Raw genomic sequence first — 903168 nt, 5'->3', positions numbered from 1 at the left:
GAAGACCGCAGTGCCGATGCGGACCGGGCGGGCGATCGTCACCCTCATCGGAGGCGTCGCGGTGCTCGCGGTCGTCGCCCTCCCCGCGCTGGACATGCGACTCGGCCTGCCGGTCGGCTCGTCCGAGGCCACATCGTCGAGCCAGTACAAGGCGTACAAGGTGCTCGAGGACAAGTTCGGCGCCGGGCAGAACAGCCCGCTCGTCGTGGTCGCGGACCTGCCCGCGGCCGTCTCCGGCGATGATCTGCTCGCGCAGGAGGTCGCCATCGGACAGAAGATCAGCGCGCAGGACAACGTGTCGGCGGTCGTGCCCATCGGGGCCTCGGACGACGGCACCGTGATCGCGTTCCAGGTCCTTCCGACGGGGGGCCCCGCGGACGAGTCGACGGAGGCGCTTGTGCACGACCTGCGGGACCTGTCGCCGATCAGCTCGGCGGACGGTGACATCTCGCTCGGCGTCGCCGGCAACGCGAGCGCCAACATCGACGTGTCGGAGAAGCTCGCCAACGCCCTCCCGCTCTACCTCGTCGTGGTCGTCGGGCTCTCGCTGCTCATCCTCATCCTCGTGTTCCGCTCCATCCTGGTGCCCATCACCGCCACGGCCGGCTTCGTGCTGTCGCTGCTCGCCACCTTCGGCGGGCTGACGGCGATCTACCAGTACGGCTGGCTCGGCGCGATCTTCGGAGTGCACGATCCGGCGCCGATCCTGAGCTTCCTGCCGGTCATCGAGGTCGGCGTGCTGTTCGGGCTGGCGATGGACTACCAGCTGTTCCTGGTCTCCGGGATGCGGGAGGCGTATGTGCACGGCGCCTCCGCGAAGGTGGCCGTCCAGCGCGGGCTGCATGCCGGTCGGACCGTCGTCACCGCCGCTGCGATCATCATGATCTCGGTGTTCGCGGGCTTCATCTTCTCGGAGTCCTCGACGATCCGGCCCATCGGCTTCGGCCTCGCGTTCGGCGTCCTGCTCGACGCGTTCGTGGTGCGCATGCTGCTCATCCCCGCCGCGATGCATCTGCTCGGCCGATCGGCCTGGTGGTTCCCGAAGTGGCTGGACCGCATCGTGCCCAATGTCGACGTCGAGGGTGCGGCGCTGGAGCGCAGCCACCCGGTCGGAACCGAGTCGGCCGAGCAGCCGAAGACGGGGCAGCCGGCGGCCCAGTCGCGCTGAGCGCGGCATGCGCCCCTCGAGTTGACGCGAATGGCTGGCTTGATCTGCCTCAGCCAGCCATTCGGGTCACTTCGGCGGGCGGCTGGGGCCGCAGACCGGGTGTCGCCAGTATCTGGCCCTCACGATCTACCGCGAGCACGTCGATCGGCCATCGGTCGGCGATGTCGTCGAGGGCCTCGCGTCCTCCTGCGACGATGGCGGTGGCCAGGACGTCCGCGGTCACGATGTCGTCCGCGACCACGGTGACCTGCACGAAGCGGGCCGGCCCCGGATCGCCGCCGAGCCAGATGTGATCCCCGCGCTGAGCGCTGCCGGATGTCGCCACTGCCCGACGAGGCGGCCGAAGGCTCACCGAGGAGATCAGGCCCTGTGCATCCGTCGGGTCGGCGATCCCGATGACCCACGGGTCGTCCGCGCCTCGGACGAGGATGTCTCCCCCGACGTTGATGGTCCAGCGATCGCAGCCGACCGCATCGAGGTGCGCTCCCGCCTGCTCGATGGCGTCGGCCTTGACGATGCCGTTGAGATCGAGGATGCCGTCGGGGCGGTGCGGGCTGAACAGCCCGGCCGTGGCGGTGCGCCACTCGAGGGCTCGCAGATAGGTCTCGCGCATCGCATCGCTCGAGTCCGTGAGATCGAGAGCGCCGCGGGCGATGAGGCTGAGTTCGGAATCGACGTCGAAGAGGCTGTAGCGGGCCTGGGTCGCACGGAAGATCGCCCGCAGGTCGGCGAGCCGATGAGCGTGGTCATCCGGCAGCTCGATGGAGGCGACCGTACCCATGGTGGGGAAGACGTGCCTCATTAGAAGCCTGCCTGGTCGAGCGCGGCCTGCAGCGACTCGAGGTAGGCGTCGGTGGTGTAGGTCGCGCCGCTCACATTCGACACGTCCGCCGACTGCGCCGCGAGGACCTCCTCGCGGAGGAGAGGAGCCGCGCGGTTGCTGATCTGCACCGACCTCGACTCGTGGTCGGTGAGCTTGAGCGCAGTGACATCCGTAATGGCACCGCCCGCGATGGTCACCGAGACCTGCACGCTGCCGAAGCGGGTGTCCACGGTCGATCCGGTGAAGGTGCCGTCTGCGACGGAGGGAGCAGCGGCGGCGGAAGAATCGGCGGCGGAAGCATCGGAATCCGACGCAGCGGTGGGTGCCACCGTGGGCGCGGTCGCGCTCTCCGGCGCTGCGGTGGCCTGCGATGATTCGGCCGAGCTTCCCGTGCCATCGGCTGAGGTCGCGGACGCGGCCTCCGGCTGGGCAGCCGCTGTGGCGTCGGGCGCGAGGACCACCGCTCCCGCCTGCCATCCCACGACGAGCACCGCCGTCGAGGCGAAGATGCTGCCGAGTACCGCCCTGACCCTCATAGTCGTCTCCCCTCGTCGAGCGCCGTCACCAGTCGAACCTCTCGGCATGGATCTGATGGGCGGGAAGCCCGGCAGCCTGCGCGTCCGCCTCGATCGAGTCGAGCCAGGATGTGGGACCGCAGAGATACAGATCCGACGATCTCAGGTCCGGGAAGGCGCTCTGCAGGGTGACCCCGCGATCCGCGTCCGCCCGGGCCATCCAGCTGCGGGACCCCGTCGCCCGCGGCCCGATCATCATGTAGCAGTGCGCGCCGCGGGCAGCGGCAAGAGCGCGGATCTCATCCCAGTGGTAGGTCTCCTCCACGCCGCCGGCGCGGAGGAGCACCGTCGCGTCGCCCGGCGCGAACTCCGCGTTCTCGAGGAGCGCACGGATGGGAGTGACCCCGATCCCGGCGGCGACCACGACGAGCTTCTCGGAGGTGCGGGCGACGTCGCTGAAGAGTCCGTACGGACCCTCGATGCTCACCCGCGTCCCGACGGGCACCGCGCTGATCCGCGCGCTCCCCGCGCCCAGATCGCGCACCGTGATCCGAGCCGACGAGCCCGTCGGCAGAGCGGAGAGCGAGATCGGATGGGAATGCCACCACGTCCTGCCCGTCCAGAAGCGCCAGATGAAGAACTGGCCGCCTTCTGCGCCGAGCTCGCGCAGTCGGCGCCCCGCGAGCTCGATGGAGACGACACCGGGCGCGATGGTGCTGACCCCCGCGACGGTCATGCGGTGGCGGAGGGTCGAGACGATCGGCTCGACGAATCGGAAGGTCAGGATGCCCCCGAACGCCACCACGTAGAGCGCGATCCAATAGACCCGCTGCAGAGTCCCCTCCGCGAGCACTCCCCCGACGCTGAGCTGATGCGGGAGCGCGAAGGCGACCGAGACGTAGCTGAGCAGATGGATGAGGTGCCAGCCCTCGTAGCTGAACTTCCGCCGAACGGCGACGAGCGAGGTGATGACGACGCCGATCATCAGGCCCATGCCGAGGAAGGCGAGCGGCATATCGGGCAGGGCGAGCATGGAGCCGACCTCCCGGATCGGATCGATCCCTTCGCTCATCCCGTATCCGATGAGCAGCAGCGCCCCATGGCCGAGCAGGAGGTAGAGCGCGGGCTTTCCGAGTCTGCGATGGACGGCGATCGCCCGGTCGTGCCCGATGGTGCGGTCGACCACTGGGATGCGCGCCGCGAGGACGAGCATGACGAGGATGAAGTCGGTTCCGACGAGTCCGGCGAGGATGCCGAGGCTCGTGACGATCTCCGCAGGTGACCCGAACTGGGCGGCGCCCCCTGACGCGAGGAAGAGCGCCGCGGCCGCGGCCCCGGATGTCCACATGGCGATCAGCATGAGGTCCGCGCGGCGGGCCCGCCGTGCGTATCGGAGCCGCTGGTCGGTCCGCCGGTGTGCCGGGAAGCTCGGCGGCGTCACCGGTCGGGTCTGCGTCTCGGCGGTCATGAGTCCACTGTGAGGGCGGACCCTATGACCTTCCTATGCGCGAGCGGGCGGGCGGATGTGAGTGCGTCGGCTGAACCGACGTTGGGCCCGCGAGTTTGGCGGGCGCCGCCAGCAGTCAGAAGTGAGGCAACGTCAACGAGTTGACCGTTCCGAATATCGCTAGCTAGCCTAGCTAGTGATCGAGAGGACGTTCAGATGACCGCTCTGCCAGCACTTCGATTCCCCGCCCAGACCCGCCGCTCCCGCGTGAGCTCGAGCAGGCTGATCGAATGGCAGAAGCAGCCTGGACTCTGGCTCGGCACGCTGAACGGACAGATCGCCGGCACCGTCACCCGCGTCGGAGTCACCTACCGCGCCGTCGACTGGGCAGGCCAGCGAGTGGGCTCCTACCTCACGCTGCACGCGGCCCAGGGCGCGTTCGAATCCATCCGCATCGCGGATCTGACGGGGACGGTGTACGGCCGCAGCCTGCGCAGCGAGGTCATCCGGAGCAGTGCGGTCGGTCTCGCGATTGCGTTCACCGCAGCCACCGCCGGCACCGTCCTGGTCAACGCACCGTTCTGATCCCGCCGCTGGGTCGGCCCTCGCTCACGCGAGCCGGATGACCGAAGCGGATCACCCGAACCGGATCACCAGGCATCGGTCACGGGTAGGGGCGATTGATCGCTTCCGTCACTCGGCCGAGGAACCCGGTGACGAGCTCTGCCTCCTGAGGCGAGAGGTCCTGGGCGATCGCCCTGATCCTGGCCGCCACCGGATCGACCTCGGCAGAATCCGCGAGGGATCGGGACGGGACTATCAGCTTGCGCCGGCCGTCGTCCGGATGGTCGATGGCATGCGCGGAGCCCCCCTGCGCCAGGCGATGGAGAAGCGTGGAGACCGAGGCCGAGCTCATCTGCAGATGCTCGGCGAGCTCCTTCGGCGTGACCGGGTCGTGCACGGCAGCGCGCTCGATGATCAGGCGCATAGCTGCACGGTCCGTGTCATTCGGACCGCTCTGACTGCTGCGACGCCGGGCGAGCTGTGATTCCGCATTGAGGAGGTCCTCGACGGCGCGTGCCGCCTTGAGGACGTCGGTCCTCGGCGAGTCGACGCCGTACGAGGTCGTGCTGTACGAGGTCGTGCCGTTCGAGTTCGCGGTCTCCATGAATGCCCTCCCGCCAGCATCCGCAATCGGACCGAGCGCGTGCGGAAGCGATCGGCGATGAATGGAATCCTAGACAGTCTAAGAACAATGCGCCCCGATCGATCTAGAATTCCGGGATGAGCGAGTCAGGCGAGACGGAATCGGCGGGCTACTGGTACCCGGGAGCCGAGACCTCCACCGTCGACGTCCTCAACCTGCTGCGCAGGTATCGGACCGCAGAGCTGGCCATGCGCGCTCGCACGCGTTCGTCGATGAAGATGAACGAGACGGACCTGCTGGCCCTCCGATTCCTTCTCGGCGAGCAGCGCGCCGGGCGCGAGGTGAAGAACCGCGACCTCGCTGACCGACTCAAGATCTCGACCGCCTCCGTGACGGTGCTGCTCGACAGACTCGAACGCAGCGGCCACGTCGAGCGCCGAAAGCATCCGACCGACCGCCGGTCCATCGTGATCGTCGCCACCGTGGAGTCGGACCGGGAGGTCCGCGAGACGCTCGGCCCGATGCATCGACGGATGCTCGCGCTCGTCGACGAGATGACCGGAGAGGAGCGGACGACGGTGGCCCGCTTCCTGGCCGGGATGGCGGCCGCGGTGGAAGAGGTGGCGGACATCGATCAGGAGTTCCGCGAGGTGGTACGGGTTCAGCGCGAGAAGGACGGCCTCGGCGACGAGCACTAGGGCTCGCGCTCGCCCCAAGTGCTAGTTCGTCTGACTACTTGCCTGACTCGCGATCCATTCGCCCCGCACGCAGAAGCGACGCGCGACGCACGAGGGCCCGGACGCATCCGCATCCGGGCCCTCGTCGTTCTGAGGCTGAGGTCAGTTCTTGAAGACGTCCTTGACGTCCTCGCCGACCTTCTTGACGCCGGCCGAAGCCTGGTCGCCCTTGCCCTCTGCGACCTTCTCGTCGTCGTCGGTGGCCTTGCCGAAGGCCTCCTTGGCCTTGCCGCCCAGATCCTCGGCGGCGTTGCTGATCTTGTCTCCGATACCCATGTGCTTCTCCTTCTTGTGGTGGTGCTTCTTGTCGTGCAGGTCTGTGTACTGGTCTATCGGGTCAGGCACCTGCGGACCTGTACCCGTCCTGCGAGCTGAGTGAACGTCTACTGGAGCCGTGTCGAGGCGGATGTCCGAGCACGGAAGCCGCCGCTGACCTGGATCAGCGCGGGCAGGCGGGCGCCGAGCAGCACGTCGAGGGAGCGGATCGCCCCGTCGGCGATCGAGATCGCATCGCGAGGCGAGACGCCGCGTCGGCAGGTGACCGAGAGCTTGAGAGCCGACGCCTGTCCGATCCGGTAGGTGGATACGTGGTTCGACACGAACTCGGTCCGGGCGCTGAGCGCGTCGTGGAGCAGCTGCTCGGCGACCGCTGCCTCGACCACGGTTCTCCCATGCTCGGTGGACGGCTCGGTCAGGAGCCGACGGGTATGGCCACGACCCTGACGCAGGATGAAGGCCACCAGGAGCAGTATCGCGATCACGAGGAGCGCAGCAGCGGCGATCAGCAGCCAGCTCGCGCTGCCATCGCCGATCGGAGTCGCGCCGAGCCAGCCGGAGACCGTCGCCTGAACGACCCCCGTGATGCTCCGCCAGTCGCCGTGCACGGTCGGCACGAGCAGACCGAGCAGCGCGGCGGCACCGAGAGCGGTCAGGAGGACTCCCACCACGAGGATGACCAGTCGATTGAGAGCGCGGTTGGTGCTGTTCACGAGCCGACCTTCCCGGTAGAGGCGACCCGCACGCTGACCGCGAGACGCGGCCGGAGCGCGTAGCCATCCAGCTGCTCGCGTGCCGCCCGAGTGATCTCATCGACATCGAGACGATGGCCGGACACCGGAGTCAGCTCGATGACGGCGCGACGATGACCGACCGAGACGGAGGTGCTGTCGGGAGAGATGCCGGCCGCGCGAGCCGCATGCCGAGCGAGCGCAGAGGCGATCACCTCATTGTCGACGACGGCGGCGGCTCGATCCGTCTGCGCCATGTGGCGAGCGCGGCGACCGGCGGCCAGCGAGGCGACGATCAATGCGATCCCGATCAGGAGCACGAGAGCCGACGAGACGACGGCGATGGACTGTGCAGTGCCTTCCAGCAGCGGTACCGCCAGGGCGGACCGGAACATGTCGATCGGCGCCACAAGGAGCGCGGGGTAGCCGAGAAGGCCCACGATCAGCTCCGCGGCGATCCAGGCGAAGACCACCATGAGCAGTATCGCGAGCGAGATGGCGAGCAGCGATCGCGGCGAATGCGTCTCGCGGCGCAGGATCCGACGGTGGATGCCGGCGAGATCGTCCGAGACGCCGTGCGGCGTCGGAACGGTGCGCGACGCATCGCGAGGAGCGCTGATGGCACTCATCGGACCCTCTCTTCCTGGCGGATGTCGACGGAGCTGAGGCGGACCGTGACCCGCGCGACCTCGGAGCCCGTGAGGCTCGCGAAGTCGTCGCGGATCAGCTGCTGTGCGGCTTCGGCACGCTGGAGGAGCGAGCCTCCAGACCGCTGGACCGCCGCCGCATCGGTCTGGACGGCACGGAGCGAGATGGCGCGGATGGGCGTGCTGACGTGCAGCGCGATCGCCCCGCTCTCGTCCTCGATCCGCGCTCGCACGTGGCGAGCCGAAACGTCGAGCGCCTCTGCGGTGACCGCCGACGCGACCCGATCCAGGGCGCGAGCGGAGATGGTGTTCCGCCCGCGGGGGGCGCCGTTCATGACGACGTGCGCTTGCCGCGGACCGCTTCCACGACGTTGCTGACATCGAGCTTGCCGTCCACGACGCGTCCGATGAGGGCACCGACCGCCATCGCGACGCCGACGAAGAAGAACGACCAGAAGCCGAAGACGACCCAGGTGAGGGCGAGGACCGCCCCGACCAGGATCCCGGTGCGGGTGGCGGTGGTCACTGGACGCGGGTCTCGGTGTCGTCGGCGGTTCCGTCGGCGTCGTCCGAGGGGATGCTGACGTCGGCCACGGTCACGTTGACCTCGGTGACCTCCATGCCGACAAGGGTCTCGATGGCGTCGATGATCGCGGCGCGGACCCCGTCGGCGACCGTCTGAAGGGGGGTGGGGTAGGCGGCGACGATGGTGACGTCGACGGCGACCTGGGTCTCTCCGACCTCGACGCTGATGCCCTGGCTGTGGTCGGTGGCGTTGAGGGCGCCGCGGATCGCTCCGATGGCGCGAGCTGCTCCCCCACCCAACGCGACGACGCCAGGCACCTCCTGTGCGGCGATGCCGGCGATCTTGCCGATGACCGCGTTGTTGATGGTGGTCTTGCCCAAGGCCGTCTCGGTGGAGCCGAGTGCGCCCGGGGTGATGATGCCGGCGCTCGTGGGGGTGCTGGTGGTTGGGGTTGCCATGGTGGCTCCTTGTTCATGCCCCGTGGAGGGGGCTTATGGGATAGTCACTGACAAGACGTATCCCGGCCGGCGTTCGTCACACCGAATGAAGAGAAAAGTGACGAGAAGTTCTTCCGGGTCCTCGAGTGGAGCGTTCAGCGAGGCGCTCGCCGACGGGTCGAGCACACCGGACGGCGCTCGACGGATCGCCCTCGTGGATGCCGACGACAGGACGCTCGCCGGTCGCGCGTCCGACGGCGATGTGCGGGCGTTCGAAGTCCTGATCCGCCGCTACGGCCCGTACATGCGCGCCTACTCGACCCGTGTCCTGGGCTCTACCGACGAGGTGGACGATGTGGTGCAGGAGAGCTTCATCACGGCGTGGCAGCAGCTCCCCCAGCTGGCTGACCTCACCGCCGTCAAGTCCTGGCTGATGCGCATCGTCAGCCACAAGTGCATCGACCGGATCCGCGCCCGACGCCCTCATGCGGACATCGACGACCATGAGCCGCACGCCGACGATGGGGAGTCTCCGCCCCGCAGAGCCGAGGCGATGGATCGCGAGCGGGCGCTCGAAGCGGCACTCGCCGCTCTGCCCGAGCAGCAGCGGCAGAGCTGGCTGCTCCGAGAGATGTCGGGGCTCAGCTACGACGAGATCGCCGAAGAGCTCGGCGTCCCCGCATCGACCGTGCGAGGCTTCCTCGTGCGCGCCCGCAAGTCACTGATCCGGGACATGGAGGGATGGCGATGAGCGACACCCCGTACGACAGCCCGCACGTTCCCCGCATCGACTCGACCGGCGACGACCCGACCGACGACCACCCGATCCGCGAGGCCCCGATCCGCGAGGCCCCGATCCGCACTGCGAAGGCGCTCGGATTCGAGCCCGACGAGCTCGACGGGCACACCATCGAGGAGCTCAGCGACTACCTCGACCGCGACGGCCAGCCCGTGGACCCCGCGATCGAGAGCTCTCCCGATGCCCTGCTCGCCTTGGCGGCGCTGCGGCGACTGCGTGACCTCTCGGGCTCGCTCATCGAGGCCGATGCCCGGGCGGAGCCTCCGCGAGACGACAGCTGGATCTCCGGGATCCTCGCGAACATCAGCATCGAGGCTCGCGCGGGCCGGGACATCCCCATCTCGCACACATCCCCTACGGCACGGCTCAGCATCACCGAGGGCGCCGTCCGCGGCCTGATCCGCGCCGCCGGTGACTCCGTCGAGGGAGTCCTGGTCGGCCGGTGCCGGCTCGAAGGAGACGTCACGATTGCGGACACACCCATCGCGGTGACCCTCGAGGTCGCAGTGCTCTGGGGTGAGCAGATCCCCGAGACCACCGCCCGTCTGCGCTCCGCCGTCTACAGCCAGCTGCTGCGGCACACGGAGCTGCGGATCGCATCGATCGACATCACCGTCACCGACGTGCAGTTCAGCCGAGCGGCGGACGATGCGCTCGTGGTCGGGCCAGACGAGGAATCCGAATGAGCATCGACGTCGAGACCATGGGATACGAGCTGGACGACCTCATCCGCTCCACTCCCGGGGTGGCCGCACTTTTCCCCGCGGAGGCCTCGCCGCTCGCGCTGGCCACCACCCTGGTCGCGGGCGCCCTGAGCCGCCCCGTACCCGCGTCCGTGTCGGTATCGACCTCACCAGCCGCCGACCTCGCCGATGGCGTCGAGGTGACGGTGAAGGCGCGGGTCGCCGTGGACGCGTCGTGGTCCGCGGCGGAGGTATGCCGGGCCGTGCACGATGCGGTCGTCGAGCGGATCGCGGCGGACTTCCCGGCCGCCACATCGATCGTCTCCGTCGGGGTGGCTCAGGTCGCAGACTGATCGGCTTCGATGTCGCCGGCCGCGATCGCATCCGCGTAGCGGCGGATGTCGGGGCCCGGCTCGAAGTCGATGAAGCGGTCCTTCAGGCGAGCGATCAGCTCAGCGAAGATGGCATCCGATTCCGCACCGGCCATGCTCGTCGAGAGCTCGGCGACCGCTTCGCGCAGCACTCGATCGGCATCCTCCACGATCTTGTCGCGCGCCTCGTCGTTCCAGCGGACCTCGTCGATTCTCATGATCGCGACCCTACGACGGAGCATCGGGATGAGATGAGCAGTTCGCTGTGAAAACACCCCCTGGCGGGATCCTGGACTCCGATGCAGGATCGTCGCACGGCTCGAGTCTGGCAGCTCGCGGATCGTTGCGACCGGGCGAAGACGCGCGGCGCAGCTGACGAGTGCAGCGGCCAGACCCGAGCCCGTCGGCACGCCGCGACGCCGATTCGAAGGCCTTCTCTGCCGGAGGCACGACTTCCCGTTCAGCATCGTGGACGGTTCGCCGCCTTGCACTTCTGACCTCCTGACGCAAGGGGGTGAAACCCGATCTACGGCCGACCTAGCGTGGAGTAATCCTCGTTACAAGTGGTCGATGAACGGAGGTGCAGGTGAGGATGCCTCACCCCTAGGGGTGATATTTGTACCCTAGCTGGCAGTTGCCCGTGCGCACCCTTTCGGGGGCGCCCAACAGTCCTACGCTCGCGTTGCCGGGTTGTTCCAGCTCGATCCAGCCGCTGCTCGAAGCAGCTTCTCCCGCCTATCGGCGTGCCCTTTTCGTGTTCCCTATTCCCAGTGAGGTTGCGATGTCCGACTCGTCCAGAGACTCAGATCGGCCCGCCCCGAGCGATGTCCTCCGCCAGGACGAGGCGCTCGATGAGCGCGTGGCCGCCCGGCCGGCGCCAGCCGGCAACACCACCCGCGAAGACGTCCTCGAGCGGGAGAAGGCGCGATTCGGCGGCATCAAGTTCGGCTCGGCCTTCTTCGGCTGGCTGACGGCCACCGGCACGGCGGTTCTGTTCACCGCCGTCCTCTCCGCCGTCGGCGCCGCCATCGGACTGGGCAATGATCTGTCTGCGGATCAGGTCGCCGACTCCGCAGCGGAGAACGCCGACACGGTCAGCATCGTCGGAGCCATCGTGGTGGCCGTCGTCCTGTTCATCTCCTACTTCTGCGGCGGCTACGTCGCTGGACGGATGGCACGCTTCGACGGCCTCAAGCAGGGTGTGGCGGTCTGGCTGTGGGCCATCATCGTCATCGTCGTGCTCGCCGTGGTCGGTCTCATCGCGAACACACAGTCCGACTTCCTGGGCAGCGTCAGCGGGCTGCCGTCCATCCCGATCAACGGGGCGAGCCTCACGGCCGGCGGCATCATCAGCGGCGTGATCGCGCTGGTGGTGACACTCGTCGGCGCCATCCTCGGCGGTCTCGCCGGCATGCGCTACCACCGCCGCGTCGATCGCGCAGGTCTCGGCCGCTGACCGCGGCTCCATCCGACAACCCCAACAGTTTCCGGGCAGACGGCTCGGAAGGCAGGAGAAACCACCATGATCACCACCACGAATCCCAATGATCTGATCGGCGCCGACGTCTACGGCGACGACGAGAAGAAGGTCGGCACGGTCGGTCAGGTCTACGTCGATCAGGACCAGAGCCCCACCTGGATCACGATCCGTACCGGCCTCTTCGGCACGAAGGAGACCTTCGCCCCGCTCAGCAGCGCGAGCTTCGACGACGGCAGCGTGCGCGTCCCCTTCTCGAAGGACTTCATCAAGGACGCCCCCAACATCGACGCCGACGGCGCGCTGAGCGAGACCGAGGAGGACTCCCTCTACAGCTACTACGGCGCGGGGATGGGGACGGGCATCACCGACACCTCCGACAGCTCCCGCACCACCGACACCTCGCCCACAGGCGCCGGATACGACAGCTCCGCCGGATACGACGCTTCTGCGGGACACGACACCTCCGGACCGAACACCGACTCCGCGATGACCCGCTCCGAAGAGCGCCTCAACGTGGGCACCGAGCGGGTGGAGACGGGCCGCGCCCGGCTGCGCAAGCACGTCGTGACCGAACAGGTCAGCCAGACCGTGCCCGTCAGTCACGAGGAGGTCACCATCACCCGCGAGCCGATCACGGACGCGAACATCGGCGACGCCACCTCGGGCCCCGACCTCAGCGAGGAGGAGCACGAGGTCGTGCTCACCGGCGAGCGCGTGGTCACCGACAAGGAGACCGTCCCCGTCGAGCGGGTCGCGCTCGGAACGGAGACCGTCACCGAGCAGCAGCGCGTCGCCGACTCCGTCTCGCGGGAGGAGATCGAGGTGGTCGACGCCGATGTCGATCGCGACACAGGTCGCGACACGGGTCGCGACACAGACCTCGGCACCGACCGCGGCACCGACCGCCGCACGCTCTGATGACCGGCTGCACGCGACGAGTCGTCTGGGCCGTCGCGTGCAGCCACCCCTCACCTCGGTCATCGGCTTCTCCCGCGAAAGGCACCTCATGAGCACGAACGTCTCCAGTGGACGTCACGCTGCACCCGTCCCCGAGGCGGACGAGGCGGCGTCGGTCGTGCTCCACGAGGAGCGGCTGAGCACCTCGCTCATCCGTCGACCCGTCGAGCGGATCCGCGTCGAGCGCTATGTGGTGACCGAACAGCAGACGTTCACCGTCGAGGTCCGGCGCGAAGAGGTCCGCGTGACCCGTGAGCCGATCGACGTCGCGTCTGAGGGCGAACCGGCCGACGTCGCGCCGGCCCCCCGCGCCCGCGACTTCTTGATGACGCTCAACCGAGAGGAGATCCTCTTCTCCAAGCGGATCGTGCCGTCGGAACTCGTCCGCGTCCGAGTCGGCGACGTCGTGGAGAACCACACCGTCACCGAGACCCTCGGTCGCGAGCAGCTCGACCTGATCGCCTCCCCGTCTCCGGCTCCGCCGCGAGGCTGACCTGCCCGCCGCGCGCGACGCAGTCGTGCGCCCGACCCGACCCGAACCACTCCATCCAGAAGGGAAATCATGTCCAACACCTATCCCCCGACCCCCGATCTCACACCGGGATCGGCATCCTCTCCGAACGGCATCCTGCCGCCGCTCGGCGTCGACCCGACGAGCACCGCCTATCCCACCGGCGGGACCACCGGCGGCGCGACCGGCGGCTCCGGCGGCGCGTCGGGCAAGGCCGGCGCCGCCAAGGAGCAGGCCGCCGACCTGGGCGGCAGCGCCAAGGATGCGACGAAGGAGGTCGCCGGCACCGCCAAGGAGCAGGCCGGCAAGGTCGCTTCCGAGGCCAAGGGCCAGGCGAAGCAGCTGATCAGCCAGACCCGCAGCGAGCTCAGCGAGCAGGCGACGACCCAGCAGGCGCGGGTCGCCTCCGGCCTGAAGTCGCTCAGCGACGAGCTCAGCGGAATGGCCGGCGGTGCGGAGTCGAAGGGCGTCGCCTCCGACGTCGTCGGCATGGCGGCCGAGCGCGTGGGCGACATCGCCTCGTGGCTCGACGGTCGCGACCCGGGCTCGCTGCTCGGCGAGGTCCGTCAGTTCGCCGCCCAGCGGCCGGGCACCTTCATCCTCGGCGCGGCAGTCGCCGGCCTCCTGGTCGGCCGCCTCACGAGGTCGCTCGCCGGAGTCGCCTCGGATGAGAAGGAAGAGGCCGAAGCCTCGAGCACGGAGACGGGCTACGCGGCTCCGAACCCGTTCGCGCCGCCGACGACCGGTCCTGCGTTCGGCGCAGGCGGCAGCGAGAGCGTTCTATGACCGACATCCCGACGCCCTCGGAGCAGCGAGCGGCGACCGCGTCGTTCGGCGAGCTGTTCGGCCAGGTCACGAAGGACATGTCCGTCCTCGTCCGTCAGGAGATCGCCCTCGCCAAGGCCGAGGTGTCCGAGTCAGCCTCCCGCGCCGGGAAGGGCGCGGGGCTGCTCGGCGGCGCCGGCTACGCGGGCATCATGGCGATCTTCTTCCTCTCCATCGCTCTGTGGTGGGGACTCGGATACCTCGTCGGCAACGCCTGGTCGGCGGTGATCGTCGCGGTCATCTGGGCCGTGATCGGACTCATCCTGTTCGTCGTGGGCCGCAAGCAGCTCAAGGAGGTCCGGGGGGCTCCCCGCACCGCCGACACCCTCAAGAAGATCCCGGAAGCACTCAAGAGAAACGAAGAGAACCGATGAGCAACCCCACCCCCGACCAGATCCGTGCCGAGATCGACGCCACCCGCGCCGACCTCAGCTACGACGTCGACGCGCTCACCGACAAGGTGACGCCTTCCAAGATCGCCCACCGCCAGACCGAGAAGGTGAAGAGCAAGCTCACCTCCGCCAAGGAGGCGGTCATGGGCGTCGCATCCGACGCCAAGGACAGCGTCACCTCCGGGGTCTCTTCGGGAGCGGGCAGTCTGTCCGATGCTCCGCACAAGGCAGCAGAGAAGGCGAAGGGCAATGCCGTCGCGGTGGGCCTCATCGCCTTCGGCGTCGGCGCTCTCATCGCCTCGCTCATCCCGGCGAGCGAGAAGGAGAAGGCGGCCGCCTCGCAGATCAAGGAGAAGGCGCAGCCTCTCGTCGAGCAGGCCACCGACGCGGCCAAGGAGGTCGCATCGAACCTCAAGGAGCCCGCACAGGATGCGGCCGCAGCCGTCAAGGACACCGCGACCGAAGCGGCCGGCTCCGTGAAGTCGGCGGCTGGATCGGCAGCGGACGATGTGAAGGGCAAGGCGAAGGACGCGAAGGACACCGTCGCTTCCTCCTGACGTCGAGAGCTCGGTGGGGCCCTGCGCCCCACCGAGCTCCCTCAGCAGGAGCTGATGCGCCGAAGGCCCACGAGGAGCGGGTCGTGCAACCGGATGAACGGGAGTGGTGGGGATGACTGACATCGGCGCGAGCGAGCGGCTGACCGGGGCACCTGACCCCGACGATCCGCGCAAGCCGGACTCCATCGGGGGCCTGGAGAAGCGGTCGTGGGTATACGTCGCCAAGAAATCCTTCCGCGAGTTCACGTCGGACCAGTGCACCGATATCGCCGCGTCCCTCACCTACTACGCGGTGCTGGCGATCTTTCCGGCCCTGATAGCGCTGGTGTCGCTCCTGGGCGTGCTCGGCGGCGGCCGGGAGTCGACCCAGACCCTGCTCGATGTGCTCGGCAGCGTCGCGCCGTCCTCCGCGCTGGAGGTGATCAAGGGCCCGCTGGAAGGGTTCGCCTCCTCCCCCGCCGCCGGCTTCGCACTCGTCTCTGGAATCGTCCTGGCCATCTGGTCGGCATCCGGCTATGTCGGGGCGTTCACGCGGGCGATCAACCGCATCTATGAGATCGACGAGGGGCGACCGTTCTGGAAGCTCAAGCCGGTGCAGCTCCTGGTCACGGTGATCGGGATCGTGCTCCTGCTGGTCATGATCGGCATCGTCGCAGTCTCGGGCCCCGTCACCGACGCACTCGGCTCAGCCCTGGGGATCGACGGCGTCTTCCAGACGGTCTGGGAGATCGCCAAGTGGCCGGTGCTCGCCGTCCTGCTGGTGGTGATGGTGGCGATCCTCTACTACGCGACCCCCAACGCCAAGCAGCCGAAGTTCCGATGGATCAGCGTCGGCGCGCTGATCGCTCTCGTGGTCCTCGTGGTCGCGTCGCTGCTGTTCGGGCTCTATGTCGCCAACTTCGCGGACTACGCCAAGAACTACGGCTCCCTGGCCGGCGTCATCGTCTTCCTGCTGTGGCTCTGGATCGCCAATCTGGCGCTCCTCTTCGGAGCGGAGGTAGACGCCGAGCTCGAGCGCGGGCGTCAGCTGCAGGCCGGCATCGCCGCGGAGGAGGACATCCAGCTGCCTCCGCGTGACGCGCGGAAGAGCAAGAAGGCCGCCGACCGCGAGGAGAAGGACGTCGAAGACGGACGGCGCATCCGCGAGTCCGCCGCCCGACGCAAGGACTGAGGGTCGCGGCGCCGCGTCGACGCCGGGACCACCTGACTCGTCAGTGGAACGGGCAGCGCGCGCCCGAGCCCGCAGCCCGCACACGACCTCCGGACGCGGGCTTCGTCGGCAGCCGCCGACGGTTCACTCCGAGGCCGGCGCTCGCGATGTCCAGCCGCGGATCGCTCAGCGCGGCGACAGCCGCGGCGAGACCGGCGATGGCCAGCTTCTCCCCCGGACAGCGATGGCCCGAGGCCACGCCCGCTCCGCCGTGCGGGATGAAGGCGGTCAGAGCCTCGTAATCCTCGGCCCCCACGAAGCGCTCAGGATCGAACCGCTCCGGATGCTCCCATGACCGCTCGTCGGTGTTCGTGCCGAGGATGTCGAGCACGACCCGTCCCCCCGCAGCCACTCGATGGCCATCGAGCTCCACGTCGGCGATCGCGTTGCCGGGCAGCATGGGCACGAAGGGTGCTGTCCGACGGATCTCCTGCGCGAACGCGGTAGCGAGCGGCCCCTCGACGAGCGAGCCGCGTTCGGTGGTCTCGCCGGCGATGTGCTGACGCCACTCCGGCCTATCGTGCAGCTCCTTCGCTGCGAAGGCGACGAAGCGCGCGACCGCGATCATGGGCCGCATGCTGTTCTGCAGCTCGATCCCTGCGAGTCTCGATGGGAGCAGTCGCCCCTCGGGATCGCGGTGGTGGGCCCACTCGTGCAGGGCGGTGCCCGCCGCGGGGGTGAGGCGTCCGGATCGCGTCGCCTCGACCAGCTGCTCAGCGTGTCGATCGGACCAGAGACGGTTGGCGGCGGCGAGCAGGTACTCCGGCGAGTAGGGCACGCCGAAGCCGTCGACGATCTGCGCGAGCCGCGTCGCCCACCGCGTCTTCGCGTCGGGGGTGCCGGGCATTCCCGCCCACGTCATGCTGGCCCGTCCGAACGCGCCGACGGCCGCGTCATAGGCGGTGCGCCGCCCACCCGCCAGCCAGGCGTCGAGCTCGGCCTGCCATTCGCGTTCGAACAGCGGGAGGATCCGCGCAGCGTTCACGTCGTCGTAGGCGACATCGACGAACGTCGCCTTGCGGTGGCGGTGCTCGGCGCCGTCCAGGCTGTGCACCGACCCGCGTCCGAAGAGCGTCAATTGAACGATGGCGGGCATCGCCTCGTGCCGCCTGATGCGCTGCTCGTCGTAGAAGAGCTCGACGCCCTCGGCCCCACGGACGAAGATCGCCTCATCGCCGAGCAGGCGCATCGGCGCACTCCTCGCGCCCGCAGGCGACCGCTTCCAGATGTGGGGGCCCAGCCCGTAGCCACGGATCATCAGCGAGACGGAGTCGTCGCCGATGGGGCGGCCGGAAGGTGTGGTGGGAGCCATCCCGCCATCGTCGCAAAGGGAGCGCACCGCTTCCAGGGAGTTCGGCGGGAGCCTCGTTGTGCTAGGTGGAACGCACTGGGGGGCGATGCGCAACCCCTGGTCGAGTCGACGGCCCTTGCCTAGCGTGAAAGGACGAAGAGAGGAACGACGATGGCGCAGAACGACGAGGACCGCTACGTGGTGCACAACTCCGAGCGGGGCGGCTGGGACGTCGAGAAGGAGGACGCGAGGCGCGTCTCGTCCCACGAGAGCACGCAGGCGGATGCGATCGCGCGGGCGAAGCAGATCGTCGGCAACACCGGTGAGGGCGAAGGTGACATCCGGATCCAGGGCAGGGACGGAGCGTTCCGAGACGGTATCTCGGGGGCCGACAACGAGACCTCCGCTCCGGACAAGGTGCACTGACGGCCGGCGGCTGACGGGGAGGCGGCCTGCGCGGCTGCCCGGCACTGTCAACCCCCAAGCGGCCGTCGACGCTCGCAATACGATGGCGGCTGACTCGATAGAGACCGCATCCGCAATGCATCGCCCCTGCCGCTTCGGCAGATGGCGAGGTCGATCTTCACAGCAGGGAGCAGCCGTGGCCGTTGTCATCCGCACGATCGCCGCCGAGCCGGAAGCAGTCTTCCGCGTTCTGGCGAATGGCTGGCTCTACCCGGCGTGGGTGGTGGGTGCTGCGCGGATGCGCGGCGTCGACGACGCCTGGCCGGAGGAGCAGTCGGCGCTGCATCACTCCTTCGGATCCTGGCCCTTCCTGCTGAACGACAAGACGGTGAGCCTCGAATGGGATCCGCCCCGTCGGGCTCGGATGCGGGCTCGCGGGTGGCCGATCGGCGAGGCCGAGGTGATCGTCGAGGTGAAGCGGCGCCCGGATGGCTGTGTGGTGCGCCTCACCGAGGATGCCGTCGAGGGCCCCGGGCGCCTCGTGCCGGGCGTGATCCGGACCATCGGCATCACGATCCGCAATCGGGAGACGCTTCGACGCCTGGCCTTCCTGGCCGAGGGAGGCGGTCGCTGAGCGATCGGTCGGCGCTCCCCCTCCGACGCCGGGCGTCGCTCACAGGAACGGCTTGCCGCCCGTCACCGGGATGACGGCACCGGAGATGTAGCTCGCCTCGTCGGAGGCGAGCATCACATAGACCGGTGCCAGCTCCGCCGGCTGCCCGGCTCGACCGAGCGGCACCTGCGTTCCGAAGTCCTCCACCTTCTCAGGGGGCATCGTGGACGGGATCAGCGGCGTCCAGACCGGGCCCGGCGCGACAGCGTTGGCGCGGATGCCCTTATCTGCGAGCATCTGGGCGAGCGATGCCGTCATGTTGGCGATGCCGGCCTTCGTCACGGCGTAGGGCAGCAGCTCCGGGGTGGGAGTGTCCGCCTGCACGGACGAGGTGGCGATGATCGACGCGCCCGAGGGCATCTGCGGCACGGCAGCCTTCACGAGGTGGAAATAGGCGCTGAGGTTCACGGCCAGCGTGTGATCCCATTCGTCATCGGGGATCTCGTCGAGCGTCTCTCGGGTCATCTGGTACGCGGCGTTGTGCACCAGGACGTCGATCCGTCCGAACTGCTCCACCGTCTGGCGCACCGCCTCGCGGCAGTTGTCGGGGTCGGCGAGGTCGGTGGGGATGAGCAGGCTGGTGCGACCCGCCTCCTCGATGAACCGGGCGGTCTCCTGCGCGTCGGTGTGCTCGCTGAGGTAGACGACGGCCACGTCTGCGCCCTCTCGGGCGAAGGCCAGGGCGACGGCCTTGCCGATGCCACTGTCGGCACCCGTGAGGAGGGCCACCTTGCCCGTCAGCCTTCCGCTGCCCCGGTAGCTCCCCTCGCCGTAGTCGGGCTTGGGATCCATCGCCTGGTCCGTGCCCGGTACCTGCTGCTGCTGTTCGGGAATCGACATGATCGCCTCCGGCTCGTCGCGAATGTTCGACGGGCGCAGCCGTCGAGCGGCCTCACCCCGACTTCAGGCAAGCACTCCGCACAGGTCGGGCCAAGGGGTTGTCTCCCCTAGCCAAGGTGGGTAGAAGACCCTGGACGCGGCCTTCCTTCGCACCTTTCCCTCATCGACGCAAGGGGGCGGCCTTCTCGGGCTACCCGTCCTAGCGTGAAAACAGCCCCGGCGCCCGCCGGGGAGCCAACGAGGAGGATGATCGTGTTTTTCCACCGTCAAGAGCTGCAGTTCAAGGCCGTCCCCGATGCGCCGGATGCCGTGTTCGCCCGAAAGCTCCAGGAGATCCTCGGTGGTCAGTACGGGGAGATCACCGTCGCCATGCAGTACGGATTCCAGGCGTGGAACGCGCACATCCCGGGCAAGTACCGAGACCTGCTCTACGGCATCGGAGCGGAGGAGATGGGGCACGTCGAGATGCTCGCCATCATGATCGCCCAGCTGCTCGAGAAGGCCCCCGTCGGCATCACGTCGGACGCGGTTCAGGACGATCCAGTGGTCGCCGCCGTGGTCGGCGGCATGGATGTGCAGCACGCGATCGTCGCGGGCGCCGGAGCGCGCCCCGTGGACAGCAACGGCAACCCGTGGTCAGGCGGATACGTGACGGCGAGCGGCAACATGCTCGCCGATTTCACCTCCAACGCCAACATCGAGATGCAGGGCAGGCTGGCGGCCGCGCGCCTGTTCCACATGACCAACGACAAGGGCGTGCGCGACCTGCTCGCCTTCCTCATCGCGCGAGACACCATGCATCAGAACCAGTGGATGGCCGCGGCCGCCGAGCTGCGCGCCGAGGGCCTGGAGGGATTCCCCGTGCCGAGCAACTTCCCGAAGAACAAGGAGCACGAAGAGGTGGCGTACCAGTACCTCAACTTCTCCGATGGCGCCGCCGCCAAGGAAGGCAGCTGGGCGAGCGGACCGACCCCCGACGGGATGGGCGAGTTCAGCTACCACGACGGACCGACGTCCACCGTGCCGATGCCCCCGCCGACCCACCCGGACTCGCGCTTCTACGGCACCACCGAGGTCCCCAACGTGATCGAGAAGACCGCGGGACTGGTGCAGGACAAGCTCAACAAGGAGTAGGCCGCGGCGCCTCGGGTCGATGCCCCGTCGGAGTTCCGGCGGGGCTCGATCGCGTTCACCCGCGGTCAGCTCGTGCGCAGTCCGCCCATCGGTCGGCCGGTAGCGCAATCCCCTAACGATCAGGAAGAGTTGTCAGATGCGCACCATCGCCTATCTCTCGCAGGTCATCGTGACCGACGACACGGTGGCCGAGCTCGTCATCGACTATGCACGGTCACTCGCACTGAACGACACGTCGGACACCGTCTCGATCCCCACCGTCGGGTCGGACGGGACTCAGGCGGAGGTGGAGCTCCTCCTCGGGCCGGCGAGCCAGATGATGTCGGGCACCACCGACAGCCCGCAGGTCGATCTGGATGCCGCGGCGGCCATTGCCGAGCTTCGGCGCAAGATCGGACATCTCACGCCCCATAACATCGAGATGGAGAGCCCCGAAGCGGAATTCCCGGCGTTCGACTCCTGATTTCGGCGATGCTGGAGAAGCACAGCTCGCCGTGACCTCCACTCTCGTGAAAAGGACCTATGGGAACACTCGTCTACGACGGACGTTCAGCCGTCGTCACCATCGAGGATCGGGTGCTGGCGCACCTCCGATTGGTGATCCTCGCCAAGTTCCGCCGGCAGGAGAGCTTCTCGTTCAACTGGGTGGTCGGCCTGGCGAACGGATCGGGTCGCGGCACGGTCTGGTTGGCGCCCGGCATCCCGGTCTACTTCCAGTTCGACGGAAGCAAGGAGCCGTCGATCAACAAGGAGTGGATCGACGTCCTGATGCTGGCGGCGAACAGCCCCAACGGCCTCAGCCCCATCCCGGAGCCGGCGCCGGGGTCAGGCGAGGCAGTTTCGACGCGAGTCGGCGGCTAGTCGCCGACAGGCTCTGCGCGTGCGACGCGGTCAGAGCTGAGGCAGCTTGGTGACAGCGTCCGCGGCCATCTGCTCGGTGACCCCGAGACTCACCAGCAGCGACCGTGCGGGTGCGGTGTCGCCGGCGCGATATGAGTTGTAGGCGCTCTCCGCTTCGCGAGCCCGGTCGGGCGTCAGCGTGCCGGTGATTCCGAGCTGGTCGGCGAGCTGCTGCGCGGTCTCCACTCCGAAAGCCGTCCGCACCGCGTGCGGGAGGGGGTAGCCGGCGTACTGTCCAAGATCCATCATCTGCTCCTCTCGAGGACTTCCCTCCTTCTTACCCGCGCCCGCTCCATGATCGCTCGGAGTACGGGAGTCCCTGAGCAACCCTCATACGCTGTTCATCGGGGATACGCAACCCCCATCGCTCCTCTCCGGAACCGGCGAATATCGAGGGATGGCAATCGATCTGTCGACCAGCGGCCAACTCGCGCCTCCCCTGCTTCCGGGCGACGGGGTCCGTTCGCAGTGGCGGCTCACCGGACGTCTCGCCCAGGCCCTCGCTACGGCTCGAGACCGGTCGGCGAGGACCCTGGAGCGGCGCGAAGAGCTGCTCTGCGGGGTCGAGGATCTGCTCATCCGAGCGGGAGTCGATGGAATGCTCCATGCGGATCTGGGTCGGGAGCTGAGGACCTCCTCTGGCGAAGTCGAGCGCATGTTCGGCGATCTCGACAGCCTGTTCGTCGTGCTCGTGCAGCGGCGGCTGGAATTCGCGTCGCTCGATATCGACAGACTGCATCACGCGGCCGGCAGCGGGACGGTGGAGGGCAATGTCGCCCAGTACCTGACTCGCGCGTTGAACCCGCTCGCTCTGCACTGCGCGACGCTCGCGGCGACGCGACAGGCGGTTCGGACCGCGCTGGCGTCACCGCGGGCATCCGGTGTGCCGGTGCTCGCCCAGCTGCGTTCCGGCCTCGAGCAGTACCTCGGCCGAGAGGTCGAACTCGGCCGTCTGGATGCCGAGCTCGACCTACGGAATGCTGCGATCGATCTCATCGGTGCCGGCTACCGGGAGTACGGGCGGCCCATCCGCCAGCAGCCCGACGAACTCGACATGGAGGAGATCGTCGAGGCGCTGCTCACGCGGCGCTGAACGACACCTCGGGACGCCGCCCGGGCGGTTCTTGTGGGTATCGGCAATGGATCTCGGAAATGTCTGTCCTGGCGGGGTCGGTGAGTTGCCCAGTTCTGCCGCATTGACCATCTGATCAGCGCTTCCGATGTCGGAGGGTGGGTGTTCGATGTAGTCATGAGCGCGGGATCGAACGAGTCCGAGGCGTCCGACTCCGACGCGTCGATCGGACCTACGTCCTCCCCGTTGGCGTCCGCTCGGGTCGACATCCCTGCGCCGCTTTCATGGCTCTCCCGCCGTCAGTACGTGAAGGGAATTGTCCAAGCGTGACAAAGGGCGTTGTGAAGAACGAAGCTTCCCTTCAGGTACACGGCCGAGTCGTCCCGGCGGTGATAGAACTGCAAGTAGCTTCCACCGCGAACGGAAACCGTGTTCCCCACCGCCCCTGCATAGAAGAGCAGCCGGAGTAGGCGATCAACGACTTCGGGTCGACTCTCTCCCAACTCGGCGAGGCCGGCCGCAAAGAGGTTCCGGTCAAAATTTTGACGTTTCAGATTTTGAAGCGCGGCCAGTGCGAGCTGAGCTTCTTGCGGGCCCTGCTCATATCCGGCAAATTCGTTACGTATGGCACCTGTGAAGTATTTGGTGGCGTATTGCAGTACACCTTCCCGAATAACGTCTCTTCGCAAGGTGGGCGTTGCTGACGGGAACACGCCAGATTCTTCCACCTTCCGGATCTCTTCGAACAATCGGAGAAGGTCGCGCGGCGTATGTCTCGTGAGATTGAGAAAATACTGGAGCCGCTCGATAAAGCGAGGTTCGCTTCCCTGACTGCCGCCAAGTTCGATGGACGCGGGAAAGTACGAGAGTACATCTATTGCCGCGACACTAAGCGCGCGGGCGGCCTTGCCGTTGACGAGTCTAATGAGGGGAGCTTGAGCACCGACCGCTCCCGAAAGTACGCGCCAGTCGAGTTCGACCGCGTAGTCGTCGCGCATTTTTTGTGAATCAGGAAGCACAAGGGAAACGCGATTGAAAACGTCATTTCGCAGCAGTAGCACGACGCTTCCAGTTGCGCCGACGCTGGCCAGCTTCTGATTGATCGTGTATGCAGCCTGCACGAGCGAAGCGAGGCTTTCGTCATACTTTGCATCGTTCAAGAAGATGGAGTCAAGACCATCCAACATCAGCATGTGGCGGTTAGCCGACCTAGCATTAGCCGCCCAGTCCTCTAGATAGGGCAGCAAGGAATAAATGTTAAGAGTCGAACTGCTCTCCCGTCGATAGATTGTGCCGATTTTCGGGATGGGTATCTCGATGGTGGTATTCGATATGTCTAGGATTGCGCGCCCCGAAGTGTCACCCATAAATCCATATTTTCGAAGAAGCTTAGTAACCCGATCGACCTCGACGCGGTTTGGAATTTCGCAGGATTGATCGGTCAGGAGCAACGCCAGATAGTTGCAGAGGAGTATGAATTTCCATGCGGCAACCGTGCGCTCTGTTCCCGCCGGCTGACCGGTTTGAAGACGGGGAATGTCTGCTAAGGGTAAGTCGGAAGCATCTCGGACGGTGCAAAGATAATTTTGCCCGTGTTGCGAAGCATCCAGAAACCATGCGAGCGCTGACTTGCCCGTGCCTTTCGGACCCAGAACTAACGTCTTTTCGCCTGCGATGACCTGGTCCGTAATGCGATTGAGGTCGATAAAACTTCTAACGAAATCGTCTCGATCACCTGAGAGCTCATTTTTGGAGTCACTCTTGCCGAAATATAGATCCCGGAAGGCTGGCCTCTTTTGCTTATTCGTCAACCCGAGCACCCCTTCGGTGGCAGTAGTCCCGCATGATACTCGGCCGCCCGAAACGGCGCAGGTCCCCGCTGAATCGCGTCTACTACACCGACCCGGAATACAGCCTTCCGGTCGAGGATCCCGAGACGACTCTGACCTGCATGGACCTCGGCTGGGTCGTCGACGAACTCCTGGGCCACACCGTCAGCGACCGCGAAGCCTGGCTCTCCGACGACGACCCCGAGTCGGGCCTCACCGTGGACTGAGCTCTGAGGATCCGGTTCTCAGCTCGAGGTCGATCGGGTCTCCACACGGGCGCCCTGGCGGTACACGAGATGTCCGCCCAGGTAGCCCGATCCGCCGAGCACGCCGAGGGCGGCGAGAGCGAGCAGCTTGCCGCGACCGTCATTTCCCTTGCGACGCTGAAGCCAGGACGCGGCGTACAGGAACCAGGCGAGAACGTTGGCTGACGCGTGCACGATGCCCACCCGCTGCTGAGGCGTGTTGAGGCTGGACCAGTCGGCGAGCCCTGACGCCGAGGTGGGTGCGGCGCTCAGCAGGCCCACCGCGACGAGGCGGCGGGCCGCTCGCTCGCTCCCCGGGAGGAAGTCGAGGACGGAGGCCGAGATCCATGCTCCAGCTGGCACGAGCACCGCGACGGGATGCACCGCGTGCCCGAGTGGAGCACCGTGCAACAGGTCGAGCACCGCCTGCGGCGCACGGCGCACCTTCGGCGCGAGAGCTCTGATCGCCCCGTCCAGCCCTCGAGCCCGCTCGAGGTGTGCCACGGCTCGCACGAGCAGCGACTCCGACTTATCAGCCATGGCGAGTGACTCCGAGGTTCTTCAAGGTGGTCTGGAACAGGCCCTTGATGGGCCGCTGCTGCTCGCCCTGCTGCGCTCCCAGCACGATGACGATCAGAGTGAGGACAGGAGGAATCCACTGGACGATCTTCTGCTGACGCTGCGCCGTGGCCAGCTTCGCCGACGACTCGGAGGAGGGTTCGGTGACGCCTTCGGCCCCCTCCGATGCGTGCTTCGCGATCGTGCCGCCGAGCAGTCCGGAGTAGAGGGTCGCGCCCGCGGCCAGGCCCGTGACGCCCAGCTTGACGATGGTGTTGGTGCGGCTCTCCTGCTGGCCCACGAGACGCGTCTTGTTGCCGAGGATGAGCCCCACTCCCCCGATGCCGTGGGCCAGGATCGCGGCCAACTGCACGGGCGCCCAGCGCGCCCACCCCACGGAGGACAGCGCCAGCCGTTCGCTGGGATCCTTCGCCTTGGCGCTGGCACCGTTGAGGCCGACCACTCCCATGAGGGAGCCGCCGAACCAGGCTGCGATGCCCGCGTCGTGCAGGCTGCGGACGAGGGTGTTGCGTTGGGGCATGACTACTCCGATTCGGATCGAGGACGGGTTGACGGCATTCGATTCACTTCTTGGCGGCCGCAGTGGACGGCTTCGCCGCGGAACTCGGCGACGCGGCCGTCGGTCCGAAGAGGTTCTCCACCTCGGCGAGCTCCAGCTCGGCCGTGGCCTGGATGAGCTTCAGCAGCTCGGCGTCCACTCCGGGGGCGAACTCCTCGAAGCGCTCGGGGGCGATGACGGAGGGCACGCCTTCCGGGGCCTGCTCGCTGGCGTCGAGCGTCGTGCCGTCGTTCGAGGGCGATGCGCCCTGGAAGATGCGGCCGGCCTCGGACTGCCCGGCGAGGTCGAAGCTGTACTGCTTGCTCTGCAGCCCCATGTCGACGAGCTTCTTCACCTCGGGGAAGCGCTCGGCGTTGGTCTTCGGAATGGGCAGCGTGGCGCTCCAGTTCACCCCGAGCGTCTCCAGCGCCTTGGCGTAGGCGTTCTCGTGCGCCTGATCGCGGACGATGAGGTACGCGAGCGTGGAGCGAGCGGTCTTGTTGTCCGTCATCTCGTAGACGCGGCACTTCTGCAGACGGCCCGTCGACTCGAGCATGAGGTTGTACAGCAGGTCGAGCACGAGGTTGCCGGAGTTGTAGACGTAGCTGCCGCTCCACGGGTTCCCGGCGGAGTCGACGGGCAACGCGCCCTGGGCGCCCACGAGGTAGTGGTGGATGTTGCTCTCCGAGAGCGCGATGTTGAGCGGGATCGCGCCGCCGGCGCCGGGCTTGTCGATCGGGTCGCTCTTCTTGCCCTGGTACTGCGGAGAACCATCCAGCAGGCGCGAGATCGTGGTGCCGATCAGCTCGACGTGGCTGATCTCCTCGGTGCCGATGCCCTGGATGAGATCGCGGTAGGGCTTTGCGGCGGGGCCGCGGAAGTTCATGGCCTGGAACAGGTACTGCATCATGGTGCGCATCTCGCCGAACTGTCCGCCGAGGCCCTCCTGGAGCGCGTTCGCCGCCGCGGGATTCGGCTCGTCCTCAGCGATGTCGTTGATGAACTTCTGCACGTGGAAATACATGGGACCTCCCAGGGTCGTCATCACCGCGCTGCGATGCGGGCGATGTCCCCAGCGTTGCGCCGGCAGCTGAAAGAGGCATGCTCACCTTCGCGGTTCCGTCTCATCGGCTCAGGAGCCGACCCCGTTCCTCCACGTCGTCAGGATGCGCACGTAGGCGGCGCTGACCGCGCTGCCTCCCAGCAGCAGGTGCAGCGCGCCGGCGTGCAGTCCAAGACGGTCCGCGCCGCGCCCTCGTCGCAGGAGGACGAGGTGGGCGGCGGAGGCGACGAGATTGAACACGCCTCCGGCCCGCACGATCCGAAGCGCAGAGGTCAGCCGTGCGCGGTCGGTCGCGCGGCCCGCATCATCCGCGATCCGCACCGCGCGTGCCGCGGCGAGCAGTCCGATGAGCCCGATCGCCGCGTCGACCCATCGCGTGGTGACCGTCGATTCCGACCACTCCCGCGCATTCCTCGACGCGGCGAGCGCTGCCGAGGCGAGGATGAGCACATTGCCGGCGTCCACGGCGAAGGTCGATCGAAGCAGCGTGCGCCCGAGACGATCGCCGTCGCCCCGTGCGGCGAGGTCCGAACGCACCTCTCGCAGGGCGAAGCCGATCCTGCGTCCCAGCCGCTGATGCGGCAGCGAGTGCGGCCAATGGATCCATACGGAGCGGAATCCGCGACGGATGCGCAGCAGCCCCTTGGCGTCCGAGAACGGCCTGCTGGATATGCCGACGCGCATGGGCGGCAGGTACCGGATGCGATGGCGCGGACCGAGGTGGAAGCTGAGGTCGAAGTCGTCGTGGATCAGCTCGTCGCCGCGGTGCACGTCGGACTGCACGACCTGCCAGGCGGACGCCCGCATCGCGAGGTTGGAGCCGAACAGGGGTCGGTGGGATAGGGCCGCACCCGCGGCCACGTGGTACGCCCCGAGATACAGCCCGGCTCCGATCCTCCTGAGGGGCGCGGGTCCGTCGGTGAAGGTGGAGGATCCGGTGAAGGCGTCGACGTCGGGGCGGTTGGCGAAGGCCGTCGCGATCGTGTGCACCCAGTCGTCGGCGGGCACGGAATCGGCGTCGAGACGCGCGATGATCCCACCCTGGGCGCAGTCGTAGCCGGCGCCGGCAGCTGCCCCGATGCCGGGCCGGGCCTCGTGGATCAGCGTCGCACCGTAGGCGTCGGCGACCTCTCCGACATCATCCGAGGATCCGTTGTCGACCACGATGATCTCGTGGGGCGATCGAGTCTGCCGGCCCAGCGCCGCCAGGCAGCACCGGAGGACCTCGGCATCGTCCTTGACCGGGATGACGACCGAGACGGTCAGCGACTCCGAAGGCGGGGATGCGGATGGGGGCAAGCGGCGGCCTCGCACTCGCGGAAGCCTATCCGACGCTCCCCTCCGGGGGCTCCTGGGCCGGAGCTGCCACCCGGCCGACGCTCGTCGCCGATCTGCTTACCGGCTGTTCACCCGGCACCCCTAGCTTCTGCTGCATGACCACCGAGTTCGATGCAGCCGACACCATCCGTCAGGTATCCGAGAAGCTCATCACGAAGTACCCCAACCTCAGCTCGACGGGGATCACCGCCATGGTCCGCGATGCGGTGCTCGCCCTGCAGCAGGCGCCGATCCAGGACTACATCAGCGTGCTCGCTGAGCGGGAGGTCAAGCGCAAGCTGAAGCTGAAGTAGACCGTCCGACGCATGCCTGGCGCGGGTCTCACGACCTCGCGTTCAGACGGGGAAGTCCGTCGGCCAGCCGTGCTCGTTGAGGTAGACCCGGACTCGCTCGACGTCCACATCGGCGGGCAGCTCGCTGGTCACGCGCGCGATGGCGTCCACGAGCTCGATCCGATCCGGTGCGACTCCGCCCTCGACGAGGCTTCGCGCGACGACGCGGACCTCATCGTCGGTCAGCCGACGACGGAGCAGGGCGACCAGCGGCACGTAGTCGTTCTCGGGCAGGCCCGCCGGGTAGCCGGCGCGGAGCCAGCCCACCACCCGGGCGACAAGTCCGGCGCGGGAGGGAGGCGTGCGGTCGGCGGGCGCGCCGAGCGGCCACCCCGCGGTGGCGAGGCGGCTGGACACGCGGGCCACATCCTCTTCGGTGGGCGCGCCGACGAGCACCTCATCGAGCATCGAGCGGACCGCCTGCTCGTCGGACGCATCGCCGGTCGCGTCGGCTGCGACGAGCTGGCGCACGACGCGATCGATCTCCACCGGGGTGAGCGACCGCTGCAGGACGGCGAGGACCGCGGGATAGTCGGGCCGCGGGACGCCCTGCGGATATCCGGCGCGGAGCCACGCGACCACTCGGCCGAGCAGGCCGTTGGATGCGGCGCCCTGATCGATGTCCGTCATCGGGTGGACCTCACTTGTCCACGATCATCGGGAAGACGTTCTCGAAGCTGACCGCCTTGCCGAAGCCGCCGGCGATGATCACCGTGAGCCCCACCGCGACGGCCGCCAGCACGAGGACGACGCACACGACGCCGAGGATGCGCAGTCCTGTGGACCCGCCCGACGTCGGTGCGGACACGGCGATGGCCCGGCCGTCGTCATCAGTGAGCGGTCCTGAACCGGCGCCCGCGAGCGCGAAGCTGCGCACCCCGACGGCGAACAGGGCCGGAAGTCCTGCCCCGAGGACGACTGCCGCGAGCAGCACCTTCCAGGCGGCATCGAGGAAGAGAGGGAACATGTCGTCGACTCCTAGACGTTCGCGGGCTTAGACGTTCGCGGGCTGCGGGCGGGCGGGCGTGTCGTCCCACTTGTCATTGACATTGTGCGCGCCGACCGCGCTGCGGCGGGAGCGCCAGAACATGAAGACGGCGAAGGCCAGGAGGACGAGCACCACCGCAATGCCACCGGCCATCCCGCCGATCAGGTGACCGATCCCCCACATCAGCGCTCCCACGAGCGCGGCGGCCGGAAGCGTGATGCACCAGGCGATCAGCATGCGGGCGGCGACCCGCCAGCGAACGGTCGCACCGGGCCGACCGACCCCTGAGCCGAGGATCGACCCCGTCGCGACGTGCGTGGTGGAGAGCGCGAAGCCGAGGTGGCTCGATGCGAGGATCACCGCGGCGGAGGAGGCTTCGGCCGCCATGCCCTGCGGCGTGCTGATCTCGACGAGTCCCTTGCCCACCGTGCGGATGATCCTCCAGCCGCCGAGGTAGGTGCCGAGCGAGATGGCGAGTGCGCAGGCGAGCTTCACCCAGAGCGGCACCGATTCCGTGTCGTTCCAAAAGCCCGCCGCGATCAGAGCCAGCGTGATGACGCCCATCGTCTTCTGGGCGTCGTTCGTGCCGTGTGCGAGGGAGACGAGCGACGCGCTGCCGATCTGGCCGATCCGGAAGCCGCGCTCGGTGGCCGGGCCGAGGAGACGTCCGATGATCCGGAAGACCAGCCAGGTGCCGATCGCCGCGACGACGCCGGCGACGACCGGAGACATCAGTCCCGGGAGGATGACCTTGCCGAGCACGCCGTCGAGCTTGCTGCCGTCGCCCGCCCAGTTGACGCCTGCGAAGCCGAGGCCGGCGATCGTCGCGCCGATGAGGCCGCCGAACAGCGCGTGCGACGAGCTCGAGGGCAGACCGAGCAGCCAGGTGAGGAGATTCCAGACGATGCCGCCCGCCAGACCGGCCAGCACAATCAGCAGCAGCCCGGAGCCGCCGTCCGTCAGCAGTGCGGGGTCGGGTGCTCCGGACGAGTCCTGGATCTTCACGACCGCGTTGGTCACCGTCAGCGCGACCTCGACGCTGAGGAACGCTCCGACGAGGTTGAGGATCGCGGAAAGCGTGACGGCGACCTTCGGCTTGAGCGCGCCGGTGGCGATGGAGGTGGCCATCGCGTTGGCGGTGTCGTGAAAGCCGTTGGTGAAGTCGAACCCGAGGGCGACGACCACGACGAGGATGAACAGCACGAGGGGTTCCACGAGGGAGACCCTTCTCCTCCTGCCGGGCATCGGCAATGGGGCCGACCCTGTTCTCGGCGCGTGTTCACCGAGAGTTCACCGGTGGACGAGCTCGAGTCAGGCCTGGCCTGACGAGCGCCGGGAGTCATCCGGCTGCCGATGCAGGTCTCCGCCGACGGCACCGACGAGCGGCCGTCTGCTCCAGAGAAGCAGCGCGAGCCCCGTGATCGCGCTCCCCGCGGCTGCAGCGGCCAGCGCGACCGGCAATCCCGCGGCCGCGATGATCGCACCGGTGGCGAGTGGACCGCCTGCATCGCCGATCTCGCGACCGAGCTCCGCGTTGCCCATGGTGCGACCGAGGCGGTGCGGCGGTGTCGAGGAGGCGAGCACGGTGAACGCGGCGGGCGTCGTCGCGCCGATGCCGACGCCGATCAGCAGTGCGCCGAGGTAGATGCCGATCACAGAGGGAGCGGCCGCGATGATCACGAATCCGCCGGCGGTGAGCACGAGGCCGCTGCTGGTGATCTCCCACCGGCGATCCTGCACACGATCGACCAGCCGGCCGACGAGAGGCTGAGTGGCCGACGATGCGATGGCCACGACGGTGACCGCGGCGACGCTGACGAATACGGGCAGGTCCATCGACGAGCCGAGGAAGGGCAGGAAGCCGACGGCGATGCCGAGCGCAGCGGTCGAGGTGGCCAGTGCGACGACCGGGATCAGGAAGTCGCGTGCCCGCAGCTCGCGGACCATGTCGACGACGGTGACCCGCACCTTGGGCACGACGGGGATCGCCTCGATGCGGACGAACACGCAGATCGCGACGACGACCGCGAGGCCGGCGAGAGTCCAGTTGAGTGCGGCGAATCCTCCGATCGCGATGAGTCCGGCGCCGAGGAGCGGTCCGAGGGCGTAGCCGAGCCCCTTCCATGATCCGTACCGGCCGAAGTAGCGGCCCGCCGGCGCCGGTCCGGCCAGCCGGGCCACGCCGGCGGACGCGGCGGGCGAGAAGGCGGCCGCTGAAGCGCCCTGTCCGAGGCGGGCTACCGCCAGCCAGATCACCTCGTCGGAGAGTGCGCCGGCGACCGAGGTGAGCGCGAAGCCGCCGAGTCCCAGGAGGATCACCGGGCGGATGCCGATCCGGTCGCTCAGCGCACCGAAGACCGGCTTGAGCACGACCTCGGCCACGTCGTAGAGCGCGAGCAGGATGCCGAGGGTCAGGACGCTGATGGCGAGGGACTCCGTGTCGACTCCCAGTCCGGCGGCGACTCCATGGGAGCCGAACGCGGTCAGGAAGCCGGCGGCGTAGAGCGGCCAGGCCGTGAGGGGGCGGTCGGTCACCCGTCGACCGTATCGGCCCGGAGGTGCCGGCGTTCCGCGCGGGACGGTTCAGGCGGCGATGCGCGCGGGACGGTTCAGGCGGCGATGCGCGTCGACAGCTCCTTCGCGAGCCGGCGATTCAGCTGACGTCCGATGAACCTGAGCGCGCTCTGCAGCCAGAAGGGCGGACCGACGAAGACCGCATCCGCCGCGGCGAGGATGCGGATGGTGGCGATGGGTCCGGGTCGGCCGTTGGCGCCGTGGCGTCGCACGACCTCGGAGTCCAGATGGAACAGCACCTCGTGCTGAAGGGCGGGCTCGTTCGTCTGCCGCCAGCGCACCGGACCGGGCGCGTGGAAGCTGTGATGGACCCCGGGCAGGACCGTCATGCTCTCGCCCGTCTCCAGAGTTCGCGTCTCACCTGCCACCGTTGCGACGAGCGACCCGTCGATCACCGTCCATGATTCGGTCATGGCGGGATGGAAGTGCTCCGGCGGCCCGACGTAGGACGGCACCGACCATTCGGCGATCAGCCGCTGTCCGCCGTTGTCGGCTCCGCGCTCCACGAAGCGGACTTCGTACCCCGCTGCGGGCACGGAGAGAACGGACCGAGCACGCGACGCCATCGCCATGGGGACTCCTCCTGCGCACACCGTAGCGCCGAGACGTCGCAGTGAGAAGCCGGAGAGTGCTGTCATCCGCTCCGCATTCCCGCACTTTTCGGCTTCTCGACGACGGCCGCCGGAAGAAGCTGCCCTTTCTGACGCTGCGCGTGGATTCGATACTGGACAGATGAGCGCGAAGGACTCGACCTTGGAGCAGATCCTCGAGACCATCCGTGGCTTCGACGGGGTGCTCGAGCTCGCTCCGGGGCCGGGCAGCGAGCATCCCGAGATCTCGTGGGGCGACCACTTCTTCTACTACGCGCCGGACGGCCGGGTTCCGACGAACCGACAGCCGTACGCCACGATCGTCACGAAGGACTATCCCGACGACGTCGGCTCGCGACTGAGTGCGGCCGACCGCTGGCGGCTCAACATCCACGTGGGGATGCCGCTGTTCACCGAACTGCTCGGGTATCCGCCCGACGCGATCCAGCAGGCGGCCATCGACTTCAGCGAGACGGACGTCTTCCTCCCCCACCCGCTCTACGGCGCCTTTGGCTGGGTCTGCATCGTCGACCCCGCAGCGAGGACGACGGACCGCGCGATCGACGCGTTCGCGCAGGCGCACCGCGCGGACCGACGCAGGGTCGTGCGCCGAGACGGCGGAGGGCCGGCATCGGCGCAGCATGACTGACCGCGACCTCCACCGGGTCGACACGGACGGGCGTCAGCTCGGATGCAACTCCTGGGCGAGCATGACGATGATGCCGCTCGGACCGCGCAGGTAGGCGAGCCGGTAGATGTCCCGGTAGTTCGCGACCCCGCGGAGCGGATGGCAGCCGTGCTCCGCGGCGATCGCGAGGGCGGCGTCGATGTCGTCCACCGAGAACGCGACGCGGTGCATGCCGATCTCGTTCGGCTGGGTCGGCTCGGTCTTGATGGCGGCGGGGTGGATGTACTCGAACAGCTCGAGGCGCCCGTGACCGTCGGGCGTCTGGAGCATCGCGATCCTGGCGTGATTGCCGTCGAGCCCGACAGCGGTGTCGGTCCATTCGCCGCTGACCTCGTCCCGGCCGACGACCGTGAGGCCGAGGTCGGTGAAGAAGGAGATCGTCGCCTCCAGGTCGCGGACGGCGATCCCGACGTTCTCGAGCCTGATCGACATGCCGGAATGCTACTCAGCATGCGCCGGATCGGCGCCTATCGGACCGCCTTCACCGGCACGATGGCGACCGCCGCCATGGCGACCAGCACGGCCGCCACGATCCAGATCCCCGCGTAGCCGGCGGTGAGCACCACGACCTGGGCGGCGATCAGCGGCGCGAGCGACTGGCCGAGGTTGCTCGCGATCGCCGCGACGCCGAGGTCGCGCCCCGCCGCCCTCTTGTCGGGCAGCACATCGATGAACAGCGCCTGGTCGACTGCCAGGTAGGCACCGAACGCGACCCCGCTGACGACCCCGCTGATCAGCAGCGCTGGAACGGTCGGCGAGATCAGCGGGATGAGGAATCCGGCCGCCATCAGCACCGACGAGAAGATGACGAAGGGCTTGCGACGGCCGAGCCTGTCGGAGAGGCGGCCGGCCACGATGAGGCCGACCAGCGTGCCGGGGAATCCCACCACCGCGAGCAGCGGGGAGAGCGAGGTCGCCTCCGCCGCGCTCAGCGCGGGGCGGACATAGCTCTGCAGCATGTAGAGGGTGAGCGCCGTGGAGGTGCCGTAGCCGAAGGTGAGCAGCACCCGGGCGATCCAGACCCATCGGAAGTCGGCTGAGCGGAGCGGGACGAGGAAGCCCGCGAAGAAGGTCGACCACCTGTGGGCCGGCACCTCGAGGGTGAGTGACGAGCGGTCGCGCACCAGCACGACGAAGAGGACGAGACCGATCAGCGCGAGGCCGCCGACGACGTAGTAGGACTGCAGCCCGATCGCGCCGAACGCGACTCCCGAGATGACGGCGCCCAGGATGCCGCCCGCGAAGCTGCCGAGCCCGCCGATGGCCGACGCCGTGCCCCGCTTGCCCTCGACCACTCGGTCGGCGACCGTCGCGTTGAGCGGCGCCTGGGCCGAGTTGAGGGCGACCGATGCGACCGTCCAGAGGACGACGAGGATGCCGACGGACGGTGCGAACTGCACGCTCATGAGCAGGAAGGAGCCGATGATCCCGCCGAACAGGATCCAGGGAGCCCGACGCCCCATCCGCGAACGGGTGCGGTCGGAGAGCACGCCGATGATGGGCTGCGCCAGCATCGTGAAGACCGTGCCGATGGTCGCGACGAGGGCGAGATTCGAGGCCCGTGCCGCGTCGAAGTCGCGGAGGATGCCGAGCAGACGGCTCTGCTCGGCTGTCGCGGTGGCCGTTCCCGCGTCGATCGAGGACTTGAGCTGATTGAGCTCCTGCAGGTCGACACCCGAGTCCGCGCCGGTGAAGAACTGGCCGAACGCGAGCAGCTGCACGTGGTTGGGCAGGATGATGCCGCTGACGCCGCCCCAGATCGTGGTGATCGCCGCGGTCGCGATGCCGAACCACAGGAGATAGCGGCGCAGCGGCTTGCCGGCGATCAGATGCACCGACGTCCCGGGCACTTCGGGCTCGGCTGACCCTTGAGCGGACGCCGAGCTCGAAGCGGGGTCCGACGTGGTGAGGATGTCGGCCGAGGGCTCGGGTGGGGGTACTGACGACATTGTCGGTCCTCTTCGTTGGGGGCGGTGCGCGACGCATGAACGAGATCGATCCCCACCGATGGGAGGAATCGATCCGCTGAACGCAGAGTAGACCACCAATTTCAACCACACGCAAGCGGCCGAAGCGACTCGACCGCAACCATCGACGATGAATATTCTTGCTTACCCCGTTTTCGTGTACGGTCGGCGAGGTGAGCACTGATGCCGCAGTCAAGCGCGGGCCGTACGCCGGAACCCGCAAGAGGCGCGAGAAGATCGCGCGAGCCACTCTCGAACTCGTCCAAGAGCGAGGACATGAGAGCGTGACGATCGCCCAGGTCGCCGAGCGCTCCGGCAGCAGCGAAGCCACCGTGCTCTACCACTTCCCCTCGCGCGACCATCTGCTCGTCGCCGCCCTCGAGCTCGACGACTCCCTGGTGATGACGGCTCACCATCTCGATGAGGGCGAGCCCGTCTTCGATCTCGACGAGCTGCACGACACCGCATCCAGCGCGTCACGAGACGATCCGATGCTGCGACTGCTGCTGGCGATCAAGGGCCTCGCGATCAGCCCTGAGCACCCTGGACGCAGCTACCTCGAGCGTCGCACCGCGGCGCAGATCGACATCTTCACCCGCATGGTCGCCAACCGTCAGCGCGATGCGCTCGCCCACCCGGGGCTCGACGCGCGACAGATCGCCATCGAGATGATCGCGATGTGGGACGGCCTCACCGGGCTCTGGTTCGCGGGCGTCGAGATCGACCTCGGCGAGATGCTCGTCGGCACGTTCCGCCGTCTCGCCGGCGAGAACGTCATGCAGGCGCAGGCGATCATCCGCGACTCGGAATTCGGGCTCTGAACCGCAGGCTCGCGGCGCAACAGACAGCACAGACCCTAGAGGAGAAGCGATGACGCTGACGAACGACCCGCCCGCCATCGACGCAGGCTTCGAGCATCCGTTCGTCGACGTCGACGAGCAGCGCGAGCTCCCGCTTCCCCACCGCTACCTGCGCGGCGGCTTCTCGGGCACCGACACCCGCTTCTCGCTGCATCTCCCGCAGGCCGATGCCTACGAGGGTCGCTTCTTCCAGTACATCGCCCCGATCCCCGACAGCGAGCACTTCTCCGAGGGCCTCACCGGTGAGGAGGACCGGATCGGCTTCTCGATCTCGAGCGGCGCCGCCTTCCTGGAGACGAACGGCGGAGGACCACGAGCCGCAGATCCGTTCTCCGGCCTCGATCCGACCATCGGCGCCTACCGCGCCAACGCCGCAGCAGCGCAGTACGCCCGGGTCCTGGCTCAGCAGATCTACGGACCGCACCGCACCTACGGCTACGCGTTCGGCGGATCAGGAGGGGGCTTCCGCACCATCGGCGGCGCCGAGAACACCACCGGTGTCTGGGACGGCTTCGTCCCGTACGTGATCGGCTCACCCATGGCCATCCCGAACAGCTTCACCGCACGGATGGCGGCCCTGCGGATCCTGCGTGGCCACTTCGAGGAGATCGTCGACGCACTCGAGCCGGGCGGGAGCGGCGATCCCGCCGAACACCTCGACGAGGAGCAGGCCGCGGCGCTCCTCGAGGTCACACGGATGGGATTCCCTCCCCGCACCTGGTTCGGGCACGCGTCGATGGGACCGCACGGGCTCGCGGCTCTCTACCCCGGCCTGCGCGCCATCGATCCCGGCTACTTCGAGGATTTCTGGACCCTGCCCGGATACCTGGGCGCCGACCCCACGCCATCTCTGCTGCGCGACCGCGTGCAGCACCGCACGACGATCTCCTCGCTCCTCACCCCCGCCGACCTCGCTGCCACGGGTCACGCCTCGGTCGCGCACGGCGGCCAGTCGACCGGAGCCGCGGATGATGCATGGCTGGGCTCGACCTCCCCCGACCTGCCGGTGGCAGTCCGGCTGACCGAGCGCCCCGCAGTCGACCCTCAGACCACGGAGCTGATCATCGAGACCGGTGCTTCGGCCGGCGCTCGGATCGTGGTCCTCCGCGTGCTCGATGACATCGCGATCTTCGGACCCGCCGACGCGGAGGTCCTCCGCGCGCTCCGCCCCGGCGACGAGCTGACCGTCGACAACAGCGGATTCCTGGCGATCCAGACCTACCACCGTCACCAGGTGCCGGGCCCGGAGTACGCAGCGTGGGATCAGTTCCGCGGACCGGGTGGCACGCCCCTGTTCCCGCAGCGACCAATGCTGGTCGGCCCGATCTTCGCGGCCGGCGCGGCAGGGTCCGTGCAGAGCGGCCGCTTCACCGGGCGGATGATCGTGGTCGCCTGCCTCTGGGATCGGGAGGCCTACGCCTGGCAGGCCGACTGGTATCGCTCGGCCGTCCGCCGACACCTCGGAGACGCGACCGATGAGCACTTCCGCCTCTGGTTCATCGACCGCGCGACCCACGGCGACGTCGAACCGCAGGAGGACCCCACGCGCACGGTGAGCTACCTCGGTGCGCTGCACCAGGCCCTGCGCGACCTGGCGGCCTGGGTGGAGAACGACACTCCCCCACCTGCGACGTCGGTCTATTCCGTCGTCGACAGCCAGGTCACGGCGGCGAACTCGGCTCCTGCGCGTCACGGTATCCAGCCGGTCGTCACCCTTGCAGCCAACGGCGCGGAGCGCGCCGAGGTTCGAGTGGGCGAGCCGGTCGAGCTCGTCGCGCACGCGGAGACCCCGGGGGTGGGAGTCATCGTCGCCGTGGAATGGAACACGGGCGCCGGCTTCGAGGCCGCTGACGCGGTCGCGCTGTCAGCTCAGGTCACCGTGTCGACGACGGTCACCTTCGACGCGCCGGGCACCTACTTCCCGAGCGTCCGAGTGGCAGCACATCGCGACGGTGCGGCGTCGGACGGATTCGCGCGCATCCAGAACGTGACCGGCGCACGCGTCGTGGTGTCCTGAGCCCAGACGGCTCATGGTTTGCAGCGCGGCACCAGCCCCTTGCCCGATGCGGGCGCTCATCGGAAGATGGCGGGGTGAAGAGTGTCCGCTACGACGGTGAAGAGCTGATCATGCTCGACGAGGTGGCCGATGCGCTGCTGGAGTTCGCCTCGGCGGTCGTGCGTTCCGGAGGAGCCGAAGCGATCAGCGTTCCCACCCTCACCTCATCGGGAGCCACCCAGACGGTCACTCTCTTCCTCTCCGCCGGCGTACCGCTCTCCACTCGGCTGATCGACGAGCCTCAGGACGAGCGGCATCCGTCCGCAAGCTTCATCGAGGAGCTCGCCGTGCGCCGCGCCTACCTTCCGGAGTTCTAGGCGCGCAACGGTGAGAGCCGAAAAGGTTCAGGGCATGCCGATCCTCCCGACCCAGCGGGACCCCCGCCTCATCACCATCCGACGCGGCGGCTCTCTCACGGACGAGGACCATCATCTGCTGGCGGAGTGGTCGGCTCGATGTTCGGAGCACGTGATGCCGCTGTTCGAACGGGAATCACCGGAGGACCCGCGTCCGCGTGAGGCGTTGGAGGTGCTGCGCGGCTGGATTCGCGGCGAGCTCGCGATGAAGCAGGCGCACGACGCCGCCTTCCACGCCAACTCCGCAGGGCGGGGCCTTCCCGACCCGGCGCGCTTCAGTGCGCTCGCCGCCGGTCAGGCCGTAGCCGTGGCCCATGTCGCAGCGCACGATCTCGGCGCGGCCGCCTACGCGATCCGGGCGGTGCGTGCGGACCGAGGTGACGCCGCCGGTCTGCACGAGCGGGATTGGCAGCGGGATCGACTTCCCGACCAGGTGAGAGCGCTCGTCCTCGACGACCAGAGTGCTCGGAGCTCGATCTGCTGGAACGCCTTCGACGACTGAGCCGGTCCGATGTCGGCGGGCTCTACTGCGGGCAGCGGATGTAGGTCGGGACCGTGGAGGCGCCCCGCTCGATGCCGTGATCAGCCATCGACCTGCCGCAGAGCGGACATACGGGATCGGCAGGCGGCGAATAGGGGGGCTCGACCTTGCCGGGCCCCACTCCGACCTGCGCGGCACCGGAGAACATGTAGGTGAAGGCGTTCCAGCGGTTCCAGAAGCCCGGACGCCCGCGATAGGGATTGGTCTCGTCGAATTTCCGCATGCCCACGAATAGTTAGTGTACCAGCTATTATCGGAGCATGACCGACGACCCTCTCGCTCTCGATCGCCAGATCTGCTTCGCGCTGGCAGCGACGAGCCGATCCGTCGTCGCGCTCTATCGCCCGGTGCTCGAGCCGCTCGGGCTGACCCATCCCCAGTACCTCGTCATGCTGGCCCTGTGGGAGACGAGCCCGCGCAAGGTCCGGGAGATCGCGGACGCCCTGCACCTCGACTCCGCCACCCTGAGCCCGCTGCTCAAACGACTCGAGTCCGGCGGGCTCATCGAGCGGATCCGGAACCCGGATGACGATCGCGCCCTGCAGATCACCCTGACCACACGTGGGCAGGCGCTTCGCGCCCAGGCCGAACTCGTGCCCGGCACCATCCTCGAACGCCTCGACATGCCGCTGCGCGACCTCGAGGAGCTCCGTGATCGACTCGTGGCTCTGCTCGACCGCACCGACCGCGTGGCGAGAGCCACCGACTAGAGCCGCCGGTCGCCGGCCTCCCCGACCCGCGGACGCCATCAGGGTTGGCACCGGTCGCGCCGCAGGAGATACCATTCGGGAGCTGTAACCGTTGTTACATCCCCCGGAGGTGGGACCATGCTCGAAGCATCGCCCGAGCCCTCCGCTCCCCGGAACTCGGCCCCGTCCCGGCTCTCCGACTGGCATCAGCGCTTCGTGGTCGAGGAGCGGGTGGTCAGTCCGTCCGTGCGGCGCCGAACCTACGCGTTCGCCGCCGTCCTGGTCTCGGTCGGCTTCGTCGGATTCCTCATCCTCCTGGTCGCGGTGACGACCCGCACCGGCTTCGAACGGCTCGACGAGCCGGTCGAGCTCTGGTTCAACGCTCAGCGATCCACCGACGCCACCGGCTTCATGATCGGGTTGGCGATCGTCTTCGGGCCGATCGCCCTCCCCATCGTGGTCGTCATCACCCTCGTCGCCTGGATCATCGCCGCCCGCCACCTCTGGCGTCCCATCCTGCTCTTCGCAGGAATGGTGACGGGAGTCGTCGTCGCGCAGACGCTGGCGCCGATCGTGCAGCATCCCCGGCCGCCCATCGGTCTGATGCTCTTCGGGCCGGACAGGAGCTTCTCCTTCCCCTCCGGACACGTCCTCGGCACATCCAACTTCCTGCTGATCCTGGCCTACCTGCTCGCGAGCCGGATCGGCCGACGCTGGTTCACCGTCGCGGCGATCGCTGTCGCCATCGTCGGCATCGTCCTTCAGGTGATCAGCCGCCTCTATCTCGGGTACCACTGGATCAGCGATACCACCGCATCCATCTGCATCTCCCTGGTCATCGTCGGGGTGCTCATCGCCGTCGACACGCGCCGGACGGTCCTCATACCTGGCGAGCCCGTTCGCGGGCCCCTGTCGCAGCTTCAGAAGGATGGAACATGAGCACACGACGAGCAGTAGGCAGCGTGGGCGACAGCAGACCGGTGAGGATCCTCGCGAGGGTCGGCTATGTCGGCAGCGCTCTGATCCATCTGCTCCTCGGGGTCCTGGCCATCCAGGTCGCGGCGACCGGCGGCGGCGAGGCCGACCAGGCGGGCGCCCTCGCGCAGCTCGGCGATCTCCCCGGAGGTCCACTCCTGCTGTGGGTCACCACCGTGGGCCTGTTCGCGCTCGCCCTGTGGCTGGCGATCCAGGCGGTCCTCGGCATCGGCTCCTCATCCAAGAAGCGGTGGATCCGCAGCCTCGTCGCCGGCGCCAAGGCGGCGGCCTACCTGGTGCTCGGTGCCACAGCTCTCACCTTCGCGCTCGGCAGCTCGTCGAACGGGTCGAGCTCTGCTCAGCAGGCGAGCGCGAGCATCCTGGCCATGCCCGCAGGACAGTTGCTGCTCGGCCTCATCGGGGTTGGGGCTGCCGCCGTGGGGGTCTACCTGGTGACGAAGGGAGTGCGCCAGAAGTTCCTCGAGGACATCGATGCGCCGACGGGCGCCACCAGACGTCCGGTCGTCATCCTCGGTGTCGTCGGCTACATCGCCAAGGGCATCGCGGTCGCCGTGGTCGGGATCCTGCTCGTCGTCGCGGCAATCACCCTCGATCCGAGCAAGTCGACGGGCCTCGACGGGGCACTCAAGGCCCTGGTCTCGCTGCCGCTCGGTCCGGTCATCCTGGTCGCCGTGGGCATCGGGCTCATCGCGTTCGGCGTCTACACGCTGGCGAGAGCGCGCCTCGCACGCCTCTGAGCTCTAGCGGATCACTCGTCGATGACGATGTGCGGGCCGGTGCCGAGCTCTGCTGCGCGGTAGACGAGATCGGCATAGCCGTCCAGGGCGCGCTGGCACGCGTCGAGCTCCGCGCCCGCAGCCCCCTGCTCCTGGAGGGCGAACACGCTTCGAGCAGACAGCTCGTCGTACCAGCGCCGGAGGCGTTCGAGCGACTGCTCCTCCTCCTCGAGCTCGGCGAAGCTGAACTTCTCGATCGCGATCTCCTTGATGATCTCGACCTTGTACCTCGCGCACTCGGCGAGCAGCTCCGTCCACTCGTCGCGACGAGCGGCGACGAACGAGTCGCGGAGGTAGTCGACGTCGCTGCCCGACTCCTCCGTCACCACGAAGACGGCGACGCTGCCGCCGCCGCGCTCGGCGAGCAGCCGTGCACCATCGATGCCCGCTTCGAAGGCGGGGAGCTTCGGCGCCGCCCACATGCCCGAGCTGATCGGAACGGCACCAACCTTGCGGAGCGCACGCCACACCGCAACGCGGTGCCGAGTCGGCTCCTTGGGCACGCGGGCGTTCACCAGCACCCAGGCGAAGGCATCATCCATTGCGGAAACCCTAACCTGATCAGCTGGATACGATGTCGAATCGGACACCCCGCAGGAGTGGAGCCCCTGATCGGGGGCTCGGATGTAGCATTCGTTACAGCCACAATGATGTGGCACTCCCGCAGTCAGCGGGACCTACAAAGGAGCACAACATGAGTCTCGGAGCAGGAATCTTCCTCTTCGCCGTCGGCGCCATCCTGGCGTTCGCGGTCAACATCTCCGTCGACTGGGTCAACCTCCAGGTCGTCGGCTACATCCTGATGGTCGCCGGAATCGTCGGCATCATCCTGGGCATCGTGCTCATCGCGCGCAAGCGCACCGCCGTCTCGACCACGGCCTCCGGCGTGGACCCCGTCTCGGGCGATCGCGTGCGTCGGACCGTCCGCACCGAGGATCAGATCTGACGGAATGACGGATCGCCTGGCGACCGGTGAGCTCCTCGGATCGATCCTGGATGACAGGTACACGGTCCAGGAGCTCATCGGGCGCGGCGGCATGGCTGCTGTCTACCGCGCCTGGGATGCGGAGCTGCACCGCACCGTCGCCATCAAAGTGCTGCACGGCGGCGCCGAACCAGGTGCCGACGAGCTTCGCCGCGTCCGCGAGGCGAGAGCTCTCGCCTCGATCAATCACCCGGCCCTCGTCACGCTCTTCGACGCGGTCATCCGCGACGACCGCTCCTATCTCGTCATGGAGCTCGTCGACGGCGTGACGCTTCGCGGGCAGATCGCTCTGGGACCGCTGGACTCCCGCGATGTCGCGGTGATCGCCCACGATCTCGCCGACGGCCTGAACGCGGTCCACGCGCGCGGCATCGTGCATCGAGACGTCAAGCCGGCCAACATCCTGCTGGCCGAGACGACGGTGCCGACGCAGCGATACCGCGCGAAGCTGTCCGACTTCGGGATCGCCCTGTTCACCGATGCGACCCGCGTCACCTCGCCCGGGCTGTTCCTCGGGACCGCCAGCTACATCAGTCCCGAGCAGGCCCAGGGATTGGAGCCGTCTCCCCCGGCCGACATCTACGCTCTGGGGCTGACCCTGCTCGAAGCACTCACCGGCCAATCGGCCTTCGTCGGCGGCCCGCTCGAGGTCGTATCCGCACGGCTCTCGCGTGATCCGCAGATCCCGGCCTGGCTCGGCGCCGAATGGTCGCGGCTTCTGACCTGGATGACCGAGCGCGAGCCATCGGCTCGGCCGACAGCGATCGAGGTCGCGGCCGCAGCGCGCAGCATTCCCCCGATCCGTCGCGAGCCCACGGACATCCCCCTCAGCACAGGTGCCCTGCAGACGTCGGCGAGCACCGCTTCGGTTGCAGCAGCGACGACGCTTGCCGACGATCAGGCGGAGAAGACCACGTCGGACCTGACTGCGATCCTTCGACCGCTGACCGATCAGACCGGGGACGGCGCCGCTCACGTTGCCGAGGGAAGCGCCGAGGCGGGCGCCGAGGCGCGCGTCGACTCCGTTCCGGAGACCGAGAGATCCGGGCGCTGGCACCGTCCGGCCATCCTCATGCTCGTGGTGGGCCTCGTCGTGATCGCACTGCTCGCGATCGGGGCCGCGCTCCTGCGTACTTCCGAACTCGATGTCGCGCCGAACCCCACACCGACACTGCCGTCGCTGCCTGCGCCACTGGGCGACGACATGAAGGATCTGCTCGACGGGGTCACCTCATGAGCAGGCTCCGCATCGGCGCGGCCACCGCCGCGATGGCCCTGGTCGTCGCACTCGCCGGATGCTCTGCTCCTTCCCCGTCCATCGAACCGTCGCTTTCGGCGGAGCTCTCATCCAACGTCGTCGACATGGCCCAGAAGGCGGCCGACGGCGACCTCGCAGCGGCACTCGCCGGGCTTGCCGAACTCGAGACCCGCATCCACTCTGCAGCGGAAGCGGATGAGATCTCGGCCGCCCGACTGATGACCCTCCAGGACTCCATCGACCGTGTGCGCGCCGATCTCGAAGCCCTGGCAGCCGCAGCCGCGGCCCCCGCACCGGCGGCGACCACGCCCGCCCCGTCCACGCCGACCACGCCGGTCGACCCCGCCGTCCCCCCGGCCACCGATGACTCCTCCACCACGACCGACACCGGCGACGACGGAGGAGCTGCGGACCAGCCGACCGATACCGGCAGCAACGGGAACGGGAACGGGAACGGGAACGGGAACGGCAATTCGAACGGCAACAACGGCAACGGGAACGGGAACGGGAACGGGAACGGGAACGGCAGCGGGAAGAAGGACTGACAGATCCGGTAATGCAATCCGGGTCAGGCGGTTGTAGCATCGGTTACATCGAAGGCGCTGGGGCCTTCGGCCGAGAGAAGGATCCCGACATGAACATCCTCGTCATCATCATCGCCGTCATCGCGATCGTCCTGCTGCTGACCGGCGGCCTGGTCCAGTCGCTCAACTTCCTGCTCTGGGTGGGACTCGTCCTGCTCATCGTGGCGGCGATCGTCTTCCTGCTGCGCTTCCTCTCCGGTCGCCGGGTCTGACGCTCGCTTCACCAGGCACGATTCCGACGAGCGCCGAGAAGCACCGAAAAGCACCGAGAAGCACCGAAAAGCACCGAGAAGCACCGAGAAGCCGAAAAGTGCGGGAAAGCGGCACTAATAGCCGCACTTTTCGGCTTCTCAGCAGCTCGGTGACGGCTCAGGCGGCCGGCACCTTCACCGGTACCTTGGCGACGGCGAGTGCGCTGTCCATGACGACGCGCACGATGACACCCAGGTCGAGTCCGGAGCTCTTCGCCAGCTCGAGCATCTGCTGGATGGCGATGCCGTAGGAGATCGGCCACAGCTGCGGGTCGGGCGCATAGCGTCGGAGCGAGTTGCTGAACGTGGCCCACAGAGCGTCCGCGTACTCGAGCGGGGTCGAGCCGGCACCCGTGCCGGGTGCGAACCGTGGGACTCCGAACGTCGGGCCGCCCAGCGACTGCACGCTGTGCGCGAAGAACTCGCCCGCGTCAGGGATCGGCTCCCCCGCGCTCCGCAGGTACCCTCCGATCAGCGCATAGACCGAGTGCGGTCCTTCGGCCAGCTGCCAGTTGAGCGCGTCGCCGATGAGGAGCGTGCTGCCGTCCTTCATACCGAGCGAGTTGATGGTCTTCGCGTTCAGCGCCGGGTCGTCGCCCGCCTGTCCGGCGAGGGCGGCGAGCAGGCAGGCCCGTCCGGCGAGACCGCCGAAGATCGTCGCGGCGACCTCGATCTGCACCCCGCGCTCATTGCTCAGCATGGTCATGACGTTGTGGAGAAGCTCCTGGCCCGCGATCTTCGCGCCGAGCAGAGGCTCCTCGGCCAGCCGCGCCTGAACCTGACGCATGACCGCCTGCGTGCCGACGCTGTCGACCGGATCGGAGGGGTCCAATGGCTTTCCGGCCGGACCCGGCTGCGGTGCATCAGCTGCGGGAAGGGGCGGCTTGCGTCGTCCGAACATGCTTCCCACGTTAATTCGAGGATCGCGTCGGGTCAGGTCCCACTACGAGGGATGCACCGGCCGCCCGGCGACAAGGCCCGTCAAACGGATCAGGCCGGCGCCGTCACCCGCGCCGGTTCCAGCCGCACGATGACGGCCTTCGAGGCGGGGGTGTTGCTGCGGTCGGAGACGCTGTGCAGCGGCACGAGCACATTCGCCTCCGGATAGTAGGCAGCGGCGCAGCCGCGTGCGGTCGGGTAGGACACGACGCGGTAATCACGCAGCACGCGATCCTGCTCGTCCTTCCACTCGCTGAAGATGTCGACGCGCTGACCGTCTTCGAGGCCCAGCTCGGCGATGTCGTCCGGATTGACGAAGATCACGTCACGGCCGTTCTTCACGCCGCGATAGCGGTCGTTCAGGCTGTAGATCGTCGTGTTGAACTGGTCGTGCGAGCGCATGGTCTGCAGGATCAGTCGCCCCTCGGGACGCTCGAGGGCCCAGAGGGCGTTGACGGTGAACATCGCCTTGCCCGTCGAGGTGTCGAAGGTGCGCGCGTCACGGGGTCCGTTGGGCAGGATGAAGCCGCCCTTGCGGCGGACGTCCTCGTTGAAGTGCTCGAAGCCCGGGACGACCCGACTGATGTGATCGCGGATCCGGTCGTAGTCCGCCTCGAAGCCGGCCCAGTCGATGCCGTGGCGATCGCCGAGGGTCGCAGCCGCGAGCCGGGAGACGATGGACACCTCCGACAGGATGTTCGGCGCGACCGGCGGGATCTTGCCGTGACTGGCGTGCACCGCGCACACGCTGTCCTCGACCGAGACGAACTGCGGGCCGGAGGCCTGGATGTCGACCTCGGTTCGGCCCAGCGTCGGAAGGATGAGCGCCTCTTCGCCGGTGACCACGTGCGATCGGTTGAGCTTCGTCGAGACTTGCACGGTCAGCCGAGCGCCGCGCATGGCGGACTCCGCCACCGCGGTGTCGGAGATCGCCGCCACGAAGTTGCCGCCCACCGCGAAGAACACCTTGATCTCGCCGCGGGTGAGCCCATCGACGGTCTGCAGAGCGTCGTAGCCGTGCGGACGCGGTGAGGCGAACCCGAACTCTGCGTCGAGCGCATCGAGGAAGCGGTCGCTCATCTGCTCCCAGATGCCCATGGTGCGATCGCCCTGCACGTTGCTGTGCCCGCGGATCGGCGACGCTCCCGCGCCCGGCTTGCCGATGTTGCCGCGCAGGAGCAGGAGCGAGATGAGCTCCTTGAGGGTGGCGACGGCGTTCTTCTGCTGCGTGAGGCCCATCGCCCAGGTGATGATCACCCGCTCTGACTTCAGGTAGAGGTTCGCGAAGGCATCGATCTCCTCGTCGGTGAGCCCCGTCGCCGCGCGAGCGGCATCCTCGTCGAGGGCCTCGATGTTGGCGACGAACTCCTCGAAACCGTGGGTGTGCTTGTCGATGAAGTCGTGGTCCAGGACCGTCCCCGGCGCGGCCGCCTCGGCGGCGAGGACCCGCTTGGAGACCGCCTGGAGCAGCGCCATGTCGCCACCCGAGCGGATCTGCAGGAAGTGGTCGGAGAGCTGGGTGCCGCGCCCGATGATGCCGCGCACGGTCTGGGGGTTCTTGTAGCGGATGAGCCCCGCCTCGGGCAGCGGGTTGACCGTGACGATCTTCGCGCCGTTGCGCTTGGCGTCCTCGAGGGCTCCCAGCATCCGCGGGTGGTTGGTTCCCGGGTTCTGCCCCATGACCACGATGAGGTCGGCCTGCTCGAAGTCGTCGTAGGCGATCGTCGACTTGCCGATGCCGATGGTCTCGGTCAGCGCGGTTCCGGTGGACTCATGACACATGTTCGAGCAGTCGGGCAGGTTGTTGGTGCCGAACGCGCGGGCGAAGAGCTGGTAGATGAACGCGGTCTCGTTCGCCGTCCGGCCGCTCGTGTAGAAGGCGGCCTCGTCGGGCGAGGAGAGGGCGTTCAGGCGCTCCGCGATGAGCTCGAAGGCGCGGTCCCACGAGATGGGCTCGTAGTTGTCCGATCCGCTCGGCTTGTGGACGGGCTCGATGAGCCTGCCCTGCTGGCCGAGCCAGTACTCCGACCGATCGAGCAGGCTGTTCAGCGAGTTCTCGGCCCAGAAGCTGGTGGGCACAGTGACTGGCGTCGCCTCCCAGGTGACCGCCTTCGCGCCGTTCTCGCAGAACTCCAGCTTGTGCCGCTTGCCGGGGTCCGGCCAGGCGCAGCTCATGCAGTCGAAGCCGTCCTTCTGATTGATCGTCGTCATCAGGCGGGCGGTCCGCGCGGGACCCATCGCGGCGAGGGCGGGCTCCATCGAGTTCAGGATGGCGGGGACCCCGACCGCCCACTCCTTCTTGTGGCCGATCTCGAGGTCGGGGTAGTCGGCATCGCGGAGCTCGGCTCCGTTGAGGTCTCCCCCGGGCTTGACGTCCTTGCCGAGCATCAGACCATCTCCTTCACAAGGTTCACACGAGCGGGTCCGGCGTCGATGTCCATGTGGCCGGTATCGGGATCAGAGGGCGCGGCGACCGGCTCTGAGACGATCCGCTCCGCACCGGAGTAGACGACCATCGACGAGCCGCGCAGGAAGCCGACGACCGTGAGGCCGACCTCCCGGGCCAGGTCCACCGCCAGAGACGAGGGCGCGGAGACCGCCGCGAGCACGGGGATGCCGGCCATGGATGCCTTCTGCACCAGCTCGAAGCTCGCCCGGCCCGAGACCATCAGCACGGTGCCCCGCAGCGGGAGGCGATCCTCCTTGAGCGCCCAGCCGATGACCTTGTCGACGGCGTTGTGGCGCCCGACGTCCTCTCGGAGGGCGAGCAGCCGCCCCGATGCCGCATCGAAGAGTGCGGCGGCGTGCAGCCCGCCGGTCTTCTCGAACACGTCCTGCTTCTCACGAAGCCTGTCGGGGAAGGTGACGAGCAGCTCGTCGGAGATCGTCATGTCGTCGCCGGCGACCGGGTGTGCGGACAGGGTGCGCACGGCGTCGATGCTCGCCTTGCCGCAGAGCCCGCACGAGCTGGTCATGTAGAAGTTGCGCTCCATGCTCGGATCGGGAAGCGGCACACCGCGGGTGAGGGAGACGTCGAGCACGTTGTAGGTGTTCTCGCCGTCCACCGGGCCGCCCGCGCAGTACCGGATGGCCGCGATCTGATCGGCCCGCCACACGATGCCCTCCGAGACCAGGAAGCCGGCGGCGAGATCGAAGTCGCTGCCGGGGGTGCGCATCGTGATCGACAGCGGCTTTCCGGCGACCCGGATCTCGAGAGGCTCCTCGACGGCCATGACGTCTTCGCGCCGCCTGCGCGATTCGCCGACGACGATGCGGACGATGGGCTTCCGCGCGACTACCCGGTTCATGCTGAATGCTTATCACAGCAGGATCCGGGGAGCTCCGCATGAGAGCCTCGCCCCCGTCGGACCGGGGATGGGGGCTCCCGTTCAATGCGAGCCTCGGGCGGCGGCGCCGATCCGCTCGCCTAGGCTCGGCAGGTGATCTTCGACGCCGTCGTCCTGGCGGGCGGCCGCGCGAGCAGGCTCGGCGGCCTCGCCAAGCCGCTGCTGCTCGGCTACGGCGGCGAGCGGCTGCTCGACATCGCCACCTCGGCCGCATCGGCCGCGGCGCGGATCGTCGTCGTGGGAGACGTCCCACCCGAGGCGGGGATACTCGTCACCCGAGAGGATCCGCCGCTGTCCGGGCCGGTCAGCGCTCTCGCCGCGGGATGGGCTGCGCTCGCGGATGGGCCGAGCCCGTTCACCCTCGTGCTCGCCTCCGATCTCCCTCTCATCGGACCGGCTGTGGACGCGCTGCTCGCCGCCGTCGACCCGGCCTGCATTGCGGCCGACGGCGATGCCAAAGATGGTCTGATCGCGATCGACGACGGCGGACGAGACCAGTACCTCCTCGGCCTCTATTCGACGCAGGCGCTGGCCGCTCGGCTTCGGCAGGCGCCCCGCATGGGCGGATCGATGCACGCGCTCGTCGACGGGCTGCGACTCCAGCGCGTCTCGGTGCCTGTCGGGTCGACGGCGGATGTGGACACCTGGGCGGACGCCGAGCTGCTGGGGGTCGAGCGGATGGACAGAGGACAGCTGGACAGAGGACGACGGGACGACAGCCCCGGATTCACGAGACGAGAGGACCGAGCATGACCGAGAAGGACGAGCTGCCGGACGGCATCGCGGAGTGGAATCGGCGCCTGAGCGACGCGCTCGGCGTTCCTCCCGCCGACGCGAGCGCCGTGCTGGGCATGGCGGGCGTCGTCGCGCGGGCCGTGGTCCGGCCGGCGGCTCCGCTCAGCGCGTACCTCGTGGGGTACGCCACCGCGCTGGCGGCGGACAGCGGTCTGGCGCCGGATGAGGCGTTCGCGCAGGCGGTGGCCGTTGCTCGATCGCTCGCTCGCGAGGTCGAGACCGAGACGGCCGCGGAGGGCGGCACGTCGCAGTGAGCCCTCGGGTGTCCTGGCCGGAGGCGCGCCGCCGCGCACATGCTGCTGCGACGGCGCTGCCGCAGGAGCTGGTCCCGCTCGCGGAGGCAGGCGGTCGACGACTGGTGGCCGACCTCACCGCCCCCTACGACCTGCCCCATTTCGCCTCGTCGGCCATGGATGGCTGGCTGGTCGTCGGCGAGGGTCCGTGGACGCTCACCGACGCGCTCCCCCACCCTGGACAGGCGCGTCCGGTCGTCACCGGCCAGGCCATCCCGATCGCCGAACTCGATGCGGGAACGGCCGCCGTGCTGCGCAGTGAGCATGGCGAGACCTCTTCGGGAATGGTCCGGTCTGTCGCCGGCGCGGCCCCGAAGGCCGGGCAGCACATCCGTCCCATCGGCAGCGAGGCGATCCGGGGCGAGACGCTGATCAGCGTCGGTGCCCGGCTCAACCCCGCCTCCCTCGCGCTCGCCGCCTCGGCCGGCGTCGATGCGCTGACGGTGCACGCGGTTCCCGAGATCGCACTGGTGCTGACCGGGGACGAGGTCATCGGCCATGGCGTCCCCGACACCGGATTCGTGCGCGACAGCTTCAGCGTGCCGCTGGATGATGTGCTCCACGGCCTGGGCGCTCGGGTGACCGGAGTGACTCGCGTCGGCGACGATCTGGCCGCGATCACGGCGGCCATCCAGAGCGCGAGCGCTCCTCTCATCTTGACGACGGGAGGAACCGGCAGCTCGAGTGCGGACCACCTCCGAAATGCGCTGAGCCACCTGGGCGGACGGCTTCTCGTCGACGGTGTCGCCATGCGTCCGGGAGGACCCACCATGGTCGCGGAGCTGCCCGACGGCCGTCTGATCCTCTGCCTTCCGGGTAACCCACTGGCCGCGATGGTGGCCGCCATCACCCTCGGCGAACCGCTTCTCGCCGCACTGTCGGGGCGGCCGATGCGGGCTCCACGGTCGATCCCCGCCCCGGATCTCGCCGGGCGTGCGGCCACGACGCTGCTCGTCCCCTACTCCATCACCGCAGACGGTGCCGTGCCGACCCCCTGGAGCGGATCGGCGATGATGCGCGGCCTGGCGGGCGCGGACGGCCTGCTCGTCGTGCCGGAGGCGGGTCTCCGAGCCGACGGCGTGGCGGAGAGCATCGACCTGCCCTGGGTCCGCCCCGCCCGCTGACGGCAGGCTCGACTCCGGTGCCGCTCCGCGCAGGAGCGGCACCGGGCTGACCGCTCTCAGAACGGGTAGCGCTCGATCTCGCTCTGGATCGTGACCCACTGCGTCTCGGTGAACGCCTCGATGTTGGCCTCGTGGCCGCCGAAGCGCGCGCCCGTGCCCGAGAAGCCGACGCCGCCGAACGGCGCGGCGGACTCGTCGTCGACGGTCTGATCGTTGATGTGCACGATGCCGCTCGGGATCCGATCCGAGAGCTCGAACGCCGCGTACGGATCGCGGGACAGGATGCCCAGCGAGAGTCCGTAGTCGCTGGCGTTGACGAGCTCGACGAGCTCGTCGATGGAAGAGAACCGGGTGACGGGGGCTACCGGACCGAAGATCTCATCCTGGAAGGCCGCGTGCTCCGCGGTCACCCCGGACAGCACGGTCGGCCGGTAGTAGCGCTCCTCGTAGGTGCCGCCCGCCTCGAGCTTGGCCCCGCCCTCGATCGAGCGGGTGACGATGGAGTGCACCTTGTCCCGCTGGCGGTCGTCGATGATCGGCCCGAGCGGGGCGCCCGTCGCCGGGTCGCCGACCGGCAGGTGATCGGCCTTCTCGGCGAGAGCGCCGACGTAGTCGTCGTAGATGCTGGCATGCACCAGGTGGCGTCCCGTCGTCATGCAGATCTGGCCCTGGTGCAGGAACGATCCCCACGCCCCTGCGGACGCGGCTGCGGGCACGTCGGCGTCGCCGAGGACGACGAGCGCGTTGTTGCCGCCGAGCTCGAGGTGGGCGCGCTTGAGCAGCTGACCGGCCCGCTCCCCCACCTTGCGGCCAGCCTCCGTGGAGCCGGTGAAGGAGATCACGCGGATGCTCGGCTCCTCGACGAGGGCCGATCCGACGTCGGCGCCTCCGGGCAGCACGTGGAAGAGGCCCTCGGGCAGGCCGGCCTCTTCGAGGATGGCGGCGAAGAAGAGCCCGCCGGACACCGCTGTGCGCGGGTCGGGCTTGAGGATCACGGCGTTGCCGAGCGCGAGGGCCGGGGCGATCGAGCGCGCCGACAGGATGCCTGGGAAGTTGAACGGCGAGATGACCCCGACCGTTCCGACGGGCCGGCGTCGGGCGAGGCTGAGTCGCGGCTTGCCGCTGCGCAGCAGCTGCCCGTACGGCATCTGCGCTGTCGCCGACGCGAGGAAGAACTCCGCGGCGACGAGGCCTGCTTCGAAGCCCGCCTTGCCCTGGCCGGACCCTGCCTCGCGGACCAGCCAGTCGCTGAGCACGCCCATGTTGTCGTCGATCAGCTGACCCGCGCGACGGAGGATCTTCGCCTTCTCGTCGGGTGACCCGGCGGCCCACGAGACCTGTGCGGCTGTCGCGATCCGCGCCGCCGCCGTCACGTCGACCGGTGCGGCGAGCCCGAAGGTGCCGAGCCGATCGCCGGTCGCCGGCGAGGTGATCGCCGAGGTCAGTGCGCCGGCCTTCCAGCCTCCGCTGTAGAGCTTGCCGTCCCAGTTGGACGGGTCGAAGAACGTCATCGTCTCTCCTTCATCAGTGCTGGCCTTCATCATCGAAGTGGGGATGAGGTGGAACTTGGGGGAACTCGGGGGACGCCGGGATCAGACGCCCTCGGTCTCCTCGAGGGCGGGGTCGATGGTGTCGCCCATCTGGAGATCGCGGGCACGGGACAGCAGGCTGCGCAGCAGCTCGTTGAGGCGGTCGATGTCGGACTGCGAGAGGCCGTCGAGGATGACCTCCTGACCGCGCATGGAGATCGGCAGCATCTGGTCGTGCATGTCGGCGCCCGCCTCCGTGAGGTAGAGCGGTCTCGCACGTCCGGGAACCTCGGCCTGCACGATGAGCCCGCCGTCGGTGAGGATGTTCACGCTCTTCGAGACGATCGCCTTGTTCATGCCGATGTACTCGGAGATCTCGCTCGCACTCATTCCGGGGCCCACGGCGAGCGCCGCGATCACCCGCCAGTCGTTGGTGCCGAGCCCGAAGCGCGCGCGCAGTGCGCGGGATTCCCGCCAGACGAGGCTGTTCGAGAGCAGGGCGAGCAGCCTCGGCGTGAAGTTCTCGCTGTCGATGACGACGGGGAGAGCCTCGACGACGGCACCTTCTGGGATCTCGTTGTCGAGCCCGCGTTCGTTCGGCAGGGACACAGGCACCAGTTCTCTCGGGGTCGACACGGCTTCGCGCGAGTTTACCGGCACCCGTCCGCCGCGCCCGGCGAGCGGCGCAGCGGGGGCGTCATCGTGGTCGGCCGGCGCTCCGGCCGACCACGATGCGGCGATCAGCTCGCGGCGGGCGGAACCGGGAGCGCGATCGAGCGGGTGTCCTGGAAGGCGCGGACGCCCTCGATGCCCTGCTCGCGGCCCATGCCCGACTGCTTCATGCCGCCGAAGGGCGCACGGAGGTCGAGGCGGTTGGCTCCGTGATCGTTGATCCAGACGTAGCCGGCTTCGAGCTGCGCGCCGAGGCGGGCCGCCTCATCGGTGTCCGCCGTCCACACGGAGGCGCAGAGGCCGCCCCACGAGTCGTTGGCGAGCCGGACTGCCTCGTCGTCGTCGTCATACGGGATGACCGGGATGACGGGACCGAACTGCTCCTGCACGACCACGCGCAGCGACGAGTCGGGGTCGACCACGATCGCGGGCCGCAGGAAGTTGCCCGAGGCGAGCTCGCCCTCGGGCAGCTCGCCGAACTCCAGCACCTTCGCGCCGGAGTCCTTGGCCTCCTGGATGATCTCCTCGACGAACGCCTTCTGCACGGGAGAGTGCAGCGGGCCCATCGTGACGCCTTCGGTGAGACCGCTTCCGAGGACCGTCTTGTCGAGGCGAGCGGACAGCCCGTCGACGAGCTCGTCCATGCGGGACCTGTGCACGTAGAGGCGCTTGGCGTTCATGCAGATCTGGCCGGTGGTGTCGAACACCGCGCCGAACAGGCGGTCGAGGTGATCGTCGTCGAGGATCGCGTCCTCGCGGAAGATCGCCGCGTCGTTGCCGCCCAGCTCGAGGGTGACACGGGTGAGCGACTTCGAGGCCATCTCCATGATGCGCTTGCCGCCGCCGACGCTTCCGGTGAAGCAGACCTTGGCGATGCCGTCGCCCTCGATGAGCTCGGCCATCTCGCTGTCCTTACCGGTGACGACGTTGAGCACGCCCGCCGGCAGCTTCTCGGCGATCCGCTGGACCACGCGGGTGGTCGCGAGGGGTGCGGAGACGGGAGGCTTGACGATGACCGTGTTGCCCGCGAGCAGCGCGTGCGGAAGCGATGCGCCGAGGATGGCGATCGGCCAGTTGAACGGCACGATCACGGTCACCACGCCCAGCGGCTGGTAGGCCACGGTGGTCTGGACGGCGATGCCGGGGACCGGCGGGAGCACCTTGGTCGCCGAGAGCTCGTCGGCCAGGGAGAGCGCGAGGTTCCAGCGGATCTCGAGCACCAGCGAGTCGACCCACGACTCGTGCACGATCTTGCCGTTCTCCGCGGTGAGGACTGCCGCGTCCGCGTCGCGCTCCTCGGCGATGCCCTGGATGGCTGCGGCCATCTGCGATGCGCGCTCCTGAGCGGACAGCTTGGACCAGGCGGGGAACGCCCGGTTGGCCGCGGCGACCGCGTCGCTGACGTCCTGCTTGGTGGCTGCCGCCGCGTAGCCCGCGACGCCGCCCTTCGTGGACGGGTCCGCGATCTCCAGCGTCTCCGCCGTCGAGCGCTCCTTGCCGTCGATGTACAGCCCCGTCGTCACCGGGGCAGCCGTGCTGAGTGTGTCTGTCATAGGACCCGTCACCTCTTTGTGCTCGTGTGTTGATCGGGACGCCGGGTGACGTCCCGCGTTCGCGCCGTCGGCGCGAAGGCTCTGTGGATCAGATGCTGTGACGCATCGACGCGGTGTGGATCAGCAGTGCTGCGCAGCGGCTTCGCGCCCGCTGATCGGCCGCTCAGCGATCCTAAGCACGCCGACCGTGGCGGTGGGCGGAATTTCAGGTACCCTGAGGTCTTGTACCTGCATGGCGGCGTCTCCTTCGACTCGCTGACCACGAGGAGGACGTCCGGATCCAGTCCGGATCCGACGTCCTCGTCGCATCTGCGGTGAGCCTACGCTTCGTATGTTTACCTGTAAAGAACCCTGTGCTACTGTCGCCGAATCGCCCTCTGAGGAATGCTCGGAGGGAACGGATTTCACGTGTCAAGGATGACGCGGAACCCGGCTCGCGCCGGGCTCTCACTGTCATCAACGAGGAGGCATGAGATGGACAACGACCTGATGGAGACCGAGCAGCGCCACTCCGTGGCGGAGCTCGAGGATCTCGCCTTCGAGCTCCGATCGAAGCTGCTGCAGCTCTGCGGCACCTACGAGGGCGCCGTGCACATCGGCGGCGACCTGTCGTCGGCCGACATCTTCACCGCGCTGTTCCACTACGGCCTGCACGTCGATCCCGACGACATCAGCAACCCCACCCGCGATCGGTTCCTGCTGAGCAAGGGGCACGCGGCGGTGTGCATGTACATCGCGATGTCGATGCGCGGCTTCTTCTCCTACGAGGGAATCGTCGACACCTACGGACTGCTCGACTCCGCCTACGGCATGCACCCGTGCAAGGTGCAGCTGCCGGGCGTGGAGGCATCCACCGGATCGCTCGGCCACGGCCTGCCGATCGCGGTCGGCATGGCCCTCAGCGCCCGCCACCGCGGCGAGACCCACCGCGTCGTCTGCCTGCTCGGCGACGGCGAGACGGGCGAGGGCTCGGTCTGGGAGGCGGCGATGGCCGCCCGCAGCAACGAGCTCGGCAACCTCGTCGCCTTCGTCGACCGCAACCGCCAGCTGATGACCAGCTTCGACGGCGAGCGCGTCGTCCTCGAGCCCTACCCCGACAAGTGGGCGGCGTTCGGCTGGAACGTGATCCAGGTGAACGGCCACGACATGGGCGAGCTGGTCAGCGCGATCGACCGGTTCCCGGCGACGGACAGCAACCGTCCGACCGTCATCATCTGCGACACCGTCAAGGGCAAGGGCGTCGACTTCATGGAGGCCAACCTCGCCTGGCATGCCGGATCGCTCAATCCGACCGACCTCGCCCGGGCCCTCGCCGCCCTCGAGTCGGGACGCACGCACAGCAGCGCAGCTGAGAAGGAGACGGTCTGATGCCGGTCACATTCACCTTCGGAGAGATGCTCTCCGCCCGATCCGTGATCGGGACCACCCTCGCCGAGCTCGGCGAGACCCACGAGAACCTGTGGGTCCTCACCCCCGACATCGGAGCGACCCTGGTCGAGTTCCGCGACAAGTACCCGGATCGCTTCGTGGACGTCGGCCTGGCGGAGCAGGTCTGCGTCGGCATCGCCGCCGGCCTCGCCTACGACGGCAACATCCCCGTCGTGTCCGGCATGCTGCCCTTCCTCTCCATGCGAGCGCTCGAGCAGATCCGCACCGACGTCTGCTACCCCAACCTCCCCGTCAAGATCATCGGCACCCACGGCGGGCTCGTCGGCAACGGCGGCTCGACGCACTACGCGGTCGAGGACCTCGCCCTGATGTGCGCGCTCACCAACATGACCGTCACCTCGATCGGCGACCCCGCGATGGTCGGGGAGATCCTGCGCCAGTCCATGTCGATGACGGGCCCGCTCTACATCCGACTGGCCGTCGGCAAGTCGGACAAGGTGCTCTACGAGCCCGGCCAGCACGACATCCGGATCGGCAAGGGCATCGTCGCCCGCGAAGGCAGCGATGTCACGATCTTCACGCACGGCACCGTCGTCGCCCAGGCGCTCGAGGCCGCTGAGTCGCTCGCCGAAGACGGCCGATCGGTTCGCGTCGTCGACATGTTCACGCTCAAGCCCATCGACGCCGACCTCGTCGTGCAGTGCGCCGAGGAGACCGGCGGACGATTCGTCGTGGTCGAAGACCACCTCGCCTACGGCGGACTCGCCAGCCGCATCGCCGACGTCGTCGTCGACCGCGGCATCCACCTCACCGCCTTCGAGCGGCTCGGCATCCCCCAGGTCTACGCCGGCTTCGGCGGCGACGAGGAGCTCAGGGACAAGCACGGCTACGGCCTGACGGCCACCATCGCCGCCACCCGCCGCGCCATCGCCGCCAAGCCCTGACGCTCGGCCGGCGTGACCGGCCAGGATCCAGGCACACAGCACGACGCCCCGCACGACACCCCCAGGCACGTCAGATCTCGACGGAGAGACAGATGAGAACAGTCGCAGTCACACGGATCGGCAGCCTGCGCGATCCCGACGAGTCCGCACGGGGGCAGGTCGGCGTCGTCGACTTCCCCGACCAGCCGCTCGGCGACGAGGACGTGCGCATCCGCGTCGCCTACGCCGCCATCTGCGGATCCGACCCCCACCTCGCCGAAGGCTTCTTCGGCACCGACGTGCCGATCGGGCTCGGCCACGAGATCTCCGGCGTCATCGAGGCGCTCGGCGAGAAGGCGCACCGCACCGGACTGCAGGTCGGGGACCGGGTGGCGGGCAACTTCCTGCGCTTCTGCGGAACCTGCCTGCCGTGCCGCGAGGGCAAGCAGCAGTTCTGCGAGCACATCCAGGACTACAACCGTCCCGGAATGGCCGAGACGATCACCTGGCACGAGTCGCAGGTCTACAAGCTGCCCGACACGGTCTCGCTGCTCGAAGGCTGCCTGCTCGAGCCGACCTCCGTCGCCGTGCGCATCGTCGACAAGACGAACATCAAGGTCGGCGACCGGGTCGCCATCTGCGGCGGCGGACCGATCGGCCAGCTCGCCCTCCAGGTCATCAAGATGCACGGCGCCACCTCTCTGACCCTCATCGAGCCGATCGCCGAGCGCCGCGAGATGGCGCTGCGGCACGGCGCCGAGCACGTCATCGATCCGGTCGGTGAGGACCAGTACACCCGCGCCGACGAGATCACCGACGGCCGCGGCTACGACATCGTCATCGACGCCTCCGGATCGCCGCGGGCCGTCCGCGGGCTGCTCGACATCGCCGCGAAGGGCGCGACCGTGATCTACGGCGCCATGTACCCGGCGGAGTTCGAGATGCCGCTCAACCTGTCGGACTACCTCTATCTCAAGGAGCTGACGCTCACCGGCGTCTTCGTCTCGCCCTACGCGTTCCCCCGCGCCCTGCAGGTCCTCCCGCACCTGGAGCTGGCCGAGCTCACCCAGTCGGTCTTCGATCTCGCGGACGCCACCGAGGCGTTCGCCATGCACATGAGCGGCCGCTTCGCCAAGGTCGTCATCCGCTGCAACGACATCGCCGACAGCGCTGCCTCGACCAGTGCCGTCGCAGGAGGCGCCGAATGAGCACGACCTCCCCCGCCCCCACGACCACTGCGGTGCCGGCCTTCGAGGCCCACGACATCGTCAAGCACTTCGACGGAGTGCACGCGCTGAGCGGCGCCCACCTGTCCGTCCGCGAAGGCGAGATCCATGCGCTGCTCGGCGAGAACGGCGCCGGAAAGTCGACGATGGTCAAGGTGCTCACCGGCATCTACGCACCCGACGGCGGACGCATCCTGCGCAACGGCGAGGAAGTGACCTTCGCCAACGTCCGGGTCGCCAACCGCGCCGGGATCGTGGCGCTCTACCAGGAGCTGTCGATCATCCCGTCGATCAGCGTCGCCGAGAACATCATGCTCGGCGAGCGCACCCCCAGCCGCGGAGGCCTCGTCCAGTGGGCGGCGCTGCGCAGCCGGGCGAAGGAGCAGCTCGACCGGCTCAACCAGAAGATCCCGTTGAAGATGCTCGCCGGCGACCTCTCCCCCGTCCAGCAGACCATGGTCGCCTTCGCCCGCGCCCTCGCGAACGACGCACGAGTCCTCATCCTCGACGAGCCGACCGCATCGCTGACCGACACGGAGATCAAGGACCTCTTCACCGTGCTCCGGTCACTGCGTGCGCAGGGCGTCGCGATCGTCTACGTCTCGCACCGACTCGAGGAGGTCTTCGAGCTCTGCGACCGCCTCACCATCATGCGCAACGGCGAGACCATGCTCACGAAGGACGTCGCCGACTCGAACATCGACGAGGTCATCTCGACCATGGTCGGCCGAGCAGCCGGCGACCTCTATCCCGACCGCGGCACCGCGACCTCGACGGTGGCGCTGTCCGTCACCGGGCTCGACGGGCGCAAGGTCAAGGACGTCACCTTCACCGCGCACAAGGGCGAGGTGCTCGGAATCGGCGGCCTGGCCGGCTCCGGACGGAGCGAGCTTCTGCGCATCCTCGCGGGCGCGCAGAAGCACACCGCCGGGACCATCGCCGTCGGAGACGTCGCCCTGCCGAGCTCCCCGGGTGTCGCCCGTGCCCTCGACGCCGGAATCGCGCTCGTGCCCGAAGAGCGCCGAAGCCAGGGCGTGATCCTCAGCGCGTCCATCCGCGACAACATCGCGCTGGCCAACATCGGCGCGGTGAGCTCGGCAGGGCTGGTGTCGGGTGGCCGCATCTCCGACATCACCAAGCGCGGGATGAGCGACCTGCAGGTCAAGGCGCGCAGCTCGCGCCAGCCGGTCGGCGAGCTCTCCGGCGGGAACCAGCAGAAGGTCGTGCTTGCCAAGATGCTGGCGCGCAACCCGAAGGTCCTGCTCATGGACGAGCCGACGCGCGGCATCGACGTGGGGACGAAGGCCGAGATCTACCGACTCATCCGCGCCCTCGCCGCCACCGGGACCACGGTGATCGCCGTGAGCTCGGAACTCCCGGAGCTCATCGGCATGAGCGACCGGATCCTCATCATGCACGAGGGCCAGATCTCGGGCGAGGCCATGTCGGCGGAGGCCGACGAAGAGATGCTGCTCGCTTACTGCTACGGAAAGACCGCCTGACATGACAACGACCAACGTCCCCGTCCAGCCCCGCACCTCGATCGGCAAGTTCCTGGTGCAGGGTGGCACCACGATCGCCCTCCTCGCGCTGATCGTGTTCTTCTTCGCGATGCGCCCGGATGTCTTCCTGACCTTCACGAACGTGCGCAACATCCTGTTCCAGGTCTCGATCCTCGCCATCGTCGCCGGCGCCCAGACGCTGGTCATGGTGGTCGGCGACTTCGACCTCTCCCTCGCCGCCACCTCGAGCCTCTCGGGCTCCGCTGTCGCGTCGCTCATGCTCGGCGGCATGCCGATGGCCCCCGCCATCCTGATCGGGCTCGTCGTCGGGCTGCTGATCGGAATCGGCAACGGACTGCTGGTGGCCTACCTCAACCTGTCGGCGTTCGTCGCGACGCTGGCCACGATGACCTCGGTCATCGGGCTCGCCTACCTCGTCACGCAGGGCACGACGCTGTTCAACCTGCCGGATGGCTTCAACGCGCTCGGCCAGGGGCGCCTGCTCAACGTGCCGCTGCCGGTCTACATCGCCATCGCCATCGCGGTCGTGCTGTGGGCAGTGCTGCGCTTCACCACCACCGGCCGCAAGTGGTACGCCATCGGCGGCAACGTCGAGGTGTCCCGGCTCTCCGGCATCAACGTCCGCCGCGGCCGACTGATGGCATTCGCCGCCGCGGGTCTCATCTCCGCCGTGGCCGGCATCCTGCTCGCCGCCCGCCTCGGCAGCGGCAGCGCGGTGCAGGGCAGCGACAACCTGCTGTTCTCCGTCGCCGCGGTCTTCCTCGGCATGACCGTGATCAAATCGGGCCAGGCCAACCTCGTCGGCACCATGGTCGGCGTCGCGATCATCGGCGTGATGAGCAACGGGCTCAACATCCTCGGCGTCAACTCGTACGTCCAGCAGGTCGTGACCGGCCTCATCATCATCGCGGCGGTCACGCTCTCCGGCCTCAAGACCAGGGAGAGGTAGCGCAAGCGCCCTCCCCTTCAGCTGAGCAGAGCTCCCACTCTCTCGGGCACCAACAGTAAGAACGCAGTTTCGACAAAGGAGTAGATCATGCGCAGGAGAACAACGGGAATCGCGGCACTCGTCGCGGTCGCCGCACTGGCATTGGCCGGATGCTCGTCATCCGGTGGTGGCGGCGGAACCGGTGATGGCGGCGACGACGCACCCTTCAAGGTCATCGCATTCACGTCCGGCAACCAGACGCCCATCGGCGCCTGGTGGGTCAAGGCCGTTCAGGCGAAGGCAGACGAGAACGGCTGGGATCTCACGATGATCCAGGGCGACTTCGACTTCCAGAAGATGAACCCCCAGGTGGAGAGCGCCATCGGCCAGGGCGCCGACGCGATCTTCGACGGCTTCACGGACTACGCGTCCATCGGGTCGATCATCACCGCGGCGAAGGATGCAGACATCCCGATCTTCGCGATGGACAGCGGCACCGAGGCGACCGACGCCTTCGTCGTCAACATCACCACCAACCAGCAGGGCCTCGTCGACAGCACGCTGGGGGCGCTCGACGAGTCGCTCGGCGGGCTTGAAGGCAAGAACATCATGGTCATCGGCCACGACCCGCATCCCGGCATCCGCCTCCGTGCGAGCCTGGCCGAGAAGGACCTGAAGGCCGCAGGCGCGATCATCGCCGGCGGAGAGATCCAGAAGGTCAAGTCGCCGGCCACCGGTCGCACCGAGGCGCTGGCGATCGTCGCCGACTACCTCACCGCGCACCCGGACGGACTGGACGCGGTCTGGGTCGGCTGGGATGACGCCGCACTCGGCGCCTCCAAGGCGATCGACGAGGCGGGCTCCGATGCCAAGGTGACCGGCAGCGATGCCACCAGCGAGGCCATCGCCGCGATCGAGGCCGGGGGAAGCTTCCTCGCCACGATCAACCAGCCGTGGCCCGAGGTGCTCGACACCGTGACCGACGACATCATCGCCTTCCAGAAGGACGGCACCATGCCCGCGGAGAACTTCGTCGCGGTCGACACGACGCTGGTCGACAAGGCCAACGCCGCCGACATCACCCCGTCGGACAAGCTGTAGCAGCTGCACCCTCGGCGATCCGGCGGCGACCCCGCCGCCGGATCGCCCTGCACCACCTGATCGGCCCGGCCGGGCTCTCCCCGTCCGGGCCGCCTCACTCTTCGGGCCCCCTCGCGGCCACCCTCCCCTCACGGAAAGCACACACTCATGCGTTTGAACGGCAAAGTAGCGATCATCACCGGCGGCGCGAGCGGCATCGGCCTCGCGACGGTGAAGAAGTTCCTCGACGAGGGCGCGAAGGTCGTCGTGGCCGACATCAACCGCGCGAATGCGGAGAAGGTCGTCGCAGACCTCGATGCGGCCGGCTTCAAGGGATCATCCAGCGCGTTCGCCGTCGACGTCTCGGTCTTCACCGAGGTGGAGGCGCTCGTCGCCCATGCGGTCGAGGTGTTCGGCAAGCTCGACGTCATCTTCAACAACGCGGGCATCGCCGGCGGCAAGCCCCTGCTCGACCACGATCCCGCAGTCGATTACGAGCCGATGATCCGCATCGACCAGGACGGCGTCTACTACGGCATCCTCGCCGCGGGCCGTCAGTTCCGCGATCAGGGCACCGGCGGCGTCATCATCAGCACGTCCTCCATCTACGGCGAGCAGGCGGCCGAGCTCGCGTTCACCTACAGCGCGGCCAAGGCCGCCGTCATCTCCTTCACCCGCTCCGCCGCCTACGAGCTCGCGGAGTACGGGATCCGCGCTGTGGCCATCACGCCCGGCCGCGTCGGCACGGCGATCATCAACCAGTTCAGCGACGAGCTCAAAGAGACCTTCGCGTCCGAGCAGCTGCGCGGCGTGATGACCCAGCCCGAGGAGATCGCGAACGTGGTCGCCTTCCTCGCGTCAGACGAGTCGAACGTCATCAACGGCACCGTCGTGCACGTCGACGACGGCTACTCGGTGTTCAAGAAGCGTCTCGACCTCCCGACCTTCTGAGGCGCCAGATGCCCCTCTCCGTCGCCTGCCACCTCAACGTCCTCGTCCCCGACCTCGCACAGCCCGCGCTCGACGGTGCTCTCGAGGCGCTGGCAGAGCTCGGCTACAGCCACGTCGTGCTGCCGCCGATCGATCCGGAGGCGACACCATTCGACGAGCTGAACGCCACCTTCCGCCGATGGGGACTGTCACCGATCCCGATCGCCGGTCAGGCGCCCGACGCGGATGTGTCGTCGGAGGACCCAGGGGTCCGGCAGCGCGGAGAGGACGCACTCCGCCGCATGGTGGATGCGACCGTGTCGCTCGGCGGGACGCAGCTCAACGGCGTCCCGTACGGGCTGTTCGGCGGGCCGGAATCCGCGGTCTCGGCCGAGATGTTCGAACGCTCCGCACGGCACGTCGGCGCCGTCGCCGACTACGCGGATGAGCGCGGCGTCGCGATGACCTTCGAGGTGCTCAACCGGTACGAGACGTCGATGATCAACACCGCGCAGCAGGCACGCGACTACGTCGCCGCCAGCGGATCCGCGAACCTGCGTATCCACCTCGACAGCTTCCACATGGCGATCGAGGAGGGCGACATGCTCGCCGCCGTCGGCGACACAGTTCCGCAACTGGGATATCTCGAGCTCGGTCAGTCGGGTCGAGGGGGCCTTGGCGCGGGCGTCGTGGATGCGGGCGCGGTCGTGCGCGCGGCGATCGCCGCGGGGTATCAGGGCCCGGTGGGCGTGGAGGCGTTCTCGCGGTCGATCCTGTCGGAGTTCGCGAGCGATCTGCTGCGCATCTGGCGGGCGCCGTACGCCGACGGCCGCGCACTGGCCGCCGAGGCGATCGCACTGGTCCGGGACGCGGAGGCCTCGGCCGCGAACGCCTGATCCCCTGGTGCGATGACGGGCCGGCGGGCAGGCTGGACGAACAGAGCACCACTCGCGCCGATGGAGGCACCCGCGTGACCGAACCCGCAGCCGAGCACCTCTCGAGTGAGGACCGGGCCCTGGGCGAGTGGCTCGCCGGGCTAGCGCGGTCAACCGGGTCGCCGGGCGGAGGCGCCGCCGCCGCCATCATGCTGGCGATCGCCGCCGGCCTGACCTCCATGGTGGCCGGATACAGCCGTGTCGAGGACGGCGTGCTCGCAGCTCGACTGGCGGATCTGACCTCTCGCGCATCGGCACGCCGAGAGGACGCCGTTCGCCTGGCCGATGAGGACGCTGCCGGCTCGAAGGCCTTCGGCGCCGCCTTCTCCCTGCCGGATGGCGCCGAGCGCATCGACGCCATCCGGTCCGCGTCCGTCGTCGCCGCCCAGTCGTCACGCGCGCTCGGCGAGGCAGCGCTGGAGGCGATCGAGGATCTCGAGTGGCTGGCCGAGCACGGCAATCGCGCCCTCGTGGCCGATGTCGCCGTCGCGTGCGGCGCGATCCGCGCTGCGATCACCGGGGCGCGCACCAACGTCAGCTTCGACCTGGCGTCCGCGAGATCGGCGGGCAGGACGCTCGACGACGTGCGAGCGGATCAGCCGGAGCTATGGGCCGCCGTCACGCGATTCGACGAGGGCATCCGCCGCATCGACGCACTGGCCGCCCGCATCGACGGTCGCGCCGCTCCCACCGATCATCACGGGGGCTGACCGGACGGTGCGGAGGTGCGGTGCAGACGTGCGGTGCGCACCGGCGTCAGGAGCCGAAGTCGTGAAGTCCACTCGGAGTCGCCGCGGCATCCACCGGCAGGTCGTGCGGCTCACGGGGCACAGCGTCGTACAGGTCCTCGTCAAACACCACAGCGATCACCCGCGGCTGCCCGGTCAGCGCGCCCAGGGTGCGATCGAAGTAGCCGCGGCCCCACCCCATCCGCATGCCCGCGCGATCCACGGCGGCCGCGGGGATCACGAAGAGGTCGATCTCGGCCAGCGCCTCCGGCCCGAGGATGTCTCCCGATCGCTCGGCGATGCCGAACAGCCCCGGTATCTCCCCCTCGCCGCGGCCGTCGACCCAGTCGAGCCGGCCGTCCTCTCGGCTGATCGGCAGCAGGACCCGCACGTCGTGCTCGATCGCCCACGCGATGTACGGCCGGGTGTTCGGCTCGTCCGCCGTCGACAGGTAGCAGGCGACGGTCAGCGGACGCGCCTCGGGCGTCGCGACGATCAGAGTTCGCGTGAGGCCATCAGTCGCAGCCGAGCGCTGCGCATCGGTGAGGGAGGCGCGACGTCGACGGATCTCGCCACGGAGCGCCCGCTTGGCGGTCGCGGTGTCCTCCGGGTTCACGCGCCGATGACCGGAAGTACAAGCCGCGATGCGTGGGCGCCCCCGACGTGGATGAGATGGCGACCGCGGTTGGCCGTCTCGTGGTGGCGGGCATAGACGGCAGGCGGGTAGTCCATGATGTCGCGACCCTGGATCACGAACACGAGCGACTCCCCCGCCTCGAACACCGTCCCCGACGGAAGGATCTCGATGGTCACCGACGTCGGTCCATCCTTCTCCATCGGCAGCGCGCGCTGATGGGCGAGCACCGGGAGGAAGGGGTGCGACCTCTCGGGGTCGAGCTCGCGATGCGACACCCGCAGCCAGCCGACGGCGACCGGGCCGTCCTCGAACTGGGCGTAGTACGGGAAGCCGACGACCTCGCCGTCCGCGGTCTTCTTGAAGAGGCCGACGAAGAGGTCCATGTCTTCGGCGTCCGGTGCGCTCACCTGCAGCTCGGCCCATGCGTGGCCGACGATCTCGGTGCGCTCCGTGAAGCGCACCTCGAATTCCGCGCGATGGCTGCGCAGGCCGCTGCCGCGTCCGTCGTACTCCACGGCATCCTCATCGCGCGGAGCCTCGGTCGACATCGTCCCGTCGGCGCCCAGGAAATACGGTGTGTAGGCGGTGTCGGGCAGCGGCCAGGACTCCGCACCGAAGGTCTCGCCGACGTAGTAGCGCTCGCGGACCTCGTAGAGGACCGGGGGCCGGTCCTCCCAGCCGTTCTCCTCGCCCTTGAGGAATCGGTCGAAGAACTGCCTCTGCCGCTCGACGTTGGCCGGGAGGTAGTACTCGCCCCATTTCTTGCGGCCGTGGATGTCGAGCCACTTCTGCGACGAGGAGAGTCGACGGAAGCCCTCGAGGGTCCCCCGCGAGTGCAGACCCTGATCGGACCAGCTGCCCACGACCCATGCCGGCACGGTGATCCGCTCCATGACGGACGCCTTGGACTGCCAGAAGTCGTCGAACCACGGGTGCTCGGCCGTCTCGAGCTCGAGGTCCTCGATCGGGCCGCGGCTGGCGCCCCAGCGCTCCCAGATGTAGGGCCAGAACGAGGTCTCGGGAATGCCGCCGTGGCGCGCTACCTCTCTATACGTGTCGGACCAGCCCTCCCATGGGTTGATCGCCGCGAGGTGCGGCGGGTTCAGCTCGGCGACGCGCCACTGGGAGACAGTCAGATAGGAGACTCCGGAGAGTCCGACCTTGCCGTTGCTCCACGGCTGGGTGCCTGCCCATTCGATGAGGTCGTAGTAGTCCTCGGCCTCTTCGGGCGAGATGAAGGACGCCGGCCCGGTGGCGTTCCAGGTTCCGGGGATGTCGGCGATGACGATGCTGTAGCCGAACGGCACCCAGTAGTCGGGATCGGGCGCCTCGAACGTGGTGAGCTCGCCGATGTCGTCGGGGCGCACGCCGCTCTCGGGGTAGATCACACCGATCGGGGCAGGATTGTGCTTGCCGTAGGGCGACCAGGCGATGACCGCGGGCGCCGGAGCCTCGTTCTCGGGCCGATAGACGTCGAGCACGACGGTCCGACCCGCGCGCGTCGTGACCACGACATCGCGGTCGATGATCATGCCCCGCAGGCGCTCCTGCCGCGGGTTCAGGGGAACGGCTCCGCGGGATTCGGGCGTGCTGCGCGGCGGACGAAGCGGATACTCCACGATGTGCCTTTTCCGGATCAGGAGATCCACTGTCGGGATCTCGGCGCGACGTCTGACGCGGATCAGGCTCACCGCGCTTTCGCACGCGGATCAGGTCGCGCCGACCTGATCCGTGCAGACGAGCCTGATCCGTGATCGATCGCCTGATCCGCGGAGGAGACTCCCCCGCGGATCAGGCGATCGGATGCTGCTTAGTGCTGGTTCGGCTCTCAGTACGCCTTGGCCGGGGCGTAGCCGGGGCCGCTGGCCTGCACGAGGGTCAGACCGCTGATCGCGGGCTGGTCGTCACGCGTGGTGTCGACCGTGATGCCGTCGAGCAGCAGGGGCGCCTGGAAGTCCTTGATGGACTTCAGGGCGGTCATGAACGAGTCGCGCGTCGGCTCCTCCATGCCCTTGAACGCCTCACCGAGGATCGCGCCCTCGGCGTAGCTCCATGCGCAGTGCGGCGTGTAGACGGCCGCGATCTTCGAGCCGTACTCCGCGAACGCCGCGTTGTAGGCCTTCACGTCCTCGTCCTCGGCGAACGTCGGCGACGCCGGCACCTTGGTCAGCGAGGTGGAGTACACGGCGGGGTAGGCCGTTGCTCCTCCGGGCTCGAGGATCGTGCCGGGGGTCGAGGTGTTCGACGGGAGGAAGATGCGCGGCAGCCATCCGATGGACTGCGCCTTGGTGAGCACGCCCACCTGCAGCGGGGTCACCGAGACGGCGCTCATCAGGACGTCGGCCTTGCTGGCGGCCAGCTGGGTGACCTGGCTGTCGAGCGTGGTGTCGGTCGGCTCATAGGTCGCGGAGTCGACGATGGTGACGTCGGATCCCTCGATCGCGTCGGTCAGGCCGGCGACGTAGTCCTTGCCGAAGTCGTCGTTCTGCGAGAGCACGGCGACGGTGATCGGCTTGCCCGCGTCGGCGAGCAGCTTCCCGAAGGTGTTGGCCTCGTCGTAGTAGGTCGGCAGCAGGCCGAACGTCCACGGGTTGGCCTTCTGGTCCTCGGAGAAGGCGGTGGCGCCGGTCACGAGCAGCACCTGCGGCACCTCCTCGCTGTTGGCGATCGGCATGATGGCGGCGTTGGTCGGCGTGCCGAGCGCGCCGACGTAGGCGAAGATGCCGTCACCGACGAGCTGCTTGAAGTTCGACACGGTCTTCGCCGGGTCGTAGGTGTCGTCGAGGTAGGTGAGGGTGACCTCGCGGGTCTTGCCGTCTCCGAACTCGAAGCCGCCCGCGGCGTTCTGCGCCTCGAGGTAGGAGTCGAGGCCGGCGACCGAGCAGGAGCCGGGACCGGCAGTGGGGCCGCTCAGCGGCGAGCTGATGCCGAGGCTGAGAGTGGTGTCGGTGATTCCGGGACTCGGTGCTGCGGTCTCGTCGGCTCCGGTGCCGGCACCGGCTCCTCCGTCGGTCGCCGTGCGGGTGCAGCCGGTGACCGTCAGGGCGAGCACGCCGAGCACTGCGATCGTGCCGACCACCCGCTTGTTGGGCTTCAGGGAGTTCTTCATTGACACTGCCTCTATCTCTCTACCGTGGTTGTTTCTCTGCTTCCGGCGCGGCGGTGGTGCGTGGTGCGGTGTCGCCGGTCGGAGGTCTGTCTGCTGCTGCTCTGCTGCGAGGGGAACCGCCGCGGCCGCCCCGGACAAGCTGGGCGATGCGCCGGGGAAGCGAGACGAGCCCGCCGGGGAGGAGGAACAGCACCAGCAGCAGTGCCGCTCCCGAGATCAGGGCGGTGCGGGACGAGTCGATCTGCCCGGCCACCACGGGGAGCATGACGAAGTAGATGGCGCCGAGCACGGTGCCGAGGATGCTCGCCGAGCCGCCGATCACCATGGCGGCCACCAGGTTGATGGAGGTCGCGAAGCTGAGCGTCTCGGGCGAGGTGTACTGCACGACCGCGATGTAGAGGAAGCCGGACGCGCCGCCGAAGAGGGAGGCGATGGTGAAGGCGAGCACCTTGTATCGGTAGGGCGAGATGCCCATCGACAGGGCGACGGCCTCGTTCGACTTGACGATGGCAAATGCCCGCCCGATGCGGCCGCGCACCAGGTTGCGGCCGAGGATGAACAGCACCACCGCGATCGCCACGACCAGGTAGTACCGGAACTGATCGTCCGCGAGCCCCGATCCCTCTGGCGCCTCGAGCCAGCTGACGGTCGATCCGACCGATCCGCCGGTGAAGTCGGGGAAGCGCTTGGCGAGCGGCACTCCGATGATCGGCAGCGCGATGGTGACCATCGCGAGGGCGAGACCCCGCAGGCGCGCGGCCGCCAGGGCGACGAGCAGGCCGACGGCCGCCGGGATGATGCAGCAGAGCAGGAAGATGACCACGACGGGCCACTCCTGGCGCACACCGTACGCCGCGATGTACGCGCCGAGGCCGAGGAAGGCGCTCTGTCCGAGCGAGACCTGGCCGGTGTACCCCATGACGATGTTCAGTCCGAGGAGGGCGACGGCGAAGACCGCGATCAGCGAGAGCTGGTAGTTGATGAACGAGCTCGAGGAGATCGGCGCGACGATGATCACGACGGCGATGACCACCGCGAGAAGCAGCCGCACGATCGGGCGGGCGAGGAGGTTCTTCATCAGATCCGCACCGTGACCTTCCGGCCGAAGAGGCCCTGCGGCCTGGCGATCAGGATGACGAGCATGAAGATGAACGGCACCGCGATCTTCAGGTCGTCGCCGATGAAGTCGATGTAGGCGCCCGCGAGGTTCTCGACGATGCCGATGAACCAGGCCGCGACCACGGCTCCGAGCGGACTGTCGAGTCCGCCGAGGATCGCGGCGGCCAGCGCGTAGACGAGCGCGAAGTCGAGCATCGTCGGACTGATGAACAGCTGCGGTGCGACGAGGATTCCGGCAAGTGCGCCGAGGACCGCCGCCAGACCCCAGCCGACCATCAGCAGGCGGCTGACGGGAAGGCCGGACAGCGACGCCGACTGCGGGTTGTCCGCCACCGCGCGCATGGCGAGGCCGAGCTTGGTGAAGCGGAACAGCACCTGGAGCAGCGCCATCACGGCGACGAGCACGACGATCGTGCCGACGGATCTCAGGCTGATGAACACTCCGAGGATCTCGATGGACTGCGGCGGGAACAGCGAGGGGAACTGTCGGGGCTCGTAGCCCCAGATCAGCGCGGCGATGCCGGCGATGAGCACGAACAGGCCGATCGTCACGACGACCGCGGTGTCGGGATCACCGCCCTCGAAGCGCCGGACGACGAATCGCTCGACGCCGGCGCCGAACACGAAGGCGAAGACGAACGCGACGAGCATCGCGAGCAGCAGCGGCGCCCCGAGCTGGACCAGTCCGAAGGCGACGAAGGTGGCGAGCACCCCCATCGAGCCCTGCGCGAAGTTGATCAGCCCCGTGGAACGGTTGACGAGGACGATCGCGAGCGCGAGCGCGCCGTAGATGGACCCCGTCGCGAAGCCCTCGACGATCAACTGGATGGTGTACGCCATCGTCAGCCTCCCAGGTACGCGCGGCGCACCTCGTCCATGCCCATGAGGCTCTCCTTCGGTCCCTCGATCGAGACCCTTCCCGTCTCGAGCACGAGCGCGTGATCGACGACGGAGAACGCGAGCGACGCATTCTGCTCGACGACCACCATCGCCACGCCGGTCTCCGTCTGCAGGCGCCGGATAGCGTCGTAGACGCGCTGCGCGGTGCTGGGCGCCAGGCCGAGAGACGCCTCGTCGAGCAGGATCACCCGAGGCTGCGCCATGAACGCGCGCGCCACCGCGAGCATCTGCTGCTCGCCGCCGGACAGTGCGGAGGCGTTGGACGAGATGCGCTCGCGCAGGTTCGGGAACAGGTCGAGGCAGAACTCGATGTGCTCGTCGATCTGCTTGCGATCCTTGCGCTGGTAGGCGCCGATGCGCAGATTGTCCCGCACGCTGAGACCGCCGAGCGTCCCGCGACCCTCGGGGACGTGGGCGATGCCCATCCGCGCGATCCGGTCCGGGCTCTTGCCGAGGATGTCGACGCCGTCGAAGCGGATGCGGCCGGTGGCAGGGACCATCCCGCTGATCGCGCGCAGGGTGGTCGTCTTGCCCGCTCCGTTGGCGCCGAGGATGCCCTCGGCGCGGTTGGCCTCGAGACCGAAGCTGATCCCGTGCAGCACGGGGGCATAGCCGTATGAGGCGGAGACGTCCTCAAGCTCCAGCAGGCTCACCGCTCACCTCCGCCGTGCTCGCCTGGCCGAGGTAGGCCTCGATGACCCGCGGGTCGGACTGCGCCTCACGCGCGGTTCCCTCCATGAGGGTCGCGCCGTGGTCGAGCACCATGACGCGGTCGGTGACCGCGGAGATGAGTCCCATGTGGTGCTCGACGATCACGATGGTGAGGTCGAAGTCGTCGCGCACGCCGCGGATGGACGCGATGAACGCCTCGACCTCGGTGTGCGACAGTCCGGCGGCCGGCTCGTCGAGCAGCAGGAGCCGCGGCTTGGACAGGAGCGCGCGGACCAACTCGATGGTCTTGTGCAGGCCGGGCGAGAGCTCGCCGGCGGGCGTGTCCGCGACATCGCCGAGGCCGAGACGCTCGAGCAGCTCTGCGGCTTCCGTGCGCGCCGCCTTCTCGGATCGGGTCGTCCACGGCATCCGAAGCGCCCACGAGACGGGGCCGCCGGCGAGGGTGGAGTGCGCGCCGAGCAGCACGTTCTCGAGCACCGTCTCGTGCAGCTGCAGGGCGGGGTGCTGGAAGGTGCGGGCGAGCCCGAACTTCGTCATCTGCGAGGCGGACTTGCCACTCGTCTCGACGCCATCGATGGTGATCGATCCCGACGAGGCGCGGTAGTGACCGCTGATGCAGTTGAACAGCGAGGTCTTGCCGGCGCCGTTCGGACCCACGAGGCCGAAGATGCGGCCCGACTCGACGGCCATGCTCACGTCCTGCAGCACCTTGATGCCGCCGAAGCGCAGGTTGATGTCCCGCAGGACCAGCTCAGCCGCCACTGCGGACATCCTCGGCACCGCATCGCGCGAGGATGCGCGCGTCGAGGCTGTGCTGCCTCAGGCTGCGCCCTCTAAGAACCTGCGTCATCGCATCTCGCTCCGCCATTGGACTCGAACCTGCCAAAAGTAACACGCGCCTTCCCGATTGGCGACAATCTCGTCGACAAAACAGGCGGCCTGATGATCGGCCGTTCCGCGCGGCTGTCGCGGAACGGCCGAACGGCTCAGTCCTGGCGATAGACCGAGCGCGCGTAGTCGTGGTACGGCGCCGGTGCGACCGTGGCACGGATGCGCACCTGACGGTGAGCGGCATCCACCTGCGGCTTGCGCGAGACCGGGTCCTCGCCCCAGACCACCTCGACCTCGGCGCCTTCGGGCACCGAGTTGTCGACGGAGGCGAGCGACATGTAGAGCTGATCGAAGGCGACGTAGCCGGCGTCGGTGGAGATGCCGACCTCGGCTCCCCCGTGGAGCACGCGGTCCATCTGATAGAAGCCGTAGCGGGCCTTCGGGAAGTCCAGGAACTTCGCCGGAGTGCCGGGCTCGACCTGTGACTGGACGACGGACGCCACGTCCTCCGCGTTCCAGAGGAGGGTGACCTTGCGTCGCTTCCGGTCGGCAGCGATCGCCTCGAGCGCCTCGCGGCCGTGGAAGTCGTGGTCGAACTTGACCGAGCGGCCGAGGCCGAGGTCGAAGGGCGTGAAGTAGAAGTCGTGCACGTCGCTCGAGTAGAGCGATCCGCCGATCGACCCGGCGCGGGCGGCCGGAAGCCACTCGCGGTACTCGGCGAAGTCGTCGTCGAAGATCGCGGGGAACGGCGTCGGCACCCAGCCCGACTCCAGGGGCGAGCTCGAGTAGGCCTTGGCGCCGACCCGGCGGATCTCGAACTCGGCGCCGGCCTCCATGAGCGCGGCGTGCACGGTCTCGCCGTCGGCGTACGCGCCGTAGAACTCGAAGCCGGGCTGACCTGCCATGCCGTGGCGAAGCGCCTTGACGGGCTTGCCCGCGATGGTCACGTCGGCGATGTGGAAGAACTTGACCTCCGGCGCAGGGCCGCCGAAGACCTTCTCCATGACCGCGTTCGCCTGGGGGCCCTGCAGCTGGTATCGGAAGAAGGTCGGGTCGCCCTCGCGCATGTTCGAGTTGCCCTCGAGCCGGTAGCGCGCGTCCTTGCCGGCGGCCGCCGCCTTCTCGACGTTGAAGCGCACCCAGTCGAGAAGGATGTGGTGGCCGATCAGGACCAGGCCCTCGGGTCCCTCCGCGTTGTAGAAGAGGATGGCGTCGCCGATGAGGAAGCCGTCCTTGTTGACGCTGATCAGCTGCTTGGCGATGCCGGGGCGGAAGCCCGTGAAGGTGTTCGGGGAGATCGTGGACAGGGTGTCGAGGAGATCCGCACCGTCGAGGAAGAGCTGCGTCATGTGGTGCGACTGGTCCATCACCGCGACAGTGCTGCTCCAGGCGCGCTGCTCGTCGCGCCAGTTGGTGAATTCCGGGGCGATCGGGAAGGTGATCGCCGGCCAGGACTGGTTGCGCAGCAGCTCGACGGGGCTGCCGACTCGGGCGATCGCCTGGGCGAGGCTCTCTGGGGCGTTGGCGTCTGCGGTCATCATCGATCCTCACTGATCCGAGGGCCTCGTCGTCGACGCCCTGCGGGTGGAGCCTAGGATCGGTCCGCGGCCGCCCGGGTTGAACCTTCCGTTGAACGGGAGGAAGATTCCGGTGTCGGAGATGCGGTGCCGAGCGCTCCCCCGCACCAGCGACCTGTCGAGGAGGACAGCATGGCGAACCAGTCGAACGGCGCATCGGCGATCAGCCGCGCCGTGCGCATCCTCGAGGCCTTCAGCTACGAGGCGCCCTTCCTGACGCTCACCGAGATCGCCCAGCGCAGCGGCATCCCACTGTCCTCCACCCAGCGCATCGTCACGGAGCTCGTCGGCCACCAGCTGCTCGAGCGGATGCCCGATCGCAGCTACCGCATGGGCAACAGGCTCTGGGAGCTCGGCACCCGCACCCCCGGCGCGATCGGACTGCGCGAGATCGCGCTGCCCTACATGCACGCCGTGCAGGCCCGCGTCCGCCAGCACGTGCAGCTCAGCGTGCGCTCGAACCTCGACGTGCTCGTGATCGAGCGGATATCGGCGCGCGACGCCGTCGTGAACGCGTCGATCGTCGGCGGCCGAATCCCTCTGCAGCACTCCGCGGGCGGGATCCTGCTGCTCGCCGCCGCCGGCGACGAGGTGCTGCGCGGAGTGCTCCGTCGCGGGCTGCAGCCGCTCACGCCCGACGGGATCCAGAACGAGGCCGAGCTGCGGCACGCCATCGCCACGGCGGAACGCGAGGGCTACGCGATCGCGTCGGGGCGGATCTTCTCCGGTTCGCGGGGACTGGCCGTTCCAGTTCGCGGCGTGCAGGGAGTGGTCGTCGGCACGCTGACGATCGTCGAGCCGAACGACGAGAGCTCGCCCATGCCGCGGATCGAGCTGCTCCGTCGCGCCGCGGCGGGCGTCTCGGAGGCGCTCGTGCGCAGCTATCTCCCGCCTGGGCACCCCGATGCGCCGCCCGGCGGGGCGTATCGCAGCCTGGTCCGGTCCTCCGAGTCGTCGATGGAGTACCTCGAGCATCTGCTGCCGCCGCTCGCCGTCCGCTGAACCGCGGCGCGGTCCCGATCCACCTGTGTGAACTGCCCAGTTCTGCCGCTCGGAGGGGCTTTCAGCCGGCGGAACTGGGCAGTTCGACGACCGGGGGCGGAAGCGGACCGAGCCCGGAGCAGGAAGACGATGTGCCATCATCGGGGTTCCCGAGGGCCGAAGGAGGAGCGGGATGCTGACCAGGCACGAGGCGCTGCCTCGCACCGCCGCCGCGATGCTCGCGGAGATCCAGGGCATCGCCGCCTCGTCCCGCACGAGCGTCGAGCTCGGCGGATGGCTGGAGCCCGAAGTCGTCTTCCTCGCGCTGATGCGGGATCAGCCCCACGCGGCCTGGTTGGACGCAGGAGTGCAGGCGACGAGCGGCTGGAGCCATCTCTGTCAGCTGGGCCCGGCCGGCTACGCACTGATCGGCTCCCCCACGTCCGTCTCGGTGCAGCACCCCTCGTCGGCGCGCGCCGCGGTCTTCGCCGGGTCGATCCTCGACGCCCTTGACGAGGTCGAGATGGGGGTCGGGTCCGGCACGTCCTCCCCCGGCGCGCAAGCGACAGCATCGGAGCGGTTCGAGCTCGGCTGGGTGGGCTGGCTCGGCTACGAATCGGGCGCCGCCGCCGTCGACGTGCAGCGCGCGCTCTCCGCATCCGAGGACGCCGCGCCGGATTCCGCGATGCTCTTCGTCGATCGGCTCATCGCATTCGACCACGTCGAGCGACGAGTCATCCTGACGACGTTCGCCGAGACGGACGGCGCACTCGAGTGGCTCGATCGGACCGAGCGCGACCTGCTCGAGCTGCGCGACCGCGCGACCGACGTCGAATCGGCGCAGCCCCCGAGAGCGGCCGTCGACGATCTCCCCCGCGTCGATCTCCCCCGCGTCGATCCGGTCGCGGTCGGCACCCTCAGGCACGCGCCGGACGCCTACCGTTCGATGATCCTCGCCTGCCAGGAGTCGATCGTCGCCGGCGACGCGTACCAGCTCTGCCTCACGAACCAGATCACCGTGCCGGTCCATGCGGACCCGGTGGCCGTGTACCGCCGGCTGCGGTGGATCAATCCGACGCCGCGCGGAGGCCTGATCGTCGCGGGCGATCTGGCGCTGGCCAGCTCCAGCCCCGAGCTGTTCCTGCGGATCGCTCCCGACGGCTCGCTCGAGACCCGGCCGATCAAGGGCACTCGACCCCGCGGCGCCGATCCCGCTGCCGACGGGCTGCTGCGCCGTGAGCTGTTCGAAAGCGAGAAGGAGCGTGCCGAGAACCTCATGATCGTCGATCTGATGCGCAACGACTTCACCCGGGTCGCGGAGCTCGGATCGGTCCGGGTGCCGTCGCTGTTCGCGGTCGAGCAGTACGCGAACGTCTTCCAGCTCGTCAGCACCGTCACCGCCCAGCTGGCGCCGGGCAGCACCCCACTCGCCGCGATCCGATCCGCCTTCCCCGCCGGCTCGATGACCGGGGCACCCAAGGTGCGTGCGATGTCGATCCTCGCCGAGCTGGAAGGCGGACCTCGTGGTCCGTACGCCGGAGCGTTCGGCTTCCTCGGCATCGATGGCAGGGTGGAGCTGTCGATGACCATCCGCACGGTCGTGCTGGACCGCCTCGGTGGAACTGCGACGATCGGGACGGGCGGCGGCATCACGGCGCTGTCGCAGCCCGACGAGGAGATCGCCGAGATGATCCTCAAGGCGCAGCCGGTGCTCGCCGCCCTCGGAGCACGACTCGAGACGGAGCTCCCCGCACCGGACCACCCGCAGGATGGAACGGCCATCCCCCGAGAGGAACGACCATGACCACCTCAGCATCCGACCACATCGATCTGGTGGGCATCGTCGCCTACGGACACCACGGAGTTCTCGGGTGGGAGCGCGAGCTCGGGCAGCCCTTCATCATCGATGTCCGCCTCTGGCTCTCCCTCGCTGCCGCGGGCGCCTCGAACGACCTGTCCCTGACCGTCAACTACGGCACCCTGGCCGGGGAGATCCTGGCCGCCGTCGAATCGGAGCCGGTCGACCTGATCGAAGCAGTCGCCGAGCGGGTGGCCGAGGTGGGTCTGGCCTACCCGATCGTCGAGTCCGTCCGGGTCACCATCCACAAGCCGCGAGCGCCTGTGCCCGTCGCCCTGTCCGACGTGAGCGTGACGATCATCCGGAGCCGCTCGTGACGCAGGACGCACAGGCTGACGGGGATGCAGGCGCCGCTGCCGTCCACTGCGCCGTCGTCGCATTCGGCAGCAACCTCGGCGTGCGGGAGGCGATCCTCAGCACGGCGGCCGACGAGCTGCGTGCGCTTCCCGACACCGAGTCGGTCGTGCTGTCCTCGATCCTCGAGTCCGTCGCGATCAAGCCATCGGGTCCGGACCCGAGTGCGCCGCCCTACCTCAACGCCGTGGCCCTGGTGCGGACCACCGCAGGCCGCGACGACTTCTTCCGCTCGCTCGGCCGGATCGAGCAGTCGCTCGGCCGGGTGCGGGTGGAGCGCTGGGGCGATCGGACGCTCGACCTCGACCTGATCGACTTCGACGGCGAGCCCCTCGAGACGGCGGATCTCACCCTCCCTCACCCGCGCGCCTACGAGCGGCTGTTCGTGCTCGAGCCGTGGCTCGAGCTCGATCCGCAGGCCGAGCTGCTCGGCCACGGCCCGGTCGACGAGCTGGTCTCCCGACTGCGCGCCGCGAGCTGAGGTCTGCGCGGCGCGCCCGTCCGAGCCTGAGCCGGGCTCAGCCGGCCGCGTTCTCGATGATCCGGACCACCGCGTCGGGCTGTGAGAGGAACGGGGAATGACTCGTATCGAGCCGGAACACCGACGACCCTGAGCGGGCGGCCAGCCCCTCCTGCGCCGGAACCGGGAAGATCGCGTCCTGCTCCGTGATGATGTAGGTCGAATCCGTGTCGTGCCAGGCGGCCGTCGTCAGCTCATCCGTGAAGGCGAGCACGCTCTGCGTCAGCAGCCGCGCCGCGCTCCGGTCGGCAAGGTCGTCGCTCACATCGCCGAAGAACAGCTGCTGAGGAGGCTGCTGCGCGTCGCCTGCCGTCACGAGCGGACCGTCGACGTGCCACCAGTCGGGCGCGACTCCGCCCACGGCTCCGAGGAGGGATTCGCCGACATCGAGCACGAAGGCGGCGATGAACACGATGTGCCGCACTTTGGGCGAGGATGCACCCTGGGAGACCGGTACGCCGCCGTAGGAATGCGCGACCACGACGACATCGCCGTCGATCGCGGCGATCGCTTCGGCGACGGCGTCCGCATCCTTCTGCATGCGCATGCCGATCTTGTCCGGGTGGTGCACCGTCGGGAGGTCGATGGTCTGCACCGTCCATCCGGATTCGGTCAGAAGCCGCTCCACGGGCGCCCAGCACCAGCTTCCGTGCCAGGCTCCGTGGACGAGCAGAAGAGTGGGACGAGGGGTATCCATTCGAGGTCCTTTCGAGAAGCGACGATGCTCTGCCAAGCACGCTAGATTCTGTTCGCGCTGCGGTCTGCGGCGCACAGCGAAAGTCGATGGCGATGAACGCAGATCCTGCGCCCACGGTGCACGGCAGCACGAGAGCGCTGCCGGAAGGACGCGACTACGACTACTTCTGCGACGCAGTGTCCGACGTGTACGTCGGCGTGCGGCCGGAACGGCCGAGCGGAGCCTTTCCCGCAGACTTCACCCTCATCGACTTCGGGGCCACGCAGCTGGGGTTCCTCTCGACGCCCGGCACACCGGCGTTCCGCGATAGATCGGCGATGCGGCGGCTGCCCGACGACGCCCTCTTCCTCAACTTCAGTCGCGCCCCGTGGACCCTCGAGCATCTCGGGCGGAGCTGGGACGTTCCGGGCGGGATGCCCCTCCTGCTCGACAACGACGCCCCGTTCCGTCTCGCCTTCGATCCTCGGCGGCGCATGCACCTCTACTCGCTCCGAATCCCCCGGGCGGCACTGGGCGCCGTCGACACGCGCTCACTGGACGAGCGGGCGCTCGCCAGCAGCGCCGGCGCCCATCTGGCCGCCCAGTTCGCTCTGCTCGCAGACATGATGGAGGCGGGTCGGACCGCTGCGGCGAGCGCCATGAGCGTCGCGGTGGTGGAGCTCGTCGGTGCCCTCTCCGAGTCTGCCGACACCCCGTCGGCGTCCAAGATTGCGACCTTCAAGGCGTCGGCACACGAGCGGATCGCTGATCGTCTGCTCACCGCGTCGGTGCTCGCTCGGACCTTCCACTGCTCCGTCCGCACCGTGCAGCTGGCATTCGCCGCCCACGGGGAGACGTTCGGAGGCTGGCTGACGTCGGCGCGGCTCGAACTCGCCCATGACCGACTGCGCAGCCCGGAGTGGGCGGGACGGAGCGTGGCTCAGATATCCACCGCCTGCGGATTCACCGACGTCTCGACCTTCTATCGCGCCTACCGTCGCCGATTCGGTGCGTCACCCGGAGCAGCCCGCTGACACGATGGGTGGACCCGTCCTCGAGGACGACGCAGGAGCAGGGTCCTTCCCGGATCCGCTCAGCCCGTCGGGAAGGCGGGGTCTTCGGCGAGCGCGTGCAGCCACTGGATCGTCGCGCCCGTGACCCAGGCCGGCGCCGCCAGCGTGCCGAGATAAGCCTCGGCGTCGCGCATCTCGTGCTCTCGGCGCGCGGCGTGCTGGCGGGTCCCGTCGACGAGGCGTTCGACGAGTGCGGGCCCGTCGGGTCCGAGTTCGGACGCCATCTCGGCCAGCATCCAGTCGCGGGAGCCGGCGATCTCGGCCGCGCTGGCGGCCTCCATGACGACGGCGGCGAGGCCCTTCATGAACACGCTGCGCAGCATCTTGAGACCGGCAGCCGTCCCGGCATCGGGACCTACGGCGGAGACGGGGACCCCGAGCTGCGACCAGGCGGAGACGAGCCGCTCCGCTCCGTCCCCGCTCGCGAGCAGGGGGGTCATCGCGCCCGCTCGCGGCACAGGCGCCATGACGGCGACATCGACGAATCGACGCTGGGCGGCTGCGGCGGCGGCCGCCAGCTCGGCCTTCTGCGCCGGCGCCCCGGTGTTGAGGTCAGCGAACACGGCGTCGGCAGGCATGGAGGCGAGCGACTCGTCGAGCACCGCGCTCGAGAAGGAGGCACCGACGAGGCTGACCACGAAGTCGGCGTCTCCGACGGCGGCGGCGATGGACGCGTCGCGTCGGACGCCCTCCGGGTCCTGCGCGGCAACGGGGTCGAAACCCGAGACCTGAGCCCCGAGACCGGCGAATCCCTCGGCGTAAAGGCGGCCCGCCTCGCCCAGCCCGACGACAGCGATCCGCATGATATCTCCCTCGACAGCCTGGTTCATGAGATTGTAGACATTAATGGCGCCCAGGCCGGCGCCGGGCGCATGCATCGAGAGAGGGCGGTCGGATGACCGACATCGCTACGGATTCCGCTCCTTCGACGGGCGCATCCGCCCTGCCCGATCTCACGCGGGCCATCCGCGACGCCATCGTCGGCGGGGAGTTCGCACCCAACCAGCGCCTCATCGAGGCCGACCTCAGTGCGTCGTTCGGAGCGAGCCGGGCCTCCGTCCGCACCGCGCTGTTCGAGCTGGCGAACGACGGACTCATCGACCGCCTGCCCAACCGCGGCTCGCGCGTGCGAGCGATCTCCGTCGATGAGGCCATCGAGATCCTCGAGGTGCGCATCGGCGTCGAGGGGCTCTGCGCCGCGAAGGCCGCCGAGCTGATCACCGATCCCGAGATCGCCGAGTTCAGCGAACTGCGCGCGGCACTGATCGCCTCCGTCGAGGACGGCGACCTCGTCGAGTACTCGCGGCTCAATCAGCTGCTCGACCGCCGGGTCCGAGAGATCAGCGCTCACAGCACGGCCGTCGGCATCATCGAGCGGCTGCGCAACCAGAGCGTCCGTCACCAGTTCCGGCTGTCGTTCCAGTCGGGCCGCGCGAGCGTCTCCGGACCGGAGCACGTCGCCATCATCGACGCCATCGTGCGCCGCGATCCCGAAGCCGCTCAGGCCGCGACCCGCGCCCACCTGCAGAGCGTCATCGCCGCCCTGCGCCTGAGCTGAGGGCGTAGGCGCAAGCGCCCGCTTCGGCCGAGGGCGGCCTCACGTGCGCGCGCCAGACCCGCGCGGCTGCGCCGCGGTCGCCTCACGGCGACGATCGCGATGCTGAACTGCCCACTTCTGCCGCCTGCAAGCGCATTCAGGCGGCAGAACTGGGCAACTCGCGGGTCGTCCTTCTGCCCGCTCGACGCAGGGCCTTCCCGGCTCAGCGGCCCGGCCGGCCACCTCACCCTGGCGGCCACCCTTGGGCAGCGCTCGGCCACCTTTCGCCGCGACGGCCACCTTTGCAAAGGTGGCCGTCAGCGGAAAAGGTGGCCGAGCAGCATCCTGCGCCCGCGTACCCCCGTGCCCGCGTGCGTACGCGCGCGCCGGCTATTCGCCGACGGGCGGGGTGCCGTGGGTGTGGAAGGTGGAGATCGTCTTCATGCCCCACGCCTGGCCCTTGGCGCGCTCGGCCTCGGTCCACTCGATCGTCTTCCAGTCGGGCGCGAGCATGAGGCGCGCGCCGGCGTTCGCGAACTCGATGCGGTTTCCGCCCGGCTCGTAGACGTAGAGGAAGAAGGTCTGCTGGATGGCGTGCTTGTGCGGTCCCGACTCGATGTGGATGCCGTTCTCGAGGAACACGTCGGCGCCCTTGAGGATGTCCTCACGGGTGTCCGTGGCGAAGGCGATGTGGTGCAGACGCCCCGTGCTGCCGGTGTTGTCCGCCGAGTAGACGACGTCGTACGACTTGCTGTTGAAGTGGAACCACTGGGCCGAGATCTGACCCGTGTTCAACCGGATCTGCTCCGTGGCCTCGCCGCCGAGCGCGTCGGCGATGAACGTGCCGTTCTCCTCGACGTCCTTGCCGAGGTAGTTGACGTGGTCGAGGCGCCGGGCGTTGATGCCGCGCCCCGGATACTTGTCCGCCTGGTTCTTGAGGGCAGGCTTCGCATCGTCGGGCGCCTGGAACCATTCGGTGTCGTAGTAGATCTCCATCGGGTGCCCGTCGGGATCGGTGAAGGCGTAGCTGCGGCCGACGCCCTGCTCGCCGTCCTTCCAGCCGATGCCGCGACCGGTCGCCTCGATCGCGGCCGCTCGGCGCTCGAGCGCCTCCTGGCTGCCGGTGCGCAGAGCGACCCGGCCCACTCCGGAGGCGGGGCTGGCGGTGAGCTTGAGCGTGTAGCGCTCGTAGTCGTCCCACGCGTGCAGGAAGACGGAGTCGCCCTCCGCCGCGACCTCGCGCATCGCGAGCAGCTCCGTGAAGAACCACCGGCTCTTGTCGAACTCGGAGGTGAGCAGCTCGACGTGGCCGAGATGGGCGATGTCGCCGAATGAACTGTTGCGCATGACTACTCCTTGATGACGTCGGCGTCAGGTTGAGGGATCAGGAAGGGACGGACGAGCTCAGAGCTGGATCACTAGCGCGGGAAGACGGTGCCGTCGAACAGCTTCCGAGCGGTGCGGATGTTGCCGGACGAGCGCACGTCCCGCCCGTCCATCTCGATCACGACGTCGAAGTGTCCGGTGGGATGCTCGATCCGGAACTGCTCGCCAGGAGCGGGCAGCGCGGCGAGGTCGTTGCCGACGGCGCCGTCGATCGATACTCCCGCCGCGACCGTGAGCGCTCCGAGCACGCCGATGGAGCTGTGCACCTTGACCGGCAGGAAGCTCCGGGTCGAGATGACGCCGCCGTCGGTGGGAGCTGCGAGCAGCACCATCTTCGGCACGGTGGTGCTCGAGACATCGCCCATGCCCATCAGCTCGGCGGCCTGCAGTCGGATTGCCGCAAGCCGGCGGTTGAGCTCGACGTCATCCTGCAGCGCCTCGGGCGACTCCGCTCCGGTCACACCGAGGTCGGTGGCGGCGATGAGGACGGACGGCATGCCGTTGTCGACGCAGGTCACGGTGACCCCGTCCACGACGTCGGTCGCGTTGCCGGTCGGCAGCAGCGCTCCCGTGGAGGAACCTGCCGTGTCGGTGAACTCGATCCGGATCTCGGCGGCCGTTCCGGGCACTCCGTCGATCGCGGTGTCGCCGCTGTAGTCCGGCATCCCGCCCGGGGTCGGGAAGGTGGCACGGGCGGTCGAGTCGGTGTTGATCATCTTGATGCGCACGCTGGTCTCGGCGCCCGTCGCGGGCACGAGACCGCGCTCCACGGCGAATGGGCCCACTCCGGCGAGCAGATTGCCGCAGTTCTGCCGATCGGTGACCACGGCCCGGTCGACCATCACCTGCAGGAAGAGGTAGTCGACATCCGTCGCATCATCGGCGGAGCGCCAGATCACGGCGACCTTGCTGGTGAGCGGGTCGGCACCGCCGATCCCGTCGATCTGACGCGGATCCGGGCTGCCCATGATGCGCAGGATGAGGTCGTCGCGCTCGGCGGAATCGCTGGGCAGATCCTCGGCGAGGAAGTAGGCGCCCTTGGACGTGCCGCCCCGCATCATCATGCAGCGGACGCCGTCAGTCGACATCGCGCTCACGCCTCGCCGGTCGAGGTGGGATCGGCTGGAGCGGAGTCGGGCTCGGCGTCCTCGCCTGTCGCGGCCACGTAGCTGACGCCCAGGTCGGAGAGCACACCGCGCAGCTTGTTGCGATCGAGGCTGAGCTCGCCGTTCTGATAGGCGGAACGGGAGTCCGCCTCCTTGGCGACGCGGGATGCGGATGCGGCGAGCGCCGTCGTGACGTCCTCGCGGGCGACGCAGAGCACGCCGTCATCGTCGGCCACCACCGCGTCTCCCGGACGGATCACGACACCGCCGACCACGATCGGCACGTTGACCGAGCCGGGTGTGGCCTTCACCGTGCCCTGCGCGTTCTGCGCCCCAGCCCATGCCGGGAAGCCCATGGCGCGGAGGTCGACCACGTCGCGGACTCCGCCTGTCGTGACAAGACCGCGGACGCCGCGCTGCTGCAGCGCGGTGGCGAAGAGCTCGCCGAACGAGCCGTCGAGTGACGGGGACACCGTGGTGACCACGAGCAGGTCGCCGGGGCGGCACTGCTCGACCGCCGCGTGGATCATCAGATTGTCGCCGGGCCAGCAGAGCACCGTGACGGCGGATCCCGCGACGCGAGCGCCGTCCTGGATCGGATGCACCGAGGTGCCCACCAGCCCGGTGCGTCCCATCGCCTCGTGCACGGTGGCGACACCGTACTCAGCCAGCTGGTCGAGGTCGGCGAGCGGCGTGCGCCTCACGCCGGTGACGATCACGTTCGGCATCCGAGCCCCTATTCCAGAACCGTGGTGACCTGCGGGTAGTAGCGCATGTACGCCTCGCCCTTGGTGTCGACCGGCAGCCCGAGGTTGGGCCCCGCGTTGCGCTTGACCTGCACGCCGCGACGGACCCCGAGGTCCGAGTAGTAGTCCCACATGTGCTTCTGGGCGGGCAGGCACTTCATCGCCTCGAGCTTCGCCGGCCACGCGGCGGTGATGTCGAGGAGCACGTTCGGCTTGAAGTCGGACTGCTCGGGCTGATGCGGCTCGAAGAAGAAGACGGGAGGCGCACCCAGCGGCTCGCCCTCCCCGGGGTAGCCGATCGCCTGGGCGAGGATGCGAGCCTGCAGCGTCATCCGCGCGGCTGCGGGGTGGTCGCCGTTGTACGGATCGGTCAGCGGATGGGTGAGCACGACGGTCGGCACCACGCGGCGGAAGACCTGCACCAGCTTGTCCGTGAGCTCAGGACTCTCGAGGAGCGGGTAGTCCCCCGCGTCGAGGAACTCGATCTCGGCGCCCAGGGCCGCGGCGGCACCCTCGGCCTCGGCGCGACGCATCGCCTTGATCTCCTCGAGGGACTTGCCGGCCAGCCACTGGCTCGCGGACTCGCCGCGCTCGCCGAATGAGAGGCAGACGATCACCGCGCGGTCGCCTCGCTGGACGGCCGATGCGATGGCGCCGGACGCCCGCCAGACGAAGTCGCCTGCGTGTGCGCTCACGACCAGTACGGTCCCGGCCTGGGTGCTCTGCGGTTGGTCGCTCATCGGCCCGGCTCCATCACTCGGTCATGTCTCTCGTGGCGGTGCCGTGGTCGCATGGCGATACGGCTCGCTTCGAGCCTCAGACAAGCACGCGTCATTTGGATTGTCAACAATTGTGTTTCCAAAATCGAACGGTCCCGTTGATGCGTTGCACTGAGCATCTCGCACAGGTATGTCGACCATCGTGGACACCGCGTCGGCCCTGTGGTCGGCGCCCGGATCGCGGCACCGCCGCCGCCCGCTCACCTCGTGGATCGCGTCCTCGAACGAAGGAGTTCACCATGGCCACCTCATCCCCGAGCCTCGCCGATGCCATCGCGGCGGCCGGCTCCTCCGTCGACTTCCTGCGCAACGCCCAGGCCCGACCGACCGTCTTCCCCGTCGCTCCCGAGTTCAGCAACTGGCGGTCCGAGCAGCACTCCTGGCGGGAGACCGTCGCCCTGCTCGACCAGTCGCACCACATGACCGACCTGTTCCTCACCGGACCGGACGCCCTCAAGCTGCTGAGCGACACCGGCGTCAACAGCTTCGCGAAGTTCCAGGTCGACAACGCCAAGCAGTTCATCGCCGTCAACCACGAGGGCTATCTGATCGGCGACGCGATCCTCTTCTACCTGGCGGAGGAGAGCTTCGACCTCGTCGGCCATCCGATGGTGATCGACTGGGTGCAGTACCACCTCGAGACCGGCGACTACGACGCGCAGGTCGAACGCGATGGCAACTCGATCGTCCGACAGGGCCCGCCCAAGCTCTACCGCTACGAGCTGCAGGGCCCGAACGCGCTCGCCCTCGTCGAGAAGCTGATCGGCGGCCCCGTGCCGGCGACGAAGTTCTTCCACATGACCAGCTTCCAGATCGCCGGCAGCACCGTCCGCGCACTCCGCCATGGCATGGCGGGCCAGCCCGGCTTCGAGCTGTTCGGGCCGTGGGCGGAAGGCGACTCCATCCGTGCGGCCCTCATCGAGGCGGGCGCCGACCTGGGTCTCGTCCAGGTCGGCTCGATGGGCTACTCGAGCGCCAACCTCGAATCGGGCTGGGTGCCCTCTCCCCTGCCCGCGATCTTCAGTGGCGAAGGCACCGACGCCTACCGCGCCTGGCTCGGCGCCGCGGGAGCTGGATCGCTCGCCGGCAGCCTGCTGTCCAGCGATATCGAGGACTACTACGTCACCCCGTACGACCTGGGCTACGGGCGCAGCGTCGCCTTCGACCACGACTTCATCGGCCGCGCCGCCCTCGAGCGGCATGCCGAGAACCAGACCCGCACCAAGGTGACGCTCGTCTGGAACGGCGACGACGTGGCCGCCGCGATCGGATCACTGTTCCAGCCCGGCACCCCCGCCAAGTACATGGCGCTGCCCAAGTCCCGCTACGGCCTCTACCAGGCGGATGAGGTGCTGCTCGACGGCAAGCCGGTCGGCATCTCGATGGACTGCGGCTACATGGCCAATGAGCAGGTCTTCGCATCCCTGGCCACCATCGACAGCTCAGCGGCCGAGACCGGCACAGAGGTCACCGTCACCTGGGGCGAGGATCCGAACACCCGCAAGCCGCAGGTCGAGCCGCATCGCCAGGTGACGATCCGCGCCACCGTCGCGCCGGCCCCCTACCTCGACTACGCCCGGAGCAACTACCGCGACCGCTGACCAGCGCTGCGGCGCGTCAGGCGCTCCGGTCGGCGGGGACGGAGGGCCGGCCGGTGATGATCGCGGCATCGGGGCGGTGGGCGTGCAGCCGTTCGCTCAGCTCCAGGCCGCGCTTGGCCCACTCGATCTGCTGCTCCGCCTGCGCGACAAGGCCCTGGTAGGAGAAGACCTTGAACTCGGTGATCGCCTCCCACGAATCCTCGGGGAAGTGCTCGAGCCGTCGGACCAGCGTCGGCTGGGAGTGATCCTGCAGCTCGCCGATCATGCCCAGCCACTGCTCGCGCCGCGCCTCGTAGTACTCGACATGGGCGACCAGCTGATCTCTCGTCGCCTCCGGCGTGGCCCATTCGAAGTACGCGGCCTTCAGATGCACGGGATCGCGCTCACGCGAGTAGTCGAGCGTGGTGTTCATCCACTCGCGGAACGCCCCGACCCCGGCATCGGTGATCGTGTACTCGCGCTTGGTCGTGGTCGGTCCCCACGGCACCGGGGCGCTCGTGACGAGTCCGACCTCCTCCATCTTGCGCAGCTCGGGATAGATCTGGGAATCAGGTGCATGCCAGACGAATCCGACCGAAGAGCGGAAAGACTTGCAGAGGTCGTAGCCGGTCATCGACTGCGTCGTCAGCAATGCGAGAAGCGCCTGTCGCAGACTCATGATCATCCTCGATTCCTGCCGGTGGCCACCAGGCTAACCGGCTGGAGAGCGGTTATGCCGTTCATCGGAATTGGTTCCACCCGAGTCTGGCGCACCGACGTGCATCTCCCTATGATCATAGTGACTCACCACTATGCAGATAGTGGTTGACCCGTTCCAAGGAGGCAATGTGGCCAGCATCTTGATCGCGCACGGATTCGTCGGAGCTGCGCAGTGAGCGCCGACGGCGTGACCACGAGCGGACAGGGCGTCGCGAAGCGACGGACCCTCAACGGCGTGCTGTCGAACATGGGCTACGAGGTGCTGCCGTTCAAGGCCACCGAGGACAACGTCGTGAAGTTCGTCCCCAAGTCGGTGCGCCTGACGGTCACCGCCTCTCCCCCCAAGGGCATCGAGGCGACCATCGCGCTCGCCGAGAAGTTCGCGGGACACGGCTACTCGGTCGCCCCGCACCTCTCGGCGAAGATGATCCGCGACAAGGTGCAGCTCGGAGAGTTCGTCCAGCGACTGAAGGCCGTCGGCATCGACAGCGTCTTCGTCGTGGGTGGCGACGCCGAGGAGCCGGCCGGCGAGTACACGGACGCCCTCTCGCTGCTCAAGTCGCTCGACTCCATCGGGCACGAGTTCACCTCGATCGGGATCGGCGGCTACCCGGAAGGGCACCACTTCATCCCGCAGGACGGACTCGACGCCGCCCTCAAGGAGAAGGCCCAGCTCGCGACCTACATCGCGACGCAGATCTGCTACGACGCTCCCGCGATCATCTCCTGGGCGCGTCGCATCAAGTCCGAGGGTGTCGATCTGCCCATCCGCGTCGGCATGCCGGGCGCAGTGAGCCGCGAGAAGCTCCTGCGCATCTCCCTCGCCTCGGGCGTCGGCGACTCGCTCAAGTTCCTGCAGAAGCAGAAGGGCATGTTCTGGCGCTTCTTCGTGCCGGGCGGCTACAGCCCGAACAAGCTGATCCGCGGCCTCAAGCCCGCCATCGGAGCGGCGGACAACAACTTGCAGGACTTCCACATCTTCACCTTCAACGAGCTGGAAGGCACCGAAGCCTGGCGCAAGCAGATGCTCCAGCGCTACCCGTCCTGACCCCCGCTCCGACCCACGCTTCAGACCGCATCACTCAGCTCCACCTCCCGCACCACCTCCACCCGCACGTCCCGAGCACAGACGCTCATCGATAGGAAAGAGAACCAGCGCATGGCCCCGAAGAATCTCCAGGAAGTCCTGGACGCAGCCGGCAACCCCGTCGAACTGCTCCGCAACTCGCCCATCGGCACCTACATCTACCCGGTCGTCCCGTCCGAGTTCAGCAACTGGCAGCGCGAGCAGCGCGCCTGGCGCGACTCGGCAGTCCTGTTCGACCAGTCGCACCACATGGACAACCTGATCATCCGCGGCAAGGACGCCCTCAAGCTGCTGCAGGACACGGCGATCAACTCCGTCGCCAACTTCCCGGTGGGCATGGCCAAGCAGCTCGTCCCGACCGCCTCGAACGGTGGCGTCGTCGGTGACGGCATCCTCTTCCACGAGATCGAGGGCGAGTACGTCTACGTCGGCCGCGCACCCGTGGCCAACTGGCTGCTCTTCCACGGCGAGACCGGCGGATACGACGTCGACATCGAGGTGGACCGCCGCTCCCCCGGCCGGCCGTACGGCAAGGCCGTGAGCCGCAAGTACTGGCGCTACCAGATCCAGGGTCCGAACGCCTGGCCGATCATCGAGAAGCTGCAGGGCGGCTCCGTCGACCAGGTCAAGTTCTTCCGCCTGGGCAAGCTCGACATCGACGGCACCGAGGTCAGCACCCTGCGCCACGGCATGGCCGGCGCACCGGGCCTCGAGCTCTGGGGCCCGTACGCGGACGCCGAGCGCATCCGCAACGCGATCCTCGAGGCGGGCCAGGAGTTCGGCCTCGAGCCCGTCGGCTCCCGCGCCTACTCGTCGAACACCCTCGAGTCGGGCTGGATCCCCTCCCCGCTGCCCGCCATCTACTCGGGCGAGGCCGAGCGCGCCTACCGCGAGTGGCTGCCCGTCGACAGCTACGAGGCCACCAACGCTCTCGCCGGCTCGTTCGTCTCGGACAACATCGAGGACTACTACCTCAACCCGTGGGAGCTCGGCTACGGCTCGTTCGTGAAGTTCGACCACGACTTCATCGGACGCGACGCGCTCGAGGCCATCGACCCGACCACGCAGCGCCGCAAGGTGACGCTGGCCTGGAATTCCGAGGACCTCGGCGAGATCATGAGCTCGCTCCTCGAGCAGGACGAGACCTCCGCCCAGTTCTTCAACCTGCCGAACGCCAACTACGGATCGTCGAACTTCGACTCCGTCGTCGACGCCAGCGGCAAGATCGTCGGCGCCTCGCTGTTCACCGGCTACAGCGCCAACGAGCGCCGCGGACTCTCGCTCGCGACGGTGGACCCCGACGTCGAGATCGGCACCGAGGTCAAGGTGCTGTGGGGCGAGGACCCGAACTCCAAGAAGACCTCGGTCCAGCCGCACAAGCAGCGCGAGGTGCGCGTCGTGGTCAGCCCGGTCCCCTACGCCGAGACGGCGCGGACCGAGTACCAGGGCGGCTGGCGCTCCGCCAGCTCCAACTGAGCCAGCGCCGACTGACACCGACGCGGGACTGACGTACTCGAGATGACGGACAACCCGGGCGGCGTGCCGACGAACGGCACGCCGCCCGGGCCCGATCTCGAGCGCGTCGCCGCGGCGGTCCGCGAGTTGCTCGCGGCACTGGGCGAGGACGTCGATCGCCCCGAGCTCGGTGCGACACCGGTGCGCTCGGCGCAGTCCTGGGCCGAGCTGCTGAGCGGACGGGACGCCGATCCTGTCGCTCCCCTGATCCCCCTGCCCGGCGAAGAGAGCTTCTCCGGGCAGGCGGTCGCCCTGCGGAACATCGCCTTCCGATCGGTCTGCGAGCACCACCTACTGCCGTTCGACGGCGTGATCCACCTGATGTACCGCCCCTCCGGCGCAGTGGCCGGCCTCGGCTCGTTCATCAGGACGATCGAGGCGCTCTCGTCACGGCTCCAGCTGCAGGAGCGTCTCACCGAGCAGATCGCGGATGCCATCGAGGCCGCGCTGGCGCCGGAGGGCATCCTCGTCGTGGCGCACGCCCGGCACGGCTGCGTCTCGGACCGCGGAGTGCGTGACGTGGGCGCCCGCACCATGACGATCGCCTCGCGCGGCTCCTACTCTGGAAGCGCGGAGGCGAGCGCAGCCGCTCTGCTCCTGCTTCCCACCCCGAGCGATCCCCCCACCTCCCCCGCCGACCCTTCGACGCCGCCAGGCATCTAAAAGGAGCACATCGTGTCACTCGCCGCACCGGCCAGCACTCCGGCCGCATCTCCGGCCAGCAATCCGAAGGCCGCCACCTCGCAGCCATCGGACAACACCGGCCGCCTCATCATCACCGGAGCGGACCGCCCGGGCATCGTCGCCACCGTGTCCTCGACGATGCAGGAGTTCGGGGCCAACATCATCTCGCTCGACCAGTTCTCCACCGACGCGGAGGGCGGCAACTTCTTCCAGCGCACGGTCTTCGACCTCCCCGACTTCCGCGCCCGACGCCCCGAGCTGGAGAAGGCGCTCGACGAGCGCCTGGGCGATGCCCTCGGCCTCACTTGGACCCTCACCTCCGCCAAGCAGCGCAAGCGGGTGTCGATCTTCGCGTCAAAGTCGGATCACTGCCTGCTCGAGCTGCTCTGGCGCCACCGCCGAGGAGAGCTCGACATGGACGTCGCCATGGTCGTCTCCAACCACTCCGACCTCGCCGAAGACGTCCGCCAATTCGGCATCCCCTTCTTCCACGTCCCCGTCACCGGCGACAAGAAGGAAGCCGAAGCCGAGCACCTCCGGCTGCTGCAGGGCAACGTCGACCTCGTCGTCCTCGCCCGCTATATGCAGATCATCTCCGACGACTTCCTGCAGAACGTCGGCGCACCCGTCATCAACATCCACCACTCCTTCCTCCCCGCCTTCATCGGCGCCGGCCCCTACCTCAAGGCCAAGGAACGCGGCGTCAAGCTCATCGGCGCCACCGCCCACTACGTCACCAAGGACCTCGACGAGGGCCCGATCATCGAGCAGGACGTCGCCCGGGTCACCCACGCCCAGTCCGCCGCGGACATGGCCCGCTACGGCGCCGACGTGGAGCGTCAGGTGCTGGCGCGTGCGGTGCAGTGGCACTGCGAGGACCGCGTCATCCGAGACGGCAACACCACCGTCGTCTTCCGATGAGCCGTCACCTGCTGGGGATGGTCGCATGACCGCCCAACTCATCGACGGCACCCGGATCGCCCGCGAGGTACGCGCCCGGGTCGCCGCCGAGGTCACCGAGTTCCGCGAGCGCACGGGCATCGTCCCGGGGCTCGCCACCATCCTGGTCGGGGAGGATCCCGCCAGCGAGGTCTACGTGCGCAACAAGCGCCGCCTCGCCGTCGAGACCGGCATGGCCGACCTGCACCGCCACCTCGACGCCGACGTCGCGCAGCCCACGGTCGCGGCGATCATCGAGGAGCTCGCCCACGACGACGCGGTCTCTGGCATCCTGCTTCAGCTTCCTCTTCCTCGGCATCTGGAGAGCGGTCCACTGATCGACCTCATCCCCGCGCTCAAGGACGTCGACGGCCTGACGACCCTGAGCGCCGGCCTGCTCGCCCGCGGCCGGCCGGGTCTTCGTCCCTGCACACCGAGCGGGGTGATCACCCTCATCGACTCCACCGGCATCTCACTGGAGGGGCTGAACGCCGTGGTCGTGGGCCGCTCCGAGCTGGTCGGCGGGCCGATGAGCCGCCTGCTCCTGGAGCGCAATGCGACCGTCACGACCGCCCACTCCCGTACCCGTGACCTCGTGGCCGTCGCCTCCGAGGCCGACGTGCTCATCGCCGCCGCCGGCGTGCCTCACCTCATCGGCGCGGAGCATGTGAAGCCCGGTGCGGTCGTGATCGATGTCGGCATCCACCGTACGGAGTCGGGCCTTACTGGCGATGTCCGGTTCGACGAGGTCAGCGCGGTCGCGGGCTGGATCACCCCGGTCCCCGGCGGGGTCGGCCCGATGACCATCGCCACCCTCCTCGCCAACACCGTGACCGCCGCGCGCATGCAGTGGGAACAGAGGCAGCTGGCGTCACGCGCCTGAGTCGCAGGTCCCAGTCGCAGGTCTGAGTCAGCTCGCCTGACTCAGCTCGCCTGACTCAGCGCACCGGTGAGGTCAGGTTGCCGGCGGCCGCCACGGCTCTTCCGCGTGGGCGAGCCAGACCGCGACGGGCTCGAGCGCTCGCACGATGCGCTGACCCTCAGTGCGCGGATCGTCCAGCTCGCCGTGGAAGACCGCCGTGTCGCCAGCGATCACGACGAGGCCCTCTGCTGTCTCGACCGTGACGACCTGCGATCCACGGGTGTGTCCGGGAGTCGGGACGAGCCGGATCCCCGGCAGCAGCTCGAATTCGCCGTCCACCGGAACGAAGCGCAGCTGGGGCGCCGCGATCCACTCCGTGATCGTGTAGTCCTCCAGGTTCAGCGCGTCGTCGAGCTCCTGGCGTTGCACATGGATCGGCCGGTCGGCGAAGAGGCGGTCTCCGCCGCAGTGATCGAAGTGCAGGTGCGTGTTGACGACCATGTCGATGCTGGACAGGTCGAGGTCCTGCTCGCTGAGCGGGGTGAGCAGCGGATCCATGTCGGCGACCGCCGGATGCAGCTCGGTCATGCCGGTGTCGACGATGATGCGCCCGTCGGGGTGCTCGATCAGGTGCACGTACACGGGCATCCGGCCGTCCTCGACCAGCAGCTGAGCCACCAGTATCGGCGTGATGGTGCTGTGGGTCGCCTCGGTCACGGCTCTGCCTCCACTGCTGCTCGTCGGCGGATCGACGGGATGTCGCCACGGTAGACGCTCGACGGCCGCTCGGCTACCCGCACCCACGCGGCGTCTCGGACACAACGCGGCGCTTCGGACAAAACGCGCTGGCACCCGACCGCGTTTCGTCCGCAGCGCCGCGTCGAGCTGAATTCCACCGCGCTTCCGCGCCCCGGTTGCGGACACAGCACTTTCCTACGGACAGAACACTGTGGTCTACGGGAGTGTTCTGTCCGCACGGCAGTGCTCGCGCGGATCGAGCGGTGCCCTCATCCCAGCGCCCCCGCGGACGGCACTCCTAGGGTGAGGCACATGAACGACCTGAGCGGCTACTTCCGCGATCTCTACGCGGCCGACGCGGATCCGTGGGGCTTCGAGAGCCGCTGGTACGAGGAGCGCAAGCGGGCCATCACCCTCGCCGCCCTTCCCGCCCAGCGCTACGGGAGCGCGCTCGAGCTCGGCTGCTCGATCGGAGTGCTGACCGCGCAGCTCGCACCCCGCTGCGATGCCCTGGTAGCCACGGACTTCGATTCGACGGCGCTCGACCAGGCGAGAGCGCGACTGGAGGGAGCATCGAATGTCGAGTTCGTGCGCTCGGCCCTGCCCGACGAGTGGCCCGACGGTCGGTTCGACCTGATCCTGATGTCCGAGGTCGGCTACTTCCTGACCGAGGAGGCCCTGCGTCGCGTCGCCGCACGGATCGTCGGATCACTCGCTCCGAGCGGTGTCCTGCTGCTGTGCCACTGGCGGCCGGCATTCGACCCCGCCCCTCTCGATGGCGACCGGGTGCACCGGATCATCCGCGAAGCGACGGGCTATCCGGCCGTCGTGCACCACGAGGAGGACGACTTCCTGCTCGACGTGCTGAGCCCCGACGCCGTCTCCGTCGCCCGCCGCACCGGCCTGCGCGACTGACCCACGGCCCGGGCGGCGGGATACTTGAGCCGCGAGGCGGCCGTTCCGTCACAGCGAGGAGACGGAGCTGGACCTCAAGCGACAGCGCTGGATCGCGTACCTCGTGGCCGGCTGCTTCTTCATGGAGAACCTCGACGGCACCATCGTCACCACCGCGGCACCCGCGATCGGCGAGGACCTTGGCGTCGACTCCGCCTCGGTGGGCGTCACCGTCACGGCGTTCCTGCTCACGGTCGCCGTGATCATCCCGGCGTCCGGCTGGCTGAGCGAGCGCTTCGGTGTGCGTCGGATCTTCACCCTCGCCATCGCGATATTCACCATCGCGTCGCTGCTCTGCGCACTCAGCACCAGCCTGCCGATGCTGGTCGGCATGCGCGTGCTGCAGGGGGTCGGAGGAGCGCTCATGGTCCCGGTCGGGCGGGCCGCCGTGCTGCGCGTCACGCCGACGACGGGGATCATCAAAGCGATCGCCATCCTCGTCTGGCCGGGTCTCGTCGCGCCCATCATCGCGCCGTTCGTCGGCGGCGTGCTGACCACCTATGCGTCATGGCACTGGATCTTCCTCATCAACCTGCCGCTGGGCATCGCGGCGTTCGTGATCGCGCTGCGGATCATCCCCGAGGTCGAGGGGCCGCCGGCTCCCGCCCTCGACGTGCCGGGGTTCGCGCTCGTCGTCGTGGGACTGGGATCGCTGGTCTACGGCACGAGCCTGGTGAGCGAATCCGGAGTGGACCTCGTCGCGCTCGGCATCGCCGGCGCGATCGGTCTGCTCGTGATCGCCTTCGCCATCCGCCACCTGCTGCGATCGGACCATCCGCTCCTTCAGCTGCGGAACTTCCGGCACGAGTCGTTCCGGGTCGCGAATTCCAGCGGATCCGTCTATCGCGCCGCGATCAATGCGGTGCCGTTCCTGCTCCCGCTGATGTTCCAGGACGCGTTCGGCTGGTCCGCCGTCGAGGCGGGGGCGATCGTGCTCTGGCTGTTCGTCGGCAATCTGGCGATCAAGCCGGCGACAACCTGGCTGCTGAAGACCTTCGGATTCCGCTGGGTGCTCATCGCGGCCAACGCGACCGGAATCGCCTGCATGGTCGGAATGGCCTTCCTGACGCCGCAGTCGAGCCTGCTCCTGGTCGTACCGCTGCTCGTGCTGAGCGGGATCGCCCGTTCGTCGGGCTTCACGGCCTACGCGACGATCACCTACGCCGAGATCCCGCCGGACGAGCTGTCGTCGGCGAACACGCTGGTCTCCACCATCCAGCAGGTCGCGGTGGGCTTCGGCGTCGCGATCGGCGCGATGGCCCTTGCGACGGGTTTCGCACTCGGCACAGGGCTGATCCCCTACCGGTTCGCGTTCCTCCTGATCGCGGCGATCACCGTGCTGCCGCTCGTCGCGGCCGTGCGATTGTCTCGGACCGCGGGCAGCTCGCTCACTGGGTGACCATTCCCCTTGACGCGGCACTTGTTTTTTGCAAGTGTGGGTCTCACACACCCCTCACGTCAGAAGGAAGCCCCATGGCATCGATGTTCGTCAACCTGCCCGTCACCGATCTGGACCGCGCCAAGGCGTTCTACACCGCCATCGGATTCCGCATCAATCCGCAGTTCTCCGACCACAACGCCGCCTGCGTCGTCGTCGAAGAGGATCACAGCTACTTCATGATCCACACCCGCGAGTACTTCCAGACCTTCACCAAGCTCCCGATCGGCGACCCGTCGGTCAACCCCGCCTCGTCCACCGCGATCTTCCTGGAGACGCGTGACGCGGTCGACAAGGCCGTCGTGGACGGCCTCGCGGCAGGCGGCGCCGAGCCGGGAGAGCCCGCGGACTACGGCTTCATGTACCAGCGCGGGCTGACCGACCCCGACGGCAATGTGATCGACTTCGGCTGGATGGATCCGGTCGCCGCCGCGCAGGGCCCCGAGGCCTTCGCGAACCAGCAGTCCTAACCGACAGCCGATGGCTGCGCGCGACTACGGCCAGTACTCCGGTGTGACCCAGGCACTGGAGCTCGTCGGAGAGCGCTGGGCGCTGCTCATCATCCGCGACCTCCTGGTGGGGCCGCGTCGCTACGGCGAGCTCGCTGCGGGACTCCCCCGCATCCCGAGCAACATCCTGGCGGCGCGGCTCAAGGAGCTGCAGGCGGCCGGCGTGATCCGCCGGGCGCCCCGCTCGCGGATCATCCTGTACGAGCTGACCCCCTACGGCCGCGAGCTCGAGCCCGTCGTGCTCGCGCTCGGAGCGTGGGGATTCAAGGCGCTCGGTGATCCGCGCGACGAGCAGATCATCACGCCCGACTCGATGACCATCGACTTGCGCACGGCGTTCCAGCCGATCGTCGCCGCGAGCCTGCCCGCGACCTCGTACGGGGCACGGCTCGGCGGTGCGGAGCTGCTGATCCGGGTCGACGGATCGCGCCTCGACGTCAGCCGGGGGGAAGGACCGGTCGACTTCGCGTTCGCGACCGGTCCCGACATCCGACGCCTCATCTCGGGCGAGCTCGCTCCCGGGCGAGCGATCGCCACAGGGGCTGTCGAGGTGCTGCAGGGCCGAAGCGATCTGCTGGATCGCTTCGTGAGCACCTTCCACCTCGCCGCCTGAACCGGCCGAGTCGCCTGCTGCGACCGGCCGGTCACGGGTTCCAGACGGCCACGATCTCCTGCCAGCTGGGGCCCGGCGCACTGAGCGGCGCGGCATCTCCGGCGCGCAAGGCGGGCGCGAGCAGCTCGAGATACCGACGTCGCAGCCCCGACGTGCGTTCGCCATCGGTCACATGGACCGCGCGCAGCATCTCGAAGAACTGGAGCAGGTCGAAGCCGGAGATGTCCCGCCGGACCACTCCGAGATCCTGGCATCGAGTGAGCAGCTCCTGCATCCGATCACCCAGCCGGCGTCCGGCGGCGTTCAGCTCCTCGCCTGCCGGGAAGGTGCCGGCGAGTGCTCGCATCGAGCCGGCACCCCCATCCATCGCCCCGGCCAGGAATCCGAGGAATGCGCCCCACGGGTCGCCGTCCACTTCGCCGAGCGCACGCGTGGCCTGGTCCTCCACCGACTGCATCGAGAACAGGGCGAGCTGTCGAGCGAGATCGTCTCTGCTGGAGAACCGACGGTAGAGGGACGCGACCCCGACTCCCGCCTCAGCAGCCACCTCCGCCATCGACGCGCGCGGGCGGCTGGTCATGACCTCCATGGCGGCGCGCAGGATGCGGCTGTCATTGGCGGCGGCCTCGGCTTGACGTCCGAGGACGCGCCCATCGCGTGGATCTTCGAGCACCGACTCAGGGTAGCAAGCAAGACGGAATGCTTTCGTCCGTCTGTGTTACGGTGACGCTCTCCACGAATCGTGGACAAGAGCGAAGGAGTCCTCCATGGGTCGAGCCGTTGTCGACTTCGAGATCGAGGGCCTCGACGGAAAGGCCCTCCGCGGCTTCTACAAGGATCTGTTCGACTGGGACGCGCACGTCGATGCGAGCAATCCCGCCGAGTACGGGATGCTGCTCCGAGACGACAACCTCGATGCGTCCGGCAACGGTCTCGGCGGCGCGATCGCCCAGGTGCCGGAGATCCCCTCCACGACCTGGCAGGGCAAGACGCGCGCAGAGGGCCACTCCGGTCAGGTGACCGTGTTCGTCGAGGTTCCGAGCGTCGAGGAAGCGCTGGCGCGGGCGGAAGAGCTGGGTGGCAGGCGCATGCTCGGACCCGACCCGCTCTTCCCCGGTGTGGAGATCGGCAGGTTCGAAGATCCGGAAGGTCACCTCATCGGACTGATCACCGAGCGCCGCTTCGGTTGAGCCGGCTTCGGGGGCGCCTCGCAGTTTGAGTCGGGGGCGCGTGCGTAGGTTGGGCCCATGACTTCCTCAACACCGAGCCAGCACTCGACCTCCAGTTCGGCCATCGCCGTCGTCACCGGAGGCACGGCTGGACTGGGCAGGGCGATCGTGCGCGAACTCGCTTCGCGCGGCTACGACGTCGCGATCCTCGCCCGCGGGCAGGAGGGCCTGGACGGCGCCGTCCACGACGTGACGTCGATGGGTCGGCGGGCTCTCGGGATCTCCACCGACGTCGCGGACGTCGACGCCGTGGAGGCGGCAGCCTCCCGCGTGGAATCCGAGCTGGGGCCCATCGACGTGTGGGTCAACGACGCGATGGTGGGCGTCTTCGGCGAATTCATCAGCACCGACCCCAAGGACTTCGAGCGGGCGTTCGACGTCAACTTCTTCGGCTTCGTCAACGGCACGCGGGCCGCTCTTCGACGCATGCAGCCCCGGAACTCGGGCACGATCGTGCAGATCGGATCGGCACTCGCCCACCGCGGGATCCCGCTCCAGGCCTCGTACTGCGCCGCGAAGCACGCGATCACCGGCTTCAACGAATCGGTCCTCACCGAGCTGCTGCACCAGAAGTCGAAGGTGACGCTGTCGCAGGTGGACATGCCGGCCATGAACACGATCCAGTTCAACTGGGTGAAGTCGCAGCTGCCGGCCCACCCGCAGCCCGTCGCCCCCATCTATCAGCCGGAGATCTGCGCCAAGGTCGTCGTCGACGTCGCGCAGAAGCCGCGGCGTCGCACCTGGGTCGGAGAGCCCACCGTCGCCACAACCCTCGGCAACCGGTTCGGCAGCCGGATCGCCGACTGGTATCTCGCCAAGTCGGGTTACTCGGGCCAGCAGGCGCCCGACGTCACGGAGCCGATGCTCGGCACCAACCTGTACGAGCCGATCGCCGGGGACCATGGCGCCCGGGGAGCGTTCAGCAGCCGCTCCCTGTCAGGCAGCCCGCAGATCTGGGCGATCCGGAATCGGACGGCCGCCTACACCGCTGCGGCCGGGGTCGCGCTCGCCATCCCCGTCATCGGCGCGGTGCGCCGGGCGATGAGTCGATGAGGGCCACTCCGCTGGAGTTGGCGCGCGCTGCGCTCGGCCTCGCCGACGCTCTGGCGACGGCTCGAGTGGGCGAAGTCGAATTCGGCAGACGGCCCACCGCGGACGAGCTGGCGGTGCTCCGCTTCCTCGGCTGGCGTCAGGTCACCCAAGCGTCGATCACCGCACTCGTCGGCGGGCGGCGGCTCGGCGTCGTCGTGGACGCTCTGCATGCGGCATCCATGATCGCGTTGGCGATCTGGGGACCCGCCACGATTCGGCGCGCGGCCGTCAGCGAGTCCGTCATCGCCGGTGCGCTCGCGATCTGGGGCGGTTCGATCCTCCGCCGTCGCTGACTCGAGTCGGCCTCGGCAGAGCTGCTATCAGGAGTCCGCGTCGGCATGCGCTCCCGCTAGGACGAACGGTGCTGTCCGACGGCGACCGAGCTGCCCGCCGCATCCAGCGCTCGGAGCTCGGCCGTGCCCAGCGTGAGATCGCCGGCGTTCAGAATCTCCCGCAGCTGAGCCGCCGAGCGCGCCGAGACGAGCAGGCTGGACACCTCGGGCGTCGACAGCACCCAGGCGATGCTGACGGCCGCTGGCGTGGAGCCGGTCGCCGCGGCGATGCCCTGCACGATATCCAGGACAGCGAAGCCCTGCGGGGTGCAGTAGCCCGCGACGTCGATCATCCGGTCCACCTCGACGCCCACGGGAGCGTCGCGGGTGTACTTGCCTGACAGGAACCCCTTCGCCAGCGCCGAGTGCGCGACGAAGCCGGTCGCTTCGCGGGCCACCATGCGCCGCAGCCGGTCATCGAGACCCGACCGCTCCACGAGGCTGTAGGCACTCTGGGCAACCGCGGGCGCCGCCCATCGACCGGCGAGCGCGGCCACGAGCGACTGCGCGAGCTGGTCGGCGGTGAAGTTGGACACCCCGACGGCGCGGACCTTGCCGGCGCGGACGAGCTCGTCGACGGCCTCGAGGGTCTCGTCGATCGGCACCCGCGAATCCCACAGGTGCAGCGAGAACACATCCACCCGATCGGTCCGCAGGCGGCGCAGCGAGGCGTCGATGCCGAGCCGGATCGCGGTGGCGGACAGGCCGCGCGCCTCGCGGCCCTTGCCGACCTTGGTCGCGAGGACCACCTCGTCGCGGCGGCCGTTGCGCACGAGCCAGTCGCCGATGATCGACTCCGCCTCGCCTCCGGAGTGCCCCTGCACCCACTGCGGGTAGGTGGGCGATGTGTCGATGTGGTTGCCGCCTGCGTCGACGTAGAAGTCGAGGATCCGCCCCGCTTCGCCGGGCGACGCCGTCCAGCCGAAGGTGCTGGTGCCGAGACCGATGGCCGACACCTCGATGCCGGACGATCCCAGAGAACGCAGCTCGTTCATGTCTTCCTCTGCCTTCTCTGCTGTCGGCGACCATCGGCGACCCATAGAATCCTAGACCCTGGAGCCCCCGCGCGGGGGCGCGCCGAACTCGGAGGCGGCCCCAGTCAGGGCCACACGACGATGCTCGCGCTGCCCGGATGGGCGCTCGGCTGCCATTCAGTCCATGTCCGCGCGCGGCCTTAGGCTAGGTCCGCCCCCAGCTGGGGGCGCCGATCCCCAGGAGCGCAGTGCACGAAGGTCGGGGCATCCCCGCGTGATCGGGTACTACGTGCACCACCATGGAGCCGGGCACCTCCATCGCGCCGCCGCACTCGCCGCCGCCGTCGATGATGAGGTCGCCGGCTTCTCCTCCCTCGACGCCCCGGCGGGATGGACCGGACCGTGGACGGTCCTTCCGCTGGACACCGACGCATCGCCTCCGGAGGACGCCTCCGCGAACGGACGACTGCATTGGGTTCCGCTCGGTTCGGTGGGCCTGGCGGATCGGATGGCGACGATCGCGCAGTGGATCGCCCGCGAGAGGCCGTCCTGCTTCGTGATCGACGTCTCGGTCGAGGTGGCGCTGCTCTGCCGCCTGCTCGGAGTGCCCGTGGTCGTGGTCGCCCAGCCGGGAGCGCGCACGGATCCCGCCCACACCCTGGTGTACGACATCGCCGCGGCCGTCATCGCCCCATGGCCCCCCTCCGTCTCGCCCCTCCGCACTGCCGCCGAGCTAGGCGAGCGGCTGCACACGGTGGGCGCGATCAGCCGGACCCCGGTCCGTCCGCCGGGCATCCCCCGGCGCGATGGTTCGATCGTGATCCTGCAGGGCCGTGGAGGCCGCGGCCCGAGCTCGGTCGATCGGGTGTCCGCGAAGCTGCGCGAGGCGGGGATCGGCGATCCGGTCCCGGCAACCGGCTCGGAGCGCGAGATAGCCGATCTGCTGCGGTCGGCGCAGGTGGTGATCGCGCACTGCGGCCAGAACGCCATCGCCGAGATCGCCGCAGCCCGGACGCCTGCCGTCCTGATCGCCGAGGACCGACCGCACGGCGAGCAGAGCGCGATGGCCCGCGCCATCGACGCATCCGACATGCCCGCGACGGTCTTCCCTGTCGACGCGGGTCTCGACCATGACGTCGACCTCGGGCTCGACCTCGACGACCTCGCTCGGACGATCGAGCGCGCCAGGGGCCTCGACGGCGACCTCTGGTCCGGCTGGGTGGACGGAGAGGCGGCCGCCCGCGCCGCTGCCGTCATCCAGCGTGTCGCGGCGTCATCCGCCTCGGGTCGGCACGGCCGATGAAGACGAGCGTCATCACCATCGTGTCGGGACGACGGCGCCATCTCGAGCGTCAGCACGACGCCCTGCTCGCCGGACCCGTGACTCCCGATGAGCATGTCGTGGTCGCGATGGACGAACCCGGGCTCGAGGGCTGGCGCTCCGAGTCCGCTCTCCCCCCGCTGATCCTGCCGATGGAGCGCGTCGACGGCCGGCTCCCGCTGGCCTCTGCACGCAACGCGGGCGCGGCCCGGGCGATCGCGCACGGCGCCGAGCTGCTCGTGTTCCTCGATGTGGACTGCATCCCGGGCCCCGGCCTGCTCTCCCGCTACCAGGCAGCAGCGACGGTCCTTCCGCGCAGCCTGCTCTCCGGAGCAGTCGGCTATCTGGGCCCCGACGAGCACGACCCGGAGACCTTCGCGTCCGCGCGCTTCCCCTCCTTCCGCCCGATGCCTGCTCCCGGCGAGCTGCTCGATGCCGATCCCCTGCTGTTCTGGTCGCTGTCGTTCGCGGTCACCGTCGACACCTGGCGCGAGATCGACGGGTTCGATCCGGGCTACACGGGCTACGGCGCCGAGGACACCGACTTCGCGCAGAGCGCCGTGGTCGCAGGAGTCCCGCACACCTGGGTCGGAGGCGCCGAGGCCTTCCATCAGCACCACGAGTCGCAGCACCCGCCGGTCGATCACCTCGACGACATCCTGCGCAACGGCGCACGGTTCGCCGATAGATGGGGGTTCTGGCCGATGCGGGGCTGGCTGGACGAGTTCGAGAATCAGGGTCTCATCGAGCGCATCTCCACCGGAGAGCACACACCGCCCCGCTACCTGAGGAGGGATCAGCCATGAGGATCGCTGTCCTCTGCCACATGCACCACCCGATCGCTCAGCCGTTCGAAGGCGGAACCGAGGCCCACACGGCCACGATGACGGACATCCTCGTCGCCCGAGGCCACGACGTGACCCTCTTCGCCAAGGAGGGCAGTGGAACGGACGCGCGCCTGCATGCCCTCGTGCCGGCGGAATTCGAGTTCATCCGCACGGCTTCGCCGCTCGTGCGCGAACAGCAGCGGGGCTTCCTCGCCGAGGCGGCTCACCACAGCATCCAGCTCATCGAAGGCGGCGGCTACGACGTGGTCATCAACAACTCGCTCAGCTCGCTGCCCTATCGGGGCCTTCGCGACACCGCCATGCTGACGATCCTGCACACCCCGCCGACCCTCGCCGATGTCACCGCGGTCGTGAGCAGTGCCGGCTGGACCCCGGGAGAGAGGCACGCATACGCCACCGTCTCGCGCGCTAACGCAGCGAGCTGGCGACACCTGCTCCCCTCCGTCGAGGTGGTGTCCAACGGAGTCGATCTGCATCGCTGGCGACCGCGAACCCACCTTCGGCGCCGCCACGCCTTGTGGGCCGCGCGGATCACGCCCGAGAAGGGGCTGCACCTGGCGATCGATGCGGCGCGAGCGGCGGGGATCGCGCTGGAGATCAGCGGTCCGATCGCCCATCGCGCCTACTTCGACGAGCAGATCGTGCCACGGCTCGGTGCCGACGTCCGCTATCGCGGCCACCTGGATCACGATCAGCTGCCCCGTTTCCTGGCCCGCGGAGCGGTCTTCATCGCTTCGCCCCTGTGGGCGGAGCCGTTCGGTCTCAGCGTGGTCGAGGCGATGGCCTGCGGCACCCCCGTCGCCGCTCTGCCGGCCGGCGCCATGCCGGAGCTGATCGCCCCCGCGGCGGGCGCCCTTGCGGCCGACGACAGCGTCGACGCGCTGGCGCAGGCGATCCGCGAGGCGCTGGGGCGCAGCCGGGCGGCGGTCCGCTCGGCCGCAGCCGCATATTCCGATCAGGGCATGGTGGACGGCTACGAGCGCATCCTCCGCCGTCTCACCGGCACCGACGATCCGGACCGACTCGCTGATCCGGCTGCCGCAGCGCACGGGTCTGGCGATCTCGACCTGCAGGCCAGCTGACGCGATGAGCACCCGAGCCCGCCCGCGGGAGCGCAGTCGACTCGTCCAACTCTGGCGGCTTGCGCGCACCTCGAGGCCGCGCACCTTCACCGAGAAGGTCCGCTACAAGATGCTGCGGGATCACCGTCCGCTGCTGGTCACCTTCGCCGACAAGGCGGCGGTGCGCGACTACGTGGTCGCGCGGATCGGCGACGGCTACCTGCCGCGCGCCATCGCCGTGCTCGACGATCCCGACGAGCTGCGCAGCATCGCACTGCCCGATCGCTATGTGCTGAAGCCCACCCACGGCAGCGGTGCGGTCCTCGTCGTCTCACCCGATGCCTCGGAGTCGGCACGACTTCCGGAGGCGGATTCAAGCTGGGTCTATCGGCACGTCCGCCCTGAACACGCCTCGTCGGATCGCCTCGCCGCCATCGGCCGACATTGGATGACCCAACTCTATGGACAGGGACCGAACCGGGAATGGGCCTACGGACACGTGCCGCGGCGGATCATCGTCGAGGAGCTGCTCGAAGACGGCGTCGGCTCGATCCCGGAGGACTTCAAGATCTTCACCTTCCACGGGGAGCCGCGGTTCATCCAGGTCGACGCCGGCCGGTTCGGCGGACGGACCCAGGACTTCTATCGGCCCGACTGGCAGCACCTGGAGATGAGCGGCGGCCCCGCCTGGGCTGATCCGCCTCGTCCCCGGCCGCAGCGACTCGACGAGATGCTCGAGATCGCCCGAAGGCTCGGCGCGGAGACCGACTTCGTGCGGGTCGACCTCTACCACCTGCAGGATCGTGTCGTGCTCGGCGAGCTGACGAGCTACCCCGCAGGCGGCGACAGCCCGTTCTCGCCCGAGAGCTTCAACGCGGAGTTCGGGCGGGCGTGGACCGTGCCCCGGCGGTACCGCTGACGTGCGCGCCTTCTCCTCGAGCGCCGGTCACGGCCCGATAGAGGCGTCCGTGGGCCTCGGTGATCCTCGGCTGCTGGAGGTCGCGCTGGGCGGAACGGCGGCGGATCGACCCCGCGCGCTCCGGCGCAGCGGTGACGGCCTGGTCGATCGCCCGCGCCATCGAGCGCGCGGTGGACGACTGCGAGCCGGTGTCGAACGCGAACACCCCATCCGCGTGCTGATCGATCAGATGTCCGATCGCGGGGGCGAGCACCGGCACCCCGAGATCCCAGCAGAGCTCGAGCCATCCCGAGTGCGTGCCGTGTCGGTACGGAAGGATCGCCGCACTCAGTCGCGCGATCGAGGCCGCCAGCGCGTCGTCGTCGAGGCGGGAGTGCACCTGCAGCTCGATCGCCGGATCGGCATCCGCCAACGCCCGCACCTGACGCTCGGCCTCGTGGTCACGAACTCGCTCGTGCAGGTGCACTTCGAGGACAGCACCGTCTCCCGCTCCGTCTGCGCGGAGGCGCAGCGCTTCCGCCGCCGCCGCGACGGTGCCGGGACCGTCGACGCCGGGTCGGAGATCCTTCAGATGGATGCCGATCCTCGGGCGGCCCGTCGGAGCGAGGGCGGCGAATCGATCGGCCCGCTCCAGCATCCGCGGATGCGGGATGACGACCGCGTTCCTTCCCCATCGGGCGGCGATCTCGGCCGCGGCCCCCGCGGTCAGCGTCACCACGGCGTCCGCCGCACCAATGAGCAGGTCGAGCTGCGCGAGATGGACTGTTTGATCGACGAGCTGCGGGTTCTGGAGGTCGTGCACGGTGAGGACGAACGGCCGTCCCACCTCCGCCAGGGCATCGAGCACGCCTCGCATATGGGCCGGCGCGAATGACTCCATGCCGAAGTGGACGTGCATCACGTCGAAGGCGTGCGCATTGGCGCGCACCCAGTCCGCATCCCACATCACCGGGGGCCACCACTGACCGGGGCCGGCACCCGGTGGGGTCGGATCCGGCAGCACATCGAGACCTCGGAGGCTCCCCTGGACGTACGGATGCCCGGCCGGGATGGAGGCGATGCGCACCTGCCGACACTACGACAGGTCTGACGCGTGCGCGCGCCAGCCGGTCGATGCCACGATGGGAGGTCAGGGGGTCCGCAGTCCGATCGACTGAACGGTCGAGAAGCGGGAAGGGCGGCGGATGTCCACGATGACGACGGCCGACCCGCATCCGGAGCCTGACGCGGACGCGGTGGAGCTGTCGGGACGCACGCTGCACTACGGGGCGTTCTACGGCGTCACGGAGATCGCCTCGGATCGGCCGATCCTGCTCGTGCACGGCAACTGCCAGGCCGAATCGATCCGGATCATGCTCAGCGGCACCGACGTGGAGACCGTCCGGATCCCTCCCGTCCACGAGCTGACCGAGGCGGACGTCCCGCATCTCGACCGTCTGCTCGGCCGCGCCTCCTACCTCGTCAGTCAACCGGTCCGAGCCGACTACCACTCGCTGTCGCTCGGAACTCAGCAGCTCGTCGACCGGCTGAGCCGCGGAGCGCGCACCGCGCTCATCCCGGTCGTGCGCTTCGCCGGGCTCTACCCGTTCCACGCCATCGTGCGACCCCCGACCGATCCGTCGCTCAGCCCACCGCTCGTCGCGTACCACGACCTGCGCACCCTCGCCGAGGCCGGGCGGCTGCTCCGTGGCGAGGCTGCCGGCGGACGAACGGAGGAGACAGACCCCACCTCGGAGCAGGTCCACGACATCGCGCGGGCATCGCTCCGCGAGCTCCAGACGCGGGAGCAGCACCACGGCACCGTCCGCGCCTCCGACCTCTTCGACTCCCCCGACTTCGAGGCGATGCGCACCCTCAACCACCCCGGTAACCGCATCTTCGCGGCGCTCGCGGATCGCCTCCGCACCGCTCTCGGCCTCGGGGCGGGGGCGGCCGTTCCGAGGCGCCCGCTGCTGAACAGCGTCCACGCTCCGCGATCGGCCGCCGTGATCGAGGCCTATGGGTTGAACGCTGAGCCGCGAGCGCACTGGCTCGTCGACGGGCGGGAGCTCTCCGAGGACGAGGTCCGAGTGGCCCACCTCGACTGGTATCGGGCGCATCCCGATGCGGTGACAGCAGGACTCACGAGGCACGCCTTCGCCCTGACGACGCTGGGGCTCCGATGAGCGATCCGAGCAGGCGGCCGCCCGCGCAGCTCATCGTCGGTCCCCCCGAGCACGGCGTCGTCGGCTATGCGCGATCGCTGGCCTCCGCTCTCCACGCGGCGCAGCATCCTGAAGCACCGGCCGACGGCGAACGAGTCGATCGGGCCCATCTGCACTTCACCGACCGACTGTTCGGCCCGGATCCGGAGCGCGCGGCTGCTCGGATCGGAGAGCTCGCGCAGCAGCGCAGTCTCTCCGTCACGCTGCACGACATCCCGCAGCCGTCGGATGGAGAGACGAGCCTGATCCGCCGCGCCGCGGCGTATCGCTCCGTGATCCGCGCGGCCCGCGGTGTCGTCTGCAACAGCGAGCACGAGGCCGAGCTCATCCGTCGGCACGTGGACGCCGACGCGGTCCTCGAGGTCATCCCTCTGCCCGTCGAGTCTCCGTTCGAGGGATCGACCGGCGGAGCGACTGCTGCCCCGACCGCTTCATCCGAGCCGACCGTCGCCATCGTCGGCTTCATCTACCCGGGCAAGGGGCATCGCGAGGCCATCGACGCGCTCGCGGACGCCCGTGAGCGCCACGGATCGGACGGGCTCCCCCGCACGGTCACCGCGTTCGGGCGGGCATCCGCCGGTCACGAGCGGGATGTCGACGCCCTGCGCGCGCACGCCGAGCGACGAGGCGTCGGCTTCGAGACCACCGGCTACCTGACCGACGACGAGCTGATGGCGCGCTGCGTCGCAGCGGCCGTGCCGCTCAGCGCCCATCAGCACATCTCCGCGTCCGGATCGATCAACACCTGGCTGCGCGCAGGGCGACGGCCACTCGTGCTCAGCGGCCGCTACGCCCGGGAGATGGAGGCGCTCCGACCGGGCTCTCTCCGGCTCGTCGATTCCCACGACCTTCCCGATGCGATCGCCGATTCGGCTCGTCGCCCTCCGCTCACCCGTTTGGCGAGCACGGTCTCGCTGCGCCCTCTGCTCGCCGACACGGTCGAGGCCTACGTCGCCTGGTGGCGGAGCGTCTCCTGGTGATCGGCTCCACCGTGCCCGGCAATCGCTGGGATCTCGCTCCTGAGCCGGCCGAGGGCGGCTCGACCGCTGCCCGGATCTCCGTGGTGATCGTGCACTTCGAGCAGCGCACCGAGCTGGCCCGCACCCTGGCTGCCCTCGCCCGGCAGACATCCCCAGCGGCCGAGATCATCGTCGTCGACGACGGCTCGACTCGACCGCCCGACGTGGGCCCAGGGGTCCGCCTCCTCCTGCAGGAGGACCTCGGCTTCCGCGTGGCTGCCGCCCGCAACGCGGGTGCCGCCGTGGCCACCGGAGACGTGCTCTGCTTCCTGGACGCGGACACAGCTCCCGAGGCCGGATACCTCGAAGCGATCGGCCGACTCCCCCGCACGCTCCCCGACGCTCTCGTCGTCGGCCGCCGACGGCACGCCGATCTGTCGGCGGGCGATGTTTCCGCGGCGGTCGAGATTTCGGGTGTCGCCAATCTGCTCCCCGAGCCCCAGTGGCTGATCGACGCCTACCGGCGCACGCGGGACCTGCTCGAGGTGGACGACACCTCCTACCGGTACGTCATCGGCGCGGTCATGGCCTGCAGCCGATGGCTCTTCGACGAGATCGGCGGCTTCGATGAGTCGTTCTCCGCCTACGGAGGCGAGGACTGGGACTTCGCCTACCGCGCGTGGCTGCACGGCGCGATCCTCGCGCATGAGCCGCATGCGGTGGCCTGGCACGACGGCCCGGAGTTCGCGGGCCGCAGCGACGACGCGGCGAGGAGGGATCAGAAGGCGCTCGAGACCCTCGCCGTCGCCCGATCGATTCCTGCTCCCGGCGCCCGCGGGTCAGGGCTGTTCTGGTCGGCCGCCGACGTGGTGGCGGTGATCGCCCCTGCGATGACAGCCGCGGCCGCGGTGATCACGATCGACGGCCTGCTCGCCGCCGTCCCCTCGCTCGCCGTCGTCGTCGCCCGGTCCGAGTGGAGCGACCGCATTCAGGACCCTCGGGTGCTCGTCGACGACGACCTGCATGCACGCCTCTCGTCCGGGCCGATCGGCGCCCTGCCCGCTCCGATCGATCGCGTGCGACGCGTGATCCGGTGCCGGGCTCCGCTCACCATCCCCGCGGGCGGCGGAGAGCTGCCGACACTGCTCAACGCCGCGGAGACGCAGCGCTGGGCCCTGACCCGGGTGCTGGTGGACGGCCGTCTTGCGCTCGACATCGTCGATGTCGGTGCGGATCGGCGGAGACGCCGATGGGCGGACGACTCCCTCCATCCGGATCGGGAGGTCCAGGCCACCGGCCTGCGGCTGCTGGATGACGGGGTGAGCATCGCTGCCCGCTTCGGCGGCTGGTCGTAGCCGGCGAGCTACCTGCTCGCGTTGGCTCGAACCGACGCCGCCAGCGCAGGGTCGAGATTCGACGACGCCCACGAGCCCAGCTGGCGCAGCAGCGGCATCAGCTCGATGCCCGCCTTGGCGAGGCTGTACCGGACGATCGTGGGCGGGCCGGCGTCCACCTCGCGCGTGACGAGTCCGGCGTCGGCGAGATCGGTCAGCCTCGAGGAGAGCACCGCATCGCTGATCCCCGGCACGGCCCGACGGACGGCGGAGTAGGTGATCGCGCCGTTTCCGAGCACCTCGAGGATCATGCCGTTCCAGGGCTTGCCGAGGATGGCGAAGGCGAGCGACACCGTGGCGTCGCACATCCGTCCCTCATGCTCGTCGAGTTGCATCCCACGATCCTATCGCTATGCTGGCCATAGTTGCTCTGTTTTACAGAGTTGCTTCACAAGCCATAGCGATTGGATTCGAATGACCCTGTTCCGTCTGGATGCAAGCATCTCGCCCGCGACGTCCGCCAGCCGCGAGCTGGGAGACCTCGTCGAGGCGGAATGGCTCGCCGCGCACCCGGGCGACACGGTCGTCCGCCGCGACCTCGCCGCCGATCCCGTGCCGGCGCACATCTGGCCGCTCGCCGTCTCGACGCAGTTCCTGCGGCTCGAAGACCTCGACCCCGCGCAGCGCGAGGCCGCAGACCTCGCCCGCACCCTGGCGGACGAGCTGCTGAACGCGGACGCCCTCCTGCTCGATGTGCCGCTCTACAACTTCGGCGTCTCGCAGCACGTGAAGACCTGGTTCGACGTCGTCTACACGACGCCGGAGCTCGGCCCTCAAGGCTCGGGGCTGGCCGGCAAGCCCGCCGTCCTCAACACTGTCCTCGGCGGCAACTACGGTCCCGGAACCCCTCGTGAGGGCTGGGATCACTCCACCGGCTGGCTCCGCCGGGTGATGGAGGACGTCTGGAAGCTCGACCTCACCGTTATCCAGCGCTCCTTCACGCTGGTCGGAGTCAACCCGGCTCTCGACTCGTTCGCCGACATGGCCGCCGATTTGAAGGTCGAGGCGGAGGCCGCCGCAATCGAGGCCGGCCAGCGTCTGGCGGAGCGCATCTCGGAGCCGTCCGCGGTCTGACCCACCGCGAGTGAGAAGCCGAAAAGTGCGGCTATCCGATGATCATTCCCGCACTTTTCGGCTTCTCATCGCTCTCGAGAACGCGACTCTAGAAGGTCCTCCGAGCGGCGCGCTCGAAGGCGGACCGAAGCTCCGCGGCGACCGTCGGCGAGGCGATGGCCGCGTAGGCGTCGACGGTCTCGATCACGGTGAACTGGTTGGTGAGGGGCGCGATGAACTCCGCCCATGCACGCCGTGGCACCTCACCGCACAGCAGCACCGTTTCGAGCTTGGGCAGCTTGAAGAGCAGTTCCATCAGGTAGGCGCTGCCGTCACGGATGTCGGCGCGTGAGACGTCTTCGGGCTCCTGCGGCGGCGTCTCGAGGTACCAGGGAACAACCCGCCAGTGCATCGCGGTGCCCTGTTGGAGACCTGTCTCCTCGCGCATCCGCCACATGAACTCGGCCGTGTCGCTGTCGTTGTCGACGGAGAGCAGATCCGGCCCGGTGGGCGCCTCGCTGAGCGGTGTCGAGATCCAGCCATGCAGGATCAGCGAGTGCGAGTCGAGGCCGCCATCGGCGGGATCGAACTCGGGCAGCAGCTTGCCCGTCGTCACCGTGATGCCCGCCGACCACTCACGCAGCGGCGCGATGCGAGACAACCCGAGCATCTTCAGGCGCTGGCTGCGGACAGCTGGGTCGCGCATGCCGCGTGGAGCATCGAGGAACACGCCTCGATCATATGGACCGCATCACCGAGTGCTGAGCGCGCCGCGCGTTGCCGTGTGCGTCTCCCATTGCTCGTGCAAGTGGAATCAGGACTGCACAGCAGCACGCGGGCCGAACATGATGACCGCGACACCGACGATGCAGATGACCGCGCCGATGATGTCCCACCGGTCGGGCTTGAAGCCGTCCACGATCAGACCCCAGACCAGCGAGCCCGCGACGAAGACCCCGCCGTACGCGGCGAGGATCCGTCCGAAGCTCGCGTCGGGCTGCAGGGTCGCGACGAAGCCGTACGCACCGAGCGCGAGCACTCCCAGCCCGGCGAGCCACCACGGCTTGCCCTCGCGCACCGACTGCCAGATCAGCCACGCTCCCCCGATCTCCGCGACGGCGGCGAGCACGAAGAGGATGACGATGCGGGCGACGGTCATGAGGACATCCTGACGTGCATCACCCCCGGCACGCGGCCGGCGACGCGTCGCGGCCCGGCAGCGCTAGAGCAGGGTCTCGATCATCCACAGGACCGGACCGAACAGCGCCACGATGCCGACGGCCATGAACAGGGCAAGCAGGTAGGGGTGGCGCTCGCGCCAGAACAGATAGCGCGAGAAGTCTCCCCGCAGGTCGGTCAGCGTCCGCGTCTCGGCGATCCGGGTCACCGGCAGCTCGTAGAGGGACACGACGGTGCGCAGCGCCTCCTCGCCCCAGAATCGTCCACGCATCCTCAGACGCACTCTGTCGTCGGCATCGAGCAGGAACAGATGGTCGAAGCTGCTCGACGAATTGCCGTCGGTCACCGGGATGAGCAGGATCGAACGCATCTCCTCGCGCCGGGTCACCATGGGCGGCCCGAACAGGTCGGTCTCGGTGAATCCGTGCGGGGAGAAGACGACCTTCGCCCGGGCGAGGATGCGGCGCAGGAAGATCGAGATCGCGAGCATCACGACCTGGAGCAGCACGATGTACCCCCACGTGCCGTTGGACACCGTGAGCGCATACAGCGCGGTGAGCGGGGGCACGATGAGGCAGGTCGCGCTGACGGCGTAGCGCCGGGTCAGCGTACTGACGAGGGGGCGGATGACCGTGCCTTCGCCGGCGAGGAGATCGGCGTGCGGAGTCTGAGAGGCGATGGTCACGAAGCGGCGCCCTCCTTATCCGTCGAGGCTATGGCCCGGCTATCGGGGTACAGACCCGCCGCGCCGAACTGCTCCGCATCCGGGATTCCGGCGAAGACACGGCGATCGTCCGCGACTCCCGCTCTACGAATGCACAGGAGGCCGCGTGCCATAGTACGAGCAGCTGTACCCCGTCGGCGCGCGCTCGCCGACCCACCGACGCTGCCTCAAGGAGCCGAATGTCCGCCCGATCCCGCCCATCCGCAGCCGACGAACCCTCGGTCGTCGCGATCGTCATCAACCCGAGCAAGTTCGACGATCCCGAGGCGACCAAGGCTGAGGTTCGGGACCTCGTCCTGTCGTACGGCTGGGGCGAACCCCTGTGGTTCGAGACGACCAAGGAGGACTCGGGAACGGCGGCCGCAGAGGAGGCGCTGACCCACTCCCCCGACCTCGTCTGCGCGATGGGCGGCGACGGAACCGTGCGGGCCGTGGCGAGCGTGCTCCGAGGCGGCTCGGTGCCATACGGCATCCTGCCCAGCGGCACGGGCAACCTCCTCGCCCGCAACCTGGGCATCCCGTTCAACTCCCTGCCTGACGCGGTCGAGATCGCGCTCAAGGGCCAGGATCACGGCATCGACGTGGGTCTCGCCACCTTCGACGACGGCGTCGAGCGGGTCTTCATGGTGATGAGCGGAGTCGGCCTCGACGCCACGATCATGGACAAAACCGACGACGAGCTCAAGAAGAAGATGGGCTGGGGCGCCTACGTCGTTGCCGGCGGAGCGAACCTCTTCGGCGGCGGCTTCGAGGCCACCGTGACGGTGGGCGATGAGAGCGAGTCGAGCCAGAAGAGCCTGATGGTCCTGGCCTGCAACTGCAGCTCGGTGGTCGCCAACATCGAACTGGCCCCTGGAGCCCGCGTCGACGACGGCCAGCTCGACCTCGTCCTGCTGCGTCCGAACGTCATCGCCGGCTGGCTGGGCGTCGCCATCGACGTCGCCGTCGGCAACCGCAACGGTCTGGCCTCGTTGCGGCAGTGGGCCGGGCCTGACGCGACGTTCGAGCTGGATCGTCCTGTGCTCGCGGAGCTGGACGGCGATCCCGTCGGCGAGACCCAGAGCGGGCGATTCGGCGTGGACCCGGGTGCACTCATCTGCCGTCTGCCCGTGCCGGCCAAGCACCACCCTGGTCTGAGGGCGACCAAGCCGACGAACGATGTCGTCGAAGACGCGCCGAAGGCGGACAACGGCGAGCGGGTCGGCGCAGACCAGGGCTGACCGGTCGACCGACCTCGGGCCGGTCCGGAACCGGTCGACAACCGGCCGGAAGATGAGAATTGCTAAGTCGGAGCATTCGCTGAGAGTTCGCGGCGGCGGCCGATGTCAGCGGCATCATCTCTCTATGGACGCCGTCGAGGGTTTTCAGAGGGTCGTGGATCGCCTGCACGAGTGGTTCTGCGAGCTCGATCGACATCTGGTCGAGACCGTCCTTCGGGATGAGACCCTCGAGTACCAGTCGCGACTGCGGATGGGCATCTACGGTCCGGCGGCCGAGCATGGCGCCTTCGCCCGCCTGCAGGAGCTGCGGGATCACGCCGATGCCGCCCTGCTCCTCGATGTGGAAGCGGCCTGAGGACATGATGAACGAGCGAGACAAGGCGACGAACGGCACGGGCGAGGGCAACTCGACCGATACGACCGAGGGACAGGACTCGTACACCGAGCAGCTCCCCGACGGTTCGCCCAGCGGCAACGCGACCGAAGACCCGGAGCAGGAGTCGGACACCACGTCCGGCGGCGACCCCGAGGACGACTAGCTCCTCAGGGGCTGACTTCCCACCGGTTCGAGAGGATCGGAGGGGCGCTGCACGCGCGTCCTACGCGGTCGCCTCCCAGAGCTCGATCCGGTTGCCCTCCGGATCGGTGACCCAGCCGAACCGGCCGATCCCCTCCATCTCCTGAGTCTCCGCCGAAACGGCCGCCCCGCGATCACGCAGCTGGGCGAGCATGGCGTCGAGATCGCGCACCCGGAAGTTCAGCATCACCTGCTGCTCCATTCGGCCGAAGTAGTCGGTATCGGAGGCGAACGGCGCGAAGATTGTCGCCCCCGCCTCCTGCTGCCACGGCTCGGCGCCCTCCGCATCGAGGCCGAGACACTCGCGGTACCAGGTGGTCAGAGCCGCCGGATCCGCTGCGCGCACGAAGTAGCCGCCGATCCCGAGTAAGCGTTCCATCCGTTCAGAGTGGCACCGCGTGCGGCGCCGGAACAGGCGCACCGAAAACCCATCTGAAGAATTTCGAGGAACCCTGTCGATCGGTCGGCGCCGCTGCGTCATCCCAGTGACAGGGCACCCGCCCTCAGCGACAGGACGAGATGGCGGACCGATCGATCCGCCGCTTCGTCGTTCGCATCGGCCATGATCTGGTGGTGACGGTTCTCGCAGCCGTGATCATCGGCGACATCGGCCTCCAGCCCGCCCATCCAGCAAGGAGATCACCATGCAGTACATGTTCCTCATCCACACGGACGAGTCCGTCGCCCCATCCCCCGGCACCCCCGAATTCGACGCCTGGCTCGGCGGATGGGTCGCCTACAACCAGTCGCTCGTCGCGGGCGGCAACTGGATCGACGGCGGCAGCCTGACCCCGGCCGCCACGGCCACGACCGTCAGGATCGGATCGCAGCCTGCCATCGTCGACGGCCCGTTCTCCGAGGCGAAGGAGCAGTTCGGCGGCTTCTACCTGATCGAGGCCGCCGATCTCGACGAGGCGCTCGCCCTTGCCGCACGCATCCCGCTGGCCGAGGCCAGCGTCGAGGTCCGGCCGGTCGCCGCGCGCGCCCTCGGCGTCTGAGCGACCTGTGACGGAGCACGCGCGCGAGCAGGCAGCCCTGCTGCTCGCGCGCGTCTCCCGCGAGCACTACGGACGGATCGTCGCGCTGCTCGCGCGCCGCTTCAGCGACGTGCACCTCGCCGACGATGCCATGCAGGATGCGCTCGTCCAGGCCGCGGAGGCATGGCCGCGCGACGGCGCACCCGACAACCCGGCGGCGTGGCTGTACACGGTCGCCCGCAACCACGCGATCGACCTGCTGCGTCGCGATGAGGTGCGACGGCGCCGGCTGGCATCGGTCGCGCCCGAGCTGCTGCTGGCGAGCGAACCGGAGGAGGTGCCCGCGATGATCGACGACGAAGCCTACGGGCCTGCCGGTTCGGACGACGACGAGCGGCTCCGCCTGCTCCTGCTCTGCTGCCATCCCGCTCTCGATCGCGACGCCCAGGTGGCCCTGACCCTGCGGCTCGTCGGCGGCCTGACCACGCCGGAGATCGCCGCCGCCTTCCTGGTCCCCGAGGCGACCATGGCGCAGCGGATCGTGCGGGCCAAGCGCAAGATCCGGGATGCCGGCATCCCGCTCTCGATCCCCGCCGACCTCTCGTCGCGTGTGTCCGCGCTGCTGACCGTGTTGTACCTCGTCTTCAACGAGGGATACCTCGCGCGGTCCGACTTTGGCGCGCTCGACCGGGTCGATCTCGCAGAGGAGGCGATCCGACTGACCCGGGTCGCAGTCGACCTGCTGCCCGATGAACCCGAGGCGGCGGCACTGCTCGCCATCGAGCTGTACGCCCACTCTCGGCGCGAGACGCGCGCAGACGGCGCGGGCGATCTGGTCCTGCTCGCCGATCAGGATCGCTCCCGATGGGACGGCCGGCTGATCAGCGCGGGCGATCAGGCATTGGGAGCCGCGTTGCGGCAGGGTCGGCCCGGGGTCTACCAGGTCGAGGCCTTGATCGCCTCACAGCACGCGCACGCCCGGGTGGCGGCGGACACCGATTGGCCGAGGATCGTCACGCTCTACGATCAGCTGCTCGCGATGACCGGATCGCCGGTCGTGGCGCTCAACCGTGCGCTGGCCATCGCGATGGCGGACGGGCCGGGAGCCGGGTTGGCCGCCCTCGATCGGATCACCGGCCTCGATGGCTATCACCTCTTCCATGCCGGCCGGGCCGAGCTGCTGCTCCGAGCCGGACGCATCTCAGAGGCGCGCGCCGCATTCGCACGCTCCCTCGAGCTGGTCGCGAATCCGGCGGAGCGCCGTCATCTCGAGCGTCGCCTCCGCACGGTCGCTCCGACCGCGGAGTAGGCCGACCTGGCTCGCGCTGTGCGAGCGGGTCGGAGGTGGGCATGGCGTCGGTCCGGTCGCAGATTGACATGCCTCGATGGGTTGGCGAAGCTGTCCATCGACACTCATCGATCGGTTGGAGCCGAATGTCCGTCCCTACCGTGCTCTTCGTCTGCGTGCACAACGCGGGCCGCTCGCAGATGGCCGCCGGCTATCTGCAGGCCTTCGCCGGCGACTCCGTCCGCGTCCTGTCCGCGGGCTCGGAGCCGAAGGATCAGATCAATCCGGTCGCGGTCCAGGCCATGACCGAGGAGGGCATCGACATCAGGGCGAACTCCCCCAAGCTCCTCAGCACCGAGGCGGTGCAGGAGTCCGATGTGGTGATCACGATGGGCTGCGGCGACGCCTGCCCGTACTTCCCCGGCAAGCGCTACGAGGACTGGGAGCTCGAGGACCCGGCCGGCAAGGACATCGAGACCGTCCGCCGCGTCCGCGACGACATCAAGGCCCGGGTGCAGCAGCTGCTCGCCGAGCTCAGCCCCGTGCACGCGGAAATTCGTCCGTAACGCCGGGAAGGCAGACGACCGGCCGACCTGACCGTCGTCGAGAAGCCGAAAAGTGCGGCTATGCGCGCGTCACTCCCGCACTTTTCGGCTTCTCGGCCGCTGCGCCCCGAGCCACACGACCGAGGACGCGATGCGGGGGTCAGGGCAGCGCGGTGACCGCCGACTGCTCGATCGCCAGGCCCGCGCGGTACTGCTCGAGGTAGGCGGCGAAGCCGGCCACGTCCGTCGCATCGGGCTGCACGGTGGCGAACTGCGCCCCGGCGAACACCCGGGAGCGCAGCCAGGCATCGAGATCCAGTTCGGTGTCGTCGGCCGCGTAGGCGGCGAGCACCGCGATCCCCCAGGCGCCGCCCTCCGATGCCGTGTCGGCGAGCGAGACCGGCGCACCGATGGCCGCCGCCAAGAAGCGCTGCGCGACTCCGGCTGTGCGGAACAGCCCGCCGTGCGCGAACATCTGGTCGAGGCTGACCCCCTCATCCGTCAGCACCTTCATGCCCAGGGCGAGCGTCGCGAAGACGCCGTAGAGCTGAGCGCGCATGAAGTTGCCGAGGGTGAACGCACTGTCCGGGGTGCGGACCACGAGCGGCCGCCCCTCGTCGAGTCCCGCGATGGGCTCACCCGACAGCTGGTTGTAGGCCAGCAGGCCACCGGCATCGGGCGCACCGGCCAGCGCCTCGCTGAACAGCGTGGTGAAGACGGCATCCGAGCTGGCGGGCAGTCCCGCCGCCGCCGCGAACTGCGAGAACAGGGACACCCACGCGCCGAGCTCGCTGGCGCCGTTGTTGCAGTGCACCATCGCGACCGGATCGCCGGCGGGCGTGGTGACCATGTCGATCTCGTGGTGCAGGCCGGCCAGCGGCCCCTCGAGCACGAGCATGGCGAAGATGCTGGTGCCGGCGCTCACATTGCCGGTGCGGGGAGCCACCGAGAGGGTCGCGACCATGCCTGTACCCGCGTCGCCCTCTGGCGGGGCGAGGATCGCCCCCGGCTTCAGCGCCCCAGTCGGATCGAGCAGGGCGGCGCCTTCGGTGGTGAGCTGACCCGCCGCCTGACCGGCCACGAGCACCTCGGGCAGCAGGTCGCTGAGCCGCAAGCCGGGTGCTCGCTCGGCGACGAGGGCGTCGTACCGGAAGACGAGAGCGGTGTCGTAGTCCTTCGTGGTCGAGTCGATCGGGAACATCCCCGATGCGTCGCCCACTCCGAGGACCTTGCGGCCCGTCAGCCTCCAGTGCACGTAGCCGGCCAAGGTGGTGAGGAAGGCGATCTGCGGAACATGCGGCTCAGCATCGAGAACCGCCTGGTGCAGGTGCGCGATCGACCAGCGCAACGGGATGTTCACCCCGAACAGCTCGGTGAGCTCCGCGGCCGCTGGCCCGGTGTTGGTGTTCCGCCAGGTGCGGAACGGCACGAGCAGCTCGTCGGCGGCGTCGAAGGCGAGGTAGCCGTGCATCATCGCGGAGACCCCGATGGCGGAGAAGGAGACGGGGCGCAGTCCGTGCTGCTCCCGGGCGTCCTCGGCGAGCGCGGAGTACGCGCTGCGGATGCCGGACCAGACGTCGTCCAGCGAGTAGGTCCACAGCCGATCGACGAGCTGGTTCTCCCATTCGTGACTGCCGACCGCGATCACGGTCCCGAGGTCGTCTCCGATCAGGCAGATTTTGATCCGGGTCGAGCCCAGCTCGATGCCGAGCGAGGTGCGCCCGGCGCGGATGGCCTCTGCGGCAGCTGTCGGGTCGGCCATGTTCGTTCTCCTGTAGCTCGGCTTCGGTGCTGGTGCGCGTGCTGGTGCTGGTGCTGATGCGCTGGTCCGGCGCTGATCGCGCCCCGATCATCGTGCCAGGTCCATCGAGCACGCGCAGACTTCGACCGCCCGCGTGCGGCCCGACGTCCGATCGCACCGCCGAGTTGACCCGAACCGCCGCTATAGGCATGCGAGACGGGCGGTTCGCGTCAACTCGAGGGACTGCTACTCCAGATGCGCTCGGAGGTGCTCGGAGGTGCTCGGAGGTGCTCGGAGGTGCTCGACTGTCCGTAGGATCTGCACGGGTGAGGAGAGGGACTTCCATGGCATTCGTCTGCAACGCGGTCTGGACCGTCAAGCCCGGCAGCGAGGCGATCGTCCTCGATGCTCTCGCCCGTCTCACCGCCGGCTCGCGCCAGGAGCCGGGCAACCTGATCTACCAGCCCTACATCGACCCCGAGGACCCCCGGGTGATCCGGATCTTCGAGGTCTACGTCGATGCCGATGCCTTCGCGGCGCACGGGGCGTCCGCGCACTTCGCCGAGCACGCTCTCGGTCGGGCGATCCCCCAGCTCGAAGATCGCCGACGCGAGCTCTACGAGACGCTGGAGCTTCCGGCGATCTGACCGGACCCGGCGGACCGGGGCGGGGCCGATCGGGGCAGGTACTCCGAGGCGACCACCAGCACGAGGATGCCCGCGGTCGCCGCGATGGCTGCCGCGAGGCCGATGGACCCTGCGAGAAGCGCTGCCGCCACGATCGCCGCGGCACCTCCGAGAGCCACGGGCGCGCGGACGAGCGACCGGATGCCGAGGGGTCCGTGCAGCGCCCACATCATGACGAGCGCGATCGCGACAGGGACCGCGATGCCCAGGGCGGCCGCGACCGAGCCGACGACCGCCTCCCCCTCCTCCGCCGCCATCGCTGCGCCGGCCGCCAGCGCATGGTCGACCTCGGCCGCCGCATGGCCGATGGTGACGACCGCCACCTCGAGGCCCGCGCCGATGGATGCGAGCGCGGCGAACAGGAAGTAGTGCCCGTAGCCCCACCAGAAGCTGCGATCGGGCCGGGCCGCGAGGCCGTCGCCGACCGGCTGGAGGAAGTAGATCCACCACAGGGCGAACAGGATCACAAGCCCGGAGAGGCCGACGGCCGCGAGGGACGGCGTCAGCTCCGCCTGTGCGAAGGCGACCGTCGCCGCCAGCACGCTCTCGCCGAGCAGGATGATCACGAACAGCCCGTAGCGCTCCGCGATGTGATGCGGATGCCAGCTCGTGCGGCCCGAGCGTTCGGCCCAGGCCGGCACCGCCATGTCGAGGATCGCCACGAGGAAGAAGGCCGGGAACTGGACCTCGTACGGAAGCAGCAGCCGGGCGAACCACAGGACCTGGACAGCCGTGATCCCTCCGGCGTAGCGGAACGCCGTCGTCCGTCCCTCGGGATGCTGGATGCCCGCGCGGATCCACTGGGACACGAGGCCGACCCGCATGACGAGGTAGCCGATGGTGGCGCCGGCGTACTCGCCCTCGAACGCTCGCGCTGCGCTGGCGGCGATGATCAGCGCACCGGCCATCTGCACCAGGGTGAGCAGCCGATAGGGGACGTCGTCGGTGTCATAGGCGGAGGCGAACCAGGTGAAGTTCATCCAGGCCCACCAGATGGCGAAGAACACCATGACGAACGGCAGGATTCCCTCGAGCAGGTGCCCTTCCTCGACTGAGTGCGCGAGCGCAGCGGCGAGCTGGGCGACCGCCACCACGAACACGAGGTCGACCAGCAGCTCCAGCGGGGACGAGACGCGGTGAGCCTCGCGGGTCTCACGGGCGGTCATCCGCTTCAGCAGGGTGGGCACGCACCCATTCTCGTGGCGTCCGACGGCCGCCCGGCACGCGTCGAGCGAGCCGGATCTCGGCTGACGCCCTCCGCATCGAGGAATCTTCGCTCCGAGTTCACCCCGACGCCGCCGGTGAGGTCTAGCGTGACGCCATGGAGCCCGAGACCATCCTGCAGCGCCCCGCAGAGCCGATCCGCGACGCCCTGGGGCTGCGACTCAGGCCGGCGCTTCTCGCCGCCGGGCTGCTGATCGGCTCCTCGGTGCTCCAGATACTCGCCTCGCTCGAACGGTGGGGTCCCGCGGCGAACGGATGGACGCGTTCGGACTTCCTCATCGAGGACCACCGCTTCGACTACTTCTTCCCCGCGTACCCGTGGGAGCCGATCGGCTCAGCCGCTCAGCTGCTCGGCGTGGGTCTGTTGCTGCTCGCCGCTGGAATCGCCTCCTTCGCCATCGCGGTGCGCCCTTCGGGGAAGTCCACCTCGTTCGTCATGCCGGCGCTTCTGTCGGTGATCGCCGCGGCCCCCTTCGGACTGCTCGGCCTGCACGCACTCGTATCCGGGATCACCGGCAGGCCCGCGTTCGCGGACGCCGCCTGGTACGTCTTCTCGCTGCTATCGATCGTCGGCCTCATCGCGCTCGCAGTCCTGAGCGCACGACATTCGATCGCCTGGTCGGTCGCGAGCATCGCACTCATCGGGTCCACGCTGATCGGCTACATCGTCTCGACGTTCGCCGTCGCGCCGGCCGTCGCCGGCTAACAGTCGTATGACACGACCCCGTGGACGGAGACGATCGTGGCCGGATGGCCGGCATTCGCCGCGTTGCTCATCCTGAGCGGCGCGGTCTGGCGGGCGAGGAGTGCCGCCGAAGCCGTCACCGCCTGAACGACCGAGCTCCTCGACGCCTGTCTCTTCTCGCCCGCGCAGACCTCAGTCGCCCAGGTATTCCAGCAGCGCCGGAAGCGGCACCGCGGGCTGGACGTCCTGCCAGGTCCGCGCCGCGCTCAGCAGGCCGCGCTCGTCATGGTTGCGGCCGATGAGCTGGACGCCGATCGGCAGACCCGCCGCACCGAGGCCGGCGGGCAGCGCTATGGCCGGCGCATTGATGAGGGTCGCCAGGATCGAGACCTCCATCCATCGGTGATAGGTGTCCATGGTCCGTCCGGCCACCTCGCGCGGCCAGGTGAGCTCGGCGTCGAACGGGAACAGCTGCGCCGTCGGCAGGGCGATCACATCGACGTCGGCCAGCAGCCCTCGGATGGATTCGTACAGATCCGATCGACGCGCGGATGCCGCGATGAACTGGGCGGCGGAAATCGGCGCGCGACCTTCCACGCCGAGGCCGCCTTCGATCTCCCAGATCGCTTCGGGCTTGAGTCGCGTCCGCAGCTAGGGGTCCGCGTACAGCGACGCGGCGGAAGCGGACGTCGATGCATGGCGGTAGGTCAGCCAGGTCGGCCACAGGTCCTGCACACCGGCGAAGCTTCCGTGCTGCGGGAGCGAGTCGATCTCGACGACGGTCGCGCCAGAATCCTCGAGCCGTCCGAGAGCGAAGCGGATCACCTCCAGCACCTCGGGCTCGACGGCGAGGTATCCGCCGAGGTCCCCGAGCCAGCCGATCCGAAGCCGTCCAGGCTCCACCGAGGTTGTCGCGGCCAGCGAACCGCCGTCGTCGTGGATCGACAGCGGCGCGCGCGGGTCATACCCCGACATCGTCGCGAGCAGCAGGGCGAGATCCTGCGCCGATCGGGCGATCGGACCCTCGACCCCGCCGTGCAGGGTGAACTGGTCCCCGCCGAAGGAGGGCACCCGACCGAACGACGGTCGCATGCCGAGCACGCCGTTCCAACCGGGCGGATTGCGCAGCGATCCCATGAAGTCGCTGCCGTCGGCGACGGGAAGCATGCGGAGCGCGACCGCGACGGCCGCTCCCCCGCTGCTGCCGCCGGCGGTGCGCGTCTGGTCGTAGGCGTTGCGGGTCGTGCCGTAGACGGTGTTGTAGGTGTGCGAGCCGAGCCCGAACTCCGGGGTGTTGGTGCGACCGATGAAGATCGCGCCCGCCGCACGGATGCGCTCGACGAAGAGGTCGTCCCCCTCCGCGGGTGGCTGGTGGTCGCTCTCGCGGAAGAACCCGGCCGAGGTGGTCCAGCCGGCGACGTCCGCGAGATCCTTCACGGCGTGCGGGAAGCCGTGCATCCAGCCGTCGACGACATCGTGTGCGAGGAGCCGGTCCTTCTCCGCGGCCTCCTCGAGCAGTTCGGATCGAGGGCGCAGCGCGACGAGTGCCGTGACCGACGGATTGACGATGTCGATGTGGTCGAGATAGGCGGTCATCACCTCGACGCAGCTGACCACCCGGCCGCGGATGGCGGACGAGAGCTCCGCCGCGCTCCACAGCACGATGCGCCGAAGGTCGGCCGGGCGCGGGACTGTCGGCCAATCGATGGCCGGGATGGCACTCACGGGAGCCGCTCCTGCCGTCAGCTGGTCACCGCGAGCGCCTCGCGGAGTCCGGCATCCGACAGCGCGATCAGAGATTCAGCCGCCCGGCGCGCCTGCCCAGCCGCCTCGGGGGTCCCGCTGATCGCCGCGGTCGTCTGCGCGCCCTCCGCCAGGATCGCGAGCTGCGCCGCCAGTTCGGAGGATCCGCCGATGTCGTGGACGAGGCGCGTGAGGCTGGCCTGGAACGATCGCTTGTGGGAGCGCACCGCGTCGGCGACGGAGGGTGACACGGCGCCGAGCTCGCCGAACGCGTTGATGAACCCGCAGCCCCGGAACGAGTCGATGCAGAACCAGTCGGCCAGGTAGTCATAGACGGCGAGGAGCCGGTCGCGCGGCGACGATGCCGCCTCGATCGCGGTCTCGAGCCCCTGCGACCAGAGGGCGTGCCGACGCTCGAGCACGGCGAGCACGATCGCCTCCTTGGACGGGAACAGCGTGTAGAGCCGCTTGAGCGAGACACCGGACTCGGCCTTGAGCACGTCCATGCCGACCGCCTGGATGCCGCGACCGTAGAACAGCGCATCGGCCGTCCCGATCACGTGCTCACGCACGTCGTGTGTCGTCATGCGACAAGTGTAACTTGCAGGAGAACGATCGTTCACCTAGGCTCGGACAGCCTTGAGAACGGACGTTCTCAGCAGCCCGCGCCGCAGTGCGCTCCCCCGGATGACAGGAAGACCCCATGACAGATTCCACGACGGCCGATCGCGCCCTCACCCTCCAGTCGCTCCACCAAGCCCCCGAGATCCTGCGGGTCGTCAACGTGTGGGACGCGATCAGCGCCGCGACCGTCGCCGCTCTCCCCGAGACGAAGGCCATCGCCACCGCAGGCCACTCGATCGCCGCGACCTTCGGATACAAGGACGGCGGCATGCCACTGGATGTCGCCCTCGCAGGCGCCAGGGCCGTGGTGGACGCGGTGAACCTGCCCGTCTCCGCGGACCTCGACGACGGATACGACAACCCGGGCGAGACCATCCGCCGCGCCATCGCACTGGGCATCGTGGGCGCGAACGTCGAGGACCGCCTCCGTCCGTTCGACGACTCCGTCGCCCGCGTGGCCGCGATCATCGCTGCAGCAGAGGCAGAGGGTGTCGCCTTCCAGCTGAACGCCCGCACCGACGCGATCGTCCGCGGCGGCGACCGCCCGATCGAGCAGAGCATCGAGGACGCCATCGCACGCGGCAAGGCCTTCCTCGACGCAGGCGCCGCCCTGGTCTTCGTTCCCGGCGCGGTCACCCGCGAGGTCGTCGAGCCCCTCGTCGCCGGACTCGGCGCGGGCAAGCTCTCGGTCATCGGACTGCCCGGCGCCCTGACGGCCGCCGAGTACCAGGAGCTCGGCGTCGCCCGCATCTCCTACGGCCCACTGACTCAGCGCGTCGCGCTGCGTGCGCTGCGCGACCTGGCCACCGACCTGTACGGCAACGGCGTCATCCCCGAGGACACCCCGGCCCTCAACTGATCAGGCGCTCGAACCTCGAGTCGAGAAGCCGAAGAGTGCGGGAATGCGAGTCGGATTCCCGCACTTTTCGGCTTCTCAGCCGCGGCGTCGGCTCACACGCCCCGCGGCTGCGCCGAGGCCCGCCGTGCTTCTGGGAACCTTGAAGCAACTGTGTCTACTTCACCTGCCTCCGCGTCCGTGCTCACCTCGGGGTCCGAGCCCGCATTCCCCGTCTTCCGCCTGCTGGTCCTCGCGGGCGCGATCTTCGTCTCCGTCTCGAGCGAGTTCCTGCCGACCGCTCTGCTGCCGAACATCGCGGCCGACCTCGGCGTCAGCGAGTCGAAGGTCGGCATCCTCGTGACCGTCTTCGCGGGAACCGTGGCGCTGACCTCGATCCCGATGACCATCCTGACTCGGCGGCATTCGCGCAAGGCGCTGCTGATCATCACCCTGTCGGTGTTCGCGATCTCCAATGTGCTCTCCGCGATCGCGCCGACCTACGAGACCCTGTTGGCGACCCGCGTCCTCGGCGGATTGGCGCACGGGCTGTTCTGGGCGGTCGCCGGTCCATACGCCGCGCTTCTCGTCACCCCGCGTCAGCTCGCCCGTGCCATCGCGCTCACCACCGGCGGCGGTTCGCTCGCCTTCATCCTCGGCGTCCCGTTCGCCGCTGCGCTCGGGTTCGCCCTCGGCTGGCGGCTCGCCTTCGTGGCCATGGCGGTGCTGGTGACGGCCTTCCTCGTGCTCACCATCGTCGCCCTGCCCTCCGTCGACCATCGACCGAGGCTGACCACCGGCGCGATCGCCGTCCCGCTCCGTCAGGATCGCTCCCTTCGAGCCGTCCTTCTGGTCGCGGTGTCCGTGCTGCTCCTCGCGACCGGACACAACGCCTTCTACACCTACATCGCGCCCTGGACGATCCAGATCGGAGGCGTCTCCCCCGACCTGGTCAGCGTGGTGCTGCTCGCGTTCGGCCTCGCGGGACTGCTCGGCGCGGTCCTCGCCGGGGTCTTCGGCGATCGGTGGCCGCGGCTCTTCGTCAACGTCGCCGGTCCGGCGGTGGCGGTGATGTGCGTACTGCTCGCACTCTTCGGACACGGCTTCATCGCCGTCGTGGTGCTGATGATGATGTGGAGCACCTCGTTCGGCGGGCTGCCGCCGATGCTGCACACCCGCAATCTGCACGGTTCATCGGTGCCGATGCGGGCGATCTCGGGATCGATCATCACCACCGCGTTCAACATCGCCATCGGCCTCGGAGCACTGGTCGGCGGCGTCGTGCTCGATCACCTCGGCCTCGCCTGGGTGCCGTGGGTCTCGGCCGGCATCGTGATCGTCGGCGCCGCGTTCACCCTGGCGACGGATCGCGCTCGGATCGCCGCGCACCCCGCCGACGCGCACCGGGGCTGACGATCCCGCGCGGCTGACCGGCGCGAGGACGATCTGGCGTCACGGCCGTCTGCGGAGTAGCGTTCGAGCTCGGTCGACATCGATCGCCCCGCTCGACTCAGGAGGTGACACCCATGAACGCACGATCCACTCTGGGTGCTCCCTTCATCCCGCGACTGAGATAGCCGCCACCGGGAGCGCCTGACAGCCATTCGCGAAAGGCGACTCCCGTGAACATCACCACCTCTCCTGCAGTGACCTCCGATCCGATCCCGGACGGCACCTCCATTTACACCGACGCGTTGCCGATCGACGCGGCCTCTCGGACCCCTCGGCGCCGGGAACGCGCCCTCGTCCTCGGCGGAGGCGGATCGGCGGGCAATGCCTGGCTGATCGGCGTTCTCGCCGGACTCTCCGATGCCGGACTCGATGTGACGGACGCGGATCTGATCATCGGCACCTCCGCCGGCGCGACCGCCGCCGCCCAGATCAGCGGCGCCTCACTCGCCAACCTGCTCGCGGACATCGTCTCGGCGTCGCCACCTCACGCCGCACCGGCTCGGCCAGCGGGCGGATCCCGCGCTGCCGACCGGGTGGCCGAGCAGATGCGCAGGACCGGCGACATCATCGCCGCGTCCGCCGACGCGGCTGACATGCGCAGGCGGATGGGCGCCGCCGCGATCGGGCTGGCCACGGCCGCGGAGGGCTCTGGCCCGCGCTGGCGCTCGATGGTCGCTCCACGGCTCCCGCGCCACGACTGGTCGGAGCGCCCCATGCTGATCACCGCGGTGGACGCGGAGACCGGTGAGCCGACCGTCTTCGATCGCAGCAGCGGGGTGGAGCTGGTCGACGCGGTCGCGGCGAGCACCTCCAGCGGCACCGCCTATCCGATCGGCGGTCACTGGTACATCGACGGCGGCTATCGCGCGAGCGCGAAGAATGCCGATCTCGCCGCAGGATCCGCCCGGGTGCTCGTGCTGTCGCCCTTCGGCGGCGCTGCCCGGACGCCTGCGGAGTGGGGACTGCACCTCGCCCACCAGGTCGATGCCCTCCGGGCGGGCGGCAGCCGAGTGGAGACGATAGTGCCGGACGACGCCGGGCGAGCCGCCTTCGGCGACAACGCAATGGATCCGTCGTCGCGTCCGCCTGCGGCGCGAGCCGGCTTCGCGCAGGGCAAGGGGCTCGCGGAACGGCTCACGGCCTTCTGGAGCTGAGCCGTTCGAACGGCTGCACTGTCGCGGCTCGCGAGTTGACGCTCGTGGTGGGTCCGCGCACCGCGAACCCACCACAGCTGTCAACTCGCGACGGCCACGTCCACCCGATCGTCGTAGAAGCACAGGTATCCGCGCACAGGCTCCCCGTCGTGCAGCGGATTCTCGTAGCTCCACGCCGCGTCCACGACGGTCCGCTCCCCGACGGAGACGGTCCAGTAGTTCGCCACGCCCTTGTACGCGCACGAGCTGACGGTCTGGCTCGGTGTCAGCAGGTCCATCCGCACATCGTCCCGGGGTATGTACCAGCGCTGCGGCAGATGGGTCTCGAGCAGCAGGACGGCCCGGCGAGTGTCGGCGAGGACGACCCCTTCCAGGCTCACGTTCAGCTGTCGGTCGGAGAGAAGGCAGTCGATGCGCTGGAACGGGTCGTGCGGATGGGTGATGACGATCTGATCCTCTTCGCGCCACTCGTCGAAGACCGTCCAGTCGAGCACGACGTAGCCCGCGAGCTCGGGGTCATCCGGGCTGAATGCAGCACCTGGGGCGGATCCGGTCGGCAGCTCGAGGGTCCACGCGGTTCCGGGCGAGGTGTGCAGCTCGAACGCGTCGTCGGGGGTGAGGATTGGCGCAGCGACTGCCGAGGACGCGACCGCCCCTCCCTTCGACGGCGCCGGATGGATGTCGCCGAGCGGGACGGCGTAGGAGCCGACCACCCGCTTGGGCTCCCAGACGATGCGTGCGTCCAGCGAGTCGACGACGGCCTCGCCGCCGGAGAACGCCCGCACCCGTCGCCGCGCCGCCGCCCATCGGAGCTGTCCGAGCTGGGACATCGTGAAGTCGTCCATCGAGATCGCCATGCGCCCATGATGCGCCTGACTCCGCACTCACGTCACGCGGTCGTCCAAGCCGAGCGCGATCGGTCCACCACCCGCGCTGGGTTCGCCGGACAGCGCTCGACGTCGGAGGCGCCCAGTACGGTCGGCGCATGGTCCAGCTCGCAGCCACCCGCATCATCACCGACGACGTCGAAGCCCTGCTCTCGTTCTACGAGCGGGTGACCGGCGTATCCGGCAACCGCATCCATCCCCTGTTCGCGGAGCTCACGACTCCGCGCGGCACGCTCGCGATCTCGAGCAGCGCCACCATCCCTGCCATGGGACCGGGCTCCCTCGAGCCGCGCGCCAACCGGAGCGTCATCATCGACTTCCTCGTCGACGACGTCGATGCTCTCTATCCGACCCTCACGGATGTGGTGACCGAGTTCGTCAACGAGCCGACCGACATGCCGTGGGGCAACCGCTCGCTGCTCTTCCGCGACCCCGACGGCAACCTGGTCAACTTCTTCACCCCGCTCGCGGCGGACGCCCGCGAGCGCCAGGGCCTGCGCTAGCCAGCCGGCCGACGCAGCGCGCCTCCACGGACTCAGCGCGCCTCTACGGACGCAACGCGCTGGTACCCGGCCGCGTTTTGTCCGCAGCGACGCGTTATGCGCCAGGTCATGGCTGCGCCAGCTACTCGTTTCGGCGCCGCAGCACGGTGATGATCACGCCGGACTTCAGCACACGCGACTCCACCACATCGAACGTGGACGTCCGGAACCCTTCGGCGAACAGCTTCTTCCCGGTGCCCAGGACGATCGGATAGACGGCGAGCCGGTATTGGTCCACGAGATCGTGCGCACCCAGCGTCCGGATGAGGTTCAGGCTCCCCCACACCCGTATCTCGCCGCCCGGTTCCTCCCGCAGCTTCTGTACTGCGGTCGGAACGTCGTCGCCGAGCAGGTGAGAGTTCTTCCAGCCGAGCTCGGTGAGTGTCCGCGACGCGACGTGCTTGGGCACCCGGTTGTAGGTGCGGGTGAGCTCGCCCATGCTGCCCGGCTCGTGCTCGTCCCACACTCCCCAGGCCCCTGCCCAGATCTCGTAGGTCTTCCGTCCGAGCAGCAGAGCCTCGGTGCGGCTCTCCCAGTCCATGATGATCGGACCGCCTTCGTCGTCCCTGTCATGGACGGCGTCGTAGTCCATCTGCCAGCCGCCGTGCTCGAACCCGTCGGCGAGATCCTCCTCGGATCCGCCGGGCGCCTGAGCCACCCCGTCGAGCGTGACGAATTCTTGGACGACGATTCGGCTCATGTCTGCTCGGCTCCCTCTGCGTTGTGGGTGCTCCCGACTCTAGGCACGAAGGCCAGTGCGAGGCCAGAGACGCAAGGACACCGAGCCGCCTGCTCAGGCGACGAGATTCTGCCGGATCCAGCTGCCCGCGTCCCGCACAGAGACTTCTCCGGAGCGGAGCGCGTGAGCGAACCGCAGCGCGGCCTCACTCAGCCGACCATCCGCGGAATCGGGCGAGTCCCGCAGGAACCACCGCAGCGCAAACCCTGTGAACCGATCGCCGAGGAGCACCGGGGCGACGGCCACGCCTGCGAAGTGGCGCACCTGACCGTCAGTCCCGTCGTCGAAACGTCTGCGGAATCCGCGTCCGGAGATCGGATTGCGGCCGCCCACCGCCAGATCGAGGTACCCGCGAAGGTCGGGACGGATGCCGGCGCAGTTCCAGGCGAGACCGCGGAGGAACCGGCGCGGTGTGAGGTCTCGCCGACCGAGCTGGTCCGCGACGTGGGCAAGCCTCTGCGCCGCGGTGCGGTGTGCCGTCGAGGTCGTCAGCTGGGAATGCGTCACGTCTTACCTGCCTTCGTCCGGGCCGTTCAGCCCGACATCGTCACCCTCGCATCCTCGGCTGAGTTCTACCGCCCGAAGAGATCATCCAGTCCGGGCAGCCTGAAGTCGCCCAGTCCTCCGGCCACATCGCCGAAGCCCGACACCGCATCGCCGGTCCACTCGCCGCCCGCCTCAGCGAAGCTCCCACCGACTCCCTCGAAGTCCACGCCATCGGCCAGCGACCCGAGGTCGACGCCGTTCGCGAGCGAATCGAAGTCGACGCCGAAGTCCATCGCCTGCGCGAGGAGGGGGGCCGCGACCGTGCTGAGGATCGCTCCCCCGGCCACCGCCGTGAGGATGCCGCCGGCCGCGAAGCCGAGGCCCGCTGCGGCAGCGGCCCCGCCGAGCATCGCGCCACGCCCGCCACCCGATCCTCCGACACGGGCCAGCAGCCCGCGCAACGCGCCAGGGTGACTCGCCTCTGATCGGGCGGCCGACCGCGCGAGGTCGGCCGGCTCCGCAGATCGCGGGCGCTCGTGCGCGGGAAGCTCCTCGTTCATCCGCTCCTGCACGAGCAGGCGCTGAGTCGGCGTGAGCCGGGCGAAGGCTTCCTGGTGCACCCGTTCGATCTGCTCGGGGTCCGCCGTGCGCATGAGGTAGTCATAGCGTGCGATCGCCTGACGATCCTCGACCGATCCCGCACCGCTCCGGGGCGACGAACGGTAGTCCTCCGACCGGTTGCGAGCGCCATAGGCGACCGCCTCCTGGCGCTCATAGCCCTGCCGTCCGTGGCCCTGCTGGCCGCGTCCATCGCCGGTGATCGCGTCGGCGGCACTGCGCACGATCGAGCGCCAGTCCCCCGAGCCCGAACCCGAACCCGAACCGGACGACTGCTGCTGGGCGGTGGCGATCGCCTTCCTGGCGATGCGGGCGAGTCGGTCGAAGGTGCTCATTCGGAGCCGTCCTTTCGGGTCGAGTGGGTGGGGGAAGACGACGAGCGGCCCTCCAGCGACGAGTGCGCCGCGCGGTCGGACGTCCCATCCGTCGCGACCGCAACCTGCTCCCCGTCCACCGAGTGGCGGTCGACCAGCTGCTTGTCGCCTCGGGTCTTCGTGAGGCTGGCGACCGTGGCCACCGCGATGGTCCCGCCGATGAACAGCAGCGAGAACCAGATCGGGATCTCCGGGATCCAGAGGATCGGATCCCCGCCGTTGATGAACGGCAGCTCGTTCACATGGAGGGCGTGGAAGAGGAGCTTGACGCCGATGAAGGCGAGGATGACGGCGAGCCCCTGAGACAGGTAGACCAGGCGCTCGAGCAGCCCGCCGATGAGGAAGTACAGCTGGCGCAGGCCCATGAGCGCGAAGGCGTTCGCGGTGAACACGATGTACGGCTCGCTCGTGAGGCCGTAGATGGCGGGGATCGAGTCGAGCGCGAACACCAGGTCGATGAACCCGATCGCCACGATGGTCAGCAGCATCGGGGTGACGAACCGCCTGCCATTCAGCTTGACCGTGAGCTTGTCCTCGTTGAACGAGTCGTCGACGGGCAGGATGCGGCGCACGAGCCTCATGAACCTGTTGTTCGCAGGGTCGCCGCCGTGGCTGCCGCGGATCTGCTGGAAGGCCAGCACGAACAGCAGCGCGCCGAAGATGTAGAACACCCACGAGAAGTTCTCGATCAGGGTGGCGCCGACCGCGATGAACGCGCCGCGCATGATGAGCGCGATGATGATGCCGATCATCAGCACCTTCTGCTGATACGCCTTCGGCACGGCGAACCCCGTCATCACGATGAGGAAGACGAAGAGGTTGTCGATCGACAGCGCCTTCTCCGTGAGATACCCCGCGAAGTACTCGCCGCCGAAGTTCCAACCCGAGACGACGCCGATCCCGACACCGAACAGCGTGGCGAGACCGATGTAGAAGGCGGACCAGCGGGCGGATTCGCCGATGGTCGGCTCGTGCGGCTTGCGCACGTGGGCGAAGAACTCGTAGACGAAGAATGCGATCGTCACGGCGATCGTGATGATCCAGATGAGCGGAGTGATCTGCACGCGGGTGCTCCAAAGGGCTTGGTGTCGGATACGGCACCAAGGTCTCCTCCGCCCTGCCCGAGGTGAACCTCTGGGTGACAGGACCGGCTGCCCGGGATCCGACATCGGATCCGTATTGACGGACGAACCGCAGACGGGAGTACTCCCCTTGCTTCAGACCACGCTAGCGGAACCCATGCGGACGCATCTCAGATAGCACGATGTTCAAGGGATCTGTTCAGGATCGGGCTACCGGGCGAACCGCTCCGCAGGCGGCGCTCTTCAGCAGGCGGCGTTTCTCAGCAATACTCTGCCACCACGTCGACGATCTGCGAGGCCTGCTCTGCGTCGATGATGCCGCCCTCGACGTAGCTCGCATACCCACCGGCGGCGGTCAGCTCGATGGTCTGGCGGTCCGTGCCGAGCTGGAGCATCCCGCAGATGTCCTGCGCAGGCCGCGAATCCGCATCGCCGAGGCCCGGGATGAGCGCATCCAGCGCGGCGGCGAGCTCATCCGTCGAATCGGCCGATCCCGCGTCATCGGCGGAGTCCGGGCCGGACGTCTCTTCCGCCGGAGCGACGCCGGAGCTGACGATAGATGTCGAGGGACCGGTTGCGGGGGCGGATGAGCTGCATCCGGTCACGGCGAGCGCGAAGGCGATGAGGACCACCGATGCTGCAGAGAGGCGACGGTTCATGCCTCGGAGGCTAGGCCGCCTCAGGCCGGCCAGCCAGGAGCTGTGCCCAAGATACGTGCCAGCACGGAGGGCGACTCATCGAGCCATTGCGAATTCCGGGGGCGGCATTCTGCGCCCCAATTCTTTTTCGACGCGTGTCAGGTATAGCCCCTATACCGAGGGCATGATGAGGTGGCCTCATGACCGATACCAGCAGGCGGCACCGTGGCCCCAGCCAGCAGCTCACCACTGCCGTCAACGCGCTCGCGCGCGATATGCGAGGCGCGTCCTGCGACATCGTCGAGCGCGAGCTGCGATCGGAATGCCGCAGACTCGGCGTCGCAAGTCCCGACCAGCGCTGGATCGAGACCACCGCGCGCACCATCTCGCGCGGCTACTGACACGGGTGCCGATGCGTCGCTAGCGTGTCCGGGTGGACAGGATGCGGGCGGTCGCGTTCGGGCTGATCGTCCACCTCCTCCGCTTCGGCCTCATCTGGGCCGGCTCGTCGGTCGCGCCGATCGTCGGCATCACCGGATGGTGGATCGGGCTCTTCGTGAACGCGCTCTGCGTGCTGTTCGCCGTCATCCTCGTCACGCGGCTGCACCTGTGGCGGGCCAGCGGATTCCTCACCGCATGGCGCGGATGGATGGCCCTCGCGGCTCTCTCCCTCCCCGTCGCCGAAGCCGCGATCCGGTCGACCTTCGGACTGGAGGATCGCGCGCCCGGCGTCGGGTGGTGGGCGCTGACGCTCCTGCTCGTCGGCATCAACGAGGAGCTGATCAGCCGCGTGGTGGTCCTCCACCGGATGGCGCTCAGCTTTCCGCCGGTTGCCGCCGTCGCGCTCACGGCGGCGCTGTTCGGCGCACAGCATCTGTCCGCCTTCGCCACCACGGATCGAACGGCCTCCGACATCCTGCTGAACGTCGTCGCGTCGGCCTGCTACGGCTTCGCATTGGCGGCGTTCCAGTGCCGCTTCAGCTGGATCTGGCCGCTGATGCTGGTCCACGCGGCCGCTGACTTCACCACGATCCTCAGCAGATTCCACGACCCCGGAGACGTGCTCGCGATCGTCACATCAGTCGGCTTCGCCGTCTACGGCCTGATCCTGCTGCGCCGCGCACGAGGCACTGCAAGAGCGATCCCGCCGCGCGTGCCGCGGACAGCCGACTCCTCGTAGAACCTCGCTTAGGCGCTGGTCCACGCAACACCGTGCTGCCACGCAGGCGAATGGGCGGGCGCCCACGATCCGCAGCCGATGCGAAGGGGCGACTCTCGAAGGCGGCGCCGACGTGCGGCGCAGCCGACGAAGGGCAGTCCATGTCAGCACAACTCGCACCCCCGACGGGGATCGTTCGAACGCATCCCCGATCCCGATCGCCGTGGCCCCGCGCCATCGCCCTGGTCTTCGGCGCGATGGTGCTCTCGCTGGTCGGACGGATCATCTTCTCGACGTGGGAGCCACCCTTCCAGGGCGGCATCCTCTTCGACGACATCGCACCGCTCGGCGCGAGCTACTGGGCGATGAACGTCTTCCTCTGCGGCCCGACCTTCCTGCTGACGTTCGTGACCGGGGCCATCTCCCTCGTCTCGCTGGGTCGCGGTTCGGCGACCTCCCTCGCCGGCGGCACCCTGGTTTTCGTCGGTGGTTCGATCTTCACGCCGGCGATCGTCGCCGAAGTGATGCCGTTCGCGCTCGCCGCCGACCCGGCCGTCATGCCCGAAGCACAGGGGCGCTCGCTCTTCGACCTGCTCAACGGGCATCTCGACGTGGTGCTCCTGCCGATCGTCGTCGGCTCGATCCTGGTGGCACTCGGCGTGCTGATCGCCGTCGTCGGGCTGCTCGTCACGCGGGCCATCCCGCTCTGGCTGTCGATCGGCGTGCTCGCCTACATCGTGCTCTTCCAGGCGCTGCCGCTCGGCGAGCTGCACCCCGCGCTGTTCGTCGCCTCCAACGTGCTCGAACTGGGGCTGTGGTTCCTCATCGCGCTGTTCGCTCTTCTGAAGATCCGCCGCGGAACCCACGCGGCCGTCGGAGCGGCCGAGTCTGCGGACGCTTAGTGCGGCCGTCCCCGGATCTTCCACGGCGCCGGCGCAGCCGTCAGGACCCGGACGGTTCGGTATCGGGCAGCCCGCCGGCGGCGCTCCAGTCGGGCTTGCCACCCGCCGCATTCGAGGTCACGGAGGTGCCCATGATGAGGAAGCGCGTCTCCTCGTCTGCCTTGGGGCAGTGCTCGACGCCCTGCGGAACGATCAAGAGGTCACCAGGCCCGAGCTCGACGTCCCGGTCGCGCAGCTGCACCGTGAGGTGGCCTTCGAAGACGAGGAAGGTCTCGTCCTGATCGTCATGGGTGTGCCAGCGAGTGGAGCCGATCCCCTTGGCGACCTTGAGCAGCGTGCCGTTCGCCTCGCCGACGATCTGCTGCGACCAGAACTCCGTGAGTGCCCCGAGCTGCTCGGGAATCGAGACCCTGTCCTGCTTCGCATCGAGGTCGGTCATCTTCCGGTCTCCTTCTGCAGGCAGCCATTCGCGCCGAGCGAGCGCGTCCCCCCAACCACGGTATCCGGATCGGTCACCCGCTCGGTGGCCAGCTCACGATCACCAGCTCAGGGCCACCCGCTCGAGGTCACCGCATCACGCAAGCCGCAGGGCGTGAGCCAGAGTCTCACCGAGCCACTGCGTGTATCGCTCCTCAGACCATCCCCGCTCCCCCACGAGCATGCGATGCAGCTCTGGACTGGTCAGCGCCCACACACCGTCGACGGCGGAGCTGACCGGAACCGACAGCTCCGTCTTGCCCGCGACATCGCGCACGAACGACCGCGCACCGGCACGCCGTGAGACGGCAGCGCGCTTCGAGAGCTCCTCGACCGCTGGATTCGTCGGAGCCGCGGCGGCGAGCGCGACGAGGAACGCGCCCGCTCGAGCGTTGATTCCTCCAGCCATGTCGGCGTAGAGCATCGTGACCTGGAAGGGATCCCGCTCCTCGATCATCCGCTGGATGATCGGTCGATCGCGCATCTCCAGGTGGTCGTCGTCTCCGACCAGGGCGAATTCGAGGACCTGACGCGCCAGGGCCGCCTTGTCGCCCATCTGCTTGTAGATGAACTCGACGGAGACCCCCGCCCCTTCTGCGACCTGGGGGACGGTCGTCGCCACGTAGCCGCTCGAGCTCATCAGTCGGAGAGCCTCGCGCAGCACCCTCTGGCGACTGAGCCGGGTGCGCTCCTGGCGACCCGACACGTCGTAGGTGCGACCTCTCTTGACAGGGTCTTCCAACGGGTCCATCCTCAATTGAATACAAGGTCATTGTATCGAAAGAACGAGATGCCACATGGTGCTGTTCGTGCTCTCCCTCGGCTCACTCTTCCTGGTCTCGCTCCTCCTCGGAGTGCACCTCTTCGGCCAGGTCTCGCTCAACCCCGCGCTGCGGGCTCAATCGGCGGGCACCTACATCCCCGTGAAGCACGCGCTCGACATCTCGGCGCCGAGACTGGCGAAACCGCTGATGCAGGTGGGCCTGCTGGCGGTGTCGGCCACCGTGGTCGCGGCAGCGATCTCCGGTCAGGCGCTTGCGACGATCGCCTCGGTCGTGTCGCTGGCGGCGCTCATCGCGACTCTCGTGGCCATCCTGCGAGGAGACCTGCCGATCAACCGGCGCATGTCGGCGTGGACGGTCGCCGACGTGCCGTCCGACTGGGAGAAGGTGCGCGCCCAGTGGGAGCGGTACTTCGCCTTCCGGGTGGGAACGAATGCGGCAGCACTCGCCGGCACGGTGGTCACAGCCGTGGCCAGCGTCTACCTGAGGTCCTGACTTTCGGCCCGGCGGTCATGATCGATCGAAGATGCGGGTTTCCCGCGATGCGGCCGACGAAGTGCGGTTCCTAGGATGAGCCCATGTTCGGACCGCGAGCGCACTCGACGACTCCGTCGCGGGTCGGCGCGTGGACGGCGCTCGCAGGAGCGCTGCTGGCGTTCGCCGTGCTGGTGTATCGGATCACGGTCGACGTCGCCGCGGGTGGCAGCTGGGTCGAGATGCCGGTCTGGTTGGTGCCCTTGGACTACCTCGGATCGCTCGCCGCACCAGCCGTCGCACTGCTCATCTGCTGGCAGCAGCCCCGCAACCGGGTGGGTGCCTTCATGGCCTGGATCGGGCTGCTCGTCACCGCATCCGTCGCCCTGTTCAGCACGGCGCACCTCGTGCTCACCGTCGTCGGACCTGCGGACCTCTCTACGGGGGCGGCCCTTGCGGTCCTTGCGAACGCCCTCTTCCCGGTGCTCTACGGCTGGCCCGTCACGGTCGCGCTGATCTTCCCTTCCGGACGACTCACGACCCGCGCTGCACGCATGCTGTTCTGGAGCCTGCTGGTGTCAGCTGGGGCGATAGTCGCGACCTCGATCACGACGTTCACGAACACTCCCCCGCCTTTCGAGAGTTTGGCGAATCCGATGCTCTGGGCGGCGGGAGAGCCGGCGCTGAGCGTGCTCTTCCTGCTCGGCTGGCTGGGATTCTTCGGCGCGATGATCGGCAGCGTCATCCTCGTGCTCCGCCGCACCCGCACCACTGGAGGCGAAGCCCGATTGCAGCAGCTCTGGCTGGCCAGCGTGATCGTTCTGGCGCCGATCGCGCTCGTGACCTGCGTGCTCGCCGTGGTCGCGTATGCGATCCCGCTGATGTGGAGCATCCTGCCGGTCGATCTCGCTCAGCTCGCCGTCGCGACGGCGATCGTGGTGGCCATCACGCGGCACGGCCTCTACGGCATCGAGCACCTGCTCAACCGGGCAGCGGTCTACGCGGTGCTGGCCGCGCTCGTCACCGTCACCTTCGCCGCCGCCGCCCTCCTGGTCGGACTCCTGGCGGGCGGCGGATCGGTGCCCACCACAGCGATCGCCACGGCTCTCGCGGCCACCCTGTTCTTCTCCGCGCGCGCCCGCGTGCAGAAGCTGGTCGACCGGGCCATCGCGCCCCATACGGTCAAAGCCCGCGCGCGCATCCGGGAGTTCAGCGATCGACTGCACCGCGGACGGGTGGACCCGTACGAGGTCGAGGACTGCCTGCGGCTGGCGCTCGGCGATCCGACCGCACGGGTGTGGCTGCTCGATGGAGACGAGGGCATCTGGCGCCTGGTCGACGGATCGGCCGGTGTGCCGGACCGCGAGTCGCCGCGACACGTGACGGCCGTCGCCTATGCCGGAGTCGAGATCGCGGCCATCGAGCATCGGAGTGAGACCAGCTACTCCCCGCAGCTCCTCGACGCCGTGGTCGCCGAGAGCGCCGTGCCCCTCGCCATCCTGCATCTCTACTCGGAGACGCGACGCCATCTGGCCGAGATCGAGAGTTCGCGTGCCCGCATCGTCGAGGCGGGCGCCGAGGAGCGCCGCAGGCTGGAGCGCGACCTGCACGACGGGGCGCAGCAGCGGCTGATCGTGCTCGGCGTCGCACTTCGGCGCATCCAGCGATCTCTGCCAGGCGACGCGCGCGTGCTCTCCCCTGCCCTGGACAACGCCGTCGGACAGGTGCAGGCGACGGTTACCGAACTGCGCAGCATCGCCAGCGGCCTGCGCCCTGCCCGCCTCGACGACGGCCTGACCGCGGCGCTGCAGGACATCGCGACGGACAGTCCCATCCCCATCGAATTGAGAGTGCCGCCCACCGCATCGCTCGCGAGCAGCGTCACCGATACCGCGTACTTCATCGCCTGCGAGATCATCACCAACGCCATCAAGCATGCGGACGCCTCGCGGCTCGCGGTGACCGGCGATCTGACCGACGACGAGCTGCTGCTCACGGTGCGGGATGACGGGCGCGGCGGCGCGCTCGCCCGCCCGGGGTCCGGCGGACTGACGGGGATCGCGGACCGGGCCGCGGCCCTCGGCGGGACCGTGCGCATCTCGAGCGAGCCCGGGGAGGGCACGTCCGTCACGCTGACGCTGCCACTGGCAGGGACCGCATCCGATCCTTCTCGTCTCGTCGGACAGGACTGAGCCATGCGGATCGTCATAGCGGAGGACACCGTGCTGCTGCGGGAGGGCATCGCGGGCCTGCTGGAGGACGACGGCCATGAGATCGTCGGCCGATGCGGCGACGCCACCATGCTGCTCGCGCTGACCGCGGAGCACGAGCCGGATCTCGTCATCACGGACATCCGGATGCCGCCCGACTTCCGGGATGAGGGGGCTCGCGCGGCGGTCGAGGTGCGCAGACGCCATCCGGAGATCGGGATCCTCGTGCTGTCGCAGCATCTGGAGGCCGAGTTCGCGGTCGACCTGGTGACGAGCGGCGGAGGCTTCGGCTACCTGCTCAAGGATCGGATCCTCGACGTGGATGCATTCCTCGATGCGGTGAAGCGGGTCGCGAAGGGCGGTTCGGCGCTGGATCCGTCCGTCATCGCGGCCCTGCTGCATCCGACGGCGGCACCTCGACCGCTCGACGCCCTGACCGCGCGCGAGCGGACGGTTCTCGAGCTGATGGCGGAGGGCCTGTCCAACGCCGCGATCGCGGCACGGCTGTGGCTCGCGGAGCGCACGGTGGAGACCCACGTCAGCTCGGTCTTCGCCAAGCTCGGGCTGCGAGAGGACTCGAAGGAGAACCGCCGCGTGCGCGCGGTGGTCACCTACCTGCGGGAGCGCCGCGACCTCGTGGGCTGATGGCTCGCTGACGCGCGTCGAAGTGACGCAGATGGCTGACTCCCGCCGTTCCGTGTGACGCAGATGGCTGGCTAGACGCAATCAAGCCGGCCATCCGCGTCACATCGGCGAGATCCCGAGTCGCGCCTCCCGCACCTAGTGGGCGGTGCTCTCCCGCACAACCAGAGCATGAGGAGCGACGACCTCCCGCGGCGGCAGCTCCGGCTCGTCGATCCGTGCCGTCACTCGGGCGATCGCCTGCTCGGCGATGAACGCGGTGTCCAGCGAGACGGTGCTGAGAGAGGGCCTCGAATAGCGGCCCTCCTCGATGTCGTCGACGCCGATGATGGCCACATCTTCCGGAATGCTCAGCCCGGCGTCGAAGATGGCGCGCATGGCACCCATGGCGAGCAGGTCCGAGAAGCAGAAGATCGCATCGGGCCGCCGCGACTGCGCGAGCAGCTCCGCCGCAGCCCGATACCCGTCCGCCCGACTGTAGTGCGCAGCCGGCTTGGCCAGTCGCGGATCGATGTCGATGCCCGCCTCGCTCAGCGCAGACTCGTAGCCGGCGGTGCGCTGCTGCGGCGTCGCGTACTCCTCGAGCGGCTGCGCTCCGATAGCCGCGATCCGCGTTCGCCCGCTCGCGATCAGATGGGCCACCGCATCGTGAGCGGCACGCACATTGTCGATGGCGACGTGGTCGTACCGGCCGTCGAACTCGTGCTCACCGAGCAGCACGATCGGCATCCGCGTCGGCGAGCTCATCTCGAGCAACTCAGCCTTGGTGACGAGCGGGCTGAACAGTATGCCGTCGAAGAGCATCGTGCGGTCGGCACCGGTCAGAAGCTCGCGCTCCTGATCATGGTCATGCCCGGTCTGATCCACCATCACCCGATAGCCGAAGGCGGCGGCTGCGTTGATCACATCTCGGGCCAACGCACTGAAGTAGGGCACGTCGATCTCCGGGACCACGAGGGCGAGGAGACCGGTCCGACCGGTGCGCAGCGATCGCGCGACCGGATTCGGCCGATAGTCGAGCTCGTCGATGACCTCGAGCACGCGCTTGCGCATCTTCTCGCTGACGTGCGTGTACCCGCTGACCACATTCGAGACCGTGCGCATCGACACCTGGGCGCGCTCGGCGACATCGCGCAGCGTTGCGGGCATGGGGCACCTCCTCGAAATGAAGCTCCAGCATAGCGTTTGCAACGTTAGCAAAGAAGGTCTATGGTTTTGCTCACGTTGGCAAACGCATCGGCCCTGTCGAGGTGCGACTCTGGTCGCGAACGGGGCCACGTCACGAAGGAGTGTCACTTGCACCACCATGCACCGAGGCGAATCGCCTCCCCGAGGCGCATCGCCGCTCTCGGCCTTTCCGCCGCCGTCGTCCTCGGGCTGACCGCCTGCGGACCCGACATCACCGCCCCCGCCGAGTCATCGAGCAGCTCCAAGCTGCAGGCGCCCAGCGAGGACTCCCCCTCGGGCGAGATCACCATCTGGGATCGCTCCGGCGACCTCTACGAGGTATTCGACGCCGCGATCGCAGACTTCAACCAGGTCTACCCCGACATCACCGTCAACCACGAGGCAGTCGACATCGACGCCAAGCTGCAGAACACCCTCATCACTGGAACCGACGTTCCAGACGGCGTCTTCCTCGACGACGCGAAGATCGCGGGCCTTTCCGACTACATGTGGGACCTCAGCGATGTGCTCGCGCCCTACGTCGACGACATCGCGCCCCAGAAGGTCGACGTCAACTCCGTGGACGGCGGCATCTACGGCGTCCCGTTCGACTCGAACCCCGGCCTGCTCTACTACAACGCCACCGCGCTCGAAGCCCAAGGCATCGACGCGACCAGCATCGAGACCTATGACGACCTGCTCGCCGCGGCCACCGAGTACCAGGCGAAGGTCCCCGGCTCACAGCCGATCCACCTGGAGCAGTCGCCGTTCCTCGGGCAGCTGCAGCTCGAGATGTACGCGAGCCAGCTCGGCACCAGCCTCGCCGACGAGAACGGCGACCTGCGCCTCGACTCCGACGAATACCGCCAGATCCTCGGCTTCCTCGACACCGTGCAGAAGGACGGACTCGGCACCCGCGCCGAGTACCTCGGCCCGACTGACATCGCTTCGCTCGAGAACGGCAACGAGGTCTTCTACCCCTGGGCCATCTGGTTCAGCTTCGCCCCGCAGCAGCTGCTGCCCGAGACCTCCGGTGACTGGCGCGCGATGCCACTGCCGGCGTTCGAGCCGGGCGGAGCACGCAGCGGCGCAATGGGCGGGTCTTCGTTCGCTCTGCCCAAGGACGGCGAGAACTCCGAGCTGGCCTGGCTGTTCTACAAGTTCCTGATGTTCGACGAAGCCGGTTACACCGCGGTCTGGGGCCCGAACGACGTCTACCCGGACGGCCTCAACACATCGATTCCGAGCTATCAGCCCGCCGCCGACTCGTCGAAGCCGCTTTTCGCCCCCGTCGAAGCGCTGGGTGGGCAGGACCTCTGGGCCGTCGCCACCGAAGCCGGAGCCGAGATCCCCCGCAGCGCACCGATCCCCACCTGGTGGGCCGGCGCCGTGGACTACCTCGGCAACGACATCCAGCGGATGCTGGACGGCGAGCTGACACCTGACGACGTCATCGAGAAGTCGACCGCGGATATCCAGTCGAACCTCGTCGATCGGCAGTAGCCCGTATGTCGAATCGTCCAGCTGGGCAGCCGGTCAGGCAGCTGAACTGCTGAACCCCGCGGGCGACGCTCCGGCGTCGCCTGCGGTCCCACCCGGTCAGGGCTCCCGACCACTGTCCCCTCTCCCAGACCCCGAAAGCGAGGTGAACATGAGCACCCTCATCGCTCCGCGAGCGAAGCGTCCGATCATCACGCCGGCACGCAAGCGCCCGATGACCGCGGCACGAGCGAAGCGCGGCCTCGCGCCGTACCTCTTCGTCGCGCCGTTCGTCGCGATCTTCCTCGCCTTCAGCATCTATCCGCTCGTCTTCACGGCACGCCTGAGCTTCACCAACTGGCGCGGCTCGGGCGCCGCCGAATGGGTCGGCTGGGACAACTACACCTACCTGCTCGGCAACTCCGGGTTCTGGGGCTCGCTCGCGAACTCCGGGGTGCTCTGGCTGCTGATCATCCCCGCGCAGCTGGTGATCGCCCTGCTCGCTGCCGTGCTGCTCGACAACGCGAAGCTCAGACTGCGCAGCATCTACCGGATCGCGTTCATCGTGCCGTTCGTCACTCCCCTGGTCGCGATCGCCCAGATCTGGGTCGTCGCGTTCGATCAGAACTACGGCGCCGTCAACAGTGTGCTCAACCTCGTCGGAATCCCCGACATCGGCTGGCTCACCACGAGCGAATGGTCGAAGCCGACCCTCGCGCTGCTCTTCATCTGGAAGACGACCGGATTCATCGTCATCATCCTGTTGTCGGGACTGCAGTCCATCGACTCGTCGGTCTACGAGGCTGCCGAACTCGACGGCTCCTCCCGGCTGCGCACCCTGTGGAGCATCACCGTGCCGCTGCTGCGCCGCACCATCATGTTCGCCGTCGTGCTGCAGACCCTCGCGGTCTTCCAGATGTTCGCGGAGCCGTTCGTCGTCACCCAGGGCGGGCCGTACAACTCGACGACCACGGCCGGCTACTACCTCTACAACCACATCACGCGGGGCGACCTCGGCACCGGCGCGGCCAACTCGTTCCTGCTCGTGATCATCGTGATGGCGCTGTCGCTCGTGTTCGTGCGACTGCTGCGGGCGAAGGACTGACGCGATGACGATCCATAGGACACCGACGCCGATCACGGCCACCGCCCGCGCCCTGCACGAGACCGCCACCGGCCACGGCCGAGCGGACGCCGCCGAGCTCGTCAGCAAACCGCGCCGCGGTCGACATGGCGGGATGATCGTGGCCCAGGTATTCCTGATCCTGCTCACCATCGGCTTCCTCGCGCCAGTCGTTTGGGCCCTGCTGTCGGCCTTCAAACCGGCCAACGACATCATCCGCGCACCGCTGAGCTTCGATCCGACCACGTTCACGCTCGACAACTACACGGCGATGTTCGAGGACGTGCCGATCGGATCGGGCTTCGTCAACACCGGAATCGTGCTGCTCGTCAAGGGCACCATCACCCTTTTCTGCGCTCCACTCGCCGCCTACGCCTTCGCGAAGTACGACTTCCGGGGCAAGAACCTGATCTTCGGCGCCGTGCTGGTCACGCTCATGCTGCCGACGATCGTGCTGATCATCCCCCTGCTGCTCGAGATGAAGCAGCTGGGCTGGGTCAACACGTACCAGGCGCTGATCCTGCCGGGCGCGGTGGACGCGTTCGCCATCTTCTGGATGCGTCAGGTCATCGCCGCCGTGCCCGACGAGCTGCTCGACGCCGCCCGTGTGGACGGCTGCGGCGAGTTCGGCATCTTCTGGCGGGTGGTGCTGCCGGTCATCCGACCTGGCATCGCCGGGCTCGCGGTCCTCACACTGATGAACATCTACAACGACTTCGTCTGGCCCGTGGTGATCGCGAGCTCCGACGCCAGGGCGACCCTGCAGGTCGTCCTCTCGACGCTGGCGCAGAACATCACGGGCAACCGGATCGGCGCCGACTACGCGACTGTGACGGGCGAGCTGCTCGCCGCCAGCTCGGTCGCACTCATCCCGCTGCTCGTTCTCTTCATCGCGCTGCAGCGGCATTTCATCAACGGAATCCTCGCTGGAAGCGTGAAGGGCTGAACCGCATGACTCTGACTGCCGACTCGACCGCATCGTCGATCGATTCAACCGATGACACCGAACTGCAGCCTTCCGGGCCTTCTGGGATTCCGCGCTCCGAGTACCCGCGGCCCGATATGGACCGCTCGGATCGCTGGCTGTGCCTGAACGGGACATGGGACTTCGAGAGCATCGACGGCACCGCCTCCATCGTCGTCCCCTTCGCTTGGGAGACAGAGGCGTCGGGAATCTCACGGACGTGGCTCGAACGAGCGACCTACAGACGCTCGATCTCCACGCCTTCGTCATGGGCGGGATCGCGGATCGTGCTGTCCTTCGGGGCCGTCTGGCATCGAGCCATCGTCTCGATCGATGGGCGCCTCGTCGGCGAGCATGTGGGCGGCTACACATCCTTTGAGATCGACATCACGGACCATGTGACGCCGGGTCGTGACGCGGAGCTGGTCGTCGAGGTCGAGGCACCCGCCGACAAGCGCTCGCTGATTCATGGCAAGCAGCGGTCAGTGCCTCGAGACGATTACGACGGCGTCTCCTTCACCCCGACGTCCGGAATCTGGCAGAGCGTCTGGATCGAGGCTCGCGGCCGCACCTACGCCGAGCTCGTCGAGCTGCGAGGCGACTCGCGGACCGGCATCGACGTGTCAGTCCGTCTGGCCGGCGATGCGGTGGCCGGTGCTGCAGTCACCGCGCGCATCGAGGACGTCGCCGTCACACTGACCACGGACGCGGGCGGGCTGGCGTCCGGACGCCTCGAGCTGAGGACTCCGCGCGTCTGGTCACCGACCGACCCGTACCTGTACCGGGTGGAGATCATCACAGAGGTCGGCGGATCGACTGACCGCGTCATTGCCAGCACCGGACTGCGCACGATCGAGGTGCGCGGCGAAGAGCTCTACCTCAACGGCGAGCGCTTCTACATGCGCGGTGTGCTCGATCAGGGCTACTGGCCTGACACAGGCCTGACCGCCCCCGATGACGACGCACTCGTCGGCGACCTTCAGCTGGCACGCGAGTTCGGCTTCAATCTCGTCCGCAAGCACCTCAAGTTCGAGGAGCCGCGCTGGCTGCACCATGCGGACCGGCTGGGCATGCTCGTCTGGGCGGAGCCCGCCTGCCCCAGCCGCTTCAGCGAAGAGGCCGCAGCGGCGTTCGAAGCCCAGATCGTTCCGATGGTCGAGCGCGACGGCAACCACCCGTCGATCATCGTCTGGGGTCTCTACAACGAAGAGTGGGGCCTCGACTGGGACATCCCGGGCAGCCGCGACCGCGCAGCGGCGGCAGCGCACGCCTATGACGTGCTCGCGGAGATCGACCGCACGCGCCCCATCGTGGAGAATTCAGGCTGGGCGCACGTGCGGTCCGACTTGGTCGACTGGCATTACTACGAGCCGGACCCCGCTATCTGGGCGCGGCATGTCGCCGACCTCGCCGCGGGCCGGGAGCACGAGTGGCCGGTGAAGCTCGGGCCGGACTTCGTCGTGGACAAGAGCCTCTACGGGTCCGAGGAGTTCCCGCGTACCGGCAAGCCGATCCTCAACAGCGAGTTCGGCGAGGGCTTCACCAGCCTGGAGCGGGCATGGCATGTGCGCTGGCAGACACAGGAGCTTCGCAGACATGACCGGTTCGCCGGATACGTCTATACGGAGCTCGCCGACGTCGAACACGAGGCCGCTGGACTGGTCGCTTCGGACCGGCGGCGCAAGGACTGGGGCGGGCTGGCCCCGGCCGACAGCAACGCCTCGACAGTGCTCATCGTGGACCTCGTTCCGGCACGGGCAGGGGCGGACATCGACGTGCCGGAATCCCCGTCGACGATCGGCGTGCGGGTCTCGCATCATGGTCGCGATGCGGTCACCGGCGAGATCCACGTGGCATGGGTGGAGTCGGGGAGACCCTTCGCGACGATGGCAATGCTGAAAGCCGATGCTTCGTCAGAGCAGGTGACGGCTCATCCGTTCGCAGTGTCGGATGCTGTCGAGGTCGCGATCCAGCCACCGGGTGGTCCCGCCCGGCTGCTCATCTGGCTGACATCACCCGACGGCGAGATGCTGGCGCGGACCTTTGTGGATGCAGCGCCGATAGAGCCGCCCAACCGCCGCGGCGCCCGTTCGGCCGCTCTCTGAGCCGTGGCGCGCGTCCCATGCCAACGCGGCGCGCGCCACTTCACCCCATCTACCGTGAACCGACTTTCCGATCAGTGGGCGGCCACGAAGGGAAGCACCCGCGACCACATGAGCTCGGTCGCCTCGGCGTCGTACTCGTCCGGCAGGGTCGGATCGGTGAACAGGTGTCCGGTGCCCGGATACTCGAACACCTCGAGGCGCCCGCCGCCCTTCGCGACGTCGGCGATCGCCTGCTCCTCGAACTGAGGCTCGCGGAAGGAGTCGTCGGTCATGAAGTGCGCCTGCCCGTCGAGGCCTGCCGGCAGGGCCGCATCGGCACCGAACCACTCGAGCAGGTTGACGCCGGCGAACTGGAGAAGCGCTCCGACCCGGCGCTGAGTCGCCACTCCGTAGGCCACGGACGAGCCCTGGGAGAAGCCGCCGACGATGAAGCCGTCGGGCAGATCGGCGACGGCGGCCAGCGCCCGGCCGCCCAGCTTCTCGTCTCCCAGCACGCTCGCGAAGCCCATCGCCCGCTTGTAGCTGTCGAAGACCGGTCCGTCGTACAGATCCGGCACGAGCACGGTGTGTCCCTCGGCGCTCAGCCGGGCCGAGGCGTCCCGCTCCCCCTGTCGCACGCCGAGCACGGAATGGAACAGCACGATGGTGGCCACCCGCTCAACCCTGTCACCCGAAGGCCAGGAGGGCCACTCTTCGATGCCGCCGATCCGCCGCGCCCCGCAGCGGTCGGGATGGACCTCGGTTTCGGCCATCATGGGGAACCGTGCTCATCGCGTACTGGATCGTCGCCGGCCTGACCTCCGCGCTCTACCTCTTCTCCGGCGGGATCAAGATCGTGCGCTCTCGCGAGCAGCTGCAGCAGATGATGACGTGGGTGGCGACCGCGCGGATGCCGATCGTGCGCGCCATCGGAATCGTCGAGGTGCTCGGCGCGATCGGCCTGATTCTGCCCCCGCTGACCGGCATCGCGCCGGCCCTCGCGTTCGTCGCGGCACTCGGCCTCGTGGTCGTCCAGATCGGCGCGATCGTCTTCCATCTGGCTCGCGGCGAGGCCAGGCTGCTCGGCTTCAACGCGCTGGCGTTCGCTCTACCGGTCGCCACCCTCATCCTGTCCACGATCTGGCTCTAGACCTCGAGGGGCCGATCCGCCGGTCGATCCGCCGGTCGATCCGCCGATCGGGCGGTCGCTTCCACGCCGTCGAAGAACTCCTGCAGCATCAGGCCGATGAGCGCGGGACGCTCGCGGACGAGCATGTGAGTGGATGCGGGGACGATGGCCAGCCGCGACTGCGGGATGCTGCGATGGATGAGAGTCGTGTGCTCGAGGGCGATGACATCGCTGTCGCCCGCCATCACGAGCACCGGCATAGAGAGCTCCGCCAGCGCCGCGGGATCGATGTTCGGCTCGGTCTCCCACATCTGCGTGATCCGCTGGGAGATGTCGGCGGCGTTCTCGGCGGCGTGCGGGGAGAGTCGCGCGTTCTCGGCGGCGATCCGGTCCCACTGCTCCTCCGGCAGCGTGACCGTGGGATCGTCCGCGGCCCGATAGACGTCGGCACCGGTGCTGATGTTGCCGCTGATGTGCACGAGCGACCGCACGCGACCGGGATGCTCCAGCGCAAGCAGCAGGCCGACGGCCGCGCCGTCGCTGAAGCCCAGCACGTGGACCGAATCCCATCCGAGCGCATCCAGCACGACGACCGTGTCGGCCACTCCGTCGGCATAGTGGAACGGTCCGGGCCGGTCGGGCGTGCGCCCATGCGCCGGCCGTTCGGGAGCCAGCACGGCATACCCGCGCAGCTGCTCGGACAGCGTCCGCATGACCTCCGCGGAGCAGAACCCGCCGTGCAGGAAGACGACCGGCTCACCTTCGCCGGTCACGTCGTAGTAGGCGGACACGCCGCGGGTGTCGACGTAGGGCATGAGATCAGCTTGCCGCGTCGGCACACGCCTGGCGAACGCCGAGAAGCCGAAGAATGCGGTCACGCGGCCGCCATTCCCGCACTCTTCGGCTTCTCACCCGGTGGGAAGCCTTCAGAGCTCGGGCTCTGGATCGAGCATGCGGCGGAGGAGATAGAGCAGATCCGCGCGCTCGGCGCCGCCCAGGAGTCCGGTCAGCGCCGAGACCGCGTCGGACATCTCGAAGGAGAGCCGGTCCGCCAGGTCCCGACCAACGTCGGTCAGGGCCAGATAGACGATCCGGCCATCGTCAGGATCCCCCATCCGCTCGATTAGGCCGCGAGTGACCGCTCGGTCGACGAGACCGGTGAGGGTCGAGCGATCCAGGCCGAGCTCCTGCGCGATTCCCGCCATTCGCGGTCGACGGCCGCGCAGGATCGCGAGCACCCGCAGCTGGGTGAGCGAGAGATCGTTCGCGGCCGCTAGGCGGGTCAGCATGCCGGTGATCCGGAAGGACGCCTCGACGAGCTTGTCCATGACGAGTCGGTCATCGGTGGGTTCGTATTGCGCCATGATCTCCCCCAATTGGTTGGTATCACGAACTATATTACTTGGTAGTGCGAACCACCATGGCAGACCCAATGTATCCCTGGGCATGGTCGGACTCCGACCGATGTCGCGGGACGCCGAAGGGCCCCGAAGTCATGAAGCTTCGGGGCCCTCCGGGCCGTTCACGAGAGAGCGTCGGTCAGGAGACCTTCACCGAGCTGCGGAGGATCTCAGCGAGCTCCTCCATGTGCGCCGCCTGCGACGCGTAATCGAGCGCCGCGCTCTGCCAGGTGTGCACCTGTCCGGCCTTGAGCGCTGGCGAGTCGGCGAAGGTCGGCTGCGCCGCGAGGTCCTCCTGCTGGAAGCCCTCGATGTTGGTCAGCAGGACGTCGCCGGTCATCATCTGGCCGACGTTCTCCCAGCTGTAGATGTCCCAGTAGTAGTCCCCATCGGGGTTGAGGTTCGTGAAGTCGACGCCGAACTGGCCGTAGAGCTGGGTCTCCGGCTCATCCTCCGGCTTGACGACGTAGATGCCGTCGGCATCCGCGTAGAGCTGCGTCACTTCGAGGCCGGTCTCCTCGGACGCCGCCTGAAGGTCCGCTGATGCGGCATCGAACGCCTCCTTGGCCGTTGCCACCGCCTCATCGCTGGCACCCAGGGCTTCGGCGAGTGAGTTCATGCTCTCCACCACTTCGAGGCCGTCGCCGCCGATCTCGATCGCGACGATCGGGGCGATCTTCTCGAGCTGGGCCTGCTGCTCTGCGTCCGCCAAGCCATAGAGCGGACCCTCGAGGTCGAGCGTCCCCTCGCGGTCGGTCGGATAGATTCCCGTCACGATGAGGTCGGGCGCCGCTTCCGCGAGCGCCTCCAGGTCGACCTCGCCGTACGAGTTGCCGACGATGGCGGCATCCGAGATGTCGTAGTCGTCGAAGCGGAAGTCGCTCGCGACGTCGACCCGGCCGAAGATGGCGACCGGGCTGATGTCATAGCTGAGCAGGCCGATCGCGTAATCGGCGTAGCTCGCGATCCGCTCCGGCGCGGCATCGAGGGTGACGGTCTTCCCGGTGTCGTCCGTGTAGCTCCATCCCCCTTCCGCGGCGGCGTCGCTGGTGTCAGCGGGTGAGCCGGTGGACGAGCAGGCCGTGAGCGCGAGCGTCGCGGCGAGCAGGGGGACGAGGATGCGGGCGGGGCGGCGCAGCGCCTGAGCTGGGTTCACAAGGTTAGGTTAGCCGAACCTAATAACGAGCGCATCACGGAGCCCTCCTCCGTCTCGAATTCCACCGGAACGACCAACGGCGTGCCGGTTGCGGGATCGGCGATCACAAGCGCCTCGAGATCGAAGGCATCGTGCAGCACCTCCGGGGTGAGCACATCCCATGGCGCCCCGTCGGCCAGCACCCGGCCCCGGCCGATGACGACGAGGCGATCCGAGAACCGCGCGGCGAGGCTGAGATCGTGCAGCACCATCACCACGGTGGAGCCGCGCTCTCGGTTGATCCTGCGGACGAGACGCAGCACGTCGAGCTGATGGCTGAGGTCGAGGAAGGTGGTCGGCTCATCGAGAAGGATGGTCGGAGCCTCCTGCGCCAGCACCAGAGCGATCCAGGCCCGCTGCAGCTGGCCTCCGGAGAGCGATCCGGCGTCGCGGTCGGCGAGCTCGAGCAGTCCGGTGGCGGCGAGCGCCGCGTCGATGATCGCCGCGTCCCCGGCGGTCCACGGACGCCAGAGGCTCTGATGAGGGTGCCGTCCGCGCGAGACGAGGTCGCGCACCGAGGTCGCTGTCGGGGTGAGCGGCTTCTGCGGGAGGATCGCCAGCTGACGCGCCACGGCGCGGGCCGACTGCGACCGCATCGGCGTCCCATGCAGCTCGATGGTGCCGGCAGTCGGGCTGAGCAGCCTGCCGAAGGCCTTGAGGATGGTGGACTTGCCGCTCCCGTTCGCTCCGATCAGCGTGGTGATCTCGCCCTGCCCGACGCTGAGGTCCAGGCCCTCGAAGATCACGGCCTTGTCGTAGGCCAGGGTGATGGCCCGCGCCTGGAGCGCTACCCCGTCCGGGCGCGCGCCCTGCGGGCCATCGGTCCCGTCGTCGGCCGTCGTGCTGGCGGGCGTGCTGGCGGGCGTCGGGTTCTGCGACGTTGCGGTCATCGGAGTGTCTCCCTCTCCTTGCGTCGGGTGAGCAGCCAGATCAGATAGGGCGCTCCGACGATGGCGGTGATGATGCCGACCGGCACCGGGGACGGAAGCAGCGCACGGGCGATCAGGTCGGCGCCCACCACGACGAGCGCGCCCATGAATCCGGACAGCAGCAAGGGCGGCCGCCCGGTGCCGGCGATGCGGCGGGCGATCTGCGGCGCCACGAAGGCGATGAACTCGATCGGCCCCGCCGCCGAGACCGCGGCGGCGGCGAGCACGACCGCGCAGGCGATCACGATGATCCGATGCCGCTGCAGAGCGACTCCGAGGCCCGTCGACATGTCGTCGCCGAGTCGGCCGATCTCGAGCGCAAAGGTCTGGGTCATCGCGATCGGCGTGACGATCAGCAGCACGACCACGACCGGGACCACGCTGGTCCAGGAGATCCCCGACAGGCTTCCGGCCAGCCACTGGGACGCGGTCGCCGCCTCCACCAGCTGCGCGCGGGCGATGAACCAGCGGATCAGGCCCATCAGAGTCGCGGTGGCACCGATGCCGATGAGGATGAGGCGGAAGCTGTCGACCCCGCCCTTCCAGGACAGCCCGTAGACGATGGCGGCCGTGATCAGCGCCCCCAGAGTGGCGGCGAGCGGCACTCCGAGCGAGAGCGTTCCCGCTCCCACGGCGTAAACGCCGCCGGAGAAGACGATGACCGCGACGGCTCCGAAGGCGGCACCGGAGGTCACGCCGATGATGTCGGGGGTGGCGAGCGGATTGCGGGCGAACGTCTGCGTGAGGGCACCGGCGATTCCGAGCGCGCAGCCGACGACGAGTGCGCCTGCCACGCGAGGCAGCCGCAGCTCGAAGACGATGAGCTGCTCCGCGCCGGTGCCTGCGCCCAGCAGGGTGCGCAGCGCGTCCGGGATGGTCAGCGAGGAGGACCCGGCGACGATGCCGAGGAGCGCGACGAAGACGACGACGACCAGCACGACGACGGTCACGACCAGGACCTGCAGGTCGATGCGGCGCCCCAGGATCCGCAGCTCCCGCCGCCGTGCTCCCCTACCCGGCGAAGCAGCGGTGGGTGCCGCCGTATCCGCTCGAACGTCCGTGCCGGTCACAGTGCCGCCATCCGTCCGCGGCGCACGATGACGATGAAGACGATGCCGCCGAGCACGGTCAGCACTACTCCAGACGGGACCTCCGAGGTGCCGCCGATCATCCGTCCGACGACGTCGCAGAGCAGCAGCACGACCGCGCCGACGAGGCCGGAGGCGGGCAGCAGCCGGTAGTGGTCACCGCCGACGAGCGCCCGCGCGATGTGCGGCGCCGTCAGACCCACGAAGCCGATCGGCCCCGTCACGGCCACGGCGCTCGCGGTGAGCAGGGTGATCGCGGCGAGGCCCACCAGCCGGGCGCGCAGCAGGCTCTCCCCCAGTCCTTGAGCGAGCTCGGTGCCGAGCGAGAGGCTGTTGAGCGACCGGACGTTGGCCGCTGCGAAGATCAGGCCGACCACCGCGAAGGCGACGACGGGCTCGGTGCCCGCGAGCTGCCTGCTCGACAGGGCGCCGACGACCCAGATCCGATAGGCGGCGAGCGTCGTCTCATTCGCCAGCACGAAATAGCTGGTGACGGCGATCAGCAGCGACGAGACCGCGTAGCCCGCGATGGCGAGCGGGACCGGGCTGGCGATGCCGCGGCCGATCGCCGCGATGGCGAAGACGAGGATGCTGGCGACCACCGCTCCGGCCAGTGCCAGCCACAGCGTCGCCAGGACGGAGGTGGTGCCCAGGACGTAGATCCCGCCGACGACGGCCAGGCTCGCTCCCGCGGAGACGCCGAAGATCCCCGGGTCGGCGAGCGGGTTGCGGGTCTGACCCTGCATCACGGCTCCGGCGATGCCGAGGCAGAACCCGACGAGCAGGCCGAGCACCGTCCGCGGCACCCGCGAACCCCAGACGATGGCACCGGCATCGCTCGCGGGGTCGACCAGCCGGCCGACGACGGACACAGGGTCGATGAGGTTGCTGCCGAGCATGAGGCTGACCACTGCGGCGATCAGGACGCCGGCACCGAGGATCGCGAAGGCCAGGACCGGCCCCGATCGGCGGTAGCGCCCCTTCCCCGGAGCGCCCACGGGTCGGGCAGCCGCTATTCCAGTCGCCGATACGCCGAGCATCGACTAAGCTTAGCCTTACCTAATACGGTCCTCCACTGCCCCCGTCCGAACCCGCTGGATCAGTTGAGCAGGGACTCCCAGTCGGCAGGAACGCGCTCGGCGGGCGCGGGAACGGGCTGGTCCTCCGGGTGGCACTGCGGGTCGGGCACCGCGGGTCCGAGGACGAACGCGTCAGTGGGGTAGCTCCAGTACCAGCCCTCCCCCGGCTCGAACGAGCGGATCACGGGGTGCCCCGTCTCCCCCGCATGCTTGGTGGCGTGCTGATTCGGAGAGGTGTCGCAGCAGCCGATGTGTCCGCAGTCGACGCAGCGGCGCAGGTGCAGCCACCAGCTGTCCGTCGCGAGGCACTCGACGCACCCGGTGCCGGAGGGGACGGGGAACTTCTCGTCGGCTGACATGGGTCGAGCGTAGTTCTCACGCGTCCTGGTCCGCGTTCCGGATCCGGTTCTCCCGACGAATCGAGCACGGACGCAGAGCCCCTGAACCCTCAAATTGCGCGGCTTCGACGCCCGGACCAGACTGAGCACCGGAGGTCGCGATGACGGGGAACCTTGCAGGACGACGCGCGCTGGTCACCGGCGGCGCGAGCGGGATCGGAGCTGCCTGCGCCACGGCGCTGGCCACCGCCGGCGCTCACGTCACCGTGGCCGATCTCGACGGATCCGCCGCGGAGAGCGTCGCCGAGCGGATCGGCGGAAGCGCCTGGCAGGTCGATCTCAGCAGGCCGTCGGAGCTGGACGACCTGACTCTCGACATCGACATCCTCGTCAACAACGCCGGCGTGCAGACGGTCAGCCCCATCGAGGAGTTCGACCCCGCGCGTTGGCGGTTCATCGTGGATCTCATGCTGGTGGCGCCGTTCCAGCTGATCCGCGCCGCCCTGCCGGGGATGTACGAGCGCGGCTTCGGACGCATCGTCAACCTCAGCTCGGTGCACGGGATCCGAGCGAGTCCGTACAAGTCCGCCTACGTCTCCGCGAAGCACGGACTGGAGGGGCTCTCCAAGACGACCGCCTTGGAGGGCGGCCCGCACGGAGTGACCAGCAACTGCGTCAATCCCGCCTACGTCCGCACTCCCCTGGTCGAGAAGCAGATCGCCGACCAGGCCCGCATCCATGGGATCCCGGAGTCGGAGGTCGTCGAGAAGGTGATGCTCACCGAGAGCGCCATCAAGCGGCTCGTCGAACCGGAGGAGGTCGCCGACCTCGTGCTCTGGCTGGTCGGCGACACCGCGGGGATGGTCACCGGATCGTCGTATTCGATGGATGGCGGATGGTCGGCCCGATGAGCGACGCGACGACCGAGCCCCGCCTCGTCACTGTGGACGTGGAGGGCGGAGCGCTCACCCTGGCCGAGTGGGGCCCGCAGGAGGCGACGACCGCCGTGCTCGCCATCCACGGCATCACGGCCTCGAGCCGATCCTGGCCGCTGCTCGCCGAGGCGCTGCCCGACGTGCGCATCCTCGCTCCCGATCTCCGCGGTCGGGCGAGGAGCAACGCACTTCCCGGACCGTACGGCCTGCGTCAGCACGCCGCCGATCTCCAGCGCGTGCTCGACGCTCTCGGCATCGATCGGGTCGTCGCGATCGGGCATTCGATGGGCTGCTTCGTCGCTGTCGAGCTCACCGCGCACGAGCACCGGGTGGCGGAGCTCATCCTGGTCGACGGCGGCTTCCCGCTGCAGCTGCCCGTCGGACTGCGCCTCGAAGACGCACCGTCCGCGCTGCTCGGCCCGGCGTTCGAGCGACTGCGGATGACCTTCCTCACTCGCGCCGCCTACGCCGACTACTGGCGCCAGCACCCCGCGTTCGCCGCGGACTGGAGCAGCACCGTCGAGGGATACCTGGACTACGACCTCCAAGAGTCGGACGGCGGATTCGCGCCATCCTCCAATCCCGAAGCGGTTCTCGCCGACTTCGGCGACCAGTTCGGCCCCGATTGGTACGTCCACGACCTCGGCTCGATCGAGGCGCCGATCACGGCGATCCGGGCACCGCGCGGTCTCATGAACGAGGAGCCGGGCCTCTACCCGCCGGGCCGCATCGAGAGCTTCCGCGCCACCCTGCCCGATCTGCGCATCGTCGAGGTCGCCGACGTCAACCACTACACGGTGCTGATGTCGCCGCACGGAGCCGCCGTCATCGCCGAGCAGCTGCGCGATGCGCTCGATCGCGTGATGACCCGCGCCGACTGACGCTGGCGACTGACCACGTGACCGCCCCTGGCGGGCTGACCCCGCACGCCTGACCTGGACCTGCCCCATCCGCTCCCCCGAAACCATCCGCATCACCCGAACGAAGGAGTTCCCATGCAGACGATCCTCGGCGGCATCACCGCCTCGCAGATCAGCACCCCGCGGCTCACCGCCCAGGTCCTCGAGCGCTCGGCGATTGTTGGCTCATCCGACAGCTCCTCGGCCCCCGGTGATGCGAGGACCGTGGTGCTCGTGCACGGCAACGTCTCGTCGTCGCTGTTCTTCCAGCCGCTGATGCTCGCCCTGCCGAGCAGCATCCGCGCGGTGGCAGTGGACCTCCGGGGATTCGGCGGCAGCCAGACCCTGCCCATCGACGCCACCCGGGGAGTGCGCGACTTCTCCGACGACGTCGCCTCCGTGCTCGACGCGCTGGGCATCGGCGGCGCGCACGTCGTCGGCTGGAGCCTCGGCGGCGGAGTCGTGATGCAGCTGCTGCTCGATCGGCCCGACCTCGTCGCCAGCCTCACCCTCGAATCCCCTGTGTCGCCCTACGGGTTCGGGTCCACCGGCGCGGACGGCGCGATCCTCAACGGCGGTGCCGGCGCAGGCGGGGGCGGCGCCAACCCCGACTTCGTCGCGCGGCTCGACTCCGACGATCGCTCCGATGACTCCCCGACCTCGCCGCGCTCCGTCTACCGCAGCGCATATGTGAAGCGTCCCGAGGCCATCGATCACGAGGACCTCTGGGTCGAGTCCATGCTGACCACCGCGACGGGCATCGACAACTACCCCGGCAACTCCGCGGCGACGGACGCGTGGCCCGGCTTCGCACCGGGGACCACCGGAGTGCTCAACACTCTCGCACCCGGCAACTTCGACACCACCGCGATCGTCGGCATCCCGGCCAAGCCGCCCATCCTCTGGATCCGCGGCGCGGACGATGCGATCGTCTCGGACACCTCGTTCTTCGATCTGAACTATCTCGGCCAGCTCGGCGCGATCCCCGGCTGGCCGGGCGCCGACGTCGCTCCGGCCCAGCCGATGGTGTCCCAGACCCGCGCGGTGCTCGACGCCTACAGCGCGGATGGCGGCGCGTACCGTGAGGTCGTCTTCGAGGACTGCGGGCACTCGCCCCACCTCGAGCAGCCGGAGGGATTCGTCGCCGCGCTGGTCGAGCACATCGGCTGACCGCGGACCGACCGGTGCAGCTGCGAGCATTCGGGGTACAGACCCGCCCCCGGTCGCGAGCCCCCGAATGTAACCCGAGAGGGTCTCATCCCTTCGGGGGCTATGACTAAGCACCTCGTCACCAGGAGAATTGCCTCGGAGATCAAGCTTTTCGGCTTCCGCGCGGATGGGGGTCCGCCGCCGAAGGGAGATCTCCTTGGGGGTATCGATGTCGCTGCGAACAGCTTCCCCCCGCCCTGCCCGCACCATCGTCAAGGACGTGTCCGAGAGCTCGGCACGGCATTCCAGGTCGGCCATCGCGCCGCGGACGGTGGGGAGACCCGGCCGCATTCGCTCGTCGCAATCGCGCCCGATCGCAGCCCACGGGCACCTCGACACCGTCGAGGCGACCCAGCAGAAGGAGAGCACCGCGTCGGTCGTCTTCGGCCTCGGCGGCGCCTTCTGGCTCGTGCTCTCCCTCGTCAAGCCGATGGAGGCCGGTCCCGCGCTCTTCTGGACCTGGCTTCTGCTCGGCGCCTTCCTGCCTGGGGCCGCGATGCTGACTGCCCTCGTGACCCGTCTGCGCACCTTCCGCGACATGCGGATCCACCACTTCCTCGCCATGTCGATCATCGGCGGCATGCTGGCGCGCAGCCTGACTCTGGGCGCGCAGGAGATCCTCACCACGGCATGGCCGCAGCTCGGGCGAGGATGGGGCTGGCTGTTCACCGACGTCTTCGTGAACCAGACGGCTCTCGTCTTCACCACCCTGGCGTTCCTGGGGCTGCTCACCGGCGGCCAGATCACCGTTCGTCGTGCCATGTTCGTCGGCGGCGGCATCGGCACGGTCTTCTCGAGCTTCGAGCTCTTCCGCGAGCTGATGACGGCCACGATGGCCGGCGAGGACACGGCCACGATGTCCGTGCACATCCTCGAGCATGCGCTGCTGCTGCCGATCGATCATCCGCTCTGGACGTCACTGCTCGCCGGGGTGATCATCTACTCGCGACGGGTCAACACGCCTCAGGCATCGCTCAAGCGCCTGCGCATCCTCCTCGCCGTCCCCGTCGGCCAGGGCCTGACGACGCTCGTCACGGAGATCGTGCCGGGCATGGCTCCCGGCCTGCGGGTCGCCTGCCTTGCTGTGGCGATCGCCATCGGCCTCACGCTGTTCACCGCGTGGCGCAGCGTCATCCGCTACAGCGCGGACGAGGAGAAGGCGCCCCGCGAATACCTGACGCTCTACCGGCGTCCCGGAGCGCACGCAGTCCGCTGATCGACCGCGTGCCGCTCCGATCAGAGCGGCGGGGCGTAGAGGTACAACGCGACGTCGTCGACGCCGATCGTGCGGATGCCGTAACGGTGAGACGAGCCGTGGTTGTACTCCTCGATCGTCACAGTGCCGTCGCCGTTGACCGACTTGACGTAGGCCACGTGGTTGCCGTTGAACCAGGCCACCGAGCCGGCCACAGGGTCGGATCCGGTCTCCCAGCCGTGTGCGCGCCAGTTGGACGCCCACTGCGAGGCGTTGCCGCCGTTCGGGGTCAGATACGACCAGGCGTACTTCCACGGGGCGCCGGTCGACCCGGCATCGCGATTGAGGCGCCACGCCACGAAGTCGACGCACTCGCGGTAGTAGTAGCCGAGCGGCGACAGTCCGCCGCCCTCGACATCCGCCGCCTCATACGGCCACGGGTAGTCGTCGCCGGCGGCCGTCGCCCCTGAAGCGTTGTAGGCGGCGGCTCGGGCGGCGCGCGCGTTGTCGAGGCGGCGTTCGGCCATCTCCTCGTCGGTGGTCGCCTCGAAGCCACTCCTGCTGACCAGCTCCCCCGCGACGTCGAGCGGCACGGCGAGTGACTGCTCCCCGTTCACCGACGTCGTGAAGGTGGGGTCAGCGGAGAACGTCGATGAATAGGCCGGAAGGGCGGCCGTCGCGAACAGGCCGGGCACGGTTACCACGGCGGCCAGTGCGCAGATGAGGCGGCGGACGCTCGCCTTCGAGGTGCGGGGCTGTGCGCTGTAGCGAGGCACGACAGGCGCCGGCGCCGCCACACGGCCATATGCGGGAACGGACGCCGGCCGCGCGACGGCGGGCGGTGCCGATCGAGTCAGAGGACCGTCGATGATGCGTACGGGGCCTGTGCGGATATCGGCCGCACTGATCCTTCCGTTGCGCAGCTCGCGGCGCGTGAGGGGCTGCGGACCCGTGGCTGAGGGCCGCTGCTCAGCCTGATAGGGGGCGGGAGGCTGCGGGAGCCGCTGGGGAGTCTGCTGCTGGAACGGCTGCTGCGGGAACGACTGCTGCTGGCCTGCTGCTCCGCGCAGCGGCACGGGCGGCCGCATCGACGAATCGGGCTGGGTCAACGGATACTCCGGGTGGTCTCGGATCGCACAGGAGCGGCGATCCTCCATGTGTTCGGCCGGTGACGTGTCGGGCGGCGCGCGAACCGAACTCTTGCGAGGCTTTCACGATTGTCACGAATCGATCACGGACACGCCACGGAAGCGCCATCTCGGCGACGAAGCAGATCGCCTCGGAAGCTCAGGCGGCAGGTGCGAGGTACGCGTCCCAGTCGGGCTGCGGACGTTCGACGCCTCGGACCAGCCAGGCGGTGCCGCTGGGCATCCGCGGGTTGACGCGGAGCCGCCAGCCCATCTCGGCGGGGGTGCGGTCGCCCTTGACGTTGTTGCACCGCAGGCAGCAGGCCACCAGGTTCTCCCAGCTGTCCGCGCCCCCGCGGGATCGAGGGAGCACGTGGTCGATGGTCGAGGCGGAGTGACCGCAGTATCCGCACCGCCACGCATCGCGACGCAGGACTCCGCGTCGCGAGACCGGCACGCGTCGAGCGCCGGGGATGCGCACGTACCGGGTCAGCAGGATGACGCTCGGGCGCTGCCACTCCCCCGACGAGCCATAGATGGGGTGCTCCTCGTCCGACTCGACGACGACGGCCTTGCCGCCGAGCACGAGCACGACGGCTCGCTTGAACGAGATGACCGCAAGCGGCTCGTATCCCGCGTTCAACACCAGGGTGCGCATCGGTTGTCCTCTCGAAGCGGCCTGCACGGCTTGCAGGCATCCGATTCGTTGCGTTCCGGGAGGAGGAGATGAAGGGCTTCGGGCACAAAAAAGGGCACCGTCTAGTGACGGCGCCCAGTCCTGCATGCCCGAATCCGGCCGAAGCCGTCAGATATCAGGTCGAAACTGGATATCCGGCAGCTGTTCCCAGAACTCGCGAGCGCGCAGCTATCCACGGTTTGGATGCTGCGACTCGTTCGCACGGGATTCTCGCCCTCTCGGTGACGTGAGGACAGGGTAACCCAGGCCGACGACACCCCCGCACCGAGGGCGCGTCGATCCGCCAGCTGTAACACGATCTTCACCGGGCGTTCCCGCTCGGCGATCTCGTCGGCCAAGCCGACCTGCAGCGTGCGCGCCTAGATGCCGAGTCGCACGTAGTGGACCGCAGAGGTCCAGAGCGGCTGCACTCGCACCGACGCACCGGAGTACGGCGCATGCAGGATGTTGCCGTTGCCGGCGTAGAAGCCGTCATGGCTGCCGTCGTCGAAGACCACGAGGTCGCCGGGCTGAGCGTCTGCCGCGGAGATCTCCGTGCCGATCGCGTCCTGGCTCACGACGGAGTGCGGCAGGGAGATGCCGAACTGGGCGTAGACGTACATGACGAAACCGGAGCAGTCGAAGCCTGCAGGGGTCGCCCCGCCGTAGACGTAGGGCACACCCTGGTACTGGGAGGCGACGCCGTAGACGGAGTCGAGGCTGAAGCTCGGGTAGGGCGGGTTCGCCAGCAGCTCGGAGACGCTCGGGCCGGTGTACGAGGCCTTCGTCGCGGCAGCGGCGGCTCGGAGTGCCTCTGCGGCCGCTGCGGCGTCTGCTGCGGCCTGAGCCGCCGCCTTGCGCGCGTTGAGCTCGTCGACGGTGGTGGCCTGCATCACGTCGCGGTTCGCGACGCTCGCCACAGCGGAGGCATCGACATCGACCGACTGGGACTGAGTGGCTTTGAGCATCTCCGCCGGGTTGTAGTCGACCTGCGGGTCGGCGTTGGCCGCCGGGTCGAAGGCGTACGACGGCAGGGCGAGGGTGGCGATGAGACCGAACGCGAAGGTCATGACGACGACGTTGACGATGCCGCGGACGCGGGCCGCGCGAGCACTGCGGGGCTTGCGCGCCGGGGATGCGGTGCCGCTGGTGTCGGGGCGACGGGCGCGACCGCCCGCAGAGCGCTCGTCGCGCAGCGAACGGCGGCTCACACCGGCCAGAGCGGACGCGGCCTGGGCGCTGGCGACGTGTGGGTGCACGGCGTTCGAGCGCACCGATGGTGCCTCATGGGTCGATCCGCGTCGCGCGGACGCAGGGTCGTAGGTAGAGCGTGGGGCCAAGGTGGGATCTCCTCCGCTCCATGACGTCCTTCGGGGGAAGTCATCCTGTCCGCACGTGTTCCGTCGGGGTGAAACCGCGAGACAGGAAGGTGGAGCGCCGCGGTTTCCGGCCCGGCCGCCGGCCTTTCTGGCGATCGAGCAGCCCCCAGGCTATGTCAGCGGCTCGGCGCTGTCACACCTCGGCGCGCGCAAAGCAACGAACCGGTAACGAATTCCCGAAGAGTCGGTGCGTCGATTTGGAGGACCGCGCCCCCATACCAATCGGGGGCGCGATGCCCGTCGATCCCCGTCAATCCGGGGATCGACGTGGGACCACTCCGGCGGTCCGGAGAACTGCTGTCCCACGTACTGGGGGCGTCCGATCGCGCGCGAAAAAATTGTAAAGAATTTGAGGCAACGCCCTCAACCGAGGCTGGATCCGAGACCGATCCGGAACCGATGCGAGGAATCCGGCGCGGCTCAGGCGGCGACGAAGATGTGGCTCGCGACTTCATTGGGCAACTCGATGCCGTCTCCGAAGCCCTCGACACGGATGGACACGTAGCTGCCGACAGCCTCGACGGTCGCCTGAGCGCCCGGCTGCACGCCCGACTGCTTGAGCTGCAGGAGCAGCTCCGGGTCGAACTGCACCGGCTCGCCGAGACGGCGGATCGTGGCCGGACTCGGCCCGGACTGGGAACGGACGCGCTCGACGAGGCCGACGACGCCCTTCAGGAAGGCCACCGACGGGGCCATGCCGATGTCCGCCAGGTTGGGGATGGGATTGCCGTACGGGGACTCGGTGGGATTGCCGAGCATGTCGACCAGCCGCTGCTCGACCTGCTCGCTCATCACGTGCTCCCAGCGGCATGCCTCTTCGTGCACGAACTCCCACTCGAGCCCGATGACGTCACTGAGCAGGCGCTCGGCGAGGCGGTGCTTCCGCATCACATGCATGGCCTTCAGCCGGCCCCCCTCGGTCAGCTCGAGGTGGCGATCGCCCGAGACGATGACGAGGCCGTCGCGCTCCATCCGGGCGACGGTCTGCGAGACGGTGGGTCCGGAGTGCCCCAGACGTTCGGAGATGCGAGCCCGCAGCGGCACGATGTTCTCTTCTTCGAGATCCAGGATCGTCCGCAGGTACATCTCGGTGGTGTCGACAAGGTCTGTCACGAGGCCTCCACTCCACTCAGGTCGGGGCCCTAGCCTACCGGCCGGAAAGAGGGCATCCGCCTCGGCGGACGGCCTCCACGAACGGCACCGAAGAACGGCGCTGTCGAGCCGCCTCAGGTGCGAGCCCAATAAACTGACCGGACCATGCCCGATGTCGTCATCCCCGCCAAGCTCCGCCCCGCCGATGGACGATTCGGCTGCGGCCCGTCCAAGGTCCGCCCCGAGCAGCTGGAGCGTCTGCGCCGCGACTCGGGCCTGCTCGGCACCTCGCACCGGCAGAAGCCCGTCAAGGCCCTGGTCGGTCAGGTCCGCGCCGGACTCGGTGACCTGTTCTCCCTGCCCGACGGCTACGAGGTCATCCTCGGCGACGGCGGGTCGACCGCCTTCTGGGACGCCGCCGCGTTCTCACTGATCGAGAAGCGTGCCGAGAACCTCGTCTTCGGCGAGTTCGGCGGCAAGTTCGCCAAGGCGGCTGCTGCGCCATTCCTCGAAGCGCCCGTCGTCCGTTCGGCGGACCCCGGCACGCGCAGCTCCGTCGAGGTCGTCGACGGCGTCGACGTGTACGCCTGGCCGCACAACGAGACCTCCACCGGGGTGATGGCCCCCGTCAGCCGCGTCCACGGCGACCCTGGAGCGCTGACGGTCATCGACGCGACCAGCGCGGCGGGCGGCGCGGCTGTCGATCCGACCGAGTTCGACGTCTACTACTTCGCACCTCAGAAGAACTTCGCCTCCGACGGCGGGCTGTGGCTCGCGCTCTTCTCCCCCGCGGCGATCGAACGGGTGGAGCGGATCGCGGCCAGCGGGCGGTACATCCCCGACTTCCTCAGCCTCGGCAGCGCGATCGAGAACTCACGACTCGATCAGACGCTGAACACCCCCGCGCTCGCCACCCTGCTCATGCTCGAAGAGCAGATCTCCTGGATCAACAGCAACGGCGGACTCGGCTGGGCCGATGCGCGCACCCGCGAGTCCTCCGACCTGCTCTACGACTGGGCGACGCGCACCTCGGTCGCGACGCCGTTCGTCGCCGATCCAGCCGACCGCTCCCAGGTGGTGGTGACCATCGACTTCGACGAGTCCGTCGATGCGTCGGTGGTCGCCAAGATCCTCCGAGCGAACGGGATCGTCGACACCGAGCCGTATCGCAAGCTCGGCCGCAACCAGCTGCGGATCGCGACCTTCGTCGCCATCGACCCCGACGATGTCCGCGCGCTGATCGGCTGCATCGACTACGTGCTCGAGCAGCTCTGAGTCGGCCGCCATGCGCCTCTATCTGAAGGACAGCGAGCGACGGCCCGATCCCCGGCCCGTGCAGGTGGACGAGCGCCGAGCCGTCTTCGTCGGGCTGGTCGTGTGGATCATCGCGACGGTGATCTATCTCCTGGTCTTCGCCACCAACGGCGAGGCCGATGCAGGAGTGGTCTGGACCTGCACCGCGGGCATCGCCCTCGGGCTTGCGGGCCTCGTCTACACGGAGCGCCGCCGCCGCAAGCTCGGCCACTGACCCTCTCCGCGCGGCACGCCGCCGGGAGGATCTAGCGGACCCGATCTAGTAGGTGCGCTCCGCGAAGGGGTCGTCGTCCTCGGTGCCGGGCAGTGGCGCGAACGGGTCGATGTCGTCGTAGGCGTCCTCCGCGGAGGAGCCGATCACGGCATCGTCGGTCGGGTCCGGTTCCTCGAAGTCGACGGACTCGGCCTGATGCTTCGACACGGTGGCAGCCGGGGTCGGCCGCGCATCCTTGCCCGTGGGCACGAAGTCGAGGCCGTCGATGTCGTCGAGCTCTGCGTCATCGACGTCATCCTCGAGATCGTCTTCCAGATCGTCGTCGTCGTCGTCATCGTCATCGTCGTCGTCATCGGACTCGTCGTCATCGGACTCGTCGTCATCGTCGTCATCATCATCGTCCGAGTCGTCACCGTCGGACTCGTCGTCGGACTCGTCGTCTACCTCGGCCGTGTCCGCTTCGGTGACCCGATCGGACCACGGCACCCAGTCGGGCGCCAGGATGGAGCCGTCTCCGGGCAGCAGCTCGAGCTCGAGGACCGACGGCTGGTCGACACCGTCGATGACCGACACGGACACGGTCCAGCGCCAGTCGGGGTATCCCGGCATCGCCGAGGCGTAGAGCACGTCGACGACGCCGTCCTGGCTCTCCTCGACGCCGAGCAGGGCGCCGACGGTGGGCGCCTCGGTGATCTCCAGCAGCGCCGAGTGGGCGGCCGCGATCACCGCTGCGTCGGCCTCCGCCGAGTCACGCATCCAGTTCGTCCGCGACGCGGCGCAGCATGGCCGCGATCTTGTGCGTGTGCTGGCCCTCGGGGTAGCGGCCCCGCTTGAGGCCGGCGCCCACGCCGTCGAGCAGCTTGACGAGGTCCTCGATGATGACCGCCATGTCGTCGGCGGGCTTGCGCTGGGCCTTGCTGAGGCTCGGCGGAGCCTGGATGATCCGGGCGGACAGGGCCTGCAGGCCGCGCTTGCCGTCGGCGACGCCGAACTCGAGCTTCGTGCCCGCCTTGACCGCGGTGGTGCCGGCCGGCAGCGCCGACGCGTGGAGGAAGACTTCGCCGCCGTCATCGGAGCTGATGAAGCCGAACCCCTTCTCCTCGTCGAAGAATTTCACTTTGCCGGTGGGCATCTCGCCGCCTACTTCCTGAACCTCGGTGCCAATGCGGCCCCAATTGTACGTGGGACACGGCACCGCGGGGCACGGCTGCCGCCATCACGCGGGGATCGGGCGGAACCGGCCGTATCCTTGGTGCATGTCAGGTCGCAAGTCCGCCGAGCCCTCGCCCCACACGGGCACCTCCAGCGCGGAGCGCACCATCACGTTCATGATCGGCGCAGTGGGCGGGCTGTCCCTGCTCGCGTTCCTGATCATCCTGATCGCCAACTTCGCCGGCGTCATCTCGAGCGGCGCCGGTCTCTGGCCCGCCCTCGTCATGGTCCCCTACATCGGCTTCCCGATCACCATCCTGCTCATCGTGATCCTGGCCGTCCTGAACGCCCGGCGCCGGGCCCTCGACGAGCGCGCCCGCGCCAGCCGCTAGCCGCCTGTCCATTTCCAGCCGGCGTAGAGCCGAGCTCCTTCGCGCACACTAGAGACTCCCAGGTTGTGCTCAGCAGGCACGCAGAGAATAAGCGCATGGCTGATGGTCCCCGCATTCTCATCGTCGACGACGAACCCAATATCCGCGATCTGCTGACGACGAGCCTGCGGTTCGCCGGATTCGCCGTCCGCGCGGTCGGCAATGGCGCGGCTGCTATCTCGGCCGTCCTCGAGGAGGAGCCGGATCTGATCATCCTCGACGTCATGCTCCCCGACATGAACGGGTTCGGCGTCACCAAGAGGCTGCGGTCCTCCGGCTATACCTCCCCCATCCTCTTCCTCACCGCCAAGGACGACACCGAGGACAAGATCACCGGCCTCACCGTCGGCGGCGACGACTACGTCACCAAGCCGTTCTCCCTCGACGAGATCGTCGCGCGGATCAAGGCCATCCTGCGCCGCACCATGCATGCCGAAGAGGACGCGATCATCCGCGCCGGCGAGCTGACCATGGATCAGGACACCCACGAGGTGACGATCGGCTCCGAGTCGATCGAGCTCTCCCCCACCGAGTTCAAGCTGCTGCGCTACCTGATGCTCAACCCGAATCGGGTGCTGTCGAAGGCGCAGATCCTCGACCACGTGTGGGAATACGACTTCAACGGCGACGCGGGCATCGTGGAGTCGTACATCTCCTACCTGCGGCGCAAGCTCGATCAGTTCTCGGCCGAGCCGGTCATCCAGACCAAGCGCGGCTTCGGCTACATGCTCAAGGCCGCCAAGGCCTGAGCGGAGCCGGCCGGGCGCGCTCCCAGCCCGGCCCAGATCCGCCACTTACACTGATCGATCGTGCATGAGTCGTTGGTGGAGTGGTGGGGCAGCATCTCGCTGCGCACCAAGATCACCGGCGTCACCGTCCTCCTCCTGACCTTCGGCCTGCTCATCACCGGGGTGGGCACCCTCAGTGTCATGCGCAACTTCCTCTTCGACGAGGTGGACAGTCAGGTCACCGAAGCCGCACGGCAGCTGCCGAGCAGCTTCGTTGTGGAGACCATCGGCGAGGACGGCTCGGGACTGCCCAACACGTACCTCGTGGCGGCGGTCAACGGCGAGGGCCGGGTCGTCGAGGCGAACTCCACCTGGCAGGACGCCGACGTCGTGCCCGATGTCACCCACGTGACGCTGGAATGGGCCGTCAGCCACTCCGACTCGATCTTCACGATCCGCAACGACGACCGCACCTCGGAGTGGCGCGGTGTCGCGCTGCCCATCCAGCGCCGTGACAGCGCCGACAACTACGTCCTGGTCCTCCTGCTGCCGCTCGACACGACCAACAAGGCCATCGCGCGGATGTTCACGCTGTTCCTGCTGTTCGGCGTTGTCGTGGTGGTACTCGGCGCGGTGCTCACCCGGCTGCTGGTGACATCGACCTTCGGTCCGCTTCGCGAGGTCGAGAAGACGGCGGCCGCGATCGCGGACGGAGACTTCAGCCAGCGGCTCGGTGGGGCGACCCCCAACACCGAGGTCGGTCGGCTTAACCGATCCCTCAACACCATGCTCAACCGGATCGATCGGGCCTTCAGCGACCGCGCGCGCACCATCGAGCAGATGCGCCGCTTCGTCGGCGACGCCAGCCATGAGCTGCGCACTCCGCTCGTCTCGGTGCGCGGCTACGCCGAGCTCTATCGGATGGGCGCCCTGCAGAACTCCGAAGACGTCACGCAGGCGATGGATCGGATCGAGAAGGAGGCCATCCGGATGGGCGGTCTCGTGCAGGACCTGCTCGAACTCGCGCGCCTCGACGAGACCAAGCCGCTGCAGCTCGCGCCGGTCGATCTGCTCCCCCTCGCGAAGGATGCGGCGCTCGACGCGATGGCCTCAAATCCGGGCCGCGTGGTCAGCGTCGTGACCGGTCACGTCGCCGATCCGCCGACCGCGCCCATCTCGATCCTGAAGACCACCCTGCCGATCGGCAATCTCGACGCGTCGCTCGTCGACCTCGCCGAGGAGCCCACCCGCTCGGGTCGATCGGCGCAGGCGACCGGCGCGATCGCCCTCGCCGTCTCCCGTCTGCGTCGGCGATCGCGCACCGCCACCGGACTGCCCGTCGTGGTGGTGTCGGAGGAGGACGAGGCCGCGCGGTCGATGGACACCAGCGTGCCGGTGATCAGCGGCGAGGAGAACAAGATCCGCCAGGTGCTCACCAACCTGCTGGGCAATGCCGTGCGCTTCACGCCCGTCGACACCCCGATCGAGATCGTGGTCAAGTCGGATGCCGCTTCGGGGACGGCGACCATCAAGGTCGTGGACCACGGCGAGGGCATCCCCCCGCAGGTGCGGGAGAAGATCTTCCAGCGGTTCTGGCGCGCGGACAGCTCGCGCACCCGTGACACGGGCGGAAGCGGGCTCGGCCTGGCGATCGTCTCGGCCATCGTGGCCGCGCACAAGGGCACGGTCACCGTCGAGGAGACCCCGGGCGGCGGTGCCACCTTCCGGGTGATCCTGCCGCTCCTCAACAGCACGCTGGCCGCGGAAGTTATCCCCAACCCGAGCTGATCCGCTCTCCGGCCCTTCTACCGCTCCTAGTGTCGGGTCCCTCCGAGGATGGACCCCGGAGGGAGAGGACGTCATGCCGAGGTTCAGTGTCGACAGCGAGGCGGTGTTCGCCGCTCAGTCCGCAGTGGGGACGACGATCGGGCGCGTGCAGGCCGATGTCGCATCCCTGCTGGCGCAGCTGACGAACCTGCAGGGAAGCTGGAACGGCGGGGCCGCGACGGCGTTCCAGGGAGTCGTGGCGGACTGGCGCGCCACGCAGGCCCGTGTGGAGGAGAGCATCGCGGCCATCAACCGCGCGCTGGGAGCTGCCGGATCGCAGTACCTGGAGGTCGAGCAGGCCAACGCCCGCATGTTCCTCTCGCGCTGAGCGCCAGCCCTCCGGCACGCTGCTCGCGCGGTCGTTGCAACCGAGCGCGGTCGTTGCAACCGAGCGCGGTCGTTGCAACCGAGCGCGGTAGGTATACCGACCGCGCTCGGTGTTTCGGACCGCGCTCGAACGGGCGAGTGGTTAAACGCTGGAAGGGCGGCCCAGAGGGCCGCCCTTCCAGTTGGTTCAGTGCGTTGGACTAATGGTTCGGTACGCCGCGCACGCGTGCGCGGGTGGTCACCATTGACCGCTGTGGCGCTGGCGCGCCGCTGCGGGTCTAGAAGTCCATGCCGCCCGAGGGGTCGCCCTGCGGGGCGGGGTTGCGCTCGGGCTTGTCGGCGACGACTGCCTCAGTGGTGAGGAAGAGGCCGGCGATCGACGCGGCGTTGACCAGCGCGGAGCGCGTGACCTTGGCCGGGTCGATGATGCCCTGTGCGAACATGTCGCCGTACTCGCCGGTCGCGGCGTTGAGGCCGTGTCCGGTGGGGAGCGAGCGGACCTTCTCGACGACGACGCCGGGCTCCATGCCCGCGTTGAAGGCGATCTGCTTCAGCGGTGCATCGATGGCGACGCGGACGATGTTGGCGCCTGTGGCCTCGTCACCCGTGAGGCTGGTGATCTCGTCACTCGCGAACGCGACCTTGCCGGCCTGGATGAGGGCGACGCCACCACCGGCGACGATGCCCTCTTCGACGGCTGCCTTCGCGTTGCGGACGGCGTCCTCGATGCGGTGCTTGCGCTCCTTGAGCTCGACCTCGGTCGCGGCACCCGCCTTGATGACGGCGACGCCACCGGCGAGCTTCGCGAGGCGCTCCTGGAGCTTCTCGCGGTCGTAGTCGGAGTCGGTGTTCTCGATCTCGGCACGGATCTGGGCCACGCGACCGGCGATGAGGTCGGCGTCGCCGGCTCCGTCGACGATGGTGGTCTCATCCTTGGTGATGACGACCTTGCGTGCTTGACCGAGCAGGTCGAGGGTGACGTTCTCGAGCTTGAGTCCGACCTCCTCGGCGATGACCTGGCCACCGGTGAGGATGGCGATGTCCTGCAGCTGCGCCTTGCGACGGTCTCCGAAGCCGGGGGCCTTGACGGCGACCGACTTGAAGATGCCGCGGATCTTGTTGACGACCAGGGTCGCGAGCGCCTCGCCGTCGACGTCCTCGGCGATGATGAGCAGCTGCTTGCCGCTCTGGATCACCTTGTCGACGATGGGCAGCAGGTCCTTGATCGCGGAGATCTTGGAGTTGACGATCAGGATGTACGGGTCCTCGAACACGGCCTCCTGGCGGTCGGGGTCCGTGACGAAGTACTGCGACAGGTAGCCCTTGTCGAAGCGCATTCCCTCGGTCAGCTCGAGCTCGGTGCCGAAGGTGTTCGACTCCTCGACGGTGACGACGCCCTCCTTGCCGACCTTGTCGATGGCCTCGGCGATGATGGCGCCGATCTCGGTGTCAGCGGCGGAGATGGAGGCGGTCTGAGCGATCTCCTCCTTGGTCTCGATCTCCTTGGCCTGATCCTTCAGGGCGGTGGAGACGGCCGCGACGGCCTTCTCGATGCCCTTCTTCAGGGAGATGGGGTCGGCGCCGGCCGCGACGTTGCGCAGGCCCTCGCGGACGAGCGCCTGAGCGAGGACGGTGGCGGTGGTGGTGCCGTCGCCAGCGACGTCGTCGGTCTTCTTGGCGACCTCCTTGACGAGCTCCGCACCGATCTTCTCGTACGGGTCGTCGAGCTCGATCTCCTTGGCGATCGAGACGCCGTCGTTCGTGATCGTGGGGGCGCCCCACTTCTTCTCGAGGACCACGTTGCGGCCGCGCGGGCCGAGCGTCACCTTGACGGCGTCGGCGAGCTGGTTGAGACCACGCTCGAGGCCGCGACGGGCCTCCTCGTTGAAGGCAATGATTTTAGCCATGTGTCTTTGTCGTCCCTTCCGGACGTACGGAAACCGAATGTTTGGCACTCAGGTGTATCGAGTGCCAATCAATCTTGGCAGTCGACACCTGAGAGTGCAAGGCGACCGGTTACGCCGAGAGAGTGATCGTTCCGGACTGCGGGAGCAGCTGCACCCAGGTGCTGCCGGCGGCCAGGCGGATGGTCATCCCGCGATCGTCGACGAGCCGGATCGCGCCCAGCTGATCCGCCTTGGACCAGGTTCCGTGGATGGTGCTGCCGCCGGTGGAGACCCAGACCTGGCCGCTGCCCACCATGACCGTCTTGGGCACCGGCCCGTAGGTGCCGTCGATGGCGACGCTCATCACGATCACGTTCGTGGCGGCGAGCTGCGCCCCGCTGAGGTCGAGATCGGGCGCCCCCTCTTGGGAACGGAGATACCGCTTCGCCGCGTCGTCCCACTGCCAGCTCGGATAGCGCTCCGACGAGTAGACGACGTCGATGCGGGCGCTGGGCGTCCCCTCCCTGACGGCGCTCGAGCCGAGGGCGTCGGCGGAATACGCCCACTGCTGCGCGGGCGGCGCGAGATCGACATGCTGGCCGACGACCGCCGGAGCCATCACCAGCACGTTGTGCGGGGCATCGCGCAGATCAGTGCGGAAGAACGTCTCGTCGGTGTCGCTGCTGCCGTGGATGGCGTTGTAGACGTTCGTCGCCTCCATCATGTCGACGAAGATCTCCTGCCCGCCCGAGTAGCAGATGATGCCGCCGTAGGGCGATGCGATGTCCGGATCCATCGGCCTGATGGAACGGACGGGGCCGAGCTGGTCGGGCAGATCGGAGTGCCAGACCGCCAGATAGCGGGTCAGCCCGCCCTCGACGAGCTCTTCGAAGACGATGTCCGCGCGCTCCAGTCCGAACTGCGGGCGCGCCTCCTCGTGATTGTCGATCTTGGCCGCGATCGACGGTCGAGCCAGGCTGCCCACGAGGACGGAGGTGCCGCGCAGTGGCGCGAGCTCGGTCGCGGCGGGCGCGACGTAGCTGGAGACGAACTCGGGTGTCGGCGCCGGGGTCGGCGTGGTCGCAGGAGCTGCGCTGACCTCGGGGACGGAGCACGAGGCGAGCAGGATCGATGCCCCAGCCGAGAGGGCACCGGCGAGGAAGGCGCGCCGCACCAGCTGCGCTCCCCGCTCGCTGCGGAACCCCTCGTCACCGCCGCAGACTAACCGCGCACGAGCCGCGCGGCCGCGCGGATGCCCGGCGTTGCATGGATCAGGCCAGGCGGACACCCTCTGCTTGCGGGCCCTTCGCGCCGGTGCCGACCTCGAAGGTCACCTGCTGACCCTCCTCGAGTGCCTTGTATCCCGACATGTCGATGGCGGAGTAGTGGACGAACACGTCCTGTCCCCCTCCGTCCACGGTGATGAAGCCGTAGCCCTTCTCCGCGTTGAACCACTTGACGGTGCCATTCGCCATCTTCGTACTCCCATTGCCATGTCACTGCGTGCTGTGTGGGAATCGTAATAGAGCACTGGGCCCGGAAAACAGCGCTTTTCGACGTTCTGGGCGCTACGCGCGGTATTGCCCCGAGAATTAAACGCGGCGGAAACATCCCCGTTTCACAGGGGCCTTCTCGAGCTCCGAAACCACCGCCGCCGTCGCCCTCCGATCGGAGTCGGGTGGGCGTCGCAATGGGTGCAGGGTGAGGCTCGGGCAGATCAGCCTGCGGGGACGTAGTCGGCGCCGATGAGGATGCCGATCCGGTTGAGTCCCTCGACATAGAAGGCCTGCGAGAGCTCGATCGGCGCTCCTCCGAGCGCCTCGGACAACCCCTTCGCGGCGCCCTCCTGGGCAGGATTGTCGTAGTAGATCGTGGTGGTGGTCACGTCAGGGGTCGCATTGGTGCCCGTGGATCCCACCGTCCACCCCGCAGCGGACAGGGTGTTGCCGACCTGTCCGGCCAGACCGTCCGTCTCTGTGCCGTTCAGGATGATGATGCTCGCGCTCGGATCGATGGTGGGTGCCACAGTGGGCGCCGCGGTCGTGCTCTCGGCCACCGTCCCGGTTCCGGTGCCGCCGAATGGACTGTCGAAGGACACCCGGTCGTTGATCACGAGGATCCACACGACGCCGAGGCCGACCAGGATCCCCGTGGCGAGGGCAGCCCAGGCGAACGTCACGAAGCCGCGGTTCTTCGGCTGCGCTCCGCGATGCGCGCCCACCCGGCCCACCGAGGCGGGGTGGATATCGAATCGGTCCGAGGGGAAGGCTGGCATGGCTCCGGGGCTGGTCGGCGATGCGGGCTCCGTGCTCGGTGAGCGCGTGTCAGCCTGCGGGTCGGTTGAGCTGGGGGTCAGGTCGCGCGGCGGATGTCCATGCGGGCGGCACGGCGCGCGATGCGCGCATCGCGCAGACGCAGCAGGCGCTTCACCAGCATCGGATCGTGGATGAGCGCAGCCGGCTGATCGATGAGGGCGCCGAGGAGCTGGTAGTAGCGAGCGGCGGAGATGCTGAACTCCTCACGGATCGCCTCCTCCTTCGCACCCGCATGACGCCACCAGGTCCGCTCGAAGGCGAGGATCGCCTTGTCCCGCTCGGACAGCTCCGGGCGCGAGGAAGCAGAGCGCTCGACGGGCTGGTGCTCTCCGCTCATCGCCTGCTCCCTCCGCAGTAGGGTCCCGGAATAGGGTCATCCTAGGCACCGTTGTTGCAAGAGGACGCACGACCGTCGGCGCGTCGATCAAGGCGATCTCCGACACGCTGCGCACCGAAGCGGACCGCCGTTCAGCGTGCCGCTGGAAGCGTGTCGCAATGACGCGGGTCGCCCGCGGCGGGAGCCGAGCGAGTCGCACGAGAGGACAGAACCGCATGGGACGAGTCTCCGACTCCATCCGCCGCCTGATCGACGGGGCGACGGGTTCCGATCAGCACGGCCCCGACGCCGACGCGTATCCCGTCAGCAGGACCGATGCGGAATGGCGCGAGTCGCTGACGGGCGAGGAGTACCGAGTGCTGCGCAAGGCCGCGACCGAGCGCGCATGGACCGGGGCGCTGCTCGATGAGAAGCGCGCCGGGGTGTACACCTGCAAGGCCTGCGGCAGTGACCTGTTCCGCAGCACCGCCAAGTTCGAGTCGGGCTCCGGATGGCCCAGCTTCTTCGAGCCGCTCCCCGATGCTGTCAAGCTGAAGCGCGATGCGACGTTCGGCATGGTCCGTACCGAGGTGCTCTGCGCCACCTGCGGCTCCCACCTCGGGCACCTGTTCGACGACGCACCGCAGACCCCCACCGGCGACCGGTACTGCATGAACTCGGTCTCCCTCGACTTCGAGGAGAAGTAGCAATCGTTCCCAGATCGGACGCACCCACGTCCCCGGCGCTCCCCGCCGTCCGCTACCCCGCCCGTGCCGCAGCCGCCGAGCGCCGCTCCCACTCGTCGGTGACAACCGAGACGCCGACCCACGCGGAGCTCGTCGACATCCTCCGCGCGGCGTCCCGCGTGGCCGACCACGGAGCGCTGCGCCCGTGGCGGGTCATCGAGATCCGCGGCGACGCACGCAGGAAGCTCGGTCGCTCGTTCGCGAAGGCAGAGCACAAGGGCGGGATCAGCGACAAGCCGATGCGCGCCGAGCTGCTGATCGCTCTCGTCACCAGTCGCAAGCGCAGCAGCAAGCCCGACTGGGAGCAGGACGCCACCGCGGCCGGCGTCGCCCACATGCTCAGCCTGCTTCTCGATGAGGCGGGCTGGGGCGTCTTCTGGCGCACGGGCGACTACACGCGATCCAAGGCGGTCCGCAAGGCGCACGACCTCAAGAAGGGCGAGGAGCTGCTGGGATGGCTCTACGTCGGCGGCAAGAAGACGACGAGTTCCCACCCGAAGCGTCCCGTCGACGTCGAGGCCTTCATCACCTCGATGTAGCCGGCCCTTTCCGCCGCATCGCTGAGCGAACCGGCGCGTGTTGCGTTCTGTGTCGGCGGTGTTCTCGCGACCATCGACGCTCGATTAGCGTGCCGGGATGACCGATGACGCTCGCGCCGACTCCCCCGGACTGGACTTCGCGACCCGTCAGATCCATGCTGGCGAGACGCTCGACGCGGACTTCGGCGCACGGGTGGGTCCGGTGTACCAGACGGCGGGATACGTCTTCCCGACCTTCGACGAGGCGGCGGCCCGCTTCGCCGGCGAGAGCACCGGCCGCGCGTACTCCCGGACCGAGAACCCGACGAACGCCCTTGCGGGCCGGCGGCTCGCCGACCTCGAGGGCGGGCGTGGCGGGATCGTCGTTGGCAGCGGTCAGGCGGCCATCTCGGTCGCGATCTTCGCGCTCGTCGAGCAGGGCGACCGCATCCTCGCCACCTCGAGCCTCTACGAGGGCACGAAGCAGCTGTTCACAGGCAGCATGACCCGTCAGGGCGTCGTATTCGACTTCCTTCCGGAACAGGCATCGGACGAGCAGTGGATCGCGGCGATCACGCCCCGAACCCGGGCGATCTACACCGAGACGATCCCGAACCCCAAGAACGACGTCGTCGACCTCGAGCGCCTCGCTCGGATCGCGCACGACGCGGGCATCCCGCTGATCGTGGACAGCACTGTCGCCACGCCGTATCTCTGCCGCCCGATCGAATGGGGTGCCGACATCGTGATCCACTCCACCTCCAAATGGCTCGCCGGGCACGGCGCTGTCATCGGCGGGGCGATCATCGACGCCGGACGGTTCGACTGGGCCGCGAACGTCGAGCGGTTCCCGCGACTGTCGGAACCGCTCATCGCCGGCGGCCCCACGTTCGTCGAGCGGTTCGGGAAGGGCGCATATCTCGCCTATCTGAAGTCCGTCTCGGTGCTGGACTACGGCCCGACCGTGCCGCCGACGAGCACGCTCCTGCTCCTGCACGGCATCGAGACCCTGTCGCTCCGGATGGAGCGGCACGTGGCGAACGCCCAGCGGATAGCCGAATGGCTCGAGCGGCAGCCGGAGGTCGCGAGCGTCGACTACGCGGGGCTGCCCTCCAGTCCGTTCTTCGATCGGGCCACGAAGTATCTGCCTCTCGGCGCGGGCTCCATCGTCTCGATCGACCTGGTCGGCGGGCTGTCCGCCGCACGCAGCTTCCTGGAGGGGCTGACGCTGATCAGCCACATGACCCACATCGGCGATGTGCGCACGCTCGCCATCCATATGGGGACGACCATCAGCGGACGCCTCACCGAGGAGCAGCGCCTAGCAGCCGGAATCACGCCGGGCCTGGTGCGCCTGTCCATCGGGATCGAGGGACCCGACGACATCATCGCCGACCTGCAGCGCGGCTTGGCCGCCTCTGACCCGATCGAAATGCCACTTTCCGTCCCTATCCGAGCGGTTTAGGGACGGAAAGTGGCATCTCGATTCAGGAGCTGACGGGCTGGGCCGCGCGGGCGACGAGGGCGGCGATGCGGCGGACCGCCTCGCGGAGGGTGTCGGGCGCGCAGGCGAAGTTGATCCGAGCGAATCCCGCGCCCTGACGGCCGAAGGCGGCGCCGTCGTTGAAGGCGACACGGGCCTCTTCGAGGATCCGGAGGAAGGGCTGATCTCCGAGCCCGAGGTCGCGGAGGTCGAGCCAGCCGAGGTAGCCGGCGTCGGGGCGGTGGTAGGTGACGGCCGGCAGGCGCTGAGCGAGCAGATCGGCCAGCAGCGCGTCGTTCTCCTCGATGAGCTCGACGACCTCGTCGAGCCAGTCGGTGCAGGCGAACGCGGTGACGCCTGCCTGGATGCCGAGGATGCTCGTCCGACAGGCCACCTCCTCGGGGAAGCGCGCGAGGTCGGCCGCGGAGCGCTCGTCGGCCGCGATGACGACCGCGCACTTCACGCCGGCGAGGTTCCAGCCCTTGCTCGCCGAGGTGACTGTCACCGCGCGGGCGCCCGCAGCGGCGGCGGGGATCGCGAACGGCGTGAACACGGCGCGGCTGTGGGCGAGCGGCGCGTGCACCTCGTCGCTGACGACCAGGACGTCGTAGAGCGCAGCCAGCCGGGCGACCGCGTCGAGCGTGGCGCGATCGTGGGCGATGCCGATCGGGTTGTGCGGATTGCAGAGCAGGAACGCATCGGCGCCCGCGGCGAAGGCGGCTTCGAGCGCAGCGAGATCGAGCGACCAGCGGCCGTCGAGCTGCGCGAGGGGCGCCTCGACGATGGATCCGCCCGCCTCCTCGGTCAGCTCGAAGAACGGCGGGTAGACGGGCGGCGCGACCACCACGCGCGGACGCGGAGGCAGGGCGATCCGGAGGGTCTCGACGATGCCGACGCTGACGTCGGTCGCGACGTGGATGCGCCGCTCGTCCACGGTCCAGCCCCAGCGCTCGGCCGCGAAGTCGGCGAACGCCGTGGCGATCGGTCCTGCTCCGTCGATGTAGCCCGTGTCGGAGGCCTGGACGCTGCGCACGAGCGCGTCGACGATCGGCCGGGCGAGCGGGTAGTCCATCTCCGCGACGAAGAGCGGCAGCACGTCATCCGGATAGCGGGTCCATTTGATGCTGCTGCGCTGGCTGCGCAGCAGCTCGAGCGGCTCCGTGCGCACCTGTCGCGTTGCGGCGTCCGACTTGCGTTCCGCCGCCGGCACCGCGTGGAGGTGGCGCTCGCGTGCAGGGAGCTCAGCGAGCGACATCGGTGCGCATTTCCGACAGAGACGACGAGGCCTCTGTGGAAGAGGCGACCGAGATGACCATGGGTCGACGCTAGGAGTCCCTGGTCTCCCCCGCGACTCGCGTCGCAACAGGGCGTCACATAGGCGCCCTGCGCCGGCTGCATCGCGCCTCTGGGCCGATCCACGACGTCGATCCGGAAAGCTAGGTTGTCGTGGTGAGCATCGAGTACGTCTGGACGACGCCGACCGACGAGCGCGCGCGGCCGCTCATCGACGATCTGGCCCGTGACTACGACGAGAGGTACGGGGACAACGACGGCATTCCGTCCTCCTACGAGCTCTATCGCTATCCCGCGGAGCTCTTCAGTCCGGCGCAGGGCGGCGCGTTCCTCCTGCTGCTGGAGGACGGGCGCACGGTCGCGGGAGGCGCGTACAAGCGCGTCGACGAGGTCACCGCGGAGGTGAAGCGGGTCTGGACGGCACGGACCGACCGCCGCCGCGGCCTCTCCCGCACGGTCATGGCCGCACTGGAGGCCGAAGCGCTGAGGGTCGGGTACTCGCGGATCGAGCTCACCACAGGAGCGCGGCAGCCCGAGGCGCACGCCCTCTACCTGGCGCTGGGATACGTCCCGCAGTTCGATCTCGGGGCCGACTTCGAGGAGATCGGATACCTCGAGTTCACGAAGGAGCTTCAGGCCTCGAGCGCGACCTGACTCGCGGCCAGCAGGGCAGCGAGACTGTCGCGGACGAGTGCGTCGGCCTCGGGAGCGCCCGTGCGCAGTCGATCCAGCTGACCGAGGATCGAGTCGAGCGCGTCCGCGGGCTGCGGGTCCGAGAGGGCGATCAGCTCCGCGGCGAGCACGCCCTCGATGGCGAGCGCCGATTCGGCGAGCGAGATGGAGCGCTCGAGCAGCTGCAGCGCGAGGGCCGCGGAGCTGGAGACGTCCTCGACGCCCTCGCTCAGGCTGCCGCCCGTAAGGCTGACGGGATCGGCGAGATGCCGCAGCTCGGCGACGAGCGACGAGGCCGTGTAGAGCAGCAGGCCGGGCACCCGCGAGGCCCCGGATCGTCGATGCGGACGCTGCAGGGCCGAGAGCACGACGGATCGCCGCTCGCTGGCCACCGCGACGTGCGCGATCGCGACCCGCAGAGCATCGAACTCGACGGCGAGCGCGGTGATCTGGAAGTTGCCGTTCGGCGCCATCGCATCGCCGGCGACCAGGGGATTCTCCGTCGAGGCGTTGAGCAGCAGCTCGATCTCGGCGCGGAGTGCTGCGACGCGGTCGGCGAGGGCGGCGTTGATCTGAGGCGCGGACCGGATCGAGACCGCGTCCTGAACGCTGGCCGAGACCCTCGACGCCGCACGCCCCGCGGTCAGCCAGGTCCTGATCCGAGCCGCCGACGCCGCCTGCGCCGGACGGAGGCCGTTCACCGCCGGATCGAAGGGCCGCAGGCTGCCGCCGTCGCTCTGCCCCGCGACCGCCTCGATGGTGAGCGCCGTGACCAGGTCGGCGAGTGCGGGCAGCCGCTCGGCACGGGCCGCGGCGAGGGCGCCGACGCCCACGCTGTAGGCGTTCGAGCTGAGCGAGGCGAGGGCTTCGGATGCGGCGGGCAGGACCGGCAGCACGCCCGCATCCGCGAGAGCGTCGGCGGCGGGGACGAGATCACCGTCCGCCAGCACGCTGCCCTCCCCCGCGACGACGCGGGCGATGGCGGCGAGCGTCGTGAGATCCGCGGCTCCCACCGATCCCACCCGACGCACCGCGGGGACGATCCCGGCGTTCAGCAGCGCGATCCAGGCCGTCGCCCATTCGGGCCGCACCCCCGCTCCTCCCCATGAGAAGCCGGCCACGCGCGTGAACACCGACGCCCGCACCTGCTCCCCCGTCAGCAGCTCGCCGATTCCCGCATCGTGATTGCGCAGCACCCGCAGCTGGAACGAGACCACGTCGTCGACGACGACGTTCCGCCCGGCGCCGAGCTCGCGATTGAGGCCGTAGACCGGGGTCTCGGCCGCGAGATGCGCCTCGACGACTGCTCGCGCGGCGGAGATCCGGGTGCGCGCAGAGTCGCTGAGCGCGACCTCTGCGCCCAGAGCGGCGACAGCGACGACGTGCTCGAGGGTCAGCCGGGCGTCGCCGACCACGACGGCGTCGGTCACCGTCGCTCCATCAGAAGTCCTGCAGATTGGCGCGCAGGCCGCCGTCGCCGAGCTCCGTGCGCAGGATGCCCTGTCGCCGCAGCTCTGGGACGAGCGGGTCGAGCGTGCGGTGCACGAGCGCGGGATGCACCTGGCCGGTGAACAGGAAGCCGTCGCCGCCGACCGCCTCGCCCAGCTCGCCGAGGTGCGCCGCGACCTCACCGGCCGTGCCGATGATGGCGAGGCCGTCCTTCTCCGCTCTGGCCTGCAGGATCTCCCGCACGGTGGATCCGGCGGGCGCCGACTTCACGAAGTTGTCGAGCGTGCCCTGATTGCTGTTGGTCGTGATCTCGGGCAACGGGGCGTCGAGGTCGAACTTCTTGAAGTCGACGCCGCTCAGATAGCTGACGGACTGCAGCGCCTCGTCGATGGACGCCTGGGTCAGGGTGCGCCGCTTCTCGCGGACGGAGGCTGCCTCCTCCGCATTCGCGGTGACGATCGGCTGGACGACGAAGAGCACCTTGAGATCGTCCGCATCGCGGCCCTGCTCGACGGCGACCTGTCGGATGCCGTCACGGTAGGTGCGCATCCGCTCGGGCGTGCTCGCCAGGGCGAGCACGACGTCGGAGTTGCGGCCCGCGAAGGTCTGGCCACGGCCCGAGGCGCCGGCCTGCACCATCACCGGCTCGGATGGCAGCGGCACGGTGTTCAGGGGTCCGCGGACCTGGAAGAACTCGCCCTTGTGGTCGATGGTGCGGACCTTCGTGTGGTCGGCGAATACTCCGCCGGCGATGTCTTCGAGCACGGCGTCCTGATCCCAGCTGCGCCAGAGCGCGCGCACGACCTGCACCCACTCCTCGGCCCGGTCGTAGCGGCGGTCGTGCTCGATCTGCTTGTCGAGGCCGTAGTTCTGCGCCGCGATGTCGCTGCCGCTGGTCACGACATTGAAGCCGAGGCGGCCGTCGGCGAAGTGCTGCAGTGTCGCGAGCAGCCGGGCTGCAGTGAACGGCTCGTAGAAGGATGCGGACAGGGTCGGCACGATGCCCAGCCGCTCGGTCGCCTGCAGGAGGTACGGAACGAGCGGGAGCGGGTCGTGCTTGGGCACGAACCGCGCGGTCGACAGGTTCACCTCGGCCGTTCCGCCGTAGGTGTCGGGAACGGTGACGCCGTCCTCGATGATGAAGAGGTCGAAGCCGGCGCGCTCGAACTCGCGCGATGCCTCCTGGTAGACCGTCGGCTTCTTCCAGTCGTAGCCGATCCCGTAGGTCGGGTCGCCCCAGCCCTGGACGCCGAACCCGGCGCCCAGGAACCAGCCGAAGTGCTGCAGGCTCACGCGCGATGCCCCTTCTTCAGATCCGACGACGACGATGGCCCGGTGTGCGCCCCGTCCGATCCCGATTGCGCGGCCGGGTCGCCTGACGCCAACCGGTCCTGCTCGAACGACTTGGACAGGTAATTCAGTCCCCCGTCCGGCGAGACCACCACCACCGTGGAGCCGCGCGGCGCCTCCCGCGCGACGTCGAGGGCGACCGCCACCGCCAATCCCGACGACGGGCCGAGGAACAGGCCCTCCTGCTCGGCGAGCGCCCGAACCGTGGCGTAGACGCGCTGGTCGGGGACGACGCGCACCTCGTCGACCACACCGGGATGGAAGCTGGTCGGCCACGAGCTCGACGGCCACTGCGTTCCCACGCCGTCCACCGCGATGGGACCCGGCTGATGACCGCTGTAGGTCGAGCCGACGGGATCCGCGCCGATGATCCGCACCCGGCCGTCCGATGCCTCGCGGAGGTACCTGCCGGTGCCCGAGATGGTGCCACCCGTGCCGATGGACGCCACGAAGTGGGTGACCGCTCCCGCGGTCTGCCGCCAGACCTCCGGCCCGGTGCCACGATAGTGCGCTCCGGGATTGGCGGGGTTGAGGAACTGCGACGACCACCAGCCGTCTCGATCCTGCGCGATCCTCTGCGCGACGGCGCGCGGATTGCCGGGATCGAGCGGACCCGCCTGCGGGTCGGCCTCGACGAGCTCTGCCCCGTAGGAGCGGAGGACGGCGAGCTTCTCGAGCGAGACGAGACCGCTGTGCACGATGACGACGGGATGTCCCGTCACCCGGCCCACCAGGGCGAGACCGATGCCGGTGTTGCCCGACGTCGACTCCACGATCGTCTGTCCAGGACGCAGCGCGCCGCTCGCTTCGGCTTCGCGCACCATGTTCAGCGCGATCCGATCCTTGGAGGATCCGCCGGGGTTGCGGCCTTCGAGCTTGACGAGCACCCGCGCCTCGATGTCGCGAGCCAGGGAGTGCAGCCGAACGACCGGGGTGTTGCCGATGAGGTCGAGCACGGTGCCGGTCGTCGCGTTCGCGTGCGGAAGGACGACGCCGCGAGGCGCGTGCGCGTGGCCGTCACGGGTCCGTCCGAGATTGTCGATGACCGTCATGCCCTTCCCTTTCTTCGGGGGCAGTCCGCGTGGACGGCCATAGCTGAGGCCAGCCTGCGTCGACTGCAGCCGACTTTCGAGAGTACGAGACACTCGACGGTCGGCGCGGTCGCCGCTCAACGCGACGTAATGTACAGCCGCACCGCTCTGGGGTTCGGCCCGCATCCGGGGCATGGCGCCGTTCTCAGCCGGTCCATAGACTCCCCCGTATGAGCGTGCTGCTGTGGGGAGCGTCGATAGTCCTCCTCATCTTCGCCCTGATCGACATCATCATCCGGGTCGACGGCGAGGTGCGGGGGCTGCCCAAGATCGCGTGGATCCTGATCTGCATCTTCCTGCCGCTGGTGGGGAGCATCGTCTGGTTCGCCGTCGGACACGATTGGAGCGCTGCGGCCCGCAACCATGGCCGCTACACGGAGCCGATCCATCGGACGGACCGGTACTCCACGCCCGCCGACGCCAGGCAGGCTCAGGGCGATCGCCGCGTGAGCGGGACCGAGCAGGAGCTCGCAGCGCTCGAGCGCGAGATCGAGTACTGGGAGGCGCAGGCCCGACTCAAGCGCGCGAAGGACGCCGCGTCCGACGGCGAGCCGATCGGCTGACGTCCGCGCTCAGGCGTCCCTCGCCGAGCGCTGGGCCAGTTCGTCATCCGGTCGCACGACTGCCGGTCCGATCACCAGCAGGAGGATGACGCTCGCGATCGCTCCCGCGGCGATCGCGCCGCACAGCACCAGTAGCTGGAAGGCGCCGGCGACGAGCGGCGACAGTCCGCCGAAGATCGCGCCGACGAATGCCCCGGGCAGCACCACCAGACCGGTCGTCCTGGTCTGATCGACGAGCGGCACCAGAGCCGAGTACGAGGCGCGGCGCGCGAGGTCGACGGTCGCCTGACGGGGGCTGGCGCCGAGCGCCAGCCAGCCCTCCACCTCGTCCCAGTGATCGCGGACGGTGGTGCGGGCCGTCCGGCCGGTCAGGGTGGTGATCGTCATCGCATTGCCGATGAGGATGCCGGCGAAGGCCAGAAGGTAGCGGGAGGTCGGCTCGAGCGCGCCGCTGCCGAACACCACCGCCATGGCGGTGCCGCAGCCGGCCGCGATCGCGGCTGCCGATCCCAGGTAGGCGCGACGGCCTCCGCCGAGACGACGGGCGGACACCACGACGGCCGCGGACGCCATCACGGCGAGCGCGAGGAGGACGAGCACCCTGTTCTGGATGATGCCGCCGAGGATGAGGCTGAGCACCGCCAGCTGCGCCGTCCCGCGCAGCACGGCCAGCAGCGGCTGGAACCGTCGTGGCGTGCCGAACAGGGTCAGCACCGCGAACGCGATCAGCACCAGGAGCGCGATGGCGATCGCGATCCTCAGCCAGTCCACCCGACCGAGCGTATTGCGGCGGGTGCTCCGTCGCGAGCTGCCGAGTTCTGCCGCCTGCGCGAGCTCTCAGCCGGCAGAATTCGGCAGTTCGTGCGTCAGGTCGATGCGGTTCAGTGGAAGAAAGTCGACTTCGGAGACTCTTCGCCGAACTGGTAGTGCTGCTCGATGGCGCCGACCGCGTCGTCGATCGCACGGTTGTACATCACGTCGAGCGCGAGATCGCTCTCGCCGAGGTGCTCCCCCAGCACGAGATCTCGGCAGGCGACGGCGGTGCGCAGCTCGACTGCTTCGTCATGGATGGCGGACTGCTGGAGCGATCGCCGAAGCGCGTGGGCGGCATCGGCGAGCTCTCGGGAGTGCTCTCCGCCCTCAGATGCGGAGGATTCGAGACGGGAGATGAGCTCGGAGATGTCGACGCTGACAGGTTGAGTGTTCATGACATCCATTGACGCCGATTCAGCGCCGAGGTGCCAGCCCCATGACGGGAATTGACGGCCGCTTCTGGGCTGAGCCCGGCCGCGAGTCGCCCTGTTCTGCCGCCTGGGATGCGTTGCAGGCGGCAGAACTGGGCAGGTCATCGAGTGCTACAGAGCGCGGAGGATGACCGCTGAGCCCTGTCCGCCTCCGCCGCAGAGCGCTGCCGCTCCGATCGATCCTGCGCCGAGCTCCTGCAGCTGCCGGGCGAGGGTGCCGATCACCCGCGCGCCGGATGCGCCGATGGGGTGACCGAGCGCGATCGCGCCGCCGTGCACATTGACGATGTCGCCCGAGATGCCGAGCTGGCTGGCCGAATGCAGGGCCACGGAGGCGAATGCCTCGTTGATCTCGACGGCCAGGAGGTCGGCGGGCGTGAGATCGGTCTTCGCGAGCGCCTTGAGGATCGCGTTCGACGGCTGCGAGTGCAGCGTCGTGTCCGGGCCGGCGACGAGGCCGTGCGCCACGATCTCGGCGAGCGGCGCGATCCCCCGGGTTGCGGCCGTCTCGGCCGACATCAGGACGACCGCGGCGGCGCCATCGGTGATCTGAGACGCGTTGCCCGCGGTGATCGTGCCGTTCTCCTTGGCGAATGCGGGGCGGAGTCCTGCGAGCGACTCGGCAGTGGTGTCCGCTCGGATGCCGTCGTCGTCGGAGATGAGCACGGTGCCCTTCCGGGTGGTCACCGGGAAGGGCTCGATCTCGTCGGCCAGCCACGCCGCCGACGCGGCGGCACGCTGGTGGGACAGCGCCGCCCAGGCATCCTGCTCGGCACGGCCGATGCCGAGCCTGCCGTTGCCCGTCTCGGTATTGGCGCCCATCGGCAGATGGTCGAACGAATCGAGCAGGCCGTCGTGATCGAGAAGGTCGACCATCTCGACGGCGCCGTATTTCTTGCCGACCCGCGAGCCGATCCAGGCGTGCGGCGCGTTGGTCATCGACTCCTGTCCGAAGGCGACCGCGATGTCGATCTCTCCTGCGTCGATGAGGCGAGCGGCCGCGACGACCGCCTCCATGCCCGACAGGCAGACGATGTTGATCGTCGTCGCCGGCACGCTGAGCGGGATCCCGCTCGCCACCGCGGTCTGACGCGTGGGGTTCTGGCCGGCGCCGCCGAGCAGCACCTGGCCGCCGAAGACGCGTTCCACGTCGGCTCCGTCCACTCCCGCGCGGGTGAGGGCGGCCGTGACCGCGTGGGTGCCGAGCTGGACGGAGCTGACTCCGGCGAACCGGCCGACGAACTTCGAGAACGGGGTGCGGGCGTATCCCGCGAGGACGACGGTCACTGCGACTCCTGAACTGCGACGCGTCGTTGCGAGCGGTCGCAACTCGACGGTACTTTCCGTCGTTGCCCGGGTCAAAGCGGGTTCCGACCGATGGAACCGCGGTGAGCTGCCCAGTTCTGCCGCCCGTTCGGCCCTGCAGGCGGCAGAACTGGGCAGCTCACCTGGATGGGTCGAGGGGGGACCAGCGGAATGGATTCCGCCGGCACACGGTTCTTGATGTCATGACTGCTGCGAGCGATCCGTCCATCACCGTCTACGGAACGGGCTGGTGCTCCGACTGCCGGCGTTCGCGCGCCGTCCTCGACGGCGAGGACGTGGCGTACCGGTACGTCGACATCGAGGCCGAGCCGGAGGCCGCCGACTACGTCCGCCGGACCAACGGGCGCACGAACGTGCCGTACATCGTCTTCGGCGACGGCTCGACGCAGACCGAGCCGAGCGACCTCGAGCTCCGCGAGCGCCTGGTCGCGCTGGAGCTCATCCCCTCCTAGCTCCCCCGCCCTCCGAGCCACGATCGGAGGAATGCGGCTCGGCTCAGCTGGCGATGGCCTCGCGCAGCCCCTCGAGAAGGCGCCCGTGCACGTCATCGACCGCGCCGTCGGCAGCGAGCTCGACGATGCGCCCGCCGTAGTAGGCGATGAGCTCGTTCGCGCTCTCCCAGTAGATGGCGAGGCGCTGCCGGATGACCTCCGGCTGGTCGTCCTCGCGTCCTCTGCTCGCGAGGCGGCTGATCAGCGCGTCTTCGGCGACGCGGAAGACGACGACGAGGTCGAGATCGGCCGCCCGGGTGGCCAGGAAGTCGTCGAGCCTGACGGCCTGCGCCACAGTCCGGGGATAGCCGTCGAGCACGAAGCCGTCCGTGCTCGACGTGAGCGCGATTTCGACGATCTCCGATGCGAGATCGTCGGGCGCGAGCCGTCCTGCGTCCATGTGCGCCTGGAGCTCCCGGCCGCGCGGCGTGCCGGCCTGCGCCTCGGCGCGCATGAGGTCGCCGAGCCCGATGCACGGGAGCCCGAGGAACTCGGCCAGCAGGGCACCCTGCGTGCCCTTGCCCGAGCCGGGCGCCCCGATCATGCCGATCCTCACGGACCTCCTCCCTTCAGCCGCAGACGGACACCGCAGCTGAGCCCAGGCAAGCACGCCGGAACGGTGGGCAGCCGGCGATCGGCCGAAAAGATCGACCACTCTTCACGGATGCAGAAGTTGCGGGTCTCCGGAGCCTGCGGCCCCGCTTCCGGACGCCGTCATGCCGCGGGCAGCCCCTCGAGCAGGTCCTGCAGCAGATCGATCTCGGAGGTCTGGCTGCGCACGATCGAGGTCGCGAGATCGACCACCGCGTGCTGGTCGGAGCGTTCGAGCACATCCCTCGCCATCTCGATCGCTCCCCGATGATGGGCGATCATCAGCTGCAGGAACACCCGGTCGGCCTCGGCGCCGGTCGCCGCCTCGAGCTCGTCGATCTGAGCGGCGGTCGCGAGTCCGGGCATCGGGACGGCGGTGCCGTCGTGCCCGTGCGAACCGTCGTCCGACATCCAGCTCATCGGCGGATCCGTCGAATACTGCGGAACTCCCCAGGTCGTCAGCCAGCCGTACATCTGACCAGACTGCTGCGCCTGGGCGGTGGCGATGTCGTAGGCGACGGAGCGGATGCCGGCATCGTCGGAGTCCGGGTAGATGATCATCGCCAGCTCGACGCCCTGGTTGTGGTGCACCTGCATGTCTCGAGCGAACCCCGCCTCGACGCTGTCCGTTCCCGGGGTGCCCGCGAAGAGTGTGCTCAGGCGGCCGACGGAGTAGCCGACTCCGCCCACGACGATCGCGACCGCGAGCAGCGCCACCACCATCAGGACGCGGCTGCGGGCATCCGAGCGCGTCGCCTGCACGGTCGAGTGCGCGGTCGGCTCTTCAGCCGATTCCGCGGCCGCGCGGGCTGCCCTCGGATCAGGCAATGCGTCCGGGGCCGTCCACCCCGCCCGTGCACGCCGCGCCCGGTTCCGGTGCGTCCCCGCTCTGCCAGTAGGTCTCGATGAAGGCGTCGATCCGATCCGCGTCCACGGTGTCGAGCTTGAGCTGTGCGTTCCACGCGCTGATCGCGACGGGCGTGCTCATCCCCGGGTACGGCGAGATGATCGCGTAGGTGGCGGGCACGAGCTGGAGCAGGCTGCTGAGCTCGTCGTCCGACAGGGCGTCCGGATCGTAGGTCAGCCAGACCGCGCCGTGCTCCATCGAGTGCACCGCGTTCTCGTCGGGCACCTGCTGGCTGTAGGCGCCGCAGTTGAGCCAGATCGGATTGTGCGGGCCGCCCGCTGGCGGGGACTGCGCGTAGTCGACCGCGTCCGTGACGTGCGTCGACGCATTGGTGAAGGTCTGCACGCCCTCGAGAGCGGCGTCCGCCGGGTCGGCGGCCGGCGGGGTGAGGACGACGGCGATCACGACGATGGTCGCGAGCGCCACCGCTCCCGCTATCGCGCCGATGATGCCGAACCTCCGTCGTCGCGCCTTCGCCGCCTGCTCGCGCTTGAAGCGCTCGACCTTCTCGGTGCGCCGCGCCTCTCTGCCGCCGTTGCCCATCAGCGGCCCTGTCATGCCCGCTCCCCCGTCGCGGCGAGCGCCTCTGAGCGATCGAGAGCGGCGCGCACGAAGGCGGCGACGTCCGCGAGCTCATCGCGATTGATCCCGTGTCCGAGCCCCGGGTAGATCCGCTCGGTCAGAGTCGAATGCTCCGGAAGCCAGGCGGTCGTGCGCTGGATGGCCGCCTCGGCGATCACACCGTCGTTCGCGCCCCTTCCCCAGAAGACGAGCGGGCGGTCCGCGGTCAGCAGCTCGTCGGACGGCTGCTCCGCACCCTGCACGAAGCCGCCGAGGATGACGGTGCCGAGGACTCGCTCGGGCCGGGTGCGCAGCAGCTGGCTGGCCATCAGGCCGCCCTGCGAGAACCCGATCGGGATGACAGGGGCGCCGCCGGGGAGCTCGGAGTCGATCCACGCCCAGATGGCGTCCGTCGCGTCGGAGACCGACTCGGGATCCGGGTTGCCGGGCGTGACGATGCGGAGCCAGGCCGCGCCTCCGTTGCCCAGTTCGACGGGCGCTCGGAGCGACGCCCACGGCAGGTCGAGATCGAGCGCCGGGCCCAGGCCGGCGAGGTCGTGCTCGCTCGAACCGTAGCCGTGCAGCAGCAGGAGCACGGGCGGCGCATCGGCCGCAGTGAACGGGAAGTGGTCGGATCGCAGGTCTGCGAGTGCCATGACGGCGGCTCCTTTCAGAGCGTCGTTGGTTGCATCTACAACATCACACTACGTTGCGCGTCTCGAGGCCGACGGAGAGACCGAGCTGCCCGGCTCGGGAACGGAGCAGAGGATTGGGGCCGACTGCGGGACTTGAACCCGCAACCCCCGTATTACAAGTACGGTGCGCTACCAATTGCGCCAAGCCGGCATGCGGCCGGAGCCGCCCCTCCATAGTAGGGAACGGCCCCGGTCCGGAGGATCAGTCGATCAGCCCGCCGGCGTCGCGGAAGGCGTCGGCGTCGGGGTGGGCGTCGAGGTGACCGCCGACTGCTGAAGGACGAACGCGGCGAACTCGTCGGCGTCGGTGAGGGTTCCGGTGTACTGGACTCCGTTGACGAGGACGGTCGGGGTGCCGGTCACCTTCTCCACGTCGGTGTTGAGCAGGGGCCCGTCGAGAGCGCGCGCGGTGGACGCAGTCACCCACGAGTTGAAGGTGCCGTCGTTCACGCACTTCTCGATGGACGAGTCCGTCGCCCCCGCCTCGGTGACGAGGCCGAGGATCTCGTCGTTCGTCAGGCCCTCGGTCTGCTCCTCGGGCTGGTTCTTGAAGAGCAGGTTGTTGAAGGCCAGGAAGTCGTCCGGCGAGTAGTTCGCCACGCAGGCCGCGGCGTTCGCGGCGCGATTGGAGTACCGCGTGCCGAGCGACTGGCTGGTGAGGATCGCGATCGGATGCACCTCGTAGGTGGCGGACCCGTCGGCGACCCACTGGGAGATCTGGTCGTTGTTGGTCGTCTCGAACTGGTTGCAGAACGGGCAGAGGTAGTCGATGTAGATGCGGATGTCGACCGCGCCGTCGAGATTGGCATCTGAGGCGACCGGATCGGCGTCGTTCGCCAGGGCCGTGGTCGGGATGTAGGTGATGGCGCCCGCGGTGTCACTGGTCAGCTTGATGCCGTCGCTCGCCATGTTGGCCGGGCCGGGACCTGCGGGGCGGATGGAGGTGAAGATCACGAAGGCGATGATGGCGATGACAGCGAGGACGCCGACGCCGATCCCACCGCCGAGGAGGACCTTGTTGCGACGCTCGCGCTTGCGCTGCTCCTCGCGGAGCAGACGGGCCTTCTCGCGGGCCGCCTCGCGGCGGTCGTTCTTCGAAGGTCGTCCCTCACTGAATGGGGCGTTCGACAAGAGGTCTCCAATTCGTGCGCGGCGACCGCTCCAGAAGTCGAATCGCCGTCAAAAGAGTAGGGGCTTCATGCTGGGAAAGGCCCAAGGAGGGGCCTGGATCCGCACTGTGTCGCGGCGGCATCCGGAAATCGACCGCCCATCTGGGCTTCTTGCGGTGCCATACTTGGCGTGACCGTGTGATGACGCGCGGTCGTACTTTCACTACGGATCGTCCGGCACGTACCTGCCGGTGAAGGAGATGCTCAACCATGGCAACTGTCACTTTCGACAACGCCACCCGCTTGTACCCCGGCGGAACCCGCCCCGCGGTCGACAAGCTCAACCTCGATGTCGCGGACGGCGAGTTCCTCGTCCTCGTCGGCCCCTCGGGCTGCGGCAAGTCGACCTCCCTCCGGATGCTCGCCGGCCTCGAAGAGGTCAACTCCGGCGCCATCCTGATCGGTGACCGCAACGTCACCGACGTGCCGCCGAAGGACCGGGACATCGCGATGGTGTTCCAGAACTACGCGCTGTACCCGCACATGACCGTGGCCGAGAACATGGGCTTCGCGCTCAAGATCGCCGGCATCGGCAAGGACGAGCGCGCCACCCGCGTGCTCGAGGCGGCCAAGCTGCTCGACCTCGAGCCCTACCTCAACCGCAAGCCGAAGGCCCTCTCGGGTGGTCAGCGTCAGCGCGTCGCGATGGGCCGCGCGATCGTCCGCCAGCCGCAGGTGTTCCTCATGGACGAGCCGCTGTCGAACCTCGACGCCAAGCTGCGCGTGCAGACCCGCACCCAGATCGCGTCGCTCCAGCGCCGCCTCGGGGTCACCACCGTCTACGTCACGCACGACCAGACCGAGGCGCTCACCATGGGCGACCGGATCGCCGTGCTCAAGGACGGACTGCTCCAGCAGGTCGGCACCCCGCGCGACCTCTACGAGAAGCCGAACAACGTGTTCGTCGCCGGCTTCATCGGCAGCCCCGCGATGAACCTGTTCACCGCCGATGTCGCCGAGGGCGGCGGAGTGCGCTTCGGCACGGCCGTCATCGGAATCGACCGTGCGCTCGCGTCGGCCACCAAGGCCAAGCAGATCACGGTCGGCGTGCGTCCCGAGGACATCGTGGTGTCCGAGGTCCAGGGCGAGGGGCTGCCGGTCACGGTCGACCTCGTCGAGGAGCTCGGCGCCGACGGCTACCTCTACGGCCACTCCGAGGTCGAAGGTCGCCGCACCGACATCGTCGCGCGCGTCGACGGCCGCTCGCACCCGAACATGGGCGACACCGTCTACCTCATGCCGGCGCCGAACCACATCCACGCGTTCGACGTGGAGTCGGGCGAGCGCCTGCTCGACACGGCCATCGCGCACTAGTCAGCACGAGTCCATTCGGGTCGACTGACCTGCATTGGGGGCCTGTCGCGTTTCCGCGGCAGGCCCCTTTCCGTTCCCCGACATTTAGGCTGAGGCCCGATGGCTATCTCCGGTTCTCTCAACATCCAGGCCGCCATGGTCGACCCCGCGCTGCTCGATCTGCCGTGGGACCTTCCTCTGCAGGACTGGCCCGACGAGAACATCGCGACACTGCCGAAGGGCATCTCGCGCCACCTCGTCCGCTTCGTCAACCTCTCCGGCTACGTCATCGCCGTCAAGGAGACCTCCGACGATCTCGCCCGCCGCGAGTACGAGATGCTCCGCACGCTGCAGCGGCTCGAGATCCCGTGCGTCGAGCCGGTCGCGGTGATCGCCGGGCGGACGGATGAGAACGGCGCCCCGCTCGACTCCGTCCTCGTGACGCGCCACCTCAAGTTCTCGCTGCCCTACCGCGCCCTGTTCTCGCAGTCGCTGCGGCCGGACACCGCCACGCGTCTGGTCGACGCGCTCGCCCTGCTGCTCGTCCGGCTGCACATCATCGGCTTCTTCTGGGGCGATGTGTCGCTCTCGAACACCCTCTTCCGCCGCGACGCCGGCTCGTTCGCGGCGCACCTCGTCGACGCGGAGACGGGCAAGCTCTACACCGGCGGGCTGTCCAACGGACAGCGCGAGAACGACCTCGAGGTAGCCCGGGTGAACATCGCCGGCGAGCTCATGGACCTCGAGGCCGGCGGCCGGGTGGCCGACGAGTTCGATGCGCTCGAGATCAGCGAGCGGATCGTGGCCCAGTACCGCACGCTCTGGAAGGAGCTGACCGGCTGGGAGACCTTCCCGAACCAGGAGCGCTGGCGGATCAACGAGCGGGTCGACCGGCTCAACGAGCTGGGCTTCGACATCGAGGAGCTGGTCATCAAGACGGATGAGAGCGGCACCCAGGTGCGCATCCAGCCCAAGGTCGTCGACGCGGGCCACCACCAGCGCCGCCTGATCCGACTCACCGGCATCGATGCCCAGGAGAATCAGGCCCGTCGGCTGCTCAACGACCTGGACTCCTACTCTGCGGCGTTCGGCAAGCCGCACCTCGACGAGGAGGCCATGGCGCACGAGTGGGTGTCGACGGTGTTCGAGCCGGTCGTCCGCGCGATCCCGAAGGATCTCAAGGGCAAGCTCGAGCCGGCGGAGATCTTCCACCAGCTCCTGGAGCACCGCTGGTTCATGTCGCAGAACCAGAGCAGGGACGTGCCGCTCGCCGAGGCGGTCTCCGCCTACATCGACGACATCCTCCGGCACCGCCGTGACGAGGCGATGATGATCAACCCGGCGACGGGCATGTTCACCGCGCCGATCGACCTGCGGCCGGGCGACCTCGAGGCTGCGGTGGACCCCGCCGACGGAGACGACTGGCGCTCGAAGGTATAGAGCCGGCGAGTGGAACGCCCGGTGGTCGAGTAGCGCCGTTCACGGCCGTATCGAGGCCGCAGAGTCGGGTCACCTTCCCGAGAACTCCCCGACCATAGACGTTGGTCGAGTAGCGCCGTCTACGGCGCGTATCGAGGCCGGTCGCGCCGATCTGTGATCCGCCGGCCCCGGCACCAGCGGCCTCTTACTCCGTTGCGGCCCTGAGCTTGCTGATCTCATACAGGGTGACGCTGGCGGCGATGCCCGCGTTGAGCGACTCCGTAGCGGCGTGGATCGGGATCGAGACCACGGCGTCGCAGGTCTCGGTGACGAGGCGGGACAGCCCCTTGCCCTCGGAGCCCACGACCAGCACGACCGGCTGATCGGCGAGCTCGAGTCCGGGCAGCGGGGTGTCCCCGTCGCCATCGAGGCCGATCACGAATACGCCGCGCTCCTTGAGCGCCTTGAGCGTCTGGGTCAGGTTCGCGGCCATGGCGACCGGCACCCGAGCGGCGGCACCCGCCGACGTGCGCCAGGCGGCCGCAGTCACGCCGACCGAACGGCGCTGGGGAACGATGACGCCCTGACCGCCGAACGCGGCGACCGAGCGGATGATGGCGCCGAGATTGCGTGGATCGGTGATCCCGTCGAGGGCGACGAGCAGCGGCAGCTGGCCCTTGGCCTCGAGGTTGTCGAGGAGCTGCAGCGGGTGCGCGTACTCGTACGCCGGCACCTTGAGCGCGAGGCCCTGGTGGACGGCGTTCTCGCCGGCGATCCGATCGAGCTCGGGGCGGGTGATCTCCATGATGGGGATCGCGCGGTTGTTCGCGACGGAGAGCACCTCGCGGACCCGCTCGTCGACCTCGATGCGCTGGGCGACGTAGAGAGCCGTCGCGGGGATGCGCGCGCGCAGAGCCTCGACGACAGAATTGCGGCCGGTGACGATCTCGGCCTCGTCGCTCGTGGACTTGCGCTTGGGTGCGCGGGAGCGGGTGTCGCCGCCTCCGGACGATGTGCCGGAGCGCGCCTCGGCCCGCTCGCGGAGCTGCTTGCGCTTCGCGGCGGAGTGGTAGGTGCGGTCCTCGGCCTTCGGAGTGGGTCCGCGGCCCTCGAGGGCCTTGCGTCCGTGGCCGCCGGTGCCCACCTTGGCGCCGCTCGTGGACTTGCGTACGGCGCCGGCGCGCCCTGGCTTATTCGCCATTGATGCTCCAGTGGGTTCCGTTGGCAGAGTCCTCGAGCGTAATGCCTGCGGCGACCAGTTCGTCGCGGATGTGATCGGCTCGAGCGAAGTCCTTCGAGGCGCGCGCCTCCTGGCGGTCGATGAGGAGGCGGTCGACGAGCGCTCCGAGCGCCTGGCGGCCGGCGGTATCGACGCCCCCCTGCCACGTGCTGGATGCCGGATCGACGCCGAGGATCTGCACCATCGCGGTCACCTCGCCGCGCAGTGCGGCAGCGACCTGCAGGTCGCCCGCGTCGAGAGCCGCGTTCCCGGCTCGGACCGTCTCGTGCAGCACCGCCAGCGCTTCCGGAACCGCGAGATCGTTGTCGAGCGCCGCTGCGAAGGCATCCGGCACCCGCTCGATGCCGGATGGCACGGCGGTGTCGTCGAGCTGTCGGGCGGCGCGCTCGAGGAAGGTCTCGATCCGGTCGAGCGCGGCCTCCGCTTCGGCGAGGGCACCGTCGTGGTAGTCGAGCACGGAGCGGTAGTGGGCGGCGCCGAGGTAGTAGCGCACGACGATCGGACGGGCGGCCGCGAGCAGGTCGGCCGCGTAGACCGAGTTGCCGAGCGACTTGGACATCTTCTGGCCGCCGACGTTGACCAGCCCGTTGTGCACCCAGTGGTTGGCGAAGGCGTCGCCGGCAGCCCGGGACTGGGCGAGCTCATTCTCGTGATGCGGGAAGCGCAGATCCAGCCCGCCGCCATGGATGTCGAACTGCGGGCCGAGGTAGCGGGCGGCCATCGCGGAGCACTCGATGTGCCAGCCGGGGCGACCCGCTCCCCATGGCGAGCCCCAGGACGCGGATTCCGGCTCGGCCGGCTTGCGCCCCTTCCAGAGCGCGAAGTCGCGGGGATCGCGCTTGGCTCGCGGATCCGAGTCCGTCGCTGCCACCATGTCGTCGGCCTTCTGGCGGGTGAGCGCGCCGTACTCCGCCCAGCTCCCGGTGTCGAAGTAGACGTCACCGGAGTCGTCGGGTGCGGGGTAGGCGTGCCCGCGCTGGATGAGTCGCTGGATGAGCTCGATCATCTGCTGAACGCTGGCGGTCGCCCGAGGCTCGTAGGTCGGCGGGAGGACTCCGAGGGCGGTGTAGCCCGCGGTGAACTCGAGCTCGTAGCGGTAGGCCAGCGCCCACCACTCCTCGCTGGTCCCTTCGGCCCCGCTCTTGGCGGCGTTGGCGAGGATCTTGTCGTCGATGTCGGTCACGTTGCGCACCAGGGTGACGCGGTGCCCGCGATAGGTCAGCCAGCGACGCCACAGGTCGTAGACGAGCGCGGACCGCAGATGGCCGATGTGCGGCGACGACTGCACCGTCGGGCCGCAGACGTAGATGCCGACCTGGCCCTCGACGAGCGGCTCGAGGTCACGCAGACCGCCCGAGAGGGAGTCGAAGAGGCGAACGGTCACCGCTCAATGGTACTGACCCGCGGAACTGCGGCTTCGAAGCGCTGCACGGTGGGCTGAGATGCCCAATTCTGCCGGTCGGGGGCGCCCCCAGGTGGCAGAACTGGGCAGTTCGGCCTATCGAGTGGGCTGTGCGCTCAGATCGTGCGGATGAGTGCGGTCGCGATCGCCGCCACGCCCTCGCTGCGGCCGGTGAATCCGAGGCCGTCGGAGGTAGTGGCCGCGATGCTGACCGGCGCGCCGACCAGCGCGGAGAGGGCCGCTTCAGCCTCAATGCGACGAGCTGAGAAGCGCGGGCGCTGGGCGACGAGCTGAACCGAGACGTTGCTCGGCGCGAAGCCCGCCTCTGCGAGCAGGGCCACGGTGCCGGTCAGGAACACCTCACCAGCGGCGCCTGCATAGCGGGGATCGTCGGTGCCGAAGCGCGATCCGATGTCCCCCAGGCCGGCTGCGGAGAGCAGCGCGTCGCAGATCGCGTGCGCCACGGCGTCACCGTCGCTGTGCCCGGCGAGCCCCTGCTCCCCCGGCCAGCTCAGCCCTGCCAGCCGCAGCTCGGCGTCGCCGCCGAATGCGTGGACGTCGATCCCGATGCCCGTGCGGACAGCGGGGACGTGGGGCTCGGACCGGGCCAGCTGCTGCTCGGCCCTCGCCAGGTCGTCCGGAGTGGTCACCTTGAACGCCAGAGGATCGCCGGGGATCACGATCACCGTCCTTCCGGATGCCGCGAAGACCGCTGCATCGTCGGTGTGGTCCGCCTCGACGGCGGAGTAGGCCAGGTCGAGCTGGTCGCGTGGGAAGCCCTGCGGCGTCTGGACGGCCGCGAGCTCCGAGCGGTCGACGGTGCCGAGGACGGTGCCATCGGCGTCGATGCGCTTGATGGTGTCCGCGACCGCCAGGGCGGGGATGACGCCGGCGTTCGACACCGCGACTGCATCGGCGACGGCATCGAAGAGCGCCGTCGGCGTCAATGCGCGCGCCGCGTCGTGGACGAGCACGCGCTGCACATCGGGCCCGAGCGCACGGAGCCCCGCTGCCACCGACTGCTGGCGGGTCGCACCGCCTGGAACGACGCGAGCGCCGGATGCCAGCCGCTGAGCCTCTCCAAGATGGCTCGCGGGCGCGACGACGACCACCTCGACGTCACCCCGAACGCGATTCACGCGCTCGAGGGTCAGCTCGAGAAGGCTCCGCCCCGCGACGGTCACGAACGCCTTCGGGCCGAGGCCCAGGCGAGTGCCGTTCCCGGCGGCGACGACGATCACCGCCGTCGTCACGGAGCCAGCCGTTCCCGATCGCTTGCCGAGCAACTCGATCGCCGACGAACGGCTCAGGACGCGAGGACCTCGTCGAGGACCGTCGAGGCCTTCTCTTCGTCGGTCTTCTCCGCGAGCGCCAGCTCGGATATGAGGATCTGCCGCGCCTTCGCGAGCATCCGCTTCTCCCCCGCGGACAGCCCGCGGTCCTGGTCACGACGCCAGAGGTCGCGGACGACCTCGGAGACCTTGATCACATCGCCGGAGGCGAGCTTCTCGAGGTTGGCCTTGTACCGACGCGACCAGTTGGTCGGCTCCTCGGTGAAGGGGGCACGCAGGACCTCGAACACGCGGTCGAGGCCCTCCTTGCCGATCACGTCGCGGACGCCGACGAGGTCGACGTTCTCCGCGGGGACCTCGATGGTCAGATCGCCCTGCGTCACGTTCAGCTTGAGGTAGACCTTCTCTTCACCTCTCACCATCCGCTTCTTGACTTCTGTGATGGTTGCTGCCCCGTGGTGGGGGTATACGACAGTCTCGCCGACCTCGAAAAGCATGGGTGATGAGTCCTTTCGACCGGCCTAGATTCTAGCACAGAGGGGCCGACAAGCCTCCGGTCAGCCCGAGCCGGGCACCCCCCATGCGATAGGCTTCGGATGGCTGGAGGGGGCGCGCAGTGCTTCCGAACACCCAGCTGTTCCCTGTTCCACACCCGGTGAATCGGAGGCCCATCGTGAGATCGCGCGGAGTCGGAGTACGCGCTGTCGTCTCGATCGCCCTGGCCGGAGCAGTCCTCAGCGGATTGACCGCCTGCAACTTCATCAGCCCCCAGACGACGCTCGAGCGCTACGACCCGAGCGACGGCGTGAGCGGCAATCTGGGCAATCTCGAGGTGCGCAACGCGCTCCTGGTCACCACCGATGGCACGCGGGCGTCCCTCGTGGTCTCGGTCGTCAACTCGACCGACACCATCCGGACGCTGGAGATCCAGTACGACTCGGGCTCGACTCGGGCCACCACCACGGTCTTCGCAGCCGCCAACAGCATCACCCAGATCGGCGGCGGCACCGGCTCGCAGGTCGTGCTCGAAGACATCGAGGCGCCGGCGGGCGCACTGCTGCCGCTCTACTTCCAGAGCGGCAATGCAGAGGGCCAGGAGCTCCAGGTGCCTGTGCTGGACGGCACGCTGGGCACCTACACCAGCCTCACCCCCAGCCCTTCGCCGACGCCGACCCCCACACCCACTCCGACGCCCACGATCATCGAGACCCCCGCCCCCACGGAGACGCCGGTCCCCGACGACACGTCCGGCACAGAGGGCGTGACCACCGACCCTGACACCGACGACACGAGCGTCGGCTGAGTCGAAGAGAGTTACTGATCCGACTCCGATGAGCCCGTCGGATGCGAAGAGGGTGCCGATCCATGGGATCGGCACCCTCTTCCGCGTTCAGACGTCATGGGCTCAGGCCGGCGGCAGGTCCTCCACCCGGTAGCCGAGCCCGCGCACGGTGACCAGCAGGGTCGGCTCCGACGGCGAGTCCTCGACCTTTCCGCGGATGCGCTTGATGTGCACGTCGAGGGTCTTGGTGTCCCCGAAGTAGTCGGAGCCCCACACCCGGTCGATCAGCTGGCCGCGGGTGAGCACGCGTCCGGCGTTGCGGAGCAGCACCTCGAGAAGGTCGAATTCCTTGAGCGGCATGGGCGTCTCCCGGCCGTTGACCGTGACGATGTGCCGGTCGACGTCCATCCGGACGGGACCGACCTCGATCATCCCGTCGGGGCCTGCGGGCTCGACCTGTCGGCGGAGCACGGCGCGGATGCGGGCGAGCAGCTCCCGCGTGGAATAGGGCTTCGTCACGTAGTCGTCGGCGCCCAGCTCGAGGCCCACGACGATGTCGACCTCCGAGTCCTTGGCCGTCAGCATGATGATCGGAACCGCGGAGGTGGCACGGATCTCACGACAGACCTCGGTGCCGGGGAGTCCGGGCAGCATGAGATCGAGCAGCACCAGATCCGCGCCCGAGCGGCCGAACTCCGAGAGCGCCGACGGGCCGTCCGCGGCGACGGCCACCTCGTAGCCCTCCCGGCCGAGCAGGAAGGCGAGCGGCTCGCTGAGAGCCGGCTCGTCTTCGACGAGCAGGATCCTGGTCATGGGTTCTCCGTTCCGGCGGCGTGGCCGCGGGTGAGCTGGGCGGTCGATGCGTCGGCGGCGGTGGGAACCGCGGTGGAACCGGGGTGAACGGCGGATGAGGCGCTGGGCGCCGTCGCCGAGACGCTGATCCGGTCGAGCGAGGCGGTGTCGAACACCACTGGATCGAGGAGGGCGGGCTCGGCGGAACTCGGCCGCAGCCCACGCGGCAGTCGCACGGTGAAGGTGGATCCTCGTCCGCGCTGGGACCAGACGGCCACCTCGCCCCCGTGGTTCTGGACGACGTGCTTGACGATGCTCAGGCCCAGGCCGGTGCCGCCGGTGTTGCGCGACCGCGCCTGATCCACGCGGTAGAAGCGCTCGAACACCCGCTCGAGGTCCTCGGCGGCGATGCCGATCCCCTGATCGGTGACGGCGATCTCGACGAGCTCGTCGCCCGCGCGCACGCCGATGCCGATCCGCGCGCCGCGGGACGAGTACTGGATGGCATTGGCGATCAGGTTGTGCAGGGCCACGATGAGCAGCGCCTCGTCGCCGATGACCGTGCTGCGCTTGTCGCCGCCTCGGACGAGCCGCACCCCGCCCGCCTCCGCGGCCACGGCGTTCTGGTCGATGGCGCTGGCCACGATGTGGTCGACGTCCACCAGCTCCGCGTCGGTGAGCGGGTCCGCCGATTGGAGTCGCGAGAGCTCGATGATCTCCCGCGTGATGCGGGTGAGCCGGTCGGCCTCGGTGGTCAGCCGATCCGCGAAACGGCGGACGAGCTCCGGCTCGTCCGCAGCGGAGCTGAGCGCCTCGGCGAGGAGCCCGACCGCGCCGATAGGCGTCTTCAGCTCGTGGCTGATGTTGGCGACGAAGTCGCGACGCATCTCGTCGAGCCGGACGCCCTCGGTGCGGTCGTCCACCTGCAGCAGCACGTAGCGGGAGCCGAGGAGGGAGGCGCGGGCGATCACACTGAGATTGGAGTTGCCGAACGGCCCACGGGCGAGCAGCACCTCTTCCTGCACCGACTCTCCGACCGAACGGGCACGATCGACGACAGCGGTGAGCGGCGCGTGCACGAGGCGGCGGTCCTCGATGAGGCCCAGCGAGAGCGCGCCTGCGGACGCGCCGATGACCATGTTCGAGGGTCCGAGGACCACGCCCGTCGCCTCGAGGGCGTCGAGCATGCTCTGCATCCCGTCCGGGAGCTCTTCTCCGGCCGCGTCGATCGCCTGCGCACCGCGGCGCAGCGCCGCCACGAAGAGGAGCGTGAATCCGATGCCCACGGCGAGACCGAACAGCAGGGCCAGGATCACCAGCCACGCTGATTCCATGGGCCTTACACTAGCTATCGGCGCCCGACAAGAGCGCCCCCCAGGCCTGGGGGGACGCGAGTTCGGCTTCCGTTCAGCGTCCCGGCACCGGCCGTTAACCTGGGCCGGAAAGACTCGCCAGTCGTATAACGCACCGCCGGATCTTCCGCGCGGCCTTCTGGGGAGGACCCACACATGCGCGAAGTGTTCCAGCAAGAGCTCGCCGAAGTGCGTGAGGGCCTGGTCACCATCGCCGAGCTCGTCGCCGCCTCCATCGCGAACGCCACGCGGGCGTTCAACGAGTCCGATGTCACCCTGGCCGAGAGCGTCATCGCCGACGACGACCGGATCGACGAGCTCGCACTCACGCTCGACGAGCTGGCGATCAACATCCTCGCCCGTCAGCAGCCGGTCGCCCGCGACCTGCGCATCGTCGTCAGCGCGCTGCGGATCAGCGCCTCGCTCGAGCGGATGGGCGACATGAGCTCGCACATCGCGCAGCTCGCCCGCTACCGGTTCCCCGAGAAGGTCGTGCCGAAGGGCCTGCGCGGCACGTTCAAGGAGATGGGCCGTCTCGACTCCGAGATCGCCCTCAAGCTCACCGAGCTGCTCCGCACCGAGGACATGGCCCTCGCCGAGCAGATCCGCAGCGACGACGACCTGATCGACGACCTGCACCTCAGCGTCTTCGACAAGGTGCTCGGCGAGACCTGGAAGGGCGCGGCGGTCGACACCGTCGACGCGACCCTCGCCTCCCGGTACCACGAGCGCTTCGCGGACCACGCGGTCTCCATCGCCAAGAAGGTCCAGTACCTGGCGACGGGCGACTGGGCGGTCCCGCCGGTCTCCTCCACGGTCTCCACCACAGCCACCGTCTGAGACGCTCAGCGCGACAGAAGCTCAGCGCGACAGACGCTCAGCGCGACACAAGCTCAGCGCGACACAAGCTCAGCGCGACACAAGCTCAGCGCGACACAAGCGGCTCCCCGCTGCGGACACTTCCGCAGCAGGGAGCCGCTTCGCATAGCGCGGAGCGTCAGCGAGTGTGCTCGGCGGGGCTGGACGGAGCCTCGTCGCTGCCGTCGATGGGAGCCTTCTTGCCCTGGGCCGCCACGGCCGCGGCGCCGGCTGCCGCCGCGTCGGGGTCGAGGTACTCCCCGAGGCGGACCTCGGGCTTGTAGTTCTCGTCGAGCTTGTAGACCAGTGGGATGCCGGTCGGCAGGTTGAGCTCGGCGATGTCGGCGTCGGTGATGCCGTCGAGATGCTTGACGAGCGCACGCAGCGAGTTGCCGTGCGCGACGACGAGCACCGTGCGGCCGGCGCGCAGCTGCGGCTTGATCTCGATCTCCCAGTACGGGAGCATCCGGTCGATGACGTTGGACAGCGCCTCGGTCTTGGGCAGATCGGGGCCGAGGCCCGCATAGCGCGGGTCGTGCGCCTGGGAGAACTCGTCGTCGTCGTCGATGGGGGGCGGCGGCACGTCGAAGGAGCGGCGCCAGGTCTGGAACTGCTCGGGACCGTACTCGGCGAGCGTGGCCGCCTTGTCCTTGCCCTGCAGGGCTCCGTAGTGGCGCTCGTTGAGCCGCCAGGTGCGCTTGGTCTCGATCCACAGCCGGTCCGCCTCGGTGAGGGCGAAGTTGGCGGTCTGGATCGCGCGGGTCAGCAGCGACGTGTAGAGGATGTCGGGCTTGATCTCGGCGTCGCGGATCAGCTCGCCGGCGCGCTTGCCCTCCGCGATGCCCTTCTCAGTGAGATTCGCGTCGACCCAGCCGGTGAAGAGGCCCTTCTCGTTCCACTCGCTGTGGCCGTGTCGGAGGAGGACGAGCGTGTACGGAGCTGGCATGTCCCCTACCTTATTGGTCATGCCCGAAGGGCGGATCACCCGCGGAACGACCGGAACCAACCGGCTGCGACGCGTCGACCGATGGATCGCCGCGTCGTCCGCATTCGCCGCCGCCGAGCGTCCGCTGGTCGTCGATCTCGGCTACGGAGCCGCCCATTGGACGGCATCCGAGCTGCTCGACCGGCTCCGACGGGCCAACCCGCTCACCCGCGTCGTCGGCCTCGAGATCGATCCCAACCGGGTCGCCGCCGCCATGCCGTTCGAGCGGGACGGCCTCAGCTTCGCCCGCGGCGGCTTCGAGGTTCCGCTCCCCCGCGGCGAGCGTGCGACGGTCATCCGAGCGCTCAATGTGCTGCGCCAGTACGACGAATCCGAGGTCGCCGCTGCCTGGGCGCTGATGGCGTCGCGGCTGGCGCCCGGCGGGCTCGTCGTCGACGGGACGAGCAACGAGATCGGACGGATCGCGAGCTGGGTCGCGCTCGACTCCTCCGGCCCCCAGACCTTCACGATCTCGCTTCGACTGGCCGAGTTGGAGCGTCCTGGCATCGTGGAGGAGCGGCTGCCGAAGGCGCTCATCCACCGCAATGTCCCGGGCGAGCGCATCCACGCGCTGATCGCCGACCTCGATCGGCTGTGGGCGCACACGGCGGGATACGCGGAGTTCGGCGCGCAGCAGCGCTGGCTCGAGACCGTCCGTCGCCTCTCCGATCACGGCTGGACCGTGCTGACTCCCCCGCGTCGCCGCCGCCTCGGCGAGCTCACCCTCCCCTGGCCCGAGGTCGCCCCCCGCTGAATTCCTACGTTCCGGCCGAATGTGCACGGAATTACCAGCACGCTCGCCGGTTTCGAGCACATGATCACGGCTCGCAGGCCGGGACCGCCGCTTCGCATATTCCGGCCGGGCGTCTCGGATCAGGTCCTCCATGCGAAGGCGGCGGATGTGCGCGAAATTCCGTAGGTACCGGGGCCGGAACGTAGGAAGGATCAGGCGGGGAGGGGCGGGAGGAGAGCGCGGGCGTCGTCCTCGTCCATGCCCGTCGCCGTCAGCAGGTCGACGATCAGCGGGCGGATCAGGACGAGCACCATCGTCTCGCTGATCGACGGCTCGTCCAGCAGCGCGGGATGCAGGTGCTTGGCGAGCACGGTGAGATCGCGCCGGGCGACCTCGAACAGGCTGGGGGTGCGCAGCGCCCGACCGAGCAGCGTGATGCACTCCGAGATCGTGCCGAGCAGCTCCGCGAGCTCGGGCCGCTCCCGGCCGTCCGGCACGAGGAACTCGACTCGGCGCGCGATGATCCGGAGGTTGCGGGTGGCGAGGTCCATCCCCCGCTGCACCCGACGCTGACGGTCGAAGTCCGCGAGATGCCGGCGAAGGAACGGCGAGATCCGCGCCACCGCGGCCCCGGACTCGAGCGAGGTCGACCACGCATCGACCAGCGGCTGCGTCCCCCGCAGTCGGGACAGCGCCCGCACGGCCGTGTCGGCGTCCGCGATCCTCAGGGCTGCAGTGATCGCCGCGAGCGACTCGGTGCACTCATCGAACAGCAGCCGGGCGTCCCGCAGCGCCGCACGCCTCGGATCGCGCGGGATCAGCGCCGTCGCCACCAGCGCGACGGCGCCGCCGATAAGTCCGTCGAGGACTCGGGTGAACTCCTGGCCGCTCACCACGGGGAAGAGGGTCACGAGGGCGGACTGCACGCCGGCCGCCGCCGCGAAGCCCACACTCGGCGACAGCAGACGAGCGGCCAGGAAGGTGACGGCGAGAACCACGAACAGCTGCCACCAGCCCCGTCCGATGCCGAGCAGCAGCAGGTCGGCGAGGACGATCCCGAGGATGATGCCCAGCGCGGTCTCGGCGACGCGGATCGGACGGGCGTCGCGCGAGAAGCCGAGCGCGGTGATCGCGACGGTCGAGGAGAAGATCGGGGTGGGATGCCCGAGCGCGAAGTGGGCGATGGCGTAGCCAGCGGTGGCGGCTCCCGCGATCTGCAGCACGGCCGGCAGAGACGCGACGGTCCGCGACAGCGACCTCTCGATCGCAGGCCGAACCCCGGCGAGCGCCGTCCGAGTTGCCACCTTCGGCTCCTAAGCGGCGGTCGTGGGAGCCGGAAGTGGCAATTCGGCGCTCACGCGGGGCGGCCGAGGCGGGGCAGACGAGGGATGTCGGTGACGGCGGGACCCGCGTCCGCCGGCACGATGATCTCCTGGCGGGCGGCGATCGAGGCGCCGTCGGCGACGACGGTGAGGATCTCGTCGGGATCGACGGCGCGGCGGATGACGGCGAGCGCGATGGGACCGAGCTCGTAGTGGATCGCGCTGGAGGTGATGGCGCCCGCTTCGACCTGCTCGCCCTGGCGAAGCGCGAGCACCGGGGCTCCCGCCGGAACGACGATGCCCTCGGAGCCGTCGAGGTCGAGCATGACGATCCGTCGCGGGGGCCTGCCGAGGTTGTGCACCTTCGCGACGGTCTCCTGTCCGCGGTAGCAGCCCTTGCTGAGGTGGACAGCGCTGCGGAGCCAGTCGAGCTCGTGCGGGATGGTGCGCTCGTCGGTGTCCACGCCGAGCCGGGGACGCCAGGCGGCGATGCGCAGCGCGTCGACCGCGAGGGATCCTGCGACCCGCACCTCGGCTCCGATGACCGCGGCGGCGAGGCGGTCGAGTGCACCGACGGGGACGACGGTCTCGGACCACGTCCAATCGGCCCCCGGGTGCTCGGCGGCGGCACGTGCGTAGGAGACGCCGCCGATCGAGCCGGTGCGCCACGGGTCCTGCCAGCTGACGATCACATCGTCGCCGAGGATCCGGCGGGCGAGATCGGCATCGAGCGACCCGATCACCGCGTGCTGGTCGCTGACGTCCGCGATCTCGACACGCAGCATGAAGCGCATCCGGCTGAGGAACGCGGCGAGCGCGGCGGTCTGCGGGCGCTCGAGGATCAGCCAGGCGGTGACGCCGTCGTCGACGATGCGGATGTCGTGCTCGACCCTGCCCTGCGGGTCGAGCAGCAGGGACTCAGCGGATTCCCCGGGGGCGAGGCGGGCGATGCTCTGGCTGGTGAGCGAGTCGAGCCAGCTGAGTCGATCGGGCCCGCTGACGGTCACGACACCGCGGGCGACCTGCGCGAGCGCCGTTCCGGAGGCGAGCAGCCTCTGCTCGCCGAGCGGGTTGCCGTAGTGCGCGACGACGCCGGAGTCGATACCCTCTGCCGCAACGGCTGCGGGCAGCCCGAGCAGCGGGCTGGCGCCGGCTCCCACGGAGGGGTCGGTGGCGTCCGCCGGAGTATCGGCCGGCGCGTCAGTCGACACGGGAGAGCCGTCCCGACGAGTGGGTGCGCAGGTCCTGGCCGAGAGCCGCGATGTCCCATGCCCAGAGCAGATCACCCTCGACGAGGCCGTACAGGCGGGTGGCCGCCGAATAGTCCTTGGCGCCCTGCGTGCGCATCACGGCATCGGTGGCGAGGTCGATCCGGGCACCCTTGACCTGCCCGAGGTAAAGCTCGCTGACGCCGGTGGGATGCACGAGGCTCACCTGGATGTCGAAGCCGCCATGCGAGTTGCGCAGGGTCTCGACCGATTGCGCGGTGCCGAAGGGGCGCGATCCGACGCCCGGGAGCATTCCCGGCCCGGGATCGCCTTCGACGAGCATGCGGGACAGTCGCCAGTAGCCCGCCTCGGACGCAAGGGGCACACCGACGACGATGCCTGTCCCCAGTGGATCGGCGGCCTCTGCCTGCTCATCCGCCAGCCAGGTGCTGGACGTGTAGTTGAGGTAGGGCTGTCCGTCGTGGCTGAAGCTGACGCGCTGGTTGAACGAGTGGCGGACCACGTCGTCGCCGATCGTGTACTCGACGAGCCCCGGGCCCTCCCAGACGCCGAGCAGCCAGGAGAGCGGCACGAGCTCCGACGGCAGGTCGGTGGGGATGTTGATCATGAGGACACCGCCGGGCGCTCCCGGTGCGGGAGTCGCGGATCAGTCGGGGACGGCTGCACGGTTCGACGGGGAACGCGCGGGATCGGCGAGCGCAGAATCAGCGCTGACCCCGGAAAAGGCTGTAGAGGACGACGAGCGACACCCAGCCGATCGCCAGTGCCGCGAGCACCAGAAGACAGAGGTAGGTGATCTCGAGCGCCACGATCATGCTCAGAGTCTAGCGATCGCGGGCGATGCCATGGTCGCGTGTGGTCACCCGCGGGCCGGGGACGCGCAGGCCGGGAGGTCATCGGCTCAGGAGAGGCGGCTCAGGGCAGGAAGGCGCCGACGAGGCTGGCCAGGAGCACGACGCCGAACGCGCCGAGAGCCGATGCGGTCAGTCGGGTGACGAAGCCGACCTTCTCGGCGACCAGCAGCTGGACGCAGAAGGTCAGCACGACCGCCCCGGCGAGTATCAGCGACAGCCCCTTGAGCCGCTCGTCCGGGGCCAGCACGACCACCCCGACCACAGCCCCGACCGCAGTCGCGATCCAGATGACGACGACGCCCGCCCAATGGCCCTTCATCGTGGATCTCTCATCAGGTCGATTGTCCCCTATTGCGGCGCGGCGGACCGCCGCCGATCCCTGGGATAGCATGGGGCCAAGCAATTTGGAGGGTCTTTGGCGCAGCTGTTGATCCTCACGCCTGCCATGGACCAGGAAGTGCTGCCCGCATTGGGCCTCCTGAGTCACCGTGTCCGGCAGATTCCGGCCGAACCGGCGCAGCTCATCAGCGCTCCGCCCTCCGATGTCATCCTCGTCGATGCACGCCAGGATCTGCAGTCGGCCAAGTCGCTGTGCAAGATCCTGCACACCACCGGAATCTCGGTCCCCCTCGTCCTCATCCTCACCGAGGGCGGCCTCACCGCCGTATCCGCGGACTGGGGAGCCAACGACGTGATCCTCGAGACCGCCGGCCCAGCCGAGGTCGACGCCCGCATCCGGCTGGTCATCGGGCGGATGGCCCAGGAGCAGTCCGCGTCCAAGATCCAGGCCTCCGGCGTCGTGATCGACGAGGCCAGCTACTCCGCCCGCGTGCACGGCCGCCCACTCGATCTCACCTTCAAGGAGTTCGAGCTCCTCCGCTTCTTCGCCACCCATCCCAGCCGGGTGTTCACGCGCGAGCAGCTGCTCAGCGAGGTGTGGGGCTACGACTACTTCGGCGGCACCCGCACGGTCGACGTCCATGTGCGGCGCCTGCGCGCCAAGCTCGGCGACCTCGAGTCGCTGATCGGCACGGTCCGCAACGTGGGCTACCGCTTCAACGTCTACGAGGACGACACGGAGCAGCAGCGCACCGTCGCCGGCTGACGCTCCCCTCGTCGCTCGCTACCTACGGAACCGGACACATGTGCACGGAATTTCGAGCACACGGGGCCGGAACGTACACATAGGGGCGGAGGCTGGGCATGTGTCCTGTTTGCCGGCTGTTCACCCGGCCAGTGCCACAATTGCCGAATGGATAGCGACACGCTGCTCGGCGATGCCGGACTGGCCGCCGATGTGGCCGACGAGTTCGACGAGACATCAGCCGACGAGGACGAGAGCCTCCCGCCCGATCGCTACCTCGACCGCGAGGTCAGCTGGCTGGCCTTCAACCAGCGGGTGCTCGAGCTCGCGGAGGATCCGAAGGTGCCGCTGCTCGAGCGGGCCAACTTCCTCGCCATCTTCGCGAGCAACCTCGACGAGTTCTTCATGGTGCGCGTCGCCGGCCTGAAGCGCCGCATCGCGACCGGCATCGCCGTCCCCACCAACATCGGACGCGCTCCCGTGGACGTCCTCGCCGACATGAGCGAGAAGGCCCACGAGCTCCAGGCCCGTCACGCGGCCGTCTTCCGCAACGAGGTCAAGCCGGCGCTGGATGCGGCCGACATCCACGTCGAGGCGTGGAGCGATCTCGGGGAGGAGGACCGCGCCCGCGTCGCCGAGCTGTTCACCGCGCAGATCTACCCGGTCCTGATGCCGCTCGCGGTCGACCCCGCCCACCCGTTCCCGTACATCTCTGGCCTCTCGCTGAACCTCTCGGTGCGGGTGCGCAACCCCAAGACCGAGAAGACCGAGTTCGCACGCATCAAGGTTCCGCCGCTGCTGCCCCGATTCGTCCAGCTGCCGGACGACGGAACAGGCACGACGCGGTTCATCCCGCTCGAGGATCTGATCTCCAACCACCTCGAATACCTGTTCCCGGGCATGGAGATCCTCGAGCACCACGAGTTCCGGCTCACCCGCAACGAGGACGTCAACGTCGACGAGGACGAGTCCGAGAACCTGATCAAGGCGCTCGAGAAGGAGCTCCTGCAGCGCCGCTTCGGGCCGCCGATCCGCCTCGAGATCACCGACGACATGGATCCTGTGACCCTCGAGCTGCTCATGCGCGAGCTGGAGATCACCGAGCAGGACGTCTACCGTCTGCCGGCACCGCTCGACCTGTCGCGGCTGTTCGAGTTCGGCAAGCTCGACCGCCCCGCGCTGCGCTACCCGGCTCAGCTGCCGACCACCGCGTCCCAGCTGTTGCAGAGCGAGCCCAACGAGGAGCCGAACGTCTTCGACGCGATCTCGCGCGGGGACATCCTGCTGCACCACCCCTACGAGTCGTTCGCGACCAGCGTGCAGGCGTTCCTCGAGCAGGCGGCCGCCGACCCGCAGGTGCTCGCGATCAAGCAGACGCTGTACCGCACGTCGGGCGACAGCCCGATCGTCGAGGCCCTGATCGACGCCGCGCAGGCCGGAAAGGCCGTGCTCGCCCTGGTCGAGATCAAGGCCCGCTTCGACGAGCAGGCGAACATCTCCTGGGCGCGCAAGCTCGAGAAGGCGGGCGTGCACGTCGTGTACGGGCTCGTCGGCCTGAAGACCCACTGCAAGCTCGCCTCCGTCATCCGTCAGGAGAAGAACGGCGAGCTCAAGCTCTACACGCACATCGGCACGGGCAACTACAACCCGAAGACCAGCCGGATCTACGAGGACCTCGGACTGCTGACCGCCGACCCGCAGGTCGGCAAGGAGGTCACCCGCCTCTTCAACGAGCTCTCGGGCTATGCCATCGAGAAGAAGTTCAGCCGGCTGCTGGTCGCGCCCCGCTACCTCCGCAAGGGTCTGCTCAAGCGGATCGACAACGAGACAGCGAACGCCCTGGCCGGCAAGCCCGCCGGCATCCGGCTCAAGATGAACTCCATCGTCGACGAGGCGATCATCGACGCCCTCTACCGCGCGAGCAACGCCGGGGTGCCGATCGACATCTGGATCCGGGGCATCTGCGCGATCAAGCCCGGACAGCCGGACTACAGCGAGAACATCAGGGTCCGGTCGATCCTCGGCCGCTACCTCGAGCATTCGCGCATCTTCTGGTTCGCGAACGACGGCAGCCCCGAGGTCTTCATCGGCAGCGCCGACATGATGCATCGCAACCTGGACCGCCGGGTGGAGGTGCTCGTGCAGCTGAAGGAGCGCGGCCACCTGCGCGAGATCAGCCGACTGTTCGACCTGGCGATGGCCGACACCACGGCCTCCTGGCATCTCGATCCCGATGGCGAGTGGACGCGGCACTCGCGCAACGCCACCGGAGGTCTGCTCGTCGACCTGCAGACCAAGACCATGCGCGACATCACCGCACGTCGCCGGAGTCGCTGAGCCGACCCCGGCGGAGGGCCGCACCGACCTCAACCGGTCGGGGACAGCGACAGCGGTCATGAGCGCCGCTCCGATTAGCGAACACCGATGACCTGGACCAGACTGACCCGATGAGCATGGACGATGTCGGACCGGTCCTTGCGGCGGGCGCCGTGTGCTGGAGGGACGGCCGCACCGGACTCGAGGTGCTGCTCATCCACCGCAGCCGGCATGACGACATCAGCCTGCCGAAGGGCAAGGTCGACGCGGGCGAGAGCACGCCCGTCGCCGCCGTGCGCGAGATCAGCGAGGAGACCGGGTTCCAGGTCACCCTCGGCCCATCCCTCGGCACGACCGAGTACCTCCTGCCGAACGGTCGGGACAAGGTCGTCTACTACTGGGCCGCCGAGGTCACCAGCGATCAGCTCCGCAAGGGCCGGTTCAAGGCCAACGACGAGGTGCAGTCCATCGAATGGCTGCCTGTCGCGCGTGCTCGCAAGCGGCTCAGCTACGAGCGCGACATCGAGCTGCTCGACCGCTTCGACCAGCTCAGCTCGCGGGGCGACCACCGCACCTTCGCGCTGATCGCGCTCCGGCACGCCAAGGCGAACCTCGACTCCCCGGACGGCAGCGATGCCGCCCGAGCCCTGGCCTCGCGAGGCCGCGCACAGTCCGCCGCCCTCGTCCCGTCGCTGCAGGCCTGGGGACCGATCGCGGTGTTCAGCAGCCCGGCCGTCCGCTGTCTCGAGACGGTCACCCCGATCGCCGATGCCATCGGCGCCGAGATCAAGCGCGTGCCCGTGATCGGCCAGGACGCCTGGGAGGACGGAGAGTCCTCAGCCGAGGACATCGCCGCGTTCGTCGGCAAGCGCCTCAAGAAGAAGCGGACTTCGGTCATCTGCAGTCACTCCCCCGTGCTGCCGGCCATCCTCGACGCGGTGGCCCGCGCCTCGCACGGCGAGCGCGATGGTCGGCTCACCCGCGCAGCGATCCTCTCGACGGCGGAGTTCACCGTGGTGCACCTCTCGACGGAGCATCCGGAGCACGGGATCGTCGCGATCGAGTCCCACTCCTCGACCATCTGATCGGGGCGATACCACAGCGAGTGCGGAATCCTCGGCGCCACGCCGTGCCGCCTCCCCCCGAATGGGGGCTCAGGTCGTTCACCTTCCGTTCACCCTGCGGCACGAGTCTGTCCACTTGCGGCCTTTAGCGTGCATCGCGGCGCCGCAATCCTGCGCGGAATGCCGACCCGCAATCACCATGAAGGGCAATCACTTGATTTCGAAGCGTTCAGCGGGGCTCATCGGCCTCACCCTCGCCGGCGTCCTCGCGCTCAGCGCGTGCGCCGCCAACGAGACCCCCGCAGCGAGCGACGGCGACTCCGACAGCACGGCGTCCGCCTCCACTCTCTCCGGCACCATCTCCGGCTCCGGCTCATCCGCTCAGGGCAGCGCCCAGGAGGCCTGGCAGGCCGCGTTCCAGACGGCCAACCCCGAGGTCACCATCAACTACGACCCCGCCGGCTCCGGCGCGGGCCGCACAGCCTTCATCGCGGGTGGCGTCGCATGGGCGGGCAGCGACTCGGCTCTGAGCGACGACGAGCTGGCCGGCGAGTTCGCCGCCTGCGCGCCCGACTCCAAGGCCATCGACCTGCCGACCTACATCTCCCCGATCGCGGTCATCTTCAACGTGGAGGGCGTCGACGAGCTCAACCTCGACCCGACCACCCTCGCGAGCATCTTCAACGGCACGATCACCACCTGGAACGACCCGGCCATCGCCGCGCTCAACGAGGGCGTCACGCTCCCGTCCGCGACGATCACCGCCGTGCACCGTTCCGATGACTCGGGCACCACGAAGAACTTCACCGACTACCTGGGCAAGACCGCTTCGGACATCTGGACCGAGAAGGCCGCCGACGCATTCCCCGCAGCCTTCGGCGGCGAGGGCGCGCAGGGCACCTCCGGCGTGGTCGATGCAGTGACCAACGGCTCGAACGCCATCGGCTACGCCGACGCGTCCAAGGCCGGCTCGCTGGGCACCGCCAAGATCAAGGTCGGCGACGAGTTCGTCGGCTACACCGCTGAGGCAGCAGCCGCCGTCGTCAACGACTCGCCGCTCGTCGAGGGCCGCGACGCCAACGACCTCGCGATCGCTCTGGACCGCAAGACGACCGACCCGACCCACTACCCGCTGGTGCTGGTGTCGTACTCGATCGTCTGCCAGACGTACGCCGACGCTGACGCCGCAGCACTGGTGAAGGCCTACATCGGCTACATCACGAGCGCAGACGGCCAGTCCGCAGCGGCCGACGCCGCCGGCTCCGCGCCCCTCTCGGACGACCTGTCCGCGAAGGTCGCCGCCGCACTGGAGACCGTGTCCTGACAGGCAGTTCCGGACGGCGGGCCGGGCATGCTGAGATGATCTCAGCGCCCGGCCCGCCATTCCTGCTTCACGCGCACCGCCCGCATCACCTGTATCGCCCGCAGTACCGCCCACCGGCAGCCCGCTCCCCCAGCAGCCCGCACCCGCACTGCCCTCGCGTCACCGCTCCAGAATGAGGATGGCCACAGCCCGCATGACCGCATCCGCAGCCCCCACCCCGACGGGCGAGATCAAGGCGAAGAAGCGCCTCGGCGACATCCTCTTCTCCGGCTCGACAGTCACCGCCGGCTGGATCATCGTCGTCGTCCTCGCCGCCGTCGCGATCTTCCTCATCGCGCAGAGCATCCCCGCCCTCATCGCCGATCCGGCCGACATCAAGGGCGCACCCGCCAGCTTCTGGGCCTACGTCGGCCCGCTCGTCTTCGGCACCCTCTGGGCCGCCGTCATCGCCCTCGCCATCGCGCTGCCCATCGCCATCGGCATCGCCCTGTTCATCTCGCACTACGCGCCGCGGCGACTCGCGCAGGGCCTCGGCTACCTGATCGACCTGCTCGCCGCCGTGCCCTCGGTCGTCTTCGGACTCTGGGGCATCAAGGTGCTCGCACCGTTCGTCCGCCCCGGCTACGAGTGGCTCGCCACCAACCTCGGCTGGATCCCGCTCTTCTCCGGGCCCGTGTCGGGCACCGGCCGCACGATCCTCACGGTGGCCATCGTGCTCGCGGTCATGATCCTTCCGATCATCACCGCTCTGTGCCGGGAGGTCTTCCTGCAGACCCCGCGCCTGCACGAGGAGGCAGCGCTCGCCCTCGGCGCCACCCGCTGGGAGATGATCCGGACCGCCGTGCTGCCGTTCGGTCGCCCCGGCATCATCTCGGCGTCGATGCTCGGCCTCGGCCGCGCGCTGGGCGAGACGATGGCCGTCGCCATGGTGCTCTCCCCCGCCGCGGTGATCTCGTTCGTGCTCCTGCAGTCGCAGAACCCCACGACGATCGCGGCGAACATCGCCCTGAACTTCCCGGAGGCCGCGGGCGTGAACGTCAACGTCCTCATCGCCACCGGCCTCGTCCTCTTCGTGATCACCTTCGCGGTCAACGCCCTCGCGCGCTACGCGATCAACCGCCGCAAGGCCTTCTCCGGAGCGAACTGATGGCCTCCACCACTTCCGTCTCCCTCGGCCAGCGCGCGTCGCTGACCGCGGGCCAGCTTCCTCGCTTCTCGCCGATCTGGCTCCTCGTGATCAGCTGGATCGTCGTCGGCGGCCTCTTCACGATCCTCGTGCTCGCGGGCATCACCGAGGACTTCAACCTCGTGGGCACCGTCTTCTTCGGCACCCTGCTCTACGCCGCGATCATCTACGTCGCGTCGAGGATCGTCGAAGGCGCCCGCAAGGCCACCGACCGCCTGATGGCGGCGCTGGTCACCACGGCGTTCATCGTGGCCCTGCTGCCGCTCGTCTCGCTGGTCTCCACCGCCGTGATCTCGGGCGCTGCGCGCTTCGACGTCACCTTCTTCAACAACTCGATGCGCAACGTGGTGGGCGACGCTCCCGGCGGCGCCATCCACGCCATCATCGGAACCCTCGAGATCACCGGCATGGCCACCCTGATGTCCGTCCCGATCGGACTGCTCACCGCCATCTACCTGGTCGAGTACGGCCGCGGCCGCCTCGCCCAGGCGATCACCTTCCTGGTCGACGTGATGACGGGCATCCCCTCCATCGTCGCCGGCCTGTTCGCCTTCGCCTTCTTCTCGCTCATCCTCGACCAGCCGGGGATCCGCTTCGGCTTCGGCGGCGCGGTCGCACTCTCGGTGCTGATGATCCCCGTCGTCGTCCGCTCCTGCGAGGAGATGCTCAAGCTCGTGCCGAACGAGCTGCGCGAGGCCTCGTTCGCTCTGGGAGTGCCGCGTTGGCTGACCGTGGTCAAGGTCGTCCTTCCGACCTCGGTCGCCGGCATCATCACCGGCGTCATGCTGTCGATCTCCCGCGTCATCGGCGAGACCGCGCCTCTTCTGCTCATCGCCGGGTTCACCCAGAGCGTCAACTACAACCTGTTCGACGAGCGGATGATGACGCTCCCGGTGTTCGTCTACACCCAGTACGCCAACCCGGGCAGCGACGTGCAGGCATTCCTCGACCGTGCGTGGGCCGGCGCCCTGACGCTCATCGTGATCGTCATGCTGCTGAACCTCATCGCCCGCCTCATCGCGCGCTTCTTCGCGCCCAAGATCGCCCGCTGACCGCGGCCCGCCCGCAGTCCGCGTCCCGCCGCCCAGAGAGAGCACCCGTGTCCAAGCGCATCGAAGTCAACAACCTCAACGTCTACTACGACAAGTTCCGCGCGGTCGAGGACGTCAACCTCACCATCGAGCCTCGCACCGTCACCGCCTTCATCGGCCCGTCGGGATGCGGGAAGTCGACCTTCCTCCGCACGCTGAACCGCATGCACGAGGTCATCCCGAAGGCCCGCGTCGAGGGCGAGGTGCTGATCGACGGCAACAACCTCTACGGCCCCGGCGTCGACCCGGTGCTCGTCCGCCGCCAGGTGGGCATGGTCTTCCAGCGCCCGAACCCGTTCCCGACCATGTCGATCCGCGACAACGTCCTCGCCGGCGTCAAGCTCAACAACAAGCGGATCAGCAAGACCGACGCCGACGACCTCGTCGAGAAGTCGCTGCGTGGCGCCAACCTCTGGAACGAGGTCAAGGACCGCCTCAACCTGCCCGGATCGGGACTGTCCGGTGGACAGCAGCAGCGCCTCTGCATCGCACGCGCGATCGCCGTCTCCCCCGACGTCGTCCTGATGGACGAGCCGTGCTCCGCGCTCGACCCGATCTCGACCCTCGCGATCGAGGACCTGATCGAGGAGCTCAAGCAGGAGTACACGATCGTGATCGTGACCCACAACATGCAGCAGGCCAGCCGCGTCTCCGACAAGACGGCGTTCTTCAACATCGCGGGAACCGGCAAGCCCGGCAAGCTCATCGAGTACAACGACACCGCCACCATCTTCTCCAAGCCGACCATCCAGGCCACCGAGGACTACGTCAGCGGCCGCTTCGGCTGATCCGCACGCCGACGGCCCCGCAACGACGGCCGCCGACGGACATGCAGAAGGCCCCTCCGTATTCGGAGGGGCCTTCTGCGGTTCGGGTGGGACCTGCTGTGCGGTGCCGCTGTGGCTGTTGCAGGAAGGTGATCGAGCCGAAAGGTCAGGCGCCGCTGAGCAGCACGGGGATGCCGGTCGGCTGTTCCGATCCGCCTGCGGGCTCCACCGTCATCGCCACGGCGTAATCGGGGTCGAATGCGCCGTCGAGCACCGCGTAGGTCTGCGGCCCGTCGGGATCGACGATGCCGGCACTGGTGACCTTCTGGTCGTGCAGGTACCAGAGCTGGTAGACCTCGTCATCAGTGAGGTCGCCTGCATCGTTCAGCACGATGGCGGACGCTCCGAGCTCGTCGGAGGAGACCAGCGTGGCCGTGCCGCCACTCTGCAGCGGTGTCACCTCACGGGTGACGTCCGATGCGGCGTTGAGCGCGGCGAACTGGTCGGACTGACGCTCGCTGCCGATGGTGCCGAGGAGTCCCCCGGCGAACGCGCCGCCGACGAAAAGGGCGACGGCAGCTGCGGACGCGAGCAGGGCGGTCAGCGGACGAATGCGACTGCGTCGAGCTCCTCGGCCGCTGCGCCTGGTGGGCTGGTGGTCGGCGAACGACGAGATCGTGGCGTCGGCAGCGGTCGGCGCGCTCGACGAGAAACGCGCGGCGTCGATCGACTGCAGGACGTCTTCGGCCGGCTGAGCCGGAAGCTGTGGAGTGGAGTCGAGCATCGCCATGATGTTCGACTTCAGTGCGGGTGGCGGGTCGATCGGCGGGGTCGCCATGGCCAGGACGGCGGCGGTGTCGACGAGACCGGCGACTTCTGCACGGAGCTCCTCCGATCCCGCGAGCTCGTCTTCGAACAGCAGCCGGTCCTCAGCGCTCAGTGCACCGAGGGCATACGCCCCCGTCGAGTTGGCGGCATCGAATTCATCGCGCGTCACGAGGTCACCCCCATCGCGTCGCGCAGCCGGATCATTCCGTCACGCAGTCGTGTCTTCACCGTGCCGATCGGCACGTGCAGGATGGTCGAGACCTCGCTGTGGGTGTACCCCTCGTAGAACGCGAGGGTGATGGCTTGACGCTGCAATTCGGTCAGCTGCTGCATGGCCTTCTTCACCCTTTCGTTCTCGATGCGGATCTCGACGCTTTCGGCGACATCGTCGACTCCCGGGTCGTAATCCCGAACGCCGATCTTCATATCGCGGTCCCGTGAGGACTGCGATGCGCGGATCCTGTCGATGGCCCGCCTATGGGCCATGGTCAGAATCCAGGTTGTCGCTCCCCCTTTATTCGGTTCATAACGCGAAGCGGATTGCCATATCTCCAGGAAAACTTCCTGAGTGACCTCTTCGGACTGGGCGTGATCGATGAGCACGCGTCGGATGAGGCCGAGTACGCGGGGCGCCGTCTGGTCGTAGAGATCGCTGAAGGCGGCCTTGTCGCCCTGGGCGACACGGGCGAGCAGGGACTCGCGAGTTTCTACCTCGACAGACGGTGAGTCGCCGGGATTGGATTCAGCCACGAGCACCAGCATCCCAGACGATGCATGGAACAGCCGCAGAGACATGGGCATGGGGGCGCGGATAGGCGCCGTGGATGTCCGACGGCGCCGGGCGAGATTGAGAGGGAGCCTCACCGAATCCATTCCACCGGCGTACTTCTGGGATGGCGCGAGAACCAGCACGTCGACGGTGCGAAGCCGGCGAGGCTCCTTGAATGGCGTTCGGAGTCCTGCACGGACCGGATTGGACGGATGTCCCCATTCTTGGGGACAGCACAGGCGGGGACAACACAGGCGGGGACAGCGCAGTTGCTCACCACTCAGAGGATGAGCGCCGGACCGCGAATGAACGCCTCTCGGCAAAAGGCCGCTCAAGGCGGCGAAATTTGGAGCCCGGGGTTATCGCGGCCCGGCGGAGCTAGTCTAAACCACCTTCGCGCTCGAGCTTGGAGGAGGCTGTCAGGTCCGCTGCGGTCTGACTCAGACGCAGCGCGCGTCGTGTCAGCTCCGTGGACCGGTCGGGTTCGGTGCCCTCGAGATCGTCGGCGAGGCTGGTGCATCCGGACGCAGCGACGCGGCAGAACGCCGCCGCTCGATCGAGGGCGGTCGCGAGGTCGCCGACGAAGACGCCGCGCAGGATCTGATCGGCTAGCTCGAGGATTTCGGCCGGCCCTGCCGGATCAGGGGCGCCGGCGACGACGGGGTCGATGGTGCCGACGACGCTGCCGCGCTGGTAGAAGAGGGCGACCGATTCGGCATCGGCCCGGATCATAGATCGCACCAGGTAGATCCGCCAGAGCGTGCCGGGGAGGCTGTGCGGGGTTGCTCGCGACCAGAGCTCCGCGATGGCGTCGATGCCGTTCTCGTCGGTGAACCGCACGAGGCGCTCGACGATCGCGGGGTCGGGATCCTTCCGCACGCGGGCCACCAGGGCTGCGGCCGTCTCGTGGGCGAGGCGGCTGATGGCGGCGGGGTCCTCTCCGCCCTGGATCGACTCGAACTGGTAGCCCGCGAACTTGACCGGCTTGGAGAATCGCTCTGGCATCCGAAGAGTTTACGTCGCCTGTCCCCGTCGCCGGCCGGAGCGAGCAGCCGTCTGAGAGATCTCTGGAATGACTCCGGACAGCAGCTGAGCCTCGCTAGCGTGGAGGCATGAAGGTCATCATTGCGCTGCTCGTCATCTGGGTCGTGCTCGCAATCCTCGGCGCCGTCATCAAGGGCCTGTTCTGGCTGCTGATCATCGGCGTCGTGCTGTTCCTCGTGACCGCGGTGTTCGGCGGAATCCGTCAGAGCCGCGGTCGTTCCTCGTCGTCCTGAGAGACGGCGGCCCGACAGCGTGCGAGAGCGCTGAACAGAAAGGACAGATCATGAATCTGCTGCTCGTGATCATCGCCGTCGTCGCGATCGTGCTGCTCGTCGTCGGAGGAGTCCAGCAGTCGCTGTCCTTCCTGCTGTGGGTGGGACTCGTCCTGCTCATCCTCGCCGCGATCGCATTCCTGTTGAGAGTGATCACAGGCCGCAGAGCCTGACGACCCTCGCGCACCCGAGCGCGCGTCTGCCAGACTCGGGCATGGCGATCGCTCGACTCCCGCAGAGAACCAGCCGGCTCGAAGCGTTCAGCGATGCGGTGCTCGCCATCGTGCTCACGCTGCTGGTGCTCGACCTGCTCCCCAAGGAAGCGCAGTCGCCCGAGGAGCTGCTGGCCGACTGGCCGACCTATCTCGCGTATCTCACCGCATTCCTCACCATCGGCACGGTGTGGCTGAACCACAGCGAGGCCGTGTCGCGGATCAGGTACGCCGATCCGATCGTGATGCTGCTGAATCTGGCGGTCCTCCTCGGCGCGTCGCTCGTCCCCTGGCCGACCGCCCTCCTCTCCGAGGCGCTGAAGGACGGCGGGAGAGACGATCAGATCGCGGCTCTCGTCGTGTTCGCGCTCGTCACCGTGGTCATCAGCGTCCCGTGGCTCGGCATGGACCTATACCTCGCTCGTCATCCGCGCCTGCTGAAGTCCGTCGACGACGTGGCGTGGATGCGGCGGCATGCTCGTATCTCCGCGGCGACGCTGCTGATCGCGGCGATCAGCGTGGGAATCGCCTTCCTTAGCTCGCTTCTCTCGCTCCTGCTCTACCTGCCCGTATTCGTGACGTTCATCGTGGCGCGGGTCCTCGAGACCGGCGCGGATGACGATCGAGCCGTCGAGGCGGAGGAGGCATGAGCGGCCGATCGGCAGCGCTATAAGGGATGGCGGCGCCGCGATCCGCGCAGGCGATCCGACGAGTGGGCCCCGTGGGGCTCGAACCCACGACCCGCGGATTAAAAGTCCGCTGCTCTACCGACTGAGCTAGAGGCCCGCCGGACCAGGGTAGCGCGAACCGTCTCGCGCTCAGCGTGCGTCGGACTCCCCCGACACCATCCACGCTGAGCCGCGGATGCGCAGACCGAGGGTGGTCATCCGGGCGAGTAGGTAGCCGCCGAAGAACGCCGCGGCGAGCCAGGCCAGGCCTTCGGCACCGACCGGTCCGATGAGGTCCACCGCTATCAGCAGGGGAAGGAACACGGCCAGGTTGATGGCTCCCGTGATCGCCAGATAGCGCGCGTCACCCGCACCGATCAGCACTCCATCGAGGACGAAGACCACTCCCGCGACCGGCTGGGCGACGGCGAGCACGATCAGGGCCGGCTGCATGAGCCGCGCGAGCTCGGAGTCGCCCGTGAAGCCGAGCCCGATGACGCCCGACAGGGCACCGATGACGGCTCCGACCGCGACTCCGAAGACCGCGCCCCATGCGAGCACGCGCCAAAGGACGTGCCTGACCTCCTCCGCGTCACCCGCTCCGAGCCCTCTGCCGACCAGAGCCTGGGCCGCGATCGCCAAGGCGTCCAAGGCGAAGGCCGCTGCCGAGAAGATGGTGAAGACCACCTGATATCCGGCCAGCTCATGGGGCCCGAGGGCGGTCGCCACGGCGACCGTCGCCAGCAGGGCGATCCGCAGGCTGAGCGTCCTCACGAGCAGCCAGCCGCCGGCGCGCGCGGAGCCCCGCAGCCCATCGCGGCGAGGTCGGATGGATGCGGAGTGCCTGGCCGCGATGCGGCCGACGACGATCCCGTAGGCGAGCACCATCCCCCACTGCGCGACGACCGTGCCGAGCGCCGACCCGGCGATCCCCCAGCCGAACGGGTAGACGAACAGCCAGTTGAGGCCGGCGTTGACAGCGAAGCCGACGCCGGCGATCCAGAGCGGCGTCACCGTGTCCTGAATTCCCCGCAGCAGGCCCGTCGCGGCGAACACCACCAGCATCGCCGGCAGGCCGGCCATCGCGATCGCCAGATACGTTCCTGCTGCGTCCGCCACTGCCGGAGCCGCCCCGAAGGCGCCGACGAGCGCAGGGGTTCCCAGCCATCCGGCTATTCCCAGCACCGCCCCGATGGCGAGCGCCAGCCACACGCCGTCGATGCCCACCGAGACCGCACCCATCGCGTCACCCGCACCGAGGCGGCGCGCGACGGCGGGTGTCGTGGAGTAGGCGAGGAAGACCATCAGCCCGACGATCGTCTGCAGGATCGCCGATGCGATGCCCAGCCCTGCGAGCGGCGTGACGCCGAGATGCCCGACGAGCGCTGAGTCGACGATGAGGAAGAGCGGCTCGGCGATGAGCGCTCCGAGCGCGGGCACGGCGAGCGCGAGGATGCGCCGGTCGAGGCTGCGCCCCTCGGCACGCGCGGGGCGGCGACCCGACTCGGCCAGTTCGCGCTCGGTCACTCGATGAGCCTAGGGAATGTGAGAAGCCCCAACGAGCTGCCCAGTTCTGCTGCTCGGAACGCGTTTCAGGCAGCAGAAGTGGGCAGCTCGCGGATGCCCTACCGCGTTGGAGCTCGCGCCCGTCAGTGCTGGTGGTACTCGTGCACCACCGCGTGACCGCGTCCGCGGGACATGAGGAAGCGGTTCACCGGAGTCGTGACCAGGAAGGCGAGCGCGAGCGATCCGGCGAGCGAGATCCAGAACAGCGGCTGGGCGATGCCGGCATCCATCGCACCGGGGATGAGCACCATCGCCGTGTTGTCGATGATCTCCATGACCGCGATCGAGACGGTGTCGGCGGCGAGCGCGACCGAGAAGGCGGCGCCGAGCGCCAGGCCGGCCTTGAGCACGGAGCGCATCGTGAGGGCGTAGCCGAAGACGAAGGCCAGCACGATCGACAGGATCACCGTCCCGGCGTTGTGCAGGCCGAGGGAGGTGCCGAGAACCATGCCGAGCACCTCGCCGATGGCGCACCCGGTGAGGCAGTGCAGGGTCGCCTGTGCCGCGGCAGCCCAGGTGACGTCAGCCGAAGCGTGACCGGCCTGATCGTGACCGGCGTGATCGTGACCGGCGTGATCGTGACCGGCGTGGTCCTGGCCGGCGTGATCGTGCGCTGCGTCGGTGCGGTGGTGATCGTGTGTCATCGGGTCCCCTTTCGTCCCGACCACCATACCCCCAGGGGGTATCCCGTGGGCGAGATCAGGCGGGCAGGATCACGCCGTCTAGTGACCCGAACCGAGTTCGATGAGCAGGACGCCGCCGATGATCAAGGCGATGCCCAGCGACATCACCCAGGTGAAGCGCTGCTTGAAGATGATCCGGGCGAGCACGGCAGTCAGCGCGACGCCGGTCGCCGCCCAGATGCCGTAGCTCACTCCGAGCGGCATGCCATGCCCGAGCGCGAGCGAGAGCAGCGAGAAGGCCGCGACGTAGCCGAGGACGGTGACCGCATAGAGCGGCTTGCGGCCGTTCACCGCAGCCTGCAGCGCGAGCGAGGCCCCGACTTCGATGAGGATCGCCGAGATGAGGAACACCCAGCCCATCAGGCCGCTCCCTCAGAGGCGGAGATCGGCTCGTCGCGCACCGGCCCGATATGCGACCCGAGCTCGACGCACAGGACTCCCGCGATCACGAGCAGGATGCCGAAGATCATCAGGACGGTGAGCGGCTCGCCGAAGATGAGGGTGGAGAAGACAGCGGTCACCGCCACCCCGAGCGCACCCCAGATCCCGTAGGCGACTCCGATCGGCATGCCCGCGCGCAGCACCGCGATGAGCATGAGGAACGCACCCGCGTAGCCGACGACGACGAGCACGTACCAGCCGGGATGCAGCAGCGCCGCCTTGAGCGACAGCGACGCCGAGACCTCCAGGAGGATCGCGCCACCGAGCAGCAGCCACTTGATCATCGGATCCCTCGGTGCGGTTGTGCGCGCATGCAGGAGCACGCGCACGCGGCGCCGTTGCGACGCCTTCCGATCAGCTTGTCAGACCCGGCAGAGCCCCGAGGACGAGGGCGGGAGGCGCGCTACGCGCGGATGCCGAGCGCCGGAAGCACGACCCCGTCGATGACGGAGATGAGGAATTCGCGGTCGACGGGCTTGCGCAGCAGCAGCACACGATGCGCCGCCATGGAGGGTCCGACGAGCACGATGGTGTCGATGTCGCAGTCCGGCGAGATCTCGCCGCGGTCGATGGCCCGCTGGATGAGGAAGCGATTCACCGAGGCGCGAGGCTCGACGATCGCCAGGCGTGCCGCCTCGGCCAGCTCGGGCGACCGGGCGAGCATCGACACGAGTCCGCCCATCACCTGGAGCTTGCGCTCGGCGTCCTCGATCGTCGGCGGCTTGATCATCGCGATGAGGTCGCCGCGCAGGGTCCCCGTGTCGGGGAGATTCGAGAAGTCGACGTCGCTCTGCTTCATGCAGGCGATCGCGTCGATCACCATCTCGCCCTTGGACGCCCACCGGCGATACACGGTGGCCTTGCCCGCCTTGGCGCGCGCGGCGACCATGTCGATGGTCATTCCGTCGTAGCCGGTCTCAGCCAGCACATCGATCGTGGCCTCGAGGATCTCGGCGTCACGGGTGTGGTCGCGTTTGCGCCCCATCTTGGGCGCCTCGGCGACGTGCTCTTCGAGGTCGAGCGTCATCGCGTCGATCTCCTTTCCTCTGCTGCACTCCTGCTTGCGGTCATCATCGGATGACCAGACGGGCTCACCGCCCGACACGAGTCTAATTCAGAACTCATGCGATTCGGAACTAGCGAGTATCGGATATGGTGAGTCTCATGTCACAGTCCTCCCCCGTGCTGCAGGCCGCAGCACCCCATCCATCCCGCCGCTGGTGGACCCTCGGAGTCGTCGCCCTCGCGCAGCTCATGGTCGTCCTCGATTCGACCGTCGTGAACATCGCGCTGCCGTCAGCGCAGAATGATCTCGGATTCTCCGATGGCGACCGCCAGTGGATCGTCACCGCATACTCCCTCGCCTTCGGCAGCCTCCTGCTCCTGGGCGGACGCCTGTCCGACCTGATCGGACGCAAGCGCACCTTCATCATCGGCATGGTCGGCTTCGCCGCCGCATCCGCACTCGGCGGCGCAGCCGGCAGCTTCGAGCTCCTCGTTGCCGCGCGCGCACTCCAGGGAGCGTTCGGCGCCCTGCTCGCCCCCACCGCACTCGCGGTACTGACGACGACCTTCACCGTGCCGAAGGAGCGCGCTCGCGCCTTCGGCGTCTTCGGCGCCATCGCCGGAGCGGGCGGAGCGATCGGACTGCTGCTCGGAGGCTTCCTCACCGAGTACTTCGACTGGCGCTGGAACCTCTACATCAACGTGCCGATCGCGATCGTCGCCATCATCGGCGCCGCGATCTTCGTGGCCCACATCGACCGCACGGGCCCGAGGCCCAAGCTCGACGTCCCTGGGACGATCCTCGTGTCGGGCGCGCTGTTCAGCCTGGTCTACGGATTCTCGAACGCCGAGACGGAAGGCTGGGACTCCCCGCTCACCTGGGGCTTCCTCGCCGGTGCGGTGGTCCTCCTCGTCGCCTTCGTTCTCTGGCAGCGCCGTGCGGCGCATCCCCTGCTCCCGCTGTCGATCGTCCTCGATCGCAACCGCGGTGCGGCATACAGCTCCGTGCTGATCGCCGGCGCCGGCATGTTCGGCATCTTCCTGTTCGTCACCTACTACCTCCAGGCGTCGCTCGGATACGAGGCGTTCCAGACGGGCCTCGCCTTCCTGCCGATGATCGCGATGCTCGTGCTGGCCGCCCAGCTGGGCACGAACATCTTCGTTCCCCGCTTCGGCCCGAAGATCATGGTGCCGTTCGGCATGACGCTCGGTGTCATCGGCATGGTGTACCTGACCCACCTCGATGTCGACAGCACCTATGCAGCCGACATCCTTCCGCCGCTGATGATCATCGGCTTCGCGATGGGCTCGATCATGCCCGCGTCCATCCAGACCGCGACCCTCGGCATCGACCGCCGCTTCGCAGGCGTGGCCTCGGCCATGGTCAACACCAGCCAGCAGGTCGGCGGGTCGATCGGCACCGCACTGCTCAACACGCTGGCCGCGACGGCCGCCACCGACTACCTGGCCTCGCATCTGCCGGTCACGGCGGGGGTCGCCGCCGATGCCGCGGTGCACAGCTACGCCACCGCCTACTGGTGGGGGGCCGGCTTCTTCGCGGTCGGCGCGATCATGTCGGCCCTGCTCTTCCGCACTCGGACGGACACCCGCGCACGAGCGGCTGCTGCAGCCGCGGCGCAGGACAGTCCCGCGCATGCACCGGAGCCCGTGGTCGCTCACTGAGCCAGGACGTGGCGCCGAGCCTGTATCACGTCGAATAGCGCGAGGCGCATTCCGGATTGCGGAATGCGCCTCGTTCATTTCACCCACTCTCGATGAGGCGATTCCGGCCCCGCTCGTCGGTGGAACGGGCTCCATCCACTCTCTGACATGCGCGGATGAGCTGTCGCATTGGGGTACAACGCGTCCCCCATAGTACGGACGAAAAGCATCTTGATTGTCGAGATTTATCCACGGACAAAGGGCCCTTTTGGGGAATATGGGGCCCTCGAGGGACGATAAATCGCGGATTCGGTCGATTCAGCCTCTCCGCTGAAGCTCGATCTACCCTCACGGAGCGAATTATTCAGCCATCAACCCACCCCCGTCTTATGGGCACACAAGCGTTTGCATAGGGGACAAAACCGCCTGTTCGGGGGTGATCTGCACGGCGTTTCGCGCATGCGTGTGCATAGATCGGAAAAAGCGGGAAATCCCGTCCTTTACATCGCCTTCATTTCCGGCATTCAATTGCTCCATCAACGTCTCGGGGGGAGACAGAACATGTACGCAAGAACTGCACGGGTGCTGACGACAGTCGTCATCACGGGAGTGCTCACTGTCGGTGGCGCGACTGCCGCCAACGCTCTCGACACCAACTCGCTGCTCGGCGGACTCACCAACGGCGGGGTTCAGCTGCCTGTGAACGTGAACGTCCCCGTCGATGTCAGCGGCAACTCGGTCTCCGTACTCGGGGGAACCATCTCCGGTGGCGGCGTCACCTCGACGACTGCTCCGACGAGCACCGTTCCGACCATCACCGTTCCCGTCAACGTCACCGGCAACAGCGTCTCGGTGCTCTCGGGCAGCGCTCCGGCGGGCACCGCGACCGGCACCAACGGGGTCTCCGCGGGTGTGAGCGTCGGCGGCACCGGCGTCTCGGTGCCGGTGAACGTCAGCAACCTCAACGTGAAGGTGCTGTCGGGGAACAAGGTCGCCTCCGTGACCACCGGTGGCACATCGACCGACGTCCCCGGCACCCCGAGCACGCCCGGCACCCCGGGCACGCCCGGTACGCCGGCCACTCCCGGCAGCCCGACCGACCCGACCGACACCTCGGGCGACCCCACGGGCACCCCGACCGGCTCCGATCCTGAGATCTCCGTCTCGACGCTGACCGGGACGACGCTCAGCGCGGACAAGGAGTCGACGACCGTCGACGGCACCGTCACGGCGGGCGCCACGACGAGCGGCCCGGCAGCGACCATCGCCGATGCGATCAGCGGACTGGCCACGAAGGGCGCGGCGGCGTTCAACAGCATCAACACGTCGGCCCCGCTCGGCGGCGATCTGCTGGTGGCGCTCGTGCTCCTCGTCATCGCCGGCGCGGCGATCTCGAAGTACCTCCGGATGCGCAAGGCGCACCCGGTGGACTGCTACGGAAGCCACTGCGAGGCCCACTGACCCAGGTCAGGGCTCGCAGTCGATGGAGCGCTGCGCTCAGCGCGCACTCGTTCGGTGAGGAATGTGTTCGGGGGAACACAGGCTCACTGAGCGCAGCGGCTCCGTCATCCAGACTCGGCGGCGGATCGGGTACATCCCTCGCGTCTGGTCCGTCGTCGACATCCGTGTCGACATCCTCAGCCGGCGTCTCCTCCCTCACGGGGAGGAGGCGCCGGCTTCTTCCCTGTCCCGGCCCGCCTCACACCCGCTCGGACTATCGAAGGCGTCTGACGCCCCACGCCGCGATCCACTCTTCGCCTGGCTGGAGCCAGCGCAGGCCCTCCCCCGAGTTGAACGCATTGGCCGGTGCGGTCATCGGCTCGATCGCCACCCCGAACTCCGGGCCGTCGAGACCGGCGTAATGCGGCAGCGTGAACACCTGCACGTAGCCGAAGTCCTCATCGGCCCACAGCTCCACCGCAGTCCCGTCTGGCGATTCGAGGCGGTGGCGGAAGGCGCCGTCCTCCAGGTGCAGCCCGCTGAACCCGGTGTCGAGAGCGACCTCTCCCAGCACCCGACCGGTGCGGAGATCGAAGTCGCTGCCCGCGACGTCCTTCGAGGCGATGGGGATCTGCTTCTCGTCCACCTCGAAGTAGCTGTCGGCGGCCACGGTCACGGTCAGGCTCTCGACCGGTGCCGCGCCCGCACGTATATAGGGATGGGCTCCTATCGCCACGGGAGCGGGGACGGCGGAGTCGTTCACCACTCCATGGATCACCCGCAGCCCGTCCGGCTCGAGCTGGTAGCGCACAGATGTGTGCAGGAGGAACGGATAGCCGTGCTGCGGGAAGATCGGCGCCGCGAGCGTCACCGCGCTCTCGGTGCGGTCGGTGACCCGGTATCCGGTGTTCCGAAGCAGTCCGTGGCTCGCATTGCCCGTGGTCAGCTCGGTGATGTCGAGCTTCTGCACCTCGCCGTCGAGGATCCATTGCGCGTCGGCGATCCGGTTCGGCCACGGGACGAGGATCATGCCCGAGCCGTAGGGCGGCGTGCGGTCGTCCGGGTAGCGCGAGACGAGCTCGGCCCCGTCGACGGTGAGGCCCCGCAGACCCGCGGCGAGCTCCGCGATCGTGGCGGTCACCTCGCCGTCCGGCGTCTTCAGAACGAGGTCGAACTGCTCTCCGGTGGCGGCCATCCGGTCACTCTAGTGACGCGACCCCGGCGTGCGCTCGGCGGATAGGGTTGGCCTGCTATGGAACTCACTTCTGGTGTGACCGCGACGGCGACCACGCTCGCCGACGGTCGGGACCTGATCTACTTCGACGACGCGGACACCGCTCTCACCGGAGAACGCGCCGTCGATCCTCGGATCCTGGACCCTCGTCCCGCCACGGCCACGATGCGGCAGGACGTGCTGACGGGCGAGTGGATCTCCATCGCCGCGTCACGTCAGAACCGGGCGTTCCTTCCGCCCGCGGAGCTCGATCCGCTGGCCCCGCAGACGCCGACCAACCCGTCGGAGATCCCCTCCAACTACGACGTGGCCGTCTTCGAGAACCGCTCCCCCTCCTTCGGCCCGCTGCTGACCGATGAGAACGCGCCGGCGAGCCTGGCGGATCTGACGGAGATCGGCTTCGGCCGCACCCGCACCTCCGTCGGGCGCTGCGAGGTCGTCTGCTTCTCCCCCGCCCATGAGGGCTCCTTCAGCGGCCTCTCCGTCAGCCGCGCCCGCACGGTGATCGAGGCCTGGGCAGAACGGACCGCTGCGCTATCCGCCATGGCGGGGATCCAGCAGGTGTTCCCGTTCGAGAACCGGGGCCAGGAGATCGGCGTCACCCTCCACCATCCGCACGGCCAGATCTACTCCTACCCCTACATCACCCCGCGCACGACCAAGCTGATCCAGTCGGTGGAGCAGGTGCCCGACCTGTTCGCGCAGATCCTCGAGACGGAGCGCGCATCCGAGCGGGTGCTCATCTCCGGCGAGCACTGGACGGCGTTCGTGCCGTTCGCCGCGCGCTGGCCCATCGAGGTCCACCTCCTGCCGAACCGGCACGTCCCCGACCTCGCCGCGACCTCGACGGACGAGCGCGACGAGCTGTCGCGCATCTATCTGCAGCTGCTGCAGGGCATCGACGCGCTCTATCCCACGCCGACGCCGTACATCTCGGCATGGCACCAGGCGCCGGTGAACACTCACCGCGACGACATCCGGCTCATGCTGCAGATCACCTCGCCCCGTCGCGCAGAGACGAAGCTCAAGTTCCTCGCCGGGTCCGAGTCCGCCATGGGCGCATGGATCGGCGATGTGCCTCCGGAGCAGTCGGCGGCATTCATCCGAGCGGCATTGGCCAGACTGTAGTGGCGAGGACCGCGACCAGCCGGACCGCGACCACCCACTCGATCACACGGATTTGAGGACCCTGCCATGAGCGACCTGCGCGACGAGACTCTGATCGGCTTCGAGGATCGGTACGGCGGGCGGGCCGACTCCCTGTGGTCGGCACCCGGCCGGGTGAACCTGATCGGCGAGCACACCGACTACAACGAGGGCTTCGTCTTCCCGTTCGCGATCGACCGGCGCACCTACGCCGCGCTCCGCCCCCGCACCGACGGCGTGATGCGGGTGATGACCTCGTTCGCCGACGACTCCGTCGAGGTCTCCCTCGAAGATCTGGGACCGGACGTGCTCTCGGGCTGGTCCGCCTATCCTCTCGGCGTCGCCTGGGCGCTCCGCGAGTTCACGAACGGCCGCACCCATGAGGTCGGATTCGACCTCTACATCGACTCCGACGTGCCAGTCGGCGCGGGGCTCTCCTCGTCGGCCGCCATCGAGTCCGCTGTGGCCATCGCGCTCGACGACCTCTGGGATGCCGGCCTCGACCGCCGCTCCCTCGCCCGGGTCGGGCAGCTCGCCGAGAACAGGGCCGTCGGCGCGCCCACCGGCATCATGGATCAGTCCGCCTCCCTGCTCGGGCAGAAGGACCAGGGCGTATTCCTCGACTGCCGGTCGCTCGACGCGGAGATCATCCCGCTCGGCTTCGAGGCAGCGGGCCTGGCCCTCATGATCATGGACACCGGCGTCTCGCATTCGCACGCGACGGGCGGATACCGGGCGCGACGGGAGTCCTGCGAGGCAGGCGCCAAGGCCCTGGAGGTCGTCTCCCTGCGCGATGTGTCGGTCGCCGACCTGCCGCGCGCCCGCGACCTGATGGACGACGAGACCTTCCGCCGCGTCCGCCACGTCGTCACCGAGAACCAGCGCGTGCTCGACACCGTCCGCACTCTGCACGAGCAGGGTCCGACGGCGATCGGCGACCTGCTCGACGCGTCCCACCGCTCCATGCGGGATGACTTCGAGATCTCCGTTCCCGAGCTGGACCTCGCCGTCGAGGCCGCGCTCAACGCCGGCGCCATCGGCGCGCGGATGACCGGCGGCGGATTCGGCGGGGCGGCCATCGCGCTCACCCCCATCGACCTGGTCTCACGGGTGGAGTTCGCCGTCGACGGCGCGTTCGCCGAGCACGGCTACGCCGCACCCGGCACCTTCACGGTCGCCGCATCGCAGGGCGCTCAGCGCGAGCACTGACTCCGCGACACTGGTTCCCCGAGTGGACTACCCGGGCCAGCTCTGAAAGGACGTCCGCGAGCGGACGTCCACGGCACGTCGTGGAGATGAGAGAATCTTCCGTGCCATCTGAGGAATCGTCGACGCCGAGCGGGATCGACCCCGCGGACCTCGAGATCACCCTTCGAGTGCTCGACGCGATGGCATCGATCGATGACGAGCACCCGGACTTCGTCACCGTCCGCCGTGCGACAGCCGCCATGTTCAAGGCGGTCAAGCGGGAGCGCAGGCTCGAGACGCGATCGCGCATCCAGCAGAGCGACCGCGCTGTCGTCGCCGCCACGGCGACAGGTGCACCCGACCGCATCGACGACGAGACCCGCGGCATCCCGATCTCCGGCGTCGCCACCGAGCGCATCGCGGGGGTGCTGCTCAAGGCCCGTCCCTGCTACATCTGCAAGTCGACGTACACGGTCGTCGACGCCTTCTACCACCAGCTCTGCCCCGACTGCGCGGCGATGAGCCACGCCAAGCGGGACGCCCGCACCGATCTCTCCGGCAAGCGGGCCCTGCTGACCGGCGGGCGGGCGAAGATCGGCATGTACATCGCCCTGCGGCTCCTCCGCGACGGAGCGCACACCACGATCACCACACGGTTCCCGCGCGACGCGGTGCGGCGCTTCACCAGCCTGCCCGATTCCGCCGACTGGCTGCACCGTCTGCGCGTCGTCGGCATCGACCTGCGCGATCCTGCACAGGTCATCGCGCTGGCGGAGTCGGTGGCCGCGCAGGGGCCGCTCGACATCCTCATCAACAATGCGGCGCAGACCGTGCGTCGATCGCGCGGCGCCTACCAGCAGCTGGTCGAGGCCGAGCTCGCGCCCCTGCCCGACGGTCCGCTGCCCGAGCTCGAGACGTTCGGCCACACCAACGACGCCCATCCTCAGGCGCTCGAGCGCTCGGTGGCCGCCCATCCGATCCTCGCGGCCGCTGCCGCGCAGGCCGACGCCCTCACCGCGCAGGCGATGGCGCCCGGTTCGACATCGCTCGAGCGCCTGGCCGACGGGACCGCGATCGACGCCGGCGGACTGGTGCCCGATCTCGCCCCGGTCAACTCCTGGACGCAGAGCGTGGACGCCGTCGACCCGCTCGAGATGCTCGAGGTCCAGCTGGCCAACGAGACGGCGCCGTTCATCCTGATCTCCAAGCTGCGCAGATCGTTGGCCTCCTCAGCGGCGAAGCGCACCTACATCGTCAACGTCAGTGCGATGGAAGGCGTCTTCGGCCGCGGCTACAAGGGCCCCGGCCATCCGCACACCAACATGGCGAAGGCCGCCGTGAACATGCTCACCCGCACGAGCGCCCGCGAGCTGTTCGAGACGGACGGCATCCTGATGACGAGCGTCGACACCGGCTGGATCACCGACGAGCGGCCGCATCCCACCAAGGTGCGTCTGGCCGAGGAGGGCTTCCACGCCCCGCTCGACCTGGTCGACGGGGCCGCCCGGGTGTACGACCCGATCGTCCGTGGCGAGGCGGGCGAGGATCTGTTCGGCGTCTTCCTCAAGGACTACTCCCCCGGCTCGTGGTGAGGCGGCGTCGCTAGGCTCGTTGCGTGCGAATGGTCGATCTCAACTGCGACCTCGGAGAAGGATTCCCGGACGATGCGCGCATCTTCCCGCTGATCTCGAGCGCCAACATCGCCTGCGGCTTCCACGCGGGGAACGTCGATTCCATGCGCCGCGCCGTCGCGCTGGCGATGAGCCACGGCGTGACGGTCGGCGCGCACCCCTCCTACCGGGATCGGGCGGGCTTCGGCCGGCGTCCGGTCGAGATCCTGCCGGACGAGCTGGCCGAGCAGGTCCTCGAGCAGATCGAGGCGCTGCGATCGGCAGCGCGCCTCGAGGGAGGCGAGGTCCGCTATCTCAAGCCGCACGGCGCCCTCTACAACCGGATCGCGCACGACCCGGAGCAGGCCGACGCCGTCGCCCGAGCTGCAGCGACCGCCGACCTCCCGCTGCTCGGGCTCGCCGGCTCTGCGATCGATGCGGCAGCACGACGTCATGGAGTCCCCTTCATCGCAGAGGCGTTCGCCGATCGCGGCTTCCTCGCCGACGGCACGCTGGTGCCGAGAACGTCCCCCGGCGCGGTTCTGAGTGACCCCGAGGAGGTCGCAGAGCGAGTCGTCCTGATGATCGAGACGGGCACCGTCCAGGCATCCACCGGCGAGATCGTCCCCGTGGACGCCAGATCGCTCTGCGTGCACGGGGACTCCCCTGACGCGGTCGCCCTGCTGACCGCGATCCGCCGACGCGTGCCCACCGTCGAGGCATTCGCGTGAGGATCCTGCCATTCGGCGACCGCGCGGTCCTCGCCGAGTACGACTCGCTGTCGGCGACGATCGGCGCCTACCGCGCTCTGTCGGCGAGCACCCCGCGCGGACTCGTGGAGCTGGTGCCCGCCGCTCGCACGGTGCTGGTGCGGGTGGATCCCCAGGTGCTCCCGCTGGACGCCGCGCGACGCTGGCTGCTGTCGGTCCGTCCCGGGGATGAGCTCGATGGTCCGCTTCCGACCACTGTCACGATCGCCGTGACCTACGACGGCGAGGACCTCGACGATGCGGCCCGCCTTCTCGGCATCACCGTGGACGAGCTGATAGCTCGGCATACCGGCACGGAGTGGACCTGCGCGTTCGTCGGCTTCGCGCCAGGATTCGCCTATCTGACGAGTGCATCCGATCCGCTCGTCGTGCCTCGCCGTTCGACATCGCGGCCCGCCGTTCCGGCGGGCTCCGTCGGGCTGGCGGGCGAGTTCACCGGCGTTTACCCCCGAGAGTCGCCGGGCGGCTGGCAGCTGATCGGCCGCACCGACGCGGTGCTCTGGGATGCGACCAAGGACTTCCCGGCCCGCATCTCTCCGGGCGACCTCGTCCGTTTCACTGCGGTCGATCGATGAACGCGTTCGAGGTCGTCGCCGCAGGACCGATGACCCTGGTGCAGGACGGCGGGCGACCCGGACTCGCGCACCTCGGGGTCGGAGCATCCGGAGCCTTCGATCGCGGCGCCGCCCGGCTGGCCAACCGTCTCGTCGGAAATCGCTCCGGCGCCGCCGTGCTGGAGGTCCTCGTGGGCGGCCTCGAGATCCGGTTCGATTCCGATGCGTGGGTCGCGGTGACCGGCGCGTGGGGGCCGATCACGGCGATGGGCGCCGTCGAGCCGCACACCCCGACGCTCGTTCCCGCCGGACGGACCCTTCGGATCGGAACCGCCGAGCACGGGATCCGCTGGTATCTGGCCGTCCGGGGCGGCATCGCCGCGAATCCTGTGCTCGACTCCCGATCCCGGGACACCCTCGCCGCGCTCGGCCCCGCTCCGCTCGCAGAAGGCGACAGGGTGCTCGTCGGCGGTGACATCGAGGGGCCCGTACCTGGAATCGATCTGGTGCCGGTCGACCCTCCCGCGGACGGCCCGGTGAGGATCTCGGTGCGGCCCGGGCCCCGTGCCGACTGGTTCAGCTCGGACGCGTGGAGTCTCATGCTGGAATCGGCATGGACCACGTCGCCCCGATCCGACCGTACGGGCATCCGGCTCGAGGGGCCGACGCTCGAGCGGGCGCGCACAGGCGAGCTTCCGAGCGAGGGGATGATCCCTGGAGCGATCCAGGTCTCGCCCGATGGCGTCCCCACCATCCTGGGCGTCGACGCACCGGTGACGGGCGGCTATCCCGTCCTCGCGGTGGTGACCGACGGCTCCCTCGATGCCCTGGCTCAGCTCCGTCCCGGCCAGCCCGTGCGCTTCACCCTGGCCACCGGCCGCTCCTGACGCGCCCTCTCCCCCAGCTCTTCATACCAAATCAAGGAGTTTTTCGATCGGCCGCGCTCGGATCGGCATGAATAGGCTCCCGACCTGCGAGAACTCCTTGATTCGGTCGGTCATCACCAGGCGACATAGACGTCGACTTGTCCACCGATGCCCTCCAATCGACTTCAGCTTCTGGAGAAGTCGGCACTGTGCCGTGCATGACCCCATTGCAACGCCACATCGAAGCTCACGGTTCCCTGATTGCAACCCATGAACTGCACGCACTCGGCTTCGCGCGCTCGTCGATTGCCCGAGCGATAGCCGACCACGAGGTGATCCGAATCCGTCAAGGCTGGTACGCGAACCCATGGTTGGGTATCGCGGCTCAGCAGGCAGCACGCGTCGGCGGCCAGCTGGCGTGCAGCAGCGCTGCCGTTGAGCTCGGCCTTTGGGTTCCCGGAACGCAGCGCAACATCCATGTCTGCGTCGAGCCGAACGCAGCGCAGCTTCGCACGGGCACGAGCTACCGCACGCGTCTGTCCTCGCTGCCGGACGAGCCCGTGGTCGTGCACTGGTCCGGTCGCGATCTCAAGGGCTCACGGGTAGTCGTGAGTGCAGAAGCATGCATCCGCCAGGTCATGTCGTGCCATTCGGCCGAGTTCGCTCTTGTGGTTGCGGAGTCCGCACTGAATCGCCGTCGCATCTCCCTCGACGACTGGACGCACATCGCCGCCTCGGCCCCGGCACGGCTGAGGGCGATCATGGCCACCGCCTCTCACCGCTCAGACAGCGGCACGGAATCGCTCTTCGTCTACCGGATGTCGCAACTGGGGATCCCTGTGCGGCAGCAGGTCAGAGTCGATGGAGTCGGCTACATCGACTGCCTCATCGGCGAGCGGCTTGTCATCGAGCTCGACAGCATCGCGCATCACTCCGATCCGACGAACGATCGTCGACGGGATGCGCGGCTCAGCGCGCTCGGATACCGCGTGCTCCGGTTCATGTATCACCAGGTGATGGATAACTGGCCGGAGGTGGAGAACGCAGTACTCGCCGCTATCTCGCGCGGCGACCACTTGCAGGCTTGACCCCATACCGAATCAAGGAGTTTCGTCAATCCAGCGACCTAGGAATGCAGATCCGGAGGCCCCGGAGCGAGAAAGTCCTTGATTTGGTCAGGAAGGGCGGGCGGCGAGCTGACGTTCGGCGGCCTGGACGACGTTGGCGACCAGCAGGGCGCGGGTCATCGGGCCCACCCCGCCCGGATTCGGCGAGAGCCAACCGGCCACCTCGGCCACCGCGGGATCGATGTCGCCGGTGAGCTTCGCCTTGCCGGTCTCATGATCGATGACGCGGGTGACCCCTACGTCGAGCACGGCGGCGCCGGGCTTGATCCAGTCCGCCTGGACGAGATGCGGAACGCCGACGGCGGCCACGACGACGTCTCCGCGGCGAACCTCCGTGGCGAGGTCGGGCGTGCGGGAATGGGCCAGGGTGACGGTCGCGTCGATCCCCTTGCGGGTGAGCAGCAGACCGAGCGGCCTTCCGACCGTCAGACCTCGGCCGAGAACGACGACATGCTTGCCGGGCAGCTCCACGCCGTGCCGATGCAGCAGCTCGACGATGCCGGCCGGGGTGCACGGCAGTGGCGACGTGAGCTCGCCGTCGACGCCGAGGACCAGGCGTCCGAGGTTGGTGGGGTGCAGTCCGTCCGCATCCTTGGATGGATCGATGCGCTCGAGCGCGGCGTTCGCGTCCATGCCCTGCGGCAGCGGGAGCTGGACGATGTAGCCGGTGACTGCGGGATCGGCATTGAGCCGATCGATGGCCGCCATGACGTCCGCCTCGCTGGCGTCGCCGGGCAGGTCGACGCGGATGGACTCCACTCCGACCTCGGAGCAGTCGCGGTGCTTGCCGGCGACGTAGGCGTGCGATGCGGGGTCGTCGCCGACGAGAAGCGTGCCCAGTCCGGGCACGATGCCGCGGATCCGCAGCGCATCGACCCGCTCGCGGAGCTCGGCCTTGATCGCGGCGGCGGTCGCCGTGCCGTCGAGTCGCGCAGCGCTCACGCTCAGACGACCGACGGGGCGAGCTCGTGCTGCTGCAGCGGCATGCCGCTGGCATCCAGGCCCGCGTACAGCGGGAAGCGGGCGGCGAGCGCCGTCACTCGCGTGCGCAGCGCAGCGAGATCGGGCTCCGGAAGCAGGGCGGCGGCGATGATGTCAGCGACCTCGGTGAACTCGGCATCGCCGAAGCCGCGGGTGGCGAGCGCAGGCGTGCCGATCCGGACGCCGGAGGTGACCATGGGAGGGCGGGGGTCGAACGGGACCGAGTTGCGGTTGACCGTGATGCCGACCTGGTGCAGCACATCCTCGGCGGTCTTGCCGTCGATCTCGGACTCGCGCAGGTCGACGAGCACGAGGTGCACGTCGGTGCCGCCGGTCAGCACGTCGATGCCCGCCGCCTTGGCATCGGGCTGGGTGAGCCGGTCGGCCAGGATCTGCGCACCGCGCAGGGTGCGCTCCTGGCGGTCGCGGAACTCGGGCTCTGCCGCCAGCTTGAAGGCGGTGGCCTTGGCCGCGATCACATGCATCAGCGGGCCGCCCTGCTGACCCGGGAAGACGGCGGAGTTGAGCTTCTTGAAGAGCTCCTCGTCGTTGCTCAGGATGAAGCCGGAGCGCGGGCCGCCGATGGTCTTGTGCACCGTGCTGGAGACCACGTGGGCGTGCGGAACCGGCGAGGGGTGCAGCCCTGCGGCGACGAGACCGGCGAAGTGCGCCATGTCGACCCACAGCTTGGCGCCGATCTCATCGGCGACCGCGCGGAAGGCGGCGAAGTCGAGCTGACGCGAGTAGGCGGACCAGCCGGCGATGATCACCGTCGGGCGGTGCTCGAGCGCGCGCGAGCGGACCACGTCCATGTCGACGAGAAATGTCTCGGGGTCGACGCCGTAGGAGACGGCGTTGTACAGGCGGCCGGAGAAGTTGAGCTTCATGCCGTGCGTGAGGTGCCCGCCGTGCGCGAGCTCAAGGCCGAGGATGGTGTCGCCGGGGCTGGCGATGGCGTGCAGCACGGCCGCGTTCGCGCTGGCGCCGGAGTGCGGCTGGACGTTCGCGAACTTCGCACCGAACAGCGACTTGGCACGGCTGATCGCCAGCTCCTCCGCCACGTCGACGAATTCGCAGCCGCCGTAGTAGCGCCGTCCGGGATAGCCCTCTGCGTACTTGTTGGTCAGCACGGAGCCCTGCGCCTCGAGCACGGCCCGCGGCACGAAGTTCTCGCTGGCGATCATCTCGAGCGTGGACTGCTGACGGTCGAGCTCGTTCGCGAGCACGGCGGCGATCTCCGGATCGACGACCGAGAGCGGCTCGAGGAAGGTGGACGGAAGTGAGGCGGGGGTGGTCACGGGTCCTACTCCAAACGACGGGAAGCGCACTGACAGGTCGGATGCGGTGGCCCAGGCGTACGGCCACATCCGTGTCAGTCGTTCCCCGGTGGTAGGCCCACCCTGGAGCTCCTCGGAAGGATGCTCCCGCGCCAGTCGCGACGGCGCCAGCTTAGCAAACGTGCACGAGCCCGCCGGTGGCCGTGTCTCGACTACCGCCGTGCGGCGGCGACGATGCCTCGGATCCGGAAGAGCGAGCGCGGGGTGAGGAACGCGCGGACCCGCTCCAGACGGGTCGCCCGGGTGCGGAGTCGGTGGATCAGCACCTCCACCTCGCGGGCCGAAGGCGGTCCATCGATCGCATCGTCGAGCTCACCGCTCGACGCATCGACGGGCGCTCCAGCCGACGTCCCGGCAGGTCCGTGGCCCTCGGACGTGACGGGTTGGCCTGCACGCTGAGTCGGTGCCGGCCGGGGGCGCGCGTAGCGCTCGCGTTCCACCGCACTCACCAGTCGATCGAGCGCGGGCGCGTCGCCGAGAACGTCGCCGATGGTCGCTCCGACGGCGCGAGGAGTGAGCTGCTGGGGAGGGATCACGCCGAGATCCACCGCCGTGTCGGCCAGTTCGTCGAGCGCGGGTCCGGCACGTCCGCCCGCGAGGCGGCCGAGTCGCAGTCGGCGCCGTGCGATCCGGGTCCCCGCCGGCACGAGCACCAACAGCAGCACGGCCACGCTCAGAAGCCACACCGACAGGGTGTTGGCAGCGCTGGTGGCGGCGGCGCTGGAGGTGGGTCCGGCCGCCTCCTCGCGCTCGACCGTGTCCGGTGCGGCGGCGGTCGCGGTGCTCGCGCCGGGATCCGTCGCGGCGGCCTGGACACCGAAGGAGTACTCGGGCGCCTCGCCCCGGCTGGGTGTCGGCTCGAACCGCGTCCAGCCGACGCCGGGGAAGTACAGCTCGGGCCAGGCGTGCAGATCGTGCGAGGTCACCTCGAAGGTGTCACCGGCGTTGATCTGACGCTCCCCCGGCTGGTAGCCGACCGCCAGCCGTGCCGGGATGCCGAGCGAGCGTGCCATCGCTGTCATGGCGGAGGCGAAGTGGATGCAGTAGCCGCGCTTGGCAGCGAGGAACGCCTCGACGACGGCCATGCCGTCGCCGTCGTAGCCCGCTTGGACCGGAGCCTCCTCGTCGTAGACGAAGGTGGTGTTGCGGAAGTACGCCTGCAGCGCGACGGCCTTCTCGTAGTCGGTGGTGGCATCCGCGGTGACCTGGGCCGCCGTGTCGGCGATGATCTGCGGAGAGCCTTCCGGCAGGTCGAGGTAGCGCGCGAAGCCGGGCGGGAGCTCACCGCTCGCGTTCTGCAGCTGCTCCGGAGTGGGCGAGATGGCGAGGCTGTTCACGGTGTACTCGCCGGCCGGCTGCGTGGATCGGGCGGACTCGACGCTGAGCGAGTCCGCGCTCCACACCCAGTCGCCGTCGAGGCCGTCGATGGAGGTCGCCGGATAGGGCACCGGGAGCCACTGACGGCGATCGAACCGGTCGGACACCTTCGTCGTGACCTCGGTCCGACTCACCGCATCATCGAGGCCGGTGGGAGCGGCGAACTCGGAGAGCTCGACGCCGCCGTCGGAGGAGTCGAGGTCGCTCGGCGTCCAATCCTGGCCGCTGAGGTCGTCGATCGTCACGACCCGCAGATAGACCGGATCGTCGGAGGTCGTCTCGTAGGTGAGGGTGACGACATCTGCGCCCTGACGCAGGTGCGCGCCGAGCCGGACGAGCGGGTCGCCGCCCTGGCCGAAGACGGGCAGCAGCGACGAGGCCGACGCCGGTCGCTCGGCGAAGGGAGGCAGCGCCGCCTGCAGGAAGAGCGCGCCGATCACAGCGATGGCCGCGGAGCCCGCCGCGAAGCCGGCCGGGAACTGGCCCGTGTCCCGGCGGCGGTCCAGCAGGATCAGCGCCAGGAAGACGACCGCAGTCAGCGCGACGCCGCGAAGCCCGTCGTCGTCCGCGACGACCCGATAGGGAACGATCGTGAGCAGAAGGAGCGGGATGCCGGACAGCAGCGGAAGCCTGGCTCCGACCACGAGCGCCTCGATCAGCAGGGCGAGGACACCCACGCCCGCCGCCATCATCAGCTGGAGACCGGGGGTCAGCGTGGCGGGGATCGTGTCGGCGTAGATCTGCACGAACGCCTGCTGGATGGTCGCAGCGATCTGATCCACGGTGTCGAGGGTGGGAACGAAGCCGAGCCACAGCGAGCCCTGCCCGTAGAAGAGGACCGTCAGCAGCGCGATGACGATCAATCCGCTCAGCAGGGACAGGAGCCAGCTGCGGCCGAGCCGACGGACGAGGCCGGCCGCTCCGACCGCCGCGGCGGCGTAGACCGCCGCCGTCAACCACCATCCGGACCCGATCACGAGGGTTCCCAGTGACCCGGAGGCCACGAGGACCGCGACGACCGAGAGCACGCTGATCGCCCAGGTCGGCTGACGCTGGCGCGATGACGAGGTCGAAGGAGCGCCGGAGCGGGAGCCCGCCGGGTCGGGAGCTTCGACGGCGGGTCGGGGCAGGACGGCGCGGTCAGTCACGGGCTGCTCCTGCCGGGTTGAGCTGACGCCAGGCTTCCGCCGGGTCGGTGTCGGGGGTCGCGGTGCCGATCCGCCAGCCCGAATGCCAGAGCGCGTCGGGGATCTCGGGCAGCGCGTCGTCGATGAGCATGACGGCGGCGCGGCCGAGACTCCCCCGTCGGGCCGCGAGATCGGAGATGTCCGACGGCATCCCCGCCCCGAGCACGACGAACGCGCTAGCCGGTCGGGAGGCGAGCTGCTCGGTCAGTCGGGCGAGGTAGGCGTCCCCGCGATTGGAGCGCCGCTCGACACTGGCCAGAGACACGAGCGCCTCGAGAACCGTCCGATCGTCCATGTCCGGCGACGCGGGATCGGGAGCGGTCTCGACGAGCGTCACTGTCGTGTCGCCATCGGACAGATGATCGACGAGCGACGCGGCGAAGGCCACAGCCCATTCGAAGCTGGCTCGGGATCGGTAGGCATCGCGGCGTGTGTCGAGCACGACCACGGCACGACTGTTCTCCTGACGCTGCTCCTGGCGGACCATCAGCTCGCCGCGGTGGGCGGTGGCCCGCCAGTGCACGTGACGCAGGGCATCTCCGGCCCGATACTCGCGGGCGATCACGTCATCGCTGCCCCGACCGGCCTTCCATGACCGCACGGCCGAGTCGGTCACGTTGACCTGGCCGGTCACCCCGCCGTCGAGCGGTGTGATCCGCGGGAGCACGACGAGCTCTTCGGCCTCCCCCACGATCTGCTCGTGCAGGCACAGTCCGAACGGATCGGTGCGTCGCACGACCATCGGGCCGACGGCGAAGACTCCACGCGAGCTGGTCTCGAGCGGATAGCGCAGTCGAGCCGTGGAGCGAGAGCTGCCGAAGCCGGCGAGCGCGGGAAGGGAACGATGCGGAGGCGCTGCGAGACCGGATGGGGTGAGGTCCCGCCAGGTCTCCGATCCGGTGCGGATCCACGATCGATTGGCCACGTCGATGGTCACCATCGCCGTCTGTCCTGCGCTGATCGGCTGAGGATCGATGCGCCGAGAGGCGGCGAGCGACGTGGCCCGCGTACGCACCGCGACGACCGTCGCGACCAGCAGCAGCGCGAGGATGCAGGCGACGTAGAGCAGATCGCGCCAGGCGGACGAGTAGGCCACGATGAAGGCGACCGCGGCCGCACTCGCCAGCACCCACCCGCGACGGGTCAGACGCGGGATGCTCACCCCGCGGCGGATGCGCGCAGGCTGATCGCGGTCGATCGGGCTGCGGTCCGTCATCGTGGTGGGGTCATCGTGGTCTGGTCATCGGGACGGGGTCATCCGGTTGGGTTCGGTTGGGTTCGGCTGTCTGGTTCGCTCGGCCGGGGAAAAAACGCGATCAGCCGCGCGGCACCGGAGTCGCGGCGACGACCGAGCGCACGACCTCGGCGGAGGTCAGCGCCTCCGTCGTGCCGCTGCGCGCGATCGCCTGACGGGAGGGCAGCAGACGGTGGGCGAGCACGGGAATGGCGAGATCCGACAGGTCGTCGGGGATCACGTACTCGCGCCCGTCCAGCAGGGCACGGGCCTTCGCCGCGCGCGCGAACTGGAGGGTCGCGCGCGGACTGGCACCGAGCCGCAGATCGGGGTGGGCACGGGTGGCGGTGATGATGCCGAGGAGGTACTGCTCGACGGTGGGCGAGAGGTAGACGGCGCGAGCCGCGGCGATCAGGCCCGCGAGCTCCTCGGTGTCGATCACGGGACGGACCGCGGCGATCGGGCTCTGGCTCTCACGCGATCGCAGCATCGCGAGCTCCGCACGAGGATCGGGATACCCCATCGACATCGAGGCCATGAAGCGGTCGCGCTGCGCCTCGGGCAGTGCGTAGGTCCCATCCATCTCGATGGGGTTCTGGGTCGCGACCACCATGAAGGGATTGGGCAGCTGCCAGGTGCGGCCGTCGACGGTGACCTGCCCCTCCTCCATGCACTCGAGCAGCGCGGACTGGGTCTTCGGTGAGGCGCGATTGATCTCGTCGCCGATCACGAGGTTGGCGAAGACGGCGCCGGGCTTGAACTCGAACTGGCCCGCGGCCTGATCGAAGACGGACACTCCGGTCACGTCGGACGGCAGGAGGTCGGGGGTGAACTGGATCCGGCTGATGGAGCCGCCGATCGAGCGGGCGAGCGCCTTGGCGAGCATGGTCTTGCCCACTCCCGGCACGTCCTCGATGAGCAGATGCCCCTCGGCGACCAGCACGGTCAAGGCGATCGAGGCTGCCTCGGGCTTGCCGTCGATGACGGTCTGCACAGAGGTGAGCACCCTGTCCGCAGCGCTGCGGAGTGCCTTGTCGATCGCGGTCATTCCGCTCTCCCACACTGATTCATGGTTCCTCATCGTCACTCGGTGCGGTAACCATAACCGACCCGTCTGAACAGAGTGTCGGGGGCGGAAGTATGCCCAGGCAGACCACGGCTACGCACTGTTTCCGGGACTTCTCCGATGTGGCCTTGCCCGCGGCTGCCCTCGTTCTCGCGCCCCCGCGTCGGCCGCCACGGGTCATCCTGTTTCCTGCCGCGGCGCTCGGCATTCAGCGGTTCGTACTTGACCCTCTGGTGACGAGCAGGACCACGAGCCCGACGGCGATGACCGCTGCGCTGACCAGCGGCAGACCTTCGAGTCCGATCGGCGAGATGAGCACCGCACCGATCAGCGCGCCGATTCCGATGCCGAAGTTGAAGCTGGTCGTCTGGACGGCAGCGGCCAGATCGCGGATGCGGGGCGATGCGACGTGCATCATCCGGGTCTGCAGCAGTGCGGGCAGGGCCCCGATGGCGACCCCCCACAGCACGACGACGGCGACGTACACCGGGACGACGGTCGGCAGCAGCCAGATGAGCAGCACCGAGGCGGCGGAGACGGTCATGAAGGAGGTCGCCGCGATGAACGGATACCGTCCGCCGAAGACGCCCGCCAGCACCAGTCCGACGGCGCCCGCGACTCCGTACAACAGCAGCAGCCCCGGCACCGCGTCGGCGGGGAGGCCGGCCGTCTCGATAGAGAACGGTGCGATGTAGGTGTAGAAGATGTTCTGCCCCGTCAGCAGGATCACGATGAGCAGCGCCGTCAGCAGCACGCCGCGGAGTGACGGATCACGCCGGGCCCGGATCTCCTCCCCCGGCTCTCCGGAGGGCACGTACCGCTCGATGGGCGGCAGCCAGCGGATCACGAGGAGCGTGAGCAGTGCCACGACGATGGCGATGACCACGAAGGCGAGCCGCCATCCGACGGCGTGCCCGATCGCCGTGCCGGCCGGGACGCCGAGCACGAAGGCCGCCGTGCCGCCGGCTCCGGAGACCGCGACCGCCCGCGCGAGCTGCTGCCTCGGCACCAGGTGGGCGGCGTAGGCGCCGACGACCGCCCAGAACAGTCCATGGCAGAGCCCGGCGAAGACTCGGGCTCCGACGAGCAGCTCGTACGTCGGCGCCAGTGCGGCACAGACGTTGGCGACGGCGTTCGCCGACATGACGATGACGACCAGCCGCTTGCGCGGCACTCGCCGGGTCAGCGCTGCCAGCGGAGTGGTCGCCACCACCACCGTCACGGCGAAGACGGTCACCAGGATGCCCGTCTGCGAGAGCGAGACGCCGAGGTCGGCAGCCATGTCCGGCAGCAGGCCGGTGGGGAGGAACTCCCCGGTCACGAGGGTGAAGATCGCGCCAGCGAGCACGATCAAGGCGAAATACGGGAACGACGGCAGGGTCTCGCGACCGCGGGCCGCGGTCACCGGCCCAGCTCCCGGCGGTGACTGAGCACGAAGAAGGCGAGGCCTGCGGCCATGAGACCGCCCGCGATGAACGGCAGCCCCTCGAGGCCGATCGGTCCGATCGCCAGCGCGCCGAGCAGGGAGCCTCCCGCGATGCCGAAGTTGAAGAAGGTGCTGATCCCTGCGGATGCCAGATCCCGTACCCGCAGCGACGCCACCCGCATGTTCCGCGTGCCCAGCAGCGTGGGGATGGCGGCGAGTGCGATCGACCAGACGATGAGTGCGATCACGAAGAACAGCATGGAGGAGGCGAAGAGGCCGATCGCGAGAACGATCAGCACCGCCGTCGCGATGGAGGCGATGATCGCGGCCATCGGATAGCGGTCGCCCACGATGCCCGAGATGACGAGGCCGATGGCACCCGCGCAGCCGTAGAGCAGGAGGAGCCCGGGCACGACCTCGGCGGGAGCGCCCACGACATCGATGGAGAACGGAGTGATGTAGGTGTAGAAGGCGAACTGGCCGGTCATCACGACGGCGATCGTGATGCACACCTTCATCACCGACCAGAAGCTCGGATCGCGCACGACCGCGCCGAGCTGGGCTCCCTGCGCCCCCTCGACGGAGGGCGCGATCGGCGGGAGCACGCGCAGCACCAGGAGGGCGAACGCGAGCATGATGACCGCGATGACGCCGAAGGCGAGCCGCCAGTCGAGGGCGTGACCCAGGGCGGTTCCGAGCGGCACGCCCAGCACCGAGGCGGCTGTTCCGCCCGTGCTCGTCAGCGCGATCGCGCGCCCGAGCTGCTCCTTCGGCACGAGGTGCGCGGCGTAGGAGCCGATCACGGCCCAGAACAGGCCATGGCACAGACCGGCGAGGATGCGAGCGCCGAGCAGCAGCTCATAGCTGGGGGCGAGCGCCGCCAGCAGAGTGGCCGTCGCGTTCACAAGCAGCACGACGACGACGAGGCCCTTGCGCGAGAAGCCTCGGGTAAGTGAGGCGAGCGGAATGGTGGTCAGCAGGACCGTGACGGCGAAGACGGTGACGAGGATGCCCGCCTGGGAGACGCTCACGTCGAGATCCGCGGCCATGTCCGGCAGCAGGCCGGTGGGCAGGAACTCCCCCGTCATCGAGACGAAGATCGCGCCGGCCAGGACGAGCAGCGCCGCGAGCGGGAAGCGGGTGGCGGGCGGCGCTGTCATGTCCTCCCGAGCCTAGGGCTCCACTCCACCGCCCCGCCGCCCCACCGCTCCCCGAGGTGTACGTTCCGGCCGAGTGTGCACGGAATTACGGGCACATTCGTCGCTCTTCGTGCACATGATCGAGCCGCATGGATTGGGAACCATCGGCCTCGAATTGGTCATGTGCACGAAACCGGCCCCATGTGCGCGAAATTTCGCGCACATGGGGCCGGAACGTACACACAGAGGTGGGTCAGCCGAGGCGGGCCTTGAGGTTCTCCGCCAGCGAGTCCAGGAACTCGTCGGTGGTCTGGTAGGCCTGGTCGGGCCCGACGAGCAGCGCCAGGTCCTTGGTCATCTTGCCGCTCTCGACGGTCGTGATGACGACGTCCTCGAGGGTCTCGGTGAAGGTGAGCAGCTCGGCGTTGTCGTCGAGCTTCGCGCGATGCGCGAGCCCGCGCGTCCAGGCGTAGATCGACGCGATCGGGTTCGTGGAGGTGGGCTTGCCCTGCTGCCACTGGCGGTAGTGCCGCGTGACGGTGCCGTGCGCCGCCTCAGCCTCGACGATCTTGCCGTCGGGCGTGAAGAGCACGCTCGTCATCAGGCCGAGGGAGCCGAAGCCCTGCGCGACGGTGTCGGACTGCACATCGCCGTCGTAGTTCTTGGCTGCCCAGACGTAGCCGCCCTCCCACTTGAGCGCCGCGGCGACCATGTCGTCGATGAGGCGGTGCTCGTAGGTGATGCCGGCCGCGGCGAACTTGTCGGCGAAGTCCGCCTCGAACACCTCCTGGAACAGGTCCTTGAACCGGCCGTCGTAGGCCTTGAGGATCGTGTTCTTCGTGGAGAGGTAGACCGGGTAGTTGCGGGCGAGCCCGTAGTTGAGGCTGGCGCGGGCGAAGTCGCGGATCGAGTCGTCGAGGTTGTACATCGCCATGGCGACACCGCTGGAGGGCGCCTGGAAGACCTCGAACGACTGCGCCTCGCTGCCGTCGGCGGGAGCGAAGCTGACGGTCAGCGTGCCCGGGCCGTCGAAGCGGAAGTCCGTGGCCTTGTACTGATCGCCGAACGCGTGACGGCCGACGATGATCGGCTTGTTCCAGCCGGGGACCAGACGCGGGATGTTCGAGATGATGATCGGCTCGCGGAAGATCACGCCGCCGAGGATGTTGCGGATGGTCCCGTTCGGGCTCTTCCACATCTTCTTGAGGCCGAACTCCTTGACCCTCGCCTCGTCGGGCGTGATGGTCGCGCACTTGACGCCGACGCCGTGCTTGAGGATGGCGTGGGCGGAGTCGATCGTGACCTGGTCGTCGGTCGCGTCGCGGTTCTCCATGCCGAGGTCGTAGTACTCGAGATCGACATCGAGGTAGGGGTGGATCAGGGTGTCCTTGATCCTCTGCCAGATGATCCTGGTCATCTCATCGCCGTCGAGCTCGACGACGGTTCCCTCGACCTTGATCTTCGCCACGTGCATACTCCTCGACATCATCGGCGGCGCCGAACGAGCGCCCGGACCAGCTTATCCGCACGTCAGATAGCTCGACGTCGAGCTACCTCATCGCTCGCGGCGGGGCTCCCTTGGGGGATGCGCGGCATCGCACCGGACAGTAATCTGACCCCATGGGCACCCTGCGCCTCGAGGAGCTGAACGCCGGCAACATCGTCGCCGCGAACACCCTCACGCTCAAGCCGGGCCAGGAGCAGTTCGTGGCGCCCGTCTCGCACTCCATCGCCGAGGCCTACGTCAACCCGACCACCGCCTGGCCACGCGTGGTCCTCGAGGACGACGAGGTCGCCGGATTCATCATGGCCAACTTCGATCCGGACGCCGACCAGGAGGAGTTCCGCAGCTGCATCTGGCGGATCAACGTCGCCGCCCACGCGCAGGGCCACGGCGTCGGCACATTCGCCGTCCGGGCTCTCGCCGACGAAGCGCGCGACCGCGGATTCCGACGACTCACCGTCATCTACGAGACGGGCGATGAGGGCCCCGAGGCCTTCTTCAGCCACGTCGGATTCAGACAGTTCCGCGAGACCCGGTACGGCGAGGCCATCGCCGCGCTCGATCTCTGAGCCCGCGCGCACGTGGCGGTGTTCGAGCGGTCCGGGGAGTACTCCGAGCAGGTGCTCGAGATCGTCGCGCAGATCCCGGCAGGCCGAGTGATGACCTATGGAGACGTGGCCTGGGTGTTCGGCCGACCCGGCGCACGGGCCGTCGGGATGGTGATGCGATACCGCGGGTCGGAGGTCGCGTGGTGGCGGGTGATCCGCGCCGGCGGCCATCCGCCGACCGGTCACGCCGACGTGGCGCGGACGCACTACGAGGCGGAGGGCACGCCGCTGCTGCCCGCGGATACGCCCGAGGGCTACCGCATCGATCTCAGGCAGGCGGCCTGGTCGCCGGAATGACCTCGTGAGTCGCCCAGTTCTGCCGCTCGAGAGGCGTCTCAGGCGGCAGAACTGGGCAGCTCACATCCTTCAGACGAGGGAGTCGCGCCAGGCGGCGTGCAGACTGGCGAAGCGTCCTGTGCCCCCGATGAGATCGGCGGGCGTGCCGTCCTCCACGATCCGGCCGTGCTCCATCACCAGCACGCGGTCCGCGATCGCCACCGTCGAGAGGCGGTGGGCGATGATGATCGCCGTCCGATCGGAGAGCAGCGTCTGCAGCGCCTCCTGCACCGCGCGCTCGCTCGGGATGTCGAGCGACGCGGTCGCCTCGTCGAGGATCAGCACCGCCGGATCGGCGAGGAAGGCCCGTGCGAACGAGATCAGCTGGCGCTGCCCGGCCGACACCCTCCCCCCGCGCTTGTTCACGTCGGTGTCGTAGCCGTTCGGCAGCAGCTCGATGAACTCGTGCGCCCCGACCGCGCGCGCAGCGCTCACGATCTGCTCGCGAGTGGCGTCGGGCTTGCCCAGCGCGATGTTCTCGGCGACGGAGCCCGAGAACAGGTACGACTCCTGGGTAACCATGACGATCGCGCGCCGCAGGTCCTTCGGATGCAGCGAGCGCAGATCGATGCCGTCGAGGGTGACCGTGCCGATCGTGGGGTCGTAGAACCGGGAGATCAGCTTGGCGAGGGTCGTCTTGCCCGCCCCCGTCGATCCGACCAGCGCGATGACCTGGCCCGCGGGGATGTCCAGATCGAAGCTCGGCAGGATGACCCGGCCCGCCGAGTAGCCGAAGGTCACCTCGTCGAAGCGGAGGGCGCCGCGCGCGGCGCGCAGCTCGACGGGGTGAGCGGGATCGGGGACCGTCGGCTCCTCCTCCAGCACACCCGAGATCTTCTCCAGCGCCGCGGCCGCGGACTGGTAGCTGTTGTAGAACATCGCCATCTCCTCCATCGGGTCGAAGAATCGACGCGAGTAGAGCAGCGCGGCCAGCAGGACGCCGATCTGGATGCCGCCGTCGACGACGCGGTAGCCGCCGACCAGCAGCACGATCGCCACGGTGACGTTGCCGATGAGGACGAGGCCGGGGTCGTAGATGCCGAAGAGCCGGATCACCCGCGCGTTGGAGTCGCGATGCTCCTCCACATCCTTGGCGAAGACGCGGTCGTTGGCGGGCTCCGTGCGGAACGCCTTCACCGCGCGGATTCCGGTCATGGTCTCGACGAACTTGACGATCACCCGTGCGGATGCCACCCGGGTGCGCCGGAATCGGATCTGCGATCGGGTCTGGAACCAGCGGGTCAGGAACCAGAGCGGGACGAGCGCGCCGGCGAGGATCGCGCCGCTCATCGGATCGATCACGACGAGGGCGATCGCGGTGCCGAGCATGTAGAGCACCCCGGAGACGAGGTTGCTCACCCCGGAGTCGAGCAGCTCGCGAATGGAGTCGAGGTCGCTCGTCTGGCGGGAGATGATCCGACCCGACGTGTACGACTCGTGGAACTCGAGGCTGAGACGCTGCGTCTGCCGGAAGACCCGACGGCGGAGGTCGAAGAGCACCGCCTGGCTGATCTTGGCCTGCAGGAGCGTGTACCAGCCGATCAGCAGGGCGCCGCCGATGCCGAGGACGATGTACGCGATCGTCGTGAGCGCGACCGGCATGGCGTCGCCGGCGATCAGGGCGGGAACGCCGCGGTCGATGCCGAGCGCGATCAGGGCGGGTCCGGCGACCTGAGCCGCCGTGCTGACGACCACGACGGCGAAGGTCAGGACGATGCGGCGCTTCAGCGGGGACAGCAGCGAGCCGAGGAGCACCTGCGAGCGGCGCCTGACCTGCGTGCTCTCCGCACGGTTCAGGTCGTCGCGCTCCTCTCCGGTGACTCCCGTGACGACGCTCATGCGCGCACCTCCTCTGCATCGATCACCGCAGCGTCATCGGCGGCGGCATCGGAATCCGAACCCGATGCGGCTGCCGTCTTCCGCTCCTCATCGAGGCTCGAGATGACGAACCTGTAGTGGTCGTTGGTGGCGAGCAGCTCGGAGTGCCGGCCAACCGCGGTGATCCGCCCGTCCTCGAGCACGGCGACCCGGTCGGCGAGCATCACGGTGGACGGTCGGTGGGCGACGATCAACGCGGTGGTCGAGGCGAGCACATGGCGCAGCGCGGATTCGACGAGCTCTTCGGTCTCCACGTCCAACGCGGAGAGCGGGTCGTCGAGCACGAGCACCGAAGGACGAGCTGCGACGGCGCGGGCGAGCGCGAGCCGCTGCCGCTGCCCACCCGACAGGCTGAGCCCCTCCTCGCCGATCACCGTGTCGAGGCCGTCGGGCAGGTCGTGGACGAACTGCGCCTGAGCGATCCGCAGCGCTTCGGCGAGCGCCTCCTCCCCCGCGTCGGGTCGTCCGAGCAGCACGTTCTCGCGGACGGTCGCCGAGAACAGGGTCGCGTCCTCGAAGGCCATGGCGACGCGCGAGCGCAGCTCGTCGAGACGCAGGTCGCGGATGTCCACTCCGTCGAGGGTGATCGCGCCCGAGTCGATGTCGTACAGCCGGGTGACGAGGGCCGTGATGGTCGACTTCCCGGAGCCGGTCAGCCCGACCAGGGCCATGGTCTCCCCCGGCTCGATCCTCAGGTCGACGCCGTTCACCAGATCGGCGAACCGATCGGGGGCGTCGGGGTACCGGAAGTGCACATCGCGGAACTCGAGGAGACCCTGCGGCTGGTCGAGCGTGCGCGGCGACTGCGGGTCGGTGATCGTGTTCGGCTCGTCCATGACCTCGAAGTACCGGTCGGTGGCCGTGCGGGTGTCGAGGGTGAAGGAGAGCAGGAATCCGATCGACTCGACCGGGAAGCGCAGCACCGTCGCGGTGGCGAAGAAGGCGACCAGTGCACCGGCGGTCAGCGACCCCTGGGCGGCCAGCACCACGCCGAGGGCGAGGCATACGGCGAACGTCACATCCGGGATCAGGATCAGCCAGCGCCAGACGAATGCCACGGCCGACGCCTTCTCGAGCTCCGTTCCGCGCAGCTCCTCGGCCTGGCGCTCGAACTTCTTGAGGGCGTGCCCGCCGCGGCCGAATGCCTTGAGCACGCGGATCCCGTGCACCGACTCCTCGACCGCCGTCGCCAGGTCGCCGGTCTGGTCCTGGCTCCGCCGCGCCACGAGCGTGTACGTGCGCTCGAACTTCGCGCCGACGAACCAGATGGGCACCGACATCACCAGGTAGACGACGCCCAGGAGCGGGCTCGTGGTGATCAGCAGGATCGCCCCCACGACGATCGTCACGGTGTTGACGACGAGCAGCATCAGCCCGAAGGCCAGCCAGCGGCGGATGGCGCTCAGGTCGCTGATCGCGCGCGACAGGAGCTGGCCGCTCGGCCACCTGTCGTGGAAGGCCACGGGCAGCCGCTGCAGGTGCTCGAACAGCGCGTTGCGCATCCGCGCTTCGATGTGCGTGTTGGGCGTCAGCACGAGCGTGCGGCGCACGAGGATCGCGGCGGCCTCGAAGACGCCGAGCCCGAGGATCAGGAGCGCCGCCGGCAGGATGCCCGCCGCGTTCCGGTCGGCGAGGACGGTGTCCACCAGGTACTCGAGCACCTGCGGGATCGCCAGCGCGACGAGACCGGCCGCGATGCCGACCACCATGCCGAGGATCAGTCGGGGCAGCGCGGGACGTGCGTAGGGAAGGAGTCTCCAGAGGGCGGAGACGGTGTTGGGCCGACGATCGGCTGGCATGGGTGTCCTCGAACGGGGACGCGCGAGGGCGGCCCCGTAGTCGTCGCCCTGGTTCGGGCGATCATCTGGTGCGGAAGGGAGGGTGGCGGGATGGACCCGCGGAGGGATGGGCTAGGAGCGCGTCGCCGTCAGGGTCAACGCCTGCGGAGCGGTGATGATTCCGTGCATGTCGTCCTCCTGACGTCGCGACCAGATGTCTCCGGCGCCGGCCGGGGTCTCGGCGCAGCCTTTCAAGCTACGCCCGCGCTGCCGCGGCACGCAAGGAATCCGAACGGGTTCGCTGGTCGAGCAGGCGCGCCAGCCGGCCGCCTCGTTGGTCGAGTAGGCGCGCCAGCGCCGTATCGAGGCCTTTGCACCGGGAAGTGCGAGATGGCTCGGTCCGTGGGCGCTAAACGCGGCCTCGATACGGGCGCGGGGCGCCCTACTCGACCAACGACCGCGTCGCGTGCTTGTCGGTCAGGGTGCTAGCGCACCCTGACGGAAAGGCACGTGACGCATCCCTCGAGCTTCTCGAACTCGGACAGCTCGACGACGACGACGCGGTATCCGAGCGACTCGATCAGCGCGATCGACCGCGGAGCGCTCGCCGACATCAGCACGACGTCGTCGTCGAGGATCACCACGTGCGCGCCTTCCGGCTCGGGCACCTCGAGGTAGGGCGAGAACATCCGCGGGTCGTCGACGGCATCCGGGTGGCCGAGGATCGTGCCATCGGGCAGCGCCGTCACGGCCGACTTGAGGTGCAGCACCTTGGAGGTCGGCACAGCGACGACGCGCCACGGGGTCGAACCCGACTTCGGCGATGCGAGGATCGCGCGGAGCTGACGGACGCCCTCCGCATTGGTGCGGCCGCCGCGGCCGACGTAGACCCTCTCGCCGACCTTGAGCACATCGCCGCCGTCGAGCGTGCCCGGCTCTTCGATCCTCGCCATGGGCAGGCCCAGCTGGGTGACCGTCTGGATGACGCCATCGACCTCGTCGAGGCGGTGGTCGGATCCGGGCCGGGTGACGACAGCGAGATCGCCGAACATGACGACCGCGTCCTCGACGAAGACGGAGTCGGCGAGGTCAGGAGCCGCCGGCACCTCCACGACGTCCCAGTTCTCGGCGCGCAGGGCGTCGACGTAGTCCGACCACTGCGAGTCGGCGAGCGCCGGGTCGATGAGCACCCGCTCCTGGTGGGTGACGGCTCCCTGCGAGAGGTTGTCCGCGGGCAGCCGCACCAGCGCGATCCGGCGACCCGCGGCCGGGCGTCGGCCGGCGAGGACCGACAGGTAGATCCGACGAGCGAGCAGAGCGTAGGTCACGACGAGCGCGACGAAGAAGATCAGGTTGACCCCGGCGAAGGTGGCGATGACCCCGCCGAAGACCGTCGCGGTGAAGGGATTGCCCGCGAGGACGAAGACGAGCGTGGTGCCGATCGTCGCACCCACGAAAGCCGCCACCACGCCGACGATCAGCGTCAGCCACCATCGGGCGAATCCGCCGAACGCACCCCCCAGAGTCAGCAGCAGGAACGAGATGAGGGTGCCGAAGCCGAAGAAGCCGTTGGCTGCGGCCAGCACGCCAGCGTCGAAGCCGTTGCCGACGAACAGGACCAGCAGCGTCACCACATGCGCGATGACCGCCGTGAGTGCGGCCGAGACGGCGGAGGCGAGCAGGCGTCGGGAGAGCGGCGTCGAGATCACCGGACAACCTTACGGGCGCTCATCGGCCGCATCGCGAGACTGACCGATGAATCGGGCAAGAGTCCGCCTCACCGCGTGGTCGGGCGGACCCCTCGCGAGCGTCGGGCTCAGTGGTAGAAGTGCCGCTCTCCGGTGAAGTACATCGACACTCCGGCCTTCTGCGCCGCCTCGATGACCTCGGCGTCGCGAACCGAGCCGCCGGGCTGCACGACCGCGCGGACGCCCGCGTCCAGCAGCACCTGCAGTCCGTCGGCGAACGGGAAGAACGCGTCGGATGCGGCCACCGATCCCGCCGCGCGAGCACCCGCCCGCGAGACGGCCAGATGGCACGAGTCCACCCGGTTCACCTGTCCCATGCCCACTCCGACGGAGGCTCCGCCGTCGGCGAGCAGGATGGCGTTGGACTTGACCGCGCGGCAGGCGCGCCAGGCGAACTCGAGGTCGGCACGGGTGGCGGCGTCCACCTCCGCTCCGGACGCCAGCGTCCAGGTGCTCGAGTCGGGCAGTGCCGATCCGCCGGGACCGAAGGTGTCGGCCGTCTGCAGGAGGTATCCCCCGCTGATCTGCCGGACCTCGCGGGCCTCACGGTGGTAGTCGGCGGGAAGCTTGATCAGGCGCAGATTCTTCCGCGACTGCAGCAGGCGCAGCGCCTCGGGCTCGAAGTCGGGAGCGGCGAGAACCTCCGTGAAGACGTCGGCGACCTGCTCTGCCATGCCCAGCGTGACAGTGCGGTTGGCGGCGATGACTCCTCCGAACGCCGAGACCGGGTCGGTCTCGTGCGCGCGGCGGTGCGCCGATGCGATGGGATCGACGGCCTTGGATGAGGCGACCGCGATGCCGCACGGATTGGCGTGCTTGATGATGGCGACCGCTGGCTCGTCGAAGTCGTACGCGGCGCGAACCGCAGCGTCTGCGTCGACGTAGTTGTTGTAGCTCATCTCCTTGCCGCCCAGCAGCTGCGCCTGAGCGATGCCCCGACCGCCTTCGATCGTGTAGAGGGATGCGCTCTGGTGGGCGTTCTCGCCATAGCGGAGGCTGCCCGCCAGGTGCACCTCGGTGCGCAGCAGCGACTCGGCGGCTCCCGTCTGGGTCGCGAACCAGTCCGCCACCTGACGGTCGTAGGACGCGGTGTGGGCGAACGCGGCCGCGGCGAAGCGACGTCGCTGCTCCAGCGAGGTGCCGCCGGCCTCGAGCGCCGCGACGATCTCGGCGTATCCGGAGGGCGAGACGACGATGGCGACGTTCGCGTGGTTCTTCGCCGAAGCGCGGACGACGGCGGGGCCGCCGATGTCGATCTGCTCGATGACCTCGGCAGGCTCGGCTCCGGCGGCGACCGTGGCGGCGAACGGGTAGAGGTTGACCACGGCGAGCTGGAACGGCGCGATGCCGAGCTCGTCGAGCTGCTTCTCGTGGTCCTCGAGGCGCAGATCGGCCAGGAGTCCGCCGTGCACGGCAGGGTGCAGAGTCTTGACCCGCCCATCCAGGGATTCCGGGAAGCCGGTCACGGATGCGACCTCGGTGACCGGATGACCGGCGGCCGCGATCATCGCTGCGGTCGACCCGGTGGAGACGATCTCGACGCCCGAGGCGATGAGAGCCTCGGCCAGCTCAAGCAGACCTGTCTTGTCGCTGACGGAGATGAGGGCGCGGCGGATCTCGACGACGTCGCGATCACGGTAGAGCTCGGGGGCGATGCGGTGTCCGCTCATGCGGGTCCGGTCTCCTTGGGGTTCGAGGTAGGGGTCGAGGTGGGGGTCGTAATGGCCGTGGGGCCGGAGTCTGCGGGTCGGACCTGGCTCGATTCGGAGCGGAAGTCCGGGCGGAGGTCCGGGCTGGAGACCAGGCTGATATCGGAGTCGGGTCCCGGGATCAGCCCGGCAGGCCAGTGAGCGAGGTCGTCCTCCGCTTCATCCGATGGGCCCGGGTCCGAGACGGGCTGCGTGGAGCCGGTCAGGCTGACCGTGCCGTCGGCGATGCCCCTGACCACTTCGGCGAGCAGACGGCGCTCGACGATCTTGATGCGGTCGTGCACGATGTCGGCGTCGTCGCCCGGCAGGATCGGCACCCGCTCGCGGGCGAGGATGGGTCCGCTGTCGACCCCGTCGTCGACGACGATCACGCTCGCCCCGGTCTGGCTGACACCGGCGGCGATGGCGTCGCGCACAGCATGCGCTCCGGGGAACTCGGGCAGATAGGCGGGGTGGGTGTTGATCAGCCGCGGCGCGTAGGCGGCGACGACCGATTCGGGCAGCAGCCGCATGAGTCCGCTGAGCACCACCAGGTCGGGCTTCCACTGGTCGAGCTGAGCGAGCAGCTCCACGCCCCACGACTCGCGGTCGGCGAATGAGGTGAAGGGGACGCTGAAGGACGGGACGCCGAATTCCTCGGCGTGGACGAGTCCGTCGGCGTCGCGATCGGCGCCCACCGCTATCACCCGAGCAGGGAAGTCGCCGTGCCGTGTCGCCTCGAGCAGGGCGCGGAGGTTGGAGCCGCCCCCCGAGATCAGGACGACGAGGTTCAGCACCCCGAAAGCATAGTGGCGGCCCTGCGACCACGGAGGGCCAGTGCGCCGACGGCTAGTCCGGGCGACGGAATCCGGTGAGCAGCCCCAGGATGGAGGCGATCCCGATCTCGATGGCCGAGAAGACGGCGACCAGGAATGGGTCCGCGCCGACCTCGACGAGGCGGCCCGGCCCGGCGGAGCCCGAGGCGATCCAGGCGATCAGTCCGAGCAGGACCCCACCGGCCAGGCCGGACCCCACCCCGACGGCGAGCACGCCCATGAGGGGCCGATCCGCGCCGAGATCGCGGGAGACACCGCGGCGCAGCAGGGCACCGATCAGGAACGCCGCGGCGACGGGCACCAGGACGCCGAGGTATCCGAAGGCGGAGGCGCCGGTGGGCAGGGCGCCGAAGATCGGCAGCGAGGGAAGGGGCCCGAGAACGGTGCCGAGGGGCGAGACCGACGAGCCGACGCCGATGGCGAAACCGGGACCGATGAGCCACGAGGTCGCCCAGACCACCAGGTTGGGCAGCAGGAGCAGCTGGGCGACGGTGAGCACGCCGCCGCCGAGCGCGCCGCCCTGCACCGATTCGTAGAGGGTCACGATGGTGGCGTAGTTCACCGCCAGCAGCACCGCGACGATCACCGCGGACACGGCGAGGACCGCCGATGCGGACGCCGCTCCGAGGCGCACCGACCAGCTCACGAGCAGTGCCGCACGACCACGAGGGTCGAATGGGAGCGCATCGCGGGCGCTGCTCTGCACTCTGCTCAGCTGCTCGGAGGAGATCTCCTGGCCGGACAGCACGGCACCGAGGGCGAGCCCCAGCACGAACACCCCCGTGGGCAGCAGGATCCCCTGCAGCACCGACGGGCTCACCACCGTGGCCCCCGCCGTGAGCGCGAGCACCGTCGAGAGGGCGGCGAAGACGACGACCGCCGTGCCCGCCGCGATGGCGGGATGCTCGAGCACCCGCAGTCGGCGCCCGACCCGCGTCGCGAGGAGCAGTGTGATCAAGCCGATGCCGAGGGCGGCGATGGTGACCTCATAGGGTGCCGACGCCCCCGTCACCCCGGTGATCGCTGCACCGGCGGCATCCGGGGCGACCGTCAGGTCGACGCCGTGACCGAGCAGCCAGCCGTCGGCGGCCGCCCGATAGAACACCGTCCAGTCCACGCGCAGCCCGTAGGTCACCGCCCACGCCGCGGTCAGCGGAGCGAGCAGCGCACCGAAGCCGATCCCGACGACGATGACCGCCTCGAACGCCGCGAAGACGGCGGTGAGTGGACGATTCATGGCCCGGCCGAGCCTAATTGCGCGCTCCCCGCGCCGTCCGACGCCACAGCCCGTTTCGCGGATTCCCGGCGACCGCCGTGGCGATGGCGAACAGAAGGGGCCCGCACGCGATGACGCGGCGGGCCCCTTCCTGGATCTCTGCTAGACGGTGGCGAAGACCTCGCGCATGAGCGCGGCGGTCTCGCTCGGCGTCTTGCCGACCTTGACTCCGGCGGCCTCGAGGGCCTCCTTCTTCGCCTGCGCCGTGCCCGACGAGCCGGACACGATGGCGCCGGCGTGGCCCATGGTCTTGCCCTCGGGAGCCGTGAAGCCCGCGACGTAGGCGACGACCGGCTTGGTCACATTGGCCTTGATGAAGTCGGCCGCGCGCTCCTCGGCGTCGCCGCCGATCTCGCCGATCATCACGATCGCCTTCGTCTCGGGGTCGGCCTCGAAGGCGGCGAGCGCATCGATGTGCGTCGTGCCGATGATCGGGTCGCCGCCGATGCCGATGGCCGTCGAGAAGCCGATGTCCCGCAGCTCGAACATCATCTGGTAGGTCAGGGTGCCCGACTTCGAGACGAGGCCGATGGGGCCGCTGTCGGAGATCGTGGCGGGGATGATGCCGGCGTTCGACTTCCCGGGGCTGATGATCCCAGGGCAGTTCGGGCCGAGGATCCGCGTGGCGCCGCCCTTGCTCTTGGCCAGTGCCCAGAACTCGGCCGAGTCCTTGATCGGGATGCCCTCGGTGATGACGACGGCGAGCGGGATCTCAGCCTCGACGGCCTCGACCACGGCGGCCTTGGCGAAGGCGGGTGGCACGAAGATGACTGACACGTTGGCGCCGGTCGCGGCGATGGCCTCGGCCACCGAGCCGAAGATCGGAAGGGTGTGACCCTCGATCTCGACCTCGGTGCCCGCCTTGCGCGGGTTGACGCCGCCGACGATCTGAGAGCCGGACTTGAGCATGCGCCCGGCGTGCTTGGTGCCCTCGGAGCCGGTGAGGCCCTGGACGATGATCTTGGAGTTCTCGTCGAGAAGGATCGACATCTGCTGTTCCCTGTTCTGCGGGTTTCGAAAGGCTCGGAAGGAGGAGTCGCGGCTCAGGCCGCGGCGAGCTCGGCGGCCTTGTCGGCCGCCTCGTCCATGGTGTCGACGACGGTCACGAGGGGGTGCGCGGCGTCGGCGAGGATCTGCCGGCCTTCGACCACGTTGTTGCCGTCGAGTCGGACGACGAGCGGCTTGGTCGCTGCGTCGCCGAGCTTGGCGAGCGCGCCGACGATCCCGTTGGCGACCGCATCGCAGGCGGTGATGCCGCCGAAGACGTTGACGAAGACGCTCTTCACCTGGGGGTCGCCGAGGATGACGTCGAGTCCGGCCGCCATGACCTCGGCCGATGCTCCGCCGCCGATGTCCAGGAAGTTGGCGGGCTTGACGCCGCCGTGCTTCTCCCCGGCGTAGGAGACGACGTCGAGCGTCGACATCACTAGGCCCGCGCCGTTGCCGATGATCCCGACCTCGCCGTCGAGCTTCACGTAGTTGAGGTTGCTGGCCTTGGCCTTCGCCTCGAGCGGGTCGATGTCGCCCGCCTCGGCAAGGGCCGCGTGGCCCTCGTGACGAAACTCGGCGTTCTCGTCGAGCGTGACCTTGCCGTCGAGGGCGATGATCTCGCCCGACTCGGTGAGCACGAGCGGGTTGACCTCGACGAGAGTGGCGTCCTCGTCGCGGTAGACCCACCAGAGACGCTCGATGACGGGGACGATCTTCTCGATCAGCTCCTCGGGGAATCGTGCTGCCTTGGCGATCTCGGTCGCCTTCGCGGTGTCGATGCCGGCGATCGGGTCGATCTCGATCCGGGCGAGCGCCTCGGGGCGCTCCACGGCGAGCTCTTCGATCTCCATGCCGCCCTCGACGCTCGAGAGCGAGAGGTAGGAGCGGTTGCCGCGGTCGAGCAGCACCGAGAAGTAGAACTCCTGGGCGATGCGGGCTCCGGCGGCGACCATCACGCGCTTGACGATGTGGCCCTTGATGTCGAGGCCGAAGATCTTCTCGGCAGCGGCTTCTGCATCGGCGGGATTGTGGGCGACCTTCACGCCGCCTGCCTTGCCGCGGCCTCCCGCCTTCACCTGCGCCTTGACGACGACGGTACCGCCGAGCTTCTCGGCCGCCGCCCTCACCTCCTGCGGGGTGTCGGCAACGATGCCGGCGAGCACGGGGACCCCGTAGCTCTCGAATAGGTCACGGGCTTGGTACTCGTAAAGATCCACAGTCCTCTTCCGGGCCGTCATTGGTGGACGCGCCGATCGGCATACCCCGGGGCCGCAGAGCGACGCGCGCAGGGAAGATCGGGCGATCCAAAGCCTACTCCCGCGACTTCGGTGCTCTCGCCTGACGCCCGCTCTCCGAGCCCATGCACTGCCCACCATCAGCCGCATCTCGGCAATGGGCCGGTATTCGCGGCCGCGTCACGGGAAGGCCAGAAATGAGCGCCAATCAATTGCACAAATCGCCGAGCCGATTGGACTAATGGAATGCGCGAAATGTCAATAGATGACTTATGATGTATCCGCCGCGGATATCTTCAGCGTCGTCGCATTGTCTGCGCGACTATCTCCGGCAATCCACCAACTTGGCGACAAACAATAAGGAGTCCCGCGTGGCACAAAAGGTCATCGTCGAAACCGTCGACGATCTCGACGGAACCGTCATCACCGACGGAACCGGCGGAACCGTCCAGTTCTCGCTGCAGGGCAAGTCCTACGAGATCGATCTCTCCGATGAGAACACCTCGCAGCTCCAGTCCCTGCTCGAGCCCTACATCGAGAAGGCACGGCAGACCGGCGCGATCCGTCGTCCGTCGACGCCGACGGCCAAGAGCGCGTCGAAGCTGCAGGACATCCGCGAATGGGCGCGCGCCAACGGACACAATGTGTCCGAGCGCGGCCGGATCGCGAAGACCGTCCAGGATGCATACGCCAGCGCCAACGGCTGACATCCGAACACTGTGAGACGGCCCGTCCGACATCGTCGGACGGGCCGTTCTCATGGGGACGCGAGGAGCTGCGCTCCGATCAGCTGACGGGCCGAGGGAATGCTGCGGCGATGCTCGTCACTGCTCCATCGATGCTGGCGCCCGCTGCGTCGTACACCGATTGCGAGCGTCGATACGGGTCGGCGATGTCATCGGCCTCTGGCGAAGACGCCTGCACATAGCCGCGCCGAGCGGCGGCAGCGGCCACCAGCTCCTGCGGACTGGTGATCTTCGCGAGCGCGTCGGGCTCGATGGAGTCGATCATCCGGGCGAACTGGGTGAGGGTGAAGGCGAAGCGCGACGCACGGGGATGCAGGCGTGCCACGTCCGCACGATGCGAGCGCTCCGCCGTCAGCACCAGATCGGCGCCTTCGATGAGCGCCGCCGTCAACGGCCGCGACATGTGCCCGTCGGGCTGGCCGCCATACCGCTGCGAGAGCTCGATGGCCTGATCGGTCATCGGCACCCCCGGCCGGGCGATGGTTCCTGCGCTGTGCACCTGAACGCCTGCGATGCCGGACAGTCGGTCGCGCAGCAGCTGCTCCGCGACCGGGCTGCGGCAGATGTTGCCCGAGCAGACCACCAGGATCGTGAAGATCCCTTCGGTCACGACGCCACCGTCATCGCGAGCCGTCGCGAGCGGTGGACCGGGGCGGGCGCGGGGCGGTGCGACGGCTCCGCAGCGAGACGAGCGTGGCTCGGGTCTCCTCGGATGGCGCGACCCCGTCCTCGTCGATCGCACCCAGCGGGCCCTGAGCGTTCACCGACGACGCGGCAGGCTTCGGGTCCGTGACGCGGATGCGGGTCGACCGCGAGATCGCCGGCTCGTCATCCGAGGCCGCGGCGGCTCGCGACGCGCTCGACTTGGTCGACGCCGTCGATTTCGCCGGTGCCTTGCGGGCTGTCGGAGCCTTGGTGGCGCTCGCCTTGGCGGGAGCAGTGGTCTTCGCGGCGGACTTGCGCCGAGCCGGCGCCGTACCCGCAGGCGCGGCGTCGGCCGGGTCGAGCTCGTCCTCGTCGAGGGCACCGTCCTCCGGGGCCTCGTCGGGCAGAACGGCCGCCTCGTCGGTGTCTGTGCCGACACCGGCTTCGGCGATCGGCTCATCCTCGAGGAGATCGTCGTCCGTCTCTGTCTCAACCGGCGCGGTCGTCGCCCCACGGCGAGGTCCTGGCGCGGTCGAGATGATCGGGATGCTCGAGGTGATCAGTGCGGCCGGACGCGGGATGACGGTGCTGTCCATCGTGGGGCTCTCGGACTCCGAGTCCGCCACATAGCCGTATCCGTATCCGTAGCTGTAGGCGTCGGGGCCCTTGGTCGGCAGCATCGTGATCACGAAGCCGACCGGCTTGGTCTCGACATTGAGCAGCGCCATGAGCGTGCCGCGCAGCTGCGCCTTGCGGGTGCGCCCGGCCGCCACGACGATGATCGTGCCCGACGCGTAGGTCGAGAGCACCGCGGCGTCGGTGACCGGCAGCAGCGGGGCGGCGTCGAAGAGCACGTACTCGTAGCGCTCCTCGAGCTTGCGGATGACGTCGACCATCGTCGAGGATCCGAGCAGCTCGCTCGGGTTCGGGGGGATGCGCCCGGCCGGCAGCACGTCGAGCGAACCGGCACCCCAGGGCTGGATGACGTCGTTGAGACGCGCCCTGCCGATGAGCAGGTCGGACAGTCCGACTGCGCCTTCGAGACCGAGGATGTCGGCGAGACGGGGGCGGCGGAGGTCGGCGTCGACGACGACGACGCTCCGACCCGCATCGGATAGCGCGATGGCGAGGTTGGCGACGGTCGTCGTCTTGCCTTCGGCCTGAACCGACGAGGTGAAGACGAACGTGCTGCGCCGCTCTCCTCCGGTGCCCGCACCGAGGAACTGGAAGTTGGTCCGAAGCGCGCGGAAGGACTCTGCGCGGATGCTGCGCGGATCGGCCTGCACGATCAGCGGGCGCTCCGCGGCCTTGGCATCGAAGGCGATGCCGCCGACGATCGGCGTCTCGGAGATGGCGTTGACGTCGTGCTCATTGCGTATCCGAGTGTCGAGGGTCTCGCGGAGCACTGCGATGCCGATGCCGAGCGCGAGGCCGATGAGCGCACCGAGCGCGATGTTCAGCGGGATGTTCGGGCTCACCGGCGCGAGCGGGACGAGCGCGTCGGTGACCTGCGTGATCTTGACGGGTGACGCGCCTGTCGTCGTGTCGGGCGCTTCGATCTCGTCCACGACGTCGGCCAGGCTGGCGGAGGTCGCGTTGGCGATGTCGGCGGCCTGCACGGGATCGATCGACGCCGCGTCGATCTGGATGAGGCTCGTGTCGAGCGGAGCCGTCGCCGTGAGTGCGGCCGCGAGCTCGGTGACGGTCATGTCGAGGTTGAGGTCGTCGAGCACCGAGTTGAGCACGATGGGCGTCGTCACGAGCTCGGCATACGACTTGACGCGGTTCTGGGTGAAGGTGTTCCCCTGAACCAGATCGCTCGTCGAGTCCCCGCCCTGAACGGAGACGAAGACCTTGGAGGTCGCCGAATACTCGGGCGTCTTGATGAACGAATAGGCCGCGGCGGCACCGATGGCGACGACGGTGATTGCAAGAATGAGAAGCCATCCCTTACGGAGGATCCTCAGATAATCACGTAACTCCACTCGGCGAACTCTCCAACACGGTAACGGGAATTGCGGATGCGCGGGTTCGCATCTGACGCCGCACGTGTTTGCACACGCAAGAATCTAACGCAAGGGCCGGGTCGCCCGCAGATTCGTAACGCAAGAGTAACCGGTATGAAACGACCAACACGCCGAGGTTTACGCACTCGTCGGCGCTCCCAGCCCGAATAGCGAACATTCCGCGCGACGGTTCAGCCGTCGGGGATGAGGCGCTTTCCGAGGCCGGTCGCATGGTCGGGGCTGTAGCCGAGAGCCGTCCAGACAGCCTGCACCGACTCATTGCCGTTGCGGATCTGGATGTTCACCTTGGGGCAGCCGAGCCGCTCGAGCAGGTCTTCAGCGTGTGCCACGATGCGACGGGCCACTCCCCTCCCCTGCCATTCGGGATGGACCGCGACGTAGTAGAGCCAGCCGCGATGGCCGTCGAAGCCAGCCATCACGGTGGCGACGACCGCTGTGCCGTCGACGCCGTCAGCGAGACCGTCGTCGACGAGGAACAGCTCGGGCTGCACCGTCAGCTTGCGCGCGATGTCCTTCCGCGGGTCGTTCCATGGGCGAACCAGTCCGCAGAGCCCCCAGAGGGCGACGACTGCTTCCGTATCCCGCTCGGCGAAGGCACGGATGGTCACGCGCTGGTGTTCATCGGGGGCAAGCGTGAGCCGCCGCTCAGGATGGCTCGAACTCGTCGACCCGCGGGTCGGTCTGATCGCCCTCGGCCGCGTCGTGCGCGGTGGAGGCGGCGGAGACCGGATTCCCGTCGGCGTCCAGCTTCTCCAGCGGAGCGACCTTGATGAGCAGGCGCTTGCGTCCGGCCGACTCGAACTGGACTTCCGCGATCCGCTTCGCGCCCTCGCCCGTCACGCCGAGCACCTTGCCGTCGCCGAAGTCCGTGTGCCGGATCCGGTCGCCGGCCGCGAGCACGAGGTCGCCGTTGTCGCGCATCTGGCCGGTGACCCGATTGGACCATTCGGTCTTGGGCTTCTGCGCCCCATTCTGCGCGCCGCCCTGAGATCCGTAGGACGAGCCGCCGCGGTTGCCGGGCACGCTGTAGGCACCGCCGTAGCCGTCGCGACGAGCGTTGAGGGCGCGCGGCTGCGTTCCGCCGCGACTGGTGGCCATTCCGGGCGACTGCTTCCAGTCGATCAGCTCACCGGGGATCTCCTGCAGGTATCGACTCGGCATGGCCACGGAGACATCGCCGTACTGCGCTCGCGTCATCGCCAGCGAGAGGAAGAGGCGCTTGCGTGCACGCGTGATGCCGACGTAGAAGAGCCGGCGCTCCTCGGCGGGTCCGCCGGGCTCGCCGGCCGACATCCGATGCGGCAGGAGGTCCTCCTCGATGCCGGTGAGGAACACCGCGTCGTACTCGAGGCCCTTGGCCGTGTGCAGGGTCATCAGCGAGACGGTGCCGCTGCTGTCGTCGAGCTCATCCGCCGCTGCGACCAGGGACACCTCGGTCAGGAAGTCGATGAGCGTTCCGGTGGGATTGTTGCGCTGGTACTCCTTGGTGACGGAGAGCAGCTCCTCCACGTTCTCGGCGCGGGCCTCGTCCTGCGGATCCTGCGACCTTCGCAGCGCGTCGAGGTAGCCGCTGCGCGAGATGAGGAGTCCGAGGACTTCCGGCACACCATCGGAGGCGGCATCGCCCTCGGCGGGCGGCTCGGCGAGCACGGACGCCTCATCGAGCAGGTTGGACAGCTCCGAGATGGCGCGGGTGACCTTGGGGCCGAGACCGAGCTCCCCCGCGAAGCGCAGGCTGTCGCGGAAGCTCATCTGGTTCTTCTCGGCGAAGTTCGCCAGCTGGGTCTCGGTGGCCGGCCCGATGCCGCGCTTGGGAGTGTTGAGGATGCGGCGGACCGCGAGGGTGTCCGCGGGGTTGGCGACGGCGATCAGGTACGCCATGACGTCCTTGATCTCGGCGCGCTCGTAGAACTTGGTGCCGCCGACGATCCGGTAGGGCAGCGCGGAGCGGATGAAGATCTCCTCCAGCGCGCGGGTCTGCGAGTTGGTGCGGTAGAAGACGGCGATGTCCTTATAGGCCATGCCCTTCTCGTGCAGGGTCTGGATCTCGTCGGCCACGAACTGGGCCTCGTCGTGGCCGGAGTACCCGGTGTAGCCGACGATCTTGTCGCCGTCCCCCACGGAGGTCCAGAGCTTCTTGTCCTTGCGGTCGAAGTTGTTGGCGATGACCGAGTTGGCGGCGGTGAGGATGTTCTGGGTCGAGCGGTAGTTCTGCTCGAGCAGGATGACCTTGGCGCCCGTGAAGTCGCGTTCGAACTCGACGATGTTGCGGATGTCGGCTCCGCGGAAGGCGTAGATCGACTGGTCGGAGTCGCCGACGACCGTCAGCGATGCGCCGTCGACGGCGGAGATCAGGCCGGGATCCCGCTCGGCCGGCTCCTTGGTGAGCTCGCGGATGAGCGCGTACTGCGCGTGGTTGGTGTCCTGGTACTCGTCGACCAGGATGTGCCGGAAGCGCTTCTGGTACATCGCGGCGATGTGCGGGAAGGCGCGGAACAGGTAGACCGTCTGGGCGATGAGGTCGTCGAAGTCGAAGGCGTTGGCGCTCGACAGAGCCCGGGAGTAGTCGCGGAAGATCTCGAGGAACATCGAGTCGCTCGGATCACCGTGGTTGACCGTGCGCGCGTAGCTCTCGACGTCGGCGAGCTCGTTCTTGAGCTTGGAGATCTTGTTGGCTGTGGACGAGACGGTGAAGCCGAGCACATCGGCCTCGCGGTCCTTGATGATCCGCTTGAGCAGAGCGCGGGAGTCGCCGCTGTCGTAGATCGTGAAGTTGCGGCTGTAGCCGAACTGCTCGGCCTCGCGGCGGAGGATGCGGACGCAGGCGGAGTGGAAGGTGGAGATCCACATGCCCTCGGCCACGTTGCCGACGAGCGCGCGCACCCGCTCGCGCATCTCGGCGGCGGCCTTGTTGGTGAAGGTGATGGCCAGGATCTGGCTCGGATACGCCTCGCGGGTCTCGAGCAGTCCAGCGATCCGACGGGTCAGCACACTGGTCTTGCCGGAGCCCGCGCCGGCCACGATCAGCAGGGCCTGGCCACGGTAGAGGACGGCCTCGCGCTGCTGGGGGTTGAGTCCGTCGAGGAGGGCATTGGACATCTCGACAGCGGTCTGCATCAGGACATCGATTCTAACCGCGGCCACCGACACAGCGGCCGGGCGGCGGAGTCGACCCGGGCGCGTCATCCGGTCGTCGACGCATCCTCATCATTAGGTTCGAGCTGTGTCCGATTCGCCGATCGCCGCAGCTCCGGCCGCGATCGCGCGCAGGCGCCTGGCGCCCGAGCCGAACCGTGCGGTCCCGCTCCGCTGGGGCGGATACCGATCACGACAGCTCTCCGGCCTGATGCTGATCTGCGGAGGCGCCGGGCTCATCCTGCCGGCCAACGCCAGCACCATCGGCCTCGCGCTCCTCGGCTCAGCACTCCATCTCGTCGGCTGGAGCATCCTGCCCGCCCGCGGCTGGCGACGGGTGTGGGCCGCCGGCCCGAGCATGCTCGCCCTCTGGTTCACGGTGCTCGGCGCGCGCACCCTGTTCCTGCTGGCGCTCCCCCTGCTGCTCTGGCTGCTGGTCCGTCGGCGTCGACTGCCCACCTATGCGCTCGTCGCACTCCCCGTGATCGCCAACCTCTGGGCGACCACTCGATTCGGCATCTTCGAGCGCCCGCCGGTCGTGCTCGCCGGGGTCGCTGCGGTGGTCCTCGCAGCGTGGGTCGCCGCCCTGGCCAGCCGTGTTCTGGGGTGGCCCTCCAAGCGCGCCCACAGCGGAAATTCACCTGACGAAAGGTAAAATCCTAGGGATTGTCACTTCCGCCAGGATCGTCCTGGACGGATCGACCCGGTAAGGAATTCCGAGTAGGCATGGCACAGTCCTCCAATCCCGCATTCAAGAACAACGCGGCGTTCAACGGCAGAGGCGCAATAGCCGTCAGCACGCCCAGCGCGACCGAGCTCGATGAGCTCTACTCGCGCCCGTCGGCAACCCCGACGGACACCGACCGGATGTCCTATGAAGACACCACCCTCAAGACGGTCGCGCTCTTCGCCGTCCTGCTCGTCACCGGCGCCGTCGGCTGGGCCCTTCCCGGTCTCGCCATCGTCGGCGCCATCGGCGGCCTCGTGCTCGGCCTCGTCAACACCTTCAAGAAGCAGCCGTCGGTTCCGCTGATCGTCGCCTACGCGGCGTTCGAGGGGCTGTTCGTCGGCGGCATCTCGGCAATCTTCGAGCGGACCTGGCCCGGTGTCGTCGTCCAGGCGATCCTCGCCACTCTCGTCACCGTCGCAGTGGTCCTCGCGCTCTTCGCGAGCGGCAAGGTCCGCGCGTCGGCCCGGGCCACGAAGATCTTCCTGGTCGCGATGATCGCCTACGCGGTGTTCTCGCTGGTGAACTTCGGCCTCATGATCTTCGGCGGGGACATCGTCGAGGGCGGAGCCTTCGGCCTGCGTTCGGCTGACATCCCCGGAACGAGCATTCCCTTCGGCCTCGTGATCGGCGCCCTCGCGGTGCTGCTCGCGGCCTACTCGCTGGTGCTCGACTTCGACTTCGTCAAGCAGGGCGTGCAGCGGGGTCTCCCCCGCAAGTTCGGCTGGCAGGCGGCCTTCGGCCTCATGGTCACGATCGTCTGGCTCTACGTGGAGTTCCTGCGCATCTTCGCTCTGACCCGCGAGTAGCGGTAGGCGAGAGAGCAGAGAAGGGCGGTTCCCCACGGGGAGCCGCCCTTCTTCGTTGCCCGCAGCGCGCGACGCGGTCGTATTGGGCGAGCGCGGTCGTTGTGCGCGAGCGCGCACCTCGCGCTATCCGGAGCACCGAACGCGGTCGGTCTACCGACAGCGTTCGGTGCTGACGACCGCGCGACGCAGCAGCTTGGATTCAGCCACTCGGCTGCGCGTCACTCCCACTCGATGGTTCCCGGCGGCTTCGACGTCACGTCGAGCACGACCCGGTTGACGCCCGGCACCTCGTTGGTGATCCGGTTCGAGATGCGGGCGAGCAGGTCGTAGGGCAGGCGCGTCCAGTCTGCGGTCATCGCGTCCTCGCTGGAGACCGGGCGAAGCACGATCGGATGACCGTAGGTGCGCCCGTCGCCCTGCACCCCCACGCTGCGGACATCGGCGAGCAGCACGACCGGGCACTGCCAGATCTCACCGTCGAGGCCCGCGTTGGTGAGCTCCTCGCGTGCGATGGCATCGGCCAGGCGCAGCAGATCGAGCCGCTCGCGGGTGACCTCGCCGACGATCCTGATGCCCAGGCCCGGACCGGGGAACGGCTGGCGGGAGACGATGACCTCGGGCAGGCCGAGCTCGCGGCCGATGGCGCGCACCTCGTCCTTGAAGAGGGTGCGCAGGGGCTCGACGAGGGCGAATGTCAGGTCGTCGGGCAGGCCGCCCACATTGTGGTGCGACTTGATGTTGGCTGTTCCGGATCCCCCGCCCGACTCGACGACGTCGGGGTAGAGCGTGCCCTGGACGAGGAAGTCGATCGTGGCGCCGTCGGCCTTGGACTCAAGCACGAGCGCCTCGGCGGCTGCCTCGAAGGTGCGGATGAACTCCCGGCCGATGATCTTTCGCTTCTGCTCGGGGTCGCTCACGCCGGCGAGGGCGTCGAGGAACTGGTCCTCGGCGTCGACGGTGACCAGGCGGACGCCGGTCGAGGCCACGAAGTCCTCCTGCACCTGGCGGGCCTCGTCCTGCCGCAGCAGGCCGTGGTCGACGAATATGCAGGTGAGCTGGTCGCCGACCGCCTTCTGCACGATCGCCGCCGCGACGGCGGAGTCGACTCCCCCGCTCAGACCGCAGATGACGCGGGCGGATCCGACCTGGGCGCGGATGCGCTCCACCTGCTCGGCGATGACGTTGCCGCTGTTCCAGTCGTCGGGGATGCCGGCGGCGCGGTGCAGGAAGTTCTCGAGGACGCTCTGTCCGTACTGGGTGTGCTTGACCTCGGGGTGCCATTGCACGCCGTAGAGGCGGCGCGCGTCGTTCGCGAAGGCGGCGACGGGGGTCGACGCCGAGGACGCCAGCACGTCGAAGCCCGCGGGAGCCTGGAGCACGGAGTCGCCGTGCGACATCCAGGTGATCTGCTGCTCGGGCTGGTCGTGCAGCAGCACGTTGGAGGTGTCGGAGGCGACGACATCCGTGGAGCCGTACTCACGTGCGCCCGTCTTGCCGACCTCGCCACCCAGCTGCTGCGCCATCACCTGGAATCCGTAGCAGATGCCGAGCACGGGCACGCCGAGCTCGATGATGCCGGGATCGAGCGACGGCGCTCCGGCCTCGTAGACGCTGGAGGGGCCGCCGCTGAGGATGATGCCTACCGGGTTCTTGGCCGCGACCTCCGCCGCGGAGATCGAGTGCGGCACGATCTCGGAGTAGACGCTCGCCTCGCGGACTCGGCGCGCGATGAGCTGCGCGTACTGGGCGCCGAAGTCGACGACCAGGACGGGGCGAGCCTCTGTGGCGATCGTGTCGGAGACAGGTCCCGGGCCGGTCCCGAGGTTCGGGGCCGCCGCGGACGGGGTCTCTGCGGGAGCGGTCTCTGCGGGAGTGGTCATGCGGATGGGCCTGCCTCGATGGGTGCCGGGTGGTCTGCGGTCTCGCGCTGGGCGAGGTAGTCGGTGACCTCGCGGTGGATGCGCCGCTCGGTGAAGAAGGAGAGCAGGGGCACGACGCCGCCCGCCGCGATGAGGATGAAGCGCGTGATCGGCCAGCGCATGAAGGTGATGAGCACGAAATCGGCGATCAGGTACGCGAGATAGAGGTAGCCGTGCGTGATCTGGAAGACCAGGCTGAGGTTGATCGCCTGCACGCTTCCCGAGGGCACGAGGGCGATGAAGCCGCCGACTCCGCCGAGCTCGAGCTCGAGGCCGAAGACGTACTTGAGGACGATCTCGACGACCAGGATGAGCAGCATCACACCGGTGGCGTAGGCCAGGACGCGGTAGACCGCGAGGGCGGTCCGGATGCGGGGGAAGTCGGCTGTCCGCGGGGCCCTCGGCATTGCTCCAGTCTACGGTCGCGCGGCGGGCTGCCCCACCGAGGCGGAGGACGCCCCATCCTCCGCCGACTCGGCGCCAGCGATGTCGTCGCGTTCGCGCTCGTAGACGTCGCGGATCAGGCGGTACCAGATGTACAGCGCGATGACGGCGAACAGCGCCCACTCGACGGCGTAGAACAGGTTGAGGAAGTTCAGCTGCACCTGCTGCTCGAGCAACGGGGAGTAGATGGGGTCGAGCCCGAGACCGTCCGGCGCATCCGTCAGGGTGATGTAGCCGGCGTACGTCGGGCCGGCATCCGCCCACTCGTTGATCAGCGCCGCCACCGCGAAGTCCTCCGGGTAGACCTGGCCGTCGGTCGGCTCCGTGGGGGCTTCGCTCTGCTGGAACCGACCGCTGACGGTGGTCGGAAGAGCCGACGCGTCGGCATCGGAGAGCGCGGACTGCGCCGTCTTCTCATCGTCCGTCCAGCCGAGGCCGACGGCGAGCGAGTCCCCGTCATCCGTGCGGAAATGGCCGGTGACCCAGTATCCGGAGCGCCCCTCGTCGAGTCGATCGGCGAGGATCTGGAACTCCCCTCGGACCCACTCGCCAGATGCGCTGACGAGCTGCCCGATGGCCTCGTCGCCGACGGAGGTGGCGGGGTCGGCGACCTGGGTCAGCGGCAGCACCTGCTCCGTCGGCCGCTCGACCACGGTGCCCGCCTGAACGGCGCGGGAGAGCTGCCATTGTCCGAACAGGGCGAAGACGACGGCGAGCAGGATGAAGCCGCCGAGCATCAGCAGCGACCGGGGGCGCCGCATGATCTGCAGCATGCTGGGGCTGGGTGCGGGGGTTGTCACGTCTGTGGATCCCTTACCAACTCAAGGAGATTCTGCCTTCAGGCGACCTGGCCATGCGGATCCAGGGGCCCGTCGCGCAGAATCTCCTTGAGATGGTGAGTGGCTGATCGTCTCAGGCGACGGTGATGATGTCGGGCGCTTCGAGGCGCACGCGATCGGCCGACTCGTCGTCGGGCTCCTGCTGGCTGGCGCGCTCCGCTTCTACCCGCTTGAGGTAGGTGTTGACCTCGCGCTGGATCTTCGCGTCGTCCCAGCCGAGCACCTCGGCCATCAGCCGCGCGGCGACCGGCGCCGCCGAGACGCCGCGATCCCACGCCTCGATGGAGATCCGAGTGCGACGGGCGAGCACATCCTCGAGGTGCAGCGCGCCCTCGTGCGATGCGGCGTAGATGACCTCGGCCTGGATGTAGTCGTCGGCGCCGGGCAGCGGCTCCTGCAGCTCGGGGCGGGCCTTGATGAGGTCGAGCAGCTCGTCCGTCAGCACGCCGTACCGGTTGAGCAGGTGCTCGATCCGCACCCGGTGCACACCGAAGGCGCTGGCGATCCTGCCGCGCTTGTTCCAGGCGGCCTGATACCCCTCGGCACCGAGCAGGGCGATGTCCTGCGTGGTCGACGCCGGGATGCGACCGTCGAGCGCAGAGACCGCGGCGTCGATGGCGTCCTTCGCCATGACCCGGTAGGTCGTCCACTTGCCGCCGGCGATCACGACGAGCCCGGGGACCGAGTGGGCGACGAGGTGCTCGCGGGAGAGCTTGGAGGTCTGCTCGGATTCCCCGGCCAGCAGCGGACGGAGGCCCGCGTAGACACCCTCGACGTCCTCGCGGGTGAGCGGCACGGTGAGGATCTTGTTCACGTGCTCGAGCACGTAGTCGATGTCGGCGGCGGTCGCGGCCGGGTGCGCCTTGTCGAGGTGCCAGTCGGTGTCCGTGGTTCCGATGATCCAGTGGCGACCCCACGGGATCACGAAGAGCACGCTCTTCTCGGTGCGGAGGATCACGCCGCCGTTGGACTGGAAGCGGTCGCGCGGCACGACGAGGTGGATGCCCTTGGACGCGCGCACCTTGAACTGGCCGCGCTCGCCGACCATCGACTGGGTCTCGTCGGTCCAGACGCCCGTCGCGTTGACGACCTGCTTGGCGCGGACCTCGAACTTCTCGCCGGTCTCGAGGTCGTGTGCGTGCACGCCGACCACCCGCTCGCCGACCTTGATGAAGCCCTCGACGCGGACGCGGGTGGCGACGTGGGTGCCGTAGAAGGAGGCCGTGCGGGCGAGGTTGGCCACGTAGCGGGCGTCATCGACCTGAGCGTCGTAGTAGGTGAGCCCGCCGGTGAACGCGTCGTTCGCGAGGCTGGGCATGGCGCGCAGCATCTGCGACTTGGTGAGGTGGCGGTGGTGCGGCACGCCAGGAGGGCGCCCACCCGACCAGCTGAAGATGTCGTAGAGCAGCATGCCTGCGCCGATGTAGGCGCGCTCCCAGACCCGGTGGGTCAGCGGGTAGAGGAACTTGACCGGCTTGACCAGGTGAGGGGCGAGCCGCTGGAGCAGCAGACCGCGCTCGATGAGCGCCTCGCGGACGAGTCGGAAGTCCAGTTGCTCGAGGTAGCGGATGCCGCCGTGCACGAGCTTCGACGAGCGGCTCGAGGTGCCGGATGCGAAGTCGCGCGCCTCGAGTAGGCCGACGCTGAGCCCGCGCGTGGCGGCGTCGAGGGCGCTGCCGGTGCCGACGATCCCGCCGCCGACGACGAGGATGTCGAGCTCCTTCTCTTTCAGAGCGAGGATCGCGGCTGCGCGCTCCTCGGGGCCGAGCTTCGACGAGAGCGTGACGCTGTTTCCCTGAGCCATGACTTCCTCCTGTGGCCGCTTCGTGAGCGGCCCATGCTGCTGCTAGTTCACCCGGTAGGGGGCGACGACGACTTCCACTCGCTGGAACTCCTTGAGATCGGAGTATCCGGTGGTTGCCATCGATTTCTTCAACGCCCCGATCAGGTTCGTTGTTCCGTTCGCGACCGTGGCTGGACCGTAGAGGATCTGCTCGAGCGGGGCCACCTGACCAACCTGCACCCTGTTGCCGCGAGGAAGCTCGGAATGGTGCGCTTCGGGGCCCCAGTGCCAGCCGCCGCCGGGGGCATCGGTGGCGCGGGCCAGCGCGGTGCCGAGCATGACGGCGTCCGCCCCGACCGCGATCGCCTTGACGATGTCGCCCGCAGTGCTGAGACCGCCGTCGGCGATGACGTGCACATAGCGTCCACCCGACTCATCCAGGTAGTCGCGGCGAGCGCCGGCGACATCGGCCACAGCTGTGGCCATGGGCGCATGCACGCCGAGGGCGGTTCGGGTGGTCGAGGCCGCTCCCCCGCCGAAGCCGACGAGAACGCCGGCCGCACCGGTGCGCATGAGGTGCAGCGCCGCGGTGTAGGTGGCGGCGCCGCCGACGATGACGGGCACGTCGAGGTCGTAGATGAACTCCTTGAGATTCAGGGGCTCGCGCTTCTTGGAGACGTGCTCGGCCGAGACGGTGGTGCCGCGGATGACGAAGAGGTCGACGCCAGCGGCGACCACGGTCTTGTAGTGCTCCTGCGTGCGCTGCGGACTGAGGGATCCGGCGACGGGCACCCCGGCGGCGCGGATCTCCGCGAGCCGACTCTTGATCAGCTCGGGCTGGATCGGCGCCGAGTAGAGATCCTGCATCGCGGCCGTCGCATCGACGTCGGCGAGCGCGCGGATCTCGGCCAGCCGGTCGGCGGCGTCCTCGTAGCGGGTCCAGAGACCCTCGAGGTCGAGCACGCCGAGGCCGCCGAGCTTGCCGATCGCGATCGCGGTGGCCGGCGAGACCACGGAGTCCATCGGCGCCGCGATCACGGGGATCTGGAACTGGTACGCGTCGATCGACCAGGTGGTCGAGACATCTTCGGGGTCACGCGTGCGGCGGGACGGCACCACCGCGATGTCGTCGAACGCGTACGCCCGACGCGCCCTCTTCGAGCGCCCGATCTCGAACTCCATACTCACCCGTCCACCCTACCGACCGACGACTCCGAGCTCCCCGCGGTCGAAGATGGCTCCCGGCGGGTGAAAGATCCACCGCGGGGAGCCACTATCTACCGCGCCGAGGTGTGAGGCCCGCGCCGAGGAGGATCCCCCGGAGTCGCGAGCGGTCGCGGATGTCCGCCCAGATGAGGCGGAAGAGGGCGTCGCTCTGGCGGCGGAGGCGGTCTTCGCGCTTCTTCTCTTTCCACACGATGTCCGCAGGGCTCAGTCCGTTGCGCATCTCAGCCGCCATGTACTTGACCGCGCCGTCGAACTCGCCGATGACTCGACTGCCGGGCCAGTAGAAGTCGACGCGACCGATGGCGCCGCGTTCGTCCGAGAACGGGACTTGCAGTTCCGGCGTCTCGAAGCCGAGCAGATGGATCTGCGCCCGCGCGAACGACTCTCCATAGGAATCGGACAGATGAGTCGCGAACTCGATCACGGCCGAGCAGTTGCGTTTCCTATAGCGCGGGTCGATCGCGTGAAGCTCTGCCTGCAGGTCGTCCTTCGTCACCCGGTCGACATTTCGCTCGGCGAGCGCAGCGTCGACTGTGCCGACGGCGTCGGAGAACGGATTCGCCAGCGCGAGATCGCAGGCGGTCCGAGCGACGCCCGTGACCAGGAATCCATCCACCTCTTGGATCCGCGTGCTGGCCAGCTCGGTGGGGTGACGGCGGACATCACCCTGCGATCGACCACCGTCGGCAGGTTGCGCGCAGATGCTGACTCGATCGCCGATCTCCATGGTCGGCAGGCGCCATGCCGCAGCGGCTGACTCGCCACAGAACACCGGCTCGGTAGGCGACGATTCGACGACCGCGCGCATTCGCAGACGATGCTGCTCGCGCAGGTCCGCGGCCTCCCAGCGAGTCCGATCGCAGTAGGCGCCGCGACGGATGTGCACCAGGCGTCCAGAAGACACCTGGCTCTGGACCGTGCGCGGTGACATCCCCGCCTGGCGGAGGTCGGAGATCAGCAGGATGCCGCGTCGGGACAGCGAGTCGAGATTCACGGCGATATCCTCGCCACGCTCACGGGCGTGTGGGGCGGTGATACGGGATCGGTGCAGAACCCGTCCGGATGAGTGCCTGTGCACGAGTGACCGGCCGTCTTCTCGCCGCTATGGAAAGTGGCTCCCCGCTACGGAACCATCCGTAGCGGGGAGCCACTTTCTACCGCGGGGACCTATCAGCGGCGGTAGTTCGGGGCCTCTACGACCATCTGGACGTCGTGCGGGTGGGATTCCTTGAGGCCCGCCGCGGTGATCCGGACGAACCTGCCCTTCGCCTTGAGCTCCTCGATGTTGCGGGCACCGACGTAGAACATCGACTGACGCAGGCCTCCGGTGAGCTGGTACGAGACGGCGGCGACGGGGCCGCGATACGGGACCTGTCCCTCGATGCCCTCGGCGATCAGCTGCTCGTCGCTCGGCACATCCGCCTGGAAGTACCTGTCGCGCGAGTAGGAGGTCTTCTTGCCCCGTGTCTGCAGTGCTCCCAGGGAGCCCATGCCGCGGTACTTCTTGTACTGCTTGCCGTTGACGAAGACCAGGTCGCCCGGGCTCTCGTCGGTGCCCGCGAGCAGCGAGCCGAGCATGACGGTGTCCGCTCCGGCGACGAGTGCCTTGGCGATATCGCCCGAGTACTGCAGGCCGCCGTCGGCGATGACCGGCACCCCGGACTCGCGCGCGGCGAGCGACGCCTCGTAGACGGCGGTGACCTGGGGCACGCCGACGCCCGCGACCACGCGGGTGGTGCAGATGGATCCGGGCCCTACGCCCACCTTGATGGCGTCCGCTCCGGCATCGACGAGCGACTGCGCACCGGATCGGGTCGCGACGTTGCCGCCGATGATGTCGATCGCGTCGAACGCCGAGTCGGACTTCAGGCGGGTGATGATGTCGAGCACGCCGCGGGAGTCTCCGTTGGCGGTGTCGACCACGATGACGTCCACGCCCGCCTCGCGGAGAGCCACGGCGCGATCCCACGCGTCGCCGAAGAATCCGATGGCGGCGGCGACCCGCAGGCGCCCCGCGGAGTCCTTCGTCGCGTTCGGGTACTTGTCGCTCTTGTCGAAGTCCTTGACGGTGATCAGGCCGCGGAGAATGCCGCTGCCGTCGACGATCGGCAGCTTCTCGATGCGGTGCTGGGCGAGCAGCGCGACGGCGCCGTCGGAATCGATGCCGACGGGGGCGGTGATCAGCCCCGTCGAGGTCATCACGTCGCGGACGAGGGTGGTCGCCTTCTCGAAGGGCGAGACGAAGCGCATGTCGCGGTTGGTGACGATGCCGACCAGTCGGCCGTCGGGTCCGATCACGGGCAGGCCCGAGACGCGGAACTGCCCGCAGAGCGCGTCCACCTCGGCGACGGTGGCATCGGGGGTCGTCGTCACCGGGTTGGTGATCATGCCCGACTCGGATCGCTTCACCGCGTCGACCTGGACCGCCTGCTCCTCGATCGAGAGGTTGCGGTGCAGCACGCCGAGACCGCCGTTGCGGGCCATGGCGATCGCCATCCGCGACTCGGTCACGGTGTCCATGGCGGAGGACAGCAGCGGGGCCGCGACCGTGATCCGCTTCGTCAGCCGCGATGAGGTGTCGGCCTCACTCGGGATGACGTCGGTGTGCCCGGGCAGGAGCATGACGTCGTCGTACGTGAGTCCGATGAATCCGAACGGATCGTGGCCTTCCATGGGCCCCTCCCAGTCGCCGTCGCGCTGCGCTCGACAGGCGGGCTGAGGAGCACGGTCACGGGATGAACATGATGATTGCTCCGGCGGCGACACTGCATACCGGTGATACATCTTAACCGCGCCCGACCCCCACTGTTCCCGACCCGGGCATCGGATCGCATCTCCCTCGGCGAGTCCACAACGATCCGATCACGGTTCGACGGTGAAACACAGCCGCAACAAAGGGGCCATAGAGTCAACCAACGTCCACGCAATGTCTGCGCAGCGGACACCTCTCCCGCATCAACTGGAGGTCACTTGTCCGCCACCGGATTCACCGCGACCCGGTTACGCCCGACCCTTCTCGTCATCTTCGGCGGTCTGCTGGTCCTGGCCGCCCTGTTCGGCTCCGCTCCCGCCGCCCATGCCGACGAGGTCGGCATCGAAGACAACCCGTATCGCGTCAGCGGCAACGTCCAGTACAACGGCGATCCCCTCGAAGGCGTCAAGCTGACGGTCGAGGGCGGCGGCTACGACGCCGAGGTCGAGACCGACGCAGAGGGCAAGTGGCGCGTCGGAGTGCCCGAGAAGTCCGAGTACAAGGTGACGCTCGACGAGTCCACCCTTCCCGACGGTGTGGCGGTAGTCGGCGACACCTCCAACGTGCAGACCGTCACGGTCGGCCCCGGTGGTCGTGTCACCACCAACTTCTTCATCGGCAAGGGCGAGCGCAATGTCACCCCGTTCTTCGATCAGGTCGTGCAGCGCCTCGTCAGCGGACTGAACTTCGGCCTGATGCTGGGCCTCGCGGCGGTGGGCCTCTCTCTGGTCTTCGGCACGACGGGGCTCTCGAACTTCGCCCACGCCGAGATGGTCACCTTCGGCGCCCTCGTCGCCTGGTTCTTAGGGGCGGCGCTCTCGGTTCCGATCTTCATCGCCATCCCCCTCGCGATCCTGCTCAGCGCTCTGTTCGGACTCGGTATGGATGTGGGCATCTGGCGGCCCCTGCGCCGGAAGGGACTCGGCACCGTCCAGCTGATGATCGTCAGCATCGGCCTGAGCCTCGCGTTGCGCTACGTCTTCCAGTTCTTCATCGGCGGCGGGACCCTGCAGCTCCCCGGCTCCAACTCGCCCGAGATCCCGCTGTTCGGCGCCGTCAAGCTGACGGTCATCGACATCGTCAGCATGGGCATCAGCATCGTGGTCATCGCCGCGTTCGCCTTCTGGCTCCTCTTCACCCGCATCGGCAAGGCCACCCGCGCCATCTCCGACAACCCCTCGCTCGCCGCCGCCTCGGGCATCAACGTCGACCGCGTCGTCCGGATCGTCTGGATCATGGCCGCCGGCCTCGCCGGACTCGCCGGTGTGCTGTACGCCTACTACCGGCCCGGGCTGAAGTGGGACATGGGAGCGCAGATCCTGCTGCTGGTCTTCGCGGCGGTCACCCTGGGCGGACTCGGCACGGCATTCGGCGCCCTCGTCGGCGCGCTCGTGGTGGGCATCCTCGTCGAGATCTCGAGCCTGTGGATCCCGGCCGACCTGAAGTACGTCGGTGCGCTCGTCGTGCTGATCCTCATCCTGCTGTTGCGACCCCAGGGCATCCTCGGTCGCCGAGAGAGAATTGGCTAGGAGGCCCTGAAATGGATTTGGCACAGATCCTCTCCAACTCGGTCGCGTTCATCATCGCGCCGGCCACCATCGCCTACGCTCTGGCGGCGATCGGCCTCTCGGTCCAGTTCGGCTACGCCGGACTGCTCAACATGGGCATCGCGGCGTACATGGCCATCGGCGCGTACGGCTACGCGATCTCGGTCCTCACCTTCGGATTCCCGTGGTGGGGCGGAGTGCTGGTCGGCATCGTCGGCTCGGTGATCTTCTCGCTGATCCTCGGCATCCCGACGCTGCGCCTGCGCGGCGACTACCTCGCCATCGTGACGATCGCCGCCGCCGAGGTGCTCCGCCTGCTGTTCCTGACGGCCACGTTCGACTCGGTCACCGGCTCCGCCGATGGCCTGAGCGGCTACCACAACAGCTTCCGGGCGGCGAACCCCTTCCCCGAAGGCACCTACGGCTTCGGGCCATGGGAGATGAGCGCGAACGGCGCGTGGGTGACCACGATCGGCGTCCTCCTCGTCGCGGTGTCCCTGCTCGTGGTCTGGGCACTCATGCGCAGCCCATGGGGCCGTGTGCTCAAGGGCATCCGCGAGGATGAGGACGCGGTCCGCGCACTCGGCAAGAACGTCTTCTCGTTCAAGCTCCAGGCCCTCGTCCTGGGCGGCGTCTTCGGCGCCCTCGGCGGCGTGGTCTACGCTCTTCCATCCTCGGTCAACCCCGGCTCCTACGTGACGTCGCTGACCTTCTTCGTCTACACCGCGCTGCTGCTGGGCGGCGCCGCGACCGTCTTCGGCCCCGTGCTGGGCTCCATCCTGTTCTGGGTGCTGCAGACCTTCCTCGGCAACATCCTCCCCGGGCTCGCGTCGATCGGCGTCCTGCCTGTATCCAGCTCCCAGGCGAGCACGCTGAGATTCATCCTGGTGGGCGTCGCTCTGATGCTGATCGTGATCTTCCGGCCGCAGGGCATCCTCGGCAACAAGAAGGAGCTGACCTTTGTCAAGTGAGATCCCGGAGCCGGTCCCCCCGGTCTCGCCCATGCCGCACGCACCACGTCCGAAGTCCGTCGGCCTGCACAAGGGCGAGCCGGCCCCCGGAGTGGCCAAGGTCGATCCGATCATCGTCGCCGACGGGATCACCCGCACGTTCGGCGGCCTGACCGCGGTCAACGTCGAGCACCTCGAGATCCCCCGCAACGCCATCACGGCGCTGATCGGCCCCAACGGCGCGGGCAAGACCACGCTCTTCAACCTGCTCACCGGATTCGACAAGCCCGATACCGGCTCGTGGACCTTCGACGGCAAGTCGCTCTCGAACGTCCCCGCGTACCGGGTCGCCCGGATGGGCCAGGTCCGCACCTTCCAGCTGACGAAGGCCCTCGGACTGCTCACCGTGCTCGAGAACATGAAGCTCGGGGCCAAGGGCCAGACGGGCGAGAACTTCTTCCAGGGCCTCTTCCCCGCCCTGTGGCGCAAGCAGGACAAGGAGATCGAGCAGAAGGCGCTCGACCTGCTGGTGAAGTTCAAGCTCGACGCCAAGAAGGACGACTTCGCCGCCAGCCTCTCAGGAGGACAGCGGAAGCTGCTCGAAATGGCGCGGGCGCTCATGAGCGATCCCGTGCTGGTGATGCTCGACGAGCCCATGGCGGGCGTCAACCCCGCGCTGACGCAGTCGCTGCTGGACAAGATCCTCGACCTCAAGGACGAGGGCATGACGGTGCTGTTCGTCGAGCACGACATGCACATGGTCCGCCACATCGCCGACTGGGTCATCGTCATGGCCGAGGGCCAGGTCGTCGCCGAGGGCCCGCCCCTCGAGGTCATGCAGAACCCCGCGGTGATCGACGCCTACCTCGGCGCGCACCAGGAGATCGACCTCGGCGAGCTCACGGGCCGCTACACGCCGGAAGGGAAGAACTGATGGCCGCCGCAGAGTCCGTCGCACCCGCGGAGCACCCCTCGACCGATCCGAGTCGGCTGGTCGTGCACATCGACAACATCACGGCGGGCTACCTGCCCGGCGTGAACATCCTCAACGGCTGCTCCCTCAAGGCATACGAGGGCGAGCTCATCGGCATCATCGGCCCGAATGGAGCCGGCAAGTCGACGCTGCTCAAGTCGATCTTCGGCCAGGTCAAGATCCGGGAAGGCGCGATCCGCCTGATGGGCGACGACATCACCGGCCTCAAGGCGGACAAGCTGGTCGCCCGCGGGGTCGGCATGGTGCCGCAGAACAACAACGTGTTCCCCAGCCTGTCCATCGAGGAGAACCTCCAGATGGGGCTCTACCAGCGCCCCAAGGAGTACAAGGAGCGCCTCGAGTTCGTGACCGGGATCTTCGCCGAGCTGGGCAAGCGCCTCAAGCAGCGCGCGGGCTCACTGTCCGGCGGCGAGCGCCAGATGGTGGCGATGGGCCGGGCGCTCATGATGCGCCCGCATGTGCTGCTGCTGGATGAGCCGTCCGCCGGCCTCTCCCCCGCGCGTCAGGACGAGGCGTTCATCCGCGTCTCCGAGATCAACAAGGCGGGCGTGACGACCATCATGGTCGAGCAGAACGCACGACGCTGCCTGCAGATCTGCGACCGCGGATACGTGCTCGACCAGGGCCGGGACGCGTACACGGGCACGGGCCGCGACCTGCTGAACGATCCCAAGGTCATCAACCTGTACCTGGGCACGCTGGGCGTCGACGCCTGACAGACGGACCTCAGAGGTGGTCGACCGGTCTCCGGTCGGCCACCTCTTTCTCGTGCTCGCACACTGCCGCTGAACGGGTGCGCTCCGGCGGGTGACCGGGCGCGCGGCCGGCTCGGGACAGCCCCCGACGGGCTCCGCCGATTCCCGTCGGGGCACAGCAAAGCGGGGCCCCGACCTCTCGGTCGGAGCCCCGCTTCGGTGAGTTCAGATCAGCGAGTGATCAGCCCTCATATGCGGTGTAGTTGTTGTCCTCGCCGTACACGTAGATCCCGATGCTGGCATCCTGGGGGTCTCCGACGTCGTCGAACGAGATCGGGCCGGAGATGCCGTCGTAGTCGGCGGTGCCGCCTCCGACGATGATCGCGGCGCAATCGGCGTACGTGGTGCACTTCTCGCCATCGCCCGAACCACCAGAGACCTCCTGGAGCTTGCCGGCGATGTCGGTGCCGTCGGTCGAGCCGGCGGCCAGGGCACCCAGGGCGAGCAGCACGGTGGCGTCATACGACTCCGCCGCGTAGCTGTAGTCCTTCAGGGCGGGCAGACCCTCGGACGACGCGAAGTCGTCGAGCGCGCCGGTGAAGTCGGTCAGCGAGTCGATCGACAGGCCCGGCAGGGTTCCCTTGGCTCCGGTGAGCGAGCCGGCAGGCAGCTCGTCGCCGAAGTTCTTGAGGTTTCCGTCGACGAAGTAGAGCTTGTCGGACGGGAAGCTCGCGAGGAGGCCCGGGAGGATCGTCTTGACCTCTTCGAACGTGATCAGTGCGATCGCGTCGGGGTCGGCCGCGAGGACCTCCTGGATCTGGGAGTCGAACGAGGTGTCACCGGTGTTGTACGTCGGCGCTGCGACGACCTCGCCGCCGGCGGCCTCGAAGGAGTCGGTGACGTACTTGGCCAGACCGGTTCCGTACGAGTCGTTGAGGACGATCAGACCGAGGGTCTGGTTGCCGTCTTCCGCGATCAGGTTTCCGAGGACCTCGCCCTGCAGCACGTCGGACGGCGCGGTCCTGAAGTACAGGCCCTTGTCGTCGTAGGTGGTGAACGCGTCGGAGGTGTTCGCCGGCGAGAACTGGATGACGCCAGCGCCGACCACGTCGTCGATGAACTTCAGCGAGGTGCCGGACGAGGCCGCACCGATGATGGCGGACACGCCATCGCCGAGCAGACGCGGGATCTCGGTCTCGTACGCCTTGTTGTCCGTGTCACCCGAGTCGCCGAGGGTGAGGTCGACCGTGAGACCGGTGTCGGCGGTGGCAGCGTTGATCTCGCTGATCGCGTACTGCACACCTGCCTCTTCGGGCGGGCCCAGGTAGGCCAGGTTGCCGGTCTGCGGCAGTGCCGTGCCGATCTTCAGCGTCAGGTCGTCGGTGGGAGGTGCTGCAGTCTCTGAAGAACCGGTGCTTGCCGTCGGCGAGCATGCGCTGAGGAACAGCACACTCACGCCGATGACGGCGACGCCGCCCAGCACGTTCTTGAGAGTCCGTGAGCGAGAGGCCTTGGCCTTCTCGAATCCGCTCATTGTTCTCCTTGTTATAGATGTTTGTGGTCACGGCGATGCGAGGCCGCGAGGTAAAGCTAAGCGGGGAACAATTCGGTCGTGTTACAGGACGGCTCTCAGGAGCGAATCGTTACACTCCGTGACCTAAACGAGTGCCGCCTGTTCAGCCGCCGACCGCCGGTCCCGGAGACGGGAGAACACCGCCGTCTCCATCGAGATCGAGCGCCCCGGATGCTCCGACGTAGTCGATGTCCTGGCCCTCGGTGAGTGCGGCGGCGCACTCGCCGAAGCTGGAACAGCCGAATCCCTCGCTGGAGACGGCCACCAGAGCACGAGCGATCGAGGGCCCGCCGTCATCCCCCGCCGCCATCGCGGCGAGCGCGATCAGGATGGCCGCGTCGTAGGTCTCGGGCCCGGAGCGCAGATCGGCCAGGCTGGGATCGGAGCCGATCAGTCGCTGCGCGAATTCCGGGCTCGGCTGCGACCCGCTGCCCGAGGCCGACGGGGCGGCGCTGATCCCGAACAGCCAGCCGTCCGGGTCGGTGGCACCGTCGCTCCCGGCGACCGCCGATGCCGCGAGATCGGAATCGACGATGGTGGGTGAGATCAGCGGCACGCCCGCGTCGGCGGCCCGAGGCAGCAGGCGCGCGGCCAGATCGGCGGCCGACGGACCGATGATCGCGTCGACGCGGCGAGCGGCGAGCTCGTCGAACGACGTCTCGGCGAGCGAAGACGCCGCATCACCCGAGTCGCGCTGGTAGACGACCACCGGCACACCCCCGACTCCTCCGGCCGCGTTGATGTCCCGGACGGCGAGCTCCACGGCCGCCATCTGCGCCGGCCCCTGCCCGGCGAACGCTCCTGTCACCGGCAGGACCGTGCCGAGGATGAGCGCACCGTCCCCGGTCGGCGGGGGCGGCGACGGCGAAGCGCTCGGTGCGGGCATGGGGGCGTCGGCTTCCGCGGGCGCCGAGCAGGCGGCGGTCGAGGCGACGGCGAGCAGGATCAGACCCGAGCCGAGCGCACGCAGGAGCGGCTGCCGGCCAGAGCGTCGCGGCGATGAGGTGCGCACGGTTTCCTCCGCTCGGTTGGCACGATCGAGCGAACGCTATGCGTCTCCCCCCGCCTCCGAGTCGCGCCACCCCGAAGGCGACGGATTCGCCGGCGGCACAGACCCTTCGGTGCGGGGATCTGCCGTACCGTGATGCGTGTTCACCACAGCAATGGGGGCGCCGGAATGCATCTCTCGACGCGAAGCGGGCGCGCGCTCGTCGCCGCTCTCACGGCTGCGCTCCTCGGCGGCCTGGCCGGCTGTGCGGCCTCCAGCCCGCCGCCCCAGACGTCGGCATCGGCGACGGCGGGATCGGCGTCCGAGCCGCAGCTGACCGTCGACGTCCGCCAGACGCGCACCGACGTCGACGGCGACATGGTGACCCTGCTCGTGAGCAACACGGGGTCGGAGCCGTTCACCGTGACGGATGTGCAGGTCGACTCGGCCTTCTTCGCGACCGCGCCGCACTGGGTCGGCGAGACGGTCGTGCCGGCGGCGCAGGCCAAGGCGCTGCGGGTCCCCTTCCCCGACGCCGTCTGCGGAGCCGATCGCGCCGTCGACGGCGCCTTCGACGGCGTGGCCACCGTGCACGCGCGCGTCCAGGACAGCGAGTTCGACCTCACGCGGGACGCCTCCGACTCGTTGGCTGCTCTCGCCCGACTGACCGGAGTCGAATGCGCGCTGGCCGAGCTGGACGCGACCGCGCTGATCGCCCTCGACGAGAACCTCCGCGTCGAGGAGGAGGACGGCCATCCGGTCGCGCTGCTCGACCTCGTGATCACGCCCAGCGGCTCGGGCAGCGGATCCTTCGTCATCGACACCGCAGGCAGCACCGTGCTCCTCCGCCAGGATCCGGACACGGTCCGGCAGCTGGGCGTCGAGGTCACGGCGGCAGGTTCTGCGACCTCGGTCGCCCTGCGCTACGTCCCGTCGCGATGCGATCCCCATGCCGTCGCGGAGGACAAGGTGGGCACGCGGATACCGCTCACGGTGACCTTCGCCGACGGCACCACGGCCGACATCGTCGCCGCCGCATCGTCGACATTGAAGGGCAGGATCTTCGAGTACGTCGGACAGTACTGCGGGTGGTGATGGGCCCTAGGGCGTCTCGACGACCAGACGGCGGGAGCGCCCGACGCGGATGGCGTCGACCGAGAGCACAATGAGCGCGAGCCAGACGATGCCGAAGCCGATCCAGCGCTCCGGCGGCATCTCCTCGCCGGCGACCGTGATCCCGATGATGAACTGCAGGATCGGCGCGAAGTACTGCAGGAAGCCGACGATCGAGAGCGGAAGGCGGGAGGCGGCAGTCGCGAACAGCAGTAGCGGGATGGCCGTCACCACGCCGGCCGAGAGCAGGATCACGGTGTTGCCGACTCCTGCGGTGCCGAAGACGAGCCCGCTCATCGAATTCACCACGATGAGCTCGACGACGGCGATCGGCACGAGCCAGGCCGTCTCGAGGGTCAGGCCGCTGACGGCGTCGACCTGCCCGCCCACCCTCTTCTTGATGTAGCCGTAGAAGCCGAAGGAGAAGGCGAGGATGAGCGAGATCCAGGGCACCGCGCCGTACCCGACGGTCAGCACCACCACCGCGACGAAGCTCAGGCCGACCGCCGTCCACTGCGCGGGACGGAGGCGCTCGCCCAGGAAGAAGACGCCGAGGAACACGGTGACGATCGGGTTGATGAAGTAGCCGAGCGAGGTCTCGACGACGTGCCCGCCGAGCGTCCCGATCACGTAGGTCTGCCAGTTCACGAAGATGAGGGCCCCTGCGAGGCCCATCGTGAACAGCACCTTCGGCTGACGGGCGAGTCCGAGGAACCTGGGCCAGGCGCGCGTGACCGTGAGCAGCAGCGCGCAGAAGACGAGCGCGAAGACGATGCGCAGTGCGACGATCTCGAACGGGCCGGCGGGCCGCATGGCGAGGAAGTAGAGCGGTAGCACGCCCCAGATCGTGTAGGCGGCGACGCCGGCGATCAGCCCGCTGCGTCGGCTGCTCTGCTCTGCGGTCCGACCTGATGCGTCGACCGTCTGCTGGCCGTCGGTCATCGTGCGCTCACTGTCCCCAGCGTATCCGCCGCTCGAGCCCCGCTCGTCGTCGAGCGAGGGTTCGGCGGCTCATGGCACGAAGCGGTCGGGGGATGGCAGAAGGCCCGCCGTCCGCTCGAGCTGAGCGGCCGACGGGCCTTCTGGAGATGCTGTGCTGCGGGTGCTGCGGGTGTCGGCTGACGGGAGGGTCAGCGCACCACGACGGCGAGCACGTCGCGCGCGGAGAGGACGAGGAACTCCTCGCCACCGAACTTGACCTCGGTTCCGCCGTACTTGGAGTAGATGACGCGGTCGCCGACGGCGACGTCGAGCGGGACGCGGTTGCCGTTGTCGTCGATGCGGCCGGGTCCGACGGCGATGACCTCGCCCTCCTGCGGCTTCTCCTTGGCGGTGTCGGGGATCACGAGGCCCGACGCGGTGGTCTGCTCGGCCTCGATCTGCTGGATGACGATGCGGTCTTCGAGCGGCTTGATGGAGACCTTGGTTGCGGTCGACATAGGTGACCTTCTTTCTCTTGCTGAATGGGCCTTGGCCTCAGACAGTGATGTGCCTCAGACGGTGATGAAGGGGCATCCGCCGCGGACGAGAGTCCGCAGACGCACTGCCCGCTCGGCTGGCACCCGACGGAGCCGAGTGCCAAAGAGAGTCTAGAGGCTCCGCTGGCACTCCTGCAATGCGAGTGCCAGTCGTCGAGCGCTGGCCGGAGGACTCCGTCCGGCACGGGCTGCACCGGCACGAGCGCTAGCGTGAGGGCCATGGAGGAGAGCGAGGTGCGCGAGCTCCTCACCGTCGAAGGACTGCGGCTCCTCGATGCCCTTCCGCCCTACCGATCCGGCGCCGATGTGGTCCAGCTGTCGAGCCGGCTGCGCCGCGAGGGTCATCCCCCGTCGCTCATCGCCGCGGTGCTGACCCAGGCGCGGCTGCGCGAGAAGGCGGTCGCGAAGTTCGGTCCCTTCGCCAGCCGGATGCTGTTCACGGCGGCGGGTCTCGAGCAGGCCACCCGACTGCAGGTGGCCGCGCGACATGCGGCCCGCTTCCGCGATGCGGGCCTGATGCGGGTCGCCGATCTCGGATGCGGCATCGGCGGCGACGCCATGGCTCTCGCCGCGCTCGACCTGCAGGTTCGCGGCGTCGAGATCGATGAGGTCACGGCGGCGATCGCCGCATACAACCTCGCGCCCTTCCCCGGCGCCGAGGTCGTGGTCGGCGATGCGGGGACGGCCGACCTATCCGATGTCGTCGCCGTGTTCCTCGACCCGGCCCGTCGAGCGCCCGGACACGACAGCACGACACGTGTCGACGCGGATCAGTACAGTCCCTCCCTCGGCACGGCGTTCGCGATCGCCGAGGAGAGTCCGACCGGCATCAAGCTCGGCCCGGCATTCGACCGGGAGGAGATCCCCACGGGCGTCGAGGCCCAGTGGGTGACCGTCGACGGCGAGACGGTGGAGCTGTCCCTGTGGTCCGGAGCGCTGGCGCGGCCCCTCGTCCGACGCGCGGCCCTGGTGATCGCGGGTGATCGGGTCGCCGAGCTCACCGCCCCTGCGGACAGCGAGGACCCCGAGCTGCGGCCTCTGGAGCGCTACCTGCACGAGCCGGCCGGCGCGGTGATCCGCGCCCGACTCATCGGCGATCTCGCGGGCAGTCTGGGTGCCGGGATCCTCAGCGATCGGATCGCCTACCTGACCGGGTCGTCCATCAGCACGTCGCCGCTGGCGGCGAGCTTCGAGATCGATGCAGAGCTGCCGATCGACGAGCGTCGCATCGCGCGCGAGCTCCGCAGCCGCGGCATCGGCCGGCTCGAGGTGAAGAAGCGCGGGGTGGACATCGATCCGGCGGCCTTCCGCGCCAAGCTCGGCCTCAAGGGCAGCGGCGAGGCCACCCTCATCCTCACCCGGATCGCGGGCAGGCGCACGGCCCTCATCGCCCACCGCGTCTGACCCCCTCTTCCTACGTTCCGGCCGAGTGTGCACGAAATTCCGTAGGAATCCGCGGGCATCGAGCACATGATCCGCGGAGCCTCTGCGCAGCGAGACTTTTGAGGCAACAGGCCCCATGTGCACGAAACGGCCCCATGTGCACGGAATTTCGTGCACATGGGGCCGGAACGTAGGAACTAGGAGAAGTCGTTGTAGTAGTCGCCGTAGCCGCTGCCGAATGCGCTGAAGAAGGCGATCCACGCGATGAGGCTGATGATCGCGATGGCGAGGCCGACGAAGCCCAGGATGATGCCGGTCAGCCAGAGCCCCTTCGCAGCCTGAGGCTCCTTGCGCTTGCCGAGGAAGCCGAGGACCACCGCACCCGCCGGGATGAACAGCTGCAGGATCGAGCCGACGATGGGGATGAAGGCGACGAAGCTGAAGACGACGCCGACGATACCTGCGACGAGCGAGATGATGCTGAGGACCGGCGCCTTGGCACCTGATGGGGCCGAATACACCGGAGCGCCGTAGTTGGGCGCGGCGGGAGCGCCGTAGTCCACGGTGCCCGCGGGCGCCGGAGGCGTCGCATAGGGCGGAGGAGTCGCGCCGGCCGACGGATAGGGCGGTGCGGGCGGCGCGTAGCTCGACGTCGGCTCGGCCGGTGGGGTGGGCGGAGGACCGTACGACGGCGGAGCGGGAGGTGCCACCGGAGGGGTCACGGGTGCTGCGAAGGCCGGGGGCGCGGGGGGTGCGGGCGGAGCGGGAGGCGCAGGCGGAGCCGGGGGCTCCGTCGAGGCCGCCGGCTCACTGGCAGGCGTCGGCGGGACCACGGGAGGAACGGGCGGTGGAACAGCGCCGTCCCGGGGAGCGTCGCCGGGCGTTGGGTCGGTCATGGTCTTCCTGTCGGTCGGCGGTCAGGTGCGACGCGCGACGGGCACGCCCCGACCAGTGTGTCCGAGTGTGCGGGCGCTTCCGCCCGCACACTCCGATCCGCGCTCGATGGACGAGCGAGGGACTACTGGACGGAGGTTCCGTACGAGGCAGCCAGCGAGAGCGCTGCGATGACGACGATGATGGCGACGATGGTCAGCGCGATCGCCACGAATCCCAGGATGATTCCGGTGAGCCAGAAGCCCTTGGCGGCCGGTTCGCGCTTGCGACCGAGGAAGCCGAGGACCACGGCCGCGACGCCGAACAGGAACCCGATGTAGAAGAAGCTGCTGACGACTCCGACGATGCCCGCGATCAAGGAGATGATCGAGAGGGTCTTGGATGGTGCGGCGCCGGCGTACTGCGGCGGGGCGGAGTACTGCGGCTCGGGCGTCGTCATGTCGGGTCTCCCTTGTAGAGGATCTCAGGTCATTCTGAGGATCTTGATGGATTCATCGTGTCAGCGCGGGTCGATGAGTGTCAATCTGACCCTGAGGGTTGTTGCTCCCGGGGTCGCCCTGCGGAGGCGCCGGCGCACCGGGCTGACTCGCGTCAGACCTGCGCGGTGGTGACGGGCAGCGACGAATCGGCGCCGAACCCAAGGGCGGATGGCGGGTGGCCCGCAGCGACGAGACGGGCACCGACTCCCGCGATCATCGCCCCGTTGTCGGTGCAGAGGGAGAAGGGCGGGATGCGCAGCGCGATGCCCGCCGCCTCGGTGCGCTCGGCGGCCACGGCGCGCAGTCGCGCGTTGGCGACCACTCCCCCGCCGAGGAGGAGGCGAGGCACGTCGAAGTCCTGGCATGCGGCAATCGCCTTGCCGAGCAGCACATCGACCACCGCCTCGCGGAAGCTCGCCGCCACGTCGGCGACATCGACCTCCATGGCGCCGTCGGTCTGCCGCTCGACCCATCGGGCCACCGACGTCTTCAGGCCTGAGAACGAGAAGTCGTAGCGATGCGCAGCGAGGTCCTTCGGCTGGGTGAGCCCGCGCGGGAAGCGGATGGCGGTGGGACTGCCGTCCGCGGCCGCCCGATCGATCCCGGGTCCGCCGGGGTAGCCCAGTCCGAGCAGCCGGGCGACCTTGTCGAAGGCCTCTCCTGCGGCATCGTCGATCGTCTCGCCGAGCAGCTCGACATCGGAGATGAGGTCGCGCACCAGCAGCAGCGAGGTGTGGCCGCCCGAGACGAGCAGGGCGATCGTCGGCTCGCCGTCGTCCGCCGCGGCCCGGTCCGGGGCATTCGTGTCGACGAGGTAGTCGGCGCCCACGTGGCCGACGAGGTGATTGACGCCGTAGAGCGGCTTCCCCGTGGCGAGGGCGAGACCCTTGGCCGCCCCGACGCCGACCATGAGCGCGCCGGCGAGCCCCGGTCCGGCGGTGACCGCGATGGCATCCAGGTCGGAGAGCCGCACATCCGCGACAGCGAGGGCCTCGCGCAGGGCGGGCTCGATGGCTTCGAGGTGGGCACGCGCCGCCACCTCGGGCACCACGCCGCCGAAGCGGGCGTGCTGTTCCATCGACGACGAGATGACGTTCGCGAGCACGGTTCCGCCACGGACGATGCCGATCCCCGTCTCGTCGCACGAGGTCTCGATGCCGAGCACGAGCTGTCCTCCCGCGGACCCGGCCGCCACGGCGCTCATCGGGAGCCCCCGATCGGCTGTGCGCCGGGACGAGGCGCGATCCGGCGCATGATCACGGCCGCCACGTCGTCGGGCTGGTAGTAGTGCGGACGCAGGCCGAGCTCCTCGAAGCCGAGGGAGCGGTACAGGTTCTGGGCAGGCGGATTGTCCTCGCGCACCTCGAGGAAGACTGTCGTCGCTCCGCGTTCGGTCGCGGCATCGAGCAGGGTCGTCATGAGCGCGCGGCCGAGCCCGGTCCGACGAGCGGAATCGACCACGGCGAGGGTCTGGATCTCGGCGTCCGTCGCGCCGGCCGGGGCCAGCAGCCCGGCGTAGCCGACGATCTGCTGGCCCTCCCGCTGCCCGTCGGGGCCGGGCTTCTCGAGCGCGCCGCCGGTCACGGCGACGACGTAGACGGTGTGCTCGCTGCGCAGCTCGGCCTCCATCATCGGGCGCGACCATGCGTCGGAGGGGAACACCTCCACCTCGAGCCGCATGATGGCCGCGAGGTCGTCCGGGTCCGCCGGGCGCAGTCGCCAGCTCATCCGGTCACCCTCTTGGGCGCCGAGAGGGTGACGTCCGGCGAGCGGAGGTAGACGGCGTCGCCGGACGGGAAGGCTCGTCCGGCCGCCCAGGAGCGCTCGGCCACCATGCCGAGCCAGCCCGCCGGGATCGAGCGTGCATCGATGCGGCGGTCGGCATCGGGAAGGGTCGCATCCGCCTTGGCGAGCGCGGGGCCCTCGATGCGGTGAGGGATGCTCTCGGGATCCGCTCCCGAGTAGAGCGACCAGAACACCTCGCGGCGACGCGCGTCGGTGACGACGAGCAGACTGCCGGCGGCCCCGGATGAGTAGTGGCCGGCGGCGACCGCGTCATGGCTGATCACCGGCGCGACGGGGATGCCTGCGCCCAGTGCGAAGGCGCGGCCGGCGGCCATGCCGACCCGCAGACCCGTGAAGGGTCCAGGGCCGGTGCCGAGTGCCACCGCGGAGAGCGCCTCGACTCGGACCGCCGACTGCGCGAGGACCTCGGCGATCAGCTCCCCCACCACCTCGGCGTGCCGGAGCGGATCGTCACTCGACGCCTCGGCCAGGATGCCGGTCGCGAAGTCGACGACGGCAGCGCTCGTGCCGGCGGAGCTGTCGATCGCGAGGAGCATCCTGCAAGCCTACGAGCCGGGGACGGCGGAGCGCTTCGATGCTGCCCGTCCGGTGATCGAGCCGATCGCGCCGCGATGATGTCGAAGCCCAGACCGGGCTTCGACGCGCGCCTCCGGCGCGACTCAGCCACCGGAAACCACTCAGTCCCGCGATGCCGCACCGTCCGCCCAGCGGGGGCCGTGGCCGGCGATGGTGACCGTGCGGGGCTCGGGACCGTCGTCCAGTTCCTCGTCACCACCCAGCGGCGCATCGCCCTCTCGCCGGGCGATCTCGATGGTGAGATACGACTCGGCGACCCCGTCGAGCAGTCCAGCGCCCCACTCGACCGCGACGACCGCGTTCGCGAAGTCGAGATCGAGGTCATCCAGCTCGGCCGCGGAGCCCAGCCGGTAGGCGTCCGCATGGACCAGAGCGGGGCCGCCGACGAGCGAGGGATGGGTCCGCGCGAGCACGAAGGTCGGGCTGGTGATGGGTCCGCGGACGTTCAGCCCCTCCCCGATCCCTCGGACCAGCTGGGTCTTGCCCGCGCCGAGCGGACCGGAGAGGACGAGCAGGTCCCCTGCGCGCAGCCGTGCGGCGAGCTCACGGCCGAGGGCGTGCATGTCCTCGGGGGTGGCGATCGTGCGAATGCCCGCTCGCGACTCCCCGGCATCCGTCGACGCGGCGCTCATTCGGCGAAGCGCTCGACCCGAGGGCCGATGCGGGTCACGATCTCGTAGTTGATGGTGCCGGCCCAGCGAGCCCAGTCGTCCGCACTCGGGTGCCCACGAGCGGGATCCCCGAACAGCACCGCGATGTCCCCGACCTGCACGGGTGCGTCCCCGACGTCGACCACGAGCTGATCCATCGCGATCCGCCCCCGCACCGGGTGGCGGACCCCGTCGATCCACACCTCGGCGACGTCGGATGCCGCACGCGGGATGCCCTCGGCGTAGCCGAGAGGGATGAGCGCGAGCGTGGTCGGGGCCGACGCACGCCAGATGTGGTCGTAGGAGACGCCGGCGCCCTCGTCGACCCGACGCACGGCCGCGATGCGACCGCGGAGGGTCATCGCCGGACGCAGGCCGAGGTCGGCCGAATCCATCTCGCCGAAGGGAGACAGCCCGTAGATTCCGATCCCGAGGCGGACGAGGTCGAAGCGGGCGTGCGGTCGCTGGATGGCGGCAGCGGTGCTGGCGAGATGGCGGAGATCCGGGCTGAGGCCGGCATCCTCGGCCAGGGCGAGCGCGGTGGAGAAGGCGGCGATCGCCTCCTCGTCGCTCTCGGCGGAGGTGTTGGCCAGGTGCGAGAAGATGCCGCGGACGCGAAGCAGGCCCGCCTTCTCGAGCAGCGCCGCCCGCTCGAACGCCTCGTCCCAGTGCGCGGGCGGGAGGCCGTTGCGGCTCAGTCCGGTCTCGACCTTGAGCTGGACGAGCGGCGGAGCATCCGTGTCGAGGGACGCGATCGCCTCGAGCTGGTCGATGGTGGAGACGCCGATGTCGATGCCCGCGTCGATCGCCGGAGCGAAGTCGGTGGTCGGGTCGTGCAGCCACGCGAGGATCGGTGCGGTGATCCCCGCAGCGCGCAGGGCGAGCGCTTCGCCGATGTCGGCCACGCCCAGCCAGGCGGCACCGCCCTCGAGCGCGGCACGGGCGACGAGAGCGGCCCCGTGCCCGTAGCCGTTCGCCTTGACCACCGCCATCGCCACCGCGGGGGCGACCTGGGCTCGGAGCCGTTCGACATTGGCGCGGATGGCAGCGAGATCGATGTCCGCTCGACGCTCCGGCCCGAGGTGGGTCATCGAGGGTCCCCCTCGGCGACGACGAACGCGATCGCGGAGCCCGCATCGTGGGAGAGCGAGAGGTGCACGCTGGTGATCCCGCGGCGTTCGGCCGTTGCGGCCACCACTCCCGTCAGCAGGAAGTCCGGATTGCCCTCGTCATCCGCGTGCACCACCATGTCGTGCCAGCGGAAGTCGATGGTGTCTCCCACCGCCTTCATCAGTGCCTCCTTCGCGGCGAAGCGGGCCGCCAAGGATGCCGCCGTGCGGGGCGTGCCGTCGGAACGCGACAGTTCGCTGGAAGCGAACAGACGATCACGGAGGGCGGGAGTGCGCTCCAGCGAGCGGCCGAACCGCTCGATGCCCACGATGTCGACTCCGACGCCGACGATCATCGACGCACCACCTCCACCACTCGGCCGCTATTCGACGGTGACCGACTTGGCGAGATTGCGCGGCTGATCGACATCGAGCCCCTTCGCAGCCGCGAGCTCCATCGCGAACATCTGCAACGGCGCCACAGCGAGCAGCGGCTCGAACATCGGACCGGCAAGAGGGATCCGCAGGACATCGTCCGCATAGGGAAGCACCGCGACATCTCCCTCCTCTGCGAGGGCGATCACATGGGCACCCCGGGCGCGGATCTCCTGGATGTTGGAGACCACCTTCGGGTGCAGGGAGTCGTCGTCGCGTGGGCTCGGCACGACCACGAAGACACGCTGCCCCGGCTCGATCAATGCGATGGGCCCATGCTTCAGCTCACCGGCCGCGAACCCTTCGGCGTGGATGTAGGCGAGCTCCTTCAGCTTGAGCGCACCCTCGAGAGCGATGGGGAAGCCGACGTGGCGGCCGAGGAACAGCACCGATCGAGTGTCGGACATGTTGTGCGCGAGCTCCCTCACCAGCGGACCCGCTCCCAGCACCGTGCGCAGCTTGTCCGGTATCGCCTGCAGCTGCTCGACGTTGGCGGCGACTTCCGACGGCCCCAGCGCCTCGCGCTTCTCGGCGAGATACAGAGCGAAGAGATAGAGCGCCGTCACCTGCGCCACGAACGCCTTCGTGCTCGCCACCGCCACCTCGGGTCCGGCATGTGTGTAGAGCGCCGCGTCTGAGCCCCGCGCGATCGTCGCGCCCTGGGTGTTGCAGATCGACAGCGTGGCAGCACCGCGGTCACGGGCGTATTGGACGGCCATCCACGTGTCCATGGTCTCTCCGGACTGGGAGACCGATACCACGAGGGTGTTGGGCGTCAGCACGGGCTCCCGGTACCTGAACTCGTGCGAGAGCTCGACGTCGACGGCGATGCGCGACCACTTCTCGATGGCGTACTTGCCGAGGATGCCGGCGTAGGAGGCGGTGCCGCAGGCGAGGATGATGATCCGGTCGACCCTGCCGATGATGTCGTCGAGCGGCTCCAGCTCGGGGAGGACGACCGAGCCGTCGACGACCCGTCCGAGGATGGTGTTGGCGACCGCGTCGGGCTCCTCGCTGATCTCCTTCGCCATGAAGCTGGACCAGCCGCCCTTCTCAGAAGCCGAGGCATCCCAGGCGATCTCGAATTCCTGTGATTCGACGGGAACCCCGAAGAAGTCGGTGACTTCGACGGAATCGGCGCGTATCGCGACGATCTGGTCCTGGCCGATGGCGACTGCCCTGCGGGTGTGCTCGACGAACGCTGCGACGTCGGAGCCGAGGAAGTTCTCGCCTTCTCCCAGACCGATGACGAGAGGCGAGTTGCGACGGGCACCCACGACCAGGCCGGGCTGATCGCGGTGGATCGCGAGCAGTGTGAACGCGCCATGCAGCCGGGAGACGACGCGGCGGAAGGCCTCCTCGAGGTCGCCCTTCCCGTCGGCACCGGACTCGTCGACTGTGTCCCGATAGACCTGGCCGAGCAGCACTGCAGCGACCTCGGTGTCGGTCTCGCTCGTGAACTCGAATCCCTCGGCCTGCAGCTCCGCCTTCAGCTCGGCGAAGTTCTCGATGATCCCGTTGTGGATGAGCGCGAGCCTGCCGTCGTCGCCGAGGTGCGGGTGGGCGTTCCGGTCGGTCGGCCCGCCGTGGGTCGCCCAGCGCGTGTGGCCGATTCCCGTGGTGCCATCGCTCAGCGGGGTCGACGCAAGGTCCGCTGTGAGCACACCGAGCTTGCCCGCACGCTTGTGGGTGTTGAGGGTTCCCGCGCCATCTATGACTGCTACACCGGCAGAGTCGTAGCCCCGATATTCGAGACGGCGGAGACCCCCGACCAGCACTCCCAGACTCGGCTGATGACCCACGTACCCCACGATTCCGCACATGGGGGCCAGTCTAGGTCGGGTTAGATCGCCGCCGACGTACGCGCGCGCTCCGCCCGAGCATCCAGTTGCCTCGTCGGCCGACGAGGTCGACGCCGACCGATGCGATCTCTTGCCCGCACTACGCTGTGGAGACGATGAGCGAGCCTGCAAACACGCCCGCCCAGGCGACGCCCTTCGTCGAGATCGATCGCGCACGGTGGTCCGAGCTGGCGCCGACAGCGTCCCTGCCCTTGACCGACGCCGACATCATCCGCCTGCGCGGTCTCGGCGAACCTCTGGATGCGGACGAGGTCGCTGACGTCTACGTCCCGTTGAGCCGCCTGCTCAACCTGTATGCGACGGGAACGCGCGCGCTGCAGGAGAGCACGAGCGCGTTCCTGCAGCAGAGCACCCCTCGAGTGCCGTTCGTCATCGGCATCGCCGGCTCCGTGGCGGTCGGCAAGTCCACCGTCGCCCGGCTCCTGCGCGAACTGCTGTCCCGCTGGGCCGGCACTCCCCGGGTCGAGCTGGTGACCACCGACGGCTTCCTCATGCCGAACTCCGAGCTCGAGCGCCGCGGGCTGATGGAGCGCAAGGGATTCCCTGAGTCCTACGATCGTCGCGCGCTGCTGCGATTCCTCATGCACGTGAAGAGCGGGGTGGACGAGGTGCGCGCTCCCTTCTACTCGCACCTCAGCTACGACATCGTGCGAGACGCGCAGATCGTCGTCCGGCAGCCCGACGTGCTGATCGTCGAGGGGCTCAACGTGCTGCAGCCACCAGCACGCGGACGCCTTGCGGTCAGCGATCTCTTCGACGTCGGCATCTACGTGGACGCCCGGACCTCCGACATCGCGCACTGGTACGAGGAGCGGTTCCTCCGCCTGCAGCGGGGGGCGTTCGCCGACCCGAAGTCGTACTTCCACCGCTACGCCTCCCTGTCGGAAGACGGAGCGCGCGCTCGTGCAGCCGGGATCTGGAAGGCGATCAACGAGCCGAACCTGGTGGAGAACATCCTCCCGACCCGGTCCCGCGCCACCCTCGTGCTGAGGAAGGACCACGACCATTCGGTGAAGTCGGTGCTCATCCGCAAGCTCTGACCGGCAGCGGTCAGAGCATCCGGTGGCTGAGCCGGGCGCCGAAGGCGACCGTGTCGAAGCCCAGTCCTTCGTTCTAGGAGGTGGCGAGGCGCTCGCGGACCACGTCGGCGAGCGAGTGCGCGATGCGGTCGGCGGTCCTCTGATCGGCCGCCTCGACCATCACGCGCACCATCGGCTCGGTTCCGGAAGGGCGCAGAAGCACACGGCCGGTGCTGCCGAGTTCGGCTTCGGCGGCGACGACCGCACCGGCGATCACGTCATCCGCGTCGAGGCCGTGGTGGTCCACTCCGCGGACGTTGACCAGGATCTGCGGATAGACCGTCATCACTGCGGCCAGCTCGGCGATCGTCTTTCCGGTGCGGGCCATCTCGGCGACGAGATGCAGGCCGGTGAGCAGGCCGTCACCGGTCGTCGCGAAGTCGGTCATGATGACGTGACCCGACTGCTCCCCGCCGAGCGACAGCGACCGTGCGCTGAGCTCTTCGAGCACGTAGCGATCGCCGACGCGGGTCTGCACCATCTGGATGCCGTGCTCGCGCATCGCGATGGAGAGGCCGAGGTTGCTCATCACTGTCGTGACCAACGTGTAGTTCTGCAGCGCGCCGCGTGCAGCCATGCTGAGAGCCAGCACAGCCATGATCTGGTCCCCGTCGATGAAGTTTCCTGCGGCGTCGACGGCGAGGCAGCGATCGGCATCACCGTCGTGCGCGATGCCGATGTCGGCACCGTGTTCGAGGACGGCGGCCGCGAGCACCGAGAGGTGGGTGGAGCCGACCCCGTCATTGATGTTCATGCCGTCGGGGTCGTTGCCGATCACTGTGACCTGCGCACCCGCGTCCGAGAACACTTCGGGTGAGATGCCCGCGGCGCTGCCGTTGGCGCAGTCGATGACGACGTGCAGGCCGTCGAGCCGGTTGGGCAGCGAGCCGAGCAGATGCAGGACGTACCGGTCCTCGGCGTCGGCGAAGCGACGGATCCGACCGACATCTCCGCCGATCGGCGCGAGCCGCTCTTCGGTCAACGCGGCCTCGATGCGGTCCTCAACCTCGTCCGGAAGCTTGGTGCCGCCGCGGGCGAAGATCTTGATCCCGTTGTCCTGCGCGGGATTGTGCGAGGCCGAGATCATCACGCCGAAGTCGGCGTCGATGTCTTGAACGAGGAAGGCCGCCGCAGGCGTGGGGATGACTCCCGCGTCGAGCACGTCGACGCCGGAGCTGGCGAGTCCGGCCGAGACGGCTGCGGTGAGGAACTGTCCCGAGACCCGGGGGTCGCGGGCGACGACGGCGGTGGGCCGTCGTCCGAGGGCACGACGGGCCTCGGCGCTCCGCCCCCTGCCCAGGACCACCGCGGTGGCCTGGGCAAGGGACAGGGCCAGTTCGACCGTGATGTCCCGGTTCGCGAGCCCGCGAACGCCGTCAGTGCCGAAGAGACGTGGCATGACGGGGTGCCGCTTGGATCAGCGCTTGGAGAACTGAGGAGCCTTGCGGGCCTTCTTGAGTCCGGCCTTCTTGCGCTCCTTGACGCGAGCGTCGCGGCTCAGGAAGCCGGCCTTCTTCAGCTCGGGGCGGTTATTCTCCTCGTCGATCAGGTTGAGCGCACGGGAGATGCCGAGGCGGAGGGCGCCGGCCTGGCCGGACGGGCCGCCGCCGGAGATCTTCGCGATGACGTCGTAGCTGCCGAGGAGGTCGAGCACCTTGAACGGGTCGTTGATCAGCTGCTGGTGCAGCTTGTTGGGGAAGTAGTCCGCGAACTCGCGGCCGTTCACCTTGATCTCGCCGTTGCCGGGGATGAGGCGCACGCGGGCGATGGCCTGCTTGCGGCGTCCGACGGCTGCGCCGGGGACGTTGAGCACGGCGCGAGGCGTGCTGGGGGCGGTGGCAACGGCCGCAGGCGTCTCGGTGGAGAAGCTGCTGGGGGCGTTGTCGATGGAGTCTGAGATCTTCGCCATGTGGGGAATCCTGTTTCTACGCGTCGGTGTCTAGGTCGGTGAGCGCGGCCGGCGCTACTGGGCGACCTGGTTGAGGGTGTACACCGTCGGCTGCTGGGCGGCGTGAGGGTGCTCGGGGCCGGCGTAGACCTTGAGCTTCTTGAGCTGGGCGGCACCCAGCGAGTTCTTCGGCAGCATGCCGCGGATGGCCTTCTCGACCGCGCGCGTCGGGTGCTTCTCGAGCATGTCGACGTAGTTGGTCGCCGTCAGGCCTCCGGGGTAGCCCGAGTGGCGGTAGGACAGCTTCTGGGTCAGCTTGGAGCCGGTCAGTGCGACCTTCTCCGCGTTGATGATGATGACGAAGTCGCCGGTGTCCATGTGGTTGACGAAGGTCGGCTTGTGCTTGCCGCGGAGGATGGCTGCGGCATGGCTGGCCAGACGTCCGAGGACGATGTCGGTGGCGTCGATGACGATCCATTCGTGCTGGATCTCCGACGCCTTGGGCGTGTAGGTGCGCGTCACGGTATGACTTCCTGTCGAGGGGTTCGTGTATCCCGCTCCGGTGGGAGTTCAGCCCGCTTCCTCTGTCCAGACACGGTCTGGACCAGACACGGTCTGGACCAGACACTGTCTGGACCAGGCATCGCCTGGGGAGAACGGGGAACGCCGCGGTGGAGGGCTCGGCTCGGCGCACATCAGCGCGCGCCAACGGGAGAGTCTACGTGATGGGAGGGGTGTCGACAACTCGTCGTCGGATGGCGTTCGCGGTCCTGCTCCCTCGGTGTCCCGTTCGGCTACAGCAGCTCGGTGGACAGGCGTCGCTGCCGAGTCTGTCCGGCTCGCGCGGCGAGCTCGGCGTCGTCGGGATAGCCGACCTCCATGAGCGTGAGGCCCTTCGCCGGCATGACGATGAACGAGCTGCTCCGCGCATCGGCCTTGAGCAGCCCGGTCAGCGCGTCGAGGCTCAACCTGCCCTCCCCCACCGCGACGGCGGCGCCGACCAGCGAGCGCACCATCGAGTGGCAGAACGCGTCCGCCTGCAGCGATGCGATGAGCACGCCGTCGGCATCGCGGTGCCAGGCGAAGTCCTGCAGGGTGCGGATAGTGGTCGCGCCCTCGCGCGGCTTGCAGAAGGCGGCGAAGTCGTTGAGCCCGACGACCGCCGCCGATGCCTCCGACAGAGCGGCCTCGTCGAGCGCCGTCGGATGCCAGATCGTCCGGTGCCGCTGCAGCGGATCCCGCGCCTCCACACTGTCCGCGATCCGATACCGATAGCGGCGCCAGACCGCACCGAAGCGCGCGTCGAAGCCGTCAGGAGCCGGCCCCGCCGAGCTGACGACGACATCCGACGAGGCACCGAGGATGCCGTTGATCCGACGTCGCAGCAGCTCGCCGACATCCGCGCCGGGACGAGGAGCGCGGACCTGGGTCAGAGCGGAGAACTGTGCCTCGTCGAGGTCGAGGTGGGCCACCTGGCCGACGGCGTGCACACCTGCATCCGTGCGCCCCGCGACCGTCAGGACGGGCGCGGGCGACTGACGACGGAAGAGCGTGGCCAGCGCGGCTTCGAGCTCCCCCTGCACCGTCCGCAGACCGGGCTGACGGGTCCAGCCGCGGAACCCTGTCCCGTCATAGGCGACGCCGAGCCGGATGCGGGTCAGCGGGCCGCGATCTGCCCTCAGGTCGGGAACCCCGTCCACTTCCCCGTCACTCACGCTGACAAGTATGCCGATTCGCGTCAGTGGGCCCCATGGCGCACGCTTGCGCCAAGGGAACCAGTTCTGCCGGCTGAACGCGCTCGTAGGCGGCAGAACTGGGCAACTCAGCCGGAATCGGCCAGGATCGGACCATGACGCTGCCCATCGCCGTGCCGGTCGACCCGATGCTCGCCAAGGCGGTGCCCGCAGTGCCCGACACCGGGCCGAAGGGCGCGGCTCTCAGCTTCGAGCCCAAGTGGGATGGCTTCCGAGCCATCGTCTGGATCGATCGAGATCCGGATGGCGGCCTGACGGTCGAGATCGGCAGTCGCGGGTCCAAGCTGCTCACCCGCTACTTCCCCGAGCTCGTCGAGGCGTTCCGCGCGCAGTTCTCCAGCCCCGCCGTCATCGACGGCGAGATCGTCGTCCGCCGAGGCGAGCCGGGAGCGGAGCGGCTCGACTGGGAGGCGCTCTCGCAGCGCATCCACCCCGCCGCCAGCCGGGTCACCAAGCTCGCCGAGGAGACGCCCGCCGCGTTCATCGGCTTCGACCTGCTGGCCGAGGGCGAGCGATCGCTGCTCGGGGAGCCCTTCTCGGTCCGCCGCGCCGAGCTCGAGAAGCTGCTGGCGGCTGTCGAGGCGCCGCTGCATCTCTCCCAGGTGACCACCGATCCCGATCTCGCCCGCAGCTGGCTCGTCGAGTTCGAGGGCGCGGGCCTCGACGGCGTGGTCGCGAAGCTGGTCGACGAGCCCTACCTGCCAGGCAAGCGCTCCATGCTCAAGATCAAGCACGAGCGGACGGCGGATGCGGTCGTCATCGCCTACCGGATCCACAAGAGCGGTACGGGGGTGGGCTCCCTGCTGCTCGGCCTCTACGACGCGGATGGCGAGCTGCGCGGCGTCGGCGGCTCGTCCGCCTTCTCCGACGCACGGCGACTCGAGCTGATCGACGAGCTGGCTCCGCTGGTCGAACGCGACGAGAACGGCGATCCGGTGATGGGCGAGGGAGACCGCAATCGCTTCTCCTCCTCGAAGGACACGTCGTTCGTGAAGCTCCGGCCCGAGCGGGTGATGGAGGTGCGCTACGACCAGATGGAGGGCAGCCGCTTCCGGCATACCGCCCAGTTCCTGCGCTGGCGCCCGGATCGCGAGCCCCGGTCGTGCACCTTCGAGCAGCTCGAGGTGCCCGCGGCCTACGACCTCAGCGACGTGCTGGCCTGAAACGCGAGATCGTCCCTGCCCAGTGGCTGAGCCGGCGACGCCGAAGGCGGGGCCGTGTCGAAGCCCGTCGAGGTCCTATTCGGGCAGGTTACGACATGAGCGCAGAGCGCCCGGCTCCGCCACGGGAAGGGACTGCTCAGTCCGCGTCGGGCTGACGGGCGCGGCTGGGCTGCACGCGTGGCGGTTCGCCGGGCATCTTGGGGTACTCCGGCGGATAGGGCATCTCGCCCTCGCCGTTCGCGACGTCGCGCTCCCACCACTCGAGCAGGGTGCCGATCGAGCCCGGCGCTGCGTGCATGCCCGCCCACGGGTCGCCGTGGTCGCGCACGCGATCGGGAACCGTGCGGATGGTCAGCGAGCGCGGATCGATGTCGTCCAGCTCGTCCCAGTCCAGCGGGCAGGAGACGGGAGCTCCGTCGATCGCCCTCGGACTGTACGCGCCGGCGATGGTCCGATCGCGCGCGGCCTGGTTGAAGTCGACGAAGATGCGCTCGCCCCGCAGCTCCTTCCACCACTCGGTCGTGACCTTCTCGGGCATCCTCCGCCCCAGCTCGCGCGCGGCGGCGATGACGGCATGCCGCACGTCGATGAAGTCGTGCTCGGGCCGGATCGGGGCGAACACGTGCAGGCCGCGGTTGCCCGAGGTCTTGATGAACGCATCGAGCCCGGCCTCGGCGAGCACCTTCCTGAGCTCGTGCGCGGCGGGCACTGCGTCGGCGAAATCGGTGCCGGGCTGCGGATCGAGGTCGATGCGCAGCTGGTCGGGGTGGTCGATGTCCGAGGCCCGGGACGGCCACGGGTGGAAGACGACCGTGTTCATCTGGACCATCCAGATGGCGGCGGCCGGCTCGTCGATGACGAGCTGCGGGTGCGCCCGCGCGCTCGGGTAGGTCACCATCACCTCGCGGATGAACTCGGGCTTGCCCTTGGGAGGGTTCTTGGAGAAGAACTGGGCGCCGTCGATCCCCTCGCCGAACCTCTGCAGCGCGATCGGCCGGTCGCCGATGGCGCGGACGAGCGCGTCGCCCACAGCGATGACGTACTCCGCGAGCTCGAGCTTGGTGATGCCGTCGGCGGGATACATCACTCGGGACGGGCTGGACAGCCGCATCTCACGGACGCCGTCGGGGCCGGGGACGCTCAGGGTGGTGGCTTCGCTCGCCATGTCGCCACCCTAGCGAGCGCAGCCGACCGATGCCCTCGCTGGGGCGAGATCCGAATCGCCCTGCCGGATCCCGCGTCCACTCCAGAAGTCGAGCATGCCGTCGAACGCATCGCGCTGGCCTTCATGCCTGATCAGCGAGACACTTGGCCCGATGAAGACGAAGAGCCTCTCTCGAAGCGCCGCCGTCGTCGCGGTCCTCGCCGTGATCCTCGCGGGCTGTTCGTCGACCCCGTCCTCGCCGCTGGCCCGCTTCGATGAGGAGCAGACCGCCGAGGATGCTCTGCCTGAAGCGGCCGGAGACCACCTGAGTGTCGACGCGACCTCCGTCCGCTTCCTCTGGTCCGACGACGATCTGTCCGCCTACGCCGTCCTCTCCGAGGATGGACTCCCGTGCCTCGTGATGTTCAGTGAGCGCCAGCCCAGCGGCATCGAGGGCTGCGGGGCGCAGCTGCCCACCGTCATGACCATCGGGGGGAGGACGCAGTACGCCCTGGTCGGCGACCGCGACTCCGATGTCGAGCTTCTGAACGGCTCGGGCGGCTGGCAGAAGCTGGCCGACAACTTCTACCGCGACTGACGTTCCGCTCTTCCCGCATCGAGGCGCCGCCGGCTGCCGGGCTAGAACGTGCGCCCGTAGACCAGCTCGCGGGCGGCGGGGACGAAGCCGATCCGCCGATAGAGGCGATCCGCGCCCGTCGGGCTGGTGGTGTCGACGTGCAGCGTCGCCCGCTGCCAGCCCAGTTCGCGATACCGCAGGAGCACGGCGGCGAGCAGCGCCTGGGCCGCTCCCCTCCCGCGCTGACTGCGGCGGACGCCGACGAGGGTGATGTAGCCGAACGGGTGGCCGAGCCGCTCCCAGTCCTCCTCGTTGACCGTGGTGAGCACGAAGGCGACCACCTCGTCCGCGCCGGACTCGTCCCGTCCGACGAGCAGCAGCGACGCATCCGTGCGCAGACCGCCGGCCCCGTTCGCCGCCGTCGTGTTGCGCTGCTCCCAGTGCTCGACCGTCTCGGGCAGCGAGCCCCAGTGGTCGGCGAACGTCTCGTTCTTGGCCGCCATCGTCGCCGCGGACCACTGCTGCGAGTACGGGACGAGCTCCAGACCCTCGGGGATCGCGATCTCTGGGATGTCCTCGGCGGTGTCCCGGGACAGCTCGTCGAAGGCCCGCACGACTCCGAAGCCGCGCCGCTCGAGCAGGCGATGCAGCGCCGCCTGCTCGGACGACGTGTAGGCGTTCATCCGGCCCTCGACGGGCTCTTCGACGAGCGCGAGATGCTCGAGGGCACGGGCCTGCTGCCAGTCGAGAAGCGCGCCGCCGAGGCCGCGTCCGCGGTGACCGGGATGCACGACGCCGGACAGAGTCGTCTCCGCGAAGCCTGCGGTGCCGGGGATGACGGTGGCCTGGCCGTATGCGACGACCTCGTCGCCCCGTGCGCCGACGACGACATCGAGGGCCGGGTCGATCCATGACGACTCGAACAGCTCGACGATGTCTCCGCGCGGGGTGCCGAACGTCGGGTGATCGATCGGATCGGCGACTCGGTGCAGCGCGGTGATCGCATCGATATCGGCGGCCGTCGCAGCTCGCCAGGAGACTCCGTCGACCGCTTCGGGGAACAGGGGCCGTTCGCCGGTGGGGATCCGGGAGCTCAAGGGTGTGACGTCGGGCATGACAGCGCCTCTCTGTGGATCGAGATGCCACTTTCCGTCCCTATTCCAGCCCTTCAGGGACGGAAAGTGCCATCTCGATTGGGGATGGTGCGTTAACGCGAGAAGCCCGGACGCTCCGATGAGGGGCGGCCGGGCTTCTCGATGGTGGACTACTTGGAGTCGGGCTCCGCGGCCTTCTCGGCGTCGGCCTCGACCTCGGTGGCCGCCGGGGTCTCGTCCTCGGCGGGCGTGGGCTCGGAGGTCTCGACGGCGTCCGTGCTCTCGACCTCGGTGGGCTCGTCGCTGCCACCGGCGGCCTCGTCCACGGATGCCTCGGCGTCGGTGACGACGGGCTCATCGGACGGAGCGGCGGTGGCGGCAGGAGTCGCCGCGGAGGCAGCGGCTGCGGCCTTCGGGGTCACCGGCTTGCGCTTGGAGACGACGGGCTCGAGCACCAGCTCGATGACCGCCATGGGCGCGTTGTCGCCTTTGCGGTAACCGGTCTTGGTGATGCGGGTGTAGCCGCCCGCACGCTCGTTGACGAGCGGCGCGATCTGGTCGAACAGCTCGTAGACGGCCTGCTTGTCCGGGATGATGCTGAGCGCCCGGCGACGGGCGTGCAGGTCGCCGCGCTTGCCGAACGTCACGAGGCGGTCGGCGAGCGGCTGGAGCCGCTTGGCCTTGGTCTCGGTCGTCGTGATCGCCTTGTGGGTGATCAGCGCGATCGCCAGGTTCGACAGCAGCAGGCGCTCGTGCGCCGGGCCGCCGCCGAGGCGGGGTCCCTTGGAGGGTCTAGGCATGGTGTTGGTCCTTAACGGGATTCGGTGTCAGGAGATGGATGGGGAGCCGACCGAGGTCAGCTCTCCTCGCCGTCGTCGTAGCTGCTGTAGTAGTGCGCGCCGTCGAAGCCGGGGACGGCGTCCTTCAGCGACAGGCCGAGCTCGACGAGCTTGTCCTTGACCTCGTCGACCGACTTCTGGCCGAAGTTGCGGATGTTCATCAGCTGGGTCTCCGAGAGCGAGACGAGCTCGCTGACCGTGTTGATGCCCTCGCGCTTGAGGCAGTTGTACGAGCGGACCGACAGGTCGAGATCCTCGATCGGCATGGACAGCTCGCTGGAGAGGACGGCGTCGACCGGCGCGGGGCCGATCTCGATGCCCTCGGCGGCGCTGTTGAGCTCACGAGCGAGGCCGAACAGCTCGGTCAGCGTGCGACCGGCCGATGCGATGGCGTCGCGCGGGCTGATCGCGGGCTTGGTCTCGACGTCGACGACCAGGCGGTCGAAGTCGGTGCGCTCACCGGCACGCGTCGCCTCGACGCGGTAGGTGACCTTGAGGACCGGCGAGTAGATCGAGTCGATCGGGACCTGACCGGCCTCGCTGAACTCGCTGCGGTTCTGTGCGGCGGAGACGTAGCCGCGGCCGCGCTCGATGGTGAGCTCGAGGTCGAACTTCGCCTTGTCGTTCAGGGTGGCGATGACGAGGTCCGGGTTGTGGATCTCGACGCCGGCCGGTGCGGAGATGTCCGCGGCCGTGACGGGGCCCGAGCTCTGCTTGCGCAGGTAGGCGGTGATCGGCTCGTCGTGCTCGCTGGAGACGACCAGGCCCTTGATGTTCAGGATGATCTCGGTGACGTCTTCCTTCACACCGGGGATCGTCGTGAACTCGTGCTGCACGCCGTCGATGCGGATGCTGGTGACAGCGGCGCCCGGGATGGAGGAGAGCAGGGTGCGGCGGAGGGAGTTGCCGAGGGTGTAGCCGAAGCCGGGTTCGAGGGGCTCGATGATGAACCGCGAACGGAACTCCGAGATGTTCTCTTCAGCCAGGGTCGGGCGCTGTGCGATGAGCACTGATGGTTTCCTTTCGAAAGAGTGTCCGCTATATGACACTTCCGAGTTGCCCTGCAGAGTGATCTGCAGCGTTGATATTGAGTTGAGTCGTTGTGGAACTGCGGGAGGCGATGCATCCCGGGCATGGGCGAGCGGCTCTGCTCGGAGGGCGCGACGGTGCTGCTGCGTCGATCGCTGCGGACGGATCCGATCAGCGGCGCGGGGTGCGGGTCAGCTCATCGAGAGCCGACCCGCACTCGCACTAGACGCGGCGGCGCTTCGGCGGACGGCAGCCGTTGTGCGCCTGCGGGGTGACGTCGTTGATCGAGCCGACCTCGAGGCCTGCGGCCTGGAGGGAGCGGATCGCGGTCTCGCGACCCGAGCCGGGGCCCTTGACGAAGACGTCGACCTTCTTCATGCCGTGCTCCTGCGCCTGACGCGCGGCGGACTCGGCTGCGAGCTGCGCCGCGAACGGCGTCGACTTGCGGCTTCCCTTGAAGCCGACGCCTCCGGAGGAGGCCCAGCTGATGACCGCACCGGTGGTGTCGGTGATCGAGACGATCGTGTTGTTGAACGTCGACTTGATGTGGGCCTGGCCCACTGCGATGTTCTTCTTCTCCTTGCGACGGGGCTTGCGCGCCGCTGCCTTGGGTGCTGCCATGGTGGCTGTCTCCTGAGTTCTCTACGTGTCTTGGGGGCGGCGCGCTACTTGCGGCCGGCCTTCTTCTTGCCGGCGACGGTGCGCTTCGGGCCCTTGCGGGTGCGAGCGTTCGTCTTGGTGCGCTGTCCGTGCACGGGGAGACCGCGACGGTGGCGGATGCCCTGGTAGCTGCCGATCTCGACCTTGCGGCGGATGTCGGCGGCGACCTCGCGGCGAAGATCGCCCTCGACCTTGTAGGTGCCCTCGATGTGGTCGCGGAGCGCGACGAGCTGGTCGTCGGTGAGGTCCTTGACGCGGATGTCGCCGCTGATGCCGGTGTCGGCCAGCGTCTGGAGGGCGCGCGTGCGTCCGACTCCGTAGATGTAGGTCAATGCGACCTCGACCCGCTTGTCACGGGGGATGTCGACTCCTGCGAGACGTGCCATGTCTGGCTTCTCCTAATGGGGAACTGGAGGTCTGCGGCAGCGAATGTGCTCGGGCCTCCAGACCCGAGGTGTCCCCCGCCCCGATCCGAGATCGGGAGGGTTCTGACGCTGCCGTTGTGTGTTGAGTTACAGGGTGGTGCGGGTGATGCTGTGTGACTGGCGCTCAATGCTGCGATACGTCGGCCAAGCATGGCCGACTACTCAGCACTGTGAGCTGGGACGCTGGCGCGTCCCGGGCCCACTAGCCCTGGCGCTGCTTGTGGCGAGGGTTCTCGCAGATGACCATCACGTTGCCGTGACGACGGATCACCTTGCACTTGTCGCAGATGGGCTTGACGCTGGGGTTGACCTTCATGATGTTGCCTTTCGCTGGCGTCGTGCCCCGGCTCCCGCGGTCGCGGGCTCGGGGCCGTTCCTTTCCAGCAGTGGTTACTTGTAGCGGTAGACGATGCGTCCGCGAGTCAGGTCGTAGGGGCTGAGTTCGACGATCACCCGGTCCTCGGGGAGGATTCGGATGTAGTGCTGTCGCATCTTGCCGGAGATGTGCGCGAGCACACGGTGTCCGTTGGTCAGCTCAACGCGGAACATCGCGTTGGGCAGAGCCTCGAGCACTGCGCCCTCGATCTCTATTACGCCGTCCTTTTTGGGCATAGCCTCACTGTCGTTTTTACAAGCAGAAACTGCTGGTCGTGCGGATGGATGGTTTGATGCGCAGATCTGAATCCGCACCATCTCCGGCACCGCGCTGAGCAGGGCTCGGAGCGATGGGCAACGGACGAGGTCCGATGGGGAGAGGGCGACCGCAGAGCGGTCGGAGCACCAACGGACTATCCTAGGCGATTTCCCTCGGCGTTGCCAACCCCGATCGACGCATCAAGGGTGGTAACGCGCGGACGGGCCGCTGCATTCCTCGTCCACCGGTCTGCGGTCAGCCGGCCTCGACCGCCCGCCGACGTTCGACGGCGTTCACGATCCGCGGCAGCAGCGGATGGTCGGTCGGGAGGCCGGTGAGCTGGACGGCGAGGTCCTCGTCGGAGGTCTCCCCTGCCAGCAGCGCCTGGAGCTCGACGCTCTCCGGATCCTCCGCCACGTCGAACTCCAGCGCGGCACCGAACGCGCGCACGAGGGCGTCAGCACCGAGACCGCGTTCGACGAGCTCGGCAGCCGGTCCGATGAAGCGCTCGTGCCGGCTGATCTTGCGCAGCGGCGCACGGCCGACCCGCTCGACCGTGTCGGAGAGGGCGGGGTTGGCGAAGCGCGTGAGGTTCTTCTCGAGGTACTTCTGCTGCTGCTCGGGCGGGAAGTCGTACTTGGCGACGAGCAGCGCCTTGGTCTCGGCGAGCACGGCGTCGACCTCGTCGCTCACCTCGCGGAGGGCGAGCGCCTCGACCAGCGTCCCCGCGCCCTGCGCGAACCCGTGGTAGGCGATGGTCGCGTGCCCGGTGTTGACGGTGAACAGCTTGCGCTCGATGTACGGCGACAGGTCGTCGACGAAGGTGGCCTCAGGGATGTCCGGGACTCCGTCGCCGAACGGGCCCTTCTCGATCGCCCACTCGAAGAAGTCCTCGACCGTGACGTCCAGCCCCGCGTCCGGGTCCTGCCCGGGCACGATCCGGTCGACGGCGGTGTTCGCGAACACGCCACGGCCGATGGCCCCGGACTGATCCTGAGCGGCGAGCGCGGTCTCGATGCTCGTGCGCAGCGTATCCGTGGCGCCGATGGCGTTCTCGCACGCCATCACCTGCAGGGGCGCCTGCTGGGGGTCGCGCGCCACGAGCGCTGCGGCGATCACCGGAGCGACGAAGGGAAGCACGCGGGGGCCGACGGCGGTCGTGACGATGTCGGCGGCGGCGATCTCGGCGATCACCTCCGCCTCCTGGCTTCGACTGTTCAACGCACGGAATCGGTCGACGACCCAGTCCTTGGCCTCGGGTCCCACCTCGTGCACGGTGTACGAGTCTGCAGCGGCGAGGGCGTCGATCAGCTCGGCGTTGACATCGGCGAAGACCACCTCGTAGCCGGCGTTGTGCAGGATGAGGCCGACGAAGCCGCGGCCGATGTTGCCTGCTCCGAAGTGGACGGCGGTCAGCTCGCTGCGTCCGGATTCCGGGCTCATCCCCGTCACTCCGCGTTGACGTCGCCGAGGAGGTCGTAGACCTCCTGCGCGGTCGAGGCGGCGAGCAGCTTCGCGACCTCGTCGTCGTCGGAGAAGACGATGGCGATCTTGGACAGGATGTCGAGATGCTCGTTGTTGAGCCCCGCGATGCCGACGACGAAGCGCACCTCGTTGCCGTCCCAGTCGATGGGCTGGTCGTAGCGGGTGAAGGACAGCGCGGAGGCGTGGATCGCGTCCTTGGCGTCGTTGGTGCCGTGCGGGATGGCCAGGAAGTTGCCCATGTAGGTCGAGACGGTGTTCTCGCGGTCGAACATCGCGTCGACGTATGCGGCGTCCACGGCGCCGGCCGCGACGAGGGCGGCGCCCGCCTCGCGGATGGCCTCGTCGCGCGTCGTCGCGCTCCCGTTGACGTTGACGCGGTCCAGATCCAGGACGGCCATGGGTGCTCCTTCGATTCCAGGGTGATGCGTGGCCTCCGGAGAGGCAGGGGTGGGTGAGTCGGTCGATCGCCGAGTGGGTGAGTGTGTGGGTGGGATGAGATGAGGGGAAGCGGATCGCTCCGCTCCCCCTCATCTTTGCGCAGTCGGGCGGTGCCCGACCGAGCGTTTCGGTGCCTTCCGACTACTTCTGGTCGGCGACCTGTGCCACGACCTCGTCGTAGGCGGGGCTGTTCATGAAGTTGTCGACCGAGACATGCTGCGCGGCCGGCGCCTTCTGCCTGGCGCGATCGGTCAGCTCGCGCTGGGTGATCACCAGGTCGGCGGAATCGTCGAGGTTGGCGATGGCCTTGTTGACCACCGTGACTCCTTCGATCCCGGCCTTCTTGATCTTGTTGCGCAGGACGGAGGCACCCATGGCGCTGGAGCCCATGCCGGCGTCGCAGGCGAACACGATGTTGCGGACGGGCGTCGCGGTGGCGACCGCGGTGCGCTCGCCTTCGAGGCCGACGCCTGCGGCGGCCGCCTCGTCGCGGGTCAGGCCCTGCAGCACGCTGCTGGACTTGCCCTTGTTGGCCTCGGTCGCGGCGATCGCCGCGGACAGGTCACCGGCGTTGCCGGCGGCCAGGTCGCGCTTGCGGCTGACCCGCAGGATGAGCGATGCCACGATGAACGACACGGCGGCCGACAGGATCACCGAGAGGATGACGCCGACGTAGCTGTCCGAGGCGGTCTGCAGCAGGATCGCGAAGATGCTTCCCGGCGAGGCAGGAGCCCGGAGGCCCGAGCCGAACACCACGTTGGTCGCGACGCCGGTCATGCCGCCCGCGATCATGGCGACGATGAGGACGGGCTTGGCGAGCACGTAGGGGAAGTAGATCTCGTGGATGCCGCCGAGGAAGTGGATGATGATGGCGCCGGGAGCGCTCGCCTTCATCATGCCCAGGCCGAAGACGGTGAACGCGAGCAGCAGGCCCAGGCCGGGGCCGGGGTTCGCCTCGAGCAGGAACAGGATGCTCTTGCCGCTGTCGATCGACTGCTGGACGCCCAGCGGGGTCAGCACGCCCTGGTTGATGGCGTTGTTGAGGAACAGCACCTTGCCGGGCTCGATGAAGATGCTCACGAGCGGCAGGATGCCGGCGGTGACCAGGAAGTCGACGCCCGCGGAGATGAAGTTGCTCAGCGCGGTGACGAGCGGGGCGATTCCGAAGAAGGCGCCGATCGCCAGGATCGCGCCGAGGATTCCGGCGGAGAAGTTGTTGACGAGCATCTCGAAGCCGGGGCGGATCTTGCCGTCCCAGATCTTGTCGACCTGCTTCATGATCAGGGCCGCGAGCGGTCCGACGATCATGGCGCCCATGAACATGGGGATGTCCGTGCCCACGATGACACCCATGGTCGCGATGGTCGCCACGACGCCACCGCGGGTGTCGTAGACCATCCGGCCGCCCTGGTTGGCGATCAGGAGGGGCAGCAGGAAGGTGATCATCGGGCCGACGAGGGTGGCCAGGGTCTCGTTCGGCGTCCATCCGGTGGGGATGAAGAACGCGGTGATGAGGCCCCATGCGATGAAGGCTGCGATGTTGGGCAGGACCATGCCCGAGAGGAACGTCCCGAACTTCTGGACCCCTACTCGTGCACCCCCTGAGGATCGTGCCGGTGCTGACGTCGTCGTCATGGTGTGTGTCTCCTGTTTCTGTGTGCGTGGTTGTGGTGATGGGGCAGAAGCTGAGTTCCTGCGGCCCGTGGTGCGGGTATTGCGGGTGGTGCAGTCAATGCGGGTGGTGCGGTCTAGCTGCCCGGCTCGGCCAGCGCCCGCACGGCCTCACGTGCGGACTGCGGGCTGTCGGCGGCGAGCGCCGCCTGCGCGAACGCGACGGCCTGGTCGCGGGTGAAGCGCGCGAGCTCGCTGCGCACGTCTCCGATCGCGGCCGGGGACATCGAGAGCGAGGTGGCGCCCAGTCCCACGAGGACGACGGCGAGCAGCGGATCGGCCGCCGCCTCGCCGCAGATGCCGACGGGCTTCCCGAGTGCCGCTCCTGCCGAGCCGACCTCGCCCACCAGGCGCAGCACGGCGGGGTGCCACGGATCCTGGAAGCTCGAGACCGTGCCGAGCATCCGGTCGGCCGCGAGCGTGTACTGGGTGAGGTCGTTGGTGCCGATGCTGGCGAAGCCCGCGATCGCGAGGATGCGGTCGGCGAGCAGCGCGGACGAGGGGACCTCGACCATGACGCCGGCGGTGGCGAGGCCGAGCTCGTGCGCGATGTCGACGAAGTACTTCGTCTCCTCGACCGTCGAGACCATGGGCGCCATCACCCAGAGGTCGGCGTCGCTCTCCTGCGCCGCGCGCGAGAGTGCCGTGAGCTGGTCGCGCAGGATGTGCTCCGACGCGCGCAGCGCGCGCAGGCCGCGCAGGCCGAGGGCGGGGTTCTCCTCGTGCGCGTCGTTGAGGAAGCTCAGCGGCTTGTCCGCTCCCGCGTCCAGGGCGCGCACGACCACCTTCTTGCCCGAGAATCCCCGCAGCAGCTTGGAGTAGTGGGTGTACTGCTGCGCCACGGTCGGAGCGCTCTTCGCGTCGAGGAAGAGGAACTCCGTGCGGAACAGCCCGACGCCCTCGGCTCCTGCCGCGAGTGCCGCATCCACGCCGTCGACCGATCCGAGGTTGGCGAGCAGCGGGATGTGGGTGCCGTCCGCCAGGGCGCCGGGACCGATCGGGACGGCCGCACGCTGCGCGCGCTCGAGGATCGTCGCCTTCGCCTTCTCGGTCTGGTCGACGCTGGGGCCGACGGTGATGATGCCGGTGGACGCGTCGACGATGACATTCGTCCCGTCGTCGAGAGAGAGGGCACCCACGACGCCCACGACCGCGGTGATCGACTTCTCGCGAGCGAGGATGGCCGTGTGGGAGGTGGGCCCGCCGTCGCTGGTGATCAGGGCGAGCACGCGATCGAGGTCGAGCAGGGCCGTGTCGGCGGGGGCGAGGTCGCGGGCGACGAGCACGAACGGCACATCGCTGGTCGGCACCCCGGGAGCGGGGACTCCGGACAGTCGGGCGATGATCCGCTGCGAGACGTCATCGAGGTCGGTGGCGCGCTCGGCCATGTACCCGCCGATCGCGAGCAGCATCTCCTTGAAGCCGTTGAAGGCCTCGAACACTGCGCGCTCGGCTGTCGCGCCGTTGTCGATGCGGACGTCGATGTCCGACCGGAGGGTGGGGTCGTCGGCCATCATCGCCTGTGCGTCGAGGACCTCCTGCGCCTTGCCGCCCGCACGCTCGCCGCGCGAGCGGATGTCCTCCGCGGTGGCCGCCAGGGCGTTGGTGACGCGCTCGCGCTCGGAGTCGGGTCCGATGGTGCTCGCGATCGTGTCGGGTTCGGGCAGCGGCTCGGGCATGCGCAGGATCGGGCCGACGGCGACGCCGCGGCCGATCCCGACTCCTGTCAGAACGCTCATGCGTCGTGGTCGGTGGTGAGCAGCTCGGTCAGCTGGTCGAGGAGCTCGTCGGCGCCGTCGCCGTCGACGCTGATGACGACCTCGTCGTTGTGGTCGATGCCGAGGGAGATGACGCCGAGGATGCTGGCGGCGTTCACCGTCTTGCCGCCCTTGGTGAGCTGGACGGGGACGCCGGCCTTGGCCGCCGCCTGCGAGAACAGCGCTGCGGGACGGGCGTGCAGGCCATGGCTGGATGCGACGACGACGGTGCGAGTGGGCACGTGGGCTCCTTCTGTTGGGGACGCCTGAGCAGGCGCTTCGCCAGTCTGCATCATGCCGATGCACCCGGATAGGCGGGGGTCGGACGGGCTGGGGCGAGTGGGTCGGCGGTCGCTCCGAGGAGCTCGTGCACCGTGCGCAGGGCGATCTCGGCGCCGCCGGCGGAGAACGCGCTGGCGGGCAGGATCGCGGAGGGGACGCCCGGGGCGAGATCGCCGATCGATCGATCGACGTCGGCGAGCTGCGGGGCGATCAGCACCACGTCCGCTCCGTGGATGACGTCTGCGAGTCCCGCGTAGTCCGCCACGACGGTGTCGAGGCTGGGATCGAGTCGGCGCATGCGCTTCGCGAGGAAGGTCCCGGAGACTCCGGCAACGCAGACGAGCAGCACTGTTGCCATGGATCGCCTCCTTGCGCCCTGAATTTCCAGCAGTTTCAAAGGTCAGCCTGCCGGTCCGCGCCACGGGGGCGCCAACAGATCTGCTTCCGGGGGTGCGGAAGTCGAGCTGATCGCATGCGCATCGGCCGGTGGCGCATGACACCATGGGGTGAAATGGCCGACAAGACGCCGATGCTGCTCGAGTACCTCGCGGGCGCCGACCGCTGGGTCGCGGCGTCCGAGCTCGCCGACCGCCTCGGCGTCAGCACCCGATCGGTGCGCAGCTACGTCACGGCGATCAAGTCGGCCGCGCGCCCCCTCGACGTCATCAGCTCGTCCACCGTCGGATACCGACTGAACCGGGACGCCTACGCGCAATACGCCGCCGGCGCGCGTGACGACGCCTCTCCCGACAAGCCGCGCGAGCGGGTGGCCTACCTCGTGACCACGCTCACCCAGACGACGACCGGCGTGGACGTCCACGAGCTCGCCGCGGCGCTCTTCGTCAGCGAGTCGACGCTCGAGGGCGACCTGAGACGGGTGCGCAGCATGGCGCGAGACGCCGGTCTGGAGCTCGTACGGTCCGGCACCGTCGTCAGCCTCGACGGCACCGAGGAGTCCCAGCGCCGCCTCATCAGCAGCATCTTCCGCGACGAGACGGCAGACGGCCTCTTCGACGTCGCCCGCCTGCAGGAGGCGTTCGGGGTCGGCGACCTGTCCGCGTTCAAGACCGACGTCATCGCGCTGTTGGAATCGCTCGGCTACGCGGTGAACGAGTTCGCCCTCGACGGCGTGCTGCTGCATACGGCCATCGCGGTCGACCGGTCGCAGCACGGGATGAACCGGACGATGGAGAGCGGCCCCGAGAGCCATCCCAGCGAGCTCGTGGTCGCCCTCTCCCCCATCGTCGAGCGGCAGTTCGGCACCCTGCTTCCGGTGGGCGAGCTCGAGACTCTCGCCGCCCTGCTCACGACCCGTGTGGGCACGCGCGCGATCCCCGATGCCACGACAGGTGCGGCGTCGACACCGGCGGTGGACTTCTCCCCCGTCGAGACAAGGGACCTGGCGATCGTCCGCGAGGTGCTCCACCGTGCTCAGGCCGAGTACCTGGTCGACCTCGACGACGAGACCCTGCTGATGCGCCTCACCATGCACGTGCGCAATCTGGTGACCCGGTCGCGGGCCGGAATTTCCACGCGCAATCCGCTCGCCCGCTCGATCAAGACGTCGTATCCGCTCACCTACGAGCTGGCCGTCTTCGTGGCCAGCGAGCTGCAGCGGGAATTCGAGATCGTCATCAGCGAGGATGAGATCGCCTTCATCGCGCTGCACATCGGCTCGCATCTCGAGCGGCATGCGGCGCCGGTCGACGCGGTCACCTGCACGATCGTCTGCCCGAACTATCACGACATGGCCGATCTGCTGCGGGCCCGACTGGAGGCGGCGCTCGGCGTGGAGCTGCGCGTGGACCACGTCGTCACCCGCACGGATGCGCCGGCGTCGGAGCTCACCGGCGATCTCGTGGTCAGCACGCTGCCGTGGGCGGCCCGCCCCGAGAACGTGGTGCTGGTCCAGCCCTTCCTCACCCCGGGTGACATCGAGTCGGTCCGGACCGCGGTCGCGCGCATCCGCCGGCAGCGTCGCCGAGGGCGGATCAAGGACGAGCTGCTGCTCTACTTCGACGAGCGCCTGTTCCTGCGCAACGTGGGGGCGGCCGACGAGAAGTCGATGATCCGCGCACTCGGCGAGCCGATGATCGCGCTCGGCATCATCGACGAGCCGTATCTCGACGGCGTTCTCGAGCGCGAGCGCTTGTCGTCGACCGCCTTCACCGAGACCCTGGCGGTTCCGCACTCGCTCACGATGAGCGCCCGGCGGACTGCGATCGCCGTCGCCCTGAACGAGACGCCCATGCCGTGGGGCGAGGGCCGCGTCAACGTGATCGCCCTGATCGCCTTCAGCGCGGAGGGGCGGGCGGCCTTCCAGACGGTCTTCGAGCAGTTCGTCGACGTGTTTTCGGACAACGCCGATGTGCTGCGTCTGCTGCGGAGCACCACCGACTTCACCAGCTTCATCGAGGGCGTCGTCCACCTCATCGATTCCTGACGCCCGAGGTGCCCGGTTCTGCCGCCAGAGACGCTGCACAGGCAGCAGAACTGGCAACTCGGCGGGTCTCGTCGCGAGCAGGCCGAGGGCTAGGAGCGGTCCCGACGGGTGAGCACCAGGTGCACCACTCCGCTCGGCGACGGCGTGGCCTCGATGTCGAAGCGCTCCTCCAGTCCCTCGAGACCGTCCCAGAGCCGCTCGCCGCGACCCAGCACGATCGGAGCCACGACCACATGCAGGTGGTCGATGAGATCGGCCGCGAGGAACTGGCGGACCGTCTCGACACCGCCGCCGATCCGGACGTCGAGGTCCCCGGCCAGCTCGCGAGCGTGCGCGAGGGCGGTGGCCGGGTCGGCGTCCAGGAAGTGGAAGGTCGTACCCCCGTCCATCTCGAGGGTCGGCCGTGGGTGATGGGTGAGGACGACGACAGGTGTGTGGAAGACGGGGTCGCTCCCCCACCAGCCCGTCCACTCCTCGTCGTCCCACGGGCCGCGCTGCGGGCCGAACTTGTTGCGGCCCATGATCTCCACGCCGATCCCCGTCGACCACTGACTGGCGAAGGACTCGTCGACTCCGAAGGAGCCCGGAGCGTCGCCGTGCAGCCCCATCGCCTGGAAGGTGCGCGTGCCGAACGCCCAGTTCAGCAGCCGGGAGCCGGCATGACCGAACGGAGCCTCGAGCGCCTGGCCTTCGCCGGTGCCGAAGCCGTCCAGCGAGATCGTGAAGTTGTGCACACGGACGAGAGACAAGACGGCTCCTCTTCTGCTGGCGGACCAGACGCCGGTCAGGCTGCGGTGCGGCTCTCCAGCGCTTCGAAGATGCGCGCGGTCACGTCGTCGACGTCGCCGAGACCGTTGATGCTGAGCAGCAGCCCACGCTCCCGGTAGGTCTCGATGAGCGGAGAGGTCTGCTCGAGGTAGACCTCGAGGCGACGGCGGATGACGGCCTCGGTGTCGTCGGTGCGACCCTGCTCCACGGCCCGCTTGAGCAGGCGCTCGACGACCTCCTCGGTCTCGGCGTGCAGTTCGATCACTGCGTCGAGAGCGTGCGAGTGGGTGGCGAGGATGCCGTCGAGGGTCTTGACCTGTTCGGTCGTGCGCGGGAAGCCGTCGAGCAGGAACCCGCCGTCAGCGTCCGCCCAGTTCAGCCGGTCGGCGACCAGGTCGTTCGTCACGGAGTCGGGAACGTACTCGCCGCGGTCCATGTAGGACTTGGCCAGCACACCGAGCTCCGTCTCGCCGCGGACGTTCTCGCGGAAGATGTCGCCGGTCGAGATCGCCGGGATGCCGAACTTCTTCGAGATCCGCACCGCCTGGGTGCCCTTGCCGGCGCCGGGCGGACCGACGATCAGCAGTCGGTAGCCCGGGCCGTTCGCCGCCGTCATCGCAGAAGGCCCTCGTAATGCCGCTGCTGCAGCTGCGAGTCGATCTGCTTGACCGTCTCGAGACCGACGCCGACGATGATCAGGATCGAGGCGCCGCCGAAGGGGAAGTTGGTGTTGGCCCCGACGGCCACGAACGCGATCAGCGGGATCAGTGCGATCAATCCGAGGTAGATCGACCCCGGCAGGGTCACGCGGGTGAGCACGTAGTCGAGGTATTCGGCGGTCGGACGGCCCGCGCGGATGCCCGGGATGAAGCCGCCGTACTTCTTCATGTTGTCGGCGACCTCTTCGGGGTTGAAGGTGATCGCGACGTAGAAGTAGGTGAAGCCGACGATGAGCAGGAAGTACAGGAGCATGTAGAGCGGGTGGTCGCCCTTGGTCAGGTAGTTCTGGATCCAGGTGACCCAGGCCTGCGGCTCCTGGCCGGCGGCGGGCTGGTTGAACTGCGCGACCAGCGCGGGCAGGTACAGCAGCGACGAGGCGAAGATGACCGGCACGACGCCCGCCATGTTGACCTTGATCGGGATGTAGGTGTTGTTGCCGCCGTACGTCCGCCTGCCGACCATCCGCTTGGCGTACTGCACCGGGATGCGGCGCTGGGACTGCTCGACGAACACGACGCCGACCACGATGGCCAAGCCGATGGCTATCACGACGATGAGCACCTCGATGCTCTGCGAGGTGCGGATGGCGTCGAGCGATCCCGGGAAGCGGGCGGCGATCGAGGTGAAGATGAGCAGCGACATGCCGTTGCCGATGCCGCGCTCGGTGATGAGCTCGCCCATCCACATGATCAGGCCGGTGCCGGCGGTCATGGTGACGACCATGAGCAGGATCGCGTACCAGGAGTCGTTCGTGATGAGCTGCGTGCACGCGGTGGCGCTGTTCTGCGGGAACAGCGCGCCGCTGCGGGCGACGGTGATCAGCGTCGTGGACTGCAGGACGCCGAGCGCGATGGTGAGGTAGCGGGTGTACTGCGTGAGGCGGGCCTGGCCGGCCTGGCCCTCCTTGTAGAGGGTCTCGAAGTGCGGGATGACCACGCGCAGGAGCTGGGTGATGATCGACGCGGTGATGTAGGGCATGATGCCCAGCGCGAAGATCGAGAGCTGCAGCAGTGCGCCGCCGCTGAAGAGGTTGACGAGCTCGTAGAGGCCCGAGGTGCTGGTGTTCTGCGCGAGACAGGCCTGCACGTTCGCGAAGTCGACGAACGGTGCCGGGATGAAGGACCCGAGTCGGAAGATCGCGACGATGAAGAGCGTGAAGCCGATCTTGCGTCGAAGATCAGGCGTGCGGAAGATCCGCCCTATGGCTCTGAACACGCAGTGATGCCTTTCCTAGGATGAGCCGGGCGTGGTGGGTGTGAAACCGCCACGCCGTCACAAAGATCGGAGCCTACATGGCTCCGAGGCCCGATGCGCCGCCGCCGCGTCCGAACCGGAAGGTTTCCCTCCCCGTTCGACGCGGCGGCAGCGTCTCAGACTCGCGCAGCTCAGGCGATCGAGCCGCCTGCCGCGATGATCTTCTGCTCTGCGGAACCGGAGACCTTGTCGACGGCCACGCTCAGCTTAACCGCGATCTCGCCGGTGCCCAGGACCTTGACCTTCTCGTTCTTGCGAACGGCGCCCTTGGCGACCAGGTCGGCGATGGTGACATCTCCGCCGGTCGGGTAGAGCTCGGCCAGCCTGTCGAGGTTGACGACCTGGTACTCCACGCGGAACGGGTTCTTGAAGCCGCGGAGCTTCGGGGTGCGCATGTGCAGAGGCATCTGCCCACCCTCGAAGCCGACCTTGACCTGGTAGCGGGCCTTGGTTCCCTTGGTTCCACGGCCGGCGGTCTTGCCCTTGGAGCCCTCACCACGGCCGACGCGCATGCGGTCCTTCTTGGACCCCTCCGCGGGACGCAGGTGGTGCACCTTGAGCACGCGACCACGGGTGGTCTCGGCCTCGGCGGCGGGCGCCTTGGCGGTCCGCGTCGAGGTGCCGGCTGCGGCGGTGGCCGCAGGTGCCGTGGCGGTCGCCTTGGCTGCGGACGCCTTGGGGGCGGTCGCCTTCTTCTCCGGGGTCGTGCCCGGGGCCTTGTCTTCGGCCATCAGTTGATCTCCTCAACCTTCACGAGGTGAGCGACGTGGCGGACGTAGCCGCGGTTCTGCGCGTTGTCCTCGCGGACCACGGTGTCGCCGATGCGCTTGAGACCGAGCGAACGCAGCGTGTCGCGCTGGTCCTGCTTCTCACTCACCTTGGACTTGATCTGGGTCACCTTCAGCTGGGCGGCCATCAGGCACCTACCTTCGCTTCTGCGGCGTGCGCGGCAGCGTCGCGCTCGGCCTTCAGCATGTAAGAGGGCATGACGTCCTCGAGCTCGAGACCACGACGGGCTGCGACGGCGCGCGGCTCCTCGAGGTTCTTGAGGGCCGCGACGGTGGCGTGCACGATGTTGATCGTGTTGCTGGAGCCGAGCGACTTCGAGAGGACGTCGTGGATGCCCGCGCACTCGAGCACGGCGCGGACGGGGCCGCCCGCGATGACGCCGGTACCGGCGGTCGCGGGACGGAGCAGGACGACACCGGCCGCCGCCTCACCCTGCACGGGGTGCGGGATGGTGCTGGCGATGCGGGGGACGCGGAAGAAGTTCTTCTTCGCCTCCTCGACGCCCTTGGAGATGGCGGTCGGGACCTCACGGGCCTTGCCGTAGCCGACGCCGACGAGGCCGTTGCCGTCTCCGACGATGACGAGTGCGGTGAAGCTGAAGCGACGACCGCCCTTGACCACCTTCGACACGCGGTTGATGGTCACGACGCGCTCGAGGAACTGGCTCTTCTCGCTGTCGCGGCCACCGCGGTCGCGGTTCGGGTTGCGCTCGCGGCTTCCACGACGCGCCTCGCGAGGCTCGTTGCGGTTGTCGGGCGAGCTGCCGGCTGCGGTCTCCACCGGAGCCTCGGCCGTCTCGGCTGCTGCTGCTGTTGTGACTGGAACGTCGCTCACAGGCTCAGTCCACCTTCCCGGGCTCCATCGGCGATTGCCGCGATGCGGCCCGCGTACTTGTTTCCACCGCGGTCGAAGACGACCGCGTCGATTCCTGCTGCCTTGGCGCGCTCGGCGACGAGCTCGCCGACCTTGTGCGCCTTGGCGGTCTTGTCGCCCTCGAAGACGCGCATGTCGGCCTCGAGGGTCGAGGCGGAGGCCAGGGTGCGGCCGACCGAGTCGTCGACGACCTGGACGAACACGTGACGTGCCGAACGGGTGACGACGAGGCGAGGACGGAGCGCGGTTCCCTCGACCTTCTTGCGAAGACGGGTGTGGCGACGGTCGCGTGCGGCCGACTTGCTCTTGCCACGGATGACGGTGACCATGTCTACCTACCTGACTTTCCGGCCTTGCGGCGGACGTTCTCGCCTGCGTAGCGGACGCCCTTGCCCTTGTAGGGCTCCGGCTTGCGGATCTTGCGGATGTTGGCGGCGACCTCGCCGACGGCCTGCTTGTCGATGCCGGCCACGGTCAGCTTGTTGTTGCCCTCGACCGTGAACGAGATGCCCTCGGGCGCCTCGACCAGCACGGGGTGCGAGAAGCCGAGCGAGAACTCGACCGAGTTGCCGCGAGCGGCCACACGGTAGCCGGTTCCGACGACCTCGAGGCCCTTGCTGTATCCAGCGGTGACGCCGATCACGTTGTTCGCGATCAGGGTGCGGGTGAGGCCGTGCAGCGAGCGGGAGAGGCGCTCGTCGTCGGGACGGGTCACGAGGACCTGTGCGCCTTCGACGATGACCTCGATGGGCTGGGCGACGGTCAGAGACAGCGAGCCCTTGGGGCCCTTGACGGTGACGTCGCGGCCGACGACGCTGATGTCGACACCGGCGGGGATGTCGATGGGGAGTCTTCCGATTCGAGACATGTCAGATCACCACACGTAGGCGAGGACTTCCCCGCCGACGCCCTTCTGGGAGGCCTGGCGGTCCGTGAGGAGGCCAGACGAGGTGGACAGGATGGCGACGCCGAGGCCGCCGAGGACCTTCGGGATCTCGTCGGACTTCGCGTAGACGCGCAGTCCGGGCTTCGAGACCCGCTTGATGCCGGCGATCGAGCGCTCGCGGTTGGGGCCGTACTTGAGCTCGAGCGTGAGGGTCTTGCCCACGCGGGCCTCCTCGACGGTCCAGCTCGCGATGTAGCCCTCGGCCTTCAGGATGTCAGCGATGTGACCCTTGAGCTTGGAGTGCGGCAGCGAGACCGAGTCGTGGAAGGCCGAGTTCGCGTTGCGCAACCTGGTCAGCAGGTCGGCGACCGGATCGGTCATCGTCATGTTCGTCTTCTCTCATTCACCAGGTATCGGCTGGCGCCGACCTGTGGTGGGTGCTCCTTGCGGAGACATCGGGTGGAGTGCAGCGCTCATGGGAGCGGCGCAGTCCGAAGAGCAAGCCTAGGTCAGGCCTGGTTCTCCGCGGTGCGGAACGGGAAGCCGAGCGCCCTGAGCAGCGCGCGACCCTCGTCGTCGGTCTTGGCCGTGGTCACGACGGTGATGTCGAAGCCGCGGACGCGATCGATGCGGTCCTGGTCGATCTCGTGGAAGACGCTCTGCTCCGTGAGGCCGAAGGTGTAGTTGCCGTTGCCGTCGAACTGCTTGTCCGACAGGCCGCGGAAGTCGCGGATGCGGGGCAGCGCCAGCGACAGCAGGCGGTCGAGGAACTCCCAGGCGCGGTCGCCGCGCAGTGTTACGTGGGCGCCGATCGGCTGGCCCTCGCGCAGCTTGAACTGCGCGATGGACTTGCGGGCCTTGGTGACCTGCGGCTTCTGGCCGGTGATCTTGGTGAGGTCGGCGACAGCGCCATCGATGATCTTGCTGTCACGGGCGGCCTCGCCGACACCGGTGTTGACGACGACCTTGACGAGTCCCGGCACCTGGTGGACGTTGGTGTACCCGTTGTCCTTGGTGAGCTGGGCGATGATCTCGCTGCGGTACTTCTGCTTCAGGCGCGGCTGGGCCTTCTCGGGCGAACCAGCCTGCGCGGCAGTGGTGAGTGTCATTACAGGTCCTTGCCTGACTTCTTCGCGTAGCGGATGCGCACGCTCTTGGTCACGCCGTCCTTGGTGACCTGCTCGACGCGGTGGCCGACGCGGGTCGGCTTCTTCGTCTCGGGGTCGATCAGGGCGACGTTGGAGATGTGGATGGGCGCCTCGTGGGTCTCGACGCCGCCGGTCTTGGTGCCGCGCTGGGTCTGTCCGACCTTCACGTGCTTGGTGACGAAGTTGACGCCCTCGACGAGGACGCGGTTGCGCTCGACGAGCACGTCGATCACGCGACCCTGCTTGCCCTTGTCACCGCCGCGGCTCTGGCTCGCGCCCGAGATCACCTGGACGATGTCGCCCTTCTTGATGTTGGCCATTGGTCAAATCACCTCCGGTGCGAGTGACACGATCTTCATGAACTTCTTGTCACGCAGCTCGCGGCCGACCGGGCCGAAGATGCGCGTTCCACGCGGGTCGCCGTCGTTCTTGAGGATGACGGCGGCGTTCTCGTCGAACTTGATGTAGGAGCCGTCGGGACGACGGGTCTCCTTGACGGTGCGGACGATGACGGCCTTGACCACATCGCCCTTCTTGACGTTGCCGCCCGGGATCGCGTCCTTGACGGTGGCGACGATGACGTCGCCGAGGCCGGCATAGCGCCGTCCCGAGCCGCCGAGCACGCGGATGGTGAGCAGCTCCTTGGCGCCGGTGTTGTCGGCGACCTTGAGCCTGGATTCCTGCTGAAGCATCTTCTTCTCCTACAAGTGGGCGCGGAGGCCTACTTGGCCTTCTCGACGACCTCGACCAGGCGCCAGCGCTTGGTGGCGGACAGCGGACGGGTCTCGCTGATCACGACGAGGTCTCCGACGCCGGCGGTGTTCTGCTCGTCGTGGACCTTGACCTTCGAGGTGCGACGGATGACCTTGCCGTAGAGGGGGTGCTTGACGCGGTCCTCGACCTCGACGACGACGGTCTTCTGCATCTTGTCGCTGACGACGTAGCCGCGGCGGACCTTGCGGTCTCCACGGTCCTCGGCGACGACAGGGGCCGTCTCCTCTGCCTTGGCGGTGACCTTGGCCATCAGTTCTTCTCCTTAGAAGCCTTGGGCTTCTCCTCGGTGGCCGCCTCGGCGGCGGGCGCCTCGGCCTCGACGGGCTCGTCGGCCTTGGGGGCCGCTGCCTTGTCTGCCTTGGGCGCCTTGGCCTTCGCGGCCTTCTTGGGCTCTGCGGCGACCACGGGGGCGGGGACGGCACGGATGCCGAGCTCGCGCTCACGGATCACGGTGTAGATGCGCGCGATGTCGCGCTTGACGGACTTGAGTCGTCCGTGGCTCTCGAGCTGACCGGTGGCCGACTGGAAGCGGAGGTTGAACAGCTCCTCCTTGGCCTTCTTCAGCTCGTCGATCAGACGCTCGTTCTCGAATGTGTCGAGTTCGGTCGAGATCAGTTCCTTGGATCCGATCGCCATCAGCCCTCGCTCCCTTCGCGCTTGATGATGCGTGCCTTCAGGGGCAGCTTGTGGATGGCCCGGGTGAGGGCCTCGCGAGCGAGCTCCTCGCTCACGCCGGCGACCTCGAAGAGGACGCGTCCCGGCTTGACGTTGGCGATCCACCACTCGGGCGAGCCCTTGCCGGAACCCATGCGGGTCTCAGCGGGCTTCTTGGTGAGCGGACGGTCGGGGTAGATGTTGATCCACACCTTGCCGCCGCGCTTGATGTGACGGGTCATCGCGATACGAGCGGACTCGATCTGACGGTTCGTGACATAGGCGGGCGTGAGGGCCTGGATGCCGTACTCGCCGAAGCTCACCTCGGTGCCGCCCGTTGCGTGACCGCTGCGGGTGGGGTGGTGCTGCTTGCGGTGCTTGACTCTGCGGGGGATGAGCATCAGACACTCGCTCCTTCTGCGACGGGTGCGTCGCGGCGGTCGCGGCGGGGGCCGCTGTCGCGGCGCTCGGGGCGCGTGGACTTCTGGTTGGCCTGCTCGCGGGCAAGCTCCTTGTTGGTGATGTCGCCCTTGTAGATCCAGACCTTCACGCCGATGCGGCCGAACGTCGTCTTGGCCTCGTAGAAGCCGTAGTCGATGTTGGCGCGCAGGGTGTGCAGCGGAACGCGACCCTCGCGGTAGAACTCGGAGCGGCTCATCTCCGCGCCGCCGAGGCGGCCGGAGACCTGCACGCGAACGCCTTTGGCGCCGGCGCGCTGAGCGCCCTGGAGGCCCTTGCGCATGGCACGGCGGAACGCGACACGAGCGGTGAGCTGCTCCGCGATCCCCTGTGCGACGAGCTGAGCCTCGGCCTCGGGGTTCTTGACCTCGAGGATGTTCAGCTGGATCTGCTTGCCGGTGAGCTTCTCGAGGTCGGTGCGGATGCGCTCGGCCTCGGCGCCGCGGCGGCCGATCACGATGCCCGGGCGGGCGGTGTGGATGTCGACGCGGACGCGATCGCGGGTGCGCTCGATCTCGATGCGCGCCACTCCAGCGCGGTCGAGGCTCGTCTTCAGGAGGTTGCGGATCTTGACGTCCTCGGCGACGTAGTCGCTGTAACGCTGTCCGACCTTGGTGCTGTCCGAGAACCAGCGCGACACGTGGTCGGTGGTGATCCCGAGACGGAATCCGTAGGGATTGACCTTATGTCCCATTACTTGCTCGCCTTCTTGCGGGCCGTGGAGGCCGCAACGACATCGGGGGTCGCCAGCACGATGGTGATGTGGCTGGTGCGCTTCTTGATCTGGAACGCGCGGCCCTGGGCACGGGGCTGGAACCGCTTGAGGGTGGTTCCCTCATCGACGAACGCGCGGGCCACGATGAGATCGCTCTCGTCGAGGAAGCTGTTCTCGATGTCCGCCTTGACGCGGGCGTTCGCCATGGCCGAGGCCACGAGCTTGTAGACGGGCTCGCTGGCGCCCTGAGGTGCGAACTTCAGGATCGCGAGTGCCTCTTCGGCCTGCTTGCCGCGGATGAGGTCCACGACACGACGAGCCTTCTGAGGGGTCACGCGGATGTGTCGCACCCGGGCGATCGACTCCACCATTTCTCTGTCCTCCTCGCGTCGCCTAGCGGCGACGGCCCTTCTTGTCGTCCTTCTCGTGCCCACGGAAGGTACGGGTCGGTGCGAACTCGCCGAGCTTGTGCCCGACCATGGTCTCCGTCACGAAGACGGGGATGTGCTTGCGGCCGTCGTGCACCGCGATGGTGTGACCCAGCATCGCCGGGATGATCATCGAGCGGCGCGACCAGGTCTTGATCACGTTCTTGCTGCCCGCGTCGTTCTGGACCTGGACCTTGCGGAACAGGTGATCGTCGACGAACGGGCCCTTCTTGAGACTGCGCGGCATGTCCTACTCCTACTAGCGCTTCTTGCCGACGTTGCGACGACGAACGATGAGCTTGTCGCTCTCCTTGTTGGGGTGCCGGGTGCGGCCCTCGGCCTGACCCCACGGGCTGACCGGGTGGCGTCCACCGGAGGTCTTGCCCTCACCACCACCGTGCGGATGGTCGATCGGGTTCATGGCGACACCGCGGACGGTCGGGCGGATGCCCTTCCAGCGGTTGCGGCCGGCCTTGCCCCAGTTGATGTTGGACTGCTCGGCATTGCCGACCTCGCCGATCGATGCGCGGCAGCGCGCGTCGACGTTGCGGATCTCGCCACTCGGCAGGCGGAGCTGCGCGTAGGGGCCGTCCTTGGCGACGAGACGGACGCTCGCGCCGGCCGAACGGGCCAGCTTGGCGCCGCCGCCCGGACGGATCTCGATCGCGTGGATCACCGTTCCGACGGGGATGTTGCGCAGCGGCAGGTTGTTGCCCGGCTTGATGTCCGCGCCGGGACCCGACTCGACGATGTCGCCCTGGTTGAGCTTGTTCGGCGCGATGATGTAGCGCTTGGTGCCGTCCACGAAGTGGAGCAGCGCGATGCGCGCGGTGCGGTTGGGGTCGTACTCGATCTCCGCGACGCGGGCGTTCACGCCGTCCTTGTCATTGCGACGGAAGTCGATGACGCGGTACTGGCGCTTGTGGCCACCACCGATGTGACGGGTCGTGATGCGGCCCTGGTTGTTGCGGCCACCGCTCTTGGAGAGCGGGCGCAGCAGGGACTTCTCGGGCGTGGTGCGCGTGATCTCAGCGAAATCGGCGACCGACGATCCACGACGACCGGGGGTCGTCGGCTTGTACTTGCGGATTGCCATGTGTTCTCTCCCCTGACCTAGCCGACAGCCGTGAAGATGTCGATCGTGCCGGACTTGAGCGTGACGATGGCGCGCTTGGTGTCCTTGCGCTTGCCGAGTCCGAACTTCGTCCGGCGCGTCTTGCCCTGGCGGTTGATGGTGTTCACCGACGCGACCTCGACCTGGAAGATCTTCTCGATGGCGAGCTTGATCTCGGTCTTGTTGGATCGCGGGTCGACGACGAACGTGTACTTGCCCTCGTCGATCAGGCCGTAGCTCTTCTCGGAGACGACGGGCGAGATGATGACGTCGCGGGGGTCCTTGTTATAGCCGCTCACGCGGTCACCTCCGTGTTGGTCGAATCGGTGCTGGCCGAGCCGTTCTTCCACGACACGAAGCCGTCGAAGGCGGACTTCGTGAAGACGATGTCATCCGAGCGGAGGACGTCGTAGGCGTTCAGCTGGTCCCACGTGAGCACGTGGAGGTTCTTGAGGTTGCGCACGCTCTTCCAGCCGTTGACGTCGTCCCGGTCGAGCACGATGAGCTTGCTCTTGCCGGGGGCGACGGCCGTGATGAGCTCGGCGGCCTTCTTGGTCGAGGGGGCGTCGGCGACCGACAGGTCGTCGATCACGTGCAGGCGTCCACCGCGGCTGCGGTCGGAGATGGCGCCGAGCAGGGCAGCGGCGATCATCTTCTTGGGGGTGCGCTGCGAGTAGTCGCGCGGGGTCGGTCCGTGGACGATTCCACCGCCGGTGTGCTGAGGTGCGCGGATCGAGCCCTGACGGGCGCGGCCGGTTCCCTTCTGCTTGAACGGCTTGCGACCGGCGCCGGAGACCTCCCCGCGGTTCTTGGTCTTGTGCGTGCCCTGGCGCGCCGCGGCGAGCTGGGCGACGACGACCTGGTGCAGCAGCGGCACGTTGGTCTGCACGTCGAAGATCGCGGCGGGCAGGTCGACCGAGCCGGCCGTTCCTGACGTCCCCTGGATGTCGAGCGATGCCATGGCGTTACGCTCCCTTCACTGCGTTGCGGACGAACACGATGCGGCCGCGGGCTCCGGGAACGGCGCCGGCGACGAGCAGCAGGCCCTTCTCGAGGTCGACGGCCTGGACGCCGAGGTTCTGCACGGTCACGGTGTCGCCACCCATGCGACCGGCCATGCGCATGCCCTTGAAGACACGGCTGGGGGTCGAGGAGGCGCCGATGGAGCCGGGCTTGCGGTGGTTGCGGTGCGAACCGTGCGAGGACGAGACGCCCTTGAAGTTGTGACGCTTCATGACGCCGGCGAAGCCCTTGCCCTTGCTGGTGCCCACGACGTCGACCTTGGTTCCGGCGACGAACGCGTCGACCGCGATCTCCTGGCCGACGGTGAACTCGGCGAAGTTGGCGGTGCGGACCTCGGTGAGGTGGCGACGCGGGGTGACTCCGGCCTTGGCGAAGTGGCCTGCGGCGGGCTGGTTGACCTTGCGGGGGTCGATCTGGCCGTAGGCGATCTGGATCGCGCCGTAGCCGTCGACCTCGGGGGTCCGGATCTGGGTCACGACGTTGGGCGTGATCTGGATGACCGTGACGGGCACGAGCTTGCCGGTGGCGTCCCAGACCTGGGTCATGCCGAGCTTGGTGCCCAGCAGTCCCGTGAACGTCTTGGTGGCGGTGGACATGACTTTCCTCTGTCTTCTTGTGTCTTACGAGATGTCTTGACGAGCGCTGCTCTTGCGAGCGGGCGGCTGGGTCAGAGCTTGATCTCGATGTTGACGTCGGCCGGCAGGTCGAGGCGCATCAGGGAGTCGACGGCCTTGGGCGTCGGGTCGATGATGTCGATGAGGCGCTTGTGGGTGCGCATCTCGAAATGCTCGCGGCTGTCCTTGTACTTGTGCGGCGAACGGATGACACACACCACGTTCTTCTCGGTGGGCAGCGGCACGGGTCCGACGACGCTGGCACCCGCGCGGGTGACGGTGTCGACGATCTTGCGTGCCGAGCTGTCGATGACCTCGTGGTCGTACGACTTGAGTCGGATGCGGATCTTCTGTCCAGCCATCTGAAGCTCACTCTCTTTCGATGTTCGTCGCCCGCGCTCTCACGCGGACATGTGTGTCGCGGGACATCGCTGCCCCGCTGGTCGCGCACTGTTCTTCTGTCAATGAGCCGCAGCTGCTCCCCGATCCCGGCGCGCAGGCGCTCGGGCCATCCGCGCGCATTCTCATGGGCACGGAAGAGGATCCATCTGTGGCGCAGGCCGCAGGGGCATGCGCCTCGGCCCGCAGGTTGGCGGAGTGATCCGCTGCCCTGCTGTCTGTCTGCTGCCTGCGGCCTAGCCCTCACCCACGTACGCACGAGCATTGATGCTCAATCGCGCTGAGGGGAACTATGCACTGCCTGGCAGTGATCCAGTGAGACTGCGCAACGCAATCCACCGAAATGTCGAACCAGAAGAGTTTGCCACACCCACATGGTCCATGCAACCCGGGCGTGTCGCGCCGAGGCTCCCAACACCTCGAGCGCGGTCTTCCGACCCGAGCGCCTCCCCTGCGCGGTCTGAGACACCGAGCGCGGTTGGTACACCGACCGCGCTCGGCGCTAACGACCGCGCGCGAGGCGGGGGACGCCGGCTTCCACCAGGATTCGGGTGAAAAGAGGGGTGTCTCGGAGCTCGGCCATGTTCCAGCGGGCGAATCCGGTGAGGTGACGGCGAAGCCGATTCTCCCGGTCCTTCCCCGCGACCACTATCTCCGATGCAGTCCGCCCCTGGGTCATGCGCGCGTCCAGGTACTTCGTGCGACCGTCGAACTCGCCGCCGACCCCCACCGAGGGCCAATGGAAGTCGAGTCGACCGATCAAGCTCCCGCGGTCGCGTATCTCTGTCTGGAGTTCCGGCGCCTGGAACCCCAGACGCACGATCTCCACCCGCGAGATCGACTCTCCCGGCGACTCGCAGCGCTCATCCGCGAAGTCGAGCACTCGCATCGCCTTGGCCAGTCCACGGGTGCCTGCCTTCATCGCACCGATGATCGCGACGAATTCGGGCCTGGTACCGGGATCGCGGGCGAACGCAGCATCCGCGACGACGACTCCCTCGAGGAAGGACCTGCTGAGAGCGATGTCCAGAGCGGTACGCGCGGGAGATGTGCAGGTGAGCTCGCCCACCTCCACGACCGGGGCAAGCTCCAGACCGAGGCAATGGCGTCGTACGTCATCCTGCGACCTCCCGCCGGACCTGCGCTCCGAGATGAGGTGGATCTCAGTGGGCCACGGCCGGAGACTCGGCAGCCCGAGCAGACGCAGTGCGGACTCGTGCGAATAGATCGGCGAGGACAGGGTCAGAGCGGAAGCGGCGATCCGCGCCGAATAGCGCGCATCCGAGGTCGCGGACTGCCAGGCGCCATGCGAGAGGTACACGCCGCGGCGTGCCCGCACGAGATCCGCGCCGAGTCTGCGCTCTGGACGCGCATCGGCGATGGATCGGAGTTCGGATGCGGTCCAGGCTGCGAGATCTTCCTCCATGACTTGAGGATGCCCACGAAGCCGCAGTCAGATGACTCCGATGGTGGATCTGTGCAGAACCCGTTCCAACGGGTCGTTGTTGAGGAACAGGCGGCTGGCCCGGTCACACCTCGCTCGCGCGGTCGTCAGAACCGAGCGCGGTGGGTGCACCAGCCGCGTTCGGCTGTAACGACCGCGTTCGGCGGGCAAGGGGTGGCGCCGTTGGGTAGGGTCATCGAGTGGACTCCGGGCAGATCGTCGAAGGGCTCCGAGGCACGTTCGAGAGCGGACTGACCCGCTCGCACGACTGGCGCATCGCCCAGCTCCGAGCCCTGCGCACGATGCTCCGCGACGAAGAGGATCGGATCGCCGCCGCGCTGCAGGCGGATCTCGGCAAGAGTCCGACCGAGTCGTTCATCTCCGAGACCAACTTCGTGGTCAAGGAGATCACCCACACCCTGGGTCACCTCCGCCGGTGGCTGCGCCCGCGCCGCAGTGGGGCTCCCCTGCTGCTGGCGCCGTCGACGGCGAAGACGCTGCTCGAGCCGCTCGGCGTCGCGCTGATCATCTCGCCGTGGAACTATCCGGTCCAGCTCGCGCTCGCACCGCTCGTCGGCGCTCTCGCGGCCGGCAACTCGATGCTGCTCAAGCCGTCGGAGCTGGCCCCGCACACCTCGTCGCTGCTCGCCGACCTCCTTCCCCGGTACCTCGATTCGCGCGCGGTCGCCGTCGTGGAGGGCGGCGTCGAGGAGACGACCGAGCTGCTGGCGGAGAAGTTCGACACCATCTTCTACACCGGCAACGGGCGCGTGGGGCGGATCGTGCTCGAGGCCGCCGCCAAGCACCTCACCCCGGTCACGCTCGAGCTCGGCGGCAAGTCTCCCGCCTTCGTCGACGACAGCGCCGACCTCAAGACCGCTGCGGAGCGCATCGTCTGGGGCAAGTTCCTCAACGCCGGGCAGACCTGCGTCGCTCCCGACTACGTGCTCACCACGCCCGCCGTGGCTCGCAAGCTCACTCCGCAGCTCTACGAGGCCGTTCGGCTGCTCTACGGCGACGCACCGCGCGGCAATCCCGACTACGGGCGCATCGTCAACGAGCAGAACTTCGACCGCCTCGTCTCCTACCTCCCGGACGGACGCGCTGCGGTCGGCGGCAACCACACCAAGGCGGCGCTTTACATCGCCCCGACCGTGCTGACCGGTGTGCGCGCCGATGCCCCGATCATGCAGCAGGAGATCTTCGGACCCATCCTGCCGATCATCGAGGTCGCCGATCTCAACGCGGCGATCGACTTCGTCAACAAGGGCGACAAGCCACTCTCGCTCTACGTCTTCAGCAACGATGCGACCACCCGCAGCGCCTGGACGCTGACCACCAGCTCGGGCGCCATCGGCTTCAACGTGGCGGCGGCCCACCTCGCCGTGCCCTCGATCCCCTTCGGCGGCGTCGGCGCGAGCGGCATGGGCGGCTATCACGGACTCCGCTCGGTCCAGGCCTTCAGCCATGAGAAGGCGCTGTTCTCCAAGCCGCTGTGGCCGAACACCCTCGCCCTGCTCCGCCCGCCGTTCACCGCCGAGCGCATCAAGACGATCCGCCGCCTGCTCCGCTAGTTGCTGCGTTCCGGCTCGATGTGCACGGAATTCCGTCGGTATTCCGCCGGAACGTCGGAACTCGACGAGCAGGCTCAGGACATCAGCAGTGCGCGCAGCTCCGACTCGATGGATGCAGGACGCGACGGGTCGACCGTCTCCCCCGCCTCATAGCGGTCGACGACTCGAGGGTCCACGTAGCTGGCCCGCGCGATGGTCGGCGTGTTGCTGAGCACCTCGGATGCATCCCGCATCGCCTGCACGATCGCGTGCTGACGTCCGGTCCGAGTCTTCTCCGGCCCGTGGCGAGCGAGACTGAGTGCCGCGGCCGCGGTGCCGTGCAGGGTGCGGAAGTCCTTCGCCGTGAAGTCCCCGCCCGTCCGCTCCCGCACGTAGTCGTTGACGTCCGTCGCGTTGAGCGCGTGCCACACCCCGTCCTGCAGGTAGGAGAGCAGATGAGCTGTCGGTCCCCGCCGCTTGAGCAGCTTCACGTAGGTCGCGAGGTCGGGATCGGTGATGTCCGACTCCCAGGCCTTGTTGCTCTTTGCCGGGAAGCGCAGCTCGATCGTGGTGCCCCTGACGCGCACGTGGCTGCAGAGCAGGGTCGTGAGGCCATGGCTGCCGTTGGCGTCGGCGTAGCGGGTGGAGCCCACGCGGAGCGAGCCGGTATCGAGCATCCGGAACGCGGCAGCCAGAGCCCGATTGCGCGTCATCCCGCTCTCGCGCAGGTGGATGGTCACCTGTCTGCGCGCGGTCGGCAGGGATTCGGCGAGCTGCAGGGCACGATCGAACTTGATCCGATCCTTCTGCTCGCGCCACTTCGGATGGTAGATGTACTGCTTGCGCTCGGCGGCGTCGTAGCCGACGGCGAGGATGTGGCCGTTCTCGTACTCGCTGATCCAGACCTGTCGCCATGCCGGCGGAATCGCCAGCGCCTCGAATCGCTCACGGAGCGCCGGATCGTGCACGGTGCCGCCCTTGGCATCCCGATAGCTGAACCCGTGGCCGGCGTGCACCCGGTGGTAGCCGCGAACGCCCGGCTTGCTGTGACGCAGTCGCATGATGGGTCGAGTCTAACTTCGGCGCCCCCGCACGGGGTCACGGAATGCTGTGATCCGTGTGCACGAAACCGGCTCCATGTGCACGACACTTCGTGCACATGGAGCCGGAACGAACACGTAGGGCTAGTGGTTGCCCACGGCCTTGTCGGCGCTCTTCTTGGCGTCGCCGACCTGGCCGGCGAACTTGTTGCCCGTCGCCTTGTTGACGGCGTCCTCGGCGGCCTCGAGCACCTTGTCGCTGATGTCCTCGGCCTTCGAGCTCTTGAGCGCGTCCTTGACCTTGTCGTCGTTCAGGAAGGCCTTCGCCTTGCCGGTGATGTCGTCGAATCCAGCCATGGGTGACCTTTCAGAGAGAGGGGGCGGCGCGATCGCGGCGCCGCTCGCACCCTACTCCTGGGCTGCCGCGCCGAACTGGGCACCCCGTGAGCGAGACCAGGGGTTAACGACGTCAGGGCCGGACCCGAAGGCCCGACCCTGACAGCGTGGAACTGGACTACTTGATGATCTTCGTGACGGTTCCGGCGCCGACCGTGCGTCCACCCTCACGGATGGCGAACGAGAGGCCCTCCTCCATGGCGATCGGCTGGATGAGCTCGACCGTCATGTCGGTGGTGTCGCCGGGCATGACCATCTCGGTGCCCTCGGGCAGCGTGATGACGCCGGTGACGTCGGTGGTGCGGAAGTAGAACTGCGGGCGGTAGTTCGCGTAGAACGGGTTGTGACGCCCGCCCTCATCCTTCGACAGGATGTACGCGGTGCCGTCGAAGTTCGTGTGCGGCGTGACCGAACCCGGCTTGACGACGACCTGGCCGCGCTCGACATCCTCGCGCTTGGTGCCGCGGAGCAGCAGACCACAGTTCTCGCCGGCCCATGCCTCGTCGAGCTGCTTGTGGAACATCTCGATTCCGGTGACCGTCGTCTTCTGCGTGGCGCGGATGCCCACGATCTCGACGTCGGAGTTGATCTTCAGCGTGCCGCGCTCGGCGCGACCCGTGACGACGGTTCCACGACCGGTGATCGTGAAGACGTCCTCGATCGGCATCAGGAACGGCTTGTCCTTGTCGCGGATGGGGTCCGGGACGCTTTCGTCCACGGCGTCCATCAGCTCGAGGATGGTCTTGGTCCACTCGGCGTCGCCCTCGAGAGCCTTGAGGCCCGAGACGCGAACGACGGGAGCGTTGTCGCCGTCGAAGCCCTGGCTGGCGAGCAGCTCGCGGACCTCGAGCTCGACGAGCTCCAGGATCTCCTCGTCGTCGACCATGTCGGCCTTGTTCAGCGCGACGAGCAGGTACGGCACGCCGACCTGCTTGGCGAGCAGAACGTGCTCACGAGTCTGAGCCATGGGGCCGTCGGTGGCAGCCACGACCAGGATCGCACCGTCCATCTGAGCGGCGCCGGTGATCATGTTCTTGATGTAGTCAGCGTGACCAGGGGCGTCGACGTGAGCGTAGTGACGCTTGGGCGTCTCGTACTCGACGTGCGAGATGTTGATCGTGATGCCGCGCTGACGCTCCTCGGGAGCGGAGTCGATCGAGGCGAAATCGCGCTTGACGTTGGTCGCAGAGGGGTACGTGTCGGCGAGAACCTTGGAGATCGCCGCGGTCAGCGTCGTCTTTCCGTGGTCGACGTGTCCGATCGTACCGATGTTCACGTGCGGCTTGTTCCGCTCGAACTTGGCCTTACCCACTTGTCCTCCTTAGGACGTCACTTGCACACTCTGGGGGCGCAGGCACACGGTCTGCACGCATGCGCCCCCGGAATGTTACAGGGATTTATCTGTCTATGTTACTTGCGAGGGACGACAGTCGGCCGTCCGTGTGATTGGGGACTACTCGCCCTTGTTCTTCTGGATGATCTCTTCCGAGACCGCCTTCGGAACCTCGGCGTAGCTGTTGAACGACATCGAGTACACCGCGCGACCGGAGGTCTTGCTGCGGAGGTCTCCGACGTAGCCGAACATCTCCGACAGCGGCACGTTCGCCCGGACGACCTTGACGCCGGTGGCGTCCTCCATCGACTGGATCTGGCCGCGGCGGGAGTTCAGGTCGCCGATGACGTCGCCCATGTACTCCTCGGGCGTGCGGACCTCGACGGCCATGATCGGTTCGAGCAGCACGGGGTCCGCGCGGCGCGCGGCCTCCTTGTACGCGATCGATCCGGCGATCTTGAACGCCATCTCGGAGGAGTCGACGTCGTGCGCCGCACCATCGATGATGTAGGCCTTGACGCCGACCGTCGGGTAGCCCGCGAGGACTCCGACCTGCATGGCGTCGCGGATTCCCGCATCGATGGAGCCGATGTACTCGCGAGGGATGCGACCACCGGTGACGGAGTTCACGAACTCGTACGAGACCTCGGCCGTGACCTCCATCGGCTCGATGGTGATCTGGACCTTCGCGAACTGGCCGGATCCACCCGTCTGCTTCTTGTGGGTGTAGTCGTACTTCTCGACCTTCTTGCGGATGGTCTCGCGGTACGCGACCTGGGGCTTGCCCACGTTGGCCTCGACGTTGAACTCCCGCTTCATGCGGTCGACCAGGATGTCGAGGTGCAGCTCGCCCATTCCCTTGATGACCGTCTGTCCGGTCTCCTGGTTCTGCTCCGTGCGGAAGGTCGGGTCCTCTTCGGCCAGCTTCTGGATGGCCGTTCCGAGCTTCTCCTGGTCGGCCTTGGTCTTCGGCTCGATCGCGACCTCGATGACGGGCTCGGGGAAGGTCATGGACTCGAGGACGACCTGGTTCGCCGGGTCGGCGAGGGTGTCACCGGTGGTGGTGTCCTTCAGGCCGATGACCGCGTAGATGTGCCCGGCGGTGACGGAGTCGACCGGGTTCTCCTTGTTGGAGTGCATCTGGAAGATCTTGCCGATGCGCTCCTTCTTGCCCTTGGTCGAGTTGACGACCTGGCCGCCGGAGGCGAGCTGTCCCGAGTAGACGCGGACGTAGGTGAGGCGCCCGAAGAACGGGTGCACCGCGACCTTGAACGCGAGCGCTGCGAAGGGCTCGGAGGCGTCGGAGTGACGGAGGATGACCTTCTCCTCGTCGCGGACGTCGTGCGCCTCGATGGCGGGCACGTCGAGCGGCGACGGCAGGTAGTCGATGACCGCGTCGAGCATCGGCTGGACGCCGCGGTTCTTGAACGCGGAGCCGCACAGCACGGGGTAGATCTCGCTGTTGACGGTCAGCTTGCGGATGGCGCCCTTGATCTCGGCGACGGTGAGCTCCTCACCGCCGAAGTACTTCTCGAGCAGTGCGTCGTCAGTCTCGGCGACGGTCTCGAGCAGCAGCTGGCGGTACTCCGCAGCCTTCTCGGCCATGTCGGCCGGGATCTCCTCGATCTCGTACTTGGCACCCATCGCCACGTCGCCCTTGGCGTCTCCGCGCCAGGTGAGCGCGCGCATCTCGACCAGGTCGACGACGCCCTCGAAGGAGGACTCGTAGCCGATCGGCAGCTGGATGACCAGCGGCTTGGCGCCGAGGCGCTTCACGATGGTGTCGACGGTGTAGTAGAAGTCGGCGCCCAGCTTGTCCATCTTGTTGACGAAGCAGATGCGGGGGACGTCGTACTTGTCGGCCTGGCGCCAGACGGTCTCGGACTGGGGCTCGACGCCCTCCTTGCCGTCGAAGACGGCGACCGCACCGTCGAGCACGCGGAGCGAGCGCTCCACCTCGACCGTGAAGTCCACGTGGCCGGGGGTGTCGATGATGTTGATCTGGTTCTTGTTCCAGAAGCACGTCGTTGCGGCAGACGTGATCGTGATGCCGCGCTCCTGCTCCTGAGCCATCCAGTCCATCGTCGCGGCGCCGTCGTGCACCTCGCCGATCTTGTGGGTGATGCCCGTGTAGAAGAGGATGCGCTCGGTCGTCGTCGTCTTGCCGGCATCGATGTGCGCCATGATGCCGATGTTGCGGACCTTGCTGAGGTCGGTGAGCACGTCCTGTGCCACGGGGTTCCTCCGTCGTGTGGAAGTTGAGCTGAGGGCGATTTCCCTCGGATGGTGTGCGGGCGGCTGTCCGAGAGCGGACAGGGCCCTAGGCATTATCCGCCTGGTTGGTGGACGGCAGGCCTCCGCGATACGGGGCGCTGCGCTCCGCCTGTTTAAACGTTGTCCGACGCAGGTCCAGAAGGATCCGCGTCGGACATGACGTTCAAGCCGTGGCTGTGACTACCAGCGGTAGTGCGCGAAGGCCTTGTTCGACTCGGCCATCTTGTGGGTGTCCTCGCGGCGCTTGACCGCGGCTCCCAGGCCGTTCGATGCGTCGAGGATCTCGTTGGTGAGACGCTCGGTCATGGTCTTCTCGCGGCGCTGCTTGGCGTAGCCGGTCAGCCAGCGGAGCGCGAGGGTGTTCGCGCGGTGCTGCTTGACCTCGACGGGCACCTGGTAGGTCGAGCCGCCGACGCGGCGGGACTTGACCTCGATCGAGGGGCGGACGTTGTCGAGCGCCTTCTTGAGCGTGACGACGGCGTCCTGGCCGTTCTTGGCGGAGACGCCTTCGAGGGCGCCGTAGACGATGCGCTCGGCAAGGCCCTTCTTGCCATCGAGGAGGATCTTGTTGACCAGCTGGCTCACCACGGGGGCGGCGTAGACCGGATCTGCAACGACGGGGCGCTTGGGCGCCGGTCCCTTGCGGGGCATTACTTCTTCTCCATCTTCGCGCCGTAACGGCTGCGAGCCTGCTTGCGGTTCTTCACGGCCTGCGTGTCGAGCGCGCCGCGGACGATCTTGTAGCGCACACCGGGCAGGTCCTTCACACGGCCGCCGCGCACGAGCACCATGGAGTGCTCCTGCAGGTTGTGGCCCTCGCCGGGGATGTAGGCGGTGACCTCGGTGCCGTTCGACAGCTTGACGCGCGCGACCTTGCGCAGAGCCGAGTTCGGCTTCTTCGGGGTGGTCGTGTAGACGCGGGTGCACACGCCACGCTGCTGGGGGTTCGCCTTCAGCGCGGGCGCCTTGGTCTTGACGACCTTGGACGTGCGGCCCTTGCGGACCAGCTGCTGGATGGTGGGCACTAGTTGACTCCTCGTTGGCGTAACGCGGCGGACTTCGCACTCCCCATCGCATCGGCGTGTCACGCCGGAGGATTCAGAGCTTCGAGGGCCTGCCGCGATACGGGATGAAACTCGTATCGCTGGTGGGTGGCGGTGGGGCCTGCTACCGGCTGCACTCCTTCTGGAGTGCTACCCGGATCTGCAAGGCCAGCGTCGCCTAGATCGAAAGTGCGCACACGGACGCACACCCGGAAAATCTTAGCCCCTGTCGGGGGACCCGTCAAACGAGCGGCGGGCCCGTGACGGGGGCGATCCGTCCCCTGTCACGATTCCTCTCGATTCTCCCACGGCCAGTGGCCGCCGGGACCGCCTCCGCCCGGATCGTCAGCGGTCGAGCGCAGGGCCAGCACGGCTGCGGCGACCGCGCCGGCGAGCACAGCGGCCACCAGCGCGAAGGGGCTGATCGCGTGCCGGATCGGATATGCCACGAGCTCATCGAGATGCGCGCTGATGAGCGTGTAGCCGATGGTTCCGGCGATGAGCTGCACCGCGTAGACGGCCGCAGCGGCGAGCACGAATGCGGACGATCGGGGTGGCCGGCGCCGCAGCCAGCGCCGGAGCAGCCCGAACAGGGCGAGGCCGGCCAACGTGATCAGGACGGAGCCGAAGGTCGGCCCGGCGTCCGCCTCTGGCACGACATCGAGATCGAGCAGCAGGCTGAGGAAGCCGAACGCGGCGACGATGAGCGCGAGCCAGGTCACCGTGCCGAGCACGGCGAGGAGGGTACGGCCCATCGGCGGAACCGCAGGACCGCTGTCGGTCAACTGCTCTCAGTCGGTGGGGGCCGAAGGGACGGGCGGCGCGGACGGCGTCGCGCGCCTCTCGGCGGCGGCAGGGGATGGCGCGGCTGAGTCGGCGGTCGGCGTGCTCGGCGCGGGTGCAGCTGCCCCGGGGGCGACGGCCGAGCCGGAGCCGAGCATTCCGAGCAGCAGCTCGCCGTCACTGGCGGGCGCCTTGGCGGCTGCGGTGTTCGCGGCGGAGACGGCGGCGAGCACCTCGGCGCGCTGGATGGACACCCCGCGAGGAGCGTCGAAGCCGATCCGCACGCCGTCGCCGCGGACGTCGATGATGGTCACGACGATGTCGTCCCCGATCATCACGCGCTCACCCTTCTTGCGCGTCAAGACCAGCATCGCGCCAGCCTAGCCCACCCGATCCGACCAGCCCTCAGGCAGGCCGAGCTCGAGAACCGTCTCCGGCGTGGAGGTGCGCCGGGTCCCGATCGTGGCGATCGCGTGCACGCCCACCCGGGCGCTGATCGCGGCAGCCCATCGGGCTGTGTCCTCCGGCTTGCGGGACGCGTCGACGACGATCCAGACCTGGTCCGCGGCGATCGTCGGAAGGGAGTCGAAGAGCGCGTCGTCAGGATCGCCGCTGCCGAGTCCGAAGGAGACGAGGACGGGCATGCCGCTCTGGACGCCGTGCGCCCGGGCGGCTGCCGCGCTGCGGCGGTCTTCGACCCTGCGGCGGGTGTTGCCCTCGACGGATCCGCCGTCGCAGACGTAGGCGCGGCGCACCCGCCGACCGAGCGCGTGCGCGACCTCGACAGCGTCGTGGTCGATCCCGGCGACGAGGATGAGGTCACCCGCTCCGGTCAGCAGCGCGGGGGCCTTCGGTCGGTTCGGGGCCGTCACCGCCGCCGCGACCTTCCTGGCCTCGGCGATGATCTCGGCCGGCGGCTCGACCGTCGACGACGGAATCATCGGAGTCCGGACCGTCGATGTGAGGGCCATCGCGCCGTCGAAGGCACCGGCCGCTTCGAACGCGTTCACGGCACGCGCGGGCAGGGCGATCGGCGAGGTGAGCACGGGCCCCGACGGGTGGGCCAGGATCGTGTTCGGGGCGGTGAAGACGGGGGGCGCGGTGAACACCGGCGCGGTCCGCTGCCCCGCGGCGAGCGCTGATCCAGTGGGCCTGTTCGTCGATGCGTCCGAGCTCAGACCGTGCAGCACCGACGCGAAGTCGGGGGTCTGCGTCGACACCGGACCCTGCGGCGTGACGGGCCCCTGGCTCCCCTGGGGCATCTGGGCGTAGTGGGGCACGGCGGCCGGCGGTGCCGAACCGGTGGTCCCCGCGGCTGCCGGGGACGGATGAGAGGGGCCGGGGTAGACCTCGACGGAGTCGGCGTCGTCGAGCAGGCGCGCGATGCCGAATCGGGACTGCACGTCGAAGGCATGCGCGTCGAGCGGGGCTCCGGGGTCGGGCAGATCGACGACCACGTCGATCACTCGGCGCGCGAAGAACCCCGCCACTCCCCCGACGAGGGATTCCTCGGTCGAGACGACTCGTGCGTCGGGGCCGTACTCGCGCCGCACCCGCTCCGGCAGGTCGCGGAGCGAGGGGCTCTCAAGCCGATATCGGATCGTTGGCACGCACCACTCCGACGGTCTCGATGGCGACGTCGGTCGACGTCACCTCCTGGTACGACAGCACGGGAAGGCCTCCGGTCTGCGGGGCCACCATGCGGCGGACGGCAGGCCGGAGGGCAGGGGCGCAGACCAGCACGGGTGCCCAGCCGCGGGCCTCGGCGTTCTGCACGGCGGTGCGGAGCGATCCGACGACCGCCTCGAGGCGCGTCGCGTCGAACAGCACCTGCGTGCCGAGCTCGGAGGGCCGCAGCGACTCGAGCATCGACTGCTCGAGGGCAGGGTCGATCATGATGACCCGCAGGATGCGCTCGTCGAGGTGCGGAGCGACCACCACGGGTCCGAGAGCCATCCGCGCAGCCTCGACGAGGCCCTCGGGGTCGGTGGACAGCTTGGCGCGCAGCGAGAGCGCCTCGTAGATGCGCGGGAGGTCGTTGATCGGCAGGCGCTCGGCGAGCAGTCCCTGCAGCACGCGGTGCACCTCGGCGAGGCTGAGCAGCCCGGGGATGAGCTCGTCGACGAGCGCCGGGCTGATCCGCTTGACGCCCTCGGTGAGCACGCGGACGTCCTCCCGGCTGAGCAAGCGTGCCGCGTTGTCGGTGATCACCGACGACAGGTGGGTGATCAGAACGGAGCCGCGGTCGATGACCGTCGCGCCCGTGATCTCGGCGCTGTGCCGCAGCTCGGCCGGGATCCACTTGCCGGCGAGGCCGAACACGGGCTCGACCGTGGTCGTGCCGGGCAGCGACTCGAGCGCGTCGCCGAGCGCGAGCACACGGCCGGCTGGCGCGATCCCTCTGCCCACCTCGACTCCGGCGACCCGGATGACGTAGGTGGAGGGCGGCAGGTCGACGCTGTCGCGGGTGCGCACGGGCGGCACGACGACGCCGAACTCCATAGCGATGCGGCGGCGGAGCGCCTTCACCCGGGCGAGCAGGTCGTCGCTGACGCCCGAGACGAGATCGACGAGGTCGGCGGAGAGCTGGATCTCCAGCGCGTGCACCCGCATCTCTTCGAGCAGGCTCTCGCCGTTGTCGGCCGGCGGCTCGGCCTGGACCAGCGCGTCGGCCTCCGCCTGGCGGATCTTGGCCGCGGCGGTGCGGGCGATCCGGCGGGATGCGTAGATGAGGAGCGCGCCGATGAGCACGAACGGGATGATCGGCATGCCGGGGATGAGGGCCATCGCGATCGCGGCGCAGCCGGCGATCATCAGCGCGACCGGAGCCTGGGTGAGCTGGGTCCTCGCCGAGGTCCCCATGTCGTTCTCGGCGTTCGACCGGGTCACGATCATGCCGGTGGAGACGGCCATCAGCAGCGCGGGCACCTGGGTGACGAGGCCGTCGCCGATGGTCAGGAGGCTGTACGTGTTGACCGCGTCCATGATGTCCTGGCCATGCGTGAGCATGCCGATCGCGATGCCGCCGACCAGGTTGATGATGATGATGACGATGCCGGCGATCGCGTCGCCCTTGACGAACTTGGACGCACCGTCCATCGCGCCGTAGAAGTCGGCCTCGGCAGACACCTCTGCACGTCGATCCCGCGCCTGGTCCTCGGTGATGAGGCCGGCGTTGAGATCGGCGTCGATCGCCATCTGCTTGCCGGGCATGGCGTCGAGGGTGAAGCGGGCGCCGACCTCGGCGACCCGCTCGGCGCCCTTGGTGACGACCACGAACTGGATGACCACGAGGATCAGGAAGATGACGGCGCCGATGATGAGCGAACCGCCGACGGCGACATGGCCGAACGCGGCGATGACCTGGCCCGCGTAGCCGTCTCCGAGCACCAGTCGCGTCGACGCGACGTTGAGCCCCAGCCGGAAGAGGGTCGCGACCAGCAGCAGCGACGGGAAGATCGAGAAGTCCAGCGGCTTCCGGACGAACATGGTCGTCAGCAGGATCACCAGCGCGAACAGGATGTTGATGGTGATCAGCACGTCGAGCAGCCACGACGGCACGGGGACGACGAGCAGCATGATGATGCCGACGACGCCGATGGGCACCGCGGCGGCGATCATCGCCTTGCCGAGATTGGCGCGTCTCATCCGGTAACTCCCCCGGACCGCCGGAGTGCGGCTCCGCCGCGGGCAGTTCCCCAGGCGCCAGTCCATGGCACCGGTCATCCGCAGAAGAGACGGATCCGATCACATGATGCGTTGCGGGTGCCGATACGGCGGGGAGGCACGCCGGAACGGTGGAGTGGAGGGTGAGGGTTGGGGGCGCGGGTTGAGTGCGGCTGGCTGCGGCGCTGCGCGTCTGCCGTCATTCAGGGGGCGGGTGGCGGTCCAGGGCGCTGGGGATGGGTGGTGGGACGGGGTCCGGGGCTTCCTGAATTCAGGGAGATGTGAGGAATTCAGGTGGATGTGGCGTATGTGGCCTGAGAACATCACAGCCACCTGAATTCAGGCGGCGGGTGTCGTGGAACGGGGATGGAGGCGGGGGTTCTCAGGTGGAGCGGGAGCTATCAGGAGCCAACGATACGAAGACCTGAGATCTGCCGGTGGACCGGAGATCTCCCCAGCGCACCGGACCCTACGACCTCCGATGACCCGCGGCAGACGGGATGCGCAGGCTCCTCAGCCCAACGTCGCCGAGCAGCGCCTACGCGGCAGCGGCGGTCGCAAGACGGTGCACGCCCATGGCGGCGCCGCGGCGCTTCAGGGACATGACGAAGGCGAGCACCTGGGCCACCTGCCCGTAGAGCTCCTCGGGGATCTCCTGCCCCACCTCGCACGCGGCGTGCAGGGCGCGCGCGAGCGGAATGTTCTCCACCATCGGCACCCGGTGCTCGGCCGCCTTCTCGCGGATCTTGGCGGCGATCGCGCCCGAGCCCTTCGCGACGACGCGAGGGGCAGACTTTCCCGGCTCGTACTTGAGCGCCACGGCGATGTGGGTCGGGTTCAGCATGACGACGTCCGCGTCGGCGATGGCCGCCATCATCCGGTTGCGGGACATCTGCATCTGCCGAGCTCGGCGTTGGCCCTTGACGTGCGGGTCGCCTTCGGAGCTCTTGCTCTCGTCCTTGATCTCCTGCTTCGTCATCATCGTCTTCTTGCGGTTGCGCATCATGACCACGAAGACGTCGAGCACCGCCAGCCCGATGCCGGCCGCGATGGCCGCCTGCATCAGTCCGCCGACGGCGGTCGACGCGGTGTTCAGCAGGCTCGAGACGGGGAGGCCTCCGGCATCCATCAGCAGCGGGACGAGCCCCTGGATCGCGACCACGAGCACCAGTCCGACCACGGCTGTCTTGAGCAGCGCCTTCGCGCCCTCCCACAGCGCCTGCTTGCCGAAGATCCGGCCGAAGCCCTTGAGGAGGTCGAAGTTCTCGAAGCTCGGCTTGAACTTCTTGAAGTGGATGCCGCCCTGCAGCATCGAGGCCACGATCGTGGCGATCACCACGACGGCGAGCATGGGCGCGAGGATCGGCAGCACCTGGCTGAGCGCATTGATGGTGAAGTCGAGCGCGACCTCCGGCTCGGGGCGCCGGACCAGCGTCCGGAAGCTCGAGACCATCGCGCTCGTCGACTCCGAGCCGGCGGCGAGCACCGCGGGGATGGTGACAGCGGCGCCAGCCATCGAGATCCAGCCGGTGAAGTCCTTCGAGGAGGACAGCTGCCCCTTCTCGCGGACCTCCTTCATCCGCTTCGGGGTCGCCTGCTCGGTCTTCTCGCCTGAGGGCTGATCGGGCATCTAGCTCACACCTCCCACCATGGTCATGGCGTCCTCGACCAGCGCACCGGTGAGGCGTGGCAGCGCGAGGAAGATGACACCGCCGACGAGCAGCGTGATCAGGATCTTCAGCGGGAAGCCCAGCTGGAAGGCGTTGAGCGCGGGCGCGACGCGAGTCAGCAGACCGAGTCCGACATCCGCCAGGAACAGCACGATGACGAGTGGACCGGCGATCTGCACCGACGCGAGGAACATCTGGGAGAGGCCCGTGATGAGCATGTTGCCCGGGTCGACCATGTTGATCATGCCGTCGACCGGGATCGCGTCGAAGGTGCGGAACAGCCCGCCGAGGATCAGCTCGTAGCCGCCGCTCACGAAGAGCAGGCCGAGCGCGATCATCTGCATCAGGCGGGTGAACTGGGCACCGCTCAGCAGCATCTGCGGATCGAACGCCTGGGCGATCTGGAAGCCGCCGAACAGGTCGATCAGGTTGCCCGCGCTCTGCACCGCCGAGAACACCAGGAAGACGAAGAAGCCGAGCAGCGCGCCGATGATCAGCTGGCTGACGAGGGCGAGCAGGAACGGGCCCGTCTCCAGTGATGCGGTGTAGCCGTCGGTGGCGCGCGGGGCGACGACGATGGCGAGTGCAACCGCGAGCATGCCCTTGATCCGCAGCGGGATCGCACCGAAGGAGAACGGCGGAGCGATGATGAGGAACGCCACGATGCGCACCCCGGCGAGCATGGCCGCCTCGACCCAGGCCATGTTGAGGGCGATCTGCATCAGCCGCCGCCGATGAGATTCGGGATCGTGGCGAACAGGCTCGTGGTGAAGGAGATGCTCTCGCTGATCATCCAGTGGCCGCAGACGATGAGCGCGACGGCGACCGCGACGGCCTTCGGCACGAAGGAGAGGGTGACCTCCTGGATCTGCGTGATCGACTGGAACACGGAGATCGCGAAGCCGACCACCAGCGAGGTGACGAGCATGGGCGCGGCGAGCTTCGCCGCGAGCACGAGGGACTTGAGGGCGAGGTCGATGACGGCGTTCTGGTCCATGGCTAACCCGATCCGTTGTAGCTCTGGACGAGCGCGGTGATGATGAGGCCCCAGCCATCCACGAGGATGAAGAGCAGGATCTTGAACGGCAGCGCGATCATGACGGGCGGGAGCATCATCATGCCCATCGCCATCAGACCCGATGCGACGACGAGGTCGATGATCAGGAACGGCACGAAGATCACGAGGCCGATGATGAACGCGGCGCGCAGCTCCGAGATCATGAACGACGGGATCAGGGTCACCATCGACACCGCGTCCGGGGACGCCGGATTCGGCATGTTCGCCGCGCGGGTCATCAGCGCGATGTCGTCCTCGCGGGTGTGCGCGAGCATGAACGTCTTGAGCGGCCCGGCGGCCAGGTGGATCGCGGCGTTGAAGTCGATGCTGCCCGCCATGAACGGCTGAACGGCGTCCACGTTGATCGTGTTGAGCACCGGCCACATGATGAACAGCGACAGGAACAGCGACAGGCCGGCGAGCACCTGATTCGGCGGGATGGTCGGCAGTCCGAGCGCGTTGCGGGTCATCGCGAGCACCACGAAGATCTTGGTGAACGAGGACATCATCAGCAGCAGCGCCGGGGCGATGGACAGCAGCGTGATGCCGATGAGCACGACGACGGACGTCGAGGGTGCGCCGCCCGGTCCGTTGATGTTGATCGAGATGTCGCCGACGCTGGGCGTCTCGACGGGCGTCGGCGCGGTCGGCCCGGTCAGCTCGGTGGCGTGCGCGAGCTGCGGGATGACCATCGCGAGGATGGTGCCGAGGAGCACGCCGCCCGAGATCAGGGCGATGGTGCGCAGACTGAAGCTGCTGGGGGGAGCGGTGCGACGGGTCTTCGCGTCGCGGTCGGGTGCCGCAATCGAGAGTGCCGCATCCGCGGCTGAGCTCACCTAGCCCGTCGCAAGGCTTCGGCCGTCTGGCGCCAGGTGTCGGGCGACAGGATGGAGCCCGCTATCGGGCTCTTCTTCTCTGCCGTACGCGCATCCTGCGCCTTCTCGGCCGACGGCTTTCTCCCCGTCGACTTGGGGTCGGCCGACTTCCTGTCGCCGCCCTTCTTGGATGATGTCGCCTTCGATGCAGTCGCCTGCGCGGCCTCCGCCTCACGCAGAGCGCGGCGGGTGGCGGGCAGCAGCGGGATGGGCGCGGTCAGCGGCCGTCGGGCCTCCGCGATGCTGAGCTCGCCGGTGAGCTGCTGGCGGGCACCGGCGGCGCGGGCCTCGCTGAGCGCCTGCTCGAACGAGGCGACCGGCGCCGGGACGACGATCGGCACGCTGGTGGCGGTGGCCGGCGTCGTCGCGAGCGCGGGAGGCGCGGGGAGCAGGATCTGCGCCGCGGCGCGATCGGCGGCGGCGCTCGCCGCGCGCTCGGCCTCGGCGAAGTCGGCGTCTGCGAACTCGGCGACCGCGCGAGCCGTCGCGGACGCATCAGCGGCGGTAGTAGTGGTCGCGGTCTTCGCCGTCGGGATCTCGATGACGGTGGTCTCGGCGACCTCGATGTCGATGCGGTCGAGGATGGTCACGGACTGCTCGGTCACGCCGAGCAGGAAGCGGGCGTTCTGGGTCTCGATGACGGCGACGGAGGCCTTGGCGCCGAGGCTCTGCCGGGCGACGACCGTGATGGCCTTGCCGGCGCGCTTGGCGGGACTCTTGTTGCCCTTGGTCAGCCAGCGGTGCAGGAACCAGATGGCGCCGAGCACGGCGCCGAGCGAGATGATGACGCGAAGGGCGAGGAATACGGTATCCACCGGGTCACCCTTCGTCGATCGAGTCGAGCACCTGGGTGATCCGGACGGCGAAGACCTGGTCCACGACGACGATCTCGCCGTGCGCGATCAGGCGGCCGTTGAGGTGCACATCGGCCGTCGAGCCCACCGAGCGGTCGAGCTCGATGACGGTGCCGGGGGTGACGGAGAGCAGGTCGCGCACCGACATCGTGGTGCGGCCGATCTCCACGGTGAGAGTCATCTCGACGTTGCTGATGCGGCCGAGCCGCGACGGCAGGGTGGGGTCGGCGGCGGCGGGGCGGCCAGGGGCGGCGCGGAGCGCGATGGCGAACCAGCCGGCGACGCCCTGCTCCCCCACGAGGTCGAAGATCGTCGTGTCGGGAGATCCGAAGAGGGTCGCGGCGCTCGCTTCGGAGGTCTCGCCGAGCATGCCTCCGCCGATCAGGCTGGTGGCCGCCTCGAACGACGGGCGCAGCACATCGCCGACCCGCACGCGGGAGGCGTCGCCGCCGGCCGCTTCGAGGAGCTCTTCGCGGTCCAGCAGGATGACACCCAGATCGGCGGAGCGCGATCCGACGTAGGTCGCCGAGACGGCGAGCGCGAGCGCATCCGCGGGGATGGGGCCGCCGACGTGCGGGTTCGCCATCAGCGCGCGGCCGGGCAGGTGCTGGACGAGGATGTCCGCGATCCGCGCCTCGGTGCTGTTCGGACCGGCACTGTGCGGACTGCCGTAGGCACCAGCGCCAGGAGCCATGCCAGGAGCCGCCGAGCCGGCGGTCATGGGGCCGGTGGTGGTCACGATGCCTCCTGGTAGTCGACGATCACGCACGCGAGCCGGTCGCCATTGGCGCCTACGGCGGCGTGGACGATGATCTCGTCGTCCAGAGTCAGAGCCAGCGGGAGATGCTGGGGGTGGGAAAGGGGTATGACATCACCTTCGGCGAGACCGAGCACAATCGCCGGACCGACACGCGTTGGAGCGAATCGCAGTCCGATATCGACCGGCGACTCGATGACGTGCGCCTGCAGCATCGTGAGCACCTCGGCGGAGCTCTGCGGGGGTGATCCATCGCCGAGCTGGGGCATGATCGCCGCGGCGGGAATGGCCACGGTTCCCGTGCTGGCCTGGCCTCCGACCTTGAGCGCGAAGTCGGCGACGATCATCAGCTCTGCCGACTCGGCGACGATGGCGTCGAGCGGGAGGTGGTGGAACTGCTCTACCCCCGCGTGCATGGGGAGGAGCCCGTCGAGGGCGAATCGCAGGTCCTCCAGGGTCTCGTCCACCATCCGTCCGACGAGCGCCTCTTCGAGGGCGGTGAACGGGCGGTCGGCGGGCTGGATCCTGCCGCTGCCGCCGAGCATCCGGCCGATCCAGCCGAGCATCTCCACGGCGGGGACCTGGACGACCGCACGCGGCGCGTAGCCGTCCAGGGCGCAGACGATCATCGCCGCCGTGTCGGGAAGCGTCTCGAGGTAGGCGCGGTAGGGCAGCATCATCGCGCTGCCGAACGTGACGCTGGAGACGACGCGGAGCTTGGCGGTGAGGGTGGTGCCCCACTGGTGGGCGAACTGCTCGAAGCTGCCCTCGAGCATCCGGAGCTGCGCCTGGGAAAGGGTCGACGGACGCTCGAAGTCGTAGACAGCGACCTCGGTTCCGGGCGCGACGACGGGCGAGCGCGGCACGTCCCGATTCGTCACGAGGCCGAGTATCGGTCACGCCCGGGTCTGCGCCCGAGAGGTTGCGCGGAATGTCTCGATCCGCCTGCTGTCAGTGCCCGCTGGATGAGCTCGATTCGTGGGAGCTGCTCGAGCTGGATGAACTGGAGGATGAACTGCTCGACGAGTGGCTGGAGTCAGTGGCGCTGCTGTCCGTGGTGGGCGCGGCGGCCGCATCCGTCGTCGTCGCTGCCGGATCGGTCGCGGGTGTGGTCGTCGGGGTCGCGCCCTCGGCGAGCACCTGCGGGATCAGAGCCGCGACGTCCTGCGAGACGCCGGTGTGCACGACGATGTCGACGCGGCGGTTCTGGTCTGCCGTGGTGCCCGACGGGTTGGTGGAGCCGAACGAGATGGACGAGATCCGGTTCTGACCCACTCCCCCGTGGCCGACGAGGTACTGCAGCACGGAGATGGCCCGCGCCGATGCGAGATCCCAGTCCGATGCGAAGGGCGCCGGCGATCCGTTGGGATCGGCGTGCCCCTCGACCGTGATCAGGTTCGGCAGCGGGCCGAGCACCGGACCGATCGAGTTCAACACGGACTCGGCTTCCCCCCGGAGCCGGTCGCTGTTGCCGTCGAAGTACGTCGCGGTGCCCACGAGGCCGATGGTGAGGCCCCGCGAGTCGATGGTGAAGGTGGCCTCGGCGGCGACGCCGGCTGCCTCCATGGCTGTCGTGATGTTGTTCTGCAGCTCCTCGAGGTGCTGCACCTCCTGTGAGGCCAGGGCGGCTGCGGTGAAGCCCTCGCCGTCCTTGTCGACGAGCTCGGCGGGCACGACGATGCCTGCGGCGGTGTCGACCGTGTCGCTGTTGGTGACGCCGAAGCCGGTGGCGAGCGAGTTCTTGAGCTTCGTGTACTTGTCCTGATCCACCGTCGACATCGCGTAGAGCACGATGAAGAGGCACATGAGCACGGTGACCATGTCGGCGTACGAGACCAGCCAGCGCTCGTCGACGTGGAACTCCGCGCCATGGCCCTTGCCACGGCGTTTCGGGTGACTCATGGGACTACGCGGCCTTCTTCGCCTTGTCGGCGCCCTTGTCGGCCTTGCCGCCACCCTGCTCTGCAGCGGGGATCATCGCGAGCAGGCGCTCGCTGAGCAGGCGCGGCTGGCTGCCGGCCTGCAGGGCCATGATCCCCTCGATGAGGATCGTCAGGCGCTCGGACTCGAGCGAGGTGATCTTCGTGATCCGACCGCCGATGGGCAGCCAGAGGAAGTTCGCCGTCATGACGCCCCAGAGCGTGGCGACGAACGCGCCGGCGATGGAGTGGCCGAGGTTCGCCGGATCGTCGAGGTGCTCGAGCACGTGGGTGAGCGAGACGACGGTTCCGATGATGCCGATGGTGGGCGCGAATCCGCCGAGCGAGTTGAAGAACTTCGATGCGTTCTGACCGCTGCGCTCGCGCGTGGACGCCTCGTCCTCGAGCATGATGCGCAGGTCGTCGGCGTCGACGCCGTCCGCGATGTTCTGCAGCGCCTTCTTGAGGAACGGGTCCTCGATCTTGGCGGCCTCGGCCTCGAGCGCCAGAAGGCCGTTCTTGCGAGCGATCTCGGCGAGCTCGACGACCTGGTCGATGACGGCGCGGGGCGCCTGGTTCTTGCCCAGGATGTAGCGGGGCAGGCTCTTCAGCGAGGTCAGCGCGTCCTTCATGGTGGTGCTCGCGAAGCCGACGCCGAAGGTGCCGCCGAGTACCAGGATCATCGGGGCGGGCAGGATGAGCGCCGCGATGCTGGCGCCTTCCAGCGTGATCATCGTGATGAGCGACGCGAACGCCAGCACGATGCCGATGATGAGTGCGGGATCCATCAGCGCGTGCCCTTACGTCCTGTTCCGACCTGACCGGAGCTGTCCACGATGCCGAGGCGCGGCGCAGTGCGCGGAGCCTGAGGGCCATCGAAGTTGTACGAGTGGGCGAGCGCGATGACCCGCGCACGGTAGGACGCGACGGCGTCCACGATCTCGCCAGTGCTCTCCTGGACGATGAAGGTCGTGCCGTCTACGAGGACGATCGAGGTGTCCGGGTTCTCCTGGATCCGCTCGATCAAGTCCGGGTTCACAGCGAACGTGCTCCCGTTGAGCCGCGTCAACACAATCATGATTCCCCCATCCGTGGGTTCGTGTCCTGGACCCCATCCGTGGGGCCTCTGAAGCTGACAAAGTGAACCATCGGCCAGCCGGCCCGCCTTGTTAGCCCGCGGATGTCCCCCTTCCGGGGAATTGCGGAGCGGCCGACCTGCCGTTCTCTCGCGAGGTGACCCGAATGGTGGGTTGGAGCGGCGTCAACCCACCATTCAGGTCAAGTGACCGGCGGAACACTTGCCATTCGGGCCCACTCAGCTTCCGGCCAGCGCACTCCGCACGCGGCTGACCACTTCATCCGGCCGACGCAGGAGGCGCTTGTCGACGCGCACTATCCGCCAGCGTGCCCCGATCGCCTCGAGGCGATCGACGTCGATGGCGTACTGACGGTCGTCGGTGCGGTGCTGCTCACCGTCGTACTCGACGACCACCCCTTCGCTGCGAAAGAGGAGATCGGCGTGGAACGGGCCGCGCGAGGTGGCGACCACGCCGTTCACCTCGGGCTCACTCAGTCCGGCCGACGTCAGCATCAGCCTCAGTCGTGTCTCGGGAGCGGAGTCGGTACCTGCCCGCATCTGCTCGATCGCCTCCCGCAGCGCGGCGCTCCCCCGTTCGCCGCCGTGTGCATCGATACGCGCTCGGAGCTCCTGCAGCGATGCGGAAGGATCCCTCCGCCGAACCAGGCCGTCGCCCATGACGACGAGATCCACGAGTGGCAGCGACGCTCCGAGCGCCACCCAGGTGTCGACAGGCGAGGCGACGGTGAGCCGGGAGTTGCTCACCAACGCCGGGGCGATCGAGACCTGATGGCCCACGATCCCGGCTCCGCGAGGCGCTCTACGCGGCGCCACGGAGGACACGTGCAGGACGTCCTCGTCGAAGCCGGTCGGCATCCTCATCTTCAGCAGTACAGCGGCGGTTGTGTGGCTGAAGAAGCGACCATGGAGCAGCTTCGGAGCGTAGGCGTACGCGCGACCGATGAGAGAGGCCGGACGCTGAGGTGAGCGCACGCCATGGAAGGGGCTGGCGAGATCGCCCGCGCGAAGTCGCGAGCGGGATACCCCGGCCGCCATCGCCTGGGCGACCGTGAACGGGCCGCCGTCGATCGGATCGGGGAGGGGAGCGCGCTGGTTCATCCGCCAGATGATGGCCGTCCCCGGTTCTTCTGTGAGAAGAGAATCGGCGCCTGTGGACGACTCTCCACAGAGCCTCGTCCCAGCCGGCGTCGCCACCCACTGCGGCCACTCGTCGGTGAGGTGACCCGAATGGAGGGTGCTGCCGCCGTGCACCCGCCATCCGGGTCACCTCGCGGACCAGATACCCGCCATTCGGGGCAACTCACGGGACTAGCGTTGCGGCATGCAGCCGCTCTCCCCTGTCGCGTCCGGATTCGTGCTCGCCGATGTCGACCCCTCGTCGTCGCCCGGGGTCGCCGATCGCAAGCGCGCCGAGAAGGAGCTGGCTAAGCGCGGCATGGAGCTCGCCGACCTGCAGGAGCGCCTGTTCGCAGAGAGCACGCAGGACGGCACCCGCAGCGTGCTGCTCGTGCTGCAGGCGATGGACACCGCGGGAAAGGGCGGCATCCTCGAGCACGTCATCGGCGAGGTGGATCCGCAGGGCGTGCGCATCCACTCGTTCAAGGCCCCGACAGCCGAGGAGAAGGAGCACGACTTCCTCTGGCGGGTGCGCAGGGAGCTTCCCCGCGCCGGCCAGATCGGCGTGTTCGACCGGTCGCACTACGAGGACGTGCTGATCCACCGGGTGCGCGGCTTCTCGACGCTCGAGGTGATCGAGGAGCGCTACGGCCTCATCGCCGACTTCGAGAGGGAGCTCGTCGAGGCGGGAACGACCGTCATCAAGGTGATGCTGCACATCAGCTCCGACGAGCAGAAGTCGCGGCTGCTGGCCCGGCTCGAGACGCCGGAGAAGAACTGGAAGTACAACCCGGGCGACGTGGACGAACGTATGCACTGGGCGGCATATCAAGCGGCGTACCAGATCGCCCTCACCCGCACGTCGACGCCGAGCGCTCCGTGGTACGTCGTGCCGGCCGATCACAAGTGGTACGCGCGCTGGGCGGTGCAGGGGCTGCTGCTGGACGCACTGCGCCGGCTGGGCCCGCAGTGGCCCGCCGCCGACTACGACGTCGAGGCGGAGAAGGCCCGGCTCGCCCGCACCTGATCGGAGCAGCCGGGCTTCGACACGGGCGCAGAGCGCCCGGCTCAGCCACCGGGAGCAGGACACGCACGCCCGGGGGCAGTGCGGCCTCGGACAGACGAGAAGGCGGCCACCTCCGTGGAGAGGTGGCCGCCTTCTGCGTCGAGCGGGGAGCGATTAGCGCTTGAGCTGCGTGAGCTCCTGCAGGACCTCGTCGGAGGTGGTGATGATTCGGGCGTTCGCCTGGAAGCCGCGCTGGGCGACGATCAGGTTGGTGAACTCCTGCGACAGGTCGACGTTGGACATCTCGAGCGCGCCGCCGACCATCGAGCCGAAGCCGTCGGACCCGGCCGTGCCGAAGATGGCGTCGCCCGAGTTGACCGATGCGCGGTAGGAGGAGGATCCCGCCTTCTCGAGGCCGGTCGCGTTGACGAAGGTCGCCATCGCGATGCGGGCGATCGGGGCCGTCGCGCCGTTGCTGAACGACCCGACGAGCGTGCCGTCGGCGGACAGGTTGAACGTCTGCAGCGATCCGGCCGGCTGGCCGTCCTGGCGGACGATGCCCACCGTCTTCAGCTGGGCGAAGCCGGAGACACCCGTCATGTCGAGGGTGACGCTGCCGACGGCCGCGGTCATGCCGCTCGACGCCTTGCCGGCGGTGAAGCCGAGGGTTCCCGTGGCCGAGTCGGTGCCGTCCGTCGCGGCGTAGTCCCACGAGTCGTTCGCCTTGTCGAAGGTGAAGTCCACGGTGAGCGTGCGTGCGTTGCCGACGCCGTCGAAGACCTGGACATCGCGCGTGATGACGGTGCCGTCGGCGGCGTCGGAGGGCAGGTTGCCGGAGACCGCCGCCTTGGTGGACTCCTTGGCGGGGTCGACGAGGCCGAGGGGGATGTCGATGGGTCCCATTCCCGAGCCGGTGGTGATCGAGCCGTTCACGGCGGTCCAGCCCTGGAGGATCGAGCCGTCGGCCGTGGTCAGCTTGCCCGACGAGTCCCAGCTGAACGAGCCGGCGCGGGTGAAGAGGGTCTCCCCCGCGTTCTTGGTGACGAAGTAGCCGTCGCCCGAGATGAGCATGTCAGTGTTGCGGCCGGTCGTCTGGGTCGCACCCTGGGTCTGCGTGGCGGTGATGCTGGCGACCTGAACGCCGAGGCCGATCTGGGCGGGGTTCGTGCCTCCGACGTCGTCCTGCGAGAGGCCGGCGCCCTGGGTCAGCTGCGAGAGCGTGTCCTGGAAGTTCACGGCCGAGGCCTTGAACGCCGTGGTGTTGACGTTGGCGATGTTGTTGCCGGTCACGTCGAGCATGGTCTGGTGGGCACGGAGACCGGAGATTCCGGAGTAGAGCGAGCGGAGCATGTGGCGCCTTTCTGGAGGACGATGCGGAGAGGTGCTGTGAAGAGCAGTGCGGTGAGGTTCGGGAGTACGGGGTGCGGCGCTTCGGCTAGGCCGCAGCGACTCCGCTGAGGGCGCTGAGATCCATCGTCTTGCCGCCCACGGTGACGGTCGGCTTGTCCCCGTTGAACGTGACGGAGGTCGCGATGCCGGTTACGGCGATGCCGTCGGCTCCGGCGTAGGTGACCTGCTTGCCGACGACGTTCGCCGCCGCCATCCGGGTCTGCAGCGAGTAGCTGTCCGCGCTGAGGTCGGCCATGGTGGTCAGCTTCTCCATGGTCGCCAGCTGCGTGGTCTGGCCGATCATGGCGTTGGTGTCCATCGGCGAGCTCGGGTCCTGCGACTTGAGCTGGACCACGAGCAGCTTCATGAAGGTCTCGCTGTCGAACGACTGCGTCGGCTTGCGCACGGCAGCGGTCGAGGTCAGAGACGTGCCGGTAGCGGCGGTGGTGGAGTTCACAGCGTCGGTCATCGGTGCTCTTTCTCTCAGGCCATCACGTCGAGGAGGGACCCGCCTGAGCGTGAGGAGGACGCGCGGGTGGGGGCTTCTGGGGCTGCCATCGTGGCGCTGCGAAGAGTCGCACCGGGGAAGCGAGGCATCCCGTCGGCGCCGGAGCGATCGCGCTGCTGTCCTGCTGGCGAATCTCCGGATCCCAGGTTGAGGCTCGCGGACGATTGCTGGGCTGACGACGCGCCGGAGGCGGCAAGGTCGCGTCGCAGGTCGGGCAGCAGCGACTTGAGTGCATCGCGCGCCTGATCGGTGGATGCGAACATCTCCACCTGCATGCCCGCTGCCGAGATGTGCGCCCGCACGGTCACCGGGCCCAGGTTCTCGGGGCTGACGCGGAGGGTCATCACGTGCTCGCCGGCGGGCGACTGGCGCAGGTTGACGATCGGGCCGGTGACCTGCTCGAGGAGCGGGGTCGGGGTGACCGTGGCCGGGGCCGACGCGGCTGCGGTCGCCGTCGGAGCGACCGTGGGTGCCGGTGCCTGAGCGGTGGCGGGCGCGATGGTGATCGTGGTGGGCAGCACGGCCGCGTCGGGCGCCGCGATCGGCGTCGTCGCGGCAGCCGCACTCGTGGCGTCCGACGACTCGGGCTGGAGGGCGGCAGCCGTCGCGGCGGCGAGCGCCTGTGTGAAGGCGGCAGGAGCGGACTGGGCTGCCGCGAGACGCGGGGATGCGGCCGCTGGTGCGGCGGTCTCGGTCGAGAGGGCCGCCGTCGAAGTGAGTGCGGGCGTGGGTGCCGAGGGCGACGGCTCGGCGGCAGGCGGGCCGCCGGCAGCCGCCGCGGCGGAGGGCGACAGGGTCGCGCCCGCCGAGGGGTTCGCGGCGGAACCGGATGCCTGGTCGGCGGAGGTGATGGCCGCGGCGGAGGATCCTGGATCGCTGACAGTCGTAGAGCCATCGGCCGACGCGGTGGTCGCGTCTGCCGTCGCGTCAGGACGGTCGTCGGCGGCGGCCGATCCGGTCAGCGATGCGCTTTTGGGGCGGGGCTGAGGGGCGGCCGTCGCGGAAATCGCGGCGGCCGCCTCTCCCGTCGCGGGGCTCGGGAAGCCGGCGGCGACGTCGCTTCCGGTCGTTCCTGCGGCGTCTGCTCCTGCGGCGACGGCCGGCTCCGCTGCCGGAGCCGCGATCGGAGCGGCTCCGGGCAGTGGGCTAGCCGTGTTCGGGACGGCGGGAGCGGGCGTCGCAGGGACGTCCGTCGGGTTCGCGTCTGCTGCCGAGGTCGGGCTCGGCGTCGCAGGCACGGTCACGGGGATGGCCATCGCGAGCAGGAGGGCGTCCTGTGCGGTGGCAGCTGAGGGGGTCGACGTCGCGACGGTGTCCGCGTCGACGGCTGGGTCGTCCGCTGAGGTCGTCTCCTCGGAGGCGGGTCCAGCCGAGGCGTCCCGCGTCCCGGTGTCGGGGCGGCGTGAGACGTCGCCCCTGCCCGGTGCACGCGTGGGCCGGTCTTCCCGGCCCAGGTCGGAGCTGGCGCGATCGTACGCGGCGCCGAAGCTGTCGGCACGCTCCCCGGAAGCGGAACCGGTTCCAGGGGCGGGCCGCGAAGCGCCGACGGCCGCGGGGGCGGACGTCAGCAGGGGGCTGAGTGTGGGGGTCAGGAGATGCTCCTTGCGAGGAGGGCGGCACGCGCCGCTGCGATCTGGTTGGCCGCGGTCGACGACGACGAGCCGGTGCTGGTGCCGGATGTGAGGGAGGAGAGCATGGACGAGAGGTCGGTGCCCGACGAGAGCGACGAGGTGCCGAGCATGGAGGACAGCATCGACGTGCTCGAGCCGGTCCCCGAGCTGCTCATCAGCGATGAGAGGGCCGAGTTGATCGCGCTCTGCGACGACGACGTGGCCTTGGCGGCGGTCGCGGCCGCGGCCTCTTCGTCGGTCGGCACGACGCGGCGGATGGTCACGATGTCGCTGTCGTCGAACCACGCCTTCTGCACCGACACATCTCGGCCTTCGTAGGGCGCGTGCACGACGGTGTTGTTGCCCAGGTAGATCGCGATGTGGTCACCGCCGTCGAGCACGATGAGGTCGCCCGGCTTCGCCTGCGCGAGCGAGGGCACCGCGGTGCCGATCGACTGCTGCTGGCTGACGAGGCGGGGAACGGTGACGCCGAGGTCCTTGTAGACGGACTGCACCAGGCCGGAGCAGTCGATGCCGCTCGTCGTGGTGCCTCCGAGCACATAGGGGGTACCCACGTACTTCATGGCCGCGGCGGCGACGTCGCTGCCGGTGACCGAGGTGTCGGTGGCGGTCGTGTCGGTGGCGGAGCTGAGGGCGTCGGCGAACGTCGACGCGCTGGTGCTGGCGCTGGAGCTCGCGGCGCTGGCCGAGACCGGCGGCCGCACCTGCGTGAGCTCGGCGATGCGGGACTGGATGGCGGAGATCGAGGCCTGGATGTCGGCGACGCTCATCGGCGATCACCGCCCTCGGGTCCGGAGAGATTGGCGTGGCCGGAGAAGTCGGAGAGTTCGGCGTCGCCGAGGCCATCTGCGGCGTCGCCGTTCGACGGCGTCTGCACGGACTCGTCATCCGCCCCGAAGCGGGATCTGGGGCGCATCGCCAGCTCGTCGAGGATGTTCTGCTCGGCGCGGAGCTCCTCGGAACGGGCGGCATCGATGTGCTTGGTCTCGAGCTTCTCGATCGAGAGCACAGCGCGTCGGGCGAGGGCGTGCTGGCGGGTCGCCTCGTCGACGACGCTCTGCGCCTCGATCTCGAGCGCGGCGAGGTCGGCGAGCATGCTCGAGGTCGATGCGCGCGCGGCGGCGATGGCGTGCATCGTGCTGATGTTCGCGGCGTCGTTGTTCTGGCCGAGCATCGCCTCGCGCACGTGGGTGCGCTGGGCGGCGAGCTCCGATGCGCGGGAACGCGCGCGCAGCACGTTGGCGCCTGCCTGATCCTGCTGCAGACGGCGGAGCCGGAGGAGTCCGGAGAGCGAGAAGTCGCGCATCTCAGTTCACCCCCATCGCCCGGACGAGCAGGGCGAGACGGGTCCAGGCGTCGGCGTAGGAGGTGCTGTCGTCCATCCGCTGCTGGAGGAAGGAGAGGATGCCGGCCTCGTTGTCGAGCGCCGCGTCGACGCGGGGATTGATCCCGCGCTGGTAGGCGCCGACGTCGATGAGGTCCTGCATGTCGCGACGTGCGGCCATGACACCGCGCAGGATCTGGGCCGCCGCCTTCTGGTCGGGCGATGTCACGCGTGACGCCACGCGCGAGATGGACTCCAGCACGTCGATCGACGGGAAGTGGCCGGCGGTCGCGAGCTTGCGGTCGAGGACGATGTGGCCGTCGAGGATCGATCGGGTGGTGTCGGCGATCGGCTCGTTGTGGTCGTCGCCGTCGACGAGCACGGTGTAGATGCCGGTGACGGAGCCGACGGGGCCGGTTCCGGCGCGCTCGAGCAGCCGGGCGAGCAGGCCGAACACCGAGGGCGGATAGCCGCGGGTGGCGGGCGGCTCGCCGATCGACAGGCCGATCTCGCGCTGCGCCATGGCGACGCGGGTGAGCGAGTCCATCATCAGCACGGCATGCTGGCCCAGGTCGCGGAAGCTCTCGGCGATCCGGGTGGCGGTGAACGCGGCGCGCACGCGCATGAGGGCGGGCTGGTCGGCCGTCGAGACGACCACGACCGAGCGCGCGAGTCCTTCGGGGCCGAGGTCGTCCTCGAGGAACTCGCGGACCTCTCGGCCTCGCTCGCCGATGAGCGCGATGACGGAGACCTCGGCTTCGGTTCCGCGCGCGATCATCGACAGCAGCGACGACTTCCCGACGCCGGAGCCGGCGAACAGGCCGATGCGCTGGCCCTGTCCGACCGCCGTCATCGTGTCGAGCGCACGCACCCCGAGGGGCAGCGGGGCGGTGATCCGCTGGCGTCCGAGTGCCGACGGCGGGGGGCTGTCGAGTGGCATCTGGACGGTGTCCCAGATGGGGCCCTTGCCGTCGATGGGGTTGCCCGTCGCGTCGATGACGCGGCCGAGCAGGCCCCGCCCGGTGGGCACGGTCATCCTGCCGCGAGTGGAGCGCACCGGGGCACCGGCGGAGAGGCCTTCGATGCGGTCGAGGGGCATGGCGGTCGCCGAGCGCTCGGTGACGGCCACCACTTCGGCGCGTGCACGGTCGTGGCCGATCTCCAGGAGGTCGCCGATCGCGGCGTCCACTCCCCGGACCTGGATGCCGAGACCGGCGATCGAGGTGACGGCGCCGACGCGTTCGGGCTGGGCAGCGGCGAGCATGCGCTCGAGGACGGCGGACCGGGGCGCGTCCTGAACGAGGCCGATCATTCGGTCACCGCCGAGAGCACGGCGCGGGCGCGGTCGATCGCCGTCGAGATGCGGGCATCCACGATGCCGTCGATGACGTCGGCGATCGCGTCGCCGCGGTCGAGGAACGGGTCGGCGACGAGACGGATGTCGGAGTCGGCGGCCACCTGGTCGGCGACGAGTTCGAGGTCCTGCGGGTGCATGCGTACGGCGCGGACGGGGCGGTCGTGGGCGCCGGCGAGCGCGCGGCGCACCGCGTCGAGCGCGGATCCCTCGTGGTCGAGCAGCTCTCGGCCGATGATCATCTCGGCGAGTTCGACGGCGGCGGCGAGCACCGCGGTGTCGGCGACCTCGATGGCGGTGGCGGAGTGCGCGGCGAGCTGCTCCCCCGCGTGCTGCAGGGCGGCGATGGCGCCCCGCACGGAAGCGATCTCGGCGGCGAGGATCCGATCGTGCTCGCCGTGCAGCGCGGCTGACTCGGCGGCGATCCGCGCGGTCGCCTCGCGACGACCCGCGGCGTAGCCCGCCGCGTGACCCTGCACGCGAGCGCGCTCGGCGATCTCCCCGAGCTCCACGTCGTGGAGCACCGGGTAGGCGAAGGGGGCGAAGTCAGTCGACATACTCCTCCTCGTCCACCGGCTCGGCCTCTGCTTCGCCCTCGACGGGCTCCGCACCTTCCACGGCCACCGTCTTCAGCTCGAGACCCTGCGTGGCGGAGAGCTCGCGGATCGCCTTGACGAGCAGGTTGCGCGCCTCCTCGACCTGCGACTTCGGAACGCGTCCGAGCTCGGCGGCCTCTTCGGTGAGGGTCTGCCGGTTGCGCTCGGACATGTTGCTGCGGATCACCGCGGAGATCTCCTCCGGCGCCCCCTTGAGGGCGAGCGCGATCTGGCCGATGTCGATGCCACGGAGCACCTGCTGCACATCGCGGTCCTGGAGCAGCGGGAGGTCCTCGAAGCTGAGCATGAGGGCGCGCACCTGAGCGGCAAGATCGGGGTCGCGCTCCTGGAGGGCCGCCATCAGCTCGCGCTCGGTAGCCGGATCCGCGTGGTTCATCATGTCGACGAGGGGCTGCACTCCGCCGAGGTGGTTCTCCTCGACGGCGTCCTTCGCGACGACCTTGACCGTCTTGGATCGCGCCTTGAGGGTCGCGGCGATGATGCCGGCGGCCTCGGGGGTGGCGACGCCCATGGTGGCGATGCTCTGCGCGACGTCGAGTCGGCGGACGCCCTCGAACTCGAGCAGCACGGCGGAGGCGACGTCGGCCTTGAGGTGGGCGAGCACGAACGCCACGGTCTCGGGCAGCTCGTCGATGAGCAGCGCGGTGACCTTGGCCGCGTCGGCCTCGGCGAGGAAGTCGAATGCGCCGACGCCCATGCTCGCGTCGAGGCGCTCGATGACGGCCGCCGCCTTCTCGGCGCCGAAGGACGCCTCGAGCAGTCCGCTGGCGAAGTCCATCCCGCCGCGGGTGGGGGCGACGGTGGGGGCTGCGGACTGTGCCTGGAACTCGCGGATGGCGAGCTCGGCGACGCGATCGTCCGCCCCGCGGAGGCGCACGATCTCCGCCGAGATCTCCTCGGCCTCCTGCTCGCTGAATTGGCGCATCACGATGGCGGCCTTGTCGGTGCTCATCGTCATGAGCACCAAGGCCGCCTTCTGGATGCCCGTCAGCGCACGGGTGGCGACTTCCGTCGTCATGCAGGCTGCCTGGTGTCCATGAGCGCGCGGAGGTAGTCAGCGGTCTTCTCGGGGTCGGACGCGGCGAGCGCGTTGACATCGGCCTGGAGGCGCTCGAACTCGCTGTTGCCGGCGGCGAGGCCGATCGGCTCGGGGAGCTGGCCGTATCCGGCGGGACCACCGGCGATGGGCTGCGGTGCACCGAAGGCGCCGGGGGGCGGGCCGAGCGGCGCGGGATTCTGGCCGGCGCCCATCGCGCCGTACTGTCCGCCCATGCCAGCCGCCTGCATGGCGTCGAGGCCGGACAGGTGCTGATCCATGTTCGGGAAGGTCGTGGCGGTCATGTCGCCGCCGTCGACCGTCTCGGGCTCGGGGCGCTTGAAGAGCTTCTTCAGCACGCTCAGCACGATGATCAGGGCGATGATGCTGCCGACCACGATGACGGCGGTGGTGATGAGCTTCATCAGGCTGTCCGAGCTCTGGGCCGCGTCGCCCGCCTTGAGCGCCTCGGCGGCCTGCGTCGCCGCGGCCGTCGAGAAGGAGGCTGCTTCGACGGTGACCTTGTCGCCACGGGCCTGGTCGACGCCGGCTGCAGCGGAGACGAGGTCGGAGATCTGGGTGGTGTCGACGCTCGTGACCGAGTCGGCGTTGATGGCGACCGAGATGGTCTGACGGCTGATCTCGCCGACCGGCAGGGTGCTGGTCTCGGTGACCTTGTTGATGGCGTTGTTCTTGACCGAAGTCTGCGAGTCGTAGCCCCCGCCGTCTGTGGCGGTCTCGGTGGTGGTGCCGTTGCTCACCATGTCGCCGGTGTCGACGGAGGAGCCGAGCACGCCGGTGACGGCGTCGGTGCCGGTTCCGTCGCCGGTTCCGCCGTAGCCCTCGGTCGTGGTCTGCTCGCTGAGCGCAGGAGCGCCATCCGGGACCGTGTAGGTCTCGCTGACGCGCTGGCCGCTGGCCGAGCTGACATCCGCGGCCACCGCCACGGTGGAGTTGCCGGGGCCGACGAGGGTGTCGAGCATGGTCTGGATGCGGCTGCGGACCGTCGCCTCGTAGGTGGCGCCGACATCGCTTCCGCCGGTCGCGCCGCCGCCGACCGAGGAGAGCACGTTGCCCTTGGCGTCGACGACCGAGACGTTCTCGGCCTTGAGGCCGTCGACCGCGGCGGAGGTGAGGTGCACGATCGCCTGGATCTGGTCGGAGCCGAGGGTGGTCGCCGTGCTGATGAAGACGGAGGCGGTCGGGTCGGCGGTCTCGGAGACGAAGACCGACTCCTTCGGGATGGCGAGCTGCACGGATGCGCTGCGGACGCCGTCGATCGACTCGATTGTCTTCGCGAGCTCGCCCTCGATGGCGCGCTTGTAGGTGACGTTCTGCTGGAACTCCGATGCGGTGACGCCCATGTCGTCGAGCAGCGCGTAGCCGCTGGTGCCCTCGCTCGGCAGGCCGGCGGCCGCGGCGGAGATGCGCTCGGCGTCGACCTTGTCGGTCGGGACGAGGATGGTGCCGCCGCCGTCTGTTAGCTGGTACTCGACGCCGTCCTTGTCGAGCTGCTCGACGATCGAGCTGGCGTCGGCGCCGCTCAGTCCCGAGAAAAGGGGCGACATGGAGGGCTTGCCGAGGAAGGCGGAGAGGGCGATGCCGCCCAGCACCAGCACGCCGACGCCGATCAGGGCGATGGTGCGCTGGGCGATCGTGAATTCGCGGATCGCGCCGAGGGCGCGCGTTCCGGCGCCCGTCATCTTGTTCGCCATCAGGCCTGCATCCTCATGATCTCGTTGAAGGCTTCGACGCCCTTGTTGCGCACGGCGGACACCAGCTCGAGCGTGACCTGAGCACGCGTCGCGGCGATGGTGGCGTCGTGGATGTCGGTGAGGTCACCCGTGACCGCCTTGACAGCAGTGGAGCTGGCGGCGCTCTCGGTCGTCTGCACGCCGCTGACGGCGGAGGACAGGAGCGAGCTGAAGTCGGCCCCGGAGGACGACTTGGACTGCTGCGCCGCGGAGACGAGCTGCGACGAGGCGATGCTGCTGAGGTTGCTCAGCCCGGAGATCGCGGAGACGGTCATCAGCCCTTGCCGATCTGCAGTGCTGCCTCGTAGGTGGACTTCGCGCGGTCGACGATGGCCGCATTGGCCTCATAGCCCCGCTGGGCCATCACGAGATAGCCCATCTGGGAGGCGAGGTCGATGTCGGGCATCCGGACGTAGCCGTCCTTGTCCGCAATCGGGTTCTCGGGGTCGTAGGTGAGCTTGCCCTCGGCATCGCCGTACTCCACGCCCGTCACGTTGACGCCGGTGATGCCGGCGCCTTCGGTGACCTTCACGTAGCGGGCCTGGAAGGCCGCGCCGCTCGTCGGGGTGACGGTGTTGATGTTGGACAGGTTGTCCGAGATGGCGTCGAGCCACTTGCGGTGGGTGGTCAGCGCGGAGCTGGCGATCGCGATGGCGTCCATGTCAGCTCGTCCTCAGCGCCGTGCGGACCATGGAGAACTCGTGGTCGACCGCGCGGGACGCGAACTGGTAGCGGAGGACCGTCTCGACGTTGGTCAGGGTCTCGGTGTCGAGGTTGACGTTGTTGCCGTTGAGCTTGGTCTCGTCGAGCGAGTAGGAGTTGGTGAGCTTGGCGGTGCCGTCGCCCGCCGCCACGGACTTGGCCAGTGCGCTCTCGAAGGAGACCTTCTTGGCCAGGTAGTGGGGCGTGTTGACGTTCGCCACATTCTGCGCGGTCACGCGCTGGCGCTCGGCAAGCCCGTCCAGCGCTACATTGAGCGCTTTCATCGTGACCGAATCGAACACGGTTCACCCGTCCCGTAGTGTCCTGCGGAAGCGGCCGATCCGTGGCCTGAAGAGGAGAGCCTCCTGGCTCTGATGCAAGTGTCAGTTCGACGCGCGGCATTGAGCCGATGCGAAACGCCCCCCGATCAGGGGGACACGTCCCCAGTCAGGGGGTCACGCTGTCCCTCGCCCTCCCCTCCCCCGTACAGCGCCGAATTGCCAGATTCGGCTCCCAAAACGCGAGTTCGGGAGCCAAATCTGGGTATTCGAGGGGGAAAAGGACGGTAAGGGGTCAGGCGCTGCGGTCGATGTAGACCGGCGGGGCCTCTGCCATCCGGAACTTGGGGCGGCGCAGCGAGCTCATCTCGGCAGAGAGTGCCTGCTGCTCGTCGCGCATCCGCTCCATCAGGCGGGACTGCCGCTCGGCGATGAGCGAGGCGCGCATCGCGTGCTCGCGCGGAAGGGGCGGCGCCCCGACGGGTGGTGCCCACGCGGTGAGGAGGTCCAGCCCTCCCGACTCGCCCTGGAGCACGCAGAGCTCGAGCTGGTCGAGGATGGCCCCCCAGGGATCTGACGTGCCTGTGACCGCCGAGCCGCTCAGGACGTCAGCCAACCTGCGCGCCGCCGACCTGCGGCGATGTCGCCATCACGATGGCGGCAGCCTCGTGCCACGCGGTGCGGAGCGGCTCGAGGAGCGTCTGGCACTCGCGCGTGCGGTAGACGTCGCGGTACATGTTGGCGCCGATGAGCTGCCGGGCCACGTACTGGTACAGCGAGAAGAGTCCGGGCCCGCCGTCCCACAGCTCGGGCTTGAGCGAGCTGGTGAGCTCCGCGACGATCTCCTGCGCGTGCAGCAGATGGGTGCTCGCGGTGTTCCAGTCGCCCTGAAGCTGGTAGGTCTCGGCACGCTGCAGGTCGAGCAGCAGACGGTCGTAGAGCATCGTGAGGATCCGTGCCGGAGATGCGGAGAGCACCGAGTCGCGGTTGTACAGCGAGCGGGCGGCGGCGAAGTCGTTGCGCATGGTTTCCTCGTGACGTCGATCAGGACGTGTAGCTGGTCTGCAGGCCCGCGAGCTGCGAGGCGAGGTAGTCGGATTGTGATTTGAGCGTCGACAGGGAGGTCTCGAGGGCGGCGTACTGCTTCTCGAGGTTGCTCTTGCGAGTGGCGAGGCGGAGATCCCACGACGAGATCTGCTCGTTCAACGTCTTCTGCGCGCTCTCCTGACCGGTGATCTTGGTGGTCAGGTAGCCCGTTGACTTGTCGGATGCGCTGGTCGCCGCAGTGGCGATCCGCCCCGAGATGCTCTGCAGCATGGCCTCGGTGCCCACGCGATCGTTCTCCAGCGCGGTCGCCAGTTTGGCGGAGTCGAAGGTGATGGTGCCGTCGCGCGTGATGGTGATGCCGATGGTGGACGGAGACACTCCGTCGACCGGCGCGGTCGCAGCGGAGAGCATCGCGTCCTTCAGCTGTCGCACTGCCTGATCCCCGGTGAAGGATCCACCGGTGACCGAGGTCCCGCCGCTCGAGTTCGGTGCCGTGGTGGTAGCAGTCTTGGTCGCGATTCCGGAGAACAGCGCTGTGAGACTCGCCATCATGCTCGCGGTGGTCGTGGTGGCGTTCGTCGTCGTGGGCTTCACTGCGACCGTGACGGCATTCACCGTGTCGACAGCCGTGACCGTGACGTCGACGCCGGTCATCAGGTCGTCGAAGGTGTTGGTGGACGAGGTGACGACCTGCTGGGCGGAGCTTCCCGGCCAGAGAGTGATCTGAGCGTCCTGGGCTGCGGTGACCACTGCGCCGAACGCAACAGCCGTTCCCGCGGTGACCGCGCCTTCGTCTCCGCGATACGCGGTGAACGCTCCGGCGGCGCCCGACTCATCGGCGCGGAGCTGAATGCGGTAGAGCGCGTTGCCCGAGCCGTCGGTGCCCGCGGATACGCGGGTCGCCGTGACGCCTGCGTTGGCGGCATTGATCGCGCTGGTGACATCGGCCATCGAGGTGGATGCCGGATTGATCTGGGTCTTGGTGCCATCCGCGCCCACGAGGGTGAGCACGGGAGGACTGTCCGGCCACACGCTCATCGCGTCGCCGACATTGACCTGCGTCTTCGCGAGCTGGCCGACGGTGAAGCTGACCTCGCCGGGTGAGGCGGTGCTCGCGGCGCTGGCCGTGACGGTCGTCGAGCTGGAGCTGGCGGCGTATCCCGCAAGGGCGCCGCTCTTCGCGCTGGCGGTCGCCGCAGTCGCGATGGCCGCCACCGCGGTGTTGAGAGCCTGCAGGTCCGAGCTGAAGCTCGTGACCTTGGCGAGCTGGGTCTTGAGGGCCGCCTGAGGCTTCGCCTCGATGTTCATCAGCGACGTGATGATCGACGTCGAGTCGAGTCCGCTCGCGAGACCGTCGATACCGAGACCGGCCATCGTCGGATCCCCCTATCGCCCTCGTCGTGACGTACGTGATGCGTGGTCGTGTGATGCTGGCGGCTCGTGTGCACACGGCCGGGGAGAACAGCGGTGCCGACGACGCGGCGACCCGAAGGTCGACCGCGTCGTCGGCAGACGCCCAGTGATTCAGCCCAGTGCTCAGCCCAGGAGCTTGAGCGCGAGCTGCGGCTGCTGGTTCGCCTGAGCGAGCATCGAGACACCGGCCTGCGCCAGGATCTGGCCACGCGTGTAGCTGACCATCTCCTGAGCCATGTCGGTGTCGGTGATGCGGCTCTTCGACGCGGACAGGTTCTCGATCGCGACGTTGATGTTCGCGATCGCGTGGTCGAACCGGTTGGACACCGCACCGAGGCTGGCACGAGCGGTCGAGATCGCGGCGATCTGAGTGTCGATCGTGGCGATAGCGGCCGAGGCGCCCGAGGCGGAGCTGAAGTCGATCGCTCCGGTGAAGGTGCTGCCCGTGGCAGCGCCGGTACCGGGAGCGGTCGCGGCGACCGTTCCACCGTTCTTGGCGGTGACGACGAGCTTGCCCGTTCCCGAGTCGACCGAGGCGTTGAAGTTCGCCGCGAAGCCCGTGTCCGAGTTCAGCTTGTCTGCGACACCACCGACCGTCGTGTACGCACCCGCGGTGCCCATGGCGACCGTGGCGGTCGTCGCGGCAGCGCCGGTGGTGGTGAACACGAAGTTGCCCGCGACCGTCGACGGAGTCGCGATCGTGAAGTTGGCTCCCGAGACCGAGGTCAGCGCGCTTGCGACGCTGCTGACGTTGGCCAGGTTGACGGAGATGGTCTCTCCGCTGTTGGAGCCGACCTGGAACGTCATCGAGCCGCCGGTGAGCAGCGCGGTGCCGTTGAACTTCGTCGAGGTGGAGATACGCGTGAGCTCGTCGGTGAGGCTTGTGGCCTCAGCGCCGATCGCCGCACGTGCGTTGGTGTCGTTGGTGCCGTTCGCAGCCTGGACGGCCAGGTCACGGAGACGCTGCAGGATCGAGTGGGACTCGGCCAGTGCGCCTTCCGCGGTCTGGACGACCGACGTGCCGTCCTGTGCGTTGCGAGCGGCGACCGTGAGGCCACCGATCTGCGCCTTGAGGCCCTCCGAGATGACGAGACCAGCTGCATCGTCCGAAGCACGGTTGATGCGCAGACCACTGGAGAGCTTCTCCAGGGACTTGCTGAGGCTCGCCTGGTTCGCGGAAAGGTTCCGGTAGGTGTTGAGCGCACTGACGTTGGTGTTGATTTGCAGTCCCATTGCGGTTCCTCCATGAAAGTGGGATGTGTTATCGGTCCATCCGTGGTCCGACACGGTGAATTATCGGCACCGTGCGTCTACGCGTTAGGTCTTGCCCCTAAGTGGGGACAATCGCCCCCAACGTGGCGGGACTTCTGCGCGGAATTCTCTATGACGCGACGCTGCGCGCCGGGGAGGACTCGCCGTATGCGCGGCTCATCGACGCGGTAGCGCTCTCCGCCAGGCGTGCCAGATAGGCGTTCCGTCGAGCGGGCGCGACGCGCGAGTGCACCTCGGCGCCCGCGGTCGTCGCCGCCGGCTCCGAGTAGTGCGCGGACAGGCCGTCGCGCATCAGACGGATCGCCTCGGAGCGCTGCTGCGAGATGGCGGAGTGCGTGGTGCCCAGCTCCTCGGCCAGCTCGCCGACCGAGCGGTCGCCGAAGTAGACCTGCTCGATGATGTAGCGCATCCGCTCGGGAAGAGACGAGACGGCGGCGAGCACGTAGCGGGTCCGCTCCGTCTCGAGCAGGCTGTCCTCCGGGCTCGCGATGTCGGTGGCGAGGAAGTCCGACTCCATGCTGTCGAGCGCGGTGACGGTGCGGGTGGCATCGGAGAGGGCCTCTGCCGCTGCGCTGCGGTCGACCCCGAGAGAGCTGGCGACCTCGTCCACCGTGGGCTGGCGGCCGAGAGCCGACGTGAGGGACTCCTGCACTGCGAGCGACTCCTTGATCTTGCGCCGTGCGGTGCGGGTGGCCCAGTCGGCGGCCCTCATCTCATCGGCGATCGCGCCGAGGATGCGGCGCCGCGCGAATGCTCCGAACGGCACCCCGAGCGCGGGGTCGTAGCTGTCGGCGGCCATGATGAGGCCGAGCGCTCCTGCCGACGCGAGGTCGTCGCGGGACAGATGGCTCGCGCGGGACATGACGTCGTTGACGAGATAGCCGACGATGCCGAGGTTCTCCTCGACCAGCTTGTTGCGTGCCTCGCGTGTCACGTGCGGCTCCTCTTGTCTGTGCAGCCGCGGCGTCGTGCCGTCATGGTGCATCAGGGGATCAGCCGCGGCGCCTTCCTGGCCGGCTGCTCGTACAGGGCGAAGCTAAAGGAGAGGAGCGCACGCGATCGGGCTTTCGGCGGCTCGGCGTTAGAACGCGCCCTCCCCCCAGAAAGGGGGAGATCCCCGCAACGGCGCGGCTCCCGGCCTGTGGACGGCGGGGATCCCATAATCCAGGTGGCTCATAGTGTGGCGACGGATCGCCCGATGGCCCTGCCTCACGGCTCTTCCTTACATATCGGCCACGGATGCCGATCGTCAGAGAAGCAGCGCGGAGTTCCGTCCCTGCGGCCCAGTAGCCGCGGAGGGCGTGCCGAACGATCCAGATGCCGAGGAGTGTGACACCAGTGGGCGTCAATGAGCTGTCCACCCTGCTGTGGCGGGAGCGCGAGCTGCTCGAGCTGCTGATGTTCAAGCTCGACGAGGAGCAGCTGCTGCTCACCTCCGGCAAGTCCAAGTGGCTGCCGTACGCGACGCGCGAGGTCGAGCAGGTGCTCACCCGGCTGCGCAAGGCCGGGATCGAGCGCACCGTCGAGGCGTCGGCTGTCGCCATGGAATGGGGAATCGGCGATGAAGCCACCCTCCGAGAGCTCTCGGACCACTCCCCCACCGATGCATGGCGCGACATCCTTTCGTCGCACCTCACCGCGCTGACCTCGCTGACCCAGCAGATCGCGAGCGTTCGCGACATCAATCTGCAGTACCTCCGCGCGGCGACCCGGGCCACTCAGGAGACCCTCGCCGGCCTGAATGCCGACCGCGGCGTCTACGACGGCCGCGGAGCGAACGCCACCGTCTCCTCGCACGCGCACCTCTTCGACCGGCAGATCTGACCGGCAGAGGATCGACCGCACAGCATGAGCACCTTCGGAGGACTGCACACCGCGTACAGCGGCCTCAATGCAGCGCGCGCAGCCATCGAGGTCACCGGCCAGAACATCTCGAATGCGACGACCGCCGGCTACACGCGCCAACGGGTCACCCAGGAGTCGGTCGGCGCGACAGGAGCCGGCGCGTCGATCTTCGTCTCGGGCACCAACATCGGCACCGGGGTGTCGATCACCGGCGTCCAGCGGATCGACGACCAGATGGTCGACCAGCGCCTGCGCTCGGCGACGGCGTCGAGCAACTACTGGTCCGTCGCCTCGGGAACCATGGACACGGTCGAGGCCTCCCTCGGCGAACCGAGCGATACCGGCCTCTCCGCGACCCTCGGCGACTTCTGGGCGTCGTGGCAGGCCCTCTCCAACAATCCGACGCTCGAGTCCGCCGGGCAGAGTGTGATCTCCGAGGCCACCAAGCTCACCGCGCAGATCGCCAGCGGCTACCAGACGGCGGCCACCAACTGGTCGCAGGCCCGCGACACCGCGGTCGACACCGTCGCCCGGATCAACACGACCGCCCAGCAAATCGCGCAGCTGAACACCGCGATCCGCGTGACGGTGGCGGGCGGCGGCTCGGCGAACGAGCTGATCGACCAGCGCGCCACGCTCATCGGCAGCCTTTCGGGGATGACGGGGGCCACCGTGCGCAACAACACCGACAGCACCGTCGATGTCATCGTCGGCGGGTACACGATGGTCGGGTCGGGCGCCGCCCGGCAGCTCGCCGTGGTCGGAGCTGCTTCCCTTCCCAATGCGGCAGCGAGCCCGGTGCATGTCGAGTGGGCGGACAAGCCCGGCACCACGGTCGAGATCGACGGCGGCTCGCTCGCGGGAAGCCTCACGTCGCTCGCCCCGGCAGCGGCCGGCGGCACGGGAGGCCCGTTCGCCGAGCAGGCCGCGCTCTACAACTCGCTGGCGACCAACCTCGCGGCCAAGGTCAACGCCGTCCACGCGACCGGCACCAATTCGACGGGTGCGACCAACCTCGCCTTCTTCTCGTTCTCCGCGGGATCGCCGGCTGCCACGGGACTCACCCTCGTGCCCACCACGCTCGCGGGCATCGCGACGGGGGCTTCGGGATCCGGCGCAGCGAACGGCTCCCTCGCCGATGCCATCGGCAAGATCGGCGACGCGGCGGACGGACCCGACCGGGTCTGGGCGAGCTACGTGGTGAACGTCGGGACGCAGGCGCGCAACGCCACCACTCAGGCGACCCTGACCTCAGCGACCCTCACGACCGCGACGACCGCGCAGAGTTCCCAGAACGCGGTGGACCTCGACGAGGAGACGACCAACCTGATCACCTTCCAGCACGCCTATCAGGGCGCCGCGCGCATGATGACGGCGATCGACGAGATGCTCGACGTGCTGATCAACAGGACCGGATTGGTCGGGAGGTAGTAGATGTCGATCGGACGAATCACCAGCCAGCAGCAGTTGGCGACCGCCCAGCGCAGCATCCAGACGGGGCGCGCGAATCTCGCCAAGCTGCAGGAGCAGGCCAGCACCGGTCGCGCGCTGCTCAAGCCGTCGGACGATCCGTCGGGCACCGGCGCCGCCCTTCGGGTGCGCGCGGAGAGCCGCGCCACTCAGCAGCACGCGGTCAACATCACCGACGGGCTCGGCTGGTCGAACACGGTCGATTCGGCGCTCAGTGGATCCGAGGATCTGATGCGACGCGCGATCGACCTGACCACCCAGGGTGCGAACAGCGCCACGATGACCCCCGCGTCGCGTGAGGCGATCGCCACCGAGCTCGAGGGCATCCGCAACGACCTGATGAGTCAGGCGAACACGCAGTACATGGGTCGATCGGTCTTCGCCGGCGACTCGGACACCGGCGCCGCCTTCACCGCGGCAACCTACGCGTTCTCCGGAACCCCGGGCGCCACGGTCGAACGACGGGTGTCCTCCACCGAGACGGTCGCGGTCGACGGCGACGGTGCCGCCGCCTTCGGCACGGGCTCGACATCGGTATTCGCGGTGCTGGACGGGATCGCCGCCGATCTCCGAGCCGGCACCGACATCGGAGGGAAGCTCACGGACATCAAGGCCGCCTTCACCAACCTCACCAACCAGCACGGCATCGTGGGTGCACGGATGAGCCGGCTCGAACAGGCCCAGACCCTCAACCTGACGACGGCCACCAATCTCGAGACCCAACGGTCGGGCATCGAGGACATCGATCCCGCGAAGGTCATCATCGATTTGAAGTCTCAGGAGCTCACGTACCAGAGTGCTCTCAGCGTGACCGCGAAGGTGCTGCAGCCGACCCTGCTCTCCTTCATCTCATGACCGAGCTCACCTCGGCTCCCAGCACCGATCTCATGACCGACGAACTGCTCAAGGACGCGCTAATGCTCGCAACCGCCTCAACGACCGCCGAACTTCCCCTCACGGAGATGCCGACCATGAACCTCACCTTCATCGCTCCCCCGCCCGGCTTCGATCCGCATACCGTCTTCGACCTCACGACCGTCGAGGGCGCTGCCGGGCTCTACACGCTCGAGGACGTGGACGGCGCGGACCTGCGCCTGTTCCTGGTGGCGCCTCAGCTGTTCGTACCGGACTACTCGCCGGAGCTCACGACGGAGCACTTCGCTCCGCTGGGCGCCGCCGACGCGTCGGATGTCGACGTGTTCGTGGTCGCGAGCATCGAGGACGGTGCGCCGGTGGTGAACCTGCTCGCGCCGATCCTGGTCAACCCATCGACCCTCAGCGCCACCCAGGTCATCCTGGACGAGAAGGACTGGCCGCTGCGCGCAGAGCTGATCCGCCCGGCTGCCTAGCCCGCGTGTAAGGACTTCAACCCCAACGCCGAACTGCCCAGTTCTGCTGCCTGAGATGCGTTTCAGGCGGCAGAACTGGGCAGTTCGCGTTTGAGGATCAGCGCGTCAGACGGAGGTGCGCTCCGCCTGCTCGCGCTCGAACGTGCTGCGTGCCTCCACGTTGCGGCTCTTGACCCGCTTGCCGCGAGCCGAGATCGCCAGCCCCGTCCAGAGCGCCACCTCTCGGGCCACGACGCCGGCGGCGATGGCGAAGGGCGTGATCGCGATCGACGTCACGAAGCCCTGCACCTCGTCCTGGGTGATCCGCTGGGACACCGTGATGATGCCGCCGAGCAGATAGCCGCCGTACACCAGGAGGCCGACGACGAAGCCGCCGATGATGTACCAGGGCCAGCCGCCCCGGTTCACCAGGAGGGCGAGCAGCAGCATCGCGACGAGGAACACCGCGATGGGAGTCAGGAACGCGGCGCTGACCACGAACGTGCTCATCGACTCGGAGAACCGATCCGGCGCCGAGACGGCGATGATCAGCGCGGCGACGCCTGCCCAGACGAGGGCGAAGACGATGGTGCCGAGCACGCTCATCAGCACGCCGAATCCGCGGTTGCCCCGCTTCTTCGGCGCGGCAGGCTGCTGCACGTAGACCGTCTGCGGGGCCACAGGCGCCGGCGGGGTCACCGGAGCGACCTGCGTCGGCGTCGCATCCGCGTCGGCCGCGGGCGCGGTCGGTGCGGTCACGACATTGGCGTCGGGCGGTGGGGTCTGGCCCGGCACCGCCTCGACGGCGGGCGTGGGCTCGTCGTCGTGCGTCCGGGTGGGCTCGGCGATGTGCGCGGACGCGGACACGGGTGCGGTCTCGGTGAGCGGCACGACCGGCTGGACGAGCGTCGGCCGGGGGGCGACGGGGGCGTCCTCGGACACCGGGCTGGTGTCTGCGGGCCCAGAGCGGCGATGCGCGGGGCCGTCGACGTCACCGGCGGGCTCCACCAGCACGGCACCCGGGGCGGTCGAATCGACGATGACCGGGTCGCCGTGCGACTCGATGATGGTCGGTGTCGGGTCCACGCCTACAGCGCGCGACGCCGACACCGGCGCCGCGGTCTCGAACTGCGCGTCCGTGTCCGCGACGGGCTCGTCACTCCCCTGCCGCGACCTGCCTGTCGAGGCGCGAGCGGACGTCGAGTCGACGTCCTCGGGGTCGATCGGGCGGGCCGGGCTCATCGATCGTCTCCGAAGGGCACTCCCGGCGTGGCGCTGTCGGGGTGCACGTCGTCGTCGGACGGGTCGTCGATGGGCTCGCCTGGCGTGGCCTCGTCGTCGTGCTCGTCATCGTTCGTGGCAGCCTCGAAGGGGACCCCGGGAGTCGCCTCGTCCTCATGGACGACGGCGGCCGTCGGCACCGGCTCGAATGGATCACCCGGTGTGGCCTCGTCGGGGTGGATCTCGGCACCATCGGCGGAATGGCCCCGCACGTCGTCGTGCGCGTCTTCCTCGTGCATTGCGTGGTCTGACATCGGAACGCTCCTCTCGCGCGAGGATTCACGAGCTCCGTCGCGCAGTGCCCACTCTAGTGAGGACGTCGCCGGATGAGTCTGGACGGGCTTCTGCTGCTGCAACGCAGACGCTCCCCCACCGAGTCGGTGGAGGAGCGCCTGGCGTGCCGAGTACGGACGTGTCAGCCGGCGGCAGCCGTCGCGTCTGCCGCGGCCGTGGCGTTGGCGGAGGCGTCCTCGCTGCTCAGCAGCACATAGACGAAGCCGCCGATGACCGCGCTCACGGAGCTGTCGGCCGTGATCGTCGTCGACGAGCCATCCTCGCTCGCGTTGCGGGTGCTCTGGAAGCTGTTGACCAGGAACAGCCGCGACCCGTTCTGGAGTCCCGCGAGGAATGCCTGGACGTTCTCGTACGAGCCGGTCACGCTGACCGTCACCGGGATCTGGATGAAGTTGCCCGCGGTGATTCGCGGATCCGAATAGGCGGTCGCCGCCGATGCCGTTCCATCGGTGGTGGCGACGCTCGGATCGGCGGGCGGCGGAGGCGTGTAGGCCGTCGCGTCCTCGAGCTTCACGCCGTCGACGACGACGCCTGCTGACGCGGCGATCGCGTTGATCTGCGAGAGCAGCGCCGCGCTGTCCGCATTGGACGGCACCGATGCGTCGAGGGTCGCGAGCTGGCTCTCGAGGGCCGGCAGGGTGTCCGCCGCCGCCGAGAGTGCGCCCAGCTTGGCAGCGGCGGCCTCGTTGGCCACAGCGACGTTCGCGATCTGCGCCAGCGCCAGCGCCCGCGAGTCGAGCTGCGGCGATACGCCGAGGAACCAGCCCCCGACGACGAGCAGCACCATGAAGACGGCGCCGATGATGACCTTGGTCCTGTGGTCGAGCGCGATGTTCACTGGGCGTCCGTTCCGGTCGTTGCGAAGCGGTTGGTGTAGGCGTCGGTGTTGATGTGCATCGTGATGTCCACGACGTAGGTGCCGCCCGTCTCATCGAGCTGCACCGAGTTCGGCGTCGCGTCGACGAAGGCCTTGAGCGAGCGGAGCCCATCGAGCCAGGTCGGCACGTCGGGGAGGCTCGGGCTGATGGCGGAGAACGTCAGGGTGGCGATTCGGCTGCCCTCGAGCGGAGTCGCGGATTGCTCGTAGACCATGCCCGGCGCCGCGGAGTCGATGGACACCGTCTTGATGACGACGCCGGCGGGCAGGGTGGCCTGCATGTCGGCGAGGTAGGCGCGCCAGTCGACATCGGTCGAACCTCCGACGGCTTGCGCCGCCTCGATGAGGTCGATCCGCTGCTCGGTGGCGACGAGGTCGGAGTACTGCGCCTGCTGTCCCACCAGAGAGCTGGAGAGACTCTGCGCTTCTGTGAGCTCGTCCTGCGTGGTCGTGTTGAGGTACCAGGCCGCCCCGGTGCCGGCCAGGACGATGACTGCGATTCCCAGCGCGGCCAGGCGCATGGTCCTGCGGGCACGCTTCTGCCTGTCGAGCACGCGGATGCTCAGCGGCAGCAGGTCGACCTTCGGCATGCCGCCGATCGTCATCGAAGCTGCGTGGGTGGGCAGTCCCTTCGGAAGAGCGATGGGAGCGCGGAGGCCCTTGGAGGGCTTCGCTGCGACCTCCGTGCCGGCAGCCTTGGCGGGCTTGACCGCCTTCGGTGCCTTGACCTTCTTCTTGCCGGCGGGCGTCGGCGCGCCGACCGTCGTCTCGACTGCAGCCGCCGTACCGCCGAGGGCTTCCGCCGCCGTCGGGGCGGGAGCGGTCTGGACCTGCGGGATCTCCGAGGTCGGTCCTGCTGTTGTCGTCATGCTGCGCTCCCCACGGTGAGGCCGAGCGCGACGGCGAGGTCGCCGCTCGCGTCGCTGAAGGCGGACTTCTCGAGCGAGGAGTCCAGGGCGAATGCTGACCCCAGGTCGGCGATCTCGACACGGAGCCTCGTGACCTCGCCGAGGGCGGCGGCGAGGCCCTGGAGCCGCGCGCCTCCGCCACTCAGCAGGACGCGGTCGAGGTCACCCGAGCTGCGGGTGTTCGTGTAGAAGGTGAAGGTGTTCCGCAGGCTGGTGAGCAGCTCGCCGGTGACCTCGAACATGGTCTCGACTGCGCCCTTCTGGGCGGTGGAGACACGGTTGCTCAGGCCGACCTCGCGCTTGAGACGCTCGGCGGCGACCATGTCGATCTCGAAGCGGTTCACCAGGGCACGGGTGACGTCGTCGCCGCCCGCGGGGATGATGCGCACGAACTGCGGGACGCCTTGCTGCACGAACACCACGCTGGTGGTGGTGGCGCCGATGTGCACGAGGGCCGTGTGGGAGACGTCATTGACCGGCAGCAGGAGCCGGCTCAGCGCGAAGGGGATGAGATCGACCCCGATCGGCTCGAGCCCGGCGAGGCGCACGGCCTCGACGTTGGCCTCGACCGCTCCGCGCACGGCGGCGACGAGCAGGCCGTTGATGACCTCCACGCCGTCCGTGACCGCCTCGGCGGTCGGATAGAAGTCCAGCAGGGCGTCGGCGACCGGCACAGGGAGCAGCTCCTGCACCTGGAAGGGCAGCGCCTCCTTCATCCGAGCGGCGGGCATCTTGGGCATGCTCAGCTCGCGCACCAGCACGCGCTGGTTGCCCATGCCGAGCACGACCTTCTTGGTCTTGAAGCCGGCCTGCGACCACATGGCCTTGATGACCTCGGACACCGCTGCGGGGTCTCGGACCTCGCCGCCCGTGACCGATCCGGTCGGCAGCGGCAGCTCGTGATGGCGGATCACCATGGGATGGGGTCCTGCTGCACCGGCTACTTCGACGGCGCGCAGGACGCCTCGACCGAAGTCGAGTCCTACGACAGTTGCTTTGGGCATGTTGGCTTTCCCCTAGTTGAGGCCGGTGACGGAGAGGTAGGCGTCGGCCACAGGCTGTCCGACGAAGACGGCGAGCCAGGCGCCCGCGATCATGAAGGGTCCGAACGGAATGGCGGTCTTGCGACCGCCGCGACCGGCCAGGAGCATGCCGATGCCGTAGAGCCCTCCGAGGAGGAATCCGGCCGCGACGCCCACGAAGAGCGGTGCGGGACCGAGGAATCCCAGGAAGAGCCCGAGCACTCCGGCAAGTTTGACGTCGCCCCAGCCCATTCCCCCGCCGGACACGACGAGGAGGATGAGAAAGAACGCGAAGGATAGCCCCGCGCCGGCTGCGGCCCAGGCGAGCGACACGAGGTCGCCGCTCAACAGACCGGAGATTCCCAGCAGCAGTGCGCCGACCCCATAGGCCGGGTAGACGATCGCCGTCGGCAGTCGACGCAGGTCGAGGTCGATGGCCGTGAGCGCCACGCTGATGGCCGCGAGGTACAGGAACGCGATCATCGTGATGCCGGCGCCGACTGCGCCGACCGCAGTCGTCTGCGTTCCGATCCGGGCGGCGAAGAAGATGCCGACGACCACGAAGGCGACGGCCGTGATGGCCTCGACGATCGGGTAGCGCGCCGAGATGGGCTCGCGGCAGGTGCGGCAGCGTCCACGCAGGAGAAGCCAGGACACGACCGGGATGTTGTCGCGTGCGCTGATCTCCGACGAGCATCCCGGGCAGGCGGACGGTGGGTTGACCACTGACAGCCCGCGCGGCACGCGGTAGACGACGACGTTGAGGAACGAGCCGAAGGCGAGTCCGAAGGCGCCGATGATGGCGGGCAGGATCCGGAGCAGTCCGGAGTCGACGATGGCGAGCATCAGTTGATGGCTCCTGTCGCACTGAAGGCTGCGGGGACCGAGGCGACCTGGCTCACGTCGTACGTGGTCGAGGTCGGCGTCAGGAACTTCGGCGGGGCCGTGTACCGCAGTCGCTCGTCGTAGACGTAGTTCTTCGCGTAGCCCGAGTTGCGCACGCCGCCGCTCGAGGTGGCGACGGTACCGCGGTACTTCTGGGCGATCGCGCCGTAGACGTTGAGGGTGCCCTTGAGCGATCCGCTGTTGTAGTTCTGCACCTGGAAGGTGTGCGCCACGGACAGGATCGACGCCTGGATGGTGCGGTCGCCGCTGGTCCCGCCGGTCGCCACATCCGGATTCCAGACGTACACCGCGTTGGTCGAGATGAGGCCGAGGATGTCGGACGTCGCGTTGACATACGTGATGTCGCCGGTGATGTAGATGTAGTTCTTCGCGCCGACGGTCATCGACCCGTCGAAGGCGCCCTTGACATAGGCGTCGCCATTGGTGCATCCGTACGCAGGGTTCGTCGAGCTGCTGCCGAGCGGCGTGTCCTCGCCCACCATCGGGTACTGGATGGTGGTGCCGTTCTTGCTGAAGGTCCAGCCAGCGATGCCGTTGGTGTTGGTGCAGGTGAAGTTGTTCGGCGGTGAGGATGCAGTGCCCTTGTTGACGTCGGAGCCGCTGTTGGACGGCACGCTCTGCACGTAGATGAGGTTGCTGGGCAGAGTGGGGATGGTCGCGCCGGCGATATTGCCGAGCTGATTGTTCCCATTGCCGGGCTTTCCGCACCTGTCGGGCTTGGCGCCCACCGTGCCGGCCGAGTTGGTCTGGGTGAACTGCGTCCACGGCGAGATGATCGTCATCGTGCCGTTGCTGTTGAAGGTGATGGTGGTCGGACCGGTGTAGAGGCAGCCGGGATCGGCCACGCTCGCGAGATCGGTGTAGGTCTCGGTCTGCAGCTGGTCGTTGGTGACCGGCATGGCGATCGTGCCGTGATAGGCGGGCGCGTTGTCCGTGTTCTTCTCGAAGTAGGAGGTGGTCGACGAGCACCCTGACTTGGAGTAGATCGGCGTGGTCGTGCTCGAGGAGGTGACGACGCCCTTGAAGCGCGCGCCGCAGACCAGCAGCTGGTCGTTGCTGTGCAGTGGCCCGTTGATGACGTCGAAGGCGCCGAACTGGATGTTGACGCAGTTGCTGGTGGCCACGCGGCCATCCCACGCGTACTTGACGCAGCTGCTGCTCGCGCCCGAGATCTGCGGATCCTGGATCTCGTAGTCGCTGAAGTAGACGAAGTCGAGGAATCCGCTCTGCTTGAGGTCGGCGATGATCGATCGGGTCGAGTTGTTGGCCTTGCCCGTGACGCGGAGATGGACGATTCCGCTGGCGGAGTAGTCCTTGGTGTTGACCTCGTAGCGGAACTTCGAGGCGCCGCCGGGAATGGACGACCAGGTGCCCGCGGCGCCGATGCCGAACGCGGTGTTCACGTTCGGCGTTCCCGGAAGGGTCAGCAGCGTCGAGCCCGCGGCAGTACCGGTGTCAGTGCTCGTCGCGCTGAACGGCGCAGACGGGTTTCCGTATTTGACGTAGGTGCTGTCATTGGACAGGCGCGTCTGATACTCCTCGAGTCCGCCGTAGGCGGCGCTCAGGGCGGCGTTCCAATCGTCGTCGGTGTGCGCCTTCTTGTAGCCGGAGCTCGCGACCGTCAGCGAGGTGGCGACGAAGAGCAGCATGACGAGGCCGATGCCGGTGACGACGATCAGCGTGTAGCCGGCGTCCTTCTGCCCGTCGCGCAGTCGGCGGAGCAGTCGAGTCCTGAGCGTGCCGATGCGGGTCACGAGTCGTCTCCCGAATAGCCCAGGTTCGGCATGCCGATCGTGGTGTCGATGATGATGGGCTTGGCCTTGGTCGAGCTCGACGAGCGCACTCGCAGGGTGAGATCGATGGAGCTGACGTCCTTGCGCTGTGCGTCCGTCAGACCCGATGCAGCAATCGTCATCGGTGCACCATTGCCGTCGAGGTAGCTGAAGATGGGAGCGTCGCTGCCTGTGGGCAGCACGATGGTGGAGCCCAGGCTCTTGGTGCGGGTCGCCGCACCGGTGAAGACCCAGAAGCCGGTGGAGTTGCTGCCGGTCCAGGTCTCCTCGATGAGTGCGCCGTTCACGATCGTGTACCGGATCTGCACCGGCGACAGGGTGGTCGAGCTGGCGGGCATGACGAGGGTGGTCAGCGTCACGCTCGATGCGGTGCCCGCGACGACGGCCGCGGCCAGCTTGCCGTCCGGCTTGGTGACCTGCACGGCTGAGCGGATGGCGCGACCGATGGAGTTGCTGGCGGTGCCTGCCACGGTTGCAGCGTCCCGAGCCTGATTCGACGCCGTGGTCGACTGGGCGATCGTGACGAACATGCTGGACGCGATGGTGAGCACGATCGAGGCCACCATCATGGTGATGATGAGCTCTGAGAGGCTGATGCCTGCGTCATCGTGTGATGCGTGGCGGAGTCGCGCTCGGATGCGAGCGGTGATGCTCACCGGCCGGCTCACTTGAGCTTCCTCGGGTCGATCGTGACGATGTTCGTCGCCGTCTCGATGTCGCCGGCTGCGTTCAGCGGCTCGGTATAGCGATTGTTGGCCACGGTGACCCAGCCGAGGATGGTCTGCTCCTCCACCAGCCAGGATCCGTACGGCACGGCGAGCAGCGAGGTGCCGCCGAGCCCTGACACGGAATAGGTGTACTGACGGTTGCTGTAGCAGCCCGGATCTCCAGCGGCGGCGTTCACCTTGGAGGTGATGCGCACATTCGTCACGAGCAGCGTTCCGCTGTAGCTCAGAGCGCCCATCGGAACGCTGATGGCCGTCGAGCCGCCGGGCGTGGTGCTGACGGGGTCGAGGCGATCGCCGGCCGCCATCACCTTGCCGTTGACCGTCGACTGGTTCCATGCGGCGGGATCGACCGAGACGCAGCCGGTGTTCGCTGTGGTCGGAGCGATGTAGGCCCCGCCGAACGCGCTGTAGCCGTCGCTGAATGGGAAGAGGGATACCGTGCTCGGCGTGCCGGTGGTGGGGCTGGTGTATGGGGCGAAGCTGCTGACGTATGTCGTGCTCAGGTTGGTGGGCAGGATGCGCGAGGCGGCCGCGTTCGGCGCATAGCTCACGTTGTAGGTGCCCGCCGCGTCGTACTGGAATGCTGCTGAGGCAGCGCCGCCGGCGCCGACGGAGATGGTGGCTGTCGGGGCGGTCGCCTGATTGACGTCGATCGCACCGGCCTTCGACAGGGTGACGGTGTAGCTGCCGGGCTTGACGGAGAAGGCGTAGCTGCAGCCGTCGGAGTCGGTGGCGGCCGGCTGGGTCGGCAGGGCCGCCCCGCCCCCACCGGAGGTGGGCGAGACGGAGACGGACTTGCCGGCGGAGCCGGTGCCGTCTGCGGCGATGGCGGAGATGAAGATGGAACCCAGGTCGGGGTCGTTGAGACGGCTCGACGGGGCGATGATCGTGTCGGCGCGGGCGGCGGCCGAAGAGTTGAGCATGCTCGGCCAGGTGACCGTGACATTCACGCGCTTGTACTGCAGCTGGCCGGTGCCGGTTCCGCAGCCGGAGGTGGTCCCCGTGGCCGAGACCCAGCCGGCGGAGCGCTTGATCGTGTAGACGCGGGTCCCGACGGTGACCGTGCGGTCCGGAGCGGTGTAGACGGCGAAGGCGTCGAGCGTGCGGACCGAGTCGATCTCGGAGGCGGCGAGGTTCGTGGCGACCTCGCGGGCACTGGTGTCGTTCGTGAGACGGAGAGCGGTCGAGGTGGCGTACGTGACGCCGACGGCGATCAGGGCGAAGACCATCATCGAGACGATGACCTCGACGAGAGTGAAACCGCTGTCGTCGGCCTTGGCTGCCTTGAGATGCTTGCGCACGGATCCACCTCCCCCAGGTGTCTGATGCTGTGTACTGCTGGTGCAGCTCTCGCTGCGATGCTGCCGGCCCGCATCCCCCCGGATGGAGCCTTGGTGCATTGTGGCCTACGGCCGGACCTGTGGGGCGCCGCGACATGCGCGACGCCCCACAGATCTGCTAGCTCACCTCGATTACGGCGAGGTGGCGGTGCAAGCGGTGGTGCTGGGACCAGTGCTCGCTGTGATGTACCACGCGGTGGTGGTGGCGCTGATCGACTTGAGGCACATCTGGCTCGTCGTGGTGGAGGCCGAGATGACGGAGAACGTGTTGGCGGCGCCCGCGGCGAAGCCGTAGTCCGCAAGCACGGTGGAGGCGTTGGCCGTGGTGACGGCGGTGGTCTTGCCATCGGCGTAGTACGCGATGACAGCAGTCTTGGCGTTGGTCAGGTCCGACTGAGCCGACTTGTCCTTCGCGTTGTTCTGCACACCGATGTACACCGGGATGGCGATGGCGGCAAGGATGCCGATGATGATGACGACCACGAGGAGCTCGATGAGGGTGAAGCCCTCTTCGCCCTTCGCCTTGCGGTCCTGGTGACGCGCGAGCGCGTCTGACATGCGGATCATTTCGAGGTTTCCATTCCTGTTTATAGGTTGAGACCGAGCGTTTCCCCCGTTTACTACGGCGCCCCGACATGTTCAAAGTTAGAGATACTTGACACCGCTGCGTAGACCACGTATGGGGGGTTTTAGGGTTTTCCTCATCTCCACTTCGGGGGCCAGCCCGGATTTTCTTTACCGTCTGGCAGCAACCTCGCCGTTCGGAATATCAGAAAAGCCCCTCCAAGAAGGGGCTGGGAAAAGCGCAGCCGACAGAACAAAAGAAGAGGCGGCGCGGAAATCCGCGCCGCCTCTTCTATTGTTCCGCTCGGGTCAGCAGGCTGCTTTCGTCACGGCAGTGGCCCTGGTGACACTGAAGACGGTTCCAGTGATGCTCGTGGCCTGGACGCAGAACGCCGCCGTACCTGATGTCGGTGCGGTGCCTCCGAACGCCGGCTGATTGGCGGCAGCTGAATAGGCCGTAGTGGTCAGCGAGAACCCGTAGTTGCCCAACCCGGAGGTGGACAGAGTCGGCGTGCCGGTCCCCCCGTCCGTGTAGAAGGAGATGACGGCGATCTTCGCCTGGGCGAGGTCCGACTTGACCGCAGTGTCCTTCGCGTTGTTCTGCACCCCGATGTAGACCGGGATGGCGATCGCGGCGAGGATGCCGATGATGATGACGACCACCAGCAGCTCGATGAGGGTGAACCCTTCGTCGCGTTTCCGCTCGTCGAGGCGCCTCTGGGCGCGCTGAAGCGTGGATGCGATGGACATGGTTGTGGCTCCCTGGTGTTCCGAGGTCACTTGACGACGGTGGCGATGCTGAAGATGGGCATGTAGAGCGCGATGATCATTCCGCCGACCACGACGCCGAGGAAGGCGATGAGGAGGGGCTCGATGAGAGAGGTCAGCGCGGCTGTCGTGGCTTCGATCTCGGTGTCGTAGAACTCCGACACCTTGAGGAGCATGGTCTCGAGCGCACCAGAGTCCTCACCGACCGCCACCATCTGGGTGACCATCGGCGGGAAGACCTTCTCCTGGATGAGCTGCTCGGCGATGGGCCGGCCCTGCCTGACCGACTCGCCGATGCGCTCGGCGGCCTTCTCGAGGACCCAGTTGCCCGAGGTCGAGCCGACCGTCGCGAGGGCGGAGAGGATCGGCACACCGGCGCCGATCATGTCGGCGAAGTTGCGGGTGAAGCGGGCGATGGCGATCTTCTTGATCAGCATTCCGAAGACGGGCAGTCGGATCTTCAGGGAGTCGACCTTGCTGCGCACCGACTCCTTGTCGCCATTGCGCGCCCACCAGACCCGGCCGGCGATGATCGAGCCGATGAGGACCGGAAGGATCCAGGGCATGTTCTCGGATACCGTGACGAGGAACTGGGTCGGCAGGGGCAGTCCGCCACCGAGCCCTTCGAACATGGTCTTGAAGACGGGCACGATGAAGGTCAGCATGAGCACGACCGCGACCAGCGACATGATGAGCACCATCACCGGGTAGGCCATCGCCGACTTGATGGTCGCGCGGAGCTTGGCCTCCTTCTCGAAGTTGGTGGCCACGGTGCCGAGGGCGCCGTCGAGGAATCCGCCGGTCTCACCCGCGCGGATCATGTTGATCATCAGCGGCGGGAAGGTCTTGGAGTGCTGCGAGAGCGCGGCCGAGAAAGAGGTTCCCGACTCGACTTCGGCGGTCACCTTGGTGAGGATGCTCTTGAGCTTCGGGTGCTCGGTCTGGTCCGAGAGGATCGTCAGCGTCTTGAGCAGGGTGAGGCCGGCGGAGAGCATGGTCGCCATCTGACGGCTGAAGACCGAGAGCTCCTTGAGCCCGACGCCCTTCGTCATGCCCGGAATGGCGATCTCGCGCTGCAGGCCGGTGCCGGCGCTGAACTCGTTGACCGAGATCGGGGTGAGCCCCATGTTGCGGAGCTTGCCGACCGCGGCCGCTTCAGTGGTCGCGTCGAGGCGGCCCTTGATGAGCTTGCCGCCGGTGTTCCGACTCTTGTAGTCGAACTGCTTGACTGCCATCGACATCAGCGCTTGCCTGCCTGTCCTACGGAGACCATTCCGGCCATGGGCGCACCGAAGGTGCCTTGGGCCAGGGAGACATCGGACGGACCGGCGTTGCCGAGCAGGCGGCTGAGTCCCTCGAGATCGTGCGCCTTCTCGGCGGCGGCCTGGCGGGTGATGACGCCCTGTCCGACGAGCTCGGCGAGGTGCTGATCCATGGTGTGCATGCCCAGGTCGCGCCCCGCCTGCATGGCGGAGTGCACCTGGAAGGTCTTGCCCTCGCGGATCAGGTTGGCGACGGCCGGGGTGGTCGCGAGGACCTCGGTGGCCACCGCACGACCGCTGCCGGCCGCCTTGCGGACGAGGGTCTGGCAGATGACACCCTGCAGGGTGGCGGCGAGCTGGGCCCGTACCTGTCCCTGCTGGCTCGGCGGGAACACGTCGATCACACGGTCGATGGTCTGCGGCGCGTCCTGGGTGTGCAGGGTCGCGAACACGAGGTGGCCGGTCTCGGCGGCGGTCAGCGCGACGCTGATCGTCTCGAGGTCGCGGAGCTCGCCGATGAGGATGATGTCCGGATCCTGACGCAGCACGTGCTTGAGCGCGGCGCCGAAGCTGTGCGTGTCGGCACCGACCTCGCGCTGGTTGACCAGCGAGCGCTTGTTCTCGTGCAGGAACTCGATCGGGTCCTCGACCGTCATGATGTGGTCGCTGCGCGTGCGGTTCGCGAGGTCGATCAGAGCGGCGAGAGTGGTCGACTTGCCCGAGCCGGTCGGGCCGGTGACCAGGACGAGGCCACGCGGAAGCTGAGCGAAGCGGGAGACCACGTCGGGAACACCGAGCTCTTCGAGGGTCTTGATCTTGGTCGGGATCAGACGGAAGGCGGCGCCCATCGAGTCGCGCTGCTGGTAGACGTTGACGCGGAATCGGCTCTGGTCGTTGAGGCCGTAGGCGAAGTCGAGCTCGAGCTCGGATGCGAACTTGATGCGCTGCGCGTCGGTCATGATCGAGCGGAGGATCGCCGAGACGTGCGAGGGCTGCCAGCTCGGCGCGCCCTCGATCGGGCGCAGGCCGCCGTCGATGCGGATCATGGGCGCGGCGCCGGAGCTGATGTGCAGGTCGGATGCGCCCTGCTCCACGACGGCGGTGAGCGCCTCGCGCAGCGTGGCCTCGGGGCTGTCGCCGACGGCGTAGCGCGAATCGGTGAGCAGCGGTCCCGCCAGCGAGGCGGGCGGGATGATCGAGACGTCGCTGGCGCTGGCCGGCGAGCTCGACTTGAAGGCCGGTCCGGACGGCGCGACGAACTCGAGATCGAGGTCGTCCTGATCGGAGATCGTGTCGATCTCGGCGGTCACGTACTTCGACATCGAGACTGCCTCGGCCAGGACGTCATCGTTCGCGACGGCCGGAAGGTCGAGCGAGTGCGACAGGTCGATGGGTCCGGTGAAGGATCCCGTATCGGTGCCCAGAGCGCGTCGTCCGCTGGGCTTGCGCTCCCCGCCGTGCAGCGGTGCGCCGGCGTAGTCGCCGCCCATCGGCGTCTCGTCGACTCCGATGTCCCAGACGGTGCGTGCGCGGTGGTGGTCCACCGTCTGCGCTTCGTCGTCCATGTTGATCCCCCCGGTCATGGCTTCTTCCGAATCGTCAGGCGACGACGCGGAGCACTTCGTCGATGGATGTCAGGCCCTGGCGGACCTTCGCCCATCCGTCTTGGCGGAGAGTGATCATTCCCTCATCCACAGCGGTGCGCATGATCTCGGCGCTGGACGAGCGCATCACCGCGAGGCGCTCGATCTGCTCGGAGACCGCCATCACCTCGTGGATGGCGAGACGGCCGCGGTAGCCCGTGCCGGAGCACGCGGCGCAGCCGACGGGCCGGAAGATGGGGGCCTGGCCGGTGAGGCCGGCTCCCGGGAACTTGAGCGCGTCGAGGCGGACATCGTCCACCTTGTGCTCTTCCTTGCACTTGTCGCACAGGCGACGGGCGAGTCGCTGGGCGACCACGCAGTCGAGTGCGGATCCGACGAGGAAGGGCTCGATGTCCATCTCGATGAGACGGGTCACGGCGCTCGGAGCGTCGTTGGTGTGCAGGGTAGAGAGCACGAGGTGGCCTGTGAGGGAGGCCTCGATCGCGATCTGGGCCGTCTCCTTGTCGCGGATCTCACCGAGGAGCACGACGTCGGGGTCGGAACGCAGGATGGAGCGCAGCGCGCTCGCGAAGGTCAGACCCGCCTTGGGGTTGACCTGCACCTGGTTGATGCCCTCCATCCGGTACTCGACCGGATCCTCGACCGTGATGACGTTGATCTCGGGCTTCGAGACGGCGTGCAGGGTCGTGTAGAGAGTGGTCGACTTTCCGGAACCGGTCGGGCCGGTGACGAGGATCATTCCGTAGGGCTTCGTGTACGAGGCCTCGAACGTCTTGAGGTTGCGGTCGAGCAGCTGCAGGTCGCTCATCGCGCGCTTGGTGTTCGAGTTGTCGAGGATTCGCATGACGACCTTCTCGCCGTGCACCGTCGGCAGTGTCGCGACGCGGAGGTCGATCTGCCGTCCGCCGTGGCGGATCGACATGCGGCCGTCCTGGGGACGGCGACGCTCGGCGATGTTGATCTCCGACATGATCTTCAGTCGGGAGATGACTCCGGCCTGGATGTTGCGGGGTGCACGCTGCACCTCGTGGAGCACGCCGTCGATGCGGTAGCGGACGCGCAGCTCCTCCTCACCCGGCTCGATGTGGATGTCGGAGGCGTTGTCCTTGATGGCCTGGCTGACGAGCAGGTTGACGAAGCGCACGATGGGTGCGTCGTCCTCACCGTCCTCTGCATCGGCCTCGACGACGCGCGAGTCGCGCGACTCGCTCTCGAAGGTGGTGGTGAGGTCGTTCAGCTCGCCGTCGTTGCGGTAGAACCGGTCGATGGCGGCGAGGAGGTCGACATGCTCGGCGACGACCGGGCGGATCGGCATGGCTGCGGCGGCGCGCACGTCGTCGAGTGCGAGAACGTCGTTCGGGTCGCTCATCGCGAGGACCAGTCGGCCCTGCTCGATCACGAGCGGCAGCACCGCGTGACGACGGCAGAGTGCAGAGGGCACGAGGCCCGTCGCGATCGGATCGGCGGTCTTCTCCGCGAGCTCCACGAAGGCGAGCCCCAGCTGCGCTGCGCGCGCAGTGGCCACCTGGACCGGGCTGATCACGCCATCGGCGAGATATTCACGGATGCGTGCCTCGTCGTCGGACCCGCCCGAGATTCGATCAATTGCGTCGACGGGCAGAAGTCCGCGCACCACGAGAACTTCGGTGAGCGATGTCACGAGTACCTCTTCATTTGCGTCCCCCGGGGAGGAAGGTACCTCCCCCGCTTGCCTATTCACGGTACGGCCCGCGGGGCGTCGGTATCAGCCCCTCTTCACGGGGCCCCAACTCGGGGGTGGAGGAACTCGAGGTTCACGCGGCGTGCTCAGGCCTCCGTGACGTCGGCCATCAGGCGGCTCACCAGGCGGCTGATCTCGGGCTCGACGAACTCCTGTACGGCGAAGATCATCTCCTGGCGACGACGGGTGAGGCGGGCGGCGGCGTAGGAGAAGAGGGCGTAGTAGTCGGCGATCAGGCGGATGCGGGCATCGGAGGCCTGGCGGGCCGACATGAAGCCGTCCTCGGCCTCGAGGTCGGGCTCCATCGGATCCTCGTCGGGATCGACGAGCTCGTCGACGTCGCAGCCGATCGCGGACAGCACCCGCACGACGCCGTCCAGGACGACGACCGTCCAGAGTCCGTCGCGCTCCAGCTCGGGGAAGCGGGCGTTCGCGTGGCGCACGAAGTGCTCCACGACGTAGGCGTCGATGGTGGAGACCAGCGCGTGCAGCGCTGCGTGCGGCACCTCGTCGAGAGCCAGGGCGTCGACGTAGCGCGGGCACAGCGAGCAGACTGCCGCACTCCCCCGGCCGATGATGGCCTCGGGCATCGGCTGCCAGGCGGGCAGCCAGGCGAGCCACTCCCCCAGGGTGCGCTCGATGCGACGCTCGAGGCGGTACGGGCGGATGGCGTGAGCGGAGAGCGGATCCTGGGCGCGATCGAAGGAGGGGGTCATCAGCCGGCGCGGCGCTGCGTCGGCGCGCGATGCGCGGGGGCCGGCTCGTCGATCAGCAGGGCGTAGAAGTCCTCGCCGTCGGCGATCGGGACCGCGCGATTGAGCCGGCTCCGCAGTGCGGCCGGCTCGGTGGCGTATTCGACCGCGGTCTCCACCTCGACGAGGTCGGCGTCGACGAGGGCGCTGAGGTGCTGATCCATCGTCTGCATGCCGAGATCGCGTCCGGACTCCATGATCGAGCCGATCTGGTGGGCCTTGCCCTCGCGGATCATCGCCGACGCCGCGGAGTTGACCACGAGGACTTCGGCGGCGAGCATCCGACCGGATCCGGTGGACTTCTTCACGAGGGTCTGGCTGACGACGCCCTTGAGGGTCAGGGCGAGCATCTGGCGGACCTGATCCTGCTGGTCGGCGGGGAAGGCATCGATGATCCGGTCGACCGTCTGTGCGGCGCTCTGCGTGTGCAGCGTGGCGAAGACGAGGTGGCCGGTCTCTGCCGCGGTGAGGGCGGCGGAGATGGTCTCGATGTCGCGCAGCTCGCCGAGAAGGATGATGTCCGGGTCCTGGCGGAGCGCCTGGCGTATCGCGGTCGCGTGGCTGTAGGTGTCGGTGCCGACCTCGCGCTGATTGATCAGCGACGTCCCGCTGGTGTGCACGAACTCGATCGGGTCCTCGATGGTCATGATGTGCGCGGCGCGGGTCTGGCTGGCGAGGTGCACCAGCGAGGCGAGCGTCGTGGACTTGCCGGAGCCGGTCGGACCGGTGACGAGGACGAGTCCGCGCTGCAGGCCGGCGAACTGGCTGACGGCGGCTGGCAGGCCCAGTTCGGCGAGCGGCACGATGACACTCGGGATGAGCCGGAATGCGGCGCCGAGCTTGCCGCGCTGGCGATAGATGTTGACGCGGAAGCGGGCGCCGTCCGGGAGGCTGTAGGCGAAGTCGAGCTCGAGCTCCTCCTCGAAGCGCGCGAGCTGCGCCGCCGTGAGGATCGAGGTGAGCATCTCGGCGACGAAGTCCGCCGACCAGGCGGGCCATCCGTCGATCGGGTTCAAGGACCCGTCGATGCGCGCCATCGGCTTGGAGTCGGCCACGACGTGAAGATCGGAGCCTGCGTGCAGCGCGAGATGCTCGAGCGCGGCGTGCAGCTCCTCGACTGCGTCGAGAGTGCTGACCGGACTGGTCTGGGTGGAGATCGTGCTGGTCATCGGGTCCCCCTCAGGGATGACCTGAACAGCAGGGAGGAGACGATTCGCCGACGCGTGGAGCGCGGGCAGGGGGCGATGCCGCTCTAGGGAAAGCGGACCGACCACGATCGAGTCGCAGTCTGAGTTCGGGTATTCGGGTGGTCGCCAGTCGAGCTGGCCCGTCGCGATGGGTGTCGCGTCGTGCGCCGACGGGTTATCGGCGCGCCATTCAGATTAGGCGCGCGGCGAATACCCGGAAAAGACCGCAAAAGGGTGCCACCAGAATGGGGCACCCTTTTGTTCGGATCGGCCTCAGTGAAATCCGCATCTTCCCCAAGAGCGGATTTCCAGAAGTTTAGGGTGCGGCGCCCCCCAGCGCCGCACCATCGGAGCCCCCCAGCTCCTGAGTAATAAATTACTCGGCTGCACTCGCCTATATAAGCCCTAGTCCGAGTGTCGGCATTAATGAGGACATGCAGTCCTCCGTGGTCCTCCGGAAAACCGAAATGCCCAGTTCTGCCGCCTGAATTGCGAATTCAGCGGCAGAACTGGTTCCCTTGGCGCAAGCGTGCGCCATGGGGCCCAGGTCACTGCGAGATGGAGCGCTACGCGGCGCCAGCTTTCGTGATCTCGAGGATGAGGTCGTCGGCCATCCTCTGCACCTTGGGCTCGACGTAGGCGCTCAGCGCCCGCGTCATCTGGCTGTGCTGACGGCGCAGCCGGCTCACCGAGTCGTGGAACAGGCTGATGTAGAGGCGGAGCAGCTCGATCCGGGCCGCAGCTGCATGCGCCACGGTGATCGGCTCGGACAGTCCCAGCGCGTCGAGCGAGCCGATCTCGATGTCCTCTGGATCGATCAGCTCATCCACGTCGAAGCCGTCGCTCGAGGTGATGCGGACGACTCCGCGCTCGACCCAGACCCGCCACAGGCCGCCGCGCTCGAGGTTCGGGAACCGGGCAGCGGCGTGGCGGAGGAAGTGCTCGATGAGCAGCGCGTCGACGGAGGTGACGAGAGCGTGCAGCGGGCCGTGCGGGATCTCGTCGAGAGCGAGCTCGTCGACGTAGCGCGGGCAGACGGTGCAAATCTCGTTGCGACGGCGGGCGGTGCTCGGCTCCCACCGGGGAAGCCAGGCGAGCCACTGCGCGACGGCTCGATCGAGCTCGCGCTCGAGTCGGTACGGACGGAGCATCATCGGGTTCCCCCGATGCGGCTCGCGGGCGCGGCGGCGCGCTGGCGGAGGGAGGGGATGGGAGAGACGGTCGGCGCTGCAGAAGATCGCTCGACCACGTTCGGGTTCGTGGTCACCGGGGGTCCAGGTGTGTGCGGGGGGAGGCGCGGTGATGGGTGTCACTGCGAGAGCCGTTCGGGTAAACAGCGTTCTCTCACCCTAGGGTGCAACCTCAACCCTGGCCATGCCGTAAACGGGGGCCAACCAGCCCATTTCCGATCGTCTAGCTGTCAGTTGCGGCTCAGAACACCCGGCTCTGCGAGCCGAATGCGGCGATTCGGCGCTACTGCTCGCAGATCTCCGCGATCAGCTGGTCCGCCATGCGCTGCACGGTCGGCTCGACGAAGGCGAGGACCGCCTCGAGCATCGTGCCTCGGCGGAGTGCGAGCTCGGCGACGGCGCAGTCGAACAGCATGGCCCGACGGCGGCTGAGCGCCAGCTCGTCCTGGAGGTCGCCACGCGGGGCGTGTGCGGCGAGAACCGGCATCGTCTCGAACTGGGTGTCATCGGAGTACGCGGAGCGGACGGGCACCCGCCAGTCGTCCTCGAAGTCCGCGGGAGCCGACTCCTCGGCGAACCGGTCCTCCACGATCGCGTGGACCGCGCAGAACAGCGAGTGCACCGGCTCGTGCATCATGCCGTCGAGACCGAGCGCCGCGAGATAGCTCGGGCACCGCACGCACGACGAGCGCCGAGGGGCGACCGAACTCAGTCGCCAGGAGGGCAGCAGGGAGAGCCAATGGGAGAAGGCGATGTCGATGTCCGGCGACATCCGCTCCTGATCGATCACAGCACTCCCCCGAAAAAACACCCCTGCGCCACCCGCGCGCTCTTATCGTGGCCCCTGGAGCGCGCGCGAGCAAAGGCTTGCCGCGTGTCGAATTAACCTTTGAGTACACCCTGAACCATGTGCCCAGCCCGCGTGCGCATGGGACGACGAAGGGCCCCGCTGCCGGAGCAGCGGGGCCCTTCGTGTTCAGCCGGCGTTCGCCGGACTAGTTGTAGGTGCCGGGCTCGAAGTCCGTCGAGTTGAAGGACTCGAAGTCGACGAACGACAGGTCGTTCTCGTTGAAGACCGACTCGTCACCGAACAGGCGGTTCGGGTAGCGCTCCGCCTTCGCCTCCTCCGTGGGCTCGACGCGGACGTCGCGGTACTTCGCGAGACCCGTTCCGGCCGGGATCAGCTTTCCGATGATCACGTTCTCCTTGAGGCCCATGAGCGAGTCGGACTTCCCCTCCATGGCCGCCTGGGTGAGCACCCGGGTGGTCTCTTGGAAGGAAGCGGCCGACAGCCAGGACTCGGTGGCTAGGGACGCCTTGGTGATGCCCATGACCTCCTGACGAGCCGACGCGGTCTTCTTGCCCTCGCCCAGAGCGGCGCGGTTGACCTCGTTGTAGCGCGAGCGGTCGACGAGCTCACCGGGGAGCAGGTCGGTGTCGCCGTGCTCGACGACGGTCACCTTGCGCAGCATCTGGCGGACGATGACCTCGATGTGCTTGTCGTGGATCGGCACACCCTGCGAGCGGTAGACGCCCTGCACTCCGTCGACCAGGTGCTGCTGCACGGCGCGCACGCCCTTGACGCGCAGCACCTCCTTCGGGTCGACAGACCCGACGTGCAGCTGGTGACCCAGCTCGACGTGCTGGCCATCCTCCACGAGGAGGGTGGCGCGCTTGAGCACGGGGTAGACGAGCGCCTCGTCGCCGTTGTCCGGCGTGAGCAGGATGCGGCGCTGGCGGTCGGTGTCCTCGATCGTGATGCGGCCGGGGGCCTCGGCGATCGGCGACGCGCTCTTCGGGGTGCGGGCCTCGAACAGCTCCTGCACGCGGGGCAGACCCTGCGTGATGTCATCGGCCGACGCCACACCACCGGTGTGGAAGGTGCGCATGGTGAGCTGCGTTCCGGGCTCGCCGATCGACTGGGCCGCGATGATGCCGACGGCCTCTCCGATGTCGACGATCTTGCCGGTGGCCAGTGAGCGGCCGTAGCACGCCGCGCAGACGCCGACCGCCGACTCGCAGGTCAGGACCGAGCGCACCTTGATGTGCTCGACACCCGCCTCGATCAGCTTGTCGATCAGGACGTCTCCGACGTCGTCACCGGGGCTCGCGAACACCTCGCCCGAGGCGTCGACCACGTCGACGGCCAGGGTGCGGGCGAACAGCGCGTTCTCGACGTTCGGGTCGCGGGTCAGGGCGCCATCGGCACCGCGGACGGCGATCGGCAGGTCGAGGCCCTTGGACGTTCCGCAGTCCTCCTCGCGGATGATGACATCCTGCGAGACGTCCACCAGACGACGGGTGAGGTACCCCGAGTCGGCGGTGCGGAGCGCGGTGTCGGCCAGTCCCTTGCGGGCACCGTGGGTCGAGATGAAGTACTCGGCCACGGTCAGGCCCTCACGGTACGAATGCACGATCGGCCGAGGGATGATGTCACCCTTCGGGTTCGACACCAGCCCGCGCATGCCGGCGATCTGACGCACCTGCATCCAGTTGCCTCGTGCACCGGAGGACACCATGCGGTTGATGTTGTTGTCCTTCGGGAAGTTGTCCTGCATCGCCTGGGCGACCTCGGCCGTGGCCTTGTTCCAGATCTCGATGAGCTCCTGGCGACGCTCGGCGTCGGTCGTGAGTCCCTTCTCGAACTGGGCCTGGACCTTGGCGGCCTGCTTCTCGTACACCGCGACGATCTGACCCTTGTTGGGCGGGGTCAGGATGTCGGACAGCGCGACGGTCACACCGGAGCGCGTGGCCCAGTAGAAGCCGGCGTCCTTGATGCGGTCGAGCGTCGCCGCGACCTCCACCTTCGGGTACCGCTCCGCGAGGTCGTTGACGAGGATCGACAGGCGACCCTTGTCGGCGACGACCTCCTGGTAGGGGTAGTCCACCGGCAGCGCCTCGTTGAAGAGCGCACGGCCGAGCGTGGTGCTCAGCGTGTACGGCTCGCCCTGGACGAAGCCCTCGGGGGTGCTCTCCTCGGTGAAGTACAGCCCGTGCAGGCGGATCTTCACCTTGGAGTTGAGGTGCAGCGAACCCTGGTCCTTCGCGAGGATCGCCTCGGCGATCGACGAGAAGGCACGGCCCTCGCCCTCGCCCCCCTCGCGGAGGGTGGTGAGGTGGTGCAGGCCGATGATCATGTCCTGCGACGGCAGGGCGACCGGACGGCCGTCCGACGGCTTGAGGATGTTGTTCGAGGCGAGCATCAGGATGCGGGCCTCGGCCTGGGCCTCGACCGACAGCGGCAGGTGGACAGCCATCTGGTCGCCGTCGAAGTCCGCGTTGAACGCGGCGCAGACGAGCGGGTGCAGCTGGATGGCCTTGCCCTCGACGAGCTGAGGCTCGAATGCCTGGATGCCCAGACGGTGCAGCGTGGGCGCGCGGTTCAGCAGCACGGGGCGCTCGCGGATGATCTCCTCGAGCACGTCCCAGACCTGTCCGCGGCTGCGCTCGACCATGCGCTTGGCGGCCTTGATGTTCTGAGCGTGGCTCAGGTCGATCAGGCGCTTGATCACGAACGGCTTGAACAGCTCCAGGGCCATCTGCTTGGGCAGACCGCACTGGTGCAGCTTGAGCTGCGGGCCGACCACGATGACCGAACGGCCGGAGTAGTCGACGCGCTTGCCGAGCAGGTTCTGGCGGAACCGGCCCTGCTTGCCCTTGAGCATGTCGGACAGCGACTTGAGCGCACGGTTTCCGGTGCCCGTGACGGGGCGACCGCGGCGGCCGTTGTCGAACAGCGCGTCGACGGCCTCCTGCAGCATGCGCTTCTCGTTGTTGACGATGATCTCCGGGGCGCCGAGGTCGAGCAGACGACGGAGGCGGTTGTTCCGGTTGATCACGCGGCGGTACAGGTCGTTCAGGTCGGAGGTCGCGAAGCGGCCACCGTCGAGCTGCACCATCGGGCGCAGCTCGGGCGGGATGACCGGGACGACGTCGAGCACCATCGCGGCCGGCGAGTTGCCGGTGGCGAGGAACGAGCTGACGACACGGAGGCGCTTGATGGCGCGGATCTTCTTCTGACCCTTGCCCTCGGCGATCTGCTCGCGCAGGATCTCGCCCTCGGCCTCGAGGTCGAACGCCTCGAGGCGCTTCTTGATCGCCTCGGCGCCCATGAAGGCCTCGAAGTAGATGCCGAAGCGGTCCTGGAGCTCGTGGAAGACCGCGTCCTCGGGCTTGAGGTCGCCGACCTTCAGGCTCTTGAACTCGTCCCAGACGCGCTCGAGGTGGGTGATCTGCTCGTCGAACGACTTGCGGATCTGGCCCATCTCCTTCTCGGCGCCGTCCTTGGTGCGGCGCTTCTGATCGCTCTTGGCGCCCTCCTCCTCCAGTGCTGCGAGGTCGGTCTCGAGCTTGGCGAGACGGTCGTTGATGCGCGAGTCGCGCTGATCGCTGAGCGTCTTGATCTCGAGGCGGAGCTCGTTCTCGAGGTCGGGCATGTCCGCGTGGCGGCCATCCTCGTCGACGTCGATGATCATGTACGCCGCGAAGTAGATGACCTTCTCGAGGTCCTTCGGCGCCATGTCGAGCAGGTAGCCGAGGCGGCTCGGCACACCCTTGAAGTACCAGATGTGCGTGACCGGGGCGGCGAGCTCGATGTGGCCCATGCGCTCACGGCGCACCGACGACTTCGTGACCTCGACACCGCAGCGCTCGCAGACGATTCCCTTGAATCGCACGCGCTTGTACTTGCCGCACGCGCACTCCCAGTCACGGCTGGGGCCGAAGATCTGCTCTCCGAAGAGGCCGTCCTTCTCGGGCTTCAGCGTGCGGTAGTTGATGGTCTCGGGCTTCTTGACCTCACCGTGCGACCAGCGACGGATGTCATCGGCAGTAGCGAGTCCGATGCGCAGCTCGTCAAAAGTTGTTACGTCGAGCAATGTGTTCTCTTCCCTAAGTTCCGTATGGGTGACGTGTCAGCTGGCGCGGATCAGATGTCGTCGATGGACGACGACTCGAAGCGCGTGGAGATGTTGATGCCGAGCTCTTCTGCGGCACGGAAGACCTCGTCGTCCGTGTCGCGCAGGCTGACCGCGGTCCCGTCAGCCGAGAGGACCTCGACGTTCAGGCACAGCGACTGCATCTCCTTGATGAGGACCTTGAAGCTCTCGGGGATGCCGGGCTCCTGGATGTTCTCGCCCTTGACGATCGCCTCGTAGACCTTGACGCGGCCGAGGATGTCGTCGGACTTGATGGTCAGGAGCTCCTGGAGCGCGTACGCGGCACCGTATGCCTCGAGCGCCCAGACCTCCATCTCACCGAATCGCTGTCCACCGAACTGCGCCTTACCACCGAGCGGCTGCTGGGTGATCATCGAGTACGGACCGGTCGAGCGGGCGTGGATCTTGTCGTCCACCAGGTGGTGGAGCTTCAGGATGTACATGTAGCCCACGGACACCGGGTCCGGGAACGGCTCACCCGAGCGGCCGTCGAACAGCCGGGCCTTGCCCGAGCTGCCGATGAGGCGCTCACCATCGCGGTTGAGGTTCGTCGAGTCGAGCAGACCGGCGATCTCCTCCTCCAGCGCACCGTCGAAGACGGGGGTGGCCACCTTGGTGCCGGGCGTCGCGGAGTGCGCGTCGGTCGGCAGGCGCTTGGCCCACGAGGGCGAGCCCTCGACGTCCCAGCCCTGCTTCGCCGCCCAGCCGAGGTGCAGCTCGAGGACCTGGCCGAAGTTCATCCGGCCCGGGATGCCGAGCGGGTTGAGCACGACGTCGACCGGGGTCCCGTCGGCGAGGAACGGCATGTCCTCGACCGGCAGGATCTTGGAGATGACGCCCTTGTTGCCGTGACGGCCGGCGAGCTTGTCGCCCTCGGTGATCTTGCGCTTCTGGGCGATGTAGACGACGACCCGCTGGTTGACGCCCGAGCCGAGCTCGTCGTCGTTCTCGGAGGAGAACTCCTTGACTGCGATGATCGTGCCCTGCTCACCGTGGGGCACCTTGAGGCTGGTGTCGCGCACCTCGCGGCTCTTCTCGTTGAAGATCGCGCGGAGCAGGCGCTCCTCGGCCGACAGCTCGGTCTCGCCCTTGGGCGTCACCTTGCCGACGAGGATGTCGCCGGGACGGACCTCGGCGCCGATGCGGATGATGCCGCGCTCGTCGAGGTCGGCCAGCAGCTCGGGGCTGACGTTGGGGAGGTCACGGGTGATCTCCTCCTTGCCGAGCTTCGTGTCGCGGGCGTCGACCTCGTACTCCTCGATGTGGATCGAGGAGAGGACGTCGTCCTTCACCAGGTTCTGGCTGAGGATGATCGCGTCCTCGAAGTTGTGACCCTCCCACGGCATGAACGCTACGAGGAGGTTCTTGCCGAGCGCGAGCTCGCCGTTCTCCGTCGCGGGGCCGTCGGCCAGGACCTGTCCGACCTCCACGCGCTCGCCGGCATCGACGATCACGCGGTGGTTGTAGCTGGTGCCCTGGTTGGAGCGGTCGAACTTGCGCAGGTAGTAGTTCTGCGTTCCACCCTCGTCGAGCTGGATGGTCACGACGTCGGCGGAGACCTCCGCGACGACTCCGGCCTTCTCGGCGGTGACCACGTCACCGGCGTCGATGGCCGCGTAGCCCTCCATGCCCGTGCCGACGATCGGGGAGTCCGAACGCAGCAGGGGGACGGCCTGACGCTGCATGTTGGCGCCCATGAGCGCGCGGTTCGCATCGTCGTGCTCGAGGAACGGGATGAGCGAGGTCGCGACCGACACCATCTGGCGCGGGGAGACGTCCATGTAGTGCACGCGACCCGCGTCGACGAGCTCGACCTCTCCGCCCTTCGGGCGGACGAGGACGGAGGGCTCGGCGAAACGGCCGTCGGCACGCAGCGGGGCGTTGGCCTGAGCGACGAGGAACTCGTCCTCCTCGCTCGCGGTCAGGTAGTCGATCTGCTCGGTGACGAGACCGTCGATGACCTTGCGGTACGGGGTCTCGATGAAGCCGAACGAGTTGATCCGGGCGAACGATGCGAGCGATCCGATCAGGCCGATGTTCGGGCCTTCCGGGGTCTCGATCGGGCACATGCGGCCGTAGTGGCTGGGGTGCACGTCGCGCACCTCGACACCGGCGCGCTCACGGGACAGACCACCGGGGCCCAGCGCGGACAGGCGGCGCTTGTGCGTCAGTCCGGCGAGCGGGTTGTTCTGGTCCATGAACTGCGAGAGCTGCGAGGTTCCGAAGAACTCCTTGATCGCGGCGACGACGGGGCGCACGTTGATCAGGGTCTGCGGGGTGATCGCCTCGATGTCCTGCGTGGTCATGCGCTCGCGGACGACGCGCTCCATGCGGGACAGTCCGGTGCGGACCTGGTTCTGGATGAGCTCGCCGACCGCGCGGATGCGGCGGTTGCCGAAGTGGTCGATGTCGTCCACGTCGAGACGGAGCTCGACGGGCTTGCCGTCGCGCACACCGGGCAGCGTGGTGCGGTTGTCGTGCAGCGCCACCAGGTACTTGATGGTCGCGACGATGTCCTCGACGGTGAGCACCGAGTCGGACAGCGGAGCGTCGATGCCGAGCTTGCGGTTGACCTTGTAGCGGCCCACCTTGGCGAGGTCGTAGCGCTTCGAGTTGAAGTAGAAGTTGTCGAGGAGCGCGCGGGCGGCCTCGGCGGCGACCTGCTCTCCCGGGCGGAGCTTGCGGTAGATATCCTTGAGCGCCTCATCCTTGGTCAGGATGTTGTCCTTCTCGAGGGTGGCCTCGATCGAGGCGTAGCCCGCGAACTGCTGCAGGATCTCCTCGCTGGTCAGGCCGAGGGCCTTGAGGAAGACGGTGACGGACTGCTTGCGCTTGCGGTCGATGCGCACGCCGACCTGGTCGCGCTTGTCGATCTCGAACTCGAGCCATGCGCCACGGCTCGGGATGATGCGGGCCGAGAACACGTCCTTGTCGGAGGTCTTCTCCTGCGCGGTGTCGAAGTAGACGCCGGGGGAGCGGACGAGCTGGGACACGACGACACGCTCGGTGCCGTTGATGATGAACGTGCCCTTGTCGGTCATCAGCGGGAAGTCGCCCATGAAGACCGTCTGGGTCTTGATCTCACCGGTGAGGTGGTTCATGAACTCGGCCTCGACGTACAGCGGGGCGGCGTAGGTCTTGCCGCGCTCCTTGCACTCGTCGAGGGTGTACTTCTTCTCCTCGAGGAACGGGTTCGTGAACGAGAGCTGCATCGTCTCGGCGAGGTCCTCGATCGGCGAGATCTCCTCGAAGATCTCCTCGAGGCCGGTGTGCGCGGGGAGGTCGGTGCGTCCTTCGGCCTTTGCCTGCTCGACGCGCTCCTTCCACGCATCCGAGCCGACCAGCCAGTCGAAGCTCTCCGTCTGCAGGGCCAGAAGGTCCGGGACGGTCAGAGTGTCGGTGATCTTGGCGAACGAGAGCCGCGACGCATCGCGGCCGTTCTTGGGAGTGGTGGTGGACGATGCGTTGCGCGCAGCAGCCAAGGAATTACCTCCGAAGCCCGAGTGGGGCGTCACTGATTGGGTGAATTGGCGGTCGTGATGGGTGTGTCGTGTGGTGAATCTCGCGGACTCCCGATGTCACCGGCTACGGTGTTTTCAGAACCCGGTCCCGACCGCGCTCCGCACCGATGCTCACGAGCACTGATGCAGAAGATGCGTTGACGGAGAAGGGTTCGTGGCGCGCGACAGCCGACCGCAATATGAAGGCGTGATTTGTCCGCGCAGAATTGTCCTGGGAGCGCAAGGGTCTACTATAGGCCGCTTCTGAAGCGCGTGTCCAGTCGATCCTTGATCCATTCCGCGTTGTCCTGTATAACCACGCGGCCTCACCCCTGATTCCCTGCGGATCGGCCGACCGGACGGGTCGGAGCGCGGTCGAAAGTGTCGGGGGATTCTCAGGTTTTCGTTGCCGGCGGATGCGGAGAACACTGCGTTGCGGACAGAACACGTCCGCGTACGGGAGTGTTCTGTCCGTATGCCAGTGTCCTGGCGGAAGGCGGCTCCCGTGCGGCCCATGCCAGGATGCTGAGGTGGCGGATTCCCCCTCGATCGTGCTCTCGAACGGCATGCAGGCTCGGATCGAGGACGATCGGTTCCGGCCCGGCATGAAGACGCTCGTCGTCGACGGCACCCCTCAGTCGCAGGTGGACCTGCAGGATCCGACCGAGCTCGGCTTCGAGTACATCCAGCGGATCGCGAACGTCATCGACCTCATCGGCGAGCCGACGGAGGCCATCACCGCCGTGCACCTCGGTGCGGGCGCGCTCACCCTGCCGCGCTACGTGGCCGCTCGACGACCGGGATCCCGCCAGCAGGTGCTCGAGCTCGAACGCGAGCTGGTGGACTTCGTCCGCGAGCACCTGCCGCTCCCCCGCGACTCGAACATCCGGGTGCGCTACGGCGACGCCCGCGAGACGCTCGCCAAGCTGCCCGACGCGCTGCTCGGCGTGGTCGACCTGCTGGTGATCGACATCTTCAGCGGAGCCCGCATCCCGGCGCACGTGACGACCGTCGAGTTCTACACCGAGGCCGTGCGCCTGCTGGCACCGAGCGGGATCGTCGCGATCAACCTCGCCGACGGCCCCGGCCTGAGGTTCGCCCGCGGGCAGGCCTCGACGCTGTCAGCGGTGCTGCCCGAAGTCGCCGCGCTGGCCGAGACGCAGATCCTCAAGGGCCGCCGGTTCGGCAACCTCGTGCTCATCGGATCGAAGGCGCCGCTGCCGCTCGGCTGGCTGCCCCGCCTGCTGGCCGCCGGCCCGCATCCCGCCAAGGCGGTGGCGGGGCGCGAGCTGCGCGAGTTCATCGCCGGAGCGCCGGTCGTCACCGACGCGACCGCCGTCCCGTCTCCGCCACCCGGTCGCAGCATCTTCCAGATCGGCCGCGACTGATCCTCAGGTCGGTTTGACACGGTGTCGGCATGCGCAGAGCCATCACCGCCGCATCCGCCGCCCTCGCCATGCTGCTCCTCGCCGCCTGCTCGGACGGCGGACGGAACGGCGGCTCGACCGACTCCACACCTGCCCCGCTGCCGTCCACGACGGCGACGCCGTCGACCGGCACGCCCCTGGGCGCGCTGCAGCCGGCGGGCACCCCCACCGATCTCGCGACCGGATTGGACGTCCCGTGGTCGGTGCTGCCCGTCGAGGGAGGATCGACGCTCATCGGCGAGCGAGACAACGCCGATGTCCAGGAGCTCACCGCCGCTGGGACGCTGCAGGAGGTGGCTCCTGTGGCGGGCGTCGTCCCCGGCGGAGAGGGCGGCCTGCTCGGCCTCGAGCTCCTCGAGAGCGACGGCGGACCCTGGCTGTACGCCTATTACACGTCGGCCGACGACAACCGCATCGTCCGGATGCACCTCGACGGAGCACCCGGCGCCTTCCGGCTGGGGGAGCAGGAGATCATCCTCGACGGCCTCGCGAAGGCGGGCAACCACAACGGCGGCCGGATCGCATTCGGCCCCGACGGCATGCTCTACGCGACGGTCGGCGATGCGGGGGATACGTCTCGCTCGCAGGATCTCGGCTCGCTCAACGGCAAGATCCTGCGGATGACGCCGACGGGGGAGGTACCCGAGGACAACCCCTTCGACGCGTCTCTCGTCTGGTCGTACGGTCACCGCAATCCCCAGGGGATCACCTGGGCGGAGGACGGCACGATGTTCGCCGCCGAGTTCGGCCAGGACACCTGGGACGAGCTCAACCGGATCGTGCCGGGTGCGAACTACGGCTGGCCGATCGTCGAGGGCATCGGCGACGCCGACGCCGCATCGGGCACCGGCTCCGGGTCTGACTTCACCGATCCGATCTACCAGTGGTCCACCGACGACGCATCGCCCAGCGGACTGGTGGCGATCGGCGACACCCTATTCATGGCAGGGCTCGGCGGCGAGCGCCTGTGGGTCATCCAGGGCGCGATCGGTCAGGACGCCGCCGACGACGACCTGAGCGTCTCCTCGTACTTCAGCGACTACGGCCGGATCCGCGATGTGCTCGCGGCAGCGGACGGCTCGCTCTGGTTCCTCACCAACAACACGGGTCGGGGGAGCCCCCGCGACGGCGACGATCGCCTCGTGCGGATCGCGCTCGCCCCCGTCTGAGCCCGTCGGCCTCGTGCGCAGTTCAGGCGATTTTCACGGTTCAGGCGATCCCGCGTTTTCGACCCTGGTTCAGGCGATTTTCACCTGAACCACGGTCGAAAGCCTGAACGGTGAAGATGGTTCGCCTGGGTCGCGCCGTTCGACGACGGTGTCGGCGCCGTGACGTAGGGTCGGCGCGTGCCGGAGTAGAGGAGAACACCACGTGTCCGATCTCGACCGAGTGCGCCGATGGGCGGCCGCACTGATCGATATGCATCTCGACCCGAGTTGGAGCTTCGGCTTCGACACCGCGAAGCGGCGGGCCGGTCTGTGCAACTACAGCGCGAAGCGGATCACCGTCTCGCGCTACCTCGCGGAGAAGTACGAGGACGACGACATCCATCAGGTGCTGCTGCACGAGGTCGCGCACGCGATGGCGGGCCACCAGGCGGCGCACGGCGCGAAGTGGCTGACGACGGCGCGGGCGATCGGCTACATCGGCGATCGCCTGCACGATGGCGAATCGGCCATCGAGATGGCCACCTGGATCGGCACCTGTCCCGGCGGACACACCCACTACAGGTACCGCAAGCCGACGGGGCAGCTGTCCTGCGCGATCTGCGGGCGCGGCTTCAGTCAGAAGAGGCTCATCACCTGGAAGCCCCGAGAGCCGGAGGCGCGCCCGCAGAGGCGAAGTCCGTCTACTCGGTGACCGTGACCTCTTTCCAGAAGGCCACGTAGTCGCTGAAGTCCTTGCCCACCCGATCGAAGGCGGTGGGGTACGGCGTCGGGTAGCTCCACGCGCGGTCCTGGAGCGCCTGGCCGTCGACGTCGACGGTGAAGTACTGGCACTCGCCCTTCCACGGGCAGGTGTACGGGGTGGGGCTCTTCGAGAGGAACTCCTGCTTCACGCTCGCGGGCGGGAAGTACCAGTTGCCCTCGATCGAGATGAGGTCGTCCTTGTCCGCTTCCGCGATGACGGTGTCGCCGACTACTGCCTTCATGGGGTCTCCTTCGTTCGTGCGCCTGCTGATGCGCGCATCTGCTGATGCAACGTGACCACACTGGAGCAATTCCCCCGTGAGGCGGCTCCGAAGCCAGCAGACAGCCAGGACCAGGCTGGCAGACTGGCCGCATGCAGGTATTCCTGAAGCTCATCCTCGACTGCGAGCCTCAGGCCGCATGGCGGGCCATCCAATCCCCCGCGGTCCTGCGAGAGGTGATGAGCCCGGCACTCGGCTTCCAGTCGCTCGAGGAGAAGGGCTTCCCCACGCGCTGGCCGCCGGGAGAGCACCCGGTGACCATGAAGGCGCTGTTCCTCCCGATCGGCGAGCAGATCATCAACATCGAATACCCCGAGCGCCGCCACGTCGGAGTGCAGATCATGCGAGACAACGGCCGCGGAGTGAGCGGAGCGACGAGCGTGTTCCGGGTCTGGGACCACCGCATCGCGATAGCCGCCGATCCCGCCGGCACCGGCAAGACCCTCTATCGCGATCGACTCAAGTTCGACGCGGGGGTGCTGAGCGCAGCCGCCTGGCCCGTGCTGTGGAGCGTGTGGCAGTACCGCGGCCTGCGGCTCCAGCAGGAGGCGCCGACCTGGTGGTCGATGATCGGGGAGCTCAAGGCACCCGCGGCCGGCCAGTCGTGACCGCCCAGACTGCTCTGGCTACGGTCGGGTGGCGCCGCAGCGTCTTCGCCATCTACGACGAGGTGCGCAGCCTGCCGCCCGCGCAGGCGCACGTCGTCTGGCGGAAGCGCCGGGACGAGCTGTTCCGCAGCTCTCCGGCGACGCCGCTCCTCCCCGAGGATCGTTCCGGCTTCCGCGGCCTCGAGGTGCCCGACTACGACCCGTCGTGGCGCTTCACCGTGCCGATCTCCCCCGCCGAGCCCGAATCGCTCGACGTCGAGACCGGAACGGACGGCGTCGTGCGCTTCGAGCGCATCGGACTGGCCGAGCTCCCCGACCTGGGCAGCCTCGACGTCTGGCGTCTCACCTCCTACGGCGGAGGCATCTTCATCCCCGTCAAGGACGCCCTGTCCCGCGTGCCCGGCGGCACCTACGGCGGGGGTCGCTACCTGATCGACACGATCAAGGGCGCCGACCTCGGCACGCGACAGGTCGACGGGGGAGACGCGGAGATCGTCCTCGACTTCAACTTCGCGTATAACCCGTCCTGCGCCTACGACCCGGAATGGGCCTGCCCGCTCGCCCCGCGCGGCAACACGCTGTCGGCCGAGATCCCGGTCGGCGAGCGCAGCTTCCACTGATGTGTCCGTTCCGGCCCGTCACCTACGGAATTCCGCAGGCAACGGGCTGGAACGCAGGTAGAGCGGCGCGGGGCGAAAACCGAGCGATTGACAGGATCAGCTAGACTGATCGGTATACGGCGACGATTCCAGTCGCCTGCGTCGAAAGAACGCCACTCTTCGGCGGCCAGGAACGTGACAGTTCCGCCGCCCTTGGCTCAGCCATTCTGACGGCGATCGTTTGCGTCAACCGACGCACTCGCCTCTCCGGCCCTGCAACAGCGCGCGGCCACCAGCTCGAAAGCTCTGTCCTCAATGACCTCTTCTTCACCCACCTTCAGCGCGCTCGGCGTTCCGGCCCCCATCGTCTCGGCGCTCGCCGAGCAGGGCCTCACCGAGGCGTTCCCGATCCAGGCCGACACCCTCGCCGACACCCTCGCCGGGCGCGACGTGCTCGGCCGCGGCAAGACCGGCAGCGGCAAGACGCTCGCCTTCACCATCCCGCTCGTCGCCCGCCTCGGCGGCAAGCTCGCCGGCGGCGCACGCCGCGAGGGCCGACCGCTCGGCCTCGTGCTCGCCCCCACCCGCGAGCTCGCCACCCAGATCTCGGCCGTCATCGCACCGCTCGCCGCCTCCTACGGCCTGCGCACCACCACCATCTTCGGCGGAGTGCCTCAGGGCCGCCAGGTCCAGGCGCTCAAGGCGGGCGTCGACATCATCGTGGCCTGCCCCGGCCGCCTCGAAGACCTGATGAAGCAGCGCCTGCTGCGCCTCGACGCGATCGAGATCACCATCATCGACGAGGCCGACCACATGGCCGACCTCGGCTTCCTGCCGGGCGTCACCCGCATCCTCGAGGCCACTCCGGCCGGCGGACAGCGGATGCTGTTCTCCGCCACCCTCGACAACGGCGTTGACAAGCTCGTGCGCCGCTTCCTGCAGAACGAGGTTCTGCACTCGGTCGACGAGGCCACCTCCCACGTCTCCGCGATGACCCACCACGTGCTCGAGGTCGACGGCGCCGAGAGCAAGCGCAAGCTGGTGCACACCCTCGCGTCGGGCAGCGAGCGCCGCGTCCTCTTCCTGCGCACCAAGCACGCCGCCAAGAAGCTGGCGCGCCAGCTCACCGACTCGGGCATCCCCGCGGTCGACCTGCACGGCAACCTCTCTCAGGCCGCCCGCGACCGCAACCTCGCCGCCTTCGGCGCGGGAGAGGTCAAGGTCCTCGTGGCCACCGACGTCGCAGCCCGGGGCGTGCACGTCGACGACGTCGACCTCGTGGTCCACGTCGACCCGCCCACCGAGCACAAGTCCTACCTGCACCGCTCCGGTCGCACCGCTCGCGCGGGCAAGGAGGGTGACGTCGTCACCGTCGTCATGCCCGAGCAGCGTCGCGACGTGCGCGATCTGCTCCGCAAGGCGGCCATCGCGGTGACCCCGCAGCCGGCCTCCGAGGCATCGGCGACGATCGCCGAGCTCGTCGGCGTGGTCGCGGCCTACGTCACTCCGTCGGCTCAGCCGGCACCGCAGCAGCAGGGCGGCGGACGCTCGCAGGGCGCCAACGCCCAGCGCAAGCGCGCCGTCCGCGAGGGCCAGCCGGCAGCCGGCGGCTCCGGCCGCGGCGGTCGCTCACGTGGCGCAGGCGGCGGCGCGTCGTCGCGCGGCTCGGGAGCGCCCGCTCGCTCCGGCAGCACCGGTGGCGCTCGTCGCTCCGGCAGCACCACGACCTACAGCACCAGCACCGGGTCGGGCGCGACCGCCGGCTCCAGCTACGGAGCCCCGGCCTCGACCGGCGGCGAGCGCCGCAACCGGCGCGCCAGCTCGGCCCGCTAGAGCTGACAGCCTCACCGCAACAGAAAGTGGCTCCCCGCTACGGAAACTTCCGTAGCAGGGAGCCACTTCTCGTAGCGGGGACCGGAATCAGCTGAGGCGCCCCACCGAGGCGAGTGCGGTGCGCAGCAGCGCGCCCCGGCCACCCTCCATCTCGGCGGCGACGGCGTCGGTCGACGCCTCCTCGGGCGACATCCAGGTGAGCTCGAGCGCATCCTGGCGCGGATCGCAGGTGCCCGTCACCGGCACGACGTAGGCCAGCGAGACGGCGTGCTGGCGCTCGTCCGTGTAGTGGCTCAGGGTGGGCTGCGGGAAGTACTCGGCAACCGAGAACGGCGTCGGGCTGGCGGGCAGCTGAGGAAAGGCCATCGGCCCCAGATCCTTCTCGAGATGCCGGAAGAGCGCATCGCGCAGGCTCTCGCCGTAGAGCACGCGGCCGGAGACGATCGTGCGCATGATCGCACCGGACGGGCTCGCGCGAAGCAGGATGCCGACCTCGGTCACCTGCCCCATGCCGTCGACCCGCACCGGCACCGCCTCGACGTAGAGAAGGGGAAGCCGTCGCCTGATGTTGGCCAGCTCCTCGTCGCTCAGCCAGCCGGGATTCGGATCGGGAGTGCCGGTGCCCACGAAGCTCATGCCCCCATTCTGCCCACGATTCCTCCCGGGACGGGTCACGACGAGCGTTCGGGCAGCATGGCGGAGGATGGGGGAGTGAGCATCGAACCCGATCCAGTCGTCGATTCCCGAGCGGTGCTCTGGTCGTCCCGCCCCGAGGAGCTCGCCACGCGGCCCCTCCTTCTGCTCCTGCACGGGGTCGGCGCGCACGAGGGCGACCTCTTCGCGCTCTCGCCCCAGCTTCCCCTCGAGCCCGTCATCGCCTCGCTGCGCGCGCCCCTCCCCTACGGCGGCGGCTGGTCGTGGTTCGAGCTCGGAACCCCGATCGACCCGAAGAGCGAGGGAGTGGACGGCGCGGCTCGCGCGGTGCTCGCGTGGCTCGACGCTCTCGACCCGGCTCCCCCGTGGATCGGCCTGCTCGGCTTCTCTCAGGGCGGAGCCGTCGCGATGCAGCTCCTCCGGCACGCTCCCACCCGCTTCGCCTTCGTGGTGCAGCTGTCCGGGTTCGTGATGTCGGGCGAGCTTCCGGGCGACGCCGAGCTCGAAGCGCTTCGTCCACCGGTCTTCTGGGGTCGCGGCAATCAGGACCCGATCATCCCCGCCGAGGCCATCGAGCACACCACGCAGTGGCTGCCGTCGCATTCGTCCGTGGACGTCCGCATCTACGAGGGCATGGGGCACGCCGTGTCGGGGCCCGAGATCGGCGACATCGCCGCGTTCATCCGACGCCAACACTGAGTCAGCGCTCCGTTCGGTCTCTGCAGGCCCGGTCTCTGCAGGACACCTCGGCGCCCTGCAGAGCGTGCGTCAGATCTGCGCGGCCAGGGTAGCCATGGTCTCCCCGACCAGGCGGTTCGCGCCGGGGTTGGGTGGACCGGGCTCCTGCTCCCATCGGGAGAGTTGGAGGGAGTTCTCGACGACGAGTCGCGCCCGCTCGAACCGTCGCGTCTCGAAGGCGGTCGCCATCTCATCGAAGGGCAGGCCCGATCCGGCGAGCTCCCCGAGCACCACGGCGTCCTCGAGCGCGAGCCCTGCACCGTAGGCCATATGAGGGGTGGTCGTGTGGACGGCGTCTCCGATGAGGAGCGTCCGTCCGGAATGCCACGGCGGCGGCACGATCAGCCACTGCAGAGCCCGGAAGTCGATCTGCGCGTTGTCCGTGAGCTGTTCGGCGACCGCCGGGGCGGCCCCGCCGAAACGCCCGAGCCTCTCCTGGAACAGCTCCAGCAGCTGATCGCGAGGCGGACGCTCGGGTCCGATCGTGGTGTCGAGCATCCAGAGGTACAGCCCTCCGTCAGGCAGCGGGACCAGCCCCACCCGCACCGGGCCGCCGATCAGCATGGTGTACCGATCCAGTCCGGGCGGGCACTTCGCCGCCGCCCGCCAGATGACCTGACCCGCATAGGCAGGCTCAGGCGCATGCGGAAGGGCGCTCGCACGGGTCGCGGAATTCACCCCGTCGGCTGCGACGACGTAGGCGAAGCGTCGGACCCGGCCGTCGGTGAGCTCGACCTCGACCCCGCTGTCGTCGGCCGCGCCGATGCGCCGGACCGTGACGCCGAGGTGGACCGGGATGCCGCGCCGCTGCACCTCCGCCACCATGACCTCGTGCAGCGACTCGCGCGCCATGCCGAGGAAGGGAGGGTCATCGGGATCGTTGACGTTCACCTGCGGCACCTCGGCGAAGCGCGTCCCGTCCGCGCCGCACATGTCGATGAAGCGGTGCGGTCGTCCGACCGCGAGCAGCGCCCCGAAGAGACCCAGCTGCTTCATGGCGCGCAGCGGGGCGCTCTGCAGCGCGATCCCGATCCCACCGGGGCGCCAGTCCTCTGAGATCTCCACGATCTCCGATGGCACACCGGCCTGCGCCATCGCGATCGCGCAGGCCATCCCTGCCGGCCCGCCGCCGACCACCAACACCGTTGTCGTCATCAGGCCAAGGTAGGCCATTCCGCGTGTTTCGAACAGAAGTAGGAGCGTTTCGCGCAGAGGCTCCAGCTCGTTCCGCGCCGGCACCCACCACGATGTCAGCGGTTGGGACGAAGATGGAGTCGTGACGCCCCCGCCTGCCGACAAGACGCCCCCGCGCGCTGCGCTCGCGCGCTTCTCCGCGGCGACCCGGGAATGGTTCACGGGCGCCTTCGCCGAGCCGACCACCGCGCAGTCCGGCGCATGGGATGCGATCTCGAGCGGGACCAACGCCCTAGTGGTGGCGCCGACGGGTTCGGGAAAGACCCTCGCCGCCTTCCTGTGGTCGATCGACCGACTGGCGAGCACCCCACCCGATCCCGACGCGCCCCGCACCCGGGTGCTCTACCTCTCCCCTCTGAAGGCGCTCGGCGTCGACGTCGAGCGCAACCTCCGCAGTCCGCTCGTGGGCATCACGCAGACGGCGAAGCGGCTCGGCATGACCCCGCCCGAGATCCGCGTCGGCGTGCGCTCGGGCGACACTCCCGCCTCGGACCGGCGCGCGCTGGTGAAGGATCCGCCCGACATCCTCATCACGACTCCCGAGTCGCTCTACCTCATGCTGACCTCTAACGCGCGCGAGACCCTCACCGCCGTCGACACGGTCATCGTCGACGAGGTGCATGCGGTCGCCGCCACCAAGCGAGGCTCCCATCTCGCGCTCTCGCTGGAGCGCCTCGACGCACTGCTCGAGAAGCCCGCGCAGCGCATCGGCCTCTCGGCGACGGTCCGCCCGCTGGAGGAGGTCGCACGCTTCCTCGGTGGCCGGGCCCCGGTGGCGATCGTCGCCCCCGAGGCCACCAAGCGCTTCGATCTGCGCGTCGTCGTCCCGGTCGACGACATGGCCAACCTGCCCAGCGCCGCAGGCTCCGAGGATGGAGGGGAGCAGCAGAGCGGCTCGATCTGGCCGCACGTCGAGGAGGCCATCGTCGATCTCGTGACCGACCACCGCTCGTCGATCGTCTTCGCCAACTCCCGTCGGCTGGCCGAACGGCTCACGGCGCGACTCAACGAGATCTGGGCCGAGCGGCTCGATCTCGAGCTGGCACCCGTGGGTGCCGCGACCGCTCAGCTGCCGGCGCAGAGTGGAGCCACCCGCGGCGCGGAGCCCCTTCTCGCCCGCGCGCACCACGGCTCTGTGAGCAAGGAGCAGCGCGCTTTCATCGAGGACGACCTCAAGAGCGGCCGGCTGCGCTGCGTCGTCGCCACGTCGAGCCTCGAGCTCGGCATCGACATGGGCGCCGTCGACCTCGTCGTGCAGGTGGGTGCGCCGCCCTCGGTCGCGAGTGGGCTCCAGCGACTCGGCCGGGCCGGTCACCAGGTGGGGGAGGTGTCGAAAGGCGTCGTCTATCCGGTGCATCGCGCCGACCTCATCCATTCCGCCGTCGCCGCCGCCCGCATGCTCACGGGGCGGATCGAGGCCATCGCCGTGCCGGCGAACCCGCTCGACATCCTCGCCCAGCAGACCGTGGCGGCCGCCGCGATGGACGACCTCGACGTCGAGGAGTGGTTCGACCTCGTCCGCCGGAGCGCGCCGTTCGCGGGCCTGCCCCGGTCCGCCTATGAGGCGACCCTCGACCTGCTCTCGGGTCGCTATCCCTCCGACCAGTTCGCCGAGCTGCGCCCGCGCCTGGTCTGGGATCGCGACGCCGGCGTGCTCACCGGCCGCCCCGGCGCCCAGCGCCTGGCTGTGACCTCGGGCGGCACCATCCCCGATCGTGGGCTGTTCGGGGTGTTCATGATCGGCGATGCCGGCAGCGGATCGGCGCGCGTCGGCGAGCTCGACGAGGAGATGGTCTACGAATCCCGGGTCGGCGACGTCTTCGCGCTCGGCGCGACGAGCTGGCGGATCCAGGAGATCACCCACGACCGCGTGCTGGTCTCCCCCGCCTTCGGCCAGCCCGGTCGGGTGCCGTTCTGGAAGGGAGACGGCCTCGGGCGTCCCGCGGAGCTCGGAGAGGCGATCGGCGCCTTCATCCGCGAGGTGAGCGGCGCCAAGCCCGACGCCGCGGCGGCGCGGGTGCGGGCCATGGGCCTCGATGACCGGGCCGCGACCAACCTGCTCGCCTACCTCGCCGATCAGCGCGAGGCGACCCAGATCCTGCCGACGGATCACACCCTGCTCGTCGAGCGCTTCCACGACGAGCTCGGCGACTGGCGGGTCGTGCTGCATTCCCCGTACGGCATGAAGGTGCACGCGCCGTGGGCTCTGGCCGTCGCCGCACGAATCCAGGAGCGCTACGGCATCGACGGCAACGTGATGGCGAGCGACGACGGACTGGTCGTGCGCATCCCCGACACGGATGGAGAGCCGCCCGCCGCAGAGCTCTTCCTGTTCGATCCCGACGAGATCGAGGCCATCGTGACCTCGGAGGTCGCGGGCTCCGCGCTGTTCGCCTCGCGCTTCCGCGAGTGCGCGGCGCGCGCCCTCCTGCTCCCCCGGTACAACCCCGGCAAGCGCTCCCCGCTCTGGCAGCAGCGTCAGCGCGCCTCGCAGCTGCTCGACGTCGCCCGGGAGTATCCGACCTTCCCGATCATCCTCGAAACCATTCGCGAGGTGCTCCAGGACGTCTACGACCTTCCCGCACTCGGCGCGGTGACCCGCGACATCGCATCGCGCCGCATCCGGGTCGTCGAGACCACCACGCAGGCGGCCTCGCCGTTCGCGAGCTCCCTCCTGTTCGGCTACGTCGGCGCCTTCATGTACGAGGGCGACAGCCCGCTGGCGGAGCGTCGCGCCGCCGCCCTCTCGCTCGACGCCACCCTGCTGTCGGAGCTCCTCGGCCGCACGGAGCTGCGCGAGCTCCTCGACCCCGCCGTCATCGAGCGGACGGAGGCCGAGCTCCAGCGTCTCGCAGAAGATCGCAAGGCCCGTGACCTCGAGGGCGTGGCCGACCTGCTGCGGCTGCTCGGACCGATGACGACCGCCGAGATCGAGGCCCGGGTGCAGCCTGAGGGTGTCAGCGAGGCCGCGGGCTGGCTCGCGGCGCTCGTCGACGCTCGTCGCGCGCTGCACGTGAGCTTCGCCGGATCCGAATGGTGGACCGCCATCGAGGACGCCAGCCGGCTCCGCGACGCGCTCGGAGTGCCGCTGCCGATCGGCACGCCCATCGCGTTCGTCGAGCCCGTCGACGATCCGCTCGGCGACCTCATCGGCCGCTATGCCCGCACCCACGGCCCGTTCACCGCCACCGCCGCCGCCGCACGGTTCGGCCTGGGCGGCGCGGTCGTCACCGACACCCTCCGACGGCTCGCGACCGCACGGCGAGTGGTCGACGGCGAGTTCCGGCCCGGCGGAAGCGGAACCGAGTGGTGCGACGTCGAGGTGCTGCGCCGGCTCCGCAGCCGCTCCCTCGCCGCGCTCCGCAAGGAGGTCGAGCCGGTCGACCACGCCGCCTACGCCCGCTTCCTCCCCGCCTGGCAGCAGGTGGGCGGCAAGCTGCGCGGCATCGACGGCGTCGCGGCGGTCATCGACCAGCTCGGCGGTGTGCCGATCCCCGCCTCGGCATGGGAGAGCCTCATCCTGCCCAGCCGGGTGCGCGACTACTCCCCCAGCATGCTCGATGAGCTCACCGCCACAGGCGAGGTGCTGTGGAGCGGGTCCGGCACCCTTCCCGGAAACGACGGCTGGGTCAGCCTGCACCTCAGCGACACCATCGGCGTCACCCTGCCCGAGCCGCCCCTCATCGAGAGCACCGCGCTCGAGCAGGAGATCCTCGCCACCCTCGGCACCGGGGGCGCCTACTTCTTCCGCCAGCTCTCCGACACGGTGGGCAGCATCGACGACTCCGCGATGTCGACCGCGCTGTGGAACCTCGTCTGGGCCGGGCTCGTCACCAACGACACCTTCTCCCCCCTCCGCGCTCTCGTCGGATCGGGCGGATCGGCACATCGACAGCCCCGCAAGCCGTCGCGCACCCGCTCCTACCGCGGGCGCACCACGAGCACCCGCGCCGCGATGCCCGCTCGCTCCGGCCCGCCGATCCTCGGCGGTCGCTGGTCGATCGTGCCCCTCGCGGAGTCCGACCCCACCGTGCGCGCGGCGGCATCATCCGAGCTGCTGCTCGATCGCTACGGCATCGTCACGCGCGGCTCGGTGATGAGCGAGCGCATCCCCGGCGGCTTCGCGCTCGTCTACAAGACTCTGAGTGCGTTCGAGGAGAGCGGCAAGGCGCGGCGCGGCTACTTCATCGAGAAGCTCGGCGCCGCCCAGTTCGCCACCTCGGGTGCCGTGGACCGGCTGCGCTCCTACTCGCGAGGTCCCAACGACGAGCGAACCGAGACGAACGCGCTGGTCCTCGCCGCGACTGATCCCGCCAATCCCTACGGTGCGGCGCTTCCGTGGCCGCAGGTGGAGGGCCACAAGCCGGGGCGCAAGGCAGGGGGACTGGTGGTGCTGTCAGACGGCGAGCTGGTGCTCTACCTCGAACGAGGAGGCAAGTCGATGCTGAGCTTCTCCGACGACGCGGGCGAGATCACCCGTGCGACGGCGGCCCTCGCCGACCTGGTCAAGAGCAAGGCCGTCGACAAGCTCACGGTCGAGCGGGTGAACGGCGAATTCGTGTTGGGCACCGACACGGGGCGCGCGCTCGAGAGCGCGGGATTCACGCCGTCGCCGCAGGGGCTCCGGCTGCGCTCATGACGCTGCCTCCCCGACCCGAGGGCCCCCATGCCTGAGGGCGACACCGTCTACCGGGCGGCGCGACGACTCGATGCAGCGCTGGCAGGCTCGACCCTGATCTCCAGCGATGTCCGGGTGCCCGAATTCGCGACTGTACAGCTCGCGGGGCAGTTGGTGCACGGGGTCCTCAGCCGCGGCAAGCATCTGCTCATGCGCGTGGGGGACACCACGATCCACTCGCACCTCAAGATGGAGGGCGCCTGGTTGATCTATTCGCCGGGGGAGAGGTGGCGCCGACCCGCGCACGAGGCACGGATCATCCTCAACACCGAGAAGGCGCAGGCGGTCGGCTTCGCGCTCGGAGTCCTCGAGCTGCTCCCCACCTCAGAGGAGGACTCTGTCGTCGGCTATCTCGGGCCCGATCTGCTCGGCCCGGATTGGGATGCTCGCGAGGCGCTCAGCAGGCTGGAGGCACAGGGCGACCGCCCCATCGGGATCGCCCTGCTGGATCAGCGCATCATGGCAGGGCTCGGCAACGTCTATCGGAGCGAGATCTGCTTCCTCCGCGGCATCCTCCCCACTCGGCCGACCTCCGAGACCCCCGACCTCCCGGCCTGGATCGATCTCAGCCGCCGCACTCTCGCCGCGAACAGGGATCGGCAGGAGCGCACCTTCACCGGCAATACGCGCCCGGGCCAGCAGAAGTGGGTCTACGGACGGGCCGGCAAGCCGTGCCGCCGCTGCGGGACCACCATCAAGATGGAATGGCTTGGCGATCCCATCGTCTCCGGTCGCGGTTCGACGGATCGGCAGGTCTACTGGTGCCCCAACTGTCAGCACTGACCACCACTTCAGCCCGCCTGCGAGCGCTGACTTGGACGCTCTGCACAAGGTGAATCGTTCGATTCCTGGGCATTCCCCCATCCGCCTGCGACACGCCGTCGATAGCGCCGTCTATGCGATAAATTCGGGGCATCGGGGCGAGCGCCGCCCCCACTGAACTCGGGCCGAACGCAGCCAGCGAAGCCCGGGTGATGAGGTCCCCCCGATCGGTGATTCCAGGCCTGCCTAGCCCGGAGAAGACGGTCATCATGACCACGCAGTTCGCTCCGACCCCTATCGACCGGGCCGCTCCGGATGAGATCGTCGCGCCCCAACCCGTGTCGACCGGTGAGATGCTCCGCCGCTTCGGTCAGGAGGAGGTCCTCTCGGGTGCCCGCGTCAAGCGTCGCGAGCCCCAGCTGGCCTCCGACGTGGTGCTCTCCGGCACTCGCCAGCAGCGCCGGTCGAGCTATGTGCGCCTCGGGCGCGAACGAGTCCTCATGATCGTCGCCACGATCGCACTCGGCTTCGCCATCACCGGGATGGCCTACGCGGTCACGATCAGCTACTGATCGCCCCCCTCGGGATGCGCCCCAGTGATGCGCTCGAATCGGCTCGCCTAGCATCGGGACATGCTGAGCACCGAGCCCGTCGAGTGGACGGACGACCGCGTCGAGGCGCTCCATCGCGCGATGTTCGCCGAGACGGGGGCGATCTACAAGGACTGGGTCGATGCGCTCACGCCGGATGAGGCGCGCGCAGCGACGGCGTCTCTGGCAGTCCGCGCCGATGACATCGCACTGACGCTGCTGGCGCTCGACGGCGACCTGCCGGTGGCCACCGCCGCCGTGCGCCCCGCGCTCACCGGCGTCCCCACCGAGTGGGAGGTGAAGCGTGTCTACGTAGCGCCGAGCCACCGAGGGCGCGGCCTCTCCCGTGCGCTGATGGTCGAGCTCGAAGACCGCTGCCGTGCTTTCGGTGCGACCGCCCTGGTGCTCGAGACCGGCGGGCTCCAGCACGCGGCCATCGCTCTGTACGAATCGCTCGGCTTCACCCGCAGCGGAGTGTTCCCGCCCTACGGCGCCTTCCCCGGCGAGATCTGCTTCCGCAAGCCGCTCTGATCGAGAGCTGACCGCCGAGCGCAGCTCTCAAGCGATCGCTGCTCGCACGGCCTCCGCGAGCGCGAAGACACGACGGTCGATTCCACCGGGGAACGGTCCGCGACGGATGGTGTAGCCGAGACAGATGCCGGTGGCCGGATCGGCGAACGCCATCGCGCCCGCCGCGCCGTCGTGGCCGAATGCGCGGTAGGAGCCGAAGGGCATGACGCCCGTCGGCTTCTGGAAGACGATCCCGTGGCTGCGGCGCGGCTGGTCGAGGACCATGTCGTATCCGGCGACCTGCGACTGCGCGAACGCGTCGAGGGTGTCGGCGGTGACTGCGCCCGAACCGCGCCCGTAACCCGTCGCCCAGTCGTACACCGCGGCCAGGCCTCGAGCGGAGCAGACGCCACCACCAGCGGCATGGCCGAACGCCCGCGCACGCTGGGACATCAGCACGCCGAAATCGACGGCGAAGGTGGGAGGCCCGTACGGCCCGCGCGGTACGGACAGCTCCGCGGCGAACTCGGTGAGCTCCTCAGGAGTGGGGTCCGCCAGCGGCAGCAGCTCGACGACCCTGTCCTCCAGGGCATCCGGAAGGCCGAGATACGCGTCGGCGCCGACAGGCACCCTGACCTCTCGCTCGTAGAACTCCTGGATCGTGTCACCGGTGATCCGGAAGACGAGCTCGCCGATCAGCGTGCCGATCGAGATGGCGTGATAGCCGAACGCGGAGCCCGGATGCCAGAGCGGCCGCTGCGCGGCGAGGACCTCCGCGGCCGCATGAGGGTCCAGCCACTCGTCGTAGGTGATCGGTCGATCGGTGGTGGGAAGTCCCGCCTGATGCGAGAGCAGCTGGCGCACCGTGATCGCCGACTTGCCCGCTTGCGCGAACTCGGGCCAATAGGCGGCGACGGGCGCATCGAGGTCGAGCTGACCCCGATCGACGAGCAGTCCGAGCCCGAATGCCGCGAGGCCCTTGCTCGAGGAGAACACGGTCATCAGCGCGTCCGGGGAGATGCCGGCCGACAGATCCACCACCAGCTCGCCGCCCACGTAGACCGCGAGTTGGGCCTCGTACCCCTCGGGAGTCCGGTCGGCGCTGTCGTAGGAGGCGAACAGATCTGCCACACCGTCGAATGCGGAAGCGGTGTGTCGCTGCGTCATGGCCATGCGAGATCCTCCATCGGAATGTCGAGACGCCAGCGTAGCCAGACAGGCTGACGAAGCCTGCGCGAGGATCTGCGCCGATCTCGCTGTAGCTTTGCGTGACACTTCACCTAACTCGGAGATGACAGATGAGCGAACCGATCGAGACACTGATGCACGCGAACCTCCTCGGGGTGTTCGGCGAGCGCGATCCCGCCCGACGGGCCGAGGTGATCGCCCGCACCTACGCGGACGATGTGGTCTTCGCCGATCCCGAGAGCGTGGTCGTCGGTCATGCGGCCATCCGCGACAAGGCCCAGTCGCTGATCGATCAGTCCCCGGACTTCGTGTTCACGGCTGCCGGCCCGGTGCTCGAGTCGCAGGACCTCGGGTATCTGACCTGGAATCTCGGACCGGCCGGCGCACCACCCGTGGTGAAGGGCGTCGACATCGCGCTCGTGCGAGACGGCGTCATCGCCAAGCTGTACACGCTGATCCTCCCCTGAGACAGCGCGGGCGACCGGGAGATCGTCGTCAGGGGTGGTCGACGGGGCGCGGCAGCGATCCATGCTCGATGAGCGCATCGTAGATCCGCTCCAGCGATTCGGCGAGCTCGCTCCTGCGCCGCTCGTCGAGCGGGTCGAGGAACACCGCGCGCACCAGCTCGACATGTCCCGGCGAGGAGTTCCCCAATGTCGCTCGACCTCGCGCGGTCAGAGAGACCTGTGTCGAGCGCCGGTCGGATTCGCTCTGCTCGGTGCCGACGAGCCCACGCGCGGCCATCCGCCGCACGTGGTGGCTGGCTCGGCTGCGCTCCCAGCCGATCCGGGTTGCCAGATCGGAGATGGAGAGCGTCCCGCGCTCGTCGCTGATCAGCGCGACGAGCACGTCGTAGTCCGGCAGCGACAGCTCGCCGGTCGTCCGCAGCTGACGGTTCATCTCGTAGCGGAGCCGCAGATGCACCTTCATGTACGCGTACCAGGCACGACGCTCATCGTCGGCGAGCAGCGCGAACGGCGACTCCGGTGCCACCTCGAAGTCCTCGTCCACGCACACCACCTCTCGACCAGCGCGGTCCAGCCTGCCACGCCGAGACGACGATCAGGCCGCTCGCCCGGCGCTCTCCTGCGGGGGCACACGCATCAGCAGGCCGGTGGCGAGGAACGCCGCGGCACCCAGGATGTGGGCGGCCGCCCAGAGCGTGCCGCTGAAGCCGAAGGGATAGACCGGGTTCCAGAGGACCGCGACGGCGAACATGGGGATGATCCACAGCCACTGCCTGCCCTGCGCGGCGAACACGACGATGATCAGCGCGAGGATGCTCGTCAGATAGCTGCTGACGATCCAGTCCGACCAGGCGGGCACCACGGCGCCGATGACCAGGCCGAGCGCCCCGATGAGGCCGGGCAGCAGAGCGGGCCGAAGGGGCGCGGAGCGCGGAGGCGGGGTGGGCATCGGCTCATCCTGCCACCGGGCGCCCTGGAGGAGCTCCCGATCAGGCCTCGGGGATGACCATGCCGAAGCGCTCCGGTCGGGCGACGTCCGGATCGGGCCCGCTCCGCTCGCCCGTGTCGAGTGCGTCGATGACCGCGAGCTCGTCGGCCGTCAGCTCGAAGTCGAACACGTCGAGGTTCTCGGCGATCCGGGCGGGATTGACCGACTTGGGGATCGCCGAGCGTCCCTCCTGCACGTGCCAGCGCAGCATCACCTGAGCCGGCGACTTGCCGTGGACGCGGGCGATCTGCGCGATGGTGTCGTCCTCGAGCACGCTGCGCCGGTGCTCGCCCCACCCGGGATAGAAGGTGATCCCGCCGATCGGCGACCACGCCTGCGTGAGGATGCCGTGCTGGGCGTCGAGCTGCTGGACGGCGGGCTGGCTGAAGTACGGATGGACCTCGATCTGATTGAGCGCCGGGACGACGGTCGCCACGTCGAGCAGCTTCTCGAGGTGGTGCGGCATGAAGTTCGAGACTCCGATGGCCCCGACGCGCTCGTCGGCGAAGAGGGTCTCGAGCGCTCGATAGGCCTCGAGGGTCTTCTCGAACCGGTCGGGCGCCGGCTGATGCAGGATGAAGATGTCGAGTCGGTCGAAGCCGAGCTTTCCCGTCGCCTTGTCGAAGGCGTGCAGCGCCTCGTCGTAGCCGAAGTCCGACACCCACACCTTGGTCTCGAGGATGATCTCGGACCGGTCGACTCCCGATCGCCTGATCCCTTCGCCGACCTCCCGTTCGTTGCCGTAGGCGGCCGCGGTGTCGATGAGGCGGTATCCGCTGCGGAGTGCGGTGTCCACTGCGGCAGCCGTCTCTTCGGGACTGCTCTGGAAGACGCCGAATCCGATGGCGGGGATGGTGGTGCCGGTGTTCAAGGTGAGCGTGCTGGTCATGACTTCACGCTAGGACCCGGCCGACCAGCGGGGGAGGGTCTGTCAGTGCCCCGCACAGCGGGTCCCGTAGCGGGTCTCGTGCAGCGGGCGCCAGGGGTCATGCGCTCGTGCTCTGTCGCGGCCTTCGCCTATCGTGGGCGACGGCGGGGCCGGTCGCCATCTCTGCACCTGCGACCGGAGGACCCCCATGCTCGAACATCCGCTCGACGGATCACTGCCCGGATCATCACCCGGTTCGCCATCCGAAGTCTCGCGCCCACCCATCGACTGGCAGTCGGAGGTGCGGGCGGTCGAACACCGTCGCGGGCGGCCGCTGCCCGAGGCGAACGTCGAGGACCTCCGCGCCTGGGCACGTGCGGGCATGCTGCCGGCCTGGAGCCGCGAGTGGCGCGACGGCGTCGACGTCACCGACTCCCCCGAGCTCTGGCCGAGGGAGCTGAGCGCGATCCGAACGAGGGCCGGTCGGCGCGCGCGTCAATGACGGCACGGCATGCGGATCAGCGGGTGCGAGCGGGAGCGAGCGGGTTCAGCCGGTCGAGCGATCCGGATGCCTGTCCGTCTTCCGGAGCTCACCCGCCCTGTCGTAGTGCCGCCACTCGCCGGAGCGCTTCCCGTGCACCCACAGGCCTTCGTCCATCAGGGCTCCCGTATCGTGCCAGCGTCGCCAGACGCCGTGCTGCTCCCCGTCGACGAATGGTCCCTTCTGCAGCAGCTCCCCGTTCTCCCGCCACCACACCCACTCGCCGGTGAACGCGCCGCCGGCGAACCGCCCCTCGGACTTCTTCTGGCCGTTGCGGTACCAGTACTCGCATCGCCCCTGCTTCACGCCGCCGGCGTAGTGCTCGATGCCGCTGAGGGAGCCGTCGGTGAAGGTCACTCGGTGCTCGCCGTCACGCGGAGGGGTCGCTGCGGCCATGCGGGCAGGGTACTCAGCGGCGGACAGGTCCACCAGCCCTCCGGTACAGGCGGCAGGCTTCCACTCAGCGGCGATAGGTTCGTAGCTGCGGGAGCTGCCTCCGCGGGCCCGCGCTTCGACGACCAGGAGTGCTCATGACCGAACCGGCCCCCATCGATCCCACCGCCACCGCCTCCTGGAGCACCCTCGCGGGCATCGCGGACGGGTTCACGCCCGACCTGCGCGCCTGGTTCGCGGAGGATCCGGACCGGGCGAGCCGGTACACCTTTCAGGCCGCGGACCTCACGGTCGACCTGTCGAAGAATCTGCTGACGGAGGAGATCCTCGCGCCGCTGCTGCAGCTCGCCGAGGAGGTCGGCGTCGCCGACCGCTACCGCCGCATGCTCGCCGGCGACCACATCAACGTCACCGAGGATCGCGCGGTGCTGCACACGGCACTCCGTCGCCCGAAGGGCGGGGCGGATCTCGAGCCGGCAGCCGGCTACACGGTCGACGGCCAGGACATCGACGCCGACGTGCACGCCGTGCTCGACAAGGTCTACGCCTTCGCCGACAAGGTCCGCTCCGGCGAGTGGACGGGTGTCACGGGCAAGCGGATGGCGACCGTCGTGAACATCGGGATCGGCGGCTCCGACCTCGGACCCGTGATGATCTACGAAGCCCTGAAGCCCTCCCTGCAGGCCGGGCTCGAGGTCCGCTTCGTCTCCAACATCGATCCGTCGGACATCTACGAGAAGACCGCCGGACTCGACCCGGAGACCACCCTCTTCATCGTCGCGTCGAAGACCTTCGGCACCCTCGAGACCCTCACCAACGCACGCCTGGCCCGCCAGTGGCTGTGGGAGAACCTCGTCCGCTCCGGCGGCATCGCCGATACCGACGACGCCCGCACCGGCGCTGTCGCGAAGCACTTCGTGGCCGTCTCCACGGCGCTCGAGAAGGTCGCCGCGTTCGGCATCGACCCCGAGAACGCGTTCGGCTTCTGGGACTGGGTGGGCGGACGCTACTCCGTCGACTCCGCCATCGGAACGTCCATCGCGATCGCCATCGGACCGGACGGCTTCCGCGAGCTGCTCGCCGGCTTCCACGCGCTCGACGAGCACATGCGCACCACCCCCCTCGCCAGCAACGTGCCCGTGCTGATGGGCATGCTCAACGTCTGGTACACGGACTTCCTCGACGCTCAGACCCACGCGGTGCTTCCGTATGCCCAGTACCTCAACCGCTTCCCGGCCTACCTGCAGCAGCTGACCATGGAGTCGAACGGCAAGAGCGTGCGCTGGGACGGCTCCCCCGTCACGACGGACACCGGAGAGGTGTTCTGGGGCGAGCCCGGTACGAACGGCCAGCACGCGTTCTACCAGCTGATCCACCAGGGCACCCGGCTGATCCCCGCCGACTTCATCGCCGTGGCGAACCCCGCCCGCCCGCTGAAGGACGAGACAGGCGATGGCGCCTCCGTCGCCCCGGGCAGCGACGTGCACTCGCTGTTCCTCGCCAACTTCTTCGCCCAGACCAAGGCCCTCGCGTTCGGCAAGACCGCCGACGAGGTGCGCGCCGAGGGGACGAAGGAGTCGGTTGTGCCCGCCCGGGTGTTCAGCGGCAACCGGCCGACGACCTCGATCCTCGCGCCTGCGCTCACGCCGAGCGTGGTCGGCCAGCTGGTCGCCCTGTACGAGCACATCGTCTTCGTCGAGGGCACCGTCTGGGGGATCGACTCCTTCGACCAGTGGGGCGTCGAGCTCGGCAAGCAGCTGGCGCAGCAGATCACGCCCGCCGTCGACGGCGACGCCGATGCCCTCGCAGCGCAGGACTCCTCGACCCAGGCGCTCATCGCGAAGTACCTCGAGCTGCGGGACTGAACCGTGAGCGACGCCGATGACCTCACCCGCGAGATCGAGGCGCAGCAGGAGCGCCTGGTGTTCTCCGGATTCGACCACGATGATGCCTGGCGCCTCGGCTCGATCCTCGTCGAGCGCGCGGGGGACAAGCCGGTCCTCATCGACATCCGGCGCCCTGGACTGATCCTGTTCCGGGCCGCCCGGACGGGGTCGACCCCGGACAACGAGGAGTGGGTCCGCCGCAAGACGGCCGGGGTCTTCCGCTTCGAGACGAGCAGCATGCTGCTCCAGCTGCGCTTCGCCGCGCTCGGCACCTTCCCGGCGTCGATCGGCTGGTTCGATCCCGCCCAGATCGCGACCGCCGGCGGATCATTCCCCATCCGCGTCGCCGGCGTCGGCGTCGTCGCTGCCGCGACCGTCTCGGGACTCAGCTCCGAAGAGGACCATCGGCTCGTCGTGGACGCCATCTCCGAGTTCCTCGGCGTCTGAGCCCAGCCGACGCCGCGCACGACGCGGGCGTGCGGACACCACGCGGCGCCAGGGACGAAACGCACCGGTACCCGCCCGCGTTTCGTCCGCAGCGCCGCGTTCTATCCGTGGCAGCGCGTTCTGGCCGCGCCAGAAGATTCGGGTCGGCGGTTCCCGGACCGACGACGGGCTAGGAGACGCGGAGCCCCTGCATGCCGCCGTCGACCGCCAGCAGCGTGCCCGTCGTCGACGACGAGTTGGGCGAAGCGAGATAGACGATCGCATTCGCCACCTCCGGGGCAGTGACCAGACGGCCCATCGGCTGACGCGCCTTCAACGCGGCCGCAGCCGCCTCGGGGTCGTCGGCCGCGTCGAGCAGGCGCCCGACCCACGGGGTGTCGGCGGTGCCCGGGGTGACCGCGTTGACGCGGATGCCCTCCTTGACGTGGTCGGCCGCCATGGCCTGGGTGAGCGCCGCGACGGCGCCCTTGCTCGCCGAGTAGAGCGCCCGCTGCGGCAGGCCGACGATCGCGGCCACTGAGCAGGTGTTGACGATCGCCGCGACGGAGGACTTCCTGAGATGCGGCAGTGCCGCACGGGTGACCCGCGCGATGCCGACGACGTTCACGTCGAAGACGCGGTGCCACTCGGCGTCGTCGTTGGCCGAGATGTCCCCCGCAGCGCCGATGCCCGCGTTGTTGATGACGATGTCCAGCGATCCGAAGTGCGCCACGACCGCGGCGACCGCCTCGTCGACCTGGGCGGCATCGGTGATGTCGCAGACCATGCTGAACAGCTCAGCGGGCACGGCACCGATGTCACGGTCGAGCACCGCGACGCGGGCTCCGCGTTCGGCGAGCAGCGCGGCGGTGGCCGCGCCCAGTCCGCTCGCACCGCCGGTGACGATGGCGACCGCTCCGTCGAATTCCGTCATGTCCGCTTCCCTTCCGTTCGTCGCAGAGCAGATGTCTGCTCCGCCGTTCGTCATGCACCCGACACCGATGGCGTCAGTAGGTCGCCCGACCGCCGCTGATGTCATAGACGGCGCCCGTCGAGAAGCTGAGCTCGTCGGATACCAGCCAGGCCACCAGCGCGGCCACCTCGTCCGCTCGACCGACCCGACGCATGGGGATCAGCGAGGTGATGTGCGCCAGCACCTCGGGCGACGTCGCGGCGTTCATCGGAGTCTCGATGACCGCGGGCGCGATGGCGTTGACGAGCACTCCGGTCGTGGCGAGCTCCTTGCCGAGCGACTTGGTCAGGCCGATCACCGCCGCCTTGCTCGCGGAGTAGGCGGAGAGGTTCGGGTTGCCGTCCTTCCCCGCCATGCTCGCCATGCTGACGATCCGCCCCCAGCCACGCTCGATCATGCCGGGCACGACGGCCTTGGTGACGTGGAAGAGGCCGTTCACGTTGACGTCGAAGGTGCGCTGCCAGTCGGCGGCGTCCACCTGCCAGAGCGGCAGGTTCGGACCCACGATGCCAGCGCTGTTGATGAGCACGTCGACCGCGCCGATCCGGGAGACCGCGTCGTGGACGGCGCTCGCATCGGTGATGTCGAGCACGACATCGGCGTCGGGGGAGAGGTCGACCGTGATCACGTCGAGTCCGTCGGCGCGCAGGCGGGTGGCGCATGCCGCTCCGAGTCCGCTCCGGCCGCCGGTGATGAGCGCCCGCCTCATCGATCGGCCTTCGGCGAGCCGGCATCCATTCGCGACTCAGTGCGATTCACGGCTCACCTTCGATCCGCTGCCGCCGACAAGGAAGTCGAGGTCCGCGCCCGTATCGGCCTGCATGACATGGTCGACGTAGAGCTTCTCCCAGCCCCGCACCGGCGCGGCGTATGCGGCCTCGCTGATCGGGCTCTGGCTGCGGGACTGGAGCTCCTCGTCGCTGACGGCCATGTTCAGCGTCCGGCTCTCGACATCGATCGTGATGATGTCCCCCGTCCGGACGAAGGCCAGCGGGCCGCCGGCCGCCGCCTCCGGGGCAGCGTGCAGGATGACCGTGCCGTACGCGGTGCCGCTCATCCGCGCATCGCTGATCCGCACCATGTCCCGCACCCCCTGCTCGAGCAGCCTCTTCGGGATGGGCATGTTGCCGACCTCGGGCATGCCCGGATAGCCGCGCGGCCCGCAGCCGCGGAGCACGAGCACGGAATCCGCTGTCACGTCGAGGGCGGGATCGTCGATCCGATCCCGCATGTCCTCGATGCTGTCGAAGACGACGGCAGGGCCGGTGTGCTGCAGCAGCTCCGGGGTCGCCGCCGCAGGCTTGATGAGAGCACCGCGAGGCGCCAAGTTGCCGCGCAGCACCGTGATCCCGGCGTCCTCCATGAGCGGCGCGTCGCGGGGGAGGATCACGGTGTCGTCGTACACGGGCCGGTCGTCGAGGTACTCGACGAGTGGGACGCCGGTCACGGTGATCGGGGCAGGCTTGAGCATGTCCTTGATCTGAGCCAGCAGGCCCAGCACTCCCCCGGCACGGTAGAGGTCGTCCATCAGGAATCGGCCGCTCGGCTGCAGGTTGGCCATCACGGGCACGCCGGCGCCTGCCGCATCGAAGTCGTCGAGGGTGAGATCGATGCCCAGTCGCCCTGCGATGGCGAGCAGATGCACCACCGAGTTGGTCGAGCCGCCGACCGCGGCGACGGCGACGATGGCGTTGAGGAAGGCGTCCTTGGTCATGATGTCGCTCGGCTTCCGGTCCGATCGGATCATCTCGACGATCAGACGGCCGGTGTCGTGCGACATCGACAGGAGTCGCGCATCCGGGGCTGGCGTTCCGGCGAAGCCCGGGATCGTCATGCCCAGCGCCTCGGCGACCACGGCCATGGTCGACGCGGTACCCATGGTGTTGCAGTGCCCCTTGGACCTGATCATCGACGATTCGGATCGGAGGAACTGCTCGTTGCTGAGCGTGCCCGCGCGGACCTCCTCGCTGAGTCGCCAGACGTCGGTGCCGCAGCCGAGCGCCTCCCCACGGAAGTGCCCGGTGATCATCGGACCGCCGGGCACGACGATCGCCGGGATGTCGACCGACGACGCCGCCATCAGCAGCGCGGGGATGGTCTTGTCGCAGCCGCCGAGGAGCACGACGCCGTCGATCGGATTGGCGCGGAACATCTCCTCCATGGCCATGGCGGCCATGTTGCGCCAGAGCATCGCGGTCGGCTTCACCTGGGTCTCGCCCAGAGACACGACGGGCAGGTTGTAGGGGACTCCGCCGGCGGCCCAGATGCCGGCCTTGACGGATTCGGCCACCTCGTCGAGGTGCGCATTGCAGGGCGTCAGGTCGGATGCGGTGTTCGCGATCGCGATCTGGGGACGGCTGCCGTCGAGGGCGTCATCGGGGTTGCCGCGCCGCATCCACGCTCGATGGATGTACGCGTTGCGATCCGCACCCTCGTACCAGTCGTCGCTGCGCAGGCGATTCACCATCGAACCTCATCGTTCCTCGGCGGAATTCCACTATGTCGAACATGTGGCTAGCATTTCGAATTATGGCATGGCGGCCACATGGCCGCCGCTCGTAGTCCCCTGGAGAAAGCAGCCCGCATGAGACTCGTCCGACTCGGTCCCGCAGGCTCCGAGACGCCCGGTGCACTGGTCGACGACGACACCTACATCGACCTCTCCGACGTCGTCCACGACTTCGATGAGGCGTTCTTCGGCTCTGGAGCGCTCGAGACGCTGGCTGTCACCGTCGCCGAGCGCCTGTCGGCGGGCCGCGGCGAGCCCGTCGGCGACCGGCGCTTCGGCGCTCCGATCGCCCGCCCGCATCAGATCCTCTGCATCGGACTCAACTACCGCGACCATGCCGCCGAGACCGACCAGGCCGTGCCGACGGAGCCGATCCTGTTCACGAAGTCGCCGAACACGCTGATCGGCCCCGACGACGATGTGCTCATCCCCAAGAACTCGGTCAAGACCGACTGGGAGGTCGAGCTCGGGGTCGTCGTCGGCAGCCATGCCTCGTATCTCGAGGACGAGACGGCTGCGGAGGCCGCGATCGCCGGATACGTGCTGGTGAACGACGTCAGCGAACGGGAGTGGCAGATCGAGCGCAACGGGCAGTGGTCGAAGGGCAAGTCCGCGCCGACCTTCAATCCGGCCGGGCCCTGGCTCGTCACGAAGGACGAGATCGAGGATGTGCTCGCGCTCGAGATGACCCTCGACATCGACGGCGAGCGTCGGCAGACCGGCTCGACCTCCACGATGGTCTTCAGCCCTGCCTTCATCGTCCACTACCTCAGCCAGTTCATGGCCCTCGAGCCCGGCGACCTCATCAACACGGGAACGCCTCCCGGGGTCGGCATGGGTAAGAAGCCGCCCGTGTATCTGAAGGGCGGCGAGACCATGACGCTGAACATCACGCGCCTCGGCACACAGACCCAGCGCGTCGTCGCTCATCCGGCAGCGCAGAGCGGCACGGCGGAGGCCTGAGTGCGCGCCCTGGTCGTCGCCTCTCCCCGAGTGGCCGAGGTGACGGAGGTGCCCGACCCGACGGCGCAGCCGGGCCAGCTCGTGGTCCAGGTGGAGCGGGTCGGCATCTGCGGCACCGACGTCGAGCTCTACACCGGCGAGATGGCCTACATCGAGCAGGGCTTCACCAGGTTCCCGCTCCGGCTCGGGCACGAATGGACGGGTCGCGTCGTCGAGGTGGGCGACTCCGCGGATGAGGCATGGCTCGGCAAGCGGGTCACCGGCGACACCATGCTCGGCTGCGGCCGATGCTCGTACTGCCTGAGCGGACACCAGCACGTATGCCCCTTCCGGGATGAGGTGGGCATCCGCGGAGACGTCGCCGGCGCGCTCGCCGAGAAGTTCGTCCTGCCGAGCCGCTTCGCCTACGAGATCCCCGAGCACGTCAGTCTCGCCGCGGCCGCGCTGGTCGAGCCAGGCGGCAACTCGCTGCGCGCCGTCTGGGCGGCCGATGTCCGGCCCGGCCACGAGGTGCTGGTGCTCGGGTCCGGCACGATCGGACTGCTGGCGGCGCAGTTCGCGCTGGCGGAGGGGGCCGTCGTCACCGTCGGGGGAGTGCGACCAGGATCGCTGGAGCTCGCCCGCTCGCTGGGCGCGCAGCACACCCGACAGCTCGACGAACTCGCGTCGAGCGAGTCGGACAGCTTCGACTCCGTGATCGACGCGACGAGCGTCGACACCATGCCCGGTCTCGCGCTGCGCCTGTGCAAGCCGGCTGGCCGCGTCGTGTACATCGGCATCTCCTCCACGCCGAGCCGGATCGACACCCGCGACCTGCTACTCAAGGACGTCACCGCGGTCGGCATCCTCTCCGCCTCCCCCGGGCTGGCGGGTGCCATCGCCAGCTTCGCCAGCGGCGCGGTCGTGCCCGACTCCCTCGTCAGCGAGGTCATCGGCCTCGCCGAGGTCCCGGATCGCTTCGAGGGGCGCCGCGGAGCAGACGCCGGACCGGGGCCGAAGGTGCACGTCGATCCTCGGATCGTCGAGTAGCCGACGATGGGCGACGGCGCCATCGGGATGCGGGGCTCGCAGCGCTCAGATGTCGAGGAGCGGCTGGTCGGAGCCGACCGAGTGATCGCAGTGCTCACCGAGCTGGCCGACCATCCGCTCGGCGTGACGCTCGACGAGCTGGCGAGCACGCTGAAGAGCTCGAAGTCCACGGTGCACCGCGCCCTCGCCACCCTGCGGCGGGCGGGTCTCGCCGACCTCATGGGCCGCGGCGTCTACGTGCTCGGCGACGAGTACATCCGCCTGGCTCTCCGCAATCTCGGCGGCCGTCCCGAGACCGCCCGCGTCCAGCCCGTCCTCGAGGCCCTCGCTGCGCGATTCGGGGAGACCGCGCATTACGCCGTGCTGTCGGGGACCGACATCGTCTACCGCGCCAAGATGGATCCGCCGCAGGGCGCCGTGCGCCTCACCTCGGTGATCGGAGGCCGCAACCCCGCTCACCGCACCGCAGTCGGCAAGGCCCTGCTCAGCACGCTCGTCACCCAGGAGTCTCAGCTCGTGCAGCGATTCGGCACCTCGAGCTTCGAGCCCCGCACCCCGTATACGATCACCAGCACCGGAGCGCTGCTGGCCGAGCTCGAGGCGACCAGGTCCCGCGGATTCGGCGTCGACGATCAGGAGAACGAGGTCGGCATCAACTGCGTCGCCATCCCCGTCTCCGTAGACGGATCCGGAGCGGCGACCGGCGCGATCAGCATCAGTGCCGTGGCGTTCCGCTGCCCGCTTGACCGACTCGTCGCCGCGGTGCCCACGATCCGAGCGATCATCGAGGAGCATCTCGGTCCGCTGCCCGCGATCGAGGCGCCCGCGATCTGACCCGGATGGCGAGTGCGGGTGCTTCCGACCCGCTCTTCGAGCCAGGTCGCGAGCTCCGCACCCGCCATTCGGGCCGGCTCAGGCGATCCGCTTGCGGTAGGCGATCATGGCGAAGACGTAGGCGACGACGAGGATTCCGACGCACCAGGCCAGCGCGACCCAGATGTCCGCGCCGACGGGCTGTTGAGCCAGCAGGCTGCGGATGGCGTTCACGATCGAGGTGACCGGCTGGTTCTCCGCGAAGACGCGAACGGGACCGGGCATGCCCGCTGTCGGGACGAACGCCGAGCTGATGAACGGCAGGAAGATCAGCGGATACGAGAAGGAGCTCGCTCCGTCGACCGACTTCGCCGAGAGCCCCGCGATGACGGCGATCCAGGTCAGCGCGAGCGTGAACAGCAGCAGGATCCCGACCACCGCGAGCCACGCCAGCACTCCTGCGCCGGAGCGGAAGCCGATGAGCAGCGCCACCAGCACGACGACCGCGACCGAGATGAGGTTGGCCACGAGCGAGGTGAGCACGTGCGCCCAGAGCACCGACGAGCGGGCGATCGGCATCGACGAGAAGCGCTCGAAGATGCCGCCCTGCAGGTCCTGGAACAGCCGATAGGCGGTGTAGGAGATGCCGGTCGCGATGGTGATCAGCAGGATGCCCGGCAGCAGGTAGTCGACGTACGAGCCGGATGCCGATCCGGTGTCGATCGCGCTGCCGAACACGAAGACGAACAGCAGCAGGAACCCGATCGGCATCACGGCCGTGGTGACGATGGTGTCGAGGCTGCGGCTGATGTGGCGCAGTGAGCGCCCGGTCAGCACCGCGGTATCGCCGATGAAGTGGATGCTCATCGCCGACCGCCTTCGCGTGCGTCGCCCTCGTTGGTGGCAGCAGCGTCGTGTCTCGTTCCCACGATGGCGAAGAACACGTCCTCGAGGGTCGGCTGCTTCTCGATGTACTCGACCTTGGCGGGCGGCAGCAGCCGCTTGAGCTCCGCGAGGGTGCCGTCGACGATGATGCGTCCCTCGTGCAGGATCGCGATCCGATCGGCCAGCTGCTCCGCCTCTTCGAGGTACTGGGTGGTGAGCAGCACCGTCGTGCCCTGGGCGGCGAGCGCCCGAATGGAGCTCCATACCTCGAGCCGCGACTCGGGGTCCAACCCCGTCGTCGGCTCGTCGAGGAAGACCACCGAAGGTTCGCCGATAAGGCTCATCGCGATGTCGAGGCGGCGCCGCATGCCGCCGGAGTACGTCGCGACCCGCCGCCCGGCCGCCGCCGAGAGCGAGAACCTGTCGAGCAGGCCGTCCGCGATCGCGCCCGGGTCGTCGACATGACGGAGCTTCGCCACGAGCAGCAGATTCTCGCGGCCGGTGAGGATCTCGTCGACGGCGGCGAACTGGCCGGTCAGGCTGATCGCGGCGCGCGCCTCCGCCGCTCGGGTGCGCACGTCGATGCCGGTCACCTCTGCCGTGCCCGCGTCGGCCGCCAGCAGTGTCGACAGGATCCGCACGACGGTCGTCTTGCCCGCGCCGTTCGACCCGAGCAGCGCGAAGATGCCGCCGCGGGCCACCTCGAAGTCGACCCCGCGGAGCACCTGCAGGTCCTTGAACGACTTCTTGAGCCCCCGCACCCGGAGCGCGGGGGCCGCTGCGGCCGTCATCGTTCGGTCCCCGGGGCTTCGGCGGTCGGCCCGCCGGCGGCCTGATCGATGGCGTTGGCGAGCCGAGCGCGCTCCTTGCGGATCCAGCTTCCGCCGCCGTAGTTCTCCATGAACGTGTCGGCGAAGTCGGCAGGGTCTGCTCCGACGACATCCCGCACCGGAGTGCCCGCGGCAGCGCTCTGCTCGAACAGGTCGGCGAGATCGGACAGCATGGCGATCAGGCTCTTGCCGTCGTCGGTCGGTCCGAGGTTGAGCAGGTAGCGCTCGAGCGCGTTCGCCGCCTGACGGTACCCGTCGGGCAGCGCCTTCACCCTCTGCTTGTACTCGCGATAGATCCGCTTGTCGCCCAGATCGCCGACCAGCTTCTCGATGATGTTCGCCATGTCAGATGCCTTCCTCTTGCTGTCGTCCCTGTGATTCCTGCTGTTGTGCGTGTTCTGACTCCTGCCCGGAGCGGAGCCGTTCGAGTCGCTCGGTGAGAAAGGCCCACGTCCTCCAGAACTCATCGAGGTACTCGCCGCCCTGCGCGTTCAGCGAGTAGACCTTGCGAGGCGGTCCCTTCTCGGACGGCCGCTTCTCGACATCGACGAGACCGCGCTGCTCGATCCGCAGCAGCAGCGCGTAGATCGTGCCCTCGGCGATGTCGGCGAAGCCCTGCTCACGCAGCCAGGTCGTGATCTCGTATCCGTAGGCAGCGCGTCCAGCCAGCACGGCGAGCACTACGCCCTCGAGCGTTCCCTTGAGCATCTCCGTCAACTGCTTCGGCATCGGCTTCCCTCGCTACTCAGTGTCACTGACTACTGGTAGATAGTAACGCTAGGTACCGGCTGCGCAACAGGCGGGCTGCGGCAATTTCTCTTAGAGGATTGACAGTTAGATATCTAACAGTTAGATTCCTGATTATGGAAGCACCGGAACTCACGACCACGCTCGGCCTGCTGCGCTGGGTCGGCTGGGCGCAGATGAAGGCCGGACAGGACTGGGTGCGCGCCCGCGAGCTCAGTCACGAGCAGGCGTTCGCACTGGGCTTCCTCGAAGCGAATCCCGGATCCATCCAGCGCGACATCGCGCAGATGACCCGCACCAGTGCCGCCAGCGTGTCGAGCCTCCTGCAGGGCCTCGAGCGCCGCGGCCTCGTCGAGCGCCGATCCGACGGCGATGAACGCAGCAAGCGCGTCTACGCCACCCCCGAGGGCATCCAGCTGATCACCGGCTTCGAGCAGGCGATGGCCGCGGCCGATGAGATCATCCTCGCCCCCCTCGATCAGACCGAGCGCGACACTCTGCACGCCCTGCTGAGCAAGATCACCGATCACCTGCCTCGCCCCAGCCGCGACTGAGTCGCTGCTGACCTGCAGCTGACCGCGCCGACTCCGGCGCCCTGCATCCCCGCCGCGCCGGCGTCCGTCGGCGTGTCCTCGAGCGCGCCCGAACCGCGACGCGCACCCCATCACCGAACACCCGGCACTCCGTCCGACAGGGCGCCCTGCCCGAATGGAGCAGCCATGAGCACCAACGACCCCGAATCCACCCGCACCGAATCCATCCGCCCCGAATCCGCCCCCGCTGCCAGCGAGCGCGACGGCACGACGGCGCCTGTCGTCGGCAGCAACCGCTGGTTCCTCGCGTCCGCTCCGATCGTCCGGGCGCTCATCCACCTCTGCGTGCCCATGGCAGCGGCCATGATCGTCGGAGCCGTCTACAACGTCATCAACGCCGGCTTCATCGGCTCGCTGAACGACACCTTCCTGCTCGCCGCCATCACCTTCGGCACCCCGCTGCTCGGCCTGGTCATGGCGATCGGCGGCGTCTTCGGCGTCGGCGGCAGCGCCCTGATCTCGCGCCTGCTCGGCGCATCCGAGAAGGAGCCGGCGAAGGCGGGGGAGATCAAGCACGTCGCATCCTTCGCGCTGTGGGGCGCGATCGTCATCGGCGCCGTCGTCGGCATCGCCGGCCTGCTCCTGCTGCATCCGCTGGTCACCCTGCTGGGCGCGAGCGGCGCCGCGGTCCCCGCGACCGGCGCCTTCGTCGGCGTGATGCTCGCCTTCGTTCCCGTGCTCGCCGCCGCGTTCTGCCTCGAGCAGCTCGTGCGCGCAGAGGGCGCATCGCGCCAGGTGATGATCGGCCTGATCGGATCGACGATCGCCAACCTGGCCTTCGACGTGGTCTTCATCCTCGTGCTGCACTGGGGGGTGGCCGGCGCAGCCCTCGCGATCGGCCTCTCGAACGTCGCCGTCGTGATCTACTTCGTCGTCTGGCTGCAGCGCAACAGCGAGCACGTCAGCCTCGCGCCGCGCTGGTTCACCCTCTCCCCCGAGGTGCTGAAGCCGGTCTTCGGCGTCGGCGTCGGCGAGCTGCTGCAGTCCGCGTTCCTCATCGTCACCTCGCTGGTGCTCAACAACCTGGCCGCGGACTACGGCGACGGCCCCCTCGCCGCCATGGGAGTCGCGGTTCGGATCGCCCAGGTCCCGGAGTTCCTCGTGATGGGGATCACGCTCGGGGTGCTCCCGCTGCTCGCCTACTCGTTCGGCAAGGGCGACCGCGCCCGCCTCCGCTCCGCCCTTCGCGCCTCCGCGATCGCGGTCGGCGCGATCACCGGCTTCTTCTCGGTCACCGTCTACCTGTTCCGCGACCAGCTGTTCGGCGCCTTCGTCTCGGATCCGTCCGTGCTCGCCATCGGTGCGACGATCATCACCGCGCAGCTGGTCGCGATGATCGCCAACGGCTTCGCGGGGCTCATCACATCGCTGTTCCAGGCGACCGGGCGCTCGGTGCCCGCGATCGTGATGAGCATGTCGCAGGGCGTCCTGTTCATCCCGATCGTGATCTTCGGCAACCTGTGGTTCGGCCTCGCCGGCGTGATCTGGTCCCTGACGGTCAGCGAGATCCTCGTGGTTGCCATCGGCGCCGGGATGTGGATCGCGTCGCGCCGTGCGATCGAAAGAGGCCTCGCCGACGGCAGCCCGGAGCGGGCCGACGAGGTGCTGGAGCAGATCGAGGCCTGACCGGCGCCGCTTCGCTCGCCGCTGCAAAAGGTGGCTCCCCGCTACGGAAAGTTCCGTAGCGGGGAGCCACCTTCTACCGCGGAGAGACCGCTACCTGACTTCGGAGCCGTGGGGCTCGTCACGCCCTCCAGACGGTCTTGGCGTTGACGAACTCGCGGATGCCGTTGGAGCTGAGCTCACGTCCGTAGCCGGAGTCCTTGACCCCGCCGAACGGGACGCCGGGGAACGAGGCCGTGAGTCCGTTCACGAACACGCCACCGGCGACGATCTCGCGCTCCAATCGAGCGACCTCGTCGTCGTCGTTCGTCCACACGCTGGAGCTGAGGCCGAAGTCCGAGTCGTTGGCGCGCTCGATGGCCTCGTCGAGATCGTCGACCCGGTAGAGGCAGGCCACGGGGCCGAAGCACTCCTCGCGGTAGATGCGCATCTCGGGCGTCACGCCGCTGAGCACCGTGGCCGGGTAGAACCATCCAGCGCCATCGGGCATCGCGCCGCCGGTGAGCACGGTGGCCCCCTTGTCGACGGCGTCCTGCACCAGCTCGATCACATCCCGCCGTCCTCGCTCGGTCGCGAGTGGCCCGAACGTGGTGTCGGGATCGCGCGGGTCGCCGGCCACGGTGGCACCCATCCTGAGGACGAACGATTCCGAGAACTCGTCGTAGACGTCGGTGTGCACGTAGTAGCGCTTCGACGCGATGCACGACTGCCCCGAGTTCTGCACCCGGGCGTTGACCCCGAACTCCGCCGCCCGAGCGACATCGGCGGAGGGCAGCACGACGAAGACGTCCGTCCCGCCGAGCTCCAGCACCGTCTTCTTGACGTTTCGGCCTGCGGCTTCGGCCACCGATGCCCCCGCGGCAACCGACCCCGTGAGCGTCGCCGCGCGGATCCGACGGTCGTCGAGCAGGGGCGCCACCTGCGATCCCTCGATGAGCAGGGTCTGGAACGAGCCGTGCGGGAACCCGCCTCGCTCGAACAGTTCGCCGAGATACAGGGCACTCTGCGGCACATTCGAGGCGTGCTTCAGCAGCCCGGTGTTGCCCGCCATCAGCGCTGGCGCAGCGAATCGGATGGTCTGCCAGAGCGGGTAGTTCCAGGGCATGACGGCGAGGACCACTCCGATGGGGTCGAAGCGGACCGACAGCGACGAGGCGCCCGCCGAGGAGGCGTCGACCGGATGCTCAACAGCGAGATAGCGCTCGGCGTTGTCCGCGAAGTGGCGCATGCCGGTCGCCGACTTGAGCGTCTCGTAGCGGGCCGTCCCGATGGTCTTGCCCATCTCGGTGGTGATGAGCGATGCGACCTCGTCGACCTCCGCCTCCAAGATGTCGGCGGCGGCGCACATCCATTCGGCTCGCTGGGCGAAGGTGGTCGATGCAAGCGCGCGGTAGGCGGCGTCCGCCGCGGCGATCCGCTGCTCGACCTCTTCCGCCGTATGTGCGGCGAACTCCTTCAGCACGGTTCCGGTCGTAGGGTCGACGGTTGCGATCACTCGCGTTCACCTCATCGTGTCGGTTGCCGGTAAGCGCTTTCCCGCTGTCCTGATTCCCGACCATAGGACTCCGCCCGCCCACCGTCAAGCGAGGCCGGGTCCCCGCCAGTGTCGCCTGTACCCTGGTCGTCGCGAGGAAGGGGAGCGAGTGCGCGAGATGTCGCCGGTCGTGTCGGGTCTCTGCGCCGACGCGCGCGAACCGGACGGCCCGTCACCGCTCGATCCGAGCACCCGCGAGTCGACGTGCGAGCGATGGTGAGCCGATCCGGCCGCAGCCCGAGCGTCACGCTCGCCGATGTGGCCTCGCATGCCCAGGTCTCGCTCGCGACCGCGTCGCGAGTGATCAACGGCAGTACACGGCAGGTGCAGCCCGATCTGCGCGATCGGGTGCTCGCCTCATCGCGCCTGCTCGGCTACGTCGTCGACGAGCAGGCGCAGTCCATGGCCCGCGGGGCGAGCCAGACGGTAGCGCTCGTGGTCGGCGACATCGCCGATCCGTATTTCTCGGCTATCGCAGCAGGCGTGAGCGCGGCGGCGAGTCGCCTGCGCCTCACCGTCATCATCACCACCACAGGACCGGGGGGCCTCGCCGAGCACGAGGCGGTTGCGGCGCTGCGGCCGAAGCGACCGCTCGCGATCCTGCTCGCCGCGAGCCGCCATCTCGACTCGGCCGGCGAGGAGCTGCTCCTCGAGGAGCTGGCCGGTTACGAGGCTCGGGGCGGCCGCGTCTCGTTCATCGGGGCGGACACGGGCGGCTCGGCGGCTCGGGTCGTCCGCGTGCAGAACCGGGCGGGCGCCCGGGAGCTGGCGCGCTCGCTGATCCACCTCGGCTACACCCGCTTCTCGATCCTGGGTGGTCCGTCGGATCTCGCCACCGCTCGCGCGCGAGTGGACGGCTTCGCCGAAGGACTCGCGTCGGGCGGCATCGCAGCATCCTCGGTGGAGATCGTGCACGGCCCACTCACCCGAGACGGCGGGCATGCCGCAGTCCTCGAGCTTCAGGGACTGAATCATCCCGGGGCCTGCGTGTTCGCGGTCACCGACGTGATGGCCGTCGGCGCGATGACCGCTCTCATCTCCCAGGGCAGGATGCCTGGGCGGGACATCGCAGTGGCGGGATTCGATGACATCCCCCTGCTCCAGGACGTCCGCCCCGCTCTGACGACGGTGGCCTTGCCCCTCTTCGACATCGGCGTCCAGGCGCTCGAGCTCGCTCTCGCCGATCCCTCCCCCGATTCTTCCTCTCCCGAGGCGGACGACGTCCGCGGCGTGGTCCGCCTCCGCGAGAGCACCCCGCCGCTCTAGGCGCTCTTCCCTCGACTGACTCGGCAACCCGCTCTTGCCCTCTTATTCACTGATTCCCTATAGTGCGGAAAGCGCTTTCCAGCCGGATGGCCGCGATCACAGGAGGCGTCATGTCCACTCAGACGGTCCGCATCATCATGAACGGCGTGACGGGGCGGATGGGCTATCGCCAGCACCTGGTGCGCTCGATACTGGCCATCCGCGCCGATGGGGGAGTGCTGCTCCCCTCGGGCGATCGCATCCAGGTCGAGCCGATCCTTGTCGGCCGCAACCTCGAGAAGCTGGCGGAGCTGGCGGATCGGCACGGGATCGCCGACTACACCGACAGCCTGTCCCTTGCACTCGCCGACGACAGCGCGTCGATCTACTTCGACGCGCAGGTGACCTCGGCGCGCAAGGCGGCCATCCTGCAGGCGATCGCAGCCGGCAAGCACATCTATACCGAGAAGCCGATCGCCGACTCGGTGGCCGACGGCCTCGAGCTGGTCGAGGCGGCCCGCTCCGCAGGAATCGTCAACGGAGTGGTGCACGACAAGCTCTATCTTCCGGGATTGATCAAGCTCAAGCGGCTCATCGACTCGGGCTTCTTCGGACAGCTGCTCTCCGTCCGCGGCGAGTTCGGCTACTGGGTCTTCGAGGGCGACCTCGTGCCCGCCCAGCGGCCGAGTTGGAACTACCGCGCGGCCGACGGCGGGGGCATCACCCTCGACATGTACTGCCACTGGAACTACGTGCTCGAGAACCTCTTCGGCCGCGTCGAGGCCGTCTCCAGCCGCTCGGTCACCCACATCCGCGAACGCTGGGACGAGCAGGGCAACAGCTACACCGCCACAGCCGACGACGCGGCCTACGGCATCTTCGAGCTCGAGGGCGACATCATCGCCCAGATCAACTCGAGCTGGACGGTGCGTGTGGATCGCGGTGAGCTCGTCGAGTTCCAGGTCGACGGGACGCACGGCTCGGCCGTCGCCGGTCTCTTCGAGTGCAGGATCCAGCCGCGCGTCAGCACTCCCAAGCCGGTCTGGAACCCCGACTTGCCCACCGACCAGGACTTCCGCTCGCAGTGGACGGCGATCCCCGACAACCAGGAGTTCGGCAACGGATTCCGCGCACAGTGGGAGAGCTTCCTGACCGATGTCGTCGCCGGCCGGCCGCACGCTTACGACCTCGCTGCGGGCGTCCGCGGACTGCAGCTCGTCGAGGCGGGCCTGCGCTCGTCGGCGGAGGGTCGGCGGATCGAGCTGGCGGCGGCGATCCGATGACGGTGTCCCCCGTGCGCACCGGACTCCGAGCCGCCATACCGACGGCCGACGGCTGGCGCACCGTCGAGCTCAACACTCCCCGTGAGTGGCGGCTCCACCCGGGACCGTACTCCTCGCGCGTGGCCTTCGCGGCGGCCCACGTCGTGGCCGACCCTCGCGGAGACAATGTGCCGGGGGCACCTGCGGCCATCGATTGGGACGCCACGCTCGCCTTCCGTCGTCACCTGTTCGGCTACGGCCTCGGTGTGGCCGAGGGCATGGACACCGCGCAGCGCAACATGGGGCTGGACTGGCGTGCCACCCAGGAGCTGATCAGTCGCAGCGCGGCGCAGGCATCCGAGCTCGGGGGCCGCATCGCATCCGGAGCGGGGACCGACCAGCTCCCCGACGCGGCGACCGCCGCCGCGCCCGCGACCCTCGCCGACGTGGAGCGCGCCTACCTCGAGCAGATCGCCTTCGTCGAGGGCACGGGCTCACAGGCCATCATCATGGCGTCGCGCCATCTCGCGCGCGCCGCCGCCGGACCCGACGACTACCTGACGGTCTACGACCGGATCCTCGGCCAGACCTCCGCCCCGGTCATCCTCCATTGGCTCGGCGAGGTCTTCGATCCCCAGCTGCGCAGCTACTGGGGATCGACCGATGTCGGCGAGGCGACGGAGAGCTTCCTCACCCTCGTGCGCGCTCACGCGGACAAGATCGACGGGGTGAAGGTCTCGCTGCTGTCCGCTGAGCACGAGATCGGGCTGCGCCACGCGCTGCCCGACGGGGTCCGGCTCTACACGGGCGACGACTTCAACTACCCGGAGCTGATCCGCGGAGACGATCATGGGCACTCCGACGCGTTGCTCGGAGCCTTCGCCGCCATCGCCCCGGCGGCGTCGGCCGCTCTGCAGGCGCTCGATGACGGAGACCTCGCACGCTACGACGCCGAGCTCGCGCCGACCCTCGAACTCTCTCGGCATATCTTCGAGGCACCCACCTTCCACTACAAGGTCGGCATCGCGTTCAGCGCCTGGCTGACGGGGCATCAGGCCGGCTTCCAGATGGTCGGCGGCCTGCAGTCGGCTCGCAGCCTGCCGCACCTCGGCCGGATCTTCGAGCTGATGAACGACGCCCGCCTGCTGCCCGACCCCGAGCTAGCGCACCACCGGCTGCTCGTGCTGGCAGAGGCTCTGGGAGCCGCGCGATGAGCGACGAGGGCACGACTGGCGGCGGCTTCGACGTTCCCAGCGGGCGACCGGCGGAGATGCCGACACCACGCCCTGGGGACCCGCGCCTCGCTCGCCTCTCGCTCAACCAGAGGACGATCGCCGGCTGGAGCCTTCGAGAGGCCATCGATGGCACCCTGCAGGCCGGGCTCGGATCCATCGGGCTGTGGCGCGAACCGGTCGCCACCGCGGGGCTGTCCACCGCGGCGTCCTGGATCGCGGAGTCCGGCCTGCGAGTCTCCTCGCTGTGCCGCGGTGGCTTCTTCACGGCCGCCGATCCGGCACTCCGGCGCGCCGCCCACGAGGAGAACCTCCGCGCCATCGAAGAGGCGGCGACGCTCGGTGCACCGACCCTGGTGCTCGTCCCCGGTGGGCTCCCCGAGGGCTCTCGCGACCTCGTCGGCGCCCGCAGCCAGGCCGCCCAGGCGATCGCCGAGCTGGCTCCGGTCGCACGCGCGCATGGCGTCGTGCTCGGGATCGAGCCGATGCACCCGATCTTCACGGCAGATCGAGGCGTCGTCTCGACTCTCGCGCAGGCGCTGGACATCGCCGAGCAGTTCCCCGTCGATGAGGTGGGCGTGGTCGTCGACTCCTTCCACATCTGGTGGGAGCCCGATGTGGAACAGCAGATCGGCCGCGCGGGCGAGCGGATCGTGAGCTACCAGGTCGGCGACTGGATCACTCCGCTGCCGGCCGACAGCCTCCTCTCCCGAGGGATGATGGGGGACGGCCACATCGACTTCGGCTTCCTCACCGGCGCTGTGGCGGCGGCCGGCTACACCGGCGACGTCGAGGTCGAGATCTTCAACGCCGAGATCTGGGCAGCTCCCGGAGCGGACGTGATGGCGACCGTGCTGCGGCGCTACATGCAGCTGATCGAGCCATGGCTGCAGAAGACCGAGGTCTGACTGCTCGACTTCTTCCCTGACCGCGTCTCCTCGCCGCTGCAGTCCCTCGGCGAAGGAGCCGCGGTGATATACAGGTCACGTGCTGACAGCGTCGGAGACCGCGGGGGCGATCCGTTCCGACCATCCGGAGCCCCTGTGGATCCAGGCGGTCAACATGATCACCGCAGAGATCGATTCCGGAGCGCTTCGGCCCGGGATGCGGCTGCCGCCTGAGCGGGAGCTCTGCCAACAGCTCAGCATCTCGCGGGTGACGCTCCGCAAGGCGCTCAATCAGCTCGTCGAGGACGGCCTCCTCGCGTCGTCGCACGGCCGCGGCTGGTACGTGGCCTCGGGCACCCCCAACAAGGAATGGCCGAACAGCCTCGAGTCCTTCACCGAGACCGCTGTGCGGATGGGCCTGCGCTCGAGCTCCACCGTGCTCGCATCCAGCCCACGGCACGCGTCGATCGACGAGGCGGAGGAGTTCTCAATCGCCCCCGGCACCCGGATGTTCTCCCTGGATCGCGTGCGCTATCTCGATGATGTGCCCATCGCGATCGACTACACGCGGGTGCCGGCGGACCTCGTGCCGGACTTCGAGCAGACCGACTTCCGGACGGCGTCGCTGTACGAGACGCTGCTCAATGCAGGGCTCGGTCCCGTCCGCGCGGACACCACGATCGAGGCCCGCGAGGCGGATGCCTATGCGGCGCGGCATCTCGACATCGAGGTCGGCAAGCCTCTGCTTGTCATGAACCAGCTCGTGGTCGACGCGTCGGGCAAGCCGCTGTTCGCGTCCAAGATCCAGTACAGCGGCGAGCGCTACCGCCTGCGCACCTTCTTCGCGCGCGGCCCCCGACGCTGACGGGCGCTCGCTCGTCATGTCAGGCGCGGCGGTCGCTCTCGCTGGTGGACGCTACTTCCCGTACCCGGCCGAGAGTCCCTGGATGAACTGGCGGGAGAACACCGTGAAGAGCACGATCAGCGGCAGCGCGCCCAGCGTGAGGGCCGCCAGCAGCGCCGGGTAGTCGCTCTGGAACTGCCCGACGAACTGCTGCACTCCAAGGGTGACCGTCTGATTGGCCTTGCTCGGAGCGAGGATCAGCGGGAACCACAGGTCGTTCCAGACCGGGAGCATCGTGATGGATGCGACGGCAGCGAGCCCCGGGCGCACCAGTGGGAGTGCGATGCCGAGCACTTGGAACTCACTGGCCCCGTCCATCCGTGCGGCCTCTTTGAGCTCCCCAGGCACGGACCGGAAGTAGGTCATCATCAAGGCGATGGCGAGGGGCAGCTGCATGGCCGTGTAGACGAGCACCAGCGCGAGCAGGGTGTCGATGAGATGGGTCGCCACCATCATCTTGATGATCGGCACGGTGCCCAGTCGGATCGGCAGCATGATCCCGAGGATGAAGAAGCCGGTGAGCAGCGGGCTGATCCGGACCTTGTACTCGACCAGCGCCCAGGCCGCAGCGGTGGCGAGCACGATCGTCGCCACGATCGTCGCGACCGTGACGATGATGCTGTTCAGATAGTTGGCGGCGAAGTTGCCGCGCGTGAAGACGTTCTTGTAGCCGTCGAGGTTGAACGTGTCGGCGCCGGGAACGGCGAATGGCGCTCCGAAGATGCCCATCGTCGTCTTGAACGAGTTCATGACCACGACGAGGATCGGCAGGATCGCGACGATCGCGAACACGATGAGCAGAGCGTGCACGGCGATCGCCGAGGACGCCTCGCCCTTCTGCAGGCGAACTCGACTGGGCTTGGCACGGGACTCGGAACGGGGCTTGAGGGGAACGGCGGTCACGTCGGCTCCTAGAGCTCGTAGGTCTTCAGGCGCCGCTGCAGCACCACGAAGTAGGCGGCGGTGGTGACGAGGATGATGAAGAAGACGACCGACGCGATGGTCGCTCCCAGGTCGGTGTCGGCCACCTGGCCGCTCGATCCGAAGAAGGTTCGGTAGAACATCGTGCCGAGGATGTCGGTCGAGTAGTTCGGACCGGGTGCGGAGCCGTTGAGTGCGTAGACGATGTCGAAACCGTTGAAGGTCCAGATGTAGGTGAGGATCGAGATCAGGCCGAACTGAGGCAGGATCAGCGGGAATTTGATCTGCCAGAACGTGGACCAGGCCCGGGCGCCGTCGATGCGAGAGGCCTCGAGGATGTCGTCCGGGATGGCGATCAGCGCGGTGAAGAGGAAGATCATCGGGATCCCGATGTACTGCCACACCGACATGAGAGAGATGGTCGGCAGTGCTGTGCTGGGATCGCCCAGGAGCGGGAAGCTGATGAGGCCCCAAAGCGGGTTGATGATGAGGCGCCAGAGGAATCCGACGATGACCACCGAGAGCGTGGCGGGGATGAACAGCAGTGTCCGGTAGACGCCACGCGAGCGGCGGATGGAGTTCGAGGTCAGCAGCGCGGCCATCAGCAGGCCGATGGGCAGCTCGACCACGAGGTGGATCCCGAAGAACAGCACGCTGTTGCGCAGCGCGTTCCAGAAGCGCTCGCTCACATAGGGATCGGTGAACAGGTAGACGTAGTTCCCGAAGCCGGTGAACACGCTGCCGCCGTCGGCGGTGTCGAAGAAGCTGAGTGCGACCGAGCTCAGCAGCGGATAGACGGAGAATCCGACGTACACCAGGAGAGCCGGCAGGACGAACAGGGCGAGCAGCCGGTAGCGCGTTCCGGTGCGGATCATGTGGCTCCCATCGGGGTGGTGGACATGGCGGAGCGGCGCGCGCCGGTGCTGCTGGCGCGCGCCGCTCGGGTGCTCAACTCGCGGGCGTGTACCAGCTGTCGAGGTTGGTCTGGAGCGTCGTCGTCGCGTCCTCGGCGGACACTCCGTCGTTGAGGACAGTCTGGAGCACGGCCCAGGTGTCGTCATCGAGGGGCGGCGTCCCGGCGCTCAGACGATCGAGCTGAAGACGCGGCGTGAGCAGCGCATCGGTCTTCAGGTCGGCGAACTCCTGGGCGAGCGCATTGGTGTACTCGACCGGCTCGGATCCCATGGAAAAGAAGCCGGGGACCTTGTCCACGTAGATGCTCTGGAAGTCGCTCGACGCGAGCCAGGACAGGAACACCTTGGCGGCGTCCTTGTTCTTGCTGTCCGCGTTGAGGCCGACGCCCTGGTCGGGCATCTCCTGGAGGTAGCGCTGATCGCCTGCCTTCTGCACCGGGGGAGCGAAAATGCCGACGTCGAGGCCGGTAGCACTGGCTGCCGTGACATCCCATGATCCGTCCGGCATGATGGCCGCCTTGCCCAGGGTGAACAGCTGCATCTGGTCCTCGTAGGTCAGCGACTCGAATCCGTCCGGCATGTACGACTTGAGGTCGGAGACCGCCTGGAAGGCGTCCACGAACTCGGGGTCGGTCAGCTTCTTGGTTCCGTCGATGAGGCCGAGTCGGCCGTCCTCGCCCTGCCAGTAGTTGGGCCCGAGGCTGTCCAGCACGTTGTAGGAGAGCTGCCATCCGTCGGCGGATCCGAGGGCGAGCGGGGTGTACTTCCCGTCGTCCTTGATCGCCTTCAGCACGTCGGTGAACTCGGCCATCGTGGTCGGGACCTTGAGTCCCAGCTCGGAGAAGATCGCCTTGTTGTAGTAGAAGCCGGCGAGCACGGAGGCGATGGGCACGCAGTAGGGGTCGCCATCGTCACCCTGCCAGGCCGCAAGCGCGGTGTCCGTGAAGCCGTCGATGCCGTCCAGTCCGGACAGGTCGTCGAAGTAGCCGTCCTTGATCCAGGCCCGGTTCACGTCGAACGGCCGGCACATCATGACGTCGGGGCCGGTGCCGCTCTCGATCTGCGACTGGATGGCGGCGTTGTAGTCGTCGGTGCCGGTGGGCTGGTAGGTCACCTTGATGTCGGGGTGAGCCTTCTCGAACGCCGGGATGACGTTCTCCTCCCAGAGCGAGGCGTCCTCCACCCGCCAGTTGCCGAAGGTGATCGTGGTGACGTCGGCGCCGTCGCCGGAGCCTCCGCCGGTGGAACATCCTGCGAGCGCCAGTCCTACTGCCGCGACTGTCAGGGCTGCGAGTGGTGCAAGTTTGGAACGCATGTGTCTCCTCTCAACGCTGGGTGCTTCAGACGAAGCTCAACACGGCTGTGCCACAGCGATTCAAGGAGCAGGCGCAGGGGGCGACGCGTTGTAGATGCGACTATAAAGGCCCGAGACAAGAGGTAGCAAGAGGTATTTAGATCGGCTACCACTAGTAGACCAAAACGAGGCCACTAGCTATCATTTGAGCTGCACGGGTATGCCGTGCGGACAGGAGGCCTCCCATGGTCGGCATCGGAATGCTGGGTTCCGGGTTCATCGGCGACCAGTACGTCGACGGCCTGCAGGATGTGCGCAACGCCACCCTCGTCGCCAACTACTCGCGTTCGATGGCCCGCGCCGTGGAATTCGCCGCCAAGTGGTCCGGCCCGTGGGGGACGATCCCCGCGCAGTACGACGACGTCGAGGCGCTATGCGCCGATCCGGCGGTCGAGCTCGTCATCATCGCCCTGCCCAACGAGGCCCACGTCGAGGCGGTCCGCCTGGCGGCGAAGCATGGCAAGGGCGTCATCTGCACCAAGCCCTTGGCCCGCACCGGAGCAGAGGCGAGAGAGATCCTCGACATCGTCGCCGAAAGCGGCATCTGGTCCGCCTACGCCGAGTGCTCGGTCTTCTCGCCCAACGTCGTGAAGGCCTACGAGATGGTGGCGGCCGGCGGCATCGGAGACCTTCTCACCATGCGTGCGCGCGAAGGGCACTCGGGTCCGCACGCTCCGCACTTCTGGGACGCCGAGACCGCAGGCGGCGGCGCCCTGCTCGACATGGGCTGCCACACGATCGAGTCGGCCCGTCACTTCTTCGGCAAGGCGAACCCCATCACCGAGGTGTGGGCATGGGGCGCGACGCTTGTCCATGGAGACAAGACCACGGGCGAGGACACCGCCGTCGCGATGCTGAAGTTCGCGGGTGGCCAGATGGCCACCGTCGAGTCGTCCTGGATCGAGAAGGGCGGCATGCAGCTGCGCCACGAGTTCGTCGGCTCCGCTGGACGGCTGGTGACCGACAGCTCCGCGACTCCGGTCTGGGGATTCATCCAGAACCCGGTCGGCTACCTCGTCGAGAAGTCGGACGCCGAGACCGGATGGGTCTACCCCGTGCCGGAAGAGGCACGCGCGTACGGCTTCTCGCAGCAGTTCCGCCACTTCGTGACCGCGTTCGAGGCGGGCGCGACGCCAAACGAGACGTTCGAGGACGGCTACATCGTCAACTGCGTGCTCGACGCCTGCTACCGCTCGATGGCCTCCGGAGTATGGGAGCCGGTGCGCACATGACGACATTCGACGCCTTCCCGTCCATGAGCGCGCTGTATCCGGACCCCCTGTGGGTGCAGGCGGTCGACCACATCGCTCGGGAGATCGCCGAGGGGCGCCTCCCTCCCGGATCGCGACTCCCTCCCGAGCGAGAGCTCTGCGCCGACCTCAACATCAGCAGGGTCACCCTGCGCAAGGCGCTGCAGAAGCTCGTCGAGGACGGCGTGCTCCGGTCTTCGCACGGCCGCGGCTGGTTCGTGGCAGCAGGTCCGCAGAAGGACTGGCCCAACAGTCTGGAGTCGTTCACCGAGACGGCCGAGCGCATGGGTCTCGAAGCCTCCTCGCGCATCCTCCGCGCGGAGGTCGCGCCGGCGACCATCGATGAAGCCGAAGAGCTTGCCATCGCCCCCGGCACCGCGCTGTTCCACCTCGAGCGCGTCCGGATGCTGAGTTCGGCGCCGATCGCCATCGACGACTCCCGCGTGCCGGCCTCGATGATCCCCGATGCATCGAGCATCGACTTCACCCGCGCGTCGCTCTACGAGCAGCTCGCCGGTGCGGGGCTCGACCTCGCCCGGGCCGAATCGACCATCGAGGCGAGGCCCGCCGATCCCTATCTCGCCCTGCATCTCGGCATCGAGCCGGGCTCCCCCATCCTCGCGATGCGCCAGGTGGTGGCGGACGCGGGCGATCGACCGATCTTCTCCTCCCTCATCCGGTACGCGGGAGATCGCTACCGCCTGCGCACCTCCTTCTCCCGGACCCATCCGCACAGCGGAATCACCGCCTAGCCCACCGGAGCACGCATGACCACCCCGACGCCCCTCCCCGCCTCCATCCCCGCGTCACTCGCGACCCTCACCGCATCGGAGATCACCGCCAACCGCGCGATCCTCCAGCGCGAAGGCCTTGCGGGCCCTGGTGTGCACTTCTCCTACGTCGGCCTCGTCGAACCGGACAAACGCCCTCTGATCACGGAGGGCTCGGCCGATCGACGGGTGCGCAGCATGCTCGTGGACATGGCGACGAACGAATCGTGGGATGTGGTGGTCTCTCCGGCCGAGAACCGCATTGTGGCCTCGCGCCGACTCGATCACGCCGTCGACGGCCAGGTGCCCGTGGTGATCGAGGAGTTCCATCTCGTCGAGGAGGTCATCCATCGCAACCCCGAGTGGCTGGCCGCGATGGCTCGGCGCGGACTGACCGATATCTCGAAGCTCAAGGTGAATCCGCTCTCCGCCGGAGCGCTGAGCGACGCCGAGACCGGTCGACGCGTCCAGCGCTGCTTCACCTTCGTCATGGACTCCCCCGACGATCTGGGCTGGGCCCATCCCGTCGACGGGGTCACCGTGACGATCGATGTGGTCACCCGCGAGGTGCTCGCCGTCGTCGACCACGTCGATCTCCCGGTGCCCCTCGAGTCGGGCAACTTCCACCTCGAGTCCTGGCGCGGCGCCGACCGTCAGGGCCTCAAGCCCATCGAGATCACCCAGCCCCAGGGCCCGAGCTTCACCATCGGCGAGGACGGCGCCCTGTCCTGGCTCGGCTGGAACCTGCAGGTCGGCTTCGACCAGCGCGAAGGACTCGTCTTCCACAACATCACCATCGACGACGACGGCATCGCGCGACCGGTGATCTACCGCGCCTCCATCGCGGAGATGATGGTCCCGTACGGAGACCCGAGCCCGCAGCGCTGGTTCCAGAACTTCTTCGACTGCGGCGAGTACCTCCTGGGCGGATACGCGAATTCCCTCGAGCTCGGCTGCGACTGCGTGGGCGACATCACCTACCTCGACGCTGTCGTCGCCGGGAACGACGGCGCCCCGCACGTCATCCCACAGGCCATCTGCATCCATGAGGAGGACACCGGCATCCTGTGGAAGCACACCGACAACTGGAACGGCTCGAGCATCTCCCGCCGCAACCGCCGTCTCGTCGTGAGCTTCTTCGTCACCGTGGGCAACTACGACTACGGCTTCTACTGGTACTTCTCGCTCGACGGCACGATCGAGTTCGAGGTGAAGGCCACGGGAGTGGTGTTCACGTCCGCCTACCCGGGAGCTGGATACCGCTTCGCCTCCGAGCTCGCACCCGGGCTCGGCGCCCCCTATCACCAGCACCTCTTCAGTGCGCGCCTCGACATGATGGTCGACGGTCTGGGCAACTCGGTCGACGAGCTCGAGGCCGCCCTGGTCCCCCGCGGTCCCGAGAACCCGACCGGGACGGGCTTCACCCAGCTCGTCACGAGGCTGACCACCGAGTCCGAAGCGCAGCGGCTCGCGGACAACAGCAGGAACCGGTCCTGGCTGATCTCGAACCCCTCCGTGCAGAACCGTCTCGGCTCCGACGTCGGCTGGGTGCTGCTGCCCGAAGGCAAGCCGGTGCTGCTCGCCGACGCCGACAGTGACATCCACAAGCGGGCCACCTTCTCCACCAAGCACCTGTGGGTCACGGAGTACGAGCCGACCGAGCTCTACCCCGCCGGCGACTTCGTCAACCTGCACCCGGGCGGCGCCGGCCTGCCCGCCTGGACGAGCGCGGACCGCAACGTCGAGGACGCGGACATCGTGCTCTGGCACACCTTCGGACTCACCCACTTCCCGCGGATCGAGGACTGGCCGATCATGCCCGTCGACACCTGCGGATTCGTGCTCAAACCGCACGGCTTCTTCGGCCGCAATCCGGCGATGGACATCCCCGAGTCGGTGAGCGATCACTGCGCGCCCGGCATGGACCATTCGGGTCACGGGGCGCACGCCGACCACGGAGATCATGGCGAGCACGATATGCACATGAACGTCGGCCATTGAGCTTGCGGCCCTGAGCGTCGAGCACCCCATGAACTGCACACCTGCACTGAAGAACTGAACGGAACGGCGGAACATATGCGCGGCTACATCACCTTCGCGAGCGCGAGAGCGACGCAGGCGGAAGCCCTGGAGTCGGCCATCGCCACCATCGCAGACGATGTGCGCGGCCAGCAGGTGGGCGGAGCATTCACCGGCCCCGGCCCCATCTTCGTCGGCATCGGTGCGAGTCTCGCGGCCGCCTGCGCGCCGGTGTGGACGCTCCGCTCTCGCGGCATCCACGCCCTGCGCCTCGGCTCCGGCGACTTCCCACTCCCCTTCCCCAAGGCGGAGAACCCGATCATCGGCATCTCGCAGAGCGGCAAGAGCACGGAGACCATCGCCGTGCTGGATTCCGTCGATCCGGCTCAGCGCTACGCCGTGGTCAACAGCGACCCGTCGCCGATGTCCGACCTGAGCGACCATGTGCTCTCGCTCGGCAACATCCCCGACAGCTACGCCTCGACCATCGGCTACACCGCGACCGTCACCGGACTCGGCATGATCGCGGACGCATGGGGAGGTGGAGCGGTCGACCTGGGCTGGTCCAAGCTGCCCGCGCTCTTCCGCTGGACCGAGGAGACCGTCGGTGCGCGCGCCGCCGAGCTGGCAGCCACCTTCGACTCCGTCGTCACCGCCGACTTCGTGGGCGCTGGCCCGTCCGCAGGCTCCGCAGAAGCCGGGGCGCTGCTCTTCCGCGAGGTGGCACGCGTGCATGCCGCCGGGATGAGCACGCGCCAGTACCTGCACGGCTCGATGGAGTCGGCAGGCGATGGCGTGCACGTGCTGTTCGGCGACGAGCGGGAGATCGAGGTCGCCCAGACCCTCAGCGAGGCGGGGCACCGGGTGATCCTGATCTCCTCGACCACTGTCGACGAGGCGCGCAACCTCCAGACGGTGAAGCTGCCTCGGGTCGCCCCCAGTCAGCGCGCGGTGCTCGAGGCGCTGGTCATGCAGATCCTCGTCGGGGAGGTCGCGCATCGGCACGGCGTGGAGATCGAGGAGTTCGTCTTCCACAACTCCGACACCAAGGTCGACGCGCTGTGACCGACGTCCTCGTCGGCCTCGACGTCGGCGGCACGAAGACGGCGATCATCATCGAGACGATCGACGGAGATCGACTCGTCGACGCCGTCGTGCCGTCCGAGGACTGGGACGCCGAGCCGATCGAGCACGGGGTCGCCTGGATCGAACGCTGCATCGCCACCGCTTTACCGGACGGATGCGTGGTCGCCGCCGTCGGGATCGGCGCTCAGGGCCTGGACAGCGACGGGATCTCCCACGACTTCTCCGCCGCCCTCCCCTTCCCGACCATCGCGGTCAACGATGCCGCCCTCCTGCCGGCTGCGGCGGGGGTGGAGCATGGCCTCGGCGTCATCTCCGGCACCGGCTCCATCGGAGTCGGGCGCGACGCCCGAGGCAGCTACGTCATCGCCGGCGGCTGGGGCTGGGTCATCGGCGACGACGCGGGGGCGGCCGGGATCGTTCGCGAGGCGGCCAAGGCGGCGCTGTGGGCGCACGACTCGGCCCAGCCCGACGACGGCCTGCTCGGTGCGCTGCTGGAGGCGTTCGACGTGGCGGATGCCGAGCGGCTCGCCCGCGCCGTCAACGATGTCCCCACCATGGACAACTGGGGGCCTCGTGCGCCCGCCGTCTTCGCGGCGGCCGACGCAGGATCTCCGCTCGCCGCGCAGGTGATCGAGTCGGCCGGGCGCAACCTGGTGGACCTCGTCGGTCAGCTGATCGCGCGGGGCGCCGTCGGCTCCACCGTCGTCGCCGCCGGCAGCGTCATCGTCGGACAGCCTCGGCTGTTCGACGCCCTGGCGACGGGGGTCGCCGCCGCGCACCCGGAGCTCGATGTGGTGCTGCTCACCGAGCCGCCGGTGACCGGAGCGCTCGCGCTCGCCCGCCGGCTGCATGAGGAGCACGCACCGAGGTGAGCGCGGCCGTTGCGCATCTGCGGCGGGAGGTCCCTCTGCATGCGGTGATGCTGGCGACCATGGCCGCCGCCGCCGCGTCGGGGTCTCCGATCGCGAGCATCGGCGCCTCGGTGCTGCTCATCGGGATCTCCGTCCCCTCCGCCGCGCTCTCTCGCGCTCGGCCCTTCCTGCGCCCCCATCTGCTGGACCTCTGGGCGATGGCGCTCGGCATGCTCGCGCTCCTCCCCCGAGGCGACGGGCGAGCGCACCACGTGATGATGATCGGCGAGGGATGGGCCTTTCTCGCGGTCGCGCTCGGATGGGCACTGGGTCGCGCCTGGCTGGCCCGGTCGTCCAGGGAGAGCCGGCGACTGCGTGAGGCGGCGTCCCTCCTGCTCACGGGCGCGGGTCTCGCGGCGATGGTCCTGCTCTGCGCCGCCTGAAGGGGCGATCGAGCGTGACCGATCTCGTTTCGAGACGGCTCCCCGCTGCGGAAAGTTCCGCAGCGGGGAGCCACCTTCTACCGCGGAGAGACCGCTACCTGACCTTCTTGATCGGCAGCACGGCGAGCCCGCCGAGGACCCCGAACACGATGGCCGCGGTGAACAGCGCCGTGTAGTTCTGGGTGCCGCCGCCGATAGCGAGCAGCGGGATGGCGATGACGGGGACCAGCACCTGCGGCACCTGGTACGACAGGGACACGATGCCGAGGTCCTTGCCGGCCTCCTCGAAGGTGGGCAGCACCTCGGTCATCATCGCCACGTCGACGGAGACGAACGCGCCCTGCGCCGCGCCGACGAGCGTCATCGCGAAGAGGAACATCGGCAGGTCGGTCGAGGACACCGCGACGACGAGTCCGCCCGCCGAGAGCAGCGCCGACACCCACACGATCGCCTTGCGCCGGCCGGTCCGGTCCGAGATCCAGGCGAACAGCACCCCGGTGACGACCGTCGCCAGCGTGAACACGATGAGGATCTGCGCGTAGACGCCCGACGCCTCAGCCGCGGGGACGCCGAGCCGGTCGATGATGAAGTAGAGCAGGTACAGCGTCACGGTGACGATCGACATGGTGACGAGCAGCCGGCAGGCCCACGCCCAGAAGAAGTCGCGGTAGGCGAGCGGGTTCAGCCAATAGGTGGCCAGCACATCCGACCAGCGCCACGGCGCGGGCCGCTCGGTGCGCACGATGTCGTTCAGACGGAAGAACAGCAGCGCGCTGAAGATCGTGCCGAGCACGGCCGGCACCACGAACCACGTCCACTGCGCATCGTTCGGGAGTGCGGCGATCAGCACCGAGCCCACGATCAAAGCGAGCACGCTGCCTACGCTGGCGGCCGCGGACACGCGTGCGCGGGTCCGCGCCGGGATCTGATCTGCGAGCAGTGCATGGACGGCCGCGTTCGTCGCGCCATAGCCGACCTGCACGATCGACCAGCCGACGACCACCATCCACAGCTGGTCCGACACCGCGAGCAGCAGCGCGCCCAGGAGCCCGACGATCGAACCGCCGAGGATCCACGGGCGGCGCTTGCCCAGCCGTGACATCGTGCGGTCGCTGAACCGCCCGAACAGCGGCGTGATCACCATCACGACGACACCGCCCACCGCCGCGACGATGGAGAGGCTGGTGCCCTTCGTCGCGTCGTCGGCGAGCGCGAACACCTTGGGGATGGACGCGCCGATCAGGGTGCCGAGCACGAGGTTGAGGCCGAACCAGGACAGCACGAACGCGGGGAGGAACCCGCGCGGCTGCGGCGATCCGGGGATCGTGTCGGGGCCGACGGCGCCGATCGGATCGAGGGTGGTATGGGACATCGTCGTCTCCTTGATGAGGTGGATGGCTGGTGGTGGATCGCTGGATGGGTTTTCGAGGTGCTGACAGAGCGGCTGACGGAGGGGCGGAACGATCAGTGGGCGTTGGCCTGGCCGTAGGCGAGGGCGACCTCGTGGGCATGCTCGAGCTGCCAGTCGAGGGCGCGTACCGAGGCGGCGGTCTGACCGGGCGTCCCATGCAGATGCCCCGCGCCCTCGATGAGGACCACCGGGACGCCCGCGGCTTCGAGCCGCTCCGCGAACTGGATGCCCGAGTCGCGGAGGGGGTCGTGCTCGGCCACCATGACGAGGGTCGGCGGGAGGCCGGTCAGGTCGGGGACGTCGAGCGGCGAGATGTACGGGTCGGCGGGGCCGTCCGGTCCGGCGTACATGCCCATGATGAGCTCGATCTGGTCGAGGCCGAAGCCGACCGCATAGTCGCGAGCGGATGCGCCGACGGGCGGCAGAGATGTGGGCGGCACCTCGAGGTCCAGATGGATCAGGGGGACATCGCCGCGGTCGCGGAGTCGGAGGGCTGTGCTGGCCGCGATCGCGGCTCCGGCCGAATTGCCGCCGATCCCCAGACGCGTCGGATCGACGCCGAAGCGCTCGTGGTCGCCGATCAGCGCATCGATGGCGGCCTCGGCGTCGAGCACCGGCGCGGGATACGGATGCTCCGGTGCGAGCCGGTACTCGAGCGAGAACTGCTGCACTCCGGTCTCGGCCGCGCGGTGGGCGCAGAGCCGGTCGTTGAGGAGCTCCTCCATGGTTCCTGCGTAGAAGCCGCCGCCGTGGAGCCAGAGCTGCGTGGGCAGCTGTCCCGAGGCTGCCATCGGCCGATAGCGACGCATCCGGAGCTGTCCGCCTGGACCATCGATCGTGAAGTCCTCGATCGCGATGCCGTCGGGCACGGGAAGGGTGAACTCGACCGCAAGCAGGTCCGACAGTCGGCGGGCCGCCTCCCGTTGCACGGCGGGGTCCGGGCTGAAGATCCCGTCCAATCCAGGGCTGATCTCATCGATGCGGGCGATCCAGCGCAGGAATCCGGCGTCGAGGGACAGGTGGGCCAGTGTGCTCATCGGGCGACCTCCGGGTACACGACCGGTTCGTCGTGCAGGGTGCGGAGGGTGGCGACGATGTCGCGGTGCAGGTGGTCCGCGGCGGGCACGTGGTGGCGGAATCCGCCCGACCCGTGGTTCTGGCCGATCATCCGAACGCAGGACACAGGCACTCCCGCCTCGCTCAGCGCACGCGCGTACGCCTCGCCGTCGCCGCGCAGTGCGTCGAGCTCCGCCGTCCAGATGACCGTCGGCGGCATCCCCTTCAGCGACTTCGCGAGCAGGGGCGATGCGTAGGGATCGCGGCGCCGCTTTCGGCTCCGTCCCACGTACTGGCGCACGATGATGCCGGCGAGGTGCCGGAACAGCGGCTTGGGGATGCCCGGCTCGACGCCGTCGAGGTCGAGGTGGCGGGTGGTCAGGTCGAGCAGCGGGACCTCGAGGATCTGCAGGCGCACCGGCCGGTTCGCGCGATCCCGATTCATCAGCGCCGTGGCCGTGGCGAGGTTCGCGCCGGACGATCCGCCGCCGATCGCCATCCGGTTCGGATCGCCGCCGAGCTCGCGGGCGTGGGTCGCGGCCCATTCGAAGACGCTCCAGCACTGCTCGGGCTGAGCGGGGAATGTGACTTCCGGAGCGTGGGAGTACTCGCCCGCGACCAGGATGATGCCCGCGTCGCGAGCCCGCTCACGGAAGGACGCGTCCCACCACACCCAGTCGATGCCGGCGATCTCGAACCCGCCTCCGAAGAAGTAGACGAGCACGGGCAGTCCGCCGTCCGCCACTGCCTCGGCTCGGACGTCGGTCGGCCAGTAGACCCGCAGGCGCGCGTCGGGATGCCCCGGCACCGGAAGGACGTGCTCTTCGGTCGCACTGACGATGGGAGCGACGCCGAGTTCGGCGGACATGATCGGGTCGAACGCGGCTGAACTCGTGCGCTTGCCCAGAGCGGTCTTCTCCTGTTTCGGCTGGAGCGGCTTGAGCCTCCGCTCGACCGCTTGCACGAAACGGTCCTTGCGCGCCTTCTTGTACGTCATCGTTGACGACCTCCTTTGATCCGGGCATCATTGTGAATCGGTCGAAGCACTTCGATGAAGCATTTCTTCTTGCGAGACGAGCCGAGTGGGCGCCGAGAACAAGGTCACCATCTACAGCGTCGCCGAGCGCGCCGGGGTCAGCATCTCCACGGTGTCCCTCGCCATCAACTCTCCGCATCGCGTGAGCGAGACGACGCGCGCACGAGTGATCGCCGCTGCAGGGTCCTTGGGCTACCGCGCGATCGACGGCGGGCGCCGGGCTTCAGGCGGCACGAGGATCGCTGTCGCCGCTCCCTTCAGCAGCTACTCGACCTACTTCCGTCGGTTCTCGGGCATGCTGGTTCGCGCCCGGGATACCGCCGTCGAGCTGATGGCGCACGACCTGGAATCGGCGGCGAGCGTGAGTGCGCCGCTGCTGGACGCGCTGCCGGCGCGCAGGGGAATCGACGGCCTCATCCTGATGGGGGTGCCGCTCGGGAGCGCGGCCCTTCGAGCAAGCAGGGAGGCTGCACTGCCCCTCGTCCTCATCGATGTGCGCCGAGCGCGGCCCGTCGGCGACGATCTGCCTGTCGTGCTCGTCGATGATGAGGAGGGCGGACGGGCCGCAGGGGCGCACCTGCGCGAACGCGGCCACGAACGCGTGATCTTCCTCGGGGAACCGCAGCTATCCGACGACTACGTCTCCGCCGGGATGCTGCGCATCCGCGGACTCGCCGAGCATGTCGAGGTCAGTCTCGTCAGAAGTCCGCTCCACGCCGACCCCACACCGGCCCTGCTCGCCGCGCTGGAGGGTCCCACGCCGCCCACCGCGATCGTCGCCAACCACGACGAGCTGGCGTCCCGTGCATGGCGTGGCCTGGCGGCCCGAGGGTTGAGGATCCCCGAGGACGTCGCGATCGTGGGCTACGACGACGGTCCGCTCGCCGACGGTCTCGGACTCACCACCATCCGCCAGCCCTTCGAGGAGTCGGGTCGCGTCGCGCTCGAGCTGCTGCTCGGCGCCATCGCCGGCACCGGCGGGGCCGTGCGCCGCATCGATCTGACCCCGACGCTCGTGGTCCGCTCGAGCACATGAGCGCTCGGCCACGATCGGCTGCCCGCACCTCCGCCCCTCTCCCGCGCGCGGCCAGGTTTCCTCTCGTCGGCCACCTTTTCTCCTTCCGCGGCCACCTTTCCTCCCGTCGGCCAGGTTTCCTTCCCGTGCCGTAGGGAGGAAAGGTGGCCGAGCAGCTCTCGCCACGATCGGCTGAAGGCGCTGGGCGACCTGGGTGTCGGACGGGCCTGACAGTCTGGGCGGATGGACACCCGAGTCGCCGCTGAAACCGCCCTCCGCGAGCTGGTCGGTCGTCCCGACGCGGTGTTCCATGACGGTCAGTTCGAGGCGATCTCCGCGCTCGTCGACGATGCGCGCCGCGCGCTCGTCGTTCAGCGCACCGGATGGGGGAAGTCCGCCGTCTACTTCGTCGCGACCCGCCTGCTCCGTGACCGCGGTGCCGGCCCGACGCTGCTGGTCTCCCCGCTGCTGGCGCTGATGCGCGACCAGGTCGCCGCCGCGGCGCGGGCAGGCGTCCGGGCGGTCGCCATCAACTCCGCCAACGCGCACGAGTGGGGCGAGGTCCGCGAGCAGATCGCGCGCGACGAGGTCGACGTGCTGCTCGTGTCGCCCGAGCGGTTGAACAATCCGACGTTCCGCGATGAGCAGCTGCCCGAGCTCGTCGCGCGCACTGGCTTGGTGGTCGTCGACGAGGCGCACTGCATCTCCGACTGGGGGCACGACTTCCGACCCGACTACCGGCGACTTCGCGAGCTCATCGAGCGCATACCGTCCACCGTCCCTGTCCTCGCCACCACCGCGACCGCGAACAGCCGAGTCGTCGAGGACGTCGCCGAGCAGCTCGGCGCCGCGGGTCCTGCCGCCGGAGACGTCCTGACGATCCGCGGTCCGCTGGCCCGCAGCTCGCTCCGTCTCGGCGTGCTGCGGCTGCCCGACGCGGCGGCCCGGTTGGGCTGGCTGATGGCGCACATCGGAGAGCTGCCGGGCAGCGGCATCATCTACTCGCTCACCGTCTCGGCCGCAGAGGACACCGCCAGGCTCCTGCGCGAGGCGGGGCACGAGGTGCTCGCCTATACCGGTCAGACGGATCCCGAGCAGCGCGAGCAGGCCGAGGAGCTCCTCAAACAGAACAGGGTGAAGGCGCTCGTCGCCACGAGCGCACTCGGGATGGGCTTCGACAAGCCCGACCTCGGATTCGTGCTCCATCTCGGCGCGCCCAGCTCCCCCGTCGCCTACTACCAGCAGGTCGGCCGCGCCGGCCGGGCCACCGAGAACGCCGACGTCCTGCTGCTCCCCGGTCCAGAGGATCCCGCCATCTGGCAGTACTTCGCCACCGCCGCGATGCCGACCGAGGAGCGTGCTGCGGCCGTGCTCCACCGGCTCGGCGACGATCCTCTCTCCACACCCGCCCTCGAGGCGCTCGTCGACATCCGACGCTCGCGCCTCGAGCTGCTGCTCAAGGTGCTCGACGTCGATGGAGCGGTCCGGCGCGTGCGCGGCGGCTGGGTGTCGACCGGCGTTCCGTGGACCTACGACCGCGAGCGCTACGAGCGCATCGCCCAGGCCCGCACCACCGAGCAGCAGAGCATGCTCGACTTCGAGACCACCGACGGATGCCGGATGGCGTTCCTGCAGCGCACCCTCGACGATCCGACCGCGACCGACTGCGGGCGCTGCGATCGATGCGCGGGAGTCTGGTACCCCACGGACGTGCCCGAGAATTCGAGTCGCGAGGCTTCCGCTTCGCTCGACCGCGTGGGGGTCGCCGTCGAGCCGCGCGCTCAGTGGCCGACCGGCGCGAGCTCTCGTGGAGTGCCGGTGCGCGGCAACCTGCCGCAGAACGAGCGCGCCCTCGAGGGCCGAGCGCTCGCCCGACTGACCGATCTCGGCTGGGGCGGGCCGCTTCGCGAGCTCTTCTCGCCCGGCGCCACCGACGCCCCCGTGTCGCAGGCGATGCTCGACGCGTGTGTGCGGGTGCTCTCGCAGTGGGGATGGGCAGAGCGGCCGGTCGGCATCGTGACGATGCCGAGCCGGAGCCGGCCAGTCCTGATCGACTCCGTCGCTCAGGGGCTCGCTCGGATCGGGAGGCTTCCCATCCTCGGCGCTCTCGATCGCACCGGCGAGGGCGGTGCGTCGGGCGAGACCGGCAACAGCGCCTACCGTCTCGGCTCGGTCTGGCCGGCGTTCCAGGTGGGCGGTGAACTGACGGCCGCGCTGGAGTCGGCAACCGGGCCCGTGCTGCTCGTCGACGACCTCGCCGACAGCCGCTGGACTCTCACGGTCGCATCTCGGCTGCTGCGCCAGGCGGGCGCTCCCGGCGTGCTGCCCTTCGTGCTCGCGCTGCGGAGCTGAGGGCTCTATTCCCGCTCCACCCCCGGGGCATGGGCCTCGAGGTTGCGAGTGGCCGCCTGAAGAACGCGCACCGCGGTCGCCAGGTCCGCGTCGTCGGCCCCTTCGAAGGAGATCTCCTGGACGACTGCGACGGGATCGGGCAGCTCCTTCCACAGCTCTTCCCCGGCGGTCGAGAGCCGCAGGACTCGCTGCCGCTGGTCCACCGCGTCGGGCGTCTGGTCGACGAGGCCCTTGCGGACGAGGGTGGTGACTACGCCGCTGAGGGTGGCTCGTTCGATCTTGAGGATGCGGCCCAGGTCGCGCTGCATCGTGGGACCGGCATTGGCGAGGTGATAGAGCACGTACCACTGCGTCGAGCCGAGGTCGTGCTCGCGCAGGACCGCCTCGATCATCGTTCGGGATGCGTAGTAGTACCGCTTCACCCAGGCCCCGACCGAGTCGTGGTGATCCGTCACCAGGGGATCGTTGCAGCCGGCCAGCGAGTGAACGTTCCAGTCGGGCCGTCCGGACCGAGGAGCGCCACGCGCACCACCTCGCGGGACCCGTCCTCCAACGACTCCGTGCCCGCGTACCCGTTGAGGGCGGTGCTGGTGAAGGCCGGAGACACTAAGTTGACCTTGATGTCGGTCGACTCGAGCTCGATCATCATGGCCACGGTCATCGCGTTGAGCGCCGTCTTCGATGCTGCGTAGCCCGGGCCGAACGTCGAGCGGTAGGCAAACGAGGGGTCGGAATTCGAGGTCAGCGATCCGACTCCGCTCGACACGTTCACGATGCGGGCGTCCGATGATTCGCGCAGGAGCGGCAGCATCGCCTGGTACACGGCGAGGACGCCGAAGACGTTCGTCTCCCAGATCTCCCTGACCTCGTCGAGATCGGCCGTGCTCGCCAGACCCGTCCGAACGACATCATCCAATGACCGCGGTCCCCCAGTGTGCGAGATGCCTGCGTTGTTCACCAGCAGATCGAGCCGACCGAATTCCGAGCGGACCCGCTCCGCCGCGGCGGCGATCGAGGCCGAGTCGGTGACGTCCAGCTGGATGGCGATCGCCCCAGGCCCGATCTCCTGAGCGGCCGCCTCGCCGCGCTCGAGGCTGCGCGAGCCGAGCAGGACGGTGACGCCGTTGGCGACGAGCTCCTTGGTCAGTTGGAAGCCGACCCCCTGATTCGCTCCCGTGACCAGTGCGATCCGTTCGGCCGCCATCTTCCGCTCCTCTGCATCCGCTTCCACCGATCTCGGATCGGCAGGTGGTGTCCGATCGTCAGCCACCAAACGATCTATGTAAGGTACCAGACGATTCGTCTGCCAAATGACGCGGGAGCTTCTGGAGCACGATCGACACGCATCCGACGGACCGATCTCGAGGTCACCACGAGGCCTGCGACCGTGTCGCCGCCGCCGAGGACGCCGCCAGGGAAAGCCGAAAGCCCCCGCAGCACCGTGTGAAAACGCAGTGCGCGAGGGCTTCCGATGGCGGTAGCGGTGGGATTTGAACCCACGGTGGAGTCGCCCCCACACATGTTTTCGAGACATGCTCCTTAGGCCGCTCGGACACGCTACCGGGGTCGAGTGTACGCGAGCGGGCGCGGGCTCCGCGAATCGCGAACGCACCCGTTCCGCGGGTGCAATGCGTTCTGGAGCACCGCCGCGTGCATTCGAACGAATGTCCGAGCCTCCGCATATGGTGTCCGCATGGCACGCTCCTCCGCAGGCACCTCGCATCCCTACAAGTGCACCGAGTGCGACTGGAAGACCGCGAAGTGGGTCGGTCGCTGTGGGGAGTGCCAGCAGTGGGGCACGGTCGTCGAGGTCACCGAGAAGACGGGGATCCTCCGCTCGGTGGTGCCTGTCCGCATCGCCGCTGACCGTGCCGCGCGTCCCATCGGCGACATCGCCACAACCAGCGCGGTGCACTGGCCGAGCGGCATCAACGAGTTCGACCGGGTGCTCGGTGGCGGGATCGTGCCGGGTGCCGCCATCCTGCTCTCGGGCGAACCCGGTGTCGGCAAGTCGACGCTGCTGCTCGAGGTCGCCGCCCGGGCTGCTTCCACCGGTCAGCGCGTGCTCTACGTGAGCGCGGAGGAGTCGGTGAGCCAGGTGCGCATGCGTGCCGAGCGCACCGGCGCCCTCGAACCCCTGCTGTACCTCGGGGCCGAGACAGATCTCGCCACCGTGCTCGGCCAGGTCGAGGCGGTGCAACCCGATCTGCTCATCATCGACTCGGTGCAGACCGTCTCGAGCTCCGAGGTCGACGGGCTCGCCGGCGGACCGGCTCAGGTGCGCGAGGTCGCGGCCACCCTCATCAAGGCGGCCAAGAGCCGCGGCCACTCGGTGCTGCTCGTCGGCCACGTGACGAAAGACGGCTCCATCGCCGGCCCTCGGCTGCTCGAGCACCTGGTCGATGTGGTCTGCACGTTCGACGGCGATCGTCAGACCGCCCTGCGCTTCGTCCGCGCTCAGAAGAACCGCTTCGGACCGACCGACGAGGTCGGCTGCTTCGAGATGACCGGCGAGGGCATCTCCGAGGTGCCCGACCCGAGCGGGCTGTTCCTCAGCCGAAGCACCACCATCGTCAGCGGCACCTGCGCCACGGTCGCGATGGAGGGCAAGCGCGCCCTGCCCGTCGAGATTCAGGCGCTCGTCGTCCCGTCCACCACTCCCTCCCCCAGGCGGGTCACGGTGGGCCTCGAGTCGAGCCGCGTCGCGATGATCCTGGCCGTGCTCGAGCGGCGCGCGGGTGTCTCCCTCAGTCCGTTCGACGTCTACGTCTCGACGGTGGGCGGTGTGAAGCTCTCCGAACCGGCGGCCGATCTCGCGATCGCACTGGCGGTGGCCTCGGCCGTAGAGGACGTCCCCATCCGCCACGATCTGGTCGCCTTCGGCGAGCTCAGTCTCGCCGGTGAGATCCGGCCCGTGTCACTCGCCCGCCAGCGCGGCAGCGAGGCGAAGCGTCTCGGCTTCGGCACCGTGATCGACCACGATCATTCGAACCTTCTGCAGGCGATCGGCGCCTCGATGATGGCCGGTGGCGCGGCTCGCGCCCGGCACCAGGATGTCGCGAAGGCCCAGGGCGCCTCTGCGTCGGGCAAAAAGGCCGCTGGCGGGCGTGGTCAGTCGAGCACGAAGCTCGCCGCGGTGGCGGAGCTGAATCCCCCTACCGACGCCGACAGCTGGTACGTCCCCGACGGCAGCTGATCTCCGTTCGACGTGCATCCGTCGGCGGAGTCCCGGTTCCAGACGGTCGGCGATGACATCGCGGGCTGGGCACCGGAGGCCGCCGGTTCCAGCAGGTAGGTCTGATCGGCCGCGGGCAGGCATCCGACGGTCGACCAGACGACACCTGCGTCGTCGGACACCGTCAGGGACTGCTGGCGAGTGCCGATGTCGATCAGGCAGTGCACCGCACTGACATTCACCAGCGACCAGGAGAGCCGAGGCAGTGAGCCGACTGCGTATTCCGACGCATCGACTGTCGGCGTGATCTGCACCTGGTCCGCGGTGCACGGCACCGGCACAGTGGAGACGGGGGCAGGCACCACAACGGGCGCTGCCACCGGTGGCGGCGGAGCAGGCGGCGGAGGCGCAGGACGGACGACGATCAGGGCGACGACCACGGCGGCGGCGAGCAGGCCGAGCAGCAGCAGGATCCGGCGGCGCCGGTAGACGCTGCGCGGCACACCACGCTCTGTCCTCTGGGGCACCGCCATGCCGACAGGCTAGGGATCCATCCGCTCGATCGGCGGAATGCGGACCGGATAGTCGCGGACGCGCGGACTGCGAGGGCTCAGAGCCGCTTGAGCATCCGGGTGTTGCCGAGCGTGTTGGGCTTCACACGAGCCAGATCGAGGAACTCCGCGACACCCTCATCGGATGACCGCACGAGCTCGGCGTAGACATCGACCGTGATGACCTCTTCGCTGATCGGGGTGAAGCCATGACGAGCGAAGAAGTCGGTCTCGAAGGTGAGGCAGAACAGGCGGCTGAGTCCGAGCGCGAGGGCCTGCTCCTCGAGCCGGTCCAGCAGAGCGTGCCCGACGCCGCTGCGGAGGTACTCGTCGGCGACCGCAAGAGTCCGCACCTCACCGAGGTCCTCCCACATCACGTGCAGGGCGCCGCAGCCGATGAGCGAGCCGTCATCGGCCTCGGCGACGAGGAACTCCTGGATCGCCTCGTAGAAGACGACCAGGTTCTTGCCGAGCAGGATCCGTCGCTGGACGAGCGGCTCCACGAGCGCCTGGATCAGCGGGACATCGCTCGTGCGCGCGGGACGGACGAGGAACGAGCTGCCTGGCACTCCCCCATCCTCCCAGCATTCGCTGTTGCGCCTTAACGCCGAACTGCCCAGTTCTGCTGCTCGGGAGGCTTCCCAAGCGGCAGAACTGGGCAGTTCGGTCAGTGCTTCTCGGCTGTTGCGGCCTACTCGGCGGCGATCTCCGGGGTGGCCGTGATCGCGCCGGGGGCTCCTGCGCCGACCATGTCGCCGCGACCCGAGGTCGTGAAGACGAACTCGCCATCCACGAAGTCGACGTGGACGTGGTCGCCTGCGTTGAGCTCACCGTGCAGGATGCGCTCCGACAGACGGTCCTCGATCTCGTGCTGCACCGCGCGACGCAGCGGACGGGCTCCGAGCGCGGGGTCGAACCCGAGCAGGATGAGCCGACCCTTGGCCGCTTCGGTGAGCTCGATGGTCAGGTCGCGGTCCATCATCCGGACGCCGAGGCGCTTGATGAAGAGGTCCACGATCTGGAGCAGCTCCGACTGGCTGAGCTGCGGGAAGACGATGGTCTCGTCGACGCGGTTCAGGAACTCGGGCTTGAAGTGCTTCTTCAGCTCCTCGGTGACCTTGGCGCGCATGCGGTCGTAGCCGGTCGAGGACTCGCCCTCGACGACGAAGCCGACCGGTCCGCCCGCGATGTCACGCGCACCGAGGTTGGTGGTCATGATGATCACGGTGTTCTTGAAGTCGACCACGCGGCCCTGGCCATCCGTCAGACGCCCCTCCTCCAGGATCTGGAGCAGCGAGTTGAAGATGTCGGGGTGCGCCTTCTCGATCTCATCGAACAGGACCACGCTGAACGGCTTGCGGCGGACCTTCTCGGTGAGCTGGCCGCCCTCTTCGAATCCGACGAATCCGGGAGGGGCACCGAACAGACGCGAGACGGTGTGCTTCTCGCCGTACTCGCTCATGTCGAGGGAGATCAACGCGTTCTCGTCGTCGAACAGGAACTCGGCGAGCGCCTTGGCGAGCTCGGTCTTTCCGACGCCCGTGGGGCCGGCGAAGATGAACGAGCCGGAGGGCCGCTTCGGGTCCTTCAGACCGGCGCGGGTGCGACGGATGGTCTTGGCGAGGACCGAGATGGCCTCCTCCTGACCGATGACGCGCTCGTGCAGGGCCTTCTCCATGAAGATGAGCCGCGAGGACTCCTCCTCGGTGAGCTTGAAGACGGGGATGCCGGTCGCCTGGGCGAGCACTTCGGCGATGAGTCCCTCATCGACCTCGGCGGTCGTCGAGACCTCTCCGGACTTCCACTTCTTCTCGAGGCGCAGGCGCTCGGCGAGGAGCTGCTTCTCCTCGTCGCGCAGGCCGGCGGCCTTCTCGAAGTCCTGGTCTTCGATGGCGGTCTCCTTGCCGGCGCGGACCACGGCGATCTTCTCGTCGAACTCGCGCAGCTCGGGCGGGGCCGACAGGATCGACAGGCGCAGGCGAGCGCCGGCCTCGTCGATCAGGTCGATGGCCTTGTCCGGGAGGAAGCGGTCGGCGATGTAGCGGTCGGCGAGGTTCGCCGCCGCGACGATGGCGCCGTCGGTGATGGACACCTTGTGGTGCGCCTCGTAGCGGTCGCGCAGGCCCTTGAGGATGTTGATCGTGTGGGGGAGCGAGGGCTCCATCACCTGGATCGGCTGGAAGCGACGCTCGAGCGCTGCATCCTTCTCGAAGTGCTTGCGGTACTCGTCGAGCGTGGTCGCGCCGATGGTCTGCAGCTCACCGCGCGCGAGCAGCGGCTTGAGGATGCTAGCCGCGTCGATCGCGCCCTCGGCGGCACCTGCGCCGACGAGCGTGTGGATCTCGTCGATGAAGGTGATGATGTCGCCGCGGGTGCGGATCTCCTTGGTGACCTTCTTGAGCCGCTCCTCGAAGTCACCGCGGTAGCGGCTTCCGGCGATCAGCGATCCGAGGTCGAGCGTGTAGAGCTGCTTGTCCTTCAGGGTCTCGGGCACGTCGCCGCGCACGATCGCCTGGGCGAGGCCCTCGACGACGGCGGTCTTGCCGACGCCGGGCTCGCCGATCAGGACGGGGTTGTTCTTGGAGCGGCGCGACAGGATCTGCATGACGCGCTCGATCTCCTTCTCGCGCCCGATCACCGGGTCGAGCTTGGATTCGCGGGCGGCCTGGGTCAGGTTGCGACCGAACTGGTCGAGCACCTGCGATCCCTGCTGCTGGCCGGTCTGGGTGTCGCCGCCGACGGCGATCGCCTCTTTGCCCTGGTAGCCGGAGAGCAGCTGGATGACCTGCTGGCGCACCCGGTTGAGGTCGGCTCCGAGCTTGACGAGGACCTGGGCGGCGACGCCCTCGCCCTCGCGGATGAGGCCGAGCAGGATGTGCTCGGTCCCGATGTAGTTGTGGCCGAGCTGAAGGGCCTCGCGGAGCGAGAGCTCCAGCACCTTCTTCGCACGCGGCGTGAACGGGATGTGCCCCGTCGGCTGCTGCTGGCCCTGGCCGATGATGTCCTGAACCTGCTCGCGCACCGCATCGAGGGAGATCCCGAGCGACTCGAGCGCCTTGGCGGCGACGCCCTCACCCTCGTGGATCAGACCGAGCAGGATGTGCTCGGTTCCGATGTAGTTGTGGTTGAGCATCTTGGCCTCTTCTTGGGCCAAGACGACGACGCGGCGGGCTCGATCGGTGAATCTCTCGAACATGGTCACTCTCCCCCGGCGCCGGGCAGGAAGACGGCGCCGATACAGAGAGAGTAACCAGGGACCCTCGGGGTTGACGCTCCTGTTCGCCGTGGGCGTTAGGCCGCGTCGCGCGGGGTCTTCGGGTCAGTTGCGGGGATCGCCGGGGGCGGCCACGGGGGTCGAGATCCCGAGGCGCTCGCGCTCGGTGGCCTCGAGCTTGGCGAGGGCGGCGCGCTCGTGACGGTCGGCGCGGATGATGACCCACATGATGAACCAGAACAGCAGGCCGACGAGGATGGTCGGGGTGATCGACCAGACCGCGTTCCAGAAGTCATCCATGATGCGGCAAGGATAGCCCAGCCCGCCGCAGGGCCTGCTGGACCCGGATCGGACCGCTCAGTTCCCGCCGTTCTGGATGATGCCGATGATGCCCGAGACCAGGAAGTAGAGCCCGACGGCTCCCACGAGCACCCAGATCGCCACGCGGTTGAAGGACGGCGGCTTGGGCTTGCCCTTGTCGCGGAGCTCGTCGTCGGAGAGGTACGCCATCACTTCACCAACGGGAAGAGGATCGTCTCGCGGATGCCGAGCCCGGTGATCGCCATCAGCAGGCGGTCGATGCCCATGCCCATGCCGCCGGTCGGTGGCATCCCGTGCTCCAGGGCACGGAGGAACTCCTCGTCGACGCGCATCGCCTCGGGGTCGCCGCCGGCGGCGAGCGCCGCCTGCTCGACGAAGCGCTCGCGCTGCACGACGGGGTCGACGAGCTCGGAGTACCCGGTCGCCAGCTCGAAGCCGCGGACGTAGAGGTCCCACTTCTCGACGACGCCGGGCACGCTCCGGTGCGCACGGACGAGGGGTGAGGTGTCCACCGGGAAGTCCATGACGAAGGTCGGCGCTGACAGGCTCGGCTTCACGAAGTGCTCCCAGAGCTCCTCGACGTACTTTCCGGCGATCGGATGGGCCACCTCGATTCCGACGTTGTCGGCGAGCGCCGTGAGCTCGTCGATCCGCGTCTCAGGCGTGATCTCGACGCCGGCCGCTTCGCTGAGCGACGCGTGCATGCCGATCCGCGCCCAGTGGCCGCCGAGGTCGAACTCGGTGCCGTCCGCCCAGGTGACGACGGGGGAGCCGGCCACCGCCGTCGCGGCGTTCTGGATGAGCTCCTGGGTCAGGTCGGCGATGCCGTTGTAGTCGCTGTACGCCTGGTAGGCCTCGAGCATCGCGAACTCGGGGGAGTGGGTGGAGTCGGCACCCTCGTTGCGGAAGTTGCGGTTGATCTCGAAGATCCGCTCGAGCCCGCCGACCGCGGCGCGCTTGAGGAAGAGCTCCGGTGCGATGCGCAGGTAGAGCTCGGTGTCGAACGCATTGCTGTGGGTGCTGAACGGTCGGGCTGCTGCGCCTCCGTGCTGCACCTGCAGCATGGGGGTCTCGAGCTCGAGGAAGTCGTGCGCATCGAAGGTGCGTCGAAGGGAGGCCACGGCGGCGGCTCGGGCGCGCACAGTGACCCGCGCCTGCTCCCGCACGATGAGGTCGAGATAGCGGCTGCGCACGCGGGTCTCCTCGGAGAGCTCGCCGTGCAGGTTGGGCAGGGGGAGCAGCGCCTTGCTGGCGATCTGCCAGGAGGTCACCATGATGGACAGCTCCCCGCGACGTGACGCGATCACCTCGCCCTCGACGAAGACGTGATCGCCGAGGTCGACCAGGTCCTTCCAGCGCTCGAGCGACTCCTCCCCCACCTCCGCGAGACTCACCATCGCCTGGATCCGGTCGCCGTCTCCTGCCTGCAGCGAGGCGAAGCAGAGCTTGCCGGTGTTGCGCTGGAACACGACGCGTCCGGCGAGTCCGACGATCCGGCCGGTCTTCTCATCGGGCGCGAGGTCGTCATGGCGCGCGCGGACGGCGCCGATGGTGTCGGTGATGGGGACGGAGACCGGGTAGGCCTCGCCCTCCTCGAGGAGTCGGGCGCGCTTCGCCGATCGGACCGCCTTCTGCTCGCTGACCTCTGCCTCAGTCGGCTCAGTGGGCGTGGTGTCGTCGGACAACGTGGGGCTCCTGGAGTGGATCGCGACCCGAACCGGGCCGCCGTCCAGGGTACCGTGCGCGGTCTGCGCGCCGGAGTACCTACGAAGCCCGCGGATCCCTACGGAATTTCGAGCACATTCGGCCGGAACGTAGGAGAAGTCGGAACGGAGGAGAGGGAGGGTTAACGCACTGACGGCCGTCGGCTGGCTCCGGAATGGATCGGAGGCGGCGGACGGCCGTCAGACCACCTGGTCGCTGGGGAGGCGACGTTCGGGTCCGGCCCCTGGGTGGAGGCCGTGGTGCGTTGCGGTGCTCTTCAGCGACAGTTAGGGATGTCGCTCCGGCTCCGTGGGGGAAGGTGGCGCCGGTACTGCTGGTGGTGCTCGGGTTCCTCGTGGGTGGCGAGGGGTGCTGCGACTCCTTGGGTGAGGAGCTGGTGCATCCTCCTGGGTGGGGAGGATTCGGTGCGGGCGTCGCAGGGTGAGCGATTCGCCCTTCGTGTCCTCTTCGGGGAGGACCTTTCGGGCTTGATAGAAATCTATCCGCCGTGGCGGGGGGAGCAAATCCCCACTAGGAGGTACACCGATCTGTCTGTCCTCACCGCTGAGACACGCAACTTGTACCCCACGGATGCCGAAGTGATCGTTTCGGGTTACGGATTCCGAACCGATCTGTCTACCGTGACATTTCAGTTGACGAACGCGTACTCGTTGTCGATGAGACGGGTATCGCCCACGGTCGCCGCGATCAGGATGAGGGCGCGGCCGTGGAAGTCGTCCGGAGCCGGCTCGAAGGTCGCCGGATCGACGACGACGAGGTAGTCCAGCTTGACCACCGGCTCCCCCATCAGCGTCGACTGGGCAGCGGCTATGACCGCGTCGATGCCCCGGTCGGCGCTCGAGGCTGCGGCATCGAGCGCCGCCGCGATCGTGGTGGCGGCCCGTCGCTCCGTGCTGTCGAGTCGGCGGTTGCGACTCGACAGGGCGAGGCCGTCGTCGGCACGGACGGTCTCGACCACCTCGATCCGGAGCGGCAGATCGAGGTCGCGGACCATCCGCTGCACCAGGAAGGCCTGCTGAGCGTCCTTCTGGCCGAACACGGCCACGTCGGGCGCGACGATGTGGAAGAGCTTGCTCACGACGGTCAGCACACCGTCGAAGTGACCGCGTCGGCTGCGCCCTTCGAACATCATGCCCACCCCTCCCCCGGTGACGCGGGTGGCGACGGGGCCGTTGGGGTACATCTCCTCGCCGCCGGGCGCGAAGACGATGTCGACTCCTGCGGCCCCGAGCTTGGCGAGGTCCTCGTCGAGGGTGCGCGGATAGTTCTCGAGGTCCGAGGCCTGGTTGAACTGCAGCGGGTTGACGAAGATCGACACGACCACGACGTCGGCGGTCTCTCGGGCACGCTCGACCAGCGCCAGATGCCCGTCGTGCAGCGCACCCATCGTGGGCACCAGCGCGACCCTCGGCGCCGCGGCCGCTGCCGCGGTGGCGTCGGGCCCGGTTGCGCTCGTTCGGGCGGCCGCGACCACCTCACGCACGTCGGCGATGGTCGTGGAGACGATCGGCTCGCTCACCGGTCCTCCTGGTCTGTTCCGGCCGGGTTCGCCCGACCAGGGACGATGCTAGCCCGCAGATCGACCCTCGCATCTCCGATCCCCGCGCCGGAACGCCGCGCGATCAGGGCGTCCGTCACCGTCGGTGCGGCGGCAGGCCCGAGTCGAAGTCGTCGTCACCGACCATGAGCTCGGGGATCTCGAGGTCGGGCTGAGCACGAGCGAGCGCGTCGTCGACGGCCGCGCGAGCCAGCGCACCCAGAACCCGGCCGGGAGACTCGATGCCGATCGCCGACAGCTGCCTCGTGGCCTGCTCGACGATCGCCGAGGAGAACGTCGACACCGTCGCGATCGCCTCCGCGTACGCCACCCGGTCGCGCTCGTCGACGAGGACGGGCTCCCCGCCCATCTCGACCACCAGCGCCTGCCCGATGGGCTGGACCGGAGCGGGAGCGGTGACGGCGAACCAGGACTCGGCCAGCCGGGCCAGATCGAGGCTCGTCCCGGTGAACGGCATCGCCGGGTGCACGGCGAGCGGGATCGCACCGGCCTTCCGAGCCGGATCCAGCACGCCGACCCCCAGACCGGGCGCCGTATGCAGCACGATCTGCCCCGGCTGCCACGCGCCCGTCACGGCGAGGCCCTCGACGAGAGCGGCCAGCTCCGCTTCGGGGACGGCGATCAGGACCAGCTCGCTGCGCTCCACCACCTCCGGCACAGAGAGGACCGGAACGCCGGGCAGCATGGCCGCTGCTCGCTCGCGGCTCGACTCGGAGATGGCGCTGATGCCCGTGATGGCGTGTCCCGCTCCCGCGAGCGCGGCGCCGAGAACCGGCCCCACCCGTCCCGCACCGATGATTCCCACGCCCAGGCGTCCGGAGCGACCGGTCACGGGGTCGCTCCCCATCGATAGGAGGTGTCCGCGCGACCTGTGGTGATCGCGACCCGGGAGACGTCGCTGAACAGCTCGATGGCGGTATCGACGTCGAGCGCACCGATCCTCGCCGTCACCGGCCCGGAGACGGTGTGGGCGTGCACAGTGGCGACCCTCAGCGCGCGACCCACAGTGCTCTGAGTGAGAGACACGCTCTGCAAGCGCGCTTCGGGCACGATCGTCAGGGTCCGCCAGATCCGCCCCGCCCGAAGGAGCAGCGCGGTGTCGGTGAAGATGAAGCCGTTGCGCTTCCAGGAGAGCGGATGCAGCACGCGGGCGCGGCGCGGGGAGCCGACGTACCCATCGCCGCCGCTGCCGGTCATCCCCACACGCACCGCGTCGGCCGCAGCCGTCTCCATCAGCGCAGGCAGGATGAGCCCGAGGACTCGCTCGACGTCGTTCCGATCGCCGACCGGCAGCACCATCGTCGCCGCGGCCACACCCGAGCTGCTGGCCGAGGAGCTGCTGGCCCGATTGATCCGGATCTGCCACCAGCCCGCCGGCCGCCAGAGCAGCGGCTGGGTCACATCAACGGCATGGATGCGCCCGGGCGGCAGCGTCTCGTTGCTGGTGGAGAGCAGTCCGAAGCCGATCCGGACCCCGTTGGGCGTGCCGGCGATGCTGTAGCGCAGCGACTTCGTGAAGCGGTTGACGGTGAAGCTCGTCATGCCGATGAGGGCGGGAACGGCGCCGAACAGCAGGTACGCGTCGCCCGTGATGACGACCCAGGGGATGCCGAACGCGAGCAGTGCGAGCAGGATCAGCGTGGGGCCGCTGAGCAGGATGGAGAAGAAGAGTCGGGCGGGGTGGATGCGCACCACGGACTCGGGGGCGGCCTCGGTCGGATCGAGCTCCGGAGCGAGGAACTCGTCCACCCGCTGCTCGAGAGCGCTCGCGCGCGGCTGCACGGAGTCGCCGTCCGCTGATGCAGCCGCCGCAGGTGCGGCCTTCGCTCCGGAGGCGAGCCGGAGCACGTCTCGACGCAGCACGTCGGCGGCCGCCGAGCCCAGGTAGTCCAGGCGCACATTGGCGTCTTGGCCTGCGACCGATACCTCGAGGCGGGCGGCGCCGAAGATGCGAGGCACGAGCGCTCGGACGATGTTGATGCCCTGGATCCGGTCCAAGCGGGCCTTGCGACTGGTGCGGAACAGGATGCCGGAGCGCACCTCGACGACCTCGTCCGTGACGCGGAACTCGTGCATCCGCCAGGAGAGGTAGAAGCCGAGCACGAAGACCAGGACGATGCCGATGGTGATCGCGAGGCCGGGGATGAGCCAGCCGTTGTCGATGACCAGGTCCAGAGGGTCGCCCTCGTGGAAGCCGGTGAACGACTCGAGGATGCGGTCGCGCAGGTTGGCGACGAGGATGCCTCCGATGGCGATCAGCGCGATGCCTCCGCGCAGCAGTGGCGTCGCCGGGTGCAGGCGATGCCACTCCCCATCGGCCAGCGCTCCCGGCCGTGTCGCTGCGGCCGTTCCCGCACCCACTCCGACGGCATCCGAGGGATGCGACGGGTCATGGCCGGGGCCGCCCTCACGGGGGATGGCCTCAGGGCCGCCCTCCCCCGCCACTGGCTCGGTCACAGCCCCACGCGCCGGGACTCCGCGAGATCGACGAGCCGGTCGCGCAGCTGGTTGGCGTCGTCCTCGAGCAGCCCGGGGATCGCGACTCCGGTCGATGCCGCGGCCGTCACGAGCTTCAGATCGGACAGGCCAACGAGACGGGCGATGGGTCCACGATTGATGTCCACGAGCTGCATCCGGCCGTAGGGCACGGAGACGACGCGCTGGAACAGCAGGCCGCGACGGAAGACGAGGTCGTCTTCGCGCAGCTGATAGCCGTACGCCCGAACGCGTCGGGGCACGAGCAGCACGGTCACGACCGACATGACGAAGAAGACCGCGAGCACCAGCGCCGGGATGCCGAGGCCGAAGAAGAACGCGGCCAGGGACGCCGCCAGCGCGAGAAGCGCGGAGACGGCCGAGCCGATGATGTCGACGATGATCAGCTTCGGGGAGACTTTGCGCCACTCGACGTCGGGCAGCTCGATTCGGGCGGACACCTGCCCATTGTCGCTGGTCGCCGGACCGCTCACTGTCCCTGCAGGTCGAGGCGTCCCGGGCGGTCGCCGTCGTCCGGCGGTATCCGACACCACTGTTCGACCAGATAGCCGCAGATGAGCAGCGCCGCGGATGCCGCGATGACGAGCAGACCGGCGACCAGGGTGTAGCTCGACGAGACCACCGGGCGGGTGACGAGGAACAGCAGCAGCCCGATCCCCGCGCCGCCGATCAGGGCGCCCGCCAGGATGGACGCCTTCGCGAGCGTGACGACGCGCATGGCCTGGAAGGGATTGACCTCGCGCTTGGCAGTTCCGCGGACGGCCTGGCGGATCGGCCAGCCGAATGCCACCACGATCGCGGCGATCCCGGCGAGTGCGATGGCGAGGGACAGCGGCGGGACGATGACGGCGAAGCCGCGCGCTGCGAGCGCGAGCTGAAGGAGCCAGCCCGCGGCGACGCCGACGACCAGGAGTCCCACGGGCGCCGCGATGCCGGTGCGTCTCATCGCGGTTCTCCCCGGCTCACGTCGTTCAGGCTACCGAGGCTCTCCCGATCCTCGTCGGAGCCGATCCGAGTCGCGCCGATCTCCGATTCGCTGAGGTCCGCGCCGTCGACCTGCGGCCCATCTCGGCGCACTGAACCACTGCGCCAGGCGGCGGCGACGTCGAGCGCGACCCGAGTCGACCGGACGTCGTGCACGCGAACCCCCCATGCGCCGGCCTGCGCGCTCAAGGCGCTGATCACAGCGGTCGGCAGATCACGGTCCTCCACGGGCACGTCGGCTCCGACGACGGCGCCGAGGAAGCGCTTGCGCGAGGCTCCGACGAGCATTCGGAAGCCGAGCGACTGCAGCTCGGCGAGGCGCCCGAGCAGCTGCCAGTTGTGCTCGGCGGTCTTGGCGAAACCGAGGCCGGGATCGAGGATGATCCGCTCGGCGGGCACGCCGTGTGCGATCAGGTCGTCCACTCGGGTGCCGAGCTCGCGCCGGACGTCGAGCACCACATCCGCGTAAGTGGCGAGCCGGTCCATCTCAGTGCTGTGGCCACGCCAGTGCATGGCGACGAAGTCGACGCCGAGGGCGCCGGCACGGGCGGCAACCGAGGCCATGTCAGGGTCGGCCAGCCCACCGGAGACATCGTTGATGACGGATGCGCCGGCCTCGACCGATGCCTCTGCAGTGCTGGCGCGCAGGGTGTCGATGCTGACCCGCACGCCTTCCGCACGCAGAAGACGGATGACGGGGAGGACGCGATCGCGCTCCTCTGCCGCTGACACCCGTTCGGCGCCCGGGCGGGTGGATTCGCCTCCGACATCGACGATGACCGCACCGTCGGCGACCAGCCGGAGCCCATGGGCCACGGCGGCGTCGACGTCGAGGTACCTGCCGCCATCGCTGAACGAATCGGGGGTGACGTTGAGCACCCCGAAGATGCGAGGTGCGACGAGCTGCTCGTCTGCGGCGTTCACGACGTCCAGATCTGAGACGCGAACGCGATCGGCGGCCGGATGGCCACCGATCGCGTCGAGCGTCACCTAAGCGGTTGCGGGGCGGGGCTTGATCCGCGGGGTACGGGAGCGCTTGGGCTCGGGCGATCCGGAATCGATGCCACCGTCCACTGCGCTGGAGTCGATCGGCGCCTTGGGGCGCGGGATCGTCACGGCAGGCAGGTCGGACACGGGCCGCTTCGAGCTGGAGAGCCACTGCGGGCGCTCGGGCGCGTGCTTGATGTTCTTGAAGATGTCGGTCAGCTGCGTCTGGTCGAGCGTCTCCTCCTCGAGCAGGCGGGTAGCGAGGACGTCGAGGATGTCGCGGTTCTCGATGATCACCTTGTACGCCTCGTCGTGCGCGGCCTCGATGAGGTTGCGCACCTCTTCGTCGACCTTCTGCGCGAGCTCCTCGGAGTAGTCGCGCTGGTGACCCATGTCGCGGCCGAGGAACATCTCGCCCGAGGACGCGCCCAGCTTGACCGAGCCGATGGAGGCGCTCATGCCGAACTCGGTGATCATCCGGCGCGCGGTGCCCGTGGCCTTCTCGATGTCGTTGGATGCGCCGCTGGTCGGGTCGTGGAAGATGATCTCCTCCGCGACGCGGCCGCCCATGGCGTAGGCCAGCTGGTCGAGCAGCTCGTTGCGGGTGACCGAGTAGCGATCCTCGATCGGCAGCACCATCGTGTAACCGAGGGCGCGGCCGCGCGGCAGGATCGTGATCTTGGTGACCGGGTCGGTGTGGTTCATCGCCGACGCGACCAGGGCGTGCCCGCCCTCGTGATACGCGGTGATGATCTTCTCCGAGTCCTTCATGACGCGGGTGCGGCGCTGGGGACCGGCGATCACGCGGTCGACGGCCTCATCGAGCGCGCGGTTGTCGATCAGCTGCGCGTTGGAGCGCGCGGTGAGCAGCGCCGCCTCGTTGAGGACGTTGGCCAGGTCGGCACCGGTGAAGCCCGGGGTCTTCCGCGCGAGGACCTCGAGATCGACGCCGGCCGCCATGGGCTTGCCCTTGGAGTGCACCTGCAGGATCTTCTTGCGGCCCTGGAGGTCGGGGGCGTCGACGCCGATCTGGCGGTCGAAGCGGCCGGGGCGCAGCAGGGCGGGGTCGAGGATGTCGGGACGGTTGGTCGCCGCGATCAGGATGACGTTGGTCTTGACGTCGAAGCCGTCCATCTCGACCAGGAGCTGGTTGAGGGTCTGCTCGCGCTCGTCGTGCCCGCCGCCCATGCCTGCGCCGCGGTGACGGCCGACGGCATCGATCTCGTCGACGAAGATGATGGCCGGCGAGTTGGTCTTTGCCTGCTCGAAGAGGTCGCGGACGCGGCTCGCACCCACGCCGACGAACATCTCGACGAAGTCCGATCCGGAGATGGAGTAGAAGGGAACGCCGGCCTCGCCGGCGACGGCGCGAGCGAGCAGGGTCTTGCCGGTTCCTGGAGGGCCGTACAGCAGCACGCCCTTCGGGATGCGGGCTCCGACGGCCTGGAACTTCGCGGGCTCCTTGAGGAAGTCCTTGATCTCCTCGAGCTCCTCGATCGCCTCATCGGCACCGGCGACGTCCTTGAACGTGACCTTGGGGCTCTCCTTGGAGACGAGCTTGGCCTTGGACTTGCCGAACTGCATGACGCGGTTGCCGCCGCCCTGCATGCCCGAAAGCATGAACCAGAAGAAGACGCCGAGGATGATCAGCGGGATGAGCCAGCCGAGCAGGCTCAGCCAGACGCTCGGCTGCGGCACCTCGTCGTCGTAGCCGTCGGTCGCGTTCGACGCCGCGACCGCCGAGACGATGTCCTCGCCGCGCGGAGTCACGTAATAGAACTGCACCTGCTTGCCGAAGTCGGGGTCGGCCCGACTCAGCGTGATGTCGACGCGATTCTCGCCGTCGACGATCTTCACCGCCTGGACGTTGCCTCCGCTGAGGAGGTCGAGACCCTTCTCGGTGGTGACCTGTCGGAAGCCGGTTCCGGTGAGCAGGCTCGAGCCCACCCACACGACGATGACCGCTATGACGATGTAGAGAATCGGGCCGCGGAAGATGCGCTTGAAGTCCATGGTGGGTATAGGGTACCCCGCGCTATCTGGACGACGGGCGGATGTTTGCCCTGGGGAGACCTCAGTTTTCCCCTGTCGGCGAACGGAGGCGGCCCCAGATGTGGGCACTGCTCTCGAAGATCACCCCAGGAGTGGGACTGCCCGCATTTCAGCGCTTCTGCATCCCTGGAATTCGGGATATCAGCTCGGAATGAGCACGAGTCGACTCATTCCGTCCCGATATATCCGCGAGTGGAATAAGGATCTCCTGAATCGCGGAAGCGGGTCAGTGCTCGTAGACGTGCGGCGCGAGGATCCCGAGGCCGCGCAGGTTGCGGTACTTCTCCGCGTAGTCGAGCCCGTAGCCGACGACGAACGCGTTGGGGATCTCGAAGCCCACGTAACGGACGTCGACCTCGACCGTGGCGGCCTCGGGCTTGCGCAGCAGGGCGCACACCTCGACCGACGCGGGCCCGCGGGACTTGAGGTTCTCCAGCAACCAGGAGAGGGTCAAGCCCGAGTCGATGATGTCCTCGACGATGAGCACCTTGCGCCCTTCGAGCGCGGTGTCGAGGTCCTTGAGGATGCGGACCACGCCCGAGGACTGCGTGCTCGAGCCGTAGGAGCTCACGGCCATCCAGTCCATCGTGATCGGCAGGGTGAGCTCGCGCGCGAGATCGGCCATCACCATGACGGCGCCCTTCAGCACGCCGACCAGGAGCAGCTCCTCCCCGGCGTAGTCGCGCTCGATCTCCCGGCACATCTCGGCGATCCGCGCGGAGATCTGATCCTCGGTGAGCAGGATCTCGGACAGGTCGGCGGCAACGTCGCAGGGCTGCATGGACGGTTCCTTACGGGAGGGCTGTTCGAGCCGGCACGGCAGCCGGTTTCGGACGCGGGAGTCGGATGCGATCGAGGTCGACGGTGGCGCGATCGCAGGCACGGACCGAGCCGGAGAGCTCTAGGCGGTGGCCGAGAACACCAGCTGGCCGTCGCTGCGTTCCACCCTAGCGCCGGGCAGATCGACCCCATTCTGGCCGTGCCAGTGGGTGATGAGGCGGGCGACGGCGAGGGTCTGGGATCGCGAAAGGGTGACGCCGAACTCGCTGTGCACGGCGAGCCGGATCAGCCGGTGGCGCAGCGCGGCCGGCTGTGCGGCGAGCGCCGACACGGACAGCGCGATGCCCGCCTCCGCGTGCTCGGCGATCTCCTCGGCCCATTCGAGCGCCATCTGGTCGAGGGCTTCGGAATCCTCGCGCAGCTGGTCGGCGGTGCGGGCGAGCGCCTCGGCGATGCCCGGACCGAGCGCGTCCTCCAACGCAGGCAGCACCGTGGCCCGCACTCGGACCCGCCGATACTGCTCGTCGTCGTTGTGCGGATCCGCCCAGGCGTCGATGCCGGCATCCGCGCAGTAGGCATGGGTCGTCGCCCGCCGGACGGCGAGCAGCGGTCTCAGCCGACGGCCGCTGACGGCGTCCATGCCGGAAAGGGAATCCGGCCCCGATCCGCGGGCGAGGCCGAGAAGCACCGTCTCCGCCTGATCGTCCAAGGTGTGCGCCAGCAGCACGAAGCGCGCTCCGGTTCGGTCGAGAGCGTCATCGAATGCCGCATGCCGAGCGGCGCGCGCCGCGGCCTCCGGTCCCCCGGACCCGCCGACGTCCACACGATGCACGACCACCGGCTCGAGCCCGAGACGCCGTGCAAGGTCGGCTGCCGCGTCGGCGATGCGGTCCGAACCGGGCTGGAGGCCGTGGTCGACGACGACGGCCCCGGCCCGCATCCCGGCCCGCGGAAGCTCGAACGCGGCGGCCGCGGCCAACGCGACGGAGTCCGGCCCGCCGCTCAGGCCGACCAGGAGCAGATCGCCCTCCTCCGCTCGGCCGACGATCGACTCGCGAACCGCTCGACGGACGTCCGCCATCGCGGGAGTCAATCGGGGTCGGGAGGGCATCCACTAACGTTATTGGGTCGGCCTGAGGGCCGATCCCGCGCGGCATCCGACGCCGGCGGACCGTGAGCATCGCCGGTCGTCACGACCGCTGACCGGCACCGAAAGCACCGAGGAGTCGCAATGGCCGAGTACGACGTCGTCGTCGAGATCCCCAAGGGGAGCCGCAACAAGTACGAGGTCGACCACGAGACCGGCCGGGTGTACCTGGATCGCGTCCTGTTCACCTCGTTCGTCTATCCGGTGGACTACGGCTACTTCGAGGACACCCTCGGCCTCGACGGCGATCCGCTCGACGCGCTCGTGCTCCTCGAGTACCCCGTGTTCCCGGGCGTCGGTGTCAAGGTGCGTCCGGTCGGCGTGCTCAACATGAGCGACGAGGCCGGATCCGACGCCAAGGTCGTCGTCGTGCCGTTCAAGGACCCGCGCTGGTCGCACATCCAGGACATCGCCGACGTCCCCCAGCAGACGAAGAACGAGATCGAGCACTTCTTCCGCCGCTACAAGGACCTCGAGCCCGGCAAGTTCGTCAACGTGGAGGAGTGGGAGGGCGCCGAGGCGGCCGCCGCGATGATCGAAGAGGCCAAGGTCCGCCTGCAGGAGCAGGGCCACTAGCCCTCACCGCCGGTTTCCCCGAATTGCCGCTTTCGGCTCTCAGACACCCGTCCTGAGAGCCGAAGGCGGCAATTCGTGGTTTCGGGACCTAGACGGGGCCTAGGCGGATGGGCGCGCGACGTAGGGCATGACGTCGGCGCTGCCCCACATGCCGCGCTCGCGCACGTTGAGGCCCTCGTAGGGAGCCTCGATCATCATGCCGCCGCCGGTGTAGATGGCCACGTGGTAGACGTCGCCGCCGTCCTGCCAGAAGATCAGGTCGCCCGCCTGGCGGTCCGCGTATGGCACGAGCCGGCCGGTGTTGCGGGCGTAGTTGTACTGAGCGTTCGAGGAGTGGCCGCCGATGTAGATGCCGGCGGCCGAATACGCCTGCATCGTCAGGCCCGAGCAGTCCCAGCTGCTGGGTCCGGCGCCGGCGAAGACGTAGGGTTCGCCGATCTGCGCCCGTGCGAACGAGATCGCGGTGCCGACTGCCGAAGACGACGGAGCGCCGACGCTGCCGGATCCACCGGATGAGCCGCCGGAGGACGATCCGCCCGAGGACGAGCCCCCAGATGACGAACCGCCGGAGGGCGAACCTCCAGACGTCGAACCGCCGGAGCTGCCGCTCGAGCTGCCGCCGGAGGAGGATCCGCCTGTCGGGGCGGGCGCGCTGGCTGCCTTGGCCGCGGCTGCGGCGGCGGCCGCCTTCGCCGCTGCCGCGGCGCGCTGTGCGGCCTGACCCGCCTGATACTCGGATTCGAGCTCGGCGGTGGTGTCCTTGAGCGAGGCCAGCTGGGCCAGCAGCTCGGTCTGCTTCGATTGCTGCTCGGCGAGCGCGGCGCGCGCAGACTCGGCCGTCGATTCCGCATCGCTGAGCGCGGTCTGGGCCTCGTCGGCGAGGCGGGTGCGCTCGGTGGCGGCGACCGCGGCCTGCTCCCCGAGCGAGCTCGCGGCCTTCTCGTCGGCGACGGCGGTGTCGTAGATCTCCTGCGACTGCTCCGAGAGCTTGCCGATGGTGCCGAGCTGATAAAGCAGGTTGTCGGCCTCGTCACTGGTGAAGGCGACGTTGAGGCCGAGCGACGGTCCCGCGGTTCGCGCCAGATGCGCGGCGAGTAGGCCGGCCCGCATCCGCGACACCTTCGCCTTCTCGGTGGCGTCGGAGGCCTGAGTTGACAGGGTCGCCTCAGTGCTGACGGCGGCGTCGAGCGCTGCCTTGGCGGTGGCGTACTTCTCTGCGGCGATCTGCTGCTGCTTGCCCGCTTCAGCGGCGGTCGCCTCGAGGCCGTCCAGCAGGCCTTCCAGTCCGGCGATCTCCTGCTGCTTCGACGCCTCGTCCTGCTTGGCGTCCTCGATGTCATCCCAGCTGGGATAGTTCGGGGCGGCCTGCGCCGCCGTCACGCCGAGGCCGGCGGCGAGCGCTCCGATCGCGATGGCGCTGACGGCGATCTGCGGGCGCGCGAACAGGATCGGCTTCGTGCTGGCTGCGGGCTCGCGCCTGGTCTGGGTGTCGTCAGCCAAGGGTGACTCCGCGGTCGCGCATGAACGGCTGAGCGTCGATCGCGGATCCGTTGATCCGGACCTCGAAGTGCAGGTGGCAGCCGGTCGATGCGCCCGTGGTTCCGACGTAGGCGATGACCTCGCCCGCCTCGACGTAGTCGCCGACGTTCACCAGGATGCCGCCGTTGCGGATGTGTGCGTAGCCGGTGTTGACGCCGCCGCCGTGGTTGATCTGGACCCAGTTGCCGTAGGTGCCGTTCGGGCCCGCGTAGACGACGGTTCCGCTGTTGGCCGCATAGATGTTGGAGCCGCAGGAGGCGCCGATGTCGGTGCCGCGGTGGTACAGGTTGGCGCCCGCGGGCTGGCCAGGGCGGGGGCCGAAGACGTCGGTGATGCGTCCGTAGGCGGGTTCGACCCAGCCGCTGGCCGAAGCGCTTCCGCCTCCGCCGCCGCCGCTGGAGGCCGCTGCTGCAGCCGCTGCGGCACGTGCGGCAGCTGCTGCTCGCTCGCGGGCGGCAGCCTCCTCCGCGAGGCGCTTGCGCTCGGCGACTCCCGCCTCGTACTGCGTTGTCGTGGTGGCGGTGATGTCCTCGAGGGCGGCGAGCTGAGCGTTGAGCGTCTCCTGCAGGGACTCCTGCTCCGCGAGCTTCGCTGCGGCGGCCTGGCTGGCGGCGACGGCCGCGGCCATCTTGGCTTCGGCCTCGCCACGGAGCTTCTCGCGCTCCGCCCGGGCGACCTGGGCCTGATCTGTCTGCGCCTGAGCGGTGTTCTGCGCGGTCTTGGCGTTGTCGTAGACGCCGCCGTTGATCTCGGCGAGCTGACTGGCGCGACCGAGGTTCGAGAGGAACTGGTCGGCGTCGCCCTCGCTGTCGAGGAAGAGGTTGGCGCTCATGTTGCTGCCGCCGGAGCGGTAGAGCTGCGCGGCGAGCAGTCCCGCGCGGGCGCTCGCGGCGGTGGCCGCGGCGGCGCTGGCATCGGCCTGCGCCTGCAGGTTGGTGGCGCGGGTGTCCGCGGCGTCGAAGGCGTCCTGCGCGACCTGGTACTCGGCTCCGCGCTGGTCGGCGATCGCCTGCGCGGCGGCCGCCTCCTGCTGCGAGGTGACGATGAGGCCCTGGATCTTGGCGACCTCGGCGGCCTTGGTCTGCTCGTTGCCCTTCGCCTTCTGCACGTCATCCCAGGTGGGATAGTCGACGGCCCAGGCCGGAGCGCTCGTGACGGTGAAGACGGCCATGATGGCGATCAGCAGCGCTATCGCTCGCTGGCCGGCCGACTGCGCGCGGCGGCGGCTGATGCCGGACGCACGGTGCATCGCCTTTCGGCGTGCGTCGCGCACAGGCTGTGTCGGTCGCACAGAAGTCACGCCGATCACCCCCGCCCCACGCATCTATCGGCTTGACGAGGGTAACTCGCTATATCCCGTACACCGGGAGGAAGAACTGAGTGTTGCCCAGAATTGGGGGCGACGGGGCGCCGAGCGCGCCTTCAGCTCCCGCGCCATCCGACGCGCGCGGGAGCTCTCGGATTGGAGGAGCGGCGAACGTGCCCTATGCTTGTCCGTCGGAGAGTCCAGCATGGATTTCGGCCCCATCGTTTAGTGGCCTAGGACGTCGCCCTTTCACGGCGATAACACGGGTTCGAATCCCGTTGGGGTCACGAACGCCCTAAGTTGGAATCTCCACAAGTAAGGCCCTGTAGCGCAGTTGGTTAGCGTGCCGCCCTGTCACGGCGGAGGTCGCGGGTTCAAGTCCCGTCAGGGTCGCAGAGATGCGGCGAGAGTCGCCTCGCCACGGCTCCGAGCGCAAGCCCGGAGCCGTACGGCTCTGTAGCTCAGTTGGTAGAGCGCACGACTGAAAATCGTGAGGTCACGGGATCGACGCCCGTCGGAGCCACTGTCCCGATTCCAGGCTTCTACTGGGATCGGGGCTCTTTTTCGTTAACGGGGAAGGTAGCGGGCCGGCGCCTCGTGCGATCGTTGCTGCATGGATCTCGAGGTATCACCGCACCTCGTCATTCCGCGCGCAGAACTCCGGTGGAAGTTCTCTCGCTCATCTGGGCCGGGTGGGCAGCACGTCAACACGTCCGACAGTCGCGTCCAGTTGACCTGGAGCATCCCCGAGTCGGCGGTGCTCCACGATGACCAGAGAGAGATGCTTCTCGCCCGACTCCACGGCCGCCTCGTCGCGGGAGCGGTCACCGTGACGGCGGCCGAACAGCGGTCCCAGCTGCGCAATCGCGAACTGGCGCTGGCACGCCTCCGCGCGCTGCTCAGGGATGCCCTCGCGCCGCCTTCTGCCGTTCGCCGTTCGACACGACCCACGCTCGGCTCCGCGCGCCGCCAGCTGGCGGCGAAGAAGGCACGGTCAGCCATCAAGCAGCAAAGACAGCGTTACACCGGCGACTGAGCAGCGAGCCCTCCTGAGCCGCCATTGGTCAGCAACCGCTGTATAGTCAGCGCATGCTGACCATTGCTTCCCGACTGGACGTGATGACCCGCCTCGGTCGGGCGATGGCGGACCCCAATCGATCGCGGATCCTGATGAGCCTGCTCGACGCCCCCGGATATCCGGGCGAGCTGGCGACGGAGCTCGAGATGACACGTCCCAACGTGTCCAATCACCTCAGCTGCCTTCGCGGATGCGGACTCGTCGTCGCCGTTCCCGAGGGGAGGCGCACGCGCTACGAGATCGCGGATGCGCATCTGACCTCTGCGCTCACATCCCTGATGCACGTTGTGTTGGCCGTCGACGAGGGCACCCCGTGTCTCGACGGCTCCTGCACCGTCGCGGGCTGCTGCGACTGAAGACCGCCCGATGACAACGGACGGAGAGGAGGCGATCATGACGGAATGCTGTGACACCAGCTGCTGCACGACGGCTTGCGCCGACGGCTGCATCTGCTGCTGACAACTCCTGGGGATCCCGGCCGCCCGCGGTCGGGATCCCGCTCACCTGTTCCGCGCGGCCTCAGGTCGCGATGCGACCGGCAGCTCGTCCGATATCGGCGACTTCGGCGTCGTAGAGCGCCGATGGATCGAGTCCCGTAGCGCCGAGGTGCCCGCCCAGCTCCAGGCTGATGACTCCGTGCAGGCGCGTCCAGGTCGTCATGCCCAGCGCAAGGACGGCGGGACCGTAGGCATCCAGGCCCGAACGCTTCGCCCACCCGGCCACTGCGTCGACGAACGGCGATTGCGGCACCTCGTCCGACACCTCGGCGGGCACCTGGTCCGACGGCTTCGCCGCCGAGGAGCGCGAGCCCGCCGCGGCAAGCACAGCGACGATCGTCGACATGCTGCGCGTCGAGGCCGATCGAGTCCGTTCCGGCGCGACCTCGTTCCCGGAGCCGACGCTCGTCTGGAAGATCAGACGGTATGCGTTGGGATGGTCGAGCGCCCAGATCCGGACGGCGTGGAGGACTGCAGCTAAGCGCTCCTCTGGGACCACGTCGTCACTGCTCGATTGCGCGATGAAGTCAGCGAACTCGTCGTAGGCATCGACGACAAGGTCGCCGAGCAGGGCGTCCCTGCTGTCGAAGTATCGGTACACAGCAGCCGGGGACATCGACATGGAGCGCACGATGCCGCTCAGCGACACTGCATCCGGTCCCCCGGCGGCGACCTGCTCCATCGCAAGAGCCTTGATCTCCTGCAGGGTCTGGATGCGCCTCTGCTCCCGACGTGTCGGCTTCTCGATCGCGGTGGTCACGGGGGCCCTTCGTTTGCGACTGGTATTGACACCGTAGCAGGGTAACCATACTGTGATACCCATTCACATAACGAGTGCCATTCACTCTCGTTCCCTCGCTCTCTCACACCAGGAGTTCCCATGCAGACGATCCTCATTCCCCGGACCACGACCGAGGTCGTCCTGCCCGGCCTGGTCGAACCCACCGGCGTCGAGGTGCGAGTCGTGCCCGTCCGTGACCCAGCAGAGGGCCAGCTGCTGGTCGCCGTGGAGGTGACCGGCATCTCCTATGCCGAGCAGGCCATGCGGCGAGGCCGCTACTTCGGGCAGCCCGCGTTCCCGTTCGTGCCGGGCTACGACCTGGTGGGCAGAGTGCTCGCCGCAGGTTCGCCCGCAGACAGCCACCTCATCGGCGCACGGATCGCGGCGATGACGAAGACGGGAGCCTGGACCGGGCACGCTCTCGTGCAGTCCCGCGACAGCGTGGTCGTCCCGGACGGCATCGAGGCGGAGGATGCGGAGACTGTCGTCGTCAACGGGGTCACCGCATGGCAGATGCTGCACCGTGCCGCACGGGTCCCGCAGGGTGGGACGGTGCTGGTCTTCGGCGCCAACGGAGGTGTGGGCGGGATCCTCATCCAGCTCGCGCAGCACCACGGCATCCGAGTGATCGGCGCCGCGTCTCCTCGACACCATGACGCACTTCGCGCGGTCGGCGTCGAACCCGTGGACTACAACGACCCCGATCTGGCTCGGCGGGTGCGCGCTCTGGCCCCTCGTGGAGTGGACGCGGTGTTCGACAACATCGGCGGAGCGACCACGAGAGCGAGCTGGAGGCTCCTCGCTCCCGGTGGCGCGATGGTCTCCTACGCGATCATCACCGCGGTGAGCGGCACCGGCAGCCTCTGGCCGCCGTTCCTGAAGGCGATCGGCCAGGCGCTTCTCTGGAGCGCTCTGCCCAATGGCAAGCGGGCGACGTTCTACGACCTCTGGTCCGGGCACAGAGCACGTCCGGCCCGCTTCCGTCGCCGCCTCGAGGAGGATCTCGGGCACGTCTTCGCCCTGCTGGCCGACGGGACGATCACCTCGAACGTCGCCGCCCGCTTCGCACTGGAGGACGCCGCCGCCGCCTTCGCCCTGGCGGAATCGCGGACGCTCAACGGCAAGGTGATCCTGCTGCCGTGACGAGGCGCCGGCCAGGTGCGGTCGGCGCATCGACGACGGGACGCGCTCAGCCGATGTGCCGCTCCTCCACACCGTTGTAGGCGGAGAGGGGGCGGATGAGCGCATTCGACGCTGCCTGCTCCATGATGTGCGCCGTCCATCCGGTCACCCGTGCCGCCACGAAGAGCGGCGTGAACATCTCAGTGTCGTAGCCGATGAGGTGGTACGCCGGACCGCTGGGATAGTCCAGGTTCGGCTGGATGGCCTTGCGCGACTGCATCGCGTCGTCGAGCGCGGTGTACAGAGCCAGCAGGTCGGGCCGGTCGAAGTGCTCGACCAGGATGTCGAGCGAGGCCTTCATGGTGGGAACGCGGGAGTCGCCGTTCTTGTATACGCGGTGCCCGAAGCCCATGATCTTGCGCTTCTCGGACAGCGCCTGCTCGAGCCAGGCCTCGGCCTTATCGGCCGTGCCGATCTCGTCGAAGATGTGCATGACCGCCTCGTTCGCTCCGCCGTGCAGGGCGCCCTTGAGCGCACCGATCCCGCCGACGACCGCGGAGTAGAGATCCGACATCGTCGAGGTGATCACACGGGCGGTGAAGGTGCTCGCATTGAACGAGTGCTCCGCGTAGAGCGTCATGGAGACGTCGAACGCCTCCACCACGACCTCGCTGGGCAGCTCGTCGAAGGTCATGAAGAGGAAGTTGGCCGAGTAGCCGAGATCGTCACGCGGCTCCACGAGGTGCTGGCCGCGACGGCGACGCTGGTCGTAGGCGACGATCGACGGCAGCTGCGCGAACAGCCGGATCGACTTGTCGAGATTCGACGCGGGCGACGCGTCCGCGGCATCGGGATCGCTCGCGCCGATGACACTTACCGCGGTGCGCACCACGTCCATCGGATGCGCGGTGAGCGGGAGCTCGTCGATGACGCGCTTCACGCGCTCGTCGAGGCGGCGGAGCGACCGCTCGCGGGTCTCGAACTCCGCCAGCTGCTGCTCGTCGGGCAGCTCGCCGTGCCAGAGCAGATAGGCGACCTCTTCGAAGGTGCAGTTCGCGGCGAGCTCCTGAACCGGATACCCCCGGTAGAGCAGCGAGTTGGTCTCGGGATTGACCTTCGAGACGGCGGTGTAGTCGACGACGACGCCAGCCAGCCCCTTGCGGATCTCCTGGGCGGGAGCAGTGGTGTCTGTGCTCATGGTCACTCCTTCGTGATGGGTGGTCGGATCAGCGGGCAGTGAGTGGGCGGCGCGCTCAGCGCGCTTCGGGCACGGCGAAGTCGAAGATCGACGTGTCGAAGGTGTTGTACGCGGAGTAGTCGAGCAGCTCGTAGAGACGGGCGCGAGTCTGCATGGTGCTGACCTGCGACTGCAGAGATCCCTCCTCGACGAGCGCGTCGAGTCCGCGCTCGGCGGCTCCCATGGCGATGCGCAGCAGCGAGACCGGGAAGATGACCAGGTTCACGCCGACGGATTCCAACTGGGAGACCGAGAAGAGCTCGCTCTTGCCGAACTCGGTCATGTTGGCGAGGATCGGCACGTCCACGGCGGCGCGGATGGCCTCGAACTCGCAGAGGTCGGCCATCGCCTCGGGGAAGAGAGCGTCGGCGCCCGCATCGACGAGCTGCTTCGCGCGGTCGATCGCGGCATCGAGGCCGTCGACTCCGCGGATGTCCGTGCGGGCCATGATCAGCAGGTTGGGGTCGCGACGTGCATCGGCGGCCGCGCGGATCCGCTTGACGGCGGTGTCAGCGTCGACCACCGCCTTGCCGTCGAGATGACCGCAGCGCTTCGGGTTGACCTGGTCCTCGATGTGCAGGCCGGAGATCCCCGCATCCTCGAGGGTCTGCACGGTGCGCGCGACGTTCATCGGCTCGCCGAACCCCGTGTCGGCGTCGATCAGCGTCGGAAGGTTCGTCATCCGGGCGATCTGCGCCCCGCGGCCCGCCACCTCGCTGAGCGTGGTGAGCCCGATGTCCGGGAAGCCGAGGTCGGCGGCGATGACGGCGCCGGAGATGTAGACGCCCTCGAAGCCCTTCTCCTCGATCAGCCGCGCAGAGAGGGGATTGAATGCCCCGGGCATCCTCTGGATGGTTCCCGAGTTCAGGGCGGCGCGGAACGCCGCACGCTTCTCATGCGCGGGGATGGTGGAGTACAGCATCAGAGCTGTCCTTTCGTGGAAAACAGGCCCGTCGGAGTGGCCAGCGTCTCGAGCAGCCCGGCTCTCGCGACCACGTTGAGCTGACGCACCTCGTCGACGCTCAGCTCGGGCAGACGCTGGACGAGGCCGAGGAAGCGCTCGACCTCAGCCTCCTCCACCACGCCCTCGGCGAGGGTGCGGAACTTGCGGATGTAGTCGGCGCGGGCGAACGGTCGGGCACCGAGCGGGTGCGCGTCGGCGACGGCGATCTCATCGACGATGGTCGTGCCGTCGGCGAGCAGGATCTCCACCCGACCGCCGAATGCCTTCTCGGCAGGATCGTTGGAGTGGTAGCGGCGGGTCCACTCGGCGTCCTCCACGGTGGTCACCTTGTTCCAGAGCTCGACGGTGTCGGCGCGGCCGGCCCTCTCGGGCGCATAGGAGGCCTCGTGGTCCCAGCTGCCGTCCTGCAGTGCGACCGTGAAGATGTACGGGATCGAGTGGTCGAGCGTCTCGCGACTGGCGGTCGGGTCGTACTTCTGCGGATCGTTCGCCCCCGACCCGATGACGTAGTGGGTGTGATGGCTGGTGTGCAGGACAGCCGAGTCGACGGCTGCCGGATCGGCCAGCTCGGGGTGCTCGTTGTGCAGCTTGCGCGCGAGGTCGATCCAGGCCTGCGCCTGGTATTCGGCCGAATGCTCCTTCGTATAGGAATCGAGGATCGCGCGCTTCGGCTCGCCCGCGTCAGGGAGAGTGACCTCGTAGCTCGCGTTCGGTCCGTCGAGCAGCCAGGCGATCACACCGTCCTCGCCCTCGTAGATCGGGGTGGGGCTGGTCTGGCCGCGGATCGCCCGGTCGACCGCCTCGACGGCCATCTTCCCCGCGAACGCGGGAGCGTGGGCCTTCCAGGTCGAGATCTCGCCCTTGCGCGACTGCCGGGTCGCCGTCGTGGTGTGCAGCGCCTGTCCGACGGCCTGGAAGATCGTGGCCGCATCGAGGCCGAGCATGGTGCCGATGCCCGCGGCCGCGCTGGGCCCGAGGTGGGCGACATGGTCGATCTTGTGCGCGTGCAGGCTGATCGCCTTCACCAGGTCGATCTGGATCTCGTATCCGGTCGCGATCCCGCGGAGCAGGTCGGAGCCGGTGCAGCCGACGTGCTGCGCGACGGCCAGGATCGGCGGGATGTTGTCGCCCGGGTGCGAGTACTCCGCGGCGAGGAAGGTGTCGTGGTAGTCGAGCTCGCGCACGGCGACGCCGTTCGCCCAGGCCGCCCACTCGGGGCTGTAGCCGCCGGTCACCCCGAAGACGGAGGCCCCGGGCGAGTAGGGGTGATCCAGTGCCTGAGAGCGCGCGGCGATCCCCGGCCCGCGGGTGATCGAGGCCATCGCGACCGCCGCGTTGTCGATGATCCGGTTGATGACCATCTCTGTCACCTCGTCGGAGACGGCCACAGGATCGACGGCGACCTCCGCGATCTTCCAGGCGAGCTGACCCTCCCGGGAGAGGTTCTCGTCGCTGCGGTGGGTGCGAACGGTGTGCGTCTTCATGCGATGCCCTGTCTGTCGGCGCGTAGCTGCAATGTCGAGAGGATGGTGGCGAGCGAGGCGCGCAGATGCACGATCGTCGCCGAGGTGGCGAGCGCCTCGTCGCCGGCGGCGATCGCCCGGCAGATCGCGCCGTGCTCGACGGCCGCCTGGAGGAGGCGCTCGGGATTGTCGCTGGCCAGGCGTCTGGCCCGGACGAGGTGCAGGCGAGAGGTGTCGAGCGCGGCGCGCAGAGATCGATTGTCGATCGCCACGTCGAGCGCCTCGTCGAATCGGCTGACGACGTCGTAGTAGTCGCTGCGGCCCTTGTCGCGCAGCACCCGGCGAGCATCGGCGAACTCGCTGGCGAGCGTGCTGAAGACCGCCGGATCTCCGCGTCGCGCAGCGAGGCGAGCCGCATGCACCTCGAGGGCCTCCCGGAGCTCGAAGAGCTCGGCGACGCTGGCGGCCGAGACCTCGGGCACCACACCCGTCCGCCCCTGGCTCGTGTCGACGAGGCCTTCAGCTGCGAGCTTCGACAGTGCGGCTCTCAGGGGGGTGCGGGAAACCCCGAGTCGGTCGGCCAGCTCCACCTCGCTGAGAGGCGTACCCGATGGGAGTCGACCGCTCAGGATGTCCTCGCGGATCGTGTCATAGACGCGATCACTTGCTTTGACGACACCGGCCACCTGCCGACCATAGCGTGAATGTGTACATAAAACAGTCTCAGGTGAGCTTGGAAGCCGGATGAAGCCGGTTCTGTACACACGATCAACGACATGTGAGCTGTAGGCGATGTCGACACAGCGCTGTGGGAAGCCGATCCGCCGCTCGATCCATTCCCGACTCTTGTGGCGCTCGCCCCCTCTGCGGTGCGCGGTCGACCGCGAACTGCCCACTTCTGCCGCATTCTCCGCTCGAGAAGCGGCAGAACTGGGCAGTTCGATGGGAGTTTGCGCTCGACGACATCGAGCCTCACAGCGAGGCTTAACCTGAGCCGATGACGCAGGCCTCACCCGCCCCCACTTCCCCCGACATCGCCGCGAGCACGGCCCCCTCCCTCACTACCGTCGGAGAGCTGCGCGCCTCCGGCCACGTCCAGAAGACGCTCAGAGCAGAGATCCGCGACAATCTGCTGGCCCATCTCCGGGCGGGCGAGAATCCGTGGCCGGGACTGCACGGATTCGAGCGGACCGTCATCCCCCAGCTCGAGCGCGCGCTGATCGCCGGTCATGACATCGTCCTGCTCGGCGAGCGCGGTCAGGGCAAGACCCGGCTGCTGCGGACGCTCGTCGGCCTCATGGACGAGTGGACACCGGTCATCGCGGGATCGGAGCTCGGCGAGCACCCGTACGAGCCGATCATCCACGCGTCGCGCCGGCGGGCGGCCGAGCTGGGAGACGACCTTCCGATCGCCTGGCGCCACCGCGATGAGCGCTACGCCGAGAAGCTGGCCACCCCCGACACCTCGGTCGCCGACCTGATCGGCGACGTCGACCCGATGCGGGTGGCGGAGGGCCGTTCGCTCGGCGATCCCGAGACCATCCACTTCGGCCTCATCCCCCGCAGTCACCGCGGGATCGTCGCGATCAACGAGCTCCCCGACCTCGCCGAGCGGATCCAGGTCGCGATGCTCAACGTCATGGAGGAGCGCGACATCCAGATCCGCGGCTACGTCCTGCGGCTGCCCCTGGATCTGCTCGTCGTGGCCAGCGCCAATCCTGAGGACTACACCAACCGGGGCAGGATCATCACGCCGCTCAAGGACCGCTTCGGCGCGGAGATCCGCACTCACTATCCGACCGAGCTCGAGGCCGAGGTGGCGGTGATCCGTCAAGAGGCCGAGCTGGTAGCGGACGTCCCCGATCACCTGATCGAGATCCTCGCCCGCTTCACCCGTGCCCTCCGGCAGTCCTCATCCGTCGACCAGCGCAGCGGCGTGAGCGCTCGCTTCGCCATCGCGGGAGCGGAGACGATCGCGGCCTCCGCACTCCATCGGGCCGCGGTGCGCGGCGAGCAGGAAGCGGTCGCACGGGTCGTCGACCTGCAGACCGCCGTCGAGGTGCTCGGCGGCAAGATCGAGTTCGAGAGCGGCGAGGAGGGGCGCGAGGCGGAGGTGCTCGAGCACCTCCTGCGCACGGCGACCGCCGAAGCGGTGCGCAGTCACCTGCGCGGGGTCGACTTCTCCCTCCTCGTCGAGGCCATCGAGAGCGGCGCCATGGTGACCACCGGCGTGCAGATGTCCGCACACGACATGCTGGAAGGGCTGCCCCGCCTCGGCGAGTCCGAGCTCTACGACGACATCGCCGCTCGCCTGGGCGCCACCACAGAAGGACAGCGCGCCGGCGCGATGGAGCTCGCCCTCGAAGGGCTGTATCTCGCTCGTCGGGTCGGCAAGGACACCGACGGAGGCGAGACGGTCTATGGCTGAGCGGCCCGCCCGCCGCCCGCCGGGCGACGGCGATCGCACGAGATTCCGCCGCTACGACGGCGGTGATCCGCTCGCGCCTCCTGTCGACATCGCGGAGGCGCTCGATGCCATCGGCGACGAGGTGATGGCCGGGCGCTCACCCGAGCGGGCCATGCGCGAGTTCCTCCGACGCGGTGGCCGCGACCGAAAGGGCCTCGACGACCTCGCGGCCCGCGTCGCGCGTCGACGCCAGCAGCTGCTGCGCGGCACGAAGCTCGACGGCACGCTCCGCGAGGTGAGAGAACTCCTCGACCGGGCGGTGCTCGCCGAGCGCAAGCAGCTGGCCCGCGACGTCGAGCTCGACGATTCCGACCGCGCTTTCGCCGAGATGCGGCTCGACGCCCTCCCGTCGTCGACCTCCGCTGCCGTGACCGAGCTCGGCGACTACCGATGGCAGTCATCCGATGCCCGCGCCGACTATGAGCGCATCAAGGATCTCCTCGGACGGGAGATGCTCGACAGCCGCTTCGCGGGGATGAAGCAGGCGCTCGAGAATGCGACTGATGCCGACCGGGCGGCCGTCGCCGAGATGCTGTCGGATCTCAACGAGCTTCTCGCGAAGCGCCAGCGGGGCGAGGACACAGCCGAGGATTTCGATGCGTTCATGGCGAAGCACGGGGATGCGTTCCCCGAGAACCCGCAGAATCTCGACGAGCTGCTGGATTCCCTTGCCGCCCGCTCGGCCGCCGCGCAGCGGATGCTCAATTCCATGACGCCGGAGCAGCGCGCCGAGCTGATGAAGCTGTCCGCCGAGGCATTCGGCTCGAATGAGCTGATGCAGTCGCTCGCCCAGCTCGACGCGAATCTGCAGCAGCTGCGACCGGGCGAGGACTGGAGCGGCGGGGAGAGCTTCAGCGGCGAGCAGGGAGTGGGGCTCGGGGATGGCACGGGCATCCTGCAGGATCTCGCCGAATTGGACGATCTGGCCGAGCAGCTCTCGCAGTCGTATGACGGCGCGCGCATGGACGACGTCGACATCGATGCGCTCGCCCGCCAGCTCGGCGACGACGCCGGGGTCGACGCTCGTGCGCTCAAGGAGCTCGAGCGCGCACTGCGCGATGGCGGCACCCTGCGCCGAGACTCCTCGGGGCGGCTCGCGCTCACACCTAAGGCGATGCGACAGCTCGGGAAGTCGCTCCTCCGCGACGTCGCCACGCGGCGATCGGGCCGCCAAGGACAGCGCGAGACGCGCGCCGCGGGAGCGCTCGGTGACGCGTCGGGCGCCACACGGCCGTGGGAGTTCGGCGACACCGAGTCGTGGGACATCCCTCGCACGGTGCTCAACGGCGTGCAGCGACGCGTCGGCGAGCACGGCGGGCGCCTCCTCGCGGTCGAGGACATCGAGGTGGCGGAGACGGAGGATCGCACCCAGGCGGCGATCGCCCTCCTCGTCGACACCTCCTTCTCCATGGCGATGGACGGCCGCTGGGTGCCGATGAAGCGCACCGCTCTCGCTCTGCACACGCTGATCCGATCCCGGTTCCGGGGTGACTCGCTGCAGCTGATCGAGTTCGGGCGCGCGGCGCAGGTGATGGACATCGAGGAGCTCACCTCGCTCGAGCCGCGTCGCGAGATGGGCACCAACCTGCACCACGGCCTGCTCCTGGCGAACCGTCACTTCCGCAAGCACCCCAACGCCCAGCCGGTGCTGCTGATCGTGACGGATGGCGAGCCGACGGCGCATCTCGAAAGCAACGCGGAGCTCTTCTTCGACTACCCGCCGCACCCCCTCACGATCGCACGCACCGTCCGCGAGCTGGATGCATCGATGCGCCTCGGCGCGCAGACCACCTTCTTCCGCCTCGGCGAGGATGCCGGGCTCGCGCGCTTCGTCGATTCGATGGCTCGGCGGGTGGACGGCCGCGTCGTCAATCCCGAGCCCGACGACCTCGGCGCCGCCGTCGTGCACTCGTTCCTCGGATCGCGCACCGCGGGGCGCAACGGAGGTCGCGCCGAGGATCTCAGCACCGGCCAGGGCGACTGGTTCCGCGGCCGCGGCTGGTTCTGAGCTCGAACGATCCGCCTTTGCCCGACCGTCCCTCTCAGAGCAGAATCGGGACATGTCGTTCCAGGCGTACCTCGACACGATCGAGAAGAAGACCGGTCTCACTCCGCGCCAGCTCCTGGCCATCGCTGAGGAGCGCGGGTATACGAACACCACCAAGGCAGGCGAGGTGATCGAGTGGCTGGCGGCCGACTACAGCCTCGGCCGTGGCCATGCAATGGCCCTGTTCCATGTGATCAAGAACGGAGCCACGATCGACGCGAAATTCGTGGGCGCCGACAGCTCTCACCGCGACGACTCCGACACCCTCTGGCTGGACGGCATCGCCACCAAGCCCTGACCGCTGCGCCCACGAACGGGGGCACCGAATCGCGCCCCCGGTGGTTTCACAGCGAACGGGGTCGCGGCGTTGCTTGATTGCTCAGCAAACCCCCCTATGGTTGCCACATCTAGAGCGATCTGCTCATCCGCGGCTGGGAAGTCGACTACCAGTCGTGGAGACACTCTTTGACGTACGCACAGAGCGCCCCTGGCGCCCTCCGAAGCTCCAAGCCGCGCACCGGTCCGTCCGGCGAATCGACGAGGACCTTCACCCAGCTGTCCCACGCCATCAAGGACATGGGTCTGCTTCGTCGCGCACGTACGTTCTACATCATCCTGTTCGCCGGCCTCTGCCTCGCCCTTGCCGGCATCGCGACCGGAATGGTGCTGCTCGGAGAGTCCTGGTTCCAGCTGCTCATGGCGGCGGCCCTCGGAATCGTCCTCACCCAGTTCGCGTTCCTCGCCCATGAGGCATCGCACCGCCAGGTGTTCACCTCCGGCCCCGCCAACGACCGTGCGGGGCGCGCACTCGCGACCGCCTTCGTCGGCATGAGCTACCAGTGGTGGATGACCAAGCACTCGCGTCATCACGCCAACCCGAACAAGATCGGCAAGGACCCGGACATCGATCCGGACACCATCGTCTTCACGGAAGAGGATGCGGCCGGCCGTCGTGGCTTCCTGCGCTTCCTCACCCGCAAGCAGGGCTACTACTTCTACCCGCTGCTGCTGCTCTTCGGCATCAACCTGCACTTCGTCTCACTCAAGAGCCTTGCGGCCAAGGGTGATGTGAAGGGTCGCTGGATCGAGCTCGGCATCATCGCCTCACGCTTCGCCCTGTACCTGACCGTCATCTTCCTGCTCATGCCGGTGGGCATGGCCTTCGCCTTCCTCGGCGTGCAGCTCGCGGTGTTCGGCCTCTACATGGGCAGCTCGTTCGCTCCGAACCACGTGGCCATGCCGCTCGTGGGCCGCGAGGAGAAGCTCGACTTCTTCAGCAAGCAGGTTCGCACCTCCCGCAACGTCGCCGGCGGCTTCTGGGCGAGCGCGCTCATGGGTGGGCTCAACTACCAGATCGAGCACCACCTGTTCCCGAACATGCCCCGTCCGTTCCTCGCCAAGGCGCGGGAGATCGTCCGCGAGCATGCTGCGACCACCGGCGTCCACTACGAGGAGACCTCGTACGTCCGTGCGCAGGCGATCGTGATCGACTACCTCAACCGGGTCGGCCTCGCAGCACGCGCACCCTTCGAATGCCCCGTCGTCATGGAGTACCGCCGCAGCTGAGCTCGGCGTCCCGGTGCTGGTCCACAGTCGGTGGCCGCGCAGGTTGATCCATAAATGGAGCAGCACCGGGAAAACAACCCCTTCTCCACAAGGGGCGCAACTGGGGTAGGGTTATGCAAAAGCAGCGTTTGCCTCGCGGGTCCGCGTTTTCGTGCATCATCTCGGATCAATCCCGCTAGCAGGCCCCCAATCAGCATCGGAATCCTCGTCTGCACAAGAGGACTTCCAGGAGACATCTCCCCATCTCTTCTCTCGCATCACCCACGGTGACCACCGCCGACGGCGCATCTCACCGATCATCCAACCCGACGACGCGGACGACCGCTCGTCTCGGCACCCCACGGCCTTCAGCCGGAGGGCGCACCCACCAGGTCGACACTTCGACCAGCGGACCTCGCGTCCGCCCATCTACCCTCCACGGAGCAGATCTCCGCTGGAGCCGAGGCGGCTTCGTCTCACCCATCGGCCCGCCTCGGGTCGAGTCACAGAAATAGTTAGGAAACGATCATGGCAACTGGAACCGTCAAGTGGTTCAACGCTGAAAAGGGCTTCGGCTTCATCACCCCCGATGACGGAAGCGCCGACGTGTTCGCGCACTTCTCCGCCATCGAGTCGAGCGGCTACCGCTCGCTCGAGGAGAACCAGCGCGTCGAGTTCGAGACCGCCCGTGGCCCCAAGGGCCTGCAGGCGGAGCGCATCCGCTCGGTCTGACTCCGGTCAGGCATAGCCGCGTAACCCACTGGGCTGCGACAGGCGATCCCCTCGGGGACCGTCGGTCGCAGCCCAGTTCGCGTTAACGACCGGGCTCGACACTGGTGGTTGCGTTTCGATAGTTCCCGATATATCGTTGACGCATCGCGACTGGTTCGCGCTATAACTCTCAGGAGAGTACCCATGGAACGCACACGACACCACCACGGCTGGCAGCAGCCGCAGGAAGACACCACTCACGGACGCGGTCACGGTCGCTCGTTCGGCGCAGGCTTCGGAGGCTTCGGTCCCGGATTCGATCGCGCCGGCTTCGGCCCCGGCTTCGGAAAGGGCTTCGGACCGGGTGGACCCCGCGCTCGTCGCGGCGACGTCCGCTCCGCCCTGCTGGGCTTGCTCGCAGAGCAGCCTCTCAACGGCTACGGACTGATCAAGGCCTTCGCGGCCAAGACCGACGGAGCGTGGAAGCCGAGCCCCGGCTCCATCTATCCGACCCTCTCCCAGCTCGTCGACGAGGGACTGATCATCCTCACCGACGGCAACGGATCGCGCAGTGACTACACGCTCACCGACGAGGGCCGCGCCTACGTCGCCGAGCACGCCGAGGAGATCGCCGCCGCGTGGCAGAACGCCGCAGGGCCCGCCGGGCACGAAAGCCACGGCGAATTCCGCAGCTCGATCGGCAAGCTGTTCGCCGCCGTCCAGTCCTTCCGGATGGCCACCCCCGAGCAGCAGAAGGCCGCCATCGCGACCCTCGACAACGCTCGCAAGGAGCTCTACCGCATCCTCGCGGAGTGAGCTCGGCAGCACCCCGCGCCGCCGCTGGATTCAGCCTCGACGCGGGTGACGGTGGCTCGGCGCCGCGGATCCATCCGCAGCGCCGAGCCTCCTTCCATCGCGGCGAGGATCAGGCTCCGACGTAATCGGCGAGGTGCTGACCGGTGAGGGTCGATCGCTGGGCGACGAGCTCGGCAGGAGTGCCCTCGAAGACGATCCGTCCGCCGTCGTGCCCGGCACCCGGCCCCAGATCGATGATCCAGTCGGCGTGCGCCATCACCGCCTGGTGGTGCTCGATCACGATCACCGTCTTGCCGGAGTCGACCAGGCGGTCGAGCAGGGTGAGCATGTGCTCGACGTCCGCCAGATGCAGCCCTGTCGTCGGCTCGTCGAGCACGTAGATCCCGCCCTTCTCGGCCATGTGGATGGCGAGCTTCATCCGCTGACGCTCGCCTCCCGACAGCGTCGTCAGCGGCTGCCCGAGCCCGAGGTAGCCCAGCCCAACATCGACGAGCCTCTCGAGCACCGCGTGCGCCGGGCCCGCCCCGAAGAAGTCGCGGGCCTCGAGGATCGGCATGGCCAGGACCTCGGCGATGTTCCTGCCGTTCAGCGTGTACTCGAGCACCTCCGCCGTGAAGCGCTTGCCGTCGCAGACCTCGCACACGGTCGCGACGCCCGCCATCATCGCGAGGTCGGTGTAGATCATCCCGTTGCCGTTGCAGTTCGGGCAGGCTCCTTCGGAGTTGGCGCTGAACAGCGCCGGCTTCACCTTGTTCGCCTTGGCGAAGGCGGTGCGGATGGGGTCGAGCACGCCGGTGTAGGTCGCGGGGTTGCTCCGGCGCGAGCCCCGGATCGGGGACTGGTCGACCGAGACCACGTTCGCCCCACGGGGGATGGAGCCGTGGATCAGCGACGACTTGCCGGAGCCGGCGACCCCGGTGACGACGGTGAGCACGCCGAGCGGGATGTCGACGCTCACGTCGCGGAGATTGTGTCGGGTGGCGCCACGGATCTCGAGCGTGCCGGACGGCGCGCGCGGCGAGGCGCGGAGCGTGGCGCGGTCGTCGAGATGTCGGCCGGTGAGGGTTCCGCTCGCCCGCAGGCCGTCGACGGTGCCCTCGAACTGGATGGTGCCGCCGTGCGATCCGGCGCCCGGGCCGAGGTCGACCACGTGGTCGGCGATCACGATCGTCTCGGGCTTGTGCTCGACGACCAGGACGGTGTTGCCCTTGTCGCGAAGACGCACGAGCAGGCCGTTCATCCGCTGGATGTCGTGCGGGTGCAGCCCCACCGTGGGCTCGTCGAAGATGTAACTGACATCGGTGAGGCTCGAGCCCAGGTGGCGCACCATCTTCACCCGCTGCGCCTCGCCGCCCGAGAGCGAGCCGGAGGTCCGATCGAGGCTGAGATAGCCGAGTCCGATCTCCACCAGCGAGTCGAGCGTCTGCATCAGCGTGAGCAGCAGCGGGGCGACCTCGGGATCGTGCAGCCTGCGGACGAATTCGGCGAGATCGCTGATCTGCATGGACGAGCATTCGGCGATGTTGCTGCCGTCGATGCGCGAAGAGCGGACCGCCTCGTTGAGTCGGGTGCCGTGGCATTCGGGGCAGGCGGTGAAGGTGACCGCGCGGTCGATGAACGCCCGGATGTGCGGCTGGACCGAGTCACGATCCTTCGACAGGATGCTCTTCTGCGTCTTGGGGACGAGGCCCTCGAAGGTCAGATTCATCCCGGTGACGAAGACCTTCTCGGGCGGCGCGTAGAGGAAGCGCTGCCACTGCTCCTCGCTGTAGTCCTTGAGGGGCAGATCGCCGTCGAAGCCCGCCTCGGTGAAGATGCGCACGTACCAGCCATCCACCGAGTACCCCGGAATGGTGATCGCGCCCTCACGCAGCGACCTGCTGCGATCGACGAGCTCGTCGATGTCGACGTCGGTGACCTGGCCGAGACCCTCGCAGCGCAGGCACATCCCCTCGGGGTGATTGAAGCCGTAGCGGAACGCCGGACCGATGCTCGGCTCTCCCAGCCTGCTGAACAGCAGCCGCAGCATGGCATTCGCATCCGTGGCCGTTCCGACCGTGGAGCGGGAGTTGGCGCCCATCTTCTCCTGGTCGACGATGATCGCCGCCGACAGTCCACTCAAGGAGTCGATGTCGGGCCGACCCAGGCTGGGCATGAACGACTGGATGAAACTGGTGTACGTCTCGTTGATCAGCCGCTGGGACTCGGCAGCGATGGTGCCGAAGACGAGAGACGACTTGCCTGATCCGGAGACTCCGGTGAAGACCGTCAGTCGCCGCTTGGGGATGTCGAGGGAGACGTTCTTCAGGTTGTTCTCGCGCGCTCCGCGCACCTGGATGGCGTCGTGGGCGTCAGCTGGCCATTCGGTCATGCGACGATCCTGACATGCGCCTGTGACACCCCGTCAGGGGTGGATCAGGCGCAGGCGCGCGCGATCTGATCGATGTGTCGGAAATCGGTGCCGCAGCAGCCGCCCACCACCGTCAGCGCCGGAAGGACGTGGCGCAGGTGCCGCATCTGCTCGCCGAGCTCCACCGGATCGCCGTCGTCGAGCTCGGTCGATTCGTCCAGCTCCGCGTGGCTCTGCCGCGACGAGTTCGCCCGGTATCCGCGCAGCCGCCACAGCCACGGCGCGTCGGCGGCAAGATCGGCGTCCAAGTCGTCTGCAAGGTGGTCGGGATGGGCGCAGTTGACCATGTAGTGCAGCGGATAGCCGTCCGTCGCCCGATCGACGGCGGTGATGGCCTCACCGAGTTCGGTCCCATCGGCCAGACGGCCGTCGGTCTCGACGGTGAAGGAGATCATGACGGGGACCTCGGCGTCTCGGGCGGCCAGCGCGATCCCGAGCGCCTCGTCCACATAGTTCATCGTCAGTGCGCCGACCACGTCGACTTCCGAATCGGCGAAGATCTCCAGCTGGCGCGAGTGGTAGCGCCGGGCCTCGTCCACCGTCCGGCGGCGATCCGGTCGATAGCCGTCGCCGCGCGGACCCACGACCCCCGAGATGACCACCGGGGTACTCGGTCCGTCCCACTGGTCGCGGATTGCGACCGCCAGATCGATCGCGGCCCGATTCACCTCGACGAAGTCCGCGTCGCTGTAGCCGAGCCGGTCGGTCCAATCCGGATTCGCGCGCCAGGTCGCCGTGTCGAGGATGAAGCCTGCGCTGTATCCCGCCGCCAGCCGGGCGAACCGCTCGTAGTAGCCGAGCAGGGTGGCGCGGCCGTCGGCGGACCGAAGGAGCTCGCAGGCGGCGAACTCGGGCAGGTCGATGCCGTCGAGGAAGATGAGCGTTGTCTCAAGGCCGCCGTCGGTCAGGAACAGCGCGTCGGGACGCAGCTGGGGCGGATCCACTCGGTATCGAGCCATGGAAGACTCCCTCTCCGCTGAGGTGTCGGAATGCCGTCAGGCTAGTCCCGTCCAGCGAGGAGCGACAGGGCGGTCAGCGATGCGCTGCGTTGCGCCCCAGTGCCGGATCAGGCGGTCTTCGTCCGGCGCGGCAGGGTGAGCAGAGTCGTCACGCTGACGACGATGAGGAAGATCGATCCGATCTGGACGAGCGCGCCGACTCCGGCGATCGGAAGCACGAACATCACCACACCGGCGGCGATGGAGACCACGCCGCTCACGAAGCCGAACCAGCGCGGGCGGATCGCGCCGCGCACGCCTGCGACCAGGTCGACGATGCCGTCGATGATCCAGCCGATGCCGATGAAGACGGCGAGCACCACAAGGCTCGTGAAGGGATCCGCGAGGACGAGGACGCCGACGGCGATGGTCAGCAGCCCCATCAGGGCGCTGATAACGCGCATGGCCGGAAGGAAGTTGTCGGCGATGATCGACGCCACGATGCGGAACAGCCCGGCCGCGACGAGATAGCTGCCGAAGACGATCGCGACGGTCAGCAGCGTCGCGCCCGGGTAGAAGAAGCCGATCAGACCGAGCAGCACTCCGATGACCGCGAGGGCGATCGTCTGGCCGCGGTGCACCTTGCGCAGCCCTGGGATGGACACGGCCAGGGGCGAGTTCGACGGGAGGATGCTCACGGGCGGCCTTTCACAGCGGAGAACCGGTGCTGGCACCGATGGCCGGGGATGCCGGGTGGCTACATTGTGGCAGAAAGGGGGCGTGATCAGGGCCGTCGCTCCGCCCCCGTTCAGCCGGGAGGGTCAAGGAGTGGCGACCGAGAACGTGTCGCAGGCGCCCGCGCCGCCCTGGAATCCGGTCGTGAACCACTTCTGCCGGGACTCGGAGGAGCCGTGCGTCCAGGTCTCGGAATTCGCCGTGGTGCCCTGGATCCGATCGTCGCCGACGGCTGCCGCGGCACTCAGTGCATCCGCTACCTGCGCATCGGTGATGGGCTCGAGCAGCGGGGTTCCACTCGGATCATCGGTGCTCGAGGCGGCGGCGGCCCACGCTCCGGCATAGCAGTCCGCCTGGAGCTCGACCCGCACTCCGTTGGAGGTCGGCCCGGTCTGGCCGTCCTGGGCCTTCTCGAGCGCTCCTGTGTAGGACTGGATGTGGTGGCCCCATTCGTGCGCGACGACGTACATCTCGGCCAGCGGCCCACCGGAGGCACCGTACTTGTCTCGGAGGTCCTGGTAGAACGTGGTGTCGATGTAGATGGCGACGTCGGGCGGGCAGTAGAACGGACCGACGGCCGAGGTCGCCTGGCCGCATCCGGTGTCGGTGGCGGCGTCGAACAGGAAGAAGTCGGGGTCGGCGTAGCCGCTGATGCCCAGGGAGGGCGCCGTCGCGGTCCAGTAATCCGACAGCGAGGTGGCAGCGCCGACCATCCGGCAGTCGATGGACGCGTTGGCGTCGGCGCCGGTGGTGCAGGTCTCGAGCGACTCCTCGGAGGTCGTGCCGCCCTGCGAGGTGCCTCCGCCGAGCACCGGTGCGAGGCCGCTGAGGTCCACTCCGGTCAGCTGGGAGATGACGACGAGCGCGATCACGACGAGTCCGCCACCACCCGCGCCGACCCCCACCGCGCGGCGGCGGCGCTTCACCTTGCTGGGATCGATGCGCGCGCCGTCGTTGAAGCTCATGAGCCGACGCTATCGGCTCGGGAGGGCGGAGAGGGTCGAGGGATCCTCTGCTCGGGGCGCAGCCGGAACAGTCGATGGGCGCTGCTCGGCGAATCGGCCGGAATCATCGGATGGGCGAAGTCGTCGGCGGGGTCGTAGGTCATGCCGAGTCGCCGCATGACGGCCTGCGAGCGGAGATTGCCGACCGCGGTGAGGGAGACGAGCTCGTCGATGCTCAGCTCGTCGAAGGCGAAGTCCACGATTTGCTGGGCGGCTTCGGTGGCGTAGCCGCGCCCCCACGCTCGCTGCGCGAAGCGCCAGCCGACCTCGACGGCCGGCGTGAAGTGGGCATGGAAGCGGGGTCTGGCCAGGCCAGTGAAGCCGACGAATCCACTGGCGGGCCCATCGCCCGGGATCTCGACAGCCCACAGGCCCCAGCCGTCTTCCGCGAGACGGGCGCGGATGCGGGCGGCGAACGCATCGCTCTCGGCGGTCGAAAGCAGTGACGGGAAGTGCCGCATGACCTCGGGGTCCGCGTTCAGCTCCGCGAATCCCGCCAGGTCGTCGTCCTTCCACGGACGCAGGATCAGCCGTTCGGTGCGCAGAGTGGGCGCCTCGGTCATCGGCTCGGCTCGGTCATCAGCTCGTGCTCACGGTCGGGCGATGGGGGACACCGTCAGGCATCGGCGACGAGCTCGAGGAGCGCATCGCCGTACCGTTCGAGCTTGGCCTGACCCACGCCAGAGACGCCGCTGAGCGACTCGAGGGAGCTCGGCCGCTGGGTGGCGAGGGCGCGGAGGGTGGCATCGTTGAAGACGACGTATGCCGGGACGCCCTGCTCCTTCGCCTCGCCTGCGCGCCACTGGCGCAGACGCTCGAACAGTCCCTCGTCTTCGACGGCGAGATCGGCCACCGGCCGCTTCGCAGCGCCTGACCCTCCCGACCGGCTCCGCGAAGCCGCGCGCTCGGCATCCTTGCGCAGCTCGACCTTGCGTCCTCCGCTGAGCACCGCGGTGCTCAGCTCGGAGAGGACGAGGGTGCCGTAGCCGTCGTCGGCCACGTTGAGCAGCTTCTGAGCGAGGAGCTGGCGGAGGACACCCCGCCACTGCTGCTCGCTGAGGTCGGATCCGATCCCCCACGTCGAGAGCTCCTCGTGGCGATGCTGCTTGGTGCGCGGCGTCTCCTTGCCGCGGAGGATGTCGATCAGCTGGCCGCCGCCGAAGCGCTGATTGCGCTCGCGCTGCAGGCGCACCACGGTCGAGAGCAGCTTCTGGGCGGGCACCGTGCCATCCCAGGTGTCGGGCTTCTCGAGGCACGTGTCGCAGTTGCCGCATGCTTCTGCCCCGACCTGACCGAAGTAGGCGAGCAGCTGCGAACGTCGGCAGGTGACCGTCTCGCAGAGGGCGAGCATGGCGTCGAGGTTGGCGGTGAGACGCCGCTTGTGCGCGAGGTCGCCCTCGGAGCCGTCGATCATCCGACGCTGCTGGACGACGTCGTTGAGGCCGTAGGCGAGCCAGGCATCGGAGGGCAGTCCGTCGCGGCCCGCTCGGCCCGTCTCCTGGTAGTACCCCTCGACCGACTTGGGCAGGTCGATGTGAGCGACGAAGCGCACATCGGGCTTGTCGATGCCCATGCCGAACGCGATGGTTGCGACCATGACGATGCCGTCTTCGCGGAGGAACCGTCGCTGGTTGGCGGCTCGCACGCGGGAGTCGAGGCCCGCGTGATAGGGCAGCGCGGAGATGCCCTGTTTGGCGAGGTACTCGGCGGTCTGCTCGACGCTTGCCCGAGACAGGGCGTAGACGATGCCCGCGTCGCCGGCGTGCTCGGACTTGATGAAGGAGAGCAGCTGCGCGCGCGAGTCGTTCTTGGGGACGATGCGGTACTGGATGTTGGGGCGGTCGAAGCTCGAGACGAAGTGCGTGGCGTCCTCGAGGCGCAGCCGGGTGGTGAGCTCCTTGTGGGTCGCCTCGGTGGCGGTCGCCGTGAGCGCCAGCCGCGGGACTCCGGGCCAGCGCTCGCCCAGGTCTCCGAGGGTCAGATAGTCGGGGCGGAAGTCGTGCCCCCACTGCGCCACGCAGTGCGCCTCGTCGATGGCGATCACCGAGATTCCGCCGCGCTTGGCGACGCCGTCGAGCATCCGCCGGGTCGACTCGAGGGCGAGCCGCTCGGGCGCGACGTAGAGCAGATCGACCTGACCGGCCATCAGGGCGGCTTCGACGCGGGAGCGCTCGTCGGCACCTTGGGTCGAGTTGAGGAACTCTGCTCGTGCGCCGACCGCCCTCAGCGCCTCGACCTGGTCGTGCATGAGCGCGATGAGCGGAGACACGACGATGCCGGTGCCCGGCCTCGCCAGGGCGGGGATCTGGTAGCAGAGCGACTTGCCGCCGCCGGTGGGCATGAGCACTACGGCGTTGCCGCCCGAGGTGACGTGCTCGACGATGCCGGCCTGCTCGCCGCGAAAGCTCTCGTAGCCGAAGACGGAGTGCAGGATCTCCAACGGCGTCCCCGTGATGCGGGGTGTCGCGGGCTCTTGGACGGCTTTCGCGGACGATCTTGAGTCGAGGTCGGCGAGCTGCGCCGACTCCGCGAGGAAAGCATCGTTCTGCGCAGCCCAGGCGTCTTCGTCCCACGCGGGCTCGGCGTCGAAGGGCGGCGCGTCATCCCACGGCGGCGCCTCGGACGGCCCGCCGAAGGCGGTCGAGTTCGTTCCTGCCGGAGAAGACATGGCCGCAAGCTTAACCGCGCCCACCGACACGACGATCCCTCCCCGGCGCGTCCCCTCCATTCCTACGTTCCGGCCCAATGTGCACGGAATTCCGTGCACACTCGCCGCTTTCGTAGGTACTCCGGACGGCGCGGCCTGCAGTCGGAAGGAGCCGTCCTCGGGAGCACAAATCGCTTCATGTGCACGAAACGGCCCGATCCCTACGAAATTACGTAGGAACCGAGCCGGAACGTAGGAGAGGTCAGCGGGCCTTGAGGCTGTCGACCAGATCGGAGCCGAGGGTCGCCGGCGTGATCTCCGCGGTGATGTCGGCGCGGCTGAGCAGCTCCTCCATCTTGCGGCGGCGGGGCTTCGCGATGAGTGTCACGACGATGCCCTGCTTGCCGGCGCGGCCGGTGCGGCCGGCGCGGTGGAGGTACGTCTTGTACTCCTCGGGAGCGTCGGCCTGGATGACCAGGCCGATGTCGTCGACGTGGATGCCGCGTGCGGCGACGTCGGTGGCGACGAGGACGTTGACCTTGCCGCTGGTGAGGCGCTCGAGGCTGCGCGTGCGCCGAGCCTGGTTGAGGTCGCCGTGCAGGCTGGTGGCCGGGATGCCGCGGTCCTCGAGCTCTTCGGAGAGCTGCTCGGCGAACGCGCGGGTGCGGGCGAAGACCAGGGTCTTGCCGGCGCCGGATGCGAGCTCGGCGACCATCTCGATCTTGTCGCGCTGCTCGATCAGCAGCACGCGGTGGTCGATGGTGGAGGACGCCTGGTCCTCGCCCGCGACCTCGTGCACGGCCGGATCGACGAGGAACTCGTCCACCAGCTTGGCGACGCCCGAGTCGAGGGTGGCCGAGAAGAGCAGACGCTGGCCGCCGTCGGCGGTGTGCCGGAGGATGCGCTGGACCGGCTCGAGGAAGCCGAGGTCGCACATGTGGTCGGCCTCGTCGAGGACGACGATGCTGACCTCCGAGAGGTCGAGGGCGCCCTGCTGGACGAGATCCTCGATGCGTCCGGGGGTGCCGATCACGATGTCGACGCCGCGGCGCAGGGCTCCGACCTGGCGTGCCTGCGGCACACCGCCGTAGACCTGGGTCGTGAACAGGCCGACGCTGCGGGCGATGGGCTGGACCGTGCCGTCGATCTGGAGCGCGAGCTCGCGGGTCGGCGCCAGGATGAGCGCACGCGGCGCACGCCCCAGGGCGCGCTTGGTGCCGCCGTTGTTCTCCATCAGGCGCTCGACGAGGGGCGCACCGAAGGCGATGGTCTTGCCGGATCCGGTGCGTCCGCGGCCCAAGACGTCGCGTCCCTTGAGCACCTCGGGGATCGTGGCGGCCTGGATCGGGAACGGGCTCGATGCTCCGAGGTCGGCGAGCATGCGGACGATGTTCGAGCCGAGGCCGAGGTCGCCGAAGGTCACGCCCTCGACCTCCTCGGCGGTGGTCGCCTGCGCCTCGAGGCGCTCGAGCACGACGTCATCGACATCGCTCATGTTGCGGTCGGGGCGGCCGGAGGCGGCATTGTGCTCGGAGCGCGACGGACCGTAGAAGTCGGAGGTGCGCTCGCTGCGCTCCGGACGCTCGAAGCGGCTGGGGCGATCCTCACGATCGTTCGAACGGGCCGGACGATCGCTGTGGTCGAAGCTGCGCGCGGGGCGGTCGCTGCGGTCGAACGAACGGGTGGGCCGGTCGTCGGAGCGACGCTCCGGTCGGTCGGTGCGCTCGAAGCTCCGGGCAGGACGCTCAGTGCGCTCGGTGCGGTCGAACGAGCGGGCCGGACGCTCGGTGCTGCGGGCCGGACGATCGCTGCGGTCGAACGAACGGGCGGGGCGCTCGTCGCGGTCGAAGCCGCGGGACGGCCGGTCATCGGAGCGTGCCGGGCGGGCATCGCGGTCGAAGCTGCGTGCGGGACGGTCGGTGCGGTCCGTCCGGTCGAAGCGGTTGGACCGCTCGGGACGCTCGTAGGAGCGGGCGGCGCGGTCATCCGAACGGGGCTCGCTGTTGCTGCGGTAGCCGCCGGTGCGCTCGACATCGCTGCGCGCGGAGTACGCACGTCCTTGCGGTCGGTCGCTCGGCGAGCGGTCGGTCTGCGGGCGTGCGTCGCGGTCGGGACGCTGGAAGCGGTTGCTCGGCTCCTCGCGGCGGGGCGCGCGGTCGTCGCGGTCGAACGAGCGAGTCGGGCGGTCGCCGCCACGGTCGTTCCGATCATTCCGGTCGAACGAGCGGGTCGGGCGGTCGCCGCCACGGTCGTTGCGGTCGAAGGAGCGCGCGGGACGATCGTTTCCGCGGTCGCTCCGGTCGAAGGAACGGGCGGGGCGGTCGCCCTGGTAGCCGCCCTGACGGCGGTCGTCCCGCTCGGACGGGCGCCTGTCGCCGCCTCGCTCGGAGGATCGATCGTTCGATCGGCTGTCGCCGTCGCGGGAGAAGCGGTTCGAGCCTCCGGACGCGGGGGCGCCGGCACGGGTGCCGAAGCGCGGTGCGCTGCCGTTGCGGTGCGGGCGGTTCTCGACGGGTGTCCAGTCGGGACGACGCTCGCCGCCGCGCTCACCGCGGTCCGCGTCGTTGCCGCGCGGGGCCGCGCTCTGGCGGCGGTCGGCGCTCCAGCGGTTCTTGGAAGGCGCCTCGTCGGGACGGTGCCCGCGGTGGCCGGCGCTCTTGCTGCCGGGCTTGCGTCCGCCGCTGGAGGCGCGCGAGGAGGAGGGAGGGAAGGGCATGGTGATGAGACTCCGAATTCGGGAGAGATTGCCGCACGCAGATATTCGATGCTGTGCGGAGGCTGCTTTTTCGCAGCGTTGCCCCGGGCAGTCTTTGACCGGGCCGGTCGTTGAGATGGATTTCCAGCGAGTCCGCTGGCAGAACCGGCCCTGCGTGACACACGTTGTCCACCGGCCTCGACCGGCGGTCTCGTCACGAGCCGACCCTCAAGGCTAGCTCAGTCAGGGCTTTTCCACCAGGGGCCCGATCCTGTGGCGGCCGGTGCGAAGGCGAACTGCCCAGTTCTGCTGCCTGCAGGTGCTCCCGAGCGGCAGAACTGGGCAGTTCGGTGAGATCCGGAGGCGGGTCAGCGTGCGGCGCGACGCAGCCGGCGGCGCTCGCGGGAGCCCTCGACCAGCAGGTAGAGCACCGGCAGCACGATCAGGGTCAGCACGGTGGACGACAGCAGGCCGCCGATCACCACCAGGGCGAGTGGCTGCGAGATGAATCCCCCGCCCCCCGTGATCCCGATCGCCATCGGCAGCAGCGCGAAGATCGTGGCCAGCGCCGTCATCAGGATGGGGCGGAGGCGCTGGGTGGCTCCGCGTCTGACGGCGTCGGGCACGGAGAAGCCTCTGACTCGGTACTGGTTCACGAGATCGACGAGCACGATCGCGTTCGTCACGACGATGCCCACCAGCATGAGCACGCCGATCAGCGACGGCACGCCGAGCGGGATTCCGGTGACGACCTGCAGCAGGATGGCGCCGGTCGCAGCGAACGGAACCGAGATGAGCAGCAGCAGCGGCTGGAGCAGACTCCGGAACGTCGCCACCATCACCGTGTAGACGATGAGGATCGCGGCAAGCAGCGCGAGTCCGAGCTGCGAGAACGCCTCCGACTGGTCGGCCGTGACGCCGCCCAGGGAGGCGGACGCACCCGCCGGCAGGTCGAGGTCGTCGATGGCGTTCTGCACCGCCGAGTTCGCCGTGCCGAGGTTGTCGCTGGCCGGGGTGACCGAGATCGTCGCGCTGCGCTGGTTGTCCGAGGTGGTGATGCTGGCAGGGCCGTCGACGTCGGCGACGCTCGCGAGCGAGTCGAGACGCACCGCGCCCGTCGGCGTCGGGATGGAGAGCGCGGCGAGCTCGTCCCGGCTGAGCGGGCTCGACGCCGCCTGCAGGTAGATGGAGTACTGGCGATCGTCGATCGTGATCTGCCCGATCGTCGAGGGGCGCATCGCCTGCGACACCACGGTCGCCAGCGCGACCTCCGAGTAGCCGGCAGCCGCGGCCGCCGGGCGGTCGACGCCGACCTGGATGTAGGGCTGGGAGGGCGACAGGTTGCTGCTCGCCTCGGCGACCGCATCGAGATCGGACACCGCGGTCAGCACGTCAGCGGCCGCCGAGTCGAGGTCGCTCTGCGACCCCGCGGTGACATCGATCTCGATCGTGCTCGATCCGCCGAAGCCGGCAGAGGCCTGCACGGAGAAGTCGCCCGCGTCGTCGAGGTCGTCGACCGCGGTGCGGACGTCCGCCTGCAGGGCGTCCTGATCGATGCCCTCATCAGAGGTGATCGAGTAGGTGGCCTGCGTGGCGCCGCCGCCGAGGAAGGCATCTCGCAGTGCGCTTCCGCTCGTGCCGATCGACACCTGGACGGTCTCGATCCCGTCGAGATCCTGCAGTGCGGTCTCCACACGCTGTGCAGCGGCGTCCTGCACGTCGAGGCTGGTCCCCGCCTCGAAGGTCTCGGTGACGGTCAGGGTGTTCTGGCCGCTCGACCCTAGGAAGTTCGTCTTCATCAATGGGATGAGCGCTGCTGTGCCGCCGAGCACGAGGACGGCGACGAGGATGGTGATCCCCGGACGCAGCAGCGTGGCCTCGAGGATGGGCCGGTAGCCGCGCTGGAGCCGCCCGCCGCTCTGATCTCCGACGGCCTCGGGCTCGGGGAGCTCGGTCTCCGCCCGTCGTCGCCCGCGTCCGGCGATCAGCGGACGCTCGCGGAGCAGCGCCTGGCCGACGGCGACGCGCGCGGTCCGCCGCTCGCGGACGAGTGCCTGGCCGATGGCCACCCGTGGCGAGCGGTGCGCGTCGTCCTCGATCTCGGCCGCGGTTGCGGCCTCCTCCTTCTCGCGTCCGGTCTTCAGCAGCCAGTAGGCGAGCACCGGCACGATCGTAAGCGACACGAGCAGCGAGGCGGTCAGCGCGATCGTGACGGTGAGGGCGAACGGTCGGAACAGCTCACCCGTCGATCCGCCCACGAAGGAGATCGGCAGGAATACCGCGACGGTGGTGACGGTCGACGCCGTCACAGCTCCGGCGACCTCACGGACCGCCCGCGAGACGACGGCGAGGCGGGCGGTGCCCGCGTCCTCGTCATCAGCGAGGTGCCGCTTGATGTTCTCGATCACGACGATCGAGTCGTCGACGACGCGGCCGATCGCGATCGTGAGCCCGCCGAGGGTGAGCAGATTGAGCGAGTATCCGGCGAACTGCATGCCGACGAACGTGATGAGCACCGATGTCGGGATGGAGATGGCCGTCACGATCGTCGCCCGCACCGAGAGCAGGAACACGAGGATGACCAGCACTGCGAAGGCCAGGCCGAGCAGACCCTCTGTGGCGAGAGACTCGATCGAGCGCTCGATGAACGGTGCCTGGTCGAACACGACCGTGACGGTGGCGTCGCCCAGCTCGTCCTCGACGTCGGGCAGCGCGTCTCGCACCGCGTGCGACACCTCGACGGTGTTGGCCGCCGGGACCTTGGTCACCGCGATGGTGACGGCGGGCTTGCCGTCGACCCGGGAGATGGTCTCCGTGGGGTCGTCGGCGATAGCGACGGTGGCGACCTCGCCGATGGTCGGAGCAGCCCCGCCTGCGGCGGCGCCAGCTCCCCCGGAGGAGACCAGCGGCAGGGCGGCGATGTCGTCGACCGATCCGAGCCGCGTGCCGGCCTGGACCGAGAAGGTCTTGCCGTCCTCTGTGATGCTCCCTGCCGGGATCAGGCTGCCGTTGGCGGCGAGCGCCTGCGAGATGGCCGCTGTGCTGAGGCCGCGCGCCGTCAGCTCATCGGCGTTCGGCGTGATGGTGACGCGCTCGCCCGGCGAACCGGTCAGGCTCGCGGCCCGCACGCCGTCGAGGTCTTCGAGCTCGGGCAGGACGTTAGTCCGAAGGTCGGACACCAGCTGGTCCTGGTCGCCGTCGGTCGAGACCGCGATCTGGATGACGGGGAAGTCGTCGATGCTGCCGCTCAGCACCTGGGGGTCGAGACCATCGGGAAGCGTCGACTTGATCCGATTGATCGCCTGGGTCACCTTGCCTTCGACCGAGGCGAGGTCGACGCCGTAGGTGAAGGTGGCCGACACGACGGAGCGGTTCGGACTAGAGGTGGCGGACGTGCCTTCCAGGTCGGCGACGCCTTGGATGGCCTGCTCGATCGGAACGCTGACGCTGTCATTGACGACCTCAGGCGACGCGCCCTGGTACTCCGTGACGATCGCGATCTGCGGGAACTGGATCGAGGGGATCAGCTCTTGCTTGAGCGAGCTGAGCGCGAGACCGCCGAAGACGGCCGCGACGATGGTCACGAGGGCGATGAGCGCCCGGTTCTTGAGGCTTGCGACCGCCAGGAGATGCACGCAGTGCAGTATTCCCTAGTCGATCCCGGTCCAGCTGATCGCACGGATCAGGGGACCGCCCCCGGAATCCGACGGGAAGCCCGCCGAAACGCCCCCACTCGCCAGTGATCCCCTGATCCGTGACGCGTCCCCTGATCCGTGAAAGACGGCGGACGGATCAGACGAGCTCGGTGAGCAGCGGCTCCGGGGCTCGTCCCGGCGCCGCATCGAGCGAGTGCCACGCGGCGACCAGCCCGTCGACCGCGCGCTCGAGGGTGTCCGTGTCCGCGGTGAACGGCACACGGATGAAGCGCTCGAAGGCGCCGTCGAGGCCGAATCGGGGGCCCGCGGGAATCGCGACCCCATGCCGTCGGGCTGCCATCGAGAGCTGCGAGCTGACCGGCTTGCCGAGCCCGACCCAGAACGACAGTCCGCCCTCCACCCGCGGCACGTGCCAATCGGGCAGCCGCTCGGCGATCAGACCGGCGAGCGCGTCGCGGCTGGAACGGAGCCGGCGCGAGCGCTCGGCGAGGACGGCAGGCATGTCTCCGAGCATCTCCGCGGCGATCAACTGCTCGATGACGGGAGTCCCGAGATCCACGACCGCTCGCTCGGACAGGATGCGCCGCACCAGCGCGGGGTCCGCACGGATCCAGCCGATACGGAGGCCGCCCCAGACCGACTTGGACAGCGATCCGATGGTGATCACCGAATCGGGCCGGCCGGCCAGGGTGGCGAGCGGCATGCCGACCTCGCCGTCGATCCTGAGCTCCGCCATGGTCTCGTCGATGAGCAGGGTGGTGCCGTAGTCCTCGGCGAGCGCGACGATGCGGGCGCGCTGGTCGGCCGGCATCGTCCTGCCGGTCGGATTGTGCAGATCGGGCAGCAGGTAGGCGAGCACTGGCGATGAGCGCTGCACGGTGCCGATGAATCCGGCCTCGTCCCAGCCGTCGTCGGTGGTGACCCCGACCGGCAGCACCCGGGCTCCGGCCAGTCGCAGCGCCTCGAATGCGTGCGGATAGCTCGGGGACTCGGCGACGGCACGGTCTCCACGGCTGAGCAGGGCACGAGCCACCAGGGCGATCGCCGACTGGGCGCCCGTCGTCACGAGGATCTGGTCCGCGGTCGTCGGCAGGCCGCGTTCCCGGTATCGGGCGGCGATCGCCTCGCGGAGCACGGGCAGCCCGATCGGCTCGTAGCCGGAGTCGCCGAGGTGGCGCGGCAGAGCCTCGAGGGCGCGGCTCGTCGCAGCCATCAGCCCGGGAGAGGCGGGCATGGACGCGCGACTCAGGTCGATGAGACCCTCGATCTCCTGCATCGCCGCCGACGCGCGACCCGGAATGCGCGTGACGCTGCCCGATCCGCGCCTGCTCTCGAGATACCCGTCGGCGCGCATGGCGGCGTACGCGGCGGCCACGGTGGTGCGGCTGATGCCGAGGCGTGCGGACAGCTCCCGCTCGGCGGGCAGCCGGGTCCCTGCGGGCATCCGCCCGTCGATGGCCAGCAGACGGAGACGATCCGAGAGTGCGCGATAGGAGGGAGCGGACGCGCCGTCCCAGTCCGAGAGGAGCTCGATCAGCTGTCCTGTGCCGATGCCGGGGACGCTCATCAGTCCACTGTAGGAGGATTGGCCTCTTTCGAGAAGTCCAATTTCGCGCTCTACTGGCTCATGTGTGGAGCAATGACAAGCGCGCGTCCCGCTATGGACGCCTTCTGGTGGGCCTCGCCCTCTACGGGTTCGCGGACGCGCTCATGGTGCAGGCAGCGCTCGGCATCGGGCCCTGGGATGTGCTGGCCCAGGGGGTCTCCCTGCGCTCCGGTCTGCTCTTCGGGCTGGTCACGAACATCATCGGGCTGCTCGTCCTGCTGATCTGGATCCCGCTGCGTCAGCGGCCCGGCATCGGCACCCTCCTCAACGTGCTGCTGGTCGGCACGTTCCAGCAGCTCACGATCTGGCTGGTCCCCACGCCCGATGGATTGCTCGCCCGCATCCTGCTGTTCGCCGCAGGGCTGCTCCTGCTCGCCATCGCCACCGGCATCTATGTCGGCGCAGCCCTGGGCGCCGGGCCTCGCGACGGGCTGATGACCGGTCTGCATTCGCGGCTCGGCTGGCCGATCTGGGTGGGCCGGACGGTCGTGGAGCTCGTCGTCCTCGCCGCGGGGTGGCTGCTGGGCGGCAACGTCGGCCTCGGCACCGTGGCGTTCGCACTGTTGGCCGGCCCGCTCTGCCAGCTGACGATCCCGCTGCTCGCGTCACGCTCGGGGCGCAGGCCGACCCCGACGGTCGAGCCCGCAGCGGCCTGATCGACCGCCGCACTCGAGATCCGGCGCACTCAGCAGCAGGGCGAGACGCGATATAGCTTGACTGATCGTCACTCGCGATATAACGTGACTCGCACAACGCGATATAACGTGAGTGGAGGCCCTCGTGGCTCTGGAGAAATGGCTCGTCTCAGGCGAGAAGGTCATCGATGTCGGTCTCGTCCGCCATCTCAAGGTGGCGATGGTGCGCGGATCGGTCGACATCGTCGGTCACGACGAGCCAGGGGCACGGATCGAGGTGCACTCGGTCAGCGGACGCGAGCTGAAGATCTCGATCGACGGCGACACCCTCGAGATCGATCACCCCCAGCTGCGCTGGGACAACTTCCTCGACGTGTTCACCGCGTTCCGCGGCAGTGCACGGGCGGACGTCAGCATCATGGTGCCGCGCGACGTCGACGTGAAGCTCGGCGTGGTGAGCGCGTCGGCACTCGTCTCCGGACTAACCGGAGACGCCAACCTCAGCACGGTCAACGGCGATGTCGTCGTCGACGGCCACACCGGGCCGGTCCAGCTCAACTCGGTGAGCGGTGAGCTGTCGATCCGCGGACTGGCGGGCACCCTCACCGCGCACACCGTGAACGGCGACCTCACGGCGGCCGGCGCCATCCGTCGGCTGAGCAGCGACGGTGTGAGCGGCAGCGTCTTCATCGACGCGTCGGGCGCCCCCGACGAGATGAACATCAACACCGTCAACGGCAACGTCACCGTGCGGGTCGAGCCCGAGGTGGCCTCGCACTACCGGATCAACACGGCCACCGGCGAGCTCGTGGTCGACGGATCCCGCATCACGGGCGTCCGTGGGTCCTACAGCGGCAGCTTCGGGGCGCTCGACGGCGCGTGGCTCGACTTCAAGGCCAACACGGTGTCCGGCAACGTCTCCGTCATCCACGCGGTGCACGCATGAGCCCCGCCGTATTCGCGCACGGCGACCTCCGTCTCTACCTGCTGCACCTGCTCGCCGAGCAGCCGCGGCACGGCTACGAGCTGATCCAGGCGCTCAGCGACCGGTTCGGCGGCACCTACGTGCCGAGCGCCGGCACCATCTATCCCCGCCTTTCGAAGCTCGAGGAAGAAGGGCTCGTGGAGCGCCGCTCGGACGGCAGGAAGACCATCTACTCGATCACCGACCTCGGACGCGCCGAGGTCGAGGCCCGTCGACCCGAGGTCGAGGTCATCGAGAACGGCGTGGACGACTCCGTGCGGCGACTGGCCGCAGAGGTGCGCAGCTCGGTCGACCATGCGATGAAGTCGCTCCGCGCCGATCTGGCGGCGGCGGCCCGCTCCGCGCGCGATGAGGGTCCGACGACGTCGGCGTCGTTCGCCGACAACCCGCGAGCCGACAGCCGGATGCAGCTTCAGCTGGCGGAGGCCGCGCTCACCGAGTTCCGCAACGAGCTGCGGGCCGATCTGCGCATCCGCATGGGCGACGGGCGGCTCGAGGCAGCCACCGTGGCTCTGCTGAAGAGCGAGCTCGCCCGGGTCCGCCAGGCGGTCGCGGAGAGCATGCGCTCCTGATCCGGATGCCGATCCGTCCGCGCCCCCGCATGGGGAGCACGGACGGATCGCAGCCGGACAGCCGATACATCGTCGGCGCATCGCGGAGCGGCGCGCCCAAACCGATTTGATCCGCGTCGCCTCGCGGTTCTCCCATCCAGGGAGATCCCCGGCAACTGGGGGTGAACGCGCTATTTGACAGTGATCGGCGCGAGAGTAGTGTCTCCCCTCGTGACTCAGACCCCCGAGGTCGACCAGCCCGACGGCACCAGCACCATCAAGCGCTGGCTGATCGGCGAGAAGCTCTCGAGCGACAAGCTCGAGGGACAGCTCCTTCCGAAGAGCCTGGCGCTCCCGATCTTCGCGAGCGACCCCCTCTCCTCCGTGGCGTACGCACCGCAGGAGCTGCTGATGATCCTGCTGCTCGGCGGGCTCGCCTTCCTCAGCTTCGCGCCGTGGGTGGCAGCGGCCGTCGTGCTCCTGCTCCTCGTCGTGGTCGCCTCGTACCGCCAGCTCATCAAGGCGTATCCGTCAGGCGGCGGCGACTACGAGGTCGCCAGCAAGAACCTCGGCGAGAAGGCCGGGCTGATCGTCGGCTCAGCTCTGCTGGTCGACTACGTCATGACCGTCGCCGTCTCGGTCGCGAGCGGGGTGGACAACATCATCTCCGCCGTTCCCGAGCTCGCAGGGCTCCGCATCGAGCTCGCCGTGTTCTTCGTGGTGCTGCTGGCAGCCGTGAACCTGCGCGGGGTCGCGGAGTCGAGCAAGGCCTTCGCCATCCCGACGTACCTCTTCATCACCAGCGTCTTCGTGATGATCGTCATCGGCCTCGTGCGCACCTCGCTCGGCGATCCGCCGGTGGCCGAATCCGCGGCCTTCGAGGTCAAGGGCGAGCAGCTCAGCCAGGCGGCCTTCATCCTGCTGCTGCTGCGCGCCTTCTCCAGCGGCTGCTCCGCGCTGACCGGCGTGGAGGCGATCTCGAACGGCGTGCCCGCCTTCCGCCGACCGAAGATCCAGAACGCTCAGCGCACCCTGGTGTTGATGGGCGGCATCGCCATCGTGCTCTTCGCCGGACTCACCACGCTGGCCCTGATCGCCAACGTGCACTACGCCGAGAACGCCTGCAATCTGGTCGGCTTCGACGACTGCCAGAACCAGCCGCAGCGCAGCCTCATCGCTCAGATCGCCTCATCGGTCTTCGGCGCCGGCTCCATCCCGTTCTTCATCCTCCAGGCGGCGACGGCGGCCGTGCTGCTGCTGGCGGCCAACACCGCGTTCAACGGCTTCCCGCTGCTCGGCTCGGTGCTCGCCCGCGACGGGTACGCCCCGAAGGCCCTCAACACCCGCGGCGACCGCCTCATCTTCTCGAACGGTGTGCTCATCCTCGGCGCCTGCGCCGTCGTGATCCTGGTCGTCTATCGAGCCAGCGTCACCAACCTGATCCAGCTCTACATCATCGGCGTCTTCGTCTCATTCACCCTCGGCCAGACCGGCATGGTGCGGCACTGGCTGCGCGAGCTGAAGAAGCCGAAGGCGCAGACCGGCAGGATCTGGCGCTCGCTGAGCATCAACGCCCTCGGCGCCTCGTTCACCGCGATCGTGCTCATCGTGGTGACCATCACCAAGTTCACCCACGGCGCGTGGCTCGTCTTCCTGATCATGCCGATCCTGTTCACGCTGATGCTCGGCGTGAACAGGTACTACCGGGACGTCGAGAAGGAGGTCGAGGTCGATCCGCACACGACCTTCGGCTCCCGCGGCGACCACGCGGTCGTCCTGATCGGCAAGATGCAGAAGCCGGCGCTCAAGGCGCTCGACTACGCCATCGCCGCGCGGCACGACAGCCTCGAGGCCGTGCACATCTCCATCGACGACGAGGCGACCGACAAGCTCGAGCGCGCGTGGCGCGAGATGAACATCCGCGTGCCGCTCTGCGTTCTGCGCTCCCCGTACCGCGAGATCGGCTATCCGCTCGTGAAGTACATCAAGAAGCATCAGGAGGCGAACGGCGGCGAGGTCGTCACCGTCTACCTGCCGATCTACATCGTCGGCCACTGGTGGGAGTCGCTGCTGCACAACCACAAGGCGTGGCGCATCCGCCAGAAGCTGCTCATGCAGCACGGGGTCACCGTCGCCCTTGTGCCGTGGCTGCTCGACTCGTCCGACGTCGTCTACGGGCGGCGCTCACGTCCCATCCCCGGTCAGGAGCGGCGCGGCGAGCCCGTGCGGCCGATGCCGCGCAAGCCGCTCAAGCCGGCCAACGACGAGGCGGTCGCCAGCGCGGGCGCTCGCGCGAACGCCGCCCGCCCGAAGGACCCCGACGTCGAGCGCGCGAAGACCAGCAAGGTGAAGGCCAAGAGCCACCGCTGACTCGGCGCATCCCGACATCCGCAGGGATGTGGGCAGCGGGCGGATCAGTCGTCGAAGAAGCGGGCGAGGATCGACACGTCGTCCTCCGCGCCGCCACCGGCCATCACGGCCTGTGTGACGGCCTGAGGCACCGGGATGCCCTCCGTGACCGCAACGAAGCTGCGGCGCGCGAGAGTGGGCTGCGTCGTTGGAGCTGCGCGGTCGCCAAGTGTGGAGAACACCTGGCGGGCGATGATCCGGCCGGAGCGATTGGCGCCGATCGTGCTCGCCGTCGGTCCATAGCCCGCGAAGAATATGCGCGGATCGCGTTCGGCGGCCCCGGTCGAGACGATGACCCCGCCCTCCTTCTCGTGGAGCCGGAGGGGGCTGAGGTGGCGGATGTCGGGGCGGAAGCCGGTGGCCCAGACGATCGCGTCGATCGGCTGGCTCGTGCCGTCAGGCCAGACGACGGCGTCGGGCTCGAGTCGCGAGAACATCGGACGAGCGACGAGCACTCCTCGGTGAACTCCCGAGGCGACGCGGCGGGTCAGGGGAACCCCGGTGCCGCTGACGATCGACGGCAGCGCGTGACCCTGACGAGACGCCGCGTCCTGCTGCGCGACGGCATTGACGGCGTCCTCGAGATCGAGCGAGCCGTGGTCGAGGAAGTCGACGGGCCGACGCGTCGCCCACACGGTGTGCGCGGCCACGCCTTCCAGCTCGAGCAGGAAGCCGATGGCGGAGGTGCCTCCTCCGACCACGAGCACCCGCTTGCCGCGGAAGTCCTCTGCGCTGCGGTAGGTGGAGGTATGGACCTGGAGGCCGGAGAACTCGCGGACGCCCGGGTAGTACGGAACGAAGGGCGCGCCCCATGTTCCCGTGGCGTTCACCACGGCGTGGGTGGCGATCTCGGCGCTCTGCGTGCGGACCATGAGATCGGAGTCGCGATCGAAGACCGCGTTGACGTGCTCGGGGCGGCGCACGCGGAGGTCGTAGAACTCCTCGTACTCCTCGTAGTAGCTGCGCACGACGTCGCGGGCGGGAAGGCTGCGGTCGGCGGTCTCGAAGCTGATCCCGACGGATTTCATTCCTGGGAGATCGTGGACACGGTGTGCCGAGCCGAGTCGGAGCGACTCCCAGCGGCTCTGCCACGCTCCGCCGGTGCTCGGACCGCGATCGAGGATCGCGAAGTCGGTGCCCGCCCGAAGGCCCAGTCTCTGCAGGTAATAGGCCACGGAGAGTCCGGCCTGACCTGCACCGATGATGACGACCGACGCTGAATCCTGACGCATTGGCCTCCCCCTCCCGCCATGAGCCTACGTCCATGGTGCCCCATCACCCGCGTGCTAAAGTTACGCGGAGATTTAGCAGTCCCTGTTGATACCGCCCGCCCACCCATGGCAGCGGCGAAGAATGGTGAGGGGGTCACGCATATGGGGCGCGGCCGTCAAAAAGCGAAGCACACCAAGGTCGCCCGGGAGCTGAAGTACTTCAGCCCGGACACGAACTATGGCGCACTCGAGCGCGAGCTGACCGGGCATGAGCACGGTGGCGAGGGCGACTACGACCACGAGAAGTGGGCGGAGTACGCCGCCGACGAGAGCGACGAACCCCAGGAGCACTCCGCGACGCGGTAGGGCTGGATCGACGACCTCGACGCGCACCTTCGTCGCCTCTCGACCACCGGGCGCTCGACTCGGTGGCTGAGCCGAGCGCGAAGCGCTCGCGTCGAAGCCCGTCCGGGTCAGCGCGCGTAGGCGCCCACGAGGCGGACGGCTCCGCCGTCGACGCCCTTGGCGCCCTGCTCGAAGCCGGTGAGCTCCCGATCGGCCGTGGACACCGTGCCGACCTGCCAGGCAGCCAGCCCATCGGCGGCGAGCGCCGCGAGAACGGGCGCGGCGGCATCACTCGCGACGACGGCGATCATGCCGATGCCGAGGTTCCAGGTCCCCTCGGTCTCCTCGAGCGCGGTGGACCCCAGCTCCGCAAGCACTCGGAACACCGGGGCAGGAGACCAGCTGGAGCGGTCTACCTCGACCCACGACCCGATCGGCAGCACACGGGCCAGATTGGCGGCGATGCCGCCGCCCGTGACATGGCTGAGCGCGTGCACCGCGTTCGGGATCGATCCGAGCACCGACAGCAGCGGAGTCGTGTAGAGCCGCGTCGGCTCGAGCAGCGCCTCGCCGACGGGGCCGCCGAGCTCGGCGATGCTGTCCTGGTAGCCGATGCCTGCACCGGCCAGGATGTGCCGCACCAGGGAGAAGCCGTTGCTGTGCAGCCCGCTGGAGGCGATCGCCAGCACCGCATCGCCGTCCTGCACGCGCTGCGGGCCGAGCACGGAATCCGCTTCGACGACCCCCACCGCGGCACCCGCGACGTCGTAGTCGTCGGGCCCGAGCAGCCCGGGATGCTCCGCCGTCTCGCCGCCGACGAGCGCCGTGCCCGTCTCGGCGCACGCGCGGGCGATGCCGGCGACGATGTCGGCGATCCGCTGCGGCACCACCCGGCCGCAGGCGATGTAGTCGGTCATGAAGAGCGGACGTGCTCCGACCACGACGATGTCGTCGACCACCATGCCGACGAGGTCCTGGCCGATGGTGTCGTGCTTGTCGAGGGCCTGCGCGATCGCGACCTTGGTGCCGACGCCGTCGGTCGAGGTCGCGAGCAGCGGCGCCCGGAAGTCTTTGAGCGCCGAGACGTCGAAGAGCCCCGCGAAGCCGCCCACTCCGCCGAGCACCTCGGGGCCGTGGGTGCGGGAGACCGCCGACTTCATCAGCTCGACGGCCAGATCGCCGGCCCGTGTGTCGACGCCCGCTTCTGCGTATCTGTCGCTCATGGCCTCTGCGTCGTCCTCACCGGTGTGACCCCGGGCGCATGCATCGCCCCCTGCGCGGCGTGGCAGACTGGGGTGTCAGCCCCCAACTCTATGGTCTGGAGCTCCCTGCCCTCATGTGCGGCATCGTCGGCGTCGTGTCATCCGAGCCGGTCAACCAGCTCGTCTACGACAGCCTCCTCCTCCTTCAGCACCGCGGTCAGGATTCCACCGGAATCGCGACGACCGAGGGCAACCGCCTCTACATGCAGAAGAAGGCCGGTCAGGTCCGCGAGGCCTATCGCACCCGCGACATGCGCGCGCTGCCCGGAAAGATGGGGCTCGGCCACGTCCGGTACGCCACCAAGGGCTCCGCGGCGAATGAGGAGGAGTCGCAGCCGTTCTACGTGAACGCGCCGTACGGCATCGTCCTCGTGCACAACGGCAACCTCACCAACACGCGTGAGCTGACGGACGAGCTCTATCGGATCGACCGCCGGCACCTCAACACGAGCTCCGACACCGAGCTGCTCATCAACATCCTGGCTAATGAGCTGCAGGCGCAGATCGGCCCGGGAGACCTCGATCCCGACCAGCTGTTCACGGCGGTCTCACGGGTGCACGAGCGCGTCGAGGGCTCCTACGCCGCGATCGCGCTCATCGCCGGCCATGGCCTGCTCGCCTTCCGCGATCCATACGGCATCCGCCCCCTCGTGATCGGCCGCCGCCCGCTGGGCTTCGTCGGCTTCGAGTGGATCGTCGCCTCCGAGACGGTGGCGCTCGAGTCGCAGGGCTACGAGATCGTCCGCGACGTCGCCCCCGGCGAGGCCGTCTTCATCACGACGCAGGGCGAGTTCCTCTCCCGCCAGTGCGCGGCCAACCCCTCGCTCGTGCCGTGCTCCTTCGAGTACGTCTACCTCGCCCGACCCGACTCGATCATGAACGGCATCTCGGTCTACGACGCCCGTCTGCGCCTCGGCGACAAGCTGGCCGACACCATCGCGGAGTACACCCCCCGCGGCGACATCGACGTGGTCATGCCGATTCCCGACTCGTCTCGCCCCGCGGCGATGCAGGTCGCCCAGAAGCTGGGCATCGAGTACCGCGAGGGCTTCTACAAGAACCGCTACGTCGGCCGGACGTTCATCATGCCGGGTCAGGCGGAGCGCAAGAAGTCGGTGCGTCAGAAGCTCAACGCCATGGGCAGCGAGTTCCGCGGCAAGAACATCCTCATCGTCGACGACTCGATCGTGCGCGGAACCACGTCGAAGGAGATCGTGCAGATGGCGCGCCAGGCCGGAGCGAACAAGGTGACCTTCACCTCGGCGGCTCCCCCGGTTCGGTTCCCGCACGTCTACGGGATCAACATGCCCTCGCGTCGCGAGCTCGTGGCCTTCGACCGCAAAATCCCCGAGATCGCGCGCGAGCTCGACGCCGACTACCTGATCTACCAGGAGGTCGCCGACATGCAGGCGGCGATCGTGCAGGGCTCCGATGTGACGAATCTGGAGAAGAGCTGCTTCGACGGCCACTACGTGACCGGCACCGTCACCGAGGAGTACCTGCGCTGGGTCGAGGCCAACCAGCTCTCCTGAGCGTCGCCGAGCGATCCGCCGGGCACGTCGAAAACGCACGGGCACGCGAATCCTCACGTGCCCGTGCGTTCTTCACCTGCCGCGGCTCGACGGCTCGGTCATGATCAGGACTCGGACGGCGGGGGAGTGCTGGCGCGCTCGGCGGAGACCTCGCGGCTGCGCCCTTCGAGCACGCGACCAACGATAAGGGCCACGACGGCTCCCAGCGCGACGCCGACGACGGCGCCGATCAGCAGCAGGAAGCCGAAGATCTGACTCGTCGCGAAGGCGGGAGTCGACGGGAAGGCGAACGTCGCGATCAGCGCGAGGATCACGCCGAAGCCGAGCCCGGCGATGAGGAAGCTGCCGAGCTTGGGCGCGCGGCGGACGCGGACGGTGCCCCGCTCGGTCGTCTCGGTCGTCTCGGTCGTCTCGGTGGTGTCGGCCGTCGCCGCCGCCTCGATCTTCGAGACCGGCTCGGGCTCGGCGGATGTCGGATCGGTCATGAGCCCGCTCCCGCGAGATCGCGGATGGGCAGTTCGGCGGACAGGTCCGCACGCGTCCCGGATGCGTGCACGCGCGCGGCCTCCATCGCCTGCGACCAGGCGAGGCGGCCGCTGGCGAGCTCGATCCAGGTGGTCGGATCCATCTCGACGACGTTCGGGGGAGTGCCGCGGGTATGCCTCGGTCCGGGGATGCACTGCACCGCGCCGTACGGCGGAACGCGCACCTCGACGGTGTTGCCCTCGGCGCGCTCGGCCAGCCGCTGCAGCGAGTAGCGCACGGCAGTCGCCATCGTGGTCCGATCCGCGGCCGGCCGGTCGGAGCCGTCGACGCCGCCTGAGTCGACAGAGACAGCGGCGAGCGCCGCCCTGAAGGCCGGGACACCCACCTCGGCGCTGATCCTCGCTCGAGCCACCCCCCAAAACTACCCGCTCCGCCCGAGCCCGGCTGCGCCGATACCCTGGACCCGTGCACATCCTCGTCCTCGGGTCGGGTGCGCGGGAACACGCCATCGCGGATGCCCTGCTCGCCGATCCAGCCGGTCATCGCGTCGACGTCTCCCCCGGCAACGCGGGCATCGCCGCAGCGACGACGGTGGTGCAGCTCGGTGACATCTCCGACGGCGACGCCGTCTCCTCCTACGCACTCGAGCACGGCATCGACCTCGTCGTGGTCGGGCCCGAGGCTCCGCTCGTCGCCGGCGTCGCCGACGCCGTGCGCGAGCGCGGGATCCCGATCTTCGGGCCCGCCCGGGCCGCCGCCCAGCTCGAGGGCAGCAAGGCCTACGCCAAGCGGATCATGTCCGAGGCGAACGTGCCGACCGGCCGCGCCGTCCGTGCAGGAACACTCGCCGAGGTCGAGTCGGCTCTCGACCTGCTCGGTGCGCCGCACGTCGTCAAGGCCGACGGGCTCGCTGCGGGGAAGGGCGTCCTCGTCACCGAGGATCGCGCCGCCGCACTCGAGCACGCGGTCTCGCACCTCGAAGACGGACCGATCCTCATCGAGGAGTTCCTCACCGGGGATGAGGTGTCCCTGTTCTTCCTGGCCGACGGCCACGACGTCCTGCCGCTGTCCCCCGCGCAGGACTACAAGCGCCTCCTCGACGGCGACGAGGGCCCGAACACCGGTGGCATGGGCGCGTACTCCCCGGTGAGCTGGCTCGTGGATCGGTTCGGCGATGAGCACGCATTCGTCGAGCGCGTGCTCACCGAGGTCGCGCTGCCGGTGGTCCGGCAACTCGAGCACGAGGGCACTCCGTTCATCGGACTGCTCTACTGCGGGCTGATCGTCGACGGCACCGACATCCGCGTGATCGAGTTCAACGCGCGCTTCGGCGATCCCGAGACCCAGGTCGTTCTCCCCCGGCTCGTCACTCCGCTCGGAGACCTGCTCTTCGCCGCCGCCACCGGCGGGCTGCACGCCATGCGCTGGCCCGAGTTCGATGATCGGGCATGCGTGGGCGTCGTCCTGGCCAGCTCCGGCTACCCCGGTGCGCCGATCACCGGTCGTCCGCTCGCTGGGCTCGACGCCGCCCTCCAGGTCCCTGAGACCCGGATCGATCACGCGGCGACCGCACGCGACGACTCGGGAGCGCTGCTCGCCACAGGAGGACGCGTGCTGACGGTGGTCGCGCAGGGCGACGACTTCGCGGAGGCCCGCTCCCGCGTCTACCAGGCGATCGATCGGATCACCCTCGAGGGCGGCCAGCATCGCACCGACATCGCCGCACGGGTCGCGTCATGAGTGAGGACGGGTCCGCTCTCGGATCGACCGAGCAGGCTCCGCTCGAGCTCGCCGGATGGAGGCACGTCTACTCGGGCAAGGTCCGCGACCTCTACCTCCCAGCCGATGCAGGCGATGCGAGCGGGACCATGCTCGTCGTCGCGAGCGATCGGGTCAGCGCGTTCGACTTCGTCCTCGAACCCGGCATCCCCGACAAGGGCGCGCTGCTCACCTCGCTGAGCCTGTGGTGGTTCGACCGCCTGCCCTTCCCGAACCACCTGACCGACGTGCAGACGGTGCCCGAGGCAGTCGCCGGACGATCGATGCTCGTCCGATCCCTCGAGATGCACCCCATCGAGTGCGTGGTGCGCGGGTACCTGTCCGGCAGCGGGTGGATCGAGTATCAGGCCGATGGCAGCGTCTGCGGCATCCCGCTGCCCGCCGGGTTGAACAACGGCGACCGCCTTCCCGAGCCGATCTTCACTCCCGCCTACAAGGCGCCGCTCGGCGAGCACGACGAGAACATCAGCTACGAGCGCGTCGTCGAGCTGGTGGGGGAGGACGTTGCCGCTCAGCTCCGCGAGCTCTCGCTGCGCATCTTCACGGCCGCCTCGGCCATAGCGGAGGAGCGCGGGCTGATCCTCGCGGACACGAAGTTCGAGTTCGGCACCGACGCCGACGGCGTCCTCCGTCTCGCCGACGAGGTGCTGACGAGCGATTCGTCCCGCTACTGGGACGGCGATCTCTGGGCCGCAGGAGTGCGCGACCAGAGCTTCGACAAGCAGATCGTGCGCGACTGGCTGGCCGCGCACTGGGACAGGCAGGGCACCCCGCCTCCGCTGCCGCCCGAGATCGTGGAGCGGACCGCCGACCGATATCGCGAGCTGATCGGCCGCCTCACCGGGGCCTGAACCGATTCAGTTGCCCCGTTCTGCTGCCTGAGACGCATTCCAGGCGACAGAACTGGGCAGCTCGCGTTGCTGGGCGAGCTGTCAGCCGGTGATGCGGGTGTGCTCGTAGGGAGTGGTGACGCCGTCGTAGGCGAGGGCCATCATCATGCCCTGCGCGGCATGTTCGAGATTGTGGCAGTGATCCATCCAGATGCCGGGGTTGTCGGCGATCAGCATCACCTGCCAGGTCTCTCCCGGCTGCACGTCGAAGGTGTCGAGCCACAGAGTGGCTCCGGTCGCGGCGATGCCGTTGCGGGAGAGCACGAGAACGTGATGTCCGTGGATGTGCATCGGATGGGTGTCACGGCTCCGGTTGACCACGGTGAGCCGGATCACGTCGCCCTCGCTGACCTCGATGCTCTCGATGTGCGGGAACACCGAGCCGTTCACCGTGTACGCGTTGAGCGGAGCCCCGTTCACGAACCGCGGGAGCTGGTCGAGCACCATCGACTCGTCCCGCAGAACGGCTGGCACGTCGAACTCGCGGGTGCCGTACGCCAGCAGGTCGAGATCGCCGCCCGCCTTCTGCACCGAGAGGTCGAGGGGCGTCGACCCTCGCGGCCCGATGCCGAGCGCGACGCGCGTGGTCGAGTCGGTGGTGAGGAGCACACCGCCATCGGGAATCGTGACGACGAGATCCATCCGGCCGCCCGCGGGGATCCGCACCGCCTCGTCGCGCACGGACGAGCCTCCCGTCAGGTCGCGGCCGTCGACGGCGGCGATCCGGAAGTCCGCGCCGGTGAGCCGCAGGCGGCGAGGCAGCTGGTCGGTGTTGATCAGCCGCAGACGCACCGACTCGCCGGATGCGACGTCCTCGGTGCGCGGGATGTCGCTGCCGCCGAGCCACACCGACGAAGCGAAGGTGTGCAGGGGAACCAGGATGTCCACGTCCTCGGGAACCCCATCGTACGGAAGGACGATGAGCGCGCCGAACAGCCCGCGCGCGATTCCCTCGAGCGAGCCCTGGTGGGTGTGGTACCAGTACGTCCCTGGCTCATCCGCGACGAAGCGGTAGTCGAATGACTCGCCGGGCATCACCGGATCCTGCGTCGCACCGGCCACCCCATCCTCGCCGTTGGGGACGTCATAGCCGTGCCAGTGCAGGGTGACGCCGTCGGTGATGTCCCGGTTGCGCAGCGTCACATCGACGATCTCTCCGACCCGAACGCGGATCTCCGGGCCGGGGAGGGAGCCGAAGGTCCAGGCGTCCACTGCCGCACCGGACGCGGATGTGATCGTCTTCTGGCGCGCGGTGAGGTCGAAGTGCCGGACGACGCCGGGCGCGTCCGCCGGCGTCCTGAGCTCATCGACCGACACCCGCCCCGCTGATGCGTCCGCCGCTCGCACTGCCGCCGGCGCCGTGCCGTGCGCATGGTCGACGAGGGCACCCGGGCTCGCGACATCGCTGAGCCAGGCTCCGCCGAGGGAGGCGATGGCGATCAGCCCGAGCATCGCAGCAGCTCCCGTCCGCTCGCGAGCCGGTCGCCGCTCCAGGACCGCGTAGGCCAGCACCCCGGCGCAGGCGACGAGCAGGCAGAGCACCACCGCAGGCGCTGGCTCGAGGGGAAACCCGACCACGGTCCGCGCCACGAGGCCGGCGACGGCCGCAGCGGCGGCGGTCACGAAAGCCGCGATGGTCCGCGAGCCGAAGGACCTGCTCGGGGCCGAAGCAGGGGGGTCGTCCGAGGTCGTCGGCAGGAGTCCCCGCGACCCGAGGCGCCTCTCGCGAACCGCCCAAGTCACTGCGAGCCCTGCAGTCAGCAGTTGGAGCGGAATGGCGAACGCGAGCTTCTCCTGCGCGAAGGGCCACCCTCGGGTCGCCAGGATCCCGGCGATCGCACCCTGGCCGACGAGCAGGACCATGGCCGCGCCGAGCAGCAGCGTCGAACTGCGGCCGGTCGTCGGACCGGGCGACCGCGCGCCGAGCACGGCGGCTGCCGCCCATGCGGCGGCCGTACCCGCTGCGACGACCAGATCGAGCAGGAGGAGGGAGGTGCTCACGGGGTCGGGCGGCGCCGTGACATCAGACCGCCCCGGGGCCCACGACCGCGGGAGGCAGGTCCACCACCTCCCGCGTCGCGCGGCCGGTGCGATCGAGCCGGAAGGCCCGCGAGACGAGCGCTCCGCTGACTCCGATGATCGCGAGGCCGTTGAGGCCATGAAGTCCGAGCAGGATGCTGGCGCCCAGCGGGACCGTCTCGCTCTCGGGTCCGACGTTGAAGATCGCCCCCGTGATGATGAAGAGCACCGTCTGGAAGAGGATGAGGACGAGCGGCACGACGCTCATCCCGATCGTGCGGCCGCCCGCCCGAGCGATCGCCGCGCCGATGATGTTCAGCAGGGCGAGGGCCGGAAGCACGATCGACCCGTTGATCCCGTGCGGGTCGAAGTTCTCGGGCTTGCTGAACACCCCGAACGCGGCGAAATAGAGCTGGACGAGGCCGGACGCCAGGAGCAGCAGCGAGGTGACGACGAAGACCTTGCGCATGTCGGATCCCTTTCCGAGCGAGGGTGATGCCTTGCCGGGATCACCGTCTCCGGCACCCGTTGGCGCATACCATACGCCTCCTGGAAATCTGCACGGAAGGGGGCTGGCACCCTACTTCGGCGAGAGAGGACCGGGCGGACCGCGGCGCCGGAATAGTGCGCGTCCGCTCGACGTTCCCCCTAAAGTGATTGACGTGACAACCAAATCTGCCGACTCGGCGGGAGACAGCCTCTCCGCCGCCACCGCGATGGGGGCGGTGACGCTCAGAGTCGCGGATCTCGACACCATGCTGGGCTACTACCGCGATGGGATCGGCCTCGAGCTGCTCGCACAGTCGGGAAGCGACGCCGTCCTCGGCCGCGGCGCCGTCCCGTCGATGATCCTTCGACAGGAGTCGGCCCTCAAGCACGCGTCTCCCAGCCAGGCAGGGCTGTACCACACGGCGTTCCTCTTCCCCGAGGCCGGCGATCTCGCCGCCTCTGTCTACTCGGTCGCCACGAAGTACGGCAGCTCGTTCACCGGGAGCTCGGACCACCTCGTCAGCAAGGCGCTCTACTTCGACGACCCCGAGGGCAACGGCGTGGAGCTCTACTGGGACCGCCCTCGGTCGGAATGGACCTGGCAGGGCGACCGGGTGGCCATGGGCACCGTCTACCTCGACCCGAACCGATTCCTCAGCGAGAACCTCACGGACTCACTCGCCGAGACGGGACCGGTCGGCGCTGCGGGTGTCGGCCATGTGCATCTGAAGGTCGGCGACATCCCCACCGCGCGGGCCTTCTACGTCGACACCCTCGGCTTCGAAATGACCGCCGAATACGGGCCCCAGGCCCTCTTCGTGTCGGCCGGCGGCTACCACCACCATGTCGGCATGAACACCTGGCAGAGCGCGGGCGCCGGTCAGCGCACTCCGGCGCTCGGCCTGGGCGAGGTGACAATCCGCCTCGGCTCCCCCGACGATCTCGGCGCACTGCGCGAGCGACTGGCGGCCAAGCGGCTGGCTGTGCGCGATTCGGGCGCGGAGCTCGCATTCGACGATCCATGGAGCAACCTGGTGAAGGTCGTCGTCGACTGACCCTGCCGTTCCTCATGGTCCGGAGCGGCCGGCCCGTTCTCGACCCTCGGTAGGATCGTGGGGGTTCTGCGACGTGCAGCCCAGCATTCGAGAGAGGTCGCTCCCGTGCCCACCATCGTGGTCGAAGTCATGCCGAAGGCCGAACTGCTCGATCCCCAGGGTAAGGCGGTCGCCGGAGCCCTCGCCCGCCTCGGCAGCAGCACGTTCTCCTCGGTGCGGATCGGCAAGCGCTTCGAGCTGACCTTCGACGGCCCGGTCGACGATGCGGTGCTCGCCGAGGTCAAGGACATCGCCGAGACCCTCCTCTCCAACGCGGTCATCGAGGACGTCGTCGGCATCCACGCGGACGCCCTCTGATGCGCATCGGGGTCGTCACGTTCCCCGGTTCGCTGGACGACCGGGACGCGCAGCGCGCCGTCCGATTCGCCGATGCCGAGCCCGTGGCGCTCTGGCACGGCGACCACGATCTGCAGGGCGTCGATGCCGTCGTTCTCCCCGGCGGCTTCAGCTACGGCGACTACCTGCGCTGCGGCGCCATCGCCGCCCGCTCGGCGATCATGACCGAGGTCATCGCAGCCGCCGAACAGGGCATGCCGATCCTCGGCATCTGCAACGGCTTCCAGATGCTCACCGAGTCGCACCTGCTGCCCGGCGGACTCATCCGCAACGAGGCGGGCAGCTTCGTCTGCCGCGATCAGCTGCTCCGCGTCGAGAGCACGTCGACCACGTGGACGTCGGGCTTCAGCGCGGGCGAGGAGATCATCATCCCGCTGAAGAACGGCGAGGGCGGCTACATCGCCGACGCCGTCACCATCGAGCGGCTCGAGGGCGAGGGCCGTGTGGTCTTCCGCTACCTCGGGTACAACCCGAACGGCTCCATGAACGACATCGCCGGGATCAGCAACGAGCGCGGCAATGTCGTGGGCTTGATGCCGCATCCGGAGCACGCCATCGAACCCGGTTTCGGACCGGACACCGCCGACGCGATGCGCAGCGGCGTCGACGGCCTCCGCCTGTTCCGCTCCGCCCTCGAGAGCGCCCTCGCGCACTGACCCGACGGCCCTGCCGTCCCCCGATCCTCCGATTCGAACCTCTGCGTGCTGAGGAGCATCCACCCGTGACAACCTCCCCCGTCGAATCCAGCCCGGCAGACGCCGCGCAGATCGACATGCCCTTCGTCGACGGACCCCTCGTCGACACCGTCGAGCGCGCGGCGACGAACCCCGAGCGAGAGCAGCCCTACGCGGCGCTCGGCCTCAAGGAGGACGAGTACCTGAAGATCCGCGAGATCCTCGGCCGACGTCCCACCAGCGGTGAGCTCGCCATGTACTCGGTGATGTGGAGCGAGCACTGCTCCTACAAGAGCAGCAAGGTCTGGCTGCGTCAGTTCGGCCAGAAGGTCACGCCCGAGATGACCAAGAACCTCATGGTCGGGATGGGCGAGAACGCCGGGGTCATCGACGTGGGGGAGGGCTGGGCGGTCACCTTCAAGATCGAGAGCCACAACCACCCGAGCTACATCGAGCCGTTCCAGGGCGCCGCGACCGGCGTCGGCGGCATCGTCCGCGACATCATCTCGATGGGCGCACGCCCGGTCGCCGTGATGGACGCCCTCCGCTTCGGCGCCATCGACTCGCCCGACACCGCCCGCGTCGTGCACGGCGTCGTGTCGGGTATCAGCTTCTACGCCAACTGCCTCGGGCTGCCCAACATCGGCGGCGAGACCTACTTCGACAGCGTCTATCAGGCGAACCCGCTCGTGAACGCCCTCGCCGTCGGCGTGCTCCGGCACGAGGACCTGCATCTCGCGAACGCCCGCGGCGTCGGCAACAAGGTCGTGCTGTTCGGCGCCCGCACCGGCGGCGACGGCATCGGCGGCGCCTCGATCCTCGCGTCGGACAGCTTCAGCGCGTCCGGACCGACCAAGCGGCCCGCCGTCCAGGTCGGCGACCCGTTCGCCGAGAAGGTGCTCATCGAGTGCTGCCTCGAGCTGTTCCGCGACGATCTCGTCGAGGGCATCCAGGACCTCGGCGCAGCGGGAATCAGCTGCGCCACGAGCGAGCTGGCGAGCAACGGCGACGGCGGCATGGCCGTCGACCTCGATCGGGTGCTGCTGCGCGATCCGTCCCTCACCGCGGAGGAGATCCTCATGTCGGAGAGCCAGGAGCGGATGATGGCCATCGTCCGTCCCGAGAAGCTCGACGCGTTCATGGCGGTCGTCGGCAAGTGGGAGGTCGAGACGAGCGTGCTCGGCGAGGTCACCGACACCGGTCGCCTGATCATCACCTGGCGCGGCGAGACCATCGTCGACGTCGACCCCCGCACCGTCGCGGTGGACGGACCCGTCTACGACCGGCCGATCGCCTACCCCACCTGGATCGACGAGCTCAACGCCGACTCGGCATCCGGCCTCGCTCGCCCCACCGCGGGCGAGGAGCTGGCCGCGCAGGTGCAGGCCCTCGCGGCGAGTGCGAATCTCTCCGACAAGAGCTGGATCACCGCGCAGTACGACCGCTACGTGATGGGCAACACCGCACTCAGCTACCCCGACGACGGCGGCATGGTGCGCGTCGACGAGGAGTCGGGCCTCGGCTTCGCCGTGGCGACCGATGCGAACGGCCGCTACTGCTATCTCGACCCGTACCAGGGGGCCCAGCTCGCCCTCGCGGAGGCGTACCGCAATGTCGCGGTCACCGGTGCGACGCCTGTCGCCGTCTCGGACTGCCTCAACTTCGGCTCTCCGGAGAACCCCGAGGTGATGTGGCAGTTCTCGAAGTCGGTCGAGGGTCTGGCCGACGGCTGCCTCGAGCTCGGCATCCCCGTCACCGGCGGCAACGTCTCGTTCTACAACCAGACGGGCAACGTGCCCATCCATCCGACTCCCGTCGTCGGCGTGCTCGGCGTGATCGATGACGTGGCGCGCCGCGTGCCGTCCGGATGGCAGGACGAGGGCCACAACATCTACCTGCTCGGCATCACGTCGCTCGAGCTGGACGGTTCGGCATGGGCCGGTCTCGTGCACGGACATCTCGGCGGCCGTCCTCCTGCAGTCGACCTGCAGCGCGAGAAGGAGCTCGCGGGGCTCCTCAACGGCGGCACGAAGGAAGCTCTCATCGGCTCCGCGCACGACCTGGCCGACGGCGGACTCGCCCAGGCGCTGGTCGAGTCCGCGCTGCGATTCGGCATCGGCGCGCGCATCTTCCTCGATGAGCTCTGCGAGCGCGACGGCATCGACCTGGCGACCGCGCTGTTCAGCGAGTCGACCGGTCGGGTCATCGTCTCGGTGCCACGCGAGGACGACGTGCGGTTCGTGGGCCTGTGCGAGGCCCGCCGGTACCCCGTGCAGCGGATCGGCGTGACCGACGGCCTCCCCGATGCTGCGCCGTCGCTCAACCTGCAGGGCATGTTCGACATCTCGCTCGCCGACCTCCGCGCCGGCTGGTCGGGCACCCTGCCCACGCACTTCGCGTAGGTCCCACACCCCGACACTGTCCTGCGGACAGAACACTGCCGTCGACGCCAGTGTTCTGTCCGCACGGCAGTGCTGGCGCTGCGGCGCCCCGTGCGCAACGCCGAACTGCCCAGTTCTGCCGATCAGGAGGCTTCCTAGGCGGCAGAACTGGGCAGTTCGGCGACGGAATCAGGCCTGCGAGCCCGCCGGGGTCTCAGCGGCCGGCTCCTGGACCGCCGTGGCGGCGGTCGCCGGCTTGCCGTCGGTCGACCACTTCTGGGTGAACGTCGGCTTGGCGAAGAACGCGACGATGATCGCGCCCACCAGCGCGGCCGCGGCGGGGAGCAGCAGCGACTGGCCCATGGCGGCGGCGAAGCCCGCCTGCAGCTGCTCGGGCAGCTGGCCGCCGCCGAAGTCCGCGGAGCCACCAGCGGCTCCCCCGCCGAGCTCGGCGGACAGGCGCCCCTCCATCAGTGCGGCGATCGACGCGCTGCCGAGGACCGCGCCGATCTGCCGGGTGGTGTTGAAGACGCCGGAGCCGGCACCCGCGACCTTGACCGGCAGGTTGCGGGTCGCGGTGTTGGAGATCGGCGCCCATATGCCCGCGTTGGCGAGGCCGAGCAGGGCGGCGGGGAAGAGCAGCTGCCAGATGGGGGTGTCCGGAGTCATGATGGCGGCGTACCAGACGAACGATCCGGCGAGCGCGAGCATGCCGAAGATCGCCAGGTTGCGCGGGTTGATCCGGTCGATGATCTTGCCCACGACCGGTGCCAGCAGGATGGTGATCGCCGCCATCGGCACGAGCATGAGCGCCGACTGGGTCGGGGTCAGTCCGCGGACGGTCTGGAAGTAGAACACGATCGGCAGGCTCATGCCGGTGATCGCGACTCCCACCGTGGTGATGGCCGCGTTCGCCAGGGAGAAGTTGCGGTCGCGGAACAGGCTGAGCGGGAGCAGCGGCTCTCCGCGGTTGAAGCGCTGCCAGACGACGAAGCCGACGAGCACCACGATGCCGGCGATGATGAGCCCCCAGACGGAGATCGGCCCGGCGATGGTTCCCCAGTCATAGCTCTCGCCCTCCTGCAGGCCGAAGACCAGCAGGAACAGGCCGACGGCCGAGAGGACGACGCCCAGCCAGTCGAAGCGGTGGGTGTTGGTGGCCAGCTTGGGCACGTTGCGCGAGACCAGCACGAAGGCCAGCACGCCGATCGGCAGGTTGATGAAGAAGATCCACTCCCAGCCGAGGCCGTCGACGAGGACACCGCCGAGGATCGGACCGACGAGCGTCGCCACGCCTGCCGTCGCTCCCCAGAGGCCCATCGCCGCGCCGCGCTTGTCGGGCGGGAAGATGCGGGTGATCACGGCCATCGTCTGCGGCGTCATCATGGCGGCGCCGAGACCCTGCAGCACGCGGGCGGCGATCAGCATCTCGATGGTCGGAGCGAGGCCGCACAGCAGGGACGCGAGGGTGAACACCGTGAGGCCGATGAGGAAGAGGTTCTTCGGGCCGAATCGGTCGCCGAGCCGTCCGGCGATGAGCAGGGGAGTGGCGTAGGCGAGCAGATAGGCGCTCGTCACCCAGATGACGGAGTTGATGTCGGTGTCGAGGCCGCGCAGGATCGCGGGGTTCGCGACCGACACGATGGTGCTGTCCACCAGGATCATGAAGAAGCCGAGGACGAGCGACCAGAGCGCCGGCCACGGTCGGACCTCTCGGCCGGAGCCGGTGGTGAGTGCGGTGGTCGTACCCGAGTGGGTCATGCGGATGCTCCTTCGTGAGCGATGTCGGAGATGTCGTGCCTGCCGGTCTCGGCGTGATCGACCTGGTGCTGGGGGTCCTGCCAGACGAGACGGCCGGACCTGAGATCGTCGAGCAGCTGCTCGATCCAGTGGATCTGAGCGGCGAGCATGGCGTGCTGGTAGCGGGTGTCGAGCCAGTAGGGCTCGTGCAGCTCGATCGCGGTGTGCGCCGCGATGAGCTCGCCGTGGAAGTCCAGCTCGGCGCGCAGGGCGACGAGCCGACGGTCGAGGACCTGCACGACCTCGCCTTCGGGCAGGTTGTGCATCTGGGCCACGGCCACCGGGAACTCGGGGTACTCGTTGGTCGGCACCGAGAGGCGGGTCTCGACCCAGTCGACGAGGGCTGTGCGGCCGGCCTCGGTGAGGGAGTACGTCGTGCGCTCCGGCCGATTGCCTTCGCGATCGCGTCCGACCTCGGCGAGCAGCCCGCGATCGGCCAGCCGGACGACCGCGTGATAGAGCGAGCCCGGCCGGATCTTGACGAGCCGGTCCTCGGCTCGGGCGACCAGCAGCTGGTACATCTCGTAGGGATGCATCGGCCGCTCATGGAGGACCGACAGCACAGCGGTCTCCAGCGGCTTGAGCTCGGACACGTGCGTGCTTCCCGTCGAACGGAGGACGCGGGAAGACTCCCGACTTGATTATTCCAGTTGGAATATACGGGATGGACTAAGGGAATGGCAAATGCTCGCGGCGGCGCCACCCGCGGCGGCTCGGACGGAGCTAGGAGCCGCGGATCGCCTCGTGATGGTGGATGACCTCGGCGACGACGAAGTTGAACCACTTCTCCGCGAACGCGGGATCGAGCTTCGCGCTCTCCGCCAGATCGCGCAGGCGCTTGGTCTGCTGGCGCTCGCGATCGGGATCGGAGGCGGGCAGCCCGTGCACGGCCTTCAGCTCGCCGACCTTCTGGGTGAACCGGAAGCGCTCCGCGAGCAGATGGACGAGGGCGGCGTCGACGTTGTCGATGCTCTGACGCAAATCGAGGAGCTCGTCGAGCGCCGCCTGGTCGGCGGCGTCGAGCGGGCTGTCGCTGAGACTCATGATCCGACCCTACGGCCTGCGGCTTCGGGCGATCGGGGCCCTGGGAGATTCAGACCGGCCGCCGGCCCGGGTGCTTCAGACCTGACCGAGCCGCACCGGCTCGCTGTGACGGGCGACGCGCTCTTCGAGCCCGGCCTTCACTCGGGGCCAGTCGTCGACGATCACCGAGAAGACCGCCGAGTCACGCCAGGTCCCGTCGGCGCGCTGCCGATCACGACGCGCGATGCCCTCGAAGGTGGCGCCGAGTCCGGCGATGGCCGCCCGCGAGCGGGTGTTGCGCACATCGGCCTGGATCTTGACGCGACCGAATCCGCTGTCGAAGGCGAGACCGAGGAGCAGGAGCTTCGCCTCGGGATTGACCGCCGTGCCCCAGACCGATGGCGCATACGCGGTCCATCCGATGTGGGCGTGCTCCACGGCCGGCTCGAAGTCGCCGAGGGTGGTCGTGCCGACGATGCGGCCATCATCGGGTCCGCCGATGATCTGCACCGCGAACGGGATGCCGGTGTCCCAGGCGAAGTACTGCTCGCCGAATTCGACGAACTGCTCGCGGGTGGTGGTGTATCCCGCAGGTCCTCCGCCCCAGCCGCCTTGGAAGACGACCTCCGAGCCCAGCACGTCGAAGAGCTCGGGGAGCATCTCCTTCGTCTGCGGGACGAGACGGATGAATCGGCCCTCGAGTACCTGGGGGTCTGGTTGCACCGCGGTCACCGACACATCGTCCCATCCCGGATGGACCCACGTCGAACCGAGACCACGCTCGGCAGTCGACCAGCCCACCGAGTTGCCGCTGTGCGGTGGATTCAGCCCAGCAGATCGTGGCGGACGACGATCGCCTCGCGGTCGGGGCCGACGCCGATCGCCGAGATCCGTGCGCCCGAGAGCTCTTCGAGCGCCAGCACGTAGGCCTGCGCCGCCGGCGGCAGATCCTCGAAGGTGCGCGCGCCGGAGATGTCCTCCTGCCAGCCCGGGAGCTCCTCGTAGATCGGTACCGCGTGATGGAAGTCGGACTGCGACACCGGCACCTCATCGACCCGCGTGCCGTCGACGTCGTAGGCGACGGCGACCGGGATGGTCTCGAGCCCGGTCAGCACGTCGAGCTTGGTGAGCACGAAGTCCGTGACGCCGTTGATGCGGGTGCTGTAGCGGGCGATCGGAGCGTCGTACCAGCCCGTGCGCCGGGGGCGCCCGGTGGTGGTGCCGAATTCGAAGCCGCGGCCGCGCAGCCACTCCCCCGACTCGTCGTTCAGCTCGGTCGGGAACGGACCAGCACCCACGCGGGTCGTGTAGGCCTTCACGACCGCGATGACGCGATCCAGACGGCCGGGGGCGACACCGGAGCCGGTCGACGCCCCGCCGCTGGTGGCGTTGGAGGAGGTGACGAAGGGATAGGTCCCGTGATCGACGTCGAGCATCGTGGCCTGGCCACCCTCGAAGAGCACGGTCCTGCCGTCGTCGAGCGCACGGTTCAGCACGAGCGAGGTGTCGGCGACCATGGGGCGGAGCCGGTCGGTGTAGGCGAGGAGGTCGTCGACGATCTCGTCGGCGGACATCGAGCGGCGGTTGTAGACCTTCACCAGCAGGTGGTTCTTGAGATCGAGCGCGCCCTCGACCTTCTGACGCAGGATGCCCTCGTCGAACAGGTCCTGCACGCGGATGCCGACCCGGTTGATCTTGTCGGCGTAGGTCGGGCCGATGCCGCGGCCGGTCGTGCCGATCTGGCGCTTGCCGAGGAAGCGCTCGGTGACCCGGTCGAGGGTGCGGTGGTAGGCGGTGATGACGTGCGCATTGGCGCTGAGCAGCAGGCGCGAGACGTCGACGCCACGGGCGCTGAGGGCGTCCAGCTCGTTGAAGAGCACCTCGATGTCCACCACCACGCCGTTCGCGATGACCGGGATGACGCCGGGGCTGAGGATTCCCGAGGGAAGCAGGTGCAGGGCGTACTTCTCATCGCCGACGACCACGGTGTGGCCCGCGTTGTTGCCGCCATTGAATTTGACGACGTAGTCGACGCGGCTGCCGAGCAGGTCGGTCGCCTTGCCCTTGCCTTCATCGCCCCATTGGGCGCCGATCAGAACGACCGCGGGCATGGCGGTTTCCTTTCCTCCGAAGCGATCACCAGCCTATCGGTCCGACAACTTGCACAGCGCTGTGCAAGTTAGTACGATCGAGGACATGTCCGACACCGCAGCGCGTCCCCTCCGCCGAGACGCCGTGGAGAACCGCGCCGCCATCCTGGATGCCGCGCGCATCGTCCTCAACGCCGACCCCGATGCGGGCCTCGAGGCCATCGCCGCCGAAGCGGGACTCACCCGCCGTTCGCTGTACGGCCACTTCGCCAGCAGGGATGAGCTCGTCCGCGAGCTGATCGCGAACGGCGCCGCCCGGGTGGCCGCAGCGGTCGGCTCGGTCGATCACGAGGATCCGCTCGTGAGGCTGGGCATCATCGCCGCGGGGCTCTGGCGGGAGGTCGCCGACATCCGCGTGATGGCGGTCCTCGCCGCACGCGGGCCGTTCGCGCGCACCACCGCCGCCGCCCTCGCCGGACTGCGGCTGCGCGTGCTGACCGCAGTGACCGAAGCCCAGGACCTGGGCACGGTCCGTCGCGACGTCCAGCCCGGAGTGCTCGCGAATCTGGTGGAGAACGCGGCGCTCGGCGTGCTCGACGAGAGCGCCCGCTGGAAGTTCGACACCGCCACCGGCCACCGCCTGGTCATCGCGATGGTCTTCGGCATGCTGGGCCTCAGCGCCTCTGAGGCGGCCGCCGTCGCAGCGTCGGCGCCCGAGCTGGCGGGGCCCACCCGATGAGGATCCAGCTCAAGAACGCAGCGATCGGGGCCGGCGCCTCGGCGGCCCTGCCACCGCTCTCCATGACTCTCGAATCCGGAGCCGTCGGCGTGATCCGCACCACCGGCACCGCGCGCCCCACGCGCCTCGGCCTCCTCCTCGGCGGTCGGATGAAGCCGACATCCGGCGAGGTGCTCCTCGACGGGCGCCGAGACCCCCGCGGCCTGCGCAAGCTGGTGGCCGTCGTCGACGCCCCCGGGATCGCCGAGCCGCCGGCGGGCGTCGCGCTGCACCGCGCCGTCGCGACCGAGCTCGCCCTCGGCGGTCACCGCTCGCGGCGCCCCGACGCGATGCGCGTGCTCGATCGCCACGGTCTGAAGGCGCGAGCCGCAGATCTCGTCGAGTCGCTCGCCCCGGAGCAGCGGATCGCGCTGCTCATCGACCTCGCCGCCTCCCGCCCCGGCATCGCCGCGCTCGTCCTCGTCGCACCCCATCGACATGGCGGCGACCCCGCGCTGTGGCTGCCCGCCCTGGAGGTACAGGTGGACCGCGGCCTGCTGGTCGGCGTCATCACCGACGCACCCACCGCCGACGAGCTCGTCTCGCTCGGCGCCCGCGACGCGGCGCTCACCGACACGGCGGATCCTGGATCCGACGTCTTCGGCGACCGCGCGGGCGACACGCTCGACATACAGCTCGGAAGGACGCGATGAGCGCCATCACCCTCGTGCGGGCGGAACTCGCCCGCGTCACCTCGACCCGGCTCGGCCGCGCCGCTCTCGGCGCGATCATGCTCGTGCCCGTGCTCTACGGAGGCCTCTACCTGTGGGGCAACCAGGATCCGTACGCCAATCTCGACAAGGTGCCCGCGGCGATCGTCGTCGACGATTCGGGGACCTCGGATGCGCACTACGGACAGGACGTCGCCGACGAGCTGATCGACGACGGCACCTTCGGATGGGTGATCGTGAACAGCGACGCCACGGCGCACTCCGGCGTCGAGGACGGGACGTACGCCTTCGCACTGACCTTCCCCGAGTCGTTCTCCGCCGACCTGACCTCGGCCGACTCGGACTCCCCGAGCACGGCGCAGATGGTGCTCACCACCGACGACACCAACAGCTACCTCAGCACCACGCTCGCCAAGCAGGCCGCCACGACGGCGCGCAACGCTCTCGCGTCGACCGTCGCGAAGCAGGCGTCGCAGACCCTGCTCGAGGCCGTCGACCAGGTGCGGACGGGTCTCGTCGACGCCGGATCCGGCGCGAGCAGCCTGGCGGACGGCGCCGCGAGCGCCGCCGACGGCGCCTCCGCTCTCGCTTCCGGCACCAGCGACCTCTCCGCCGGGGCGGTGAGCCTGCGAGACGGGCTCGACCAGCTCGAGGGCGAGGTCGCGACGCTGCCCGATTCCACCTCTTCGCTGGCCGCGGGTGCCGGCCAGGTCGCCTCCGGCGTGGCCACCGCCGCCGACTCGGCGAGCGCTCTCTCGGCCGGCACCGCGCAGATCGCCTCCTCCGCGCCTCAGCTGCGCGCCCAGATCGCGGCCGCATTCACCGCGGCCGGAGTCCCCTCATCGCAGAGCGCTCCTCTGCTCGCCGGTCTCGATTCGCTCTCGAGCGCAGCCGCCCAGACCTCCGCCGGGTCGAGCGCGCTGTCCTCGGGGCTCGGCACCTTGACCTCCGCCTCCGCGCAGGTCGCCACCGGCGCGGATCGGCTCGACTCCGCCGCTGCCGATCTCAGTTCCGCCGTATCCGCGGCCGACGCGGGCGCGGTCGGCCTCGCCGATGGGGCAGCTCAGCTGCAGAGCGGAGCGGCCAGCCTGTCCGACGGCACCGCGCAGCTCGCGGACGGCAGCAGCCGGCTCGATTCGTCTCTCGCCAACGGAGTCGCACAGGTTCCCGCGACCACCGCGGGCGATCGAGCGACGACCGCGGCCGCGATCGCGGATCCCGTCGAGGTCGAGCAGGTGGCGATCACCGAGGCGCAGAACTACGGCGCCGGCCTCGCCCCGTTCTTCATCACGCTCGCGGCGTGGATCGGCATCTATGCGATCTTCCTCATCATCCGCCCGCTGTCCCGGGAGGCGCTGACCGCCGCCCGTCGACCGATCCGCACGGCGCTCGCGGGCTGGCTGACCCCTGCGATGCTCGGCGCCGTGGAGATGGTCATCGTCTTCCTCGTCGCGACCCTGGGCCTGCACCTCGAGCCGGCCAACGCGGTCGGCCTGCTCGGCTTCATGCTGCTCGTCTCCCTCACCTTCGCCGCCATCGTCCTCGCGCTGAACGTCTGGCTCGGCGGCGCGGGGCAGTTCGTCGCGCTGATCCTGATGATCGTCCAGCTGGTCACCGCGGGCGGCACGTTCCCGTGGCAGACCCTGCCCGCACCGCTGGCCGCTCTGCACAGCGCGCTTCCGATGAGCTATTCCGTGAGCGGCATACGTCAGCTCCTCTACGGCGGCACGTCGCAAGCGGTGCTGGCGGCGGTGGTCCCGCTCGTGCTCTGGCTGGTCGGCGCCCTCGTCGTGGTCGTGGTCGGCGCCGCGAAGCAGGCCACCTTCCGCACCCTCGGCAACCTGCAGCCGTCCCCGATCGGCGGCAACTAGGTCGGAGGCGTCCCCGCGGCACTCACGCGGTCGTTGCAGCCGCAGCGCGCCCCGCTTAGAGGGCGTGCTGCTCGATCCAGGTGTGCATGACGATCGCCGCTGCGGCGGAGGCGTTGATCGACCGCGTCGAGCCGTATTGGCCGATCTCCACGAGCGTGCTGCAGGCGGCGATGGCCTCATCGGTGAGACCGGGGCCCTCGCTGCCGAAGAGCAGGATGCAGCGCTCGGGCAGCTGCGTCGTCTCGATCCGCACCGAACCGGGCCGATTGTCGATCCCGACGAGCGGGACGTCCCGCTCCCGCGCCCAGGTCACGAGATCCTCGACCGTCGGGTGGTGGATCACATGCTGATACCGATCGGTGACCATCGCGCCGCGCCTGTTCCAGCGACGGAGGCCCACGATGTGCACCGTCTCCGCGAGGAACGCATTGGCACTGCGCACGATCGACCCGATGTTCATGTCGTGCTGCCAGTTCTCGATCGCCACCGAGAACGGGTGCCGTCGCAGGTCGAGATCCGCCACGATCGCCTCGACGGTCCAGTACCGGTACTCGTCGACGACGTTGCGGCTGTCGCCCCGCTCCAACAGCTCCGGGTCGTAGCGCGGATCGGTGGGCCACTCGCCCGGCCACGGGCCCACCCCGTTGGTGCTCAGCTCCGGCGATCTCGGGGTCGAGGGAGGGAACGGATCGGCCACGCCCCCAGGCTAGGGCCGGTTCGCGGACCTGTTAACCTCGCGACGATGGACGAGAGCGGCGTCACCCAGCAGTCGAGACCTGCTCTCTGGACTCCCGACGGCCCCGACCTCGTGGTGCATGCCGACAATCTGGCGGCCACGGCCCTGCTGCCGGACGAGTCGTTCCGCATCGTCTACCTCGATCCGCCCTTCAACACGGGCCGCGTCCAGCGTCGCCAGGCGACGACCACGGTGCGTTCCAGCGAGGGGAGTCGGATCGGCTTCAAGGGGGCCAGCTACGAGACGCTCAAGGGCATCACGCACTCGTACGACGATCGCTTCGGCGACTACTGGGACTTCCTCGAGCCCCGTCTGATCGAGGCGTGGCGCCTGCTCGATGCCCAGGGCACCCTCTACCTGCACCTCGACTACCGCGAGGTGCACTACGCGAAGGTGCTCCTCGACGGGCTGTTCGGGCGGGAGAGCTTCCTCAACGAGATCATCTGGGCCTACGACTACGGCGCCCGCGCCACCCGCCGCTGGCCCGCGAAGCACGACACGATCCTCGTCTACGTGAAGGATCCGGCGAGGTACTGGTTCGACTCCGCCGAGGTGGATCGCGAGCCCTACATGGCGCCCGGCCTCGTCACGCCCGAGAAGGCCGCGCGCGGCAAGCTGCCGACGGATGTCTGGTGGCACACCATCGTCTCTCCGACGGGCCGGGAGAAGACCGGCTACGCGACCCAGAAGCCGCTCGGCATCCTGCGCCGGATCATCGCCGCGTCGAGCGCACCCGGCGACTGGGTGCTCGATTTCTTCGCCGGCAGCGGCACGACGGGCGCCGCCGCACGAGCGCTCGGACGTCGATTCGTGCTGGTGGACGAGAGCGAGCAGGCGGTCGCGGTGATCCGCGACCGCCTCGGCACGGACGGGACCTCCTTCACCGTGCTTCGCTAGGGTGTGACGGTCCGAACCGCAGGGGTCGGACGCGACCCGATCCGGGTCCGCGCAGGCAACAGGAGGGCCGCATGGTCTCGAACCGCGACGATGTCGACTGCTGGCTCACCGACATGGACGGCGTTCTCGTGCACGAGAACAAGGCGATCCCCGGGGCGAGCGAGCTCATCCAGCAGTGGACGGACGAGGGCCGTCCGTTCCTGGTCCTCACCAACAACTCGATTTTCACCCCGCGTGACCTCAGTGCACGCCTGCGGGCATCCGGACTGGTCGTGCCCGAGGAGTCCATCTGGACCTCGGCGCTGGCGACCGCCGACTTCCTCAAGTCGCAGATGCCCGGCGGCAGCGCCTTCGTCATCGGCGAGGCGGGCATCACCACCGCCCTGCATGAGGCCGGCTTCATCATGACGGAGACCGCCCCCGACTACGTGGTCGTCGGCGAGACGCGCAACTACTCGTTCGAGGCGATCACGAAGGCGATCCGACTCATCGCGGCCGGCGCCCGGTTCATCGTCACCAATCCCGACGCGACGGGACCGAGCCCCGAGGGGCCCATGCCCGCCACCGGCGCGATCGCGGCGCTCATCACCAAAGCGACCGGCAAGGAGCCCTACATCGTGGGCAAGCCGAACCCGATGATGTTCCGCTCGGCGATGAACAAGATCGGCGCCCACTCCGAGAACACCGCCATGATCGGCGACCGGATGGACACCGACATCATCGCCGGCATCGAGGCCGGCCTGCACACGATCCTGGTGCTGACCGGGATCAGCGACCAGGCCGAGATCGACCGCTACCCGTTCCGTCCCGACGAGATCCTCGGCTCGGTTGCAGAGCTGCTCACGCCCCTGCCGGTGGAATCCGACCTCTGAGGCTCTAGATCCGAGGCCGGCGCGGTCGCTCAGGCGGCGGGCGCGAGTGACCCGATGAGCGGCTCACCGCTCGTGCGACTCGTGAAGCAGGAGTACTCGCGGTCGCCCGAGTCCCACTGCGCCTGCCCGGCCGGATACGACGCCTGGGTCTGCAGATCGGGGTACTGCGCGGCAGCCCCGAGGTCCAGTGCTGTCGGGGCGGAGCAGAGGATGCCGAGCTGCGACACAATCGCCGCCTCACCCGGGTACGCCATGTCAACGGCGTCGGGGAGGGCGCCGCGATAGGTCAGCTGCGCGGTGTGGGCGGCTGCGCAGTCCACGACCGTGTACTCGAGGTCCCACGGCGACGTATACGGCGCGAGGCATTCACCGCCGCCGAGCTCATCCCACGGATGCAGGCCGGGAGTCGCGGGCCCGACGACCGCCTCGGCCACCGGGGCGGAGACGAGAGGAGCAGGGGTCGGCGTCGGTGCCGCGGTGGTCGCTGCGAGGGTCGGTTGCGGGTCGGCAGCCGGTTCTCCCCGCAGTGTCGAACCGATCGCGAATGCGGCGACGAGACCGGCGAGGGCAGCCGCACCGATAGCCGTGCCGATGATCGCTCGACGACGCGCGCCCGTCCGCACCACGCGCAGCGGCTCGGTCAGTGCATCAGGCCCGAGCGCATCGGACCCGAGCGCTCCGGACTTCCCACCCTGAGGTCGAACGCGCTGTGCGTCGTAGGCCGCGGCCGGAATGGATCCTTCGGATGGGGTCAGCGGCGCGAAGGGATCGACGTCGTCGTCTCCCTGCGGATCCCCTGTGGGGCCGTCGGATCTCCCCCCGGATCCGGCCACCGCTAGGCGAGACCCAGGTCGGTCAGACCGATCGCGGAGAAGTACGGATATCCGGCCGCCTCGATGATCTCCTTCGCGCCGGTCGCACGATCGACGACCACGGCGACGGCCGCGATCTCGGCGCCGACCTTGACGAGCGCCTCGATGGCGGCGAGCGGCGATCCGCCCGTGGTCGAGGTGTCCTCCACGACGACGACCCGCTTGCCGGCGAGATCCGGGCCCTCCACCTGGCGGCCGCGGCCGTGGTCCTTCGGCGCCTTGCGCACGACGAAGGCGTCGTACGTCGCGCCTCGCGCAGCGCCCTGATGCAGGATGGCGGAGGCGATCGGATCGGCGCCCATGGTGAGCCCGCCGACCGCGGCGACATCGGGGATCTCGGCGATCAGGTCGAGCATGACCTGGCCGATCAGCGGTGCGACGCGGTGATCGAGGCTGACCCGCCGCAGATCGACGTAGTAGGTCGCCTTCTTGCCGCTGGTGAGGGTGAAGTCGCCGTGGAAGACGGCATCGGACTTGATGTACTCGATCAGCTGATCGCGGGCGTCGCTCACGGCATCCACCCTAGGGCGTCCCAGAACCGGCCCCTCGGAGACCGGGGCGGGTCAGTCGCCGCCCGCGCCCAGTGCCTGTGCGGCCAGCACCAGCTCCAGGTTCCCCTCGGCGAGCCGACCGTCCGGCAGGCGGAGGGTGTCCTCCAGGCCGATCCGCGTATCGATACCGCGCCGCAGCGCGTCCTCCAGCAGGAGCCAGGTCGCGTCGCCGTCTCCGTGCTGCAGGCGGGGCGCTCCGACCCCGGCGGCGTCGAGTGCGTCATGGAGCTCGGCCACCTGGCTGAGCGCGTCATCCACCCGTGCCGCGAAAGGCTCCACGAGCACCCGGAGCAGCCGATCGGCGAGACCGCTCCGCGCCAGCACGTCGACGTCGCCGACCGTCCAGATGCCCGCCTCGATGCCGATGCCCTTGTCCACCAGGAGGCGCATCAGCTGCAGGGAGCCCGGCTCGCCGAGGTTGACCGACGCAGAGGCGAGTCGGCCGGTCCAGGAGCGGATGGCGGAACGGCGCCGCGACGAGTCCGGCTCGATCCATTCCGCAGTGCTGACTCCCATCACGGCGCTCGGCGGCACAACGTCGAGGACGGCGCTGACGTCAGCCCACTCGAGCGACTCGTGACCGATCCCATCGCGCGGATGCACGTGGAAGCGGCTGACCCCCACCTCGAGGCAGGCCCGGAAGTCGGCGGCCAAGGCGTCGGCAGACGTCGGCACACCGCCATGCTGATCGCGCCTGACTCCCCCGTTCAGTGCAGCCTGCAGCATGCGGCCACGGTAGTCCTGACCGGTCCTCATGTCCCGCCCGGCTCGGCAGCGGTTTCCTCTGCGCCTATCCAGCCGGGCGCTCGGTGTCGGCTCGGATGGGTATCGTTGCGTCCATGCGGGTCGCCACCTGGAACGTCAACTCCATCCGCGCCAGGGTCGACCGGGTCGTCGACTGGCTGGTGCGCGAAGAGGTCGACGTGCTCGCCATGCAGGAGATCAAGTGCCGCGAGGACCAGTTCCCGCTGCTCGCGTTCACCGAAGCGGGATACGACGTCGAGATCCACGGCGCGAACCAGTGGAACGGCGTCGCGTTCGCCAGCCGTCTGCCCATGGACGACGTCACCCGGGGGTTCGAGACCATGCCGGGCTTCGGCAAGCCCGACGCCGCCGGATCGCTGCCGCTGGAGGCTCGCGCCATGGCGGTCACCGTCGACGGGGTGCGCCTCTGGAGTTTGTACGTGCCGAACGGACGCGAGCTCGGCGATCCGCACTACGAGTACAAGCTCGATTGGCTGAATAAGCTCGCGGTGCAGACGACCGAATGGCTGGCGGCCCATCCCGGAGTGCCGCTGGCGCTGATGGGGGACTGGAACATCGCGCCGCTGGACAGCGATGTCTGGGACATCCGCGTCTTCGACGGCTCCACCCATGTCTCCGAGCCCGAGCGGGCGGCGTTCGCCGGATTCGAGGCTCTCGGGCTGCGCGATGTCGTCCGCGAGCGCATCCCGGTCGGCTTCACGTACTGGGACTACAAGCAGCTGCGCTTCCCTCGCAACGAGGGCATGCGGATCGACTTCATCATGGGCTCCGAGGCGTTCGCGGAGCTGGTGACCGATGCGAGCATCCACCGCAACGAGCGCAAGGGCACCGCGCCCAGCGACCACGTGCCCGTCCTCGTCGATCTGGACATCCCGATCCCGGACGACGACGACCGCCCCATGATCTTTTAGGGGCCCGTGACGCGCCAGCGTCACAGCCTCTAATGCTGAGGAGCCGCGCACGCTTGCGCGGCGTCTCGAAGCATGTCCGAATCACTGACCCCGGTGGTCGAGTAGCGCCGTCTACGGCGCGTATCGAGGCCCTCTCCGCGGACGGCTTCGATACGGGCGCAGGGCGCCCTACTCGACCAACGAGCTTCCGCCCTCACCCGGTGGTCGGGCAGGCGCGCAAGCGCCGTATCGCGGCCCTCGGACGCCTACCAGGCGTCGCCGACGGTGGGGAGCTGGATGAGCACCTCGTCGACCTTCTCCGGGATGCAGAGGTCGAGCAGCTCGGTCATGGCGGCGTCCTCCCCGTAGGCGGCACCGACGCGCAACCCGACGAGGGTGTTGATCAGCATGCCCTGGGCGAGGAACATCTGCGCCGTCTCTGCGTCCATGCCGACCTCCGTCCGCAGGAAGCGCCAGACGTCGGCGAAGTGACCGCGTGCGGCGGGACCGATCTCGGAGTCGCCTCCGAGTAGGAACGCGGCAGAGAGGCTCTGCAGCAGGCCACGCTCGGCGAGCAGCCCGATGTAGGCGTCCCCCATGCGCTGGGTCCGTTCGGCAGGCTCGCCGGCGACCGCAGCACGGAAGGCCGCGAAGAGCTTGACCAGCGCCCGATCCAGTACGGCGAGGAACAGCTTCTGCTTGGTTCCGAACAGCCGCACCACGTACGGCTGGCTGACTCCCGCCGCCCGAGCCACGTCGTCGGTCGTGGTGCCCGCATACGTCTTGGCGCCGAAGACGGCGGTCGCCGCGTGCAGGATCGATTCCCGCCGGTCGTCGGCCGCCATGCGCGGGGCGGGGAGTGTCGAAGTCACGCTTGACATGTTATCAGTCGATTACTACCGTGAGGTAATCATTCGATTACAACCATCGATTCCGGCTAGGAGCTGCCCCATGTCCGCCACTTCCCCGCGTGCGGTGCGACCGATCTGGCTCGTCCTGCTCGCCGCAGCGCTGCCCATGTTCATGGCCACCCTCGACAACCTCGTGATGACCAACGCACTCCCCGTGCTGCACGCCGAGCTCGGCGCCTCTGTCGAAGAGCTTCAGTGGTTCATCAACGCCTACACGCTGGCCTTCGCTTCGACGATCCTGATGGCCGTCGCCCTCGGCGACAGGTACGGACGGCGCACGGTCTTCCTGTTCGGCATCGTCCTGTTCACCGTCAGCTCCGCCTTCGCGGCGCTGAGCACCGACCCGACGCAGCTGATCGTCGCCCGCGCGCTGCAGGGCTTCGGCGGAGCCGCCATCATGCCGCTCTCCCTCGCCCTGCTGGCGGGATCCGTCAGCGCGGCCCGTCGCCCTCTCGCGATCGGCATCTGGGGCGGCGTCTCCGGACTCGGCGTCGCCGTCGGCCCGCTGATCGGCGGCGCCATCGTCGAGGGCCTCAACTGGCAGTCGATCTTCTGGATCAACGTGCCGATCGGCATCATCTCCATCGCGCTGGTCGCCATCGCCCTGCCCAACTCGTTCGGCGCCCGAGCCCGCGCCGATGTGCTCGGCCTCGTGCTCGCGGGTCTCGGCATCCTCGGCCTGGTCTTCGGGATCGTCCGGGGCAACGACGCCGGATGGACGAGCGTCGAGGTCCTCGGATCGTTGGTCGCCGGAGTCGCCCTGCTGATCGGCTTCCTCGTCTGGGAGTCGCGGACCTCCTCGCCGCTGCTGCCGCTCCGTCTCTTCCGCGATCGCTCGTTCACCGTGGCGAACATCGTCGGGTTCGGCTTCAGCTTCGGCATCTTCGGCGCGATCTTCCTGCTGATCCAGTTCCTGCAGGTCGTCCAAGGCGCGTCGCCGTTCGAGGCCGCGCTGCAGACGTCGCCGTGGACGCTGGCCCCGATGGTCGTCGCACCGCTCGCCGGCGCCTTCGTGGGACGGGTCGGCTTCCGCCCCTTCATCGTGGCCGGTCTGGTGCTCCAGTCCGCCGCCCTGTTCTGGATCGCCCTGACCATGAGCAGCGACGTGGCGTACGCGACGCTCGTGCCGCCGTTCATCCTGGCGGGGATCGGCATGGGCCTGGTCTTCGCTCCGTCGTCGACCGCGGTGCTCGCCACGATGACCGAGCGGGATCACGCGAAGGCGTCCGGCGCCAACTCGACCATCCGGGAGATCGGGGTGGCTCTGGGGATCGCGGTCCTGACTGCCGTCTTCACGGGCAACGGCGGCGAACTGACGCCCACCGGCTACGTGGACGCCGCCGTTCCCGCGGTGATCGTCGGAGCCGCGGTTCTGCTGGTCGCCGCGATCGGCGCCCTCGCTCTGCCAGGCCGCAGGGTGCTGGCCGAGCAGCAGGCGGTCGAGACCACGGCCGAGAGTCGCGAGCTCACGACCGTCTGACCCTTCGCGCGGGTGACGGAGCCATCCCGCGGGTGCGACGACACCCGCGGGATGGCCCTTTCGCCGCCCTAGCGGGATCCGGTCGCGCGGTCAGACCAGCAGCAGCGAGATCACGAGGAGCGCGGGCACCGCGCCGATGGTGCTCAGCAGCACGGCATCCCGCGCGATGACCTCGCCCCGTCCATAGCGCTGGGCGTAGTTGAAGACGTTCTGCGCGCTGGGCAGAGCCGCCAGCACCACGACGGAGTGCAGAGATTCGGCGGAGAGCCCGAACGCCGTGCCCGCGACCCAGGCGACGACCGGCATCAGCACGAGCTTGATGGCGGTCGCGAGCGCGATCTCCTTGCGCCCGGAACCCGGCTGGAAGACCTTCTGCCCGTGCAGGGAGATGCCGAAGCCGATCAGCACCAGCGGCACGGTGGCGGCACCGACCAGCTGGAACGGCGCCATCACCGGCGCCGGGATCTGCAGTCCGGTCACCGACACGATGACGCCGAGCAGGGAGGCGATGATCAGCGGATTGCGCACGGGCTGAAGCAGGATCCGGCTCAGTGACAGCTTTCCCGTCGTGCTGAGGTCGAGGATCGTGAGCGCGATGGGGGCGAGCACCAGCAGCTGGAGCAGGATCACCGGTGCCGGCAGCGCGGCGTCGCCGAGGACGTAGACGGCGACCGGGATGCCGATGTTGTTGGCGTTGACGTATCCGGAGGCCAGTCCGCCGATGACGACCTCCGGCAGCTTCCGCCGCCAGATCAGGGTGGCGACCAGCACGAACAGCCCGGCGCTGGTGATGGCCGCGATGGCCGAGACCACGAGCACGCTGGAGAAGAGCGTCGCCACGTCCGCTTCGGCCAGCACGGTGAACAGCAGGCAGGGCGAGAGGACGAAGAAGACCAGTCGGCTGAGCACGGCACGCGGGTCCGTCCCGAGAAGGTCGGTCCGACCGATGATGTAGCCGAGCAGGATGATGGCGCCGATGATCCCGAAGCCCGTGAGGACCCCGATCACCCGGTCTGACCGATCACCGCTCCATCCTTCCAGGGCAGAGGACACGGGCCCGCCACTGCGTCATGGTGGTCGGCGGCCCGGCCCGATAGCGTCGGTGGATGAGCGATCCGCAGCCCCAGGACGAGCGCCCGACGCCAGGCGTCCCGGCATACGGCGCTCTCGTCGCCGCCCCCTCGGCCGCAGTGCCGAAGGAGCCGCGCAAGGCCTGGGACCTGGCCATCGCCATCGTGCTGCTCGTGCTGCTGCTGCCGATCGACTTCCTGATCTCGTACGCCGGCGCCTTCCTCGCCTTCGCGAGCGACAGCTGCACGGCGGACACGTGCAGCACCGGGCAGCTGAGCGCCGGAGTGATCGTCGCCCTCACCGGCCCGACCGTCGTCCTGCTGATCGGTCTGGTCGTCGCGATCATCCGCATCGTGCGCCGCCGCCTGGCCTTCTGGGTGCCGATCGTGGCGCTGGCCGGAATGATCGGCATCTGGGCGATCGGCGCCGCTCTGGTCTTCACCAGCGTGTCCGGTTAGGGCCGAACGGTCTCAGACGCACGATTCCTGCGTTCCACGCAACGTACACGCAGTCCCCTGCAGCTTCTGCGCCCGGCCGCGCCGAATACCCTCGATCGATGGCATGCGTTCGGTGTGCTCGAGCGACGAGGACGGTGAAGAGATGGCACGGACCCAGCAGGCCGATGAGAGAAGCGGCAGCCGCGGTGCAGTGATCGGCGAACCGGAGACTGTCGTCGACGCAGCCCTCGTCGACCCAGCCCTCGTCGACGCAGCCCTTGCAGAAGTCCGGGCGAGCCACGCCTGGTTGGATCTGAAGGCGGCCGTGGGTGCGCTCCAGCCGTTGCAGCAGAAGGACGGCGCCCTCGCCGCAGATGCCGACCCTGCTGAGGCGACGGCTCTGATCGCCCGCGTCCGAAGCGCCCTCGCCCAGCTGGCTCCCGCGTTCCCGCACGACGCCGCCTACTTCGCCGCCCTCGACGCGGATCTCGCCCGCTGGGTGGTCGGCGGATTCGACGTGCCGGACTTCCTGGATTCGCTCGAAGCCTTCCAGCCCCAGCAGCACCGGATCGATGGCCTCGGTCATCTGGTGCTGTTCCCGATGCACACCCAGAACGGCAGCGCGCAGCGCCTGTTCGAGGCGGTGCTGATCGAGACGGTCTGGCCGGAGTTCATCGACTCCCTCGAGGCCGGCGCCTATTCGAACGCGCTGTTCGTGCCGATCCGCTTCGTGGACTTCACGAGCGGCTACGACACGAACTCAGCGGTGCTCTTCCCCGAGACGGTCGCCATGCGCGAGATCCCGACCTTCACCTGGGGCGCCATCTTCGCCGACCGCGAGGCCGCCCGATTCCGCCGGGTCACACGCGCCGCCGCCGACATCACTCGACTCGCGCTCCCTGCCGACGCCGCGCGTCTCCTCGAGGACCAGCGTCTCGCCGAGGAGACCTTCGTGATGTGGGATCTGATCCACGATCGCACCCACATGCGCGGCGACCTGCCCTTCGATCCGTTCATGATCAAGCAGAGGATGCCGTACTTCCTCTACTCGCTCGAGGAGCTGCGCTGCGATCTGACCGCCTTCCGCGAGTCCGTGCGGCTGGCCCGGAGTGAGGACACCGACGAGGTCACCCGCGATCGGGCTCAGCTGGTGCAGTACGCGGTGCTCTTCGACCGTCTGTTCCGGTTCCCGCTGACCGGCTCGCGGGTACGCAACTACGACGGCCTCGGCGGCCAGCTGCTGTTCGCGTGGCTGCATCAGCATCGCGTCCTGCATTGGACGGACACCTCACTCGCCTTCGACTGGGACGGCGTGCCCGACGCGGTGGTCGCCCTCTCTGACGCGATCGACGAGCTGTACTGGCGCTCGATCGACCGGCCGAAGGCCGCGCACTGGCTCGCCGCGTACGAGCTCGTCCGGTCGGTGCTCGATCCGCACCCTGCATCCAAGTGGGCACGCGGGCTGTCCGACGAGATCCTCTCCGGACCGCCGAAGGGCATGACCGACGCCGTGCTCGACGACGAGTTCCCGCTCTCGATGTTCTACGAGGCGCTCGGCCGGAAGCTCGGCGGAGTGATCGAGTCGACGGCAGGCATCACCGGCTCGGACTGACGCGGCGGCGCGTCAGCTCCGGGCACCCGCCTGCAGGGCGCGTTCCCGGAGCGCGCCGAGGTCGACCTTGCCGGTCGGGCTCCGGTCCAGATCGGGGAGCACCAGCACGTGGCGCGGCTTCTTGTATCCGGCCAGCTCGTGGCCCACATGGGCGATCAGCTCGCCGACATCGAGCTCCGCCGGATCCTCGGCTGCGACCGCTGCCGCGACCACCTCGCCCCAGCGGGGGTCGGGCAGGCCGAAGACGACCGCGTCGAGGACCCCCGGGAAGCGCATCAGCGACTCCTCGACCTCCGTCGGATAGACCTTCTCGCCTCCGGAGTTCACCACCGAGCTGCCTCGGCCGAGCAGCTCGACGTGCAGATCGGGCTGCACGCGCACCAGGTCGCCGGGGATCACATGGCGCTTCCCGTTGATCTGCAGGAACGTCGCATCGGTCTTGGCCTGGTCCTTGTAGTAGCCCTTGGGCATGCCGCTGTTGAAGGCGATCCGCCCGAGCGCCCCGACGACGGTCTGGACCTCGTTCATCCCGCTGTCCAGCACCACCGCCCCCGGGGTGAGACGCAGGCGGGACGGCAGGTCGTCGACCGTCCGGGTGAGGGCGATCGCGAGGGCGCCCGCCTCGGTCGACGCGAGGATGTCGCCGATCGTGATCGCGCCCATGGAGTGCAGGCGTCCCTTCGTCGCGTCGCTGAAGCGCATCCCGGAGCTCACGATCGACTCGAGGTGCGGCAGCTGCGAGACGCCCAGGTCGCTCAGCGCGTCGAGCAGGGGGATGGCGATCGCGTCGCCGGCGACCACGAGCCGCGTGACGCGGTGCTCGGTCATCACCCGGTAGGCGCGCACCGGGTCGAACGCCGGCCAGGGGGTGATGACGACGGTGCCGCCCAGCAGGAAGGCGTTCATCGTGCTGGTCAGCGCGGTGCCGTGCATGAACGGTGCGAGCGGAAGCAGCGCGATCCTCGGCGTCGACGGGTCGGCGGCGATCCGCACGACCTCGTCCGGGTCGTCGACCGGGGTCAGCCCGACGGTCGTGTATGCGTTGTAGAGCTGCATCGCGAGGAGATCCGATACGCCCCAGACGACGCCCTTCGGCGTTCCCGTGGTGCCGCCGGTGTAGAGGAAGAGCTCGCCGTCGGGAGCCGGCTCGTGCGCGCGAGGCTCGACACCGAGGTACTGCTCGAAGTCCAGCGCACCGGCGATCAGCGCCCCGGGACCGTCCTCCACCTGGAGCAGGATCGGCCGGACGGGCAGCCCGACCAGCGCCTCCTCGACGACCTTCGCCAGGCTGGCCGGGTAGACGAGGGCCGTCGAATCCGAGTCGAGCAGCAGCGCGGCGACCTCGGACGAGCGGTAGCGGAAGTTGAGTGCCACCGGCGCGACGCCGAGCTTCAGCGCGGCGTACATGGCGATGAGCCACTCCGGCCGGTTGTGCAGGAGGATCGCCAGCTTGTCGCCCGCCCGCATGCCTCTGCCGTGCAGCAGGCCGGCCAGCCGCGCGGCGGCGGCATCGAACGTCCGGTAGTCCAGGGTGCTGCCGCCCGCTGTCACGATCGCGGCGCGATCGGGCTCGGCAAGCGCAATCCGGTGCCAGAGGTCGGCGTAGTGCGCGCGCACGGCTAGTCGAGCGGAGCGAAGGTCGGGCCGGACGGCTGCGCGGATGCACCGAGTTCCGATGTCCACAGCTCGTGGATGGCCGCCGCCGTCCAGCCTCCGTCCGCGTCGCGCGTCTCAAGAACGGCGGGGTGCGCGTAGAGCGTGAGGCGATCGCCGCCCAGTCCGATGGCCTGGCCGGTCACGCCGGCCGAAGCCTCGGAGGCGAGCCAGACGATCAGCGGTGCCACATCGTCGGGGGAGCCGAGCGCATGCTCGCGGCGGATGACCTGCGGCAGGGCCTCGCCGGCGAGGAAGCTCTCGTAGGCGGCCGCGTAGATCGGCATCGTCCCCGTCATCGCGGTCATGGCGGTGGGGATGACCGCGTTGGCGGTCACCTGGGCGCGCGCGAGCTCGAGCGACCAGGTCCGAGCCATCGCGACGATGCCCGCCTTCACGGCGGAGTAGGCCGTCTGCCCGAAGCTGCCGAACTGTCCTGCGGGTGAGCCGATGAGGATGAGCCGACCGCCTTCGCCCGCTGCTCGGAAGTGCACCGCAGCGGCGCGTGCGCAGGCGAACGTTCCGCGCAGGTGGGTCTGCACGACGAGGTCGAACTCGTCGTCGCTGGTCTTCCAGAGCACGCGGTCGCGGAGGACTCCCGCGTTGGTCACCATCGCGTCGAGGCGGCCGAACTCCCCCACTGCGGCGGAGACCAGGAGATCCGCCGTCTCCGCTGATCCGACGGCGGCGACCACCGTGGCCGCCCGGCCTCCCGCCGTCCGCACGAGGTCCGCGGTCTCCTCCGCGGCGTCTGCGTCGACGTCGTTCACCACGACCGCGGCTCCCGCATCGGCGAGGGCCAGCGCGTAGCTGCGTCCGAGACCGCGCCCGCTGCCGGTGACGACTGCGACGCGGGCGTCGAGGCGGATCGGGTCGGGGCGGACCGAATCGGGGCTGATCGGATCGGGGCTGATCGCGCTCATCGGTAGTACCGCAGCACCTGGTCGGCGACGCAAGCGGGCTTCGCGCCGCCGTCGATCTCGAAGGTGACGCGGGCGACGACCTGGTAGCCGCTGTCGCCGGCGATCGGATCCACCGACACCAGGTGGACCAGAGCGCGGATGCGAGACCCGACCGGCACAGGCGCGGGGAAGCGCAGGCGGTCCAGCCCGTAGTTGATCCCGACGCCGACCCCGGTGACCTGGAAGACCTCGGCCATCAGGGGCACGATGAGGCTCAGGGTCAGGTAGCCGTGCGCGATCGTACCGCCGAAGGCGGTGCCGGCGGCGAAGTCCGGGTCGAGATGGATCGGGTTGCGATCGCCCGACAGCTCGGCGTAGGCCGCCACCTCGTCCTGGGTGATCGTGCGCCAGGACGACGGCCCGAAGGAGCGTCCTACCAGGTCGGGCAGCTCGTCGAGCGGGATCACCGCGGTACTGTCGGAAGTCGTGGTCATGCGTGAGCTCCTCTGCGCCATTGCATTGCGATTGCAGGTTACCTGAAATCTTTCCCCAGCGTCGAATGGACCTCGTCGTCCTGATCCGAGTGGATGAACATGACCAACCCGCGCACCGGCTATCCGGACGGCTACCTGATCTACCTCATCAAGCAGATCGACTCCGGACTGCGCCGTCCGTTCGACGAGCTCATCTCGGGGCACGGCATCTCCACCGCGGGCTACACCGCGCTGACGGTCCTGCAGAGCCGGCCGGGGATGACCTCCTCCGAGCTGGCTCGGCGCACCTTCGTCCGCGCGCAGACCATGGCTGAGACGGTGACCTCCCTCACCCAGGCCGGATACGTGCGGCGCGAGAAGGATCCCGCTCACGGGCTTCAGATCCTGCTCTACATCACCGATCTGGGCCTCGAGCGCGTCGCCGAGCTGGCGCCCGAGGTGGCCCACCTCGAGTCAGACCTCGTCGGCGCGCTCGGCGAGGGCGAGCCCGCCGAGCTGATCCGAGCCCTGCGCGCCTGCCGCGATGCGCTCGCCGCGCTGTCCCGCGACGAGCGCCCCTCGGTCTGAGGCGCCGCCGTCAGCGGCCGACGGCGAACGGATCGGGCGCCGCGATCACGACCGACTTGGACCGCGTGTAGTGCATCAGGGCCTCCGGGCCGTTCTCGCGGCCGTAGCCGGAGTTCTTCACCCCGCCGAAGGTCAGCGTCGGATCCAGCTGTCCCCAGCCGTTGACCCAGATGATGCCCGCCTCCAGACGCCGGGCCACGCGCATCGCCTTGACGATGTCCGAGGTCTGGATGCCCATCGCGAGTCCGTAGCGGGTGGAGTTCGCGAGTGCGATCGCCTCCTCCTCGGTGTCGAAGACCTGCACGGTGAGCACGGGTCCGAAGACCTCCTCCTGCACCGCCTCGGCATCGTTGGCGAGACCGGTGATGATGGTCGGCCGGTAGTAGAAGCCGCCGTCGAGCTCCATCCGCTCGCCGCCGACGACGACCGTCCCGCCCGCCGCCTTTGCACGCTCGACGAAGCCGCTGACCCGGTCGAGATGTCGCTGCGACACGAGCGGGCCGATCACCGTGCCGGGCTCGTCGGTTCGTCCGATGGGCACACCGGGCACCGCCTGCGCCAGGACGGCCATGAGCGGGTCGTGCAGCTCGCGCTGCACCAGGAGCCGGACGCCCGCCATGCAGAACTGGCCGGAGTTGAACACGAAGGCGTTGATTGCGGCAGCGACGGCGGTGTCGAGATCGGCATCGGCGAAGACGATGTTCGCGCCGTTGCCGCCGAGCTCGGTCATGACGGGCTTGAACAGCTCGCCGCACTTCGCCGCGACCTTCGAGCCGACGGCAGTGGAGCCGGTGAAGGCGATCATGTTGACGTCGGGGTGCTCGACGATGCGCTCGCCGAGGGCGGGTCCGACGCCGGTCACCAGGTTGTAGACACCGCGAGGGACGCCCGCGTCCTCGAGGATCTGAGCGAGGATCGCCGCGGACAGCGGAGTGTCCTCGGCCGGCTTGTGCACGACGGAGTTGCCCATGGCGAGCGCGGGTGCGAGCTTCGAGGCCGTCAGGATGATCGGGAAGTTGAACGGCGTCAGTGCCCCCACCACCCCGATGGGCTCGCGGGTCGTGTACTGGAACGCCGCGAGGGTGGTGTCGCGCAGGGCTCCCTGCTGCGTCTGGGCGAGCGCCGCGTAGTACTCGAACGTCTCGGCCGCCGTCGCCACATCGATGACGCGCGCGAAGACGATCGGCTTGCCCACGTCGCTGCTCTCGGCCTGCGCGAGCTCCTCGGAGCGCTCCCGGATGAGAGCGGCGACCCGGATCAGCACGCGGGCGCGCTCCCGGCCGGACAGATCGGACCAGACGCCGCTGTCGAAGGAGGCCTTCGCCGCAGCGACCGCCGCGTCGACGTCGGCGACCGTCGCGACCGCCGATTCGGCGATCTTCCGACCGGTCGCCGGGTCGATGACATCGGAGCGCTCGCCGCTCGACGAGTCGCGCCACTCGCCGCCGATGTACAGGCGGCCGCCTGCAATGGTCGCCCGCCCGGTGTCCGCTTCCAGCACAGTGCCGCTCATGTCCGCTCCTCATCGAGTCCATGCGCTCCGACCCATCCGAATCGCACGGCCGCAGCAGGGGTTTCAGGTTACCTGACTATGGTCCAGAATGGACCCGCGTCCTGCGATCCTCCAAGTCCCCTCCGGTGCATCCGTCGGACGCCTCCCTCCCTGTCGAAGACGACCGGGACGCACCACTCCGAGAACAGGAAGCGAACGATGTCGATCGCCGGCCGCGCAGCAGTAGTCCACGGTGCGGGAGCACCCTTCGAGATCACGGATGTGGTCGTCGGCGACCCCGGGCCGGGCCAGGTCCGGGTGCGGCTGGTCGCGACGGGGCTCTGCCACTCCGACCTGGCGCTCAAGGAGGCCGGTGCACCGTTCCCCATGCCGGGCATCCTCGGCCATGGGGAGCCGGCGTCGTCGAGTCCGTCGGCAGCGACGTGACCTCCGTCCAGCCGGGCGACAAGGTGCTGCTGTCCTTCAGCTACTGCGGCGAGTGCGGGCCCTGCACCTCGGGCCACCCCGCCTACTGCGTCGACTGGTTCCCGCTGAATCTGCTGGGCGTCTCCCGCGGTCCGGAATCGGGTGAGGTCAGCGGCGGCGACACAGTGCTGCAGTCCCATTTCATGGGCCAGTCGTCGTTCGCGGAGTACTGCATCGCCGACGAGCACAGCGTGGTCAAGGTGTCCCCCGACGCGGACCTCGAGCTGCTCGCGCCCCTCGGCTGCGGCGTGATCACGGGTGTCGGCTCGATCTGGAACGTGCTCAAGCCGGGTCCCGCCGATGTCGTCGCGGTCTACGGAGTGGGCGGGGTGGGGATCTCGGGCGTCTGGGCCGCAGCTCAGCGCACCCCCGCCATGGTCATCGCCATCGACCGGGTCGCGGCACGGCTCGAGCTGGCGCGCGAGTTCGGGGCGACCCACGTCATCGACGCATCGACGGAGGACGTGGCGGCCCGACTCGCCGAGCTCACGAACGGGTGCGGGGTGGACAAGTCGATGGACACCACCGCGCACCCCGCGGTCGGATCGCAGGCGTTCGACTCCACCGCGATCGGCGGCACCGTGCTCATCGTCGGCGTCGCGCAGCCGGGCATCAAGCTTCCCGTCGAGATGAACAGCCTCATCAACGGCAAGACCCTCACCGGGGTCACCCTCGGCGACGCACAGCCGCCCGTGCTCATCCAGGAGCTCATCGGCCATGTCGGATCCGGAAGATTCCCGATCGAGCGCATGCAGCGGCGGTACGCGTTCGCCGACATCTGGCAGGCCGAGCGGGACATGCTCGACGGGAGCACGGTGAAGCCCATCCTGGTGTTCTGAAGCCGGCGTCCGACACCCTTGCGAGCCTGCTGCCCGGAGCGCTTCAGTCCCCCGTCACCGGAGGTCCGAGGGTTGGCGCGCCCGAGACCGGCCGCATAGCGTTGGGGCATGCTGACCCTGACCGGCATCACCAAGACCTACGGCGATCGCCGCGCGCTGGACGATGTCTCGTTCGGCATCGAGCGCGGACGCCTGACCGGATTCGTCGGCGCCAACGGAGCGGGCAAGACGACGACCATGCGCATCCTGCTCGGACTTCTCGTGCCCGACGGGGGCACCGTGGAGCAGGACGGAATGGTCGTCGGCGCGGATCAGCGGCGACGGTTCGGCTACATGCCCGAGGAGCGAGGCCTCTATCCGAAGATGAAGGTCGCCGAGCAGATCGAGTACCTCGGCCGCCTGCGCGGAATGGGCAAGCGCTCCGCGGCGAGCGCCACCGCAGAGCTGCTCGAGAGGCTCGGGCTCTCGGAGCGCGCGGGCGATCTGGTGGAGAAGCTGTCCCTCGGCAATCAGCAGCGTGCCCAGATCGCCGCCGCCCTCGTGCACGATCCCGACGTCCTCGTGCTCGACGAGCCGTTCTCCGGACTCGATCCGCTCGCCGTCGACAGTGTCGCGGGGGTGCTCAGCGACGCGGCGGCCAGGGGCGCCTCCGTGCTCTTCTCCAGCCACCAGCTCGAGCTCGTGGAGCGGCTCTGCCAGGACATCGTGGTGATCGCAGGCGGCACCATCCGAGCGAGTGGATCAGCGGACGCGCTGCGCGACCAGAACGCAGGGTCCCGCTTCGAGCTGCTGGTCCGGCAGGATCTCGAATGGCTGAGCGCGGTCGACGGGGTGCGCATCCTCCAGGCGCGACCGGGCTGGGCCCTCTTCGAGGCGTCGCCCGAGACCGCTCAGCGGGTGCTCGAGCGGGCGATCGGCAGCGGTGTGGTGAGCTTCGCACCCCACCGGCCGTCGCTCACCGAGGTGTTCCGGGAGGTCGTGCAATGAGCGCACCATCCGGCGAGCGGGCGAGACTGCTGCCCTTCCGATCCGCCGTCGCCCTCGTGGCATCACGCGAGATCCGGATGGCGCTGCGGAGCAAGGCGTTCCTCATCTCCACCGGCATCCTCATGCTGGCGGTGCTCGCGAGCATCGTGATCGGCGGCTTCGCGTCGCGGAGCGGATCCGACACCGCGGTCGCCGTCGTCGCGGAGACATCGTCGATCGTGGATGGCGTCGACGGGCTGACGGTGACGAGCGCCGACTCCGAGTCCGATGCCGAGCAGCTCGTCCGGGACGGGAAGGTGTCCGCGGCAGTCCTCCCGTCGGACGAGCCGCTCGGCTACCGGATCGTGGCACTGGACGAGTCCCCCGGCTCGCTCGTCCAGCGGCTCAGCGTCAGTCCGAGCGTCGAGCTCCTCACGCCCTCCCAGCAGGACGGAGCGCTGGTCTACTTCGTGGCGCTCGGGTTCGGGCTGGTGTTCTTCATGAGCTCCATCACCTTCGGCTCGGCTATCGCGCAGAGCGTGGTCGAGGAGAAGCAGACGCGGGTGGTGGAGATCCTGCTGTCCGCCATCCCGGCGCGCGCCCTGCTGGCCGGAAAGGTGATCGGCAACAGCGTGCTCGCGTTCGGTCAGATCGTCGCCATCGCCCTGCTCGCATCGGTCGGCATCGCGATCAACGGCGCGGGGAGCCTGCTCAGCGCCATCGGCGCTCCCATCGTCTGGTTCGTGGTGTTCTTCACCGTCGGCTTCGTGCTCCTGGCCGCCCTGTTCGCCGCGACCGCCGCCACGGTGTCCCGACAGCAGGACGTGGCGACCGCGACCGCGCCGGTGACGACGCTCGTGATGATCCCCTACCTCGCGATCCTGTTCTTCACCAGCAACGAGGCGGTGCTCACCGTCATGTCCTACGTGCCGTTCTCCTCTCCCGTCGGAATGCCGATGCGGCTCTACCTCGGGCAGGCGCAGTGGTGGGAGCCGCTGCTGTCGCTGGCCATCGTGATCGCATCGACCGTCGTGGTCATCGCGGTGGGTGCGCGCATCTACGAGAACTCACTGCTGCGGATGGGCTCGAAGGTGTCGCTGCGGGCGGCCTACAAGCGCTGATCCGATGCCGCCGCGGCCCGTCCGGAGTGTGAGCGCGCCGACCGCGACGCGACCTCCTGGAAGGATGGACGGGTGAGACTGCATGACACCGCCTTCCGCGCCTTCGCCAGCGACAACTACGCCGGCGTACATCCCGAGGTCCTCGCGGCCATCGCCGACGCCGACGGCGGGCATCAGACCTCCTACGGCGAGGACGCCTACACCGAGCGGCTGAACGAGGTCGTCCGGGAGCAGTTCGGCGCACAGGCCGAGGCGTTCCCCGTCTTCAACGGCACAGGGGCCAACGTCCTGTCGCTCACGGCGGTACTGCCGCGCTGGGGAGCGGTGGTCGCGACCGGGACGTCGCACATCCACAACGACGAGGGCGGCGCACCCGAGCGGATGACCGGCCTCAAGCTGTTCACGGTGCCGACTCCGGAAGGCAAGCTCACCCCCGAGCTGATCGCGACAGAGGCGCGCGGCTTCGGCGATGAGCATCGCGCGCAGCCGCTGGCGGTCAGCATCACGCAGAGCACCGAGGTCGGCACGGTCTACTCGGTCGACGAGATCGCCGCGGTGTCGGAGTTCGCGCACTCCCACGGCATGGCGGTGCACATGGACGGTGCACGGATCTGGAATGCCGCGGCTGCGCTCGACGTGCCGTTCCGCGACTTCACGACCGATGCGGGCGTCGACATCCTCAGCTTCGGCGGCACCAAGAACGGCCTGCTCGGCGCGGAGGCCGTCGTCGTGCTGGACCCCGCGAAGGCCGACGGACTCGTCTACCTGCGCAAGCTCACCATGCAGCTCGGCAGCAAGATGCGCTTCATGAGCGCGCAGCTGCTCGCCCTGTTCGACGATGACCTGGGCCTGCGCTCCGCCCGGCACGCCAATGCGATGGCTGCCCGACTGCGTGGCGCACTCGAGGGCGTCGATGGGCTCAGGTTCACTCAGGCGACTCAGGCGAACGCCCTCTTCGCCGTGCTTCCGCCCGACGCCACAGCTCGCCTGCACGAGCGATTCCGCTTCTACGACTGGGACGCGGCCACCGGCGAGGTCCGGTGGATGTGCTCGTTCGACACGACGGAGCAGGACATCGACGCCTTCGCCGCCGCCATCACGGCCGAACTCGCCCCCTGACCTCCCTGTGTACGTTCCGGCCCCATGTGCTCGAAATTGCGCGCACATACGCCGGTTTCGTGCACGCGGCGCAGACGGAGACACGGCGCAGCACTGAGCCTCAGGGCCGCAGCAGCACCTTGATCGCCCGGCGCTCGTCCATCGCCGCATAGGCCTCGGCGGCCTCGCGCAGCGGCAGCTCCAGATCGAAGACCTTCCCCGGCTGGATGGTCCCGTCCAGCACGTCGGGCAGCAGCTCGTCCATGTAGTTGCGGACGGATGCGACTCCGCCTGCGACGCCGATGTTCGAATTGAACAGCAGCCGCATCGGCAGCTCCGGACCCCCGTTCGGCACGCCGACGTAACCCACCCTGCCTCCGGGACGCGCCGACTTGAGAGCCTGATCCATCGACTCCTTGGTGCCGACGCACTCGAGGACGCAATCGGCGCCGATGCCGTCGAAGAGCTCCATCACCCGGGCGATGCCGTGCTCGCCGCGCTCCTCGACGATGTCCGTGGCGCCGAATTCGCGGGCCAGCGCCTGCCGCGACTCGTGGCGGGACATCGCCACGATCCGGGCAGCGCCGAGCCGATGAGCGGCCAGCACACCGCAGAGCCCCACGGCGCCGTCTCCGACGACGACCACCGTCTTTCCCGGTCCGACACCCGCGGAGACCGCGGCATGGTGGCCGGTGCCCATCACGTCGGCGAGGGTCAGCAGATGCGGGATCAGCTCGGGGGCCGGCATGCCGCTCTGCACGACCTTGAGCGTCCCATCCGCGTGCGGCACCCGGACCTGCTCGCCCTGAGCACCGTCCGCGAATCCGCCGAGGCGGTCCTTCGACCCCCACCAGCCGCCGTGCAGGCACGAGGTGCTCACCCCGTTGAGGCAGTTGACGCAACTCATATCGCAGTCGTAAAAAGGCGCGATCACGAAGTCGCCGACGCTCACGTTCGCCACCTCCGCACCGACCGCCTCGACGATGCCCACGAACTCGTGGCCGATCCGCTTCGGCTTGGTGGTCGGGACGACGCCGCGGTACGGCCAGAGGTCGGAGCCGCAGACGCAGGCGGCGACGACGCGGACGATGGCGTCGCCGCCCGTCGACAGCACCGGATCGGGAACCTCTTCGACCGGGATGTCGCGTTCCCCATGGATCAGCGTGGCAAGCATGATCCGAGGCTACCGACTGCGTGCCGCCCTCGTCGGTCGACGCAGCTCCGCCGCTCGCTTAGGCGGCGCAGGCCCATGGCGGGTAGGGCTACCCCCCGAATCGCCTCATCCGGCGCGTCTGGCGAAAGTCGCAACCCTAGGGTTGAGGGCATGAGGATCGTTTCATGATCGAGGTCCAGGGTCTCACCAAGCGCTACGGCGACAAGACGGCGGTGGACGGCATCAGCTTCACCGCCGAGCCGGGTGTCGTCACCGGGTTCCTCGGACCCAACGGAGCCGGCAAGTCGACCACCATGCGGATGATCGTCGGCCTCGACCGGCCGACCGCCGGAAGCGCCACCGTCAACGGCAAGCGGTACGCCGATCACAGCGCCCCCCTGCACGAAGTCGGCGCGCTGCTCGATGCGAAGGCCGTGCATCCCGGCCGGAGCGCGCTCGGTCACCTCCTCGCGATGGGCGCCACCCATGGCATCGGCCGCACACGGGTCGACGAGGTGATCGCCATCACCGGTCTCGAATCCGTCGCCAAGAAGCGGGTGCGAGGATTCTCGCTCGGAATGGGTCAGCGGCTCGGCATCGCGGCCGCCCTGCTCGGCGATCCCGCGACCCTGATCCTCGACGAGCCCGTCAACGGTCTCGACCCCGAGGGGGTCATCTGGGTCCGCACGCTGGCCCGTCAGCTGGCCGCCGAGGGACGCACCGTGTTCCTGTCCTCGCACCTGATGAGCGAGATGGCGCAGACCGCCGACCACATCATCGTGCTCGGGCGCGGCAGGGTCATCGCCGACTCGTCGGTCGGCGAGATCATCGCCCTCTCCTCGGGCACCGCCGTCCGGGTGCGCACACCCGACGCCGACAGGTTCGCGAGCCTGATCGCCGCGCCAGGTGTCACCATCACCCGTTCGGAGAGCGACCTGCTCGTCGTCAACGGGGTGCCCGCCCCACGCCTCGGCGAGCTCGCCTCGTCGAACGGCGTGATCCTGCACGAGCTGACGCCCGCGGCCGGGACGCTCGAAGACGCCTACCTCACCCTCACCCAGGACGAGGTCGAGTACCACGCAGGCGGGCCTGGCGCTGCGACGCCTGCAGCCGCGACCGCTGCGATGACCGAAGGGGCCACCCGATGAGCACGACGATCACTTCAGCCGGAACGCCGACCGACCCGGCTGGTTCATCGCGACGCGCGACGCTCACCTTCGGCGGCGTCCTGCGCTCCGAGTGGATCAAGCTCCGAACGGTGCGCTCCACGGTCTGGTGCTACGCGATCATCCTGCTGCTGACGGTCGCCTTCGGCCTCCTGCTGACCGCGACCTTCAACTCGCGCGGCATCGGCCCCTTGCCCGATGACGGCCAGCAGGCATTCGCCCTGCAGGTGACCACGCTGTCGATCGGCTTCAGTCAGCTGGTCGCCAGCGTCCTCGGGGTCCTGGTCATCTCCGGCGAGTACGGCACGGGGATGATCCGCTCCACCTTCACGGCGGTTCCGAAGCGGATCCCCGCCCTGCTCGCCAAGGCGATCGTGTTCGGCCTCATCACGTTCGTCGTCGGACTGGTCTCGATCGTGCTCACGGCGCTGATCACCGCGCCGATCCTGCCGGGCGTCGGCATCGAGCCCGACTTCGGAGACAGCCAGTACCTGCTGGGGCTCGGCGGTGGCGCGCTGTCGCTCGCTCTCGTGGGCCTGATGTCGCTCGCCATCGGCGCGATCGTCCGCAACAGCGCGGCGGCGATCGCCACCTCGCTCGGCCTCCTGCTCGTGGTCCCCACGGTGCTGCAGATCCTCGCCTCGGTGACCCAGACGACCTGGGGACTCAACGTCGCGACCTTCCTGCCCGGCTCCGCGAGTCAGGCGCTCTACAGCTACGGCGCCGAGGGCAGTGTGATCAACGGGGTGGTGTCGCTGAGCTCGCTGGAGGGCGGGCTGGTCATGATGGCGTGGGTGCTGGCGCTCACGGTCGTGGCCGCGCTGCTGATCAAGCGACGCGACGTCTGAGCCTCGACGTCTGAGCCTCGACGTCTGAGCCTCGACGTCTGAGCCTCGACGTCTGAGTCCGAGCACAGCGATGGCCGGCCGGGAGTCCATCCCGCCGGCCATCGCTCTGTCCTCGGACGTGGAGTTCACGCCTCCGCAAGCTCGAAGCGGCTGACCGCCAGCGAGTCGCCATCGGGTGCGACGTCGACGCGGACGGTGTCGCCGTCGCGGATCGTGCCGGCCAGCAGCTCGCGCGCAAGTCGGTCGTCGATCTCGTTCTGCATCAGGCGGCGCAGCGGACGCGCTCCGTACATCGGATCGAAGCCGCGATCGGCGAGCCACGCGCGGGCGTCGGGCGTCACGGCGAGCTGCAGTCGACGGTTGGACAGGCGCCGTTCGAGCCGATCGATGTAGAGCGACACGATCTGACCGAGATCACCGGTCGACAGCGTCGAGAAGACGACGATGTCGTCGAGCCGGTTGACGAACTCCGGCTTGAACGCCTGGCGCACCAGTGCCTGCACCGCCTTCTCCTTGTCCTCGACAGAGGTGTCCGGGTCGACGAGGAACTGGCTGCCGAGATTCGAGGTCAGGATGAGGATCGTGTTGCGGAAGTCCACCGTGCGCCCCTGGCCGTCGGTCAGCCGTCCGTCGTCCAGCACCTGAAGCAGGATGTCGAACACCTCGGGGTGCGCCTTCTCCACCTCGTCGAGCAGCACGACGGAGTAGGGCCGCCGACGGACCGCCTCGGTCAGCTGACCGCCCTGCTCGTAGCCGACATAGCCGGGAGGGGCGCCGACGAGGCGCGATACGGCGAACTTCTCGCTGTACTCGCTCATGTCGATGCGGACCATCGCCTTCTCGTCGTCGAAGAGGAAGTCGGCGAGCGCTCGGGCGAGCTCGGTCTTGCCGACCCCTGTCGGACCGAGGAAGAGGAAGGTGCCGGTGGGACGGTCCGGATCGGAGATGCCCGCGCGGCTGCGGCGGACGGCGTCCGAGACGGCGGCGACCGCCTTGCGCTGGCCGATGAGCCGCTTGCCGATCTCGCTCTCCAGCCGCAGCAGCTTCTCGGTCTCTCCCTGCAGAAGCCGGCCCATCGGGATGCCCGTCCAGGCGGCGACGACGGCGGCGATGTCCTCGTCGGTGACCTGCTCGTTGACCATCCGCGGCTCGTCGGGCTGCTCCTCCGCCTTCTCGGCCTCGAGGAGCTCACGCTCGATGATCGGGATCTCCCCGTAGAGCAGGCGCGACGCCTCCTCGAGGTTGCCCTCCCGCTGCGCGCGCTCGGCGCGCACCCGGAGACTGTCCACCTTCTCCTTGAGGTTTCCGACGCGGTTCAGGTCGGCCCGCTCCTTCTCCCAGCGCAGCTCGAGCTCGTCGAGACGCAGCTTGCGGTCGGCGAGGTCCGCCCGCAGGCGCTCCAGACGCGCCTTCGACGCATCGTCCTTCTCGCGCTTGAGCGCCATCTCCTCGAGCTTGAGGCGATCGACGGAGCGGCGGAGCTCGTCGATCTCGACGGGAGCGGAGTCGATCTCCATCCGCAGACGGGACGCCGCCTCGTCGATCAGGTCGATGGCCTTGTCGGGCAGCTGCCGGGCCGTGATGTAGCGATTGGACAGCGACGCGGCCGCGATGAGGGCGGAGTCGGCGATGGCCACCTTGTGATGGGCCTCGTAGCGCTCCTTGAGTCCGCGGAGGATCGCGACGGTGTCCTCGACGGTCGGCTCGCCGACGAACACCTGCTGGAAGCGGCGCTCGAGGGCGGCGTCCTTCTCGATGTACTCGCGGTACTCGTTGAGAGTGGTGGCGCCGATCATCCGCAGCTCGCCGCGGGCGAGCATGGGCTTCAGCATGTTGGCCGCCGCGACGGACCCTTCGCCGCCACCCGCACCCATGAGGGTGTGGAGCTCGTCGATGAAGGTGATGATCTGGCCGCCGGAGTCGTTGATCTCCTTCAGCACGGCCTTGAGCCGCTCTTCGAACTCGCCGCGATACTTGGCGCCGGCGATGAGTGCCGCGAGGTCCAGAGAGACGAGCTGCTTGTTCTTGAGCGAATCGGCGACATCGCCCGCGACGATGCGCTGAGCGAGCCCCTCGACCACAGCCGTCTTGCCGACACCGGGCTCGCCGATGAGGACGGGGTTGTTCTTGGTGCGACGGGTCAGCACCTGGCTCACCCGACGGATCTCGGCATCACGGCCGATGACCGGGTCGAGCTTGCCGCTGCGGGCGACGTCGGTGAGATTGATGCCGTACTGCTGCAGTGCAGTGCGGTTCTCGTCCGAGGATCGCTGCCCGGTTGGATTCGCCATGAGATCTCCCGAAACAAAGGTTGAGTCTTGTGCACTCAAGTCTAGGCGATGTCGGGTCATCTCCTGCCTCCACCATGTCACGCTCACGGCGAACTCTGGGCTGAGTGCATGACTCTCGCAATGCTTCGTTCACCTCGCTCTCATCCGGCTGCGGAAGCATCCGGAGACGTGACCGCCGATCAGACCCGAGAATCGGCGGGCCGCGTGGCGGGTAGGGCCATGCTCGCGAGATGGGCGACCTCGTCAGCGGGTCGTCGCTTCCGCACTCTGCCGATCGGGCGCCTGCTGACTCCACGGGCATTCTGGGCGGCCTTCGGCGGGTTCCAGCTGATGTACTTCGCCTGGTTCCTCCCCGTCATCGTCGGTGGAGGCGTGCTCGGCGACCTGCCGCTCTACCGCCTGTGGGCGATGCAGACGCTGCACGGCGGCACCATCCCCGGGGTGACAGCGGACTGGGTGTACCCCCTCGGAGCGCTCAGCCCCATCCTCCTGGCCGGCCTCGCAGGGTCGCACTGGTTCCAGCTGAGCTGGCTCGTCATGACCGCTGCTCTCGACGCGGCCGCATCCGCCGTGCTCCTCGCGCGCGGCGGTCGGCGCTCCATCGCGGCGGCCTGGTGGTGGCTGGGGATCCTCTTCCTGCTGAGTCCCGTCGCGCTGCTGAGGCTGGAGGGGGTCGCAGCGCCGCTCGGCCTGATCGGACTGCTGCTGATCGCGCGTCGTCCATGGGCGGCCGGAGTGCTGCTCTCCGTCGCGGCCTGGATCAAGGTCTGGCCCATCGCCGTGCTCGGCACGATGCTGACGTCGGCTCGGACCCGCCTCCCCGCCCTGCTCTCGGCGGTCGCCGTGAGTGCGATCCTGCTCGCGGTGGCCATCCGCGCGGGCGGTCTGACGCACTTCGCGAGCTTCCTGACCGCGCAGACCGGCCGGGCGCTCCAGCTCGAGGCGCCTGTCACCACACCCTGGCTCTGGGCGGAGTGGCTGGGCGCCTCGGGTGTGCGGATCTACCAGAACATGGAGATCGCCACCCGGGAGGTGGTCGGGCCCGGCACCAATCGGGTGGCCGGCATCATGACGCCGCTGATGGCGATCGCGGTCGCGCTGATCCTGCTGCTCGTCATCCTCGCGCGACGCGGCGGGCGCGATCCCATGGAGATCTTGCTGTCCGCGAGCCTGGCGATCGTCGCGGCGATGATCGTGTTCAACAAGGTGGGTTCACCGCAGTACGTCCTGTGGCTCGTGCCCGTGTGCGCGGCGGGACTGGTGCTGGGCGGTCGCCGATGGAAGGGCATCGCGATCCTGGTCGGAGTGATCGCGACGATGACGACGCTGATCTTCCCGGTCTTCTATCTCAATCTGATAGAGCTCCAGCTCGGCGCGCTCCTGCTGCTGTCGGGGCGCAATGCGCTGCTCATCTCGCTCTTCGGGGTGGCCGTCTGGCAGCTGGCGGCACTGGCCGTTCCGAGCGCACTCCGCGGCCGGGAGCCGGCGCTGGTGCTCCCTGGCTGAGCGAGTCGAGCGAGCTGCCCAGTTCTGCCGCCGGGAACGCGCTCCGAGCGGCAGAACTGGGCAGTTCACCTGGGGGTTACTCGTCGAGCGGCTCCGGGCGTGGACGCCAGATCATGATCTCGGTCCGACGCTGAGTGCGGGTTCCCGTGCGCAGCGGGATGACCCCGCCGTCCTCCGCTGCGGCGAATACGCGGCTGCCCGGTCGACGCAGCAGCTCATCGGCGAGCGCCGTCTCCAGCTCTCGGACCCGGCGGCGCAGGGCGAGAGCCTCGTTCTCGAGCTCCAGGATCCGCCGGATGCCTTCGAGGCTGACGCCTTCGGCGCTGAGCCGGGCGATCTCGCGCAGCTGGGCGACGTCGCGCACCGAATAGCGCCGTGACTTGCCCGCGGTCCGGCCGGGCGAGACGAGTCCGATGCGGTCGTACTGGCGCAGCGTCTGCGGATGCATCCCGGCGAGCTCGGCCGCTACGGCGATAGCGAAGAGCGGCGCATCGCTCATGTCCCCCGTCGTCGGATCCATCCGCGTCGCCGCCTACTCCGCGCGTGAGCGGGCGAGGAGATCGTCCCGCGGGTTCTCTCGCGGACCGGCCTGGACGAACTGCTCGAGCGCCTCCTGCTGCTCCGCGGTCAGTCGCGATGGCACGGCGACCTCGATGCGAACGAGCAGGTCTCCCGTGCCCTTCGGCGTCGCCACTCCGCGGTCCTTGACCCGGAGGACCTTGCCGCTCGAGGTGCCCGGGGCGACGCGCAGCCGCACCGGCTCGCCGCCGAGGGTCGGCACCTCGATGGTGGCTCCCAATGCGGCTTCGGCGAACGTCACGGGGACGGTCACACGAAGGTTGAGACCCTCGCGCTCGAAGACCGGGTGCTTGCGCACCGTCACGGTGAGCACCAGATCCCCGTCGGGGCCGCCATCGAGGCTCGGCTCCCCCTTGCCCTTCAGCTTGATCTTCTGGCCGTTCGCGACGCCGGCGGGGACCTTGACGTTGAGCGGGCGGCCGTCGGCGCCCTGCAGTCGGATGGTGTCGCCCTTAGTGGCCGTCACGAAGTCGATGGTGGTCGTGGCGGTGACGTCGCGGCCAGGTGTCGGACCGCCGAATCCGCGGTAGCCGCCGCTGGACTGGCCGAAGCCGCCCTGACCGAAGGTCGTGCCGCCCTGACCGCCGCCGAACATCGAGAAGATGTCGTCGAAGTTGGCCTGCTGCGCACCCGCTGTCCGTCGGCCGCCCTGACCGTTGAACATGCCGCCGAAGACGTCCTCGAAGCCGCCGCCCTGGTTGCCGCCCGCAGTGAACCGAGCGCCCGAGCCCATGGCGCGGATCTGGTCGTACTCGGCGCGCTGGTCGGCGTCCGAGAGCACGGCGTAGGCCTCGCTGATCTCCTTGAAGCGCGCCTCCGCTGCGGCGTCCCCCTGATTGGAGTCGGGGTGGTACTGGCGCGCGAGCTTGCGATACGCCTTCTTGAGCGCGTTCGCGTCGACGGTCTTGTCGACGCCGAGGACCTTGTAGAAGTCCTTGTCGAACCAGTCTTGGCTTGCCACTGTGCTCGATTCCTTGGATGGGAGTGCCGTGTGGGCCGCGCGGGCCCTGAGAAAGGGTACGGCCCCGGTGGGAGCCGGGGCCGTACTGGGAGAGCGGCGGGTCAGTCCGCCGGGGTGTCGACGACCACCCGGGCCACCCGGAGGTTCGCATCGCCGATGCGGTATCCGCGCTCGACGACATCGGCCACGGTGGGCGCGGTCACCTCGGAGTTCGGCTTCTGGAAGATCGCCTCGTGCTGCTCGGGGTCGAATGCCTCGCCGATCTCGCCATATGGCGCGACGCCGAAGCGCTGGACGATGGCCCGGAGCTTCTGAGCGATGCTCGTCAGCGGACCGCCCTCGACCAGGTCCCCGTGCTTCTCGGCACGATCGAGGTCGTCGAGCACGGGCAGGAGCTGCTTGACGACGTCGCCGACCGCGCGATCCTTCTCGATCTGACGGTTGGCTTCGGTGCGACGCCGGTAGTTGGCGTACTCCGCAGTCACCCGCTTGAGATCGGCCAGGTGCTCGTCGGCCGGATCCACCGGCACACTGCCGAGCGACGATGCCCCGGCGGAGGGATCCGCCAGGAAGGCGAGGTCCTCCGCCGTGAGCGGGGAGTCACCCGCATCGGCGGCCGCAGAGGGTCCGGCGTCCGAGCCGAGGGGGGTCTCGATGTCGGGACCCTCCATCGACTCGAACGAAGCGGACTGCTCCTCCGACGGGTTCCCGGCGTTGTTCGCGCCGTTGTCGTCCGGGGTGCCCCCGGGCTGAGCGCCCGGCGTCTTCGGTTCCTTGGGAGCCATCGTCCGTCCTACTTCTTGGTGTCGTCGTCTTCGTCGATGACCTCGGCGTCGACGATGTCCTCGTCGCTCGAGGCACCCTCGGAGTTCGCCGTCTCCTCGGCGGCGGCGGTCGCGTCGGTCTGCGACTGGGAATAGATCGCCTGGCCGAGCTTCGACTGGCTCTCGTTGAGCTTGTCGACCGCCGTCTTCACCGCGGCATCGTCCTCGCCCGCGAGCGCGGACTTGAGGGCGTCGACATCGGCCTGGACCTCGGTCTTGACGTCGGCCGGCAGCTTCTCGTCGTTCTCCTTGATCAGCTTCTCGATCGAGTAGACGAGCTGCTCGGCGTTGTTGCGGACCTCGGCGGCGTCACGACGACGCTTGTCCTCTGCGGCGTGCTCCTCGGCCTCGCGGACCATGCGCTCGATGTCCTCCTTGGGCAGCGACGAGCCGCCGGTGATGGTCATCGACTGCTCCTTGCCGGTGCCCTTGTCCTTCGCGGACACGTGCACGATGCCGTTGGCGTCGATGTCGAAGGTCACCTCGACCTGCGGAACACCACGGGGGGCGGGGGCGATGCCGGTCAGCTCGAAGGTGCCCAGCGCCTTGTTGTCGCGGGTGAAGTCGCGCTCGCCCTGGAAGACCTGGATCGCGACGGACGGCTGGTTGTCGTCGGCCGTGGTGAATGTCTCGCTGCGCTTGGTCGGGATCGCGGTGTTGCGGTCGATCAGCTTGGTCATGATGCCGCCCTTGGTCTCGATGCCGAGGGAGAGGGGCGTGACGTCGATGAGCAGGACGTCCTTGCGCTCGCCCTTCAGCACGCCAGCCTGGAGCGCGGCGCCCACTGCGACGACCTCATCGGGGTTGACGCCCTTGTTGGGCTCCTTGCCCGTCTCGCTCTTGACGAGCGCGCTGACGGCGGGCATGCGGGTCGAGCCGCCGACGAGCACGACGTGCGCGATGTCGCCGACCTTGACGCCGGCCTCGCGGATCACGTCGGCGAACGGCTTCTTGGTGCGGTCGAGCAGGTCCTTGGTCAGATCCTCGAACTTGGCGCGGGTGAGCGTCTCGTCGAGGTTGGCCGGGCCGTTCTCCGTGAGGGAGAGGTAGGGCAGCTGGATCGAGGTCGAGGTGGAGCTGGAGAGCTCCTTCTTCGCCTGCTCGGCGGCCTCCTTGAGACGCTGGAGGGCGATCTTGTCCTTCGATACGTCGACTCCGGTGGAGTCCTTGAACCGGCCGATGAGGTACTCGACGACCCGCTGGTCCCAGTCGTCGCCGCCGAGGCGGTTGTCGCCGGCGGTGGAGCGGACCTGGATGGTCGAGAAGTCGTCGTCCTTGCCCACCTCGAGCAGGGAGACGTCGAACGTCCCGCCGCCCAGGTCGAAGACGAGGATGAGCTCGTCCTCCTTGCCCTTGTCGAGGCCGTACGCCAGCGCGGCGGCGGTCGGCTCGTTGATGATGCGCAGCACGTTGAGGCCGGCGATCTCACCGGCATCCTTGGTGGCCTGACGCTCGGCGTCATTGAAGTAGGCGGGGACGGTGATGACCGCGTCGGTCACGGTGTCGCCGAGGTACTGCTCGGCGTCGCGCTTCAGCTTGGCGAGGATGCGAGCCGAGATCTCCTGCGGGGTGTACTTCTTGCCCGCGATGTCGGCCTTCCAGTCGGTGCCGATGTGGCGCTTGACCGAGGCGATGGTGCGATCGACGTTGGTGACGGCCTGACGCTTGGCGGTCTCGCCGACGAGCACATCGTCGTCCTTGGTGAAGGCGACGACGGACGGGGTGGTGCGGAAGCCCTCGGCGTTGGCGATGACCACGGGCTCGCCGCCCTCGAGGACCGCGACCACCGAGTTGGTGGTTCCGAGGTCGATTCCTACTGCACGTGCCATGTGGGTTTCTCTCCTGCTGATAGTGGAACTGGATGATGGAGCTGGATCGGGGTCGGCCTGGCGCGCCCGGGCTTTCGGCGACCGCGAGGTCCGATGCGAGACTTGAGCCCTGCTGACTCAATGCTATTCATGAGCCGACGTGTGTCAAGTCTGCGACGACAATCTTGAGCCTCATTGGCTCAACTCTCAGCTTCGCCCCACCACGGACGGTCCGCCTCCGCCATCGTGTTCCCGTTCCAGCTCTGAACGGCGCAGCACTAGCCTGTGAGCATGTCGCGCACTGTTGCCGAGGGACTCGACTCCCCGAAGGCAGAAGCCGTCCCTCGCAGGCGCATCGTCGCATGGGCGCTCTGGGACTGGGGGTCCGCGTCGTTCAACGCGGTCGTCACCACGTTCGTCTTCACGGTCTATCTGACGAGCACCGACGGCTTCGGCGGGGAGGCCTTCGTCTCCGCCCAACTGGGCTGGGCGCTGGCGGTCGCGGGTGTGCTCGTCGCGCTCACCGCGCCGATCACCGGACAGCGCTCGGACGGGTCGGGTCGCCGCCGCTTCTGGCTCGCCGTCAACAGCGCGGTGGTCGTCGTCTGCATCGCGCTCATGTACCTGGTCGAGCCGCGACCCGAGCTGCTCTGGCTGGGACTCGGTCTGCTGGCGGTCGGCACCGTCTTCTACGAGTTCGCCGCGGTCAACTACAACGCGATGCTCGTGCAGGTCTCGACGCCGCGGAACATCGGCCGCATCAGCGGCTTCGGCTGGGCCATGGGCTACTTCGGCGGCATCGTGCTTCTGCTGATCCTCTACTACGGCTTCATCCACCCCGACGTCGGCCTCTTCGGCGTCACGTCCGAGAACGGCCAGGCGGTCCGAGTCTCGATGCTGCTGGCCGCCGGCTGGTTCGCGATCTTCGCGCTCCCCGCGCTGCTCTCCGTGCCCGAGGTCGCCCGTACCCGCGGCGTCGGACGAGCCAGGGTCGGCATCCTCACCTCGTACCGCACGCTGTTCCGCGACATCGCCGCTCTCTGGCGCAGCGATCGCAACACGGTGTGGTTCCTCATCGCCAGCGCCGTGTTCCGCGACGGGCTCACGGGCGTCTTCACCTTCGGCGGAGTGCTGGCCGCAGGCACCTTCGGGTTCTCCGCCGGAGAGGTGATCATCTTCGCCGTCGCGGCCAACGTGGTCGCGGGCATCTCGACCGTCGTCGTGGGCGCGCTCGACGACCGCCTCGGCCCCAAGACGGTGATCGTGGCGGCCCTGATCGGGCTGGTCGTCTCGGGCACGCTCGTCTTCGTGCTCAGCCCGGGCGGACAGACCGTGTTCTGGATCTTCGGGCTGCTGCTCTGCCTGTTCGTCGGTCCGGCGCAGTCGGCCAGCCGGAGCTTCCTGGCCCGCGTGATCCCGCCCGGCAAGGAGGGCGAGGTCTTCGGCCTCTACGCCACCACGGGGCGTGCGGCGACCTTCATCGCTCCCACGCTCTGGGCGCTGTTCATCACGATCTTCGGCTCCCAGGTGTTCGGCATCCTCGGCATCGTCCTTGTCCTGCTCGTGGGCCTCGGCCTGCTCATCCCGGTCCGCGCCGTCGGTCGGGCCAGCGCCGCCGCGCTCACGCCCAAGGACTGACCCCTCCGCTGCTCAGCGGAGGAAGGCCCACCAGATGAGCAGCATGGTGACGAAGAAGCCGGTCACGTAGTTGAGCAGCAGGAAGCGCCGCCAGCCGACATTCGCCCGCTCGGCATCCGCGTCGGAGATGCCGAGGAAGGGCGCCACGTTCGCGGCGTAGAGCAGGGCCAGGATGCCTGCGAGCGGACCGGGCCAGGTCGTGAGCAGCATGAGCGCGCCGGCCACCAGGTACGCCGCGAAGGCGAGACGAGCCGTGGCCTTCGCTCCGATGACGGTCGCCACGGAGCCGATGCCGCCGGCACGGTCGGCGACGACATCCTGCACCGCGCCGAATGCGTGGCTCGCGATACCCCAGATGAAGTAGCCCACCAGCAGCGCCACGAGGGGACCCGTCACGGTCGCGCCCGCGACGGCCAGGCCGTAGACGGCCGGGCTGACGAAGTGGGTGCTCGAGGTCAGCGAGTCGACGAATGGTCGTTCCTTGAAGCGCAGTCCAGGGGCGCTGTAGGCGAGGACCGCGAAGACGCTCACCGCGAGGACGAGCCAGGACATCGGGCTGCCCAGGATGACGAGGGCCACGAGGAACGGCACGTTGGTGATGACGACGCCCCACAGCGTCGTGCGGTGCAGGCTCTTCGAGAGCACGGCACCTTCGACCCCTCCCTTGCGGGGATTGCGCAGGTCGGACTCGTAGTCGAAGACGTCGTTGATCCCGTACATCGCCAGGTTGTAGGGGATGAGGAAGTAGATGGTGCCGATCACGAAGGCGGCGTCTATCCGACCGGTGGTCAGGATGTAGGCCGCGGCGAACGGATAGGCGGTGTTGACCCACGAGATGGGACGGGACGACGCGAACAGCGCCCGAACGACCCGCATCAGCTCCTCCCGCCGTCGTGTTCCTGGCTCGCCGAGCGCGGGCGCCGCAGCAGGATCCAGAGACTGGGCAGCAGCGCGGCCGCTGCGATCGCGTAGGCGAAGTCCTCGATCGGCGCGACGCCGAGCCGGATGCCGCTGATCCGCTGCGGGTCGTAGTCGACGATCCCGGTCCCGACGATGACGTTGTCGAAGACCGCGGTCGCCACGAGCACGCCGACCAGCCCGAGGAGCAGGGCGACGGGTGACGCGGCCGTCGCGTGCGGGTGCCGCCTTCGTGCGACGGCGAATGCGACCACCGCGAGCACGAGGGCGGGCAGCAGGAAGGCCGCGTTGACGAGGAGGTAGGTCATGAGCGCTGCCGCCCGCGGGATCGCCGACGAACCAGGATCAGCTCGGCGCCCGCGAAGAGGTTGATCGCCGAGTAGCAGAGCAGCAGGAGGAAGAAGATCTCCTCGAGGGGGAACTCCGGGCCGAGCAGGACGCCTGTGGTGATGGCGGACTCGCCCCGGAAGAACACCCCGGTGGCGATCCCCGTGATGTCCCAGAGCACGAAGAGCACCAGTCCGGCTCCGAGCACCGTCGCTGCGCGACGGGCGTCCCGCCAGAAGAAGAGGGCGAATCGCCGATCGAGCACCACCATCCCGCTCAGCGAGACGAGCAGGGCGAGGAGGTAGAGCGCGCTCATGACCCAGGAGTGCGGACCGGAGCGCCGGCCGATGCGGCGGGCTCCTGGCTGGGTCCGGCCGAGATGTCGCCGCGCAGGCGCTTGAGGACCAGCTCCGCGCTGATCAGGCACATGGGCAGCCCGATGCCCGGAATCGTGGAGCCGCCCGCATAGAGCAGTCCGGTGACCTTCCTGCTGATGTTGCCGGCACGGAAGAAGGCGCTCTGCTTCAGGATGTGCGAGGGACCGAGCGCCGATCCCTTCCACGCGCCGAGGTCGCTCTCGAAGTCCGCGGGTCCGACCGTTCGACGCAGCACGATGCGCTCCGCGAGGTCCGGGACTCCCGCCCACTCGGCGATCTGCGCGATCACCGTGTCGGCGAGCTGCTCGACGCGCGCGTCGCCCGTGCCGTCCAGTCCGCCCCGTCCGATACTCGGATCCGCGGGAAGCGGGACCAGCACGAAGAGATTCTCGAACCCCTCCGGCGCGACGTTCGGATCAGTGGCACTGGGGCGGCAGACGTAGATGGATGCCGGTTCGGGAATATGCGTCGGCGCATCGAAGATCGCGGAGAAGTTCGCCTTCCAGTCCCGGGCGAACAGCAGCGTGTGGTGATCCAGCTCCGGTACCGCGCCCCGCACCCCGAGGTAGAGCAGGAGCGCGCTCGGGCCGGCCTCCTTCTTCTCCCACCACCTCTCGGGGTAGGTCTGCAGATCCTCCGGCAGGAGCTGGGTCTCCAGATGCAGATCGGCACTGAGCACGACGGTGCCCGCCGCGAGGAACTGCTCGGCGCCGCTCGCGTCGATGTAGCGGACGCCGAGGACAGTGGGCTTGGCGCCGCCTACCGGCTTCGTGACGATCGAGGTCACCCGAGCCCCGGTCAGCACCGTCGCGCCGCCCCCGACGGCGAGATCGCCGATGGATTCGATCACGCGGGCGATGCCGCCCTGCGGATAGAGGACCCCGTCGTCGAGGTCGAGGTGCGACATCAGGTGGTACATGCTCGGGGTGCTGAACGGGGATGAGCCGAGGAAGACCGCGGGGTAGCCGAGCAGCTGGCGCAGTCTCGGATCCGAGAACCGGCGAGCCACGAACCTGTCGAGGGTCGTCAGCAGCAGGGGCAGGAATCGGCCCGCCCGTCGAAGCACGTCACGACCGAAGACGTCTCGGAAGTCCGCGAAGGTGCTGTAGAGGAAGTGGCGCTTGGCGAGCTCGTAGGTGTCCTTCGCCGAATCGAGGTACTTCGCGAGGCGTCGACCGGCGCCCGGCTCGACGGCTTCGAACATCGCGAGGTTCTCTTCGCGCGACCGGGCGACGACGATGGGCGATGAGCCGTCCGCGCCGGGCTCGAAGTAGATGCGATAGCCCGGATCCAGCGCTGTGAGCTCCAGCTCGTCGGAGGCCGTGCTGCCGACCATCCGATAGAAGTGGTCGAACACCTCCGGCATCAGGTACCACGAGGGGCCCGTGTCGAAGCGGAATCCGTCCCGTTCCCAGAGCCCGGCGCGTCCCCCGAGCTGGCCGCGTGCCTCGAGGACGGTGACGTCGTAGCCCTCCCTGCTCAGCAGCGCGGCCGTGGCCAGTCCGCTGATGCCGCCGCCAATGACCGCCGCGCGCGGAGTCATGCGAGCCGCCCCGACGTCAGGAGTGCACGAGCGACAATCCGCAGCTTCACGGGATCCGGCACGCTGACTCTCGTCTCGATGAGGCGTTCGGCGGGGACCGCGCGGATGCGCCGGGAGAGCTCGGCGAACAGGCCGTGCGCGATCGCCACCGCCCGTCGGCTGCCGCGCGGGAGTCCGGGGATGATCGAACTGGCGACTCGGAGGTCGGCGTCGAGGTCGTCGAGCAGTCGGATCTTGGTCGCCTCATCGAAGTTGTCGACGCGCACGTCGGGGAAGTAGCTGCGGCCCAGGGTCCGGAAGTCGGCCGCGAGGTCGCGCAGGAAGTTGACCTTCTGGAAGGCGGCGCCGAGCGCGCGAGCCCCGCGCTGCAATTCGTCGCGCTTGCTGACGGTGACCCGTCTGCCTTCGAGGAATGCGGCCAGGCACATCAACCCGACGACCTCGGCCGATCCGTAGATGTAGGTGGCGAAGGACTCGGGCGTGTGCTCGACCTCGACGATGTCGGCCCGCATGGACGCGAAGAACGGAGCGCTGAGCTCGACTCCGAAGCCCGTGGCCCGGGCGGTCCGGGCGAAGGCGTGCACGATGAGATCGGTGCTGTAGCCGCTGCCGAGTGCCGCCTCAACCTCGTTCTCGAGCGCGTCGAGCGAGGCGGCGGTGCTGACGGGGTCCAGTCCTGCTTCGGCCGCCACGCCGTCCACGACCTCGTCGGCCACTCGCACCAGCGCATAGATGTTCTGCACATGGCGCCGTTGACGAGACGGAAGGAGCCGAGTGGCGAGTCCGAAGGAGGTGGAGTAGCTCCGGATGACCACGGCTGCGGCCGCCTCCGCGGCGCGGGTGTAGGTGTCGAGGGACGGCGTCTCCGACCCCGTCCGCGACCCGCTCGAGCTCATCGGGTGCGATCCAGCGTCGCGATGAGGACGGGCCGCAGCTCCTCGGCCAGCTTCGCGGGCATGTCGTCGAGCCGCGCGGCGGCCTCCGCCGCGGTCCGTGAGGCGAGGCCCCGTGTGAACACCTCGGCGCCGCAGGCGACGAGCAGCTCCCGTGCGTGGTCGGCTTCTTCCCGGGTGAGGTCGCCCTTGCCGACGAACGGGGCGATCTGAGGCCACAGGCCGGTGGTCGCGGCGAACGCGATCGGCACGGTGCTCTTGCCCTCGCGGAGGTCCCCCAGGGCGGTCTTGCCCGTGAGCGACTCGTCGCCGAAGACACCGAGCAGGTCGTCGGTGGCCTGGTACGCGATGCCCAGATCGCGGCCGAACTCGCCGAGAAGCTCCTGGAGCGACGAGGAGGCGTCCGCCAGCGCGGCTCCCGCCTTGAGCGGCGCCTCGAAGGTGTACGCCGCCGTCTTGAGTCGCTCCATCTGCACGATCTGCTCCACTGCTGGGATCTCGCGTGACACGGAGAACTCGACGTCGAGCAGCTCGCCGGCGGCGGAGGCGAAGAGCGCCTCGTCCATCAGGTCGAGGAGCCGAGCGCGGAGGGCCCCCTCCGCGCCGCTGCGGTCTATCAGGCGGTAGGCGTTGAAGAGGGCGAGGTCGCCCGCGATGATCGCGGTCGACATTCCGCGATGCTCGGCCACGGGAATGGGGATGCCGGCAGTCGCGGCACGATCGCGATAGCTGCCGGACACGTTGGGCATCCCGCGCCGGGTGAAGTCTCGATCGATCACGTCGTCGTGCACGATGAGGGCGGTGTGCAGGAGCTCGAAGGCGGCGGCCACATGCGCTGCAGCGTCGTCACGCACTCCGCCACAGCCGATGTGAGCGCAGAGAACCAGACGGGGGCGGAATCTCTTGCCCCCGAGCGTGCTGGACGCGAGAGCATCCCAGAGCGCTCCGTATTCGGCGGAGACCCCGGATGCGCGCCCCCGCATTAGGCTGAAGAAGCGTTCGAGGACTTCATCGACGCGTCCGAGCCGTTCGGCGACGACGCCTCGACTGTCCGACGCATCCACAGTTGTCAGTGTTACACACGCGGGGAATATGTCAGCCGAACAAGAGCTGGTGGTGCTGGTCGACGACGACGGCGCCCCCATCGGGAGCGCCCCCAAAGCGACGGTCCACGACCGTGCGACACCTCTGCACCTGGCCTTCTCCTGCCACGTCAGCGACGACGAGGGGCGACTTCTCGTCACCCGTCGATCGCTGGCGAAGCTGACCTGGCCCGGTGTCTGGACCAACTCGTTCTGCGGTCATCCCGGTCCCGGTGAAGACCTCGAGGGGGCAGTCATCCGGCGGGCCCGCGACGAGCTCGGCGTCGAGCTCACGGACCTCGAGCTGGTGCTGCCGTCCTTCCGGTATCGCGCCGTGGACGCCTCGGGCATCGTCGAGCACGAGATCTGCCCGGTGTTCCGTGCTCGTGCGGTCGGCACCGTCTCGCCAGAGCCCGACGAGGTCATGGACTGGCATTGGGTGGATGAGCGCGAGCTGGCGGTGGCAGTGTCGGCGATCCCGTTCGCCTTCAGCCCGTGGCTGGCCCTGCAGCTGCCGCTCCTCGAGGCGGCATCCGCCGCTCGCTGACGCGACTTGCCCAGTTCTGCCGCTTGCGTGCGCTCTCAGGCGGCAGAACTGGGCGACTCGGTCGTGTTCTGGCGGCTCAGCCGCCTACGTGTCCCGCGTCGGTCGTCGAGACGTCGGTGCGGTGGAAGTTGAGGTGCGAGCGCGAGGCGGTCGGGCCGCGCTGCCCGAGGTAGCGAGAGAGGTACTGGCCGGACCCGTAGGGGTGCTCGGCCGGCGAGCTGAGCCGGAAGAAGCAGAGCTGGCCGATCTTCATCCCGGGCCACAGCTTGATGGGCAGGGTCGCCACATTGCTCAGCTCCAGGGTGACGTGCCCGGAGAAGCCGGGATCGATGAAGCCAGCTGTCGAATGGGTGAGCAGGCCCAGTCGCCCGAGCGAGCTCTTGCCCTCGAGGCGTGCGGCGATGTCGTCGGGCAGGGTGATGAGCTCGAAGGTCGATCCGAGGACGAACTCGCCGGGATGCAGGATGAACGGCTGGTCCGCCTTGGCCTCCACGAGCCGCGTCAGCTCGGGCTGATCCTCGGCAGGATCGATGAACGGGTACTTGTGGTTGTCGAAGAGCCGGAAGTAGCGATCGAGCCGCACGTCGAAGCTCGACGGCTGGATGAGGTCGGCCTGATAGGGATCGAGTCCGATCCGCCCCGACTCGATCTCGGTGCGGATGTCGCGGTCGGAGAGCAGCACAGTGCAACCCTAGCCGGGCGTCGGCGGCCGCACCGCGGGGAGGACGGCAGGCGTCGTAGGATGGATTCCGCTCGCCTCGACGACCTCTCAGAGGTCCGGGATGCGCGTTGCGCGGATGTAGTTCAATGGCAGAACTTCAGCTTCCCAAGCTGATAGCGCGGGTTCGATTCCCGTCATCCGCTCCCATCGCAGCAGGACATGACGAATTGTCAGTTCTCAGCGCGGATGAGATTCCTCGCAGCGCACATGCGCGCGGAGGAGTCATCCACCCCTACGGGCGGCCGGTGAGACCAGCCACAGCTCCGAGGCGGGTTCATGACGACTTGGCGTAGAGGCCTTCGGCTCCGTTGCTACCGCGGCATATCGGATCGGTCCAGGATCATCGGGTGCGGGTGACGCATCCCGAGAAGGATCGATGCGAAGGAGGGGCCGTGATCTCAGCTCTCAACCAAGTCGTCGAGCTCGTCGAGGATCACCTCACCGACGAGCTCGATGTCGGCAGCCTCGCCAGCGGCCTGGGCACGACGGAGTACCATCTCCGGCGGATGTTCTCGTCGCTGGCAGGGATGCCGCTGTCCGAGTATGTCCGCCGACGGCGCATGAGCGTAGCCGGCGCCGATCTGCTCGGGGACGATGACCTGCTGACGATCGCGGTGCGCTACGGCTACGGCTCGACGGAGGCGTTCGGGAGAGCGTTTCGAGCGGTGCATGGCGTCGCCCCGGGCGATGTGCGCCGGGATGGCGGCCCCCTTCGAACACAACCACGGCTCAGGTTCCGCCTGACCGTCGAAGGGAGCACTGTCATGAACACCCGTATCGCCGACCGACCGGCATTCCGCCTCGTAGGGCACGCAACTCGCGTGCCGCTGATCCACGAAGGGGTCAATCCGCACATCCAGCAGCACATCGCGTCGCTTCCCGCGGCGGAGCACAACAGGCTCAAGGCACTGAGCAACACCGAACCTCGCGGCCTGCTGGCCGTCAGCGCCGACGTCGATCCCGACTACACGGAGGGCTCTGAGCTCACCTACCTGCACGGCGTCGCCGTAGATGCCGGGACAGCCGCGCCCGACGACCTCGACATCATCGAGGAACCGGCCGGGGAGTGGGCCGTGTTCCGCACAGAGGGCGACTATCCCGCCGCCCTTCAGGAGACTTGGGCCGCCACCGCTACCGACTGGTTCCCCTCCAACCCGTGGAGGCTTCGCCCCGGCCCGTCACTCGTCGCGGTCCTCGATCGCTCGGCCGACTTCAGCACCGCGACCACCGAGCTCTGGCTGCCCGTAGAGCGCAACTGATCATCAGAGGTCCGTTGCGGCGGCGGCACGACCGTCCGCGGCTGAAAGCAGGTCCTCGGCCATCACCTGAGTCAGCGCGCGTTCACCGTCTCAAACACGACGAGAGAGCCACCCGAAGCTCAAGTGGCTCTCTCGTTCCTCAGCCCGGAATTGGCGGTCTCAGCGTTCGTGAGAAGTCTCATCTGGATTGAGACCGACAATGACGAATGGCCCGCCCTCGAAGAGGACGGGCCATTCGCATTGCGATCAGTAGACGGGCGCGTTGGTGACGCTGTTGTCGCTGGTCGTGATGTCGCCGTTGACTCCGGCGGGGAAGAAGCCGCCGGACTTCACGGGCTTGGGGTTCAAGAAGACGATGTTCAGAACCTGACCGGGGGTGCGGCTGAAAGCGATTCCGTTGTCATCCGTGGGGACGATGTTGGCCATTCCGCCGTCCCTGGTGAGGCCCTGGTCCAGGTCCTTCGGGCCGTCGAGGCTCTCGCGAGCAATCGAGATCGCCTTCGCCTGATCGAATAGGCCGAGGTTGTAGAGATTCGTTCGGATGATCGCGGCATGGTAAGCCTCGACCGCGAGGATCCCGGCGGCTGCTTCGAGGTACGCCTTGTTGGAGATGAATGGCGCCGCGCCCTTGTAGGCGGTCACTCCGACATCTTCGAAGATGAAGGCACCGAGCAGGAAGCTGGTCTCATCGGCGAACGGGTTGAAGGTCCCGCCTGCCTTGATGAGGCCAGCTGCGGTGGCCGCAGCGTTGAAGCTGGCCTGCAGATCGATTGCCGGTCGCGCCACAGCAGCGCTTCCCAGGGCACCGCGGAGGAAGGCGACGTGGCGAGACTCATCCTTCGCAATCTCCTCGGCGTACTTCCTGATCGCCGGGGTCTTGAACGGCACCTGGGATCCACCGGTCACGCCGCCGGGCGTGCCCTTGCCGCCGATCATGTTGTCGGCGAGCCCCTTGCCTGTCGTTGCACGGAGGTAGAACTCCGCCTCCAGGTACTCGAGGTTCAGCGCGAAGTTGAGCACCGATCCATCGCTGATCGCGGGTGCAGCAGCTGCGGCCTCGGCGGCCGAGGCGGGGGCCGCGGAGCCGAGTGCGGCTGCGCCCACGCCGAGGCCGGCGATGCCGGTGGCGATCAGCATCTTGCGGCGGTCCATCTGTGTCTCCGCGCTTCGCGCGATGGCACCACGGATAAAGGTCTGGTCGAACATTGAGACGTCTCCATCGGGTTCAAAGAAACGATGCGTCCCAGATCGCATCCTTGACGTCGGCAAACATATGCCCTCTTCAGGGGGGCATCTGACCCAATATCAGCTGATTGACAGCTTGATCCGGCGCGATTCGGCCGAGCCCCCGATCCGTGTGCTTTTCACGCCCCCGAGTGCGCGCCAATCCGAAACATCTGCGGTGTCGAATGAATTGAGCGGGTGATCACCCGTCGACGCAGGAAAGGCGGAGTCCCATGAGCACGACAAGCAGCATCTCGATTCGACAATCACCCAACCGCCTCATCGGCACCGTCTTCGGCGCGGTCTACCTGCTGGTCGGATTCCTCGGCTTCGCCTACACGAGCGGTGTCTCGTTCATCTCGCCGAATGGCGGGCTGATCCTCGGCATCTTCGAGGTGAACCCGTTGCACAACGCCGCTCATCTGCTAATCGGCGCGGCGCTGCTGATCGCCGGGATCTCCGACGTGCGAGCTGCACGTGCGACCAACGGCATCGTGGGCGTCGCCTATCTCGCCCTCGGCATCGTCGGCTTCTTCCTCGCGGCGGATCCGAACTCGAGTCTCAATTTCCTCGCTCTCAACATGCCCGATCACTTCCTGCATCTGGGCAGTGCCGTGATCCTCGGCGGAGCAGCACTGGGCGCGGACAAGGCCACCCGATCACTCCCCGCGACCGCGGCCTGACTCTCGGTTCACCGGCCTCCGCCATGAAGACAGAGATGCGAGGCGCAGCGGCGGACACAGCCTTCCGAACGCCGCGGCACGAGCACCCCGTCGTGAGCACGGCATTCCGCGTCCAGCTCGCCATAGCGGCGCTGGGCGCCGGGCTGCTGCATCTCGCGGTGGCAGCCGGTGCGGACCTCCCCGTGGCGATCGCCTTCGCCGCGTGCGGTGCCGCCGAGCTGGTCTGGGCTGGGTTCGCCATCGCTCGCGTCTCCCTCCCGCTGGCCCGCGCGGTGCCTCCTCTCGCCCTCGTGCCGATCGGGGTGTGGCTGATCGCACTGCTCGGGCTCTCCAGATCTCCGGGAACCCTGCCTTTTCCGGCTCTCGCACTCGCGGCACTGCTCGATCTCGCCGTGGCCATCGGCGCTGCAGTCCTGCTCCGACATCGACCTGCCTCACGGGTGCGACCAGCCCATGGCGGCAGTTTCACCGTGCCCCTGGTCATCGGTGCATTCGCGATGAGTGCGCTCGTCCTGCCTGCGTTGGGCACCACGTCGGCAGGGATGGCGGCCTCGCACGGCCCCCATGCGACGCACGGGCCGTCCGAACGTCTCGAGCTGCCCGCCAGCCACTCCGACCAATGAGATCGGCCACGCCCGGAAGGGCGACAGCGTTCAGCGGGGAGAGGATCCTGCCGCTGGACTCTGAACGGGAAGCGGCGAGACGGAGGGCCGGATCCGCACCGCGCCGCGCATGAAGCGCACGACATCCTGATCCACAAGGATGTCTCGCGGCCGCAACGGCCTGCTCAGGTAGAGCCCGTCCAGACTGCGCAGCCGGCTGAGCGCGACGTAGGTCTGACCCGCCGCGAAGACCCGAGCCCCAAGGTCGACCACCGCCGCGTCGTACGTCTTGCCCTGCGACTTGTGGATGGTCACCGCCCAGGCCAGGCGGAGCGGGAACTGGAGGAACTCCGCCACCACATCTCTCTTGATCGTCTTCGTCGCGGTCGAGTAGGTGTACCGGTTGCGCTCCCAGGATGCTCGTGGCACCTCCCAGTCCTCGCCGTCGACATCGACGATCACCGATGTCGTCTTCACGCGGGTGACCTCGCCGACGGTGCCGTTGACCCACCGGTGCTCGGCGTCGTTGCGGAGGAACATCACATGCGCACCCGGCTTCAGCTCGAGCAGCTCATCGGCGGGGAAGGCCCGGCCGCCGAACTCTCCGTTGACTTCGGCCTTGTAGCGCTTCACGGTGCCAGGCAGGGCGGCGAGCGCCCGGGCATTGATGGAGTTGACGCTGTCGTTGCGCGTCGCGAGGGTGATCGGCGGGTTGGCCGGCACCGGACGCGCTCCCGCCGCATTGAGGTGCCCGGCGATCTCGGCCGTGACCCTGTTGTGCCGAACGGCGGTCAGCATGGCCTTAAACTCGTCGTCATGCTGACGGTGGATGTCGGTCAGCTCGTAGACCGTCAGCGGCGCCGACTCCCAGACCTTCGCGTCGAAGAACCACATGGACGCGTACCTGTCGGCGAAGAACGCTCGCTCGTCTCCGTCGCCCGGCACGGGCGGCAGCTGATACGGATCCCCGAACATCACCAGCTGCACGCCGCCGAAGGGCTCCTTGCGCTGCCGGGCTATCCGCAGCGAGCGGTCGATCGCATCGATGAGATCGGCATTGACCATGGACACCTCGTCGATGACGACCGTGTCGATCGCGCCGAGGAGCTTGCGCAGCGGCGCGTCCTGCTCCAGATCCTGGTCGCCGATGATGCCGATCGGCAGTCGGAACAGCGAGTGGATCGTCTGGCCGCCGACGTTGAGCGCTGCGACGCCCGTCGGCGCGCAGATGACGATCTGCTTCTCGGTGCTCCACGCCAGATGGTTGAGCAGCGTGGACTTGCCGGTCCCCGCGCGCCCCGTGACGAAGATGTGCTCGCGGGTGCTCTCGATCGCCTCGAAGATCGCCTGCTGCTCGGGCGCCAGGGTCGTCGACATATCCGAACACTGTAGCCGCGGCGACGGACACCCTGACAAAGCCCTGCCTAGGATGGGCGCTATGCAGGGGGCGCAGCCGGAGGAGGCTCCTTCGGCGACCCGGGAAGCCGCCGCATCCGTCGAGCTGCCATCCGCCGAAACCTCCAGCGATCAGCCGTCGGCGTCGCCTACCGACACCTCGACCGCCAGCCCGGCCGATGACCTGAACGAGGGGACCGCGCCGCTCGATCCTGCTGTTCTGTCCGCATCGGCTGAACCGACCATCGAGCCGCCCCACGAGCGGCCTCCGGGGCGCCCCGGCCGGTGGCTCGCCTTCACCCTCGCCGTCCTGCTCGCCTTCGTCGGGGTCGTGATCGCCCTCAACGGCAGCCTGTACAGCGCGTCCGGGTTCGTCGAGCGCTACCTCGACGCCCTTCAACGGAGGGACGTGGGAAGCGCGGAGTCCATGGCCGGAGTCGTCCGTCCCCAGGGGACGTCCTCCGCTGCGCTGGCCCCGGGCGCCCTCGATTCGATCAGCGATGTGCAGCTCCGCTCCGATGAGGTCCGAGACGGAGGTGTGCACCGCATCGTCATGGGCTATCGGATGGGTGGCACCCTGCGGGAGTCCACCTTCACCGTCGAGCAGGCGCCGTCCCTGTTCGGTCTTTTCGACGATTGGACGTTCCAGGCGAGCCCGATCGTCCCGGTGGAGATCGGCGTTCGCAATGCCGACTCCCTGACCGTCGACGGAGCGTCCGTCGACGTCACCAGCACCGATGCAGCCGGCGGCTCCGTCATGGTTGCCGCCTTCACGCCGTCCATCCTCGCTCTGGGCGCCGACGATCGGTACTTCTCTGCAGAGCCGGTCGACGTCGTCGTCACCGGACCGGATGCCGCGCCCGCCGCCCTGACCGTCACCGCGAGCGCCGCTTTCGTGGACGATGTGCAGGAAAAGCTCGACGCATTCCTCGACGAGTGCGTCACCCAGCAGGTGCTGCTGCCCGCCGCCTGCCCGTTCGGCAAGTCCATCGAGGACCGAGTGCTCGCCGCACCGGTGTGGACGATGGTGGGCTACCCCGAGATCCGGATCGATCCGGGCGTCGACGGGTCGTGGGATGTCCCCGCCACCATCGGCACCGCGCACATCAGCGTGCCGGTCCAGTCGCTTTTCGACGGCACGACGTCGACCCTCGACGAGGACGTGCCCTTCGAAGTGTCGTACCGGATCACCGTCGGCGCCGACCGGGTGCTCACCATCAACGCCGCCTGAGCGTCCGATCGGGGGGCTCGATCGGACTCAGCGAGGCTGCCTGCCCGCCAGCCGCGCCAGCATCGCGTTGTACTCGGTGAGATCCGAGTCTCCCGTGCGCTGCTCGGATCGGTCCTTGCGGGCGGCCTCGCGGACGTCGCTGCGCGACCACTGGATCGCCACGACGATGGCGAGCACCACCGTCGGGAATTCGCCGATCCCCCAGGCGATGCCGCCGCCCGCCTGCTGATCGGCGAGCGCGCTCGTCCCCCAGCCCATGGCGCCGTACCAGTCGGCGAGCAGCAGCGCGGAGCCCGAGAGCAGCGCGAGCCCGAAGAAGGCGTGGAAGGCCATCGTCCCCAGCAGCAGCAGAAGGCGCAGCGGGTAGGGCAGACGCACGGGGACCGGATCGACGCCGACGAGCGCCTGCACGAAGAGGTATCCGGTCAGCAGGAAGTGCGCCACCATCCACTCGTGCCCGATGTGGTCCACGGTGGACCAGCGGAACAGCGGCGAGTAGTAGAAGATCAGCAGCGACATCGCGAAGAGCAGCGCCGCGACGATCGGGTGGCTCACGAACTGGCCGAAGCGGGAATGCACCGCGAGGAGGATCCATTCGCGGCCGCCCCGGCTGCCGTCGGTGCGCTTGCGGATCGCGCGGGCGGCCAGGGTGACCGGCGCTCCGGGCACGAGCAGCACCGGGACCATCATCGCCAGCAGCATGTGGTGCAGCATGTGCGCGCTGAACAGGTAGCGCTCGTAGACGTTGAGGGATCCGTTGGTGAGCCAGGCGAGCAGGAGCATGCCCGCGATCCAGAGGATCGTGCGATGGATCGGCCAGCTGTCGCCTCGACGGTGCAGGCGGAGGACGCCGGCGAGGTAGAAGGTGATCGCGAATCCGCAGAAGAGCAGCCAGATGAGGTCGACTCGCCACTGCAGGAAGATCTGGGAGAAGTCGAAGGGCGGCGGGAGCGGCTGACCGGTCAGGATCTCGGCGGGCGTATCGGCCGGAGGGAGCTCGGTGTCGAGCACTGGCGATGCGGTGCGGGCAAGCGCGGCCGCCGCTCCCGAGGCGATGCCCATGAACACGAGCTCCACCGCGACGAGCTGCCAGAACCAGCGACGCGCGGCCCCCTTCGCGGCCCCCGCCAGTCGGGCGATCGCGTAGCGGCGGTGGACCACGCCGAATCCGCCGAGCACCAGGAGCGCCCCCACCTTGACCAGTACGAGGAGGCCGTACGGGCTCGCCAGCCGCTCGAGCGATCCGATGCGCAGCTCCGCGCTGACGTACCCCGAGACCGCGACGACCAGGAAGCAGATCAGGGCGAGCGACGAATAGCGCTTCACCGCATCCTGCTCGAGCCCTTCCGTGAAGGACCGGCGGATCATGATGAGCACCACCAGCCCGCCCAGCCAGATCGACGCGAAGACGAGGTGAAGAGCGAGAGCCGTGACGGCCTGATCGTGATCCGAGGCCGTGGCCGCATGCCCCTGTGAGGCGAGCGGCAGCACCGCGACGCAGGACAGCACGAAGACCAGGGCGAGCGCCGTCTGGTTGCGCACCGCGAAGGCCAGCACGGTGACCGCTGCCGCGATCAGCGTCACCTGGAGCCAGGCGATTCCGGCATCGATGTCGGTCAGGTAGTAGCCGAGCTGCGCACCGAATCGCTCATCGAAGGCGAGCGGCACTCCGGTCACGGTGAGGAAGCTGAACAGGGCGGACGCCGCCGATACGACCGTCCAGACTCCCGCCGCTCCGGCCGCGACGTCGAGTACGCGAGACGACGCGGGGTGCTGGAGAGGGAGGGCGAAGGCGACCAGCGCCAGAGCGCCGATGGTCACGGCCGCGCTGAGGTCGACGAGCAGCTTGGTCAGCGGGAGCCCATAGCGCACGAGAGACCCGGGGTCATCGATCAGCGTCGGGGCAGCTCCCCCGCCGATCGCCAGCCCGACGAGAACCGCCACCAGCGCACTGGCCAGCACGATGGCCGGCCCGAGGACCCGCAGCGGCGGCCGCGCGGCAGCGGGCTGTTGCGCGCTGCGCTGCGGGGCGACGGTTCTGCTCGACACCCGTCAAGCCTAAGCGCCCCCTCCCGCGAGAAGCCTGCCGAGGACAGCGGACGCGGGCTGCGACGGACCCCTTACGCCAAAGAGGGGATGCGCCGGAGCGCATCCCCTCTTTCGGGATTCGGGTCCGGAGGACCCGACGGTGGAACTGACTACTTGGCGGCGGCCTTCAGCTTGCTGCCGGCGCTGATCTTGACGCCCTTGCTCGCGGCGATCTCGATCGGCTCACCCGTCTGCGGGTTGCGGCCGGTGCGTGCTGCACGCGAGGTCTGCTCGACGGCGATCCATCCCGGGATCGACACCTTGGTTCCCTCGGAGACCGACTTCGCCAGCGTGGAGAACAGCGCGTCGAGCACGCCGTTGACCGCGGACTGGCTCTGTCCCGACTCGGCGGCGACGGCTGCGACGAGATCGGTGCGGTTGAGTGATGCCATATGTGTCCTCCTCGGACTGTGCCGCCCGTCAGGGGGGCGGCGTCTCATGTGTTGACGTTTGTCAGGATGGGGGCCACGAGGCCCGGGGGTCAAGGGCGGCCGCCCCTGAACTTATCAGGAGCGGGCGCCCTCAGACTCGCCAGAAGCGGGAGCTACCAGCTCGACTTGGTGATGCCGGGGAGTTCTCCGCGGTGCGCCATGTCCCGGAAACGCACGCGGGAGATGCCGAACTTGCTGAGGTTCCCGCGGGGACGGCCATCCACGGCGTCGCGGTTGCGCAGACGGACGGGCGACGCGTTGCGGGGCAGCTTCTGCAGCCCGAGCCGTGCGGCCTCGCGAGCCTCGTCGGTCGAGGTCGGGTCGACCAGGGCCTTCTTCAGCTCGAGGCGCTTGGCGGCGTAACGGTCGACGACGATCTTGCGCTGGTCGTTGCGGGCGATCTTGCTCTTCTTGGCCATGGTCCTTCTATCGCTCTTCGCGGAAATCGACGTGCTTGCGGATGACCGGGTCGTACTTCTTGAGCACGATGCGGTCGGGGTTGTTGCGGCGGTTCTTGCGGGTCACGTAGGTGTACCCGGTTCCGGCCGTCGAGCGGAGCTTGATGATGGGACGGACGTCCTGCTGCTTGGCCATCAGATCTTCTCCCCGCGAGCCAGGAGCTCCTTGACGACGGACTCGATGCCACGGGCGTCGATGACCTTGATGCCGCGCGCGCTCACGTTCAGCGAAACCTTACGACGCAGCGAGGGCACGTAGTACGTGCGCTTCTGGACGTTCGGGTCGAAGCGACGCTTGGTGCGTCGGTGCGAGTGCGAGATGGCGTGACCGAATCCGGGCACTGCCCCGGTCACTTGGCAGACTGCTGCCACGTTTTCCTCCGTTACCGTGACGCCGGACGGCGTCACCCAAGATCTCTTGTCTGCGCACGCATTCACCTGGTCGTGCGACCGAGGAGAAGGAGCGCTGCACGCCGAGAAGGGGTCCCGACGGCCAACAGACAACTGTACGGGTCGCATCGGGATCCCGCAAACCGCCGAGCGCCGAACCGTGGTGAACTGCCCAGTTCTGCGGCCTGAGACGCGCTCGGAGTGGCAGAACCGGGCAGCTCGTTCCGACGACGCTAGGCGCCGCGGGCTCCCGCGGAGCAGGCGGCGCAGAGCCCGAAGATGTCGACGATGTGCCGCGGCTCCGTGAATCCGTGCCGGGCCGCCGTGCTGGCCGCCCACTGCTCCACGGCGTCGGCCTCGATCTCGACCGTCGTGCCGCAGTTACGGCAGATCAGATGGTGGTGATGCTCCTGGGTGCTGCAGGCGCGGTAGAGGCTCTCGCCCTCGGTGGACTGCAGGGAGTCCGCCTCGCCCTCGACGGCAAGGTCGGCCAGCGCGCGGTACACGGTGGCGAGGCCGATAGGAGAGCCGGATTCGCGCAGTCCCGCGTACAGGTGCTGCGCGCTCACGAAGCCCTGCGAGGTGTCCAGGGCCTCGCGCACGGCTTGGCGCTGCCAGGTGTTGCGCTTCATCGGACCGAGTGTAGATCGGACGAATGGGCGGGTGACTGGACAGACGGGGCGGTGCCGACGGAGCTGGTCGACCGAGACCGGCGCGAGCCGATGATCCGGCAGGCCAGGTAGATGGCGAAGGAGATCGTCGTCACGTAGGGGCTGATCGGGATGGACGAGCCGAGGGCGAGCATGATGCCCCCGACGCTGGAGATCACGGCGAACAGCACGCTCAGGCCGGTGACGGCGAGCGGCGCCGATGCGACCCGCAGTGCGGCCGCTGCCGGGGTCACGAGGAGAGAGAGCACCAGGAGCGCGCCGACGAGGTGGATGCTCACCGCGGTGGCCAGGCCCAGGATCAGCATGAATCCGATCGACAGCGCTCCCACCGGGAGTCCGCGGGCGCGGGCGACCTCCTCGTCGACGCTGGCGAACAGGAGCGGACGCCAGAGGATCGCGACGGCGATCAGCACGACGACGGACACCGCGATCAGCGAGCCGAGCTCCGGGCTGTCGACGGCCACGATCTGCCCGGTCAGCAGGCCGAACTTGTTCGAGGCGCGCCCCGGATAGAGCGCAAGGAAGAGGATGCCGAGCCCGAGGCCGAACGGCATCAGGACGCCGATGATCGAGTTGCGATCCCGCGCCCGCACCCCGAGGACGCCGATCAGCAGCGCGGCGAGGATCGAGCCGACCATGGAGCCGACCAGCACATTGGCACCGATCAGGAGTGCGGCGGAGGCTCCCGCGAAGGAGAGCTCGCTGATGCCGTGGACCGCGAAGGCGAGGTCGCGCGCCATCACGAAGTAGCCGACCACGCCGCCGACGATCCCCAGCACCGCGCCGGCGATGATCGAGTTGCCGAGCAGCGCGACGAGGGCGCCGTAGTCGGAGAACTCGAAGAGCTGCGAGAGGTCGACCGTCATGCCGTGCCCTGCCGTCCGACGGGCGATGCGGGATGCTCCGTCGACTCGGAGTGCGCGGGCAGCACGAGATGGTCCCCATCGCCGGTGCCGGCCACGACGATGATCCGCCCGTGCACGTCGAGGACGTCGACATGCACGTCGTACAGGTCACTGAGCACGTCAGTGGTCAGGACATCCCGCGGGACACCGAGCCGATGGCCGCGCGGGCCGAGATAGAGCACCTGATCGATGCGGTCCAGGATCGGGTTGACGTCGTGGGTGACGAACACGACAGCGGCACCGGTCTCCCGGCGGTAGTCGTCGATCGCCTCGGTCACCGCCACCTGATGTCCCGGGTCGAGGGACAGGAGCGGCTCATCGCAGAGCAGCAGACGCGGCCTCGAGATCAGCGCCTGCGCGATGCGGACCCGCTGCTGCTCACCGCCCGAGAGGCTGCCCATCGGCGCATCCGCGAAGGATTCCGCCCCCGTCCGGGCCAGCGCCTCATCGATGCGGCCACGGCGTTCGCGGGTCGGGACGGGCAGTCCGAGCCGGTGCCCGTCCAGTCCGAATCCGACCAGGTCGCGGGCCCGCAGTCCTACTCCGCGGTCGAAGAGGCGCTGCTGGGGGATGTAGCCGACGTCGGTGCCGACCGAGCGCGCGGCTCCGAGGATCCTGATGGATCCCGCTCGGAGACGCACCTCGCCGAGGATCGCTCGGATCAGGCTGCTCTTGCCTGCGCCGTTCGGGCCGAGCACCGCCAGGAAGGCACCCGCGCGCAGCTGGAGATCCAGATCCGACCACAGCTCGCGCCCGCCGAGAGCGAGCGACGCGTCGCGCAGCTCGAGGGTCGGCGCGTCGGCGGCAGGAATCACCGTGCGACGCTATTCCACCTGAGAATGATTGTCAAACTCACGCCTGACGAAGCGCCGAATTGCCACCTTTGGCTCCGTTCATGCGGCCGAGAGAGCCAGAGGTGCAATTCGACGGAATTGACGGCTCAGTCCAGCAGGAGGGCGGGCTCCTCGAGGATGCTCGCCACGTCGGCGGTGAAGCGACTGGCCACATCGCCGTCGACCACGCGGTGGTCGAAGCTCGCGCCCACCGTGGTGACGAAGCGGGGGACGACCTGTCCGTCCACCACCCAGGGCTTCTGCTTGATGGTGCCGAGCGCGACGATCGCGACCTCGCCCGGATTGAGGATCGGGGTGCCGGTGTCCATGCCGAAGCTGCCGATGTTGGTGACCGTGATGGTTCCGTCGGCCATCTCCGCGGGCTGAGTGCGGCCCTCACGCGCGGTGAGGGTCAGCTGCTCGAGGGACTGGGCGAGCGTGAGCAGGGACATGTCCTGCGCATCCTTGACGTTGGGCACGATCAGCCCGCGCGGGGTCGCCGCGGCGATGCCCAGGTTCACGTAGTGGTGGACGACGATCTCCTTGTCCGTCCAGCTCGAGTTCACCGTGGGATTGCGCTGCACGGCCCAGATCATCGCCTTGGCCATGATCAGCAGCGGTGACACCCGCACTCCGGCGAAGTCGGTGGACGCCTTGAGGCGCTTGACGAACTCCATGGTGCGCGTCGCATCGATGTCGACGAAGACGCTCACGTGCGGTGCGGAGAACTTGCTGGCGACCATCGCGGTGGCGATGGCCTTGCGGACGCCCTTGACCGGGATCCGCTCCTCGCGGTCGGACGGCCACGCGGGCGTCTCGATGTTGCGGAAGACACTCGCCTGCCCCGCGTGCCGCACGACGTCATCGCGGGTGATGTCGCCGCGGGCACCGGTCGCGACGACCGCGGCGAGATCCACTCCGAGGTCCTTCGCGAGCTTGCGGATCGGAGGCTTCGCGATGATCGGCGTGCCGGCGACGGGGGATGGCGGCGCGGCGACCGGTGTCCTGCGAGCGCCGCGCCGAGTGGCGGCATGACCGCCGGTGCCATAGCCCACCAGCACCGAACCGGAGCTCGCGTCGTCCGCCTCGTCTCCCGCTTCGAGCACCTGCACCTCGTTCGGCAGCGCCGACTGCGCCGGGTTCTTCAGCGGGGCGGTGAGATGCGCGCCCTCGGAGGAGACGGTGATGATCGCCGTGCCGACCTCCACGGTGTCGCCCTCGCCGACGAGCAGCTCGCCGACGATGCCGGCGTAGGGCGAGGGGAGTTCGACGAGCGACTTGGCCGTCTCGATCTCGACGATCACCTGGTTGATCTCGACGGGATCGCCCGGGGCGACCTTCCACGAGACGATCTCGGCCTCGGTGAGCCCTTCCCCGACGTCGGGCAGGGCGAACTTCGAGATACTCATGCGGCTCCTCGGCGGCCTGATCGACCGGTGCTAGTAGGCCAGAGCACGGTCGACCGCTTCGAGCACACGATCGGCGTCCGGCAGATAGATCTTCTCGAGCTTGGCAGGGGGGAACGGGGCATCGAAGCCCGACACCCGCAGCACGGGAGCCTCGAGGGAGTAGAAGGCGCGCTCGGCGACCGTCGCGGCGATCTCGGAGCCGACGCTGACGGAGCCGGGCGCCTCCTGCGCGACGATCAGCCGCCCGGTCTTCTCCACGGATGCGATGAGCGGCCCGTAGTCGATCGGCGACAGCGATCGCAGGTCGACGACCTCCAGGCTCCTGCCCTCGGTGGCCGCGACCTCGGCGGCCTGGAGCAGCACGCTCACCATGGCTCCATGCGCGACGACCGTCGCGTCAGTGCCCGCGCGCACCACGCGAGTGGTGTGCATGCTCGCTGCCGGGGCGGTCTCGTCGACTTCGCCCTTCGGCCAGTAGCGGCTCTTGGGCTCGAAGAACATCACCGGGTCGTTCGATCGGATGGCCTGCTGGATCATCCAGTACGCGTCATTGGGCGTGCTCGGGCTGACCACGCGCAGCCCGGGCGTGTGCGCGAAATAGGCCTCCGGGCTCTCGGAGTGATGCTCGATGGCTCCGATGTGCCCGCCGTACGGCACGCGGATGACCACGGGGAAGCTCTGGGTGCCCTCGTGACGAGCGGTGAGCTTGGCGAGCTGGGACGTGATCTGATCGAAGGCCGGGTAGATGAAGCCGTCGAACTGGATCTCGCAGACGGGTCGATACCCGCGCATCGCCAGGCCGATCGCGGCGCCCACGATGCCGGCCTCGCCGAGCGGCGTGTCCATGACCCGGTCGGTCCCGAACTCGGCGGCGAGCCCCTCCGTGATCCGGAACACCCCGCCGAGCGTCCCGATGTCCTCGCCCATGAGGATGACCTTGTCGTCGTCCGCCATGGCTGCGCGCAGGCCGGAGTTCAGGGCCTTCGCCATGGTCCAGGTCCCGGTCGTGCTCATTCGCTGCCCTCTTCGAAGGTCGCCTCGTACGCGCGCATCCAGGCGTGCTGGGCGGAGGTGACCGGGTGATCGTCGGTGTACACGTGCTGCGTGATCATCGCGGGATCCGGATCGGTCAGCTCGAGCATGCGGCGCCGGACGTCGGAGGCGAGATCTGCGGCCTCGGCGTCGACGTCGCTGAAGAAGGCGCCGTCCGCGCCCTGTGCCTCGAGGTACCGGCGGAAGCGCGCGATCGGATCCCGCGCCTCCCAGTAGGCGAGCTCGCGCGAGGCGCGGTATCTGGTGGGATCGTCGGACGTGGTGTGCGCGCCGATCCGGTAGGTGAGTGCCTCGATGTAGCCCGGCCCACGGCCCGCGCGGGCCTCGTCGAGGTAGTGCGTGGTCACCGCGTACGCCGCCAGCACGTCGTTGCCGTCGACCTGGGTGGCGGGGATGCCGAAGCCCGACGCGCGCTGCACGAGCGGCACGCGGGACTGCCTGCTCACCGGCACCGAGATGGCCCAGTGATTGTTCTGCAGGAAGAACACCTGAGGCGTCTGATAGCTGGCCGCCCAGACGAGCGCCTCGCTCGCGTCTCCCTGGGATGTCGCCCCGTCGCCGAAGTAGACGAGGACCGCCTCGTCAACATCGGGGTCGCCCGTCGGCGCACCGTCGAGGGAGATGCCCATGGCATAGCCCGTTGCGTGCAGGGTCTGCGATGCGATCACGAGCGTGTACAGCCGGAAGTTCCCGCGCTTCTTCGGGTCCCACCCGCCATGCGTGATGCCGCGGAGCATGCGGATGATGTCGAGGGGATCGATGCCGCGGATCATCCCTACCGCATGCTCGCGATAGGCCGGGAAGATCGTGTCCTGGGCGCGGGCGGCTCTGCCCGATCCGACCTGAGCGGCCTCCTGGCCGTGACTCGGCACCCAGAGGGCCAGCTGGCCCTGTCTCTGGAGGTGGCCCGCTTCGGCGTCGAAGCGGCGCACCGTGACCATGTCGCGATAGAACCGCTGGTGGTCGGCCTCCGTCAGGCGCTCGAGGTAGGGCAGGAATCGCTCCGCGGACTCCGTGGGTGCGAACGACCCGTCCGCAGCCAACACGCGAACCGTGTCCAGGGTGCCGATGACGTCCTCGTCGTCGAATTCCGAGGGCAGCTCCGCCTGGGCTCCCCGTGATAGCTCGGCCACGAGCGCCTCCGATCTCTCTTCCGGCAGGACGCCGCTCTTTCCGTGAACCGAGACTCCGACCGGAGCCGGGCCGCGCCCTAATCTATCCGGCTGCTCTGGGGCCTCGTCGGTAGGTTCTCCACAATGTCCACCGCGGCTTGTTTGAGCTTTGCCACGGATTCGGCCTCTCCGATGGACACTCGGACCCCGTCACCCGGGAACGCGCGGGTCACGAGACCGTGGTCGTTCAGCACGTCTGCAGCGAATTCGGCGTCTGCCGCGAGGGGCAGCCAGACGAAGTTGCCCTGCGATTCCATCACCGGCAGACCCGCCTCCAGCAACGCATCCCGCACCTCGGTCCGCCGGGCGACGATGTGCTCGACCCGCGCGACCAGCTCGGCCTCGTGGTCCAGAGCTGCGGCACCCGCCGCCTGCGCCGGGCCGGTGACGGACAGCGGGATGGCGGCCGCGCGCGCGGCATCGAGCACGCGCTCCGGCCCGATCGCGTAGCCGAGCCGCAATCCGGCGAGGCCCCAGGCCTTCGAGAACGTGCGCAGGATCACCAGGTTCGGGTACATGCCGACCAGGGCATGTCCCTCGACCGCTGCGTCGTCGCGGACGAACTCTGCGTACGCCTCGTCGAGGAGGACCAGGAGGTCCGCGGGGACGGCGGCCATGAACGCGGAGAACTCCTCAGCGGTGACCACGCCCCCGGTGGGGTTGTTGGGCGAGCAGACCAGGACCACGCGCGTCCTGTCGGTGACCGCGGCCGCCATGGCGGGCAGGTCGTGCCGACCGTCGGGGAGGTTGGGAACGGTCACGCTTCTCGCCCCGGACACGGTGACGAGACCGGGGTACGCCTCGAACGATCGCCACGAGTAGAGCACCTCGTCGCCCGGTCCTGCGGCGGCGTTGATGAACTGGCTGAGCAGGGAGACCGAGCCGGCTCCCACGTGGACCTCGTCCACGCCGACGCCGAAGCGGGGCGCGAGCTTCTCGCGCAGTTCACGGGCGGTGGCGTCGGGGTAGCGATTGATGTCGACCGCCGCCGCGATCGCCTCGAGGATGCCGGTCAGCGGGTCGAACGGATTCTCGTTGGAGGAGAGCTTGAAGCCGTCGGAGGCCGCGGTGCGTCCCTGGCGGTAGGCCGGAAGGGCGGCGATCTCGGGACGGAGTCGGACGGGCGGGCGTTCGTCGGTCACAGTGCCCGAGTCTATTTGCGCACCGGGTCCTCCGATCCCGACGTCGTCGCCGGGAGGTCGGCGAGCCCGGGTCCTGGACGCCGGAACACGCTCGATCGTCGGCCGGCGACGGATGGGAGACGTCCGCCCGCGCGCTCAAGAGGCGCGGACCGGGCGCGGATGCCATAGTTGAGCCATGCGGAGGTTGCTGGTCGCCCTGGTCGGGAACGGAGTCGCCCTCTGGCTGACGACCCTGCTGATCGGTCCCGTCGGCGGTGGCGTCACCGTCAGCGCCTATGCGCCCGGCGGTGTCGTCGAGACGCTGCTGACCTACGCGCTTCTCGCCATCATCTTCGGGGTGGTCAACGGACTGATCGGCACCGCGATCCGGATCGTCGCCTTCCCGCTCTACCTGCTGACCCTCGGCCTGATCGCCCTGGTCGTGAACGGACTCCTCTTCCTTCTGGTCGCCTGGATCAGTGGCGGCATCGGCTTCGGCCTGTCGGTCGAGGGCTTCTGGTGGGGCGTGCTCGGCGCCTTCGTCATGGGCATCTTCAACTGGATCATCGGACTGATCCTGCGTCCGCTCGCGGGCACCCGCCGCTGACGATCCGCGGTTCGATCGTCCTTCGCACCCCCGCAGTCGCGACGCGGGCTCACAGTTCGATCCTGACTCCGCGGAACTCGGTCGCCTGGCCGAACCGACTGCCTTCCAGGAACCCCAGGACCTCGCCCCGCGCGGCGACCAGCCGATCCTCCGATGAGGCGTCCGCCAGCTCCGCGGTGCGCCGATAGGCCGCCATGTCATGCGCCGGCATTGTCTGACCCTCGGGGAAGGGCATACCTGCCAGCGCCGCGCGTTCGACGATCACATGGGATTCCGCAGCGTCGTGCGACCGCATGCCGCCCAGAGCGGGGACGAGATCGTCGGTATGGGCGATGGCCACCGCAGGGATGCGGGGATCGATGATCCCGGTGCCGGGTGAGCCGAAGGTCACCGCCCCTGCGACGGTGTAGTCGCCGCCGTCCGCCAGTCGCTCCGCCAGGAGACCGCCCTGGGAGTAGCCGACGAAGAGCACTGGCGCGCCGCTGTCGATGCCCGCTTCGCGCATGGCCGCCCGCGCCGTCTCGAGCGCCGCCGAGTTCCGGTCGGCGACGCCTGCGATGTTCGAGGTCATGTCGAAGGGCTCGTCTCCGGCCGGCAGACCGAAGTCGGCGGTGCCGCCCAGGTAGACCACGAAGCGCGGGGAGTCCGATTCGTCGAGATAGCGCTCGATCCTCACCTGCGGCTCATCCTCCGCGCCGCCGTCCCCCGGTCCAGCCGACATCCCCGCGGCACCCGACTCCTGACCCGGGATGCGCCGCGCGAGGGCGGCGAGGGTCCGCGGTGCGCTGGCGCTCCCCGCAGGACTGGCGCTCAGCCGCACTCGAGTGAGGTCGCCCCGTGCGGTGAGGGTGACGGCGGCGAGCGCGAGCGCCGCCAGCCACTGCCTGCCCTCGAGATCCTGACGGGCGATCGGCGTCTGGGGCTGGAATGGACCGAAGCCCGTGGCCTCGGAATCACCCAGTCCCGGTGGGAGGCGGGCGACACCCCGGAGGGCGTCGTCGGCGGCGTCGACCGCGAGGCGCACGAACGCGAGGAAAGCCGGATCGGCGAGGAGCTCCGGATGCTCGCGCAGCCGCTTCCCGGCGGCCGCGCCGATCAGCTGCAGCTCGGGCCCGGCCGCGAAGAGGGCCGCCGCGAGGCCGAGCACACCCGCGGGACCGAGCATCGCGAGCCCGAAGCCGACCGCGTTGCCGGCGCCGAACGCGACATCGGCCGACCATCCGGCCATCCGCGCGCGGAGGCGCCATTCCAGCTGGGAGTACTCGTCTCGAGCGCGCACGAGGCCCGTACGCAGTCCGTGCAGCCGGTCGGCGGAGCGCTGACATGTCCGTGCCGACGACGCGAGCGCGGTCGATGGGGTGGCGGTCAGCGGGGCCGCGCCACGATCGGCGAGAGCGGCCACCGTCGCCAGCTCGTCGGCAACGGCGTCGAGGCGTCGGGCGATCGGACCGCAGCGATCGATGATGGCGTCCAGCTCGTCGGTGGCGATGACGAGCGATCCCCCGCCCGAGATGACCAGCTCTCGGCTCGTCACCCGACATCGCCGATCACTGCAGCGACCGGATCATGCGCTCACCGTCGTCGATGGCCGCCTCCGCCGTCAGGAGGTCGGCACGCAGGTCGCGGATGATGTCCGCCAGCCGCCGAGCCGTGGGCGAATGCCACATCGCCGGTTCCAGGGAGTCCAGATCGGCGCGGACCGCGGCCAGCTCGGCGCGCGCACGCTCGGCCAGCTCGATCAGCAGGGGGCCGGACAGAGCGGGCGAGTCGATCGACACCCGATCATCCTGCGAGGTCCCGACGCGCGGACGAGCGGGAATGCGGGATCTGTGGATAGCCGGCGACGGGGGCACCCTGTGCACGGAAGCGCGCGGGCGGACTGCGGCTGTGGCGTCGCGGGCGTCGGGGGTTTGGGAGAATCCCTGTGATGCCTTCCCACAGCTCGTCTCCGGTCACCCTGCCCGTGAAGCGGAGCGACTCCGAGCCCTTCCGCCTCTCGTTCGTCTGCACCGGCAACATCTGCCGCTCGCCGATGGCCGATGTCGTGTTCCGCCGGATGGTCCGAGAGGCCGGCCTCGACGACCGGATCGCGGTGCGCTCTTCCGGCACGGGTTCCTGGCATCTCGGTGAGGGGGCCGACCCTCGGACCGTCGCTGCGCTGAAGGTCCGGGGATTCGACGGCTCGTCGCACATCGCGGCCCAGTTCGCAGCGGACGAGTTCGCAGAGCTGGATCTGATCCTCGCCCTCGATCGCTCCCATCTGGCGGCCCTGAGGGCGCTCGCCCCGGATGACTCCGCCACGGAGCGCATCCGGCTCCTCCGCGACTTCGATCCCAAGCCCGGAGACGGCGAGGTTCCCGATCCCTACTACGGGGAGGACGCACGGTTCGGCGAGGTCCTCGCCATGATAGAGAGGTCCTGCGCCGGCCTCCTCACTGCCGTCACGCACACGATCGGAGCTTCCGTACGATGACCAGCCTGCCTCCTCAGCCGCTGAGCCCCCTCGACGGGCGCTACCGCGAGGCGGTCCGGGAGCTCGGATCGCACCTCAGCGAAGCGGGTCTCAACCGCGCGCGCCTGCACGTCGAGGTCGAATGGCTGATCTACCTGACCGACCACGAGTACTTCGGCAGCTCACGGCTGACCGCCGATCAGGCGCGGAGCCTGCGTCGCACGATCGCCGACTTCGGCTCGGAGGACGTGGACGAGCTCGCCACCCTCGAGGCGACGACCCGGCACGACGTCAAGGCCGTCGAGTATTTCATCCGTCGCCGACTGGATGCCCTCGGCCTCACCGCGATCGCGGAGCTGACCCACTTCGCCGCGACGAGCGAGGACATCAACAACCTCGCCTACGCGCTGACCGTGCGCGACGCGATCCAGCAGGTGTGGCGTCCGAAGCTGATCGGGGTCCTCGACGCGATGCGCAGCCTTTCGGTCGAGCTCCGGGGCGAGGCGATGCTCGCCCGCACCCACGGGCAGCCGGCCACTCCCACGACGATGGGCAAGGAGCTGGCGGTGTTCGTGCACCGCATCGACCGGCTCGTCCGGCGCCTCGACGCGGTCGAGTACCTCGGCAAGTTCAACGGGGCGTCCGGCACGCTCGCGGCGCACCTGGCCGCCGATCCGCAGATCGACTGGATGAACGTCTCCCGCGAGTTCGTGACGTCTCTGGGGCTTGCCTGGAATCCGCTGACCACGCAGATCGAGTCGCATGACTGGCAGGCCGAGCTCTACGGCGTCGTCGTGCACATCGGGCGCGTGCTGCACAACCTCTGCACGGACATCTGGACCTACATCTCGATCGGCTACTTCCGGCAGATCCCCGTCCCGGGCGCCACCGGCTCGTCGACCATGCCGCACAAGATCAACCCGATCCGGTTCGAGAATGCGGAGGCCAACCTCGAGCTTTCCGCGGCGGTGCTCGACTCCCTGTCCGCCACGCTGGTCACCTCGCGGCTGCAGCGCGATCTCACGGACTCCACGACACAGCGCAACATCGGAGTCGGCCTGGGGCACTCGCTGCTCGCCCTCGACAACATCGGCCGGGGGCTCGGTGAGATCGCCATCGACGGCGCCAAGCTCGCCGCCGACCTCGACGGGAACTGGGAGGTGCTCGCGGAGGCCGTGCAGACGGTCATCCGCGCAGAGGTGGTCGCGGGACGGAGCTCCATCGCCGATCCGTACGCCGTGCTCAAGGATCTGACGCGCGGTCGCCGGGTCGACGGTGCGCGCCTGGCCGAGTTCATCGCCGGGCTCGACATCGGAGCCGACGCCAAGGCGTCGCTCACCGCGCTGACACCCGCGGGCTACGCGGGTCTGGCGAGCCAGCTCGTCGACATGGTCGCGCCGTCCAGCTGAGCGGCCGGATCGCGGCGCACGTCCGACCGTTCGGTCAGGGCGCTTCGTCGCCCTCGTCGGACTGAACCGTCGGCCGCGCGCCCGGCTGCACGTCCTGCTGAGCAGTCTCGGAGTCTGTCGGCGCGCCCGCCTTGGGCTTGGGCGGGTCCAGTGGGGGATGAGCGCCGGGATCCGAGCCGACCGCCAGCGCAAGCATCGCCAGGACGAGCAACGCGACGATGAAGCCGATGCCCGCGAAGATCGCCGCCAGGTTGATCTCCCGAGTGGTGAATCCGACGACCGCGCCGGTGAACACGGCCACGACGAGGGCCAGTCCCACGAGTTCTGCGGGGCGGAATCGCTCCGCGCGAGAGGGGTTCGCCATCAGGACTCCACGCCGCGGTCGGCTGCGCCTTCACGCGCACCTTCGGGACGGGCCGTCGGCATCCTGAGCGAGATCCCTGCGATCGCGAGATAGACGCCGACGACGATCCCGTAGCCGCCGATGAGGCCGACCGCGAGCACCTCGTCGGGCGGGATGGCGAGGAAGACGATGGCGAGCACCGCGGTGAGGATTCCGACGAACAGGCTCTCGCGACCGGCTGCGCTGCCTCGTTCGATGCGGACGGCGCGATAGAGCTCGAGCGCTCCGGTCACGGCGGCGAACGCGGTGACGACGAGGAGGAGCGCGCCGAGCCCGAAGCCCGTCAGCGCCAGCGCGACGGCCCCGATCACTCCGCCGAGCACGCCCTGCACGAGCAGGATCCTCTGGCCGGGCCCGCGGCCCCCGCGAACGGCGCTCACGACCACGACGATGGCCTGCAGGACCGCCCAGGCGCCAAAGACGACGCTGCCGTACGCCGCTGAGTGATCAGTCGCAGAGAAGGTGACCGCCGCACCGAGCAGCAGCCCTGCGATCGCGCGGCCGAGGAACAGTGCCCCGAGCCCCGAGGAGGTTCCCAAGGGTGACACGGTGCGCTGGTCGGGCATGACGATCTCCTGGTGCATGGGCGCATCAACCCTACGGCACCGCTCCTGCTCGTCGCCTGCGCGGAGGAGCGGTCAGTGTCCGGGCGGGAGATCCACGAACCGCGAATAGTGTCCGTGGAAGCCGACGGTGATGGTCCGGGTCGGACCGTTGCGGTGCTTGGCGACGATGAGGTCGGCCTCGCCGGCGCGAGGGCTGTCCTTGTCGTACACGCTCTCGCGGTGCAGCAGGATGACCATGTCCGCGTCCTGCTCGATCGAGCCCGATTCTCGGAGGTCGGAGATGGCGGGCAGCTTGTCGGCGCGCTGCTCGGACCCTCGGTTGAGCTGGGAGAGGGCGATGACCGGCACCTGCAGCTCCTTGGCGAGCAGCTTCAGCGCGCGGGAGAACTCGGAGACCTCCTGCTGGCGGCTCTCGACCTTCTTGCCGGAGGTCATCAGCTGCAGGTAGTCGATGACGACCATCTTGAGCCCGACCTTCTGCTTGAGCCGACGGCACTTCGCCCGGATCTCGACGAGGGTCATGTTGGGGCTGTCGTCGATGTACAGCGGGGCGTCGTTGATCCGGCCGCGGGTCTGCGCCAGCTTCGTCCAGTCGTCGCCCTGCAGCGTGCCCTTGCGCATGTGCTGCAGGGGGATGGCCGCCTCCGCGGACATGAGCCGCATCGCGATCTCGCTGCGCCCCATCTCGAGCGAGAAGAACACCGACGGCATGCCGTGCTTCACCGACCCGGCACGGCAGAAGTCGAGCGCGAGCGTCGACTTGCCCATGGCGGGTCGAGCGGCGACGACGATCATCTGGCCGCCGTGGAACCCGTTGGTCAGGTCGTCCAGCTCGGTGAAGCCGGTCGGAACGCCCGTCATCGATCCGTCGCGGTGCTGAGCGGCCTCGATCTCGTCGATGGCGGCGGCGACCGCGTCGGTGAGCGGCACGTAGTCCTCTGCCTCCCGCTCGCGGGTGACGCCGTAGATCTCCGCCTGCGCGTTGTTGACGAGGTCGGTGACCTCGCCCTCGCTCGCGTAGCCCATCTGCACGATGCGGGTGCCGGCCTCGACCAGTCGACGCAGAACGGCGCGCTCGGCGACGATCTCGGCGTAGTAGCCGGCGTTGGCCGCTGTCGGCACGATGCTCGTGAGGGTGTGCAGGTAGTCCGCGCCGCCGGCCCGAGAGAGGTCGCCAGACTTGGTCAGCTGATCGGTGACGGCGATGACGTCGGTCGGCTCGCCGTGGGCGTAGAGGTCGAGCACGGCCTCGAAGATCACCTCGTGCTTGGGCAGGTAGAAGTCGACGCCCTTGACGCACTCGAGCACGTCGGCGACGGCGTCCTTGCTCAGCAGCATGCCGCCCAGAGCGCTCTGCTCCGCGAGCAGGTCGTGGGGAGGGGTGCGCTCAGGTCCGCGGGGCTCGCTGCGAGGTGCGTCGTAGCGGCCCTCCGCTGCGATCCCCAGGTGTGCGATCGACACGATCCCCCTCTTTCCGGCGGAGAAGCACTCTCCGCATCGACGGACGACCGGCCCCCCGGTCGTCAGTCCTCCTGCCGCGTTCGCCGACTTCCGTCGGCCGATGGGCTGTGGCGGAGCCCCGTGATAGGCCCGCCATCCCTGTATACCCGTGGCGTCCGACACTGGTCGGACGCCGGGCCGCGGCGCTCTGATGACGGTACCCGCGAACGGCTTTCCACGTTGTGCACAACGCTGTGGAGAAGATGCGGACAAGATTGCCCATGTGTGGGAACCGCCGTCGACACGCGCGGAATGCGATGTGGAGGAGTGTCCCCCTTACGGGGCCTGATCAGCAGTTTCCTCATGTGCAGAACTCCTGTGGATAACTGCCCTCAAGCATTGGTCGAGGGTTGTCCTTCGCTTGACTTCCGGGTGGATATCTGTCGTGTTCCATGACTGTTCCCCGAAGCCCGGGGCGACCCGCTCGGATGCGCGGGTCCGGAGGCCGTGACGGCTGCTCAGCTGGGACGGATGGGCCCGGGAATGCAGAAAGGCGGCCCGGTCGGCTCCCGAAGGAGCCGGCCGAACCGCCGTTCGTGGCTGCGTGCGATCAGCGCGCGGCGACCACCGTGAGGGTGATCGTCGCGGCGATGTCGTCGCGGAGGCGCACAGTGGCCTCATGGGTGCCGGTGATCTTGATCGGGCTGCCGATCTCGATCTTGCGCTTGTCGATCTCACCGAGACCGGCTCCCGCGACCGCTGCGGCGACGTCGGAGGTCTTGACCGAGCCGAACAGGCGTCCGCCGGTGCCGACCTTGACCTTGAGGGTGACGGGCGCCGATTCGATCTTGGCCTTGAGCGCCTGCGCCTCTTCGATGGTCGCGAGCTCACGGGCCGCGCGGCCGGCCTTGATGGAGTCGACCTGCTTCTCGCCGCCACGGGTCCACGCCACGGCGAAGCCCTGGGGGATCAGGTAGTTGCGCGCATAGCCGGGCTTGACGTCGATGACGTCACCCGGGGTGCCGAGGCCGGTGACCTCGTGCGTCAGGATGAGCTTGGACACAGGGGGTTACCTTCCCGATCCGGCGTACGGCAGGAGTGCCATCTCGCGAGCGTTCTTCACCGCTCGCGCGATGAGGCGCTGCTCCTGCACGGAGACGCCCGTGATGCGACGGGCGCGGATCTTTCCACGCTCCGAGATGAACTTGCGCAGCGTCGCGACATCCTTGTAGTCGATGACGCCGACGCGGATGGACTTTGCTGGGGCGACGGGCTTGCCGCCCTTGGTACGAGGAGACTTGCGGCGGTCGCCGCTCGACTTGCCGGCCATGGGGCCTTCCTAACGAACTGCAGGTCAGTGACCTGGAACTGATGAATGGGGACCTGCCGGCCGGAGCCGCGCAGGGGAGTCGAAGACTCGGCTTCTGATTCAGATCTGCTGGATCAGAACGGGGTGTCGTCGTCGTAGGAGCCGGGGGTGTTCCAGACGTCGCCGCCGGAAGCGGATCCGCCACCGCCCTGAACCGCGGGCGGGCTTGCCCACGGCTCATCGCCGCTCGAGGATCCGCCGCGGTTGCCACCGCCGCCGTTGCCACCGCCACCGCCGTTGTAGCTTCCGCCGCCACCGCCGCTGCCGCCGCGGTCGGAGCCTCCGGCCGCGCGAGTGACCTGCGCGGTCGCGTAGCGAAGCGAGGGGCCGATCTCGTCGACCTCGAGCTCGATGGCTGTGCGCTTCTCGCCCTCTTTGGTCTCGTAGCTGCGCTGGCGCAGACGTCCGGTCGCCACGACACGGGATCCCTTGGTGAGGGAGCCGGCGACGTGCTCGGCGAACTCGCGCCAGACGGAGGCGCGCATGAAGAGCGCGTCGCCGTCCTTCCAGTCGTTGCTCGCGCGGTCGAAGCTGCGCGGAGTCGATGCGATCGTGAAGTTGGCGACGGCCAGCCCGTTCTGCGTGTAGCGCAGCTCAGGGTCGGCGGTCAGGTTGCCGACAACCGTGATGATCGTTTCGCCGGCCATGGCTCAGGCTCCGCTCGGCGCTGCTTCTGCCGACGCTGCGGGAGCCGGAGCGGCAGGCGCTGACGGGGCCGCTGACGGGGCCGATGCCGATGCGGCGGGAGCGGCCGCGGGAGCGGTCTTCTTCACGTGGGCTGCCTTCGCAGCGGCCTGTGCCTCCGCGGCCTTCAGGCGGAAGGTCGCCTCCTCGGAACGGAGGACCTTGGTGCGCAGCACTGCCTCGGAGAGGTTGAGCTGGCGGTCGAGCTCCTTGATGGGAGCGGGCTCCGAGGTCAGGGCGACGACGGCGTAGATGCCTTCGGTCTTCTTCTTGATCTCGTAGGCGAGGCGACGGCGGCCCCAGATGTCGACGTTGTCGACGGTCCCGCCATCGGCGCGGATCACTCCGAGGAACTTGTCCAAGCTCGGAGCGACTGTGCGCTCGTCGATCTCGGGATCGAGGATGACCATGAGTTCGTACTTGTGCGTCACTGACCCACCTCCTTCGGTCTAGCGGTTGCAGCGTGTCTGCAACAAGAGGTCTGAATGCACGTGCCCGGCCGAAGCTGGGCAACCGCAATAGCTTAGCGCCCCGGGCGGTCCTTCCACCACTCGAGAAGTCGGGTGGTCGCCTCGGCCTCGCCGAGAGCCCCTTCTTCCAGCCTCAGCTCGAGCAGGAAGCGGTACGCCTCGCCCACGATCCTGCCGGGTGGCACGTCGAGGACGGCCATGATCTGCTCGCCATCGAGGTCGGGCCGGACGGCCTGCATCTCCTCCTGGGCGGCGAGCTCCGCGATCCGCGTCTCGAGGTCGTCGTAGGCATGCCCGAGCCGATCCGCCTTGCGACGGTTGCGGGTCGTCACATCGGCCCGGGTGAGGATGTGCAGCTGCTCGAGCTGGTCGCCGGCGTCGCGGACGTAGCGGCGGACGGCGGAGTCGGTCCAGGCGCCCTCGGTGTAGCCGAAGAACCGCTGATGCAGCTCGATGAGCGTGGCCACGCGGGCGATCGTGTCGTTGTCGAAGCGCAGCGCCCGAAGGCGCTTCTTGGCCATCGAGGCCCCGACGGCGTCATGGTGGTGGAAGGAGACGGCGCCGCCCGACTCGAAGCGGCGCGTCGCCGGCTTGCCGATGTCGTGCAGCAGAGCAGCCAGGCGGAGCACGAGATCGGGTGCGGTGTCCTCGGATCCCGCCGCCTTCCTGCGCGCGTCCTGCAGCTCGATGGCCTGTTCGAGGACGATCAGCGAGTGCTCGTAGACATCCTTGTGGCGATGCTCCGAATCGACGGTCAGCCGGAGGGCCGGAAGCTCGGGAAGAACGAGGTCGGCGATCCCCGTGTCGACGAGCAGTTCGAGTCCTGCCCTTGGCGACGGGGATCCGACGAGCCGCTCGAGCTCGGTGCGCATGCGCTCGGCGGAGACGATCTCGAGGCGGGGCGCCAGCCTCGCCATCGCCTCACGCACTTCGGCCGTCACCTCGAACCCCAGCTGCGAGGAGAACCGTGCGGCGCGCAGCATTCGCAGAGGATCGTCGCCGAACGAGGAGTCGGGGGAGCCAGGAGTGCGCAGGGTGCGCGACATCAGGTCCTCGATCCCGCCGCTCGGATCGACGAGCACCCGGTCGGGCAGCCGCAGGGCCATGGCGTTGACCGTGAAGTCGCGGCGGGCGAGGTCCGTCTCCAGGTCGTCGCCGAACGCCACCTCGGGCTTGCGGGACTGATCGCCGTATGCCTCGGTGCGGTACGTGGTGATCTCGACCGTCTCGCCGCCGATCCGCGCGGCGATAGTGCCGAAGGCGCGTCCCACGTCCCAGTGCGCACTGGCCAGTGGTCGGACCAGTTCGAGGATGCGATCGGGCCGCGCATCGGTGGTGAAGTCGAGATCGGGGGAGGTGCGGTCGAGGAAGGCGTCTCGCACCGGACCGCCTACCAGGGCCAGCTCGTGGCCGCCGGCGGCGAACGCCTCCGCCAGCAGGGCGACCGGCTTGGAGGCCGCCGTGCCCGCCAGCCGGTCGAGTGCGGCCGCCGCGCTGTCCATCCGCCCATGGTAGGCCGCGCGTCGAGCGCATCCGATCGTGCGAGAGCGCCGCGTCCACATGTCAGGCCATGGTGGCCGGGCCTAAACTCGGGCCCATGGGAGCGTCCGATCGATGCGACGCGCACGGCGCGGACAGCGCGATCGCCCGATGAGACGGCCCTCCGACAGGCGCGCGACCCTGAGCTCATTCGGCACGCGGTTCCTGTGCCGATGGCTCGTCGGCGCCATGCTCAGCGGCGCGATCGCGATGGGGATCCTGGCCGGCGGCCCCGCCGCCCCCGCCATTGCCGCCGGGACAGCACCGTCGGAGCCCGCCGGATCCGCGGGAGCCGTCGAGCTGCTGGTCAGTGCTTCACGGGGAGCGGTGCTCCGCTCGGGGTCGGATCTCGTCCTCACAGGCACTGTCAGCAACGGAACCGCTGATCCCCTCGGCGCGGGCGCACTCCAGGTGCGGATCGACGGTCAGCTCGCGGACCGCTCCGATCTCGCTGCGGCGATCGCCGATCCGGAGTCGATCAGCGGGGTCCTCGCCGCCACCGTCTCCACCCCGGATGTCGCGGCGGGGGGCTCGACAGCCGTCGACATCACGATCCCGGCTGCCACGGTCGGTGCTCTGCTCTCCTCCGCCGGGTGGGGTCCGCACCTGGTCCGAGCGACCTTCGAGGTCGATGCTGCGCCGGCCGGAGGCAGCGACGACGGCACAGCCGACGGGGTCGACATCAGCACCGCGACCGCGGTGGTCTGGGCGGACGGCACCGCTCCGAGCACGGTCGACACCGCGATCGTCGTGCCCGTGACCGTGGCACCAGGCCAGGACGGGGTGCTCAGCGCCGATCAGCTGAGCGAGTACACCTCGACGGAGGGAGCGCTCAGCCGCAAGCTCGACGCGCTCGCGACGGCCCCGAACGCCATCATCGCCTTGGACCCGCGCATCATCGCCTCCATCCGCGTCCTGGGCACGTCCGCCCCCGCCAGCTCGCTCGACTGGCTGACCCGCCTCTCGAATCTGCCGAACGCGGTGTTCCCGCTCCAGTATGCGGATGCCGACCTCTCCCTCGAGCGTGCGGCGGGCGCGGCCGGCCCGTTGAGCGCCACGTCTCTCCTGTGGGCGCTGGACTCGGCGACCTTCGGCGGCTCCGACGCACCTGCCGCCTCCCCCACCGCAGCTCCGACGCCGGGAACGGCACCTCCAGCCGGTCAGCCCATCCCGACACTCGACGACCTGCTGCGCTGGGACTGGACGGCCACCGACATCGCCTGGCCATCCGCGGACTCCGTCTCGACGCCGGATCTCTCATTCTTGGCGGGCGCCGGCTACTCGCGGGTGGTCCTCTCCAGCGACAACATGACCGGTGGATCCCCCACCAGCGGCTCCCTCACTGCGGAGCCGGTGCAGAGCCTGGGCGATACGACGGCCCTGGTGGCCGACAGCGGCATCTCGGCGAGCCTCTCCGATGCGGCCTTCGCCGCGACGGATGCGGGTGTGCAGGCAGGACTCGCGATGGCGAGCGCGCAGCTCGCCGCCACCGCCGTCGAGCGCCCGGGCCGTGCGAGCACCGTGCTCATCGCCCTCGACCGTGCCGCCGAGCCCGCCGCGGATGGACTCACCACGGCGCTGGCCACCCTTCGCACCCTTCCCGGTGTCGCCGACGCCGGTGCAGGCGCGATCAGCTCCTCCGCCACCAGCGCGGCTGGCAGCCTCGTCGATTCGACCAGGGCAGGCGCGGAGATCGTCGCGCAGCTCCTGGCTCTGGATGCCCGCATCACCCCGTATGCGTCCGTCGTCGCGACGCCCGAGCTGCTGATCGGGCGTGAGCGGACGAGGCTGCTCGCCGTCCTCGCGGCGGGTTGGGCGTCAGATCCGGTTACCTGGCAGGCGGCCGCCGAAGAGACCCGCAGCCACTTCGACGACGTCCTGCACGCCGTCACCGTGCTCCCTGGCAGCCCGATCATCGCGGCCGGGCAATTCGAGACCGTGCCGATCTACGTCCGCAACAACCTCGGCTATCCGGTCGACGTGATCGTCGATCCGAGGCCGAGCAACGGCCGGATCATCATGGAGCGCTATTCCGCCGCCATAGAGCCCGGCGAGAGCCAGCGGGTGTTCCTCCCGGCGAAGTGGATCGCCAATGGCACCCTCACCATCGCGATCACGCTCTCGAGCGCCTCGACGGGTCTGCAGATCGACGGCCCCACCTACATCTCCCTCGACGTGCAGACCTACTGGGAGACGGCCGTCTACATCGTGACCGGCGTGCTCGTCCTCGCCCTGTTCGGCTTCGGGATCTACCGGAACATCGTGCGCCGCCGACGCGTGGCCGCGAGCGCCGACGCCCGTGCCTCCCTCGATGCGGCCCGCGTCACGTCAGCACCCGAGCCCGGCGAATGAGCTCTCTCGGCCGCTCCAGCGCCCTTCTCGCATCCGGGACGCTGGTCTCACGGGTGCTCGGCTTCGCGAAGGCGATCGTGCTCGCCCAGGCGATCGGCGTGGTCGGCAGCGGAAGCGCCGACGCCTTCTCGGTGTCGACCATCGTGCCCGCCAGCATCTACGCCATCATCGGCGGCGGACTGCTGAGCGCCGTGCTCGTCCCCCAGATCGTGCGCGCCAGCCGCGGTCCGGACGGCGGGGGAGCATACGTCAACAAGCTCGTCACCCTGGCACTGATCGGCTTCGCCGCCATCGGAGCACTCGCCACCCTGTCGGCGCCGCTGCTCGTCGACCTGTTCACCTCTGTCGATGTCCCCGCGGCCAATGTGCGCCTCGCGACGGCCTTCGCGTACTGGAGCCTCCCCCAGATCTTCTTCCTCGGCCTCTACGCCCTGCTGGGCGAGGTGCTCAACGCGCGCAAGTCATTCGGTCCCTTCACCTGGGCGCCGGTGCTCAACAATGTGATCGGCATCGCGAGCATCGGCGTCTTCATGGCCGTCTACGGAGCAGATCCCGATCGTGCGCCCGGCGACTGGTCGCCGGCGATGATCGCGCTGCTCGCCGGTGGAGCGTCGCTCGGCATCGCCACCCAGGCGATCGTCCTGTTCGCGTTCTGGAGACGCGTCGGGCTCAGCTATCGGCCCGACTTCGGCTGGCGGGGCGTCGGCCTCGGCTCGGCGGCGCGTGCTGCGGGCTGGACCCTCGGCATGCTCGTCGCCGGTCAGGTGGCCGGTGTCATCGAGACCAACGTCTCGCTCATCGCAACGGGCAGGGGCGCGAGCGCCGCGACCATGGCGACGTCATGGCTGATCTTCATGCTGCCCCACTCGATCATCACCGTGTCCATCGTGACGGCCCTGTACACGACCATGAGCGAGCATGCGAGCCGCGGTGACCTCACGGCGCTGCGCGGTGACCTGTCGACTGCGCTGCGCGCGGTGGCCCTCGCTCTGACCCTCGCCGCAGCGGTGCTCATCGTCTGCGCGGGCCCGTTCGCCCGCGTATTCACTGGAGACTTCGGCGATGTGCAGCAGATGGCCGCGGTCATCGTCGCCTATCTGGTGGGTCTCGTGCCGTTCAGCCTGCTCTTCGTGGTGCAGCGCGTCTTCTACTCGCTCGGCGACACTCGGACCCCCTTCGTCTTCACGATCGTTCAGGTGGTCCTGGTGATCGGCGGCGTGCTGGCCTGCAGCCTGCTCCCCGTGGATCGGATCGCCATGGGCATCGCTTCGGTCGTATCCGCTGCGGGAGCCGTCCAGCTCGTGATCGCATCCATCCTGCTCCGACGCAAGGTCGCGGCCGACCCGGCACCCATCGCGCGCAGCCTCCTCCTCGACCTCGCGGCCGCCGTACCGGCGGGCGTCGCCGGCTACCTCGTCGGCCTCATGCTGGGCGCGTTCCGTGCCGATGGGTTCGCCATGTCGGGGGGCGCCGCGGCGATCCTGACGATGGCGGTCCTCGGAGCCGTGATGTCCGTGGTGTACCTCGGAGCGCTCCGGCTGCTGCGATCGCCGGACCTGGCCGCCATCACCGCGATCCTCGGACGGCGATTCGGTCGCAGGGCCTGAGATGGCTTGGAGGGCCCTCGATCCCCCACCTCCCGAGGCGTCGGGCGCTCTCTCCGAGGGAGGCGGATTCGCGGCACGTGCCACGTGGAACACTCCGCTCACCGGCCGAACACATGGCGTCGACGCCGGTTCGACCTCCCCTTAAGGGGGAGCACCGACCCTCAGGCACCGGGAATTGCGCGCACCTAGCATGGGTTGAAACCAGAGCAGGTCGCGATGCGGCCGCGCAATGTACGTGTCACGACAGTCGAGGAGCCTGCAGTGCGCCAGATGATCATCATCGGATCCGGTCCCGCCGGATACACCGCCGCCATCTACGCCGCCCGAGCGGAGCTAGAGCCCCTCCTGATCGCCAGTTCCGTCGAAGCCGGGGGCGAGCTGATGAACACGACGGACGTCGAGAACTTCCCTGGATTCCCCGAGGGCATCATGGGCCCCGAGCTGATGGACAAGTTCCGCGAGCAGGCGGAGAAGTTCGGCACCGAGGTCGTCTACGACGACGTGGTCTCCGTCGACCTGTCCGGTCCGGTCAAGTCCGTGATGCTCGGCTCCGGCGCGGTGCACGAGGCCCTGTCCGTGATCGTCTCCACGGGCTCCGCCTACCGCAAGCTCGGGCTGCCCGACGAGGAGCGACTCAGCGGCCACGGCGTCTCCTGGTGCGCCACCTGCGATGGCGCCTTCTTCCGCAAGCAGATCATCGCCGTCGTCGGCGGCGGCGACTCGGCCATGGAGGAGGCGACCTTCCTCACGCGCTTCGCCGACAAGGTCCACGTCATCGTCCGCCGAGACGCGCTTCGCGCCTCCAAGATCATGCAGCAGCGCGCCATCGACAACCCGAAGATCGAGTTCATCTGGAACTCCGAGGTGGCTGCCATCCACGGCGATGAGAACAGCACGGGCGTGCACAGCATCACGCTCCGCGACACCGTCGACGGCACCGAGCGCGGTCTCGACATCACCGGGCTGTTCATCGCCGTCGGAAACGACCCTCGGGTGCATCTCTTCCACGACCAGCTCGATCTCACCGTCGAAGGGACCATTGCTGTCGCCGGTCGCTCGTCGCGCACCAACCAGCCCGGCGTCTTCGCGGCGGGTGACGTGATCGACCCCACCTACCGTCAGGCGATCACCGCTGCGGCATCGGGCACGGTCGCCGCTCTCGACGCCGAGCACTACCTAGCCGAGCTGCCGGCCGATCTGGAGTCGCAGGCCAAGGGTGTGTCCCTCACGGGTGCCTCACCGGCGGCCGGAAGCACGATCGACTCCGACGGCGAGCTCGTCGGCCAGCCCTGAACCATGGGCGTCAACGGTGGCTCGGCCACGCCCGTCGCCCGCGGCAGTGCCGCACCCGCGCCGCTATACACTTTCCACTGACCCAAGCAAGGAGCCGCACATGTCGAATCTCACCCAGGTGACCGACGCCACCTTCCAGGACATCGTCCTCAACTCGGACAAGCCCGTCCTGGTGGACTTCTGGGCGGAATGGTGCGGGCCGTGTCGCGCCGTCGGGCCGATCCTCGAGCAGATCGCCAGCGAGAACGGCGAGAAGATCTCTATCGTCAAGCTCAACGTCGACGAGAACCCCGAGACCGCTGCGAAGTACCACATCACGTCCATTCCGGCGATGAAGGTCTACAAGGGCGGCGAGGTCGTCAAGTCGGTCATCGGAGCCAAGCCGAAGCCCGCGCTCGAATCAGAATTGGCAGCATTCCTGGCATAGCCGTCGGGAAGCTCGTTCAAGGCCCGCTCGGCACTCGCCGGGCGGGCCTTTCTGCGTCTTCCCCCACCTTCCGTTCACTATGTTGGGAATCCGCGGCCTTCGGCCGTCGGCTTCGGGGCCATTTCCAGCAGCGCTGACCACCAGCGCAGACACCGCCACGCGGGCTCCGAAGAAGCGAGGATCACGTGCAGGACAGCAGCAGCACCAACCGCGGCACCAATCTGGACCCGTGGTACGGCGCATACGCCGCCCGCACGGCTGGCCTGTCCGCATCGGAGGTCCGCGCTCTCTTCGCGGTGGCATCTCGCCCCGAGGTCGTCTCACTGGCCGGCGGCATGCCGTTCGTCGCCGCCCTGCCCGAGGACCTCATCCGCTCCGCGTTCGACACGGTCATGCGCACGCAGGGTCCGATGGCCCTGCAGTACGGGTCGGGTCAGGGGGTTCCCGCGCTGCGCGAGCACATCCTCGAAGTCATGGCCGAGGAGGGGATCCGAGCCGGGGTCGACGATGTCGTCACCACCACGGGATCGCAGCAGGCCATCGATCTCGTGGCCAAGCTGTTCCTGGATCCTGGAGACGTCGTGCTCGCGGAGGCTCCGAGCTACGTGGGTGCCATCGGCGTCTTCCGGTCGTATCAGGCTCGGACGGTGCACGTGGCGATGGATTCCGACGGGCTCATCCCCCAGGCTCTGCGGGAGACGATCGCTGCGGAACGGGCTGCCGGATCCACGATCAAGTTCCTGTACACGGTCCCGAACTTCCACAACCCGGCGGGCGTCACGATGAGCGCCGCCCGGCGCCCCGAGATCCTGGAGATCGCCCGCAGCAACGGCATCCTCGTCGTCGAGGACAACCCGTACGGCCTGCTCTGGTTCGACAAGGCTCCGCCGCCCCCGTTGCGCACGCTCGAGGATGACGGAGTCATCTACCTGGGTTCCTTCTCCAAGACCCTCGCGCCGGGCTTCCGGGTGGGGTGGGTCCTGGCTCCGCACGCGATCCGGGAGAAGCTGGTCCTCGCGGCGGAATCGGCGATCCTCTCCCCCAGCTCCTTCAACCAGCTCGTGGTCAACGAGTATCTGAACACCGCCGACTGGCGCGCTCAGATCGATGTCTTCCGAGGTGTCTACCGGGAGCGCAAGGAGACGATGCTCTCCGCGCTCTCGGAACACCTGCCGGAGCTGACCTGGACGAACCCCAATGGCGGCTTCTACGTCTGGGTCACACTGCCTCCAGAGCTCGATTCGAAGCAGATGCTGCCTCGAGCGGTGACCGAGCTGGTCGCCTACACCCCCGGCACGGCCTTCTACGCGGACGGGGGAGGACGCAGTGAGATGCGACTCTCGTTCTGCTATCCGACGCCCGAGAACATCAGAATGGGCATCCGCCGCCTGGCCACCGTGGTCGGCGGCGAGCTCGACCTGCTCCGCACCTTCTCCGGGACCGGCACCTTGAGGGTCAATCGACCCGACCGGCGAGTGGTGAGCCCCCCGCCCGACCTCGGCTGACCGACCTCACGCGCGGCGCACCGCTCCACCAGACGCAGCCCCCAGATCCGCACCAAGGAGACACCTTGTCCGAACAGCAGGCATCGCACCGCACCGCGACTCCCAGTTCCACGGGGAACAGCCCCTATGCGCTCGTCCTTGCCGGCGGGATCTCGCACGAGCGAGAGGTCTCCCTCCGTTCGGGCCGACGCGTGGCAGACGCTCTGCTGGAACAGGGATGGCGCGTGGATGTCCGCGAGCCGGATGCCGCGCTGCTTCCATCGCTGGCCGACGCGGGCTACGACGTCGTCTGGCCCGCTCTCCACGGCGCCAGCGGTGAGGATGGAGCGCTGCGCGCGCTGCTCGATCTCGCCGGGGTGCCGTTCGTCGGCTCCGATCATCGCGCGGCCCGGCTGGCCTGGGACAAGCCGACGGCCAAGACCCTGGTCGCCAACGCGGGAGGGGTCACCCCTCGCGGGCTGGCGCTCAGCCGGGAGACGTTCCGAGAGCTCGGCGCTCCCGCCGTGCTCAAGATCGTCGAGAACGCCTTCGACTTCCCCCTCGTGGTCAAGCCGGCCAAGGGCGGGTCAGCCCAGGGCGTCAGCATCGTTCCTGCGTCGGATGCCCTCCCCCGGGCGATGGTCGAGGCGTACACCTACGGTGACGACGCGCTCATCGAGTACTTCGTACCTGGAGTCGAGATCGCGGTCGGGGTCGTCGATACCGGAGACGGCGCTCGGGCGCTGGACGCTGTCGAGATCGAGCCGGTATCGGGCGCCTACGACTACGAGGCCCGCTACAACGCGGGGGAGACGCGGTTCTATACGCCCGCGCGTATATCTCCCAAGGCGGCATCGGCGGCATCCGAGCTCGCCCTCCTCACCCATCGTGCACTCGGCCTGCGTCACCTCTCACGCGTCGACATCATCATCGATTCCGAGGATCGCGCCTGGTTCCTCGAGGTCAACGTGCTGCCGGGATTGACTGAGACGTCGCTGCTTCCCCAGGCCATCCTCGCCCGCGGCGGCGACCTGGGAACGACCTACGCAGCCATCGCGCGGACCGCCATCGGCGCGGTCTGAGCCTGTCGGGGCATCTGAGCCTCCTGTAGTGCGACCTGCTTCGTCGACGGAAGCGAGCCAGGAGGGCCTCGAAACGGAGCTAGAACGCCTACCCGACCACCGAGTAACGTGCATTCGAGCAGAACGAGCGCCGTCGGTGGTCGAGTAGGCCGTCCACGGCCGTGTCGAGGCCCTGGCAATCGCCGGCCAGCCTGGTCGTTACCTGCTTACGATCGATCCTGGTGAGATTCGGGGGCGTGAATTCGCGCCCCCGCTGTCAATCGCCCAGCGCGCCGTCGTCCCCGAGGTCGGTGAGGATGCGCCTGAGGTCGGCCAATGTGGCGAAATCGATGACGATCTGCCCCTTGCTGACACCGAGCGAGACCTTCACCCGGGTGTTCAGCCGGTCGCCCAGACGATTGGCGACCGCATCGAAGTGCTCACTGCGACGGGCAGCGGTCGCCGTGGCCTTGGCGGGATCCGCACCACGCGCGGCAGCAGCCTCGGTCGCCCGCACTGAGAGGTCCTCGTTGACCACCCGGTCGGCGAGGGCGAGCATCGCCTCAGGACTACCGGCTGCCAGGATGGCCTTGGCGTGCCCCGCCGTCAGCACCCCAGCCGCTACCCGACTCTGCACGCTCTCCGGCAGCTTGAGCAGGCGGATCGTGTTCGTGATCTTGGGTCGAGATCGACCGATACGCTCCGCCAGCGCTTCCTGAGTGATGCCGAAATCCGCGATCAGCTGCTGATAGGCGGATGCTTCCTCCAACGGATTGAGCTGCGACCTGTGGAGATTCTCCAGGAGAGCATCCTGAAGCATCGAGTTGTCGGCGGTATCACGCACGACCGCTGTGATCGTGCGACGTTCCGCGAGCTTGCTGGCGCGGAGACGTCTCTCCCCCATCACCAGCTCGAACTTGCCTTCGCCGCGCGGCGAAGGACGGACGACGATCGGCTGGAGCACGCCGTACTCGCGAACGGACGTCACGAGTTCCTCGAGCGCCTCGGCGTCGAACTCCTTGCGAGGCTGCTGCGGGTTGGGAACGATGTCGTCGACATCGAGCTCCACCAGGCGGGCTCCCGGCACGTCGACGAGACCGTCGTCGGCTGACGCGGAGCCGGCGAAGAAGACATCGGATGGACGGGAGGCAGTCGGGTAGTCCGACATGGGGATCAGCGAGCCGATCCCCTTGCCCAGCCCGCGCTTGGGCGCTGCCATCAGCTCTGCGCTCCCCGATGAGCGATCTCGGCTGCTGCCTCCAAGTACGAGATGGAACCAGGTGAGTTGGTGTCGTAGGTGATGACGCTCTGCCCATAGCTGGGGGCTTCCGAGATCCGGACGGAACGGGGGATGATCGCGGTGAGTGTCTCGGCAGGGAAGTGCTCGCGGACGTCCTGGGCGACCTGATTGGCCAGGTTCGTGCGGGAGTCGTACATGGTGAGCAGGATCGTCGTCACCTTGAGCACCGGGTTGAGGTGGCGCTCGATCAGCTGGATGTTGCGCAGCAGCTGGCTCAGTCCTTCGAGTGCGTAGTACTCGCACTGGATCGGGATGAGGACCTCGTTCGCCGCGACGAAGGCGTTGATGGTGAGCAGACCGAGAGACGGCGGGCAGTCGATGAGCACGTAGTCGTATCGCTCCCCCGTCGACAGGTAGCTCTCCAGGGCTGTGCGGAGCCGCTGCTCGCGCGCGACGAGGGAGACCAGCTCGATCTCAGCACCGGCCAGGTGGATCGTCGCGGGAACGCAGAACAGCGTCGGGAACTCGGGACTCTGCCGAACCACCTCAGCCATGGGGGAGTCGCTGACGATGACGTCGTACACGCTCACCGTCTCGGCACGGTGCTCGATGCCAAGCGCGGTGGAGGCGTTTCCCTGCGGGTCGAGGTCGATGACGAGCACTCGGGCGCCGGAGCGGGCGAGTGCAGCGGCGAGATTGACGGTGGTGGTGGTCTTGCCCACTCCGCCCTTCTGGTTCGCGACCGTGAAGATGCGGGTCTTGGCCGGTCTCGGCAGGGTACCGACCTCGAGCGCCTGTCGGCGACGGGTCAGATCCGCGAGCTCACGGGCCAGGGGAGTGGTCTCATCGAATGAGCGTCGCGCCGACGCGCGCCGTTCACTCGGTCGTGCGGGGACATCCTGCGGTTTCACGTGGAACCTTCCGTGCGAGGACCGGAGGATTCCGGGAGCAGCAGCCACGCGGCCGCGACACTCCCCCGATTCCGGTCAGTTCACTGTAGCCCGGAAGACTCGCGTTCCCTCGGTCGCCATACCGGTGCCGAGCTCCTCCACTCGGACATCGGCAAGACGCGCCCGCGCGATGGCCCGCTGCGCCTTCGCCACCTCGGCGTCGACCGTCGCACCCTTGAAGAGGAGCAGCTCGCCACCTCTCCGCGCCAGCGGAGCAGCGATCGGGATCAGCTTGGTCAGCGCTCCCACAGCTCGAGCGGTCACGATGTCTGCAGCGGCGCGGGGCGCCTCCTCAGCACGCGCGCGGAGCACGATCACGTTGGAAAGTCCCAGATCAGAGGCCTGTTCCTGGAGCCAATCAGTCCGGCGCTCCATGGGCTCGACGAGCGTGAAGCTGACGTCGGGTCGCACGATGGCCAGGACGATGCCCGGCAGCCCGGCCCCACTGCCGACGTCGGTGACGGCACCGTGCAGCAGAGGTGCAGCCAGAGCGCAGTTGATGACGTGCCGTGTCCACAGCCGGGGAAGCTCGAGCGGGCCGATCAGTCCGCGGACCTCGCCCTGGTCGACGAGTGCTGCGGTGAAGCGGCGTGCCAGGCCGATGCGATCGCCGAAGACCTCCCGGGCGATGGACGGCTCCGCTTCGACGATGGAGATCTCGGAGGAGGGATCCATCGCGACCCGTCCGGCTTCCCCATCGGGGGCGACGGAGGCATCCGCCATGCTCAGGCGCGGGTCAGCACGGTGTGCCGATCCCGACCCTCTCCCTCGGAGACGGAGGTCAGTCCGCGCTCGGCGGCGAGGTCGTGCACGATCTTGCGCTCATACGAGGACATCGGCTCCAGGGGATAGCGGCTTGATCCCCCGTCGAGCGCGACCAGCGCTGCATCGACGAGCACCGCGAGCTCGTTCTGGCGTGCTTGACGACTGCCACCCACGTCGAGGATGAGGCGCGAGAACTCTCCCGTGCGACTCTGGACAGCGAGGCGGGTCAGCTCCTGAAGCGCCGCGACGGCCTCGGCCGACGAGAGCACGCGCAGATTGCTGTCCGCTGACGCCGTCACCGAGATGTGTGCGCGATCGCCCACCATGTCGATGTCGATGTCGCCGTCGAGATCGCAGATGTCGAGGAGCTCTTCGATGAAGTCGGCAGCCACATCCGCCTCGTCCACGTCGCCGTCGGCTGAATCGATGGGCGTCTCATCCGCGCTCGCACCATCCAGGGCGTCGGCGGGCGCGGGGTGGATTTCGGTGTCCGGATTGGTCACTTCTTCGGGCTTCCTGTCTTCTTCGCGCGGTTCTTGTTGACCGGCTGGACTCGCTGGGTGGTCTGGCGAGGCGTCTCGATGACACCGGACGACGCGGCGTTCAGGCTTCCGTCCGCGGTGGTGATGGAGGGCTGCTCCTTGACCTTGCGGGCCAGTCGGGCCTCACGTGCGCGCGCCGCCTCACTGCCAGGCGTCGGCATGTTGCGGATGACGAGGAACTGCTGGGCCATGGTCCAGAAGTTGGAGGTGAGCCAGTAGAACATGACTCCGAGCGGGAAGGCGACACCCGAGAAGGCGAACACGAGGGGGAGCAGGTAGAGCAGGATCCGCTGCTGCCGGTACATCGGGCTGGCCTTGGTCTCGTCCGACATGTTCTTGGCCATCAGCTGAAGCTGGGTGAAGAACTGAGACGCCGTCATCAGGATGACCATCGTGGCGGCGATGACCATCACCAGCGCGTTGAACGGCTGACCCGATGTGGCGAGGGTGAACTGCTGCGCGAACGTCGACTTGAGCGGCGCTCCGAACAGCTCGGAGTTCGCGAAGGAGTCGGCCAGGTTGATGTTGAGCAGGCCCACGCCGGCCTTGTCGTGCTGGGCGTCGTTGAGCACCGAGAACAGGCCGAAGAAGATCGGCATCTGCAGCAGAAGCGGCAGGCAGGAGGAGAGCGGATTCGTCCCGGTCTTGCGATACAGCTCCATCGTCTCGCGCGACATCGCCTCGCGGGAGAACTGATCGCGCTTCCCCTTGTACTTGTCCTGGATCTTCTTCAGCTGAGGCGCGACCTCGAGCATCTTGCGCTGGCTCTTGATCTGCCGGACGAAGACCGGGATGAGGGCTGCGCGCACGACCAGGACGAGGCCGACGATCGCGAGGACCCAGGTGATGCCCGCGTCCGCGTCGAGACCGGTGAAGGTCCATAGGGAGTGGAACGAGACGAGGAGCAGTTCGATGACCCACTTGATGGGCCAGAGGACGGTGCCGATGATGTCCAACGCGGGTCAGACCTTTCGTTCGGGAAGTGGAACGACGAATCCGAAGGACGTCAGGCGATTCTTCGTGGTGCGTCTGCGCGGGATGTCGTCCACGCCGCCTGCGGCCCACGGATGGCAGCGGCAGACGCGGACGGTGGCGAGGCCGGCGCCGACGAGGACTCCGTGCTCTTGAACCGCCTCGAGAGCGTAACGGGAGCAGGAGGGGTAGTACCTGCACACCTCGCCGTAGAGAGGGGAGATCACCGCACGATAGGCCCGGAGCAGGAGAACCAGGGCGTTCCGCGGCGCGAGGAGCGCGAACCTGGCCGCTGTCTTCACGGTCTGCTCCTGTGCATGGCTTGTTCGACCTCTCCGGAGAGGCTAGACCAGTCGGCCTGAGCGCTGGCGGGGAGTGCGCGGATCACGACGTCGACGCCTGCGAGCCCGTCGGTGAGGATGCCGTGGCTGATCGCCTTCAGCCGGCGACGAACGCGGTTGCGCTGCACGGCACCGCCGACCGCTCGGCTCACGATGAATCCGAACCGCGCGGGTGCATCGGCATCCGCCTTCTGCACGTGCACGATGGTCAGCTGCCCGGCGCTGCGGCGCCCGCGACGGACGACGCGACGGTAGTCGGCGCCGGTGACGATGCGGTTCGCCCGATGCAGCACGAAGGAGTGGTGAGGGCTACGCGGAGAGCTCGGTGCGGCCCTTGCCACGGCGGGCGCTGAGGATGGCGCGGCCGGCACGGGTGCGCATGCGCAGGCGGAATCCATGCACCTTCGCGCGACGACGGTTGTTCGGCTGGAAGGTTCGCTTGCTCATGGGGATGCTCCTGGGAGAAGATCGATCGGCGCGGCCCCGGTGGCCTGCCGTGCGCGTCGCCTCGTGTCGAGGTGACGCATGTCGCGCGACCCGCACGGTGCACGCGGCGCCGCCCGAACGATCGGGCTGCAGAGCGATCCGGGCTGCGGGCCGGCGGACAACTGCTTAAAAATACGCGGTAAGCGCTCTGTGGTCAAACGAGGGAGCGCATTCGCTGCCATCTCGAGCTCTGGATCGACGTCACCTCGTCCGCTGGGCACCGCATCTCGATCGATTCTCCGGTCAGACGCGGATGAACTTGATTCACCGTGTCTCAATCGTTACCGTGAGGGGGCCCGTCGCCGGTCAGGGCAGCACCCGCTGCCCGCTCGGACTGCGCGAGGGCTTTCTCCGATCTGCTCCCTACGAGATCTGGGCCCACCCGAGCCTTCGGACCGGGGATTCCGCACACCCGGACCCTCGTGTCAGCAGTCGCGAAGCCCGCCTCTCCGGAGCCACCGGCAGCACCCGACACTCGAGGCACAGAGGCGACATGGCAGAGGATGCGGGGCGAACCAGAGAGATCTGGCAGTCCGTCCTCGATGCACTCACCTCCGACGAGCGCATCACACCGCAGCTGAGCGGCTTCCTCGCGCTCGTGGTGCCCAAGGGAGTGATGGGCGGGACCCTCTATCTCGAGGTGCCGAACGATCTCACTCGCGGAATGCTGGAGCAGCGGATCCGCGTGCCTCTGCTGAACGCGCTCGCGAGCATCGACCCGGCGGACGAGATCGGCAACTTCGCTGTCGTCGTCAATCCGGAGATCGAGCAGCAGGCCGTCATCAGCGTCGGAGTCGAGTCATCGACGCCCTCCTCGGCCCAGCCCGCGGCTCCCACGACTCCCCCGGAATTCGCGGCGCCGGCACCGCGCAGCGACACCCGCCTCAATCCGAAGTACAGCTTCGACAGCTTCGTCATCGGCGCATCCAATCGGTTCGCCCACGCCGCCGCGGTCGCCGTCTCCGAGGCGCCCGCGAAGGCCTACAACCCCCTGTTCATCTATGGGGAGTCCGGGCTCGGCAAGACCCATCTGCTGCACTCCATCGGCCACTACGCGTCCCGGCTCTACCCGGGGGTGCGGGTCCGATACGTGAGCTCGGAGGAGTTCACCAACGACTTCATCAACTCCATCGCCACGAACAAGGCGGCGCTGTTCCAGGCGCGCTACCGCGACGTCGACGTGCTTCTGATCGACGACATCCAGTTCCTGCAGGGGAAGGACTCCACTCAGGAGGCCTTCTTCCACACCTTCAACACGCTGCACGATCACAACAAGCAGCTGGTGATCACGAGCGACCTCCCGCCCAAGCAGCTGACCGGATTCGAAGACCGCATGAGATCCCGCTTCGAGTGGGGGCTGATCACCGATGTCCAGGCCCCTGATCTCGAGACCCGCATCGCGATCCTCCGCAAGCGCGCGCAGAACGACAAGCTGCAGGTGCCCGACGACATCCTCGAGTTCATGGCGTCGAAGGTCTCCAGCAACATCCGCGAGCTCGAGGGCACCCTGATCCGGGTGACGGCGTTCGCGAGCCTCAACCGCACGCCGGTGGACATGGCGCTGGTGCAGACCGTGCTCAAGGATCTGATCACGCTCGACGAGGACAACGTCATCGCACCCGTCGACATCATCAACAGCGTGGCGGACTACTTCAAGCTCTCGGTGGACGACCTGTACGGACCGTCCCGCTCGCAGGCGATCGCCACCTCCCGTCAGATCGCGATGTACCTGTGTCGCGAGCTCACCAACCTCTCCCTGCCGAAGATCGGTCAGCTCTTCGGCGGACGCGACCACACAACGGTCATGTACGCGAACAAGAAGATCAGCGAGCTCATGAAGGAGCGCCGGTCGATCTACAACCAGGTCACCGAGCTGACCAGCCGGATCAAGCAGAACCACCGCTTCCGCACGTAATCGTCGGTCACCTTGCACAGGTGGAGACAGAACGCGGTGCTGTGGACAGAACGCAGTGCTGTGGACAGAACGCGTCCGGGCACCACCGCGTTTTGTCCGCACGGGTGCGTTGTGGCGCAGGTGAACACTGCGGTGCGGACAGAACACTGCGGTGTACGGGAGTGTTCTGTCCGCACGACAGTGCTCCGGCAGAGCGGCGGTCGGAAGCCACCTGATCCCCATTGACACGGTGCCAGCGCCCCGAGACGCGGGGACATCGCGCATTCATCTCCGGGCCATCGCGAGTACACCCACCGCCGATCTATCCACAAGCTTTCCCACCTGTGGAAACTGAACCGGCTGGTCGTCGTGGCGATTCCCTGCCGGGCGATCGCTCATTCCCCAAGGCATTCCACAGACTCATGCACCATGACGATCGAGGCCGCCCGTCGCGCCTCCGCCGGCGACGTCCGTGTGGAGAACCTGGGGAGCGATCGGGGAGAACACGCCGCAGGGCTGTTGATGGATCGATCGAAGCTGTTGGAACAGCTCCTCCCCCGTACGAGGGGTTCGACATGGTCCATGACTTTCCGCACGGGCGTCCCACATCTTCCACCCCTGTAGTTCCCTACGTACGACTGGGCGAGCGGCGGTTACTCACACCATCCACACCCGTTAAGAAGATTGTCTTTATCTATCTATCTCTGAAGGGCGATAACGCTCTGGGGGAGCCGATCGGGCCGATGCACGCCTCTAGCGAGCCCGCTAGCATGAACCGACCGATCAGCGGGTCGACCGATCCGCACGAGAGATCCGCAAGACAGGGGTTGCAGTGAAGTTCCAGGCGAACAGGGATGTGTTCAGCGAGGCCGTGTCGTTCGCGGTCAAGCTGCTGCCCCAGCGCACGACGCTTCCGATCCTCAGCGGTGTGCTGCTCGAGGCTCACGAGGGCGGCCTGACCCTCTCGTCCTTCGACTACGAGGTGTCGGCACGCACCGAGATCATCGCCGATGTCGCGGAGCCCGGTCGCGCGCTCGTCTCGGGCCGGCTGCTCGCCGACATCGCCAACCGTCTCCCGTCGAACGCTCCGGTCGAGGTCTTCTCCGAGGATTCCCGCATCGTGGTGAAGGCGGGCTCCGCCCGCTTCACGCTGCTGAGCATGCCCGTCGAGGAGTACCCGACCCTCCCGCAGGTATCGTCGGTCACCGGAACGGTTCCTGCCGACGCGTTCTCCACGGCGGTGGCCCAGGTCGCCGTCGCGGCGTCGCGAGATGACGTCACCCCTGTGATCACCGGCGTGCAGCTCGAGATCACGGCCGACAGCCTCAGCCTCGTCGCCACCGACCGCTACCGCGTCGCCGTCCGGGGCATCCCATGGGAGAGCGCCGACCCGTCGGCCGCACCCATCACCGCTCTCGTCCCCGCGCGCACCCTGCAGGAGATCGGCAAGACCTTCGGGTCGAGCGGTTCGATCAGCATCGCGATCACCGGAAGCGACGACCGTGAGCTCATCGCCTTCAGCGCCGACAAGAAGACCGTCACCTCGCTGCTGATCAAGGGCAACTTCCCCCCGGTCAAGCGCCTGTTCCCCGAGAACGTGGACAACTACGCGGTGATCAACACGGGCGAGCTCGTCGAGGCGACCCGCCGCGTCCAGCTGGTGCTGGAGCGTGAGGCGGCGCTGCGCTACACGTTCGACCTCGACGGCCTCACCCTCGAGGCGATCGGCTCCGAAGCCGCGCAGGCCCGCGAGAGCATCGAAGCGCTGCTGTCGGGCACCGACACGGTCGTCTCGCTGAAGCCGCAGTTCCTGCTCGACGGCCTCGGCGCCGTGCACTCTGAGTTCGTGCGCATCGCGTTCACCAAGACCGAGAACCCGAACAAGCCGGGCCCCGTTCTGATCACGAGTCAGGCCAGCAAGGACAAGGTCGGCACCGACGACTACAGGTACCTGCTGCAGCCCAACCTGCTCCTGCGCTGACCGGTCCCACCCCCGGAGCGCTTGGACACAGCGACGACGGATATTCGCGACGGATCATTGACGACACATCCATGACGACACAGAACGAGAAGAGCCAGAACATGCAGATCGGACTCGTCGGGCTCGGCAAGATGGGCAACAACATGCGCTCGCGCCTCAAGCGAGCGGGCATCGACGTCGTCGGCTACGACACCAATCCGGCAGTGTCCGACGTCGCGACCCTCGCCGACCTGTCGGCGGCGCTGCAGGCGCCCCGCATCGTCTGGGTGATGGTCCCGGCCGGCAAGATCACGGACTCCGTGGTGACCGAGCTGGCCGGTGTGCTCGAGAAGGGCGACCTCGTCATCGACGGCGGCAACAGCCGTTTCACCGAGGACTTCAAGCATGCTGCGCAGCTGGCCGAGACGGGCATCGACTACATGGACGCCGGTGTCTCGGGCGGTGTCTGGGGCCTCGACAACGGCTACGGCCTCATGGTCGGCGGCACGGCCGCGAGCGTGGAGCGGGCGATGCCCATCTTCGACGCGCTGCGTCCCGAGGGCCCTCGCGCCGAGGGCTTCGTCCACGTCGGCGAGGTCGGCTCCGGCCACTACGCGAAGATGGTGCACAACGGCATCGAGTACGCGCTGATGCAGGCCTACGCCGAGGGCTACGAGCTCCTCGACACCCGCTCGGACATCATCAAGGACGTCACGGGGACCTTCAAGGCCTGGCAGCGCGGAACCGTCGTCCGGTCCTGGCTGCTCGAGCTGCTCGTGCGTGCGCTCGAGGAGGACCCGGAGTTCGACAACATCGAGGGCTACGTCGAGGATTCCGGCGAGGGTCGCTGGACGATCGAAGAGGCCATCGCCAACGCGGTGCCCGTTCCCACGATCTCGGCGTCGATCTTCGCCCGCTTCGTCTCCCGCCAGGAGGACTCTCCCGCCATGAAGGCCGTGGCGGCGCTGCGTCAGCAGTTCGGCGGCCACTCGGTCAAGGCGGTCGACTGATCGGTCGGCGCCCGCGCCGATCATCCGCTGATAGCCGCACGGACCGTTCGGTCGGACTCGAAGGGGTGGGCTGTGCGCGTTCGGCATCTCAACCTCGCTGACTTCCGCAACTACGTCAGTGCCGACGTCGCCCTGGTACCCGGCGTCAACGTGTTCGTCGGCAGCAACGGCCAGGGCAAGACCAACCTCGTCGAATCGCTGGGCTACCTGAGCAGTCTCGGCTCCCATCGGGTCTCGACGGACCAGGCACTCGTCCGGCACGGAGCGCAGTCCGCCATCGTGCGGGCGCTGCTCGCGCACAACGGGCGCGAGATCCTCGTCGAGCTGCAGATCAACGCGTCGGGGGCGAACCGGGCGCAGATCTCGCGATCTCCGGCCAAGACCCGGGAACTGCCGCGCTACTTCTCGAGCGTGCTCTTCGCGCCGGAGGATCTGGCGCTCGTCCGCGGGGATCCCGGTGGGCGACGACGCTTCCTCGACGGGCTGCTCGTGCTGCGCACCCCGCGGCTCTCGGGTGTGCTCGCGGACTACGACCGCGCGCTCCGACAGCGCAACACCCTGCTCAAGTCGGCTCGCGCGCAGAGCATGCGCGGTGGCAGCCTCTCCACGCTCGACGTCTGGGACGAGCGTCTCATCGCGCTCGGCGCGGAGATCATCGCCGCCCGACTCGCCCTGGTCGAAGCGCTGCGACCCCGTGTGGCGGCCGCGTACCTCGCCATCGCCGGCTCCGATCATGGTCCCAGGCTCGCGTCACAGCTCAGCATCCTCTCCAGCGATCCGAGCGTCGACGCCGACGCGGATGCCGGAGGCGAGCGGGCCGACGACGGGATGCCCGTCGAGGAGCTCACCGCGCGCTTCACCTCAGCGCTGGCCGGGCTCCGTCGTCGGGAGCTCGAACGCGGGCTGACTCTGGTCGGACCGCACCGCGACGATCTGCTGCTCGAGCTGAACGGCCTCCCGGCCAAGGGCTATGCGAGCCACGGCGAGTCGTGGTCGTTCGCGCTGTCCCTCAAGCTCGCTTCGGCGGAGCTCCTGCGCGCGGAGTCGTCCGCCGGCGACCCCGTGCTGATCCTCGACGATGTGTTCGCCGAGCTCGACGAGCCCCGTCGGCAGCGTCTCGCCACCGCCATCGTCGGATACGAGCAGGTGCTCATCACCGCCGCGGTGGAGAACGACATCCCTCCGGAGCTTCGCACCAATCTGGTGCGGATCAGGGCTGGCGAGGTGATCGAGTCCACGATCATCGACGACGTGCCTGCCACCGAGCCGGCCGTCACGGACCCAGACCTACCCGAGGTCGAAGCAGCGGATGTCGCGTCGATCGTCCGGGAGACGCCCGATGCGTGATGACGACGGAGTGATCGACGAGGCGCGTGCCGTCTATCAGCGCTTCCGCGTCTCCTTCGGCGGTCAGCTCGCGCGCAGCCCCGGACCTCGCCGGAAGCGCCGCCAGCCCGGAGTCGGAGAATCGGTGCCGTTCGGGGCGGGTCGTGACCCGGGGACCGTGGGAGATGCCCTTGCGGGTCTCACCCGCTCCATGGGCTGGGAGCAGTCGCTGGCCCAGAGCGATCTGGTCGCGGCATGGAACGAGATCGCCGGACCGGAGACGGCAGAGCACTCCACGCCGACCGCGGTCGTGGACGGCGTGCTGCAGGTGGACTGCGATGCGACGGCATGGGCGACCCAGCTCCGACTGATGCGCACCGAGATCGTCACGCGCATCCTCCAGCGCTATCCGGAGGCGGGCATCAGCAGCATCGTCTTCAACGGCCCCGGCACCCCCAACTGGAAACGGGGCCCCAGATCGGTTCCAGGGCGCGGCCCGCGCGATACTTACGGCTGAGGAGACAAAACTCCTCCATCGTCGAAGAAAAGGCCCGCAGATCGCCGATTCCGGCCTACGCGACACGCCGTTTTGATAGACTCTGTGAGACCGGCGGGAGCCCATTCACGCATGACGATTGACACCAGCGAGCCGAATTCGGACGAGACCGTTCCGGAGTCGGATTCAGAGTCCATTCCTGATTCCTCGAACTCCGAGTCGGACGCGCAGACCGAGGCTCACGCCCCCGGCGATGCTCCGACCGAGGGAGACCCCCAGACGGCGGATCCGACGGACAGCTCCTCCCCGGATGGCTCCCTCGTCGAGGATGCTCCCGTCGAGGAGGCCCCTCATGTCTCCACCATGGCGACGCCGAAGGACACCTACGGCGCGAGCGACATCCAGGTGCTCGAAGGCCTCGAGGCGGTGCGCAAGCGCCCGGGCATGTACATCGGCTCCACCGGACCCCGCGGTCTGCACCATCTCGTCTACGAGATCGTCGACAACTCGGTCGACGAGGCGCTCGCCGGGCACTGCGACCACATCGACGTCACCATCCGCTCCGACGGCGCGGTGCGGGTCGTCGACAACGGTCGAGGCATCCCCGTCGACATCCACCCGGTCGAGAAGCGGTCCACCGTCGAGGTGGTCCTCACGGTCCTGCACGCCGGCGGCAAGTTCGGCGGCGGCGGATACGCGGTGTCCGGCGGACTGCACGGCGTCGGCAGCTCGGTCGTGAACGCCCTCTCGAGCAAGCTCGAGGTCGAGGTGCGCCGCCAGGGCAACGTCTACCGGCAGCGCTTCCACTCCGGAGTGCCCGAAGCACCGCTCGCCATGGGCGAAGAGACCTCCGAGACCGGCACGACCATCACCTTCTGGCCGAGCGCCGAGACGTTCGAGACCGTCGAATTCGACTACGAGACGCTGCGCGCCCGCTTCCAGCAGATGGCCTTCCTCAACAAGGGCCTCACCATCGCGCTGACCGACGAGCGCGTGGTCGCAGCGGATGAGGGCGAAGAGCTCGAGGCCGAGGCGACGGGCGACGCCGATGTCGCCGAGAAGAAGGCCGAGTTCCACCGCAACGTCTACCTGTACCAGCGTGGCCTCGTCGACTACGTCGAGTATCTCAACTCGGCCAAGAAGGCCGACCTGGTGAACGACGAGGTCATCTCCTTCGAGTCGGAGGACACCGAACGACGCATCTCGCTCGAGGTCGCCATGCAGTGGACGACCGCCTACACCGAGAGCGTGCACACCTACGCGAACACGATCAACACCCACGAGGGCGGCACCCACGAAGAGGGCTTCCGCGCCGCACTGACGACGCTCGTCAACAAGTACGCGCGTGAGAAGAGCATCCTCAAGGAGAAGGACGACAACCTCTCCGGTGACGACGTGCGCGAGGGCCTCACCGCCGTCATCTCGGTGAAGCTCGGCGAGCCGCAGTTCGAGGGCCAGACGAAGACCAAGCTGGGCAACACCGAGGCCAAGACCTTCGTGCAGCGCATCACGAGCGACCACCTCGGCGACTGGTTCGAGCGCAACCCGCTGCAGGCGCGCGAGATCATCCGCAAGGCGCTGCAGGCCGCGACCGCGCGGATGGCGGCGCGCAAGGCGCGCGAGACCGCGCGACGCAAGGGCCTGCTCGAGGGCGGCGGCATGCCCGGAAAGCTCAAGGACTGCCAGAGCAAGGACCCGGTGGTCTCCGAGATCTTCCTCGTCGAGGGCGACTCGGCCGGCGGCTCTGCGGGCACAGGCCGTGACCCGCTGACCCAGGCGATCCTGCCGCTCCGCGGGAAGATCCTGAACGTGGAGAAGGCGCGCCTGGATCGCGCGCTCGCCAACCTCGAGGTCCAGTCGATGATCACCGCCTTCGGCACCGGGATCGGGGAGGACTTCAACGGCGACAAGGCCAGGTACCACAAGATCATCCTGATGGCCGATGCCGACGTCGACGGGCAGCACATCACCACGCTGCTGCTGACGCTGCTCTTCCGGTACATGCGGCCGCTGATCGAGCTCGGCTACGTCTACCTCGCGCAGCCGCCGCTCTACCGCCTCAAGTGGAGCAACTCGTCGCACGACTACGTGTACAGCGATGTCGAGCGGGACGCGGTGATGGCTCATGGCCTCGCCAACGGCAAGCGGATTCCGAAGGACAACGGCATCCAGCGCTACAAGGGCCTCGGCGAGATGGACTACAAGGAGCTGTGGGAGACCACCATGGATCCCGAGACGCGCACCCTTCGCCAGGTGACGCTCGACGATGCCGCCGCCGCAGACGAGACCTTCTCCACCCTGATGGGCGAGGACGTCGAGTCGCGCCGCAACTTCATCCAGCGCAACGCCAAGGACGTCCGCTTCCTGGACATCTGACGCTCTCGGTGGCTGAGCCGTCGCGAAGCGACGAGTCGACGCCCGGCTGAGTCAGCGTGTGACCCGCTCCTTCTGAAAAGGACCCTGAACCATGGCAACAGACAAGATCGAGCCGGTCGACCTCCAGCTGGAGATGCAGCGCTCCTATCTCGACTACGCGATGAGCGTGATCGTCGGGCGAGCTCTGCCCGATGTGCGCGACGGCCTCAAGCCCGTGCACCGACGGGTCGTCTATGCGATGTTCGACGGCGGCTACCGCCCCGACCGCGCGTTCAGCAAGTGCGCTCGCGTGGTGGGCGAGGTCATGGGCCAGTACCACCCCCACGGCGACAGCGCGATCTACGACGCCCTCGTGCGTCTCGTCCAGCCGTGGAGCCTGCGCTATCCGCTCGCACTGGGCCAGGGCAACTTCGGCTCTCCCGGCAATGACGGGGCCGCCGCCTCCCGGTACACCGAGACCAAGATGGCACCCCTCGCCCTCGAGATGGTCCGGGACATCGACGAGGACACCGTCGACTTCCAGGACAACTACGACGGCCGTACCCAAGAGCCGAAGGTGCTCCCGGCGCGGTTCCCGAACCTGCTCGTCAACGGTTCCGTCGGCATCGCGGTCGGCATGGCCACCAACATCCCGCCCCACAACCTGCGCGAGGTGGCCGACGGCGCGCTCTGGCTGCTCGAGCACCCCGACGCCGATCGCGAGGAGCTCCTCGAAGCGCTCCTGGCCCGGATCAAGGGCCCAGACTTCCCGACCGGCGCGCAGATCCTCGGCGTCAAGGGCATCCAGGACGCCTACCGCACCGGCCGCGGCTCCATCACGATGCGCTCCGTCGTCGCGGTGGAGGAGATCCAGGGTCGCACCTGCCTCGTCGTCACCGAGTTGCCGTACCAGGTCAATCCCGACAACCTCGCGATCAAGATCGCCGAGCTCGTCAAGGATCAGCGCATCGCCGGCATCGCCGACATCCGCGATGAGAGCTCGGGCCGCACCGGCCAGCGCCTCGTCATCGTGCTCAAGCGCGACGCGGTCGCCAAGGTCGTGCTGAACAACCTCTACAAGCACACCCAGCTGCAGGAGAACTTCGGCGCCAACATGCTGGCGATCGTCGACGGTGTGCCCCGCACCCTGCCGATCGACGGCTTCATCAGCCTGTGGGTCGACCACCAGGTCGAGGTCATCGTCCGCCGCACCGAGTTCCGACTGCGGAAGGCCGAGGCGGATGCCCACATCCTCCGCGGCTATCTCAAGGCGCTCGACATGCTCGACGAGGTGCTCGCGCTCATCCGAAGCTCGCCCGAGGTCGAAGACGCACGCGTGGGGCTCATGGAGCTGCTCGAGGTCGACGAGGTGCAGGCCAACGCGATCCTCAGCCTCCAGCTGCGCCGCCTCGCCGCGCTGGAGCGGCAGAAGATCATCGAGCAGGCCGCCGAGCTCGAGCGCCTGATCGCCGACTACAAGGACATCCTGGCCAAGCCCGGCCGACAGCGGCAGATCATCTCCGACGAGCTGCGCGAGATCGTCGACAAGTTCGGCGACGATCGCCGCACGGAGATCATGTTCGGCTTCGACGGCGACATGAGCGTCGAGGACCTCATCCCCGAGGAGGAGATGGTCCTCACCATCACCCGCGGCGGGTACATCAAGCGCACTCGATCCGACAACTACCGCAGCCAGCATCGCGGGGGGCGTGGAGTCCGCGGCGCGCAGCTGCGCGCCGACGACATCGTCGACCACTTCTTCGTCACCACGACGCACCACTGGCTGCTCTTCTTCACGAACAAGGGCCGCGTCTACCGGGCCAAGGCGTACGAGGTGCAGGAGGCCGGACGCGATGCGAAGGGCCAGCACGTCGCCAACCTGCTGGCCATGCAGCCCGACGAGCAGATCGCCGAAGTCCTCGACATCCGCGATTACAGCGTGGCGCAGTACCTGGTGCTCGCCACCCGTGGCGGCCTGGTCAAGAAGACGGCGCTCCCCGAGTACGACACCAACCGCACGGGCGGCATCATCGCGCTCAGCCTCCGCGAGGGCGACGAGCTGGTCTCGGCGCTGCTCGTCGACGAGGACTCCGATGTCCTCATGGTCTCCCGCAAGGGCATGTCGATCCGATTCACGGCGACCGACGACACGATGCGTCCCATGGGTCGCAGCACATCCGGAGTCATCGGCATGCACTTCCGCGGCGACGACCAGCTGCTCGGAGCGTCCGTGATCGCCGGCGACACCGAATCCGCGTTCGTCTTCGTGGTGACCGAGGGCGGCTACGCCAAGCGGACCTCGCTCGACCAGTACCGGGTGCAGAACCGCGGCGGGCTCGGCATCAAGGTCGCCAAGCTCGACGAGACCCGCGGCGATCTGGTCGGGGCGCTGCTGGTGGAGGAGTCCGACGAGATCCTGGTGGTGCTCGCCGGAGGCAAGGTCGTGCGGTCGGCTGTCGCGGAGGTGCCCGCCAAGGGTCGCGACACGATGGGAGTAGTTTTCGCCCGATTTGCCGACGAGGACAAAATCATCGCGGTTGCGAAGAACTCTGAACGTAATCTAGAGGCCAACACGGCGGCTTCGGAGATTCCGGAGTCCGCTGCCCAGGTGGACGACGTCGAGACGGACGTCGCGCCCGCTGACAGCGCAGAGTCGGACAGCACCGATTCCGCTGACGTGGAGCCCACTGGCACCGGGGACGATGGAGAGGACGTCGCACAGGATGACTAGTGTCGCCGACAAGTTGGCGCGGAAGTCTTCGCGGCCGACCGCGACGAAGCAGGTTCGCCTGAAGCTCGTCTACATCGACTTCTGGTCGGCGGTGAAGCTGTCCTTCCTCGTCGCTGTCGCCCTCGGCATCGTGCTCGTGGTCGGCGCCTTCCTCGTCTGGATGGTGCTCAACCAGACCGGGATCTTCACGCGACTCAGCGACGTCATCGGCGAGGTCTCGGGTGATGACAGCTTCAGTCTGCTCGACACCTTCGGTCTGGCGCAGGTCCTCGGCTTCGCACTGGTCGTGGCCGTGCTGAACACGATCGTCGGAACCGCACTCGGCGCGATCACGACGGTGCTCTACAACCTCAGCGTGCGGATCACCGGCGGCCTGCTCGTCGGTTTCGCCAACCAGTAGTCACTCTCGGCGGTCGAGCAGAGCGCCTCGCGCCCGTGCTCCCCGACCGGTCCAGATTTCGTCACCCTCGCTTCGGTGGGGTAAGGTCATATCTGGCCAAAACGGGCCCATAGCTCAGGCGGTTAGAGCGCTTCGCTGATAACGAAGAGGTCCCAGGTTCAAGTCCTGGTGGGCCCACGCAAGACTCTCGCCCTTCCTCAGAAGGTCGGGCGAGAGCTTCGGGGACGTAGCTCAATTGGCAGAGCACCGCCTTTGCAAGGCGGGGGTTAGGGGTTCGATTCCCCTCGTCTCCACGACTGAAGGACCGCTTCCGAGCGGTCCTTCAGTCGTTAAGACCGTGAACGGAGGGCAGAGGACATGCCTCTCTCCGTGCCCGCGCTTCGCTACCTCGCTGCGGCCATCCCCCTCCGGATGGCCGGAGAAGGCGCGCGGGTCGCTCTCGTCGTCATCGCGGTCGACCGAGCGGACAGCGTCCCGCTTGGCGCGCTGTTCGTCGCCGCCTCGCTCGCACCCAGCGTGATCGCCGCTCCACTGATCGGGGTGGCCCTCGACCGATCGCGAGCGCCGCGCCGCCTCATGGTCGTCTCAGGTCTCATCACCGCGGTCGCCTTCGTGATGACCGGCTTCTTCGACCCGCTTCCCGCGAGGCTGGTGATCATCGCGCTGCTCGCCTCGGGCGCGACCATCCCGGCGTTCATGGGCGGGCTCAGCAGCTTCGCGGCCGACATCATGCCTGGACGACCAGCCGATGCGTACGCACAGGACGCGCTTGCCTACAACGTCGGCGGTGTCGTAGGCCCCGCGATCGCTGCAGGTGCGATCGCCGCCGGCTCGTCGCAGTGGGCCATCTGGCTCCTGGCGATCGGAGCAGCTGCCGGAAGCGCCGTGATGGCGACGATGCCCATCCCCGCCCGCCCCCTGCGAACCGAGCCGGTCTCGATCCTCACCGACGTCCGGATGGGATTGACGCACCTCGTCCGGCACCGACCGCTCGCGAACGCGACGCTCGCCGGCACTCTCACGCAGCTCGGCTCTGGTGCGATCCCTGTCGCGGCGGTGGCCATCGCGCTCGAGCGCACGGGCGGCATCGCGGCGGCCGGCTGGATCGTCACCGCTCTCGCCATCGGAGGGCTCGCAGGTGCCCTGGTGAGCTCCGTCTGGTCCACCGCGCGGTGGCAGCCCCAGCATGTGATGCTCGTCGGATTCGCCGTCACCGGCATCTTCAGCGCGATCGCCGCCTTCGACATCGGCTACCCCGCCACTCTTCTCGCCGTCGGCATCTCGGGGCTGACGATCGCCCCGGCCGTGGCCTCGCTCCTGCTGATCCGACGGGAGGAGAGCCCGCCCGAGGTCCGCTCTCAGGTCTTCACCGTGGGCGCGGCCCTGCGGATCAGCACCGAGGCGATAGGAGCGGGGGTCGCCGGCATCTTCGCCTCGTCCGGCGCGTTCGCGCTGATGCTCTTCGTCGCCGCGGGCTGGCTCGTCTCCGCCGCGATCCTGTTCTGGTATCCACCGGCGGGGGCGTTCGACGCCCCCGAGAAGGTCCCGAGTTAGGACGTCAGACCATCGACAAGCTCGATTGACGATTGATGCTTCGGGAGACGAAACCTCGGACTAATCAGGCAATCGGTATTGCACCCCAACGTTGAGTCATCCGGGGTACAAGCCCCTTTCTGGGGGTACAGAGGGGGCACGCAGCTCCTGCGCGGCGACGCCCCCGAGTTGCCGGCGGGCGCATAGGTTCCGAACGCGAGGAATCCGAACAGCCTCCCGCCGCTCGGCGGAGAGGGCGTTCGCAGCCCCCTTCCTCAAATTGTCCCCAACAAGAGATGGATCGCATCGTGACCTCCCCCATCACCCCCACCGCAGCGCATCGAGGCGCGCACGCGGCAACTTCCGACCCGGCCGGCAGACGGACCCGACGGATCGCAGGCCTCGGGATCGCGATGACGTTGGCGGCGGGCTCGGCACTCGGGCTGGCAGCGCCGGCCCACGCCGACCCCATCACCCCGATCATCGTGCAGCCCATGATCATGCCGATCATGTCCTTCGGATTCGCCACCGGAACGGCGACGATCGCGGGCTCCGCCGCTGGAGACCTCGTCACCGTCACTCTGATGAATTCGTCCGGAAATACCGTCCAGTCGATCCAGACGGACTCCGCCGGCAACTACTCCTTCATCTTCCTGAGCCCGGGTGATTACTACGTCGTGGCTTCCGGTAGCAGTTCCTCCACTTTCCCCTACACGTCCCCGACGTTCACGGTCCCGACCGGCAGCACGGTCTCTGTGCCCGCGATCTCGCTCGAGCTGGCGCCGATGCCGGGATCCGTGACGATCACGGGCGATGCCACAGTCGGGAGCACACTGACCGGCACGGTCAGCGGATTCCCGGCAGGCGCGGCCTTCACATACCAGTGGGGCTACAGCGCGGGAGAGTCGGGAGGCCCGATCGACGACCAGACCGGAAGTACCCTGATGGTCACCGATGCGCTGGTCGGCAAGAGCCTCAGCTTCTTCGCCACCGCGACTAAGGCCGGCTTCTCGGACACGACAGTGAGATCGCTCATGAACACCGCAGTCACGGCCGCCAAGAAAGCCCCGGTGAGTGCACCAGCAAGTGACGCAGGGAGTCTTTCCACCTACTTGACCGCTCACCAGGCAGCCCCGATCACGTCGTCGACCGTTGGGCTGCCCGCATCGCTGAGCTCCGAGAAGTCCTACACCGCAAACCTCGGTTGGAACTCCGGAGACTCGTTCGTCGACGTCTACGCCTACTCCAGCCCGACCTTCATCGGAACCTTCCCGGTGTCGAACGGCACCTCACAGATCACACTGAGCGCTGCGCAGCTCGCCGCACTCGGCGGTGGAAGCCACACCCTGGTCGCCATCGGTCAGAGCTCCGGTGGAGTGCAGAGCGTCGCGCTTTCCGTCAGCGCTGCGCTGGCCAGCACCGGGTTCGACCCGATGCTGCCGATGGGCATCGCGGCCATCCTGCTCCTGCTCGGCGGATCGCTGCTCTTCACCCGTCGCGCGCAGCTCGCCCGCGCCGCGACTGCCGAGTAGTCCGCGCACAGCCGAACCAGCACTTAACAGAACTGCCCGCCGCTCCGAGAGGAGAGGCGGGCAGTTCCTGTTTGACACTGAAGCGATCAGGCCTTCGGAGTATCCGTGCCGGTTGCCTCGGGCTCATCGTCGGCGACCCACAGGTCGTCGTCGGCCCGGAAGGTCTGCCAGGCGGCGTATGCGACGCCGGCGAGCGTCAGCACGCCGAGCACGATCAGCACGATCGTGCCGACGCCGGGACCGGTCTTCTTGGGTGCCGGTGCAAGCTTCTTGGCGATCTTCCCGGCAGCAGCCGCCTTGGCGACCTTCTTCGAGGTCTTCCCGATCGTTTTGCCCGCCTTGCCTGCAGACTCCTCGATCTTGGCGCGGACGTCCTTCGTCAGCTCGAGCACCGACAGTGCCGAACCGACCACCGCTGCGGCAGCGGGGATGACGTCGTCGACGACCTTGTCCTTGGCCGTGCTCGCGACGGCGCGTCCGTAGACGAAGCCCTTGTCGACCGTCGGCTTGAGCTTCGCGTCGTAGGTGGTCTTCACGCGGGGAACGACCTCCTCCTGCGCGAGCAGCGTGGCCTGGCGAGACGCCTCCTTGAACACTCCGGAAGCACGGTCGAGGACGACCTGCTGCTCCTGCCAGAGATCCTCAGCGCTGCCGCGGAGCTTCTTGAGTTCTTTCTTGCGCTTGCGGGTGAGACTCATCTCATGCCTCCAATATGACGCCGATGCGGCGTAGGTATGCCAGTGGGCGCCCTCTGCGGACGAACGTTGCTCCATCTTGCCACCCAGACCGCTGAGAGCGCCCTGGGCAGTTTGTGAGGGCCCAATAGAATCGGGGGATGAGCAAGCACACCGCGGTCGCCACCCTCCACACGACGCAGGGCGATATCCGCGTCAACCTCTTCGGCAACCACGCACCCAAGACCGTCAAGAACTTCGTCGGACTCGCCACGGGCGACATCGAATGGACCGACCCCACCAGTGGGCAGAAGAAGTCCGAACCCCTGTACTCGAACATCGTCTTCCATCGCATCATCCCCAACTTCATGATCCAGGGCGGCGACCCGCTCGGCACCGGCACCGGCGGACCCGGCTACGAGTTCGACGACGAGATCAACCCCGAACTCGACTTCACCCAGCCCTACATCCTCGCCATGGCCAACGCCGGCAAGCGCGGGGGCCGCGGAACCAACGGCTCCCAGTTCTTCATCACCACTGCGCCGACGACCTGGCTGCAGGGTGCGCACACGATCTTCGGCGAGGTCGCGGATGACGAGTCGCGTGCCATCGTCGATGCTCTCGGAGCCGTTCCGACCGACGGACGCGACCGTCCGCGCGAGGAGCAGGTCTTGAAGAGCGTCACCATCACCGACGCCTGACGACGTGTCCAACTACGGCACCGGACTGGCGGCAGGCCTCCGTCGCCTCCGCCGTTCGGTGGCGCCGTCGGCCAGCTACGCGATCATCACGATCACGCTCCTGGTCTTCCTGCTCCAGCTGATCCCCGGTCTCGGGGTCACCAACGCCCTGCAGTACGCGGGCGCATATTCCATCCCCGCCTTCGGCTCGTTCGAGCCGTGGCGGATGATCACGGTGTCCCTCGTGCACTCGACGAGCAGTCCGTTCCACATCCTGTTCAACATGCTCTTCCTCTGGCTGATGGGCCGTCAGGTCGAATCGCTGATAGGAACGGGCAAGTTCGTCGCGCTCTACCTCATATCGACGCTCGGCGGCTCCGTGGCAGTGCTCTTCCTCGCCTCGCCGCTGCAGCCGGTCGTCGGCGCATCCGGGGCGATCTACGGCCTGCTCGCCACCTTCTTCGTCATCGCGCGCAAGAGCGGCGGCAACACCACGGGCCTCGTGATCCTCATCGGGATCAACCTGGTGTTCAGCTTCGTGACGGCCTCGATCTCCTGGCAGGCCCACGTCGGGGGACTCATCACGGGAGGCGTCGTCGCGCTCATCCTGGTGCAGACGCCCCGCCGGTCGCAGCGCAACCAGCAGATCGCTCTCCTGGCGGCGGTCGTCGGCGTGCTCATCGTTCTCACCGCGCTCCGGTCGGTCCTGACCTTCTAGGTCGCCGCCGGGCGAAGTTATCCACAGGCGCCTCCACAGTGTGAAGAATTACACCGGTGTAATCCCCAGAGGGGTGACGGGGCGACCTCAGCGCCAACGGGTGGTCATGAGGAAGCCGACAAAGGCGATCCCGAATCCGATGAGGATGTTCCAGCTCTGCAGATCGGGGATCGGCAGGGTTCCCTGGCTGACGTAGAAGACGATGATCCAGGCGAGTCCGAGCAGCATGAAGCCGAACATGACGGGCTTGAACCAGACCGGGTTCGGCGCATCCGCCCCGGTGCGGAGATCGTCGGCAGGGGTCGGTGTGCGCAGCTTGGCTCGGGCCATGCGGCAGAGTTTACAGGCTCGAGTCCGCTTCTACCCAGCTCGCAGGGCCGTCAGCTCCGGTGGAGAACCTGTGGACAGGATGTGGATAGTCGACTGGTGCACCGTCCGGTGGTGCGGCTCCCGGCAGGCGAAGGCGTCCGACGTAGGATGCGGGAATGCATGCCAGGAGTTCCACGGGTGTGGAACCGGCGGAGGCGCCCGATCCTGCCGCAGCTGCAGCGCCCGACCGCCGTCCGCGGCCGTCGGTGGTCGGCGTCCTCGGTGAGATCCTGCTCACGCTCGGCGTCGTGGTGCTGCTATTCCTCGCCTGGCAGCTGTGGTGGAACGACGCGATCCTCGCGGGGTCGCAGACCTCTGCGGCGCGCGATCTGAGCCGTGAGTGGGATGCATCCGAGCCGTCCTCGAGCAGTCCCCCGACGGCGGAGCCTGCCTCACCCGCTGCCGCCGCCCCCGACTACGGCCTGCCCGTCGTGGCGTCGGCGCCCGATCACCTCGACGTTCTCGGCAATCTCTGGGTGCCGCGGTTCGGCAGCGACTACGTGCGCACGATCGCCCAGGGCACCAGCACCGACGTGCTCAACAGCACTCGCCTGGGCATCGGTCACTATGACGACACGCAGATGCCGGGAGAGGTCGGCAACTTCGCGATCGCCGCGCATCGCAGCGCTTATGGCGGCGGGATGCACCTGATCGATCAGTTGCAGGTGGGAGACCCCATCGTGATCGAGACGGCCGACGGCTGGTACGTCTACCGCTTCACGAACCTGGAATACGTCCTCGCGTCCGCCGTCGACGTCCTCGCCCCCGTTCCTCAGCATCCTGGCGCGACACCAGGGGATCGGATCATCACTCTGACGACCTGCAACCCGCTCTACTCGACAGCCGAACGGGTCGCCGCCTACGGCGTCTTCGAGTCGTGGCAGCCACGTTCGGCCGGACCTCCCGCGGTGGTCGCGGACATCGTCGCGGCATCGGGGGTGCAGTGATGTACGCCGCACTGTGGCGGATCCTGCCTGGGCCCCTCTGGGTCCGCCTTCTGACCCTCGTGATCCTGGTCGCCGTCGTGGTGGGAGCGCTGATGACGTGGGTCTTCCCCGTCGTGGACGGTATCGTCAATCCTCAGGACGTGACGGTCTCCGGATAGCCGTCCCCGCACGCGCAAGATGAGGAGCCCGACCGCATGACGCGGATCCTGGTGATCGACAACTACGACAGCTTCGTCTACACCCTCAACGGCTACCTGCAGCAGCTCGGTGCGGAGACCGATGTGGTGCGCAACGACGACATCGCCCTCGAGGACATCCCCGCGCGGCTCAGTGAGTACGACGGAGTCCTGCTCTCGCCCGGACCCGGCAAGCCGTCGGACGCGGGCATCTCGATCCCCATCGTCACCTGGGCGATCGCGAGCGGTTCACCGCTGCTCGGCGTATGCCTCGGCCACCAGGCCATCGCCGAAGCCCTCGGCGCAACGGTGACCAATGCCGAAGAGCTCATGCACGGCAAGACCTCCGAGGTCGAGCACGACGGCAGCGGGTTCTACGACGGCGTCTCGCCGACGTTCACCGCCACCAGGTACCACTCGCTCGCAGTCGTCGACGGCACGGTTCCGAGCGACCTGGTCGTCACCTCGCGCACGAAGGGCGGCGTGATCATGGGCCTGCGGCACATCAGCAAGCCCGTCTTCGGAGTGCAGTTCCATCCGGAATCGGTGCTCACCGAAGGCGGCTATCGGATGCTCGGCAACTGGCTCGCCACCGTCGGCCTGGCAGAGGCTCCGGAGCGCGCCCGCAATCTCAATCCGCTGATCTCCACCCGCCCCTGACCCGAGTCCGTCGAGGCAGTTCGAGCCGGGTCAGCCGGCGGGCGTCGTCGGTTCCGGGGTCGTCGACCCGGTCCCGTCGCAGTACGTCAAGGTGACCTCGGAGTTCTGAGGGACGGTTCCCGGAGCTAGGGACTGGGTCTGGACGATATCCGATGCCGCCCCGCAGCCGCCGACCCGACCCACCTTGACCCGCAGCCCGAGCTCGACGCTCTCCAGCTGCTCGCGGGCCTGGGCGAGCGGAAGGTTGCGCACGTCGGGCATCTCGACCAGTCCGTCGGAGACGATCAGGTTGACGGTCGACCCCTCGGTGAGCGCGGTCGCGGTGACCGGATCGGTGGCGATGACTGTTCCATTCGCGGCCGTCGCGGAATGCTGGGTCGTGATGACGCCGACGACGAGCTTCGAGTCGACGAGCGTCTGCTGCGCCACGGCCTGATCCAGCCCGACGACATTCGGCACCGCGTTCAGCACCGGTCCGGTCGAGACGTAGACGTCGATCGACGTGCCCTCGCTGACGACCGTCCCCGCCTCGGGATCGGTCCGGATGACCTCATCGGCGGGCACCGTCGCGCTCGACTCCATCTTCTCCAGCGGAAGCAGATCGAGATCGGTCAGGGCGCGTTCGGCGCTCGCGTAAGTCGTGCCCACAAGAGCGGGCACATCGCGGGATGACGAGGGGAGGTCATCGCTCGGCTTGAGGGTGACCACCCAGAAGACGACGGCGAAGACGATGACGAGGACGCTGAGGATTCCGGCCCAGATCCAGACCGCGGGGGGTCGGGTCTGCGTGCGCACGACGGTGTCGTCATCGGCCGCGAGCTGCTTCATCGCGATGTTGGCCGAGCCGAGTGCTTCGCTGGGCGGCGCGCCGAACAGTGCCGAGGTGAACTCGGTCTGCGGCAGCTTGCGGGCGGGCACCTTGCCGGTGGCAGCCGTCTGCACGTCCTCACGGAACTCGGCCGCGGTCTGGAACCGCTGGGTCTTGTCCTTCGCGAGAGCGTGGGCGACGACCGAGTCGAGCGCGGGGGAGACCTTGGGATTGAAGCTGCTCGCGATGGGCGGCGCCTCGCTCACATGCTGGTACGCGACGGCCACCGGGGTGTCCCCACGGAATGGCGGTCGTCCGGCCAGCATCTCGAACAGGACGACACCGGTGGAGTAGAGGTCGGTTCGCGCGTCGACCGATTCGCCTCGAGCCTGTTCGGGGGAGAAGTACTGCGCGGTGCCCAGCACGGCGGTCGTCTGCGCCACGGTCGCAGAGGAGTCGGAGATGGCCCGGGCGATGCCGAAGTCCATCACCTTCACCTGGCCGGCGCGCGTGATCATGATGTTGCCCGGCTTGATGTCGCGGTGCACGACGCCGGCGCGATGCGAGTACTCGAGCGCGGTGAGGACGCCCTCGACGATGTGGGTCGCCTCGGGCGGCTCGAGCGGACCGCGGGCGATGATCTCCTTGAGCAGCTTGCCGTCGACGTATTCCATCACGATGAACGGCAGCTGGCTCTCGACGCCGTTGGCGTCGCGGACGATCTCCTCTCCGGCATCGAAGACGCGGACGATCGTCGGATGCGCCATGCGGGCTGCCGCCTGGGCCTCCTGCCGGAATCGCATCCGGAACGCCGGGTCGGTGGCGAGAGACGAGCGCAGCAGCTTGATGGCGACCGTGCGACCGAGCCGGTTGTCGGTTCCCATGTGCACATCGGCCATGCCGCCGCGACCGATCAGCGCCCCGATCTGGTAGCGCCCCGCGAGCAGCCGTCGGGGCGGCTCGGCGGCCGCCTCCGACGGGAGCTGGGTTGGTCCGGTCGAGGTCACCATCAGCCGCCGTTACCCGTGCCTGTCCCAGTGCCCGTTCCGGTACCCGTCCCCGTTCCCGTTCCGGTTCCACCCGGGGCCGGTGCGGCGTTCACAGTCACGGTCAATGTGTCGGAGCTGGGGGACGGACGGTCATTGCAGAAGGCAACATAATTCACCTGAATCTGCCCAGCTTGAGTGTCAGCGACAATGGCGTTGTAACTGGTCACGCCGGCGCCTACAGGGAAGCTCCCGTTGCTGCTAGAAGGCGGTGTAGCGCCGTTAGTAGTGCTGGACGCTCCGTTGACTGTGATGGAGTATCCGCTGCGCGTGGTTCCGGCCGGGCATCCGCCGAAGGCCGGCCAGCTGACAGCCACCTTTGTCGTAGAAGTCGCCGTGCTCGCGGTTACCGTTGGTGTTGATGTGGTCGGTGCGCCGGGGGCCGGGATGTCCGCCATAGGACCGTTGTACGTCACGGTGATGCGGGTGTTCTGGTCCAGGTTGCCGGTGGGGTTGATGGCGGTGACGAGCCCGACCTGATCCTCGGAGGTCGCGGCGTTGCCCACGGCGGACGATGCCTGCAGGCCCGCCGCGTTGAGGTCGTCGACGACGTCCTGGAACGGTCGGTTCACGTAGTCGGCGGCGTTCACCGTGACCTTGGTCGCGGCGGGAGGAGTGGTCGCGCTCGGTGCGGCGGATGGGGTCGCGGAGGTGCTGGGCGTGACGGCGGGGGTGCTGACCGCGGGCGATGTCGCGGGGGTGGCGTTGCCGTCGCGGTTGACGAGCAGGAAGATCGTCGCCACCACGATGATCACCAGGAGGATGATCAGCCCGATGAGCGGCCAGGTCCACGGGCTGCGCCGGTCGGACTTCTGATCCTCCCGGCGGATGGGGACGCCGCTCGTGGTGAGCTGGCCCGTCATCCCCGTCTGGGCTGCCGCACCTGCCGCGAGAAGGGTGGTCGCCTGGGTGGTGCTGCCCGCGGGATTGAACAGCTGGGTGGCGGCGTCGGGGTTCGACATCGCCTGCGTGAAGGTGGGGTTGTACGGCAGCACGCCCGGCACTGCCGCGGCCGCGGCCTGCAGATCTCCGCGACGAAGGGCGGTCGCCGCGCGGGCGAGGTTCGCGGCGGAGGACGGCCGGTCGGAGGGGCTCTTGGCGATGCTGGCCAGCACGAGCTGCTTGACGGGCTCGGCGACCGTCACCGGGAGGTCGGGCGGAGTCTCGTTGATCTGCGCCATCGCGATCGCGACCTGCGATTCGCCGGAGAACGGCCGACGGCCGGCGAGGGCCTCGTAGGCGACGATCCCGAGGGAGTAGATGTCCGTGGCGGGGCTCGCGGGGTGACCGCTGGCCTGCTCCGGGGACAGGTACTGCACCGTGCCCATGACCTGGCCGGTGGCGGTCAGCGGAACCTGGTCCGCGATCCGGGCGATGCCGAAGTCGGTGATCTTGACGCGACCGTCAGGAGTGATCAGCAGGTTGCCCGGCTTGATGTCGCGGTGCACCAGGCCGGCGGCGTGCGCGGCCTGCAGTGCCGATGCGGTCTGGGCCACGATGTCGAGCACACGATCGGTGCTCAGCATGTGCTCGCGCTCGAGCACGGACGAGAGCGCCTCACCTGGCACGAGCTCCATGACGAGGAAGGCCGAGCCGTCCTCTTCTCCGTAGTCGAAGACGTTGGCGATGCCCTCGTGATTGACCAGCGCCGCGTGACGGGCCTCGGCCCGGAACCTCTCGAGGAACCCGGGGTCGCCGAGGTACTCGTCCTTGAGGATCTTGATGGCGACGGTGCGCCCGATGACGAGGTCGGTGGCCTCCCACACCTCGCCCATGCCGCCGATGGCGACGCGGGATTGGAGCTGGTAGCGACCCCCGAAGGTCAGACCCGCTGTCGGCCTCATCTGTTCAGTACCGCCTCAATTACCTGCTTGGCGATGGGCGCGGCGACCAGGTTCCCGAACCCGTCTTGACCGAGCCCTCCCCCGTTTTCGACCACGACCGCTATGGCGACTTGCGGATCATCCGCTGGAGCGAAACCGGTGAACCAGAGCGTGTAGGGATCATCCCCACCGTTCTCCGCTGTCCCCGTCTTCCCGGCAACGCTGACCCCGTCTATTCTTGCATTGCTGGCCGCGCCGTTCTCGACACCATTGACCATCATCTGGGTGAGTGTTGCAGAGGTGTTATCTGAGATCGGCCGCGAGAACTCCGTCGGCGTGAAGGTCGAGCGCACGGTGAGGTCGGGTGCGAGCACCTGCTTCACGAGGTTGGGCTGCATGACGACTCCTCCGTTGGCGATGCCGGCCGACACCATCGCCATCTGCATCGGGGTGACGCGGTCCTCGTACTGGCCGAAGGACGACAGCGCCAGCTGTCCCGCATCCAGGCCGGCCGGGTAGGTGCTGGGCGTGACGGACATCGGGATCGACACGTCCTGGCCGAAGCCGTAGGCCGAGGCCATGGCGGCGATCGTGTCCTCGCCGAGTGCTCCGCCCAGCTCGGCGAAGGGGATGTTGCAGGACAGCCGCAGCGCGGTGGCGATGGTGGCGGTATCGCCGCCTCCGCAGCTGCCGCCTTCTGAGTTGTTGATGAACGTGTCCGTGCCGGGCAGCTGGTAGGTCGACGGATTCGGGAACTCGCTGTCCGGCGTGTACTTGCCGCCGTTGAGCGCCGCTGAACTGACCACGAGCTTGAACACGGAGCCGGGCGGATTGAGGTCGCCCTCGATCGCCCGGTTCTGCAGCGGCTGGCTGGGATCGTCGAGCAGGCCCGAGTACGCGGCGTCGGAGGCATCGGAATCGTGGCTCGCGATCGGGTTGGGGTCGAACGACGGCTTCGAGACCATGGCGAGGATGGCGCCGGTCTTCGGGTCGACCGCCACGACCGCGCCCTGCAGATCGCCGAGCGCGTCCCATGCGGCCTGCTGCACCACAGGGTCGATGGTGAGCTCGACGGAGTCGCCCCGCGGGGCCTCACCGGTCACGATGCGGCTGATCCGGTCGAGGAACTGGGAGCCGGCCGTTCCGCTGAGGTCGGAGTTGAGTGCGCCCTCGATGCCGGTCGGGGCGCCGCCGATCGCGAAGTACCCCGTGACCGCCGCGTAGAGCTCGCCGTTCGAGTAGGTGCGCTGGTACTTGTAGCGGTCGTCGGAGGCCACGGACTCGGCGACGGGCTGCCCGGCGACCAGGATGGACCCGCGCTGTACGTCGTAGCCGTCGTAGAGCGTGCGCGCGTTGCGCGGGTCGGCCGAGAGGTTGTCGGCCTGGAACACCTGGATGATCGACGTCGACACGAAGAGCGCGACGAACATCAGCACGACGAGCACGCTGACCCGCTTCAGCTCCCTGTTCATGCCGTTCCATTCATATGAGTCGGGTGATGTCGCGAATCCAGCTTCGTGGCGCTCATACGACGAGCCTCGGTTGACTGCGGACCGAGTCGGAGATGCGCAGCAGCAGGGCGGCGATGATCCAGTTCGCCACGAGCGACGATCCGCCCGAAGCGAGGAACGGGGTGGTCAGGCCGGTGAGTGGGATCACCCGGGTCACGCCGCCGATGACGACGAAGCACTGGAGGGCGACGACGAACGAGAGGCCGACCGCGAGCAGCTTGCCGAAGTCGTCCTGCCCGGCGAAGCCGATCCGGAATCCGCGGGAGACGAAGAGCAGGTAGAGCGCCAGGATCGCGAAGACGCCCGTGAGCCCCAGCTCCTCGCCGAGGGTGGCGATGATGTAGTCGCTCTGCGCGACGGGCGTCTGCTCAGGCATCCCCTGGCCGAGCCCCGTGCCGATGAGGCCGCCGTGCGCCAGTCCGAAGAGGCCCTGGACGAGCTGATACGACCCGCCGGGCGTGTCATAGCTGACCGGGTCGAAGGCGTCGAGCCAGTTGTTGAGTCGTCCGCCGACGTACTCGAGTGTTCGTCCGGCGACGAATGCGCCGCCGCCGAACAGGAGCAGGCCGATCAGCACCCAGCTGAACCGCCCGGTCGCGACGTAGAGCATCACGAGGAAGAGGCCGAAGTAGAGCAGGGCGGTGCCGAGGTCGCGCTGGAAGACGATGACCGACATGGCGAGCGCCCAGATGACCAGGATCGGGCCCAAATCGCGGATGCGCGGCAGTTTCAAGCCCAGGAACTTGCGCCCGACCATCGAGAGCGAGTCACGACGAGTGACCAGGTATCCGGCGAAGAAGACGGCGAGGGCGATCTTCGCGATCTCGCCGGGCTGGAAGGTGAACGGGCCGACGCCGATCCACACCCGCGCGCCGTTGATGGTGAGGCCGATGCCCGGGAGCATGGGCAGCAGAAGCAGGACGACCCCGACGAGCATCGCCAGATACGTGTAGCGCTGCAGCACGCGGTGATTGCGGACGAAGACGAGGCCGAGGATCGCGATGATGATCGCCAGCGCGGTCCAGACGACCTGTCGGACCGCGGCGGACTCCCAGCCGGAATCCCCATAGGCGATGTCGACCCGGTAGATGCCGGCGATGCCGATCCCGTTGAGCAGGGTCGCGATCGGCAGGATGAACGGATCGGCCTCGCGCGCGATCACCCGCAGCTCGAGGTGCATCACGAAGGTGAGACCCGACACCAGCAGGGTGAGGCCGAGCATCGTCGGCTCCGTCGCACCGAGCGCGCCGAGCTGCACGAGAGCGATGGCCGCGAGGTTGATCAGCCACACCGCCACCAGCAGCAGGAACTCGATGTTGCGCAGTCTGCGGGGCAGGCGCATGGTGCGCACCCGCTCGGAGCGCGGCGAGCGCGCATCCGACAGCGTGCCGGAGCTCACTGAGCCGGCTCCGTGCCGGCCGCGGTCCCCGTTCCCGCGCTCGACGTCGCGGTGGGAGAGGCGCTGGGTGAGGTGCCGGCCGACGTGCCGGCCGAGGATCCTGACCCCGCGTTCGATCCGCTGCTCGCGCGGGACTCGAGGCTGGTCACGATGGCGAACGCGTCGTTGACGCTGCCTGCGCTGATCGTGCTCTCCACCCGTGTCCGGTCATACGACCCGAGCTCCGACACGGACAGATCGGTGTCCTGGAAGACGGAGGACAGCTGGATGGGGCCGATGCTCTGCTGCACGCCCTTGTAGATGGCGACGTGGCCCGCGTTCGAGCCGACGTAGAAGCGACTCTGCGTCCAGTTGTAGCCGATCACCGCGGCGATCACGATCGCCAGCACGATGGCTCCGATCACCACGAGCCAGGTCACCCGGCGGGTGCGCGAGCGTCGCCGGTCCTCGGCGATGAGCGCGTCGAGGTAGTCCTCGGTCTCCGGCTCGAAGTGCGAATCCCGCGCGACGACCGTCGATTTGATCGGGTGCAGGATCATGTTCGGCAGCTTGCCCCGCTTGCCGGCATCGCCCTCGAACTCGAGGGGCGCGGCCGCCGAGCCGACGGTGGTCGCAATGCCCGGCTGAGCGGCGTCCCCGCCGAACGGGTCGATGTCGACCACGATGACCGTGACGTTGTCCGGAGCGCCGTGCTCGAGGGCCTCCTTGATGAGGCGGTCGGCGACATCGGCGGGAGGCGTGTTGTCGCCCATGATCGAGCGGATGCGGTCTTCGCCGACATAGCTGCTCAGCCCATCGGAGCAGATCATCCACCGGTCGCCCGCACTCGTGGTCATGATGCCTGTGTCGATTTCGGGAGCTGCGTCGATGTCGCCGAGCACCCTCATTAATACGGACCGCCGGGGATGGGTGGTCGCCTCTTCCGGCGTGATCCGCCCGCTGTCGACCAGCCGCTGCACGAATGTGTGGTCGATCGTGATCTGGGTGAGCTCGGTGCCGCGCAGCAGGTAGATCCGCGAGTCGCCGATGTGCGCCATCGCGATCTGGTCGCCGACCCGGATGAAGGCGGAGACCGTCGTGCCCATGCCGGTCAGCTCGGGGTGCTCGAAGACGGTCTCGGCCAGGAGCTGGTTGGCCGCTACGAGCGCGGACTGCAGGGCCATCTCGGCATCGGAGGCGGTCGCGAAGTACTGGGCGTCCGTCTCGGCGATCCGCGTGACGGCGATGGCGGAGGCGATGTCGCCGCCCGCGTGGCCACCCATGCCGTCGGCGACGACGAAGAGCTGGCCGCCGGCGTACCCGGAGTCCTGGTTGTTGGATCGGACCTTGCCGACATGGGAGGCGGCTGCTCCCACGGTGAACTGCGCCATTGCGCCTACCGTCGCAGCTCGAACGTCGTGGCGCCGACCTTGAGAGGCGTGTTGATCGGAATCTGGGTGGGAACGGTCACTCGCGCGCCGTCGAGGAACGTGCCGTTCGTGGAGTCGAGGTCCTGGATGACCCATTCGTCGCCCCAGAGCAGGAGGCGGGCGTGGTGGGTGGAGGTGTAGTCGTCGCGGATCTGCAGTCCCGACTCGCTGGACCTGCCGATGGTGAGCGGCTCGGAGCCCAGAGGGATCTCGGTTCCGGCTTTCGGACCCGAGGTGATGACGAGCCGCATGGCCGATCCTGTGGTCGCCATCGGCCTGCCCTGCTGGAGCAGCACGGGGTTGCCGGTCGGCAGCGACTGCACCGCCGGGGGAGCGTCCGCGAACGTGGGGGAGAGGGCGGGCGCGACCACCGGTCCGGGGCCTGTCCCGAGGCCCGGACCGCTCAGTCCGGTCGGGCCGGCGGGTGCCGCATCCTGCAGTCGACGCACGCGTGCGCCGAACAGGTCGGAGCGCAGCGCATAGACGATGCCGAAGACGAAGGCCCAGAGCAGCGCGAGGAATCCGAAACGCAGGATCAGGAGGGTGAGCTCGCTCATCGCCAGCTGCCGGAGTCGTCGAGGCCGAGCTCGGCGAACGGGTCGTCGGGCGGCTCATCGTCCGGGAACGACTCCCCGGCCGCCGCCGGCCACTGCATGGGCGAGCGCGTCGATGGGCGAGCGGGGCGCTCCGCAGCGCGAGGTGCCCGACGTGCGGGAGGCTGATCGGCCTGTGGCGCAGCCCGGGGCGCGGCCGGACGGGCCTTCGCGACGCTGTCCGCCGACTGCGGCACCAGCCGGAAGGTGATCTGGGTCCGGCCGATCTGCATGACCGAGTCGGGGGCGAGGAGCGCCTTGGTCACCTTCTGTCCGTCGACCGACGAGCCGTTCGTGCTGCCGAGGTCGTTGATCTGGGCGCGGCTCCCATCCCAGAGCACTTCCACGTGTTTGCGGCTCGTGCCGGTGTCGGCGATCGTGATGTCGGCGTCCGAGCCGCGGCCGATGATGGTGCGCCCCTTGGCGAGCGGATAGCGCGTCCCGGCGATCTCGAGCACCGGGGTCCACTCGATGGACTTGCCGCGGAGATTGCCGGAGTCGACCTGGATGAGGCCGTCCGTGATGTGGGGATCCGCCTGCAGGTCGATGCTGATGGGACCGGCGAACTGGTAGCCCTGAGCAGCGGCGTGCTGTTTGACCAGTGCCGTCAGCTCGTCGAGCAGATCCGGACCGAGTCCGTCCATCCGATCGAAGTCTGCGGGCGCGAGATGCACGACGAACCGGTTCGGCGCGAGGATGCGATCCCGACTCACCACTGCGGCATGGGTGTCGAGCTCGCGGCGCAGTGCCGAGGTGATCTCGATGGGCTGCAGACCGGAGCGGAACGTCTTGGCGAAGACGCCGTTCACCGCGCGCTCGAGACCTCTTTCGAAGTTGTCGAGTATGCCCACGGGTCCGCGGCCTTCCGGTCGAGCGCGCGCGGGACTCCGCGCCTTGCCTCAGGGAATGTTAGCCCGCGACCCTTTGAGAGCCGTTCTGCCTCGCCCCGACCGTCCCATTGAGCCGCAGGTTCATCCTCCCGGATGAGCGCCGTCGGCCCGCCGCCTGCGGTCGGCTCGGCCACCTTTCCTACCGTTGGCCACCTTTCCGCCCGCCCCGGCCACCCTTCCTACTGTCGGCCAGGTTTGTATACCGGGCCGACGGTAGGAAAGGTGGCCGTCATGCGCGCAGCGGACTGGATGCCCGCTTCGAAGAGGAGCCTGGACGCTGTGGTAATCTCGCTCGTCGGCGCGAGAGCGTCGTGGTGAGCGCGAGTGGCGGAATAGGCAGACGCGCACGGTTCAGGTCCGTGTGCCCGTGAGGGCGTGGGGGTTCAACTCCCCCCTCGCGCACCAGCGTCGAAGCACCGCAGACCGGTTCGGGTCTGCGGTGCTTCGCCCGTTAACGGCCCCGGCGTCGTCCGAACACGCTGCCGAACACCCGCCGGAACATCGTGCTGAAAGGATGAGCGCGACGGAAAGGCGGACACCGTGGATGCAGCAGCGAACCCGGCGGGAAATCGGATCGATGTCGTCGAGCTGGGCATCGCCGAGATGCTCGCCGCGATGGAGTCCGGCGCAGTCACGAGCGTCGAGCTCGTCTGCGCCTATCTCAACCGCATCGCGTACTACGACCGCACCGGCCTCTGCCTGCACGCGATCGCGGTGCTCGATCCGACCTGTCTCGAGCAGGCGGCAGCATCCGATGCCCGGCGTCGAGCGGGAACGGCGGGGCCGCTCGAGGGCGTGCCGTTCACGGTGAAGGACAGCTACAAGGTGAAGGGCCTGACGGTCGCCTCCGGGAGTCCGGCGCTCGCCGACCTCGTCGCGAACGAGGATGCGGCCTCCGTCGCGCAGCTCCGGGCGGCCGGAGCCGTGCTGCTCGGCAAGACCAATATGCCGCCCATGGCAGCCGGCGGCATGCAGCCCGGTGTCTACGACTACGCCCGCAGCCCGTACCACCCGCAGTTCCTGACTGCGGCGTGGGGATCGGGCTCGTCGAACGGATCCGGCACGGCCACCGCGGCGAGCATGTGCGCCTTCGGCATGGCAGAGGAGACGGTGTCCTCCGGTCGCGCGCCCGCCTCCAACAACAGCCTCGTCGCCTATACGCCCTCGCGCGGGGTGCTCTCGATCCGTGGCAACTGGCCGCTCCGCCCGACCTGCGACGTCGTGGTGCCGCACACCCGCACGGTCTCGGACCTGCTGCGCGTGCTCGACGTGCTGGCCGTCACCGACGAGGACTCCCGCGGTGACTTCTGGCGCCAGCAGAGCACCGTGGAGCTGCCGACGCCGGAGTCCGTGCTGCCTGCGCCCATCGCCCGCCCGCGCCCCGATCGCCTCGACGGACTCCGCATCGGGGTGCCCCGCCTCTACATCGGCGAGGATCCCGTCCCCCTGGACCCGCCCGCCATCCGCCCGTCGGTACGCGCGCTCTGGGATCGCGCGGCCGAGGATCTGCGCGCACTCGGCGCCGAGGTCATCGAGGTCGACTTCCCGGTCGTGTCCAACTACGAAGAGGACCGCCCCGATTCGCAGGGCCTTGCGGCACGCGGACTGGTGCCCGCGAACTGGCGCGCGGTCGAGGGCGGGCCGATCACCGCGATGGCGCTCGACGCGTTCCTGCGCGACAACGCGGACCCCGAGCTGAACAGCTGGGCCGACGTCGACGGCGATACCGTCTTCCCGGTCGACGACGCTCCCGTGCCGGTCTGGATCACACGGGCGCGCGGCGGATTCGACTGGCAGCGGCTGGCCGAGCTGGTCAAGCAGGGCCTGCCGGCGAGCTTCGACGAGGTGCCCGGGATCGCCCAGCTGCTTCGTGGACTCGAGCAGGCACGGCGCGAGGACTTCGAGGACTGGATGGCGGCGCTGAAGCTCGACCTGGTCGTCTTCCCTGCGGCCGGCGATGTGGGTCGAGTCGATCTGTTCACCCGGCCGGAGAGCCTGGAGGCAGCATCGCGCAATGGAGTCGTCTACTCCAACGGCAACCGGGTGATCCGACACCTCGGCATCCCGACAGTGACCGTGCCGATGGGCTTCATGGGCGACATCCAGATGCCGGTGGGTCTCACCTTCGCCGGCGCCGCCTACAGCGACGACGCGCTGATCGATCACGCCTCGGCGTACGAGGCAGCGACGCGGAGGCGACAGCCCGCCTTCCTGACGCCGACCCTGCCGAGCAATCAGATCGAGACCAGGGACGGAGCCGCGCGCGTCGACCCGACGGCCGGCGACGGGGCGATGGATTCGATCGTGGTGACGGTGTCGCCGACGGATCGGTTCTGGCAGGTGGAGGTCAGCGCCGAGGCTGTCGCCGACTCGACCGAGGTGTGGGTCGACGGCCACATCCTGCGTACTGATCCACAGACGCCGGGCCTGTTCCGGGGAAGGGTGTCTCGCTCACGGAAGCGCCTCACCAACGAGCTGATGATCGTCGTGCTCCGCGGCAGGTCGGCGGCGTCGCTGGTCTTCGCGGCACTGCCCGATCACTCCGAATAGAGCAGTCTGGGCGGGATCTCTGCCAGGTCTCCGACGGTTCAGCGACCGTCGATCGCCGCCGCCAATGCCTGCGCGCGATCCGATACCAGGACGTCTTCGAGCAGCAGCGGCTTCCCATCCGGTCCCGACAGCGGGATCTGCCAGTTCGGATACTGGCTCTCATCCGTTCCCGGCTGGTTCTGCGTGCGCCGGTCGCCCACCGCATCGGTGAGTGCGACATTGAGCAGCCGCGAGGGTGCAAGCCTCAGATAGCGGTGCAGCGCGGTGACCGTGTCCTCGACGGTCGCCTCGCCCGCCAGGAGGTCCCGGCGGCGCAGCTCCGCCAGCCAGCTGGACCGATCCTGCTCGTCCGCCTCTCGCTCCTCCTGCACCGGGCGCTCGAGCAGGCCGAGCCGGTCACGCAGCTCGACGTGCACGCCTTCGAGGTAGCCGGCGTTGGGAGGCAGATCGTGGGTCGTCGCAGACGCGAGGCACAGCTCCCGCCATTGCTCGGCGGGCAGCGGCTCGCCGTCCTGTCCGCGTTCGAACCAGAGGATCGACGTGCCGAGGATGCCGTGCTCCTTCAGGTAGACGCGGGCGCTGGGCTCCACCACGCCGAGGTCCTCGCCCACGATGACGGCGCCGACCCGCCGCGCCTCCTCGATCAGGATGCCGATGAAGGCCTCGTGGTCGTAGCGCACGTAGGTCCCCTCCGCAGGGGACGCGCCCTCGGGGATCCACCAGAGGCGGAACAGTCCGATGATGTGATCGATCCGGACTCCGCCCGCATGGCGCAGCACGTTGCGGATCAGGTCGCGGAAGGGCGCGTAATCGCGCTCGGCGAGACGATCGGGACGCCAGGGAGGCTGCTGCCAGTCCTGGCCGATCTGGTTGTAGGCGTCCGGCGGGGCACCGACGCGCACGCCCCCCGCGTAGACGGAGCGGTTGCGCCAGGCGTCGGCGCCGCCCGGGTGCACCCCGACGGCGAGGTCGTGCATGATCCCGATGCTCATCCCGGCGGCCTTCGCCGTGGCCTGGACGGACTCGAGCTGCTCGTCGAGCACCCACTGCAGCCACATCTCGAAGTCGATCTCCGTGGGATGTCCGGTCGCGAACTCCGCGACGGCGGCGCTCGCCGGATCGCGCAGCTCCTCGGGCCAGAGCCGCGAGTCGACGCCGTGCCCGACCGCGAGGGCGTTCCAGGTGGCGAAGCCGGTGAGTGCGTCGCCGTGCAGCTCGCGGAATGCGGAGTACGCCGCGTCCCGTTCCGCATTCCGGGGGGCACGGTGGAGCAGTTCGAGTGCTGCCCGCTTGGCGTTCCACGATGTGTCGCGGTCGATCAGCTCAGCGCCGTCGAGCTCGTCGTGGACCGAGGCGGCCAGCGCCTCGATCACGGCCTGCTCCTCGGCGTCGACCTGCGCGAACTCCGGCACGTCCTCCACGCGGATGTAGAGCGGATTCCAGAATCGCCGAGAGGAGGGCAGATAGGGCGAAGGCTGCAGCGGCGCGACCGGTTCGGCCGCGTGCAGCGGGTTGATGAGGATGTAGTCGGCGCCCAGCTCAGCCGACCAGCGGGCGAGCGTCGCGAGGTCGCCGAGGTCGCCGACGCCCCACGACCGGCGGGACCGGACGCTGTAGAGCTGGACGGCGAACCCCCAGGCCGGGCCGTCGCCGAGCGACTCGGGCACACCGAGGTAGGCGTGGGGATCGCTCACGACGGAGGCAGTGCCCGACGGCACGGGACCCGGGTCGCTCGACTCGGTGATCCCCATCGCGGCAAGGATCGCCGTGACCGTCGATTCCGACGCCTCCGTCGAGCGCCCTCGCCAGTCGTCGAAGGAGGTGGCGATGCCGTGCTGCTGTGCGAGCGCGGCGAGGCGAGCGGGAAGAGGCATGCTCCATCCTCTCGCTCGGTGCAGCAGGATGGCCACGATGCGCACAGCAAGTTCCCTGCCGACGGGGAACTAACTCCAGGTTCCCGCGGTTCTATCTACTGAGGCCAGAAGCCCCGATGTCGCAGCCAGCGACATGAGACAGAAGGACACACCATGACCACCCAGTCCAGCAAGACCGCGACGAAGTACGCGAAGAGCCCTGAGGCGGTCGCCGCCCTGACTCGCGAGCAGTTCGCGGTGACCCAGCAGTCGGCCACCGAGCCCGCCTTCACCGGTGAGTTCTGGGACAACCACGATGACGGCATCTACGTCGACATCGTCTCGGGAGAGCCGCTCTTCTCCTCGACCGACAAGTACGACAGCCGCTCCGGCTGGCCGAGCTTCACGCAGCCGATCGACTCGGCGAACGTGATCCGGCACGAGGACAACACCTACGGGATGCGTCGCGTCGAGGTGCGCTCCACCAACGCCGACAGCCACCTCGGACACGTCTTCGACGACGGCCCCGTCGAGGCCGGAGGATTGCGCTACTGCATCAACTCCGCCGCCCTTCGCTTCATCCCCGTCGGCCAGCTCGAGAGCCAGGGCTACGGCGACTACCGCGCCCTGTTCGGCGGCACCGCGACCGACACCGCGACCGACACCGAGGAGAACGCACGATGACGACCGAGACCGCGATCCTCGCCGGCGGCTGCTTCTGGGGAGCGCAGCAGCTGCTGCGCCGACGTCCCGGAGTGATCTCGTCCCGCGTCGGCTACTCCGGCGGCTGGGAGGACAACGCCACTTACCGCAGCCATGGCGGCCACGCCGAGGCGGTCGAGGTGGTGTTCGACCCCGACGTGATCAGCTACCGCGACATCCTGGAGTTCTTCTTCCAGATCCACGATCCGTCGACCAAGGACCGCCAGGGAAACGACGTCGGATCCAGCTACCGCTCGGCCATCTTCTTCACGTCTGAGGCGCAGAAGCAGGTCGCCCTGGACACTATCGCCGACGTCGACGCGTCCGGCATCTGGCCGGGCAAGGTCGTCACCGAGGTCGAGCCGGCCGGCGCGTTCTGGGAGGCCGAGGAGGAGCACCAGGACTACCTGGAGAAGAACCCCTACGGCTACACCTGCCACTACGTGCGTCCGGGATGGAAGCTCCCGCACCGCGAGGAGCAGCCCGCCTAGTCGCTACCCGCGGCACATCGAAATCGTCCGGGCACACCCTCAAGGGTGTGCCCGGACGATGTGCGTGTGCCCGAAGGAGGAACGGGCGCCTACGGAACCTGCGGGTTCTTCTTCTCGCGCCAGGCGCGCTCGAAGGGCAGCCGCCACGCGTTCGGCGCCACCAGCTGGTGGATGGCGTTCGGACCCCACGAGCCCTGGGCGTAGGTGCGGACGGGAGGCGGATCCTCGATCAGCGCCTCCGACACCTCCCAGAGCCGCTCGATGCCCTCCGACGTCGTGAACAGCGTCCGGTCGCCCTTCATCGCGTCGAGGATGAGCCGCTCGTACGCCTCGAGGATGTCGCCCGCGTTGTCGGTCTCCTGCATCGCGAACTGCATGCTGATCTTGTCGAGCTTCATGCCGGGTCCCGGGCGCTTGCCGTAGAACGACAGCGACATCTTGGCCGCGTCGGCGAGGTCGAAGGTCAGGTGGTCGGGGCCCTTGACGCCGAGGCCCGACCCGATCGGGAACATGCTCTTCGGGGGTTCCTTGAACGCGATCGAGATGATCCGCTGCCCCTCCGCGAGTCGCTTCCCGGTGCGCAGGTAGAACGGCACTCCGGCCCAGCGCCAGTTGTCGATCTCGCACTGCAGCGCGATGAACGTCTCGGTGTCGCTGTCGGGGGAGACCCCCGGCTCGTCCTTGTAGCCGATGTACTGACCGCGGACCACCTTGGCGGGATCGATCGGCAGCATGGAGCGGAAGACCTTGTTCTTCTCCTCGCTGATCGCGCGGGGCTCCAGGGCGGTCGGCGCCTCCATGGCCATGAAGGCGAGCACCTGGAACAGGTGCGTGACGACCATGTCCTTGTAGGCGCCCGTCGACTCGTAGAAGGCCGCTCGGCGATCGAGGCCGAGGGTCTCGGGGATGTCGATCTGCACGTGATCGATGAAGTTGCGGTTCCAGATCGGCTCGAACAGGCCGTTCGCGAAGCGGATGGCGAGGATGTTCTGCGCGGGCTCCTTGCCGAGGAAGTGGTCGATCCGGAAGATCTGGCTCTCGTCGAACGTCTCGTGGAGCTCTGCGTTGAGCGCGACCGCGCTCGCGAGATCGGTGCCGAACGGCTTCTCCATGATGATCCGCGAGTTCGCGACCAGATCCGCCTTCTCCAGCATGTGGACGACGGCCAGCGCGGCCTTGGGCGGGACGCTCGTGTAGTGCAGCAGGCGCGCTCCCTCGCCCAGCCGCTGCTGCGCTGCGCGCACCGCCGTCGCCAGCGCCTCGGGACCGGCCGCCTGGGAGACGTAGTGGATCTTCGAGGCGAAGAACTCCCACTGCTCCTCCGTCAGCGGCAGTCGGCTGAACTCGTCGCAGGCGGAGTGGGCGAGCTCGCGGAACTCCTCGGAGCTGATCTCCTCCAGAGAGGTCCCGACGATCTCGATGGCCGGTGCGAGGGAGGAGAGCGCCAGGTGGAACATCCCCGGCAGGAGCTTGCGTTTCGCGAGGTCTCCGGTGGCGCCGAACAGGACGACGACGTGGGGCTCGATCCGGTCGGGGCCACGGGAGACCTTCGACTCGACGGTGAAGGCGGTCATCCGTTCAGCGTGGCAGGTGCTGGGCGCATCGACCCACGGCTCGATCAAGATTCACACAGGTGTTACAGTCCCGCCGCTCTCGGATGCTCACGGCGACGGCTCCACCGGCGCGCCAAGACATGCACTCTCGACGCTGGCGCTACCCCCCGGGGGTACCCTGCTCAGGTGATCGGCTACATGGGAAACAAGGACGACGTGCTCCGCCGACTCGGCCGCGCCGAGGGCCAGGTGCGCGGCATCGCACGGATGGTCGAGCAGGACACCTACTGCATCGACGTGCTGACCCAGGTCGCCGCGGCCACGAAGGCGCTGGAGAGCGTCGCCCTGGCCCTGCTCGACGACCATCTCGCGCACTGCGTGGCCGAAGCGGCGACCGTGGGCGGCGAGGTCGCCGAGGAGAAGCTGCGCGAGGCATCGCAGGCGATCGCGCGCCTCGTCCGCTCCTGAACGGGCCGGCGCGGAGTCCGAGGTGACTCGGATGGCTGACTCGATCCGATCAAGCCAGCCGTTGGGGTCACCTCGACGGTTCGCCGGGGTCAGATGGCGGCGTTCGCCACCGGCGGCTCGGGGGTGCCGCGCGAGATGAAGACGGGCAGATCCGATGGGGTGTCGGCCACGGCGATCGAGCCGACCTTCTCGATGTCGGAGCCATAGCCCCACTCGACGAAGATCGTGGGGATGCCGTTGGCCGCCGCCCCGTGCACGTCGTGCTCGCGGTCACCGATCATCACGGGGTTCGATACGTCGACCTCGAGCGCGATGAGGTTGTCGAGCACGTAAGAGACGACGTCCGCCTTCTCGCTGCGCGCCTCGTCGTCCGATGCGCCGCCGATGAAGGTGAAGAGGTCGTCGAGTCCGAAGTGGTCGAGGATCCTGCGCGCCTGCGTCTCGGGCTTGGAGGTCGCCAGCGCGAGCGGCACACCGGTCGCGGCGATGGCGCGCATGGCTTCCTCGATGCCGGGGTACACCGAGCTGTCGAAGGCGCCGCGCTCGTGATAGCGCTCGCGGTAGATGGCCAGGGCCTCTCGGCTCTGCGCGGGATCGAGTCCGAGCGCCGCGAAGCCGTCGAGGATCGGCGGGCCGACGAAGGCGAGCAGCTCGGCCGGTGACGGCACGGGGCGCTGCATCACCTCGAGGGTATGCGCGAGCGTGGCGGTGATCCCAGCGGCCGAATCCGTGATCGTGCCGTCGAGGTCGAAGAGCACGCAGCTCCAGGCGGTCATGCAATCAGCCTAGGGGAGCGCAAATCGCCTGATCGACGCCCAGTCTGAGGGACCGATGATTGCACGGATCAGGGGATTGCCCCCGAAATCGGACCGCAACGGGCGTCCAGCGCCCCTTTCATCCAGCAATCTCCTGATCCGTGCAGAATCCCCTGATCGGTGGAAGCGGCGGGAACAGGGTGCGGGTCAGAAGAGGCGGGCGTGCACGTCGTCCATGCCGCGCATGGCGTCGTAGTCGAGCACGACGCAGCGGATGCCGCGGTCCTGCGCGAGGGTGCGGGCCTGCGGCTTGATCTCCTGCGCGGCGAAGACGCCCGTGACCGGAGCGATGTGCGGATCGCGGTTCATCAGCTCGAGGTACCGGGTGAGCTGCTCGACGCCGTCCACGCCGCCGCGGCGCTTGATCTCGACCGCCACCGATCGTCCATTCGCATCGCGGGCGAGGATGTCCACCGGGCCGATCGCCGTCATGTACTCGCGGCGGACCAGAGTGTGTCCCTCGCCGAGCACCTCGATCTGCTCCGCCAGCAGCTCCTGCAGATCGGCCTCCACGCCGTCCTTGATCAGGCCGGGATCGATGCCGAGCTCATGAGCCGAGTCGTGGAGGATCTCGTGCAGCGACACAACGAGCACATCGTCGGTCTTCGCGTGCCGCACGGTCCACAGCTCCGTGACGCCACCCGCCGCCTCGTGCTCGTCGGGCTGGGAGACGCTCACCGAGCAGGGCGGGCTCATCCAGTTGAGGGGCTTGTAGGAGCCGCCATCGGAGTGGATGAGCACGCTCCCGTCCGCCTTGAGCATGAGCACGCGTGGCGCGAGCGGCAGATGTGCGCTGAGCCTTCCGGCGTAATCGACGGAGCAGTGGGCAACGACAAGACGCACCCGACGATGCTAGCCACCCCGGAGGAGCGGAGGCCGCAAGGCAGCCGGTGCGGCCGACCGGGCGATCAGGCCTTCGGCACCGCGGGCTTCGGCTCGCGGGCCGCGCCCGTCACCAGTCCCGAGATCACCACGAGGACGACCACGACCAGCAGCGCGCGCAGCAGTCCCACCTGATCGCCGAGGATGCCGATGAGCGGAGGACCACCGAGGAAGGCGAGGTAGCCGATCGTCGCCACCACACTGACGCGAGCACTCGCCATCCGCGCATCGTCGGCGGCCGCGGACATGCCGACCGGGAAGCCCAGCGATGCGCCGAGCCCCCAGATCACCGAGCCGATAATGGCGACGGCGGGCGTCGGCCCGAAGATCACCAGCGCCAGGCCGACCACCGCGAATGCGGCGGCGGTGCGCAGCACCGGAACCCTCCCGAACCGGTCGAGCAGGAACACGCCTCCCAACCGGCCGATGGTCATGGCAGCGAGGAAGACTCCGAGCACGATGGCGCCCTGATCGTTCTGCAGTCCATGACCGTCCACCATGGCGAGCGGCAGCCAGTCGTTGGCGCTGCCCTCGGCGAAGGCCATGCCGAGCACGAGGAGGCCGATCAGCAGCGTCCGCGGCTCGCCCCACACCTTGAGGCGCTCGCGCCAGTCGGGGCGGACCTCGTCGTGCGTCTCGGCGGTGCGCTCCGATCGGAACCAGCGCGTGGCCGTGAGGGCGCCCACCAGGATGAGCGCCGACGCGATCGACACGTGGACGATCACGGGAACCGCGAGTGCCTCGGCGAGGGAGCCCGCGCCCACTCCGATCACCGTCCCGAGGCTGAATGCAGCGTGGAAGAGCGGCATGACCGAGCGGCCGAGGGCGCGCTCGTTGGCGGCACCCGAGATGTTCATGGCGACATCCCACATCCCGTTGCCGAAGCCGAAGACGGCGAGGCCCGCGAAGGTCAGCACCGGGCTCCCGACCGAGGAGCCGATGGCGGCGATGGGCAGACCGGCGACGGAGGCGGCGACGGCGACGAGCAGCCCGCGCGCGGCGCCGAGCCTCTCGATGACACCGCTCGACGCGGTGAGGCCGACCATCGATCCGGCCGCGAGCCCCAGCAGGACGAAGCCGAGCACGCTCGTCGACACGGCGAGCTCGTCCCGCACTGCGGGCACCCGAGACAGCCAGCTGGCCACGGCGAAGCCGGCGAGGGCGAAGACGACGAAGATGGCGTTGCGCCATCCGATCACTTCGCTCCGGGGGAGGACGGCGGCATCGGTGGTCACCCGTCAACGCTATGGGACGCCGAAGATCGCGCGCGCCTGCACCGCGTGTCTGGATGCAGGCGCTCCGCGCTCCGAGCAGAGATCGAAGTCACTGGTCGCGCCACATGCGCCCGGACGTTCGCTGACAGGTGGGTGAGCGCCCGATGGTCCCGAATAGGCTGGTGGATCGTGAGTGACACTGCACCCGACGCCCTGACCTCCGGCATCGAGCTCGACGAGCTCGACCCCGCCACCCGACCGCAGGACGATCTGTTCCGGCACGTCAACGGCAGGTGGATCGAGCGCACGGAGATCCCCGCCGACCGGGCCCGCTACGGCTCCTTCTACCTGCTGGCCGAAGAGGCGGAGCGTGCGGTGCGCGACATCATCATCGAAGCCCAGGACTCAGAACCGGGCACCGAGGAGCGCAAGTTCGGAGACCTCTACTCGAGCTTCATCGACGAGGAGACCGTCGAGAAGCTCGGGTCCGCCCCGATCGCCGGACTACTCGAGGTGGCCGCCGCCGTCGACTCCATCCCCTCGCTGCTGGCCACCCTCGGAAACCTCGAACGCACGGGCACCTCGGGCTTCTTCCAGCTCTACGTCGACAATGATCCGGGAAACCCCGAGCGCTACCTCGTCGTCGTCGAGCAGGCGGGACTCGGCCTGCCGGATGAGAGCTACTACCGCGAGGAGTCCTTCGCGCAGATCCGCGAGGCGTACCGGCTGCATCTCGCCCGCATGCTCGATCTTGCGGGGCTCGACGACCTCGCGGATCGTGCGCAGCGGGTCTTCGACCTCGAGACCGCGCTCGCCGCCGCGCACTGGGACAACGTGCGCACCCGCGACAGCCAGGCCACCTACAACCTCGCCACCGTCGACGAGTTCGCGGCGCTGGCAGGAGACGCCGCCCTGATCGGCACCTGGTTGGAAGGCGTCGACGGACCCGACGGCGCGTTCGCCGAGGTGGTCGTGCGCGAGCCCAGCTTCGTCACCGGGCTCGGCTCGCTGCTCGTCGAGGACCGCCTCGATGCCTGGCGTGACTGGCTGTCCTGGCAGATCGTCCGCGGCACCGCGGCCTACCTGTCATCCGAGTTCGTCGAGGCCAACTTCGACTTCTACGGCAAGACCCTCACGGGCACGCCGGAGATGCGCGCGCGCTGGAAGCGCGGAGTCTCGCTCGTCGAAGGCTCCATGGGCGAGGCGGTGGGCCGCACCTACGTCGACCGTCACTTCCCGCCGAGCGCCAAGGTCGCCATGGACGAGCTCGTCGACTATCTCGTCGACGCCTACCGGGACTCCATCGCCGCCATCGACTGGATGGGCGAGGACACCCGTGCCAAGGCGCTGGAGAAGCTGGAGAAGTTCACGCCGAAGATCGGCTATCCGGTCAGGTGGCGCGACTACTCGTCGCTGGAGACCGACGCGTCCGACCTGGTGGGCAACGTCCGCCGCACGGCCGCCTTCGAGTTCGCCCGCGAGCTCGGCAAGATCGGCAGACCGCTGGATCGCGACGAGTGGTTCATGACGCCCCAGACCATCAACGCGTACTACAACCCGGGCTTCAACGAGATCGTCTTCCCCGCGGCGATCCTCCAGTTCCCCTTCTTCACGGCTGACCGTGATGCCGCAGCGAACTACGGTGCGATCGGCGCGGTGATCGGTCACGAGATCGGCCATGGCTTCGACGACCAGGGCTCGCGATTCGATGGCGACGGCCGCCTCATCGACTGGTGGACGGCCGACGACCGGGCCGCTTTCGAGACCCGGACGGCCTCGCTGATCAAGCAGTACGACGCGCTCGCGCCGCTGCAGACGCCGGATCACCACGTGAACGGCGCGCTCACCATCGGCGAGAACATCGGGGACCTCGGCGGGCTCGGGATCGCCTGGAAGGCGTACCTGCTCTCGCTCCACGGTGAGGAGCCACCCGTGGTCGACGGCCTGACCGGAGCTGAGCGGTTCTTCCTCTCCTGGGCGCAGGCATGGCAGCTCAAGGCCCGCGACGCCGAGGTCATCCGCCTGCTTGCGATCGATCCGCATTCGCCGAGCGAGTTCCGCTGCAACCAGATCGTCCGCAACGTCGACGCCTTCTACGACGCCTTCACGGTGACCGACTCCGACGCCCTCTGGCTGCCGCCGGAGGATCGCGTCAGCATCTGGTGAGCTCGGCCGGCTTCGGCTCGCCATCGATGGTCCGTGTCATGACGCCCGCGCATCGTCGACAGGGGATCCATGACCGCACGAGCCGGACGAGCGAACGGTGACGGCCGCGGGGGAGCGGACCAGGCGTGCGCGTGAACGGGAGGCCGCAGCCGCGCGGCATCGCGGTCTGGAGGCGGCGGAGAACTTCTCGGCCGGATTCGCCGCACTCGCGCAGCTCGCCATCGACGGATCGCAGGTCTCAGCACGGGCGGTCGATCTGCTGAGCGGCCGGGTGCTGTTCTCGGTGGACGACCACATCGTGCTGCCCACGGCGGGCATCGGCAAGGTGCTGCTCCTGCTCGAGGTGGCGGCCCGGCTCAGTGACGGCTCATGGTCGCGCTACGACGTGCTCGACCGCACCGACTCCGACCTCATCGGCGGCGCCGGGGTCTGGCAGCACCTGCATGTGCCCGCTTTGCCGCTCGCCGATCTCGCCGCCATCGTCGGATCGACGAGTGACAACGTGGCGACCAACATCCTGCTGCGACGCGTCGGCCTCGACGCGGTCCGTCAGCGCGCCGAGTCGCTCGGGATCACCAAGTCCGCGCTGCTCGATGTGGTCCGGGAGCGCCGGGGCCCCGATGACGCCCCGCAGCTCTCCGTTGGCTCGACAGCGGAGCTCGCCTGGCTGTTCGCGCGGATCGCCCGGGGGGAGGCGGTCGACGCCTCGACGAGCTACAAGGTGGCCGATTGGCTGGCCCTCGGCGCGGACCTCACCCTCGTGGCGAGCGCCTTCGGCCTCGACCCGCTGGCCCACACTCGCTCCGATCACAGCCTCACCCTGTTCAACCAGACCGGCACCGACACCGGCATCCGCTGCGAGGTGGGCGTGCTCCGAGGACCGCGCGCCGGGGTCGCCTACGCGGTCACCGTGGTGTTCGCGGACAAGGACATCTCGACCCGGCTCGAGGCTCTGGGCGCCATGCGGACGATCGGAACCGATCTGCTGGAGTACGTGCACTGACGAGGTGGGCACTGCGGAGGTCCTGAACTCAGGCCGAAAGGAAGGATCCAGGCCGGTTTCGCCAATCGCGGCCTGAGAACGCCCGTCGGGCCTGAATTCGGACGTTCGATCACCCGAATTCAGGAGATGGGCCGGAATTCAGGACTCCAAGAGCTCAGGAGGCGGCGGGATCCGCCATCCCGCGATGATCCAATCCGTGCACATCGACGCCGTGATGGGCATCGGCGGCCGGTGCGTCGATGTCGAACAGGGCCGAGAACGCGGCGACCGCCTCGTCGGCCCGTCCGTCGCGGGCGAGCTGCTTGGCACGGGTGGTCGGTGTGTGCACCAGGACGCTCACGAGATGGCGCATGGCCCGCTCGGTGGCCTCGGTGCTCTCGCCGCGGGCGCGCAGCCGCTCGAGCTCCGTGTCGAGAAGGTCGAACACATGCGCCCGGTAGCCTACGACGGCGGCGGTCACCTCGTGCTCCGTGCTCTCGGCGGAATAGGCGGCGGCGGCACGGCCGACCAGCTCGCGAGCGTCTTGGGCTGCGGTCAGCTCATGCAGAGGCGCATGCAGTCGGACGGTCTCGAGGTCGAGCAGCTCGACGCCCGCGATGGTCGCGACAGCGGGTTCGACGTTGCGCGGCAGTCCCAGGTCGATGACCATCAGCGGCGACCCGTCGCGCGCGGATCCGAGCATGTCGGAGGTGACGACGTAGCCGTTCGCCGTGCTGCAGGAGACGATCACCGTGGCCTGCGCCAGCTCGGCGGCGAGATCGTCTGCGGTGACGGGGCGGACGCCCTCGCGTGTGCCGAAGCGATGCGCTCGTCCGGAGGGGGAGTAGACGCCGACATCCGTCACGCCGCGATCCCGCAGGGCCGCGAGGCTCGCACCCGCGTAGGCACCTGTTCCGACGAGGAGCACCCGCTGCACTCGCCAGTCGGCGAGCCGGCTGGAGGCCAGATCGAGGGCGAGGCGCACGATCGAGCGACCCGCGCCGCCCAGGCCCGTGGAGTTCTGCACGCTGCGGGACGCCGACGATGCGCGCTGGAAGACGCGCTCGAGATCGGCGGTCGTGGTGCCTTCGGTGCGCGCGGCGCCGAGGGCGCGCTTGACCTGACCGGCGATCTCCCCTTCGCCGACGACCACTGATTCGAGTCCGCTCGACACGGCGAAGAGATGCTCGGCAGCGGCGGCTCCCACATGAAGCGCAGCGGAGGAGGCCAGAGTGTCGAGCTGGATTCCGCTCGCCTCGGCGATGGTGGCGAGTGCGCTGCTCTCAGCGACGGATCGGGAGTCCGATTCGTCGAGCGCGATGTCGAGATAGGCCTCGAAGCGGTTGCAGGTCGCGAGGACCACCGCACCGGAGATCGCATCGGCGCCGTCGACGAGAGCCGAGCCGAGCGCGGGAGCACCCTCCGAGAGTCGCTCGAGCAGATCGAACGACGTAGTCCGATGGCTGAGAGACACGCAGAAGAGCACCAGGCGATTTTAGTCGCGGATCAGGGCGCCCCCGACCGAATGCCCCCGTTTGCACTCATGCACTCGGCGGATTGCGAGCGGGGCGCGGTCGCACGACGCTCCCATGCGGCGTCCGATGGAACACTTGACGGGTGCCTGAGCCCTCCACCCCTGTCGCCCTGCCTCCGGAGCATCCCCTGAACGACGGTCGGACCAGCGGATCCGCATTGATCCGGGCCTACCGCGGGGAACGCCCGGAGGTGACTCCGGTGTGGTTCATGCGGCAGGCGGGGCGCTCGCTGCCCGAGTACCGGCGCCTCCGTGAGGGAGTGCCCATGCTCGACTCGTGCCTCGATCCTGCGATGGCCAGCGAGATCACCCTCCAGCCCGTCCGCCGCCATGGAGTGGACGCTGCGATCCTGTTCAGCGACATCGTCATCCCGCTCCGCCTCGCGGGGGTCGGGGTGGAGATCGTGCCCGGCCGCGGTCCGGTCATCGCCCGACCGGTGCGCACCGCGGAGGATGTCGCCGCGCTCGCTGAGCTGACCCTCGAACCGGCCGCGCTCGAGCCGATCGCCGAGGCGGTCAGGCTGACCATCGACGAGCTGGGCTCCACTCCGCTCATCGGCTTCGCCGGCGCCCCGTTCACCCTCGCCGCCTATCTCGTCGAGGGTGGGCCGTCGAAGGATCACCTCGCGGCCCGCAGCATGATGCTCGGCGACCCGGAGACGTGGGAGGCGCTGATGGCGTGGACCGCCCGCATCACCGGCACCTTCCTCCGTGCGCAGCTCATCGCGGGCGCCAGCGCCGGACAGCTCTTCGATTCATGGGCGGGCTCGCTCTCACTCGATGACTACACGACCTCGGCCGCACCGGCCTCCGCGGCGGCGCTCGACGTCGTCCGCGATCTCGGAGCGCCACTCGTGCACTTCGGGGTCGGCACCGGCGACCTGCTGGAAGCCATGCGCGACGCGGGAGCGGACGTGGTCGGTGTCGACTGGCGCACTCGGCTCGATGACGCGTCCCGCCGACTGGGCCCGACCGTGCCTGTGCAGGGGAACCTCGACTCGGCTCTCCTCGCCGCTCCGGCTGCCGTCATCGAGCGCGGAGTGCGCGATGTGCTCCGACGCGGACAGGCCGCACCGGCCCATGTCTTCAACCTCGGCCATGGGGTGCCCCCCGAGACGGATCCGGATGTGCTGACCGGCATCGTCGAGCTGGTGCACAGGTCGGGCGCCGAACCACGGTGAGCGCACTGCCGAGCGCCTCCGCGACCTTCGACACCGTCGTGGTGGGCGGGGGAGCGGCCGGGCTGGTCGCGGCTCGAGCCGAGGTGCTCGCCGGTCGCAGCGTCGCGCTGCTCGACGCGGCGGACGAGCTGGGCGGAGCGCTCGCGCGCGCATCGGTGGCCGATGTCGAGGTCGACGTCGGCGCTGAGAGCTTCGCCGTCCGAGGAACCGCCGTCTCGACGCTCATCCGGTCGCTCGGATTGACGCAGGTCGAGCCGTCTCCTGAGGGGGCCTGGCTGCTGCGAGACGGGCGCGCGCATCCCCTTCCCTCTGCAGGAGTCCTCGGGATTCCCGGCTTCCCACTCGCCGACGACGTCCGCGCGATCATCGGCACCCGCGCCGCGGTCCGCGCCTACGCCGACCGGCTGATCCCCGAGCTCACGATCGGCCGCGAGCACGACCTCGCCCGCCTGGTGCGCCGCCGGATGGGAGTCGCGGTGCTTGACGACCTGGTGCGCCCAGTGGTCGAGAGCGTCTACGGCCTGCGCCCGGAGGACGCGGACGTCGACGCGCTGCTGCCCGGACTCAACGGTGCCCTGACCGCGACGGGCTCGCTCTCGTCCGCCGTGCTCCGCCTCCGTTCGGCCGCCCCCGCCGGATCGGCGGTCGCGGGTGTCGACGGGGGGATTCACCTCATCGCCCGCGCCCTCCTCGCAGACCTGCAGCGATTCGGGGTGGAGGTCCGTCCGTCGAGCGCCGTCAGCTCGGTGGATCACGCGCCGGGGGGCTGGCGCATCCGCACCGCCGACGACGTGATCGACGCTGCACGCCTCGTGATCGCGACCGACGGGTCGACCGCGCGATCTCTGCTGCGGCCGATCCTCGGGGATGCGGTCGGAATCGAGTCCGAATGGCCGGCCGGCCGGAGGTCGACCACGATCACCCTGGCGGTCGACGGGGTCGACGCCCTCGATTCCGCACCGCGCGGATCGGGAGTGCTCGTCGCCGGAGCCGAGGACGGCAGCGCGACAGCCCTCACCCATTCGTCGGCCAAATGGCCGTGGCTGCGCGACGTATTGCCTCCCGGCCGGCACCTGCTGCGTGTGAGCTTCCGCGGCGAGGACGAGGTGCCGGTCGACCTGGCCGTTCAGGAGGCGGGCCGCCTGCTCGGGGTGACGATCCCTGCGGCCTCGGTGGTGGATGCCGCCCGCACCGTCTGGCGACAGGACGCCGCTCGTGCGACCCGCGGCCTGCCCGCTCGGCTCGCCGCGCTCTCCTCCGCCGTCGCCGCGACGCCGGCACTCGCGATCACGGGGGCGTGGGTGGCCGGCACAGGGCTCGCCTCGGTCGTCGCGCATGCGCAGTCCGAGGTCGCCCGTCTCGGAGCGGCACCGACCGACTGAATCGCGCGTCTCCGAGTCCGTGTTGCCGTCCTGTTCCTGAGGGACATTCCAGAAACCGCATACGCGCGGACGACTACTGTGGAGAGCAGTGTTTCCGTCGATGTTCCTCTCGATCCGAATGGAGTCAACATGAAGGGCAAACTGGTCTTCGCCGCCGGCGCAGCGCTCGGCTACGTGCTGGGTTCGCGTGCTGGTCGCAAGCGCTACGAGCAGATCAAGTCGAATGCGCAGAAGGTCTGGCACAGCGACCCCGTGCAGAAGGGCGTCGGACAGGTCCAGTCGTTCGTGGACGACCACGTTCCCGACGTGCCGACCGTGCTGGCCGATGGCGCCAAGAAGGTCATCGACGGCGTCGCCGGCAAGGCTTCGAAGAAGCCGGACACCTCGTCCGAGCCGTCCCCCTCGATCTGAGACGGGGCAGCACCGTGTCGAACCCGACGTCACCCGGCAGCTCGAGCGCAGCGAGCTCGTCGGCCAAGAAGAAGTCGCTGATCGCGCTGATCGGCGACCTCCCCGGACTGGTCGGCAGCCTCATCCGCGATGAGATCGAGCAGATCAAGAAGGAGCTCACCGCCAAGCTGGTGAGCCTCGGCATCGGGGCCGGACTGTTCGCCGGTGCGGCGTTCTTCGCGTTCTTCGCGTTCGCGGTGCTCATCGCCGCGGCTGTCCTCGGGATCGCCACCGCGCTGCCCGGGTGGCTGGCGGCATTGATCGTCGCAGTCGCTCTCCTGGTGATCACGGCTATCCTCGTGCTCATCGGGCTCCGGAAGGTCAAGAAGGGCGTGCCTCCGGTTCCCGAGCAGGCCATCGAGAGCGTCAAGAACGATGTCAGGGCAATCAAGGGAGTTGGCAACTATGACCGATGACGACACCGCGCTGAGCCACAAGGAGCGCGCCCTCGGCGAGATCCGCTCGGACATCGAGTCCACGCGCGAGAAGCTGGCCCAGACCCTCGACGCGATCGAGGACAAGCTCAATGTGCCCAAGCAGGTGAGCAAGGCGGCGTCCAAGGCGCGCGACGCCTTCGACGACCTGCGCAAGAACAATCCCGTCGTGCTCTACGCGTCTGCCGGTGCCGCCCTCGCGGTGATCGGCGGAGCAGTGGCGCTGCGGATCGCTCGCCGCTGAGGCGGGCGCTCCGCCGGCCGTCCCCGTTTTGGGGCGCGGCGTCGGCGGGTGGAAGATGGAGGATATGACGTCCGCTGGGTTCGCCCTCTGGGCAGTGTTACGGCGGGACCCCACCGCTCCGTTCGCCGCACCTGCTTCCTCTGATCCATCCGATCCCACCCCCGCCGCACCGCATTCAGCCAACTCTGATTCGGCGGATTCCGACCTGTCCGAGATCGATGCGGTGGTCGGCCAGCTCGCCGACGAGGGCGTGGTCGTCCGCGGCTTCTACGACGTCTCCGGACTGCGTGCGGACGCCGATCTGATGATCTGGCTGCACGGGGATACCGCCGAATCGCTGCAGTCCGGGCTGCGACGGCTTCGTCGGACTTCTCTGCTGCGGGGTCTGCTGCCCACCTGGAACGCCCTCGGCGTGCATCGGGACGCGGAATTCAACCGGGCGCACAGTCCCGGATTCCTCCGCGGGGAGCGCGCTCGAGACTGGCTGACGGTCTATCCGTTCGTCCGCTCGTTCGACTGGTACCTCCTCGACGAGACCGAGCGTCGTACGATGCTCGCCGACCATGGGCGCAAAGGCGCGGCCTTCACCTCCGTCATCGCGAACACGGTCGCCTCGTTCGCGCTGGGGGATTACGAGTGGATCCTGCCGATGGAATCCGATGTCCTGGTCGACCTGGTCGACATGATGCGCGCCCTGCGCGCGACCGACGCACGCATGCACGTGCGCGAAGAGGTGCCCTTCTTCACCGGACGGCGCATCCCGACGTCCGAGATCGCCGAGGTGCTCGCGTGAGCGCCGTCACGACTCCCGTCGTGCTCGCCGCCACGGCGGCGGCCGCCAGCGGCCCCGCCCACGTCGAGGTGCCGACGGCCTACGACGCCATCCTGCTCGCCAGCTTCGGCGGGCCGGAGGGACAGGACGATGTCATCCCGTTCCTGCGCAACGTCACCCGCGGGCGCGGGATCCCCGACGAGCGTCTGGAAGAGGTCGCGCACCACTATCGGGCGTTCGGAGGCGTCAGCCCCATCAACGACCAGAACCGCGAGCTGAAGGCGGCCCTCGAGGCCGAGCTCGCGCGTCGCGGCATCGACCTTCCGGTGCTGTGGGGCAACCGCAACTGGGATCCGTACCTGGCGGAGGCCCTGCAGGAGGCGGACTCGCGAGGCCTGCACCGGCTCATCGCGATCGCCACGAGCGCCTACAGCTCGTACTCCAGCTGCCGCCAGTACCGCGAGGACTTCGCCATCGCGCTTGCCGAGACCGGCCTCGAGGGAACGATCGAGATCGACAAGGTCCGGCAGTTCTTCGATCACCCCGGCTTCGTGCAGCCGTTCATCGAGGGTGTGGCAGACGGCCTCGCCGAGATCGAGCGGCTCGTGCCGGACATCGATCTCGCCTCGGAGGCGCGAGTGCTCTTCTCCACGCATTCGATCCCGTCGACCGACGCCAATCTCTCCGGCCCCGACTTCCGCGGCTTCGGAGAGGGCGGCGCCTATGCGGCTCAGCATCTCGCAGTGGCCGAGGTGGTCATGCACGAATCCGGACGGGACGTCCCATGGGACCTCGTGTACCAGTCGCGCAGCGGTCCGCCCACCCAGCCGTGGCTCGAACCCGACGTCAACGACCGCATCACCGAACTGGCCGCCCAGGGCGTGCGTGCGGTCGTCATCGTGCCGCTCGGCTTCGTCAGCGATCACATGGAGGTCAAGTGGGACCTCGACACCGAGGCCCTCGAGACAGCCGCTGAGCTCGGGATCGCCGCGATCCGGGTGCCGACCCCCGGCGTGCACGCCGCGTACGTCTCCGGTCTCATCGACCTCGTCCTCGAGCGTCGTGACGGCGTGCCCGCCGCTCAGCGACCTGCCGTGACCGACCTCGGTCCCTGGTACGACGTCTGCCGTCCTGGCTGCTGCGAGAACAAGCGGATGGGCTTCAAGCCAGCGGTCTCCGGGCTCGCGCCGTGACCATCGGCGTCGACACTCGGCGTCGCGACGGTCGGCTTCGGATCGGACGCCTTCGGATAGGGACCCGACGGAGCGCCCTGGCTCTGGCGCAGGCGGGGATGATCGCCGACACCCTGCGGGCCGCGGGCAACGAGGTGGAGCTCGTTCCGATCGCGAGCGAGGGCGATGTCAATCAGGCGTCGCTCTCCGTGATCGGCGGCCGAGGCGTGTTCGCCGGGACACTGCGATCCGCGCTGCTGCGGGGCGACTGCGACCTCGTCGTGCACTCCTTCAAGGATCTGCCGACGACGCCGTTCGACGGCTTGAGCGTTCTGGGCGTGCCCACCCGCGAGGACCAGCGTGATGTCCTCTGCGCGCGGGACGGCATGACCCTCGCGGAGCTGCCCGCTGGTTCGCGGGTCGGCACCGGCTCGCCGCGGCGGATCGCGCAGCTGCGCGCGCACCGTCCGGATCTCGACGTCGTCGACCTGCGTGGCAACGTCGACACCCGCCTCGGCATGATCCTGGATGGACGGCTCGATGCCGTGGTGCTCGCCGCTGCGGGAGTCGCGCGACTGGGACGGGACAGCGCGGTCACCGAGCGCTTCGGCCTGGAGGACTGGCCGACGGCTCCGGCCCAGGGGGCGCTCGCCATCGAGGTGCGCTCCGCGGATGCCGCGCATCGTCTGCCGCCCTTCCCCGACCCGACGGAGATCGGCGAGGCCGTCGACGCCCTCACCGACCTCGAATCCGCCTACGAGGTCGAGGCCGAGCGCGGGGTGCTCCGCGGCCTCGAGGCCGGCTGCACCGCGCCGATCGGAGTGTCCGCCGTGGCGCGGGCCGGCAGTCTGGACGTCGTGGCGAGCGTCTACCGGATCGATGGGACGGAATCGATCGTCCGTACCGGACGCGCCGCTTACGACGCCGATGATCCCACCAGCCTGCTCGGCGCCGCGCAGAGCATCAGCGCGCAGCTCGTGGCCGAGCTCCTCGATGGTGGCGCCGCCGAACTCGCTCCGCTCGGGGTGAGCGCATGATCCCCGCGAAGCCGCTGGTCGGCTGGCGCGTGCTCGTCCCCCGCGGAGGCCCATGGGGCCACGAGGTGGCCGCCGACCTGCGCGCCCACGGCGCCACCCCGGTAGTCGCCCCGATGATCAACTTCGCCGGCACCGGCGACGCCCCCGCCCTCGAGGTCGCGCTCGCCCAGCTGACGGAGGGCGCCTTCGACTGGATGTCCGTCACGAGCGCCACGACGGTCGACGTCCTGTCCGCGCACCGAGTCGCCATCCCCACCACCACACGTATCGCCGCGGTCGGCGAGACCACGGCGGCGGCCCTGCTCGCGGCCGGTTTCCGGGTCGACTTCGTGCCCTCTCGCGACAACTCGGCGCGAGGTCTGCTCGACGAGTGGGACGAGGTGACCGGCGCCTCGGTGCCGCAGCGCATCCTCGCCCTCCGCTCCGATATCGCTCGTCCGGTGCTCACCGACGGCCTGCGCGCTCTCGGTCACCAGGTCGAATCCGTCGTCGCCTACCGCACGGTCGGCGTCGAGGTGGACGACTCCATCCGCTCCGACGTCGCCGACGGCCGATTCCGGGCCATCTTCGTCACCTCCGGAAGCGTCGCGGTCCAGGTCCAGCAGCAGCTCGGCCCCGTCCCCGACGCCACGCTGGTGGTCTGCATCGGACCCAGGACGGCCGCCGATTCGCGCAGTGTCGGCCTGCGGGTCGACCTCGTCGCCAAGGAGCGCTCCGCCGCGTCGTTGATCGGAGCGCTGCTCGAGGTCGCCGAACGCGAACGGCCCGACGAGGACGACGAATGGTGACCGGACCGGTGATCAGGCCTCGACGCCTGAGGGCGACTCCCGCGTTGCGACGCCTGATCTCCGAGACGCGGGTGCATCCGGCCGATCTGGTCCTGCCGATGTTCGTGCGCGAGGGCGCCTCCGAGCCGCAGCCCATCGGCTCGATGCCCGGTGTCGTCCAGCACTCCCTCGATTCCCTCAGGGCTGCCCTCGTCGAGGCGGCCGAGGCCGGCATCGGCGGCGTCATGCTGTTCGGCGTCCCATCGACCCGTGATGCGATCGGGTCGGGCGCTACCGATCCCGACGGCATCCTCAACGTGGCCACCCGACTGGCTGCGGCCGAGGTGGGGGACGCGCTCGTCGTCCAGACCGACCTGTGCCTCGACGAGTTCACCGATCACGGCCACTGCGGAGTGCTCGCCGCCGATGGCTCCGTCGACAACGATGCGACCCTCGAGCGGTACGCCCAGATGGCGATCGTGCAGGCGGAATCCGGATCCCAGTTGCTCGGGCTCAGCGGCATGATGGACGGCCAGACCGCCGTCGTGCGCGCGGCCCTGGACGCATCGGGCCACTCGGGGACGGCGGTGCTCGCCTATTCGGCCAAGTACGCGACCGCGCTGTACGGCCCATTCCGCGACGCCGTGGAGTCGGCTCTGGTCGGCGACCGTCGGACGTACCAGCTCGACCCGGCGAACCGTCGCGAGGGCGTGCGCGAGGCCGAGCTGGACATCGACGAGGGCGCGGACATCGTGATGGTGAAGCCCGCATCGCTCTATCTCGATGTGCTCTCCGACGTGGCCGCGATGAGTCCCGTGCCGGTGTGGGCCTATCAGGTGTCCGGCGAGTACTCGATGATCGAGGCGGCTGCCGCGCAGGGCTGGATCGACCGTGAGCGCGCCGTGCTCGAATCGCTGGTGGCCATCCGGCGTGCGGGTGCCGACGTGGTGCTGAGCTACTGGGCGGTCGAGGCCGCACGCTGGCTCGCCCGACGCTGATCCTGCGAGACCGGGCTGTGCCCTTGGAGATGTCATGACCACGAATGAGCAGCTGTTCGATCGCGCCCGCCAGGCGATCCCCGGGGGAGTGAACTCCCCGGTACGCGCCTACGGCTCGGTCGGCGGCACGCCCCGCTTCCTGGTGAGCGCCTCGGGCGCGATGGTGACCGACGCCGACGGCCGGACCTATGTGGATCTTGTCGGCTCGTGGGGACCCGCCATCCTCGGCCACGCGCACCCCGAGGTGGTGGCTGCGGTGCAGGAGGCCGCCGCTCGAGGACTGTCCTTCGGTGCGACCACTCCAGCCGAGACCGAGCTCGCGGAACTGGTCATCGAGCGCGTTCAGGCCGCCGGGATCACGCCCCTGGAGCGCGTCCGACTCGTTTCGACGGGCACGGAGGCCACCATGACGGCCATCCGGCTCGCCCGCGGCTTCACCGGCCGCGACCTGCTGATCAAGTTCGCGGGCCATTACCACGGCCATTCCGACGGACTGCTCGCGTCGGCCGGCTCGGGTCTGGCCACGCTCGCGCTTCCTGCGTCGGCCGGGGTGCCCGATGCCATCGCGGCGCAGACCCTCGTGCTGCCCTACAACGATCTGGATGCGGTCCGCGCCGCGTTCGCCGCGTACGACGGCAGGATCGCGGCAGTGATCACGGAGGCCGCGGCCGCCAACATGGGCGTCGTCGCGCCGCTCGACGGCTTCAACGCCGCGCTGGTCGAGATCGCCCATGAGGCGGGTGCACTGGTCATCCTCGACGAGGTGCTCACGGGATTCCGAGTCAGCTCGGCAGGCTGGTGGGGGCACGACGTCAGCCGCGGGCCCGCCTACACGCCCGACATCTTCGCCTTCGGCAAGGTCATCGGAGGGGGCATGCCGCTCGCCGCGATCGGCGGACGGGCCGAGGTGATGAACAGGCTCGCGCCGCTCGGTCCCGTGTACCAGGCGGGCACCCTGTCGGGCAATCCCGTCGCGGTGGCGGCCGGCCTGGCGACCCTGCGGCTGGCCGACGCCGATGTCTATGCGGCGGTGGACTACGCGGCCGAGCGGCTGTCCGCGTCGGTGTCCGCTGCGCTCGATGATGCAGGGGTCGCGCACTCGGTGCAGCGCGCGGGCAGCCTGTTCAGCTTCGTCTTCGGGCCGGGCCCCGCGCCCCTCAACTACGCGCAGGTGACCGCGCAGGAGTCGTGGCGCTACGCCCCGTTCTTCCACGCCATGCTCGACGGCGGAGTGTCTCTGCCTCCATCGGTGTTCGAGGCCTGGTTCCTCTCTGCCGCGCACACCGACGAGGTGCTGTCGCGGATCGAGGAGGTCCTCCCGGCCGCCGCCCGCGCCGCAGCCGAGGCCCAGCCTCCCGCCTGACCCGCCCGCCTGGTGGCCCGGCAACCCCATTTTCGCGGATCAGGGGACCTGGCACGGATCAGGGGACTCGTGCTCGCCGGGGGCGTTCGAGGGCACTAGCGGACGGGATTCGGGGGCAATTCCCTGATCGGTGCAAGCGCTCCTGATCCGCGAAGATGCTCAGCGAGCGACGTCGACCACTACTCGGCCGGCGACCTTGCCCGCGAGCACGTCGGGCGCCAGTCCGATCGCCTCTTCGAGGCCGATCGTCTGAGGGGCGATCGACGTGACGGCCGCTTCATCCAGGGTGTCCGCGATCAGCTGCCATGCCTCCGCTCGCTTCTCGTGCGGGGCGTCGACGGAGTTGATCCCGAGCAGCGAGACACCGCGCAGGATGAAGGGCAGCACCGTGCCGGGCAGGTCGGGGCCCTGCGCCAGTCCGCAGGCGGTGACCACCCCGCCGTAGCTCGTCTGCGCAAGAACCGAGACGAGGGTCGTGCTCCCGACGGAGTCGACCGCCCCCGCCCACCGAGCCTTCTGCATCGGCTTGCCGCCAGAGTCCGAGAGCTCGCCGCGGTGGATGACGTCCGCGGCCCCGAGCTCTCTCAGGCGATCCCCCTGGTCGTCGGGTCTGCCGGTGGAGGCGACGACCCGGTAGCCGAGGGAGGAGAGCAGCCGGATGGCGAAGGAGCCGACCCCGCCCGCCGCGCCCGTGACCAGCACATCGCCGGCGTCGGCGGAGACATCCCGCCGGAGCGCCAGAACGGACAGCGCGGCCGTGAAGCCGGCGGTTCCGACGGCGGCCGCGCTTCGGGTCGACCACCCGCTCGGCAGTCGCACCGCACTGTCGGCCGGCACGACGACACGCTCAGCCAGGCCTCCGTCGGCTCGCTCGCCGATTCCCGCGCCATTGAGGATCACCGTCTGTCCGGACGGCCAATGGGGGTCGTCGGAGTTCACGACGGTGCCCACCGCATCGATCCCGGGGACCATCGGGTGGCTGCGCAGCACACCGGGGCGTCCGCTCATCGCGAGGGCGTCCTTGAAATTGACGGAGCTGTGCTGCACGTCGAGCACCAGTTCGCCCAGCCCGGCCTGGGGCGCCTCCCGCTGCTCGATGGCCGCAACGGCACCGTCGTGGGCGCTCCGGACGACGATGGCCCGATGGGATCCAGAATCGGTCCGGGTGCTCACAGCGCGATGGTCTTCGTCTCGCCCACGTCCGGGGTGTCGCCGGTCACGATCGCCTTCGCGTACTTGAAGAGAGTGACGACCTTGGGGTCCTTGATCGTCCAGAGCTCGGCGGTGTCCGCATCGACCTTGAGCAGGGCGACGGTGGGGTCGTCCTTGCCGTTCTCGAACCAGGCCTCGGCGCCAGAGGTCCACAGCTCGTCGATCGTCGATCGGTCCTTGACGACCGAGGCGGAGCCGGCGACGGAAACCCAGCCATCACCCGCCTGCAGGGCGACATTGACCTGATCGCTCGCCCTCACCTCGTCGGTCTTGTGGGAGGGATCCTGGGTGAAGAACCAGAGGGTGCCGTCGAAATCGCGGTCGATCAGGCCCATCGGGCGGCTGACGAGCTGCCCGTCTGCGCTCGTCGTGGTCAGCAGGCCGATGTCGGCCTTGCCGATGAGCTTTCCGAGCTGCTCGATCTCCTCTGCGGTCGCCATCGGCCGTGTCCTCTCGTTCGCGAGCGCGGTTCTCTCCGCGCGTGTTCCGTCACGCTACTCGTGGCCGATGTCCGGAACATCGACGGGCTCCTCAGGTTCGAGGAGTAGACGGATGGGCCTCGTCGGCGACGCGCCTGTCGGAGCGCCGACGTAGCATTGTCCGCACCGGACGGGGTGAGCCGGTGTGGGGGTGGAATGAGTACGACGCTGGCGAGCGAGACGTCGCAGACCGACCCCGCGGAGTCCCTCGATGCCGCGGAGCGCCTCGAGACGTCGCTGGTCCCGGAGCCGGCCCAGCACGTCGCGCACCCCGTGACAGGGCAGGCCGCAGAGTCGCCCATCAGTCTTGCCGCGCTCACGGATGCCGAGTCGGCCGGGCCCGCGGAAGGCGTGGTCACGACGACCTGGACGCCGGACTTCCCGCTCGAGCTCGCGCGGGCCATGGGCGACTACTCCCGGGGCGTGGGCGATCCGACTCTGCAGTGGGATCGGGAGGGGAAGTTCGGTGCACCCGGCGTCTGGAAGACGCTGCTCACTCCGCTCGGTCCTGCCACGCTGCACCTCGCCCAGCGCGCCCGCGGCGAGGTCGTCGCGCGGGCGTGGGGCGCCGGGGCGGAATGGGCGATCGACGGGGTGCCGCAGCTGCTCGGTGCCGGCGACGAGCTCGACGACTTCGATCCGTCGGCCCATCCCTTCCTCGCCGAAGCGCACCGCCGACTCCCCGGGCTGCGGCTCGGACGCATCTCCCTCGTGTTCGAGATGCTCGTCGCCTCGATCCTCGAGCAGAAGGTCACGAGCAAGGAGGCGCGTCAGTCGTGGCGCGTCCTCGTGCGCGGCCATGGCACTGCCGCCCCTGGCCCAGCACCGGCAGGGATGAGGGTGGCGCCGTCACCGGATGCATGGCGGATGATCCCATCGTGGGACTTCCATCGGGCTGGCGTCGACCCGAAGCGGTCGCGCACCTGCGTCGAGGCGGCCAAGGTGGCGCGCGGCCTCGAGCGCACCCTCGAGCTAGGCCGCGGGGGACCCGAGGTGGAGCGCCGGCTCCGCAGCGTCTCGGGTGTCGGCGTGTGGACTGCCGCCGAGACACGGCAGCGCTCGCATGGCGACGCCGACGCCGTGAGCGTCGGCGACTACCACGTGCACGACACCGTCGGCTGGGCACTGATCGGCAAGCCGATCGACGATGACGGCATGCTCGAGCTCCTCGAGCCATGGAGGGGGCACCGCCACCGGGTGGTCCGCATCATCCACGCGAGCGGCTTCCGCAAGCCCCGATTCGGTCCGCGGATGACCATCCAGGACCACCGCAACCACTGAATTCTTACGTTCCGGCTCGATACCTACGTAATTTCGTGCACATCCGCCGGATTTGTAGGTAGGCCGCTACCGGCCAGCTCGTCCGCACGAACCGATCGTGTGCACGAAATCGGCAGATACCTACGCAATTTTAAGCACACTCGGCCGGAACGTAGGTAAGGGTCAGGGGTTGTCGGTCAGGGGCCGAGGGCGAAGAGGCGCTCCGGGTCCCAGGTGGTGCGGGTGCGGGCCAGGCGGTCGAAGGCGTCCGCTGGCCACGCGCTCGCGAACTGCTGGGTCGACGCCACATGGCCGAGGAAGTTGATGTTGGTCTCCTCGGCGATCCACGGCTCGATGCCCTCGACGATGCGATCGGAGCTCTGCGGCAGGACCTCATCGAACAGCTCCGGCACGGGGACGCCGATCATGACCAGGATGAACGGCGAGAGCCGCCCGCCGACCGCATCGTCTCCCGAGGGCGACGTCGAGGTGGCGCCGCCGCCGATGTGCCGGATCTCGATGGCGATGAAGGGCACATCGGCTCCGGCGCCGGCTCGCTCGAGGAACGCCGTCACGAAGTCCTGATCGATGTCGTCGAGCTGCATGCCGCGATCCCAGGCGGGGCCGGGCTGGTCGGCGTCGTCGTGGATCGAGCCGATGGCCGTCGTCGGCAGCTCGCCGACCAGGTCGACGAAGGCCGGAGCCGCGTTGCGCATGGGTGCGAGGATGCGCTCGCCCTCCTCGGCCTCGCCGACGAACGCGTACCGGAGGTGGAGCGCGAACCTGCCGCGGAGAGCCTCCGGGACCTCGTCGATGGGCGGGAAGCGCACCAGCGCGATCGAGGAGGTGACGGTGTCGGGAACGGTGTGCACCCAGTCGACCCATGCCCGCATGGCCCGCTCGATGTGCGTCGTGTCGAAGAAGAGGCCGCCGCCGTAGACCTTGGTGAGCGGGATGAGCTCGAGGTCCATGTCGATGACGACGCCGAGGCCGACCTTGCCGCCGCGCAGGGCCCAGAACAGGTCGGCGTTCTCGTCGGCGGAGGCGCGCACCTCGCGCCCGTCTGCGGTCACCACGGTGAAGCCGCGCGCCCAGTCGGCCGTGAAGCCGTAGGTCCGCGAGAGCGGACCGAGCCCGCCGCCCAGGGTGTATCCGACGGCGCCCACATTGGTCGAGGACCCGGTGACCGGTGTCAGCCCGTAGCGGGCGGCCTGCTCCACGACGGCGCCCCACCGGGTGCCCGCGCCGATCGTGGCGATCCGACTGCGCCGGTCGATCCGCACGCCGCCCAGCCGCTGGGTGGTGATCAGCAGACCCTCGGTGATCGGCGCGAACGCACCGTGACCTGTCGCCTGCACGAACACCGGGAGTCCGAAGTAGGCGGCGAACGACACCGCCTCGATCACATCGTCCCTGGAGACCGCGCCGACGACGACATCGGGGTCGTGCACCACCGCGGTGTTGAAGCAGGCGGCCTCGTCAGCGAGACCCTCATCGCCGCGCGCGAACACGGCTCCGGCGATGGCATCCCTCAGCTCGACGATGGCCGTCGAGGGAAGGGGCGCCGCCATAGGGCTGAGGATAGCTGGTCGCACCTGCGCCCAAGCATCCGGCGAGAGCGACGAGACGCAGTGTTCATCTCCTGCCCGAGATGGACAGGACGGATGCCTCGGACGGCCTCTGATCGGTTCGGCGGATCAGGCCTCGAGGACGGCCATGGCGGCGTTGTGGCCGCCGATGCCGCTGACCGCTCCGCCGCGTCGAGCTCCTGAACCGCAGAGCAGGATCCGCGGGTGCCGGGTGGCCACACCCCAGCGCTCCGCAGGTGTCAGGACCGAGTCGTCGTCTTCGAGGAACGGCCAGGACAGGTCTCCGTGGAAGATGCTGCCGCCGGTGAGATTGAGGCCCTCCTCCAGGTCGAGTGTCGTCTTCGTCTCGATGCACGGCCGGCCGTCGGCGTCCGTCAGCAGCAGCGACTCGATGGGCTCCGCGAGCACCGAGTCGAGCGCGCGGATCGCTGCGGCCTGCAGCTCCGAGCGGTATTCGTCGGGATGGCGCCCGGCCGCCAGACGGTGCGGGGTGTGCAGCCCGAACAGGGTGAGGGTCTGCGCATCACTCGCGGCGAGCTCCGGTCCGAGGATGGAGCGGTCGCTGAGCGTGTGGCAGTAGACCTCCACCGGCAGCCGATGGGGGACCCGCCCGGCTGCCGCCTCGGCGAAGGCGTGCCCGATCGCGGAATAGCTCTCGCCGATGTGGAACGTGCCGGCGAACGCCTGCTCCGGAGCGACCCGCGGATCGCGCAGGCGCGGAAGGCGGCTCAGCACGAGGTTCACCTTCACCTGAGCCCCCTCAGGGCGCGGGATCGCGGGCCCGGGCGCCGCATCGGCCGCGGCGAGCAGCCCTTCGAGCACGTAGGGAGCGACGCCGCTGAGGATGACCTCCGCTTCGACCTCGCCGTTCAGTGCGGGCTCTGTCCGCGAGCTCCATCGCACCGACCCGCTCGGATCCACCGACGTGACGGCCACGCCGGTCGCGATCACCGCTCCGGCAGCACGAGCGGCGGCCCCGAGCGCTCCCGAGACGGCACCCATCCCGCCGATCGGCACATCCCAGTCTCCGGTTCCCCCGCCGATGACGTGCAGCAGCAGGCAGCGGTTGGCGAGCAGATCGTCGGCATCGGCGAACGTGCCGATCACGCCATCGGTGAAGACGACTCCCCGGACCAGGTCGGAGGCGAATCGCCGCTCGATGGTCCGCCCGATCGGACGCTCGATGAAGTCGTCCCAGATCCGGGCGCCGCCGCTGCCGGCGATGAGCGCGGCACGCAGCTCGGCGCGCGTGCGGAGCGGCTCGAGCAGGGACGGGAAGACCACCGCAGCGAGAGCCGAGCTGTCCTGATAGAAGTCGGCGAAGGCGGACGCATCGGATTCGGCGCCGATGCGGGCGAAGGAAGCCGCGGTCGCCGTGTCATCGCCGGTGTCGATCAGCAGTCCGGTCGCCCCGTCCGTCGACGGGTCGGGCGTGTACGAGGAGTAGCGCCGCCGAATGAGGCGGACATCCAGCCCGAGGTCGTCGATGATCCGCTGCGGCAGCAGGCTGACGAGATAGGAGTACCGCGACAGGCGGGCGTCGACACCCGGGAACGGAGCCTCGGACACGGCGGCCCCGCCGACGTGGTCCTCGCGCTCGAGCACGACGACCGAACGCCCCGCCTTCGCGAGATACGCGGCGGCCACGAGCGCGTTGTGCCCGCCTCCGACGATGACGACATCAGCCCGTGCCGGAACTCCCATCAGCCGAGCCTAGCCACGCCGAGTTGCCGCCTTCGGCTCGCAGATCGGACCCGCGAGAGCCGAATCCGGCGATTCGGCGCCCCGATGGCGTCAGGGAGCGGGGAGAGCGGCACGGACGTAGTCGAGGGCGGTCTCGGGGGAGAGGCCCAGCTCGGTGACGCGTGCCGCGAACGCCTGCGCCGCCAGCCTGCCCTGGCGCTCGAGTGCATCCCCGACGGCGGCGACCGTCGTGCCGTTGCGCCCATTGGTCGCGAGGAGCTCGTCGGCTTCGAGCTCCTTGTACGCCCGGGCGACGGTGCCCGCGGCCACGTCAAGCCGCTCGGCAAGCGCGCGGACAGCCGGAAGCCGGGTGCCGAACGGCAGCTCGCCCTGCACGATCTGCCGACGCAGCTCCTCGCGGATCTGCAGGAACGGTGCCGTCGAGGATGTCGGATCCACGGCGAGCCGCAGACTCTCGTGGTCGCTCATTCGGCGCGCCGATGGATGAGTCGCGAGAGCACGATGGCGCTGCGGGTGTGGTCGACGTTCGGAGCGATCCGCACTCGCTCGAGAGCAAGCTCGAGGCTCGGGATGTCCCGGCTGCGCATATGCACGATGGCATCCGCACTCCCTGTCACCGTGCCGGCGTCGACCACTTCGGGGATGCCCGACAGGATGCGCTTGAGCTCTGCGGGGGCCACCGTGCCGCGGCAGAACAGCTCGACGTATGCCTCGGTGCTGGCGCCGTCGATCTCGGGATCGACCTGGATGGTGAACGCCCGGATCACCCCGTCGGCGACGAGCCTGTCCACCCGCCGCTTCACCGCGGAGGCGGAGAGGCCGACCACGTCTCCGATGTCGCCGTAGCCGGATCGGGCGTTGAGGCGCAGCAGGTCGAGGATCCGGTAGTCGATGTTGTCCACGGCTGAATCTAACGCGCGATCCGTGCGCAGATCGACCGATCGCGTCGTTTAGTTGCGTCTCAGGCGTCGTAGGCGAAGATCACGCGCAGGGTTCCCCCGCGGACCTCGGTGCGCACCGTCGGGAAGAACGTCCGCACCATGGCGATGTACGGAGCCAGCTCGCCGCGGTCGAGGCGCTCGCCGTCGCGTCTCTCCAGGACGAGGGTGCCCACGATGGCCCGGTCGTGGTCGGTGAGCCGCATGGATGCCCGCGCCGCGACGTCGGGATCCACCGCGGTCTGCACCAGTCCGCGGATCGCGGAGCGCTGCTCGCCGGACATGCGCTCGGCGGATCGCGACGGATCGTGCACCTCGATGCCGAGCTCGTCGATCCAGCTCTCGTCGAGCTGCGCCACCGTGACGGCGCGCAGTTCGCTGGCGAGCCGTCGCGCCCGCAGGCTGTCGCGTTCGGTGAGCACCCCTGATTCGACCACCGAGGTGAGGAACGGCAGGACCTCATCGCCGAGCGCCTCCAGCCGACGTTCGCGCACGGTGGCTTCGACGGCCGCGCGCAGCTCGGGCCCGTCGGCGCCGATGGCCGCATACCGCTCGTAGGCGCGGAAGAACGCCGATGAGAGCACGGCAGTGCTCACGCCCATGGCGAGCACCGGTGTGATGGCGACGAGGGCGTAGGTCACCAGCGGCAGCCGGGAGGTGAAAGAGGACGACTCGAGGACCGCGATCGACGCGATGACCGTGCACGAGATGGCCGAGCAGACGATCAGCTCGATCGTGGGCCGGAAGATGCCGACGCCGAGCAGGACCAGAGCGAGCGCCGGCGGTCCCCAGTCGTCGCGGATGATCGTGTTCGTGCCCAGCTGGCTGCCGGCGTTGAGCGCCACCGCTCCCAGACCGAGCGATGCGACGACCGCGTGGTCCAGGCGCGTGAACGGCGCACGGAACGGGCTGGCGGCGATGCCGAAGTAGACCGCTGACGCGGTGATGGCGACCAGTCCCAGCATGGCGAGGGGGAAGCTGTGGATCTGATCGATGCCCTGGAAGGTGAGCACGACCGCCGCCGCGACACCGAGCACGCCGCCGCCGATGGCGATCCGGTGCGCCACCACCCCGGACACGGGTGAGAGGACCTGGACGGTGCGCTCGGGGATGCTCATCGCGCGGGTTCTCCCGGCACGGTGAGCACGACGGAGGTGCCGGCCCCCGGCGTCGACCAGATCTGGGCACTGCCGCCGAGCTCCTCCAGCCGCGTCTTGACCGAGGCCCGCAAGCCGATCCGGTCGCCGGGGTCGGTCGGCTCGACGAAGCCGACCCCGTCGTCGATGACCATGACCGAGACCTCGTCGGCAGAGCCGAGCACCACTACTTCGGCCGTGGTCTCGCCGGAGTGCTTGAGGACGTTGGTGAGGCACTGCTCGACGGCTCTCAGCAGCTCGGCGACGACCGGGCCCGAGAGCGCGGTCAGCAGTCCTCGCTCGCCCGAGACGGAGACCTCGAGGCCCCGTGCGCGGCAGCGGTCGATGAGGTCGTCCAATCCGCCGTGAGTCGCCTCATCGGATGGCGCGGGACCGAGCAGCCAATCCTCGCGGCTGAGGTGACTGAGACTCGACTGCAGCTGCCGACGCACCTCGGGACGCAGCGGTCCCGGGGGAGTTGTGGCGAGGACGGCGAGCTCGTTCAGCACGGTGTCGTGCACGATGGCCGACGCCCGGCTCTCGAGCTGGCTGCGGTGGGCGCCCTGTTCGACCTGCAGGCGCACCTCGGTGACCGCGTCGAAGGCGGCCTGCGAGCGCTGCCGACTGGCGCGGACCACCACGACCACGACGAGGAGCGTGACGGCGGCGATGGCGGTGAAGAGGTCGAAGCGCCATGGCACGTCGTTCGGCCAGACGACGAACACGAGGGGAATGAACACGGTCAGCGCGTACAGGACGGGGATGGCGAGGAGCGGGACCGCGCGCCAGGTCACGCTGCCGTTGATCGTGACGAAGGCCGCCGAAGCGAGAGTGATGATGTAGTCGGGCTGCGCCTCGCCTGCGCCGTTGAAGCTCTGGGTCCCCGACACGAAGCCGATCAGCCCGATCACGCTGAGCAGGCCGATGATCAGCCGGATGCTGGGGGAGCGCACCCGGCGCAGCAGCAGCACGCACGGGCTGGCGATCAACGCGACGCTTGCGAGTGCGAGTGCGACATACGACAGGCCGGCCACCGCCGTGACCGAGGCGGCGATCGCGAAGGTGATCGACAGCATGACGATCGACCAGGTGGCGACCGCGCTGCGGATCGCGTCGGCGGCCGCGCGGCGCTCGAGCGCTTCTTCGAGCGGCACCGCGGTCATCCAGTCAGGGTAGCCGCGGGCAGCCCGTCCCGCCGTACCCCGGCGCGCGTCCGCCGGGGAACCGTCCGGATCCCAGATCGCTGGCACGTACGCTGACCGCATGTCGGCGCCGATCCCCTCTTCTTCCAGCCAGCTCTTCGACCTCGCCGGGCGCACAGCCCTCGTCACCGGGGCGAGTCGGGGGATCGGGGCGGGTGCCGTCGCCGCGCTGGCCGCAGCGGGCGCGCGGGTTGTCGGCGTCGCGCGTACCGAGGAGGCCATGGGGGAGATCGGCGAAGCCGTGACAGCCTCCGGCGGCGCGTTCGTCCCGCTCGCCTGCGACCTGTCCGATCGCGCAGCCGTCGCCCACCTCGCGGAGCGTGTCGACCGCGCCGGCGTGGAGGTCGACATCCTCGTCAACAGTGCGGGGATAGCGCACCGCGAGCCGGCGGAGCGGCACTCCGACGCCGGCTGGGATGAGGTGCTCGACGTCGATCTGCGCGCGCCCGGCCTGCTGTCGCGGGACTTCGGCCGGCACATGCTGGATCGCGGCTGGGGCCGGATCGTGTTCGTCGGCTCGATGATGACGTTCCAGGGCGGCCGCAACGTGGTGAGCTACGCCGCCGCTAAGTCGGGCATCGCCGGCATCGTGCATGCCCTGGCGAACGAGTGGACCGATCGCGGTGTGACCGTCAATGCCATCGCCCCGGGCTACATCCGAACCGACCTGACGGTCGCCTCGCACTCTGACGACGCGGTGAGCCGTCGGTTCGTCGAACGGATCCCCGCGGGTCGCTGGGGCGAGCCGGCCGATCTGGCCGGCTCGCTCGTCTTCCTCAGCAGTCCGGCGAGCGCCTATGTGAGCGGCGTCGTGCTGCCGGTGGACGGCGGCTGGCTCACGCGCTGAGCGTCGGGGTGCGATCCGCTGCATTCGCCCCGGGTCGTGTTGACATCCCCGCGGGACGATCGTTAGTGTTCTGACTTGTATACAGGTACGGATACAAGGTCGAAGACGATCAGCCTCGACGTGACGCCGACCTCGGAGAGGACATCCCGTGACGTCAGCCGATGCTGTGAGCGGCTCCGCCTTCCTGCGTGGACACATCGCCCGCGAGCTCGCCGCGGTCGTCGGGCCCGAGCATGTGACGACCGATCCATCGGTCCTCCAGGAGCAGGCCGCCGACTGGTCCTGGATGGCGAAGTACCTCCAGTACCGCGAGCTCGATCTGCCGAGCGCCGACTACTCCGTCGCCCCCGCGAACACCGCAGAGGTCGCCGAGGTGGTGCGGATCGCCTCCGAGTTCCGCATCCCGGTGGTTCCGCGCGGCGGCGGATCCGGCACCCAGGGCGGGACCCTCGCGCCGTACGGCGGGATCTCGCTCGACCTGACCCGGCTGAACAGCATCGTGGAGCTCGACGAGGAGAGCCTCGTCGTCACCGTCGGCGCGGGCATTGACGGGCCCACGCTCGAAGCCGCGCTCAATGCCAGAGGCTTGACCCAGGCGCACTATCCAGGGTCGTATCACCTGGGCGCCACCGTCGGCGGCTTCGTCGCCGCCCGCGGCTCCGGCGTCGTCTCGACCAAGTACGGCAAGGCGGAGGACCAGGTCCTCCAGCTCGAGGCGGTCGTGCCGCCCGGAATCATCGTGAACACCCTGACCGTGCCGAGCCACGCCGCGGGACCGGACCTGCTGCAGACCTTCGTGGGGTCGGAGGGGACCCTCGGGGTCATCACCCAGGTCGCGCTCCGGGTGGACCCGTTGCCGGCCGCTCGCGGCTTCCTCAGCTTCAGCTTCCCCGACATCTTCGCCGGCATAGAGGCCGGCCGGCTGATCATGACCAGCCGGCTGCGGCCGTCGGTGATCCGGCTCTACGACGAAGCGGACAGCCTCAAGCTGCGCGACTGGGTCGGCACCCCGTTCACCGGCACGCTCATGGTGCTGATGTGCGACGGCGATCAGCGCCTCGTCGACTACGAGATGGCGGCGATCACGGCGCTCGCCGAGAAGGCCGGCGGCACCTCGCTCGGTCCCGACGTCGGCCGGATCTGGTGGGACGGCAAGTACGAGCCCTACGCCAAGGGCAAGCTGCCCCAGCCGCCGCTGCTCTACGGGACCCTCGACACGGTCGCGCGGTTCACCGCCATCCCGAAGATCTACCGGGCGCGCAAGAAGGCCATCGAGGAGCGCTTCGCCGAGTACGGCGCCCGCTACACCGCGCATCTGTCGCACTGGTACGACTGGGGCGCCATGATCTACGACCGCTTCTATGTCGACGAGCCGCCCACCGATCCCGCCGAGGCGATGGCGCTGCACGACGAGCTCTGGAACGTGGGGGTCGCCGAGGCGCTCGCGAACGGCGGCACGATCAACGACCACCACGGGGTCGGCATGAAGCTCGGAAGGTTCATGCGCCCGCAGTACGGCACCGCGTTCCCGCTCATCCAGGGCATCAAGGACGCCTGGGATCCCGACGGGATCATGAACCCCGGCAAGCTCGGCTTCGGCGCTCCCCGCGGCGGCCGCTAGCCGACCCACGGCTGGATCGAAGCGCCGCCTCCGAGCAGACCGCACGACAGACCACACCCGAAACCCCCAACAGTGGCACGCTGGTGCCGAACCTCAAAGGAGAGTGTCATGCATCTTTCGATGCACAACTGGATGCGGCAGGAGCCGATCGAGACCACGATCGCCCGACTGGCCAAGTACGGCTACAAGAGCATCGAGATCAGCGGCGAGCCCGAGAAGTACGACGCGAAGCACGTGCGCGGTCTGCTCGACCACTACGGCCTCGAATGCTGGGGCTCGGTGACCCTGATGGTCGACAAGCGCAATCTGCAGAGCGCGGATGAGGCCAAGCGCGCGGCCAGCGTGCAGTACGTCAAGGACTGCATCCAGCTGGTGCACGATCTGAACGGCCAGATCCTCACCCTCGTGCCCGGCACCGTCGGCAAGATCGCGCCGGATTCCACCCCCGAGAACGAGTGGGGCTGGCTCGTCGACGGCGTCAAGGAGATCTACGAGGTCGCCGAGGCGAAGGGCGTGCACGTCGGGATCGAGCCGCTCAACCGGTTCGAGTCCTATCTGATCACCCGAGCGGAGCAGGCGCTCGCGCTGTGCGACGCGGTCGGCCCGAACCTGGGCGTCGTGCTCGACGCGTTCCACATCAACATCGAGGAGTCGAACATCCACGATGCGATCCGGCTCGTGGGCGACCGGCTCGTCGACTTCCACGTCGCGGACAACAACCGCATGCCCGCCGGCTACGGCGACTACGACTGGCCCGCCCTCGTCGGCGTGCTCAAGGAGATCGGCTACGACGGCGCTCTGACGGCGGAGTTCGTCGCCCCCGTCGACAGGACGCCGGCGAACAAGTACCCGAACGCCCTCGAGACGAACTTCGAGGGCATCGAGATCGACGAGGAGCAGCTGAAGTTCATCATCGACCACGGCTCGTCGATCCTCACCGAGGAGTACTACGACTGGCTGGTCAAGGTGAACTCGGAGACCCTCCTCCCGCTCACCTGAGCGGCGGAGCGGGAAGTCGTGGGAGGCCGGCCGTGAGCACTGTCGTCATCGTCGCGACGCTCGACACCAAGGGGCCCGAGATCGCGTATCTGCGCGACCGTCTGATCTCCCTCGGCATGGGCGTGGTGGTCGTGGACTCCGGCATCCTCGGCGAGCCCGTCGGCATCGTGCCCGACGTCAGCCACCAGCAGCTCGCGGAGCGCGGCGGGATGACCCTCGACCAGCTGCAGAACGCGGGGTCGCGGGGCAAGGCGGTCGAGATCATGCGGGTGCTGGTCAGCGATCTCGTCCGCGAGCTGTATGCACGCGGGGAGGTCGACGGCGGGATCAGCGTCGGCGGGGTCGGATCGGTCATGGGCGCCGCGGCGATCCAGACGCTTCCGGTCGGCGTGCCCAAGATCGTGGTCGCGCCGACCGCTTCCGGTCACCACGAGTTCGCGCCGTACGTCGGGCTCAAGGACGTCATGGTCGTGCATTCCATCGTCGACATATTGGGCCTCAACCCGATCGCGACGACGGTGTTCGACAACGTGGCGGCGGCCATGTCCGGGATGCTGCTGTCCGGCCATCCGCTGCCCGCGCGCAGCGGATCGGTGCGCTACGTCGCGACGACCATGCTCGGCAACACCACGACCGCGGTCGGGGCGATGCGCGATCGGCTCGGCGAGCTCGGCTTCGAGACGGTCGTCTTCCACTCGAACGGCGTGGGCGGTCCGGCGATGGAGGAGCTCGCCGAGGCGGGCCAGTTCATCGGCGCCGTCGACTTCACGACCAACGAGATCACCGACCCGCTGACCGGAGGCATCCACGACGGCGGACCGGATCGGCTGCGCACCATCGGCCGGCTGGGTCTGCCACAGGTCGTGGTGCCGGGCTGCGTCGACTTCTCGGTCTGGGCAGCCGGCTCCGTGCCCGAGTCGATGCGCAGTCGGCCCATCTACGACCACAACCCGGAGTACACCCTCGTCCGCTCCACCCGTGAGGAGATGCTGACCATCGCCGGCATCTTCGCCGGTCGGCTCAACGAGTCGACCGGTCCGCTGCGGGTGGTGCTGCCCACGCGCGGTCTCTCCGCGCCGAGTCACCCCGGAGGCCCGTTCTGGGACCCCGAGGGCGATGCGGCATTCCGTGCCGAGGTGCAGCGGCTGCTCCGTCCCGACATCCCCGTCGACGTCGTCGACCTGCACATCAACGATCCCGAGCTCGGCCGCCTCTGCGCCGACCTCTTCTCCGACCTGCTCGATCCGTCACCGCACGCTCACCATCAGAAGGAAGTCCTCGCATGACCGACCGCCCGAACCGCGTGATCAACCGGCTCACGACCGGCGACGACGAGTTCCGCGCCAAGTTCCGCTCGTGGAACCTCGCGCATCTCTCCTATGTCGACATCGGCGAGTACCTGACCACCAAGGACACCGTGCTCGTGCCGATGGCCAGCACGGAGCAGCACGGGCCGCACCTGCCGCTCTACACCGACACCATCACGGCGGTCGAGATCGCCGAGCGCATCTCCGAGGAGATCGGCGTGCTGCACACCCCGCCGATCTGGACCGGCTACTCGCCCCAGCACATGTACGGGGTGGGGGAGGGTCGCGGCACCATCACGGTCCGCAGCAGCGTGCTGCTCGGCCTGATGAACGACATCGCGCGGAGCCTCATCCACCATGGCTTCAGCCGGATCATCTTCGTCAACGGCCACGGGTCGAACGTCAAGGTCGTCGATCCGGCCCTGCGCAAGCTCCGCTACGACACGGGTGCGCTGATCGCGTTCGTGAAGCCGTACATGGAGCGCTACGAGGGGATCCTGAAGGGGATCCTCGAGAACCCGCCCGAGGAGACGCCCGGCTGGCACTCCAGCGAGCTGGAGACCAGTCAGGATCTCGCCTGGAACCCCGATCTCGTGCGGATGGAGCGCGCTGTCGACACCCGCGCGCACATCCCCGCGTTCCTGCCCAAGGCGTTCAGCAAGGACGACGGCATGCCCGACGCCGAGTTCGAGGGCTACCAGTACTTCACCTTCCCGATGGACCACCACGAGTTCGTCGAGAACGGCATCATCGGCAATCCGATGCGGGCCACGGCCGAGAAGGGCGAGGAGGCGTTCCGTCGGCTCAGCGAGCACGTGGCGCGCGGCATCCTCGAGCTCGAGAAGGTGCCGGTCAACGTGCACACCCGAGAATTCGTCGACCGGGTGCTGTGACGGAATGCGAAACAACGGCGGCTTATAGTTCTCCCTGACGTGAGCGAGAGGGGGTGCCCGTGACCATCGCGGACTCGGGGTCACGCGTCAACGACGCGTACGACTGGCTGCTTGCCGAGATCACGGGATTCCGGCTGCGCTCCGGCGCCGCCCTGTCCGAGAACCGGATCGCCTCCCAGCTCGGCATCTCCCGCACCCCGGTGCGCGAGGCGCTCCAGCGCCTGGAGAAGGAGGGCCTGGTCAAGCGGACCGACAGCGCCCGCTTCGCCGTCTCCCAGCTCTCCGTCGCCGAGGTCAACGACGCCTGCGATCTGCTCCAGGTGCTCGACACCTACATCTGCGTCAAGGCGGCATCCAAGCTCGACGAGCACGACATCCAGCGCCTGCACGAGAACATCGAGACGATGAAGGCCGCCGCGGAGGCGGGGGACCGCACGAGCTGGGCTTCGGCCGACCTCGCCTTCCACCGCATCGTGAACACCATCGCGGGCAACCAGCTGGTGGCCGAGACCGTCAAGGAGACCCGTCGCCGGGTGCAGCGCTTCTGGATCCGCGGTTCGTCGACGCAGGGCCGGCTGCTCGAGTGCTCGCGAGAGCACGAGGCGCTCACCGCGGCCATGGTCGCGAAGGACTACGCCGCCATCGGCCCGGCCGTCGAGGAGCACATCGATCACATGCGCCAGCGGATGATCGACATGTTCGAGGCCGCCGCACTCATCCTGGGCGAGGATTAGCCGGAGCGTCCGTCGCGACGCTGGGGTGGTCGCCCCTCCGCGAGTCGACCCGAACCGCCGTCATGGGGCGGCCTGACGGGCGGTGTGCGTCATCTCGATGCCGACTAGACGCAGACGGCTGACGGAATCCTCTGCCGAGTCGGACCCTTCCGACGCGACGTTCGCATCCCGCACAGCCGCGTGTGATTGACACATCCGGCCCGTGATCCATATCCTACGATGCGTGTATACAAGTCTGGATACACAAAAGTGTCCAGCACTGAATGACGGTCGCCGAAGATGGCGAGCGCGGATTCCTCACGACGATGTGGAGCGAAGGCGATGGATCAGTTCCTGCTCGTGGCGCTCAACGGCCTCACCCTCGGATCGATCTACTTCCTGGTGGCCTCCGGCCTCACGCTGATCTTCGGTCTCATGCGCGTCATCACCATGGCGCACGGCACGAGCTACCTGCTCGGCGGGTACATCGGCTACTCCATCGCCCGAGCGAGCGGCAACTGGCTCCTCGGCGCGCTGGGGGCGGCAGTGGCCGTCGGGCTGCTCGGTCTCTTCATCCACCAGGTGCTCATCCGGCGATTCCAGGACGACGATCTGCGCGTCGCGCTGATCACCCTCGGCGTCTCCCTGATCGGCACCGACCTGATGTTCGCCGCGTTCGGCGGCACCGCGACCCAGGTTCCGATCCCCGCCGAGTGGCAGACCGCGCTCACGCTCCCGTCTGGCGATCGCTATCCGGCGATCCGACTGATCATCCTGGTGCTCGCCGTCGTCATCGGCGTGGTCATGTGGCTCGTCATCAACAGGACACGGGCGGGCTCCATCGTGCGGGCCGGCGTCGATGACAGCGCCATGACCTCGGCGACGGGGGTCAATGTCCGGGTCGTGTTCGCCGTCGTCTTCGTCGTCGGGTCCGCGCTGGCCGCCTTCGCCGGCGTCGTCGGCGGATCGCTGTTCCCCCTGCTGCCCGGTCAGGACGGCACCTACCTGCTGTTCTCGCTCGTGGTCGTCATCGTCGGCGGCATGGGCAGCATTCCGGGAGCGGCCATCGGAGCTGCACTGGTGGGTCTGGTCTCGCAGTTCGGCCTCGTCTTCGCCCCCACGTACGCCACCGTGCTCACCTTCGCGCTCATGGTGTTCGTTCTAGCCTTCCGGCCCCAGGGCATCCTCGGGAGGGCCGTATGAGCACCCTGCCGAACAAGGGCGAGCCGATCACCACCACGCCGTCGTCGCCGGCGTCGAAGCGTCGGCCCATCCTCTGGGTGCGCAACCGCTGGGTGCTGGTCGGCCTGGTCGTCGCATTCGCCGTGCTGTTCCCCTGGCTGGTGGATCGGCCGAGGTTCTGGATCCCCAACATCGGCATCCGGACCCTGTGGCTCGGCACCATCGCCATGAGCCTCGTCTTCCTCAACAAGTACGTGGGCCTGCTCTCGCTCGCCCAGGTCACCTTCGCCGGCATCGCCGCCTATGGGGTCGGCTACTTCTCCGTGACGCTCGGCCTGCCCTACCTGCTGTCCATCCCGATCGGAATCCTGATCGGCACCCTCGCCGGGTTCCTGGTGGCGCTCATCGCCGTGCGCACCAAGGCCATCTACTTCCTGATGATCACCCTCGCCATCGGCCAGGTCTTCTTCTCCTACGCATCCCAGGCGATCGAGGTCACGGGAGCGCGTCGGGGCCTCTCGCCGATCCTCCGCGAGGACTACGGTTTCGTCGACTTCCGCACCCTCGAGGTCTTCTACTACGCGGCGCTTCTCGCGGTCGTCCTGCTCTACCTGCTCTGCCACTACCTCGCGAACACCTCGTTCGGCTTCGCGCTGCAGGGGATCCGCGACAGCCCGGATCGGATGGCGGCCCTCGGCTATCGGGTGAACCGCTATCGGGTCGCCGCCGTGACCTTCGCGGCCTTCGTCGCGTCGGTCGGAGGGATGATCCTCGTCTTCGACCGCAGCCAGGTCGATCCCGACGTGGTCAGCCTCGGCTCCACCCTCGACGTGCTCATCGCGGCGGTCGTCGGCGGAGTCGGATCGCTCGGCGGCGTGTTCCTCGGAGCCGTCGTGCTCGCGCTCCTCGACAACTTCGCTCAGGACTTCACCGAGCGCTACCAGACCCTCACCGGGGTCATCTTCATCGTCGTCCTGCTCTTCGCGCCCGCGGGTCTCGCGGGCGTCGGCGGGCAGGTCACACGGGCGATCCGGAAGCGACGCGATCGCGCCGCGCCTCCGCCACCCGAGCACCAAGAACCGCAGGCGCCTGTGCCCGCGGAGTCCGCAATCCAGAAAGGAAACCAGCAATGAAGCTGAGGAACAGCCGCGTCATCACCGCGGCCGCGATCGGCTCTGTGCTCCTGCTCTCACTCGCAGCCTGTCGCGGAAGCGACACCGGCAGCGAAGGGGGCGGAGGCGGAGAAGCCGCAGGCGACGACACCATCACCATCGGCGTGCTCGCGACCGACACGGGCAACCTGGCATTCGGCATGGACGCCGCCAAAGAGGCGATCAATGCCGTCCTGAAGGCAGAGGGCGACACGATCGGCGGCAAGAAGCTCGAATTCGTCTACGAGGGAACGGACGGGACCTCGAGTTCCGCCCAGACCAAGGTCAAGAAGCTCGTGGAGAACGACGGCGTCGACATCGTTCTCGGTCCGGTCTCGGGCGACGAGGGCGAGACGGTGACGCAGTACGCGCTCACGGTGCCCGACGTCACCTTCGTCAACGGCTCGGCGAGCCCCGTGAGCCAGACACTGGAGGGGGCTACCAACTTCTTCCGCTTCCACGGCGACTCGGCCATGTGGATGGGTGGGGTGGGTGACTACGCCTACAACGAGAAGGGCTACAAGAAGATCTACGGCGTCGCGGAGGACTACTCGTTCCCCTACGACAACGCCGGCGGATTCTTCTCGGAGTTCTGCGCTGCGGGCGGCGACCTGACCGGCTTCAGCTGGGTGCCGGTGGGCACCACCGACTACGCGACGATCATCAGTCAGATCCCGCGTGATGTCGATGCGGTCTACGTCGGCCTCGGCGGTGCGGACGCGGCGAGCTTCCTGTCGCAGGCGGTGACGAACGGGCTCACCAAGCCCCTCGTCGGCGGCTCGATCGCGGTCGACCCGACCGCTCTCGGCGGCGATGCCAACATCCGTGACGCGGCGATCGGCACGATCACCGGCGGACCCGTCCCCGGAAGCGGCTACGACACCCCGGAATGGAACCAGTTCCTGACCGAGATCCCGACGCCGAACATCTTCTCGCTGCTCTACTACAACTCGTTCAAGTCGCTCTACCTGGGTCTCAAGGCGACCGACGGCGAGCTGGGCGACGGCCAGGAGACCCTGCGCGATGCTCTGAAGAGCCTCGACTGGGACAGCCCGACCGGCAACATCACCCTGGACAAGAACAACCAGGGCATCGTCGACAACTTCATCACCGAGGTTCAGGCGAACGATGACGGAACCCTCGGCACGGTGACGATCAGCGAGGACAAGGGAGTGAAGCAGGGCACGACGGTCTACGACCGCTTCGAGTCCTGCCCCAGCTAGCAACCAGCGGTGACTCAATCCGTGGCCGGTCCGGCGACAGCCGGACCGGCCACGGAATCCCTGTCCACTTCGTACCGCCGCCGTACTGACCCGAGGAGCCCCGATGCCCGACTCGACCCACGCCCTGCGCGCGCTCGACGTCTCGAAGACCTTCGGCGGCGTGCGCGCGATCAAAGGGGTGAGCCTCGATATCGCCTGGGGTGAGCGGATCAGCGTCATCGGCACCAACGGCGCGGGCAAGTCGACGCTCTTCAACGCGATCGCGGGCGTCTTCCCCGTCACTTCCGGCACCATCGAGCTGTTCGGCGAGGACGCCACCCGACTCCCCACTGCGGCGCGGGCCAAGCGCGGCCTCGCCCGCACCTTCCAGACTTCGAGGCTCTTCGAGGGCCTCACCTCGGCGGAGAACGTGTACGTCGCCCTCGGCGGCACGGAGTTCTCCGGCCATCTGCTGCGGTCCTCGCGGCGCACTCCTGAACGCTGGCTGCGCGTCGAGGAGCTGCTCGATCGGGTCGGACTCAGCGGCCGCGGACCGATGATCGTCGCCGATCTGAGCCACGGCGAGCAGCGCCAGCTCGAGCTCGCCATGGCGCTCGCCCTCCAGCCGAAGCTGCTCATGCTCGACGAGCCGGCCGCCGGATTCTCGCCCGCCGAGCGGCAGCACCTGTCCGCGCTGCTCCGGGACCTTCCCCGAGACATCACCCTGCTGCTGATCGAGCACGACATGGACATCGCGCTCGCCGTCGCCGATCGCGTCGTCGTCATGCACGACGGCGAGAAGATCCTCGAGGGCAGCCCGGCCGACATCCGCGCCAGTGAGCGCGTGCGCGAGATCTACCTCGGAGGAAGCATCGATGACGCAGCCTGACACCGTCCTGCCCGGCCGCCCCGAGACTCGCAGCTCCGGCGGACTGCGGATCGAAGGACTCGACGTGTCCTACGGGCGCGTGCACGTGCTCCAGGACGTCTCATTCGAGATGGGCTCGGAGCCCGTCGGAATGGTGGGTCGCAACGGAATGGGCAAGACGACCCTCGTCAAGGCCATCGCGGGGTTCCTGCCGAGCAGCGGCACCATCGAGTTCGAGGGCAAGTCCATCCAGGGGCGCCAGCCGTACCAGATCACCCGGGCGGGCATCGGATACGTGCCGCAGGGCAGGCGGATCTTCCCGTCGCTGACCGTACACGAGCACCTGACGATGGTGGGAGCCAAGAAGACGGATCGCTGGAACGTGTCGAGCGTCTACGACCTCTTCCCGCGGCTGGCCGAGCGGAAGCGCAACGGCGGGGGAGACCTCTCGGGGGGCGAGCAGCAGATGCTCGCCATCGCCCGCGCCCTGCTCACCAATCCGCGGCTCGTCGTGATGGACGAGCCGTCCGAGGGCCTCGCGCCGGCCGTGGTCGACCACGTGTCGCAGGTGCTGCGCTCCGTCGTCGCCGAGGGGCAGTCCGTGCTGCTCATCGAGCAGAACCTGCGCTTCGCGACCGAGCTCTGCGATCGGATCCTCGTGATGGTCAACGGGCGGATCGCGGCGGACCTGCCCTCCCAGGTCATCGCCAACGATCCCGAGGTTCAGGCCCGCTACCTCGGCGTCGTCTGAGGTTCACCTCTCGGTTCGGCCACCTTTCCGCCTGGCTCGGCCACCTTCAGGGTCGTTCGGCCACCTTTCGAAAGGTGGCCGAACGTACCAAAAGGTGGCCGAACGTCGTGGGCTAGCGGGTGCTGACCGGGCGAGGGCCCAGGCGCTCGAGCTGGGTGACGTGGCTCGGGTTGAGCTCCTCCAGGCTGTTCACGCCGAGCAGCTTCATCGTGCGCACCACCTGGGCGCGCAGGATCTCGATCGTGCGGTCGACGCCCTCGCGGCCTCCGGCCATGAGCCCGTAGAGGTAGGCCCGGCCCACGAGGGTGAACCGCGCGCCCATCGCGATGCTGGCGACGATGTCCGAGCCCGACATGATGCCCGTGTCGACGTGCACCTCGGTGTCCATCCCGACCTCGCGGACGACCTCGGGCAGGAGGTGGAAGGGGATCGGCGCACGGTCGAGCTGACGTCCGCCGTGATTGGAGAGCAGCACCGCATCCACGCCCATGCCGGCCAGGCGCTTGGCGTCGTCGACGTTCTGCACGCCCTTGACGACGAGCTTGCCGGGCCACTGGTCCTTGATCCAGGCGAGGTCGTCGAACGTCACTGTCGGGTCGAACATGGTGTCGAGCAGCTGCGCGACGGTGCCGGACCAGCGGTCGAGCGAGGCGAACGCGAGCGGCTCGGTGGTGAGGAAGTTGATCCACCACTCGGGGCGCGGGATCGCGTTGAGAACCGTCTTCGGCGTGAGCGTCGGCGGGATGGTCATGCCGTTGCGCGAGTCGCGCAGGCGCGCACCGGCGACCGGGACGTCCACGGTCACCAGAAGGGTGTCGAATCCCGCCTCCGCGGCGCGATCCACGAGCGCCATCGAGCGGTCGCGGTCCTTCCACATGTAGAGCTGGAACCAGTTGCGTCCGCCCGCTCCCGCCCTGGCGACGTCCTCGATCGAGCTCGTGCCCATCGTGGAGAGGGAGAACGGGATGCCGGCAGCCGCGGCGGCGCCCGCACCCGCGACCTCGCCCTCGGTCTGCATCATCCGGGTGAAGCCGGTGGGCGCGATGCCGAACGGCAGGGCGACGGGCGCGCCGAGCACATCCCATCCCGTGGACACCGACGAGACGTCGCGCAGGATCGACGGGTGGAACTCGACGTCCTCGAACGCCTGACGTGCGCGGGTGATCGACAGCTCCTGATCGGCCGAGCCGTCGGTGTAGTCGAATGCGGCCGTCGGGGTCCGGCGCTTGGCGATCGCGCGCAGGTCGTAGATCGTGTACGCCTCCTGCAGGCGGCGCTTCCTCGCGTCGAGAGTCGGCTTCTTGAACTTCATCAGAGGCGCGAGGTCGCGCACCTTGGGGATTCTGCGTTGCACCATTGCGGTCGGTCCTTCTTCTGGGTGTCCCCGCGGGAGAAAGTGGCTCCCCGCTGCGGAACTTTCCGTAGCGGCGAACCTGCTTCTACCGCGGCGAGGGGTGGGTGGAGTCGTAGTGGGCGAGCAGGCGGTCGCGGGAGTACGAAATGTGCGCCCGGGTCAGCTGCTCCGACTGGGCCGCATCGCCGGCGATCACTGCGGTCAGGATGGCCTGGTGCTGCGCGGCGATCTCCTGCGGGTCGAGCAGCGAGTAGCTCTGCACCTGTCCGATGCAGAGCTCGATCTCGCCCATCAGCAGCCCGTGCATCCGGGCGAGGCGGCCGCTCGGCTGACCGTTCACCAGGGCGCGGTGGAAGGCGATGTCCTCGTGAGCGAAGGTATCTCCGGCGTGCATCGCCTGGATTGCGCGATGCGCGGCGAGGGCCTCGGCCGGGATGGTGCCGGACCGTGCGAGCGAGCCGACCGCCGCGCCTTCGACGGTGGCGCGGCTGTCGTAGAGATCGGTGATGTCCTCGCGGCTCAGCACCGGCACCTTCGCGGCGTGATGCGGCTCACGTCGCAGCAGGCCTTCGGCGACGAGGCGGTCGATGGCCATCCGGGCGGTGGGCCGGGCGACGCCGAATCGAACGGCAACGGCGGCTTCGGTGATCGTGGATCCGGGGGCGTCCGTCTGGTCGACGATCGACGTGCGGAGCTCTGCTGCAACCGAGTCGCCGAGGACGGCGGCTTCGCCGCTCATCGAATCACCTCGCCAATCATTGTCTGACAATATCCGGGATTGCCTGGCAGATCAAACAGGATCTCAATCAGCATACGTTCGAAACCGGCCGATGTGCACGGAATTTCGTGCACATCGGGCCGGAACGTAGGAAGAGTCAGGGGCGGGGGGAGTAGAGGCGTGGCGGGAAGGCCGTGGCGACCAGGCGGCGAAGGGTCTCGAGGTCGACGTCGTGCTCGCCGAGGGCGCCGAGCGCTCTGGCCTGTACGAGCATGTTGCCGATGGCCGTGGCCTCGACCGGGCCGGCGAGGACGGGCCGGCCCGAGCGATCGGCGGTGAGCTGGCAGAGCAGCTCGTTGAGCGAGCCGCCGCCGACGATGTGGATGACGCCGACGCTCCTGCCCGACAGCTCCGATGCGGTGCTCACGGCATCCGCGAAGGCGGTGGCGAGGCTCTCGACGATGCTGCGGGCGAAGGCCGCGCGGGTCGACGCGGCGGGCAGTCCGCGAGCCGCGCAGTGCGCCGCGATCCTCGTCGCCATGCCGCCGGGCGGCAGAAACTCGGGGTCGTTCGCGTCGAAGACCGCGACTGGCTCGGTGACGGCTGCTGCCTCGGCGAGCAGTGCGGGCAGGTCGATGATGGTCCCGTCGCGCTCCCACTGGCGCACCGTCTCGGTGAGCAGCCAGAGGCCCATCACGTTGTGCAGGTAGCGGATCCGCCCGTCGACGCCGCCTTCGTTGGTGAAGCCCGCGACGCGTCCGGCCTCGCTGAGCTCCGGTGCTTCGAGCTCCACTCCGACGAGTCCCCACGTGCCGGCGCTGATGTAGGCGAAGTCGGGGGTGGTGGCGGGCACGGCGACCACGGCGGAGGCGGTGTCGTGCGAGCCGACGGCGGTGACCGATCCGATCCCGTGACCGCCGATCTCCGTCGCCACGGACGGCAGCAGCTCGCCGATGGTCGATCCGGCGTCGACGAGCTCTGGCAGGACCTCGCTCGGGATCGCGAGTCGCTCGAGCAGCTCGGCGTGCCAGGCGCCGGTCCGCGGATCGAGCAGGCCGGTGGTCGAGGCGTTGGTGCGCTCGGCGACCACCCGTCCGGTCAGCCAGTAGGCGAGCAGATCGGGGATGAGCAGGGCCGACTCGGCGCCGTCGAGCTGCTCGGTGGCGAGCTGGAAGAGCGTGTTGAAGGGGAGGTGCTGCAGTCCGTTGAGCTGGTAGAGGTCGTCGGCGGGAACGACGGCATGCACCGCGGCCACTCCATCCGCCGTCCGCTCGTCGCGGTAGTGGAACGGGTTGCCGAGCATCCTGTTCCCGCGCAGAAGCGCGTAGTCGACGGCCCAGGAATCGATGCCGACGCTGTCGATGCGGCCGGTGCGCGCCGCCGTCGCGAGTCCCGCGAGCGCGTGGCGGTACAGGCTGAGGATGTCCCAATGCAGCCCGTCGATGGTGCGCACGGGATCGTTCGGGAACCGCGCGACGGTCTCGAGCTCGAAGACACCGGGACCGATGAGTCCGGTCATCACCCGGCCACTCGTCGCGCCCAGATCGATCGCGGCCACCCGGACTGTGGGCCTCGTCACCGACGCCCTCCGAACCAGAGCTGGTTCCCTTGGCGCAAGCGTGCGCCAAGGGGCCCAACTCGCGGAACCCGCATCAGCGGAGGAAGGCGGCGGCGACGCCGGCGTCGACCGGGATGTGCAGGCCCGTTGTGTGGCTGAGGTCGCTGGAGCAGAGGACGAACACCGCGTTCGCCACGTTCTCGGGCAGCACCTCCCGCTTCAGGAGGGTGCGCTGCGCGTAGTACTTGCCGAGCTCCTCCTCGGGCACGCCGTAGACGGCCGCGCGCTTGGCGCCCCAGCCGCCGGCGAAGATGCCCGACCCGCGGACGACGCCGTCGGGGTTGATGCCGTTGACCTTGACTCCGTGCTCGCCGAGCTCGGCCGCCAGCAGGCGCACCTGGTGGGCCTGATCGGCCTTCGTCGCGGAGTAGGCGATGTTGTTGGGGCCGGCGAAGACCGAGTTCTTGGATGAGATGTAGATGACGTCCCCGCCGAGCTTCTGGTCGATGAGCACCCTGGCGGCGGCACGGGAGACGAGGAACGAGCCCTTCGCCATCACGTTGTGCTGCAGATCCCAGTCGGCGACCGTGGTCTCGAGCAGGGACTTCGAGAGCGACAGCCCAGCGTTGTTGACGACGATGTCGAGGCCGCCGAACGCCAGCACCGCGGCGTCGACCGCGGCCTGCACCTGGTCCTCGTCGGTGACGTTCGCCTGCACGCCGACGGCGACATCGGTGCCGCCGATCTCCGCCGCGGCCTCCTGCGCCCTCGCCAGGTCGAGGTCGGCGATCACGACGCACGCGCCCTCCGCCGCGAGGCGGGTGGCGATGGCCTTGCCGATTCCGGATGCCGCACCGGTGACGAGCGCGATGCGGGTCGCCAGTGGCTTCGGCTTCGGCAGGCGGGAGAGTTTGGCCTCCTCGAGCGCCCAGTACTCGATCCGGAACTTCTCGAGGTCGCTGATCGGCGCATAGGTCGAGAGCGACTCCGCGCCGCGCATCACGTTGATCGCGTTGATGTAGAACTCGCCGGCGACGCGGGCGGTCTGCTTGTTGGTGCCGTAGCTGAACATGCCGACGCCGGGGATGAGCACGATCGCGGGGTCGGCGCCACGGATGGCGGGGGAGTCGGCGGTCGCATAGGCGTCGTAGTAGGCCTGGTAGTCGACGCGGTACTGCTCGTGCAGCTCTCCCAGACGGGCGAGCTGCTCCTCGACGGAGGCGGTGGGCGGCAGGTCGAGCACCATCGGCTTGACCTTGGTGCGCAGGAAGTGGTCGGGGCAGCTCGTGCCGAGCGCCGCGAGGCGCGGGTGCTCCGCGGAGGCGAGGAAGTCGAGCACCACGGCGTCGTCGGTGAACGAGCCGACCTGCGGCCTGTCGGTCGAGACGAGCGCACGGATCGTGGGGGCCAGGGCGGCGGCGCGTGCGCGGCGCTCGTCCTCGGGCAGCGCGCCGAAGCCGTCGAGCGCCGGGCCGAACGGAGTCGGCCGGCCGTTCGCCTCGATGTACCGGGCCGCGGTGTCGATGATCCAGAGCGAGTTGGCCTCGGTCTCGTCGCTGGTGTCACCCCATGCGGTGATGCCGTGACCGCCCAGGATGCAGCCGATCGCGGACGGGTTCGCCTCCTTGATGGCGGCGATGTCGAGGCCGAGCTGGAAGCCGGGACGACGCCACGGCACCCAGACGACCTTCTCGCCGAAGATCTTCGCCGTCAGCTCCTCGCCGTCCGCCGCGGTGGCGATGGCGATGCCCGAGTCGGGGTGCAGGTGATCCACGTGCGCCGCGTCGACGAGGCCGTGCATGGCGGTGTCGATCGACGGCGCTGCACCGCCCTTGCCGTGCAGCGTGTAGTCGAACGCCGGGACCATCTCGTCCTCGCGCTCGAGGCCCGGGTAGACGCCGGCGAGCGCGCGCAGCCGGTCGACGCGCAGCACGGCGAGGCCCGCCTCGGTCAGGGTCCCCAGGTCGCCGCCCGAGCCCTTCACCCACATCAGTTCGACGTCCTCACCGGTGACCGGATCCGTCTCGGTGCCCTTGGCGGAGGTGTTGCCGCCGGCGTAGTTGGTGTTGCGCGGGTCTGCGCCGAGTCGGTTGGAGCGCGCGATCAGCGCGGCGGCAGCGGGGTTGGTCATCGGAGAGGTCCAGTCATGTCGGAAGTGCGGAGAAGAGGGTGGGGGAGAAGACGCGGATGCCGAGCGGCTATGCGCCCCAGCCGGCCTGCTCGCCGCCGACGCGGTCCGCCTCGATCTGCTCCTGATAGCCGCTCGCGGCGTACGCCTTCATCGGGTTGGCGGGGAGTCCGCGCTTCTCGCGCCAGTCCGCGAGGGCGGGGCGCACGTCGGTGTAGAAAGCGTCGTTGAAGATCTCGTGGGCGCCGAGCACGTCGCCCGCCGCCTGCGCCGTGGCGAGGGCGTCGCGATCGACGAGCAGCGCGCGCGCCGTCATCTCCTGCACGTTGAGCACCGAGCGGATCTGGCCGGGGATCTTCTTCTCGATGTTGTGGCACTGGTCGAGCATGAACGCGACCCCGCTGTCCGGGCCGAAGCCGTCGCCGCGGACGACCTCATAGAGGATCCGGAACAGTTGGAACGGGTCGGCCGATCCGACGATCAGGTCGTCGTCGGCGTAGAAGCGGGAGTTGAAGTCGAACGAGCCGAGCCGACCGAGGCGCAGCAGCTGCGCCACGATGAACTCGATGTTCGTGCCCGGCGCGTGGTGACCGGTGTCCAGGCAGACGTGCGCCTTGTCGCCGAGGGCGAGCACCTGCGTGTAGGCGGTTCCCCAGTCGGGGACGTCCATGTGGTAGAAGGCCGGCTCGAAGAACTTGTACTCGAGGACGAGCCGCTGGTCGTCGCCGATCCTGGCGTAGATCTGCTGCAGCGAGTCGGCGAGGCGGTCCTGACGGGCGCGGATGTCGTCCTGGCCCGGGTAGTTGGTGCCGTCGGCGAGCCAGATCTTGAGGTCACGCGATCCTGTCGCGTCCATCACGTCGATGCAGTCGAAGTGGTGGTCGATGGCCTTCTGGCGGATGCGGGGATCCCAGTGGGTCAAGCTGCCGAACTTGTAGTCGTCGTCCTGGAACGTGTTGGAGTTGACCGTGCCGAGCTCGACGCCGAAGTCCTCCGCGTAAGAGCGAAGCGAGGCGTAGTCGTCGACCTTGTCCCACGGGATCTGCAGCGCGACCTTGGGCGCGAGTCCCGTGAGCTCGTTCACCTTGGCGGCGTCGGCGATCTTCTCCCGCGGGTTGCGGGGGACGCCCGCCTGGGCGAAGACCTTGAAGCGCGTTCCCGAGTTGCCGAAGGCCCAGGAGGGGAGCTCGATGACCTGGGTGGCCAGCCGATCGAGGATGTCGTCGTTGATCATCGGGTGCACTTTCTTCGTGTATTCGTCTGCGATTGTTGAATCGTTTCAACACAGCCGTCAAGCGAAGATAGCCCGTGCCCGTTAGCGTGTCAACGATTGGCTCGGCGACACGACACAACACGACCCGACACGACCCGAGAGGATTGGATGGCATCCATCAGCGTCCGCGACGTGGCGAACCGCGCAGGCGTCTCGGTCGGCACCGTCTCGAACGTGCTGAACAAGCCGGAGAAGGTGAACTCCGAGACGATCCGGCGGGTGCATGAGGCGATCGACTCGCTCGGCTTCGTGCGCAATGACGCGGCGCGACAGCTGCGGGCGGGACGCAGCCGAGCCATCGGGCTGATCGTGCTCGACGCGTCCAACCCGTTCTTCACGGATGTGGCCCGCGGTGCCGAGAATGCGGCGCAGGACCTCGGCATCGCGGTCCTCACGGGCAACAGCGATCAGGATCCCGAGCGCGAGCAGCGCTACCTCGATCTGTTCGAGGAGCAGCGCGTCCGCGGCATCCTGCTGTCCCCGGTGGGCGAGCTGACCGCACGGCTCGAGCGCATGCGATCGCGTGGCGTGCCCGTGGTGCTCGTGGACCGGCGGGCGGACCTCGAGGGGTTCTCCTCGGTCTCGGTGGATGACATCCAGGGCGGCCGACTGGCGGTGGAGCATCTGCTCCAGCTCGGCCGGCGGCGCGTCGCCTTCGTCGGCGGCCCTGTGGGGCTCCAGCAGGTGGCCGACCGCCTCGAGGGAGCGCGGCAGGCGATCGCCGAGGTGCCGGGCGCAGAGATCGAGGTCCTGCCCATCCCGCAGCTGACCGTCGAGCACGGCCGACTCGTGGGGGAGAGCCTCCGCGCGCGGAGCTCCGACGAGCTGCCAGACGCGGTGTTCGCGGCGAACGACCTCGTCGCGGTGGGGCTGCTGCAGGCGTTCATGCTGACCGGCTCGGTGCGGGTGCCCGAGCAGGTGGCTCTGGTCGGCTACGACGACATCGCCTTCGCGAATGCCGCCGTGGTGCCGATCACGTCCATCCGTCAGCCGAGCGAGCTGATGGGCCGGACGGCGGTCGAGCTCGTCGAACGGGAGCTGGAGGATCCCGAGGGGGCGGTGCGCGAGCACGTGGTCTTCCCCCCGGTGCTGGTGGTCCGCGCCTCGAGCGGCGGTGCGATCGGCTCCGACCCGGGTGCGCTTTCGGCCTGACCGCGGCAGAATGGTGCTGATTCTGTTCAGTCGAACATGAATCGATATGCAGCACAGCAGAAGCGGGCCGCATTCCCGCGCGAAAGGTACCCATGACCGCCCGCATGCGCGTGATCGTCGACAACGACTTCTCCGGTGACCCCGACGACCTGTTCCAGCTCGCGCACCATGTGCTGAGTCCGTCCGTCGAGATCCCCTTCGTGATCGGATCGCATCTGAAGTTCGGCGACTTCTTCGACCCCTCGGAGACGCAGGCCGAGAACGCGGCCGCCATCGCGCGGGATCTGCTGACCCGACTCGGCTCCGACATCACGGTCCTCACCGGAAGCAACACCGCGCTCCCCGCGCCCTCGACTCCTGTCGCCTCCACGGAGGCCGCGGACGCCATCATCGCCGAGGCCATGCGCGAGGACACCGACCTGCCGCTCTACATCGTGCTCGGCGCCGGCATGACCGAGCTCGCCAGCGCATGGCTGAAGGAGCCGCGGATCGGCTCGCGCCTCACCGCGATCTGGATCGGCGGCCCCGAGCACGAGGGCATCGGCACACCGCTGCCGGTGGCCGGCATGGTCGAGTACAACCTCGCCATCGACATCCCATCGGTGCAGGTCGTGTTCAACGAGTCGGACATCCCGGTGTGGCAGGTGCCGCGCAACGCCTATCGACAGGCGCTCGTCTCCTGGGCCGAGATCGACCATCGACTGCGCCCGACGGGTGCCCTCGGATCGTTCCTCGCCGACAGCCTCGATCGAGTGCGGGGCTACGTCGAGGCCGCCGGTCGATCGATGGGCGAGACCTACTGCCTGGGCGACAGTCCTCTCGTCCTGCTGACCGCTCTGCAGACGGCCTTCGAGCCGGGTCCCGCATCGAGCGACTCGGTGGTCATCCCCACCCCGATCATGAACGACGAGGGCTGGTACGAGGACAACCCCGACGGCCGTCCCCTGCGCGTGTTCACCGCCCTCGACAACCGCCTGATGTTCGAGGACATGTTCCACAAGTTCGCGGCATTTGATCACGCCCCGAGGCGCGAAAGCGCCGATAGGCGGGATGCTGAGTAGTCGCGCACGCTTGCGCGACGTATCGAAGCATCGCCCCGGCAGTTCGGCATGCGCCGATCCGAGCTCGGACCGTGGACCGGGGCTGGCCGTGAATTCCTAGCGACTGTATGGTTTTCGCAGAACGCGTCGCTGAGCGACACCGAATGACGCACGCTGCCCTCGTGGGCACGACTCGATGGAGAGCACCATGACAACCGCCGCCGTGACACGACTCTGGTTCGCGCAACGAGGTGCACCGTTCCATCTGGCGGACGCCGAACCCACCCTCTCCTGGCAGGTCGTCTCAGACGTCGACGACTGGACACAGACCTCGGCTCGGATCGAGCTCCGGCGCGGGAACGAGACGGAGACCGCCGACCTTCCGGGCGCTCGCTCGCAGAACGTGCCGTGGCCGTTCGCCGCGCTGACGGCCTACGACTCGATCGAGGTGCGGGTCGCGGTCGCGGGCGGCGACGGCGTGCTCGGCGAGCCGGGGGAGTGGGTGTCGGCGGCGACCGGGCCGCTCGTGCCGGCGGACTGGAAGGCTCCGTTCATCGCGGCTCCCGGCGAGATCGAGGACGCGGTCGACGCAGCACGCTCGACGGTGCGCTTCCGCACCGAGTTCATCCCCAGCGGGACCGTCGTCCGGGCGGCCCTGTCCTCCACCGCGCACGGCGTCTACGAGCCGATCCTCAACGGCGCAGTGATCGGCGACGAGGTGCTCGCGCCCGGCTGGACGTCCTACGCCGAGCGACTGCTCTTCCAGACCTTCGACGTCACCGAGGCGGTGTCGTCGGGGGTCAACGTGCTGGGCGCCACAGTCGCCGAGGGCTGGTACCGGGAGCGCTTCGGCTTCGACGGCCGCTTCTCGGTCGCCTACCCCGGCCCGGTCGCGCTCTCGATGCAGCTGCGGCTCGACTACGCGGATGGACGCTCCGAGCTCATCGTGACCGGTCCCGACTGGACGGCGTCCGCCTCCGGTCCCACGATCAGCGCGAGCATCTACCAGGGCGAGCACTACGACGCCCGAGCCGCTGACGACGGCTTCGAGCCCGGTGCGGCATTCCCCGGCGGGCAGCCGGCCGTGCTGGTCGATGCGGCCATCTCCCGGCTCGCTCCCGCGTCGCTGCCGCCCGTCCGTCGGATCGAGCGGCGACCCGTTCTCGACGAGGTGTCCACCCCATCCGGCGGCACCGTGCTCGACTTCGGCCAGAACCTCGTCGGCTGGCTCGAGCTCTCCATCGACGCCCCCGCCGGCACGACCGTCACCCTGCGGCACGCCGAGGTGCTCGAGCACGGCGAGCTCGCCATCCGACCGCTCCGGCACGCCGCGGCGACCGACAGCTTCACCTCGGACGGGACCCGGCGCACCTGGAGCCCGCGCTTCACCTTCCACGGCTTCCGCTACGCCCAGATCACCGGCTGGGACGTGCCTGCCGCCGCCGTCACGGCCGTCGTCGTGCACAGCGATCTCGAGCGCACCGGGTTCCTCGAGACGAGCAACCCCACGCTCGATCAGCTGCACAGCAATGTCGTCTGGGGCATGAAGGGCAACTTCCTCAGCATCCCGACCGACTGCCCGCAGCGCGACGAGCGCCTCGGCTGGACAGGCGACATCCAGGTGTTCGCGCCGACGGCCGGCTATCTCTTCGACACCCGGGCGTTCCTCGGCTCGTGGCTGCGCGATCTCGCGATCGAGCAGCGCGAGGCGGGCTCCGTGCCCATGGTCGTGCCCAACCCCATCAGGCAGAAGGCGCTGCCGGCCGCAGCCTGGGGTGACGCCGCCACCCTGGTCCCCGATGCGCTCTTCCGCCAGTCGGGCGACCTCGCGGCACTGGAGGAGCACTACCCCTCGATGCGCGAATGGGTCGAGCTTCTCCGTCAGCGGGCAGGCGATGACCTGCTGTGGACGGGCGGATTCCAGTTCGGGGACTGGCTCGACCCCACCGCGTCGCCGCACAACCCCGCCGACGCCAAGGCGGACAAGGACCTCGTCGCCACCGCCTACTTCGCCCACTCGACGCGCGCGCTCGCAACGGCCGCCCTTGCCCTCGGCAAGGGGGAGGACGCCACGGTCTACTCCGCGCTCGCCGACGACATCCGCAGCGCGTTCGCCCGCGAGTACGTGACCCCGGGCGGTCGGATGATGTCCGACGCCCACACCGCGTACACGGTCGCGATCGCCTTTGACCTGCTGGTCGACCCCGCCCAGCGCGCCGCGGCCGGGGAGCGCCTGGCCCAGCTGGTCCGCGCCTACGACTATCGGATCCGCACAGGCTTCATGGGGACGCCCATCATCTGTCAGGCCCTGCACGCGACCGGCCACACTGATGTCGCCTACCGGATGCTGATCGAGGAGGGACTGCCGAGCTGGCTCTACCCGATCACGATGGGGGCGACCACCATCTGGGAGCGCTGGGACAGCATGCTGCCCGACGGCTCGGTGAACCCGGGGGAGATGACCTCGTTCAACCACTACGCGCTCGGCAGCGTCGCGGACTGGATGCACCGGGTCATCGGCGGGATCGCCCCCGCCTCACCGGGGTACGACCTCGTCGAGATCGCCCCCGTCCCCGGCGGCGGCCTGACCTCGGCGACGGCGAAGCTCGACGCGGGCTACGGCCCGCTGACCGTGGCATGGAAGATCCGCGACGGGGTCTTCGAGCTCGTGGCGGACATCCCGGCCGGGCAGCGCGCGCGGGTGGTCCTGCCGTTCGGCGGCGTCACGCGCGAGGTCGGCAGCGGACGGCACAGCTTCAGCGTCGACATCGCCGCCGTCGACGAGGACCGCAGCGCACTCTCGATGGAGACCCCGCTCGCCGACATCCTCGACGACGTCGAGGCCCGGGCCGCGATCATGGCCTACTTCGATCGGATCGGCTACGGATTCGGACATGCCTGGAGCGGCATGGGGATGTGGCGGCCCGACAGCCCGCTGGGGGACTCTCTGATCATGTTCGCGGAGGAGCGGCGTCCCGGTCTCGCCGCCGTGCTCGACGACCTGAACGGCCGACGCATCCCGCTGCGTGAATAGATATTCGGGGTCGAATGATTTTGTCAAACCCGACTGACGAAAACCTTGCACCCATTAGGGTTTGCGTATAGCGTTCCTCGCAGGCGGCCCGACGGAGGGTCCCACACAGCGAAATGAGGACGAAGATGTTCAAGCGGAAGGCGGCGGTCGCCATAGCGGCCGTCATCGCCACGGGCCTGGCCCTGGCCGGCTGCAGCGGCAGCGGCGCGGACTCCGGCTCGGCCGGCAGCACACTCACCTGGGGCGTCATCGCCCAGGCCACCACGTTCCAGGCGGAGAACGCCAACTGGGCCAACGAGTCCCCGTACATCCAGGCGGTCTACGACACCCTGCTCAAGGCGGACCCCGACGGCACCATCCAGCCCGACGTCGCCACCAAGTGGGAGTACAACGAGGACAACACCGTCCTGACGCTCACCCTCCGCGATGACGTCAAATTCACCAACGGCGACACCCTCACCGCTGACGACGTGGTGGCGAGCCTCATCGCCTTCCGCGATGGCGCGTCCCCCAACAAGTCGAACCTCGTCAACCTGGCCGACGCCAAGGCCGTCGACGCGACCACGGTCGAGCTGACCCTGTCGGCCGTCGACCCCGCGCTGCTCAACTACCTCACCCAGAACAGCGGTGTGGTGGCTCCCGCCTCATCCGTCGGCGACGCCGCCACGGCGACCGCCCCGATCGGCTCCGGTCCGTTCATCCTGAACACCACGGACACCGTGGTCGGCAGCAGCTACGTCTTCGACAAGAACGAGGACTACTGGAATCCGGACGACCAGCACTACGACAAGCTGATCCTGGCCTACTACGCCGACCCGACCTCGCTGCTCAACGCAGTGCAGGGCGGACAGGTCAACGTGACCAACATCATCGACGCGAGCACCGTCCCCCAGATGGAGAGCTCGGGATTCACCGCCAACAAGTTCGAGCTGAACTGGTGGGGCTTCCTGCTCAGCGACCGCGACGGCGCCATCGCCCCGCAGCTCGCCGACGTCCGCGTCCGCCAGGCCATCAACTACGCGCTCGACAAGGACGCGCTGGTGAAGACCATCGGCAACGGCTACGGCACCCCGACGTCGCAGATCTTCCCGACGTTCTCGCCGAGCTACGACGCGTCGCTCGACGACTACTACACCTTCGACCTCGACAAGGCGAAGGAGCTCATGACCGAGGCCGGCTACCCGGACGGCTTCGAGATCTCGATGATGCGCACCAGTGCCGTCCCCGAGTCGCACTGGACGCTCTACGCCCAGCAGCTCGCCCAGATCGGCATCACCGTCAACTACACCGAGGTGCAGCCCGCCGACTTCATCACCACGATGCTGCAGGGCACGTACCCGATGTACTGGTTCACCCTCCAGCAGGACCCGACGGACTGGCAGCTCACGCAGTTCCAGGTCTCGCAGGCCTCCACCTGGAACGTGCTGCACCAGAGCACCCCTGAGGTCGAGGCATTCATCTCGACGATCCAGACGGGCACCGAGGACGAGGCGGCCGAGGCGGGCAAGGAGCTGAACCGCTACCTGGTCGAGAACGCCTGGTTCGCGCCGATGTACCGCCCGACGTCGATCTTCATGAGCGACGCCAACACGGTGGTCAAGACGCAGGTCGGCAACGCCGTCCCGTACCTCTGGAACGTCGAGCCGAAGTAGCACCGGCACCACCCAGCAGCACCCGCATCACGCAGTACCGCATCATCGGCAGCGCTCGCGCTGCACCAGGTGCCGGGTCGGACGAACCCGGCCCGGCACCTCCCCCACCCCCAGCTCCCGTTCGAAGGACCGATGATGCTCCGCTTCATACTCCGCCGCCTTCTCGCCGGCGTGATCCTGCTCCTCGTGGTCTCGAGCGTCGCCTACCTGCTCCTCTACCTGGGCGCCGGAGACATCGGCCGGCAGATCCTGGGCGTCACCGCCACGCAGGAGGCCGTGGACGCCAAGAACACCGCGCTCGGGCTCGATCAGCCGCTGATCCCCCGCTTCCTCGGCTGGCTCGGCGCCGCCTTCACGGGCAACTTCGGCACCTCGTGGTTCACCAGTCAGCCGGTGGTCGCCGCGATCACCTCGCGACTCGCGGTCACGCTCTCCCTCGTCATCGGCACGACCATCATCACCGCGGTCGTCGGCACGGCGCTCGGCGTGTGGGCGGCCCGCAAGCGCGGAGCCGCCGACCGCCTCGTCCAGATCGTGTCGGTCCTCGGATTCGCCATCCCCGGCTTCCTCATCGCGATCTTCCTGGTCAACGTCTTCGCCCTCAACCTCAAGCTCTTCAAGCCCACCGGCTTCGTGCAGCTGTCCGTCTCGTTCCCCGGCTGGCTGAGCACGGTGACGCTGCCGATCATCGCGCTGTCGATCGGCGCCATCGCCTCGATCGCAGCCCAGGTCCGCGGCTCGGTCATCGACACCATGCGCCAGGACTGGGTGCGGACGCTGCGCAGCCGAGGCCTCTCCGAGAACCGGGTGCTCTACCGTCACGTGCTCCGCAATGCGGGCGGACCGGCGCTCGCCGTGCTCGCGGTGCAGTTCGTCGGACTCCTCGGCGGCGCGATCATCGTCGAGCAGATCTTCGCCATCCCGGGCCTCGGCCCGATCGCCACCAACTCGACGGCTCAGGGCGACATCCCCCTGGTGATGGGACTCGTCGTGGTCACGGCGGCCATCGTCGTGGTCGTCAACATCGTCATCGAAATCCTGCACGGCTTCCTGAACCCCAAGGCGCGTATCTCATGAGCGAGTCAGCGATGACCTCGAACCCGCCCGTCGCCGCAGAGGTACGCGCGGCCCGCTCGCACCTCGCCCGACGGATGCTGAAGAACCCCACCGGCCTCGCCGCGATCATCGTGCTCGCGCTGATCATCCTGCTCGCGATCCTCGCCGATGTCCTGGCCCCCATGGATCCGTCCGTCGCCAACATCAACGACGTGCTGGCGCCGCCGAGTGCGCTGCATCCCCTCGGTGGAGACAGCGCCGGGCGGGACGTGCTGTCCCGACTGCTGTTCGCCACGCGGTTCAGCATCGCCGGCGCGCTCTGGGCAGTCCTGATCGCCGCAGTCATCGGCGTGACCAGCGGCCTGATCGCCGGCTACTACCAGAAGTGGTTCGAGACCGTCTCGGTCTGGATCATCAGCGTCATCCAGGCCCTGCCCGGCATCGTGGTGCTGCTCGCCGCCCGCGCCGTCGTCGGGCCGTCGCTCTGGCTGATCATGGCCGTCTTCGGCCTCATCCTGTCGCCCGCCTTCTACCGACTCACCTACACGGCCGTCGTCGGAGTGCGCAACGAGCTCTTCGTCGACGCGGCCCGGGTCGCCGGCGTGGGGGACGTGAGCATCATCGGACGGCACATCCTCTCCGTGGTCCGCGCTCCGATCATCATCCAGGCGGCGCTGCTCGCCGGCATCGGCATCGCCGTCCAGGCGGGCCTCGACTTCCTCGGCCTGGGCGACGCGAAGCTGGTGACCTGGGGCCAGATGCTCTCGGACGCCTTCTCCCGGATGTACCAGGCGCCCACCCTGCTCATCTGGCCTTCACTCGCGATGGCGCTCACCTCCGTGGCCCTCGTGCTGTTCGGCAACGCGCTGCGGGACGAGCTGGAGCGAGCGGCGGGCAAGCCCAAGCGCCGCCGCCGCGGTGTGGCCGCCGTCGCGCCGAAGGTGGCGACCGAGAAGCCCGTCACGCACGCCGAAGCGCAGGGAGACGCTCGCTCGACCCTCCTCGAGGTGAAGGACCTGGTGGTCGGCTACGACCAGCCCGACGGCTCGCTCAAGCAGGTGGTCAACGGGGTCTCCCTCATGGTCCGCAAGGGCGAGGTGCACGGCCTGATCGGCGAGTCCGGATCGGGCAAGACGCAGACAGCCTGGAGCATCCTGCGGCTCCTGCCGGCCGGTGGGCGCATCGTCGCCGGGTCCGTCGTGTTCGACGGCAAGGACCTTGCCGGCCTCAGCGAACGGGACATGGTGAAGCTTCGCGGACGCCGGATCTCCTACATCCCGCAGGAGCCGATGAGCAACCTCGATCCGTCGTTCACGATCGGCAGCCAGCTGGTCGAGCCGATGGTGGTCACGCTGGGAATCAGCAAGGCCGAGGCGAAGCAGCGGGCGCTCGACCTGCTCGGCCGGGTCGGGCTCCCGGATCCGCAGAAGACCTTCAGCTCCTACCCGCACGAGGTGTCCGGCGGGCAGGCGCAGCGCGTGCTGATCGCCGGAGCTGTCTCCTGCGAGGCCGACCTGATCATCGCCGACGAGCCGACGACAGCGCTCGACGTCACGGTCCAGGCGGAGATCCTCGAGCTCCTCCGCGACCTGCAGAACGATCTCGGAGTCAGCATCCTGATCGTCACGCACAACTTCGGCGTCGTCGCCGACCTGTGCGACCGCGTCTCGGTCATGCAGAACGGCCTCATCGTGGAGACCGGTCCTGCGCGGGCGATCTTCGCGGACCCGCAGCACCCCTACACGAAGGCGCTGTTCGAGGCGATCCTCGAGGACGGCGCCGCTCGAGGCCCGCTCGCCCACTCTGCCGACCGAAACACCGTCACCGTCCGCAGCACCGTCACCGAGAAGAGCGCACGATGACCGAGTCGACATCCGCATCCCGCGCCGGAGAGCCGCTGCTCGTCATCGACGACCTCGTCGTCGAGTATCCGGCGAAGGGCTTCCGCAAGCAGCCGTTCCGCGCCCTCAAGGGCGTCTCGATCGACATCAAGGCGGGGGAGTGCGTCGGCCTGGTCGGCGAGTCCGGCTCCGGCAAGACGACCCTCGGCCGCGCCGTGCTCGGGCTCGCCCCGGTGACCGGGGGCAGCGTGCGGTTCAAGGGCCAGGAGATCGGCCATCTCTCGCGCAAGGCCCGTCGGGCTCTGTCGGATGAGATCCAGGTCGTGTTCCAGGACCCGTACTCGTCGCTGAACCCCTCTCTCACCATCGAGCAGACCCTCGCCGAGCCGCTGCGCGTGAAGAAGATGTCCGCTGCGGACTCCTCGAAGCGGGTCCGCAAGCTCCTCGATCAGGTCGGGCTGCCATCGGATGCCGCCGACCGGCTTCCTCGCGAGTTCTCCGGCGGACAGCGCCAGCGCATCGCGATCGCCCGCGCGCTCGCCCTCTCGCCCGAGCTGATCGTCTGCGACGAGCCGGTGTCCGCCCTCGACCTGTCCACCCAGGCGCGAGTGCTGGATCTGTTCAAGGACATCCAGGAGGAGACCGGCGTCGCGTACCTCTTCGTGTCGCACGACCTGGCGGTCGTGCGCCACCTGTCGCACCGCGTTGCCGTGATGTACCACGGCGAGATCGTCGAGTACGGGGACGGCGACAAGGTCACCTCAGACCCCGACCACCCCTACACGCAGCGCCTGCTGCTCGCCGCCCCGGTGCCGGACCCGATCCGCCAGGAGCAGCGCCGCGCCGATCGACGTCGCCTTCTGGAGAGCCAGCGCGAGATGGAGCTCCAGGCCGGCGCCGTCTGACGGCCACCCTGCGGGCCTCATTCACCGCATCGCGCCTCAGCGACCGCGTCGCGTGCACGCACCACCTGCAGCCCCACTCCGCTACTGCACCACCTTTCCCGCACCCACTCCCGAGGAGACTCTTCGATGACCGACACCAGCCGCGACGCGAGCATCCAGCACGATTCCGCCGCGACCGACCCCCGTCTCACGGACGCGCTCGCCGCGCTGACGCTCGAAGAGAAGGTGCTCCTGCTCACCGGTCACGACTTCTGGACGACCTGGCCGATCGAGAAGATCGGCCTGCGTCGGATGGTCGTCTCCGACGGGCCCTCCGGTGTCCGCGGGGAGATCTGGGATGAGCGCTCGCCCTCCCTCAACCTGCCGTCCGCCTCGGCCCTCTCCTCGTCGTGGGACACCGACATCGCCCGCCGTTACGGGGCCGCCGCTGCGGTGGAGGCTCGGCGCAAGGGCGTCGACGTCGTGCTCGGCCCGACCATCAACCTGCACCGCTCGCCGCTCGGCGGCCGCCACTTCGAGGCGTTCAGCGAAGACCCGATCCTGACGGCCGACCTGGCCGCGGCCTACGTGACCGGCCTCCAGGACAACGGGGTCGGCGCGACCCCCAAGCACTACATCGCGAACGACTCCGAGACCGATCGCTTCACCGTGGACGTCAAGGTCGACGAGCGTCCGCTGCGCGAGCTCTATCTGCTCGCGTTCGAGAAGGCCGTCGTCGAGGCTCGCGCCTGGCTGGTGATGAGCTCGTACAACTCGATCAACGGCGTGACCGCCACCGAGAACGACCTTCTCGAGACCCCGCTCAACTCGGAGTGGGGCTTCGACGGCGTCGTGATCAGCGACTGGACCGCGGTCCGCAGCCTCGCTTCGGCCGAGGCGTCGCAGGACCTCGTCTTCCCCGGCCCCGATGGGCCGTGGGGTGAGGCGCTCGTCGCCGCCGTCCGCGAGGGGCGGATCGACGAGTCGGTCGTCGACCGCAAGGTGCTGCGCGTGCTGCACCTGGCGCTGCGCGTCGGCGCCCTCGGCTCCGACGGCCCTGGCGCGCTGGTGCACGTCGAGGACGGCATCGCCTTCGCCCGTGAGGCCGCCGCGGAGGGCTCCGTGCTGCTGCGGAACGCCGGCGAGCTGCCCTGGACGGGCTCATCACTCGGCTCCGTCGCGGTCATCGGCAACAACGCCGCGTTCGCCCGCACCCAGGGTGGCGGAAGCGCGACCGTCCTGCCCGAGCACACCGTCTCGCCGCTCGACGGGCTCCGGGCCGCGCTGCCCGACTCCGACATCAGCTACTCGCTCGGCGCGGTCGTGCACGACGGACTCGTCGGGATCCCGCTCGATCAGATGCGTCACCCCGAGAACGGCGAGCCGGGCGCCCGTGTGCGGTTCTTCGACGGTTCCGGCGCCGTGATCTTCGACGAGCACCGCCTCGCCACCGAGCTGATCTGGTTCGGCGGCTCCGCTCCGCTCCGCCAGGCGGCCGAGATCGAGCTGACCCTCACCCTGGTGCCCGCCGAGACGGAACGAGTCAACCTGGGCTTCGCCGCCACCGGCCACGGACGCATCTGGGTCGACGGCGAGCTGATCGTCGACGAGGATGTGGTCCCGGAGGGCACAGACCTCGGCGCCGCCTTCCTCGCCCCCGCGACCGTCTCGTCGCCTGTCGACCTGATCGCCGGCGAGCCGAGGGAGGTCCGCTTCCTCTACACGGCTGTCGAACGCGATGACGCACTCGCGAACGCACTCGCGCTGTCGGTCGGCACCCAGCCCGCCGACGTCGACGCCGAGCGGCTCATCGCCAAGGCCGTCGAGGCAGCGAAGTCCGCCGACGTCGCGCTCGTCGTCGTCGGCACCAACGCCAAGGTCGAGTCGGAGGGCTTCGACCGCACGACCCTTGCGCTGCCGGGACGCCAGGACGATCTGGTCCGTGCGGTGGCCGCGGTCAACCCGCGCACGGTCGTCGTGGTCAATGCCGGCTCTCCCGTGCTACTGCCCTGGAGCGACGATGTCGCCGCCGTCCTGGTGGGCTACTTCGGCGGACAGGAGTTCGGTCACGCCATCGCCGATGTGCTGCTCGGCATCTCTGAGCCGGGTGGGCGTCTGCCCACCACCTGGCCGGCCGCCGACGCCGACGTGCCCGTGCTCGACGTGACCCCGACGGATGGCGAGCTCGTCTACTCCGAGGGCATCCACATCGGCTACAAGGCCTGGCTCAGGCAGGATGCCGCACCGGCGTTCTGGTTCGGCCACGGCCTCGGCTACAGCCAGGTGTCGGTCACCGGCTTCGAAGCCCCCGATCGGCTCGCTGAGGGCGGCTCCGTCGACGTGCGAGTCACGGTGCAGAACACCGGCGAACGGCGCAGCAAGCAGGTGGTGCAGGTCTACGCGGAGCGCGCCGACTCCGCCATCGACCGACCCGCCCGCTGGCTGGTCGGCTTCGCCTCCGTGCGGGTCGACGCCGGCGCGACCGAGACGGTGACCATCCCGGTGCCCGCACGCCTGTTCGCGAACTGGGCGGACGGCTGGCAGTACGAGGCGGGGGAGTTCACCCTGTCCGTCGGCACCTCCGTCGTCGAGACCCCGCTCTCCGCCACCCTCACCCTGGAGGTGTCCGCATGAAGCTCGTCAATCCGCTGGTGGCCGGCTTCAACCCCGACCCCAGCATCGTCCTCGTCGATGGGGTCTATTACCTCTCGACGTCGACCTTCGAGTACGTTCCCGGCCTGCCGATCTACCGTTCGACCGACCTCGAGAGCTTCGAGCTGATCGGCCACGTCATCACCCGACCCGAGCAGGGCGGCCTCGAGGACGTGCCGACCGGGCTCGGCGTCTGGGCGCCGACCATCCGGCACCGCGACGGCGTCTTCTACCTGATCATCACCATCGCGGCCACCCGGGGCTGCGTGCTGTTCACCGCCACCGACCCCGCGGGGCCCTGGAGCGACGGCATCGAGCTCGCCGGCATCGAGGGGATAGATCCCGACCTGGCCTGGGACGAGGAGGGAGTCGCTCTCGTCACCTATTCGGGCCTGATCACCTCGGGCCCCGACGTCGGAACGCACCTCGGCATCCGTCAGGTCGCGGTCGATCTGGAGACGGGCGAGAACCTCGAGGAGCCGCGGAGCATCTGGTCCGGAGTCGGCGGCCAGTTCCCCGAGGCGCCGCACCTCTACCACCGCGGCGAGTGGTGGTATCTGATGATCGCCGAGGGCGGCACCGAGCGCGGCCACGGAGAGAGCATGGCTCGGTCGGAGAATGCGCGGGGCCCGTTCGTGGCCGGCCCGGCAAATCCGTTCATCTCCGCTCGGAGCACCCAGCGGCCGATCCAGAACACCGGCCATGGCGATCTCGTCGAGACGCCGGACGGCGGAACCGCGATGGTGCTCCTCGGCGTCCGCCCGCGCGGCGGCACCCGGGCGTTCTCTGCTCTCGGCCGTGAGACCTTCATCACGTCGGTGACCTGGGAGGACGGCTGGCCCGTGGCCGAGCCGGTGCAGCTCGCTCCCCGCGAGGCCGTCTCCTACGAGGTCGACTTCGCCGAGCCGCTCGACGGTGGCTGGATCGCCGTTCGCCGCACTCCCGCCGCGATCACCGACCTCGAGTCGGTCCCCGGCAGCCTCACCCTGGCCGGCGAGGGCCGCGACCTTGAAGACGCTCATCCCACGTTCCTCGGTCGTCGCCAGGAGCACCAGACCGCGTCGTTCGCCTCGACCGTCACCCTCGCCGAGGGATCATCCGGTGGGCTCGCCGTCCGGTACGACGAGCAGGCCGTCTACAGCCTGCTCGCCTCGCGGACCGACGGCAGAACGACCATCACCGCCCGAGCCTGGATCCCGACCCTTCAGCAGAGCTGGAGCATCGAGACCGCATCGGAGGCGGTCGAGCTGAAGATCGCATCGGTGCCCGGCGGGGCCGGATTCTCCGCCGACGCGATGACGAGCGATTTCGTGGAACTGATCGCCGTGCTCGACGGCGAGGAGCGCACCCTCGCCCGCGTGGACGGACGCTCGCTGTCGGCCGAGACGGCCGCCTCGTTCACCGGTCGGGTCATCGGCCTGTTCGCGGTCACCGGCTCGGTCAGCTTCGACGGCTTCCGCTACACCGCCTCCAACGACTGACCCGGGCGAGCATCTGGCGGTCGAGGGGCGTGTTACCGCCGGATCGAGGCCTTTCCCGTCCCGAGGGCCTCGATACGGCCGTGAACGGCCTACTCGACCAACGAACAGGGCTGGCGTGGCCGCTCGCAGGCCGAGGGCCTCGATACGGCCGTGAACGGCCTACTCGACCAACGAACAGGGCAGGCGCGGCCGCTCGCGGGGCCGCAGGCCCCCGCGCGAAGCGCGCGGGTCTGGCGCGCGCACCTGAGGCCGCCTTCGGCCGATAGGGGCGCTTGCGCCCGTCAGCTCAGCTCAGAGCGGCTCGGTCATGAGCGAGTCGAAGTAGGCCTTCAGTTGCTCCGCCATGTCGAGGGAGTCGCGATCCAGCAGCCACTGGATCTGCAGGCCGTCCCACAGGGCGATCGCCCGCTGCGCTGCAGATTTCGGGTCGACGCCGGGAAGCAGCTCGCCCCGCGACTGCAGATCCTCGAGCGAATCAGTGACCAGCGCGGTGGTGCGGTGGTAGCGGTCCTTGAAGTACTCGTGTGCGGGGTGATCGGCGGCTGTGGATTCCGCAGCGAGGTTCGTGAAGAGCTCGACCACGCCGGGGATGGTGGCGTTGTACGCCGCCAAGCCGACGAGGTTGGTGAGGCGCTCGCGCCCCGTCGACTCGAAGAAGTTGAACATCTCGGTGGAGTGGTCGTCGCGGTGCTCGAGCACGGCGGCGAGCAGGGCGCTCTTGCTCGGGAAGTGGTGCAGCAGCCCCGCCTCGCTCATCCCCACGCGTTCGGCCACGTTGCGCAGCGATCCGCTGCGATAGCCGGACTGGGCGAACACTTCGAGGGCGGCATCGAGGATGGTGCGACGGGTCTGGACGGTCTTCGCGTACGGTCCGCGGCGGCCGGACGACTCGACATCGCTGATGACCACGTGCACCTCCTCGTATCGGGCGGATCAGTGCTGTGGCGCTCGGCAGAACGCTCAGCGGATCCCTATTTATAGTACCCACTCGGAATTCGCGGGAACAGCGGGGGATGAGACGAGTTCGTGAACATTCCGGCGATGCGAGCGGTGCCATTGCAGCCCGCCCCGGCCTTCCTTGACTTCATGAGCACGTGGTGCGATGCTCGACTTGCACATAAATCCAGTAGTGAATGGATATGCACACCGAACGAACCAACCGAGTGTGCGGAGTTCACTGCTCCGACGAAGCGGCAGACACGCATGGCACTACTCCACGCCGACCCCGATCGGGCGAGCGCCTACCTCGCGCTCAGATCCGAGCTCGACTCCGGCACCGCGGAACGGCGAGACGCCGTGCTCGCCGACCGCGCCCGCGAGACCCGGCGCGCGATCGTCCGCACCATCGGCGAAGCCGGTCAGGGGCACATCGGCGGTGACCTGTCGGTCACCGACATCCTCACCACCCTCTTCACCGCGGTGCTGAAGCTCGACCCCACCAATCCGGGATGGGCCGGCCGCGACCGCTTCGTGCTCAGCAAGGGGCACTGCGCCGTCGCGCTCTACTCGACGCTCGCGCACTGCGGCTTCTTCTCCGCCGACGAGCTGCCCACCTTCATGAAGCCTCTCTCCGCCCTCAATGGCCACCCGAATCGCAACAAGGTCCCCGGCGTCGAGACCAACACCGGGCCGCTCGGCCACGGCCTGCCCGTCGCCGTCGGCGCCGCGATCGCCGCCCGGCTCACGAAATCGGCCACCCGCGTGTTCGTCGTCCTCGGCGACGGCGAGATGCAGGAGGGCAGCAACTGGGAGGCGATGATGTCCGCCGCGCACTACGGCCTCGACAACCTGACGATCATCGTCGACCGCAACCGTCTGCAGCAGGGCGCTCGCACCGAGGACACGAACGGACTCGATCCGCTCGACGAGAAGCTCGAGGCGTTCGGGCTGGAGGTGCGGATGATCGACGGCCACGACTACGAAGCACTCTTCGCCGCATTCGCTCCCTCCACGACGGGCCGGCCCGTGGCCGTGATCGCCAATACCATCAAGGGCAAGGGCGTCTCATTCATCGAGGACCGCGTCGAATGGCACCACAAGGTGCCGTCCGCCGAGCAGGTCGAGATCGCACTGAAGGAACTCGCATGAGCACTGAAGCGCCCGCAGCACCCGGCACGTACGACAACCGCGTCGCCTTCGCCGAAGAGCTCATCGCCCTCGCCCGCGTGGACGAGCGGATCGTGGCCGTCTGCAACGACTCGGTCGGCTCGAGCAATCTCACCGCCTTCCGCGACGAGTTCCCGGACCGCCTGATCAACGTCGGCATCGCCGAGCAGAACATGGTCGGCGTCGGCGCGGGGCTCGCCAACGCCGGGCTCATCCCCTTCGTCTGCGCCGCCTCGCCATTCCTCACCGGACGCTCGCTCGAGCAGGTCAAGGCCGACGTCGCCTACAGCCAGCACAACGTGATCCTCTGCGGGATGTCACCGGGGATGGCATACGGGGAGCTCGGCCCCACGCATCACTCGGTCGAAGATCTCTCCTGGCTGCGCGCGCTGCCCGGCCTGGATATCGCGATGCCGGCGGATCGCCTGCAGACCCGGCAGGCGATTCGCGCCCTGGTCGCCGAACCACGCCCGACGTTCCTGCGGATCGGCCGTCACAAGGTGCCCGATGTCACGGGCGAGACCACCCCATGGACCCGCGGCGTCTTCCCCGTCCTCCGGGAGGGCACGGACGTCACTCTGATCGGCACCGGCACTCTCGTCTCGCGTGCGCTCGCCGCCGCCGATGCCCTTGCACTCGACGGCATCTCGGCACGCGTGCTCAACGCCTCATGGATCGCGCCGATCGACACCGCGGCGATCGTGGCCGCCGCCCGCGAGACCTCCGCGATCGTGGTCGCCGAGGAGGCCAATCTCGCCGGCGGACTGGGAGCCGCGGTGGCGAGCATCGTCAGCCAGCTCGAGCAGGGCGCCCGTCCGCCCGTCCGGCTGATGGGGCTGACCGAGTTCGCCCCCACTGGGAGCACCGATTTCCTGCTCGACTACTTCGGCCTCACCGCCGACGAGTTCGCGCGGCATGCCCGCGAAGCGCTGGCTCATGGCTGAGTCCTCGGTCGACGAGATCACGGCGGGCGGCTCCTTCGGGACATCGCCGGTCGTGGTCGCCGTCGACCAGGGCACCAGCTCCACGAAGACCCTCGTCCTCGATGTGCACGGTTCGATCGTCGGCAGCCTGTCCGTGCCGCTCGGCCAGCAGCATCCGGCGGCCGGCTGGGTGGAGCAGGACGCGAACGAGATCCTCGACGGCGTCCGCGCGGGCCTCGGGCACGCGCGAGAGCTGTTCGGCGAGCGGATCGCCGCCATCGGCATCAGCAATCAGCGGGAGTCCGCCCTCGCCTGGGATCCCGCGACGGGACGCCCGGTCGGACCGATGCTCGGCTGGCAGGATCGCCGCACCGCCGACCGCGCCCGTGCGCTCGCCGACCACTCGGCGCGCGTCCGACGGATCACCGGCCTGCCGCTCGATCCGATGTTCTCCGCGCTGAAGTTCGGCTGGCTGCTCGACGAGGTCGATCCGGACCGCTCGCGAAGCGGCGCGGGCGAGATCCTGCTCGGCACCGTCGACAGCTGGATCGTCTGGTCGCTCACCGGTGAGCACAGGATCGAGGTCGGCAACGCGAGCCGCACCCAGCTCCTCGACATCGAGACGGGCGGCTGGAGCGCCGAGCTCCTCGATCTCTTCGGCATCCCCGCTGCGTCTCTGCCGCGAGTGGCGATGAGCGACGAGCCGACCGCTGCGATCGACGGTCTCGACGTGCCGATCACCGCCGTGCTCGGCGATTCGCATGCGGCCCTGTACGGGCACGGTGCGCGGGATGCCGGCGCCGTCAAGGTCACCTACGGCACCGGCTCCTCGATCATGGGACTGGAGTCGCCGGACGCCAGAGCGACGGCGTCCGGACTCGTCCGCACCATCGCCTGGGGAACCGATGGCGAGATCCGACGGGCCTTCGAGGGCAACATCCTCTCCACCGGCGCGACCCTCGTCTGGCTGTCCGAGCTGCTCGACATGACACCTGGCGACCTCGTCGAGCTGGCCGCCGGCTCGCCCGATGCAGCGATCGACCTGGTCCCCGCCTTCGCCGGACTGGGCGCCCCATGGTGGGACGAGAGCGCGGTCGCGGTCCTCTCCGGCTTCGACCTCGGCACCCCGCGCGCGGCGCTCGCCCGTGCCGCCGTCGAGTCCATCCCGCTCCAGATCGAAGACGTCCTCACCTCGGCAGACGGCTCGGGCTCTCGGGTCGACACGATCCTCGCCGACGGCGGCCCGACCTCGAACGACTGGCTCGTGCAGCTGCAGGCCGACCTCAGTCAGCGCACGGTCGTCCGCTCCGACGTCGCCGAGCTCTCCGCGCTCGGCGCCGCGCATCTCGCGGGCGTCAGGGCCGGCGTCTGGACGGCCGAGGCGGTGGCAGCGCTGCCGCGGGCGTCGACCACATTCGTCCCGCAGCTCGACGCCGACGCCGCTCGCGACCGCCGCGCGCGCTGGCTCGCCGCCGTCGGGCGCGCCCGCAACCAGCCGGCCCTGTCTACCCCCGTCCCATCCACTCGACCCGCCCTCGTCACCAGCCAGCCCGCACTGCTGCGAGCCAGCACCAACCGGAGGAACACATGACCGATTCTCAGAGCACGCCGTCCGACACCAACCCGTCCGGCCAGCGCTACGGCGCGGGCATCTGGCACTTCGCCACCTACGTCGACCGCTACGCGACCGACGGATACGGCGATCCGCGCACCATCATCGACGCGATCGACATCGCCGGCACCGTCACGGACCTCTCGGTCGTCGACCTCAACTGGCCCTTCTTCGGCGGCGACTTCAGCAACGAGCAGGTGAAGGAGGCGCTCGACCGCAACAACCTCGGCGTCATCGGCATCACCCCCGAGATGTACACGCGGACATTCGCCAAGGGCGCCTTCACGAACCCCGACCCGGGGATCCGGGAGGAGGCGCACCAGCTGATCACCCGAGCCGCCGACGTCGTGCGCTACTTCGGCGCCGACTACGTCAAGCTCTGGCCGGGCCAGGACGGCTGGGACTACCCGTTCCAGGTCGACCACGGAGCGCTCTGGAAGAACTCCCTCGACGGCGTCGGTCGTCTCGCCAGCGAGAACCCCGACCTCAAGTTCGTCATCGAGTACAAGCCCCGCGAGCCTCGCGTGCACATGAGCTTCGACTCCGTCTCGCGCACGCTGCTGGGCATCGAGAAGATCGGCCTGCCCAACGTCGGGATCCTGCTGGACTTCGGCCACGCCCTCTTCGGCGGAGAGTCGCCCGCCGACTCGGCGCAGCTGGCGATCGACTACGGCCGCCTGTTCGGCATGGACGTCAACGACAACCTGCGCAACTGGGACGACGACATGGTCGCCGGAACCGTGCACCCGATCGAGCTGTTCGAGTTCTTCTACACGCTGAAGAAGAACCACTGGGAGGGCGTCTGGCAGCTCGACCAGTTCCCGTTCCGCGAAGACAGCGTCAAGGCCGCCGACTCCGCGATCGAGTTCCTCAAGGCCGTCCAGCGCGGCCTCGACAAGCTCGACATCCCGGCCCTCGTCGAGGCGCAGGAGAAGCACGACGCGATCGGCGCCATGAGCCTGGTGCAGAAGGCCCTCTTCAGCTCCTACTGAGGCTCATCCGGTGGCTGAGCCGCGCCGTCACGCGACAGGATCAGCCACCGGATCCTCGCGTGGACCGAGTATCTATGCCTCGGATGGATAAGAATGCGGTGTGCTGAATGAGCCCTCCGCAGTCGCGAGTCGCCTGAGTCCCGACCGGATGTCGCTGCTCGTCAAGATCGCCCGGATGTACCACGAGCAGGGAGTGCGCCAGCCCGAGATCGCCGACCGGCTGCACATCTCGCAGTCGCGCGTGTCCCGCTTCCTCAAGGAGGCGGTGGCGCTCGGCATCGTGCGCACCGTCGTGGTTCCGCCTCCGGGCGTGCATCCCGACGTCGAGGATTCCGTGCGCGACGGCTACGGACTGTCCGACGTGGTGATCGCCCACACCTCCGACACAGACGAGACGTCCCTGCTCTCCGCGCTCGGCTCGGCGGGGGCCGCCTACCTCGAGACCACGCTGACCGGCTCGGAGCGGATCGGGCTCTCCTCGTGGTCGGCCACCCTCATCGCCACCGTCGACGCGATGACACCGCGCAACGCACGCACCGCGGCTCAGGTCATCCAGCTGCTCGGCGGCGTGGGGGATCCGCGCGTGCAGGTACAGGCCAACCGCCTCGCCGATCGGCTCGCGGTCGTGACCGGAGCCGATCCCGTCTTCTTCCCGGCCCCCGGCTTCGTGCGCACCCAGGCGGCGCGCGACGCGATCCTCGACGACCCGTCCATCCAGGCGATCACCGAGCAGTGGTCCGAGCTGTCGATGGTGCTGGTCGGCATCGGCAGCATGCAGCCATCCACCCTGCTTCGCGACTCGGGCAACGCCGTGCCACCCGACATGCTCGAGGAGCTGCGCGGGGGCGGGGCCGTCGGCGACGTCTGCCTGCGCTTCTTCGACGCCGACGGCGCGACCGTCTCGTCCGATCTCAACGACCGGGTGCTCGGGATCAGCGTCGAGCAGCTCAAGGCGGTGCCGCGACGGGTCGGGATCGCCGGCGGACCGCGCAAGTACGAGGCCATCCGCGCCGCCCTCCGCGGCGGCTGGGTCGACGTCCTGATCACCGACCTGGCGACCGCGGAGCATCTGGCGGCGGATCTGTAGGAGCTCGTGGCTGAGTTGCGTAGGCGCTGAACGCGGCCTCGATACGGGCGCGGGGCGCCCTACTTGACCAACGAGGGATGGCTGAGCGGGTTCACCGGCCGGGAAGCTACTCGACCACAGACGTTGGTCGAGTAGCGCCGTCTACGGCGCGTATCGAGGCCGCGTTCACCGCCTATGAATCGCGACCACCAAATGGTTCGGTCATCGAGGCTCTGAACGCGGCCTCGATACGCCCGGCGTGAACGCCGGCCTACTCGACCAACGGGGGTTTCGGAGGGCTGCGCTCCGCGCAGGCCTCCGAAACCTCCCCGCAACACGGCTGAGTAGGCTCACATCATGGGAGACCTGTTCGACGGCTACGCCAGCCTCAAGGCGGCGCGCACGTACGAACCGAAGCGTCCGGCGTGGGACGAGATGTTCGACATGCCGCCCGGCAAGGGTGCTCCGGTCAGTGCTCGCGAGTCGTACAGCCAGATCCACGGCGCCCTCGCCAAGATGACTCAGGCCGAGCTGCGTGGTCGCACCGACGCCCTCGCGTCGAGCTATCTCGCCCAGGGCGTGACCTTCGACTTCGCGGGGGAGGAGCGACCGTTCCCGCTCGATGCCGTGCCGCGGGTGATCGACCACAAGGAGTGGGTCGACGTCGAGGCCGGCATCAAGCAGCGGGTTCGAGCGCTCGAGGCGTTCCTCGCCGATGTCTACGGCCCGCAGCGCGCCGTCTTCGACGGGATCATCCCGGCATCGCTGATCACCTCGTCCTCCAACTACCACCGCGAGGCGGCGGGCATCACCTCCGCCAACGGCGTCCGCGTGCACGTCTCGGGCATCGACCTGATCCGCGACGAGGCCGGTGCCTGGCGGGTGCTCGAGGACAACGTCCGCGTGCCCAGCGGCGTCAGCTACGTCATCTCCAACCGACGCGTCATGGCGCAGACGCTGCCCGAGCTCTTCGTCTCGATGCGTGTCCGACCGGTGGGCGACTATCCGAACCGCCTGCTCCAGTCGCTGCGCGCGAGCGCCCCGGTGGGCGTCGAAGACCCCAACGTCGTCGTGCTCACCCCGGGCGTCTACAACTCCGCTTACTTCGAGCACACCCTGCTCGCCCGCCTGATGGGCGTCGAGCTCGTCGAGGGACGCGACCTGTTCTGCTCCGGCGGCCGGGTATGGATGCGCACCACCGCCGGCCCCACACGGGTCGACGTCATCTACCGACGGGTCGATGACGAGTTCCTCGACCCGCTGCAGTTCCGCGCCGACTCCATGCTCGGCTCTCCGGGCCTCATGCTGGCGGCCCGCCTCGGCAACGTCACCATCGCCAACGCGGTGGGCAACGGGGTCGCGGACGACAAGCTGATCTACACGTACATGCCCGACCTCATCAAGTACTACCTGGACGAGGACGCCATCCTGCCGAACGTCGACACCTGGCGGCTGGAGGATCCGGGAGCGCTCGAGGAGGTGCTCGACCGGCTCGACGAACTCGTGGTGAAGCCGGTGGACAGCTCCGGCGGCAAGGGACTCGTCGTCGGCCCGGCCGCCTCGAAGCTCGAGCTCGACGAGCTGCGCCAGCGCCTGATCAAGGATCCGCGCGGCTGGATCGCGCAGCCGGTCGTGCAGCTCTCGACCATCCCGACCCTCGTCGAGGACGGTATGCGTCCACGTCACGCCGACCTCCGTCCCTTCGCGGTCAACGACGGCAAGGACGTCTGGGTGCTGCCCGGCGGACTCACCCGCGTGGCACTCCCCGAGGGTCAGCTCGTCGTCAACTCCAGCCAGGGCGGCGGCTCCAAGGACACCTGGGTCGTCGGCCACGAGCCCGTCTACGCGAGTTCGGGCGGCGCCCGCAGCGTGCAGAATCTCGTGGCCGGCCAGGCGGCGAACACGCAGTCCATCTCGATCATCCGCGAGCACGCGCCCGATCACTCACCTCTCGACCGTCCGCGGGACCGCGGCGAGCAGCAGGAGCAGCAGCAGCAGCAGCAGCAGGCGCATGCATATGCCGCGGATGGCATGGAGTCGGACGAGGGCGTCTCCAACGCCGACGCATCTGAGAACGCAGACGGCGGGGTCGAAGAATGCTGAGCCGCATCGCCGAGAGCCTGTTCTGGATCGGCCGCTACATCGAGAGGAGCGATGGAACCGCTCGAATCCTCGATGTGCACCTGCAGCTTCTGCTCGAGGATCCGTGGATCGAGGAGGACGTGGCCTGCCGCTCGCTCCTCTCCGTCATGGGCAGCTCGGTGGAGGACGACCGCACCCTCACCCGTCAGGACGTGCTGGCCATCCTCGCCGTGGATCGCACGCATCCCGCGTCGATCGCCTACTCGCTCGGCGCTGCCCGGGAGAACGCCCGCCGGGCGCGCGAGATCGTCTCGACGGAGCTGTGGGAGTGCCTCAACACGACCCGCGCCCGGATGCCCCGCCGCGTCTCGAGCGAGAAGGTCAGCGAGTTCTTCTCCTGGATCCGCGAGCGTGCCGCGCTCGCCGTCGGCATCATCGAATCGGCGACCAGCCGCGATGAGGCATGGCTGTTCTTCACGCTCGGCCGCAGCATCGAACGCGCCGACATGACGGCCCGCCTGCTCGCCACCCGCTCTCTCACCGAGGCGAGTGGCCCCAGCTGGACCACGATCCTCCGCTCGTGCGGCGCCTACGAGGCCTACCTCCGCACCTACCGCGGGGTGCCGTCGGCCAGGAACGCGGCCGAGTTCCTGCTGCTGGACCGGCTGTTCCCGCGCTCGGTGCTCTTCTCGGTGTCCCGCGCGGAGGAGTGCCTCCGCGAGCTCGAGCCGCGCAGCGAGCGCGTCGGCGTCGCGGATCAGGCCCAGCGACTGCTCGGCCAGATCCGCAGCCAGCTCGAGTACCGGCCGATCCAGGAGATCCTGGACGATCTCACTGCGCAGATGGACGACGTGCAGGATGTGACTTCGGCGGCGTCGGAGGCAATCCGTCAGAGATACTTCCCGACGAACGCGGCGCCCAGCTGGACGGGGGAGAGTTGAGCACGCGATGACCAAACGACTGCGCATCAAACACGAGACCGGCTACCACTACAAGGGCGAGGTCAGCGCCAGCTACAACGAGGCGCGGATGCTGCCGTCGAGCTCGGACGGTCAGTTCGTGCTGCACTCGCACCTCGAGATCCTTCCGATCTCCTCCCAGCACGGCTACGTCGACTACTGGGGGACCAGGGTCAGCTCGTTCGAGATCCTCACTCCGCACAGCGAGCTGTCGCTGCGCGCCACGAGCCTCGTCGAGGTGAGGGACCGCGAGCACGGCGACCACACCGTCGGCTGGGACGAGCTGCCCGAGGCCATCGCCCGCCAGGTCGCGTGCGTCGAGCAGACCCGACAGACCCGGCTGACCGAGCCGTCGGACGAGGTGATCGAGCTCGCCCGGAGGATCGCGGACGACGCCTACGGCCCGTGCGACGCGGCGCAGAAGATCAGCCAGGCGATCGGCGACGCCGTGGAGTACATGCACGGCGTGACAGGCGTGCACTCCACCGCCAAGGAGGCGTGGGCCGAGCGCAAGGGCGTCTGCCAGGACATCACCCACATCGCGATCGGCGCCATCCGTTCGGTCGGCATCCCCGCCCGGTACGTGTCGGGCTACCTGCACCCCAAGCCCGACGCCGCCATCGGCGAGACGGTCACCGGAGAGTCGCACGCCTGGGTGGAGTGGTTCTGCGGCGAGTGGCGCGGCTGGGATCCCACCAACCTCATCGAGATCGGCGACCGGCATGTGCTCGTCGGCCGGGGCCGCGACTACAACGACGTCGCCCCGCTTCGAGGCGTCTACGCCGGACCCTTCCGCAGCGAGCTCTTCGTCAAGGTGGAGATCACCCGCGAGTCCTAGAAGGCGGACGCCATCTGCCGCAGCTCGCCGTGGACCGTGTCCAGGGGCGCCGTGCTCCGCTGCGCTCGGGACAGGACGACGGCGCCCTCACTGGCCGCGATCAGCAGGGTGGCGAAGGACGCTGCCCGGCCGGACGGCACGCCGGCGGTTTGGAGCAGTGCGATCAGGCGCTCCGACCAGCTGCGGAAGACGCCTCCCGCGGTGGAGAGCAGCTCGGATGAGTCGCTCGACACGGTGACCGCGAGCACCGAGCAGCCGGCGGTGAATCCCGAGCGCTCGAGCACGGCGTGCCACATCCCGATGAAGGCGTCGACGACTTCCTCTGCGGAGGATCCTTCGAGGGAGTCGAGGAGCGCGACAGCCCTGCTGCCGGCCAGCTCGAGAGCCGCCGCGATCAGCTGGTCCTTGCCGTCGGGGAAGTGGTGGTAGATCGAGCCCCGCGGGGCCTTCGAGCGGTCGAGCACGGTGCTGAACGAGGTGCCCTGATATCCGTGCTGGGCGAGCAGCACGACGGCGCTCTCCACCATCCTGTCCCGAGCCGACGCGTCCACATCCCCATTGTCGAGGGAACTCCTGTTCCCGACAGTCGTTGCGCGCGAGTATGACGATCGTCATAATGGGGCGATGCCCATGATCGACGTCTACGCCCCGACCGACTCCTTCCCGGATCACCACCGCCTCGCGAAGGATCTCGCCGCGGCTCTGATGCGCATCGAGCAGGTACCCGATATCCCGATGTTCCGCGAGAACACGGTCGCCTTCATCCATGAGCTGTCCGCCTCCTCCCTCTCCAGCGTCGACGGCGGAACGGGCATCCGGGTTCAGGTGCTCACCAATGCAGGTGCGCTCGATCGCGACAAGCAGCTCGCGGTGGTCGCCGATCTCACGGCGATCGTCGCGGCGGCCGCGACGGACGACAAGCTCACCGAGCACGTCTGGGTGCTCCTCACCGAGGCCGCGCCCGGCGGGTGGGGTCTGTGGGGGCGCGCCCACAGCAACGAGGAGCTGGTCGGAGCCGCCCGCGCGCAGATCGCCCAGCTGCAGGCCGGCTCACCCGCCTGACCCATCCGTGAAGGTGGAAGACTCGGAGCATGCCCGAGTACACCGACGCGCACGGCGTCGTCATCACCTACTACGAGTGGCTGGTCGACGAGCCCACCGCGATCATCCAGATCGCGCACGGCGTCGGTGAGCACGCGGGTCGCTACCGACTGCTCGCGCACGACCTCAATGCAGCCGGATTCTCGGTGATCGCCGACGACCACCGCGGCCACGGCGCGACCGGGATGACCCAACATGGCGGAGAGAAGACGCTGCTGGGCAAGCTCGGGGTCGGCGGCCTCCGCGCGACGACGGACGCGGTGCACCAGCTCAGCGGCATCATCCGCGCCGCTCACCCGGATGCACCCCTGGTGCTGCTCGGCCACAGCTGGGGGTCGCTGATGGCGCAGATCATCCTGAACTCGCATTCGGAGGACTATGCGGCCGTCGTCCTCACCGGAACGGCGTACCGCTGGCCCGGATCGATGGCCGCCGGCGATCTCAACAAGCACCACAAGCACCTCGGCACCACGGGCGCCGAATGGCTCAGCCGGGACACCGCCATCTCGGAGGGGTTCTACAACGATCCGCTCAACTTCAGTGCCGATGTCGCCAAGCTGTTCGGGATCGCGGATGGATTGCGGCTGTTCGGGCGGCCGGCGAAGAATCTGCTGCACGACCTGCCGCTGCTGATCCAGATCGGCAGCGAGGATCCGCTCGGCGGCGAGAGAAGCATCCGCAAGCTGGCGCAGAGCTACGTCACCCGCGGTGCGCTGACCGACGTGTCCGCGATCGTGTACCCGGGCGCCCGACACGAGGTGTTCAACGAGACCAACCGCGACGAGGTCATCGCCGACCTGGTGTTCTGGCTGAACTCCCGACTGCGCGCCAAGACCGGCCGGACAACCGCGACGACCCCCGCCACGACCCCCGCCACGACGGAGAGCTGAGCATGCACGGCGAATACAAGGTCCCGGGCGGCAAGCTCGTCGTCGTCGACCTCGATGAGGAGGGCGGCCGGATCGCGAACTTCCGGCTGGCCGGCGACTTCTTCCTGGAGCCGGACTCCGCACTCAACGCCATCGATGCGGCCGTCAACGGCCTGCGGGTCGACCTCGACGCGGCCGGGCTCGCCATGGAGATACGCAAGGCGCTGCCCGACGACGCCGTGCTGCTCGGCTTCTCGCCGGAGGCCGTCGCGACCGCAATCCGGCGCTCGATCGGCAACGCGAAGAGCTGGCGCGACTACGACTGGCAGCTCGTGCACGACGCCGCCGAGTCTCCGGCCATGCACCTGGCCCTCGATGAGGTCCTCACCGAGGAGGTCGGGGCAGGGCGTCGTCCGCCGACCCTGCGGATCTGGGAGTGGGATCGATCGGCCGTCGTGATCGGCAGCTTCCAGTCGCTGCGGAACGAAGTGGATCTCGAGAACGCCGCGAAGTACGGCTTCGAGGTCGTGCGGCGGATCAGCGGCGGCGGCGCGATGTTCATGGAGGCCGGCTCGGTCGTCACCTACTCGCTCTACGCGCCCGGCGACCTGGTGCGCGGGATGTCCTTCGCGGAGTCCTACGCCTACCTCGACGAGTGGGTCATCACCGCGCTGAAGTCGCTCGGCATCGACGCGTTCTACCAGCCGCTCAACGACATCACCTCGCCGAAGGGCAAGATCGGGGGTGCCGCTCAGAAGCGCCTCGGCGGCGGAGCCGTGCTGCACCACGTCACCATGAGCTACGACATGGACGGCCAGAAGATGGTGCAGGTGCTGCGCATCGGCCGCGAGAAGCTCAGTGACAAGGGCACGACGAGTGCCGCCAAGCGCGTCGACCCTCTCCGCAGCCAGACCGGTCTGACCCGTGCGGCGATCATCGACCGGATGACCTCCACCTTCACCGCTCTGTACGGAGCGACCCCGGGCACGGTGACCCCAGCCGAGCGCGAACGATCCGAGGCGCTCGTCGCCAGCAAATTCAGCTCCCCGGAGTGGCTCGCCCGCGTCCCCTGAGCCACCGACGGTCGAAAGCGTCAGTCGGCGTCGCGGATGTGTCGGGCGAAGCGATCGCTGGGGTCGAGGGCGCGATTGAGCGTGGTGCCGATCTTCGCGAGCGCGGCGAGCTCGTCGCGGTCGAGTCGGTCGATCACCAAGCGGCGCACGTGATCGATGTGCCCGCCGGTGGCGCGGATGACGATTCGGCGTCCGTCGTCCGAGAGCTGCACATTCGTCGCGCGTCTATCCGTCGGGCAGGGGAGCTTGCGGACGAGTCCGCGCTGCTCGAGCCGGGTGACGACGTGCGAGAGGCGGGGGAGCGTCGAGTTGGTGCTCGCGGCGAGATCCTTCGACTGGACCGTCTGCTCGGGCGCGAAGCGCAGGGTGGACAGGACCTGGAACTCGAAGTGGGTGAGCTGCGCGTCCGTCTGCAGTTGCGCATCCAGCGATGGAGGCAGCAGTTCGGTCAGCCCCACCAGGCTCAACCACGCGGCGGACTCGAGCTCGTCCATCCGAGGGACCTGATGCGCCATCCGTCCAGCCTAACTTAGTTGCAGCGACAACCAAGTCGAGCCGCGCTCACGGATGCCGCGAAAGAGGAGCTACCTCGTCACGAGGTCGCGGTAGTCCGGATGCGCCTCGATCCACTCGTCGACGAACGGGCAGAGCGGGACGACGCGCTGGGTGAAGCGGGTGCGGGTGTCATCCAACGCCCCCTTGATCAGCTTGCCGCCGAGGCCGCGACCACGCTGCGACGGGTCCACCTCGGTGTGGGTGAACAGGATGCGGTCGTCGCGCAGGCGGTAGTCCGCGAGGCCGAGCTCGTGGCCGGAGTCGTCGACGAGCAGGTATCGGCTCTCCTCGGGTTCGTGACGGATCGTCTCGGTCATCGGTGCCTCCCAGCGAGGATGTCGTGAGCGCGGTCATCGCGTTCGATTCGAGCCTACGACTCCGAGATGGCAGGCGTGTCGGAGCCGGCCTCCGATGCGTCGCCCTCGTACCGGATCCGTGCGATCGCGGAGGGGGAGTCTCCTGTCTCGACGCCGAGGATGCGTCCGGTGAAACCCCCGGCGACCTCCGTGGAAACATATCGGCCGTCGATCATGCCGAGCTCGGTCTCTGTCCCATCGACGACGACCGACAGACGAAGCAGGTCGGGACCCTGCTTCGAGAACATCGATCTGTCGCCGCCCAGTGCCGAAGCGCGCAGCAGTGCGGAGCCCGCCCCCCGTGGCACGCGCTCGCCGAGGACCGGATGCATCGTGCCGATCGTCGCTTCGGCCAGGAAGGCGTCGTCGACAAGGCGGATCCGGACGGCGTGGTCGTCGTCGAGTCGCACGATGAGCGCCGCGTCCCCTGAGGCCAGCTCCACCTCGAACCGCCAGGTCTCGTGCATGGCGCGGAAACCGAGCATCCGCGGCCCGTCGGCAGGGGACGCAGTGAGTCGGAGTCCGCCGCCGACCTCCGCGAACTCGGTCGGCCAGCGGCCCGCGGCGATCCAATCGGGAGCCATCTCCGCAGACTCGAAGGCCTCATCCCATCCCGCAGCTGTCGATGGCACCTCGAAGCGCTCCTCGACGACCACCGGCCAGCCGTCGATCCAGTCGACGCCGGCCACGAACGTCTCGCGCCCGTTCACGTGGAACCCGGGGGTCACGCCACGCGTCCGCACTCCGAGGTGGACCATGGCCCACGAGCCGTCCGTCAGCTCGACGAGATCGCCATGACCCGTGTTCTGCACCGGGTGCGTGCTGCTGCGATGGCTGAGGATGGGACCGGCCGGGTTCGCCTCGAACGGACCCTCGATGCTGCGCGAGCGGGCGATCGAGACGACATGGCCGCGCTCGGTCCCGCCTTCGGCGACCAGCAGATACCACCAGCCGTCGCGCGGATAGAGGTGAGGGCCCTCGGTCGCCGCGAGTCCGGTGCCCGTCCACAATCCGCGCGGCTGCTCGAGCAGCCTGCCCGTCTCGGGGTCGATCCGCGCCTGCGAGATCGGGAACTCCGCGCCGAACGACGCCCAGGTCAGGTAGCAGTCGTCGCCGTCCCACGCGAGGTCGGGGTCGATGCCGATGGCACCCGCCGTGAAGACCGGATCGGACCACGGCCCGTCGGCGGTCTCGGACCAGACGATGAGATGTCCCTCGCGCACGCGGTCCATATCGGTGGTGATCATCCAGAACCGGCCGCCGTGGTGGCGGATCGTCGGCGCGAAGATGCCGCCTCCGGTGGTGGTCGCCGGCAGCTGGGACGGCCGGTCGAGCACATTGCCGATGAGCTTCCACGAGATCAGGTCGCTGCTCCGGCGGATCGGCACGCCCGGCAGGTACTCGAACGTGGAGTTGACGAGGAAGTACTCATCTCCGACCCGGCAGATGGACGGATCGGGATGGAAGCCGGGAACGATGGGGTTCGTGGACACGCAATGAGCCTTCCAGATCGAGCCCGGGTGCGCCCCTCGGCCGATACCCAGTGGATCAAAAACCGAGCGAGCGCTATATTTTCAGAGCGGCAGCTGTGCCGACCAGAACGAAGGCGTACTGACATGACCTCCACCTCTTCTTCCGACTCGGCAGGGATCGACACCCGCTTCCGCGACGCCAGCCTCCCCATCGCCGAGCGGGTGGAGATCCTGCTCCGCCAGATGACCGTCGAGGAGAAGGCAGGCCTGTTCTTCCAGACGATGATCCTGATGGGCGAGGCGGGCCGGCTCGCCGACGCGAATCCCGCCTTCGGTCTGCCGTCGACGAAGGAGATGGTCGTCACCCGCGGCCTCTCCCACTTCAATGTCCTCGGCATGGCACCGAGCGCGAAGATCATGGCCGAGTGGCAGAACCGCCTGCAGGAGCTCGCGCGGTCCACCCGGCTGGGCATCCCCATCACGCTGTCCTCCGACCCCCGCCACTCATTCACCGACAATCCCGGCACGGGCTTCGCCGCCGGTGCGTTCTCCGAGTGGCCGGAGCCCCTCGGCCTCGCGGCCATCGGCGACGAGGCGCTCGTCGAGCGCTTCGCCGACATCGCCCGGCAGGAGTACACGGCCGTCGGCCTGCGCCTGGCCCTGCACCCTCAGGTGGACGTGACGACGGAGTCGCGCTGGGCGCGTCAAGTCGGCACCTTCGGCGAGGACGCCGAGCTGTCCGGCCGGCTCGGTGCCGCATATGTGCGCGGGTTCCAGGGAGCGGAACTCGGACGGCATTCGGTGTCGACGATGACCAAGCACTTCCCCGGCGGCGGTCCGCAGAAGGACGGTGAGGACCCGCACTTCGCCTACGGCCGGGAGCAGGTCTATCCCGGGAACAACCAGGAGTACCACCTGATCCCGTTCGAGAAGGTGATCGCGGCGGGCGGCAGCCAGATGATGCCGTACTACGGCATGCCGGTCGGCACGGATTGGGAGGAGGTCGGCTTCGGCTTCAACCGCTCTGTCATCACCTCGCTGCTGCGCGAGCGGTTCGGCTTCGACGGCATCGTCTGCTCCGATTGGGGGCTGCTCAGCGACTCCGACATCATGGGCGACCACTTCCCGGCGCGCGCCTGGGGGGTCGAGCACCTCAGCGTGCCCGAGAGGATGGCGAAGGCGCTCGAGGCGGGCGTGGACCAGTTCGGCGGAGAGAGCATCTCGTCCGTGCTCGTCGAGCTCGTGGAGGCGGGCACCATCTCCGAGGAGCGCCTCGACGTCTCCGCACGTCGACTGCTCCGGGAGAAGTTCGCGCTCGGCCTGTTCGACGATCCGTTCGTCGACGCCGAGCGGGCCGACGCGATCGTCGGCTCGGCCGAGTTCCGCGCCGAGGGCCTCGCGGCGCAGCGCTCGTCGATCACCCTGCTCGCCAACTCCGGGGTGCTCCCGCTGACCCGTGGCATCCGGATCTACTGCGAGGGCGTCGACCCCGGCGTCATCGCGGACTACGGCGTGCCGGTGCCCACACCCGAGGACGCGGACGTCGCGGTCATCCGCCTGCACGCTCCGTTCGAGCGTCGGGCGACCACCTTCGAGAACCACTTCCACGCGGGATCGCTCGAGTTCCCGGACGAGGTGGTCGCGCACGTGCGGGGGATCGCGGCCCAGGTGACGACGGTGCTCGACGTGTTCCTCGACCGGCCCGCCATCCTGACCCCGTTCACCTCCGGCAGCGCGTCTGCGATCACCGGCAACTTCGGCGCGAGCAGCACGGCCCTGTTCGATGTGCTCTTCGGCGTCCCTCCCGTGGGCCGGCTGCCCTTCGAGCTGCCCTCGTCATCGGAGGCCGCCGCCGCGCGCCGCCCGGACGTCCCCTTCGACACCGCGTCGCCCCTCTACCCGTTCGGTCACGGCCTCACCTACTGACTCCACCCCGATCGAGATGCCACTATCCGTCCCCAAAACGTCAGAATGAGGACGGAAGCTGGCATCTCGATCGGCGGAGCCAGCAGGGCCAGCACGGTGGAGGGCAGAGGCGTGGCTGACAGCTACTCGTTCACTGCGCCGCTCTGGGAGTGGCCGAGCAGGGCGAACTGGTTCTTCGTGTCGGTGCCCAAGGAGCACTCTGAGGACATCGCGGATCGCCCGCTTCCGCCACGCGGCTTCGGGTCGGTGCGGGTGCGGGTGCACGTCGGCGCCACGAGCTGGACGACCTCGATCTTCCCCGACAGCGACGGCACCTACTCGCTGCCGATCAAGAGCCAGGTGCGCAGGAAGCGCGGGATCGAGCCGGGCGAGGAGATCGGCGCCGAGCTCGATGTGCAGATCGAGCTCCTCGACTGAGCCTGTGCGATCGAGATGCCACTTTCCGTCCTCATCCACGCCGAATAGGGACGGAAAGTGGCATCTCGATTCGGTTCAGCTGCCGGTCGAGGCCCGGACGACCAGCTCGGTCGGCATCATCGTCACCCGTCGCACCTCGCGGCCGGCCATGAGCTCGACCAGCACCTCGGCCATCTTGGCGCCGAGCTCGGTCGCCGGCTGGGAGATGGTGGTGAGGGGCGGGCTGCTCGTCTCACTGAAGTAGTCGCCGTCGAAGCCGGCGACGGCCACGTCTTCGGGCACCCGGCGACCGCGTTCGCGCAATGCGGTCAGCGCGCCCGCGGCCATCTGATCGCTCGCCGCGAAGACGGCATCGACGTCGGGATCGCGATCCAGGATGCGCCGCATCGCCGCGGTCGCCTCTGCGAGCGTGAAGTCCGCCTGCTCGATCAGGTCGTCCGGCAGATCGGCACCACGAACGGCGGAGAGCCAGCCCGACAGCCGGTCCACCCCCGGTGGCATGTCGAGCGGACCGGTGATCGTGGCGATCCGGCGGCGGCCCGACTCGATGAGGTGCTGGGTGACCGCCCGGGCGCCGCCGGCGTTGTCGACGTCGACGTAATAGCTGTCGACGATGTCCTCGAGCAGCGGGCGCCCGCCGAAGACGACGGGCAGGCTCTGCCCGATGTTCGCGAACGAATGGTCCCCACTGTGATGCGAGACCACCAGCGCCCCGTCGACGTTGCCGCCGAGCAGATAGCGCTTGATCTTGTTGGAGTCCGTCTCGCTGGCGATCAGCAGGTTGAGCGTGTAGTCGGTGTCCGCGAGGTAGAGCGCGATCCCCTGCACCACCGACGCGAAGAACGGATCGGCGAACACCTTGGCGGTGGATTCGGGGACCACCAGCGCCACGACGTGAGTCTTGCGGCTGGCCAGCGACCGCGCCGCCCGGTTGGGCACGTAGCCGAGCCGACCGATCGCCTCCTCTACGGCGAGCACCGCCTCATCGGTCACATGCGGGGACCGGTTGACCACGCGGCTCACGGTGGAGCGGGATACGCCCGCGAGCGCGGCGACCTCCTCGAGGGTGGGCGCCGTCGATGCGGGATCACGAGGCACGGTGGATCCTCCTGAAGCTTCGAATCTAGGAAGTCTAGGTGCGGCCGAAGCGCTCCGTGACCGCGCTCCGTGACCGCGCTGATGAAGCGGCTAGGCCTGAGCTTGGGCCGCCTTCGCGCGGCCGATGATCTCGGCGTACTCCAGCGCGCTGGCCTTCGGCGTGCGCTCCATCGTCGCGTAGTCGACGTGGACGATGCCGAACCGCTTCCCGTAGCCCCACGCCCATTCGAAGTTGTCGAGCAGCGACCAGACGAAGTAGCCGCGCACGTCGACACCCTGCTCGATCGCCTCGGCGACGGCATCGAGATGGTCATTCAGGTAGTGGATGCGATCCGCGTCGTGCACGAGGCCGTCGGGGCCGACCTCGTCGTCCCACGCCGACCCGTTCTCGGTGATGTAGAGCGGCGGCAGCTCGGGATAGTCCTGTTCGAGACGCACCAGCAGCTGACGCAGCCCGTCGGGGTGGATCTCCCAGTCCATCGCCGTCGTGGGCAGCTGGCGGCGGGGGAAGGTGATGTGCTCCGATCCGGGGAACGGGTTGGAGGTCGGCCGGTCCGTCGGCGCCAGCCCGGGTACCGCGGTGGGAGGCAGTGGATGGCCGCTCACGTTGTCGTCGTGGTAGTGGTTCACCCCGAGGAAGTCGATCGGGGCGTTGATGGTCTCGAGGTCGCCCGGGCGGACGAGCGCGTCGAAGTCGAGATGGCGGACATCCTCGAGGAAGTCCGCGGGATACGCACCGCGCAGGAGCGGATCGAGGAACGCCCGGTTCCAGATGGCATCCAGCCGCCGGGCGGCATCGAGGTCCACCGCGTCGGTCGGGTCGTTCGGCACCGCGTTGGTCAGATTGAGGGTGATGCCGACCTGCTCGGCGCCGAGCGCGTGCAGCGAGCGGGCGGCGAGCCCGTGCGCGAGGTGCTGGTGGTGCATGGCGGCCAGGCCCTCGCGGGCATCGCGGTGTCCGGGGGCGTGCTGGCCGCCGGCGTAGCCGATGATGGCCGAGCAGTACGGCTCGTTGAAGGTCGTCCAGTGACTGACCCGGTCGCCGAGCGCGGCGTGCAGGCCCTCGGCGTAGTCACGGAATCGGAACGCGGTGTCCCGATTCGTCCAGCCGCCCGTCTCTTGGAGCGACTGCGGCAGATCCCAGTGGTAGAGCGTGAGCCACGGCAGGATCCCCGCGGAGAGCAGCTCGTCGACCAGCCGCGAGTAGAAGTCGAGTCCCCTGGCGTTCCATGCTCCGTCGTCGGGGCGGACGCGCGGCCAGCTGACCGAGAACCGGTACGAGTCGAGGCCGAGCGAGCGCATGATCGCCACGTCCTCCGGCATCCGGTGGTAGTGGTCCACGCCTCCGGCGGGGGATTCGCCGAGCGCGATGGCCCCCGGCTCACGGGCGAACGCGTCCCAGATGGATTCGCTCTTCCCGTCTTCGGCCGCGGCGCCCTCGATCTGCGCTGCCGCCGTCGCCGCGCCCCAGACGAATCCGGTGGGCCACTGACGATCGGCCGCTCCACGACGGGGGTCTGAGAGGGGAGGGGAGACGGGAGCCGCAGCTGGTCCGGCAGAGGTGGCGAGGTCGGTCATCCCTTGATCGCTCCGTTCATGATCCCCGAGATGAGCTGCTTGCCCGCGAGCACGAAGAGCACCAGAAGGGGGATGGTGGCGAGGACTGCACCGGTGAGCACCACCGAGTAGTCGACGTAGTAGCCCGAGTTTAGGTTCTGCAGGGCGGTCTGCAACGTCGGGTTGCCGGCGTTGAGCACGACGAGCGGCCAGAGGAAGTCGGTCCACGCCATCATGAAGGTGAAGAGGCCGAGGATGGCCATCGCGGGGCGTGCGGCCGGGACGGCCACATGCCAGAAGGTCGAGATCATGCTGGCGCCGTCCATCCGCGCCGCCTCGATCAGCTCGTCGGGGATGACGTCGACGAGGTACTGGCGCATGAAGAAGACGCCGAACGCGGTCACCAGGGTGGGCACGATCACGGCGCCGAGCTCGCCGGTCCAGCCGATCTCCTTCATCATGATGAAGAGCGGGATGATGCCGAGCTGGGTCGGCACCGCCATGGTGGCGACGACTCCGACCATCAGGCCATCTCGGCCGCGGAAGCGCAGCTTGGCGAACGAGTAGCCAGCCAGCGTCGAGAACGTGACGACGGAGAGCGTGATGACGCTCGAGACGATGAGGCTGTTGCCGAGCGCCTGCCAGAACGGGATCGCGTCGAGGACCGTCGCCGCGTTGGCGAGGAAATTGCCGCCCGGGATGAGCGGCAGCGTCTGGCCGCGCACGGCGGAGCTGCTGCTGCCCACCACGAACGACCACCAGAGCGGGTAGGCCGAGCCGAGCAGCAGGGCGATCAGGAGTCCGTAGGTGAGGAATCCGGGACGCCCGGTGATGCCGCCGGCCCGCCCGCGTCGGGCGAGCAGGGCGCGTCGTCGGACGGGGAAGGCGGGGGCCTGAGCGGGGGCGGTCATGCCGTCACGTCCTCTTCGGGATCAGATGCTGCGGGGGTGGAGCCTGCGGGAGTGGAGCTCGTCGCAGAGGGGGAACCCGGTGTCTGGGCCGCGACGGGAGCGGCGAGGGGCTCGGTGGCGCCGGAGAGCGGGAGCGTGGCGACGGCGAGAGCCGCCTTCGCTCCTCGCGGGCGTCGAGCCCGGGGTGCACCACCGGTGGCGATGCGGCGCGATACGAGGAAGTTGACGATCCCGATGCCCACGATGAGGAGGAAGAGCAGCCAGGCGATGGCGGATGCCTCGCCGAAGTCGCGGCGCTGGAAGGCCATCTCCCAGAGGTAGAGGACGGTGGTCTGGAACTGGCGCTCACCGCCGCCGGCGGTCACCGGGTCGAACAGGCGCGGTTCGGAGAAGATCTGCAGCCCGCCGATGGTGGCGGTGATGACCACGAAGATGACGGTGGGGCGGATGCTCGGAATGGTGATGGAGAGGAAGCGGCGCACGGGGCCCGCGCCGTCGAGGGCGGCGGACTCGTAGAGGTCGCGCGGGATGGCCTGCATCGCGGCGAGCAGGATGAGCGCGTTGTAGCCGGTCCAGCGCCAGTTGACCATGCTGGCGACGGCGATGTGGCTGGCGAGGACGTCATGCTTCCAGGCGACCGGGTCTAGGCCGATGCTGCCGAGCAGATTGTTGAAGAGGCCGTAGTCCTCGTTGAACATGCTGGAGAAGATCAGGGCGACGGCGACCGGGGTGACGACGTAGGGGAGCAGCACGCTCATCCGCCAGAACGTCTTCGCGCGGAGGTTCTGATCGAGCACCGCGGCGATGACGAGGGCGCCGATCACCTGGGGGATGGCCGACAGCAGGAAGATGCTGAGCGTGTTGAAGATCGAGTTCCAGAAGAACCGGTCTCCGAGGACGGCCGCGAAGTTGTCGAAGCCGACGAAGTCGCCCTGCCCCTTGAGCAGGTCCCAGTCGAAGAGCGAGACGACCAGCGTGTAGCCGAGCGGGAAGAGGCCGACCAGTCCGAACAGGATGAAGAAGGGGGCGACGTAGGCGTACGGGGAGGCCTTGGTGTCGAAGCGGCTGAGCCGCTGGCGTCGGGTGAGGCTTTCGGGAACGACCGTTCGCGGGCGAGGCGAGGACTCGGTGGTCGACGGCTTCGGGGCTGACGGTCGGGGAAGCGTCGCAGTCATCTCGTCGCCTTTCGTGTGGATCGGGGGTGGGTGCGGTCCTTCTGGACCGCACCCACCGGGGAGGATGCAGCGCGCGGCGATGAAGCCGCGCGCTGCCGGCTGGCGCCGTGGCTACTCCTTGATGAGCTCCTTCAGGAGATCCATCGCGTTCGACCACGCCTGGTCGCCATTCGCTTCGCCGCTGTCCATCTGGTCGGCCGCGACCTGGAAGACGTTCTCCTGGATCACCGAGTCGTCGGGACCCTTGAACTGCGCGACGACGCCCTTCGCCCGGGAGGCGAGGATGGCGCCGACAGGCGCGTCGTTGAACAGCTCGTTCGGCGTCGCGTCGGCCGCAAGCTGATCCTGCGCCTTGACGGTGCTCGGGAAGGTTCCCGCCGCCTCGAACTGCTTGATCTGCTGCTCGGGCTGGGTCAGCCAGTCGGCGAGCGCCGCGGCCTCCTTCGGGTGCTCCGATTCGGTCGGCACGGTCAGCCATGCGCCGCCCCAGTTGGCTGCGCCACCCGGGAAGACGTCGGCGAAGTCCCAGCCGGTGCTGGCGTCTCCGCCGCCCTGCTCGATCGAGCCCTTCATGACGCCGAGCATCCAGCCCGGGCACATGAACGTCGCGAAGTCGCCGTTGACGAAGTCGGTCCCGCCGTTCCAGTCCCAACGCGGGGAGCCGGCGGGCAGGCCCGCGGCGGCAGCATCGGCGAGCCAGCCCCAGCGCTCCTGGAGCTCGGCGTTGCCCTCGACGTTCAGCGCGCCGTCAGCGGTGTAGTAGCCCTCGTCGAGCTGGTTGACCATGGCGTTCCAGACGAAGGACGACTGGTCGTACCAGGCCTTGCCGGTGGCTGCCTTGTACTGCTCGCCGACCTTGAAGTAGTCCTGCCAGGTCGCGTCCTCGCCGCCGAGCAGCTCGGCGACGCCCTCGCGGTCGCTCGGCATGCCGGCCGCCTCGAGGAGCTTGCCGTTGTAGCAGATGCCCTCGGGGCCGATGTCGGTTCCGTAGCCGATGACGCGACCGTCCGCGTCGGTGCCCTGGGCGTACTTCCAGTCGACCCAGTCGTCCTTGCGGTCCTCGATGCCGTAGTCCTTGAGGTCGGTGAAGGAGTCGGAGACCTCCATGATCGAGCCGAGCCAGCCCTCCTCGATCGCGACCACGTCGGCGAGGCCGCCGCTGGCGATCTTCGTGAAGGCGTCGGTGCGGGCGTTGCCACCGGTGTCGATGTTGGTCGCCTTGATGGTGACGCCCGGGTTGGCGGCTTCGTACTCCTTGTAGAGATCGTCGTAGCCGAAGGTCCCGAACGTCGTCACCGTCAATTCGATGTCGTCGCCCGAGGCGGATGCGGTGCCTCCCGAAGCGGAGCATCCGCTTGCGAGAAGGGTCACTGAGATAGCGGCGGCCGCAACGGCCACAGCCCTGATTCGTCGTTCGGACCTCACGGTCACTCCTTTGTGTGCGGGGGAATCGGTGATCCGTGGGAGCGCTCCCAAATTTGCTGGAGAAGCCGCGTCGGACGGAACGGCATCACTCTAGGTAGCTCGTCGTCCATCCGTCAAGAGAGCGCTCCCACGGATTTCCCATCCGCCCTCGAGGGCCTGCGGAGACGCCTCTTCCGATCTCGTCCGCCGCGGCAATGGCCGGATTCCGGAATCTCGCTCGGGTGTCGAGCACGGCGCGCGGGGGACAACCGAGGGGCCGGCTGTGCGAGTCGTATGCTCGGCCTGTGCGCGGACCACTGCCCTCTCCCGGCCGCCGGACCGCTCCGCTCGCCACTCTCGGGGCGGGCTTCGCGGCCGTCCTCGCCCTCGTCCTCGCGGGCTGCGCGCCTGCGTCGGCGCCCGCCACCCCGACCATGACCCCCGCCCCCTCAGTGACGGAGACCCCGACGCCCTCTCCGACTCCCACCCCCACCCCGAGTCCGACGCCGACCTTCGACAGGGCAGCCCTCTCGGTCGACGACCCCGCGAGCATCTGGGTCGTCGCCGACAAGCTCCGCCCGTTGAATCCGGTGGACTACGTCCCGGTCGACCTCGTCGACGTCCCCGTCGCTCATACCAACGATCCCCAGCTTCGCCAGGAGCCGTCGGACGCCGTCGTCGCCATGTTCCAGGCGGCGCAGGCGGAGGCCGGACTCGCGCTGGCCTCGAACAGCGCCTACCGCTCCTACGACACCCAGGTGCGCGTCTACCAGCGGGACATCGACAACTCGGGCCAGGAGTTCGCCGATGCGAACACGGCGCGGCCCGGGTACAGCGAGCATCAGACCGGCCTGGCCATGGACATCGGGGCGGAATCGGGCCACTGCTCCCTGGACCCGTGCTTCGCGGACACCCCCGAGGGTCAATGGCTCGCGGTCAACGCGTGGCGATTCGGGTTCCTGCTGCGCTACCCCGCCGACAAGGTGCCCGTGACGGGGTACACCTTCGAGCCGTGGCACTACCGCTACATCGGGGTCGCGCTGTCGACCGAGATGCACGATACGGGCGTCAGCACCCTCGAGGAGTTCTTCGGGCTGCCTGCGGCGCCCGGCTATCCCTGATCCGTCGTGCGTCGACTCAGGTCGGTGTCTCTACGCTGAGGGGAATGCGCCTCCTCCTCATCCGCCACGGGCAGACCGACGACAACGTGACCGGCCGGCTGGGCGCCGTCGTGCCGGGTCCCGGGCTCACCGAACTCGGCCTCGAACAGGCGTCCGCGGTCGCCCAGGCGCTGCGCGACGAGGACATCGAGGCGATCTACGTCTCCGACATGATCCGCACGCGCCTCACCGCCGAGCCGCTGGCTGCCGAACGCGGCATCGACCCGGTCGAGCTGCCTGGACTGCGCGAGATCTCATCGGGCGACCTCGAAGGCATGTCGGACAAGGAGTCGGTGCGGAAGTACGTCGATCCGATCATCGGATGGTGGTCGGACCAGAGCGGTCGCATTCCGGGCGGTGAGAACGGACACCAGTTCTTCGCGCGCTACGACGACGCGATCCGCCGGATCGCATCGACCCACGTCGGCACCGTGGCCGTGTTCAGCCACGGCGCGGCGATCCGGACCTGGGCGGCCTGGACTGCCGCGAACCTCGATGAGGAGAACACCCGCGGCCTCTTCCTCGACAACACCGGCATCGTCGTCCTCGAGGGAGACCCGGAGACGGGGTGGACCGCGATCCTGTGGGAGGGCAAGCCGATCGGCGGGCCGACGCTGGATGACCAGACGGCCGTCGACCCCACCGGCGATCTGAGCGAGTCATCCGCCGAGGATTCCGCGAGCGCCTGAGCGTCGCCGATCCGATGCCGAGCGGGGGTAGACCGGTCGGTGGATGGAGACGCGACGGGGTACGAAACGCCGACGGCTCACTCCGTCCATAGTGTCTCCATAAGTTGAGCACGTACTCTCGACCCGATGCGCTTCCGTCCCACCTCTCGTGCCCCCTTCCGTGCGACCCCGGCCCTTGCCGCCTCGACCATCGCGGGGCTGCTCGTCGTCGCCGCACTGACGGGGTGCGCCGTCCGCGACAGCGCATCGGAGACGGACACCGCCGCCACGGCCGCGCCCCGATCCGTTCCCACGGCGACCGCGGCAGCCAAGGAAGCAGCTGACGCCGCAGCGCCCGAAACCAGCGCATCTGAAGGCACCGCAGAGACGGATGTCACCTCGCTCGGCACCGAACCGCTGCCCTCGGCCGTCGCCGCGCAGGTCAGCTACGCGCTCGCCTACTGGAGCGACTACAACGACAGCTTCGGTGTCGTCACCGACAACGACTGCGTCAACTTCACCAGTCAGTCGCTGCTCCAGCGCGGCTGGGTGCAGGACGACACCTGGTACTACGACGCCGACAACGTCTACAGCAGCAGCGCGGCATGGGTCAGCTCGACGGCGTTCCGCGACTACCTGGAGACCCGGTCGGACACCGTCGCACTCGACGACAGCCAACGGGACCAGGTCGCCGTGGGCGACATCGTCCAGTTCGACTGGGACAACAGCGGCGACCGCGACCACACCGGCATCGTGACGAAGGTGGAGACCACGGACACCGGCGTGAAGATCTCCTTCGCCGGCCACACGACCGATTCCGACTACCGCAGCGTCGACGATGCGATCACCATCGACCACCCGGGCGGCACGGCCTACTACTTCCACATCACCAGCTGACCCGGTCCGCCGACCGGCCGGTTGCGTCGATCAGGGCACTTTGCACGGATCAGGGGATTGCCCCCGAAATCCAGTCGGGATGAGTCGCGAACGCCCCCGTCGGCTCGATATCCCCTGATCCGTGCACACGCCTACTCGGCGAGGGCGGCGTCCACGATGCGCTTGGCCTCGGCCTGCACCAGCTTGAGGTGCTCGGGGCCCTTGAACGACTCGGCGTAGATCTTGTAGACATCTTCGGTGCCCGACGGTCGAGCCGCGAACCAGGCATCCGCCGTCTGGACCTTGACGCCGCCGATTGCCGCATCGTTGCCGGGCGCCTTGCTCAGCTTGAGCGTGATCGGGTCGCCCGCGACGGTGTCTGCGGTGATGGCGTCTCCGTCCAGCTTCGCGAGCCGGGCCTTCTGCGCCTTGCTCGCTGCGGCGTCGATGCGCTCGTAGGCGGGAGCGCCGAACCTCTCCACCAGCTCGGCGTAGTGCTGGCTCGGGGTCTTGCCGGTCTTGGCGAGGATCTCGCTCGCGAGCAGCGCGAGGATGATGCCGTCCTTGTCGGTCGTCCAGACGGTGCCGTCGAAGCGCAGGAAGCTCGCGCCGGCGGACTCCTCGCCGCCGAAGCCCACGGAGCCGTCGACGAGTCCGGGCACGAACCACTTGAAGCCGACCGGAACCTCCCAGAGGCGGCGGCCGAGCGACTCCGCGACGAGGTCGATCATGCTCGAGGAGACGAGGGTCTTGCCGATCGCCGCATCCTCCCGCCAGCCCGGGCGGTTGGCGTAGAGGTACTGGATCGCGACCGCGAGGTAGTGATTGGGGTTCATCAGCCCCGCGTCAGGGGTGACGATGCCGTGGCGGTCGGAATCGGCGTCGTTGCCGGTGAGGATGTCGTACTCGTCTCGGCGGGCGACCACCGATGCCATGGCGGAGGGCGAGGAGGGATCCATCCGGATCTTCTCGTCCCAGTCGAGCGTCATGAAGCTCCACGCCGGATCGATCTCGGCGTTCACCACGGTCAGGTCGATCCCGTACTTCTCGGCGATCGCCTGCCAGTAGGACAGGCTCGCGCCACCCAGCGGGTCGGCGCCGATCCGGATGCCGGACTCTCGGATGGCGTCGAGATCGATGATGTTCTTGAGGTCGTCGACGTAGTTGCCGAGGAAGTCGTACGTCTCCACCGCGGAGGCCTCGGCGCGCTTCACGTCCTTCAACCCGTCCGCGATGATCTCGTTCGCCCGGTTGGCGATCCATGTGGTCGCGTCGCTGTCGGCGGGGCCTCCGTGCGGCGGGTTGTACTTGAATCCGCCGTCGCGGGGAGGGTTGTGGCTGGGCGTGACGACGATGCCGTCCGCGATGCCGCTGTATCCGGGAGCGTCCTTGCCCGCGGTGTTGTACTTGAGGATCGCGTGCGACACGGCCGGGGTGGGCGTGTAGCCGTCGAACTCGTCGGAGAGCACGCGCACTCCGTTGGCGACGAGCACCTCGAGCGCGGTGGTCTCGGCGGGGCGGCTGAGGCCGTGGGTGTCCCGACCGATGAAGAGCGGACCGTCGACGCCCTGCGACGCCCGGTACTCCACGATCGCCTGAGTCGTCGCCGCGATGTGGTCGTCGTTGAAGGCGGTGTCGAATGAGCTGCCGCGGTGTCCGGAGGTCCCGAACACCACTCGCTGCTCGGGGATGCTGACATCGGGGTGGAGATCGAAGTACGCCTTGACCAGGGCGTGGACGTCGATGAGGTCGGATTCCAGGGCAACCGTGCCCGCGCGGGAACTCATGGCCCCATCCTGGCACCACCTTCGCTGAGCCCACAGCCCGCCCGCGATGGCCGATATCCTCGGCACATGTCTCAGCCGGGTGCCGCCGCGTCGTCCAACGATGAGCCGCAGGTCGAGAGCTACAGCTTCCTCGGCCCGTCCGGCACCTTCACCGAGGCCGCCCTCGCGCAGGTGCCCGCCGCGCGCGGCAAGCATTGGCGATCGGTCAACAATGTCGGCGAGGCCCTGGACGATGTCGTCAGCGGGCGCAGCGTGGCGGCGATGATCGCGATCGAGAACTCCGTCGAGGGCGGGGTGACCGCCGCGCAGGACGCGCTCACCACCATTCCCGGACTGCGGATCATCGGCGAGTACGTGGTGCCCGTCGGCTTCGTGCTCGTCGCCCGGCCCGGCACCGCGCTCGCCGATGTCCGCACCATCAACGCGCACCCGGTCGCCTACGCCCAGTGCCTGCGCTGGCTGGACACGACGATCCCCTCTCACGCGCACATCCCGATGACCTCGAACGTCACGGCCGCGTCCGCGCTTCTGGACGATGGCACGCTCGCCGACGCGGCGATCGCGCCGCCGAACATCCTCGATCACTACCCGCTCGAGGTGCTCGCCGAGGACATCGCCACCAACCGCAACGCCGTGACCCGCTTCGTACTGGTCAGTCGGACCGCGGCGCTGCCGCCGCGGACCGGGGCGGACAAGACGAGTATCGTGGCCGAGCTGCCCGAGGATCGCTCCGGCGCGCTGCTGGAGCTGCTGGAGCAGTTCTCCACGCGCGGCATCAACATGTCGCTGCTGCAGTCGCGGCCGATCGGCGACGCCCTCGGGCGCTACCGGTTCGTCATCGACCTCGACGGCCACGCGCGCGACGAGCGGATCGCCGACGCGCTGCTCGGCGTGCGGCGGTTCAGCCCCAACGTCGTCTTCCTCGGCAGCTACGCCCGTGCCGACCGGATCCCGGTCGAGCACACCCCGGCCTACGCGGACGAGGTCTTCGCCGACGCCCGCGCCTGGCTCGACGACCTCCTCGCCTGAGTTCCTACGTTCCGGCTCCATGTGCACGAAATTCTGTGCACATCCGCCGCTTTCGTAGGTAGGGATTCGCGCATCATGTTCATGCGCCTCTCGGCGCGCGAGCGCTCGATCCGTCATCCATGTGCACGAAACCCGCAGATACCTACGAAATAGCGTGCACATTCGGCCGGAACGTACACACTGTCAGGCGGACTGCTTGGCTTTCGCCTCATCGGATGCGGGAAGGCGGTCGGCCTCCGTCGACGGGATCATCACCTTGAGGGCGAGCGGATCCACCCACGATCGGACGGCCTTGACCTGGCCGAATGTGTCGCCGTCGAGCTGGAACTCCTGCGGCTCCTCCGGTCGGATGACGATCTCGCGCCCCTTGAGGTAGCGCAGAGTGCGGACCTCGCGCGTGAAGGACATCAGCTTGCGGCCGACGCTGCTGCGCCGCAGCACCCCGTTCTCCCAGACGATCTTGACCCAGATCTGCATCCAGCCGAAGAAGCCGTCCGGGCGCAGCGCGACGATGTCGAACAGCCCGTCGTCGATGGCGGCCTCGGGCAGCAGCAGGATGTTCGGCGGCAGGGAACCGCAGTTGCCGATCAGGATCGTGTTCACGCGGAGCTGACGCGGCGCCTGCCCGTCGAGGCTGAACCGCAGGCGCACGTTGTTGCCCCCGCGCAGCGAGCGCGCGATCGCATCGACGTAGGCCAGCCAACCGACCCGCCTCTTCAGTTCGGGATTGGTGTTCGCGATCATCCGGGCGTCGAGGCCGAGTCCCGCCATCACCAGGAAGACATGAGAGTCCCGCCCGCCGTCGACGCGCTCGATCTCGACGATGCCCAGATCGATCTCCCGCACGACGCCGGTGAAGGCGGTCGAAACCGATTCTTCCACGCGAACCAGCGTGAGATTGAGATTGCGGGCGAGCAGGTTGCCCGTTCCCGATGGGATGAGCGAGATCGGCACGCCCGTGCCGCGCAGCGCTTCGGCGACCGCGCGCACCGTGCCATCGCCGCCGGCCGCCATCACGATGTCGGCGCCGTCCGCCAGGGCCTGCTTCGTCATCCCCTGTCCGGCGTCCTCCGCGGAGGTCTCGTAGAAGCGAGTCCTGCCCCAGCCGGCATCGGCCTCTGCCACGGCGATGGCCGATCTCAGGTGCTCGAAGTTGACCTTGAGGGGGTTGTAGACGATCGCGGCCGTGGACGTGGTGGTTCCGCGGGGCGGCATTGTCTCAACCTAGCCGAGCGACCACAGCCGAGATCTTGAGCGGCCGCGGCCGAGATCCCGCTCGAACCGAGGTCGGATCCCGGTCGGATCCCGCTCGAACTGAGGTCGGACGGCAGTCCGACCCCCTGGCGCCTTCAGTAGGCTGGAGCCGTGATCGACCCGCAGCTGCTCCGCGACGCTCCCGACGTGATCCGACGCTCGCAGGAGTCACGTGGGGACTCCGTCGAGGCGGTCGACGACGCCATCGCCGCCGATGCGGCTCGCCGCTCCGCCCTGTCCGAGTTCGAACGCCTCCGCGCCGAGCAGAACGTCTTCGGCAAGCGCGTCGCCGCGGCGGCCAAGGAGGACAAGGCCGCCCTGGTCGCCCAGGTGCAGCAGCTCGCCGCCGATGTCAAGGTGGCCCAGACCGCCGCAGGGGAGGCGGAGTCGAGCTACAACTCGGCCATCCGCTCCATCGCCAACATCGTCCTCGACGGGGTGCCCGCGGGTGGCGAGGCCAACTTCGAGGTGCTGCGCGAGATCGGCGGCACCCCCGCGTTCGACTTCGAGCCGAAGGATCACCTCGAGCTCGCAGAAGGCCTCGACGCGATCGACATGGAGCGCGGAGCGAAGGTCGGCGGATCGCGCTTCTACTTCCTCAAGGGCATCGGCGCCCGGCTCGAGCTGGCGATCATGTCGCTCGGCCTCGACCGCGCCCTTGGCGCAGGCTTCATCCCGGTCATCCCGCCCACGCTCGTGCGGCCCGAGATCATGGAGGGCACCGGCTTCCTCGGCGAGCACGCCGACGAGGTCTACTACCTCCCCGCAGACGACCTCTATCTGACCGGCACCAGCGAGGTCGCGCTCGCCGGCCTGCATTCCGACGAGATCCTCGATCTCACCGAGGGACCCATCCGATACGCCGGCTGGTCGACCTGCTACCGCCGCGAGGCCGGGTCGTACGGCAAGGACACCCGTGGCATCATCCGGGTGCACCAGTTCAACAAGCTCGAGATGTTCGTCTACACGACGCCGGATCAGGCGGAGGAGGAGCACAACCGCCTCGTCGCCTGGCAGGAGGGCATGCTGCAGAGCCTCGGCCTCAGCTACCGGGTGATCGACGTCGCCGCTGGAGACCTGGGATCGAGCGCCGCCCGCAAGTTCGACGTCGAGGCGTGGGTGCCCACCCAGGGTGCCTACCGCGAGCTCACGTCGACCTCGAACTGCACGACCTATCAGGCGCGGCGCCTCAGCATCCGACACCGAGGCGACGGCAAGGCTGAGCCTGTCGCCACCCTCAACGGCACCCTCGCCACCACCCGGTGGATCGTCGCGCTGCTCGAGACGCATCAGCAGGCGGACGGCTCCGTCCTCGTGCCCGAGGCCCTGCGCCCCTACCTGGGCGGGCTCGAGCTGCTCGTCCCGATCGCGAAGCGCTGACCCGATCCGATGGGCCCAGCCGACATGAAGCGATCGCGATGACGCGGGCCGAAGCCCGCAGGGCCGAGAGTCGACTGCTCATCGCGCTCGACATCGACGGCACGGTGCTGCACGACACCGGCGAGCTCAGCGACGCGGTCATCAAGCAGGTGAAGCGTTTGGTGGCGCGCGGCGACGAGGTGACGCTCGCGACGGGTCGCTCGGAGTCATCCACCCTGCCCGTGCTGGATCAGCTCGGGCTCACTCCCGAGTACGTGGTCTGCTCCAACGGTGCGATCACCCTCCGCCGGGACACGGAGGCCCCGATGGGCTACCGCCGGGAGTTCGTGGAGTCCTTCGACCCGACGGTCGTGCTGGAGACCATCCGCGGGCACCTCGACGACGCGCTGTACGCGGTCGAGGACGAGACGGGCTTCTATCGCTACACCGACGCCTTCCCCGAGAACGCGCTCGGCCTCGCGAGCGAGCAGGTCGACTTCGACGGCCTGCTCGGCACCCGAGTGACGCGGGTTGTGGTGATCTCGCCGGATCACGAGGTGGAGGACTTCCTCTCCGTCGTCGAGGAGATGGGCCTGCACCGCGTCAGCTACAACGTCGGCTGGACCGCGTGGCTCGACATCGCTCCCGACGGTGTGAACAAGGCGACGGCGATGGAGCGGGTGCGCGACCTGCTCGGCATCCCGATCGGCAACGTCGTGGCGGTGGGCGACGGACGCAACGACATCGAGCTGCTGCAGTGGGCGGGTCGGCAGGGCAGGGGAGTGGCCATGGGCCAGGCGCCCCACGAGGTCATCGCCGCATCGTCCGAGACCACCGCTCCCGTCTCCGAGGATGGTCTGGCGAAGGTGCTCGCGAGCCTCAAGTAGGTGGTCGTGTCAGCGGCACGTCGACGGTTCCGGCACTGTTATCAGCGTTCTTCGACCGGTGCGACGGCGCGGAACACCGGCACCGCGACGGCGACGACGACCAGGTGCATGAGCGCCAGACCGGCGACCGCGATCGGCGATGATCCGGGGATGAAGCCGGTCGCCAGCAGGATGCCGTCGGGGACGAAGGAGAGCACGGCGAGCAGCGGCACGAGGACGCGCAGAACGCGGTCCGGATGGGCGGCGCGGGCTCGGACGATCCGCCAGCCCGCGTAGGCGGCAGCAAGGCCGGCCAGCGTGAAGGTGACGTAGGCCGGAACGGTCAGCGGCCCGAAGCGCGCGTCCGCTCCCGCTGCGACCGCCGAGGTCGCGATGATCGCATTGGCGGCGAGGGCTACTGCCGCTCCCGCGACAAGAGTCAGGACCTGTGCGCGGTTCGAGGAGGAGGCGGTGCGGGCGACCGTGCGCGGGGATCGCGGGGTGACGGCGGACGGCTTTGCGGTGCTGGACATGGGGGCTCCTGATCGACGCGGTTCGTTCTGCGGGGTGGTGGAGCCGAAGCTAATCCTGGCGTCAGATTACTGTCGAGCCAATCGAGCCAAGTGCATCCCAAAGGCGTACCGGAGGCTGAACGGAGGCGATCCGGTGCTCCCTCGGGAGTACGACGGACAGGAAAACGGACTACCTACGAAACCGAGGAATACCTACGGAATTTCGCGCGTTCCGCTCCTCGCCGGAGACTGGTGCGATCAGGGAACGAGTTGCGCGTTCGCCTCCTCCGCAGCGACCACACGGTTGCCGGGGCGTGCTCCCCGCACACGAGCGAGAGCGATCAGGAGAGCGAGGGCGAGAAGGATCAGCACGGCCGCCGCGGCGAAGACCCCGATCACCATCGGGTCGAGTGGAATCGCCGAGTTGAGGACTTCTGTCGTCGTCACCGGCTGCGTCGAAGCGCTCATTGCCGGGACCGCAGCGACGCTCACCCCTCCAGCAATACTCGCATCAGGAGTGAACGCCGCCGACACGGTGTAATCCTCGCCGCGCTCGAGCGTCGCCTCGACCGGTACTGAGAACGGCATTGTGGCTCCGGCCGATTGAGGGATCGTCTGCGAGCCGGCCGAGACGCCTGCGGAGGAGGTGACCGCGACAGTCCAGGTGCCGCCCGGCACTCCATGCGCGTCGAGGTAAGTACCGACCACATCGAGGGAGATCGACCCGGGCTGGTCGCCCCATCCCACCAGCTTCGCTGAGGGTTCGATGGTCAAGGGATTGATTCTTATCGAGAGCGGCTCGGCGCTCTGGCTGCTCTGCAGCTCGCTGTCCGCTGACGGGTGGAAGACGGCCGTCAGCGTGTGCTCGCCGGCAGCCAGGGGTGCGGCTGTCGACTGCGTGATGTAGACGCTGCCGTCGGCTTGGATGGGGAGATCTTCGGCGACTGCGAGCGCGCCACCGTCGGCATACACATCGACCGTGCCGTCCGCTGTCGTAACGCTGCGCTTGGACTCGACTCGAGAGACTTTCGCCACGGCAACCCAGTTGGAGGAATAGTCGAAATCCGTGCCGCCGAGAGCGGAGATGGTCGTCGTCGAAGCATCCCCTCCTTCGGCCATGGCCGCGGTCGGCGTGAGCACAGCGATGAGTGCGAGGGCAGCTACCGCGGTTGCGGAGCGACGTAGGCGACTCTCAGACATGGCTGGTCTCCTCGATCGGGGCGACGGCATCCGACGTGCGGTCGGATAGGGCGGTGTCAGCAACAGCGGCTCTCCGACGGCGCCGGACCAGCAGGAAGGCGCTGATGGCGCTCGCGATGAGGGCGATCAGCGAGACGACTGCCGCGCCCACTACGGACCACAGAGGAACCGACAGCGGTGCTCCTGCAGCATCGTCGCCCTCTGTCTCGACCGGGGCAGCTGGGGCCGTGCCGGTGGTTCCTGTCGACTGGACCGGAGGCGGAGTGTACGAGACCCCCAGCGCGTCGGCGATGGCGTAGTCGCCGGAGTCCGCGGCAGGCGTGAAGGTCGCCGAACCCGTGAAGGTCTGACCGGTGGGCACATTCGCCCAGTACATCGTGGCGACTGCGAGATCGCCGGAGGCCTGGGGGAGCTCATCGGAGAAAATGGTCTCGCCGGTGGAGTCGGCCACATCGACCTTCCACGTCCCCGCGATCGGGAGGCGCGGCGACACGTAGCCGTACTCTTCGTCGTACGAGTTGCGGTCGGCGAACTTCCCCGCAAGCTGAACGGTGAGAACCGCATTCCGCGGAGCTGCTGGATCGGCTTCGACCTCAAGACGCGCAGACACCGGTGCAGGGGATACCACTATGGGCAGCGGCGCGCTCGTCCCACCGGGGAGGCCATCGCCCTCGAAGGTTCCGGTTATCGTGTACTCGCCGGCAGCCAGCTCGGGGAAATCCTGCGATCCGAAGTACCAGTTCATGCCGACGTAGGTGTTGTAGCTCTGCGGTGGGGTGATGCGAGCCACCTCCTCGCCGTCTTGGTCGTCGATGACGACGGTCCTGGTCGAGTATCCCGTCCACGGCGTGAACAGCTGAACGCTCCAGGGATCGCCGTACTCGATGGAGACGCTCGGACTCTGCCACGTCACCTCGGGATCAGCCGAAGCGGTTCCGATGGCACCAAGGCCCAGGACGGCAGCGGCTATGCCGATACCCACCCCCGAAGCGATCGGGCGCAGGAGCAGGAGTCGCAAAGGGCGTTTCACGCCGCGACTCTACGGCGCAGACAGAGGTGTGGCCGCTATACCACGCCGAGATCAATCGCCACCCGCGTCCCGTCAGCCCGACGGGCAAACGGGCGGCGCGGTTGCGATCGGGTGAACGGGGCCGGTAGGTCTTCGCCGCGCTCGTCGCCACAGCGGGCGAGTCGAACTCGGCGTGTCCGAGCTCGACGGGACCATGGCGCTCCATCCGCATGCATCGAAGACGTCCTTCTGCTCCGTCGGGGGCTCTGGGTAGCCTCGAACCATGAGCGCTGAAGCCCAGAGGGCGGGAGCTCCGGCTGATCGGGCTGGGGCCGATGCCGCGGCGCCGACATCCGGTTCGGATGCTCCGGGCGGGTCCATTGATCCGGAGCTCGCGCGGAGCAACTTCCACGCGTTCATGCAGGTCCTCATCAACACCGCGGTCGCCAACCTCACCACCAGCTTCCTCTGGTTCGGGCTCACCTTCTGGGCCTACCTCGAGACCCGGTCCGTCCTCGCCACCGGAGTCATCGGCGGCACCTACATGCTCTTCATCGCGTTCTTCGGCATCCTGTTCGGCTCCATCGTCGACAGGCACCGCAAGCATCGCGTGATGGTGCTTTCGAGCGTCGTCACGCTCGTCGCCTTCCTGATTGCCGGCGGCATCTATCTCGCGGCACCCGACGGCGAGCTGTCGAGCCTCGGCAAGCCGTGGTTCTGGTTCTTCGCAGCCGTCATCCTGCTCGGGTCGGTCGTCGAGAACCTCCGCAACATCGCCCTCTCCACCACCGTCACGCTGCTCGTGCCCGAGGAGCGGCACGCCAACGCCAACGGGCTGGTCGGCACGGTGCAGGGCGTCGCCTTCATCGTCACCAGCGTGTTCTCGGGGCTGGCCATCGGCTTCGTCGGCATGGGCGGCACGCTGCTCATCGCGCTCGTGCTCACGGGGCTGACCTTCCTGCACCTCGCCTTCGTGCGGATCCCCGAAGAGAAGCGGGTCGCGATCGCCGGGGACCCTCAGCGCACCTTCGACCTGCGCGGCAGCATCGCAGCCGTCAGCGCCGTGCCCGGACTGTTCGCGCTCATCATCTTCTCGACCTTCAACAACCTCATCGGCGGCGTCTACATGGCGCTGATGGACCCGTACGGGCTGACTCTGTTCCCCGTCGAGCTCTGGGGCGTCGTCTTCGGCGTCGCCTCCATCGGGTTCATCGTCGGCGGGCTGCTGATCGCCAAGTTCGGCCTGGGACGCAATCCGATCCGCACGATGCTGCTGCTCGTGGTCGTGATGGGCGCCCTCGGCAGCCTCTTCACCATCCGGGAGTGGTGGTGGCTCTACGCGGTCGGCATCTTCCTGTACCTGGTGACGATCCCCGCCGTGGAGGCTGCCGAGCAGACGGTCATCCAGAAGGTCGTGCCCTACGAACGGCAGGGACGGGTGTTCGGATTCGCCCAGGCCTTCGAGGCGGCGGCCGCGCCCATCACCGCCTTCCTCATCGCCCCGATCGCCCAGTTCGGGATCATCCCGCTGCTCCGCTCGCCGGAGGGGCGAGAGCTCTGGGGCTGGCTGCTCGGCGACGGCGAGGCGCGGGGCATCGCGCTGGTGTTCTTCTTCGCCGGCATCGCGATGATCATCATCGCGGTCGCGGCGTTCCGGACGCCCGCGTATCGCATCCTCTCGCAGGGCTACCAGCGCGGAGCCGAAACCGCGGTGGCCCCGTCGGCGTGATGGACCACGGGCGCTCGCCTGCATGGATATTCATGCCTAAGTAGATCTGCAAAATTGCTTGCGGCGCCGTCAGCGGTCGAATAACGTCTGCCACTATGCACCGCCCGCGCACCATCGTCACGGCCGATCCCGAGCTCGACGATCTGAACTCGATGATCCGCCTTCTGCTGCACAGCAACGAGCTGCGGATCGAGGGCCTCGTCTACGCGAGCAGCCGGTTCCACTGGAAGGGCGACGAGGCGGGCACGACGTTCTTCCATGCGGACCGCGAGTACTCCGAGCCCCAGACCTCCTTCCGCTGGAAGCCGGGTGAGCGGTTCATCGACGACGCCGTCGACGCCTACGAGAGGGTCCAGCCCACCCTCGCCGTGCATGACCCGCGCTATCCGACCGGGGCGGAGCTGCGCTCGATCGTCCGGACGGGCAACGTCGACTTCGAGGGTGACATGTCCACGGAGTCGCCGGGATCGCAGCTGATCGCGGCCGCCCTGCTCGACGACGATCCCGAGCCGATCCACATCCAGGTCTGGGCAGGCACGAGCACGGTCGCTCGTGCCCTGCTCACGATCGAGGAGCGCTTCGCCGACTCGATCGACTGGACCGCGATCAAGGCCGAGGTCAGTCGCAAGGCGATCATCACGAAGTTCGCGTCGCAGGACGACACCTATGATGCGTACATCCGCCCCAACTGGCCCGGCATCCGCGTCACCGAGGCCATGGGGATGGGCTGGGGCTACATGATCCGTCGCGTGCTCCTGCCCGAGGATCGTGAGCTGATCGGCGCCGAGTGGACGCGGCAGAACGTCATCACCGTCGGCCCTCTCGGCGCCCTCTACCGGGTCTGGGGCGACGGCATCCAGATGGTGCCGGGCGACGTCACCGATTTCTTCCACGAGTCGGGCAAGTCGAGGGACGAGCTCGCCGCGCAGGGCTACATGGCGTGGATGGATCCTCAGCCGAAGGGCGAATGGATCTCGGAGGGCGACACCCTCACGATGCTCAATGTCCTCCCGAACGGGCTGCGGGGCTCGGAGCACCCGAGCTTCGGCGGTTGGGCGGGACGCGCGACGCGCACCGCCGACGGGCCGGACACCTGGCAGGTCGTCGGCTCGGTCGATGCGGCACCGGACGGATCGACGCCCGACGAGTACTCCTCCATGCGCTGGTTCGCCGATGCGCAGCGCGACTTCGTCACCCGAATGCAGTGGTCCGTCACCCCGCGATACGAGGACGCGAACCACCATCCCGTGGTGCAGGTGAGCCCGGGCCTCGATCTCACGGCGGCCGCGGGTGCGGCGGTGGAGCTGGCGGCGGAGGCGACGGATCCGGATGGTGATGCGCTCGCCTACGAGTGGTGGCAGTACCTAGAGGCGGGTTCCTGCCCGGAGGCCGTGCAGCTGGACGGCAGCGATGGTCCGGTAGTGTCCTTCGCCGTTCCGATCGGCGCCGAGAGTGGACAGACCATCCACCTCCTCCTGCGCGTGACGGACTCCGCCGCGGTACCGCTGGCCGCCTACGCCCGGGTCATCGTCACCGTCGCCTGACGCTCGGCCACCTTCAGCTCGAGCACTCGCTAGTGGCGCGCGTCCTCGTCGACGCTGCGGGTCGCCGCCGGCGGGGCGATCGCAGATCCGAGCATGGCCAGCTTCTCGGCCGTGCTCGAGCCCGCATCGGGGTGATAGATCACCAGCATGATGCCGTCGGTCTCGCTTACCAGGAGCTTCTCGCGGTTGAGCACCAGCTCGCCGACCTGAGGATGCTCGAAACGCATCAGCACCCCGCGGCGCGGCCCGACATCGTGGCGCGCCCACAGCTCGCGGAACCGCGGGCTGGCGAGAGAGAGCTCCCCAACGAGCTCGATCAGTCGCGGATCATCGATGTCGGTGCCCACCGATTTGCGGAACCCGGCGACGAGTCCCATCGTCGCCAGCTCCCAGTCCGGGAACAGGTCGCGCTCGGCGGCGTCGAGGAACACGTCGCGCAGCCGGTTGCGGCCTGAGGCGAGGCGCGGTGAGATCGCCGCCGCGAGCGGATTGGCTGCCAGCACATCGAGGTACTTGCCCTCCACGAAGGCGGGGTACGGGAGGGACGCGACCAGCTTCGCGAGGCCCACGGGGACGATCTCCCTGCGGCCGCGACGGGGCCGTCGAGGGCGCTCCCCGCCGAGGCCGAGCAGATAGTCGGTGGTGTGCTCATCCAGCTGCAGGACACGAGCGATGGACTCGAGGACCTGAAGCGACGGATTGCGGTCGCGGCCCTGCTCGAGCCGGAGGTAGTACTCGGCGCTGATGCCCGACAGCATCGCGACCTCCTCCCGACGCAGGCCGGGCACCCGCCGGACCCCGAGCACGGGGATCCCGGCCTGCTCGGGAGTGATCAGTTCGCGGCGGGCGCGGAGGAACTCGCTGAGCAGATTCGTCTCGTCGGCCATGGCGTCACGCTAATCCGGACAGCTCGGCCGCGCCTGTCCCCGCCGCTACCAGTGTCGAGGGGGCACTGGCCGCTGCGCTCCGTCGGGGAGAGGGTGGGTCGCGGCTCCATCGAGCCGCAGACTTCCTCCGAAGGGACGCCATACCCATGACCTCAGTGTCGTCAACTCCTCAGCCCACACCACTGAACGTGCTCGTCACCGGAGGCTCCGGCTTCATCGCCGGTCACTGCATCCTGCAGCTGCTCGAGCAGGGCCACTCCGTGCGCAGCACCCTTCGGTCCCTGGCCAAGGAGGCCTCTGTGCGGGCCGTCCTCGCCGATGCCGGCATGGTCGACGGCGGACGCCTCGGCTTCGTCGCCGCGGATCTGCTGAGCGACGCGGGGTGGGCCGAGGCGGTCGCCTACATCGACGTGGTGCTCCATGTCGCATCCCCCGTGATGCCCGGCCATGTCGAGGACGAGGACGACGTCATCGTCCCTGCTCGGGAGGGGACGCTGCGCGTGCTGCGCGCGGCCCGCGATGCCGGGGTGAAGCGGGTCGTGCTCACCTCCGCGTTCCATGCCGTCAGCTGGGGTCATCCGCACGACGACCACATATTCACGGAGGCGGACTGGACCGTACTCGACGGACCCGGCGTCGACGCGTACGGCAAGAGCAAGACCCTCTCCGAGCGCGCCGCCTGGACCTACGTCGAGGGGGAGGGATCGGACATGGAGCTCGTCTCGCTGCTCCCCGTCGCAGTGATGGGCCCGGTGATGGGAGACGACGTGTCCGGCTCGAACCACATCGTCCAGACCATGCTGAACGGCGGCATGCCGGTCTTCCCCGACATCTACATCCCGGTCGTCGACGTGCGGGATGTGGCCCGCGCGCATCTCCTCGCGATGACCGTCCCCGAGGCGGCGGGCCAGCGCTTCCTGCTCTCGAACGGACCCGTGCTGGCGATGAAGGAGATCGGCGCCACCATCCGTTTCGCGGTAGGGGCCGCTGCCGCTGCCAAGGTGCCGACCCGCGCGATGCCGACCTTCGTGCTGCGCGTGGCCGCGCGTGTCAGGCCGCAGTTCCGTTCGGTCCTGCCCGACCTCGGCTACCGCAAGCGGACGAGCAACGAGAAGGCGCGACGGGTGCTCGGATGGAGTGCCCGCGACCCGCACGAGGCGATCGCCGCCGCCGCGACGAGCATGGTGACGAAGGGGCTGCTGAGCGAGTAGGACGAGGGCCTCGATACGGCCGTGAACGGCCTACTCGACCAACGAGTGAGGCGAGCGGCTCGTGGCCAGGTAGGACGAGGGCCTCGGTACGGCCGTGAACGGCCTACTCGACCAACGAGATAGGCGAAGGGCCCAGGCGCGCTACTCGACCGGCGAGATGGGGAAGGACTCCAGGCGCCATTCCGACTCGAGCGACTCCCCGGTCTCGAAGGCGTCGGCCTCGCGCTCGCGCAGCTCCACACGGCGGATCTTGCCCGAGATGGTCTTGGGCAGCTCGAAGAACTCGATCCGACGCACGCGCTCGAACGCCGACAGCTGCTCACGGGCGTGGGCGAGGATCGCGCCGGCGGTCTCGCGGGTCGGCTCCCAGCCCGGCGCGAGCGCGACGTACGCCTTGACGACGTTCAGCCTGCTCGCGTCCGGTGCCGGCACGACCGCGGATTCCGCGACGGCCGGGTGCTGCAGGAGCACGCTCTCGACCTCGAACGGCGAGATCTTGTAGCCGGAGGACTTGAAGACATCGTCCGTCCGACCGACGAAAGTGATCTGGCCGTCGCCGCCTCGCGAGGCGACATCGCCGGTGTGGAAGTAGCCGCCCGAGCGGGACAGCTGAGTGCGCTCGTCATCGCCGAGATAGCCCGCCATCAGGCTGACCGGCTCAGCGGAGAGGTCGAGGCAGATCTCCCCGGTGTCGCCGACCTCCCCGGTCAGCGGGTCGACCAGCGCAATCGCGATGCCCGGCAGCGCGCGCCCCATCGAGCCCGGCGTCACGGAGATCCCCGGCGGGTTGGCGATGATCGCGGTCATCTCGGTCTGGCCGTAGCCGTCGCGGATCTCGAGACCCCACGCGTTCTGCACCCGCGAGATGACCTCGGAGTTGAGCGGCTCGCCCGCCGAGAGGATCTCGCGCAGCCCGCGAGGCCGTGATCCGAGGTCGGACTGGATGAGCATCCTCCACACGGTCGGAGGCGCGCAGAAGGTGTTGACCCCCGCCTCGTCGAGTCGAGAGCGGAGGGCGGCCGCGTCGAAGCGCGCGTAGTTGAACACGAACACCGTCGCCTCGGCGTTCCACGGTCCGAAGAAGCAGCCCCACGCATGCTTCGCCCAGCCGGGGGAGCTGATGGTCATGTGGACGTCGCCGGGCTGCACGCCGAGCCAGTACATGGTCGTCAGGTGCCCGACCGGATAGGACTCCTGAGTGTGCACGACCATCTTCGGCCTGCTGGTGGTGCCGGAGGTGAAGTAGATGAGGCACGGATCGGTGCTGCGGACCTCGACCTGCGGCCGAGCGCCCTGGACCGCGCTCGCCGCGGCGAAGTCCGCCCATCCCGCCACCGCGCCGCCGACGACGATCCGACTGAAGTCTCCCGTCAGGCTGGCGAACTTGGGTGCGTCCGCGGCGTCGGCGATGACGTGCCGGACGCCGCCGCGATCGAGGCGGTCCTGCAGGTCGGCGTCGGACAGCAGCGTGGTCGTGGGCAGGATCACCGCGCCGAGCTTCATGATGGCGAGCATCGACTCCCACAGCTCGACCCGGTTGCCGAGCATGAGGAGCACGTGGTCGCCCTGTCGGACGCCTGTCTCGGCGAGCCACGCGGCCACCTGGTCCGACCGGCGACGCATCTCATCGAAGGTGACCTTGGTGTCCGTGCCGTCCTCGTCGACGATCCAGAGCGCGAGTCGGTCGCTGCCCTCCGCGATGACGTCGAACCAGTCCGTCGCCCAGTTGAAGGCGGGACCGACATCCGGCCAACGGAACGCGGTGGTGGCGGCGACCACATCGGTGCGGTGGGTCAGCAGGAGATCGCGGGCTGCGCGGAGTTCGGTGGTGGCGCTCATCCCGCAATTCTGGACCCGCGACACCGGGAATCCGCGCGGGTGAGACGCGGGCGCAGCCGCGCGAGGCGGCAGGCGGCCCGGGTCGGCTCAGCGGGAGGCGGTGATCGCCGTACGGATGCCGGTCACGCCGAATTCCCAGGCCTCTTCGAGATCGCCGCCGAGCTGGAAGCCGCCGTTGATCTCCATGCTGACGAAGCCGGACACCCACGCCGTGAACATCCGGGCGGCCGCGAGCGCGTGCTGCTCGCCCGCGAGCTGCGCCGCGATCCGAAGGATCGGCGCGCTCGCCGCAGCGCCGAACTCGGCGCCCGCTGACGGAGTCCCTGGGCCCGGCGTCATCACGAGCTGGAAGGCGGCAGGGCGCTGACGGCCGAAGTCGCGGAAGGTCCTGGCGGCCTCCGCCAGATCCGACGTGCCGTCGAGCAGCACCGACAGTTCGGTCAGGGTCGCTTCGGCGACGAGCTGGATGAGTCGATCACGGCTGTCGACCCTCTTGTAGAGAGAGGGAGCGCGGACCCCGACCACCTGGGCGACGGCGTTCATCGTGAGCCCACCCAGCCCGTCCGTCTCGAGCAGCTCGCGGGCGGCGAGCACGATCGCATCGCGAGAGGTCCGATCAGGCGTAGGCACCGCACCAGTATAGCTATTGACAGTAGCCATGATGGCTATGTAGCGTAGCCATCATGGAACTCGCGCCCTCACTTCACCGCATCGGCAACGACATCGTCGCGGTCTACCTCGTCGACACAACGGACGGAGTCCTCGTCATCGACGCAGGCCTCGCCGGCCACTGGCAGGAGCTGCTCGTCGAGCTCGGCTCGATGGGCCGCTCGCTCGCCGACGTCAAGGGGCTGATCCTCACGCACGGCGACTCCGACCACATCGGCTTCGCCGAGCGACTCCGTCGCGACCACGGCGTGCCGATCTACATCCATTCCGCCGACGCCTCCCGTGCCAAGGGCGGGCCCAGGCCGAAGGCCGGCAAGCAGAGCATGGGCCTCGCCCTGCTCGGCTTCCTCGGCTACTCGATGCGCAAGGGCGGCCTGCGCACCACCTGGCTGACCGAGGTGGTCGAGGTCGCCGACGGCGATGTCCTCGACCTTCCCGGATCGCCGCGCATCATCGGCCTGCCGGGTCACTCCGAGGGCAGCATCGCCATCCATGTGCCGTCCGTCGACGCCGTCTTCGTCGGCGACGCGCTCACCACCCGGCACGTCCTGACGGGGGAGCGGGGACCGCAGCCAGCACCGTTCACCGACGAGCCCGACGAAGCCGTCGCATCGCTCCGCGCACTCGTGACGACGGGAGCGACCTGGGTGCTCCCCGGCCACGGTGCACCCTGGAACGCCGGCGTGGAGGCGGCGGTGTCGGCGGTCGAGAAGGCTGCGGCCGGACGCTAGTCGCCGCACCGCACTCGCAGGCCGACGACGGGTCGAGCTCAGCGCTGCATGGCCTTCGCGATGGTGACGGCTCGGTCGAGGTCGTCCTTCTCGAGGGCGTCCTCCTCCACCGCCCAGAGCACCCGAACCACCTCGCGGACCAGCGACCAGTCGCGTGTCCTGTCCTCGTCCAGCCCCGCTGCGTCCACCGCGGTGTACAGGCGGTCGAGGACGCCGCCCCGGAGGTTCGCTCCGAGATCGGCGCCGACCAGCTCGTCCCATCGGTTGCCGAGCAGCGGGCCCACCTCGTAGCAGGGGTCGCCGGACAGCGGCTTGGGGTCGATGACCAGCCATCCGCGATGGTCCTGACGAGCGTCGTCACGGAGCGATCCGAGCACGTTCTCATAATGCAGATCGGTGTGGATGAGCGTGCCGTCCGTTGCGGGGTCGCGGCTGAAGTCGCGCGCGAGCGAGACGGCATGCTCGACGATGCGCCGCGGCATCCCTCCGTGCGCGATCAGCCGGGGGAGCCGCTCCGCCCAATCGGCGGCGAGCCACGAGAGTGTGCGCAGCTGCGGAGGCGGGGTTCGATGCAGACGCGGGTAGAGCGACGCGACGACCTCGATCGCCTCGCGTACCCGCAGCTTCCGCAGATCGCGTCGGTCGTCGGCTCGCTCGAGGAGGAGCGCGAAGCGGCGTGGATCGGCGCGCAGCAGTCGCACCGCTCCGTCGCCCGCCCAGTAGCGCAGGGCGAGGTGCTCCGTCTCGGCCTCCCAGTGCGGCCAGCTCACCTTGAGTACGGTGGCCTCGCCTTCACCGGTGCGCACGGGGAGGACGATGGCGGCGGTTCCGGCGACAGGCTCGCTCTCTGTCGTGAGCTGCCATTCGCCGAGCAGGTCGTCGATCAGGCGCGGCAGCCGGTCGAGCCATCCGGCCCATCGCGGGTCGGCCGCGTGGGCGACGAGGCGGGAGGGGATCGAGACGCTCATCGGCTTCCGACCCTATCCGCCCCTCCGCAGGCCCCGGCCGTCAGTCCGGGATTCGGTCGGACGGCAGGGCCGCGGTCTTCGCGATGCCCGCGACCGTGACGAGGCCGAACGCGGCGGCGACGAGGACCGAGACGGCGACGGCGATCAAGGACAGGGTCCACGCTCCGGTGGAGTCGCGGAGGGCGCCGAGGGTGGCCGGCGCTGTCGCCGCGATCGCGTAGCCGACTCCCTGGACGGTCGCGGAGGCGCGTCCTCCGCGGGCGCCCTGGCTGAGGGCCACCACTAGCAGGAACATCATCGTGATCCCCCCGCCCTGCGCGAGGCCGCCGGTGATCGTCCAGATCGGCCAGGCCTGCGGGGCGATCAGCAGACCGATGGGCACGCTGAGCCAGAACGCGAGGACCGTCAGGATGCCGGCCCGCCGTCCGAGCCATCGGACGAGGAGGGGGAGGGTGAGCGCACCGGCGATGCCGAACAGCTGGAACACCGCGCTCGCCGATCCTGCCTGTTCGGCGGAGAAGCCCTGCTCGTCGGTGAGGAGCTTCGGCAGCCAGGCGCTCATGCCGTAGAACGCGAACGCCTGAGTCCCGAAGGCGACCCCCAGGGCGAGGACGATGCCGAAGGAGACGCTCCGCGGAGCGGCCGCACGTGCCGCGGCGTCCATCCGCTGACGAGGCCGCGGCGTGAGAGCCGCCTTCGGTCCGGCCGCCGCCAGCCAGACGGCGAGGGCGGCCACTGCGAGTCCTGCCCAGATCGCCAGAGCGGCGCGCCATCCCAGGGCGACGGCGATCTGCGCCGTGCCGAACGTCGTGATCACCGAGCCGACGTTGAGCGATGCGGTGTACGCGCCGGTGGCCATCCCCGAGCGCTCCGCCGGGATCTCGTCGGCTATCACCAGCGGGATCACCACGTTGCCGACGGTGATGAAGATGCCGAGGACGATGGTGCCGACGAAGGCGGACACGGCGCCGTCGGAGCTGCGGATCAGCGTGCCGATCACCACTCCCACGAGCGTGATCGACGCGGACAGGTCCCGCCCGGCGCGGGCGATGATGAGGGACGCCAGCGGTGTCGCGAACGCGAAGCAGAGCAGGGGGAGGCTGGTGAGCAGGCCGACCCGTGCCGAGTCGAGATCCAGCTCGTCACCGATCAGCCCGGCGACCGGCGCGACCGCGACGACAGGTCCGCGCAGACTCAAGCCGATCAGGACGATGGCCGCGAGGATCAGCCAGGGCAGCGCCCGCACGATCGGCGTCTCAGTGCTCCGCACCGCAGCCTCCTCGCCCCGGGATCACTATCTCCGTAGTGAGAGTACTCGGAGTCTGGCTGCTCGGAGGAAGTGAAACCGGACGGTGATTCGCGACCGGAATCGAGGGCTACGGCACGCGGTAGCCGGCGGTCCGGAACAGCTCGTACCACTCGGCCCGGGTCAAGGGGATGTCCGATCCGGCGGCGGCACCGGTGACGCGCTCGGGATTGGTCGTGCCGAGCACCACCTGCATCTGCGCCGGGTGTCGGGTGATCCAGGCGGTGGCGATGGCGATCGCCGGCACGTCGTACTTCGCGGCGAGCCGATCGATCGCCGCGTTGAGCTCCGGGTAGTCGGGCGATCCGAGGAACACCCCATTGAAGAAGCCGGCCTGGAAGGGAGACCACGCCTGAACGGTGATGTCGTTCAGGCGGCAGTAGTCCACGATTCCTCCGCCGTCGATGGTGAGCGACTGATCCTCGCCCGCCATGTTCGCCGCGACTCCCTGCGCGACGATCGGGGAGTGGGTGATCGAGAGCTGCAGCTGATTGGCGACGATCGGCTGGCGCACCGACTTCTTGAGCAGCTCGATCTGGCGCGGTGTCTGGTTGGAGACCCCGAACGCGCGGACCTTGCCGGCGGCTTCGAGCTCGTCGAACGCCCGTGCGACCTCATCCGGCTCGACGAGTGCGTCGGGGCGGTGCAGCAGCAGGATGTCGATGCGGTCGGTCTGCAGCGCGGCGAGCGAGCCGTCGACCGACTCGATGAGGTGCTCGTAGGAGAAGTCGAAGTACGGACCCTCGCGGACGATGCCCGCCTTGGTCTGGATGGTGATCTCGTCTCGCTGCGACGGCGTGAGCTGCAGCGCCTCGGCGAATCGGGTCTCGCAGCCGTGCAGCTCGTCGCCGTAGACGTCCGCGTGATCGAAGAAGTCGATGCCGGCATCGCGCGCTGCGCGCACGAGCGCCTTCACCTCGTCGTCGGTCTTCTTCGCGATGCGCATCACGCCGAGGACGACGTTCGGCGCGACGATGTCGGTGCCGGGCAGAGTGAAAGTCTTCATCGAGTTCCGATCCGGGAGGGAGGGCGAGGGTGCCCACGCGAGATCGTAGCGACGCGGGCCTGGTGAATTCTGGATCACGACGCGCCCCAGCTCCCTCGGATCGTGCGCGCCCCCGACAGGGGGGCCGTAACATCTGAACTGCCGAATCTGCGACTCCGCGGAGCGCCGCGTCGAGGAGCGCCTGAACCATGACGAACCTGCCCCCTCGATCCGGGCCAGGGGATCCGCCGCAGCTGCTCGCGGGCAGGTACGTCATCGGCGAGGTGATCGGCAGCGGCGGCAGGGCTGTGGTCTACGGCGCGAGTGATCCGGCCCTGCAGCGCGAGGTCGCCGTCAAGGTGTTCCGGGCCAAGGCCTCGACCACGGCCGAGCTCCGCCTGCAGGAGGCGGAAGCGCGTCTGATCGCCGGGATGAATCACTACGCCCTCACGACGCTGTTCGATGCGGGCGTCGACAATTCGGACCCCAGCAACCCGCGGATCTATCTGGTGATGGAGCGGATCCCCGGCGTCGACCTCAAGCGGCACGTCGAGGCGCACGCCCCGCTCAGCTCCGAGCAGGTCGCATACCTCGGATTCGATCTCGCGGAGGGGCTGCAGTACGTGCACGAGCACGGCTTCCTGCATCGCGACATCAAGCCGGCGAACGTCCTGCTCGCCGATCGCCGGATCACCACCCGGATCCGGGGCAAGCTGGCCGACTTCGGGATCGCCAGCGTCATCGGCATCCAGGAGATGGGCGCCACCACGACGGGCACCGCCGCCTACATCAGCCCGGAGCAGGCTCGAGGCGAGCCGCCCACGACCGCCTCCGACATCTACTCGCTCGGCCTGGTACTCCTCGAATCGCTGAGCGGGCAGGTCGCATTCCCCGGCGACATCCACCAGACGGTGGCCGCCCGACTGCGCGACGATCCCTGGATCCCGCCGGAGACCTCCTCGGTCCTGCGAAGCATCCTCCGCAGGATGACCGCGCGTCGCCCGGACGAGCGGCCGGGGCTCGACGAGGTCGCCCTCGAGTTCCAGCGCTCGCTCGTGCAGGACATCGTGGATTCCGGGCGGGTCGACCGGGAGCAGATCACCGAGAACGAGCATCGACGACTCGCCGCAGTGCGCCGGTACAACATCCTCGACACGCCTCCCGATGAGGCGTTCGACCGCATCACCCATCTCGCCGGCCGACTGCTGGACGTGCCCGTCGCTCTGCTCTCCATAGTCGACACCGACCGGGAGTGGTTCAAGTCGAGCCGAGGCGCCGACATCTCTGAGGTCGACCGCAACGTCGCCATCTGCAGCATCTCGGTGACCCAGGGCATCCCGTTCGTCGTCCCCGACGTCCAGGCGGATCCCGCCTTCCGGCTCAATCCGCTCCTGCAGCAGGATCGCTCGCTGCACGGCTTCGCCTCCGTGCCGCTCGTCACGGCCGACGGCTATGTCATCGGCACCCTCTGCGTCTTCGACCGAGAGGTCAGGCTCTTCGGTCCCACCGAGCTGGACGATCTCGGTCAGCTCGCGGCAGTCGCGGTGCGTGAGCTCGATCTTCGCCTGGCCAGCCGGCGGGCCGCGTTCGACCGCTGAGGCGTCGGAGCCGGAGCGCGACGAGGCATAAGCCGGCGAACCTTCGCCTCAGGCTCTCGGCATCTCCGCGAAGAGGACGTTCACCCCTGCTCGGCGGGCGTCGTAGATCATGGCGGTCGGTGCGTCCTCCGTCGTGACGATGGTGTCGAGGTCGTGGATCGTGCCGAATCTGTGGGCGGCTGTGCGAGTGAACTTGTCGGCGGTCGCCACCAGGATGACGCGGCGCGATGCTTTCAGCACTGCGCGCTTGACCTGAGCGTCACCCCAGCCTGCGACTGTCAGACCGGTGTCCGGATCGGCCGCGCAGGCACCGATGATGGCGAAGTCGAAGTGCATCGCACCGACCGCCTCGGCGGCGCCGGCGCTCGTGAAGGCGAGATCGTCGTGGTCGACCGTGCCTCCGGGGACGATCACCTGGTTGCCGTGCTGCGCGGCCATGGCGGCGGCCGCATGCAGCGATAGCGCCATCGCGGTGATGCCGATTCCGGTGATCTGTCGCGCGACAGCGAGCGCCGTGGTCCCGTTGTCGATGACGACGGCGTCGCCCGGCTTGATGAGCGAGGCGGCCACCTGAGCCAGAGCCCGCTTCGTGTCCGAGTCCTCGCCTCGGCGGAGCTCGAACGGGTATTCCGCACCTCGACTGGCAGCGGGTGCCGCGCCGCCGCGGACCCGTCGGATCGCGCCCTGCTCGGACAGCTCGGTGAGATCCCGGCGGATGCTGATCGGCGAGACGCCCGTCAGGGTCGCGAGCTCGTCGATCGTCCGTCGGCCGGAGTCGACGGCCCGAATGATCACTCTCTGGCGTTCTGATCGCAGCATCTGATCATTGTGGTTCATAGCGTGCATGTCATGACGAGTGAGACCAGACGCACCCTCCAAGCGCCGGCCGGCGTGGGAACCATGTTCGCCAGCAACGGGGCGATCTTCGCCGCGCTCCTGCCCTGGTATCCGACGATCTCCGATCGGCTCGCGTTGAGCGCCTCCGAGTTCGGCGTGATCGTGGCGTCCTTCGCCGTCGGGGCCATCGTGTCGTCCGCGCTGCCTGCACCGTTGATCGCCCGCTTCGGACCGGTCCGGGTTGCCATCCTCGGCACTGTGCTGCTCGCCGCGTCGATCGCCTCGGTCGGCTGGATCACCGAAGGATGGATGTTCGCGCTCTCCATCTTCTTCGCCGGCTTCTTCGACGCGGTCGTCGATGTCGCGCAGAATGTCGCCGGCATCCGGGTGCAGGACGCCGTGCGCCGGTCGATCCTCTCGTCCATGCATGCGCTGTGGAGCCTGGGCGGCGTTCTGAGCGGCGCGCTGTCCACCGCGGCCGCTGCAGCGGGCTGGGACATCCGCGCCTACCTCGCCCTCGTCGCCCTCGCGGTGATCGCTTCCGTCGCGATCGGCGGGGCGCTCATCGGGCCGGTCGCGAGCAGTGCCGATCGATCACCTGGGCACGAGGCCGCGCGGGCGGCCGGTCGATCGTGGCGGGTGGTGCTCGTGGCCGCGATGCCGCTCGTCGTGCTGGCGATCTGCGGCACCGCGGTGGAGGACATCGCGAACAACTGGGCGGCCATGGCGGCGGTCGACATCGGTGGACAGCCCGTTGATCTCGCGGGGCTCGGCTTCGTGGTGGTTATCGGCAGCCAGTGCATCGGGCGCTTCGTCGGCGATCCGCTCATCCAGTGCTTCGGCCGCCGCGACGTCTCGCGGTTCGGCGGTGTCCTGACGGCGATCGGCGGCCTCCTCGTCGTGACGGCACAGGCCGATTCGGGACGGCTGTTCGTCGGACTGGCGTTTGCCGGCTACGGGGCGGCCACTCTCGTGCCCAGCGCGCTCACCGCGGCGGCGACCATCCCGGGAATGAGCGAAGGGGCGGGCGTGACGATCGTCAGCTGGCTGATGCGCCTGGGCTTCCTGGGCACGAGCCCGCTCATCGGGGTCGTCACCGACTCGGTCGGTCTGCGCTGGGGCCTCTGCGTGCTCGTGCTGGTGGGGGTCGCGGCGGCACTGCTGGCCGGTGCGCTGGAGAGCAGCCGTTCATTACGGCGCTAGCGCAGATCGCGCACGAGTGCGACCCGGCGATGTGCGCTCAGCGCCAGCCCCATCCGGACTCAGGCGATGACCAGCGCACTCACAGGCTCGAGATTCTCTCAAAAGTAGGCTCGGCCGAATGATGCCGGTCTGCACAGTCTTCTTCCTGCCCGGCCTCGGACTCGATGCGACAGCCGCGGCACCGCTCGGCGAAGCGCTGGACGACCGATTCCGCCTGGTGCCCATCGAATTCGCCGTACCCGCGGGGGAGCCGGATGCCGTGGACGGCTCTGTCGACGCGCTGACCCGCACCGCACTGGCAGCCATCGCCCGCGAAGCGGATGGAGGTCCGTGGATCCTCCTCGCCCACAGCATGGGCGGCAAGATCGCGGCCGCCATCGCCGCCCACGTGCTCGCGGGCAGGACCGGACCCGATGGGGAGTCGGGCCTGTTCGGTCTCGCGGGGTCCGTGCTGCTCGCGCCCTCGCCGCCGAGCCCAGAGCCGATGTCCGAGAATCGCCGCGTACGCATGATCGGCTGGGTCGCCGACGAGAGCACGCTCGACGAGGAGCAGGCGCAGGAGTTCCTTTCCGGCAACATCGCCTCTTCGCTGTCGGACGCCGATTCGGCCTCCGCCCTTCAGCAGCTCAGCCGCTTCCCGCCGAGCCTGTGGCGGGGCTGGCTTGAGGTCGGCAGTCGCGAGGACATCTCCCACGAGGTGGGGACGCTTGACCTCCCGGTCACGGTGCTCGCCGGCGATGACGACGACGACCTCGGCTCGACGGCGCAGCCGGCCCTTCTCAAGGATGTCTACCCCCGCGCCCACTTCGTCCCGCTGCCGTCGACGGGTCACCTGATCGCGTACGAGCGCCCGAACGAGGTGGCGAAGGCAATCGTCGAGCTCTGGGACACCGTCATCGAACCCGCACCGCAGACTCCGGCGGAGTGGGGGCGTCTCATCGCGTCGTCGCGCACCGACGTGGAGGTGCGGAGCAACTTCGCGGAACGGGCAGTGCCGGACGATGCGACGTACGCGCCGCTCGCCCTCACGGAGGACCAGCTGGCCACCCTGCGCCGACTCGCCGACCTCCTCGTGCCGCAGCCGGGGACCGCGCGCATCGATCTCGCCGCCCGGGTCGATGCCCGCCTCGCTGGCAAGCCGGGCGACGGCTGGCGCCCGGCGGGTCTGCCGGATGACCGTGTCGCGTATCGGCTCGGCCTCGACGCCCTCGCGCAGACATGGCCGGACAGCCCGGCGGATCAGCGCGTCCTCGTCGGCCGTCTGGTCGCCGGGGAGGAGGCCGTCGCGGCCTTCCCGACCGCGGAGCTGTCCCGGCGCTGGTTCGAGGACGTGCGCGTCGACCTCGTGCAGAGCTGGATGGCCCACCCCGCCTCGCAGGCGCGCATCGGCTACGACGGCTTCGCCACCGGCGGCACCGCGCCGGAGCCGGTCGGCTTCTCCGAGCTCGCCGCAGGGCGCCGGGAGAGCTGGGAGCCCCGCGAACTCGGCCGGCTCGGCGATCGGCACGAGAACCACGACCAGGAGCAGCACGAGAGAGACGACGCGTGAACCTCGACGGGATGAAGACGTACCAGGACGACGACGAGGTGGACGTCGTGGTGGTCGGCACCGGTGCGGGAGGAGGTCCGCTGCTCGCCCGCCTCGCCGCTCGAGGCCTGCGCGTCGTCGCCTTCGAGGCGGGACCTAACTTCGACTCGACCGACTTCACCCAGGACGAACTCACCGCGCCCCGCATCAACTGGCTGTCCGAGCGGATCAGCGGAGGGGACACCCCCACGGCCTTCGGTCCGAACAACAGCGGCATGGGGGTCGGCGGCGGGACCCTGCACTGGGGTGCGTTCACCCCGCGACCCGATCCGCGAGACCTGACCCTCCGGACCGAGACAGGGGTCGGCGCCGACTGGCCCATCGCCCACGCGGAGCTCGTGCGCTACCTCGTGGAGGTCGAGCGGGACATCGGCGTATCCGGTCCGACGCCCTATCCCTGGGATGCGGAGCGGACCTATCTGTACGAGCCCGTGGCCCGCAACGCTCCCGCCGACCTGATGGCGCTCGGCTGCGAGCGGCTCGGCGTCCGCGCGACCGATGCGCCCGCGGCGATGATCAGCCGCGACCGCGAGCAGCCGCACCACGGCCTCCGGCGCGCGGGATTCAACCTCGGCAGCATCCATCAGGGCGACCGGTTCGGGACCAAGGCGTCGACCGCGATCACCTACCTGCCCGCCGCGGTGGCCGACGGTGCCGAGATCCGCCCGAACTCGATGGTCACGGGAATCGAGCGGGACGGCAGCGGACGCGTGACGGGCGTCACCTACCTCGCCGACGGAGTGGAGAGGCGGCAGCGCTGCGCCGCGCTCGTCCTGGCCGGCGGGGGCGTCGAGACCCCGCGACTGCTCCTGCACACCGGGCTCGCGAACTCCAGCGGACTGGTCGGCCGCAACTTCCTCGCGCACGGCGCCGCGCAGGTCTGGGGCCGCTTCGACGAGCAGATTCGCGGCTACCGCGGCTACCCTTCGGCGCTCATCACCGAGGACTTCGTGCGACCGCAGGACGCCGACTTCGCCGGCGGATACCTCGTGCAGAGCCTCGGGGTGATGCCGATCAACTTCGCGACCAACCTCGTGCGGGGTGCGGGCCTGTGGGGCAAGGAGCTGATGGCCGCGCTCGACGACTACCGCTTCTCGGCCGGAGTCGGCATGAACGGCGAGTTCCTGCCGTCCGAGGACAACCTGCTCGAGCTCACCGACGAGCTGGACGAATGGGGACTGCCGCGGGCCGAGATCAGCCTCTCGCCGGGCGAGAACGAGAAGGCGATCGAGCGGCACGCCATCACCCGAATGACGGAGATGCTCGAGGCGGCCGGCGCCCGCAGCACCCGCGTCGTCCTGCGATCGGCGCACACGCTCGGCACCTGCCGGATGAGCATCGATCCCTCCGACGGGGTGGTCGACCCCGATGGCCGCAGTCACGACATCGACAACCTCTGGATCTGCGACAACTCCACCTTCCCGAGCTCGCTCTCGGCGAATCCCGGTCTGACGCAGATGGCGCTCGCCCTGAGGACGGCGGATCGGATGCTCGCCGGCTGACCGGCCCCGCCTCGGTGGGCCGGTCGCCTCAGCGGGCGGTGTCGCCGAGGAAGGGCGTCAGCGCCTCGAGCAGCAGATCGGGAGTCTCCATCTGCGGGACGTGACCGGTGCGCTCGAGGAGCTCGAAGCGCGCCCCCGGGATCGCGGCGGCGAAGGCCCGGCCGTAGTCGGTGTCGGCGATCCGATCCGCCTCGCCCCAGAGCACGAGTGCGGGCACACGGATCTCGGACAGTCGGCCGAGAAGCGTCGCGTCGGTCATCGATCCTCCGTACAGGGCGAGGGCGGCGCGATTGCCCGCGAAGATCGCTCGAGCCGCGGGCGGCAGCGCCGTCGGATCCAGGCTCGGCGCCTTCGACGGGTCGAACCAGCTCTGCGCGGCCAGCTCGGTCGGCTCCAGAGCGCTGGCGACGGGGTGCCCCTCCACCTCGATGCCGACCGCGTCGACCAAAGCGAACCGACCGAGCCGGGTCGGGTGAAGCAGCGCCAACTCGGCCGCGACCCATCCGCCGAGCGAGTTGCCGATGACTGTGACGTCGTCCAGCTCGAGCTGCTCGATCATGCCGGCATACAGCTCGGCGAGCCGGGCGACGGTGGTCAGACCCTCCGGGCGAGCGGTGCCTCCGAAGCCGGGGTGGGTCGGGACGAGGACGCGGGCGCCTGTCGCATCGGCGACGAGGTCGGCGAACGGGGTCACGGAGGCCGGGCCCGCTCCGCCGTGGAGGATCAGCATGGGACGTCCGCTGCCGCGTTCCTCCACGCCGAGCGGAGTGTCCCCGAAAGAGCTGCTGATGGTGAGAGATCGGCTGGAAGTCATGCGAGAACCGTAAATCAACATGTTGATATAAGCAAACTTAGACATTGGTATGCTGATCCCGTGGCGATGACAGAGCTGGAGCTGGGGCTGGCCGTCAAGCGACTCCAGATCACGCATCACCGCGCTGCGACAGAGGCGCTTCTGCCCTTCGACATCAGCCTCGTGCAGTGGGATGCCCTGCGGCACCTGCATGAGAATCCGGGGGCTTCGCTGCACGACCTGGCGGTGCTGACCTTCCAGACCGATCAAGCGTTCGGAACCCTCGCCGGTCGACTCGAGTCTCGTGGGTTCATCCGGCGGGTGAACGGACGAGGTCGTGCGATCCGCCCCGAGCTGACAGCGGAGGGTGAGCGCCTCTTCGCGGAGGGTCGCGAGGTGATGAAGCAGGTCGTCGGACGGTCCTTCGCGCCGCTCGATGCCGAGGAGCGAGCCGTTCTCGGGGACATGCTCGAGCGACTGCTCAGCCGATAGCGTGAATCCATGAGCGCCTCCCTTCCGGTCGCGTCCCAGCAGGACGGCACCTACCCGCGACCCCAGCTGATGAGGAGCGCGTGGTGCGAGCTCGACGGCGAATGGGACTTCGCCTTCGGCGCCGACCAGTCGGCCCCGCCGCGCTCCGTCGTCTTCGACCGGTCCATCGTCGTGCCGTTCCCGCCCGAATCCCCTGGCTCGGGGATCGGCGACACAGGCTTCCACCCGGTCGTCTGGTACCGGCGGGCCATCACCGCCTCGGAGCTGGCGGCGGCGGGCGCCGGTGCTGACGGCTCCCGCATCATCCTGCACTTCGGCGCCGTCGACCGGTCCGCGGACGTCTGGTTGAACGGGGTGATGCTCGGTCACCACGACGGTGGGCAGACCCCATTCTGGTTCGACATCACCGACGCACTGGGTACAGATGCACTGGGTACAGATGCACTCGGTTCCGATGCGCTCGCGCCTGACGCTCCGAACGAGCTCATCGTCCGCGCGGTCGACGACCCCCACGACGTCTCGGTGCCCCGCGGCAAGCAGGACTGGAACGAGGAGCCGCACTCGATCTGGTACCACCGGACGACCGGCATCTGGCAGCCGGTCTGGCTGGAAGCGGTCCCGGCGATCCGCATCACCGAGGTGCACTGGCAGACCGACATCCCGTCGGCGAGCGTCGACCTCGAGCTCACACTCGACCGCACGCCGGCGCCACGGACCTGGGCGCATGTGATGCTGTCGCGCGACGGCGAGGTGCTTTCGGAGGCCCGCTTCCATCTGTCGGAGGGCAGCTCGCAGCTCCGTCTGGGGCTCGATGGGCAGCGCAACGGTCAGCACTACGAGCAGCTGCTCTGGAGCCCAGAGTCTCCGACGCTTCTCGACGCGACGATCGTCCTCGAGCGGGACGGGCAGCCGACCGACGCGGTCTCCAGCTACCTCGGGCTCCGCAGCGTCTCAACGGGCCCGCGACGATTCCTGCTCAACGACCGTCCGACCTATCTGCGTTCGGTCCTCGCTCAGAACTATTGGCCCGAATCGCATCTGGCGGCACCCAGCGCGGCGGCCCTCCGCCGCGAGGTCGAGCTGATCAAGGCGCTGGGCTTCAATGCGGCTCGCGTGCATCAGAAGGCCGAAGATCCGCGCTTCCTGTACTGGGCCGACCGTCTCGGCCTGATGATCTGGGCAGAGACCGCCAGCGCCTACGCGTTCGACCCGCGCGCGGTCGCCGCGCTCACCGCCGAGTGGATCGAGCTCGTCCGACGCGATCGCTCCCATCCGTCTATCGTCACCTGGGTGCCCTTCAACGAGAGCTGGGGGATCCAGCACGTCGCCCACGACCACCGGCAGCGCGCCTTCAGCCGAGCGATCGCCGACATCACCCGCGCGATCGACGGCACGCGTCCCGTGATCTCCAACGACGGCTGGGAGCACACCTCGTCCGACATCTGGACGATCCACGACTACGAGGATGACCCGGCCGCACTCGCTCGTCGCCTCGGCACCGAGGACGCCATCACTGAGCTGCTGCACGGGTTCGGGCACGCGGGCCGCCGCATCTCCGCCTCGCAGATCGATGCGGGCGAGCCGGTGATGCTCACGGAGTTCGGGGGCATCAGCTTCGTCGACGCCGACGTGGAGGGCGCGTGGGGCTACAGCTCGGCGCACGATGCCGACGACTTCGAAGCCAAGGTGTCGGGATTGATCGGCGCGGTGCGCTCCTCGCAGGTGCTCGCCGGCTTCTGCTACACCCAGCTCACCGACACCGGCCAGGAGACGAACGGCCTGCTGTATGCCGATCGCTCGCCCAAGGTTCCCATCGAGACGCTGCGCCGGGCTGTCCTGGGGAGCTGACCGAGCGGCCCTGCAGCAGTCAGGCAGCCGGGCTGGCGATGCGCACCTCGAGCAGACGCGGAGTCGGCGGATGCTCAGCCCCGGCGACCGATCGCTGGCTAGCGTTGCGGCATGTCGTCGACCGTCATTGGCCGCGCTGCACCGCCCGGAGTGCACCTGATGTCGATCAACCTGCGTCGCCGACTCCCATTCGCTCGTCGACAGGACCGCTGGGCTCACCGTGAGCCCCTGGTCGCCGAGCTGCTCGGAGCTGAGCTGCCCACGATCCTCGGTGTGCAGGAGGCGCTTCCCGACCAGGATGCGGCGGTCGAACGAGCTCTGGGCGACGGCTACTCGCGGATCGGTCGCGGTCGGCGAGCCGACGGCTCCGACGAGCGCTGCTCGATCCACTGGGATGCGCGCCGCCTCGAGCTCGAGGATTGGACTCAGCTGGCCCTCTCCACCCGTCCCGATCGCCCTGGCTCGCGCAGCTGGGGTGCGGTGTTCCCGCGGATCGCGGTGATCGCCGAGTTCCGGGATCGCGCCGACGGCTCGCGGCTGACGGTGATCAACACCCACCTCGACCCCTTCTCCGGACGGGCGCGGTCGGAGTCCGCACGCCTGCTGCTCGCGGAGGCCTTGCGCCATGGAGGCGCAGTCGCCGTGATGGGGGATCTGAACGCCCGGCAGGGCTCGCCGGCGCTGCGCATCCTGCAGCCCGGATGCGCGCTGCGCGACTCGTGGGCCGCTGCCGACCAGCGCCTCACTCCCGCATGGCGCACCCATTCCGGCTACCGCAGGCCGAGCATCGGTCCCCGGATCGACTGGATCCTGGTCGGACCTGACCTGCGGGTGCGATCCGCCGCGGTCAACGCCCGGCGTTGGGGGATGCGGGCGACGTCGGACCATGAGGCGGTGCAGGCCGTCGTCGAGGTCGCGCCCTCGCTTGGATCTCGCACATTCGCCGACGAACCGGAGAGGAAGAGAACGGAGCGATGAGCAGCGACAGCGCCCAGGTGGTGCAGCGCAGTGTGCGGGAGCGTCCGGCGCTCGCCGCCACCTTCCTCCAGAAGCCGGAGTCGACACTCGAGTGGACGGCCGACGTCCTGCGCATCGTCGGACTGCTCTCTCTCGTGGTCGGTGTGATCGGCTGGGGGGCCCTGGCGGGCGCCGTGCTCGCCCTCGCGCTCCTGGGCCTCGTCGTGCCCCGGTTCCTCGGGCTCCGCGCCGGAATCGATGTCGCCGTCGGAGTCGCCGTGCTCGTCGCCGCCTGGGCGAGCGTGCTCGACCTCTACCGAGCCGCCCCCTGGATCGACATCCCGATCCACTTCACCCTCAACGGCCTGCTCGCGCTGCTCGTCGTGGTGGCAGCCCTCCGCGCCGGTGTCGAGCTGGATCGGCGGACTCCCGCGCTCGTGATCCAGACCCTGACGGTCGGCCTCGCCCTGGCGGCGCTCTGGGAGATGGGGGAGTGGGGCGGCCATCAGCTCAGTGAGACCGTGCTCGTCGGCTACGACGACTCGATCCTCGACATGGCCGTCGGCGGTGCGGGAGCCGGCGCAGCGGCGCTGCTCGTTCCGATCGCGCTCAAGCGGGACCGGTGGCAGGGGGCCAGCGACGCCTGAGGCCGACGGTCGGATGATCCAGGGAGTGGATGAGCGCCTACCGAACGCTTGCGTTGCGGCGTCAGCGACACGCCGCAGGTCGGGTAACGGATTTGCAACGAGGCCGAGCCCGACCTACTCTTCCTGTGCCAGCCGGCCCCGAAGCGCAGGAGCGTTCGGAACCCTTGACCGGACTGGACGTACGCCGGTGCTGCCACGCCTCACGCTGCCCACATGCAGCACCGTAAATCGAACCCTCTATTGCAGGGTGGGCAGTGGCGCGCCGAGACCCGGGGACGGGACGAGCGTCGGCGAACCCGTTGGAGCACGTACATGGGAATCCTGACCAACACTCGCGCCGCAGCAGGGGGCCTCGCCCTCGTCGCACTCACCGCGGCAGGACTCGCCTTCACGGCGGCGCCAGCCAATGCTGCCTCGCTCGACACCTGGGACGCCATCGCCGACTGCGAGAGCAGCGGCAACTGGCAGATCGACACCGGCAACGGCTACTACGGCGGCCTGCAGTTCAGCCCGAGCACCTGGGCCGCCTACGGCGGTTCCGGCAGCGCGTCCGACGCCAGCAAGGAACAGCAGATCGCTGTTGCCGAGCGGGTCCTCGCGTCACAGGGCTGGGGAGCGTGGCCCTCGTGCTCGGCACAGCTCGGGCTCTCCGGCACGAGCGGTTCGATCTCAGAGAATTCTGGCGCGTCGGTATCAGAGGCGGCGCCGTCGACCGACGACTCGGCTGACGTTTCAGGCCAGGCAGAGTATGTCGACGAGCCGGTAGCGCCATCTCGCGTGGTCCAGCCGGTTCCCCTCTCCGGCGAGACCTACACGGTCGCATCCGGCGACTCGCTGTCCGCGATCGCCACTCAGCTCAATCTGGCCGGGGGCTGGCAGCAGCTCGCGGACGCGAACATCGCCACGATCGGGGACCCCGACCTGATCTTCCCGGGACAGCTGCTGCTGCTCCCGGCCTGATCGCTTCGCTTTTCGGCGAGAAGCCCTCGGTTCGCCGGGGGCTTCTCTCGTTGATGCGCCGAGCTCAGGCTCCTGCGCCCCTTGCGTGACCTATCACGCCGTACGCTTCCGGCCGCTTGGCGCCGATCTTCAAGTGGCGGAGGGCTAGGGATTCGAACTCTGCCAACATGCCGATGATCAGGCTAAACAGTGCGGAGAAGCCCGAAACTCCAAGCGTTTTCGATCATCAGGTCTCGCCTGGATCACCCTGAAAATCATCCAGTTGTGGGCAGGATGTGGGCACGGACCGGAGTCTGCCGTAGTGATGTGTGGCATCACTGATCGAGGACGGCGGCGATTCTTTCGAGCGCAGGCAGCAATATCGCGTCGGGCGCGGTCAGCGCGATGCGCAGGGCGCTGTCGGCAGTCGGAGAGAAAACTCGCCCATCTGTGACGACAACGCCCTCCGCGCGGATCTCCGAGACGAGGACCTCGCCCGAGCGTCCGGTCGAGGAGGTGTCGAGCCACGCGTAGAACCCGCCGAAGTGCTCGACGGAGTCGATCGGCATCCAGCGCCCAAGAATCGCACGGGCCGCCTCGTGTCGTCGGCTATACGCCGCGGCCAGGTGCTCGGAGTCGCCGAGGGTTTCGGAAAGTGCTGCAAGCGCAACGATCTGGCCCGTGATGGGGGCGCAGCCCGAGGTTGTTCCGTGGATCGCGGCGACAGCCTCGCGGAACGCGACAGGGGAGACCAGCGACCCCACGCGCATTCCGGTCATCGAGTAGGTCTTCGAGAACGTGCGTGCACTGAAGGTCAGGTCGGCGCCCATCTCCAACGGGGATACCGCCCGCCCGCCGGCGAAGACCACCGACTCGTAGGCTTCGTCCGACAGGATGAGCGCACGGTGTTCGCGGACCAGCCTGACCACGCGATCGAGGGCGGCGCGGCTCGCGACCGTTCCCACTGGGTTTGACGGAGAGTTCACGATCACGAGCCGAGCGCCCGCGGTGAGTGCGAGTCCGATGGCATCGATGTCGAAGAAGCCATCACCTGACGTTCCCTGCACGTAGGTCATCACCCGTAGGCCATGGTGTTCTGCGACTACCCGGTAGTTAGGCCACGCCGGATCGGGGATCACGATGAGATCGCCGTGAGCGCAGGCCGCGCGCAGCGCGACCGACACGGCTTCGGTGCCGCCGGCGGTGATGACGACATCGGCCGCATCCGGCGCATAGCCGGTGCTTTCGCGGATATCGCGCGCGACTGCATCACGCAGCTCGTCCAATCCGAGCTTCGGCGTGTATCCCGTGCGCCCGGCGTTCAGGCTCGCGGCTGCCGCCTGCACCAGGCGCTGGGCCATGGGCTGATCGGGTTCGCCGATGCTGAGGTCGAGCTCGTCCGCTTGCAGTGCGCCCGCCATCATCCGCTTGACCGCAGCGTCAGCAGATATGGGGGCGGAAGCGGAAGTGGCAGTCATCTGGTCCTCTCAGGTGTCTCTCCGACGAAGGGCATGGCGCTGCCGGGAGATCGTCTCGGAGGCCACTGTAAGCGGGCGGACATGTCGCGAAGATGTCGTTTTCGTCGAAAGATACGCCCCGGTCGTCGAAGGGAAACACCTCGGAAACAATCGCCACGTCTACTCACTCTTGTACTTTCCTCAATTCCTAGTAGACGCTCGGAATTTCGGCCAAATCAAGGAGTAGCCCTGTGAGCCCCCTCGCCAAACTGCGTAGAACTGCCCTTGCGGGGGTGGGGATCGCGTCGTTCGCGCTCGTCGCCACCGCCTGCTCAACCACTCCGGCATCCACCTCGTCCGACGGGGAATCGACGACAGACGCCACCGTCATCGTCGCCGCGGCCGATCCGTCGCTCAGCCCTTACAACTTCATCGGCGACGACGGATCGACCTGGGAGGGCATCAACATCGACCTCGCCGCCGCGCTGTCCGAAGAGCTCGGCTCGACTGTCCAGTTCGAGAGCGCCGGCTTCGACACGATCATCCCCGGACTCGCATCCGGCCGCTACGACATGGCGCTCACCGGCATGTTCGACACGCTCGAGCGCGAGAAGACGGTCGACTTCGTCGATTACCTCGCTGCCAAGAACAACTTCCTCACTAAGGACAGCTACCGCGACATCGTGGACATGGACGACCTGTGCGGCGTCAACGTCGGCATCCCGGGCGGCGCCCTCGAGGCCTCCCTGCTGGCAGATGCCTCCACGGCCTGCATCGATGCGGATCAGCCGGCCATCAACGTCAGCGAGTTCGCCGACCTCGATGCCACGATCCTCGCGCTCATCTCGGGCCGCATCGACGTGACACCGAACGACTCGGCAGCCAACGCCTACGTGCTGGCCTCGAACGAGGACACCTTGAAGGTCAGCGGCGGATACCTCAACGAGGGCTACTTCGCCGCTGCCTTCCCGAAGGACAGCGAGCTCACCAGCAAGGTGCAGGACGCCTTCACCGCCATCATCGAGGACGGCACCTACGCCGACATCCTCGACAAGTGGGGCATCGCCGACCGCGCCATTGAGGAAGCGACCCTCAACGGAGCCACGTTCTAACGTGACCACCACCTCAACGACCGCTCCTGCGGGGCAGGACGACGACCTCGTCGTGCCCCGCAGGCGGCCGCTGCGATGGATCGGCATCGTGGTGGCGGCCTTGGTCCTCATCAACATCGCGTACTCGTTCATCACCAACCCCAACTACGGCTGGGAGACGGTCGGGAAGTACCTCTTCGACCCCCGCATCATCAGCGGTCTGGGCACCACCCTCATCCTGACTGTGGTCGGCATGGCGATCGCCACCGCGATCGGGCTGCTGCTCGCCGTCATGGCGCTGTCGGACACCCGGTCGCTACGTGCGATCGCCAGTGCCTACGTCTGGTTCTTCCGAGGCACACCGGTCCTCGTCCAGCTGATCCTCTGGTTCAACCTCGCGATCCTCATACCCGCGATCTCGATCGGGATCCCCTTCGGCCCGACGCTATGGTCCGCTGACACGAACTCGCTCATCACGCCCTGGACGGCCGCGATCCTCGGGCTGTCCCTCAACGAGGCCGCCTATCTGTGCGAGATCATCCGCTCGGGCATCATGTCGGTCGACCGTGGTCAGACCGAGGCAGCGCACGCGCTCGGCATGAGCCGCACGCTCACCTTCCGTCGGATCGTGCTGCCGCAGGCTCTGCGCGTGATCGTGCCACCGGCCGCCAACGAGGCCATGGGTCTGCTCAAGTACTCATCCGTGGTCAGCGTGATCGCGCTGCCCGAACTGCTCTATTCAGGGCAGCTGATCTACGCGCGCACCTACGAGACCATCCCGGTGCTGATCGTGGTGTGCATCTGGTACCTCGTGGTCGTCAGCATCCTCACCTGGCTGCAAGGCCGACTCGAACGCCGGCTCGGCGTCGGATTCCGAACTACCGCGACCATCACCGACACGGGAAGGTGGCGCCGATGGCTATCGCCGAACCACTAGTCAAGCTGACCGGTATCCGCAAGCGCTTCGGGCGCAACGAAGTCCTGCACGGCGTCGACCTCGAGGTCGACCGCGGCGAGGTGCTCTGCCTGATCGGCGCTTCCGGCAGCGGTAAGTCGACGCTGCTGCGCTGCATCAACCACCTGGAGAGTCCGGACGCCGGACGCGTGATCGTCGGCGGCGAGCACATCGGCTATCACGAGCGACACGGCCGCCGTCACGAGATGCCCGAACGGCTCGTCCGAGCCCAGCGCGCCGGCATCGGCATGGTCTTCCAGCACTTCAACCTCTTCCCGCACCTCACCGTGCTGCAGAACATCACCGAAGCGCCCCAGCGCGTCCTCGGCATGAACGCCTCGGAGGCCAATGCCACCGCGCACGATCTCCTCTCCCGAGTCGGCCTGGCGGACAAGGCCTCCGCCTTTCCCAAGAGCCTCTCCGGCGGTCAGCAGCAGCGCGTCGCAATTGCCCGAGGCCTCGCCATGCGGCCTCAGCTCATGCTCTTCGACGAGCCCACCTCGGCGCTCGACCCTGAACTGGTCGGCGAGGTGCTTGACGTCATGCGCGGACTTGCCGCCGACGGGATGACGATGATTGTCGTCACGCATGAGATGGGTTTCGCGCGGGAGGTGGCTAACCAGGTCGCCTTCATGCACCAGGGACGGATCGTCGAGCAGGGCCCACCGAGTCAGGTGCTCGGCAGTCCCACGCACGAGCGCACCCGTGGCTTCCTCTCCAAGGTGCTCTGACATGGCCAACGCCCTCCCTTTGACAGATCGGGACCGCCCGACTCCTCCGCGGATCATGAGCGCTCGAGACGCGGCGGTCCTCGCTCCGACGGTGCTCTGTGCCGAGGCCGGCTCGGCCGCCGCGTCACTTCCCGAGCTCATCCAACGCAAAGACTGGCCGTCCGCGGTGTTCATCGATGCGGGCAAGGCGGCGAACCACGCGTCCGTGCGGGACACCCGACTCGTGGTCGTCGGGGGCAATAGCTTCGCTTGGGTGCTCAACGCAACGAAGGTTCTCCGACTCGCGGGCCCCTTCCCGATCGCCGTCGTCGGCGTCCCCCTCACGCCCGACCAGGTGCTCTCGCTCCTCGACGCGGGCGCCAACCTGCTTGTCGACAGCATCGCCCAGCCCCGCGAGGCCCTGGCAAGGCTGATCGCTCTTTGCCGCGGCGCACGCGGCGAAGACGCCATGCGGGTTCGCTGGCTGCAGTCCGGCGACCTGCGCGTCGACCTCGGCAGCCGCCGCTGTCTGCTCGGCGGCGAGTCCATCCCGCTCAGCCAGAACGAATTCGACCTGCTCGCCTTCCTCATGATGCGCGCCCAGCAGACCGTCACCCCGCACGAGATCGTCCAGCAGGTGTGGAACTGGCATCACGGCGACGGCATGAACACCCTTCGTATTCACATCGGGCGGCTCCGCAAAAAACTGCACGACTCGAGCACGGCGCCCAGCTGGATCGGCTCCTCCCGAGGCGTCGGCTACCAGTTCCTACAGCCCGTCGCCGAGGTCGGCGAGGACCGGAGCGAAGACCGCCTCCGCCAGACCGTCGCCACCCTTAACGCGCAAGCGGATGCGCTTTACGCCATCGTCGACAGCCTGCGAACCGCGGCCGATGTCACCGAGATCGCCGAACTCGTCGTCGAATGGGCCGTCGGCCGCAACTTCTCCGACGCAGCCACCGTGTTCCGGCTCGCCACCGACGACAGCGGCCAGCCCATCTCGTCACTCGTGTCCTCCACGGGCATGTCATCCCGCTGGCGCCAGGCTCTCGCAACTGGGCATCCTGTGCGTGACGGCTTCATGGGCGCGCACGCCTACGCCAGCGGCGAGGTCGTCCAGCTCAGTGATGTCAGCAAACTGTCTAAGCGCTTCCCCGTTACGGCACGGATGTCTTCCCCCGAGGACCTGCACGCCTGCCTCCTGTTCCCGCTCTTCGTCGACGGTGTCATCTGGGGCGACCTCGCGTTCGTGAGCCGGACAGCCAAGGCCTTCAACCCCTCGCGAACCGCCTACCTGCGCTCCATCGCTGGTCTCATCTCGCTCGCGCTGGCCGCCGTGCCGAGCGTTCTCCCCGAAGCGACCACCACGCTGCCTGGAGCCGACGGAGCCGACGCCGATGCGTGAGTTCACCGATCCGGACGTTGCGGCGCTCGTCGACCTGGCAGTGCTGGTCGATGAGATCGCGCTCTGCATCGCCGACCTCGGCGCTGGGGCCGCGAGCCAGGCGCCCAAGTCAGCCCTCCCCCTCGGCGCGGACGGCTTCTTCCTCAGCATCGCCGGAGTGGTACCACGGCTCGGTCTCGCTGCAGCCAAGTGGGCGAGCTACTCTCCGGCGGCTCCCGGAGCGTCTGGGCTGTCGACGTCCGTGATCACGGTCAGCGCGGTGTCCACAGGCGAGCCGCTCGCCATCGTGACCGGGATGCGCGCGACCCATCTGCGCACCGGAGCGACCGCCGCCGCCGTCGCGCGTCGATGGTTCCCCGGCGGGGTCGATGCGCTGGTTCTGATCGGCTTCGGGCCCACGAACCGTGCGGTGCTCGAGGTCCTCGAGGCGATCGGCTTCGCGATCGGCGAGCTGCGGATCGTCGTCCGCAGCTCCTCATCGGCGCGCGCGGTGCAGGAGCTTCATCCGACCGCCAGGGTCAGCAGGGATGCTCGCTCGGCGTCGACGGGTGCGGCGCTCGCGATCTCAGCGACGGGCAGCACGGGTCCTGTAGGCGACGCGGGTCTGCTCGAACCCGGCGGTGCGGTGATCACGCTCGACGGTCTGCGCACCTGGGCCGGATACGTCCCCGCCGACGTGGTCGACGACCGCGGCACCGCAGGGGTGCGTCCACTCGCCGACGCCATGACGAGCGGGCCGGTCGGGCGCAAGAGCGTGGTGTTCGACATCGCCGGCTCCGCTGTCGCCGACGTCGCGCTCGCGGCGCAGCTCATGGAACGGGCGGACGCAGAATGACTATGCGCACCGCCATGGTGGTGGCCCTCGCCGCCGCCAGCGCATTCTCCAGCTTCCCGAGCGCCTTCTATCAGCAGCTGCCGCCCGATTTCGGCTCCGCGGCGCTCACCACCGCGCTTCTCTTCGCTGCGCACGGCATCGCCGCCGCCCTCGCCATGGGCGTGCTCGCTCGTCGACAGGGTGCTAGATGGATCTCCCGATTCGGCACGGCACCGATCATCGTCGTCGCGCTGCTGGTCGACGCCCTCGGGGGAGCGGTCCTCGCCCTGGCGGGCGACGGCTCAGAGCTGGCCGAGTTACTCGTCGGACGGCTCGTCACGGGCGCAGCGCTGGGCATCGTCACCGTCTGCGCCACCTCGGTCATCGTGACCGCGCCGCGGGGCTCGTCGGTAACGACCGCCTGCATCCTCGGCGGCGTTGGAGCGGGCGCCGTGCTGTCGGGTGGAATCGCCGCTTTCGACCTCGCCCGCTCGGCGGTGTTCGTGGTCGGCATCCTGCTCCTGCTCCTCGCCGCGGGGCTCGTCCACTCGGCCTCAGGGCGAACGTCTGATTTGTCGCCCGCGCGCCAGGAGACGGACTCACCCGGAGGGACGCCAGCCGTCCCCCCGATCTTCACTGCCGCCGTCGCAGTCGCCGTCACCCTTGCCTTCGTAAGCAATGGGGTGCTCGGTCTCTTCACCTCAATCGTGCCCGGATTCGTGGCCGCGGAGAGCGGCGGTGCCCCGCTGATCGCGGGGCTCACCGCCGGCACGGCGCTGCTGGCGGCGGGTGCGGCGCGCGTCCTGCTCGCGCCGGTTGAATCGGGCGTCGTCCGGATCATCGGCTTTGTCGCCCTCGCTCTCGGTGCGGCCGCGTTCGCGTACGGGATGGTCGCGTCGGCGATTCCATCGGCTCTCGTCGGAGGAGCGCTGCTCGGAGGCGCTGCCGGCATCGCCTATAGCACGGCCATCGATCTGGCCGCCCGCACCGCGGGCCCCGTGCGCATCCGGATGCTCGCCCAGGTTCAGCGAGGCGGCCAGCTCGGCCTCGTCATCCCCGTTCTCCTCTTCCCGCTCGCAGCACAGCGCTGACACCGAAACCAAGGACTTTCCATGACCAATTCCACATCCATCGCAACCCACCTGGAGGCGACCCCGTGCGCGTGAGCTTCGACATCGGCGGCACATTCACCGACCTCGTGCTCCTCGATGAGCAAACAGGTCGCGCGTGGCTGGGCAAGTGCCTGACCACCTACGACGACTTCAGCCGCGCCATCGAGCAAGGCATCCTCGAGGTGCTCACCGCAGCGGAGGCAAACACGACCTCCATCGACAAGGGAGTGGTCGGAGCGACCACCCTCGTCACCAATGCGCTCATCGAGCGCCGCGGGGCCACCACCGCGCTGATCACGACCAAGGGCTTCGGAGACACGCTCGAGATCGGCCGCGAGTGGCGCTACGACCTGTACGACCCGCAGCTCAAGCTGCCTGACCCGCTGGTCCCGCCCGAGCTGCGCTTCGAGCTCACCGAGCGCCTGCTCGCCGACGGCAGCGAGCATCTGCCAGTCGACCTCGACGAGCTCGGCCGCATCGTGGATCGCATCGCCGAGCTGAGCGTCGAGTCGGTCGCAGTCTGCCTGCTTCACTCCTACATGAATCCGGCCCATGAAGAAGAGGTCGCGCGCGTCTTCGCCGACCGACTCGGCGACATCCCGGTCACCTTGTCCGGTCACCTGGTCCCCGTCATCCGCGAATATGAGCGCACCGTGACCACCGTCGCCAACGCCTACGTCCGACCGGTAGCAGGCGAGCACTTCCACGACATCGAGGTCGCGCTCGAGAACCTTGGGTTAACCGAGCCCCTCATGCTCATGCAGTCCAACGGTGGCGTCATCACCACAGGCACAGCGCGCAGATACCCGCTGCGACTGCTCGAATCGGGGCCAGCCGCCGGCGCTATCGGAGCCGCCTACGTTGGCAAGGACCTCGGCCTGGACCGACTCATCGCCTTCGACATGGGCGGCACCACCGCCAAGGTGTGCATCATCGAGAACGGCGAGCCACGCGTCGCCTCGAGTTTCGAGGTCGGACGCGTGCACCGACTCAAGCCGGGCAGCGGCCTTCCCGTCACGATGCCCGTCGTCGACATGCTCGAGATCGGGGCCGGCGGCGGATCGATCGCAGCGCTCGATGCCCTCGGGCTGCTCAAGGTCGGGCCTCACAGCGCCGGTTCGCGCCCCGGTCCCGCCGGCTACGGCAACGGCGGCACCCAGCCCACCGTGACCGACGCCGACATCGTTCTCGGCTACCTCGACCCCGACTACTTCCTCGGCGGACGGATGACGCTCGACGTGGACGCGTCGAGAAGGGCGATGCTCGAGCACCTCGGCTCCGCATTCGGAGACGATCCGATTGCCGCGGCCGCCGGCATCGTCCGGGTCGTCGACGAGCACATGGCGCTTGCGATGCAGGTGCACGCGACCGAGCGCGGCCACGACCCTCGTTCGTTCACCATGCTCGCCTTCGGCGGCGCTGCCCCTGTGCACGCCGCCCGCGTCGCGCGGACGCTGGGCCTGTCGCATGTCGTGATCCCCAGCGCAGCCGGGGTGCTGTCCGCGACGGGCCTGCTCGTCGCCCCGCCCATGGTGGAGGTCTCGCGCACACGCCTCACGGAGCTCGCCGTGTGGACGGACCAGACCCCCGCCTCGGCGTACGGACCACTCCGCCTGCAGGCAGAGGAGGAGCTCGGCGAGACCGCCGACCGCTTCGAGTACGCCGTCGACATGCGATTCGTCGGCCAGGGCTTCGAGATCGAGGTCGCCGTGCTCGCCGACGACGGTCCCGCCGAGTACCTCGTCAAGTTCGCGACGCAGTACGAGCGCATCTACGGCACCCGCCCCGACTACACACGGGCCGAGGTCGTCACCTGGCGCGTCCGCGCGTACGGCACCTTCGACCAGCCCTCCCTCGTCCGCACGAGCCCACCGGCCGTCGCGGACGACTCCGTCGGGCGGAGCCGGATGATCTGGTTTCCGGAGACCGGACTGGTCCGTGCCCCCGTCTTCCGGATGCTCGAGCAGCAGCCCGGAACGAGCGTCGTCGGACCCGCCATCTTCCAGCTCCCTGAGAGCACAGCGGTGATCGGCCCCGGCGACCTCGCCGAGCTCGACGAAAGCGGCAACCTGCACATCGCGATCAACCTCCGGTCGTCTGCGCAGACCGCAACGAACGAGCGGGTCAGCGCATGAGCGGTGACCGCATCGATTCCTGGCTCGACGAGTTGGGCCTGCCATCCCGTGATCCCGGCCGGCCGGAGACGAGCGCTGGACGCTTCGCCGACGGCGGCTGGTACAAGTGGGAGGTGGCGGGCGCTCTCGACGGCTCATCGGTGAGACGACTCGTCGAGTTCCTGCAATCGCATGACGTGCACGTGCACCAGATCACCAACACCGTCGGCACCATGCGCTACCTGGACGAGCAGATCCTCGACCTTGTGGCGACCTGCGCTCAGCTGGAGATCCAGCTGCGGATGGCTGTCGGCCCGCGTGGACTGCACGACATCGGTGGCCAGAAGCTCGGATCGAGCTCGGTGGCCGCGGCCAGCGCATACCGGCTGCGCGGCGCCAGCGCCCTGCGCACCGGGGTCGACGACGTGCTGCACGCGATCGAGCTCGGCGTTCGCGGATTCCTCGTCTTCGACGAGGGCCTCCTCACCGTGCTCGCCCAGCTGCGCGCGGGAGGACACCTGCCCGCGGGCATCCGCCTCAAAGCCTCCTCCAATATGGGAGCCGCCAATCCGGCACACGCCCGACTCCTCGTCGAGGCAGGCGCGGACTCCGTGAACCTGCAGCGCGATCTCGACGTGCGGATGATCGCGGCCGTACGAGCAGCGACGGATGCCGCGCTGGATCTGCACACCGACAACCCGCCGTCGACGGGCGGCTTCCTCCGCGGCTACGAGATCGGCGAGATCGTGCGGGTGGCGGCCCCCGTCTACCTCAAGACCGGCAATGCGGCGCAGGACTTCTCCGAGACCGCGCCGACGGAGCGCGAGCTGGCGGCGATCGCTCATCAGCTGCTGCTGGACCACCAACTGCTCACCCGACTATTCCCGACGGCCACGCCGTCCGAGACCCCCGAATTCTAGGAGCCACCACATGACCAACTGGGACGCAGCAACACTTCAGATCGTCTGGCAGAGACTCATCTCAGTCGCCGATGAGATGGCCGCCGTGCTCCTGCGCACCGCCTTCAGCTCCGTCGTGCGCGAGTCGAACGACCTCGCGTGCGCCGTGCTCACCGCCGATGGCGACCTACTGGTCGAATACGGCCGATCCGTGCCGGTGTTCACCGGAACCGTCGCCGGGACGGTGCGCAACATGATCACGGAGTTCGGTGTCGAGAACATCGGCCCGGGTGATGTGATCGCCACCAACGACCCATGGTTCGGCAACACCCACCTGCCCGACTTCACGGCCGCGACACCGGTGTTCCGGGACGGCGCGGTCGTGGCCTGGGTTGCGAGCATCTGCCACGTCTCCGACATCGGCGGCACCTCAGAGGGTGCCTTCGCCCAGGACATCTACGAGGAGGGCTTTTGCCTTCCTCCCGTGAAGCTGGTCGACGCCGGTGCGCCCAACGCCCTCGTGCGCAAGATCCTCGCTCGCAACGTGCGCGTGCCCGATCAGGTGCTGGGCGACATCGACGCCCTCATCGCCGCCAACTCGCTCGGCGTGCGCCGAATCACCGCGATGATCGCCGGCGACGACGGCCTGGACATCTCGGAGGCTGCCGCACAGATCGCCCGTGTGACAGAGAAGGCCATGCGTGACTCGATCCGCCAGATCCCCGACGGCTCGTACACGGCGCAGGTCGAGTTGGACGGGTTCGAGGAGCCCAAGCAGATTACCGTCACCATCGAGGTCACCGGCGATGAGCTGGTCGTCGACTACGAGGGGACGTCGTCGCAGAGCACCTACGGGATCAACTCCGGATCGCCGACGATGGGCTACACCCGGTACGGCATGGCCTGCCTGCTCGCCCCCGACGTTCCGAACAACGAGGGCGCCTTGCGGCCGATCACGATCAGGGTGCCCAAGGGATCCCTCCTCAACCCCAGCCACACCGCAGCGGTGAGCGCCAACTTCCCTGCGCATGCCATCCCGGCCGTGCTCTCGCGCGCCCTGCTCGGTCCGCTGCCGTCACGCGTCGCCGCTGCGGCAGGAACACCCTTCTGGGTGGTCGGGGTGCGCGGCAGCAACGAGAAGGGCCCATTCGCGTCGCTCCTCTGCTTCAACGGCGGCCAAGGCGCCTCCGAAGGCCAGAACGGGTACGCCACCCTCAGCACCCCGAGCAACGTGTCGAACACACCGATCGAAGTCGTGGAGAACCAGGTGCCCCTGCTCGTCGGGTCAAAGCGCATCGTCCGCGGCTCCGGGGGAGCGGGACAGTGGAGCGGCGGCGAAGGCCAAGAGATCGAGATGACGAGCATCCATGAGGACCCGCTCGACATCATCTTCCTTACCGAGCGAATCGCGCACGCCGCACCGGGCCTCGCTGGCGGCGGCGACGGTGCCACCGGAATCCTCCGAGTCGACGGAGTCGACGTGGAACACCCGAAGGGGCGCCTCACCCTCGCGTCAGGCTCGAGCATCCTTCTTCGCACTCCCGGCGGCGGTGGCTACGGCGCCGCATGACAAATCTCATCGACCGTCACAACTCCGAACCAGAAAGCACTGACATGACCATCACCGCACCGTTCATCGACTTCGCCGTCCCCGGCACCATCCACGTTCCCGCCCGAGGCCGCCTCGCGCTCAAGCTGCGCAAGGGCCAGAAGATGACCATCACCGACGTCAAGGGCCAGCAGGTCATGGACATGATCGCCGCCATGGTCGACGACCCCAACGAGCGCCTGTCCTGCATGTTCTCCCGCGTCAGCTCGGGCAAGTGGGACCTCAATGAGGGCTACACCGTCTACAGCACGAAGTGCACCCCCATGCTCAACGTGCTGCACGACGACAACGGCACCCACAACATGACGGGCGGCTACTGCTCGCAGTGGTCCAACGCGATCCGCTACGGGACCGGCAAGACGTTCACCTGCCATGACAATCTCGTCGGTGACTGGGAGGAGCTCGGCCTCGACGTCGAGAAGATTTCACCCGACATGTGCATCTCCCTCTTCATGAACATCGCCCACCACGCAGACGGCACCATGCAGATCCAGGAGCCCACCACCAAGCCCGGAGACCGGATCACCTTCGAGGCGCAAGAGGACCTGTACATCGGACTGTCGAACTGCCCGGAGGAGCACAACCCCTGCAACGCGTTCCACGTCACCGAAATGGATGTGACCATCGAGTAACCCAGCCGTGGCGAGAGCTCGGTTCGGTTGCGTCGACGTCGGCGAATGTGAATGTGAATACGGCCATCGCCTGTACGTGGCCTCACGAATGAGGTGCGTGAGGTCTCAGATTGTGGCCTCGCCGCCACCGCACCTCTTGTCCATCAGAAGGTGCCACTTTTCGACCAGGAGTAACCCGATTTACCGGTGTGCCTGGGGATCCCCGTCCCTTAAAAGATCCCGCCGTGGCGTCTGTCCCCCGACAGTCTTGTGTCTACCCCGGCGGTGCGTAACTCGAGTTCAGCTAGGAAAGCCGCAGCCGGATGCCGATTTTCTCGGGGCTCTTCGACCGCGCGGCTAGAGAGGTGGATGGATCCATGCAGAAGGAGGTCGACTGTCTGGGTCGCGCCGGTCATCGTCAGGGTGGGAACTGTCACGATGTCGCCGAACCGAGAACGAGTGAGTGAGAGCGCATAAGCAAGCAGCGCGTCGGCCACCTCGTCCAGCATGACGAGTTCTTCACCGTCGTACCTGACCCGCTTCATAGCAACCCTCTACACAACGCACGATGAGCGGACACGTGTCTAGGTCGAATCTCGGACAACGAGTGAGATGGAATCTGGACCGACCGGTGCGGCCGCGGTTTCACCCGACATGCCGCTGACGATGAGTTGGGCGAGGTAGCCCGCAATGAGTCGCTCATCTTGCTTCACTGAGGTGAGAGGAGGAAATGCAAACCGAGCCAATGGTTCGTCATCGACGCCGACGACCGCGAGATCGCGGGGCGCGCTGAGATCTGACGCACGCAAGCCCGCCAAGATTGCGACGGCTAATTCGTCGTTGTAGGCGGCGACCGCCGTGACGGCGGGGTCGAGGCCCTTCCATCGCTCGATAGTCTCCACTGCTGCTTCGACCTCGATGTCCATCGAGCTAACCTCCAGCTTCGCTAAACCGAGCTCGAAAGCAGCGCGCTCGGCTCCGCGGACCCGAAGGTCGACGAATGTCTGCACGCGCACATCCCTGAGGGCGGCGTACGCGATCCGCGTGTGCCCCTTCGAGGCAAGATGTTGCACCTGTAGAGCGCCGATCGATTCCTGCGGGAGCACGAATTCCTGACCGGAAGGGCGCTCGGAGGTGAGCAGGGCGGTCGCAACGTGTACCCCTGCTTCCCGCATCAACTCGACATCGCGGTCGTCGACATCGTGAAAAGCCACCACTGCTGCCGGCGCAGCGTCTTGCCACAGCGACGCGAGTGACTTACCGGCGGACTCGCGCCGCATCATCAGGAACAGCCCGTGCCGTTCAAGGGCTGTTGTCAGAGCGTCGATAATCCCCGCAAGTACGGGGCCGAGTGGCCAGTCCGGCATGAGAAGCAGCACAGTATCGCTGTGGCCGAGCCGCAATGCGCGCGCAACGGAGTTCGGCGTGTAGTTGAGACGCCTGACCGCCGCGAGAACGCGGTCGCGAGTTTCCTCGGGGATCTTCTGATGCGGTGTCTCGTTCAGAACGTAGCTGACGGTGGTCTTGGAGACCCCGGCCTCTTTGGCGACGTCCAGTGCGGTGACGCGGCGAAGGTGTTGACTCATTCGTCGCTCCTCCAACGGCTCGCGGTTATCCGTGGCTCTCATAGTACTGATTCGAATCAGTTCCGCTGAGTCTTGGAAGCAGTTCCTTCTCGGGCGCACTCTCTGGGGTGGTTGACTCTGCCTCCGAACGCTCGTACAGTCCCGTTGACTCGATTCACTAAATCGAATCAGTGACCTATGACCGAGCCCTGGGCTCCACACCGAAGGACGACGATGTTCAAATGGAAATCCGGAGCAGTGCTTGTAGCTGCTGCGTTGGCTCTCGCTGGTTGCTCAGGTACGGGATCCGGCACGGCGTCTGAGTCCGGTGCTGCAGGAGGAACCCTGACGTGGGGAGCGATCCTGCCGCTCTCGAGCTTCTCTGCCCAAAACGCGTCTTGGGCCAACGAATCGCCCTACCTGCAGCCGGTCTACGACACCCTCTTCCAGGCAGACCCCGACGGCACCCCACAGCCGAACATCGCGACCCAATGGGAGTACAACGCGGATCGCACCGTGCTCGACGTCACTGTGCGAGATGACATCAAGTTCACCGATGGCACCTCGCTGGACGCTGACGCCGTTACGCAGAACCTTCTGCGTTTCAAAGAGGGAACCTCTCCGAATGCGAACAACCTTCGCAACGTCGAGGACGTTGCGACGATCGACACGACTCACCTGGAGATAACGCTCGGCGCGCCCGATCCCGCGCTACTCACCTACCTCACTCAGAATGCGGGTCTGGTGGAGAGCCCGGCGGCATTCGACTCCCCGAACATCGAGACGGTGCCCGTGGGCTCAGGGCCCTACATCTTCAACGCCGATGAGACCGTCGTCGGCAGCAGCTACGTCTACGACGCCAATCCCGACTACTGGAACCCTGACGCTCAGCACTACGCGAAGTTCATCGTCAACGTCTACTCCGACCCGACTTCGCTGCTCAACGCGATCCAGGGAGGACAGGTCAACGCGACCACAGTTCTGGACAACAGCTCCCTCCCCCAGATGGAGGCCGCGGGTTTCACCGCGAACAGTGCGGAGACCACATGGGCGGGACTGCTTCTCAGCGACGTCAACGGGACGCTCACTCCGGCTATGGCCGATGTGCGAGTGCGCCAGGCCATCAACTACGCGTTCGATCGTGACGCACTTCTGAAAGCGGTTCTCGGTGAGTACGGCACGGCCACCACTCAGATCTTCGGGCCGCCCTCGTCAAGCTTCGACGAGTCGCTGGACGACGTATACCCGTACGACCCCGCGAAGGCGAAGAAACTGCTCGCGGAAGCCGGCTATGCGAACGGGTTCACGTTGACCATGCCAACCGCGCCGGTCATTCCCGACTCGGCGTTCACCCTCATCGCCTCGCAGCTCGAGGCTGTGGGAATCACCGTGGAGTACCAGGCCGAAGCCGACGCCAATGCGTACATCTCCGATCTGCTCCAGCAGAAGTTCTCCGCCGCCTACTTCCTGCTTCCGTCGTCTCTAGACAACTGGCAGATGTCGCAGGCGCAGATCGCTGCGGCGAGCAATTGGAACGTCTTCCACATCGATGATCCAAAGGTCGAAGAGCTGATCTCGACCATTCAGAACGGTGATGAGTCAGCAGGCGAGTCTGCGGGCAAGGAACTCAACGCCTACATCGTGGATCAGGCGTGGTTTGCGCCCTTCTACCGTCAGCAGACCAACTTCATGACGGACGCCAATACGAAGGCGACAGTGCAGGTCGGCAACGCGGTTCCGTACATCTGGAATGTCGTCCCCTCCTGATCCTTCCCTTACCCCTCGGCCCAGTCGTGACGCCGTCGTCGTCCTCCGCCGGCGTCACGACTGCCTTCAGTTGACCGAACCCCTGTCGTTCCAGCAACCCAGCATCGCGAACCCGTCCAACATCCATCAGAGAGCCGTCATCATGCCCCTCGACCCCATCCTCGTGCCGCTGCTCGTCGGATACCCCGAGATGCCCCAAGTCATCGACGATTACGACGCTTTTCGCGCCGCCACCAGTCAGGGAACCGACGCTCTGATCGCTCAGGTTGCTGAACCCGGCCCCGAGGTCGCACGCATCGACGACGTTGACATCCCGGTCGCTGGCGGGACGATCGTCCTGCGGATCTACCGCCCCGAAGTGGCTGGACCCCTTCCGATCCACCTCTTCTTCCACGGCGGCGGCTTCGTCGTCGGGTCGGTGTTCGATCAGGTGACCGACATCACCTGTCGTGAGCGTGCCGCTCTGGGCGATCACATCGTGGTCTCGGTGAACTATCGCAAGGCTCCGGAGAACGCGTTCCCTGTTCCCCTCGACGACGCGTATGCCGCGTTGCTGTGGGCGGCGGACAACGCGTCCGCGATCGGCGGCCGCGCGGACCGCATCTCCGTTGGGGGAGCTTCCGCCGGCGGAAATCTCGCAGCCGCGCTCGCACTAAAAGCCCGAGATCTCAACGGCCCGTCCTTGGTGCTTCAGATCCTCGAAGTGCCGGCCCTCGATCTGTCCTTCTCGTCACCGGCTCACGACCTGTTCGGCAGCGGCTTCGCGCTGTCGACCTGGGATCTCGAGGTGTCTCGCCGCGCCTACCTGGCCGACGACAACGACTACCTCAGCCCCTACGCCTCACCCCTGCATGCGCCCGACCTCGCCGGACTTCCACGCGCTGTGATCCTCAGCGCCGAGTTCGACATCCTCCGAGACGACGGCTCCGCGTATGCGCAGCGGCTCGAGGAGGCCGGCGTCGACGCGCAGTTCACGCTCCAGGAAGGGCAAGTGCACGTATCCAGTGCCCTTACCGCCATCTCACCGGCGGCGCGCTTCTGGCGGACGCAGATCATCGACGCTCTCCGCGGTGTCACCGACGGTGAATGACCCCCAAGCGGCACGATCCGCATCCGCAGCGCGCAAGGGCGCCGCGAAGCCAAGGATCAAGCTCTACAACTGGCTCTACTCGGCGATCGGCAAGCGGGTCATCTCCCCGCGGCTGAAGCCATTGGACCTTCAGGTCACCACGAGGGTCATCGCGGAGCCGACGGTGGCGATGGTTCCGACGCGACATGGCCTCGTCCGCTGCTTCATCTACCGCCCACACCCTGACGCGCCGCTGGCGAGTGGCCTACCACCGGTCCATATCAACATCCACGGCGGCGGCTTCATTCTCACCAATCCACGCCAGGACGATCTGCTCGCCACCTACCTCGCCGCCGAGGTCGGCGTCGTGGTTGTCAACGTGGACTATTCGACCGCTCCCGGGGCGCTCTATCCGGTCGCCGAAGAGCAGTGTTTCGACGTTGCGAAGTGGGTTGCTGACTCAGGCCGAGAAAGGGAATGGGACGCCAGCAGGATGAGCATCGGTGGAGCCAGCGCGGGCGGCAAGTTGGCTCTCAACGTCCTGCAGCAGGCTCATTCTGCAGGAGCGCCCGAATTCCGCTCGGTGCAACTCGTTGTACCTCTGGTCGATGCAAGCCGAACCGTGGCGAGCTATCAGTCGCCGCTGGCGAAACCGGATATCTCGCAGTCCATCGTCCGCTTGATCCTGGGGACCTACTTCGTGGATCATTCGCGCCTCAGCGAACCCCTCGCTGCGCCCCTCCTGGATCCCCGCCTCGCTGAAGCGGTGCCCTCGACACTCGTTCTCGGCGCCGAACTCGATACCTTGCGACCTCAGATCGATGATCTGGTCCAGATGCTCCGCCGGCAGGGCAGCGCGGTCGTCTACCGATGCTTCGACGGGCTGGATCATGCATTCCTCGCCGTGGCGACCACTCCGTCGGACATCATCCGCGAAGCGCTTGATCTCATTGGACGACATGTAATCGAGCATTCAGCGCGCAACCCGCATTAGGTCGGGGTCCGCGGCGTCTGCCGCGGGTAGCTCGCCGGAAGGATGCGAAGGCGTTCAGCCCGCCTGCGACAGCCTGCTGAGTTGCTCTTGAAGGTTGAATACCTCACGCAGCGTCGTCGCATTCTGATCGGGCCGGCCGCCCGGGAGGGCTTCGAAAAAACCTGCAGCTTCGGCCTCCCATTTGGCTGTCTCCGGGTTCGCCGCTAGCGCTCTCTTCGATGCCTCGTCGTCATCAACCTCGTAGTAGCCAATCAGAAGGCCGTCCTCGCGGAGAAAGATCGAGTAGTTGCGCCTGCCCGACGCCTCGATGGCCTTCAGCATGGAAGGCCACACGGAGACATGACGCTGCTCGTACTCGGCCAATCGATCCGGCTTCACTTGCAATTGAAAGCAGATCCGCTGCACTGACGTCCTCCCGCTGAGATGGGTGTCGATAGGCGCATGGGTCGAAGCATTTCGCTCGGCCGAGGCGCCCGTCACATATGTACCGTGATGATTCCGTCCAGGCTCGACACCGTGGCAGCTGCGTAGTCGGGAATGCGGGTGAGGCCCCGTGTGGCGGAGCTCTCGTGGTCGCCGACGACGACAACGCGCATCCCGGCGGCTAATGCCGCTTGGATTCCCGCTTCCGCGTCTTCGAACACGATGACGTCCCCGGGGTCGACACCCAGCCTGCGCGCGCCCAGGAGATAGCCGTCAGGTGCCGGCTTTCCGCGAGTCACATCCTCTGCGGTCACCACCGTCGCGGGAATCGGTAGACCCGCACCGCGCATTCGGCCCTCGGCGAGACGCCAGTCAGCGGAAGTGACGAGCCCGATGCACGACTGGGGGAGCGCAGTCAGGAACGAAGCAGCCCCGCGGACTTCGATCGCTAGATCACTGCTGGCCACCTCCAATTCGGTGAGCTCCGCGGTCAGCGCATCGATATCGCTGCCAGGGGGAGCAAATCTGGCGACGCTGTCTTTTGCGCGCACTCCGTGGATCTCGGAAAGTAGCTCAGCTGGAGCCAAGCCGAAGCGGATCGCGAATCCCGTCCAGATCGATTCGACTGCAGCCAGTGAATCAACCAACGTTCCATCCATGTCGAAGAGGATCGCTCTGGCTGTTAGAGACGTGCTCTGGGACATCGGTCTTCCTGTTGAGGTGGGAAATCAATGGGGTGTCGCCGGTCCGAGACGGTATCCGCCGATCACGTCCTTGGCGAAGGTACCAGAGTGCTTTCGAAGTCCTATCGGAAGCTTACGAAACGGTCTAGATTCGTTCCGAAGTCGAAGGCTGGGCAGGTCCATCCAATCGTGCCAACCACTGGTCAGAAGGGGGACCTGTCGTGACCGAGCAGAATTCCCCGAGCGATCGCTACGAGGGGCTTCGAAGCGAGGTGATTCTCGGTGAGCTGCGCGCCGCTGGCCGAGTAAGCGTGCGCGGACTCTCCGATCGACTGGGAGTCTCGGAAGTGACAATCCGTAAGGACTTGGATGCCCTCGAGGATCTATCTCTGCTGCGCCGAGTCCGTGGAGGTGCGGTCAACTCGGCTCGAGGGGAGGAGGGGGCGTTCGCTGATCGACTGAGCCTCGACTCCGCGGTCAAGCGTGCGCTGGCGCGGGAGGTCGGGCGCTTGGTCAAGGATGGAGACTCGATCGCTATCGACTCATCGACGTCCGGCTACTACGTAGCTCAAGAGCTGCTCGACCGTAGGGATTTGGTAGTCGTGACGTTTGGGCTTCGAGCGGCCATGCTCCTCTTCGAACAATCCGACGCAACGGTGATCATGCCGGGCGGAGTGATTCGCAGGCAGTCGGGGGGAATGATCGGCTCCTTCGGGGACGCCCTCGCAGGACGTGTCGATGTCCGGCTCGGCTTCTTCGGTACCGCCGCCGTCTCAAGCCAGCATGGAATGCTCGAACTGTCCTCGGAAGAGGCTGTCACCAAGCGTGCTCTGGTCACCGCCTCCTCAGAAGTGCACGTTCTATTCGCATCAACGAAGATCGACAAGTTCGGCCTGCACTCCTTCGCGTCGTCCCAAGAGGTCACCCGTCTTTATACGGATGACGGCGCACCTGACGACTTCGTCTCCGATTGGGAGGCGATGGGAACTCCAGTGACGAGGGTGCCCGGCACTAGGGAGGGCCTTTCGGTTCGCCCCGCCGCGTCGCGCAGAGTGCACCGCGGCTGACCCCGATTGCAATCGGCGGAAGTAGTAGATCTCACCGCCGTAGGCCATTCGCGCGAACTCGGGACTCCGCCGGTCGTTCCGGAACACCGCACTCTCGCAACTCGGAAGCTTTCGAATGAAAGCTTTCAACCTTCGGTATGAGAGTGCTACGCTTTGGAAGAGGCGTTTTCGGCTTTCAAACCGTGCCTCAGTTCGACAATGCCGCCGAAGGAGCGCCCCATGCCACATGGCCTCGATACCACGTCCGCTGCTTCCCCGGCGACGGCCAATGGCTACGTGCTCGAGGCCGCTGGTATCCGGAAGGCTTTCGGGGCGAACGTCGCAATCTCCAACGCGTCGATGAATCTGCGCGAGGCCGAGGTCATGGGTCTCGTCGGTGACAACGGTGCGGGCAAGTCGACCTTCCTGAAGATCCTGTCCGGCTCGCAGCCCGCCGATGAAGGCACCATCACCATCGAAGGCAAGCGGGTTGAGCTCCGCACTCCCGCCGACGCCCTCGCCGCCGGAATCGAAACGGTCTACCAGGACCTCGCGCTCGTCGACACCATGGATGCCGCACAGAACGTCTTCCTCGGCCGCGAGCGATCGGCCGCCGGCCTTGCGGGTTTGTTCGGGTTCGTCAGCGATCGGAAGATGCGCGCCGAGGTCGGCGAACTCGTCAAGGACCTAGGCGTCAACATCCCCTCCTTGCGAGCTACGGTCCGCAGCATGTCCGGCGGACAACGGCAGAGTCTCGCAATCGCTCGCGCGGTCCTCTGGGGGCGGCGAATCGTCATCCTCGACGAGCCCACCGCAGCGCTCGGCGTACGCGAAACCGCCCACGTCCTCGATCTGATCCGACGTCTCCGTGACCGGGGCATCAGCGTCATCGTGGTCAGCCACAACATGCAGCAGCTGCGCGAGGTCGCCGACCGTGTCACCGTCATGCGGCTCGGCCGAACCGTCACCACGCGAGACATCGCATCGACCAGCGTCGAGGATCTCATCGGGCTCATCACAGGTGCTGTGATTCCCGATGAGACCATCTCGACACCTTGATCTTCGCCCGCACTGGCGAAGTACCCGCATCACCTTCCCCACCTCGAAGAAGAGAGCAACTATGCATATCAAATATTCGTTCCGACGGGTAGCCGTCATCGTCGCGGCCGCCGCCTTGAGTCTCGGTGCACTATCGGCCTGCTCCTCCGGTGACTCCGGTGGTGCTGGCGGATCCAGCGATGACGGGGACTTCACGGTTGGCGTTCTCGTCGCCGGCCACGACGCGCCGTGGGAAGAGCAGCAGGCAGACGTTGCGACAGCCCTCGCCGAGAAGCGCGGGTGGACGACAATCGTCCTCACCTACGACAACGACCCTTCCACCTTCACGCGCAACGTCTCGACGCTGATCTCCAAGAAGGTAGACGCGGTCGTCGGATTCATGGTCGCCACCGGCGCCAACGCCGCGGCGCAGCAGCGCTTCGAGGCCGCAGGCATACCCGTCATCACCTACGACATCGCCCAGGACGGCTGGTACTTCGTCGGAGTGGACAATGCGGCGTCTGGAAAGCTGAACGGCGAAGCATTCGGCAACGCGCTCAAAGAGAAGTGGGACTGTGACGTCGACCTCGTCCTGGAAGGACATCAGTCCGCTGCAGGCGCCGTCGATGAGCAGCGCACCGGAGGAGAGGCCGAAGGCCTCCTCAGCGTCTGCCCGGACATCCCCGAGTCGGCCTTCCAGTCGTTCGACAGTGACGGCACTGCTGCCGCCGCTCAGCCTGCGGCACGCAACCTGCTGACGGCCAACCCCAACGCCAAGCACATCGCAGTCGTCGGTATCAACGACATCAACGTCCAGGCCGCGCTCGACGCGCAGAATCAGCTGGGCGGCGACGCGGAGATCCTCGGATGGGGACAGGATGGCGGCCTCATCGGCACCGACGCGGCCAGCCCGAACATGCTGGGAAGCGCCTTCTACTTCCTGGAGGGCTACCCGCACTACTCATTCCAGATCCTCGACAAGATCGCTGCGGGCAACCCGCCCGAGATGGCGGACACGGCGGCCAATGGTCTGCTGATCCCCCCCTGCGTCGTCACTGCTGCAGAAGCCGCCGACGTGCCGTCGGGCGACGAGCGCACTAAGGAGATCGGTGAGAAGGATGAGGCCGGCCACGACCTCTTCTGCCCGACCAAGTAACTAGGAATCCATCAGCAAGGAACCACGCAGTAAGAAACACGGAGACGGTCGTGACGACAGCATTGACAGATCAGAAGACGAGGGCTGTTACAGCTCCCCGCCCCAGAACGCTCAAGGGAGACCACTACGGGATCACCGCAGCGGCACTCCTCGGCGCACTGGTCATCGTCATAGTCGTCACGACCGTCCTCCACCCCGACTTCTTCTCCGGCCGCACACTGATCGCCATCGGCTTCACCATGGCGATCACCGGAATCCTCAGTGTCGGCCAGGCGATCATCACCATCAGCGGCGCCGTTCTCGATCTATCGATTCCCGCTGGTCTGATGCTGCCCGCATGGGCGGTTGCCACGATGCTCGGCGCATCGAACCCTCTGCCGACTGCCCTCATCGTGCTCATCGGAGTCGCCCTCGGGGTCGTGTGGGGTGGCATCAACGCCCTCATCGTGACAACGCTCAAGATCAACCCGATCATCGTCACTCTCGGCACGAACTTCATCGGGATCGCTATCCTCAGCATGCAGTTCACAACGGCCACAGTGCCAGGGCGGTCCGAGCTATCGATGTTCGGGAACGGCAGCCTTCTCCTGCCCAACATCTGGTGGGTGATGCTTGTCGTCGTCCTCGTCGCAGCCCCACTCCTCAGATACACCCGTTCCGGGCGACACCTCACCGCCACAGGCGGCTCAGTCCCCGCAGCACGCAGCCGGGGCATCTCCATACGAGGCATGCGTTACCTGGCCTTCTGCACTGCCGGCATCTGCTACGGAATCGCAGGAGTCCTGTTCGCTGGTTCGACGAGCAACTTCAACCCGATGGGCAGCGCCAGCCTGTTGCTCTCCGTCATCGCCGCCGTGATACTCGCCGGCGTCCGCATGGATGGCGGACGCGGAAGCATCCTGCTGCTCCTGCCCGCCTGCGCGCTCCTCGCCACGGTGCAGACCGCCCTCGTGTTCTTCGGACTCGACGCCGCGATGCAGTCGGTCTTCCAAGGCGCAATTCTGATCATCGCTCTCGCCGGCGATGGATACCTGAGGAAGAGGTCCACTCGATGAGCACCCTGACCACCCATCGGACTCCCGTGGACCTCGACATCAGACCTCCCAAGCGGTTCGCCAAGATCCGAGCCTTCTATGGCGGGAGCTCCCTGGGCGCTGTAGTCACAGCTGCGCTCCTCGTGGCCGTGATATCCCTCATCGTGGCCGGCCCCGACTTCTATTCCGTCGACAACTTCGGCATTCTGACCAGCTACATCGCCGTCCCCCTCGTGATGAGCGCCTTCGCCTGCGTGGGGCTCCTCGCAGGCATCGTGGACCTCTCCGTCGGACCGATGGTGGGAGTGAGCGCGGCCATCTTCGCGGCGCTCGGCCCTCAGCTCGGCTTCTGGCCTGGCGCCGCCATCGCCGTGCTTGTCGCGCTAGCGGCGGCCGCCATCAACGCCCTGGCCGTCGTCAGATTCCGAGCGGACAGCATCGCCGCCACGGTGGGCATGCTGACCATCCTCTCCGGTATCACCCTCGCGGTCATCGGCAGCAACCCGCCGACCTACATCGTCGACGGGCTCTTCGCGTTCTCGCTAGGCGCCTTAGGACCCTTCTCCTACCTGTTCCTTATCGCCGTTGCCGTCATCCTTGCCGTCGCAGGCTTCGTGACCTTCCACAAGGTCGGACGTCACCTCCGAGCGGCAGGCGGCGACGAGAACGCCGCTACCCGCGCCGGAATCAAGGTGGGCCGACTTCGCGTATTCGCATTCCTCTTCGGAGGTCTTGGAGCCGGCATAGCCGGGATCCTCTACATCGGACAGAACGGAGGGCCCGCGCTCGAGATCGGGCCCAGCCTCACTTTCCAGAGCTACGCCGCGCTGATGATCGGCGGATTCAGCCTCGTCCGTGGCGGTGTCGGCAACCCGATCGGCGGGCTCTTCGGTCTACTCATCATCGGCGCCGTCGGCGTCCTCCTCGACCTGCAACAGATCAATAACCACTTCCTCGACGTCGTCCTCGGCTCGGCCCTGATCGTCGCGGTCCTGGTCGACAGGCTCCGCGGCGGCGACAGATTCGAGTGAGCAGCAGACGATGACCGCACTCACCATCGCAGCGGTCGACCTCGGAGCCGAGAGCGGGCGACTGATAGCCGCTCGATACGACGGCAATCGAATCGACCTCGACGTAGTCCGACGCTTCGCCAACACCCCCATCACAGTCGACGAGATCCCCCGCTGGGATATTGAGGGCCTCTGGGGTCAGATAGCGAGCGGGCTGGTCACACTGGGAGGGACAGATGTCATCGCGTCCGTCGGAGTCGACAGTTGGGGAGTCGACCTCGGGCTGTTCCGCGACGGGGAACTCCTCGAGCTCCCCGTGACCTATAGGGACCCCCGCCGGCGGCGCGGCTTCGAGCGCGCAATGTCGGCAGTCGGAGCCGAACGAATCTTCGCGGCAACAGGGAGTCAACTCCACGAGATCAACGGCGTATACGGGCTCGTCGAGGACCAGCAGTCCCGCCCTCAGCTAATCGCGGCCGCCGAACAGCTGTTGATGATCCCGGACATCTTCCACCAGCGACTTAGCGGCGTCTTCGCCAGCGAGTACTCGGTAGCGAGCACCAGCGGGATGTACGACGTCGGCGCGGGCCGCTGGGCCGATGGGCTGATGACCGAGCTTGGCCTTCCAACGAGCCTGCTCCCCGAGATCATTGCGCCGGGCACAACATTGGGGCGGATCCGTCTCGCGGACGCGGCGCCCGGCCTCGCGCAGACACTCGTCATCGCTCCGGCCGCACACGACACCGCCAGCGCGGTGGTCGCCATGCCTGGACTCGGCGCCAACACCCTCTTCATCTCCTCCGGCACGTGGTCCCTCGCAGGCGTGCTCCTCGACCACCCGGTCGTCAGCGACGCGGTGCGCGAACGCAACCTGACGAACGAAGGCGGATATGCCGGTACCGTCCGTCTGCTGCGCGACATCGTCGGACTCTGGATCCTGCAGGAATGCCGTCGGGACTGGGAGAAGCAGGGGATCCGCCTCAGCTACGAGGAGCTGGGGACGATGATCGAGAGCGAGGCTCCGCTTCGAGCCTGGATCGACGTGGACTCCGGCGAGTTCCTGCACGCTGGCGGCATGCCGGACCGCATCCGTGCCGCCTGCGAGCGACAGGGCATGCCTGTGCCCGAGACGCCTGCGCAGGTCGCTCGGGTGGTCGTGGACTCCCTCGCTCTGGCCTACAAGGTCGTCGTGGACGACCTCGAAGCCGTCACCGGGCAACGCATCAGCGGCGTCTCCGTGGCTGGCGGTGGAACCGCGAACAGAGCCTTGCAGCGCGCAACCGCCTCAGCAACGGGTGTGCCTGTCACCACGTGGTCGAGAGAGGCAACTGCCTTGGGTAACGCAGCGGTTCAACTCCAAGCCCTTGGCGAGATCACGAGTCCCGAAGATTTTGCCAGCGTGATCGCCGCCAGCTCCACACCAGAGACCTTCGAGCCAGGAGGCCACAGTGATTGGCGCGCCGCAGTCGAAGCGTTGGCTGACCTTCGCCTCGAGCGAAGTGGTCACTGACCAGATAAACCCGAATCGATGAACCCGGCGAACCCGCCACATCGAACAGATCACTCACTCTAAGAACGGAACACCATGACCGACTCCGACCACACGCTGGCCCAGTGGGCGAAGGACGCAACGCTCGGCATATTCATCCACTGGGGCCTGTACTCCGTTCCTGCATGGGCTGAGCCCACTGGGGCATGGGGAAACATCCCGCCCGAGGAGTGGTTCCCCCACAACGCCTATGCCGAGTGGTACGCGAACACCACGCGGATCGAAGGATCGCCCGCCGCCGAACGCCATAAGGAGATCTACGGCGACGCCTCGTACTACGACTTCCTCGAGATGTGGAATCCGTCGGAGTATGACCCGAACGAATGGGCCGCACTTTTCAGCTCGATCGGAGCCGACTACATCCTCCCGGTCACCAAACACCACGACGGGGTCGCGCTCTGGGACGCTCCTGGCGAGAATCAGCTGTCGACCGTGACCCGGGGGCCGAAGCAGGACTTGATCGGACCGTTAGCCGACGCCGTGCGCGCGCACGGAATGCGCTTCGCCGTCTATTACTCCGGCGGACTCGACTGGGCTCGCACTGATTACCCGCCGATCCAGAGCCTCGAAGACATCGAGGAGCTGCGGCCGAAGGGCGTCGAGTACACGGCGCTCGCCACGTCTCACATGCGAGACCTCATCGATCGATACCAGCCTTCCCTCATCTGGAACGACATCGAATGGCCTGACGCGGGAAAGACCGACGGCACCCTCGACGAACTCATCGCGCACTATCGCGCCGTCGTGCCCGACGGCGTCCTCAACGATCGGTGGGGCGAGAAATACTGGGACTACCGCATCAGCGAATACGCGTTCGACGCCGAGAACGAACACGGTACCGGCTGGGAGCAGACGAGAGGGATGGGCTTCTCGTTCGGCTACAACCAGGTCGAAGACGAAGCTCTGACGATCACTGCACGCGAACTCGCCAAGGTGTGGGCGGACATAGTTGCGCGAGGTGGCCGCTTGCTCCTGAATGTCGGACCGCAGTCCTCCGGAAAGATCCCGGATATCCAGCGCCGCACCCTTGAGGCGCTCTCGCCGTGGATGTTGGAGATCAAACCCCTCACGGCAGATCGCTCCGTCCTCGCCCCGGGCGTGCTTGAGCTGACCTCCGGCGAAGCCGACTCCTGGTATCGCGCATGGCGATCGAGGGACCAGATCATCGTCGTGGTCGAGGACCCGACACTGGAATTCTCATCGTCGGACGGCACTGCGGTGCACGTGGTCCCGCTTCCCGAGGCCACCCGCACCGCGGTCTGACACGGACGCGTTGACCGGGCGGGCATCGCAGAGCCCGCCCGGTCCGCTATACCGCCTCTGCTTCGCGCTCGGCTCCGGCCAACGAGAGTGCCCGGGCTTCGAGCGCGCTACGGGTACCGGCGACACGGACGACCGGGGTGCCCACCTTCTCCCACTCGTGTAAGAAGGCGTCGTCAGCCAGCTCGTCGGTGTAGATCCGAGTCACCTCGCTGGCGCTTGCGAACGAGTTGATGCCAAAGCGTCCGATCTTGGACGATGCGAGGGAGACGTGCACTTCATCGCATACCGCGACGAGCGCTCGTTTGGTCGCTGCCTCCTCGGACGACAGCTCGAGCATGCCGTGCTCAATGGAAAGGGTCGCGGTGCCGAAGAATCCTGCGCCCAGTCGGCCGCGGCCGGCCAGCGTATTGCCGAACGATCCCACCATTCCGCCTGATGCCCGTCTCACAACACCACCGGGCATGACCACGGTCGCGTTGGACTGTTCGAGCAGCAGGACAGCGGTCCGCAGCCCGAAGGTCACGACGATCAGATCATCGCGGTCCACAAGCTCTTGGGCCAGATAGTAGGAAGTCGTCGACGAATCGATCGCGATCGAATCGCCGTCCTGCACGTTCTTGGCGACCTCCCGGGCGATTGCTCGCTTCGCGGCTGCATCCATCAGCATCCGGTCCGCGAACGCGCCTTCTTCGCCGCGTGCGGACGGGACGGCTCCACCTCGAACGCGGCGCAGCAAGGATCGCTCTTCAAGTGCGTCAAGATCCTTTCGGATCGTCACCTCCGAGACGTTGAGCCGCTCCGCGAGGTCCCGGACGCTAACCTTGCCCGTTGCGCGCAGTTCGTGAAGGATCACTTCCTCACGGATGCCATCAAGACGTTCCGGAACCTGGCGTCTGTCTGACAAAGAGCTCCCCTTACGACATCATCCGACCCTGGACGCGGCTGATTCGGAACTCACGCCGCCGTCTTCGGAAGGCGTCCGTGGATCTTCGAAACGCTCCGCTTACGATACTCCTTTCGTCACCGGAGTCGGAGGTCGATGCGGATACGCGGATGCGGCTGACCCGGGGAGGCAAAAGACGCCCTGGCCTAGCGAGGCACTACCTCGTCCAGGAGCTCGAGTATGTGTCGGTACGGCTGGCCGGTGGCCCGTGTCATCCCCAGTTCGCACGTTCTGTTGAGCGATCCATGAGCGGATGCATGCGCTGCGTCAACACCCGCCGACTCGGAGGCGGTGGCAGACGCAGTCAGTTCGGGGTGCAACATGCCGCGGTCTCCCGCAAAGGCGCAGCAGCCCCAGTCATCGGGCACCGCCACCTCTTCCGCGACAGCGGAAGCCACTATCGTCAGCGCGCCGTTGATGCCGAGACGTGTCGATGAGCACGTGGGGTGCAGGACGATGGAGGAAAGCCGGACGCCTGGTTCGAGTCCCGGCAGCACGGACTCTGCGACGAACGCGACTGCATCGATCACGCGTATGCCGTGCTCGCCTGCAGCCTCGAGGAGGACCTCGAGACCTTCAGTGCAAGAGGAGGCGTCGGATACGACCGGCAGCCGGCCGCCTCGACTGGCTTTCAGCAGGGACGCGGCCACGCGATCCTTCATCACCGCATAGCCCTCGGTGAGGCCTTTCGACTTCCAGGGGGTCCCACAACACAACGACGGTAGGTCCTCCGGAGTCACGAGGGGCACGCCTGCTCGTTCGCAGAGCCGAGTGAACGATTCGCTGACGCCATCGCCGCCATCGGCAGGACCGAACATCGTCGTGGTGCAGCTGGCGAAGTACACTGCTGCCGGGTCCGGATCGTCCAGCTTCCGCCGGCGGCTTCCTCCTGCGGGGAGCTCGCCCGAGTAGTGCGGCACGGTGTCCGCGCCGAGCACAGCGCGGCCCAAGTCTGTTGCAAGGGCCGGGAGGACGGCGGGGAGCTTGCTGGTCACTGTGAGGGCGACGCCTCCCGCAAGCGTGACGGCGTCCCAGCTCTTCGCAGCTGCCTTCCATCCCGCCTGAGCGGTTCGACCTTGCGCCTCGCCGCGCAGTCTGCGGACGAGGTCGCCCGTGTTGATCAGCACAGGGCAGGCGGTTTGACACATGCCATCGACGGCGCAGGTCTCTACGCCGTCGTAAACGTAGTCATGTTCCAGCTCGGCCAGGAGGTCGAAGTCGCCGATCTCCCGCGCTCGCTCCATCTCACGACGGATGACAATGCGCTCACGGGGGGTGAGGGTGATGTCCTTACTTGGGCAAGCGGGTTCGCAGTACCCGCACTCCACGCACCGATCGACTTCGACTTCGACCGTTGGTGCGGTCTTCAGATTGTGGACGTGCCCTTCGGGGTCGTCGGTCAAGAGGACGCCAGGGTTCAGCACATTGTGCGGGTCAATGAGTGCCTTCACCTCGCGCATGACGGCGTAGAGCTCGGCGCCGTACTGACGTGACACGAAGGGAGCCATGATGCGTCCTGTGCCGTGCTCCGCCTTCAGCGTGCCTTCGTGCCCGAGAACGACTTCGACCATCTCATCCGTGAAGTCCTTGTAGCGCGCGAGCGAATCGGGGTCGTCGAATCGCTCGTTGAGCATGAAGTGGATGTTGCCGTCCTTAGCGTGACCGAAGATGACGCTCTCGGAGTACCCGTGCTTCTCGAAGAGCGCGATCAGGTCGATGCAGGTGGCGTAGAGATTATCGACCGGCACCGCGATGTCTTCGAGGAGCGCTGTGGTGCCGGATGGACGCGCACCGGCGACCAACGTGTACAGGCCCTTGCGGATGTGCCAGAGCTGCGCCCGTCGCTCCGCATCGGTGCTCAGGGTGCCTGGAAAGGCAAGCGGAAGCGCCGCGAAGATTTCAGCTGATTGCGCCACCTTGAGTTCGAGTTCACTGGCGCTCGCTTCCTGAAATTCGACGAGGAGCGCGGCATGATCGACAACCCTCAAAGATGCAAGATCGTCGGTTGCTCCCGGATCCCGCTGTGCTACACGAAGGCTGGTCGCATCCATCAGCTCGATGGTCGCGAAGCCCGCTGCCACCAAGTGCGTCAGGGAGCTAGTCGCCGCGGCCAGATCGGGGAATAGCAGGAGCGCCGTCGCCAGATGGGTCTTCAGTGGCACCGTACGGAACGTTGCTTCCGCCACGAAGGCAAGAGTCCCCTCACTTCCCACGACGAGATGTTCCAAGATGTCCACCGGACGGTCGTGATCGAGGAATGAGTTGAGGCCGTAGCCCATCGTGTTCTTGATGGAGTGCAGCGCGAGCAGACGAGAGACCGAGGTCGAGTCTTCTCTGATGCGTTTGCGTAGTCGGTTGAGTCCTTCATGGATTCGAGGCTCGCTGAGACGCAGCCGCTCATCTGCATCGGGCAGGGAGGTGTCGACGACCGTTCCGCTGGGCAGCACGAGGACCGCAGAATCCAGCGTGCGGTACGTGTTCTGTTCGACCCCACAGGCCATACCGCTCGAGTTGTTCGCAACTACGCCTCCGACGGTGCATGCGATCTCGCTAGCGGGATCCGGTCCCAGCTTTCGTCCGTGCCGGAGCAGGCGCATGTTGACGGCACGAACCGTCGCGCCGGGGCCCGTGCGGACGCGCTCGCCGCGATCGATCACTTCGATCTGGCGGAAGTGCTGGCGCGTATCAATGAGCAGGCCGTCCGTGCCCGCCTGCCCGCTCAGGCTCGTGCCACCTGAACGGAAAGTGACGGACACCCCATGGGCGGCGGCGGCAGCCACCGCACTCGCGACCTCGACGGCGTTGTGGGGAGTGGCAACCGCTTGGGGGGTCAGCAGATAGTGCGATGCATCGTGGGCTGCGGCCAATCGATCGATGCTGCGGATTCCGACTGGAACCCCTCGAGCGTGCAGATCGTCGGCCAGCTCGCTCGTCTTGACGTCCCGCGCGATCGGACTGGGCCGCATCTACATACCGGCGAGGCGCTGACGACGTTCCGTCATGTCCTCGCGAAGGAAGTAGTGATCGACGGTGTCCTTGCCAAGGCCGACGACACCGCCGGCCGATAGCGCCGCCAGACGGATCTTCGCTCCCTTGACAGCCATGAGAGTGATCGCCTCGGCCGCCTCGGCGGTATTGGCCCGGGCAACCAGTCCGTGGTTACCCAAAAGGATGAGCGAAGGAGCCTCTCCTCGTTCGTCCACTGCCGTTCGAAGCGCTTTCGCAAAGATCCGGCCCAACGCAAGTCCTGGTTCGGCGTAGGGCACGAAGAGGGGCTGCCCAATGACGACAGCCTCGTCGGAATACACCCACTCGTCGAAGGTCGTCGCCGCATGGACGCTCGCAAGAAGCGCGACCACCGGCGTCGGGTGGGTGTGTGCGACGTAAACCGCCGGCGCGATCGAATGAACGGCCGCGTGCACGAGGGTCTCGATAGACGCTTTGCGGGGCGCGCCCCCATGCTCGCCCGCGTCGAGAATCGCGGAAAGATCGGCCTGCGTGGCCGACTCATCGTCGACGACCGCCATTATCGCTTCGATTTCCGTCACAACGAAGTCTGCACTCGTCACTCGCGACAGGTACGAGCCGGAAGTCTTGATCACGATGGCGTCGTCATCGAGGCGCTTCGACGCATTCCCTTCCGCGAGGATCACCAGGTCCTTGGCCGGATCCCCCAGTGAGAGCGACAGTTCGAGCAGCTCGTCATCGACCAGCGCGGGGTCCCATCGAGTCGCCATGCGGTGAAGCCTTTCTTTCGGTGGTGCCACGCTAGCCGTCCAGGTGCGGCGTCATCGTCGTTCCGAAGGTCTAACGACAACTTCGAAGGTAGATTAGCCATCTACGAAACACAACTGAAACCTGATACGGTTTCGTTTGAAAGACAAGCGCCGGTTCTCACCTCACGGTGCCACTTAGCAAACCTCCCGCTTTCAATGTCGGGGTACGAGAATCCAAAGGGATCAACGATGACTCATTCGCCCCAGTCCGACCTCATCGGGCGGTCGCACCGCTTCGGCGCCGACAAGACCGTGACGAACTATGGAGGAGGCAACACCTCCGCCAAGGGTCAGGGGGTTGATCCGTCCACGGGCAAGGATGTGGAGCTGCTCTGGGTGAAGGGCTCAGGCGGCGATCTCGGATCACTGACCGAGTCGGGCCTAGCTGTGCTCCGTCTAGATCGATTCCGCGAGCTGAGCACTGTCTTCCGCGGGCCGGAGCACGACGACGAGATGATCGATTTCTTCGACTACGTGCGCCACGGCCAGGGGGGAGCGGCCCCGTCGATCGACACCAGCATGCACGCCCTCGTCGAGGCGGACCATGTGGACCACCTCCACCCGGACGCCGGGATCGCCATCGCCACGGCAGCCGACGGTGAAGCACTCACCGCCGAGATCTTCGGCGGCAAGGTCGCCTGGGTGAACTGGCGTCGCCCCGGGTTCCAACTGGGCTTGGACATCTCCGCCCTTCAGAAGGCGAACCCTGAGCTCATCGGCGTGATCCTTGGCGGCCACGGCATCACCGCCTGGGGCGAGACCAGCGAGCTCGCAGAGCAAAACAGCCTCTGGATCATCCGTACGGCAGAGGATTACATCGCGAGTCACGGCAAGAAGGAGCCATTCGGCCCCGCCGTCTCCGGCTTCCAGCCGCTTCCCGAAGAAGAGCGGCATAGCAAAGCCGCCGCCTTGCTGCCGCATGTGCGAAGCCTCGCTTCGACGGACAAGCCACAGGTCGGCCACTACATCGACAGCCCTGAAGTTCTCGACTTCCTTGCCTCCCGCGAGCATCCCCGGCTTGCCGCTCTAGGCACCAGCTGCCCCGATCACTTCCTTCGTACCAAGGTGCGCCCGCTCGTTCTCGATCTGCCGGCAACGGCCTCGATCGAGGACGCAATCGCGCGGCTCAAGGAGCTCCACGTCGAGTACCGCGCCGACTACCAGGCCTACTACGACGCCTACGCCTCAACAGACAGCCCTGCGATTCGCGGAGCCGACCCAGCGATCGTCCTCGTGCCCGGCGTCGGCATGTTCAGCTGGGGTGCTGACAAGAAGACCGCCCGGCTGGCCGGCGAGTACTTCGTCAACGCCATCAACGCCATGCGCGGCGCCGAAGCCCTCTCGACCTACCAGCCGATTCCCGACTCCGAGAAGTTCCGCGTCGAGTACTGGATCCTCGAGGAGAACAAGCTTCGTCGCATGCCGAAGCCCAAAGCGCTCGCCACCCGCATCGCCTTGGTCACGGGAGCCGCAGGCGGCATTGGCAAGGCCATCGCGATCCGACTCGCCGCCGAAGGTGCATGCGTGGTCATCGCCGATCTGGACCTCCAGAAGGCGCAAGCCGCTGCCGCGGAAATCGGCAACACAGATGTGGCCATCGGCGTGCGCGCCGACGTCACCAGCGAAAGCGACGTCGCGGCCGCTGTGGATGCAGCGGTCCTCGCATTCGGAGGCGTCGATCTGGTCGTCAACAACGCAGGACTCGTCCTTGCACGATCACTTCTCAACACCTCAGTGGCGGACTGGGACATCCAGCACAACGTCATGGCCAAGGGATCCTTCCTCGTCTCGCGGGCAACCGCGCGGGTCATGATCGATCAGGCGCTCGGCGGCGACATCATCTACATCTCCTCTAAGAACTCGATCTTCGCGGGACCTGAGAACCTCGCCTACTCCGCCGCCAAAGCGGACCAGGCACACCAGGTCCGCCTCCTGGCCGCCGAACTCGGCGGCGACGGAATCCGAGTGAATGGCATCAATCCCGACGGCGTCGTCCGCGGCTCCGGAATGTTCGCCAACGGATGGGGAGCCAAGCGGGCCGCGGTCTATGGAGTACCTGAAGACGAGCTGGGGGAGTACTACGCCCAGCGCACGCTGCTCAAGCGCGAGGTCCTGCCGGAGAATGTGGCCAACGCCGTCTTCGTGCTGTGCTCGGCAGATCTGAGCCACACCACAGGACTACATATCCCCGTTGACGCCGGAGTCGCCGCCGCGTTCCTGCGCTGACCTGCCTGCTCTCGCGGAGAAAGCTCACCGATGACCACCTCATACCTCTTTCCCGACACGATCAGCCATCCCGAAGCGGCGCCGAAGACCGTCTACCTCGTTGCGAGCGGCGACCTCCGGGTCTCCGCCAACCGGGCCGGTTGGTCGACCCAGGCCCTGCTCGAGCAATCGATAACCGCGGCCGTCGAGCGACATGGCTGGAAGGTCGTCCGCGCCCACGAGTACGACCCGGCAGCAGGGCACGGATTCATTTCCAGTCAAGCCATGGGTATTCGCGTCTTCCGTAACGTGCCTCTCAACGCCCCATTGATCGTCGCGGAGTCCATCTGGCAGTACAGCCACCACGTGCTGCCTGGGCTCCGATCACACCTCGGCCCCATTCTCACCGCGGCCAACTTCGCAGGCGATTTCCCCGGGCTGGTCGGTCTCCTCAACCTCAACGCAGGCCTCACAAAGATGGGTCGCCCCTACTCGACGGTCTGGAGCGTTGACTTCACCGACGGCTGGGCGCGCGACAGGATCGACGAATGGCTGCTGACGGGGCAGATCCACCACGACAACAGCCATGTTTCGGACTTGCCCGCGCTATCGACCCTAGGAGGGGACGAAGTCGCGCTCGGTAGCGCCTTAGCGGCGCAGCTGCAGACGGAGAAAGCCATCATCGGCATCTTCGACGAGGGCTGCATGGGCATGTACAACGCGATCATCGACGACGAGTACCTCAATCCGCTCGGCATCTACAAGGAGCGCCTGTCGCAGAGCGCCCTCTATGCGGAGATGCTCACCGTTCCGGACGACGAGGCACTGGCCATCCGCACATGGGTGGAGCAGGCAGGCCTCATCTTCAGGACGGGACCGGACGACGCCGTCGATCTCACAGACGCGCAGATCCTCGAGCAATGCCGCATGTATATCGCAGCCCTTCGCATCGCTGATGACTTCAGCGCCGACGCCATCGGCATCCAGTACCAGCAGGGGCTCAAGGATCTTGTTCCGGCATCTGATCTGGTCGAAGGGCTCCTGAACAACGTCGAGCGTCCCCCCGTGACGAGCCGCGACGGCCTACGAGTGCTCTACGAGGGTGCTCCGCTCCCTCACTTCAATGAGGTGGACGAGGGGGTCGCCGTCGACGCGCTCCTCACGAATCGCGTGTGGACCGCGATGGGACTCGATCCGGCCACCACGCTGCACGATGTGCGCTGGGGAGAGGACTATGACGGTCGATTCGTCTGGGTCCTCGAGATTTCCGGAGCCGTTCCGCCATCCCATCTGACCGGCGGATATGCCGGCTCGGAGAGCTGGCGCCAGAGCCCCAATTACTTCCCCGCGGGAGGCGGCACCATTCGGGGTCTCTCGAAGCCGGGAGAGGTCGTATGGTCGCGCATCTACCTCGAAGGAGGCGAGCTTCACTTCGACATCGGCCGGGCGACAGCGATCGAGCTCCCGGCGGAGGAATCCGAGCGACGGTGGGCCGCCACCAACCCTGAGTGGCCGATGATGCACGCAGTCCTCCACGGCATCACCCGTGACCAGTTCATGGCCCGTCATAAGGCCAACCACCTCCAGGTCGCCTACGCACCTACTGCCGACCAGGCAGATCGCGCCCTGCTGGCCAAAGCTGCACTTGTGTCTCAGCTCGGTATCGCAGTGCACCTCTGCGGCGATGTCGATCTGAGCGCTGGCGTCCCTGCGGCCCAGACCTAAACACCCCCGCTTTCTGCGGGGCTCATATGTCCGTTGCCGCTGACGGACTCTCCTCCCCGAGGCGGACCCGATCTCTAGAGGTGAAAGTGACGACTCCGGACACTGAAGCGGCGAGCCTCTTCCTGCACCCCGACCGCAACCTGGCCATGGAGCTGGTGCGCGCCACCGAGGCGGCGGCCATCCGTGCCGTGCCGTTCATCGGCCGCGGCGACAAGAACGCCGCCGACAAGGCCGCGGTCGACGCGATGCGGGCGTTCCTCGGAACGGTCAACTTCGACGGCGTCGTCGTGATCGGCGAGGGGGAGAAGGACAAGGCGCCGATGCTCTACAACGGCGAGCACGTCGGCAACGGCCGCGGACCCGCCTGCGATATCGCGGTCGATCCGATCGACGGCACCTCGCTCACCGCCGCAGGGCGGCAGAACGCCCTATCGATGATCGCGGTCTCCGATCGCGGATCGATGCTCGACGCGTCGTCGGTGTTCTACATGGACAAGATCGTCACCGGGCCCGAGGGGATCGGCGTCGTCGATATCCGCAAGCCGATCGGCGAGAACATCCGTGCGCTGGCCAAGGCGAAGGGCAAGGCCGTCGAGGAGATGGTCGTCGCCGTCCTCGACCGTCCGCGGCATGCGCAGCTGATCGAGGACATCCGCGCGGCCGGCGCCGGAACGCGTCTGCTGCTGGATGGCGATGTCGCGGGCGGCATCAACGCGGCCCGGTACGAGACCCGGATCGACATCTGCGTTGGCACCGGCGGCAGCCCGGAGGGTGTTGCGACCGCGTGCGCGATCAAGGCCCTCGGTGGCCTGATCCAGGGCAGGCTCGCGCCGAAAACCGATGAGGAGCGCCAGAAGGGGCTCGACGCCGGCCTGCAGTTCGACTACGTCTACAGCTCGGATGAGCTCGTGCGCAGCGAGAACACCTTCTTCGTCGCGACCGGTGTCACCGACGGCGGACTCGTCGATGGAGTACGGCGCAAGGGTCCGATCATCCGCACCGAGTCCATCATCTTGCGCGCCCATTCGGGCACTATTCGACGGGTAATCGCGGACCACCTGGCCGAGAAGTGGCTCGGCGAGGACCTCCCCTAGATCCAACGAACGACACCTGGCGAGGCGAGCCCGCCCGCTGACCAGATCACGGAACCAAGGACTCATGGAAAACACGACGAACACCGCGCACGCCTCCACCCGCGTCAAGCGCGGGCTCGCCGAGATGTTCAAAGGTGGCGTCATCATGGATGTCGTCACGCCTCAGCAGGCCCGCATCGCCGAAGACGCGGGCGCGGTAGCTGTGATGGCCCTGGAGCGCGTGCCGGCGGACATCCGGGCAACGGGCGGTGTCGCGCGAACCAGTGACCCTGACTTGATTGAGGCGATCATGGCGGAGGTCTCCATCCCCGTCATGGCTAAAGCTCGCATCGGTCATTTCGTCGAGGCGCAGGTGCTTCAACATCTCGGCGTGGATTACATCGACGAATCGGAAGTTCTGAGTCCCGCTGACTATGCGAACCACATCGACAAGTGGAAGTTCGAGGTGCCATTCGTCTGTGGTGCCACCACGCTCGGTGAGGCCCTTCGCCGAATCACCGAGGGCGCCGCCATGATCCGCTCAAAGGGAGAGGCGGGCACCGGAGACGTCTCAGAAGCGACTCGTCACATCCGAAAGATCCGGGGGCAGATCCGCGCTCTGCAAGCGCTCGAGCCCGATGAGCTTTACGTTGCAGCGAAGGAACTCCAGGCTCCCTTCGAGCTTGTCAGCGAGGTTGCGGCCAGCGGAAAGCTGCCCGTCGTCCTCTTCACTGCGGGCGGGATCGCGACACCGGCCGACGCCGCCATGATGATGCAGCTCGGAGCTGACGGAGTGTTCGTCGGCTCGGGCATCTTCAAGTCCGATGATCCAGCTCCGCGCGCTGCCGCAATCGTCAAGGCGACCACCTTTTACGATGATCCTTCAGTCGTCGCTGATGCATCGCGCGGTCTGGGAGTGGCTATGGTCGGGATCAACGTGCCTGACATCCCAGCACCCCATCGCATGGCCGAGCGCGGCTGGTAAAGGTATTCAGAAGCAGCCTCAACTTGCCCGGCCGGCTGGGCTTGAACGACGCACTGTTCGCCAACCTCTGGATTCGGGCGGGCTGCCTCAATAGTGGGCCGTGGGCCGTGGGCTGTAGCCGTAGGGCCGCCGCTTCACGCGCCCGTCGTGCCCATCCGCCACGGACAGTCCACCTTCGGCAGTCGCCAGAGCAGTGTGGCCCAAGCGCTGCCTCGACGCGCCACCGGTGGCGATCGACAAACATGAAGGCCTTTCGACGCTCGGTGCTCCGCAGTGCCGACAGCGCCGGATCCATTCCGTGCTGAGACGACGCGCTGACTATCACCACGTACTGATCTCCTGTCCATCCAGAAGCCATCGCGTTCTGCGACTCAGGGCATTTCGGCTGTAGATGGTACGTGCCGTGCTCGCTGCGGCAAGGGCGCCTTCGGCGTCGCTGCGCGAGTCCGCTTCGCTTCCCCCTTGCCTCCGTTCCGCGCGCCCCGAAGCGGCGCAGGTGCCGAAAGGCACTGAGGAGAGGGGTAGTGACCATGGGTGGTCATCTTTCATGGACCGACGGCGTTTGGTCCTTCGGCCGGTTGACGCGAACGGACAGACTGTTTGGGCCGTCGTATCTGTCGCCGGAGGACCGCGCGGCTCTTCCGGCCCCGCGGTTCGAGGCTGTGCAGGATGCGGACCCGCGGCAAGCGGCTCGATTCTGGCGGCGCATGAGCAAGGCGACACCGGATGGTGTCATTGCCAAGCGGATCGGCCGCGAGCTCGCGGCTATCCGTCGCGAGAAGCAGAGCCGGGATGCGAAGGCTGACTGGGCTAGGAGGCATCGCGTGCTCCTGCTCCGCTGGGCCGCGCAGGAGGCTCGCTACCAGAGACGGAGAGAGTCCTACGCGCGAAACTGGGCCGCAATCAGCGAGGCCCGGGCCCTTCAGATCGCCGAAGACGTGCAGGCCCGCTCAGAGGCAAAGCGCACACAGCCCTGAAATCAGGGCGCGTTATCCACAGATGGCCGGTTCGCGAGCGAATCGGCCATCTGTCTTGGACACGGTGGAGTCCTACGAAAGGAAACGCCCATGTCCCACTTCCTGCAGCTCGTCGTTTTCGACTTCCCCTCCGAGGGGATTGGACAGGTGCGCGACGAATGGATCAACCCTGACCGGATCGAGTCAATCGCTCCTCACCTGGAGATCGAGAAGTCAGGCGGCGATCAGGTTTGGCTCGAACTGACGATGGCCAGCGGGCCGAGCAAATATGTCCCGGTCGGCCCGCTGGCCGGAAGGAATCTTCTCGCCGTAGCCGGCGATGCGATCCGTACTTTCTTCGGAGACGACTCCGTTCAGCCGGTCGTCGCCTACTCGATGTGACTTGTCCGACGGGGTCACGCACCCGGTCAGAACAGCGGAATGTCCCGCCTGATCCAGTCGGCGAGCTGGCGCGGGCCGTAGCGGATGACGCCCTCAGGGAGGCTGAAGTAATTGGGACCGGTGCCTGCCGCGCGCCATGCCGCCAGCTGCGCGGTCGTGATGTTGAGCGCAGCCGCAACCTGCTCCGGCGTGAGCAGCTGCCGCACCTGCTCGCTCATTGGCAGGAGTCGCAATCGAGCCCGTCCTCCGGGTCGACAGGGGCACGGTGTTTCGGGCGACGATTGATCGCGGCGACAATCGCGATCTTGTCGGGACGATATCCACCCCAAAGAGCGGCGCCCACGGTAACGAGGGGAAGCTGGCCGACACGAAATTCGCGTCCGCTCGGGATGGAGACGCCCGGGGCAGATAGATCCACGATTACGTACTCGAGGCCCGCTGCGCTGAGCGCTTTTGTGGTGGCGATGCAGTCGGGGTCGCCCGGCCGTATGTAGACGGTGATTAGTTGCTGCTGGGACATTTTCTTCTCCTTCTCCCGCAATGAATTGCCTTTCGGCAGAAGACGAAAGCTGCGTCGCGCACAGTGGAGGCAAGGGTGCCGACGTGGGGTTTGTCGGCATCGCGGAGCGACGCGGAGCGCCCTTGCTGGAGCGAGCACGGCGCATACACTCCGAGAGCCGGAAGGCAACGAAGTTGCCAATGAAGGCCTCGGCCGAAGGTCGAATCCGATCAGGACGAGGGACGGGTCCGCAGGGTCCCGCAGCTGGGTGCTGGGCGGGTTTGGCGGAGCAAGCTATAGGTTTAGGTGCCCTAAACCTGGACTGCGCGTTCGCCTCGGCGCACACTTGTCGAAAGCCCCGCGGGCGGCGGGGTCGCTGCGCTGGGCAGAACCTCGTGGAGGTGATCGTGGATTCCATCCCCGAGGAGGGCGGACGTCATCGACGTGAGAATTCCGAAGAACCGCGTGTGCGTCGGCGGGTTCTTAAGCTCACTGTGGCGGAGGACGAGGCTTTGGCCGCTCGCGCAGCTGAGCTTGGAGTTTCAGTTCCGCGCTTCGTTCTAGAGGCAGCAATGGCCTCTAGAACGGAGACTCCTGTCCTCCGCAAGAAGGCGCTCGCTGAGCTGTTCTTGATCCGGCGGATCCTGGCAAACCACGCCAACAACACGAATCAGCTGGCTAAGTGGGCCAATGCGCAGCGGGCGTTCCCCGAGGAGGCCGGTCGCATCTACCGGGACTATTCCGGAATTGTGGCGCAGCTGAATTCAGCGCTGCGAAAGCTCCAGGACTCATGATCCCCAACATCACCCGCGGCGCGAAGATGGGCGGACTGCTCGTCTACCTCGCGGGTGATGGGCGGCGCAACGAGCACGATGAGCAGCACATCGTCGCCGGCGATTCGGCGACGGTGACACTGTTCGGTTACGACGTCCTCGACCGTGAGACGGCGCTTGCCGTTGCCGCTGACCTCGATCAGCCGAGGCGCGAGTTCGGCGTCGAGGTCACCCGGCTGATCACGGTGCAGGATCCCGATGGCGGAGAGCCCATTCGACAGCGCATCGACGCATCGGTCTGGCACTGCTCGCTCTCCCTCCATGCCGACGAGGGCCAGCTGACCGATGAGCGGTGGGCCGCCATCGCGAGCGACTTCATCGACGAGATGGGATTCAGCGAGACATCCGGTCATGCGGCAACCCGTTGGGTCGCCGTTCGCCATGGCCTCTCCGCAACGGGCAATGACCATGTGCACATCGCCCTGTCACTGGTTCGCGAGGACGGCACGAAGGCTTCTACGCACAACGATTTCCGACGGGCGCAGGACGCTTGCCGAGAGCTTGAGAAGAAGCATGGACTTTCGGTCCTCGAGTCGCGGGAGCGCGGTCTCGGTGAGCGCGGCGTCAAGCCGGGCGAGCGCGAGCAGGCCGCTCGAACCGGGGCGGTCGAGATCGATTCCCATCGTCTAGAGCGCTTCGTGCGCGCGGTCGCCACAGCCTCCGTCGACGAGGCCGAGTTCGTCCGTCGACTTCATGCTCACGACGTGATGCTTCGTCCTCGTTTCGCTGCTGGACGTGACGATGTGATTGCCGGCTACTCGGTAGCCATCCGTCCTTCGGGCGATAGTCGTCCCGTCTGGTTCGGAGGCGGCCGACTCGCGCGTGATCTGACGCTGCCAAGGCTACGGCAGGGCTGGCTCGACTCTCCCGAAGCATCCGGAGCTGCGGTCGTGGAGTGGCAAGCGACGTTCCGCAATCCCTGGAGATACACGCCGTCGAGGGCGGGACGCGAAGCGCAGGAGATCTCTCCGAGGCAATGGGCACAGTTCACGAATGACATAGAGACGATGCGGCGACAACTTCGCTCCGTCACGGTCGACGATCGCTCGGCGTGGGCTCACGCCGCTCGGGACGCGTCCGGACTCTTTGCCGCCTGGTCGGCACGCACGGAGAGAGTGCCTGGACCCCTTGCCGCCACGGCGCGGTCGTTAGCTCGAAGCGCCCACATCCCCGCGCATCTATCCAAGCCTCGGCCAGCTGGGTTGCAGTCCATCGCCGCGGCGGCCTCACTTCTGCTCCTGGCAGATCCCCGACTCCAGGGGAGTGCGGCCTCGGCCGTGCTGCTTCAACAGATGGGTCGGACCACCGTCGCGATCATGGACGCGCACCGAGCCGCAGGTGAAGCTGTTCGTGCAAAGGAGCTTGCTGACACCATGCGTCAGCACGTGGTCCGCCTCCGTGACGAACTCCCACCCGTTCTGATGCCTGACAATGCGACCCCTTCGGCTGAGTCGCAGGCCGCGCTCGGGGCTGGACCTGGGCGTCCTATCCGACCGAGCTTCGACGCAGCGCGACGAGCGCAGACCGCCCGAGACCATTCCAACGGGCGTGATTAGGAGACGCGGTGGACGAGAGCGACGGAGTCGTCGAGTCGATCGATGTGCAAACACGGGTGGCGGCGGGAGCCGTTGTGCAGAGCGTCGAACAGGTCGCTCGTTTTCGGTCTGGCATCTCTAACATTCGCGCACAACGGGAGCGGTCGGATGCACAGCACCTCGAGACGCGTGCCTCGGTCATCGCTAAGGCCGAGTCGGCTGAACTCAAGGCACCAGCGCGCCTCAACGGCCCCTCGGGTCCACAACCGATGAACGCGGTCCTCTCTGAGCTTGTGCCTACTCATGAATCGAAGACGATCGACGGGGAGGCCCGCAGCGCGAACGCTAGAAGGCTCGCGGCGCTGGACTATCCGGGAGTTTTGTCGCTTGAGGACGGTCCGCAGGAGCATCGCGGCCCATCCAGTCGACGTCCGACGTCTCCGCGACGTGAGCGTGACGACGGCCTCGAACGTTGATAGCTCGCTAGGCGGCGACTAGATCGGCGGTCGCTGAGGCTTCGGACCGAAGTATGCTCCTCCGCCGTCCACCTCGGGGTCATCTGGGAGTGGTGACCACCAGGTGGAAGAGCCCGCTGGTCCGCCAGCAGCGGTGACCTCGAGGAGCAAATCCATCGGCAACGGCTTGCCCTCGTTGTTCCGGAGGCGCTCTTGAGTCTCGGGTGAGAGCTTCGGCCACCACACACTGATATGCGCCATGAAGGGATGTTGCCGTATACATCGCACTTCCGCCACGCTCTTGGCCTTGGATCATCGTTCGAAAGTATGTTCGAATAGCGCGATGGGGAGTAACAAGCGCTACGGTGATGCGCTGCAGACGTACCAGTCAAACAAGGCGGCAGAGATCCGAACAACCAAGCCCGTCGGTCTCACCCCCGCGCAGCTCGACTTAGAGCGCGATCCGATCAGGCCAGCGACTGCTTTCTACGAAGTCTCCGCTTGGATGCCCTTTGGCGACGGAACGCTAGCGAAGGTCTTCGGTTCGGCTCGGGAGTGGAATAGCAGAGCCGTGCATGTGTACTGGAGCGTTGGTGACGGCACGAAGCGGGATGCGTGGGTCTGGGCCGGCGCGGTTGAGCGCATCTAGCGTGCTGAGGCCCTGCCTCCGGAGGGCGATTCGAGCCCCAGGTGTAAGGGAGTAGGGCTCCGATCTGCAGAGTTTCGGCCTTGCTGGATCAGGTCGGGCGGCCTCGACCGGGACGTGACGTGACGTGACGTGGGGAGTTGTGCACGAAATGTGCACGATTACGGCCGACCTGGGCGGCTACGGCATAGTCGCTCTACAACATTCTGTAGTCAACTAAAAGGTTCTATCCAGGTTGAAGTTGTATCGACGGATCCCAGTAGCAAGATGGTGGCCGTCACGCCCACGACCATTCCCTTATCATGCGTTCCCTTCTGATTTGGACGATGCAGACGAGTCCCGTCGGGGGACGAGTAGATGCGCGGTACTGGCGGACATCCGGGGCGGGACCATGCGTTCACGCATGCGCCTGCTGATAGATTGTGCGCACACCGCACACTGGGAGCCTTATGTCGACCGAAGATCCGCAAGCTCGTCAGCCGCACTTCATTCGTTCACTTGAACGCGGGCTCGCGGTAATTAGCGCCTTTGACGAAGCGCACCCGCGACAATCTCTCAGTGAGGTGGCAGGCGTCACGGGGCTGGATCGCGCCACGGTAAGGCGCGTGCTGCTGACCCTGCGGGACCTTGGCTACGTGAAGTTTGAAGGCCGTGAGTTCCTACTCACTCCGCGGGTCCTTCAGTTGGGCTACGCGTATCTATCGGGAATGTCGCTGGTGGAAATTGCGCGTCCGCACCTCCAGGAGATCGCGCACGAGCTGGGGGAGACGGCTTCACTTACGGTCCTCGATGGTGACGACATCGTCTACCTCGACCTCGCTACAAGCACACGCCTCAGCTCAGTCCAGATCAACGTCGGAACGAGGTTTCGGGCGCATGCAACCTCGATGGGGCGAGTGCTGCTGTCCGGCCGGTCGGCCGCTGAGATAGAGGGCTACCTGGAGCGTCTGAAAGGGAGTCGACGCGTCGAGCGGACGGTGCGGTCGCTGGACGAGCTCCGAGCCGAGATCGAAGCCACTGCTGAGCGCGGCTGGGCAACTGTTGACAAGGAGCTGGAGGAGGGGCTGCGTGGTGTGGCGGTGCCGGTTCGGGATAGACGCGGAGAGGTCATCGCCGCTATCAACGTGTCAGCCCACGCGGCGCGAAGCTCGATCTCCGACCTCGCTGAACTGTACGTTCCACCCATCCGACGGGCTGCTGCGAGCATTGAAGCGGAACTGCTCGGCTATCGGAGGCCTGGCACCTGAGCTGTCAGCGTCATCGGCCGAGTTGCGTTGCCATGCTCTGTGCTGCCCGCCGTACGGAGGAGTTGGCGGCACCAAAACCGGAGTATCGGTCTCGCTGGACAAGCTCGACGAAAACCTTGCCCACCGGGATCGTGTAGGCCTGGAGGAAGGTGCCTCGTTCGTCTTCGTCGTACAGGACGTTGAGCGCCTGAAGTTCAAGACGTTCGGCTCGGGTGATGTCGAAACGCGCTTCGAGGTCGTCGTAGTAGTTCGCGGGGATATGAAGCATCGGCACCCCCTCGCTCTGGAGCGCCCTCGCCAATCCTCTGAGGTCCGGTGTCTGGAATGCGATGTGGTCGGCGTATTGATCGGCGATGTCCTTCGCGTTCGCCGGGGCCGCCGGAAGCACATTCATAACGACGGTGACTGTTCCGCTGCCGGTCTGCATGACCTGACTCCGAATAAGGCCGTGAGCGTCGGCCACATCGGTGCTCGACAGTGGGCGCAGGCCGAGGAGCGACTTGTAGAAGAGCACCGCCTCGTCGAAGTGCTGCCAGGGCTGGGCGAGGGATACGTGGTCAATCTGCTCCAGGTGGTGGACCCCGTCTAGCGGCGCAGTGCGCGCAGCGGGCTCGCCTCCGACGAACTCGGCGACCCATCCGGGATCTCCCGTGAGGCACTCGGCGGCGAAGCTGACTTCCGTGCCGTCGGGCGCCCGGAACACGCGAAGCAGCTCTTCGCCCGCATCTGTTGAGCGGTTCACCTCCATTGCGAGCAGATCCGTCGCGCGCTGGGAGGCGGCGTCAACGGAGGGGACCTCGAAACCAATCCCCACGATGGAGCCGAGGTCCTGAGCGGCTGCCTCGTTGAGTACCAGGCGGATGACACCCTGGGTGTACAGAGTCAGGGGTTTCGTGCGATGCCGGCCGCGGAACCGAAAACCCAGTGAGATGAGTACGGCGGGCAGTTCCTGGCCTGGGCTTGCGGCGAGTTCGACGAACGAGAAGTCCTCCGCCGGGCGACTGTGCGTGACGCGGGTGAGCCCTGCTGGCGGCTCCCCACCTGTGAGCTCGATGGCGTTGGCTACCGCGTTCTGAAGATTCAGGAGCGAGCGGCGCGCATCGATCGCGTTGGCGACAGGGTCGATTTGGCGGAAGACATCGTTGAACACTTCGATGGACAGCGGACCGTCGTACCCAGTGGCGAGGAGCGCCCGCATGAAGGGCACAAGGTCGAAATCTCCCTGGCCGGGAAAGACTCGATGGTGTCGGCTCCATGACAGCACGTCGAGCTGCATCGACGGTGCGTCAGCGAGTTGGCAGAACAGGATCTTCTCGCCCGGTATCTGCGCTATCGCGGACGGGTCTGAGCCGAGGGAGAGAATGTGGAAGCTATCCAGGCACAGACCTACGGCAGGATGATCGGCGGCCTCAACGAGACGCCACGCATGGTCCCATGTCGAGACATGTCTGCCCCAGGCGAGTGCCTCGTAGGCAATCGTGACGCCGGCGCGGTTTGCCTCGTCGCCGAGCGCACGGAGCTGCCGCACGATAACCGCATCGTCCTGAACTGTGTCCGAGCGGACGCTTGAGCACACTAGGACTGTCGGAGCGCCAAGGGAAGCGGCCAGTCTGAACTTGGCAGAGGCCCGGGCGAGAGTGGCTGACCACTTCTCCTCTGGCACCCCCTCGACATCCCGAAGGGGCTGGTAGAGGTCGATGGATAGGCCGAGGTCTTCGGTCATGGCTCGGATGGCCTCGATGGACAGGGTGCTGGCGATCAAGTCGTTCTCGAACAGTTCGACGCCGTCGAAGCCTGCGGCGGCGACTGCGTGCAACTTCTGCTCCAGTGTCCCGCTGAGGCAGACCGTGGCGATTGATGTGTGCATCAGTGCCCCTCAAGATCGTTGATGAGACGGACGAAGTGTGCCCGCATGCGGTCGGTATCGGCTGGAAGATCATTGATCAGCTCGAAAGCCATCGCAGCCTGATGGACGAACATCCGGCCGCCGTCCACCACGCGTGAACCCTGCGATTCGGCCAGTTCGATCAGCTTCGTGCGAAGAGGCCGGTAGACCACGTCGGCCACCCACATCGACGGCTTCAGCTGGTCTTTCGTGAGGACTGATCCGGGTGAGTTCACGGAACCCACAGGCGACGCGTTCACTACACCTGCGACGGTGGGAAGGACGGAGCCCAGGTCGTCGCTGGTTGCGGAGTCGATCCGCGCGGTTGGGAACAGGGGTGCTAGCTGGCGGATGAGATGGGAGGCGCGGTCGGTGTTCGGATCGACGATCGTCAGCTGAGACGCTCCACGTCTGAGTACGGCATATGCGGTGGCCGAGCCGGCCCCGCCAGCACCGAACTGAATGACGTGTCCGTAGTCCTCGGCCGTGAGCACCTCGTCGAGACCCGCACCGAAGCCGCCTGCGTCCGTGTTGTAGCCGTGCGCGGCGCCGTCCTCGTCGAAGACGACCGTGTTCACTGCTTCCAGCGCGGACGACAGGTCATCCGCCACTGCGACGGTTTCGAATGCGATGCGTTTGTACGGGTAGGTGACGTTGTATCCAGCAACACCCTCATCTCGCAGATCGAGCATCAACGAGCCGACCGCCTCGTCGTCAATGCCGAGCTCGCGCACGTCGAAGATGTCGTAGCTGAGATCGAGGCCAAGTGCCGCCGCCTCGGCCTGGTGCAGCTGCGGGCTCAATGAATACCCGATGCCCCAGCCGATGAGGCCGCTGCGGCGGGGGCGCGCGACGACGCGCTGATCTGTCTGGGTCATGTCCGTCGCTTCTTTGTGTGCGTACAGCGCACAGTTGCGCGCTAGGTGATCAGCACTGTAGGTCGGTATTGAGACGGCGTCAACGGAAGCGACACCGTGTCGGCACGCTTGACAAGCAAGATCGAGCTATCTAGGTTTTGTTCGCGCTGTGATTATGTGTGCGCCAGGCGCACGAATGGAGAGACGCTGATGTCGCTTGAGGTTCGCGAGATTTCCCGAACATTCGGAGGGGTGAACGCCCTCTCCAATGTCAACTTCGACGTCAAGGCCGGAGAAGTAGTCGGCCTTGTCGGCGACAACGGCGCTGGAAAGTCCACGCTGTTGAAGATCCTCTCCGGGGCCCTCCAGCCAACCAGCGGGCACATCGTGGCCGACGGCGAAGAAGTGACCTTCACCACACCCCACGTCGCTCGGGAGCACGGAGTCAGCGCCGTCTACCAGGACCTCGCACTCGCCCCCCAGCGAGACGTCGTCTCCAACTTCTTCCTCGGCAAGGAGGTCCTTCGAACTGGCGTGAGCGGAACGGTCTTCCGCCGACTAGACCGCCCAGCGATGCGCTCGAAGGTCATCTCAGAACTCGCCCGACTCAAGACCAACCTGCCCAGCGTCGACGTCGAGGTCCGCAACCTCTCCGGCGGACAACGACAGACGCTCGCCATCGCCCGCGCGGCATCCTGGTGCGAACGGGTGCTCCTCCTCGACGAGCCCACCAGCGCACTCGGAGTAGCGCAGCAGGCCGAAGTGCTCCAACTGATTACACGCGTCGCCGAATCCGGCATCGGAGTCATCTTCATCAGCCACCAGATGAAGGACGTACTCGCCGTCTGCGACCGAATCTTCGTCCTCCGACTCGGCCGCATCGTCGCGGAACTCGACGCCCGCGAACTCGACGCCGAGACCCTTATCGGCTACATCACCGGCGCCATCGTGCAGGACCGGTCCTCCGAGAACCTCGAAAGGAACACCCTGTGACCGCCACCACCGCCGCGCCGCAGACAGCCACCACCCGCCTCAGCGCCTACGGGACACGAATCGGACGCTCACGAAACGCCCTCACAGCAGGTGTGCTACTCGCCATCTGCATCCTCTTCACCATCCTGTCGCCCTACTTCCTGACCCAGGCGAACTGGCTGAACACCAGCACCACCATGACCCAGATCCTTCTGCTCGGCCTCGGGCAGACCTTCGTCATCATCTCCCGCGGCATCGACCTCTCAGTAGGCGCCAACCTCAGCCTGTCCGGCATGGTCGCCGGAGCCTTCATGACCGGAGTCCTCGCACCCTATGAGAGCGTCGGCGAAGTCCCTTCCGCCCTCATCGGCGCTGCGCTCGCCATCGGCACCGGACTGCTGGTCGGCATCATCAACGGACTCCTCATCGCCTTCCTGCGCATCCCCGCCTTCGTCGCCACCCTCGGCATGCTCGGCGTCTGCTCCGGAGCCTCCTACCTGCTCACCAACGGGCAGTCACTATCAGGCATCCCCACCGCCATTGGAACAGCCGGCAACTACAACATCCTCGGCTGGATCCCGGTCCCAGTCATCGTCACCGCAATCGTCGTCGCCGTCGCCATCTATGTCCTCTCCCAGACCCGCTTCGGAGAGCGCACCTACATGCTCGGAGACAACCCCGACGCTGTCGTTCGAGCCGGAATCAACGACCGCCGCCACCTCGTCGCCGTGTACGCGATCTCCGGAGCACTCGCCGGACTTGCGGCGATCATCGCCATGGGCCGTCTCGCCTCCGCCTCGCCAACGGCAGGAGCGAACGCCGAACTTCAAGCCATCGCCACCGTCGTCATCGGAGGCGCCTCCCTCTACGGCGGACGAGGAACCATCTTCGGAACCGTCCTCGGAGCCGCCATCGTCACCGTCCTGCTCACCGGCCTGATCATCATCCAGGTCCCGCCGTTCTGGCAGGTCATCACCGTCGGAGTTGTGCTCATCACAGCCGTCTTCCTCGATCAGCAGAAGGAACTGCGCGCAGCCAAGCGGTGACCCCGCACCCAGCTCCGCGGCCAACACAGCCCACCCACAGCACCATTCACACCCATCACGTCAAGGGAGACACACCATGAGACACAGCACCAAGCACAAGCTCAGCGCCGCACTCGTCGTCGTAACAGCAGTCGGGCTCCTCGCCGGCTGCTCCTCAGGAGGAGCCACCGCCGGCGCAGGCGGAGACGACTCCGGCACCAAGACCGTCGTCTACGTCCCCGGCATGACAGGCATCGCTTTCTACGAAACCCTCCGCAAGGGCGCCGAAGACGAAGCCAAGAAGCAGGGCATCAACTTCGAATATCAAGGCGCCGCGGAGTTCACCCCCGCAGCCCAGACCCCCGTGGTCGACGCAGTGTGCGGCAAGAAGCCCGACCTGCTCATCATCTCCCCAACCGACCCCGCAGCCCTCAAGCCCGCCATCGACCGCTGCATCGCAGCAGGCATCCCCGTCATCACCGTCGACACCAACGCCGCCGACGGCACCAAGCTCGTCAGCGCCATAACCTCCGACAACGAACAAGGCGGCGAAGCGGCAGCCGAGTTCCTCGGCGAAGCCCTCGGCGGCAGCGGTGAAGTAGGCGTCGTCGGACTAGATGCCGCCGCAACCACCGACCAGCTGCGACAGAAGGGCTTCCTGGCCAAGCTCACCGCCGACTACCCCGACATCAAGGTAGTCGCCAACGAATACGCCGGCTTCGACGCAGGACAGTCACAGACAGTCGCCAAGTCCCTTAAGGTCGCCCACCCCGATCTCGCTGGACTGTTCGGCATCGTCGAGCCCAACGTCGAAGGAATCGCTGCCGCAGTCGGATCCGACGACTCCGTCCAGGTCATCGGCTACGACGCGTCGCCGGCCGAGGTTGACCGACTCAAGAAGGGTGAAATCGACGCGCTCGTCGTACAGCCCGCAGCAGAGGAAGGCTCCATGGCGATCCAGTTCGCGAAGGCCTACTTCGACGGAGACACCTCCAAGATCGAAGCGTCCCTGCTGCTCAAGAACACAGTTGTGACCACCAAGGACGCCGACTCGGCAGACTCGCAGGCCCTGTTCTACGTCCAGTAGCCGTCAACACGACGCGGCGGGTCCAAGGTGGACCCGTCGCCTCGTCGGTCCAACCAACTCGAAGCGAACCCCCTATGACCCCGCCACCCATCGTTCTTATCCACGGCGCCTGGCATGGCGCATGGGTCTGGGATGTAGTCACGGAGCAACTGCGCGACCGTGGCTACGACATCACAGCCATCGACCTACCCGGCGTCGGCCGCACTGCGGGCGACCCCACACTCTCCGGTCACGCCCAGTACCTGCGAGACCACCTCATCAACCTTGACCGACCGCCTCTCCTGGTCGCTCACTCATATGGCGGCGCCGTACTCAACCAAGCTCTCACTCCGGGCGTACCCGCCGCCCGACTCCTTTACCTCGCAGCCTTCCTCCTCGACACCGGCGAGACCTGCATGGCTATGAACGGCTCCACTGAAGGCTCCGGATCCGGTGACGACGCTTTCGAGAAGGACGGTGACTACATCCGAATGCCGGCCGACGCCAGCCGAACCGCGTTCTACAACGATGTCCCCTCAGCCCAGACAGAGACTTTCCTCAACCGGATGACCGCTGAACACCGCAGCACCGTTTACGCGCCCGTCACGAACACCCCGTGGAAGACGCATCCGGCGGCATACGTGATCTGCGACCTCGATCAGGCAATCCTTCCATCTGTTCAGCAACGCATGGCCGAACGGGCGAGCACCGTATACAGACTTCGTGCGGGACACTCCGCAATGGTCTCCGACCCCACCGCAGTCGCCGCCATCATCGAATCTGAGGCACTGCGCACCCCCTGAATACCGCCAACAGTCCCACCTCATAGTCCAGCCTTGAACAGGGCCTGAATGACTGTCTGTGACTTGGGGGATGCAGGATGGTCCCCAGGCTCTGTCAACGGGCCCGAGCGCAAGCAAGCCCTCCCGAAGTCGCCTTCAAACCTGACCCAAGGATGGGAGCGAGCGAGCACCGAGGCCGGTCGAATGCTCCTTCTGGATGTGAAGGCGGTCGGAAGCCACTTGGGCCGCTAGGGAATTCGGATCTCTTTTATGGTCCGAGCCGGGTCAGCATTCGCTGATCCGCCCGCATGCGCGCGGCGGTGACGGTGTTGGCGAGGAGGGTGGCGATGGTCATCGGGCCGACTCCGCCTGGAACCGGGGTGAGCCAGCCGGCGATGGGGCTGACCTCGTCGAAGCGGACGTCTCCGATGAGGCCGGACTCGGTGCGATGGATGCCGACGTCGATGACGATGGCGCCCGGTTTCACGTGTTCGGGGCCGATGAGGTGGGGCACCCCGGCGGCCGCGATGAGCACATCGGCCTCGGAGGCGACGGCCACGAGGTCGCGGGTGCGGGAGTGCGCGGTGGTCACGGTGGCGTTGCGCTCAAGGAGCAGGCGGCTCATCGGTCCGCCGACCAGCTCGGAGCGGCCGACGACCACGGCATTCAGCCCCTCCAGTGAGATGCCGGTGGAGTCGATGAGGGTGATCACGCCGCTGGGGGTGCAGGGGCGCAGGCCGGGGCGGCCGCGGGCGAGCAGGCCGGCGCTGAGCGTGGTGAGGCCGTCGACGTCCTTGAGCGCGGGGATCAGGTCGATCAGCGGACCGCTCTCCAAGTGCTGGGGGAGCGGCAGCTGGAGCAGGATGCCGGAGACGGCATCGTCGTGAGCGAGCTCCTCGATGATCGCCGCGACCGCCGGCTGGGTCACGTCGGCGTCGAGGTGGCGATGCAGATCGGCCATCCCCGTCTCGACGGCGAGGCGCCGCTTGTTGCGCACGTACACCTCGCTCGCGGGATCCTCCCCGACCAGGATGGTGGCGAGCCCGGGGATGACGCCGGTGCGTTCGCGGAACTCGGCCACCTCGGCGGCGACCCGGGCGCGGACCTCGCGGGCGATCCGGGTGCCGTCGATCAGCTGCGCGGTCATCGGAAGTTCCTCATCGGAAGACGACGGTGGTGTTGCCGTCGCGGATGACGCGGTCCTCGCAGTGCCACTGCACCGCACGCGCCAGCACCTGACGCTCGACATCGGCGCCGTAGCGGGCCATGTCAGCCGCGGACTGGGCGTGCGTGACGCGGGCCACGTCCTGCTCGATGATCGGCCCCTCGTCGAGGTCCTTGGTGACGTAGTGCGCGGTGGCGCCGATGAGCTTCACCCCGCGCTCCTTCGCCTTCAGATAGGGGCCGGCGCCGATGAAGGCCGGAAGGAAGGAGTGGTGGATGTTGATGACGGGTGCGCCGACGTTCTGCAGGAAGTCGTCGGAGATGATCTGCATGTAGCGGGCGAGCACGACGAGGTCGACGTTGCCCTGCAGCAGGCGCAGGTGCTCTGCCTCTGCCTGCTTCTTGTCGCCGCTCACGGGGACGTGGAAGAAGGGGATGCCGAATTGACGGACGTCTTCGGCGAGGTCGGAGTGGTTGGAGACGACCATCGCCACGTCCATGTCGAGCTCGCCGCGGCGGTGGCGCCAGAGCAGCTCGAGCAGGCAGTGATCCGACTTCGAGGCGAAGATCGCCACCCGCTTGCGCTGCTTGGCGGAGGTGAGGGTCCAGGTGAGGCCGAGGGCATCGCCCAGGCGCTCGTCGAGCGCCTTCTCCAGCTCGGGGCGCCGAGCGCGGAAGTCGGGCAGGTCGAAGACGGTGCGCTGGAAGAAGTTGCCGCCCTCCGCGTCGGTGGAGAACTGGTCGAGGGAGACGATGTTGGCGCCGAACTCCTGCATCGTGGAGGAGACCGTGGCGACGATCCCCGGGCGGTCCGCTCCGGTGATGATGAGGCGGCCGGTGTTGTCCGATGGCTGCGAGGTGGCTGCCTTCGGATTGCTGGCCGGAGATGCGGCCGGAGTGCTGGCCGGTGCGGCGAGTGACACGATGTGCTCCTTGATCCCCTGACGCGTGGTCAGGAAGCCTGTGATGGGTAGCGCTGGAGCATCTGCTTGCGCCAGGCTTCGGTGCCTTCCAGTTCGTTGAAGGTGAAGATGTGGAAGTCCTGCAGGTTGTTGTCCGCAGCGCCGATGGCCGGCTTGAGGCCGCGGATCAGCTTGTTCGGGCTGTAGCCGCCCGGCACGAAGAAGCGCCAGAACATGCCCTTCTGCTTCTGCAGGAACTTGAGCGAGTCGCCGACGCCCGAGGCGAGGGAGATGCGCAGGAGCTTCTCGCGGCTGACGGCGCCCGGCATGCCGACGCGGATGGGCAGGTCGACGCCCTCGGACTTGATGCGACGGGCCCAGGAGATGATCGCGGGAGCGTCGTAGCAGATCTGGGTCGCGATGTAGGTCGCGAGCTGGGCCTTCTCGTTGAGGGCGGCGTCCAGTCCGTCCTGCGGGATGAAGTGGTGCCCTTCCGGATAGCCGCCGATCCCGATCGAGGTGAACTCGTGCCCGATGGAGTCGAGGGACTTGAGCAGCGAGAGCGCATCCGTGTACTCGCCGGCCGGCTCCTCAGCGTCGCCGCCCACGACGAAGACGCTGTCGATGCCGACGGCCTTCAACCGCTGGACGAACTCTCCGAGCTGCACCTTGTCGCGGATCATCTTCGCCGAGAGGTGCGGGGCGACCGAGTAGCCGTGTCCAGCCAACTTCTCGGCCAAGGCGATGGTCGCCTCGATGCCCTTGGGGGGAGAGGCGGTGACCGTCAGACGCACTGACTTGGGGACGAACTTCACGACGTTGTCCTCGGTGGCCTTGAACGGCAGCACCTCGTAGCCCATGTTGGACAGCACCGCGTTAAGGGTGCGTCGCTCGGGAATCACTTACTGGCCGATCTGGTCGAGTCTTCAAGCGGTCCCCATAACCAGGTGTTCATGGGCAGCTTTGCCTTTCTTGGGGAGTACACGTCCGCGGAGGTTGTAGAGCGTGGTTCCGGATACGGGGAAAGGTATCGATAGGCATGCCGGCGGTCAACGAGGGCATCTGATCGATTCGCAACATGCAAAGTCGGTCGAGTCGGCCCCTATGGCGCCGCCGCCGAGGCCGCTCACTCCGCTTGCGAGAAACCGTCGTGATGAGCAAGGAACTCCATGGACTGTTCGGATGATCGCACCATCTGGCGAAACGATCCGCCAGGTCGGGCATCGGGATGCTCCGGCGGAAGGTAGCAGCGAAGAAGGTCGTCGGAGATTCGTTGCGCCGCATGCCTCAGCAGCACCGATATCTCTGCAACGTCACTCCCATTGTTCGGCACGACCACGCCTATCGCGCCGACGACGACATCCTGCGCACCGCGCACGGGCGCTGCGATTCCGCGAGACGTGGGGTGCAGGTATCCCTCAGACACCGCGAATCCGTCGTGGCGCACGCGAGCCAACACCTCGACCAGTTCACTGCGGCTCTGGATGCCCGAGGCGGTCACCGGCTTGAGACCACGTTCGAGAATTCGTTCGACCGCGTCGTCTTGCGCAAACGCTAGGAGCACGATTCCGCTGGAGGAGTGTTGCAACGGGTGCCGACCGCCGATGATCGATGCGTTGACGATGGCATCGCGTGCGGAGAGCCGATCCACGACGAGAACGTCGAGATCAGCGCGAATCAAGAGCTGGGTGTGCTGCCGAACCCGCGCCTGTACCCCGTGAATGTATGGCATGGCTATCTCGCGGAGGCCCACCGCACCGGGGGTCCGACTACCTAGCTCCCAGAGCCGATTACCCACACGGTAGGTGCGGTCCGCCAGACGTTCCAACAGCCCGTTGTCCACGAGATCGCCGACAACTCGATGCGCTGTGGATGTGGGAAGAGCAGAACGCTGCGATATCTCCTTCAGAGTCTGGGTGGGCGCGTCAGGGCTGAAAGTGTCCAGCACTTGGACCGCCCGACTCAACGCCGAGACCCCATTCGATCTATGCGCCAAGACTCACCCCGAGATCCGGATGCGGGCCGTTCCCAGCGGAACGGCCCGCATTCCTAGTTGGCGCGATAAACGGACCGTGCGTAGTCGTGGTAAGGCGCCGGAGCGACCGTTGCGCGAATCTTCACCTGACGGTGATTCTGATCTACCTGAGGCTTCAGCGAAACCGGGCTCTCGCCCCATACGACGTCCACAACTGTGCCCTCCGGGAGATCGATATCGACAGTGGCGAGCGACATGTACATCTGGTCATACGCGATGTACCCCGCGTCGGTGGAAATGCCCACGAGGGTTCCCTCCAGCTCGACGGCGTCCATCTGAAACAGTCCATAACGCGCCTTGGGGAAGTCGAGGAACTTCGCGGGCACTCCTGGCTCGACCTGGGATCGGACGATGCTGGCCACGTCTTCGGCGTTCCAGAGAAGAGTCACTTTCCGACGCTTCGGACTCGCGGCGATCTTCTCCAGCGCCTCACGACCGTGAAATTCGTGATCGAATTTCACCGATCGTCCGAGGTCGAGATCGAACGGAGTCATGTAGAAGTCGTGTACGTCGGTCGAATAAAGCGAGCCCGCAATGGATCCGGCGCGTGTCGCGGGAAGCCACTGTCTGTACTCGTCAAAGTCCTCGTCCCAGATGGCGGGGAACGGAGTCGGGATCCAGCCTGATTCGAGGGGAGAAGCGGAATACGCCTTCGCGCCCACCCGGCGAATATCGAATTCGGCACCCGCTTTCATCATCGCTTCGGCGATTGTAGGCCCGTCGGCGTAGGCGCCATAGAACTCGAAACCCGGCTGGCCGGCCATGCCATGCCTCAGCGCTTTGATGCGCTTGCCCGCGATGGTGAAGTCGGCAATGTGAAAGAACTTGACGGCCGGGACGGGACCGCCGAACAGCTTCTCCATCACCAGTTCCGCGTCGGGACCTTGGAGCTCGTATCGGAAATAGGTGGGGTCTCCCTCACGCATGTTCGAGTTGGCCTCGAGTCGGTGATGGACATCGCTCCCCGACGCTTCAGCCTTCTCGGCGTTGTATCGCACCCAATCGATGAGGAGATGGTGGCCGATGAGCACCAGCCCCTCGGCTTCCTCTGAGTTGTAGAACAGAATGCCGTCGCCGATGAGGAACCCATCCTTGTTGACGGCGATCAATTGCTTCGCCACGCCCGGCCGGAACGTCGCGAAGGTGTTCGGAGAGATGGACGACAGCAGCGCGATAAGGTCGCTGCCCCAGAGGAAGAGCTGCGTCATGTGGTGAGACTGATCCATCAGTGCTACGCCAGTCCGCCAGGCCCGCTGCTCGTCACGCCAGTTCGTGAACTCAGGCTGGATGGGGAACGTCACGGATGGCCAGTCCTGATTGCGGAGCAATTCGACAGGGCTGCCGACTCTCGAGATCGCATCGGCCAGATTTTCGGAGTTCATCGTTGTCCTCTTCGTCGAGTGTCCGTCGGCGCCGAGAACGGCGCGCGTCGGGAGTCTAAGACGGGCTCAGATTTTCGACTGGGAGATTTCCGTTGAAGCGAAATTCACATGGATGCGTGCCCCGCGGCGTTGCGCCGACACGTCTTGATTGCTGTCAGCGCAGCTTGGCGGGAGTAGTTCCGAACCTGGAGCGGAAGTGGCGATGGAAGGTCGAGACGTCGGCGAACCCGACCGACGTCGCAATTTGCGCAATGCTCCGCGAGCTCCATGCAGCACTGGCGAGACGCTCGCGCGCCAGCTCGAGCCGCTCGACCGCGAACCAGTCTGAGAACGTCTCGCCCCGTTCTCCGAACGCGGTCTGGATGGTGCGGATGGAGCAGCTGAAGTCCCTGGCGAGCGAGGCGATCGTGTACGCGGGATTGGTCAGTTGCGACCGTGCGGCCAGCTTGAACACTCCCAGCCGATCGACGGGGTGTTCGTCACCCGCACCAGCCACAGCATTCACAAGGCCGACCAGGGCTCCAGCCATGGCGGACGCCGTATCCAGCTGGTGCAGATCCACCATGGCTGCGAGCAGACCCGCCTGCGCGGTGAAATGACGTCCGGCCTCTGTAGTCGTAATCCGGTCATTGATTCTTCGGACATCGCCGGAGCCTGGATCGCCTAGCGATGCGCGCGGGAACCGAATCGTATAGAGGGACATTCGGCGGGTGGGATCGAACGTCAGACGGTAGGACTCGCTGTTGTCGAGAAGCCACGGCGTTCCGGCGGGCACCGTCCATTGACGGCCGAGATGCTCGAGCTCCCAACTCGAACGGCTGAAGTTGAGGAATATCCCGTCATCCGGGCTCTGGCTGAGGGAATGCCTATCCCGCACCGCAGGCCCCCCAGGAGCGGAGAGGAGACCCAGTCGTGTGGCTCCGAGATCGTAAAGCGCAAAATCTGCGGGGTACTCGTGGTCGGGACGTTGGGGCAGGACACCGACGTACACCTCGCAGATGGACTCGCAGAAATAGTCGTAGTCCTGCCCGGGCGGCAATCCGCGACTTGTGCCGCGGAGGTATGCCTCGCCCACTTCACTCATCGCCATCGACTTTCACTTCTTGCCACAGACGACGTGGCCGACCTCTGCATATCGTCCTTGGCAGCGCACTGTCGCGCAAGTAGACCGAGGATCACTCTTGACTGCTTCACCGAGCATCGCGTCCCCCCGAGGGAGGACGCTGACCGACTTCTTGGAACGATACGTCGTCGTTCTCGCCGTGGCCGCGTTGATCGTCCTCTTCTCAGTCGCGCGCCCCGCGACCTTCTTCACGGTCGGCAACCTGCAGACAATCCTGACCACTCAGTCGGTATTGCTGATCATCGGGTTGGGACTAACTGTCGTGCTCGCAGCAGGGGACCTGGATCTCTCGATAGCAGGCGTCGTGAGCTTCTGCGGTGTCCTTTTCACTCAGCTCTCCGCACCGGAGCGCCTCGGCTGGCAGATCGCGGCGATCGTGACACTCATCGCCGGCGTGCTCATCGGGCTGGTGAACTCACTCTTCATCGTCCGAGTGAAGGCCAACGCACTGATCGTCACCCTCGCCATGGGAACGCTGCTCGACGGCCTCTCGTCCGCAGTCAGCAACTCTCAGTCGCTTGCGCTGCCAGCCTCACCTCTTGACGCGGCGATCAGCGCTCGCTTCTTCGGAGTAGGGCTGCCGTTCTGGTTCACAATCCTGCTGCTCGTCATCGTCTGGTACGTCCTGCAGCACACGCCGAGCGGCCGTTCGCTGTATTTCACTGGAGAGGGCCGAGAGGCCGCTCGACTGGTCGGCGTGCGAGTGACACGAGTGCGAGTTACGGCGCTCGTGATCTCAGCGCTCGCGGCGGCCATCGCCGGAATAGTGCTGGTGGGCCAAAGTGGCGCGGCGCAAGCCGGCCTCGGAAATCCCTTCCTCCTTCCCGCTTACGCATCGGTCTTTCTGGGAGCAGCCACGCTGACCCCCGGCCGATTCAACCCAGTCGGCACCGTCGTGGGGGCTCTGCTCCTCGCCGTCGGCACAACTGGCCTGCAGCTGCTCGGCATCGCGTCTTGGGTAACCAATGTCTTCAGCGGAGGCATCTTGATCGTCGCTGTCGCAGCGGCGGCGTTGCTCGGAGCGCGGCGCATCCGCGCGTAAACACACAGCCAATCACCGACACACCACGGCACCACAACGTTCGTCAAAGGAGAGAACATTGATCAACCACTTTGCGCCCAGGTCTCGGCTCCCGCTCATCGCTCTGGCGGCCGGCGCAGTATTCGCACTCGCGGGATGCACGAGTGACGCTCCAGCAGCACCGTCTGCAGGCGACTCGTCCACAGGCGTGCCAGCTTCCGTCCTGTCTGATGCTCAGTCGCTCGTCGACCAGTACAGCGGTATCCCCGAGTTCGAGGCACCCGGTGACTCGTTCGACGCCACCCCGCTGAAGGGCAAGAGCATTCTGGTCGTGGTGTTCAGCCAGCAGGCGGCACAGCTTGTCACCTTGGCGGATGGCATCTCAGCGGCGGCGGACGCGGCCGGCCTCGAATCATCGTCCATCAACGCAGACGGAAACATCACCGCGGCCAGTGCAGCCATCCAGCAGGGGATCACCCAGGGCGTCGACGCGATCATCCTCGATGGCGTTCCTGCTCAACTGGTCGTCAAAGACATCGCTGCCGCCGGCGACAAGGACATCCCCGTCGTCGCCTCGACCATCGGCACCAGCTACGAGACACCCGGCCTCTTCGGGCTCTCCAGCGCGGACTATGTGCTGACGGGAAAGCTCATGGCCTCCGGGGCCATTGTCAAAGCGGATGGCGAGGCAGTCACCGCCGGGACACTCACCTTCACGAACCCTGCCGTGCCCGATGCCCTGACAGGCATCCAGGAGGTGTTCGACTCCTGCGGCTCGGCCTGTTCGATCGTGGGAACAACCAATGTCGAACCCCCGGACTGGGGAACCGGCCTCTCCAGCGCGGCCTCGTCGCTCATCAACGGCAACCCCGACATCAATACGATCTTCGCGGTTGTCGACGACACCATGGGTCTGCTCGCCTCCGCAGGCGTCGATGCCACCAGTAACACCGGTGTGACCGTAGTCGCAGCTCAAGGCTCGGGGGCCGGCCCTCTCGGCGTCGTCCAGCAGGGCGGTGCATTCTCCATAGATCCGGGCCAGTCCGCCGCGTATACCGGCTGGGGTGCTGTCGATCAGGCGATGCGAGCGATGCTCGACTTGGAACCCGGCGAGGACATCACGCCGCCGCGTTACATCGACACGGCTGTGCTCAAGGGGCTGGACGTGGCCGACCAAGACGCGATCTACGGGAATGCGTACGTCGACGGGTTCACTGAGCTGTGGGGACTGTCTAAGTAGCCCATGACGCCGACACAGCCAACGGGCGGCCTCGAGGAGTCCTCGCCAACGCCGATAAGCGCGCCTTCGGTGATCACTACCTCTGGCGGGGTCGCCCACGTACTCGAGGTGACCGGTCTGACGAAGCGATTCGGAGCGACGACAGCACTTTCCGACGTCAGCCTCCACGTTCGGCACGGCGAGGTCCATGCTCTCCTCGGTCACAACGGTTCGGGCAAGTCCACCCTGGTGAAGATCCTGTCGGGCTATCACCGCCCGGATGCGGGGTCCATCAGCTTCAAGGGGCAGCCCGTACAGCTCCCGGTGTCGTCGGCCCATCTCGCCGAGAGTGGCATCGCCTTCCTTCACCAGGACATCGGCCTCGTGCCGAGCGCCTCCGTCCTCGAGAACGTGCGGATCGGCCGGTTCGAGACCGGTGTTGGTCGCCGTATCAAGTGGAAGGCGGAGCGAGAGCGACTGCGCGAACAGCTTCGCTCCTTCGACCTCAAGGTGGAGCCGGATGATCCAGTCAACCGGCTGTCGGCATCTCAGCGCACGATCGTCGGTCTCCTTCGAGCCCTGCACAACCTCGAGGGCCACACTGGAGGTCTGCTTGTCCTCGACGAAGCGACCGCCGCATTGCCGGCCCACGAGACGGAGGAACTCCTCGCCGCGGTGCGGGAGATCGCGACGAGGGGCATCTCTGTCCTCCTCATCACGCACCATCTCAACGAGCCCCTGATCCTGGCGGATCGAGTGTCGATCCTGCGGGACGGCAAACTCGTGATGACGGGAGACGTCGCTGGCAGAACGGAGCGGGATCTCGCTGAGATGGTCATCGGCCGCGAACGGCGCGCACCCATCTCCCGCCCCCCGACAACAACGAAGCATGGCGACGTTCTTGTAGCGCAGGGCCTTTCCGGCCGGATTCTGCGAGACGTCTCCTTGTCGGTGGGTCGAGGAGAGATACTCGGCCTCACAGGGCTCAGCGGTTCTGGTCATGACGAGGTGCCTTATGCGCTCTACGGGATGAGCCCTCTTACCGCGGGAACAGTCTCCGTGGAGGGCGAACGGGTGGGGGCCCTGAACCCTCCCCAGAGCATCCGGCGTGGACTTGCACTTGTCTCAGGTGACCGAGCCGTAGCGGGGGGCGTTCCGGCCGCGACCGTCTCGGAGAACCTGAGCGCACCATCGCTTGGTTCTCTCACGGGGCCAGCCCGTTGGATACTCCGGGCCAAAGAACACACCCTTGTTGGCAGTCTCATCGAGCGCTTCAACATCAAGCCGGGCATCCCCGGGGTCGCCTTCTCGACGATGAGCGGGGGCAATCAGCAGAAAGCCCTCATCGGACGTTGGATGGCATCCCCGCCGAAGGTCCTTCTGCTGGACGAGGCGACCAGCGGTGTTGATATCGGCGCCGTCGATGAGATCGTAGATACCCTCGGCACATTCGCCTCTGGTGGTGGCGCGGTCATCCTCGCCTCAACCCAATACGAGGACCTAGCCAGACTCGCTGATCGTGTGCTCGTCTTCCGCGACGGTCGTGTCAGTCATCAATTCCGCGGAGACGAGATCACCGCCCACGAATTGCTCGCCGCATCATACGGAGAAGCACCACCGCGGTCCACGACCGCGCATTCTTGAGATAGATAGAGAGGGCTAGTACATGCCGTTCACGACGATCGGAGACGTCGAGCTGTTCTACACCGATGAGGGCACGGGAGCTCTCACACTCGTCCTCCTGCATGGATGGACCTGCGACTCCCATGACTGGATTCATCAGCTGCCCTTCCTGACCGAGTCCTGGCGAGTGCTCGCATTCGACTCGCGCGGACACGGACGTTCGTCGGCCCCCGCATCGGGGTATACGCCCCATGATCTGGCGGATGAGGTGGTCGACTTTGTCGATCAGATGCAGCTCGAACGCGTTGTGCTCGTGGGCCATTCCCTCGGGGGTGTCGTGGCCTCGATAGTCGCGTCGCGAGATCCCGACCGCATCGCTGGCGTCGTCGTCATCGATCCGCCCTACGGCTTTGACGAGGAGGGCGCGCAACGCAACCTCGGACTCGTCGGAGCGCTGCACGCGGGACCTGCCAACGAAGTCGTGGCCGGATTCTTCGGAGTTCTCGAAGGACCCCACACGCCGCCGCACCTCATCACATGGCATCGCAGGCGCGCCCTCGGATCGCCCGAGCGCGTGGTGGCCGCTGTGGCCGAAGGCACCCATGGGTCGATGGATTCGATCGTCAACCTCCCGCATACCCTCGGACTGATCACAGCGCGGCGTGTTCCCACCCTGGCGATTCACATTTCGTCAGCCAAAGCAGAGTGGGAAGGCGGCCTGATGCATGATCCGCTTAGCAGGTCGGTTGCGTTCGAGAACGCAGGCCACTGGGTCCACCAAGAGGAGCCTGCGGCGGTCAACGCGGTGATAGGCGATTGGATTGGTCGAGTTGCGAGCAGCGGAGTCGACCGCCAACCCAGCGGGTCGGGGCAGTGATGGCAGGGTGACTCTCGCCGCCGTGACCGCTCATATGAGGCTAGCCGGCGCTCCGCTCCACCACGGATAGCGCGGGAGTTTGCGGTGTTGCCTGGTTACTGGAGGAAGAGAGTAGGCGGGCAAGGTCAATCTTGTGGGTCACCCATCTGCTCTCGACGCGGTAGGCGGGAATGATGCCATTTTCCAGCCAGGAGTAGATGGTCTTCTTGCTACGACCGAGGAGCTGCATGAGGTCGCGATATGTTAGCTGGTCGGGATAATCGGCTAGCAGATCCACTTCGAGCGAGATCTCACTAGCGATGAGCTGGTTCGATCGGGTGTGCAGCCAAGCGCGAACTTCGTCGGCGAAGATCACCCAGGAGGGCCCGATGCGGTGCGCCGGAACCAGTCCAGTGCTGATCCATTTGTAGGCCGTGTCGCGGCTAACGTTGAGTGCGATGGCCACATCGTTCACGGAGACCGTCGCATCGTGACCTAGCAAGCTGTCGTCCATCATCGCCGCGTCCTGCGGGGACCAGTGCTGATGATCAAGCGACGCGTCGATGCTCGGATGGTCGCCGCTTCGGTCCGAGCCGATGCCCGAATCTTCCGTGCCATCCCCGGGACCGGCCGGGAGCGACGCACCGGTTTCGGCCGATTGCCTGCCAGTCATGCGCGTGGCGGCGGGTACAAGAACGCGTCGGCCTCAGAAGCAGGGATCGTCCGCTGGTCGTAGACGTGGTCGTTGCCCCAGTTGTACTCCTCGAGGGAAACCTCGCCGGCGGGAGAGACGGACTGAACATAGGCCACATGGCCCGCTGGGCCAGCGTCGGCTCCCCACCATGCAATTGAGCCGGGGACCGGAGTGCTGCTGACCGTCCAGCCGCGCTCGACCCAGTTCAGCTTCCACTTGATGGCGTCACCGCCCAGGGGCGTCAGAGTGGACCACGTGTATGCCCATGGGGATGCCGTCGTGCCAGCGTCCCGGTTGATCCGCCAAGCAATGAAGTCGACGCATTCGCGGTAGTAGTAGCCGAGGGGCGAGAGCTGGCCGCCGTCTGACTCGGTCGTCTCTAGCTGCCACGGATAGTCATCCGACGGATTCGAGACCGGCGCGCAGTTGGCTCTGGTGGAGCCGAGTGCGGCCACGACCGTGCGAGCGGACTCGAGGTAATTGTCATAGTGAAGCGGGTCCGCATTCCCCTGAACACGGTGGGCTGCAATCGTGGGGGACAGGGACTGCCAGTCCGAGACGGTGATCAGACGGGCGTAGAAGAGGTTCGCGCTCTCGGTCGGGTTCAACCGCTGTTCGAGCGTTCCCCATGAGTCGCGTTGCTGGAAGAGGCCGCGGCTATCCGGTCCAACGGCGTCGCCGTAATCCAGTACGCGAAGGCTCGATTCGCCCATCGCAGTCATCACTCCGATTATCTGGGCCTGCAGATCGAGGCCGAGATCGAATGCTGAGTTCATGATGGCGGCAGCGTTGTCGAGCTGCTCGCCGCTATAGCCGGCGACGGACTGATTGAGGGAGGTCGTCGAGGCCTGCGCCGCGGGACCGGTGCAGGCGATTGCAGGCGAGGCTGGCTCCGCTGACAGAAAGAACACCAGGGCGAAGATGCTCAGGAGGAGAACGAAGGGCGTCCCGAACCACAGAGCAAGCGCCTTCACTGGGCAGCGTCCGGGGTCGCGATGTGCGCAACGAGCCAACGGTCCGCATCACGCACCAGAAGAACGCGGTACTGGCCCTGCTTAGTCGTAACGACAGCGACAGCCCCCGCGGCGCTGGCACCGGCGTCCAGCACCACGCTCTCGATGCCCAGATCGTGTGGAATCCAATTGGGTTCGGTTCCGCTCAGCTCTTCCGATGCTTCCTGGGTCAGGAGGGGGTTGAGGCCGTTTAGCCAATCGCCTGAGCTCAGACTCCAGTCGGAGTAAGCAGTCATGACGGTGGTCGCGGTTTCGATAGCCTCGGCAGAGCTTGTGGGGTTCGCGTCGGGGGCGGGGCTGGATTGCAGGTCGTCCGAGGCGATCGTTGTGTGACCAGACGTTGATGGCTGTATCGGGGGCGTGCTCACAAATGCTGAGCACGAGGCAAGAAGGCACGCGGTCAGCACGCACGCCGCAAGTGTTGCGGCGTGCTGGACAGTCATAGGCCGTCAGCGACGGATGCAGTCACCTGCAGCCAAGCTTGTCGAGTCGACTGCTGGAGTGATTCGTAACGCAGCACGCCTCCCTCGACCAGCGCCGGATCGAACGGTGTGGTCAGCACGGATCGTGTGTGGCGTTTGAAGTGCTCGCGGAGACGCTGCTCTAGGGCAGGGTCGTTTCGCTTGCTCGGTTGGGTGAGTACCGTGACGGCCGATCTCACCTTGTCCTGTTGGCCGCGTTCACCAAGCGCGTCGATCAACCACGCGGCCGAGGCTGCCGTGTCCTCTCGGATGGTAGAGACGATGACCAGCTGATCTGCTGCTTCAACTGCGGCCTGCCAGTTGGAGGCGCGCATGTTGTTACCCGTATCCACTACGAGAATTCGATAGAAGCGTCCCAGCGCCTGATGCAGGTCGAAGAACGCGGATGAGTCGATCATCGAGGAAGCCGCGGCGTTCTCGTCCGACGCAAGCACGTCGAACTGGCTTGAACCTTGTCCTCTCACGAATGCGTCGAGATCGCCGATTCGCCCGCCAGCGCCTGCGACGAAGGGACCGAGCGCTTCGAGTAGATCCACTGCCGTCTTGGTGTGGGAGCTCTGCAGCGATCTCCAACCGAGTGTCCCGCGGGTTTCGTTGTTGTCCCAGGCGAGGGTGTAGCCGCCTCGATGAATGCCGAAAGTGGCCGCGAGAAGAAGCGAAGCAGTGGTCTTGTGCGCCCCGCCCTTCGGATTGACCACGACCACCGTCCTTGGGCCGTCGAAACTGCGCTGCACCCGCGCTATGGCCTGCCGCCGTTCGATTTCGTGGCGCGACGGCGAGGGGGAGACGAGACCGTGGGTGATGGTCCGGATGGCCGCGCGCCAACCCTCAGTTGCCGGCATGACGGGAGTGGGCGGCCGATCTCGGAGGAGGTCTTCAAGGTGCGGCCCAACCGAGGTGGCATCGTCTAAAACTCCGATTGGGGCAACGGATCCGTCTGGTCGCACCAGCAATCGCTGCCAGCCGTAGTCGTCTTGTGCCGTCAGCTCGACGCTGCTGCCCTGGTCCCTTGCGATCTCCTTGACGCGTGCCAAGACGGCTGCGGGTGCGTTAGCGGCATCACCCGCCCGAATCTCCTCACGCTTTCCATTCAGCTCGAGCCAACCCGATCCGTCCGGGGCGAGCTGTACTTCTATCTTCGGGACTGAAGCCGCAGTGCTGGTCAAGGTCGCTCCCTCAGCTCGTCGCGAATGGCTTGCGCCGATGCTAGAAGTAATCCATCGGTTTGGGTAGCAATATGTTGCGCCTGGGTGCATTCTGTCGATGACCACGCATGGGGGCGCAGCGCGAAGGCTTGCGATGCCGTCTCGGGTCTGATTGGCGAGCGTAAGAAGGGAGTGCGATGTCAGCAACACGAACGAATCCCTGGCTGGAGACGCTGGCTTCATCGACGCCCGATGAGGAGCGTTCCGGCTCTGAGAAGCTGGTCGTACTTGGCCCAACGACACCCCAGTCGGGAGTTTCTGCGCCCTCTGCAGACCTTTGCCTTCCTCAACGAAGTCGTCCATCCACCCCTGGTATCTGGTGGCTCGGCACACACGGAGGGGCGGGCGAGAGCACTCTCGCGAGCGTCGTGCCCGGTTCTCAATCTGCCGACCACGCATGGCCCATCACATCTCCCTCCGCCAGGGTGATGCTCATCGCTCGATCGAACCTCAACGGCTTGCTCAGCGCCCAGCGCGCGGCGACGGATTGGGCGTCGGGCAGCCTGCCTGGCGTCGACCTGGTCGGACTCCTGCTCGTCGAAGACAGTCCAGGCCGCAGTCCGCGCGGCATCAGAGATCTCGAGCGCCTTGTCGGTGGCGGAGTGCCCCGCGTCTGGACCCTGCCTTGGGTGGAGAGCTGGCGTGCCGCTCCCGCCAGTGCTCAGGGGTTGTCACCCCGGGTGCGTAGATCGCTCGCGTTACTTCCCGTCTTCCCTGTGGCCTGAAGGAGTCCGATGACCATCACCGATCTTGCGACGACCATCTATCTTGCAGGCAACCTGCCCAACCCTGTGCCGGTGGAGCCCCCAGGGTTCGCAGGAATCAACACGATCCTGGCGTGGGCAAAGTGGGGCGGTTTGATCGCAGCCATCTTCGCCCTTGTAGCGCTCGCAGTTCTCTTCATGGTGAACTCCCGCCGCGGCGAGGGCGGCGAGCACATGAAGACATTCGTCACGATCCTGCTTGGAGTGCTTCTGATCGGTGGCGCCTCCGGCATTGTCGGTGGCATCGCCGGAGCATGAGCCAGGGTTTCTGGCCGTGCCGCGCAACAGTGGACACATGAGCGATGACCAGGCCCGCCGCCCTAACACTCGACGCCGCATCATCGGCGCCGCAATTGCGATGGTGATCGGCGCTGCCGTCATCGTTGGCTTCGTAGTCAGTCGGCCAGGCGGGAAGGAATCCCCTGCAACGCCCCCCGCGTCGGCCTCCCTTGCGCCGACGGCTACTGCCTCCCAGGAGGTGGAGGAAGACGTCAGCATCTGCGGATTGACAAGCGTCGAGTCTGAATCGACACTCGACCAGGTGCCTGACGCGGAGTGGCAGATCGTCGGCACGGTGGCTGCCCCGGCCAACGCGGCTGCAGGTCCGGGAGAGATCACTGACACCGGCTTCCGAAGCTGCTACGCACACACGGCCGCCGGTGCACTCTTCGCCTCTGCCAACTTCCTTGCGATGGGAACGGATTCCACCCTGCGAGCCGACCTTCCCCAGCTGGTGGCTGAGGGACCGGGCAAGATCGCGGTCGAGACAGTACCTGCCGAACGCTCAGAGTCCGCACGTGCCCAGATCGCTGGTTTCGCAGTGACTTCCTACTCCCTGGACGCCGCGACCATCGACCTCGCTCTCGCCTACTCCGACGCACAGCTCGTGAGCCTTCCCATCAAGGTCGTCTGGCAGGACGGGGATTGGAAGGTGCAGCTCGACGACACCGGAGCTTTGCCCATCGCCCCTGCGCCGCTGCAGAGCCTCGGCGGCTACATTCCCTGGTCCGGCGTGTAGCGATGGCCTGCGCCCCGCTCGACTTCGTCTGCCAGGGGCAGTCTGCCGTCGGCAACGTGGTCACGGGGGCAGCGAATCAGACTCTGCAGCAGCTCGCCGAGCAGATAGTTGAAGGACTAGGCAAGGCACTCGCCAGCGTTGGCACCATCTGGGTCCGCGTCCCCGTGCCCCTACTCGATTCGGGGACCGGTTCAAGCTTGACCACCACTCCTCCGGGAGCTGGCCAGTTCGAGGTCATCGTCGGATACGCCTCGTTCCTCGCGCTCGCTATCTGCATCCTCTCGTTGCTCGGTCTCGTCGCGACCTTCGTGCTGCGCGCCCGTCGAGGCGAAACGCCCGTCGCAGTCAGCAAGCTCGGGATCATCCTCATCGCCTCCATGCTCATCTCCGGCTCTGCGGCACTAGTCAGCTCACTGCTGCCCGCAGCGTCCCCGTCAGGATCCTCGTCGACCGTCGGGTTCCTGCAGAGCTCGATCTGGTTCTACGTCGGTGCGCTCGCCGTGCTCGCGATCATCGTCGCCGGCCTTCGGATGGCGTGGGATCAGCGGGCAGCGCCGGGCAGGGAGCTGCTTCAGTCCCTGGTCACGCTCATCGTCGTCTCGGGAGCCGGCCTTACCGTTATCGGGCTCGCTGTCGCGGCCGCGGACTCCTTTTCGGTCTGGATACTCAACACATCAACCGACTGCGACGTGGAGTCGGCCACCTCGCCATGCTTCGGTGAAAACGTCAGTGCGCTGCTCGTAGGACTGTCTGCGACATCGCCGATCGGTCTGATCGGCGTCCTGATCCTCGGATCCATCGCCCTGATCGTCACCTACGTCCAGGTCGCCCTGATGGTGGTCCGCGGCGGCCTGCTCGTCATCCTCGCAGGCATCCTTCCGCTCACCGCCAGCTTCACGAACACAGCAATGGGCAAGCAATGGTTCCGCCGATCCGTCGGGTGGCTGATCGCCTTCATCCTCTACAAGCCCGCTGCCGCACTCGTCTACGCCGCGGCCTTCCGACTCGTAGCCACCAACGTCTTTCAACAGGACGGCACCGGAATCTGGAGCGTGCTCACCGGTCTGGCGCTCATGGTCATGGCACTAGCCGCCTTGCCAGCGTTGATGAGATTCGTGACGCCGCTGGTTGCGCCACTCGCTGCTGACGGAGGGGGCGCAGCGTTTGCGCTCGTCGGTGCCGGCGGCCTTGTTGCCGGCGAGCTGGCAACGGGAGCGATCTCGAGGTTCGGATCCTCGGGAGGGAGCGGCGGCGCCGGGCCATCGAGTCCGGGCCCAAGCGGGGCAGGCGGTGGTGGGACTCCGAGCGGGGGCATGGCGGGTGGCGCTCCCTCAGGAGGCGCCAGCGGTGCGGCAACAGGCGGGGCCAAGGCTGGGGCCGCTGGAGGTGCCGCCGGTGCGAGCGCAGGTGCCGCAGCTGCGGGGCCCGTCGGGGCGGTTCTCATCGCCGGCGAGGTGGTCTCGCAAGTTGGACGAGCCGCGCAGGGCGCGAACGTAGCTCTGCGCAAGGCGGGGGAGAGCTCGACCGGCGACGGCGAATCACCGTCAGGAGCGAAGTGAGATGAAGAATGTCGGCTGAGTCATCACAGCGAAGCTACGGGAACTGGGTCAGCCCCAAGTCGGCGGGCTTACTCGGACTTGGCTCGCTGGGCACCGCCATCCTGTTCGTCGGCGCCGGGGCGACTGTGCTCTCGGTCATGGCTGGCGGTCTCATCGCCGGCTCGGCGACAGCAGTCGTGTTCGCACTGGTTCTGCTGGGTGTCGCCGTCCGCGATAAGCACGGTCAATCCCTTCTCATTCGGTTGTCAAACCTGCTCTTCTGGGCGCTCACCAAACGATCGGGTGCATACATTTATCGATCGGGCCCGCTCGGGTTGGCCGAGTGGGGTACGACCCAGATCCCCGGACTCGCGGCAGGCAGCAAGCTTCGCGAGTTTCGCGACAGCTACGACCGTCCGTTCGCACTGTTGCAGATGACGACTACGTCCGACTACACCGTCGTTATCGGCACCGAACCCGATGGTGCGGCGCTGGTCGATCGCGAGCAGATTGATGTCTGGGTTGCAGACTGGGGCCATTGGCTCGCGTCACTAGGAGAAGAGCCTGGTGTCGAGGCAGCGTCCGTCACGATCGAGACCGCGCCCGACTCCGGAACTCGCCTACGTCGACAGGTGCGAGCGCAGATCGCGGACGACGCCCCTGACTTCGCGCGTGAGCTCCTCGAGGAGATCGTCGATCGATATCCCGAGGGCTCGGCCACCATCAAGGCATACGTGGCCGTCACCTTCGCCGCGACTTCTCGCGCGGGAGGCCGTAAGAGGAGTGCGGACGAGGTAGGTCGAGAACTAGCCAGTCGACTTCCCGGCCTCACGCGCGGCCTCGGCGCGACAGGTGCAGGAGCTGCTCGCCCGCTTTCCGCGCAGGAACTCTGCGAGGTGATCCGCACCGCGTACGATCCTGCGGCTGCAACAGCGATCGACGAAGCGAACTCACTCGGAGAACCACCCGAGCTCTACTGGGCGGAGGTGGGCCCAACGGCGCATGAGACCGCTTGGGATCATTACCGGCACGACTCAGGTCTTTCGGTCACCTGGATGATGAGCGGCGCTCCCCGCGGAAATGTCCCCTCGAGCGTCTTGTCTCGCCTGCTGGCTCCGCACCGAGACATCATTCGCAAGCGAGTCACTCTTCTTTACCGGCCAATCGATCCTGCTCGCGCGGCCGCGATCGTCGAGGCTGACGTGCGAGCGGCGTCGTTCAACCTCACGACCTCGAACAAGCCGACTGCGCGGAACATGGGGCAGGCGCGGTCAGCGATTGCGACTGCGACTGAAGAGGCCGGTGGTGCCGGTCTCGTCAACTTCGGCTTGCTCGTCACGGCGACAGTTCTCGAGCCGGCCCAGCGAGCAGACGCGGCGGCCGCGATCGACAACCTCGCCGCCACCGCGCGCTTACGACTTCGAGTCGTTCATGGCTCGCAGGACTCGGCGTTCGCCGCAGCCTTACCTCTCGGAATCGTCCTGCCCAAGCATCTCCAGATCCCTGGCGCCGTGCGCGACCAGATGTGAAACGAGGCCCTTCATGCCCGCACTGGAACCAGGAAGCCGAAAGCCGAAGAAGTCGGCGACGGAGCAGCCAAAGGCGAGATCGACTCCGACCAAGCAGGCAGTGCCGCCGCGTCGCCCCGGGCCGCGAGGGTGGTTCGGTCGCGGGAAGGGCACAGCGCGGGTCATCCAGCCCGCTCGTGAATGGCGCGGGACAACCGTGCAGGTCTGCGGGCTGTGGCCGTTCGCGGTCGGCACCGGGACACCGATGGTCGGCGTGCCGATAGGTCTTCAGCTGTTCACGGGCGCCACGGTCTGCGCCGATCCGATCTCCTGGTTCCAAGACGCAAACCTCATCTCGAACCCATCGGTCTTCGTCCTCGGCCTTCCCGGGCTGGGCAAGTCGACGCTCATCCGTCGGATGGCAGCCGGTGGAGCGGGCATGGGCAATCTTCCGCTCGTGCTCGGTGACCTAAAGCCCGACTACGTCGATCTCATCGCGGCGCTGGGAGGTCAGGTCATAACCCTCGGCCGAGGGCGCGGACACCTGAACATCCTCGATCCCGGCGAAGCAACCCAGGCTGCAGAACGACTGCGTTTGGCGGGAAAGGAAACAGAGCGCCAGCAGGTCCTCGCCGATGCGCATGCGCGCCGTCACACGATGGTCTCCGCTCTCCTCACCATCCTTCGAAAGCAGCCGCCGACCGATCGGGAGGAGTCGATCCTTGACGCGGCCCTCAAGGTGCTCGACGAACACCACAACGGAGTGCCGGTCCTCGGGGATCTGCTTCAGGTTCTCCGGGATGCTCCCCCCGAGGTGCGGGCGGTGGCGCTCGACCGAGGAGACCGCACCCGCTACAACCAGATCACCGAAGACCTCGAGGCGTCTCTCATCTCGCTCACTTCAGGCGGACGATTGGGAGAAACGTTCGCTCATCCCACGGACGTTCCGATGATGCGCGATCGCCCAGTGGTCTACGACGTGTCATCCATCGATGACACAGATGTCGATCTTCAGGCCGCGATACTTCTCGCCTGCTGGTCGGCGGGGTTCGGAACGGTCAACGTCGCGAACGCACTCGCCGATGCGGGGCTCGAGCCTCGACGGCACTATCTCGTCATTCTCGACGAGCTCTGGCGCGCCCTGCGGGCTGGCCGCGGAATGGTAGATCGCGTCGATGCGCTCACTCGGCTCAACCGGCAGCGCGGCGTCGGCCTCGCGATGATCTCGCACACTATGAGCGATCTCCTCGCGCTCGCGGAAGAGGACCGCATGAAGGCCAAGGGGTTCGTCGAGCGTGCGGGCATGGTCGTCGCCGGTGGTCTGCCCGCTGCGGAGATGCCGATGCTCACCTCCGCAGTGGCGCTGTCTCGTGCCGAGCAGGAGTTGCTCGCTTCGTGGCAGGATCCGCCAGCGTGGGATCCCGTCGCTGGGCGGGAGACCGAACCGCCAGGACGGGGCAAGTTCCTGATCAAAGTCGGCGGCCATCCCGGCATCCCAGTGAAGGTCGAACTCGTTCAACGCGAGCTCGCTGTCAACGACACCAACAAGGCGTGGCGTCCCATGGCAGTTCCGCCCTTACCAACTGCGGGCGCCGCGAGTGGATCGACCTCGGGGGAGGACGTGGCGTGAGCGCGACACGGCGAGGTTTAGGAGTCGACGCAGGAACCTGGGCGGTCGGTATCGCTGCGGGCCTCGCCGCGTTCGCGATCGTGGTGGTGTGGTTCGCGGTGACCACGGGCTCCGCGCTCGCGGAGGTCAATCCCAATTTGCCGCGCGACCCCTTCGATGTCTTCTTCGGATCGTTGCGCGGCAGCTACAGGTGGCCGGCGCAGTCGACCTGGATCGTCATCGGCGTGGTCCTTTTTCTTATAGGAGCAGGTCTCCTGGTGTTCAAGGCTCTCGGCACCCTTCGTCGGGGGCGCCGAATGATCGACCGCGCCGCAGTGCAGATGGGCCGCGGACGCGTGATCGATGCGCTCACTGAGACTGGTGCGAGACGCACCGCTACCCAGCTCGGAGTGACTGACTGGGTGGGCGTTCCAATCGGACTGACTGTGCACGGCCGAAAGCGGTTGTACGCCTCGCCAGAGGACATGGTGACGACCATCGCAGGACCCCGAACCGGTAAGTCGACAAGCCTCGTCGTGCCGGCCATCCTGTCCGCCCCGGGAGCCGTAATCACAACGTCCAACAAGCGGGACGTTCTCGACACGACCCGAGCGTTCCGGGCCGAGCGGGGGCGCGTATGGGCATTCGACCCGCAGCAGGTCGCCCTTCAGCCGCCGGACTGGTGGTGGAATCCCTTGAGCTACGTGACGAACGACCTGCAAGCGGCGAAGCTCGCCGAGCATTTCGCATCGGGCAGTCGCTCAGCGGATGCGCGCACTGACGCTTACTTCGACGCCGCTGGGCAGGATCTATTGGCCGGCTTCTTGCTGGCGGCCGCCGTCGACAAGCGCCCAGTCACAGACGTATTCACCTGGACGACCCAGCCTGGCGATGACGTGCCGGTCGGAATCCTTCGGCGCAACGGCTACCTCCAGATGGCCGACGCAGTAGCCAGCCAGGTCTACGGCGAGCCGCGCAGGCGCGACTCGGTCTACGGCACTGCAAGCCAGATGGCCGCCTGCCTCAAGATCAAGTCGATTGCCGCATGGGTGACGCCGCAGGGCGAAGACGGAGTCGATCTACGTCCTCAGTTCGATCCAGCGTCCTTCGTCGGCAGCCGCGACACCCTCTACAGCCTGTCGCGCGAGGGGAAGGGAACGGCTGGACCTCTCGTCACGGCTCTCACCGCGGCCACGATTGAGGCAGCCGAGCAACTCGCGGTTCGCTCGCCTGGCGGACGCCTGCGCGTTCCACTGCTGGGAGTGCTCGACGAAGCGGCGAACGTCTGTCGTTGGCGCGAGCTTCCGGCGCTCTACAGCCACTACGGCTCCCGAGGCATCGTCCTCATCACGATCCTCCAGTCTTGGTCCCAGGGCGTAGATGTGTGGGGACGCGATGGCATGAGGACGCTCTGGTCGGCATCCAACGTCGCTATCTACGGCGGCGGCGTGAAGGAGCCAGAGTTCTTGTCGGAGCTATCGCAGATGATTGGTGACTACGAGCGGGATAGCCACACGGTGAGTTCGGGGAGAGGCGGCCAATCGGTGTCACGGACACAGGGGCACGCGAGGATTCTGGACATCGCTGATCTCGCTGCACTTCCTCGCGGTCGGGCAGTCGTTATCGCCTCGGGCACGCCGGCCGTGCTTGTGGAGACCGAACCCTGGATGTCTGGGCCCCACGCGGCCGCCATCCGCGCTGCGCTCGCTGAGGCGCAACCGTCGGTAGGAGGATGAACCGGAATGACGGACGAAGACCTCGATGATTGGCGCGACGTCGAACCGACAGATCAGGCCGAGGCTGCGACGGCGGGCCAGATGGTCTTCGCGAGCGTCGACGACTTCGTTGCTGAGCGGCTGAGATACATGTACGCACGACGGGTCGGACCGCAGAACGTTGCTCAGCACCGCTGGGCTGCTGATTGGTGGAACTACCCGGAAGCAGTTAGTCGACTCGAGGCGCTTTGGCGCTCGTGGGAGCACCTGCGTCTAGACGGTCCGCTAGGAATGAGTACATGGTGGCGAGACCATGCCGACTACCACATGGCCGTCTTGCTAAGCCCGGAGGGCCCATTCGCGAAATCGATGGATCGCAACGAAGGGACTGAGTCGCTTCCGCATCGCCCACGGCCAGTCGAAGTTGGTTGACCTTAGTCATGGGGCCCCATAGAAGCCACGCAGTTCGATGACTCTCGGGACATGACCATCGCCACGTGCTCCATCTCCCTTTTTCACCTCGGGGGGCGCCAGCACAGGCGATAGGTCCACTTCAGGTGAGGCTTTGGTACGTCCAGTCCGAGCTCCACCCCTTCGACTCCGTCCTGAACGGTCTGGCGAATCCACGCGTGACCTTCTCGCCGCAACCTGGCACCCTCGGCGGCATCTATTGCGCCGCGACCGACCCGGACGCCAATTACGTCCGCTTCCAAATAAGCCGGGAAGAACGCCGTATAGATGAGCCTGGCGACTGGGTAGTTAATGGTGAGCGAAATGTAATCCCAGTCGCGGAGCCCGAGCTTCGAGTTTCGCGTAGCCGGCTCTAAGAGGTCTCTAGTGGCAAACTTGAACGAAGGCACCTCGCCTTCTATATGAAGGTCAGCGGATGCCCCGCTGTCTAGCGGAGGCTCCATAACAACATCCTGGGCGAACGCTCCCCCAGCCGCCTTGTGTGGTGGACGCAGGTGTAAGCCCTCCCCATCTGACCGAACGGAATCGGGTAGTAGCGCGTAGGAAGGAACATTTTCTCCGCCGAAGGCCACCTGTAGGTCAGTCTCTCGACTAATCGAAATGGTGAAACGTTCGAGCCCTGCCTCGCTGCGGCTGGTGAAGCGTCGCCTCAGTTCGTGGCGCGCGCTCCACACCGACGTTGAGACGGCTGACCGGGCAAAAGACCAATGAGTCTCGTGCAGTTCATAGAATCGGTCAGTGTCAACATTGTAGTAGGAGTCGGCCGTTTGCCTCTCAAAGAGATCAACGTCGTAGGTCAAGGCGCGATCAACATCTTCTTGAAGCTTCGAGAGATCATTGAACTCCGCAAAAAGTCCCTGGTCTCGAATCTGTCGCTTGAATTCTCGGACACCTTTTAGTTGGTCGATGTCGACATCAGATGGCAGCGGGGCGCTCGAGAAGTAAAGATGCACGGGGATGCCTCGTGACCGGGCGCGCTCTATTTCCTCTACTGTTCCCGAGACCGCATTCGCGGTCGGAGACCCGAGGCGACTGCTCATGAGCGCGATCATCATATCCGCCTGGTCAACGCCTTGCTCATCAAGTAGTGCCTGCGCGGGTGCTGCGAGGCCGGGGACCGAGGAGGTTTCCCATCGCCAGGGAAGCAACACGCGCCGACGTCGCTGAGCGTGCTTGACATTCCACGCGGCAATGGCGTGTTCGACGGCATCTCGTGCCTCTGCGACGTCTGACGGCGAGGCGATCATCACGCGGAGCACATCGGCCTCAAACAAGTCATCGCCCTTCTATCGCCGAGTCCCGACTTGCCTGCAGCCTTCACCGAGGGTCAGGGCCAGGGAGGAGGAACCGAGCGTGAGGAGTCTTTGTGACTGCGAGCTCGACCCCCGTGCTCGTTGCGAGGACAAGAAGACGGTAGTGGCGACCCCAGCGCACTGTCCAGGCCAGCTGATGACGTTAGGCGCCTCTACGTCTCACGTCGTGCGCTGGAGGACCACTGCGACGAGGTAACCTGCGCGACGTGTGATGCGATACTAAAAATCGAGCAGCAGCTGACGACCTGCCATGGGGGCGGGGTCCTGCTGTCGGAGCCAACGTGCGTCGCGTATTTCGCGGCGCGCGTGCGGCAAGGGGCTCGTAGCTGGCAGGATGGCGGCGACTGTAAACAGCCAAGCAAGGTAGGCAGGATGAGCGCGCGCACTATCCATCCGTTCCCGGCTCGCATGGCCCCCGACATCGCCCTAGACGCAATTCCATCTCAGGAGGACCGTCGGCTCGTCGTTCTTGACCCCATGTGCGGGTCCGGTACCGTCCTGTCGGCTGCGCTGGAACGAGGGCACCATGCGGTCGGGGTCGACATTGATCCCCTTGCTGTGATGATGTCCACGCTCGCAGTGACGAAAATCGACACGGCTCGACTTTCGCAGTCAGCCTCGGCGGCGATCGCAGCCGCTCAGGCGGCCGTTGGCATTCAGCCCTGGGGCGATGATGCGGAAACGCAGAATTTTGTCGAGTACTGGTTTGCCGCCATGCAGCAGCGTCAACTCATCGACCTCACGAGCGCTATCTCAGCTGAAGAGGACGAAGGGATCCGCCTCACGTTACGCCTCGCAGTCAGTCGCATCATCGTGACTAAGAGTTCGCAAGCTTCGCTTGCGCAGGACACTTCGCACAGTCGGCCTCATCGAGTTCGCCTGGAATCGGACTATGACGTCTACGACGGGTTCCGACGCTCAGTCAAGCAATTGGTGAGGATGCTCGAAGGTCGCCCCCTAAACGGGACGGGTCAGGTCCATATTGGCGACGCCCGCAATCTGGAGGGTTTGGAGGACGGGTCCGTCGACCTGACGGTAACGTCCCCCCCGTACCTAAATGCCCTTGACTACCTTCGCGGTCATAAATTGGCTCTCGTGTGGTTTGGACACACAATTGGGGATCTGCGGAAGCGCAGGGGCACGAGTATCGGTGCTGAGCGCGGCCTAGAGGAGGACGCGTCCGACGCAGTGGCGGCCATCGTGGACGTCATCGAATCAGAGGCGGTGGACCCTGCAGCGCTGCGGCGACCCATGCTCGAAAGGTTCGCGCATGACTGCATAGGCTTCGCAGGCCAACTCGGGGCGAAGGTGGCACCTGGAGGCAAGGCGGTCCTCGTTGTCGGCAATTCAACACTGCGCGGCAACTACATCAAGAATGACGTGATTGCTCGTACCGCCATGGAACACGCTGGGTTTAGCCTCAGCGCGCGCAGAGAGCGTCCAATCCCAGCAAGCAGCCGCTACATGGCGATCAATACGAATGCGGGTTCCAGCCTCACGAAGCGGATGCGAGATGAAGTCGTTCTAACGATGGTCAAGTAGCCGTGGCAGAAGAAATCGGATTCCGGGCGCACGCGCGCCTGCTGACAATGCTCGGTGAGCAGCTCATCAAGAACGACCGCGTCGCGCTGGTTGAGCTGGTGAAGAATTCATTCGATGCAGATGCCACGCGCGTGTCCGTCGACTTTCGCGGCTTCGCCGAAGACTTCGTGCCCCAGCCGGGCGCACGCATTGTTCTCACCGATAACGGTGTCGGGATGACAGAACATCTGGTGCGCACAGCGTGGATGAATCCCGCGACCCCGAGCAAGAAGTTGCTTAAAATTCACGAGCCCAAGACCACCCTCGGGCGTGTGCTCCAGGGCGAGAAGGGCATTGGTAGATTTGCGACTTTCAAGCTCGGCAGCGAGGTGACACTGATCACGCGAGCCCGTGGAGCTGCAAACGAAACGACACTGGTAGTCGACATCTCAGCTCTGGATGAAGACGCCAGCGGCGACAATTCCGTTGCGATTGATCTATTCTTAGAGGACGTTCCGGCTCTCCTAGATGTCGGCACGCCGATGGTGTTTGAAGGCAGTCGGACTTCAGCCCATGGAACCCAGCTAACAATTTCTCGCCCTCGATCCAAATGGAGCAAGCGACTAGTCGAGGGCGCTTATGATGATCTGGCGAGGCTTCAACCGCTCATGTGGAGCACGGGCGAAGAAGCCGCGCTGAAGCCTGATTTCGAAGTTGTCTTCCTGAGAGATGGGGTTGATCTTCAGTACGGGAAGCAACGCAATGAGGATTTGCGAACGGCCCTAGAACGTGCTGTCCTCAAGGTACGCCACGGACGCTTCGATGCTGCAAGTCGTGAATTCGCATTAGAGGTCAATGGACGAAACATCTCGCTAAGCATCGACGATGCTGAGGTACGGGCCCTGAAGCCGTTCAAGGATCGCTTCCTCAATAGCGGTACTGGACTATCCTCCGTCGATCAGATTCCTCAGCCGCAATGTGGATCGTTCAAATTTGAGTTTTATGTTTTCGATCGCGCACCGGACGCTCCGGCTCAATATTTCCTGGATGCCGATCAACGGAAAGTCATTACGGACCACCGAATTTACCTCTACAGAGATGGAATTCGGGTGTACCCGTACGGTGATGCCGACGACGATTGGTTGGAAATAGACGTTGACAGGGGAGTTGAGTCCGCCGGGCGAACCCTGAGCAACGATCAGACAGTCGGGTTTATAGAGATCACGCAGCAATTCAATCCTCAACTGCGAGATAAGACCAGTCGGGAAGGCCTCATCGATGCTGGTGATGCCATTGAAGACTTCAAAGCGCTCGTTAAGACTGTTCTGCGATATCTCCGAAAACAGTATCAGCCACATCTGGATGCGAAGGGGCGAGCAAAGCGTCGCGACTTGCAGGACCATCGGATAGATGTACATGTGCAAGCGCTTCGCAATGAAACTAACCTACCGAAGGCTGCGACTCGCCATTTGGGTGAACTAGAGAAATCTCTTGCTGCCGAACGTGAGCTCTTCGCCACGCGACTGAGCCGAACTGAACAATTAGCGGGCGTCGGACTCTCTGTTGAGACCGCGTCCCATGATCTCATCTTGGCGGGCACGGAGGCACTGCGGTCTGGACGCCAGATAGTAAGCGAACTTCAGTTGATGGACCTCGTAAACTCGACGGTCTTCGCGATGGCAAAACAACTCGTGGGGCGACTCGAATTTATATCAGCCCGGTTCCGAGACGTCCAGGGGCTTTTCGTCTCCACGCGTCAGAGGCCAAAGACAATCGACGTTGTGCAAGCAGTCAGGCGGGTCAGATCCATCTATGCTCGCTTGCATCTTGAAAAGGGCATTCAGTTCGAGATCGACGAGGATGCGAAGCTGAGCGCGAAGTCGACCGAAGCGGCGATCCTGCAGTTGCTTATCAATTTGGTAGATAACGCCACCTACTGGTCGACATCTAAGCTGATGCCGCCGGGAGTGCAACGAGTTATTCGCGCGTTCACGATCGATGACACGAGGCTGGTGCTGACGGACAACGGGCCGGGAATAAAAGAGGACGATCAGCCCTACATCTTTGAGCCGTTCTATTCAGGAAAAGGCGAAGAGGGAAAGGGGCTCGGGCTCTATATCGCGCGAGAAAACGGCCTACGCAGTGGATTCGCGTTGAATTTAGAGCATACTGGCGACGCGAGGGAACTCCCGGGCGCTACCTTTGTAGTGCGATTTGGAGTAGCTGAGGACGACATTGTCCATTCTTGAAGGCTCGGTAGTCTTTGTTGACGACGATTACGACCTTGGGGGCCATGCAAAGGCGTTTTACGATGCGCTTAAGGCTCAGGGGCGGCCAATTGCCGCCTACGACAACGTCCCTCCACTCGAACACCTCGAACACTGGGACGGCCTCGCACTCGTAGTCCTGGATTGGAAGCTCAATGACCACGAGGCCGGACTAGGGGAACTTAGCATTCCCGATTCGGTGAAAGAGTCTACCGAGGCTGCCCTCATACGTTTCATAATGAAGCTTCTGGATACATACTTTTGTCCAGTTTTCATAGTTAGTCAAGAAGAACCCGATGCTATTCAGCGCGCGCTTCGCGAGACCCCCGACTTTCCCGTGCAGACGATAGGAAGACGCGTCCAGGTTTTGCAGAAGGACGATGGTGACCTACTTCCCCGACTGGAGAGGCTGGTGGAGGAAAGTCCGGTTTTGTCGACACTGCGTACCTGGGAAGGGCAGTACCAGTCCGCGAAGAATAAGATGTTCACGGACCTTGACGCCGCGGGTGACGATTGGCTCATCTATCTGACGGAGATTGCCGAAGATGGCGGAACAAATGTCGGTGACGAACTGGTAGATGCGCTGTATGGCAACCTGCGCCATCGCGTAAACCCCAGAGAGTTTGACTTGGCCTCGATTGAAGGAAAGAAGCTCGCGGTCGATAGCGCTTCTCGCCGGGAGGTCATTCATCGGCGGATGGTCTTGGCCACGGAGGCCCTGCATTCCTTTACCGTTATGCCGGGGGACTTCTTCGGTCCATGGGATCCGCAGCAAGATGCGGAAACCGTCTGGCTGAACCTCACGCCAGCTTGCGATACGGTAATTGGCAGGTTGAAAAACAATAAGATCCGGATGTACCTCCTTCGCGGTAAGCCCGAGGATGTTGCGGCAGACGATTCGCGCAAGTTGCGTGAGGGAAGGTTGTTGACGCCCAATTCAGCATGGATCGATGTCCTGCACAATGGACGCGGGTACCGATTCCCGTTCAAGACTTTAGAAATTGTGACGCTCGACAAGATACTGGATTATCGCTTGGGCCGATTGCTACCGCCGTACATAACTGATGTGCAACAACGTCATGCCATGTACCTGATGCGCGAAGGGCTACCCGCTGTGCTTCCAACTTTGTACCAAGCGGCCATTCCCGCGCCTGGCGCGTCCTAGTCGAGGTCAAGCAGGTTCGAACATTTGCGATCGGGATGCGGAGAGCGAAGACGTCCCTACGCGGTCGTCGGCGCGAGGCGCCGACGATGGGTTGCTAGCGTCCGGACCTAACGAGCGGGAGCCCTGACCGCACCGGTCGACCCCATTGGCTGCAACGGGAGACCGTTCGGCCAGAGTTGCTCCAAGGGATCCGTGGCGAACATCCACGATTAGGAGTGGTCAATGAGTGATGAGGTTTCGCTGTTTGATACGGGCGCACCAAAGAGTGTTGCTGGACCAAGGGCGATGAGCGACTCACAACGGCAGGTGATTCGCGATGCTTTTGCTCGGTTGGGCGTGAGCGGAGCCCGGGATCAGTTCGACATCGTTGAGGAGGTGACAGGTCATCGAATCGTGTCCGTGAACAATATGAACGAGCGGACAGCGCAAGCCCTCATCATCGGGCTGCATCGTCGGCTCGAGACGGCTGGGCGGCAACGTACAGGCAACGCCTGGGCTGACCGAGAGGAAGATACCTGGATCGACCGGCTTTGAACGAGTGCAAGTCGACAGGGAGAAGGAACCGCGTCTAACGACTCGTATGGTAAAGCGCGAAGGTGTGCCAGTGGATGGATTCTCCTCGCGCTCCGCTCATCACGTGCTCTCGAGTAGGCGGTTGGTCGCTCGATTCACCTCGCTGGGCGCGTCCTTGCGCGTTCGACCTATCCGTGATCTCACGCGCGGCTGGCTGTTTTGGAACGCCTGGAATCGTTCAACCAATCGTCCAGCGTGCTTTGCCGGTAGAGGATAGTTCGCGGCGTCGGATTCAGGAAGTCTGGGCCTCTGCCCAGGTAGCGAAGTTGGGCGAGCTGTCCCACAGTCATCCGGCAGTAGGTAGACGCCTCCTTTGCGGTGAGGAGGGGATCCTGATGGCTCATCGTGTCTCCGTTCAGTTGATGCGACACGAGCCAACCTAGGGGTGAGGGGTGATTGTGTGAAGTGGTGGGTCGGGTTATTGTGACTAGGTGACACAGATGCCGGCACCTGGGCTGGGTGATCGTATCGCGCGCTATCGTCGGCTCAATGGGTGGAGTGCTCAGCAGTTGTCCGAACAGACAGATGGTGCGGTGAGTAGGTCCACAATCGCCAATGTCGAGACGGGGCGCCGCGAGGACCTCACGGTGACGCAATTTATCTCCATCTGCATGGCATTGCGACTGCCTCCGAGCGCCTTGCTGCTCGATGTGGAGAAGCCGTTCGAGAATGCCGGCGTCTCCTTCCCCGGCGACACGCCCGCCCCCTTCGGCTCGGAGGCTCCAGTTGCCAAGGTGATGCGCTGGATTGATGGACGAGAGCCGTTCGCTGAGTCACCGGCGACGGAACGCCATTCTGTGATCTCTGCGCTGGTTGATGATTACCAGTCGGACCTCGACACGCTGTCGGGCTCAAACGTGCGCGGCCGGTTCCTTCAGGGGCGCGACGACGAAGAGGTTGCCGCCGAGCTGGCAGTGGTCGAACGGCGCTTCCAGCGAACCGCTCTCCTCTTACGGCGTCACGGAGTGGTCGTGCATGAGCGCAACTGGGGCGACCTGAAGCCGGCGCAGGCCAAAGCGACTGATTGAGCCGGCCCGCAAGCCGTTTGCCGGCCGGGTGCGCGCAATGCGTCTCTAGAGAGTAGGTCCGGATGGGAACCGTCAGCAGTTACGCCACTACCGAAGGCAAGCGGTACCGAGTCCGATATCGCAAACCCGACAACGCTCAGACTGACAAACGCGGCTTCAAGACGAAGAGAGAAGCGGAGCTCTTCCTCTCGTCCGTTGAGGTTGCGAAGGCACGGGGTGAGTTCATTGATGGAACCGCTGCTCGAGCGCAAATCGGCGTGCTTGGGCCGGTCTGGCTCAAACATCAGGGGCACCTGAAGCCGTCGTCTCTGCTTCCACTGGAGGTCGCCTGGCGTCTCTACGTCGAGCCGCGGTGGTCAACGGTCCCCGTCGCGGATGTCCGCCATAGCGATGTGCAGTCCTGGGTGATGGATATGTCCGCCAAGCGTGGCGCCACTACAGTCATCCGCGCCTACGGTGTGCTCGCATCGATCATGGATGGCGCTGTGAAAGACCGGCGAATTCTGTCCAACTCCGCCAGGGGAGTGAACCTTCCCCGCAAGGTCACCAAGCCCCACGCATACCTAACACCCCAGCAGGTTAGCGACCTGTCAGTCGCGGCCGGCGATCACGGCACTCTGCTCCTGGTACTGGCGTATACGGGGCTGCGGTGGGGCGAGGCCGTGGCGCTGCGGGTTAAGGATCTCGACATGTTGCGGCGGCGAGCAAATGTCACCACCAATGCTGTTGAAGTGAACAACCGGATCGAGGTAGGCACCCCGAAGTCTCACAAGAGGCGATCGGTTCCCTTTCCCGCGACCCTGGCGCCTGCCCTCGCCAAAGCTTGCGAGGGCAAAGCGCGCGAAGATCTCGTGTTTGCGGGCGCTAGCGGCTCCTACCTACGCCGGGCAAAGACTGACGCGGGATGGTTCGGCGTCGCGGTCAAGCGTGCCGGCCTTCCTCGAATGACTCTTCATGACCTCCGGCATACGGCCGCGAGTCTTGCGGTGAGCTCGGGCGCCAACGTCAAAGCAGTCCAGCGGATGCTCGGACACGCGTCCGCGAGTATGACGCTCGACGTGTACGCCGACCTGTTCGAGGACGACCTAGACGAGGTTGCGGGCCGCCTCGATCACCTGCTTATTTCTACAGATGTGGGCAGAATGTGGGCACGGAGCGGAAATTCGGTCAATCTCAACTAAGCCAACTAGCACCTGATCAGGTATTACGTGCATAAACTCGTGGCGGAGGGCTAGGGATTCGAACCCTAGAGACATTTCTGCCCACCAGTTTTCAAGACTGGCTCCATCGGCCGCTCGGACAGCCCTCCTGGGCTTCCGCTGAGCAATCCAGCCGAAGCGCCGATCCAGAGTTTATCGTGAGCGTGCGTTCGCCCTACCCCGGGCGGCCCCGCGATCGCAAGGCCAAATGTGCGTCACCCCCGCGCGTTTTCCCAAGACATCCGCGATCGCACCGCACAATCGATGGCACGCACCCACCTGCCCTCGCGCGGGTCCAGACCGAAAGGAGCTCACGTTGTCGACGACGAATCGCCGCGGCGACGCGCAGCCCCGCCCGCTCGCCCGTCATGGGCAGCTGCCGCGTCCCAGCGCCATGAAGCTCATCGGCAAGGGTCTCGCCCTGCTCGTCGCCATCGCGGTGGCCAGCACCGTCTCCATCGTCGCCATCGCGGCGTGGGACCTCAGCCGTTCCATCCAGACCGTCCATCTCGGCACCGGCCCCGCCGCGGGACCCGTGCCCGAGATCAGCGCCATCGAGGGCGGCGTGAACATGCTCCTCGTGGGCAGCGACAGTCGTGCCGACTCCACCTACAGCTATGGCGAGGATCCGGAGAGCGAGCTCAACGACGTCACGATGCTCCTGCACATCTCGCAGGACCACACGAGTGCGACGGTCGTGAGCTTCCCCCGCGACACCTTTGTGCCCATCCCGGAGTGCCCCGACCCTGAGGGCGGAACCTTCGACGCGATGGAGTCGCAGAAGATCAACACCACGCTGTCCTACGGCGGCCTCGCCTGCACGGTTCTCACGGTGGAACAGCTCACGGGACTCACCATCCCGTTCGCGGCCGAGATCAAGTTCGACGGCGTCATCGAGATGTCGAACGCCGTCGGCGGAGTGCCCGTCTGTGTGGCCGCCCCCATCGAGGACACCCACACGGAGCTCTACCTCGACGCCGGCACGCATGAGCTGCAGGGCGTCGACGCACTCAAGTTCCTCCGCACGAGATATGGCGTCGGCGACGGATCCGACGTCACGCGCATCAGCTCGCAGCAGGTCTTCCTCTCCGCCCTGGTGCGCAAGGTGAAGAGCGCCGACACGCTCACCGACGTGAGCAAGCTCTACGGACTGGCGAAGGCCGCCGTGAGCAACATGGTGTTCTCCGACAGCCTCAACATCGACAACCTGGTGCAGATCGCGAAGGCACTCCAGCCGATCGATCTCTCCCAGATCGTCTTCGTGCAGTATCCGACCGTCGAGGCCGACGGCGGCCTCGAGCCCAACACGGAATCCGCCGACGCACTGTTCACGGCCCTCTCCACCGACCAGGCCGTCGGCCTGACGTCGACCGACGAGGGCCGAGGCTCGGTGGTGGACCCCAACGCGGTGCCTGCCCCGACCGATTCGGCCGCACCCGTCGAACCGGATCCCGCAGCGTCGACGCCGGCCGTCGCGGAGCTACCGGATGATGTGCTGGGTCAGACGGCTGCCGAGGCCCGGTGCACGGTGGGCCGCACGCTCGACGACCAGTGAGGCTCTGGCGCCGTCCTTCCCGCGCCTGCGGGTGGGCGGCGCCTGCCCGGCTCCCGGCCTCGATTCGGCTATAGTTGCGGGGGTCGAGGAGACGTCGCATAGTCCGGTCGAGTGCACCACCCTGCTAAGGTGGAGAACCCTTTGAGGGTTCCAAGGGTTCAAATCCCTTCGTCTCCGCACTTGGGAAAGGCCGCAGAATCTGTCTGATTCTGCGGCCTTTCCTCATTCCTGCAGCAGATCCGACGGGGTCGCCTCGACAGCCTCCAGTGCCCGTCGGGCTCCCTCCGTGGGAGCCACGGACACGAGCGCGCGGTAGAGGCGAAGCAGTGCCTCCCGATCAGTGCTGCCGGTGCGCCGTCGATCGCAGTGCACCGACTGGATGGCGGCCTCGAGCTGGAACCGGCCGAGCGGCTGGCCCATCCCGTGCGCGCGGCGCAGATATGCCTCGCCCTCCCGGATGAGCGTGGCATCCCAGCGGCGGGGATCCTGCTGATCGAAGGGCACGAATGCGCCGTCCACGAAACGGGCGGGTGCCCGGGCCGACGACAGGGCGAGAAGCGCAGCGAGCCCCCACGCCTCCGGCTCCGTCTCGAGCAGCGCGGCGACCGTGACGGCGAGATAGAGGGATTCGGCCGCGAGGCCGTCGATGCCGGGCAGCGATTCCCAATCGATCGTGTAGACGCCGTAGATCGCCTCGAGCACGAAGCCGAGCCGCTGGGGCATATCCGCCCGTGTCGGCACGGCGAACGAGATGCCTGTCGCGCGCACCCGCCGCTTTGCCCGGACCAGGCGCTGGGCCATCGTCGAGGCGGGGATGCCGAACGCGTCGGCGATCGAGGCGGCCTCGATCCCGAACACCGTGTGCAGCATGAGCGGGATGCGGACATCGGCCGCGATGGCCGGGTGCGCGCAGGCGAAGAGCAGCTCGAGCCGCTTGTCGGGGATGGCGTCGGCATCGATCGCGCCGAGGTCGAAGGCCATGGTCTTCCCCTCCTCGAGCGGTGCGGACGTGCGGACGGGCGCGGAGCGCAGCACGTCGAGCTGTCGATGTCGAGCAACGGTCAGCAGCCATGCCTCGGGATTGGCGGGAACCCCCGCGACCGCCCAGGTGCGCAGCGCCTGCTCGAACGCGTCGGCCAGCGCGTCTTCGGCGAGCAGGATGTCGCGGCTCTGCGCGGCCAGAAGCGCGACCAGGCGGCCGTACGAGGTGCGAGCGGCGCGTTCGGCCGCCGCCCGCACCTCGAGGGACGATGGGGCGGCCGTCTCGCCGGCCCCCTCCGTCCCTTCCGGGATCAGCTCGTCCACGCGCCGTTCTCGTAGTACGTGCCGGTCGGGCGCACCTCGATCGGCCCCCACTGCACCGAGGGAGCCTGCTTGGCCCAGCCGAGAGCCGCGTCGAGGTCGCCGACGTCGATCACGAAGATGCCGCCGAGCTTCTCCTTGGTGTCCGCGAACGGGCCGTCCTGGATGCGGAGCTCCTCGCCCACGCTCACGAGCGTGGTGGTGGCGCTGGTCGGTGCGAGCACCTCGGCAGAGATCAGCACGCCGGCGGAGTCGAGGTCGGTTGCGTACCTGGTGAAGGCCGCCTGTCCCTGCTCGATGGCAGCCTGGTCGAGCTCGCCCTGAGCCATCATCTCGGGGTAATGCAACAGGATCGTGTAGCGCATGAGGTCATCCTCCTTGGTTCGGTGAGTGGTGCACAGCGGCCATCGGAAGCGGCCGCACACAGGGATGACGATCGAGCGGATGCCGGATCGACAGGCAACGGCAAGTTCCTCGCTCTAGCGTGAGGGCGCCGCCGTCGTCCCGCTGGATCGTCCAGCTCCCGCAGCGGATGGACGCGTCGTCGTCGCAGGGGGTCACCGATGGACTACCGAGAGCTCGGGCCGGGTCAGATCAGCCGGTTGTGGATCGCCGATCTCAGTGATCACGATCCGGAGGTGGTCTTCGAGTCGGCGGACATGCTGATCGAGGCGCCCAACTGGACGCTCGACGGGAGCGCGCTGATCGTCAACGGGAACGGGGCGCTCTGGCGGCTCGACCTCGAGGATCGCCTGCTCGTCCAGATCCCCTTCGAGGGGCTCCCGCCCATCAACAACGATCACGTCCTCCACCCGAACGGCGAGGATGTCTTCCTGTCGGCCGTCGACGGGCAGATCTACCGCGGATCGCTGCGCGGGGGAGCGGTGACCCGCGTCACCGGCGACGGGCCTCCTGAGCTGCACTTCCTGCACGGGGTCAGCCCCGACGGAGAGACGCTGGCCTATGTGGGCGTCGAACCGGAAGGCGGCGACATGTGGGCGCGGGCGAACATTTTCACAACACCCGCGGCCGGAGGTGCTGACCGGCGGCTGACCGACACCGAGTCACCGGCCGACGGACCCGAGTACTCGCCCGACGGCGAGTGGATCTACTTCAACACCGAGCAGTTCGGCGAGGTGTCCGGGCATGCCCAGATCGCGCGCATGCGGCCGGATGGCAGCTCGCTCGAGCAGCTGACCGATGATGACGGCGTCAACTGGTTCCCGCACTGGGCACCCGACGGGCGCACCGCGGTCTACCTTCGATACCCGCAGGGCACGAGGGGGCACCCCGCCGATCTCGAGGTCGAGCTCGAACTCGTGGAGGGCGCCGACTGGACCGCGCCGCGCACGCGTGCCCGTGTCTTCGGCGGTCAGGGCACGATCAATGTCAACAGCTGGGCGCCGACGAGCGACCGCTTCGCCTATGTGGAATACCCGATCGCCCTCCCGGTCTAGGGCACCGGCTCGGGCACATCCGGATCGTCGATCCCGATGTGCCCGATCGGATCAGCGAACGGCGAGCTGCGGGTACAGGGCGCTGATCGGGGCGGACAGGCCCGCCTTCACGTCACGGCTGATCTGGTCGGCGAGGATCTCGAGCTCGCCCGCCTCGATGCCGTCGAGGGTGTCGCGGACGACATCCGCCGGATCGTTCTTCGGGTCGGTGACACCCGCTGTCATGGGGGTGTCCGTGTAGCCGAGGTGCACACCCACGACCTGGATGCCGTCCGCTGCGAGCTCCAGCCGGAGCGAGTTCGTGAGCGACCAGAACGCGGCCTTCGATGCGCTGTACGCACCCGCCAGTCCGATCCAGCTGAGCACGGAGTGGATGTCGACGATGGCTCCGCCGCCATTCGCACGGATCACCGGGGCGAATGCCTTCGCGACCTCGAGTGCGCCGAAGAAGTTCGTCTCGAATACGCGGCGCACCTCGGCCATCTCGGAGCCGAGCACCGAGTGGCCGCCTCCGACGCCCGCGTTGTTGATGAGCACGGTCGCGTCCTCCGCCGCATTGGCGGCTGCGGCAACGCTCGCGGCGTCTGTGACGTCGAGGGCCAGCGGCACGATGCGCGGATCGTTCCACTCCTTGGGGGTGCGGGCGGTCGCGTAGACCTTGGCCGCGCCTCGATCGAGTGCCTGGCGGACGAATTCGGTGCCGAGCCCCCCGTTCGCTCCGGTGACCACTACGACTGCGCCATCGAACAGTGCCATGACTGATTCCTCTTCCTTCTCGAAGCCCGGTGTCTGATGGCCTGCGTTTGGATGACCAACTGAGCTGCACACGAACATAGCACTGGATTGGCGATCTGGACTCAGCTATCCTTCTCAGATGAGCGCTCTAGGTCCCGACAGCCGCTGCCCCATCGCCCGCACGCTCGATGCGCTGGGCGATCGGTGGACGCTCCTCGTCGTTCGTGAGGCGATGTTCGGGAGCACTCGCTTCAGCGAGTTCCTCGATGCGCTCGGAGCTCCGCGCGATGTGCTCACCGCTCGACTCAACTCCCTGGTCGACGGCGGCGTGCTCGAACGGCGCCCCTACAAGCCGGAGGGTGGGCGCACCAGGGACGAGTACGTGATCACGGAGGCCGGCCGAGCGCTCGCTCCCGTGCTCGCGGCGCTGGGGGAGTGGGGCCTGCGCTATCGCCCGAACGGCAAGGGCCCACTGGTCGACTTCGTCGACGCGGAGACCGGCGAGTCGGCGCGGATCGCGTTCGTGAGCGGCGGTCGCCAGCTGACCACGGATCAGGTCGCCACCCGCGTCGCCTGAGTGCCTGCGCGACAGGGGAGCTCGCACTTTCCTCATTGACCCCCGGGCTGCGTTCGCCGCCGTACGGCTCTGTCGCTGGAGCGGCTCCATGCGTAGCGTGGGCCCATGGGACGACTGATCTACGCGAGCATCGTCTCGCTCGACGGCTATGTGGCGGACGCCGCGGGCCGATTCGACTGGAGCGAGCCGGACGACGAGGTGCATCGCTTCGTCAACGAGATCCAGCGTCCGATCGGCACTCACCTCTACGGTCGCCGCCTGTACGACGTCCTGGTGGCATGGGAGACCTGGGATGTCACCCGAGAGCCCGAGGTCATCCGCGACTACGCGGAGATCTGGCGGGGGGCAGACAAGGTCGTCTACTCCCGAACGCTGCAGGAGCCGAAGAGCGCGCGCACCCGCATCGTCGAGGAGTTCGATGTGACCGCCGTCGTCGAGCTCAAGGCGACCTCAGCGACCGACATCCTGATCGGCGGACCCGAGATCGCCGCGCTGGCGCTCGCCGCCGGCATAGTGGACGAGATCCACCTCCTCGTCTCGCCCGTCGTGGTGGGAGCGGGCAATCCCGCCTTCCCGGATGATCTGGCGCTGTCGCTGGAGCTCACCGCAGAGCACCGCTTCGGCAACGGAGTCGTCCATCTGCAGTACTCGGTGCTCGAGTCGCACGACAGCTGAGCTACGCGCCGGGGCCTCGCGCTACTTGACCGCGCCCATGGTTCCGGCGAGCGCCTTGAGCACCGGCGGCTTGAGCAGCACGACGGAGACGACCATCGCGACGACGGTCGCGACGAACACGATGAGGCCGGCCGGGGAGTCGCTGTCGGTCGCCGTGTAGATGTGGTTGAGGTTGCGCAGTGCTCCTGTCGCCAGCACCAGGAATACGTGCACGGCGGTGAACACCAGGAACGCCACGAGGATCCACCAGTGCACGCGCGTCGCCGGGGCGAGTGGGAACCAGCGGATGTCGCGCCTCACGAAGGCGGGCGACATGCGCAGTCCGGTCGCGATCGCGGCAGGCGCGAGCAGGAAGACGACCGCGAAGTACGAGAGCACCTGAAGGGCGTTGTAGTTGACCCAGCCGTTCTCGGTCGGCCAGTCGAGGCTCGCGTACTGCAGGGCGGCCGAGAAGGCGTTCGGGACGATGTCCCAACGAGTGGGAACCAGCCGCACCCATTGGCCGGTGGCGAACAGCAGCACGATATAGACGACGCCGTTGGCGATGAAGAGGGTGTCGACGACGAGGTGCAGCCATAGCTCGATGCCGATCCGTCGCGGCGGATTCTTCGTCTTCAGCAGACCGGTGTTGGTGCGGAGGAAGAAGGCGGCCGGCCGCTGCTTCCTGCGCAGCTGCAGTCCGGAGCGCACGACGAACAGCAGGAAGAAGGCGTTGAGGCCGTGCTGCCAGGCGAGCCAAGCCGGGATCCCGACGGGCGCCGACTGCGGCAGTGCCGACTGGCCGGGATAGTCGGCGAGGAAGTCGATCAGCGCCGGCTGCTCGCGAAGGAATCGCGCGAAGAGCACACCGGCCACCACGACGAGCACGACGACCGGCACCAGCCAGGCGAGGAGCTTCCACCGGCTGCGCGGCGTCGCGCCGCTGTCGGTGGGTGCGGGTATCACGGAGACAACTCAAGCAGACGCGAGCGGTGGGCCGGGACAGCGGCGCGGACGGGCTTGGTCGGTTGTACACATGTACGAGACTCTGTGGATAATCCACCATGCGTGTTCGTATACTTCTCTGATCTGTGGTATGATCGAGCTAGCTCGTGCCGGGCTCCGCATTCCGCCTCAGGAGTGCTCTCCGTGAAGGGGATGGATCATCCGGCGCGTCTTCGAGGGCAGTTCTGCCCTCCTCTCCCAGCTAGAGACTCTCGGTGTCGCCGATGAGCCCGAATCGCTGGCGCGTGCGCTCACCACGGCGGACAAGTCCTGCCTCGTCGCCCTGCTGCAGGCGGCGACCTCGCTGTCGCGCATCGTCGACGGCATCACCGCGCGAGTCGCCGGGGAGATCGGCTACCGGTCCAGCCGCGACACGGTCGATCCGCTCGCCAAGCAGTATGGCGAGCGCAGCGGAACGGCGCTCGTGGCCTCGGTCGGACGTCTTCCGCAACCCGCTGCCGCTTCTTTGGGCAAGGTGGGTATGGGCATCCGTGCTCGCTCGTCACTGACCGGCGAAGAACTGCCGTCGCTGCATCCTCTCCTTGGCGACGCGGTCGATGAGGGGCGCATCCCGCTCGCCTCCGCGCGGCTCGCACTCGTCTGCCTCGATCGCGCCGAGCGGCACCTGTCCGTCGAGAAGCTGGCAGCGTTGGAGGCGAACCTCGTCGAGAAGGCCGAGGCGTACCCGATCAGCGAGTTCAGTACCTTCAGCCAGCACGCGGCCGACCTCATCGACGCCGAGGGCATCGAACCTAGCGAGGCGATGCAGCGCGAGCGCGAGGGCGTGCGCAGCTTCGCTCGCCCCAACGGCATGATGCGCACCATCATCGACACCGCGTCGGAGAACTCCGGCTTCATCCACGCTGCCATCCAGGGCTCGATGGTGCCCCGGCCTGCGCTCGTCGCCGACGGTGAGTTCAACGATCTCGCCATGGCCGACACTCGCACCCTGCCGCAGCGGCGGCTCGACGCTCTGATGGGAGTGATCAGAGCCGGAATCGCCGCCGACGACAGTCGGGTGGCGGGTGTCGACACCACCATGCTCGTCGCGGTCAACCTCAGCGACTTGCAGGAGGGCGCCGGAGCCGCATACATCCTCGGCATCGACGAGCCGATCAGCATCGCGACCACTCTTCGTCTGGCAGCGACCGCTCGGATCATCCCGATCGGGCTCGATTCGAAGGGCGAGATCCTCTTCGCCGGCAGGGGCAGCCGCCTCTTCAACCGCGCTCAGCGACGGGCCATGGCACTCCGAGACGGCGGGTGCGTGGTCGACGGCTGCACTGCGCCGCTCTCGCAGGTGCAGGCCGCGCACATCCGCAGCTGGGCGGCCGGTGGGCCGACGGACCTCGACAACGGCCTGCTGCTCTGCGCCTTCCATCACCGGATGTTCGACCTGGGCGGCTGGGAGTACATGCGCCAGGGCGACAAGCGGTATCTGGTGCCGCCCGCAGACATCGATCCACTGCGGAGGCCGCGGCCGATCCGGAACCGTCGGCCGAACCTCCAGGCGATCCTCCGGTAGGAAGAACTGAGTCCTTTCGCTCGGGCCGTCACTCCATCCATGGCGGCCCTGCTCTTCAAAGGCGGGCGAGTGCGCTACGCTATCTGAGGCGTTTCCGCCGCCCTCAAGTGGCGAAACTGCCTTCAGTCGTGTGAGGTCTCGCCACCTTGCACGACCTGCGCCCGTAGCTCAACGGATAGAGCATCTGACTACGGATCAGAAGGTTGGGGGTTCGAATCCCTTCGGGCGCACAGATCGAGAAGGACCTCTGCCACGTGCAGGGGTCCTTCTTCGTTTCCCGTCATTCATCCGGCGGAAATCTTCGATCCATTGCCTCGAGGGGTCACGCAGGCTAGCTTCGCGTCATGGAGCAGGTCCACCCCTCGGTGCCGGCGAGTGCGGGAACGTCTCGCCATCCCGCGATTGCAGCTCCGCTCGTTGCGATCGGGTTCGCCGTCGCTGCCGCGTTGCTCCTCGGCATCGCAGACCTGATCGTCGGGGGCGATGGGTCGGATGCCCTCTTCGCGATCACCGCGATCGGGGGCTGGGTGCTCCTCGGCTGGGCCGGCATCATCGCGGTCGGATGCGCTGTGCGGGTCGTCGGGAGTGTGCGCCAGCACGGAGGCGTGTCCCGCGTCGAGGTGATCCTCATCGGTGCTGGCCTGGTGCTGATCGTGCTCGTGCTGCTCGCGCATCCGCTCTGGGGATCGGGCTCCGCCGGAGCCTGATCGGCGACCCGACAGTTTCGAGGCGCCAGGCGTGCTGCTCGACCCGCTCAGTGCACCGCGAGCAGGTCCAGGGCCAGATCGCCGGCGCCGACGACGCAGACCGTGTCGCCGAGGGCGGCGAGCTCTACGCGCACAGCGGCAGCGGCGGGGCGCATCGCTCCGGCCAGCACGATGCGGCGGATCGGGTCGAGCAGCTGGGCGCCGGAACGCGTGACGCCTCCGCCGAGCACCACGACATCGGGTTCGATGATGTTGACGAAGTCGGTGATGGCCTGGCCGAGCAGCTCGACCGTCTCGTCCCAGATCTCCGATGCGAGTGCGTCGCCCGAGGCGGCGGCGCGGGCGACCTGCTCGGCCGTCGCGGGCGAGGTGAGAGAGGTCGCGCGACCCGAGGCGATCGCCTCATCCGCGCGAACACCGATGAACGTCCCCGAGGCGTACGCCTCGAGGCAGCCGTTTCGCCCGCAGAGACAGGGCCGGCCGCCACGCACGACGGTGATGTGGCCGAACTCGCCGCCGTTGCCCGCAGCGCCGCGGTAGAGGCGATCATCGAGCACGGCCCCGCCGCCGATGCCCGTCGAGATGGTCAGGTAGATCATCGAGCGCTCGCCTACCGCGGCGCCGTGTCGGTGCTCGGCCAGCGCGGCGAGGGTCGCATCGTTCTCGAGTGCTGCAGGCAGCTCGAACTCCCGTTGCGCCAGCTCCACGATGGGCACATCGATCCAGCCCGGCAGGTGCAGCGGATTGACGAGCACTCCGGCGGCCGCATCGAGCGGTCCGCCACAGGAGATGCCGACGCCTTCCGGCGCGGAGACACCGGCCTGCTCGGCTGCGCGCATCGATTGGCGACCGAGCTCGAAGAGGCGGGGGATGATCACATCCGGGCCTTCGTCTCGGCGCGTCGGCACGGCAGTGAACCCGTGGACGGATCCGTCCGAGGTGACGACCCCGGTCGCGAGCTTGGTGCCACCGATGTCGAGAGCGAGCACGGATTGCATCGCCGATCCCTTCTCCGCGCGATCGTCGGCGGCGTCCGTGTGGATGCCGATGTGGCATCGATACCACATCGGAACTATAGGGACAGATCAGCCGTTCGGCAATCCCGTTGCCGTCGACCGGGCGGGAGGTCGCACCGCCACTCGCGCTGGCACCCCAGCGTCATGCGACCCGCTCCAGCGTTCAGGATGCGGGGCGGCTCGTGGACTGGCGACGCTGGAACCCGGCCGGGATGGTGATGACGCGGGCGGGCGAGGTGGGATCGGCGATCCGGTCGAGCAGTCGACCGACCGCCTCCGCACCCAGGCGGGTGGCGTCCTGGGTGACCGCGGTGATGCCAGGGGTGACCATGCTCATCCACGGCGCGTCGTCGAAGGCGACCAGGCTGAGATCGTCGGGCAGCCGGAGCGAGAGATCCATGGCTCCTCGCCACACGCCTTCCGCCAGCAGATTGTTCGCCGCGAACACGGCGCTCGGCCGGTCCGGACCCGCGAGCAGCGAACGGGCGACCTGCTCCGTCGCGTCGGCATTCCAGCCGGCCGACACCACGAGCTCGGGATCGAGCTCGAGTCCGGCTGCGACAAGTGCGTCCTCGTAGCCCTGACGGCGCTCGCGCCCCGTCGTCCAGTCCGTCTCGTCGATCACCAGCGCGATCCGACGGTGTCCCAGGCTGAGCAGGTGCTCGGTGGTGGTGCGTGCCGCATGGCGGTTGTCGATCACCACGGCGTCGCCGTTGCCGAACACCCGGTCGACCTCGACGAGCGGCATGTGCTGCCGCCTCAGGAACTCGGCGGCCCCGTCGGACACCGGCGTGACGATGACCCCTGCCACGCGGGATGCGACGAAGGCGTGCGCCGCCTCGAGCTCCTCGTCGGCGCGACCGCCGTCGTCGACGAGCATCATGGTGAATCCCGCCTCGCGTGCACGACGTCCCGCCCCATAGGCGAGATCGGCGTAGAAGGCGTTGCGCAGGTCGGAGACCAGCACGCCGATGATCCGGCTGGAGCGCTGCTTGAGGCTGCGGGCGGTCGCGTCGACGACGTAGCCGAGCTCCTCTGCGGCACGGCGGACGCGTTGGCGGACCGGCTCTGCGACATAGCCGGTGCCTGCGAGGGCACGGGACGAGGTGGAGCGGGAGACGCCGGCGCGCTCGGCGACCTCCTTGATGGTCACCCGGCCGTTGCCCGGGGGCCGCGCGTCGCTCATGTCGCCCTCTCGCCTGTGTGCCGAGCCTAGCGGGCGACCGACCGCGGTCGCGGCGAGCAGCGGGAGCGCGGAACGGGCGAGCAGCGGGAGCGCAAAACGCGCGTGCTGAGCGGGCTGCCCAGGACACCGCCGGGCGCATTCTCAGAGGCGCTGCGCCCGAACCAGACCGGCGTAGAGCCCGCCTGCGGAAAGGAGCGCCTCGTGGTTGCCGATCTCGGCGATCCTGCCGTGGTCGAGGACGACGATGCGATCTGCGGAGCGGATGGTGCTCAGCCGGTGCGCCACGACCAGGGTGGTGCGACCTCGCCTCAGCCGCTCGAGCGCCTCCTGGACCGCATTCTCCGCGTTGCTGTCGAGCGCCGACGTGGCCTCATCGAGCATCAGCACGCGCGGATTGCGGATGAGCGCACGCGCGATGGCGAGCCGCTGGCGCTGGCCGCCCGACAGTCGTGCGCCGCGCTCGCCGACGACGGTGTCCCAGCCGTTCGGCAGCGACTGGACCAGCTCGAGCGCATTCGCGTCACGCAGCGCGTTCTCGAGCTGCTGATCCGTCACCCCGGGAAGCCCGTAGGCGACGTTGTCGCGGATCGAGCCCTCGAAGAGCACCGAGTCCTGCGGCACCACCGAGAAGAAGCCGCGCACCTGGCGCAGATCGAGCTCGGCCATGTCCCGGTCGTCGAGCATGATCCTGCCGGAGGTCGGGCGCACGAAGCCCAGCACCAGATTGAGCAGCGTCGACTTGCCGGATCCACTGGGGCCGACGAACGCGACGGTCTCGCCGCGCGCCACCTCGAGGGAGACGTGATCGATCGCCGACGAGGGATCACCCGGGTAGGAGAACGAGACGTCGTCGATCGTGATCCGGCCGTCCACCCGGTAGAGCAGCGACTTGCGATGGTTGAACTCGAGGTCGGGCTCTTCGAGGACCTCGGCGATCGACCGCACCGACTCCCGTCCGCGAGCGAGCACGGGTGCGAGGTTGAGCAGCATCACGATCGCGTTGGTGAGGATGGTGAAGTAGGAGCTCAGCAGCACCACCTGCCCCGGCGTGATCGGCACGATGCCCGACAGCGAGGCCGCAGCGGCCGCGACGAGGCAGAAGACGGCGAGGAACTGGAACATCAGCCACGAGACGGCGCCGAACCGCCCGTTGAGCTGGTCGAGGGTGTGGGCCGCATCGCGGACGTCTTCGACGCTGTCCACGACGCGGCGGGCAGCGACTCCCTCGAGGCCGTGCGCCCGGGTGACGGGCATGAGGGTGGCCATCTCGCCCACCCGCTTCGAGAAGGTCTCCATCCGCAGGCGGAAGGCCTGATTGCGGCGGTCCGACACCTTGCGGACCCCGTAGACCAGGCCGACGCCGATCGGGATGGTGACCAGGAAGACCAGGATGAACGCCGGCACCTGGATGGCGGTCATGGTCAGGGCACCGACGAGGATGCAGAGCGCGGACATGCTCGGCGGGAAGGAGCCCTGGAGCATCTGCTCGATGTTCTCGACGTCGCGGACGACCTTGGTCTGGATGACGGCTGCGCTCGCGCGGGTGTGGAAGCCGATGGAGAGGTTCTGCAGCCGCTCGACGAGCGCGTTGCGGAGGTCGGCACCGACCTGGCGGTAGAGGCGGCTCCAGCGGTCGTTGTAGAAGATGCCGACCGGGTAGTTCTGCGCCAGCACCAGCACGCCGCCGAGCGCATACAGCCACAGGCTGTGCAGCTCGCCTCGGCGGGCGACGACGTCGATGATGGCGCCGGTGATCACGGGCAGGACCCATTGGGGGCTGTCCTTGATCACGTACGCGATCATCAGCACGATCAGTCGTCGCCGCTGCTTGCCGACCAGGCGGAAGAGCGAGCGGAGCGGGTGGTCGAGGGAGAGCTCGACGGGCGAGGTCGTCCCGCGCGTGCCTGCGGTTCGCCCGGTCGGAGTGCGCCCGGCTGTCGGGCGCCCGGCCGTCATGCGGCCGCCTCTCCGCGTGCGAGCAGCTGCTCGCACGCGAGGAGAAGCACGCCCGCCGACCAGGCGTGCGAGAGCGTGAGCACCATGCCCTTCGGCTGGAAGCACTCCGTCTGGTAGTAGCGCTCGGTGATCATGCCCCGGTAGGCGTTGTAGTCGCCGTCGCGCTCCGGCAGCAGCTGGCGGAAGCAGTCGACGGTCTCGAGGGCGCGATCGCGATACCAGCTGTCCCCGGTCCACGCGCTGAGATCGAGCAGGTCCGCCGTGCAGATGAGGCCGTAGGCGTGAAGGTGCTGGTTCGAGCTGGACGCCTGATCCGCTCCGCGGGTGGAGAAGCCGGCGGCGCCGAGCGGGGTGAGTGGCCGGAACAGCACGTCGTAGGAGTAGCGGAAGGTCAGCATCCACTCGGCCGAACGGCGGGCGAGATCGAGCCACCGGGGCTGTCGGGTAGCGCGGTAGAGCGCCGTATATGCCATCACGGCTATGTAGCCGTCCTCACTGGTGGGCGCCAGATCGACGTCCTCGGGCGCTCCGTGCAGGTACTCGCCGAGCACGAACGCCGCGTAGTAGTCGCCTGCCCGTTCCGCGGCGCGGAGGTAGCGCGGATCCCAGTCCGCAGCCCCGACCAGGGCGGGAATCCAGGCCAGTCCCGCCGACCCCTCCCAGGAGAGGATCTCGCCGGTGTCCGCGTCATGCACGGCGCCGAGATTGCCGTCCGCCCTCTGGCGGGCGACCATCGCGTCGAGGTTCGATCGGGCTGCGGCCCGCCACTGCGGGTCGTCGTGGGTGGTGAGTGTGCGGACCAGGAAGTCGGTCGCCTCGCCGAGCGTGCGCGCGTGCAGACCGCGGGGATGTCGGGTCCAGCTCTGCGTCCAGCCGCCGCTGCGGTACCAGACTCCCCAGAACGTGCCGGAGGGGGACAGCTCGGCCGTGCAGAAGTCGAGCACGGAGCGGGCGATCCGGGCCGCCTCGGCATCGGAGGTGCGGTGCGCATGCTGCAGAAGGGCGGTGGCCCATGGGATGCCGCTGACCCAGCCGATGTGCATGGCCTGCCGGTCGACGGGGCGGCCATCACCCCCCGTGACCTCGCGGTCGAAGCCGACGGTCTCGAGCAGGACACCGGGATCGGGATCGAAGTGCCACCGGGTGAGCCCTTCGGCGGCGATGGCGGCGGCGTCGTCGATGCTGACGAGCGGGGCGGACGGGACGGGTGCGACGGGTGCGACCCCTGCGGCGGGATGAGCCGCTCCCGGCCCGCGGTGCAGCTCTCGCAGGACGCGGTCGTAGTCGTGCCGATCCGCCGCGATCCCGTGCAGGCTGAGGACGAGGGTGATCGTCTCTCCTGGCACGAATCGGTGCAGCTCGGACTCCGCCGGTCTCGGCACTCCGTCGCCGTAGTAGCTGACGGGATGCTCGCGGGCGGGAGCGGTCAGCGACAGCGTCGCGAAGCCGTCGCCCGCCGCGAAGCCGATCGACTGCTCGCCCAGCTCGCCGATCTCCGAGCCGCCGAGGGCGACGCCTTCCTGGCCGGAGGCGGCCCAGCAGAACACGATGGGGGTCGCGGCGCGGTCGGCGCGGAAGTGCCACTCGTCGCTCACCATCGCGGCGTGGTCGGCGGCGCTCGATGCACCCGGCTGGAACCTCGGGAAGATCCGGTCGTTGTCCGCTGGCCGATTCTCTCCGTAGAAGGCGCCGGGAATCAGGAACCACGGGTCGTCGGCCGGGATGCGGGTCGAGATCCGCACGGCGGCATCTGCGGGCGCGCTTCCGGCATAGGTCACGCGCACCGTCGCCGTCCACGTCGATCTGCCGGACTCGGGCTCGAGCGCGGGCCCGGAGGCAGGCGACGGTACGACCTCGATCTCGACCGCGAAGTCCGCGTCCGGCGCATCGAGGATGGCGACCTCGAGTGCAGGCGCGGCCATCAGTCGTCGAGCGGGAGCTCGAGCAGATCCAACTCGGTGATCTCGCCGTCTCGCGGAACCCGGAAGGTGCGGATCTGGTAGGGCCCGAATGTGGCGGTCAGCGTGCGTCCGACGAGTGGCAGCTCGATCGACGCCTCCGTTGCCTCGCCTCGGGTCTCGACGGCCCGGACGATGAGGTCGGCGCCACCCGTCTCGCCACCCGTCTCGCCCGACGTGCTGCTCGACGGGTCCTCGCTGCCCTTGATCGCGGTGAGCTGAACGGCGTCGCCGCCGTCGTCGGCGAAGCTGCCGATCGGCGCGAGCGGGCCCTCGTGGAAGGCCTCGAGCTGCGCGCGCACGGGCGAGCCGAGCTCGATCGCGCGGCGGCCCGGCCGGGCCGCGCGGTGGTCGCCCGCGTGCGGGATCAGCTCGTACCGGAAGCGCTGGACACCCTGATCCTGGAACGTGTAGATCCCATCGGCCTCGAGCAGCCGCGGGTCGTGCCAGGAGTAGACGGGACTGCGGACGGCCGTGATGCCGATGCTGGGATGCTGGTTCACGGCCTCATGGGCGGCGGGGTCGCCGGGAGAGACGTCCCACCCGTGCTTGCCCGTCGCGATCACGGTCAGGCCCCCCGGCGTTCCTGCCGCGGTACCGGTCAGATCGACCCAGGACTGGGCGGGCTCCTCGGCGCCGTCGACGGGGCGCTCGAGCTCGCCGAAGGGGATCTCGTAGGTCGCGGTCGGCGCGGTGAGCGCCGTCGGGAAGCGGAGCTTCATCAGGTGAGCCTGCTCGCGCCAGTCGATCGTGGCCTCGACCTTCAGCGTGCGGGAGTCGTGACCCAGGATGAGCTCTTCCACGAAGGTGGAGCGACCCCAGCTGCGCTCGATCCGCAGCCGGGCGCGCAGCGGGCCGCTCTCGCGGAGCAGGATCCGATCCACGCTCATCGGCACGCCGGCCCAGGCGTAGGAGATCACCCGGTGCCCCCAGGTGTCGGTGGGGTCGTCGCAGATCTGGGTGTGCTGATCGGAGGCGGTACCGGCGGCGAGGTCGACGCCGGTCGCCTTGACGAGCAACGAGCTGAGCCAACCGGTCGTCGGATCGATCTCGACCCGGAGGTGCTCGTTCTCGAGGACCGTATCCGTCGCGGTGAGCGGGGAGGAGGCGGGCGCATTCGCCGCGGTTCCGGGGCGGAGTCGGTACAGGCGGTATCCGAAGGCGGGCAGCTCCGCGCGGAATGCGACGGCGCCGCGACCCTTGTCGTCGGTGGTGGCCACCGACTGGACGCGCTGGCTGACGGTGGGGACGCCCTCGGCGTCGACGACGTGCACGCCGGTTTGCTGCACGCCGTACTGCAGCTCGACGTCCGTCTCGATGGCCCACGGGTGCGGGTTGAACACGACGACCGGCTGCGTCGCGACGTCCATCGGGATGTCGATCCGGGCGGCGATGAGGTTGTGCGCGCGGGTGATGATCCGCTTCGAGATGGCGACGGCCTCGCCGAGCTGATCCCGCGCGTCGTCGTAGGCCGACTCGATGGCGGAGCCGGGCAGGATGTCGTGGAACTGGTTGAACAGCACCTGCTTCCAGGCGCGTCCCAGATCCTCCCGCGGGTAGGCCACCCCGGAGTCGAGGGCCGAGACGGCCGCCCAGCGCTCGGCGTTGAGCACCGCGAACTGCGCGCGGCGCTGCCAGGCCTTGATGCCCGAGTGCGAGGAGTAGCAGCCGGGAGCGTGGTGCTGCAGGTCGTCGGTGCGGACGTCCAGCGCGTCGAGGAACTGCGGGCCGCGTGCCAGCATCTCGTCGAAGTACTCGCGGGGAGATGACATCTTCATCCTTCCGAAGCTGCCCATCCGGTCGAAGCGATGGATCGAGTCGATGTTGGCCTTGGTGGGACCGCCGCCGTGGTTGCCGACGCCGTAGAAGACCATGGCCTCGCCGAGCCCGCGATCGAGCTGGGCGATCGACTTCTCGGTCTGCCATGAGACGTCGCCGGGAGGGGAGCAGTACTCGAAGGGGATGCGGTAGCCGAGGATGCGCGAGCCGTCGGGGGACTGCCACCAGAACAGCGTGGAGTCGAGGTCGGACTCGTGCCGTCCGGGGCGCAGGAACATGTAGCTGTCCATCCGCTGGCCTCGGAGGATCTGCGGCAGCATCGCGTTGTGCCCGAAGGGGTCGACGTTCATGCCGACCTCGGCCATCCGGCCGAACTTCTCCCTGAGGTAGCGCTGGCCGTAGAGCCCCTGCCGCACGAAGGACTCGCCCATCGGCATGTTGCAGTCGGGCTCCACCCACCAGCCGCCGGCATTGACCCAGCGTCCTTCGGCGACCTGCTCACGGATGCGCTCGAACAGGGCGGGGTCCTGCTCCTCCACCCAGGAGAGCAGGACGATCTGGTCGCAGGTGAAGATGAAGTCGGGGTACTCGTCCATCCGGTCGAGCGCGGAGCGGAAGGTGGCCCGAGCCTCCTGATAGCCCTCCTGCCACGGCCAGAGCCACACCGGGTCGAGGTGCGCGTTGCCGATCATGTGCAGGGTGCGGTCGGGCGTCGCCGCCGGCCGGGGAGCGGGCGCGACGGTCTCGGGTCGGAATCCCGACGGCGCGTTGGAGAGGGGTGCGGCGGACCGCCGTCCGACCGGAGCGGCGGTCGGGGTGGCGGTCGGACCGCCGGACACGGGCGACTGATCCGTCGAGGACTGATCAGCCGGTGTCGTGGAGGATGAGGTCGCCACCTCGGTCGGCTCGGTCGGCACGTTCTCGGCGTTGGCGACCTCGGCGCTTAGCAGTCTGGCGCTCACCAGCCCGGCGTCGTTCGACTCTGTCTCGGTCGGCTGCGACGCGGGATCGGCTGCGGCGGGGGAGACCTCGGTCATGCGTAGTCCTCGTCCCCGTCGGCCCATCCGTCGATCATCTCGCTGATCGCGTGGAGCATGAAAGTGTGCATCTCCTGGATCCGCGGCGTCGTGCTCGATGGCACGAGCAGGGCCAGATCGGCGTGCGCGAGGGCCGGTCCGCCGTCGCCCCCTCCGAAGAGCACCGTGGTCGCACCCGCCTTCCGGGCGGCCTCGAGCGCGGTGACGATGTTGGCGCTGCGACCGCTCGTGGTGAACGCGGCCACGACGTCGGCGGGCTTCGCCAGCGCCTCGACCTGCCGGGCGAAGATGTCGTCGAAGGCGTAGTCGTTGGCGATGCAGGTCATCGTCGTCGTGTCGGTCGACAGGGTGACGGCGGGCAGCGGCCGTCTGTCGCGCTTGTAGTGCCCGATGACCTCACCGGTGAAGTGCTGGGCGTCGGCCGCGCTGCCGCCGTTGCCGAAGGTGTAGAGGATGCCACCGCCGCTGAACGCCGCGATGAGAGCCTCACCCACCCGGCGGACATCCGGAAGCAGCCGTTCTGCCGCCTCCGCGACAGCGCGATGGTCGGCGAGCTGCGTGCTCATCCAATCCTGTGCGGCGACCTGTGCTGTGGCGTGTGCTGCGACCGTGGTGTCAGACATGGCTCGGCTCCTCGATGAGTTCGGCGGTGCTGGATTCTGAAGCGCTGGGTTCTGAAGCGCTGGATTCTGAAGCGCTGCGCTCGGATGCGGTGTGGCCCGGCATGCTGTGCAGGGGCGTGCGCTCGGCGGCGTGGATGCCGGCGCCGATGACGCAGGCCGTCTGGCCGAGGGCGGCGAGCTCGATGCGCACTGCGGCGGCGGCGGGAGGCATCGCCCGCTCCGCGACCATGCGGCGCACCGGGTCGAGCAGCAGGGCGCCGGCACCCGTGACACCGCCGCCGAGCACGACGACCTCGGGCTCGAACGTGTTGATCAGGTCGGTGAGCGCCTGTCCGAGCACGGCGGTGGTGTCGTCCCAGATCTCCGCGGCGACCCGGTCGCCGGCCTGCATGGCGGCGACGACGTGCTCGGCCCGCACCGGATCGAAGGCGGACAGTCGGGTCGGCGCTCCGCTCCCGACCGCCTCCTGCGCTCGCAGCGCGATCGACGTGCCGGAGGCGTAGGCCTCGAGGCAGCCGAGCCGGCCGCAGGTGCAGCGGCGGCCGCCGGGGCGGACCATGACATGCCCGAACTCTCCGCCGTTGCCCGCCGCCCCTCGGTGCAGTCGTCCGCCGAGAACCGCGCCGCCCCCGACCCCCGTCGAGATCGTGAGGTAGATGGCGTCCGATGCGCCGCGTGCGGCACCGAATCGATGCTCGGCGAGCATTCCGGCGGTGGCGTCGTTCACCAGGTGAGCGGGGAGGCCGAACTCGGCGCGGGCCAACGGGCCGAGCGGCACGCCGTCCCAGTCGGGCAGGTTGAGCGGCCGGTGCACGACGCCCGCTTCGGCATCGAGGGGTCCACCGCAGCTGATGCCGACGGCGGAGACCCCAGGGCCTGAAGAGTCGAGGCCCGATGCGGCGAGCGCTTCGCGGCCGAGCTCGAACAGGCGTGCGACCACGGCATCCGGGCCCTGCTCGCGGTGGGTGGGGATGATCCGCAGGCCGCGCACGGCGCCGCGATCGTCGACCACGGCCGCGGCCAGCTTGGTGCCCCCGATGTCGAGCGCGAGGGTCTGCCGCGACGGTGCAGTCATGCGCTCCCCTGCCTGGCTCTGCCGAACGGGACGACGAGCGTCGTCACTCGATCTGGCATCGTTCCCACATCCTATGTTCTGCTCGAAAAGGCGGTCAACCGGCGACTCGCCGACATCGATGCCACATCGCGACGCGACGCGACGATCGCCGAAAGGCAACGCGACGGTCTCAGGGGGGACGGGCTAGATCGCCGCCAGCCCGGCCGCTCCGTGCAGGATCCGCCGCTCGCCGTCCCGCTCCGAGGTGAGCACGGCCTGACGTGCACCGGGCGCGAAGTCGGCGTCGAGGACGAGCAGCTCGTCGGCCGACTGCCATTGCAGGCGCAGCGAGGTCGGGCCGGTCTGCATCCAGCCGAAGTCCCCATCGAATGCGGGATGATCGCGGCGCAGACGGGCCAGGCCGAGCAGCGCGCGCGGCACCGGCCGCGCCACAGCGGCCGACAGCTCGGCGTCGTCGTAGACGTGCCGGTTGACCTCGCGACCCTGACCTGTCTCGAGGAAGCGCTGCTCGTCGTCCCGACCGTCCAGCAGTCCGACGTAGTAGAACTGCGGCTCCCCCGGCAGCATCACCTGCACGGCACGGCAGAGCACGTAGGCCTCGTCGTCCGCGACGACGCTCGGGAAGGTGGCGTTGATCTGGTGCGGCATCGACGCCCACTGCGGGACGACGGATGCGAGGTCCGAGTGGCCGGCGGTCGCGTCGGCGGCGCGCTCGAAGATCGCCCGCATCTGGTCCTCGTCGATCAGGCCGGGCAGCCCCTCGGCGGGACCCGCGTCGATGATCCCGATGCCGTCGTGGGTGTCGAGCACGGTGACCGCGTTGGCCGGACGGAGCTCGAGCCAGCGCAGCAGCGGCGCGATGTCGCCGTCGCCGAGGGCGTGCAGCATCAGGGGAGCGGAGGCGAAGTCGTAGACGAGGTCGACGAGCGGCGCGATGGCGATCTGCTGGGAGTGATGCGCATGCACCTCGACGAGGACCCGCAGCCCCGCGCCGCGGAGCCGCGCCGCGAGCTCTTCGACGAACGCCAGCGTGTGCTCCGTCATGAACGAGCTCGTGCCGGGTGTCTTCACGGCGTATCCGACCGCGTCGAGGCGCACCACGTCGACGCCCGCCTGCGCGAGTGCGCCGACGATGCGGTCGAGGTAGGCCAGCGCAGCCGGGTGACGCAGGTCGAGGTCGACCTGGCTGGGCATGAACGTGGTCCAGATCAGACGGCGCTCGCCCGCAACCGCGTACGGGGTGAAGGGCAGGCCGGGCCGGGGGCGGTAGAAGGCGGTGATGTCCGCCTCGCTCGCCCCGCTCGGGAAGACCGCGTCGTAGCGGAGGAACATCCCATCGAAGCGGGACTCCGTGCCGTGCGCCGTCCAGTCGAGGAACTCGGGGGACAGCGCCGAGGAGTGGTTCACGATGATGTCGGCGGTCAGCTCGCGGCCGCCTCCGATCGCGGCGAGATCGCTCCACCGGCCGAGTCGCGGATCGACGGCCGTGTGATCGACGGGGTCGAATCCGGCGTCGTCGCCGTCGAACGGCGTGTAGAACGGCAGGATGTGCACGCCCGTCAGGTCGGCGAGTGGCCCGTCGAGCACTGCCTGCAGTCGTCTGAGATCACCGCCGAGCCGGTCGGCGTAGGCGAGCAGGCTCACTCCTCGGGTGCTCATGAGGCCCCTTCGATCGCGGGTTCGAGTACGGGTTCGAGTGCAGGTTCGGGCGCAGCGGCACGGGCCGCCGCGATCACCGCGGCCAGCGCGGAATCCGGAGAGGTCAGCACGGGAATGGTGGCGGATGCCTGCTGTGCCGCCTGAGCCATCGAGGCCTGCGCGAGCACGATGACGTCGGCGGATGACGCTGCCTGCTGCACCGCGTCGGCGACCAGGCGGTCGTGTCCGCTGTCATCGCCCGCGGCCCGGGCATCCGCCGCTCCCGCCACCACCGATGAGGTCACCCGGGGCGGCTCGTCCTGTGCTCGAGCTGCCCGCTCGAGCAGCCGCCCCGTCGGACCGAGAGTGGCCTCGAGGGTGGCGAGCACGGCGATCCGACCGCTGGGGCCAGCGATGCGCACGGCCTCGTCGGCCATCGCCGCATCCACGCGCACCACAGGCAGCCCGGCGGCCGCAGCGGTCCGATCCGTGGCCTCGCCGATGGATGAGCAGGTGACGAGCACCGCATCGACGCCCCTCGCGGCGAGGTGCGCGACGTGGGCGGCCACCGCGGCGTCGACCGTGGCGTCCACGCCCGAGCGGATCGCGGTGGCCAGGAGGGCTGCGTCGACGACATGCACCGCCGAAGCGCCGGGCTCCGCCGCGACGAGACCGGACTCGAAGCGCGCCGCGAGCGCGGGCACGGTGTGCAGGAATCCGATCCGCATCGCATCTCCGCCCGCTGGGTCTGTGCTCACTGGGTCTGTGCTCAGTGGGTCTGTGCTCACTGGGTCTGTGCTCAGTGGGTCTGTGCTCACGTCATCGTTCGCCGTCGTGCCCACTGCATCCTCCATCATCGGGCGTCGCTCCAGGGGCGCGCGTGGGCATCCACGATCTCGATCAGCCGTTCGAGGCGCGGGCGCGACCTCTCGCGCAGGGTGGCCGGGACGTCGTCGGCGCCGACGACATCGCTCCACAGCGCGCGACCGGCGAGGAAGCCGCTCGCCCCCGCGAGGCAGGCCGCCTGAACGGCGTCGGCGAATCGGTCGAGAGCCACGCCCTGCGAGAGCACGACCCACGGTCCCTGGATGTCGGTCGCCAGCCGCTCGCTGGCGGCGCGCTGCTCGTCGGGGGTCCCGGTGCCGGCGAGCGGGACCTGCACCTTGTAGAGCGAGGGGCGCAGCGCCGACAGCTCGTGCGCCGCCTCGCGGATCGCCGCTTGGGGATCCCAGGTGCTGCTGTCCAGCTCGCTCGGAGTGGCGCGCACGACCGGCTCGAGGACGGAGAGCACGCCGCGGCCGCGCGCCTCGTCGATGAAGCGCTGGGCGAGCGCCACGCGCTGTTCTCGGAGCTCGTCTCTGCGCCAGATGATCAGCAGCTTGATGGCCGCGACCCCGTCGACCCCGGCATCGACGAGTGCGTTCTCGTCGAGCGATGTCTCCTCGACGGGGCCGCCCGCCTCCTGCTCCAGTGCATCGGCGGCGAGGATGAAGCCGCAATCCTTCGGCAGCAGCCCGTCGTGCAGCAGCTGCATGCCGCCGAAGTCGCGATCGATGAGGAATCCGCTCGCCAGGTCGCCGAGCTCCGTGGCGACGGCGCGCTTGAACTCGACCAGCGTCTCGGAAGCGGGCCGGCCGGCTCCTGCGACATCGAACATGTGCCGGAGGCTCTCGCGCTGGTCCATGGCGACCATCGCCAGGCCGCCGCCCGGGCGGGCGATCGCGTCGAGGGTGGGGGAGGGGATGGTCATGGTGCTCCTGTGCTGAGGTGGGCGGCTGTTCTGAGGGAGGCGGCTGGTCTTGGCATGGGGACTGCGATGGCCGTTGCGAATCTCTCCGCGAGGTCGACTGCGAGGTCGGGGGATGCATGGACGGTCCGCATCGGGGGAGCGACGGAGCCGACCAGGCCCTCGCGCTGGAGGGCGAGCAGCGCGGCGCCGACCGCGACAGGCGCCGCGAGCTCCACGATCGCCAGGGGGCCGGACCTGAGTGCGGCCATCAATCGGGCCAGCCGGACATTGCTGCGCACAGGGGTGCCGACGGCCACCACCTCGGGATCGCCGCCGCGCGATGCGCTCGGATTGCGCGTGAGTTCCATGACCGCCGCGCGCATCCAGGCGCCGTGGGCGGCGAGACCGCGGAGGATCGCGGAGAGCTCGACGGCGGGCTCGGTCGACGGGCCTCGCAGATCGGCATCGGCGTCGATCAAGACCGCGCGCGCATCCGGGTCCGGCGCCGGCGACTGCCGTCCGCGGAGGTAGGGGAGCATGAACGCTCGACCTGAGGGATCGCGGACGTCGGAGAGGAGCGCGGCGGGATCCGTGCCCGACTCGGCCGCGCGGCGGGACCAGTCGGCGATCATGGCGCCCGCCGATGGACTCCCCGCGAGCACGCCCTCGCGCACGCCGTCCACAGCGCGAACGACGCTGATCCCGTCGACAGCCGCACGCGGCCGGTCCACCGGGTGGCCGTCTGGCGCGACGGCGAGCACCGCCTCGGTCGTGCCGAGCGAGTGCACGACGGTGCCCGGCCGTCCATCCGCCCCGGCCCGGACGCCTGCGAGGTGGGCGGCGACCGCATGGTCGTGGCCGGCGATGTGCACCGGAACGCCCGTCGCGCCGGGCAGGCGCTCGCCGAGGACCACTCCGACCGGCGTTCCCGGCGTGCGGATCTCGGGCGGCAGGGTGCGGGGCACACCGACCGCGTCGAGCAGCCGAGCATCCCAGCTCTGCCCGAGGGGAGTGCCCTGTGGCGGCAGCGGATACGCGCCGCTCCGCCCGGCCAGGGTGTGATCCGTCGCGAGGACGCCGGTGAGCGCGAGCGCCACGAGATCGGAGGCGAATCCCCAGCGGATCCCCGGGTCCAGACCGTCCTGCGCGGCCGCCGCCCAGGTCAGCAGGGGGAGCTTGGGCGCGAGCGGTGCGCCGGTCGCGCGGTGCAGCTCGACCGCGTCGAGCTCGGCGGCAAGGGCCAGACGCGCGTCCGGATCGCCGTCTCGGTCCCAGCGGATGAGCGATCCGATGGGGGCGGCATCCGCGACGAGTGCGCCGGTCTCCGCCATCGATGCGATCCCGACCACCGCGATCGGGACTGCGGCGCCGGCGCCGTCTAGGTGTGCGGCGCGCTCGAGGACCTCGCGGGAGGCGGCGATCGCGAGAGTGATGAGACCCCGAGCATCCGCCCCGGCGGTCGGCCGCTCGGCGACGGCGAGCTCGGTCAGCCCTCCGTCGTGCACGCGCAGCAAGACGGCCTTCACCGCGGTGCTTCCGACGTCTATGCCGAGGGCGCGCACCGATGAGGTAACGTTCCCACATTCGGCCATGGCGTCGAGCATGACACCGCGGACGGGCCAGCGTCAAAGGTCGTGGCGCGGCGGTCGAACCCCGTCAGCCGTGATGTCGAGGCACCCCGAGAACCGCCCCGTCGGCGACGAGGGCCTCGCGCAGCGCCCGGGGATCGAGGTCGTGGGGCTGCACGTCGGCCCGGATCGAGAGCGCCGCCGCCGTGCCGGCCGCCTGCCCGAGCATCTGGAACTGCGGCTCCATCCGGATCGAGGAGAACGCGACGTGCGAGGCGGAGACGCAGACGGCCGCCAGCAGCCCGCCGACCTCCTCGGGCTGGGGCAGCAGCGCGCGATAGGGAATGCCGTACGACGGGATGCCGACGGAGAGGTAGCCCTCGTTCACCACGTGAGACTGGGGATCCGGGTGCTCCCAGGCGGTGATCCAGGTGCGCTGCACCTCGCGGATGTCGAGGTGGTACGACCCGACGGCGATCGTGTCCTCCGGAAGCCTTCCCGCGCGCAGGTCGGCTTCGGTCAGCACCGTCGCGCCGACCATCCTGCGGGCCTCGCGGACGTACAGCTGGTGCGGAACGTAGGCGGTGTCCGTGAACTCGTCCGCGGCGTAGCCCCACCCCTGCAGCTCGCGACGGATCTCGAGCGGGACGTCCGGATCCCTCGAGAGGAACCAGAGGAACGAGCGCGCGTGCGCCTCGTGCGCTGCCGCGATCTCCGCCCGCGCCGCGGAGCCGCCCTTTGCCCAGCCGCGCCCAGAACCGTCGAGCACGCTCAGCGAGACAGGGCCGAGCGAGTTCGCGTCGCACTTGCCGCCCGGCAAATTCGGCTCGAGGCCGAGCCACCGGCCCGCCGGCTCTGCGGCGCCGCCGACGGCCAGGTAGCGGCGGGCCACCTCCCAATACGCCGGGTCGTAGGCCGGCGGCTCCTCAAACGGGATGCGGTCCGCCGACTGGCTGAGGCACAGCCGGTAGCCGTAGGACATCACATTGCCGTCGCCGCGGCCGACCTCCGCCATGGGCTCCGACACCACCTGGGGGATCGGGGCGCCGTCGTTCCCGAACGGCGACACTCCCCACGGCATCGAGTGCCGTCCCGGGACGATCTCGCGGCGACCGGCGAACTCCTCGCCGTGCAGCGTGCGGTCCTCCCGTCCGATCCGCGTGCTGACGCCGGCGAGCGCGAGCAGGTCGCCCTCGTAGCTCGCGTCCACGAAGGCGCCAGCCGACAGCACGGATCCGTCCCCCAGGACCACGGCGCTCAGCCGCTGCCCGGAACGCTGGACGTCCACGACCCGGGTGCCCATCCGGACCTCGACGCCTGCCCGCTCGAGCCAGGAGCGCAGGATCGACTCCGCGACATGCGGCTCGGGGCCGGCGAACCGGCCGACCGGGACGCCGTAGTGCGCGGCGACGTCGCGACGGAACTCGGCCGCCATCCCGCCGAGCACGCGGACGTCGCCGACATCCGTGTAGCCGAGGCCGCCCGAGACCATGCCGCCGAGGTGCAGGTCCGACTCGATGAGCACGGTCTGGGCGCCGTGCCGCGCCGCAGCGACCGCCGCGCAGACGCCGGCAGCCGTGCCGCCGAACACCACGACCTCCACCGAGTCCCGCGCGATGCCGCTCATCCGAACACGCCGCTGGCGTCCACAGCCGCCTCGTCGCCGAAGTCCTCGGGCACGGCGTCGAGATCCCCGTCGGCGTCGATGAGAGCCGAGTAGTGCCGCGCGCTGTCCTTGATGGTGCGCTGCCCGGTCGGATAGTCGACGAAGACCAGGCCGAACCGCGGGCGGTATCCGAGGGCCCATTCGAAGTTGTCCAGCAGCGACCAGTGCAGGTAGCCGGCGAGCGGGACGCCCTGCCGCACGGCCTCCGCCATGGCGGCGATGTGGGCGCGCAGGAAGCGGATGCGGCGCACGTCGTGCACCCGGCCGTCGTGCTGCGGCGTCTCGTTGGAGGTCAGCCCGTTCTCCGTGATGAGGATCGGCACGGCCGGGTAGTCCGCCTTCAGCCGCAGCAGCAGGGCGAGCAGCGCCTCCGGCACGATCTCGGTGCCCTCGTCGGTCAGCCGCGACTCCTCCGGGGCGCGCACCACCTGCCAGGGGAACGACCGATTCGGCCCGACCTCGGCCGCCGTCATCACGCGGCGCGTGTAGTAGTTGAGGCCGAGGAAGTCCATCCGGCCGCCGATGGCCGCCTCGTCCCCGTCGCGGATGAAGTCGAGCGGCCCCGCCACCCGTTCCCAGTGCGCGCGCATGTCGTCCGGGTACTTCCCGAGGAACAGCGGATCCAGGTACCAGCGGTTGACGTAGCCGTCGCTGCCGATCGCCGCCGCCCGATCCTCCGGGCTGTCGGACGCGGGCACGCACGGCAGCAGGTTGGGGCCGGCGCCGATCCGGCCTGACGTGAGCGGGCGCATGGCGTCGTACGCGGCGCCGTGGGCGAGCAGGATGTGGTGCCCCGCGCGCACGCTCGATGCCAGATCGGCGAGTCCCGGAGCGTGCAGTCCCAGCTGGTAGCCCAGCAGCTGCACGATCCACGGCTCGCACTGGGTGATCCACCAGGGGATCCGATCCCCGAGTCGCTCGGCCACCGCGGTCGCGTAGTGCACGAAGGCGTCGACGCTGCCTCGGCCGAGCCAGCCGCCCTCGTCCATCAGGGCCTGCGGCATGTCCCAGTGGTTGAGGGTCAGGACCGGCGTGACACCGCGCTCGAGCAGTCCGTCGACGAAGCGCTCGTAATGGTCGAGCGCGCGCGGCTCGATCCGTCCCCGTCCGTCGGGCACCACCCGCGACCACGCCGTGGAGAACCGGTAGGCGCCGAGCCCCAGCTCCGTGATGAGATCGAGGTCGTCCCGCCAGCGTCGGTACGAGTCGGTCGCGATGGATGCGTCGCCTCCGCCCTCGATCGCGCCGGGAATCCGAGCGAACGAGTCCCAGATCGAGGCGCCTCGACCGTCGGCGTCGAGCGAGCCCTCGGTCTGATACGCGCTCGTGGCGGCGCCCCAGAGGAACCCGTCCGGGAAGGGAGTGCTCATCGTGCGCCCCCGTGCGGGGCTTGCAGGAGTTGACCGGTCCGACTTATGCTCCTCGTTAGCGTCATGTGGAATCGTTACCACATTTGGCCGTCGCAGTCGACGACCCTCACGAGCGGAGCCGCCAATGAACCCGACCAGCCTCCGGGCGGTCTCCCCATGACCGCGACACTCGCCGCGCCGTCCGCGACCGACCCGGCACCGACGCCGGTCAAGGTCAAGAAGCCGCGGAAGTACAACCGCAACGAGGCCATCGCGGGCTATCTGTTCATCACCCCGTGGCTCATCGGGTTCCTGATCTTCACGCTCGGCGCGATGATCTACAGCCTGGTGATCTCCTTCAGCCACTACCAGCTGGCGACCAACACCTCGCGGCCCGCCGGGCTGTCCAACTACCAGGCGCTGCTCGAAGACCCGAAGGTGCTCATCTCGCTGGGCAACACGCTCTTCTACGCGGTGCTGGCGGTCCCGCTCGAGATCATCTTCGCCCTGTTCCTCGCCTCGCTGCTCAACCGGGTGGGCAAGGGCGCGGGCATCTTCCGCACCCTCTACTACCTGCCCAAGATGACCCCGGCGGTGGCGACCGCATCGGTGTTCTTCCTGTTGCTCAACGGCAACCAGGGCGCCATCAACAAGGGCCTCGCCGTCTTCGGCATCCAGGGCCCCCAGTGGCTGCTCGACCCCAACTGGGTCAAGCCGTCCATCGTGCTCATGACGCTGTGGGGCGTGAGCGGCACGATGGTGATCTTCCTCGCCGCCCTCAAGAACGTCCCGCGCGACCTCTATGAGGTGGCCGAGATCGACGGGGCGGGGCCGATCAGACGGTTCTGGTCGATCACCCTGCCGATGATCTCCGGATCGCTGTTCTTCAACGTCATCGTGCTGACCATCGCGGCGCTGCAGACCTTCGATCAGGCCTATCTGCTCTTCTATCGCGACCAGGTGCAGGGGGCGTCCGACTCGTCCCTCTTCTATGCGGTCTACCTCTTCCAGCAGGCGTTCCGTCAGTTCAACTTCGGGTTCGCCGCCGCGATGGCCTGGCTCATCTTCGTGATCATCATGCTCATCTCGCTGATCCAGGTGAAGGTCGGCAACCGGTTCGTCTACTACGAAAGCGAGCGGTGATGACCGTCGACGTATCCGCTGCCGGCCCCATCGTCTCGACCGCCGGCAAGGCCGAGCCCTCGATCCGCAAGGCCCCGCCCCGCATCGGCTCGCGCATCGGCGCGGTCGTGCGCTGGGCGCTCCTGATCCTGTTCTCGCTGCTGTTCCTGTACCCGTTCGCCTGGCTGCTCGCAGCGAGCTTCAAGCCGCGGGGTCAGGTGTTCGACAACGCGCTGATCCCTCAGACCTTCCAGCCGCAGAACTACGCGGACGTGTGGGCCGAGCTTCCGCTCGTGAACTGGGTGGGCAACAGCCTGCTGATCGCCATCCTGGCGGCCGGCTTCGTCACCGTGTCGAGCTCGCTCGTGGCGTGGGGCTTCGCCTACTACCGGTTCCCCGGACGCACGGCCCTGTTCGGCGTCGTGCTGGCGACCATGATGCTGCCGGGCGCGGTGACCCTCGTGCCGCAGTACCTGATCTGGAACAACCTGCACCTGGTGGGAACCAACATCCCGCTGTGGGGGATGAACCTGTTCGGGTCGGCGTTCTACATCTTCCTGCAGCGGCAGTTCTTCCTCGGCCTGCCGAGGGAGACGTTCGAGGCGGCACGGGTCGACGGAGTCGGCCACTGGGGGATGTTCTGGAGGATGGTGTTCCCGCTCTCCATCCCGTCGTTCATCATCGTGTTCCTGTTCGAGTTCCAGGCGAGCTGGAACAACCTGCAGGCGGGACTGATCTACCTCAACGCCGGCTCGGAGACGGGCTACACCGTCCCGCTCGGCATCGCGTCGGCGATGACCCGGTACAGCCCCACCAACGGCGGTCACGGCGACTACCAGTTCGTCATGGTGGCAGCGCTCCTCGTGACGCTGCCGATGCTCATCCTCTTCGCCTTCGGCCAGCGCTACTTCATCGAGGGCGTCGCCACTCAGGGGCGCAAGGGCTGATCTTCCGCGAGGCGTGCCGACGGCTCCGTCGGCACGCCTTCGTGCGCATCCGGCCGCTGATCGCGATGCCCGCCGGCCTCGGCGCCGATCCGGGCTGCGACGTGTCGGCGCGCATTCTGGGATCGATTCCACCCCGGATCCTGAATTTTGCTCATGACCGAGGTGCCGGTTGATAACGGTTCGGCTACCACGCCCCGGTAATACGGGCAAGAGACTTGTCCAAGAGGTGATGCTGAGGTACCGTCACCGATGTGGGATGGTTCCCACATTCGGTCATGATCGAGGAACCGGGTAGCGACGACGCGACCGGGGCACCGTCCGAGAGGAATTTCAATGAAGAAGACCAAGCAGCTCCTGCTGTCGGCGACGGCAGGGCTCGCGCTCGTGGCTCTCGCCGCATGCAGCGGCGACAGCGGCGGAGGGGGCACCACCGGTGCCGACTTCGCGAAGGACTACAAGGGGACCCTGAGCGTCTGGGGCTTCGAGAACGCCGACGAGGTCGGCACGTCTCGGCTCGACTACGCAGAGGGCGTCGTCGGCAAGAGCGACACGACCGTCGACCTCGACGCCTCCGCCTTCGACGCGCAGAAGTTCACCACCCGCGCCGCCGGTGGCAGCATCCCCGACGTCGTGCAGATGGACCGCCAGTTCGTGGCCACCTACGCCGCGCAGGGCCTGATCATGCCGCTCGACAAGTGCTTCTCGCTCTACGGCGTCGAGCCCGACTCGTACTGGTACCCGCAGGTCGTCGACGACGTGACCTACGACGACGCCGTCTACGGCGTGCCGCAGTTCTACCAGCCGCCGGCCATCCTGCTGAACGAGCGCGTCATGGCCGCCGCCGGCGTCACCGATGCCGACATGGACACCTCGAACCCCGAGGCCTTCCTCGCCGCGATCAGCAAGATGACCAAGCTGGACGGCTCGAACCCGAGCGTCATGGGCTTCGACCCGCAGGGCGTCGGCAAGGCCGGCCTGTGGATGCTGAGCTTCGGCGGCAAGACCATCGACGCGGACGGCAAGCCGGCGCTCGACGACCCGAACAACGCGAAGGCGATCGACTTCCTCAAGGAGATCTACGACGCCCAGGGCGGCTACGCGAACGCGAAGAGCTTCGTCGACTCGTTCGACGTCTTCGGTGACAACAACTCCTACGTGGCCGACCAGGTCGGTGGCGCGGTGTTCGACCAGTGGTACGTGAACGTCCTGACCCCGTATGCGGACCAGGTGCAGATCGGCGCTGTTCCGCTCAACACCCAGGACGGCCAGCCGTTCACCGTCGCGAGCGGCACCTCGTTCGTGATCCCGACCGCGGCCAAGAACCCGTCGGCAGCCTGCGCCTACGTGCTCGCACTCACCTCGACCGACGCGTGGAACGCTGCGGGTGAGGCCCGCGACGCCACGACCCAGGCCGACGAGTCGCGTCACGGCATCAACGCGGGTCTGTTCACCGGCTCGCCGGAGAACGACCAGACCCTGCGTGACGCCTACGTGAAGACCACCGACTACCCCGGCTTCGACCAGGCGATCGGCACCTACTACGACGTCGCCTCCAGCGGCCAGTCGTTCGGCTCCTCGCCGGCAGGCCAGCAGATCCAGACGGAGCTGCAGAACGCGGTCACCTCGGCGCTGCTCGGTGAGAAGCCATCCGCGGACGCTCTGAAGGACGCGCAGGCTGCTGCACTGCGTGCCTACGACCAGGTGGCCGGCTGAGCCTCGGCTCGCACCGGTTCGGGGCGGACGGTCTCTTCGGAGGCCGCCCGCCCCTTTCACGTCCCGCACCTTCGGATCGGAGTTCGACATGCAGCGGGAGCCGCTCGACTACGACGCGTTCCTGGCGCACCGCACGGTGAGTCGGCTGCGCACCGAAAACGGGGCGGTCATCGAGAAGGTGACCGCCGGGCGCGATCTCGCATCTCCGTATCTCTCCGACAATGCCGAGCGCGAGCATGCGGCGTACACGTCGGGGCTGCTCGCCGATCTCGGGCCGATCCGCGCACCGCGTCTGATCGAGGCGCGGCGCGACCCGGACGGCTCGGTGACCCTGCTGCTGGAAGAGGTCGCGCACGAGGGTGGGCGGCCGCTCGGCGCCGATGCTCTGGTCGCCGCGGCGCATGACCTGGGCGGCATGGCGGCCCGGTTCCTCGACGACGTCCCCGACCTGCCGTGGCTCTTCTCCGGCTGGATCGACCGGCACAGCCAGCCCGGCGCCTGGGCCGAGGGGATCGAGGTGCTCGCCCGCACGGGATCGCCCGCCCTGCGCCTGATCGGTGCGCAGGGCGACGTGCGGGAGATCCTGGAGGGCCTGCCCATCACCCTCTGCCATCACGACGCCGTCGGGGCGAACGTGCTCCGCTCGGCGGGTCGCACCGTGCTCATCGACTGGGAATCCGTGGGGCCGGGGCCGGTCGGGGCGGATCTCGCCTCACTGCTCGAGGCGTCCGCCCGGCGCGGCGACGCATCGGCGCACGTGGTCCGTCGCATCCTCCCGGATACGGTCGAGGCCTACGCGGCGGGGCTCGGCGGGCGGGTGTCGACCCTCGACGTGCAGACGGGACTGGACGCGGCGATCTGCCTGCGCTGGAAGCTCGCGCGCGACGTCGCCGTGACCGTGGAGACCGGCGAGCCCGCACGTCGGGGGAGTGCGCCGCAGGAGTCTCCGGAAACCGCCCTCGATGAGCTGCGCACGGCGACGGTCATCCTGCTGGAGGCGGCTGAGCGGCTCCTCGGACCGGTCCGATAGCTTAGCGCCCGCTGAGATTAGAGCCCGCTTAGCTCAGCGCCCTCTGCGATCAGCGCACGTCGACGAGAGCCTCGGCATGCTGACCGAGGCGGAGGTCGCCGATGGTGACGTCGGCCGCGACCCGTGCGCGGGAGGCGGGCTGGGCGCCGCAGATCAGCTCGAATTGGATCTCCCGCTCCTCTCCCGGCTGGAGGAGCACGGGAGCGATGCTGTCGGCCGACCACCCGTCCGGCACGACGATCCCGATGGTCGCCTCGGCCGCCGTCGGATGCGGATTGCGCACAGTGGCGACGAACGCCGCGGTGCTCCCGGACGCGAGCGACGATCGGTATGGCGTGATCCGGCAGAGCACCCCGTCCGCGCCGAGGTCGAGCTCATCGAGGGGGAGCAGCTCCCGGTGGACCGCCTCGAGTCCGTCCACGGCCTCCTGCAGGAAGTCGAGGTAGCCCGGCTCCACCTCGCGCGGCTCCCAGTGCCCGCTGAGCAGCAGACCTGGCGCGATCCTGCGGTACAGCTCGACGCTGCGGGGGTAGTCGCCGAGTCGGAAGCGGTTGCGGTACTGGTAGTTGAGCACCTCGTTGCGCTCGCCGGGGATGCCGAGCCCCTCCTGCTGATCTCCGGTGAACAGGACCGTCATCCCGTCGACGGTCACCTCGAACGCCGCGGCGAATAGGGTGTGGCCCGGCTGGTCGTGCACGGTGATCTCGTACTCGTTCCACCGGATCGTCTCCCCGACGGGGATGGAGCGGTCCACCACGATCGGGTCGTACCACTGGGCGGGGAGGTCGTGCTTCCACGGGTCGGCGAGGATCGGTGCCACCGTGCTCGACGCCCAGAGCTCCGCCCCCTCCACGTCGCGCAGCAGCAGCATTCCGGCGACATGGTCGTCGTGGTAGTGGGTGGCGAGCATCGCCGAGATGCGGCTGACCCCGAACTGCGCCTTGAGGCCGGGCAGTGACGCGAGCCACGGCCGTCGGCCGGCCCGGTCCTGGCCCGTCGGGATGGCCGTGGTCATGTCGTAGCCGTAGTCGACGAAGAGGGCCTCGCCGGTGTCGGACAGCAGGGCGTAGCCCGTCGACAGGCTGGAGCGGTTGAGCAGCAGGTGCGGGCTGATCGCCACGTACGGTCGCCGGAGCCGATCCTCGAGGTCCCACGGCTGCTCGCGTCGGGCGTCCACGTAGCGCTGCATCCGGGCGGCCAGCTCGGCGAGCGCCGACAGGGGATCGGCCATCGGCCGACCGTGCGAGGGCAGCAGCAGATCGGGCCTCTCATCGGAGAGCAGGTGGCAGCTGAGCACCGTCATCCCCGGTCCCTCGTTGGCCGTGTAGCTCCACTGCGTCGCGGCCAGCGACCAGACCTTGCCGGGCGCGTAGATCAGGTCGCCGGTGAACGCGATCCGGGTGCTCTCCCGCTCGAGCAGGTAGGTCACCGATCCGATGGTGTGGCCGGGCGTTGGGATGGGACGCAGCCGGACGCCGCCCGCGACGAAGCTCCGATACTCGGGGACGACCGCGTGCACGGCGACCGGCTCGAGCAGCGAGAAGCGGTCCTGGCGCAGGTTGTAGTCGTTGTCGAGCTGGCGCATCCGCCACATCTCGTCGACCCGTTCGAACAGCTCGACCTCCACGGGCGGCACGTGGATGCGTGCGCCGTGCGCGACGGCGAGCGGAAGGCCCTGTGCCTGATCGCGGTGGTGGTGGGTCATCAGCACATCGGTGATCCGGTCGATGCCGAGTTCGTCCAGGTGCGAGAGCACGGCACCCGCGCCGAAGTCGATGGCCACCGCGGTGCGCTCGCCGCCCTCGCCCGCGGCATCGCCTGTCGACGCGGGGTCCGAACGGTCGGAGCCGGCGACGATCAGGTAGACGTTGCAGGTGTCGCGGATCAGCCAGACGCCGGGCGCGACCTCCGAGGGTGTGTTACCCGCAGTGGGCTGCCGGCTCATCGAATCCCGTCCCGATAGCGCTGCCAGCTCGCGGCCACGCGGTGCAGGTCCTCCGAGCCGATGACTTCGCCGGTGCGATCCATCGACTCGACGTAGTAGAGGGCGGGCACGCCGAAGCCCGGCTGCGCCTCGGAGTAGGCGAGCCACTCCGCCCGGTTGGGCATCGGCCATTGATCGGTGTCCACCAGGTGGTGGGGGAGCGCGCGGGTCGCGACCCCGTGCCGCATGGCCAGCTGATCGATCACGGGAACCGGCCGACCGTGGGCGTCCTGCTTCGAGACGTCGTTGAGGCGAACCATGTCGCAGATGTCCGCGAAGGAGGGATGCACGGCGTGCGCGATCAGCAGAGCGTCGGGCTTGGTCGCTCGGGCTGCATCCGCGATGGTGCGCAGAAGCAGGTGGAGTGCGGCGATGCCCCAGACGCCGGGGGTGCCAGTGAGGCTCCGTCCGCTCGGACCGCGCTGGGTGAAGTCGATCTTGAAGCCGTCGGCATCGAGGCCCTCCGGGGAGAGCAGATGCTCGACGATCGCGCTCAGCCGGGCGCGATACGCGGCGCTGCCAGCATCGACGCTCACGGGTTCGCCGATCGCGTTGCGCACGCATTCCTCGGCGGGCACGCCCTCCGGGTCCCAGGCCTTCCACCAGAGCAGGACCTTGCGGCCTTCGGCGTGGCGGGCGTCGATCCAGCCTCGCAGGTCGGGCCAGTGATCGGTGTCGACCTCTCCTGTGCCGTAGGAGCTCTGCCACCTGTCGTCGATGACGATGGTCCCTGGCTCGATGCCGTGGTCGGACAGTCGGGACAGCAGCTGGTCGTAGACGTCCGCGCGGGCGAAAGCCGGCGCACGGAGATCCTCCTCCACCTCCACACGGGAGTGGACCGGTGCCAGCAGCTCGTCGAAGGGGTCGGCGGGATCGAACACGGGGGCCGACAGATCCGCGGCGAGAGCGTTCTCGGCGGATCGGTTGGCAGCGGCGGAGCGTGCGCACTGGGCGCCCCATCCGCAGAAGATCGGCTCGCTCCACCAGGCGTGCCGCTCGCCGGTCGGCCCGAGCGGCGCGAAGCCGTGCGTGACGAGATCATCGCGGTATTCGTCGAGCACCGTCCACCCGGTGGCGACCGGCATGATCACGAGGGTGGGGGAGACCCACGCCCCATCGGCCACCGTGTGCCCCTCGTAGTCGAGCTGCAGCTGGAATCCTCCGTCGAGCGGCAGGTAGCGGAACGCGGTGAAGCCGAGCTCCTCGACGGGGGATCGCAGCCAGGCGGCGAGCCAGTCTCCGTCGGGAGGGGTGGTCGGATCGACGGCGGCCTCGCGCGAGAAGCCGTAGGCAAGCGGCGGGGGAGAGAAGACGGCGTTGAGGCGCCCGGGATCCGCATCGCCGACCACGGCGAGCGACGCCGCGCTGACCGCGGGACGCACGAACTGCACCGGCTCGGTCGCGGCCGGGGCGAGCAGTCCGGCGAAGCCGATCTCCGATCGGAACTCCCCGCTGGCCGCATCGGGCATCGCGCCGCGGCCGCCGAGGAGGGTGACCGTGTCGATCGGACCGCTGCCGGTGATCTCGGTGCGCAGCTCGATCCGGTCGGGCAGGCAGCGGAGCACGACGGTGCGGGACGGCCAGAGCGAGCTGACGGCGTCGACGCGCAGCTCGATCGCGGCGGACCCATCCTCCGTCAGCTCGTGGGCGGAGATGCCCTCGATCCGATAGGTCTCATCCGATCCGGAGGTCGAGTGCACCGACGACAGCAGGCTGAGATCCGACCAGATTCGACCGTCGGCATCGCAGAGGCGGGCATAGGGGGCGTGTCGTCGATTGTCCGGTGCGTCTCCGATCTCGAGGCTGTAGGCATCTGCGCTGATGAGGATGCGCCGACCGGCGCGGTCGAGGACGAGCATCTCTCAACCCTATCTGAGATCGTTCCCACATTTGCGAGGATCCTTCGGCAATCCCTCCCGCTATGGTTCGGCGCCGCCCGTCCGGCAGGATGAACCAGTGAGCACATCAGGTGGCACCCGCGCGATCATCGCCGCACTCTCCGCGAACCTTGGCATCGCGGTGGTCAAGTTCATCGCCGCCTTCTTCTCCGGCTCGGCCTCGATGGTCGCCGAGGGGGTGCACTCCCTCGCCGATTCGGCCAACCAGGTGCTGCTGCTGATCGGCGGACGGCGCTCCCGTCGCGCCGCGGACGACGAGCATCCGTTCGGCTTCGGACGCAGCCGCTACGTCTACGCGTTCGTGGTCTCGATCATCCTGTTCTCGGTGGGCGGCGTCTTCTCGCTCTACGAGGGCTACGAGAAGATCGTCGAGCCGCACCCGCTGGAGATCCCGTGGCTGCCCGTGCTCGTGCTCGTCATCGCGATCGCTCTCGAGTCCTTCTCGCTGCGCACCGCTGTGAAGGAGGCCAACCACACCCGCGGCGACCAGTCATGGGTGCAGTTCGTGCGGCGGGCCAAGGCCCCCGAGCTGCCGGTCGTCCTCCTCGAGGATGTGGCGGCGCTGATCGGACTCGTGCTCGCCCTCGGCGGCGTCGGCCTCTCCTGGGCGACGGGGGACGGGCTCTGGGATGGCATCGGCACCCTCGCCATCGGCGTCCTGCTCGTCGCGGTGGCCGTGGTGCTCGGCATCGAGACCAGCAGTCTCCTGGTGGGCGAAGGCGCCAGCCGCTCCGATCGGGGCAAGATCGCGGCCGCGCTCGTCGCCAGTCCGGGCATCGACTCCGTCATCCACATGAAGACGCTCTACCTCGGGCCCGACGAGCTGCTCGTCGGAGCCAAGGTCGCCCTGCCCGCCGCGGCGACGCTCGCCGAGATCTCCGCGACCATCGACATGGCCGAGGAGCGCATCCGCGCGGCGGTCCCCGTGGCGCGGGTCATCTACATCGAGCCCGACGTGCTGCGTCAGCCCGCGCCGACCTCCTGATTCGCGCAGCTGTGCCAGAAGCTGTGCCAGACGACGTGCCGGGAGGTGTGCCCGAGAGCGTGCCTGGGGACTGGAGTGAGCACCGCCGCGGGATGGATCGCGAGCTGCTCGGCTGGATCCGGCCGGCCGGCGAGGGCTTCATCGCGGTCGACCTGCTGGGTCGCGAGGCGTCCGGCGTGCTCGACTGGCTCGAAGCGGAGGAGCTCCTCGATGAGCTCGGCATCTCCTATCTCGCGGATCCGTACGAGCTCCTCCTCGACGACGGCGACTGGCATCGGGTCCGCCTCGCCGAGGTGTCCCCGCAGGAGATCCGCGTCAAGAAGGACGACTGGGGCGACATGTCCGCCTCACAGCTGTTCCACTCGCTGCCCTTTCCCGCGCCTGAGACGCTTCGCCGAGCGGTCGTGGAGCCCCCGCCTCGTTGACCGTCGTCCTGGATCAGAGTGTGACGACGACCTTCTGGGCGGAGACTCCAGCTCGGAGGCGCACGACGGCGTCCTGGATGGCGTCGAGGCCGTCGCCCACCACCATGGGCTCGGGGCGGGGCAGGAAGCCGCCGGCGGCGAGCGCGCCGGGCAGATAGTCGCGCCAGATGGCGGGACCGACCTCGTCGTCCCGAAGGCTGCTGCCCCAGATGAAGCTCGTCCGCACTCCGGCCACCCGCGCACGGATCATGAGGCCGGTCATCGAGGCACCAACCCGCCCGAAGACCGGCACCATCGCAGGGAACAGCCGCTTCCGCGCCGCGAGCGCCTCGAGGCTGAGCGGGGTGCTCGCCATCGCCAGCCGCCCGCCCCGGTCCAGCAGCCGCAGCGCGGCTCCTGCGGATCCCGCACCGACGGCGAGGGCCGAACGGAGTGGGGTCGCGCCCAGATGTCGGCGGATGTCCTCGATCACCGATGGTCCGCGGTAGTCGAATACGGCCTCGGCGCCGAGGGAGCGGACGAAGTCGAAGTTCCGGGGTGAAGCGGTGCTGATCACCCGGTAGCCCGCCTCCGTGGCCAACTGCACCGCTGCCGAGCCGACGCTTGTCGACCCGCCCCAGATGAGCACGGTCTCCGGGCCCGCCGGTCGTTCGTGTGGCTCGCCGTCGGCCGTTGGGCTCTCGGGCAATCGCAGTCCAAGGTTCTGCTGCTGGAAGAGTCCGCACGCGGCGGTCGATACGGCCAGCGGGAGCACGGCCGCGGAGCTGTAGTCCATGCCGTCGGGAAGAGGCGCGGTCAGCTGCTCGAGGAGCGCGGTGTAGAGCTGGAAGCCGCCTTCGTGTCGGGTGTCCCGACCTCGATCCGTGCCCGTCGCCAGGCCGACGACGCGATCGCCGATGCGGAATCGGGCGACGCCCTCGCCGACGGCGGTCACCTCGCCCGCGACGTCCGTGCCCAGCACTGTGGGGCCCGAGAGCCAGCGGTAGGTCACCTGGCCGGTCCCCTGGATGATCCAGTCCAGCGGATTGATCGCGACCGCGCGCACCCGCACAATGACCTCGCCGAATGCCGGCCGTGGCATCTCGGCGGGGCCGACGGTGAGCCGCGTACGCGGTGCGAGGAGCCACGCGGCGGAGTTCTCGGGCATCGGAAGCCTTTCAGGCGAGCGGAGACCCGCCTGATGGCACGTCGTGTCATCACTATACGGCCAGTGATGACATCGCGTGTCATCGGGTAGGGTGACCGCCATGAGCAGGTGGGCGCCGGATGCGAGGGAGCGACTCCGCGAGGCCGCGATCGAGCTCTTCGCCGAGCAGGGCTTCGCGGCGACGACGGTGCCGCAGATCGTCGAGCGCGCAGGGCTCACCACCCGCACCTTCTTCCGGCACTTCCAGGACAAGCGGGAGGTGTTCTTCGGCAACGCCCAGATCCCCGATCTGGCGGAGCGGATGCTGGCCGACGCGCCGCCTGGAGGCGACCCGCTCGCCCTGATCATGGACGCGCTTCGAGCGGTCGCACGCGAGCGCTTCGATCCGCGCCGCGATCAGGTGGTGATGGCTCGCCGGGTCATCGAATCCGATTCCGGGCTCCGTGAGCGCGACCTTCAGAAGAGGGAGGCGCTCGCGCGCGCGATCAGGAGCGGATTCCTGCAGCGAGGCGAGCCGCCGATGGTGGCGATGTCGATCGCGGCCGTCGCGGTGGACATCCTGCACATCGCCCTGGAGACCTGGGGTGACGACCCCGACAGGCGTCCCATGGAGCCGCATCTCGATGCGGCCCTCGGCGGCATGCGGGCCGTGTTCGCGCACTGAAGGCTCGACCTGCGCTGTCGTGTGCTCCTCGCGCTGTCCGCTCTCATCGGTGCTTCCTCTGCCCGGCGGCCTCTGCCCGGCGGCCTCGCGATACCGTGATCGCATGACCGCGACGCCTGCCTCCGACGGATCTCCCAGCATCACCTGGGTCGTGACGACCGAGGCCGAGCCGTGGGTGTCGAAGCAGGCGCCCGCGCTCGGGGCGCCGACCGGCATGCCCGACATCATCCTGCGGACCGACGCCCCGCAGCAGCCCATCGAGGGATTCGGTGCCTCGTTCAACGAGCTCGGCTGGACCTCGCTGGCCGCGCTGTCGCAGGCCGATCGGGACGAGGTCATGCGCGAGCTCTTCGCTCCCGGGGTGGGCGCCAACCTCGGTCTCTGCCGGATGCCGCTCGGCGCCAACGACTTCTCCCGCGACTGGTACTCCTACGACGAGGTGGACGGCGACTTCGCCCTCGAGCACTTCTCGATCGAGCACGACCACGAGACTCTCGTGCCGTTCATCCGCGCAGCACGGCAGCACCAGCCCGAGCTGCGGCTCTGGGCCTCGCCGTGGAGCCCGCCGACCTGGATGAAGACGAACGGGCACTACGCGGCCGCGATGCCGCACCTCGCGTTCTCCACTGTGGAGAACGGACTGAAGCCTGAGCAGGTGGGCCATGAGGGCACCGACATGTTCGTGCAGGACGACGCCTATCTCGCGGCCTATGCGGAGTACTTCGGCCGCTTCATCGACGCCTACCGCGAGCTGGGCATCCCGATCGGGATGGTCATGCCCCAGAACGAGTTCAACTCGGCCCAGGTCTTCCCGAGCTGCACCTGGACCCCCGAGGGGCTCGCCCGCTTCCTGCGTCATCTCGGTCCGGCGATGGCGGAACGCGACGTCGAGGTCTTCCTCGGCACGCTCGAGCGCGCAGACGACACGATGGTCACCGCGGTCCTCGGCGACGAGATCGCAGCGCCGTTCGTGCGGGGCGTCGGCGCGCAGTGGCACGGGAAGGGGGCCGTCCCCTTCCTCCATCACGATCACCCGGAGCTGCGGCTCTACCAGACCGAGCAGGAGTGCGGCGACGGCAGGAACGACTGGCGCTTCGCCCGCTACGCCTGGACGCTGATGAAGCACTTCTTCGACAACGGCGCGCGCGCCTACATGTACTGGAACATCTCCCTCGCCGCAGGCGGCGTCAGTCGCTGGGGCTGGGCGCAGAACTCCCTCGTGACCGTGCGCGCGGGCGACGATGCCGAGGCCGCGACGTTCACCTGGAACCACGAGTACTACCTGCTCAAGCACGTCAGCCACTTCGTGCAGGCCGGCGCGCACGTCGTGAAGGCGCTCAGCTACACGGGCTGGGAGAACGAGCTCGTCTTCGTGAATCCCGACGGCAGCACCGTGATCGTGATCCACAACGACTCGGCCGTGGAGCAGACGCTGAACATCCTCGTGGGAGACGCGGTGTTCGCGCCGACGCTGCCCGCCGACTCGTTCAGCACGTTCATACTGAGCGCCTGACGCACGGGTCTTCCGGCCGTTCTGGGGGAGGTGACACTCCGTCCTCCGGATTGCACTCTGTTGGACATAGTGCAATACTGCACTCTGTGACCGAAAGTGCAATTGCGAGTCGTGCCACCGAACGACGGCTCGCCACCTCGAGCAGGCTGACCGAGGTGTCCCGCCGGCTCACCGCCGAGCGCGGCCTCACCGGATTCACCATCGAAGAGGTGTGCAGCGAGGTGGGCGTGTCTCGCCGGACGTTCTTCAACTACTTCCCGAGCAAGGAGGACGCCGTCTTCGGCGTCGATGAGGTCGACGAGGCGCGACGCTTCGCCGAGGACTTCCTCGCTCGCGGGTCCCGCGGCTGGAGCGCGGTCCTCGATGACCTCATGGACTCCATCCGCGGCTTCGCCGAGCATGTAGGCCTCAATGCCGACGACCACGTCGTCTTCATGAGGGTGCTGGAGCGCGAGCCGAAGCTCCTCGCCCGCTTCATCGGCCAGGGCCGCCTGCGCGATGCCGCCATCGTCGAGCTCGTGGCCCTGCGGGAGGGTGTCGCACACGACGACCGGAATGCCCGAGCCGCCGTCGCGATCATCTCCACGGTCATGAACTCCGTCGGCTCGCGCCTCACCGATCCGCACGTCTCCGAGCACTTCGCCGAAGAGCTCGACGCCACCCTCGCCGCCATCCGCGTGGTGCTCGACACCGCTGTGCTCGACCCTGCTGCGACGAACCCTGCTGCTCTCGACCCTGCTGCGACGAACCCTGAAAGGGCATCCCGATGACCGCCACCGCCATGAGCTCCACGCAGAGCGAGGGGCCGATGCTCCTCACTCAGCGTCGGATCTGGATCATCTTCGCCGCCCTCATCTCGGGCATGCTGCTCTCCAGCCTCGACCAGACCATCGTCTCCACCGCGATGCCGACCATCGTCGGCCAGCTCGGCGGGGTCGAGCACCAGGTGTGGCTGACGACCGCGTATCTGCTGGCGACCACCATCGTCATGCCGGTCTACGGCAAGTTCGGCGACGTGCTCGGCCGACGGCGCCTGTTCCTCGTCGCGATCGCGCTCTTCACCATCGCCTCGGTGGGCTGCGCCTTCGCGGGCGACTTCACCCAGCTGATCGTCTTCCGCGCCATCCAGGGCCTCGGCGGCGGCGGCCTGATGATCCTGTCGCAGGCGATCATCGCCGACATCGTGCCCGCCTCGCAGCGCGGCAAGTACCTCGGTCCGCTCGGCGCCATCTTCGGCCTCTCGGCCGTCGGCGGTCCGCTGCTCGGCGGCTTCTTCGTCGACCACCTGACCTGGCAGTGGGCGTTCTACATCAACATCCCCATCGGCATCGCCGCCTTCGCGGTCGCCTTCTTCACGCTCAAGCTGCCCAACAAGCGCGCGGATCAGCCGATCGACATCCTGGGGGTGGTGCTGCTCTCGGCGTTCACCACCTGCCTCATCTTCTTCACCGACTTCGGCGGCGACGACGATCACGGCTGGGGCGCCCTCGAGACCTGGGCCTTCGGCGCCGGCCTCGTGGTGGCGGCGCTGCTCTTCGTGCTCGTCGAGTCGAAGGCCAAGGATCCGATCATCCCGCTGTCCCTGTTCAGGAACCCCACGTTCATGAACGCGACGCTCATCGGACTGACGCTCGGCCTCGGCATGTTCTCCGCCATCGGCTTCATCCCGACCTTCCTGCAGATGTCATCGGGCACATCCGCTGCGGCGTCCGGCCTGCTCATGCTGCCGATGATGGCCGGACTGATCGGCACCTCGATCGTCTCGGGCATCCTGATCACCCGCACCGGGCGCTACAAGCTGTTCCCGATCCTCGGGACGCTCATCACCGCCGGCGCGATGGTCGCGATGACCACCCTGAGCGCGGACACCCCCATCTGGCTGATCTGCGTCTTCCTGTTCGTCTTCGGCGCGGGCCTCGGCCTGATCATGCAGGTCGTCGTCCTGGTCGCCCAGAACTCGGTCAGCCCGGCGATGATCGGCACCGCGACCAGCACGAACAACTACTTCCGCGAGGTCGGCGCATCGCTCGGCGTCGCCGTCTTCGGCACGATCTTCACCACCCGTCTCACCGACAACCTCACCTCGGTGTTCGCCGGTGCGGGCGCCAGCTCGGCGGATGCGGCCAACTCGACGGCCACGCTCGACCCGCAGACGCTGAGCCAGCTGCCCGACGCGATCCGCGACGGGGTCGTGACCGCCTACGCCGATGCCCTGGCGCCCGTGTTCTGGTACCTGCTGCCGTTCATCGGCATCGCCTTCCTGCTCTCGCTCTTCCTCAAGCAGATCCCGCTGTCCGACGTCGCCGGGCTGGTCGCCCGGGGCGAGGCGATCGGCGGCGACGAGGCCGAGGCGCTCGAGTCGGCCCAGCGAGCGAGCGCCGGCAAGGCCGGCTCGCCGAAGGCCGGCGCCGCGAACGCGGCCGACGCGAACGCGGCCGACGCGAAGGCGGACGCTGCAGATCTAGACGCTGCAGACTCCGAGTCGACTACAGAGGAGATTAGCTCGCACCGATGACGTGAACTGCCCAGTTCTGCCGCCTGGAACACGTTTCCAGCGGCAGAACTGGGCAGCTCGCTCGTCCTGCCGGTCGCCGTCCTGCGGGCCGCTCGTCCTGAGGGGCGCCGTGCAGTAGGTCGATCAGCGGGGGACGACGAGCGGACCGCCGGTCACCGGGTCCGCGATGACCACGCACGGCAGCTCGAACACCCGCTCGATGAGCTCCGCGCTGATCACATCGGCCGGCGCTCCGGTCGCCACGATCCGACCCTCCTTCATCACGATGAGATGGGTCGCATAGCGCGCGGCCTGATTGAGGTCGTGCAGCACGGCGGCGATCGTGGTGCCCTGCTGGTGCAGGCGGGCGAACAGGTTGAGCAGGTCCATCTGGTGCGAGATGTCGAGGTACGTCGTCGGCTCGTCCAGCAGCAGGATCGGAGTCTCCTGCGCGAGCGCCATCGCGACCCAGGCCCGCTGCCGCTGACCGCCCGACAGCTCTGCCACCGGGCGCGCGGCCAGCTCGGTGAGGTCGGTCGCCTCGAGCGCCTCGTCGACGGCGATGCGGTCGCGGGCCGACCACTGTCGAATCAGGCCCTGGTGCGGATAGCGGCCCCGCCGGACGAGGTCGACCACGGTGATGCCGTCGGGCGCGACGGAGCTCTGGGGAAGGAGCCCCACCGTGCGGGCGACCTGCTTGGGCGGCAGTGAGGCGATGTCCCTGCCGTCGAGCAGCACCGATCCGGCCGTCGGCTTCAGCAGCCGGGAGAACGAGCGCAGCAGGGTCGACTTCCCGCAGGCGTTCGGGCCCACGATCACCGTGAAGGACCCGTCGGGGATGGCCGCGGAGATCCCCTCCGAGACGGTCCGCCTGTCGTAGCCGAGGCGGGCGTCCACGGTCTGCAGTCGCGCCTCGCCGGGCGTCGGGATCGCTGCCGTCGGGTTCGCTGCCGTCGGGTTGGCTGGAGTCCGGCGGCCGGATGCTCCGCGTGCGGTGTCGGTCATCGCTGCCCCCGCGCTTCGTGCACGAGCAGCGCGAGCAGGTACACGCCGCCTCCGATGATGGTGACCACCCCTACGGGGATCGGAGTCGGCGGCAGGTGCTGGGCGACCATGTCCGCGCTGAGCAGCAGCAGCGCGCCGACCAGCGCCGAGCCGACGAGGGGGATTCCGGGCGAGCGCGCGATCCGATGCGCGATCTGCGGCGCAGCCAGCGCGACGAAGGCGATGGGCCCGCTGATGGCGGTCACGAGCGCGATGAGTGCCACTCCGAGCACGAGGATGGTCAGCCTCGATCGCTCGACCCGCACTCCATGCGCGCGGGCGGCATCATCGCCGAGCTCGAGCTGACGCAGCGGACGGGAGACGAGGAACACGGCGGGGGTCAGCACCGCCAGCGCGATCGCGACCGGCACGAACTGGCTCCAGCCGACGAGGGAGAGCGAGCCGGCGCCCCAGAACGACGCCTCCATCGCCACCTCGGTGCTCGCTCGGCGCAGCAGCAGGGTATTGGCGGACTGCAGGATGGCGGTGACCCCGATGCCCACGATGATGAGCCGGAAGCCGTGCACCCCGCGGCGGTAGGCGAGCACGTAGGCGAGCAGTGCGGAGACGAGGCCTCCCGCCACCGCCCCGACCGCGACGGGAGCGAACGACGTTCCCGCCAACGTGAGAACCAGCAGAGCTCCGGTGTAGGCGCCGGTGGAGAACCCGATGATGTCGGGGGAGCCCAGCGGGTTGGCAGTCAGGGTCTGGAACAGGCCGCCCGAGACCGCGAGGGCCGCGCCGAAGACGAGGGCGGCGAGCACACGCGGCAGTCGCCATTCGAGCACGATGGTGGTCGCGAATCCGCCGTCCGTGGTGAAGGCGGCCTGCACCACCTGCACGGGATCGAGCGGGAAGTCTCCGAGGCCCAGCGCCACGAGGGCGAGCAGGACGCAGCCGATCGCCAGCGCGAGCACGACGGTGCGAGATCGCAGGCGCGGCGGCCGCACGGGGCGGGTCGCCCCAGGGCCGGCAGTTGTCGGGGCCGCGGACGCCGGCCGCGACCCGAGCGTCGCGCCGCCTGTCATGGCGCGATCACCGCCCTGCGTCGGGCCAGTGCGATGAGGGCCGGGGCTCCGAGTGCGGCCGTCACGATGCCGACCGGGATCTCCCCGGGCGGGAGGATGACGCGGCCGAGGACATCGGCGACGAGGAGCAGGCTCGGGCCCAGCACGATGCACAGCGGGAGGATCCAGCGCTGATCGGGGCCGGCGATCCATCGGGCGACATGGGGGATCATCAGCCCGACGAAGACGAGCGGACCGGCGACGGCGGTCGCGCCGCCGGCCAGGAAGGCGATGGCAAACGCGGCCAGGAGGCGGACCAGTCCCACGCGCACGCCCAGCGCGGCCGCGCGATCCTCGCCGAGCGCCAGTGAGTTGAAGGATCGGGTCAGTATCAGCGCGAGCACGGCGCCGACGGCGAGCAGCGGCAGCACGGGGAGCAGGTCGTCCCAGCCGCGCCCTTCGAGGGCTCCTGCCTCCCACGAGCGGACGGCGTCGAAGCGGCGCGGATCGGCGAGCACGATGGACGAGGTGATGCCGATGAAGACGGCGCCCAGCGCGACGCCCGCGAGCGTCGTCCGGGCGGGCGAGCCGCCGTCCCGGCCGATGGCTCCGATGAGCGAGACGGCGATGACCACGACGAGAGCGCCGCCGAACGCGTACCAGCGGTAGTCGCTGGCCGAGTCGACGCCGAGGAAGCCGACCGCGACGGCGACCGCGAACGCGCTTCCTGGAGTGATGCCGAGCACACCGGGGTCCGCCAACGGGTTGCGGGTCACCGCCTGGATCACCCCGCCGGACAGACCGAGCGCCGCGCCCGCCGCGATCGCGACGGCCGTCCGGGGGACCCGGAGATCGAGGACGACCGCCGCATCCGTGGTGGCTCCCGGGTCGCCGAACAGGGCAAGCAGCACGGTGGAGAGGGGGACAGGACGGGAGCCGACGGTGATGCTCAGCCAGGTCGCGACGAGCAGCAGGACCGCTGCTCCGACCGCTCCGGCGACCCGTGCCACTGTGCGACGAGAGCTCGGACGGATCGGCGGAGCACCGTCATCCTGGGCCTCGGAGATCGCCGGATCGATCGAATCATGCCGATTCCGGGCGCGCCGAATGTCCGTCTCGGGTTCCCGTCGGGCCGCGGGAACGGGCTGGCTCATGCAGCTCAGCTTAGGCTAGCCTCACCTTCCAAGCAGCCGCTCAACCTCACATTCCTGCAGCCGACACGAAAGCGATATCCACACAGATGAAGATCCGATCCTTCCGCCACGCCGCGCCCGCTCTGGCAGCGCTGGCCGCTGCGACGGTGCTGCTCGCCGGGTGCAGCACCGGCGATGCCCCGGCCGGCGACGCAGCGAGCGGCTCCGCAGCCTCCACCGGCGCCTTCCCGGCGACCGTGACCACCAAGTTCGGCGATGTGACCGTCGACGAGGAGCCCCAGCGCATCGTCGCCCTCGGCTGGGGCGACGCCGAGACGGCCCTCGCCCTCGGCTTCCAGCCGGTCGGGGCGTCCGACTGGCTCGGCTTCGGCGGAGACGGGGTCGGCCCATGGGCCGAGGACCTGTACGACGAATCGCCGGAGATCATCGGCACTCTCGAGCCCTCGTACGAGGCGATCGCCGCACTCGAGCCCGACCTGATCCTCGACGTGAAGGGGTCTGGCGACCAGGAGCGCTACGACCGACTCTCCTCGATCGCCACCACGATCGGCGTTCCCGAGGGCGGCGACAGCTACCTCACCGACTGGCAGGACCAGATCACCATGATCTCCACCGCCCTCGGCGTGCCCGACGAGGGCGAGCAGGTCATCGCCGACGTCGCGCAGGCGACCGCCGACGCGGCCGCCGCGCATCCGGAGTGGGCGGGGCTCACCGCGTCCGCGGCCACGAAGACGAGCGAGGGCTGGGGCGCCTACGTCGAGGGCGGCGAGCGGGTGCAGCTGCTCGAGGATCTCGGCTTCGTGCAGAACCCGGACATCGCCGCGCTGCCGGCCAACGCGGGCGGCTTCTCGGTCGACATCTCGACGGAGCAGCTCGACGTGCTCGACGCCGACGTCATCGTGGCGTTCCCGATCTTCATCGAGACGACGGAGATCACCGACGACCCGCTGTGGCAGCAGATCCCCGCGGTCGCGGCCGGCCATTCCGTGGTCATCGACGGCGACATCTCGGCGGCGTACTCGCTGGGTACGTCGCTGGCCCGCGTCTACGCGGTCGAGCAGCTGGTCCCGCTGCTCGAGGCCGCGACCGCTTCCTGATCGGAGCCCGACCTGCGCATCGCGCGGCCCCGCCGTTCATCCGAGCGGCGGGGCCTTCGCGTTCACGGGTGGCCCGCTCACCGGCCGAACACGGGGGATGAACCCCATATGCCGAATCGCGCATATGAGCACGGTGGGCCAGGATGAGGCTCATGAATTCACCGCTGAGCGTCGGCATCATCGGCTTCGGACTGGCTGGCCGGGTCTTCCACGCACCGTTCATCGCGACCCACCCGGATCTCGAGCTCGCGCTGGTCGCGACGAGCAGCAGCGAGCGTGCCGCCGAGGCCCGTGCCCAGCATCCGGGCGTCGAGATCGTGGCATCGCCCGATGATCTGCTGGACCGGGCGGGCGAGCTCGATCTGGTCGTGCTCGCGTCTCCCGCACACGTGCACCTCGAGCAGGGGCTCGCGGCGTTCGCCGCGGGAGCGAGCGTGGTGGTGGACAAGCCGTTCGCTCCCTCGGTCGATGCGGCCGAGCAGCTGATCGCGGCCGCGGAGAGCGCGGGCAGGCTGTTGGCGGTGTTCCAGAACCGCCGCTGGGACGGCGACTTCCGCACCGTGCGGCGACTCGTCGACGAGGGCGCGCTCGGCGCGGTGTTCCGCTTCGAGTCGACATTCGAGCGGTGGGGCGGTCCGACCCGGCAGCGCTGGCAGGACACCACGACCATGGAGCAGGGCGCCGGCATCACGTTCGACCTCGGCAGCCACCTGGTCGATCAGGCGCTCCAGCTGTTCGGGCCGGCCAAGCTCGCGCGCGCCGAGCTGCGCATCGTGCGCGACGGCGGTGTGAGCGACGACGACGCGGTGCTGATCCTCGAGCACGACGGCGGCGTCGTCTCCCATCTCATCGTGAGCCGGGTCGCCGGCCAGACCGGCCCCCGGTTCCGGGTGCTCGGCTCCGAAGCCGCCTACTCCGTGGACGGACTCGACAACCAGGAGCCGTTCCTCAAGGAGCAGCGCTGGCCGGGGTCGGAGGGCTTCGGCGTCACCCCGGAGCACGAATGGGGCCGGATCGGCGTGGGCGAGGAGCTCCGCTCCGTTCCCACCGAGACCGGGGACTACCCGGCCTTCTACGCCGCGGTCGCTGCCAGCATCCGGACGAGGAGCCCGTTCCCGGTGGATCCGCGCGACGCCCTCGCGGTGGTGCGGATCCTCGAGGAGGCGCACCGCCTGTCGCCGGTCGGCTGAGCGCCTGGGCGCGTCCCGATATCCTGAAGGCGACATGCCAGCCACGCCGACCTCGGATGCGACGCGCGATGCGCTCGCGTCCCGCGGGGTGCGGACGGTGCGCGCCGCTGTCGCGTCGAGTCTCGCGGTCTTCGTCGCCCTGAGCTTCCACGTCCTCGGCGGAGGATCGGCGCCCGCCCCGATCGTGCTCGTCGCCGCTCTGGGTCTCGCTCTGCCGGCCGCCCTGCTGCTGATCGGCCGCCGCGTCTCCACGGTGCGGCTGGGGGCAGTGGTGGTCGTGGCTCAGGCTCTGCTGCACGCGCTGTTCAGCATGGGGATGACCGGTTCGCTGACGCGCGCGGGCATCGGCGCCCATCTCGATCACCTGCAGCCGACGCCGCTCGCGATGCCGCTCATGGAGAGCGGCTCGTCGGGATCGGGCCTGCTCGATCTCTCCACCGGGATGACGGTCGCCCACCTGGCCGCAGCCGGCATCACCCTGCTCGCGCTCCGGTGCGGAGAGGGCGCCTTCTGGTCGCTGGTGCTGCGCGCGACATGGGTTCTCCGTCGGCTGCGTCCTTTGGTCAGGACGGCCACGGCTCCCGTTCGTCGATCCGCCCCGGCCGCCGAAGGCATCGGCAGGCTCCGGGCGCAGCTGCTCGCCTGGAGCTCCCTTCGCCACCGCGGGCCACCCCTGCCGCTCTGACGTTCATCGCTCTCCGGGTGGCTCTCCTGCACCCGGGCCGGCCCCGTCCACCCCTTCGCGGGCCGACGGGCTCACCCCCAGCGCGCGGGCGATCGCTCGCCGCTGAAGCACCGAACAGCGCTCCCACGGCCGGCCGTGCCGCCTCGGGATCGCGCTGTCCGCACTCTCGAAGGACCACGCATGCCCCGCACCATCAGATCCCGACGTCCCCACTCCACCCTTCGATCCGCCGGCCCAGGGTCCGTCAGCCCAGGGTCCGCCGGCCCCGGATCCACTGCCATCCGCGGAGCAGGGATCGCGGTCGTCGCACTCGCTCTCGCGCTCGGTGCGCCGCTCGCCGCGAGTGCGCACGTCCACGTCGACCCCGAGAACGCGGAGCCGGGGGAGTACGCCTTGCTCACCTTCCGGGTGCCGAACGAGTCGGCGACCGCCACCACGACCTCGGTCGAGATCCAGCTGCCCACCGACACCCCGTTCAGCTACGCGGCCGTGGAACCGGTCGAGGGCTGGGACGCCCAGGTGGTGACCAGTGAGCTGCCCGCACCGGTCGACGTCGATGGAACCACGATCTCCGAGGCGCCGACGAGCATCCTGTTCACGGCGACGGGCACGGGCATCGGCGACGGCGA

General features: G+C 68.4%; 880 protein-coding genes, 13 tRNA genes, 4 pseudogenes and 1 riboswitch (1 of these 898 only partly in view). Of the genes and pseudogenes, 412 read left to right on the top strand and 485 right to left on the bottom strand.

Annotated features, from left to right (window positions below; all coding sequences use genetic code 11):
• Positions 1-1168: the final stretch of an MMPL family transporter gene (locus E6C64_RS15380; protein WP_136428358.1), read on the top strand. 1397 nt of this gene lie to the left of the window's left edge; the window shows 1168 of its 2565 coding nt (coding positions 1398-2565); its start codon lies beyond the left edge, outside the window; its stop codon occupies positions 1166-1168.
• 49 nt (positions 1169-1217) lie between these two features.
• On the opposite strand, the gene E6C64_RS15375 is transcribed toward E6C64_RS15380, so the two are convergent.
• Genes E6C64_RS15375 through E6C64_RS15365 form a run of 3 tightly spaced genes read right to left on the bottom strand, consistent with a single transcriptional unit; the run spans position 1218 to position 3974 of the window.
• Positions 1218-1970, bottom strand: a complete 753-nt coding sequence (locus E6C64_RS15375) for an FAD:protein FMN transferase (RefSeq protein ID WP_136428356.1) — start codon at positions 1968-1970, stop codon at positions 1218-1220.
• Positions 1970-2527: an FMN-binding protein gene (locus E6C64_RS15370; protein ID WP_136428353.1), complete on the bottom strand. Its 558-nt coding sequence runs from the start codon at positions 2525-2527 to the stop codon at positions 1970-1972. The genes E6C64_RS15375 and E6C64_RS15370 overlap by 1 nt, the downstream gene beginning before the upstream one ends.
• Before the next feature lie 25 nt (positions 2528-2552).
• Positions 2553-3974 carry a ferredoxin reductase family protein gene (locus E6C64_RS15365; protein ID WP_136428351.1) on the bottom strand — a complete coding sequence of 474 codons (1422 nt, stop codon included), beginning with the start codon at positions 3972-3974 and terminating at the stop codon, positions 2553-2555.
• Positions 3975-4169: 195 nt separating this feature from the next.
• Between E6C64_RS15365 and E6C64_RS15360 the strand changes: the two genes are divergently transcribed.
• Positions 4170-4538: a hypothetical protein gene (locus tag E6C64_RS15360; protein WP_136428349.1), complete on the top strand. Its 369-nt coding sequence runs from the start codon at positions 4170-4172 to the stop codon at positions 4536-4538.
• 79 nt (positions 4539-4617) lie between these two features.
• On the opposite strand, the gene E6C64_RS15355 is transcribed toward E6C64_RS15360, so the two are convergent.
• Positions 4618-5121, bottom strand: coding sequence for a MarR family winged helix-turn-helix transcriptional regulator (locus E6C64_RS15355; protein ID WP_136428347.1), 504 nt, complete (start codon positions 5119-5121; stop codon positions 4618-4620).
• Positions 5122-5237: 116 nt separating this feature from the next.
• Between E6C64_RS15355 and E6C64_RS15350 the strand changes: the two genes are divergently transcribed.
• Positions 5238-5798, top strand: coding sequence for a MarR family winged helix-turn-helix transcriptional regulator (locus E6C64_RS15350; protein WP_136428345.1), 561 nt, complete (start codon positions 5238-5240; stop codon positions 5796-5798).
• Positions 5799-5939: 141 nt separating this feature from the next.
• On the opposite strand, the gene E6C64_RS15345 is transcribed toward E6C64_RS15350, so the two are convergent.
• From E6C64_RS15345 to E6C64_RS15320, 6 genes are all read right to left on the bottom strand, one after another.
• Positions 5940-6113: a CsbD family protein gene (locus tag E6C64_RS15345; RefSeq protein ID WP_136428738.1), complete on the bottom strand. Its 174-nt coding sequence runs from the start codon at positions 6111-6113 to the stop codon at positions 5940-5942.
• A gap of 107 nt (positions 6114-6220) precedes the next feature.
• Positions 6221-6826, bottom strand: coding sequence for a hypothetical protein (locus E6C64_RS15340; protein WP_136428343.1), 606 nt, complete (start codon positions 6824-6826; stop codon positions 6221-6223).
• Positions 6823-7473, bottom strand: coding sequence for an Asp23/Gls24 family envelope stress response protein (locus tag E6C64_RS15335; RefSeq protein WP_136428341.1), 651 nt, complete (start codon positions 7471-7473; stop codon positions 6823-6825). Before E6C64_RS15335 ends, E6C64_RS15340 begins: the two co-directional genes overlap by 4 nt.
• Positions 7470-7826 carry a hypothetical protein gene (locus E6C64_RS15330; RefSeq protein WP_136428339.1) on the bottom strand — a complete coding sequence of 119 codons (357 nt, stop codon included), beginning with the start codon at positions 7824-7826 and terminating at the stop codon, positions 7470-7472. Before E6C64_RS15330 ends, E6C64_RS15335 begins: the two co-directional genes overlap by 4 nt.
• On the bottom strand, positions 7823-8017 hold the full coding sequence (locus E6C64_RS15325; RefSeq protein ID WP_136428337.1) for a DUF2273 domain-containing protein: 195 nt from the start codon (positions 8015-8017) through the stop codon (positions 7823-7825). The genes E6C64_RS15330 and E6C64_RS15325 overlap by 4 nt, the downstream gene beginning before the upstream one ends.
• Positions 8014-8475, bottom strand: a complete 462-nt coding sequence (locus tag E6C64_RS15320; RefSeq protein ID WP_136428336.1) for an Asp23/Gls24 family envelope stress response protein — start codon at positions 8473-8475, stop codon at positions 8014-8016. The genes E6C64_RS15325 and E6C64_RS15320 overlap by 4 nt, the downstream gene beginning before the upstream one ends.
• Before the next feature lie 184 nt (positions 8476-8659).
• On the opposite strand from E6C64_RS15320, the gene E6C64_RS15315 reads away from it, so the two are divergent.
• From E6C64_RS15315 to E6C64_RS15305, 3 genes are read left to right on the top strand one after another with little or no spacing between them, the layout of a single operon-like run.
• A complete protein-coding gene (locus E6C64_RS15315; protein ID WP_233255685.1) occupies positions 8660-9205 on the top strand; it encodes an RNA polymerase sigma factor in 546 nt (181 codons plus the stop codon).
• The gene (locus E6C64_RS15310) at positions 9202-9939 is read left to right on the top strand and encodes an Asp23/Gls24 family envelope stress response protein (protein WP_136428334.1); all 738 of its coding nucleotides are present in this window, start codon (positions 9202-9204) and stop codon (positions 9937-9939) included. Before E6C64_RS15315 ends, E6C64_RS15310 begins: the two co-directional genes overlap by 4 nt.
• Entirely contained in the window at positions 9936-10289 is a 354-nt protein-coding gene (locus E6C64_RS15305; protein ID WP_136428333.1) for a hypothetical protein, read from the top strand. Before E6C64_RS15310 ends, E6C64_RS15305 begins: the two co-directional genes overlap by 4 nt.
• On the opposite strand, the gene E6C64_RS15300 is transcribed toward E6C64_RS15305, so the two are convergent.
• The gene (locus E6C64_RS15300; RefSeq protein WP_136428332.1) at positions 10274-10525 is read right to left on the bottom strand and encodes a hypothetical protein; all 252 of its coding nucleotides are present in this window, start codon (positions 10523-10525) and stop codon (positions 10274-10276) included. The two genes, E6C64_RS15305 and E6C64_RS15300, sit on opposite strands and share 16 nt — an antisense overlap.
• Before the next feature lie 563 nt (positions 10526-11088).
• Between E6C64_RS15300 and E6C64_RS15295 the strand changes: the two genes are divergently transcribed.
• From E6C64_RS15295 to E6C64_RS15265, 7 genes are all read left to right on the top strand, one after another.
• Positions 11089-11763: a hypothetical protein gene (locus E6C64_RS15295; RefSeq protein ID WP_233255650.1), complete on the top strand. Its 675-nt coding sequence runs from the start codon at positions 11089-11091 to the stop codon at positions 11761-11763.
• Positions 11764-11829: 66 nt separating this feature from the next.
• Positions 11830-12705: a DUF2382 domain-containing protein gene (locus tag E6C64_RS15290; RefSeq protein ID WP_136428331.1), complete on the top strand. Its 876-nt coding sequence runs from the start codon at positions 11830-11832 to the stop codon at positions 12703-12705.
• Positions 12706-12793: 88 nt separating this feature from the next.
• Positions 12794-13237 (top strand): DUF2382 domain-containing protein, encoded by a 444-nt coding sequence (locus tag E6C64_RS15285; protein WP_158437885.1) that lies wholly within the window; start codon positions 12794-12796, stop codon positions 13235-13237.
• 69 nt (positions 13238-13306) lie between these two features.
• Positions 13307-14041, top strand: coding sequence for a hypothetical protein (locus E6C64_RS15280; protein WP_136428329.1), 735 nt, complete (start codon positions 13307-13309; stop codon positions 14039-14041).
• Positions 14038-14454 carry a phage holin family protein gene (locus E6C64_RS15275; protein WP_136428328.1) on the top strand — a complete coding sequence of 139 codons (417 nt, stop codon included), beginning with the start codon at positions 14038-14040 and terminating at the stop codon, positions 14452-14454. Before E6C64_RS15280 ends, E6C64_RS15275 begins: the two co-directional genes overlap by 4 nt.
• Positions 14451-15029, top strand: coding sequence for a DUF3618 domain-containing protein (locus tag E6C64_RS15270; RefSeq protein WP_136428327.1), 579 nt, complete (start codon positions 14451-14453; stop codon positions 15027-15029). The genes E6C64_RS15275 and E6C64_RS15270 overlap by 4 nt, the downstream gene beginning before the upstream one ends.
• A gap of 112 nt (positions 15030-15141) precedes the next feature.
• A complete protein-coding gene (locus tag E6C64_RS15265; protein WP_136428326.1) occupies positions 15142-16200 on the top strand; it encodes a YihY/virulence factor BrkB family protein in 1059 nt (352 codons plus the stop codon).
• Positions 16201-16240: 40 nt separating this feature from the next.
• On the opposite strand, the gene E6C64_RS15260 is transcribed toward E6C64_RS15265, so the two are convergent.
• Positions 16241-17551, bottom strand: coding sequence for a cytochrome P450 (locus E6C64_RS15260; RefSeq protein WP_136428325.1), 1311 nt, complete (start codon positions 17549-17551; stop codon positions 16241-16243).
• A 150-nt stretch (positions 17552-17701) separates the two neighbouring features.
• Here E6C64_RS15260 and E6C64_RS15255 point away from each other — a divergent pair, with 150 nt between their 5' ends.
• Both E6C64_RS15255 and E6C64_RS15250 read left to right on the top strand, forming a co-directional pair.
• On the top strand, positions 17702-17956 hold the full coding sequence (locus tag E6C64_RS15255; protein ID WP_136428324.1) for a DUF2188 domain-containing protein: 255 nt from the start codon (positions 17702-17704) through the stop codon (positions 17954-17956).
• A 175-nt stretch (positions 17957-18131) separates the two neighbouring features.
• Entirely contained in the window at positions 18132-18569 is a 438-nt protein-coding gene (locus tag E6C64_RS15250) for an SRPBCC family protein (RefSeq protein ID WP_233255649.1), read from the top strand.
• Between the two features lie 39 nt (positions 18570-18608).
• Here E6C64_RS15250 and E6C64_RS15245 read toward each other — a convergent pair whose 3' ends face one another.
• The gene (locus tag E6C64_RS15245) at positions 18609-19448 is read right to left on the bottom strand and encodes an SDR family oxidoreductase (protein WP_136428323.1); all 840 of its coding nucleotides are present in this window, start codon (positions 19446-19448) and stop codon (positions 18609-18611) included.
• A gap of 252 nt (positions 19449-19700) precedes the next feature.
• Here E6C64_RS15245 and E6C64_RS15240 point away from each other — a divergent pair, with 252 nt between their 5' ends.
• The 3 genes from E6C64_RS15240 (at position 19701) to E6C64_RS15230 (ending at position 21443) form a co-directional block, all read left to right on the top strand.
• Complete coding sequence (locus E6C64_RS15240; protein ID WP_136428735.1) at positions 19701-20582, top strand: manganese catalase; 882 nt, start codon at positions 19701-19703, stop codon at positions 20580-20582.
• A 136-nt stretch (positions 20583-20718) separates the two neighbouring features.
• Positions 20719-21045 carry a hypothetical protein gene (locus tag E6C64_RS15235; protein ID WP_136428322.1) on the top strand — a complete coding sequence of 109 codons (327 nt, stop codon included), beginning with the start codon at positions 20719-20721 and terminating at the stop codon, positions 21043-21045.
• Positions 21046-21104: 59 nt separating this feature from the next.
• Entirely contained in the window at positions 21105-21443 is a 339-nt protein-coding gene (locus E6C64_RS15230) for a DUF7882 family protein (protein WP_136428321.1), read from the top strand.
• Between the two features lie 30 nt (positions 21444-21473).
• Here the strand turns inward: E6C64_RS15230 and E6C64_RS15225 are convergent, their stop codons facing one another.
• Positions 21474-21728: a hypothetical protein gene (locus E6C64_RS15225; protein WP_136428320.1), complete on the bottom strand. Its 255-nt coding sequence runs from the start codon at positions 21726-21728 to the stop codon at positions 21474-21476.
• A 151-nt stretch (positions 21729-21879) separates the two neighbouring features.
• Here E6C64_RS15225 and E6C64_RS15220 point away from each other — a divergent pair, with 151 nt between their 5' ends.
• Complete coding sequence (locus E6C64_RS15220; RefSeq protein WP_136428319.1) at positions 21880-22575, top strand: hypothetical protein; 696 nt, start codon at positions 21880-21882, stop codon at positions 22573-22575.
• Positions 22576-22853: 278 nt separating this feature from the next.
• Here the strand turns inward: E6C64_RS15220 and E6C64_RS15215 are convergent, their stop codons facing one another.
• The gene (locus E6C64_RS15215) at positions 22854-24365 is read right to left on the bottom strand and encodes a P-loop ATPase, Sll1717 family (protein ID WP_136428318.1); all 1512 of its coding nucleotides are present in this window, start codon (positions 24363-24365) and stop codon (positions 22854-22856) included.
• Positions 24366-24397: 32 nt separating this feature from the next.
• Here E6C64_RS15215 and E6C64_RS15210 point away from each other — a divergent pair, with 32 nt between their 5' ends.
• On the top strand, positions 24398-24610 hold the full coding sequence (locus tag E6C64_RS15210; protein ID WP_136428317.1) for a hypothetical protein: 213 nt from the start codon (positions 24398-24400) through the stop codon (positions 24608-24610).
• An 18-nt stretch (positions 24611-24628) separates the two neighbouring features.
• Here the strand turns inward: E6C64_RS15210 and E6C64_RS15205 are convergent, their stop codons facing one another.
• The 4 genes from E6C64_RS15205 to E6C64_RS15190 form a co-directional block, all read right to left on the bottom strand.
• A complete protein-coding gene (locus tag E6C64_RS15205; RefSeq protein WP_136428316.1) occupies positions 24629-25168 on the bottom strand; it encodes a DUF2231 domain-containing protein in 540 nt (179 codons plus the stop codon).
• Positions 25161-25727: a hypothetical protein gene (locus E6C64_RS15200; RefSeq protein ID WP_136428315.1), complete on the bottom strand. Its 567-nt coding sequence runs from the start codon at positions 25725-25727 to the stop codon at positions 25161-25163. Before E6C64_RS15200 ends, E6C64_RS15205 begins: the two co-directional genes overlap by 8 nt.
• Positions 25728-25770: 43 nt before the next feature.
• Positions 25771-26769 carry a manganese catalase family protein gene (locus E6C64_RS15195; protein ID WP_136428314.1) on the bottom strand — a complete coding sequence of 333 codons (999 nt, stop codon included), beginning with the start codon at positions 26767-26769 and terminating at the stop codon, positions 25771-25773.
• Positions 26770-26877: 108 nt separating this feature from the next.
• Positions 26878-28107: a glycosyltransferase family A protein gene (locus E6C64_RS15190; protein ID WP_158437884.1), complete on the bottom strand. Its 1230-nt coding sequence runs from the start codon at positions 28105-28107 to the stop codon at positions 26878-26880.
• 134 nt (positions 28108-28241) lie between these two features.
• On the opposite strand from E6C64_RS15190, the gene E6C64_RS15185 reads away from it, so the two are divergent.
• Complete coding sequence (locus E6C64_RS15185) at positions 28242-28439, top strand: three-helix bundle dimerization domain-containing protein (protein ID WP_136428312.1); 198 nt, start codon at positions 28242-28244, stop codon at positions 28437-28439.
• Positions 28440-28481: 42 nt separating this feature from the next.
• On the opposite strand, the gene E6C64_RS19280 is transcribed toward E6C64_RS15185, so the two are convergent.
• The 5 genes from E6C64_RS19280 to E6C64_RS15160 all read right to left on the bottom strand — a co-directional run bounded on the left by E6C64_RS19280 (position 28482) and on the right by E6C64_RS15160 (position 32612).
• Positions 28482-29108 (bottom strand): DUF3349 domain-containing protein, encoded by a 627-nt coding sequence (locus tag E6C64_RS19280; protein WP_199241055.1) that lies wholly within the window; start codon positions 29106-29108, stop codon positions 28482-28484.
• Between the two features lie 10 nt (positions 29109-29118).
• Positions 29119-29445, bottom strand: a complete 327-nt coding sequence (locus E6C64_RS15175) for a hypothetical protein (protein ID WP_136428311.1) — start codon at positions 29443-29445, stop codon at positions 29119-29121.
• A 27-nt stretch (positions 29446-29472) separates the two neighbouring features.
• The gene (locus E6C64_RS15170; RefSeq protein WP_136428310.1) at positions 29473-30681 is read right to left on the bottom strand and encodes an inorganic phosphate transporter; all 1209 of its coding nucleotides are present in this window, start codon (positions 30679-30681) and stop codon (positions 29473-29475) included.
• A 96-nt stretch (positions 30682-30777) separates the two neighbouring features.
• Positions 30778-32001: an MFS transporter gene (locus E6C64_RS15165; protein WP_136428309.1), complete on the bottom strand. Its 1224-nt coding sequence runs from the start codon at positions 31999-32001 to the stop codon at positions 30778-30780.
• Between the two features lie 74 nt (positions 32002-32075).
• Positions 32076-32612, bottom strand: a complete 537-nt coding sequence (locus E6C64_RS15160) for a cupin domain-containing protein (protein ID WP_158437883.1) — start codon at positions 32610-32612, stop codon at positions 32076-32078.
• A 160-nt stretch (positions 32613-32772) separates the two neighbouring features.
• Here E6C64_RS15160 and E6C64_RS15155 point away from each other — a divergent pair, with 160 nt between their 5' ends.
• A complete protein-coding gene (locus E6C64_RS15155; protein WP_136428307.1) occupies positions 32773-33279 on the top strand; it encodes a DUF6194 family protein in 507 nt (168 codons plus the stop codon).
• Positions 33280-33312: 33 nt separating this feature from the next.
• On the opposite strand, the gene E6C64_RS15150 is transcribed toward E6C64_RS15155, so the two are convergent.
• Both E6C64_RS15150 and E6C64_RS15145 read right to left on the bottom strand, forming a co-directional pair.
• Positions 33313-33750 carry a VOC family protein gene (locus E6C64_RS15150; RefSeq protein ID WP_136428306.1) on the bottom strand — a complete coding sequence of 146 codons (438 nt, stop codon included), beginning with the start codon at positions 33748-33750 and terminating at the stop codon, positions 33313-33315.
• Positions 33751-33785: 35 nt separating this feature from the next.
• Entirely contained in the window at positions 33786-35267 is a 1482-nt protein-coding gene (locus E6C64_RS15145) for an MFS transporter (protein ID WP_136428305.1), read from the bottom strand.
• A 191-nt stretch (positions 35268-35458) separates the two neighbouring features.
• Here E6C64_RS15145 and E6C64_RS15140 point away from each other — a divergent pair, with 191 nt between their 5' ends.
• From E6C64_RS15140 to E6C64_RS15125, 4 genes are all read left to right on the top strand, one after another.
• A complete protein-coding gene (locus E6C64_RS15140) occupies positions 35459-36106 on the top strand; it encodes a TetR/AcrR family transcriptional regulator (RefSeq protein WP_158437882.1) in 648 nt (215 codons plus the stop codon).
• Between the two features lie 49 nt (positions 36107-36155).
• Entirely contained in the window at positions 36156-38162 is a 2007-nt protein-coding gene (locus E6C64_RS15135; protein ID WP_136428303.1) for a hypothetical protein, read from the top strand.
• Positions 38163-38236: 74 nt separating this feature from the next.
• Entirely contained in the window at positions 38237-38518 is a 282-nt protein-coding gene (locus E6C64_RS15130) for a hypothetical protein (protein ID WP_136428302.1), read from the top strand.
• A gap of 34 nt (positions 38519-38552) precedes the next feature.
• Positions 38553-39059 carry a putative immunity protein gene (locus E6C64_RS15125; protein WP_136428301.1) on the top strand — a complete coding sequence of 169 codons (507 nt, stop codon included), beginning with the start codon at positions 38553-38555 and terminating at the stop codon, positions 39057-39059.
• A 22-nt stretch (positions 39060-39081) separates the two neighbouring features.
• Here the strand turns inward: E6C64_RS15125 and E6C64_RS15120 are convergent, their stop codons facing one another.
• Entirely contained in the window at positions 39082-39327 is a 246-nt protein-coding gene (locus E6C64_RS15120) for a hypothetical protein (RefSeq protein ID WP_438941868.1), read from the bottom strand.
• Positions 39328-39358: 31 nt separating this feature from the next.
• Between E6C64_RS15120 and E6C64_RS15115 the strand changes: the two genes are divergently transcribed.
• The 3 genes from E6C64_RS15115 to E6C64_RS15105 all read left to right on the top strand — a co-directional run bounded on the left by E6C64_RS15115 (position 39359) and on the right by E6C64_RS15105 (position 41520).
• The gene (locus E6C64_RS15115) at positions 39359-39808 is read left to right on the top strand and encodes a MarR family winged helix-turn-helix transcriptional regulator (RefSeq protein WP_136428300.1); all 450 of its coding nucleotides are present in this window, start codon (positions 39359-39361) and stop codon (positions 39806-39808) included.
• A 117-nt stretch (positions 39809-39925) separates the two neighbouring features.
• Entirely contained in the window at positions 39926-40726 is an 801-nt protein-coding gene (locus tag E6C64_RS15110) for a phosphatase PAP2 family protein (RefSeq protein ID WP_136428299.1), read from the top strand.
• On the top strand, positions 40723-41520 hold the full coding sequence (locus E6C64_RS15105) for a DUF1206 domain-containing protein (protein WP_136428298.1): 798 nt from the start codon (positions 40723-40725) through the stop codon (positions 41518-41520). Before E6C64_RS15110 ends, E6C64_RS15105 begins: the two co-directional genes overlap by 4 nt.
• A gap of 11 nt (positions 41521-41531) precedes the next feature.
• Here E6C64_RS15105 and E6C64_RS15100 read toward each other — a convergent pair whose 3' ends face one another.
• Complete coding sequence (locus tag E6C64_RS15100; RefSeq protein ID WP_136428297.1) at positions 41532-42101, bottom strand: Chromate resistance protein ChrB; 570 nt, start codon at positions 42099-42101, stop codon at positions 41532-41534.
• A gap of 152 nt (positions 42102-42253) precedes the next feature.
• Between E6C64_RS15100 and E6C64_RS15095 the strand changes: the two genes are divergently transcribed.
• From E6C64_RS15095 to E6C64_RS19275, 4 genes are all read left to right on the top strand, one after another.
• Positions 42254-42505 carry a DUF6458 family protein gene (locus tag E6C64_RS15095; RefSeq protein WP_136428296.1) on the top strand — a complete coding sequence of 84 codons (252 nt, stop codon included), beginning with the start codon at positions 42254-42256 and terminating at the stop codon, positions 42503-42505.
• Positions 42506-42509: 4 nt separating this feature from the next.
• Positions 42510-43781 (top strand): serine/threonine-protein kinase, encoded by a 1272-nt coding sequence (locus E6C64_RS15090; RefSeq protein WP_136428295.1) that lies wholly within the window; start codon positions 42510-42512, stop codon positions 43779-43781.
• The gene (locus E6C64_RS15085) at positions 43778-44347 is read left to right on the top strand and encodes a hypothetical protein (RefSeq protein WP_136428294.1); all 570 of its coding nucleotides are present in this window, start codon (positions 43778-43780) and stop codon (positions 44345-44347) included. Before E6C64_RS15090 ends, E6C64_RS15085 begins: the two co-directional genes overlap by 4 nt.
• An 89-nt stretch (positions 44348-44436) precedes the next feature.
• Entirely contained in the window at positions 44437-44598 is a 162-nt protein-coding gene (locus tag E6C64_RS19275; protein ID WP_199241054.1) for a hypothetical protein, read from the top strand.
• A 157-nt stretch (positions 44599-44755) separates the two neighbouring features.
• Here the strand turns inward: E6C64_RS19275 and E6C64_RS15080 are convergent, their stop codons facing one another.
• From E6C64_RS15080 to fdhD, 3 genes are all read right to left on the bottom strand, one after another.
• Complete coding sequence (locus tag E6C64_RS15080; protein ID WP_136428293.1) at positions 44756-45538, bottom strand: hypothetical protein; 783 nt, start codon at positions 45536-45538, stop codon at positions 44756-44758.
• An 89-nt stretch (positions 45539-45627) separates the two neighbouring features.
• Positions 45628-47964: an FdhF/YdeP family oxidoreductase gene (locus tag E6C64_RS15075; protein WP_136428292.1), complete on the bottom strand. Its 2337-nt coding sequence runs from the start codon at positions 47962-47964 to the stop codon at positions 45628-45630.
• The gene (fdhD, locus tag E6C64_RS15070; RefSeq protein WP_136428291.1) at positions 47964-48884 is read right to left on the bottom strand and encodes a formate dehydrogenase accessory sulfurtransferase FdhD; all 921 of its coding nucleotides are present in this window, start codon (positions 48882-48884) and stop codon (positions 47964-47966) included. The genes E6C64_RS15075 and fdhD overlap by 1 nt, the downstream gene beginning before the upstream one ends.
• A 132-nt stretch (positions 48885-49016) precedes the next feature.
• On the opposite strand from fdhD, the gene mobA reads away from it, so the two are divergent.
• Genes mobA through E6C64_RS15055 form a run of 3 tightly spaced genes read left to right on the top strand, consistent with a single transcriptional unit; the run spans position 49017 to position 51135 of the window.
• The gene (mobA, locus tag E6C64_RS15065; protein WP_136428290.1) at positions 49017-49676 is read left to right on the top strand and encodes a molybdenum cofactor guanylyltransferase; all 660 of its coding nucleotides are present in this window, start codon (positions 49017-49019) and stop codon (positions 49674-49676) included.
• Positions 49673-49972: a DUF6457 domain-containing protein gene (locus tag E6C64_RS15060; RefSeq protein WP_136428289.1), complete on the top strand. Its 300-nt coding sequence runs from the start codon at positions 49673-49675 to the stop codon at positions 49970-49972. The genes mobA and E6C64_RS15060 overlap by 4 nt, the downstream gene beginning before the upstream one ends.
• Before the next feature lie 8 nt (positions 49973-49980).
• The gene (locus E6C64_RS15055) at positions 49981-51135 is read left to right on the top strand and encodes a molybdopterin molybdotransferase MoeA (protein ID WP_136428288.1); all 1155 of its coding nucleotides are present in this window, start codon (positions 49981-49983) and stop codon (positions 51133-51135) included.
• Positions 51136-51191: 56 nt separating this feature from the next.
• Here E6C64_RS15055 and E6C64_RS15050 read toward each other — a convergent pair whose 3' ends face one another.
• From E6C64_RS15050 to E6C64_RS15040, 3 genes are all read right to left on the bottom strand, one after another.
• Positions 51192-52646: an aldehyde dehydrogenase family protein gene (locus tag E6C64_RS15050; RefSeq protein ID WP_136428287.1), complete on the bottom strand. Its 1455-nt coding sequence runs from the start codon at positions 52644-52646 to the stop codon at positions 51192-51194.
• Between the two features lie 81 nt (positions 52647-52727).
• Positions 52728-53273, bottom strand: coding sequence for a MarR family winged helix-turn-helix transcriptional regulator (locus E6C64_RS15045; RefSeq protein WP_233255647.1), 546 nt, complete (start codon positions 53271-53273; stop codon positions 52728-52730).
• A gap of 131 nt (positions 53274-53404) precedes the next feature.
• Positions 53405-54889, bottom strand: a complete 1485-nt coding sequence (locus E6C64_RS15040) for an aldehyde dehydrogenase family protein (RefSeq protein WP_136428285.1) — start codon at positions 54887-54889, stop codon at positions 53405-53407.
• Positions 54890-55363: 474 nt separating this feature from the next.
• On the opposite strand from E6C64_RS15040, the gene E6C64_RS15035 reads away from it, so the two are divergent.
• From E6C64_RS15035 to E6C64_RS14995, 9 genes are all read left to right on the top strand, one after another.
• The gene (locus tag E6C64_RS15035; protein ID WP_158437881.1) at positions 55364-56257 is read left to right on the top strand and encodes a transketolase; all 894 of its coding nucleotides are present in this window, start codon (positions 55364-55366) and stop codon (positions 56255-56257) included.
• The gene (locus E6C64_RS15030; protein ID WP_136428283.1) at positions 56257-57222 is read left to right on the top strand and encodes a transketolase family protein; all 966 of its coding nucleotides are present in this window, start codon (positions 56257-56259) and stop codon (positions 57220-57222) included. The genes E6C64_RS15035 and E6C64_RS15030 overlap by 1 nt, the downstream gene beginning before the upstream one ends.
• Before the next feature lie 92 nt (positions 57223-57314).
• Positions 57315-58409 carry a zinc-dependent alcohol dehydrogenase gene (locus tag E6C64_RS15025; protein WP_136428282.1) on the top strand — a complete coding sequence of 365 codons (1095 nt, stop codon included), beginning with the start codon at positions 57315-57317 and terminating at the stop codon, positions 58407-58409.
• Positions 58406-59929, top strand: a complete 1524-nt coding sequence (locus E6C64_RS15020) for a sugar ABC transporter ATP-binding protein (protein WP_136428281.1) — start codon at positions 58406-58408, stop codon at positions 59927-59929. The genes E6C64_RS15025 and E6C64_RS15020 overlap by 4 nt, the downstream gene beginning before the upstream one ends.
• A 1-nt stretch (position 59930) precedes the next feature.
• On the top strand, positions 59931-60899 hold the full coding sequence (locus E6C64_RS15015; protein ID WP_136428280.1) for an ABC transporter permease: 969 nt from the start codon (positions 59931-59933) through the stop codon (positions 60897-60899).
• Between the two features lie 87 nt (positions 60900-60986).
• Positions 60987-61979, top strand: a complete 993-nt coding sequence (locus E6C64_RS15010; protein ID WP_136428279.1) for a sugar ABC transporter substrate-binding protein — start codon at positions 60987-60989, stop codon at positions 61977-61979.
• A gap of 153 nt (positions 61980-62132) precedes the next feature.
• The gene (locus E6C64_RS15005) at positions 62133-62909 is read left to right on the top strand and encodes an SDR family NAD(P)-dependent oxidoreductase (protein WP_199241053.1); all 777 of its coding nucleotides are present in this window, start codon (positions 62133-62135) and stop codon (positions 62907-62909) included.
• Between the two features lie 8 nt (positions 62910-62917).
• Complete coding sequence (locus tag E6C64_RS15000) at positions 62918-63784, top strand: sugar phosphate isomerase/epimerase family protein (RefSeq protein ID WP_136428277.1); 867 nt, start codon at positions 62918-62920, stop codon at positions 63782-63784.
• A gap of 74 nt (positions 63785-63858) precedes the next feature.
• Positions 63859-64533, top strand: coding sequence for a cyclodeaminase/cyclohydrolase family protein (locus E6C64_RS14995; protein ID WP_136428276.1), 675 nt, complete (start codon positions 63859-63861; stop codon positions 64531-64533).
• Between the two features lie 46 nt (positions 64534-64579).
• Here the strand turns inward: E6C64_RS14995 and E6C64_RS14990 are convergent, their stop codons facing one another.
• From E6C64_RS14990 to E6C64_RS14955, 8 genes are all read right to left on the bottom strand, one after another.
• Positions 64580-65167, bottom strand: coding sequence for a 5-formyltetrahydrofolate cyclo-ligase (locus E6C64_RS14990; protein WP_136428275.1), 588 nt, complete (start codon positions 65165-65167; stop codon positions 64580-64582).
• Positions 65164-66879, bottom strand: a complete 1716-nt coding sequence (locus E6C64_RS14985; protein ID WP_136428274.1) for a CocE/NonD family hydrolase — start codon at positions 66877-66879, stop codon at positions 65164-65166. Before E6C64_RS14985 ends, E6C64_RS14990 begins: the two co-directional genes overlap by 4 nt.
• A gap of 137 nt (positions 66880-67016) precedes the next feature.
• Positions 67017-68297, bottom strand: a complete 1281-nt coding sequence (locus E6C64_RS14980; RefSeq protein ID WP_136428273.1) for an ABC transporter substrate-binding protein — start codon at positions 68295-68297, stop codon at positions 67017-67019.
• Between the two features lie 19 nt (positions 68298-68316).
• Positions 68317-69375 carry a branched-chain amino acid ABC transporter permease gene (locus E6C64_RS14975; RefSeq protein ID WP_136428272.1) on the bottom strand — a complete coding sequence of 353 codons (1059 nt, stop codon included), beginning with the start codon at positions 69373-69375 and terminating at the stop codon, positions 68317-68319.
• Positions 69375-70256, bottom strand: a complete 882-nt coding sequence (locus tag E6C64_RS14970; protein ID WP_136428271.1) for a branched-chain amino acid ABC transporter permease — start codon at positions 70254-70256, stop codon at positions 69375-69377. Before E6C64_RS14970 ends, E6C64_RS14975 begins: the two co-directional genes overlap by 1 nt.
• A gap of 2 nt (positions 70257-70258) precedes the next feature.
• Positions 70259-70969: an ABC transporter ATP-binding protein gene (locus E6C64_RS14965; protein WP_136428270.1), complete on the bottom strand. Its 711-nt coding sequence runs from the start codon at positions 70967-70969 to the stop codon at positions 70259-70261.
• Positions 70950-71750 carry an ABC transporter ATP-binding protein gene (locus tag E6C64_RS14960; RefSeq protein WP_199241052.1) on the bottom strand — a complete coding sequence of 267 codons (801 nt, stop codon included), beginning with the start codon at positions 71748-71750 and terminating at the stop codon, positions 70950-70952. Before E6C64_RS14960 ends, E6C64_RS14965 begins: the two co-directional genes overlap by 20 nt.
• Before the next feature lie 224 nt (positions 71751-71974).
• Complete coding sequence (locus E6C64_RS14955; protein ID WP_233255646.1) at positions 71975-73357, bottom strand: aminomethyl transferase family protein; 1383 nt, start codon at positions 73355-73357, stop codon at positions 71975-71977.
• 171 nt (positions 73358-73528) lie between these two features.
• Between E6C64_RS14955 and E6C64_RS14950 the strand changes: the two genes are divergently transcribed.
• The 4 genes from E6C64_RS14950 (at position 73529) to folK (ending at position 77070) form a co-directional block, all read left to right on the top strand.
• The gene (locus E6C64_RS14950) at positions 73529-74398 is read left to right on the top strand and encodes an IclR family transcriptional regulator (protein WP_136428267.1); all 870 of its coding nucleotides are present in this window, start codon (positions 73529-73531) and stop codon (positions 74396-74398) included.
• A gap of 172 nt (positions 74399-74570) precedes the next feature.
• Entirely contained in the window at positions 74571-76181 is a 1611-nt protein-coding gene (gene pabB / locus E6C64_RS14945; protein ID WP_199241051.1) for an aminodeoxychorismate synthase component I, read from the top strand.
• A complete protein-coding gene (gene folB, locus E6C64_RS14940) occupies positions 76178-76552 on the top strand; it encodes a dihydroneopterin aldolase (protein WP_136428266.1) in 375 nt (124 codons plus the stop codon). The genes pabB and folB overlap by 4 nt, the downstream gene beginning before the upstream one ends.
• Positions 76549-77070, top strand: coding sequence for a 2-amino-4-hydroxy-6-hydroxymethyldihydropteridine diphosphokinase (folK, locus tag E6C64_RS14935; protein WP_136428265.1), 522 nt, complete (start codon positions 76549-76551; stop codon positions 77068-77070). Before folB ends, folK begins: the two co-directional genes overlap by 4 nt.
• Before the next feature lie 37 nt (positions 77071-77107).
• On the opposite strand, the gene E6C64_RS14930 is transcribed toward folK, so the two are convergent.
• On the bottom strand, positions 77108-77806 hold the full coding sequence (locus E6C64_RS14930; RefSeq protein ID WP_136428264.1) for an alpha/beta fold hydrolase: 699 nt from the start codon (positions 77804-77806) through the stop codon (positions 77108-77110).
• 86 nt (positions 77807-77892) lie between these two features.
• On the opposite strand from E6C64_RS14930, the gene E6C64_RS14925 reads away from it, so the two are divergent.
• Positions 77893-78819, top strand: coding sequence for a helix-turn-helix transcriptional regulator (locus E6C64_RS14925; RefSeq protein WP_136428263.1), 927 nt, complete (start codon positions 77893-77895; stop codon positions 78817-78819).
• A 59-nt stretch (positions 78820-78878) separates the two neighbouring features.
• Here the strand turns inward: E6C64_RS14925 and E6C64_RS14920 are convergent, their stop codons facing one another.
• Complete coding sequence (locus tag E6C64_RS14920; protein WP_158437879.1) at positions 78879-79661, bottom strand: NAD(P)-dependent oxidoreductase; 783 nt, start codon at positions 79659-79661, stop codon at positions 78879-78881.
• 92 nt (positions 79662-79753) lie between these two features.
• On the opposite strand from E6C64_RS14920, the gene E6C64_RS14915 reads away from it, so the two are divergent.
• Complete coding sequence (locus E6C64_RS14915) at positions 79754-80416, top strand: GntR family transcriptional regulator (protein ID WP_136428261.1); 663 nt, start codon at positions 79754-79756, stop codon at positions 80414-80416.
• A gap of 369 nt (positions 80417-80785) precedes the next feature.
• Here E6C64_RS14915 and E6C64_RS14910 read toward each other — a convergent pair whose 3' ends face one another.
• The 4 genes from E6C64_RS14910 to E6C64_RS14895 all read right to left on the bottom strand — a co-directional run bounded on the left by E6C64_RS14910 (position 80786) and on the right by E6C64_RS14895 (position 84328).
• The gene (locus E6C64_RS14910) at positions 80786-81742 is read right to left on the bottom strand and encodes a VOC family protein (RefSeq protein WP_136428260.1); all 957 of its coding nucleotides are present in this window, start codon (positions 81740-81742) and stop codon (positions 80786-80788) included.
• 71 nt (positions 81743-81813) lie between these two features.
• Positions 81814-82869, bottom strand: a complete 1056-nt coding sequence (locus tag E6C64_RS14905; protein WP_136428259.1) for a 4-oxalomesaconate tautomerase — start codon at positions 82867-82869, stop codon at positions 81814-81816.
• A gap of 5 nt (positions 82870-82874) precedes the next feature.
• Complete coding sequence (locus E6C64_RS14900) at positions 82875-83615, bottom strand: 4-carboxy-4-hydroxy-2-oxoadipate aldolase/oxaloacetate decarboxylase (RefSeq protein ID WP_136428258.1); 741 nt, start codon at positions 83613-83615, stop codon at positions 82875-82877.
• Between the two features lie 8 nt (positions 83616-83623).
• Entirely contained in the window at positions 83624-84328 is a 705-nt protein-coding gene (locus E6C64_RS14895; RefSeq protein ID WP_233255645.1) for a PIG-L deacetylase family protein, read from the bottom strand.
• A gap of 323 nt (positions 84329-84651) precedes the next feature.
• Here E6C64_RS14895 and E6C64_RS14890 point away from each other — a divergent pair, with 323 nt between their 5' ends.
• Positions 84652-86013 (top strand): aminomethyltransferase family protein, encoded by a 1362-nt coding sequence (locus tag E6C64_RS14890; protein WP_136428256.1) that lies wholly within the window; start codon positions 84652-84654, stop codon positions 86011-86013.
• A gap of 16 nt (positions 86014-86029) precedes the next feature.
• On the opposite strand, the gene E6C64_RS14885 is transcribed toward E6C64_RS14890, so the two are convergent.
• Positions 86030-86671, bottom strand: a complete 642-nt coding sequence (locus E6C64_RS14885; protein ID WP_136428255.1) for a PadR family transcriptional regulator — start codon at positions 86669-86671, stop codon at positions 86030-86032.
• A gap of 213 nt (positions 86672-86884) precedes the next feature.
• Here E6C64_RS14885 and E6C64_RS14880 point away from each other — a divergent pair, with 213 nt between their 5' ends.
• From E6C64_RS14880 to folD (E6C64_RS14860), 5 genes are all read left to right on the top strand, one after another.
• Positions 86885-87760 (top strand): methylenetetrahydrofolate reductase, encoded by an 876-nt coding sequence (locus E6C64_RS14880; protein WP_233255644.1) that lies wholly within the window; start codon positions 86885-86887, stop codon positions 87758-87760.
• Between the two features lie 111 nt (positions 87761-87871).
• Complete coding sequence (gene ligM, locus E6C64_RS14875; protein ID WP_136428254.1) at positions 87872-89275, top strand: vanillate/3-O-methylgallate O-demethylase; 1404 nt, start codon at positions 87872-87874, stop codon at positions 89273-89275.
• A 42-nt stretch (positions 89276-89317) separates the two neighbouring features.
• Positions 89318-89977, top strand: coding sequence for a GTP cyclohydrolase I (gene folE, locus E6C64_RS14870; protein ID WP_136428253.1), 660 nt, complete (start codon positions 89318-89320; stop codon positions 89975-89977).
• A 12-nt stretch (positions 89978-89989) separates the two neighbouring features.
• A complete protein-coding gene (purU, locus tag E6C64_RS14865) occupies positions 89990-90919 on the top strand; it encodes a formyltetrahydrofolate deformylase (RefSeq protein ID WP_136428252.1) in 930 nt (309 codons plus the stop codon).
• A 25-nt stretch (positions 90920-90944) separates the two neighbouring features.
• Positions 90945-91820: a bifunctional methylenetetrahydrofolate dehydrogenase/methenyltetrahydrofolate cyclohydrolase FolD gene (gene folD, locus E6C64_RS14860; protein ID WP_136428251.1), complete on the top strand. Its 876-nt coding sequence runs from the start codon at positions 90945-90947 to the stop codon at positions 91818-91820.
• A 72-nt stretch (positions 91821-91892) separates the two neighbouring features.
• Here the strand turns inward: folD (E6C64_RS14860) and E6C64_RS14855 are convergent, their stop codons facing one another.
• Complete coding sequence (locus tag E6C64_RS14855; RefSeq protein ID WP_233255643.1) at positions 91893-92516, bottom strand: N-acyl homoserine lactonase family protein; 624 nt, start codon at positions 92514-92516, stop codon at positions 91893-91895.
• Between the two features lie 333 nt (positions 92517-92849).
• Here E6C64_RS14855 and E6C64_RS14850 point away from each other — a divergent pair, with 333 nt between their 5' ends.
• The 4 genes from E6C64_RS14850 to E6C64_RS14835 all read left to right on the top strand — a co-directional run bounded on the left by E6C64_RS14850 (position 92850) and on the right by E6C64_RS14835 (position 96051).
• The gene (locus E6C64_RS14850; RefSeq protein WP_136428250.1) at positions 92850-93452 is read left to right on the top strand and encodes a class I SAM-dependent DNA methyltransferase; all 603 of its coding nucleotides are present in this window, start codon (positions 92850-92852) and stop codon (positions 93450-93452) included.
• Between the two features lie 103 nt (positions 93453-93555).
• Positions 93556-94890, top strand: coding sequence for an MFS transporter (locus E6C64_RS14845; protein WP_233255642.1), 1335 nt, complete (start codon positions 93556-93558; stop codon positions 94888-94890).
• A gap of 74 nt (positions 94891-94964) precedes the next feature.
• Positions 94965-95399, top strand: a complete 435-nt coding sequence (locus E6C64_RS14840; RefSeq protein ID WP_136428249.1) for a VOC family protein — start codon at positions 94965-94967, stop codon at positions 95397-95399.
• 10 nt (positions 95400-95409) lie between these two features.
• Positions 95410-96051, top strand: coding sequence for a winged helix-turn-helix transcriptional regulator (locus E6C64_RS14835; protein WP_136428248.1), 642 nt, complete (start codon positions 95410-95412; stop codon positions 96049-96051).
• Between the two features lie 31 nt (positions 96052-96082).
• On the opposite strand, the gene E6C64_RS14830 is transcribed toward E6C64_RS14835, so the two are convergent.
• Complete coding sequence (locus E6C64_RS14830; RefSeq protein WP_136428247.1) at positions 96083-96724, bottom strand: TetR/AcrR family transcriptional regulator; 642 nt, start codon at positions 96722-96724, stop codon at positions 96083-96085.
• A gap of 94 nt (positions 96725-96818) precedes the next feature.
• Here E6C64_RS14830 and E6C64_RS14825 point away from each other — a divergent pair, with 94 nt between their 5' ends.
• Genes E6C64_RS14825 through E6C64_RS14815 form a run of 3 tightly spaced genes read left to right on the top strand, consistent with a single transcriptional unit; the run spans position 96819 to position 98665 of the window.
• Positions 96819-97241, top strand: a complete 423-nt coding sequence (locus E6C64_RS14825) for a VOC family protein (RefSeq protein WP_136428246.1) — start codon at positions 96819-96821, stop codon at positions 97239-97241.
• 57 nt (positions 97242-97298) lie between these two features.
• On the top strand, positions 97299-98333 hold the full coding sequence (locus tag E6C64_RS14820) for an SDR family oxidoreductase (protein WP_136428245.1): 1035 nt from the start codon (positions 97299-97301) through the stop codon (positions 98331-98333).
• Positions 98330-98665 (top strand): hypothetical protein, encoded by a 336-nt coding sequence (locus E6C64_RS14815; protein WP_136428244.1) that lies wholly within the window; start codon positions 98330-98332, stop codon positions 98663-98665. Before E6C64_RS14820 ends, E6C64_RS14815 begins: the two co-directional genes overlap by 4 nt.
• 56 nt (positions 98666-98721) lie before the next feature.
• Here E6C64_RS14815 and E6C64_RS14810 read toward each other — a convergent pair whose 3' ends face one another.
• Entirely contained in the window at positions 98722-99699 is a 978-nt protein-coding gene (locus E6C64_RS14810) for an aldo/keto reductase (RefSeq protein ID WP_158437878.1), read from the bottom strand.
• A 253-nt stretch (positions 99700-99952) separates the two neighbouring features.
• Between E6C64_RS14810 and E6C64_RS14805 the strand changes: the two genes are divergently transcribed.
• Genes E6C64_RS14805 through E6C64_RS14790 form a run of 4 tightly spaced genes read left to right on the top strand, consistent with a single transcriptional unit; the run spans position 99953 to position 103827 of the window.
• Positions 99953-100981, top strand: a complete 1029-nt coding sequence (locus E6C64_RS14805) for a glycosyltransferase (RefSeq protein ID WP_158437877.1) — start codon at positions 99953-99955, stop codon at positions 100979-100981.
• Positions 100978-101805 (top strand): glycosyltransferase family 2 protein, encoded by an 828-nt coding sequence (locus E6C64_RS14800; RefSeq protein WP_136428241.1) that lies wholly within the window; start codon positions 100978-100980, stop codon positions 101803-101805. Before E6C64_RS14805 ends, E6C64_RS14800 begins: the two co-directional genes overlap by 4 nt.
• Positions 101802-102929 carry a glycosyltransferase gene (locus E6C64_RS14795; RefSeq protein ID WP_136428240.1) on the top strand — a complete coding sequence of 376 codons (1128 nt, stop codon included), beginning with the start codon at positions 101802-101804 and terminating at the stop codon, positions 102927-102929. The genes E6C64_RS14800 and E6C64_RS14795 overlap by 4 nt, the downstream gene beginning before the upstream one ends.
• A 4-nt stretch (positions 102930-102933) precedes the next feature.
• The gene (locus tag E6C64_RS14790; protein ID WP_136428239.1) at positions 102934-103827 is read left to right on the top strand and encodes an ATP-grasp fold amidoligase family protein; all 894 of its coding nucleotides are present in this window, start codon (positions 102934-102936) and stop codon (positions 103825-103827) included.
• Here E6C64_RS14790 and E6C64_RS14785 read toward each other — a convergent pair.
• A complete protein-coding gene (locus E6C64_RS14785) occupies positions 103778-104893 on the bottom strand; it encodes a glycosyltransferase (protein ID WP_136428238.1) in 1116 nt (371 codons plus the stop codon). The two genes, E6C64_RS14790 and E6C64_RS14785, sit on opposite strands and share 50 nt — an antisense overlap.
• Before the next feature lie 127 nt (positions 104894-105020).
• On the opposite strand from E6C64_RS14785, the gene E6C64_RS14780 reads away from it, so the two are divergent.
• The 3 genes from E6C64_RS14780 to E6C64_RS14770 are packed head-to-tail and all read left to right on the top strand — an operon-like array spanning position 105021 to position 108345.
• Positions 105021-105992: a WcbI family polysaccharide biosynthesis putative acetyltransferase gene (locus E6C64_RS14780; protein ID WP_136428237.1), complete on the top strand. Its 972-nt coding sequence runs from the start codon at positions 105021-105023 to the stop codon at positions 105990-105992.
• On the top strand, positions 105989-107011 hold the full coding sequence (locus E6C64_RS14775; protein ID WP_136428236.1) for a glycosyltransferase family protein: 1023 nt from the start codon (positions 105989-105991) through the stop codon (positions 107009-107011). The genes E6C64_RS14780 and E6C64_RS14775 overlap by 4 nt, the downstream gene beginning before the upstream one ends.
• Entirely contained in the window at positions 107008-108345 is a 1338-nt protein-coding gene (locus E6C64_RS14770) for a glycosyltransferase family 2 protein (RefSeq protein ID WP_136428235.1), read from the top strand. The genes E6C64_RS14775 and E6C64_RS14770 overlap by 4 nt, the downstream gene beginning before the upstream one ends.
• Positions 108346-108353: 8 nt before the next feature.
• Here E6C64_RS14770 and E6C64_RS14765 read toward each other — a convergent pair whose 3' ends face one another.
• Positions 108354-108719, bottom strand: coding sequence for a winged helix-turn-helix transcriptional regulator (locus E6C64_RS14765; RefSeq protein WP_136428234.1), 366 nt, complete (start codon positions 108717-108719; stop codon positions 108354-108356).
• 79 nt (positions 108720-108798) lie between these two features.
• Here E6C64_RS14765 and E6C64_RS14760 point away from each other — a divergent pair, with 79 nt between their 5' ends.
• Entirely contained in the window at positions 108799-109458 is a 660-nt protein-coding gene (locus E6C64_RS14760; RefSeq protein ID WP_136428233.1) for an FMN-dependent NADH-azoreductase, read from the top strand.
• Between the two features lie 88 nt (positions 109459-109546).
• Here E6C64_RS14760 and E6C64_RS14755 read toward each other — a convergent pair whose 3' ends face one another.
• The 3 genes from E6C64_RS14755 to E6C64_RS14745 form a co-directional block, all read right to left on the bottom strand.
• Positions 109547-110167: a uracil-DNA glycosylase family protein gene (locus E6C64_RS14755; RefSeq protein ID WP_136428232.1), complete on the bottom strand. Its 621-nt coding sequence runs from the start codon at positions 110165-110167 to the stop codon at positions 109547-109549.
• 84 nt (positions 110168-110251) lie between these two features.
• On the bottom strand, positions 110252-110596 hold the full coding sequence (locus tag E6C64_RS14750) for a YnfA family protein (RefSeq protein WP_136428231.1): 345 nt from the start codon (positions 110594-110596) through the stop codon (positions 110252-110254).
• Between the two features lie 63 nt (positions 110597-110659).
• Positions 110660-111301, bottom strand: coding sequence for a hypothetical protein (locus E6C64_RS14745; RefSeq protein ID WP_136428230.1), 642 nt, complete (start codon positions 111299-111301; stop codon positions 110660-110662).
• Positions 111302-111519: 218 nt separating this feature from the next.
• On the opposite strand from E6C64_RS14745, the gene E6C64_RS14740 reads away from it, so the two are divergent.
• From E6C64_RS14740 to E6C64_RS14730, 3 genes are all read left to right on the top strand, one after another.
• Entirely contained in the window at positions 111520-112560 is a 1041-nt protein-coding gene (locus tag E6C64_RS14740) for a diacylglycerol/lipid kinase family protein (protein WP_136428229.1), read from the top strand.
• Positions 112561-112684: 124 nt separating this feature from the next.
• Positions 112685-112915, top strand: coding sequence for a hypothetical protein (locus E6C64_RS14735; RefSeq protein ID WP_136428228.1), 231 nt, complete (start codon positions 112685-112687; stop codon positions 112913-112915).
• 4 nt (positions 112916-112919) lie between these two features.
• Complete coding sequence (locus E6C64_RS14730) at positions 112920-113099, top strand: hypothetical protein (RefSeq protein WP_136428227.1); 180 nt, start codon at positions 112920-112922, stop codon at positions 113097-113099.
• A 60-nt stretch (positions 113100-113159) separates the two neighbouring features.
• On the opposite strand, the gene E6C64_RS14725 is transcribed toward E6C64_RS14730, so the two are convergent.
• Both E6C64_RS14725 and E6C64_RS19130 read right to left on the bottom strand, forming a co-directional pair.
• Positions 113160-113516, bottom strand: coding sequence for a VOC family protein (locus E6C64_RS14725; protein WP_136428226.1), 357 nt, complete (start codon positions 113514-113516; stop codon positions 113160-113162).
• A 98-nt stretch (positions 113517-113614) separates the two neighbouring features.
• On the bottom strand, positions 113615-113764 hold the full coding sequence (locus tag E6C64_RS19130) for a hypothetical protein (RefSeq protein ID WP_158437876.1): 150 nt from the start codon (positions 113762-113764) through the stop codon (positions 113615-113617).
• A 17-nt stretch (positions 113765-113781) separates the two neighbouring features.
• Here E6C64_RS19130 and E6C64_RS14720 point away from each other — a divergent pair, with 17 nt between their 5' ends.
• From E6C64_RS14720 to E6C64_RS14710, 3 genes are all read left to right on the top strand, one after another.
• Positions 113782-114135 (top strand): YciI family protein, encoded by a 354-nt coding sequence (locus E6C64_RS14720; protein WP_136428225.1) that lies wholly within the window; start codon positions 113782-113784, stop codon positions 114133-114135.
• 7 nt (positions 114136-114142) lie between these two features.
• Positions 114143-115423, top strand: coding sequence for an RNA polymerase sigma factor (locus tag E6C64_RS14715; RefSeq protein WP_199241050.1), 1281 nt, complete (start codon positions 114143-114145; stop codon positions 115421-115423).
• 125 nt (positions 115424-115548) lie between these two features.
• Positions 115549-115968: an arsenate reductase ArsC gene (locus E6C64_RS14710; RefSeq protein WP_136428224.1), complete on the top strand. Its 420-nt coding sequence runs from the start codon at positions 115549-115551 to the stop codon at positions 115966-115968.
• A 139-nt stretch (positions 115969-116107) separates the two neighbouring features.
• Here the strand turns inward: E6C64_RS14710 and E6C64_RS14705 are convergent, their stop codons facing one another.
• Entirely contained in the window at positions 116108-117709 is a 1602-nt protein-coding gene (locus tag E6C64_RS14705) for a xylulokinase (RefSeq protein ID WP_136428223.1), read from the bottom strand.
• Positions 117710-118032: 323 nt separating this feature from the next.
• On the opposite strand from E6C64_RS14705, the gene E6C64_RS14700 reads away from it, so the two are divergent.
• The gene (locus tag E6C64_RS14700) at positions 118033-118335 is read left to right on the top strand and encodes a putative quinol monooxygenase (RefSeq protein WP_136428222.1); all 303 of its coding nucleotides are present in this window, start codon (positions 118033-118035) and stop codon (positions 118333-118335) included.
• Here the strand turns inward: E6C64_RS14700 and E6C64_RS14695 are convergent.
• Positions 118305-119561 carry a low temperature requirement protein A gene (locus E6C64_RS14695; protein WP_233255641.1) on the bottom strand — a complete coding sequence of 419 codons (1257 nt, stop codon included), beginning with the start codon at positions 119559-119561 and terminating at the stop codon, positions 118305-118307. The genes E6C64_RS14700 and E6C64_RS14695 overlap by 31 nt on opposite strands.
• Positions 119562-119695: 134 nt before the next feature.
• Here E6C64_RS14695 and E6C64_RS14690 point away from each other — a divergent pair, with 134 nt between their 5' ends.
• Positions 119696-120304: a hypothetical protein gene (locus E6C64_RS14690; protein WP_136428221.1), complete on the top strand. Its 609-nt coding sequence runs from the start codon at positions 119696-119698 to the stop codon at positions 120302-120304.
• Positions 120305-120475: 171 nt separating this feature from the next.
• Here E6C64_RS14690 and E6C64_RS19270 read toward each other — a convergent pair whose 3' ends face one another.
• The 3 genes from E6C64_RS19270 to E6C64_RS14680 are packed head-to-tail and all read right to left on the bottom strand — an operon-like array spanning position 120476 to position 122613.
• The gene (locus E6C64_RS19270) at positions 120476-120880 is read right to left on the bottom strand and encodes an amidase family protein (protein WP_199241049.1); all 405 of its coding nucleotides are present in this window, start codon (positions 120878-120880) and stop codon (positions 120476-120478) included.
• Between the two features lie 54 nt (positions 120881-120934).
• Positions 120935-122008 (bottom strand): amidase family protein, encoded by a 1074-nt coding sequence (locus E6C64_RS19265; RefSeq protein WP_199241048.1) that lies wholly within the window; start codon positions 122006-122008, stop codon positions 120935-120937.
• Between the two features lie 17 nt (positions 122009-122025).
• Positions 122026-122613: a TetR/AcrR family transcriptional regulator gene (locus E6C64_RS14680; RefSeq protein WP_136428220.1), complete on the bottom strand. Its 588-nt coding sequence runs from the start codon at positions 122611-122613 to the stop codon at positions 122026-122028.
• 116 nt (positions 122614-122729) lie between these two features.
• Between E6C64_RS14680 and E6C64_RS14675 the strand changes: the two genes are divergently transcribed.
• From E6C64_RS14675 to E6C64_RS14665, 3 genes are all read left to right on the top strand, one after another.
• Positions 122730-123509: an isocitrate lyase/PEP mutase family protein gene (locus E6C64_RS14675; RefSeq protein ID WP_136428219.1), complete on the top strand. Its 780-nt coding sequence runs from the start codon at positions 122730-122732 to the stop codon at positions 123507-123509.
• 150 nt (positions 123510-123659) lie between these two features.
• A complete protein-coding gene (locus E6C64_RS14670; RefSeq protein WP_158437875.1) occupies positions 123660-124898 on the top strand; it encodes an MFS transporter in 1239 nt (412 codons plus the stop codon).
• A gap of 266 nt (positions 124899-125164) precedes the next feature.
• Positions 125165-126091 (top strand): patatin-like phospholipase family protein, encoded by a 927-nt coding sequence (locus E6C64_RS14665; protein ID WP_136428726.1) that lies wholly within the window; start codon positions 125165-125167, stop codon positions 126089-126091.
• A gap of 80 nt (positions 126092-126171) precedes the next feature.
• Here E6C64_RS14665 and E6C64_RS14660 read toward each other — a convergent pair whose 3' ends face one another.
• Positions 126172-126948: a DUF427 domain-containing protein gene (locus E6C64_RS14660; protein ID WP_136428217.1), complete on the bottom strand. Its 777-nt coding sequence runs from the start codon at positions 126946-126948 to the stop codon at positions 126172-126174.
• 128 nt (positions 126949-127076) lie between these two features.
• Between E6C64_RS14660 and E6C64_RS14655 the strand changes: the two genes are divergently transcribed.
• Positions 127077-127481, top strand: a complete 405-nt coding sequence (locus tag E6C64_RS14655) for a VOC family protein (RefSeq protein ID WP_136428216.1) — start codon at positions 127077-127079, stop codon at positions 127479-127481.
• 121 nt (positions 127482-127602) lie between these two features.
• On the opposite strand, the gene E6C64_RS14650 is transcribed toward E6C64_RS14655, so the two are convergent.
• The 5 genes from E6C64_RS14650 to E6C64_RS14630 all read right to left on the bottom strand — a co-directional run bounded on the left by E6C64_RS14650 (position 127603) and on the right by E6C64_RS14630 (position 131478).
• On the bottom strand, positions 127603-128220 hold the full coding sequence (locus E6C64_RS14650) for a dihydrofolate reductase family protein (RefSeq protein ID WP_136428215.1): 618 nt from the start codon (positions 128218-128220) through the stop codon (positions 127603-127605).
• A 93-nt stretch (positions 128221-128313) separates the two neighbouring features.
• Positions 128314-128766, bottom strand: a complete 453-nt coding sequence (locus E6C64_RS14645; protein ID WP_136428214.1) for a hypothetical protein — start codon at positions 128764-128766, stop codon at positions 128314-128316.
• A 65-nt stretch (positions 128767-128831) separates the two neighbouring features.
• On the bottom strand, positions 128832-129698 hold the full coding sequence (locus tag E6C64_RS14640; RefSeq protein ID WP_136428213.1) for a cation-transporting ATPase: 867 nt from the start codon (positions 129696-129698) through the stop codon (positions 128832-128834).
• Positions 129695-130801: a TerC family protein gene (locus E6C64_RS14635; protein ID WP_136428212.1), complete on the bottom strand. Its 1107-nt coding sequence runs from the start codon at positions 130799-130801 to the stop codon at positions 129695-129697. Before E6C64_RS14635 ends, E6C64_RS14640 begins: the two co-directional genes overlap by 4 nt.
• A gap of 278 nt (positions 130802-131079) precedes the next feature.
• Positions 131080-131478 carry a hypothetical protein gene (locus E6C64_RS14630; RefSeq protein ID WP_136428211.1) on the bottom strand — a complete coding sequence of 133 codons (399 nt, stop codon included), beginning with the start codon at positions 131476-131478 and terminating at the stop codon, positions 131080-131082.
• A gap of 179 nt (positions 131479-131657) precedes the next feature.
• Between E6C64_RS14630 and E6C64_RS14625 the strand changes: the two genes are divergently transcribed.
• From E6C64_RS14625 to E6C64_RS14615, 3 genes are all read left to right on the top strand, one after another.
• Complete coding sequence (locus E6C64_RS14625; RefSeq protein ID WP_136428210.1) at positions 131658-131858, top strand: hypothetical protein; 201 nt, start codon at positions 131658-131660, stop codon at positions 131856-131858.
• A gap of 41 nt (positions 131859-131899) precedes the next feature.
• The gene (locus E6C64_RS14620) at positions 131900-132637 is read left to right on the top strand and encodes a CPBP family glutamic-type intramembrane protease (protein WP_233255683.1); all 738 of its coding nucleotides are present in this window, start codon (positions 131900-131902) and stop codon (positions 132635-132637) included.
• A 140-nt stretch (positions 132638-132777) separates the two neighbouring features.
• Positions 132778-133518, top strand: coding sequence for a hypothetical protein (locus E6C64_RS14615; RefSeq protein ID WP_136428208.1), 741 nt, complete (start codon positions 132778-132780; stop codon positions 133516-133518).
• A gap of 40 nt (positions 133519-133558) precedes the next feature.
• Here the strand turns inward: E6C64_RS14615 and E6C64_RS14610 are convergent, their stop codons facing one another.
• The gene (locus tag E6C64_RS14610) at positions 133559-133957 is read right to left on the bottom strand and encodes a cupin domain-containing protein (protein WP_136428207.1); all 399 of its coding nucleotides are present in this window, start codon (positions 133955-133957) and stop codon (positions 133559-133561) included.
• Between the two features lie 135 nt (positions 133958-134092).
• The gene (locus tag E6C64_RS14605; RefSeq protein ID WP_158437874.1) at positions 134093-134737 is read right to left on the bottom strand and encodes a TetR/AcrR family transcriptional regulator; all 645 of its coding nucleotides are present in this window, start codon (positions 134735-134737) and stop codon (positions 134093-134095) included.
• Between the two features lie 55 nt (positions 134738-134792).
• Here E6C64_RS14605 and E6C64_RS14600 point away from each other — a divergent pair, with 55 nt between their 5' ends.
• The 3 genes from E6C64_RS14600 to E6C64_RS14590 all read left to right on the top strand — a co-directional run bounded on the left by E6C64_RS14600 (position 134793) and on the right by E6C64_RS14590 (position 138106).
• Positions 134793-135272 (top strand): hypothetical protein, encoded by a 480-nt coding sequence (locus tag E6C64_RS14600; protein WP_136428205.1) that lies wholly within the window; start codon positions 134793-134795, stop codon positions 135270-135272.
• A gap of 83 nt (positions 135273-135355) precedes the next feature.
• Positions 135356-137443 (top strand): sensor histidine kinase, encoded by a 2088-nt coding sequence (locus tag E6C64_RS14595; RefSeq protein WP_136428204.1) that lies wholly within the window; start codon positions 135356-135358, stop codon positions 137441-137443.
• A 3-nt stretch (positions 137444-137446) separates the two neighbouring features.
• On the top strand, positions 137447-138106 hold the full coding sequence (locus E6C64_RS14590) for a LuxR C-terminal-related transcriptional regulator (protein ID WP_136428203.1): 660 nt from the start codon (positions 137447-137449) through the stop codon (positions 138104-138106).
• Between the two features lie 135 nt (positions 138107-138241).
• Here E6C64_RS14590 and E6C64_RS14585 read toward each other — a convergent pair whose 3' ends face one another.
• Entirely contained in the window at positions 138242-139252 is a 1011-nt protein-coding gene (locus E6C64_RS14585) for a LacI family DNA-binding transcriptional regulator (RefSeq protein ID WP_136428202.1), read from the bottom strand.
• A gap of 147 nt (positions 139253-139399) precedes the next feature.
• Between E6C64_RS14585 and E6C64_RS14580 the strand changes: the two genes are divergently transcribed.
• The 4 genes from E6C64_RS14580 (at position 139400) to E6C64_RS14565 (ending at position 144941) form a co-directional block, all read left to right on the top strand.
• Positions 139400-140773 carry an ABC transporter substrate-binding protein gene (locus E6C64_RS14580; protein ID WP_233255640.1) on the top strand — a complete coding sequence of 458 codons (1374 nt, stop codon included), beginning with the start codon at positions 139400-139402 and terminating at the stop codon, positions 140771-140773.
• 148 nt (positions 140774-140921) lie between these two features.
• Positions 140922-141854 carry a carbohydrate ABC transporter permease gene (locus tag E6C64_RS14575; RefSeq protein WP_136428200.1) on the top strand — a complete coding sequence of 311 codons (933 nt, stop codon included), beginning with the start codon at positions 140922-140924 and terminating at the stop codon, positions 141852-141854.
• Between the two features lie 4 nt (positions 141855-141858).
• Positions 141859-142818, top strand: coding sequence for a carbohydrate ABC transporter permease (locus E6C64_RS14570; RefSeq protein ID WP_199241047.1), 960 nt, complete (start codon positions 141859-141861; stop codon positions 142816-142818).
• A gap of 116 nt (positions 142819-142934) precedes the next feature.
• Positions 142935-144941, top strand: coding sequence for a glycoside hydrolase family 2 protein (locus E6C64_RS14565; protein ID WP_233255639.1), 2007 nt, complete (start codon positions 142935-142937; stop codon positions 144939-144941).
• 71 nt (positions 144942-145012) lie between these two features.
• Here the strand turns inward: E6C64_RS14565 and E6C64_RS14560 are convergent, their stop codons facing one another.
• Positions 145013-145594 (bottom strand): dienelactone hydrolase family protein, encoded by a 582-nt coding sequence (locus tag E6C64_RS14560; RefSeq protein WP_199241046.1) that lies wholly within the window; start codon positions 145592-145594, stop codon positions 145013-145015.
• 110 nt (positions 145595-145704) lie between these two features.
• On the opposite strand from E6C64_RS14560, the gene E6C64_RS14555 reads away from it, so the two are divergent.
• On the top strand, positions 145705-146070 hold the full coding sequence (locus E6C64_RS14555) for a DoxX family protein (RefSeq protein WP_136428197.1): 366 nt from the start codon (positions 145705-145707) through the stop codon (positions 146068-146070).
• On the opposite strand, the gene E6C64_RS14550 is transcribed toward E6C64_RS14555, so the two are convergent.
• The 7 genes from E6C64_RS14550 to E6C64_RS14520 form a co-directional block, all read right to left on the bottom strand.
• Positions 146067-146864, bottom strand: coding sequence for an alpha/beta fold hydrolase (locus E6C64_RS14550; RefSeq protein ID WP_136428196.1), 798 nt, complete (start codon positions 146862-146864; stop codon positions 146067-146069). The genes E6C64_RS14555 and E6C64_RS14550 overlap by 4 nt on opposite strands.
• 111 nt (positions 146865-146975) lie before the next feature.
• Positions 146976-147413 (bottom strand): MarR family winged helix-turn-helix transcriptional regulator, encoded by a 438-nt coding sequence (locus E6C64_RS14545; protein ID WP_136428195.1) that lies wholly within the window; start codon positions 147411-147413, stop codon positions 146976-146978.
• A gap of 175 nt (positions 147414-147588) precedes the next feature.
• Positions 147589-148605 (bottom strand): ABC transporter substrate-binding protein, encoded by a 1017-nt coding sequence (locus E6C64_RS14540; protein WP_136428194.1) that lies wholly within the window; start codon positions 148603-148605, stop codon positions 147589-147591.
• Positions 148602-149534, bottom strand: coding sequence for an ABC transporter ATP-binding protein (locus E6C64_RS14535; protein ID WP_136428193.1), 933 nt, complete (start codon positions 149532-149534; stop codon positions 148602-148604). Before E6C64_RS14535 ends, E6C64_RS14540 begins: the two co-directional genes overlap by 4 nt.
• Positions 149531-150643, bottom strand: a complete 1113-nt coding sequence (locus tag E6C64_RS14530; protein ID WP_199241045.1) for a FecCD family ABC transporter permease — start codon at positions 150641-150643, stop codon at positions 149531-149533. Before E6C64_RS14530 ends, E6C64_RS14535 begins: the two co-directional genes overlap by 4 nt.
• Positions 150640-151701, bottom strand: coding sequence for a FecCD family ABC transporter permease (locus E6C64_RS14525; RefSeq protein ID WP_136428192.1), 1062 nt, complete (start codon positions 151699-151701; stop codon positions 150640-150642). The genes E6C64_RS14530 and E6C64_RS14525 overlap by 4 nt, the downstream gene beginning before the upstream one ends.
• Before the next feature lie 59 nt (positions 151702-151760).
• A complete protein-coding gene (locus E6C64_RS14520; RefSeq protein WP_136428191.1) occupies positions 151761-152099 on the bottom strand; it encodes a UBP-type zinc finger domain-containing protein in 339 nt (112 codons plus the stop codon).
• A gap of 140 nt (positions 152100-152239) precedes the next feature.
• Between E6C64_RS14520 and E6C64_RS14515 the strand changes: the two genes are divergently transcribed.
• The 4 genes from E6C64_RS14515 to E6C64_RS14500 all read left to right on the top strand — a co-directional run bounded on the left by E6C64_RS14515 (position 152240) and on the right by E6C64_RS14500 (position 156337).
• Positions 152240-152989 carry a 3-hydroxybutyrate dehydrogenase gene (locus E6C64_RS14515; RefSeq protein ID WP_136428190.1) on the top strand — a complete coding sequence of 250 codons (750 nt, stop codon included), beginning with the start codon at positions 152240-152242 and terminating at the stop codon, positions 152987-152989.
• Complete coding sequence (locus E6C64_RS14510) at positions 152986-153894, top strand: alpha/beta fold hydrolase (protein WP_158437873.1); 909 nt, start codon at positions 152986-152988, stop codon at positions 153892-153894. The genes E6C64_RS14515 and E6C64_RS14510 overlap by 4 nt, the downstream gene beginning before the upstream one ends.
• Before the next feature lie 114 nt (positions 153895-154008).
• A complete protein-coding gene (locus E6C64_RS14505) occupies positions 154009-155082 on the top strand; it encodes an alpha/beta fold hydrolase (protein ID WP_136428188.1) in 1074 nt (357 codons plus the stop codon).
• A gap of 208 nt (positions 155083-155290) precedes the next feature.
• Positions 155291-156337, top strand: a complete 1047-nt coding sequence (locus tag E6C64_RS14500) for a hypothetical protein (RefSeq protein ID WP_136428187.1) — start codon at positions 155291-155293, stop codon at positions 156335-156337.
• Positions 156338-156357: 20 nt separating this feature from the next.
• Here the strand turns inward: E6C64_RS14500 and E6C64_RS14495 are convergent, their stop codons facing one another.
• From E6C64_RS14495 to E6C64_RS14480, 4 genes are all read right to left on the bottom strand, one after another.
• On the bottom strand, positions 156358-157425 hold the full coding sequence (locus E6C64_RS14495; protein WP_158437872.1) for a CHAP domain-containing protein: 1068 nt from the start codon (positions 157423-157425) through the stop codon (positions 156358-156360).
• Between the two features lie 178 nt (positions 157426-157603).
• Positions 157604-158101, bottom strand: a complete 498-nt coding sequence (locus E6C64_RS14490; protein WP_136428185.1) for an HNH endonuclease — start codon at positions 158099-158101, stop codon at positions 157604-157606.
• 398 nt (positions 158102-158499) lie between these two features.
• A complete protein-coding gene (locus E6C64_RS14485; protein ID WP_136428184.1) occupies positions 158500-159459 on the bottom strand; it encodes a C40 family peptidase in 960 nt (319 codons plus the stop codon).
• Between the two features lie 459 nt (positions 159460-159918).
• Entirely contained in the window at positions 159919-160611 is a 693-nt protein-coding gene (locus tag E6C64_RS14480) for an iron-dependent transcriptional repressor DtxR (protein WP_136428183.1), read from the bottom strand.
• 144 nt (positions 160612-160755) lie between these two features.
• Between E6C64_RS14480 and serC the strand changes: the two genes are divergently transcribed.
• Positions 160756-161865 (top strand): phosphoserine transaminase, encoded by a 1110-nt coding sequence (serC, locus tag E6C64_RS14475; protein ID WP_136428182.1) that lies wholly within the window; start codon positions 160756-160758, stop codon positions 161863-161865.
• Between the two features lie 10 nt (positions 161866-161875).
• The gene (locus tag E6C64_RS14470) at positions 161876-162118 is read left to right on the top strand and encodes a DUF2530 domain-containing protein (RefSeq protein WP_136428181.1); all 243 of its coding nucleotides are present in this window, start codon (positions 161876-161878) and stop codon (positions 162116-162118) included.
• A 45-nt stretch (positions 162119-162163) separates the two neighbouring features.
• Here E6C64_RS14470 and E6C64_RS14465 read toward each other — a convergent pair whose 3' ends face one another.
• Positions 162164-162874, bottom strand: a complete 711-nt coding sequence (locus E6C64_RS14465) for a DUF3027 domain-containing protein (protein WP_136428180.1) — start codon at positions 162872-162874, stop codon at positions 162164-162166.
• The gene (locus E6C64_RS14460; protein ID WP_136428179.1) at positions 162867-163250 is read right to left on the bottom strand and encodes a cold-shock protein; all 384 of its coding nucleotides are present in this window, start codon (positions 163248-163250) and stop codon (positions 162867-162869) included. Before E6C64_RS14460 ends, E6C64_RS14465 begins: the two co-directional genes overlap by 8 nt.
• Positions 163251-163374: 124 nt before the next feature.
• On the opposite strand from E6C64_RS14460, the gene E6C64_RS14455 reads away from it, so the two are divergent.
• The 4 genes from E6C64_RS14455 to E6C64_RS14440 all read left to right on the top strand — a co-directional run bounded on the left by E6C64_RS14455 (position 163375) and on the right by E6C64_RS14440 (position 166584).
• Positions 163375-163662, top strand: coding sequence for a hypothetical protein (locus tag E6C64_RS14455; protein WP_136428178.1), 288 nt, complete (start codon positions 163375-163377; stop codon positions 163660-163662).
• A gap of 95 nt (positions 163663-163757) precedes the next feature.
• Positions 163758-164450: a response regulator transcription factor gene (locus tag E6C64_RS14450; protein WP_136428177.1), complete on the top strand. Its 693-nt coding sequence runs from the start codon at positions 163758-163760 to the stop codon at positions 164448-164450.
• Positions 164451-164510: 60 nt separating this feature from the next.
• Positions 164511-166217, top strand: coding sequence for a sensor histidine kinase (locus tag E6C64_RS14445; RefSeq protein ID WP_136428176.1), 1707 nt, complete (start codon positions 164511-164513; stop codon positions 166215-166217).
• Positions 166218-166290: 73 nt separating this feature from the next.
• Entirely contained in the window at positions 166291-166584 is a 294-nt protein-coding gene (locus E6C64_RS14440; RefSeq protein WP_136428175.1) for a WXG100 family type VII secretion target, read from the top strand.
• A gap of 277 nt (positions 166585-166861) precedes the next feature.
• Here E6C64_RS14440 and groL read toward each other — a convergent pair whose 3' ends face one another.
• The 5 genes from groL to E6C64_RS14415 all read right to left on the bottom strand — a co-directional run bounded on the left by groL (position 166862) and on the right by E6C64_RS14415 (position 171121).
• Complete coding sequence (gene groL, locus E6C64_RS14435) at positions 166862-168490, bottom strand: chaperonin GroEL (protein WP_136428174.1); 1629 nt, start codon at positions 168488-168490, stop codon at positions 166862-166864.
• Positions 168491-168599: 109 nt separating this feature from the next.
• A complete protein-coding gene (locus E6C64_RS14430) occupies positions 168600-169643 on the bottom strand; it encodes a DUF3048 domain-containing protein (protein WP_158437871.1) in 1044 nt (347 codons plus the stop codon).
• A gap of 97 nt (positions 169644-169740) precedes the next feature.
• Positions 169741-169944: a cold-shock protein gene (locus E6C64_RS14425; RefSeq protein ID WP_136428172.1), complete on the bottom strand. Its 204-nt coding sequence runs from the start codon at positions 169942-169944 to the stop codon at positions 169741-169743.
• 242 nt (positions 169945-170186) lie between these two features.
• Positions 170187-170744: a LytR C-terminal domain-containing protein gene (locus tag E6C64_RS14420; protein ID WP_136428171.1), complete on the bottom strand. Its 558-nt coding sequence runs from the start codon at positions 170742-170744 to the stop codon at positions 170187-170189.
• 77 nt (positions 170745-170821) lie between these two features.
• The gene (locus E6C64_RS14415) at positions 170822-171121 is read right to left on the bottom strand and encodes a DUF3263 domain-containing protein (RefSeq protein WP_136428170.1); all 300 of its coding nucleotides are present in this window, start codon (positions 171119-171121) and stop codon (positions 170822-170824) included.
• A 215-nt stretch (positions 171122-171336) separates the two neighbouring features.
• Between E6C64_RS14415 and msrB (E6C64_RS14410) the strand changes: the two genes are divergently transcribed.
• The 3 genes from msrB (E6C64_RS14410) (at position 171337) to E6C64_RS14400 (ending at position 173829) form a co-directional block, all read left to right on the top strand.
• Positions 171337-171807 carry a peptide-methionine (R)-S-oxide reductase MsrB gene (gene msrB, locus E6C64_RS14410; RefSeq protein ID WP_136428169.1) on the top strand — a complete coding sequence of 157 codons (471 nt, stop codon included), beginning with the start codon at positions 171337-171339 and terminating at the stop codon, positions 171805-171807.
• 2 nt (positions 171808-171809) lie between these two features.
• On the top strand, positions 171810-172385 hold the full coding sequence (locus E6C64_RS14405) for a nitroreductase family protein (protein ID WP_136428723.1): 576 nt from the start codon (positions 171810-171812) through the stop codon (positions 172383-172385).
• A gap of 97 nt (positions 172386-172482) precedes the next feature.
• On the top strand, positions 172483-173829 hold the full coding sequence (locus E6C64_RS14400; protein ID WP_136428168.1) for an O-acetylhomoserine aminocarboxypropyltransferase/cysteine synthase family protein: 1347 nt from the start codon (positions 172483-172485) through the stop codon (positions 173827-173829).
• 22 nt (positions 173830-173851) lie between these two features.
• Here the strand turns inward: E6C64_RS14400 and E6C64_RS14395 are convergent, their stop codons facing one another.
• Complete coding sequence (locus tag E6C64_RS14395) at positions 173852-175102, bottom strand: MalY/PatB family protein (RefSeq protein WP_136428167.1); 1251 nt, start codon at positions 175100-175102, stop codon at positions 173852-173854.
• Between the two features lie 194 nt (positions 175103-175296).
• Between E6C64_RS14395 and E6C64_RS14390 the strand changes: the two genes are divergently transcribed.
• The gene (locus tag E6C64_RS14390; RefSeq protein WP_136428166.1) at positions 175297-175794 is read left to right on the top strand and encodes a GNAT family N-acetyltransferase; all 498 of its coding nucleotides are present in this window, start codon (positions 175297-175299) and stop codon (positions 175792-175794) included.
• Here the strand turns inward: E6C64_RS14390 and E6C64_RS14385 are convergent.
• From E6C64_RS14385 to E6C64_RS14375, 3 genes are read right to left on the bottom strand one after another with little or no spacing between them, the layout of a single operon-like run.
• On the bottom strand, positions 175773-177242 hold the full coding sequence (locus E6C64_RS14385; RefSeq protein WP_158437870.1) for an aromatic amino acid lyase: 1470 nt from the start codon (positions 177240-177242) through the stop codon (positions 175773-175775). The genes E6C64_RS14390 and E6C64_RS14385 overlap by 22 nt on opposite strands.
• Positions 177243-177252: 10 nt before the next feature.
• A complete protein-coding gene (locus tag E6C64_RS14380; RefSeq protein ID WP_233255637.1) occupies positions 177253-178554 on the bottom strand; it encodes an NtaA/DmoA family FMN-dependent monooxygenase in 1302 nt (433 codons plus the stop codon).
• A complete protein-coding gene (locus E6C64_RS14375) occupies positions 178551-179663 on the bottom strand; it encodes a PLP-dependent cysteine synthase family protein (RefSeq protein WP_136428164.1) in 1113 nt (370 codons plus the stop codon). The genes E6C64_RS14380 and E6C64_RS14375 overlap by 4 nt, the downstream gene beginning before the upstream one ends.
• 209 nt (positions 179664-179872) lie before the next feature.
• Here E6C64_RS14375 and E6C64_RS14370 point away from each other — a divergent pair, with 209 nt between their 5' ends.
• Complete coding sequence (locus E6C64_RS14370; protein ID WP_136428163.1) at positions 179873-180265, top strand: PLD nuclease N-terminal domain-containing protein; 393 nt, start codon at positions 179873-179875, stop codon at positions 180263-180265.
• A gap of 9 nt (positions 180266-180274) precedes the next feature.
• Here E6C64_RS14370 and E6C64_RS14365 read toward each other — a convergent pair whose 3' ends face one another.
• The 3 genes from E6C64_RS14365 to E6C64_RS14355 form a co-directional block, all read right to left on the bottom strand.
• On the bottom strand, positions 180275-181036 hold the full coding sequence (locus E6C64_RS14365) for an ABC transporter permease (protein ID WP_136428162.1): 762 nt from the start codon (positions 181034-181036) through the stop codon (positions 180275-180277).
• A 110-nt stretch (positions 181037-181146) separates the two neighbouring features.
• Positions 181147-181473 carry a hypothetical protein gene (locus tag E6C64_RS14360; RefSeq protein WP_136428161.1) on the bottom strand — a complete coding sequence of 109 codons (327 nt, stop codon included), beginning with the start codon at positions 181471-181473 and terminating at the stop codon, positions 181147-181149.
• Positions 181474-181620: 147 nt separating this feature from the next.
• Positions 181621-182796, bottom strand: a complete 1176-nt coding sequence (locus E6C64_RS14355) for an acetyl-CoA C-acyltransferase (protein ID WP_136428160.1) — start codon at positions 182794-182796, stop codon at positions 181621-181623.
• 221 nt (positions 182797-183017) lie between these two features.
• On the opposite strand from E6C64_RS14355, the gene E6C64_RS14350 reads away from it, so the two are divergent.
• Positions 183018-183287 (top strand): glutaredoxin domain-containing protein, encoded by a 270-nt coding sequence (locus E6C64_RS14350; RefSeq protein WP_136428159.1) that lies wholly within the window; start codon positions 183018-183020, stop codon positions 183285-183287.
• A gap of 43 nt (positions 183288-183330) precedes the next feature.
• Here the strand turns inward: E6C64_RS14350 and E6C64_RS14345 are convergent, their stop codons facing one another.
• The 6 genes from E6C64_RS14345 to E6C64_RS14320 form a co-directional block, all read right to left on the bottom strand.
• Positions 183331-183870, bottom strand: coding sequence for an adenylate kinase family protein (locus tag E6C64_RS14345; RefSeq protein WP_136428158.1), 540 nt, complete (start codon positions 183868-183870; stop codon positions 183331-183333).
• A 170-nt stretch (positions 183871-184040) separates the two neighbouring features.
• Positions 184041-184745, bottom strand: a complete 705-nt coding sequence (locus tag E6C64_RS14340) for a DUF305 domain-containing protein (RefSeq protein WP_233255636.1) — start codon at positions 184743-184745, stop codon at positions 184041-184043.
• The gene (locus E6C64_RS14335; RefSeq protein ID WP_233255635.1) at positions 184738-185382 is read right to left on the bottom strand and encodes a thioredoxin-like domain-containing protein; all 645 of its coding nucleotides are present in this window, start codon (positions 185380-185382) and stop codon (positions 184738-184740) included. Before E6C64_RS14335 ends, E6C64_RS14340 begins: the two co-directional genes overlap by 8 nt.
• Complete coding sequence (locus E6C64_RS14330) at positions 185379-186041, bottom strand: alpha/beta hydrolase (RefSeq protein WP_136428157.1); 663 nt, start codon at positions 186039-186041, stop codon at positions 185379-185381. The genes E6C64_RS14335 and E6C64_RS14330 overlap by 4 nt, the downstream gene beginning before the upstream one ends.
• A 114-nt stretch (positions 186042-186155) precedes the next feature.
• Positions 186156-186231: transfer RNA gene (locus E6C64_RS14325), tRNA-Thr, on the bottom strand.
• Positions 186232-186290: 59 nt separating this feature from the next.
• Positions 186291-187211 (bottom strand): DsbA family protein, encoded by a 921-nt coding sequence (locus E6C64_RS14320; RefSeq protein ID WP_136428156.1) that lies wholly within the window; start codon positions 187209-187211, stop codon positions 186291-186293.
• A 248-nt stretch (positions 187212-187459) separates the two neighbouring features.
• Between E6C64_RS14320 and E6C64_RS14315 the strand changes: the two genes are divergently transcribed.
• Positions 187460-188563 carry an ABC transporter ATP-binding protein gene (locus E6C64_RS14315; protein WP_136428155.1) on the top strand — a complete coding sequence of 368 codons (1104 nt, stop codon included), beginning with the start codon at positions 187460-187462 and terminating at the stop codon, positions 188561-188563.
• Positions 188564-188668: 105 nt separating this feature from the next.
• Positions 188669-189982: a DUF4032 domain-containing protein gene (locus E6C64_RS14310; protein WP_136428719.1), complete on the top strand. Its 1314-nt coding sequence runs from the start codon at positions 188669-188671 to the stop codon at positions 189980-189982.
• A 184-nt stretch (positions 189983-190166) separates the two neighbouring features.
• Here E6C64_RS14310 and rlmB read toward each other — a convergent pair whose 3' ends face one another.
• The 4 genes from rlmB to E6C64_RS14290 form a co-directional block, all read right to left on the bottom strand.
• Positions 190167-191162: a 23S rRNA (guanosine(2251)-2'-O)-methyltransferase RlmB gene (gene rlmB, locus E6C64_RS14305; RefSeq protein WP_136428154.1), complete on the bottom strand. Its 996-nt coding sequence runs from the start codon at positions 191160-191162 to the stop codon at positions 190167-190169.
• Complete coding sequence (cysS, locus tag E6C64_RS14300) at positions 191152-192585, bottom strand: cysteine--tRNA ligase (protein ID WP_136428153.1); 1434 nt, start codon at positions 192583-192585, stop codon at positions 191152-191154. The genes rlmB and cysS overlap by 11 nt, the downstream gene beginning before the upstream one ends.
• A gap of 134 nt (positions 192586-192719) precedes the next feature.
• Positions 192720-193895 (bottom strand): 2-C-methyl-D-erythritol 4-phosphate cytidylyltransferase, encoded by a 1176-nt coding sequence (gene ispD, locus E6C64_RS14295; protein WP_438941871.1) that lies wholly within the window; start codon positions 193893-193895, stop codon positions 192720-192722.
• A 14-nt stretch (positions 193896-193909) separates the two neighbouring features.
• Positions 193910-194392, bottom strand: a complete 483-nt coding sequence (locus E6C64_RS14290) for a CarD family transcriptional regulator (protein ID WP_136428151.1) — start codon at positions 194390-194392, stop codon at positions 193910-193912.
• Between the two features lie 176 nt (positions 194393-194568).
• Here E6C64_RS14290 and E6C64_RS14285 point away from each other — a divergent pair, with 176 nt between their 5' ends.
• The gene (locus tag E6C64_RS14285) at positions 194569-195198 is read left to right on the top strand and encodes a DNA modification methylase (protein WP_136428150.1); all 630 of its coding nucleotides are present in this window, start codon (positions 194569-194571) and stop codon (positions 195196-195198) included.
• Positions 195199-195300: 102 nt separating this feature from the next.
• Here E6C64_RS14285 and E6C64_RS14280 read toward each other — a convergent pair whose 3' ends face one another.
• Positions 195301-195990 (bottom strand): response regulator, encoded by a 690-nt coding sequence (locus E6C64_RS14280; RefSeq protein WP_136428149.1) that lies wholly within the window; start codon positions 195988-195990, stop codon positions 195301-195303.
• Positions 195987-197303, bottom strand: coding sequence for a sensor histidine kinase (locus E6C64_RS14275; protein ID WP_136428148.1), 1317 nt, complete (start codon positions 197301-197303; stop codon positions 195987-195989). The genes E6C64_RS14280 and E6C64_RS14275 overlap by 4 nt, the downstream gene beginning before the upstream one ends.
• Positions 197304-197477: 174 nt before the next feature.
• On the opposite strand from E6C64_RS14275, the gene phoU reads away from it, so the two are divergent.
• Complete coding sequence (phoU, locus tag E6C64_RS14270) at positions 197478-198161, top strand: phosphate signaling complex protein PhoU (RefSeq protein ID WP_136428147.1); 684 nt, start codon at positions 197478-197480, stop codon at positions 198159-198161.
• Positions 198162-198318: 157 nt separating this feature from the next.
• Here phoU and E6C64_RS14265 read toward each other — a convergent pair whose 3' ends face one another.
• Positions 198319-199125 (bottom strand): phosphoglyceromutase, encoded by an 807-nt coding sequence (locus E6C64_RS14265; protein WP_136428146.1) that lies wholly within the window; start codon positions 199123-199125, stop codon positions 198319-198321.
• A gap of 19 nt (positions 199126-199144) precedes the next feature.
• Between E6C64_RS14265 and E6C64_RS14260 the strand changes: the two genes are divergently transcribed.
• Positions 199145-199918 carry a class I SAM-dependent methyltransferase gene (locus tag E6C64_RS14260; RefSeq protein ID WP_136428145.1) on the top strand — a complete coding sequence of 258 codons (774 nt, stop codon included), beginning with the start codon at positions 199145-199147 and terminating at the stop codon, positions 199916-199918.
• Positions 199919-200109: 191 nt separating this feature from the next.
• Here E6C64_RS14260 and E6C64_RS14255 read toward each other — a convergent pair whose 3' ends face one another.
• From E6C64_RS14255 to E6C64_RS14240, 4 genes are all read right to left on the bottom strand, one after another.
• Positions 200110-201201, bottom strand: a complete 1092-nt coding sequence (locus tag E6C64_RS14255; protein WP_136428144.1) for an FUSC family protein — start codon at positions 201199-201201, stop codon at positions 200110-200112.
• 50 nt (positions 201202-201251) lie between these two features.
• Positions 201252-202379, bottom strand: a complete 1128-nt coding sequence (gene ygfZ, locus E6C64_RS14250; protein ID WP_136428718.1) for a CAF17-like 4Fe-4S cluster assembly/insertion protein YgfZ — start codon at positions 202377-202379, stop codon at positions 201252-201254.
• A gap of 40 nt (positions 202380-202419) precedes the next feature.
• The gene (locus E6C64_RS14245) at positions 202420-203055 is read right to left on the bottom strand and encodes a heme-binding beta-barrel domain-containing protein (protein ID WP_136428143.1); all 636 of its coding nucleotides are present in this window, start codon (positions 203053-203055) and stop codon (positions 202420-202422) included.
• 308 nt (positions 203056-203363) lie between these two features.
• Positions 203364-203621 carry a hypothetical protein gene (locus tag E6C64_RS14240; protein ID WP_136428142.1) on the bottom strand — a complete coding sequence of 86 codons (258 nt, stop codon included), beginning with the start codon at positions 203619-203621 and terminating at the stop codon, positions 203364-203366.
• 96 nt (positions 203622-203717) lie between these two features.
• Between E6C64_RS14240 and E6C64_RS14235 the strand changes: the two genes are divergently transcribed.
• The 7 genes from E6C64_RS14235 (at position 203718) to pstB (ending at position 212155) form a co-directional block, all read left to right on the top strand.
• Positions 203718-204407, top strand: coding sequence for a response regulator transcription factor (locus E6C64_RS14235; protein ID WP_199241043.1), 690 nt, complete (start codon positions 203718-203720; stop codon positions 204405-204407).
• 147 nt (positions 204408-204554) lie between these two features.
• Positions 204555-206723, top strand: coding sequence for an RNA degradosome polyphosphate kinase (locus tag E6C64_RS14230; RefSeq protein WP_136428140.1), 2169 nt, complete (start codon positions 204555-204557; stop codon positions 206721-206723).
• A 110-nt stretch (positions 206724-206833) separates the two neighbouring features.
• Complete coding sequence (locus E6C64_RS14225; protein WP_233255634.1) at positions 206834-207787, top strand: NUDIX hydrolase; 954 nt, start codon at positions 206834-206836, stop codon at positions 207785-207787.
• A gap of 178 nt (positions 207788-207965) precedes the next feature.
• The gene (gene pstS / locus E6C64_RS14220) at positions 207966-209090 is read left to right on the top strand and encodes a phosphate ABC transporter substrate-binding protein PstS (RefSeq protein ID WP_136428139.1); all 1125 of its coding nucleotides are present in this window, start codon (positions 207966-207968) and stop codon (positions 209088-209090) included.
• Positions 209091-209283: 193 nt separating this feature from the next.
• A complete protein-coding gene (gene pstC / locus E6C64_RS14215; RefSeq protein ID WP_136428716.1) occupies positions 209284-210237 on the top strand; it encodes a phosphate ABC transporter permease subunit PstC in 954 nt (317 codons plus the stop codon).
• Entirely contained in the window at positions 210237-211328 is a 1092-nt protein-coding gene (gene pstA / locus E6C64_RS14210) for a phosphate ABC transporter permease PstA (RefSeq protein ID WP_136428138.1), read from the top strand. Before pstC ends, pstA begins: the two co-directional genes overlap by 1 nt.
• 47 nt (positions 211329-211375) lie before the next feature.
• Complete coding sequence (pstB, locus tag E6C64_RS14205; RefSeq protein WP_136428137.1) at positions 211376-212155, top strand: phosphate ABC transporter ATP-binding protein PstB; 780 nt, start codon at positions 211376-211378, stop codon at positions 212153-212155.
• A 145-nt stretch (positions 212156-212300) separates the two neighbouring features.
• Here the strand turns inward: pstB and E6C64_RS14200 are convergent, their stop codons facing one another.
• From E6C64_RS14200 to E6C64_RS14190, 3 genes are all read right to left on the bottom strand, one after another.
• Positions 212301-213131 (bottom strand): anti-sigma factor, encoded by an 831-nt coding sequence (locus tag E6C64_RS14200; protein ID WP_136428136.1) that lies wholly within the window; start codon positions 213129-213131, stop codon positions 212301-212303.
• A complete protein-coding gene (locus E6C64_RS14195; RefSeq protein ID WP_136428135.1) occupies positions 213128-213724 on the bottom strand; it encodes a sigma-70 family RNA polymerase sigma factor in 597 nt (198 codons plus the stop codon). The genes E6C64_RS14200 and E6C64_RS14195 overlap by 4 nt, the downstream gene beginning before the upstream one ends.
• Positions 213725-214109: 385 nt before the next feature.
• The gene (locus E6C64_RS14190) at positions 214110-214736 is read right to left on the bottom strand and encodes a DNA-directed RNA polymerase subunit beta (RefSeq protein ID WP_136428134.1); all 627 of its coding nucleotides are present in this window, start codon (positions 214734-214736) and stop codon (positions 214110-214112) included.
• 107 nt (positions 214737-214843) lie between these two features.
• Between E6C64_RS14190 and E6C64_RS19260 the strand changes: the two genes are divergently transcribed.
• The 3 genes from E6C64_RS19260 to E6C64_RS14185 are packed head-to-tail and all read left to right on the top strand — an operon-like array spanning position 214844 to position 215909.
• Positions 214844-215008 (top strand): hypothetical protein, encoded by a 165-nt coding sequence (locus tag E6C64_RS19260; RefSeq protein ID WP_199241042.1) that lies wholly within the window; start codon positions 214844-214846, stop codon positions 215006-215008.
• Positions 215009-215058: 50 nt separating this feature from the next.
• The gene (locus E6C64_RS19255; protein ID WP_199241041.1) at positions 215059-215220 is read left to right on the top strand and encodes a hypothetical protein; all 162 of its coding nucleotides are present in this window, start codon (positions 215059-215061) and stop codon (positions 215218-215220) included.
• Positions 215221-215261: 41 nt separating this feature from the next.
• Positions 215262-215909, top strand: coding sequence for a TMEM175 family protein (locus E6C64_RS14185; protein ID WP_136428133.1), 648 nt, complete (start codon positions 215262-215264; stop codon positions 215907-215909).
• A gap of 63 nt (positions 215910-215972) precedes the next feature.
• Here the strand turns inward: E6C64_RS14185 and E6C64_RS14180 are convergent.
• The 6 genes from E6C64_RS14180 to E6C64_RS14155 all read right to left on the bottom strand — a co-directional run bounded on the left by E6C64_RS14180 (position 215973) and on the right by E6C64_RS14155 (position 219644).
• A tRNA-Lys gene (locus tag E6C64_RS14180) sits at positions 215973-216045 on the bottom strand.
• Positions 216046-216077: 32 nt separating this feature from the next.
• Positions 216078-217454 (bottom strand): MATE family efflux transporter, encoded by a 1377-nt coding sequence (locus E6C64_RS14175; RefSeq protein ID WP_233255633.1) that lies wholly within the window; start codon positions 217452-217454, stop codon positions 216078-216080.
• A gap of 122 nt (positions 217455-217576) precedes the next feature.
• Complete coding sequence (locus E6C64_RS14170; protein ID WP_136428132.1) at positions 217577-218137, bottom strand: DUF4396 domain-containing protein; 561 nt, start codon at positions 218135-218137, stop codon at positions 217577-217579.
• Positions 218138-218215: 78 nt separating this feature from the next.
• Positions 218216-218536, bottom strand: coding sequence for a DMT family transporter (locus tag E6C64_RS14165; protein WP_136428131.1), 321 nt, complete (start codon positions 218534-218536; stop codon positions 218216-218218).
• Positions 218536-218901, bottom strand: a complete 366-nt coding sequence (locus E6C64_RS14160) for a DMT family transporter (protein WP_136428130.1) — start codon at positions 218899-218901, stop codon at positions 218536-218538. Before E6C64_RS14160 ends, E6C64_RS14165 begins: the two co-directional genes overlap by 1 nt.
• Before the next feature lie 119 nt (positions 218902-219020).
• Entirely contained in the window at positions 219021-219644 is a 624-nt protein-coding gene (locus tag E6C64_RS14155; protein ID WP_199241040.1) for a TetR/AcrR family transcriptional regulator, read from the bottom strand.
• 137 nt (positions 219645-219781) lie between these two features.
• Here E6C64_RS14155 and E6C64_RS14150 point away from each other — a divergent pair, with 137 nt between their 5' ends.
• Positions 219782-221305 (top strand): MFS transporter, encoded by a 1524-nt coding sequence (locus tag E6C64_RS14150; protein WP_233255632.1) that lies wholly within the window; start codon positions 219782-219784, stop codon positions 221303-221305.
• 540 nt (positions 221306-221845) lie between these two features.
• Entirely contained in the window at positions 221846-222745 is a 900-nt protein-coding gene (locus E6C64_RS14145) for a hypothetical protein (RefSeq protein ID WP_136428128.1), read from the top strand.
• 253 nt (positions 222746-222998) lie between these two features.
• Here E6C64_RS14145 and E6C64_RS14140 read toward each other — a convergent pair whose 3' ends face one another.
• On the bottom strand, positions 222999-223919 hold the full coding sequence (locus E6C64_RS14140; protein WP_136428127.1) for an aldose 1-epimerase family protein: 921 nt from the start codon (positions 223917-223919) through the stop codon (positions 222999-223001).
• A gap of 57 nt (positions 223920-223976) precedes the next feature.
• Between E6C64_RS14140 and galT the strand changes: the two genes are divergently transcribed.
• The 7 genes from galT to E6C64_RS14105 all read left to right on the top strand — a co-directional run bounded on the left by galT (position 223977) and on the right by E6C64_RS14105 (position 231180).
• Positions 223977-225086 carry a galactose-1-phosphate uridylyltransferase gene (gene galT / locus E6C64_RS14135; RefSeq protein ID WP_136428126.1) on the top strand — a complete coding sequence of 370 codons (1110 nt, stop codon included), beginning with the start codon at positions 223977-223979 and terminating at the stop codon, positions 225084-225086.
• A 66-nt stretch (positions 225087-225152) separates the two neighbouring features.
• Positions 225153-226313: a galactokinase gene (gene galK, locus E6C64_RS14130; protein WP_136428125.1), complete on the top strand. Its 1161-nt coding sequence runs from the start codon at positions 225153-225155 to the stop codon at positions 226311-226313.
• A gap of 86 nt (positions 226314-226399) precedes the next feature.
• Positions 226400-227884 (top strand): SDR family NAD(P)-dependent oxidoreductase, encoded by a 1485-nt coding sequence (locus tag E6C64_RS14125; RefSeq protein WP_136428124.1) that lies wholly within the window; start codon positions 226400-226402, stop codon positions 227882-227884.
• A 29-nt stretch (positions 227885-227913) separates the two neighbouring features.
• Positions 227914-228633, top strand: a complete 720-nt coding sequence (locus E6C64_RS14120; protein WP_199241072.1) for a 5-oxoprolinase subunit PxpA — start codon at positions 227914-227916, stop codon at positions 228631-228633.
• Positions 228630-229247, top strand: a complete 618-nt coding sequence (locus E6C64_RS19465) for a 5-oxoprolinase subunit B family protein (RefSeq protein ID WP_233255631.1) — start codon at positions 228630-228632, stop codon at positions 229245-229247. Before E6C64_RS14120 ends, E6C64_RS19465 begins: the two co-directional genes overlap by 4 nt.
• A complete protein-coding gene (locus E6C64_RS19460; RefSeq protein WP_136428121.1) occupies positions 229244-230113 on the top strand; it encodes a 5-oxoprolinase subunit C family protein in 870 nt (289 codons plus the stop codon). Before E6C64_RS19465 ends, E6C64_RS19460 begins: the two co-directional genes overlap by 4 nt.
• 137 nt (positions 230114-230250) lie before the next feature.
• A complete protein-coding gene (locus tag E6C64_RS14105) occupies positions 230251-231180 on the top strand; it encodes an endonuclease domain-containing protein (protein ID WP_136428120.1) in 930 nt (309 codons plus the stop codon).
• A gap of 87 nt (positions 231181-231267) precedes the next feature.
• Here the strand turns inward: E6C64_RS14105 and E6C64_RS14100 are convergent, their stop codons facing one another.
• The 8 genes from E6C64_RS14100 to E6C64_RS14065 all read right to left on the bottom strand — a co-directional run bounded on the left by E6C64_RS14100 (position 231268) and on the right by E6C64_RS14065 (position 242434).
• The gene (locus tag E6C64_RS14100; RefSeq protein ID WP_136428119.1) at positions 231268-232161 is read right to left on the bottom strand and encodes a bifunctional methylenetetrahydrofolate dehydrogenase/methenyltetrahydrofolate cyclohydrolase; all 894 of its coding nucleotides are present in this window, start codon (positions 232159-232161) and stop codon (positions 231268-231270) included.
• Between the two features lie 2 nt (positions 232162-232163).
• On the bottom strand, positions 232164-233498 hold the full coding sequence (glyA, locus tag E6C64_RS14095; RefSeq protein WP_269846385.1) for a serine hydroxymethyltransferase: 1335 nt from the start codon (positions 233496-233498) through the stop codon (positions 232164-232166).
• 42 nt (positions 233499-233540) lie between these two features.
• Positions 233541-233647: riboswitch (ZMP/ZTP riboswitch) on the bottom strand.
• Between the two features lie 42 nt (positions 233648-233689).
• Entirely contained in the window at positions 233690-236062 is a 2373-nt protein-coding gene (locus E6C64_RS14090) for a transglutaminase TgpA family protein (protein WP_136428117.1), read from the bottom strand.
• Positions 236055-237317 carry a DUF58 domain-containing protein gene (locus E6C64_RS14085; RefSeq protein WP_136428116.1) on the bottom strand — a complete coding sequence of 421 codons (1263 nt, stop codon included), beginning with the start codon at positions 237315-237317 and terminating at the stop codon, positions 236055-236057. Before E6C64_RS14085 ends, E6C64_RS14090 begins: the two co-directional genes overlap by 8 nt.
• A gap of 100 nt (positions 237318-237417) precedes the next feature.
• Entirely contained in the window at positions 237418-238383 is a 966-nt protein-coding gene (locus tag E6C64_RS14080) for an AAA family ATPase (RefSeq protein WP_233255630.1), read from the bottom strand.
• Positions 238384-238609: 226 nt separating this feature from the next.
• Positions 238610-239806: an MFS transporter gene (locus E6C64_RS14075; RefSeq protein ID WP_158437869.1), complete on the bottom strand. Its 1197-nt coding sequence runs from the start codon at positions 239804-239806 to the stop codon at positions 238610-238612.
• Positions 239803-240987 carry an MFS transporter gene (locus E6C64_RS14070; RefSeq protein WP_136428113.1) on the bottom strand — a complete coding sequence of 395 codons (1185 nt, stop codon included), beginning with the start codon at positions 240985-240987 and terminating at the stop codon, positions 239803-239805. The genes E6C64_RS14075 and E6C64_RS14070 overlap by 4 nt, the downstream gene beginning before the upstream one ends.
• A gap of 232 nt (positions 240988-241219) precedes the next feature.
• Entirely contained in the window at positions 241220-242434 is a 1215-nt protein-coding gene (locus E6C64_RS14065) for an NADP-dependent isocitrate dehydrogenase (RefSeq protein ID WP_136428112.1), read from the bottom strand.
• Between the two features lie 152 nt (positions 242435-242586).
• Here E6C64_RS14065 and E6C64_RS14060 point away from each other — a divergent pair, with 152 nt between their 5' ends.
• Together E6C64_RS14060 and E6C64_RS14055 are read left to right on the top strand one after the other, a co-directional pair.
• Positions 242587-243039 carry a GNAT family N-acetyltransferase gene (locus E6C64_RS14060; RefSeq protein WP_136428111.1) on the top strand — a complete coding sequence of 151 codons (453 nt, stop codon included), beginning with the start codon at positions 242587-242589 and terminating at the stop codon, positions 243037-243039.
• Positions 243040-243057: 18 nt separating this feature from the next.
• Positions 243058-243375 (top strand): MGMT family protein, encoded by a 318-nt coding sequence (locus E6C64_RS14055; RefSeq protein ID WP_438941866.1) that lies wholly within the window; start codon positions 243058-243060, stop codon positions 243373-243375.
• Positions 243376-243444: 69 nt separating this feature from the next.
• On the opposite strand, the gene E6C64_RS14050 is transcribed toward E6C64_RS14055, so the two are convergent.
• The 8 genes and pseudogenes from E6C64_RS14050 to sucC form a co-directional block, all read right to left on the bottom strand.
• On the bottom strand, positions 243445-245253 hold the full coding sequence (locus E6C64_RS14050) for an ABC transporter ATP-binding protein (protein ID WP_136428109.1): 1809 nt from the start codon (positions 245251-245253) through the stop codon (positions 243445-243447).
• Positions 245250-247091 carry an ABC transporter ATP-binding protein gene (locus E6C64_RS14045; protein WP_136428108.1) on the bottom strand — a complete coding sequence of 614 codons (1842 nt, stop codon included), beginning with the start codon at positions 247089-247091 and terminating at the stop codon, positions 245250-245252. Before E6C64_RS14045 ends, E6C64_RS14050 begins: the two co-directional genes overlap by 4 nt.
• Before the next feature lie 464 nt (positions 247092-247555).
• Positions 247556-248779 carry a dimethylargininase gene (gene ddaH / locus E6C64_RS19125; RefSeq protein WP_332908233.1) on the bottom strand — a complete coding sequence of 408 codons (1224 nt, stop codon included), beginning with the start codon at positions 248777-248779 and terminating at the stop codon, positions 247556-247558.
• 107 nt (positions 248780-248886) lie between these two features.
• Positions 248887-250488, bottom strand: coding sequence for a bifunctional phosphoribosylaminoimidazolecarboxamide formyltransferase/IMP cyclohydrolase (gene purH, locus E6C64_RS14035; RefSeq protein WP_136428107.1), 1602 nt, complete (start codon positions 250486-250488; stop codon positions 248887-248889).
• Between the two features lie 242 nt (positions 250489-250730).
• Positions 250731-251303: pseudogene (purN, locus tag E6C64_RS14030) on the bottom strand (phosphoribosylglycinamide formyltransferase); the annotation flags it as partial.
• 52 nt (positions 251304-251355) lie between these two features.
• A complete protein-coding gene (locus E6C64_RS14025; RefSeq protein ID WP_136428105.1) occupies positions 251356-252579 on the bottom strand; it encodes a cell division protein PerM in 1224 nt (407 codons plus the stop codon).
• Between the two features lie 141 nt (positions 252580-252720).
• Positions 252721-253608 carry a succinate--CoA ligase subunit alpha gene (gene sucD, locus E6C64_RS14020; protein ID WP_136428104.1) on the bottom strand — a complete coding sequence of 296 codons (888 nt, stop codon included), beginning with the start codon at positions 253606-253608 and terminating at the stop codon, positions 252721-252723.
• Between the two features lie 53 nt (positions 253609-253661).
• Entirely contained in the window at positions 253662-254825 is a 1164-nt protein-coding gene (gene sucC / locus E6C64_RS14015) for an ADP-forming succinate--CoA ligase subunit beta (RefSeq protein ID WP_136428103.1), read from the bottom strand.
• 389 nt (positions 254826-255214) lie between these two features.
• Between sucC and E6C64_RS14010 the strand changes: the two genes are divergently transcribed.
• Complete coding sequence (locus tag E6C64_RS14010) at positions 255215-255550, top strand: histone-like nucleoid-structuring protein Lsr2 (protein ID WP_136428102.1); 336 nt, start codon at positions 255215-255217, stop codon at positions 255548-255550.
• 79 nt (positions 255551-255629) lie between these two features.
• Here the strand turns inward: E6C64_RS14010 and E6C64_RS14005 are convergent, their stop codons facing one another.
• The 4 genes from E6C64_RS14005 to E6C64_RS13990 form a co-directional block, all read right to left on the bottom strand.
• The gene (locus E6C64_RS14005) at positions 255630-256199 is read right to left on the bottom strand and encodes an arsenate reductase/protein-tyrosine-phosphatase family protein (RefSeq protein ID WP_158437868.1); all 570 of its coding nucleotides are present in this window, start codon (positions 256197-256199) and stop codon (positions 255630-255632) included.
• Between the two features lie 10 nt (positions 256200-256209).
• Positions 256210-258219 carry a tyrosine-protein kinase domain-containing protein gene (locus E6C64_RS14000; protein ID WP_136428100.1) on the bottom strand — a complete coding sequence of 670 codons (2010 nt, stop codon included), beginning with the start codon at positions 258217-258219 and terminating at the stop codon, positions 256210-256212.
• Positions 258220-258431: 212 nt separating this feature from the next.
• Positions 258432-258869: a GNAT family acetyltransferase gene (locus E6C64_RS13995; protein ID WP_136428099.1), complete on the bottom strand. Its 438-nt coding sequence runs from the start codon at positions 258867-258869 to the stop codon at positions 258432-258434.
• Positions 258870-258906: 37 nt separating this feature from the next.
• The gene (locus E6C64_RS13990) at positions 258907-261378 is read right to left on the bottom strand and encodes an ATP-dependent helicase (protein WP_233255629.1); all 2472 of its coding nucleotides are present in this window, start codon (positions 261376-261378) and stop codon (positions 258907-258909) included.
• A gap of 106 nt (positions 261379-261484) precedes the next feature.
• On the opposite strand from E6C64_RS13990, the gene E6C64_RS13985 reads away from it, so the two are divergent.
• Together E6C64_RS13985 and E6C64_RS13980 are read left to right on the top strand one after the other, a co-directional pair.
• Positions 261485-262051, top strand: coding sequence for a hypothetical protein (locus E6C64_RS13985; RefSeq protein ID WP_136428097.1), 567 nt, complete (start codon positions 261485-261487; stop codon positions 262049-262051).
• A 71-nt stretch (positions 262052-262122) separates the two neighbouring features.
• Positions 262123-262932 (top strand): Bax inhibitor-1/YccA family protein, encoded by an 810-nt coding sequence (locus E6C64_RS13980; RefSeq protein WP_136428096.1) that lies wholly within the window; start codon positions 262123-262125, stop codon positions 262930-262932.
• Between the two features lie 218 nt (positions 262933-263150).
• On the opposite strand, the gene guaA is transcribed toward E6C64_RS13980, so the two are convergent.
• From guaA to guaB, 7 genes are all read right to left on the bottom strand, one after another.
• Complete coding sequence (gene guaA, locus E6C64_RS13975; protein WP_136428095.1) at positions 263151-264812, bottom strand: glutamine-hydrolyzing GMP synthase; 1662 nt, start codon at positions 264810-264812, stop codon at positions 263151-263153.
• A complete protein-coding gene (locus E6C64_RS13970; RefSeq protein WP_136428094.1) occupies positions 264809-265258 on the bottom strand; it encodes a DUF3817 domain-containing protein in 450 nt (149 codons plus the stop codon). The genes guaA and E6C64_RS13970 overlap by 4 nt, the downstream gene beginning before the upstream one ends.
• 9 nt (positions 265259-265267) lie before the next feature.
• Complete coding sequence (locus E6C64_RS13965) at positions 265268-266095, bottom strand: SURF1 family protein (RefSeq protein ID WP_136428093.1); 828 nt, start codon at positions 266093-266095, stop codon at positions 265268-265270.
• A gap of 112 nt (positions 266096-266207) precedes the next feature.
• Complete coding sequence (locus tag E6C64_RS13960) at positions 266208-267938, bottom strand: glycerol-3-phosphate dehydrogenase/oxidase (RefSeq protein ID WP_136428092.1); 1731 nt, start codon at positions 267936-267938, stop codon at positions 266208-266210.
• A 42-nt stretch (positions 267939-267980) separates the two neighbouring features.
• On the bottom strand, positions 267981-269099 hold the full coding sequence (locus tag E6C64_RS13955; protein WP_136428712.1) for a GuaB3 family IMP dehydrogenase-related protein: 1119 nt from the start codon (positions 269097-269099) through the stop codon (positions 267981-267983).
• Positions 269100-269190: 91 nt separating this feature from the next.
• Entirely contained in the window at positions 269191-270138 is a 948-nt protein-coding gene (locus E6C64_RS13950; RefSeq protein ID WP_158437867.1) for a type IV toxin-antitoxin system AbiEi family antitoxin domain-containing protein, read from the bottom strand.
• Positions 270139-270314: 176 nt separating this feature from the next.
• On the bottom strand, positions 270315-271817 hold the full coding sequence (guaB, locus tag E6C64_RS13945) for an IMP dehydrogenase (RefSeq protein ID WP_136428090.1): 1503 nt from the start codon (positions 271815-271817) through the stop codon (positions 270315-270317).
• Positions 271818-272114: 297 nt separating this feature from the next.
• Between guaB and E6C64_RS13940 the strand changes: the two genes are divergently transcribed.
• The 4 genes from E6C64_RS13940 to E6C64_RS13925 are packed head-to-tail and all read left to right on the top strand — an operon-like array spanning position 272115 to position 276103.
• Positions 272115-273425 carry a branched-chain amino acid ABC transporter permease gene (locus tag E6C64_RS13940; RefSeq protein WP_136428089.1) on the top strand — a complete coding sequence of 437 codons (1311 nt, stop codon included), beginning with the start codon at positions 272115-272117 and terminating at the stop codon, positions 273423-273425.
• An 11-nt stretch (positions 273426-273436) separates the two neighbouring features.
• On the top strand, positions 273437-274414 hold the full coding sequence (locus E6C64_RS13935; protein ID WP_136428088.1) for a branched-chain amino acid ABC transporter permease: 978 nt from the start codon (positions 273437-273439) through the stop codon (positions 274412-274414).
• Positions 274415-274445: 31 nt separating this feature from the next.
• Complete coding sequence (locus tag E6C64_RS13930; RefSeq protein ID WP_136428711.1) at positions 274446-275327, top strand: ABC transporter ATP-binding protein; 882 nt, start codon at positions 274446-274448, stop codon at positions 275325-275327.
• Positions 275327-276103, top strand: coding sequence for an ABC transporter ATP-binding protein (locus E6C64_RS13925; RefSeq protein WP_136428087.1), 777 nt, complete (start codon positions 275327-275329; stop codon positions 276101-276103). The genes E6C64_RS13930 and E6C64_RS13925 overlap by 1 nt, the downstream gene beginning before the upstream one ends.
• A 220-nt stretch (positions 276104-276323) precedes the next feature.
• Here the strand turns inward: E6C64_RS13925 and E6C64_RS13920 are convergent, their stop codons facing one another.
• Both E6C64_RS13920 and E6C64_RS13915 read right to left on the bottom strand, forming a co-directional pair.
• Complete coding sequence (locus tag E6C64_RS13920; RefSeq protein WP_136428086.1) at positions 276324-277616, bottom strand: ABC transporter substrate-binding protein; 1293 nt, start codon at positions 277614-277616, stop codon at positions 276324-276326.
• A gap of 142 nt (positions 277617-277758) precedes the next feature.
• Complete coding sequence (locus tag E6C64_RS13915) at positions 277759-278667, bottom strand: ABC transporter substrate-binding protein (RefSeq protein ID WP_136428085.1); 909 nt, start codon at positions 278665-278667, stop codon at positions 277759-277761.
• 165 nt (positions 278668-278832) lie between these two features.
• Between E6C64_RS13915 and E6C64_RS13910 the strand changes: the two genes are divergently transcribed.
• Positions 278833-279738: a hypothetical protein gene (locus E6C64_RS13910; protein WP_136428084.1), complete on the top strand. Its 906-nt coding sequence runs from the start codon at positions 278833-278835 to the stop codon at positions 279736-279738.
• A gap of 6 nt (positions 279739-279744) precedes the next feature.
• On the opposite strand, the gene rarD is transcribed toward E6C64_RS13910, so the two are convergent.
• Together rarD and groES are read right to left on the bottom strand one after the other, a co-directional pair.
• Positions 279745-280698, bottom strand: coding sequence for an EamA family transporter RarD (gene rarD / locus E6C64_RS13905; protein ID WP_136428083.1), 954 nt, complete (start codon positions 280696-280698; stop codon positions 279745-279747).
• Between the two features lie 188 nt (positions 280699-280886).
• A complete protein-coding gene (groES, locus tag E6C64_RS13900) occupies positions 280887-281195 on the bottom strand; it encodes a co-chaperone GroES (protein ID WP_136428082.1) in 309 nt (102 codons plus the stop codon).
• 258 nt (positions 281196-281453) lie between these two features.
• Between groES and E6C64_RS13895 the strand changes: the two genes are divergently transcribed.
• Positions 281454-282638, top strand: a complete 1185-nt coding sequence (locus tag E6C64_RS13895) for a THUMP-like domain-containing protein (RefSeq protein ID WP_136428081.1) — start codon at positions 281454-281456, stop codon at positions 282636-282638.
• A gap of 176 nt (positions 282639-282814) precedes the next feature.
• On the opposite strand, the gene E6C64_RS19120 is transcribed toward E6C64_RS13895, so the two are convergent.
• From E6C64_RS19120 to glmS, 9 genes are all read right to left on the bottom strand, one after another.
• The gene (locus tag E6C64_RS19120) at positions 282815-283339 is read right to left on the bottom strand and encodes a hypothetical protein (protein ID WP_158437866.1); all 525 of its coding nucleotides are present in this window, start codon (positions 283337-283339) and stop codon (positions 282815-282817) included.
• Positions 283340-283635: 296 nt separating this feature from the next.
• Positions 283636-283950 (bottom strand): DUF4190 domain-containing protein, encoded by a 315-nt coding sequence (locus E6C64_RS13890; protein WP_136428080.1) that lies wholly within the window; start codon positions 283948-283950, stop codon positions 283636-283638.
• A 152-nt stretch (positions 283951-284102) separates the two neighbouring features.
• On the bottom strand, positions 284103-285194 hold the full coding sequence (gene tsaD / locus E6C64_RS13885; RefSeq protein WP_136428079.1) for a tRNA (adenosine(37)-N6)-threonylcarbamoyltransferase complex transferase subunit TsaD: 1092 nt from the start codon (positions 285192-285194) through the stop codon (positions 284103-284105).
• Complete coding sequence (locus E6C64_RS13880; RefSeq protein WP_136428078.1) at positions 285191-285718, bottom strand: GNAT family N-acetyltransferase; 528 nt, start codon at positions 285716-285718, stop codon at positions 285191-285193. The genes tsaD and E6C64_RS13880 overlap by 4 nt, the downstream gene beginning before the upstream one ends.
• The gene (gene tsaB / locus E6C64_RS13875; RefSeq protein WP_136428077.1) at positions 285715-286332 is read right to left on the bottom strand and encodes a tRNA (adenosine(37)-N6)-threonylcarbamoyltransferase complex dimerization subunit type 1 TsaB; all 618 of its coding nucleotides are present in this window, start codon (positions 286330-286332) and stop codon (positions 285715-285717) included. Before tsaB ends, E6C64_RS13880 begins: the two co-directional genes overlap by 4 nt.
• A 141-nt stretch (positions 286333-286473) precedes the next feature.
• Positions 286474-287004 (bottom strand): tRNA (adenosine(37)-N6)-threonylcarbamoyltransferase complex ATPase subunit type 1 TsaE, encoded by a 531-nt coding sequence (gene tsaE / locus E6C64_RS13870; RefSeq protein ID WP_136428076.1) that lies wholly within the window; start codon positions 287002-287004, stop codon positions 286474-286476.
• Entirely contained in the window at positions 287001-288113 is a 1113-nt protein-coding gene (alr, locus tag E6C64_RS13865; RefSeq protein WP_136428075.1) for an alanine racemase, read from the bottom strand. Before alr ends, tsaE begins: the two co-directional genes overlap by 4 nt.
• On the bottom strand, positions 288110-288487 hold the full coding sequence (locus tag E6C64_RS13860; RefSeq protein WP_136428074.1) for a holo-ACP synthase: 378 nt from the start codon (positions 288485-288487) through the stop codon (positions 288110-288112). Before E6C64_RS13860 ends, alr begins: the two co-directional genes overlap by 4 nt.
• A gap of 27 nt (positions 288488-288514) precedes the next feature.
• Complete coding sequence (glmS, locus tag E6C64_RS13855; RefSeq protein ID WP_136428073.1) at positions 288515-290389, bottom strand: glutamine--fructose-6-phosphate transaminase (isomerizing); 1875 nt, start codon at positions 290387-290389, stop codon at positions 288515-288517.
• Between the two features lie 134 nt (positions 290390-290523).
• Between glmS and coaA the strand changes: the two genes are divergently transcribed.
• On the top strand, positions 290524-291468 hold the full coding sequence (gene coaA, locus E6C64_RS13850; protein WP_136428072.1) for a type I pantothenate kinase: 945 nt from the start codon (positions 290524-290526) through the stop codon (positions 291466-291468).
• A gap of 73 nt (positions 291469-291541) precedes the next feature.
• On the opposite strand, the gene glmM is transcribed toward coaA, so the two are convergent.
• The 4 genes from glmM to truA all read right to left on the bottom strand — a co-directional run bounded on the left by glmM (position 291542) and on the right by truA (position 295110).
• Positions 291542-292906, bottom strand: a complete 1365-nt coding sequence (glmM, locus tag E6C64_RS13845; RefSeq protein ID WP_136428071.1) for a phosphoglucosamine mutase — start codon at positions 292904-292906, stop codon at positions 291542-291544.
• A gap of 18 nt (positions 292907-292924) precedes the next feature.
• Positions 292925-293416, bottom strand: a complete 492-nt coding sequence (gene rpsI, locus E6C64_RS13840; protein ID WP_136428070.1) for a 30S ribosomal protein S9 — start codon at positions 293414-293416, stop codon at positions 292925-292927.
• Positions 293417-293470: 54 nt separating this feature from the next.
• Positions 293471-293917 (bottom strand): 50S ribosomal protein L13, encoded by a 447-nt coding sequence (rplM, locus tag E6C64_RS13835; protein ID WP_136428069.1) that lies wholly within the window; start codon positions 293915-293917, stop codon positions 293471-293473.
• A gap of 272 nt (positions 293918-294189) precedes the next feature.
• Complete coding sequence (gene truA, locus E6C64_RS13830) at positions 294190-295110, bottom strand: tRNA pseudouridine(38-40) synthase TruA (protein WP_233255628.1); 921 nt, start codon at positions 295108-295110, stop codon at positions 294190-294192.
• Between the two features lie 134 nt (positions 295111-295244).
• Between truA and E6C64_RS13825 the strand changes: the two genes are divergently transcribed.
• The gene (locus E6C64_RS13825) at positions 295245-296312 is read left to right on the top strand and encodes an ATP-dependent DNA ligase (RefSeq protein WP_136428068.1); all 1068 of its coding nucleotides are present in this window, start codon (positions 295245-295247) and stop codon (positions 296310-296312) included.
• 136 nt (positions 296313-296448) lie between these two features.
• Here E6C64_RS13825 and ligD read toward each other — a convergent pair whose 3' ends face one another.
• Positions 296449-297477: a non-homologous end-joining DNA ligase gene (ligD, locus tag E6C64_RS13820; RefSeq protein WP_136428067.1), complete on the bottom strand. Its 1029-nt coding sequence runs from the start codon at positions 297475-297477 to the stop codon at positions 296449-296451.
• A gap of 151 nt (positions 297478-297628) precedes the next feature.
• Between ligD and E6C64_RS13815 the strand changes: the two genes are divergently transcribed.
• Entirely contained in the window at positions 297629-298054 is a 426-nt protein-coding gene (locus E6C64_RS13815; RefSeq protein ID WP_136428066.1) for a hypothetical protein, read from the top strand.
• Positions 298055-298095: 41 nt separating this feature from the next.
• Here the strand turns inward: E6C64_RS13815 and E6C64_RS13810 are convergent, their stop codons facing one another.
• The 13 genes from E6C64_RS13810 to E6C64_RS13750 all read right to left on the bottom strand — a co-directional run bounded on the left by E6C64_RS13810 (position 298096) and on the right by E6C64_RS13750 (position 308705).
• Positions 298096-299148, bottom strand: coding sequence for a GNAT family N-acetyltransferase (locus E6C64_RS13810; protein ID WP_136428065.1), 1053 nt, complete (start codon positions 299146-299148; stop codon positions 298096-298098).
• Positions 299149-299297: 149 nt separating this feature from the next.
• Positions 299298-299927 carry a 50S ribosomal protein L17 gene (rplQ, locus tag E6C64_RS13805; protein ID WP_136428064.1) on the bottom strand — a complete coding sequence of 210 codons (630 nt, stop codon included), beginning with the start codon at positions 299925-299927 and terminating at the stop codon, positions 299298-299300.
• Between the two features lie 56 nt (positions 299928-299983).
• The gene (locus tag E6C64_RS13800; protein ID WP_136428063.1) at positions 299984-300976 is read right to left on the bottom strand and encodes a DNA-directed RNA polymerase subunit alpha; all 993 of its coding nucleotides are present in this window, start codon (positions 300974-300976) and stop codon (positions 299984-299986) included.
• Between the two features lie 241 nt (positions 300977-301217).
• Positions 301218-301616: a 30S ribosomal protein S11 gene (gene rpsK / locus E6C64_RS13795; RefSeq protein WP_136428062.1), complete on the bottom strand. Its 399-nt coding sequence runs from the start codon at positions 301614-301616 to the stop codon at positions 301218-301220.
• A 44-nt stretch (positions 301617-301660) separates the two neighbouring features.
• A complete protein-coding gene (gene rpsM / locus E6C64_RS13790; RefSeq protein ID WP_136428061.1) occupies positions 301661-302041 on the bottom strand; it encodes a 30S ribosomal protein S13 in 381 nt (126 codons plus the stop codon).
• A 241-nt stretch (positions 302042-302282) separates the two neighbouring features.
• Positions 302283-302396: a 50S ribosomal protein L36 gene (gene rpmJ / locus E6C64_RS13785; protein ID WP_047561540.1), complete on the bottom strand. Its 114-nt coding sequence runs from the start codon at positions 302394-302396 to the stop codon at positions 302283-302285.
• A 74-nt stretch (positions 302397-302470) separates the two neighbouring features.
• Positions 302471-302692 (bottom strand): translation initiation factor IF-1, encoded by a 222-nt coding sequence (gene infA / locus E6C64_RS13780; protein ID WP_136428060.1) that lies wholly within the window; start codon positions 302690-302692, stop codon positions 302471-302473.
• Between the two features lie 277 nt (positions 302693-302969).
• A complete protein-coding gene (locus E6C64_RS13775) occupies positions 302970-304130 on the bottom strand; it encodes a mannitol-1-phosphate 5-dehydrogenase (RefSeq protein WP_136428709.1) in 1161 nt (386 codons plus the stop codon).
• A 32-nt stretch (positions 304131-304162) separates the two neighbouring features.
• A complete protein-coding gene (locus tag E6C64_RS13770) occupies positions 304163-304597 on the bottom strand; it encodes a PTS mannitol transporter subunit IIA (RefSeq protein ID WP_136428059.1) in 435 nt (144 codons plus the stop codon).
• A gap of 181 nt (positions 304598-304778) precedes the next feature.
• The gene (locus E6C64_RS13765) at positions 304779-306272 is read right to left on the bottom strand and encodes a PTS mannitol transporter subunit IIBC (RefSeq protein ID WP_136428058.1); all 1494 of its coding nucleotides are present in this window, start codon (positions 306270-306272) and stop codon (positions 304779-304781) included.
• Between the two features lie 113 nt (positions 306273-306385).
• Positions 306386-308047 carry a phosphoenolpyruvate--protein phosphotransferase gene (gene ptsP, locus E6C64_RS13760; RefSeq protein WP_136428057.1) on the bottom strand — a complete coding sequence of 554 codons (1662 nt, stop codon included), beginning with the start codon at positions 308045-308047 and terminating at the stop codon, positions 306386-306388.
• The gene (locus tag E6C64_RS13755; RefSeq protein WP_136428056.1) at positions 308044-308307 is read right to left on the bottom strand and encodes an HPr family phosphocarrier protein; all 264 of its coding nucleotides are present in this window, start codon (positions 308305-308307) and stop codon (positions 308044-308046) included. Before E6C64_RS13755 ends, ptsP begins: the two co-directional genes overlap by 4 nt.
• A 50-nt stretch (positions 308308-308357) precedes the next feature.
• Positions 308358-308705, bottom strand: a complete 348-nt coding sequence (locus tag E6C64_RS13750; protein WP_136428055.1) for a hypothetical protein — start codon at positions 308703-308705, stop codon at positions 308358-308360.
• Between the two features lie 153 nt (positions 308706-308858).
• Between E6C64_RS13750 and E6C64_RS13745 the strand changes: the two genes are divergently transcribed.
• The gene (locus tag E6C64_RS13745) at positions 308859-310790 is read left to right on the top strand and encodes a BglG family transcription antiterminator (protein ID WP_136428054.1); all 1932 of its coding nucleotides are present in this window, start codon (positions 308859-308861) and stop codon (positions 310788-310790) included.
• An 89-nt stretch (positions 310791-310879) separates the two neighbouring features.
• Here the strand turns inward: E6C64_RS13745 and E6C64_RS13740 are convergent, their stop codons facing one another.
• The 24 genes from E6C64_RS13740 to E6C64_RS13625 form a co-directional block, all read right to left on the bottom strand.
• Positions 310880-311539, bottom strand: a complete 660-nt coding sequence (locus E6C64_RS13740) for a dihydrofolate reductase family protein (protein ID WP_136428053.1) — start codon at positions 311537-311539, stop codon at positions 310880-310882.
• 35 nt (positions 311540-311574) lie between these two features.
• Positions 311575-312174 carry an adenylate kinase gene (locus E6C64_RS13735; RefSeq protein WP_136428052.1) on the bottom strand — a complete coding sequence of 200 codons (600 nt, stop codon included), beginning with the start codon at positions 312172-312174 and terminating at the stop codon, positions 311575-311577.
• The gene (gene secY / locus E6C64_RS13730) at positions 312171-313493 is read right to left on the bottom strand and encodes a preprotein translocase subunit SecY (protein ID WP_136428051.1); all 1323 of its coding nucleotides are present in this window, start codon (positions 313491-313493) and stop codon (positions 312171-312173) included. The genes E6C64_RS13735 and secY overlap by 4 nt, the downstream gene beginning before the upstream one ends.
• 170 nt (positions 313494-313663) lie before the next feature.
• A complete protein-coding gene (gene rplO, locus E6C64_RS13725) occupies positions 313664-314263 on the bottom strand; it encodes a 50S ribosomal protein L15 (protein ID WP_136428050.1) in 600 nt (199 codons plus the stop codon).
• Positions 314263-314448 (bottom strand): 50S ribosomal protein L30, encoded by a 186-nt coding sequence (rpmD, locus tag E6C64_RS13720; RefSeq protein WP_136428049.1) that lies wholly within the window; start codon positions 314446-314448, stop codon positions 314263-314265. Before rpmD ends, rplO begins: the two co-directional genes overlap by 1 nt.
• Positions 314448-315155, bottom strand: coding sequence for a 30S ribosomal protein S5 (rpsE, locus tag E6C64_RS13715; protein ID WP_136428048.1), 708 nt, complete (start codon positions 315153-315155; stop codon positions 314448-314450). Before rpsE ends, rpmD begins: the two co-directional genes overlap by 1 nt.
• The gene (gene rplR, locus E6C64_RS13710) at positions 315152-315523 is read right to left on the bottom strand and encodes a 50S ribosomal protein L18 (RefSeq protein WP_136428047.1); all 372 of its coding nucleotides are present in this window, start codon (positions 315521-315523) and stop codon (positions 315152-315154) included. Before rplR ends, rpsE begins: the two co-directional genes overlap by 4 nt.
• Before the next feature lie 2 nt (positions 315524-315525).
• Positions 315526-316062 carry a 50S ribosomal protein L6 gene (rplF, locus tag E6C64_RS13705; RefSeq protein ID WP_136428046.1) on the bottom strand — a complete coding sequence of 179 codons (537 nt, stop codon included), beginning with the start codon at positions 316060-316062 and terminating at the stop codon, positions 315526-315528.
• A 6-nt stretch (positions 316063-316068) separates the two neighbouring features.
• Positions 316069-316467 carry a 30S ribosomal protein S8 gene (rpsH, locus tag E6C64_RS13700; protein ID WP_136428045.1) on the bottom strand — a complete coding sequence of 133 codons (399 nt, stop codon included), beginning with the start codon at positions 316465-316467 and terminating at the stop codon, positions 316069-316071.
• Between the two features lie 122 nt (positions 316468-316589).
• Positions 316590-317189, bottom strand: coding sequence for a 50S ribosomal protein L5 (gene rplE / locus E6C64_RS13695; RefSeq protein WP_136428044.1), 600 nt, complete (start codon positions 317187-317189; stop codon positions 316590-316592).
• Positions 317189-317548, bottom strand: a complete 360-nt coding sequence (gene rplX / locus E6C64_RS13690; RefSeq protein ID WP_136428043.1) for a 50S ribosomal protein L24 — start codon at positions 317546-317548, stop codon at positions 317189-317191. The genes rplE and rplX overlap by 1 nt, the downstream gene beginning before the upstream one ends.
• A 3-nt stretch (positions 317549-317551) precedes the next feature.
• Positions 317552-317920, bottom strand: a complete 369-nt coding sequence (rplN, locus tag E6C64_RS13685) for a 50S ribosomal protein L14 (protein ID WP_136428042.1) — start codon at positions 317918-317920, stop codon at positions 317552-317554.
• Positions 317921-317949: 29 nt separating this feature from the next.
• Positions 317950-318252: a 30S ribosomal protein S17 gene (gene rpsQ / locus E6C64_RS13680; protein WP_136428041.1), complete on the bottom strand. Its 303-nt coding sequence runs from the start codon at positions 318250-318252 to the stop codon at positions 317950-317952.
• On the bottom strand, positions 318252-318638 hold the full coding sequence (rpmC, locus tag E6C64_RS13675) for a 50S ribosomal protein L29 (protein WP_136428040.1): 387 nt from the start codon (positions 318636-318638) through the stop codon (positions 318252-318254). The genes rpsQ and rpmC overlap by 1 nt, the downstream gene beginning before the upstream one ends.
• A complete protein-coding gene (rplP, locus tag E6C64_RS13670) occupies positions 318638-319057 on the bottom strand; it encodes a 50S ribosomal protein L16 (protein WP_136428039.1) in 420 nt (139 codons plus the stop codon). The genes rpmC and rplP overlap by 1 nt, the downstream gene beginning before the upstream one ends.
• A complete protein-coding gene (rpsC, locus tag E6C64_RS13665) occupies positions 319057-319809 on the bottom strand; it encodes a 30S ribosomal protein S3 (RefSeq protein ID WP_136428038.1) in 753 nt (250 codons plus the stop codon). The genes rplP and rpsC overlap by 1 nt, the downstream gene beginning before the upstream one ends.
• On the bottom strand, positions 319809-320201 hold the full coding sequence (rplV, locus tag E6C64_RS13660) for a 50S ribosomal protein L22 (protein WP_136428037.1): 393 nt from the start codon (positions 320199-320201) through the stop codon (positions 319809-319811). The genes rpsC and rplV overlap by 1 nt, the downstream gene beginning before the upstream one ends.
• 22 nt (positions 320202-320223) lie before the next feature.
• Entirely contained in the window at positions 320224-320505 is a 282-nt protein-coding gene (gene rpsS / locus E6C64_RS13655; protein WP_136428036.1) for a 30S ribosomal protein S19, read from the bottom strand.
• A 12-nt stretch (positions 320506-320517) separates the two neighbouring features.
• Positions 320518-321354 (bottom strand): 50S ribosomal protein L2, encoded by an 837-nt coding sequence (rplB, locus tag E6C64_RS13650; protein ID WP_136428035.1) that lies wholly within the window; start codon positions 321352-321354, stop codon positions 320518-320520.
• 17 nt (positions 321355-321371) lie between these two features.
• On the bottom strand, positions 321372-321671 hold the full coding sequence (gene rplW / locus E6C64_RS13645) for a 50S ribosomal protein L23 (protein WP_136428034.1): 300 nt from the start codon (positions 321669-321671) through the stop codon (positions 321372-321374).
• The gene (gene rplD / locus E6C64_RS13640) at positions 321668-322333 is read right to left on the bottom strand and encodes a 50S ribosomal protein L4 (protein WP_136428033.1); all 666 of its coding nucleotides are present in this window, start codon (positions 322331-322333) and stop codon (positions 321668-321670) included. Before rplD ends, rplW begins: the two co-directional genes overlap by 4 nt.
• Positions 322334-322337: 4 nt before the next feature.
• The gene (gene rplC / locus E6C64_RS13635) at positions 322338-322991 is read right to left on the bottom strand and encodes a 50S ribosomal protein L3 (RefSeq protein WP_136428032.1); all 654 of its coding nucleotides are present in this window, start codon (positions 322989-322991) and stop codon (positions 322338-322340) included.
• A gap of 71 nt (positions 322992-323062) precedes the next feature.
• Positions 323063-323371: a 30S ribosomal protein S10 gene (gene rpsJ, locus E6C64_RS13630; protein ID WP_136428031.1), complete on the bottom strand. Its 309-nt coding sequence runs from the start codon at positions 323369-323371 to the stop codon at positions 323063-323065.
• 539 nt (positions 323372-323910) lie between these two features.
• Positions 323911-324834 (bottom strand): hypothetical protein, encoded by a 924-nt coding sequence (locus tag E6C64_RS13625; RefSeq protein ID WP_136428030.1) that lies wholly within the window; start codon positions 324832-324834, stop codon positions 323911-323913.
• A 218-nt stretch (positions 324835-325052) separates the two neighbouring features.
• On the opposite strand from E6C64_RS13625, the gene E6C64_RS13620 reads away from it, so the two are divergent.
• Positions 325053-326426, top strand: a complete 1374-nt coding sequence (locus tag E6C64_RS13620; RefSeq protein WP_136428029.1) for an aldehyde dehydrogenase family protein — start codon at positions 325053-325055, stop codon at positions 326424-326426.
• A 74-nt stretch (positions 326427-326500) separates the two neighbouring features.
• Here E6C64_RS13620 and E6C64_RS13615 read toward each other — a convergent pair whose 3' ends face one another.
• The 21 genes from E6C64_RS13615 to E6C64_RS13515 form a co-directional block, all read right to left on the bottom strand.
• The gene (locus E6C64_RS13615) at positions 326501-327466 is read right to left on the bottom strand and encodes a DNA topoisomerase IB (protein ID WP_136428028.1); all 966 of its coding nucleotides are present in this window, start codon (positions 327464-327466) and stop codon (positions 326501-326503) included.
• A gap of 123 nt (positions 327467-327589) precedes the next feature.
• Positions 327590-327802: an Rv0909 family putative TA system antitoxin gene (locus E6C64_RS13610; protein ID WP_136428027.1), complete on the bottom strand. Its 213-nt coding sequence runs from the start codon at positions 327800-327802 to the stop codon at positions 327590-327592.
• Between the two features lie 157 nt (positions 327803-327959).
• Positions 327960-329153, bottom strand: a complete 1194-nt coding sequence (gene tuf, locus E6C64_RS13605) for an elongation factor Tu (RefSeq protein ID WP_136428026.1) — start codon at positions 329151-329153, stop codon at positions 327960-327962.
• Between the two features lie 141 nt (positions 329154-329294).
• Positions 329295-331409 (bottom strand): elongation factor G, encoded by a 2115-nt coding sequence (gene fusA / locus E6C64_RS13600; RefSeq protein ID WP_136428025.1) that lies wholly within the window; start codon positions 331407-331409, stop codon positions 329295-329297.
• Between the two features lie 219 nt (positions 331410-331628).
• Positions 331629-332099: a 30S ribosomal protein S7 gene (gene rpsG / locus E6C64_RS13595; RefSeq protein ID WP_136428024.1), complete on the bottom strand. Its 471-nt coding sequence runs from the start codon at positions 332097-332099 to the stop codon at positions 331629-331631.
• Positions 332099-332473 carry a 30S ribosomal protein S12 gene (gene rpsL, locus E6C64_RS13590; protein ID WP_136428023.1) on the bottom strand — a complete coding sequence of 125 codons (375 nt, stop codon included), beginning with the start codon at positions 332471-332473 and terminating at the stop codon, positions 332099-332101. The genes rpsG and rpsL overlap by 1 nt, the downstream gene beginning before the upstream one ends.
• Positions 332474-332775: 302 nt before the next feature.
• Positions 332776-333246, bottom strand: a complete 471-nt coding sequence (locus E6C64_RS13585) for a DUF6121 family protein (protein WP_136428022.1) — start codon at positions 333244-333246, stop codon at positions 332776-332778.
• 36 nt (positions 333247-333282) lie between these two features.
• Positions 333283-333645 (bottom strand): carbon storage regulator CsrA, encoded by a 363-nt coding sequence (csrA, locus tag E6C64_RS19560; RefSeq protein WP_136428021.1) that lies wholly within the window; start codon positions 333643-333645, stop codon positions 333283-333285.
• A 9-nt stretch (positions 333646-333654) separates the two neighbouring features.
• Positions 333655-334884 (bottom strand): hypothetical protein, encoded by a 1230-nt coding sequence (locus tag E6C64_RS13575; protein WP_136428020.1) that lies wholly within the window; start codon positions 334882-334884, stop codon positions 333655-333657.
• The gene (locus E6C64_RS13570) at positions 334859-336922 is read right to left on the bottom strand and encodes a flagellar biosynthesis protein FlhA (protein ID WP_136428019.1); all 2064 of its coding nucleotides are present in this window, start codon (positions 336920-336922) and stop codon (positions 334859-334861) included. Before E6C64_RS13570 ends, E6C64_RS13575 begins: the two co-directional genes overlap by 26 nt.
• A gap of 556 nt (positions 336923-337478) precedes the next feature.
• Complete coding sequence (locus E6C64_RS13565; RefSeq protein WP_136428018.1) at positions 337479-338570, bottom strand: EscU/YscU/HrcU family type III secretion system export apparatus switch protein; 1092 nt, start codon at positions 338568-338570, stop codon at positions 337479-337481.
• Entirely contained in the window at positions 338571-339332 is a 762-nt protein-coding gene (locus E6C64_RS13560; protein ID WP_136428017.1) for a flagellar biosynthetic protein FliR, read from the bottom strand.
• On the bottom strand, positions 339332-339607 hold the full coding sequence (gene fliQ, locus E6C64_RS13555) for a flagellar biosynthesis protein FliQ (RefSeq protein ID WP_136428016.1): 276 nt from the start codon (positions 339605-339607) through the stop codon (positions 339332-339334). The genes E6C64_RS13560 and fliQ overlap by 1 nt, the downstream gene beginning before the upstream one ends.
• 2 nt (positions 339608-339609) lie before the next feature.
• Positions 339610-340359 carry a flagellar type III secretion system pore protein FliP gene (gene fliP, locus E6C64_RS13550; RefSeq protein WP_136428708.1) on the bottom strand — a complete coding sequence of 250 codons (750 nt, stop codon included), beginning with the start codon at positions 340357-340359 and terminating at the stop codon, positions 339610-339612.
• Positions 340360-340499: 140 nt separating this feature from the next.
• The gene (gene fliO / locus E6C64_RS13545) at positions 340500-341357 is read right to left on the bottom strand and encodes a flagellar biosynthetic protein FliO (protein WP_136428015.1); all 858 of its coding nucleotides are present in this window, start codon (positions 341355-341357) and stop codon (positions 340500-340502) included.
• 4 nt (positions 341358-341361) lie between these two features.
• The gene (fliN, locus tag E6C64_RS13540) at positions 341362-342135 is read right to left on the bottom strand and encodes a flagellar motor switch protein FliN (protein WP_233255627.1); all 774 of its coding nucleotides are present in this window, start codon (positions 342133-342135) and stop codon (positions 341362-341364) included.
• A complete protein-coding gene (locus E6C64_RS13535) occupies positions 342132-343034 on the bottom strand; it encodes a flagellar motor switch protein FliM (protein WP_136428014.1) in 903 nt (300 codons plus the stop codon). Before E6C64_RS13535 ends, fliN begins: the two co-directional genes overlap by 4 nt.
• 70 nt (positions 343035-343104) lie before the next feature.
• The gene (locus tag E6C64_RS13530) at positions 343105-344055 is read right to left on the bottom strand and encodes an OmpA/MotB family protein (protein WP_136428013.1); all 951 of its coding nucleotides are present in this window, start codon (positions 344053-344055) and stop codon (positions 343105-343107) included.
• A 4-nt stretch (positions 344056-344059) separates the two neighbouring features.
• Entirely contained in the window at positions 344060-344860 is an 801-nt protein-coding gene (locus E6C64_RS13525; RefSeq protein WP_136428012.1) for a motility protein A, read from the bottom strand.
• On the bottom strand, positions 344860-345150 hold the full coding sequence (locus tag E6C64_RS13520; protein ID WP_136428011.1) for a flagellar FlbD family protein: 291 nt from the start codon (positions 345148-345150) through the stop codon (positions 344860-344862). Before E6C64_RS13520 ends, E6C64_RS13525 begins: the two co-directional genes overlap by 1 nt.
• A gap of 237 nt (positions 345151-345387) precedes the next feature.
• Positions 345388-346269: an endonuclease domain-containing protein gene (locus E6C64_RS13515; RefSeq protein WP_136428010.1), complete on the bottom strand. Its 882-nt coding sequence runs from the start codon at positions 346267-346269 to the stop codon at positions 345388-345390.
• 223 nt (positions 346270-346492) lie between these two features.
• Here E6C64_RS13515 and E6C64_RS13510 point away from each other — a divergent pair, with 223 nt between their 5' ends.
• Entirely contained in the window at positions 346493-347314 is an 822-nt protein-coding gene (locus E6C64_RS13510) for a PPK2 family polyphosphate kinase (RefSeq protein WP_136428009.1), read from the top strand.
• A 153-nt stretch (positions 347315-347467) separates the two neighbouring features.
• Here E6C64_RS13510 and E6C64_RS13505 read toward each other — a convergent pair whose 3' ends face one another.
• From E6C64_RS13505 to E6C64_RS13425, 17 genes are all read right to left on the bottom strand, one after another.
• A complete protein-coding gene (locus E6C64_RS13505) occupies positions 347468-348643 on the bottom strand; it encodes a flagellar hook protein FlgE (RefSeq protein ID WP_136428008.1) in 1176 nt (391 codons plus the stop codon).
• Between the two features lie 85 nt (positions 348644-348728).
• Positions 348729-349151 carry a flagellar hook assembly protein FlgD gene (locus E6C64_RS13500; RefSeq protein ID WP_136428007.1) on the bottom strand — a complete coding sequence of 141 codons (423 nt, stop codon included), beginning with the start codon at positions 349149-349151 and terminating at the stop codon, positions 348729-348731.
• A gap of 14 nt (positions 349152-349165) precedes the next feature.
• Complete coding sequence (locus E6C64_RS13495; RefSeq protein WP_136428006.1) at positions 349166-350446, bottom strand: flagellar hook-length control protein FliK; 1281 nt, start codon at positions 350444-350446, stop codon at positions 349166-349168.
• A 332-nt stretch (positions 350447-350778) separates the two neighbouring features.
• Entirely contained in the window at positions 350779-351591 is an 813-nt protein-coding gene (locus tag E6C64_RS13490) for a C40 family peptidase (protein WP_136428005.1), read from the bottom strand.
• Positions 351588-352127, bottom strand: a complete 540-nt coding sequence (locus E6C64_RS13485) for a flagellar export protein FliJ (protein ID WP_136428004.1) — start codon at positions 352125-352127, stop codon at positions 351588-351590. The genes E6C64_RS13490 and E6C64_RS13485 overlap by 4 nt, the downstream gene beginning before the upstream one ends.
• A 1-nt stretch (position 352128) precedes the next feature.
• Positions 352129-353457, bottom strand: a complete 1329-nt coding sequence (locus E6C64_RS13480; protein WP_136428003.1) for a FliI/YscN family ATPase — start codon at positions 353455-353457, stop codon at positions 352129-352131.
• On the bottom strand, positions 353454-354056 hold the full coding sequence (locus tag E6C64_RS13475; RefSeq protein ID WP_136428002.1) for a FliH/SctL family protein: 603 nt from the start codon (positions 354054-354056) through the stop codon (positions 353454-353456). Before E6C64_RS13475 ends, E6C64_RS13480 begins: the two co-directional genes overlap by 4 nt.
• Positions 354046-355134, bottom strand: a complete 1089-nt coding sequence (locus tag E6C64_RS13470) for a flagellar motor switch protein FliG (protein WP_136428001.1) — start codon at positions 355132-355134, stop codon at positions 354046-354048. Before E6C64_RS13470 ends, E6C64_RS13475 begins: the two co-directional genes overlap by 11 nt.
• Positions 355131-356867, bottom strand: a complete 1737-nt coding sequence (gene fliF, locus E6C64_RS13465) for a flagellar basal-body MS-ring/collar protein FliF (RefSeq protein ID WP_136428000.1) — start codon at positions 356865-356867, stop codon at positions 355131-355133. Before fliF ends, E6C64_RS13470 begins: the two co-directional genes overlap by 4 nt.
• Complete coding sequence (gene fliE, locus E6C64_RS13460; protein ID WP_136427999.1) at positions 356867-357181, bottom strand: flagellar hook-basal body complex protein FliE; 315 nt, start codon at positions 357179-357181, stop codon at positions 356867-356869. The genes fliF and fliE overlap by 1 nt, the downstream gene beginning before the upstream one ends.
• Positions 357181-357567: a flagellar basal body rod protein FlgC gene (locus E6C64_RS13455; protein WP_136427998.1), complete on the bottom strand. Its 387-nt coding sequence runs from the start codon at positions 357565-357567 to the stop codon at positions 357181-357183. Before E6C64_RS13455 ends, fliE begins: the two co-directional genes overlap by 1 nt.
• A gap of 1 nt (position 357568) precedes the next feature.
• Complete coding sequence (locus E6C64_RS13450) at positions 357569-357910, bottom strand: flagellar basal body rod protein FlgB (protein ID WP_136427997.1); 342 nt, start codon at positions 357908-357910, stop codon at positions 357569-357571.
• A 271-nt stretch (positions 357911-358181) separates the two neighbouring features.
• Positions 358182-358502 (bottom strand): hypothetical protein, encoded by a 321-nt coding sequence (locus E6C64_RS13445; protein ID WP_136427996.1) that lies wholly within the window; start codon positions 358500-358502, stop codon positions 358182-358184.
• Entirely contained in the window at positions 358495-358911 is a 417-nt protein-coding gene (gene fliS / locus E6C64_RS13440) for a flagellar export chaperone FliS (RefSeq protein WP_136427995.1), read from the bottom strand. Before fliS ends, E6C64_RS13445 begins: the two co-directional genes overlap by 8 nt.
• Before the next feature lie 19 nt (positions 358912-358930).
• Positions 358931-360307, bottom strand: a complete 1377-nt coding sequence (gene fliD / locus E6C64_RS13435) for a flagellar filament capping protein FliD (RefSeq protein ID WP_136427994.1) — start codon at positions 360305-360307, stop codon at positions 358931-358933.
• A 162-nt stretch (positions 360308-360469) separates the two neighbouring features.
• Entirely contained in the window at positions 360470-361579 is a 1110-nt protein-coding gene (locus tag E6C64_RS13430) for a flagellin N-terminal helical domain-containing protein (protein ID WP_136427993.1), read from the bottom strand.
• Between the two features lie 148 nt (positions 361580-361727).
• Complete coding sequence (locus tag E6C64_RS13425) at positions 361728-362552, bottom strand: sigma-70 family RNA polymerase sigma factor (RefSeq protein WP_136427992.1); 825 nt, start codon at positions 362550-362552, stop codon at positions 361728-361730.
• A gap of 404 nt (positions 362553-362956) precedes the next feature.
• Between E6C64_RS13425 and E6C64_RS13420 the strand changes: the two genes are divergently transcribed.
• Genes E6C64_RS13420 through E6C64_RS13405 form a run of 4 tightly spaced genes read left to right on the top strand, consistent with a single transcriptional unit; the run spans position 362957 to position 366282 of the window.
• Positions 362957-363442 carry a flagellar protein FlgN gene (locus E6C64_RS13420; RefSeq protein ID WP_136427991.1) on the top strand — a complete coding sequence of 162 codons (486 nt, stop codon included), beginning with the start codon at positions 362957-362959 and terminating at the stop codon, positions 363440-363442.
• Between the two features lie 24 nt (positions 363443-363466).
• Positions 363467-364894 (top strand): flagellar hook-associated protein FlgK, encoded by a 1428-nt coding sequence (gene flgK, locus E6C64_RS13415; RefSeq protein WP_136427990.1) that lies wholly within the window; start codon positions 363467-363469, stop codon positions 364892-364894.
• A gap of 3 nt (positions 364895-364897) precedes the next feature.
• A complete protein-coding gene (gene flgL, locus E6C64_RS13410) occupies positions 364898-365788 on the top strand; it encodes a flagellar hook-associated protein FlgL (RefSeq protein WP_136427989.1) in 891 nt (296 codons plus the stop codon).
• Positions 365785-366282 carry a flagellar assembly protein FliW gene (locus tag E6C64_RS13405; RefSeq protein WP_233255626.1) on the top strand — a complete coding sequence of 166 codons (498 nt, stop codon included), beginning with the start codon at positions 365785-365787 and terminating at the stop codon, positions 366280-366282. The genes flgL and E6C64_RS13405 overlap by 4 nt, the downstream gene beginning before the upstream one ends.
• Before the next feature lie 105 nt (positions 366283-366387).
• Here E6C64_RS13405 and E6C64_RS13400 read toward each other — a convergent pair whose 3' ends face one another.
• The 20 genes from E6C64_RS13400 to rpoB all read right to left on the bottom strand — a co-directional run bounded on the left by E6C64_RS13400 (position 366388) and on the right by rpoB (position 392876).
• Positions 366388-367503 (bottom strand): hypothetical protein, encoded by a 1116-nt coding sequence (locus E6C64_RS13400; RefSeq protein ID WP_136427988.1) that lies wholly within the window; start codon positions 367501-367503, stop codon positions 366388-366390.
• On the bottom strand, positions 367500-367796 hold the full coding sequence (locus E6C64_RS13395) for a hypothetical protein (RefSeq protein WP_136427987.1): 297 nt from the start codon (positions 367794-367796) through the stop codon (positions 367500-367502). Before E6C64_RS13395 ends, E6C64_RS13400 begins: the two co-directional genes overlap by 4 nt.
• Before the next feature lie 161 nt (positions 367797-367957).
• On the bottom strand, positions 367958-368674 hold the full coding sequence (locus tag E6C64_RS13390) for a type IV pilus inner membrane component PilO (RefSeq protein ID WP_136427986.1): 717 nt from the start codon (positions 368672-368674) through the stop codon (positions 367958-367960).
• On the bottom strand, positions 368671-369582 hold the full coding sequence (locus E6C64_RS13385; protein WP_136427985.1) for a PilN domain-containing protein: 912 nt from the start codon (positions 369580-369582) through the stop codon (positions 368671-368673). The genes E6C64_RS13390 and E6C64_RS13385 overlap by 4 nt, the downstream gene beginning before the upstream one ends.
• Positions 369579-370625: a type IV pilus assembly protein PilM gene (pilM, locus tag E6C64_RS13380; protein WP_136427984.1), complete on the bottom strand. Its 1047-nt coding sequence runs from the start codon at positions 370623-370625 to the stop codon at positions 369579-369581. The genes E6C64_RS13385 and pilM overlap by 4 nt, the downstream gene beginning before the upstream one ends.
• A 12-nt stretch (positions 370626-370637) precedes the next feature.
• The gene (locus E6C64_RS13375; RefSeq protein ID WP_136427983.1) at positions 370638-371489 is read right to left on the bottom strand and encodes a prepilin peptidase; all 852 of its coding nucleotides are present in this window, start codon (positions 371487-371489) and stop codon (positions 370638-370640) included.
• Positions 371489-373303 (bottom strand): hypothetical protein, encoded by a 1815-nt coding sequence (locus E6C64_RS13370; protein ID WP_199241039.1) that lies wholly within the window; start codon positions 373301-373303, stop codon positions 371489-371491. The genes E6C64_RS13375 and E6C64_RS13370 overlap by 1 nt, the downstream gene beginning before the upstream one ends.
• On the bottom strand, positions 373300-374010 hold the full coding sequence (locus E6C64_RS13365) for a hypothetical protein (RefSeq protein WP_136427982.1): 711 nt from the start codon (positions 374008-374010) through the stop codon (positions 373300-373302). The genes E6C64_RS13370 and E6C64_RS13365 overlap by 4 nt, the downstream gene beginning before the upstream one ends.
• Positions 374007-375371, bottom strand: a complete 1365-nt coding sequence (locus E6C64_RS13360) for a type IV pilus modification PilV family protein (protein WP_158437865.1) — start codon at positions 375369-375371, stop codon at positions 374007-374009. Before E6C64_RS13360 ends, E6C64_RS13365 begins: the two co-directional genes overlap by 4 nt.
• 171 nt (positions 375372-375542) lie before the next feature.
• Complete coding sequence (locus tag E6C64_RS19545) at positions 375543-375968, bottom strand: type II secretion system protein (protein WP_199241038.1); 426 nt, start codon at positions 375966-375968, stop codon at positions 375543-375545.
• A gap of 315 nt (positions 375969-376283) precedes the next feature.
• On the bottom strand, positions 376284-376724 hold the full coding sequence (locus tag E6C64_RS13350; protein WP_136427979.1) for a type II secretion system protein: 441 nt from the start codon (positions 376722-376724) through the stop codon (positions 376284-376286).
• A gap of 26 nt (positions 376725-376750) precedes the next feature.
• Positions 376751-377983: a type II secretion system F family protein gene (locus E6C64_RS13345; RefSeq protein WP_158437864.1), complete on the bottom strand. Its 1233-nt coding sequence runs from the start codon at positions 377981-377983 to the stop codon at positions 376751-376753.
• Positions 377983-379587, bottom strand: a complete 1605-nt coding sequence (locus E6C64_RS13340; RefSeq protein WP_269846384.1) for a type IV pilus twitching motility protein PilT — start codon at positions 379585-379587, stop codon at positions 377983-377985. Before E6C64_RS13340 ends, E6C64_RS13345 begins: the two co-directional genes overlap by 1 nt.
• Before the next feature lie 16 nt (positions 379588-379603).
• Positions 379604-381268, bottom strand: coding sequence for a GspE/PulE family protein (locus tag E6C64_RS13335; RefSeq protein WP_136427978.1), 1665 nt, complete (start codon positions 381266-381268; stop codon positions 379604-379606).
• Between the two features lie 146 nt (positions 381269-381414).
• Entirely contained in the window at positions 381415-382044 is a 630-nt protein-coding gene (locus E6C64_RS13330; RefSeq protein WP_136427977.1) for a hypothetical protein, read from the bottom strand.
• Positions 382044-383249 carry a type IV pilus twitching motility protein PilT gene (locus E6C64_RS13325; RefSeq protein ID WP_136427976.1) on the bottom strand — a complete coding sequence of 402 codons (1206 nt, stop codon included), beginning with the start codon at positions 383247-383249 and terminating at the stop codon, positions 382044-382046. The genes E6C64_RS13330 and E6C64_RS13325 overlap by 1 nt, the downstream gene beginning before the upstream one ends.
• A 584-nt stretch (positions 383250-383833) precedes the next feature.
• Complete coding sequence (locus tag E6C64_RS13320) at positions 383834-384421, bottom strand: hypothetical protein (RefSeq protein WP_136427975.1); 588 nt, start codon at positions 384419-384421, stop codon at positions 383834-383836.
• A gap of 319 nt (positions 384422-384740) precedes the next feature.
• Positions 384741-385247 carry a hypothetical protein gene (locus tag E6C64_RS13315; protein WP_136427974.1) on the bottom strand — a complete coding sequence of 169 codons (507 nt, stop codon included), beginning with the start codon at positions 385245-385247 and terminating at the stop codon, positions 384741-384743.
• Positions 385248-385452: 205 nt separating this feature from the next.
• Positions 385453-389334 carry a DNA-directed RNA polymerase subunit beta' gene (locus E6C64_RS13310; RefSeq protein ID WP_136427973.1) on the bottom strand — a complete coding sequence of 1294 codons (3882 nt, stop codon included), beginning with the start codon at positions 389332-389334 and terminating at the stop codon, positions 385453-385455.
• 50 nt (positions 389335-389384) lie between these two features.
• Positions 389385-392876, bottom strand: a complete 3492-nt coding sequence (gene rpoB / locus E6C64_RS13305) for a DNA-directed RNA polymerase subunit beta (protein WP_136427972.1) — start codon at positions 392874-392876, stop codon at positions 389385-389387.
• A gap of 584 nt (positions 392877-393460) precedes the next feature.
• On the opposite strand from rpoB, the gene E6C64_RS13300 reads away from it, so the two are divergent.
• The 3 genes from E6C64_RS13300 (at position 393461) to E6C64_RS13290 (ending at position 396181) form a co-directional block, all read left to right on the top strand.
• Positions 393461-394282 (top strand): spermidine synthase, encoded by an 822-nt coding sequence (locus E6C64_RS13300; protein ID WP_136428702.1) that lies wholly within the window; start codon positions 393461-393463, stop codon positions 394280-394282.
• 29 nt (positions 394283-394311) lie between these two features.
• Complete coding sequence (locus E6C64_RS13295; RefSeq protein WP_136427971.1) at positions 394312-395490, top strand: PQQ-dependent sugar dehydrogenase; 1179 nt, start codon at positions 394312-394314, stop codon at positions 395488-395490.
• 202 nt (positions 395491-395692) lie between these two features.
• Positions 395693-396181 (top strand): SprT-like domain-containing protein, encoded by a 489-nt coding sequence (locus E6C64_RS13290; RefSeq protein WP_136427970.1) that lies wholly within the window; start codon positions 395693-395695, stop codon positions 396179-396181.
• Here E6C64_RS13290 and E6C64_RS13285 read toward each other — a convergent pair.
• Positions 396171-396473 (bottom strand): DUF427 domain-containing protein, encoded by a 303-nt coding sequence (locus E6C64_RS13285; protein WP_136427969.1) that lies wholly within the window; start codon positions 396471-396473, stop codon positions 396171-396173. The two genes, E6C64_RS13290 and E6C64_RS13285, sit on opposite strands and share 11 nt — an antisense overlap.
• A 131-nt stretch (positions 396474-396604) precedes the next feature.
• Here E6C64_RS13285 and E6C64_RS13280 point away from each other — a divergent pair, with 131 nt between their 5' ends.
• The 3 genes from E6C64_RS13280 to E6C64_RS13270 all read left to right on the top strand — a co-directional run bounded on the left by E6C64_RS13280 (position 396605) and on the right by E6C64_RS13270 (position 399552).
• Entirely contained in the window at positions 396605-397120 is a 516-nt protein-coding gene (locus E6C64_RS13280; RefSeq protein WP_136427968.1) for a hypothetical protein, read from the top strand.
• A complete protein-coding gene (locus E6C64_RS13275) occupies positions 397117-397740 on the top strand; it encodes a DUF1684 domain-containing protein (RefSeq protein WP_233255624.1) in 624 nt (207 codons plus the stop codon). Before E6C64_RS13280 ends, E6C64_RS13275 begins: the two co-directional genes overlap by 4 nt.
• Before the next feature lie 294 nt (positions 397741-398034).
• On the top strand, positions 398035-399552 hold the full coding sequence (locus E6C64_RS13270; protein ID WP_136427967.1) for a DEAD/DEAH box helicase: 1518 nt from the start codon (positions 398035-398037) through the stop codon (positions 399550-399552).
• Positions 399553-399639: 87 nt separating this feature from the next.
• On the opposite strand, the gene E6C64_RS13265 is transcribed toward E6C64_RS13270, so the two are convergent.
• Positions 399640-400188 (bottom strand): NUDIX hydrolase family protein, encoded by a 549-nt coding sequence (locus E6C64_RS13265; protein WP_136427966.1) that lies wholly within the window; start codon positions 400186-400188, stop codon positions 399640-399642.
• Between the two features lie 75 nt (positions 400189-400263).
• Here E6C64_RS13265 and E6C64_RS13260 point away from each other — a divergent pair, with 75 nt between their 5' ends.
• Positions 400264-400905: an alpha/beta hydrolase gene (locus E6C64_RS13260; protein ID WP_233255623.1), complete on the top strand. Its 642-nt coding sequence runs from the start codon at positions 400264-400266 to the stop codon at positions 400903-400905.
• A gap of 69 nt (positions 400906-400974) precedes the next feature.
• Here the strand turns inward: E6C64_RS13260 and E6C64_RS13255 are convergent, their stop codons facing one another.
• Positions 400975-402099: an FAD-dependent monooxygenase gene (locus E6C64_RS13255; RefSeq protein ID WP_158437863.1), complete on the bottom strand. Its 1125-nt coding sequence runs from the start codon at positions 402097-402099 to the stop codon at positions 400975-400977.
• Positions 402100-402220: 121 nt separating this feature from the next.
• On the opposite strand from E6C64_RS13255, the gene E6C64_RS13250 reads away from it, so the two are divergent.
• From E6C64_RS13250 to E6C64_RS13235, 4 genes are all read left to right on the top strand, one after another.
• A complete protein-coding gene (locus tag E6C64_RS13250) occupies positions 402221-406777 on the top strand; it encodes an ATP-dependent helicase (RefSeq protein ID WP_136427963.1) in 4557 nt (1518 codons plus the stop codon).
• A 27-nt stretch (positions 406778-406804) separates the two neighbouring features.
• Entirely contained in the window at positions 406805-407599 is a 795-nt protein-coding gene (locus E6C64_RS13245) for a DNA-formamidopyrimidine glycosylase family protein (RefSeq protein ID WP_136427962.1), read from the top strand.
• 248 nt (positions 407600-407847) lie between these two features.
• Complete coding sequence (locus E6C64_RS13240; protein WP_136427961.1) at positions 407848-408150, top strand: hypothetical protein; 303 nt, start codon at positions 407848-407850, stop codon at positions 408148-408150.
• A gap of 60 nt (positions 408151-408210) precedes the next feature.
• Positions 408211-408699 (top strand): GNAT family N-acetyltransferase, encoded by a 489-nt coding sequence (locus tag E6C64_RS13235; protein ID WP_136427960.1) that lies wholly within the window; start codon positions 408211-408213, stop codon positions 408697-408699.
• Between the two features lie 27 nt (positions 408700-408726).
• Here E6C64_RS13235 and E6C64_RS13230 read toward each other — a convergent pair whose 3' ends face one another.
• Complete coding sequence (locus tag E6C64_RS13230; RefSeq protein ID WP_136427959.1) at positions 408727-409851, bottom strand: serine hydrolase domain-containing protein; 1125 nt, start codon at positions 409849-409851, stop codon at positions 408727-408729.
• A 125-nt stretch (positions 409852-409976) separates the two neighbouring features.
• On the opposite strand from E6C64_RS13230, the gene E6C64_RS13225 reads away from it, so the two are divergent.
• On the top strand, positions 409977-410333 hold the full coding sequence (locus tag E6C64_RS13225; RefSeq protein ID WP_233255622.1) for a nuclear transport factor 2 family protein: 357 nt from the start codon (positions 409977-409979) through the stop codon (positions 410331-410333).
• Between the two features lie 28 nt (positions 410334-410361).
• Here E6C64_RS13225 and E6C64_RS13220 read toward each other — a convergent pair whose 3' ends face one another.
• The 3 genes from E6C64_RS13220 to E6C64_RS13210 are packed head-to-tail and all read right to left on the bottom strand — an operon-like array spanning position 410362 to position 412210.
• Complete coding sequence (locus tag E6C64_RS13220; protein ID WP_233255621.1) at positions 410362-410877, bottom strand: MarR family winged helix-turn-helix transcriptional regulator; 516 nt, start codon at positions 410875-410877, stop codon at positions 410362-410364.
• Between the two features lie 51 nt (positions 410878-410928).
• Positions 410929-411282, bottom strand: a complete 354-nt coding sequence (locus E6C64_RS13215; RefSeq protein WP_136427958.1) for a DUF6804 family protein — start codon at positions 411280-411282, stop codon at positions 410929-410931.
• Between the two features lie 40 nt (positions 411283-411322).
• Positions 411323-412210: an aldo/keto reductase gene (locus E6C64_RS13210; RefSeq protein WP_136427957.1), complete on the bottom strand. Its 888-nt coding sequence runs from the start codon at positions 412208-412210 to the stop codon at positions 411323-411325.
• Between the two features lie 187 nt (positions 412211-412397).
• On the opposite strand from E6C64_RS13210, the gene E6C64_RS13205 reads away from it, so the two are divergent.
• Positions 412398-412691 carry a hypothetical protein gene (locus tag E6C64_RS13205; protein WP_136427956.1) on the top strand — a complete coding sequence of 98 codons (294 nt, stop codon included), beginning with the start codon at positions 412398-412400 and terminating at the stop codon, positions 412689-412691.
• Between the two features lie 45 nt (positions 412692-412736).
• Here the strand turns inward: E6C64_RS13205 and E6C64_RS13200 are convergent, their stop codons facing one another.
• Complete coding sequence (locus E6C64_RS13200; protein WP_136427955.1) at positions 412737-413126, bottom strand: toxin-antitoxin system YwqK family antitoxin; 390 nt, start codon at positions 413124-413126, stop codon at positions 412737-412739.
• Positions 413127-413260: 134 nt separating this feature from the next.
• Here E6C64_RS13200 and pgi point away from each other — a divergent pair, with 134 nt between their 5' ends.
• Together pgi and E6C64_RS13190 are read left to right on the top strand one after the other, a co-directional pair.
• Complete coding sequence (pgi, locus tag E6C64_RS13195) at positions 413261-414988, top strand: glucose-6-phosphate isomerase (RefSeq protein WP_136427954.1); 1728 nt, start codon at positions 413261-413263, stop codon at positions 414986-414988.
• 3 nt (positions 414989-414991) lie between these two features.
• Entirely contained in the window at positions 414992-415456 is a 465-nt protein-coding gene (locus tag E6C64_RS13190) for a heme-degrading domain-containing protein (protein WP_136427953.1), read from the top strand.
• A gap of 169 nt (positions 415457-415625) precedes the next feature.
• On the opposite strand, the gene E6C64_RS13185 is transcribed toward E6C64_RS13190, so the two are convergent.
• The 3 genes from E6C64_RS13185 to E6C64_RS13175 all read right to left on the bottom strand — a co-directional run bounded on the left by E6C64_RS13185 (position 415626) and on the right by E6C64_RS13175 (position 418875).
• A complete protein-coding gene (locus E6C64_RS13185) occupies positions 415626-416369 on the bottom strand; it encodes an SDR family NAD(P)-dependent oxidoreductase (RefSeq protein WP_136427952.1) in 744 nt (247 codons plus the stop codon).
• 73 nt (positions 416370-416442) lie between these two features.
• Positions 416443-417117 (bottom strand): SDR family NAD(P)-dependent oxidoreductase, encoded by a 675-nt coding sequence (locus E6C64_RS13180; protein WP_136427951.1) that lies wholly within the window; start codon positions 417115-417117, stop codon positions 416443-416445.
• 36 nt (positions 417118-417153) lie between these two features.
• On the bottom strand, positions 417154-418875 hold the full coding sequence (locus E6C64_RS13175) for an IlvD/Edd family dehydratase (protein WP_136427950.1): 1722 nt from the start codon (positions 418873-418875) through the stop codon (positions 417154-417156).
• A 117-nt stretch (positions 418876-418992) separates the two neighbouring features.
• On the opposite strand from E6C64_RS13175, the gene E6C64_RS13170 reads away from it, so the two are divergent.
• Genes E6C64_RS13170 through E6C64_RS13160 form a run of 3 tightly spaced genes read left to right on the top strand, consistent with a single transcriptional unit; the run spans position 418993 to position 421743 of the window.
• On the top strand, positions 418993-419880 hold the full coding sequence (locus E6C64_RS13170; protein ID WP_136427949.1) for a fumarylacetoacetate hydrolase family protein: 888 nt from the start codon (positions 418993-418995) through the stop codon (positions 419878-419880).
• Positions 419881-420909 carry a zinc-dependent alcohol dehydrogenase gene (locus E6C64_RS13165; RefSeq protein ID WP_136427948.1) on the top strand — a complete coding sequence of 343 codons (1029 nt, stop codon included), beginning with the start codon at positions 419881-419883 and terminating at the stop codon, positions 420907-420909. It begins immediately after the preceding gene.
• Between the two features lie 6 nt (positions 420910-420915).
• Entirely contained in the window at positions 420916-421743 is an 828-nt protein-coding gene (locus E6C64_RS13160; protein ID WP_233255620.1) for an IclR family transcriptional regulator, read from the top strand.
• Between the two features lie 78 nt (positions 421744-421821).
• On the opposite strand, the gene E6C64_RS13155 is transcribed toward E6C64_RS13160, so the two are convergent.
• From E6C64_RS13155 to E6C64_RS13140, 4 genes are read right to left on the bottom strand one after another with little or no spacing between them, the layout of a single operon-like run.
• On the bottom strand, positions 421822-422589 hold the full coding sequence (locus E6C64_RS13155) for an ABC transporter permease (RefSeq protein ID WP_136427947.1): 768 nt from the start codon (positions 422587-422589) through the stop codon (positions 421822-421824).
• Entirely contained in the window at positions 422586-423398 is an 813-nt protein-coding gene (locus E6C64_RS13150) for an ABC transporter ATP-binding protein (protein ID WP_136427946.1), read from the bottom strand. Before E6C64_RS13150 ends, E6C64_RS13155 begins: the two co-directional genes overlap by 4 nt.
• Complete coding sequence (locus E6C64_RS13145; RefSeq protein WP_136427945.1) at positions 423395-423781, bottom strand: DUF1048 domain-containing protein; 387 nt, start codon at positions 423779-423781, stop codon at positions 423395-423397. Before E6C64_RS13145 ends, E6C64_RS13150 begins: the two co-directional genes overlap by 4 nt.
• A gap of 1 nt (position 423782) precedes the next feature.
• Positions 423783-424166, bottom strand: coding sequence for a PadR family transcriptional regulator (locus E6C64_RS13140; protein ID WP_136427944.1), 384 nt, complete (start codon positions 424164-424166; stop codon positions 423783-423785).
• 134 nt (positions 424167-424300) lie between these two features.
• Here E6C64_RS13140 and E6C64_RS13135 point away from each other — a divergent pair, with 134 nt between their 5' ends.
• Both E6C64_RS13135 and E6C64_RS13130 read left to right on the top strand, forming a co-directional pair.
• Positions 424301-424738, top strand: coding sequence for a MarR family winged helix-turn-helix transcriptional regulator (locus tag E6C64_RS13135; protein WP_136427943.1), 438 nt, complete (start codon positions 424301-424303; stop codon positions 424736-424738).
• A 165-nt stretch (positions 424739-424903) separates the two neighbouring features.
• On the top strand, positions 424904-426403 hold the full coding sequence (locus E6C64_RS13130) for an MATE family efflux transporter (RefSeq protein ID WP_136427942.1): 1500 nt from the start codon (positions 424904-424906) through the stop codon (positions 426401-426403).
• A gap of 118 nt (positions 426404-426521) precedes the next feature.
• Here the strand turns inward: E6C64_RS13130 and aldh are convergent, their stop codons facing one another.
• Entirely contained in the window at positions 426522-427895 is a 1374-nt protein-coding gene (gene aldh / locus E6C64_RS13125; protein WP_136427941.1) for an aldehyde dehydrogenase AldH, read from the bottom strand.
• Between the two features lie 252 nt (positions 427896-428147).
• On the opposite strand from aldh, the gene E6C64_RS13120 reads away from it, so the two are divergent.
• The 5 genes from E6C64_RS13120 (at position 428148) to E6C64_RS13100 (ending at position 433425) form a co-directional block, all read left to right on the top strand.
• Entirely contained in the window at positions 428148-429200 is a 1053-nt protein-coding gene (locus E6C64_RS13120; protein WP_136427940.1) for a LacI family DNA-binding transcriptional regulator, read from the top strand.
• A gap of 110 nt (positions 429201-429310) precedes the next feature.
• Positions 429311-430462: a Gfo/Idh/MocA family protein gene (locus E6C64_RS13115; protein WP_136427939.1), complete on the top strand. Its 1152-nt coding sequence runs from the start codon at positions 429311-429313 to the stop codon at positions 430460-430462.
• Positions 430459-431655: a dihydrodipicolinate synthase family protein gene (locus E6C64_RS13110; RefSeq protein ID WP_136427938.1), complete on the top strand. Its 1197-nt coding sequence runs from the start codon at positions 430459-430461 to the stop codon at positions 431653-431655. Before E6C64_RS13115 ends, E6C64_RS13110 begins: the two co-directional genes overlap by 4 nt.
• A 56-nt stretch (positions 431656-431711) precedes the next feature.
• Entirely contained in the window at positions 431712-432581 is an 870-nt protein-coding gene (locus E6C64_RS13105) for a sugar phosphate isomerase/epimerase family protein (RefSeq protein WP_199241068.1), read from the top strand.
• 79 nt (positions 432582-432660) lie between these two features.
• Positions 432661-433425 carry a GntR family transcriptional regulator gene (locus E6C64_RS13100; protein WP_233255619.1) on the top strand — a complete coding sequence of 255 codons (765 nt, stop codon included), beginning with the start codon at positions 432661-432663 and terminating at the stop codon, positions 433423-433425.
• 51 nt (positions 433426-433476) lie between these two features.
• Here the strand turns inward: E6C64_RS13100 and E6C64_RS13095 are convergent, their stop codons facing one another.
• The 3 genes from E6C64_RS13095 to E6C64_RS13085 form a co-directional block, all read right to left on the bottom strand.
• Positions 433477-434367, bottom strand: coding sequence for a carbohydrate ABC transporter permease (locus E6C64_RS13095; RefSeq protein WP_199241037.1), 891 nt, complete (start codon positions 434365-434367; stop codon positions 433477-433479).
• An 8-nt stretch (positions 434368-434375) separates the two neighbouring features.
• Positions 434376-435260, bottom strand: coding sequence for a carbohydrate ABC transporter permease (locus E6C64_RS13090; RefSeq protein WP_136427936.1), 885 nt, complete (start codon positions 435258-435260; stop codon positions 434376-434378).
• A gap of 73 nt (positions 435261-435333) precedes the next feature.
• Entirely contained in the window at positions 435334-436614 is a 1281-nt protein-coding gene (locus E6C64_RS13085; RefSeq protein WP_136427935.1) for an ABC transporter substrate-binding protein, read from the bottom strand.
• Between the two features lie 224 nt (positions 436615-436838).
• Between E6C64_RS13085 and E6C64_RS13080 the strand changes: the two genes are divergently transcribed.
• From E6C64_RS13080 to E6C64_RS13060, 6 genes are all read left to right on the top strand, one after another.
• Positions 436839-437885 carry a Gfo/Idh/MocA family protein gene (locus E6C64_RS13080; protein WP_136427934.1) on the top strand — a complete coding sequence of 349 codons (1047 nt, stop codon included), beginning with the start codon at positions 436839-436841 and terminating at the stop codon, positions 437883-437885.
• Positions 437882-438655, top strand: coding sequence for a GntR family transcriptional regulator (locus tag E6C64_RS13075; protein ID WP_136427933.1), 774 nt, complete (start codon positions 437882-437884; stop codon positions 438653-438655). Before E6C64_RS13080 ends, E6C64_RS13075 begins: the two co-directional genes overlap by 4 nt.
• Before the next feature lie 15 nt (positions 438656-438670).
• Entirely contained in the window at positions 438671-440674 is a 2004-nt protein-coding gene (locus tag E6C64_RS13070; RefSeq protein WP_136427932.1) for a primary-amine oxidase, read from the top strand.
• 75 nt (positions 440675-440749) lie between these two features.
• The gene (locus E6C64_RS19245; RefSeq protein ID WP_199241036.1) at positions 440750-441757 is read left to right on the top strand and encodes an SIS domain-containing protein; all 1008 of its coding nucleotides are present in this window, start codon (positions 440750-440752) and stop codon (positions 441755-441757) included.
• Positions 441754-442650, top strand: a complete 897-nt coding sequence (locus E6C64_RS19240) for an N-acetylglucosamine kinase (protein ID WP_199241035.1) — start codon at positions 441754-441756, stop codon at positions 442648-442650. The genes E6C64_RS19245 and E6C64_RS19240 overlap by 4 nt, the downstream gene beginning before the upstream one ends.
• The gene (locus E6C64_RS13060; RefSeq protein ID WP_136427931.1) at positions 442647-443072 is read left to right on the top strand and encodes a hypothetical protein; all 426 of its coding nucleotides are present in this window, start codon (positions 442647-442649) and stop codon (positions 443070-443072) included. Before E6C64_RS19240 ends, E6C64_RS13060 begins: the two co-directional genes overlap by 4 nt.
• A gap of 94 nt (positions 443073-443166) precedes the next feature.
• Here E6C64_RS13060 and E6C64_RS13055 read toward each other — a convergent pair whose 3' ends face one another.
• The 3 genes from E6C64_RS13055 to E6C64_RS13045 all read right to left on the bottom strand — a co-directional run bounded on the left by E6C64_RS13055 (position 443167) and on the right by E6C64_RS13045 (position 446536).
• Positions 443167-444444, bottom strand: a complete 1278-nt coding sequence (locus tag E6C64_RS13055; RefSeq protein WP_136427930.1) for an MFS transporter — start codon at positions 444442-444444, stop codon at positions 443167-443169.
• A 92-nt stretch (positions 444445-444536) separates the two neighbouring features.
• Complete coding sequence (locus tag E6C64_RS13050; protein WP_136427929.1) at positions 444537-445520, bottom strand: alpha/beta hydrolase; 984 nt, start codon at positions 445518-445520, stop codon at positions 444537-444539.
• A complete protein-coding gene (locus tag E6C64_RS13045) occupies positions 445517-446536 on the bottom strand; it encodes an alpha/beta hydrolase (RefSeq protein ID WP_233255618.1) in 1020 nt (339 codons plus the stop codon). Before E6C64_RS13045 ends, E6C64_RS13050 begins: the two co-directional genes overlap by 4 nt.
• An 85-nt stretch (positions 446537-446621) precedes the next feature.
• Here E6C64_RS13045 and E6C64_RS13040 point away from each other — a divergent pair, with 85 nt between their 5' ends.
• Both E6C64_RS13040 and E6C64_RS13035 read left to right on the top strand, forming a co-directional pair.
• Positions 446622-447611, top strand: a complete 990-nt coding sequence (locus tag E6C64_RS13040; RefSeq protein ID WP_136427928.1) for a LacI family DNA-binding transcriptional regulator — start codon at positions 446622-446624, stop codon at positions 447609-447611.
• A 222-nt stretch (positions 447612-447833) separates the two neighbouring features.
• Entirely contained in the window at positions 447834-449942 is a 2109-nt protein-coding gene (locus E6C64_RS13035; protein ID WP_136427927.1) for a RecQ family ATP-dependent DNA helicase, read from the top strand.
• Between the two features lie 5 nt (positions 449943-449947).
• Here the strand turns inward: E6C64_RS13035 and E6C64_RS13030 are convergent, their stop codons facing one another.
• From E6C64_RS13030 to E6C64_RS13020, 3 genes are all read right to left on the bottom strand, one after another.
• Positions 449948-450397 carry a MarR family winged helix-turn-helix transcriptional regulator gene (locus tag E6C64_RS13030; RefSeq protein WP_233255617.1) on the bottom strand — a complete coding sequence of 150 codons (450 nt, stop codon included), beginning with the start codon at positions 450395-450397 and terminating at the stop codon, positions 449948-449950.
• Positions 450394-451146, bottom strand: coding sequence for an SDR family NAD(P)-dependent oxidoreductase (locus E6C64_RS13025; protein ID WP_136427926.1), 753 nt, complete (start codon positions 451144-451146; stop codon positions 450394-450396). The genes E6C64_RS13030 and E6C64_RS13025 overlap by 4 nt, the downstream gene beginning before the upstream one ends.
• Before the next feature lie 268 nt (positions 451147-451414).
• A tRNA-Ser gene (locus E6C64_RS13020) sits at positions 451415-451504 on the bottom strand.
• A 131-nt stretch (positions 451505-451635) separates the two neighbouring features.
• Between E6C64_RS13020 and radA the strand changes: the two genes are divergently transcribed.
• Positions 451636-453138 carry a DNA repair protein RadA gene (gene radA / locus E6C64_RS13015; protein WP_136427925.1) on the top strand — a complete coding sequence of 501 codons (1503 nt, stop codon included), beginning with the start codon at positions 451636-451638 and terminating at the stop codon, positions 453136-453138.
• Here the strand turns inward: radA and E6C64_RS13010 are convergent.
• From E6C64_RS13010 to tilS, 15 genes are all read right to left on the bottom strand, one after another.
• Entirely contained in the window at positions 453054-453650 is a 597-nt protein-coding gene (locus tag E6C64_RS13010; RefSeq protein WP_136427924.1) for a hypothetical protein, read from the bottom strand. The two genes, radA and E6C64_RS13010, sit on opposite strands and share 85 nt — an antisense overlap.
• 77 nt (positions 453651-453727) lie before the next feature.
• Positions 453728-454237, bottom strand: coding sequence for an amino-acid N-acetyltransferase (locus E6C64_RS13005; RefSeq protein WP_136427923.1), 510 nt, complete (start codon positions 454235-454237; stop codon positions 453728-453730).
• A 122-nt stretch (positions 454238-454359) separates the two neighbouring features.
• Positions 454360-456864 (bottom strand): ATP-dependent Clp protease ATP-binding subunit, encoded by a 2505-nt coding sequence (locus E6C64_RS13000; RefSeq protein WP_136427922.1) that lies wholly within the window; start codon positions 456862-456864, stop codon positions 454360-454362.
• A 123-nt stretch (positions 456865-456987) separates the two neighbouring features.
• Positions 456988-457182, bottom strand: a complete 195-nt coding sequence (locus E6C64_RS12995) for a hypothetical protein (RefSeq protein WP_136427921.1) — start codon at positions 457180-457182, stop codon at positions 456988-456990.
• A 57-nt stretch (positions 457183-457239) separates the two neighbouring features.
• On the bottom strand, positions 457240-457392 hold the full coding sequence (locus E6C64_RS19115; protein WP_158437862.1) for a hypothetical protein: 153 nt from the start codon (positions 457390-457392) through the stop codon (positions 457240-457242).
• Entirely contained in the window at positions 457392-458888 is a 1497-nt protein-coding gene (gene lysS / locus E6C64_RS12990) for a lysine--tRNA ligase (RefSeq protein WP_136427920.1), read from the bottom strand. Before lysS ends, E6C64_RS19115 begins: the two co-directional genes overlap by 1 nt.
• A gap of 668 nt (positions 458889-459556) precedes the next feature.
• Positions 459557-460447, bottom strand: coding sequence for a pantoate--beta-alanine ligase (panC, locus tag E6C64_RS12985; RefSeq protein ID WP_136427919.1), 891 nt, complete (start codon positions 460445-460447; stop codon positions 459557-459559).
• A 115-nt stretch (positions 460448-460562) separates the two neighbouring features.
• Positions 460563-461333 carry a Rossmann-like and DUF2520 domain-containing protein gene (locus E6C64_RS12980; RefSeq protein ID WP_136427918.1) on the bottom strand — a complete coding sequence of 257 codons (771 nt, stop codon included), beginning with the start codon at positions 461331-461333 and terminating at the stop codon, positions 460563-460565.
• On the bottom strand, positions 461315-462943 hold the full coding sequence (locus E6C64_RS12975) for a PH domain-containing protein (RefSeq protein ID WP_136427917.1): 1629 nt from the start codon (positions 462941-462943) through the stop codon (positions 461315-461317). Before E6C64_RS12975 ends, E6C64_RS12980 begins: the two co-directional genes overlap by 19 nt.
• On the bottom strand, positions 462940-463422 hold the full coding sequence (locus E6C64_RS12970) for a PH domain-containing protein (protein WP_136427916.1): 483 nt from the start codon (positions 463420-463422) through the stop codon (positions 462940-462942). The genes E6C64_RS12975 and E6C64_RS12970 overlap by 4 nt, the downstream gene beginning before the upstream one ends.
• A 29-nt stretch (positions 463423-463451) precedes the next feature.
• Entirely contained in the window at positions 463452-463928 is a 477-nt protein-coding gene (locus E6C64_RS12965) for a DUF3180 family protein (protein ID WP_136427915.1), read from the bottom strand.
• Positions 463925-464956: a dihydropteroate synthase gene (gene folP / locus E6C64_RS12960; RefSeq protein WP_136427914.1), complete on the bottom strand. Its 1032-nt coding sequence runs from the start codon at positions 464954-464956 to the stop codon at positions 463925-463927. Before folP ends, E6C64_RS12965 begins: the two co-directional genes overlap by 4 nt.
• Complete coding sequence (gene ftsH / locus E6C64_RS12955) at positions 464957-466966, bottom strand: ATP-dependent zinc metalloprotease FtsH (RefSeq protein WP_136427913.1); 2010 nt, start codon at positions 466964-466966, stop codon at positions 464957-464959.
• Positions 466967-467231: 265 nt separating this feature from the next.
• On the bottom strand, positions 467232-467786 hold the full coding sequence (hpt, locus tag E6C64_RS12950) for a hypoxanthine phosphoribosyltransferase (protein WP_136427912.1): 555 nt from the start codon (positions 467784-467786) through the stop codon (positions 467232-467234).
• A gap of 120 nt (positions 467787-467906) precedes the next feature.
• Entirely contained in the window at positions 467907-468896 is a 990-nt protein-coding gene (gene tilS, locus E6C64_RS12945; protein WP_136427911.1) for a tRNA lysidine(34) synthetase TilS, read from the bottom strand.
• 120 nt (positions 468897-469016) lie between these two features.
• Between tilS and E6C64_RS12940 the strand changes: the two genes are divergently transcribed.
• A complete protein-coding gene (locus E6C64_RS12940; protein ID WP_136427910.1) occupies positions 469017-469508 on the top strand; it encodes an inorganic diphosphatase in 492 nt (163 codons plus the stop codon).
• Positions 469509-469607: 99 nt separating this feature from the next.
• Here the strand turns inward: E6C64_RS12940 and E6C64_RS12935 are convergent, their stop codons facing one another.
• Positions 469608-471008, bottom strand: coding sequence for a C40 family peptidase (locus tag E6C64_RS12935; RefSeq protein ID WP_233255616.1), 1401 nt, complete (start codon positions 471006-471008; stop codon positions 469608-469610).
• Positions 471001-472296 carry a M23 family metallopeptidase gene (locus tag E6C64_RS12930; protein ID WP_136427909.1) on the bottom strand — a complete coding sequence of 432 codons (1296 nt, stop codon included), beginning with the start codon at positions 472294-472296 and terminating at the stop codon, positions 471001-471003. Before E6C64_RS12930 ends, E6C64_RS12935 begins: the two co-directional genes overlap by 8 nt.
• Positions 472297-472567: 271 nt before the next feature.
• Between E6C64_RS12930 and E6C64_RS12925 the strand changes: the two genes are divergently transcribed.
• From E6C64_RS12925 to cmtR, 5 genes are all read left to right on the top strand, one after another.
• A tRNA-Glu gene (locus tag E6C64_RS12925) sits at positions 472568-472640 on the top strand.
• Between the two features lie 32 nt (positions 472641-472672).
• A tRNA-Asp gene (locus E6C64_RS12920) sits at positions 472673-472746 on the top strand.
• A 57-nt stretch (positions 472747-472803) separates the two neighbouring features.
• Positions 472804-472876 (top strand) — tRNA-Phe (locus tag E6C64_RS12915).
• Between the two features lie 90 nt (positions 472877-472966).
• Positions 472967-473389 (top strand): alternative ribosome rescue aminoacyl-tRNA hydrolase ArfB, encoded by a 423-nt coding sequence (gene arfB, locus E6C64_RS12910; RefSeq protein WP_136427908.1) that lies wholly within the window; start codon positions 472967-472969, stop codon positions 473387-473389.
• 53 nt (positions 473390-473442) lie between these two features.
• On the top strand, positions 473443-473787 hold the full coding sequence (gene cmtR, locus E6C64_RS12905) for a Cd(II)/Pb(II)-sensing metalloregulatory transcriptional regulator CmtR (protein WP_136427907.1): 345 nt from the start codon (positions 473443-473445) through the stop codon (positions 473785-473787).
• 163 nt (positions 473788-473950) lie between these two features.
• Here cmtR and E6C64_RS12900 read toward each other — a convergent pair whose 3' ends face one another.
• Entirely contained in the window at positions 473951-474688 is a 738-nt protein-coding gene (locus E6C64_RS12900; RefSeq protein ID WP_158437861.1) for a TetR/AcrR family transcriptional regulator, read from the bottom strand.
• Positions 474689-474808: 120 nt separating this feature from the next.
• Between E6C64_RS12900 and E6C64_RS12895 the strand changes: the two genes are divergently transcribed.
• Positions 474809-475852, top strand: a complete 1044-nt coding sequence (locus E6C64_RS12895; RefSeq protein ID WP_136427905.1) for a zinc-binding dehydrogenase — start codon at positions 474809-474811, stop codon at positions 475850-475852.
• A 46-nt stretch (positions 475853-475898) separates the two neighbouring features.
• Here E6C64_RS12895 and E6C64_RS12890 read toward each other — a convergent pair whose 3' ends face one another.
• From E6C64_RS12890 to E6C64_RS12875, 4 genes are read right to left on the bottom strand one after another with little or no spacing between them, the layout of a single operon-like run.
• A complete protein-coding gene (locus E6C64_RS12890) occupies positions 475899-477029 on the bottom strand; it encodes a bifunctional 2-methylcitrate synthase/citrate synthase (protein WP_136427904.1) in 1131 nt (376 codons plus the stop codon).
• A 55-nt stretch (positions 477030-477084) separates the two neighbouring features.
• Positions 477085-477990 carry a methylisocitrate lyase gene (gene prpB / locus E6C64_RS12885; protein ID WP_136427903.1) on the bottom strand — a complete coding sequence of 302 codons (906 nt, stop codon included), beginning with the start codon at positions 477988-477990 and terminating at the stop codon, positions 477085-477087.
• Entirely contained in the window at positions 477990-479516 is a 1527-nt protein-coding gene (locus E6C64_RS12880; RefSeq protein ID WP_136427902.1) for an MmgE/PrpD family protein, read from the bottom strand. Before E6C64_RS12880 ends, prpB begins: the two co-directional genes overlap by 1 nt.
• Positions 479513-480181 (bottom strand): GntR family transcriptional regulator, encoded by a 669-nt coding sequence (locus E6C64_RS12875; protein ID WP_136427901.1) that lies wholly within the window; start codon positions 480179-480181, stop codon positions 479513-479515. The genes E6C64_RS12880 and E6C64_RS12875 overlap by 4 nt, the downstream gene beginning before the upstream one ends.
• 311 nt (positions 480182-480492) lie before the next feature.
• On the opposite strand from E6C64_RS12875, the gene E6C64_RS12870 reads away from it, so the two are divergent.
• The 6 genes from E6C64_RS12870 to E6C64_RS12845 all read left to right on the top strand — a co-directional run bounded on the left by E6C64_RS12870 (position 480493) and on the right by E6C64_RS12845 (position 487081).
• Positions 480493-481923, top strand: coding sequence for a magnesium chelatase ATPase subunit I (locus E6C64_RS12870; protein ID WP_136427900.1), 1431 nt, complete (start codon positions 480493-480495; stop codon positions 481921-481923).
• On the top strand, positions 481916-483970 hold the full coding sequence (locus tag E6C64_RS12865) for a vWA domain-containing protein (RefSeq protein ID WP_233255615.1): 2055 nt from the start codon (positions 481916-481918) through the stop codon (positions 483968-483970). The genes E6C64_RS12870 and E6C64_RS12865 overlap by 8 nt, the downstream gene beginning before the upstream one ends.
• A gap of 52 nt (positions 483971-484022) precedes the next feature.
• Positions 484023-484307: a DUF4287 domain-containing protein gene (locus E6C64_RS12860; protein ID WP_136427899.1), complete on the top strand. Its 285-nt coding sequence runs from the start codon at positions 484023-484025 to the stop codon at positions 484305-484307.
• A gap of 167 nt (positions 484308-484474) precedes the next feature.
• Complete coding sequence (locus E6C64_RS12855; RefSeq protein WP_233255614.1) at positions 484475-485575, top strand: fatty acid desaturase family protein; 1101 nt, start codon at positions 484475-484477, stop codon at positions 485573-485575.
• 507 nt (positions 485576-486082) lie between these two features.
• Positions 486083-486286, top strand: coding sequence for a cold-shock protein (locus E6C64_RS12850; RefSeq protein WP_136427898.1), 204 nt, complete (start codon positions 486083-486085; stop codon positions 486284-486286).
• 183 nt (positions 486287-486469) lie between these two features.
• Positions 486470-487081, top strand: coding sequence for a PadR family transcriptional regulator (locus E6C64_RS12845; protein WP_136427897.1), 612 nt, complete (start codon positions 486470-486472; stop codon positions 487079-487081).
• A 109-nt stretch (positions 487082-487190) separates the two neighbouring features.
• Here the strand turns inward: E6C64_RS12845 and E6C64_RS12840 are convergent, their stop codons facing one another.
• From E6C64_RS12840 to yczR, 9 genes are all read right to left on the bottom strand, one after another.
• The gene (locus E6C64_RS12840) at positions 487191-489452 is read right to left on the bottom strand and encodes an ATP-binding cassette domain-containing protein (RefSeq protein ID WP_136427896.1); all 2262 of its coding nucleotides are present in this window, start codon (positions 489450-489452) and stop codon (positions 487191-487193) included.
• A 44-nt stretch (positions 489453-489496) separates the two neighbouring features.
• The gene (locus E6C64_RS12835; protein ID WP_136427895.1) at positions 489497-490450 is read right to left on the bottom strand and encodes a homocysteine S-methyltransferase family protein; all 954 of its coding nucleotides are present in this window, start codon (positions 490448-490450) and stop codon (positions 489497-489499) included.
• Positions 490451-490557: 107 nt separating this feature from the next.
• Positions 490558-491127 (bottom strand): HdeD family acid-resistance protein, encoded by a 570-nt coding sequence (locus E6C64_RS12830; protein WP_136427894.1) that lies wholly within the window; start codon positions 491125-491127, stop codon positions 490558-490560.
• Between the two features lie 123 nt (positions 491128-491250).
• On the bottom strand, positions 491251-492129 hold the full coding sequence (gene ypfJ / locus E6C64_RS12825; protein ID WP_136427893.1) for a KPN_02809 family neutral zinc metallopeptidase: 879 nt from the start codon (positions 492127-492129) through the stop codon (positions 491251-491253).
• A complete protein-coding gene (locus E6C64_RS12820) occupies positions 492126-492731 on the bottom strand; it encodes a GNAT family N-acetyltransferase (protein WP_136427892.1) in 606 nt (201 codons plus the stop codon). Before E6C64_RS12820 ends, ypfJ begins: the two co-directional genes overlap by 4 nt.
• 53 nt (positions 492732-492784) lie before the next feature.
• On the bottom strand, positions 492785-494836 hold the full coding sequence (gene recQ / locus E6C64_RS12815; RefSeq protein ID WP_136427891.1) for a DNA helicase RecQ: 2052 nt from the start codon (positions 494834-494836) through the stop codon (positions 492785-492787).
• A gap of 241 nt (positions 494837-495077) precedes the next feature.
• Complete coding sequence (locus E6C64_RS12810) at positions 495078-497531, bottom strand: DEAD/DEAH box helicase (RefSeq protein ID WP_136427890.1); 2454 nt, start codon at positions 497529-497531, stop codon at positions 495078-495080.
• Between the two features lie 347 nt (positions 497532-497878).
• A complete protein-coding gene (locus tag E6C64_RS12805; RefSeq protein WP_136427889.1) occupies positions 497879-501145 on the bottom strand; it encodes an efflux RND transporter permease subunit in 3267 nt (1088 codons plus the stop codon).
• Positions 501146-501302: 157 nt separating this feature from the next.
• Positions 501303-502733, bottom strand: coding sequence for a MocR-like transcription factor YczR (yczR, locus tag E6C64_RS12800; RefSeq protein ID WP_136427888.1), 1431 nt, complete (start codon positions 502731-502733; stop codon positions 501303-501305).
• Positions 502734-502795: 62 nt separating this feature from the next.
• On the opposite strand from yczR, the gene yczE reads away from it, so the two are divergent.
• The 4 genes from yczE to E6C64_RS12780 all read left to right on the top strand — a co-directional run bounded on the left by yczE (position 502796) and on the right by E6C64_RS12780 (position 507313).
• On the top strand, positions 502796-503428 hold the full coding sequence (gene yczE, locus E6C64_RS12795) for a membrane protein YczE (protein WP_136427887.1): 633 nt from the start codon (positions 502796-502798) through the stop codon (positions 503426-503428).
• Between the two features lie 124 nt (positions 503429-503552).
• Positions 503553-504353 carry a DUF4097 family beta strand repeat-containing protein gene (locus tag E6C64_RS12790; protein WP_136427886.1) on the top strand — a complete coding sequence of 267 codons (801 nt, stop codon included), beginning with the start codon at positions 503553-503555 and terminating at the stop codon, positions 504351-504353.
• Positions 504350-504964 (top strand): PadR family transcriptional regulator, encoded by a 615-nt coding sequence (locus E6C64_RS12785; protein ID WP_136427885.1) that lies wholly within the window; start codon positions 504350-504352, stop codon positions 504962-504964. The genes E6C64_RS12790 and E6C64_RS12785 overlap by 4 nt, the downstream gene beginning before the upstream one ends.
• 210 nt (positions 504965-505174) lie before the next feature.
• Positions 505175-507313, top strand: a complete 2139-nt coding sequence (locus tag E6C64_RS12780; protein WP_233255613.1) for an APC family permease — start codon at positions 505175-505177, stop codon at positions 507311-507313.
• Positions 507314-507357: 44 nt separating this feature from the next.
• On the opposite strand, the gene E6C64_RS12775 is transcribed toward E6C64_RS12780, so the two are convergent.
• Entirely contained in the window at positions 507358-508584 is a 1227-nt protein-coding gene (locus E6C64_RS12775; protein ID WP_136427884.1) for an NAD(P)-binding domain-containing protein, read from the bottom strand.
• A gap of 141 nt (positions 508585-508725) precedes the next feature.
• Here E6C64_RS12775 and E6C64_RS12770 point away from each other — a divergent pair, with 141 nt between their 5' ends.
• On the top strand, positions 508726-508929 hold the full coding sequence (locus E6C64_RS12770; RefSeq protein WP_136427883.1) for a DUF3073 domain-containing protein: 204 nt from the start codon (positions 508726-508728) through the stop codon (positions 508927-508929).
• 107 nt (positions 508930-509036) lie between these two features.
• Here the strand turns inward: E6C64_RS12770 and purM are convergent, their stop codons facing one another.
• The gene (purM, locus tag E6C64_RS12765) at positions 509037-510131 is read right to left on the bottom strand and encodes a phosphoribosylformylglycinamidine cyclo-ligase (protein WP_136427882.1); all 1095 of its coding nucleotides are present in this window, start codon (positions 510129-510131) and stop codon (positions 509037-509039) included.
• A gap of 113 nt (positions 510132-510244) precedes the next feature.
• Between purM and purF the strand changes: the two genes are divergently transcribed.
• A complete protein-coding gene (gene purF / locus E6C64_RS12760) occupies positions 510245-511702 on the top strand; it encodes an amidophosphoribosyltransferase (RefSeq protein ID WP_136427881.1) in 1458 nt (485 codons plus the stop codon).
• Between the two features lie 104 nt (positions 511703-511806).
• Here purF and E6C64_RS12755 read toward each other — a convergent pair whose 3' ends face one another.
• Positions 511807-512187 (bottom strand): hypothetical protein, encoded by a 381-nt coding sequence (locus tag E6C64_RS12755; RefSeq protein WP_136427880.1) that lies wholly within the window; start codon positions 512185-512187, stop codon positions 511807-511809.
• Complete coding sequence (locus E6C64_RS12750) at positions 512184-512600, bottom strand: sterol carrier family protein (RefSeq protein WP_136427879.1); 417 nt, start codon at positions 512598-512600, stop codon at positions 512184-512186. Before E6C64_RS12750 ends, E6C64_RS12755 begins: the two co-directional genes overlap by 4 nt.
• Positions 512601-512653: 53 nt before the next feature.
• Between E6C64_RS12750 and purD the strand changes: the two genes are divergently transcribed.
• Together purD and E6C64_RS12740 are read left to right on the top strand one after the other, a co-directional pair.
• The gene (purD, locus tag E6C64_RS12745) at positions 512654-513928 is read left to right on the top strand and encodes a phosphoribosylamine--glycine ligase (protein ID WP_136427878.1); all 1275 of its coding nucleotides are present in this window, start codon (positions 512654-512656) and stop codon (positions 513926-513928) included.
• Complete coding sequence (locus E6C64_RS12740) at positions 513925-514818, top strand: phosphoribosylaminoimidazolesuccinocarboxamide synthase (protein WP_136427877.1); 894 nt, start codon at positions 513925-513927, stop codon at positions 514816-514818. Before purD ends, E6C64_RS12740 begins: the two co-directional genes overlap by 4 nt.
• 81 nt (positions 514819-514899) lie before the next feature.
• On the opposite strand, the gene E6C64_RS12735 is transcribed toward E6C64_RS12740, so the two are convergent.
• A complete protein-coding gene (locus E6C64_RS12735; protein WP_158437860.1) occupies positions 514900-516858 on the bottom strand; it encodes a multicopper oxidase family protein in 1959 nt (652 codons plus the stop codon).
• Positions 516859-516880: 22 nt separating this feature from the next.
• On the bottom strand, positions 516881-517345 hold the full coding sequence (locus E6C64_RS19110) for a DUF6220 domain-containing protein (RefSeq protein WP_158437859.1): 465 nt from the start codon (positions 517343-517345) through the stop codon (positions 516881-516883).
• Positions 517346-517592: 247 nt separating this feature from the next.
• On the opposite strand from E6C64_RS19110, the gene E6C64_RS12730 reads away from it, so the two are divergent.
• The 4 genes from E6C64_RS12730 (at position 517593) to purL (ending at position 521892) form a co-directional block, all read left to right on the top strand.
• On the top strand, positions 517593-518420 hold the full coding sequence (locus tag E6C64_RS12730; RefSeq protein ID WP_136428689.1) for a VOC family protein: 828 nt from the start codon (positions 517593-517595) through the stop codon (positions 518418-518420).
• 105 nt (positions 518421-518525) lie between these two features.
• Complete coding sequence (gene purS / locus E6C64_RS12725; protein WP_136427875.1) at positions 518526-518777, top strand: phosphoribosylformylglycinamidine synthase subunit PurS; 252 nt, start codon at positions 518526-518528, stop codon at positions 518775-518777.
• Positions 518777-519472: a phosphoribosylformylglycinamidine synthase subunit PurQ gene (purQ, locus tag E6C64_RS12720; RefSeq protein WP_136427874.1), complete on the top strand. Its 696-nt coding sequence runs from the start codon at positions 518777-518779 to the stop codon at positions 519470-519472. Before purS ends, purQ begins: the two co-directional genes overlap by 1 nt.
• Before the next feature lie 116 nt (positions 519473-519588).
• Positions 519589-521892: a phosphoribosylformylglycinamidine synthase subunit PurL gene (purL, locus tag E6C64_RS12715; RefSeq protein WP_136428688.1), complete on the top strand. Its 2304-nt coding sequence runs from the start codon at positions 519589-519591 to the stop codon at positions 521890-521892.
• A 168-nt stretch (positions 521893-522060) separates the two neighbouring features.
• On the opposite strand, the gene E6C64_RS12710 is transcribed toward purL, so the two are convergent.
• The 5 genes from E6C64_RS12710 to E6C64_RS12690 all read right to left on the bottom strand — a co-directional run bounded on the left by E6C64_RS12710 (position 522061) and on the right by E6C64_RS12690 (position 526805).
• Complete coding sequence (locus E6C64_RS12710; protein ID WP_136427873.1) at positions 522061-523632, bottom strand: DHA2 family efflux MFS transporter permease subunit; 1572 nt, start codon at positions 523630-523632, stop codon at positions 522061-522063.
• Complete coding sequence (locus tag E6C64_RS12705; protein WP_233255612.1) at positions 523629-524264, bottom strand: PadR family transcriptional regulator; 636 nt, start codon at positions 524262-524264, stop codon at positions 523629-523631. Before E6C64_RS12705 ends, E6C64_RS12710 begins: the two co-directional genes overlap by 4 nt.
• 130 nt (positions 524265-524394) lie before the next feature.
• Entirely contained in the window at positions 524395-524715 is a 321-nt protein-coding gene (locus E6C64_RS12700; RefSeq protein ID WP_136427872.1) for a chorismate mutase, read from the bottom strand.
• 75 nt (positions 524716-524790) lie between these two features.
• Positions 524791-525426: a GNAT family N-acetyltransferase gene (locus E6C64_RS12695; protein WP_136427871.1), complete on the bottom strand. Its 636-nt coding sequence runs from the start codon at positions 525424-525426 to the stop codon at positions 524791-524793.
• Positions 525427-525518: 92 nt separating this feature from the next.
• Positions 525519-526805 (bottom strand): adenylosuccinate synthase, encoded by a 1287-nt coding sequence (locus tag E6C64_RS12690; protein WP_136427870.1) that lies wholly within the window; start codon positions 526803-526805, stop codon positions 525519-525521.
• An 85-nt stretch (positions 526806-526890) separates the two neighbouring features.
• On the opposite strand from E6C64_RS12690, the gene E6C64_RS12685 reads away from it, so the two are divergent.
• From E6C64_RS12685 to E6C64_RS19540, 3 genes are read left to right on the top strand one after another with little or no spacing between them, the layout of a single operon-like run.
• On the top strand, positions 526891-527523 hold the full coding sequence (locus E6C64_RS12685; protein ID WP_158437858.1) for a TetR/AcrR family transcriptional regulator: 633 nt from the start codon (positions 526891-526893) through the stop codon (positions 527521-527523).
• Positions 527520-528215 (top strand): hypothetical protein, encoded by a 696-nt coding sequence (locus E6C64_RS12680; protein WP_136427868.1) that lies wholly within the window; start codon positions 527520-527522, stop codon positions 528213-528215. Before E6C64_RS12685 ends, E6C64_RS12680 begins: the two co-directional genes overlap by 4 nt.
• Positions 528212-530104 (top strand): YhgE/Pip domain-containing protein, encoded by a 1893-nt coding sequence (locus tag E6C64_RS19540; RefSeq protein WP_136427867.1) that lies wholly within the window; start codon positions 528212-528214, stop codon positions 530102-530104. The genes E6C64_RS12680 and E6C64_RS19540 overlap by 4 nt, the downstream gene beginning before the upstream one ends.
• A 55-nt stretch (positions 530105-530159) precedes the next feature.
• Here the strand turns inward: E6C64_RS19540 and E6C64_RS12670 are convergent, their stop codons facing one another.
• Positions 530160-530801, bottom strand: coding sequence for a TrmH family RNA methyltransferase (locus E6C64_RS12670; protein ID WP_136427866.1), 642 nt, complete (start codon positions 530799-530801; stop codon positions 530160-530162).
• 45 nt (positions 530802-530846) lie between these two features.
• Here E6C64_RS12670 and E6C64_RS12665 point away from each other — a divergent pair, with 45 nt between their 5' ends.
• Both E6C64_RS12665 and E6C64_RS12660 read left to right on the top strand, forming a co-directional pair.
• Complete coding sequence (locus E6C64_RS12665; RefSeq protein ID WP_136427865.1) at positions 530847-531737, top strand: DNA-methyltransferase; 891 nt, start codon at positions 530847-530849, stop codon at positions 531735-531737.
• A gap of 71 nt (positions 531738-531808) precedes the next feature.
• Complete coding sequence (locus E6C64_RS12660; protein WP_136427864.1) at positions 531809-532609, top strand: HAD-IIA family hydrolase; 801 nt, start codon at positions 531809-531811, stop codon at positions 532607-532609.
• A 29-nt stretch (positions 532610-532638) separates the two neighbouring features.
• Here the strand turns inward: E6C64_RS12660 and E6C64_RS12655 are convergent, their stop codons facing one another.
• The 3 genes from E6C64_RS12655 to E6C64_RS12645 are packed head-to-tail and all read right to left on the bottom strand — an operon-like array spanning position 532639 to position 534758.
• Entirely contained in the window at positions 532639-533442 is an 804-nt protein-coding gene (locus tag E6C64_RS12655) for a septum formation family protein (RefSeq protein WP_158437857.1), read from the bottom strand.
• A 2-nt stretch (positions 533443-533444) separates the two neighbouring features.
• Positions 533445-533993, bottom strand: a complete 549-nt coding sequence (gene pyrE / locus E6C64_RS12650; protein ID WP_136427862.1) for an orotate phosphoribosyltransferase — start codon at positions 533991-533993, stop codon at positions 533445-533447.
• A 51-nt stretch (positions 533994-534044) separates the two neighbouring features.
• On the bottom strand, positions 534045-534758 hold the full coding sequence (locus E6C64_RS12645) for a 3-keto-5-aminohexanoate cleavage protein (protein WP_158437856.1): 714 nt from the start codon (positions 534756-534758) through the stop codon (positions 534045-534047).
• Positions 534759-534871: 113 nt separating this feature from the next.
• On the opposite strand from E6C64_RS12645, the gene E6C64_RS12640 reads away from it, so the two are divergent.
• Positions 534872-535708 (top strand): exodeoxyribonuclease III, encoded by an 837-nt coding sequence (locus tag E6C64_RS12640; protein ID WP_136427860.1) that lies wholly within the window; start codon positions 534872-534874, stop codon positions 535706-535708.
• A gap of 245 nt (positions 535709-535953) precedes the next feature.
• Here E6C64_RS12640 and E6C64_RS12635 read toward each other — a convergent pair whose 3' ends face one another.
• Positions 535954-536568 (bottom strand): TetR/AcrR family transcriptional regulator, encoded by a 615-nt coding sequence (locus tag E6C64_RS12635; RefSeq protein ID WP_136427859.1) that lies wholly within the window; start codon positions 536566-536568, stop codon positions 535954-535956.
• Positions 536569-536638: 70 nt separating this feature from the next.
• Here E6C64_RS12635 and E6C64_RS12630 point away from each other — a divergent pair, with 70 nt between their 5' ends.
• Positions 536639-538078 carry a DHA2 family efflux MFS transporter permease subunit gene (locus tag E6C64_RS12630; protein ID WP_136427858.1) on the top strand — a complete coding sequence of 480 codons (1440 nt, stop codon included), beginning with the start codon at positions 536639-536641 and terminating at the stop codon, positions 538076-538078.
• A gap of 90 nt (positions 538079-538168) precedes the next feature.
• Here E6C64_RS12630 and E6C64_RS12625 read toward each other — a convergent pair whose 3' ends face one another.
• Positions 538169-539086, bottom strand: a complete 918-nt coding sequence (locus E6C64_RS12625; RefSeq protein WP_136427857.1) for an AEC family transporter — start codon at positions 539084-539086, stop codon at positions 538169-538171.
• 98 nt (positions 539087-539184) lie between these two features.
• Between E6C64_RS12625 and E6C64_RS12620 the strand changes: the two genes are divergently transcribed.
• Together E6C64_RS12620 and E6C64_RS12615 are read left to right on the top strand one after the other, a co-directional pair.
• Positions 539185-539607 (top strand): DUF6264 family protein, encoded by a 423-nt coding sequence (locus E6C64_RS12620; protein WP_136427856.1) that lies wholly within the window; start codon positions 539185-539187, stop codon positions 539605-539607.
• Positions 539608-539749: 142 nt separating this feature from the next.
• Positions 539750-541198 (top strand): DUF6421 family protein, encoded by a 1449-nt coding sequence (locus tag E6C64_RS12615; RefSeq protein ID WP_233255611.1) that lies wholly within the window; start codon positions 539750-539752, stop codon positions 541196-541198.
• 12 nt (positions 541199-541210) lie between these two features.
• Here E6C64_RS12615 and E6C64_RS12610 read toward each other — a convergent pair whose 3' ends face one another.
• From E6C64_RS12610 to E6C64_RS12600, 3 genes are read right to left on the bottom strand one after another with little or no spacing between them, the layout of a single operon-like run.
• Positions 541211-542815 (bottom strand): AMP-binding protein, encoded by a 1605-nt coding sequence (locus E6C64_RS12610; RefSeq protein WP_136427855.1) that lies wholly within the window; start codon positions 542813-542815, stop codon positions 541211-541213.
• Between the two features lie 2 nt (positions 542816-542817).
• Entirely contained in the window at positions 542818-543774 is a 957-nt protein-coding gene (locus tag E6C64_RS12605) for an SDR family NAD(P)-dependent oxidoreductase (protein ID WP_136427854.1), read from the bottom strand.
• Positions 543771-544247, bottom strand: a complete 477-nt coding sequence (locus tag E6C64_RS12600) for a MaoC family dehydratase (protein WP_136427853.1) — start codon at positions 544245-544247, stop codon at positions 543771-543773. Before E6C64_RS12600 ends, E6C64_RS12605 begins: the two co-directional genes overlap by 4 nt.
• Before the next feature lie 99 nt (positions 544248-544346).
• On the opposite strand from E6C64_RS12600, the gene E6C64_RS12595 reads away from it, so the two are divergent.
• Positions 544347-544814: a MarR family winged helix-turn-helix transcriptional regulator gene (locus E6C64_RS12595; protein ID WP_158437855.1), complete on the top strand. Its 468-nt coding sequence runs from the start codon at positions 544347-544349 to the stop codon at positions 544812-544814.
• Between the two features lie 10 nt (positions 544815-544824).
• On the opposite strand, the gene E6C64_RS12590 is transcribed toward E6C64_RS12595, so the two are convergent.
• Entirely contained in the window at positions 544825-546327 is a 1503-nt protein-coding gene (locus E6C64_RS12590) for an aldehyde dehydrogenase family protein (protein WP_136427851.1), read from the bottom strand.
• A gap of 198 nt (positions 546328-546525) precedes the next feature.
• Here E6C64_RS12590 and E6C64_RS19235 point away from each other — a divergent pair, with 198 nt between their 5' ends.
• The 5 genes from E6C64_RS19235 to E6C64_RS12570 all read left to right on the top strand — a co-directional run bounded on the left by E6C64_RS19235 (position 546526) and on the right by E6C64_RS12570 (position 550837).
• Positions 546526-546753, top strand: coding sequence for an alcohol dehydrogenase catalytic domain-containing protein (locus E6C64_RS19235; RefSeq protein WP_199241034.1), 228 nt, complete (start codon positions 546526-546528; stop codon positions 546751-546753).
• Positions 546750-547631, top strand: a complete 882-nt coding sequence (locus tag E6C64_RS12585) for a zinc-binding dehydrogenase (RefSeq protein WP_199241033.1) — start codon at positions 546750-546752, stop codon at positions 547629-547631. The genes E6C64_RS19235 and E6C64_RS12585 overlap by 4 nt, the downstream gene beginning before the upstream one ends.
• A gap of 108 nt (positions 547632-547739) precedes the next feature.
• The gene (locus tag E6C64_RS12580; RefSeq protein WP_136427850.1) at positions 547740-548618 is read left to right on the top strand and encodes an ABC transporter ATP-binding protein; all 879 of its coding nucleotides are present in this window, start codon (positions 547740-547742) and stop codon (positions 548616-548618) included.
• Complete coding sequence (locus E6C64_RS12575; RefSeq protein WP_136427849.1) at positions 548615-549718, top strand: ABC transporter permease; 1104 nt, start codon at positions 548615-548617, stop codon at positions 549716-549718. The genes E6C64_RS12580 and E6C64_RS12575 overlap by 4 nt, the downstream gene beginning before the upstream one ends.
• A 72-nt stretch (positions 549719-549790) precedes the next feature.
• Entirely contained in the window at positions 549791-550837 is a 1047-nt protein-coding gene (locus E6C64_RS12570; RefSeq protein ID WP_136427848.1) for a threonine aldolase family protein, read from the top strand.
• 100 nt (positions 550838-550937) lie between these two features.
• Here the strand turns inward: E6C64_RS12570 and E6C64_RS12565 are convergent, their stop codons facing one another.
• Entirely contained in the window at positions 550938-551990 is a 1053-nt protein-coding gene (locus E6C64_RS12565; RefSeq protein WP_136427847.1) for a zinc-dependent alcohol dehydrogenase family protein, read from the bottom strand.
• A 164-nt stretch (positions 551991-552154) separates the two neighbouring features.
• On the opposite strand from E6C64_RS12565, the gene E6C64_RS12560 reads away from it, so the two are divergent.
• Positions 552155-553117: an ABC transporter ATP-binding protein gene (locus E6C64_RS12560; RefSeq protein ID WP_136427846.1), complete on the top strand. Its 963-nt coding sequence runs from the start codon at positions 552155-552157 to the stop codon at positions 553115-553117.
• Positions 553114-553983 carry an ABC transporter permease gene (locus E6C64_RS12555; protein ID WP_136427845.1) on the top strand — a complete coding sequence of 290 codons (870 nt, stop codon included), beginning with the start codon at positions 553114-553116 and terminating at the stop codon, positions 553981-553983. Before E6C64_RS12560 ends, E6C64_RS12555 begins: the two co-directional genes overlap by 4 nt.
• A gap of 125 nt (positions 553984-554108) precedes the next feature.
• On the opposite strand, the gene E6C64_RS12550 is transcribed toward E6C64_RS12555, so the two are convergent.
• Positions 554109-556274 (bottom strand): ATP-dependent Clp protease ATP-binding subunit, encoded by a 2166-nt coding sequence (locus E6C64_RS12550; protein ID WP_136427844.1) that lies wholly within the window; start codon positions 556272-556274, stop codon positions 554109-554111.
• 168 nt (positions 556275-556442) lie between these two features.
• On the opposite strand from E6C64_RS12550, the gene E6C64_RS12545 reads away from it, so the two are divergent.
• Positions 556443-557780, top strand: coding sequence for a glycosyltransferase family protein (locus tag E6C64_RS12545; RefSeq protein WP_158437854.1), 1338 nt, complete (start codon positions 556443-556445; stop codon positions 557778-557780).
• Positions 557781-557856: 76 nt separating this feature from the next.
• Here the strand turns inward: E6C64_RS12545 and E6C64_RS12540 are convergent, their stop codons facing one another.
• The 4 genes from E6C64_RS12540 to dnaK form a co-directional block, all read right to left on the bottom strand.
• A complete protein-coding gene (locus tag E6C64_RS12540) occupies positions 557857-558300 on the bottom strand; it encodes a heat shock protein transcriptional repressor HspR (protein WP_438941863.1) in 444 nt (147 codons plus the stop codon).
• A gap of 12 nt (positions 558301-558312) precedes the next feature.
• A complete protein-coding gene (locus E6C64_RS12535) occupies positions 558313-559320 on the bottom strand; it encodes a DnaJ C-terminal domain-containing protein (protein ID WP_136427841.1) in 1008 nt (335 codons plus the stop codon).
• 101 nt (positions 559321-559421) lie between these two features.
• Positions 559422-560105, bottom strand: a complete 684-nt coding sequence (locus E6C64_RS12530) for a nucleotide exchange factor GrpE (protein WP_233255610.1) — start codon at positions 560103-560105, stop codon at positions 559422-559424.
• 8 nt (positions 560106-560113) lie between these two features.
• A complete protein-coding gene (dnaK, locus tag E6C64_RS12525) occupies positions 560114-561973 on the bottom strand; it encodes a molecular chaperone DnaK (RefSeq protein WP_136427840.1) in 1860 nt (619 codons plus the stop codon).
• A gap of 270 nt (positions 561974-562243) precedes the next feature.
• On the opposite strand from dnaK, the gene E6C64_RS12520 reads away from it, so the two are divergent.
• Positions 562244-563590, top strand: a complete 1347-nt coding sequence (locus E6C64_RS12520; RefSeq protein WP_136427839.1) for an MFS transporter — start codon at positions 562244-562246, stop codon at positions 563588-563590.
• Positions 563591-563602: 12 nt separating this feature from the next.
• Here E6C64_RS12520 and E6C64_RS12515 read toward each other — a convergent pair whose 3' ends face one another.
• From E6C64_RS12515 to E6C64_RS12490, 6 genes are read right to left on the bottom strand one after another with little or no spacing between them, the layout of a single operon-like run.
• Positions 563603-564466: a prenyltransferase gene (locus tag E6C64_RS12515; RefSeq protein ID WP_136427838.1), complete on the bottom strand. Its 864-nt coding sequence runs from the start codon at positions 564464-564466 to the stop codon at positions 563603-563605.
• Entirely contained in the window at positions 564466-564816 is a 351-nt protein-coding gene (locus tag E6C64_RS12510; protein ID WP_136427837.1) for a lycopene cyclase domain-containing protein, read from the bottom strand. Before E6C64_RS12510 ends, E6C64_RS12515 begins: the two co-directional genes overlap by 1 nt.
• Complete coding sequence (locus E6C64_RS12505) at positions 564813-565151, bottom strand: lycopene cyclase domain-containing protein (protein WP_136427836.1); 339 nt, start codon at positions 565149-565151, stop codon at positions 564813-564815. The genes E6C64_RS12510 and E6C64_RS12505 overlap by 4 nt, the downstream gene beginning before the upstream one ends.
• Positions 565148-566755, bottom strand: coding sequence for a phytoene desaturase family protein (crtI, locus tag E6C64_RS12500; protein ID WP_136427835.1), 1608 nt, complete (start codon positions 566753-566755; stop codon positions 565148-565150). Before crtI ends, E6C64_RS12505 begins: the two co-directional genes overlap by 4 nt.
• Positions 566752-567651: a phytoene/squalene synthase family protein gene (locus tag E6C64_RS12495; RefSeq protein ID WP_136427834.1), complete on the bottom strand. Its 900-nt coding sequence runs from the start codon at positions 567649-567651 to the stop codon at positions 566752-566754. Before E6C64_RS12495 ends, crtI begins: the two co-directional genes overlap by 4 nt.
• Complete coding sequence (locus tag E6C64_RS12490; protein ID WP_233255609.1) at positions 567648-568712, bottom strand: polyprenyl synthetase family protein; 1065 nt, start codon at positions 568710-568712, stop codon at positions 567648-567650. The genes E6C64_RS12495 and E6C64_RS12490 overlap by 4 nt, the downstream gene beginning before the upstream one ends.
• A gap of 28 nt (positions 568713-568740) precedes the next feature.
• On the opposite strand from E6C64_RS12490, the gene idi reads away from it, so the two are divergent.
• Positions 568741-569277, top strand: coding sequence for an isopentenyl-diphosphate Delta-isomerase (gene idi / locus E6C64_RS12485; protein WP_136427833.1), 537 nt, complete (start codon positions 568741-568743; stop codon positions 569275-569277).
• Positions 569278-569353: 76 nt separating this feature from the next.
• Here the strand turns inward: idi and dcd are convergent, their stop codons facing one another.
• Complete coding sequence (gene dcd, locus E6C64_RS12480) at positions 569354-569959, bottom strand: dCTP deaminase (RefSeq protein ID WP_136427832.1); 606 nt, start codon at positions 569957-569959, stop codon at positions 569354-569356.
• A gap of 111 nt (positions 569960-570070) precedes the next feature.
• Between dcd and E6C64_RS12475 the strand changes: the two genes are divergently transcribed.
• Positions 570071-570141 (top strand) — tRNA-Gly (locus E6C64_RS12475).
• Between the two features lie 249 nt (positions 570142-570390).
• Positions 570391-571257, top strand: a complete 867-nt coding sequence (locus tag E6C64_RS12470; RefSeq protein ID WP_136427831.1) for an AraC family transcriptional regulator — start codon at positions 570391-570393, stop codon at positions 571255-571257.
• A gap of 246 nt (positions 571258-571503) precedes the next feature.
• Here the strand turns inward: E6C64_RS12470 and E6C64_RS12465 are convergent, their stop codons facing one another.
• Positions 571504-572409: a ferritin-like domain-containing protein gene (locus tag E6C64_RS12465; RefSeq protein ID WP_233255608.1), complete on the bottom strand. Its 906-nt coding sequence runs from the start codon at positions 572407-572409 to the stop codon at positions 571504-571506.
• Between the two features lie 329 nt (positions 572410-572738).
• Between E6C64_RS12465 and E6C64_RS12460 the strand changes: the two genes are divergently transcribed.
• Together E6C64_RS12460 and E6C64_RS12455 are read left to right on the top strand one after the other, a co-directional pair.
• Positions 572739-573164 (top strand): DUF4383 domain-containing protein, encoded by a 426-nt coding sequence (locus E6C64_RS12460; protein WP_136428683.1) that lies wholly within the window; start codon positions 572739-572741, stop codon positions 573162-573164.
• A 92-nt stretch (positions 573165-573256) separates the two neighbouring features.
• Positions 573257-573787, top strand: coding sequence for a hypothetical protein (locus E6C64_RS12455; RefSeq protein ID WP_136427829.1), 531 nt, complete (start codon positions 573257-573259; stop codon positions 573785-573787).
• A gap of 30 nt (positions 573788-573817) precedes the next feature.
• On the opposite strand, the gene E6C64_RS12450 is transcribed toward E6C64_RS12455, so the two are convergent.
• Positions 573818-575143 (bottom strand): ATP-dependent DNA helicase, encoded by a 1326-nt coding sequence (locus E6C64_RS12450; protein WP_136427828.1) that lies wholly within the window; start codon positions 575141-575143, stop codon positions 573818-573820.
• Between the two features lie 61 nt (positions 575144-575204).
• Between E6C64_RS12450 and E6C64_RS12445 the strand changes: the two genes are divergently transcribed.
• Entirely contained in the window at positions 575205-576392 is a 1188-nt protein-coding gene (locus E6C64_RS12445; RefSeq protein WP_136427827.1) for a hypothetical protein, read from the top strand.
• A gap of 27 nt (positions 576393-576419) precedes the next feature.
• Here the strand turns inward: E6C64_RS12445 and E6C64_RS12440 are convergent, their stop codons facing one another.
• From E6C64_RS12440 to E6C64_RS12385, 12 genes are all read right to left on the bottom strand, one after another.
• Complete coding sequence (locus E6C64_RS12440; RefSeq protein WP_136428682.1) at positions 576420-578378, bottom strand: bifunctional copper resistance protein CopD/cytochrome c oxidase assembly protein; 1959 nt, start codon at positions 578376-578378, stop codon at positions 576420-576422.
• A 212-nt stretch (positions 578379-578590) separates the two neighbouring features.
• Positions 578591-578872 (bottom strand): HU family DNA-binding protein, encoded by a 282-nt coding sequence (locus tag E6C64_RS12435; protein WP_136427826.1) that lies wholly within the window; start codon positions 578870-578872, stop codon positions 578591-578593.
• A gap of 152 nt (positions 578873-579024) precedes the next feature.
• Positions 579025-579330: a 30S ribosomal protein S14 gene (gene rpsN, locus E6C64_RS12430; protein WP_136427825.1), complete on the bottom strand. Its 306-nt coding sequence runs from the start codon at positions 579328-579330 to the stop codon at positions 579025-579027.
• Between the two features lie 7 nt (positions 579331-579337).
• Positions 579338-579505, bottom strand: a complete 168-nt coding sequence (gene rpmG / locus E6C64_RS12425; RefSeq protein ID WP_136427824.1) for a 50S ribosomal protein L33 — start codon at positions 579503-579505, stop codon at positions 579338-579340.
• On the bottom strand, positions 579505-579741 hold the full coding sequence (gene rpmB, locus E6C64_RS12420; protein WP_136427823.1) for a 50S ribosomal protein L28: 237 nt from the start codon (positions 579739-579741) through the stop codon (positions 579505-579507). Before rpmB ends, rpmG begins: the two co-directional genes overlap by 1 nt.
• A gap of 251 nt (positions 579742-579992) precedes the next feature.
• Positions 579993-580391: a Fur family transcriptional regulator gene (locus tag E6C64_RS12415; protein ID WP_136427822.1), complete on the bottom strand. Its 399-nt coding sequence runs from the start codon at positions 580389-580391 to the stop codon at positions 579993-579995.
• Positions 580388-581296: a metal ABC transporter permease gene (locus tag E6C64_RS12410; protein ID WP_136427821.1), complete on the bottom strand. Its 909-nt coding sequence runs from the start codon at positions 581294-581296 to the stop codon at positions 580388-580390. The genes E6C64_RS12415 and E6C64_RS12410 overlap by 4 nt, the downstream gene beginning before the upstream one ends.
• On the bottom strand, positions 581293-582150 hold the full coding sequence (locus E6C64_RS12405) for a metal ABC transporter ATP-binding protein (RefSeq protein WP_136427820.1): 858 nt from the start codon (positions 582148-582150) through the stop codon (positions 581293-581295). Before E6C64_RS12405 ends, E6C64_RS12410 begins: the two co-directional genes overlap by 4 nt.
• A gap of 125 nt (positions 582151-582275) precedes the next feature.
• Positions 582276-583577 (bottom strand): dihydrolipoamide acetyltransferase family protein, encoded by a 1302-nt coding sequence (locus tag E6C64_RS12400; protein WP_136427819.1) that lies wholly within the window; start codon positions 583575-583577, stop codon positions 582276-582278.
• Positions 583578-583607: 30 nt separating this feature from the next.
• Complete coding sequence (locus E6C64_RS12395; protein WP_136427818.1) at positions 583608-584591, bottom strand: alpha-ketoacid dehydrogenase subunit beta; 984 nt, start codon at positions 584589-584591, stop codon at positions 583608-583610.
• Positions 584588-585700, bottom strand: a complete 1113-nt coding sequence (locus E6C64_RS12390) for a thiamine pyrophosphate-dependent enzyme (protein ID WP_136428681.1) — start codon at positions 585698-585700, stop codon at positions 584588-584590. The genes E6C64_RS12395 and E6C64_RS12390 overlap by 4 nt, the downstream gene beginning before the upstream one ends.
• Positions 585701-585840: 140 nt before the next feature.
• The gene (locus E6C64_RS12385; protein ID WP_136427817.1) at positions 585841-586944 is read right to left on the bottom strand and encodes a histidinol-phosphate transaminase; all 1104 of its coding nucleotides are present in this window, start codon (positions 586942-586944) and stop codon (positions 585841-585843) included.
• A 175-nt stretch (positions 586945-587119) separates the two neighbouring features.
• On the opposite strand from E6C64_RS12385, the gene E6C64_RS12380 reads away from it, so the two are divergent.
• A complete protein-coding gene (locus E6C64_RS12380; RefSeq protein WP_136427816.1) occupies positions 587120-587530 on the top strand; it encodes a phage holin family protein in 411 nt (136 codons plus the stop codon).
• 49 nt (positions 587531-587579) lie between these two features.
• Here E6C64_RS12380 and E6C64_RS12375 read toward each other — a convergent pair whose 3' ends face one another.
• Both E6C64_RS12375 and E6C64_RS12370 read right to left on the bottom strand, forming a co-directional pair.
• On the bottom strand, positions 587580-589064 hold the full coding sequence (locus E6C64_RS12375; RefSeq protein WP_136427815.1) for an alpha/beta hydrolase family protein: 1485 nt from the start codon (positions 589062-589064) through the stop codon (positions 587580-587582).
• A 13-nt stretch (positions 589065-589077) separates the two neighbouring features.
• A complete protein-coding gene (locus E6C64_RS12370) occupies positions 589078-589308 on the bottom strand; it encodes a hypothetical protein (RefSeq protein ID WP_136427814.1) in 231 nt (76 codons plus the stop codon).
• Between the two features lie 149 nt (positions 589309-589457).
• Between E6C64_RS12370 and E6C64_RS12365 the strand changes: the two genes are divergently transcribed.
• Both E6C64_RS12365 and purB read left to right on the top strand, forming a co-directional pair.
• Positions 589458-590003 carry a low molecular weight protein-tyrosine-phosphatase gene (locus tag E6C64_RS12365; RefSeq protein WP_136427813.1) on the top strand — a complete coding sequence of 182 codons (546 nt, stop codon included), beginning with the start codon at positions 589458-589460 and terminating at the stop codon, positions 590001-590003.
• Complete coding sequence (gene purB / locus E6C64_RS12360; RefSeq protein ID WP_136427812.1) at positions 590000-591391, top strand: adenylosuccinate lyase; 1392 nt, start codon at positions 590000-590002, stop codon at positions 591389-591391. Before E6C64_RS12365 ends, purB begins: the two co-directional genes overlap by 4 nt.
• A 34-nt stretch (positions 591392-591425) precedes the next feature.
• Here the strand turns inward: purB and E6C64_RS19230 are convergent, their stop codons facing one another.
• The 8 genes and pseudogenes from E6C64_RS19230 to E6C64_RS12320 all read right to left on the bottom strand — a co-directional run bounded on the left by E6C64_RS19230 (position 591426) and on the right by E6C64_RS12320 (position 597825).
• Entirely contained in the window at positions 591426-591755 is a 330-nt protein-coding gene (locus tag E6C64_RS19230; RefSeq protein WP_199241032.1) for a hypothetical protein, read from the bottom strand.
• Positions 591755-592360, bottom strand: coding sequence for an HdeD family acid-resistance protein (locus E6C64_RS12350; protein WP_136427811.1), 606 nt, complete (start codon positions 592358-592360; stop codon positions 591755-591757). Before E6C64_RS12350 ends, E6C64_RS19230 begins: the two co-directional genes overlap by 1 nt.
• A gap of 72 nt (positions 592361-592432) precedes the next feature.
• Positions 592433-593821 carry a replicative DNA helicase gene (dnaB, locus tag E6C64_RS12345; protein WP_136427810.1) on the bottom strand — a complete coding sequence of 463 codons (1389 nt, stop codon included), beginning with the start codon at positions 593819-593821 and terminating at the stop codon, positions 592433-592435.
• Positions 593822-594410: 589 nt separating this feature from the next.
• Complete coding sequence (gene rplI / locus E6C64_RS12340; protein WP_136427809.1) at positions 594411-594863, bottom strand: 50S ribosomal protein L9; 453 nt, start codon at positions 594861-594863, stop codon at positions 594411-594413.
• A gap of 6 nt (positions 594864-594869) precedes the next feature.
• Positions 594870-595130 carry a 30S ribosomal protein S18 gene (gene rpsR / locus E6C64_RS12335; protein ID WP_136427808.1) on the bottom strand — a complete coding sequence of 87 codons (261 nt, stop codon included), beginning with the start codon at positions 595128-595130 and terminating at the stop codon, positions 594870-594872.
• A gap of 113 nt (positions 595131-595243) precedes the next feature.
• Positions 595244-595816, bottom strand: coding sequence for a single-stranded DNA-binding protein (locus E6C64_RS12330; protein ID WP_136427807.1), 573 nt, complete (start codon positions 595814-595816; stop codon positions 595244-595246).
• A gap of 102 nt (positions 595817-595918) precedes the next feature.
• A pseudogene (gene rpsF, locus E6C64_RS12325) lies at positions 595919-596263 on the bottom strand (30S ribosomal protein S6); the annotation flags it as partial.
• 113 nt (positions 596264-596376) lie between these two features.
• Positions 596377-597825 (bottom strand): CCA tRNA nucleotidyltransferase, encoded by a 1449-nt coding sequence (locus E6C64_RS12320; RefSeq protein WP_136427805.1) that lies wholly within the window; start codon positions 597823-597825, stop codon positions 596377-596379.
• A gap of 148 nt (positions 597826-597973) precedes the next feature.
• Here E6C64_RS12320 and E6C64_RS12315 point away from each other — a divergent pair, with 148 nt between their 5' ends.
• From E6C64_RS12315 to E6C64_RS12290, 6 genes are all read left to right on the top strand, one after another.
• Entirely contained in the window at positions 597974-600214 is a 2241-nt protein-coding gene (locus E6C64_RS12315; RefSeq protein ID WP_136427804.1) for a DUF6049 family protein, read from the top strand.
• On the top strand, positions 600211-601821 hold the full coding sequence (murJ, locus tag E6C64_RS12310; protein WP_136427803.1) for a murein biosynthesis integral membrane protein MurJ: 1611 nt from the start codon (positions 600211-600213) through the stop codon (positions 601819-601821). The genes E6C64_RS12315 and murJ overlap by 4 nt, the downstream gene beginning before the upstream one ends.
• 261 nt (positions 601822-602082) lie before the next feature.
• Positions 602083-603114, top strand: a complete 1032-nt coding sequence (gene trxB / locus E6C64_RS12305) for a thioredoxin-disulfide reductase (RefSeq protein WP_136427802.1) — start codon at positions 602083-602085, stop codon at positions 603112-603114.
• 100 nt (positions 603115-603214) lie between these two features.
• A complete protein-coding gene (trxA, locus tag E6C64_RS12300) occupies positions 603215-603541 on the top strand; it encodes a thioredoxin (RefSeq protein ID WP_136427801.1) in 327 nt (108 codons plus the stop codon).
• 185 nt (positions 603542-603726) lie between these two features.
• Positions 603727-605046, top strand: coding sequence for an aminotransferase-like domain-containing protein (locus E6C64_RS12295; RefSeq protein ID WP_136427800.1), 1320 nt, complete (start codon positions 603727-603729; stop codon positions 605044-605046).
• A 65-nt stretch (positions 605047-605111) separates the two neighbouring features.
• Positions 605112-606107, top strand: coding sequence for a D-alanine--D-alanine ligase family protein (locus E6C64_RS12290; protein WP_136427799.1), 996 nt, complete (start codon positions 605112-605114; stop codon positions 606105-606107).
• A 256-nt stretch (positions 606108-606363) separates the two neighbouring features.
• Here the strand turns inward: E6C64_RS12290 and E6C64_RS12285 are convergent, their stop codons facing one another.
• From E6C64_RS12285 to rpmH, 8 genes are all read right to left on the bottom strand, one after another.
• Positions 606364-607305: a ParB/RepB/Spo0J family partition protein gene (locus tag E6C64_RS12285; RefSeq protein WP_136427798.1), complete on the bottom strand. Its 942-nt coding sequence runs from the start codon at positions 607303-607305 to the stop codon at positions 606364-606366.
• Entirely contained in the window at positions 607305-608237 is a 933-nt protein-coding gene (locus E6C64_RS12280; RefSeq protein WP_136427797.1) for a ParA family protein, read from the bottom strand. Before E6C64_RS12280 ends, E6C64_RS12285 begins: the two co-directional genes overlap by 1 nt.
• Positions 608238-608312: 75 nt before the next feature.
• Complete coding sequence (rsmG, locus tag E6C64_RS12275; RefSeq protein WP_136427796.1) at positions 608313-608951, bottom strand: 16S rRNA (guanine(527)-N(7))-methyltransferase RsmG; 639 nt, start codon at positions 608949-608951, stop codon at positions 608313-608315.
• A gap of 50 nt (positions 608952-609001) precedes the next feature.
• Positions 609002-609544 (bottom strand): Jag family protein, encoded by a 543-nt coding sequence (locus E6C64_RS12270; protein ID WP_438941862.1) that lies wholly within the window; start codon positions 609542-609544, stop codon positions 609002-609004.
• Complete coding sequence (yidC, locus tag E6C64_RS12265) at positions 609541-610539, bottom strand: membrane protein insertase YidC (protein WP_136427795.1); 999 nt, start codon at positions 610537-610539, stop codon at positions 609541-609543. Before yidC ends, E6C64_RS12270 begins: the two co-directional genes overlap by 4 nt.
• A 6-nt stretch (positions 610540-610545) precedes the next feature.
• Positions 610546-610857, bottom strand: a complete 312-nt coding sequence (gene yidD / locus E6C64_RS12260) for a membrane protein insertion efficiency factor YidD (RefSeq protein ID WP_136427794.1) — start codon at positions 610855-610857, stop codon at positions 610546-610548.
• A complete protein-coding gene (rnpA, locus tag E6C64_RS12255) occupies positions 610854-611189 on the bottom strand; it encodes a ribonuclease P protein component (RefSeq protein WP_136427793.1) in 336 nt (111 codons plus the stop codon). Before rnpA ends, yidD begins: the two co-directional genes overlap by 4 nt.
• 16 nt (positions 611190-611205) lie before the next feature.
• Positions 611206-611343, bottom strand: coding sequence for a 50S ribosomal protein L34 (gene rpmH, locus E6C64_RS12250; protein ID WP_121659099.1), 138 nt, complete (start codon positions 611341-611343; stop codon positions 611206-611208).
• Between the two features lie 532 nt (positions 611344-611875).
• Here rpmH and dnaA point away from each other — a divergent pair.
• The 12 genes from dnaA (at position 611876) to E6C64_RS12190 (ending at position 626619) form a co-directional block, all read left to right on the top strand.
• Entirely contained in the window at positions 611876-613297 is a 1422-nt protein-coding gene (gene dnaA / locus E6C64_RS12245) for a chromosomal replication initiator protein DnaA (RefSeq protein ID WP_136427792.1), read from the top strand.
• Between the two features lie 811 nt (positions 613298-614108).
• A complete protein-coding gene (gene dnaN / locus E6C64_RS12240; protein ID WP_136427791.1) occupies positions 614109-615257 on the top strand; it encodes a DNA polymerase III subunit beta in 1149 nt (382 codons plus the stop codon).
• Between the two features lie 71 nt (positions 615258-615328).
• A complete protein-coding gene (gnd, locus tag E6C64_RS12235) occupies positions 615329-616246 on the top strand; it encodes a phosphogluconate dehydrogenase (NAD(+)-dependent, decarboxylating) (protein ID WP_136427790.1) in 918 nt (305 codons plus the stop codon).
• A gap of 72 nt (positions 616247-616318) precedes the next feature.
• On the top strand, positions 616319-617593 hold the full coding sequence (recF, locus tag E6C64_RS12230) for a DNA replication/repair protein RecF (protein WP_136427789.1): 1275 nt from the start codon (positions 616319-616321) through the stop codon (positions 617591-617593).
• A complete protein-coding gene (locus E6C64_RS12225) occupies positions 617586-618089 on the top strand; it encodes a DciA family protein (protein ID WP_136427788.1) in 504 nt (167 codons plus the stop codon). The genes recF and E6C64_RS12225 overlap by 8 nt, the downstream gene beginning before the upstream one ends.
• A gap of 342 nt (positions 618090-618431) precedes the next feature.
• The gene (gene gyrB, locus E6C64_RS12220) at positions 618432-620444 is read left to right on the top strand and encodes a DNA topoisomerase (ATP-hydrolyzing) subunit B (protein ID WP_136428679.1); all 2013 of its coding nucleotides are present in this window, start codon (positions 618432-618434) and stop codon (positions 620442-620444) included.
• A 91-nt stretch (positions 620445-620535) separates the two neighbouring features.
• Entirely contained in the window at positions 620536-623154 is a 2619-nt protein-coding gene (gyrA, locus tag E6C64_RS12215; protein WP_136427787.1) for a DNA gyrase subunit A, read from the top strand.
• Positions 623147-623554 carry a DUF3566 domain-containing protein gene (locus E6C64_RS12210; RefSeq protein ID WP_136427786.1) on the top strand — a complete coding sequence of 136 codons (408 nt, stop codon included), beginning with the start codon at positions 623147-623149 and terminating at the stop codon, positions 623552-623554. Before gyrA ends, E6C64_RS12210 begins: the two co-directional genes overlap by 8 nt.
• A gap of 103 nt (positions 623555-623657) precedes the next feature.
• A tRNA-Ile gene (locus E6C64_RS12205) sits at positions 623658-623731 on the top strand.
• A 43-nt stretch (positions 623732-623774) separates the two neighbouring features.
• A tRNA-Ala gene (locus E6C64_RS12200) sits at positions 623775-623847 on the top strand.
• A gap of 64 nt (positions 623848-623911) precedes the next feature.
• Positions 623912-625108 carry an MFS transporter gene (locus tag E6C64_RS12195; RefSeq protein WP_136427785.1) on the top strand — a complete coding sequence of 399 codons (1197 nt, stop codon included), beginning with the start codon at positions 623912-623914 and terminating at the stop codon, positions 625106-625108.
• A 287-nt stretch (positions 625109-625395) separates the two neighbouring features.
• Positions 625396-626619: an SdrD B-like domain-containing protein gene (locus E6C64_RS12190; RefSeq protein ID WP_158437853.1), complete on the top strand. Its 1224-nt coding sequence runs from the start codon at positions 625396-625398 to the stop codon at positions 626617-626619.
• 86 nt (positions 626620-626705) lie between these two features.
• Here E6C64_RS12190 and E6C64_RS12185 read toward each other — a convergent pair whose 3' ends face one another.
• Positions 626706-627317, bottom strand: coding sequence for a hypothetical protein (locus E6C64_RS12185; protein WP_136427783.1), 612 nt, complete (start codon positions 627315-627317; stop codon positions 626706-626708).
• A gap of 137 nt (positions 627318-627454) precedes the next feature.
• Between E6C64_RS12185 and E6C64_RS12180 the strand changes: the two genes are divergently transcribed.
• Both E6C64_RS12180 and E6C64_RS12175 read left to right on the top strand, forming a co-directional pair.
• Positions 627455-627994, top strand: a complete 540-nt coding sequence (locus E6C64_RS12180; RefSeq protein WP_136427782.1) for a peptidylprolyl isomerase — start codon at positions 627455-627457, stop codon at positions 627992-627994.
• A 4-nt stretch (positions 627995-627998) separates the two neighbouring features.
• Positions 627999-628691, top strand: a complete 693-nt coding sequence (locus E6C64_RS12175; RefSeq protein WP_233255606.1) for a rhomboid family intramembrane serine protease — start codon at positions 627999-628001, stop codon at positions 628689-628691.
• A gap of 87 nt (positions 628692-628778) precedes the next feature.
• Here the strand turns inward: E6C64_RS12175 and E6C64_RS12170 are convergent, their stop codons facing one another.
• Positions 628779-629021, bottom strand: a complete 243-nt coding sequence (locus E6C64_RS12170; protein ID WP_136427781.1) for a cell division protein CrgA — start codon at positions 629019-629021, stop codon at positions 628779-628781.
• 155 nt (positions 629022-629176) lie between these two features.
• Here E6C64_RS12170 and E6C64_RS12165 point away from each other — a divergent pair, with 155 nt between their 5' ends.
• The 3 genes from E6C64_RS12165 to E6C64_RS12160 are packed head-to-tail and all read left to right on the top strand — an operon-like array spanning position 629177 to position 630843.
• Complete coding sequence (locus E6C64_RS12165) at positions 629177-630007, top strand: class E sortase (RefSeq protein WP_136427780.1); 831 nt, start codon at positions 629177-629179, stop codon at positions 630005-630007.
• Positions 630007-630165: a hypothetical protein gene (locus E6C64_RS19225; protein ID WP_199241031.1), complete on the top strand. Its 159-nt coding sequence runs from the start codon at positions 630007-630009 to the stop codon at positions 630163-630165. Before E6C64_RS12165 ends, E6C64_RS19225 begins: the two co-directional genes overlap by 1 nt.
• A 36-nt stretch (positions 630166-630201) precedes the next feature.
• Positions 630202-630843, top strand: coding sequence for an anthranilate synthase component II (locus tag E6C64_RS12160; RefSeq protein WP_136427779.1), 642 nt, complete (start codon positions 630202-630204; stop codon positions 630841-630843).
• A 30-nt stretch (positions 630844-630873) separates the two neighbouring features.
• Here the strand turns inward: E6C64_RS12160 and pknB are convergent, their stop codons facing one another.
• The 7 genes and pseudogenes from pknB to E6C64_RS12125 all read right to left on the bottom strand — a co-directional run.
• The gene (gene pknB / locus E6C64_RS12155; RefSeq protein ID WP_136427778.1) at positions 630874-632661 is read right to left on the bottom strand and encodes a Stk1 family PASTA domain-containing Ser/Thr kinase; all 1788 of its coding nucleotides are present in this window, start codon (positions 632659-632661) and stop codon (positions 630874-630876) included.
• Positions 632661-634541 (bottom strand): serine/threonine-protein kinase, encoded by a 1881-nt coding sequence (locus E6C64_RS12150; protein WP_136427777.1) that lies wholly within the window; start codon positions 634539-634541, stop codon positions 632661-632663. The genes pknB and E6C64_RS12150 overlap by 1 nt, the downstream gene beginning before the upstream one ends.
• A complete protein-coding gene (locus tag E6C64_RS12145) occupies positions 634538-635992 on the bottom strand; it encodes a peptidoglycan D,D-transpeptidase FtsI family protein (RefSeq protein WP_136427776.1) in 1455 nt (484 codons plus the stop codon). Before E6C64_RS12145 ends, E6C64_RS12150 begins: the two co-directional genes overlap by 4 nt.
• A gap of 52 nt (positions 635993-636044) precedes the next feature.
• Positions 636045-637373 carry an FtsW/RodA/SpoVE family cell cycle protein gene (locus tag E6C64_RS12140; protein ID WP_136428677.1) on the bottom strand — a complete coding sequence of 443 codons (1329 nt, stop codon included), beginning with the start codon at positions 637371-637373 and terminating at the stop codon, positions 636045-636047.
• 53 nt (positions 637374-637426) lie between these two features.
• Positions 637427-638800: a Stp1/IreP family PP2C-type Ser/Thr phosphatase gene (locus E6C64_RS12135; RefSeq protein ID WP_136427775.1), complete on the bottom strand. Its 1374-nt coding sequence runs from the start codon at positions 638798-638800 to the stop codon at positions 637427-637429.
• A 5-nt stretch (positions 638801-638805) separates the two neighbouring features.
• Positions 638806-639396: an FHA domain-containing protein FhaB/FipA gene (locus E6C64_RS12130; protein WP_136427774.1), complete on the bottom strand. Its 591-nt coding sequence runs from the start codon at positions 639394-639396 to the stop codon at positions 638806-638808.
• Positions 639397-639611: 215 nt separating this feature from the next.
• Positions 639612-640283 (bottom strand): annotated as a pseudogene (locus E6C64_RS12125) (FHA domain-containing protein); the annotation flags it as partial.
• Positions 640284-640640: 357 nt separating this feature from the next.
• On the opposite strand from E6C64_RS12125, the gene E6C64_RS12120 reads away from it, so the two are divergent.
• Together E6C64_RS12120 and E6C64_RS12115 are read left to right on the top strand one after the other, a co-directional pair.
• Positions 640641-640727 (top strand) — tRNA-Leu (locus E6C64_RS12120).
• 135 nt (positions 640728-640862) lie between these two features.
• Positions 640863-642872, top strand: a complete 2010-nt coding sequence (locus E6C64_RS12115) for an amidase (protein WP_233255605.1) — start codon at positions 640863-640865, stop codon at positions 642870-642872.
• Between the two features lie 38 nt (positions 642873-642910).
• Here the strand turns inward: E6C64_RS12115 and malQ are convergent, their stop codons facing one another.
• Positions 642911-644746 (bottom strand): 4-alpha-glucanotransferase, encoded by a 1836-nt coding sequence (malQ, locus tag E6C64_RS12110; RefSeq protein WP_136427772.1) that lies wholly within the window; start codon positions 644744-644746, stop codon positions 642911-642913.
• A gap of 153 nt (positions 644747-644899) precedes the next feature.
• Between malQ and msrB (E6C64_RS12105) the strand changes: the two genes are divergently transcribed.
• Both msrB (E6C64_RS12105) and msrA read left to right on the top strand, forming a co-directional pair.
• Positions 644900-645409: a peptide-methionine (R)-S-oxide reductase MsrB gene (msrB, locus tag E6C64_RS12105; protein WP_136427771.1), complete on the top strand. Its 510-nt coding sequence runs from the start codon at positions 644900-644902 to the stop codon at positions 645407-645409.
• Positions 645406-645918 (top strand): peptide-methionine (S)-S-oxide reductase MsrA, encoded by a 513-nt coding sequence (gene msrA / locus E6C64_RS12100; protein WP_136427770.1) that lies wholly within the window; start codon positions 645406-645408, stop codon positions 645916-645918. The genes msrB (E6C64_RS12105) and msrA overlap by 4 nt, the downstream gene beginning before the upstream one ends.
• A gap of 89 nt (positions 645919-646007) precedes the next feature.
• Here msrA and zwf read toward each other — a convergent pair whose 3' ends face one another.
• Positions 646008-647492, bottom strand: coding sequence for a glucose-6-phosphate dehydrogenase (zwf, locus tag E6C64_RS12095; RefSeq protein ID WP_136427769.1), 1485 nt, complete (start codon positions 647490-647492; stop codon positions 646008-646010).
• Positions 647493-647657: 165 nt separating this feature from the next.
• Between zwf and E6C64_RS12090 the strand changes: the two genes are divergently transcribed.
• The gene (locus E6C64_RS12090; protein ID WP_136427768.1) at positions 647658-647939 is read left to right on the top strand and encodes a metal-sensitive transcriptional regulator; all 282 of its coding nucleotides are present in this window, start codon (positions 647658-647660) and stop codon (positions 647937-647939) included.
• A gap of 89 nt (positions 647940-648028) precedes the next feature.
• On the opposite strand, the gene E6C64_RS12085 is transcribed toward E6C64_RS12090, so the two are convergent.
• The 3 genes from E6C64_RS12085 to E6C64_RS12075 all read right to left on the bottom strand — a co-directional run bounded on the left by E6C64_RS12085 (position 648029) and on the right by E6C64_RS12075 (position 650871).
• On the bottom strand, positions 648029-648715 hold the full coding sequence (locus E6C64_RS12085) for an HAD hydrolase-like protein (RefSeq protein ID WP_136427767.1): 687 nt from the start codon (positions 648713-648715) through the stop codon (positions 648029-648031).
• A gap of 186 nt (positions 648716-648901) precedes the next feature.
• Complete coding sequence (gene nucS, locus E6C64_RS12080; protein WP_136427766.1) at positions 648902-649597, bottom strand: endonuclease NucS; 696 nt, start codon at positions 649595-649597, stop codon at positions 648902-648904.
• A gap of 65 nt (positions 649598-649662) precedes the next feature.
• Positions 649663-650871 carry an MFS transporter gene (locus E6C64_RS12075; RefSeq protein ID WP_136427765.1) on the bottom strand — a complete coding sequence of 403 codons (1209 nt, stop codon included), beginning with the start codon at positions 650869-650871 and terminating at the stop codon, positions 649663-649665.
• 168 nt (positions 650872-651039) lie between these two features.
• Between E6C64_RS12075 and E6C64_RS12070 the strand changes: the two genes are divergently transcribed.
• Both E6C64_RS12070 and E6C64_RS12065 read left to right on the top strand, forming a co-directional pair.
• A complete protein-coding gene (locus E6C64_RS12070; protein WP_136427764.1) occupies positions 651040-653016 on the top strand; it encodes a M13 family metallopeptidase in 1977 nt (658 codons plus the stop codon).
• Between the two features lie 97 nt (positions 653017-653113).
• Positions 653114-654019: a serine hydrolase gene (locus E6C64_RS12065; protein WP_233255604.1), complete on the top strand. Its 906-nt coding sequence runs from the start codon at positions 653114-653116 to the stop codon at positions 654017-654019.
• Between the two features lie 154 nt (positions 654020-654173).
• Here E6C64_RS12065 and E6C64_RS12060 read toward each other — a convergent pair whose 3' ends face one another.
• Positions 654174-655484: a glutamyl-tRNA reductase gene (locus E6C64_RS12060; RefSeq protein ID WP_136427763.1), complete on the bottom strand. Its 1311-nt coding sequence runs from the start codon at positions 655482-655484 to the stop codon at positions 654174-654176.
• Positions 655485-655615: 131 nt separating this feature from the next.
• Here E6C64_RS12060 and hemE point away from each other — a divergent pair, with 131 nt between their 5' ends.
• The 11 genes from hemE to hemL all read left to right on the top strand — a co-directional run bounded on the left by hemE (position 655616) and on the right by hemL (position 665332).
• Positions 655616-656713 (top strand): uroporphyrinogen decarboxylase, encoded by a 1098-nt coding sequence (hemE, locus tag E6C64_RS12055; protein WP_136427762.1) that lies wholly within the window; start codon positions 655616-655618, stop codon positions 656711-656713.
• A complete protein-coding gene (locus E6C64_RS12050) occupies positions 656710-658095 on the top strand; it encodes a protoporphyrinogen/coproporphyrinogen oxidase (protein ID WP_136427761.1) in 1386 nt (461 codons plus the stop codon). The genes hemE and E6C64_RS12050 overlap by 4 nt, the downstream gene beginning before the upstream one ends.
• A gap of 129 nt (positions 658096-658224) precedes the next feature.
• Positions 658225-658506 carry a hypothetical protein gene (locus E6C64_RS12045; RefSeq protein WP_136427760.1) on the top strand — a complete coding sequence of 94 codons (282 nt, stop codon included), beginning with the start codon at positions 658225-658227 and terminating at the stop codon, positions 658504-658506.
• A gap of 14 nt (positions 658507-658520) precedes the next feature.
• Positions 658521-658961: a phage holin family protein gene (locus tag E6C64_RS12040; protein WP_136427759.1), complete on the top strand. Its 441-nt coding sequence runs from the start codon at positions 658521-658523 to the stop codon at positions 658959-658961.
• Positions 658951-659223, top strand: coding sequence for a DUF3618 domain-containing protein (locus tag E6C64_RS12035; RefSeq protein WP_158437852.1), 273 nt, complete (start codon positions 658951-658953; stop codon positions 659221-659223). The genes E6C64_RS12040 and E6C64_RS12035 overlap by 11 nt, the downstream gene beginning before the upstream one ends.
• Before the next feature lie 55 nt (positions 659224-659278).
• The gene (gene hemQ, locus E6C64_RS12030; protein ID WP_136427757.1) at positions 659279-660016 is read left to right on the top strand and encodes a hydrogen peroxide-dependent heme synthase; all 738 of its coding nucleotides are present in this window, start codon (positions 659279-659281) and stop codon (positions 660014-660016) included.
• Positions 660013-661188, top strand: a complete 1176-nt coding sequence (locus E6C64_RS12025; protein ID WP_438941861.1) for a ferrochelatase — start codon at positions 660013-660015, stop codon at positions 661186-661188. The genes hemQ and E6C64_RS12025 overlap by 4 nt, the downstream gene beginning before the upstream one ends.
• Positions 661185-662204 carry a hydroxymethylbilane synthase gene (gene hemC / locus E6C64_RS12020; protein WP_269846382.1) on the top strand — a complete coding sequence of 340 codons (1020 nt, stop codon included), beginning with the start codon at positions 661185-661187 and terminating at the stop codon, positions 662202-662204. The genes E6C64_RS12025 and hemC overlap by 4 nt, the downstream gene beginning before the upstream one ends.
• Positions 662201-662992 carry a uroporphyrinogen-III synthase gene (locus E6C64_RS12015; protein ID WP_136427756.1) on the top strand — a complete coding sequence of 264 codons (792 nt, stop codon included), beginning with the start codon at positions 662201-662203 and terminating at the stop codon, positions 662990-662992. Before hemC ends, E6C64_RS12015 begins: the two co-directional genes overlap by 4 nt.
• On the top strand, positions 662986-663969 hold the full coding sequence (gene hemB / locus E6C64_RS12010) for a porphobilinogen synthase (protein WP_438941860.1): 984 nt from the start codon (positions 662986-662988) through the stop codon (positions 663967-663969). Before E6C64_RS12015 ends, hemB begins: the two co-directional genes overlap by 7 nt.
• A gap of 34 nt (positions 663970-664003) precedes the next feature.
• A complete protein-coding gene (gene hemL / locus E6C64_RS12005; RefSeq protein WP_136427755.1) occupies positions 664004-665332 on the top strand; it encodes a glutamate-1-semialdehyde 2,1-aminomutase in 1329 nt (442 codons plus the stop codon).
• Positions 665333-665491: 159 nt separating this feature from the next.
• Here the strand turns inward: hemL and E6C64_RS12000 are convergent, their stop codons facing one another.
• Both E6C64_RS12000 and E6C64_RS11995 read right to left on the bottom strand, forming a co-directional pair.
• Positions 665492-666505, bottom strand: a complete 1014-nt coding sequence (locus E6C64_RS12000) for an MDR family oxidoreductase (protein ID WP_136427754.1) — start codon at positions 666503-666505, stop codon at positions 665492-665494.
• Positions 666502-666984 (bottom strand): pyridoxamine 5'-phosphate oxidase family protein, encoded by a 483-nt coding sequence (locus E6C64_RS11995; RefSeq protein WP_136427753.1) that lies wholly within the window; start codon positions 666982-666984, stop codon positions 666502-666504. Before E6C64_RS11995 ends, E6C64_RS12000 begins: the two co-directional genes overlap by 4 nt.
• A gap of 195 nt (positions 666985-667179) precedes the next feature.
• Between E6C64_RS11995 and E6C64_RS11990 the strand changes: the two genes are divergently transcribed.
• A complete protein-coding gene (locus E6C64_RS11990) occupies positions 667180-668304 on the top strand; it encodes a DNA-3-methyladenine glycosylase family protein (protein ID WP_199241030.1) in 1125 nt (374 codons plus the stop codon).
• A 176-nt stretch (positions 668305-668480) separates the two neighbouring features.
• On the opposite strand, the gene E6C64_RS11985 is transcribed toward E6C64_RS11990, so the two are convergent.
• The 6 genes from E6C64_RS11985 to E6C64_RS11960 all read right to left on the bottom strand — a co-directional run bounded on the left by E6C64_RS11985 (position 668481) and on the right by E6C64_RS11960 (position 674813).
• Entirely contained in the window at positions 668481-669854 is a 1374-nt protein-coding gene (locus E6C64_RS11985; protein ID WP_136427752.1) for an FAD-binding oxidoreductase, read from the bottom strand.
• A gap of 126 nt (positions 669855-669980) precedes the next feature.
• Positions 669981-671576, bottom strand: coding sequence for a phytoene desaturase family protein (locus E6C64_RS11980; RefSeq protein WP_136427751.1), 1596 nt, complete (start codon positions 671574-671576; stop codon positions 669981-669983).
• 90 nt (positions 671577-671666) lie between these two features.
• Entirely contained in the window at positions 671667-672044 is a 378-nt protein-coding gene (locus E6C64_RS11975; RefSeq protein ID WP_136427750.1) for a GntR family transcriptional regulator, read from the bottom strand.
• Complete coding sequence (locus E6C64_RS11970) at positions 672041-672478, bottom strand: Lrp/AsnC family transcriptional regulator (RefSeq protein WP_136427749.1); 438 nt, start codon at positions 672476-672478, stop codon at positions 672041-672043. The genes E6C64_RS11975 and E6C64_RS11970 overlap by 4 nt, the downstream gene beginning before the upstream one ends.
• A gap of 59 nt (positions 672479-672537) precedes the next feature.
• Positions 672538-673632: a hypothetical protein gene (locus E6C64_RS11965; protein ID WP_136427748.1), complete on the bottom strand. Its 1095-nt coding sequence runs from the start codon at positions 673630-673632 to the stop codon at positions 672538-672540.
• Positions 673629-674813: a sensor histidine kinase gene (locus E6C64_RS11960; protein WP_136427747.1), complete on the bottom strand. Its 1185-nt coding sequence runs from the start codon at positions 674811-674813 to the stop codon at positions 673629-673631. Before E6C64_RS11960 ends, E6C64_RS11965 begins: the two co-directional genes overlap by 4 nt.
• Before the next feature lie 100 nt (positions 674814-674913).
• Here E6C64_RS11960 and E6C64_RS11955 point away from each other — a divergent pair, with 100 nt between their 5' ends.
• The 11 genes from E6C64_RS11955 to E6C64_RS11905 all read left to right on the top strand — a co-directional run bounded on the left by E6C64_RS11955 (position 674914) and on the right by E6C64_RS11905 (position 686386).
• Positions 674914-675699: an SDR family oxidoreductase gene (locus tag E6C64_RS11955; RefSeq protein WP_136427746.1), complete on the top strand. Its 786-nt coding sequence runs from the start codon at positions 674914-674916 to the stop codon at positions 675697-675699.
• A gap of 148 nt (positions 675700-675847) precedes the next feature.
• A complete protein-coding gene (locus E6C64_RS11950) occupies positions 675848-677320 on the top strand; it encodes an FAD-binding oxidoreductase (protein ID WP_136427745.1) in 1473 nt (490 codons plus the stop codon).
• Between the two features lie 108 nt (positions 677321-677428).
• The gene (locus tag E6C64_RS11945; RefSeq protein WP_136427744.1) at positions 677429-678319 is read left to right on the top strand and encodes a sugar phosphate isomerase/epimerase family protein; all 891 of its coding nucleotides are present in this window, start codon (positions 677429-677431) and stop codon (positions 678317-678319) included.
• 32 nt (positions 678320-678351) lie between these two features.
• Entirely contained in the window at positions 678352-679605 is a 1254-nt protein-coding gene (locus E6C64_RS11940; RefSeq protein WP_158437851.1) for a Tm-1-like ATP-binding domain-containing protein, read from the top strand.
• Positions 679602-680519, top strand: coding sequence for a creatininase family protein (locus E6C64_RS11935; protein WP_136427742.1), 918 nt, complete (start codon positions 679602-679604; stop codon positions 680517-680519). Before E6C64_RS11940 ends, E6C64_RS11935 begins: the two co-directional genes overlap by 4 nt.
• Positions 680520-680578: 59 nt before the next feature.
• On the top strand, positions 680579-681253 hold the full coding sequence (locus tag E6C64_RS11930; RefSeq protein ID WP_158437850.1) for a GntR family transcriptional regulator: 675 nt from the start codon (positions 680579-680581) through the stop codon (positions 681251-681253).
• 321 nt (positions 681254-681574) lie between these two features.
• A complete protein-coding gene (locus E6C64_RS11925) occupies positions 681575-682435 on the top strand; it encodes a branched-chain amino acid ABC transporter permease (RefSeq protein ID WP_136427740.1) in 861 nt (286 codons plus the stop codon).
• On the top strand, positions 682432-683547 hold the full coding sequence (locus tag E6C64_RS11920; protein WP_136427739.1) for a branched-chain amino acid ABC transporter permease: 1116 nt from the start codon (positions 682432-682434) through the stop codon (positions 683545-683547). The genes E6C64_RS11925 and E6C64_RS11920 overlap by 4 nt, the downstream gene beginning before the upstream one ends.
• Positions 683544-684788: an ABC transporter substrate-binding protein gene (locus tag E6C64_RS11915; protein ID WP_136427738.1), complete on the top strand. Its 1245-nt coding sequence runs from the start codon at positions 683544-683546 to the stop codon at positions 684786-684788. Before E6C64_RS11920 ends, E6C64_RS11915 begins: the two co-directional genes overlap by 4 nt.
• Positions 684789-684891: 103 nt before the next feature.
• Positions 684892-685656, top strand: coding sequence for an ABC transporter ATP-binding protein (locus E6C64_RS11910; protein WP_136427737.1), 765 nt, complete (start codon positions 684892-684894; stop codon positions 685654-685656).
• On the top strand, positions 685643-686386 hold the full coding sequence (locus E6C64_RS11905; protein ID WP_136427736.1) for an ABC transporter ATP-binding protein: 744 nt from the start codon (positions 685643-685645) through the stop codon (positions 686384-686386). The genes E6C64_RS11910 and E6C64_RS11905 overlap by 14 nt, the downstream gene beginning before the upstream one ends.
• Positions 686387-686498: 112 nt before the next feature.
• Here the strand turns inward: E6C64_RS11905 and E6C64_RS11900 are convergent, their stop codons facing one another.
• From E6C64_RS11900 to rhaI, 5 genes are all read right to left on the bottom strand, one after another.
• The gene (locus E6C64_RS11900) at positions 686499-687743 is read right to left on the bottom strand and encodes an alpha-hydroxy acid oxidase (RefSeq protein WP_136427735.1); all 1245 of its coding nucleotides are present in this window, start codon (positions 687741-687743) and stop codon (positions 686499-686501) included.
• 82 nt (positions 687744-687825) lie between these two features.
• Complete coding sequence (locus E6C64_RS11895; protein ID WP_136427734.1) at positions 687826-688479, bottom strand: GntR family transcriptional regulator; 654 nt, start codon at positions 688477-688479, stop codon at positions 687826-687828.
• Positions 688480-688615: 136 nt separating this feature from the next.
• On the bottom strand, positions 688616-690037 hold the full coding sequence (locus tag E6C64_RS11890) for a rhamnulokinase (protein WP_438941859.1): 1422 nt from the start codon (positions 690035-690037) through the stop codon (positions 688616-688618).
• A gap of 73 nt (positions 690038-690110) precedes the next feature.
• Complete coding sequence (locus E6C64_RS11885) at positions 690111-692147, bottom strand: bifunctional aldolase/short-chain dehydrogenase (protein WP_136427733.1); 2037 nt, start codon at positions 692145-692147, stop codon at positions 690111-690113.
• A 67-nt stretch (positions 692148-692214) separates the two neighbouring features.
• Positions 692215-693378 carry an L-rhamnose isomerase gene (rhaI, locus tag E6C64_RS11880; protein ID WP_136427732.1) on the bottom strand — a complete coding sequence of 388 codons (1164 nt, stop codon included), beginning with the start codon at positions 693376-693378 and terminating at the stop codon, positions 692215-692217.
• A gap of 147 nt (positions 693379-693525) precedes the next feature.
• Between rhaI and E6C64_RS11875 the strand changes: the two genes are divergently transcribed.
• The 9 genes from E6C64_RS11875 to E6C64_RS11835 all read left to right on the top strand — a co-directional run bounded on the left by E6C64_RS11875 (position 693526) and on the right by E6C64_RS11835 (position 708209).
• A complete protein-coding gene (locus tag E6C64_RS11875; RefSeq protein ID WP_136427731.1) occupies positions 693526-694569 on the top strand; it encodes a LacI family DNA-binding transcriptional regulator in 1044 nt (347 codons plus the stop codon).
• A 92-nt stretch (positions 694570-694661) separates the two neighbouring features.
• The gene (locus E6C64_RS11870) at positions 694662-695630 is read left to right on the top strand and encodes a nucleoside hydrolase (RefSeq protein ID WP_136427730.1); all 969 of its coding nucleotides are present in this window, start codon (positions 694662-694664) and stop codon (positions 695628-695630) included.
• Between the two features lie 187 nt (positions 695631-695817).
• Positions 695818-698643: an alpha-L-rhamnosidase gene (locus tag E6C64_RS11865; RefSeq protein WP_136427729.1), complete on the top strand. Its 2826-nt coding sequence runs from the start codon at positions 695818-695820 to the stop codon at positions 698641-698643.
• A 125-nt stretch (positions 698644-698768) separates the two neighbouring features.
• Positions 698769-700295, top strand: a complete 1527-nt coding sequence (locus E6C64_RS11860; protein WP_158437849.1) for an ABC transporter substrate-binding protein — start codon at positions 698769-698771, stop codon at positions 700293-700295.
• Between the two features lie 135 nt (positions 700296-700430).
• Positions 700431-701372, top strand: coding sequence for an ABC transporter permease (locus E6C64_RS11855; protein WP_136427727.1), 942 nt, complete (start codon positions 700431-700433; stop codon positions 701370-701372).
• Positions 701369-703213, top strand: coding sequence for a dipeptide/oligopeptide/nickel ABC transporter permease/ATP-binding protein (locus E6C64_RS11850; RefSeq protein ID WP_136427726.1), 1845 nt, complete (start codon positions 701369-701371; stop codon positions 703211-703213). The genes E6C64_RS11855 and E6C64_RS11850 overlap by 4 nt, the downstream gene beginning before the upstream one ends.
• A complete protein-coding gene (locus tag E6C64_RS11845) occupies positions 703210-704097 on the top strand; it encodes an ATP-binding cassette domain-containing protein (protein ID WP_136427725.1) in 888 nt (295 codons plus the stop codon). Before E6C64_RS11850 ends, E6C64_RS11845 begins: the two co-directional genes overlap by 4 nt.
• A 126-nt stretch (positions 704098-704223) precedes the next feature.
• Positions 704224-706710 (top strand): glycoside hydrolase family 3 protein, encoded by a 2487-nt coding sequence (locus E6C64_RS11840; protein ID WP_136427724.1) that lies wholly within the window; start codon positions 704224-704226, stop codon positions 706708-706710.
• The gene (locus E6C64_RS11835) at positions 706707-708209 is read left to right on the top strand and encodes a glycoside hydrolase family 43 protein (protein ID WP_136427723.1); all 1503 of its coding nucleotides are present in this window, start codon (positions 706707-706709) and stop codon (positions 708207-708209) included. The genes E6C64_RS11840 and E6C64_RS11835 overlap by 4 nt, the downstream gene beginning before the upstream one ends.
• A 291-nt stretch (positions 708210-708500) precedes the next feature.
• On the opposite strand, the gene E6C64_RS11830 is transcribed toward E6C64_RS11835, so the two are convergent.
• Positions 708501-709118 carry a TetR family transcriptional regulator gene (locus E6C64_RS11830; protein ID WP_199241029.1) on the bottom strand — a complete coding sequence of 206 codons (618 nt, stop codon included), beginning with the start codon at positions 709116-709118 and terminating at the stop codon, positions 708501-708503.
• A gap of 294 nt (positions 709119-709412) precedes the next feature.
• Here E6C64_RS11830 and E6C64_RS11825 point away from each other — a divergent pair, with 294 nt between their 5' ends.
• From E6C64_RS11825 to E6C64_RS11790, 8 genes are all read left to right on the top strand, one after another.
• A complete protein-coding gene (locus E6C64_RS11825) occupies positions 709413-710297 on the top strand; it encodes a transketolase (RefSeq protein ID WP_136427722.1) in 885 nt (294 codons plus the stop codon).
• Entirely contained in the window at positions 710294-711259 is a 966-nt protein-coding gene (locus tag E6C64_RS11820; RefSeq protein ID WP_136427721.1) for a transketolase family protein, read from the top strand. The genes E6C64_RS11825 and E6C64_RS11820 overlap by 4 nt, the downstream gene beginning before the upstream one ends.
• The gene (locus tag E6C64_RS11815) at positions 711252-712829 is read left to right on the top strand and encodes an FGGY family carbohydrate kinase (RefSeq protein ID WP_158437848.1); all 1578 of its coding nucleotides are present in this window, start codon (positions 711252-711254) and stop codon (positions 712827-712829) included. The genes E6C64_RS11820 and E6C64_RS11815 overlap by 8 nt, the downstream gene beginning before the upstream one ends.
• The gene (locus tag E6C64_RS11810) at positions 712826-713842 is read left to right on the top strand and encodes a sugar phosphate isomerase/epimerase family protein (protein WP_136427719.1); all 1017 of its coding nucleotides are present in this window, start codon (positions 712826-712828) and stop codon (positions 713840-713842) included. Before E6C64_RS11815 ends, E6C64_RS11810 begins: the two co-directional genes overlap by 4 nt.
• Before the next feature lie 100 nt (positions 713843-713942).
• Positions 713943-714929: a sugar-binding transcriptional regulator gene (locus E6C64_RS11805; RefSeq protein ID WP_233255603.1), complete on the top strand. Its 987-nt coding sequence runs from the start codon at positions 713943-713945 to the stop codon at positions 714927-714929.
• 336 nt (positions 714930-715265) lie between these two features.
• Positions 715266-717011: a circularly permuted type 2 ATP-grasp protein gene (locus tag E6C64_RS11800; RefSeq protein ID WP_136427718.1), complete on the top strand. Its 1746-nt coding sequence runs from the start codon at positions 715266-715268 to the stop codon at positions 717009-717011.
• A complete protein-coding gene (locus E6C64_RS11795) occupies positions 717005-717931 on the top strand; it encodes an alpha-E domain-containing protein (protein ID WP_136427717.1) in 927 nt (308 codons plus the stop codon). The genes E6C64_RS11800 and E6C64_RS11795 overlap by 7 nt, the downstream gene beginning before the upstream one ends.
• Positions 717932-717938: 7 nt before the next feature.
• Positions 717939-718787: a transglutaminase family protein gene (locus E6C64_RS11790; RefSeq protein WP_136427716.1), complete on the top strand. Its 849-nt coding sequence runs from the start codon at positions 717939-717941 to the stop codon at positions 718785-718787.
• On the opposite strand, the gene E6C64_RS11785 is transcribed toward E6C64_RS11790, so the two are convergent.
• Positions 718784-719338 (bottom strand): TetR/AcrR family transcriptional regulator, encoded by a 555-nt coding sequence (locus tag E6C64_RS11785; RefSeq protein ID WP_199241028.1) that lies wholly within the window; start codon positions 719336-719338, stop codon positions 718784-718786. The two genes, E6C64_RS11790 and E6C64_RS11785, sit on opposite strands and share 4 nt — an antisense overlap.
• Before the next feature lie 73 nt (positions 719339-719411).
• Here E6C64_RS11785 and E6C64_RS11780 point away from each other — a divergent pair, with 73 nt between their 5' ends.
• The 3 genes from E6C64_RS11780 to lplAB are packed head-to-tail and all read left to right on the top strand — an operon-like array spanning position 719412 to position 721830.
• A complete protein-coding gene (locus E6C64_RS11780; protein WP_136427715.1) occupies positions 719412-719849 on the top strand; it encodes a tautomerase family protein in 438 nt (145 codons plus the stop codon).
• A 29-nt stretch (positions 719850-719878) separates the two neighbouring features.
• Positions 719879-720778 carry an alpha/beta hydrolase gene (locus tag E6C64_RS11775; RefSeq protein WP_136427714.1) on the top strand — a complete coding sequence of 300 codons (900 nt, stop codon included), beginning with the start codon at positions 719879-719881 and terminating at the stop codon, positions 720776-720778.
• Between the two features lie 2 nt (positions 720779-720780).
• Positions 720781-721830, top strand: coding sequence for a lipoate-protein ligase LplAB (lplAB, locus tag E6C64_RS11770; RefSeq protein ID WP_136427713.1), 1050 nt, complete (start codon positions 720781-720783; stop codon positions 721828-721830).
• A gap of 20 nt (positions 721831-721850) precedes the next feature.
• Here the strand turns inward: lplAB and E6C64_RS11765 are convergent, their stop codons facing one another.
• The 3 genes and pseudogenes from E6C64_RS11765 to E6C64_RS11755 all read right to left on the bottom strand — a co-directional run bounded on the left by E6C64_RS11765 (position 721851) and on the right by E6C64_RS11755 (position 724234).
• Entirely contained in the window at positions 721851-722345 is a 495-nt protein-coding gene (locus E6C64_RS11765; RefSeq protein WP_233255602.1) for a MarR family winged helix-turn-helix transcriptional regulator, read from the bottom strand.
• Between the two features lie 69 nt (positions 722346-722414).
• Positions 722415-722705, bottom strand: a pseudogene (locus tag E6C64_RS11760) (GNAT family N-acetyltransferase); the annotation flags it as partial.
• 50 nt (positions 722706-722755) lie between these two features.
• Positions 722756-724234, bottom strand: a complete 1479-nt coding sequence (locus tag E6C64_RS11755) for a glycoside hydrolase family 43 protein (protein WP_136427711.1) — start codon at positions 724232-724234, stop codon at positions 722756-722758.
• A 123-nt stretch (positions 724235-724357) separates the two neighbouring features.
• On the opposite strand from E6C64_RS11755, the gene E6C64_RS11750 reads away from it, so the two are divergent.
• Both E6C64_RS11750 and E6C64_RS11745 read left to right on the top strand, forming a co-directional pair.
• Positions 724358-726139 carry a glycoside hydrolase family 3 protein gene (locus tag E6C64_RS11750; protein WP_136427710.1) on the top strand — a complete coding sequence of 594 codons (1782 nt, stop codon included), beginning with the start codon at positions 724358-724360 and terminating at the stop codon, positions 726137-726139.
• A 45-nt stretch (positions 726140-726184) separates the two neighbouring features.
• Entirely contained in the window at positions 726185-726556 is a 372-nt protein-coding gene (locus E6C64_RS11745; protein WP_136427709.1) for a DUF1905 domain-containing protein, read from the top strand.
• A gap of 75 nt (positions 726557-726631) precedes the next feature.
• Here E6C64_RS11745 and E6C64_RS11740 read toward each other — a convergent pair whose 3' ends face one another.
• The 5 genes from E6C64_RS11740 to E6C64_RS11720 form a co-directional block, all read right to left on the bottom strand.
• Positions 726632-727654, bottom strand: coding sequence for a LacI family DNA-binding transcriptional regulator (locus E6C64_RS11740; RefSeq protein WP_136427708.1), 1023 nt, complete (start codon positions 727652-727654; stop codon positions 726632-726634).
• Between the two features lie 90 nt (positions 727655-727744).
• Positions 727745-729232 (bottom strand): GH1 family beta-glucosidase, encoded by a 1488-nt coding sequence (locus E6C64_RS11735; RefSeq protein WP_136427707.1) that lies wholly within the window; start codon positions 729230-729232, stop codon positions 727745-727747.
• Positions 729229-730122: a carbohydrate ABC transporter permease gene (locus tag E6C64_RS11730; RefSeq protein ID WP_136427706.1), complete on the bottom strand. Its 894-nt coding sequence runs from the start codon at positions 730120-730122 to the stop codon at positions 729229-729231. Before E6C64_RS11730 ends, E6C64_RS11735 begins: the two co-directional genes overlap by 4 nt.
• Positions 730119-731297, bottom strand: coding sequence for a carbohydrate ABC transporter permease (locus E6C64_RS11725; RefSeq protein ID WP_136427705.1), 1179 nt, complete (start codon positions 731295-731297; stop codon positions 730119-730121). Before E6C64_RS11725 ends, E6C64_RS11730 begins: the two co-directional genes overlap by 4 nt.
• 111 nt (positions 731298-731408) lie before the next feature.
• Positions 731409-732722 carry an ABC transporter substrate-binding protein gene (locus E6C64_RS11720; RefSeq protein ID WP_136427704.1) on the bottom strand — a complete coding sequence of 438 codons (1314 nt, stop codon included), beginning with the start codon at positions 732720-732722 and terminating at the stop codon, positions 731409-731411.
• 284 nt (positions 732723-733006) lie between these two features.
• Here E6C64_RS11720 and E6C64_RS11715 point away from each other — a divergent pair, with 284 nt between their 5' ends.
• The 3 genes from E6C64_RS11715 (at position 733007) to E6C64_RS11705 (ending at position 735426) form a co-directional block, all read left to right on the top strand.
• Positions 733007-733822, top strand: a complete 816-nt coding sequence (locus E6C64_RS11715) for a M15 family metallopeptidase (protein WP_233255601.1) — start codon at positions 733007-733009, stop codon at positions 733820-733822.
• 44 nt (positions 733823-733866) lie between these two features.
• On the top strand, positions 733867-734550 hold the full coding sequence (locus E6C64_RS11710) for a histidine phosphatase family protein (protein ID WP_136427702.1): 684 nt from the start codon (positions 733867-733869) through the stop codon (positions 734548-734550).
• Between the two features lie 126 nt (positions 734551-734676).
• Positions 734677-735426 (top strand): amidase domain-containing protein, encoded by a 750-nt coding sequence (locus E6C64_RS11705; RefSeq protein ID WP_136427701.1) that lies wholly within the window; start codon positions 734677-734679, stop codon positions 735424-735426.
• Positions 735427-735557: 131 nt separating this feature from the next.
• Here E6C64_RS11705 and pgm read toward each other — a convergent pair whose 3' ends face one another.
• A complete protein-coding gene (gene pgm / locus E6C64_RS11700) occupies positions 735558-737192 on the bottom strand; it encodes a phosphoglucomutase (alpha-D-glucose-1,6-bisphosphate-dependent) (RefSeq protein ID WP_136427700.1) in 1635 nt (544 codons plus the stop codon).
• 66 nt (positions 737193-737258) lie between these two features.
• On the opposite strand from pgm, the gene pheA reads away from it, so the two are divergent.
• Complete coding sequence (pheA, locus tag E6C64_RS11695; RefSeq protein WP_136427699.1) at positions 737259-738221, top strand: prephenate dehydratase; 963 nt, start codon at positions 737259-737261, stop codon at positions 738219-738221.
• Between the two features lie 183 nt (positions 738222-738404).
• On the opposite strand, the gene E6C64_RS11690 is transcribed toward pheA, so the two are convergent.
• Positions 738405-739436: a diacylglycerol/lipid kinase family protein gene (locus E6C64_RS11690; protein ID WP_136427698.1), complete on the bottom strand. Its 1032-nt coding sequence runs from the start codon at positions 739434-739436 to the stop codon at positions 738405-738407.
• A gap of 150 nt (positions 739437-739586) precedes the next feature.
• Between E6C64_RS11690 and serS the strand changes: the two genes are divergently transcribed.
• A complete protein-coding gene (gene serS / locus E6C64_RS11685; RefSeq protein WP_136427697.1) occupies positions 739587-740855 on the top strand; it encodes a serine--tRNA ligase in 1269 nt (422 codons plus the stop codon).
• Between the two features lie 38 nt (positions 740856-740893).
• Positions 740894-741721 (top strand): HAD family hydrolase, encoded by an 828-nt coding sequence (locus E6C64_RS11680; RefSeq protein ID WP_136427696.1) that lies wholly within the window; start codon positions 740894-740896, stop codon positions 741719-741721.
• 41 nt (positions 741722-741762) lie between these two features.
• Here E6C64_RS11680 and E6C64_RS11675 read toward each other — a convergent pair whose 3' ends face one another.
• The 3 genes from E6C64_RS11675 to E6C64_RS11665 form a co-directional block, all read right to left on the bottom strand.
• Positions 741763-742233: a DUF6069 family protein gene (locus E6C64_RS11675; protein ID WP_199241027.1), complete on the bottom strand. Its 471-nt coding sequence runs from the start codon at positions 742231-742233 to the stop codon at positions 741763-741765.
• Between the two features lie 237 nt (positions 742234-742470).
• A complete protein-coding gene (locus tag E6C64_RS11670; protein WP_136427695.1) occupies positions 742471-743412 on the bottom strand; it encodes a carbohydrate-binding protein in 942 nt (313 codons plus the stop codon).
• Positions 743405-744442, bottom strand: a complete 1038-nt coding sequence (locus tag E6C64_RS11665) for a hypothetical protein (RefSeq protein ID WP_136427694.1) — start codon at positions 744440-744442, stop codon at positions 743405-743407. Before E6C64_RS11665 ends, E6C64_RS11670 begins: the two co-directional genes overlap by 8 nt.
• A gap of 262 nt (positions 744443-744704) precedes the next feature.
• Between E6C64_RS11665 and E6C64_RS11660 the strand changes: the two genes are divergently transcribed.
• A complete protein-coding gene (locus E6C64_RS11660) occupies positions 744705-746150 on the top strand; it encodes an MFS transporter (protein ID WP_438941857.1) in 1446 nt (481 codons plus the stop codon).
• 95 nt (positions 746151-746245) lie between these two features.
• The gene (locus tag E6C64_RS11655) at positions 746246-747694 is read left to right on the top strand and encodes a DUF1593 domain-containing protein (RefSeq protein WP_136427693.1); all 1449 of its coding nucleotides are present in this window, start codon (positions 746246-746248) and stop codon (positions 747692-747694) included.
• A gap of 29 nt (positions 747695-747723) precedes the next feature.
• On the opposite strand, the gene E6C64_RS11650 is transcribed toward E6C64_RS11655, so the two are convergent.
• Positions 747724-748581 carry a helix-turn-helix domain-containing protein gene (locus E6C64_RS11650; RefSeq protein WP_136427692.1) on the bottom strand — a complete coding sequence of 286 codons (858 nt, stop codon included), beginning with the start codon at positions 748579-748581 and terminating at the stop codon, positions 747724-747726.
• 146 nt (positions 748582-748727) lie between these two features.
• On the opposite strand from E6C64_RS11650, the gene E6C64_RS11645 reads away from it, so the two are divergent.
• Positions 748728-749792 (top strand): SDR family oxidoreductase, encoded by a 1065-nt coding sequence (locus E6C64_RS11645; protein WP_136427691.1) that lies wholly within the window; start codon positions 748728-748730, stop codon positions 749790-749792.
• Positions 749793-749933: 141 nt separating this feature from the next.
• Here the strand turns inward: E6C64_RS11645 and E6C64_RS11640 are convergent, their stop codons facing one another.
• Together E6C64_RS11640 and E6C64_RS11635 are read right to left on the bottom strand one after the other, a co-directional pair.
• Positions 749934-751631 carry an AMP-binding protein gene (locus E6C64_RS11640; protein WP_136427690.1) on the bottom strand — a complete coding sequence of 566 codons (1698 nt, stop codon included), beginning with the start codon at positions 751629-751631 and terminating at the stop codon, positions 749934-749936.
• Between the two features lie 87 nt (positions 751632-751718).
• Positions 751719-752261 (bottom strand): TetR/AcrR family transcriptional regulator, encoded by a 543-nt coding sequence (locus E6C64_RS11635; protein WP_136427689.1) that lies wholly within the window; start codon positions 752259-752261, stop codon positions 751719-751721.
• 53 nt (positions 752262-752314) lie between these two features.
• Here E6C64_RS11635 and E6C64_RS11630 point away from each other — a divergent pair, with 53 nt between their 5' ends.
• A complete protein-coding gene (locus tag E6C64_RS11630; protein ID WP_136427688.1) occupies positions 752315-753031 on the top strand; it encodes an MBL fold metallo-hydrolase in 717 nt (238 codons plus the stop codon).
• Positions 753032-753069: 38 nt separating this feature from the next.
• Here E6C64_RS11630 and E6C64_RS11625 read toward each other — a convergent pair whose 3' ends face one another.
• From E6C64_RS11625 to E6C64_RS11615, 3 genes are all read right to left on the bottom strand, one after another.
• Entirely contained in the window at positions 753070-753999 is a 930-nt protein-coding gene (locus E6C64_RS11625; RefSeq protein WP_136427687.1) for an aminoglycoside phosphotransferase family protein, read from the bottom strand.
• A 40-nt stretch (positions 754000-754039) separates the two neighbouring features.
• Positions 754040-755269, bottom strand: coding sequence for an MFS transporter (locus E6C64_RS11620; protein WP_136427686.1), 1230 nt, complete (start codon positions 755267-755269; stop codon positions 754040-754042).
• A 106-nt stretch (positions 755270-755375) separates the two neighbouring features.
• Positions 755376-756311: an aldo/keto reductase gene (locus E6C64_RS11615; protein WP_136427685.1), complete on the bottom strand. Its 936-nt coding sequence runs from the start codon at positions 756309-756311 to the stop codon at positions 755376-755378.
• A gap of 188 nt (positions 756312-756499) precedes the next feature.
• Between E6C64_RS11615 and E6C64_RS11610 the strand changes: the two genes are divergently transcribed.
• Positions 756500-757888: a protein kinase domain-containing protein gene (locus E6C64_RS11610; protein ID WP_136427684.1), complete on the top strand. Its 1389-nt coding sequence runs from the start codon at positions 756500-756502 to the stop codon at positions 757886-757888.
• Positions 757889-757936: 48 nt separating this feature from the next.
• Here the strand turns inward: E6C64_RS11610 and E6C64_RS11605 are convergent, their stop codons facing one another.
• Complete coding sequence (locus E6C64_RS11605; protein WP_158437847.1) at positions 757937-758707, bottom strand: DeoR/GlpR family DNA-binding transcription regulator; 771 nt, start codon at positions 758705-758707, stop codon at positions 757937-757939.
• A 30-nt stretch (positions 758708-758737) separates the two neighbouring features.
• Here E6C64_RS11605 and E6C64_RS11600 point away from each other — a divergent pair, with 30 nt between their 5' ends.
• The 3 genes from E6C64_RS11600 to E6C64_RS11590 all read left to right on the top strand — a co-directional run bounded on the left by E6C64_RS11600 (position 758738) and on the right by E6C64_RS11590 (position 763018).
• Positions 758738-759928, top strand: a complete 1191-nt coding sequence (locus tag E6C64_RS11600; protein WP_199241026.1) for an MFS transporter — start codon at positions 758738-758740, stop codon at positions 759926-759928.
• 121 nt (positions 759929-760049) lie between these two features.
• On the top strand, positions 760050-761477 hold the full coding sequence (locus E6C64_RS11595; protein ID WP_233255600.1) for an alpha/beta hydrolase: 1428 nt from the start codon (positions 760050-760052) through the stop codon (positions 761475-761477).
• Complete coding sequence (locus tag E6C64_RS11590) at positions 761474-763018, top strand: GMC oxidoreductase (protein WP_233255599.1); 1545 nt, start codon at positions 761474-761476, stop codon at positions 763016-763018. The genes E6C64_RS11595 and E6C64_RS11590 overlap by 4 nt, the downstream gene beginning before the upstream one ends.
• A gap of 28 nt (positions 763019-763046) precedes the next feature.
• On the opposite strand, the gene E6C64_RS11585 is transcribed toward E6C64_RS11590, so the two are convergent.
• Entirely contained in the window at positions 763047-763832 is a 786-nt protein-coding gene (locus E6C64_RS11585) for an alpha/beta fold hydrolase (protein ID WP_136427681.1), read from the bottom strand.
• A gap of 66 nt (positions 763833-763898) precedes the next feature.
• On the opposite strand from E6C64_RS11585, the gene E6C64_RS11580 reads away from it, so the two are divergent.
• The 5 genes from E6C64_RS11580 (at position 763899) to E6C64_RS11560 (ending at position 768715) form a co-directional block, all read left to right on the top strand.
• The gene (locus E6C64_RS11580; protein WP_136428661.1) at positions 763899-764303 is read left to right on the top strand and encodes a MarR family winged helix-turn-helix transcriptional regulator; all 405 of its coding nucleotides are present in this window, start codon (positions 763899-763901) and stop codon (positions 764301-764303) included.
• Positions 764304-764312: 9 nt separating this feature from the next.
• Positions 764313-766151 (top strand): glycoside hydrolase family 2 protein, encoded by a 1839-nt coding sequence (locus tag E6C64_RS11575; RefSeq protein ID WP_136427680.1) that lies wholly within the window; start codon positions 764313-764315, stop codon positions 766149-766151.
• A 111-nt stretch (positions 766152-766262) separates the two neighbouring features.
• Positions 766263-767129, top strand: coding sequence for an endonuclease/exonuclease/phosphatase family protein (locus E6C64_RS11570; protein WP_136427679.1), 867 nt, complete (start codon positions 766263-766265; stop codon positions 767127-767129).
• The gene (locus E6C64_RS11565; protein WP_136427678.1) at positions 767126-767755 is read left to right on the top strand and encodes a DUF2238 domain-containing protein; all 630 of its coding nucleotides are present in this window, start codon (positions 767126-767128) and stop codon (positions 767753-767755) included. Before E6C64_RS11570 ends, E6C64_RS11565 begins: the two co-directional genes overlap by 4 nt.
• A 312-nt stretch (positions 767756-768067) precedes the next feature.
• Positions 768068-768715: a transglycosylase family protein gene (locus E6C64_RS11560; RefSeq protein WP_136427677.1), complete on the top strand. Its 648-nt coding sequence runs from the start codon at positions 768068-768070 to the stop codon at positions 768713-768715.
• Positions 768716-769029: 314 nt separating this feature from the next.
• Here E6C64_RS11560 and E6C64_RS11555 read toward each other — a convergent pair whose 3' ends face one another.
• Complete coding sequence (locus E6C64_RS11555; protein WP_136427676.1) at positions 769030-770172, bottom strand: pyridoxal phosphate-dependent aminotransferase; 1143 nt, start codon at positions 770170-770172, stop codon at positions 769030-769032.
• A gap of 230 nt (positions 770173-770402) precedes the next feature.
• Between E6C64_RS11555 and E6C64_RS11550 the strand changes: the two genes are divergently transcribed.
• The 10 genes from E6C64_RS11550 to E6C64_RS11505 all read left to right on the top strand — a co-directional run bounded on the left by E6C64_RS11550 (position 770403) and on the right by E6C64_RS11505 (position 781492).
• Positions 770403-771263, top strand: a complete 861-nt coding sequence (locus E6C64_RS11550; RefSeq protein WP_158437846.1) for an ABC transporter substrate-binding protein — start codon at positions 770403-770405, stop codon at positions 771261-771263.
• A 1-nt stretch (position 771264) separates the two neighbouring features.
• Positions 771265-772179, top strand: a complete 915-nt coding sequence (locus tag E6C64_RS11545) for an amino acid ABC transporter permease (RefSeq protein WP_136427674.1) — start codon at positions 771265-771267, stop codon at positions 772177-772179.
• A complete protein-coding gene (locus E6C64_RS11540; protein WP_199241025.1) occupies positions 772158-772928 on the top strand; it encodes an amino acid ABC transporter ATP-binding protein in 771 nt (256 codons plus the stop codon). Before E6C64_RS11545 ends, E6C64_RS11540 begins: the two co-directional genes overlap by 22 nt.
• Before the next feature lie 55 nt (positions 772929-772983).
• The gene (locus E6C64_RS11535) at positions 772984-774312 is read left to right on the top strand and encodes a winged helix-turn-helix domain-containing protein (protein ID WP_136427673.1); all 1329 of its coding nucleotides are present in this window, start codon (positions 772984-772986) and stop codon (positions 774310-774312) included.
• Positions 774305-775147: a hypothetical protein gene (locus E6C64_RS11530; protein ID WP_136427672.1), complete on the top strand. Its 843-nt coding sequence runs from the start codon at positions 774305-774307 to the stop codon at positions 775145-775147. The genes E6C64_RS11535 and E6C64_RS11530 overlap by 8 nt, the downstream gene beginning before the upstream one ends.
• Entirely contained in the window at positions 775144-776217 is a 1074-nt protein-coding gene (locus tag E6C64_RS11525) for an MFS transporter (RefSeq protein ID WP_136427671.1), read from the top strand. The genes E6C64_RS11530 and E6C64_RS11525 overlap by 4 nt, the downstream gene beginning before the upstream one ends.
• A gap of 65 nt (positions 776218-776282) precedes the next feature.
• The gene (locus tag E6C64_RS11520) at positions 776283-778373 is read left to right on the top strand and encodes a hydantoinase/oxoprolinase family protein (protein ID WP_136427670.1); all 2091 of its coding nucleotides are present in this window, start codon (positions 776283-776285) and stop codon (positions 778371-778373) included.
• Positions 778370-779272 (top strand): U32 family peptidase, encoded by a 903-nt coding sequence (locus E6C64_RS11515; protein ID WP_136427669.1) that lies wholly within the window; start codon positions 778370-778372, stop codon positions 779270-779272. Before E6C64_RS11520 ends, E6C64_RS11515 begins: the two co-directional genes overlap by 4 nt.
• 10 nt (positions 779273-779282) lie before the next feature.
• A complete protein-coding gene (locus E6C64_RS11510) occupies positions 779283-780821 on the top strand; it encodes a hydantoinase B/oxoprolinase family protein (RefSeq protein WP_158437845.1) in 1539 nt (512 codons plus the stop codon).
• A 44-nt stretch (positions 780822-780865) separates the two neighbouring features.
• The gene (locus E6C64_RS11505; RefSeq protein ID WP_158437844.1) at positions 780866-781492 is read left to right on the top strand and encodes a DUF1989 domain-containing protein; all 627 of its coding nucleotides are present in this window, start codon (positions 780866-780868) and stop codon (positions 781490-781492) included.
• 563 nt (positions 781493-782055) lie between these two features.
• Here E6C64_RS11505 and E6C64_RS11500 read toward each other — a convergent pair.
• Positions 782056-783057, bottom strand: a complete 1002-nt coding sequence (locus E6C64_RS11500) for a LacI family DNA-binding transcriptional regulator (RefSeq protein ID WP_136427666.1) — start codon at positions 783055-783057, stop codon at positions 782056-782058.
• 213 nt (positions 783058-783270) lie between these two features.
• On the opposite strand from E6C64_RS11500, the gene E6C64_RS11495 reads away from it, so the two are divergent.
• From E6C64_RS11495 to E6C64_RS11485, 3 genes are all read left to right on the top strand, one after another.
• Positions 783271-784803, top strand: coding sequence for an ABC transporter substrate-binding protein (locus E6C64_RS11495; RefSeq protein WP_158437843.1), 1533 nt, complete (start codon positions 783271-783273; stop codon positions 784801-784803).
• Between the two features lie 142 nt (positions 784804-784945).
• The gene (locus E6C64_RS11490) at positions 784946-785893 is read left to right on the top strand and encodes an alpha/beta hydrolase (protein WP_136428659.1); all 948 of its coding nucleotides are present in this window, start codon (positions 784946-784948) and stop codon (positions 785891-785893) included.
• Positions 785874-786866, top strand: coding sequence for an alpha/beta hydrolase fold domain-containing protein (locus tag E6C64_RS11485; protein ID WP_136427664.1), 993 nt, complete (start codon positions 785874-785876; stop codon positions 786864-786866). The genes E6C64_RS11490 and E6C64_RS11485 overlap by 20 nt, the downstream gene beginning before the upstream one ends.
• A gap of 54 nt (positions 786867-786920) precedes the next feature.
• On the opposite strand, the gene E6C64_RS11480 is transcribed toward E6C64_RS11485, so the two are convergent.
• Both E6C64_RS11480 and E6C64_RS11475 read right to left on the bottom strand, forming a co-directional pair.
• Positions 786921-787346 carry an L-rhamnose mutarotase gene (locus tag E6C64_RS11480; RefSeq protein WP_332908232.1) on the bottom strand — a complete coding sequence of 142 codons (426 nt, stop codon included), beginning with the start codon at positions 787344-787346 and terminating at the stop codon, positions 786921-786923.
• Positions 787343-787993, bottom strand: a complete 651-nt coding sequence (locus E6C64_RS11475; protein ID WP_136427663.1) for an HAD-IA family hydrolase — start codon at positions 787991-787993, stop codon at positions 787343-787345. Before E6C64_RS11475 ends, E6C64_RS11480 begins: the two co-directional genes overlap by 4 nt.
• Before the next feature lie 200 nt (positions 787994-788193).
• Here E6C64_RS11475 and E6C64_RS11470 point away from each other — a divergent pair, with 200 nt between their 5' ends.
• The 7 genes from E6C64_RS11470 to E6C64_RS11440 all read left to right on the top strand — a co-directional run bounded on the left by E6C64_RS11470 (position 788194) and on the right by E6C64_RS11440 (position 796068).
• Complete coding sequence (locus E6C64_RS11470) at positions 788194-789039, top strand: DeoR/GlpR family DNA-binding transcription regulator (protein ID WP_136427662.1); 846 nt, start codon at positions 788194-788196, stop codon at positions 789037-789039.
• A 219-nt stretch (positions 789040-789258) separates the two neighbouring features.
• Positions 789259-790077 carry an ATP-binding cassette domain-containing protein gene (locus E6C64_RS11465; RefSeq protein WP_136427661.1) on the top strand — a complete coding sequence of 273 codons (819 nt, stop codon included), beginning with the start codon at positions 789259-789261 and terminating at the stop codon, positions 790075-790077.
• Between the two features lie 61 nt (positions 790078-790138).
• Positions 790139-791212: a sugar ABC transporter substrate-binding protein gene (locus E6C64_RS11460; RefSeq protein WP_158437842.1), complete on the top strand. Its 1074-nt coding sequence runs from the start codon at positions 790139-790141 to the stop codon at positions 791210-791212.
• Positions 791213-791262: 50 nt separating this feature from the next.
• The gene (locus E6C64_RS11455; RefSeq protein ID WP_136427659.1) at positions 791263-792267 is read left to right on the top strand and encodes an ABC transporter permease; all 1005 of its coding nucleotides are present in this window, start codon (positions 791263-791265) and stop codon (positions 792265-792267) included.
• Positions 792264-793277, top strand: a complete 1014-nt coding sequence (locus E6C64_RS11450) for an ABC transporter permease (RefSeq protein ID WP_136427658.1) — start codon at positions 792264-792266, stop codon at positions 793275-793277. The genes E6C64_RS11455 and E6C64_RS11450 overlap by 4 nt, the downstream gene beginning before the upstream one ends.
• A gap of 10 nt (positions 793278-793287) precedes the next feature.
• On the top strand, positions 793288-794766 hold the full coding sequence (locus E6C64_RS11445) for a rhamnulokinase (protein WP_136427657.1): 1479 nt from the start codon (positions 793288-793290) through the stop codon (positions 794764-794766).
• 75 nt (positions 794767-794841) lie between these two features.
• Entirely contained in the window at positions 794842-796068 is a 1227-nt protein-coding gene (locus E6C64_RS11440; RefSeq protein WP_136427656.1) for an alpha-L-fucosidase, read from the top strand.
• A gap of 46 nt (positions 796069-796114) precedes the next feature.
• Here the strand turns inward: E6C64_RS11440 and E6C64_RS11435 are convergent, their stop codons facing one another.
• From E6C64_RS11435 to E6C64_RS11425, 3 genes are all read right to left on the bottom strand, one after another.
• Positions 796115-796972, bottom strand: a complete 858-nt coding sequence (locus tag E6C64_RS11435) for a DeoR/GlpR family DNA-binding transcription regulator (protein ID WP_136427655.1) — start codon at positions 796970-796972, stop codon at positions 796115-796117.
• A gap of 185 nt (positions 796973-797157) precedes the next feature.
• Positions 797158-799977 carry an FAD-binding and (Fe-S)-binding domain-containing protein gene (locus tag E6C64_RS11430; protein WP_136427654.1) on the bottom strand — a complete coding sequence of 940 codons (2820 nt, stop codon included), beginning with the start codon at positions 799975-799977 and terminating at the stop codon, positions 797158-797160.
• Positions 799978-800748, bottom strand: coding sequence for a class II aldolase/adducin family protein (locus E6C64_RS11425; protein WP_136427653.1), 771 nt, complete (start codon positions 800746-800748; stop codon positions 799978-799980).
• A gap of 228 nt (positions 800749-800976) precedes the next feature.
• Between E6C64_RS11425 and E6C64_RS11420 the strand changes: the two genes are divergently transcribed.
• The 6 genes from E6C64_RS11420 (at position 800977) to E6C64_RS11395 (ending at position 808133) form a co-directional block, all read left to right on the top strand.
• Positions 800977-803013: a bifunctional aldolase/short-chain dehydrogenase gene (locus E6C64_RS11420; protein ID WP_136427652.1), complete on the top strand. Its 2037-nt coding sequence runs from the start codon at positions 800977-800979 to the stop codon at positions 803011-803013.
• 30 nt (positions 803014-803043) lie between these two features.
• A complete protein-coding gene (locus E6C64_RS11415; protein ID WP_136427651.1) occupies positions 803044-804717 on the top strand; it encodes a fucose isomerase in 1674 nt (557 codons plus the stop codon).
• A gap of 146 nt (positions 804718-804863) precedes the next feature.
• A complete protein-coding gene (gene glpX / locus E6C64_RS11410; protein ID WP_233255674.1) occupies positions 804864-805811 on the top strand; it encodes a class II fructose-bisphosphatase in 948 nt (315 codons plus the stop codon).
• A gap of 64 nt (positions 805812-805875) precedes the next feature.
• A complete protein-coding gene (pdxS, locus tag E6C64_RS11405) occupies positions 805876-806775 on the top strand; it encodes a pyridoxal 5'-phosphate synthase lyase subunit PdxS (RefSeq protein ID WP_136427649.1) in 900 nt (299 codons plus the stop codon).
• Between the two features lie 707 nt (positions 806776-807482).
• Positions 807483-807752, top strand: coding sequence for a hypothetical protein (locus E6C64_RS11400; RefSeq protein ID WP_136427648.1), 270 nt, complete (start codon positions 807483-807485; stop codon positions 807750-807752).
• A gap of 90 nt (positions 807753-807842) precedes the next feature.
• Complete coding sequence (locus E6C64_RS11395) at positions 807843-808133, top strand: hypothetical protein (RefSeq protein ID WP_136427647.1); 291 nt, start codon at positions 807843-807845, stop codon at positions 808131-808133.
• Positions 808134-808159: 26 nt separating this feature from the next.
• Here E6C64_RS11395 and E6C64_RS11390 read toward each other — a convergent pair whose 3' ends face one another.
• Positions 808160-808351: a helix-turn-helix transcriptional regulator gene (locus E6C64_RS11390; protein WP_136427646.1), complete on the bottom strand. Its 192-nt coding sequence runs from the start codon at positions 808349-808351 to the stop codon at positions 808160-808162.
• Positions 808348-808653, bottom strand: coding sequence for a thioredoxin domain-containing protein (locus tag E6C64_RS11385; RefSeq protein ID WP_136427645.1), 306 nt, complete (start codon positions 808651-808653; stop codon positions 808348-808350). Before E6C64_RS11385 ends, E6C64_RS11390 begins: the two co-directional genes overlap by 4 nt.
• A 551-nt stretch (positions 808654-809204) precedes the next feature.
• Between E6C64_RS11385 and E6C64_RS11380 the strand changes: the two genes are divergently transcribed.
• From E6C64_RS11380 to E6C64_RS11360, 5 genes are all read left to right on the top strand, one after another.
• Positions 809205-809426, top strand: a complete 222-nt coding sequence (locus tag E6C64_RS11380; protein WP_136427644.1) for a plasmid mobilization relaxosome protein MobC — start codon at positions 809205-809207, stop codon at positions 809424-809426.
• Positions 809423-811021, top strand: a complete 1599-nt coding sequence (locus tag E6C64_RS11375; RefSeq protein ID WP_136427643.1) for a relaxase/mobilization nuclease domain-containing protein — start codon at positions 809423-809425, stop codon at positions 811019-811021. The genes E6C64_RS11380 and E6C64_RS11375 overlap by 4 nt, the downstream gene beginning before the upstream one ends.
• A gap of 8 nt (positions 811022-811029) precedes the next feature.
• Positions 811030-811476, top strand: a complete 447-nt coding sequence (locus E6C64_RS11370; protein ID WP_136427642.1) for a hypothetical protein — start codon at positions 811030-811032, stop codon at positions 811474-811476.
• Positions 811477-811798: 322 nt separating this feature from the next.
• Positions 811799-812104, top strand: coding sequence for a hypothetical protein (locus tag E6C64_RS11365; RefSeq protein WP_136427641.1), 306 nt, complete (start codon positions 811799-811801; stop codon positions 812102-812104).
• Between the two features lie 446 nt (positions 812105-812550).
• Entirely contained in the window at positions 812551-813348 is a 798-nt protein-coding gene (locus E6C64_RS11360; protein WP_136427640.1) for an IclR family transcriptional regulator domain-containing protein, read from the top strand.
• A gap of 10 nt (positions 813349-813358) precedes the next feature.
• Here the strand turns inward: E6C64_RS11360 and E6C64_RS11355 are convergent, their stop codons facing one another.
• Both E6C64_RS11355 and E6C64_RS11350 read right to left on the bottom strand, forming a co-directional pair.
• Positions 813359-815215, bottom strand: coding sequence for a bifunctional sugar phosphate isomerase/epimerase/4-hydroxyphenylpyruvate dioxygenase family protein (locus E6C64_RS11355; RefSeq protein ID WP_136427639.1), 1857 nt, complete (start codon positions 815213-815215; stop codon positions 813359-813361).
• The gene (locus E6C64_RS11350) at positions 815215-816111 is read right to left on the bottom strand and encodes a shikimate dehydrogenase (RefSeq protein WP_136427638.1); all 897 of its coding nucleotides are present in this window, start codon (positions 816109-816111) and stop codon (positions 815215-815217) included. The genes E6C64_RS11355 and E6C64_RS11350 overlap by 1 nt, the downstream gene beginning before the upstream one ends.
• Positions 816112-816342: 231 nt before the next feature.
• On the opposite strand from E6C64_RS11350, the gene E6C64_RS11345 reads away from it, so the two are divergent.
• The 4 genes from E6C64_RS11345 (at position 816343) to E6C64_RS11330 (ending at position 819956) form a co-directional block, all read left to right on the top strand.
• Positions 816343-817083, top strand: coding sequence for an ATP-binding cassette domain-containing protein (locus E6C64_RS11345; RefSeq protein WP_233255597.1), 741 nt, complete (start codon positions 816343-816345; stop codon positions 817081-817083).
• On the top strand, positions 817080-818108 hold the full coding sequence (locus E6C64_RS11340; protein ID WP_136427637.1) for an ABC transporter permease: 1029 nt from the start codon (positions 817080-817082) through the stop codon (positions 818106-818108). Before E6C64_RS11345 ends, E6C64_RS11340 begins: the two co-directional genes overlap by 4 nt.
• A gap of 76 nt (positions 818109-818184) precedes the next feature.
• On the top strand, positions 818185-819174 hold the full coding sequence (locus tag E6C64_RS11335; RefSeq protein ID WP_136427636.1) for a substrate-binding domain-containing protein: 990 nt from the start codon (positions 818185-818187) through the stop codon (positions 819172-819174).
• 74 nt (positions 819175-819248) lie between these two features.
• Entirely contained in the window at positions 819249-819956 is a 708-nt protein-coding gene (locus E6C64_RS11330; RefSeq protein ID WP_136427635.1) for an alpha/beta fold hydrolase, read from the top strand.
• A 247-nt stretch (positions 819957-820203) separates the two neighbouring features.
• Here the strand turns inward: E6C64_RS11330 and folD (E6C64_RS11325) are convergent, their stop codons facing one another.
• The 6 genes from folD (E6C64_RS11325) to E6C64_RS11300 all read right to left on the bottom strand — a co-directional run bounded on the left by folD (E6C64_RS11325) (position 820204) and on the right by E6C64_RS11300 (position 826508).
• The gene (gene folD / locus E6C64_RS11325) at positions 820204-821082 is read right to left on the bottom strand and encodes a bifunctional methylenetetrahydrofolate dehydrogenase/methenyltetrahydrofolate cyclohydrolase FolD (protein ID WP_136427634.1); all 879 of its coding nucleotides are present in this window, start codon (positions 821080-821082) and stop codon (positions 820204-820206) included.
• 10 nt (positions 821083-821092) lie between these two features.
• A complete protein-coding gene (gene purU, locus E6C64_RS11320) occupies positions 821093-822022 on the bottom strand; it encodes a formyltetrahydrofolate deformylase (RefSeq protein ID WP_136427633.1) in 930 nt (309 codons plus the stop codon).
• Positions 822023-822051: 29 nt separating this feature from the next.
• A complete protein-coding gene (locus tag E6C64_RS11315; protein WP_233255596.1) occupies positions 822052-822903 on the bottom strand; it encodes a methylenetetrahydrofolate reductase in 852 nt (283 codons plus the stop codon).
• A 224-nt stretch (positions 822904-823127) separates the two neighbouring features.
• Entirely contained in the window at positions 823128-823967 is an 840-nt protein-coding gene (locus E6C64_RS11310; RefSeq protein ID WP_269846381.1) for an IclR family transcriptional regulator, read from the bottom strand.
• 83 nt (positions 823968-824050) lie between these two features.
• Positions 824051-825418: an aminomethyltransferase family protein gene (locus E6C64_RS11305; protein WP_136427631.1), complete on the bottom strand. Its 1368-nt coding sequence runs from the start codon at positions 825416-825418 to the stop codon at positions 824051-824053.
• A gap of 154 nt (positions 825419-825572) precedes the next feature.
• Positions 825573-826508 carry a helix-turn-helix transcriptional regulator gene (locus tag E6C64_RS11300; RefSeq protein WP_136427630.1) on the bottom strand — a complete coding sequence of 312 codons (936 nt, stop codon included), beginning with the start codon at positions 826506-826508 and terminating at the stop codon, positions 825573-825575.
• 91 nt (positions 826509-826599) lie between these two features.
• On the opposite strand from E6C64_RS11300, the gene E6C64_RS11295 reads away from it, so the two are divergent.
• The 4 genes from E6C64_RS11295 to E6C64_RS11280 all read left to right on the top strand — a co-directional run bounded on the left by E6C64_RS11295 (position 826600) and on the right by E6C64_RS11280 (position 831281).
• The gene (locus tag E6C64_RS11295; RefSeq protein ID WP_233255595.1) at positions 826600-827583 is read left to right on the top strand and encodes an ABC transporter permease; all 984 of its coding nucleotides are present in this window, start codon (positions 826600-826602) and stop codon (positions 827581-827583) included.
• 187 nt (positions 827584-827770) lie between these two features.
• Positions 827771-828802: a substrate-binding domain-containing protein gene (locus E6C64_RS11290; RefSeq protein WP_158437839.1), complete on the top strand. Its 1032-nt coding sequence runs from the start codon at positions 827771-827773 to the stop codon at positions 828800-828802.
• 3 nt (positions 828803-828805) lie between these two features.
• The gene (locus E6C64_RS11285) at positions 828806-830425 is read left to right on the top strand and encodes a sugar ABC transporter ATP-binding protein (RefSeq protein ID WP_136427627.1); all 1620 of its coding nucleotides are present in this window, start codon (positions 828806-828808) and stop codon (positions 830423-830425) included.
• A 22-nt stretch (positions 830426-830447) separates the two neighbouring features.
• Entirely contained in the window at positions 830448-831281 is an 834-nt protein-coding gene (locus tag E6C64_RS11280; RefSeq protein ID WP_136427626.1) for an alpha/beta fold hydrolase, read from the top strand.
• Positions 831282-831321: 40 nt separating this feature from the next.
• Here E6C64_RS11280 and E6C64_RS11275 read toward each other — a convergent pair whose 3' ends face one another.
• The 4 genes from E6C64_RS11275 to E6C64_RS11260 all read right to left on the bottom strand — a co-directional run bounded on the left by E6C64_RS11275 (position 831322) and on the right by E6C64_RS11260 (position 834615).
• A complete protein-coding gene (locus tag E6C64_RS11275; protein WP_136427625.1) occupies positions 831322-831933 on the bottom strand; it encodes a helix-turn-helix domain-containing protein in 612 nt (203 codons plus the stop codon).
• Positions 831930-832730, bottom strand: a complete 801-nt coding sequence (locus E6C64_RS11270) for a CHAP domain-containing protein (protein WP_136427624.1) — start codon at positions 832728-832730, stop codon at positions 831930-831932. Before E6C64_RS11270 ends, E6C64_RS11275 begins: the two co-directional genes overlap by 4 nt.
• A gap of 194 nt (positions 832731-832924) precedes the next feature.
• On the bottom strand, positions 832925-833203 hold the full coding sequence (locus E6C64_RS11265) for a hypothetical protein (protein WP_136427623.1): 279 nt from the start codon (positions 833201-833203) through the stop codon (positions 832925-832927).
• Between the two features lie 203 nt (positions 833204-833406).
• On the bottom strand, positions 833407-834615 hold the full coding sequence (locus E6C64_RS11260; RefSeq protein WP_233255594.1) for a MinD/ParA family ATP-binding protein: 1209 nt from the start codon (positions 834613-834615) through the stop codon (positions 833407-833409).
• 176 nt (positions 834616-834791) lie between these two features.
• Here E6C64_RS11260 and E6C64_RS19580 point away from each other — a divergent pair, with 176 nt between their 5' ends.
• The 8 genes from E6C64_RS19580 to E6C64_RS11220 all read left to right on the top strand — a co-directional run bounded on the left by E6C64_RS19580 (position 834792) and on the right by E6C64_RS11220 (position 843238).
• The gene (locus E6C64_RS19580; protein ID WP_369122744.1) at positions 834792-835379 is read left to right on the top strand and encodes a DUF6668 family protein; all 588 of its coding nucleotides are present in this window, start codon (positions 834792-834794) and stop codon (positions 835377-835379) included.
• A gap of 9 nt (positions 835380-835388) precedes the next feature.
• The gene (locus tag E6C64_RS11250; RefSeq protein WP_136427622.1) at positions 835389-835676 is read left to right on the top strand and encodes a hypothetical protein; all 288 of its coding nucleotides are present in this window, start codon (positions 835389-835391) and stop codon (positions 835674-835676) included.
• 37 nt (positions 835677-835713) lie between these two features.
• The gene (locus E6C64_RS11245; RefSeq protein ID WP_500042131.1) at positions 835714-836436 is read left to right on the top strand and encodes a DUF8175 domain-containg protein; all 723 of its coding nucleotides are present in this window, start codon (positions 835714-835716) and stop codon (positions 836434-836436) included.
• Positions 836437-836633: 197 nt separating this feature from the next.
• Positions 836634-837995 carry a TrbL/VirB6 family protein gene (locus E6C64_RS11240; protein WP_233255593.1) on the top strand — a complete coding sequence of 454 codons (1362 nt, stop codon included), beginning with the start codon at positions 836634-836636 and terminating at the stop codon, positions 837993-837995.
• Positions 837996-838003: 8 nt separating this feature from the next.
• On the top strand, positions 838004-839503 hold the full coding sequence (locus E6C64_RS11235) for an SCO6880 family protein (protein WP_199241023.1): 1500 nt from the start codon (positions 838004-838006) through the stop codon (positions 839501-839503).
• Positions 839504-839516: 13 nt separating this feature from the next.
• Positions 839517-841112 (top strand): putative type IV secretion/conjugal transfer ATPase, encoded by a 1596-nt coding sequence (locus E6C64_RS11230; RefSeq protein WP_233255592.1) that lies wholly within the window; start codon positions 839517-839519, stop codon positions 841110-841112.
• Positions 841109-842827 (top strand): type IV secretory system conjugative DNA transfer family protein, encoded by a 1719-nt coding sequence (locus tag E6C64_RS11225; RefSeq protein ID WP_136427620.1) that lies wholly within the window; start codon positions 841109-841111, stop codon positions 842825-842827. Before E6C64_RS11230 ends, E6C64_RS11225 begins: the two co-directional genes overlap by 4 nt.
• A gap of 6 nt (positions 842828-842833) precedes the next feature.
• Positions 842834-843238 carry a DUF4913 domain-containing protein gene (locus E6C64_RS11220; protein WP_136427619.1) on the top strand — a complete coding sequence of 135 codons (405 nt, stop codon included), beginning with the start codon at positions 842834-842836 and terminating at the stop codon, positions 843236-843238.
• A gap of 83 nt (positions 843239-843321) precedes the next feature.
• Here the strand turns inward: E6C64_RS11220 and E6C64_RS11215 are convergent, their stop codons facing one another.
• Positions 843322-844551, bottom strand: a complete 1230-nt coding sequence (locus E6C64_RS11215; RefSeq protein WP_136427618.1) for a DUF4062 domain-containing protein — start codon at positions 844549-844551, stop codon at positions 843322-843324.
• 411 nt (positions 844552-844962) lie between these two features.
• Here E6C64_RS11215 and E6C64_RS11210 point away from each other — a divergent pair, with 411 nt between their 5' ends.
• The 6 genes from E6C64_RS11210 (at position 844963) to E6C64_RS11185 (ending at position 852325) form a co-directional block, all read left to right on the top strand.
• Entirely contained in the window at positions 844963-846132 is a 1170-nt protein-coding gene (locus E6C64_RS11210; RefSeq protein ID WP_136427617.1) for a TRM11 family methyltransferase, read from the top strand.
• A 2-nt stretch (positions 846133-846134) separates the two neighbouring features.
• A complete protein-coding gene (locus E6C64_RS11205) occupies positions 846135-848360 on the top strand; it encodes an ATP-binding protein (RefSeq protein WP_136427616.1) in 2226 nt (741 codons plus the stop codon).
• Complete coding sequence (locus E6C64_RS11200) at positions 848347-849543, top strand: hypothetical protein (RefSeq protein ID WP_136427615.1); 1197 nt, start codon at positions 848347-848349, stop codon at positions 849541-849543. The genes E6C64_RS11205 and E6C64_RS11200 overlap by 14 nt, the downstream gene beginning before the upstream one ends.
• A gap of 222 nt (positions 849544-849765) precedes the next feature.
• Positions 849766-850077, top strand: coding sequence for a hypothetical protein (locus E6C64_RS11195; protein ID WP_136427614.1), 312 nt, complete (start codon positions 849766-849768; stop codon positions 850075-850077).
• Between the two features lie 479 nt (positions 850078-850556).
• Entirely contained in the window at positions 850557-851144 is a 588-nt protein-coding gene (locus tag E6C64_RS11190; protein WP_233255672.1) for a helix-turn-helix domain-containing protein, read from the top strand.
• 62 nt (positions 851145-851206) lie between these two features.
• Positions 851207-852325, top strand: coding sequence for a site-specific integrase (locus E6C64_RS11185; protein WP_136427612.1), 1119 nt, complete (start codon positions 851207-851209; stop codon positions 852323-852325).
• Between the two features lie 40 nt (positions 852326-852365).
• Here the strand turns inward: E6C64_RS11185 and E6C64_RS11180 are convergent.
• Positions 852366-852453 (bottom strand) — tRNA-Ser (locus E6C64_RS11180).
• Between the two features lie 206 nt (positions 852454-852659).
• Here E6C64_RS11180 and E6C64_RS11175 point away from each other — a divergent pair.
• Positions 852660-853898 carry an LCP family protein gene (locus E6C64_RS11175; protein ID WP_233255591.1) on the top strand — a complete coding sequence of 413 codons (1239 nt, stop codon included), beginning with the start codon at positions 852660-852662 and terminating at the stop codon, positions 853896-853898.
• An 87-nt stretch (positions 853899-853985) separates the two neighbouring features.
• Positions 853986-854075, top strand: a tRNA-Ser gene (locus tag E6C64_RS11170).
• Between the two features lie 45 nt (positions 854076-854120).
• Here the strand turns inward: E6C64_RS11170 and E6C64_RS11165 are convergent.
• A complete protein-coding gene (locus tag E6C64_RS11165) occupies positions 854121-855203 on the bottom strand; it encodes an RNA polymerase sigma factor (RefSeq protein ID WP_233255590.1) in 1083 nt (360 codons plus the stop codon).
• On the bottom strand, positions 855191-855565 hold the full coding sequence (locus tag E6C64_RS11160) for a YciI family protein (protein ID WP_136427610.1): 375 nt from the start codon (positions 855563-855565) through the stop codon (positions 855191-855193). The genes E6C64_RS11165 and E6C64_RS11160 overlap by 13 nt, the downstream gene beginning before the upstream one ends.
• 198 nt (positions 855566-855763) lie before the next feature.
• Here E6C64_RS11160 and E6C64_RS11155 point away from each other — a divergent pair, with 198 nt between their 5' ends.
• Positions 855764-856657 (top strand): TolB family protein, encoded by an 894-nt coding sequence (locus tag E6C64_RS11155; RefSeq protein ID WP_136427609.1) that lies wholly within the window; start codon positions 855764-855766, stop codon positions 856655-856657.
• Positions 856658-856708: 51 nt separating this feature from the next.
• Here the strand turns inward: E6C64_RS11155 and E6C64_RS11150 are convergent, their stop codons facing one another.
• Positions 856709-857413 carry an SDR family oxidoreductase gene (locus E6C64_RS11150; RefSeq protein WP_136427608.1) on the bottom strand — a complete coding sequence of 235 codons (705 nt, stop codon included), beginning with the start codon at positions 857411-857413 and terminating at the stop codon, positions 856709-856711.
• 118 nt (positions 857414-857531) lie between these two features.
• On the opposite strand from E6C64_RS11150, the gene E6C64_RS11145 reads away from it, so the two are divergent.
• Both E6C64_RS11145 and E6C64_RS11140 read left to right on the top strand, forming a co-directional pair.
• Positions 857532-857969: a winged helix-turn-helix transcriptional regulator gene (locus tag E6C64_RS11145; protein WP_136427607.1), complete on the top strand. Its 438-nt coding sequence runs from the start codon at positions 857532-857534 to the stop codon at positions 857967-857969.
• Between the two features lie 105 nt (positions 857970-858074).
• Complete coding sequence (locus tag E6C64_RS11140; protein WP_136427606.1) at positions 858075-858644, top strand: dihydrofolate reductase family protein; 570 nt, start codon at positions 858075-858077, stop codon at positions 858642-858644.
• A 21-nt stretch (positions 858645-858665) separates the two neighbouring features.
• On the opposite strand, the gene E6C64_RS11135 is transcribed toward E6C64_RS11140, so the two are convergent.
• Positions 858666-859589 (bottom strand): cytochrome b/b6 domain-containing protein, encoded by a 924-nt coding sequence (locus E6C64_RS11135; RefSeq protein WP_332908231.1) that lies wholly within the window; start codon positions 859587-859589, stop codon positions 858666-858668.
• A 196-nt stretch (positions 859590-859785) separates the two neighbouring features.
• On the opposite strand from E6C64_RS11135, the gene E6C64_RS11130 reads away from it, so the two are divergent.
• The 3 genes from E6C64_RS11130 to E6C64_RS11120 all read left to right on the top strand — a co-directional run bounded on the left by E6C64_RS11130 (position 859786) and on the right by E6C64_RS11120 (position 861860).
• Positions 859786-861153: a DUF222 domain-containing protein gene (locus E6C64_RS11130; RefSeq protein ID WP_332908235.1), complete on the top strand. Its 1368-nt coding sequence runs from the start codon at positions 859786-859788 to the stop codon at positions 861151-861153.
• A 157-nt stretch (positions 861154-861310) separates the two neighbouring features.
• A tRNA-Arg gene (locus tag E6C64_RS11125) sits at positions 861311-861383 on the top strand.
• 114 nt (positions 861384-861497) lie between these two features.
• Positions 861498-861860, top strand: coding sequence for a hypothetical protein (locus E6C64_RS11120; RefSeq protein WP_136427604.1), 363 nt, complete (start codon positions 861498-861500; stop codon positions 861858-861860).
• Between the two features lie 47 nt (positions 861861-861907).
• Here E6C64_RS11120 and E6C64_RS11115 read toward each other — a convergent pair whose 3' ends face one another.
• The 13 genes from E6C64_RS11115 to E6C64_RS11055 form a co-directional block, all read right to left on the bottom strand.
• A complete protein-coding gene (locus E6C64_RS11115; RefSeq protein WP_136427603.1) occupies positions 861908-862927 on the bottom strand; it encodes an ROK family protein in 1020 nt (339 codons plus the stop codon).
• A 112-nt stretch (positions 862928-863039) separates the two neighbouring features.
• Positions 863040-864062 carry a LacI family DNA-binding transcriptional regulator gene (locus E6C64_RS11110; protein WP_136427602.1) on the bottom strand — a complete coding sequence of 341 codons (1023 nt, stop codon included), beginning with the start codon at positions 864060-864062 and terminating at the stop codon, positions 863040-863042.
• A gap of 141 nt (positions 864063-864203) precedes the next feature.
• On the bottom strand, positions 864204-866018 hold the full coding sequence (locus E6C64_RS11105) for an ABC transporter ATP-binding protein (protein ID WP_136427601.1): 1815 nt from the start codon (positions 866016-866018) through the stop codon (positions 864204-864206).
• Positions 866015-867940, bottom strand: coding sequence for a YyaL domain-containing protein (locus E6C64_RS11100; RefSeq protein WP_136427600.1), 1926 nt, complete (start codon positions 867938-867940; stop codon positions 866015-866017). The genes E6C64_RS11105 and E6C64_RS11100 overlap by 4 nt, the downstream gene beginning before the upstream one ends.
• Positions 867940-870792 (bottom strand): alpha-mannosidase, encoded by a 2853-nt coding sequence (locus E6C64_RS11095; RefSeq protein WP_136427599.1) that lies wholly within the window; start codon positions 870790-870792, stop codon positions 867940-867942. Before E6C64_RS11095 ends, E6C64_RS11100 begins: the two co-directional genes overlap by 1 nt.
• Positions 870789-871415, bottom strand: a complete 627-nt coding sequence (locus E6C64_RS11090) for a D-sedoheptulose-7-phosphate isomerase (protein ID WP_136427598.1) — start codon at positions 871413-871415, stop codon at positions 870789-870791. The genes E6C64_RS11095 and E6C64_RS11090 overlap by 4 nt, the downstream gene beginning before the upstream one ends.
• Complete coding sequence (locus E6C64_RS11085) at positions 871408-872490, bottom strand: ROK family protein (protein WP_136427597.1); 1083 nt, start codon at positions 872488-872490, stop codon at positions 871408-871410. The genes E6C64_RS11090 and E6C64_RS11085 overlap by 8 nt, the downstream gene beginning before the upstream one ends.
• A gap of 183 nt (positions 872491-872673) precedes the next feature.
• Positions 872674-874149 (bottom strand): alpha-amylase family protein, encoded by a 1476-nt coding sequence (locus tag E6C64_RS11080; protein ID WP_136427596.1) that lies wholly within the window; start codon positions 874147-874149, stop codon positions 872674-872676.
• Entirely contained in the window at positions 874146-874886 is a 741-nt protein-coding gene (locus E6C64_RS11075; RefSeq protein ID WP_136427595.1) for an aspartate/glutamate racemase family protein, read from the bottom strand. The genes E6C64_RS11080 and E6C64_RS11075 overlap by 4 nt, the downstream gene beginning before the upstream one ends.
• Before the next feature lie 95 nt (positions 874887-874981).
• Entirely contained in the window at positions 874982-875878 is an 897-nt protein-coding gene (locus E6C64_RS11070) for a hypothetical protein (RefSeq protein ID WP_136427594.1), read from the bottom strand.
• Positions 875875-877449 (bottom strand): FGGY family carbohydrate kinase, encoded by a 1575-nt coding sequence (locus E6C64_RS11065; RefSeq protein WP_158437838.1) that lies wholly within the window; start codon positions 877447-877449, stop codon positions 875875-875877. The genes E6C64_RS11070 and E6C64_RS11065 overlap by 4 nt, the downstream gene beginning before the upstream one ends.
• Before the next feature lie 64 nt (positions 877450-877513).
• On the bottom strand, positions 877514-879052 hold the full coding sequence (locus tag E6C64_RS11060; protein WP_136427592.1) for an FAD-dependent oxidoreductase: 1539 nt from the start codon (positions 879050-879052) through the stop codon (positions 877514-877516).
• Positions 879049-880461 (bottom strand): GH1 family beta-glucosidase, encoded by a 1413-nt coding sequence (locus tag E6C64_RS11055; protein ID WP_136427591.1) that lies wholly within the window; start codon positions 880459-880461, stop codon positions 879049-879051. Before E6C64_RS11055 ends, E6C64_RS11060 begins: the two co-directional genes overlap by 4 nt.
• Before the next feature lie 156 nt (positions 880462-880617).
• Between E6C64_RS11055 and E6C64_RS11050 the strand changes: the two genes are divergently transcribed.
• The 4 genes from E6C64_RS11050 (at position 880618) to E6C64_RS11035 (ending at position 885252) form a co-directional block, all read left to right on the top strand.
• On the top strand, positions 880618-881583 hold the full coding sequence (locus tag E6C64_RS11050) for a carbohydrate ABC transporter permease (RefSeq protein ID WP_136427590.1): 966 nt from the start codon (positions 880618-880620) through the stop codon (positions 881581-881583).
• A complete protein-coding gene (locus E6C64_RS11045) occupies positions 881583-882509 on the top strand; it encodes a carbohydrate ABC transporter permease (protein ID WP_136427589.1) in 927 nt (308 codons plus the stop codon). The genes E6C64_RS11050 and E6C64_RS11045 overlap by 1 nt, the downstream gene beginning before the upstream one ends.
• Before the next feature lie 333 nt (positions 882510-882842).
• Positions 882843-884222 carry an ABC transporter substrate-binding protein gene (locus E6C64_RS11040; RefSeq protein ID WP_136427588.1) on the top strand — a complete coding sequence of 460 codons (1380 nt, stop codon included), beginning with the start codon at positions 882843-882845 and terminating at the stop codon, positions 884220-884222.
• An 88-nt stretch (positions 884223-884310) separates the two neighbouring features.
• A complete protein-coding gene (locus E6C64_RS11035) occupies positions 884311-885252 on the top strand; it encodes an aminoglycoside phosphotransferase family protein (RefSeq protein WP_136427587.1) in 942 nt (313 codons plus the stop codon).
• A gap of 49 nt (positions 885253-885301) precedes the next feature.
• On the opposite strand, the gene E6C64_RS11030 is transcribed toward E6C64_RS11035, so the two are convergent.
• Both E6C64_RS11030 and E6C64_RS11025 read right to left on the bottom strand, forming a co-directional pair.
• Positions 885302-887197, bottom strand: a complete 1896-nt coding sequence (locus E6C64_RS11030) for an MBL fold metallo-hydrolase (protein ID WP_136427586.1) — start codon at positions 887195-887197, stop codon at positions 885302-885304.
• On the bottom strand, positions 887194-889095 hold the full coding sequence (locus tag E6C64_RS11025) for an alpha-galactosidase (RefSeq protein ID WP_136427585.1): 1902 nt from the start codon (positions 889093-889095) through the stop codon (positions 887194-887196). The genes E6C64_RS11030 and E6C64_RS11025 overlap by 4 nt, the downstream gene beginning before the upstream one ends.
• Before the next feature lie 97 nt (positions 889096-889192).
• On the opposite strand from E6C64_RS11025, the gene E6C64_RS11020 reads away from it, so the two are divergent.
• Positions 889193-890119 carry a cation diffusion facilitator family transporter gene (locus E6C64_RS11020; RefSeq protein ID WP_136427584.1) on the top strand — a complete coding sequence of 309 codons (927 nt, stop codon included), beginning with the start codon at positions 889193-889195 and terminating at the stop codon, positions 890117-890119.
• 23 nt (positions 890120-890142) lie between these two features.
• The gene (locus tag E6C64_RS11015; protein ID WP_332908230.1) at positions 890143-890544 is read left to right on the top strand and encodes a hypothetical protein; all 402 of its coding nucleotides are present in this window, start codon (positions 890143-890145) and stop codon (positions 890542-890544) included.
• 13 nt (positions 890545-890557) lie between these two features.
• On the opposite strand, the gene E6C64_RS11010 is transcribed toward E6C64_RS11015, so the two are convergent.
• On the bottom strand, positions 890558-891691 hold the full coding sequence (locus E6C64_RS11010) for a zinc-binding alcohol dehydrogenase family protein (RefSeq protein WP_136427583.1): 1134 nt from the start codon (positions 891689-891691) through the stop codon (positions 890558-890560).
• A gap of 100 nt (positions 891692-891791) precedes the next feature.
• Here E6C64_RS11010 and E6C64_RS11005 point away from each other — a divergent pair, with 100 nt between their 5' ends.
• The 4 genes from E6C64_RS11005 (at position 891792) to E6C64_RS10990 (ending at position 896383) form a co-directional block, all read left to right on the top strand.
• Positions 891792-892355, top strand: a complete 564-nt coding sequence (locus E6C64_RS11005; RefSeq protein WP_136427582.1) for a TetR/AcrR family transcriptional regulator — start codon at positions 891792-891794, stop codon at positions 892353-892355.
• A 103-nt stretch (positions 892356-892458) separates the two neighbouring features.
• Positions 892459-893868, top strand: a complete 1410-nt coding sequence (locus E6C64_RS11000) for a glycoside hydrolase family 30 protein (RefSeq protein WP_199241022.1) — start codon at positions 892459-892461, stop codon at positions 893866-893868.
• An 86-nt stretch (positions 893869-893954) separates the two neighbouring features.
• Positions 893955-894638, top strand: a complete 684-nt coding sequence (locus E6C64_RS10995) for a TetR/AcrR family transcriptional regulator (RefSeq protein WP_199241021.1) — start codon at positions 893955-893957, stop codon at positions 894636-894638.
• Positions 894635-896383, top strand: coding sequence for an MDR family MFS transporter (locus tag E6C64_RS10990; protein WP_438941856.1), 1749 nt, complete (start codon positions 894635-894637; stop codon positions 896381-896383). Before E6C64_RS10995 ends, E6C64_RS10990 begins: the two co-directional genes overlap by 4 nt.
• A 123-nt stretch (positions 896384-896506) precedes the next feature.
• On the opposite strand, the gene E6C64_RS10985 is transcribed toward E6C64_RS10990, so the two are convergent.
• From E6C64_RS10985 to E6C64_RS10975, 3 genes are read right to left on the bottom strand one after another with little or no spacing between them, the layout of a single operon-like run.
• Positions 896507-897367 carry an ABC transporter ATP-binding protein gene (locus E6C64_RS10985; protein WP_136427580.1) on the bottom strand — a complete coding sequence of 287 codons (861 nt, stop codon included), beginning with the start codon at positions 897365-897367 and terminating at the stop codon, positions 896507-896509.
• Positions 897364-898434 carry a FecCD family ABC transporter permease gene (locus E6C64_RS10980; RefSeq protein ID WP_136427579.1) on the bottom strand — a complete coding sequence of 357 codons (1071 nt, stop codon included), beginning with the start codon at positions 898432-898434 and terminating at the stop codon, positions 897364-897366. Before E6C64_RS10980 ends, E6C64_RS10985 begins: the two co-directional genes overlap by 4 nt.
• Positions 898431-899423: a FecCD family ABC transporter permease gene (locus E6C64_RS10975; protein ID WP_233255589.1), complete on the bottom strand. Its 993-nt coding sequence runs from the start codon at positions 899421-899423 to the stop codon at positions 898431-898433. Before E6C64_RS10975 ends, E6C64_RS10980 begins: the two co-directional genes overlap by 4 nt.
• Positions 899424-899653: 230 nt before the next feature.
• Between E6C64_RS10975 and E6C64_RS10970 the strand changes: the two genes are divergently transcribed.
• The 4 genes from E6C64_RS10970 to E6C64_RS10955 form a co-directional block, all read left to right on the top strand.
• On the top strand, positions 899654-900664 hold the full coding sequence (locus E6C64_RS10970; RefSeq protein WP_136427577.1) for an iron-siderophore ABC transporter substrate-binding protein: 1011 nt from the start codon (positions 899654-899656) through the stop codon (positions 900662-900664).
• Positions 900665-900816: 152 nt separating this feature from the next.
• On the top strand, positions 900817-901854 hold the full coding sequence (locus E6C64_RS10965) for a Gfo/Idh/MocA family protein (protein ID WP_136427576.1): 1038 nt from the start codon (positions 900817-900819) through the stop codon (positions 901852-901854).
• Positions 901855-901888: 34 nt separating this feature from the next.
• Positions 901889-902539 (top strand): hypothetical protein, encoded by a 651-nt coding sequence (locus E6C64_RS10960; protein WP_136427575.1) that lies wholly within the window; start codon positions 901889-901891, stop codon positions 902537-902539.
• A gap of 180 nt (positions 902540-902719) precedes the next feature.
• Positions 902720-903168: DUF1775 domain-containing protein (locus E6C64_RS10955; RefSeq protein WP_136427574.1), on the top strand; the 449-nt coding region annotated here is incomplete at its 3' end.

Source organism: Naasia lichenicola (genome assembly GCF_004801885.1).
GTDB lineage: Bacteria > Actinomycetota > Actinomycetes > Actinomycetales > Microbacteriaceae > Naasia > Naasia lichenicola.
The sequence above is the reverse complement of the archived record's forward strand: the minus strand, read 5'-3'. Positions and strand labels throughout refer to the sequence as shown.

Bases quoted from the DNA above. Each gene is read 5' to 3' on its own strand.
- E6C64_RS15375 (WP_136428356.1), bottom strand. From the start codon at position 1,970: ATGAGGCACGTCTTCCCCACCATGGGTACGGTCGCCTCCATCGAGCTG.
- E6C64_RS15370 (WP_136428353.1), bottom strand. From the start codon at position 2,527: ATGAGGGTCAGGGCGGTACTCGGCAGCATCTTCGCCTCGACGGCGGTG.
- E6C64_RS15365 (WP_136428351.1), bottom strand. From the start codon at position 3,974: ATGACCGCCGAGACGCAGACCCGACCGGTGACGCCGCCGAGCTTCCCG.
- E6C64_RS15360 (WP_136428349.1), top strand. From the start codon at position 4,170: ATGACCGCTCTGCCAGCACTTCGATTCCCCGCCCAGACCCGCCGCTCC.
- E6C64_RS15355 (WP_136428347.1), bottom strand. From the start codon at position 5,121: ATGGAGACCGCGAACTCGAACGGCACGACCTCGTACAGCACGACCTCG.
- E6C64_RS15350 (WP_136428345.1), top strand. From the start codon at position 5,238: ATGAGCGAGTCAGGCGAGACGGAATCGGCGGGCTACTGGTACCCGGGA.
- E6C64_RS15345 (WP_136428738.1), bottom strand. From the start codon at position 6,113: ATGGGTATCGGAGACAAGATCAGCAACGCCGCCGAGGATCTGGGCGGC.
- E6C64_RS15335 (WP_136428341.1), bottom strand. From the start codon at position 7,473: ATGAGTGCCATCAGCGCTCCTCGCGATGCGTCGCGCACCGTTCCGACG.
- E6C64_RS15330 (WP_136428339.1), bottom strand. From the start codon at position 7,826: ATGAACGGCGCCCCCCGCGGGCGGAACACCATCTCCGCTCGCGCCCTG.
- E6C64_RS15320 (WP_136428336.1), bottom strand. From the start codon at position 8,475: ATGGCAACCCCAACCACCAGCACCCCCACGAGCGCCGGCATCATCACC.
- E6C64_RS15310 (WP_136428334.1), top strand. From the start codon at position 9,202: ATGAGCGACACCCCGTACGACAGCCCGCACGTTCCCCGCATCGACTCG.
- E6C64_RS15305 (WP_136428333.1), top strand. From the start codon at position 9,936: ATGAGCATCGACGTCGAGACCATGGGATACGAGCTGGACGACCTCATC.
- E6C64_RS15300 (WP_136428332.1), bottom strand. From the start codon at position 10,525: ATGAGAATCGACGAGGTCCGCTGGAACGACGAGGCGCGCGACAAGATC.
- E6C64_RS15295 (WP_233255650.1), top strand. From the start codon at position 11,089: ATGTCCGACTCGTCCAGAGACTCAGATCGGCCCGCCCCGAGCGATGTC.
- E6C64_RS15290 (WP_136428331.1), top strand. From the start codon at position 11,830: ATGATCACCACCACGAATCCCAATGATCTGATCGGCGCCGACGTCTAC.
- E6C64_RS15285 (WP_158437885.1), top strand. From the start codon at position 12,794: ATGAGCACGAACGTCTCCAGTGGACGTCACGCTGCACCCGTCCCCGAG.
- E6C64_RS15280 (WP_136428329.1), top strand. From the start codon at position 13,307: ATGTCCAACACCTATCCCCCGACCCCCGATCTCACACCGGGATCGGCA.
- E6C64_RS15275 (WP_136428328.1), top strand. From the start codon at position 14,038: ATGACCGACATCCCGACGCCCTCGGAGCAGCGAGCGGCGACCGCGTCG.
- E6C64_RS15270 (WP_136428327.1), top strand. From the start codon at position 14,451: ATGAGCAACCCCACCCCCGACCAGATCCGTGCCGAGATCGACGCCACC.
- E6C64_RS15265 (WP_136428326.1), top strand. From the start codon at position 15,142: ATGACTGACATCGGCGCGAGCGAGCGGCTGACCGGGGCACCTGACCCC.
- E6C64_RS15260 (WP_136428325.1), bottom strand. From the start codon at position 17,551: ATGGCTCCCACCACACCTTCCGGCCGCCCCATCGGCGACGACTCCGTC.
- E6C64_RS15255 (WP_136428324.1), top strand. From the start codon at position 17,702: ATGGCGCAGAACGACGAGGACCGCTACGTGGTGCACAACTCCGAGCGG.
- E6C64_RS15245 (WP_136428323.1), bottom strand. From the start codon at position 19,448: ATGTCGATTCCCGAACAGCAGCAGCAGGTACCGGGCACGGACCAGGCG.
- E6C64_RS15235 (WP_136428322.1), top strand. From the start codon at position 20,719: ATGCGCACCATCGCCTATCTCTCGCAGGTCATCGTGACCGACGACACG.
- E6C64_RS15230 (WP_136428321.1), top strand. From the start codon at position 21,105: ATGGGAACACTCGTCTACGACGGACGTTCAGCCGTCGTCACCATCGAG.
- E6C64_RS15225 (WP_136428320.1), bottom strand. From the start codon at position 21,728: ATGGATCTTGGACAGTACGCCGGCTACCCCCTCCCGCACGCGGTGCGG.
- E6C64_RS15220 (WP_136428319.1), top strand. From the start codon at position 21,880: ATGGCAATCGATCTGTCGACCAGCGGCCAACTCGCGCCTCCCCTGCTT.
- E6C64_RS15210 (WP_136428317.1), top strand. From the start codon at position 24,398: ATGATACTCGGCCGCCCGAAACGGCGCAGGTCCCCGCTGAATCGCGTC.
- E6C64_RS15205 (WP_136428316.1), bottom strand. From the start codon at position 25,168: ATGGCTGATAAGTCGGAGTCGCTGCTCGTGCGAGCCGTGGCACACCTC.
- E6C64_RS15200 (WP_136428315.1), bottom strand. From the start codon at position 25,727: ATGCCCCAACGCAACACCCTCGTCCGCAGCCTGCACGACGCGGGCATC.
- E6C64_RS15195 (WP_136428314.1), bottom strand. From the start codon at position 26,769: ATGTATTTCCACGTGCAGAAGTTCATCAACGACATCGCTGAGGACGAG.
- E6C64_RS15185 (WP_136428312.1), top strand. From the start codon at position 28,242: ATGACCACCGAGTTCGATGCAGCCGACACCATCCGTCAGGTATCCGAG.
- E6C64_RS19280 (WP_199241055.1), bottom strand. From the start codon at position 29,108: ATGACGGACATCGATCAGGGCGCCGCATCCAACGGCCTGCTCGGCCGA.
- E6C64_RS15175 (WP_136428311.1), bottom strand. From the start codon at position 29,445: ATGTTCCCTCTCTTCCTCGATGCCGCCTGGAAGGTGCTGCTCGCGGCA.
- E6C64_RS15160 (WP_158437883.1), bottom strand. From the start codon at position 32,612: ATGGCGATGGCGTCGCGTGCTCGGTCCGTTCTCTCCGTGCCCGCAGCG.
- E6C64_RS15155 (WP_136428307.1), top strand. From the start codon at position 32,773: ATGAGCGCGAAGGACTCGACCTTGGAGCAGATCCTCGAGACCATCCGT.
- E6C64_RS15150 (WP_136428306.1), bottom strand. From the start codon at position 33,750: ATGTCGATCAGGCTCGAGAACGTCGGGATCGCCGTCCGCGACCTGGAG.
- E6C64_RS15145 (WP_136428305.1), bottom strand. From the start codon at position 35,267: ATGTCGTCAGTACCCCCACCCGAGCCCTCGGCCGACATCCTCACCACG.
- E6C64_RS15135 (WP_136428303.1), top strand. From the start codon at position 36,156: ATGACGCTGACGAACGACCCGCCCGCCATCGACGCAGGCTTCGAGCAT.
- E6C64_RS15125 (WP_136428301.1), top strand. From the start codon at position 38,553: ATGCCGATCCTCCCGACCCAGCGGGACCCCCGCCTCATCACCATCCGA.
- E6C64_RS15115 (WP_136428300.1), top strand. From the start codon at position 39,359: ATGACCGACGACCCTCTCGCTCTCGATCGCCAGATCTGCTTCGCGCTG.
- E6C64_RS15110 (WP_136428299.1), top strand. From the start codon at position 39,926: ATGCTCGAAGCATCGCCCGAGCCCTCCGCTCCCCGGAACTCGGCCCCG.
- E6C64_RS15105 (WP_136428298.1), top strand. From the start codon at position 40,723: ATGAGCACACGACGAGCAGTAGGCAGCGTGGGCGACAGCAGACCGGTG.
- E6C64_RS15100 (WP_136428297.1), bottom strand. From the start codon at position 42,101: ATGGATGATGCCTTCGCCTGGGTGCTGGTGAACGCCCGCGTGCCCAAG.
- E6C64_RS15095 (WP_136428296.1), top strand. From the start codon at position 42,254: ATGAGTCTCGGAGCAGGAATCTTCCTCTTCGCCGTCGGCGCCATCCTG.
- E6C64_RS15090 (WP_136428295.1), top strand. From the start codon at position 42,510: ATGACGGATCGCCTGGCGACCGGTGAGCTCCTCGGATCGATCCTGGAT.
- E6C64_RS15085 (WP_136428294.1), top strand. From the start codon at position 43,778: ATGAGCAGGCTCCGCATCGGCGCGGCCACCGCCGCGATGGCCCTGGTC.
- E6C64_RS19275 (WP_199241054.1), top strand. From the start codon at position 44,437: ATGAACATCCTCGTCATCATCATCGCCGTCATCGCGATCGTCCTGCTG.
- E6C64_RS15080 (WP_136428293.1), bottom strand. From the start codon at position 45,538: ATGTTCGGACGACGCAAGCCGCCCCTTCCCGCAGCTGATGCACCGCAG.
- E6C64_RS15075 (WP_136428292.1), bottom strand. From the start codon at position 47,964: ATGCTCGGCAAGGACGTCAAGCCCGGGGGAGACCTCAACGGAGCCGAG.
- fdhD (WP_136428291.1), bottom strand. From the start codon at position 48,884: ATGAACCGGGTAGTCGCGCGGAAGCCCATCGTCCGCATCGTCGTCGGC.
- E6C64_RS15060 (WP_136428289.1), top strand. From the start codon at position 49,673: ATGACCGAGAAGGACGAGCTGCCGGACGGCATCGCGGAGTGGAATCGG.
- E6C64_RS15050 (WP_136428287.1), bottom strand. From the start codon at position 52,646: ATGACGTTCTTCGACCCGTCCAACTGGGACGGCAAGCTCTACAGCGGA.
- E6C64_RS15040 (WP_136428285.1), bottom strand. From the start codon at position 54,889: ATGACAGACACACTCAGCACGGCTGCCCCGGTGACGACGGGGCTGTAC.
- E6C64_RS15035 (WP_158437881.1), top strand. From the start codon at position 55,364: ATGGACAACGACCTGATGGAGACCGAGCAGCGCCACTCCGTGGCGGAG.
- E6C64_RS15030 (WP_136428283.1), top strand. From the start codon at position 56,257: ATGCCGGTCACATTCACCTTCGGAGAGATGCTCTCCGCCCGATCCGTG.
- E6C64_RS15025 (WP_136428282.1), top strand. From the start codon at position 57,315: ATGAGAACAGTCGCAGTCACACGGATCGGCAGCCTGCGCGATCCCGAC.
- E6C64_RS15020 (WP_136428281.1), top strand. From the start codon at position 58,406: ATGAGCACGACCTCCCCCGCCCCCACGACCACTGCGGTGCCGGCCTTC.
- E6C64_RS15015 (WP_136428280.1), top strand. From the start codon at position 59,931: ATGACAACGACCAACGTCCCCGTCCAGCCCCGCACCTCGATCGGCAAG.
- E6C64_RS15010 (WP_136428279.1), top strand. From the start codon at position 60,987: ATGCGCAGGAGAACAACGGGAATCGCGGCACTCGTCGCGGTCGCCGCA.
- E6C64_RS15000 (WP_136428277.1), top strand. From the start codon at position 62,918: ATGCCCCTCTCCGTCGCCTGCCACCTCAACGTCCTCGTCCCCGACCTC.
- E6C64_RS14980 (WP_136428273.1), bottom strand. From the start codon at position 68,297: ATGAAGAACTCCCTGAAGCCCAACAAGCGGGTGGTCGGCACGATCGCA.
- E6C64_RS14975 (WP_136428272.1), bottom strand. From the start codon at position 69,375: ATGAAGAACCTCCTCGCCCGCCCGATCGTGCGGCTGCTTCTCGCGGTG.
- E6C64_RS14970 (WP_136428271.1), bottom strand. From the start codon at position 70,256: ATGGCGTACACCATCCAGTTGATCGTCGAGGGCTTCGCGACGGGGTCC.
- E6C64_RS14955 (WP_233255646.1), bottom strand. From the start codon at position 73,357: ATGACCGCAGACGCCAACGCCCCAGAGAGCCTCGCCCAGGCGATCGCC.
- E6C64_RS14950 (WP_136428267.1), top strand. From the start codon at position 73,529: ATGGCGAACCAGTCGAACGGCGCATCGGCGATCAGCCGCGCCGTGCGC.
- pabB (WP_199241051.1), top strand. From the start codon at position 74,571: ATGCTGACCAGGCACGAGGCGCTGCCTCGCACCGCCGCCGCGATGCTC.
- folB (WP_136428266.1), top strand. From the start codon at position 76,178: ATGACCACCTCAGCATCCGACCACATCGATCTGGTGGGCATCGTCGCC.
- E6C64_RS14930 (WP_136428264.1), bottom strand. From the start codon at position 77,806: ATGGATACCCCTCGTCCCACTCTTCTGCTCGTCCACGGAGCCTGGCAC.
- E6C64_RS14925 (WP_136428263.1), top strand. From the start codon at position 77,893: ATGGCGATGAACGCAGATCCTGCGCCCACGGTGCACGGCAGCACGAGA.
- E6C64_RS14920 (WP_158437879.1), bottom strand. From the start codon at position 79,661: ATGCGGATCGCTGTCGTCGGGCTGGGCGAGGCGGGCCGCCTTTACGCC.
- E6C64_RS14915 (WP_136428261.1), top strand. From the start codon at position 79,754: ATGACCGACATCGCTACGGATTCCGCTCCTTCGACGGGCGCATCCGCC.
- E6C64_RS14910 (WP_136428260.1), bottom strand. From the start codon at position 81,742: ATGCGCAACAGTTCATTCGGCGACATCGCCCATCTCGGCCACGTCGAG.
- E6C64_RS14905 (WP_136428259.1), bottom strand. From the start codon at position 82,869: ATGTCGACTGACGGCGTCCGCTGCATGATGATGCGGGGCGGCACGTCC.
- E6C64_RS14900 (WP_136428258.1), bottom strand. From the start codon at position 83,615: ATGCCGAACGTGATCGTCACCGGCGTGAGGCGCACGCCGCTCGCCGAC.
- E6C64_RS14890 (WP_136428256.1), top strand. From the start codon at position 84,652: ATGGCCACCTCATCCCCGAGCCTCGCCGATGCCATCGCGGCGGCCGGC.
- E6C64_RS14885 (WP_136428255.1), bottom strand. From the start codon at position 86,671: ATGAGTCTGCGACAGGCGCTTCTCGCATTGCTGACGACGCAGTCGATG.
- ligM (WP_136428254.1), top strand. From the start codon at position 87,872: ATGGCCCCGAAGAATCTCCAGGAAGTCCTGGACGCAGCCGGCAACCCC.
- folE (WP_136428253.1), top strand. From the start codon at position 89,318: ATGACGGACAACCCGGGCGGCGTGCCGACGAACGGCACGCCGCCCGGG.
- folD (WP_136428251.1), top strand. From the start codon at position 90,945: ATGACCGCCCAACTCATCGACGGCACCCGGATCGCCCGCGAGGTACGC.
- E6C64_RS14850 (WP_136428250.1), top strand. From the start codon at position 92,850: ATGAACGACCTGAGCGGCTACTTCCGCGATCTCTACGCGGCCGACGCG.
- E6C64_RS14840 (WP_136428249.1), top strand. From the start codon at position 94,965: ATGGCATCGATGTTCGTCAACCTGCCCGTCACCGATCTGGACCGCGCC.
- E6C64_RS14835 (WP_136428248.1), top strand. From the start codon at position 95,410: ATGGCTGCGCGCGACTACGGCCAGTACTCCGGTGTGACCCAGGCACTG.
- E6C64_RS14825 (WP_136428246.1), top strand. From the start codon at position 96,819: ATGGGTCGAGCCGTTGTCGACTTCGAGATCGAGGGCCTCGACGGAAAG.
- E6C64_RS14820 (WP_136428245.1), top strand. From the start codon at position 97,299: ATGACTTCCTCAACACCGAGCCAGCACTCGACCTCCAGTTCGGCCATC.
- E6C64_RS14815 (WP_136428244.1), top strand. From the start codon at position 98,330: ATGAGGGCCACTCCGCTGGAGTTGGCGCGCGCTGCGCTCGGCCTCGCC.
- E6C64_RS14810 (WP_158437878.1), bottom strand. From the start codon at position 99,699: ATGAACGAGCTGCGTTCTCTGGGATCGTCCGGCATCGAGGTGTCGGCC.
- E6C64_RS14800 (WP_136428241.1), top strand. From the start codon at position 100,978: ATGAAGACGAGCGTCATCACCATCGTGTCGGGACGACGGCGCCATCTC.
- E6C64_RS14795 (WP_136428240.1), top strand. From the start codon at position 101,802: ATGAGGATCGCTGTCCTCTGCCACATGCACCACCCGATCGCTCAGCCG.
- E6C64_RS14790 (WP_136428239.1), top strand. From the start codon at position 102,934: ATGAGCACCCGAGCCCGCCCGCGGGAGCGCAGTCGACTCGTCCAACTC.
- E6C64_RS14780 (WP_136428237.1), top strand. From the start codon at position 105,021: ATGACGACGGCCGACCCGCATCCGGAGCCTGACGCGGACGCGGTGGAG.
- E6C64_RS14775 (WP_136428236.1), top strand. From the start codon at position 105,989: ATGAGCGATCCGAGCAGGCGGCCGCCCGCGCAGCTCATCGTCGGTCCC.
- E6C64_RS14765 (WP_136428234.1), bottom strand. From the start codon at position 108,719: ATGCAACTCGACGAGCATGAGGGACGGATGTGCGACGCCACGGTGTCG.
- E6C64_RS14760 (WP_136428233.1), top strand. From the start codon at position 108,799: ATGACCCTGTTCCGTCTGGATGCAAGCATCTCGCCCGCGACGTCCGCC.
- E6C64_RS14750 (WP_136428231.1), bottom strand. From the start codon at position 110,596: ATGACCGTCGCCCGCATCGTCATCCTCTTCGTGCTCGCCGCCGTCGCG.
- E6C64_RS14740 (WP_136428229.1), top strand. From the start codon at position 111,520: ATGTCCGCCCGATCCCGCCCATCCGCAGCCGACGAACCCTCGGTCGTC.
- E6C64_RS14735 (WP_136428228.1), top strand. From the start codon at position 112,685: ATGGACGCCGTCGAGGGTTTTCAGAGGGTCGTGGATCGCCTGCACGAG.
- E6C64_RS14730 (WP_136428227.1), top strand. From the start codon at position 112,920: ATGATGAACGAGCGAGACAAGGCGACGAACGGCACGGGCGAGGGCAAC.
- E6C64_RS14725 (WP_136428226.1), bottom strand. From the start codon at position 113,516: ATGGAACGCTTACTCGGGATCGGCGGCTACTTCGTGCGCGCAGCGGAT.
- E6C64_RS19130 (WP_158437876.1), bottom strand. From the start codon at position 113,764: ATGGGCGGGCTGGAGGCCGATGTCGCCGATGATCACGGCTGCGAGAAC.
- E6C64_RS14720 (WP_136428225.1), top strand. From the start codon at position 113,782: ATGCAGTACATGTTCCTCATCCACACGGACGAGTCCGTCGCCCCATCC.
- E6C64_RS14710 (WP_136428224.1), top strand. From the start codon at position 115,549: ATGTCCGTCCCTACCGTGCTCTTCGTCTGCGTGCACAACGCGGGCCGC.
- E6C64_RS14705 (WP_136428223.1), bottom strand. From the start codon at position 117,709: ATGGCCGACCCGACAGCTGCCGCAGAGGCCATCCGCGCCGGGCGCACC.
- E6C64_RS14700 (WP_136428222.1), top strand. From the start codon at position 118,033: ATGGCATTCGTCTGCAACGCGGTCTGGACCGTCAAGCCCGGCAGCGAG.
- E6C64_RS14690 (WP_136428221.1), top strand. From the start codon at position 119,696: ATGGAGCCCGAGACCATCCTGCAGCGCCCCGCAGAGCCGATCCGCGAC.
- E6C64_RS14680 (WP_136428220.1), bottom strand. From the start codon at position 122,613: ATGACGACACACGACGTGCGTGAGCACGTGATCGGGACGGCCGATGCG.
- E6C64_RS14675 (WP_136428219.1), top strand. From the start codon at position 122,730: ATGACAGATTCCACGACGGCCGATCGCGCCCTCACCCTCCAGTCGCTC.
- E6C64_RS14660 (WP_136428217.1), bottom strand. From the start codon at position 126,948: ATGGCGATCTCGATGGACGACTTCACGATGTCCCAGCTCGGACAGCTC.
- E6C64_RS14655 (WP_136428216.1), top strand. From the start codon at position 127,077: ATGGTCCAGCTCGCAGCCACCCGCATCATCACCGACGACGTCGAAGCC.
- E6C64_RS14650 (WP_136428215.1), bottom strand. From the start codon at position 128,220: ATGAGCCGAATCGTCGTCCAAGAATTCGTCACGCTCGACGGGGTGGCT.
- E6C64_RS14640 (WP_136428213.1), bottom strand. From the start codon at position 129,698: ATGAGCACCTTCGACCGACTCGCCCGCATCGCCAGGAAGGCGATCGCC.
- E6C64_RS14630 (WP_136428211.1), bottom strand. From the start codon at position 131,478: ATGAACCGTCGCCTCTCTGCAGCATCGGTGGTCCTCATCGCCTTCGCG.
- E6C64_RS14625 (WP_136428210.1), top strand. From the start codon at position 131,658: ATGACCGATACCAGCAGGCGGCACCGTGGCCCCAGCCAGCAGCTCACC.
- E6C64_RS14620 (WP_233255683.1), top strand. From the start codon at position 131,900: ATGCGGGCGGTCGCGTTCGGGCTGATCGTCCACCTCCTCCGCTTCGGC.
- E6C64_RS14615 (WP_136428208.1), top strand. From the start codon at position 132,778: ATGTCAGCACAACTCGCACCCCCGACGGGGATCGTTCGAACGCATCCC.
- E6C64_RS14610 (WP_136428207.1), bottom strand. From the start codon at position 133,957: ATGACCGACCTCGATGCGAAGCAGGACAGGGTCTCGATTCCCGAGCAG.
- E6C64_RS14600 (WP_136428205.1), top strand. From the start codon at position 134,793: ATGGTGCTGTTCGTGCTCTCCCTCGGCTCACTCTTCCTGGTCTCGCTC.
- E6C64_RS14595 (WP_136428204.1), top strand. From the start codon at position 135,356: ATGTTCGGACCGCGAGCGCACTCGACGACTCCGTCGCGGGTCGGCGCG.
- E6C64_RS14590 (WP_136428203.1), top strand. From the start codon at position 137,447: ATGCGGATCGTCATAGCGGAGGACACCGTGCTGCTGCGGGAGGGCATC.
- E6C64_RS14585 (WP_136428202.1), bottom strand. From the start codon at position 139,252: ATGCCCGCAACGCTGCGCGATGTCGCCGAGCGCGCCCAGGTGTCGATG.
- E6C64_RS14575 (WP_136428200.1), top strand. From the start codon at position 140,922: ATGAGCACCCTCATCGCTCCGCGAGCGAAGCGTCCGATCATCACGCCG.
- E6C64_RS14570 (WP_199241047.1), top strand. From the start codon at position 141,859: ATGACGATCCATAGGACACCGACGCCGATCACGGCCACCGCCCGCGCC.
- E6C64_RS14565 (WP_233255639.1), top strand. From the start codon at position 142,935: ATGGACCGCTCGGATCGCTGGCTGTGCCTGAACGGGACATGGGACTTC.
- E6C64_RS14550 (WP_136428196.1), bottom strand. From the start codon at position 146,864: ATGCCCTACGTCGACACCCGCGGCGTGTCCGCCTACTACGACGTGACC.
- E6C64_RS14545 (WP_136428195.1), bottom strand. From the start codon at position 147,413: ATGGCGCAATACGAACCCACCGATGACCGACTCGTCATGGACAAGCTC.
- E6C64_RS14535 (WP_136428193.1), bottom strand. From the start codon at position 149,534: ATGACCGCAACGTCGCAGAACCCGACGCCCGCCAGCACGCCCGCCAGC.
- E6C64_RS14525 (WP_136428192.1), bottom strand. From the start codon at position 151,701: ATGCTCGGCGTATCGGCGACTGGAATAGCGGCTGCCCGACCCGTGGGC.
- E6C64_RS14520 (WP_136428191.1), bottom strand. From the start codon at position 152,099: ATGTCAGCCGACGAGAAGTTCCCCGTCCCCTCCGGCACCGGGTGCGTC.
- E6C64_RS14515 (WP_136428190.1), top strand. From the start codon at position 152,240: ATGACGGGGAACCTTGCAGGACGACGCGCGCTGGTCACCGGCGGCGCG.
- E6C64_RS14510 (WP_158437873.1), top strand. From the start codon at position 152,986: ATGAGCGACGCGACGACCGAGCCCCGCCTCGTCACTGTGGACGTGGAG.
- E6C64_RS14505 (WP_136428188.1), top strand. From the start codon at position 154,009: ATGCAGACGATCCTCGGCGGCATCACCGCCTCGCAGATCAGCACCCCG.
- E6C64_RS14500 (WP_136428187.1), top strand. From the start codon at position 155,291: ATGTCGCTGCGAACAGCTTCCCCCCGCCCTGCCCGCACCATCGTCAAG.
- E6C64_RS14490 (WP_136428185.1), bottom strand. From the start codon at position 158,101: ATGCGCACCCTGGTGTTGAACGCGGGATACGAGCCGCTTGCGGTCATC.
- serC (WP_136428182.1), top strand. From the start codon at position 160,756: ATGCCCGATGTCGTCATCCCCGCCAAGCTCCGCCCCGCCGATGGACGA.
- E6C64_RS14470 (WP_136428181.1), top strand. From the start codon at position 161,876: ATGCGCCTCTATCTGAAGGACAGCGAGCGACGGCCCGATCCCCGGCCC.
- E6C64_RS14465 (WP_136428180.1), bottom strand. From the start codon at position 162,874: ATGCGTGACTCGGCGGAGGCCGACGCAGCGGTGATCGCGGCCGCCCAC.
- E6C64_RS14460 (WP_136428179.1), bottom strand. From the start codon at position 163,250: ATGCCCACCGGCAAAGTGAAATTCTTCGACGAGGAGAAGGGGTTCGGC.
- E6C64_RS14455 (WP_136428178.1), top strand. From the start codon at position 163,375: ATGTCAGGTCGCAAGTCCGCCGAGCCCTCGCCCCACACGGGCACCTCC.
- E6C64_RS14450 (WP_136428177.1), top strand. From the start codon at position 163,758: ATGGCTGATGGTCCCCGCATTCTCATCGTCGACGACGAACCCAATATC.
- E6C64_RS14440 (WP_136428175.1), top strand. From the start codon at position 166,291: ATGCCGAGGTTCAGTGTCGACAGCGAGGCGGTGTTCGCCGCTCAGTCC.
- groL (WP_136428174.1), bottom strand. From the start codon at position 168,490: ATGGCTAAAATCATTGCCTTCAACGAGGAGGCCCGTCGCGGCCTCGAG.
- E6C64_RS14425 (WP_136428172.1), bottom strand. From the start codon at position 169,944: ATGGCGAATGGCACCGTCAAGTGGTTCAACGCGGAGAAGGGCTACGGC.
- E6C64_RS14420 (WP_136428171.1), bottom strand. From the start codon at position 170,744: ATGCCAGCCTTCCCCTCGGACCGATTCGATATCCACCCCGCCTCGGTG.
- E6C64_RS14415 (WP_136428170.1), bottom strand. From the start codon at position 171,121: ATGAGCGGAGAGCACCAGCCCGTCGAGCGCTCTGCTTCCTCGCGCCCG.
- msrB (WP_136428169.1), top strand. From the start codon at position 171,337: ATGGGACGAGTCTCCGACTCCATCCGCCGCCTGATCGACGGGGCGACG.
- E6C64_RS14400 (WP_136428168.1), top strand. From the start codon at position 172,483: ATGACCGATGACGCTCGCGCCGACTCCCCCGGACTGGACTTCGCGACC.
- E6C64_RS14395 (WP_136428167.1), bottom strand. From the start codon at position 175,102: ATGTCGCTCGCTGAGCTCCCTGCACGCGAGCGCCACCTCCACGCGGTG.
- E6C64_RS14375 (WP_136428164.1), bottom strand. From the start codon at position 179,663: ATGACGGTCATCGACAATCTCGGACGGACCCGTGACGGCCACGCGCAC.
- E6C64_RS14370 (WP_136428163.1), top strand. From the start codon at position 179,873: ATGAGCGTGCTGCTGTGGGGAGCGTCGATAGTCCTCCTCATCTTCGCC.
- E6C64_RS14360 (WP_136428161.1), bottom strand. From the start codon at position 181,473: ATGAACACTCAACCTGTCAGCGTCGACATCTCCGAGCTCATCTCCCGT.
- E6C64_RS14350 (WP_136428159.1), top strand. From the start codon at position 183,018: ATGACTGCTGCGAGCGATCCGTCCATCACCGTCTACGGAACGGGCTGG.
- E6C64_RS14345 (WP_136428158.1), bottom strand. From the start codon at position 183,870: ATGATCGGGGCGCCCGGCTCGGGCAAGGGCACGCAGGGTGCCCTGCTG.
- E6C64_RS14335 (WP_233255635.1), bottom strand. From the start codon at position 185,382: ATGACAGGGCCGCTGATGGGCAACGGCGGCAGAGAGGCGCGGCGCACC.
- E6C64_RS14330 (WP_136428157.1), bottom strand. From the start codon at position 186,041: ATGGCACTCGCAGACCTGCGATCCGACCACTTCCCGTTCACTGCGGCC.
- E6C64_RS14315 (WP_136428155.1), top strand. From the start codon at position 187,460: ATGGCAACTGTCACTTTCGACAACGCCACCCGCTTGTACCCCGGCGGA.
- rlmB (WP_136428154.1), bottom strand. From the start codon at position 191,162: ATGGCGAATAAGCCAGGGCGCGCCGGCGCCGTACGCAAGTCCACGAGC.
- E6C64_RS14290 (WP_136428151.1), bottom strand. From the start codon at position 194,392: ATGCTTTTCGAGGTCGGCGAGACTGTCGTATACCCCCACCACGGGGCA.
- E6C64_RS14280 (WP_136428149.1), bottom strand. From the start codon at position 195,990: ATGACCAGGATCCTGCTCGTCGAAGACGAGCCGGCTCTCAGCGAGCCG.
- E6C64_RS14275 (WP_136428148.1), bottom strand. From the start codon at position 197,303: ATGGAATCAGCGTGGCTGGTGATCCTGGCCCTGCTGTTCGGTCTCGCC.
- phoU (WP_136428147.1), top strand. From the start codon at position 197,478: ATGCGCGAAGTGTTCCAGCAAGAGCTCGCCGAAGTGCGTGAGGGCCTG.
- E6C64_RS14265 (WP_136428146.1), bottom strand. From the start codon at position 199,125: ATGCCAGCTCCGTACACGCTCGTCCTCCTCCGACACGGCCACAGCGAG.
- E6C64_RS14260 (WP_136428145.1), top strand. From the start codon at position 199,145: ATGCCCGAAGGGCGGATCACCCGCGGAACGACCGGAACCAACCGGCTG.
- E6C64_RS14245 (WP_136428143.1), bottom strand. From the start codon at position 203,055: ATGATCAACATCCCCACCGACCTGCCGTCGGAGCTCGTGCCGCTCTCC.
- E6C64_RS14240 (WP_136428142.1), bottom strand. From the start codon at position 203,621: ATGAAGGGCCATTGGGCGGGCGTCGTCGTCATCTGGATCGCGACTGCG.
- E6C64_RS14230 (WP_136428140.1), top strand. From the start codon at position 204,555: ATGGATAGCGACACGCTGCTCGGCGATGCCGGACTGGCCGCCGATGTG.
- E6C64_RS14225 (WP_233255634.1), top strand. From the start codon at position 206,834: ATGAGCATGGACGATGTCGGACCGGTCCTTGCGGCGGGCGCCGTGTGC.
- pstS (WP_136428139.1), top strand. From the start codon at position 207,966: ATGAAGGGCAATCACTTGATTTCGAAGCGTTCAGCGGGGCTCATCGGC.
- pstC (WP_136428716.1), top strand. From the start codon at position 209,284: ATGACCGCATCCGCAGCCCCCACCCCGACGGGCGAGATCAAGGCGAAG.
- pstA (WP_136428138.1), top strand. From the start codon at position 210,237: ATGGCCTCCACCACTTCCGTCTCCCTCGGCCAGCGCGCGTCGCTGACC.
- E6C64_RS14195 (WP_136428135.1), bottom strand. From the start codon at position 213,724: ATGCTGGTGCTCGTGGCTGAATCCAATCCCGGCGACTCACCGTCTGTC.
- E6C64_RS14190 (WP_136428134.1), bottom strand. From the start codon at position 214,736: ATGCCAGAGCGATTCTCCAAGCCGGTCAAGTTCGCGGGCTACCAGTTC.
- E6C64_RS19260 (WP_199241042.1), top strand. From the start codon at position 214,844: ATGAAGGTCATCATTGCGCTGCTCGTCATCTGGGTCGTGCTCGCAATC.
- E6C64_RS19255 (WP_199241041.1), top strand. From the start codon at position 215,059: ATGAATCTGCTGCTCGTGATCATCGCCGTCGTCGCGATCGTGCTGCTC.
- E6C64_RS14185 (WP_136428133.1), top strand. From the start codon at position 215,262: ATGGCGATCGCTCGACTCCCGCAGAGAACCAGCCGGCTCGAAGCGTTC.
- E6C64_RS14170 (WP_136428132.1), bottom strand. From the start codon at position 218,137: ATGACACACGATCACCACCGCACCGACGCAGCGCACGATCACGCCGGC.
- E6C64_RS14165 (WP_136428131.1), bottom strand. From the start codon at position 218,536: ATGGGCTGGGTGTTCCTCATCTCGGCGATCCTCATCGAAGTCGGGGCC.
- E6C64_RS14160 (WP_136428130.1), bottom strand. From the start codon at position 218,901: ATGATCAAGTGGCTGCTGCTCGGTGGCGCGATCCTCCTGGAGGTCTCG.
- E6C64_RS14155 (WP_199241040.1), bottom strand. From the start codon at position 219,644: ATGACGCTCGACCTCGAAGAGCACGTCGCCGAGGCGCCCAAGATGGGG.
- E6C64_RS14150 (WP_233255632.1), top strand. From the start codon at position 219,782: ATGTCACAGTCCTCCCCCGTGCTGCAGGCCGCAGCACCCCATCCATCC.
- E6C64_RS14145 (WP_136428128.1), top strand. From the start codon at position 221,846: ATGTACGCAAGAACTGCACGGGTGCTGACGACAGTCGTCATCACGGGA.
- E6C64_RS14140 (WP_136428127.1), bottom strand. From the start codon at position 223,919: ATGGCCGCCACCGGAGAGCAGTTCGACCTCGTTCTGAAGACGCCGGAC.
- galT (WP_136428126.1), top strand. From the start codon at position 223,977: ATGGAACTCACTTCTGGTGTGACCGCGACGGCGACCACGCTCGCCGAC.
- galK (WP_136428125.1), top strand. From the start codon at position 225,153: ATGAGCGACCTGCGCGACGAGACTCTGATCGGCTTCGAGGATCGGTAC.
- E6C64_RS14125 (WP_136428124.1), top strand. From the start codon at position 226,400: ATGAGAGAATCTTCCGTGCCATCTGAGGAATCGTCGACGCCGAGCGGG.
- E6C64_RS14120 (WP_199241072.1), top strand. From the start codon at position 227,914: ATGGTCGATCTCAACTGCGACCTCGGAGAAGGATTCCCGGACGATGCG.
- E6C64_RS19460 (WP_136428121.1), top strand. From the start codon at position 229,244: ATGAACGCGTTCGAGGTCGTCGCCGCAGGACCGATGACCCTGGTGCAG.
- E6C64_RS14085 (WP_136428116.1), bottom strand. From the start codon at position 237,317: ATGACGGACCGCAGCCCGATCGACCGCGATCAGCCTGCGCGCATCCGC.
- E6C64_RS14080 (WP_233255630.1), bottom strand. From the start codon at position 238,383: ATGACCGCGATCGACAAGGCACTCCGCAGCGCTGCGGACAGGGTGCTC.
- E6C64_RS14070 (WP_136428113.1), bottom strand. From the start codon at position 240,987: ATGACAGCGCCGCCCGCCACCCGCTTCCCGCTCGCGGCGCTGCTCGTC.
- E6C64_RS14060 (WP_136428111.1), top strand. From the start codon at position 242,587: ATGGGCACCCTGCGCCTCGAGGAGCTGAACGCCGGCAACATCGTCGCC.
- E6C64_RS14050 (WP_136428109.1), bottom strand. From the start codon at position 245,253: ATGAGCGTCGTCACGGGAGTCACCGGAGAGGAGCGCGACGACCTGAAC.
- E6C64_RS14045 (WP_136428108.1), bottom strand. From the start codon at position 247,091: ATGCCAGCCGATCGTCGGCCCAACACCGTCTCCGCCCTCTGGAGACTC.
- purH (WP_136428107.1), bottom strand. From the start codon at position 250,488: ATGAGCGGACACCGCATCGCCCCCGAGCTCTACCGTGATCGCGACGTC.
- E6C64_RS14025 (WP_136428105.1), bottom strand. From the start codon at position 252,579: ATGAATCGTCCACTCACCGCCGTCTTCGCGGCGTTCGAGGCGGTCATC.
- sucD (WP_136428104.1), bottom strand. From the start codon at position 253,608: ATGTCGATCCTTCTCGACGAGAACTCCAAGATCATCGTCCAGGGCCTC.
- E6C64_RS13990 (WP_233255629.1), bottom strand. From the start codon at position 261,378: ATGCAGACCGCTGTCGAGATGTCCAATGCCCTCCTCGACGGACTCAAC.
- E6C64_RS13980 (WP_136428096.1), top strand. From the start codon at position 262,123: ATGGCACAGTCCTCCAATCCCGCATTCAAGAACAACGCGGCGTTCAAC.
- guaA (WP_136428095.1), bottom strand. From the start codon at position 264,812: ATGACCACTCCCGCAGAGACCGCTCCCGCAGAGACCCCGTCCGCGGCG.
- E6C64_RS13970 (WP_136428094.1), bottom strand. From the start codon at position 265,258: ATGCCGAGGGCCCCGCGGACAGCCGACTTCCCCCGCATCCGGACCGCC.
- E6C64_RS13960 (WP_136428092.1), bottom strand. From the start codon at position 267,938: ATGGCTCAGGGAAACAGCGTCACGCTCTCGTCGAAGCTCGGCCCCGAG.
- E6C64_RS13955 (WP_136428712.1), bottom strand. From the start codon at position 269,099: ATGGAGTTCGAGATCGGGCGCTCGAAGAGGGCGCGTCGGGCGTACGCG.
- guaB (WP_136428090.1), bottom strand. From the start codon at position 271,817: ATGGAAGGCCACGATCCGTTCGGATTCATCGGACTCACGTACGACGAC.
- E6C64_RS13935 (WP_136428088.1), top strand. From the start codon at position 273,437: ATGGATTTGGCACAGATCCTCTCCAACTCGGTCGCGTTCATCATCGCG.
- E6C64_RS13930 (WP_136428711.1), top strand. From the start codon at position 274,446: ATGCCGCACGCACCACGTCCGAAGTCCGTCGGCCTGCACAAGGGCGAG.
- E6C64_RS13925 (WP_136428087.1), top strand. From the start codon at position 275,327: ATGGCCGCCGCAGAGTCCGTCGCACCCGCGGAGCACCCCTCGACCGAT.
- E6C64_RS13920 (WP_136428086.1), bottom strand. From the start codon at position 277,616: ATGAGCGGATTCGAGAAGGCCAAGGCCTCTCGCTCACGGACTCTCAAG.
- E6C64_RS13910 (WP_136428084.1), top strand. From the start codon at position 278,833: ATGCATCTCTCGACGCGAAGCGGGCGCGCGCTCGTCGCCGCTCTCACG.
- rarD (WP_136428083.1), bottom strand. From the start codon at position 280,698: ATGACCGACGGCCAGCAGACGGTCGACGCATCAGGTCGGACCGCAGAG.
- groES (WP_136428082.1), bottom strand. From the start codon at position 281,195: ATGTCGACCGCAACCAAGGTCTCCATCAAGCCGCTCGAAGACCGCATC.
- E6C64_RS13895 (WP_136428081.1), top strand. From the start codon at position 281,454: ATGGAGGAGAGCGAGGTGCGCGAGCTCCTCACCGTCGAAGGACTGCGG.
- E6C64_RS13890 (WP_136428080.1), bottom strand. From the start codon at position 283,950: ATGACGACGCCCGAGCCGCAGTACTCCGCCCCGCCGCAGTACGCCGGC.
- tsaD (WP_136428079.1), bottom strand. From the start codon at position 285,194: ATGAGCGCCGTGGCGGCCGGGTCCGCGGGAGGACAGCTCGTGCTCGGC.
- E6C64_RS13880 (WP_136428078.1), bottom strand. From the start codon at position 285,718: ATGAGCTGGCGACTGCGCCCGGCGGACCCGGACGACCTCGCGGCCATC.
- tsaB (WP_136428077.1), bottom strand. From the start codon at position 286,332: ATGCTCCTCGCGATCGACAGCTCCGCCGGCACGAGCGCTGCCGTCGTC.
- tsaE (WP_136428076.1), bottom strand. From the start codon at position 287,004: ATGAGCGCCGCGTCGACGGATGCCGGGGAGTCGCGAGCGGGCATTCGC.
- alr (WP_136428075.1), bottom strand. From the start codon at position 288,113: ATGACCCACCTCGGGCCGGAGCGTCGAGCGGACATCGATCTCGCTGCC.
- E6C64_RS13860 (WP_136428074.1), bottom strand. From the start codon at position 288,487: ATGATCGTCGGCGTCGGAGTCGACATCGTGGGCATCGAGCGGTTCGGC.
- glmS (WP_136428073.1), bottom strand. From the start codon at position 290,389: ATGTGCGGAATCGTGGGGTACGTGGGTCATCAGCCGAGTCTGGGAGTG.
- coaA (WP_136428072.1), top strand. From the start codon at position 290,524: ATGAGCGAGCCTGCAAACACGCCCGCCCAGGCGACGCCCTTCGTCGAG.
- glmM (WP_136428071.1), bottom strand. From the start codon at position 292,906: ATGCCACGTCTCTTCGGCACTGACGGCGTTCGCGGGCTCGCGAACCGG.
- rpsI (WP_136428070.1), bottom strand. From the start codon at position 293,416: ATGGCGAAGATCTCAGACTCCATCGACAACGCCCCCAGCAGCTTCTCC.
- E6C64_RS13825 (WP_136428068.1), top strand. From the start codon at position 295,245: ATGACGCTGCCCATCGCCGTGCCGGTCGACCCGATGCTCGCCAAGGCG.
- ligD (WP_136428067.1), bottom strand. From the start codon at position 297,477: ATGGCGAGCGAAGCCACCACCCTGAGCGTCCCCGGCCCCGACGGCGTC.
- E6C64_RS13815 (WP_136428066.1), top strand. From the start codon at position 297,629: ATGAAGACGAAGAGCCTCTCTCGAAGCGCCGCCGTCGTCGCGGTCCTC.
- E6C64_RS13810 (WP_136428065.1), bottom strand. From the start codon at position 299,148: ATGCCCGACGTCACACCCTTGAGCTCCCGGATCCCCACCGGCGAACGG.
- rplQ (WP_136428064.1), bottom strand. From the start codon at position 299,927: ATGCCTAGACCCTCCAAGGGACCCCGCCTCGGCGGCGGCCCGGCGCAC.
- rpsK (WP_136428062.1), bottom strand. From the start codon at position 301,616: ATGGCAGCACCCAAGGCAGCGGCGCGCAAGCCCCGTCGCAAGGAGAAG.
- rpsM (WP_136428061.1), bottom strand. From the start codon at position 302,041: ATGGCACGTCTCGCAGGAGTCGACATCCCCCGTGACAAGCGGGTCGAG.
- rpmJ (WP_047561540.1), bottom strand. From the start codon at position 302,396: ATGAAGGTCAACCCCAGCGTCAAGCCCATCTGCGACAAGTGCAAGGTG.
- infA (WP_136428060.1), bottom strand. From the start codon at position 302,692: ATGCCCAAAAAGGACGGCGTAATAGAGATCGAGGGCGCAGTGCTCGAG.
- E6C64_RS13770 (WP_136428059.1), bottom strand. From the start codon at position 304,597: ATGGCCGTCCTGGATCTGGACCGCGTCAACGTCAACGGGAGCGCGACG.
- E6C64_RS13765 (WP_136428058.1), bottom strand. From the start codon at position 306,272: ATGACGACGACGTCAGCACCGGCACGATCCTCAGGGGGTGCACGAGTA.
- ptsP (WP_136428057.1), bottom strand. From the start codon at position 308,047: ATGAGCGTTCTGACAGGAGTCGGGATCGGCCGCGGCGTCGCCGTCGGC.
- E6C64_RS13750 (WP_136428055.1), bottom strand. From the start codon at position 308,705: ATGGCAACAGTGCTGCTCGTCTGCGTTGCCGGAGTCTCCGGGACCTTC.
- E6C64_RS13745 (WP_136428054.1), top strand. From the start codon at position 308,859: ATGGCCGACAAGACGCCGATGCTGCTCGAGTACCTCGCGGGCGCCGAC.
- E6C64_RS13735 (WP_136428052.1), bottom strand. From the start codon at position 312,174: ATGACGGCGGCGAACGGCCCGGGCTACCGACTGCTGATCGTCGGTCCG.
- rplO (WP_136428050.1), bottom strand. From the start codon at position 314,263: ATGGCCGAAGACAAGGCCCCGGGCACGACCCCGGAGAAGAAGGCGACC.
- rpmD (WP_136428049.1), bottom strand. From the start codon at position 314,448: ATGGCCGCCCAGCTGAAGGTGACCCAGATCAAGTCCAAGGTGAGTGAG.
- rplR (WP_136428047.1), bottom strand. From the start codon at position 315,523: ATGGTCACCGTCATCCGTGGCAAGAGCAAGTCGGCCGCACGCGACCGT.
- rplF (WP_136428046.1), bottom strand. From the start codon at position 316,062: ATGTCTCGAATCGGAAGACTCCCCATCGACATCCCCGCCGGTGTCGAC.
- rpsH (WP_136428045.1), bottom strand. From the start codon at position 316,467: ATGACGATGACCGATCCGGTCGCCGACCTGCTGACCAGGTTGCGCAAC.
- rplE (WP_136428044.1), bottom strand. From the start codon at position 317,189: ATGACACTCACCACTGCCGCGCAGGCTGGTTCGCCCGAGAAGGCCCAG.
- rplX (WP_136428043.1), bottom strand. From the start codon at position 317,548: ATGGCCAACATCAAGAAGGGCGACATCGTCCAGGTGATCTCGGGCGCG.
- rplN (WP_136428042.1), bottom strand. From the start codon at position 317,920: ATGCTTCAGCAGGAATCCAGGCTCAAGGTCGCCGACAACACCGGCGCC.
- rpsQ (WP_136428041.1), bottom strand. From the start codon at position 318,252: ATGGCCAAGGTCACCGCCAAGGCAGAGGAGACGGCCCCTGTCGTCGCC.
- rpmC (WP_136428040.1), bottom strand. From the start codon at position 318,638: ATGGCGATCGGATCCAAGGAACTGATCTCGACCGAACTCGACACATTC.
- rplP (WP_136428039.1), bottom strand. From the start codon at position 319,057: ATGCTCATCCCCCGCAGAGTCAAGCACCGCAAGCAGCACCACCCCACC.
- rpsC (WP_136428038.1), bottom strand. From the start codon at position 319,809: ATGGGACATAAGGTCAATCCCTACGGATTCCGTCTCGGGATCACCACC.
- rplV (WP_136428037.1), bottom strand. From the start codon at position 320,201: ATGGTGGAGTCGATCGCCCGGGTGCGACACATCCGCGTGACCCCTCAG.
- rpsS (WP_136428036.1), bottom strand. From the start codon at position 320,505: ATGCCGCGCAGTCTCAAGAAGGGCCCGTTCGTCGACGATCACCTGTTC.
- rplB (WP_136428035.1), bottom strand. From the start codon at position 321,354: ATGGCAATCCGCAAGTACAAGCCGACGACCCCCGGTCGTCGTGGATCG.
- rplD (WP_136428033.1), bottom strand. From the start codon at position 322,333: ATGGCATCGCTCGACATCCAGGGGACGTCAGGAACGGCCGGCTCGGTC.
- rplC (WP_136428032.1), bottom strand. From the start codon at position 322,991: ATGTCCACCGCCACCAAGACGTTCACGGGACTGCTGGGCACCAAGCTC.
- rpsJ (WP_136428031.1), bottom strand. From the start codon at position 323,371: ATGGCTGGACAGAAGATCCGCATCCGACTCAAGTCGTACGACCACGAG.
- E6C64_RS13625 (WP_136428030.1), bottom strand. From the start codon at position 324,834: ATGGAGGAAGATCTCGCAGCCTGGACCGCATCCGAACTCCGATCCATC.
- E6C64_RS13615 (WP_136428028.1), bottom strand. From the start codon at position 327,466: ATGCGACTGCGTCACAGCAAGCCGGGCGTTCGCGGCTACCACCGGGTG.
- E6C64_RS13610 (WP_136428027.1), bottom strand. From the start codon at position 327,802: ATGGCTGGATTCGACGACATCACCGGCAAGGCGAAGGCCTTCCTGAAC.
- rpsG (WP_136428024.1), bottom strand. From the start codon at position 332,099: ATGCCCCGCAAGGGACCGGCGCCCAAGCGCCCCGTCGTTGCAGATCCG.
- E6C64_RS13585 (WP_136428022.1), bottom strand. From the start codon at position 333,246: ATGGGCCGTACCCTCCTCGCCGTGCTCGGCACGGTGACCTGGCTCGCG.
- csrA (WP_136428021.1), bottom strand. From the start codon at position 333,645: ATGCTGGTCTTGACGCGCAAGAAGGGTGAGCGCGTGATGATCGGGGAC.
- E6C64_RS13570 (WP_136428019.1), bottom strand. From the start codon at position 336,922: ATGAGACGCGCCAATCTCGGCAAGGCGATGATCGCCGCCGCGGTGCCC.
- E6C64_RS13565 (WP_136428018.1), bottom strand. From the start codon at position 338,570: ATGCCCGATCAGCCCTCAGGCGAGAAGACCGAGCAGGCGACCCCGAAG.
- E6C64_RS13560 (WP_136428017.1), bottom strand. From the start codon at position 339,332: ATGCAGATCGCCCTCAACATGGCCTGGGTCGAGGCGGCCATGCTCGCC.
- fliQ (WP_136428016.1), bottom strand. From the start codon at position 339,607: ATGGACCAGAACGCCGTCATCGACCTCGCCCTCAAGTCCCTCGTGCTC.
- fliP (WP_136428708.1), bottom strand. From the start codon at position 340,359: ATGGTCATCCCGCAGCTCGCGCACGCCACCGAGCTGACCGGGCCGACC.
- E6C64_RS13530 (WP_136428013.1), bottom strand. From the start codon at position 344,055: ATGAGTCACCCGAAACGCCGTGGCAAGGGCCATGGCGCGGAGTTCCAC.
- E6C64_RS13525 (WP_136428012.1), bottom strand. From the start codon at position 344,860: ATGGATCCCGCACTCATCATCGGCATCGTGCTGGCGTTCGCGTCGCTC.
- E6C64_RS13520 (WP_136428011.1), bottom strand. From the start codon at position 345,150: ATGATTGTGTTGACGCGGCTCAACGGGAGCACGTTCGCTGTGAACCCG.
- E6C64_RS13515 (WP_136428010.1), bottom strand. From the start codon at position 346,269: ATGAACCAGCGCGCTCCCCTCCCCGATCCGATCGACGGCGGCCCGTTC.
- E6C64_RS13510 (WP_136428009.1), top strand. From the start codon at position 346,493: ATGCAGCCGCTCTCCCCTGTCGCGTCCGGATTCGTGCTCGCCGATGTC.
- E6C64_RS13505 (WP_136428008.1), bottom strand. From the start codon at position 348,643: ATGCTCCGCTCGCTCTACTCCGGAATCTCCGGTCTCCGTGCCCACCAG.
- E6C64_RS13500 (WP_136428007.1), bottom strand. From the start codon at position 349,151: ATGACCGACGCTGTGAACTCCACCACCGCCGCTACCGGCACGTCTCTG.
- E6C64_RS13495 (WP_136428006.1), bottom strand. From the start codon at position 350,446: ATGGCCATCCCCGTGACCGTGCCTGCGACGCCGAGCCCGACCTCGGCA.
- E6C64_RS13490 (WP_136428005.1), bottom strand. From the start codon at position 351,591: ATGAGCGTCGCCGACATCCAGGCCTCGATCTCCGCCATCCAGTCCCGC.
- E6C64_RS13485 (WP_136428004.1), bottom strand. From the start codon at position 352,127: ATGCGCGACTTCTCGCTCTCCGGACTCCTCCGGCTCCGCCGTCTGCAG.
- E6C64_RS13480 (WP_136428003.1), bottom strand. From the start codon at position 353,457: ATGATCGGCCTCGTTCAGGACGCGCCCCGGTCCGCCGTCCTCGAGCGC.
- E6C64_RS13475 (WP_136428002.1), bottom strand. From the start codon at position 354,056: ATGTCGACTGACTTCGCCCCCTTCGCCTACCCGGTGCTCCACGACGTG.
- E6C64_RS13470 (WP_136428001.1), bottom strand. From the start codon at position 355,134: ATGACGACGGAAGTCGCCACCCGTGCGCTGACGGGCATCCAGAAGGCG.
- fliF (WP_136428000.1), bottom strand. From the start codon at position 356,867: ATGGCGAACAAGATGACGGGCGCCGGAACGCGCGCCCTCGGCGCGATC.
- fliE (WP_136427999.1), bottom strand. From the start codon at position 357,181: ATGACCGTCTCCGCGATCTCCGGGCTGAGCAACCTCAGCAGCATCGCC.
- E6C64_RS13455 (WP_136427998.1), bottom strand. From the start codon at position 357,567: ATGGACGCCATCGCGATCGCCAGCTCCGCGCTGACCACCCACCGCAAG.
- fliS (WP_136427995.1), bottom strand. From the start codon at position 358,911: ATGCGCAACGACTTCGCCGCCGCCCGCTCGCTGTACAACCGCGACTCG.
- fliD (WP_136427994.1), bottom strand. From the start codon at position 360,307: ATGGCCGGTCTCGGTATCGACGGTCTCGCGAGCGGACTCGACTCGACG.
- E6C64_RS13430 (WP_136427993.1), bottom strand. From the start codon at position 361,579: ATGGGACTGCAAATCAACACCAACGTCAGTGCGCTCAACACCTACCGG.
- flgK (WP_136427990.1), top strand. From the start codon at position 363,467: ATGAGCACCTTCGGAGGACTGCACACCGCGTACAGCGGCCTCAATGCA.
- flgL (WP_136427989.1), top strand. From the start codon at position 364,898: ATGTCGATCGGACGAATCACCAGCCAGCAGCAGTTGGCGACCGCCCAG.
- E6C64_RS13405 (WP_233255626.1), top strand. From the start codon at position 365,785: ATGACCGAGCTCACCTCGGCTCCCAGCACCGATCTCATGACCGACGAA.
- E6C64_RS13400 (WP_136427988.1), bottom strand. From the start codon at position 367,503: ATGAGCCCGGCCCGCCCGATCGACCCCGAGGACGTCGACTCGACGTCC.
- E6C64_RS13395 (WP_136427987.1), bottom strand. From the start codon at position 367,796: ATGTCAGACCACGCAATGCACGAGGAAGACGCGCACGACGACGTGCGG.
- E6C64_RS13385 (WP_136427985.1), bottom strand. From the start codon at position 369,582: ATGACGACAACAGCAGGACCGACCTCGGAGATCCCGCAGGTCCAGACC.
- pilM (WP_136427984.1), bottom strand. From the start codon at position 370,625: ATGCCCAAAGCAACTGTCGTAGGACTCGACTTCGGTCGAGGCGTCCTG.
- E6C64_RS13375 (WP_136427983.1), bottom strand. From the start codon at position 371,489: ATGCTCGCCATCGTCGACTCCGGACTGCTCCGGATCCTGCCCGCCATC.
- E6C64_RS19545 (WP_199241038.1), bottom strand. From the start codon at position 375,968: ATGTCAGACGCGCTCGCGCGTCACCAGGACCGCAAGGCGAAGGGCGAA.
- E6C64_RS13350 (WP_136427979.1), bottom strand. From the start codon at position 376,724: ATGTCCATCGCATCCACGCTTCAGCGCGCCCAGAGGCGCCTCGACGAG.
- E6C64_RS13345 (WP_158437864.1), bottom strand. From the start codon at position 377,983: ATGTCGATGGCAGTCAAGCAGTTCGACTACAAGAGTCGGAACACCGGC.
- E6C64_RS13340 (WP_269846384.1), bottom strand. From the start codon at position 379,587: ATGACCGGGGGGATCAACATGGACGACGAAGCGCAGACGGTGGACCAC.
- E6C64_RS13330 (WP_136427977.1), bottom strand. From the start codon at position 382,044: ATGACCCCCTCCTTCGATCGCGCCCAGGATCCGCTCTCCGCTCACGCC.
- E6C64_RS13325 (WP_136427976.1), bottom strand. From the start codon at position 383,249: ATGACCAGCACGATCTCCACCCAGACCAGTCCGGTCAGCACTCTCGAC.
- E6C64_RS13320 (WP_136427975.1), bottom strand. From the start codon at position 384,421: ATGATGCTCCGTCCGTACCGACTCGAGCGCGAGCTCGATCGAGCCGTC.
- E6C64_RS13300 (WP_136428702.1), top strand. From the start codon at position 393,461: ATGCAGGCTCGGATCGAGGACGATCGGTTCCGGCCCGGCATGAAGACG.
- E6C64_RS13295 (WP_136427971.1), top strand. From the start codon at position 394,312: ATGCGCAGAGCCATCACCGCCGCATCCGCCGCCCTCGCCATGCTGCTC.
- E6C64_RS13285 (WP_136427969.1), bottom strand. From the start codon at position 396,473: ATGAAGGCAGTAGTCGGCGACACCGTCATCGCGGAAGCGGACAAGGAC.
- E6C64_RS13280 (WP_136427968.1), top strand. From the start codon at position 396,605: ATGCAGGTATTCCTGAAGCTCATCCTCGACTGCGAGCCTCAGGCCGCA.
- E6C64_RS13270 (WP_136427967.1), top strand. From the start codon at position 398,035: ATGACCTCTTCTTCACCCACCTTCAGCGCGCTCGGCGTTCCGGCCCCC.
- E6C64_RS13265 (WP_136427966.1), bottom strand. From the start codon at position 400,188: ATGAGCTTCGTGGGCACCGGCACTCCCGATCCGAATCCCGGCTGGCTG.
- E6C64_RS13255 (WP_158437863.1), bottom strand. From the start codon at position 402,099: ATGACGACAACGGTGTTGGTGGTCGGCGGCGGGCCGGCAGGGATGGCC.
- E6C64_RS13245 (WP_136427962.1), top strand. From the start codon at position 406,805: ATGCCTGAGGGCGACACCGTCTACCGGGCGGCGCGACGACTCGATGCA.
- E6C64_RS13240 (WP_136427961.1), top strand. From the start codon at position 407,848: ATGACCACGCAGTTCGCTCCGACCCCTATCGACCGGGCCGCTCCGGAT.
- E6C64_RS13235 (WP_136427960.1), top strand. From the start codon at position 408,211: ATGCTGAGCACCGAGCCCGTCGAGTGGACGGACGACCGCGTCGAGGCG.
- E6C64_RS13230 (WP_136427959.1), bottom strand. From the start codon at position 409,851: ATGGCCATGACGCAGCGACACACCGCTTCCGCATTCGACGGTGTGGCA.
- E6C64_RS13225 (WP_233255622.1), top strand. From the start codon at position 409,977: ATGAGCGAACCGATCGAGACACTGATGCACGCGAACCTCCTCGGGGTG.
- E6C64_RS13215 (WP_136427958.1), bottom strand. From the start codon at position 411,282: ATGCCCACCCCGCCTCCGCGCTCCGCGCCCCTTCGGCCCGCTCTGCTG.
- E6C64_RS13210 (WP_136427957.1), bottom strand. From the start codon at position 412,210: ATGACCAGCACGCTCACCTTGAACACCGGCACCACCATCCCCGCCATC.
- E6C64_RS13205 (WP_136427956.1), top strand. From the start codon at position 412,398: ATGCTCGAACATCCGCTCGACGGATCACTGCCCGGATCATCACCCGGT.
- E6C64_RS13200 (WP_136427955.1), bottom strand. From the start codon at position 413,126: ATGGCCGCAGCGACCCCTCCGCGTGACGGCGAGCACCGAGTGACCTTC.
- pgi (WP_136427954.1), top strand. From the start codon at position 413,261: ATGACCGAACCGGCCCCCATCGATCCCACCGCCACCGCCTCCTGGAGC.
- E6C64_RS13185 (WP_136427952.1), bottom strand. From the start codon at position 416,369: ATGACGGAATTCGACGGAGCGGTCGCCATCGTCACCGGCGGTGCGAGC.
- E6C64_RS13180 (WP_136427951.1), bottom strand. From the start codon at position 417,117: ATGAGGCGGGCGCTCATCACCGGCGGCCGGAGCGGACTCGGAGCGGCA.
- E6C64_RS13175 (WP_136427950.1), bottom strand. From the start codon at position 418,875: ATGGTGAATCGCCTGCGCAGCGACGACTGGTACGAGGGTGCGGATCGC.
- E6C64_RS13170 (WP_136427949.1), top strand. From the start codon at position 418,993: ATGAGACTCGTCCGACTCGGTCCCGCAGGCTCCGAGACGCCCGGTGCA.
- E6C64_RS13160 (WP_233255620.1), top strand. From the start codon at position 420,916: ATGGGCGACGGCGCCATCGGGATGCGGGGCTCGCAGCGCTCAGATGTC.
- E6C64_RS13155 (WP_136427947.1), bottom strand. From the start codon at position 422,589: ATGAGCATCCACTTCATCGGCGATACCGCGGTGCTGACCGGGCGCTCA.
- E6C64_RS13150 (WP_136427946.1), bottom strand. From the start codon at position 423,398: ATGACGGCCGCAGCGGCCCCCGCGCTCCGGGTGCGGGGGCTCAAGAAG.
- E6C64_RS13145 (WP_136427945.1), bottom strand. From the start codon at position 423,781: ATGGCGAACATCATCGAGAAGCTGGTCGGCGATCTGGGCGACAAGCGG.
- E6C64_RS13140 (WP_136427944.1), bottom strand. From the start codon at position 424,166: ATGCCGAAGCAGTTGACGGAGATGCTCAAGGGAACGCTCGAGGGCGTA.
- E6C64_RS13135 (WP_136427943.1), top strand. From the start codon at position 424,301: ATGGAAGCACCGGAACTCACGACCACGCTCGGCCTGCTGCGCTGGGTC.
- E6C64_RS13130 (WP_136427942.1), top strand. From the start codon at position 424,904: ATGAGCACCAACGACCCCGAATCCACCCGCACCGAATCCATCCGCCCC.
- E6C64_RS13120 (WP_136427940.1), top strand. From the start codon at position 428,148: ATGGTGAGCCGATCCGGCCGCAGCCCGAGCGTCACGCTCGCCGATGTG.
- E6C64_RS13115 (WP_136427939.1), top strand. From the start codon at position 429,311: ATGTCCACTCAGACGGTCCGCATCATCATGAACGGCGTGACGGGGCGG.
- E6C64_RS13110 (WP_136427938.1), top strand. From the start codon at position 430,459: ATGACGGTGTCCCCCGTGCGCACCGGACTCCGAGCCGCCATACCGACG.
- E6C64_RS13105 (WP_199241068.1), top strand. From the start codon at position 431,712: ATGCCGACACCACGCCCTGGGGACCCGCGCCTCGCTCGCCTCTCGCTC.
- E6C64_RS13090 (WP_136427936.1), bottom strand. From the start codon at position 435,260: ATGATCCGCACCGGAACGCGCTACCGGCTGCTCGCCCTGTTCGTCCTG.
- E6C64_RS13085 (WP_136427935.1), bottom strand. From the start codon at position 436,614: ATGCGTTCCAAACTTGCACCACTCGCAGCCCTGACAGTCGCGGCAGTA.
- E6C64_RS13080 (WP_136427934.1), top strand. From the start codon at position 436,839: ATGGTCGGCATCGGAATGCTGGGTTCCGGGTTCATCGGCGACCAGTAC.
- E6C64_RS13075 (WP_136427933.1), top strand. From the start codon at position 437,882: ATGACGACATTCGACGCCTTCCCGTCCATGAGCGCGCTGTATCCGGAC.
- E6C64_RS13070 (WP_136427932.1), top strand. From the start codon at position 438,671: ATGACCACCCCGACGCCCCTCCCCGCCTCCATCCCCGCGTCACTCGCG.
- E6C64_RS19245 (WP_199241036.1), top strand. From the start codon at position 440,750: ATGCGCGGCTACATCACCTTCGCGAGCGCGAGAGCGACGCAGGCGGAA.
- E6C64_RS13055 (WP_136427930.1), bottom strand. From the start codon at position 444,444: ATGTCCCATACCACCCTCGATCCGATCGGCGCCGTCGGCCCCGACACG.
- E6C64_RS13050 (WP_136427929.1), bottom strand. From the start codon at position 445,520: ATGAGCACACTGGCCCACCTGTCCCTCGACGCCGGATTCCTGCGCTGG.
- E6C64_RS13045 (WP_233255618.1), bottom strand. From the start codon at position 446,536: ATGACGTACAAGAAGGCGCGCAAGGACCGTTTCGTGCAAGCGGTCGAG.
- E6C64_RS13035 (WP_136427927.1), top strand. From the start codon at position 447,834: ATGGACACCCGAGTCGCCGCTGAAACCGCCCTCCGCGAGCTGGTCGGT.
- E6C64_RS13025 (WP_136427926.1), bottom strand. From the start codon at position 451,146: ATGGCGGCCGAACGGATCGCACTGGTCACGGGAGCGAATCAGGGGGTC.
- radA (WP_136427925.1), top strand. From the start codon at position 451,636: ATGGCACGCTCCTCCGCAGGCACCTCGCATCCCTACAAGTGCACCGAG.
- E6C64_RS13010 (WP_136427924.1), bottom strand. From the start codon at position 453,650: ATGGCGGTGCCCCAGAGGACAGAGCGTGGTGTGCCGCGCAGCGTCTAC.
- E6C64_RS13000 (WP_136427922.1), bottom strand. From the start codon at position 456,864: ATGTTCGAGAGATTCACCGATCGAGCCCGCCGCGTCGTCGTCTTGGCC.
- E6C64_RS12995 (WP_136427921.1), bottom strand. From the start codon at position 457,182: ATGGATGACTTCTGGAACGCGGTCTGGTCGATCACCCCGACCATCCTC.
- E6C64_RS19115 (WP_158437862.1), bottom strand. From the start codon at position 457,392: ATGGCGTACCTCTCCGACGACGAGCTCCGCGACAAGGGCAAGCCCAAG.
- E6C64_RS12980 (WP_136427918.1), bottom strand. From the start codon at position 461,333: ATGGGGAGCGACCCCGTGACCGGTCGCTCCGGACGCCTGGGCGTGGGA.
- E6C64_RS12965 (WP_136427915.1), bottom strand. From the start codon at position 463,928: ATGAGACGCACCGGCATCGCGGCGCCCGTGGGACTCCTGGTCGTCGGC.
- ftsH (WP_136427913.1), bottom strand. From the start codon at position 466,966: ATGGACTTCAAGCGCATCTTCCGCGGCCCGATTCTCTACATCGTCATA.
- hpt (WP_136427912.1), bottom strand. From the start codon at position 467,786: ATGCAGCCCTGCGACGTTGCCGCCGACCTGTCCGAGATCCTGCTCACC.
- tilS (WP_136427911.1), bottom strand. From the start codon at position 468,896: ATGCCCTCCCGACCCCGATTGACTCCCGCGATGGCGGACGTCCGTCGA.
- E6C64_RS12940 (WP_136427910.1), top strand. From the start codon at position 469,017: ATGGCCGAGTACGACGTCGTCGTCGAGATCCCCAAGGGGAGCCGCAAC.
- E6C64_RS12930 (WP_136427909.1), bottom strand. From the start codon at position 472,296: ATGCACCGTGCGTCCGGCATCAGCCGCCGCCGCGCGCAGTCGGCCGGC.
- arfB (WP_136427908.1), top strand. From the start codon at position 472,967: ATGGATCTCGAGGTATCACCGCACCTCGTCATTCCGCGCGCAGAACTC.
- cmtR (WP_136427907.1), top strand. From the start codon at position 473,443: ATGCTGACCATTGCTTCCCGACTGGACGTGATGACCCGCCTCGGTCGG.
- E6C64_RS12895 (WP_136427905.1), top strand. From the start codon at position 474,809: ATGCAGACGATCCTCATTCCCCGGACCACGACCGAGGTCGTCCTGCCC.
- E6C64_RS12890 (WP_136427904.1), bottom strand. From the start codon at position 477,029: ATGAGCACAGACACCACTGCTCCCGCCCAGGAGATCCGCAAGGGGCTG.
- prpB (WP_136427903.1), bottom strand. From the start codon at position 477,990: ATGCTGTACTCCACCATCCCCGCGCATGAGAAGCGTGCGGCGTTCCGC.
- E6C64_RS12880 (WP_136427902.1), bottom strand. From the start codon at position 479,516: ATGAAGACGCACACCGTTCGCACCCACCGCAGCGACGAGAACCTCTCC.
- E6C64_RS12870 (WP_136427900.1), top strand. From the start codon at position 480,493: ATGACGCAGGCCTCACCCGCCCCCACTTCCCCCGACATCGCCGCGAGC.
- E6C64_RS12865 (WP_233255615.1), top strand. From the start codon at position 481,916: ATGGCTGAGCGGCCCGCCCGCCGCCCGCCGGGCGACGGCGATCGCACG.
- E6C64_RS12860 (WP_136427899.1), top strand. From the start codon at position 484,023: ATGTCGTTCCAGGCGTACCTCGACACGATCGAGAAGAAGACCGGTCTC.
- E6C64_RS12850 (WP_136427898.1), top strand. From the start codon at position 486,083: ATGGCAACTGGAACCGTCAAGTGGTTCAACGCTGAAAAGGGCTTCGGC.
- E6C64_RS12845 (WP_136427897.1), top strand. From the start codon at position 486,470: ATGGAACGCACACGACACCACCACGGCTGGCAGCAGCCGCAGGAAGAC.
- E6C64_RS12840 (WP_136427896.1), bottom strand. From the start codon at position 489,452: ATGACCGAATGGCCAGCTGACGCCCACGACGCCATCCAGGTGCGCGGA.
- E6C64_RS12835 (WP_136427895.1), bottom strand. From the start codon at position 490,450: ATGGCTCGATACCGAGTGGATCCGCCCCAGCTGCGTCCCGACGCGCTG.
- ypfJ (WP_136427893.1), bottom strand. From the start codon at position 492,129: ATGAGCTTCAACGACGGCGCGCGCATCGATCCCAGCAAGGTGAAGCGC.
- E6C64_RS12820 (WP_136427892.1), bottom strand. From the start codon at position 492,731: ATGACCGAGGCGCCCACTCTGCGCACCGAACGGCTGATCCTGCGTCCG.
- recQ (WP_136427891.1), bottom strand. From the start codon at position 494,836: ATGTCTTCTCCGGCAGGAACGAACTCGACCGCCTTCGGCGGGCCGTCC.
- E6C64_RS12810 (WP_136427890.1), bottom strand. From the start codon at position 497,531: ATGCCCTTCCCTCCCTCCTCCTCGCGCGCCTCCAGCGGCGGACGCAAG.
- yczR (WP_136427888.1), bottom strand. From the start codon at position 502,733: ATGAGCGTCCCCGGCATCGGCACAGGACAGCTGATCGAGCTCCTCTCG.
- E6C64_RS12785 (WP_136427885.1), top strand. From the start codon at position 504,350: ATGAGCCCCGCCGTATTCGCGCACGGCGACCTCCGTCTCTACCTGCTG.
- E6C64_RS12775 (WP_136427884.1), bottom strand. From the start codon at position 508,584: ATGCGTCAGGATTCAGCGTCGGTCGTCATCATCGGTGCAGGTCAGGCC.
- E6C64_RS12770 (WP_136427883.1), top strand. From the start codon at position 508,726: ATGGGGCGCGGCCGTCAAAAAGCGAAGCACACCAAGGTCGCCCGGGAG.
- purM (WP_136427882.1), bottom strand. From the start codon at position 510,131: ATGAGCGACAGATACGCAGAAGCGGGCGTCGACACACGGGCCGGCGAT.
- purF (WP_136427881.1), top strand. From the start codon at position 510,245: ATGTGCGGCATCGTCGGCGTCGTGTCATCCGAGCCGGTCAACCAGCTC.
- E6C64_RS12755 (WP_136427880.1), bottom strand. From the start codon at position 512,187: ATGACCGATCCGACATCCGCCGAGCCCGAGCCGGTCTCGAAGATCGAG.
- E6C64_RS12740 (WP_136427877.1), top strand. From the start codon at position 513,925: ATGAGTGAGGACGGGTCCGCTCTCGGATCGACCGAGCAGGCTCCGCTC.
- E6C64_RS19110 (WP_158437859.1), bottom strand. From the start codon at position 517,345: ATGCGCAAGGTCTTCGTCGTCACCTCGCTGCTGCTCCTGGCGTCCGGC.
- E6C64_RS12730 (WP_136428689.1), top strand. From the start codon at position 517,593: ATGGGGGCGGTGACGCTCAGAGTCGCGGATCTCGACACCATGCTGGGC.
- purQ (WP_136427874.1), top strand. From the start codon at position 518,777: ATGCGCATCGGGGTCGTCACGTTCCCCGGTTCGCTGGACGACCGGGAC.
- purL (WP_136428688.1), top strand. From the start codon at position 519,589: ATGCCCTTCGTCGACGGACCCCTCGTCGACACCGTCGAGCGCGCGGCG.
- E6C64_RS12710 (WP_136427873.1), bottom strand. From the start codon at position 523,632: ATGACCCACTCGGGTACGACCACCGCACTCACCACCGGCTCCGGCCGA.
- E6C64_RS12700 (WP_136427872.1), bottom strand. From the start codon at position 524,715: ATGAGTCTCAGCGACAGCCCGCTCGACGCCGCCGACCAGGCGGCGCTC.
- E6C64_RS12690 (WP_136427870.1), bottom strand. From the start codon at position 526,805: ATGCCCGCGGTCGTTCTGATCGGCGCCCAATGGGGCGATGAAGGCAAG.
- E6C64_RS12685 (WP_158437858.1), top strand. From the start codon at position 526,891: ATGTCCGACACCGCAGCGCGTCCCCTCCGCCGAGACGCCGTGGAGAAC.
- E6C64_RS12680 (WP_136427868.1), top strand. From the start codon at position 527,520: ATGAGGATCCAGCTCAAGAACGCAGCGATCGGGGCCGGCGCCTCGGCG.
- E6C64_RS19540 (WP_136427867.1), top strand. From the start codon at position 528,212: ATGAGCGCCATCACCCTCGTGCGGGCGGAACTCGCCCGCGTCACCTCG.
- E6C64_RS12665 (WP_136427865.1), top strand. From the start codon at position 530,847: ATGGACGAGAGCGGCGTCACCCAGCAGTCGAGACCTGCTCTCTGGACT.
- E6C64_RS12660 (WP_136427864.1), top strand. From the start codon at position 531,809: ATGGTCTCGAACCGCGACGATGTCGACTGCTGGCTCACCGACATGGAC.
- E6C64_RS12645 (WP_158437856.1), bottom strand. From the start codon at position 534,758: ATGCTGCAGGCTGCACTGAACGGGGGAGTCAGGCGCGATCAGCATGGC.
- E6C64_RS12640 (WP_136427860.1), top strand. From the start codon at position 534,872: ATGCGGGTCGCCACCTGGAACGTCAACTCCATCCGCGCCAGGGTCGAC.
- E6C64_RS12635 (WP_136427859.1), bottom strand. From the start codon at position 536,568: ATGTCAAGCGTGACTTCGACACTCCCCGCCCCGCGCATGGCGGCCGAC.
- E6C64_RS12630 (WP_136427858.1), top strand. From the start codon at position 536,639: ATGTCCGCCACTTCCCCGCGTGCGGTGCGACCGATCTGGCTCGTCCTG.
- E6C64_RS12620 (WP_136427856.1), top strand. From the start codon at position 539,185: ATGAGCGATCCGCAGCCCCAGGACGAGCGCCCGACGCCAGGCGTCCCG.
- E6C64_RS12615 (WP_233255611.1), top strand. From the start codon at position 539,750: ATGGCACGGACCCAGCAGGCCGATGAGAGAAGCGGCAGCCGCGGTGCA.
- E6C64_RS12605 (WP_136427854.1), bottom strand. From the start codon at position 543,774: ATGAGCGCGATCAGCCCCGATCCGATCAGCCCCGATTCGGTCCGCCCC.
- E6C64_RS12600 (WP_136427853.1), bottom strand. From the start codon at position 544,247: ATGACCACGACTTCCGACAGTACCGCGGTGATCCCGCTCGACGAGCTG.
- E6C64_RS12595 (WP_158437855.1), top strand. From the start codon at position 544,347: ATGACCAACCCGCGCACCGGCTATCCGGACGGCTACCTGATCTACCTC.
- E6C64_RS12590 (WP_136427851.1), bottom strand. From the start codon at position 546,327: ATGAGCGGCACTGTGCTGGAAGCGGACACCGGGCGGGCGACCATTGCA.
- E6C64_RS19235 (WP_199241034.1), top strand. From the start codon at position 546,526: ATGTCGATCGCCGGCCGCGCAGCAGTAGTCCACGGTGCGGGAGCACCC.
- E6C64_RS12580 (WP_136427850.1), top strand. From the start codon at position 547,740: ATGCTGACCCTGACCGGCATCACCAAGACCTACGGCGATCGCCGCGCG.
- E6C64_RS12575 (WP_136427849.1), top strand. From the start codon at position 548,615: ATGAGCGCACCATCCGGCGAGCGGGCGAGACTGCTGCCCTTCCGATCC.
- E6C64_RS12565 (WP_136427847.1), bottom strand. From the start codon at position 551,990: ATGCTTGCCACGCTGATCCATGGGGAACGCGACATCCCGGTCGAAGAG.
- E6C64_RS12560 (WP_136427846.1), top strand. From the start codon at position 552,155: ATGATCGAGGTCCAGGGTCTCACCAAGCGCTACGGCGACAAGACGGCG.
- E6C64_RS12555 (WP_136427845.1), top strand. From the start codon at position 553,114: ATGAGCACGACGATCACTTCAGCCGGAACGCCGACCGACCCGGCTGGT.
- E6C64_RS12550 (WP_136427844.1), bottom strand. From the start codon at position 556,274: ATGGCGAATCCAACCGGGCAGCGATCCTCGGACGAGAACCGCACTGCA.
- E6C64_RS12540 (WP_438941863.1), bottom strand. From the start codon at position 558,300: ATGGATCCGACGACGGGGGACATGAGCGATGCGCCGCTCTTCGCTATC.
- E6C64_RS12530 (WP_233255610.1), bottom strand. From the start codon at position 560,105: ATGGCTCCCAAGGAACCGAAGACGCCGGGCGCTCAGCCCGGGGGCACC.
- dnaK (WP_136427840.1), bottom strand. From the start codon at position 561,973: ATGGCACGTGCAGTAGGAATCGACCTCGGAACCACCAACTCGGTGGTC.
- E6C64_RS12520 (WP_136427839.1), top strand. From the start codon at position 562,244: ATGTCGCGCACTGTTGCCGAGGGACTCGACTCCCCGAAGGCAGAAGCC.
- E6C64_RS12515 (WP_136427838.1), bottom strand. From the start codon at position 564,466: ATGCGGGTCGTTCGGGCGCTGTTCGCGTCGTCCCGTCCCATCTCGTGG.
- E6C64_RS12510 (WP_136427837.1), bottom strand. From the start codon at position 564,816: ATGACCTACCTCCTCGTCAACGCGGCCTTCCTGCTGCCCGCCCTCGTG.
- E6C64_RS12505 (WP_136427836.1), bottom strand. From the start codon at position 565,151: ATGAGCGCGCTCTACCTCCTCGCCCTGCTCGTCTCGCTGAGCGGGATG.
- crtI (WP_136427835.1), bottom strand. From the start codon at position 566,755: ATGACTCCGCGCGCGGCGGTCATTGGCGGCGGCATCAGCGGACTGGCC.
- E6C64_RS12495 (WP_136427834.1), bottom strand. From the start codon at position 567,651: ATGAGCTCGAGCGGGTCGCGGACGGGGTCGGAGACGCCGTCCCTCGAC.
- idi (WP_136427833.1), top strand. From the start codon at position 568,741: ATGTCAGCCGAACAAGAGCTGGTGGTGCTGGTCGACGACGACGGCGCC.
- E6C64_RS12465 (WP_233255608.1), bottom strand. From the start codon at position 572,409: ATGGACCGCCGCAAGATGCTGATCGCCACCGGCATCGCCGGCCTCGGC.
- E6C64_RS12450 (WP_136427828.1), bottom strand. From the start codon at position 575,143: ATGTCGACGACCCTGGCGCCCGAGCAGCAGGCGATCTTCGAGGCGATC.
- E6C64_RS12445 (WP_136427827.1), top strand. From the start codon at position 575,205: ATGCAGGGGGCGCAGCCGGAGGAGGCTCCTTCGGCGACCCGGGAAGCC.
- E6C64_RS12435 (WP_136427826.1), bottom strand. From the start codon at position 578,872: ATGGCATCACTCAACCGCACCGATCTCGTCGCAGCCGTCGCCGCCGAG.
- rpsN (WP_136427825.1), bottom strand. From the start codon at position 579,330: ATGGCCAAGAAGAGCAAGATCGCCCGCAACGACCAGCGCAAGATCGTC.
- rpmG (WP_136427824.1), bottom strand. From the start codon at position 579,505: ATGGCCAAGCAGCAGGACGTCCGTCCCATCATCAAGCTCCGCTCGACG.
- E6C64_RS12415 (WP_136427822.1), bottom strand. From the start codon at position 580,391: ATGAAGCGCAACACCTGGCAGCGCCAAGCCGTGCGCGAGGCCCTGGAC.
- E6C64_RS12410 (WP_136427821.1), bottom strand. From the start codon at position 581,296: ATGACGGTCGACCTCTCGCAGCTCTTCGAGTTCTCCGACTACGGCGCC.
- E6C64_RS12400 (WP_136427819.1), bottom strand. From the start codon at position 583,577: ATGAGTATCTCGAAGTTCGCCCTGCCCGACGTCGGGGAAGGGCTCACC.
- E6C64_RS12395 (WP_136427818.1), bottom strand. From the start codon at position 584,591: ATGAGCACGACCGGGACCTGGACCATGGCGAAGGCCCTGAACTCCGGC.
- E6C64_RS12380 (WP_136427816.1), top strand. From the start codon at position 587,120: ATGCGGAGGTTGCTGGTCGCCCTGGTCGGGAACGGAGTCGCCCTCTGG.
- E6C64_RS12365 (WP_136427813.1), top strand. From the start codon at position 589,458: ATGCCTTCCCACAGCTCGTCTCCGGTCACCCTGCCCGTGAAGCGGAGC.
- purB (WP_136427812.1), top strand. From the start codon at position 590,000: ATGACCAGCCTGCCTCCTCAGCCGCTGAGCCCCCTCGACGGGCGCTAC.
- E6C64_RS19230 (WP_199241032.1), bottom strand. From the start codon at position 591,755: ATGGCGAACCCCTCTCGCGCGGAGCGATTCCGCCCCGCAGAACTCGTG.
- E6C64_RS12350 (WP_136427811.1), bottom strand. From the start codon at position 592,360: ATGCCCGACCAGCGCACCGTGTCACCCTTGGGAACCTCCTCGGGGCTC.
- rpsR (WP_136427808.1), bottom strand. From the start codon at position 595,130: ATGGCCGGCAAGTCGAGCGGCGACCGCCGCAAGTCTCCTCGTACCAAG.
- E6C64_RS12330 (WP_136427807.1), bottom strand. From the start codon at position 595,816: ATGGCCGGCGAAACGATCATCACGGTTGTCGGCAACCTGACCGCCGAC.
- E6C64_RS12320 (WP_136427805.1), bottom strand. From the start codon at position 597,825: ATGGACAGCGCGGCGGCCGCACTCGACCGGCTGGCGGGCACGGCGGCC.
- E6C64_RS12315 (WP_136427804.1), top strand. From the start codon at position 597,974: ATGAGACGGCCCTCCGACAGGCGCGCGACCCTGAGCTCATTCGGCACG.
- murJ (WP_136427803.1), top strand. From the start codon at position 600,211: ATGAGCTCTCTCGGCCGCTCCAGCGCCCTTCTCGCATCCGGGACGCTG.
- trxA (WP_136427801.1), top strand. From the start codon at position 603,215: ATGTCGAATCTCACCCAGGTGACCGACGCCACCTTCCAGGACATCGTC.
- E6C64_RS12285 (WP_136427798.1), bottom strand. From the start codon at position 607,305: ATGGCAGCGCCCAAGCGCGGGCTGGGCAAGGGGATCGGCTCGCTGATC.
- rsmG (WP_136427796.1), bottom strand. From the start codon at position 608,951: ATGGATCCCTCCTCCGAGATCTCCATCGTCGAAGCGGAGCCGTCCATC.
- rpmH (WP_121659099.1), bottom strand. From the start codon at position 611,343: ATGAGCAAGCGAACCTTCCAGCCGAACAACCGTCGTCGCGCGAAGGTG.
- dnaA (WP_136427792.1), top strand. From the start codon at position 611,876: ATGGCAGAGGATGCGGGGCGAACCAGAGAGATCTGGCAGTCCGTCCTC.
- gnd (WP_136427790.1), top strand. From the start codon at position 615,329: ATGACGACACAGAACGAGAAGAGCCAGAACATGCAGATCGGACTCGTC.
- E6C64_RS12225 (WP_136427788.1), top strand. From the start codon at position 617,586: ATGCGTGATGACGACGGAGTGATCGACGAGGCGCGTGCCGTCTATCAG.
- gyrB (WP_136428679.1), top strand. From the start codon at position 618,432: ATGGCGACGCCGAAGGACACCTACGGCGCGAGCGACATCCAGGTGCTC.
- gyrA (WP_136427787.1), top strand. From the start codon at position 620,536: ATGGCAACAGACAAGATCGAGCCGGTCGACCTCCAGCTGGAGATGCAG.
- E6C64_RS12210 (WP_136427786.1), top strand. From the start codon at position 623,147: ATGACTAGTGTCGCCGACAAGTTGGCGCGGAAGTCTTCGCGGCCGACC.
- E6C64_RS12195 (WP_136427785.1), top strand. From the start codon at position 623,912: ATGCCTCTCTCCGTGCCCGCGCTTCGCTACCTCGCTGCGGCCATCCCC.
- E6C64_RS12185 (WP_136427783.1), bottom strand. From the start codon at position 627,317: ATGAGTCTCACCCGCAAGCGCAAGAAAGAACTCAAGAAGCTCCGCGGC.
- E6C64_RS12180 (WP_136427782.1), top strand. From the start codon at position 627,455: ATGAGCAAGCACACCGCGGTCGCCACCCTCCACACGACGCAGGGCGAT.
- E6C64_RS12170 (WP_136427781.1), bottom strand. From the start codon at position 629,021: ATGGCCCGAGCCAAGCTGCGCACACCGACCCCTGCCGACGATCTCCGC.
- E6C64_RS12165 (WP_136427780.1), top strand. From the start codon at position 629,177: ATGCATGCCAGGAGTTCCACGGGTGTGGAACCGGCGGAGGCGCCCGAT.
- E6C64_RS19225 (WP_199241031.1), top strand. From the start codon at position 630,007: ATGTACGCCGCACTGTGGCGGATCCTGCCTGGGCCCCTCTGGGTCCGC.
- E6C64_RS12160 (WP_136427779.1), top strand. From the start codon at position 630,202: ATGACGCGGATCCTGGTGATCGACAACTACGACAGCTTCGTCTACACC.
- pknB (WP_136427778.1), bottom strand. From the start codon at position 632,661: ATGGTGACCTCGACCGGACCAACCCAGCTCCCGTCGGAGGCGGCCGCC.
- E6C64_RS12150 (WP_136427777.1), bottom strand. From the start codon at position 634,541: ATGAGGCCGACAGCGGGTCTGACCTTCGGGGGTCGCTACCAGCTCCAA.
- E6C64_RS12145 (WP_136427776.1), bottom strand. From the start codon at position 635,992: ATGAACAGGGAGCTGAAGCGGGTCAGCGTGCTCGTCGTGCTGATGTTC.
- E6C64_RS12140 (WP_136428677.1), bottom strand. From the start codon at position 637,373: ATGCGCCTGCCCCGCAGACTGCGCAACATCGAGTTCCTGCTGCTGGTG.
- E6C64_RS12135 (WP_136427775.1), bottom strand. From the start codon at position 638,800: ATGGCGCAGTTCACCGTGGGAGCAGCCGCCTCCCATGTCGGCAAGGTC.
- E6C64_RS12130 (WP_136427774.1), bottom strand. From the start codon at position 639,396: ATGAGCGAGCTCACCCTCCTGATCCTGCGTTTCGGATTCCTCGCGCTG.
- malQ (WP_136427772.1), bottom strand. From the start codon at position 644,746: ATGCCTCTTCCCGCTCGCCTCGCCGCGCTCGCACAGCAGCACGGCATC.
- msrB (WP_136427771.1), top strand. From the start codon at position 644,900: ATGACCACCCAGTCCAGCAAGACCGCGACGAAGTACGCGAAGAGCCCT.
- msrA (WP_136427770.1), top strand. From the start codon at position 645,406: ATGACGACCGAGACCGCGATCCTCGCCGGCGGCTGCTTCTGGGGAGCG.
- zwf (WP_136427769.1), bottom strand. From the start codon at position 647,492: ATGACCGCCTTCACCGTCGAGTCGAAGGTCTCCCGTGGCCCCGACCGG.
- E6C64_RS12085 (WP_136427767.1), bottom strand. From the start codon at position 648,715: ATGACCGCCTGGAGCTGCGTGCTCTTCGACCTCGACGGCACGATCACG.
- E6C64_RS12045 (WP_136427760.1), top strand. From the start codon at position 658,225: ATGAAGGGCAAACTGGTCTTCGCCGCCGGCGCAGCGCTCGGCTACGTG.
- E6C64_RS12035 (WP_158437852.1), top strand. From the start codon at position 658,951: ATGACCGATGACGACACCGCGCTGAGCCACAAGGAGCGCGCCCTCGGC.
- hemQ (WP_136427757.1), top strand. From the start codon at position 659,279: ATGGAGGATATGACGTCCGCTGGGTTCGCCCTCTGGGCAGTGTTACGG.
- E6C64_RS12015 (WP_136427756.1), top strand. From the start codon at position 662,201: ATGATCCCCGCGAAGCCGCTGGTCGGCTGGCGCGTGCTCGTCCCCCGC.
- hemB (WP_438941860.1), top strand. From the start codon at position 662,986: ATGGTGACCGGACCGGTGATCAGGCCTCGACGCCTGAGGGCGACTCCC.
- hemL (WP_136427755.1), top strand. From the start codon at position 664,004: ATGACCACGAATGAGCAGCTGTTCGATCGCGCCCGCCAGGCGATCCCC.
- E6C64_RS11995 (WP_136427753.1), bottom strand. From the start codon at position 666,984: ATGGCGACCGCAGAGGAGATCGAGCAGCTCGGAAAGCTCATCGGCAAG.
- E6C64_RS11990 (WP_199241030.1), top strand. From the start codon at position 667,180: ATGAGTACGACGCTGGCGAGCGAGACGTCGCAGACCGACCCCGCGGAG.
- E6C64_RS11985 (WP_136427752.1), bottom strand. From the start codon at position 669,854: ATGGCGGCGCCCCTTCCCTCGACGGCCATCGTCGAGCTGAGGGATGCC.
- E6C64_RS11980 (WP_136427751.1), bottom strand. From the start codon at position 671,576: ATGGGAGTTCCGGCACGGGCTGATGTCGTCATCGTCGGAGGCGGGCAC.
- E6C64_RS11975 (WP_136427750.1), bottom strand. From the start codon at position 672,044: ATGAGCGACCACGAGAGTCTGCGGCTCGCCGTGGATCCGACATCCTCG.
- E6C64_RS11965 (WP_136427748.1), bottom strand. From the start codon at position 673,632: ATGAGCATCCCCGAGCGCACCGTCCAGGTCCTCTCACCCGTGTCCGGG.
- E6C64_RS11960 (WP_136427747.1), bottom strand. From the start codon at position 674,813: ATGACCGCGGTGCCGCTCGAAGAAGCGCTCGAGCGCCGCGCGGCCGCC.
- E6C64_RS11955 (WP_136427746.1), top strand. From the start codon at position 674,914: ATGTCGGCGCCGATCCCCTCTTCTTCCAGCCAGCTCTTCGACCTCGCC.
- E6C64_RS11945 (WP_136427744.1), top strand. From the start codon at position 677,429: ATGCATCTTTCGATGCACAACTGGATGCGGCAGGAGCCGATCGAGACC.
- E6C64_RS11935 (WP_136427742.1), top strand. From the start codon at position 679,602: ATGACCGACCGCCCGAACCGCGTGATCAACCGGCTCACGACCGGCGAC.
- E6C64_RS11925 (WP_136427740.1), top strand. From the start codon at position 681,575: ATGGATCAGTTCCTGCTCGTGGCGCTCAACGGCCTCACCCTCGGATCG.
- E6C64_RS11920 (WP_136427739.1), top strand. From the start codon at position 682,432: ATGAGCACCCTGCCGAACAAGGGCGAGCCGATCACCACCACGCCGTCG.
- E6C64_RS11915 (WP_136427738.1), top strand. From the start codon at position 683,544: ATGAAGCTGAGGAACAGCCGCGTCATCACCGCGGCCGCGATCGGCTCT.
- E6C64_RS11910 (WP_136427737.1), top strand. From the start codon at position 684,892: ATGCCCGACTCGACCCACGCCCTGCGCGCGCTCGACGTCTCGAAGACC.
- E6C64_RS11905 (WP_136427736.1), top strand. From the start codon at position 685,643: ATGACGCAGCCTGACACCGTCCTGCCCGGCCGCCCCGAGACTCGCAGC.
- E6C64_RS11900 (WP_136427735.1), bottom strand. From the start codon at position 687,743: ATGGTGCAACGCAGAATCCCCAAGGTGCGCGACCTCGCGCCTCTGATG.
- E6C64_RS11895 (WP_136427734.1), bottom strand. From the start codon at position 688,479: ATGAGCGGCGAAGCCGCCGTCCTCGGCGACTCGGTTGCAGCAGAGCTC.
- E6C64_RS11885 (WP_136427733.1), bottom strand. From the start codon at position 692,147: ATGACCAACCCCGCTGCCGCCGCGCTGATCGCGCGCTCCAACCGACTC.
- rhaI (WP_136427732.1), bottom strand. From the start codon at position 693,378: ATGATCAACGACGACATCCTCGATCGGCTGGCCACCCAGGTCATCGAG.
- E6C64_RS11875 (WP_136427731.1), top strand. From the start codon at position 693,526: ATGGCATCCATCAGCGTCCGCGACGTGGCGAACCGCGCAGGCGTCTCG.
- E6C64_RS11870 (WP_136427730.1), top strand. From the start codon at position 694,662: ATGACCGCCCGCATGCGCGTGATCGTCGACAACGACTTCTCCGGTGAC.
- E6C64_RS11865 (WP_136427729.1), top strand. From the start codon at position 695,818: ATGACAACCGCCGCCGTGACACGACTCTGGTTCGCGCAACGAGGTGCA.
- E6C64_RS11860 (WP_158437849.1), top strand. From the start codon at position 698,769: ATGTTCAAGCGGAAGGCGGCGGTCGCCATAGCGGCCGTCATCGCCACG.
- E6C64_RS11855 (WP_136427727.1), top strand. From the start codon at position 700,431: ATGCTCCGCTTCATACTCCGCCGCCTTCTCGCCGGCGTGATCCTGCTC.
- E6C64_RS11850 (WP_136427726.1), top strand. From the start codon at position 701,369: ATGAGCGAGTCAGCGATGACCTCGAACCCGCCCGTCGCCGCAGAGGTA.
- E6C64_RS11845 (WP_136427725.1), top strand. From the start codon at position 703,210: ATGACCGAGTCGACATCCGCATCCCGCGCCGGAGAGCCGCTGCTCGTC.
- E6C64_RS11840 (WP_136427724.1), top strand. From the start codon at position 704,224: ATGACCGACACCAGCCGCGACGCGAGCATCCAGCACGATTCCGCCGCG.
- E6C64_RS11835 (WP_136427723.1), top strand. From the start codon at position 706,707: ATGAAGCTCGTCAATCCGCTGGTGGCCGGCTTCAACCCCGACCCCAGC.
- E6C64_RS11825 (WP_136427722.1), top strand. From the start codon at position 709,413: ATGGCACTACTCCACGCCGACCCCGATCGGGCGAGCGCCTACCTCGCG.
- E6C64_RS11820 (WP_136427721.1), top strand. From the start codon at position 710,294: ATGAGCACTGAAGCGCCCGCAGCACCCGGCACGTACGACAACCGCGTC.
- E6C64_RS11815 (WP_158437848.1), top strand. From the start codon at position 711,252: ATGGCTGAGTCCTCGGTCGACGAGATCACGGCGGGCGGCTCCTTCGGG.
- E6C64_RS11810 (WP_136427719.1), top strand. From the start codon at position 712,826: ATGACCGATTCTCAGAGCACGCCGTCCGACACCAACCCGTCCGGCCAG.
- E6C64_RS11800 (WP_136427718.1), top strand. From the start codon at position 715,266: ATGGGAGACCTGTTCGACGGCTACGCCAGCCTCAAGGCGGCGCGCACG.
- E6C64_RS11795 (WP_136427717.1), top strand. From the start codon at position 717,005: ATGCTGAGCCGCATCGCCGAGAGCCTGTTCTGGATCGGCCGCTACATC.
- E6C64_RS11790 (WP_136427716.1), top strand. From the start codon at position 717,939: ATGACCAAACGACTGCGCATCAAACACGAGACCGGCTACCACTACAAG.
- E6C64_RS11780 (WP_136427715.1), top strand. From the start codon at position 719,412: ATGCCCATGATCGACGTCTACGCCCCGACCGACTCCTTCCCGGATCAC.
- E6C64_RS11775 (WP_136427714.1), top strand. From the start codon at position 719,879: ATGCCCGAGTACACCGACGCGCACGGCGTCGTCATCACCTACTACGAG.
- lplAB (WP_136427713.1), top strand. From the start codon at position 720,781: ATGCACGGCGAATACAAGGTCCCGGGCGGCAAGCTCGTCGTCGTCGAC.
- E6C64_RS11765 (WP_233255602.1), bottom strand. From the start codon at position 722,345: ATGGCGCATCAGGTCCCTCGGATGGACGAGCTCGAGTCCGCCGCGTGG.
- E6C64_RS11750 (WP_136427710.1), top strand. From the start codon at position 724,358: ATGACCTCCACCTCTTCTTCCGACTCGGCAGGGATCGACACCCGCTTC.
- E6C64_RS11745 (WP_136427709.1), top strand. From the start codon at position 726,185: ATGAGGACGGAAGCTGGCATCTCGATCGGCGGAGCCAGCAGGGCCAGC.
- E6C64_RS11735 (WP_136427707.1), bottom strand. From the start codon at position 729,232: ATGACCGACCTCGCCACCTCTGCCGGACCAGCTGCGGCTCCCGTCTCC.
- E6C64_RS11730 (WP_136427706.1), bottom strand. From the start codon at position 730,122: ATGACCGCCCCCGCTCAGGCCCCCGCCTTCCCCGTCCGACGACGCGCC.
- E6C64_RS11725 (WP_136427705.1), bottom strand. From the start codon at position 731,297: ATGACTGCGACGCTTCCCCGACCGTCAGCCCCGAAGCCGTCGACCACC.
- E6C64_RS11710 (WP_136427702.1), top strand. From the start codon at position 733,867: ATGCGCCTCCTCCTCATCCGCCACGGGCAGACCGACGACAACGTGACC.
- E6C64_RS11705 (WP_136427701.1), top strand. From the start codon at position 734,677: ATGCGCTTCCGTCCCACCTCTCGTGCCCCCTTCCGTGCGACCCCGGCC.
- pgm (WP_136427700.1), bottom strand. From the start codon at position 737,192: ATGAGTTCCCGCGCGGGCACGGTTGCCCTGGAATCCGACCTCATCGAC.
- pheA (WP_136427699.1), top strand. From the start codon at position 737,259: ATGTCTCAGCCGGGTGCCGCCGCGTCGTCCAACGATGAGCCGCAGGTC.
- E6C64_RS11690 (WP_136427698.1), bottom strand. From the start codon at position 739,436: ATGCCGCCCCGCGGAACCACCACGTCCACGGCCGCGATCGTCTACAAC.
- E6C64_RS11680 (WP_136427696.1), top strand. From the start codon at position 740,894: ATGACGCGGGCCGAAGCCCGCAGGGCCGAGAGTCGACTGCTCATCGCG.
- E6C64_RS11675 (WP_199241027.1), bottom strand. From the start codon at position 742,233: ATGTCCAGCACCGCAAAGCCGTCCGCCGTCACCCCGCGATCCCCGCGC.
- E6C64_RS11670 (WP_136427695.1), bottom strand. From the start codon at position 743,412: ATGTCTGAGAGTCGCCTACGTCGCTCCGCAACCGCGGTAGCTGCCCTC.
- E6C64_RS11660 (WP_438941857.1), top strand. From the start codon at position 744,705: ATGAGCGCTGAAGCCCAGAGGGCGGGAGCTCCGGCTGATCGGGCTGGG.
- E6C64_RS11655 (WP_136427693.1), top strand. From the start codon at position 746,246: ATGCACCGCCCGCGCACCATCGTCACGGCCGATCCCGAGCTCGACGAT.
- E6C64_RS11650 (WP_136427692.1), bottom strand. From the start codon at position 748,581: ATGGCCGACGAGACGAATCTGCTCAGCGAGTTCCTCCGCGCCCGCCGC.
- E6C64_RS11645 (WP_136427691.1), top strand. From the start codon at position 748,728: ATGACCTCAGTGTCGTCAACTCCTCAGCCCACACCACTGAACGTGCTC.
- E6C64_RS11640 (WP_136427690.1), bottom strand. From the start codon at position 751,631: ATGAGCGCCACCACCGAACTCCGCGCAGCCCGCGATCTCCTGCTGACC.
- E6C64_RS11630 (WP_136427688.1), top strand. From the start codon at position 752,315: ATGGAACTCGCGCCCTCACTTCACCGCATCGGCAACGACATCGTCGCG.
- E6C64_RS11625 (WP_136427687.1), bottom strand. From the start codon at position 753,999: ATGAGCGTCTCGATCCCCTCCCGCCTCGTCGCCCACGCGGCCGACCCG.
- E6C64_RS11615 (WP_136427685.1), bottom strand. From the start codon at position 756,311: ATGAAGACTTTCACTCTGCCCGGCACCGACATCGTCGCGCCGAACGTC.
- E6C64_RS11610 (WP_136427684.1), top strand. From the start codon at position 756,500: ATGACGAACCTGCCCCCTCGATCCGGGCCAGGGGATCCGCCGCAGCTG.
- E6C64_RS11605 (WP_158437847.1), bottom strand. From the start codon at position 758,707: ATGCTGCGATCAGAACGCCAGAGAGTGATCATTCGGGCCGTCGACTCC.
- E6C64_RS11600 (WP_199241026.1), top strand. From the start codon at position 758,738: ATGACGAGTGAGACCAGACGCACCCTCCAAGCGCCGGCCGGCGTGGGA.
- E6C64_RS11595 (WP_233255600.1), top strand. From the start codon at position 760,050: ATGCCGGTCTGCACAGTCTTCTTCCTGCCCGGCCTCGGACTCGATGCG.
- E6C64_RS11585 (WP_136427681.1), bottom strand. From the start codon at position 763,832: ATGACTTCCAGCCGATCTCTCACCATCAGCAGCTCTTTCGGGGACACT.
- E6C64_RS11580 (WP_136428661.1), top strand. From the start codon at position 763,899: ATGACAGAGCTGGAGCTGGGGCTGGCCGTCAAGCGACTCCAGATCACG.
- E6C64_RS11575 (WP_136427680.1), top strand. From the start codon at position 764,313: ATGAGCGCCTCCCTTCCGGTCGCGTCCCAGCAGGACGGCACCTACCCG.
- E6C64_RS11570 (WP_136427679.1), top strand. From the start codon at position 766,263: ATGTCGTCGACCGTCATTGGCCGCGCTGCACCGCCCGGAGTGCACCTG.
- E6C64_RS11565 (WP_136427678.1), top strand. From the start codon at position 767,126: ATGAGCAGCGACAGCGCCCAGGTGGTGCAGCGCAGTGTGCGGGAGCGT.
- E6C64_RS11560 (WP_136427677.1), top strand. From the start codon at position 768,068: ATGGGAATCCTGACCAACACTCGCGCCGCAGCAGGGGGCCTCGCCCTC.
- E6C64_RS11555 (WP_136427676.1), bottom strand. From the start codon at position 770,172: ATGACTGCCACTTCCGCTTCCGCCCCCATATCTGCTGACGCTGCGGTC.
- E6C64_RS11540 (WP_199241025.1), top strand. From the start codon at position 772,158: ATGGCTATCGCCGAACCACTAGTCAAGCTGACCGGTATCCGCAAGCGC.
- E6C64_RS11535 (WP_136427673.1), top strand. From the start codon at position 772,984: ATGAGCGCTCGAGACGCGGCGGTCCTCGCTCCGACGGTGCTCTGTGCC.
- E6C64_RS11530 (WP_136427672.1), top strand. From the start codon at position 774,305: ATGCGTGAGTTCACCGATCCGGACGTTGCGGCGCTCGTCGACCTGGCA.
- E6C64_RS11525 (WP_136427671.1), top strand. From the start codon at position 775,144: ATGACTATGCGCACCGCCATGGTGGTGGCCCTCGCCGCCGCCAGCGCA.
- E6C64_RS11515 (WP_136427669.1), top strand. From the start codon at position 778,370: ATGAGCGGTGACCGCATCGATTCCTGGCTCGACGAGTTGGGCCTGCCA.
- E6C64_RS11510 (WP_158437845.1), top strand. From the start codon at position 779,283: ATGACCAACTGGGACGCAGCAACACTTCAGATCGTCTGGCAGAGACTC.
- E6C64_RS11505 (WP_158437844.1), top strand. From the start codon at position 780,866: ATGACCATCACCGCACCGTTCATCGACTTCGCCGTCCCCGGCACCATC.
- E6C64_RS11500 (WP_136427666.1), bottom strand. From the start codon at position 783,057: ATGAGTCAACACCTTCGCCGCGTCACCGCACTGGACGTCGCCAAAGAG.
- E6C64_RS11495 (WP_158437843.1), top strand. From the start codon at position 783,271: ATGTTCAAATGGAAATCCGGAGCAGTGCTTGTAGCTGCTGCGTTGGCT.
- E6C64_RS11490 (WP_136428659.1), top strand. From the start codon at position 784,946: ATGCCCCTCGACCCCATCCTCGTGCCGCTGCTCGTCGGATACCCCGAG.
- E6C64_RS11475 (WP_136427663.1), bottom strand. From the start codon at position 787,993: ATGTCCCAGAGCACGTCTCTAACAGCCAGAGCGATCCTCTTCGACATG.
- E6C64_RS11465 (WP_136427661.1), top strand. From the start codon at position 789,259: ATGCCACATGGCCTCGATACCACGTCCGCTGCTTCCCCGGCGACGGCC.
- E6C64_RS11460 (WP_158437842.1), top strand. From the start codon at position 790,139: ATGCATATCAAATATTCGTTCCGACGGGTAGCCGTCATCGTCGCGGCC.
- E6C64_RS11450 (WP_136427658.1), top strand. From the start codon at position 792,264: ATGAGCACCCTGACCACCCATCGGACTCCCGTGGACCTCGACATCAGA.
- E6C64_RS11445 (WP_136427657.1), top strand. From the start codon at position 793,288: ATGACCGCACTCACCATCGCAGCGGTCGACCTCGGAGCCGAGAGCGGG.
- E6C64_RS11440 (WP_136427656.1), top strand. From the start codon at position 794,842: ATGACCGACTCCGACCACACGCTGGCCCAGTGGGCGAAGGACGCAACG.
- E6C64_RS11430 (WP_136427654.1), bottom strand. From the start codon at position 799,977: ATGCGGCCCAGTCCGATCGCGCGGGACGTCAAGACGAGCGAGCTGGCC.
- E6C64_RS11425 (WP_136427653.1), bottom strand. From the start codon at position 800,748: ATGGCGACTCGATGGGACCCCGCGCTGGTCGATGACGAGCTGCTCGAA.
- E6C64_RS11420 (WP_136427652.1), top strand. From the start codon at position 800,977: ATGACTCATTCGCCCCAGTCCGACCTCATCGGGCGGTCGCACCGCTTC.
- E6C64_RS11415 (WP_136427651.1), top strand. From the start codon at position 803,044: ATGACCACCTCATACCTCTTTCCCGACACGATCAGCCATCCCGAAGCG.
- glpX (WP_233255674.1), top strand. From the start codon at position 804,864: ATGGAGCTGGTGCGCGCCACCGAGGCGGCGGCCATCCGTGCCGTGCCG.
- pdxS (WP_136427649.1), top strand. From the start codon at position 805,876: ATGGAAAACACGACGAACACCGCGCACGCCTCCACCCGCGTCAAGCGC.
- E6C64_RS11400 (WP_136427648.1), top strand. From the start codon at position 807,483: ATGAGCAAGGCGACACCGGATGGTGTCATTGCCAAGCGGATCGGCCGC.
- E6C64_RS11395 (WP_136427647.1), top strand. From the start codon at position 807,843: ATGTCCCACTTCCTGCAGCTCGTCGTTTTCGACTTCCCCTCCGAGGGG.
- E6C64_RS11390 (WP_136427646.1), bottom strand. From the start codon at position 808,351: ATGAGCGAGCAGGTGCGGCAGCTGCTCACGCCGGAGCAGGTTGCGGCT.
- E6C64_RS11385 (WP_136427645.1), bottom strand. From the start codon at position 808,653: ATGTCCCAGCAGCAACTAATCACCGTCTACATACGGCCGGGCGACCCC.
- E6C64_RS11380 (WP_136427644.1), top strand. From the start codon at position 809,205: ATGGCCTCTAGAACGGAGACTCCTGTCCTCCGCAAGAAGGCGCTCGCT.
- E6C64_RS11375 (WP_136427643.1), top strand. From the start codon at position 809,423: ATGATCCCCAACATCACCCGCGGCGCGAAGATGGGCGGACTGCTCGTC.
- E6C64_RS11365 (WP_136427641.1), top strand. From the start codon at position 811,799: ATGGGGAGTAACAAGCGCTACGGTGATGCGCTGCAGACGTACCAGTCA.
- E6C64_RS11360 (WP_136427640.1), top strand. From the start codon at position 812,551: ATGTCGACCGAAGATCCGCAAGCTCGTCAGCCGCACTTCATTCGTTCA.
- E6C64_RS11355 (WP_136427639.1), bottom strand. From the start codon at position 815,215: ATGCACACATCAATCGCCACGGTCTGCCTCAGCGGGACACTGGAGCAG.
- E6C64_RS11350 (WP_136427638.1), bottom strand. From the start codon at position 816,111: ATGACCCAGACAGATCAGCGCGTCGTCGCGCGCCCCCGCCGCAGCGGC.
- E6C64_RS11335 (WP_136427636.1), top strand. From the start codon at position 818,185: ATGAGACACAGCACCAAGCACAAGCTCAGCGCCGCACTCGTCGTCGTA.
- E6C64_RS11330 (WP_136427635.1), top strand. From the start codon at position 819,249: ATGACCCCGCCACCCATCGTTCTTATCCACGGCGCCTGGCATGGCGCA.
- folD (WP_136427634.1), bottom strand. From the start codon at position 821,082: ATGACCGCGCAGCTGATCGACGGCACCCGGATCGCCCGCGAGGTCCGC.
- E6C64_RS11305 (WP_136427631.1), bottom strand. From the start codon at position 825,418: ATGAACTCCGAAAATCTGGCCGATGCGATCTCGAGAGTCGGCAGCCCT.
- E6C64_RS11300 (WP_136427630.1), bottom strand. From the start codon at position 826,508: ATGGCGATGAGTGAAGTGGGCGAGGCATACCTCCGCGGCACAAGTCGC.
- E6C64_RS11285 (WP_136427627.1), top strand. From the start codon at position 828,806: ATGACGCCGACACAGCCAACGGGCGGCCTCGAGGAGTCCTCGCCAACG.
- E6C64_RS11280 (WP_136427626.1), top strand. From the start codon at position 830,448: ATGCCGTTCACGACGATCGGAGACGTCGAGCTGTTCTACACCGATGAG.
- E6C64_RS11275 (WP_136427625.1), bottom strand. From the start codon at position 831,933: ATGACTGGCAGGCAATCGGCCGAAACCGGTGCGTCGCTCCCGGCCGGT.
- E6C64_RS11270 (WP_136427624.1), bottom strand. From the start codon at position 832,730: ATGAACTCAGCATTCGATCTCGGCCTCGATCTGCAGGCCCAGATAATC.
- E6C64_RS11265 (WP_136427623.1), bottom strand. From the start codon at position 833,203: ATGACTGCTTACTCCGACTGGAGTCTGAGCTCAGGCGATTGGCTAAAC.
- E6C64_RS19580 (WP_369122744.1), top strand. From the start codon at position 834,792: ATGTCAGCAACACGAACGAATCCCTGGCTGGAGACGCTGGCTTCATCG.
- E6C64_RS11250 (WP_136427622.1), top strand. From the start codon at position 835,389: ATGACCATCACCGATCTTGCGACGACCATCTATCTTGCAGGCAACCTG.
- E6C64_RS11245 (WP_500042131.1), top strand. From the start codon at position 835,714: ATGAGCGATGACCAGGCCCGCCGCCCTAACACTCGACGCCGCATCATC.
- E6C64_RS11235 (WP_199241023.1), top strand. From the start codon at position 838,004: ATGTCGGCTGAGTCATCACAGCGAAGCTACGGGAACTGGGTCAGCCCC.
- E6C64_RS11230 (WP_233255592.1), top strand. From the start codon at position 839,517: ATGCCCGCACTGGAACCAGGAAGCCGAAAGCCGAAGAAGTCGGCGACG.
- E6C64_RS11220 (WP_136427619.1), top strand. From the start codon at position 842,834: ATGACGGACGAAGACCTCGATGATTGGCGCGACGTCGAACCGACAGAT.
- E6C64_RS11210 (WP_136427617.1), top strand. From the start codon at position 844,963: ATGAGCGCGCGCACTATCCATCCGTTCCCGGCTCGCATGGCCCCCGAC.
- E6C64_RS11195 (WP_136427614.1), top strand. From the start codon at position 849,766: ATGAGTGATGAGGTTTCGCTGTTTGATACGGGCGCACCAAAGAGTGTT.
- E6C64_RS11190 (WP_233255672.1), top strand. From the start codon at position 850,557: ATGCCGGCACCTGGGCTGGGTGATCGTATCGCGCGCTATCGTCGGCTC.
- E6C64_RS11185 (WP_136427612.1), top strand. From the start codon at position 851,207: ATGGGAACCGTCAGCAGTTACGCCACTACCGAAGGCAAGCGGTACCGA.
- E6C64_RS11160 (WP_136427610.1), bottom strand. From the start codon at position 855,565: ATGCGCTACACGATCCTGTTGCATTACCCCGAGATGATGGCTCAGGGC.
- E6C64_RS11155 (WP_136427609.1), top strand. From the start codon at position 855,764: ATGGACTACCGAGAGCTCGGGCCGGGTCAGATCAGCCGGTTGTGGATC.
- E6C64_RS11150 (WP_136427608.1), bottom strand. From the start codon at position 857,413: ATGGCACTGTTCGATGGCGCAGTCGTAGTGGTCACCGGAGCGAACGGG.
- E6C64_RS11145 (WP_136427607.1), top strand. From the start codon at position 857,532: ATGAGCGCTCTAGGTCCCGACAGCCGCTGCCCCATCGCCCGCACGCTC.
- E6C64_RS11140 (WP_136427606.1), top strand. From the start codon at position 858,075: ATGGGACGACTGATCTACGCGAGCATCGTCTCGCTCGACGGCTATGTG.
- E6C64_RS11120 (WP_136427604.1), top strand. From the start codon at position 861,498: ATGGAGCAGGTCCACCCCTCGGTGCCGGCGAGTGCGGGAACGTCTCGC.
- E6C64_RS11115 (WP_136427603.1), bottom strand. From the start codon at position 862,927: ATGTGGTATCGATGCCACATCGGCATCCACACGGACGCCGCCGACGAT.
- E6C64_RS11110 (WP_136427602.1), bottom strand. From the start codon at position 864,062: ATGAGCGACGCGCGGCCCCCGGGCAACGGCCGGGTGACCATCAAGGAG.
- E6C64_RS11105 (WP_136427601.1), bottom strand. From the start codon at position 866,018: ATGACGGCCGGGCGCCCGACAGCCGGGCGCACTCCGACCGGGCGAACC.
- E6C64_RS11100 (WP_136427600.1), bottom strand. From the start codon at position 867,940: ATGGCCGCGCCTGCACTCGAGGTCGCCATCCTCGATGCGCCGGACGCG.
- E6C64_RS11095 (WP_136427599.1), bottom strand. From the start codon at position 870,792: ATGACCGAGGTCTCCCCCGCCGCAGCCGATCCCGCGTCGCAGCCGACC.
- E6C64_RS11090 (WP_136427598.1), bottom strand. From the start codon at position 871,415: ATGTCTGACACCACGGTCGCAGCACACGCCACAGCACAGGTCGCCGCA.
- E6C64_RS11085 (WP_136427597.1), bottom strand. From the start codon at position 872,490: ATGACTGCACCGTCGCGGCAGACCCTCGCGCTCGACATCGGGGGCACC.
- E6C64_RS11080 (WP_136427596.1), bottom strand. From the start codon at position 874,149: ATGAGCACCCGAGGAGTGAGCCTGCTCGCCTACGCCGACCGGCTCGGC.
- E6C64_RS11070 (WP_136427594.1), bottom strand. From the start codon at position 875,878: ATGACCATCCCCTCCCCCACCCTCGACGCGATCGCCCGCCCGGGCGGC.
- E6C64_RS11065 (WP_158437838.1), bottom strand. From the start codon at position 877,449: ATGGCCGAATGTGGGAACGTTACCTCATCGGTGCGCGCCCTCGGCATA.
- E6C64_RS11060 (WP_136427592.1), bottom strand. From the start codon at position 879,052: ATGAGCGGCATCGCGCGGGACTCGGTGGAGGTCGTGGTGTTCGGCGGC.
- E6C64_RS11055 (WP_136427591.1), bottom strand. From the start codon at position 880,461: ATGAGCACTCCCTTCCCGGACGGGTTCCTCTGGGGCGCCGCCACGAGC.
- E6C64_RS11050 (WP_136427590.1), top strand. From the start codon at position 880,618: ATGACCGCGACACTCGCCGCGCCGTCCGCGACCGACCCGGCACCGACG.
- E6C64_RS11045 (WP_136427589.1), top strand. From the start codon at position 881,583: ATGACCGTCGACGTATCCGCTGCCGGCCCCATCGTCTCGACCGCCGGC.
- E6C64_RS11040 (WP_136427588.1), top strand. From the start codon at position 882,843: ATGAAGAAGACCAAGCAGCTCCTGCTGTCGGCGACGGCAGGGCTCGCG.
- E6C64_RS11035 (WP_136427587.1), top strand. From the start codon at position 884,311: ATGCAGCGGGAGCCGCTCGACTACGACGCGTTCCTGGCGCACCGCACG.
- E6C64_RS11030 (WP_136427586.1), bottom strand. From the start codon at position 887,197: ATGAGCCGGCAGCCCACTGCGGGTAACACACCCTCGGAGGTCGCGCCC.
- E6C64_RS11025 (WP_136427585.1), bottom strand. From the start codon at position 889,095: ATGCTCGTCCTCGACCGCGCCGGTCGGCGCATCCTCATCAGCGCAGAT.
- E6C64_RS11010 (WP_136427583.1), bottom strand. From the start codon at position 891,691: ATGCCCGAGAACTCCGCCGCGTGGCTCCTCGCACCGCGTACGCGGCTC.
- E6C64_RS11005 (WP_136427582.1), top strand. From the start codon at position 891,792: ATGAGCAGGTGGGCGCCGGATGCGAGGGAGCGACTCCGCGAGGCCGCG.
- E6C64_RS11000 (WP_199241022.1), top strand. From the start codon at position 892,459: ATGACCGCGACGCCTGCCTCCGACGGATCTCCCAGCATCACCTGGGTC.
- E6C64_RS10990 (WP_438941856.1), top strand. From the start codon at position 894,635: ATGACCGCCACCGCCATGAGCTCCACGCAGAGCGAGGGGCCGATGCTC.
- E6C64_RS10985 (WP_136427580.1), bottom strand. From the start codon at position 897,367: ATGACCGACACCGCACGCGGAGCATCCGGCCGCCGGACTCCAGCCAAC.
- E6C64_RS10980 (WP_136427579.1), bottom strand. From the start codon at position 898,434: ATGACAGGCGGCGCGACGCTCGGGTCGCGGCCGGCGTCCGCGGCCCCG.
- E6C64_RS10970 (WP_136427577.1), top strand. From the start codon at position 899,654: ATGAAGATCCGATCCTTCCGCCACGCCGCGCCCGCTCTGGCAGCGCTG.
- E6C64_RS10965 (WP_136427576.1), top strand. From the start codon at position 900,817: ATGAATTCACCGCTGAGCGTCGGCATCATCGGCTTCGGACTGGCTGGC.
- E6C64_RS10960 (WP_136427575.1), top strand. From the start codon at position 901,889: ATGCCAGCCACGCCGACCTCGGATGCGACGCGCGATGCGCTCGCGTCC.